Raw genomic sequence first — 922,746 nt, forward strand, 5'->3', positions numbered from 1 at the left:
CACCGAGCTGCTCAATGATAGGGGTAATGATCTCATTTTTTAACCACGCTTCGGTATCTTCAAATGTTTTTAATTCAAAAATCGAGTCATATAGCATTTTGTTTTCTTCTACTTCAAAGAGCTCGATCCCAAGTAAATGCATGAGCTCGATTAAGTTGTTGAGAAAACGGGCAAGGGCTATATGATATTCATGTGGGCCAGCATTTTTAGAGAAAATGGATTGTAATAATACATGTAAGTAATGATCTGCTTTCCCTTGGTCTCCTGCTTTTATCGCATCAAATAAGTCATGCTGAAGCTGTTTTGGAAAATGGGTTTTAAACTTCTTATCAGATTGTATGTTTTTATAAAAGATAATCGACTTCTTCTCAGCTTTGAGTCTATATTTTAAAGCTTCACTGCCTTCTATATAGGCATGTTTTGCCATCGTTAGCTCAGTAAATGGAAGGCTGATTCCGATACTGATGGATAGACCAAGCTCATCCTCTACTCGCTGTTGAATGGTTTCGGATAATTGATTTAAATATTCTGTGAATTCTTCTTCTGACATTGACTGATTTAAAACAATGGTGGCTTGATGCTGGTTTACAACAGTAGGTTGTAAATGCTGCTTTTCTGGAATGATCTGTTCAATTAGACCGTTAATAGCAAATAGAAGCAAATCGGCATCTTTTTTCTCATATTGTGTTCCTTTTAATGTATCAATTTGAATAACAAATATCGCAAGACTTGCCCAGTTGCTATGGAAGCCAAGACTGTGAAATCGGTTGTATACCTCTTCTTCAGATAGCTTTCCAAGAAGTAGTCGCACCATGAAATATTGCTGAAGGTGTGTGACTTGCTGTTCCACCCGTTCTTCTAAGTCATGATTTTCCTCTTTTATTTGTTTGATGCTTGACTCGATTAATTCAAATTCATTTTGATACGGCTGTTTGTGTAAAATGGATTCATTCCGGGCAAAGGACTCATATAGCAAACGAATCGGTTTGTAGAAATGGCGTGAGCCGAACCAAGAGAACAATAATGAAAGCGCTAACAAAAAGAAGCAAATAATAAAGGTGATCCACCCAATTGATTTCGTTTGTTGTTTTAGTTCTGGTATGGAAACAAAGGATAAGTAAGTCCACTCATTGTAATCGGATTTTTGAAATGTGATTTTATAATTAAGCTGATCCAACTTCATTTCAAATTGTCCCGCTTTTTGCTCAAGCGGTAATACATGTTGTACAAAGTTTTGATCTTTAAAGGATTTGCCGATTTTATTTTTGTTATTATGCAGGATGACCGTTCCATTCGTATCGATGACAAACATGCTATCAGATTGAGAGAAGTCTGGCATTTTTTCAGCTAGAATACAGCTTGGAATGCTTGCTACAGCAATGCCTTTTTTCTGAACGCTGTTCATTGGTAACTGTTTAATTAAATTCAAGTTGTATTGGCAAGAGGCAGATTTGCCTTCTTTGGTTGCTACGAGTGGGTTGTTTTCTTCAAGAGCCCAACTAGAATGACTTGGGATATTTATGTATCTTTTTAATGATTGTTCCTGTTCTCCAGTCGTTAAGTGATATAGACCGGAGTTGTTCATATACCAGTCTTTCATTTCGCTGACAAGTGTAATGTTGGAAAGGTCCGTATCGAATGTTTGTAAATAATTTAGTTCTTGTTGCACCTGATTATAGAGCTGGAATTGGTCCGGATTTAGCGGTTCTGTCAGTGTTTGAAGGAGAGGCGGCGAACTGACATAGTGGGTAAGAGAATGGTCAACGGTTTTTAAGATATGTTCAATATTTAATTGTGTTTGTTGAACACTGTCTAACTTTTCATCTGATATGTTCTCAAGCGCTGTTTTTTGTGAATGCTGATACGAAAATATACCAACAATGACAACGGGAATGGTGCTAAGCACGAAAAAAAACGTGACTAGCTTATAATAAAATTTATATTGTCTTCTTTTCATAAAATCCCCCATTTCAGAACGAGTCAATCATCCCGCTATAATACAATTAATCCAAATATCTGATACGTTTGTCAATAATCATTTTCTGAGATGAGGATCATTTTCTTATATTTTATGAAACGATTTGAGTAGCATACAGTAAGGAAATATGATCTGATGATATGATTGTAGACGGATTTTTCATTTGTAGGCTACAGTGAAAGCATGCATCATCTGAGAGGAGGCTTTACAAATGAAAACACAGGATGTCACTGCCAAGAGCATGCCTACGGCAACTTTTAAAAAAGAAAAAAGAAAGCGCTTACTTAATCAGCTGTTAAGTCAAAAGTACTTATATTTCATGATTTTGCCTGGACTGATGTATTTCGTGTTATTTAAGTACGTACCAATGTGGGGGCTTATCATTGCCTTTCAGGATTATCAGCCGTTTCTTGGTATTCTAGGGAGTGAATGGGTGGGATTAAAGCACTTCATTAGACTTTTCACAGAACCGACCTTTTTTATTCTACTGAAGAACACCTTGATTTTATTTGCAATGAATGTTGTGATTTTCTTTCCGATTCCGATTATATTGGCACTGCTTTTAAATGAAGTAAGAATGGCCTTATTTAAAAAGTTTGTTCAAACAATGATTTATATTCCACACTTTATGTCATGGGTTATTGTTGTGTCCCTTTCCTTTGTGTTGTTAACTGTTGATGGTGGCTTGATTAATGAATTGATTGCCTTTTTTGGGGGAGAAAAAATCAATTTTTTACTCAGCCAAGACTGGTTTAGACCTATGTACATTTTGCAGGTGATCTGGAGAGAGGCTGGATGGTCAACCATCATTTATCTTGCGGCTATCACTGCTGTTGACCCGCAATTATATGAGGCAGCAAAAATGGATGGTGCCGGTCGTTTAAGACAAATGTGGCATATTACGCTTCCAGCCATTAAAAGCGTCATCGTTGTTCTCCTCATTTTAAAAATTGGCGATACATTGGAGCTCGGATTTGAGCATGTGTACTTGCTACTTAATGCAACGAATCGAGAAGTTGCCGAGATTTTTGATACGTATGTGTATACAGCCGGTTTAAAGCAAGGGCAGTTTAGCTATAGTACAGCCGTTGGATTATTTAAAGCAGCTGTTGGTCTCATTTTGGTCATGTCTGCGAATCGTCTAGCGAAAAAGTTTGGTGAAGAAGGCATTTATTAAGAGAAAGGGAGATGGGTAAAAAATGAACCAATCAATTGAGAAGGCATCACCGATTGTGCATGCAGAAGCATTGGCACAAACAATAATGAAAGCGTACACAATAGAGGATTTGCCTCCAGCCGGCAGATGGCATTATCATCAAGGTGTATTCCTATGCGGGGTGTTAAAGCTCTATCAAGCGACAGGGAACGAAGCGTATTTTCAGTACGTGCAGGCGTATGCGGATTCATTAATAGATGACCATGGAAACTTATATTTTAGAAGAGATGAATTAGATGCGATACAAGCTGGTTTGATCTTATTTCCGCTCTATGAAAAAACAGGAGATGAGCGTTATGTCCGAGCAGCAGAGAAACTGAGAGGGCTTTACAATACGCTGAATAAAACCTCAGAAGGAGGCTTTTGGCACAAAGATCATTATGCTTATCAAATGTGGCTAGATGGTCTTTATATGGGCGGACCCTTCGCTTTAAAATATGCGCAACTGAAGGGGGAGCAAGAGCTTATTGATATGGTCGTCCTTCAAGAGTGCCTGATGAGAAAGCATACGAAAGATGATAAAACGGGTCTTTATTATCATGCTTGGGATGAAGTGAAGGTGATGCCGTGGGCACATGAACAGACGGGATGTTCTCCAGAATTTTGGGGGAGATCATTTGGCTGGTATGTGCTTGCATTATCCGATATGATTGAGGATTTACCAGAGCAACACCCTACCAGTAAAGTGTGGCAAGAAATACTAACAGAGATGCTTGAAAGTGTGGCGAAATACCAGGATGAGGAAACAGGCCTATGGTATCAAATTGTGGATAAAGGGGATCAACCAGACAATTGGCTTGAAACCTCTGGATCGTGTCTCTTTATGTATGCTATGGCAAAGGCAATGAATAAAGGCTATGTTGAACCTCATTATATTGACCATGTGGTGAAGGCATATCAAGGCTTAATTAAGCATAAAACAGAGGTTAAAGACAATGGAGATTTTGAGGTGAAAGATATTTGTATCGGTACCTCTGCTGGGTTTTATGATTATTATGTCGGTAGAGAAAAGAGCACAAATGATTTGCATGGAGCGGGCGCTTTTATTATGGCGTTAACTGAGCTAGAAAAGCTGTCTGTTTTTCAAAAAGCATGAGGTTTTTTCGAAGGAAGACAACGAAGCTTTTTTTATGCCTAATTGCGGTCGTGAGTTTGGTTTCCTGTCAGAGTGAGGACAGTGGAACGAAGGTGCTGATCTTCTCAGATATGTCAGAGGACATGAAGAATCAACTGCTTGAACGAGCATTTAAACAAAATCAAGCTGAATGGGATATTCGAATTTTCCCAGTGATTCCTGAAAAACTGCTCGTTGAAATCACCGCTAAAGAAGGGGACTTAATGATTGTTCCAGAAGAAATGTTTAGAACGTATGATGACCCAGAAGGTTTCCAGCGACTTGAAGAATTTTCTTTGAACAAAAAGCCGCTCGGCCCATATACGACAAAGCATCCAAAAACAGGAGAAGAGATTGATTATGCCATTAAAATTCCTACAGGTACCAAGACGCTCAATGGGTATTCATTTCGTTTAAACCGAGAGATGGTGGCATTTATACCAATCTATGCTGAGAAATCAAAAGAAGCATTGTCTTTGATCAAGCAGCTACGTGAAAACAGATCGAGGTAGGGGTGGAGAATGTGAAAAGAGTGGTCATTTGTGGTCTGAGTAATCGTGCCTTTAATATGTTTATCATGCCGCTTTTAGAAAATTTCAAAGATGTGTACACCATCACAGGGCTCTTGGATGTCGACGATAGAAGATACGCAATATGTCAGGAGCGATTTCCTGAAATCAAAGGGGTTCCTTTTTATAAAGAGGATGGATTTGATTTGATGATCAAACAAAGTCACCCTGATTTGGTGATTGTGGCAGGGCGAGACGATACACATGTGTCATATATTTTAAAAGCGTTATCTTATGATCTGGATGTGATCACTGAAAAGCCAATGGTCACAACAGTAGAAGATGCGAAGAAAGTACTGGAAAAGGAAGCGGAAAGCAAGGGAAAGGTAACCGTTACGTTTAACTACCGATATAATCCATTCCACCGAAAAGTGAAAGAGCTTATTTTAGAGGGGAAAATTGGGAGAGTGACCTCGGTCGATTTAAACTGGTTTATTGATACGTATCATGGTGCTAGTTATTTTAAACGCTGGAATCGGACGAGAGCTTACTCTGGCGGACTGTCTATTCATAAATCGACGCACCATTTTGATCTGGTTAATTGGTGGATTGATCAAAAGCCTGAACAAGTCTTTGCTTACGGTGCTTTAAATTATTACGGAAAAGAGAGTGAATGGAACCCGTTAAAGGATGATGAGGATCGTTATTGCGGAACATGTCATGTCAGAGACAGGTGTCAATACTACGCAAGATGGCATTCAAGGGCTCAGCGGTCAAATGTAGAAGATGATCATATTGAAGCAGGACAGGATCAAACAAGGCTATATTCAGGCTACCGCCCAGATGCCTGTATTTTTGATCGCGAAATTGATATTGAGGATACATATGTGGCCTCCGTTAAATATGATCAAGGAGCACTCTTGAGCTATTCCATTCAATTTTCAGCGCCGTATGAGGGATACCGACTTGCGATTAATGGGACGAAGGGGCGTATTGAAACAAATGAATTTCACGCACCCTCACGTATCCCATTCCATTATCCTGAACAGACCATTTCTTACTACCCAATGTTTGGCTCCAAGGAAACAATCGAGGTGGTTCAGCAGCCAGGCGGTCATGGTGGGGGAGACCCACTTCTTTTAGCAGACCTGTTTATAGGGCAAGATCCGCTCATTGGCTATGAAATTTCAGCAGGTTCAAAGGCTGGGGCTTATTCGATTGCACTTGGTGAGGGGATGTGGCGATCTGTCATCGAGAAACGACCAATTGTGATTGAAGAACTGTTTCAAAAGGAGACCGTATAAAAGCAGGAAAGGAGGAACAAGCATGGAACATGATGGCTCCATGAGCAGAGTATTTCGCATGTGTGAGTGGGTAATGAGGTTTGCGTATACGAATTTACTTTGGCTTCTGTTCACCTTGCTTGGGCTTGGTCTATTTGGCATTATGCCAGCAACCACTGCGCTATTTTCGGTGATGAGAAAATGGATTCGGGGGTCTGAGCAAGTGGGTATTTTCAAGACATTTTGGCATGCGTATAAGCAGGAATTCCTCAGATCAAATATGATTGGAGCAGTGTTGCTTTGCATTGGAACGATCATTTATGTGGACCTTGCTTATATTTATCCAACGACTTTTTTCCTGCATGTGTTGAGGTTTGTCATTTATATCTTTGGTTTTCTCTTTATTGCGATGCTATTTTACATTTTTCCATTACTTGCTCATTTTGATTGGAAGAAGCGTTTATATTTAAAGTTTTCCTTACTTCTCAGTATCTCTTATTTGCAATATACGCTCTCGATGCTTGCTTTCACCGTTGTCCTTTATATTGTGTTTGCTTATCTGCCTGGCATTGTGCCTTTTTTCAGTGTGAGTCTGCTCGCGTATGGGCACATGTGGCTTGCGTATCAAGTATTGAAGAAAGTAGAGTTTGACAGTGAGCAAGAGGCTAAGGAAGTGAGCAAGAGATTACCTTCTTTCCTTCAAACAAGCAGAGCGAAGGCTCAGTGATTCAACTTTTCACCCGTGATTTGCTATAATGAGATCACCTACAATTGAAGGAGAGATTAAATCGTGGCAGTAAAAGAGATTACAATAGAAGCACTAAAACAAAAGCTTGATCAGGATGAGACGATTCAGCTTGTAGATGTTCGTGAAGATGAAGAAGTGGCAGAAGGAATGATTCCTGAAGCCATTCATATTCGAATGGGGGATATCCCAAATAATTTGGATGCATTTCAAAACGATCAGGAATACTACATCATTTGCCGTTCTGGTAAGCGTAGTGAGAATGTCTGCTATTTCTTAGAAGACCAAGGCTATCAGGCGACCAATGTCGTTGGTGGGATGCTTGAATGGACGGGCGAAACAAAGCCGAAACGCTAATAGGAGGGGGTTCTTCATCGAATAGATGGAGGGCTTTTTTTTTGATCATATGCTTGAAGAAAGAAGCATAAAGATAGGATAGATAGAGAAGGGAGAGTGGTTACTTGTGTTAAAAGTAGCTGTGTTTGATGAAGAGCATGAAAAAGATTTGCAAAGTGAGATGAATCATTTTTTAAAAGGAATGGATGAGGATCAAATTATCGATATTCGCTATGATGTCGCCGTGATTTGTGATCAGGCAGGCGATCAACTTTATTGCTTTTCAGCACTTATTTTATATAAAAAATAAAGAAAAATGCCGGTAACAATTGACCGGCATTGGACGAGCTGTGTTATGCTTTTTTGACTCTTGGACTTCTTGGTTTAGTGATTTGGTTTACTTGTTTTATTTGTTTGCGTTCTTCACCAAGAGATTGATAAAGCGAAATAATCATCAATATAATGACGACTGAAAACGGCAAGGCAGCAAGTTTTGCTGTATTTTGCAATGCCTCAAGTCCTCCAGAGAAAAGGAGTACAGCCGCAACCGCTGATTGGATAATACCCCAGCTGACTTTGACACTGCCTGAAGGATTTAATGAACCATAGGTCGTTTGCATGCCAAGTACAAATGTTGCTGAATCAGCAGAAGTAATAAAGAACACAGCGATTAAAATCAATGCCAAGATTGATGTGATCATTGCTAAAGGATATTCATTTAAAACACCAAATAGCATGGTTTCAGTTGAAAGACCTGCGACATCTATGATTCCCTTCTGCTGAAGGTCCATTGCTGATACACCAAAGATTGAAAACCATAGAAAAACGAGAATAGATGGTGCAACCAGTACGCCAATTAAAAACTCACGTATCGTACGTCCTCTTGAGACTCTGGCAATAAAGATTCCTACAAATGGAGCCCAAGAAATCCACCATGCCCAGTAAAAGATGGTCCAAGCATTAATCCATTCTCTTTTTTCTGGATCGTTTGGAGATAATCTAAAACTCATTTGAACAACATTTGATAAATATTGTCCAATTGTATCTGTAAAGGAGTTTAAAATAAAGACGGTTGGTCCTACAAACAGTAAAAAGAGCATAATAATTGCCGCAAAAATCATATTTAAGTTGCTTAAATATTTAATTCCTTTCCCAATCCCACTCCATGCTGAAATCAGAAACAGTACGGTGACAATCGCGATAATGATGAGCTGCGTCGTAAATGTAATCGGGATGTTAAATAAATAATGTAAGCCTCCATTGATTTGGGCAGCCCCAAGTCCAAGACTTGTAGCAACGCCAACAACTGTTGCAAATACTGCAATACAGTCAATTGTTCTTCCTATCCAACCATTAATTCGATCTCCAAGAATAGGCTGAAGGGTCGAACTAATTAATCCAGGTGCGTCTTTTCTAAATTTAAAGTAAGCAATGCAAAGCGCTACAATTGCATAGATCGCCCATGCATGAAGTCCCCAGTGGAAGAACGTATAGCGCAGAGAATCACGGAAGGCTTGGGCAGTTTCCGTATCTCCGGTTGGAGATTGAATGGCATAATGACTAATCGGTTCTGCTGCTCCATAAAAAACGAGACCAATTCCCATTCCTGCACTAAATAGCATAGCAAACCAAGAAAAGCGGCTGAATTCTGGCTTTTCCCCAGGTTTTCCAAGCGTAATTTTACCAATTGGGCTAAAGATAAAGAATAAACAAAATCCGACTAACAGTGATACGACAATTAAATAATACCAGCCGAAGTCGTGTGTAATGTATGTTTGAATTTGATCTGTGATTTGTTGAAGGCTGTCAGGAGAAATTGCTCCCCATAGAACAGTTGCAAATGTGATCACAATCACAATCCAGAATACACTTGATACGTTTTTCACACATCTCACTCTCCTGTTGCTCTACACATTTGGCAGAGGACTGAACTGAATATCCCCTATCCTACAAAATTTCAAACAAAAAGAGGCGAGTTTCTCACTCTACCTCTATTTAACCCTAACATGGTTTATTTGATCTTTTCAACCATCGATCTGTGAAGAAGCTGATTTCTTTTTATTCTCTATGCGTTTGCGTAGCCTGTACACATATTCTTTTAGTGCAACCGCAAAAGCAGCAAACAAAACCACCACAACTAGCTTCAGAGGAGGAATGGATAGTTTCATAAAAAATGCCGCTGTCAGACTAATGATGACAGCAAAAACAATCGGAAATGCCCTTTTAATCATATAGCTCCCTCCTTCAAATCAAGTGCAGCATTCATTCCTGCAAGCCTGCCTGTCACAAAAGCTGATGTAATGTTGTAGCCGCCTGTATATCCATGAATGTCCAAAATTTCTCCACAAAAATAAAGGCCTGACATTTTTTTAGATGCCATCTTTTTCGGTTCAATTTCTTTAACCGATACACCGCCGCCTGTGACAAAGGCTTTGTCTAAGGAAAGAGTACCATTTGTGTGTACAGTAAAGTGTTTGCAATCGTGAGCAAAAGCACGTAGTTTCTCCTTTGACAGCCCAGCAAACGTGTCCTGTGGATCAATTTCATTTTTTTCTAATAGGAAAAGTAAATAACGTTCCTGCATCCAAGATTTGAGAACATTTTTGATTGATTTCTTTGGTGCCTCTTTTAAATCACGGTGTAGCGTTTGAAAGAGTTCTTCATCATTTAGCGCTGGATATAAGTCAATTTGTAAACGGACAGTCGGTTGTTTTTTGAGCTCTTTGACAACAAATTGACTACATCGTAAAATCGCAGGTCCCGATAAACCAAAATGGGTAAAAATCATGTCCATGACGTGCGTAACAATTGGTTTGCTTTTTTTATTTAACACACTGACTGCCACGCTTCGTAATGAAAGACCTTGGAGTATTTTCTCTTTTATGAATGGCTCACTTGAGGTGACAGGTACTTCGGTTGGAAATAACTCTGTTATGGTGTGGCCTGCTGCTTCTGCCCATTCATAGCCATCCCCCGTTGAACCTGTATGTGGCACACTTTTTCCGCCAACAGCGATAATGACAGCGTTACTTGAAATTTTTTCATTATTATTTGTAACAATTCCAGCAGCTTGTCCGTCTTGATAAAGAACTGTTTTAATCTTTTCATTTGTACGGATGGTGACATTCAGATCATGTAGCCTTTGAAGAAGCGCATCGACAACGGATTGCGCTTTGTCTGTGACAGGAAACATGCGTCCATGATCTTCTTCTTTTAATTGGATACCAAGCTTCTCAAAAAACGAGATAATATCTTCATTATTAAATTCGGAGAATGCACTATATAAAAAGCGCCCGTTACCAGGGATATGTTTAATGATTTCTTCAACTGGAAGACGGTTGGTGACATTACATCGTCCTCCACCAGAAATCGCTAATTTTCTTCCGAGTTTGTTGCCTTTATCAATTAAAAGAACGGATGCTTTGTGCTCCGCTGCGGCAATGGCGGCCATCAGTCCTGACGGTCCGCCGCCAATGACAATGACATCATAATGTTTCATCTTCATTCCTCTTTCTACATAAGTCATTCTTCTATTATAACGAAGTTGGTGAGTGGCTTAAACATGAATTAGTTGGTTTTGTGACTTCTGTATTGTAATTGTTACCTGTGCGATGAAATGATGTGTTAAAATAGTAAAGTTGAATATTCATTAGAAAAATGGTGGTTAAGCGCATGTCTAATAAACTGCTTCGAGGCACTTTGGTTTTAACAATAGGGACTTACCTCTCACGTATTCTTGGAATGATTTATTTAATTCCGTTTAGCGCAATGGTAGGCGCAACAGGTGGTGCGCTATTCCAATATGGATACAATCAATATACGATCTTTCTCAGCATTGCCACATTGGGTTTTCCAACGGCAGTGTCTAAATTTGTATCAAAATATAACGCAATTGGCGATTATGAAACAACAAGAAAAATGTTTAGGGCGGGTATGTCGGTCATGCTTGTCACCGGTATTATCGCCTTTTCTATTTTATATTTATCCGCCCCGATCTTTGCTCAAATTCAGCTTGGCGGTTCTTCTGAAACTGGTGGGATCACAGTCGACCAAGTCGTGTATGTTATTAGAATGGTCAGTCTTGGACTGTTAGTCGTGCCAATTATGAGCCTTGTCCGCGGTTTTTTCCAGGGGCATCAAATGATGGGGCCAACTGCTGTTTCTCAAGTTGTAGAACAACTGGTTCGAATTATCTTCTTATTAACGGCAACGTTTGTGATTTTGAAAGTGCTAGATGGCGGACTTGTAATTGCAGTAGGATATGCGACATTCGCTGCGCTCATTGGGGCGTTTGGTGGATTATTTACATTGTATTTGTACTGGCTTAAACGAAAAAACAAACTACTTGCAATGCAACCGAATACAGGGGCATATTCTAACTTGTCGTATAAGCAAATGTTTGCAGAACTATTTAGCTATGCAGCACCATATGTATTTGTTGGACTAGCCATTCCTATCTATTCTTACATTGACACAAATACAATCAACAAGGCAATGATTGATGCAGGGTATAAAGATATTAGTACAGCTGTCCTTTCAATCGTGACGCTTTATTTACCAAAGCTTGTGATGATTCCTGTTTCTTTAGCTACTGCATTTGGATTAACGCTGATTCCGACAATTACAGAAACGTTTACAGCGCGTAACTTCAAATTGCTAAACAGACAAATTGATCAGACGATGCAAGTCATTTTATTCTTTGTTTTACCAGCTTCTATCGGTATTTCAGCTTTAGCTGGACCTGTTTACTGGTTTTTCTATCCGTCTGTCCATCCTGAGATTGGAATCTCGATTTTATTTTGGTATGCACCTGTTGCATTATTGTTTTCATTATTTACAATTAATGCAGCGATCTTGCAAGGAATCAATAAACAAAAATTCGCGATCGTTAGCTTGTTCTTAGGCATATTGATTAAAAGCATTTTGAATATACCACTCATTGGATGGCTCCAAGGAAATGGCTCAGTACTTGCGACTGCACTTGGATATGGGGCATCGATTTTGTATATGTTCATTATGATTAAACGACATGCAGGCTACTCATACCGTGTCATTTTCAAGCGTTTTATTCTAATTGGCATTTTGACCATGATTATGGCTGTTGTAGCTGCCTCAACAAGCAAATTCGTCAATCTATTCATCTCTTATGAAAGTGGGATTATTCAAGCTGGCATTGTGATCCTTCTATCTATCATGACAGGTGGAGGCGTTTATTTGTTCTTATCCTATAAAATTGGTTTGCTTCAACGAATTTTTGGCAATCGTTTACCGAGCTTTATGAGAAAAAAGGGTTAAAAAAAGAGGTGGATGTATGAGGCTTGATAAATTGCTCTCAAATAGTGGATATGGATCGAGAAAAGACGTGAAAAAATTAGTCAAATCCCGAGCGGTGACTGTAAATGGTGATGTTGCGAAGCAGGTAAAAGATCATGTTGATCCATCGACGGATGAAGTGCTTGTGCACGGGGAACGGGTTGAGTATAAAGAATTTATATACTTGATGATGCACAAACCAGATGGCGTCATTTCAGCAACAGAAGATAATCGTGAGGAAACAGTTGTTGATTTGCTTGAGCCTGAGGATATGGCAAGAGAGCCGTTTCCAGTTGGTAGGTTGGACAAAGATACAGTGGGATTATTACTTTTGACCAATGACGGTCAGCTTACCCACCAATTGCTTTCTCCGAAAAAACACGTACCTAAAACGTATGAAGTGCATTTGAAATATCCATTAGGTCCAAAGGACATAGAGCGGCTAGAGCAGGGCGTGATCATTTTAGATGATTACTTAACAAAGCCAGCTAAAGTTGAAGTCGATGCAAACGAACAGGGTGATTCACGGATTCGTTTGACGATTACAGAAGGAAAATTCCATCAAGTCAAGCTAATGGCGCAGGCAGTTGGCAATGAAGTGACTTTTTTAAAGCGTCTTTCTATGGGGCCTTTATCGCTTGATGAAGGCCTTCAGCCTGGAGAATATCGAGAACTAACAGATGAAGAATTAGATAGTTTAATTAATCGAGAATAGAAAAAGAACCGGCGCGTTGCCGGTTCTTTTGTTATATGGAAGATTCATTATACTCAAGAAGATATTTTCACTTTTTTTCTCGTTGTTTCCCATTTGCCTCTGCTTGGACTATGAACAAGATCGTTATAGGCAAGCACGTTTAAGTCTCTTTGAATGGTTCTAGGTGTGATCCCGAATTCATCAACCAGTTCTTGTGTCGTCACAAGACCTTTTTCTTGAATGAACATGTAAACTGATTTAATTCGAGTTATCATACGGTTTGTTGAAGGCTTCAAAAAACCACTCCCTATCAATAAGATCGGATGGACTTGACTAACCACAACTTACAACACTAAAACTGCGAATAAGGACATGCAACAATGGTAAATGTTCGTGTTTCTTACTTGTTTTATTCTATTATACACGATATTATGCATCTAAATCCACCAAAATGTCAACTTTACGTGTTTTTAAACTTGTCTTAATCGAATTGGATATGTTATATAACATGATTTGGATACGGTTTCAAGCCAATGTTTACAAGGAATGCTGACAATATTGTATCTGAAAAAACAGACAAGAACATAAAGAATATTTACAAAAATAAAAAAATAGCTGCTTGAAAATAATGTTGAAATCTATATTTTGGTAAATGCATCGACGAAGTCACACAAAAAGACACACTTCAAAAAAAGTGTGTCTTTTAAGCATGATTATCCTTCTAAGAAAAAGAGCTGAATGAAGAACAAAACAGCAAAAATAAGGACAAGAAAGTGAACATCTTTCCACTTTCCCTTTGCCAATTTCACAAGAGGATATGAAATAAACCCAAGTGAAATTCCTGTTGAGATACTTGACGTTAATGGCATTGATAAAATAACGAGAAATGCAGGAAATGCTTCATCTAGCTCTGACCAGCGAATACGAGCTACTGAGTTCATCATCAAACAGCCGACGATAATGAGCACTGGTGAGGTAATCGCAGGAAGTTCGGAAATAGAACTAACAAAAGGACCAAAGAACAACGCACCTATAAAAAGAATCGCTACCGTAAAAGAAGTAAGACCCGTTCTTCCGCCAGCCGCTACGCCTGATGAGGATTCAATGTAAGCAGTTGTTGGGCTTGTCCCAAACATTGAACCAACAGTTGTTGCAGCAGAATCTGCTAATAGCGCTCTTCTCACGCGTGGAAGTTGTCCGTTTTTCATTAATCCTGCCTGTTCGGCAACACCAATCATTGTCCCTGTTGTATCAAAAATCGTGACAAGCAAAAATGAAAAGACAACCGCATACAAATGATGAGAAAAGACATCACCAAAAGCTGTGATAGGATTCAGGATCAGCATTCCTTCTGGTAAGGAAGGTAAAGCCATAAACCCTTTTGAAAAATGAAGCTGTCCGGTCAAAATACCAATAACAGTGGTGACAAGCATCCCTATAAACAGTGCACCATTTACCTGAAGCACCATCAAAATGACTGAAATCATCAAACCGACAAGCGTGAGTATCACAACGGGGGATTTCAAAGACCCTAGCGTAACTAAATTTTCAGGATCAGCAGCAATAATGCCTGATTGCCTTAAACCGATAAATGCAATAAAAAGCCCAATTCCAGCAGTAATACCGTATTTTAAATTATCAGGGATGGCTTCAATGAGTTGTTTTCTAAGTGATGTTAACGATAAAATAATAAAGAGCACACCAGCCACAAATACGGCACTGAATGCTGTTTGATAACTAATTCCGCCACCACCAACAACAGTGAAGGTGAAATACACGTTTAATCCCATTCCTGGTGCAATGGCAATCGGATAGTTAGCGAATAGTGCCATCCACAGTGTACCAATGACAGCAGCGATAATCGTTGCTGTAAACACTTGCTCAAAAGGAATTCCAGCTTCTGAAAGAATTCCTGGGTTTACGGCTACAATATATACCATTGTAAAGAAAGTCGTCATACCTGCGAGTAATTCTTTTTTTACGTTGGTTTGGTTTTCTTTTAATTGAAACATAAGATCCTCCATTTACGAACGTTATAGCAAAACAATTAATATAATATTCGTTTTAAGGATGGATTGCAACCTTTTTCAAGGAGGAAATGACAAAATGAATTGGGAAGTAGAAGTTATCAAACGAAAAGAAGCGCTTATTCAAGACACGCAGTCGTTTTTAAAAATCGAAAGTGTACTGAATGAAGAGGATGCAAAGGAAGAACAGCCGTTTGGAGAAAAGGTGGATGAAGCCCTTCAATACATGCTGAAAAAAGGCAAGGCTGAAGGATTCACCGTCAAAAACGTAGATGGCTATGCTGGGCATATTGAATACGGGGAAGGAGACGAGATTGTTGGTGTTCTTTGCCATGTAGATGTTGTACCTGCTGGTGATGGCTGGACAAGTGCGCCTTTTTCAGCAGAAATCAGAGACGGAAAGATTTTTGCCAGAGGTGCGATTGATGATAAAGGGCCAACAATGGCAGCATTTTATGCATTAAACATTTTAAAGGATGCAGGCGTTCAGCTTTCTAAAAAGATTCGAATGATCATTGGTACGGATGAAGAGAGTGATTGGCGTTGTGTCGATCACTATTTCAAACATGAGGAAATGCCGACTATCGGTTTTGCACCAGATGCTGACTTTCCGATTATTCATGCCGAGAAAGGAATCATTGATGCAATTGTTGATTTTACATATCCGGCAGTATCTGAGGAGCGTGTGTCATTGCGCTATTTTTCTTCAGGGATGCGTCTGAATATGGTGCCAGATGAGGCAACAGCACTTGTTTCGGGCAACGGACTAGAGGATATAAAGGCGTCATTTGAAGCTTTCTTAACAGAAAAAGAGGTAACAGGTGAAGCGACACGAGTAAAAGAAGGCTTACAGTTAATTTTAAAGGGCGTATCGGTTCATGCAATGGAGCCTGCCCATGGTGTCAATGCTGGTATACACATGGCAGCTTTCTTGAGCAGTCAGCCAATAGATGAACAAGGTTTGGCGTTCACCACTCAAATTAAAGCCCTTTTTGAACAAGATACTAGAGGTCATAAGCTTGGGATCGCCTGTCAGGATGAGATTAGTGGAGAGCTCACATTAAATGTGGGGACCATTCGCTACACGCAAAACGAAGAAGCGAAACTTGGACTTAATATTCGCTATCCTGTGACATCTGATGGGGCGAAGGTGAAGAACGGGATTGAAAGCATTAAAGGCGCAACCATTCAAAAATTTGATGATAGTCCACCTCACCATGTCTCAAGTGACCATCCACTAGTGAAAACATTGCAACGGGTGTACGAAGAACAAACAGGTGATCAGGCAAAACTAATTGCCATTGGCGGAGGAACCTATGCAAGATCACTAGAAGCGGGCGTTGCGTTCGGACCACTATTTCCTGGAAGACCAGATTGTGCGCATCAAAAGGACGAGTACATTGAAATCGATGATCTGCTAAGGGCAACCGCACTTTATGCACAGGCCATGTATGAGCTGGCAAAGTAGAAAAAGAGCATAAACGTAAAGGGAGGGGTTATCACTGAAAAAATTATTCTTATGTTCATCTTTTTCTGATAGCAAGTATGCTCTTCAAGAATTTGCAGGAGAAAATCTCAAAGGAAAGCGTGTGACGTTTATTCCGACTGCAAGTGTGGTAGAAGAAGTAACACACTATGTTGAAGCGGCAAAAGCAGTGTTTCATCAATTGGGAATGCATATCGATATATTAGATATTGCCAAAGAGCCAAAGGAACGGAGCATCCAAACGATCAAAAAAAATGATCTGATTTACGTCTCGGGAGGTAACACGTTTTATCTTCTTCAAGAATTACGAAAGAATAAAATGGATCAAGTACTGAGTGAGGAAATTCAACGTGGAAAGCTTTATATCGGAGAATCGGCAGGAACGATCATCATGTCTCCAAATATTAAATATATTTCCTTGATGGATGATGAGGGAAAAGCACCTGAATTAGCATCATATCAAGGGTTAAATGAAATCAATAGCTATCCGGTCCCACATGTGAAGAATGAATATTTAGGTAATGACGCACAGCAGATAGTGAATCAATACGCATCTGAGCTTCGATTATTGCCACTCACTGATCAGCAGGTGATTTTGGTCGAGGGTGATAAAATAGCAGTGAAGTAAGCTTGCAACTACGATCATTGAAGTGAATAGGTTGTTTTGGTCATGACCTTGAAATGAAAAGCTTAGACATTAGTTACAGGTTGTATGACTGAACAATATATAAAGACCAGGCCTTAAAAGCCTGGTCTTTTTTCTTTATCATGAAAACACATCACTCGATAAATAGCGTTCACCTGTATCGGCTGTCATACAAATCACAATTTGATCTTGAGAGAATTGCTTTGCTGTCTCGATCGCTGCATAACATGCAGCGCCAGAGGATGGTCCAACTAAAATCCCCTCTTCACGAGCAAGCCTTCTTGTGATGTCATAAGCGTTTTCATCACTAATTTGGAAAATTTCATCATAAACTTGTTCATTTAGGATGTTTGGTATGAAACCTGGGCTTGTCCCGACCAGTTTATGCTTTCCTGGTTTCCCGCCAGATAAAACAGGGGATCCTTTTGGCTCTGCGACATGTACTTTCACATGAGGGTATGCCTTTTTAAGCTCTTCTCCGGTTCCGGTAATGGTTCCGCCTGTTCCGGCAGTTGCTATAAATGCTGCGAGCGGTTTATTTATTTCGGCAACCGCCTCCATGATCTCTCTCGCAGTTGTTTCCCGATGGGCATCAGGATTTGCTGGATTGTCAAATTGCATCGGAATAAAGCTATTCGGTATACTTTCGGCAAGCTCTTTTGCCTTGCGAATACTTCCAGGCATTTTCTCATCGCCTGGTGTTAATACAACTTCAGCCCCGTATGCCTTTAAGATATTGATTCTTTCTTTAGTCATTGTGTCTGGCATAACAAGGATGGCCTTGTAGCCCCTTGCTGCAGCATTCATGGCAAGACCAATACCTGTATTGCCGCTAGTTGGTTCAATGATGGTGGCTCCCCTTGTCAGTTTTCCTTGTTTTTCTGCCTCGATGATCATATGGTAAGCAGCCCTATCTTTTACACTTCTGCTTGGATTAAAGGACTCAAGCTTTAAATAAATATCAGCAGCACCCTTAGGCTGAAGGCGATTTAATTTCACGATGGGTGTGTCACCAATAAGCTGAGCTATGTTTTGTGCAATATACATCATTTGACACCCTTTCTTCTCATTCCGCATTTCTTTAGTTATACTATCATAAACAGGTTCTCGTAAAGTGTTGCACGATGATTGAGTGGAAAAGGAGGCAGATGACAAAATGGCGCTAGACACTCATTATTTTATTGGGATTTATGTGCCAGATCATGTTGCACACAAAATTGAACAGGATATTCGCACAAAATCAGGGCTGTATTTTCAAAAATGGACAGCTCCTTCCGATTATCATGTGACTCTTGTGTTTTTGGGTGCAATAGCAGATGAACCTTTATGTCATGTGACGAAGCTTCTTGATCAAACGGCAAGTCAAATCGCTGCATTTCCTTTAGAGATACAACACTTAGGCATATTTGGTACAGCTGAACGGCCAAGGGTCTTTTTTGCCGAGCCGAATGAGAATAAAGCACTCATGATGCTAAGAGAAAAGATAAAGCAAGCGGTTTTGCAAACGGGACACCCTGTGGAAGCAAGACCTTTTCATCCACATATGACCATTGCCCGTAAATGGACAGCGGAGGAACCATATGTTGAGGAGGCATCTCTTCATGAGAAGCCTTATACATTTCAAGTGTCTGAATTTGTCTTATATCAGATTTGTCCTAAGGAAACCCCTCGATACAAGCCATTAAAGCGATTTATTTTACATAATTGATTCTAGAAGTTGGAGTGAGCAGCGTATGGCACAGATTATTAAAATACAAGATTATATTTCACGCTACGAACAAGATCCGTATCACTATATTAATCAATTTATACGACTAAAAAAACAAAGATGGGAAGAGCTCAAACAAGCATCTATTGAACAATTACAAGAGGTTGAGCAAGAGCAGGCACCTATCGAAGAACCGGAAAAGCGCAGCAAACTCTTTCTAAAAAGAAAACAAAAAGAAGCCGATATGAAGAAAGAAAAGGATATGAGCCTTTTCAATCAGCCAACCGATTTAGAACAAGGTGTATTTCGAAATGTCCCAACAGATGAAACGAGACTTGTTCATTTTTTTAAAGATCATCTATACGACTTTCAGTTAAAATGGGCAAGCTCAACCATTTCGAATATTTCATCAGTCTCTCATCAAATTCGGTATGATGAAAAATTACGAATGCTTGCGAGACAGCTACCTGATTCATATTTTGTCATGTACAAGCCTGTTCTGCAAATACAACAAGCAGAAATTGAACTTTGTCCGATCCTCATTACACCGCTTGAGGTCATTTGCTTATCGTTTTTAGAAGCAGAGCCAGATAGTGTGTATATCGGGTCAAAAGAGCGCTTTTGGGAAAAGCGTGCCACTGGAAAAAACGTTCAGTCTGTTTTAAATCCATGTGCGACACTATTACGTTCTGGTTCCGTTGTGTCAAAAATTTTTTCCCAAAAAGGCGTCGATTTGCCTGTGAAAAAAATCTTGTTGAGTCGAACCTCCTTTATTGATTTGCCAGATGTTCCTTATGGGATGGAGGTCATCGATAAAAAACAAGCAGAAGATTGGTTTGAAAAACAGCAAAAGAACAGTGTGCCAGCTAAGCATCATCAGTTTAAAGCAACTAAAGCACTGTTAGCATTTTGTGAATCAGATAGTAGAAGGCGGCAGGAATGGCTTGATTAAAAAGGCAATAACATCTTGTAAACTCACTAAAATGAGATCAGTGGAGCTAACATATGAATGAATGGTATTTTATCGTCAATCCTGTAGCAGGACATTTAAAAGGACTCCGTACATGGAGAATAATTGAAAAAGAGCTACAAGCACACAAGCTGCCATATCGCTCTTTTTTAACGCAACATGAAGGGCATGCAGAAGTATTAGCTAGACAGATTGTCACGATGCAGGACGACCGGTTAAAACGGCTCATTGTCATAGGTGGAGATGGGACGATGCACGAGGTGTTAAATGGTTTAAAGGAAGCAGAACATGTACAACTCAGCTTTGTTCCAGCAGGCAAGTGGAATGATGCGGCTAAGGGGCTTGCTGTGAGCCGGTACGACGTTTTAAAAGAAATCAAAAAACAGAAAAGAATGCTGACCAAAACGTTTTCTCTTGGGTCTTTTCAAGATCATGCAGAAAGCCCGCAATCCATTTTATTCTTAAATCATATTGGAATCGGGTTTGATGCACATGTGCTAAAAAAGGTGTCTCAAATTAAGGGCAGGAAATGGCTGAACCGATTAAGACTTGGCTTTATCATGTATCCTATTGCTTTTTTGCAATCACTTTGGTCGTTTAAGCCATTTGACCTTGCCCTTTTTTTAAATGATGAAAAAACGGTTTTTCGTAATGTTTGGTTTGTGATCGTATGTAATCATCCGTATTATGGCGGTGGTTTAGAGGCTGCACCTGGGGCAAATTTTAGAAAGCCAGGTTTTCAAACGTTAGTTGTGACAGATCTCAATCAGGCCAAAGTGCTTTTGTTTTTATGTACGATGGTATTCCGAAGACACTTCAACATGAATGGGGTTTCCGTCTTTGAGCATCAAGAAGCCTTTATAGAAGCTGATGAAAAAATCACCTTTCATGCTGATGGTGAAGTGATTGGCACAACGCCTGTATTCATTAAAGCAAGCGAGCGCACACTTAAATTAAGAGCTTAGCGAAAAGAGCCAAAAGACACGTTTCTTTTGGCTTTATTTCTGTTGATGATCAAATTATACTGATATGAAGCCTGCGTAATTTGTACTGTGCTAAAGAACCAAAAATGCAAGTGAAAAGGCGAGAAATTTTTAGTTCTTCTATGATGTTCTCGTCCTGATTTTTCAGTTTTGCTTGACGAGTATTAGATGGTAGCGATAAAATCTAAAGGACGGTTATTGTTTAGCATACATTTCTCAATAGCTGTCCTTTTTGTTTTTATGATCATATTTAAATAAAGTGAAAGCAGTCCATTGAATGTCAATCGGCTGAATTTTGTTGACTAAAAAAGCTCTACTTAAAATATTTTATGAAATGATGGGTTGAAAATTGATATGAACTGGTTGGGACAAATATTAGGTAGCGAGTGGCACATTTCACCCGCTGGAGGCGCTACAGGAGATGCGTATTTCGCAACACACAATGACCAAAAGCTATTTTTAAAACGCAATACATCACCGTTTCTTGCGGTTTTGTCAGCTGAAGGCATTGTGCCAAAGCTCGTCTGGACAAAGCGGATGGAAAACGGCGATGTGATCACAGCACAACACTGGCTTAGCGGCAGAGAACTGAAGCCAAAGGACATGAATGCACGTCCTGTTGCGGAACAGTTAAGGAAAATTCATACATCAAAAGAATTGCTTGATATGCTCAAACGGCTAGAGAAGCACTCGCTTGACCCGAAATCCATTCTCACGCATGCAAAGCAATCCATTGCAGCTGAACACATACAGTCAAATGATGTAGATCGCTCTATCCAGTATTTAGAGGAGCAAGTAGAAGCTGTCTATTTCGAGGATAAGGTTGTTTGTCATTGTGATTTAAATCATAATAATTGGCTGTTAACGGATGAAAACCAGCTATATCTCATTGATTGGGATGGTGCCATGATTGCTGATCCAGCAATTGATCTTGGTCCCCTCCTCTATCACTATGTAGAGGAAGAGGAGTGGGAGAGCTGGTTAACCATGTATGGCGCGCCATTAACAGATAGCCTGAAGGAACGGATGGCATGGTATGTGCTGGCAGAGACAGTATCTTTTGTGATTTGGCATAAGGCAAAAGGGAATGACAAGGCGTTTTCTGAATTGCAAGCGGAATTAAAGACTTTACTGAAGCGCCTAGACATTCATTAGGCAAGAGTATGGATGTTTTCAACCCACTCCGATAAATGTGTCTGATGCTCTTGTATATGTGTATCAATAGAGCTGACGGATTGTCCTTTTTCGCTATATGCATAAATGTCCGTCAAGAGTTGTCGAATCTCTGCATCGAGGTCTTCTTTTGATAACATGACTTTAATGATCCGTCCCACTTGTTCATATTCTGCTACTGTACCGCAGCAATCAAGCTGATGATCTGTTAAAATATCTTTGATTAATTGTAGTTGATGTTCGCGGTTCAATCCCATACGTATGCTCCTTTTTGTATGACGTGCATGTGGTTAAACTGTGCATCAATCCTCTGTTTTATACATGCAGAAGACCAGCTGTCTGAAAGCTGGTTTTTTTGTTTGAAAAGGCGCTATCAGCTGTCTTGCGGCACTGTTTGTTTCATGGTATCTTGATTAAATGTAAAGAAAATAGAGGTGTATCAAATGAGAATGCGTCATAAACCATGGGCGGACGATTATTTAGCAGAGCATGCTCATATCGTTGTACAAGACCCAATGCAATATAAAGGAAAATGGCATGAATTGTTTGGCAATGATCATCCGATTCATATTGAAGTTGGGACAGGGAAAGGTAGCTTTATTTCTGGAATGGGGAAACTCCACCCTGACGTCAACTATATCGGCATCGAATTGTTTAAAAGTGTGCTCGTCTCAGCTGTTGATCATGTGAAAGAGGCAGGTGTTTCTAATGTAAAGTTGCTGAATATCAATGCAGAAGTGCTCACTGATATTTTTGCTGATGGAGAAATCGACCGTGTCTATTTGAATTTCTCTGATCCGTGGCCAAAAGCAAGGCATGAAAAGCGCCGTCTAACCTTTAAAGCCTTTTTAAAGCGATATGAGCAGGTGCTCGGTGATAGCGGTGAGCTTCACTTTAAAACAGATAACCGAGGCTTGTTCGAGTATTCACTGAAAAGCTTCTCAGCGTATGGACTGCTTTTAACGTATGTCAGCTTACATTTACATGAAGACGGTTTGGAAGGTAATGTGATGACAGAGTATGAAGAAAAATTTTCTTCAATGGGACAGCCCATTTACAGAGCAGAAGTTCAATTTCGTTCATAATAGACTCTCATGAGCGAATGTGCTGATTGCATCTATTTTGATGTGATCGGCATTTTTTTATTTACTCTATAAGAAAATGATTGTAACCTAAGCGTTTTTTTGCAGTATTTGCTACGATAGAAATGAGGAGGGATGACAGCGATGGAAACAATGAAAATAGGCGAAATAAATCTAACTTGGCTCAATGGGGGAGACACACATATGGATGGAGGCGCTATGTTCGGTGTTGTGCCAAAGCCACTGTGGTCTAAAAAATACCCAGTCAACGAAAAAAATCAAATTGAATTAAGATGCGATCCTATTCTGATCAGATGGAATGGTCAAAATATGCTTGTTGATTCTGGAATAGGTTTTGGCAAGCTTTCAGATAAACAAAAACGCAACTATGGCGTAACAGAAGAAACAAAAATAGAGCAATCACTGTCAGCGCTTGGGTTAAACACGTCTGATATTGATAAAGTACTCATGACACACCTGCATTTTGATCATGCAAGCGGTTTGACAAAGCCTGAAGGTGACAATCTCGTCTCGGTCTTTCCAAATGCTGAAATCATCACATCGCAAATAGAATGGGATGAAATGCAACAACCAAATATACGTTCAAGAAATACGTATTGGAAGGAAAACTGGGAAGTGATTTCACATCAAGTCGTCACGTTTGAACAAAGCATCCAAATCACGGAAGGAATTGAGATGCATCATACAGGTGGACATAGTGATGGTCACAGTATTTTAACCGTGACGAACAGTGGAGAAACGGCCATTCATTTAGCTGATATTATGCCTACACATGCCCATAAAAATCCCCTGTGGGTGCTTGCATATGATGATTATCCAATGACATCTATCCAAGCTAAACAAAAGTGGCAAGCATATGCTGAGGAGCGTGACGCATGGTATTTGTTTTATCATGATGCGATCTATCGAGCAGTCAAATGGGATGAAGAAGGCAAGCTGCTGAGCGTTCTCAAAAGAGAAGGTGCTTTTTAAAAAGAACGACTGTATGAATTTTCTCCTTTCACACAAAATAATGACAAAATGAACTTGTGAAAGGAAGAGAACAGTGAATCAATCTTATCAGGCACATGGTGATGTAATTGAAACACCATTAAGAGGATTGGAGGTCATGTCCGTTCCTTATTTAAACAAAGGTGTTGCTTTTACAAAGGAAGAGAGAGAAGAGCTTGGATTAAAAGGTTTTCTCCCGCCAAAGGTATTAACCCTTGAGGATCAGGCAAAACGTGCCTATGAACAGTTTAAAGCTCAGCCAGATGCACTTGGGAAAAATGTATATTTAAATTCACTTCACAACCGAAATGAAGTGTTATTTTATAAATTATTAAATGAGCATATAGCAGAAATGCTTCCAATCGTTTATACGCCGACAGTTGGAACGGCGATTCAGCGTTACAGCCATGAATACCGAAAGCCAAGAGGTCTTTATTTATCAATAGATGACCTTGAAGGGATGGAAGAGATTTTTGCCACTTATGGCGTAGATGAATCCATTGATCTGATTGTTGCAACAGATGCAGAAGGTATTTTAGGAATTGGTGATTGGGGTGTGGGCGGCATTGCGATTTCTGTTGGGAAATTAGCCGTGTACACTGCTGCCGCTGGCATTAATCCAAGTCGCGTGTTAGCGGTTGTTCTTGATGCAGGGACAAATCAGGAAAGCTTACTCAATGACCCTTTATATGTAGGGAATCAGCATTCACGTGTGAGAGGTGAACGCTACGATCAATTCATTGATCAATATGTGGAGCTTGCAAGGGCTACATTTCCAAACGCAATCCTGCATTGGGAAGACTTTGGAACAAAAAATGCACGTGCTATTTTAGAGAGATATAAAGATCAGATCTGTACATTCAATGATGATATTCAAGGAACTGGTGCTGTCTCACTCGCTGCTGTGCTTGCCTGTACAAAAGCTTCAAAGGTGCCCTTAAAGGATCATCGGATTGTTATATTCGGTGCGGGAACCGCTGGCATTGGGATTGCGGAACAGATTCGTGATGCCATCGTCAGAGATGGGGTGAAAGAAGAAGAATCCTACCGTTATTTCTGGTGTATCGACAAAACGGGTTTGTTAACAGACGATTCACCAGACATTCAAGACTTCCAGAAGCCTTATGCGAGAAAGTCAGAAGAAGTGAAGGAATATGCCCATAACGGTCCAAAAAATTCAATTGATCTTCTAGAAGTCGTCAAGCAGGCAAAGCCGACCATTTTGATTGGAACATCAACTGTTGGTGGTGCGTTTACAGAAGAGGTTGTGAAAGAGATGGCTTCACACGTAGAGCGCCCAGCCATTTTACCGATGTCTAATCCGACCCCTCTTTCTGAGGCGAAGCCTGAGGATTTGATTGAGTGGACAGAAGGCCGAGCACTTGTGACAACCGGGAGTCCGTTTGATTCGGTTGAATACAAAGGGGTTACCTATGAGATTGGACAGGCAAATAATGCCCTTGTCTTCCCAGGGCTTGGGCTTGGTACGATTGTATCAAAGGCACGACTTATGACAAATGCGATGTTTGTTGCTAGTGCTGAGGCAATTGCCAGTATGGTGAACGTCAGTAAGCCGGGTGCTGCGATGCTTCCAAGTGTTGAGCAGCTACGCACTGTGTCGGCAACAGTGGCGGTACGCGTTGCACAAGCGGCAATTGATGATGGTGTTGCTGAAGAGGCTCCAGAGGACTTAATACAGGCTGTTCAAGATGCGATGTGGCACCCTGTATATAAGAAAATTAAAGCCATTTAAAACAAGCTTCGCAAAGGATGGACTTTGCGAAGCTTGTTTTTTTTACGCTACAGAGTCAATGACATCAACGATCATGCCAGTTTTGGCATCAATCATCACCTCATATTGTTCAAGCTCTCCAAAGGCTGAACGAGTAATACCAGACTTGTACACATGAATGGTTTCATCATTGACTGTGTATGGTTCTGGCACAGTATAAATCCATGAGCCATCAATTGGACCTCTTTGTTTAAAGGCGGATTTCACAATTTTTAGTGCTTTTTCAGATGAAATATAAGTGGGGAAAAACACTTTTTTTGCAACAATTGCAGCGGCTACGCCAATACTTGCACCAATCAGAACATGTTTTAACTTCAACGTGCTGCACCTCCATATTGCTGTTTTTTCCATTATACAGAACTTGTCCTTTGATGTTAAGAAAACTGAATAACAAATAACATATTCAAAAAAAACAGGGGAGATACTTGGAAAACCGAAAGAATTCTTATAGTATAAAGTGAGTGTTGTTTTTATAGGAATTTATATAGACTTTACACAGAAAGTACATAGAAACGAGGTTAACTGTAGAATGAACCAAGAAACAATAGAGCTTTTCCGGACATTGACAGAACTACAAGGTGCTCCTGGTAATGAACATCATGTACGTGCATTTATGAAAAAAGAGCTTGAGAAGTATTCTGATGAACTGATTCAGGATCGTCTTGGAGGCATCTTTGGTATTCGAAAAGGACCCGAGAAAGCACCTGTTGTCATGGTGGCAGGTCATATGGACGAGGTCGGTTTTATGGTCACCTCTATTACAAAAAATGGGATGATTCGTTTCCAAACGCTCGGTGGCTGGTGGAGTCAAGTGATGCTTGCTCAACGAGTGGATGTACATACAGAGAATGGACCAATCCCTGGTGTCGTTGCCAGCACACCACCGCATTTGTTAACTGCCGAACAAAAGAACCGCCCTGTGAATCCCTCAGATATGCTGATTGACGTTGGAGCAGATAGTGAAGAAGAGGCAAAAGAATTCGGTATTAGACCGGGACAGCAGATTGTTCCAGCCACTATGTTTACACCATTAGCAAATCAGAAGAAGATTTTAGCCAAAGCTTGGGACAATCGTTATGGGTGTGGTCTATCGATTGAATTGCTGAAAGAACTCAAAGATGAAACATTGTCATGTCACCTATACTCTGGTGCAACAGTACAAGAAGAGGTGGGGTTAAGAGGCTCACAAGCTGCGGCAAATATGATTAAGCCAGACCTCTTTTTTGCTCTTGATGCAAGCCCAGCAAACGATACGACAGGAGACAAGACTCAATTTGGTCAGCTTGGACAAGGGACGTTACTCCGCATCTTTGACCGTACAATGATTACACATAGAGGAATGAAAGATTTCGTTCTTGATACCGCAGAAACGAACAACATTCCGTATCAATTTTTTGTATCAGCAGGTGGTACAGATGCAGGGCGTGTTCATATTTCAAATGAAGGTGTGCCATCAGCAGTCATCGGTGTTTGTGCACGCTATATTCACACAAGTCATTCCATTTTACATGTAGACGACTATGCAGCGGCAAAAGAGTTAATTGTAAACCTTGTGAAAAAGTGTGATCAAAGCACGGTCGATTCCATCTACCGAAACGTTTAATCCAGACGATGAGAAAGGCTGCCAGATCATCAGGCAGCCTTGTTTATTTTTCTTCAAATACATAGGATAAAGCTTTCATTGCTTGATTAACGGTTTCGACTGTGATGTTCGCCTTGTTTGATAGCTCCTTTAAAGGATGATGCAACTCTTTCGGGCGGATTAAAATCAGTGGTTTACCTTTCGTTATCGCATAGGAAGCATCCATAGCTGTGTTCCATTGCTTATACTTTTCACCAAATCTTGCAATAACAACATCGGCTTTGCTTAGCAAAATTTCTGTTCGGAAGTTATTCAGATCGGATGCAGCATCATCTTTAAAAATGGCATTTGGCTGTTCTCCTAAGATTTCAACCCCGATGTCATCAGAACGATCATGGTGTTCCATTGGACCAACAAATGTAATAGGCAGCTTGAGAGACTGACTTTTTTCTTTGATTTCATCGCGCCACGGGCTATGGATTTCTCCCGCTAAATAAACGGTTAATTGCATAATGATGTCCTCCTTGTGTACAAACTTAGAAAGGGTTTTCCTTATTTCTTTACATGTTACACAAGAAGTGCTTGATAAAGCAAAAAAAATATGATTATGATATTGATGATAGACCACCATTTTTCAGCAAGAGAATACTACATATGATAGGAAAGACAGCCATACTTGTCTTTCTTATGAGAAAGCAGGAAGACGAAGTTGATGACTTATATGAAAAGAAAAGGGATCACCCTTTCACCAAAAGTGTACTTCATTGATGCGCTCTCTTATATGGCACTTGGGCTTTTTGCTACATTGGTTGTTGGGCTCATCTTAAAAACAGCGGGCGGTCTAATATCGCTTCCATCTGTCGTAAAAATGGGCACATTGGCAATGGGGTTAATGGGGCCGGCCATCGGTGTAGCCGTTGCATATCGGCTGAACGCCTCTCCGCTCATTATTTTTGCCAGCGTTGTTTCAGGCGCTGCGGGAGCTGAACTTGGCGGACCAGCAGGGAGCTTTGTCGCTGCGTTAATCGGGATAGAATTAGGCAAGCTTGTCAGCGGTGAGACGAAGATAGACATTATTTTAACCCCACTCGTGACGATCATTGCAGGTTTTATGACAGCAACCCTCATCGGTCCAGGTATTCAAGCAGTGATGACAGGGTTAGGCAGTCTGATCATGTGGGGAACAGATCAGAGCCCACTGATCATGGGAATACTAGTCGCGACGGTTGTTGGACTTGCCTTGAGTTCGCCTATCTCTAGTGCCGCACTAGCTCTAATGTTAGATCTTAGCGGAGCGGCAGCAGGTGCAGCAACGATTGGTTGTTGCGCACAGATGATTGGTTTTGCCATTTCAGGCTTTAGAGAGAATCGCTTTGGCGGTTTTGCAGCCGTTGGGATTGGAACTTCAAAGCTGCAGCTTCCCAATATTGTCAAAAACCCACTCATTTTAATTCCTCCGACCATCGCAGGCATGATTCTTGCGCCGATCGGCATTATATTATTCGGAATGGAAAATAACGCAGCAGGTGCAGGTATGGGAACAAGTGGACTAGTTGGACAATTAATGACACTAACGGTGATGGGATTTCACTCACACGTTTTACTAGCAATTGTCCTTTTGCATATAGTTGGCCCGGCAGTGATTAGTTTGGTAGTATCAGAATGGATGAGAAAAAAAGGCTATATTCGTTTCGGAGATTTAACCATACAAACAGGAGGAATGAAACATGAAAAAGATTGAATCAAATGAAGAATTGCAAAAAGTGATAAATGATGAACTAACAGTGTTATTGTTCTCAGCAGATTGGTGCCCGGATTGCACATTCATTGAACCTTTTTTACCTGAGCTAGAAGCGAACTATCCAGAATTTGAATATTACTATGTGGATCGTGATCAGTTCATTGATACATGTGCTGAATGGGAAATTTACGGCATACCTAGCTTCCTTGTCTTCAGAAACGGACAAGAAATCAACCGTTTTGTCAGCAAAGACCGCAAAACAAAAGAAGAGATTGAAGCCTTTTTGACAGATTCTCTTGCAAAATAATCGAAAGGAGAGTCGCAAATGGCAAAAATGACCTCAAGACAGCTTGCCACTCAATTAAAAGCTCGTCTTGCTAATGATGATTGGACACATCACTTTGACCGTGAAAAAGATACATTGCGTGTTGAAAATAAAGAATCTGGAAAAGGCATTACCCTTGAACTTCCGCCGATCATTGCCAAGTGGGAAATGAAGCCTGAGGAAACGTTGGATGAAATTGTATATTATGTAGACGAGGCACTGACGGCAATGAACGGAGAAGCGCAGCATATTGAAGGAAAAGAAAAGCAAATTTATCCAGTCATTCGCGCTACGTCCTTTCCGGAGAAAACAAGTGATGAGATTCCACTAGTGTATGATGATCATACAGCAGAAACAAGAATCTATTATGCGCTTGATTTAGGAAGCACATACCGCTTAATTGACGAGCAAATGCTCAAAAAAGAAAACTGGACGAAAGACCGGATAAGAGAAACAGCAAGCTTCAACGTTCGCTCTCTGAAAACGGTCGTTAAAATGGATGAAGTTGCAGGAAATCGATTCTACTTCTTTCGGGCAAACGATGGGTATGATGCCAGCCGATTGTTGAATGAACCGATTTTACAGGAATACGAACATAAAGTGGAAGGCCAGATGGCGATTTCTGTTCCACATCAAGATGTCCTCATTATTGCAGACATTCGCAATGAATCGGGATATGATATTTTAGGACAAATGTCAATGAGCTTTTTTGCAAGTGGGACAGTCCCAATCACAGCACTTTCTTTTTTATACGAGGATGGTAAGCTAGAGCCCATCTTTATTCTTGCAAAAAGCAGGCCAAAAAAGCAGTAGAAGGGAATTTTGACGAATGAATGTTTTTTATAATGCAGAAGGTGTGGGCGACACACTCCTCATTTCTATCAAAGATGTGACAAGAGAACAGGTAGGCTATGAAACATATGGCGATGTCGTAAGAATTTTTAACCAAGAGACAAAAGAAACGACAGGCTTTAATATCTTCAAAGCATCTACCTATATGAAAATCGAAGAGAATGGTTCTGTCCCATTATCTGAGACACTTGTTCAAGATATAAATGAAATTTTAAATAAAAACGGTGTAAGTGAAACATTAACAGTAGACCTCACACCTAAATTTGTCGTTGGTTATGTGAAAACAAAAGAAAAACATCCGAATGCAGATAAACTGAACATTTGCCAAGTAGATGTTGGTCATGAGACATTACAAATTGTCTGTGGCGCACCAAACGTAGATCAAGGACAGCATGTTGTTGTGGCTAAAGTCGGTGCTGTCATGCCAAGCGGTCTTGTCATCAAGGATGCAGAGTTAAGAGGCGTTCCATCAAGTGGTATGATTTGCTCAGCAAAAGAATTAGACTTGCCAAATGCCCCGCAAGAAAAAGGAATCCTTGTTCTCGAGGGCAGCTATGAAGCAGGTCAGCCCTTTCAAGGATAAACTCCCATAAACGGGCGCATTGATTCGAAGAATGTGTTATATTCAAAAGTCACTAAGTATTGGTACTTAGTGACTTTTTTTCTTAGAAACATACTACTAAGCCAAAGGATATGGCGCTTTTCTACATGAAAAAGCAGTGGTATACTAAAAATCGCCCAAGAAAACGTAAGGGGAGTTAAGAGAGTGATGAATGATGAGTTGGTTAGATAAATTTTTTAGTGTTTTTTTAGGAGAAGAAAAAAAAGAAGAACGTCCTGTTAAGCAGGAAGAAGAGCGATTTGAATCGCACCCTAATGAAAATGATGATGAGCGTGTTTATAAAAAAATTGAAAATACAAAAGTCCATTACGAATATCCAAAGGGAAACTTTCGTTTTCCGCTCGTTCCAGATGAGACAGGAAAAGATGGCAATCAAAAGCGGGAAAGAAGAGCACATGTCAAACAAGGCAGTCAGCAAAAGTCAAAACCAGCACGTACATATCAGCCGAGACAAAAAGAGCAGGATGAAACGAGCAAAAAGCCGTTTAAACCAGAAGCAATTCCTTCACCAATCTATGGTTATAATCATGAATTGCGTCCGAAAATGAAAGAACAGACAGAAGAAGTAAAACAATCCTATTCTTCTTCAAGTCGAAATGAAGAAGCCATACAACGTGTGACGCTTTTGTCAGAAGAAGCTGAAAGAGAACGAAGCATCAGACAGCAAATGAACATACCTTCGATTCAGATGGAGAAACGAATAGCTGATGAGCAGGCTGCTTCGATTGTCCAAGAAGTAAAAGAAAAGAAAATGGAACGTATCATGCAAGTACCGCTCGAACAGGATGAGCCTACTTTTGACATTCACCCTGTTTCAGATGTAAATGAGCAAATAGAAGATGAAGAAGTACACGAGCAAGCATTAGCACATATTGAACAAGAGAGTAGCAAAGACTTGCTAGAAAACGAAGTAAATGAACCAGCTGATCTATTGGACGATGTAGAAAATGAAAGTGAAAAAGACCAACTAGCAGAAGCACCAACTATCTGTGAACCAATCGAAGAGGAAGTCATCTTAGAAATAGTAGATCAAGTAACAGAAGGGTCTGCCGAAGCATCAGATATGATCGAAACAGTCGAAGAAAACTTTATAGATCAGGCTCTTATAGAAGATGAAATAGTTACCGAACAAAAAACTGTGCTTGAAGCCAATTGTGATCTGGAAAAGGAGGCATCCTTGCAGCATGTGCAATCAGAACAGACGCAAACAGAAACTGTTCTGCAAGAAATGCCGGAGCCTGTCCAGCCTAAAGCACAACAAAAAACAAATGAAGCTGAACAAACAGAAAAACGCAAAAAATCTGAGGCGACATCAAGCGTACCTTTTAATGTCATGATGCTGAAAAGTGATTTGCGCATCCAAAAACAGGATAAAGCAGTTGAACATCATGGATATGTATTTCCAAGCTTAGCCTTGCTCGATGTGCCACCAGCACAAAGAGAAGAAGATGGCGCGTGGGTTGATGAGCGAAAAGAGCTACTGAATGCAACCTTAAAAAACTTTAATGTTCGGGCAAATGTTGTCCATGTCACCCAAGGACCATCTGTCACGAGATTTGAAGTTCATCCTGAACCAGGTGTAAAAGTGAACAAAATCACCAACCTATCAGATGACATCAAATTAAGCCTGTCAGCCAAAGATATTCGGATTGAAGCACCCATCCCAGGGAAAAATACAATCGGTATTGAAGTACCTAACCTTCACAGTAAAATGGTCTTTTTACGAGAAATGATGAGAAGCAGTGAGTTTAGAGAGAGCCCATCACCGCTTACCGCAGCACTTGGTCTAGATATATCAGGAAAGCCTGTCGTTGTTGATTTGCAAAAAATGCCTCATGGGCTCATTGCAGGAGCAACTGGTTCTGGAAAAAGCGTCTGCATTAACACTATTTTAGTCAGTTTGCTTTTTAAATCATCACCAGACGAAGTGAAAATGCTATTAATTGATCCTAAAATGGTTGAACTTGCGCCATACAATAAAATCCCTCATCTTGTCAGCCCAGTCATTACAGATGCGAAAACGGCGACAGCTGCACTTAAATGGGTCGTAGATGAGATGGAAAGACGCTACGAACTCTTTGCCCATTCAGGCGTGAGAGAGATTGGCCGTTTTAATGAGCTTGTGAAAGAAAAGCAAATGGGAGAGAAGCTCCCTTACTTAGTGGTCGTCATAGATGAGCTTGCTGATTTGATGATGGTAGCACCGAATGAAGTCGAAGAAAGCATTTGCCGCATTGCACAAAAGGCAAGAGCCTGTGGAATTCACTTATTAATTGCAACGCAAAGACCTTCAGTCGATGTCATTACAGGCTTAATTAAAGCAAACATCCCAACAAGAATTGCCTTCTCTGTATCAAGCCAGGTTGATTCAAGAACCATTATTGATATGGGTGGAGCAGAAAAACTGCTCGGTAAAGGTGATATGCTATTTGTTGAAAATGGTTCTGGTAAGCCGACAAGATTGCAAGGGAATTTCGTCTCTGATCGTGAAATCGACAAGGTTGTGGCACATGTGAGAAAACAGCGTGAACCTATTTTCTTATTTGAACAAGAGGAGCTGATACTTCAAGGATCAGCGATCACAGATGAGGATGAGCTTTTTGTTGATGCATGTCACTTTGCAATTGAACAAAATAGTGCAAGTACGTCAAGCTTACAGCGAAGGTTCCGAATCGGATACAACCGAGCAGCAAGGCTCATTGACATGATGGAACGTGAAGGTATGATCTCAGGAGCAAAAGGGAGTAAGCCGAGAGAAGTGCTCATCACATTAAGTGATTTAGAGCAAATGATATAAATTTCTTCATTTTTTCAGCAAACATGTTATGATAGCAAATAGGTGCAATTTTTGTAATTGGACACTTTTTGCGTGTCTGCCTAAGAGCAATTTAATAAAAATTCCCTTTAAATGGTGTAAGAAATGGGAATGTTGTCGGATACTAATAATAGTTAATATTGATTAGAATAGGAAGATCGGAAAAAATCTTTACACGGAGCTGCGACTTGTGATGATTGTATTCAATTCACAAGTTGCAAATTGAAATGAGCGTCATATACTGTAAATCAGATAGACGTTTGTTGGAGGTACAATTATGACTGTTTATCATTTTGTTGGAATAAAAGGGACAGGTATGAGTCCACTGGCCCAAATTCTTCATGATACTGGGTATACTGTCCAAGGATCGGATATTGAAAAACACATCTTCACACAAAAAGCATTAGAGGAAAGAAACATTCAAATTCTCCCGTTTGATGCAGACAATATTAAGCCGGGTATGACAGTGATCGCAGGAAATGCGTTTCCTGATTCGCATCCTGAGATTGAACGTGCCCTTTCTGAAGGGATTCCTGTCATTCGTTATCATAAATTTCTCGGTGAGTACATGGATTCATTCACAAACGTCGCGATTACCGGTGCACATGGCAAGACATCAACAACAGGTTTGCTTGCACATGTGATGCAATCGGCAAAACCAACATCATACTTGATCGGTGATGGATCGGGCATGGGAAAGGAAAGCAGTGAGTATTTCGTTTTTGAAGCCTGTGAGTATCGCAGACATTTCCTAAGCTACCATCCAGACTATGCCATTATGACTAACATTGATTTTGATCATCCAGATTATTTCACTGATATTAATGATGTGTTTGATGCATTTCAAAACATGGCACTACAAGTCAAAAAAGCAATCATTGCTTGTGGAGACGACGAACATCTGTTGAAAATTCAAGCAAAAGTACCAGTTGTCTACTACGGATTGAATGAAGAGAACGATTATCAAGCTAGGAATATTGTCAAAAATACGGAAGGAACAACTTTCGACGTATTTGTTCGTAACACGTTTTATGACACGTTTTATATTCCTGCATACGGCAACCACAATGTCTTAAATTCACTTGCTGTGATCGCACTATGTCATTATGAAGAAATAAATGTCGAACTTATCAAAGCGTCCCTCACTACGTTTGGTGGTGTGAAAAGACGTTTTAATGAAAAAATTGTAGGTGAGCAAGTCTTAATTGACGATTATGCACACCATCCAACAGAAATTAAAGTTACACTAGAAGCAGCACGACAAAAGTATCCAGATCGTGATATTGTTGCTGTTTTTCAGCCGCATACCTTTACGCGTACACAGCAATTCTTAAATGAATTTGCTGATGTCCTGTGCAAAGCAGATTATGTGTATTTATGTGATATTTTCGGTTCTGCTCGCGAAAACATTGGGAAGCTTAGCATTGCGGATTTGCAAAATAAAATTCCGCAAGCAAAGCTCATTGATGAACAAGATACCTCTGTATTAAAAGATCATAAAGATGCAATTCTTATTTTTATGGGCGCTGGTGATATTCAAAAATACTTGCGTGCTTACGAAAAAGTAGCTGTTTAATTTGTTGAAAGTGTCATTTAAATCGTTTTAATCGATTTAAATGACACTTTTTTACGTGAAATGAATGTGATGTGACAAAGGTTTCAGTCTAGGGACATATAGTGTTTTTTCGTTCATTGTGGACAGGAATTGACGATTAAGTGTAGAATTATTAATCAATTGGTCATTCTAGATGTTTGAATGACACAATATGAGGGTATTAACCATAACACGCCCGCAGCAAAGGAGGTATCAGATGATCATTATTCTTTATCTAAGCGTTGCACTAATTGCGATAGCTTTCCTTATCCTTGTTATTTATTTGTCAAAAACATTAAAATCGTTGCAGTTGACGTTAAAAAATGTCGCTTCGACACTTGAAGGCCTTGAGGGACAAATGCAAGGGATTACATCCGAAACAACGCAGTTGCTACATAAAACGAATCAACTTGCAGAGGACATTCAAGAAAAATCAGCTAAACTGAACACAGTTGTCGACGCAGTACAAGGTATCGGAGGCTCAATCTCCGAGTTTAATACAAGCATTAAACAGGCAGCTGGTGCTGTTACGTCCTCCGTTGAAAGAAATCAGGAAAAAGTGACGGATGTGGTCAACTGGAGCAATGCAGCACTTGAGATTTATAAAAAATGGAAAGACCGTAAAAAACAAAAATAAACTCACTTCGCATAGGAGGAATAATCATGAGCAAAGACGGAATCAATAGCAAAGACTTTTTGATTGGAACACTAATCGGTGGCATTATTGGTGCAACAACTGCACTCTTTTTAGCGCCAAAGTCAGGTAAAGAATTGCGCGATGATTTGAATACCCAAGCGAATGCACTGAAAGAAAAAACAGACCGTTTAACAAACGATGCAAAAGAAAAAGGTACAGAGTACGTGACTCTTGCAAAAGATAAAACATCTGAACTATCTCAACTTGTGGCGGAGCAATCAAATCAGATTTTAGATAAAGTGAAAGACATAAAAGAACGTGCTACAGGCCATGCCAATCAAGTACAAAAGGATGCAGAAGAAGCAGTATCAGATATTGTGAATGAAGCATCTGATGTTGCCGATGAAGCGAAAGCCCGTGCAGAAGTGGCAAAGTCAGAGATAGAAGACGGCATTAAAGATGTGAAAGAAAAAGTTGAGCAATCAACCAAAAGCTAACCAACAGACCGTTTTAGGAAGGAGAACACATCATGTCAAAACAACTCATTGAAACAGAAGAGCAGTTTAACAAATTAACAGATCAGGATGGAACATTTGTCTTTTTCAAGCACAGCTTGACCTGTCCAATCAGCCAAGCAGCTTTTCATGAATTTGAAGCATTTGCATCTGAGCACAAAGAAGTTCCTTCATATTTTTTGCAAATTCAAAACACGAGAGAACTTTCCGCTTATGTAGCTGAAGCGACAGGTGTAAAACATGAAAGCCCACAAGCTTTTGTCATTAGTGGTGGCAAAGTAAAATGGCATGCGTCTCATTCGAAAATTACGAAAGAGACACTAGAACAAAATATTTAGCAAAGCGCCAGCAGAAGCTGGCTTTTTTTTTATAAAAAAGGTTTACACGAATGAAAAGTATGCTATAATCAAACACATAATACTTTACCGCTTAAAAGCGTTTGGGTAATAAAGAATATTTCGTGACAATTCCGAAATCTTTGTTTATAATAGACCCTATCATAAAAAAACCTACTCATTTTCAAATCCGAAAATGACAAAATGAAAAAGCGAGAGATGGAAAAAGAAAGGATGACAAAAATGAGCAACAATGAACTAGATCTATTAAGACAGCAAGCAGATGAACTAAATCTTCAAATCTTAAAACTGATCAATGAAAGAGGGAACATTGTAAAAGAGATCGGAAAAGCGAAAGAGGCGCAAGGTGTCAACCGTTATGACCCTGTTAGAGAGCGTACAATGCTTAATCAAATTCTTGAACAAAACAATGGACCATTCGAAAACTCAACCGTTCAACACATTTTCAAAGAAATTTTCAAAGCAGGTTTAGAGCTTCAAGAAGATGATCACAGCAAAGCGCTTCTTGTATCTCGTAAGAAGAAACCTGAAAATACAATTGTGAACATTAATGGCGAAGCGATCGGTGATGGTAAACAACGCTTCATCGTTGGACCTTGTGCAGTAGAAAGCTACGAGCAAGTGGCTGAAGTAGCAGCCGCTGCCAAACAACAAGGAATTAAATTACTTCGTGGTGGTGCATTTAAGCCACGCACAAGCCCATACGATTTCCAAGGTCTTGGTGTAGATGGACTGAAAATTTTAAAGCGTGTAGCAGATGAATACGGTTTAGCTGTGATCAGTGAAATCGTCAATCCTGCCCACATTGAAGAAGCTATTGAACATATTGATGTCATCCAAATTGGTGCACGTAACATGCAAAACTTCGAACTGCTTAAGGAAGCAGGTTCTGTGAAAAAGCCAGTTCTTCTAAAACGTGGTTTAGCAGCAACTATTTCAGAGTTCATTAATGCAGCTGAATACATCATCGCTCAAGGTAACGATCAAATCATCCTTTGTGAGCGTGGTATCCGCACATATGAAACAGCAACAAGAAATACGCTAGATATTTCTGCTGTTCCAATCTTAAAACAAGAAACACATTTGCCAGTCTTTGTTGATGTGACGCATTCAACTGGACGCAGAGATCTTCTTCTTCCAACTGCAAAAGCTGCACTTGCGATTGGCGCAGATGGTGTCATGGCAGAAGTACATCCTGATCCATCAGTAGCACTTTCTGACTCTGCTCAGCAAATGGATATTCCACAATTCGAGAAGTGGTTAAACGACTTAAAACCACTTGTTAACATTTACGCATAAAAATAAAAAATCGCCGGAATACGAAGCCGGTGATTTTTTTTGTGTCAAAACAAGTGAGTAGATCCACGTTTAAAAAATAGTTTGTTCACAATGTTTTCATTTTTAAAAAGCAGCAGACTCTGCTAAGATCATTGTCATACCTGTAGTCAACGCGAATTTTTGACAAATATGATTCATTATACAGATAACACGCATATTAAAGTTTGTTTAATTTAATTATAAAAAGAAAGGGAACGTTTTCATATGACGAAAAAACGTGTATAATTTCATAAAAGAACGTAATTTTGATGTAGATTGAAAAATTATGTGTCTCTTTTCATCGTTCTAATGATAAATAGGATATTATTTTATCGTATCTGACATGTCTTTATATGATTGGTGAATGCTATAGATATGGAAGTGTAATTGAAGGAGTGATTCATGTGAATAATGTTACAATATATGATGTAGCAAGAGAAGCAAATGTAAGTATGGCAACGGTATCACGTGTTGTAAACGGAAATCCAAATGTCAAACCAACAACTAGAAAGAAAGTGCTTGAGGCAATTGATCGTCTTGGTTATCGCCCGAATGCAGTAGCACGTGGCCTTGCCAGTAAGAAGACGACAACTGTTGGTGTGATCATCCCAGATATTTCGAGTATTTTTTATTCAGAGTTAGCTCGAGGCATTGAAGATATTGCGACGATGTATAAGTACAATATTATTTTGAGCAACTCTGATCAGAACACAGATAAAGAACTTCACCTTCTGAATACAATGCTAGGCAAACAAGTAGATGGGATCGTTTTTATGGGCGGGAACATTACAGATGTGCTTGTAGAAGAATTTAAGCGCTCTCCTGTACCTATCGTACTGGCTGCATCTGTGGAAGAACAGGCGAAAACGCCATCAGTCAACATTAATTATGAACAAGCCATTTACGACTCTGTTCATTTGTTAGTAGAAAAAGGACATAAGCGGATTGCTTTTGTATCTGGTCCACTTTCAGAGCCAATTAATTCTGTGAAGAAGCTGAATGGATACAAACGTGCTCTTGAAGAAGCAGGAATTGCTCTAGATGAAGCACTTGTCATGGAAGGGGATTACACGTACGATTCAGGCATTGAAGCGTTGGCAAGCTTACTTGAGCAGGAAGATCAACCAACTGCTGTGATTGCCGCAACAGATGAAATGGCACTTGGTGTCATCCACGGAGCTCAAGACCGTGGCGTGTCGATCCCGAATGATCTTGAAGTCATTGGTTTTGATAACACTAGATTATCCTTAATGGTACGCCCTCAGCTTACGACCGTTGTTCAGCCAACTTATGATATTGGTGCAGTTGCGATGCGACTTCTCACGAAGCTGATGAACAAAGAAGAAGTGGACGAACAAATTGTTGAATTGCCTCATCGAATTGAATTAAGACAATCAACTAAATAAGATAAAACAAGAAAAGAAAGCAGGCTTCACGATCTCATTTGTGAATGTCTTGCTTTCTTTTACCTTGAGCTGGAGAGAGTTTGATATGAGACGATATGACTACTTAACACCTATTGGTATTGTTTTGGGCATTGTAATTGTGGCAATCGGTATTTTATCAGGGGCAGGCCTCAGTGGGTTTTTGTCATTTCTTGATTTGACTTCTTTTCTGATCGTGACCGGTGGGTTATTTGCAGCGCTTTGCGTGAGTTTTGCCCCCAGAGAAATCAAACGGATGCCGCTTATTTTCAAACAAGCATTCAAACAAGATGATGAAGAAGTGAAAGAGCTTGTCAAAGCATTTGTGTCCCTTTCAGATCAAGCGAGAAAAGAAGGCATTTTAACTTTGGACAAACATGTATTTGATATGAGAGACCCATTTCTAAAAAAAGGGCTGATGCTCACTATTGATGGCTGGGATGAAGAGACCATCCGGAGTGTATTAGATGCAGAAATTGCCGCAATGGAAGAGCGTCACCGTAAAGGAAGAAAAATATTTGAAAAAGCAGGCGAATATGCACCTGCATGGGGAATGATTGGAACAATTGTTGGTTTGGTCCTCATGCTTAAAAATCTCTCTTCCCCAGATACATTGGGGCCTAGTATGGCAGTTGCTTTATTGACGACGTTATATGGGGCACTCCTTGCCAATATGTTTTTTATTCCGATTGCGTCGAAGCTTGAAGAAAAAACAGAGCATGAAATCTTTATGAAGCAAGTGATGATTGAAGGAATTATTGGTATTCTATCAGGGAAAAACCCGAGGCAGCTTGAGAGCGAGCTATCTGTTTTCGGATCTCGTCATGAATGGATGCAGGATGCACCCAAGATAGAAAAAGCGAGTGAGCATTCGAATGAAGCTTAGAGCAGAACGTAGAAAAAGAAGAAAGGGTCTATCCCAATCGAAAAGAACACCACCATGGACATTAACGTTTGCGGATATGATTACACTCATTCTCGTGTTCTTTATTTTACTGTTTTCCATGTCTCAAATTGACCTTCAAAAATTTCAGAAGGCTGTCCATTCTTTTCAAAACAATGGAGATGGCATTCTGCCAGACCAAACAGGTATAAAAAAAGAGGAAGACGCATCGGTGCAGGAGCAGCAAGAAGACCTCTTAAAAAAGGTCAATGCATTTATCAATAAACATCATCTACATGATAAATTGATGGCAAAACGAGACGAACGAGGCATTGTGCTTGTACTACAGGAAGCGGTTTTATTTCATTCTGGCGAAGCAAAGATTTTGCCAGAGGCTACACCTTTCCTTCATCAAATTGCAGAACTTTTAGGTGACCTTGGGAATCAGATCAATGTTGAAGGTCATACCGATTCAAGACCTATTTCCACCTATCAATACCCATCCAATTGGGAGCTATCAGCTGCACGGGCAAGCAGTGTCATCCAATATTTCACCTCAGAAGAAAAGCTAAAGCAAACACGTTTTAGGGCAATTGCATATGGCGAGACAAAACCAATTCAATCAAATGAAACAGAGCGTGGCATGAAAGCAAATCGGCGAGTCGAGATTGTCATTGCCAAATAATGTAGCCATAGCGTGAACATTTATTTGATCTTACGTACATAAAAAAAGACCACTTTAGGTCTTTTTTTTATGCCTTTTTCTTTTCTCTTCTAACAGGAAGAAGCGCTTTTTCAACTGTTTGTGCGTTTTTTTCAGTAATTTCTGCTCGTCTTGGTATCGGATCATATAAATCGTCAGGATCTGACCAAGAGGACGGAAGTGAAACAGGTGATTGTTTTTCCCATTTGGCAATCCAATCTTGTGGAATGGATGTTTGAGGTTCAATGCCTTTCATTTCAAGCCAAATTCTGCTCCATGCTCTTGGCACTACTCGCCAAATATCATATCCACCACCGCCAACTGCAATCCATTTGCCATCGCAATATTGATGGGCAAGTGCATGCGCAAGCTTTGGAATCTCTTCGTAAATTTTCATTGTAGCGGATAAGTGGGTGAGTGGGTCATAATAATGAGCATCTGCTCCGTTTTGCGTTAAGATGACATCTGGTTTGAAGAATGCTGCAATTTCTGTCACTGCGGTTCGATAAGCATCAAGAAAGGACTCATCTTCTGTAAAAGCATCCAACGGAATATTATAAGCATACCCGTAGCCCTTGTCATGCCCTCTTTCTTGTACTTGTCCTGTTCCAGGAAATAAGTAACGCCCAGTTTCATGAATGGATACGGTGCAAACATGGGGATCGTCATAAAAGCTAAATTGTACGCCATCACCATGATGGGCATCTGTATCGATATATAATACGCGTGCATTGTAGCGATTTTGGATATATTGAATTGCAACCGAGCTGTCATTGTAAATGCAAAAACCCGAGGCGCGTCCCTTAAAGCCGTGATGAAGGCCACCTCCAAGATTCACGGCATGTCGTGCCTTACCCATCATTACCTGATCAACGGCAGTCAGCGTCCCACCAACGAGAAGGGAAGCAGCTTCATGCATACCTGCAAACACAGGTGTGTCTTCTGTTCCAATCCCATATCGTTCGCCTTCTGCTATAGGGAGCTTGCCTTCGCTTGCAAGCTGAACAGCATGAATATAATCAGAGGTGTGCACGAGCTTTAATTCATCGATGGTTGCCATCCTTGGTTGAACGATATCTTCTTCTGCTAAGGCGTTCACCATTTGAAGAAGATCATATGTTAAATAAACACGAAGCTGGTTGAAGGGATGATCTTGATGAAATTGGTACGTTTGAAAAGAAGGTGAAAAAACGAAAATGGCATCCTTCATTTGAGTGTCTGCTCCATTGGCCACAGCACCTTATAGCCTTTTGCTCGAATCGTTTTCATGACACTATCGGCATGAATGGTTCTAAGCCGGAACACTAGCACTTTTGATGTCTCGTTAGCATGTGGATAAACAAGAACACTCAGGATTTGGATATGATGATCCTTTAGAATGGCAGTAATGTTTGCTAGGTCCTCTGTTATCTGTTCCACTTCAATCTCTAATTGAGAGCCAGGCTGATCTGCGCCGGTTAATCTCACAAAGGTACGAAGTAAATCTGTTTTTGTAATCATCCCCACAAGCTTTCCGCGTTTCACGACTGGTAGACAGCCAATACCGTGCTCATAAAAGACACTTGAGATTTCTTCAACAAAATCAAGTGGGTGAGCAGTCACTGTCTCTCCGACCATGATTTCTTCAACTGGCTTTTGAATAAATTGATACCGTTTCTCTGTTTCAAAAATACTTGGACTGGTGCTTTTAATATCACGGTCTGTGACCATTCCGATAACAGATCCTTGTTCAGATACAATTGGAATATGACGAATACGGTGTAAGCTCATTTTCTCAATTGCTGCCTCAATTGTATCGGTTTTTCGCAAGGTGATGACATCACGCTGCATAATTTGTTCAATAATCAAGTTTACCAATCCCCTTTGCCAAAAGAACGTTAATACATGAAGCGCTGGTGAAAGCGAAGGCGATCAAAGCGCTCAATTGAATCGGTGCTGACCTCACGACCGATTCTTGCCATTAAACAGTTGGCAGGATGCGAACTGATTTCAGGTTCATCTGTCGCAAACCAGACGAGACCACCAGCGTTCATCATCTTCTCCATCATTTTTCTGTAATCCCATACGTTTTTCTTTGTCCCCTTTAAATCCCAATGCCAGTAATATTCAGTTGTGATGATGATATATTTCTCCATTTGCGGATCCATCATGCTGATATCGAGCAAATGCTTGCCAAGTGAACACCCTCTAAATGGGGGAGCGACTTCAATAGCGCCAAGTTCAATTAAATTTTCCATGTTTCCTTCTGACCATCGCTCAAGCGGGTCTGGATATAAGAACGTCACATAGCCTACAACAAGCTGACCAAGTCTTGCAATGATGATACGTCCTTCAGGAAGGCCTGCAATTTCAACAAGTGCCTGCTTTTGTTCTTCATGTGAACGAAAAGCAGTAAGTCCTTCATGAAAAGTATAGGTGGCTAGTTCGTCTGGGGGTACAGGTCCCTCAATGAAAATATCGCCCGTCTCTCGCTCAATTGTTTTTGAATAATAAGTTTTAGGATGCTCCACGTATCCACCGCCTCAAATTCTAGTGAGTCGTTTCTATTCTATCTTAAAACTTGAAGAAATTAAAACGGTTTCACTAGAGTTTTTTAAAAATTGAGAAAAAAAGTCATCTATACTATAATAGTCATTGTAAACGTATGCAAAGGGGGACTGTTTGATGAAAATGGAAACGCTATCATCAGTAAAAGGGGACTATCATTTAAATGATTATGATCAGGCATACAAAGAGTTTAATTGGGAGGAAGCAAGGAAAAATTTCTCCTGGTATGATACTGGAAAAGTAAACGCAGCATATGAAGCGATTGACAGACACGCGGACTCGTTTCGAAAAAACAAGGTGGCACTTCACTACAGGGATTCACTGCGAGATGAAAAGTATACGTTTAGAGATATGAAAGTGAAAACAAACAAGGCAGGAAATGTTTTACGAGAAGAGGCGCATGTTCAAAAGGGTGACAGGGTATTTATTTTTATGCCAAGATCGCCTGAGCTCTATTTTATTTTGCTTGGCACAGTAAAAATAGGCGCAATCGTTGGACCATTATTTGAAGCGTTTATGGAAGGGGCAGTAAAGGATCGTTTAGAAAACAGTGAAGCAAAAGTCATTGTCACAACACCTGAACTTTTAGAGCGTGTTCCATTTGCTGAGCTGCCAAAACTAGAGTCAGTCATCATTGTTGGTGAGCAAACTGAACCCATTGATGGTGTGAGAACGATTGATTATCTAAAAGCTGAGCAGAAGGCGGCAAAAGAGCTTGAAATTGAATGGATGGATTTAAAGGATGGGTACTTGCTTCATTACACATCTGGCTCTACAGGTACACCAAAGGGCGTATTGCATGTTCATGAAGCGATGGTTCAGCAGGCACAAACTGGTAAATGGGTGTTAGACTTGAAGGAAGATGATGTCTACTGGTGTACAGCTGATCCAGGCTGGGTCACTGGCACAGTGTACGGCATTTTTTCCCCGTGGCTAAACGGAGCGACCAATGTGATTTTAGGTGGACGGTTTAATCCAGACACTTGGTATGAAACAATTGAATCGCTTGGTGTTAGCGTATGGTACAGTGCGCCAACAGCCTTCCGTATGCTCATGGGCGCTGGTGATGATTTGATTAAAAAGTATGACCTTAGCTCATTAAGACACGTACTGAGTGTGGGTGAGCCTTTAAATCCAGAGGTGGTCCGCTGGGGAGACGCAGTTTTTGCAAAACGCATTCATGATACATGGTGGATGACAGAAACCGGTGCACAGCTTATCTGTAACTACCCAAGTATGGACATTAAACCAGGATCAATGGGCAAACCGATTCCAGGTGTTCAAGCAGCGATTGTCGATAACGCAGGCAATGAACTTCCACCTTATCGAATGGGGAATCTCGCGATTAAAAAAGGGTGGCCTGCCATGATGCACGCAATCTGGAACAATCCTGAAAAATATGAATCTTATTTTATGCCGGGAGATTGGTATGTTTCAGGAGATTCGGCATACATGGATGAAGACGGATATTTCTGGTTCCAGGGACGTGTAGACGATGTCATTATGACCTCAGGTGAGCGTGTTGGTCCATTTGAGGTGGAGAGCAAGTTGCTTGAGCATCCAGCAATTACGGAAGCGGGTGTCATTGGAAAACCAGACCCTGTCCGTGGTGAAATCATTAAAGCCTTTATTGCACTTCAAAGCGGCTATGAGCCGACAGATGAGCTGAAAGAAGAGATCAGAACGTTTGTTAAAAAAGGCCTTGCTGCACACGCTGCACCTCGAGAAATTGAATTTAAAGACAAATTGCCAAAAACAAGAAGTGGTAAAATTATGCGACGTGTCTTGAAGGCATGGGAACTTAATCTCCCAGCTGGCGATCTTTCCACAATGGAGGATTAAATCTTTCCTAAGTTGACTTCTAAAAGAAAGTGTGATAAAAATGTGTTAGTTCAATATGCAAAGGTTGCGACTGAGATAAGTAGAACGATCTTTCCCTGTCTAAGAGAGCTGGCGGTTGGTGTGAGTCAGTACAAAAAGATGTTTGAATTACCCTCACGAACCGCTTTTACGAAAGGGGAATGTATACTTCCGCGAGTAGTGAAAGAACGGATATATCCGTTATCAGATGAGAGTGAAAAGACATTTTCTTTGTCTTTTAAGCAGGGTGGTACCGCGATTTATATCGTCCCTTCGTTTATCGAAGGGACGTTTTTTTATGTTTAAATGGAAAAGGAGATTTTGATCATGAGTCAATTAATTGAAGAATTATCGTACAGAGGTCTAATTCAGCAACAAACGGATGAAGAAGGTTTAAAGAAATTATTAGCAGAAGAAAACATTAAATTATACTCAGGATTTGATCCTACCGCTGATAGCTTACACATTGGACATCTTTTGCCAATTTTAACATTGCGCAGATTCCAACAAGCGGGTCATCACCCAATTGCACTTGTCGGTGGAGCAACTGGACTGATCGGTGATCCAAGCTTCAAAAAGGCAGAGCGCTCCTTGAATCCAGCGGAAATTGTGCAAGAATGGTCAGAAAAAATCAAAGGTCAGCTTTCGCAATTTCTTGATTTTGAAGCAGAAAAAAACCCAGCAGTAATCGTCAACAACTATGACTGGATCAACAAAATGGATGTGATTACATTCTTGCGTGATATCGGAAAAAATTTCGGTGTGAACTTCATGCTTGCAAAGGATACCGTGAGCTCACGTATTGAGACAGGTATTTCATTCACTGAATTCAGTTACGTTATTTTGCAATCTCTAGACTTCTTAAACCTTTACAGAAATGAAAACTGCAAGCTACAAATTGGTGGTAGTGACCAGTGGGGGAACATCACATCAGGTCTAGAACTCATCCGCAAATCAGAAGCAGAAGGCGCCAAAGCATTTGGTTTAACAATGCCGCTTGTGACAAAAGCAGATGGTACAAAATTCGGAAAAACAGAAGGTGGTGCGATCTGGCTAGATAAAGAAAAAACATCACCATATGAATTCTACCAGTTCTGGATTAACACAGACGATCGTGATGTTGTGAAATACTTGAAGTGCTTCACATTCTTATCAAAAGAAGAGATCGCAGCTTATGAGGAAAAAGTTCAGACGGCTCCTGAAAAACGTGAGGCACAGCGCCGTTTAGCAGAAGAAGTCACAACGCTTGTTCATGGACGTGAATCACTAGAGCAGGCTGTGAACATCTCAAATGCATTATTTAAAGGTGACATCAAATCATTAACGGCTGAAGAAGTTAAAGTAGGCTTCAAAGATGTACCTTCTATTGAAAAAGATGTTTCAGAGGAACTCACACTTGTTGATGCTCTTGTGGAAGCAAAGCTATCTCCATCTAAACGTCAGGCGCGTGAAGATATCACAAATGGTGCTGTTTACATCAATGGAGAACGTCAAACAGACAAAGATTATGTACTTTCAAGTGATGATCGCATTGAAGGACAGTTCACAGTGTTAAGAAGAGGGAAGAAGAAATACTTCCTTATGACGTATAAATAACTCATATTGAAACAGCAAGCATCACTGAAGTGCACCCCAAATGGTCGGGGGTGCTTTTCTTTTTTTTTAGAAGTAGGAATCGAGATGAACACTACTGTAAGTTTTTGTCCATATCACTCGATATACATTCATCAGAGTAAGCATCCATCACTAGTCGTGAGAAAACTGATTTTGGCTGATTTGATAAAAGAGGCTCACTATTTTACAGGGCCCTTTTCTCTCATCCGTTTTCTTCTTTTTCAAGGAGTGAATCTTTGCTTGTGTAGAAACGTTCCACCTTACAAATTCGGGTTGTATAGGATTTATACCAATCTGTTTTACCTTTTTTTTGAACACGCTGATGTGCTGTATGTTCTTTCCATTCTTTGATTGCTGCTAATGAGTGCCAGTAAGATACAGTGATGCCAACACCATGCTCATCTCGTACACTTTCTATTCCAAGAAACCCGTCTAGGTCTTTCGCTAAATTTTCCATTTGTTGAGCAGCAGCAGCGTATTCTTTCGGCTCACAATTTGTTCGTTTTGATGTAAAAATCACCGCATAGTAGGGTGGTGCAGGTGTTTGAGTAAATAGCATCTAATAGAACCTCCTTTTGTTTATCGACATTATATATAAAAGAAGAATTTATGAGAAGGTCTCATAGTCTTTTTGTTTTGATTTAAAAAAGTCAAAGGTGCTTTTTGATTATTTATAGTGCTGTAAAATAATCTCACAAACAGTCCCTTGTTCACTTTTCTATCACGTTTTTCTTTAATAGAATAAAATCGAAACAGAAAAAATGAACATGGGGGAGATAAAATGAAGAGTTTTACAAGAAAAAGCTTGCAGTTCTTGACAGTGTTAGTCTTCTTATTTGGTTCTGCTCTTATACTTCAGCCAAAGCAGGCAAACGCAGCAGAACATAATCCGGTTGTGATGGTGCATGGAATTGGTGGCGCATCCTATAACTTTGCATCTATTAAAACCTATTTAAGTTCACAGGGCTGGAATCGAAATAGTTTATTTGCGATAGATTTTCTGGATAAAACAGGGAATAACTACAACAATGGTCCTCGTTTATCAAGATTTGTCCAAGATGTGCTGACAAAAACAGGAGCGAAAAAAGTGGACATCGTAGCGCATAGCATGGGTGGGGCCAATACACTTTACTATATTAAAAACCTAGGTGGTGGAGACAAAATTGCAAATGTCGTGACACTTGGTGGTGCGAATGGATTAGTATCTTTAAGAGCACTTCCAGGCACAGATCCTAACCAGAAAATCTTGTATACGTCTATCTACAGTTCAGCTGATTTAATTGTAGTCAATAGTCTATCTCGCTTAATTGGTGCAAAAAATGTGCAAATTCATGGTGTTGGTCATATCGGTCTACTAAGTAGTAGCCAAGTCAACGGACTGATTAAAGAAGGGCTGAATGGCGGGGGACAAAATACGAATTAAATTAAAAAGACAGCCAATAGGCTGTCTTTTTTTATGTGATCTCTACTTTTCTATGAAATGAAGAGTATTCATTACCGCTAAATGTATTGATAGAAGGTGTAATATCCCGATATTAAAAAATTCATGTGCCATTAGTGATCTGAATGATAAGGTTTAGGAAACCTCTTACACACTTACGTTTTTCGAAGTATAAATTGAGAATAAAGTTGGAGTCTTTGGTGGTAGAAAATATTTTTTTGTTATTTCATTTTAAAGGACTCATTGGGTCTTTTTTCATTTATAAACATTGTACAAACGCACCATCTGCACTTACACTAGAGTTAGTTGTAATCAATTATTGGAGGTGGATGTTTGTGAAGAAGAATAAAAAAGCTCTTATCATTGTTGATGTACAAAAGGCTTTCGATGATCAGAAATGGGGAGAGCGGAATAATCCAGATGCAGAGAAAAACATCAGTAAAATCCTAAAATTATGGAGAAATAAAGGATGGATCGTTATACACATCCAACACACATCGGATAAGCCTCATTCATTATTTCATCCGAAAAATGATGGATATCAAATAAAAGAAATCGTTCAACCAATTGATGGAGAAATGGTGATCACCAAAAAAGTAAATAGCAGTTTTATAGGAACAGATTTAGAGGAAGTTTTGCGATTGTATCATATAACGACTGTTGTGATCACAGGATTGACGACTCCTCACTGCGTGTCAACGACAACAAGAATGAGTGGAAATTTAGGATTTGAAACATATTTGATTTCAGATGCGACAGCTGCCTTTGGAATGACTGATCAAAATGATACATATTATGATCCGGAGACGATTCATCGTGTGTCACTTGCTACGTTGCATAATGAATTCGCTACAGTCATGACAAGCGATCAATTTATCAATGAATGGATGGATAAATAAAAGACAGGCACTTTTTTGCTATGAGCATTGGAGACTGATCCCCGTATTGTCAGGGCAGAACGTTTTAGACTTTAGCATAGAATAAAACGATGGAGGTGTTATTAGTCGGAGTTCCTTTTGAGGGACAGATTCATGATAATGCTTCTGTTTATCCGCATATAACAATGATCGTTACAAAAATCCCCTGAAACCATTGATGAATCAAGGTTTCAGGGGATTTTGTTTGTTCTTTCCTTAACGAGAGTAGAACTCAACGATTAGTTGTTCGCTAATTTCTGGCGCTAGCTCAGAACGCTCTGGAAGACGAGTGAAAGTACCTTCTAGCTTTTCAGCATCAAAAGAAAGGTATTCAGGAATGAAGTTAGTCATTTCAACTGCTTCTTTCACAACTGTAAGGTTTTGAGATTTTTCACGAAGAGAAATCGTTTGACCTGGTTTCACAGAGAAAGATGGGATGTCTACACGGCTTCCATCAACAAGGACATGACCATGGTTTACTAACTGACGTGCTTGGCGACGAGTACGAGCAAGACCAAGACGATATACTACGTTATCAAGGCGAGTTTCAAGGAAAATCATGAAGTTTTCACCTTGTTTACCAGGAACTTTTGCAACTTTGTTAAATAGTGTACGGAATTGACGTTCGTTTACACCGTACATGTGACGAAGTTTTTGTTTCTCCTGTAATTGTAAACCATATTCAGAAAGTTTTTTGCGTTGTCCTGGACCATGTGGACCTGGAGCGTAAGGGCGTTTTTCAAGTTCCTTACCTGTTCCGCTTAAAGAAATGCCTAAACGGCGAGAAATTTTCCAACTTGGACCTGTATAGCGAGCCATAATGTGACTCCTCCTTATTGTTTTTATTTGTGAAAAATAAAAACCGTCTGTTCTTTCTCTTTTTTCGTCATTATGTTTTCATGCATCCTCGCTCCAGCAGCAGGGAGTTACAAGATACACCTTCTCATTTTCAGAAGGAACAAAATGAATCAAAAAAAGCCGAACAAAAAGGCTGCAATATTTCACACAAACTCTATTATATGATGATGGAAGTAGGAAGTCAACCTATTTAGCGAATGCATGAAAAGAGAGCCGAATCAATTCGGCTCTACACAGTCAGTGCTCGTTCTAGTGCTTCTGTAAAAGCAACTAAATAGGTTTCATCTACTTCATCAAAACGGTTCTTTACTGGACTATCAATGTCAAGCACACCAATCACTTGACCGTTCACTTTAAGCGGAATGACAATTTCCGATTGAGAAGCGGCATCACAAGCGATATGCCCAGGGAATGCATGAACATCTGCCACACGCTGAACTTCACCACGAGAAAATGCTGTTCCGCAAACCCCTTTTCCAAACGGGATGCGAACGCAGGCTGGTAGACCATTAAATGGACCAAGAACCAGTTCGCCATCTTTTGCAAGATAAAATCCTGCCCAGTTCACTTCTGATAATGAGCTGTATAAAAGGGCCGAAGCATTTGCTAAATTGGCAATGAGATCAGGCTCGCCATCTGTGAGTGCTTGGATTTGCTTCACAAGCAATTGATAGTCTTTTTCTTTATCGCCAGACTGTTTTTCGACATGAAACATGAAAATCTCCTACTTTCTATCTGAAAAATACATGTCTCGCCTTTCAATGTGAGTGATTTGTCGAGCGAATGTAAAAGGAACAAAAGGCCATCATCTTGAATTATTGATATATAAAGAGGGGTGAGCCGGATGAAAACAACAACGTCAACAAAAACGCGTGACAGAATCATTGATGCTGCCATCAAGCTGTTTAACCAAAAAGGATTTTCTGGAACCTCTGTACGTGAGATTGCAAAGGAAGCGCGCGTTAACGTTGCACATATCTCCTACTATTTTCAAGGAAAAGGAGGACTGCTAGAGTACCTCGTTTCCGACTTTTATGAAGGCTACATTCAAACGATTGAAAATCGAATACATCATTTTGGCAAAGATCATGCAAAAGATTGTTTACTCGATGTGGTTTTTGATATTTTATCGTACCAGCACCGGCATCGTCAATTGACCCGTTTTGTCTATCGCGAAGTGACCATTGATTCGACGTTAATCAGAGAAATTATGTCGACCTATTTAACAAAAGAAAAATATCTTCTACAATTAATCATAGAAAAAGGGAAAACTACTCATGTTATTTGTGAGCGCTTGTCTTTATCCCAATTCATGATTCAATTGAAATCACTTTTGATGATGCCATATTTACAGCCGCAATATTTATCGGAGGTGCTCTATTTAAATCCAAATGAGCCATACTTCTATCAAATGTATTTCAAAGAGCTTCGCTTTTGGCTCAATCATTTGCTCGAACCGAAGGGAGAACGAATCACCACGATTAGTTGCAGTTCATGATTTTTTCAAATTGATCATAAGCATAGCCGACATCTTCCGCTTGATGGGCATCAGACCCGAAGACGAGCGGGATTTTTTTCTGCTTGGCAATCTCAATCATCCAATCATCTAAATAGATACTTCTGGCATATGTTTTACGAAGTCCTGATGTATTAAAATCTAGAGACATGCCTTTTTTTTCCGTTTCATTAAGACAAAGGACGACTTGATCTCGCAGTGTTGAAGACATTTGATAAGGGAAAAGCTGTATAAATTTTTGAACGAGTGTGATATGACCGATTCTCTTTGGCTTAAATGTACCTAATGATGATAGAATGGAAGAATGAATTTCCTGAAAGTATAGGCTGTACACCTGTTCAATGCTTCCATATATTTCGATGAGCTGTTTGAAGGCATGCTCATCAAAATCGAGGCAGATGTATGAATCAAAGGCAGGGAGAAAGTGGACAGACAAGATACTATCATCTAGCGCTGGACCATAGCAATCTAAAAAGGCTCTTGTTTCCTCTTCATAGGCTTTGATATAGTCGACTTCAAGACCAGTTTTTACAATTAATTGTCCTTTATATTCCTTTTTCAGTTGACCTAGTGTGTTGATATAGGCTTCAATGTCTGAGTGTTTCATCGCACTATCTTGATCTGGCGTAGGATCTACAAAGGACGGAGGAAGCGGAGCATGCTCAGTAAAAGTAATGGAATCAAATCCCTTTTTAATGGCTTGTTCGATATATATGTGAAAGGAATCAGCTGAGCCATGGGGGCAAAATGGTGTGTGAATATGTGCATCTTGTTTCAGCATGTTGTCACCTCTTGTCGATATTTTGAAAAACGTTATAGTAGCATGCGAAAATAATGAAAAATCCTGACCAAAAAAGCTGGTTACATGGTATCATAATAACAATGAAAACGATAGCTTCCGCATACATAAAAACACCGCGTGAAATCGGTGCGGTCAAATGATAGAAAGTTCATTGTATCGTTTCTTGAAAAAACATACATAATCGTGAATGGAATCTTCTGAAAGGAATCCATCATGTGAAATAAAAACAAATGCAAAGCGGACATTAGAGGGTTCTCAGGTCTACTCGTGACACTTATACCCTGACATCACTTAGATCACAACAAGGGGGCTCATTATGGAGTTATTAATAGGTTTGATTGTCATTTTGCTTGCCTTGTTTTCAATCGGTTATTTTTTCCGAAAAACTATATATAAAGAGATTGACCGATTGGAAGCATGGAAGATTGAAATTTTAAACAGATCCATTGTAGAAGAAATTTCGAAGATTAAACATTTGAAAATGACTGGAGAAACAGAACAGTTCTTCGAAAGATGGCGTGCAGAGTGGGATGATATCGTTACAGCACACCTGCCAAAGGTGGAGGAGCTTTTGTATGATGCTGAAGAGTATTCTGATAAATATCGATTCTCTAAAGCAAAACAAGTGCTCTCACACATTCAAGACTTGCTAACTGCGGCTGATTCAAATATTGAAGATATTTTGAAAGAGATTGCTGATCTTGTTTCAAGTGAGGAACAGAATCGCAAAGATATCGAAAAGGTTAAAGAGCAGTATAGTCATGTTCGGAAAAATCTTCTGGCTTATAGCCACTTATATGATTCCCTTTATGACAAGATGGAACAAGATTTAAATACGGCTTGGGAAGGCATCAAACAATACGAAGAAGAAACGGAAAACGGAAATTATATCAAAGCAAGAAAGATCCTGCTTGAACAGGATCGTATGCTTGATAAGCTTCAAGTATATATCAATGATGTACCTAAACTCATCGCTGATTGTAAACAAACAGTACCAGGTCAATTATCTAAGTTAGCAGACGGCTATCAAGAAATGATTGAAAAAGGCTATAAGCTAGAGCATATTCAAATCTCAAAAGAGCTAGAGAATTTAAATAAACAGATACAGCGTGCCGAAACATTACTCATTGAGGATTTAAATTTGGATGAAGTGTCCAGCGTTTTGCAAGTGATTGATGAGGCAGTCCAGTCTCTATACGATCAATTAGAAAATGAAGTTGAGGCAGGACAGGAAATCAAAAGTAAGATTCCAAAGCTGACAGAATCCTTTGAGAAGCTTGAGAAGGATCATGCCGAAACGAAGGCGGAGACAGAGCTTGTGAAGGAAAGCTACAAGTTGACATCAGGTGAGCTCGATCAGCAAAAAGCTTTTGAGAAGCGTCTTGAAGAAATTGAAAAGCTATTTAAGCAAATAAGAGAAAAACTTGATCGTGATCATGTTGCATATTCTTTATTAATGGATGAAATGAAACAATTAGCAACGTTTATTGAAGAAGCAAAAGAACTGCACGAAACGTTCAAAGAGCATCTTCAATCATTAAGAAAAGAAGAACTACAGGCGCGTGAGACGCTAAGTGACCTCAAAACAATGCTGTCTGACACAGGGCGTCAGCTGCAAAAAAGCAATATTCCAGGTATACCGGCTGATATTCAAGCGCGAGCGGAAAAGGCACAAACAGTCATTCAGCAAGTCCATGAGCAGCTTGAAGATCTACCACTGAATATGCTAGCAGTGAACCAGCAGCTAAAAGAAGCAACTGAAATCGTGAAAAGTTTAAATGGAGATACTCATGACATGCTCATGAAGGTGGATCAAATCGAACGAATTATTCAATATGGTAACAGGTTCAGAAGCCAGAATCATATCTTATCAGAGCAATTAAAAGAGGCAGAGCGCAGATTTTATGTGTATGATTACACAGGTTCATATGCCATCGCAGCGGAAGCTGTTGAAAAAGCATCGCCTGGTGCCATCGCAATACTTACAAAAGACCACGAAAAAGAATATCAGCATCAATAAAAAGCTGAAGTCCGCTATCACAGGACTTCAGCTTTTTCGTTTATGATGCTTTTTTTTGTGCTTGTGGGGTGCCAGGTGAGATGAAAAGAGAAATGATATACCCAGCTACAACACCGATAAGTGCTGGTACAACCCAGCCTATACCAAGATCGTAAAGTGGTAAAAGTGTGTTAAATACACTTTTAATCGGACCAATTGGAATTTTAGCTGCTGTTAGACCATCAAATAAGCTCACACAACCAGTCAAGATTAATGATAGGACATACACCGGCCGACGGTTTCCAAACCATTTGTCAGCTAATGACAATACAATGATCACAATAGCGAGCGGATAGATGGCAGTTAGTACTGGTACTGAGAAAGCCACAATATGTGCAAGTCCAAAGTTTGAAATGATCAAGCTAAACAATGTAACAAGTGTCACGACCATTTTATAAGACAGCTTTGGAATCAGCTTTGAGAAATACTCACCGCATGATGTTACAAGCCCAATGCTTGTGGTTAAACAAGCAACTGTAATGGCAGCACCTAAAACAACATTACCAAGACTGCCAAATAAAAATTGTGAGGACTGAGCTAGAATTTTACTTCCATCACCTACAAAGCCAATTGTCTCAGTACTTGATGCGCCAAGATAGGCAAGCGATAGATACACAAACGTGAGACCACTTGCAGCGATAAGTCCAGCTTTAATACAGGCAGAAGCAAGTGCCTTTTTACTTGTGACGCCTCGCCCTTTTATGGCATTGATCACGACAATACCAAACACAATTGAAGCAAGGGCATCCATTGTTTTGTAGCCTTCTAAGAAACCTTTAAAAAATGGACCGTCACTATATGAAGCGTGAGGAGTGCCAATGACGCCCATTGGTGTCAGAATCGCTTTGACAATAATGATAAAAATAATGGTAAATTTGATCGGTGTGAGTACCTTACCAACGCGATCAACAATTTTTGTTGGGTTTAGTGCCAAATAATACGTAATTCCAAAGAAAACAAGTGTGAATAAAAGAAGTGACAGCCATGCTGGAACATCTTCTAAAAACGGAAGGGCACCAATTTCGTAGGATACTGTACCTGTTCGAGGAATCGCAAAAAGCGGTCCAATAGATAAATATAAGATCACAGTAAATGCAGTACCGAATTTCGGATGTGCTTTATCAGCGAGCCCTTTTGCATCGCGACCAGTCAGTGCAATGGCGATGATGCCAAGTAGTGGTAATCCAACTCCAGTTAATAAAAAACCACCCATTGCAACCCAAACATTTTGACCTGCATATTGCCCGAGTTCTGGCGGATAGATCATGTTTCCAGCACCAAAGAATAAAGCAAATAGCATAAAGCCTATGATGACTGTATCTTTCGTTGATATTGTTCCTTTCATGAAAAAAGCCTCCTGAAAAACTATGTTGAAATATTCTGTTAATTAATGATTGCAAAAGCGTACATAATCAACAATCCCTAATTATAAAGGATGTATGTCTGTTGTCAACATATGTTTTTATACAGGAGTCATGAGTATTTTTCTATCTCAGTATATAAATAAAAAAACAGGGAATTATTTCAGACACATAAAAAAACCCCTTTCTGTAGAAGAAAGGGAGCAAGATGATTTTATGAAACAAGTTGTTTTGTTGGACTGATAAAGAGTGAAATGAGGAAACCAATAAACGCTCCTATGAACGCTGGAATTAGCCATCCGATTCCAAGACTATACAAAGGAACGGTTCCTTCAAGGAATTTTGGTAAAGCGCCCAGATTAACATTTGCTTCAGACAATCCATCAATAATAGCGAAGAAGCCAGTGAACATAAGTGAAACAATATAGATGGCTCTTCTACCGTTAATCCATCGATCAATAAAGGATAGTAGAATAATGACAATGGCAAGTGGATAAATAGTCACAAGTACAGGAACAGAAAGCGCAATGATTTGTGCAAGTCCAAGGTTTGCAACAAACATACTAAATAAAGAAACCACTAACACGACGGTACGGTAAGAGAATTGTGGGAATAGTTTTGAGAAATATTCACCACATGATGACACAAGACCAATACTTGTCGTTAAACAGGCAAATAAGATGGCGACCCCTAACACGAGATTTCCAGCAGAACCAAATAAGAAGTTGGCAGCAAGTGTGAGCAGCTTTCCGCCCTCGTTAGCGCCGACCATTCCAGTGGTATCTGTACTTGAAGCACCGACATATGCAAGTGATACATAGACAAGGGCAAGACCAATGGCAGCAACAATTCCTGCTTTAATACATGCGGCTGTAAGTGATTTTCGGTCTGTAATGCCTCTTTCTTTCACTGCGGTCACAACGACGATACCAAATACAAGAGCCGCGAGAGCATCCATCGTTTTGTAGCCTTCTAAGAAGCCCGTAAAGAGTGGCGAAGCTTCATAGGATTGGTCAGGTGCGCCAATGGCGCCCATTGGTGTTGCAATAGCTTTAATGACAATTAATGCAATGACAGCAAGTAAAATTGGTGTTAAAATTTTACCGATTCGATCTACTAGCTTTGATGGGTTTAAGGCAAGGGCATATGTGATGCCAAAAAAGACGATTGTGAACAAAAATAAAGGCACCCAAGAAGCCGATTGTGTTTGAGACAGAAATGGTGCTATACCTATTTCATAGGAAACTGTTCCAGTACGAGGAATTGCAAAAAATGGTCCTATGGATAAGTACAAAATTAAGGTGAAAATCGTACCGAATTTCGGATGTGCTTTATCAGCCAGGCCTTTTGCGCCCGTACCTGTCAGAGCGATTGCAATGACACCTAACAAGGGAAGGCCTACACCTGTAATAAGAAAACCACCAATGGCAAGCCACATATTTTGCCCCGCATATTGCCCAAGAACGGGTGGGAAAATCATATTGCCTGCGCCAAAAAAAAGCGCGAACAACATCAAACCGATGGCGAGCGTTTCCTTAGGGTTTAAACTATTTTTCATAAAAGGATCCTCCTATAATTGCATTTTTGCATCATATTTAAATATTCTGTCAATTTAAGAGAGAATGTGACAAATGCACTATGCATGATATAGTGAAATTGGAAAATTGTCAATATGCCATTTCCAGAAAATTTCTTAAATACAAGTCAATATGGTAACATATGTACGGTTTGTTAGGAACAAATCAATAAGGAGTTAGTACATGATATATCTTGATAATAGCGCAACAACAAAAGCTGATGAAGAGGTTTTAAACGTATATAACCAAGTAAATGAACGTTTTTTTGGAAATCCATCCTCCCTTCATCAACTGGGAATTGACGCAAGTCGATTGCTCAGAGAAACAAGAAAACAGTTGCTTCAGCATTTGCAATTGAATGACAATGAAGTGGTGTTCACATCTGGGGCAACAGAAGCTAATAATATGGCGATAAAAGGTGCTGCGCTTGCTAGAATGAATCGAGGAAAACACCTTGTGACAAGTATGATTGAACACCCGTCTGTTATTGAATCAATGGAACAACTTACATCACTTTTCGGGTTTGAGGTATCTTATATTCAGGTTGATGAAAATGGACAGATTGATCTGAACTCGCTTCAATCAGCTCTCCGTAAAGATACCATTCTTGTCAGTCTCATGCATGTGAACAACGAAACAGGTGCTATTCAACCTCTAGAGAAAGCGTCAAAACTGATACGCCAATATGCAAAAGACGCGCTTTTTCATGTCGATGGAGTGCAAGGTTTAAATAAAGTGAAGTTGAATGCTCGACAGGTGGACTTTGACTTGTTTACAATGTCAGGGCACAAAATTCACGGCTTAAAAGGGACTGGTGCACTGGTTTTGAAAAAAGGAACCATACTAACTCCTCTGATGACAGGGGGAGAACAAGAATTTGGCATTCGTTCAGGTACTGAAAACCCTGCAGGTGCAGTCAGTTTAGCAAAGGCGGTCAAGCTGACAAAAGAAAAGCTATTTGAACATAGGCAACAAATGATCCTGTTAAAGGAGCAATTAATGAAGCGCCTTTCCGAGATAGAAGGGGTTGTCATGAATACACCTTCAATTGATAGCGCACCACATATTGTGAATTTTTCTGTTCCAGGCATTCAAACAGAAGTACTTTTGCACATGCTTGAGAAGCAGGGCATTTATGTGTCAACGACCTCTGCTTGTTCTGCTAAGAAAAAAGAGCCAAGCCGTGTGCTCCTAGCGATGGGGAAATCAGAAGACATTGCCAAAAGTAGCATTAGAATGAGTCTGACATACGGACAGGGACCTGAGCTTGCAACACAAGTCATCTCTTCACTTGAAAAAAGTGTGAAAAAATTAAAAGGAATGAGAAAAACGACATGAAATATGATCATATTTTAGTTCGCTTTGGTGAAATCTCTACTAAAGGGAAGAACAGAAAGAAATTTATCGAGAAACTCAAGCAAAACATCAGACTTGTGCTTAATGATTTTCAAGCACTTAAATACACTTCTGACCGTGATCGAATTATCATCATGCTAAACGGAGAAAATCCTGAACCTATTTCAGACTTATTAAAAGATGTATTTGGGATTCAAAGCTTTAGTCTTGCTGTGAAATGTGACACGAAACTTGAAGACATCAAGCAGGCATCTTTATCTGCGGTGAACGAGGTATATGCGCCAGGTCATACATTTAAAGTCTCAACAAAACGGTCGTATAAGCAGTTCGAGCTGGATTCAAATGAAATGAATCGAGAAATTGGAGGTCATGTTCTTCGTCATACAGATGATCTCACAGTAAATGTAAAACAGCCTGATGTACATCTGCGTATTGAGATACGAGAACAAGCAACGTATATCACATTTAAAGATGTGAAAGGAGCTGGCGGACTTCCTGTCGGATCAAGTGGAAGAGCGATGCTCATGTTATCTGGTGGCTTTGATAGCCCGGTTGCCGGTTATTATGCAATGAAGCGTGGAATACAAGTAGAGGCTGTTCATTTCTTTAGTCCACCATATACGAGTGAACGAGCAAAACAAAAGGTCATCGATCTCGCAAAGTGTCTTGTAGCATATGGAGGAGAAGTTAAGCTTCATATTGTACCCTTTACAAAAATACAAGAACTCATTCAAAAACAAGTTCCTGAAAACTACACAATGACGTCGACAAGACGAATGATGTTAAAAATAGCAGATCAACTAAGAGTCAAAAGAGATGCACTTGCCATTATTACAGGAGAAAGCTTAGGACAGGTGGCTAGCCAAACTCTTGAAAGCATGTATGCGATCAATGATGTCACTAGAACACCAATTATTCGCCCACTGATTGCAATTGATAAAAATGATATCATTGATGAGGCAAAACGGATTGGCACATATGAGACAAGTATTCAACCGTTTGAAGATTGCTGTACAATTTTTACACCACCATCTCCGAAAACAAAACCGAAGCTTGAGAAAGTAGAAAGATACGAAAGCTTTGCTGATTTTGAACCACTTCTTGAAGAAGCGTGTGACAATATTGAAACAATAATTGTCACAAATGAGAAGAAAACATCAGATGAATTTGCTGATTTATTCTAATGCAATCATTTCATAATAATTACCATTAAATTGAGAGCATGAAGTCATGTGTTTTTACACATTCTATATTCACAAGGAGGTGAGAACACATGGCTCAACAAAACAGACAAAGCAGTTCTAACCAATTAGTAGTACCAGGCGCTGCTCAAGCTATCGACCAAATGAAGTACGAAATCGCTTCTGAATTTGGTGTAAACCTTGGACCAGAAACAACTTCTCGTGCTAACGGTTCAGTTGGTGGAGAAATCACTAAGCGTCTTGTATCTTACGCTCAACAACATATGGGTGGCGGATCTTTCTAAGAAGTAAACAATTAAAAAGCTATGGCTTATGAGCGGGAGTTTTCCCGCTCTTTTTTGATGGGATATTATTAGAATATTTCAAAAAATAAAGACGGATGAGAAAAATTATGGCATAATACTAGGAGTAGGTCTTAATTTAAGCATTTTACATTCAAGCATGTTAGAATGGGGACGCTGAAACATATAAAGGTTTCATAAAGAGAGAGGCTAAAAGGAGCGGTACCATGAAAAGAGAAAATTTAATTGCACCTGAACAATATAATTTAGTGAACGAAATTGAAGCATTCAGCTCAGATCCACACAAGGTGGCCCTTCATTGGCAGGATGGAAACGGTCATGAGGATCATTGGACATATGCATACCTTGTTGAACAAGCAAACAAAATAGGACATGTCTTATTAGATGCTGGCTTCAAAAAAGGAGATAAAATCATCGTCATGGTGCCACGCATGTTAGATGCATATAGCATCTATTTGGCTATTTTAAAAACAGGAATGATTGTCATCCCTTGTTCTGAAATGCTTCGTGCAAAGGATCTGGACTACCGCATTAAGCATGCAGATGCAAAAGGGGCGATTGTTTATGCACCGTTTATCGACTCTTTTGAAGGAACTAAGAGACCAAGTGACTTTGTCACATTTTCAATTGGTGATAATGATAAAGGCTGGACAGATATTCATGCTCAAAAGGAAGAGAAATCACCTGAGCTCCAAATCGCTCAAACAAATCGCAATGATATGGCATTTTTATCATATACATCGGGTACAACAGGAAATCCAAAAGGTGTGGTTCATACACATGGCTGGGCATACGCTCATTTGAGAACAGCCGCTCATGCTTGGCTGTCCATTCATGAAGGAGATAAGGTTTGGGCAACAGCGGGACCAGGCTGGCAAAAATGGGTATGGAGTCCACTCTTATCTGTTCTAGGAAGCGGTGCAGAAGGTTTTGTCTATGGAGGGAAATTCAATCCAAATACGTATTTGGAGCTCCTTGAAAAGAATGAAATCAATGTACTGTGCTGTACACCAACTGAATATCGGTTTATGGCAAAAGTTGATGATTTAAGTCAGTATCAGCTACCCAAGCTACATAGCGCAGTCTCTGCAGGAGAACCATTAAATCGTGAAGTCATTGATACATTTAAACAACATTTTGGTGTAGACGTACGAGATGGATATGGCCAGACAGAGAGTACATTACTCGTAGGTGTACTCAAAGGAATGGAGATCAAACCGGGCAGTATGGGGAAACCGACCCCAGGAAATGAAGTGGATATTATTGATGAGAACGGTAACTCTTGTGCACTAGGAGAAACGGGTGATATTGCAGTTCATGTTGAGACACCTGCTTTATTTAAGGAATATTATAAGGATGAAGAGCGAACAAAGGCCCAGCGAAGAGGTAACTATTTTATTACAGGCGATAGAGCGAAAAAAGATGAGGATGGTTATTTTTGGTTTGAAAGTCGTCGCGATGATATTATTGTCAGCTCAGGCTATACAATTGGACCATTTGAAGTGGAAGATGCATTGATTAAACACCAAGCAGTAAAGGAATGTGCGGTCGTAGCGAGTCCAGATGAAATCAGAGGTTCAATCGTTAAAGCATATGTCGTTCTTCGAGATCCATCTAAGCAAAGTGAAGAGCTTGTAAAAGAATTACAAACACATGTGAAAACGACAACTGCTCCATATAAATACCCAAGGGAAATCGAGTTCATTGAAGAGCTACCGAAAACACCTTCGGCAAAAATCAGACGTGTAGAATTAAGAGAAAGAGAATTAGCGAAAAAAGGACAGAAGTAAACAGAAGCGGTTATGTGGGATTTCCCCATAGACCGCTTCTTTTTTTATTTAGCAATTGGTAAATGAGGATGCCATGAAACACCGAATTTATCCTCAATTCAAGCGACCTTTTCATGAAAAGAATTTCCCTTTGATGGCATGAGCACCTTGCCAGACGTTTGACTGGTGATATTTATCTCATCACAATAATGGTAATAGAATAAGATGTATGTTGAATAAGTGAGAGAAAGAGAGGAGCGTTTGGCTCTCTCGTTTTTGGGGAATGAAAAGCAAAAAAGGGTGGATGATCAATGGAGATGATTTGGTACGGTGGAACAATTTATACGATGGAATCAGAGGGGCATACCGTTCAGGCTGTTTATGTGAAAGACGGAATGATTGAAGAGGTTGGAGCTTTTGATCAGCTCAGTCATAATCACCCTGATGCGATATTGTCTCACATGCAAGGGAAAATAATGTTTCCAGGATTTGTCGATAGTCATATGCATTTAATGGCACATGGAGAAAAACTGTTACGTCTCGACCTGTCCTCATGTTCATCTAAAGAAGAGGTGATAAAATCAGTACAAATAGCAGAGAAAAGTCTAGCACCAGAAGAATGGCTCATTGGAGAAGGCTGGAATGAAAATGTATTTAAAGAGCCACATATGCTAACAAAGCATGATTTAGATCAACACTTTCCGAATCGACCTGTTCTATTAAAACGAATTTGCAGACATGCAGCTACTGTAAATTCTGCTGCACTTCATCAAGCAAGCATCACGAAGATGACACCTTCACCACTTGGTGGCGAAATTGAAAAAGACGGTCAAGGAGATCCAACAGGTCTTTTACTCGATAAAGCCGAGGCACTTGTCCAAGAGGTGCTTCCACCTGTTACACTCTCTTACTTAGAACGAGCATTAAGAGCCGGTATTCGTGATTGCTTAGAAAAGGGGCTGACTGGTGTACATACAGAGGATCTTGCCGGATATGGCGATCCGAAGCTAGTCATGAAAGCATATGAAAACGTCGTTCTATCAGGGGAATTCCCATTTCACTGTCACTTGCTGATTCATCACACAGCACTAGACGCTTGGGACGAGTACCAACCGGCAGAAAATGAGTACCTTGAATATGGTGCAGTCAAAATTTTTGCTGACGGGGCGCTTGGCGGAAGAACGGCTTTATTAAAAGAGCCCTATAGCGATGCTTCACATACAAAAGGGTTGGCTATGCATGATCAAGAAAACTTATATGCTATTGTGGAAAAGGCAAGGATGAAAGGGAGAGAGATAGCCATTCATGCCATTGGGGATCAGGCATTTGAAAATGGTTTGGATGTGCTTGAATCATTACCACCAAAGCCTGGGAGAATCGACCGAATGATTCATGGGCAAGTCTTGACGGAAGAATTAATGAAGAGGGCAGCACGAATGCCGGTTGGGATTGATATTCAGCCACGTTTTGTAGCAAGTGATTTCCCATGGGCAATAGATCGACTTGGCGAAAAACGTGTACAGACATCATTTGCATGGAAACAGCTGTTGACCTTAGGTATTTTATGTGCGGGTGGCTCCGATGCACCGATTGAACCGGTCGATCCTATTTTAGGAATCAAAGCCGCGATTGAGCGAAAAAGCGACCTTGACGGAAAGGTGTATCAAAAAGAAGAATGCCTCTCACTATATGAAGCTATTTGTCTATACACGACGGGCAGTGCAAAAATGGTGCACCAAGAGGAGAAAAATGGGAAAATAAAGGCTGGAGCCGTTGCTCGTTTGACAATGATAGACCGCCAAACAATGTCACATATGCTTTCACCTAAAAACCTTTAAACACGAGCCTAAAGGTTTTTTTACATTGGCTGTGAAAGAAGGCCAGTACGTATCAGTCGATTCTAGTCATCAAATTACCTACTGGAAATGAGAACCCATGATCCTTATGATACAATCCAGTTGGTGTTGTTGGTATTTGGGTAGGATGTGTTTTTGGGAATAAGGGCTCTTCCAGAAACAACCATTAATTGGTAAATTATTGGTGAGTTTACTATATTGGAGGTTTCATGATGAGCAAAGTAAAGTTCTTGTTTTTGGCTGTACTTTTATTTTCACTGTTGTTTGGTCAGGACTATTTGTCAGGAAGGGCGATCAATCTTCCGAATAACGAGCAGCCTTTTGAGACAATAGTCGGAAAAAAAGCGGAACGATTGATAAAGAAAGCGAAGGCAAGCCCACAATTGGCAAAGGCGAAAAAAATTGCTGGAAATAAAGGGTACGAACTCAATGGTAAACGTCTTGCTGTACACATAGCTGATGCCAACACAGATGTGGTCTATTTTTATTTAACCAAAAAACAAACGGAGCAAGACTTGGCGGATACAGCTGCGTTTATTTCAATTTCTTTTGACAAACTGAAAACCTACTATATCCAGCTTGCATCATTTGATGATCAAGGGATTTTGCATTCAACTTTATTAAAAAATGGGCGAGTGACAAATGAATTTCATATCGACCAAAATGGGGAGTTTTTAAAAGGATCATATACCTATGGTGAGGGCAATATAAAAAGAGATATGATGGAATTAAACCCCAAGATAAAGAAAGATATTGGAAATGGTGAAGAGCAGCCAGAGATGAAAACAAGCTTTAATTGGAATAAGTTTTGGAGCTGCCTTAAGAAACAAAGCGGTCCTAATGAGTCCCTTCCGCTTCGTACAATGGTGGCGGGTGCCTGCTATTATGTTTGTTTGACAGGTCCAGCCAGCTGTATTGCGTGTACAGTCATCAATGCAGGAATATCTGCGGGGATTGCCGGATATTGTGTCAAAAAAGTTTGGTGAAAATGGAGGTCGTGAAATGGATGATAAACAGCATAGAAAAGGTGCGATATTAGCAGTTTTAGATACAATCACATTTGGTGTGCCAGGATTGCTTTGGAATCTATACAAAAATACCAATACGACGGTGAAACTGATGGTACCGCTTATACCTATTGTTGGAGTCATTACGTATATTCTGGCTACAATTAAATAAGCTATTGATAATAGCTTATTTAAGCTCGATCAAAAACGAGTGCGTGTATGCCCCTCTTCCAAGATCAAACCTCAGTTCAACCTGTGTAAACGCCATCTTATAAACAGCTGAAATAAGCGTGTAAGCTAAGCCATAAACAACAAGTCGCATCATGAAACGGACATTTATATATAGAAAAAGCGTGTCGCATGAGCCTATAGGCATCATGCTTTTTTCATGTCTGTTTGTTTCTTAAAAATCGTCTTGTTCAGCAGACGGAGTGCATGTGAGATGTCCTCAAATTGTTCAAGTGTTGTAGGATGAAAAGCGTTAAATAGTTCCACTTTCATTTTGGCAAAGGCTTCGTTCATCATTACTTTACCGTTTTGAGACAGGCATACAACATGTTTTCTTTTATCAGACAAATCTTCATGCTTTTCTATTAAATTCTTTTCTCGAAGTTTTTTTAATTCCCTGCTAACATTTGGTAAAGACATTTGCTGACAATCACTAATTTCACTTGGTGTTAGTGGTTCGGATACAGCTAATTGCTCCAAAATGAGATATTGCAAGGTTGTTACGTCCGCTGATTTCACTTTCATCGTTAAATCATGTTTCAGTTGAGAAAAAGTTGTAGCAAAAGCAACGAATTCCTCAAAAAACTGGTCTTTTTTCATGATTCTCACCTCCTCTTGTACGATACCAAATTCATTATCAAAATACAATTATCATTTGACAACTAAAAAGAAAGGGGGTATTATTTTGATTATCAAATGATAATTAAAAGGAGATCAATATGAACATTCTCATTATTTATACTCATCCTCATCATGAAAGCTTAAATGGAGCTTTCCTAAAAGAAATTTTAAAAGGAAGCCATGAAAATTCACATATAAAAGAAGTGAAAACAATCGACTTATATCAAGATCAATTCAATCCTGTACTCGTATTTAATGAACAAAAGAAAAGACGAGATATGCATAAGGATCCTGAAATCGCGCCATATCAGGAGAAGATTAGATGGGCGGATAAACTTGTCTTTGTGTATCCAATTTGGTGGGGGAGACCGCCAGCTATGCTGCTTGGTTTTATTGATCGCATGTTTGCAGCAAACTTTGCTTATAAGAATAAAGGCGGACTTTTCCCAGAGGGATTATTGAAGGGAAAAAGTGCTGTCTGTGTTTCCACCATGCAGGGCCCGTCAAATTATCCCTTATTGTTCTTAAATAATGCACACAAGGTCTTAATGAAAAGGGCACTTTTGAATTTTGTAGGCATCAGACCTGTGAAGTTTTTTGAATTTGGTTCAATGGAAAGTCCAAAAGGAAAACATAAAGCAAAGCTTCAGCGGGTTTATCGATATTTTAGTCAAATCACGTCGTGAGATTGAATATGTGTAAGTCGTATTTCTTCTAATTTTACCCTTATATGCTTTAAACTTACATTGACAGGGTGGAAACGATTACCCTGATCAAATGGGGGAAGAGGGTTATGATGAAGAGAATACTTTTTAAAAATGCGGCATTATTGACACTTGATCAACAACTAGGTTTTATAGAAAAAGGCGATATGCTGATTGAGGGATCTAAGATTTCAGAGGTAGCGCCATTTATTCATGCTGATAACGTAGAGGTCGTTGATGCGACTGATATGATTCTTATGCCGGGGCTTGTCGATACACATCGTCATGTCTGGCAATCTGTCATACGTGGCATTGGTGCAGACTGGTCATTACAAACGTATTTGAGTAAAATTTATTATGGCAATTATGGGGCAATGAGAAGACCTTCAGATGATCGTATTGCGAATTATTTAGGTGCACTAGAGGCATTAGATGCAGGGGTTACAACGCTCTTAGACTGGACGATGATTAATTCAAAGGATCATACCGATGAGCTGATTGGCGGGCTGGAAGATGCCGGAATTCGTGCAGTCTTTGCTTTTGGTACGTCTGGGGAGGCAACATATTGGAACAGAGAGAGTACCCTCACCAATATGGATGAAGCAGAGCAGGTCAAAAAAGCACACTTTCAATCGACAGATCAGTTATTAACAATGGGACTTGCGATCAGAGGGCCAGAGTTCTCCTCGTTTGAAACGACTGTATTAGAAATTGAAACAGCACGGTCTTTAGATGCTTTATGCAGTATGCACATTGGCTTTGGGAATTGGGGAGCAACTGATCGCTCGATTGAAAAACTTCATCACGCTGGCTTGCTCGGTCCGGATTTAAATATGGTTCACATCAATGCCATTGATGCTGAACAAATGAAGATGCTTGCCGCAAACGGAAGCTCAATTTCTGTCACACCTGAAATTGAAATGATGATGGGACACGGTTATCCTGTCACAGGGCTTGCCATTGAAAACGGTGTGCGTCCAACACTTGGGGTGGATGTAGTGACTTCAACAGGTGGAGATTTATTTGCTCAAATGAAGTTTGCTTTACAGGCAGAGCGAGCTGTGCAGAACCAAGCTTTACTCGAAGAAGGTGTGATGCCAGGGCCAGAACTTGCGTTATCTGCTCATCAAATGCTAGAAGCGGCCACCATTGATGGTGCTCGTGCACTAAGACTTGATCACAAAATTGGATCATTAACACCAGGAAAAGAAGCAGATTTTATCATGGTGAACAGAACGTGTATGAACTTTCTACCAATGACAGATCCTGCCGGTGCGATTGTTCAGAGCGCACATCCATCTAATGTTGATTCGGTATATGTAGCAGGTAAGGTGGTAAAACGACATGGCAAGTTTGTTGATGTAAATCTTGAGAAGGTGAAGCAAAAAGCTTTTGCGGCAAGAGATCACATTTTATCACACACATTTGAAACGACTCATTCATGAAAAACCCCCATAGGCTTTAGCCTATGGGGACTGTTTATAACGCTTGTTTGATGACCTTTCGATAATACAGAACGGACAAAATACCGAAGATTGAGTAAAGTACCGTATAGAGAATCATTACGATGAACATCGGTACCCAAAGCTCTGCCCCGAATAAAAACCAACCTGATTGTATAGCGAAGTAACTATGCAAAAGACCGATCAAAAGCGGGATGCCAAAGTTAAATAATTGTTTTAGCTGAATTCCCTTTAAAAGGTCATTTTCTGTGAATCCAAGCTTACGTAAAATCGTATAGCTACCTTGCTCCTCTTCACTTTCATCCATCTGTTTAAAATATAAAATACAGCCAGATGTCACAAGGAAGGTCAGTCCAAGGAATCCAACAATAAACATAATGAGACCCATGTTTTGTTTTTGTTCATTGCTTAAATCTAAGCGAGACATACTGTATTTGTTTAGATTAAGTGAAGTAAATACTTGATTCGCCTGTTCAAGCTGTTCTTCTTTTGCAATATTGATGGCTATATATTGATCGTATGGGAGTTGTATCTTTTTATTTATTTGTTTTTGCAGTTGCTGGAAGATGTGATCATTTACAACGGCGACAGGCATTCCGCCACTTGTGAAATTATATGAGATCAAATGATCCTTCCGCATCTCCTTCATCTTTAATTTGATCGGTTTTTTGAGAAGGAGCTCTATCTCGCCAGTGTTTTTGATAGGCATCACTTTCTGTAACAAATCATTGTAGCCACTAAGAATGACTTCATCTTCTTTTACTTCAAAACCGTCTATACTTTTCTGACTGATCACAGAGAACATGAGTACCTTCGAATTGACTTGAAGGTTACTGACATCGGTATCGATGATATTCTCTGCATTAAAATCAGCTTGTATGACCTTGGTTCGGTTTTGTTCGTAGGAAATCTGTTTTTCTGAAAGTGCGTCCGTAAAGGCTTTCTCATCTTTAACAGAGGTCATGACAAAATGAGCTGGAATGTTTTGTTCTGCTGTTTTTTCTGCCGAGTAATAAGAAATATAACTTAAGGACAATAAACCGATAGCAAGTGCTGAAACCGTTGTGATAATTGTCAAAAGAAGTGCATTTGATTTTAAACGGAACATGATCGATGATAAGGATAGCACTTCATGAATGGCCAAATAGCCTTTTTTTCGCTTTCTTATGATGTTCGCAATAAACGACACAGATCCTTTGTAAAAAAGGAATGTCCCGATGATAACAGTCCCTAGAATGAATAGCATTGCTAGGAATAACTCAGTCATTGTGACGTAATCACCGCTGAACAATTTAGAAGAGATATAGTATCCAGAACCGATAGAGACGATCCCGATGATTCCAATGATCATTTCAAAGATAGAGATTCTTTTGACACGCTGTTCAGTGGAAGAAGTCGCTCTGAATAGAGATAAAATGTTTTGCTTTTTGATAAAGCGATAATTTCTTAGCATGATCAATAGATAAATCGCAAGAAACACAATGATCGTTTGGATAAGTGCTGTTTTTGAAAAATGAAGCGGTGCAATCGCATTTACACCAGTGACCTTAAATAAAATCATCATCATGAGTTTTGAACTGATAAAGCCAGCAAAAATACCAACAAGCATTGAGACAAGATATAAAATAAAGTTCTCCGCACTGAGCATCTTAAAAATGTTTTGCTTCGTCATCCCGATTAATTGGAATAAACCAATTTCTCTGCTTCTTCGTTTAATAAAAATCGTATTTGCATAAAGAAGAAAAATAGCGACAATGCCAATCAGTAAAATTGATCCAGCTCTAATGGCAGCGCCACCCTTAATTGAACCGCTCACATCGTCCATCGACGGAGAATATTGCAAGGTCACAAAGGCAAAATAGAGTGCCACACTAAAGATTAACGCAAAGACATATAAATAGTAGTTCTTCAAGTTTTTCTTCAGGTTGCGGAAGATGAGCTGATTAATGTTCATTATTTACACCGCCTAAAACACCTTGCGTTTTCATGATATCCTCGAAAAATACCTTTCGCTCTACTTCACCTTTATTGAGTTGTGTGTAAATATGTCCATCCTTAATGAAGATCACTCTGCTTGAATAACTTGCTGCAACTGGATCATGGGTGACCATGACGATGGTTGCTTTTCGTTTTTGGTTCAAGTCCTTTAATTTATTCAATAGGTCTGAAGCTGATTTTGAATCTAGTGCACCCGTAGGCTCATCAGCAAAAATGAGGCTTGGTTCATGAATGAAGGCTCGGGCAGCGGATGTTCGCTGTTTTTGACCTCCTGATATTTCATTCGGATATTTATCACGCAATTCATAGATGCCCATGTCCTCGGCAAGCTGTTGAAAGCGTTGGAAGGCTTCTTTTTTAGGCGTGTTTGAAATGGAAAGTGGTAGAAGAATGTTTTCTTTCACCGTTAAGGTATCCAGCAGATTATAATCTTGAAACACAAAACCAAGATGATTTTTCCTGAATTCGGCGAGTTGCTTTTCTTTCATTTTTGTCATTTCAACATTTCCGATTTGAATGGAACCGCCTGATACCTGATCGATAGAAGAGAGGACATTGAGTAATGTCGTTTTTCCTGATCCAGAAGGGCCCATGATGCTAACAAATTCGCCTTCTACAATAGATAAATCAATTCCTTTTAAAACTTCCTGTTTGTTAAATTTATTTCCATAGCTTTTATAAAGCTTGCGCGCTTCTAGTATATTCATCGACTTACCCCTTTTTCCTTATGTGATATACCTATTATAAAAAGAACGACAGATGACTTCCTTCGATTGGGCGAACAAAAATAGAAGGGCATGTGACATTTTTGTCACATGCCCGCAATATGGACAAAATCATTTTTTCTAGGAAAAACAAACGTTACGTCAGTACCGCAATCTACTTTTGAGTCTACGTGAATGGTCATGTGGAGAGCGGTTGCTCCCTTTTTGGTTAAATAAAGTCCCATTCCTGTCGATGCAGTGTCAAGGTGATTGGTTGTTGAAGTAAAGCCTTTATCAAAAATGCGTGGTAAGTCTCTTGGGTCGATTCCTCGCCCTTTGTCTTTGATTCTGAGAACAGTCTTGCCATCAAGCTGATTACTTGTAATGACAATATCAGATGCTTCACTGTATTTCACGGCATTTGTAAGTACTTGCCTGATCATAAAGGATAACCATTTGGCATCACTTAATACATGCTTTTGATCAAGTGAAAGGTCAAAACCGATGCCTTTTTGCATACACCATGATAGGAGCGGTCTAATTTCTTTTGTCACAATGGCTTGCAAATCAAGTGATTCGATGTAAAGATCATTTTCAATGTGCTGTAACCGGCTTTGATGAAGCTGAGCATCTAATAGTAAATGAATTCGAAGCCATTCATAAGTAAGATTTGATTTAAGTGGCTGTTCCTTTATTCGGTCGATCATTAAATGCATGGCCGTCAGTGGTGTTTTCACCTCATGAATCCAAGCGAGTAGCTCATCTTTTTCTTCTTCTCGCTCCGTTTGATGCTGCCAGGCCATCTGCCTGTAGCGTTTGATTTGTTCGGTCATTGTGTCGTGAATTAGCTGTTCAAATGGTGAGTCGGGGGGATGAGTATTTTGATCATTAATATGCTCATCCCACTCTTTTAAGGCTTGGAAATAGGCAGTTTCTTTTCGGAACCGAAGGATGAGAAAGACGATCATCATCGAACTTGATATGAAGACGATGTAGAGAAGGGATGTGAATGGGATCGTCGCATCAAGGAAAGCCACAAACAAAATGAGGAGCTGTAAGCTAAGCAAAAAAAGAATCCAGCTTCTTCTTTCTTTTAAATAGGCAAGAATCATGATATGTCATCCTTTTCTTTCGCGATGTAGCCTTGACCGACCTTTGTCTCAATCAATAAACCTAGTTCAATCTCATCTAGCTTTTTCCGAAGGCGATTCACATTCACCGTTAAGGTATTATCACTGACAAAGCGCTCATCGTCCCAAAGGCTTTGAATCAGAGACTCACGGCTGACAATCTTATTTTTATGTTGAACCAATTGTTTGAGGATAAACAATTCATTTTTCGTTAATTCAACGTCACCGTGTTCGTTTGTGATAGTGCTTTTCTCCATGTCGATCGTTGCCCCGTTCCATAGCTTTAAATACACAGGCTCTGCATTATAATCGTGAACGCGACGAAGAACGGCTTGAATCTTGGCGATCAGTACATCAAAATGAAAGGGCTTTTGTATAAAATCATCTGCTCCTAGCTGCATCGACATAACCATGTCAGCAGGGTGATCACGGGATGATAGGAAGATGATAGGAAGATTAGAATGATGTCTGATCATACGACACCAATGAAAGCCATCATATTTTGGTAATTGAATATCAATAATGACAAGATCAGGCTGAACGGCTGTAAATTCTTGTACAACTTGATTGAAGTCTTGAATTCCATGAACTTCATAGGACCAGTTCACTAAACGCTCCTTTATTTCTTGAAAGAGGGTCATATCATCCTCAATGAGCAAAATTTTAAACAATACACGCACCACACTTTATTTTGAAGTTCTTCCAATATGTAAATTGTAGCGGAAAAAGTCGACTTTCGCTACAATATAAAAAAGCAAGGAGAGTAGTGCTCCTTGCTTTTCATTATTTACCTAAAAAATTCTTTTTAAAGAATGATAATTGGTATTCAAGTGATAATGGATCATTGAAGTAGAACTGTTCAGCTGTTGCCTCAAATACACGATTATTTTTGACTGCAGGAATGGATTTATAAATTTCAGTGTCTTGGAATGCGTTGTCCGCGGAACTACTTTTACTGAAAATCATATAATCACCCGAAAATTCAGGGAGCACTTCTGTTGATAGTGAATAGTAACCATCTTTTAGTGCTTTCTCTTTTACCTTTGCAGGCATTTTTAGTTTCATTGCTTGGTATAAAATTTCAGTCCCGCGTCCCCAAGCATCCCCGAAAACATAAAGCTGTTTTGAGTTGCCTTCAAATACTGAAACAGTGGCGTCTTTTCCGATTTTCGCTTTAATTTCATCGCCAGCTTCAGCCGTACGCTTTTTGAAATCTTTGACCCAGGCTCTTGCTTCTTTTTCCTTATTAAGGACTTTACCGATTTCAATATGCTGCTGTAAGTAGTCTACTTTGTTGTAAGTAAACAAGACGGTTGGTGCGATTTTTTTGAGTTTATCAATATTTTTAATGCTATTTAAACCGATAATGACATCAGGTTTAAGCTTCATAATTTTTTCAACATTTGCATCAGATATTTCTTCTACATCTTTTAATTTCTTTTGAAAGCGTGGATTGTTTTTTGACCAAGAATCAACGCCAACAAGGTTTACGCCAAGTGACATCACATTACCAGCATAAGAAGATAACACAACAACACGTTTAGGGTTTGCTGGAACCTTCACTGGACCTGTTTCAGATTGATATGTAATCTTGCCAGATGCCTCTTTTTTGCTGCTTTGTTTATTTGAGGAGGAATTGCTGTCGCTGTTGCCGCAAGCGCTTAATACAAGCACAAAGATGAGCATGAGCGGAATAAATAATTTCTTCATAAATTTAGACTCCTTTGACATGGGCACAAAAGCCGTTTGATTGTTTCATTGATTGATAATAATTATCATTATCACCGTCAAACATAATATAATATGCCTATACTATGTTGTCAATTACATTTTGTAAGTTAAATAATGTAATAGAAGTGTTGCTGTACCAACATTCAACATATTTGGTATGTTAGAGTAGGATTTTGAATGATCAATATCAAAATAAAACCCCAAAAGATGAAGGGCATGTCAGCTCCTTATCATTTGGGATTTATTTAAACCAGCCTTTTTCTTTTGAACGAGTGATGGCTTCAATTCGATTTTTCACTTCTAGTTTATCTAAAATCATTGATATATAGTTGCGGACTGTCCCGTTTTTAATACTTAGTGCATTGGCAATTTCTTTTGTGTTTTTTCCATCTGCTACAAGCTCTAGCACAGCTTTTTCTCTGTCTGTAAGCGGGTTTTCCTCGCTATATATATCTTCCATCAATTCGGGGGCGTACACACGTCTTCCTTTCATGACATTGCGAATGGCACTAGCAAGTTCTTCACTTGGACTGTCCTTCAGCATATAGCCACTCACACCAGCTTTTAGTGCCCGCTGAAAATAACCAGAACGAGCAAAGGTCGTTAAAATAATAATTTTCACATCTTTATCTTTGAGCTCTTCAGCAGCGTCAAGACCAGATTTTCCTGGCATTTCAATATCCATTAAACATATATCAAAAGAATGTTCATCTGCAAAATCAATGGCATCCTGACCGCTTGTTCCTTTGCCAACAACGGTCATATCATCCTCTAAATCGAGTAGTGAGCCAAGTGCACCGAGTAGCATTTGCTGATCTTCGGCGATGAATATCTTAATCATTTGTTTCCCTCCCTTTCTTTTGATTTTGGATCATTTGGAATTCTCATTGTCAGCTTTGTCCCATGTGCCGTATCAATTTGCAGGTGACCATTTGCAAATTCAAGTCTTTCTCTCATACCGAGAAGACCGTGCCCTTTTGTAGGGAAATGAGTATCCTCTCCTTTAAACGTGCCGTCATCTTCGACAGTAATCACGACTTCTTTCAATAACTGCTGAATGGTCACTCTGCATATCGACGCATCACTATGTTTAACGACATTGGTAACAGCTTCTTTGATACACATACTCATAATATTTTCATTGAGGAGAGAAATATTTTTGGGCGCTTCTTTTTCTTCATAAATAAACGTGATATTCGCAGCTTCAAGAATTTGTCTAATATTGTTTAGCTCATCCTTTAAGCGAATACCTTTCATAGAAGATACGATTTTTCGCACTTCATTTAGTGAGGTCCGGGCTGTTTGTTGAACACTTTTCAGCTCAGCACGAGCTTGTTCGGGATCCTTGTAAACCAATCTTCGAGCGAGGTCACTTTTTAGTCCAATGAGTGACAATTTTTGTCCGAGTGTATCATGAAGATCACGGGCGATCCGCTGCCTTTCTTCAAGCTTGACTAGATCAGCAATTCGTTCATTCGCATTTTCTAATTTGACCTCAAGTCTTTCCCGTTCTTTCCGACTTCGAATATTGAGTGGTAGAAGAATGGCACTAATGAGGGTGATCACGACAAACGGAATTTGTGTAAGGAACCAATCCTTTTTAAGAATAAGGCTGAAGTTAACTGCAATTGCAGCACTGGCAATATGAATATAATATAAAATGTAAAACGGTATTTTATCTCGAATATGGCCGTTGAAATAAGCAATAAAAAAGGCGAAGTAAATGTAGCTAAACAGCACCACAGAACCTGTCGAAATGCCAATTAGAAGCAGACCCCATAAATACAAGGACCAGCCTTTTGATAAAAATGCAAAGCGGTAAGCAATAAAAAAGACAAGTGTGAGTATACTGCCGACAACAATGATTATGGTTGACGGGGACTTAAAAATAAAATAAAAGGGAAGGATGAAAAAAATCGTCCATATATAAGGGGAAATCCCATGTAGTTTTTGAAACTTAAAAAACTTTTTCATCCTTACGCCACCTTTGAACATTTTTCATATCTATTAACACTTTATCAAACCGCTCCATTTGATGCATCCTTCATACATAGAAAGCCCTTTCTACGATGAGAAAGAGCCCTTTGCATTTAAGCGTTTTTCTTTAATAATTCTTCTTTCACAATTGGCGAACGGTTCGTCTTTCTCGCTTCTTTAAAGGTGACAAATGCTTTAAGGTCTTCATCCCATAAACGGAATTTCATTGATTCTAAACTTGATTTTAAAGTGATGGTTGGGACATTTTTTAAAGGTTCACTTTGCTCATGTGCTACTTCCAGCTTATAATTTGGCACTCTTGGGCTTAAATGATGTACGTGGTGGTATCCAATATTGCCAGTTAACCACTGAAGCAACTTTGGTAGTTTATAAAATGAACTACCTTCTACTGCAGCTTGCACATAGTTCCAATGCTCATCTTCTTCAAAATAAGAATCTTCAAACGTGTGCTGTACATAAAACAACCAAATACCCAATGACCCTGAAATAAGAAAGATTGGACCTTGAACAAGTAAGAAACCTTGCCAACCAAAGATGAGACAAGTACCGACAGCTAACAAAACGATTGTAACGTTTGTTAAATACGTATTCCAACGTTCCTTTGTACGGGCACCTTTCACATTAAAGCGGTTTTGAAGTAAGAATACGAAAATGGGACCTAAAATAAACATATTAAACGGATTTCGATATAGTCTGTAACGAATTTTTGTCCATACTGATGCTTCCTGATATTCTTTCACAGTCAAAAGCCAAATATCACCCGTACCACGTTTGTCTAAATTGCTACTTGTTGCATGGTGAATCGAGTGGCTTCTTTGCCATTGAAGATAAGGAAAAAGTGTCAGTACACCTGTAATAAAACCAAATAGGTGATTGAACTGTTTCTGTTTAAAGAAGGATTGGTGACAGCAGTCATGGAAGATAATAAAAATGCGTGTTAAAAAACCTGCTGCAATGACCGTGAAGGCGAGGGTCAAAAGGTAGGAGATATTAAGGCTGAAGTATGCGAGAAACCAAAGCGCAAAGAATGGCAAAAAAGTATTCATAAGTTGCATGATGCTATGTTTTGTATCAGCTCCAGAAAATTTGGCAACTTGTTTTCTTAATGTAGCTTGTTGTTGTTGGGTGGAAGTTTGATTTATCATGAATGTCAAGTCCTTTCCTTTTCGTTCTGTTTCAAAGTATACGGAGAAAAAGATCGTGTTTATAGTAGCAGCCATCATGTATTGAATATGACATTTGTCATATTTGAGTTGGAAAGACTGATATATCAAGGATTTAAGTCATTATATTTTTGGCTAAAAAGTGTGACATATCCTTTTAAAAAGTTCTTTTGCGAAGATATAAGAGTTTGATACAATGTAGGAATAAATAATTATTCATAAAATTGTTTAAAAATAAATAGTTGGATAGATTAAAGGAGTTAACAGACATGAATCAAGAATGGGCAACTTTAGCAAAAACAATTCCTTACCGCCTCGCACCGAGTATGGCAAAGGATCATCCAAACCTCCCTGTAGTAAAAGAAGAGGGCTGCTATTATTACGGAGCCGACGGAAAAACATATTTAGATTTTACATCTGGTATTGCAGTCACCAATGTAGGGCATCGTCACCCTAAAGTCGTTGAAGCGATTAAAAAGGCAGCAGATACATTTACACATGGACCAATTGGTGTCATTCAGTATGAATCGATTTTAAAGTTAGCCAATGAGCTTGCTGAGATCATGCCAGGTGATCTTGATTGCTTTTTCTTTGGTAACAGTGGAACAGAGGCGGTAGAAGGAGCCTTAAAACTTGCTCGTCACGTGACAGAGCGCCCTTACGCCCTTTCTTTTATTGGCTGTTTCCATGGCAGAACACTCGGATCATTAGGCGTGAGTACATCAAAAGGAAAGTACCGCAAACATCAGCCTCACACCATGAATGTTCAAATTCCATATTATACGCCAGGCGATGATGAAGAGACAGCAATTAAGAAGCTGGAAGCAAGCTTTCAACAAGTTTTTGCACATCAAGTGTTGCCTGATGAAGTGGCATGTGTCATTTTAGAGCCTGTTCTTGGTGAAGGAGGTTATATTGTACCGCCTCGTAGTTGGCTAAAGCGAATTCGTGAAATATGTGACGAACATGGCATTCTCTTAATTTTTGATGAAGTACAAACTGGCTTTGGCAGGACTGGAAACTGGTTTGCTGCTCAAACATTTGATGTCACACCAGATATCATGGCAGTTGCCAAAGGAATTGCATCAGGTCTTCCGCTTAGTGCAACAGTTGCTAATCACAAGCTCATGCAAAAGTGGCCGCTTGGTGCTCATGCCACAACTTTTGGCGGCAATCCAATCGCTTGTAGTGCGGCGCTTGCGACGATTGATATTATCAAGGAAGAGAATGTTCTTGAACATGTGCAACAAATACATGCATATGCCAAAGAGAAGTTACACAGTATCCAATCATCCTTTAGCCAAATTGGAGAAGTTCGTTCGATTGGAATGATGTTTGGGATCGAAGTCATCAATCCACAAACAGGAGCACCTGATGGCGAGACAGCCATGAAGATTTTAGATTATGCTCTTGAAGAAGGTGTCTTGTTTTATTTCTGTGGTAATCAAGGCGAGGTGCTTCGCATGATTCCGCCATTAATCGTGACCAAAGAACAAATTGACGAAGGCCTTGAGAAATTAACTGCGGCTTTAAACCGCCTGAATGCATAAATGCTGACCGTTCCCTTTAAAAGGTGGAGCGGTCTTTTTTATTTAATCAACAAGTGCTGTTTTCTTCATTTTGCGAATACGTTTACATTGTGAAAATGATTCAAAAGGAGAGACTGTAGCGTGCAAATGAAAAAAGTTCTGTTGTTTTTTATGTTGATTGGTGCGTTTTTTACGTTCATGGGGGGCGACAAGCTTGAAGCAGTGAAACAACAAGAGGTAATGAAATTTGATTTTGGCAGTAGGGATGTCGAAACAGGGTATAAAGGAGTGAAAGCAGAAGATCAATATACAAAGGAAAAAGGATACGGTTTTTATTCACCAAAGCAGATGGAAAATGTGTCTGCCTCAGGCACGGGTGTAAAAAAAGATGCAGTGCAGTTTCTTTCGTATGGAATGAAAAGCACAAACACCTTTCAAGTGGATTTGGCAAATGGTTGGTATGAGGTTGAAGTCATCCTCGGTGATACTGCAAGAGCGAGTGTAGCGGCTGAAGGATATTTCCAGGTCATGAACATGACAGGGAACGGTGCGAGTGCCACATTTCGTCTACCGATTACAGATGGGCAGTTAAATCTATTAGTCACAGAAGGCAAAGAAGGAACTGCATTTACCCTAAGTGCCCTTCATATTCAAAAGCTTTCGGATGATGCAACGGGCGATCAAACCCTTTTTATTGGTGGTGATTCTACGGTCTGTCAATATTATCCGCTTGATTCAAGTGTGCAAGCAGGTTGGGGACAAATGATCGAACCCTTTTTACAAAAGGGGGCGTTTTATGTAAAAAATTTAGCGACAGGAGGGCAGTTCGCTAGAGGTTTTTATCAGGATGGGCAGTTTGCGTCTGTTTTGTATGCCATGAAACCAGGTGATATCTTCCTCGTTCAATTTGGAATCAATGATACGAATCCGAAAAATAACGAAAGTGAAGCAGAATATAAGGAATGGATGAGGGAAATGATTCGCCAGGTGAGGCAAAAAGGAGGAGAAGTCATTCTATCAACACCACAAGGCAGAGCAACAGATTTTAATGAACATGGTGTCCATTCCTCAACAGACAGATGGTATCGAATGTCTACACTTGCACTTGCTAAAGAGGAGCAAGTAAGGCTTGTAGATTTGAATGTGTTAAGCTCAGCATACTTTACATCAATCGGCAGAGAAGCGACAAGTCAATTATATATGGAAGGGGATTCACTGCACCCAAACAGAAAAGGTGCGAAAGAGCTAGCACGCATCATCACAACAGAGCTTAAAGCACAAGGTGTCAAAGGTTTTTAAACGGGCCCTGATCAAGGGTCTTTTTTTAATAGCATTGATTATGCGCCATTGATCTCATGATGTTTTTCAAAGTGGAAGTGGTCTATAATTGAGAAATGAAGAAAAGGGGGAGCTCTATGCAAATTGATCATATTGGAATTGCAGTGAGAGATTTAGATGATGCCATCACTTTTTATACAGATATCCTTGGTGCAGCGTTAGTTGATCGGTACTCAAATGAGAAAGAAGGCGTTGAGACGAATATCGCTGTGATTCATACACATGATGAGGTCATTGAGCTTTTATCACCGACGAGTGCAACGAGTCCAATTGCGAAGTTTTTGAAGCAAAAGGGAAAAGGTGTACACCATATTGCTTATCGTGTTGATGATCTTCATGAAACAATGACCAAACTTAAAGAAAAAGGAATGACCTTTTTGGAGGATACCTATAGGATCACTCATTTGGGCAGACGACTCATTTATATGAATCCAAGGCACTCAGAGGGAGTGATTACAGAAATATGTGATTATCCTTATGAAAAATAAAAAGCGAGGCGTAAATGCTTCGCTTTTTATCTGTTATGATCGTGCTTCATGCACCTTAAGACTTTTACCCTTAATGGTTGTCTGACGCATTGCTTGTAATACGAGAGGGCCTTTCCCGTTTAAAATGTCTACATACGTCTTCGTATCCTGAATGGTGATAATGCCAATGTCTTCGAAATCAACACCGTCTATCTTCGCAATTGTCCCGACAAAATCCACAGCACGTAGCTTTTTTTTCTTTCCGCCATTAAAATAAAGTTTCATGATATTGCGTTCTAATTGTTCTAGTTTATTTTCCTTTTGTAGCGGGATGTCTAGTTTTTCTTCAAAGCTTGTGACATGGAGCTCAGCTTCTTCCTTTGTTGGAAAGGCTTCTCTTGTAAACGTAAATCCGAGGTCTGTTTCTAATTCATGAATAAGAGGCAGTTCTTTCTCAGTCAAAAAGGCAATGGTTTTCCCGCTTTTGCCTGCACGACCAGTTCGACCTGTTCTATGGATATAGCGCTCTTTTTCGTATGGCAGATCGTAATGTATCACATGTGTCATATCTGTTACATCGATGCCTCTTGCGGCAATATCGGTTGCCACTAAATAGCGAAATTCCCCATTTTTGAATTCATCCATCACAGCAAAACGATCCTCTTGTCTCATCCCACCGTGAATTTTGTCACAGGGAACATCCCAGTCATCTAATCGAGCAGTGAGGTCATTCACACGTTCCTGAGTATTGCAGAAAATAATACAACTGTCCGCATTTTCAATGACGATGACACGCTGAAGAAGAGAGAATTTTTCCTCTTCTACTGTTTCAATAATGGAATGGATGATGTCTTGCTTAGGTAATTGATCGGGTGTTGCATCAATGACAACAGGTGTCCGCAAATACTTTCTGCTTAGTTCTTTCATTTCATCTGGCATTGTTGCAGAAAAAAGCATGGACATCCGTTCCTTTGGAAGGTGCTGAAGAATTGACGTCACTTGTTCAATGAAGCCCATATTAAGCATTTCATCTGCTTCATCAATGACGAGAAACTGTAGCCGATCTAAAAAGAGTGTTCCTTTTTCAATGTGGTCGAGTACACGTCCTGGTGTCCCGCAGACAATGTGATTTTTTTGCTTGAGCTCTAATTTTTGCGCGCCAAAAGGTGACCTTCCATAAATGGCAGCCGCTTTGATCCGTTTGAATCGTCCGATATTTGTCAGGTCCTGCTTTACTTGCAGGGCAAGCTCTCGTGTTGGAACGAGAATAAGTGCCTGTGGTTTATTCTCATACCAGTCCACCATCTCACAAAGCGGAATGCCGTATGCCGCTGTTTTGCCACTTCCGGTCTGCGCTTTCACAATCAGGTCTTGTTTTGAAAAAGCAACTGATAAGGTTTCATGCTGGACAGGTGTTGGTGCTGTATAGCCTAGTTGGTGTAGTGCAGTTGTCATTTCTGCACTTAAATCATAATCTTCAAAACGTTGTGTACTCATATTCGTTCTCCTTTAGTCAGTAAAGCTCATATTGATTCTTGTGACATCATATCACACTAAGCGCCATGATGAGGAGTTTGGTCATCAAGCCGACATTGCCCCTAGTCAGCATCTATCGAGAAAGTATCCTTAAAATAATCTTCCCTTTGAAGACAGTTTCACTCATTCGTAAATAAAAAAACCCCAATCAAGGGGCTTTTGTTTTATAAAAATCTACGTTTGACCTTTTCCCAGTAGGAGTTGTCTTTTAATTTGACCGTTTTGATCATTTTGCCAGAAAGACCGATGTCAATTTGTTTGACATGTTTTGTCCCAAGTGCTTCATTATCAAGACCGATAATCGGGTGGTCGTTTCCATCTTGGACAACTTTCAGTGTCAGCTTCCGGTCACTGCTTAAAATAAAAGGAGCACCAAGCGTTCGGTACGAATTGTTGTTTAATGAAGCAAGCTCGGTCACTTGCATACATGGAAGCATAGGATCAACTACGGCACCGTTTACTGATTTGTTGTAGGCAGTAGAGCCTGTAGGCGTGGAGATAATCATCCCATCTCCTCTAAATGTTTCAAAGTGTAAGTCATCTATAAATACATCAATGACAAATGTTTTAATGATGCTAGAGCGAATTGACAGCTCATTTAAGCAGTGGAATTGATTGGTGTTGTCAACGCTTACATTTATAATCGGATATTTTCTCACTTCGATTTGTTCGGTGTTCATGGCATCAATCATTTTATCAAAATGGTCTAACGAAAAATCACAGTATAAATGTGAACTCTCTGATTTTGATACCCCTATATACAAGCAGTCATCACGGAATTTAGTTTTACGTACTGCTTGAAGAAATGTGCCATCTCCGCCAATAGAAGCGATAATATGTGCATCCTCTGCACGGTCCACTACTGTGAATCCTTGATCGGTAGCGAGCTTCTTTAGAGAAGAAATGTGTTCATCCAATTCATGATCTTTTTTGTAAAAGAAAAATACATTACGACGATGGTCTGTCATTGACGTTCTCCCCTTTGTTGTCAAAAATGAATGTCCTTAAAAGGGTATTTATGTTAAACCCTTGTTCATAGTTTACACTCTTTTCATTTGAAAGTAAAAAGAATAGAGGTGGGCTACCATTGTCATCGCTTTGTAAAATGTCTTTTTCATGCTTAAATGATTCAATATATATGTTTTGTCAAATAGTCTTTTTAACCAGAAATCGTTAAAAAATAAGTGTGATCGAAAAAAAGTGGGAGAGTTGAACTAAAAATCATGTGAGCTAATTGAACGTGTAGATAGGTTAAAAAAAGGATTTTGCATGTGTCCTTGATTGATCAAGGATGTGTAAAGTTGATCGTCATTTGTTATAGGTGCTATCATATGATGAAATGAAATGTAAAAAAACCACAGTTGCTTTGAAACATTTCATGTAGGTATTCGTAAGTATGTGGTGAGTAGAAAAAGGAGGAGAAAAAATGAATGCAAAAAGATGGGTAGCCCTAGTCATTGCAATTGGTGTATTCGGCTTCTCGGTTGTGATTAGTGTAACAATGGCACTTTTCCAAAGCTTCAATGATACGCAAATGAGCTATCAATTCGGGGATGAAATGGAAGAAAAGGTATTAGAGGATGGAAGTGGATCGAGTAAAATTGCCGTCCTTGAAATCAATGGAACCATTCAAGACAACGGCGGTGCATCTAGCCTGTTAGGCGGAGAAGGATATGACCACCGTACCTTTTTAAAGGAGCTTGAAAAAGCAAAAGAAGATTCTTCAGTTAAAGGTGTTATACTACGTGTTAATTCTCCGGGTGGTGGAGTGTACGAAAGCGCCGAAATACATAAAAAATTAGAAGAAATAAAAAAAGCAAAAAAACCAATTTACGTTTCAATGGGATCAATGGCAGCATCAGGTGGCTACTATGTTTCAGCGCCAGCAAAGAAAATTTTTGCTTCTCCTGAAACATTAACAGGGTCTCTAGGTGTAATTATGCAGAGCTTAAATTACTCAAAACTAGCAGATAATCTAGGCATTAAATATGAAACACTCAAGAGCGGGAAATATAAGGACATTATGTCCCCTAATCGTGAAATGACAAAAGAAGAGCGCAATATTATGCAAAGTATGGTCGACAATTCCTATGAAGGTTTTGTGAAGGTTATTTCTGAGGGTCGAGGAATGTCAAAACAAGCTGTGAAGAAGATAGCTGATGGCCGTGTATATGATGGAACACAGGCGAAGGCAAACGGTTTAGTTGACCAGCTTGGCTATTATGATGATGCTGTGAAAGCCATGAAAAAAGATGAAAAAGGCTTGAAAGATGCCCAAGTCATTGGTTATTCACAAAGCTTCGGCTGGAGCTCATTATTCTCTATGAGTGCAAGCAAATTGTTTAAGAGTGAACTTGATTTTCTCAACTTAAAAGAAACACTGGCTGGCTCAAATGGGTCAAAACCAATGTATCTCTATTCTAAGTAAAGGAGGGACACAAGATGGATTCCACATACGATGAAGTAAGCGGAAACGGCGGAATGGTTGAAGAGACGAAAAGCGAACCTGTCAAAAGCAAGGCCATTGATGTGCACGCATATGCAGGCTTTTGGATTCGTTTTTGGGCATTTTTGCTCGATGGGATTGTAGTTTGGAGTGTGAATCATTTGACGGTTTCTCCATTTTTCAGTCTTTTCGGCTGGTCGAAAGCAGGCGGGTGGTTTTCACCTTATTCCGTCACAACCGCCATTGTCTTTTTGCTCTATTTTGCGATCATGACAAAGATTTTTTCCCAAACACTTGGAAAGATGGTGTTTGGTATCAAAGTCATTTCATTACATCCTGAGAAAAAACTAACAGGGGATGTCATTTTCTTTAGAGAAATCGTTGGTCGATACATCAATTTCGTTGGAGTGCTTTATCCGATTGTTGGTTTTTCTCCAAAAAAACAAGGTGTGCACGATTATTTCGCAGATACTGTTGTCGTACACGAAAATCTTTATGAAAAAAAAGAATCAGATCAATAAATGTAAGAGCCTGATCGAGAGTGATCAGGCTTTTTTTGTTTGTCTAGGTATAAAATGGCAAGGTTAAGACATAATCGTAGGGAAAGCATCATTCGTAATTAGGGAAGTGATCGAATTGTTTTATGTGTGGATTGCAGTTATCTGCATCCTGCTCAGCTTGTTTTTGATCATGAAAGTCACCATTTCGTTTGAATATCTACATGCGAATGACAATGACAAAATCGTATTAAAGATGAACACTTTATACGGATTGATCAGATTAAAAAAAGTGATCCCAATGGTCAAAGTAAATACAGGCGATCAAACCATTGATATCCGTGAGACAGAAGTGACAGGCACAGGTCAAGAAGAAGCTCAACTAGAAAAAGAAACTGATCGCAAAAAAATCGGTAAGACAGATATAAAAAATGTTTTCCATCAAATGGAACGAATGACAAAAGAGATTGTCGACTTAAACCAAATTCTGCGTCAGTTCTTTATTCAAATGAAAGTTGTGTCACTCCATTGGTCAACGATCATTGGTTTGCATGATGCAGCTTTAACAGGAGTGGCTGCCGGTGGGGTTTGGTCAGTGAAAGGTGCACTTATGGCTTTTCTTCAAGAGCATTTGACGTTCAAACATAAACCAATGTATGAAGTCATTCCAGCTTTTCAACACACTATGTCCAAGACGCATTTTTCATGTATAGCCTATTTTCGAATTGGACATGCTATGCTTGCGGCTATTAGATTGCTTGTCCACTGGATAAAAGGACGGAAGGCGAGAAAGAATGCCTCTATCCAAGCAACGAAGAATGAATCATCTGTTTAAGGAGGGACCCAAAAATGGCAGATCATCCAATCCAAGGTCTGATGAAGACTGCGATGGAAAATTTAAAAGAAATGATAGATGTTAATACGATCATTGGTGATCCAGTTGAAACACCAGATGGAAGTGTCATCTTAACCGTTTCAAAGGTCGGCTTTGGCTTTGCAGCGGGTGGAAGTGAATTTAATGGACATCAAACGAAAGAAAAGCGTTCGGAAGATCAGGAACGCAAAGAACCAAAACTCCCATTTGGCGGAGGAAGCGGTGGAGGGGTGTCGATTACACCAATTGCTTTCTTAATTGTCGGGACAAATGGCGTCAGGATGCTTCATCTGGATGAACATACACATCTACTTGATAAAATCTTGGATTCTGCTCCTCAAGCAATTGAACGTCTTCAGCATATGTTTAAAAGAGATGAACGGGAGCATCATAGGAAAGAAAGAAAACTAGATGACATTGATTTATAAAAGTTAACTGCTTATGCGGTTAACTTTTTTTCAAAACAGAAGATTTTGTTTTGCAGTTTTGCGTGTTCTCTACTATGATAGAACCATACATTTGAAAAGGGAGGAATTGTTTTGGCATCGATCACATTTAAGGGAAGCCCTGTGACACTCGTTGGAAATGAAGTAAAAGTAGGCGAACAGGCTCCTGATTTCACGGTTTTAACAAACACACTCGGAGAAGTATCACTTTCTGATTTAGCAGGAAAAGTGACGATCATCTCAGTGATTCCTTCTATTGATACAGGTGTGTGTGACGCACAAACAAGACGTTTCAATGAAGCAGCGGCAAGTTTAGGACCTGTCAATGTCTATACGATTAGTGCTGATCTTCCATTTGCTCAAGCACGCTGGTGCGGAGCGAACGGTATTGAAAACGTTGAAACACTATCTGATCACAGAGACATGTCTTTTGGAGAAGCATTTGGTGTATACATCAAAGAACTTCGCCTTCTAGCGAGAGCGGTTTTTGTTCTAGATCCAAATGGCAAAGTTGTATACACTGAGTACGTAAGTGAAGCAACCAATCATCCTAATTATGAAAAAGCAATTGAAGCTGCCAAATCACTTATTTAAACAAAGCAACATAAAAAGAGCTCCGGCTTCAACCTGGGGCTCTTTTCAATGAAGATTTGTAGCTTTTGATAAAAGCGGAGGAGAGAAAAGCATTGCAGAAAGATCAAGTAAGTACCATTTTTGAATTGCTCGATACAGCAGCCATTCGACTGAAAAAAGAAAACAGTTTATCCTATATTGAAGCTCTTGCAGAAGCAGGGGAAGCGTTCTTTCAAATGAATGAAAAGGATGGTCTCTTAAAGGATTTAATAGAAAAAGCAGACTTTCCTTCTTATGAACATGAGCAGACCCGTAAAGCGTTTCAGCTCGCCGTGTTAAAAGGACAAAAGGATATTTCGCATCCAAACAGACAGATGACACCGGATACGATCGGACTATTTGTCAGTTATTTAGTGAACAAATTTTTAGAAGGTCAAAAAGAACTGGTTGTTTTTGATCCAGCAACAGGAACAGGCAACTTACTTCTTGCCGTCTTAAATAATGTGACAGCTGAAACAAAACGGGGCTACGGCTCAGAAATTGATGATGTGCTCATTAAGATTGCTTGGGCACAGGCAAACCTTGAAGAAAAGGAAATTGAATTTTTCCATCAGGATAGCCTTGAACCATTATTGATGACACCTGCCGATGTAGCAGTATGTAACCTGCCTGTTGGGTATTATCCAAATGATGAAAGAGCGAATGAATATGAACTAAACGCGAAAGAAGGCCACGCGTTTGCGCACTACTTATTCATTGAACAAAGTCTTCGTTACACCAAAGATGGTGGCTTTTTGTTCTTTATCATTCCGAACGATTTGTTTGAAGGAAAAGAAAGTACAAGCCTGAAAGCCTTTATCAATGAAACAGCATATATGAACGCACTCATTCAGCTCCCTGTATCCTTGTTTAAGGACAAAAAACACGCAAAAAGCCTATTTGTCATGCAAAAGAAAGCAGAAGGCCTTAAAGCGCCAAATCGGATGTTATTCGCAAATTTACCGTCGTTTTCAAACAAAGAAGCTATGGTGGGTGTAATGAGAAAATTAGATCAATGGTTTCTAGAAGAAAAAGAAACAAATTGACAGCCAGAGTCCTCTCTGGCTGTTTCACTTTTCAGAATATAACGACTTATCAATGTAAGCGATAACACTTGGAAGGTGCACTTGAAATGGAAAGTTTTCAATGTTTAAATGAAAAAGTCAGATATTTTTCGGACTTATCGTTAAACTATAAAAGACCTGCTCAACATGTTTAATATATAGCACCGGAAAAAAACGTGAACCTAAATATATCAACTGAGTAAAAGGAGCGACAAAAATGTCTAAAATTATTGCAATCAACGCAGGAAGCTCATCTCTTAAATTCCAACTATTTGACATGCCTGAAGAAAACGTTTTAACAAAAGGTCTAGTTGAAAGAATTGGAATGGACAACAGTATCTTCACGATTTCTGTAGATGGAGAAAAGAAAACAGAAGTCACAGATATTCCAGATCACGCAGTAGCAGTTAAAATGCTACTCGAGAAGTTAACTGAATTTGGCATCATCAAAGATTTAAACGAAATTGATGGTATCGGTCACCGCGTAGTTCACGGTGGAGAGAAATTCAGTGATTCGATTGTTCTAACAGATGAAGTCATTAAAGAAATTGAATCTTTATCTGAATTAGCACCCCTTCATAACCCAGCAAACGTTGTGGGTATTCAAGCATTTAAAGAAGTATTGCCAGAAGTGCCAGCAGTTGCTGTGTTTGATACTGCATTCCATCAAACAATGCCAGAGCAATCTTATCTATACAGCCTTCCATACGATTACTACAAAAAATTTGGGATTCGTAAATATGGCTTCCATGGAACAAGCCACAAGTTTGTAACAGAGCGAGCATCTGCACTTTTAGGTCGTCCACTTGAAGAGCTTCGTCTGATTTCTTGTCACCTTGGAAATGGTGCAAGTATCGCAGCTGTAGAAGGTGGAAAATCAATTGATACGTCTATGGGATTCACTCCACTTGCTGGTGTTGCAATGGGTACGCGTTCAGGAAATATTGACCCTGCTCTTATTCCATTTATTATGGAAAAAACGGGTCAAACAGCTGAAGAAGTGCTAACTATTTTGAATAAAAAGAGTGGTATGTTAGGTATTTCTGGTCTTTCTAGTGACCTTCGTGACATCGAGGACGCAACAGAAGAAGGAAACGACCGTGCAGAAGTAGCACTTGATATCTTTGCAAGCCGTATTCACAAATACATCGGTTCTTATGCAGCAAGAATGAATGGAGTAGATGCCATTATCTTTACTGCTGGTATTGGTGAAAACAGCTCTGAAGTGAGATCTCGTGTGCTTCGCGGTCTTGAATTCATGGGCGTATACTGGGATCCTGCCCTAAACAACATGAGAGGCGAAGAAGCGTTCATTAGCTATCCGCATTCTCCTGTTAAAGTTATTGTCATCCCAACAAACGAAGAAGTGATGATTGCAAGAGATGTTCAGCGACTAGCATAATCATTCAGCTCTTTTCCTTCACTGGAAAAGAGCTTTTTTCTGTTTTGATGCATGATATAATATGTTCCAATCTAAAGTGAAAGGAAGCGGTCAAGCATGAGTGTAGCCGAACATAAAAAAGAAGCGCCAAACATTGTTAATTGTAAGGTAATTACAGTGAGTGATACGAGAACAAGGGAAACAGACAAAAGTGGCAGACTCATGATTGATTTATTAAAAGAAAAAGGGCATCGCATACTAGCATATGAAATCGTCAAAGATGATATAGCAGCCATACAGGATGCCGTTCTTGCAGGAACAAGCGAACCAACCATTGATGCTGTCTTACTTAATGGGGGAACGGGAATTGCGGTAAGAGATGTCACGATTGAATCTATTATGCCTCTTTTTTCAAAAGAGCTTCCTGGCTTTGGTGAAATCTTCCGCATGCTTAGTTATACAGAAGACATTGGCACAGCTGCCATCTTATCAAGAGCCGCTTCAGGTGTGATTGATCAAAAAGCAGTATTTGCTACCCCTGGCTCAACTGGAGCCGTCCGTCTTGCTATGACAAAATTAATTGTTCCAGAACTTCCTCATGTTTTAAGAGAGCTAAAAAAAGATAAGAAATAGTCAACAAAACTCCGCCAAGAAAATTTGGTGGAGTTTTTTTCATAAAGGGGTTGAAAAAACAATTTTTCCTTGTTACAGTGTATACATACTAAATGCATTTTTATAAATAAAAACTAATTTTTATGCAAAAGCGTACACAACATCCAAAATCAATACAAGCGAGAGGAGCTTTTCAAACATGTCACAAAATAAAAAAGTAGTATTAGCGTATTCTGGAGGTCTTGATACCTCTGTTGCAATAAAATGGCTTCAAGATCAAGGTTATGATGTCGTAGCTTGTTGCCTAGATGTAGGTGAAGGAAAAGATCTAGCATTTATTCAACAAAAAGCACTGCAAGTAGGTGCGGTTCAATCATACATGATTGACGCAAAAGAAGAGTTTGCTGAAGAGTTTGCTTTGATAGCATTAAAAGCGCACACAATGTATGAAGGAAAATATCCACTCGTATCTGCACTATCACGTCCACTGATTGCCAAAAAATTAGTGGAAGTCGCGGAAAAAGAAAATGCGTTCGCTGTTGCACATGGTTGCACAGGTAAAGGAAACGACCAAGTTCGTTTTGAAGTTTCTATTAAAGCATTGAACCCTGATCTAGAAGTACTTGCGCCAGTTCGTGAGTGGAAATGGTCTCGTGATGAGGAAATCGAATATGCACAAAAACACGGAATTCCAATTCCGATTAATCTAGACAGCCCATATTCAATTGACCAAAACCTTTGGGGAAGAAGTAACGAATGCGGTATTTTAGAAGATCCTTGGGCTGCACCGCCAGAAGGCGCATACGAACTCACAAATCCGCTTGAAAAAACACCAGATACACCAGATATCATTGAAATTACGTTTGAACAAGGAAAACCAACTGCTGTTGACGGTGTGAAATACTCTTTATCAGACTTGATTCTACATCTTAACGAAGTGGCTGGTCAGCATGGTATCGGGAGAATTGACCACGTTGAAAACCGCCTTGTTGGGATCAAATCACGTGAAGTATACGAGTGCCCAGGTGCTATCACATTATTGACAGCACACAAAGAACTTGAGGATTTAACGCTTGTCAAAGAAGTAGCACATTTCAAACCAATCGTTGAGCAAAAAATGGCTGAATTAATTTACAATGGCCTATGGTTCTCTTCATTAAAAAATGCACTTGACGCATTCTTGCAAGAAACACAAAAGAACGTCACTGGCGTTGTGCGTGTGAAATTATTTAAAGGTCATGCCATTGTAGAAGGACGTAAATCAGAGTTCTCACTTTATGATGAGAAGCTTGCAACATATACAAAAGACGATGAATTCGACCACGAAGCAGCTGTTGGTTTTATTAATCTTTGGGGACTTCCAACAAAGGTAAACAGCATCGTGAACAAAAAGGAGCAGGTTAAGGCATGAAAAAGCTTTGGGGAGGCCGATTTCAAAAAACACCAGAAAAATGGGTAGATGAGTTCGGGGCATCCATTCATTTTGATCAACATTTAGTCAAAGAAGATATTACCGGCTCCCTTGCTCATGCAAGTATGCTGAATAAATGTGGCATCCTTACTGATGAGGAAGCTGCTGTCATTAAAGGCGGGCTTCAAAGCCTATTGGAAAAGGCGGAGGTTGGTGGACTTCCATTTTCTGTAGACTATGAGGACATTCACTTAAATCTTGAAAAAATGCTCATTGACGAGATTGGTCCAGTAGGCGGAAAGCTTCATACAGCGAGAAGTCGGAATGATCAAGTGGCAACAGATATGCATCTTTATTTAAACACACAAGTTGAGCAGATCATTGAGCTAATCACAGCATTTCAATCAGTGCTTGTTGAAAAAGCAGAGCATCACGTTGAAACCATTTTTCCAGGTTATACTCATTTACAGCGTGCCCAGCCGATTTCGTTTGCACACCACATGCTTGCTTACTTTTGGATGCTAGAACGTGACAAAGCACGCTTTCAGGATTCTTTAAAGCGAATCAATGTATCACCTTTAGGCTGTGGTGCACTAGCTGGGACGACATTCCCGATTGATCGGGAATACTCCGCGCAATTACTTGGCTTTGATCACATTTATGAGAACAGTCTTGACGGTGTGAGTGATAGAGATTTCATTTTAGAATTCCTATCAAACAGTAGCCTCATCATGATGCACCTTTCTCGTTTATGTGAGGAAATCATTCTATGGTGTTCTCAGGAATTTAAATTCATAGAGCTAGATGACACGTACGCAACAGGAAGCAGCATGATGCCACAAAAGAAAAACCCTGACATGGCAGAGCTGATTCGCGGGAAAACAGGTCGTGTCTATGGAAATCTGATGGGACTATTAACGATCATGAAAGGCCTGCCACTTACGTATAACAAAGACCTCCAAGAGGACAAGGAAGGCATGTTTGATACAGTCAAAACAATAGAAGGCAGTCTACAAATCTTTACAGGCATGATTCAAACGATGACAGTAAACGAAGATGTCATGAAAAAAGCGACAAAAGAAGATTTTTCAAATGCAACGGAAGTCGCTGACTACCTTGCGAAAAAAGGCATGCCATTCCGTGAAGCGCACGAGGTTGTCGGGAAATTAGTCTATACATGTATTCAAAAAGGCATCTACTTAAGCGACCTATCCTTCGAGGAATTAACAGATACGAGCGATTTATTTGAACAGGACATTTACACAGTTCTTGATCCATATGTCGCTGTCGAAAAAAGAACAAGTGCAGGCGGTACTGGATTCAAACAAATCCAGCTTGCCTTAGAGAAGGCGAAAGCCTGTCTATAAGCATAACTCAAAGTCATTCGCTTTCATGCGAGTGGCTTTTCTTCATTGAGTAAGTTGCAGGATTTACATATCAGACGCAGAAGTGAAAAGCAAGTGAAGACCCGAATGGGCAGGAAAGTTAAGCTCACCTGAATCTGTGCTCTTTCAGTTAAGGAATTTAACAGCAGCTAGAGGCTTAAGAAGTGCGCAAGACCATTTGTTTATAGTAAAGTAAAGGTAGTCATAATAACGATGTGAACTTGCAACCTTTGCTTTAGGAGGAGATTGTGTGCGACACGCGTTAATAACAGCGGGTTCCAAAGGACTTGGACGTAAAGTAACTGAGTCTTTGTTAAACATGGGCTATTCCGTCACAGTCAATTATAGAAGTGACAACGAGGCTGTGCGCCGTATGAAGGAAGACTTATTTGAATATGAAGAGAAGCTTCAATTTGTCCAAGGAGATGTGACAAAACAGCAAGATTTAAAAGAAATGGTGCAATCTTCTTATGAACGGTTCGGCAGAATAGATGCACTCGTTAATAATGCAGGCCCTTATATTTTTGAACGAAAGAAGCTGGCAGATTATCATGAAGATGAATGGTATCAAATGATAGAAGGGAATTTATCAGCCGTATTCCATCTGTTTAAAGCGGTCATTCCAATTATGAGAAAACAACGCTTTGGACGCATCATCACATATGGTTTCCAAGGAGCAGATCATGCGCCTGGCTGGTTGAACCGTTCTGCTTTTGGTGCAGCAAAAGTTGGGCTTACATCACTCACAAAAACCATTGCGATTGAAGAAGCTGAATATGGAATCACTGCAAATATGGTTTGTCCTGGCAAGATTGTTGGTGATATGAAAGAAGCAACGATTGAAAAAGCACGTCGTACAAAAGATGATGAAACACCAATTGGCCGCTCTGGTACTGGAGAAGATATTGGCAGAATCATTTCATTTTTATGTGATGAGCGCTCAGATTTAATTACTGGTACTGTCATTGAAGCAACGGGCGGTCTTAATGTCATTCATAAGCATTGAGTTTGCCTTTTTAGCAGTCAGGGAATACATGTATGTAAAAATAATTGAAGGGTGGATTTTCACACATGAAGGTTTCATACCATGGTCATTCAGTCGTACACATTGAAACAAAAGGTTATCATATTTGGATCGATCCATTTTTAAATGGAAATAAACATACAAACTTAAAACCAGAAGACGTCAAAGCAGATGTCATTCTTCTGACACATGGACATGCTGATCATGTAGGCGATACGATTGACATTGCCAAACAGAATGATGCGCTTGTGATAGCACCAAATGAGCTTGCTGTCTATTTAAGTTGGCAAGGAGTCAAAACACATCCGCTCCATATCGGCGGAGGGCGTCATTTTGATTTCGGTAAAGTAAAGCTCACACAAGCATTCCATGGCTCAGCGATCATTAATGAAGAAGCCAAAACCATTACTTATACAGGTATGCCTTCAGGGATCTTGTTTACTGCAGAAGGTAAAACCATTTATCATGCAGGGGATACTGCGCTATTTTCTGATATGAAGCTGATCGGAGAGCTCAATCACATTGATCTTGCGTTTTTACCGATTGGCGACAACTTCACGATGGGGCCTGACGATGCAAGAATTGCAGCAGAATGGCTTCGCGCTAAGCAAGTTGTACCGATTCATTACAGCACATTTCCTCCAATCGAACAAGACCCATATGCATTTGCAGACAGCCTTCATGGCGGTGTAGGCAAAGTATTAAATAGCGGGGAATCGCTCGAACTTTCATAGAATGATGTGAAAAAGCCGGCAAAGTTGCTGGCTTTTTGTTTTGCCAATGCAAAAGCAAATTGCTATTAAAAGACTCTTCCATTTATAATAGTACATAAGTGAAAACGCTGAAAACAAAAAGGGTGAACGGGATTGGCGACAAAGCATGAACAAATTTTAACTTATATTGATTCGCTCGAGGTTGGTGAAAAGATTTCCGTAAGGCGCATTGCGAAAGAGATGAAAGTCAGTGAAGGGACTGCTTACAGAGCAATCAAGGATGCGGAAAACAAAGGATTCGTCAGCACGATTGAACGAGTCGGTACGATCCGAATCGAGCAAAAGAAAAAAGAGAATATTGAAAAGCTAACATATGCAGAAGTCGTCAATGTGATTGATGGTCAAGTACTTGGCGGACGAGCGGGCTTACATAAAACTTTAAACAAATTTGTAATCGGAGCCATGGAACTAGATGCCATGATGAGGTATACGGCAGCGGGAAACCTTCTCATTGTTGGTAACCGCATAAATGCACACCGTCAGGCTTTAGAAGCAGGAGCGGCTGTCCTTGTAACGGGTGGGTTCTCAACAGATGAACAAATTATCCAGCTCGCAGACAAGCTAGAGTTGCCTATTCTTTCAACAAGCTACGATACATTTACTGTAGCTGCTTTGATCAACCGAGCGATTTATGACCAATTAATCAAAAAAGAAATCGTCCTTGTAGAAGATATATTAACACCGGTTGAACGAACCATTTATTTATCTCCAGATGACAAGTTAGAAAAATGGTATGAGAAAAACTATGAAACTGGCCACGGTCGTTTTCCAGTAGCAGATGACCAAATGAAAATTCATGGGATTTTAACCTCAAAGGACATCGCTGGACACGACAGATCAACTCCTATTGAAAAGGTAATGACTAAACAGCCGCTTACCGTCATTGGAAAGACATCGGTCGCATCTGCCGCACAGACAATGGTATGGGAAGGCATAGAAGTGCTACCTGTTGTGGATGACAACGCAAAGTTAATCGGCATGATTAGCCGTCAAGACGTGCTAAAAGCACTGCAAATGATACAAAAGCAGCCTCAAGTTGGAGAAAAGCTTGATGATGTGGTCTCCAGAGGGTTTAAAGAAACAGATATTGATAAACAAAAGACAGCAGCACTCTATCATTATGAGGTTACACCGCAAATGACGAATCAGTTAGGAAACATTTCGTATGGTGTGTTTACACAAATTTTAATTGAAGCAGCCAATCGTTTCTTGAAATCTCATAAAAGGGGTGAGCTCATTGTTGAGAGCTTATCTGTGTATTTCTTAAAGCCTGTCCAAATGGAATCCACGATACAAATTAAGCCGAATATTTTAGAGGTAGGAAGAAAATTTGGGAAGCTTGAAGTAGAAGTCTATCATCAAGCACACATTGTTGGAAAGGCAATGCTGATGGTACAGCTAATGGAGAGAGGGTAGGAGAAAGCATGAGAAGGGCGAATGGAGTTCGCCCTTCCTTTTTATGCGTGATCCTTTTCCCCTTCTTTCAGAAATAAAGGTAGATAGTGCTTGTAGGCTTTATACCCAGCCCATGTACTTCCAATGCCGATTGCAATAAAGATAAAACCAATGACAAAAGCGAGTGACGAGCGATTTAAGAAAAGTTGATTCATACCAAAAAGCAGAACGAAGCAGCCAAGAGACATACTGGACTTTGCAGACCAATATTTTTTTTCAACAGGACGATTTGTTCGAACATTTTTGGCTTTGTAGTATAAATAAAACATGGCAGAACAAATAATAAACACGATCAAAACGAGCATGTGCCAAGCCTCCATTGTAAGTGGTTACAACCCTATTCTATACATAAATAGGCTTGCTTACTAGAATAAATTGTCTATCCCTCTCTTTTCCACTTGGATAGATTGTGATTTAATAATAAAAAGAGTATCGCAAGAGAAGGAGCTACTGATGAAAAAAGAACTGATTAAAACCATATCATTATATGACACAATCATCGTACATAGACATGTAAGGCCTGATCCAGATGCTTATGGATCACAGTGTGGACTTACAGAAATCCTGCGCGCGACGTATCCAGAAAAAAATATTTATGCGACAGGAACACCTGAACCAACACTTGCTTTTTTGTATGAATTAGATGAAGTGCCTGATGAAGTTTATGAAGGTGCGCTTGTCATTGTCTGTGATACAGCGAACCAAGCACGAATTGACGATCAGCGATATCAAATGGGCGATAAACTCATGAAGATTGATCATCATCCAAATGAAGATCCATATGGTGATTTGCTTTGGGTTGATACAGAGGCAAGCTCTGTCAGTGAAATGATTTATGAGCTGTATCTTGAGGGGAAAGAAGAAGGCTATCAGCTAAACACAAAAGCAGCTGAACTCATCTATGCTGGGATTGTCGGAGATACAGGCCGCTTCCTCTTTCCAAACACGACGAAAAAAACGCTCAAATATGCTGGTGAGCTTATTGAATACCCATTTTCTTCATCTGAACTATTTAATCAATTGTATGAGACTGAATTGAATGTCGTGAAATTAAATGGCTTTATTTTTCAAAATATTTCTCTTTCGGAACATGGTGTTGCTTCTGTATTGATCAAGCGCGACATATTAGAATCATTCCATACGACTGCACAACAGGCTTCGCAGCTTGTTGGAACACTTGGAAACATTGCGGGAATTAAGGCATGGGTCTTTTTTGTAGAGGAAGCAGATCAAATTAGAGTAAGATTTCGCTCCAAAGGTGTTGTCATTAACACAATCGCTAAAAAATATAATGGTGGCGGACATCCGCTTGCAGCCGGGGCTTCTATATACGATTGGGCAGTAGCAGATGACATCTTACGTGATTTAGAAGAAGTATGTAAATCATCATAAGAGAGAGGGGCTTGTTGACCCCTCTCTTTTTTTCTTTTGGAGACGGGGGTATTAATTGGATACAGGAATAAACCAGCAGCCGATATCAGTTGAATCTTCATAGGCTTGGAGATTTTGATGCTTTAGTTCTTTTTTAATGAGATGTGCCATCTTTTCTGTCTCAGCATAAGCACACATGCCATCTTTAATTCGGCCTGCTTTATCTCGTGCCATTTGACGATAACTATAAACCTCCATGATACTCACTCCTTTCTAAGGAAAGATGTTTTTCTTCTTTCAGTGTATAAAAATTTTTGCAGAAAAGCGATGAACTTGAGAAGAAATTCATAAAAATTCCACACAATTTACTTTGCGAATGAAATGCGTATTTCAAGTGATAGTTTTGTATAAATCGTGAGCTCAGTGACTTTGGCACGATAGGCTTTTTCATGAATCAAATATTCTTTGTTTTCAACTGTACGCTTTAATAACTCCTTTGTTTTATACACACTCTCAATATCTTTCGTAATGACTTCCGAAATATCCTCTTTTACTTGTTCCTCGAATTTTAATGTATCTGGCTCAGGAATTTTATATTGCTCACTATTGACTAAATGGACGCTTACACTTTGAATTAAGAGGCGCCGCTTATTGTCTTCATTTAGTTTATGCAAATCTTCTCGATAGAGGGTGATTTGTTCTTTGAGGCTTGCCATATGATGTTGTTGTTTTTTAATGAGTGTCACCTGTTTCTCTTGAAATGTGCCATATGTAAACAGGAAAATTAGCCAGCTAACAATAGCGCCACACATCATCCCAGCAAAAAAACGTTGCCAGCCAGGTCGTTTATATAGCTCTGGTACTCTCATGAGGAAACATGCTCCTGTGTAAGCCAAGAGATGATGAGATACCCTGTTTGTGCACCGCCCATAGCAGAGATAATTAACAGAATTTGTTTGAAAATATCACGTGTGTTTCCTTCAAAAATACCTCTCTCAAAGCTATAAACAGCGTCAAATGTCCCTCCAATGGCGGCAACAAGCGCCCAAATCTTCAGGCGGTTAGCAAGGCTTGAAATAATCGTAAGCGGAGGCTGTCCTGACAAGTAGGCACCAACTCCGCCGATCAATGCACCGCCTAAAATAACCCCAAGCGCTATGAAATAACAGCTAATAAAGTTTGGAATAAATGCTTCCTTCACATCCATGTTTTCCACCTCACTCTATTCAATATATGGTCAACATCGGACAAGTATGAACAGAGGCAAAAAGAAAGAACATTTGTTTCTCATCGCATCGCGTTTTATAATAAAAGAATCAATTCTTACGGGAAAGGAGCGGATCAAGCATGTCTTACGTTCATCTTCAAGTCCATAGCGGCTATAGTTTGCTAGACAGTGCGGCAAAAGTGAAAGAACTCGTGCTACAGGCAAAAGAGCTTGGCTACAAGGCACTTGCCTTAACTGATGATCATGTGATGTATGGAACGGTTGAATTTTATAAAGAGTGCAAGAAACACGGTCTTAAACCAGTGATCGGGTTAACAGCTTCTGTCTTTACAGATGAACATGAGACAGAGGCTTACCCTCTTATATTGCTGGCAAAAACGAACAAAGGTTATCAAAATCTCATCAAAATTAGTAGTGTTCTTAAATCAAAGTCAAAAGATGGGCTAAAAGAAAAATGGCTACAAAGCTATCATGAGGACTTGATCGCCATTACTCCTGGCGGCAAAGGTTATATAGAAACTTTGCTACAAAACGGACAAAAAGAAGAGGCACATCGCGCGGCCTTAAAGCTAAAAGAAGTATTTGGAGAAGGAAATGTCTACTTAGCGGATCAACGTTTTCAGCAAGAGACATCGCTTGTGAAGATGCTTCATGATCTGTCAAAAGAGACCGGCATACCACTTGTAGCCACTGGTGATGTTCATTATATACACCAACAAGACAAGACTGCCTATGTTTGTTTGAAGGCTATCAAAGCGGGTGTAAAGCTAGTAGAAATGGAAGAAGAACAAGGTGACAAGCATCTGAGGTCGATGGAAGAGATGGGACATTTATATGAAAACGAAACAGAGCTGCTTGCCCGGACGTGTGCCATTGCAGAGAGGTGCCAAGTTGATTTAAACCTAGGGCAAACAAAGCTACCACGATTTCCTACACCAGATCATTCTTTAGCAGATGATTATTTAAGAAAAGTGTGTATGGATGGTTTGAAAAAACGTCGGCTAGATACAGATCAAACCTATACTAAAAGGCTTACATACGAGTTAGATATTATACAACGCATGAATTTTAGCGATTACTTTTTAATTGTCTGGGATTTTATGAAGTATGCCCACGAGCATGGTATTGTCACAGGACCGGGGCGGGGATCAGCAGCCGGCTCACTAGTTGCCTATGTACTCTTTATTACAGACGTTGATCCGATTCGTTATGGCTTATTATTTGAGCGGTTTTTGAACCCAGAAAGAATAAGCATGCCGGATATTGATATTGATTTTCCAGATACAAGGCGTGATGAAATCATTGCTTATGTAAAAGATAAATATGGAGAAATGCATGTAGCACAAATTGTGACTTTCGGAACACTAGCTGCCAAAGCGGCATTAAGAGATGTTGGGCGCGTCATGGGCATTGATTCAAAATCGGCGGATCGACTTGCAAAACTGATTCCATCAAAGCCGGGCACGACATTAACAGATGCCGTCTCATTGTCCCCAGAACTGAAGAGGTTGCTTCAAGACTCTGAGCAGCTTCGCGCTGTATTCAAAACAGCACTTGCGATTGAAGGCCTGCCAAGACATACATCTACACATGCGGCGGGTGTTGTTTTAAGTGAGGAACCACTTACACAGGTTGTCCCAGTTCAAGAAGGGCATGAAGGTGTCTATTTGACCCAGTATGCAATGAATTATTTAGAAGATCTCGGCCTGCTCAAGATGGATTTTCTCGGTCTGCGTAACTTAACCTTAATTGAGTCCATTAAAAACCTGATTGAAAGGCAAGAAAATGTCTACATCAACTTTAGTAGCATCTCTTATCATGATGAAAAAACGTTTGAACTGCTATCTGCTGGAGATACAACAGGCATTTTTCAGCTTGAATCACAGGGAATGAGACAAGTGCTACGCAGACTAAAACCATCTAGTTTAGAAGATATTATGACCGTTAACGCTTTGTACCGTCCAGGGCCGATGGAGAATATCCCATTATTTATTGATCGGAAGCATGGACGGACGAAAGTCACATACCCACATCCTGATCTAGACGAAATTTTGAAGGATACGTATGGCGTGATTGTGTATCAGGAGCAAATTATGCTTATTGCATCAAAAATGGCAGGCTTCAAACTAGGAGAGGCTGACCTTTTAAGAAGAGCTGTGTCCAAAAAGGATAAACGCGTTCTGGATGAGCAACGAAGCCATTTTGTTGAAGGATGCATAAAAAAAGAGTATCCTGTTAACATTGCAAATGACGTTTATGATTTAATTGTCAAATTTGCAAACTATGGTTTTAATAGAAGCCATGCAGTGGCATATAGCATGATTGGCTTTCAGCTTGCTTATTTAAAAGCGCATTATCCGCTACATTTTATATGTGGATTGTTGACAAGCGTAATTGGAAATGAAGACAAAGTAGCTCAATATTTTTATGAGGCGAAGGAAAAAGGCATCTCGGTGTTGAAGCCCTCTATTAATAAGAGTGAATTTCCATTTACGGTCGAAAAAGGGGAGATCCGATATAGCTTAAGAGCGATCAAAAATGTCGGAGTGTCAGCAGTGAAGGATATTTACAAAGCAAGACAGGAAAAGCCGTTTGAAGACTTATTTGATTTTTGTGCAAGGGTATCGCCAAAGAGTGTAAATAGAAAAACAATGGAAGCACTTGTTTTTGCAGGAGCAATGGATGAATTTCATCCCAATCGTGCCTCTTTATTAGCATCTATAGATATTGCATTTGATCACGCGCAATTTATTTCACCGGGAGATCAGTTTGACTTTCTTGGGGATACAAGTTTCACAATTAAGCCAAAATATGCTGAGGTTGAAGAGTTACCTCTAGTGGATTTACTGCAATTTGAAAAAGAGGCTCTTGGCCTATACTTATCAAACCACCCAGTTCAATCTTATCGAGACCGTTTGAAACAGAAAGGGGCATTGGAGGTTATCGGACTTCCTTCCTATATGAAACAAAAGGTCTCATTAGGTGGACTATTGACAAAAATGAAAGCGATTCGGACGAAGAATGGACAATCTATGGCATTTGTCACCTTTGGGGATGAAACGGGAGAATTGGAAGGTGTTGTCTTTCCAGAGCAATTTAGAAAGCTGTCACCCTTATTTGAGGAGGGCAGACTGCTTTATGTTGAGGGCAGAATGGATTTCAGAAATGACAGCAGTCAAATCATCGTACAAGACGCTGTCTTACTTGAAGAAATGAACACAAAAAGACAAGAGGCAGTGTATATTCGAGTAAAGGAACAGCATCACTCGCAGGATTTGCTGGAGCAAGTAAAGCGTATCATCTCTGAACATCGAGGAGATGCCGACGTCTATTTATATTACGAAAAACAGAAAAAGACAATCAAGCTTCCAGATGCATACAAGGTGCACACCGATCATGCTGTTTTATTCCAATTAAAAGAAATGCTCGGTGAACAAAATGTTGTGATTAAATGATGACAATTTCTTGCAATGTGCTTTACAAATAGACTAATTGTGTTATCATTTTAAAGATTCTGTGTATTTAAACTGCCAGTATGTGCTTATTTACTTAGCAACCATCTAAATCATTTTCCACTTGAAGGAGTGTTAATCACATGTCATTAAGAGAAGAAGCATTACATATGCACAAAGAGAATCAAGGCAAACTTGAATCAAAATCAAAAGTACCAGTGAAAAATGCGAAAGATTTAAGCTTGGCTTACTCACCTGGTGTTGCAGAGCCATGTAAAGATATTTATGACGATAAAAGTAAAGTATATGATTATACAATGAAAGGCAACATGGTAGCTGTTGTCACAGACGGAAGCGCTGTTTTGGGTCTAGGTAATATCGGTGCAGAAGCGTCTCTTCCTGTTATGGAAGGGAAAGCTGTTTTGTTTAAAAGCTTTGCCGGCGTAGATGCGTTCCCAATTGCACTTGCAACAAATGATGTGGATCAAATTGTGAACACAGTAAAGTTGCTTGAACCAACATTTGGCGGTGTCAACCTAGAGGATATTGCAGCGCCTAACTGCTTTATTATTGAAGAGCGCTTGAAAAAAGAAACAAATATTCCTGTATTCCATGATGATCAACATGGGACAGCGATTGTCACAGTTGCAGGGCTTGTCAATGCCTTGAAACTATCTGGAAAATCCATGTCTTCAATCAAAGTCGTGGCAAATGGTGCGGGTGCTGCTGGGATTGCGATCATTAAGCTTCTTCATCATTTCGGTGTACGCGATATCATCATGTGCGATACGAAAGGTGCGATTTACGAAGGTCGTCCTAACGGAATGAACCCAGTGAAAAATGAAGTAGCAACATTTACGAACCAAGATCGTCAGGAAGGTACACTCGAAGATGTCATTGAAGGTGCTGACGTATTCATCGGAGTGTCAGCTGCAGGCGCATTAACAAAAGAAATGGTGAAAAAAATGGCAAAAGAACCTGTCATTTTCGCAATGGCCAATCCAAATCCAGAGATTATGCCTGAAGATGCTCATGCAGCCGGTGCAAGTGTTGTTGGAACTGGACGTTCTGACTTCCCGAACCAAGTGAATAACGTGCTTGCGTTCCCTGGAATCTTCCGTGGTGCTCTTGATGTACGTGCAACGCACATCAACGAGGAAATGAAGATTGCAGCAGTTGAAGCCATTGCATCTCTTGTATCTGATGAAGAATTAACAGCAGAACACGTCATCCCTGCGCCATTTGACCCACGCGTAGCACCTGCAGTTGCAAAAGCAGTTGCAAAAGCAGCGATGGAAACAGGTGTAGCAAGAATCAAAGTAGACCCAGAAGACGTAGCTGAAAAAACAAGAAAGCTAGCAATTATCGGCGAATAAGGAAACAGAGGAATGTGCACGTTTTTCAGAAAATGGAAGAAAAACGTGCATCATCCTATCCTTCAATGAAAATTTTTTTATGTCAATGGAGTTTTTTTTGTAGACGTTCACAATTCAAATGTACCAACTGCTCAGCTCCCCTAATACACAATCATTTCTCGTCAAATCCCCACTGAAAAAATTGAATGAAGGATGACAGCGTTTGACAAAAAAAGTACAATAGTTTCGGTACAGTAATGACATGTCCTATAATAGTGGATGTGCGTGTAAAGAAAAAACCCTTCAAAAAGGGAGGTAGTCAATTGTCAATAAAGAATATTTTCAGTAAAAAGAAAAAATATGCATCTGTACCTTCTGAACAGGCAAGTCAAGATGTGCCTGAAGGCATCATGACCAAATGTCCGCAATGTAAAAAAATAATGCTCACAAAAGAACTAGATAAAAACTTACGTGTTTGCATGAATTGCGACAGGCATTTGCAAATGAATGCAAAGCAGCGAATTGAGAGCATTATGGATGGTGGCTCATTCGAAGAATTCAATGGACATTTCATATCAGAAAACCCGCTCGGCTTCCCTGGATATTTAGAGAAGCTTGAGAAAGACAGACAAAAAACATCTTTGAATGAGGCAGTCGTCACAGGTAAAGGAAATATTGAAGGCCAAAGTGCCATCATCGCTGTAATGGATGCAACTTTCCGTATGGGAAGTATGGGTTCTGTCGTCGGTGAAAAAATCACACTTGCTATTGAGAAAGCGAAAGCGGACAAGGTACCATTTATTATTTTCACAGCGTCTGGTGGGGCAAGAATGCAAGAGGGTATTTTAAGTCTCATGCAGATGACAAAGACAAGCTCAGCACTAAAGTTGTTCAGTGAGGAAAAAGGTCTGATCATCTCAGTTATGACCAATCCGACAACTGGCGGTGTATCGGCAAGTTTTGCATCACTTGGCGATTATAATTTTGCAGAGCCAGGTGCACTGATTGGTTTTGCAGGACGTAGAATCATTGAACAAACGATTCGAGAAGACCTGCCAGAAGATTTCCAAACGGCAGAATTTTTATTGAAGCATGGTCAGCTTGATGCAGTTATTCACCGTGCAGATATGAAAAAATCATTAGGTCAAATTTTGAAATTACACAGCACAGGGGGTGAGCGAGAGTGGCTGGAGAACTAGAATTTGAAAAACCTGTCATAGAGCTTCGAGCTAAAATTGACGAACTAAAGAAGTTCACACAAAACTCAGAAATGGATTTGAGTACAGAAATTGAGCGCCTTGAAGCCCGTTTGAGTAAGCTTGAAACAGACATTTATACAAATTTAAAGCCATGGGACAGAGTGCAAATTGCACGACACCCAATGCGCCCAACAACTCTCGATTACATTCAAGAGCTGTTTGAAGACTTTTTTGAGTGTCACGGTGACCGCTTCTATGGTGACGACGAAGCGATTGTAAGTGGAATTGCTTCTTTTAAGGGACTTCCAGTAACAGTCATCGGTCATCAACGAGGCAAAGACACAAAAGAAAACCTTCGTCGTAATTTCGGGATGCCTCATCCAGAAGGCTACCGCAAAGCACTTCGTTTGATGAAACAGGCGGATAAGTTTAACCGTCCGATCATCTGCTTTATCGACACAAAAGGCGCTTATCCAGGTAAAGCTGCTGAAGAACGTGGACAAAGTGAAGCCATCGCGAAAAACTTATTTGAAATGGCTGGACTTCGTGTACCTGTCGTCTGCATCGTCATCGGTGAAGGTGGAAGTGGTGGAGCGCTAGGACTTGGCGTGGGCAATCATCTATACATGTTGGAGAACTCAACGTTTTCCGTTATTTCTCCTGAGGGTGCAGCTGCACTGCTCTGGAAAGATTCATCACTTGCTAAGAAAGCTGCAGAAACAATGAAGATCACCGCTCCCGACCTGAAAGAATTAGATATTATAGATGATGTTATTAAAGAAGTACAAGGTGGAGCTCATAGAGACTTAAAACAACAAGCAGCCTATATCAAAGAAACAATAACACAATCACTTTCATCTTTGCTCAAGTTAAGTCCAGAAGAGCTGATTGAACAAAGATATCAAAAATACAGATCAATTGGTAAAGTTTCGATTGAAGATCAATATATTGGGGTAAACTAAATAAACGTACAGCCTTTTTGGCTGGCGTTTATTTTTTTCTCGTTTTTTCATCTTTTTTCAGAAAAAGGACCATTTTGAAAGCACTATTTGAAAATAATTATCTTTTGTTTTCATAAAAATAAAAATGTGTAAACCCCTTGGTACACACGCACTGAGAGTGATTTAGACACTTTGTTGAAAAATAAATGTTTACATTGGTCTCTTAACTTTTGTTTAAAAACAGTTTATTTAATTGTATAATAAGGACGGTTTTAGAAATTAGAATTAAAAACACCCGTTTTTGCTCAAGATTGTTTTAAAGCAGTGGAAATGGTATGTTTAATTCATATATGGTCTCTGAGGTGAAAAAGATGAAGCGTATTGGAGTTTTAACGAGCGGTGGGGATTCCCCAGGAATGAATGCAGCTGTGCGCGCAGTTGTCAGAAAAGCAATTTACCATAATGTTGAAGTATACGGTATTTATAATGGGTATTCAGGTCTAATTAACGGTAAAATTGAAAAACTCGAAATTGGTTCAGTAGGCGATATTATTCATCGTGGTGGAACAAAGCTTTATACGGCAAGATGTCCTGAATTCAAGACAGTTGAAGGTCGTGAAAAAGGAATTGAAAACCTACAAAAATTCGGTATTGAAGGTCTCGTTGTCATCGGTGGAGACGGTTCTTACATGGGTGCGAAAAAATTAACCGAGCACGGTTTCCCATGTGTAGGAGTTCCAGGTACGATTGATAATGATATTCCAGGTACTGATTTTACGATTGGATTTGATACGGCTCTTAACACAGTCATTGATGCAATCGATAAAATTCGTGATACTGCTACATCTCATGAACGTACATACGTAATTGAAGTAATGGGCAGACATGCTGGAGATATTGCTCTTTGGTCGGGTCTTGCTGGTGGAGCTGAATCCATTCTGATTCCAGAAGCAGACTATGACATGGACGAAATTATTGCCCGTCTGAGAAGAGGACATGAACGTGGGAAGAAGCACAGCATCATTGTCATGGCAGAAGGTATTGGTAGCGGGGTTGATTTTGGTAAACGAATTGAAGAAGAGACAAGCCTAGAAACACGTGTGTCTGTTCTTGGCCATATTCAACGCGGTGGTTCACCAAGTGCTTTTGACCGAGTGCTTGCTAGTCGTTTAGGTGCTTATGCAGTCGAGCTATTACTTGAAGGAAATGGTGGACGTTGTGTTGGAATTCAAAACAACGAATTAATTCATCATGATATATTAGATATTTTAGATCAGAAGCATACAGTCGATCAAAATATGTACCGACTTTCACAAGAGCTCTCAATCTAAAAACGAGAAGACTTTAGGAGGAACAGTGAATGAGAAAGACAAAAATTGTTTGTACAATCGGTCCAGCGAGCGAAAGCATTGAGAAGCTGACAGACTTGATTGAAGCAGGAATGAATGTGGCCAGACTAAACTTCTCTCATGGGGATTTTGATGAACATGGTGCACGGATTGAAAATATTCGAAAAGCCGGAAAAAAACTAGACAAGGATATTGCCATCCTTCTTGATACAAAAGGTCCAGAAATCCGAACACGTACAGTCGAAAACGGATCAATTGAGCTTGTTGCAGGCACAGACCTCATCATAAGTATGGAAGACATTGTCGGAAATACAGAAAAAATCAGTGTTACATATGAGGACTTGATCAACGATGTCGAAGCTGGATCAATCATCCTATTAGACGATGGTCTCATCGGTCTTGAAGTAAAAGAGATCAACCTTGCCCGTAAAGAAATTTTAACAAAGGTCCTCAATACTGGAACACTTAAAAACAAAAAAGGTGTCAACGTACCAGGTGTGAGCGTGAATCTTCCGGGTATTACAGAAAAAGATGCCAACGATATTTTATTTGGAATTGAGCAAGGTGTAGACTTCATTGCAGCTTCATTTGTCAGAAGAGCTTCAGACGTCCTTGAGATTCGTAAGCTTCTTGAAAAGAACAATGCGACGGACATTCAAATTATCCCGAAAATTGAAAACCAAGAAGGCGTAGATAACATTGATGAAATCCTTGAAGTATCAGACGGCCTTATGGTAGCTCGTGGTGACCTCGGAGTTGAAATCCCAGCTGAAGAGGTACCACTAGTTCAAAAAATGCTAATCAAAAAATGTAACAAGTTAGGAAAGCCAGTCATCACGGCAACACAAATGCTTGACAGCATGCAGCGTAATCCACGCCCAACGCGTGCGGAAGCAAGTGATGTGGCAAATGCGATCTTCGATGGTACTGATGCAATTATGCTATCTGGAGAAACAGCAGCAGGTACTTACCCAGTTGAAGCGGTTCAAACTATGCACAACATCGCTTCACGCTCAGAGGAAGCATTGAACTATAAAGCCATTCTCTCTCGCAGAAGCGAAGAGGTTGAGGTCACAATCACAGATGCAATTGGTCAATCAGTTGCTCACACAGCAATGAAGCTTGATGTAGCCGCGATTGTCACACCAACGGAAAGCGGTCATACAGCAAGAATGATTTCTAAATACAGACCGAAAGCGCCGATCGTGGCAGTGACTGCTAATCAATCTGTTGCAAGAAAGCTATCACTTGTATTTGGTGTATTTGCGAAGAGTGGCTCGAATACAAATTCTACAGATGAAATGCTTGAAAATGCAGTGGAAAAATCAATCGAATCTGGCCATGTCACTCATGGTGATCTCATTGTTATAACTGCTGGCGTACCAGTTGGTGAAGCAGGTACAACAAACTTAATGAAGGTTTATGTTGTAGGAGACATTATTGCAAAGGGACAAGGAATTGGTCGTAAATCTGCATTTGGTCCTGTTGTCGTTGCTCAAAGTGGACAAGAAGCAGACGAAAAGATGAAAGATGGCGCCATTCTTGTTGCAAACTGCACAGACCGTGACATGATGGGGGCACTTGAGAAAGCCTCTGCACTCATTACCGAAGAAGGCGGATTAACAAGCCATGCAGCGGTTGTTGGACTAAGCCTTGGTATCCCTGTAATTGTAGGCCTTGAGAATGCAACTACTATCTTAAAAGAGGGCGAAGAAATTACGGTTGATCCTGCAAGAGGAGCCATTTATAAAGGTCGCGCTAGCGTCCTTTAAGTGAAACACGAGGGGAGTTATCTGACTCCTCTCTTTTTTTATGGTACACTGAAAATGAAAGAGTCAGTAGTCATTGAAAAGACACCCTGAGGTGATGTGATTGAAATATTTTTTACTGTTTATGATTCTATTTCCCACTGTTGAAATTGGGTTATTTTTGACATCAAGTAAGCTAATTGGCGTACTACCAACAGTGCTGTTGATTCTACTCACTAGTATACTTGGTGCGTATTTAGCAAAGAAACAAGGCGTTGAAGTGTATCAAAAAGTACAACGGGATCTACAATATGGAAGAATGCCAGGTGCGTCAATTGTCGATGGATTCTGTATTTTAGCAGGGGGATTGCTCCTATTAATCCCAGGCTTTTTATCTGACTTCATTGGTGCGTTGCTTCTCATTCCGTTTACAAGAAAACGAATGAAACCATTACTAGAGCGTTGGTTAAGAAATATTTCAAACCGCAGACGTTATACCATTATTAAATAAAGAGACCATTCTATTTTTAGAATGGTCTCTTTTATTTTGTACCATTCATAATGTAAGTACGGATATCATGAATTACGCCCGCATGACTGAATGCCTGCCACAAAACTAAAAAGGTGGGGCCAAGTACAAGTCCGAGAAAACCGAACATTTTTAAGCCAACAAAAAGTGCTACAAGGGTGGCTAGAGGGTTTAAACCGATCGATTTACTTAAGACTTTAGGCTCTGTCAGCTGTCTTTGCAGAAGAACAACAATATATAAAATGCCCAGTCCAATAGCGAAGGAGAGATTTCCTGTCATCGCAGCATAGATCAACCATGGGAGTAATACGATTCCACTCCCGATGTAAGGCATCAAATCCACAAAACCGATCAAAAGGGAAATGACCAGAGCATGCTCTACCTTGAGCAAAAGCAAACCGATGAAAACAATCCCGATGGTGATCGAAACGAGCAGTAATTGAGCTTTTATAAAGCCAGAGATCGCTTTTTTTAGTTCAGATACAATGGCGTTTGTGTGCAACATCCACTGTTTTGGAAATACACATGAAAGGCGTTCTTTAAGCTTAAACCAATCTTTTGTGATAAAAAAGGTTGCGAGTGCAGAGAATAAAAGAGTCGCTGCTGTATCAGGCAAAAGACCTAAAAATGATGGGATGAATTCAAGTATTTTTGATAGGAGAACCCCAACCTTTGTAGCTGCTTCATCACCGAGTGTTTGAATTTGACCTAAGATGGATTCCTTTTGATCTGCATGAAGTGTATTAAACTGTGTGGTGAGATCATGATATAAAGGCAAAATTCTTTCTGTGAAAAAAAGTTCAAAGACCCGGGTCATATGCTGGAGATGATGTGGCAATACTTTCGCAAGATAAGCACTACCAGTAATGATTTCAGCAATGAGCAGTGTGATGAGCCCAGCGCCAACCAAAAAAAATAATAACAATACAATACATACAGCAAGTCCTCTAGGTAGACCAGTCGCTTCTTCAATTTTACAAACGGCAGGGTGTATCAAACAAGAGACGAAAAGAGCAATCCAAAATGGATATAAGTATAACAAAGAGTGATACAAGAAGGAAGCGAGAAATGAAACGATCAATATCATAAAAAGCCCACGCAAAAAAATAGCAAAATAGGCCTGGTTCAAATGATAACCTCCTAAAGAAAGCATGTCCGATACTTCATTTTATTCAAAAAGATTAGTAATATGAAAAGGTCGTCAAAAAAAGAAAGGAGACGAGCGATATCATGTTTACACAGGCTAATTTATTTTTAGTTCTTTTACTTGCAGTTGCACTCATTGCTAAAAATAACTCGTTAATTTTAGCTGTTTCTGTATTGATTGCGATTAAGGTCATCGGGCTAGATCAAAAAATCTTTCCGGTTTTACAAACAAAAGGAGTTAACTGGGGTGTAACTGTGATTACGATTGCGGTACTTGTCCCAATTGCAACAGGTGACATTGGGTTTAAGCAGCTTAGTGAAGCACTTCGCTCTTCATATGCTTGGATTGCTCTTGGTGCAGGAATTCTTGTTGCACTCATTGCGAAAAATGGAATTGTTTTACTCGAAAACGATCCGCACATTACAGCGGCACTTGTATTAGGGACAATTTTGGCAGTGAGTTTATTTAAAGGTGTGGCAGTCGGCCCACTGATAGGTGCAGGTATTGCTTATTTGGCGATGCAGGCGGTCAAATTTTTCAGCGGTTGAAGTGAAAGTGGCAAAAGCTACTTTCATCTTCATTTTTTCTCATATGAGCTTTTGCAAAAAAACATAATTAAATATATTTAAAGAAGGGGAATCCCTTTATGTCATGGTCTGTTCACAAGGTTGGAAAAAAATTTATAAAAAAAAATTATAGTTAAACATTTAACAAATGTCTGATTATTGTTTATAATGGGAATAGGCTTAATTTTGGACTCATTATTCACATAAGTGAAATGAGTATAAAAGCGCCCTGATCGTATAGGTAAATGTAAGCATTTTCTTTTGTGAGATGAATTCATATCCTGATTGGTTAGCGCTTTCAAAAAATGAGAATTCTGTAACAAAGGGGAATTTTTTTTAAAAAGGGGAGATTGAATATGACAGCAACAAGAGGTCTTGAAGGTATTGTGGCAACAACTTCATCTGTAAGTTCCATTATCGACGATACTCTTACTTACGTAGGGTACAACATCGATGATTTAACCGAAAATGCTACATTTGAAGAAATTGTCTACCTGTTATGGCACCTAAAGTTGCCAAATGAGCAGGAGCTAAAGGAATTAAAACAACAGCTCGCTGAAAATGCTCACATACCACAGGAGTTGATTGAGCATTTTAAATCATACTCGCTCGAGAATGTTCATCCAATGTCAGCGATTCGAACAGCCGTATCATACTTAGGCTTATTAGATGATGAATCAGAAGTGATGGACAAAGAAGCGAATTACAGAAAGGCGATCCGCCTTCAAGCGAAAATTACTGGACTTGTCGCTACATTTTCACGTATTCGAAAGGGACTAGAGCCTGTACAACCGAAAGAAGAATACAGCTATGCTGCAAACTTCTTGTATATGCTCAAAGGCGAAGAGCCATCTCCGGTTGAAATTGAAGCGATTGACAAAGCTTTGATCCTGCATGCAGATCATGAACTAAATGCTTCGACATTTACAGCAAGAGTATGTGTTGCTACACTATCTGATATCTACTCTGGCATTACAGCAGCTATCGGTGCATTAAAAGGACCTCTACATGGTGGCGCCAATGAAGGCGTGATGAAGATGCTCTCTGAAATTGGCGAACTCAAAAACGTAGATTCCTATATTCATGATAAGCTAGAGAAGAAAGAAAAGATCATGGGCTTTGGACACCGTGTCTACCGTCAAGGTGATCCACGTGCGAAGCACCTGAAAGAAATGAGCAAGCGTTTAACAAACCTAACAGGCGAACCTAAATGGTATGAAATGTCTATTCGTGCAGAGGAAATCGTAACATCAGAGAAAAATCTTCCACCGAATGTAGATTTCTATTCTGCATCTGTTTATCACAGTCTTGGTATTGACCATGATCTATTTACACCAATTTTTGTGATCAGCAGATTTTCCGGATGGATCGCTCATATCCTAGAGCAATATGACAACAACCGTCTCATCCGTCCAAGAGCTGATTACATCGGACCTGATATGCAAAAGTTTGTTCCGATCAGTGAAAGAGACTAATGTCTATAGAATAATCGGAGGCTGACACACAAATTAAATCAGCCTCCGTATCAAAGAACCAACTCGTGAAAAACTTGCTTAGCTTGTAGACAAGCAAAGAAGTTTAAAATATTCACTACATAACCTGGGAGGTAATATCATTGTCACAAGGCGAAAAAATTACAGTTACTGGCGGCGTATTGAATGTCCCAAACAATCCAATTATCCCGTTTATTGAAGGGGACGGAATCGGTCCTGACATTTGGAAAGCAGCATCAAGAGTTATTGAAGCTGCAGTAGAAAAAGCATATAAGGGTGAAAAGCAAATCACTTGGAAAGAAGTATATGCAGGTGAGAAAGCTTACAATAAAACGGGTGAATGGCTTCCTGAGCAAACACTTGAAGATATTCGTGAATACTTAATTGCCATTAAGGGTCCACTGACAACACCAATCGGTGGTGGTATTCGTTCATTGAACGTTGCACTAAGACAAGAACTTGATCTATTTACTTGCCTTCGCCCAGTGCGTTGGTTCCAAGGTGTACCATCTCCTGTTAAACGTCCGCAAGACACTGATATGGTCATTTTCCGTGAGAATACAGAGGACATCTATGCAGGAATCGAGTATGCAAAAGGCTCTGATGAAGTGAAAAAACTAATTGATTTCTTGAAGAATGAATTAGGTGTAAGTAAAATCCGTTTCCCAGAAACATCAGGTATCGGTATTAAACCTGTATCAGAAGAGGGAACTCATCGTCTTGTCAGAGCGGCAATTCAATATGCGATTGACCAAGGTCGTAAGTCAGTTACGCTTGTTCATAAAGGAAACATCATGAAGTTTACTGAAGGAGCATTCAAAAACTGGGGCTACGAAGTGGCTGAAAAAGAGTTTGGCGACAAGGTCTTTACGTGGGCACAATATGATCGCATTGTTGAAAAGGATGGAAAAGATGCGGCGAACAAAGCGCAAAGTGAAGCAGAAGCTGCTGGCAAAGTGATTGTCAAAGACAGCATTGCAGACATTTTCCTTCAACAAATTTTAACTCGCCCAAGTGAGTTTGATGTTGTTGCAACAATGAACTTAAACGGTGATTACATTTCTGATGCACTTGCTGCACAAGTTGGTGGAATCGGAATTGCGCCTGGAGCAAACATTAACTACGAAACTGGACACGCTATTTTCGAAGCAACTCATGGAACGGCTCCGAAATATGCTGGTCTTGATAAAGTGAACCCATCCTCTGTTCTTCTATCTGGTGTGCTTCTTCTTGAGCACCTTGGCTGGCAAGAAGCGGCAGACCTTGTGATTCAATCTGTTGAAAAAACGATTGCTTCGAAAGTGGTTACTTACGATTTTGCTAGATTGATGGATGGTGCAACAGAAGTGAAATGTTCTGAGTTTGCTGATGAGCTCATCAAAAACTTATCTTGATTCTTATACTTTAAAGGTAAAGGGGAAAAGGGAAATGGCGAACAAGCGTAAAAAAGTATCTGTCATTGGAGCAGGTTTTACTGGTGCTACAACAGCATTTTTAACTGCTCAAAAAGAATTAGCGGATGTTGTATTAGTTGACATTCCGCAACTTGAAAACCCAACTAAAGGGAAAGCGCTCGACATGCTTGAAGCTAGCCCGGTTCAAGGTTTCGATGCAAACATCACAGGAACTTCAAATTACGAAGATACAGCCGGTTCTGATGTAGTGGTCATTACGGCAGGAATTGCCAGAAAGCCAGGAATGAGCCGTGATGATCTCGTATCGACGAACGAAAAGATTATGAGAAGTGTCACTCGTGAAATCGTCAAGTATTCTCCAGACACGATCATCGTTGTCTTAACAAACCCTGTTGATGCCATGACGTATGCAGTGTACAAAGAATCAGGATTACCAAAAGAGAGAGTCATTGGTCAGTCAGGTATTCTTGATACAGCACGTTTCAGAACGTTTGTAGCTCAAGAATTAAACCTATCTGTTAAAGATGTAACAGGTTTTGTTCTCGGTGGACATGGCGATGACATGGTACCACTTGTACGTTACTCTTATGCTGGAGGTATCCCACTAGAGACGTTGATTCCAAAAGATCGAATTGAAGCCATTGTTGAAAGAACAAGAAAAGGTGGCGGCGAGATTGTGAACTTGCTAGGAAATGGTAGTGCATACTATGCTCCTGCTGCTTCACTTGTTGAAATGGTCGAAGCGATTCTGAAAGACCAACGTCGCGTGATGCCAACAATTGCTTACCTTGAAGGTGAATACGGTTATGAAGGAATTTACCTTGGAGTGCCAACAATTGTTGGAGGTAACGGACTTGAACAAATTATTGAGCTTGAGTTAACAGTAGAAGAAAAGAGCCAGTTAGATCGCTCTGTTGAATCTGTTAAAAATGTTATGAAAGTATTATCATAATCACGTCATTAAAGAAGGCTTCTTTTGGCAGAAGCCTTCTTTTTTATGTATCAAATGAAGCTTACTAAAATTTAAATTGTTCTCCTGTTAAGCTTTCGTTAAAATAAAATAGAGAGCATGACTTCTCGCTTTTTCACATAAAATAGAAAAATAAGGATGCAGGGGAAATCAACTAATTGGAGGCACAACATGAATAAAAAAATATTAGTTGTGGATGACGAAGAATCAATTGTGACACTTCTGAGCTACAATCTTGAAAGGGCAGGTTATGATGTCGTTACAGCAAGGGACGGAGAGGAAGCTTTGGAAAAAGCCGCTAGTGAACAACCCGATCTGATTGTGCTGGACTTAATGTTGCCTAAAATGGATGGTATTGAAGTGTGCAAACAGCTTAGAATACAGAAGATGATGTTCCCTATCTTAATGCTGACAGCAAAGGACGACGAATTTGACAAAGTGCTTGGCCTTGAACTCGGTGCAGACGATTACATGACAAAGCCATTCAGTCCTAGAGAAGTAGGCGCGCGGGTAAAAGCCATTTTACGAAGAGCGCAACAAGCGCAGCCAGTGAATGAGCAAGGAGACAATGAGGCAAGCATAAGCAATCAGATCAAGATCGGTGACCTTAGAATCTTACCTGATCACTATGAGGTGTATTTTCAAGAGGAACGGTTAGAACTCACGCCGAAGGAATTTGAATTGCTACTCTATTTAGCAAAACACAAAGGGCGTGTATTGACGCGTGACCTGTTGTTAAGTGCAGTCTGGAATTATGACTTTGCAGGAGATACCCGTATTGTCGATGTACATATCAGTCATTTACGCGACAAAATTGAAAAGAATACAAAAAAACCGACATATATTAAAACCATTCGCGGATTAGGCTACAAGCTAGAAGAGCCGAAGTCAAATGAGTAAGATCAGAACACGTCTTTTTTCTGGACTCATCTTTCTTCTCTTTATTGTCTTTTTAGGTTTGGGCCTCTTTCTTGACCATATGTTTCACGTGTTCTATGAAACAAAATTAACAGAAAGAATGGAGAAAGAATCAAGCTATTTACTCTCTATGATGAATGGTGACGCTCTTAGCTCTAAGCAAAATGAGCAGATCCTAAACAAGGCAAAACAGCATTTAAATATGAATGCAACCATTGTTGATCAAAATGGGAAGATTGTACATGCATCTGGACAAAAAGAACAAGAAGCGATCATTGGAAAAGCACTTCAAAATTCAAGCCTTGAAGCAAAAGGCGGTGTCATTGAAGACGGAAGTGATACCTTGTTCCATTATGTTGTACCAATAGATGGAGGTAACGGAAAAGCAGGGTACTTATTTTTAAACGCCTCCTTTCATCCTTTTGACGAAATAGATGACCAGCTTTGGATGGCATTAGCTCTTTGTCTTGGAACAGCTATTATTATCATCGTTTTCTTTGGCTATCGTATGTCTATGAAATATGTGAAACCGATTGATTACGCCACAAAAGTTGCCAAGCGGCTTGAACGCGGGAACTATGATACGAATAACTATGCTGAATTCATGATTGAAACGAGTGAACTGAATACGTCGATGAAGCGGCTTGCCGAAAGTTTACAAGAGATGACTAGCTCAGGTGAAATGCAGAGAGATCGACTTCAAACAGTGATCGAAAATATTGGTGCGGGCATTATACTGATTGATAAAATGGGCTATATTAACCTGATTAACCGTACTTTTAGGAAGCAATTCAAAGTCCAAAAGCATATTTATATGCACAAGCTTTATCATGATGCCTTCACACATGAAGAGATCGTCGAGCTAATTGATGAGATCTTTATGTCAGAAACAAAGGTACGTAAATTCTTCCGTCTAGCCATTGATATAGAACGCCGCTACTTTCAGGTTGATGGTGTTCCTATATTAAGTACAGACGATGAATGGAAAGGGATTGTTTTAGTTTTTCACGATGTCACAGAAACAAAGCAGCTAGAGCAAATGAGAAAGGACTTTGTTGCCAACGTATCTCATGAACTGAAAACACCGATTACCTCGATTAAGGGATTCACTGAGACGCTTCTTGATGGGGCGGTAGATGACAAAGAAGCTCTAACGAATTTCCTTTCAATTATATTAAAAGAAAGTGTCCGACTAGAGACGCTCATTCAAGATTTACTAGACCTTTCTAAAATTGAGCAACAGCATTTTAAGTTAAATATTCAAGAGACAAATGCAACGGAGATTATTCAAGAAATTGAAGCCCTCCTGAGGCAAAAAGCAGCGGAAAAAGGAATCCTATTAAAGATCAATGTGCCTACAGAATCCACACATGTCATGGCAGATCCGTTAAGATTAAAGCAAATCTTTTTAAACCTCGTCAACAATGCATTAGCGTATACGCCAGAAGGGGGAACCATTACCATTTCTGCTAGACCAAGAAAGGAATATCATGAATTTGATGTTGCGGATACTGGTGTTGGTATGAAGAAAAGCGAAATTCCACGAATCTTTGAACGTTTCTATCGAATTGATAAAGACAGAAGCCGTAATTCTGGAGGCACTGGGCTTGGCCTTGCGATTGTGAAGCACCTTGTTGAAGCACATGAAGGGTCCATTTCTGTAAGCAGTAAGCAAGGAAAAGGAACAACTTTTACTGTGAGCTTAAAAGCAAAGAAAAAATAGAGAAGTGCCGTTAAAAATTTACATGATCTTTACAATGGATTCATGATAGGTTAAACAATCATTGATAGGATGAATAAGAACCCCTTCATCCAAGGAGCCAATTTTGGAAGGACGAAAACACAAGTTGTTTTCGTCCCTTTTTTTATGCAGGTTCGGCTATTTTCTTTTCAAAATGAACTCTGATAGAATAAACATACGACCATGAATAAGAGACGACTTATGTGCTTAGTCGATGGAGGAATAGAAAATGACAGACAAAAAAAAATTAGTGCTTGTTGATGGAAATAGCCTCGCATATCGAGCTTTTTTTGCTCTACCATTGCTATCAAGCGATAAAGGTGTACATACCAATGCAATCTATGGGTTTGCGATGATCCTGATGAAAATGCTAGAGGATGAAAAACCAACACACATGCTAGTTGCATTTGATGCGGGCAAGACGACATTCCGTCACGAGACATTTCAGGAATATAAAGGTGGACGACAAAAAACCCCGCCAGAGTTATCTGAACAAATGCCTTTTATTCGTGAACTGTTAGATGCTTACAATATTCAAAGATATGAACTGCCTAATTATGAAGCAGATGACATTATCGGTACACTGGCAGTTGAAGCAGAAAAGAACGGCTTTGATGTCAAGATTTTTTCAGGGGATAAGGACTTAACACAACTGGCTACAGAAAAAACAACGGTGGCCATTACGAAAAAAGGGATTACAGAAGTCGAATACTATACACCAGCACATATTGAAGAAAAGTACGGGCTACGCCCAGAGCAAATTATTGATATGAAAGGGCTAATGGGTGATTCCTCTGATAACATCCCCGGTGTGCCTGGTGTCGGTGAAAAAACAGCCATTAAACTTTTGAAGCAATTTGAAACCGTTGAAAACTTACTTGAACATATTGATGAAGTGAGCGGTAAGAAACTGAAGGAAAAGCTTGAGGAATTCAAAGAACAAGCGAAGATGAGCAAACAGCTAGCGACGATTCATGTGGAAACACCACTTGAAGTAACTAGCAATGAATTAGCCTATGAAGGCCCTAAAATGGATCGGGTAATTGCGCTGTTTAAAGAACTAGGCTTCAATACGTTACTTGAGCGAGTAGGAGAGTCACCAGAAACAAATGAACCTGAAGTCTTTGACTCGTTAGAAGTAGTCGCATGTAAAGAGCTCACAGATGACATCTTAACAGATCGTGCAGCCCTAGTTGTTGAACAGCTTGGTGAAAACTATCATGAAGCGGAAATGATCGGCTTTGCCATTCACAATGAAAATGGCGCTTTTTTTATCAAAAAAGAGGATGCATTGCAATCTGACGCCTTTAAACAATGGGCACAAGATGAAAAGAAGAAAAAGTGGGTATTTGACTCAAAAAGAGCAGTTGTTGCCCTTCGGTGGCATGATGTGAATTTAAAAGGTGTGAATTATGATGTTCTCCTTGCATCATATGTCGTGAACCCTCAGAAATCTTATGACGATGTGGCAAGTGTCGCAAAAGAATACGGACTCCATGTCGCTCACCCTGATGAGACTGTTTATGGAAAAGGCGCTAAACAAGCGATTCCTGATGAAGAGGAGTTAAAGAATCATCTTGGCAGAAAAGCAGCAGCGATTACAGCTCTGCATGACCTGACACTAGAAGCACTAGAAAACAACGATCAGCATGAGCTTTACGAGGATCTAGAGCTTCCGCTCGCTCTGATTTTAGGTGAAATGGAATCACTGGGAGTGAAGGTAGACATTCACCGCCTTGAAAAAATGGGCGAAGAGCTAACACGCAAGCTGAAGGAATACGAAGAAACGATTCACCGTTTAGCAGGAGAAACGTTTAACATCAATTCTCCAAAACAGCTAGGTGTCATTTTGTTTGATAAACTTGGACTTCCTGCTATAAAGAAAACGAAAACCGGCTATTCTACGTCTGCAGATGTGCTAGAAAAACTTGAGGACAAGCATGAGATTATTCGTTCTATCTTACATTATCGACAAATTGGAAAGCTTCAATCCACCTATGTCGAAGGGCTACTGAAGGTCACGCGTAAGGATACACATAAAGTCCATACGAGATTTAACCAAGCACTGACACAAACTGGACGTTTAAGCTCTACAGATCCGAATCTGCAAAACATCCCAATTCGCCTTGAGGAAGGCAGAAAAATTCGCCAAGCGTTCGTCCCTTCAAAAGAAGGATGGCTCATTTTTGCCGCAGACTATTCGCAAATCGAACTACGTGTCCTCGCACACATTTCTCAAGATGAGAACCTAATAGAGGCTTTTACAAACGATATGGACATCCATACAAAAACAGCGATGGACGTTTTCCATGTTTCAGAAGATGAAGTTACATCTTCCATGAGAAGACAGGCAAAGGCAGTAAACTTTGGTATCGTATACGGTATTAGTGATTATGGATTATCTCAAAACCTTGGAATTACAAGGAAAGAAGCCGCAGCCTTTATTGAACGATATTTAAAAAGCTTCCAAGGCGTTCAAACATATATGGAAGACATCATACAAGAAGCAAAACAAACTGGCTACGTGACGACCTTGCTGAAGAGAAGACGCTACATTCCAGACATTACGAGCCGCAACTTTAATGTGAAAAGTTTTGCTGAAAGAACAGCAATGAATACCCCAATCCAGGGAAGTGCCGCAGATATCATTAAGAAAGCAATGATTGATATGGCATTTAAGTTAAAAGAAGAAAAATTACAGGCAAACCTTCTATTGCAGGTGCACGATGAACTGATTTTCGAAGCACCAAAAGAAGAAATTGCTATTTTAGAAAAAATCGTACCAGAGGTAATGGAGAATGCACTTCAGCTTGATGTACCTCTGAAAGTAGATTACGCTTCAGGCGCATCCTGGTACGATGCAAAGTAAAAAAGAGAGAAATTGAAAGGGAGCGAGGAGCATGCCGGAATTACCAGAAGTTGAAACCGTCCGGCGCACTCTAAACGGGCTAGTCAAAGGAAAAAAGATTGAAACGGTCGATATTAGATGGCCAAAGATCATCAAACGTCCTGGGGAACCGGAGGAGTTCGCAAGAATGCTGGTGGGTGAAACCATTCATATCATTGAAAGAAGAGGGAAATTCCTGTTATTTCATCTTGATCATTATGTGATGGTATCCCACCTCAGAATGGAAGGGAAATATCGAGTACATAAGGCAGATGAGCCTTATGATAAACACGTTCATGTTGTATTTACATTTACAGATGGTACTGAGCTTAGGTATCATGATGTTCGAAAGTTTGGGACAATGCATTTATTTCAGCCTGGTGAGCAAGAAAAAGAACTTCCATTATCACAACTCGGGTTTGAGCCTTTTTCAGATGAATTTACAGCGAAATATTTATGGGAGCGATTAAAACGGACATCACGCTCTGTCAAAACAGCCTTGCTTGATCAGAAAATTGTCGTGGGCCTTGGTAACATCTATGTTGATGAAGTGTTATTTAAATCAGGCATTCATCCTGAAACAAAGGCGAATGAAATAAGCCTTGAAGCCTGCACAGCCCTGCATACACATATTGTGGATACACTAAAGGTTGCAGTTGAAGCGGGAGGCAGTACGATCCGTTCGTATATCAACTCTCAAGGAGATATTGGTACATTTCAAATGCAGTTGCTCGTTTATGATCGAAAAGGGAAACCTTGCATGAAATGCGGAAATATGATTGAAAAAACAGTTGTTGGAGGAAGAGGTACACATTTCTGTGTCTCTTGCCAAAAACACCCGCAATAAAGCCCGATTGTCATCAGCATGCTTCCTTTCACCCATGCATACGATAAAAAACATTGATTGTTTCGGCAAGGTGTAGACTGACACACAGCCCACCTGCTCTTCATATAGTGAAGAAGAGTCTCACGCACTAGGCTCTTGATTATCGTTGCATGAACAGAAAGGAAGAGTTCAGGTATGATTTCAATTTCGCTCCTATTTTTAGCCATTGCAGTCAGTATTGATAGCTTTTCAGTTGGCTTTACGTATGGACTTCGAAAGATGAAAATTCCCCTTAAAGCCATTGTGATTATTGCTTTTTGTTCTGGGATTGTTTTACTGATCTCCATGCTGATTGGTAACCTATTGACAACATTCCTCCCTGTGTATGTTACAGATAAGCTTGGCGGAGGTATTTTGATTGCGATTGGACTTTGGGTGCTGTACCAATTTTTCAAGCCAGCGAAGGAACGAGACTTGTTGTTACATGAAAAAACATTGTTGAATGTAGAAGTGAAATCACTCGGTCTTGTCATCCAAATTTTACGAAAACCGACAAGTGCAGACATCGATCGCTCTGGAACGATTAATGGAATGGAAGCCGTTTTACTTGGTATTGCCTTATCCATTGATGCATTTGGTGCGGGAATTGGTGCTGCCATCTTAGGCTTCTCACCTGCTGTCATGAGTGTGACAGTCGCCATCATGAGTTCGCTTTTTGTTTGCATCGGATTGCGTGCCGGTCACTACTTAGCCAATTGGCGCTGGATGGATAAACTTGCATGCTTACCTGGAGTTTTGCTCATTTTAATCGGTGTGTGGAAGCTATAAAGGAGGAAACAGCTTGACGCTCGTGGTCGGATTAACAGGCGGGATTGCTAGCGGTAAAAGCACAGTCTCGCAAATGATAATAGAACAAGGCATTCGCCTAGTGGACGCTGATGTCATTGCCAAAGAAGTTGTTCTTCACGGGAAGCCAGCCTATGAACAAATCGTTCAAACCTTTGGTCAGGAGATATTGCTACCAAGTGGAGAATTGGATCGTCAAAAGCTCGGAGACATTGTCTTTTCTGATGAAAAACAAAGAAAAAAACTGAATGCAATCGTTCATCCAGAAGTAAGAAAAGAGATGTTAGGGCAACGAAATGAAGCAATCAATCAGCAAGAAACCTTTGTGGTGCTCGACATTCCTCTTTTATTTGAAAGTCAGCTGGAATCACTTGTTGATCGCATCATTGTTGTCTATACAACACCAGAGTTACAATTAACGCGTTTAATGAAACGTAATCAGCTTAAAGAAGCAGGTGCATTAAAACGAATCCATGCGCAAATGTCACTTGATGAGAAGCGAGAACGAGCGGATGCCGTCATTGAAAATACGAAAGATTTCGCTTTTGTTAGAAAACAATTGTTGAACATATTGGATGAATGGGAACATACAGATAAGTAAGGGTACATATACGTACTCTTACTTTTTTTACGTTTTCATCCTTTTTTTGTGTTAAAAATCCGCCCTTTTTAGAAAACATGCGTTTATATACTGGCAATTGATCTTTAATGTGATATACTAATTTCATAAATAAAATTATTAAGTATAACACATAATAGAGGAGTGACCTGTTCATGAAGGTAAAAGCGGCGATCAATGGGTTCGGCAGAATTGGACGCATGGTCTTCAGAAAAGCAATGCTTGATGATCAAATTGAAATTGTAGCTATTAATGCAAGCTATCCTGCCGAAACACTGGCACATTTAATTAAATATGACACAAATCATGGGCGTTATGAACATGATGTCATTGCTAAAGAACATGCACTGATTGTAAATGGAAAAAAGGTGCATTTGCTAAATAACAGAGACCCGAAACAGCTTCCTTGGGAAGAGTATGATATAGATATCGTCATTGAAGCAACTGGGAAATTTAATTCAAAAGAACAAGCAATGAGTCATATAGATGCAGGAGCGAAAAAAGTCATTTTAACAGCTCCAGGCAAAAACGAAGATATAACAATTGTGATGGGTGTCAATGAGGATGACCTTGATCCTGAAAAACATGTCATTATTTCAAACGCTTCTTGTACAACAAACTGTTTAGCTCCGGTTGTCAAACTGCTGGATGATGAATTTGGTATTGAAAATGGTCTGATGACAACAGTTCATGCATATACAAATGACCAAAAAAATATCGACAATCCGCACAAAGATTTACGCCGGGCAAGAGCATGTGCCCAATCAATTATTCCAACTACGACGGGTGCGGCTAAAGCGCTTTCTTTGGTTCTGCCACATATGAAAGGCAAGTTACATGGACTCGCTTTAAGAGTACCTGTATCGAATGTATCAATGGTCGATCTTGTGGTTGATGTGAAAAAAGATGTGACAGCAGAAGAAGTAAATGCAGCTTTTTCAAACGCCTCTAAAACATCATTAGCAGGAATCCTTGATTATACGGAAGAGCCACTTGTCTCAACAGACTTTAACACAAATCCATACTCAGCTGTTGTTGATGGTCTGACAACGATGGTAATGGAAGGGAAAAAAGTGAAAGTTCTGGCTTGGTATGACAATGAATGGGGTTATTCTTGCCGGGTTGTGGATCTGGTGAAGCATGTGGGTTCTAGAATGAAGCGTCTTTCGACCGTTTGAAAAGAAAAAGACAAACTTCCCTTTTCAAGAGATGAGTGAACATCCCATTAAAATCACAGCTTGCAAAATGGTTCCAAACGAAGTATACTATCTTTCGTGAACTTCTTGTTCGCAGACTCATTCGGCTGTACTTAAAGGGTTAGGACCTCTTAGGACTAACTTTCCCCCGTGGTATATGTCCGGTCCGGCTGCTTAGAAATTCACTCTTTCATTCTTGTTTAAGGGGGGTCCATGATGGAAACAATCGGACGTCACGTTATCTCCGAGTTATGGGGATGCGACTGTGATAAATTGAACGACATGGATTTTATTGAAAAAACGTTTGTAAATGCAGCTTTGAAATCAGGAGCTGAAGTAAGAGAGGTAGCTTTTCACAAATTTGCACCTCAAGGTGTAAGTGGAGTTGTCATTATTTCTGAATCTCATTTGACGATTCACAGCTTTCCTGAACATGGTTATGCGAGCATAGATGTTTATACTTGCGGTGATTTAGATCCGAATATTGCAGCTGACTTTATCGGAGATGAATTAGGTGCTGAAACAAGAGAAAACATCGAAATACCTCGTGGCATGGGACCTGTGCAAGTAAAACAGGCACAAGCCAAAGCCAAAGCCAAAGCACTATAAATTTAAAAGATCTAACGGGAGCTGGACAAAAAGCATCTACATGCTTTCTGTGTTATGCTCCTTTTTATATTGACATAAAAATCCAAAAATCCCCTTCTTCTTTATGCTTTTGTTCTAGGAAAACAAAGGTTTTTTTTATAAAATAAAGAAGAGTACTGACAAAGGGGATTTAGCGTATGACTTTACTGCAAAAATTACAGGGGTTATTTTCAAATAAGACGGAAACAAGTGATCGACATCTGGTGCCAGAGCTGAAAAGCCGATATTATAAAGTTACGGATAAAAAAGCATTTGAGGCAGTGGAGGCATTGTTTTCTTCAAATGACCAATATACCGTTACATCTGTTTCAGCAGAACGGGGTGAAATGAGCGCGATGGTGCAAAAGCCTAAAAAAGCATTCGCGGTTGCAACAGTTATTTCAATTCGTCCTTTTGAAACAGCTGTCGATTTTAATGTCACAACAGAAACGGCACTGCCGACGGATTTTGGTTATAGCAAAAAGGTCGTACTTTCTTTTTATGATGAACTAGACAAACAACTACCAAGAATACAGACAGGAAAAGATCGGAGCTGATGAAATGAAATGTCCGACATGTCAACACCTCGGTACGAGAGTGCTTGATTCAAGACCAGTAGATGATGGGAAATCAATTCGTCGTAGAAGAGAGTGTGAAAGCTGTCACTACAGGTTCACGACGTTTGAAAAACTAGAGGAATTACCATTGATCGTTGTGAAAAAAGAAGGAATAAGAGAAGAGTTCAGCAGAGAAAAGATGCTGCGCGGTTTGATCAAAGCATGTGAAAAACGTCCAGTTGCATTGAAGCAATTAGAGGATGTGTGCTTTAACATTGAAAAGGAACTGCGAAATCAAGGAATATCAGAAGTGAAAAGTGAGCTAGTTGGTGAGATGGTGATGGACGAGCTTGCCAAAATTGATGAAGTATCTTATGTCAGATTTGCTTCTGTGTACCGACAATTTAAAGATATCAATGTCTTTATTGATGAATTAAAGGATTTATTAAAGAAAGAACGCTGAAAAAGAGCTGAAGATCCTTCAAGCTCTTTTTCGCACGTAAAGCGGAAAAATGAAAAAGAGTGTACAATGGAAACAAAAGCGCGTGAGGGAGGATTCGCATATGACAGAGCATTGGAAGGAAGTGCTTGCCGTCGATCCGTATGTCGTCAAAAGCGCTTCATTGCTCGGCGACATCGACAGGCAGCTTATCACCCTTTTATATCAGCCGCTTATTGGGACGGTAGCATATAGTTTATATATGACATTATGGGGAGAACTGGAGCAAAACCGTGTCTGGGGAAAGCCTGCTCCTCACCGGCAGCTGATGGTCATGCTACAAACGAATTTGAATGAGATATTTGAACAACGGCACAAGCTTGAAGCGATTGGATTACTTCGGACATATGAACAAGATACAGAGGAAGGTAGACTGTTTACATATGAGCTTGTCCCACCGCTGAGACCGAACGAATTTTTTCAAGATGGGATGCTTAATGTCCTCTTATATAACCGAGTGGAGAAAGCGAAGTATGCGCAACTAAGGGATTACTTCTCTTACCCATCTGTACCAAAAGAAGCGAGAGATATATCACGTTCTTTTGAAGAAGTTTTTCGTGTTCTACAGCCAAGTGAACTAAAAATGACACCAGAGCTAGATGACGCATCATCACTAGAGGATGGTTATGAATACATGACAGTCGGTCGTGCCCAAGCAGCGCCACTTTCAGATGAATCCTTTGATTTTGATTTGTTATTAGCTGGCATGTCCGACATGATGATACCTAGAAAGGCGCTCACCAAGCAGGTGAAAGAAACCATTAAAAAATTGTCCATTGTTTATGGAATAACGCCATTACAAATGCAAAATATTGTAGCTGGAGCATGTGGTGCAGATCAAATGATTTCAACAGAAGAACTGAGAAAAGCAGCACGTGACTGGTATCAAATTGAACATAGCGGGCATCGACCAAAACTGATTGATCAAGTCCAACCAAGGCATCTACGCAATGGTTCTTCAGAACAAACGTCAACTAGCTCACCTGATGCCAAACTCATTGACAAGCTTGAAAGCATTACACCAAGAGAGCTTTTGCAGGATATGTCAGATGGTGTTGAACCGACATATGCTGACTTAAAGGTTGTCGAGGAAATCATGCTTGAGCAAAAGTTAGAACCAGGTGTTGTGAATGTATTGATTTACTACACGCTTTTGAAAACCGATATGAAGCTGTCAAAAACATATATGCAAAAAATTGCCTCACATTGGGTAAGGAAGAAGATCAAAACGGTCACTGAAGCCATGCAAATTGCAAAAGAGGAAAATAGGCAAATGACAGAATGGGCAGAGCAGAAAAAACAGCGCTCTTCTTATCCAGCAGGAAAAGTCATTCGTGAAGAAAAGCTGCCAGAGTGGATGAAAGAAGAAGAAGCGAAAAAACAGCCGAAAGAACAAGAAGAGGACATGTCTCCGGAAGAGCTTGAACGAGAAAAAGAAAAGCTTCTCAACCAATTTAAGCAAATGAAAAAATATAATGCACATTAACGTGAGGTGAAACTGAAATGGAACCGATCGGTCGATCATTTGAAAAACTAAAAGGACGAGCTGATTTTCATGTGAGATATCATCAAATTAAAGAGAGTGTTTTATCCGATCAAGATGTTCAAGCATTTTTAAAGGAGCATCAAGATGAAATTCAAGAAGACATGATAAATCGGAGTTTAAATAGACTATTTGAATTTGTTCAGCAATCAAAAGGGTGCTCCTACTGCTTGGAGGATGAGAAGATTAACACCATTTTAGATGGCTATCATCCTAAACTTGTTATCAAAGGTCAAAACATTGATATCGAATATGCACCTTGCCGAGTAAAGCTTCAATTAGACAGACAGAAAAAACAACAGGCACTAATCAAAAGCATGTATATCCCGCAAAACGTTCTGAAAGCCACGTTTGCGGATGTGACGGCAGTTGGAAGACAAGAGGTCATTCAAAAAATTGCCCACTTTTTGCAAAGCTATAACGAAACTGGCAAGGGAAAGGGTCTATATTTGCACGGGAAGTTTGGTGTCGGAAAGACCTTTATTTTAGCTGCGATTGCAAATGAGCTAGCGGCTCAGCAATACCCTTCACTGCTTGTATATGTGCCTGAATTTGTGCGAGAGCTTAAGAATTCTTTATCTGATCACACACTAGAGGATAAGCTAAACATGGTCAAATCCACTCCGATTTTAATGCTTGATGATATTGGAGCAGAATCGATGACGAGCTGGGTGCGTGACGAATTAATCGGAACCATTTTACAGCATAGAATGGCAGAACAACTTCCAACCTTCTTTTCCTCTAACTTTTCACAGAGTGAGCTAAAGCATCATTTTACTTTCAGTCAACGCGGAGAAAAAGAAGAAGTAAAAGCAGCTCGCTTAATGGAACGTATTCTATATTTAGCAGAACCGGTGCTGCTTGAAGGCGAGAATCGCCGTCATTTTTAGACAACAGGTCTCACGGCAGGAGAGAGGAGTCAGATGAAAAATAGAAGATGGCTTTTCGCTCTATTGATTGCCTGCGTAGCATTCGTACTTTGGTGGTTCAATACACACCACCTGCACGTAACGCCAAAAGACATCAAGGACTGGATTCTGCAATTTGGGATGCTTGCGCCACTTGTCTTTTTCTTACTGTCACTCGTTCGTCCTTTCGTCCTCATACCGGTTACAGTCTTTTCACTCGCAGCTGGTCTGGCATTTGGGACTGTGTTCGGTACAATCTATGCATTGGTCAGTACAACAGCAGGTGCAGTTGGCTCAGTTTGGATTGCTTCGACCTTCCGTAGGCAAAAACACGAGCCGAAGAACAAACAGTTAAAAGCGGTGAGAAGGCAAATTGAGCAGCATGGCTTTATTTATATCTTATTACTTCGTATTGCTCCCATCCATTTTGACTTTGTCAGCTATGCGGCTGCGGCGTCCCGCGTGAAATACGGTGTATTTGTGGCTGCAACGTTTATTGGACTCATACCAGGAACCATCGCATTAAATGTGCTAGGCTCAAGTTTTGTTAGTCGGAATTACACCGCTTTAGCCATTGTATGTTTGATCTATTTGGTCTTTATTTCTGTTCCCCTTTTATTGAAAAGAAAGATGCCTGATTTATTTTAGGCGTCTATTTTTTGTGATCTCCCCATATACATGTAACAGATGTCGTTAGGGGGGACAAACATGCTTGAAATAATCTTTGAAGATGAATATGATACCGCTGCTTTTTTACATCTTGCTGAACACTTTGACAGTCGGCATCACATCTCGATTCAAGAAGGCAATGCAAGGCTTCTCATTGAGGCGAAAGAATCACCTGCTACATTAGAGAGCTTTGTACGGCCTCTATTACTTCACTTTTTTTTGGAATGCAAAGAAAATGAACGAATGCGCAGGATGATTGAAAAAACATATTTATTTAAAGACCCAGAGGAACAGCATCAAATATTGTCTATTGCTCATAGCATAATGAAAGGTGATATGGAAGATATTCCTTGTATTCACCAAGGAACTTCAAGAGAGTCGCTACTCCGAAAAGAACTTGAGACCATTACTTTAAACAACGGCATCTTCTCAATTGGCTCTTTTTTAACATTTAGATTATCTGAGTACGATCGAAGGTTGAGGGAATATGTTGAAGTGTCCATTGAAGAATACAAAATGGAACAGGAATATCAAAGTTTTATTCAATCGCTTCGAGATTATGTGATGACAAAAGAACCAAAGCTAGACACTGTACATGTGGTGCATCAGGACCGCTTCATCATTTGGGAATTTCGTTACGCTTCAGAACGTGAACAAAAACAATACATAGACAGACAGTTTGTAAGAGAGCATCCAATGTATATTGATTCACAGCTTATTGCCCCACTTGTGTCAATTGCTCCACGAAAGATTGCCCTATTTACGAATGATGCTGGAAATTCAATGGTGCAAACGATCCAAAATATCTTTCAAGAAAGAGTGGAACTTTCTTCGCTTGCCTCGTTTCAGGAGCAGTCAGTGGACTATCTTCATGAAAAAAATGAGAAGCTTTCTTGATTTTGAAGAAAAAACGTTTTATAATACGATGTAACTTCATAAAGTGACCGTATTGATAAGGACATGAACGAATGAACACTAGCTTTTAGAGAGGGAAGCCATAGGCTGAAAGCTTCCTAGCCAAAGTGCATTTGCTTTACCACCTTTGAACATCAGCTGTGAACGATTTTTTTAGTAATAGCTGACGGGTATTCCCGTTATTGAACCAGAAGCCGTGTTTGCGATGAATATGTGCATATGCGGGAAAAAGGGTGGAACCACGATTCCGTTTATTCAACCTCGTCCCTTTCCAGGGGGCGAGGTTTTTTATATTGTCAAAAAAAGGAGTGACCACAGATGTCAGAACAAATTCACATTACATTTCCTGACGGAGCAGTCAAGGAGTTCGAAAAAACGGCAACAACAGAAGACATCGCGGCATCAATTAGCCCAGGCCTAAAGAAAAAAGCACTTGCTGGAAAATTTAATGGCAAAGAAATAGATTTGCGTACACCGCTTTTAGAGGATGGAGAAATCGAGATCATCACAGATAAAAGTGAAGAGGCGCTCGATATGATGCGTCATAGTACAGCACATCTACTCGCTCAAGCGGTCAAACGAATTTACGGAAAAGAGCATCAGGTACAATTTGGGGTAGGACCCGTCATTGAAAACGGATTTTACTATGACATTGATCTTGATGTGGCGATTACACCAGAAGATTTACCGAAAATCGAAAAAGAAATGAAAAAAATCATCAATGCCAATCTACCTATTGAACGTGTTGAAGTGTCAAGAGAAGAAGCAAAGAAACGCTTTGAAGAAATTGGCGATGAATTGAAACTAGAGCTTCTTGAAGCAATTCCAGAAGGCGATGTCGTGACTATTTATGAACAAGGAGAGTTCTTTGACCTTTGTCGCGGAATTCACGTGCCATCTACAGGTAAAATAAAAGAATTCAAGCTGCTCAGTCTTGCAGGAGCTTACTGGAGAGGCGACAGCAATAACAAGATGCTACAACGTATTTATGGAACAGCATTCTTTCACAAGGAAGACTTAAATGAACATCTACGCCTTCTTGAAGAAGCAAAAGAGCGTGACCACCGTAAACTTGGAAAAGAGTTAAAGCTATTTGCGAACTCACAAAAAGTGGGACAAGGCCTTCCGTTATGGCTACCAAAAGGGGCAACAATTCGTCGTGTGATTGAGCGCTATATCGTGGATAAAGAGGTGCGTCTAGGATATGAGCATGTCTATACACCAGTTCTTGCAAGTGTAGACCTTTATAAAACATCTGGACATTGGGCGCATTATCAAGAGGATATGTTCCCAGTCATGGAAATGGATAATGAAGACCTTGTACTAAGACCGATGAACTGTCCACATCACATGATGATTTATAAAAATGACATTCATAGCTATCGTGAACTGCCAATTCGTATTGCAGAGCTTGGCACGATGCATCGCTACGAAATGTCAGGTGCACTATCAGGACTTCAACGTGTAAGAGGAATGACATTAAATGATGCCCACATTTTTGTAAGACCTGATCAAATTAAAGATGAATTTATTCGCACAGTTCGTTTGATCGAAGAAGTATATCAAGACTTCGGTTTAAGTGATTACACTTTCCGTTTATCTTATCGTGATCCAGCAGATACAGAGAAATATTTTGATGATGATGACATGTGGAACAAGGCACAATCCATGCTAAAAGATGCGATGGATGAGCTTGGACATGATTACTATGAAGCAGAAGGCGAAGCAGCGTTTTATGGGCCGAAGCTAGATGTTCAAGTGAAAACAGCTTTAGGTAAAGAAGAAACATTGTCGACAGTTCAGCTTGACTTCTTGCTTCCAGAACGTTTTGACCTCACATATATTGGAGAAGATGGCAAGCATCATCGTCCAGTTGTCATCCATAGAGGAGTCGTATCAACGATGGAACGCTTTGTTGCCTTCCTGATTGAGGAATACAAAGGAGCACTCCCAACATGGTTAGCACCTGTTCAATTCCAGGTCATCCCTGTATCACCATCTGTTCATCTTGATTATGCGAAAAAAGTGCAAGAACGCTTGCAACTTGAAGGTTTACGTGTCGAGTTAGACAGCCGCGATGAAAAAATTGGCTATAAAATTAGAGAAGCACAAATGCAAAAAATTCCGTATATGCTCGTTGTTGGCGATCAAGAAGCGGAAAATGGTGCTGTCAATGTTAGAAAGTATGGCGAACAAGCATCCGAAACAATCGATATTGAAGCCTTTGTGAAACACGCTGTTGCAGAGGCGAAAAAATAATGGTAATACGTTTAAATGCCGACAGTATCCAATGTGATACTGCCGGCATTTTTTATTTTGCGGATTGTGGCACAGCTTCTAGCTTTAAATGCTAGAACCTTCCTCATACGGGGTCTCATGGGAATGGTTTCGGTGTGATAGAGCAGAAATTCGTAAACACGCTACTGATTCAAAAGAAGCCATTTTGAAAGTCGAGAATTCCGTCAAAGCCAAACATGAAGAGGTAGAGAAAGTAAGTAATGAAACGAACCGAGCCAAACGATTGCAATTACAAATTGTGATCTTCTGAGACAAGCAAACGAAGTGTTTATGAAAGTGGGAGAAACTGCACGAAGTTTGGATAAACAAGCACAAAGCCTTGTCGAGAAAATGAAGGAATAATGAATAGACAAAGCGATGAATTCACTTTTTAGATGTAAGAATCGAGGGTCTTTTTGTGCAGAATTAGGATAGAGAGAAAAATGTCAATAAAATCAAAAAACACTCCCTTCTGTATAAGGAAGGGAGAGGAATACAGCCTTGGTATAGGCGACTTATTTTATAATATCAAACAACTCATGTAAGTCTTTAATTTCATAGTCTGGTGTTACATCAGTTTCATTTTTTTTGTCGTTGCGGTTAATCCAAACTGTTTTAATTCCTGCACGAGATGCACCGAGGATATCTGTTTTCGGATTGTCACCGACCATGATCACCTCATCCTTCTCTAAATTGAGAAGTTTGAGACAGTGTTCGAAAATCTCGGGATCCGGTTTTCCTTTTCCATAGTCTCCAGAAATCACAATTTCATTAAAATAAGGTGCTAGTTCAGGCACGCCGGCAAGTTTTTCTTTTTGCAGGCTTGGATCGCCATTTGTTAAAAGGAGTAGCTCATACTCTCCTTTGAGCTGGTCTAGTACTGGATATGTCTCTTCGTAAACATAAGGGCGCTTTCTTCGTTCGGCAGCAAAAAAATCAGCTAAATATTGACCGAATACAGCATCTTCAATACCTGCTGTTTTTAATCCATTTGTCCAAGCGTTTTTTCGATACTCAGGAGCAATGGCATTCAGCTTTTGAAAGCCTTCGCTAATGGGTTCACTAAAGTTTGACCAAAGACCTTCAAACGGATTAATACCGATCATTACAGTATAATCGTAGGTTTCATAGGAAGAGTAAAGCTTACGTGCTTCCTCACGAACGATTTCTTCAAATTTATCTGGATCAAGTCCATATTTCTTTTGGGCTTCTCGGCATGTTTCTGCAAAAGTTGTATGAATGCTTTTTTCATCCCAAAGCAAAGTATCATCTAAATCAAAAAATACGGCTTTCATGATCTTCTCCCTTGTTATGTAAGTAGATACCCTCAAATAGCACGTGAAAGGCTCATGTTCATTTTACAATAGAAGAAGCAGAGGATAAAGGAGAGATTCAGTCGTATCAGGCTCATCTCTCCCTAATTTTAAACTTTTGAAAAATAACTTGCTCAAACATCAGCATCATGATAAGATGAGGAAGTTGTTTCATGAATTCGGGTGATTGACGGATGAGTGAAAATTGTGTAGAATAGTTAACGAATTGAATAGATATCACAAGCAGAAGCACCCGCTTCTCACCTGATTGACACATGTTTGTAGTTGGCAGGTTGACCGTACATTTTATTTTTCATGCAAATGTTCGCAGTGTGGGTGTTTTATATGCCCACACTTTTTGTTTGCCTGTAAAACATACAACGAAATGGTCAAAATGAATTGTGAACTCAATTCAAAATTTCATGGAGGTGGCTCACTATTAGCAAAGATCAATTAGTTAATGAAGGTATTCGTGCGCGTGAGGTTCGTTTAATCGGACAAAATGGCGATCAGCTGGGGATTAAAACCCGCCAGGAAGCTCTGGAAATTGCTGTTAAAGCTAATCTTGACCTTGTGTTAGTTGCTGCAAATGCAAAACCACCTGTTTGCCGAATCATGGACTATGGTAAGTTCCGATTTGAACAACAGAAGAAGGACAAAGAAGCACGTAAGAATCAAAAAATCATTAGCTTAAAAGAAGTTCGGTTGAGCCCGACGATCGATGAACACGATTTTAATACGAAGCTCCGTAATGCGATCAAATTTCTTGAAAAAGGGGATAAAGTAAAAGCTTCTATCCGCTTTAAAGGGCGTGCGATTACGCATAAAGAAATCGGACAACGCGTGTTAGACCGTTTCTCTGAAGCTTGTGCTGAAGTAGCGACAGTAGAAACAAAACCAAAGATGGACGGACGTAGCATGTTCCTTATGCTTGCACCAAAAGTCGAAAAGTAAAGTAACAGAGGAGGAAATATCCAATGCCAAAAATGAAAACTCACCGCGGATCTGCAAAACGTTTCAAAAAAACAGGTTCTGGTAAATTAAAACGTTCTCATGCGTACACAAGTCACATGTTCGCAAACAAATCTACGAAGCAAAAACGTAAATTGCGTAAGAGCGCAATCGTGAGTGCTGGAGATTTCAAACGCATCAAGCAACAACTTGCAAACATTAAGTAATTCGGAATAGGAATCATAGGAGGGAAATACAATGCCAAGAGTAAAAGGCGGAACTGTGTCGCGTCAGCGTCGTAAAAAGGTTCTTAAATTAGCAAAAGGTTATTTCGGTTCAAAACATAGATTATATAAAGTAGCAAACCAACAGGTCATGAAATCTGGAAACTACGCTTTCCGTGACCGTCGTCAGAAAAAACGTGATTTCCGTAAACTATGGATTACACGTATCAATGCTGCAGCTCGTATGAATGGTCTTTCTTACAGCCGTTTAATGCATGGCTTAAAGCTTTCTGGTATCGAAGTAAACCGCAAAATGCTTGCTGATCTTGCTGTGAATGACCTAAGCGCATTCAACCAGCTTGCTGACGCTGCTAAAACACATTTAGATAAGTAATTGAAATAAAAAGATCATTCCTTTATGGGGTGGTCTTTTTTGCTCATCACGTGAGGTGAAGTGAATATGTGGTTCTTGCTGTTCTTGATCATTGTGAATGGCTATGCCTTTTATTTAATGGGAGAGGATAAAAAACGGGCAAAGAAGCATAAATGGCGCATTTCAGAAGCGCATTTGTGGCTATCAGCTCTTGTGTTTGGTGCACTAGGGTCTTTTCTTGGTATGCAGTTCTTCCGTCATAAAACAAAGCATACATTCTTTCGGATAGGAATGCCATTTCTGGTCTTCATTCAAATGCTTTTGCTTGGCTATGTGTACTCATATCTATAAAAAAAGAGCAGAGAGCGCTATGATGGCGCATCTGCTCCTTTTTTTTGTTTAATCTGTTTGATTGGCTGATCCCAATCGATTTTTGTTTGAGGATACCGTTCGATAATGTTCTCCTCGAGTTTTTCAAAGTCTTCTAATGTAAAATCGGTTAACTTATCAGGTGACTCCGTCCAAACGTAAATGGAGTGGACAAAAAGAGGGTGATCCTTTGAAGGAACATGTTTTTCACCTTCAAAAAGGACACCTTTATAGACGAAGTTAAAGTTTTTTCGTGCATTATTTTGTTCATCCATAAAGTAAAAGCCTTCTTTTAATTGTGCCTGTTTCAACTTTCTCCTCGGGTTTGAGAAGAATTTTACCGCCATGTAGAAAAGATAGACAAGCAATGCGACGAGAGCAAGTCTAATGAGGATCACAAACATGACAGGATGCACCTCCAATACCGTTATCTGAGGTATTACGATTCAGTCTAGCAAAAGGTTTCAACTTTTTTTAAAAAAATATTTCGTATAACGAAAAAATATTCATAAAAAGATCGTATTGAACGAAAAAGGTTTTGTATAATAATAATGCACCCAAGAAGTTAAAGGAGGAAAAAACGGATGAAAAAGCTAGATCAGACATTAACTATGCTTAAAGACCTAACAGATGCGAAAGGTATTCCAGGTAATGAACGAGATGTGAAAAGAGTGATGCAGACATACATAGAATCTTATGCAGATGAAGTATCAACTGACCGTCTTGGTAGTTTTATTGCGAAAAAAGCAGGAGACCCAAACGGACCAAAGATCATGTTAGCTGGTCACCTAGATGAAGTTGGTTTCATGGTAACCAAAATCGACGAAAAGGGCTTTATCCGCTTTCAAACAGTAGGAGGCTGGTGGTCACAGGTGATGCTTGCACAGCGTGTAACGATTGTGACAAATAAAGGGGAGATTACGGGCATTATTGGCTCTAAGCCACCCCACGTACTCTCTCCAGAGGCACGAAAGAAATCTGTTGAGATCACTGATATGTTTATTGATATTGGTGCTTCAAGCCGTGAACAAGCAATGGAATGGGGCGTTGTACCTGGTGATCAAATCGTTCCTTACTTTGAATTTACTGTCATGAACGATGAAAAACTATTACTTGCAAAAGCGTGGGACAACCGGATTGGCTGTGCAGTTGCCATTGACGTGATGAAGAATTTACATGAAACAAAACATGAAAACATTGCGTACAGTGTGGCGACTGTACAAGAGGAAGTTGGATTGCGCGGAGCTAAGACAGCAGCCCAAACCATTCAACCTGATATCGGTTTCGCAATTGATGTTGGTGTTGCTGGAGATACTCCTGGTATTACAGAAAAAGAAGCGACAAGCAAATTAGGTAAAGGACCAACCATTGTTGTCTTTGATGCGTCTATGGTATCTCATAAAGGACTACGTGATTTTGTCGTCCAGACAGCCGAAGAGCTTAACATTCCATATCAATTTGACTCAGCACCTGGTGGCGGAACAGATGCAGGTGGTATTCATCTAACGGGTCATGGCGTTCCATCACTCTCTATCGGTATTCCAAGTAGATACATCCATACACACGCTGCAATGATCCATAGGGACGATTATGAGAATGCTGTCAAACTGTTAACAGAGGTCATTAAAAGACTTGACCAAAAAACAGTACATCACATTACTTACGGTTCTTAATAAAAAAGCCTTTTCCTCTTTCATAGAAGAAAAGGCTTTTTGGTTTTTAGAGAAGAAAGGTCAGTAGATATAAAGGCTTTAGAGTAAGAAAAGAGACTGAGCTGTTGCGATTTCCCAGGAAATGAAGTGAGATTTTTAGTAGCAGTCACTGTTTTTACTTGAATAGTCATGGGAGAAACGAACTGAGTGGAATGATTGTTATCAAAGGCTTCAAGGATGTTCAGCTGAACGAATATTTATTATGCGTGGTGCATCCAATATGAAAAAAGGAAAATGTCTAGCCTATCAGCTCATTTAAGGTAAAGGGTCAGTTGCGAATTGAACAAAGTCAGATCTACATAGAATTGATCCTACTCTAAAACTTTCTAGTTACAAATGCACATGTGATCATGTGTGTTTTTTTGTATCATAAAAAAGCACAGAGCACACAAAGGCGCTCTGTCAAAAGAGATTTGATGGGAGTAGGTGAAGTTAAAACAAGATTCATTTAAACTATACATATCTTTTAACTTTGTTTTTGGAGTAAGAAAAAACAATCAAATTATGTTATATTTGTAACGAATTGTGTGAAATGGGGGATGGTTTAAGTGAATGCGGTTACAATTGTGATTGGTTCAATGTGTATTTTAGCAATTGCTTATCGGCTGTATGGCACATTTATGATGGCAAAGGTGCTGAAGGTAACAGATGAGCATCCAACACCTGCGCATACATTAGAAGATGGAAAGGATTATGTACCGACAAATAAGTGGGTAACATTCGGCCATCACTTTGCAGCGATTGCTGCTGCAGGACCACTTGTTGGTCCCATACTGGCGGCACAGTTTGGTTATTTGCCGGGGCTTCTGTGGCTTCTGATTGGGGCGGTGATCGGAGGAGCCGTTCATGATATTGTTGTTTTGTTTGCTTCAATGCGAAAACAGGGGAAATCATTATCAGAGGTGGCAAAAGAAGAACTTGGACCTGTCGCAGGTTTTTGTACAGGACTAGCGATGCTGTTTATCATTACGATTACGATGGCAGGGCTTTCGATGGTTGTTCTGCATGCGCTAGAACGTAACCCTTGGGGGACATTTGCAGTGGGAATTACTATACCAATTGCAATGGGCGTTGGGCTTTATTATAAGAAAACAGGAAATTTAAAGCTTGCTACTTCCGCAGGTTTTATATTGCTTATGGTCGGTGTGTTTCTTGGGCCTAATCTCCAAGGGACAGCACTTGGTGACTTTTTAACACTGGAGACGAAAACGCTTGCACTTGCTTTGCCTGTGTATGCTTTTTTTGCAGCGGCACTTCCAGTTTGGCTGCTACTTGCGCCAAGGGATTATTTAAGCAGTTTTATGAAAATTGGTGTATTTATTGCCCTTGTAGTCGGCATATTTGTTGTCAACCCAGCGATTCAATTTCCCGCATTTACAGAGTTTGTGAATGGTGGGGGACCTGTTTTGGCGGGGCCAGTGTGGCCTTTTATTTCCATCACAATTGCGTGTGGCGCTATTTCAGGGTTTCATGCGTTTGTGGGATCAGGAACGACACCTAAAATGCTAGATCGCTGGAGTGATATGAAACCAGTCGCATTTGGTGCAATGCTTGTCGAATGTCTTGTTGGGATCATGGCATTAATTGCAGCCACTGCACTTCATCCAGGAGATTATTTTGCAATTAACAGCACGCCAGAGGTTTTTCGTACACTTGGAATGAGTGTTGAAAACCTCCCGCAATTAAGCAAGGAGATTGGTCTCGATTTAGAAGGAAGAACAGGTGGAGCCGTTACATTAGCAGTTGGAATGGCTTATATTTTTACGGGAATACCGTTTTTTAGTCATTTGGCCTCTTACTTTTTTCAATTTGTCATTATGTTTGAAGCGGTCTTTATTTTGACTGCAATTGATGCAGGTACTCGTGTAGCGCGCTACTTAATTCAAGATTTCTTTGGCGAGGTGTATAAGCCACTAAAGCGAAATGATTGGGTGCCGGGGTCCATTTTTGCAAGTGCGCTTGCTTGCTTTATGTGGGGATATTTACTCTATTCAGGTGATATAGGCTCTATTTGGGCATTGTTTGGTGTCTCAAACCAGTTAATGGCGTCTGTTGGTTTAATTATCGGTGCGACGGTTGTGTTGAAGATCGCTGATAAAAGACGGTATATGCTGACATGTTTGATCCCGCTTGCTTATTTATATGTAACAGTCAATTACGCAGGTTATTGGATGATTGCCAATGTGTACTTAAACCCTAATGCTTCTGGGTATAGTGTGTTAAATGCTGTGTTATCAGTCATCATGCTTGTGCTAGGCTTTATTATTATTGTCTTTGCCATCAAAAAATGGGTCGACATTTGGCGTGACCCAGCGCTTCGAATGGAGGCCCCAATTTCAGGTTAACGAAAAGCCGACTTGCTTTTAAAACAGCAAGTCGGTTCTATTTAGTGCTGCGGTTTGAGACCTTGCTCTAATGTTTCCAAGATTTCATGTTTTTCGTTTTCGGAAGCTTCTTGCCATAGAACTTCGAACAAGACGCCAAGCCCTGGAAGCATCTTTTCTTCTCCACTTTGAATCGCATCTAATATTGTATGCTCAAGCTGTTCCTGATCATGACCTGTGATATTTTGAATGACTGCATTTCTTAAATTGAAATTCACTGCATACACTCCTTTTTTTATAGTGATAGCCATATTCTGTCTCAAAGACAGGTTTATTATGTAGTCTGCTTGAGATATAATAAATTCATGTTAATTAAAGGAGTTAAGATCGATTGAAATATATAGAATCAGCAAAAAATGCAAAAATCAAACAGTGGAAGAAGCTCCATACAAAAAAGGAGCGCGCAAAAACAGGGCAATTCCTCGTTGAAGGAAAACACCTTGTTGAAGAAGCGTTAAAGATGAGCGGAACTGTGGAGGAATTATTGGTCACATCCCCTGAAATGGTACCACAGGATGTCGATCAAGAAATTGATATATATGAATTGAGTGAAGAAGCGTTTTCTGCCATGACAGAAACAGAAACGCCCCAGCAAATTGCGGCTATCTGCACAATTCCTCATTTTCAAGAAAAAGAACATAAAAGGGTGTTGCTATTAGATGCTGTTCAAGATCCTGGCAATCTTGGTACACTGATTCGGACAGCGGATGCAGCTGGACTTGATGCTGTTATTTTAGGTGATGGAACGGTGGATGCCTATAATGGGAAAACGTTACGCTCAGCACAAGGTTCACACTTTCACCTACCAATTTTGAAGCAGACGCTTTCAAATGCGATTTTGGTGTTAAAGGAGAAGAGAATCCCTGTTTATGGAAGTGCGTTAAAAGAGGCAAAGGTGTATCAAGAAGTGCCAGCAGAAGAAGCATTTGCGCTCATCGTAGGCAATGAAGGGGCTGGAATTGATCCTGATCTATTAAGTATGACCGATCAAAATTTATATGTACCTATGTACGGGAAAGCAGAATCACTAAATGTTGCGATTGCAGCAGCCGTTCTTCTTTATCATTTACGTGGATAATGTTGCATGACTAGCTGAATTTCACTATAATATAACTAATATTTTAAAAACCATGATAGAGGAATATTGTTTCAATGTGCTACCTATTAGGGAGAGTGCACCATAGACTGAAAGTGCATTTAAGGTAAGCTGAAACAGGAATTCACCTCTGGAGTTGTCACCGGGACCGCCTCTTAGGCGTAAAGGTGAACCGGATTCGTTTGTTTCCGTTATGTCAATGAAGCTTATTCGCACATGTATTGTGCTTAAAAAGGGTGGTACCGCGACCACAACTCGTCCCTTCATATTTGGGACGGGTTTTTTTGTTGTATTGGAACATGAGAACCAAAAACCCAGAAGGTTTGGTATATAAAAAGGAGGATTTCATTCATGCAAGAAACGTTAAAACAGCTTGAACTAGAGGCTGTAGCTAAAGTAGAGTCAGCTAGTTCGCTAAAAGAAGTGAACGATATTCGCGTTCAATATTTAGGGAAGAAAGGTCCGATCACTGAAGTATTGCGCGGGATGGGCAAACTTTCTGCCGAAGAAAGACCTAAAATGGGCGCACTTGCGAATGAAGTGAGAGAACGCATTGCAAGTGAAATCGCAGCGAAAAACGAACAATTAGAAGCGGAAGAAGTACAAAAACAGCTTGCTTCTCAAACAATTGATGTCACACTCCCAGCAAGTCCAATAAAGATCGGAGCAAGACATCCGTTAACGATTGTCGTAGAAGATATTGAAGATTTATTCATTGGCATGGGGTATACAGTGGAAGAAGGACCAGAGGTTGAGACAGATTATTACAACTTTGAAGCCTTGAACCTTCCGAAGGAGCATCCAGCACGAGATATGCAGGATAGCTTTTATATTACAGAAGAGACATTAATGAGAACACAAACATCTCCTGTACAGGCTCGTACACTTGAGAAACACAAAGGCAAAGGACCTGTGAAAATCATTTGTCCAGGAAAAGTGTACAGAAGAGACAGTGATGATGCGACGCATTCACACCAATTCATGCAAATCGAGGGACTTGTGGTTGATCACAACATTAGCATGAGTGATCTAAAAGGAACACTCGAAACAGTTGCGAAAAGAATGTTCGGTGAAGATCGTGAAATTAGACTTCGTCCAAGCTTTTTCCCATTTACTGAACCTTCTGTAGAAGTCGACGTCTCTTGTTTTAAATGTGGCGGCAAAGGCTGTTCAGTTTGTAAAGGGACTGGTTGGATCGAGATTTTAGGTGCTGGGATGGTGCATCCAAACGTACTAGAAATGAGCGGATTTGACTCAAACACATATCAAGGTTTTGCTTTTGGAATGGGTGTTGAGCGTATTGCCATGTTGAAATACGGCATTGATGATATTCGTCATTTTTACACAAACGACATCAGATTTACAAAGCAGTTTAAGCAGGACTAAGAGGAGGATAATCGCAATGTTTGTTTCATATAAATGGTTAGAAGACTATGTAGATTTGGAAGGCATCCAGCCGAACGAATTAGCGGAACGAATCACAAGAAGTGGCATCGAGGTAGAAGCAGTCGAATACAAGAGTGAAGGTATAAAAGGCGTTGTCGTCGGCCACGTTTTAGAGCGTGAACAGCATCCAAATGCTGATAAATTAAATAAATGTCTCGTGGATATCGGCGAAGAGGAGCCTGTCCAAATCATTTGCGGCGCACCAAATGTAGAGAAAGGACAACATGTCGCTGTTGCTACAGTTGGCGCTGTGTTGCCGGGCAATTTTAAAATTAAAAAAGCAAAGCTTCGCGGCGAAGAATCTAACGGGATGATTTGTTCTCTTCAAGAACTTGGAGTAGAAGGAAAGCTTGTGCCGAAGGAATACGCAGAAGGTATATTTGTTTTTCCAACAGGTGTGAAGCCAGGGGATGATGCACTAGGGGCTCTTCAGCTAGATGATGCCATATTAGAACTTGGTCTTACACCAAACCGTGCTGATGCACTCAATATGCTTGGTGTTGCATATGAGGTGGCGGCAATTTTAGATCGTGATGTGAAACTCCCGAATTCAGCACATGAGACAATTTCGGAAAAAGCAGCAGATTACATTTCTGTTCAAATTGATGATACAGAGGCAAATCCTCTTTATGTAGCAAAAATCATCAAAAATGTAAAAGTTGGTCCTGCACCATTATGGATACAAACAAGGTTAATGAGTGCTGGTATTCGTCCAATCAATAATGTAATTGATATGACAAACTTCGTTTTGCTTGAATATGGTCAGCCATTACATGCTTTTGACTATGATCGCTTTGGTTCTAAACAAGTCGTTGTTCGAAAAGCAGCAGATAACGAAGTCATTCAGACATTAGATGAACAAGAAAGAAAATTATCATCCGAGCATCTTGTGATCACAAACGGATCAACAGCTCAAGCGGTTGCAGGGGTTATGGGTGGCTTTGATTCAGAAGTACGTGATGAGACAACAACGATCTTACTTGAATCCGCATATTTCCACGGACAAACGGTTCGAACAGCATCAAGAGATCTTGGACTGCGTAGTGAGGCGAGTACACGATTTGAAAAAGGATTAGATCCACAGCGTGCGAAACCAGCAGCAGAAAGAGCAGCTCAGTTAATCAGTCTTTATGCAGGCGGCGAAGTGCTAAGCGGCACAGTCGAGGAAAATCATATCGAAAATAAAACGAATACCATCAATGTGTCCATTGAGCGGGTTAATAAAGTGCTTGGTATGAACATTGCGAAGGAAGAGATGATTCACATCTTCGATAAGCTCGGCTTTACAGTTGGAGAAGCGAAAGATGTACTAGTCGTAACAGTTCCTTCACGAAGACTTGATATGAGCATCGAAGAAGATTTAATTGAGGAAATCGCTCGTTTATACGGCTATGATAACATACCATCAACACTTCCTATGACTTCAGGAACGGTTGGCGGATTAACACCATTTCAAGTGAAGCGTAGAAAGGTGAGACGTTTTTTAGAGGGGGCTGGACTTTCTCAAGCCATTACGTACTCCTTAACAAATCAACAAAAAGCGACGGCGTTGGCATTAAATCCTGCATTTAAAACAAAGCTATCACTTCCAATGAGTGAAGAACGCAGTGTGCTAAGACAAAGTCTTCTTCCGAACTTACTTGATTCAGTCGCATATAACCTTGCAAGACAAGCAGATTCATTTGGCTTTTATGAGACTGGTTCAGTCTTTTTAGCAGAAGCTGACGGTGCGAAGCCAGTAGAAAAAGAACATGTTGCAGGTGCCATAACAGGCTTATGGCATAAAAATCTTTGGCAAGGTGAGAAAAAGCCAGTTGATTTTTATGTCGCAAAAGGGATTGCCGAAGGCCTTTTCGAAAAGCTGGGCGTTTCAAAACAGATCACCTATGTGCAGACACAGCGTGAAGGACTACATCCGGGACGGACAGCAGAAGTTCATTTAAATGGGAAAGTCATTGGTTTTGTAGCCGGGCTTCATCCAGTTGTAGAAAAAGAACTTGATCTGAAAGAAACGTATGTATTTGAATTCGATTTATCGGATGTGCTGACATCAGAAAGTACAGATTTGAAGTACACGTCCATTCCTAGATTCCCATCTGTCACAAGAGATATCGCGCTAGTGGTAGACAAGCATGTGTCAAGCGGTCAATTGGAACAAGTGATTTATGAAGCAGGCGGCAGCTTACTTATTGAAGTCTCTGTCTTTGACGTTTATGAAGGTGAGCATATGGAAGAAGGGAAGAAGTCAGTCGCTTTCTCTCTTCAATATTTAAACCCAGAGCAAACTTTAACAGAAGAAGAAGTAACGGCTGTTCATACAAAGGTTCTCAAAGCATTAGAAGACACCTATCAAGCCGTATTGCGTGGATAAATTAAAAGGAGCTCGGCAGCAAATGCTGTCAGCTCCTTTTTTATTTCTTAGCGTACAAGTTTTTTGGCTTTTTGTGTATTGGCAAAGTGAAGTTTGGTGAATTGATTTAAAGCTTCCTCGCCCTTTCGTTTAATTAATTTGGCAGCAGCCTGATCCACATGTGAACCTGCTCCTTTCGGAATGTCAAAACCGGCAGCGTTTGATAATTGATCCATCTCGATTAAAAATGCATACCTTGCAATGATAGAAGCAGCGGCAACTGAAAGGTGAATTCCTTCTGCTTTTGTACTGAAGTAAGTCCGTTCTCGAATCACTTTTTTTCCAGCAAGATGTCTAAAATAAATACCAGGCTCTGCAAATTGATCAATTAAAATGGCTTCTGGCTTTTTGCCATCCATTTTATTAAGGACAGAGGTGATGACCTGATTATGAAGCAAAGCCTTCATCTTCCCTTGACTCATCCCTTTTGCCTGCATTTCATTATATTTTTCGTTTCGGAGGACGAGTAAGCTATATGGAATGGTCTGAATCAAATCTTTTGCGATGTTTACAATTTGGGGATCTTTTAATCCTTTGGAATCTTTTACGCCAAGCTCTTTCATAAGGGCGAGGTGGCTAGAATCAACATAGGCAGCACATACAGTCATCGGTCCGAAATAATCGCCAGTTCCTACCTCATCTGAGCCAATGACAGACATTGAGGCAATATTCTGGGGAGGCGAATATTGATTAGTCGCCTGCGCTTTAGCTGTTTTTACTGTCGGTTCTTGTTGCCTGATTCCAAATTGACGACATTCAGCTTCAGCCTGCTTTCCTTGAAATAGAATCTTTCCTGAACGATAAGCAGTAATGGTACAGCCGGGAACTTTGGCTTGAAATAAGGCGCCTTGTGGTACAGTATCAGTCAATTGTTTTGAATAGAAATGTTTGATTTTACTCACGTCTTCAGGTGTTGCATTAATGACAGCTTGAGGCACAATGGATAACTCCTTTTTACTTGAATTCATTGATTTCTAAAGTGTACCATAACAGGCAAGGGGTCGTCTTTCCATTCAATGTCTAAACATGTTATGATAGAGTCTAGGATTCTCGTTGAATGGAGGAGAAACGTTGTCTGACGGCGGTAAAACGAAAACAACAGTTGAGATTTACGGACAGCCATACACAATGATTGGTCAAGAGTCAAAAGTGCATATGAGGCATGTTGCTTCAATTGTTGATGATAAGATGAGAGAAATAAATGAAAAAAACCCACACCTTGATATAAACAAATTAGCTGTGCTGACAGCAGTCAATGTCGTCCACGACTACTTGAAAATGATAGAGAAATACGAAAAATTGGAGCTTCAGCTTAAAGAAAAGGATTGAGATAGCCATGATCGATATCATCATTTTGTTTTTGCTCCTTATGGGAACACTTGTCGGTCTAAAGCGCGGGTTTATCATTCAGTTTATTAAATTAGTAAGCTTTATCGTTTCCATCTTAGTTGCATCCCTGTTCTATAAGGCATTGGCACCACAACTCACATGGATTCCATCACCGGATTTTAGTGGGGGGCAAGCGCCACTTGCTTTCATTAGCGGGAATTTGGAAACAGCTTATTATCATACCATTGCGTTTATCATTCTGTTTATTTTGACGAAAATCCTGCTTGTGATCATTGGTGGATTACTCACTACTATCGCAAGCATTCCGGTCATCAAGCAAATGAACAAATTGCTTGGCGGTGTTTTAGGATTTCTTGAAACTTATTTATTTGTATTCATTCTTCTGTTTGTTGCAGCATTACTTCCAGTTGATACGCTACAAATACTAATGAGTAAATCAATATTGGCAGATGTGATCGTCAACCACACCCCTTACTTGTCTAGTCTTGTAAATGAACTATGGACGACATATGGAGCATAAAAACTTCTCCTTCATTGGAGGAGTTTTTTCTCATTCCACGACAGGAAGTTGTAGGATAGCGGAAAAGTTTGTATCATTTAAAAGGAAGATGTGAAACCGGCTGGAGGATGAAATCATGAATAAAAAAGATATTATTAAACTTCTGGAAACAATTGCGGTGTATATGGAGTTGAAAGGAGATAATCCTTTCAAAATATCGGCTTTTCGTAAAGCTGCTGCGGCAATTGAACAGGACGAACGTAGTCTTTCTCAAATAGATGATCTAATGAAGTTGCCAGGAATTGGCAAGGGAACGTTTGCTGTGATCACAGAATATATCGAGCAAGGACATTCACAAACACTAGAACAATTAAAAAAAGATGTACCGGAAGGACTTGTACCGCTTCTAAAGCTTCAAGGTTTGGGCGGGAAAAAAATCGCAAAACTTTACCAAGAGCTAGGTGTTCATGATGAAGACTCATTAAAGGCTGCCTGCGAAGAGAACAAAGTTCAAACCCTTGCTGGCTTCGGTAAAAAAACCGAGGAGAAAATTTTAGCGGCACTTGAGGAAGCGGGCAAACAGCCAGAGCGATTACCAATTGGCTTTGCGCTTGATGTTGCAGAACGAATTGATCAAGCCCTTGATGAAATAGAAGTCATTAAGCGTTACTCAAGAGCAGGAAGCTTGCGAAGAGCGCGTGAGACTGTGAAGGATTTGGATTATATTATTGCGACCGATCATCCAGCAGAAGTAAGGGAACAGCTCGTTGCACTTGATCATGTCAAAGAGATCATTGCAAGTGGTGATACAAAGGTATCTGTGCTCCTTGCCCTTGAATTTGAAATCAGTGTTGATTTCAGGCTGGTCACACAGGAGCAGTTTGCCACAACATTACATCATTTTACAGGATCTAAGGATCACAACATTAAAATGAGACAGCTTGCAAAAGAACGTGGTGAGCGAATTAGCGAATATGGCGTAGAAAACATTGAAACAGGGGAAGTTCAAACGTTTGAGAATGAACAGACTTTTTATGCTCATTTTGACCTTCCACTCATCCCGCCAGAAATTCGTGAAACCGGCGCTGAAATTGATACGTATAAAGAAAGTATGCGCTTTGTGCAACTGAGTGATATCAAAGGGGACCTTCATATGCACTCTACGTGGAGTGATGGTGCATTCTCAATTCGAGAGATGGCAGAAGCCTGTATCGCAAAGGGCTATGAATACATGGCAATAACCGATCACTCACAATATCTTAAGGTTGCCAACGGTTTGACAAAGGAACGCTTACGTCTACAAGCGAAAGAAATTGACATGCTCAATCAGGAATTTGAACATTTTCATATTTTGAAAGGTGTAGAAATGGATATTTTACCTGACGGGACGCTTGATTACGATGATGAATTCTTGGCAGAGATGGATTTTGTGATTGCATCCATTCATTCTAGCTTCTCTCAACCAGAGGAAGTCATCATGGAGCGACTTGAGAATGCACTGCACAATCAGCACGTTGATTTGATTGCACATCCGACGGGACGCCTGATTGGCAGACGTGAAGGCTACGCACTGAATATTGATCAATTAATTGAGCTTGCCAAAAAAACGGGGACTGCACTTGAATTAAATAGTAACCCAGCAAGGCTTGATTTAAAGGCGGAACATTTAATCAAAGCGAATGAAGCAGGCGTGAAAATCATCATTAACACAGATGCACACAACATCGCCATGCTAGATCATATGGAAATTGGTGTTACCGCAGCAAGAAAAGGGTGGACATCAACATCAAATGTCCTTAATACGTATTCACTCGATGAGCTGAAAGAGTTTTTAAAGCGCGACAGATAGTCGTTAGGAGGCTGTACAATGCTGCAACAAAAGGCTTTAGCATCACTTGAATTTCAAAAAGTAAAAGAAAAAGTGATGGCACATACTGCGTCCGCTCTTGGGAAAGAGAAGGCACGAGAACTAGTGCCCATCACATCTATAGAAAAAATTCAGCACCTTCTTGAAGAGGTAGATGAAGCACAAGATGTTATCCGTCTGAAAGGTTCAGCACCCTTTGGCGGTTTGACAGATATTAGACGCGGGCTGAAGCGGGCTGAGATCGGAAGTACATTAAGTCCGGCCGAGCTTATGGAAATCGCAGGTCTATTATATGCAGTGAAAAATATGAAGCATTTTCTTCAATCAATGTTTGAAGACGGTGTTGACATACCACTTCTTTATACATATGCAGAATCTTTAATATCTCTGCCTGAATTAAAAAAGGATATTGATTCTTGCATAGATGATAGTGGAGAGGTGTTAGATCATGCGACTGACACGCTTCGTACCTTACGAACACAATTGCGTTCACTAGAATCACGAGTGCGTGATAAATTAGAATCAATGATTCGTTCTCAATCTGCTTCAAAAATGCTCTCAGATACAATTGTAACGATTCGGAATGATCGCTTTGTCATACCGGTCAAACAAGAGTACCGTTCAAACTATGGCGGAATTGTACATGATCAGTCGTCTTCGGGAGCGACTCTTTTTATCGAACCACAAGTCGTCGTCGACCTAAACAATACTCTGCAACAGACGAGGTTAAAAGAGAAGCAAGAGGTTGAGCGAATTCTTCAAATGTTGACAGAAAAAGTAGCTGTTCATATTGAAGAACTGCTACATAATGTCAAAGAACTTCAGACACTTGATTTTATTTTTGCAAAAGCTAAGTACGCAAAAGCAGAAAAAGCGACAAAACCTTTAGTGAATGGCCAAGGTGAAATTTACTTAAAAAAGGCAAGGCATCCGCTTCTGTCCAAAGATCAAGTCGTCGCGAACGATATTGAATTAGGGAAAGAATTCTCTACCATTGTGATTACAGGCCCGAATACGGGAGGGAAAACGGTCACGCTAAAAACGTTAGGACTTTTAACATTAATGGCGCAATCTGGCCTGCATATTCCCGTAGAAGAAGGATCAGAAATCGCTGTGTTTGACCAAGTATTTGCTGATATTGGTGATGAACAATCAATAGAACAAAGCTTAAGTACATTCTCATCTCATATGGTAAACATCGTGGATATATTGAAGAATCTATCGCCTAATTCCCTTGTTTTGTTTGATGAGCTAGGAGCAGGGACAGACCCTGCAGAAGGCGCGGCGCTTGCCATGAGCATTTTGGATGAGGTGCATCAAACAAATGCGCGTGTCATTGCCACAACGCACTATCCAGAACTGAAAGCTTACGGATATAATAGGGATGGCGTCACGAATGCGAGTGTGGAGTTTGATATTGAAACCTTATCACCCACATATCGACTTCTTATTGGTGTTCCTGGACGAAGCAATGCCTTTGAAATTTCTAAACGCCTTGGCTTGCCAGGTCATCTCATAGATCGAGCCAAATCTGAAATGCATGCAGAGCATAATGAAGTAGACACAATGATTGCTTCATTAGAAGATAGCAAAAAGCGTGCTGATCAAGAGCTAAAACAAACAGAGGACTTTAGAAAAGAAGCTGAAAAACTACACATGGAACTCCAAAATCAAATCATTGATTGGAACAATCAAAAGGACAAGCTTCTCGAAAAAGCAGAGCAAGAAGCAAAAGAAAAAGTCGATCAAGCGACGAAAGAAGCCGAAGACATCATTCATGAGTTAAGAACGTTAAAAAGTGAACATCGTTCTTTTAAAGAGCATGAACTCATTGATGCGCGAAAACGTCTTGAAGAAGCTGTACCAGAATTTCAGCGAAAGAAAAAAGCGGAAACTCCTAAAACAGACGTACGTACCTTGAAGCCAGGTGATGAAGTAAAGGTTGTCACCTTTGGACAAAAAGGAACATTGCTTAAAAAAACAGGTAACAAAGAATGGGGTGTCCAAATGGGCATCCTGAAGATGAAAGTAAAAGAAAAAGATATGGAATTTATCAAATCGGCACCTGAATTTAAACAGGAAAAAGCCATTACCGCTGTGAAAGGGAAAGATTATCATGTATCTCTTGAACTTGATTTAAGAGGCGAACGGTATGAAAATGCCTTAAGCAGGGTCGAAAAATATCTAGATGATGCTGTTTTGGCGGGATATCCACGCGTTTCTATTATTCATGGAAAAGGAACAGGTGCCCTGCGTAAAGGTGTACAAGAATTACTAAAGCATCATCGTAGTGTGAAAAATGCAAGGTTTGGGGAACAGGGCGAAGGAGGATCAGGTGTCACTATCGTCGAATTAAAATAAAAGGAGAAAACGAATGAAAGCCTTTTGGGAAAATGAACTGGTCGAGATTGCCGCCTATTACAGCGTAGCAGTCCTTTGTCTTGTCTTATTTTTAACCGTTTTTGAATTGGTGACCTCTTATAAAAATTGGGAGGAAATTCAACGTGGGAATTTAGCCGTTGCGATGGCAACAGGCGGGAAAATTTTTGGGATTGCCAATGTGTTCCAACATTCCATTGCACAGCACAATTCTCTTTTGCAAATGGTCGGATGGGGCGTATATGGCTTTATCATGCTGCTCGTCAGCTACTTCATTTTCGAATTCCTGACACCACGATTTAAAGTAGATAAAGAGATTGAGAATGATAACAGAGCCGTCGGGTTTATTTCACTCATTATTTCAATCGGGCTATCATATGTCGTAGCTGCCGGCATTTAAGGAGACGAAATGGAAAAACTAGCAAAAGTATTAATTGTTGTTGCCTGCGCTTTTGCGGTCATTGGTGCAATTTACATGTTCATGTAGGAAAGGATAGAGGCTAAACATCCTCTCAAAACTGTCAGGGCATCACCTTGACAGTTTTTATCTACATAAAAGGTGGTTGTGTCTATGCCAAATGTGAAACAAGCTCATCAGCTCATTGAACGAATTCTAGAATGCCTGAAAAAGACGCCGCTTGATGAAGACGTATATCGCCGTTACATGAAGCGCCCTTTTCAAAAGGCTGGGCTCTTAGAAGACTTGAGCCCTTATGTCAAAATAGATGCCCGTGGTTACATACTCCTTCAGTATGAACGGGGCATTGAGGTATTACGTAAACGGACAAATGATGCAGAAGAAGTGATCTATTGGATATTAGAAGATACCATTTTTATCACAGTGTATCTAGGAATGATGAAATGTTATGGAGTTGACCAAGTCCATACGCATTTTCCAAATGATCCAAGAATTCACAAAGAAATCGTTGAAGCCGTAAATGATGCCTTTCGAGCAATTGGTGGTCAATATGAGAAGTGGCATAAAGAGGGTAGAAGAACGATGATTGAAACTTCTAAAAGTAGGACATCGGACCCGAAGTGAACATACTGTTAAGCTCCTTAAACCTGCAATTAAACCAAGCAATTTCAGAAAAAAACAAAACAGTCCTGTATAAAAGTTTGCTATAATAAAATAGTACGAAAGTTCAGGAAGGAGGGTTTTTATGCAGTCAGATAAACGATGGTTTCTGCATTACCCAAAACAAATTCCCCACGAACTGACAATTCCAAATGAAACGTTACAATCTTATTTAAACCACTCCGCAGAGACGATTCCTGACCACACTGCAATTCATTTCATTGGTAAGAAGGTCACTTTTCGTCAGTTATACGAAGACTCATTGAAGCTTGCAAACTATTTGATGGGTATTGGTTTGCAAAAAGGTGACAGAGTGGCAATCATGCTTCCGAATTGTCCACAATCGGTCATTTCGTATTACGCTGTTCTGATGGCAGGTGGTATTGTCGTGCAAACGAATCCGCTTTATACGGAGAGAGAACTTGAATTTCAACTTGAAGATAGCGGTTCAAAGGTGCTCATTACCCTCGATCTCCTGTATCCAAAGGCCTATAAAATGAAAGCGCTGACAAATATGAAGCACCTCATCATCACAAAACTTCAAGATTATTTACCATTCCCGAAAAATTTCCTTTTTCCGCTTGTTCAAAAAAGGAAAAACAAACTGTTGATTGATGTGGAAAAAAGTGAAACCATTCATTCTTTTACACATGTGTTGAAAGAGACAGAGGCAAAGACGCTACCTCATATTCCATTTGATCCAAAGGAAGATGTAGCCGTTCTGCAATACACTGGGGGAACGACGGGCCTTCCTAAAGGTGTGATGCTCACTCACCGAAATATTTTAGCCAATACTGAAATGTGTGCAGCATGGATGTATAAAACAGAACGAGGCAAGGAACGGATTTTAGGTGTCATCCCGTTTTTTCATGTGTACGGAATGACAACAGTTTTAAACCTCGCTGTGAAAGAGGGGCATCAGATGATTTTACTGCCTCGCTTTGACCTAGCAGATACATTAAAAACAATTGAAAAACAAAAACCAACCCTGTTCCCAGGAGCACCGACAATGTACATTGCATTGCTGAATCATCCCGACCTTGAAAAATATGATCTATCCTCCATTACAAGTTGTCTCAGCGGATCAGCGGCACTTCCGGTAGAAGTGAAACAATCCTTTGAGAAAATCACAGGTGGTCGTCTTGTGGAGGGCTATGGACTATCGGAAACATCACCAGTGACACATGCTAACTTCCTCTGGGGAGTAAATAAGGCAGGAAGCATCGGCTGTCCATGGCCAAATACAGATGCGGGTATTTTCTGTGAGGAAACAGGTGGGTTTAAAGCACCTTATGAGCATGGAGAAATCATTATCAAAGGGCCACAAGTCATGAAGGGCTATTGGAATCAGCCGGAGGAAACGGCTGCTGTATTAAAAGATGGGTGGCTTTTTACAGGTGATATTGGATATATGGATGATGATGGCTTTTTCTACATTGCTGATCGTAAAAAGGATGTCATTATCGCAGGGGGCTACAACATTTATCCGCGTGAGGTAGAAGAAGCGTTGTATGAACATGAGCTCGTACAAGAAGTAGTTGTTGCAGGTATCCCTGACCCATACAGAGGAGAAACCGTAAAGGCCTTTGTTGTACCAAAAAAGGATGCCTTTGTGACAGAAGAAGAGCTAGATCGTTTTGTCAGGACGCGAATTTCGTCGATTAAAGTACCTCGTGTATATGAATTCAAGGAGTCACTGCCAAAAACGGCTGTTGGGAAAATTTTGCGTAGGGTTTTAATTGAAGAAGAAAAGAAAAAATGGCAACAAAATTCCGAAGTCCCATTAGATCATGTGGACAAATAATCAAGATCATCCGGTCAAAAAAGGCCGGATGATTTGAATGCATCTCTCATGTAAGCTATGATTAAGAAGTGCAAGAGAATCAGAACGTGACTTGACAAATCACTCGTTTCTTTTTAACATAAACTTATGAATGAATGCTCATTCAATTCAGAAAGGAACGAAGCCCATTGAAGCAAAAAAGACCAAAGTATATGCAAATTATTGATGCAGCAGTCGTTGTTATAGCAGAAAATGGCTACCATCAGTCACAGGTTTCGAAAATTGCCAAGCAAGCGGGGGTGGCAGACGGAACGATCTACCTTTATTTCAAAAACAAAGAGGATATCCTCATTTCGTTATTTAAAGAAAAAATGGGACAATTCATTGAGCGGATGGAAGAGGAAATTAAACAAAAGCCGTCTGCCACAGAGAAGTTGCTATTGCTCATTCAGGAGCATTTTCGGCTTTTAGCCAATGATCATCATTTGGCACTAGTGACACAGCTTGAATTAAGGCAATCAAATCTTGAACTGAGACAAAAAATCAACGAGGTACTGAAAGGGTATTTAAATATGCTCGATTACATTTTAACTGAAGGAAAAAAGACAAGGGAATTCAAACAAAACCTAGATGTACGTCTCGCAAGACAAATGGTGTTTGGAACCATTGATGAAACAGCAACTACTTGGGTTATGAACGATCAAAAGTATGACCTACCAGCCCTTGCAGAAAATGTACATGATCTACTTTTAAATGGGATACATCAATCTTAAGTCAATTTGAAAAAGGATGATTGAAATGGAAAAGATACTAACACTTCAAACAGAAGGACAAACGGCGATCATCACGATTCAAAATCCGCCAGCAAACGCATTATCTTCTCAGCTTCTCACAGAGCTGGATGAAGCATTTGATCAAATGGAACAGAACCCTCAGATCAAAGCTGTCATCATACACGGAGAAGGAAGATTTTTCTCAGCAGGTGCAGACATTAAAGAATTTACAACACTACAGGAGGAATCTGATTATGCTAGCCTTGCCGACCGAGGGCAGCAAGTGTTTGAACGGATTGAACAGTCTCTAAAACCAGTGATCGCTTCGATTCACGGTGCAGCATTAGGCGGTGGATTAGAGCTTGCTATGTCTTGCCACATTCGTATTGCCACAAAGGATGCGAAGTTAGGCTTGCCAGAATTGAACCTTGGAATCATTCCAGGATTTGGAGGAACGCAGCGTTTACCACGCTATGTTGGAACAGCGAAAGCACTTGAAATGATCGGAACAGCAGAGCCAATTACTGGTGAAGAAGCAGCGGCATTTGGACTTGTTTCTAACTTGGTAGAAACAGAGGTAGAAGCGCTCGAGACAGCCAAAACAATGGCAAACAAATTTGCTGAAAAGAGTCCCAAAACACTTGAATATGTCATTGAGTTATTGAATGCAAGTAAAGTGTATTCGTATGATGGCGGAATGAAACTGGAAGCCAAGAAATTTGGTGAGGTGTTCCAATCGGGCGATGCGAAAGAAGGCATCCAAGCATTTATTGAAAAACGCAAGCCGCATTTTAAAGGGGAATAATAGAAAGCACGACACAAGGGGGATAAACAGATGAATATATTTGTTTTGATGAAGCGGACTTTCGATACAGAAGAAAAGATTGCTATCCAGTCAGGTGCAATTCAAGAAGATGGTGCAGAATTCATTATTAATCCTTACGACGAATATGCCATAGAAGAAGCCATTCAGCTCCGCGATGAACATTCCGGTGAAGTGACAGTTGTTACAGTTGGTGGTGAAGATGCAGAAAAACAGCTAAGAACAGCTTTGGCGATGGGTTGTGACAAAGCGGTATTATTAAACGTAGAGGATGACCTTGAAGAGTGGGATCAATTCACGGCATCCACCATCTTATATCACTATTTGAAGGATCAGGATGTGTCACTGATCTTAGCAGGAAATGTGGCCATTGATGGAGGCTCTGGACAGGTAGCACCACGATTAGCGGAGCTACTAGACTTCCCTTATGTTACGACCATTACGAACATAAAAATCGACGGAGAGACAGTTTTCATTGAACGTGATGCTGAAGGAGATATTGAAGTCATCTCAACTCAGCTCCCACTCGTTGTAACTGCCCAGCAAGGACTAAACGAACCGCGCTATCCTTCTTTGCCAGGTATTATGAAAGCGAAGAAGAAGCCTCTTGAGGAAATAGAGCTTGATGATTTAGCGCTTGATGAAGACGATGTTCCGTATAAAATCAAAACGATCGAACGCTTTTTACCTGAGAAAAAGGAAGGTGGAAAAGTGCTAGAGGGAGAACTTCAAGATCAAGTCAGGGAGCTAACGGATTTATTGAGAAATGAAGCCAAAGTCATCTAAATAAAAGCTTAAGAGATCACGAGAACAAGGGGGAGCACATAAGATGAGTAAAAAAGTTGTCGTACTTGGAGAAAGTCGTGATGGGAAATTAAGAAATGTGACATTTGAAGCGATTGCTGCAGCGAAGACAGTTGCAGAAGGTGGCGAAGTCACTGGTGTATTAATTGGGGATGATGTCAAAGATCAAGCGGCAGAACTTCTTTATTATGGGGCAGATCATGTCATGGTTGTTGAACACCCTCACCTTGCGTATTATACGTCAGACGGGTTTTCACAAGCACTTCAAGCCATTTTGGACCAAACCAATCCTGATGCTATATTATTCGGTCATACTTCGCTTGGAAAGGATTTATCACCGAAAATAGCGGCACGTCTCCAAACGGGATTGATTTCTGATGCAATTGATGTAAGCGTTACCGGAAATCATTTAATATTCACTAGACCGATCTATTCTGGGAAAGCCTTTGAAAAAGTGATGTCTACAGATCGTCAGTTATTGGCAACCATACGTCCTAACAACATAGCTCCTTTAGAAAGAGATGAAGGGAGAACTGGAAATGTGACACCTCTTACCGTCGATATTCAAAACCTTCGAACGACCGTAAAAGAAGTCATTAAGAAAACATCGGAAGGCGTGGATTTATCAGAAGCGAAGGTGATCGTCGCTGGTGGCCGCGGAGTGAAAAGTAAGGAAGGCTTTGAACCGCTCAAGGAGCTTGCAGAAACATTAGGAGCGGCTGTTGGTGCCTCACGTGGAGCATGTGACGCTGATTATTGTGATTATGCACTGCAAATCGGCCAAACTGGAAAAGTCGTAACGCCTGATTTATATATCGCATGTGGGATTTCTGGTGCGATTCAGCATTTGGCAGGAATGTCGAACAGTAAAATCATTGTGGCAATTAATAAAGACCCAGAAGCTGATATTTTCAAAATAGCTGATTATGGAATTGTTGGAGATCTGTTTGAAGTCGTGCCACTTTTGAATGAAGAGTTAAAAAAGATGAATATCCACTCGTAATTCTCATACACTCAGAATGCCTATGCATTCTGGGCTTTTTTGTATGTCTTCAATTAAAAAGGAGAGGTTGTCAGATGAACGGTATAGTGAAAATGAATGAAGTGATTGGACGAATTTCTAAACATATTTATGGGCACTTTCAGGAGCATTTAGGGCGAGGGATTTACGATGGGATCTGGGTAGGAGAGGATTCATCTATTCCAAACATAGATGGGATTCGAACGGACGTTTTACAAGCACTTAAGAGTCTACATATCCCAGTACTTAGATGGCCAGGTGGTTGTTTTGCTGATGAGTATCACTGGGCAAATGGGGTAGGGACTAAAAGCGAACGAAAGCCGATGGTGAATACTCACTGGGGAGGTAAAGTGGAATCAAATGAGTTCGGTACACATGAATTTATGAGATTGTGTGAGCTGCTTGAATGTGAGCCTTATATTTGTGGAAACGTAGGCAGCGGGTCTGTTCAAGAATTAGCTGAGTGGGTTGAATACATCACATTTCCTAAAGGGACACCGATGTCAGATTGGCGCATCCAAAATGGAAAACATGAGCCATGGCGGTTGAAATATTTTGGAGTTGGTAATGAAAGTTGGGGCTGTGGGGGGAATATGACACCTGAATATTATGCAGACTTGTATAAGCAATATCAAACCTATGTCAGACAATTCGCCGGAAACAATATTTATAAAATAGCTTGTGGTGCCAACTCGAATGACGTGAATTGGACAAAGGTATTAATGGAACGTGCTGCCGGATTTATGGATGGACTCAGTCTACACTATTATACAATTCCAGGTACTTGGGAGAAAAAAGGTTCGGCAATTCAATTCGATGAAACTGAATGGTTCGAGACAATGAAAAAAACATATGGAATGGAACATATCATTGTTTCACATGAGAAGATAATGGATCAGTATGATCCGAAAAAGAGAATTGGGATGATCATCGATGAATGGGGTACATGGTATGACCCTGAGCCTGATACAAATCAAGGGGTTTTATATCAACAAAACACAATGAGAGACGCACTTGTATGTGCACTCCACTTTCACATATTTCATCGTCACTGTCAGCGAATTCATATGGCGAACATTGCCCAAACCATTAATGTTCTACAAGCAATGGTGTTAACGAAGGATGAAAAGGCCATTTTAACACCTAGCTACCATGTATTTGATATGTTCCAAGTACATCAAGAAGAAGAAGCGCTTGAGGTTGATTTTGTTTCCACATCCTATGAACGTAATGGCGAAAAAATCCCGCAAGTTAGCGTCTCTGCATCACGTTCATCTAACGAGGTGCACATTAGCTTTTGTCATCTGCACCCTCATGAGAGAGCTTCACTGTCATTGAAAATAGATGGGATATACCAGGAAGCCAAATCATTTGGAAAAGTCCTGACAGCAGATCGAATGAATGCACACAACACATTTGACGCCCCGCATACGGTTGTACCGTCCGACTTTCATCAATTCTCTGTAAAACAAGACGAAATAACCATTGACCTTCCGCCAATGTCAGTTGTTATGTTGACACTCCACATTTCATAGCACATCGACACGTTTGATTGAGAAAATGTTAGGGCATCATATGGTTAAACAGTTGAAAGGGAGTTATTCAAAATGCTTAGAACCATCCTCATGATCATTGGTGCAATCGTCGTTATTGGGGCGATCATCAGGTTCATCTTTTAAAGACAATGAGATAAAAAATGAATTTCAAGCATTTCATTCGCAAGTCGCATTAGTAGGTGCTATACTAAAAAGCATAATTTACATTGGAGGAATGAATAATGGCAATCGTAAAAGCTACTGACGCAACATTTTCACAAGAAACAGCAGAAGGTGTAGTTATTGCAGACTTCTGGGCACCATGGTGCGGACCTTGTAAAATGATTGCTCCTGTTCTTGAAGAGCTTGATCAAGAGATGGGAGATCAATTGAAAATCGTAAAAATCGATGTAGATGACAACCAAGAAACAGCTGGTAAATACGGCGTGATGAGCATCCCAACTTTACTTGTCTTAAAAGATGGAGAAGTAGTTGAAACATCTGTCGGCTTCAAGCCAAAAGAAGCACTTGCTGAACTTGTAAACAAACACCTATAAAACGTCCAGTGCTGGTAAAATCGAATCATTGATTTTATCGGCATTTTTTGTTTCATTACCTTTACTGATTTGCTGGCGGTTCTCTTTTGAGAGAACCGCTTTTTCAGAATGGAATAAAACAAACGTTCGTGATACACTAGAAGGAGTGAAAGAGGAAAACAAGGACGGATGAGAACATGAATAAGCTAATCAAAGAAAAGCTCTCGGTTTTGCCTGATCAACCAGGTTGTTACTTGATGAAGGATAGGCAAAACACCGTAATCTATGTCGGTAAAGCCAAAATCTTAAAGAATCGAGTACGATCCTACTTTACAGGCTCGCATGATGCAAAAACACAGCGGCTCGTTGGTGAAATCGAGGATTTTGAATATATTGTGACCTCTTCTAATATTGAAGCACTCATTTTAGAGCTGAATTTAATTAAAAAATATGATCCGAAATATAATGTCATGCTGAAGGATGACAAGACGTACCCGTTCATTAAAATTACGAACGAACGACATCCAAAGCTGATCGTGACCCGGAAAGTAAAAAAAGACAAAGGTCGTTATTTTGGACCTTACCCGAACGTGCAGGCAGCAAGAGAAACAAAAAAATTGCTCGATCGCTTATATCCGCTAAGAAAATGTGCGAAGCTGCCAGACCGAGTATGTCTTTATTATCATCTCGGGCAATGCCTTGCGCCATGTGTATATGATATTTCTGACGAAACGAACAAGCAGCTAGTTGATGAGATTAGCCGTTTCTTAAATGGCGGACATCAGCAGATTAAAAAAGAATTAACAGAGAAAATGCAAGAGGCCGCAGAACATCTTGCATTTGAGCGTGCTAAAGAATTCAGAGATCAAATTATGCATATTGAATCAACGATGGAAAAACAAAAAATGACGATGAGCGACCTATTAGACAGAGATGTCTTTGCCTATGCCTACGATAAGGGTTGGATGTGTGTACAAGTCTTTTTTATTAGACAGGGCAAGCTCATTGAGCGAGAGGTCAGTTTATTCCCTATGTATCAAGATCCAGAGGATGAGTTTTTGACGTTTATGGGACAGTTTTATTCAAAAAACAATCATTTCCTCCCAAAAGAAATCCTTGTACCGGACAGTGTGGATCAAGAGCTCATCGAACAATTGCTTGAAACGACGGTACATCAACCGAAAAAAGGCAAGAAAAAGGATTTACTTTTGCTTGCTCATAAAAATGCAAAAATCGCTTTGAAAGAAAAATTTTCATTAATCGAAAGAGATGAAGAGCGGACAATTGGAGCAGTAGAGCGGCTTGGTGAAGCACTGAATATTTATACACCTTACAGAATTGAAGCGTTTGATAACTCAAACATTCAAGGGACAAATCCTGTCTCTGCTATGGTTGTGTTTCAAGATGGCAAACCATATAAGAAAGAGTACAGAAAGTATAAAATTAAAACAGTTGCAGGGCCAGATGACTACGCATCAATGCGAGAGGTTGTACGAAGACGCTATTCGCGGGTGCTCAAAGAACAGCTTCCACTACCTGATTTAATTATTATTGATGGAGGAAAAGGACAAATTAATGCAGCCATTGACGTCCTTGAAAATGAGCTGAACCTATCTGTTCCTGTAGCAGGACTCGTAAAGGATGAAAAGCATCGTACATCTAATTTGATGATGGGTGATCCACTTGAGCCCATTATGTTAGAACGGAATAGCCAAGCCTTTTATTTACTTCAGCGTATACAAGACGAGGTGCACCGTTTTGCAATCAGCTTCCATAGACAGCTTCGAGGGAAAAATGCATTTCAGTCTATTTTAGATGAAGTGCCAGGAATCGGTGAACAGCGAAAAAAGCAGCTTTTGAAAAACTTTGGCTCAGTCAAAAAAATGAAGGAAGCCTCCGCTCAAGACTTTCAACAGATTGGTATTCCACGACAAACTGCGGAACTTTTAGTAGAGGCTTTGAAAAAATAGATTGTGCTTTTCCAAAAAGTTTGTTAAGATGTGACTAATTTCATAAATGTACGTGTTGTATGTTGAAGATAGAGGTGCGAACTTCAATAGTAGGCCTTCAGAGATGGATGGAATCAATGAAGATGGCTGAAAGGGGAGCGTCGCCGAAGCAAATAAAATCCACTCATTTTATTTGCTGGCCCTACATTAAATAAATGTAGGGTTGTCAAGAATCTTTTCTTGGAGGGCTATCTCATTGTGGGCATCTATTGATGGTTGTTTTGAAGCAATGGGAGATTTGTTCTCTCATTGCTTTTTTGTATGCAATGAGGAGCGATCTCAGGTGGTTCTTATCTCTTCTCTCGCACGTGATCATTAAAAAAGGGTGATATAAATGGGTCTTATTGTACAAAAATTTGGAGGAACATCCGTTGGTTCGACAGAAAAAATTCGTCACGTAGCTGAACGTGTTATCGCAGAAAGAGAGGCTGGACATGATGTTGTAGTGGTTGTCTCAGCTATGGGGAAATCGACAGATACGCTGGTGGATCTTGCAAAGGAGCTAACAGACGAGCCTAGCAAACGGGAAATGGATATGCTGCTAACAACAGGTGAACAGGTCACCATTTCTTTACTTGCAATGGCACTAGAGGCAAAAGGATATGAAGCCATTTCCTTTACAGGCTGGCAGGCTGGCATCAAAACGGAAAAAGTACATGGCAATGCACGAATCGTTCATATTGATAACACGCCTATTCAAACAGAACTAGACAAAGGGAAGGTTGTTGTCGTTGCAGGCTTCCAAGGGGTTGCAGATGATTTACATATTACAACGCTTGGTCGCGGAGGCTCAGACACAACCGCTGTTGCCATTGCTGCAGCCCTAAAAGCAGATAAATGTGACATTTATACAGATGTACCAGGAGTGTTTACGACAGATCCACGCTACGTGTCTTCTGCTCGAAAGCTTGCAGGTATCTCATATGATGAAATGCTAGAGCTTGCCAATTTAGGTGCAGGTGTTTTGCATCCAAGAGCTGTCGAATTTGCGAAAAACTATCAGGTCCCATTAGAGGTCCGTTCAAGTATTGAAAATGAAGCTGGTACTTTAATCGAGGAGGAATCATCAATGGAGCAAAATCTAGTTGTGAGAGGTATTGCATTTGAAGATCAAATGACACGTGTGACAGTTTGTGGGCTTTCTAGCGGTTTAACGACCTTATCTACAATCTTTACAACACTAGCGAAACAGAATATCAATGTAGATATCATCATTCAATCTGTGACAAGCACAAGTAAAACATCCATTTCCTTCTCTGTGAAAACGGAGGACCTCTCCCGTACAGTCGAGGTATTAGAAGAGTACAAACATGCGCTTAACTACGAGCAAATTGAAACAGAGAACAAGCTGGCAAAAGTGTCTATTGTAGGCTCTGGTATGGTTTCTAATCCAGGTGTCGCAGCAGAAATGTTTGCTGTATTAGCTGAGAAAAACATTCAAGTCAAAATGGTCAGCACCTCTGAAATTAAAGTATCAACAGTTGTTCATGGAGATGACATGGTCAAAGCGGTTGAAGCATTACATGATGCATTTGAGCTGTCGAAGGTAAGTGCGGCAACCCATTCATAAATAAACAAAAAAGAGATGTGAGAATCAAATGCACATCTCTTTTTAACAGTAAATACCGAGAAAGTAAAAATTAACATGAAAATCTACTTCAGCGCATTGGGGTGGGTTTTTTCAGGTAGCAGACCCTTCTGAAGATGATCGAAGACTGTCATCTTTTGATGCAGCTTATTCGACATATGGTATGATTGAGATGATAACAGATCGACCTGCTTTTCTGAGAACAGGCAATTGACAATGAATAGCCTATAGAAAAAGGCGCGACTAATCGAGAGCCTTCGCCTTTTCATTCAGTATTAACTAGGGTCTTTTAAGTCCCATTTAACGGTTAAAATCACTTTTCCAGCACGTTTTTTCACTTGTTCATATGATTCGGCAATGTGTTCGTTGAGTAACTGGATTTGCTCGGCGATAAAGCCAGCCTCCATTTGAAAACAAGGCTCTTTTTGATAGGTAAGGCGATTCGACACGAGCGGGCCTTCGAGCTCAAACTCAATTTCCTGCTTTTTTGAACGGACCATGGTCAATGTGCCCCAGCCTGCATCATGGAAAAATTCGGGGATTTTCTCCCATGAATCAAGAGGAAATTTACGAGCAAGAATCTTTCCCGCAAAATACATCATAGACGAATGATCCTGACCGAGGATATCGGGCAGTAGGACTTCACGTATCAACTCGTAGGCAAAACCATTTACTTCAACTTCTTTTAGCTGTTCTATGTTAGATTCAAATTTATTCATTCTAGGGCTCCCCTCTTTCAACAATTTATTATAGCTTATGTGGGCAGAGGATAACAGAGATTTCCCTATAAGTCTAAGAAATTCTTATTGTAAAAAAACAAATTTTGATTTAAAACTTTAAAATTTCGGAAAATTTTAATTTATGTACGCGGTTTCTTGACGCTTTTTTGTCATAGGAGTAAAATGAAATTGTCAATAAATTTGAATAAAGTGCTTACATTTGAAAGAAGCGGGGGTAAGACAATTTTCAAGCAATTGCACTTTTTTTACTAGGGGGTAAAGTAATGTCGGGGAACAAAGAGTTTTTTTATCGGAGATTGCATTCTTTGCTTGGCGTCATTCCGGTCGGCCTGTTTTTAGTACAGCACTTAGTGGTCAACCAATTTGCTACAAGAGGACCGGAAGCGTTTAACAAAGCTGCACACTTTATGGAGCAACTTCCATTTAGGTATGCGCTTGAGCTACTTATCATTTTTTTACCATTAATCTATCATGCTGTTTATGGGGTGTACATAGCCTTTACGGCACAAAACAACACGTCTCGCTTCAGTTACTTAAGAAACTGGCTATTTAGAGTTCAAAGGGTTACTGGTATCATCACTTTGATTTTCATCAGTTGGCATGTATGGGAAACAAGAATCGCAGCCCAGCTCGGTGCTGAAGTAAACTACGATATGATGGCGAATATTTTGAGCTCTCCATTCATGCTTGGTTTCTACATTGTCGGCGTTTTATCTACCATTTTCCACTTTGCTAATGGTTTGTGGTCATTTGCTGTCAGTTGGGGAATTACCGTTTCACCACGCTCACAGAGAATCTCTACATACGTGACATTAGCTGTATTTATAGCGCTTTCATATGTAGGGCTAAGAGCAATTTTCGCTTTTGTTTAAGAGGAAATAGATTAGTAGAAGAGGGAGAGGGGCTACAATGAGTAATTCAAGCATCATCGTTGTCGGGGGCGGTTTAGCCGGTCTCATGGCAACCATTAAAGCAGCAGAAGCGGGAACAGCTGTTAAACTATTTTCTATCGTACCTGTGAAACGTTCACATTCTGTCTGTGCACAAGGCGGAATTAACGGAGCAGTGAATACAAAAGGTGAAGGGGACTCACCTTATGAGCATTTCGATGATTCTGTTTATGGTGGAGACTTTTTAGCAAATCAGCCGCCAGTCAAGGCAATGTGTGAAGCAGCGCCGTCCATTATCCACTTACTTGACCGTATGGGTGTCATGTTTAATAGAACACCAGAAGGATTATTGGACTTCCGTCGCTTCGGGGGAACACAGCATCATAGAACAGCATTTGCTGGAGCTACAACAGGTCAACAGTTACTTTATGCACTTGATGAACAAGTTCGTCGCTATGAAGTAGCGGGGCTTGTAACAAAGTACGAAGGCTGGGAATTCCTTGGAGCAGTGCTTGATGACGAAGAAGTATGTCGAGGAATTGTTGCACAAAACCTCACAACAATGGAAATTGAATCTTTCCGCTCTGATGCGGTCATCATGGCAACGGGGGGACCTGGAATTGTCTTTGGAAAATCAACCAACTCGATGATTAATACAGGCTCTGCCGCATCAATCGTTTATCAACAAGGCGCATATTACGCAAACGGTGAATTCATTCAAATTCACCCGACAGCGATCCCAGGAGATGATAAGCTTCGTCTGATGAGTGAGTCAGCTCGTGGTGAAGGTGGACGTGTTTGGACGTATAAAGACGGGAAGCCTTGGTACTTCCTTGAAGAAAAATATCCAGCATACGGAAACCTTGTTCCGCGTGATATTGCAACACGTGAGATTTTCGACGTATGTGTTGAACAAAAGCTCGGTATTAACGGTGAGAACATGGTATATCTTGACCTTTCTCACAAAGATCCGAAAGAGCTTGATATTAAGCTAGGCGGTATTATCGAAATCTATGAAAAATTCATGGGTGATGACCCACGTAAGCTTCCGATGAAAATTTTCCCAGCTGTTCACTATTCCATGGGTGGTCTATGGGTAGATTATGATCAGATGACGAATATCAAAGGATTATTCGCAGCTGGAGAATGTGACTACTCTATGCATGGAGGAAACAGACTTGGAGCGAACTCACTGCTTTCTGCAATTTACGGCGGAATGGTAGCAGGACCAAACGCTGTGAAATACATTAACGGTCTTGAAAAGTCTGCTGAGGATTTATCTTCTACTCTTTATGAAGGTGCGGTAAAAAATGAGCAAGAGAAGTGGGATCACATTCTTGGCATGGACGGAACAGAAAATGCGTACGTGCTTCATAAAGAGCTTGGTGAATGGATGACAGACAACGTTACAGTTGTCCGCTACAATGACAAGCTATTGAAGACAGATGAGAAGATTCAAGAGCTCATGGAGCGCTTTAAGAAAATCAATATGAACGACACAACATCTTGGAGCAACCAAGGGGCTGCCTTTACTCGCCAGTTAGACAACATGCTTCAGCTAGCAAGAGTGATTACAATTGGAGCATATAATCGTAATGAGAGCCGAGGCGCACATTATAAGCCGGAATTCCCTGAAAGAAATGATGAAGAATTCCTTAAAACAACGATGACAACATTTAAAGGTAAAAGTGAAAAACCGGCCTTCCACTATGAGGACGTTGATGTATCGTTGATTGCACCTCGTAAACGAGATTACTCGAAGAAAAAGGTGGAGAAATAAGATGAGCGAAAACAAAACAATCCGTTTAATCATCACACGTCAGGATACAGCAGACTCACAACCATATGAAGAAGAATTCGAGATTCCATATCGTCCGAATATGAACGTTATTTCTGCTTTAATGGAAATCAGACGTAATCCGGTCAACAAAAAAGGGGAAAAAACAACAGCGATCAACTGGGATATGAACTGTCTAGAAGAAGTATGTGGTGCATGTTCTATGGTCATCAATGGAAAACCACGCCAATCTTGTACAGCGCTGATTGATAAATTGGAGCATCCAATCCGCCTTCAGCCGATGAAGACATTCCCTGTTGTGCGAGATTTGCAAGTTGATAGAACCCGTATGTTTGATTCCTTGAAAAAAGTAAAGGCATGGGTGCCAATCGACGGAACTTATGATCTCGGACCTGGTCCAAGAATGCCGGAGAAAAAGCGTCAATGGGCATATGAGCTTTCAAAGTGCATGACATGTGGGGTATGCCTTGAAGCATGTCCGAACGTGAATGATAAATCTACCTTTATGGGTCCAGCCCCATTATCACAAGTTCGATTATTTAACGCACATCCGACAGGTGCCATGAATAAATCAGACCGTCTTGATGCCATTATGGATGATGGTGGTCTTGCGAACTGTGGTAACTCACAAAACTGTGTACAGGCTTGCCCGAAAGGTATCCCGCTTACAACTTCAATTGCAGCACTTAATAGAGATACAACATTCCAAGCATTCCGTAATTTCTTCGGAAGCGATCACGCAGAATAACGAACCCATTCAGTCTTCTTTTGCCTAGCACCGAGATATAAAAGAGGCTGAAGTGAAAAAAAGGCGCCTCTTCCATTTGGGAGAGGCGCCTTTTTTATAAAAGGAGCTGTTGAAATGAAAATTCCTGCATATATTGGTGAACCATTTGAAGAGTGGTGTGCTTCATTTCGCTTTTACGTAGAAACGACCGTCCGCTTTTCAGAAACAGATATGTTTGGACATATGAACAATGTAACCCCATTTGTTTATTTTGAAGAAGCAAGAATCGCTTTCTTTCAAAAAACGGGTCTCGTTGATCAAAGAATGAAGACATTAAAAGACACGATGACGGTCGTCGCTAACTTGCAATGCGATTATATTAAGCAGGTGGAAATCGGTGAGAGACTTCGTGTCTATGTGAAGCCAGAAAAAGTAGGATCAAGTTCCATTGTTCTTCACTATTTAGGCGAGAATGAAAAGCAAGAACCATGCTTTACTGGTTGCGTAACAATGGTTCAAATCAGTAAAACCACAGACGCCCCAGTGGCTTTTACAGAAGAAGAAAAAAAGACATTCCTCAAGCAGAGACATTAGAAAAATCCATTAAAAGGGGGTTTTTCGGTATCATACACAAAAACTGATATAAAAGCTAAGTGTTGTATGAAACTGTAAAAAAATATAGCATGGCGATAACACCAAAGATTATTCCAATAGACGAGGCACCTTTCCATCTATAATGGGCGTAAATTAGTGCTGCGGAAGACTTTAGAAAATTCAATCCTCCTTTAACAAATGATCTAACATAGCTGTACGGTTTTCTAAAAAATATTTGGTGATTTGATAGTGCTCAGTCATTTCATAGCGTATTTTCTCTATTTTCTTTCCATCAAAATTTAAAATCGTTGCCTCAGGATACCCTAACAAAATTGGAGAGTGGGTAGCTATTATAAATTGCGAGTTATTCTTTGTAGAAAGGTCGTGAATAATCTTCAATAATCCTAACTGCCTTGCTGGAGAAAGTGGAGATTCTGGTTCATCAAGTAAATAAAGAGCACTTTTTCCGTTAAAACGATTATTAAATAAAGATAAAAAAGATTCTCCGTGAGATTGCTTATGCAATGATGTGCCTCCGTAGGGAGCATAAATATCTTCCCCGCTTTCTTGATTTAAAGTATCTAAATATGAAGCGAAGTTATAGAAAGATTCAGCTCTTAAAAAGAAACCATTTGTTATTTTGGGTCGCCAGGATAAACGCAAATAGGAACCTAGTGTAGTTTCATCTACATTATTAGTATATAGATTATTTCGGCCACCACCATTTATATTAAAACCACAACTATCTGCAATAGACTCTAGTAAAGTTGACTTACCTGATCCGTTCTCACCAACAAAAAATGTTACATTGTTTGTGATTTTGAGTTCATCTAAATTTTTTATTATCGGAACACAAAAAGGATATTCATTATAGGAATTCACTTTTTCTTTAAGGAAAGTTATTTTTTGTAAAGCTATAATTGCTCACCTCTTGCTTTTAAGTATGTAAACGTCAATGAAATCACAGTTCTAATTTTAGTTGCGAAATGGATCTATGTTTATCTTCTTGCACAAGATTATAGCAGTTCTATAAATATTTACCAGGGGGTTGCCGAGATCTGGTTAACATAATCACACTTCGGGGAAGTCTTTTTTCAACCCGATCTTCATATTCAGGCAAATTCCGCCTTGATCTAAGGAGTTCAAGTATTGATGTGTGTAGTGATTTAATTTACGAGAGGGATAAAACCTTAGTTTTTCTATTGATTTCTTTTTTTCTTCTATTTTCTATTAACCGTATTGTATATAGCGTTTTCCCCTATTATAAAGGTGCGAAAGAAAAAGAGTATATAGGATGTTCTATAGCCCAACTAAAAAACTGGGTTTTTGTATTATGTAATTAAAGGATTTTTTAGATAAAAAAGGTTTTGTTAACTTTTTTTGTGTTTTTATAGCGTGTATTACCATAATTGAGGAGGATTTTATGGAAGGTAAGGATTCGAAGGAGCTAGGAGTTTTTGGCCCGGGGATATATATCATTCAAGGGAGCAAAATGTTGCAAAAACTAGGGAGAATGAATCTTCATTTGCTATAATAATGGCACAGACAAGATCGATTTAAAGGAGAACACATGGATATTTTTCGATATGAAACCATTGATAGTACAAACAATGAAGCAAAAAGGCTCATCCAGAAAGGTGAAAAACCTCCATTTGCGGTCTTTTCCAAAAAACAAACATCTGGCAGAGGCAGGCTAGGAAGACCGTGGGAAACGCCTACTGGAAACGTAGCGCTCACCATCACAATCAAACCTCCTAGTAACATTTCCACTCAATCAACCATTGCGCCCATGACTGGGCTCGCCATTTACGATGTCGTCAAGCCATTTGTGGGAGAAGAACATCATCTTGCTATTAAATGGCCAAACGACATCTTAATTAATGGAGCGAAGGTGTCAGGCACACTGATTGAGGCGGATCGTCAAACCATTTATATTGGCATTGGTATCAATGTGGCGACAAAGCCTGAACATGTTCCATATGAGACCGTTTGTTTATCGGAATTAACCGTTGTAGATACAGAGCAACTTGTGCTACAACTAACAAATGCGCTTGAAAAGTATCATCGGCGCTGGGAAAATGAAGGATTTGAAGCACTTGTTCCTCTCTACAATAAGCGATTATATAACATCAACAAAAACATTCGTATCGCCTTAGATCGAGAGAAAGAAAATTGGAAAACGGGTATTTGCTTCGGAGTCAACCGCTTTGGTTACCTATTGTTGAAAGGTGAGGACGGAAGCACCGAGGCCCATTCCGCAGGAGATATAGATGCGCCTAAATACGACTCATGATAAAAAAACAGACGTCAGTAGAGGTAGAGCTGAAGACTGTCTGCTTTTTTACATGTCACTGGAACTGGCAAAACGATGTGAATCTGATCTAATGAACCTTCAGCATTAATCTAAGACAAGGAAGGATTTTGACGATGAAGATAGATGATTCCATTTTATCTTTATGTTTATTTTATACATCAAACCGTTTTGCACGATATATGACGAAAATGGCAGAAGATGCGTCTAAAGAGACAGATTTATCACCAACATATATTTATTTGCTAATTGTTATCCAACTGAGCCCAGGAATGACAGCCTTAACCGAGGTATTTTAGAATCAACAGTCAAGGCACTAGTAAAAAATGGACATGAAGTCGTCGTACGTGATTTATATGGGCTTTGCTTTGATCCTGTCCTTTCACCAGCAGACCTTGTATCAATTAAAACACGCCTACAGACATCCAAGAAGAACAAAAATATATTTCTGAAGCAGATGTCATTACTTTTATTTATCCGATTTGGTGGACAGGTCTTCCAGCAATCACCAAAGGCTATGTGGACAGAGTTTTCGCGTTTGGCTTTGCCTATGAAGCGAATGAACAAGGTATTGTAAAGTTATTAGCTGAAAAAAAAGGATTCATAATCAACACACATGGTACACCTCATGAAATTTACGATGAAATCGGCATGACAACAGCTTTGAAAATGACATCAGATGTCGGGATTTTTGATTTTACTGGTATCGAAGCTGTAGATCATCTCTTCTTTGGCAGCATCGGACGTGTAGATGCAGAGGTATATCAACAAATGCTGAAGCAGGTAGAAGAGACGGTAGGTCGCCACTTCCCAGCACAATAATGTTAAAAAAAGACGGTTCCTTGAAAAAGGGTCGTTTTTTTGATATGCAGATTTCTTCAAGAAAACGGTTACGACAACAATTTCTCTTTATAAAAAAATGGACGTGGTAATACAGGTTTTCAATATTTAAACGTCACCGACCTAGCGCAACCGGCATATGATATCTCGACTATACAGAATCCCATTCTATAGAGACTAGAGCTCTCACCTTAGCAAGGAGGGTTACAATACTTGAAGGAGAAAGAGTTTCAATCCAAGCCGCTATTAACGAAAAGAGAAAGAGAAGTATTTGAATTGCTCGTCCAAGATAAAACGACAAAAGAAATTGCTAACGAGCTTTTTATTAGCGAAAAGACTGTTCGGAATCATATTTCGAATGCTAAGCATACCTTTTGCAAACGCATAATAAAATTCCTTGGATAAGTGTAGAAACAACGTTCTTAGAGGAAGGGGAAAGAAATCTAGAAGTAATTACAAGAGAAGCTTAAAATCAATCGTCATCCGACGAAACATTCTTTGTGAAGAATTTAGCCTTAGAGGCTCTATAATTCTTTAATGCATCAAGCATGAAGTTTCGTTCATCATCTGTCAATGGGTTTCCATCAGCATCTATAATGTTAATATTTTTGATATTATCAAGAGTTAGTTCATTCGCATAAACTCGATTCGTCTCTACATCTTTGCCTTTGTTATCAATATCTCTAGGATCGGTAATAAAAAAGCTGGGATCCACATTGAAAAAATCCGAAAGTTTCATCATGGCTTCCAAAGACGGACCTTTAATCTTACCGGTTTCAAGCTTTTATAAATATCCATTACTCAAACCAACTTCTTCAGCGAGACGTCTTATTGATAGTTTAGGTTTTTGCTTGTTTCTTAGTCTGTTTAAGTTTATTCCGATTAGTTCGTTTTTTTTATAATCCATTAGATAAAGACACCTCAATTTAATAACACTTAATCAATAACAATAATTATATCATGTTGGAAATTACTTGCTAATAATCCTACTCATATTTACAAATAAAGCTCGCAGCATATGAATCCTCCAAAAGTCATATGTTAATATAAACCTTAAAAGGATTATAATTGAATTAACAGAAAAGGATTGTTTTTAATTTTAGATTAAAAATTCATACTTATTCGACATTTTGTGACAGCATTTTCGACTTTAGAGTGCTAAATTGATTTTGAAAGGTGAGCATATGCACAGTACAGTTAAAAATGATGATATAAGAGACGTTCTGAAAAAACACCTGGATAAAATGGAGAAATCCCAAAATAGTATCGCCAAAGCGATCGGGATTACAAAAGGTTATATGAGTAAATTTTTTTCGGGAAAAGAAATAGCTTTTTGGATGGTCATAGAAACAGTAAGGGAAATTTCACCTAGTGAAGAAAAACAATTGATGAAAGAATACTCTAAAAGTGGCTTCGATAAGAAATACATTTATAGCGCTTTGGAATATTATTACACCAATCAGATGTTTAATGAAATAAGATATATTATTGATAATTATTCTTCTGTAGCACCAGACGCTTGTAATGCTTACCGCTTTGCTTTGAACTTTAGAGAATCATTTAAACCGCTTGAACACCAAAAAGCATTAAACAATCTTAAAGCAAAAACTATAGAAGGTAAAACATTACTTGAAATATTTGAATCATATGTCTATTACAATATCGGGAAGTACGATTTAAGTTTGTATTCAATTGATAGAGCCAAGGAATTTTTAAAAGGAATTAATGATCCATTTCTAAAGAAGAGCTTTAAAGCGAGAATTGATGAAATTCTTGCAAACACGTACCTGAAACAAGAAAATAATATTGAAAAAGCAAGAGATTCTGCAATGTCTTTAATGAAAACAGGTATTAGCAAAAGCCATGTCATGACCGCAACATATTTACTTGGCCTATCCTATTTTTTTGAGTCGTATAAGAAATCACTAAATTACTACAAGCAACTTTTGAAATTATATGAAGAGTTTCCAGAGAGAGAAGAAGAAGTTATCCAAAATAAAGAAGAGATTGCTATTCTTCAATATTACTGGTGTAAAAAAATTGATGAAGATTATAATGTTACACATTTCACACAGCTTCTAAGTGAAGGCAGTTCACTTAATCTGTATTACTTAGATAAATCCTTACGCCCCTATGCATATTTATTTGATGGAATTAGAGAGGTAAGGACAGATAAAATTTTATTATGTTTACACTTTTTCTCTGAACAGCGTGATTACTTTAGAGCTAATATCCCGAAAATCCAGTTGAAAAAAATGGATTTAGATCTTACACTTTAAAGGTCAAGGGAGGTGAAAGTATGAAAGTATTAACTAGCTTATTTATAATAACAATTTTTCTTTTACCAGCCGGAGTGAAGGGCGCTGATATGACGAGTGAAAAAGAAATGATTTTTCAAACAAAAGAAGTAAGAGTAGGGATGTAAAAAAAGACGTTACCAGAAATGGTATCGTCTTTCGTGTTTTAAAGAGGTGTTTCCTGTTTTGGGAAAACAACAAAACAGGAAACACTAGTTAAATTAGGGGGAAAGTATATTGTCTAGTTACGAACAACTTATTGAAAAAATAGAGAGAGAAATATCTAAAATAAAGAAACTTGAAGAAGAAAGCAAAAAAAAATAAATTATTCTTTTCCTTTTAAATAATTTTCTCTTAATTCTCTTAGTTCCTTTAGGCGATCAATTACATAATTAATTTCTTCTTTTGTGATTTTAGAGCCGTTATCATGAACAATGTTTAATTTTTCAAGGTCATTTATATTAATATGTTTGCTTGAGATTAATTCGTTCTCTTTTTCAGTAAAGCTATTTATGCTTTCTTCATCAAAAAATAAATATGAACTATGTACATCAAAATAATCTGCTATTTTATTTATAACTTTAACGGAGGGAATTTGTGAGTTATTCTCAATTCTAGATAAATAGCTTTGAGATATACCAATTTCCTTAGCTGCATCTTCTACAGTTTTCTTCTTTTTTAAACGTAGACGCTTTACAGCAAAACCGATTTTTCTATTCTCCATTTTAAAACCACCTTTGATCGTAACAGTTTAACCAAAATTACATAATAATTATAGCATACTGACTTTCCAGACGGGAATATTTCTTTTGGAAAAGACTTGCCATTAATATTCCTGTGTGGTATATTCATTCCTGACAGGAATATCAGGAGGTGCTGTGTGATTGATCTTAATGAACTAGCTAAAATGTTGAAAATGAAAAGAAAAGAGAGTGGTCTTTCTCAAGAAGAATTCGCAGAAGAGATGGGGTTTACGGGTTCTTATATATCGAGACTAGAAAACGGAAAAATTTCTCCTACTTTTAAAAGCTTAGAGAGAATTTCAGAACAAGTTGGCATAAAAGCCAAGCTTTTTTTCGGATAATTTAATACCTGTCAGGAATGATGATTGGAGTTTTAATATTCAAATTTGATGGGTAGTCCTACTGTCCACATTGCATAATATGTTTCGAGGTGATCTTTATGGCTAAGAAAAAGAAAAAGAGAAAAAGCAATTTGTTTCTCGGAGAAGTATTCTTTGGCACAGAAGACAGGGAAAAACTTTTTACCGAGGCTGTGGCGCCTTATTACACACCAGTAAAAAAAGAAAAGAACAAAAAAACTAAAGAGGCTTGAAACTTTTGTTTCACCTTTTTTTGAAGGACAAGCTTTAATTAGAAAAACTATTCATGAAAAATATAAGGAGGCTTTTGAAGATGGGGGAAGTCAAATGGGTGAAACTAAGCACCCAGATGTTCGATGATGAAAAAATCAAACTCATTGAACAAATGCCTGAATCTGACACTCTGTTGATTATATGGGTTAAGTTACTTGCTCAAGCAGGAAAAACTAACGCATCTGGTTTTATTTATCTAAGCGAAAACGTGCCTTACACAGACGAAATGCTAGCGCATATCTTTGGAAGACCATTAGGGATTGTTCGTATGGCTTTAGACACATTCAGGAAATTCGGCATGATAGAAATTAATGAACAGAATTATATCAGTATATGTAATTGGGAGAAGCATCAGAATTTAGATGCTCTCGAAAAGATCAGGGAGCAGAACCGGTTGAGAAAGCAAAAGCAACGCAAAAAACTGAGCCTTCCACAACCTGAAAATGACATGTCACGTGACGTCACGATCAACGTCACACCAAGTCACGCAACAGATATAGATAAAGATAAAGAATTAGATAAAGATAAAGAATTAAAAGATATATTGTCGGGCAACCCGACTACGGATGTTTCAAAAACTCAAGAATCTCAAAATCAAAAATCAGAGATTCCTTTCAAAATGATAATTGATCTCTTAAACAAAATGACAGGGAAATCATTCAGACATACATCTGCTACTACACAAAGATTAATTAAAGCACGCTGGAATGATGGATTCAGATTTGAAGATTTTAAAACAGTGATCCTGACAAAAACACATCAGTGGCTTGAAGATGACAAAATGAATAAATACTTGCAGCCAACGACATTGTTTGGAACCAAGTTTGAAGGATACCTGAATGAAGGTGCGGGGGTGATAAAACGTGCAGAGCATAAAGTCGGTGGCAACAAACAAAGCCTTAACAGAAAGAATGACCTACCATTCTGATTTCTGCCACAAACACACGTTTTTACGAGGTCATGAAGAAGTTGTAAAACCATTTCGGAAAATGATCGTGAACAATAAAATCGTTTGTCCTAGATGCGAACTAGAAGCAAACGAAACAAAGCTACGGCAGGATTTAGAAAACCAGATCGAGATAAGCCAGCGTACCAAGAATTACAACATGCTTCAAAAGCACAGCATTTTCCGAGATAAGACCATTGCTAAAGCGAATTTTGAAAATTATTTGGTTGTTGAACAAGAAGAGAAGGCAAACAAGAATCGCATGATTGAGTTAGTGAGTCGCTTGGAAAAAGATGAAACATTCAACATTTTTTTGCAAGGTCATCCGGGAGTAGGTAAGAGTCATCTTGGTTATGCAGCACTCAAAGCACTCAACGTTTCGCCTGATCTAAATAATCCAAAAGATGCCGGCAAGTCCTGTCTCTTTGTCAACATGGAGGATGCAGCAACAGCCATTAAAGAGTCATTTAGCAACAAACAAAGCAAATACACAGAGGCTTATGTCACTCAACTTATGGGGGATGCTTATTATCTAGTGATTGACGATATTGGTGCCGAAACAGGATCAGAGCATTCGGACAATAAGGCATCAGATTTTATACATCGCTTGATTTACAAAGTCACATCATCAAGACAAGACAAAGTAACAATCTACACAACCAATCTTACAAGTCAAAAGCTTGTGCAGATGTATGATCGCAAATTGGTATCACGTATAACACGAAACCAACAATATATCGTGTTCAAAGAAACATCAGACAAGCGTGAATCATTGCCATTTTGAAAGGGGGATAAACAATGTCACCAAATACCATCAATGGAGTTTATGTCTTTGGACAAGCTCCAAAAACACTATCAGTAGCGCAACAAAAAGCCGGGATTGATAGTTTGATAGCTCAACTGGATGCGAAACTAGCAGAATACAAAAAACATAAGGAGGAACGTCGAGCGTGAAAAAAGGCGGCAGAAAGGCTACGAGAGAAGAAAGGGAGATTTTAGTAGTGAATGGGTTGAACCCACTTTATTGGCTAGTAGAACGAAATCTGACAACATCTATGACCGTTGTACACAGAGAGGTCGGGCGAAGAAAGGAAATCGTAAAGTGAGCACAACTAGAATCATCTTGGAAAATGTGAATTTTGAGTGGTCTATCGTCTCACTTAGAAGATTTTTAGATTACTGGTATGACGGAAGGTCACTAAATGAAATGGCGGAGCTTTTTAGTCGCCCAGCAGAAGAAGTGTTGTTGCTGATGATCGACTTTAGCAAACGAGGAAAGATCAAGGAGCGACCGAACGGTGTCGGCGCAAACGAGCCTATGTATATCAAAAAAAGCGCAATGAGCTATAAAAAAAGAGATTTACGCAAGCTGTTTGAACAACAACCGGTTTACTACGCTTGTCCGCAAAACGATTTCATCTGGTGCGAGAGGGACATCATGGCTTTTCGGAAGATGTGGCAGGATCATGAGCCGGTCAGACACATCGCGAACCGTTTAGCACGCAAGGTTGATGATGTCATGCTGCTGATTATAGACCAAGCTGAGTTAGGAAAGATCGAACCACGTAAAGGCGGCGCGCTAGGAAAGGAGTACAAGCATGAAAAGAAAAAGCATCCTGTTGCCATTTGAAAAAGCAACCGCAAGGCAACTAGAAGTCATCGCAAGGTATGAAGATTGTCCTAAACAATTTAAGACAGTAGCTGTCCGTCACCTCAAAAAGAGGGGAGGTATTAAATCATGACAGCAGAAGAAAGAGAGCATTTGATCGAATGGCTGAGCCTGACAAATGGTGCTTATGGACGAAAGTATTGTGAAAGCTTAGCAGACGAAGAGCTAGAAAGAATTTATAATCTCAACGTCCCGCAGCGTGACGAGGAATAAAGGAAGGTGAATCATTTGGAGACAGTTAAAAATCCTTATAAATCGGGTGAAGTTACTACTTGGATCATGTCGGAGGATGAGCTTGCAACTTATCGAGAGCAGCATCCACATAAAAAGAGACTCGAAAAGAAAGATTGGCGTTGGAAGCGCACAGATCAATCCGTCGAGTCTCAGTGATCACCATGATTTTCATGTGATTAATAAAACCTAGAGAACTTTATTATATCACATGGAGTGATCAAAGTGAATGAACCACAAAGAATCACATTAGGAAAAAACGAGCTTTTTACAGCTGATGTTGAACCGGGAAAAATTCAGGTGATTGTCCTAGACGGGATTAATAACACAGCTCATATAACAGAAGCACCAGAGCACGGACACACGATAGTCGAAACGATCAAAGGCAAATTAGACCGAGTCCGTTTTGATTACGGGTTTAAATTTAATAAATAGCAGGGGTTCATCCCCTGCGGGGGAGGAATTGTGATGTTATCAAAAGATCAAATAAACGTTGAGGACCTTTTGGATGAGGTCCAGCGATTAAAAAGAGAAATAGAGAAAAAGAATTATCAGCTCAACGAATTCACAATGCTTTTTTTAAACGAAATATATTGTGAACAACGTAATTACGAAGTAAATAAAGATGCATTCCACAGAGGCGCATTATTAGCCATGAGAAACATCGAGAAGAAATATGAACATGCTTTTGGAAAGCGATTGGACGGTGAAAAGCTATGAGTCTATCAATTGCAAAAATTGAGCTAACTAAAGAACAAGCCAAGGCAGTAGAAGCAGGCGTGAAATATTACGAATCACACGGGATGGACCGTGGCGTTAGATTAAATAGATTGTTTGTATTTGAACATTGGTTAGTAAAAAGAGGTGATACACCACCGCGGGAACTATTATTCACACCTTTAAATGATGTTGATCCGCATGACTTAATGAGCGCTTTAACAAATGGCTATGTGGTGAAGGAGGAGCAACGATGAGTCTTCCAAAACACGTTGAACTATCACAAGCCGTCAAAGCCTGCAAACATCAAGCGATCACGATTGAGGACGCAGCGGCTTATCTAGGCGTACCAGAGTTTTTTGTACCAGTTCTTGCTGATAATTGTCCTGATCTGATCATAGAGGGCAATGTAGTCATGGCTAAGCGTGAGTCAAACGGGCCTGTCATCTTTGCGGTATTAGGTTACATGTCGGTTATCGCTATTATTGGATTTTTAGGAAATTAAACAGCCTAGCGGCTTAGGAGGGATTATTGTGAAAATAGGCAGCGTGTCTACATGCGGAGGCAGTCCCTGCGTTATATGCAATAGAAAAACTGCTAAATATAAAATCTATGAACAATCAAATATGCAATTAAGAATACCTCTTTGCGATACAGATGAAAAAACATGCTTTGAAAAAGTGGACGTTAAAGATACAGCGACACTCTTCTTAAAAGTTATCAAAAAGGATATACAGGAGGACGCATGATGAACGAAAATAACCCGAGTTTGCTATAAAAATAAAAAAGAGGGAAGATTCCCTCTTATAAAAATAGTACTCACGTCAATGTTGTGTACCAGCACCGTTCATATGCACCATACCAAATACCTGAATAAGTTTTCGCACCTTTTAAGTACCAATTATAGGTGCCGTCGTTATAAATAGCCGGTATTGCATTTCTTGAAGAATATGGGCCAAATACTTCTGAAGTGCAAACCTTCCATGTTTCATTAGGGCTAGCAGCTTCTGCTTGAGCAGTAAAAAAAGCAGATGAAGAAACTAGCAAAGCGAGTGATAGAACTGAACTTGCAATTACTTTTTTAATTTGCATGATTGACGCTCCTTTTAATTTGGGATAATAGTCTTACAAGTTTAATAATACTATATATTCAAATATAATCCATGTGAAAATTTATTTAACTTATATGGGAATAAATATTGGAGGAATCTAAATGAAAAAACTACTAATCACACTAACTATTATTATTGCGGCGGTGCTTTATGCGCCGTCTGCTCAAGCAGTATGGTCAAACTGGAAAACTGAGGGATATGGTCATCAAGCGAGAGTCTTTACGGATGACACCAATTACTATGCAGGCGCCAAGACAGTTGATTGGAGAGTGGAAAAGAAAGGATCGGGAACACTTTACTACACTGCCGGCGTTTACAAAAAGAGATCCAATGGCGGATTAACAGATACTAATCTAGTGCAAAGAGGCAGCTTCAAAGCGTCCACGCCTCTAAAGTCGTTTAGTGTGAGTGAAATCCGCAAGCGTACTGGCAAAGGAACATACGTGATCCAGCTTGACTGCTACACTGATTCAGCTAAAAAGAAGTATATCGGAACGTTTGAGTCTATTAAATTCAGTATCAAGTAGGCTGAACTATCAGAATAGGAATGCCATCTCATTCCAAGCTATATGCTTGTACAATGAGACGGCAATAAGTTTAATCTATTACGTAGCAGCGATCTTTATATATAACTTCACATTTATATTTCTGAACATCCATTTTTCCATTTACCTTTGTGTAGACTGCAACCCATTTTTCACCATTTTCAACAACTAACTCCCATCTCGAGGCATCTTGGTATTTGTCCATCACCCATATAAGACCGGGAAAAGTCTCAGCTTTTGCTGGTGCTGGCGCAGCGGATAAAAGTATTACACTAGCAAGTGCCATAGCTCCAATAGCTTTTTTGAAATTGATTTTGAACATTGGTATTCCCCCTAATTGAAATATTTCCTAATAAATATAAATATTAGGTGGTTAAATAATACCATTAAACAAACGGGTTGAATGTAGTATTTTGTCGAAATGGGAAAAATTCACCAGATAGACATATTTTAAGCATAAGTCCAAGACGGAGAGCCTGCGGACACTGATCAACACCTTTTAAGGGTGCTGGTTGGTGTCCGTTTTCTTTTTGTTTGAACGGAGGATGAACATGAAGAAGGAAAAGCCCAAAAAACAGCCGCAGAAGCTCACTTACAGAGATTTAAGAGAGTTGATAGGGCAAAACATGCAGCGGTTAAAAAGAGCCAAAGGCGGGGCAATGCGCAGAAAATAAAGGGGGAATTATCATGAATCAAACAAGTTTAGACATTCCGCAGATCGACGAGGAAAAAACAAGATTCAAAATGGAAAAAATGATGGAAAAATATAAAATGCTTAGGTTGCAAACGCCAGAGGACTTTCTTCCAAAGATCACAACAACATATACCATTACGCCGCCTAGCTTTTCCAATCAGTTTCATTCATCGACCGAGGATGCAGCCCTTAAAAAAATGGATTGGGAGATCGAGCGGGGAAAATACATGAATCGAATTGAAAGGGGTATTAATCGTCTTACGCAAAAAGAGCGCCGTATTTTAGTTATGCTCTATATGCAGGATGAAGAAATGTATGATTACGAGATTTACGCTGAAATGGGCCTCAGCCAAAGAAATTATTATCGTGTTAAAAATAAAGCATATTATAGACTGGCCTTTGCTTTGAGAGAAGATGTGTACAAGCGGGGGGATAAATCATGAATTTTGTTCAGCCGATCAGGGACCTTGATCAGATCCATTATATTAAGTAATATCTTGGAGAGCGGAACAAACGAAACCTGTTGCTTTTTGTGGCCGGAATCAATTTGGGCTTGAGAATATCTGATCTTCTTCAATTACGTGTTAAAGACGTTAAGAAACAATATGTGTCTTTAAGGGAGAAGAAGACAGGCAAAGAAAAAAGAATCAAGATAAACAAGACACTTCGGAAAGCACTAGATCAATATATTAAAGATCGTGATGATCAAGAGTATGTATTTAGAAGCAGGGAGGGGCTAAACAAGCCAATTAGTCGTAGTAGTGCATATATCATTTTGAGAGAGGCAGCTGAGTATGTTGGCCTTGATAGTATAGGCACACATACACTAAGGAAGACATTCGGTTACTGGCATTATAAGAAATTCAAGGATGTTGCTCTATTGCAAGAAATGTTCAATCACTCAAGTCCGGATATTACATTGAGATATATCGGAATCACCCAGGATACAATGGACAAAACGATGGATAATTTTGGGATATGAAATTAAGGACTCAAAATAATTTGAATCTAAAGGTAAGAACTTAATATCAAATATTTAATTCACCCCCATATTTATCCTTGATTAAAATCTCCAAAAGTTTATATTAATAGTAATTAATAACATTAGGAGTGGTGAATAATTTTGACGGTTGAGTATGAATTTCTTGAACAAATTTTTGGACCATTTATATCTAGTAAAAAGAAACCAAGAGAAATATATCATTATACAGATATTCATGGTTTTAAGGGAATTCTTGAAAATAAGGCTTTTTGGATTTCTCATATTGACTTCTTAAATGATATGAATGAAATAAAATATACTTTAGGGTTAAGCAGAGAAATAATGTTTTCCTTTTGTGAAAAATATGGATTAAGTGAAAGTGAAACAGAATCAATCATGAGGGATTATGACATGTTAATTACTTTGTATTTTGAACAGGAAAAAAAGAATTGTTATTCACTTTCCTTTAGCACCAACCCAGATTCAAATTTACTATGGTCAAATTATTCAAAAAATGATGGCTATTGTATTAAGCTTGATTTAAACAAGTTAACTGCCAGCTTTAAAAAGGCTGGATTGAATGTGATTGTTTCACAAGTAAATTACGATATTACTCAGCAAAAAAGGCTATTAGAATCCGTATTAATTAGTATGTTTTATACCATAAGAACTCTTAATGGAAAATCAGTTGATTTCAATGAAATTTTAGCTAAATCGCCATCAGATAATAAAACAGAAGCTCCAGCAGCTGATTTAGAAGTGATTTTGGACGAGGCAATAGCAGAGATATTACAAAAGAACGCTTCAGCAGTTGATTTAGAAGAAATTTTTAAAAAAACTGCCGTAAAGATCTCAAAAGAAAAGGTTTCAGCAACTGGCTTTGCTGAAATTTATAAAGAGCTCTCAGAAAGAACTTATGCAACAATTTTGCTTGGCAGTTTAGAGTTAGTAAATTATATCTCTATATTTTTTAAAGATGTTTGCTTTGCACAGGAAGAAGAGTTTAGGTTAGCTATCAGAAATATAGAAACCTATCAATGTAGAGTATCGAATGGGACTTTTATTCCTTATATAGAATCGAAATTTGATAAAAAAGCTGTTTTAGGTGTAAGTATTGGACCAAAAAACAATATGGATATTAATTTGGAAGGGCTTCGCAAATTTCTCAAATTAGTGGATATTGATATTTCATCTGATGAGATTAAAAAATCAAGTATACCATATCGATTTTAGAAATATTATATATTTGCTCACTATGGAATAAAATATCAAATATGCTTTAATAAAGATAAATTTATGGACTCACCTATTTAGTAAAAGGTGAGTCTTAATTTTGCTTTTTAGATCAGCTGGCCAAAATGAGAAAATGTCCAACTGATTTTAAGAAAATGGCTGAAAAGCAAGAGGGGCAAAAGATTTAGCGTTTCCCTGAGTTAGACACAATAATAGATATGGTTAATTGATAGATATACTGTATAATAATTACGAAATAACTAATAAATGAACAGGGAGTTATTACATGGAATCTTTACCAGGTATTTGGGGTTTCGGATCTCACATCTATTCCACACCGTATCAGTGCGGGTACTGCGAAAGAGATGTTGCATCTAATGAAGGAATTTACTGCAAAGTGGAGGATTATATTGCCGGTGCCGGTGCCGGTGATGTAGCAACTGTTGTTATTTGTCCGCATTGTAATTTTCCGTCAATCATAAGTGTTTACTTAGATAAAAGGCAAATTCCGTTGCCAAAAATAGGAGGGGAAATTAAAGGTTTAAAAGAGAATATTGAAAATTTATATGAAGAAGTTAGATCATGCTATTCAAATGGTTCATTTACTGCGGCAGTTTTGTTAGCAAGAAAACTATTAATGAATATTGCGGTTGATAAAGGAGCTGACGTGGGAAAGAGTTTTCAATTCTATGTAAACTATTTATCAGATCAATTTATAGCTCCGCATAATAGAAGTTGGGTTAATAAAATTAGACTAAGTGGTAATATGGCGACTCATGAAATACCTGATATTGATAAAGAAGATGCAGAGGAAATATTGTTGTTAGTTGAGATGCTTTTGCGTCTTATTTACGAATTTCCGTCTATATCAATTTAAATAACAAAAGAGAAATTTGGCACACTTTTGGCACGATCTTGGCAAAGCATTTTGTCTGAGAGCGGTTATTATGGTATTAGGTGATAAATTGAGAGCGGCTTCCATTGTGGAGGTCGCTTTTTTATTGGTAAGAGAATGACGTATTAACATGTATGGTAATATGAAGATATGTATCAAGACATTATCATGATGAAGTGAGAAGGGGGAGGAGGGGGTTTTATGGCCGCAAAGCGGATAAAGTTAAAATATTATGTAGAGCCAACTAGAAAAATCCTTGAGCACACTAGAAGTCGATATGAGGAATATTTGAAACGTTCTGCAGAAAAGAAAAACAATGCCAGTACACATTCTGAATTTATGAATACTGAAAAGATAGGAACAACTGATCAATTTGTGAACGAATTAATCCATGAATTATTTAATATTTCTTTGGAGCGTGTCAGCGAAATGACGTTTAAAGACCTAGAAAAACTTTTCGAGAATAATTGGGACGGTCCAACTTTTATTGAAGAACCTGAAATCTTAACGAGAAAACTTAAATAAACTATTGAAAGCGTCATCCGTTGCGGAGGGCGCTTTTTTATATGGATACCAAACAATTATCAGGAGGTAATGGTATGAGCGACAAACAAAATAAAACAACCCCTGCGGCAACAGAAGTTGATGATGAACGAATGCAAGCTAAACAGCTTCTGAATGATATTAACTCTGGCAATATCTCAATTAACGAAGCAAGGTCTGTTTTAGGTTTGCTGTCGTTAGCGAATCCAGAAGCCAATCTAAATGGCTGTTCAAAACGACGTACAAGGACTTTCATCGTAGGCGCAAACACTTGTCATGCAAGAGCGCTATGGCAAGATTTGAAAAAGAAATTCCCACAATATAAATATCCGCAATTCGTTTCAATGAAGCCGGCAATGCTAGACGGGGTGAATCCTAGCGAAACAATTTTAATTGTGTTGCCGGGATATTCTCGAAATCCAATAATCAACTGCTATGAATTTCAGTGGTTGAAGGAAAATGCTATTGAAGTAATTCATATCAATGAGGAGGAAATCAAATGAAAATTTTAGTTCTTAATACAGAAAGTCGATTAGAAAAGGAAGCAAAGGAAATTTTGAGAGAAGAAGTCAGGAAAGCAGCTCAAACCGACGTTATTATTCTTGATGGGGGAATGAGTTTGGAAGTTATTGAAATAGACAAGTTATCCCCAATGGATGGATTAAATCCAGGAGTACCGATTTATGATGAAACCGTTGAAACCTTGTAATGAACCTGGATGTCCTCAACTAACCCGAAAAGGATATTGTGAGCAGCACAAGACATCGAAGCCTTTATATGATCTGTTCCGTGAATCATCGTCTCGCCGTGGGTATAACAGCCGATGGCGTAAAGCGCGTGAAGGATATTTAAGAAAGCATCCTTTGTGTCAGTCTTGTATGCTACAAGGCAAACGTATTGCCGCTACAGTAGTGGACCATATCAAACCGCATAAGGGAGATAAGAAACTGTTTTGGGATTCTTCTAACTGGCAGCCGCTGTGCGCGTCCTGTCACAGTAGGAAGACCGCCAAAGAAGATGGAGGGTTTGGGAATGGATAATCAAACATGCGTGTGTGATCAATGTGGAACAACATTCATTATTAAAAGTTGTTCTAGGATTAGAAAGATTGGCGAAGGGATTAAACAACATCTTCTAGTTTGTCCGAGGTGTAAAGCTGAGTACACATCTTACTATACAAACGCGGAAATCAGAAAGCAGCAAAGCAGGATCAGTAAGCTATATAATGCTATTCGGATGACGAGGAACAAAAGCCTTCTTGATCAACATTATAAGAAAATAGATTCGATACGAGCAGATTTAGAAAGAGACATGAATCAGCTTCGCATTGAAGTTGAAGGCCCCCCTACCTTAAATCCCTAGAAACGATTTGCCGTAGACCGCGTCTCCCTCAACATCGCGAGAAATTCCCTAAATGAAAATTCGGAAGGAGGTGAGGGGATGGCAAGGCCGAGACAACCAGTTGACTTGTTGTTAGTGAAAGGGAAGAAAAACCTTACCAAGAAAGAGATTGCAGAAAGAAGAGAGCAAGAAATAAAGGCACCAGATGACAAAGTGAAAGCTCCTTCTTACTTACCGAAAGACTTAAAAAGAGAATTCAAAAAGATAGCGGACGAGCTCAAAAACATCGGAATTATCACAAATTTAGATGTAGATGCGCTTGCCCGTTTTTTGTTTGCTAAAAAATTATACTTACAAGTAACTGAACAGCTGCTTGAGCGTGGACCTATGAAAAAGGTGATAGTCAGAAATCTAGATAAAGAAGGTAACGTGATTTCAGAAGATGAAAAGTTAGTTCCAAATGATGATTATTCAGATCTTCTTATAAATCAAGACAAACTGTTTAAACAATGCAGACAAGCATCAAGTGATTTAGGATTAACCATTTCCTCTCGCTGCAAACTTGTCATTCCGAAAAAAGATGATGGGAAACCGAAGTCAAAAGAAGAAGAACGCTTTGGAGGGCGTATGTAATGCTAACACAGGAAATGACCGCAGAGCTTTTAATTGAGCGTGTATGGTCATATTGCGAAAAAATCCAAACGGGGGAAATAAAAGCAGGCAAGAAACACAAGTGGGCTGTCCAAAGATTTATTGTAGACGTAGAGCGGTTAGCAGATGAAGATTGCCCTTATTATTTTGACGCGGAAGCAGTTCTAGATTTTTATGAATGGGCCAAGCAGTTTAACCATGTTGAAGGCGTATTGGCTGGTAAACCTATTGAGCTTACAGACTTTCAACTATTCATGGCTGCTAATATCTATGGGTTTTACAAAAAAGAGAATGGCGCTAGACGATTCAGAAAAGTATATATCCAGTTAGCCAGGAAAAACGCAAAATCGCAACTACTGGCTATAATGGCTTCGTATGAGATTTTCCCAACCCAAGAAAAACATCGTGTGTTTATTGCGGGTTGGTCAAGAGAGCAATCAGATGAAGTATATCAAGCCATTCTTGAACAGCTTCATCATGCACCAATACTCCAAGGGAAATATTCATCAGCTAATGGAAAGGTGAAGAAATATACTACAAATTCCATTATTCAACCACTTTCAAGGGAAGCAAGAAAAATGGGGGATGGAAAAAACCCATCTTTAGGTATTGTGGATGAATACCATGCACATGAAACAAGTGAGATTTATGACGTGCTCAATAGTGGAATGGTAGCGAGACGAAGCCCCCTTATGGTAATTATTACAACTGCTGGTTATAACTTAAACGGTCCCTGTTTTAAAGAGTATCAATATACAAGTAAAATACTTGACCCGGATTTAGATACAAAAAAAGAAGATTATTTTGTATTGATTTGTGAGCTTGATCCTAGCGATGATGTCAAAGATGAATCTAACTGGATTAAAGCAAACCCAATCGTTGCAACTTATGAAGAAGGCATGACGTCTTTAAGATCAGATTTAGAAACGGCTCTCGAAGTCCCTGAAAAAATGCGTAGTTTTCTCACAAAAAATATGGATCGCTGGGTCGATCAAAAAGACAACGGATATATGAAAATGTCTAAATGGCGGTCCTGTCATGGTGAAATACCTGATCTAAAAGAAATGGCAATCTATCTTGGTTTAGATTTATCCATGACAACGGATTTGACGTCAGTTGGTTGGGTAGGGGTCCTTGATGGCCTTTACTATGTTGGTCAGCATTCCTTTATCCCCGAAGAACGAGCCAAGGAGAAAATGGCTACTGATAAAGTGCCTTATGATCTATGGCGCGATCAAGGTTGGATGACATTCACACCAGGGGAGGCAGTTGACTATCAATATGTGGAAAGATGGATCATTGAATTTGCTCATGTCAACAAATTGAGAGTCATCCAGGCTGCTTACGATAAGTATAATGCGCTGCACCTTGCACAACGGCTTGAAAGTAAGGGGTTTAATATGGTTGAGCTTCCTCAGAGAATCCAACATCTTTCTTTACCAACAAAAGATTACAGACAAAAGGTATATGAGGGCAAGGTCATACATGCTAGCGATCCATTGCTAACTTTTGCATATAATAACGCAATCATTAAACAAGACGCTCAAGAAAATATCATGCTAGACAAAGCGAAGTCACCACAAAGAATAGATCCAGCTGCTGCCGTTATGAATGCTTTTGCTAGGGCCATGTATCACAATATGGGCGCAAGTGTTAACTTAAACGAACACTTTTCAGGAAATTTCAGTTTTTAGGATGTGAGAGAGTGAAAAAATTCATTGTACTTCTGAAATCAATATTAAACGACTTGCTGTTTATCGGAGGGTGCACATTTATTCTGCTGGCAGCGTATCGGGTAAATACAAACATCGGTCTATTTCTGACGGGTGTATTTTTTATGTTTTATGCCTACTTGCTGTCAAGTCACGCGCGGCAGAAAGAGAGGTGAAATAAATGTTCATAGATAAGTTTTTTGAAAAACGTTCCAGCTCAACAACAATAGACGGTTTCAGTCAGTTGATCAATCTATTCGGAGGTCGAGAAACGGCAAGCGGTGAAAGAGTGAGTGAAAGCAATTCACTTGTGCAGCCGGACATTTTCGCGTGTGTCAACGTACTATCTGATGACATCGCAAAGCTACCGATACACACATTTAAAAAAGAGAGTCAAGGAGTCAACAGAAACCCTAATCATCCATCAGCCTATATGATCTACGCAAGGCCAAACTCGCACATGACAGCTTATGTGTGGAAAAAGCTGATGATGACGCATGCCCTCACGTGGGGAAATGCCTATTCGATGATTAAGTTTGGGGCGCATGGTTTCCCTGAAAATCTTTACCCATTACGGCCGGATGAGACAAACGCATACATCCATCCTGAAACGGGGATGATTTGGTACCAAACCACCGTTAACGGACGATTTATAGAATTGTACGATCACCAGGTACTACACTTTAAAGGCCTATCAACGGACGGGATACACGGCAAGTCACCTATAGGAGTAGTGCGAGAGCATATAGGCGCTCAAGCAGCTGCAACGAAATACAATGCCAAGCTGTATAAAAACGAAGCCACGCCGCGCGGAATATTAAAGGTTCCGTCTTTCTTAGACGAGAAACCTAAGGAAAATGTGAGAAAAGAGTGGAAACGGGTCAATCAAGGTGAAAACATAGCGATTATTGATAACGGTCTTGAATATCAATCTATCGCCATGCCGTTGCAAGAGGCTCAATTTGTCGAGTCCATGAAGTTTAACAAAGCGCAGATAGCGATGATTTATAAAGTTCCGTTGCATAAACTCAATGAGCTTGATAAAGCCACATTTTCAAACATTGAGCATCAATCCCTGGAATACGTAAAAAACACATTGCAACCGTGGATCGTGAATTTTGAACAAGAATTAAATATCAAGTTGTTTACTGACAATGATCAAAAAGCGGGTCATTATGTAAAATTCAATGTTGATAGTGAGTTGCGCGGCGATAGTAAGACACAAGCCGAGTATTTCAAATTTATGATCGAATCAGGCATATTAAATAAAAATGAGGTTCGCGACTTACTCGAAAGAAACCCTATCGAACATGGCGAAAAATATCTTTCTAGCTTGAATTATGTGTTCCTTGATTTCATGGAAGAATACCAGGGGCTTAAAGCTGGTGCAGCCATGAAGGGAGGTGACAGCAAGAATGAGTAAAGAAAAAGAAGTGCGGCTGCTCACGACGCCAATTGAGATACGTTCCGACGGTGAAGGACAAGCCGAATATGTGGAAGGCTATGCTTTGAAATTTGAAAAATGGTCCGAGCGTTTGGGATGGTTCAAAGAAATTATCAGCAGGAACGCTTTAGAATCTACTGATCTATCAAACGTCGTTGCACTGTTCAATCATCGTGAAGATTTTCCTCTAGCAAGAAACACCGTTCCAGGGGAATCAGGACGGCTTGAATTAGAAATAGATGGTATAGGTCTTAAATTTAGATTTAAGCCTACTGATACGTCTTATGCGCGTGATCTCTGTGAGAATATACGCAGCGGCGTTATTAATCAATGTTCTTTTGCCTTTTCGTTGGATTACAACGGCGAAGAACCTGACGAGTGGCGCATAAATGAAGATGAAGACATATACGAACGAAGAATAAACAGAATTCACCGCCTTTATGACATATCTCTTGTAACGACACCTGCATATAGCGATACCGAAGCTGTAGTAGGTGCTCGAAGCATGGAGAAAGTAGAAGAAATGAAAGAACAACGGAGCGCACCAACAGATGAAATTTTAAAAATTGAATTGGAACTTTTAAGCCTTGATCTTCCCGAATAAGGCTTTTTTGCGTTCAATAAGGAGGAAAAATACAGATGTCTAAAAAAGAAATTGAATTACGTCAGCAGTTTACACGAAAGAAAGAAGATGCTGATAAAGCACTAGCAGAAGGAAAAACAGAGGAAGCGCGCCAGATTCTCGATGAAGTGAAAGAACTTAAGAATCAAATTGAATTGATGGTAGAAGGAAGAACACTGAACGTGCCGGATTTACCTGGCGGTGAAAATTTTGTGCCTGAGCAAGAACGTAACCCGGAAGGACGGAAAGGAGCCGAGGGAGATAAAGAAGAAAGGCAGCAGCAATACCGTAAGACTTTTCTAAAGAAATTAAGAGGAAAAAGACTTACCGATGAAGAGCGTGACCTTTTGGACAGTGAGGAATTCAGAGCAATGTCAGGCAAAAATGATGAAGACGGCGGGATTTTGATTCCTGAAGACATTGGAAGACTCATCCATGAACTTAAACGAACTTATGAACCACTAGAGCAATATGTAACAGTTGAACCTGTTACGGGCCGTTCAGGATCACGTTTGTTAGAAAAGAATTCTGATATGGTGCCGTTTGCCCGTCTCGAAGAATTAGAAGAATTACCTGAGTCTGATCAGCCAAAATTCACAAAAATGAATTATGCTATTGAGGATTTTGGAGGCATCATGACTTTATCAAATTCAATGTTAAGCGACTCTGATCAAGCGATTATGCGATATGTCGCTAACTGGTTTGCAAAAAAGTCAGTTGTTACTCGTAATAGCCTAATTTTGAATGTAATTGAATCTTTGAAAAAGGTAGAAATTGAGGGGTTGGATGGAATTAAAAAGGCATTAAATGTAACACTTGATCCTCTTGTATCCCCAGGTTCTATCGTGATGACAAACCAAGACGGATACAACTGGTTAGATACACTTAAAGACGGAGAAGGTAAATATTTAATGCAGCCTGATCCTACAAATCCAACAAAGAAACTTTTTGACGGCCGACCTGTAGTAAATATTTCTAACAAGGTCTTGAAAACACAAAAGGGTAAAGCACCAATCATCATCGGTAATTTAAAAGAAGCGATCGTTCTATTTGACCGTCAGCAACAATCAATTGCTTCCACAGACGTTGGGGCAGGAGCCTTCGAGACAAACACTACGAAAGTCAGAGCAATTGAAAGAGAAGACGTCCGAAAATGGGATGATGAAGCGGTAGTGTTTGGACAAATAACGATCCAATAAGGAGGACACGATGGGATATACAACAAAAAATTACACCACTGACGGCGGGGATCGAACTGTCATCGGTGGTGTTTTAGAATTTGCAGGCGGAAAAATCGTCAAAGATGGCGAGGAAGTTAGTCTAGGTGGCGGCGGATCAGCTGCACCTGGAAACGTAACACATGAAATGCTGGCCGAAAAAGCGGTTCGTTCGGTAAATATCGGGACAGGAAGCGTCATGCCAGAGCATCTTAATTCGTCTATTGAAACTAGACTCAAGGGAATGGAAGACGAAATAAAAGAGCTGCAAAGTAAACTGAGCAAAGAATAAACAAAGGAAAGGAATTGATCTATCATGGCAAAAGATTACCTAAACGAAAGTAATGGGGTATTTACATCTGCAGAGGCGGGCGCTGATGGAAAGCCTATCACGCCAGTTACTGTGAAAGATAATAGCGAAGAAAATCCTCTTTATGTGAAGGGGTTAAAGGGTGATCCTGGTGAACAAGGTCCTCAAGGTCCGAAAGGAGAAAAAGGCGATCCAGGGGAGCAAGGCCCAAAAGGTGACAAAGGAGATCCTGCAGTAATTGAAACAGGGGCTATTAAGAACGATCATTTAGGCGATGGTTCTGTAAACTCACGGACAATCGGTAAGGGTAGCGTTAAATGGGACAACATCAATTCAGAAGTACAAAAAAGGATCACTGATTTAGAGTCGAGAGTCGACCAACTTGAGGGTAAAGAAAATACTGAATAAGTAGGCGGTCTTCTATGGATTTAAAAAAGCTGAAAGATGAATATTTAAAAGTTGATACCGACCAAGATGACGCCTTGCTAAAAACCTTAATTACTGCAGCAAAGGGATATATCAAAAATGGTATAGGACGATATGAGGAAGGAAATGCACAGTATGAGCTTGTAACAGGCATGCTTGTTGCTCATTGGTACGAAAATCGAGGGGTGTATGAGTCAGGCGTTTCCGGCTCATCCATCCCTTTTACTATTCGGGATCAACTAACCCAACTTCGCTATGTGGAGGCAGAAGAGCATGAAGAAGATAAGCGAGTTGAATCGTCGCTTAACCTTTCAAGTAAAGAAAAGGGTGCAGGATGACGAGCTGAATTGGAATGAATCCTACGAAAATGCCTTTGAGACATGGGGAGCTATTGAAGGTTTTAGCGGTTCAAAGTCAGACACGCTTGTTGCTGGTGCGTTAGGCGTCAAGTCACCGAAGAAAATCACAATTAGATACCGGGAAGACGTTAAACAAGACATGCGAATCCTTCATCAAACGGGAACCGATGATACAGGAGAGCCAATATACCGGACTTTCGACGTAATGGATTTTAACGACGTTGAAAATAAAAAGAAGCGGCTTGAAGTCACATGTAATGAGGTAGGCGTAAATGGCTGATATGGATATTGATGGATTCGATGATCTAACGAGATTTTTCAACAAGATAGGTGACGACGTTGAAAAAGCTGAAAAGGTCGCTCTTAAAGCTGGCGGCGAGGTAATAGCCGAGCACCAAAAACGTAACGTGAATAAGAGTTCAAAAAATCAGCCTCACATGGTCGATAACATCACCGTTTCAGCTGCAAGAGAATCAAAAGACGGTGAGCTATTTGTAACCGTTGGACCAAATCGGAAAGTCGCTTACAGAGGACGGTTTTTAGAATGGGGCACGTCTAAAATGCCGCCGCATCCATTCATTGAAAAAAGCGCAATTGAAGGGGAGGGACAAGCTGTGAAAATCATGGAAAGAAATATCACGGCACCAATTAAATGAGTCTTGATGCAAAGAAAGAATTGAGTGCAGCGTTAATAAAAAACAATGAATTAAAGCAGCTTGTCACGGGTGGTTTTCATCATCTTGTGGCGGATGATGTGGCCGCATTCCCTAGGGTTGTATTTTCAGAGATTACAAATAGGGACCAGGAATATAGAGACAACCAAGCAGCTGCTAGTGAAGTTCGTTTTCAGCTAAGTATATTTTCAAAAGCAGACACGCGAACGCACGAGACAGAAATAGCAAAACTGATAGACAAACTGATGAAAGATTTAGGCTACGGAAGATACGATTCAGTCGATCTTTACGAAACCGATACAAAAATCTTTCACAAAGGTTTGAGGTACGTCAAAACATTTTTCTAGGAGGAAAACAGATGGGGAAAACAATCTACGGATTAGACATGTTTCATTATGCTGAGCTTATTCAGGATGATGATAAGGGGCTTGAATATGCAAAGCCTGAAAGGTTGCCCGGTGCCGTAAACGTCAAAGTCGATCCTAAATCAGAGCAATCTAAATTTTGGGCTGATAATGGCGTCTATGATTCATTTAACAACATGGGTGACATTGACCTTGAGGCAGAACTAGCAGATTTGCCTATTGAGGTGCAAAACAAGATTTTCGGTCACAAGGTCGAGAATGGAATTTCTTTTGCCAGTTCAGATGATAAGGCTATTTTCTTGGCTTTTGGGTTTAGAGCGAAAACATCTACAGGTGGGCATAGATTTTATTGGTTCTTAAAGGGACTTCCTGAATTGATGGCTAATGAAAATAAAACCACAGAGGGTAAAGCAGATCCTGAAACAGCAAAATTTAAAGCAGGTTTCATGACTCTTCAAAATAAGAAGGGGAAAAACCGTTGGAAGGCACAAGCTGAGTTCGACGAAGGCTTTGACCCGGATGAATGGTTTAAACAAGTTGTATATGACGGGACATCCTTTGCCACAGGAAAAGATACAGAGGATTCCACAAGTTCAGTAGACATTGGGAAGGGCGTTTAATAACGCTCTTTTTTATTTTGTAATCGGGAGGCAATAACATGGAAGCATTGACAATCACTTTGCATTTTAACGGTAAGAAAAAGAAATTTTCCACACCTAGCTTTATTACTGGCGAGTTGTTTAGGACCGCAGTAGAAATTGTAGAAGACTTTGAATCGAACGATCCTGAAAGATTTCATACGAGTGCTCAAACTGAGTTCATTTGTAACGTATTCGGAAACAAGTTTACTGCAGAGGAATTCGATACAGGTATTGACGCACGTCTTTTGACCAAAACCATCTTTGCGACCGCACAATATGTCATCGGGAATATTGCTGAGGCAAGTAATATATTGAATCCCGAAGCCGCAAAGGAAGCAGAGCCGGGGGAGTAAGTTTGTCCGATGCTGTCCTTGATATGTATAACGCATTAGAGGACATTGGCTTTACTCAAAATCAGATAGACGAAATGGACATTGTCTATCATCTAAAACGCCTTGCACGTAGGAAAGAAGCGAGCAAGAAAAAGCCAAGTAAGAACGCTACAGCATCGGATAAACCTTTGTACATTGATCAGATACCTGGACTGTAAAAAGGTGGTGAGGGATTGAGCAAAGACATTAAAGTAAAGCTGTATTCTAATTCGTCCCAATTTAACGGGGAAATGAAAGCAATTGCCGTTCAAATGAAGAACATAAAGTCTGAATTTGAAAAGAACCGGACTGCAGTTGGTGTGTGGGGCAATGAGCTGAAAACCTCACAAACGAAAGTCAGAACCCTTTCACAGCAATTGGATCAGCATAAAATGAAGGTTAAAGCACTTGAAAGAGCTTATGCAGATGTGGCCATAAAAAAGGGAAAGGACGCACAAGAGACACAAAACCTTGCCCGACGTTTGAACTATGCAACAGCTGAAATGAATAAAACGCAAAATGCGTTAACACAAACGACCAACAAAATTCAGAGGATGGAAGCTGAGATAAAACGAACTTCCTCATCGCTTTATAAAATGGGCCAAAGAATGAATACAGTTGGCAACAAAATGAGAAGTACCGGTGCTTCGGTAGCGATGACTACAGGTGTTGCTTTCGCTAGCTTGGCCCTCCCACTGAAAGACGCTGTAGAAGTTGGTATGTCATTTGAAACACAAATGAGTAAAGTTAAAGCAATATCAGGGGGAACAGCTGCAGAAGTCGAAAAGCTGAAAAACCAAGCCAAAGAGTTGGGGGCAACAACTGTTTTCACCGCCAGCCAAGCAGCAGACGCACAAAGCTTCCTGGCAATGGCCGGATTTAAAGCAAACGACATTTACGCAGCGATGCCAGGTATGCTGAATTTAGCAGCTGCAGGTCAACTAGATTTAGCTGCTGCCGCCGATATTTCATCTAATATGATGCAAGCTTTTGCCATGAAAGCATCGGAAGCTGGGCACGCATCGGACGTAATTGCATACGGTGCAGCTAACGCAAATACGAATGTGGAGCAAATGGGAGAGGCCATGAAGTTCCTTGCGCCTAACGCCAATTCATTAGGATGGGGCCTAGAAGAGTCAGCGGCCGCAGTCATGGCGTTTGGTGACGCAGGTTTACAAGGTTCTATTGCAGGACAAGCATTTGGTACGTCTTTGATCAGGTTAGCAACGCCTGCTAAAAAGGCGCAAAAGGAAATTGATAGATTAGGATTTGCGTTTTTCGATGCGGCGGGAGATATGAAGAGTATGCCGGAAGTTGTGGCCGAAATGGAAAAGGGCATGAAAGGCATGACGAAAGAGCAACAAGCCGCAACCTTAAAAACCATTGTCGGAGCTGAATCATATAAACATTGGGCTATTCTTTTACAAAAGGGCAGTAAGGCATTAAAAGATAACACGAAGGCGCTAAAAGAATCGGACGGTGCAGCTAAAAAAATGGCTGACACAATGCTTGATAATGCCCGAGGCAGTATCATTGCTTTTCAATCAGCTGTGGAAGGGGCAAAGATTAAGCTCACTGAAAGTCTGCTTCCTGCACTTGGGAACCTAGCTGACAAAGGTGCAGACATCGTTTCCATGTTTAACAAAATGGATTCTGCCACAGCCCAAACGGTTGCTAAAACGGCGCTGTTTGCTACTGGTGTTTTAGGAGCCACAACAGCAGTCGCAACGCTTACGATGGGTATCGGAGCGCTTTTAGCATTTACAGGTCCAGTAGGGCTTGCGATAGTCGGTGGGACTGCTTTACTAGGCGGTATTGCCGTTGCAACCTATGCGTATAACGAGCAACTGAAAAATCAAAAGAAACGCCAGGAAGAAGCAAAAGAATCGGCTCTTCTATATGGTGAGGGCGTTTCTAAAGCGACACAAAAAGCGGCCGAATCATACGTTAATCTACGTGAAAAAGCCACTTCACAGCTATTTCAATTGACTCAGGTTTCAGGTGATGAAGCAGATAAGATGGCAAATAGGTTACTTAAAACTTATCAGAAAATGTCATCTTCTTTAGTTAAAGAATTAGAAGGATTTAAAACAGATGCATTGGCTGTACTTAATGGTCTTTTTGAAGATCAAGAAGGGAAAATGAAAGAAAAGGGCGAGGAATGGTCTGATCAGCTTGTCGGAAAAATTGATGAGGATGTACAAACAGTTCGTAAGAAAATGAAGCAGTTTGAGAAGTTAAAGGAAGAGACGGGCTTAATCACTTCTAATATGAACGAAGTACAACGCAGAACATTTAATGAAATTATCACATTCTTCCAACAGTCTACTAGTAAATTTGCCGCAAATCAAAAGGATGCTTTAGCTATTCAACAGAGGGTTTCCGAGAGCCAAAATAAGCTATCTTTTAAAAATGCTAAAGGCTATAACGATCAGATCACTGAGTTGTATAAGGAAGGTCAGAAGGCAGCAAAAAAAGACAGAGATTATATGGCTCAAGTGATGGATGAGGCCCTTGCTAAAGAAGCGATAAATGCCGAACAGCATAAGGCCCTAAAAGCCAAAATTAACGCAGACTATCAAAAGTCACTTGCACAAAACCTAAACACATATAAGAAAAGCTCAGAAGCTCTTTTTGATCAAATGTCTAAAGATGGGCAACTGCTAGATTTAGAAACGGGCAAAGCGTTGGAAAGACAAAAAGAGTATTCAAGTAACTCAATGGGTATTTTCGTAGAAATTGAAGAAAGTGAAACTGCATATCAAGCGCGCTGGGCTGAAAAACAGGTCGCATTTTTGCAAAAGCTAGGAGACAGCAAAGAAGAAGCGCTAGAGCAAACAAGGAAATCCCTCATTGAGTTTAACGAAGGATTAGGACTAGCAAGTGATAAAGCTGCCTCCGAGGCAGACAAAACAATTGCCAAAGTAGAAAAGAAGATGAACCGCGCAACATCTGCCCATGAATCAGGAAAGAAAATGGGGGATGAATTTGCTGACGGCTTAATAGATGCCACGCCTAACACCTTAGCAAGTGGGTCGATCCTCAAACAAACACTGGATCAAAAACTGCGAGAGGAAAACGGCATTCCTAGAATAGCGGGGAAAGACAAAGGTCAATCATTTAGCGATGGTATCAGTTCGTCAAAAGTTAACGTATCTAACAGTGGTACATTGCTGCAGCAAGCACTTGGGCAAAAGCTAAGTGAAGGCAATGCAGGAGCTAAAACATTCGGCTCTCAAAAGGGTCAATCATTTAGCGCGGGTATAAGCTCAACAAAAGGCAGCACAAGCACCGCAGCAAGTAGCGTAAACCAAACAGCGTTATCAAACCTAAACAAAAATACCACTCAAGCCACGCAAGCAGGTGTAACAAAAGGGCGAAGTCACAGTTCAGGAATAACAAGCACAAAGGGCGCCAATACGTCTGCAGCATCTTCCGTAAGTGCGTCAGCAACAGCACAGCTTGCCAAAACAACCGATGGCGGGGGCGGACAAAAAGCAGGGGTTCAATTTGCATCGGGAATCCGTAGCCAAGCCGGAAACGCCAGCAATTCAGGCAGCACCGTAGCACAATCAGGAAAACAAGGCTTATCAAGCGTGAAAACAACTGGCACAGGTGCTGATTTTTCTAAAGGTTTTGCTAACGGTATTCGTAGTATGGGCGGCACCGGAGGTACGATATGGAAAGCTGCTTGGGCTATCGGTAAAGTTGCAATACGTTCACTGAAAGATTCCATACAATCAAAATCACCAGCAAAGAAGACCATCGCAGAAGGTGTGAACTTTGGAGACGGCTTTATCATTGGGCTTGGAGAAAAAGCGCAGGACGTGAAAAAAAGCACTGCAGCTATGGCGCAAGGTGCTATGTCGTCATTTAAATCTGAAATTAATAGAATGGCTTTTAACATCCAGGGGGCAGCAGATGAGATAAACACAATGCGCGCCGAACTGACTGTGAAAAACGAAATTGATACGCCTGTATTAAACCAAAAGCTAGATGCCCTTATTAGTCTTCTATCAAACAATTTACAAACGAACAATGAAAGCGTAAGTGCTGCAGGACAAACAATCAAAATCCATCCTTCGCCTGTCATTATTGGTGGTGAGCATTTAGCGGACATCGTTTTTAATCAAGGAGACACATCCATACTAGATAAAAAGAGCGCTCAAAAATACGAGCAGAACGCGTATAAAGGAGGGCTGAAAAGATAATGGATCTATATTTTGATTTCAGAGACGGAATGGGGGAGCAACCTTTATCGGGGTTACTGCCCTATTTTAAGTTGTTGAGTTTTGCACCTGACGCGCCGAGCACTGAAAGGGAGCTTGTACAGTTAACCAGGTTTAACGGACTTGTACCAACGCAGCATCCGCGAGACATAGTGTACAAAGAAAGATCTATCAAGGTTGAGATATTGCTTGATGCTAAAATCGCGGCAAACTTTTATCAGTACAGACATGAGTTTTATGATCTCGTTGTTCAGCCCTCCTGGTATTACGTCTCATGTGATCTGCTTCCTGGGAGGCGTTTTGCGGTTACATGCGATGGGGGCTTTCAGATCCCTAAGGATAAGCAAAAAAACCAGGTATCTTTCCAAGTGGATTTTAACAATATTACAGGACTAGCAGAGTCAAAGGGCACGTCTTTAAGCGCACAGAACTTTTCTAATGAAAGATGGTTTTCAGGAATGGGAATCCAAAGGCGCGACGATCTGCAGTACCGTTTTAAAAACAAAAAACGTTTCAGTGTATTTAATCCCGGCTTACCTATTAACCCACTGCAGCATGATTACAACGTTCTGCTTAACGCAAAGGGAAAAAACATAACGATTATCAATCACACGAATAACGAAAAATTGAAAATAGAAGCCGATCTGAAAAAGTCCCAGCAGGTCAGGAACTTGAAACAATATACCGTTGTCGGCAATAAAAGATTGAAAACGTCGGGAAGGCTGCCGTCCTTAGATAAGGGCATGAATGAGTTTGAGATTCAGAATACCAATGATTTTGAAATTGTATTCGATACAAGATTTTATTTTCCGTAAAAGGGGGATGTCATGGCTGCTGCAGATTTTATAAAAGAGATAGCAAAAGACGCGCAGAGGATTTATAAGAAATACAATATTTTAGCTTCTCTTATCATTGCGCAGTCTTGCCTAGAAAGCGGATGGGGAAAAAGCGAACTAGCTCAAAAAGGTAAAAACTTATTCGGGATAAAAGGATCATTCAACGGTCAATCTGTCCTCATGTGGACCACTGAGTATGATAAAAAGGGTAAAGCAACCAGAGTACAAGCACCTTTTAGAAAGTACCCTTCATGGTACGAATCTATACAAGACTTAGCAAAGCTGTATCTAAAAGGGGTAAGCTGGGATCCAAACATTTATAAGGCTGTAATCGGTGAGAAAGATTACACCAAAGCAACAGCAGCACTTGTGAAAGCAGGGTACGCTACGGATCCAAACTATGCAACGAAATTGAATAGTATCATCTTCACTTATAAACTTACGCAATACGATTCGGTGGAAGGTGTGGATGATGGCCCAAGTGAACCTGAACCACCAGTTAAACCGTCTTACCCAAGTAAGGAATACCAGGGTAAGGACGTAGAGTTAAATGACGGACTACCTTCTGATATTGATTTTAGGCAGCTGCACGTCTCAACCAAAGACGGCAAAGAGCTTGTGGAAATCGTTGGCGCTGTGTTGGAGCTTCAAGACGATACAACAGGTAAGAAGAGTTTCACCTTTACCCTATTGCGGACTGAGGATAATGGGGTGGAATTTGATTTGCTTGTTCCAGGAAACATATTGTACCTGGATGAAAAAGTTTACAACCATCAAAAATATTACATTACAGATATTGAGCTTGATCAAAGTAGAAAAAACGTGCTGCAGAAAAAGGTAACGGCCAATCATGTGTATACCGTCTTACTGGTAAATGACAGGGTAGAAGAAAAGATTTCAAAGAAACTGAAAATCAATGAAGCTTTAGACATTGCCCTAGCCGGTACCCCTTTTCAATATGTTCTAAAAGCAAAACTATCGGAGTTTGACGAAGTAGATCAAGACGGCTTCGGAGAAAAAAACAGAGTCGAATTAATGGATCAGATTGTTGAGGATTACGAAATAGAGCTAGATGTAAATAACTACGTCATCTATGTGCATTTAAAAATGGGTAAGGTAGTAGACTTCACCCTTGACAGCCGATACAATATGCCAGGCTTTAAGTTGAAGATCAATGACCAAAACACATCCACAAGAGCTTGGGGTTACGGCGCAGAGAAGAAAGCTAAGAAAAGTGATGCTAAATCAACTGATACAAAAACGAACGAGGATGAAAAAGAAAAAGAGCCTGAATATGAATTCGAGCCTATCCTATACATCCATCCTGATGAAGATAAATTTTTGATCGAGGGTAAGCCGCGCTGGGGTGAGCCGATAAGAGACGACACAGTAAAAAAAGCAAGCAACATGGTATCTGCTTTGAAAAAGCACGTAAACCCATATCCTGACGTGGTAGTTGAGGCTGAGTATCAGTATATCTATGAGCCAGCATTGCAGGGTATAGAAGAGGATTTTTGGAAAGGTGACACGATCCACGTTATTGCTGATACGGCAAACGGCATCACGTTTGAGGACGATGTAAGGTTAGTGTCTGTCACTTATAATCCCCTCAACCCGTATGACAGCCCTAAAATGACTTTCGCAAACTTCCGAAAAGACATTCAAGATTATCAAGTAAGCCAGGCACGGCAGATTAAGCAACAAAAAAGATATATAGATCAATTGATGAGAACGCTCAATTAGAAGCGTTTTTTCTTTTGGATTTGAAAGGAGTGAATAAATTGGTCCGGCTTAAAAAAGATTATGACACAACCCGAAACTCAGTCTATGAATCCCAATTGCGCGGCGACATGCAAACAGTTGAGAATGAGCTTAATAAGAACACCAGTGAATTACAGTCTCACAAGGATAGTAAAAAAGCTCATTTATCTAGTCAGATTATGCATGGTCTATTTACGGTTGCCAACAGGATTGACAACATGTGGGCTAGATTGACAAACCTTGTTCTTAATCATGACGGGAATGATGTCAAAGAAGTTGTAGACACCCGCGTCGCCTTTGACGCAAGCATTCACAAAACAGCGAAGGATAGACTAGATTATGATTTTGGTTTGATCATAAGTCGCTTAGATCGGCAGCCTGACATTAATGTACTTGATTTAGGCGCTGATCCAACTGGCAAATATGAATCTGCATTTGCGATTCAAGCAGCGTTAGACCGCGCTAAAAAAGGTAAAAGCGTCAGAGTGGTCGTGCCTCCGGGTGTTTACCGTCTAGGAGCGACGTTAGTCAATTGGGGTAATACCTGGTTTGATGCTAAGGGTGCCTATTTGCTAAATTATCACGGCAAGACGATGATGACTAATGGTGACGGAACAGTTGAGTACCTGGGCTATGAAGGAAATGGAAATATATACATTGACGGAGGGACTTGGGATTGCAGAGGAACAGAATTTAAAACTAAAAATAACTGTTTTTCTTTCGGTCATGGTAAGAACATCTTTATTAGAAATTCTGCTTTTAAGGATGTCAGCGGTTATCATGCGATAGAATTTAACGCTTGTCAAAACTTTAAAGTGTTAAATTCAGATTTTTATGGATTCGTAGACCATGATGGATCAAGATATTTCTCGGAGGCAATTCAGGTGGACCTTGCTCAAAGAAAAGAAGTATTTGGGGCATTCGGTGCTTATGACTTCACGACTTGCAAAGACGGACTAATTCAAGGCTGTAACTTTGGCAAATCTAACACACCAGGTACGCAAGCGTGGCCACGCGGTGTGGGATCACACTCAAGCACAATCGGCTACTGGCACGAAAACATAAGAGTGAAAGATTGCTTGTTTGAGGATATGGCCGGTTGGGCCGTTAGGGGTTACAACTGGAACGTCACTGACATTAAAGATAACACCTTGCGAAACTGTAGATTTGGTATAACAGTCAGCGCCATTGATCCAGCAAATAAACACCATTCCCTAAACGATAAGTTTGAACAAATGTCACGTTCACAATCCTTTAGACATGTTCATGTATCAGGAAATACGTTTTTAGATACAAGGGAAAACGAAGCGATTTACATTCGTGGTATTAATGACGAATCAGGATTTGTGCGAAATGTTAATATTCAAAACAACATTATAGACGGTGTTGGTGGTACAAACCAAGCTGGCATCAGATTGGATGCAATCAGAAATGGCATTGTATCTGGTAACCAGATTTCAAACACATCCGGTGATGGGGTTCTGATGAATGACTGTGTAGGAGTAACCGTATCGGGAACTAACCAAATTAGTTTTATAGGAAGAGATGGCATAGCAGCTTTTGGTGAATCTTCTGATTTAAGTATTACTTCAAATGTTATTAGAAGACCTAAACGCTATGGAATAGAAATTTCAGGTGTGCTTTTTGGCGAAGTTTCAGATAATACTGTTACAGGAGCGGGACATGGTGAACATGGAAAGTATGAAGCCATTAGAATTGCAAACGGAGCAAGAGATATACTTCTTGCAGATAACAAGTGTCGATCTATATCAACATTAACGAAATTAGCAAGGGCGGGGATTTACATTACTTCCTCTGTTAAAGGAATTGTTAGACATGGAAACTACTGCAAGGGTGACTGGACGATCAGCGGCATCGTAGACAATTCTAAAAATCCAAAAACAGATGCAAAGGATGTGGCGTAATGTATTTGATTATGGATACAGACAGATTAGAAGTGGCTTCGGCTTTTGTGTCCGGGGAGGATGTCACTGCTTATGACTTTGAAGGAAACCGAGTAATCCAGCTTGAGGGAGTCAACTTTGACAACGTGTATTTAGAAGACGGGGACGGCCAAAGAGTTGAATTTTCACAAATCGCGCCAGTAAGTCAGAGTGAAATAGAAGAAATGCGAAACCTTATTAAAACTCTGAATGATAAGGTTCTGCAGCTAGAAAAGGAGGGTAGGCAATGACCAATAAAATATACAAAAATGGTTCGCTATCCTTTGTCATAGATGCTTACAATCAAAGCGTCTATGATTCTAAAATCATTTTTTCAACTCAAGATGTAGGCACAGCTAGATTAATATTCAAGCTGCGTAAAGATGGTATGCCTCTCCCCTTATCAGCTGTAGAGGGTAAGTTAGTATTGTTATTCTCCAATGGGTCAAAGCACATTAGAAACATCTTGGTGTCTGACAAAGTGGAAGGGATAGCCGAATACATTTTAAACAACGATGAAATCAAGATATACGGCAGAGTGCAAGCGTCTTTGAATCTCTTCTATAAAAATGGGCAATCAATGTCTGTGCATGAATTCATTTTTGATATAAAGAAGAACCTAATTGATGAAAATATTGTTCCAGCTGCAGAATATTACATCGACCATTTTGACTCGTTGAAATCAAAAATAGAGCAAAAATCAGCGGAGCTTGAAGCAGAAATAAAAAAGCGCACCGGTGTAATGAAGGGAAACATTGATGAGATTACAAAAGACCTGCAGGTTCAGCTAGACAGGATGAAAGAGAAACTCGACGATATCGAGGCGCTTGAAACAAAAGAGGGTGCAAAAGCTAAAGTAGCCGAAGCGCTTGAAACAGCTAAAAAATATGCGGATGTACATGCGGCAGACCAAAAAATACATGTGACCGAAGCGGATAAGGAAAAGTGGAATGAATCTCAGTTAGCAAAAATCACAATGGATAGTGGCAGAGTTTTTTATAGGAGTAGCTCAGAAGTTACCGACTATAACACAATAACTCAAACGGGCATGTACTTGATATACAATGCGGGTGTCAATGGTCCTCCGTCTTTTAATCTCGTATTTCTGCTCGTTATGAGCTATGGCAACACTCTTGCCCAAATAGCATACGAGTCGGTTACTGGTAAACAGGCGTATTTCCGTTTTCGCAAAGTTGATTCTGAGTCTTGGACGGCTTGGGAACGAATTCTGACGGCTTCCGATCTTGATTTAAAATGGGAAAAGCCCACATTACAGCCTAGCTGGAAGCAATATGCCCCGGCAGACGGTAGCATTCACACAGTGAGATTCAGTAAGGATGTTGCGGGAGTTGTCGAGATAAAAGGCGCTGTTTGTGGTGGTGTTCTAGGACTTGATACGCCCGTCTTTACCTTACCCGTAGGTTATCGCCCGATGCAGTCAGAGTATTTCAACGGAGTTGCGTCAAGCGTGGGAACACCTGGAATCCCGCAACATCACCGAACCTTTATCGGCACAGATGGACGGGTATGTATACAGTCCAGTTCAAACACATCAAACCCTGTTGAATTTTTATCATTCGGCTTTCGGTTTAGGACTAGGTAAGGAGGTAGTTAAAAATGATATGGGTTTATAAGTATAACGACGAATTTATTTGGCAGCCAGGCGAAGAAATTGAAGTTGACGTTGAAAATGGCGAGCAAATACCCGAAGGCTACACAAAAATACAACCTCCGAACGGACTATATCTGCCTAAGTATGATCCAGTTAAAGATAAGTGGTTCGAGTCGGCCTCCCAAGAGTATATAGACAGTTTGCAGCCTGATCCACTTCCGCCGGATGATGTAATGATGCTTAAAAAACAAGTGGCTCTACTTACATTGCAAGTGTCACAGCTACAGAGAGGCGGGGCATCATGATATACCCAACGTCAGCCGATATAAAAGTATTCTGGGATTGGGGCGTGTACACTCTTGAGATTATGCGAGAGTATGTTTTATTGGGCGTAATTACAAAAGAAGAATACGAGCAGATCACAGGCACCGTATTTGATAAACCGTCTGTATCTGTGGATTTAGGAACATCAGCATCTTAAAAGGTGCTTTTTATTTTGCCTTCTTAAAGGAGGTGATTAACGAAATGGAGGAAACAATAGTGTTTATTAACTTTGAAACTTTGGATTTGGCGAAGACATATTTATTCGGCGGTGTTAAATTTTTGGACTTGCTCTTGCTGCTGAGTGTTATGGATGTTTTAACGGGCATTATCAAAGCGTGGAAATTTGGTAAACTACGTAGCCGTACAGCATGGTTTGGTTACGTGCGTAAGATGCTTAGCTTTGTGGTGGTGATTGTGTCAAACATCATTGACCAAATCATGGGATTAAATGGAGTGCTGACCTTTGGGACAGTGCTTTTTTATATTGCAAACGAAGGTCTTTCTATCACAGAGAACCTCGCACAGATCGGCGTTAAAATTCCGGCTGCTATCACTGACAGGCTGCATGTGATCGAGTCTGACAGCCAAAAAGAAGAATCAGAAAAGAAAGCTGCTGAGTAATCGGCGGCTTTTTTCTATATAAAAAATGATTGGAGAGATTGATTATGACAAAGAAAATTATGCTTGATCCGGGACACGGTGGACATGATCCGGGCGCAGTAGCAAACGGGTTGAAAGAAAAAGACCTTGTATTAACTATTGCTAAGAAAACAAAAACAATACTTGAGAAAGTTTACGGGGTAACAGTTAAGCTCACACGATCAACTGACGTTTATATTGATCTGTCTCAAAGAGCAAGACTAGCAAATAAATGGGGCGCTGATTATTTTGCATCAATCCATATCAATGCAGCTGGCGGCACAGGCTTTGAGACGTATCGTTTCGATAAATTATCTGCAGCATCCAGCACGGGTAAGCAGCAAAAAATTGTGCATGATTTCATTTATAACAAGATCAAAGCAAAAACATCTGACCGCGGGAAAAAGTCTAAAAATCTTGCAGTATTGCGAGAGACAAAAATGCCAGCAATCCTAACAGAGAACCTTTTCATTGACCGCAAAGAAGATGCTGCGTTGCTGAAACAGGAATCATTCCTTGATGCTTTGGCCGAGGGACACGCAGAAGGTATCGCATCGGCCGTCGGTTTAAAAAAGGTGTCATCATCATCTAAAACAAGCTCTAAAAAAGAAACGGCGCCAAAAGGCATTGAAATGGCTTTGGTGAAGCCGAATGCTGATGGGTGGCTATGGGTCTATGATAAGCCGAATTGGTCAGCAAAGCACAAAAAAGTAAAGCCGGGTGAAGCATTTACAATTGATAAGACCGTTACGGTCAACGGGGCAAAAATGTATAAGCTTAAATCAGGTCTTTATATCACAGCTGCCACGAAATATGTTCAGGTAAAACAAAAGTAAAATGAAAAAGCCCTTCCTTGTTGGAGGGGCTTTTTTGTCTTAATTCAGTTACTTCAAGTCCACCTATATATTTTTGATATGATGCAAAAGGAGGTTTTCATCTATCTTGTGTAATGATTCTTATTACTTATTTTTACATAAATATTGGAAAGTGAAAGGATATTTGCGATAATAAATTGAAATCATGTTGGATAGTGATTAAAAATAAACATGTGGACTGTTTGATTTTTCTCTGAATTGGGAGGTGAACTATAATGAATGGTATAGATATATTAGAAGAAGTATCAAGAATTGGTCAATTAATTCTGGTGCTCTCTGGTTATGCTCTTCATTGGCGCTTGTCGAAATTAAAGAAGGAACGTCCTCTTACAAAGTACGAGAGTTTCCTTAAATTTTTTGTAATGCTTGGTTTAATTACTTGGGCGCTATCATTCTTCTTTCTATTTATGTGGGGTTAATTTGTCGCAATATGTCGACCTTTGCAAAAAGACTTTAACTCTCTCTTAAACCCCTTTATTTTCTAATAATGTATGATAAAGTAAATTTGAATTTGAAAATAGGGGGAGTTAATATGAAAAGATTGGTTTTTTTAATGTTAGCATTAGTTCTAGCTGTGACTGCCTTTGCTCCAGCTGCATCTGCAAAGACACAAAGTTCAGGATTAGAAGGTTTGACAGAAGAGCAAATTGAGAAGTCTTTAAAAGAAGTTGAATACATCTTCACAAAAATTATAGTTTCTGATGAAAAAGGCTTCGTCATTAATGAGAAAGAGCTTGCAAATTCACCTTATTCAGATGCAGTGAAAGATGGAATGGTCGCTTTTGCAAAAAACATGAATAAAGATGTTGCCACTAAAAGCAACACTGTTACGCGATGTATTGAAGATGCAGCTGGAATCGCTAAAGGTTCTTTAAAGCATCTACAAAAATCAATAGACAAGGGAGATTGGGTTGCGGTAGCAGGTGCTATTAGTCTTATGGGCGTAGCAATTCATCCTACCGTTGTGTTTATATTCATGCTAACTTGTGGTGCAAAAGTAGCCAAAGTTGCTCCTGCTCAATAAGATTATTATGTGAAATTGGCCGTCCATTTGGGCGGCTTTTACTTTTATTTAAACCGCCATTCTTTCTTCTCTTTATCCCATTCTAATTCATTTCTTGATATAAGGTTCTTAACCGCCTTACGGATCGTCTGCTCATCCCTGCCTGTTTTTATTTTAAGGTCTTCTATTGTAGGATTCTTGCGAAATCGGCTCATGTTATAGATTATTCGATATATTTTCCTCTCAAGGTCTGTCATACATAAACCTCCCACAAAAAAGAATGTACGTTCGATTATAAACTCAAAGAAAAAGCCCTTCAAGTAGAGGGCTAATTTAACGATGAATATTTATCAGTTATCATCATATTGCTACCTGATCTTTCGTAAGAGAATTTAGCCACTGTTTCTTCTTCATCTATATAAGGGACTTTCCAAAATACAGCTATCTGATTGACTGTATCATTATCTTTACCAATGTTTGCAGCTAAGTCATCACTATACATTTCAACCATGTTATAAGCTGTCTTACTTGTGTTCAAGGCATCAAAAGACAAGTAAACAAGAGCAATTAACTTGTTCTTCTCACTCGAACCCATATCTTCGTTAATTTCAATTTTTTCAATAGATGTGGTTTTATAGTTCTCTTTGATAATTGTTTTGATTTCTATTTCTGCATCATCTTTTACCATATCTAACTCATCTTCTTCACTGTTATCTTCAACTTCTTCTGAGTTATAAACTTCATTTTTCTCTTCCTCTGCATCTTTATCTTTAGGCAAAGTTTCCTCATCAGATATAACTTCAGAATTGTTTATTTTTAAATTTATTTTAGCAGTAGCTTTTAGTTCTGAGTCACCGCTAATCTGTGGACCAGTTAGGTTAGAACCATTGTCTCCAAAAATTTCTTGAACAACCTCAGTTTGTTCAAGAACCGGTAGTGTTTCGACATATATAATATATTTTCCATCATCAAATACTCCGTCATCTTCATTAAAGAATTTATACTCGAAAGATCCATCCTTTTGAACAGTTGAATTAACTATTGAGTTTTTATGAGAATTTTTGAGTTCAAGACGAATCCTTAGTTTCGTATCTTTAGGTAAGTTGCTCTTCCCACTAATGATAATAATTTTATTGTTTGTGATTTCTTTATCCAAAGTGATCTTTACGTTTAATTTTTCTTTAGTTTCAATGCTTTCTTCTTTTTTACTAGGGTTACTTGTGGATGTGTTTTCTGCTTTGCCACAAGCAGATAAGAATAAGGCACATAAAATCATAAAGAGAAAAGTTTTAATAAGATTCAAAATAGACCCTCCAAAACAAATATTTTCCAAATAAGTCTATCATATTATTGAATTAAAAAGAGGGAAAATAATGTTTTTTCCAAATTAAGAATATTACGGAATTGATGGTCGGGATGTTATAATTTAGTAAGAACAATTCACAATTGGGGTGTGTTATATGCATTTCCGCAAAGAATCAGTTGAAGAAATCATCAAATATGACGATTACCCTTATAAGGTCTATACAAGGGTTTCGACAGACCGCGACGAGCAAATAAGTTCTAAGGAAAACCAAATTGATGTTTGTCGATATTGGATCGAGCAACACAACTATGAATGGGATGACCGTTCTGTTTTGTTAGATGATGGTATCAGCGGTACTGTCCTTGAAGATAGGGCAGCAATGAAATACATTTTTTCATTGGCTGAAAAGAAAGAAATAAAAATGGTTATTTTCAAATCCATCACACGTCTTGCGAGGGATTTGAAAGATGCTCTTTATATTAGAGAGATTTTAGTATCTAACGGTGTTCGTGTCGTGACTCTTGAAGAAGATTATGATAGCCTGTACGAAAGTAAAGCTTCAATGAAATTTGAAATGTCAGCCCTTTTCGCAGAGCAGTTACCTAAATCTATGTCCGTAAACATAAGTGGTGTACTTGCAGCAAAGGCCAGACGAGGAGAGCATTCTGGAAGAGTACCGTATGGTTATATGAAAGAGGGGAAATACCTCGTTATTAATGAAAACGAAGCAGATGTCATAAGATTGATCTTCCATTTATATAACAACGAGGGATTAGGCCAGAAAAGAGTTACATATGCTTTGCAGGAGAAGTGTAAAGCTGGTGAAATACCTCCGCCCAGGAAAAGAAGTAACTGGCAGCTCACAACGGTACAGACAATTTTAAAAAACCCTATCTATTGTGGAGTTCACATTGCTAATAGACATACAACGATAAAGGTAGATGGACGAAAGAAATTCATTAGAAATCCACCTGAAAAATGGACTGTTTATGAAAATTTCTGCCCGCCAATTGTTTCTAGAGAAGATTGGGAAAAAGCTAACAATAAACAAACAGTCAATAAAAAGAGAAAATTCACACCTTGGAATGAGTTGAGAAAGTTAATTATTTGTGGAAAATGTGGATCTAAAATGGTGATCATCCAGACTCATAGAGACAAGAAAAATGGAGAGCGAACTTATTGGAAATACCTGAAATGTAGTAATTTTAGAAGGTCTGGGAAAGATGGATGTGTGAATCATGTTCCGATCAAATATGAAGAACTTCGAGATTTTGTGGTTGAAAATCTCATTACATTTTCAGAGGGCATTTCACACGACTTCAAGAAAAATGCTCTTGAACAAAAGGAAAAACAAATTAAAGCCATAAAGGCAGAATTGAAATCTTTAGAGACACAAAACAAAAGATTGTTAGAACTGTACTTAGAAGATCAAATGATTACAAAAGCTGAATTTCAAAGTAAACGGAACGACATTCAGGCCAAAATAACAAATCTTGAACAGAGTTTATTTTCATTACAACATGTACAAAATGAAAAGAATTCAATCATCGAAATGAAAGCAGTCATTCAAGAACTTGAGGATAGAGAAAAAGACTTAAAGCATGTGTTTGAAAAGCTGATTGATCGTATCGTTATTGATCCAAATGGGAAAATAAACATCTATTACAGATTCAAATGACTGCATGGATAACGATTTGCAAAAGGTAGGCTTAGCAAATGCCATGCAAAAGCTGGGAGTCAAAGGTCGATCACAGGCCGTTGTTGAGCTTCTGCGTATGGGTGAGCTAGAGCTCTAAAGTCAGCCGGTTATCCTTCCTCTGCGAAGGAGCCGGTTATTTCTATTGTCTTTCTTGCATTTTCTTTAAAAAACGAGGAAAATAGGAATATACGTTTTAATCAAAGTGAGATGCTATAGTGAGGTATCAATGAAATGGAAGCGAATGAGTTAGACCATGTTGCACATATTGAAAAATCATTACGACATATTGCAGCGATTATTAAGCAAAAAGGTAGAGAAATTCTGAATCAATATACGATCACTCCACCTCAATTTGTCGGCCTTCAATGGCTTTATGAATTTGGTGATATGACTATTGGCGAGCTATCACAAAAAATGTATCTGGCTTGCAGTACGACGACAGATTTAATTGATCGAATGGAAAAAAGCGAGCTTGTCGAGCGAGTGAAGGATCCATCAGATCGGCGGGTCGTTCGTATTCATTTATTGCCTGAGGGCGAGAGAATCATTCAAGAAGTGATTGTCAAACGTCAGGAATACGTGCGTGAATTACTTGGTGCTTTCTCCGAAGAAGAAGTCATCGTTTTCGACAAGTCACTAGTGAAATTACAGCAGCAAATGAAAAGAAAATGAGGCGATTTTGTTGGATCAACCAATCGGCGTGCTTGATTCTGGAGTGGGCGGTTTAACCGTAGCCAAGGAAATCATTAGACAACTGCCAAAAGAAAAAATCATCTATGTGGGCGATACAAAGAGATGTCCTTATGGCCCGCGCATGCAAGAAGAAGTTTTGCAATATACATGGGAAATGACCAATTACTTATTAAGACATCATCACATCAAGATGCTTGTCATTGCATGTAACACCGCAACAGCCATTGCACTTGATGAAATTAAAGCAACACTAGATATTCCAGTCATTGGTGTCATTCAGCCAGGTGCTCGTACAGCAATTAAGGTCACGAGAAACCAGCATATTGGTGTTATTGGAACGATGAATACCATTAAAAGTGATGCATATAAAAATGCACTACTTTCATTAAAAACCGGCCTTACGGTTGAGAGCTTGGCATGTCCAATGCTTGTTCCGTTTGTTGAGAGCGGCACCTTCTTAGATCATACAGCAGATGAAGTTGTAAAAGCCTCTCTTGAGCCGATGAAAGGTAAAGGAATTGATACGTTAATCCTTGGCTGTACACATTATCCGATTTTAAAGGAACCGATTCAACGTTTTATGGGAAATGATGTAAACATCATTTCATCAGGTGATGAAACAGCGAGAGAAGCCAGTACCATTCTTTCTTATCAAGGATTACTTAACACATCTCAAGAAGTACCACATCATCAGTTTTACACAACGGGTGAACAAAGTAATTTTCAAAACATTGCAAGTGACTGGTTCGGTTATTTACCAGGAAGTGTTGAAACCGTGTCACTTGAAAAAACCTATCAGAATTAACCCAGTTCCATTCGGATTGGGTTATTTTTTATGAAAAGGGTCTAATCCTCTGAAGGAGCTCGTATACATAGTAGTACAAACTACCAGAGGAGGGTGAAGTATGCTGAAAAAAGGATCAACAGCAGCCGTTACATGTATTGCATCGGCAATGCTTTTATCAGGATGTGGGCTATTTCAAACAGATCAAGCGAAGACGGAAATTGACCCACCGCAAAACGTCACTTATGTAAAAGAAGATAAAAATGAGAAACAAACAGCGAAAGAAAGTAAAGAGGAGAAACAAGCAGACACTGTTATGAGAGAGTTGTATTTAATTGATAAAGATGGCTATGTTGTCTCTCAATCGATCCCGCTTCCAAAGAGTGAAGGAACTGCAAGGCAAACACTTGAATATCTCGTAGATGGTGGTCCGATCTCTGACTTACTGCCCAATGGCTTTAGAGCTGTATTGCCTGCTGATACAAGTGTATCTGTAGACATAAAAGATGGCACAGCCGTCGTCGATTTTTCAAATGAATTTAAAAACTATAAAAAAGAAGATGAACAGCGCATTTTGCAATCCGTTACTTGGACACTAACGCAATTTGATTCGATTTCGAAGGTGAAATTGAAAATGAATGGGCATGACTTGAAAGAAATGCCTGTAAATGGTACTCCAATTTCAGAGGATCTAAGCCGAGAGGACGGCATTAATATTCAACATGAAGCCGTGACAGATATGACAGCGACACAGCCGGTGACTGTCTACTACTTATCACAATCCGATGACACTACTTACTACGTACCTGTGACGAAACGAACATCAAAAGAAGAAGATGATCCGATTACAGCAGCAATTGATCAACTCGTATCTGGTCCAAGTAAAACAAGCAACCTACTCACTGACTTTGATCAGGATGTGAAACTTGTCAGTGCACCGAAAATAAAAGATGGACATGTGACCCTTGATTTTAATGAATCTATCTTTGGGAGCGCTGATGAAAAGAAGAAGGTCATTTCTCAAAAAGTGCTTGATAGTATTGTGTTAACACTCACAGAACAACCGAATGTGAAAAGCGTTTCTGTGAAAGTAAATGGAAAGGCTGAGCTAGTCAATGAAAAGGGCACTGAACTGACAAAGCCAGTTTCAAGACCAGATCGAGTGAATACAGGTAGTTTTTAAGGTCATACATTTGATATAATGGAGGAAAAGAGGCAAGCATACGAGCTGCCTCTTTTTTATTCCAGGCGGTTAGAATCGGTTTAGGTTGTCTAAGTTAGTAGGAGCGCTGCCACATGGAAGGTATAGAGTAACGGAGGTAAAACATGAGATTTGATGAAAGGCAACATGACGAATTAAGAAAGATTCAAATTGAGGCAGGCTACATTCTTCACCCAGAGGGATCTGTCTTAATCTCAGCGGGAAATACAAAGGTCATATGCAACGCTTCAATAGAAGACCGCGTTCCTCCTTTTTTAAGAGGAGAAGGAAAAGGCTGGATTACAGCTGAATATAGCATGCTTCCAAGAGCCACTTCTCAACGAACAATGAGGGAATCTTCAAAAGGTAAAGTCACTGGGCGTACCATGGAAATTCAACGATTGATCGGAAGAGCACTACGCGCTGTGGTCGATTTAGAAAAGCTCGGCGAACGCACCATTTGGATTGATTGTGATGTCATTCAAGCAGATGGGGGAACGAGAACAGCCTCCATTACTGGGGCGTTTGTTGCCATGACACTAGCGATTCAAAAACTACTATCAGAAGGCGTCATCAAAACAAATCCGATCACCGATTATCTCGCTGCAGTATCCGTTGGAATTGATTCTGAGCAAGGACTTCTGTTAGATTTAAATTACGTAGAAGATTCATCTGCTGAAGTTGATATGAATGTCATCATGACAGGCGCAGGTCGATTTGTAGAGCTTCAAGGAACAGGAGAGGAAGCTACATTCTCAAGAGAACAGCTGAATGGACTTCTCGATTTGGCGGACAAAGGAATCAAAGAACTCATTGAAAAACAAAAAGAAATCACGGGAGATTTCATCGATTAAGCAGAGGGGTTTTGATAAGGATGAAAACAGCCATTATCGCAACACATAATCCTGGAAAAGCGAAGGAATTTAAAGCGATACTTGAACCAAAAGGCTTTTTGGTAAAAACGCTTGCTGACATCGGATATACAGATGACATCGAAGAAACAGGACAAACCTTTGAAGAGAATGCCATCATCAAAGCCGAGGCTGTTTCGGCAGAAGTGGGAGAAATCGTCATAGCTGATGATTCCGGTTTATCGATTGATTATCTTGGCGGAAAACCAGGCGTATATTCAGCTCGATATGCCGGAGAGCACAAGGACGACACAGATAATGTAAACAAGGTACTAAGTGAACTGAAAGGAATTGAAAAAGAGGAACGTACGGCAAGGTTCAGATGTGCACTAGCGGTCAGCATCCCAGGTAAGGATACAAAAACGGTCGAAGGGTCTGTAGAAGGTTTTATTGCGGACAAGCCATCAGGAGAAAATGGCTTTGGCTATGATCCTATTTTTATTGTGAAAGACAAGGATCAAACAATGGCAGAGCTATCTCCAAAAGAGAAAAACAAAATCAGTCACCGTGCAGCTGCACTTCGAAAGCTTTCAACACTGCTTGATGCTGATCAATAAGGGGGAAGCGGTCATGAAGATTTTAATCATCAGTGATAGTCATGGATTAACAGACGAACTTGGACACATTGCAAAACGGCATGAAGGAGAGGTTGATCTGATGATTCATTGCGGAGATTCAGAACTTGAGACCGATCACCCAGCACTGAAAGGCTACAAAACCGTAAAAGGCAACTGTGACTTCATCGGTGACTTTGCAGAAGAGCTCCTTCTCCCATTAGACGGTGGAAGAAAACTATTTCTTACACACGGTCATCTGCATGGCATTAAACAATCATTGCTCCAAGTCTATTATCGTGCAGAAGAGCTAGGAGCAACTGTGATTTGTTTCGGACATTCTCATATTCCAGGAAGTGAACTGATAAAAGGGAAACTGCTCATCAACCCCGGCAGCATCCACCTGCCAAGAGTGCGAAAAGAAAAAAGCTATGCTATACTGACGCTAGATAAAACAAACGCGCACGTACAGTTTTTCACAGATGAAGGTCAGCCAATCAAAGAACTCGAAAACAATGTCACATTGGAATCAATTTCATAAGGGCGCATATTTTGCCCCTTATGAAAAAAGTTTTAAAAAAGACGTTGACTTTAAAGAACAATAGTCATATAATAAATATTGTCGCTGAGGTAATTACTAAAGACGACATTACATATAAAACATGTCCCAGTAGCTCAGCTGGATAGAGCAACGCCCTTCTAAGGCGTCGGTCGGGAGTTCGAATCTCTCCTGGGACGTACTAAATCGGGTACTAAAGCCCGTCAAATCAACCTTCTATATCGTTCAGTGAAACGGTCAGTATAACGGTCACGTAAGAAATTACACCTGTTATTGGCTTATATCACTTTCGATAGAGGAGGTTTTTTGTTGTGACCAAAAGAAAAGGGTTATTAGGTAGCTTAACTGGAAGTAACTCCACAAGTCCAAAAGCTAAAATAAATCAGTCTGAGGTAACAAATAACTCAATGTTGATTTCTGATTCTCTCGAAACCATCGCTAGGCAAACACGTTCCAATTTCATATACTAAGATTGATACAAATGTAAAGGATACAGAAATAAATAGAAAGTCTGTTTTGAGATATCTTAAAGCGTTGTTTGAAGAAGAAATCCTATATTTTGTATCTTTCATATTAATAATTCAATTATAAAGAACTATTGCATAAGGTGGATTCATAGGGAACACACTGCTAAATGGGCATTACCGATTGTAGAAGCCCATTATAAAAAGTTTAAAGGGGGGGCAGCTGGAGTCTTAGACGAAAGAGGAATCTCTTAATTGAGGCTCTCTTTTTTCTATAGGAGCGGATGATTGAACACAGGATACTTTCACCTCAACAATTATACAAATTAATAAAACCGTGATTTTAAACAGCCAATCTCTCACGCTCACAATGAAGCGAATTAGGTATAACAAGTAGAAATAAAGCAAAAGTTATCCAATCCATTAACGAATATCGTAAATAAATCCTTATCACATGTTGGAGAAAAGATAGTATACTAAAGTTTTGTAAGATAAGAAACAAGTGGAGGATACAACATGAGTAATATAAAAGTAGAAATCACAATTATTGGAGAATACTCTACGTTTGATGGATTAGTAAGCGAAGCAGAGAAACTCCCTAAAACAAGCAGAAATCATTATAAGAAAGTCCTAAATTTAATTAAGAAAGAAGCGAAGGATGAGAAGTTTTACTTCCTTTCCACAGGAGCATTCAAAGGCACAACCTTCGGGTATCTATTCTTTACGGATACAAAGGTTATCCTCATTGAAGTAAAACCACCATTTGGCAAATTAAAGACTCATGTATATGAGTATAAGAACTATGACGAAGTGGACTACGACATGACGAAGGCTCTTGGTATTACAAACAATATGATTTACCTTAACAAATCAGGATTATTTGGAAGTAAAAAAGATAGAGTCACACACATCACTTCACCAAACTTCATAGAAATATATGAATTTGTAAAAATGCACATTAAGTAATATTGTGTAAAAAAGAAAGTCTATGTCCTCGATAGAGCGGGATTTCCTTAAAGTTTGAGGTTTATATCAAGCCCAACATTGGATGAAGGCAGGGTAGAGCAACGCCCATCTAAGGCGTCGGTCGGGAGTTCGAATCTCTCCTGGGACGTTTTATGATGAATCAGATTAAAAATCGTTAAAACGCCAGAAACATTGATAAACCAATGTTTCTGGCGTTTTTGTTTTCTGCTAGTATTCGATCCAAGAAGATACATTTTGAAACTTTTTTGCACACCACTACAGAAGCATTGATTCAAATGTGTTTGTTGATATATTCTCGTTTTTCTCTCTTAACTTTTTAATAACGTGAACATAGTATGAGTGTGTGTATGTCTTAAACCTTGCACATTAATTTCTTTAATATTTAAATAACTGATTTAACAGGAAAAGGATTCACTGCTACGAAAAACAACATCTATTGGTCATGAGAACTCCAATACTAGAAGCTCTGCTGAAGGTTTATAGAAACATTAATTGTACAAGTTCTAAATGATTTAAGATCGCTGTTGCGGGTTCTATAACTAATCAACTAAATTAGGATGCTGTTAAGAGTTTTCAACTCATGAATGGGCTGGCTACTGGTGGAATTTATGGTTCAAAGACCAAAAAAGAACTAAACATGTCAGTTTTCTGATAAATTGTCAAAGCGTCAACCGTCCTTCAAAATAGAGGTCGATTGACGTTTTGCTTATAAAACATCCTATTCTTCTAATTCTTTTGGATCTTCTAAGAATAAACGATCTTCTATATCCTCAATATATTCACCAGTGTTGTCAGTGTCTATTATGTGATCAAAGACAATTCGAACTTGGCAATGATTATTTATAACCTCAGAGATTTTCGAAATAGAATTAATTTTCACCAACTCATTTTGATAATCTCGTTGATAACGTCGTATTTCTTCAGCTAATTCATTTAAATCAGTTTCTACCCAATCATTGATATTTACAACGATCTTTGATTGATAACGCTCGATATTCATGTACTATCCTCCTTATTTAAAGTGAAGTGGATTAATAAGCACTCTATACTATCATGTGTATTTTTTGTATCTCCAGTACAGATATTACTATCAAATGCTTTTCAGTAAAAAATCCTATGTAATCCCAGACCTAATTTACCCGTTTTTCTATTTTTGGGTCTAGCGGTTCATGATTGTTCTGGGTGTTTCAGAGTTCAAAAATAATTATGTCACACTAACAAAGGCAAACAACAGAAAGAAGCCTTGAGACAAAGAGGTCTAACAATATAAATGCATAGTTGCACTGGCTTCCTTCTTCATATATCCTAAAATTGGAGTTGGAGGGAAGCCTGTTGATAGAAAAGGATTTAAAGTTAAGTAATATAAAAGGATTATTGATTTTTTTAGTGGTTTTTGGCCATTTAATAGAACTGAATAAACAAAATTATTATCAGCTTTTTGTGTTCATTTACGCTTTTCACATGCCGCTTTTCATTTTCATTAGTGGATATTTGGCTAAAAGAATTAAATTGAGTAAAATAATAAACCTTTTTCTTTTGTACATTATATTTCAGTCATTCTTTGACTGGTTTCTTTATTTTATAGGAGAGTATAAGACGCTAGCATTTCATTATGGTAAGCCGCAATTCCATTTGTGGTACATTGTGAGTATGATTTTTTGGTATGTGCTAGCTTGGGGTTTATCGAAATTAAGATTACACTTGATAGGAAAATTGAGCATCTTTATTTTGATATTCATTGTGTGTCTTATTTCACGATGGTACACTGGTTCGATTGTGGAGACGGTGAAAGAATTTTATCCTAATTTCACTTCTTATACACTTAGTTATCAACGAACCATTTCATTTGCCCCCTTCTTCTTTGCGGGGTTCTTTATGACAAAAGACAATTTGAATGCTGTTTATAAATTTATAAAACCTACAATAGCTAAGGTGTTACTAATTGCTACAGCATCATTAGCAATACTATTTATTGAATTTACGCCTAATTTAGAATGGCTATTCCGTGGTAGCTTCGGAATAAAAAGGTTTTTAGCAAATGATGAAAACTATATGCTTAAAATGATTCTTCATTACCTCTTGTCTGCTTGGTTGTGTTTGCTCCTTCTTATATCTATAAGTAATAAGAAAAGCATTTTAACAAAGTGGGGAGATGATTCACTAGGGATTTTCTTATTCCACCCTGTTTTTGTGTTTTTATTAAGGAAAACGGAATTTATGAATGAATGGAGCGGAGATACACAATTCATTTTTTATTTCGCTTTAGCATTTGTGGTTGTCAGCTTTTTAGGCTCAAATTTCTTTACTGCAATCAGTTGGTTTATCACATCACCTATAAATACTATCAAAAAATTAACATCGTTATTAAAGCCAAATTCGGAAGAAAGAAGAACAAATTTCTAAGTCCCTTAACAGGGGCTTTTTTTAATGTGTTGCTATTGAGTAACTTATTTTGAGACTAATAAAAGAAGGAGAATGAATATGGCTGAAAAGATCGTTTTACAAACACTGATAGAGCGTTCTGTATATTAAATCAGATAGAAAAAGAGAGCGCTATAGAAATGGTTAAATGGGCATAAGCTAAAACTTTTCTTATATAAGACGATATAGACTCTTGTGTTATAAAATTTACAAAAGGAGCGATATTTTTGAAAAAAAACATCTTACTATTAGTATTTATTTTAAGCGCAATTTGCAATCCTTTTTATAAGGTACATGCATTAGAAGAAAAAGGATGGGTGAGCCAGGCTGATTTGCCTGAGCCAAGAAGCCATGCAGCAACAGCTGCGGTAGGGGACAAAATTTATGTTATAGGTGGGTATGGGCAAAAAAGTATGGCAACGAACACCACATTTGTATATGATTCTAAAAAAAATGAATGGTCGCAAAATGCTGATATGCCAATAAATTTAGCTGGTTCTGCTGTCGCAGTAGTAAAAGAAAAAATATATATATTAGGAGGTAATATAAAAAGTAGTAGTTCATATGAAGATTCTTCTAAAGTTTTCATTTATGATACTAAAACGGATACATGGGAACAAGGAATAGATGCACCTACAAAAAACTTTTTGGGTACAGCAGTAGCAATTGATGAAACGATTTATCTTATGACACAACAAGAAAAAACTTCTGCTGCTAGATTTTTTTCCTATAATACATCTTCAAAAAAATGGGTAAATAAGGCGAATCAACCAGCTAATAGAAGAGCTGCAACAGCGGCTGTAGTCGACGGGAAAATTTACTACATTGGTGGTGGAACCAATTCAGGTTCAAATTCAATTTATGAGTATGACCCATCGAAAGATTCGTGGGTAAATAAGGCGAATTTAAACTACGCTCTTTGGTACACTTCTTCTACCGCTTCTAATGGGAAAATCTATATTATTGGAGGTTTTGCTAGTTCATCAACGACCAACTTGCCTAAAATTGTCCAAGTGTATGATCCAGCCTCTGATTCTGTCAGTGTAATGGATGAAAAAATACAGTTTGCCCGCGGTGGAGCTGGCACAGTATCAATAAATGGTGATCTTTATACAGTTGGAGGAGGGACAAAAACCTATACTCAAGGCAATGCCTTTAACTCTATTGAGAAGTATTCAATAAAAGATGTGACTACTCCAGATCCAGGAACTGATAACGGGAACGGTACTAAACCAGATGACGAAGTACCTAGCGAAGACGGAGACGCCCTACTAATCATCACAATGGTCAATGGTCTGCAAAAGGAATACCAGCTTTCAATGAAGGAAGTCAATGCATTTTTAAAGTGGTACAAGCAGCGTGATGCAGGCGAAGGACCTGGCTTTTATGAAATTGACGAGCATGACAATAATAAAGGACCTTTTGAAAGTAAAAAGGATTATGTCGTGTTCAAAAACATCCTGATGTATGAGGTCAATAAATATAAGAAATGACCGTATTTTAAGGTGAGGTCATTCAGTTTCTACTGGATGACCGTTTCGTGTGTTTTTAGTGATAAATATTTTTATTTGCATATAGAAACGGGAGTTAGAAGTTTTTGTTTTTCAATGATGGAGCAGTTGAAAATAGACGTAATAGCACATAAGTAATTAATTATCCTAAGCGCTAATAAAAATTGAAAGATATAATGGTTAGTTACGAGCTACCATTTAGCCTGGTGAATAAAACGGAAAAGAAGCAAAAAATTCATTTAGATAAGAAATTTAATGTTAGTGAAAATCGAACTGTATTAATCGGAAAATAAAGGTTTTAAATAAGCGTTTGAAAGTGGTTTGTGTACTGCAACTTCCAATCGTGTAATCTTTTGTTTTATCTAGCGAAGTGAAGCTAAATGTGTAGGAAATCTTTTTTTGTGCAATTTTTATTTAAGTGGAACTGACCTTGTCTGAGAACATAACTAATATTTTATAGGAATGAAATCTTGATTCATTGTCGACTGCTGAAAAATCGTGTATAACTATTTTAACTGATATAGTTAATACGACTAAAAGGAGGCTTGACGATGAAACGTAAACAGAAAAAAGAACTCCTCGAGCAAACTGAGAAGCATTATGATGGTCAAGCTTTTTGGCATAAATTAAAAAAGACAGCACAAAAAGCAGGTGTGTCCGTTGTGTATGCTGTGCTTCTTCTATATTATACGCTCCAAAAGCCAGAGGTACCTGTAAAGGCGAAAACCTTCATTGTCGGAGCGTTAGGGTACTTTATCTTGCCGATTGATTTAATTCCAGATGCGATGGTGGGCGTAGGTTACACGGATGATCTAGGTGCGATTACTTTTGCGTTGCTTCAAGTAGCTATGTATATTGATGATGGTGTGAAGTTTAAGGCAAAGGACAGGCTATCGCAATGGTTTGGTGAAAAGACTGACACATCCTTGATTGATCAAAAACTAGACGGAGAAATGACGTCATCATAAATGAAAGCCTCCTTCTCAGGAGGCTTTCAGCGTGTAGACAAACCCTCGCATTCGTTGTCAGGTCTGCGCGCTGATGCTCACGAATCACACATTCGCTCCGCTCCAGTACTCGTCCTTCCTAGACTTCAAGGGTTTTCAGGTTACGCTGAAAAGAAGACAAAGGTCTAAAATAAAAATCATTTTAGACCTTTGTCAACAATCTGAAAGCCCCCTTTCTCAGGAGGCTTTTTCATTTTTAATTATCGTAAGAATTTCACACATACTGGGTGAGGGACTGCAACATCTGATTGGAGGACAGTCAGTTGGCCAGTTTCTTTATCTCTTTTGTAAAGGACAAGGTTGTTAGATTCTTGGTTTGAACTCACAATAAATTCTTCTGTTGGATCGACTGCAAAGTCTCTTGGCCAATTTCCTTCAGAAGACGTAATCTCAACCAGACGTAATTGACCGTCTTCTTCTGTTTGAAGGACAGCAATGCTGTCATGTCCTCTATTTCCAGCGTACACAAATTGACCGTCAGAAGATACGTGAATCGCACTGCCTTGGTTGTTTTCAGTAAAGTCTGTTGGAATGGTACTAATATATTGTACAGCTTCGAAATGACCATCTTCAAAATAGCGAAGCACAATTACTTCAGAGCTAAGCTCTGTCATGACATATGCGATGTTCATTGTTGGATGGAAAGTAATATGACGAGGTCCGCTACCTGCTTGTGCTTCAAAGGTATGTATGAGCTGAAGCTTGCCATTTTCAAGTGTATAAGTGTAAATGCGATCTGTCCCAAGGTCTACTGCCACAGCATACTTATCATCTGGTGTCAGTCCGAAATAATGTGTATGAGCTTTTTCCTGACGATCCTCATTCGGGCCAGAGCCCTCATGTTGCGCCTGTGAGAGTGTACGTACAACGGAGCCGTCAGTCTGATTGATTTCATATGCTTCTGCTGTTCCTTTATGGTAGTTGGCTGAGAAAGCAGTTTTTGATTTGCTGTCAACTGTCACATGACAAGGAGAAGCGCCTTCATCTAGCTCTTGGTTGATCAATGTAAGTTTTCCTGTCTCACGGTCAACTTGGTATGCTGCGATCCCGCCTTGGTCACCATCTTTCACAACGGCATATACAAATTTTTGATCGTCAGACACCGTTAAGTATGTAGGGTTACCTAACTCAGCAGCAACTTCTACTTGCTCAATTCGCTGCTTGTCTGTATTCAGTGTAAATGAATAAATGCCTTTGCTGTCACCCTTTGTATATGTTCCGATATAACCTTTGATGTTTGCCATGAAAAGCCCTCCTTAAGTAAGATCCTATCATTTTATCACAAAGTGATAAGAAAACGCTTTAGAAAGGCATGAAGCATTTAAAGGAATAAAAAAAGTAACTCCGAAAAATCTCTATTGTTCCTTCAAAAAGATGTGAAGAAATGTAACAAAAGTTTGTTCAAAATCAAACCGATCATGTAGAGTAAATAAAATGCAGAAAAAATACAAAAAATTTTAAGTTTTTTCATTCCTTGTCTAGCAAGAGTGTAAGCGGATACATTCAATTTTGATTAGTCTAAATTGTCTAATAATTTTAAAAATGCTGTTGACACTGTTTGGAAAGGAGCGTAAGATGAGTTCAACAAAAGTTAAACACACAAAGCAAACAAGCCAAAGATATTTTGGTAAAAATATCTGAAAATTCAACTACTTTTTACTTATTAAAGAGAGGGTGCTCGTAAAAATGGGTAACCAGATGGAGCAGTGGATTTTTTTAAACGATCAACTCGTGAAAAAAGAGGATGCTAAAATTTCCGTTTATGATCATGGTTTCTTATATGGAGACGGTGTTTTTGAAGGGATACGCGTCTATGACGGAAATATCTTTCGAATGAAAGAGCATTTGGATCGTTTATACGATTCTGCTAGATCCATTATGCTAAACATACCATATTCACTAGAAGAGCTTGCTGAAAAGATGATTCATACAGTTGAAAAGAACGGATTAAAAGATGCGTATATACGACTTGTCGTATCAAGGGGCGTCGGGGATCTCGGTCTAGATCCGAACAACTGTGGCAGAGCAAATACAGTGATCATTGTTGAACCGCTGGCTATTTTCCCAAAGCACTTGTATGAAACAGGAATTGATATTGTGACAGTACCGACGAGAAGAAATCGTCCAGATGTACTGAGTCCAAAAGTAAAATCATTAAACTATTTAAATAACATACTTGTTCGAATCGAAGCGCATATGGCAGGGGTTAGTGAAGCGCTCATGCTGAATGATCAAGGTTATGTGGCAGAAGGTTCTGCGGACAATGTGTTTATTTATAAAAAAGGCAAGCTTTATACACCACCAGGTTATATCGGTGCTTTAGAAGGTATTACACGAAATGCCATAATAGAGATCGCAGAGGACCTAGGATACGAATTGAAAGAAGAGCCTTTCACTAGACATGATGTGTATACAGCAGAAGAAGTGTTTTTAACTGGAACAGCAGCAGAAGTCATTGCGGTTGTGAAGGTTGATGGACGACAAATTGGTGAAGGTAAACCAGGCTTCCACACAAACAAACTTCTTGAACAGTTCCGTAAGCGGGTTGTAGAAGAAGGAGAAAAAGTCGTTTTTACAGATGAGAATGCAAATGTTAGTTAAATAGATATCGATAAACGTTGAAGAGGACTATTAGCTTTAGAGTCAGTATCTACAGAGAGCCGGTGTTAGCTGAAAACCGGTGTTACTTTCTAAAGTGAACTCACCTCTGAGTGTCTGCTTGAAATGATAGTAGGGCGGACCGAGTGAAATGAATTCACTCGTTACCAAAATGGATGAAAGATGATCCATGAGACGACAGGTATGTCGTGAACAAGGGTGGTACCGCGAAAAACAAAGCTTTTTCGCCCCTTTGACCTATAGAAAAGTAGTGTCAATTGTGGGCGAGAAAGCTTTTTTATATGCTCTCATAATCTTTATCTTGAAATGAAAAGGGTGAAATGACTTGACTGAAACAAGACAAAGAGGAGGAAATCAAGTGGGGACAAATGTGCAAATGGAGACGGAGAAGTCAAAAGGACCAAAAACAATGAATGGTGCAATGATGCTAATTGAATCACTAAAAAGAGAAAAAGTAGAAGTCATCTTTGGCTATCCGGGTGGAGCGGTTTTACCGATCTACGATAAGATTTATGATTCAGGTTTGTTTCATGTACTGCCAAGGCATGAACAAGGAGCGATTCATGCTGCTGAAGGATACGCAAGAGTCTCAGGAAAACCAGGAGTAGTCATTGCAACATCTGGACCAGGGGCAACAAACCTAGTGACTGGAATTGCAGACGCGATGATCGACTCACTTCCGCTTGTTGTCTTCACAGGACAAGTGGCCACATCAGTGATCGGATCAGATGCATTCCAAGAAGCTGATGTACTTGGTATTACAATGCCAATTACGAAACATAGCTACCAAGTGAGACGTCCAGAGGATTTACCGGGTGTTATCAAAGAAGCATTTCACATTGCGACAACCGGTAGACCTGGACCAGTTTTAATCGATATTCCAAAGGATGTCGCAGGAATTGAGGGCGAGTTTGATTACGATCAACCGATTGATCTGCCAGGCTATCAACCAAAGACAGAGCCAAATTATTTACAAATCCGCAAGCTCGTTGAAGCAGTCAGCAGAGCAAAAAAACCAGTTATTTTGGCAGGAGCGGGCGTATTGCACGGGAAGGCGTCGGAAGAGCTTAGACAATATGTAGAGCAACAACAAATCCCAGTTGCACATACATTGCTTGGACTTGGAGGATTTCCAGCACAGCATCCTCTTTTCCTAGGAATGGCGGGTATGCATGGAACATACGCAGCAAACATGGCACTTCATCAATGTGATTTATTAATTTCAATTGGTGCAAGGTTTGATGATCGAGTGACAGGAAACCTCAATCATTTTGCTAAAAATGCAAAGGTTGCCCACATCGATATTGATCCGGCGGAAATTGGTAAAAACATTCATACCCATATTCCAGTTGTAGGAGATAGCAAGATTGTTCTTCAAGAACTTCTTAAACAAGACGGGAAACAAGCCGAAGCTGATGAATGGAAAACCCAATTGAACGATTGGAAAAAAGAATATCCGCTCTGGTATGTGGAAAACGATGAAGAAGGCTTTAAACCGCAAAAACTGATCGAATATATTCATAAATTTACAAAAGGTGAGGCCATTGTGGCAACTGATGTTGGACAGCATCAAATGTGGGCAGCTCAGTTCTATCCATTTGAAAATGCTGATAAGTGGGTAACGTCTGGCGGACTTGGAACGATGGGCTTTGGTCTTCCTGCTGCGATTGGTGCTCAATTAGCTGATAAGAGTGCAACCGTTGTTGCAGTACTAGGAGACGGTGGATTCCAAATGACACTTCAAGAACTTGCCGTTATCCATGAGCTGAACCTTCCAGTCAAAGTGATTATTCTAAACAATCACAGTCTAGGAATGGTAAGACAATGGCAAGAAATTTTTTACGAAGAGCGCTATTCATATTCTAAATTTTCAGACCAGCCTGACTTCGTAAAATTATCTGAAGCTTATGGCATTAAAGGAATCAGAATCTCATCAGATCGAGAAGCGCGTGAACAGCTAGAAGAGGCGCTAACATCTCGGGAGCCTGTTGTCATTGATGTCAATGTAGCGAGAGATGAAAAAGTATTTCCGATGGTAGCACCAGGGAAAGGAAATCATGAGATGGTGGGGGTGAAACCTTGAAGAGGATCATTGTGTTGACCGTTTTAAATCGGTCAGGTGTACTGAACAGAATCACGGGCCTTTTTACAAAAAGACATTACAACATTGAAAGTATTACGGTCGGTCATTCAGAGGTTCAGGACATATCACGTATCACATTCGTCGTCCGTGTGGACCAAGAAAGAGACATTGAGCAGCTGACAAAACAGTTGAACAAACAAATCGATGTCCTTAAAGTAACTGATATTACCAATCAATCAATCGTTCAGCGAGAGCTGGCTTTGATAAAAGTAGTTTCTGCACCAGCGTCGAGAATGGAAATCACAGGGGTAATTGAACCCTTCAGAGCTTCAATTGTTGATGTGAGCAGAGAAAGTGTCGTGATTCAGGTAACAGGCGAGTCTTCTAAAATAGAAGCACTCATAGAACTGTTAAAACCATACGGCATCAAAGAAGTTGCCAGAACTGGCACAACGGCATTTGCTAGAGACAATCAGCAAAAGCCACAATCAAATAAAACAATTTCAATTGTCTAAACAAAAAGGAGAGAGTCAAATGGTAAAAGTATATTATAACGGTGATATTCAAGAAAACGTATTAAATGGAAAGAAAGTAGCAATCATTGGTTACGGTTCACAAGGTCATGCGCATGCGTTGAACTTAAAAGAAAGTGGCGTAGATGTCATTGTTGGAGTGAGAAAAGGCGGATCTTATACAAAAGCACAAGAAGATGGCCATCAAGTATTCACAGTAAAAGAAGCAGCAGCTCAAGCAGACATTGTCATGGTTCTTCTTCCAGACGAGCAACAAAAGAAAGTATATGACGAAGAAATTAAAGATCAATTAGTAGCAGGAAACTCACTTGTATTTGCTCATGGTTTCAACGTACACTTCCATCAGATCGTACCGCCAAGCGATGTAGATGTTTATCTTGTTGCACCAAAAGGACCGGGACATCTAGTGAGAAGAACATATGAACAAGGTGCTGGTGTACCTGCACTATTCGCTATCTACCAAGATGTTTCAGGTCAGGCAAAAGAAAAAGCACTTGCATACGCAAAAGCAATCGGTGGTGCAAGAGCAGGTGTACTTGAAACGACTTTTAAAGAAGAAACAGAAACAGATCTATTCGGTGAGCAAGCAGTACTTTGCGGAGGGTTAACTTCTCTTGTCAAAGCTGGATTTGAAACATTAACAGAAGCAGGCTATCAGCCGGAACTTGCTTACTTTGAGTGTCTTCACGAATTAAAATTGATCGTTGACCTTATGTATGAAGAAGGACTTGAAGGTATGAGATACTCTATCTCTGACACAGCTCAGTGGGGTGACTTCGTTTCTGGACCACGTGTAGTTGATGCGAAAGTAAAAGAATCCATGAAGGCTATCTTGACTGATATTCAAAATGGTACTTTTGCAAAAGAATGGATTGTTGAGAACCAAGTGAATCGCCCAAGATTTAACGCAATCAATTCAAGTGAAAGTGAGCACCAAATTGAAGTAGTTGGAAGAAAACTACGTGAAATGATGCCATTTGTTAAACAAGGTAAGAAAAAGGAAGCGGTGAGCGTCGGTGCGAAAAATTAATTTTTTTGACACAACACTTCGGGATGGAGAGCAATCACCAGGAGTGAACTTAAATGCTCAAGAAAAGCTAATTATTGCAAAACAGCTTGAGCGCCTTGGGGTAAATATTATCGAAGCGGGATTTCCCGCTTCATCCCGAGGGGATTTCTTAGGTGTACTGGAGATTGCAAGAACAATTCAAAACTGTTCAGTAGCAGGTCTTGCACGATGCGTGAAAAGTGATATTGATGCGGCATGGGAAGCGTTAAAAGACGGAGCTGAGCCAAGAATTCATGTGTTTATTGCGACTTCTGATATCCATTTAAAATATAAATTAAAGAAAACAAGAGAAGAAGTCATCGAGCAAGCTGTTTCGATGGTCAAGTATGCGAAAGAGCGTTTCCCTGTTGTCCAGTGGTCGGCGGAAGATGCGTGTCGTACAGACTTGGCATACCTAGCTGAAATCGTCGAAAAAGTTATTGATGCAGGCGCAAGTGTCATCAACTTGCCAGATACTGTTGGCTACCTCGCACCAAAAGAGTATGGAAATATCTTTAAATATATGAAAGAACATGTGCCGAATATCGACCGTGTGAACCTATCTGCTCATTGTCATGATGACCTAGGAATGGCTGTAGCGAACTCACTTGCTGCAATCGAAAATGGGGCAGATCAAATCGAGACAGCAGTCAACGGTATTGGAGAACGTGCAGGAAATGCAGCATTAGAAGAAATTGCAGTCGCACTTCATATCAGAAAAGATTTTTATCAGGTGGAATCTACCATTCAATTGAAAGAAATTAAACGAACAAGTGATGTAGTGAGCAAGTACTCAGGTATGATTGTTCCTCGTAACAAAGCAGTTGTTGGAAATAACGCATTTGCTCATGAATCTGGGATCCATCAAGACGGCTTCCTAAAAGAGAAGTCAACTTATGAAATCATCTCTCCAGAGCTTGTAGGTGTGACGACAGATGTGCTTGTACTTGGTAAACACTCTGGCAGACATGCATTTAAAGATAGATTGAAAAATCTAGGCTTTAAACTTTCTGATGAAGAGATTAATAAATTCTTTGAAACATTCAAGAATCTAACTGAGAAAAAGAAAGAAATTACAGATGATGATCTTATTTCTATTATATTAGAAGAAAAAGTAGCAGACCGAAAAATCGGTTACGAATTTGAATCTCTTCAAGTACATTACGGTACAGAGCAAATGCCAACTGCCGCGGTTTCACTGAAGAACCAAGAGACGCAGGAAGTCATTCAAGAAGCAGCGACTGGAGCTGGCAGTGTAGAAGCTGTCTACAACACACTGGAGCGTTGTATGGAAGAAAGAATTCATTTACTTGATTATCGAATTCAATCGAATGGAAAAGGCAGAGATGCGCTTGCTGAGGTTTATGTGACAGTTTCAATAGAAGGAAAAGAAACATCAGGGCGTGGTGTCGCACAAGACGTACTAGAAGCATCTGCGAAAGCTTATGTAAATGCAGTCAACAGACACCTGATCTTCAAATCAAACCTAGTCGAAATTGAAAAACATCATGTGATCTAACAAGAAAGGAGGAAGGTTCTGTTGAAGAAGAAAATTGCACTTTTGCCCGGCGATGGAATCGGCCCAGAAGTTATCCAATCAGCCGTAGCCGTTTTAAAACAAACAGCATCACAATTTAATCATGAGTTTGAATTTGAAAAAGCACTAATTGGTGGCGTAGCAATCGACGAAAAAAATCAGCCACTACCAGAAGAAACAGTGAGCATTTGCAAAGGTTCAGATGCGATTTTGTTAGGAGCTGTTGGTGGACCAAAATGGGATCAAAACCCACCAGAGCTAAGACCTGAGAAAGGTCTGTTAGCGATCCGCAAACAACTTGATCTATTTGCAAACATTCGTCCAGTTAAAGTGTTTGAAAGTTTAGCAGAGGCTTCACCACTCAAGAAAGAAAATATCGATGGCGTTGATTTTGTCATCGTTCGAGAGCTGACTGGTGGCTTATACTTTGGTGAACCAAGCAAACGCTACACGAATGAAGATGGAAAAGAAGCGGCTGTAGATACACTTCTTTATACAAAAGAAGAAATTGTACGTGTACTGAAAGAAGCGTTCCAAATGGCTCAGAGTAGACGCAAAAAAGTGACGTCTGTTGATAAAGCGAACGTACTGGCTTCAAGTAAGCTTTGGCGGGAAGCAGCAGATGAAGTCGCAAAAGAGTATCCGGATGTTGCATATGAGCACATGCTTGTTGATAATGCTGCGATGCAGCTCATTTATAAGCCAGCCCAATTCGATGTTGTTGTAACTGAGAACATGTTTGGTGACATCTTAAGTGACGAAGCATCCATGATTACGGGCTCACTCGGAATGCTACCATCTGCAAGTCTTTCAAGTACAGGACTCCACTTATATGAGCCGATTCATGGATCAGCACCTGATATTGCGGGGCAAAATGTAGCAAATCCGCTAGCAACGATCCTTTCAGCAGCAAGCTTACTAAGGACTTCATTCACGCTTGAGGAAGAAGCAAAAGCGATTGAAGATGCAGTGGAAGCTGTACTTGCTTCTGGAAAACGGACAAAAGATCTGGCGGGTCAATCAGAAACATATCAAACAACTGATGAAATCACAGAAGCCGTTGTTCAAGCGTTAAAAAGTAGCGCAAAAACAACTGTATAAATAGTAAATTTGTTGAATCAGGTAGAGGGAGGAAATGGGTTATGCCTCGAACAATCATCGAAAAAATTTGGGATCAGCATATTGTGAAAAACGGCGAGGGAAAACCAGACCTTTTATATATTGACCTTCACTTGGTGCATGAGGTGACATCACCTCAAGCGTTTGAAGGGTTAAGACAAAAGGGACGAAAAGTGAGAAGACCTCAAAATACGTTTGCCACAATGGATCACAACATCCCGACAGTGAACCGATTTGTGATCAAAGATGAAGTAGCCAAAAAGCAGGTTAGTGCATTAGAGCGTAACTGTGCTGAATTTGGTGTTCGTCTTGCTGATTTGCACAGTGTTGATCAAGGAATTGTCCACGTTGTTGGGCCGGAGCTTGGGTTAACACTTCCAGGGAAAACAATCGTCTGTGGTGATAGTCATACCTCAACTCATGGTGCCTTTGGTGCACTTGCATTCGGGATTGGTACGAGTGAAGTTGAGCATGTTTTATCCACTCAGACACTGTGGCAAAAACGTCCTAAAACTTTAGAAATTAGAGTGGATGGAAAGCTTCAAAAAGGGGTAACAGCGAAAGATGTCATTTTAGCCGTCATCGGAGCACACGGCGTGAAATTTGGGTCGGGATATGTGATTGAATACACAGGGGAAGTATTCAGAAACATGACGATGGATGAGCGAATGACCGTTTGTAATATGTCAATTGAAGCTGGAGCAAGAGCAGGGTTAATTGCTCCGGATGAAGTTACATTTGAATATTGTCGTAACCGGAAGTATGCACCACAAGGCGAAGACTTTGAAGCAGCGATCGAGGAATGGAAGCAGCTAAGAACGGACCAAGGTGCCACTTACGATAAAACCATTGTATTAGATGGGAATCAAATTTCGCCGATGGTCACATGGGGAATCAATCCAGGGATGGTTCTTCCAGTTGATGCTGCCATACCAGGACCAGAGGACTTTGAGCAAGAAGATGATAAAAAAGAAGTGCTGCGTGCTTATGAATATATGGGAGTGAGCCCGCATCAGCGCATCGAGGATATCACAATTGAGCATGTTTTTATCGGATCATGTACGAACTCAAGAATGACCGATTTACGTCAAGCTGCGGCTATGATTGAAGGACAAAAAGTGTCTGACCATGTCAGAGCAATCGTTGTACCTGGCTCTCAAAGTGTGAAACTTCAGGCAGAGCAAGAAGGTCTAGATCAAATCTTCCTTGAAGCTGGCTTTGAATGGAGAGAATCTGGTTGTAGTATGTGCCTTAGTATGAATAACGATGTAGTACCAGAGGGCGAACGCTGTGCATCTACTTCAAACCGTAATTTTGAAGGTAGACAAGGAAAAGGAGCAAGAACACACCTTGTCAGTCCAGCAATGGCTGCGATGGCTGCCATACATGGCCGATTTGTCGATGTGAGAAAGTTTAATCAAGAGAAAACAGTCGTGTAAGGAGTTGTAGTAGATGGAGCCTTTAGTTACCCATAAAGGGAAAACCGCTGTACTTAACCGTATAAATGTAGACACAGATCAGATTATTCCAAAGCAATTTCTAAAGAGAATCGAACGGACAGGATATGGACGTTTTGCATTTTTTGATTGGCGCTATTTAGCCGATGGTAGTCTGAATCCAGAGTTTGAATTGAATCAGCCTATTTATGAAGGAGCTTCAGTGCTGATTGCAGGTGAAAACTTTGGATGTGGCTCTTCACGTGAGCATGCGCCTTGGGCCCTTGACGATTACGGAATTAAAATCATCATTGCGCCGTCATTTGCAGATATTTTTCATCAAAACTGTTTTAAAAATGGCATGCTGCCGATTCGCCTAGACTACGATGTATGGAAGAAGTTAGTTGAGCAATACGAAAATAAAGGATACGATATGACCGTTGACTTGCAAGAGCAGCAATTGAAAGACCATGAAGGCAATACTATTTCTTTTGATGTGGATCCTCACTGGAGAGAAATGCTAATAAATGGATATGATGAAATCTCATTAACCTTATTATTAGAAGATGAAATTCAAACTTTCGAAAACACTCGCAGCAACTGGTTGCGTGTATAATCAACAAGAAGCCGTACGCTCATCAAAGTGTGACGGCTTCTTTTTTGCATTAAAACCTCTCGTTACTTGTGTTTACTAGCCTTCGTTGGTAAACTGATAAAAAATATGCGCCCGAAAGGAACGTAAGCATGAAGCATGACAAGAAGAAAGATAATGTCATTTTGTTTCCTGGCCTAAAAGAAAGGCTCATAGAAAAGGGAATGACAGCATTAAAAGATAAACAATATCAAGAGGCGCTTCACTTGTTTTCAGAAGCGAAATCCTTTGATGAGGATGAAGAATCCGATATTCACTTAGGGATGGCGATTTGTTTTTTGGAGTTAGGTGAACTTCAAGAAGCAAAACGCGTATGTGAAAAAATGTTAAATGAAGGCTATGGTCATTATTTTACAGTCCTTCAAGTGTATATGACGATTTTGATCCAGTTAAAAGAATATGAAGAAGTGAAGCAAACCATTGAGGCTGTCCTCGAAGAGAATCATCTGCCACCAGAGAGTGCTGAGCATTTTTATAAACTCCTTGAGTTTAGCCGAAAAATGATCGAATCTCCAGAAGAAATAGTGGAGGACTTTGAAGGTGAAAACAATGAGTGGAACGCTGAAGAGATTTTAACAAAGACTGATCAGCAGGTTCATTTTATTCATTCATTGAAAGATCGTAACATTACACCGCATATAGGGTTATTGAATACGATATTACAAAAGCCAAACGCAAATCCGGTCGTCAAATCTCTGATTTTGCAGCTTTTATCAGATCACGAGTATGCAAAGCCTGTCCACATCATAAAGTTTGGGGATTCCCTGACACTTGTTCCTTCAGAGGCGGTCAAACCAGAAAAAATGCCGCTTTTGCAACAGGTGCTACGCATTCTTGATGACACACTTGGTAATGAAAACCCAACACTCTATCAACGAGTAGAGGAATTATGGCGCAGGCATTTATTTGTGCTGTACCCATTCCTACCTAAATATACTGACCCTAGTCTTTGGGCGGCGGCTCTCCATAAGGTCGGATATGAAATGCATGGCATTGAAATTGAAATGAACGAGCTTCACATCTTGTATGAATTTAAAGAGCGAGAGCTAAAAGAAGCTTGTACAATGCTGAAAGATATTGAAGAAATTTCTTGTTTGTAATTTGTCGATATAGTTGAAAGACGTACTTGTTATGTTATAATATAATGGTTGTATTTGTGCTTATTGAGTGCAGTTGTACGATTCAAATGGTTTGAAAGACGATATGTATAATCAAGTAAAATGTTGTATACATAATGCCAGCTGTTTTAAGAGAGCTGTTCTATGTCATTTGATAGAGCCGAGTGCGCTGATTTTGATTGGACGAAGTCTGAATGATGCTTTAGAATGTAACAACGCACAATATGAATAGATTTTTGGAGGGAAACACATGTCAGTAAAATGGGAAAAACAAGAAGGTAACGAAGGTGTCTTAACTGTAGAAGTAGACGCAGAAACATTTAGTAAAGCACTAGATGATGCATTTAAGAAAGTAGTGAAACAAGTTTCAATTCCTGGTTTCCGTAAAGGGAAAGTGCCACGCGGTCTTTTCGAACAACGTTTCGGTGTAGAATCTCTATATCAAGATGCGTTAGATATTCTTCTACCAGTTGAATATCCAAAGGCACTTGATGAAGCTGGTATTGATCCAGTTGATCGTCCTGAAATCGATGTAGAAAAAATCGAAAAAGGTGAAAGCTTAATCTTCACTGCAAAAGTAACTGTGAAACCTGAAGTGAAACTTGGAGACTACAAAGGTCTTAAAGTAGAAAAAGACGACACAACTGTTACTGATGAAGATGTTCAAGAAGAATTAAAAGCGATTCAAAACCGTCAAGCAGAGCTTGTTGTAAAAGAAGAAGGCGCAATTGAAAACGGTGATACAGTCGTTCTTGATTTCGAAGGATTTGTTGATGGAGAAGCGTTTGAAGGCGGAAAAGCTGAAAACTATTCTCTTGAAATTGGATCTGGTTCATTCATCCCTGGTTTCGAAGAGCAGTTAGTTGGTCTTGAAGCTGGTGCTGAAAAAGAAGTAGAAGTGACATTCCCTGAAGAATATCATGCTGAAGACCTTGCAGGTAAACCAGCGATATTCAAAGTGAAAATTCACGAAATCAAAGCGAAAGAACTTCCAGCGCTTGATGACGAATTTGCGAAAGATGTTGATGAAGAAGTAGAAACACTTGCTGAATTGACTGAAAAAACGAAGAAACGTCTTGAAGATGCGAAAGAAAACGAAGCAGAAGCGAAATTCCGTGAAGAATTAGTTGCGAAAGCTTCTGAAAATGCGGAAGTTGATATTCCTCAAGCGATGATCGACACTGAGCTTGACCGCATGATGAAAGAATTCGAACAACGTCTTCAAATGCAAGGAATGAATCTTGAACTTTATTTCCAATTCTCTGGTCAAGATGAAGATGCGTTGAAAGAGCAAATGAAAGAAGATGCTGGAAAACGCGTAAAATCAAACTTGACACTTGAAGCTATTGCAAATGCAGAAGACCTTCAAGTATCTGACGAAGAAGTGGAAGAAGAACTTTCAAAAATGGCAGAGGCGTACAACATGCCGATTGAAAACATCAAACAGGCAGTTGGATCGACTGACGCAATGAAAGAAGATTTAAAAGTTCGTAAAGCAATTGATTTTCTTGTAGAAAACCGTTAACATGGTGCATAATAATAAAACAGGGCGCGAGTGACTCGTGCCTTGTTTTGTACAATTTTTGACTTATCGTCGCTTCTTTTGGAAACGATAGATAATGTCTCGCCTTTTCTGTCATACATATACAATGTGCAGTCGATGAAACACATCGTTACCGTCTTTTAGGAAAGTATGGTAAAATGCATACATACTGGACCCAGGAAAGTAGCCTGACCATATGGCTACGCGAAAATGAAGAAGATTAAGGGGTGAAAGAATGTTTAAATTCAACGAGGAAAAAGGTCAATTAAAGTGCTCGTTTTGCGGAAAAACGCAAGATCAGGTTCGTAAACTGGTCGCAGGACCTGGCGTATATATATGTGATGAATGTATTGAGCTTTGCACGGAGATTGTTGAAGAAGAGCTCGGTACTGAGGAAGAAGTTGAATTCAAGGATGTTCCGAAGCCTCATGAAATTCGGGAGATTCTCGATGAATATGTCATCGGACAAGACAATGCCAAGAAGTCTTTAGCAGTAGCGGTTTATAACCACTATAAACGCATTAACTCCAACAGCAAAATTGATGATGTTGAGCTATCTAAAAGTAACATCTCAATGATTGGGCCAACGGGAAGTGGTAAGACATTACTTGCCCAAACGCTCGCTCGTATTTTGAACGTACCATTTGCAATTGCAGATGCAACGTCTCTAACTGAGGCTGGCTATGTTGGTGAAGATGTCGAGAATATTTTATTGAAATTAATTCAAGCAGCAGATTACGATGTAGAAAAAGCAGAAAAAGGCATTATCTACATTGATGAAATTGATAAAGTAGCAAGGAAATCTGAAAACCCTTCAATTACACGTGATGTTTCTGGTGAAGGTGTCCAGCAGGCGCTCTTGAAAATTCTTGAAGGAACGGTAGCAAGCGTACCACCTCAAGGTGGACGTAAGCATCCACATCAAGAATTTATTCAAATTGATACAACAAACATCCTCTTCATTTGTGGTGGAGCATTTGACGGTATCGAGCAGATCATCAAACGTCGTCTCGGTCAAAAAGTCATTGGTTTCGGTGCTGAGAATAAAGTAGAAGACCTTGAAAAAGAAGTTCTTCTCACAAAAATTCTCCCTGAAGACTTGCTTCGTTTCGGTTTAATTCCGGAATTTATCGGTCGTCTTCCGGTTATTGCAAGTCTAGAACAGCTTGATGAAAATGCACTGGTTGAAATTTTGACAAAACCGAAAAATGCACTTGTGAAGCAATACAAAAAAATGCTTGAGCTTGATGATGTTGAGCTTGAATTTGAAGAAGATGCATTGAGTGAAATTGCGAAAAAAGCAATTGAACGTAAAACAGGTGCTCGTGGGCTTCGTTCCATTATTGAAGGCATTATGTTAGATGTAATGTTTGATTTGCCTTCTCGTGATGACATTGAAAAATGTGTCATTACAGGTGCTACGGTTGCAGATGGTGAATCACCTCGTTTGGTTTTAAAAGATGGTACCATCGTCAATAAAGATACAAAGACTTCCGCTTAATCGCTGAATAAAACTCCTGAGCCGTTCTGGTTCAGGAGTTTTTTATATGGAAAGAAGCGTTTATTCCGTCCAGCTCTAGGAAATACTAGCGACAGTGAACCAATTTAATACATAGACGGATGAAGGAGGGAGCACCGATTGAGCTGGACAGGAATTGTACTATTCATACAGCTGTTTTTTGGGATTGTCATCGGGTTGTACTTTTGGAACTTATTGAGGAATCAACGTACACAAAAGGTGACGATTGACAAAGAATCGAAAAAAGAAATGGAGGCGCTTAGAAAGATGCGATCCATTAAATTGAGTGAGCCTTTATCAGAGAGAGTCCGGCCAAAGGACTTTCAAGATATTGTAGGACAGGAAGATGGCATTCGTGCGTTAAAGGCAGCATTGTGTGGTCCGAACCCTCAGCATGTCATTGTTTACGGCCCGCCAGGTGTTGGGAAAACGGCTGCCGCTCGCCTTGTCATGGAAGAGGCGAAACGACATGCTGACTCACCATTTAAAAAAGATGCTGTTTTTGTTGAGCTTGATGCAACAACGGCTCGATTCGATGAACGAGGCATCGCTGATCCTCTCATCGGTTCTGTGCATGATCCGATATATCAAGGTGCAGGTGCTATGGGTCAAGCGGGTATTCCGCAACCGAAGCAGGGGGCTGTGACTCATGCACATGGGGGAGTGCTTTTCATTGATGAAATAGGTGAACTACATCCAATTCAAATGAACAAGATGCTCAAAGTATTAGAAGATCGTAAAGTTTTCCTGGAAAGTGCGTATTATAGTGAAGAAAATACACAAATTCCTAATCACATTCATGATATTTTCCAAAATGGGCTACCCGCTGATTTTAGGCTAATTGGTGCCACCACAAGAACACCAGATGAGATTCCACCAGCCATTAGGTCAAGGTGTTTAGAGATTTTCTTTAAAGATTTAGATCAGCACGAACTGAAGATTGTTGCAGCGAAAGCTGTAGAAAAAATAAAAAAAGAATTAAGTGAAGAAGGACTTGATCTTCTAACTACTTACGTAAAAAACGGACGAGAAGCGGTCAATATGGTACAGATTGCCGCAGGAATGGCTGTGACGGAAAACCGCAAAGAAATTACATTGGCTGATGTAGAATGGGTTATTCACTCTAGTCAACTCACTCCAAGATATGAGCAAAAAGTGCCGGAAAAGCCAAAGGTCGGAATTGTGAATGGACTTGCTGTATATGGACCAAACAGTGGTGCTCTGCTAGAGATTGAGGTCAATATATGTAAGGCACTTGATAAAGGAAGTATCAATATTACAGGAATTGCCGAAGAAGAAAGCATTGGAAATCAGTCGAAATCAATTCGGCGTAAAAGTATGGCAAAAGGATCGGTTGAAAACGTATTGACAGTGCTCAGGAATCTAGGCATTCGTACAAATGAATATGATATCCATATCAATTTTCCAGGTGGAGCCCCAATTGACGGACCATCTGCTGGAATTGCGATGGCAACGGCCATCTTCTCTGCCATTCACCAAATTCCAATTGACCATTTAACAGCCATGACTGGAGAAATCGGCTTGCAAGGTCAGGTGAAACCTATAGGTGGTGTCATTCCAAAAATTAAGGCGGCGAAGCAAGCAGGCGCAAAGACAGTCATTATTCCTTATGACAATCAGCAATCGATTTTAAAAGAGATTGAAGGAGTCACGATTGTACCTGTGAAGCATTTCCAAGAGGTGTTGGATGTAAGTCTGGTGAATCCACCAGATGAAAAGAAAGATGGATTTGGTGAAGAAATGAAAAGAGAATCAGTTTAATCCCCATCACATATGGGGATTTTTTAGTGAAATAGAGAATTTTTTTCTTTTTCAAGCGAAAAAGAAAGGGTATACTACGGTAAGATCATCATTTCTCGATCTTTCGCATTGTACAAGAACGAAACAGGTATATTATAATGATTCATACTAGTGACGGAGGTGTCAATCAACATGGCAGATGAAATCAAAAGAAATATTCCGCTCCTTCCATTGCGAGGTCTCCTTGTCTACCCGACAATGGTCTTGCACTTAGATGTTGGGCGTGAGAAGTCTGTTCAAGCTTTAGAACAGGCAATGATGAACGACCATACGATTTTTCTAGCAACGCAGCGGGAAATTTCAATAGATGAACCAGGTGAAGAGGAAATATTCAAAGTCGGCACCTACACAAAAATTAAACAAATGCTCAAGTTACCAAATGGAACAATCCGTGTGCTAGTCGAAGGCCTAAACAGAGCCCAAATCGAGTCTTATACAGAGCTAGAGGACTATACGTCGGTTGAAATTAAAGAATTGCAGGAAGAAGATAACAAGGATGCTGAAGCAGAGGCTTTAATGCGAACGCTTTTAGATCATTTCGATCAGTACATAAAAATTTCAAAAAAAATATCAGCTGAAACATATGCAACGGTGACCGATATTGAAGAACCTGGAAGAATGGCGGATATTGTGGCATCTCACCTACCTTTGAAATTAAAGAACAAGCAAGAAGTACTTGAAACGGTTGATGTGAAAAAACGACTCAATCGAGTGATTAGTTTGATTCATAATGAAAAAGAAGTACTGGAGATCGAAAAGAAAATTGGCCAAAGGGTCAAGCGATCAATGGAACGGACGCAAAAAGAATACTACTTGCGTGAACAAATGAAGGCAATCCAAAAAGAACTCGGCGATAAAGAAGGAAAAACCGGTGAAGTCAGTACGTTAATGACAAAAATCGAAAAATCCAAAATGCCTGAATCTGTAAGAGAAACTGCACTTAAGGAACTAAATCGCTATGAAAAAATTCCGTCTAGCTCGGCTGAAAGCTCTGTTATACGCAATTACATTGATTGGCTGGTCAACTTACCTTGGGGCATCTATACAGAAGATCGCCTTGATTTGAAGCTTGCGAGCACAATTTTAGATGAAGAGCACCATGGGCTAGAAAAAGTAAAAGAGCGTGTGCTTGAATATTTAGCAGTTCAAAAGCTAACGAATTCATTAAAAGGGCCTATTCTTTGTCTAGCTGGACCACCAGGGGTTGGGAAAACGTCGCTTGCAAAATCCATTGCAAAATCGCTTGATCGAAAGTTTATTCGAATTTCTCTTGGCGGTGTTCGTGATGAATCTGAGATACGTGGACATAGACGGACATACGTTGGCGCAATGCCTGGGCGTATTATTCGAGGAATGAGCAAGGCAGGCACAATGAATCCGGTCTTCCTTCTTGATGAAATTGACAAGATGTCCTCTGATTTTAGAGGTGATCCTTCTTCAGCCATGCTTGAGGTACTTGATCCAGAGCAAAATCATAACTTTAGTGATCATTACATCGAAGAGACATTTGATCTTTCGCAAGTTCTATTTATTGCGACTGCGAACAACTTGGCAACCATTCCTGGCCCGCTTCGTGATAGAATGGAGATTATCACAATTGCAGGATATACAGAGGTAGAAAAAGCAGAAATTGTGAAGGATCACCTTCTGCCAAAGCAGCTCAAAGACCACGGACTAAAGAAATCGAATTTACAACTTCGTGAATCGGCGATTTATGATATTATTCGTTATTACACTAGGGAAGCTGGTGTGCGTGGTTTAGAACGTCAGCTTGCAGCCATTTGCCGCAAAGCTGCTAGAGCGATTGTCGCAGAAGATCGCAAACGAATCACAGTGACAGAAAAGAATTTATCGGACTATCTCGGCAAAAAAGTCTATCGTTATGGACAGGCTGAAACGACGGATCAGGTCGGTGTTGTCACAGGTCTAGCTTATACAACAGTCGGCGGGGATACATTATCGATCGAGGTTTCGCTCTCACCAGGTAAAGGAAAGTTACTCTTAACTGGGAAACTTGGGGATGTGATGAGAGAATCCGCGCAGGCGGCATTCAGTTATATTCGCTCTAAAGCAAATGAACTGAATATTGATCCGGACTTTAATGAAAAACATGACATTCATATTCACGTGCCAGAAGGTGCTGTACCAAAAGATGGACCGTCAGCCGGAATTACGATTGCGACAGCACTTGTATCAGCACTCACAGGAAGACCAGTTTCCAAAGAAGTTGGGATGACAGGAGAAATCACACTAAGAGGAAGAGTGCTTCCTATTGGTGGATTGAAAGAAAAAGCGCTCGGGGCTCATCGGGCAGGACTGAAAACCATTATTTTGCCAAAAGATAATGAAAAGGATATAGATGATATTCCTGAGAGCGTGAGAGAAGGACTGACTTTTATTCCAGTCTCACATCTAGATGAAGTACTTAAGAAAGCGTTAGTAGGAGAGGGAACATGAAAGTAACAAAATCAGATATCGTCATCAGTGCTGTAAAGCCTGAGCAATACCCAGATGGGGGATTGCCGGAGATTGCACTTGCCGGTAGATCAAACGTTGGTAAATCATCATTTATCAATTCGTTAATTAATCGCAAAAACCTGGCGCGTACGTCTTCTAAGCCAGGGAAGACACAAACATTGAATTTCTATATTATTAATGATCTTCTTCATTTTGTGGACGTTCCAGGCTATGGCTTTGCCAAAGTATCTAAAACAGAACGTGAAGCATGGGGGCGCATGATTGAAACGTACATCACTACACGTGAAGAGCTTAAGGCAGTGGTTCAAATTGTTGACTTACGCCATAAGCCTTCAGCAGAAGATGTAAACATGTACGAATTTCTTAAATATTATGGCATTTCAGTGATTGTCATCGCCACAAAAGCGGATAAAATCCCGAAGGGCAAATGGGAAAAGCACGCCAAAGTAGTGAAGAAGACGCTTGATATTGATCCTTTGGATGAATTAATTCTTTTTTCATCAGAAACGAAAAAAGGAAAAGAAGAAGCGTGGAATGCGATTCTTGCAAAGGTGAATAGCTAAGAGAAAAGGCATCTGGAAACATCAGATGCCTTTTTATTGTATAAGTTATCTCCTTTTTAAAAATAATAAGAGGAGACTGACAGCTACTAGTACATATGGCCAGTACAATTCAAAGCCAGAGGTTGGGATCGATAATGAGGCTAGCTTGCTTATAATTTGCTGAAAGAAATAAAGAAATAGACCAAGTCCAATGAGAACCATGCTTTCCATTTGATATTCTTTTTTCAGCGCTGATTTCGCAAAAAGAGCAAGGCCGAAAATAAGAACCATCATCGTAAAGGTATCAGGCCACCAGTCGATTTTTGGCTGAAGAATAAAGTGTAGCGAAAGGCCAGTCAGCAGCATACCGATGAACATGTGCGAATGATCTTGCTCTTTTTTACCTTGATACAAAAAGGCAAGTCCAAAAAACAACACGAGGGTATACCATTTCTCTTGGTCTTTCCAAAGGTCAAATTGTCCTCCTGAAAGGATGGCGTAAAGGGCTACAGCGAGTAGCAACAGTGGGAGTAGAATGGATTTCTTTTTCAAGTGATGTCACCTTCTTTTAAGCAGATCATTTGTCGACACACGCCAAATCTGGTAAATTACTTGAAGTAGTGATGAGCATGTGTCTGATGTAGAACATTTTTCTACTATATCACAACATTTTTGAAATCTGTTCACATTTTTCATCCAGTTAAAAATGAATATATGTTATAATCATTATAAATAATGAATTCTATATTGTAATTATTATAAATTAGACAGGGCGTTGGGGGTGCAAGTTGAAGTTATGCATATTCTTGTTGTGGGTTTAGATTACAAAACAGCCCCTGTTGAGATACGAGAACAGCTAAGTTTTGAGTCGAGTCAGCTCGGTGAGGCTATGTCCAAGCTTAAAGAGGAAAAAAGCATTCTAGAAAATATCGTCATCTCAACATGCAATCGAACAGAGATCTATGCTGTTGTAGATCAGCTTCATACTGGTCGGTTTTATATAAAAAGATTTTTAGCAGATTGGTTCGGTTTAGAAAAAGAAGATGTATCTCCTTATTTGCGATTTTACGAAAACGATGGTGCAGTTGAGCACTTATTCCGCGTGGCATGTGGGCTTGATTCAATGATCATCGGCGAAACACAAATTCTTGGCCAAGTACGTGCAAGCTTCAAAGTGGCTCAAGAGGAAGATACCATTGGTACCGTTTTCAATTATTTATTTAAGCAGGCTGTTACGGTTGCGAAGCGTTCACACGCTGAGACAGATATAGCTTCTAACGCTGTTTCTGTTAGCTATGCAGCAGTTGAGCTTGCAAAGAAAATCTTTGGTCGTCTTAATGACAAACATGTGTTGATTCTCGGTGCTGGGAAAATGGGCGAGCTGGCAGCGCAAAATCTCCAAGGGCAAGGAATTGGACAGGTGACGGTGATTAATAGAACCTTTGAAAAGGCTGAAGAGCTTGCGAACCGTTTCTCTGGCGAACCAAGAAGTTTGAATCAGCTAGAAAAAACGTTATCTGAAGCAGATATTGTCATTAGCTCTACTGGAGCGAAGCAGTTTGTTATCACAAAGGGAATGCTAGAGAAGGCAAATAAGCATCGCAAAGGACGCCCACTTTTCATGGTGGATATTGCCGTTCCGCGTGATCTAGATCCGTCTATTTCCGAAGTGGAAGGTGCCTTCTTATATGATATTGATGACTTAGAAGGTATTGTAGCAGCTAATCTTAAAGAGCGTCGTGCTGTTGCCGAACAGGTTGAACTGCTCATTGAAGCAGAGATTGTTGAGTTTAAACATTGGCTGAACACATTAGGTGTAGTTCCTGTCATTTCTGCACTAAGAGAAAAGGCTCTTTCCATTCAAGCTGATACGATGCAAAGTATTGAGCGGAAGCTTCCACACCTTTCTCATCGTGAAATGAAGTTGCTCAATAAACATACGAAAAGCATCATTAATCAAATGCTAAAAGATCCCATTTTAAAAGCAAAAGAAATTGCTGGAGAACCAGATTCAGAAGAAAAGCTAGTTCTCTTTAAAGAAATTTTTGATTTAAAAGCAGCGGGTGAAGATCGTGAAGTAGAGCAAAAAGAAACAGAGCGAGGTTCATTTCAGCTTTTTAAACCAAATATGCAGCAAGACTTTGCTACGATTGCTAGTGAGTGATTAGACGATGATGGAATCCATTGTAGCAAGACTCAATGAAGCGACCATTCTCATCTATGCACTGAGCGTACTATTTTATTTCATAGATTTTCTTCAACACAACCGGAAGGCTGGGAAAATGGCTTTCTGGTTGCTTTCTATTGTCTGGCTGCTGCAAACAGCCTACATGTTTTACATTATGATCGAAACAGATCGATTCCCTGTGTTGAATGTGGCAGAGGGTTTATATTTTTATACGTGGGTGCTTGTGACACTTTCGCTCGTGCTTGCAAAAGTGCTTCGCGTCGAATTTATTGTCTTTTTTACAAATGTCATTGGCTTTTCAATGATGGCGATTCATACATTTACACCGTCAAATCTCCATTCGGCAGAGATGGCCGGTCAACTTACATCAGAACTGCTTGTCATTCATATTACGATGGCGATTTTATCATACGGAGCATTTTCGCTTTCTTTCGCTTTTTCGCTGCTCTATCTTTTACAATATCGGTTGCTCAAAAAGAAAAAGTGGGGAAAATGGCTTCTGAGAATTGAAGATTTATCAAAACTTGATCATATGGCATATGTCTTGAATATTATTGGCGTGCCGATGCTTTTATTAAGTCTGATTCTAGGTGTCATTTGGGCTTACATTTCCTATGATACGCTGTACTGGACAGATACTAAGGTGCTTGGCTCGTTTATCATGCTCTTTTTATATGGCTGTTATTTATATATCAGACTGGTAAGGAATGTGCAGGGCAAGGTCATTGCGCTTTTTAATGTCGCTGCGTTTCTTGTGCTAATGATCAATTATTTTCTGCTTGGTAGCTTATCAACCTTTCATCTTTTTAAATAATGAGGAGTCTTAGGACAACTTCGGGAGGAAGACGTAATGCGAACAATTAAAGTAGGTTCAAGACGAAGTAAGCTTGCCCTTACACAAACAAAATGGGTGATTAGCAAGCTGTCTAAGCTGAACCCTTCTTACTCATTTGAAATTCAAGAGATTGTAACAAAAGGGGATCAAATTCTAGATGTGACCTTATCAAAGGTTGGCGGAAAAGGATTGTTTGTCAAAGAGATTGAACAAGCGATGCTGAATAAAGACATCGATATGGCAGTACATAGTATGAAGGATATGCCTGCTGTCTTACCAGATGGGCTTGTAATCGGATGTATTCCTGAGCGGGAAGATGTACGTGATGCGCTCATTTCGGAAAATCATCAACCGCTCAGTGAGTTGCCTAAAGGTGCAGTTGTTGGAACGAGCAGTTTGCGACGTAGCGCCCAACTTCTACAGGAAAGACCAGATTTAAATATCAAGTGGATAAGAGGTAATATTGATACAAGGCTTGAAAAGCTGAAAAACGAGGAATACGATGCCATTATTTTAGCTGCTGCCGGTCTTTCTCGAATGGGTTGGAGCAAAGATGTTGTGACTGAGTTTTTATCTCCGGCTGTTTGTTTACCAGCAGTTGGACAGGGAGCGCTTTCAATCGAGTGTCGTGAAGATGACAATGAGCTTCTTGAGCTACTGTCTCATTTTACACATGAATACACGAAAAGGACTGTACTGACAGAACGAGCATTTTTAAATCAGATGGATGGGAGCTGTCAGGTTCCTATTGCAGGGTATGCCATCATGAATGAGAAACATGAGATTGAGCTGACAGGACTTGTTGCTTCTGCTGACGGTAAAACCATCGTAAAAGAGACTGTGGTTGGTACAGACCCAGAGACAATTGGAATACAATGTGCAAAGCAGATGGCTGATAAAGGAGCGAAAGCTTTGATAGACAAAGTCAAAAAGGATTTGTCCTCTCAATGAAACAGGTGAGATCCTTGCACGGACAAACGGTTCTAGTCACCCGGAATGAGCGCCAAGCGGACTCCTTTAGGCATAAAATAGAAGCGCATGAAGGCAGTGCAGTGCTTGCATCGCTCATTCGTTTTGAGCCTGCGCTAAAGCAAGAGCAAGCAAAGGCTTTTGAAGCAGACTTGGCAGAAAGTGATTGGCTTGTTTTCACAAGTGTAAATGGAGCATCTTTCTTTTTTCAATATCTTGAAGAACATCATATTCAAACGGACTGGACGACTCTGAGAGTAGCTGCAGTCGGAGAGAAAACATCAGCCTATTTAAATCAACACGGCTTGACTGTAGATGTTATGCCAGAACGGTTTATCGCCGAGGAATTAGCGGATGCATTAGTAAAAAAAGTCGCTTCAGGTGAGAAAGTGATTGTTGCAAAAGGGAACCTTTCACGTGCTGTCGTGAAGAAGACGCTTTTACCTCTTGGCATAGACGTGACAGAATGGATTTTATATTACACAGTGAAGGATGAAGAAGGGATTGCTGTTTTAAAAGCGGCAATGACAAATCACACATTTGATTTTATTACATTTACGAGTTCTTCGACTGTTCATTCATTTATGCATGTCATGGAAAGTGAGAGCAAGGAGCTACAAAAAAAGGGAACATGTTTTGTGACAATTGGCCCCCTTACAAAAGAAGCACTGCTTCAATATGGATTTCAATCTGAAACACCAGAGACTTATACGATAGATGGCATGCTTGATCTGATGTGCCGTTTGTCTGAAAGGAAGTTTTAACATTGACTAAATTTAATAGACATCGTAGATTACGTACAAGTGCTGGAATGAGAGAACTTGTCCGAGAAACATTTTTACGTCCTACGGATTTCATTTATCCAATCTTCTTTGTAGAAGGAGAAAAAATTCGCAAGGAAGTTCCTTCTATGCCAGGCGTTCATCATGTTTCTGTTGATCTTGTGAAGGAAGAAGTACAGGAGCTTGTTGATCTTGGCATTAAGTCGATCATTGTGTTTGGTGTGCCTGATCATAAAGATCATGTTGGAAGTGAAGCTTATCATGATCACGGTATTGTTCAAAGAGCGACACTTGAAATAAAAAAACATTTCCCTGAGCTTGTTGTCATTGCTGATACTTGTTTATGTCAGTATACAGATCATGGACATTGCGGAATTGTTGAAGACGGTGAAGTCTTAAATGATGCATCACTTGAGCTTCTTGCAAAAACTGCTGTCAGTCAGGCGCGTGCTGGGGCGGATATCATTGCGCCGTCTAATATGATGGATGGCTTTGTGACCGCAATTCGTGAGGCGCTTGATGAAGCTGGCTTTATTCATGTTCCTGTGATGTCCTATGCGGTGAAATACGCAAGTGCATTTTACGGTCCATTCCGTGAGGCAGCTCATAGCTCACCGCAATTTGGCGATCGTAAAACATATCAAATGGACCCTGCTAATCGACTAGAAGCACTCAGAGAAGCACAGTCAGATGTAGAAGAAGGGGCCGACTTTTTAATCGTGAAGCCGTCTCTTTCTTATTTAGATATTATGCGTGATGTAAAAAATGAATTTACACTGCCGATTGTTGCTTACAATGTGAGTGGTGAATATGCGATGGTCAAAGCGGCAGCGCAAAATGGATGGATTAATGAAAAGGAGCTTGTGCTTGAAATGCTAACAAGCATGAAACGAGCAGGAGCAGAACTCATCATCACGTATCACGCAAAAGATGCAGCAAAATGGCTCTCAGAATAAAGAACGGATAGACAGGAGGACGTTTTTAGATGGTACGTCGTTATGAAAAGTCAAAGCAAGCATTTGTAGAAGCAAGAAAGTATATGCCAGGTGGTGTCAACAGCCCTGTTCGTGCCTTTAAATCTGTGAATACGGACCCGATTTTTATGGAGCGTGGGATAGGCTCTAAAATTTATGACATTGACGGTAATGAATATGTCGACTATGTCTTATCTTGGGGACCACTCATTTTAGGACATAGCAATGAACGAGTTGTCGAAGGAATCAAGCGTGTGGCTGAAAATGGAACGAGCTTTGGCGCTTCTACACTTGTTGAAAATGAACTGGCAAAACTTGTGTCAGAACGTGTGCCTTCTATTGAAGTCATCCGTATGGTGAGCTCTGGAACAGAGGCAACGATGAGTGCACTTCGACTAGCACGTGGTTATACAGGTAGAAACAAGATTGTGAAATTTGAAGGTTGTTATCATGGGCATGGCGATTCCTTACTCATCAAAGCGGGTTCTGGTGTGGCAACACTCGGGCTTCCAGATAGTCCTGGTGTCCCTGAAGGCGTAGCGAGCAATACAATCACAATTCCTTATAACGATTTGGAAAGCATTCACATCGCCTTTAAGGAATATGGTGATGATATTGCTGGAGTGATTGTTGAGCCGGTTGCAGGAAATATGGGCGTTGTTCCGCCTCAAGAGGGCTTCTTGCAGGGATTAAGAGATGTGACGGAACAATATGGTGCTTTGCTTATTTTTGATGAGGTCATGACTGGTTTTAGAGTTGGTTACCATTGTGCCCAAGGGTATTTTGGTATTCAACCAGATATTACTTGTCTCGGTAAAGTGATCGGCGGTGGACTTCCTGTCGGTGCATATGGTGGTAAAGCTGAAATCATGGAACAAATTGCACCGAGTGGTCCAATTTATCAAGCGGGTACTTTGTCAGGAAATCCGCTAGCGATGACGGCAGGCTTAGAAACGCTTAAACAGCTAACACCTGAAACATATGAGGAATTTACGAGAAAAGGCGACATGCTTGAAAAAGGAATTTCAAATGCTGCAAAAGCCCATGGCATTCCATTAACCTTTAATCGTGCTGGTTCTATGATCGGCTTCTTCTTTACAAATGAAAAAGTAGTGAATTATGAAACGGCAAAAAAGGCTGATCTTGATTTGTTTGCTGATTTCTACAAAGAAATGGCTGATAGAGGCATCTTCCTTCCGCCATCTCAGTTTGAAGGACTGTTTTTATCTACAGCTCATACTGATGAAGACATTCATTACACCATTGAAACGGTCGAAAAAGTATTTCAAAAACTAAGTAAATAAATTGTGGGTGCTGGTGTGGAAACATGCCGGCTTTTTTTATTTGGAGAATAAGAAACAAATCATATTTTAATCGCTCCTCTCATACAACTGTATTGACATCTAATTTTATTTTTAAAGGATTAGATGAAAGGAGGACATCGACTTGTCTCAAAACAATCGATTACAATTTTCAGTAGAAGAATCTATCTATTTTAAAAACGGACAGGAAGTCAGCGAGCTACTGTCGATTTCGCTCGATCCAGACATTCTCGTGCAAGAAGTCAATGACTATGTCTCGATTAGAGGTTCACTTGAGCTAACAGGAGAATACAACATAAATCAAGAGGAGCTTTTAGGTGAATCCAGTTCCTATGTATCATACAGGCAAGCAGAGGATGTCAAGATCAGAGAAGATGGAACGGCAGAGCTCTTGCATCAATTTCCTGTTGATATCACTATTCCAAAAAACAAGATTAATCATTTAAGTGACGTGTTTGTGTTTATTGATGCGTTTGACTATCAGCTCACAGATAGCCGTTTATTAACGATTCAGGCGGATTTAGCTATTGAGGGGCTTTTAGGAGAAGAGGAGACGGAAGAGTCGGAGCAGGATCTGTATGAAATTGGTCAGCGAGCTGATCTTGAGTATGGTGATGTGTCTTATGAGGTTGAACAGGATGCAATTGTAGAGGAATCGGCAGAAGAGGAGCCTGTCGCTGAAAGTGAGGAGGAATCTTCTTTTGAACAGGATGAGCCAGAGGAAGAAGCACTCGTTGGCTATCGTTCATTGCCAGAAGCTCCGGTTCAAGAGCCTCCCTTCTTCGATCCGCCTAAGCTTTTAGAAGAGGAAGAACGGAATGAGTCATTCTTTGAAGTTGAGGTAAGAAGAGAGCCAGAAGAGGATATAGAAGAAGAGGAAAGTGAGCCGTATTCGGAATCACCTGTTTTTGAAACACCAGCCTATCATTTTGAACCGATACCAAAAGAGCGGGATCATGGGTTAGAGAGTGAGGTTGAAGCTGAAGAACCTCAAGAGGAATTAAGGCAGTCTTCATCTGGGAGTGAAAATTCTCTTTATTTAACAAAACTTTTTGCTAAACAGGAGGAGGAAGATTTTTCTCGCATGAAAATATGCATTGTTCAACAAGAAGATACAATTGATCGTATTTGTGAGCGATATCAGTTAAATGTTCAGCACTTGCTTAGAACCAACTCACTTTCAGTAGATGCGGAACTGGAAGAAGGCCAAATTCTCTATATTCCTGAATATCAAAAAAGCAACGCTTAACATGTGGAGACCGACCTAGAAAATGTGGTGAGTGAGAGTGGATGAAATCCAATCAGTCTTATATGAGTATGGGCTTGAGGCGGAATACATCGAGTCTGTCAGTCCTGCAGTGTTACGAGTTTATACGAAGCAGGGTGTTTTTGCCTTAAAACAAATAAAGGCGAATCGAAACATCCAATTTACAGATCAAATGCTTGAACTTGAATCGAAAGGGTATCGTTTATTTGTGCCGATTTATCGTACGAGAAATGGTTCCTTTTTCTCAAGTGGAAGTGAAGGTCGATTTGTTTATTATTTAATGCCTTGGCTTGCGAACGAGAAAAGGGAAGAACAAGATGATAAGCACGAATATATGTTTCAAGAGATTGCTAGACTTCATCAGCGCACAGAAGTCATGACTGATATCACTGAGCATGAAATTGAAGCTCACTACACGCAAATAAAGGATAAGTGGGAAGCAGAGAAGGAAATGTATGAACAATTGATTGAGCGGGCTGAGCATGCGTGGTACATGTCACCATTTGAACTTGCCGCTGCGATGTATTTTTCAGAAACGATGTCAGCGAGTGGGTTTGCATTAGAAAGATTAGAGGATTGGCATGAGGAAATGAAAGAAAAGGATACAACGAGAGTCGTTTTAAATCATGGCCAGTTGTCTATACATCATTTCTTATACAATGATGTAGGAACAGGACATTTTACAAACTTTGAACGATCAAGAGTGGCATCACCAATTTATGACCTACTCACCTTTTATTTTCGTACATTTAAAACTTATCCAACCACCTGCCCTGAATGTACCTCGTGGTTTTACACTTACCAAAAGGGGAATCCTTTAAGAGAAGAAGAGATTCATCTATTTCTAAGCTATCTCGCCTATCCACAAGGAGTTTTTGATGTAGTCAAAGCGTACGAGGCAGGCAATCAAGATGAGATGGAGAGCTGTCGACAGTTATTAAAAGCCTATTGGCAAATGAAAAATTCAGAGCCAACTGTCATGAAGGTTCATGAGGTTGAGCAGGCAAGACGGCTTGAAGAAGAGCAGAGCGCCTCGTCATCAGAGTGACGGGCGCTTTTGTTTATTAAAACCAGTCTAAGTGAAACGCACATGCGAGGAAGATTAAGATACCTAAAATGAGGACGTCGAACGTCGTAGGGAATATAATTGTGCGGAATCCTTGAAATATCGCAATCGGAAGCACGACTTGTGAGGCGACTGCTCGGATTTGTCTAACCCAAGGCGGGAGTGTGTACGGATTGATTTTTTTCAAAAGAAGCCTCCTCCTAATTGATTTTGTTACTATCATATGGGCAAATGGGCAAAGGGTGCTTGCCTATTTTGTATAAAGATGCGAAAAAGCGGAAAAGATGATTGACGAAAACAAAAATCATCTAGTAATATAAATAAAAGATTAGTACGTGCTGATGAACGATAAATTAATAATAGATAAGTGTTGAGCAGGAAGAGTACAAACAAGATACCTAAAGAGAGGGAAGCTATTAGCTGTGAGGCTTCCTAGGATGAGACTGTTTGGAAGGTCGCCTGTGAGCTTAATTTCTTGAACAAAGAAGTAGAGAAATTCGGGCAAGTCCCGTTATCCATTTAGAGTGTACGGCACATTTGTGCCCGTAAAAAAAGGTGGTACCGCGAAAAGCTTTTTCGTCCTTTCATAGGGATGGAAAAGCTTTTTTTAGTTTCATCAGCCGTTATAAAATGTGGAGGTTACATAAATGGAAACAAATAATCAAGAAATGCCGACAAAGTATGATCCAAGTGCTATTGAAAAAGACAGATATCAATACTGGCTGGAAGGAAAATTTTTTGAAGCAAAAAACGACGAAACGAAAGAGCCGTATACGGTGGTCATTCCTCCGCCAAACGTAACAGGTAAATTACACCTTGGTCATGCTTGGGATTCTACTTTGCAAGATATTGTGACGCGTATGAAACGGATGCAAGGCTATGATGTTTTATGGCTTCCAGGAATGGACCATGCAGGGATTGCAACACAAGCAAAGGTAGAGGCGAAGCTTCGAGAAGAGGGTGTCAGCCGTTACGACCTTGGACGCGAAAAGTTTGTGGAAGAAACGTGGAAATGGAAAGAAGAGTATGCAGATTTTATCCGAAGTCAATGGGCAAAAATGGGTCTAGGTCTTGATTATTCACGCGAGCGTTTCACATTGGATGATGGACTGAATCAAGCAGTTCGTCAAGTGTTCGTTCAGTTATATGAGAAGGATCTGATTTATCGTGGTGAGTACATTATTAACTGGGATCCAGCGACCAAGACAGCCCTCTCTGATATTGAAGTGATTTACAAGGATGTGCAAGGTGCTTTCTATCATATGAGATATCCACTAGCGGACGGTACAGGTGCAATTGAGATTGCAACGACAAGACCTGAAACAATGCTTGGTGATACAGCGGTGGCTGTTCATCCAGAGGACGAACGCTACAAACACCTCATTGGCAAAACGGTCATTTTACCGATTACGGGTCGAGAAATTCCAATCGTTGGAGATGACTATGTGGATATGGAATTTGGTTCTGGAGCGGTTAAGATTACACCAGCTCATGACCCGAATGACTTTGAAATTGGGAACCGTCATAACTTGGCACGCATTCTCGTGATGAATGAAGATGGATCAATGAACGAGAACGCCTTGCAATATCAAGGAATGGATCGCTTTGAATGTCGTAAACAGATTGTAAAGGATTTACAGGAAGAAGGCGTACTATTCAAAATTGAAGACCATATGCATTCTGTTGGGCACAGTGAGCGAAGCGGCGCAGTTGTAGAACCTTATTTATCAACTCAATGGTTTGTCAAAATGCAGCCGCTTGCTGACGAAGCAATCAATTTACAGAAGAGTGAGGATCAAGTTCAATTTGTACCGGATCGATTTGAAAAGACTTACTTGCACTGGATGGAAAATATCCGTGATTGGTGTATTTCTCGTCAGCTATGGTGGGGACACCGTATTCCAGCTTGGTATCATAAAGAAACAAAAGAAGTATATGTCGGGATGGAGCAGCCAGAAGATATTGAAAACTGGGAGCAAGACTCTGATGTGCTTGATACATGGTTTAGTTCGGCATTATGGCCATTTTCAACAATGGGCTGGCCAGACGTGGAAAGTGAGGATTTTAAGCGTTATTATCCAACAGATCTGCTTGTGACAGGCTATGATATTATCTTCTTCTGGGTATCCCGCATGATTTTCCAAGGGATTGAGTTTACAGGTCAAAAGCCGTTCAAAGATGTTCTCATCCATGGTTTGATCCGTGACGAACAGGGACGAAAGATGAGCAAATCACTTGGAAATGGAATTGATCCGATGGAGGTCATTGATCAATATGGAGCCGATTCATTAAGATATTTCCTTGCGACAGGCGGTTCACCAGGTCAGGATCTACGTTTCAGCTTTGAAAAAGTAGAATCGACTTGGAACTTTGCAAATAAAATTTGGAATGCTTCACGTTTTGCATTAATGAATATGGATGGCATGACATATGAAGAGCTTGATTTGACTGGTGAAAAATCAGTGGCAGATAAATGGATTTTGACTCGTTTAAACGAAACAATCGAAAGCGTCACACAGCTTGCTGACAAATATGAGTTTGGTGAAGTAGGCAGACATCTGTATAACTTTATTTGGGACGATTTCTGTGATTGGTACATTGAAATGGCGAAGCTTCCACTTTACGGTGAAGATGAAGACGCGAAGAAAACAACACGATCCATTCTTGCGTATGTGTTAGATCAAACGATGAGACTACTTCATCCGTTTATGCCGTTCCTGACAGAGGAAATTTGGCAGCACCTTCCACATGAAGGAGAATCTATTACAACGGCGAAATGGCCTGAAGTAAAGCCAGAATTAACAGATCAAAAAGCATCTGCTGATATGAAGCTACTTGTCGAATTGATTCGCTCTGTTCGTAACATTCGTAGTGAAGTGAATACGCCAATGAGTAAGCAAATCGAGCTATTCATTAAAGCAGCAACACAAGATGTAGAGAAACGTCTTGAAGAAAATAGATCTTACATTGAGCGTTTTACAAATCCGAGTGTACTTCAAATCGGAACAGATATTCCGGCAAGCGACAAAGCGATGACAGCTGTTATTTCTGGAGCAGAGCTCATCTTACCACTTGAGGGCTTAATCAATCTAGATGAAGAGATTGCTCGTTTGCAAAAAGAGCTTGATAAGCTATCAAAAGAAGTTGAAAGAGTTCAGAAGAAGCTTGGCAACGAAGGATTTATGAAAAAAGCGCCAGAAAGCGTCGTTGAAGAAGAGCGTGCAAAAGAGCGTGACTATGTAGCAAAACGTGAAGCTGTTCAAAAAAGAATTGAAGAGCTAAAGGCGTAATAATCAAAAAGGCGGCTTCCTTCGACATGGAGCCGTCTTTTGTGAAATATAGAGATGAAATGAGAGGATGACATTGTTTACGACATATGATGAAGCCATTTGTTGGATTCATGGAAGATTAAAATTCGGCGTCAAGCCGGGGCTAGAGAGAATGAAATGGCTGATGAACAAATTGGATCATCCAGAGCGTAAACTGAATGCCATTCATGTCGCAGGAACGAATGGCAAAGGCTCCACGATCGCATTTACAAGATCAATTCTTGAGGCGGCAGGTTATTCGGTTGGTACTTTCACATCACCATTTATATTGACATTTAATGAACGGATTAGCGTGAATGGCAAGCCAATTAGTGATGAGTCATGGCTTAGGATCGTCAATAAGCTAAAGCCCTTTGTGGATGAATTAGATCAAACAGCACTTGGTGCAGCAACGGAATTTGAAATCATTACAGCCTGTGCTTTCGAGTTTTTTGCAGAAGAACATCCAGTTGATTTTGTCCTTTTTGAAGCAGGTCTCGGCGGGAGATTTGATTCTACAAATGTCGTGGAGCCTATTTTAACGACCATCACTTCTATCGGTCATGATCATGTGATGATATTAGGTGACACCCTTGAAGAAATCGCAGGAGAAAAGGCAGGAATTATCAAAAAGGGTACTCCTATGATCACTGCTGTTCATCAGTCAGAAGCATTAGCTGTCATTCAAGAGACGGCAAAACGTGAGCGGGTAGCATGTACCTCTTTATATGATGATTGCATCTTTGAGCATGAACAGGCGCTGGAAACTGGTGAACGGTTTACATTCAAGACACGCAAAAAAGAATATCCACACCTTGAAACTGGCCTGATTGGGACGCACCAAAGGCAAAACGCGGCACTTGCTATCTTACTCATTGAGTGGCTTGAACAAAAACGGTTCATTCAAATCAATGAGGCAGACATATACGATGGGATCAAACATGCGACTTGGCCAGGGAGATTTGAAAAGTTATCAGATCAGCCGCCAGTATATTTAGATGGGGCTCATAATGAAGAGGGAATGGCACGTTTAGTTGAGACTGTTCAGGCACATTTTTCTGGAAAAAATATTCATGTTTGTTTTAGCGCTTTAAAAGATAAACCATACCACCAGATGATCAAACAGCTTGAAACAATTAGTACGTCTATTCATTTTGTTTCATTTGATTTCCCGAGGGCAGAGAATGCAGAAGCACTTTACAGCTGTTGCAACTTAACACACAAATCATATACGGATGATCCAGAATCCGTATTAAAGTTGATTGAACACAAAAAGCATGATCGTGATGCAGTCATCATTGTGACAGGCTCACTTTATTTCATTTCAGATATTCGAAATCGCATTATAGGGTAACAAAAGACGCATTTTGCAGGATTGCAATGTGCGTTTTTCTATTTAATGCTGAATGCTGAGGGTGAAAATGAATTTATGAATTGGTGCCTGTCTTTATCTTCCGTGCTACAATCTGTTTCTAATTTAGCAGATGAAACGGGGGATTATTTTTGTTAGAAGCGATTATTTTCTGTATAGGAATGGTGATTGGTTCATTTTTGCATGTAGTTGGAGAAAGAATTCCACTCCATCAATCAATCGTTACACCGCGTTCACATTGTATGGGCTGTAAGCACCCGCTCAAGGTGTTTGAATTAATTCCAGTTGTGTCTTTTTGTTTTCTTAAAGGTGTTTGTAGAAGATGCGTGATGCACTTGCCTGTGCTATATCCAATAATAGAAATAGTGACAGGGGTACTTTTCCTGATGTGCTGGCGTAAATATGCATGGTCGCTTGAATTCATATTTATTGCTTTGCTCTGTAGTTTTTTAGTAGTTACTGTCGTTAGTGATCTTCTTTATATGCGTATTCCGCACCGCATTTTTTTCTTCTTTTTCCCCCTTTTCGTCATATACCGATTTCTTTCCCCTTTATCAGTGTGGTGGAGTGGTATGGCAGGAGTTGTTTTGTGCTTTCTTTCTTTTATTTGTTTAGATCGATTGAAACCAAATAGTCTTGGAGGGGCAGATATGAAATTATTTTGTGTGCTTGCCTTTTGCTTTGGTGTTGAGGCCCTTCCTTTTTTACTCTTTTTTTCATCTGCATGCGGTATAGTGTATGCCAAACTGTTTTCCTATCATAAAAACGAGCCATTTCCGTTCGTGCCATCCATTTCTATTGCCGTCTGTTTTTATATATTTTCTTATGATTTTTTCATAAAAGTAGTGAATTGGCTTTTGTGAAAAAATTGGCGAACACTTTTTTTTATTGCCGACAAAAGTCTTGTTCTTTTTTTAAACCGCTATGTTAAAGTGTGAAACAGAAAGAAGGACGGGTTAAAATCGCGCTTATTCATTGGACAGGAAGGTCTTTCTTACAAACAATGTCAGAAAGCGGGGTAAAAAGATGAAAAAGAGGCAGGCGAAGAAACAAGGCTTAAAGGTGAATATTAATGGGAAAGAAGAGACAATACACGAGGGTGAGTATCAACAAGAAGAAAAACAGGAGGGGGTGACTTTTTCAAACTGGGAAGAAAAAAGACAGGCTGAGCAGGAGTCGGCAGCTTCTAGTGAAGAGAAACCACAGCCACAAGAAGAAGACTTCCATTGGGATGAAGCGGCTGATCATATTTACCATTCTGACCCTAAAGTGGTGAAACCATATAAAAAAAAGAAAAATGGTGCTTTTGATCAGAAACTCAGCTCTAGTCGAGGCCCAATTAAAAGAGTCATGACAACGGTGCTGTTTGCTGTTGTACTTGGAACAGGGCTAGGTGTGTTTGCTTTAAGCCTAAGCCAAGGTAGTACACCTGATACACAGGCAGGTGTTGAAGCAAATGCATCTACAAGTATGAATCAATCTCCTGTGAAAGCTGGCGATACACCATCTGATGATCAGGAGCAAAAACAGGAGGCGAAAGGAGCATCTAGCGGCAGTTACTCAACGTTTGTTGTACAAACTGGGAAATTTTCATCTGAAAAAGGGGCCGAAGAACTGGTTGGCAGTTTAAAGGATGCTGGCTACGCTGGTAAAAAAGTCGCGATGGATGATGGATTTTATGTCATTGCTGGACTTGCGAAAAATCAGGAAATGACGAGTTCCGTTGGAAAAGCACTGATTGATGAAAACTTCGAAGCATGGGGTGGAAAGGAGCTATCGTTTAATGTCCCTACTGAACTCTCTGATGTGATTGAGAAAGCTGCAATTCTTTCTTCTAAAGTAATAACGGGAGAGGAATTTGAAAAGCAGGAGCTCACCCAATTAACGGCAAAGGTAGAAGAGGCAAATACAAGTGATCAGGCAGCAAAAGAAGAACTTTTAAAGGCAATTCAGTTGTTAGAAGATCCATCTGTGGAGAATGGCTGGAAGACACAGCAAGTGCTACTTGATCAACTAAATACGTAAAATCGTCTTTTGTATAGAGAAACTAGTCTAAAAATGACTAGTTTTTTTCTTTTCCTTCAAACATAATGATGTAGGAACTTTAAAATCTGTTTTTCATAAATTGTCGTCAAAATGTACATTTGATAGGATGAAGGGGTATCTTATTTTCTTAGGCAAACCCCTTGAAAGGATGAACGAACATGAACCATTTAATTCTCGCATCACAGTCACCGAGAAGAAAAGAATTGCTTGATTTAGCAGGGCTTTCTTATGACATAAAAGTCAGTCATATAAAAGAAGAATTAAATCGAAACTTTTCACCTGCTCAGAACGTCCAATGGTTGGCAGAACAAAAAGCAAGTGATATTCGAAGATTTAACCCCCACGCTGTTGTTATTGGAGCAGATACCATCGTTGCCATTAACGGGCAGTGTTTAGGTAAACCAAAGGATGAGCAGGAAGCTAAACGGATGCTGCATTTATTGTCTGGACAGACACATCAAGTCTTGACTGGTGTAAGCATTCAAGCAGAAAATAAAACTGAAACTTTTTATGAACAAACGAACGTGACATTTTGGGAACTTGAAACAGAAGATATCAATCGTTATGTTGCTTCAGGAGAACCGCTTGATAAAGCTGGTAGCTATGGCATTCAAGGAAAAGGTGCTCTATTGGTGAAAAAGATTGATGGAGATTATTTTTCTGTTGTGGGACTCCCCCTTGCTAGAACAGTTCGTGTGTTAAAGACGTTTGGCATCACTTCTTTTTGATGGACGGGAAGGAAGTCTGAAGGAGTGATGAACAATCGAAGACATGCCATTGATGCTGAAGCATCTTCCTAATGATGAAAAGCCGCGGGAAAGATTCATAAAATATGGCCCGCAAAGTCTCTCAAATCATGAGCTTATAGCTATTCTTTTGAGAACTGGTACAAAAAAAGAATCTGTTCTCCAGGTAGCAGCTAGACTTCTTCAAACGTTTGGAGGACTTAGATTATTAAAGGAAGCTTCAATTGAAGAATTATCAAAAATTCATGGGGTTGGAAAAGCAAAAGCGATTTCGATCTTAGCTGCCCTAGAGCTTGGAAGCAGATTACATCACCATGCCCCTGACAATCGCTATGTCATTCGCTCACCAGAAGATGGTGCCAATTTTGTAATGGAAGATATGCGGTTTCTTACTCAGGAGAATTTTGTTTGTCTTTATTTGAATACAAAAAACCAAGTCATTCATAAGCACACAGTTTTTATTGGAAGTCTTAACTCTTCTATTGTTCATCCACGTGAAATCTTTAAAGAAGCCTTTAAACGTTCAGCGGCTTCGTTCATTTGTGTGCACAACCATCCATCAGGAGACCCAACACCGAGCAGGGAAGATATTGAAGTAACAAGAAGACTGTTTGAATGTGGTCAGTTAATTGGAATTCAATTGCTTGATCATCTTGTCATAGGTGATCAAAAATTTGTGAGTTTGAAGGAAAAAGGGTATTTGTAACACTTTTTTTTTCAGTGTTTTACGATATAATAGAGTTTATGAGTTTTTCCCTCAAGGGAATTTTGGTTTAAGAAAGGAAGATACATACATATGTTTGGAATTGGTACAAAAGACCTTGGAATAGATCTTGGAACAGCGAACACGCTTGTCTTTATAAAAGGAAAAGGAATTGTTGTGAGAGAGCCTTCGGTCGTAGCTTTGGAAACAGATACGAAGTCTATAGTAGCAGTCGGAAATGATGCAAGAAACATGATCGGACGTACACCTGGAAATATCGTCGCTCTTCGTCCGATGAAAGACGGTGTGATTGCTGATTATGAAACGACAGCTACAATGATGAAGTATTACATTAATCACGCACTAAAAAACAAAGGCATTTTCTCTAGAAAGCCGTATGTCATGGTATGTGTTCCATCTGGAATTACAGCTGTAGAAGAGCGTGCAGTTATCGATGCTACAAGACAAGCTGGCGCTCGCGATGCTTACCCAATTGAAGAGCCTTTTGCTGCTGCCATTGGTGCGAATTTACCTGTATGGGAACCAACAGGAAGTATGGTTGTGGATATCGGTGGTGGTACAACAGAAGTAGCGATTATTTCTCTTGGTGGAATCGTGACTTCACAATCCATTCGTGTTGCTGGTGATGAAATGGATGAAGCCATCAGCAGTTACATTCGTAAAACATACAACTTGATGATTGGTGACCGTACATCTGAAGCTATTAAGATGGAAATTGGGTCAGCTGATCCAGAAGTACATGATGAAATGGATATTAGAGGACGCGATCTTTTAACAGGTCTGCCGAAAACGATTTCTATTACAGCAGATGAGATTGCAAAGGCACTTCGTGACACTGTAGAAACGATTGTCGATGCAGTAAAAGTAACATTGGAAAAAACGCCACCAGAACTAGCAGCGGATATTATGGATCGCGGAATTGTGTTAACTGGTGGTGGTGCATTGTTACGTAATCTTGATAAAGTGATTAGTGATGAAACGAAAATGCCAGTTATTATAGCTGAGGATCCACTTGACTGTGTTGCAATCGGGACAGGTAAAGCACTAGAGCACATTCATTTGTTCAAAGGAAAATCTAAAGATAATCGGTAGTAAATAAAGAGGTGTAAGACATGCCGCAGTTTTTTATGAATAAAAGATTAATGTTGCTCCTTGTCTGTGTCATCATTTTGGTGGCGATGATTGGTTTTTCAGTGAAAAGCGGCAGAGGTGCTACATGGCCAGAAAAATTAGTTGGTGATACGACAGGCTTTTTCCAAAGTGTATTTCATAAGCCTTCACAATTTATTGCCGGTTTTTATGGAAACATTCAAGACTTAAAGAATACGTACGAGGAAAACGAGCGACTACGGAAAAAGTTAGACGGGCAAACGCAATATGAAGCGAAACTTCAAGAACTTGAAGATGAAAATAAAAAACTTCGTAAGCAGCTCGGCTATGTGAATTCAATTCGTGATTACACGCCAATTCTTTCAACGGTTATTGCAAGAAACCCGTCTCTTTGGGACAGCTTTGTCATGATTGATAAAGGGAAGCAGCAGGGCGTGGAAAAGGATATGGCTGTCACAAATGAAAGTGGAGCTCTCATTGGAAAGATTGAAAGTGGTAAGCTCAATAATTTTACTTCAACTGTAAGGTTGTTAAGCTCTACTGACCAAAATAATAGAATTTCAACGAAAATTTTTGCTAAAAAGGGCAAGGAAGAGCTCAACGGAATCATTAACGGTTATGACAGCAAGAAAAAGATGCTGACAATGAATATTTTAAAATCTGATGCTGATGGAGACGTTAAAAAAGGTGATCTTGTTGAAACATCTGGGGCTGGAGGAGTCTTTCCACAAGGCATAACAATCGGAAAGGTTAGCGAGATCGAACCAGATCATTATGGACTGACAAAAATTATTTATGTAGAACCGGCTGCTGAATTAAACAATTTAGATCATGTGATTGTTGTCAACCGCAGTGCTAGTACCGCAGATTCATCTGAGCTAGTAAAGGAGGAAGGCTCGTGAAACGTGTCCTTCTTACGCTAGTGATCATGTTTATCTTTGTACTAGACAGTATTTTTGTCGATCTGGTGAAACTGCCTTTTGCTTCAGAGAATCAGATTTTAGCGCCTCATTTTATCTTACTCGCGCTCGTGTTTATGGCTGCATATATGAATCAAAAATATGCAGTCATTTACGGATTCGTTTTCGGACTTTTATATGATATTGCGTATACTGGAGTACTTGGTGTGCATATGTTTGGCTTTGGCGCTTTATGCTTTTTATTGTCAAAGGCTTTTAAAATACTCCAAACAAATATTTTAGTTGTCGTGTTTCTATCAATACTTGCTGTTTCTGTTATGGAGTTTTATGTATATGGCGTTCAAACAACGATTCAGCCTAGTATTATGTCTTTCAATACGTATGTGATTGAACGTTTTATTCCAACGATTCTTCTAAATACTGTAGCGTCACTGATACTTGTTGTGCCGCTAAGGCTTTTCTTCTTAAACGTAAAACAAGGTTTGATCGACGAATAAAAGCAGGAATTTGTCCATTTACGGCGAAATGAGTATGTTGTTGAGGTGAGCATCTTGAAAACTCAAAAACAGCAATTTGTGACGATAAAAGGAACAAAAAATGGGTTAACTTTACAATTAAACGACAACTGTTCGTTTGAGGATCTTCTTACTGGCTTACGTGAGGTGCTTTCACTTGAGCAATATACAGACGGAAGAGAAGGCCAAAAGGTCAATGTGCATATTAAGCTTGGCTTTCGTTATTTAACGGAGGATCAAGAGGCACTTTTAACGGAAGTTGTGGCAGAAAATGAGCATTTAGTCATTCATTCTATTGAAAGTGAAGTCATTTCAACTGAAGAGGCTAAACGATTGAAGGCAGAAGCAGAGATTACTTCTGTCGCTAAAATCGTTCGCTCAGGGCAGGTCTTGTATGTAGAGGGTGACCTGCTTTTAATTGGGGATGTCAATCCCGGCGGCACAATACGCGCGGGGGGGAACATCTTCGTGCTTGGCTCGTTAAAGGGCATCGCGCATGCTGGCTGCAACGGCAACAAGCAGGCAGTGATTGCTTCTTCAAATATGATCCCGACGCAGCTGCGCATCGCTCATGTGTTTAACCGCGCACCAGATCAAAAGCAAGATGGCAATGAAATGGAATGTGCATACTTAGATATAGATGACAATATGATCATTGAACGCCTTCAGCAATTGGCTCATATAAGACCTAATCTGACAAGGCTTGAGGGAGGAATGTGAAATTGGGCGAGGCTATTGTGATTACCTCAGGAAAAGGCGGCGTTGGTAAAACAACAACATCTGCAAACTTAGGCACAGCCCTAGCAATTCAGGGGAAAAAGGTATGCCTTGTTGATACCGATATTGGCCTCCGTAATTTGGATGTCGTGATGGGGCTTGAAAACCGCATTATATATGACCTAGTAGACGTTGTAGAAGGAAGATGTAAAATACATCAAGCGCTTGTGAAAGATAAGCGTTTCGAGGATCTTTTATATCTTTTGCCAGCTGCACAAACTAGTGATAAAACAGCAGTGGAACCAGAACAAATAAAAGACTTAATTCAAACATTGAAACAAGACTTTGATTATGTTGTGATTGATTGCCCGGCTGGTATTGAACAAGGTTTCAAGAATGCAGTTTCAGGTGCAGACAAAGCGATTGTTGTCACTACACCAGAGATTTCAGCTGTAAGAGACGCGGATCGGATCATCGGCCTTTTAGAGCAAGAAGACATTGAACCGCCTCGTTTAATTGTTAACCGCATTCGGAATCATCTTGCAAAAAATGGTGATTCTATGGATGTGGATGAAGTTGTGCATCATTTATCTATTGATTTGCTAGGGATTGTGGCAGATGATGATGATGTTATCAAAGCTTCAAACAACGGAGAACCGATTGTCATGGACCCTAAAAACAGAGCGTCGATTGCTTACCGCAATATTGCTCGGCGTGTGCTAGGAGAGTCTGTTCCTCTTCAATCCTTTGAAGAAGAGAGCAAAGGGATGATTGCTAAACTCAAAGCGTTCTTCGGTGTAAGAGCATAATATAATGATCTTTTGAGAAACCGATTCTAATAGAATCGGTTTTTTTCTTGCATACTAGCGAAGTACAGGACATAAGATGTACAAACTGTTTGTATGTAAAGGGTGATCTGATGAAAAGAGTTGATGAATACCGAAAAAAGATTGTGCAGCGCCGTAAATCAAAAAAAACGGTTATGTCGAAACGAACGGATTTGAAAAAACAAACTGATATTCCGCCTTGGGTTGTACTCACAGAAGAGGAAAAGCATGCTCAGTCTTCTTCATATGAGGTTCCACAAAAGAGCAAGTATCCGCACCCACTTTTTAACCCAAATACATTTGTATTGAAATGTTTGCTCTCAGCTTCTATCGTTTTGATTACCGCAATTACCTTTAAAGGACAGGCCGGCCCATTTCAACAACTAAAACCTGTAATGAATCAGACATTTAAACAGGATTTTCAGTTTGCAACAGTCAATCACTGGTTCGAGAAGACGATTGGAAATCCACTTGCTTTTTTACCGGAGAAAAAAGAAGGGCAATCGGATGTACAAGCAAATCAAGAGCTTGCTGTCCCTGCCTCCGGTAAAGTTCAAGAGTCATTCACCCAAAATGGAGCGGGTGTAAAAGTTGAAACTTCGACCGAAGCAATTGATAGTATGAAAGAAGGCTATGTTGTTGAGGTGAAAAAGAAAAGTGATACTGGTCTTACTGTTGTGATTCAACATGCAGATAGCAGTTATAGCTGGTACGGTCAATTAAAGGATACGGATGTTGCACTTTATGACTTTGTAGACAAAGGAGAGAAAGTTGGTAGCATTTCGCTTGATGATAAGGGAAAAGGAATCTACTATTTTGCCATTAAGCAAAATGAACACTTTATTGATCCTATTCAGGTGATTTCCTTTGAGTAAATGTCTGCTGTTTTTGACTAAAATTCATGTTCATCCATTGCTGTGGGTAGTCATCGCCTGTGCGGTCATATCAGGACAAATTAAACCGCTTCTTTGTCTGCTTGTCATTGTTGGTATTCATGAACTTGGACATGCAGCAGCGGCTTGCTATTATCATTGGCGAATTAAACGAATTTTTCTTTTACCCTTCGGCGGCACGGTAGAGGTGGAGGAGCATGGGAACCGTCCGCTAAAAGAAGAGCTGGCGGTGATTTTATGCGGTCCGCTTCAGCATATACCGCTTCAGTTAGTGGCATGGTTCTTATTGGAGGCTTCTTTGTTATCTTCTGATTTATTTGCGGTGTTTACTTTTTATAATATGGCAATTCTACTGATCAATCTTTTGCCAATTTGGCCACTTGATGGTGGAAAGCTTTTCTTTTTGCTCTTATCTGCTTTTTACCCATTCCAACGTGCACATACCCTTGTGCTAAAAGCTTCTCTTTGTTTTTTTATTCTTTTGGCGCTATGCTTGTTACTCCTTGCACCACTTCAGTTAAGCGTTTGGTCGCTTCTTGTGTTCTTAGGTTACTCTCTCTTGATGGAATACAAGCAACGACATTTTATTCATGTTCGTTTTCTGCTTGAGCGTTACTACGGAAAAAAGCAAAAAAATGTAGACCGGCTCGTTCCGCTCAAAGCTGGCGCAGATGACAAAGTATATGAGGTGATGACCCGTTTTCAAAGAGGCTGTAAGCATCCAATTATTATTGAAAGAAACGGAGTCAAAATGAACCAGTTAGATGAAAATGAACTATTACATGCTTATTTTTCAGAACGTAGAACCACATCCTCTATGGAAGAGCTACTTTTACCGTACTAACAGTGAAAATACATTGACATCTTGCGAGTGGTTTGATATATTTTATAATGTTATGGATATGTAGCACCTGTGCTACAACCGCGCGGAACAGGAGTTAAGAGCTTTTAAAGCCCCCTGAAGCCGGCGAGTCTGAGTTTATTAGGAGGTGCAGAGATGTACGCAATTATCGAAACTGGTGGTAAACAAGTCAAAGTTGAAGAAGGTCAAACTGTTTATGTTGAAAAACTAACTGCTGAAGCAGGCGAAACAGTTACTTTCGAAAACGTATTGTTTGTCGGCGGAGACACTGTGAAAGTGGGAAATCCTTCAGTTGCTGGAGCAACAGTAACGGCTAAAGTTGAAAAACAAGGTCGCGGTAAGAAAATTACTGTCTTCAAGTATAAAGCGAAGAAAAACAACCACAAAAAACAAGGTCATCGTCAACCTTACACTAAAGTTGTTATCGAAAAAATTAACGCTTAAGGCGTGTGAGTGATATGATCAATGCAACAATTACTCGGTCAACTTCTGATGAAAGCATTACGTCTTTTCGGATGACTGGACATGCCGAGTATGCTGAAAAAGGTCAGGATCTCGTTTGTGCAGGTGTTTCTGCAGTTGTATTTGGCTCTGTCAATTCAATCATTGCTTTAACAGAGATTGATCCTGTATTGGATATTGGAGAAGAGGGCGGTTATTTTTACTTTGAGCTTCCTTCTGACATAGATTCAGTATCCTTTGAAAAAGCACAGTTGCTTTTAGAAGGAATGGTCGTTTCTTTACAAACAATCGAACGAGATTATCACGATTATGTAAGTTTAACCACAAAATAATAGGAGGTGAACTTCATGCTTAGATTAGATCTTCAATTTTTCGCATCTAAAAAAGGGGTAGGTTCTACAAAGAACGGACGTGACTCTGAGTCTAAACGTTTAGGCGCTAAACGTGCTGACGGTCAATTCGTAACTGGTGGTTCTATCCTTTACCGTCAACGTGGAACGAAAATCTATCCAGGTGAAAACGTTGGACGCGGAGGCGACGACACTCTTTTCGCTAAAATCGACGGAACTGTTAAATTCGAACGTTTCGGTCGTGACCGTAAAAAAGTGAGCGTATATCCTGCGGCACAATAATGTTTAAAAACTCCGGTCTCTGACTGGAGTTTTTTTCACTATTAGGGGAAGATTTGAGCATGATATGTAATGCTCTTACTCGGAAGAGAAGATGCGCTCCAAATGTAAATAGACCAACTCAAAGAAAGTTTGCTGACTTTTGCCTCACTCACTCCTATATTCGTCAGAAAAAACAACCTTTCCTCAAATAACAAGTGTTTTTCTAATCAAGTCTTCTCTGTTATAATTCAGAGAGACATAGTGATGATAAGACTCCTGAAAGAGAGACCAAACGATTGGGAGTGCGATAATGGAAGAAATATCAAGGAAACAAAATGGAAAATTGACTCACGCTACATTAACCAATGAATTAATTGGGATACTCAGTCGTTCTAGACATGATTGGATGAATAAACTCCAGCTCATTAAAGGGAATCTCACCTTAGAAAAATATGATCGTGTGTTTGAAATCATAGAAGAAATGGTCATTGAGGCACAGCATGAATCAAAACTCTCAAATTTGAAAATTCCCCAATTGGCTTTTTGTTTTCTTACATTTAATTGGGAGTCGCATTTTATCACCTTGGAATATGAAGTGCTTGGTGAAACACGAGATTTATCAGCTTATGATGAACAACTGCTTTCAGTATCACAGAAGTTGTTTTCTATTTTTGATCAATCAGTTTGCCAAAAAACTGAAAATCATTTAACAGTCACATTCCAAACAGATCATCAAGATGAAGAATTGGTCTTATATTTTGATTTTAAAGGAAAATTAATTAGTTTGGATGCGTTAAATGCATTTCATGATGCAAACTATTCATGTATGAATATTACTCAATTTCATGTCACTCCCCATGAGTCCATGATTGAACTGAGTGTGAGGCAAGATTGAGATGTGTGATACAGAGAAACGGAGGAAGTTATGTTTGTAGATCAGGTAAAAGTGTATGTTAAAGGTGGTGACGGCGGGAATGGAATGGTTGCTTTCCGTCGTGAAAAATATGTACCAAAGGGCGGACCAGCAGGTGGCGATGGCGGAAATGGAGCAGACGTTGTATTTGAGGTAGATGAGGGATTAAGAACACTCATGGACTTTCGTTATAAACGTCACTTCAAGGCAGATCGTGGTGAGCATGGAATGAGCAAAAATCAGCATGGGCGAAATGCTGAAGATATGGTTGTAAAAGTTCCACCAGGCACTGTTGTGACAGATGCAGAGACAAGCCAAGTGCTTGCAGACCTTACAGAGCATGGTCAGCGTGCTGTGATTGCAAAAGGAGGCAGAGGCGGACGTGGAAATTCACGTTTTGCTACGCCATCTAATCCAGCTCCGCAGTTATCTGAAAATGGTGAGCCGGGAAAAGAACGTGATATCGTATTAGAGCTTAAGGTTCTTGCGGATGTTGGACTCGTTGGATTTCCAAGTGTAGGAAAGTCTACTCTTTTATCTATTGTCTCTGCTGCTAAGCCTAAAATCGCTGATTATCATTTCACAACACTTGTCCCGAACCTAGGGGTTGTAGAAACTGATGACAATCGTAGTTTTGTCATGGCTGATTTACCAGGATTGATTGAAGGTGCACATGAAGGCATTGGATTAGGACATCAATTCTTACGTCACATTGAACGAACGCGTGTCATTGTACATGTGATTGATATGTCAGGTCTTGAAGGGCGAGATCCGTATGAAGACTATGTGACAATCAACGAGGAGCTTAAGCAATACAATTTAAGGTTGACTGAGCGCCCGCAAATTATTGTGGCAAATAAGATGGACATGCCGGATGCAGCTGAAAATCTTAAAGGATTTCAAGAGAAGCTAGATGACGCTCACAAAGTGTTTGCTGTGAGTGCAATTACAAGAGAGGGGCTTCGTGAGCTCTTATTTGAAATTGCGAATCAGCTTGAAACAACACCAGAATTCCCACTTTATAATGAAGAAGAGCTGTCTGAAAACCGTGTTATGTACAAGTTCGCTGACGAGGAAACACCGTTTGAAATCTCTAGAGATTCTGATGGTACATTTGTTCTGACTGGACAAGCACTAGAGCGCCTCTTTAAAATGACTGACTTTTCAAGAGATGAATCAGTCAAACGCTTCTCACGCCAATTGCGTGGTATGGGTATAGACGATGCCCTTCGTGAGCGAGGAGCAAAGGATGGCGATATCGTTCGTCTGCTTGAATTTGAATTTGAATTTATCGATTGATCAAAAGGAGGGTCCAAAGCATGGACTCTCCCGTTTTTAAAAGGGGAGAAGACAGGTGAAAGAAGAAACCTTCTATTTAGTAAGAGAAGATGTACTGCCTGATGCTATGCGAAAGACGCTGGAGGTCAAAAAGCTACTTGATCGGAAAAAAGCTGATTCAGTTGCTGATGCTGTCCAAAAAGCCGATTTAAGCAGAAGCGCTTTTTATAAATATCGGGATGCCGTTTTTCCATTTTATACGATGGTCAAGGAACAGATCATTACCTTGTTCTTTCATCTTGAAGATCGTTCTGGCGCTTTATCTAGATTACTACAAATCGTGGCGGATTCAGGCTGTAACGTCTTATCTATCCACCAAACGATTCCACTTCAAGGTAGAGCCAACGTAACATTATCAATTAGTACGACTGGTATGGAAGATGATATCAATACGGTCATGAATCAATTAAGAAAACTTGAATTTGTCGAAAAAGTTGAAATTTTAGGTTCCGGTGCTTAAAAGGAGAGATCATAAAGAATGAAGCAATTAACTGTAGGTTATTTTGGACCAGAAGCAACATTTACTCATTTAGCGGTATGCTCCTGTTTCCCAAAGGATGCTGTCCAGAAGGCGTATGTCACCATTCCTCAATGCATGGATGCTGTGACAAAGGGAGAAGTCGATCTAGCTGTCGTTCCGCTTGAAAATGCACTAGAAGGCTCAGTCAATTTGACAATTGATTATTTAATTCATGAAGATGCACTTTCAATCGTCGGTGAAATAACAGCACCAATTCGTCAACATCTGCTTGTACACCCATCGAGAGAAGAGGACTGGAAGGCACTTGATATGATTCAATCGCATCCACATGCAATCGCACAATGCCATCAATTTCTAAAAAAACAGTTCCCACTTATTCCACATCGACCAGTTGAATCAACTGGCTTTGCAGCAAAATACGTGAGTGAGCATCCAGAAGAGAATATTGGTGCAATTGCGAATGAAATTGCAGCAAGTACATACGGATTGTCCATTGCGAAAAAGGACATTCATGATTATCCTCATAACCATACACGATTTGTCATTTTACATGTAGATCCGAAGGCGTCATTCCCGATGAATTCTGGGTTTTCTTCAAGGCCAAAAACGACCATTGTGGTGAGCTTGCCAAAAGATGATCAATCTGGAGCACTTCATCGTGTATTATCTGCTTTCTCTTGGCGTAATCTCAACCTATCGAAAATTGAGTCACGCCCAACGAAAACAGGACTTGGGCATTATTTATTTATCATTGATATTGAAAAGGAAATGGACGATGTTCTCATACCAGGAGCTATTCAAGAACTAGAAGCAATTGGTTGTCAGGTGAAGCTCCTAGGTACTTACCAAACCTATGAATTAACAAATGAAAAATAGTGTCCTTTCAAAGGGACACTATTTTTTAATCTGTAATGAGGAAACCGGCTTCATCTAGCGCTTTAACAGCTTGATCAAGCTGATGCTGACTATAGGACGAGAGTGTATGTAAGTGAACGCCATCTGTTAATTCAGATAAATATGATGCACCCGTCTTTGAAATTTTCTGTACAAAATCTTCTACTTGTTTTCGTGAGCTAACCCGAATGGAGGCGGTTAGCTCACCATATACAGGATGTTCGATGATGACATTTTTCACAGTGACCCCAAAATCCACAATGAGCTGAAGCTCTTCTTCAGTACGATGTGGTGCGTGCTTACAAGCAATGATTTGTTCAATTTCTTTTTGGTCTGCACCTCGTGGTGTCATATAGACATACCCTTGACTTGTGGCAATAATCGGTTCGTTTTTTGCTTTCAATAAAGAAATATCTTGTACGATCACTTGTCTAGAAACTGCCGCTTTTTTTGCTAGGTAGCTACCTGTTAGCGGTGTATCTGTTTCCATTAGCCATTGTAAGATGGCAATTCTTCTTTCTTCCCCACTGAGTTTCTTTTCATTTTTCAAGCATTATTCTCCTTTCTTCTCTAGCTGTAGATGTGAAAACGTCTGGAGTAATTGATCGAGCTCTTCTTCTGATGTATGTCGTCCAAACGAAATGCGAATAAATTGTAAAGCATCACGGTCTGTCATATGCAGTGCTTTGATAGCAGGTGATGGGTGATGGTAACCAGAAGCACATGCGCTTCCTGTTGAAATACAAATCCCTTGCCGATTACAGGCCAACATTACATATTGTCCTTCAAACCCTTCAAAAAAACAACCGAAAATATGAGGAAGAACGTCGATATGTTCGCCTTTGATATAACGTATCGGCAAATTTCGATCATGAATGTTGCGAATCATGTATTCACGTAGAAGCTGGGTCGAGTGTATCTCTTCCTCCAGCTTCTTCATTGTTTGTTCACATGCCGCAATAAATGATCCAATGATAGGAACATTTACTGTACCTGGTCGAAAACCGTTTTCATGTACGGTATCAGCATATAGTGACTTCCATGGGACCTCTGGCGCAATGTAGACTGCTCCTGCGCCTTTTGGTGCATACACTTTATGACCCGAAATGGAGATGGCATCAACTCCGAGTTCTTTTATCGAGACAGGTATTTTGCCAAACGTTTGAACAGCATCTGTATGAAAAAATATGCCTTTCCTTTTTAGTAAAGGTGAGAGACGTGCGAGCGGCTGTATAATACCGGTTTCTGAATTTGCGTGCTGGATGGACACGAGTCCAGTTTCGGGCAATAGGGCTTCCTCCAATATATCTTCTGTAATGAAACCTTGATCATTTGCTTCAATTAACGAAACCGTCACACCGTGTTTTGTTAATACGTCAACAGCATAATGGATAGAAGGGTGTTCCATCTTTGTTGTTACAAAATGTCGCTTATTTGCAGGTAACCCATTTATGATGGATTGAATGGCCAAAAGATTGGCTTCTGTACCGCCGCTAGTAAAAAATACACCGGATGGTTCTCCATCTAACATAGTGGCGAGCGCATTACGGCTATACGACAAAATATCATTTGCTTTTCCTCCTGCATCATGAAGACTGCTTGCATTCCCAAAACAAGTCAAGCTAAGCTCTTGGAACACTTGAAGTGCTTCCTTTGAGACGGGTGCTGAAGCAGCGTAGTCTAAATAAATCAAGCTTTGTCCATCTCCCTGTATGAAAAAAATTTCTTGTAATTATTGTAGTGTTATGTAATGATATGTGTCAAGACAGGTGTAAATGACAGGAGGGTGAAACGTGTCGTTAAAAAGAGTCATCGTGGTTGGATCAGGTATTGCAGCACTATCTTTTGCAGCTAATGTCTCTAAAAACTGTGAAGTCATAATGATGACAAAACATAGGTACACATCCAGTAATTCCATGTTAGCTCAGGGAGGCATTGCGACATCATATTTAGATCATGACTCTATTGAGCAGCATATGCTAGATACCCTTGTGGCTGGGTGTGGGCATAATGACATTGAAACAGTCGTTGATGTCTTAACGACTGGCAAACAACTCGTAAGCAAACTCATAAAAGAAGGTTGTCCATTTGATCAAGATTCTTCAGGTGACCCTAAGCTCGGGAAAGAAGGGGCACATTCAATTGAGCGAATCCTGCATGCAGGCGGTGATCAAACGGGGAAAACCATTGTGAATTTTTTGAAAAATCAACTAGGTTCTCATATTCATTTATATGAACATTGTCACGTCATTGATCTATTAGTTGACGAGGGCAGATGTTTTGGTGTGTTGTTTAAGGACGAACATGGCTGTATTCAATCAATGACAGCAGATGCAGTGGTTTTATCGACAGGCGGATGTGGTCAGTTATATGAAACGAATACAAATGATTCTTCAATCACAGGTGATGGTATCATGATGGCGTACCGAGCAGGGGCTCAAATAGCTGATTTAGAATTTGTTCAATTTCACCCAACGCTACTATCGCTTGATGGGAGAGCCGCTGGTTTAATTTCAGAGGCGGTTAGAGGGGAAGGGGCATTTCTAGAGGATGAGGCTGGCAATCGAATCATGGAGGGGCTTCATCCACAGTTAGATCTGGCACCGAGAGATGTTGTGGCTCGAGCAATATATCAAAAGCAACAACAAGGGCATCACATTTATTTAAATATCCGAAAGGTTCAACATTTTTCAAAGCGATTCCCAACTGTATTCTCACTTTGTCAAAAAGCTGGCATTCATATGGATGAAGGCAGACTCCCAGTGTCACCGGGAATGCATTTTTTAATGGGTGGAATTATGGTGAATGATGAAGGTGAGACAGCGGTGAAAGCACTCTATGCCATAGGTGAGACAGCCTGTACAGGTCTACATGGTGCAAATCGTTTGGCAAGTAATTCTCTCCTTGAAGGCCTCGTATATGGTTATAAAGTAGCGGGACATATTGATGATCAGCTAAAAAGGCACAAAATGCAGTTGAATATGAATGAAGAGCGCTATATCAATGTTCCGTTGGCAACAGCTATAGAGCTTCAGCAACTAATATCAAAGCATCTTGCCATTCTGAGAAATCATAAAGGCCTTCAGACATTGCTTGATGTACTTCGAATGATCCCTTTTCAGCGTATTAATGTGAAGAATATCACAAATGAACAACTTGAACTTGCGAATAGTTGGGCACTTGCTATTTGTATGACGCAATCAGCGCAATTACGTACAGAAAGTAGGGGTGGGCATTTTCGAACGGATTACCCAGACCGTCTTGATACCGAGTGGCAAGGACAAAGAATTGTGCATCAAAAGGGAAAGATTCACATCGTCGAACACGAAAGGATTGGTGACAAGTGGAACGTTTACAGCTAAAAAGCATGCTAACTTATTTTTTAAAAGAAGACATTGGTTACGGAGATATTTCTGCTGAGGCTATTTTTCAAAGGCAGGAAGGAAAGGCAGTGATTGTTGCCAAACAAGATGGTGTTGTCGCTGGATCATATGTAGTAGAAATAGGCTATCATCTGATCAATGAAAATATCGTGATTCATCAGTTTGTTCAAGAAGGAGACTGGATTAAAAACGGCAGTGTTTTAGCTGAAATAATCGGGCCAGTAAATGATTTGTTAAAAGGAGAGCGTGTCATCTTGAATTTATTACAGCGTATGTCAGGAATTGCAACACTGACACGCGAGGCGATCAAAAGACTCGACGACCCCTCAATTACGATCTGTGACACGAGAAAAACAACGCCTGGCCTGCGCCTGCTTGAAAAAGACGCAGTTAAAGTAGGCGGGGGGAAAAACCATCGTTTTGGTTTATCAGATGGGGTCATGATCAAGGACAATCATATCGCAGCTTGCGGATCAATCCGTAAAGCCGTTGAACAAGCGCGTGAATATGCAGGCCATATGGTGAAGATAGAGGTGGAGATTGAAACAGAAGCGCAACTGATAGAAGCGATTGATGCAAAAGCTGACGTGATCATGTTTGATAATCGTTCTCCTGAGGAAGTAAGGCGCTTTAAAGAGATGACACCAGCCACTATTTTAACTGAGGCATCAGGCGGTATCACATTAGAGACGCTTCCAAGCTACCGACATACAGGTGTCGACTTGATTTCACTTGGTTTTTTAACACATTCTGTTCCGTCGTTTGATTTTAGTATGAATATGGTACTTAGCCAGAAGGGGGAAAAGCAGCATGTCAATGCTTGAATTCATAGAGCAACAAGCAAATACAATGATCCCAGAACATTATAAACAATTATCTCATCACGAGATGCAAAAAAGAGTAATGGAGATAAAAAAAACTTTTGGAAAAAAGCTGTTTATCCCTGGACATCATTATCAAAAGGATGAAGTGATCCAGTTTGCTGATGTTACAGGTGATTCCTTACAGCTAGCGCAAATTGCTGCGCAAAACCGCGAAGCAGAGTATATCGCTTTTTGTGGTGTGCACTTTATGGCAGAAACTGCTGATATGCTGACATTGGATCATCAAACCGTTGTTCTACCAGATATGCGGGCTGGCTGTTCGATGGCAGATATGGCGAATATGAAACAAACAGATCGGGCATGGGAAAGACTGACCGCCTTATTTGGTGAAACGATACTCCCGCTTACGTATGTGAATTCAACGGCGGATATTAAAGCGTTTGTTGGAAAGCATGGAGGGGCAACTGTCACCTCATCTAATGCAAAAAAAGTGTTAAAGTGGGCTCTTGCGCAGAAAGAGCGCATTTTGTTTCTCCCTGATCAGCACCTTGGACGAAATACTGCCTTCGAGCTTGGCATTCCGTTAGAAGAAATGGCAGTCTGGGATCAAATACAAGAGAAACTTATCACCGATCAACCGCTTGAGAACATCAAAATGATTTTATGGAAAGGCCATTGCTCTGTTCATGAAAAATTCACGATGAAAAACATTCAAGATGTCAGAGAGAAAGACCCTAATATTCAAATTCTTGTTCATCCTGAATGTACCCATGAAGTCGTTACTGCATCAGATATGGCAGGCTCAACAAAGTATATCATTGACACGATTGAGCAAGCGGAAGCAGGCAGTAAATGGGCGATCGGTACTGAAATGAATTTAGTGAATCGGATCATTCACCATCATCCAGATAAACAAATTGAATCCCTCAATCCAGATATGTGTCCATGTTTGACCATGAACCGAATTGATCTACCGCATCTTTTATGGTCATTAGAAAGCATCGAGAAAAAAGAGCCAGTTGGCATGATTAAAGTAGACAAAGACATCACAAAGCAAGCGCTTTTTGCATTACATCGGATGCTTGAAATCGTTTAAATGAATAATCCCCTCCTTTTAAAACAAGTTTTTATCATATCGGCTTGTAGATATGCATAAATTTGTGTAGAAACATATTGTATTTCTGACATATTCGCTACGTTCACGTTTTGCATAGGAGGGGAAAACGTTGAAAATTCATATTGTGCAAAAGGGAGACTCTCTTTGGAAGATTTCCAAAAAATATGGAGTCGACTTTAATGAATTGAAAAAGCTGAATTCACAGCTTAGTAACCCAGATTTGATCATGCCAGGCATGAAAATTAAAATTCCATCTGGTGGTGTACCTGTCAAAACAGATCACCACAAAGTAAAAGAAATGCCGAAGCCAAAAGAACAGAAAGTAGAGCATCCTTACGTAAAAGAAAAACCGAAAGATGTCGTGCAGGTTCAGGATACAAAGCCAAAAGAAAAACCAAACGAGCCGGTTCCATACGTACCGCCCGTACCAAAAGTAGAGCAACCTGTTTTCCCGCAGGTAGATGTAAATTACTATCAGACCAATTTATATCAACCTTTTACGCCGCCACCTCATAAAAAGGAGCATCATCACGAGAAAAAGGAGCATCATCACGAGAAAAAGGACCATCATCATGAGAAAAAAGATCATCATCATGAAAATAAGGACCATCATCATGAACACAAAGATCATTTAAAGGATGAGATAGGAAAAGGGTATGATCCATTTGTTCATATTCCCCATCAAAAAGAGGAGGGAAAAGAGTTGGAAAACGCCAATTATCCAAATCTGCCTAATTTTCCACAAATGCCGAATGTCGGTGGTGCAGCAGTCGGAGGAATAGCAGAAAATAAAGAACATCATCACCACCATGAACACCATGACCCATATTATGGATATGGTCATTATCCGCCTCCTTTATATCCATATCCTCCGCAGCAGCAGATGTATCCTGTATCACCAATATTACCTGGATCGGGACTTTGTTATCCAGTTCAGCCATACTATCACCACATGCCATATCCATATCCAGCGCAACCGTACTATCCAGCTTATCAAGCTCCGTTCGTATATGGTGAAAACATGGAGCACCATACAAATGATCATCATTGGCATCATACACATCCGAATGCCAATGCAAACGCGAACGTAAATGCCAATGCCAATCAAGGTTTTTATCCAAATGTTTCGAATACTGCTTATGGAAAAGACGACTGCGGGTGTGATGATGGTTTTAAACAACATGGACACCATCAGCATGCAGCTTGGCCGGGTGTTTACCCAAATCCAAACTCAATGGCAATGCCAATGGCAATGCCTTACGGACAAATGGGCGCTTATCCACAGCAATTCGGGCAGCCAAGTAGCCAAGTATTCGCAAGACCTGATGAAAGCGAGGATGATTAAACGGAAGGGGACGATGAAAATCGTTCCTTTTTTGATTGTTTATAACTGACAGCGTGAATTCCCTCTCATCTGTGCATGATAAAGAAGAGCGTATAAATGCTCAGAAGATCTTAACACAGGAGGTTTTTCCATTGAGAAAAAAGTGGCAAACAGCATTCGCATTGTTTCTCCTGCCGATTGGGTTAACTGCATGTGGCACTCAAGATGATGCCGGTGTGAATACACGTTATAATCAATCCGGTCAACCAGTTGGTTATAGCACAAATAATCAAACAGATGGAAATACGCAAGATCATCAAGGACCAATCTCAGAACTTATGGAAGGGATGAGAGGTGGTACGACCAATGTAAATAACCGTCCTGGCACAGAAGACCACGTAAGAATGCCGCTTACTGGTGGCGATGGTCGATACAGTCATGGCGATATGAATTATCATGAGCAAATGTCGTTTTCTGGATTTGATAAAGAAGAAAACGTGCAACGTTCACGTAAGATTGCAAACCGTGTAAACAAAATGAACCATGTAACAGATTCACAAGTGATGGTAACAGATGAAAATGTGTTCATCGCATTAAAAACAGATGGAAATCTTTCGACAGATGAACTAAGCCAAGTGGAAGAATCTGCAACACGATATGCAGATGGCAGAGCGGTACAAGTCATCAAAGATGAAGGAACGTTTACACGCTTTCGTGAAATGAGAAAAACACAGTTTGAAGCAGGTCAAACTGGTATGACGCGATAAGCATCTTGCTATAAGAAAAGGCTAAAGTAAGTGAATTCACACTGACTTTAGCCTTTTTGTCTAAAAAAGAGATGTCATCGCTTTATAAAATTCATAAATGAAATAACAGCCAAAGCCAAGCAGTAAAATGCCGGCGATAATAGATGTCCATTTAATCATTGCTCGGTTCATCACTTTTCTTGTCAGGGAGACAATCGAAAGTAATCCAATATCGTGGGCTAGAATCCCAGTTAAAATGCCAAGGGCTGCAATGATAAATTGAGATGATTCACTCTTAGAATATGCATCAGCGAGAACAGCGCCGAACACAGAAACCCAAAACACAAGATTCCCAGGGGACACGGCAACAAGTAGTCCATTACGATATGTTTTCAGTAATGATCTATTGACTTTCTCACCTGCTAAGTGAATGTCCTGATCTGCATGTTTAATCGAATCATATGCAAGCATAAATAAAAAAACGGCACCAATGAGCCACAATGGAATTTGCACAAATGGTAGTGCAAGAAACTGTGCAAGTCCAAAATAAAGAGCCAAAATCAATAAAACATCGATGGTCATCCCACCTATACCGACTGATAATCCGTGGAAAAACCCATTCTTCAAACCTTGTTTTGTCATTTCGACTGTGATTGCTCCAACGGGAAGAGCAATCGAAAAACCAACGAGTACAAATGTGAGATACGTGTTCAAATCGCAAAACTTCCTTCAAAAAACATTGTATAAAAATTCTCCGTTTAGATTAATTATACACATAAATGCCCATGTATCAACTGATATTTCAAATTTTAAACAAGATTAAAGAGAACAAAACTGTATATATAAATCCGTTGACCAAATGAATAAAAGGACGATATAGTGTGAAATGCCTATTTTTTGAAAAAGGCTTTTTTTAGAAAAATGTCTATGCTACACTGATGGAGAAATTTAAATGTTACTAGGGGTGCCCTTTTTGAAGGGCTGAGAGAGAAGTCCAAGCTTCTTAACCCTTTGGACCTGATCTGGCTCGTACCAGCGTGGGGAAGTATGGAAGATAACATATGATTGTCATGATGACGGGCAATCATGTTTTTTCTGACGACTATCCAGGTTCTGAAATAGAGCCTGGTTTTTTTTTGCTGGTGCTGATTCAATCCTGTCCTTTTATATGAAAAGAGAAAAGGAGAACAGCAAATGAAAAATGAAACGGTTTTACAGTCAAACATGTCGATTATGTCAAGCTTTAGCGGAAGTAAGAAAGTGTATGAACAAGGATCAAGACCTGACATTTTAGTTCCGAAAAGAGAAATTACCCTCACTCCAACTGGGGACGAAGTAAACGAACCGCTTCGAGTATACGATACGAGTGGCCCTTATACAGATCAAGAGGTTGATATTGATATAACAAAGGGATTAAAGCCACTTCGGCTTCCTTGGGTCAAAGAGCGTGATGACGTCGAGACCTATGGGGGTAGACGTTTGAAGCCAGAGGATAACGGCTATCAATCAGCGAAGCGAGCACGTGTCGATTACCCTAAGCTTTCCCGTCAGCCACTTCGTGCAAAAAAGGGGACATGTGTGACACAAATGCACTATGCTAAGCAAGGAATTGTGACACCAGAAATGGAGTTTATCGCCATTAGGGAACAGGTCAGCGCTGAATTTGTAAGAGATGAAGTCGCGAGAGGAAGAGCTGTTATCCCATCTAATATCAATCACCCTGAAAGCGAACCAATGATTATCGGAAAGAATTTTCACGTGAAAATCAATGCCAATATAGGGAATTCTGCGGTTACATCCTCCATCGAAGAAGAGGTTGAAAAAATGACATGGGCGATTCGGTGGGGAGCAGATACAATGATGGATTTATCAACAGGGAAAGATATTCATACGACAAGAGAGAGGATTATTCGTAATTGCCCCGTCCCTGTTGGAACAGTGCCGATTTATCAAGCATTGGAAAAAGTGAACGGCATTGCTGAGGATTTAACATGGGAGGTTTATCGGGATACGTTAATTGAACAGGCTGAGCAAGGGGTAGATTACTTTACGATTCATGCAGGTGTTCTCCTGAGATACATTCCAATGACTGTGGATCGTGTGACAGGTATTGTATCAAGAGGCGGTGCCATAATGGCACAGTGGTGTTTAGCACACCACCAAGAGAATTTTCTCTATACCCATTTTGAAGAAATCTGTGAAATCATGAAAGCTTATGACATTGCTTTTTCTTTAGGTGATGGTTTAAGACCAGGTTCAATCGCTGATGCAAACGATGAAGCGCAATTCGCTGAGTTACATACACTCGGTGAATTGACAGAAATTGCGTGGAAGCATGATATTCAAGTGATGATTGAAGGACCTGGACATGTCCCGATGCATAAAATAAAAGAAAATGTAGACATACAAATGGACATTTGTAAAGAAGCACCTTTTTATACGCTTGGACCGCTGACAACCGATATCGCTCCTGGATATGATCATATTACATCTGCGATTGGTGCAGCCATGATTGGATGGTATGGGACTGCAATGCTGTGTTATGTAACGCCGAAAGAACACCTAGGCCTTCCTAATAAAGAGGATGTAAGAGAGGGTGTGATTGCTTATAAAATCGCAGCCCATGCCGCCGATTTAGCAAAAGGTCACCCAGGTGCACGAAAACGTGATGATGCCTTGTCTAAAGCGAGGTTTGAATTCAGATGGCGTGATCAATTTCATCTTTCTCTTGATCCTGAGAGAGCACTAGCCTACCATGATGAAACATTGCCGGCTGAAGGTGCCAAAACCGCTCATTTTTGTTCGATGTGCGGTCCGAAATTTTGTAGCATGAAAATCTCACATGATATCAGGCATCAAGCTAATGAAGAGAACGATGTAAAGAAAGAAATGGAGAAAAAGGCAAAAGAATTCGTTGAAGCAGGAAGCAACATCTATCAATAAAACAAAGACCCCGCATTTGCCAATAGGCAGTGCGGGGTCTTTATACAACACTTGAGATTGCTTTACAAAGAAACTTTCCTAGCAAACAACATATGAAGGAATCAACGAGATGGAAATGTGTGCTCCACAATTGAATTCATCTAACGCATTAGCCAGGAATATTGAATATCTGTAAAAATTTAATCAAAAATTTATCAAGGTTTGAAAAGATAATAGCAGGGGAAACGGGTTCAGTATAGAATGGGAAAGGAGAGCAGGTTTGTTAAAACTTAGCGATAAAGAAAGAGATTGGAAGGAGTTTGAATGATGAAAATATTTAATGTAACATTTCATTTGAATAATGGAGAAGTGCTTAAATTCGAGTTAAAACGGCCCGCTACCTATGACTTTTATAAAAAAATTGAGGAATCGAACAATTGGTTTAAGCTGAACAACGATATCATTAACCTATTAAATGTCAATAGTATCCATGTTGAATCAGAATAAATAGACGAAACGGTCATTTTCGTTTCTCATGATAAAAAATAAGCCGCTTCTAAGTAGAAGTGGCTTATTTATGATAGAAAATCATTTCGATTCGTTAGTTGACCTTTTGAAAGCCAGTTCTTTTTATACAAGTAGGCAATGACCTCAAGCCACAGGCGAGGAGCTTTCTTTGGAAAAAATGGTTTCTTGTAATAGGCATAAGCTGCCTTTAAATCTTCCCACTGATGACACGTTTTTATTTGTGTAAAACGTGCAACATCAATCACCCTAATGCGTCCTTCGGCTGTTAAAATTAAGTTTCTTAGATGAATATCAGAGGGATTGAGCCCTTTTTTTCTCGCTTCATCGAGTGCAACATCCACTTGATCAAGCATGTTCTTTTTAATGGTAATTCCTTTTGTTAAACATTCGTAGAATGTGTTTCCTTTAATAAATTCCATCAATATATAGTTGTCGCCAGATTCATAAATGGCAGGATAGTATTTAGATCCAGATAATATTTCATAAATAGCGGCTTCTTTTTTGGCAAGTGCTTGAAAAGAGGGGAAAAATACCTTGAGGGCCATTTTTTTGCCGTCTTTTTTGTAAGTAAAGACATAGGCACTTCTACCTTTACCAGCAAGTTCAAGCTCTTTTGGTTTTTTGACAAGTTTATTCCAACGTTTTTGTTCGTTATATATGATAGATTCAGCCAAGCTTTTTACGTATGTCATCGTTTGTACTCCACCTTCTTTGGTATCAGTTTATGCGGCTGAAAAACGAATCATGAAAAAACAAAATGGTTGTATAAAACATAACATTAACGCCAAAAGTGCACAACGATTTACACTTCACCAAGGCAGTTCTCTCGATATATGATATGGTTTTGGTTAATGAACGGTGTAATTGGTCAAACTAAACGTACAATTAATCGATCTCATGTTTCTAAAGAGGTGTAAATAGTGAAACCGAATATAAAATGTTTAGTCACTGGGCTTTTACTGCTGTTAGGTGTGTTCATCTTGGCAAATGATGTCGAAGGAAAAGAACATATTCAAAAGCATCCAGATATCATCACTGTACAGCTTGAAAAAGTATATTTAGATGGTGACGTTAGCATTGAGAGGCAGCAAGCAACATTAGCATCAAAGGAAGCATTTTGGGAGACCTACAAGGGATGGACACTTGTGGAGCAAAGAGAAGGGTTTGCCCTTTTTAGAAAACAAATAGATGATATTTCCCCTCTGAGCAAAGCAAATGGTTATATTGGCTTATCAGATGGAGGTGTTATTTCAACTTTTCACGGAAGACCTGACGGCTGGTCCGAGCCGATTCATTTATTTTTTCAAATTGATACGTCCCGCTTAGAGAGCCATGTCGAAGAACAATTACAAAACGGCATTCCTTTTCGCACAAAGGCTGAATTTGAGCACGTTCTTGAAGTCATGAAGCCTTATCGAAACGAATTCTCGTTCTAATGGGAAACACAAGCTTGCTAGCATATGTGCTGCAGGCTTTTTATATAGGAAGAGACTGAATTTGACTTTAGCGAACATACGTTAACTTTTTTTGCGGTTTTCATCTTGTTTTATGTTACAATGAAGAACAGTCAAAGAGGTGAAAAACGGTGATAGAATTTGTGAAAGGGACCATTGATTATGTGTGTCCACAATATATTGTCATTGAAAATGGTGGAATCGGTTATCAAGTATTTAGCCCAAATCCATTTGTTTATAAGGTTAATAAACAAGAAACTATTTACACATACCATTACATAAAGGAAGATACATTTTCTCTTTACGGTTTTTCAACGAGAGAGGAAAAAGCGCTGTTCACAAAATTGTTAAATGTAACAGGCATTGGTCCAAAAGGAGCCTTAGCCATTTTAGCCTCAGGTGACCCAGGTGCGGTGATCGAGGCGATTGAACAAGAGGATGAAGCATTTCTTGTGAAATTCCCTGGTGTCGGCAAAAAAACAGCGCGTCAAATCATCCTTGATTTGAAAGGCAAGCTTGGAGATGTTGTACCAGAGATGATTGGCAACCTGTTTAATCACGAGGAGAGCATACAAAAACAAGTTGAACAAACGGCACTTGATGAAGCACTTGAAGCATTAGGTGTGCTTGGTTATGGTGACCGTGAAATTAAAAAGGTTCTTCCTTTTTTAAAAGAAGAGAAAGGTCTCACAACCGATCAATATGTGAAAAAAGCATTACAAAAAATGTTGAAATAGGGTGATGTCTCATGGATGAACGGCTCGTATCAACTGAAGCAGACAACCATGAATCAGCCATTGAGCAAAGTCTGCGTCCACAGACGCTAAGCCAGTATATTGGTCAGCAAAAAGTAAAAGATAATCTTAGTGTATTCATAGAAGCCGCTCGTATGAGACAGGAAACATTGGATCATGTGCTATTATATGGTCCACCTGGACTTGGTAAAACGACACTTGCTTCTATTATTGCCAATGAAATGAATGTACAGCTCCGTACAACGTCTGGACCTGCAATTGAACGTCCGGGAGATTTGGCAGCCATCCTGACGTCACTTGAACCAGGAGATGTCCTATTTATTGATGAGATTCATCGCTTGCAACGTTCTATAGAAGAGGTGCTTTATCCGGCAATGGAGGACTTTTGTCTTGACATAGTCATTGGTAAAGGTGATACAGCTCGTTCTGTTCGTCTTGATTTGCCCCCATTTACACTTGTGGGAGCAACCACGCGTGTTGGTCTTTTAACGGCACCACTCCGTGATAGGTTTGGTGTGCATGCAAGATTGGAATACTATGAACAAAGGGACTTAGCTCATATCGTAGCAAGAACGGCTGAGCTGTTTGAAATTGGGATTGATATTCGCTCAGCAGAAGAGATTGCCAGACGTTCTCGCGGTACCCCAAGGGTGGCAAACCGCTTGCTTCGGAGGGTGAGAGACTTTGCACAAGTGCTTGGAAATCAAACCATTACAAAAGAAATTGCCCAGAACGCATTGGAAAGATTACAGGTTGATCGTCTTGGTTTAGATCATATTGATCATAAACTACTTTTAAGTATGATTGAAAAATTTAAAGGTGGTCCTGTTGGTCTTGATACAATATCAGCAACAATTGGGGAAGAATCACATACGATCGAGGATGTATATGAGCCGTATTTGCTGCAAATTGGTTTCTTGCAAAGGACGCCACGTGGTAGGGTCGTGACACGAGAAGCGTATGAACATTTTCAATTGGAGGTACCGATTCGTGACTGAATTTCCTAAAATATTGATGATTTTAGGTGGCCTGCTCTTTGTTTCTGGTCTTATATTTCATTTTGTCGGAAAGCTTCCTGGTGATATTTTTGTGAAAAAAGGGAATGTCACCTTCTTCTTTCCGGTTATTACATGTATCGTTATTAGTCTTATTTTGACCATTCTTTTGAATGTGTTTGGACGGATGAAATAACGTTAACTAGTTAACTACAGAATAGGTGAAGAATATGAAAGTAGAACTATTTGATTTTGATTTACCGGAGAAACTCATTGCCCAAGTCCCGTTAGAGAAAAGAGATGCATCGAGGTTAATGGTGCTTCATAAGGAAACAGGTGAGTTAACGCACTCTACGTTTTCTCACATTGTGGACTATTTTCAAAAAGGGGATTGCCTTGTCCTGAATAACACACGCGTTCTGCCTGCTCGGCTTTTTGGCATGAAGGAAGACACGGGAGCGAAGGTTGAACTACTTCTTCTTAAACAAGAAGAAGGTGACAAGTGGGAAACACTTGTCAAACCTGCGAAACGTGTGAAAGAAGGAACGATCATTACATTTGGAGATGGTAGACTTCGCGCTGTGTGTACGGAGGAATTAGGGCATGGTGGTCGAAAGGTTGAATTTCAATATACGGGCATCTTTTATGAAGTGCTAGAATCACTTGGCGAAATGCCATTGCCTCCGTATATTAAGGAACAACTAGATGATAGAGAGCGTTATCAAACGGTCTATTCAAAAGAAGTTGGATCTGCCGCAGCACCGACAGCCGGTTTACACTTTACGACTGAATTGCTAGGTGCGCTGAAAGCAAAAGGGGTGCATATTGCCTTTATTACACTCCATGTTGGACTAGGGACGTTTAGACCAGTCAGTGCAGAAAGTGTGGAAGAGCATGAAATGCATGCTGAGTTTTATGAAATGAGTGCAGAAACGGCTGAACTGCTTAACCGAGTGAAACAGGACGGTGGGAACATCATCTCAGTTGGAACGACCTCTACAAGGACACTTGAAACCATTGCCACTGCAAATCAGGGTGTATTTAAAGAATCAAGCGGCTGGACATCCATCTTTATTTATCCAGGCTATACGTTTCGAGCAATTGATGGAATGATAACCAATTTCCATTTGCCGAAATCATCGTTAATCATGCTCGTTAGTGCTTTAGCTGGACGTGATCATGTCCTTCATGCTTATGAAGAAGCTGTTGAAAAAGAGTATCGATTTTTTAGCTTCGGCGATGCGATGCTCATCCAATAAAACATCAGAGATAGGAGGGCTCATTCATTGTCGCAACTACCGATACGTTATGAGTTCATTAAAACATGCAAACAAACAGGAGCACGTCTTGGCCGTGTGCATACACCACACGGCTCCTTTGAAACGCCCGTTTTTATGCCAGTAGGCACACTTGCTACCGTTAAAACAATGGCACCAGAAGAGCTGAAAGCAATGGAAGCAGGGATTATATTAAGCAACACGTATCACTTATGGTTACGTCCTGGGCATGACATTGTCAAAGAGGCAGGCGGACTTCACAAGTTTATGAATTGGGATCGAGCAATTTTAACCGATTCGGGCGGATTCCAAGTATTTTCATTAAGTGAGTTTAGAAAAATTGAAGAAGAGGGCGTTCATTTTCGCAACCATTTGAACGGAGATAAACTCTTCCTCTCGCCAGAAAAAGCAATGGATATCCAAAATGCACTTGGATCGGACATTATGATGGCATTTGATGAATGTCCGCCATATCCAGCAGAGTATGATTACATGAAGCTATCTGTTGAACGCACTAGTCGCTGGGCAGAGCGCTGCTTAAGTGCACATCAACGTCCAAATGATCAAGGACTCTTTGGAATTGTCCAAGGGGGAGAATACGAAGAACTGCGTAAACAAAGTGCAAAAGACCTAGTATCACTTGATTTCCCAGGATATGCGATTGGTGGGCTGTCTGTTGGTGAACCGAAAGATGTCATGAACCGTGTTCTTGAATTTACAACACCACTACTGCCAACGGACAAACCAAGATATTTAATGGGCGTTGGCTCCCCAGATTCTCTCATTGATGGTGCGATTCGAGGAGTGGATATGTTTGACTGTGTTCTGCCAACGAGAATTGCTAGAAATGGAACGCTGATGACAAGTGAAGGACGCCTTGTTGTGAAAAATGCGAAATACGAGCGTGATTTTAGACCGATTGATGAAAATTGTGACTGCTATACGTGTAAAAATTACACACGTGCTTACATTAGACATTTAATTCGTACAAATGAAACGTTCGGAATTCGATTAACAACTTATCATAACCTGCATTTTCTGTTAAAATTAATGGAGCAAGTGAGAGAAGCTATCCGTGAGGATCGTTTAGGTGATTTTAGAGAAGAGTTTTTTGAGCGTTATGGCTTTAACAAACCGAATGCCAAAAACTTTTAACGCATAAACGAAAGGCTTTTATACATTAGAAAGGGGTGAAATTCAATGGATGGTGGTATGGGTTCAATTATTATGATTGTTGTCATGTTTGCTGTGCTTTACTTCTTATTAATTCGTCCACAGCAAAAGCAACAAAAAGCTGTGCGTCAGATGCAACAGTCTTTATCAAAAGGCGATAAGATTGTCACAATCGGCGGCTTACATGGTGAAATCGACTCAATCGATGAGACAATTGTTGTCATCAAAACGAGCGAAAACAACCGTTTAACATTCGAACGACGTGCTATAAGAGAAGTAAATGCTGATAAAAGCTAATACTTTTATACATAGCAGTAAAAAAAGAGCGATGAAAAACCGCTCTTTTTTTATTTACCTCGAAGATTGACCCCGATGATCCCGCCAAACATGCAAATCCCTAAAAATGCGACATGATAGATCAACTGCTCAACTGAAAATGTTTTTCCAAAGCCAAGATATTGAAATAAAAACACCGTGAGGGAAAAAATCAATGAAGTCATTGCACCGATGAACCACCCGCGTTCTCTTGCTTTTCCACCTGAAATGATCCCCCCCATAAATAGTGCAATAAAGGATAAAATCATGATCACCCATGTGAACGATGTTTCCTGCATTTTTGTAAATGTGAGCATAAGTGATACGAGTAAACTTGTTGCAATCATAACAGCAAATATGGCGATTAAGCCTGATAAGATTCCTTTTCCTATTTGTTTTGTCTCCTGCATTTTATTCGTCTCCTCTCAAATAAAACCAAGCCTGTCTTTTCTAAAATGTATTCACCTAAAAGGGAAAATAGACATGAATTCCTGCTTAAAAACAAGACATCTCTTTTCTACATAAATAAAGTTTTTTAACACAAGATAAGAATGAAGAGAGGAGGATGTGAGAGAAATGCAGGACATTTTGATTATCTCGTTTCGCACGATTGTTCTCTATTTTCTCATTTGGTTCATCTTTCGGTTAATGGGAAAAAGAGAAATTGGTGAGCTCAGTATTTTAGACCTCGTCATTTTTATGATGATCGCTGAGATAGCAGTTCTTGCGATAGAAGAAGTAGAGGATCATATGCTTCATACGGTTTGGCCGATTTTACTATTAACCGTGATTCAAATCTCACTCGCTTACCTATCTTTAAAATTTCAAGGTGTGCGCCGGTTGCTTGATGGAAAACCAACCTTAATTATTATTAATGGAAAGATTGATGAAGGTGCAATGCGGAAGCAACGTTATAATTTCGATGATTTGCTTATTCAGCTGAGAGAAAATAATATCGATAGCATTCAGGATGTATCTTATGCCATTCTTGAACCATCTGGAAAACTTGCTGTGGTGGAAAAGGAAAATAAACGAAAGCATGCTCAGCTTGAACTTCCACTCATTGCAGATGGAATAATCCAACATGAGCACTTAAAAATGATCTATAAAGATGAGAAGTGGTTAAAGGATCAGCTTGTCAAAAGGGGCTACCATCACTTAGAAGACATTTCGTTTTGCAGTTTTAATGAAGGTGCTTTTTATATTGACATCAAAGATGAAATACAGGGAAGCTGAGATTATAACAACTTCCCTATAAACGGGATACGACGAAGCTCTTCTCGTTTGATTAAACCCAAACAGATTAATAGAGTGACATACAGTAAACAAGTGATGAAGATGAAGATCAATAACTCGATTGATGCGGAAAAAGAGAAGTTGATTTGATGTTTTAGCCACATGCTGACTGCACCTGTCCCTAGGATGACGAACGCACATAATGCATATTCTTTCACTGGTATATGAATGGGCAATACTTTACCAACAGTTGCAGCATGCAAAAGTGTCACAAGCACGATGCCAATCAAAATGGCAAGAGCTGCCCCCATGATCCCGAAGTGAGGCTGTGAGGCAAGAACGAAAATGAGCACCGTTTTCACAACAGCTCCAATTAAACTATTTGTCATCGCTGCACCCGCTAAATTTAATGCTTGAAGGACAGCCTGAAGGGGACCTTGGAAATAATACAGTAAGAAAAATGGTGCCATGAACTTGACATAAATGGCTGCGTGAGATGAGCCATACATAAAAAAGGTTAAATCTTCTGCATAGACAAACAGTAAAATACATGAAATACCGCCACTAAGGAGACAGAGTCGCATCGCTTGCTGCAATCTGTATTCCACCGTTTTTTGCTTTTTTTGCTCCATCCCTTCACTGATGGCAGGGACAAGCGCGGTAGAAAGCGAATAGGTAATAAAGCTAGGAAGGGTGAGTAATGTCAGAGCAAAGCCTGTCAGTTCACCATATTGCCTCGTTGCCTCGACGGCCGCATAACCTGCAATAGCAAGACTTTGCGCAACAACTATTGGCTCTAAAAACCAAGAGATGTTCCCAATAAAACGGCTGCCAGTTGTAGGTAATGAGATACTCATCAACTGTTTAAATGTATCCTTGCCTTCATGAATGGCTTTAAAAAAGCGCTTGCGAATACGGATGGTCTTTTTATATCGGAACGCTATCATTAAATAGGCGAGTGAAATCATTTCCCCAATAACAGAAGAAATCATTGCCCCAGCTGCCGCAAATTCAATGCCATACGGTAAAAATGCAGTCGTACATACAGCGACGAGGGATATACGGGCAACCTGTTCGAGTACTTGAGAGACCGCAAGTGGACTCATCTGTTGCCTTCCTTGAAAATAACCTCTCAGTACACTAGAGACAGCAATAATTGGAACAACTGGTGTGATTGCAAGAAGTGGGTATACTGTTCTTGGGTCAGTGAGCATGGTTTCAGCCATGATCGGTGCAAACCATAAAAACAGAGGAGTGAAGATCAGACTTAAAGTCCCAGTAACTGCAAGTGACATGACCAGAATATGTCTTGTTTTCTTCTTGTCACCTCGTGCCTCAGCCTCTGCCACTAGCTTACTAATCGCAACAGGAAGACCAAACTGTGTAAGTGTCACAGCGAGAAAAAAAGTCGGTGCAGCCATCATGTAAAGGCCAACACCCTCTTCGCCGATAAACCGGGCAATCACAATTCGATTGACAAAACCTAATACTCTGGTGATAAAACCTGCTAAAATTAAAATAATCGTACCTTTTAAAAAAGTCTGCTTCGTCAAATCACAGATCACCTGCCTTCTCAAACGACATAGAATCATATACAATAAGATATGCGTGTATATCGTCCAAGCATGACAAGTCTCTAGATAAAAAACTGAAAAGGAGTGCATCTACTTTGGAAAAGCATCCAGCAGCTATGTATAAAGATCATTTAAAGCCTTTTCTGTTCAGCAAACTTGAAGAGTTCATCATTTTGGGCTATAAAGATGTAGATTTAGAGGAATTATGGTCATACTTAGAGAATAAGAAATGGAAAAAAAGACAAGAACATCCTATTCATGAAATGGTCACTGACATTTTGTCTGTGAAAATTGGCGAATTTATGAACTATGCAACTGTTCAGTCGTTTAAAACGTCTGCTATTTTGGACAGTGAAGATGGGAAAAATATGCTAGATGAACTGTTGAAGTAAGCCATGTAAATGGATATAGGTGCGTAAGGAGGAAATACATAATGAAAAAAGGGCGCATTCTTGCGTTTTTCTTGGTGGTTCTTTTAATTGGAACCGGTGTAGGCTATTTTACAAAGCCTGTAGCAAACAACATCACGCTTGGGCTTGATCTGCAAGGTGGATTTGAGGTCTTGTATGATGTACATCCTGTTAAAAAAGGGGACAAGATTACAAACAATGTTCTTGTCAGTACGGTTGAAGCATTAAACCGAAGAGCGAATGTTCTTGGTGTTAGTGAGCCGAACATTTCAATCGAAGGGAACAACCGAATTCGCGTACAGCTAGCAGGGGTAAAAGATCAAAACCGAGCAAGGGAAATTTTATCAACGGAAGCTGAGCTTTCGTTTAGAGACACAAATGATAAAGAACTCTTAAACGGATCAGACCTTGTGGAAAACGGAGCGAAACAGACGTTTAACCAAACGAATGAACCTATTGTGACTGTTAAGCTAAAGGATGCAGGGAAATTCGGAGATGTGACGAAAAAGGTTGCAGCAATGGCACCAAACAACCAGCTCGTCATTTGGCTTGATTATGACAAAGGAGACTCCTTCAAAAAAGAAGTAACAAAGGAGGACCATAAGTACGTTTCTGCTCCAAATGTGAATCAAGTGATTAACAGCAGTGATGTTCAGATTGAAGGAAGTTTTACTGTACAAGAGGCGAAAGACCTCGCAAGCATTTTAAATGCTGGCGCACTTCCAGTGAAATTAACGGAGAAATATTCGACTTCTGTTAGTGCACAGTTTGGTGAGCAAGCATTAAATGAAACCGTATTTGCAGGGATCGTAGGGATTGCACTTATTTTCTTATTTATGTTGCTTTATTACCGCCTTCCTGGTCTTATTGCTGTCATCACACTATCCGCATATATTTACATCACGCTTCAAATATTTGATTGGATGGGCGCTGTCATGACACTTCCGGGAATTGCTGCTCTTATTCTCGGTGTTGGGATGGCTGTAGATGCAAACATTATTACGTACGAGCGGATTAAAGAGGAACTAAAGCTAGGGAAAACAGTTCGTTCAGCCTTCAGATCGGGTAATCGCAGATCATTTGCAACAATTTTTGATGCGAACATTACAAGTATTATTGCGGGCGGAGTGCTGTTCTTCTTCGGTACAAGCTCTGTTAAAGGATTTGCGACCATGCTCATCCTATCCATATTAACAAGCTTTATCACAGCCGTCTTCCTATCAAGATTTTTACTTGGTTTGCTTGTGGAAAGCAAATATCTCGATCGGAAAAAAGGCTGGTTTGGTGTACGTAAAAAAGACATCTTTGACATCCATGAAACAACAGTAAATACAGAGCCTAAAACACCATTTGATAAATGGGATTTTGTCAGCAAACGCAAAGGTTTTATGATTTTCTCAAGTGTTGTGACAATTGCTGGTATCATTGTGTTGTTAATCTTCAAGCTAAATGCTGGTATTGATTTTACAAGTGGAACGAGAGTAGATATTCAAAGTGATCAGAAGCTAACAACAGCGCAAATTGAAAAAGACTTTAAGAGTCTAGATCTTGAAGCAGATTCTGTTGTCTTATCTGGTCAAAAAGAGAATCAAGCAGGCGCTCGATTTGTTGGTGTACCAAATAAAGAGAAGATTGCTGAAATAAAAGATTATTTTAAAGATAAATATGGAGCAGAGCCAAATGTTAGTACGGTTTCCCCTACTGTTGGGAAGGAGCTGGCACGAAACGCACTGTATGCTGTGATTATTGCATCAATCGGCATTATCATTTATGTATCGATTCGTTTCGAATACAAGATGGCGATCGCTTCGATTATCTCACTTTTATATGATGCGTTTTTCATCATCGTATTCTTCAGTATTACGCGTTTAGAGGTGGATGTCACCTTCATCGCTGCCATATTGACGGTCATCGGCTACTCCATTAACGATACAATCGTTACCTTCGATAGGGTACGTGAGCAAATGAGGAAACGTAAACCGAAAACGGTTGAAGAATTATCTCACATTGTGAACCTGAGCTTACAGCAAACATTTACACGATCAGTGAATACGGTGTTAACTGTATTGGTCGTTGTTGTCGCATTAATGATTTTTGGCTCAGCGTCCATTACGAACTTCTCAATTGCATTATTAGTCGGACTGTTGACAGGGGTATATTCTTCCCTTTACATTGCGGCACAGATATGGCTAATGTGGAAAAGCAAAGAACTGAAAAATCCTTCAAAAGAAGAGACAGAACATGATATTTAATAAAAAAAGCTACCTCAATAGGTAGCTTTTTTTTAAATGGCCTAAAGACAGACGTTCATAAGTAATACAAGGAATGAGATGATGGCAGATTGCTGTTTTTTAAAAATTTCGGGTTTCATTGATCTTGAAAGGGTCTTTTGCTATAATGACATACGTTTAGATAAGTATATAAGCAGATGTCTTTCGTGGACATTTGTCTTGATTAATTGGAGGGGCTGTTTGTTATGAAGGTTCGGGAAACTGAACTGCCAGGTATCGGTCACAAGGCCGAAATTGTCACAAGAAACAATGACAAGCTCGCGATTATTACACATAATGACGGTAGACGTGAAATGTATCATTTTGATGAAGATGATCATGAGGAATCTATCTCAAGTATTACATTAAATGATGATGAAGCAAGACAAATTTCTGCTATTTTGGGCGGTGTCGTGTATAAGCCAAAGGCGCTCGAGACAGTGGAAGTGGCAATTGATGAATTGATTATTGAATGGTTTAAGATTGAAAAGGGGGCACCTGCTGTTCAGAAAACCATTGGAGATTTAGATGTTCGTCAAAATTATGACGTAACAGTGATTGCCATGGTGAAAAAAACACACGAAAAAATTCTAAATCCAGGACCTGAAACCCTTATTGAAGATGGTGATACACTCGTCATTTCAGGTGAAAGAAAAGAATTGAAAAATTTGATTAAGGAAAAACTTAGCAATTAATCATTTTCTCCTATCCCTTTTAAGATTCGTTTTCTCTCGTTTATACGTAAGCGTGTTTAAAACTGTGAGAGAATAGGGAAGATAGATAAAAAGAAAAAGTCTGGGGGAATTTTAATGAATAAACAATGGACCATTATTCTTGCATTTATTTTTGTGTTGATTGTCTCTGTTTTCGCAGTGATTAATGTGGCACCTGTACAGGTTGACTACTTATTTGGGAAAGCTGAATGGCCACTTATCCTTGTCATTATCGGCTCTGTGCTGATGGGCGGTTTGATTGTGGCTTTTGCAGGAATCTTTCAAATCTTTAAACTGAAACGTGAAGTGAAAATGTTAAAAGCTGAACAGGAAGCAGCACCAAAACCAGTTCACTCAACAACGGACAAGACAGATCGCGTGAAACCGAATGCCAAGCCAATTCAAGATCAACAAGTCCCTTTCGATCAAAAGAAAAAGTAATCCTAAGCGTACATTTCATAAAATAAAAATTGAAACCCCTCAGTCCACTCTAGTATAATAGTGTGGTTGAGGGGTGAATTTATGTTATTATCCAAAATGCGCTGGGAATATGAACATCCAAGCGAAGAAAAAGTGAAATCACTCTCTGAAAATCTGAACATTTCAGCGCTGACTGCGTCGCTTCTAGTGACAAGAGGTCTCGAAGATGTAGAGGAAGCGAGATCCTTTTTATTTGATCAAAAAAACGTTTTTCATGATCCGTTTTTGCTAAAGGGTATGAAAGAAGCGGTAGACCGCATCAATAAAGCGATTGAAGAGCAGGAATCGATTGTTATCTTTGGAGATTATGATGCAGACGGTGTTACGAGTACATCTGTGCTTTTACATACATTAAAAGAGCGTTCTGCGAAGGTAGATTTCTACATTCCAGATCGATTTAAAGAAGGCTATGGACCAAATGAACAAGCGTTTCGGCACTTGAAGGAGCAAGGTGCTTCTTTAATTATTACAGTTGATACTGGTATTGCGGCTGTACATGAGGCACGTATTGCAAAAGAAATTGGACTCGACCTCATTATTACCGATCACCATGAACCAGGTGAAGAATTACCCGAAGCACATGCGATTGTACATCCTAAACAACCGGGCTGTACGTATCCATTTAAAGAACTTGCTGGTGTAGGTGTTGCTCTGAAGGTCGCCCATGCTCTGATTGGTGAAGTGCCAGTTCATTTGCTTGATTTAGCGGCAATTGGAACGATTGCTGACCTTGTGCCACTTCATGATGAAAATAGACTGATCGCTAAAAAAGGGTTGATTCAATTACGTAAAACAAATCGCCCTGGGCTTAAAGCGTTAATGAAAGAGGCGGGAGCTAATCTCGATGAGGCAAATGAAGAAACGGTCGGATTTCAACTAGCACCAAGAATCAATGCTGTTGGTCGAATTGAACAGGCAGATCCAGCTGTACATCTTTTGATGACAGAGCATCTTGATGAAGCGGAAGAGCTTGCTCGTTTGGTTCAAGAGTTAAATAAAGAACGTCAGAAAATTGTCAGTACCATCACTGATGAAGCGATTCAAATGGTGAATGAAGAACAAAAAGACCATTCGGCTATTCTAGTGGCGAAAACTGGATGGAATCCAGGAGTTGTGGGAATTGTTGCTTCTAAACTGACAGATAAGTTTTCTCGTCCAGCAATTGTTCTCGGAATTGATGAAGAAACAGGGATGGCAAAAGGGTCTGCACGGAGTATAGCTGGATTTGATTTGTTCTTTCATTTGAGCAAATGCCGTGACATTCTGCCGCACTTTGGGGGGCACCCGATGGCAGCGGGAATGACCTTGCGTGTAGAAGATGTCCCTTTATTAAGGGAAAAGCTGAATCAATTTGCTGAGGAGACATTGACAGAGGAAGACTTTATCCCAATTCAACGAATCGATGCGGTTTGCAAAGTAGACGAGATCACAGTGGAAGCCATTGAAGAGGTTAGTCTCTTATCCCCATTTGGGATGCATAACCCAAAGCCATTTATCATGATAGAGGATGCACAACTTGAAGAAATTCGGACAATTGGTGCGAATCATAACCATATCAAAATGTCTTTAAAAGATGAAGAGACAATCCTTGATTGTGTTGGTTTTCACCAAGGAGAACTAAAGGAAGAAATTGTGCCAGGATCAAGCATATCTGTTATTGGAGAAATGTCGATCAATGAATGGAATAACCGGAAGAAGCCACAATTAATGCTAAAAGATGCACGTGTAGATGAATGGCAATTATTTGATTTGCGAGGCAAAAAAGAGTGGGAAAAGAAAGTGGCAGACCTTGATGAAGAGAAGCGGCTCATTCTTTGTTTCGGAGAAGAGACGAAAGCAGACTCTTCACTTGAAGCGAACATCATTGTTGTTGATTCTGACAATATCTCAGCATTAGATCTAAAGGAAAAGTATGTCATTTTAGCTGATTTCCCGCAAGACGTACAAATTTTAGAGCAGTTGCTTGAAAATAAGCAGCCAGCACGAATTTATACGGTGTTTCAAAAAAAAGAAGACCACTTTATGTCAGCCTTCCCTTCACGTGACCAATTTAAATGGTACTATGGCTTTTTGCTCAAACGAAAGAGCTTTGATATAAAAGCACACGGTATGGACCTAGCTAAACATAAAGGATGGACAAAAGAAACAATCATTTTCATGACAAAGGTGTTTTTTGAACTAGGTTTTGTTAAAATAGAGAATGGTGTGCTGTCAGTTGCCCTTGATGCCCCTAAAAAAGATTTATCGGCATCACCGTCATATACAGCAAAACAAGGATTGATGGAACTCGATCAAAAACTAACATATTCCTCAGCAAAAGAACTGAAGGAATGGCTAAATAGCATGATGAGAGAAGTCTCAGCTGTGCTTTGACATACGAGGAGGATAAGAAAAAGATGGATTTAAAACAATATGTGACGGTTGTACCAGACTATCCAAAGCCGGGTGTACAATTTAAAGATATTACAACATTAATGGATAAAGGCGAAGTATATCGCTATGCAACAGATCAAATTGTTGATTACGCAAAGGAAAGAGACATTGATCTGATCGTTGGACCAGAGGCTAGAGGTTTTATTATCGGCTGCCCTGTCGCTTACGCTCTTGGTATTGGCTTTGCACCGGTTCGTAAAGAAGGGAAACTTCCACGTGAAGTGGTGAAAGTTGAATATGGTCTAGAATATGGCAAGGATGTACTAACAATTCATAAAGACGCCATTCGTCCGGGGCAACGTGTATTGATTACGGATGACTTGCTTGCAACAGGTGGAACAATTGAAGCCTCCATTAAACTTGTGGAAGAACTAGGCGGAATTGTAGCCGGCATTGCATTTTTAATCGAGCTTACTTATCTTGATGGTAGAAAGAAGCTTGACGGATATGACATCCTGACTTTAATGCAATACTAATGGGCTCTGTTCAAAAAAGCACTCAGTAAGAAGGGTGCTTTTTTCCTATCAAAAATCTTTAGCGGACTTATTCTCTTTACATCTATCGTTTTTTTCTTGATAATAAACTACAATACAGTTTTCATTTAAAAAGGTGATTCCATGGCGAACGAACAAGTTTTAACGGCGCAGCAGGTCATAGACAAGGCAAGAGAATACCTGTCCGCTGAACATATTCAATTCATAGAAAGAGCGTATGAATATGCTGAGGACGCACACCGGGAGCAATATCGAAAGTCCGGTGAGCCTTACATTATTCATCCGATTCAGGTTGCCGGTATTTTGGTTGACCTTGAAATGGACCCATCTACCATTGCAGGGGGCTTTCTGCATGATGTGGTAGAGGATACGGATGTCACACTTGATGATTTAAAAGAGCATTTTAATGAAGAAGTTGCGATGCTCGTAGACGGCGTGACAAAGCTTGGGAAAATCAAATATAAATCACAAGAAGAGCAACAGGCAGAAAACCATCGGAAAATGTTTGTTGCGATGGCACAAGATATTCGCGTGATTTTGATCAAATTGGCTGACCGTCTGCATAACATGAGAACACTCAAGCATTTGCCGCAAGAGAAGCAACGGAGAATCTCAAATGAAACACTAGAAATTTTTGCCCCACTTGCACATCGATTAGGGATTTCTAAAATTAAGTGGGAGCTTGAAGATACAGCACTTCGCTACCTCAATCCACAGCAGTATTATCGCATCGTCAATTTGATGAAACGAAAACGTGCTGAGCGTGAGGAATATTTGGACGAGGTTGTCAATGAAGTGAAGGACCGCGTATCAGAAGTCAATATTAAAGCGGAATTTTCAGGTAGACCAAAACATATCTATAGCATTTATCGAAAAATGGTTCTGCAAAATAAGCAGTTTAATGAAATATATGATTTGCTGGCTGTCCGCATTTTGGTAGACAGTATTAAGGATTGCTATGCGGTGCTTGGTATTATTCATACGTGCTGGAAGCCGATGCCAGGCAGGTTTAAAGATTACATCGCCATGCCAAAGCCAAATATGTACCAATCACTTCATACGACAGTGATTGGACCAAAAGGTGACCCGTTAGAGGTGCAAATACGTACATTTGAGATGCACGAAATTGCAGAATACGGTATTGCGGCGCATTGGGCATACAAAGAAGGAAAAGAAACAGCTGAACCAAATGAGGAAGCCGTCTTCCAAAAGAAACTGTCATGGTTTAGAGAGATTCTTGAGTTCCAAAATGAATCAACAGACGCTGAAGAGTTTATGGAATCACTAAAAATTGATCTGTTCTCTGATATGGTGTTTGTATTTACTCCAAAGGGCGACGTCATTGAATTACCATCTGGATCTGTTCCGATTGACTTTTCATACCGTATTCATTCAGAGATCGGTAACAAAACAATCGGTGCGAAGGTCAATGGTAAAATGGTAACACTGGATCATAAACTGAAAACAGGCGACATCATCGAAATCCTTACATCAAAACACAGCTATGGACCAAGTCAAGATTGGGTGAAGTTGGCTCAGACGTCTCAAGCAAAGCACAAAATTAGACAGTTTTTCAAAAAGCAACGCCGAGAAGAGAATGTCGATAAGGGCAGAGAGCTTGTTGAAAAAGAAATCAAAAATCTTGAATTCGATGTCAAAGATATTCTGACAGCCGACAACATCAAAAAGGTTGCCGACAAATTTAATTTTGCAAACGAAGAGGATATGTATGCGGCTGTAGGTTATAACGGAATTACGGCACTTCAAGTGGCAAACCGTTTAACAGAAAAAGAAAGAAAACTAAGAGATCAAGAAGAACAAGAAAAGACTGTACAAGATGTGACTGTTGAGCCTAAAACATATCGCGGGAAAAAACGTGAAGCAGGTGTAAGGGTCAAGGGCATTGATAACTTGCTTGTTCGTTTATCTAAATGCTGTAACCCAGTTCCAGGGGACAGTATTGTTGGTTTTATCACAAAAGGGCGAGGGGTTTCTGTCCATAGAGATGACTGTCCAAATGTGAAAACGGGTGAAGCTCAGGAACGCTTAATTCCAGTAGAATGGGAGCATGAGCAGCCTACGCAAAACCGTAAAGAGTATAATGTGGAAATTGAAATTCTGGGCTATGACAGACGTGGTCTATTGAATGAAGTGCTGCAAGCCGTGAACGAGACAAAGACAAATATTTCATCTGTCTCTGGGAAATCAGATCGAAACAAAGTAGCAACGATTCACATGGCGATTTTTATTCAAAATATCAACCACCTGCATAAAGTCGTTGAACGTATAAAACAAATCAAGGATATTTATTCTGTTCGCCGATTTTTGAATTAGAAGGGAAGTTAAACGTCCATGAAACTTGTCGTTCAGCGTGTGACAAGTGCATCTGTTACAGTAGGAGAAGAAGTGACAGGTGCCATCAGTGAGGGACTTTTGGTACTTGTTGGGGTCACACATGAGGATACAGAAAAAGATGCTATTTATTTAGCGGAAAAGCTCCCACATTTACGTATTTTTGAAGACGAGGGCGGAAAGATGAACCTCTCGCTACTTGATAGAAAAGGGAGCGTGCTATCCGTTTCGCAGTTTACACTTTATGGCGATACAAGAAAAGGCAGGCGCCCAAACTTTATGAAAGCTGCGAAGCCTGATGTGGCTCGCAAGCTTTATGAATTTTTCAATGAAAAGCTAATAGAAAAAGAAATTCAAGTTGAAACGGGACGTTTTGGAGAGATGATGGAAGTCTCTCTTAACAACTCAGGTCCTGTTACAATTATCATGGATAGCAAAGAATAAAAGGGGATCCTAACCCCTACAGACTGTAGATAAACTCTAACGGAGTTTGTTTAGAGTCTTTTTCTTTTTTTCTCTTAGGATGTACGACCCGCACAATAAAAAAAGAGGCGAAAGCGCCCCTTTTAGTTTAATGAAAATACTGTTTTAATCCTTCTGTCATGCCCTCTGTTATTCGTTCTTGATAGGAAGAGCTATAAATGATGGCTTCCTCCTGTGGATTACTCAAATATCCTAGTTCATATAGAAGAGAAGGGCGCTGATTTTCTCTGAGAACAAAGTAGTCGCCAAACATGACACCTTTATCAGGGATCTGTGAGCGCTTTGCCACTTCGCTATGGACGCTAGAGGCAAGACCACGATCCTTTGTTGAATGATAATAATATGCTGTACTCCCTCTGACACTAGGATCAATAAAGCTGTCATAATGAATACTAATAAATGCATCTGCGTTTCGATAATGTGATGTCGCTACTCTTGATTGAAGGCTAATAAACGTATCGTCACTTCGTGTTAAATACACATTAGCACCAGAAGCGCGTAATTTACCCGCAAGTAGGTTTGCCGTTTTGATCGTGACGCTTTTTTCAAAAGCTCCGTCAGCGCCAATTGTACCGCTATCTTTTCCACCATGACCTGGATCAAGTACAATCGTTTTCCCTTGCAGAGAACCAGTACCAGCAGAAGATGAGCGATCTTGCTGTGGTCTTGGTGCTTCACTGTTATTTTTATTCGTTTGTACGACCCAATTGGCTACATAACCTGTCCCGCCATTCGATAGTGCAACCTCATACCAGTCGCCTTGTGTCCCGACAATGCTGTAAGCAGCTCCTTTTGAAGCTCTTTCGGCAATTGCAGCAGATGTTGATGCACTCTTCCTAATATTGGTTCCGCCATACACAATATAAGCCTTTTTCACCGAAGATGAAGTCGTGGATTGGCTTCTCTCGTTTGCTGCCTGACCACTGCTATCTGAAACAATATAATGACTCGCAACCCAGCCCTTACTTGATCCGACCTGAATTTCAAACCAGCCATTTTGCTCTCTTAAAATTGAAATACGTGTATTTCTGCTTAAAGATGAAATGACCTGAGCATCATGTGAGGCTGTTTTTCGAACATTTAGATTCGAAACACCGACACTCCCAGATCGTTTGGCTGTAGAGGCATTACTTGCTTTGGCTGTTGATTGTCCTTCTGATATATAGTCAGAATGAACCCAACCAGTCGCCTGTTTGTAAGAAACCTTTGTCCATGCACCACTTGTTTCCAGCTTATTTGCTGAAGCACCCTGTGGGAATGTACCAATCACTTGATAAGATGTGCCAGGGCCATTCCGTATTCTAAGGTCAGTAGCGGTTGATGTAACAGTACCGCTATCTGAAATGGATTGACTTTGATTGCTTGATGGAGTCGTGCTCTTTGCATCAGAAGATTTTGTGATTAACCATGAGACGACCCAGCCCTTTTGACTGTTCCCCAGCTGGATTTGCACCCAATCACCTTGCTCCGATAAAATCGGATAGCTTTCTCCGCGTTTGACAACTGCTGCTATCCCATAGCTCAGTCCAGGACCAGTCCTTACATTCATTTCATCTGTTGCAATCACAGCTTTGTCCGTTTGGGCCGTTGCATGTACAAGTGGCCAAGTGCTAAGAATGACAACAAAACTGATAAGCAGCAGCCCTATTTTTTTCTGTTTGTTTAAAATGGTGTTTTCCCCTCCTTTGTAAAACCAGTAAAACTTTATTTCGTTATGTACGAGTCAAATTCCTTGCCATTTTTTTAATAAAATTGATTCGATCTGTTTATACTAGATAAAAATGTGATTAAAGGATGTACAAACATGAGATTAAGCAGGAAATTAGGACGAGTGCAGTACAATGGACACGGCGATATCGATTTAAGACAGCATGACAATCTGGATCATCCAGGCTTCCTTGAAGAAGCCGCTTCTGAATTCGGATGCACTTCAAAAGAAGAGCTTGAAAAGAAAAAGAGGCGGCGCAAGGGTTGACAGAGTGGCAGCACCGACCTTATTATAATATAAATCGACACTCTTGAAAATTTAAAATGTGGAACTGATGATAGAGAATAGTAGGATAAATTGCGTGACTAGAGAGGAATCGCCTTAGGCTGAAAGCGAATCTGCATGGCATTTATCACGAAAGAACACTCTGAAGGTTTCCTGCTGAACGCTTATAAAATGAGTTATTAGGTGGAGAACGTGAATCTGCGTTAAGGATTTGAGCGGGAACATTTTTTGACTTTGTTCCAACTAGGGTGGCACCACGGGTATAACTCTCGTCCCTACTATCATGAATAGTAGAGGCGGGGGTTTTTTATATGTCCAGATAAAAAATGAATGATGGTCGTAGGAGGACGAAAAATGAGCTTTAACATTCCAAGAGGAACACAGGATATTTTACCTGGAGAATCAGAGCGCTGGCAGTACATTGAGCAAATAGCAAGAGAGACTTGTGCGGTTTATCAGTATCATGAGATTCGTACACCAATCTTTGAGCATACTGAACTTTTTGCTCGAGGCGTGGGAGAATCAACAGACATTGTACAAAAAGAGATGTACACATTTGAAGACAAAAAAGGGCGCAGCATTACACTTCGCCCAGAAGGAACAGCCTCAACAGTACGATCTTATGTAGAAAATAAGCTGTTTGCCAATCCAGCACAGCCGACAAAACTTTATTATATTGGTCCAATGTTTCGATATGAGCGTCCGCAGACGGGAAGATATCGCCAATTCTATCAATTTGGTATTGAAGCGATTGGCTCGAAAGATCCTGCCATCGATGCAGAGGTCATTTCGCTTGCAATGAGCGTTTATCAGCAAGCAGGATTATCGAATCTAAAGCTAGTCATTAATAGCCTTGGTGATCAAGAAAGTCGTGCTGATTATCGCGAGGCGCTTATCAAACATTTCGAACCACGTATTGATGAGTTCTGTCATGACTGTAACGTAAGATTGAATCAAAATCCGCTTCGTATATTGGATTGTAAGAAAGATAGAGACCACGAACTGATGACAACAGCACCATCTATTCAAGACTATTTAAACGAAGAATCAAGAACTTATTTTGAAAAAGTGAAACAGTACTTAACAGATGCAGGCATTGAATTTGTTGTAGATCCGAATCTAGTGCGTGGACTTGATTATTATAACCACACAGCATTTGAAATTATGAGCAATGCAGAAGGCTTCGGGGCTATTACAACCCTTGCTGGCGGTGGACGATATGATGGACTAGTTGAAGGAATTGGTGGCCCAGAATCACCAGGTATCGGTTTTGCCATGAGTATCGAGCGTTTCTTAGCAGCAATTGATGCTGAAAAAATAGAGCTCCCTGTTAAAGATGGCATTGCTTTATACATTGCAACACTTGGAGATCGTGCAAAGGATTACTCTGTTTCTCTTTTGAATCGTTTAAGACAAGAAGGGATCTCAAGTGAAATAGATTACACTGGTAAAAAGCTCAAAGGGCAGTTTAAATCGGCTGATCGTCTAAAGGCAAAATTTATTGCTGTTCTTGGAGATGACGAGCTTGATCAGAATGTCATCAATGTCAAGGACGCGACAACGGGTGAACAAATTGAAGTAAAACTTGATGAGCTGATTCGATTCATGAAAGCGAACGAAAAGGCGTAAAGAAGGAGTGGGATTTTTGTGTTTGGTAGAACTTTTTATTGTGGAGAAGTAACAGAGGAACAAATTGGTCAGACAGTTGTATTAAAAGGATGGGTACAAAAAAGACGCGACCTCGGTGGCCTGATCTTTATCGACCTCCGCGATCGTTCAGGAATTGTTCAGGTTGTATTCAATCCTGATCTTTCAAAAGAAGCACTTGCTACAGCAGAAACAATCCGCAATGAATATGTTCTTGATATGAAAGGAACAGTTGTCGCAAGAGAGCAATCAACCATCAATGCCAACTTGAAAACAGGGAAAATTGAAATTCAAGCTGAATCTGTGACGATTTTAAATGAAGCAAAAACACCACCGTTTGTCATTTCAGATCAAGCAGATGAGGTATCAGAAGATGTAAGATTAAAATACAGATACTTAGATCTTCGTCGTCCTGCAATGTTTGAAACAATCAAAATGCGTCATCAAGTGACAAAGGCGGCACGACACTTTTTAGATGACAACGGCTTTTTAGATATTGAAACACCCATTTTAACGAAAAGCACACCAGAGGGTGCACGTGATTATCTAGTGCCAAGCCGAGTACATGAAGGTGAGTTCTATGCTCTGCCTCAATCACCACAGCTTTTCAAACAACTATTGATGGTATCTGGGATGGATCGTTATTATCAAATTGCGAGATGTTTCAGAGATGAAGATTTGCGCGCTGATCGTCAGCCGGAATTTACACAAATAGATATTGAAATGTCATTTATGAGCCAAGAGGATATCATGGGGCTTGCTGAACAAATGATGGCAGACATCATGAAGGATGTAAAAGGCGTTGATCTTCAATTGCCACTTCCTCGCATGTCGTATGATGAAGCGATGAACAGCTATGGATCAGATAAACCTGATACACGCTTTGAAATGAAGCTCGTTAACATCTCTGATGCTGTGAAGGATTCTGACTTCAAAGTATTCAGTGGTGCTGTGAACAATGGCGGTGCTGTGAAAGCGATCAATGTGAAGCAAGCAGCTGCAAATTATTCAAGGAAGGATATTGATGCACTTGGCACATTTGCAGCAAACTACGGCGCAAAAGGTTTGGCATGGCTAAAGGCTGAAGGAAAAGAGCTAAAAGGACCGATTGCGAAATTCTTTGATGAAGCGAAGCAAGCAGAATTAACGCAATTGCTCGATGTTGAAGAAGGTGACCTTCTGCTTTTTGTAGCTGATAAAACATCGGTCGTTCATGACGCCCTCGGTGCACTTCGTCTTAAACTTGGTAAAGAGCTAGGGCTCATTGATGAAAGTGTGTTTAACTTCCTATGGGTCGTAGACTGGCCATTGCTTGAAAAAGATGAAGAAGAAGGCCGTTTCTATGCAGCGCACCATCCTTTTACAATGCCAGTTCGTGATGACCTTGAACTCATTGAAACAAGTCCAGAAGATATGAAGGCACAGGCGTATGACCTTGTTCTCAATGGCTATGAACTTGGTGGTGGTTCAATTCGTATCTTTGAAAAGGACATTCAAGAAAAAATGTTTGGTCTTCTTGGATTTACGAAAGAAGAAGCATACGAGCAATTTGGTTTCTTACTTGATGCGTTTGAACACGGTGTTCCTCCTCATGGCGGAATTGCACTTGGTCTTGATCGTCTTGTGATGATTTTAGCAGGACGTACCAACTTAAGAGATACGATTGCCTTCCCTAAAACAGCTAGTGCAAGCTGTGTATTAACAGATGCACCAGGAGAGGTTAGTGAAGCACAATTGGACGAGCTAAACCTATCCATTAAAAGAAAAGTAAAACAGTAAAAAAGACGCATATCACTCAGCATGTAAACGCTTGAAAAAGCGGCATCCTTATGATATGCTTTCATCAGAAAATAAGTCCTGATGCGTACGTTGGTTACCTAGTTTTGACCGAACATTTTTTCATACGGGAGCTTGCCTTCCCTTGCTAAATAAATGCCTCAACTGAGGACTTATAAAGCTTGGGAGAAAGCACCCACCTGCATGGTGCGGGGTTCAAAACGAAGGAAAAAGCTGGCGGCGTGATTGGGACTTTTTTGTGTTTTTTCAGAAGGATGACGGAGGAGCCTGAATGTGATATGATTCTTTCGATTCATTTTAAATAAAGGTGGAGTGAGGCACTTGTTACATCAGTTTTCAAGAAATGAACTTGCCATTGGCAAGGAAGGCTTAGAGATATTAAAAAACAGTACGGTTGCAGTGCTTGGTGTTGGCGGAGTTGGTTCTTTTGCTGCCGAGGCGCTTGCCCGTTCAGGTGTAGGTCGTATTGTGCTTGTCGATAAAGATGATATTGATATTACAAATGTGAATCGTCAATTGCCAGCACTTCTTTCAACGGTAGGTCAACCTAAGGTAGACCTAATGAAAGCGAGAATCGCTGACATTCATCCTGAATGTGATGTCGTTGCATTAAAAATGTTTTACACAGAGGAAACGTATGAGCAATTTTTTGAATATCCTCTTGATTATGTGATTGATGCATCTGACACAATTCATTACAAAATCCATTTGATGAAAGAGTGTCTCAAACGTGGCGTAAAGATGATCTCAAGCATGGGGGCTGCCAATAAAACAGACCCAACGCGATTTCAGATCAGTGACATCTCTAAAACACATACTGATCCTATCGCAAAGGTTGTGAGAACACGTTTGCGTAAAGAAGGCATTCATAAAGGAATTAAAGTGATCTTCTCTGATGAAAGTCCAATTGTCATCCGTGAAGACGTGAGAAAAGAAGTAGGGAATGATCAGGCGGCGATTCGTAAAGCTAAAATGCCGCCATCATCCAATGCTTTTGTACCATCTGTGGCTGGGCTCATTATGGGTGGACATGTCGTGATGGAACTTCTTGATGGAATTAAAATCACTCGCGTAAAAGATAAATAAATACCCCGCCTGCCATTGTGCAGGGGGGATTTTTATTTTTTGCGTCTTAAATTTTCGTACACCTGCTTCAGCGCTCCTTCGAATTTCCCAGTTTGCTTCGGCTGATAATATTGCTTGTTTTTGAGTGGATCGGGCAAGTATTGCTGCTTTACCCAGCCGTTGTCATAATCATGAGGGTACAAGTAACCTGTCCCTCTACCAAGAGCTGCGGCTCCTTTATAGTGGGCATCCTTTAAATGGGCTGGAATCTCACCAATTTTACCAGAACGAATGTCACCAATGGCTGCATCAATGGCCACATAGGCAGAATTAGACTTTGGTGATAAACAAAGCTCGATGACAGCATTGGCAAGCGGTATACGTGCTTCGGGAAAGCCGATCCGCTCAGCTGTTTGAACAGCACTTAATACACGCTGTCCTGCTTGCGGGCTAGCTAATCCGACATCTTCATAGGCAATGACAAGTAGTCGTCTGGAAATGCTTTCAAGATCACCAGCTTCAATGAGTCTTGCTAAATAGTGAAGTGCAGCATCAGGGTCAGAGCCTCTGATGGATTTTTGAAAAGCAGACAGCACATCATAATGAGCATCACCATCTTTATCATGTGAAAAGCTCTTTTTTTGCAGACATTCTTCTGCTGTTTCAAGAGAAATTGATACGATTCCATGTTTATCTTCTCTTGTCGAAAGGACAGCTAGTTCAAGCGCATTTAAAGCAGATCGAACGTCGCCGCCACAGCCTTGTGCGAAATGCTCCATTGCTTCATCAGAAACGGAAACAGTGTATCCGCCAAGTCCTCTATGTTCATCTTCAAGCGCGCGATTGAGTGCTGCTTTCATTTGATCGGTTTCAAGCGGCTTTAATTCAAAAATTTGTGTTCGACTCCGAATGGCTGGATTGATGGCGTGATACGGGTTCGCAGTTGTAGCCCCAATTAAGATCATCATGCCATTTTCCAAGTAAGGAAGCAGGAAATCTTGTTTTCCTTTGTCTAATCGGTGGACTTCATCTAAAATGAGAATCACCTGACCACTCATTTTTGCTTCTTGGGCGACAACCTCCATGTCTTTTTTGTTATGGATGACGGCATTTAATGTCCGAAAGGCAATACTCGTACTACCGGCAATCGCTGTTGCAATGGAAGTTTTGCCGATGCCGGGCGGACCATATAGAATCATGGAGGACAAATGTTTTGCCTCTACCATCCGTCTAATAATTTGTCCCTCACCAACTAGGTGCTTTTGCCCGATGATATCCTCAATATGGCTTGGGCGCATCCGATATGCTAAAGGTTTCATTTTCAATCTCTCCTGAACAATAGTCTATTTGTATAGAGTAACGAAAAATTCGTGAATAGAAAAGAGGAAGACCTTTCAATTGATGAACGGATGCGTCAAATGAAAGTTGGCTGGAAGTATGATATAATAGCTTTTGGTCTATAAAAACGTATATAAAATCAATTTGATTGATGATCACATAGAATAGAAAACGCAGAGGTGTTTAATGTGAAGATTTCAACTAAAGGAAGATATGGTCTAACCATTATGATAGAACTTGCAAAAAGACATGGCGAGGGCCCGACATCACTAAAGTCAATTGCTCAAAACAATGATTTATCTGAGCACTATTTAGAACAACTTGTTTCACCACTACGAAATGCCCGTCTTGTGAAGAGTATTCGTGGCGCTTACGGTGGTTATGTATTAGCACATGAACCTAATGAAATTACAGCTGGAGATATCATCCGTGTACTTGAAGGGCCCATTAGTCCTGTTGAAGTCATTGAAAATGAAGAACCAGCGAAGCGCGAATTATGGATTCGTATTCGAGATGCAGTAAAAGATGTTTTGGACAATACGACACTTGAAGACCTTGCAAGTTATACAGAAGATGGGGATCATGACTCGTATATGTTCTATATTTAAAATAGAGGAGTACCGCAAATGGAACGGATATATTTAGATCATGCTGCTACAACCCCAATGGACAAGCGTATTGTAGATAAGATGCTGCCATTTTTTACAGAAACGTTTGGCAATCCATCAAGTATTCATTCTTTTGGACGAGAGGCAAGGAAATGGCTTGATGAGGCAAGAGAGACCATTGCAAACGAAGTAAATGGCAAACCGCAGGAAATCATTCTGACAAGTGGTGGAACGGAAGCGGACAACCTTGCAATTACAGGTGTAGCCATGGCGAAACAGCATGAAGGCAAACACATCATTACAACCAAAACAGAGCACCATGCTGTTTTGCAAACATGTCAGAAACTTGAGGATCTTGGCTTTGAAGTCACCTATTTAGATGTTGATCAAACAGGCCTTATTAGCCTGGAGCAGCTAAAAGCTGAGCTGAGACCAGACACCATTTTAGTGACGATCATGTACGGTAACAACGAAACAGGCGTGATTCAGCCCATTCAAGAAATTGGCGAATTGCTGAAAGATCATCCCACTTATTTTCATACAGATGCAGTACAAGCTTTTGGTACTGTAGATATTCATATTGAAGCATGTCATATTGATTTGTTGTCTGCTTCTGGTCATAAATTAAATGGACCAATGGGAACAGGCTTCTTATTTGTGAATGAACGTGTCAAGCTGAAAGCCCAAATATTCGGCGGAGAACAGGAAAGAAAAAGACGTGCCGGTACTGAAAATGTTGCAGGCATTGTCGGTCTTGCTGAAGCAACCAAGCTTGCGAAGCAAAATAGAAGAGAAAAGGCGGCGCATTATGGTAAGCTCAAAGAGACCATGATTCAAGCCTTTGAAAAAGAGCATCTTCACTTCTCAATCAATGGGCATCCGGAAAACACACTGCCTCATATCATGAATGTGTTTTTTCCTGATGTGTCGATTGAATCTTTGCTTGTGAATTTAGATATGGAAGGGATTGCTGTTTCAAGTGGATCTGCATGTACAGCAGGGTCTGTCCTGCCTTCGCATGTACTGAGCGCAATGTTTGGCGATGAGGCAAAAGAGCTAACGTCCTCGGTAAGGGTGAGCTTTGGCCTTGGCAATGATGAACATCAGGTTCAAGTAGCTGCGGAGAAAATAGCGGCTGTTGTCAAGCGACTAGTGAAATAAAACAAGACACATTCGATGTGTGAAGAGTGAAACGGCTTTACGCATGATAAAGAACATGAACGCTGTTTCATTGAAATTGGAGTTGATGAACATGACAAAAAGACCAGAAGATACAAGAGTAGTGGTCGGTATGTCCGGAGGTGTTGATTCATCCGTTGCGGCGCTTTTATTAAAAGAGCAAGGCTATGATGTAATCGGCATATTTATGAAAAACTGGGATGACACAGATGAAAATGGTGTTTGTACAGCGACAGAGGACTATGAAGATGTCATACGTGTTTGTAACCAAATTGGTATCCCTTATTATGCAGTCAATTTTGAGAAGCAATATTGGGACAAAGTGTTTCAATATTTTCTTGATGAATATAAAGCAGGCAGAACGCCAAATCCTGACGTGATGTGTAACAAAGAAATTAAATTCAAAGCCTTTCTTGAGCATGCTTTATCACTTGGAGCGGATTATTTGGCAACCGGTCACTATGCAAGAATAGACCGAAGCGGTGATGAGGTCAAAATGCTAAGAGGTCTTGATGCGAATAAAGATCAAACGTACTTCTTAAATCAGCTATCACAAGATCAACTTGAAAAAGTGATGTTTCCTATTGGTGATCTTGAGAAAAGCAAAGTACGTGAGTTAGCTAAAAAAGCTAACCTTGCAACCGCAACAAAAAAAGACTCTACAGGCATTTGTTTTATTGGTGAAAGAAACTTTAAAACGTTCCTAAGTCAGTACTTGCCAGCACAGCCAGGTGAAATGAGAACAATGGATGGCACGGTGAAAGGTGAGCATGACGGATTAATGTATTATACAATCGGTCAGCGACAAGGGCTTGGAATTGGTGGAAGTGGTGATCCGTGGTTCGTTGTTGGAAAAGACCTAGAACAAAACGTCTTATATGTAGAACAAGGTTTCCATAATCCACTTTTATACTCTGAAAGCATCTCAGCTGTTCAAATAAGCTGGACTCGTCCTGACATTGTGAACGAAAATGGTGAATTGACGTGTACGGCGAAATTCCGTTATCGTCAAGAGGACCATTCTGTGAAAGTTCAGCTAACAAGTGATCAAGAAGCCATTGTCCTTTTTGACGAGCCGGTACGTGCTGTGACTCCAGGTCAGGCTGTTGTGTTCTACGATGGTGACGAATGTCTTGGGGGCGGAACAATTGATGAAGTCTTTAAAGAAGGTAAAAAGCTTTCGTATGTGTAAATGTTTACAAACCTCAACGTCATAGTTGGGGTTTTTTAATGAAAGGGTGACATAAATGAATTACAATGAAACTGGGATTAAAGCAATGAGCAATGGGGATTTTGAGAAAGCGGCTGAGGCATTTACAAAGGCAATTGAAGAAAGCCCAAAAGATCCCGTTCCATATATTAATTTTGCCAACCTGCTTTCAGGGATAAATGAATTTGAACGTGCACTTAATTTTTTTCATAAAGCAATTGAATTAGATGAAACGGCTGCTGCGGCATACTACGGAATAGGTAATGTTTATTCATTAAAAGAGGATTTCATGAAAGCAAAAGATTTCTTTGAAAAAGCATTAAAAGCTGGAATGGAAAATGGTGATCTCTTTTATATGTTAGGACAAACCTTGATCAAATTAGATCAGCCGAAGCTCGCGATGCCATATTTACAGCGTGCAGTAGAGCTGAATGAAGAGGACAATGACGCAAGATTTCAATATGGCATGTGTCTTGCCAATGAACAGTTATTAAAAGAAGCAGTGACCGTATTTACCGAAGTAATCTCGCGCGATCCAAAGCATGCAGATGCCTATTACAATCTCGGTGTAGCTTATGCCTATTTAGAGAACAAGGATCAAGCACTTGCGATGCTCGCAGAGGCTATTGCTGTACAGCCTGACCATATGCTAGCACTTCATGCGCAAAAGCTAATACAAGAAGCAGAATAACGAAGAAGGAGGGAAGACCTGTGCAGGAAAACCCAGATCAATTGAAACTTGATGATGAGCCGTTTTTAAAAGGCAGTGTGCAAGCTGTTATTTTTCATAATGAAAGTAATTTATACACTGTGCTGAAGGTGAAGGTTATTGAAACATCAGAAATCTTCGAGGAGAAAACGGCATCTGTGACAGGATACTTCCCTGCACTTCACGAGGAAGAAACATATACGTTTTATGGTCGGGTGACAAGCCATCCAAAGTTTGGTATGCAATTCCAAGCCACACATTTTCAAAAGGAAGTACCGACAACAAAACAAGGCATCATTTCATATTTATCAAGTGATTTATTTGAAGGAATCGGCAAAAAAACAGCGGAAGAAATTGTCGGACACTTAGGTGATCAGACGCTTCACAAAATTATGCATGATTCTGCTGTCTTATACAATGTTCCTCGTTTATCTAAAAAGAAGGCGGACAAGCTTGCCGCCGCTCTCCAGCAGCATCAAGGGCTTGAGCAAATCATGATATCATTAAATCAATATGGCTTTGGCCCGCAACTTAGTATGAAAATTTATCAAGTATATGAAAACGAAACATTGCAAAAAATTGAAGAGAATCCCTATCAGCTCGTCAAAGATGTAGAGGGGATTGGGTTTATTAAGGCAGATGAGCTTGGAGCGAGAACGGGCATCTTAGGAAATGATCCTGAACGAATCAGAGCGGCTCTGCTCTATACAGTTGAAGTGGCAAGCCTGCAAGATGGTCATACTTACATACAAACCAAAGATTTAATTTTAGAAACGCTAAAATTGCTGAACCAAACAGGAAATGAATATAAAGTAACCGAAATGGATGTCGCCAAGCAAGTCATAGAACTCGGTGAAAAAAAGGACATGGTCATAGAGGAAGAACGCTGCTATCATCCCTCATTATTTTATGCAGAGCAAAGCGTTGCCAAACGGATAAAGAAAATTGTATCGCAGACGGAATATGCAGATCAGTTTCCTGAATCTGAGTTCCTCCTTGCTCTAGGTGAACTGGAAGAAAGGCTTGGCGTACAATATGCTGCCACGCAAAAGGAAGCGATTCAAAAAGCGCTTATGTCTCCGATGTTGTTACTAACAGGTGGTCCCGGAACTGGTAAAACAACAGTGATTAAAGGGATTGTAGAGCTTTACAGTGAGCTTCACGGTGTATCACTTGACCCATCTGATTATAAAAAAGACGAGCCTTTTCCTTTTGTACTGGCAGCTCCAACAGGACGGGCGGCAAAGCGGATGACCGAATCAACAGGACTTCCTGCTGTGACGATCCACCGACTACTTGGTTGGAACGGATCAGAGGGTTTTTCACACGATGAAGATCAACCAATTGAAGGAAAGCTCGTCATCATCGATGAGTCCAGTATGTTGGATATTTGGCTAGCAAATCATTTATTTAAGGCCATTCCAGATCATATACAGGTGATCATGGTTGGTGACGAACACCAGCTTCCATCTGTAGGTCCTGGTCAAGTATTGCGAGATCTCTTGGCATCCAATGCGGTTCCTGCTGTGACTTTAACAGATATTTATAGGCAAGCGGATGGTTCTTCCATCGTAGAGCTTGCCCATGATATGAAAAATGGAATCCTACCACAAAATATCGCTACTCGGTCAAAAGATCGTTCCTTTATCAGGTGCAATGCCGATCAAATGAAGGAAGTCATTGAAAAAGTCGTCTTAAATGCCACAAAAAAAGGTTACACATCCAGGGATATTCAAGTGCTAGCACCTATGTACAAGGGGAAAGCTGGGATTAATGAATTAAACAAGATGCTACAAAGCATTCTCAATCCGAAAAAACCCAAAGGTCGTGAAATTCCCTTCGGAGATGTTGTATACCGAACAGGTGATAAAATATTACAACTCGTCAATCAACCAGAAAACAATGTATTTAATGGTGACATTGGTGAAATTGTCTCGATTTTTTATGCCAAAGAAAATACGGAAAAAGAAGACATGGTGGTTGTGTCGTTTGATGGACATGAGGTCACATTCACAAAAAAAGATTTTCACCAATTTACACATGCGTATTGTTGCTCCATTCATAAGTCTCAAGGGAGTGAGTTTCCAATCGTTGTTTTGCCAGTGCTTAGAAGCTACTACCGAATGCTGAGAAGAAATTTGTTGTATACAGCGATTACACGCAGTAAGAAATTTTTAATCCTGTGTGGTGAAGAATCAGCACTGGAGTGGGGCGTGAAAAATAACGATGCCTCGCTGAGACAAACTTCATTGACCATGCGTCTCGTTCAGACAGTTGAGAAAATGGATGCAGAACTTGAAGCCCTGCAAAAAGAACTGCCATTTAGTGTGCACGATGCAAATATTGGAATGGAAGGTGTCACTCCCTTTGATTTTATGCATGATTAAAATGGCTTCCTTCATGGAAGCCATTTCTTCGTATGGGGATTACGGCAAACGCATACGATAAGAGTGTTCCGCAAAAGGTGGTTGATCACACTTTGAGAACATGTCGAGAATTACAGGGAATGTCCATTTATACTCGTGACCTGTCTTCGGAACTTGGGCGTGTGAAGGATATTTGTTTTTCTCCTGATGGCAGCTGCCAGGGTTACATCCTAGATGGTAAGAAAAAAGACTGTGCGCTGATCCCATTCTCAATCAGTGACAAACTGACGGATAAAGGTCTTTTTGTTCAGACCGACCTTACAGCCGGTGCACAGCCTTCCGCAACATCATTTTTATTTAACAAATTAAAAAAGAAAATGATTCAATCATCAGAAGGAGAAAACCTGGGCATATTGGAAGATGTATACTTTTGCAGAAAAACGGGCACAATCGTAGCATATGAACTCTCAAACGGCTTCTTTACAGAGTTATCAGGGATCAGAAAGCGGCTTAATGCAGCTGGAACCTTGATTGATGTTCAAAAAGAAGCACTTGTTCTAGACCGGACGTAAAGAGGTGCTTAATATGCTCATTTGTCCAAACTGCAAATGCAAGGACATCGGAAAAATTGGGGTCAATCAATATTATTGCTGGGGCTGTTTTATTGAATTGACACTGTCAAAAGGCAAAATATCGACACACCAAGTTGAGGAAGACGGGACACTTAGCAGTTTAGATGACCTGTTCAGTGACGATGAACGCTCTATCCAATTATAAGCGTTAAGGGGGAATTAGCATGGGCAGAATGACTTCTTCACTTCTGACACTTGGTGCGGGGGCACTTGCATATCACTTTGCTAGTAGATATGATATGCCGTCAAAGCGAGATATGAAAAAAATGAGAAAACGTATTATGCGCATGATGTAACAAAGAAGGGACATCCAAAGTTGGATGTCCTTTTTTATGTTTGGCGTATTTCTAAACGTCTTGCAATGAGTGAGAGACCAAAGTTAACAATAAAGTACATAAGCGCTGCTAAAAGGAAGATAGGAAGCAAATACGATTGACTTTGTCCGTTTAATATTTGTGCATGATGTAACAGTTCTGGTAATGCGATTACGACAGCTAGTGATGTATCCTTTAAAAGTGAGATGAATTGACTCACAATAGGAGGGATCATCCGCCGAAGGGCTTGGGGCATAATAATCAAGCGCAATGTTTGAACGAATGTTAAACCCGAAGATCTTGCAGCTTCAACCTGTCCTTTATCAATGGATTTTAATCCACTGCGAATGACCTCCGACAACATAGCGGATTCAAAGACGGTTAAGGCTGCAATAGCAGAAGCAGTAATGCTCAATTTCAGACCAATTTCAGGCAAGGCAAAATACGTAAAGAAAATGATAAGCAAAAGTGGTAAATTTCGAATCGTTTCAACAATGACAGCGAGCACTTTTGATAGGACAGGGATTTGTGCAAATCGCAAGGTGCCCACCACAAGTCCAATGACAAAACTGAGGATAATTGATATGAAAGCCACTTTTAAAGTGACCGCAAATCCTTCAAGCAAAAATGCGAGATGATCGGGTTGATAAGCGCCTAAAAAATCCATCGTTTCTCCCCCTTTCTAGTGGCTTCGTGCCATTCTTCTTTCTAAATAATTTACGCCAACACTAAGTGGGATTGTTAAAAGTAAGTAAAACATGGCAACGAAAATATACACATCAAAGGTGACAAACGTACGTGAGGCAATTAAATCCCCCTGATACATTAAATCGAACCCAGCGATGACGCCTAAGATCGACGAGTTCTTTACAAGGTTGATAAATTGATTTCCGAGTGGGGGAATGACAATTTTGATAGCCTGTGGCAAAATGATATATCTCATTGTACCGCCATAAGATAAACCAGATGCGCGCGCAGCTTCCATTTGCCCAATCGGGACTGCTTGTATCCCAGCACGAATCGCCTCTGCAATAAATGCTGAGGTATAAATAGCAAGCGCAATCGTACCTGCCGTAAAACCATCGGCAACAATTCCCATGACGGGCAATCCAAAGAAAAAGACAAATGTAATCAATAATAACGGAATATTCCGAATAAATTCCACGTAAGCCGTTCCTAGCCAATTGAGTGGTTTGAGTGGTGCAATTCTCATAATGGCAATGAGCGTACCGATGATAAAGCTTCCGATCAAGGCAATGATGCTAGCACCAATCGTATATTTAAATCCTTCTAAATAGACATTTAAGTTTTCGGATAAAATAGAAAACCTTAGCAATCAGGGTCACTCCCTTCAGGTAAAGGACAAGCCGAGGATGAACCACAATGGCTCATCCTAAAGCATGTTCTCATCAAGAGGTCATTCTTTGATCCATTTTTGATAGATTTTATCGTATTCTCCATTAGCTTTTAACGCTTTTAGCGCTTTGTTGATTTCGTTAGTGAGTTTTTCGTCTCCTTTTTTGACAGCAATTCCGTACGGTTCATCTGTGAATGTACCACCGACGACTTCGTATTGGCTATCCTCAGCCGCCATTCCAAATAAAATCGCATTATCTGTTGTCAGCACTTGTCCTTGGTTTGATTTTAAAGCGGTAAACGCTTCTTGATAATTTTCAAATTCCAGTACAGAGGCCTTTGGCGCCTTTTTTCGAATATTTTGAGAGGAAGTAGAGCCTTTCACGGCTAATACCTTTGTTCCTTTTTGGATATCATCAATTGATTGAATGTCACTGCCTTTTTTCACAAGCAATGATTGGCCCGCCTCGAAATAGACATCAGAAAAATTCACTTCTTTTTTTCGTTCCTCTGTAATAGTCATCGTTGCGACAATCGCGTGAATTTCCCCTTTTTGCAGAAGAGGAATTCTTGTTTTTGAAGTGACTTCTTTGAATTCCGCTTTTGCATCATCCCCAAGCATCTTTTTTGTGATCGCCTTGGCAATATCAATATCGAAGCCTTCAATTTCTCCATTACTTGGGTTTTTTAAACCAAAAAGGCGTGTGTCATTTTTAACACCAAAGACGATTTTTTTATCTTTTTTGATCGTTTCAAAAGAACTTCCCTGCTTTGCATCTGTTGACCCTTTTTCAGAGGAACCGCAGGCGGTTAGCAGAGTAAGGCAAAACGTGAATAAACATAGAAAAAAGAGCTTTGTTGTTTTTTTCATCTCAAAATCCTCCTAATGATTTAAAATTCTGCTCAAAAAGAGCTGTGCCCGCTTTTCGCGAGGTTGTACGTAAAACTCTGCAGGTGTTGATTCCTCCAGAATTTTCCCCTCATCAATGAACACAATTCGATCGGCTACTTCCCTTGCAAATCCCATTTCATGTGTGACGACAACCATGGTCATCCCCTCGCGTGCAAGCTGTTTCATGACATCTAATACTTCGCCAATCATTTCTGGATCAAGTGCAGATGTTGGTTCGTCAAATAACATCACTTCAGGCTTCATCGCAAGACCCCGTGCGATGGCAACGCGTTGTTGTTGTCCACCTGATAATCTTGACGGATAGGTGTTTGCTTTTTCGGGAATACCGACCTTCTCTAAATAAAATGCGGCTGTTTCTTTTGCTTCCTCCTTGCTCACTTTTTTCACTTTCATCGGAGCAAGCATAATATTTTCCAACACCGTTTTATGTGGATAAAGATGAAAGTGCTGAAACACCATGCCAATGTTTTGTCTGATGAGATTCATATTCGTCTTAGGATCCTGAATCGGGACGTCATTTAAGAGAATCTGCCCTTCATCAATTGTTTCAAGACGGTTGATACATCTGAGCATCGTGCTTTTTCCAGAGCCTGAGGGACCAATAATGACAACTACCTCTCCTTTTTCAATATGTAGGTTAATATCTTTGAGCACATGAAATTGACCGAAATGCTTGTTCACTTGTTCGAATGTGATCATGAAGAACCTCCTTTGTGAAAATTTGGATAAAGTGAGTCAGAGTAACATGAGGGAAAATGAATATCATTCAACTTTTTAACAGCAACCAGTGATTTTTTAAGAGGACTGTATGTTTATATATGTATTCATTTTTAACAAAAATAGGACAAATTTTATTTAGATGGATATTTGAAGGTCAGGGATAAACAATAAGAAGAGGGGTGAAGAAGGTGAATAGGAAACCGATAGAATTCGTCATTTACGCAGCGGGTACATTGCTCGTGCTCGTATCCATTTATATATTGGTTCAACTTGATGAGTTGTGGATGCCACTTGTCATTTTGTTAAAAGCAGTGCTCATTCCACTTTCACTTGCTATTTTTATTTCATATTTGTTATATCCGATTGTCGAAAGGTTGCATAGCACTGGTCTCCCGCGAACAATAAGCCTCCTGCTTATTTATTTGCTTTTTTTTGGCGGTGTCGGTTTTGCAGTTTATAAAGGAGTTCCCGTTATGATTGTTCAGTTGAATGAATTGTCTGAACAAATTCCGATTTTAGCAGAGACGTATAACGGTGCGTTATCACATATTCACCGTCATACGAACCATTGGCCAGATGGTTTGCATCATCGCTTAGATCAGCTTATTTTGCAAACGGAGACGTACGCAGCAAACGGGGCAGAACGTATCATTGTCAGTTGTAAAGTATTATTCGACTATGTTCTGATCGCCGCTTTAATTCCATTTTTAGTGTTTTATATGGTAAAGGATATGAACACGATGAAAAGAGCAGCATGGTATTTAACACCGCCTAAGTTTCGGAAACGTGGATCTCTTTTTGTGAAGGCAATAGATGATTCACTTGGGGATTATATACGAGGACAACTGCTCGTTTGTTCTTTAATTGGTGGGGCGGCAACCATTGTCCTGTGGCTGTTCCATATCCCATATCCGCTTGTGTTAGGATTAATTATCGGCGCAACGAATGTGATCCCGTATTTTGGTCCAATCATTGGCGCGGTTCCTGCCTTGATGATTGCCTTCACCATTTCAACGAAATCTGTCATCATTGTGATTGTCACAGTAGCTGTTCTGCAATTTCTAGAAAGCAATGTGCTAAGTCCAATCATTGTTGGGAGAAGTCTGCATATGCATCCAGTCGTCATTATGCTTGCACTCTTAGCGGGAGGAGAGTTGTTTGGCTTAATTGGGATGATCTTAGCGGTTCCATTTGCTGCGATTTTACGTGTCATCCTTGTGCAAATTATTCATATGAGGGCAGAGCATTGATTGACATTAAGTGGCGAGTTGTCTATAATAATTTCGATTCATAAAATGAGAATTCATTGATGGACCCGAGTACGTTGAAAAGCTGATTGAGAGAGAGGCTTTATTTGCTGAAAGAAGCCTTATCAGAACTTTAACGGAAGCTAGTCCTGAGTGCAGATAAACACTGCCGCTCTTTTCCGGCGTTAACGGATTTTAAGGTGATAGACGATTGTTGTCTATAATCAGGGTGGTACCGCGAGAACATCTCGTCCCTGTGTAAGCATTTTTATGTTTGCATAGGGCGAGATGTTTTTTTTTGTATGTGTGTGAACAGTGTGGAATGAAAAAGGAGGAACTTTATAATGAAAACTTTAACATCTGCTCAAGTGCGTCAAATGTTTTTAGACTTTTTTAAGGAAAAAGGACATTCGGTTGAGCCAAGTGCACCACTTGTGCCACATGACGATCCTACGCTTCTATGGATTAACAGTGGGGTTGCAACTTTAAAAAAATACTTTGATGGACGTGTAGTACCTGAAAACCCCCGTATTAGTAATGCTCAAAAGTCAATTAGAACAAACGATATTGAGAATGTAGGGAAAACAGCTCGACATCATACATTCTTTGAAATGCTAGGAAACTTCTCAATTGGCGACTACTTTAAAGAAGAAGCCATTGATTGGGCTTGGGAGTTTTTAACGAGTGAGAAATGGATCGGATTTGATCCGAAGCTGTTATCGGTGACTGTACATCCAGAAGATGAGGAAGCATATGTCCTTTGGAAAGATAAAATCGGTGTACCAGAAGAACGAATCATTCGACTTGAGGGGAATTTCTGGGATATTGGTGAGGGGCCAAGTGGTCCGAATACAGAAATTTTCTATGACCGTGGAGAAGAGTATGGGAATGATGCAAACGATCCAGAACTATACCCTGGCGGAGAAAATGAACGCTATTTAGAGGTTTGGAATCTTGTGTTCTCAGAATTCAACCATAATCCAGATGGTTCATATACACCACTGCCAAAGAAAAATATTGATACGGGCATGGGGCTTGAACGCATGGTTTCTGTGATTCAAAATGTTCCAACGAACTTTGACACCGATTTATTCATGCCTATTATTCATGCGGTAGAAAACATCTCTGGTGAAAGCTATGGTGAAACAAAGGAGAAGGACACAGCCTTTAAAGTCATTGCTGATCATATTCGCACAGTTGCATTTGCTGTAAGTGATGGAGCACTTCCGTCGAATGAAGGCCGCGGTTACGTGCTAAGACGTTTGCTCCGCCGTGCAGTACGTTATGCAAAAACAATTCACATTAACCGTCCATTCATGTTTGACCTCGTCCCGGTTGTGGCTGAGATTATGAAGGATTTTTACCCAGATGTTCAGGCGAAGGAAGAATTCATTGCCAAAGTGATTAAAAATGAAGAAGAACGCTTCCATGAAACTTTAAACGAAGGTCTTGCCATCCTGTCTGAAATCATGAAAAAAGAAAAAGATAAAGGCAGCTCTCAAATTTCTGGAGCAGATGTGTTCAAGCTGTATGATACGTATGGTTTCCCTGTTGAATTAACGGAAGAGTACGCGCAGGATGAAGATATGACTGTTGATGAAGAGGGCTTCAAAGCGGAAATGGACAAACAACGTGATCGTGCAAGAAAAGCAAGACAAGACGTTGGCAGTATGCAAGTCCAAGGCGGTGCCTTAGGTGATATTAAAGTAGAAAGCACATTCGTTGGCTATGAAAACTTAATGGCAACTGCACAAGTGATTGAACTCTTGCAAGATGGAGAGATCGTCACTGAAGCACATGAAGGTGAAACGGTTCAAATTTTATTAAATGAAACACCGTTTTATGCTGAAAGCGGTGGTCAGGTAGCAGATAAAGGCTACTTACGAAGCAGTGAAGTGGTCATTGAAGTGAAGGATGTTCAAAAAGCACCGAACGGTCAACATGTTCATGAAGGGCTTGTGGTGAGCGGGACGATTCAAAAAGGTCTTGAAGTGACAGCAGAGGTTGAGGCGGCGCTTAGAAAAGGGATTGTCAAAAACCATACAGCAACCCATTTGCTTCATCAGGCATTAAAAGACGTATTAGGCAGTCATGTAGGTCAAGCTGGATCGCTTGTAAACGAGAATCGACTTCGCTTTGACTTCTCCCATTTCGGTCAAGTGACTAAAGAAGAATTAGCGCAAATAGAAAAAATCGTCAATGAAAAGATTTGGGAAGGTATCTCTGTCGCAATTGATTTAAAACCAATTGCTGAAGCGAAAGAGATGGGCGCTATGGCACTGTTTGGTGAGAAATATGGTGAAATTGTGCGTGTTGTTCAAGTGGGTAACTACAGCTTAGAGCTTTGCGGCGGCTGCCATGTGCAAAACACAGCGGAAATTGGTTTGTTCAAAATTGCATCAGAGTCAGGTATTGGTGCAGGGACACGTCGTATCGAGGCGGTTACAGGCAAGGGAGCTTATGAAGAATTAAATGCTCAGCTTGCAATATTAGAAACTGCCGCAGCTGAATTAAAAACAAATACAAAGGACGTACCAAAACGAATTGTCTCCTTGCAGGCTGATTTAAAAGAAGCACAAAGAGAAAATGAATCGCTTCTTGCCAAGCTAAGCCAGGCTGAAGCAGGCTCAATTTTAGAAAAAGTGCAAGACATTGGCGGTGTGAACGTTCTCACTGAGAAAGTAAATGCAAAGGATATGAACCATTTAAGAACCATGGTAGACGATCTAAAAGCAAAATTAGGCTCAGCTGTGATCGTTTTAGGTGCAGTACAAAACGGAAAAGTGAACATCTCAGCAGGTGTCACAAAAGATTTAATCGAAAAAGGACTTCACGCAGGTAAGCTTGTCAAACAGGCAGCTGAAATCTGCGGAGGTGGCGGAGGCGGCCGTCCTGATATGGCACAAGCAGGTGGCAAACAGCCAGAAAAATTACAAGAAGCACTCGCAACTGTCGAAGAATCTGTCAAATCCGTTTTATAATCAGGCAATGTAGTGTAGAATAAGGTATTAGATAAGCGATTAGATAAATGCTTGCTATTTAGAATTTTGGAAAAGAGGTGCAACACGCAGTGAGTTCATTTGATAAGACAATGAAATTTAACTTTTCTGATGATTCAGCTGAAACCAATATCAATGAGGTGCTTATCACGGTCCATGACGCACTTCAAGAAAAAGGATATAACCCGATCAATCAAATTGTCGGATACTTGCTGTCAGGCGACCCTGCTTATATTCCAAGACATCAGGATGCACGCAACCTAATTCGTAAAATTGAACGAGACGAATTAATTGAGGAATTGGTTAAATCGTACTTAGAGACACATAAAGAGGCGTAAAAACATGAGAATTGTAGGCTTAGATTTAGGCACGAAAACGCTTGGTGTTGCCATCAGTGATGAAATGGGATGGACGGCACAAGGCATTGAAACAATAAAGATTGATGAAGCAGGCGGAGATTTTGGACTAGCCCGCCTGTCTGATATCATTTCTGAGTATGGGGCTGACAAGATTGTGCTTGGCTTTCCAAAAAACATGAATGGTACGGTTGGCCCAAGAGGCGAAGCCAGTCAAACATTTGCGAAAGTATTAGAAAACACGTACAATGTTCCTGTTGTGCTTTGGGACGAGCGACTGTCTACAATGGCAGCAGAAAAGCTGCTTATCTCTGCTGATGTCAGCAGACAGAAACGCAAAAAAGTCATTGATAAAATGGCTGCTGTCATGATCCTGCAAGGATATTTAGACAGCTTAAATTAAAATGAGGTGAAACAAAATGGAACACGGAGAAAAACAAATTACAATCGTTGATGATAATGGCAATGAACAGCTTTGCGAAGTATTATTTACTTTTGAGAGCGACCATTTTAACAAATCATATGTCCTTTATTATCCAATCGCAGAACAAGACAATGAGGAAATTGAAATTCATGCATCAAGCTTCACACCAAATGAAGATGGTGATGACGGCGAGTTACAGCCAATTGAAACAGATGCAGAATGGGACATGATTGAAGAAACATTAAATACGTTCTTAGAACAAGAAGAGGACGAAGAGTAGAAATAAAAGACCTGTGGAACAGACGAAAGCTTGTCTGCATTCACAGGTCTTTTTTTGATGATGGAAGCTCTGAGGTGACGATCAGCTTTTGATTTTTCCCTGAACGTCTTGAAAGTTAAGCAAATAAAGACCATGATCGAATGACAAAGAAAAGAAAGATTTTTCTTCAATGTACTGATCTTTTTGATTGAGCCATTCACTTCTTTGAAAATAGCGTAAACACCTTCTCCGAATACCTCTGCTTCAACAAAAATGCGTTGCTTGAAAAATTTTCTGCCGCATAGGTAAAACAGACGCTGAACGAGAACGACATCACAGTTTTATATACAGTGCCAACGATGACAGAAGCACTTCTTTCTAATAGTGCGTGATATGATCAATCATGCACAATCATATCATCAGGAGCAGATTGGTCAAAGGCATTGGGATTGTATTCAATCCCCCATTTCTCAATTTGTTACTTAACTCCTGAATATGGCACTAACTATAGAAAGTTACGACTGATTATTTTACAATTTCATGGTAACATAAATCTTCTTACTATTGTAATTAAAAGTATAATGGGGGTTTTTATGATAAAAAGAGAAGTTTTTCAAATAGTTTTATTAACGGTTTTTTTAGGTGTTTTTCTTTATCAAGGTGTACAAAGAGATTTTCCTGTTCAATATTTGGTTACCTTAGTTGTGTGCTATGTTGCTGTAATAGTTTATAGAATTATAAAAGTAGTGAGGTATAAAAAGGAGCAAAGTACTGTTGAGTAGTTTGAAAAAATATGAACTTTAATCATTCTAGCTATTTTTTGGATTGCGGTATCTGCAATCCTTTTTCTATTTTCATTCCTTCGTTGTATTTGCTATTTCGGAAACAGAAGAAGCAGGCAATTGTGATGACTTCTTCTTTAACACGCTTGATGGAAATCGAGGCAAGCCAATATTTCAGCCAAATGGTGGTACGGTGACAGTGACCAATAGCTGCAGTGAGGAAACTGCTTCAACAACATCACTTAACAACTGATGATATTGCTCGATTTGAAATCAATGAAGCATTTGCGGTGAAAGTGGCACTCTTTGTAAGGGAACTGGGTATTTCATATGATCGTGTGAATGTTCGCGGTGGGCGCTTTGTCTGGCCATCCGTATAGCGCTTCAGGTGCTGCACTTGTTATTCGATTATATGATGAAGCGAAAAATATAACAAAAGGCAACTATGTCATTGCGACGATTGGTAGTGGTGGTGGCATCGGTTTAGCTACTCTGTTTCAGGTGACTTAATCTGAGAAAGATGAAAATATGTATTTGCCAAGTAATTGCCGAATCTAGTCGAATCATGTACTATAAAGGCTAGATGTGAGGAGGGCGATGCATGTTTTCAGAGCAAAAAAACCAACCATTCTATAAAAGAAAAGCAGGAATTGTGATTTTATCTGCCATCGCTGTGATCATCATTGCAGCATTATCTGGCTTTTTATATGTAAAGTCAGCACTTGGGCCAGTTGATCAAAAGAGTAAACAAACGGTCAACATCCATATTCCAAACGGTTCTTCAGTGCCACGAATCGCAAGTATTTTAAAAGAGAATGGATTAATTAAAAATGATCAGCTGTTTACTTACTATGCCAAATACAAAAAAGCATCCGGATTCAAAGCAGGCTATTTTCATTTAAAAAAAACGATGGATGCAGACAAACTCATTCAAAAATTAACCGCTGGTGGAACTGATTATGCATTTCAGCTTGTGATTCCAGAAGGGAAGCAACTGTCAGACATTGCAACCATCATTGCTAATCAGACAACCTACACAGCAAAAGAAGTGACGGCGAAACTAGATGAAAAAGCCTTCATAGAAAAACTAAAGAAAAAATACCCAAAGACAGTGACATCTGGTATTGAGAAACAAACAGTCAAGCATCCACTAGAAGGCTACTTGTTTCCAGCGACCTATCCGTTCTATGATGAGAACGAGCCTTTGGAAAGCATCATTGAGACGATGGTGAAACAAACGGATCACTATGTGAAAACTTACGAAAAACAGATGAAAAAGAAAAAAATGTCTGTACATGCCGTATTAACAATGGCTTCTTTGATTGAGATGGAAGCCACTGAAAAAACAGACCGTGCGAAAATCTCTAGTGTGTTTTATAACAGGATAGAAAAGAAGATGCCACTTCAAACAGATCCAACGGTTCTTTATGCCCTTGGTGAGCATAAATCACGTGTATTGTACAAAGATTTAGAGGTCGATTCACCATACAATACGTATCGCAATAAAGGACTGCCACCAGGTCCGATTGCAAACGCAGGTGAATCCTCTTGGAAAGCCGCATTAAACCCGGAGAAAACAAATTACATTTATTTTCTTGCAAAGAAAAACGGTGAGGTCGTCTTTACAAAAACACTGAAAGAACATAACAAGGCGAAAGCGAAATACATCACAGGTAACGGTAAATAACGAAACGACGAGAAAAGACTGTAGACAATCATCCCGTTTGCCTACAGTTTTTTCATTTCATCAACAACAGCTCATACACATAAAAATTGGCACAAAATGTGGAAACACCCTCCTTTTATTGGTTCGCATTTGCAACGGGGGTGTGGTAAAATATATCGGGTTGTTTTACTTAAATGAACGAAAGATTGACAAAAAGAGAGCTGCAAAAGGCAGGACTCTTCTTTTTCAAGTCATGAAGGAGTTAGACGAAAGATGACAATCGAAGACGATCAAATAAATGACTATATTGAAAATTTAATACACCCTGGCCCTGATGAGATTGTGAAATTAGAGGCGTATGCTAAGCTTCATCATATTCCAATTATGGAGAAAGTCAGCATCGAGCTTTTGCTTCAGCTACTCTCGATGAAAAATCCGAAAAAAATCCTTGAAGTCGGCACAGCTATTGGCTACTCTGCCATCAGAATGGCAAATGCCTTGCCAGATGCTGATATTTATACAATCGAACGAAATGCGAAACGCTACGAAGAAGCAACGCATAACATTGAACAATTCCATTTAAAAGAAAGAATCCATGTCTTTTTTGGTGATGCAATTGAATCGGCAGGAACTGTTCAAACGATGGCACCATACGATGTCATTTTTATTGATGCAGCAAAAGGACAATATAAACGATTCTTTGAATTGTTTGAGCCTATGCTTGCGGATGATGGAATCATCATCACGGATAATGTCTTATTTAAAGGCTTGGTTGCAAGGAATTATGAAGAAGAAATAGAAGACAAACGTAAACGACAGCTGATCGGAAAAATTGACAGCTACAATCAATGGCTCATGTCAAATCCGAATTATCAAACGTGTATCATTCCAGTTGGTGATGGGATGGCCATCAGTACTAAAAGAGGTGATCAATAATGAAAAAACCAGAATTGCTTGTCACACCGAGAGAGGTGTCAGATATTTTACCTTTGATTAAGGCGGGAGCTGATGCATTCTTAATAGGCGAACAAACATACGGTATTCGTCTTGCAGGTGAGTTTTCAAAAGAGGCTATCACAGAGGCCGTTCAAGTAGCGCATGCACATGATAAAAAGGTATATGTCGCAATGAACGCTATTTTTCATCATGACCGTGTTGAATTACTGGGAGACTATTTAAGATTTTTAGATGAACTTAAGGTCGACGGTGTTGTATTTGGTGATCCTGCTGTGATCATTGCGGCAAAGGAAACAGGTGTGAACCTGAACCTCCATTGGAGCACAGAAACAACTGGAACGAACTATTTCACGTGTAACTATTGGGGAAGAAAAGGCGCAACACGTGCAGTCCTAGCAAAAGAACTGAACATGGATAGTATCATTGATATGAAGGAACATGCGGAAGTTGAAATTGAAATTCAAGTCCACGGTATGACCTGCATGTTCCAATCTAAACGTACCCTAATTGGCAACTACTATGAATACCAAGGGAAACAACTGGATGTAGAAGGAAAAAACATGGAAGAAGGCTTATTCCTTCATGACAAAGAACGTCAGAATAAATATCCCATCTTTGAAGACATCAATGGTACTCACATTATGAGTCCAAACGATGTATGTATGATTGATGAATTAGAAGAGTTTGTGGATGCAGGCATAGATTCATTTAAAATTGACGGAATTTTAAAGTCACTTTCATATATGACAGAGGTCACATCACTTTATCGAAAAGCAATTGATCTTTTAATGACAGATAAAGAAGCTTACGACAATCAAAAAGAGGAATGGGTTCAAAGAATTGAAGAAATCCAGCCAGTCAATCGATCAATTGACACGGGATTCTTCTTTAAAGAAACCGTCTATTAAACGAAAGGAGGCAAATGGATATGACACTTTTAAAAGATGGTATTTCTGAAATGATCAATGGAAAACGTGTCATTACAAAAAAACCAGAGCTACTTGCACCTGCGGGAAATCTGGAAAAGCTAAAAATCGCTGTTCATTATGGTGCGGACGCTGTGTTCATTGGAGGGAAAGAATTCGGACTCCGTTCAAATGCAGATAACTTCTCAATTGAAGAAATGGCAGAAGGTGTTGCCTTTGCAAAGCAATACGGAGCACGCATTTATGTCACAACGAATATCTTTGCGCACAATGAAAATATGGATGGCCTTGAAGAATATTTACAGGCAATTGAAGGTGCAGGCGTAGCAGGTATTATCGTAGCTGATCCTCTCATCATTGAAACATGCAAACGAGTGGCACCGAAATTAGAAGTACATTTGAGCACACAGCAATCCCTTTCTAACTGGAAGGCTGTTCAATTTTGGAAAGAAGAGGGCCTTGAACGTGTTGTACTCGCACGTGAAACAAGCGCACTTGAGATCAAAGAAATGAAAGAGAAGGTTGATATTGAAATTGAAACCTTCATTCATGGTGCCATGTGTATTGCCTACTCTGGACGCTGTGTATTGAGTAACCATATGACGGCAAGAGACTCTAACAGGGGCGGGTGCTGCCAATCATGCCGCTGGGATTATGATTTATATAAACTAGAAGGCTCGAATGAAGCGCCTCTTTTTGGTAAAGAGGATGCGCCATTTGCCATGAGTCCAAAAGACTTAAAGCTTGTTGAATCCATCCCACAAATGATTGAAATGGGTATTGATAGTTTGAAAATTGAAGGTCGTATGAAATCCATTCATTACGTCGCAACAGTCGTCAGTGTCTACCGTAAAGTCATTGATACTTATTGTGCAGATCCAGAAAACTTTGTCATTCAAAAGGAATGGCTCGATGAACTAGATAAATGTGCAAACCGCGATACAGCACCGGCATTTTTTGAAGGTGTACCTGGCACTGAAGAGCAAATGTTTGGCGTTCACGGCAAAAAGACGACATTTGATTTTGTCGGACTCGTACTTCATTACGATGAAAAGGAACAAGTCGTTACCTTGCAGCAGCGTAACTTCTTTAAAGCTGGTGATGAAGTTGAATTTTTCGGACCTGAAATTGACAACTTTACATGCAAAATCGAAAAAATCTGGGATGAAAAGGGACATGAACTAGATGCAGCCCGCCATCCTCTTCAAATTGTCAAATTTAAATTAGATCAAAAAGTATACCAAAGCAACATGATGAGAAGGGGGAAATACTAGGATTATGGGGAGAAAACCAGTGGTTATTGGAATAGCAGGTGGCTCAGGCTCTGGAAAAACGAGCGTCACCAATTCCATTTATGAAAAATTTAAAGGACATTCCATCCTCATGCTCCAGCAGGATTTATATTATAAAAATCAAAGTCATATGCCATTTGAAGAGCGACTATTGACCAACTATGACCATCCGCTTGCTTTTGATAATGACTTGATGATTGAGCATTTAGAACAACTATTAAGGTATGAACCGATTGAAAAGCCGATCTATGATTTCAAGTTGTATACCCGTTCAGAAGATACAGTCAAAGTAGAGCCAAAAGATGTCATTATCGTAGAAGGAATATTTGCCCTTGAAGATGAACGCTTAAGAGGTCTAATGGACATCAAACTTTATGTGGACACAGATGCTGATCTTCGCATCATTAGACGCATATTACGTGATATGAAGGAAAGAGGCCGCTCCATCGATTCAGTGATTGAGCAGTACGTTTCCGTTGTCAGACCCATGCATAACCAGTTTATTGAACCGACCAAACGTTATGCGGACATTATTATCCCAGAAGGCGGACAAAATCATGTGGCAATCGACCTCATGGTGACAAAGATTCAGACGATTCTTCAAAATCAGTTGATAGAATAGGGCTTGGGGCAAGTGGGCAAATGTGAATTTATTGGTTTGCCCGCCTTCTGCCCACAAAAAATTAAAAAATATTATTTGCTATAGCATTAAACTGTATAACAGACTCTATTTTTGTTTCACGCATTACATGATAATAGACATCAAGAGTTGTTTTAGAACGAGAGTGTCCAAGTCGCCTTTGCGTTTCTTTGAGGTCAATTCCGTCAGCAAAAAGCAAAGATGCGTAAGTGTGTCTTAAATGATGGGGTGTTATTTTTGTTACGTCTGCCTTTTTTATATAGGTGGTCATTCGATATTTGAAGTTGCGGGCAGGTTCAGGCATCCCAGAATCATCTGCAAAAACAAAATTTTCATCTTTGTATAGATTTCCTACATCATTTTTCACTTGATCCTGAACGCTTTTTAAAACCCTTAATTGCAATATGACCTGAGGTGGGACAGGAACATTCCTAATAGACAGAAACAACTGTCTTAAAGACGCTTGTCGTGCACATTAGTTCTCAAGCCTTAAAATGTGAATCCTTAAAATCTAAAACATATTTTGTCTTCCCAATTCCCCATGTACCGTCAATAAGCAACCTTTAATAACTCATTTGCTTTCCTAAACAGTACCTCAATAAAAATCATATCATAACTTTTAGAAAGCAGGAGGTTTATGTAAAACAAAAGGATAAACGATTTCAATCCAAGGTTTTAAGGCGGTTGCTTCAGCAATTCTAGAAGCAGGCTCGATGCCAGCGCTTTTCAATCAAAGGAAAACTTCATTTTTCCTTCAAAGCGTAAAGGATGGTATAAAATAAGTCACCTTAAAATAGCGGATGTGTAGCAATTGAACAAAATCACGCAACAAGTATTAGCGGACATTATATATGTTTGTAAAAAGTATTTTTCATCTTATTGGTTTAATTTCCTCTTTGTAAAAGATAAATAAACTGTTCCATGTTTAAAATATCGCATTTGTGATTCTTCTCGCTTCTTTTTCTAGATTGTGACTAGGTTTAAAATACTCTGCAACAGAGCACTCAAAAATTATCATTCATTAACTTGGGTTCTTACAAGATTATTTTCCCCATTAGTAGATGACGTCGTAAAACAACTTCTGCCCACCATTTGCCCACAAAAAATTATATTTGATTTAACAATATTAAAAATATCAACACAGCCGAACATGTACAAACGCCTCAAACATTAGGATTCGATTACACTCAATACAAATAAATATCATATCAAGACTATAGACTTCATGGTGACAAAGATCCAGACGATCCTGGAGAAACGGGATGGGCAAGAGTAAATAAACTCCTGCTTTTTTAACATAAAACGGGGTGGTGCTGTGATAGCCAATGTGAACTCGTTTTACTTATTAGTGACAGCATTTATGTAGAGATATATTGCAAAAAGAAAGCATTGATTGAAGCACTATTTTCAAATGCAAAATCATGTGGCTTTTCACAAGTAGAATATATTGGTTATCTCTTTAAATAAAAAAGACCCTTACTGCGTAAAGGTCTCTAGTGGAAATATATTTATTTAGATTTGACAGTGACATACACTTGACCTAATACACTGCCATTCGACTTATACAAAGTAATGATTGCGCTACCTGCTGATCTTGCAGTAACATAACCTTTTGAATCAACAGAAGCAACGCTCTTTTTATTTGTATCATAAGTTTCTGCTGCAGGGTCGCCTACATAACCTGTATCACCAACTGTTAAAGTCATATTGTAGTCTTGCACCGTAATAATATCTGAAGCTGTGTGAATTGCTGTAGAGACTTGTGTTTCCTGCGCAGATGCAAGACCAGTAATCGACAAAGATAAAGCAGAGATGGATAAAGCAGAAACCAATGTTTTCTTAAACTTCATTTAAAACCACTCCTCTGATTTTTTTGTGTTACAAGAATAGAATTCTTCAAATTCCTTATTTTTCCTTGTTGATAAATGTTAATAAATTGTGAACATTTTGTGTAGAAAGTGCTAGAAACCATTTTAAATATTTATTCAAACCACTTTCAAGGGAAAAATTAAGTAGAAGCAGAAAAAGCTTTTCTAAGATGAAGATATTTTGGTATGATAGGAATGTTATGTAGGAGAACCACTTGCAAGGTAAAAAACTTAACAGAAAACAGACGAATTTTAGCATATTCATGTTATATTAAAAAAACATCAAACAAATCATCACAAATTTTCAAACAATTCTTGATCAAATTGCAATTTTGTAATAATATAGCATAGACATATCATACTCTGACCATATTATGTATAAGATGACTAAGAATGGTCAAGCTATTCTCTTCAGATCACATATGAAACAAAAAGGTTGATTAAGGTGCAGGAATTTCCTGTGCCTTTCCACAGTTTGTGCAAATGAAGATAGCTCAAATCTGGTCGCATTTGTCCCTGCTCTAATCAAAAGCATAATGTTTGCATCTGATCAAGCAGCACTGTAAGATGGACTTTTACAAATATGGTACAGAAGGAATGGGGGCTTTATGATGTCCTCATTCTTGTATATTTCAGTCGCTACTCTCATACAGAAAGTAAGTGTGTGATGGGGATTAATAGAAGGAGTGAAGATTCATGGCACAAGATAAAGTATTTCCAATGACAGAAGAAGGAAAACGAAAATTAGAAGAAGAACTTGAACAATTGAAAACGGTTAAACGTAAAGAGGTTGTAGAGCGTATTAAGATTGCAAGAAGCTTTGGAGACCTCTCTGAAAACTCTGAATACGATTCTGCAAAAGAAGAGCAAGCTTTTGTGGAAGGACGCATTACGGCACTTGATAACATGATCCGAAATGCGAAAATTATCGAAGATGAAGGCGATTCAAACACTGTCTCTCTTGGAAAAACGGTCACATTTGTAGAGCTTCCTGATGGTGAAGAGGAGTCTTACACGATCGTTGGAAGCGCAGAAGCAGATCCGTTTGAAGGAAAAATTTCAAACGATTCGCCAATCGCAAAAAGCCTGCTTGGCAAACAAGTCGATGACAAGGCGACAGTTCAAACACCTGGCGGCGAAATGTTCGTCCAAATTGTAAAAATCTCATAATCACGTTTACACGTTAAACACCTCGTCCACAATAAGGATGAGGTGTTTTTATGCGTAAAAAAAGAAGAATGAAATGGACAGCGGTCATTATAATTATTTTACTGCTCGGTTTACTCATTAGATTAGCAGAAATTCAATTGTTTTATACTGAATCCTTTTCAAAGCTTAATATTAATTTGATACAAGAAAGTGTGAAACAACGTACAGAGGAAGTCGTGATATCTGACGGCAGAGGTGTCTTTATCGACCGAAATGGTCATCAGCTCCTCACAAAAGAGCAGCCTGCCGTCATTCTCTTTCCTTTTCTTCAACATGATCGTCCGCATATGGAACAGGCAGCAAAAATTTTAGGTTTATCAGCGACAGAATTGCAAACACAATTAACTGAAACGAAGAAACCTCTTATTTTAAAAGAGAATATCACGAAAAAAAACATCGAAGACATCAATGAAATGAAATATTCAGGAGTTTACGGCGTATATATGAAGGAGAAGGACAAAAAAAGACTTGCTCTTCAAACACTTGGATTTACGAGTGAAAATCCAGAATTGCTTAGGAAAAGGTATCCAGATAAAAAGGAGCTATCGATTCGTACTGAAATTGGTACGTTCGGCTTAGAAAGTACGTTTGATGAATTTTTATTACCAGAACAAGACACAAAATTGTTATATCATGTTGATGGAAGGGGAAACCCTTTGTTCGGTATGGACGTCAAATATACAGCAGAGGCAAATTCTTTTTATCCACTTCAGGTTCAGACAACACTTGATGAACAGCTTCAGATAGACACTGAGCGAATATTAAAGGAGCAAGGGGTGAAAAAAGGAGGAGCAGTTCTTTTAGACATTGAAAACAGTAGTGTCCTTGCGATGGCAAGCTTCCCAAATGTCACAAGTGCAAATCGGCATGAAGCAAGAAATCATATGCTCACAGCTTTTGCGCCTGGATCGGTTTTTAAAACAGCTATACTTGCGGCAGCCATCGAAAAAAGCATAGACCAGCCTCAGACACAATATGATTGTCGAAAGAATTTATATGGAGAGCCAGAAGGGAAACAAGAGGTGCTGAACATTTCCGAAAGTTTTGCGCAAAGTTGCAATTATACGTTTGCAACATTAGCTGAAACATTGATTCAAGAAGACCAGAATAGCATTGAAAAAATGGCAAAACGTCTCGGTTTACTTGATCGTGTTGGCTGGCAGGGAGATGTCTATCACCAGCAACAATTTAAACAGTTCGACCAAGAACAATCAGGAAATGTGTGGGGAGATAAACGAGACAAGCACGTGAAAAAAGCCATTGCACAAACAGCGATTGGACAAAAAAACGTGAAAACCACGCCTCTTCAAATTGCAAACATGATGGCAACCATTGCGAGGGGCGGTGAACGCAAAGAAGTGAGAATTGCTGATAAAGTTCTTTATCAAAATGGAACGACAATGCTCTCTTTTCCGCATAAGAAGATGGAGGGGGAAAAGCTTGATCGTTATACTTCGCAAAAATTACAGCGTTATTTAAGACAGGTTGTGACATCTGAGAAGGGTACAGGCAGACGCTTTCAAGACTTGCCATATCAGATTGCCGGGAAATCTGGTACTGCCCAAACGGGGGGGCAAGACCAAAACGGAAATCCCCTTTACCACAAGTGGTTCGCTGGATATTTTCCAGCTGATAAACCACGCTATGCACTTGTTGTTGTACACATGGATGAGACAAGTGGGCGTGCTAAGACAAATGAAGTTTTTTATGATATTGTAAAAAAGGTCAATGAAATTGAAAAGAAACAGACATAGAACATCCCCTTATGACATGTTAGAATAGTAACGACTTAGGGAATAGAGGCAAAGGAGTGCAGAGATTTTGAGTAAATATTCTCGATTTGAACATCGCGATAAGCGCAGAAAGGCAAATATCGTGCTTAACATATTAATCGCAGTTGTGGTGGTGCTTATTTTGGTCGTCGCATCGAGTCTGTTAATTTTTCAAAAGCCTAAAAATGCAGACGTAGCTAAAGATCCAAGTAGCAGCCAAAATGCACCCGCATCTAGCGATAATAATCAGACCTCAGATGAAGATGTCAAAGATCAAAACAAAGACACTTCAGATGATTCAAAAGCAAAAGATGACAAGTCAGATTCAAAAGATGAAGATTCAAGCAAGCAGGAAGATGATAGTGAGAGTGACACAGTGGTAAATAAAGATGCACTCAAAGATGCCAAAGAGACAGATGGCGGCGCAACAAATGATGTTGCCAAAACGTATGAGAATGAAGACTGGAAGCCTGTTGGCACTGAGCAGTCGGGTACCCATACAGCAACTTATGATTCCAAGTCTAAAGACTGGGAGGAAATGATCAAAGCGATGTCATATGCTACAGGTATTCCTGAAGATCAAATGACTGTAATTTGGCTTGGTAACAATGGTGGTCCGCAAGATGCCAAAGGAACCATTAGAGATAAAAGTTCAGGTGAACGTTACCGAGTCAATATCTCATGGGTTGATGAAAAAGGCTGGAAACCTGTGAAAGTAGAAAAGCTAAAATAAAGGTCTGCCATGTTCAAAAACAATCAGACAAAAAAAGAAGATATGCCATGGCTATCTTCTTTTTTGCGTTTGGACAATGAATCCTTTTATATGTTTGCTTTGAAATGGACAACGGCTGTATATAAAATCTTGTCATCAATCACGGTTGTTTGGTGACTAACTGAATGAACGGCTAGTAAGATGGCTTGATTATGTTCAATTTGTTTTTGGATGTTTTGTTCAAGTTTCTTTAAAGAAAAGGCTTCAAAAAACTCAACCTTATCTTTTAACATATCCAATTGAAAACCCATAATGACTCACTCCTTCACGCTCTAGGCTCATCATAATCTCTCTTTTTGAAAAGTGCAATGATTTTTACGCATAATCCCAGTATTTTTTAGTGTAAAAGAAACAGAAGGTGTGGTAGGATAGAAACTGTTCAATGAACAAAGCATACTATACTTATAGGAATAAAATGATAAAAGTGGAGGTCAAGAGGATGGGACGTGAGTTTCTTTCTATATTCGATCAATGGGCTGAATCTTATGATGACACGGTGGATGGACACGACGTGCAATATGAAGAAGTCTTTCGTCGATATCAAGACATTTTGAATGAAATCGTGAAACGCTCTGGGGATTGCGTTCTTGAATTTGGAAGTGGTACGGGGAATCTAACACAAGCACTGCTTGCAGAAGGAAAACAAGTATTCGGAGTTGAACCATCTGAGGCGATGAAGAAGGCAGCATTAAAAAAAGGTGTACCTGACATTTTGCATGATGGAGATTTCTTGGTTTTCCCGCATCCTCCTTTTGAGCCTGATACCATTGTGAGTTCATATGCTTTTCATCATTTAACCGATGAAGAAAAAAAACAAGCCATTCACACCTATGGCAAGATCCTGCGTTCAAATGGTAAAATAGTCTTTGCCGATACAATGTTTCAAAATCAAGCTGCACATGAAGCTGAAATTAAAAAAGCGAAAATGGCTGGAAATGACCAGCTCGCAGAGGATCTTGAGACTGAGTACTATCCATCGATTGACGTGTTAAAGCAAATGTTAGAGGAAGAAGGCTTTAGCGCTCATTTTAATCAAATGAATGATTTCGTTTGGATATTAGAGGCGAAGAAAAGGTAATCGAAGGGATGTTTTTTTATTGAAAATCGCAGTGATTGGTGCAATGGAAGAAGAAGTGACGATCTTAAGAAGTCAATTAAAAGATGCAAAACAAGAAAACATCGCTGGTTGTGAATTTACAACAGGTGTATTTGAGGATAAAGAAGTGATTTTACTTAAATCAGGTATTGGAAAGGTGAATGCTGCGGTCAGTACAACCCTTTTGCTTGACCGTTTCAAACCTGATTATGTGATCAATACAGGGTCAGCTGGTGGATTTCATCAGTCATTGAATGTAGGTGACATTGTCATTTCGACCGATGTTCGTCACCATGATGTAGATGTGACGATCTTTAACTATGAATACGGACAAGTGCCAGGTCTACCGGCTGCATTTGTAGCGGATGAAAAGCTTGTTCTATTAGCTGAGCAGTCTGCTTCTGAAATTGAGCATATTCAAGTGGTGAAAGGGACCATTGCAACCGGAGATTCGTTTATGAATGATCCAGATCGTGTAGCATTTGTAAGAGAGAAGTTCCCTCACCTATATGCTGTCGAAATGGAAGCGGCTGCGGTTGCACAGGTATGTGAGCTGTTTGGTACGCCATTTGTTGTCGTTAGGGCGCTATCAGATATTGCAGGAAAAGAATCAAATGTATCTTTTGATCAATTTCTCGAGCAAGCCGCGATTCACTCAACCGACCTTGTCCTACGTATGATAAAGCAAACACAATAAAAAGAAGGGGTTTCCCCCTTCTTTTACATGCAAAGGAAGGGAAAAGATATGGTTGTCATTCATGACATTACAGAGTTAATTGGGCAAACACCGCTCTTAAAGCTTTCAGGAATTGGAGTGCCAGAGGGAGTGGAGGTCTATGCAAAGCTTGAGATGATGAATCCAGGCGGCAGCATCAAGGATCGATTAGGTGAAATGCTGATAGAAGAAGCACTTGAATCAGGCAAACTTCACCCAGGTGGAACCATCATTGAAGCCACAGCTGGGAATACTGGAATCGGGCTTGCACTAAGTGCAAGAAAGTATCAGCTCCAACCAATTTTCTGTATACCAGAGCATTTTAGTCAGGAAAAACAGCAAATCATGCGGGCGCTTGGAGCAGAGATCATTTCAACGCCTAGAGAAAAAGGAATGAAAGGCGCAATAGATACAGCGCTTGAACTAGAGGCCAAGCTTGACAACGCATATTGCGTTTTGCAATTTGAAAACCAAGTAAATCCATTGACTTACTATAATACACTCGGTCCTGAAATATGGTCTGAACTAGATGGCAAAATTGATATTTTCGTTGCGGGTGCAGGATCAGGTGGTACATTTCAAGGGTGTGCACAATATTTCAAAGAGCAAAATCAAGCATTAAAAACCGTCATTGTTGAGCCAGAAGGGTCCATTTTAAACGGAGGAAAACCAGGGCCGCATCGAACAGAAGGCATTGGTCTTGAGTTTATCCCTGATTATATGAATGACGCATTTTTTGATGACATTTATACAGTCAATGATGATGACGCATTTCGTCTGATAAAAGAAGCCGCAAAAAAAGAAGGCTTATTGCTAGGGAGCTCATCTGGTGCAGCACTATTTGCGACTCTTGAGGAAGCGAAGAAAGCCACACCAGGTACTGTCATTGTCACTATTTTTCCAGACAGCAGTGATCGTTATTTAAGCAAAGATATTTATGGAGGAGGAAAATAAGATGAAGCCGAAAACAATGATGATTCATGGGGGCATCACAGGTGATGAGAAAACAGGAGCGGTATCTGTGCCGATTTACCAAGTGAGCACATATAAGCAACCAAAGGCAGGAGAGCATACAGGCTATGAATATTCTAGAACAGCCAACCCGACGAGAACCGCTCTTGAAGCTGTGATTCGTGACCTTGAAGGTGGCGCTAACGGTTATGCATTTGGCTCAGGGATGGCAGCTATTACTGCTGTAATGATGATGTTTAATAGCGGTGATCATATTGTGCTCACAGATGATGTGTATGGAGGGACTTATAGAGTCATCACAAAAGTGCTCAATCGCATTGGGATTGACGCAACATTTGTTGACACAAGTGATCCGCAAAAGGTAGAAGAAGCGATTCAGCCTCATACAAAAGCTGTTTATGTTGAAACACCTACAAACCCTTTATTAAAAGTGACTGATCTTGAAGCAGTCGGTAAAATCACCAAAGAAGCAGACATATTATTGATCGTAGACAACACATTTTATACACCTTATCTCCAAAAACCAATAGAATACGGAGCAGATATTGTGCTTCACAGTGCAACGAAATATTTAGGCGGTCATAGTGATGTTGTAGGTGGTCTTGTTGTGACAGCGACAAAGGAGCTTGGAGAAGAACTTCATTTTGTCCAAAACTCAACGGGAGGTATTTTGGGACCTCAAGATTCTTGGTTACTGATGAGAGGTATGAAGACACTTGGTCTCAGAATGGAGGCACACGATCAAAATGCACAAAAAATAGCTGATTTCTTAGAAAATCATTCAGCGATCACACGTGTCTATTACCCGGGGCTTGTATCCCATCCGGGGCATGAGCTGACAAAACAGCAGGCAACGGGCTTTGGCGGAATGATTTCATTTGACATTGGAAAAGAAGAAAACGTAGATCCCTTTTTGAGTAAATTAACATTATTTACAATTGCGGAAAGTCTAGGTGCAGTCGAAAGTTTGATTTCAGTACCTGCAAGAATGACACATGCTTCGATCCCGAGAGAGAGAAGGCTAGAGCTTGGCATCACAGACGGATTAATTCGTATTTCGGTTGGAGTTGAAGATATAGACGACTTACTAAATGATTTACAGCAAGCTTTAGATGCTTTGGCATAATGGATAGATTTACATGCTCGCCACCCATTTTAACTATGTTAAGCTATGAATATATTTTATCATTTGGAAGGTGACACAAGTGAAGAAAAAGTGGAGTGGTTTGATGACGGATTATAAGCAATACGCTTTTATATTGCTTGCCGTCAGCACCTTTTTATATATCGGTACAATTTTGCCTGCACAACACATTGAAGGGGTTCAAAAGACGCTGATGATTGGAGTCAATTGTTTATTCCTTATTGCCGCCTTTGGATGTGTGAAACGTTCGTTGTTTTATCGTAAGAAGTTGCAAGAGCTAGATGAAGATCTATCATAAACGAGCTGTCCTCTCTTAGAGAGGGCGGTTTTTTTGTATGTTAGATGAATGGACAAATATGCCTATATAAAATAACAAAAAAATATGTAGAATTTAGTTAAAAACACAAAATTCATCTAAATTTCTAAAAACAGGTTTACAAAAAACCTTGAGATGTATATACTTACAAAGTAATTAAAACGTAAAGGAGGCTGAAGAATATGATGTTCGTATTGCAATGTAATCATTTTAACACTCAATTTCATCATGTCATCGGCCTGTGGAAGAGTTCGTGGCCTTCCTTTACCTATTACGATGCACGCTTAACATCTTTATAGGAAAAGTGAAGGATTCAGCGCATCATCCACCGCAGGTTGAAAGACACTAGTCTGTCTTTTGGTCTGCGTTTTCTTGTGCCCGCAGATCAACTGATAAAGGAGATCTGTGGGTTATTTCGCGTTAAAGGCGAATTGAAGGGAGGTGAGCTTACATGACGATCCATTTATTTTTTATTACATTAACCATCAGACGTAAATTCAAGGACATAGAAACCATTCAATATGAACAACAAATTGAAGATATCTATGAAGAAATGAAACGAAAGCAATTAAAGTACATGAACTAAAGGTAAAGCGAAAGACAAAAATGAAAGAAGGAGGAGATCAATATGTTTATTACGCTTGCAATACTTGATCATTACACATTGGAGAAGGACCAGGTTTAGACACGTTCCATTTTTAATGGCCTCACATATGATACCGTAAAAGGTGAATGTGAGGTGATCGAATGTCTATGTCACCATATATGCGGTTTCCATCAGTGGGTCATGGCTATGCATCCATTCCCCATTCCCTCAAGCATGGATATGGAAATCCATATCGAATGCAAAGAGAGCAGCAAGAAATGCTAAGACGTAATATGTACATTTATCCAAACTATTGGTATTAATGAAAAGGAGCAGAAGAATCGTCTTCTGCTCCTTTTACGTGATATTAGCAAATCCAGCTTGCACCAATGATGATCAGCAGAATGAAAAGCACGACAAGCAGAGCGAAACCGCCTGCAAATCCGCCTCCCCCACTATAGCCTCCTGAGTAACCGCCAAAGCCCATATCTAGCACCACCTTTACCTATTGAAGATACATTGATAAAATATGCAAAACATCAGAAAATGAAATCAATCCTGTCATAATTAATGAAATCGCCTATGAATTGAAAATTTTTTCTTTACGTGAAACATTTTTCAAAAATGCTCCGTCTTATTAAAGATAAAAGAATTAGGACTAGGTCTTAACTCTTTGTCATTTAAGGCCGATATAAAAAGTAAGAAAAATTCGTAAATAAATCTTTTTATTTACTCGCGTAAAGCAGGTGTTGACTTTGATTCAAAGCTGGATTGGAAAACAAATGAGGGAACCAAAAGGCTTGTTCACGAAATGGGTTGCCCGCTATATGGAAAAAAATCATCATAATATCAATCAATGGACGATTCAACTCTTAAATATACAAGAAAATGACCGAATTTTAGAAATTGGCATCGGAAGGGGAATGGCACTTTCGATGGTGGGAGAAAAGTTGGATCGTGGGAAGATTTATGGAGTCGATGCGTCTCGCCATATGGTGAAATATGCAAAAAGAAAAAACAAAAAATTAATTGATCAAAAAAAAGCAGTCATTAAACAGGGAAAGGCTGAAAAATTGCCCTTTAAAGACAGATCCTTCAATAAATTATATACGGTACAGACCATTTATTTTTGGACAGATATGGAGCAAGTAGTAAAAGAGGTCTATCGTGTACTGCAAGTTGATGGTGAAGTGTATTTATCCTTTCAGATGAAGGATTTAATAAAGGAACAAAAGCGTGCCAAGGAGTTTTCTCTTTACAGTGAACAAGAAGTAAGCAAAATGTTTTCAGATTACCATTTTAGAGAAGTATCTGTTTATCACTATGATACATACATTTGTGTCAAAGCTTTAAAATAATGTAAATATTTCCTGGGTAATGAACAAGCTGTTTATATGTAGAATCTTCAGGTCATAGACAAACCCTTTTTCTAAAGAAGCAATTCGAAGAAAAAGGGTTTTTATTTTTTTGCTTTGATCTTATCATATTTAAACCAATTGATTGTTGATAAAAAAGCTTGTCGACAAAATCGACAAGCTAAAGACTCTTCGTGTGAAGAGTCTTTTTATTATGTATAGGCGCCAGCCAGGTGTGTAAGGAATGATAGTATATATAAGGAATTTGTTTGTCGATTAAGGATACCTGTCTGGCTTATGACTTATATCGACATGGTTTTTCAAATGTTTAGCTTTTTTTTCAATATTTTCATTTTTTATCCCTTTTAATTTCCAATTTATTTGTAAGAGGCAAAGAAATTGGCCTTTTTTTAATTCGATGTGCATTTGAAAGAGGAAAAATGTCGATGAAGGGAGAAAAAAGTAGAGACTTCATTTTTTAAAACAAAAAGGGAGGAATGAGAACATGACGGGTAACAAAGGTGTAGTTTACATGGGAGCAGGAAAAGTAGCGGTTGAAGACATTGGCTATCCTGACTTGGTTTTAAAAGATGGTCCTGGTGTTCCAAAAGCAAATGTTGGACGTAAATGTGAGCATGGTGTCATCTTAAAGGTAGTGACCACCAATATTTGCGGAAGCGATCAGCATATGGTGAGAGGACGCACGACAGCACCAAAAGGTCTTGTACTTGGCCACGAAATAACGGGCGAAGTGATCGAGGTCGGCAGAGATGTTGAGTTTATTCAAAAAGGAGACCTTGTTTCCGTTCCGTTTAATATTGCCTGTGGACGCTGTGTTATGTGTAAGGAACAGAAAACGCATGTCTGTTTAAATGTAAACCCTGATCGCCCTGGTTCTGCTTACGGTTATGTTGATATGGGAGGCTGGGTAGGCGGTCAATCTGAGTACGTCATGGTCCCTTATGCTGATTTCCAGCTCCTTAAATTCCCAGATAAAGAGCAAGCGATGGAAAAAATTCTTGATCTAACGATGTTATCTGATATTTTCCCAACAGGTTTCCATGGTGCTTATACGGCCGGTGTTAAAATGGGTTCTACTGTATATATTGCGGGTGCTGGGCCAGTAGGTCTTGCCGCTGCACACTCAGCTCAGCTCCTTGGTGCTTCTACTGTAATCGTGGGAGATCTCAATGAGCAGAGACTAGAGCAAGCAAGAAGTTTTGGTTGTGAAACGATTAATTTACGAAAGCATGATCGAATCGGCGAACAAATAACAGACATTTTAGGTGAGCCTGAAGTGGATTGCGCTGTTGACTGTGTTGGTTTTGAGGCTTCTGGTCATGGCGATCAAGGCGAAGCGCCAGCCACAGTTCTTAATACAATCATGGATATTACAAAAGTTGGCGGTAAGTTAGGCATTCCAGGCCTTTATGTCACAGAGGATCCGGGCGGAGTCGATGAGGATGCCAAAATTGGTTCCCTTAAGGTACGAATTGGACTTGGCTGGGCAAAAGCACACACATTTGTGACTGGTCAAACCCCTGTCATGCAGTATCACCGTAGTCTGATGAAATCCATCTTAAGCGGCAGAGCGCAAATTGCCAAAGCCGTCAATGCGACAGTCATCAACCTTGATCAAGCTCCAGGAGGGTATAATGACTTTGATTCAGGTGTGGCAAAAAAGTTCGTCATTGACCCACATGGACTTGTTTCTAAGTGATTGTTCATTATATTTGACTTTATTCAAAAAACTTACAGGATCGTATTTCCTGTAAGTTTTTTGTTTTTTTAAATATAGATTAAAAAATGCCTATACTATTCTCCTGAATTTAGTACCAATAGGCTTTACAATCATGTTTATGATGTTTGCTATATCTAGTGCAACTTCATCAATTCATGAAGAGTACAAAAATTATACATGGCAAAGACTGCTCTCCAGCCCAGTTCATAAATATCAAGTTTTATTGGGATATTTATTTGCTTACTTTATTCTTGGATGGATACAGTTGAGTGTTTTAATGGTTATTTTATCACTGTTTTTTCATGTTTATTGGGGGAATATAATACATCTCTTGCTGTTTGGCTCTATCGTGATAGGAATGATTGTAGCCCTATCCATCACGATTTCTTCTGTATCTAAAACAAAAAACAAGCAGAGATTTCAAGTGCTATTATTATTGTGAGCACCTGTATGTTAGGAGGGATTTATTGGCCTTTAGATATCGTTCCTCAATTCATGCAAAACATATCAAAAGTGATTCCTCAAACTTTGATCATGTCTGGGTTTGAAGAGATCATGAACGGTTTGACCAACCATTCAGTATTATTAGTGAATTCTATGATGCTGCTGATTTTCACGATCATTTTTTTAATGATTGGTCTAAAAAATATTAAATTTTCTTAACTAAGCATTGACGCCGCAATTCAATCACAGTACAATATGTAACAATTCAGCTGAAGATCAAGCGAAATGAATATAAAGCGTAAAAAGAGAAGAGTAAATAATGTCTACCCACACAGAGAGCTCCGGGAGTTGAGAAGGAGCTGGGAAATTTATTGAACCAAGCCTCTTAGCTCTGCACCGGATTCCTTCGGATGGTGGTGCAGCGAAATTCTCCTGTTACAGAGAAAGGTTGAATGATAACCTGCTAAGGTTCGTCTGGTAACAGATGAATGAACTGAGGTGGCAACGCGGAGTAAATCCCGTCCTCAAGACTTAAACGTCTTGGGGGCGGGATTTTTTTATGCATGAAGAGGGGGGATAGCTAATGAAGAAAGATTGGCGCGATATGAGCATCTTACTCGGAGCCATCGGAATTGCGAATATAGGAGAATGGATTTTTATAATTGCCCTCCATTTACTTATTCTACAAGAAACGGGTTCTATTCTGGCTGTTACAGCCATCTACATGTTAAGGCCAGTGGCTACACTTGTGACGAATAGCTGGTCGGGCAGTTTAATTGATCGGTTGAATCAACGTAATGTGATGGCAGGACTTGATGTATGTCGAGCTGTTCTTATAGCGGGACTGCCCTTTGCATTATTTTCAGGACAAATGCTCATTGTTTATCCGATGGTATTTGTGATTCATATGGCACATGCGATGTTTCATCCTGCTTCGATGGTGTATATCACAGGCCTGATTCCGATAAATAAAAGGAAAAGGTTTAATGCCATTCGCGCTTTACTAAATTCCGGTGGATTTTTGCTCGGACCTGCAGTAGCAGGGTTACTTTTTTTGATCGGCACGCCTGTTTTTTCAATTTATGTCAATGCAGTATGTCTGTTTGTATCATCTTTACTCACCATGTGTTTGCCTATTTTACCAAGAGCAACAGGCGGAGACGATCGGCAAAAACGTTTTTCTCTCTCTGTGTTAAAGGAGGATGCTCAGCTTGTCCTTCGATTTAGTCTCTCGTCACGTCAAGTAATGGCTGTGTATTTATTATTTGGTGCTGCCATCACCGTACTGCCAACTGCGATCGACTCACTTGAAACAGCTTTTGCAAAAGAAGTGCTGATGCTGACAGATACAGAATATGGACTTCTTGTCAGTATTGCTGGGGCAGGGATCATTGTAGGTGCATGTGTCAATTCTGTGATTGTAGAGAAGTTGCCTGTTTCAATCATGATCGGATTAGGGAGTCTTTTTGTTGCTTTCGGCTATCTGATCTATGCTTTTTCCCACACTTTTATGGTGGCAGCCATTGGTTTTTTTGTTCTAGCATTCTTTTTAGCATTTGCCAACACTGGTTTTATGACTTTCTACCAAACTTATATCCCGGTAGAAGTGATGGGGAGGGTTGCAAGCTTTTATGCCTTATGTGAAGCCATTCTCACGATCGGAATGACAGGCATTTCTGGAGGGATTGCATATTTCCTATCAGTAAAAATATCAGTGATAATGGGCTGTGTAAGTATGCTCCTGATTTGTTTATTACTATGTTTTGTCATTTTTCGTTCATTGATTTTCAATAAGCTAGTGCCTCCGGCTTAGCAAATTAAAATAATTATGTTATGATTATTTAAGTTAGTTAATTATATTGAAAAGGGGTCTTACAAATGAAAGCACTACGCTGGCATGATCAAAAAGACATTCGACTAGAAGAAATTGACGAACCAAAAGTTGCACCAGGGAAAGTGAAATTAAAAGTAAAATGGTGCGGCATTTGCGGAAGTGATTTACATGAATATCTAGGTGGCCCCATTTTTATACCTGTGAATGAACCACATCCATTAACGAAAGAAAAAGCACCCATTACACTTGGCCACGAATTTTCTGGTGAAGTTGTTGAAGTAGGGGAAGGTGTCATTGACTATCAAACTGGAGATCGAGTGGTCGTTGAGCCAATTTTCGCTACCCACGGACACAAGGGAGCTTATAATTTAGATGAAAACATGGGCTTTTTAGGACTCGCTGGTGGTGGTGGCGGTTTTTCGGAATATGTTTCAGTAGATGAAGAATTACTTCATAAATTACCTGATGAAATTTCATTTGAACAGGGAGCTCTTGTTGAGCCTTCTGCCGTTGCACTATATGCAGTACGTTCTAGTAAAATTCAAGCGGGGGACACTGCTGCAGTGTTTGGCTGTGGACCAATCGGACTATTAGTAATTGAAGCGCTAAAAGCGGCAGGTGCAACAGATATCTATGCGATAGAATTATCGAAAGAACGTCAAGAAAAAGCAAAAGAGCTTGGAGCAATCGTTGTTGATCCTTCTCAATACGAGGATGTCGTACAAGAGATTGCAAACCGTACAAATGGCGGAGTCGATGTTTCTTTTGAAGTGACGGGTGTACCGATTGTATTAAAACAAGCCATTCAATCTACTAGAATTTCTGGCGAAACTGTCATTGTCAGCATCTGGGAGAAGGGTGCAGAAATTATGCCAAACGATATTGTCATTAAAGAGCGTACAGTAAAAGGCATTATCGGCTATAGAGATGTGTTCCCATCTGTTCTTAATTTAATGAGAAAAGGATATTTCTCAGCAGATAAATTGGTCACAAAAAAAATCAAGCTTGACGATGTGATTGAGGAAGGCTTCAATGCATTAATCAATGAAAAAGATCAAGTGAAAATTTTAGTTAGTGCTGAATAAGTAAGACGAAAAAGGAGAATGACGCATTTGTCATTCTCCTTTTTTATAAAGAGAAGCGCTATGTTTGTCGTTGAATACTCATCTCAACAAACATCCATTATCTTCCGAGAGAACGCCCGTATATACTCACTCGCTTTTCTAAGAAAGCAAAGGCGATTTCAAATAGAATACTCAGTAGCCAGTAAATCACAGCAGATACGAGATAGGTTTCTAAAAAATGATAGCCATCATTTGCGATAATACGGGAGATTGCCATGATTTCAAGTACACCGATTGTAAAGGCAAGGGATGTGGCTTTTAATAATTGGATGAGCTGATTGCCAAGGTTCGGAAGTGCATGGACAAACGCTTGTGGCAGTATAATCCGAAGCATCGCTTGTCTTGTCGTCATTCCAACAATTTTTGCAGCCTCAAGCTGTCCTTTATCCACTGCAAGTAACGCACTTCGAATCACTTCGGTTAAATGTCCAGCAGAGTGTAGGCTAAAGGCGATGACTGCCACGATAAGGGGCGAAATCATATCAGGGTTAAAAGAGAAGCCAAAACTTTCGTTCAATTTAGTGAGAACAAGTGGTATCCCATAAAAGAAAGCGAACAGTTGTACAATTAAAGGAGTTCCTCTAAAGAAAGATACATAGAGCACCACAAGCTGTCGGAGAACTGGAATGCGAAATACGCGTATAAAGGCAAACGCAGATCCAAGAATCAGGCTAACCACCATCGAGACAAGTGCAATGATCAATGTAAAAGGAACCCCTTTTAAAATATTCGGAATTTGCTGTACGGCAAATTGTATATCAATTGGTTGCATAAGTGATTCCCCCTTTTAGCCAGAAATACTGGTGCGCCCTTTAACAAATTTTTTCTCAAGAAGCATCGTGATCATCTCGATGACGATACAAATGAACCAATACACGATAGCTATGATGACATAGACCTCAAACATCCCAACCCCATAATGATTGCCTAGAATGATTTTGACCTGACCCATCATATCAATTAAACCAATTGTAAAGGCAATAGCTGTATCCTTGACGAGGTCGATTGTATAATTACCAAGGTTCGGTAAGGCAATTAGGAAGGCTTGTGGAATCATAATTCTAAAGAGTGCTTGTGTATCTGACATTCCGACGACATAAGCAGCTTCAAGCTGATCTCTGCCTACAGAAGAGTATGCGGATCGAAACACCTCGGACAAATAAGCACCCGTATGTAATGAAAAGGTGATCATGACAAAAAGAATACGATCCCAATGATTGATATTGACACCCATCATGAGCAACAGCTGGGGCAATCCAAAATAAATTAAAAACAATTGTACAATGAGTGGTGTGCTTCGTGTAAATGATAGATAAATGAAAGCAAGCTGTTTAAGGACAGGAACTTGTTTGATGCGAATAAACGCAATGAACAGCCCAACGATCACAGCAAATATCAATGACACAATCAAAATGAGGAAAGTAAGCGGCAACCGGTTAAGCACTTGTAGGAAAATACGTAACCAGTCTAATGCTGTAAAGGTCATTGTCCTTCCTCCTTTTTTTCATACTGATATCCTTTTTCTGTAATATAATCAATGTCTTGAAAGAAATCGACCCCGAACCACTTCTTTGCAAGCGCTGGCAGTGTGCCATCATCAATCATTTTTTGTGTCACATGATCGAGTTCTTTTGCAAGCTTTTTTTGCTTAGGCTGTAGTACAAGGAAAATAGGTTCTTTTGAGACAATTCCACCCACTTTTACGTTTAACCTCAGGTTTTTTTGGATTGTATCAAAAGTAGAAATATTCATAAAGGCAGCATCCGATCTGCCACTTTCAACTCGTTTCAAATTGAGTTCGTTTGAAGGACTTTCAATCGTTGTCAATGGAATCTTTTTATCGTGCTGATCGTTATACTGGTTCAAAATGGATCGTAAGCCACCACTAGGGCTGACAGGAGCCAACTTTTTTGTTGGCATGTCATCGAGGGAATGTATCTCTTGATTTTTTTCACCCACAATTAAACCAGTCATCGAATAACCATACGGCACTTGTGGATAAAGAAAACGTTTTTCGCGTTCAGGGTTACTGAAGAACCAATTGGCAGCCAGCTCAAATTTCCCTGCACCAACACCAATCAAATTGGATTCCTCTTCTCCAAATACGTAATCAAATTGAAGGTCATCTAATCGCTTTTCTACTTCATTTAAGTAGTCGATATTATAGCCAATCGGCTCATTATGCTCGTTTGTCGCAAGAAAAGGAGGATTGACCTCTGCACTGAGTGCCACCTTTACAATCCGTTTGCCATCATCTGTTGATGTCTTGACAGCACTACAGCCAGAAAGGCAAAGTAAAAAAAGAGAGAGCCAAACAGCTGGTTTCAAAATAAGCTGGTTCATTTGGCTTCCTCCGTTCTATTTGCATTCCACTCACCACGATGAATTCTTGATAAGAACTGCTTTGTTCGTTCATGCTTCGGTGAAAGAAGCACTTCTTGAGGAGTTCCTTTTTCAACAATTTCTCCATCCGCCATAAAAATCACTGTATCTGCCACGTCTTTCGCAAATGAAATTTCATGTGTCACAATTACCATCGTCATGCCTTGGCTTGCGATATCATTGATCATCTCAAGTATTTCGCCAACCATTTCAGGGTCAAGTGCCGAAGTTGGTTCGTCAAATAGCAACACAGCGGGATTGACTGCCAGTGCTCGTGCGATCCCAATACGCTGCTGCTGTCCACCTGATAATTCACTTGGAAAGGAGTCCTTACGATGAAGCAAGCCGACACGCTCTAAAAATTGTTTGCCAATTATCTCAGCTTCTTTTCTCGGCATTTTTTGTGAAATAATTAAACCTTCTGTAATGTTTTCAAGTGCACGTTTGTTTTGAAATAAGTGGTAATGTTGAAATACCATTGACGATTGCTGTCTTAACTTGAAGATGTCTTTTTTGTTGTACGTTTCAAAATCAATCGTTGCCTTATTTACTGTCAGTTGACCTTTCTCAGGAAGCTCTAAGCTGTTTAAACTACGAAGAAGTGTTGTTTTGCCAGAGCCGCTCGGTCCAATAATGGCAACGACTTCTCCTTCTGCTATCGACAAATCGATTCCTTTTAATACATGTGTATGTCCGTAATATTTATGGAGATTAGTAGCTGAAATCATCAGAGCATCACGTTCCTTTGACATATGTACTTAATATTGATAAAATTTAACACATTAATTCCTATAAGTAAAGTATGATTATGATATATTCCGATAAGAAAAATAAGAATATTGGTAGATATATGGATAGAGGAGATGGGTGCATTTTGACTAAGGCATTATTTGTTGACACGGACTTTCAAAAGACATGGATGAGTAAGTTAGAAGGACTTCGTTCTGATATTGAGCAAGCAGCAAAAGCAAACGATGAAGGGGCCCATTTTCCAAAAAGAAATATTCAATCTCTGGTTGATCTGGGCTATACGGCTTTATCATTACCGACTCAATATGGGGGCGGCGGACAATCTGTTTCAGATATGGTACTGTTTCAAGAAACACTAGGTAGCATGGACGGGGCAACGGCTCTTTCTATCGGCTGGCACCAAGGGGTCGTCGGTGAAATTTATGAGAAAAAGTTATGGAGTGAAGAGCAGCTCGCATTTTTTGCTGAAGAAATTAAAAAGGGTGCACTTGTCAATCGAGCAGTCAGCGAAGCGCAAACGGGAAGCCCGACAAGAGGAGGAAAGCCCGGTACAACTGCCACACGATCTGACGACAAATGGAAGATTCATGGTCGTAAGATTTTTACAACAATGTCACCTGCTTTAACCTATTTCTTGGTGGGCGTTTGGATTGAAGAAAAGGAAGCACTTGGTTTCTTTTTGATTCATCGTGATACACCGGGTGTTTCTATAGAAGAAACATGGGATGTCGTAGGCATGAGAGGAACAGAAAGCCATGATTTGATTTTGGATCATGTTGTTGTTCCTGATGAAATGCTAGTAGAGGTGCAAAAGGGACCAAGAGGCGGCTCGTTAAATCCATGGATCGCACATATTCCATCGTGTTATTTAGGAATTGCCCAAGCGGCACGTGACTATGCTGTACATTACGCAACCATCCATTCTCCAAACAGCATTTCTGGTACGATTAGCGACTTGCCTAATGTACAAAGTTTAATCGGGGAAATAGATATGCTTTTAAAACAAGCACGTCATATGATCTATTCGACGACTCGTCTTTATGAACAAGTGGAAAAAAGAGACCTTCTGTTACATGAATTTGGTGCCGTGAAGCATACGGTCGTGAACCATAGCTTGCAAATTGTCGACAAAGCCATGCGCTTAGTCGGAGCGAAAAGTTTAAGTTTATCATGTCCGCTTCAGCGCTACTATCGAGACATCAGAGCTGGGCTACACAATCCACCAATGGACGATATGACCATTTCCAAAATAGCAAAACAAGCGATTCAAGAAGTAAAAGCGAAATCAGAATAATAGATCATAGACTAACCTAAATTTATGAGACACTATAAAACACCTTCGACATGGTACACTTAAAAAGTGTGAATTCGGAGGTGTTTTTGCATGGGCAAAAACGTGTATTCAAATGAGGTAAAACGGGCTGTTGTGAAAGACAAATTGAATGGTCGATTGATAGCAACTAAGAAAAAAGACATTGGAAACTAACTGGTAAAACAACATATAGAGAATATGATGTAAAAACCAAAAATTAAGGGATTAATATAGAGGGAATGAGAGAATTGTGTATGGAAGTAATGTAAAATGCTTTTTAAAAGATTTGAAATATGATGTAGAATACTATTTGGAGAAATTTAGTTATTATAATTGGCTGAAAACGAGTGTTGAAATTTCTGGTGAGGATTATATAAATGCACTATGGACTAGCTCAAAAGAAGCCACAGCTGATGATGTTATCACTAACTCGATTATAGTGGTCTGGTTATCTAATTCTTTGCAGTCGGCAATTTGGGGAGATAGGGATTTAGAGATTTGTATTTTAGCCACCACATCTAAAAGCTATTTTATAAAAATATTATCAGAAGAAGGATGGAAACCTGTGAACAATATTTTGAAAGAATGGTTAGATCTGTTATTTAGTGATGGAGAAAAATTTGATGAATTTTTGGAGGAATTAACGGGTAATTATTCCTGAATTAGCTCTTGAAATAGTTTCCTTCCATTCTGCAAAATTTCACTTTATAAAAATCTTAAAATTCTACAAGAAAAACTAACTATTTCTCGTTTGGAAATTTAATGGAAATTTTTAAAAAAGTAGATTGTTTCTGTAGACCACCTTTAGCTGTCAAAGAAACTTGACAGCTTTTGATTACTATTTAGTTATTACTTTAAGAGTTCATTAGTTTAAATCAACTAATAGACTAACTAAATTAAGAGTTTTAGACAAAGCAAGAGGGAAACAAATTTTAGTGAATATGATTGGAATCAAGGATATTGCTACTCGTGCAGAGGTAGATGCATTAGGTGTTGATTACATTTGTGTGCACACAGGTTATGACCTTCAAGCTGTCGGACAAAACTCATTAGGTTATATATAATAAAAGGACAAAAAGAGTAAGGAATTTCCACTGATAAAGGAGTATTCACATGAGGGTTTTTTCTTTAAATCATGAAAATTTTCAGTTATCACTTGAATTAGATGAATATACAGAGGGGGATAAAAAGGTGTTTACATGTCGATTTAAATATTCCTCCATAAATAAGGAAATCTTTATTTATAAACTTGATTTCAACAAGGAGTTATTAAGTGAATTTTCGTTTAATTTAAAAGATATACTTAACGGTTATATAAAAGAATGCTGTTTGAGAGATCACACAAAACAAATAAAATTCATGATATGTGAAGTAGCTGAAAATTTTTCTTTGAGTATTAGGAACGATCCTGAAAAACCTCAATCAACTATTTATCTTAAACAAAAAGTAGATTATTATCCATTGAAATCATTGCATAAAGAATTGGTAGAATTTATATCTGTATTTTAGGGGGAAGGATTGTTTGGGGGAAATTAAGTTTGAAAATCTTGATGAAAAAGTGGAATTTAAAATACTAAAAGCGTATCAATCTGATGAATTTGATAGAGGTTATTATTTTATAAGTCAGTTGTTATTGTCTAAAGAAAATATCAATATTAAGATTGAAGAAATCGAATTAAATCTTGATTTCTTTATTAAATGGAATCGAAGTCTTTTCAAGTTTAAAAATAAGATCGAGTTAAGTTCATTAGATGGGAAATTTCAACTTTTAATTGAAAGAAGCTTTAAACGAACTTTAATCAAACTTATATATAATGAACTGGACTTTGAGGAAATAATTTGTTTAGAATTACAATTAGATCAATCTAAAATTAGGGATTTAAAGAATCAGCTTCATAATTTCATAACTATTTATGGAAGAAAGAATAAATGATATTACTTGGTAATGAAGGATTAGATGTCGATTGAACCATTTCTAGGTTCATAGTACCGCGATTAAATAGTAGAATTCTGTTTCTTCGTCAAAATGATATCCAGCATAACGATACGTGTTGCCTTTTACTTCATCACTTTCTTTCACCTTTGTTGGAACTTCTCAATGTATTGTAGATTCAACGCAGTTTGCTACATGGTAGATTCAGTTGTTGCAAGGCATCGATGTTGGGTTGATCAAGTCCTGCAATTGTATCCTTATAAGAAATCATTTGGGTAAAATGAAGACTTTCCCTAGTATGTATATCTAGCATGTTTATAGGCATTCATATCATAAGTCTTCAATGCTTTATAAATGTTGTAAGAAATGTCATCCTGTATAAAGAATATCAAAATGTACTTTAAGTGTTGGTATGGATGATATTCATACGAACTCATCTATGCTTGTTTGGGTATCTCCGACCTTAGAGTGGGCGGTTTGAGGAGATAGAGATGTAGAGATATGTATCATCTGACTGACGAATCAATTAGATCATACTCATGAATGGTTATTGAGGGAAAAGTGGCAACCACTCAATGACATTTTTTTCTTGGCTAGAAATTCTGTTTTGTGATCAAAAAGAGTTTCAAGTGCGCTATTATCTAACTATGCAGATGATCATTCTTTTTATGAAAGCTGCTTCGACATGAACCTTTATTGATGATAAAGAAGTACATGACATGATTTGTTTTTGAAAAGAGAGGAATGATGAGGAGATGCTCTTGGGTTTAATTCTTTACGGTTTTGTCACCCATCCTGTCATGAGCTTTGGAACCGTTGTGCTGTTTTTATATGGGGTGATCGCTTCTTTTATTGGTCTCATTCGACATAAGCATTATGTGTGGCTGTATGTGATTCGATTACTTGTTTGTCTTTCGATCCCGATCACAAACTTGATGATGTATCTTGCGACAATCGGAGGAGATGCAAGAGACTTTGATTTTCATCCCATGCCGCTTGCGTACATCATCGTATTCACGCTTGAGATTGTCGTCATCCTTTTACCAGAGATGTTTTTGTTCATAGAAAGAAAAAGAAGCATGAAAGGTAAATGGCTGATTCATTTAGGGATGGTTGTCTGTGTTTCAATTTTGTTTTGGAGTACGATTTGAATAGGCGATGAATTAGGTTGTACGGTTGTAAGAGCAGCTTGATCCTATGCAGTAAAGAGCTGTTGAAGACCTATACATGGCTTCACCGACAATGGTAGAGCCGTTTTCTCGACAAACAATTTTTATTCATTATATGATAGTGCGTAAATGGATTGTTAAACAAGGAGTGTATCATTTGTCATCACGTATGGAAAATAAGATTTTTAATTGTGAAAAAGAGCTAACGCTCAACATCATCGGCGGTAAGTGGAAAATGCTGATTTTATGGCATCTTGGCAAAGAAGGAACGAAACGGTTTGGAGAGTTAAAGGCATTGATGCCAGGAATTACTCAAAGAATGTTAGTGAATCAGTTGCGAGAATTAGAAGAAGATCACATTGTGCATCGGGAAATTTATCCAGTTGTTCCTCCTAAAGTGGAGTACTCCCTGACAGAGCTAGGTGAAAGCCTAATGCCGATTTTAGAGGCGATGTATGGCTGGGGTAAAAACTATATAGAAAGCAATTTCTTAAAAGATGATAAGTAGATATGTCTACTCAAGATACTGGTCGAAAGACAGTATCTTTTTTTACACCATGTGCGGAAAAGTATAGTAGGTAAATAAAAAGTGCGTACTAGGAATGGGTGTTTCCTCTTGTTATACTTTGTTCTTGCAAGGTAATCTTTCAAGATGCACGTTCTGCGGAGCTCTTGATGATAGATAAATAACAGGAGTTGAATGGGATGAAATTACAATTAGCATTAGATTTAGTGAATATACCTGAAGCGATCGAATTGATCAAAGAAGTAGAGCATCATGTTGATATCGTTGAGATTGGGACACCAGTTGTCATTAATGAAGGGCTTCGTGCTGTGAAAGAAGTAAAAAGTGCATTTCCGAATCTAAAAGTGTTAGCTGACCTGAAAATCATGGATGCGGCAGGTTATGAAGTGCAACAAGCATCAGAAGCAGGTGCAGATGTGATTACAATACTTGCTGCTGCTGAGGACATGTCCATTAAAGGAGCAGTCGAAGAGGCAAAAGCAAGAGGGAAACAAATTTTAGTGGATATGATTGGAATCAAAGATATTGCTACTCGTGCACAAGAGTTAGATGCATTAGGTGTTGATTACATTTGTGTGCACACAGGTTATGACCTTCAAGCGGTCGGACAAAACTCATTTGCTGATTTAATGACCATTAAAAATGTGGTGAAACATGCAAAAACGGCCATTGCAGGTGGAATTAAGCTTGATACATTACCAGAGGTAGTCAAATTAAATCCTGATTTAGTGATTGTTGGCGGAGGAATTGCAAGCCAAGATGATAAAGCTGCTGTAGCAGCGCAAATGAAGCAGATGATGACACAATCATGATGACAAGTGATTATCTCAGAGCGATTGTTACTGAGATTTCTGACGCGTTTTCACATCTTCATGATGAAGAAATAGAGAGTTTGCTGACGAGCATGCTTTCTGCTGAGAAAGTGTTTGTGGCTGGTGCAGGGCGTTCTGGCTTCATGGGAAAGTCATTTGCCATGAGACTTATGCACATTGGTGTGAATGCATATGTGATTGGAGAGACTGTCACACCGACATTTACTGACAAAGATTTGCTTATCGTTGGGACAGGTTCTGGCAAAACAGAAAGCCTGCTACAGATGACGAAAAAAGCGAAGACGATTGGTGGTACTGTAGCAGTTGTGACCATCTCTACAGATTCACCAATCGCAGGAATTGCAGACCATGTTGTTCAGCTTTCAGGTTCTCCTAAGGATCAGCCAAAAGGAGAAACGCAAACCATTCAGCCAATGGGATCACTTTTTGAACAGTCACTTTTATTGGTTTATGATGCGATCATATTGCGTTTGATGAAAATAAAAGGGCTCGACACTCACCAAATGTATGGAAATCACGCGAATTTAGAATAATACGTATAAGCCTTTCCTTAGAACAGAGGGAAGGCTTATGTGTGTTAAGTCGTTGAACGTGTATAGTGAAGTCATTTAAAGTGGTCAAATGTTGACACATTAATAAAGCGTGTGATCTTATATCATATATAGATACAGAGGCTCCTGCTTTTGTTGTATGTTGATCGCGAAATTGCAAGGTGGATAAAATGGATAAGCGAACCCAATAGAGTTTCATGTGAACCAAAAACGGATGCTTGAATTCGATTAGCTGATTGAAGATCATTTGACGGATCGGCAAGCTTTCACAAAGGCGTTGTTGCGAAGTATCGAAACCTTCTGACACAATACCCTCCTAATAGAATCGCTTATGATGTGTTCAATTTCTTGCGAACACTGTAAAGCTGATCCTCCTTTTTTCCAGCTACTTATACATTATTGTTCATAATGCTTGACACTTCAGAATAGATGTAACTATAATTGTTACAACAGCGATGATTCAATTGTGAAAAGCTGAGTATAAATGAGAGGAAGACGACAATGGAAGTGCAAATTTGGTCTGATTTTGCTTGTCCTTTTTGTTATATTGGCAAACAACAACTAGAAGCAGCCCTTGATCAATTTGATCATAAAGATGAAGTAGAGATTGTTTTTAAGAGCTTTGAGCTTGATCCAAACGCTCCAAAGAATGTAGATTATGACGTTCACGATATGCTCGTTAGAAAATATGGAATGAGCAGAAGCAAAGCAATTGCAATGAATGATCAACTGAAAGAGGTAGGAGAAAAAAACGGGATCGATTTTCAATTTGATCCATTGGTTTTGACGAATACTTTTGACGCACATAGACTGGCGCAGTTCGCCACTAGCCAAGGAAAGGGCGAATCACTGATACTTGAACTGTTTAAAGCATATTTTACCGATGCTAAGCATTTAGGCGATCACCAAACACTGATTGACATCGCTGAGAAAGTAGGTTTAAACACTGAAGAAGTAGAAGCCATATTAAAAAGTGATGAATTTGCTGATGACGTACGTGCCAATGAGACAGAGGCAAGCAAGCTAGGCGTGTCAGCAGTGCCTTTCTTTAAAGTTAATAACAAATATGCGATCAAAGGTGCACAATCAACTGAGGTTTTTCTGAACACACTTCAAACAGCTTGGAAGGAAGAAGAAGCACGACAAAAGGCTTCTACTGAAACGACAGATGCTTTAGAGGCATGTGGAGATGGTTTTTGTGTCCCTACTGTGAATGCGAAGAAGTAATTGAATGTGATATAAAACGCTAGTTTTTAATTCATTGGTTCCACTCATGACTATCCAATGTGTTAAAGCTTTTGCGGAAGTGACTCAGTCTTGATAATCGTTAGCCAAAGCAACTCTAATGAAGAGTTGCTTTTATTGATTATGGTTCTAGTTTTTTCACCGTTTCACCCTTCATCAACACTGGCTGATAGTATGTTTCGTTTGGTAAATCCTTTTTCCCTTGTATTTTCTTAATCATCCAATCCGCTGCATCTCGTCCCATCTGTTCCTGTGGATGAGTCAATGTCGTTAGCTGGATATAAGCATTTTTTTGGGCAATATAAGAATTGTCCTGACCGATAATGGATAATTCGTCTGGAATAGAGACGTCCATTTGTCTGCACACATTTGCTACTTCTAATCCAACCTCGTCATTATAGCAGACAATGGCTGTCAGCTCGTTCTTATTTTCACTGAGGAATGCCTTTAAGTCCGCATATAGGTTGAGCTTCGATTCCGTATCAAAGAACAGAACATGCTCTGGAAGAAAGCGTAGTTTGGCTTCGCCGAGTGCTTTGATATATCCCTTCATTCGATATTTCCCTTGTAAATCATCAGTTTTAGATATGAGTCCGATTTTTGTGTGACCATGAGAGATTAATTCTTTTGTTGCAAGGTAGCTTGATTGTACGTCATCTAAACAAAGGAATGGAACGTCCAATTCCTCATAATATGCGTTAATCATGATAAGCGGGACATCCTGTTCTTTAAATGAAAGATAGTAAGCGATATTGGGATTATATAAATTACTTTTTGTAGGTTCCACAATTAAACCGTCTACGCCAAACGACAACATCATTTCTAATGCTTTTTTTTCTTGTTCGACATCATTATTTGTACTAGCTAATAATAGTGAATAGTTCTCCTCGTTTAATCTTCCTTCTATTCCTCGAATGATCGAAGGGAAAATATAATCAGATATGTAGGTCGTCATGACACCGATTGTTTTCATGTGGGAATGACCCATAGATTTAGATTGATATTGATTACTTACATATGTACCAGAACCCTTTTCACTTCTAAGGAATCCTTCGCTCGATAATTCTAAAATAGCCTTGCGAACAGTATGTCTGCTGACTTGATACATGTCTTGCATGGTGGATTCAGTAGGGATTCGGTCGCCAGCGTTATAATCTCCTGAAAGAATTTTGCTTTTTATATCATCAATGATGATCTGATATTTTTTTTTCATTGACCTCACTTCTTTCTTAGTTGTTCGCCTTCTCATCAACTCATTTGAATTGTATGGACATATTTTATCATGCTTTGCTTGGATACAAAAATGAACCTGTTTTCTGAAGCGTTAAGTATCAAGTGTTTGACATAAACACACAAAAATATTCACTCATTTATGTATGCACATTTTATTTTATTGTTGACTTATGTACGTACAAATATTATATTGTGGTTGTGAATATATTTAAGTGAGTGAAAGAAAACTCTTTTGATTTAAAGATTTGAAACCGCTATCAGAGTGGGGGTAAGTAGGAAAATGAATCGTGAAAATATGAAAAAAGCAATCCTGACGGGAGAAACTTCATTAGGAATTGAATTTGGTTCTACACGCATTAAAGCAGTGCTCATTGATCGCCAATTCCAAACGATAGCAACTGGAAGCTATGAATGGGAAAATATTTTACAGAATGGAATTTGGACGTATAACTTAGTCGATATGATCACTGGTTTACAAACAGCTTATCGTGAAATGAAGCAAGAGGTTGAACGGAAGTATGGGGTCACCATTCGAACCATTGGCTCCATCGGAATATCTGCGATGATGCATGGATACATGGCCTTTGATCAAACAGGTGAACTGCTTGTACCGTTTAGAACATGGCGTAATGCCACGACAAGTGCTGCGGCAAAGGAATTAACACAGGCATTTCAATTTCATATTCCTGAACGGTGGAGTATTGCTCACTTATATCAGGCGGTGATAAATGAAGAGAAGCACTTATTCAGGCTTGATTTTATCACCACTTTGTCAGGTTACATGCACTGGCTACTTTCTGGTAAACAAGCGATTGGTATTGGAGATGCGTCAGGCATGTTTCCGATTGATGAATCAACGCAAGATTACAATGAATCAATGCTGACCCGATTTGAGGAGCTCATAAAGGAGAAGGATTACCCTTGGGAGCTTCGGAAAATTCTGCCCCAGGTCTATCTTGCTGGACAGCAGGCTGGCACATTAACGGAAATCGGAGCAACCATTTTAGATCAATCTCGAAATTTACAACCAGGCATCCCGTTTTGTCCGCCAGAGGGTGATGCTGGAACTGGTATGGTCGCAACGAATAGCGTCAAAAAACGGACTGGAAATGTTTCAGTAGGAACTTCTGTTTTCGCTATGGTTGTTTTGGAAAAAGAACTGACCAATGTCTATCCGGAAGTTGATGTGGTCACGACACCTGATGGAAATCAAGTAGCAATGGTACATGCCAATAACTGTACAAGTGATCTCAATGCCTGGATCGGGCTATTCCGTGAGTTTGCTGAAGCAATGGGACAAAAGATCGAAACAACAGCGTTATTTGAGGTGATGTTAAATAAAGCACTTGAAGCGGATGCTGATGGTGGTGGTTTGCTTAGTTACGGTTATTATTCAGGGGAAAATATCACAGGGTTGAAAGAAGGGAGACCGCTTTTTGTGCGGTCGGTTGAAAGTCAGTTTAATCTAGCGAATTTCATGCGCACACATCTCTTTACTGCGTTTGGTGCTTTGAAAATAGGTATGGATATTTTAACAAAAAATGAACAAGTAACCATTGAGCGGTTATTAGGCCATGGCGGTTTATTTAAAACACCCATTGTTGGTCAAAAGATAGTAGCGGCAGCCATGAACACGCCTGTTTCGATCATGCCTACGGCAGGGGAAGGCGGCGCATGGGGGATGGCAGTTCTTGCATCTTATCTCATGAACAATCAAAAAGAAAGCTTAGTAGATTTTCTCGACAATAAGGTGTTTCTAACGATAGAACGCGAGGACATTTACCCTGATCGCATGGATGTAGAAGGCTTTGAAGTATTTCTCAAACGCTATAAAGAAGGTTTAAACATTCAGCAGGCGGCTGTCGATCATCTTATACCGGATAGAGGGGAGGAATTGTTGTGTTAGAGCACTTGAAGGAAGAGGTCTTTCAAGCAAATCTTGATTTACCGAAATATGGGCTTGTGAAATACACATGGGGAAATGCTAGTGCAATAGATCGAAAGAGTGGTTTATTTGTCATCAAACCTAGTGGGATTGATTATGACACCTTGAAAGCGAGGGACATGGTGGTTGTTGATCTAGACGGACATGTCGTTGAAGGAACGTTGAGTCCTTCATCAGATACGGCAACACACGCTGTCCTTTATCAACATTATCCCGAAATCGGTGGTATTGTACACACGCATTCTACATGGGCAACGACATGGGCACAAGCAGGTCTAGACCTACCAGCAATGGGAACGACACATGCAGACACTTTTTATGGGGATGTTCCATGCGCGCGATTCTTATCACAAGAAGAAATTGATCGAGGCTACGAGATTGAAACAGGTAAGCTCATCATTGAAACATTTGAAAAAAGAGGGCTAGATATTTTAGCGATCCCGGGCATTTTACTACAAGGTCATGGGCCTTTTACTTGGGGGAAAGATGCGAAATCGGCAGTCATGAATAGTGTAGTGCTAGATGAAGTCGCAAAAATGAATTTATTTGCAAAAGGATTAAATGAATATGCTCAGCCATTGCCACAACGGATTTTAGATAAACACTATTTACGAAAGCATGGAAAAAATGCGTATTACGGTCAAAAATCATAGATTCGATCAAATGAAGAAAAGGGGATATCTATGTCAATATTTAAGAAAAGAGAGTTTTGGTTTGTTGTAGGATCACAGCATTTATATGGAGACGAAGCGCTAGCGAAAGTAAGAGCACATGCACAAACGATGACCGATGCATTAAATGAAAGCGGTATTTTACCGTATCCGGTCATATTACAAGATTTAGCGGTAAGTGCGGATCAAATTACACGCATCATGAAAGAAGTCAATTATCGTGACGAAGTAGCAGGTGTGATGACATGGATGCATACATTCTCACCAGCAAAAATGTGGATTCAGGGAACGAAATTATTACAAAAACCGCTTCTGCATTTCGTGACACAATTTAACGAAAGTATTCCTTGGGACACAATTGATATGGATTTCATGAATATTAACCAATCAGCCCATGGAGATCGTGAATATGGTTTTATCAATGCCCGCCTCAAAAAACAAAACAAAATCATCGTAGGCTACTGGAAAAATCAAGACGTCAAGCAGCAAATCGCTGATTGGATGGATGTAGCAGTTGCATATAATGAGAGCTTCAATATCAAGGTTGCTCGCTTTGGTGATAATATGCGCAATGTTGCAGTGACCGAGGGAGATAAGGTTGAAGCACAAATCCAATTTGGCTGGACTGTCGATTATTTCGGAATAGGGGATCTTGTCCAATATGTAGATGAGGTAAAGGAAGAAGAAATTGATGCCTTATTTGGAGAATATGCAAATCTGTATGAATTTGATTACGGTACATATCGGAAGGAGGAGTGGGAAGCGAGTGTAAAAGTTCAAGCAAGCTATGAAATTGCGATCAAACGATTCCTTGATGATGGCGGATACAGCGCATTCACAACGAATTTCGAGGATTTATACGGGATGAAACAGCTTCCAGGGCTTGCTGTTCAAAGGTTAATGGCACAAGGGTATGGTTTTGCTGGAGAGGGAGACTGGAAAACAGCAGCACTAGACCGTTTATTGAAAGTAATGAGCCGTAATCAATCAACAGCCTTCATGGAGGATTACACCTATGAGTTAGCTGCTGGAAAGGAAGCGGCTCTTCAATCACATATGCTAGAAGTCGATCCAACTTTAGCGAGCAACAAACCAACCATTGTTGTAGCTCCACTTGGAATTGGTCATCGGGAAGATCCTGCTCGATTAGTATTTGATGGGAAAGCAGGTGATGGTGTGGTCGTATCAATGGCTGACTTTGGTACTCATTTTAAGCTCCTGATCAATGAAATATCAGCATTTGAACCAGCAGTTCCAGCACCCAACCTACCAGTAGCACGTGTGCTTTGGCGTATGAAGCCAAACTTTAAGGATGGAGTGGGTGCTTGGATTGAGCATGGTGGTGGCCATCATACAGTGGTTTCACTGAATCTAACAACCAATCAAATCGTCAGCTATGCTAAGCTTGTGAACTTGGAATACGTTGTGGTGAAATAATGAATGCGTCACTCCTCTTTTCTTCTTGAGAGGAGGATCATTTATTCATACTATGTAAGCGTTTTAAAAAGATCGAATACGAAAAATTAGGAGGGATATGATTGTGAGTAAAGTATCGAGTAAATTCATCTTCTTCTTCGGTTCCTTTGCAGGGATATTATTTGGCTACGACATTGGTATTATTGCGGGGGCTGAAGGGCACATTCAACAAGAATTTCAGCTTAGTCCTTTATGGCTTGGGATTGTTGTATCCTCATTGATGGGTGGGGCGATTATCGGCTCCATTTTAAGTGGTTTATTAGGTGATAAGTTTGGTCGTCGAAAATTAATTTTGGTTTCCTCTGTGATTTTCTTTGTTGGTGCGATAGGTTCCGCGATTGCACCAGAAGAAATCACATTGACAATTGCCCGCGTCTTTTTAGGAACAGCGGTTGGGACTGCATCATCCTTAGTGCCTGCTTACATGTCTGAAATTGCTCCAGCAAAAGTCAGAGGCAAACTATCTGGTCTCAATCAGTTAATGATTGTCAGTGGATTATTGTTAAGTTATATCGTCGCATTCGTGTTTGAACCTATTCCGAATAGCTGGCGCTTCATGTTAGGTAGTGCCGCTCTTTTTGCCATCGTCTTATACATTGGTATGCTGAAGCTTCCTGAATCACCTCGTTATTTAGTGAAACATGGTATGGCCAATAAAGCGCGGGAAGTATTATCGTCCCTTCGCCAATCAAAAGATGAAGTGGATGCTGAAATGCTAGAGATTGAAGAAGTCGCAAAGCAAGAGCAATCAGGTATTCGCCAATTGTTCCAGAAGAAATTCCGCATGGCACTAATCATTGGAGTTGGAATGGCAACACTTCAACAAATTCAAGGAGCAAACTCAATTGTATATTATGCAACGAGCATTGCCCGAAATGTTGGATTAGCACCACAGGTAGCTGCCGGATTTACGGTTATTGTTGGGGTGATCTTTGTTGTCACGACTGTGATCTTCTTACAATTTGTTGATCGATTTGATCGTCGTCAAATATTGACGGTTGGAGGCACAGGGATGGCACTATCATTCTTTGCACCAGCTATTCTCGGAGCAATTGGAATGAGTGAGGTCGTGCTAAACTGGGTCACATTGATCGCTCTTTGTTGCTTTATCCTTTGCTATGCTTTTTCTTGGGCACCCATTACTTGGATTATTGTTGGAGAGATATTCCCACTTTCTGTCCGCGGGATCGGAGCTGGTATTTCATCTGCCTTCAACTGGACCGGCTCACTTGCGGTTGGTCTCGTTTTCCCAATCCTTGCCGATCAATTTAGCTTAGGTGTGATCTTCTCTGCCTTTGGCTTTATTTGTATCCTAGGCTTACTCTTCACACGTTTTGTACTTGTAGAAACAAAAGGGAGAAGCTTGGAGCAAATTGAAACAGACATGGCAGCACGTGTTTAATGAAGAGACACTGAGAACTATCTCATGTGAAGGAGAAGAACCATCTACTGATAGAAGAGATGGTTCTTTTAGATTAGACTAATTTCTGCTTTATTTCGTTAGGGAGAAACTCTAATAATTGATCATAATCCGCAGTTTCTAAAACTTCCATCAGTGCAAAATATTTTGCGTAAGTCTGGGCAATCTGGTCTTCATGATGAACTCCATACTTTTCAAGATGCCATTGTGTTAATTCAAGTGCTACATCTAGATTGTTTCGCTGAACAGATTGTATCGTTGTTTCAGTCATAGTTATCACCTCATTGAAGAATGGTTAAAAGTCACATAACGTGGTGAAAATTCACCATCATCAGTTCTTTGGAAGCTACCGCCTCCAAAGAACGAACCCTTCCTTTCTTAAAGGACGATCTTTTTTTATGGCGCAGTACCACAGCTAACTTTGTATTTACTCTTCTTTCCTTTTTTTGAATAGCATAAAAAAGGTGTCATACCGGTTTCACTTTTCCAAGCATTCCACACAATATAATAAAGCTGGCCATCTACTGGGTTAGCGTCTCTTTTTTGAAGAATGGCAAAATAGCTTTGGTATGGATAGCCGCTCTGATAAATTTCATGCCTAATGGCTCCCTTTTCGGATGCATTTGTAAAGAAAATGGGAGAAAGTGGTGGAAGTGCTACTAAAATAATCACGACTGCTAAAACAGATAGAATGATATTGTTCTTGTTCATTTTTGCCTCGTTTCTACTGTCGTATCAAATGGATATCCATATTTTATGTGAAAATTTTCCTCATGTAAATCCTCTTTCATTCGATTTGCTTAAAAAAAATAGTGTTTACGTGGATTTTTTTAAAAGTAGTGATTTATCTAAGACAATCTTTTATCTTTTGCATATGCTGAAGTGTAAGTCAAAACTGTTGAAGGGGTGTATTATATGAGCCGCAACAGATTAGACAATTTTTTCTTTGGTTCTCGTAGAGGAAATAATGAAGAGGTTGAGACGATCGTTTTACCGACAAAAAACATTGTCAATACGACAACAAATGTACGTACTGTAAGACGTATTCATCCAACTCACATTACCAATGTGAATAAAAATATTAAAAGAATAGAAAACTACTACCCCGTTACCCACTCTGTGATAAATGAATGCTATGTTGAAGAATACGATTGTGGTAGCGATCTAAAGAACCCTTGCTGTCGACTGATTAAAAGATGTAACAAATAACGACTCAATGAAATAGGCAGAGACATCCCTAGGGATGTCTTTTTTGTGACAGCAGTTTGGTTTTAAGCATTGAAATGGAGAGAGTAAACTTTTTTTATGACCATTTGTGCTATGACTTAGTGATGATTGTATTGATCATCTTGAATGATTGTATAAAAAGCTAAAGGAGGAGATAAATAAGTGATACATGGAAAGGATGTATTTGCAATGTCAACTAGTTTTGGTGGATGGAAATTTCAAGAAATGCAAGGCTGTCATTTACCTAGATGAGTTGGTTCTTCAACAAAAGGAAGCATTCACTTTTCTTTCTCGCTCAAGGAGACTTTTGCTAGATCGAGTAAATGCCATGCTCTCGTTCACTCATACGTTATGAGCAAATGATGTTACCTCTGCATGAGAAGATGTGGGAATAGACGCATATGTTGGTTAATAAGAAAATGGTCTCACTATTTGATTTTGTATAGAAAACGGAGCAGTTGTGATGACGGACGAGAGACGAAAAACATTTTTGTGGAAATAGCGGTGTTGTAGTATGATGTGAGTACGACAGATAGTGTCGTTCAAAGAAGGCTACGCAAAGTACCAAAAATCTGTCAAAATGACTGACAAGGGTATACAACACTCTGTATTTGAATGCATTGTTCAACCCAATTTGCGGTGTTGAAGATTCAGTTAATAGACGTAATGGGTAAGGACAAGGATTGATCAAGTCGGTAATCAATGCCACAAAAAAGTAGAGCATGTTGGTGCAAAGGAATTCATCATTTGAAAGAACCATTCATTACATTTTTTTGAGTGCGAATGTCAGGTACACATGATTTCCCTGGGGGATTCGCACCAAATATTAATGTTTTTTCGACAAAATCGTTTGCCATTCTATCAATTTTTACTAAAAAAACACGATAGAATTGTTTTTTTGTTTGAAAAATGCCTTATTTTACGTTTTTTTAAAAGAAAAACGCAGTCGCACTCTACATGAGTGCGTGGATTGAAATATAGTCAATCAATCCATCCAAGTCATGATACTTTGTCGCACTCTACATGAGTGCGTGGATTGAAATACCATCCTTAATTGTAGGATGTTTTTCGGTATACTGTCGCACTCTACATGAGTGCGTGGATTGAAATTTACTGGATAGCTGCCTCCTGGTGCCGTCTTTGGTCGCACTCTACATGAGTGCGTGGATTGAAATCTAAACATTGGGCTAAAAACTTGGATGTAACGGTCGCACTCTACATGAGTGCGTGGATTGAAATTTTGGTCTACGTAAGACAATTGAGTCGTGAGTGGTGTCGCACTCTACATGAGTGCGTGGATTGAAATAATCTTGGGTGCTGCTGCCTTTGCTTTACCAGTAGGTCGCACTCTACATGAGTGCGTGGATTGAAATTGTTAGCCAATACAATTAATTAAATGTTCTTTTGTCGCACTCTACATGAGTGCGTGGATTGAAATGGTTTGGTTTAGGAATAGCGGTCTTGGGGAAGTTGTCGCACTCTACATGAGTGCGTGGATTGAAATATAGTGAATCAAAGGCAGTTGAAACTGACAAAAAAGTCGCACTCTACATGAGTGCGTGGATTGAAATAAATAATCAACCAACCTGTAGACATCCGTATTAGTCGCACTCTACATGAGTGCGTGGATTGAAATTGTGCGGCTTGCTTGTACAGCTTCACCGAAAAAGTCGCACTCTACATAAGTGCGTGAATTAAAATACTAGGATCACAGCCATACGCTTCGACTTTATGTAGCTATACTCTATTTAGAGTTGCGAAATTGAGAAATGAATACCTATTTTCACCAAAAATAGATACTCATACTGATCATCCACCCATTCTTTACTGATCATTCTCAATATGATATATTGATTTCAGGAGGGAACTGACATGGCGAGAAGTAAAGAGTTTGATGAAAAAGTAGTATTAGACAAAGCGATGAGATTATTTTGGGAAAAGGGTTATGAAAAAACATCCATGACTGATTTGGTTGATCATATGGGCATTCATCGTAGAAGTTTGTATGACACATTTGGAGACAAACACACGCTGTATTTGCAAGTAATGGATCGATTTGGCTATCTCATTTATACAAGTTTACAAGCAAGAATAAAATATGCTAAAAAATCCAGAGAGGCTCTGCAATTGATCTTTGACTACTTTATTCAAGGAGAAGAAGATTCCCCAGCAGGTTGCTTATTTGTTAATTCTGCTGTTGAATTAGCAACAAGTGATAGAGAAGTTCATGCTAAAACGATGGAAAGCCTTAAAAAAATAGAACATATGCTGATGGAGATTATCACGACTGGGCAAACCAATGGTGAATTTACTTCTGAATGTGATGCCGAGGAACTTGCTGAATACTTGCACAATGTTTTAGTTGGAATAAGGGTCATGGTGAAAACGTCAGTTCCTAAAGAAAAACTTTATCGAATCGCTGAACGATCCATAAAAATGCTTGAAAAGTAAATCAAATTTTTTTCACTTTATTAGAACGATCATTCTCAAATATATTTAACGTGAATGAAACCAGCAATTCTAGACTGATGAAGAAGCATGAAAATTCTTGGAGGTGCAAGTAAATGGATATGAGAGATTTCCCAATAGAAACAGATACGATCATTATTGGTGCAGGGCCTGGAGGGTATGTTGCAGCAATCCGCGCTGCTCAACTAGGGCAAAGAGTGACCATTATTGAAAAGGAGTATTTAGGTGGTGTATGTTGTCATGTCGGATGTATTCCTTCGAAGGCATTAATAACTGCAGGTCATCGCTATGAAACGGCTAAAAATTCAGGGAAATATGGAATTAACGTAGATCATGTAAAGGTCGATTTTTCAAAAGTACAAAAGTGGAAAGCCAATATCGTGAAACAGTTAACTGGCGGTGTTGAAATGCTGTTAAAAGGAAACAAAGTGACGATTGTACGTGGTGAGGCATCCTTTGTAGACAGTCATTCATTACGTGTAAAAGGTGAAAAAGGTGTTCAAACTTATAACTTTAAAAATGCCATTATTGCAACAGGATCGCGTTCAATTGAATTGCCTTCATTTAAATATTCAAAGCGTGTTCTCAATTCAACAGGTGCTCTCAGTTTAAATGACATTCCCCAAAAAATCATTGTCATTGGGGGTGGCGTGATTGGAATTGAAATTGGCGGTGCATACGCAAACTTTGGAACTCAAGTAACGATAGTAGAGGGAGCGGATGACATTTTAGGCATGGGTTTTGAAAAACAAATGTCAGCTATCGTTAAAAAGAATATGGGCAAAAAAGGAGTAGAATTCTATACTCATGCAGTAGCAAAAAGTGTAGAAGAAACATCAATTGGTGTTACAGTCACGTTTGAGGTAAATGGAGAAGAAAAGAAAATGGATGCTGATTATGTGTTTGTGATGGTAGGACGTCGCCCGAATACAGATGGAATAGGCCTAGAACAAGCAGGTGTAACATTGACAGACCGTGGTTTGATTGCCATTGATAAGCAATGCCGCACGAATGCACCTAATATTTATGCAATCGGTGATGTGGTGCCAGGTGTGCAATTAGCACATAAAGCATTCTATGAAGCAAAAATTGCGGCTGAGGCAATTGCCGGACATTCATCGGAAATTGATTATATCAGCATCCCGGCAGTTGTATTCTCTGATCCAGAGCTTGCAACTGTTGGTTATAATGAACAGCAAGCGAAAGAGAAAGGAATTGAAATAGTAACTGCAAAATTTCCGTATTCAGGAAATGGGCGAGCTTTGACACTTGACAGCACTGACGGGTTTGTTCAGCTTGTAACACGTAAAGAAGATGGGCTCCTGCTCGGAGCACAAGTTGTTGGTGCAAATGCATCAGATATCATTTCGGAATTGGGCTTAGCCGTTGAAACAGGTATGACGGCAGATGATATAGCTAGGACAATTCATGCCCATCCAACACTTGCAGAAATGACAATGGAAGCGGCAGAAGTCGCTTTAGGTACACCGATTCATATCATGAATCATTAAACTTTTCCAATTTTGTGTTACTGCTCGATAAACGCAATTAGCTTTTTATAAGCAAAATCTTAAAAAATTTTTAATATAATTACTCCAAATAGGCTACTAAGTTGTATAATTGTATCTGTTTGTATAGGTGTAAATGGACGACTGATTCTGATTTCATAAAGTATGTATGTTTACCTTCTATTAAGCAATTAGAGATGATGACTCGTAAAATAAGACACATTTATGTGAGAATTCATTTTATCTAAAAAGAAAAAAGACTGTATTTGAGAGGCTTCATCAAGAATGATGGCTCTGGAGACCTCGTAACCATACAAATAAGAAAGGCTTTAACCTTTCTATATATGATAAATGAAGATAGTGGTGCGAACCCCAGGTGAACATGAAAACCCTGGGAGATTCGCACCATCTTTTTCGACAAAAAACATCCATATTTTAGCATTTCATTCATTATTTCATAACGAATTGTAATTTTTTAAGGAATGATCATACAAATGATGATATAATTGGTATAATTTACAGAATAATCGCAGTCGCACTCTACATGAGTGCGTGGATTGAAATATCTAGTACATTGTTAACTTGTTCATTTAATTTTGTCGCACTCTACATGAGTGCGTGGATTGAAATTCCTGTAAGGGCATTCCAGTTGATCTCGCCAATCGTCGCACTCTACATGAGTGCGTGGATTGAAATCTGCCTGTGATAAATTTTTTTGAAGTTATGATGAAAGTCGTACTCTTCATGAAGTATACAAACAAAAATCAATCAAGGAGTCAACGATGGACTATATCGCACATGTGAGAAAAGAAGACGGTGCTATTCAAACCGTTTCAGATCATTTATTAGAAGTGAAGACATTATGTGAAATGTTTGGAGATAAGCTTGGCGTTCGCCATTTGGCTGGATTGGCAGGAGTTCTTCATGATTTAGGAAAATATTCTGAAGCGTTTCAGTTCTATATTCGTGAAGCGATAGCGTGCCCTGACCAACCTCCGCAAAGAGGGAGTGTCGATCATTCAACTGCAGGTGGACGTTTACTGTACGAGATGTTTCATGGTTCACCAAATGATCGCTATTATACTCTTTTGGTGGAAATTGTTTCTAATTCGATTATTTCCCACCATTCAGATTTGCAAGATTTTTTAAATCACAAAGCGGAGTCACCTTTTTTAACGAGAGTCAGAGATAAAGATAAGCCAGAACTAAAAGAGTTGCCTTTGATCACAAAGCGATTTTATGAACAGGTGATGGATGAAGTGACTTTTCGTTCATATGTTCAAAAAGCAGTAAATGAATTGAAACAATATGTTCTATCTTCAAAGCGGTCTATTTATGAACAATCGTTTTATTTATCCAAATTTGTTTTCAGTACATTGATTGATGCAGATCGTACCAATTCTCGTCTTTTTGAAGAGAATCGGCAAACGGTTAAACCTGTTCAAATAGACCAGTTATTTAAAACGTTTCATCAAAGGCTGTTGTCCCATTTGGATACGTTTCAATCAACGAGTCATCCAATCAATCAACTGAGAAAAGACATGTCGTTACAGTGTGCAGAACGTGCGAAACACCCTTCAGACATTTATACACTTTCGATTCCTACTGGTGGTGGAAAGACGCTAGCTAGTCTCCGTTATGGGCTTGAACATGCACTTTATAATGGTAAAAAGAAAATTATTTATGTTGTTCCGTATACAACAATTATTGAACAAAATGCAGCTGAGTTAAGAAAAGTGTTACAGGATGATCGACATATTTTAGAACACCATTCTAATGTCGTTGAGAGTGTAGATGGTGTTGCTGAAGATCAAGAAGAACTGGATGAATCAGCTCTCAATCGTAACTATCACTTAAAATTAGCGAAAGACAACTGGGATTCGCCGATTATTTTAACGACAATGGTACAGTTTTTAAATGTCTTTTATGCAAAGGGTAATCGCAATACGAGAAGATTGCATCAAATAGCTGAATCTATCGTGATTTTTGACGAGGTACAAAAGATTCCCACACCTTGTGTGTCTCTATTCAATGAAACAGTAAATTTTCTTAAAGAAAAAGCAAAGTGCAGTGTTGTTCTTTGTACAGCCACGCAACCAGCTTTGCACGTTGTAAAGAGACAATTGAATTTGAAACAAAATGCTGAAATGATTCAGTCAATTGACGAAGTAATCGAAGCATTTCGCCGAGTGGAAATCTTCGATTGTGCGACACAAGAATCGTTTGATCATGATCAATTGCAAGCATTTGTTCAAAAACAATTCCAACGTGTGAAAAGTGTGTTAGTTATTTTAAATACAAAATCAGTTGTCAAAAGCCTGTTTGAACGTTTACAAGCATTAAACTTACCTGTCTATCATTTAAGTACATCGATGTGTGCCGCACATCGTCAAGATATGTTAAGAAAAGTGAATTCCCACTTAAGAAACCAAGAACCCGTTATCTGTGTGAGCACCCAATTAATTGAAGCAGGGGTGGACATAAGTTTTCAATGTGTCATTCGTTCTTTAGCAGGTCTCGATTCTATTGCACAAGCGGCAGGGCGCTGTAATCGGCATGGAGAGAGGGAAAAAGGGCTTGTATACATCATTGATCATCAAGAGGAAAAGCTGACACATTTACGCGAAATACAAATTGGAAGTCAAATTGTCAAACGCATGTTAAAAGACTTACAAATGGATACCTCTGCTTATGGCGGGCACCTTCTTTCTAGGGAAGCCATGAGCTACTATTTCAGACACTTTTATTTACAGTTTGAGACGAAGCTAGATTACCCAATTAAAGCTCTTGAAAAAAGTATGATGGAACTAATAACTGCACCAAAGAATGGACATGACGGTTACCATGCTGCCTATACATTTAAACATGATGAAAAGTTGCCCCTTTGTCTCCCTAACAGTTATAAAACCGCAAGTGATCATTTTCAAGTAATTGACCAGTTAACGACAAGTGTAATCGTTCCATATCAAGAAAAAGGGAAAGCGATCATTGCGGAACTGAATGGTGCAAACCCGACCAATATAACGCAGTTGCTCAATGAGGCTCAACGATACTCCATTAATATCTTTCCTTATCAAAAAGATGAATTAATGAGGCAGGGAGGCCTTCAAAGTTATTGGGAAGGTCAAATCTTTTGTTTGACAGAAGGTGCGTACGATCAAGAACATTTTGGTCTAAATATAGAGAATGATAGTACGATGGAATCAGCAATATTTTAAAATAGGATATATTTACATTTTTAAGAGATAATGATACAGTATTTTGTGGAAAAGTAGTCGTATTAGGAGGTGATGGAATGAGGAATTCAATTTCATTCCGATTATATGGGGATTATGCACTGTTTACTGACCCTTTAACGAAAATGGGAGGTGAAAAATACTCATATCATATCCCCACATATCAGGCGCTAAAGGGAATTGTAGAATCGATTTATTGGAAACCTACACTACTGATGGTGGTTGACAAAATAAGGGTCTTGAAACCGATTAAAATGGAATCAAAAGGGGTTCGTCCAATTGAGTACGGTGGTGGAAATACGCTTGCGCACTATACATATTTGCAAGATGTAGAATATCAGGTGCAAGCTCATTTTGAATTTAATTTACATCGACCTGACTTGGCGTTTGATCGTAATGAACATAAGCACCACAACATATTAAAGCGTGCGCTTCATGTTGGGGGTAGGCGGGATATTTTTCTAGGTACAAGGGAGTGCCAAGCCTATGTAGAACCGTGTGAATTCGGTGAAGGGACAGGCTATTATGACGAGTATGGTGACATTCATTTTGGGACGATGGTTCATGGGCTGAATTATCCTGATGAAACAGGTGGTCGGCATTTAGAGGTGCGATTATGGAATCCTGTCATGAAAGATGGACTTATTGAATTTATACGACCAGAAGAATGCCAGCAAGTGAGACAAGTAAAAGAAATGGATGTCAAACCATTCGAACAGAATCAGATCGAAAGCGTAGAAGAGTTGCTCACTCAAATTAAAGGGGAAATGGGCTCATGAGTTGGCTTTTGAATTTGTATGAAACGTACCAAGAGAATCTCGACCGAATTGGAAAAATAGAAGAAAGATTTTACGGAGATAAATCCAAAACCTTTACACTTCTACCGATTTCGCATACAACACAAACAGCACATATTGAAGTACTAGTGACAGAAGACGGATCATTCCATTCAGCTACAGTTACGAACAAGGAAGATGCAGTGACTGTCATTCCTTGCACGGAAGCCTCTGCTAGTCGTGCTGGTAGTGTTGTTGCCCCATATCCACTACATGACAAGCTCATGTATGTCGCAGGAGATTATGAGGCATATGGTGGAAAGAGGAAAGATCATTTCCATCAATATATCGAAAATTTAGAATCATGGGTTAATTCCTCTCATGCTCATCCTAAATTAAATAGTATTTTAACATATGTGAAACAGAAAACACTTATCCGAGACTTGGTGAATGAAGGTATTCTTCATGTCGATGAAAATCAGCAATTGATAGAAAAGTGGGATCAAAAGTATGGTGAAAATAAACCACAAATTTTTTCTGTTTTAGCAGGTGATCAGCTTAGTGCTTTTATACGGTTTGATGTTCATTCATTCCATGACGTGAGCCGTCAAATATGGAAAGATACAGAGATCTATGAATCGTTCGTTCAATTTTATAACACTTTATTAAATGAAAAAGATGTCTGTTTTGTGAAAGGGGAAGTCATTCCCAAAACAGAACGACATGCAAATAAAATACGTCATGCAGGAGATAAGGCGAAGCTTATATCATCAAACGATACAAGTGGTTTCACATTTAGAGGACGCTTTGATAAAAGTCAGCAAGTGGCCAGTATTAGCTATGAAGTATCGCAAAAAGCGCACAATGCGTTAAAATGGCTAATTCAATATCAAGGCAAAACAATAGACCAAAGAGTATTTCTAGTTTGGCACCATGACCGATTACATACACCTTCGCCTCTTGATGACCCTTATTCATTTGAAGATTTTCCTGTAAAAAAAGAGAGTTTTACTGCAAGAGAGTATGCAAAAGAAGTAGGTAAAGCGCTAGCTGGTTATGAGCATGATCTTCGTCTGAAAAAAAGAGATATTCATATTTTGATTTTAGATTCGGCTACAACGGGTAGGCTTGCTGTACTCTATTATATCAACATGGACAAAGACTTATATTTAAACAGGTTAAATCAATGGTATGTGTCGTGTTGCTGGAGACAGCGATATGCAGAGGGGAAAACGTATATAGGCACCCCAACACCGAAGGATATTGCCTTTGCTATGTACGGTCCTCAAGTGAAGGAACAAATGGTCAAAGAGGTGGTGAGTCGTCTAGTCCCTTATATGGTTGGAGATCAAAAGAATCAGAACATACCAAAAGATATTGTCAATCTTGCATTCCAGCGTGCTTCTAACCCTGTCGCGATGAAAACATGGGAATGGGAAAAAACGCTAGGTGTTGCATGTGCATTAGTCAATATAGAGGAGGGAATGGAAGTGGCTTTAGATCAAACGAATACAGATCGCAGCTATCTGTTTGGACGATTACTTGCCATTGCAGATGTGCTAGAGCGACGTGCTCTTGGACATGATGAACAAAGAGCAACAAATGCGATCCGTTACATGAATGCGTTTTCAAGACATCCAGAGCGCACGTGGACAACAATATACACAGCATTGCAGCCTTACCGAGTGAAACTTGGGACAAGGGGCATGTACTTGGAAAAAGTAATGGATGAGGTTCTTTCTTCTTTTGCAATGGATGACTATACAAATAAGCCATTATCAGGGAAATATATTTTAGGTTTTTCAAGTCAACGACACGAACTTTATCAGAAAAAAGAACAGACAGAAATGAATGGATCTGACGAAAAAGGGGAGTAAACGATGACCACTTTAAACAAAAAAATTGATTTTGCAGTTGTATTATCTGTCCATAAAGCAAATCCAAACGGAGACCCACTCAACGGAAACCGCCCAAGACAAAACCACGAAGGGTATGGAGAAATTTCTGATGTAGCCATCAAACGAAAAATCAGAAATCGTTTATTAGATATGGGAGAATCTATTTTTGTCCAATCAAATGACCGGAAGGCAGATGAATTTGGCAGTTTAAGAGAGCGGGCTGAAGCAGATCCTGATGTTGGAAAACTCCTCAAGGATAAAAAAACTTCTACAGATGAGGTTGCGAGACTGGCATGCGAGAAATGGACAGATGTACGTAGTTTTGGTCAAGTCTTTGCTTTTAAAGTGAAGGGTGGAGGTGTTTCTGTTGGAGTGAGGGGACCTGTCTCAATCCATACAGCGACAAGCGTTGTTCCGATAGATTTAACGAGCATGCAGATCACGAAGAGTGTAAACAGCGAACCTGGTGAGAAAAAGGGTTCTGATACGATGGGAATGAAACATCGAGTGGAACACGGTGTTTATGTTTTTTATGGGAGTATCAACACACAATTAGCTGAGAAAACAGGTTTTACAGAAAAAGATGCACAGAACATAAAAGAAGCACTTTGTACCTTATTTGAGAATGATGCATCATCTGCACGCCCTGAAGGCAGTATGGAAGTAAACAAAGTCATTTGGTGGGAGCATCAATCAAAGATGGGGCAATATTCATCAGCCAAAGTGCATCGTTTGATTCATATAGAGCCATTACATGGTGAACCAAAGTCATTTGAAAAAGACTACCAATTCAGTGTGTCAGAATTAGAAGGTCTACAATATCAGGTACTTGATGGGAAATAATAGAGAAGAAGAATACCTGATGCTGTCAGGTATTCAACATTTTCAGTTTTGCAAAAGGCAATGGGCGCTTATTCATATTGAACAACAATGGGCAGAAAATGTGAAAACCATTGAAGGGCAGCATCTTCATCAAAAAGCAGATAATCCATTTGTGAGAGAAAAAAGAAAAGATAAATTGATTGTCAGAGGAATGCCAATTGTATCTCACGAGCTAAAAATAAGTGGGATTTGTGACGTCGTTGAATTTATTTCACATACAAAAGGCATCTATATTCCTAAATTAGAAGGCAACTACCTTGTTTACCCTGTCGAGTATAAACGAGGGAAGCCAAAACTGAATGATGCAGATATTCTTCAACTCACTGCGCAGGCCATCTGTTTAGAAGAAATGCTTCTTTGTGATATTCAGTCTGGATTCATTTTTTATCATGAAATCAAACAGAGAATTGAAGTGCCAATTACGGCCGAAAATAGAATAAAAATCAAAGCTGTGGTAGCAGAGATGATGAGTTATTTCGAAAGACGCCATACGCCAAAAGTGAAAACAGGAACCTTTTGTAAGAATTGCTCTCTTCAACATATATGTTTACCCAGTTTGATGAACAAAAGAACAGTCAAACAGTATCTTGAGAGGGCGATGGGTGAATGAGGAAGCTGTTAAACACAATATTTATTACCCAACCTGAAGTATATTTAGCTTTAGATGGCGAGAATATTGTTTTGCTCAAGGATCAAGTCAAAGTGGGCCGACTTCCTCTTCATAATATCGAGGGAATTGTTTCTTTTGGATATAGAGGCATCAGCCCTGCTTTAATGGGTTATTGTGCGGAGCATCATATTTCTATTGTTTTTAACAAAGAGTGGACGTTTTTTGGCGCGAGTCACAGGGAAAAGTAGAGGAAATGTCACCTTAAGAAAAAAACAATATCGAATGTCTGATCATCAAGATTTATCGGTTCAAGTTGCAAGGAATTTTATTTTTGGTAAGATATACAATCATAAATGGATGATTGAACGAATGACAAGAGACTATCCACTGAGAATAAACGTCCCGCTATTTAAGCAAACGTCCCAGCACCTTTCAGATATTTTAGCTGATGTGAGAGTGGAGTCAGATTTAGATAGATTAAGGGGCTTAGAAGGACAGGCTGCTTCCGCATACTATCGAGTGTTCGATGAAATGATTCTTCAGCAAAAAGAATCATTCTTTTTCTATTCTCGGTCTAGGAGACCGCCGCTTGATCCGGTAAATGCTATGCTCTCATTTGCTTATACATTACTGGCTAATGATGTAGCAGCATTAGAAGGAGTTGGGCTAGACGCTTATGTAGGCTTCCTTCATAGAGATCGTCCTGGACGAATATCACTCGCTTTAGATGTGATGGAGGAACTGCGAGGGGTATATGCTGATAAATTTGTCCTAACAATGGTGAATAAGAAAATGATCTCGCCATCCGACTTTGTTAAAAAAGAAAATGGTGCAGTCATCATGACAGACGAAGGCCGCAAAACATTTTTAACTGCATGGCAAAATCGTAAACAAGATAAAATCAAGCATCCTTTTTTAGGGGAAAAAATTTCATGGGGACTAGTCCCGCATGCACAAGCACTCCTTCTCGCTAGATTCTTGCGAAATGATTTAGATGAATACCCACCATTACTTTGGAAGTAGGGGATATTTTCATATGATGGTTGTGATTACGTATGATGTCAGTACAATAGACAAAGATGGCCAAAGAAGACTTAGAAAAGTATCGAAAATTTGCCAGAATTATGGTCAAAGAGTACAACATTCTGTCTTTGAATGTATTGTGGATTCTACGCAGTTTGCTACATTGAAGATTCAGTTGTTACAAGTCATCGATGAAGAAAAAGATAGCATCAGATTTTATCAAATAGGCAACCAATATCGAAAAAAAGTAGAACAAGTTGGCGCAAAGGAAACAATTTTTGTAGAAGATCCTTTTATTTTTTAGGTGCGAATGTGAGGTGCACATGAATTCCCCGGAGCATTCGCACCTAAAATGAAAGATTTTTCGACAAATTCTATCTCTAAATATTTCAATTATGTATACTTTTGTGAGTAAAATGATCTTTTTAAATATGATTTTCAATAACAATTGTTATTTTATTTATTTTTTCATTGAAAATCGCCGTCGCACTCTACATGAGTGCGTGGATTGAAATTAGAAATGGCATTAATTCGCCGAGAATTAGAAAGTCGCACTCTACATGAGTGCGTGGATTGAAATATTACCCATTGCACCAATGACTTGGAATACATAGTGTCGCACTCTACATGAGTGCGTGGATTGAAATTAAATCCATCCTCACTGATCGCAATGGCAAAATCGTCGCACTCTACATGAGTGCGTGGATTGAAATTTTACAGGATTAGCTTGGGATAGAGACCCTAACGCGTCGCACTCTACATGAGTGCGTGGATTGAAATAGATGTATCAAAACAAATATCTCGCCAGTTGTCGTCGCACTCTACATGAGTGCGTGGATTGAAATTTGTAACAAGTCATCTATTTTTTTATCAGATGAAGTCGCACTCTACATGAGTGCGTGGATTGAAATTGTTAATGTGTTTACCTGGTCCTCACTGATCGGCAGTCGCACTCTACATGAGTGCGTGGATTGAAATTTTAAAGATGAAAGATCATTTATGCGTAAAATAGTCGCACTCTACATGAGTGCGTGGATTGAAATCTTGGTTCCACGATTACTTAGAAGAGCTTGTAGAAGTCGCACTCTACATGAGTGCGTGGATTGAAATAGTACGTTGTATTGGTTGCCCGTAAGCTATCCTAGTCGCACTCTACATGAGTGCGTGGATTGAAATTCTAATTGATGCTTATGACCGCACATTATCAGACGGTCGCACTCTACATGAGTGCGTGGATTGAAATTGTTAGTCCAAAGCAATAATCATATAGGCTGTCGTCGCACTCTACATGAGTGCGTGGATTGAAATAATCAAACATATGAGGAAGTAAAACAGGAGTCTAATGTCGCACTCTACATGAGTGCGTGGATTGAAATTTTCGCAGTATTACTACAAAGCTATACACCGTATGGTCGCACTCTACATGAGTGCGTGGATTGAAATACTGAATTGGATCGAATGACGTCGGGTTTTCAGCGGTCGCACTCTACATGAGTGCGTGGATTGAAATTTTGATGGATCAATGGTAAAGTGTCCGTCGTTCGTGTCGCACTCTACATGAGTGCGTGGATTGAAATACAATGACTTTTAAAGAAATTAGCGAAGAAGAAGTTGCACTCTACATGAGTGCGTGGATTGAAATGCTTGTGCGGTTTGCAAGGTCAAGACCTGGGTGTAGGTGAAATTTTGAAAAAATAGGACTTCAAGAAAGCTGCTGAATGCTACAGAATGACATTGAAAACCCAAAATGATATTCAAAAAAGGGAGTATCTTTATGAGTAATAGAAAGATTATTTAATTTGTTCCCATTATGTTGCTTGGTGCAGGTATATATGCAGTATCTAATAGTCAGATACAAACTCTAAATTGGAAGAAACTAATCAGAATAACTATCATTCTTCGAAAAATAGTTAGAGGCAAAAAAAGAACGGATAATTGTAAAATAAAACAGGGCTTATGTGGCCTGTTTTCGATATCTAGACGAAAAAGAAAATTGTCATACTTAAAGTTCTCAACTTACTTCTCCTTGTCCCGCTTCTTTTTCCGCTTCTCCGCCCGATAAAATTCATGAAACATCCTCATCAACGCACGTTTCTCAATCTGCGACACATTCCTTCTTGAAATTCCAAGCTCCTTTGCAATTTCTCGTTACGTTTTTTCCTTTTTCAAATTCCTTTTCTGATTTTAAGACATCAATTAATGAAATTTCGAAGAGAGACATCCTTTTTTGTTTTCTTTATTTATGTGAGAATTCATTTTTCAGCAAGGAAATAGATTGTGTTTGACAGGCATTTCAAGTGCATGGGTTAAATCATAAAAATCACAAATCTCTAGGAATGTTTCTTTGAATAATTCTCTTCCTTTCTTATTCCTTTTCTGAAAAATAAGGGTATCAATTATTGATAGTGTCTGAGCTGGAGAGTTAAAGGAAGTGCGTGGTTTAACAATAAAAACCCAAAGTATAAAATAAAACTATGTTTTTTCATATTTATCTAACTTGTTTGTTAATTTGCTAAGTGTGAGTATTGACTTAACTATATTTAGTAAAAAAGTTTCTATCGACAGATAATCAATTTAAATAGAATATAGATTATAAGGTTCACTAGTCATATTATTTGAGAAACTCCTAAAGAGTATAATTTTGTATTGTAATAGTGTTGGTAATTATGATAAAGTGTAATTTATTTACAATTAAATACAAAATTAGGGATATTTATAAATTAGTAGAAAGTTTTTGCTTTGTTGTTTAAGTTTGCTGATTGTATTAACTGCTTTTTCGAGCCCAATAAAAGCACAGAATATATTTCAATAAAGTTAGTTAATGATTTATGGGAAGATAAAGACTTCAAAGCTGCGGAAGTAATTATAAAGTATTTATATACGTACACTAACGTTAGTGGGAAAAAACAATTAAAGTTGTAGAGAAAAAGACTTTAGAAAAAGAACTTGCCAAGCAAGACTATCCCATAACATCTTCTCAACTGGTATCTTAGGTTAAAAAATTAATGAACTAATTGTTAGAGACGAAGTGTTAGCAGATTTTACAACAAAAGTTTCTAATGAACTCTCTCCATTGATAAATAAGGATACTAATAGCGAAATTAGTGTGAAAGGAATTATTACATGTAGTAACGTATTAGGTGCTATTGGATTAATTCATGCTGGCTCTTGGAATTACAGGTGGGCTGTCATATCTACTGCATATTTTTTAGGAAGCACGCTTTGTAAGTAATATGAAAAAGTGAAAAGGAATAGAGGTATAATGAATGATCTTAAGAAGTTTTATTTTTCTTATATTTTTTAGGTATAACAATGATATTATTTTCCCGTTCCTTTATTGGTGAAGAAAACGGATTATATTTAACAATCATTTTCTTGTTTCTTGCAAACTTTACATGTGTTGCTACAGAATATCTTTTGATTAAACATTTTGAAGAAAAAAAACAACTTATTTTTCGTAAGCAAAGTGAATTTCTTCAACATAAACAAGTGCGCAAAGGGTATGTGATTTTTATTGGAAGCCAAATCTTTACCACTTTAGTTATATTTTTTGTTTTTAAAATCGTATTCTAGCTGAATAAATGAAAAGGGGCTGCAGATGATTCTTGCCCCTTTTCATACTGTTATGTTTTAAATTAATTCATACTTAAGAACTGTTAGGCGATGTTCTTATCGTTTATCTTTACCTTTTTTATCTCATCACTTCCCCTTATCCCGCTTCCGTTTCTCCTTCTCCGCCCGATAAAACTCATGAAACATCTTCATCAGTGCCCGTTTCTCAATCCGTGACACATAACTTCTTGAAATTCCAAGCTCCTTTGCAATTTCTCGTTGCGTTTTTTCCTTTTTCAAATCTAGTCCAAACCGCCCGACGATGACTTCCTTTTCTCGGCCATCTAAAATGTCAATGTACTCTTTGACCTTTTCAAGTTCCATGTTGAGCTGGATGGTGTCAATGACGTCTTCGTTTTCTGATTTTAAGACATCAATCAGGCTGATTTCGTTTCCTTCCTTATCTTGACCGATGGGGTCGTGAAGAGAGACATCCTTTTTGGTTTTTTTCAGGGCACGTAAATGCATTAATATCTCGTTATTCATGTCGATTAGGGGGTGCTAGAACAGTGCAGCAATACTGGTTCAGTTCTATATTTCTCATCCTTAATTCTTATTAATTGACCTTTTTGTTTGAAATGTATATTATGTCCTTTCTTTAGATATGAAGAGCTTATTTTTCAAATTTTAAAGAAGTATCTGGTGTGACAGTTCGCATGAGCTTCAGTTTCTTTAGCCACTAAGTATTACAGTTGTTAGAAATTAGAGGTATGCGAAGAGCTGGATTAAAGAAAGATCAATATTACAAATTGAAAAAACAAGCAACGTTTAACCTTTCGACAGCACTTGGAATCATCTAAGTGCTGTTTTTGTATCTTTATTCCTATTTAATGGCTAGAATTGCGTTGGTAAAATTAACCTTGTCAATGAATAGAAGGGAGTGAATTCTTCTGGGGAAGATACTTGATGCCAAAGCACTAACAAGTGCTATGGATACTAGAGTGAAAAATTATCAGGAACTCCGCGAACAAATGATGGATTTAAAAAAGGCACTACAAGGTGTGGCCAATCTCGGTGACGATTTCACTGGTAAAGGTGCAGATAACATTAAAAGCTTTTATAAAGAACTAGCTGGAAATGTGGACATGTTCATCAGTTTCATCGATAAGCAAAAAGCTTTTCATGAAGGCGTTTCTGGAACCCTTGATGATGTCAGTTTTGGTGGCGATACCTTTGTGGAAGAACACTTTTTAGACAATGCAGTACATATGGGAATCAAAAACGCCAAAAGCATTGTGAAGGATCAAAAAAAGGCACTCAAAACCGTTTTTCAAGACATTGATGATCTCATTTCTCTGGAGGTATTTGATAGCCAAACCTTTGATGAAAAGATCGAAGATACGGAAGACGAACGAAAAAAAACAGTAAAAGAGTTAAGAGAACTTGACCAAAATTTACAAGATGAATATGGTTTGTCAGAAACTGAACAGCAGGCTACAATGGCATTGTACGCAGAAATGATGAATGCGACAAATGACGGAAAAGCCATTTCGCCTATGAATTTTGATAAAAAAGCATATCAAAATAGTGAAATCTACAAGGCAAAAAGTGATATTGAGAAACAAACTGCTGAATATCTCAAAATCAAAAAAGAACAAGAAGAAGCCAGAGAGATTGCAAAGGAACAAGAAGCAATTGCCAACCGTCAATGGTATGAAAAGGCGCTCGATTATGGTGGAAATATTGTCAATGAGTTGACCGGAGTGAATGATGCCAAACGTGCGGCAACAGGCGTTGATCCGATCACAGGCGAACAGCTCACTGCAGGTCAGCGTGTTGCCGCAGGTGGCATGGCAGCGGCAGGCTACATCCCAGTCATTGGCTGGGCAGGTCGTATTTTCAAAGGTGGAAAAGCTGTATACAAAACCACCCAAGCCACGTCAGCCGCAGTCAGGGCGGTCGACATTTATAAGACGTCTCAAAAATCCTTTGACGCCTTGAAAACATCCCAAAAAGGCTTATATGGTCTCACCGCAACCAACGGCTTCAGCGAAGCGATCACAGGTCGAGACATGTTTGGGAATAAGGTCTCAAAAGAACAGCAAGAAGCCAGTATGAATGCGGCTCTTGGAATGCATTTGCCATTTGGGACGAAAGGGTTTCATGGGAAGATGGGGATTAAGGGTATAGATGATGCAACCAACAAAAGTAATTTATATAGAGGGGATAGTTTACTACACTCTCCATCTAGACCAAATGGAATTGGTAAACCTCATATATCAAATTCAGGTGATTTAGTACCAGCTAGTAAAGAAGGTTTATATAAAGGACGAGAAGTGACTGTTACAGAGCATATACTTGGAGGTTATAGAAAAGGAGCTAAATCTAATAGCCCTTATACTAGTTTTACAAATAACAAAAATGTTATTGGAAATTATGGAGAAAATGCAATTGAACTAAATATATCAGCTTTAAGGAAAGATATACAGTCTGGAAAGCTAAAAGATGTTGTTATACTTTCTCCAAAACAAATTCAAAAGTTGATTGAAAGAGATGTTATTTCTTCTGATTTTTGGAAGAAAAGAGCGATTAATTGGACTAAAAGGGATAATGAGTATTTGATTAAAGGGGAAGTTCCAAGCCAATATATTGAGGTTTCGCCTAAGGAGTGAGAATTGTGAAATTATACTTTCTAAACGAGTTTTTAGGAGATATACGCGATATTAATGTTGATGGTATGTGGGTGAATGGTGAGATTACCCCTTCAAATGATATAGACAAATTTAATGATTTTTTCGCAGCGCTTGTTGATGAGGAAAATGATTTTGTAGAAACGAATTATAACGAAGAATGGTTAGATGATAACAATTGGTACATTATTGATGATGAAAATAAAAGAAGGGGGATATATATACCGGCAGTTTATCCTGATAGAGAAATTAACTGGCGGTGGAGATGATTTACAGTATGTATAGATTATAAAAAACTTTGATGGGCTAATGCCTTTCAAGGTTTTTGGTGTTTATTGGACTCTTATCCGAGAAAAAACCGACAAAAAGGGGACCTTTTTTCCTTTGTGAATCACCGTATGATGGAGACAAGCAAAACGAACGGAATATTTTGTCCAGAAGGAAGAACCTGCGGACGCTGATCATTGAGCACTATAAATGCCTTGAGTTTTTTATTAGGAGAAGCACTTTTCTTTTATCAACGAAAGAATTTTTTTGTATCTTTATTCCTAGGAAGATGGGGGTTAGGGGTAAAAGTGAAGCTTTTTCCAAAAAAACAGTAATTAGTCCAGAGATAGCAGCTAAGATTTTAGAAGGACAGCGCAAGGTTCCAAAAAATCAATTAATAGGTGGACATTCGTCCAGCGTTAATAATGCTAATGACAAATTTGCAGTTGAAGTATTATCAACAAATGCTGATGGGACAAAAAATGTTGTTTTTACAAAACAGTTTTCTGATGGAAATATTCCCAAAATTAAAAAGAGTACTCTATTTCCTGATTCATGGAACGATGAGCAAATTCTTAAGAGTATTACTGAGGTTGGCAACACTGCAGCTAATTCTTCAAGATTGAGAGATAGAGCGACTTGGCATAGAGCAGCTATTAATGGTGTAGAAATTGATGTAATTAAAGTTGGTAATGATGTAACTAGTGGCTATCCGACAGGTACGGTAAATGCTTCTCGTCCATCAGGTTTTTAACTTAAATTTAATTGGAGGTATTAAACGTGTATAAAGAACTAGATAATCTGTTGTCTGCTGATACAACGGTAGATTCTTGGTACGATGATGGTTGTGTCATAGCAAGTGAGATACTCTTAGAGTTTAGCTTAAATGATTGGGAAAAATTATCAAATCAGATACTTAGTAAACCAATTGAATGGCAACGGAAAATTGCATATTGTTTGGATAATGAGTGCAATGAATATGAACTTAATATTTTAATGACTTTGTTGAATACTAATGATACAGAATTGTTTGAGATTTGTATTGACACATTAAGGAGTTATTCAAGTGAAGTAAGTAAAAAAATGATATTGAATAACCCACAGATTTTAAAGCGTGTAAATCATTTGTTGTCTACTGCTAACCCGCCAGTTAGGATAATTCTCCAAGATTTCCTTTCGAAAATAGATCATACGAGAGGTACATTCTGAGCCTGGATAGCAGCTGGTCTGCGGCAGACGTATTGAGGACAGTTTTTCATTTTACGATGATCGACTGTACTTGGCATCCTCTCGGTGCGTAGTTATCATTCAAAAAAATTAAGTAAAACGTTATAGTAAATGTGGAAAGAATTTATTAACTATTTCGACTGAATGGTTAAATTAGAAATGGCTCAGATTCAAAAAGAGTTATTTATTAAGAACAAAACGAATTACTGAAGTGATAAATGAAACAAAGGATGTTATTGATAAATGGAAATGACCTTTAATTTGTCCAATTAATCAAATTATTAAATAGCCTTTTGCGATAATTACAGAAAAGTTGAGCAAATTAAATATTTCTGAAAATTACAACTTGACAACTTGAAATGACTGATATATCATTTTCTATAATTAAATAATAGATAAGCAAAGATTGGAAATAGTAGAAGGTTTATAAACTCCTTCAGAGAGCCGATGGTTGGTGCGAATCGGTAGTTATACCCTTTGAACTCATCCAAGAGCTACTCTCTGAACCATATAAGTAAGGGATGTCGGATTTCTTCCGTTATAAAGATAGGTGGTGATAGCCACCGAAAATGAGTGGGTTACTAAGTATTTTATATTAACCAATTAGAGTGGTACCGCGAGCAATGCCTCGTCTCTATATTTTTATATAGAGGCGGGGCTTTTTATATTTTATTTAATAAGGAGTGTGTCACCATGTCAAGAAAAATTTGGGTATTTGATACAACATTAAGAGATGGAGAACAAGTTCCTGGTGCAAAATTGAATGTATATGAAAAATTGGAAGTCGCCAAGCAATTAAAGAAACTCAAAGTTGATATGATTGAGGCTGGATTCCCTTCTTCATCAACAGGTGATTTTAACGCCGTTAAAGAAATTGCTAAAAGGATAGGAAATACAGATGATATGATAATTACGGCGTTAGCAAGAGCAGTAAAATCCGATATTGATGCTGTATATAATAGTGTGAAATATGCAAAAAATCCACTAATCCATATTGTTTTAGGTACTTCGGATATTCATGTGGAAAAGAAATTTGGAAAATCGAAAAATCAAATATTAGATATTGGAGTGGATGCTGTGAAGTATGCGAAAACACTCCTACCAGAAGTACAATATTCAACAGAGGATGCGTCAAGAGCTGATTTTGAATATTTATGGAAAACGATAGAAGCTGTAGTAAAAGCAGGAGCTACAATTATTAATATACCTGATACAGTTGGTTATGCTGAACCTCAAGAGTTCGGTGAACTAATATATAAGATAAATGATCGCTTGAAGAATTTGAATGATAATGTGCTTCTAAGTGTTCATTGCCACAATGATTTAGGAATGGCTACAGCTAATACATTGGCAGCAATTAAAAATGGTGCAGAAAAAGTAGAATGTACCATTAATGGAATTGGAGAACGTGCAGGAAATGCTTCACTAGAGGAAGTAGTTATGGCTGTTCATACACGTTCTGAGATATATCAAGCATTTACGAATATTAATACGAAGGAAATTATGAATACGTCGAGGATGGTAAGTGGATTCATGGGACTTGATGTACAAGTAAACAAAGCAATTACAGGGGAAAATGCTTTTGCACATTCTTCAGGTATTCACCAGGATGGATTAATCAAATCAAGAAATACTTATGAAATAATTGATCCTGTCACTGTGGGTCTTGATGACATGGAGCTTGTTCTAACAGCACGTTCTGGACGCCATGCGGTAAAAACTGCTTTTGAAAAATTAGGTATGAATCAATTTTCAAATTCAGAGTTCGAGGAAATCTTTGTAGACTTTCTTGAATTAGCCGATGCAAAAAAAGAGGTATATAATCACGATCTATATGTAATAATTGAAAATTATTACAAAAGAGTAAAGGGGAATAATCAGGACATCAGCCATTACAGTAACAATTTTTATGAGTTAATAGATTTGCAAGTGATCAGTAATACAAAATTTCCTTCTGCTAGTGTGGAGTTAAAGAAGGCTGATCAAATCATAAAGGGAACTGCGATAGGTTCTGGTCCAATTGATGCTTTATATTCTGCAATTATGAATGTATGTGATTTAGATATGAAGTTGATTCAATACGATATTAGAAGTGTTTCAAGGGGGAAAGAAGCACTAGGAAAAGTGAAAATTCAAGTTGAATTTAAAGGGGAAATATATATTGCCAAAGCATCAGATACAGACATCTTAAAAGCAAGTGCATTTGCGTATATTAATGCAATAAATAGTATTGTGGTCGATCATTTACTTCCAGTTAAATAAAAACACAATATGATTTGAAAAGTTAGAAGCTTATCAATGAAGGAAAGAGAAAATATAGTACAACAAATATTGTTTTCAGAAAGTACAAAACTGAACTTCTGCTTTTGAAGTTGCTCTTTTAGTTTTGTTTTTTCAGATATTATGATAAAGATAGTTGACGTAGTCAAACAGCGCATGAATGGACTTGTGATTAATGGTATTTATGTTGGACCTAAAACGAAAGCAGCTCTTGAAAAATGAAAAATGAATAAGCCCTTTTCTTTTTAGAGAGGGTTTTTTTGATCATTCATTTTTCACTTGTAGTTTTTCTGAAAATCTTCTTCACAATGTGTGATCCAAAAAACAAATAAACCAAAGGGTTGTTAAAAAAGATGCCTAAATTTGATTAGTTAGGCATCTTTTTGTTTATCATTAAAAAATTCTGAAACGCTGGTAATAATTATAGCAATAACTGATGAAATCAACAAAGAAACGCTTATTGCCCCTAATCCTAAACCTTCCCATTTTCCCACGAAAAAACTTATGATCAGTAAGATGATACTCACCATCATTAAAATCGCTAGAAATCCATAATGTAAAGGTGAATTCTTTTTTTGAAAGATTAAAGAAATGCCTATTATAATAATTGTAAGGATAGCTGTCATTAGCCAGTAAGACATTTATCTTCCTCCTTGAAGACAGAATGATCAAAAAATGAAAAAGAACCCTAATGAATAATTAGGTTATTTTATTTCCTCATCCATTACTTTCTTGTATTTTTCAAATTCAGAATCTTTCATTTCCCCGTTCATTTGTAATAAGAAATTCCCTTTTGAATATGTGTGTGAGAAGAACATAGATCCAGCATTGCCCAACTCATCATAATAAGACTTGGCCTGATCTAGATCAGTTTCATTTCCGAATTTAAAAATTCTTCCACCAGCATTTTCACCTAAGGAAGGAATGAGAATTCTTTTTCCTTCTTCTCTTATATTTCCAAACTCTTTTTGTTTTAGTTCAGACGGTTTTTCTGCTTCAAGCCCAGCACTTTTAAAAGCTTCAATAATGTTGTCTGTGGTGAGCGGTTTTTCAGTAGATGTTGCACTGCTGCAAGCTGTTAATAATAATAAACAGATAAAAAATAATACAAAAAATTTCTTCATTAAAAATCCTCCTCTTTTTTAGGTGCATATGGATTTTACATTAAGCTCCTTCTCTTTTCTATCCTTTCGACAAAATTAGACAATACTAATTACTTATCATTCAATTAAATTTATATTTCTTTACTCAGTTTGAATAAGTTGTTAAACAAAAATCGTCAAAAAAGGTATACTTATGTTCATATTATACTAGGAGGTATCAATCTTGAAATCTTTTTGGGAAATAGATGAGGAAGGTTACTACACATTAAAAAAGATCAACGCAGAAGAAATAGCTAAAGCTGAAAAGAAACTTGGAGTCACTTTGCCAGATACATATAAAAAGCTCGTATTAGAAAAGAATGGTGGTTATACAGTTCATAATGCTTTTCCAACCACTCACTCTAATTCATGGGCTGAGGATCATATTCAATTTAATCACCTGCTGGGAATTGCTGAAGATGAAGGGATTATGGATAGTGCCTATTTAATAACAGAGTGGGAGCTGCCAGAAGGGCTTGTTTTGATTAGCGGGGATGGGCATACTTGGGTAGCGATGGATTATAGAAAAACGAAAGAAAAGCCTACAATTCATTTTTTTGATGTTGAGATGGAAGAAGACTTTAAATTAGCAGATTCCTTTGATGAATTCATTGAGGGGCTTTATACAGCTGAGTACACTGTTGATGAAGAAGAAGCAGAGGCTGAATATGAGCTTCCTGAAGATCATTTAAGTAAAGAAGAACTTGAAGCCATATTTGAGATGGATGTTCTTGATGAAAATAATCTTTATAAAATTCAATATTACCCGATGGTGGACTTAAATGAGATTGAATGGTTTTTTAAAAAGATGCAATATCACATTGAAAATACAAAAGATGAAGATGCGCTTTATCAAGTAGCTGATACAATTCTCTGCATTTTCTTATTAAATCAAAATATGCCGATCAACGATAAAATTAGTGAGATTCTGCATCAAATAGCTAAATTTTTAGAAAAAAATGATGACCCTCTGCTAGTGAATCTCGGAGAAAATATTGCGATTGGAACAGAACTTCTATCTTAATAGAACGATCTTAAGGTGTCCTTTCTAGAGAGAGTATCGGGAATGGCTCTTTAAAGTTACTTTTTTTAATGGGAACAAATGTTTGGTTAACTATTTGGATTTCGTTATAATAAGAATCAGATTATCCCCTTTATGTACCTGGCTGACATTCAGTCAGGTCTTTTTTATATCTACTGGTAAACTCATTTTCTTTATGAAATAGGGACAATCCATGTCGGCATAACCTGTCATGAGGTGATCTAAGATGAAGGTCAAAATCATTGAAGGACAGAATGTTGACGCACGTGTTAATGATTGTTACCACTATTTGATTAAGTGGTGGAGGAAGGAGATTAAGCGTGATAGCAATTTACGTGAGGGTATCGACCGAGGAACAAGCAATAAAAGGGTCGAGTATTGACAGCCAGATTGAAGCATGTGTGAAGAAAGCAGGGACTACAAACGTCTTAAAATATGCAGATGAAGGCTTCTCAGGTGAATTATTAGAAAGGCCAGCTTTAAACCGTCTTAGAGAGGATGCACGCAAAGGATTAATTACTGAATTGATTTGTTATGATCCTGATCGTTTGTCGCGTAAGTTAATGAATCAATTAATTATAGATGATGAACTACGGAAAAAAGGAATAACTTTAACCTTCGTAAATGGGGAGTATGCAGACTCACCTGAAGGGCAACTGTTCTTTTCGATGAGAGGGGCCATTTCTGAATTTGAAAAGGCGAAAATAAAAGAGAGAACGTCTACAGGTAGGTTACAAAAAATCAAAAAAGGGATGATAATTAAAGACTCTGGTTTATTAGGATACAAAATAAATAAAGAGAAACGAACCCTTGAGATAATAGAAAAAGAGGCAAGAGTTGTGAGAATGATTTTTGATTTGTTTACGGATCATTCTAGTCATTTCTTTGGACGTGTGAATGGCATTGCGTTGCATTTAACGGAGCTAGGTATTCCGACAAAAAAAGGTGCAAAAGTTTGGCACAGACAAGTGGTGCGGCAGATCCTAATGAATCCATCTTATAAAGGGCAGCATGAGCAATATAAGTATGATACTGAGGGAGGCTATGTATCTAAACAGGCAGGGGGAACAAAAATTTTGAAACTAAGGCCGGAAGAAGAACGATATATTACTGAAATACCTTCAGTTGTTTCTAATGAACAGTGGGAATACGCTCAAGAGCTACTTGGAAAAAGTAGAAGAAAGCATTTACACTATGGCACTCATCCATATTTACTTTCTGGTTTAGTACGCTGCGGAAACTGCGGAAATACAATGACTGGTAAAAAGAATAAATCACATGGGAAAAACTACTTTGTGTATGAATGTAGAAAAAATTATGCTGGGGCTAAAAATAAAGGCTGTGGTAAATCTATGTCAGAAAATAAACTGAACAGAATTGTTTGGCAAGAGATATACAAATTTATCACCAACCCAGAGAAGTATAGAGCCTTTAAAGAAGAGGAAAAGACTACTCATAAAGCAGATGAGTTTGAGCTGATTCAAATAGAAATTGAGAAGGCGAAAAAAGGCCGTCAGCGTTTAATCACTTTAATTAGTCTTAGTGAAGAGGACGATTTAAATATTGAAGAAGTGAAAACACAGATTGTTGAGCTCCAGAAGAAGCAAAATCACCTCATGATCCAACATGATAAAATTGAAAAAGAGATTAAGGAATCAGAAGGATCGGTAGCAGGAGAAAATGCTTTGAAGAGGGCACTTGATTACTTCAACTCAGTCAATGCGGATAATTTGAAGCTGGAAGATAGAAAAGCCATTATTAACTTTATTGTTGAAGAAGTATTGATTGTTGATTCTGAAACCATTCATATAAGAACTCATTAAAAGGGGAGGTGCGTTTGTATGCACCCCCCTTTTGTCATGAATATCTCATTTTCTATACATCTTGCGGCATAGGTTGCGAGTTTTGTTCCTTTTCCTGATGAGTAGCTTTCGATGGCTTTGATGAGTCCGATCGTCCCGATGGAGATGAGGTCTTCTGCGTCTTCGCCGGTGTTTTCAAATTTTTTGACGATGTGGGCGACGAGCCGAAGGTTATGTTCAATGAGCATGTTTCTTGCGTGTTCATCCCCCTGTGCCATTAGGGCTAAGTATTTTCTTTCATCATCTCCCGAAAGGGGTTGTGGAAAGGCGTTGTTTTTGACGTATGATACTAAAAACACCAATTCCTTGACCATCAATCCCATCGCTGTCAATACTCCTGCCATGATTTTCACCTCCACACTTTTTAGGCATTTGCCTATACAATCAAATGTATGTGCAGGAGGGGATGTCTGTGTCTGTACGATCAAAATCATTTTTGTATAAATAAAATATTTCTCATTTGACAATAAACACGTACAATAGAAGTAATTCATGTAACGAAAAAATAGTTGTTTTGACAAAGTGCTTCATTCAAATCAAATGTTGTGATGCCTAATGGAAGGTCTTTCAAGGCACAGCGATGTTTGCGGTTTCTTTGCGGTGCTTGTGGGCGACATTGCATGCTAAAATATGTAAGTGTTAGACGGAAAAGGAAGGGGTTATATGGGGAAATGGGAAAGGTTCTTTCTTCGCATGTAGGAGTGAAAATCAATGAATGGTATCGAATGATTAGACAATTTAGTGTACCTGATGCGGAAATCCTTAAGTCAGAAGTAGAAACAGAGATAGAGCGAATGGAAGAGGATCAACATTTACTCATTTACTATCAATTAATGTGTTTTAGGCATCAAATTATGCTTGATTATATCCACCCTTCAAAATATCAACCTTTTTCAGTATCTAATCTTGTCGATAAAATAGAGAACTCTAATCATGAGTTATCAGATATGCTTCACTATTACCATGCTTTTTTTCGAGGTATGTATGAATTTAGTCAAAAAGAATATTTAGAGGCAGTAAAATATTATCGAGTTGCTGAAAAGCAGCTTTCAATGCTTTTTGATGATATTGAACAGGCAGAGTTTCATTTTAAAGTAGCAGAGGCCTATTATATTATGAAGCAAACCCATGTCTCCATGCACCATATATTAAAAGCATTGGAGATTTACGATCAACATGAATTATACAAAATCAGAATCATACAATGCTTATTTGTCATTTCAGGGAATTATCAAGATTTAAGGCGTAAAGATAAGGCACTTCCTCACTTAAAAAAAGCAAAGGCTTTGGCATCTGAAATTGATCATCCGAGAATGTATAGCTCTGCTCTTTATAATTTAGGCAAATGCTTTGGTGAACTTGGGTATTTGCAGGAAGCAGAGAGATATATGACAGAGTCTGCTGCAATTGCAAGAGATGAAGCACTTCCAACCCTCCCACACACTTTATACACTTTAGCCAAATCACTATTCCAACAAAATCAATACGATCGTGCGCTCATCATTTTAGAAGATGGAAAGGTTGCAGCTAAGAAGCATGAGGACCAGCTATTCATTCACATGTTTCGTTATTTGGATGCTCTATATGTTCAAGATGTAAATGAAGAGCAATTACAAAAAACGATTGCTTATTTGGAAAAACTTAGCCTATACTCGTATATAGAGGATATTTCACTAGAAATTGCTACAGTCTATGAAGCCTCTCAAAATTATCAAAAGTCCAATCAATATTATAAAAAAGTATTATGGGCTCAAAATCAAATTCAAAAAGGAGAGTGTTTGTATGAGTTTTAAGAAAAATGCGACCATTATTGGAATTGTGACGTTAAGTCTTGGCATCGGTATCATGAGTCAGGCGACAATTTCAGCATATGAAAAAAATGCTGTCCAAGTATCAGATCGAAACCAAACGTGAAACATCAAAAGCTGGCCAGAGATGGTTGGCTTTTTTATTGCCTTTTAGAAGACTAGATGCATTTCATAGGTGGCAAGCACGCTTTTCAACGGGAAAACAGGAATTTTTCATACGAGAGAGAAATATCTATAACAATCCATGTGATTTTCTCTTGATATGTAAGCGTTTTCTTTGGGAGGGAGTAGTGTGATACGTATTCTGACAAATGGGATGTATTTGTTTTGTGAATGGGTCATGAGACTTGCATATTTAAATGTATTATGGATCTTTTTTACGTTATTAGGTTTAGGTGTTTTCGGTGTGATGCCGGCGACTGTTGCAATGTTCGCAGTGGTGAAAAAATGGGGGGATGGAAACATAGAGGAGCCGATTTTTAAGCAGTTTGCTAAGGTGTATAAAGAAGAATGGTGTAAGTCAAATGGACTGTTTGGTGTCATATGTATGATGGCACTAATTCTTTATGCTGATGTGGTGATTTCAGCTACATATGTTCATTCCATTGTTGCGAGTTTGTTTTTGAGTGTATCGATCGTTTATATATCTGCTTTGCTTTATATTGTGCCTGTGTATCTTCATGTGAAGGCTGGCTTTTGGTACATGTTCAAGTTTTGTGTTGTTTTAGCCTTTATCAGACCACATATCACGTTCTTTATGCTGCTTAGTGCTGTCGGATTTGTGCTTCTAGGGCTTTGGCATATCACCTTTGCGCTCTTTTTTTGTGGAAGTGGCCTTAGCTTGGTTTTGACAAAGCTGATTTACTTTCCAATTGAGGAGAAAGGGGCAAATACGTATCAGCAGGATGTGTCTCGTCTTAGTTAAATAGAAGGGATGTTCGGCAGATGAAAAGGGCAATGACAAGGTGGATTACGTATTATCAGCATTTAAGCATTAAGGATAAATTATTTTTATTTTTATGTGGGATCATGCTTGTGTCCTTTTTATTTGTTTATAGTGGTGTTCAATATGCGTTTCATGTATACGATGAGCAATATTATCGGAAATCCAGTCAGGTGCTTGCGATGTCGTCTAAGCGAATTGAAGATGAATTGAGGAAGATTGAAGAAGTGTCATATGAGATGATGACAGATAGAAATATTCAGGAGCACCTCGAGAATATTGAACAAGGCGACAACCGGTATTCACAGTACCAAACGAAAAAAGAACTATGGGATAAACTCGCTTCATACGCTGGTTCTGAAAAATACATTGAATCCATTCATTTGTTTGATAAAGAGGGAACAGAGTATGCAGCAGGAAGGAATTCATCAGTACGCTTACGTCAAGAGACAAGCGCTTTTTTTGAAGAGGCGATACGAAGGCAAGGAAAAAATGTGTTCATTCCATTTTCATATGAAGAAAAACAAGTTCTTGTGTCTGCTCGTCAAATTCGGTCATATGATCAACTGAGTCTATTACCACTTGGTACTTTACTTATTCAAATTGATCTGGAACGCATCGTTGCAGATTTACCAAAAGAATGGGCAGATATGGGGGGCGAGCTGTTCATCACAAGCGGTCAGAGAATCGTTTTAGGAAAACACCATAAAGTGAATGGTTCCCTTCTACAATCGGGAGTAAATGAGCATTCAGGTTATGAAATCAGAAAAGAAAATGGGAGACAGTATTTTATTTCATTTGTCACATCCACTTATCAGCCGTGGGCGTATGTCAATGTCGTTCCATTTGATCATATATTCACCCATATTTCTTGGATGAAGACCGTGTTAGGTATTTTTTTTCTCGCGTTTTTTACAGTGGTTTTACTTTTGGGACGGAAGATGGCTACGAACATTACAGGGCCTATTGAGCAGTTAGTGACTGCAATGAAAGTGGTAGAGGCAGGGGAGTTTAAAACAGCGAGTACACTGGAATTTAAACAGCATGCAAATGATGAAGCCGGGAGACTATCAAGGCATTTTCGGTCCATGATGAAGAAAATAAATGAACTCATAGAAGAAAATTATGAAAAACAGCTCATGGTAAGAGAATCAGAATTTAAGGCATTGCAAGCACAAATTAATCCTCACTTTTTATATAACACACTCGACTCGATTCATTGGCTGGCGAAAATGAATCAGCAAGAACAAATTTCAAAAATGACGGAATCCCTTGGATTTTTACTTAGAAATAGCATTCATGTGAAGAAACATGAAGTGACATTAGAAGAGGAATTAGATATTGCTCTTCACTATATGACCATTCAGCGTTATAGGTTTGAGGAGCGACTTGTTTTTTCATGGGAAGTGGAGGATGATCTTCAGCATTGTATGATTCCAAAGCTAACCCTTCAGCCTATTTTAGAAAATGCCATTCAATATGCATTGGAGCCTTATACAGAATCATGCTCAATCCAGATAAAGATATGGCGTGAGGATGATGTTGTTTGGTTGTCTGTTTCAGATAATGGCCCAGGAATGGATGAGACACTTTTAGACAATATAGATGTGGGGAGAAGCGGAATTGGGCTTTTCAATATTCATCGGCGTTTGCAATTAACCTTTGGTAGCGAATATGGGCTAAAGATTTTCAGCCAAGACGGTGTAGGAACGACCATTTCTTTGCGAATTCCATATGAGAGTGGGCGATCACATGTATAAAGTCGTGCTTGTTGATGATGAGAGGGTCATCCTTGAAGGAATTTCATCCATCATTAAGTGGGAGGAAATGAATGCATCAGTTGTTGGCATGATGCAGAATGGCCTTGATGCATATGAGCTAATGAAGATAGAGAAACCTGATATTGTGATCAGCGATATCAAAATGCCAAGGATGACAGGAATTGAACTTGTGGAGCAAGCTGCCAAAGCACAGCTTCATGCGCAATTTATTCTGTTATCGGGCTATGGTGAATTTGAATATGCCCAGCGAGCGATGAAATATGGCGTGATGCATTATCATCTAAAGCCGTGTAATGAACAGCAGATGAAAACATCACTTCAAGCGATTATGGAGACGATGAAAGTAGAGCCGAGTAAAGGAGGTGTTCAAATCGGGAATAAAGAGGATGCGGCTTCTAAAATGATCCATTTGATTCACGATCAGCTTGCGAATCCTTCATTATCTCTCAAGTGGGCGGCGCAAGAAGTGCTTTTTTTAAATCCAGATTATGCTGGTAAATTGTTTAAACAGAAAACAGGGGAGAAATTCTCACAATATGTAGCAAAGCAGCGGATTGAGCTTGCTATGCGGAAGATACAAGGAGGAAGCGATGCGAGTCTATATGACATGGCAGAAGAGCTTGGTTTTGGGCATAACCCCAAATACTTTAGCCTTGTCTTTAAAAAGTATGCTGGATGCACGCCGTCAGAATATAAAAAGAAAGCAATGAAACAGAGATAAAGCTTTGATTCTTCAAAGATCATCTCTGTTTTTTTAACCTATTCCTCTGTTTTTTGAGTGTGAAGTGAAAAAGGTACGATTTAAAATATGATGTAAGCACTTACATGATAGGTGGTAAGGGAGGTTTATGATGAAAAAGGTGTTGCTTATCTTGGTTCTGTCCTGTGTTGCAGTTGTTTTTGCCGGTTGTTCTCAAGGGGAAACAGTGTCATCCAATGATCAGGAAGAGGTCACAATTCGAGTAGCCTGGTGGGGCGGTCAGCCAAGGCATGACTATACAACAAAGATAATAGCGCTTTATGAAAAGGAACATCCATATGTGAACATAGAGGCGGAGTTTGCCAACTGGGATGACTATTGGAAGAAGCTCGCCCCGATGTCAGCTGCGGGTCAATTGCCAGATGTCATTCAAATGGATACGGCTTATTTATCTCAATATGGAAAAAAGAATCAGCTAGAAGATTTAACGCCATTTATTACGGATGGCACCATTGATACAAGAGCCATTGCAGATGAGAAATTAGCTGGAGGCAGAATAGATCAAAAGCTGTACGGTTTTACGTTAGGCATTAATGTGTTGTCCCTTGTTGCCAATGATGACCTTCTGTCCGAATCGGGGGTTCAATTAAAGGATGATATGAGCTGGGATGACTATGAAAAGCTCTCCTACAAGGTGAAAGAACAAACTGGAAGCTACGGTTCAAATGGTGCGCATCCGCCAGATATTTTTTTCCCTTATTATTTAAAAACAAAAGGGGAGCGTTTTTATCAAGAGGATGGGGCAGGACTTGCCTATCAGGATGATCAGCTCTTTATTGATTATTTTGAACGTCAGCTTCGGCTTGTCAAAAGAAAGGTCATACCAACACCAGATGAAGGTGCACAAATAAAAGGGATGGAGGATGATTTTATCGTCAAAAGACGAGCCGCTCTTTCCTGGAACTATTCAAATCAGTTCAGTGCCTTTGCGCAGCTAACCGATTCACCACTATCTCTGCATTTACCACCTGAACATAGTGAGCATAAAGCCCTTACGTTAAAGCCGAGCATGATGTTTTCGATACCTAAAAGCGCGCAACATAAAAAAGAGGCAGCAAAGTTTATTGATTTCTTCGTTAACAATGAGAAAGCAAATCTACTAATGAAAGGAGAGCGAGGTGTCCCTGTTTCGACTAAGACAGCAGATGTGATTAAGAGCAAGCTGAATGAAGATGAGAAAAAGATCTTAGCGTATGTAGATCAGGCAACGCCCGTAGCAAGTGAGGCAGATCCGCCAGAACCGGTGGGATCAGCAGAGGTGATAAAATTGCTTAAGGATACTTCAGACCAAATTTTGTTTGAAAAAATAACACCAGCAAAGGCGGCTGGAAAATTTCGTAAGCAAGCAAATAGTATATTGAAACGGAATCAATGATGAGTCGGAAAGGGGCGCAAATGTGAGACATCGCAAAATCAAAAAAGATACATGGATGGGATATGCGTTTATTTCTCCTTTTATTATTGGCTTCATTTGCTTTACTGTCATTCCGATGCTTGTTTCGTTGTACTTGTCCTTTACACAATATGATTTGTTTACAAAGCCAAAATGGATTGGCTTTGGTAACTATTATGAGATGTTCACAAGTGACGAAAAATATGTTCAGTCATTAAAGGTTACATTTACTTATGTATTGGCGGGCGTCCCTCTCCGCCTTGGTTTTGCTCTCTTCATCGCAATGATTCTAAATCAGGCGGTTAGAGGAGTCGGCATATACCGAACGTTGTTTTATTTGCCATCCATTATTGGAGGCAGTGTGGCAGTTGCGATTATGTGGCGCAACATCTTCGGCAATGACGGGGTCATAAACGCATTGTTGTTTTTTGTTGGCATCGATCAGAAAATTCTTTGGTATCAAGACCCTGCCAGTGCTTTATGGACACTGATTTTGTTGTCAGTATGGCAATTCGGTTCATCCATGTTGATTTTTTTGGCAGGTTTAAAAAATATTCCTCCTTCCTATCATGAAGCGGCAAATGTCGATGGAGCAAATGGATTTCAGCGTTTTTTCCGCATTACGTTGCCGCTTTTAACACCCATTATTTTCTTTAATCTCGTCATGCAGACCATTTCTGCATTTATGACATTTACACCTGCTTACATTATTTCAAAAGGAGAAGGCGGTCCGCTTGATGGAACACTTCTCTATTCTTTATATCTCTTTCAAAGGGCATTTAACTATTTTCAGATGGGATATGCGTCTGCGATGGCATGGATCATGCTGTTGATTGTTGGAGCCATTACATGGATTCTCTTTAAAACCTCATCTTATTGGGTGCATTATGAATCGAAGGAGTGAGGGCGACCTTGGAAACCGTGAAAGAAATTGCGAAATCGAAAGTCGTGCAAAGGGGGAGAATGAAGCCAAAACGGATATTTTATCATGTGCTCACATCACTGCTTGTCCTCATTTTACTCTATCCAGTTATATGGCTGTTTGTCAGCTCTTTTAAAGAAAGCAGTAGTATTTTTGCCACGTCACATTCTCTTATTCCAGACCCGTTTGTTTTAAAAAATTATGTGGATGGTTTTAAAGGGATTGCAGGGCAACCCTTTCTCACTTTTATTCGAAATTCGCTTGTGATTGTCTGTTTTTCAGTGATAGGCGCTGTAATTTCATCTGCATTCATTGCATATGGGTTTGCCCGCATACCATTTAAAGGGAAGGCTTTTTGGTTTGTATGTGTGATGGGTACGCTGATGCTACCGCATGAGGTGCTAATGATTCCGCAATATATCATGTTTGCTAAGATCGGTTGGCTGAATTCGTTTAAGCCGATTATTGTCCCGCAGTTTTTTGGTCATGCTTTCTTTATCTTTCTGATCATTCAATTCATCCGCACCATTCCAAAGGAGTTAGATGAAGCGGCGACAATTGATGGCTGTGGGCGATTTGGTATTTTTTGGAGAATCATTCTACCACTCATTGCACCTGCACTTGCGACCTCTGCCATCTTTTCGTTTTATTGGAAATGGGAGGAGCTTATTCAGCCATTGCTCTATTTAAACAAACCAGAGCTGTATCCTGTTTCACTTGCTTTGAAGCTCTTCCTTGATACAGAAACCGCTTCGAATTGGGGGGCCATGTTTGCTATGTCGGTTGTCTCACTACTTCCTGTGATTCTCGTGTTTTTCTTGTTTCAAAAGTACATCGTACAAGGTATTAGTACGAGCGGATTAAAATAAAAGGAGTGTCAATCATTGGCAAAACTTATGTTTGAAGAAGGAAAAATAACGACATACATTGATCAGATCGTCAGACGGACATTTGATATGGATTTTGATTGGGATTGGCCTGGTGGTGTTGCATTTTATGGCATTGCAGAGGCGTATGAAATAACCAAAAAAGAAGACTATCTGCTCGGCCTGAAAACGTGGATGGATGACCATTTAGAAGGTGGGCTACCGCCTCTTTCAATTAATGGTGTATCAATGGGTCATACATTGCTTTTTCTTTTTGAGCATACAGGGGAAGAGGTGTATTTGGAAACAGCCGAACAATTGGCTGATTATGTTCTTAAAAAAGCGCCCCGCTTTGCAGATGGTATACTCCAGCATACTGTCAATTCCACAAGCTATGTGTTTCCTGAGCAAGCATGGGCAGATACGCTGATGATGGCGGGGCTATTTATGCTGAAATATGGTGTGGTGGCTTCGCGCCAAGATTGTATAGATGATGCATTGAAGCAGTATCATGGGCATGAGGAATTTTTGCAGGATCAAATGACGCATCTGTATTATCATGGTTGGGATCATCAAGCTCAAAATCATTTATCGGGAATTTACTGGGGAAGAGCAAATGCCTGGGCAGCACTGACAATGGCCAAAGCATTGCCACTCATTCCTGTTACACATCCATCTTTTATGATCATTGATGGCTCTTTAAGAGATCAACTGAGCGCACTCGTTCGGCTTCAAGGAGAGTCAGGCCTTTGGCATACGATATTGGACGATCCGACATCGTATCTTGAAGTATCTGCCTCGTGCGGAATTGCGTCTGCTCTTATTTCGCGAGGTCACCTGTACAATAAGCAAATTCAACAGGCGTTATCGGGAGTTTTAGCAGCGGTGAAGGAGGACGGAAGTGTGACAGGCGTCTCTGCTGGTACAGCCATCATGGAGCATGCAGAAGGGTATAAAAAGGTGCCAATCAAACGAATACAAGGATGGGGACAAGGGCTTGCGCTCGTCTTCTTAACGGATGTCCTAAGGACAAGAGCTGTCGCCGATACCCACGCTTAAAACGAGCAATGGTGCAGGAGGAAAGCCATGACAAAAGAGCAGAATAACCTGCCGAGGAAAGGAGCTTACTTTAGACAGAGCTTTGTGTTTATTTTATTCATCTCATGTCTCCCTGTGCTTTTTATCGGAGGAGGTATTTACATGCTATCTATTGGAAAAGTGGAGAAGGAGCTTCAAGCCTCACATGAAAAACAGGTTGAGCGGCAAGTAGACCGCTTGCATGAGAAGGTGGACAGCATGGAGCTATTGGTGTCACAGCTTGCTTTTGATACGGACATGACAAATTCCTTTACACATGAACGACTAGAGAAAGAATTTCGCTCCACCTACCAGCTTTCTAAACTATTATTTATGATCAAAGATCAACAACCGCTTCTTTCCGAAGCATCTCTTTTTATCGATGGAAATGTCCCTCTTCTATTAAGCCCCGAATATAGCAGATTATCTAGTGTAGCTGAGTTGCAAGAATACCGGTCATTGCTTGAAGCAAATGAAGATATTTATTGGAAAGATACAGGGATTGCTCCCCCTATTTTGATACAACTGATTCGTAGTTCAGAAGATGAGCCATCCGGTGCTTATGTGTTCAAAATGAATCAAAAAGAGATAGCACGACTTCTTCAGGACTTATCTCGGTACGATGCTGGCGACGCATTTATTTTAAATGAAAAAAAAGAAGTGATCTTTCACTCAGGTCAAAAGAAGAAGAGTACATTTGAGTCATTTTTACAGGAGAGCATAAGCGCACAAGGAAAAAATGAGGGGAGTTTTCGTACCGAGTGGAAAGGAAGTATGTATTCAGTCACTTACGGTGAGATGAAGCGGCTCCATCAGCGCTGGACCTATGTATCAGCCGCTCCGCTCACTTCTATTACAGCTCCACTTATAACAATTTCAAAATTCATTGTTGTCTTAATCGTGATTTGCCTCATTACTGCCATTATTTTGACTTGGTATGTGTCTAAAAGAATGTATCGGCCAATCCAACAGTTCATTCGTTTGTTAACAGGGGATGAAAAGCAATTGTTTTCATCTCACATACGGGATGAGTTTCAATGGTTTGCCGCCAAATGGACGGATTTATCAAGTGAAAGCACTGAACTTCAGCAGCAAATGACGAGTCAACGACCACACTTTCAACAAAATCTTTTAAGACAGCTTATCGGCGGTAAATTGAATGACCTGCCGCTTTCACACCTACAGGAAAAAATGAAAAGAGCTGGCTTTGCTTTTGAAGGAATGAACACGATCATTGATTTGCAGGCAACAGGTTCTTTTTTGAAGAGAAGCGACTTTACGCAAAAAGATGAACAGCTTGCCATTTTTATGATGAAAAATGTGTTTGAATCCATTCTTTGTGAAAAAGGAACTCAATTGGTTGTACTTGACCAAGGAAGATGGTCGCTCACCGGCCTTGTCACAAACGCGTCCATTTTCGCTCAAGAGTTGGAAGTTGCTACAACAGATTTAGCTAATTGGTTAAAACAATATACAGGTCTATCACTTACAATGACCATCAGTGATCCTACACATGATTTAAGAGAAATTCCGCAACTCTTTGAATGGGTGAAAAAGCATAAGCAAAATAGGCGATTTAAAAATGAACAGCAAATCATAAGGGCGCATAAAAATGCAAAGGAGCGAGAAGAGGTGGTATTTGACTATCCATTTGAACTAGAAAATTCACTCATCCAATCTTTACAGCAGGAAAACGAACAGGCAATACTTCAAGATGTCTCCAATTTAATGTGTGAACTATCAAAAGAGGCGAAAGAGAATGCATATGTCCATCCTTGTTTGATGCAATTGGTATCGCGAATTCAAAAGGAAATGGTACAGTGCGGTGTGTATCCACCCGAGCTGTTTACAGATCGCAACCTATTTTCAGAGATTTTGGACTTACATGATCCGAATCAGGCTGAGGAATGGCTGATGTCACGTGTGTTAACTCCTTATGTAATCATGCTTGCCAAACGGAAAAATAAGAGTCAGACACTGCTAGTAGAAAGAGTTAGACAAACGCTTCATGAACGCTATATGGAAGATATTTCACTTGAAATATGTGCCGATCAGGAGGGCACAAGCACCTATACATTGAGTAAAGCATTTAAACAAGTGACAGAGAAAAATTTTATTGAATATTTAACAGCGCTTCGGATTGAAAAAGCGAAAGAGTTACTTTTGCATACAGACAAAAAAATTCACGACGTTTCAGAAGAGGTTGGCTATCGGCATAGTTACTTTAACCGCATTTTTAAAAAACAAGTTGGGATGCCGCCTGGTGTGTATCGCCAAACCCATCAACACACAGCGTCAAAGCTGTCATAAGGAGGTTGCAATGGTTAGTGAAGCACATTCGTATTTTTTTAGTTGGTGATTCAACAATGGCAGACTGCCCGCCTCACGAAACGCCCATGGCAGGCTGGGGGCAAATGCTACAAACGTTCTTCTTAGAGAAGGTGAAGGTAGAAAATCATGCGAAAGGAGGGGCTAGTACCAATTCTTTTATCGACGAGGGGCATTTTCAAAAGATAGAAAAAGCGATTAGGCCGGGTGATTACTTGTTCATCCAGTTTGGTCACAATGACCAGAAACCAAGAGGAACCAAAGCATACGGTGATTTCCAACGCAATTTGGCTACCTTTGCTCAGCTGGCAAAAAACAAAGGGGGATATCCGCTGTTTTTCACCTCTGTCCAGCGCAGACATTTTGATGAAAACGGGAAAATCAAGCATACGTTGGGAGAGTATCCTGCTGCGATGAGAGCACTTGGAGAACAGCTTCATATACCAGTGATTGATTTGCAATCTCTTACAAAACAGTTATATGAATTATTTGGAGTGGAAGGCTCTAAAACTTTATTTGTGATTTTCGAGCCTGATGAGCATCCGAACTACCCTGCTGGAATTGAAGACAATACTCATTTTTCTCAAAAAGGTGCACTTGAGGTCGCGCGTCTTGTGGTCAACGAAATCAAACGTCTTGACCTTCCAATCAAAGCGTACGTAAAAAATGTGACATCACGGATGTGAGGAGAAGCATATGAAAAAGAATGTCCTGGGTGGGCTATATAGTGGATGTGAGTTACTCATGAAACTAGCTTGGCTCAATATGCTTTGGCTTTTATTTACGTTGCTAGGGGGAATCATATTGGGCTTTGCACCAAGTACATGTGCCATGCTTGCTGTTGTTCGAAAATGGCTCAGGGGAGAAGGGGATCAGCCTATTTCTCCTCTTTTTATCAAAGTGTATCAAAAAGAATGGGTCAAAACGAATGTGCTAGGAATGTTCTTTTTCATCGTATTCTCTATTCTTCTCTTTAACTATCAAGTGTTTTCAGCGAGCAGTGGCATCGTATCATTTATTATGATCATGTGCACTTTCGTATCAGCCGTTGTGTTTTTAGCGGCGTTTTTCTACTTGTTTCCTTTATATGTTCATTACGAACTTCCATTGAAGACGTATGTTCAGCAGGCACTGTTATGTGGTATCGCAAGACCTGTGACAACATTGTGCTTATTCATCTCCTCTGCCTTTATTTTTTATGTCCTTTACACTGTTCCAGGTCTGATTCCCTTTTATGGGGGAGCTTTCTTTGCCTTAACCATAATGTTTTTTACAATGCGCATATTTCAAAGAATTGACGAGCTAAGAGATGTAGGCGCGAAAAAGTGAAAACGTCGCAAAAAATGTTTATTCAATCATTATCCTTGTGCAAAAAAATGCCATTGCACACATATTTGAGTGCTCCTACAATACGTAATAGTAAGCGTTTTCAATATCGCGAAGAGGAGCTGACACAACGAGAATGTGTAAACAGAAAATATTCAAATGTGCGGTGTTGCTTTCCCTTTTTGTTCTGTTAGGTATGAGTGCAGAGGAAGGGTATGCAAAAGGACATCAGAAACCATTTGTCAACCCGCATCAAATGGAGAAGTTGAATCGAGGGCTTGTAGCGGTGCAAACAGATCGAGGTGTTTTTCTAAGTTGGCGTTTGCTTGGCACCGAGTCAAGTTCTGTCTCGTTTAATGTGTATCGTGGAAATACAAAGGTGAATAGTTCGCTGATTACTGGTAGCACCAATTATCTTGATTCATCAGGCAATGCTCAATCCTCCTATACGGTTCGTGCAGTTGTAGGCGGTCAAGAACAATCGGCTTCACCTAAAGCAACTGTTTGGGGTAAAAACTTTCTAACAGTTCCTTTGAAAAAGCCAGCAGGAGGAAAAACGCCAGCAAGAGAGCCGTACACCTACAGTGCCAATGACGCAAGTGTAGGTGATGTCGATGGTGATGGAGAATACGAATTAATTCTCAAATGGGACCCGTCCAATTCAAAGGATAATGCACATGATGGCTATACAGGTGAAGTGTTCATTGATGCGTATAAATTAGACGGAACGCATCTTTGGCGGATTTCACTTGGTCAAAACATTAGGGCAGGAGCCCATTACACACAGTTTATGGTGTATGACTTCGACGGTGATGGAAAAGCAGAGATTGCGATGAAAACAGCTGATGGAACACGAGATGGAAAAGGAAAGGTGATCGGAAACAAAGATGCAGACTATCGGAATGCAAAGGGACGTATTTTAAGTGGACCAGAATATTTAACCGTTTTTAAAGGAGAAACAGGAGAAGAACTTGTGACAACTAACTACGATCCACCAAGAGGAAACGTTGCAGATTGGGGAGATAATTACGGAAATCGTGTGGATCGATTTTTGGCCGGTGTTGCGTACTTAGATGGTGTGACCCCAAGTCTTGTAATGGCGCGTGGCTACTATACAAGAACGGTTCTTGTTGCATATCAATTTAAAAATGGTCAACTCTCAAAACAATGGACTTTTGATTCAAATCAACCAGGGAATGGAGCGTATGCAGGGCAAGGAAATCACAGCTTGAGTGTGGCAGATGTGGATCAAGACGGAAAAGATGAGATCGTCTACGGAGCAATGGTCGTTGATCACGATGGCAAAGGCCTCTATAGCACTGGTATTGGTCATGGTGATGCGCTGCACACTGGAAAGCTTGATCCGACTCGCAATGGCTTGCAAATTTTCCAAGTGCATGAGGATAAATCAGCACCATATGGGTTATCGTTTCGCGATGCTAAAACAGGACAGATTTTGTGGGGTGTTCACACAGGAACAGATGTCGGTCGCGGAATGGCATCTGATATTGACCCTCGCTATCCCGGGCAGGAAGTATGGGCAGCAGGGAATCTTTATTCTGCAAAAGGTGAAAAGATTGGAACAAGGATTCCATCGTCTGTGAACTTTGGTATCTGGTGGGATGGTGATTTGCTAAGGGAACAGTTGGATGACATTAGAATTGATAAGTGGGATTATGCGAATGGACGATCAATGAACCTACTAACTGCAACCGGTGCTGCCTCTAATAACTCAACGAAAGCCACACCAAACCTGCAAGCAGATTTATTAGGAGACTGGCGAGAAGAGGTTGTTTGGCGTACGGAAGATAGCACGGCTCTTCGCATTTACACTACAACCGATCTAACATCACATAAGATACACACATTAATGCATGATTCTGTCTACCGGCTTGGGATTGCGTGGCAGAATGTTGCCTATAATCAGCCGCCTCATACGAGTTATTTTCTTGGTGAAGGGATGACAAAGCCGAATCAGCTTAATATATATACACCTTAATATCAAAAAGGGGGGGAGGAACGGGCAGCAATGTATGCAGCCTGTTCCGTTTTTAATGAAAAGGAAGAAAAAAAGACAGATGGAGCATTTAAATCGAGGCATGATTGCTGTACGAACAGACACTGGAGTGCTCGTCAGTTGGCGGCTTCTTGCAAGTGATGAAGAAGATGAACCGTTTTGGTTATATCGTGATGGTAAGCAATTAACACATCGGCCGATCACAGATAGCACGAATTATTTAGATCATGATGGCAGGTGTGCATCGGTTTATACGTTAAAAACAAAACAAGGAATAGACACAACCTGTAACGTATGGGAGCATCCTTTCCTCGACATTCCATTGAATCAGCCAACTCCTGGAGTAACGCCAGATGGAAATACTTATACGTATAGTGCCAATGATGCAAGTATTGGTGATCTTGATGGAGACGGTGAGTATGAAATTGTCTTAAAGTGGGATCCTTCGAACGCAAAGGACAACGCTCATGACGGTTATACAGGCGAGGTGTTGATTGATGCTTACCGTCTTGATGGCACATTCCTTTGGCGCGTGAATTTAGGCAAAAATATAAGAGCGGGTGCTCATTATACGCAATTTATGGTATATGACTTAGACGGTGATGGAAAAGCAGAGATTGTCATGAAAACGGCTGATGGTACAGTAGATGGTCAAGGGATCATCATTGGTGACGTTAATGCTGATTACCGCAATGAACAGGGACGAATTCTAACGGGACCTGAATTTATAACGGTTTTTTCAGGTGAAACAGGAGAAGCCCTTGTGACAGATGATTACGATCCATCACGCGGTGAGCTCTCTGACTGGGGAGATGAATATGGAAATCGAATGGATCGATTTTTAGCAGGAGTTGCTTACTTAGATGGGGTCAAGCCAAGTGTCGTGATGGCAAGAGGTTATTATACAAGAACCGTGCTTGTTGCCTATGATTACCGAGAAGGTCAGTTAAAGAAACGATGGGTCTTTGATTCGAACCAAGGTTATGAAGACTACGCAGGTCAAGGAAATCACAGCCTTTCTGTAGCGGACGTTGATGGTGATGGGAAGGATGAAATCATCTATGGGGCCATGACTGTTGATCATGATGGAACTGGACTTTATACGACGAAGCTTGGACATGGAGATGCCTTGCATGTGGGTGATTTTGACCCAACAAGGCAAGGAATTGAAGTGTTTCAAGTGCATGAGGATGCTCGTTTGCCATATGGTCTATCCTTTCGTGATGGTGAAACGGGAGAGCTACTTTGGGGAGCACCAGCCAATACCGACGTAGGGCGCGGGATGGCTGCGCATATTGATCCCCGCTATGAAGGGGTTTTGCTTTGGGCGATTGATCCACCAGGGAATGATGATGCATCCTATGGACTTTATACGGTGAAGGGGGAAAAGTTAAGCGAGCATGCACCGCCATCAGCCAATTTTGCCATTTGGTGGGATGGTGATTTGCTGAGAGAGCTACTGGATCATGATTTTAATGGCATAGAGGGAAAACCGCATATTTCAAAATGGGATTACGAAAAAGAAGAACTTATCAAGATAATGGAACCAGATGGTGTACGATCTAATAATTTTACAAAAGGAAATCCAGTTCTACAGGCTAACCTATTTGGCGACTGGCGCGAGCAGGTTATTTGGCGAACAGAGAATAGTGAAGCACTTAGACTGTATACAACCACACATGTGACATCTCATCGATTTTATACGCTGATGCATGATCCTATTTACAGGTTGTCGATTGCATGGCAAAACACGGCTTACAATCAACCGCCTCACACAGGATTTTATCTTGGTACAGGAATGAAAAAACCAGAAAGGCCACATGTTTATTTAGTCAAATCAGCTACCCATATAAAGGAGTGAAAGACATGAATACATCGTCTATTTATCTTGCCGCAGATTCTACTGTGCAACGTTACGATGACACCACGAATCAAGGCGGTTGGGGACAATTTTTGCATGAATATATCACAAGTGACTTTAAGGTCATCAATCGTGCCATTGGAGGCAGAAGTTCAAAAACATTTGTGGAGGAAGGAAGGCTTGACAGGATTCTTCAAGACATTCTTCCAAATGACTGGCTTTTTGTTCAGATGGGACATAATGATGCCTCCAAGAATAACCCAGATCGGTACACAGAGCCATTTACCACGTATAAATATTATTTGAGACAGTATGTGACGGGTGCAAGACAAAAAGGAGCAAGCTCACTTCTCATTACACCAGTCGCTAGATTTCACTATAAAAATGGGCAGTTTATCAATGATTTCCCAGACTACTGCACGGCTATGAATCAGGTAGCAGAGGAAGAACAAGTGCCCCTGATTGATTTAATGGAAAAAAGTTTAGCCCATTTTAAAGCAATAGGTGAAAAAACGGTTTATACGTATTTCATGGTCTCAGAAGGCATCAATGACTATACCCACTTCACAAAAAAGGGCGCACGTGAAATGGCGAGACTTGTAGCTGAAGGCATGAGGGAGCATGAAATCAGATGAGAAAGAAGGACTAAGTTAGAAAAAAATGTATCACGTTGTTTGTTATTATCCAGAGAGCTTTGGGATGAACAGGTCATCAGCGAGGATAGCGATTAGATGACGAATCTTGGTATTTTAGCTGTTCGCATTGGAGAATTCACATGGTATCGAAACCATTCTTTGCACACCAACTCCACCAAGGTGGATGACATATCAGCATCGAGAAAGAATGTTTGTGAATGAAAAAAGAGGTGATGGAGCATGGATCACGTCAGCATATTTGTACAAACAACCCATATTTCAGAAAGCGGTCTGCCCATCTTACAGGAGTGATAGGCTGTCAGGTTGATAATGAATTCAAGTGTCACGTGGCAGAAGGTCATTTGCCAATCTTAGACTCAAAAAAGACAAAATAAGAAACATCAAGCAAATAATGAATATCAATCGCCAAGTCCCCTTCATACAAGGGGATTCCTACTGCAAAAAATGAAAATTGAACAAAAATGTGTAAGCGCTTTATATTTAAAAAGCAAAAGAAAAAAGGGGGAAAATGAGTGAAAACGAAACGGATGACGTCACACACACTCGTACAGAAGCTTCTCACTGTTTCCATCACATTAACTTTTTTAGCAGGCTGTTCAGGAGGAAAAGAAACCTCAACCTCAAAAAAACTAGATCAAATCAACATTATGGCACCACTACTGTCACCAGAAAGTCCAGGTAGCAGTCCTGCTTTTCAAGCACTTGAAGCCTATATGGACAAAAAAATTCATTTTACATGGGTACCAAATGCCTCTTATCAAGATAAATTCAATATCGTCATGGCATCAGGTGATTTACCACATGTCATTGTTGTTTCAGATAAATCACCCGGATTTGTGAAGTCGGTGAAATCAGGCGCTTTTTGGGAGCTGTCTCCTTATTTAAAAGACTATAAAAATCTCAGCCAAGCGAATGAACAAATCTTACAAAATAGCTCCATCAATGGAGAGGTTTATGGTATTTATCGCTCTCGGGATTTAATTCGGGCGTGTATTATCATTCGGACGGACTGGCTTGAACATGTAGGGATGGAGATGCCAAAAACGATTGATGAATTCTATCAAGTATTAAAAGCGTTTAAAGAGAAAGACCCTGATCAAAATGGCAAAGATGATACGTATGGAATGGTCATTCCCAAGTGGATGGGACTTGGCGTTGGCAGTCCGTGGGATATCATGCAAGTGTGGTTTGGTGCACCGAATAAATATGGCCTTAAAAACGGGCAGCTCATTCCAGATTTTACAACGAAGGAATATATGGACGCACTGCGCTTTTTCAAAAAACTATATGATGAAAAACTCATCAATCCTGATTTTGCTGTCATGGATTCAGCCAAGTGGAATGATCCAGTGCTAAAAGATAAAGCCGGTGTCATTGTAGATACAGGCTCCAGAGCGCTCCAAATTCAAAACATGATGAAAGAAGCAAATCGGCAGAAAAAGGACATCATTGACGTAATTGCGACAGTAGAAGGACCAAACGGAAAAAGAACCTATCCTACCGCTGGCTATTCGGGTCTAGTCACCATCCCTAAATCTAGCGTTAAAACGGAAAAAGAACTGAAGGAGGTTCTTGCGTTTTTAGATCGCTTAAATGATAAAGAGGCACAAATCTTGATCAACCTTGGCGTGGAAGGACGTAACTATCGGGTGACAGAGGAAGGGAAATATCAATCGCTAGAAGCAAATAAAAAAGCACTTGTCTATGAACGTGAAGGGCTTGCACAAGTAAGCATGGGGATACCGGGCGATTTATATGAACTTGAAACAGAACAAACAAGATTGGTGAAACATCGAGAAGAAATTCGACAAACTGGTGAAAAAATGGCTGTATATGATCCCACACAATCACTCATATCAGACGTATACACGAAAAAAGGAACCCAGCTTGACAACATCATCTTAGATGCGAGAACCCAATTTATTATTGGAGAAATTGATGAAAAAGGATTTCAAGCAGCAGTGGATCTTTGGTTTAGAAGTGGTGGCACGGAATTAATGAATGATTTAAATCGTTTGTACGAAAAAGCGAAATAAAAAGTAGCCCCATTGATGGATGGGGCTCATTTCTTCATAAAAGGAGGATTTAGATGGAATCCGAGCCAAAAACTGTGCAAAAGCTACTTAAGGTGAAAAGAACAACATCGTGGCGGCTTGCATTAAAACGTGATAAATGGTTATATGTCATGCTCTTACCAGGTCTTACGTATTTCCTTATTTTTAAATATGCACCCATGTGGGGAGTGCTGATTGCATTTCAAGACTATTCGCCGTTTCTCGGATTTTGGCAAAGTGAATGGGTAGGCTTTGATTATTTTAAAGACTTTTTTATGAATCCGGACTTTTTTCGCTTATTAAATAACACACTCATTTTAGCGATCCTTGATTTATTGTTTGGATTCCCGGCACCACTTATTTTGGCTCTGCTCTTAAATGAACTAAGAAAAGCCATTTACAAACGCTGCATTCAAACCTTTATTTATATCCCTCATTTTGTATCTTGGACGATTGTAGCGAGTATCACGTTTGTATTTTTTACAGTAGATACAGGCGCAGTGACTCAGCTTGTCGAACGACTCACAGGCATCGAATTTTGCTTTTTTAACAGACCCTGACTGGTTTAGACCGCTTATTGTTCTTCAAAGTATTTGGAAGGAGACAGGATGGGGAACGATTTTATTCTTAGCCGCACTAGCCGCAGTAGATCAAGAGCAATATGAAGCGGCTATTATAGATGGAGCGGGAAGATTTCGCCGCATGTGGCATATTACCTTGCCTGCGATCAGAAGTACAATTGTTGTGTTGCTTATTTTACGCATCGGTAGCTTTCTGAACATTGGCTTTGAGCAAATTTTTCTGATGACCAACTCGCTCAATCGAAGTGTCGCTGAAATTTTTGATACGTATGTTTATGTGGTAGGTATTACCCAGGGGGCCTACAGCTACAGTACAGCTGTTGGCTTATTTAAAGCAGTAGTTGGTATTATGTTAATTTTTGGTGCCAATTATGTGGCAAAAAAGTGTGATCAGGACGGTTTATTTTAAGGAAAGGAGAATTTGATGTGGCTGATCTCAATATGAAGCATCAAACAATGGCAGGACGCATATTCGATGTATGTAATATCATTTTTTTAGGGCTTATAGGCGCAATGACCATTTTACCTTTCTTATATATCATTGCAGGTTCTTTTGCAAGTGAGACAGAGCTTGCTGAGCGTAGCTTTTTCTTCATTCCTCATACATTTTCCCTAGACGCTTATACGTATATTTTTTCGACGCCAACGTTTATTAGAAGCATGGGGGTATCTGTGCTCATTACAGTAGTAGGCACAGCTGTACAATTGTTTTTCACATTTACAATGGCATATCCTCTATCTAAAAGGCATGTGAAAGGACGTCATTTTTTACTGAATATGGTGATTTTTTCGATGTTATTTTCAGGAGGGATGATACCAACCTATTTGATCGTCAAGTCGCTTGGCTTGCTCGATTCGTATTGGGCATTAATTTTACCTGTGGCGATTAATCCATTCAACTTGATCATCGTCAAGAATTTCTTTCAGCAAATGCCTAAAGAGCTAGAGGAATCGGCAAAAATGGATGGGTGTTCAGAATTCGGAATCTTCTGGAGAATTGTGTTACCACTATCCAAACCAGTCATTGCGACGTTTGCTCTTTTTTACGCAGTCGGCATTTGGAATGACTTTTTCCATGCGCTTCTATACATCAATGATAGTGCAAAATGGCCGCTTCAAATGGTACTCAGGCAAGTGACAATTTTATCTGACTTTACAACAACAAATGGCGATATACCAGAGAACATCATCCCACCAGAGCAGGGCATAAAGCTTGCAGTCATTGTTGTCGCAACCATTCCGATGTTACTTGTATACCCGTTCTTACAAAAACATTTTGCAAAAGGGGTGCTCATTGGATCGGTGAAGGGGTGAGCAATTCCCCTTTCTTGCATGAAATGAAAAGCGGAGGGGTATTTTAAGACGTAACGATTTTGTTCTCTGGAGGCGGGCATGATGAAAGGTGTACATATGCTCTTGTGTATTCTATTGTTTTGTTCATATCTCGCGTTACCAAAAGAGGCATGCGCTCTGACTTTAAAACGAATAGACCTAGAAAAATCCGGACGTGCCTTTTGGGATATGAGAAAAGAAAGAAAGAAAATCGCATTAACCTTCGATGACGGGCCGCATCCAGTCTACACGAATCTCATTTTAGATGTATTAAAAGAACATGGAGTGGATGCAACCTTTTTTGCTGTAGGCAGTCGAATACAGGCTTATCCAACCATTGCCCAAAGGCTAGTTGACGAAGGGCATGAACTAGGCAATCATACGATGAATCATACGTATTTTGATCTCTTGACGAACAAACAAATCAAACAAGAATTGAAAGAATCGTCCACACACATCGCTGCATTACAGCCAGCAGGATCTCTATTATTTAGACCACCAGGTGGAAGACTGACGATGAAAGCATTTCGCATCTTAAAAAAGCAAGGCTACGATGTTATTATGTGGTCTTTTACACAAGATCCGAAAGATTGGTCAAGGCCGGGTGCTCATAAAATTGCCAGTCGCATTATCAATAACATCCAAGGAGGAGACATTATTTTATTACATGATGGTGGTGGGAATCGAAAGCAGACCGTTGAAGCTTTGAAAATGGTCATCCCAAAACTAAAAGAAGAGGGATATGAGTTCGTCAAAATAACAGAGCTGGTCTATCAAAGCAATCACTTTGATCCTGTTCAACTGAAATAGGGATGATGTCAAAAGCCAGTCATTCATTGAAACCAAAAGTCTTGTCGTTTACTATATGAAGAGGGCTTTTGGAGGTGAACCATTTTGAAGAAACATATCTTGCTCTTGGCCTTGTTATTATTGGTCTCTGGATGCGGCAGAGCAGTAAATGAAAGCATCATTGCATTTGGGGACAGTAACACTAGAGGCTCAAATTGGGATTTTCGTGATTACCCAACTTCTGAAAAATGGGTCAATCTCATCAAAAATGTCGAGCGAGGTCAAATACATGTAGAGAATGCAGGTATTGGAGGACAAACAACTGAAGATGCGAAATTACGGTTTGAAACAGATATTTTAGAAAAAAAACCGACCTATGTACTGATCATGTTTGGCACAAATGATGCAGCTATATTAGATGGAAAAAATCCGCGAGTCACCAAAGATCGTTTTAAAGAAAACCTCTCGTATTTCGTATCAGAAAGCCAGAAAAAAGGGATATCCCCCATTTTAATGACATGTGTCCCAGTTGTTGAAGGCGACAAAAAAGGTCTTTACTATTATTCGAGATACAAGTCCTCTTATTTTGCGGAAAGAGGCGGCGCAAGGCACTGGCAAAACTCATATAACGATATCACAAGAAACGTTGCTCAAGAGATGAACGTACCCCTTGTCGATAACTGGAAGGCATTTATTAAAGAAGCTGGAGAAGATAGTGATCATGCATTGATTCAATCAGGATTAATAGATCCTTCTGGTAATCATATGACGCCAAAAGGCGCTAGGGTTATTTACAATGAAATCAAAGTGCGTAAGGTCATCAAAAATTTTTGAATGTACGTCAAATGCCTAAACAGGAAAATAAACTGCGCATAGGTTAAAAGTATATCTTCTAATAAGGAGGTAACTGATATGTGGGGATGCCCTTACCCTGCGTACCCGCCCTATCCATCTGCAGGCTCGGGGATTGGCTACGCATTTCTCGTTGTGTTCCTAGTCGTCATTCTTGTTGTAGGTGGAGGGCTATGGTTTTGGAATGAACAGTCTTGTGAATAAGACACCTCTTCTTTTGTAGAAGAGGTGTTTTTTCGGAAAATAGTAGTAAGCCCATAGTGCAAGTGATATAATATCAGTCACCTAAGTTTAAAAAAAGGAAAGAGCCCGGGAGGCAAAAAATACTGTGCTTAAAGAATTAAGAGGAAACAGAGAGCATATGCCCGAGCGAACGTCTTTTCATTTCTGTCTCAATCAATTCAATGAAATCGCGATTTAAATTCATTTCATTTGCTTTATAATACGATTCTATAAGTAAATCATCTGACAGCTTTTTCATACTAGAAACCCATTTGATGGGAAAAGCACCTCCCCTGAAAAAGTTGGCATAATACTTAAGGAAAAGACATATCATCATAAGTTGATCGAATGTCTTTGAAGTACCTTTAATCTACCATGAATGGGAAACAAGAACAATCGTTCTGTTATCCACATGGACAAGTGGATAACTTGTGGGTAGAGTGTTTATAAATGAATGGAAGCTTGATGAAATATGGGTGGATAATGTGTGTAAAATTATCCACACCTGTTGAAGAGCCTCACGATATGTCGAAAACTTTTTCATTGCATTCGATAGACAGACAAATTATGATTTGATTCGACATGAGACTTGAAAATGAGTAAAGGAAGGGTGCAAATTGTGCTAAAGAAGTATTTCTTACCTGATGAATTTGTGAAAAGCATTTTTAATATTTCACCACAAAAGCTAAAAGAACGAAATGTAAAGGGCATCATAACAGATTTAGACAATACACTTGTAGAATGGGATCGCCCGAGCGCAACACCAAGGCTGATCGAATGGTTCCAAGAAATGAAGGATCATGGGATACAAGTAACGATTGTTTCTAATAATAACGAGAAAAGGGTCAAGCTGTTCTCTGAACCGGTTAAAATCCCTTTTATTTACAAAGCGAAAAAACCGATGGGAAGAGCATTTAACAAAGCGGTTGAAAATATGCAATTAAAAAAGGAAGATGTTGTTGTTATTGGTGATCAATTGATGACAGATGTCCTTGGCGGGAATAGACATGGCTTCCACACCATTCTTGTCGTACCTGTTGCGGCATCCGACGGGTTTTTCACTAAATTTAACAGGCAGGTTGAACGTAGAATATTAAGTGCCTTAAAGCGCAAGGGCCACATTCAGTGGGAGGAAGAATAATAATGGAAAAAGTTGTTTGTATTGGCTGCGGAGTAGCCATTCAGACGGAAGATAAAGATAAATTAGGATATGCGCCGGCAGCATCTCTAATGAAGGAAGATGTGATCTGTCAGCGCTGTTTTAGGTTGAAGAACTATAATGAAATTCAAGACGTTTCTTTGACAGAAGACGACTTTTTAAATATTTTACATGGCATTGGCGAGACGGATTCATTAATCGTTAAGGTCGTTGATATTTTTGATTTTAATGGAAGCTGGATCAACGGACTCAGCCGTTTCGTTGGGGGAAATCCAATTATATTGGTTGGTAATAAGGCAGACATTCTACCAAAATCGGTCAAAAGAGACCGCCTTGTTCATTGGATGAAGCGAGAAGCGAAGGAAAACGGACTAAAACCAGTGGATGTTTTCTTGATCAGCGCAAGTCGCGGACAAGGGGTTCCGGAAGTAATGGAAGCCATTGAATCTTATCGAAATGGCAAAGATGTGTATGTTGTAGGTTGTACAAACGTTGGGAAATCTACGTTTATCAATCGGATTATTAAAGAAGTTTCTGGTGAAGACAATGTGATTACCACTTCTCAATATCCAGGGACAACACTTGATGCCATTGAAATCCCGCTTGATGATGGCTCAGCCCTTTTTGATACACCGGGGATTATCAATCATCATCAAATGGCACACTATGTCAGCAAAAAAGACTTGAAAATTTTAGCCCCTAAAAAGGAATTGAAGCCAAGAACATTCCAATTAAACGAAGAGCAGACGCTCTATTTCGGTGGACTTGCCCGTTTTGATTATGTAGAAGGCGGAAGAACATCATTTGTATGCTATATGCCTAACGATTTAAACATTCACCGGACAAAGCTAGAAAATGCCGATGAGTTGTATGAGAAACATGCAGGAGAGTTGCTCGCACCGCCATCAAAAGAAGAGCTCGAAGATTTTCCGCCTCTTATTTCCCATACATTCACAATCAATGAACCAAAAATGGACATCGTGTTTTCTGGTTTAGGCTGGGTGACTGTTCAAGAAACAAATAAACAAATCAAAGCACACGCGCCTAAAGGTGTGCATGTCTTCATTAGACGATCGTTAATTTAAAAGTTTGGAGGGGGAGAGACTTTGAAATCTTTGTACGGATTAATTGGGAACCCTGTTGGACACTCAATGTCTCCTGATATTCATAATGTTGCACTGAGAGATGCGGGAATAGATGCTCATTATCATGCATTCCATGTGGAGAATGATCAATTAGAGGAAGCGGTAAAAGGGCTAAAGGCATTAGGGGTTAGCGGTTTTAACATCACTGTCCCTCATAAGGTAAATATTATGCAGTATCTCGACCGAATTGATGTGGCGGCAGAGCGTCTAGGTGCTGTAAACACTGTTCGACTCGAAGGAAAACAACTTGTTGGCTATAATACAGATGGAGAGGGCTTTTTGCATTCTTTGCTAGAGTCATTAGACAAACCTTTATCAGACCTCTCATTTCTAATGATTGGTGCTGGCGGAGCAGCGAGGTCAATTTATACAACATTGGTTGAGTACGAACCATTGCGTTTTGACATCGTCAATCGCACACTAGAAAAAGCAGAGGAACTAATTGCAAGTGCAGATGGAAAGATGACATCGGCTGTTTTAGACTTAAGTAAAGCAGAAAAACAGCTTGGACAATATGACGTTGTGATCCATACAACATCAATTGGTATGCATCCGCATATCGAGTTCATGCCGATCTCTTTAAAACATGCTAAGAAAACAGCGGTCATTTGTGATATTGTTTATAACCCATTACAAACAAAACTTTTAATTGAAGCGAAGCAGTTAGGATTAAAAACGGTTGATGGTGTCGGGATGTTTGTTGGACAAGCAGTCAGAGCATTCGAGCTTTGGACAGGCACATCACCAGATGTAGAAAAAATGAAATCAATTGTCATAGAGAAACTAGGAGGAACACCATGTTAACAGGTAAGCAAAAACGGTTTTTACGTGCGCAGGCACATCATTTATCACCTATTTTTCAAGTTGGAAAAGGTGGGGTAAATGACAATATGGTCAAACAAATTTCCGAAGCGCTTGAAGCAAGGGAACTGTTAAAAGTGAGCGTATTGCAAAACTGTGAAAAGGACAAAAGTGAGGTAGCAACTTCACTTGTCAAAGGAACAAAAGCAGAGCTCGTTCAAACGATCGGAAATATGATTGTTCTGTACAAAGAATCGAAGGAAAATAAGCAAATTAAGCTGCCGTAAAGGTGGATAGCATATGAGGAAAATTGGATTATTTGGAGGCACGTTTGATCCTTTGCATAATGGGCATTTGCTTATGGCAAGCGAGGTGCGATTTCAAATAGGTCTTGATGAAATTTGGTTTGTACCAAATCAACAACCGCCGCATAAGTCGAATCGTAAGCAAACAAGCAGTGCTCATCGGGTGAACATGGTAAAGGCAGCGATTCAGTCAAATCCTTATTTTAAGTTGAATCTGGTCGAAATGGAGCGAGAGGGTCCTTCATATACCGTTGATACCGTTGAACTACTGAAAAAACGCTATCCTGATGATGAATTCTTCTTTATCATAGGAGCGGACATGGTAGAATATTTGCCAAAGTGGCATCGAATTGACGATCTGCTGAATATGATCACGTTTATCGGAATGAAAAGACCTGGATTTCAAGGGAAGACAACCTATCCCCTTTTATTTGCAGATGTGCCTGCCTTTGATGTATCATCGACATTGGTTAGACAGCGGATGCGGGCAGGAGAACCTGTTGATTATTTCATTCCTGAAGCTGTCAAGAGCTATATGAAGGAGCATCATTTATATGAAACGTGACGAGGCATTAGACTGTGTCAAAAAGCAGTTAACGGAGCATAGATATACACATACCATTGGTGTGATGGACACAGCGATTCTATTAGCAGAACGTTTTGGTGCAGATGTAAAAAAAGCAGAAATAGCAGCGATTTTTCATGACTATGCCAAATTCCGACCAAAGGAAGAAATGAAAGGCGTCATTCAAAGCGAGGGAATGAATCCGGCTTTGCTCGATTATTCACCAGAACTTTGGCATGCGCCTGTCGGTGCGTATTTAGTTGAAAAAGAAGTAGGAATTCAAGATACAGATGTATTATCTGCCATTGAATTTCATACATCAGGCAGACCGAATATGACATTACTTGAAAAAGTGATTTATGTAGCTGATTACATTGAACCGGGGAGACATTTTCCTGGTGTCGAAGAAGTAAGAGAACTTGCTGAAAGCGATTTGGATGGAGCACTTATCCAATCTTTAAAGAATACGATTGGCTTTTTAATGAAAAAGAATCAGTCTGTCTATCCAGATACACTAGCAACATATAATGCGCTTGTGCAAAACAAGAACTAGGAGGAATGATTGAATGGATTCATCTTCAATTTTAAAGATCGCAGCAGGAGCATGCGATGATAAACGGGCAGAGGACATCATTGCCCTTAATATGCAAGGGGTCTCGCTTGTTGCAGACTACTTCCTTATTTGTCATGGGAATTCTGATAAACAAGTGCAGGCAATTGCAAGAGAAGTAAAAGATCTCGCCGAAGAAAATGGTGTAGAAGTGAAAAAGATGGAAGGCTTTGATGAGGCACGGTGGGTTTTGATCGACCTTGGTGATGTCATTGCGCACGTTTTCCACAAAGAAGAAAGAGGTTACTACAACCTTGAAAAGCTATGGGGAGATGCGCCAAGAGAAACACCGACTTTCGGGATTAATTCATGATTTATCAAGGCTTTGCAAGTGTCTACGATGAGTTAATGGCACATGCACCTTATGATGAATGGGTACAATGGATTGACCAGCATATCCAGCCGCATGCTGACATTTTGGATGTAGGTTGCGGGACTGGAGAAATTTCACTTCGATTAGCCAAAAAAGGTCATAACGTCACAGGTGTTGATGTCAGTGAGGAGATGCTGTCATTTGCACAGCAAAAAGCACAGGCACATCATCAGCATTTGCAATTTCTTCAACAGGATATGAGAGAACTTACAGGTTTTGAACAAACATTTCAAGCGGCAGTTATATGTTGTGATTCTCTCAATTACTTAAAAAATGAAAATGAAGTCGAAAAGACGTTTAAAAACATGTTTCAGCTGTTAGAAGAAGATGGCATCCTTTTGTTTGATGTTCATTCTCCTTATAAAATGGAAAAGGTCTTCCCAGGCGCAACATATGCGGATCAAGATGAAGATATCAGCTACATTTGGCAGAGCTATCAAGGTGATGAACCTTACTCCGTTATCCATGATTTAAGTATTTTTGTTAGGAGTGGAGAGGTGTATGAACGCTATGATGAAACACATGAACAGCGCACCTATCCACTTGAGTTATTGACGAAATTATTGACTTCGGTAGGGTTTGATCTCTTAAAAGTTACGGCTGACTTTTCTGATGATCCCCCTCGCGAACACACAGAACGATTCTTTATCTCAGCGAAGAAACCAAAAACCATCGTTTAAGACAACGATGGTTTTTTAAAATCATTTTTTGGCGTTTTGCATTCTACGTTAATTTCTGCGATCATCAGTAAACACACTTGATTGGAATTGGTGATCAACAGCCTGTAAATCCTCTTCATATTTGCTATGTGTATTTTGGAAAAGATGATGGAACATATCCTTAACTCCTGCTTCGAGTGCTTTAATGCCCTCGCCAGTTACACCACCTTTTACACATACCTTATCTTGAAGTGTAGGCAATGAATACACCTTTTTCTCAATTAATCTACCAAGTCCAACAAGCATTTCCTCAGAGAGAACAGTTGCTTCTTCGGTTGTAATGTCTGTTTCTTCAACGGCTGCTTCTATTAGTTTTTGTACAAGAAAGCTAATAAATGCAGGTCCGCAGCTGACAATATCAGAAGCCGCTCGCGTAACAGAATCGTGTATGCCAATAGGGGTTGAAATACGAGAAGCCAGCTGTCTTAAAGTTTTTTTTGTCTCTTCATGACATGTAGAGCCAAACGTTAACAGTGAAGCGCCCGAAAGCGCCCGATTCGTAATACTTGGAATGAGCCTAGCTATTTGACAAGGAACAAGGTCCTCTAGTTGTTTAGGCTGAACTGGACTTGTAATGGTGACAATGGTCTGATTTGATTTAAGCATCGGCCTTAGCTTTTGAAGTAGTGGATAAATATCGAGAGGTTTTACACAAATGAAAATAAAATCTTTATCCAGTATCGCACCTTCGACTTGCTCTGTCACTTCAAGATCAGGATACGCCTCTTTTATGTTGAACGCTTTTTCAATTGTGCGGTTTGTGATTGTGAAGGATGAGGGATTGACTGCCTTTGATTCAATAAACGCCTCAATGAGTATAGTGCCCATATTACCTGTACCGATTAAACCAATATTCAAACGTTCTCCCCTCCTTAAAAACGTATGGTCTGTTATCTTCTAAACAGTATGTCACTTATTAGAAAAATATGATTGAAAGAAGTGTAGGAAAGTGGAAAGACTTGTTCAGCTCAAAAAGCACATCCCTTATATAGTGTCAGGTGTTATCTTATTTATTTCAATTAGTCTGTTTATCTGGAGTAAGCAAGGCACAAATAAAAACGAACAGAGTGGAGAAGAGAGAATTGAGCTTGTGGAGTCACAAGAGAATAAGGTAGAACAAACAGATGATGAACAAATGACAATCGTTGTAGAAGTAAAGGGAGCAGTTAAAAGACCAGGTGTTTATGCTTTGCAATCGGAGGACCGCATCCAGCAAGCCATCAAGGAAGCAGGAGGATATACTGAAAATGCAAACGATAAAGAAATCAACCAAGCAGCGCGTCTCGAAGATAGTATGATGATTTATGTTCCGAAAAAAGGTGAAGAAGCAACAGGGCAACCAACTGCTGGATTAACATCATCAGAACATCATGTGGATGAGTTCATCAATGTAAACACAGCAGATGCAAGTGCACTTCAGAAGGTAAATGGGATAGGGCCTGCAAAAGCAGAAGCGATTTTAGCCTATAGGGAAGAGCATGGTGCTTTTCAAAAAATTGAAGACTTACGGAATATTCCAGGATTCGGAGAAAAAACAGTCGAACGTTTAAAAAATCACCTAACCGTCAAGTGAAATTGACGTGATAGAAGAACGGCATGTACACTTAGTGTGGATAAATCAATCTGGAGGGATCATTTCGTGGAAAGAATTTCTTGGAATCAATATTTTATGGCGCAAAGCCATTTACTTGCTTTACGTAGTACATGTGAGCGTCTCGCGGTTGGTGCAACAATCGTTCGAGATAAGCGAATTATTGCAGGAGGATACAATGGATCAATTGCAGGTGATGTTCATTGTGCAGATGTTGGCTGCTACGTGATTGATCATCATTGTGTGCGCACAATACATGCTGAAATGAATGCCATTTTACAATGTGCGAAATTTGGAGCGCCAACAGCCGATGCCGAAATATATGTGACGCACTTTCCTTGTCTCCAGTGCTGTAAAGCGATTATTCAGGCTGGAATTAGAACTGTTTATTATGCGAAGGATTATAAAAATCACCCTTATGCGGTTGATTTGTTTAAACAAGCTGACGTGCATACAGAACAGGTCGAGTTGGATGAAATGATTATTGACCTTAAAAACCAAGAAAAGCTCGCCTTTGTTGCTGATTTAATTGGGAAGCTAAGTGAAGCTGGTTTAGGTGAAGCAGACATTCGACAAATGCATGAGAAAGCCAACCGTTTATTTACGTCGTATGTTTAAATTATTGCCGTTTGGGGCAATTTCAGCAGCAGTTGGAATTGCCTTGACTTCTTATGGCCATCCTATATTTTATCTTCTTTTTCTGCTGCCTTTTTTGCTCCTAAGTGTATACAAACAAACACCCCAGCTTTTCCTCATTGTCAGCATTTGTGGCGTTTTCTATATGTTTCTTTATATGATGCACCAAGAGAAAGCGATCAATCGTGTTGTAAAAAGTGATTCCTTTTCCGCTTCAATTGTTATAGAAGATATACCTAAAATAGATGGAAATCGGTTTTCTGCAATCATTTCGTCAGAGACCTATGGACGCATGATGTCTTTTTATACCATTCAAACAAAGCATGAGAAAACAGGTCTTTTGAATGTGCAGCCAGGTATGCGTTGTGAAGTGACGGGTGAAAGAAGAGTGCCAAAGGCATCAACGATCCCCAATGGATTTCAGTATAGAGAATATTTAAAAACAAAAGACATTGACTCGTTATACATGCTTCAGAATATAAAAAACTGCTCAGATGGAGAGCACTCACACTTCTTAACAAGATTAAGGCAAAAGGGGCTTCGCTTTCTCGAAAAACATGTACCGAAAGATTCTGTAGGAATCGTACAAGCATTAGTATTTGGAGAGCGCGAGTTCATTGATGCAGACACACTCAAGGCTTATCAAACATTAGGAATTATTCATTTGCTAGCGATTTCTGGTCTTCATGTTCAAACGTTAACAGCTTGTTTATTTTGGTGTATGCTACGATTAGGTGTGACAAGAGGTACTGCAAAACTTCTTTTGCTTCTTTTTCTTCCCGTCTATGTTGTATTGACTGGTGCTGCACCATCAGTATTGCGAGCTTGTCTCATGGCAGGTCTATATCTGATTATTAGCAGTCTCCCGCGGAGAATGAAATATCCACCTGCAATCATTTTAAGTTTAACATTCCTTTTTCTTTTAGCGATCAACCCTCTATTTTTATTCGATATCGGTTTTCAGCTCTCATATGCAGTCACTTTCTTCATTGTTTTGTCAGCGAAGATTATATCGAGAGCAAAAAGCACATGGCAACAGCTTTTTCTCGTATCATTTATTGCTCAGCTTGCTTCGTTACCCATACTTCTTTATCACTTTCAGCAGTTCTCCTTACTTAGTATTCCGTTAAATGTCGTATTTGTTCCTTTTTACACAATCCTTGTAATGCCAGCGTCCCTTCTCTTTTTTCTCATATCACTCGTCTATCTACCGATTGGTCAAACATTTTTTCAATGGCTTGATGTTGTTGTTCAATGGAGTCATACATTTTCCTTAGCAACAGCAGCAATTGATGTGTTTGACATCATACTCATCAAACCGGAATGGTGGCACGTTGTTTTGGAAACGGTGACAATTCTCCTTTTGTTTGTATCTCTGGAACAAAGTCGCTCAGTAAAACGACAAATAGTGCCCTGTCTCCTTGTGATATTTGCATTATTCATCCATTACTTGACGCCTTTTATGAGTGAAAGTGGTGAGGTCACAATGCTTGATGTAGGACAAGGAGACAGTCTGTTTATTCAACTGCCTTATCGTAATGGGAATATCATGGTTGATACAGGTGGTAAGCTATCTTTTGAAGTAGAGCCGTGGCAAAAAAGAAGAAACATCTCTTCAATCGGTGACAATGTCTTGATTCCTTTTCTCACATCGAGAGGGGTAACAAAGCTTGATCTGCTCATTCTCACACATGCAGATCAAGACCATATGGGAGAAGCGCTCCTATTATTGAAACGAAATAAAGTGAAGCATCTCGTTGTACCGAAAGGGTTTGTTCATGATGTAAATGATCGTGATGTACTTAAGGAGGCGAACCGAAATGGCATCCCAATTAGTGAATTAGAAAGAGGTGACATGTTAGCGATCGGTGGATTCAACATGCATGTCTTGCATCCGAGTGTAGCCAAGCAGTCGAACAAAAATAATGATTCGCTTGTGCTTTTCTTTACGCTTGGCGGAAAGCGTTTTGTGCTAACTGGTGATCTTGAGAAGGAAGGCGAACAGGAAATCCTTCATTCTTATCCACATTTGAATGCAGATATATTAAAGATTGGGCATCATGGAAGTAAAGGTTCGACAAGTGAAGAATGGCTACGACGTTTAAAGCCCTCTGTTGCTTTCATTTCTGTTGGGGAAGGGAATCGGTATCTGCATCCGCATGAAGAAGTGCTCAAAAGAATCAGAGAAGAAAAGATAGATATTTTTCGAACAGATGTGAATGGCAGTGTTTCTTATGAATTTAGAGAGCAGACTGGAACGTTTCGTCAGTATGTTCCATATGATATCATACAAAATCAATAAAAAGACCGCCAAACGGCAGCCTTGGGACAAACGAGATTTCATGAAGTTTAAGATCCTACTAGGTGTATGATGGTTGCCAAAATAAACATTGAGGCGAAAAATCCGAAAGTGACGATAAAACCAACGGCTGAGTCGGTGGCATCGTTCCGTTTGCTTTGTACATTCTTTTCAAATTCATTCATTTTCATCCCTCCTGGCTCTCTTTTCAGTATACTTGAACTTTTTTGTAATTGCTAGAAGTTAAAGTAACCGTTTTCCATTTTCTTTTTCATTTTGTGAATATCGTCTTGTTGCAGACTAACCCGGGAGTCTGCATGAGGCGTTTACTATAAATGAGGAGGCGGCACTTTCAGCTTCCTCTTTACTAATTTCTCATCACACTTTAGGATAGAGGAGGAAGTGAAAGAGAGGGATACATCAAAAATGGTGTTTGATATATGGAATAATATGAAAAAAGGGGACATCCATCCCGTTTATTGCTTATATGGAAAAGAAACATACTTACTCCAAGAAACAGTTGCTAAAATTAGACAGACTGTAGTAGAAGAGGAAGCGAAGGATTTTAATTATTCGGTCTTTGACATGGAGGAGGCTTCAGTTGATCAGGCTATAGCTGATGCAGAGACGTTCCCGTTTATGGGAGAGCGACGTCTTGTTGTGATAAAAAATCCCTATTTTTTAACTGCTGAAAAAAAGAAGGAGAAAGTTGAACATCAGCTGTCATCTCTAGAAACTTATTTAGAACAACCTGCACCATATACAGTCCTTGTGTTACTAGCACCCTATGAGAAGCTCGATGAACGGAAAAAAATAACCAAACTGTTAAAACAGAAATCGACAGTTGTTGAAGCGAAGGAGCTAAGCTCTAAAGAAACGAACGATTTTACGATCACTCTAGCAAAAACAGAAGGGAAGTCAATTTCATCTGAAGCTGCTGAACAGCTAGTAATGCTATGTGGTGGTAGTCTGTCTTCTATCTTTCAAGAAGTTCGAAAGTTAAGTACATACATTGGGGAACGGAATGAGATCGAATTAACTGATGTGAATCAGCTTGTTGCTAGAAGTTTAGAACAAAATATATTTGAGTTAATCAATCGGATCGTCAATCGAAATCGAACAGAAGCAATGCAAATGTTTTACGATCTACTTAAGCAAAATGAGGAGCCTATTAAAATATTGGCACTGATCTCAAGCCAATTTCGTTTGATTATGCAAACGAAATATTTTGCTCAGCAAGGATACGGACAAAAGCAAATCGCCTCTAATATTAAGGTGCACCCATTTCGCGTGAAGCTTGCGATGGATCAGGCGAGACTGTTTTCAGAAGAAGAGCTGAAAAGCATCGTTAAACAGCTATCTACCATTGATTATGAAATGAAAACAGGTAAGAAGGACAAACAACTCTTACTTGAACTATTTTTGATGCGATTACTTCGTGCATAACGTAAAAAAACGACCTTCTTTACAGAGGGTCGTTTTGTTTACATGTATAATTGCCAGTCTGTCCAAAGGCAAAGCCTTACCGGACGGACGTACAGTTAAACTGGAGCCTCACTTATCAAGAGGCTATGCAATCATTATGCAGACAGTCCGTTCACTTTTTGAGCAAGTCTTGACTTGTAACGAGCAGCTGCGTTTTTGTGTACAAGACCAGTTTTAACGGCTTTGTCAATGCGTTTTGCAGCAGCATTAAGAGCAACTTTCGCTTGCTCAGCATCGTTGCTTGCTACAGAAGCTTCAACATGTTTAATCGCAGTACGCATAGCAGATTTGATCGTTGCGTTATGCGCGCGGCGTTCGTTGTTTGTTTTTGTACGTTTGATCGCTGATTTAATATTTGGCATATGTTTCACCTCCTAAGATACAACCTAAACATAATTGTCTTAAGGTTAAATCTTCACAATAGAACAAGTTGTATTCTATCAAACACACCCTTAGAATGCAATATAAATGTAAAGTATTTTTCATTGATGAAGCGATTCGAATGTTTCTGTTTCGAGATGGAAAGACTACTCCTAATCACGATTGTGGAAGGAGTTTTTTCATGAAGAAACGCGAACTAGATTTAAGTGCGTATCAGATTCGTACAGATCTTGCAGTTGAAACGAAAGAAATTCTAAAACAAGAGAATGACCCAAACGTTGTGAAAGACGACGGTATTAAAGGAATTATTGAAAAAGAAAAAGAGGAGCAAGGCATTCGCATTCGTACAGTTGAAATCACTGAAGAAGGCGAAGCTGTAACAGGCAAAAAAACCGGCACATATATCACACTTGAAGCACAGGGGATCAGAGAAAAGGATTCAGACATGCAGGAAAAAATCGTTGAAGTATTCGCCCGAACATTTGCCGCTTTTTTAAAGCAATTAGGGATCAGACAGGATGCTAGCTGTCTAGTGGTAGGGCTTGGGAACTGGAATGTTACCCCAGATGCTCTTGGACCTTTAACGGTAGAAAGCCTCCTTGTGACAAGACATTTATTCGAGCTACAGCCCGAGAACGTTCAAGAAGGCTATCGCCCTGTGTCCTCACTTGCGCCAGGTGTTATGGGGCTGACAGGTATCGAAACAAGTGACATTATTCAAGGGGTCATTGAACGCTCCAAGCCTGATTTTGTGATCGCCATTGATGCGTTAGCCGCTCGTGCCATTGAACGAGTGAATACAACCATTCAAATTTCAAATACAGGCATTCATCCTGGGTCTGGTGTTGGGAATAAAAGAAAAGAATTAAGCCAAGAAACCCTTGGAATTCCAGTCATTGCAATTGGTGTTCCAACGGTTGTAGATGCTGTGACAATTACAAGTGATACGATCGATTATGTGTTAAAACATTTCGGTAGAGAATTAAAAGACGATCGTCCCTCTCGCTCACTAGTACCAGCAGGTATGACGTTCGGAAAGAAAAAAGTACTGAACGAAGAGGATTTGCCAGATGAACAAACGAGACAGTCATTTTTAGGAATTGTCGGAACACTATCAGAGGAAGAAAAAAGACAACTCATTCATGAAGTATTATCGCCACTCGGCCAAAACTTAATGGTTACCCCAAAGGAAGTTGATACGTTTATTGACGATATGGCAAATGTACTTGCGAATGGACTAAATACAGCTTTGCATCAAAAGGTTTCTCAGGATAATAAGGGATCATATAATCATTAATCATGTTCTACTTTCTCTAGTTCGCTCATAGTGTAATTACTAGAAAGCGCGCTGGAGGGAGTAAACATATGAAAAAAAGACCTCGTCGTCATCGTCAATTAGTCGTCGCCATTAATGGAACAAAGGTGGTCAAAGGTATTTTTTTATTCATTGCCACTTTGGTCATGGTTTTTATTGTGACAGGTGCTCTAACTTCACTAAAACCAGAGCTAAGACCCCAGGCCTCACTTTATGGTGTAGCGGAGGAATTGCCCGGTGCTTTTTTTGCTCAGGTGATTGGGATGGAAAATCAGTATTTTGCTTCAGCGGTCCCAGAGGATCAGAAAAAGATGAGTTTCTCAGGGCTGTCTTTAAAACTGGCTACTAGTATTAATTTGGAGGACCCTCGAAGTTTTCTTGGTAGGGAGCTGCCCGGCTTTGAACATTTTGACACGAAAATCATTGTCGCTGGTGAAGGGACAGATTATACCAACATGCCAATGGAGTCACCGCCGCCTAGTGAAGTCATAGAAGATGAGAAAGAAGCAAACCTAGCAGAATTAAATAAGCTAGAAGAGGACGAGCAAAAGGAGCCTTCTAAAGAGCCAGACCAGACAACAGGTAAACGGAAAGTCGTCTATATTTATCACACGCACAATACGGAATCATACTTGCCATTTTTAAAGGGGGAATCAAACCCAAACAATGCCCGGCACTCCAAGGTGAACGTGACCCTTGTTGGAGAAATGTTTGGAAAAGCTCTTGATCAGCAAGGTGTTGGGAACACAGTTGATAAAACAGAAATAGAAAAGCGACTACTCAATAAAGGACTAAAATACCCACATTCCTATAACGAGTCAAGACTTGTAGTCAAAGAAGCGATGGCAAAAAATGACGACCTTGCTTATTTTATTGATATTCATCGTGATTCAAGAAGAAAGAAAGACACAACTGTCGACATTAAAGGCAAAAAATATGCGAGAATCGCTTTTGTGATTGGAAAGAAAAATCAAAACTACGAGAAAAACTTAAAGCTAGCAACTGAATTTCACAATCTTATGGAAAAAAAGTATAAAGGTCTCAGTGTCGGTGTATTTGCAAAAGGAGAAATTGGCGATAATGGTGTGTATAACCAAGACTTATCGGACAAAGCGCTTCTCTTAGAATTCGGTGGAGTTGACAATAATATGAATGAGCTGAAAAATGCTGCAAATGCAGCAGCAGATGTTTTCAGTGAAATATTCTGGGATGCTGAAAAAGTAAATGGAGGAAGCTCCAGTAAGAAAAAACAATCATGAGGCTGGTGATTCGAATGGGATCTTTTATAGGGAAAAGCTTACTTTTAGGGATCGTCTTATTGTTTGGTGTCTTCTTAGGGATGCAACAGGCAAATAACGGGATGCTGTATATGAAAGGCTATAAAGACCCAAATTTGAAAGGGGCTTTCTCTGTTCATATAAATGATGACAAGGAAAGAGAAGCCTCGATTCTTGGAACGGCGGTCTCAGAGAAGGATTTAGCTGAAAAACAAAAGCAATTAGAAGAAATGGAAAGTTTCAATGCATTCTCAAAGGCAGGAAGAGCTTTATCGGATGGAATGACAAATGCAGCCCGTTCCCTTTACGATTGGGTAAAAGAGAGAGTAGACTAGTATGCTTTCATCCATTCAGATATCCAGTCACAGCTGTGATAAAAAAGCACTAGGGAAATCATGGAACCTAAGCCGCTTATTCATAAGTGGCTTTTCGTGATTTCAATTGAATCTTTACATCCCTATTGATATAATCTAAGCTAGCGCAACTTGCGTTTTATAGTAGGAGTGATAGATTGTGACAGATAAAGAAAAGCGATTAGAACGACAATCGAGGATTCGGAATTTCTCTATTATCGCCCATATCGACCATGGGAAATCCACATTAGCGGATCGTATTTTAGAAAAAACAGCGGCGATTACACAAAGAGAAATGAAAGAACAATTGCTCGATTCCATGGACTTAGAGCGTGAACGCGGCATAACCATTAAATTAAACTCTGTTCAGCTGAAATATCATGCAAAGGATGGAGAAGAATATATCATGCATCTGATTGATACACCAGGGCATGTCGACTTCACCTATGAGGTATCTCGAAGCCTAGCAGCATGTGAAGGTGCCATTCTTGTTGTAGATGCAGCGCAAGGAATTGAAGCGCAAACGTTAGCTAACGTTTATTTAGCTCTTGATAATAACTTAGAGATCCTTCCAATCATCAATAAAATCGATCTTCCTAGTGCAGAGCCGGAACGTGTGCGCCAAGAAATTGAGGATGTCATTGGATTAGATGCTTCAGAAGCCGTACTCGCTTCTGCAAAAGCAGGGATCGGCATTGAAGAAATCCTTGAACAAATCGTAGAAAAGGTACCAGCCCCAACAGGTGATCCTGAAGCCCCGCTTCAAGCACTTATTTTCGACTCTTTATACGATGCTTATCGTGGCGTTATTGCGTACATACGTATTGTTGAAGGAACCGTAAAACCAGGACAAAAAATTAAAATGATGGCAACAGGCAAGGAATTTGAAGTACTCGAAGTCGGTGTATTTACACCAAAGGCAATGCCAACAGACGAGCTTACTGTGGGTGATGTTGGGTACTTAACAGCTGCCATTAAAAATGTCGGAGACACACGTGTCGGGGATACGATCACAAGTGCAGTGAATCCGGCACAAGAAGCACTTCCAGGCTACCGTAAGCTGAATCCAATGGTATATTGTGGTCTCTATCCAATTGATACAGCAAAGTATAATGATTTGCGTGAGGCGTTAGAAAAACTTGAGCTTAACGATTCATCGCTTCAATATGAGGCAGAGACATCTCAGGCTCTTGGTTTTGGCTTTCGCTGTGGCTTCTTAGGGATGCTTCACATGGAAATCATTCAAGAACGGATCGAACGTGAATTTAAAATTGATCTCATTACAACAGCACCAAGTGTTATTTACGATGTGTATATGACAGATGGGGAGCATGTGGTCGTTGATAATCCGTCAAACCTTCCTGATCCGCAAAAAATTGAACGCATCGAAGAACCTTACGTAAAAGCAACCATGATGGTTCCTAACGATTATGTCGGTTCAGTCATGGAGCTTTGCCAAGGAAAACGAGGGAATTTCATCGATATGCAATATTTAGATGCGAATCGCGTGAGTATTGTATATGAAATGCCACTTGCTGAAATCGTTTATGAATTTTTTGATCAATTGAAGTCCAATACAAAAGGGTACGCGTCATTTGATTATGAACTCATTGGTTACCGTCCATCTACCCTTGTCAAAATGGACATCATGCTGAATAGTGAAAAAATCGATGCCCTTTCCTTTATCGTACACCGTGATTATGCTTATGAGCGAGGAAAAATCATCGTCGAAAAACTAAAAGAGCTCATTCCACGTCAGCACTTTGAAGTCCCAATCCAAGCGGCAATCGGACAAAAAATTGTTGCTCGTTCGACCATTAAAGCTATGCGTAAAAATGTGCTTGCAAAATGTTACGGTGGTGACATTTCCCGAAAAAGAAAGCTTCTTGAAAAGCAAAAAGAAGGGAAAAAGCGCATGAAACAAGTGGGATCGGTTGAAGTTCCACAGGAAGCCTTTATGGCAGTCCTTAAAATGGACGACTCCAGTCCAAAGAAATAAATACCACAAGGCGACCTGCTTTACATCACAAGCTTTGAGGTTTATAGTCGAAACAAAAGAGCGCCGCAGCGATAAACTGCGGCTCTTTACCTGTAAAGAAGGTGTCATCAGATGAAAGCAGCATACATTCATATTCCATTTTGTGAGCATATTTGTCACTACTGTGACTTCAATAAATTTTTTATCAAAACACAACCCGTCGATGAATATTTAACAGCTCTTGAAAAAGAAATGAAGCATACCATCGAGCAAAAAGGTAAAACCGAACTGAAAACAATTTTCATCGGTGGAGGTACACCAACCTCACTATCGGTCAATCAATTAGACACATTAATGGATCAGATTCACCGTGTACTCAAACCAACAGACAATTTAGTCGAATTTGCTGTTGAGGCAAACCCGGATGAATTATCACTAGATAAGCTAAACGTTTTAAAATCTGCGGGCGTCAATCGCCTTAGCTTTGGTGTACAAACCTTTGAAGATGATTTACTGAAAAAGATAGGAAGGGTACATCAAAAAAAAGATGTATTGACCTCATTTGAAAGAGCAAGGGCTGTAGGTTTTGATAACATCAGTCTTGATTTAATGTTTGGATTACCCCACCAGGAAAAGCATCACCTGATGGACTCGATGGAAACAGCCTTTTCGTTAGGTGCAGAACACTATTCAGTTTACTCATTGATTGTTGAACCGAAAACGGTCTTTTATAACTTGATGCAAAAAGGCAAACTTCACCTTCCTCCTCAGGAAAGAGAAGCTGAGATGTATGAGCTTGTCATGGACGAGATGGAGAAGCATGGATTACATCAATATGAAATTAGTAATTACGCAAAACCAGGCTTTGAGAGCAGGCACAATTTAACCTATTGGAGCAATGAAGACTATTTTGGCTTTGGAGCAGGTGCGCACGGCTATGTCGATGGGATTCGTCATGCGAACGCAGGCCCTGTTAAACATTATCTAGATCTCATTGACAGAACAGGCTTTCCATACAAGGAAACACATAAAGTCACGATGGCAGAAAAGATAGAGGAAGAAATGTTTCTTGGTCTTCGTAAAATTCAAGGCATCAATAAGCCGCACTTTCAAGAGAAGTTTGGCAAAAAAGCAGAAGAGCTCTTCTCTGCTGTTCTTCGAGATTTACATGAAAAAGGGCTCATTCAAGAAGATGAAACCAGTATTTGTTTGACAAGAAAAGGTAAATTATTAGGTAATGAAGTATTTCAAGCATTTCTCGGTGAGTTATAATTGACAATTCAATTGTAGTTTGGTAATTTTGTTTATACAATTAGCACTCGTTATTGGAGAGTGCTAACAGGGGTGATGATGATGCTAACAAATCGTCAGCTGTTGATTCTGCAAGTCATCATTAATGACTTTATTCGTTCGGCACAGCCGGTTGGATCAAGGACTCTTTCAAAAAAAGATGACATTACGTTCAGCTCGGCAACGATCAGAAACGAAATGGCTGATTTGGAGGAACTCGGTTTTATCGAAAAAACCCATTCTTCTTCAGGAAGAATTCCGTCCGAAAAAGGATATCGTTATTATGTAGATCATTTACTCTCTCCTCGAAAGCTGTCAAAGGGAGAACTGGTACTCATTCAATCAGCTTTTCAAGAGAAAATTTTCGAACTCGAAAAAACAGTTCAAAAATCTGCGGAAATTTTATCAGATCTCACAAAATATACATCGATTGTACTTGGGCCAAAACTAAGCGAAAATCGCTTGAAACAGATTCAGCTAGTACCAGTACAACCAAACAAAGCCGTTGCCATTATGATTACGGACAGCGGTCACGTTGAAAACAAAACCATTACCTTTTCAGAGCAATTAGATGTTTCTGACATTGAGAAGCTGATGAATATTTTAAACAGCCGTCTTGTTGGAGTACCGATGGATCAGTTAAAGGATCGCATGTTTAAAGAGGTCGTCATGTTACTTCGAACCCATGTGAAAAACTATGATCACATTTTAGATGCGTTTGGAAAAACATTTACAACGACCCATGATGAGTCCAGACTTTTCTTTGGCGGCAAAATTAATATGCTGAATCAACCTGAATTCCATGACATTGATCGGATCCGATCGTTGCTCATGCTGATTGAACAAAAAAACGATGTCATGCAGTTATTTCATCCAAACGAACAAGGCATCACCATTAAAATCGGCTCAGAAAATCATATGGAAGCAATGGAGAATTGTAGCTTAATTACTGCAACCTACTCGCTTGATCAAAAGCAACTTGGCTCTATTGCGGTGATTGGACCAACCCGCATGGATTACAATCGGGTTGTGAGTCTCTTGCATCATGTATCAAAAGACTTGTCAAACGCACTTTCCAATTTGTATGATGAGTAAGGTGATGACTAGTAATGAGGGCTTAGCTCCTCAAATTCTTGAATCTTTTGAGGGAGGTGAACACAATGTCAGAAGAAAAACAAACGCCCGAGCAAGAAGCAGAGGTTGAAGCACAAGAAGAAGCAATTCAAGACAAACAAGAGGATGCACAACTTGACGAACAAGCTAACTTAACGCAAAGACTCGAGGAGTTGCAGCAACTTTTAGATGAAAAAGAAAATAAAATTCTGCGTGTTCAAGCAGATTTTGAAAACTATAAACGTCGTGTGCGTACTGAAGCAGAGACAGCACAAAAATATCGTTCTCAACATGTTGTTAGCGATCTTCTCCCAGCTCTTGACAACTTTGAAAGAGCGCTTGGAATTGATCCAGACAACGATCAAACAAAGAGCTTGCTAGAAGGAATGGAAATGGTTTACCGCCAGCTGATTGAAGCACTGAAAAAAGAAGGTGTAGAACCAATCGAAGCTGTCGGCATAGAGTTCGACCCGAACCTTCATCAAGCAGTCATGCAAGTCGAGGATGAAAACTTCGGTTCGAATGTCGTTGTAGAAGAGCTTCAAAAAGGCTATAAGCTTAAAGACCGCGTGATTCGTCCATCAATGGTCAAAGTAAATCAATAACTACATAATGGGAGGTCAACTAATATGAGTAAAATTATTGGTATCGACTTAGGAACAACAAACTCATGCGTCGCAGTACTTGAAGGCGGAGAGCCAAAAGTAATTGCAAACGCTGAAGGAGCACGTACAACACCATCTGTTGTTGCTTTCAAAAATGGAGAGCGTCAAGTGGGTGAAGTAGCAAAACGTCAATCAATCACAAACCCTAACACAATTATGTCTGTGAAAAGACATATGGGTACTGACTATAAAGTAGAAGTTGAAGGGAAAAACTATACTCCACAAGAAGTATCAGCAATCATCCTTCAACACCTAAAATCCTACGCGGAAGCTTATTTAGGCGAGGAAGTAACGAAAGCAGTTATTACGGTTCCTGCTTACTTCAATGATGCCGAGCGCCAAGCGACAAAAGACGCTGGTAAAATTGCAGGTCTTGAAGTAGAACGTATTATCAACGAGCCAACAGCAGCAGCACTTGCTTACGGTCTTGATAAAACAGATCAGGATCAAACCATTCTTGTATATGACCTTGGTGGGGGTACATTTGACGTATCCGTCCTTGAGCTAGGAGATGGCGTATTTGAAGTTCGCTCAACTGCTGGGGATAACCGTCTTGGTGGAGATGACTTTGACCAAGTAATCATTGATCATCTAGTTGCTGAATTTAAAAAAGAAAACGGTATTGATCTTTCAAAGGATAAAATGGCTCTTCAACGTCTGAAAGACGCGGCTGAAAAAGCGAAAAAAGACCTTTCTGGTGTTTCTTCTACACAAATTTCGCTTCCGTTTATCACAGCTGGCGAAGCAGGTCCACTTCACCTTGAGTTAACATTAACTCGTGCGAAATTTGAAGAATTATCTGCTGAGCTTGTAGAACGTACAATGACACCTGTGCGTCAATCATTAAAAGATGCAGGCCTGTCAGCTAACGAAATTGATAAAATCATCCTTGTAGGTGGATCAACTCGTATTCCTGCTGTTCAAGAAGCAATCAAAAAAGAAACAGGAAAAGATCCACATAAAGGTGTAAACCCTGATGAAGTTGTTGCACTTGGTGCAGCCATTCAAGGTGGCGTAATCACTGGTGATGTTAAAGACGTTGTTCTTCTTGACGTTACACCACTATCACTAGGAATTGAAACAATGGGCGGCGTATTCACGAAGTTGATTGAACGAAACACAACAATTCCTACAAGTAAATCACAAGTGTTCTCTACTGCTGCTGATAACCAAACAGCTGTAGATATTCATGTCCTTCAAGGGGAGCGTCCAATGTCGGCTGATAACAAAACACTTGGTCGTTTCCAATTAACAGATATCCCACCAGCACCACGTGGCGTCCCTCAAATCGAAGTATCATTTGACATCGACAAGAACGGTATCGTCAACGTACGTGCAAAAGATATGGGTACAGGCAAAGAGCAAAACATCACTATCAAATCATCTTCAGGTCTTTCTGATGACGAGATCGAAAAAATGGTGAAAGAGGCTGAAGAAAACGCTGAAGCCGATGCAAAGAAAAAAGAAGAAATCGAAGTGCGTAATGAAGCAGATCAATTAGTGTTTACGACAGAAAAAACATTAAAAGATCTTGAAGGCAAAATCGATGAAGAACAAGTGAAAAAAGCAACAGATGCGAAAGACGCGCTGAAAGCTGCAATTGAAAAAGGCGATTTTGAAGACATCAAAGCGAAAAAAGATGAACTTCAAACAATCGTACAGGAGCTTACAACTAAGCTTTACGAAGAAGCTGCTAAGCAAGCGGAGGCCCAGCAAGGTGCTGAAGGAACGCAAAAAGCAGATGACAATGTAGTGGATGCAGAATACGAAGAAGTAAACGACGATCAAGAGAAAAAATAATCACCTTTACTTTTGAAAAAGACTGCTGAAACCGTACGAGTCAGAAAGTCAAAGTCAGGATCTCTTGGCTTTGACTTTTTTTCTTTACAGATATGAAAAGGAATTGAAAAAAGACAAATTAAAATGATACAATCGTATTTATGTGAGAAAATCGGGAGTGTGAAGAGATGAGTAAGCGTGATTACTATGAAGTGCTTGGCGTTGGTAAGAGCGCCTCTAAGGAAGAAATCAAAAAGGCATACCGCAAACTTTCAAAAAAGTATCACCCTGATATTAATAAAGAAGCAGGGTCAGACGAAAAGTTTAAAGAGGTAAAAGATGCCTATGAAACGCTTTCTGATGAACAAAAACGTGCGCATTATGATCAATTCGGTCATACGGACCCAAATCAAGGGTTTGGTGGCGGTGGATTTGGCGGCGGAGATTTCGGTGGTTTTGGCGGGTTTGATGATATCTTTTCAAGTATTTTTGGCGGAGGTGCAAGAAGAAGAGATCCGAATGCCCCACGTCAAGGAGCTGACCTCCAATATACAATGACGCTATCATTTGAAGAAGCGGCATTTGGAAAAGAAGCCACAATTGAAATTCCTCGTGAAGAAACATGTGAAACATGCAAAGGCTCAGGAGCAAAACAGGGCACACAACCTAAAACATGTACCCATTGTGGTGGCTCAGGTCAATTAAACGTCGAACAATCAACACCTTTTGGCAAAGTCGTGAACCGCAGAGTATGTAACTACTGTAGTGGAACTGGTAAACAGATCGACCACAAATGCTCCACATGTGGCGGTGCGGGTAAAGTGCGCAAACGCAAAAAAATCAATGTGACGATTCCAGCAGGTGTAGACGATGGTCAACAGCTTCGTGTGTCAGGACAAGGGGAGCCAGGTGTAAACGGAGGACCTCCAGGCGACTTATTTGTTGTGTTCCATGTTCGTGAACATGAATTTTTTGAGCGTGATGGGGACGATATTTACTGTGAAATGCCTCTGACTTTTGCTCAAGCAGCCCTAGGTGATGAAATCGAAGTGCCAACCCTGCATGGCAAAGTGAAATTAAAAGTACCTGCAGGAACACAAACTGGGACGAAATTTAGATTAAAAGGTAAAGGTGTCAAAAATGTTCGCGGCTACGGCCAAGGCGATCAGCATATTGTCGTGCGCGTCGTGACACCGACAAACTTAACTGATAATCAAAAGGATATCATTAGAAAATTTGCTGAAGTGAGCGGAAACAAACCTGACGAACAAGAAATGAGCTTTTTCGATAAGGTCAAACGCGCATTTAAAGGCGAGTAAGAACGGATAAGGAGTTGGTAGTTTTGAAGTGGTCAGAAATTAGCGTCCATACAACAAATGAAGCGGTGGAACCAATCACCAATATTTTGCATGAAGCAGGTGCAAGTGGTGTCGTGATTGAAGACCTGCTTGATTTAGTAAAGGAACGTGAGAATGTTTACGGTGAAATCTACCAGCTCGATCCGAATGATTATCCGGATGAGGGTGTCATCGTCAAAGCCTATCTTCAGGTCAACAGTTTTTTGATGGAAACGGTAGATGAGATCAAAGAAGCCATTAACAATCTTCTGCTTTACGATATTGACCTTGGACGGAACCATCTGTCGATATGTGAGGTCAATGAAGAAGAATGGGCGACTGCATGGAAAAAATACTATCATCCAGTGAAAATTTCAGAAAAATTTACAATTGTGCCTACATGGGAGGAATACACGCCTGTACATTCAGATGAACTCATCATTGAAATGGACCCGGGAATGGCTTTTGGTACAGGTACTCATCCAACAACGGTGCTATGTATCCAAGCGCTAGAGCGCTATGTGAAAGAAAATGACCTGGTTATTGATGTTGGAACGGGCTCCGGGATTTTGAGTGTGGCCGCTGCGATGCTTGGTGCAAAAGAAATACATGCATTTGATCTCGATACCGTTGCAGTTGAAAGTGCGAGTCAAAACATTCAATTAAATGGCGTGAGTCAGCAAGTTACAGTAAAGCAAAACAATTTGCTCGATGGCATTACAGGAGAACGAGACGTAATTGTGGCAAACATCTTAGCAGAAGTGATTCTTCGCTTTACACATCAGGCCTATGATCTGTTGAAGCAAGGCGGTTATTTTATTACGTCTGGTATTATTGGGCAGAAGAAGCTACAAGTGAGATCTGCTTTAGAAGAAGCTGGTTTTGAGATTGTCGAAGTGCTGTCTATGGAAGACTGGGTCAGCATTATTGCGAAAAAATAAGGTTAGTAGGTGTCAAGACACGTATGCAACGATATTTTATCGACCCCACCAAGCAAGAAGTCATTGCAACCGGCTCTATTGCCATTACAGGAGAAGACGTTCATCATCTTTCCAACGTGATGCGCATGAAGCAAGGGCAGGAAATTCTTTGCCTAACGGCGGATGGCTTTGAAGCATTGTGTAAAATTGATACAATAACGAAAGAAGAAGTAACATGTACACTTGAAAGCTGGACAAATAAAAATAGAGAATTACCAATTCAAGTGGCCATTGCAAGTGGTTTGCCAAAAGGCGACAAGCTTGAGCTAATTATCCAAAAGGGAACTGAACTAGGGGCAAGTATGTTTATGCCCTTTCAGGCAGAAAGGTCGATCACAAAGCTTGATCATAAGAAATCACAAAAAAAACGTGATCGCTGGGTAAAGATTGCGAAAGAGGCGGCTGAGCAATCCTATCGAAATATCATTCCAGCAGTTCATCCCGTTCTTTCATTTAAGGAGCTTCTGCAACTCGCTGGTGACTTCGATAAATGTGTCGTTGCATACGAAGAATCATCGAAAGAAGGAGAGCAAAATCGTTTCCGATCTTTGCTTAATGAGATGACAAATGGACAAACACTATTAATTGTTTTTGGCCCGGAAGGCGGTCTTGCGAAAAAGGAGATTGACGAACTTGAAGCTCTTGGTGCTGTCACCTGTGGCTTAGGTCCTCGAATTTTAAGGACAGAAACGGCTCCTTTATACGCACTTTCTGCGATTTCCTATCAAACAGAGTTATGAAGAGGTGAATCATTATGGGAACTGTTGCGTTCCATACACTTGGCTGTAAAGTCAATCACTATGAAACAGAAGCGATTTGGCAGCTATTTAAAGAAGCCGGTTATGAAAGAAAAGACTATGAATCAAAAGCAGATGTATATGTCATCAACACGTGTACAGTTACGAATACAGGTGATAAAAAGAGCCGTCAGGTCATTAGAAGAGCTATCCGTCATAACCCTGATGGAGTCATTTGTGTAACAGGCTGTTATGCGCAAACATCACCTGCTGAGATTATGGCGATTCCTGGTGTGGATATTGTTGTAGGTACACAGGACAGACATAAACTACTAGGATATATTGAAGAATTCCGTCGTGAAAGACAACCGATAAACGGTGTCGGCAACATTATGAAGGCACGTGTATTCGAAGAGCTTGATGTTCCTGCATTTACAGACCGTACGCGTGCATCACTGAAAATCCAAGAAGGGTGCAACAACTTCTGTACGTTCTGTATCATTCCTTGGGCGCGTGGTTTGCTTCGTTCTCGTGATCCAGAAGAAGTCATCAATCAAGCACAACAGCTTGTGGATGCAGGATATAAAGAAATCGTCCTCACAGGTATTCATACTGGTGGCTATGGTGAAGATCTTAAGGATTACAATTTTGCCAAACTGCTAAAAGAATTAGACGAGCGTGTAGTCGGGTTAAAACGAATTCGTATTTCTTCAATTGAAGCCAGTCAGATTACGGATGAGGTTATAGAAGTGCTTGATCAATCTGATAAGATCGTCAGACACCTTCATATTCCGCTACAATCTGGTTCAAATACGGTGCTGAAAAGAATGCGTAGAAAATACACAATGGAATTTTTTGCAGAACGTTTGGTGAAGCTGAAACAAGCGTTACCAGGACTTGCTGTGACATCTGATGTGATTGTCGGCTTTCCTGGCGAAACAGACGAGGAATTCATGGAAACTTTCAACTTTATTAAAGAACATAAATTCTCTGAATTGCACGTATTCCCGTATAGTAAGCGGACAGGTACGCCTGCTGCAAGAATGGAAGATCAAGTCGATGAAAATGTGAAGAATGAGCGTGTTCATCGTTTAATCGCGCTTTCTGACCAGCTTGCAAAAGAATATGCCTCTCAATATGAGGGAGATGTTCTTGAAATTATCCCAGAGGAGTCCTTTAAGGAGCAAGAGGGTAAACATGATCTTTATGTCGGTTACACTGATAACTACATGAAGGTTGTCTTTGAAGGCACTGAAGACATGATTGGAAAATTAGTAAAAGTAAAAGTCACGAAAGCGGGATATCCTTATAACGAAGGACAATTTGTGCGTATGAGTGATGAAATCATTGAAAAAGTAAGAATGACATCGTAATTCAACATAAAGCCGGTCACCTGTGCAGAGGAGACCGGCTTTATTTTTTTCGATTGGGGGATAAAAAAAGGATGAATGTATGGAAGGGTTGGATCAGTGGTAAGAATAATAGGGAGGACACGGCATTAAATAGTAAACTAAAATGAGCAATTTGCTGTGCGGGCTGTGCAGATAATTGGCTCACAACCTCTGAGAGAAAGCTTAGAAATGGAAGACATAGCATGACACCGATGATATTAAATACAACATGAGCGTATGCTGTCTGGCGTGCTGCATAGCCTCCAGAAATAGCGGCCATCACAGCAGTAATGCATGTACCAATGTTAGATCCGAGGACAAAGCTAATACCCTCCCTTAAAGCAACTGTACCTTCGTTCATAAACCCCATTAAAATTCCGATGCAAACAGAGCTGGAATGTACGATGGCTGTGAAGACTGTACCTGACAGAAGGGAAGTCCATTCAGAATGCTGCATGACCTCAAGTAGGTGCATGGAATGTGAATGGTTCGTCATCATGCTGGCAATTTTAGAAAAGCCTTTTATACAAAAGAAGATCATTCCTAAACCAAATAAACTGATGCCTATATGCTTGAACTGTCTTTTTCCAAATATAAAAAAGACGATGCCAAAGGTAATAAGTACCCACATAAAAACATCCATTTTGATAGCGATAAATTCTGTGGTGAATGTAGACCCAATGTTTGTTCCGAGTATCATCGGGATAGCTTGTTTAAATGTAAGCGTGCCGGCACTGACGAAACCGATCACAATGACCATAAATGCCGAACTACTCTGGAGAACCCCAGTAAACACAATGCTCACAAGAAAAGCCTTGAGCGGATGATCAGTAAAAAGCAGCAAAGATTGCTCGATGCGAGAAGAAGCTAGCGCAATGAGTCCTTTTCGTAATAGCCCCATTGACCATAAAAAAAGGATAATAAGTCCGCAGAAATAAATGAGTTCAATCATAAGAAAAGTCCTCCTCTTACTAATGAATATATGGACTTGTCTACCCGAACATGACGAAAATATATTTCCAAATCACTTAGTTGACCTTAAAGAAGGCTTATATTATAATATCTAAGTACATGTTTTCATGTATCTTTTTTTAAATGCAGTCGATTGGTGTATTCGGAGGGAGGGAAAGAGAATGTCAAAAACGGTCGTTAGAAAAAACGAATCGCTTGAAGATGCTCTTCGTCGCTTTAAACGCAGTGTATCCAAAACTGGCACATTGCAAGAAGCAAGAAAGCGTGAATTTTATGAAAAACCTAGCGTAAAGCGCAAGAAAAAGTCCGAAGCTGCTAGAAAGCGCAAATTCTAAAAGAGGGTGGATTTATGAGTCTTCTTGAGCAGTTAAATACAGATATGAAGCTGTTTATGAAAAAACGCGAGAAAGACAAGCTTCTTGTCATTCGTATGGTGAAGGCTTCACTACAAAACGAAGCAATCAAGCTTAAGAGAGACAGTTTGACCAGCGATGAGGAATTAACCGTCCTTTCCCGCGAGATTAAGCAACGTAAAGACTCCCTCCGTGAATTTTCAAAAGCTAATCGCTTAGATTTAGTAGATAAAGTTCAAAAAGAGATTGACATGTTAGACGTTTATTTACCTGAACAGTTAACTAATGAAGAACTCCAAGCAATCGTTGTGGAAACGATTGCCGAAATCGGTGCTTCAACAAAAGCTGATATGGGTAAAGTCATGAGCGCTATTATGCCAAAAGTAAAAGGTAAAGCTGATGGGGCTGTTATTAACAGACTCGTCAGCGAACAGCTATCTAATTAAAAAAGTATCCTTCTAACTGTTAGAAGGATACTTTTTTATGTTTCCACTATTTTGTCATATGAAAGTGAAACTTATGATACATTTGTAACGTATGTAACGTAACGTGAAAATTGAGAAAAGAAGGGGGGGATTGATACAGCATATGAGAAAAATAAAAATTTCTATTGCTCTCTTCAGTTGTTTTATACTATCCTTATTATTAGGGGTTCAATTGACCGCGAAATCGGCAGAACAAGAAGTTCATGTGATTCCAATTGAGGATACAGTAGAAAAGGGCCTTTCCCAATTTCTTGCGCGTTCATTCCAGCAAGCAAAAGATAATGGGGCGAAGCATATTATTCTAAATATCAACACCCCTGGTGGAGCAGTGGATGCTGCACTGGAGATGGCGGATACCATTCGATCCTCAGATATTCCTGTGACAGCTTACGTGAATCATAGAGCGCTTTCAGCTGGCGCATTTCTCGCATTAAATGCGGATCAGATTTACATGAGCCCAAGCGGAAAAATGGGTGCTGCTGCCATTATTGACGGGGAAGGGAATGCAGCTGATAAAAAATCTGAATCACTGTGGCTGGCAGAAATGAGTGATGCTGCTGAAAAAAAAGGGCGCAATCCCAAATATGCGCTAGCGATGGCTGACGTTGATGTAGATGCCAAAGAGGCTGGTGCACCTAAAGGGGAACTCCTCACCTTTAATACTAAGAGAGCGCTCCAATTTGGCTATGCAGAAGGTGAGGCAAAAAATCTCGATGACTTACTGATGAAGCTAAACTTAGCGGATGCAAAAGTTCAACATGATGAAGTCAGCTTTGCTGAAAAGGTAGCACGATTCTTCACACATCCTGTTGTCATTCCAATATTGCTTTCAATTGCCAGTCTAGGTCTTGTTGTAGAATTGTACTCCCCGGGCTTTGGCATACCTGGAACGATGGGATTGACAGCGCTACTACTTTTCTTTTATGGACACCTTGTGGCTGGGTTTGCTGGATATGAAACTTTATTTTTATTTATAGCAGGTGTTGCGCTGATCATATTAGAATTGTTTTTGCCAGGAGGCATTTTAGGTTTTATTGGACTCGTCTGTATTGTTGTCAGCTTATTTTTGGCAGCGGGAAGTTTCACAGAAATGGCGATTTCCATCTTGATTGCCACTGCTGTATCAATTGCAGCAGCTATTTTATTGACAAAGGTGTTGGGAAAACGGATGAAATTCTTTAAAAAGTTTATTTTAACCGACTCGACAAATAAGGAGAGCGGCTACATTTCAAATGAAACAAGACTTGAGCTCGTTGGGCAGGTTGGCGTTACTGCGACAGCACTTCGCCCATCTGGTACTGTTATCCTAGGAGATGAACGAATTGACGTCGTGTCTGAAGGAGCTTTTATTGATAAAGACGAGCAAGTCAAAATTATTAAGGCGGAAGGCTCACGGATTGTCGTGAGAAAAGCATAGATATTGATTTTATAGGAGGAATAAAATGGATCCATCTACTTTACTTTTATTTGTTTTAATCGCAGCAGGTTTGGTCGTTCTTTCAATTTTCTTCACATTTGTACCGGTGATGCTGTGGATTTCTGCCCTAGCAGCAGGTGTTAAGGTTAGTATTTTTACATTAGTCGGAATGAGGCTTCGCCGCGTTATTCCAAACCGAGTGGTGAACCCACTGATTAAAGCGCACAAAGCAGGACTTGATGCGACGATTAACCAGTTGGAAAGTCACTATTTGGCCGGGGGGAACGTAGACCGTGTCATCAATGCATTGATCGCTGCTCAGCGTGCAAATATTGAATTGAATTTTGCTCGATGTGCTGCTATTGACTTAGCAGGGCGTGACGTACTTGAAGCCGTGCAAATGAGTGTTAACCCAAAAGTTATCGAAACACCATTTATTTCGGGTGTGGCAATGGACGGGATTGAAGTAAAAGCAAAAGCGCGTATTACAGTACGTGCAAACATCGATCGACTTGTCGGTGGTGCAGGAGAAGAAACGATTATAGCTCGTGTTGGTGAAGGGATTGTCTCAACAATCGGTTCATCTGATAACCATAAAAAAGTCCTTGAAAACCCAGATATGATTTCTCAAACGGTCCTTGGAAAAGGTTTAGATTCTGGAACTGCTTTTGAAATTCTATCAATCGATATTGCAGATGTTGACATCGGTAAAAACATTGGAGCGATCCTGCAGACAGACCAAGCAGAAGCAGACAAAAATATCGCTCAAGCGAAGGCAGAAGAACGTCGTGCAATGGCGGTTGCACAAGAGCAAGAGATGCGTGCAAAAGTTGAAGAAATGCGTGCGAAAGTTGTTGAAGCAGAGGCAGAAGTTCCGCTTGCAATGGCTGAAGCGCTCCGTGAAGGTAATATTGGTGTTATGGATTATATGAACATCAAAAACATTGATGCTGATACAGATATGAGAGACTCATTTGGTCAAATGACGAAGGGTCCATCTGATAATGAGAAGAAGTAAGCATCCTCTCACGTATTAAGGAGGGAGCATCATGGACATTCTTTTTAATAACCCGCTGCTCATAGCGCTCATCATCGGAATTATCTCAGCTGTGTTTGGAAAAATTGGGAAACAAGAGGAGAATGAGCAACAGCAACCTAAGCCATCTACTCAAAGAAAACCAACGACACAACAAACACAATCAAAACGACCTGATCCAGTTTCAACTGATCAGCTCGATGATTTTGGCGATGTGCATGATCATGGCGGAATGAATAAAGGGTCTGACCGCTATTCCGAGACACTTGCAAAAATGGAAGAACGGAAAAGCGAACTCAGCAATGAATATGTAGCGCTTGAACGACAACTGACAAGACCTAAATCTTCACCTGCTCAAACAAATAGAGTCGTCAATCAGTTGAACCAAGATACGGTAGTACAAGGAATGATTCTTGGGGAAGTATTCGGTGAACCACGCTCGAAAAAGCCGCACCGTACGATGAGACGATTACACAAAAGATAAAACGAAAAGCCTCCTTTTATTTGAAGGGGGCTTTTTCATTTTCATAAAAAGCACTAAAATATCTCCTCCAGTTATTGAAAAGTATACGTCTTGTACTGTTTGAATTCACAAATGCATACCCTTGTTAACATGATGTTTCTAGCTGTTGCCGAGAATGTCTTTTAACTCGATTCATTAGCATGATATGAGAGTCTTTAGAATAGGATGGTATAGAGGCTTTATGATGGCCTCATCCATCCTTAAGTTTGATCTCATACACATGAGGTGGAAGGGGGTTCTTATTGAATGGGAAAAAGAAAAAATCGAATGAAAGCATGGCTGACAAAAACGCTAGAAATCCCCCCAGACGTGATGATGGACCTTCCACGAATTACGATGGTTGGCAGACTCCACATTTACATAGAGAACCATAAAGGGTTGCTGCTTTTCAGTGATGAAGAGGTCAGGCTCATGTTAAAACAAGGGCAATGCATTATTTTAGGCAAAAATTTTGTCATCAAAACCATTTTGCCAGAAGAGATATTATTAGAAGGAACAATCGATGAAGTCCGTTATATCGATTCTTAAATGACGGAGGGGAAAAGTGTGAAGAATAAATGGTTTGCCTATTTTATTGGCAGGGTTGAGGTGGAGATCAGGGGAAGTGGTATAGAGCGATTGATCAATGAGTGCACGAGACAAGGCATCGCGATTTTTCATGTGAGCCATCGAAAAGAGAGCGTGCGCTTATTTATTCGTCTTTCAGATGTACATGCCTTTAGAAGAGTTCGCAGGAAGCATAAAGTAACATGTTCTTTTTATCAAAAAAAAGGATTTCCCTTCCTTCTCTTATGGTCTAGAAGAAATATTGGCTTTACATTAGGGGTTTTGCTTTTTTTACTCACAATTCTTGTCCTATCAAACATGGTATGGAAAATTGAAATATCTGGTGCTAATCCTGAAACGGAACACCAAATGCGAAAGCATTTAGACGAGATTGGCGTACAAAAAGGCCGATTTCAGTTTTTGATGGGATCGCCAGAAAAAATTCAAAAATCATTAACGACCCATATTAAAAGTATTACGTGGGTCGGTGTCGAATTAAATGGTACTGCATTTCAAATGAAAGTTGTTGAAAAAAATGAACCTGAAAAGGAGAAATACACTAGCCCACAACACATTGTCGCGAAGAAAAAAGCCGTCATTACAAGAATGTTTGTTGAAAAAGGGGAGCCGGTAGCAGCTGTCGATGAGCATGTGAAAAAAGGACAAATGCTTGTCTCAGGACTGATTGGCAGTGAAGATCATCAAAAAAAAGTTGGCGCAAAAGCGAAAATTTATGGAGAGACTTGGTATCGTTCTGAAGTTTCTGTAGCACTTAAAACATCTTTTGACGTATATACGGGTAAAATGAAGACAAAGCACAAGCTTTCTCTGTTTGGTGTATCCTTTCCATTCTGGGGATTCGATTTAAAAAAAGACGAACTAAAGCAACCAAAAACAGAAATTGAATCTCATCCGCTCCATTTTTTACAGTTTAAGCTTCCTATCTCCTATGAAAAGGAAATGGTGCGTGAAAGTGAAATAATCAATCGCGAATATACAAATAAAGAAGCAGTTCAAGCAGGGATTAAAATGGGAAAAAAAGAATTAGAAGAGAAGCTAGGACAAACAGGAAAGGTGAAAAGTGAAAAAGTTTTGCACGAGACAAGCGAGAATGGTAAAGTAAAGTTGATCATACTTTACCAAGTTATAGAAGATATTGTTCAAACAACACCTATCGTTCAGGGAGACTAGAGAATGACAGAACATTTACTTGAGATTCAACAAAAATTGGATAGTCCAAATGAAGCAATTTCTTTATTTGGCAATCAAGATTCCTACCTTAAGCTAATGGAAAATGAACTACATGTCTCCATTATAACGCGTGGAGAAAAAGTTTATGTTTCTGGAGAAAAAGCTTCGTCAGAGACTGCAAGCAACTTGATTACGTCTCTTTTACATCTCATTCGAAAAGGAATCGAAATTTCTGAGCGAGATGTCATCTATGCCATCAAAATGGCACAAAAACAAAAGCTTGAGTATTTTGAAAATATGTACGAAGATGAAATCACTAAAAATGCCAAAGGAAAGTCAATCAGGGTTAAAACGATTGGACAGCGTGAATACGCAGCGGCGATGAAAAAGAATGATATGGTCTTCGGAATAGGACCAGCAGGAACAGGCAAAACCTATCTTGCGGTTGTGAATGCAGTCCATGCTTTGAAGAATGGACATGTCAAACGAATTATTTTAACAAGACCTGCAGTTGAAGCAGGAGAAAGTCTTGGATTTTTACCAGGCGATTTAAAGGAAAAGGTAGATCCTTATTTAAGACCACTCTATGATGCATTGCACGATGTGCTTGGCAGTGATCATACAGAACGTTTAATTGAGCGTGGGGTCATTGAAATCGCTCCTTTAGCGTACATGAGAGGACGAACACTTGATGATGCCTTCGCCATTTTAGATGAAGCCCAAAATACAACGCCTGCTCAAATGAAAATGTTTTTGACTAGACTTGGTTTTGGTTCTAAAATGGTCATTACAGGTGATGTTACGCAAATTGACTTGCCGAAGGGCGTCGATTCAGGACTTGCTGTTGCAAAGGACATGCTCTCAAACATCCACGGAATTTCATTTATTGAGCTTGATCAAACAGATGTGGTCAGACACCCGCTTGTGGCTAAGATTATCGGAGCATATGAAAAGCAAAAATGAACGGAGTGACCCGATCGTCTTAATCGGGTCATTTTATTTCAAGTGTGGTTTACAGTAAAAAAGGGAGGTACTTTCCTTGAGAAAGAATAAGAAAGACGGTAAGCGAAAGAGGCTACTGTCTAAAAAAGAACCTCAAAAAATGGAGCATACACGTTATTTAAACAAGCTGTTATACCTTGCATTAGCGGGAATTATGTTTGTGATGCTCTTCTTCCATGTGAAGCCTGAATCGCTCGATCTTGATTTATTCTCTGTGAGCGAACAGACAATATACTCTCCATCAACAGTAGATGATCAAGAAGCGACAGAAGAAAAGAAACAGGAAGCAACAGATCAGGTCGAGGATCAATATACACTGAAAAAAGCGTATTCTGATAATCGTGTTGACCTCATTTCATCCCTCTTTGAAGCCATTAAAGAAGAGAAAAGAGCAGCGGAAAAAAAAGATAACCCGCCTTCTGATCAGAAGATGGTTCAAAATGTAAAAGAAAAACTGACAACTGATATGCGTGAAGCGGTTTCTGATCAATCCATCAAAGCGCTCCTGCAAGCGAGTGATGAAAATGTGTCTTTCACAAAGGATTCGATCATTACTGTGGTCAACTCATTGATGAGCAAAGAGATTACAGCGGCTAAACTTCAGAACGAAAAAAAACAAGTAAAAACAGAGCTTGAGCATAATTCGATTCCATCTAAATATTTACAGGCTGCGACAGAAATTGGCGAGTTTGCGATTATTCCAAATTATGTTTTTGACCCAGTTGCCACTGAAAAGAAAAGACAGGAAGCAACAGATAACATTCAGCCTGTTCAGATTAAACAAGGACAAATTCTAGTTGAAGAAGGCGAATTAATAGATCGTGAAGTGTATCGTAAACTTGAGCTTACAGGGCTGTTGAATAGTTCCAACTTATTTAAACCTATCACTGGCTTAATCATCATGATCGGCCTATTTTTAGCGGCCATCATCCATTCTTTTGAAGGTAAGAGTCGTTCACTCGTTAGAAAAAACCAAACACTTTTACTTTACTCACTTATTTTCACGATTATTTTGATCATTATGGAAGTATTTAGCCTGTTTCAGGAGACGAAATATACGACCATAGGTTATGTGGTGCCTGTTGCGCTTGGCACGATGCTCATTAAACTATTAATTAATGAACGCTTAGCGATTCTCTCAGGTCTTGTTTTTGCCCTTTGCGGCAGTATGATGTTTAACCAAGGTGTCACGGGTGTATTTAACTATGTCATGTGTGCATATTACCTAATTAGTGGAATGGCAGGCATTCTCTTATTAAGAAAGCACAATGCGAGATCAAAGATTTTACAAGCAGGTCTTTTGGTTGCGGCAGTGAATGTACTGGTTGTTCTGTCGATCACACTTATTCAAAACTCATCGCCATCAGGTCTTGAGATTGGTATCAATATGCTCATGGGTACGGTGTCAGGCTTTGCATCCTCTATTTTAGTCATTGGGCTTATGCCTGTTTTTGAAAGCATGTTTGGCCTTTTATCAACCATGAAATTGATCGAGTTATCAAACCCTAATCATCCGCTTCTAAAGAAAATTTTAACGGAGACGCCTGGTACATATCATCACAGCGTCATGGTGGCAAATTTAGCGGATGCAGCATGTGAAGCAGTAGGTGCAAATGGGCTTCTCGCTCGGGTTGGCGCCTATTATCATGATATTGGAAAGACGAAGCGCCCTCAGTATTTTATTGAAAATCAAATGAACATTGATAATCCGCACGATAAGCTGTCTCCACAGCTAAGCAAAAATATCATTATCGCTCATACGACGGATGGCGCAGACATGCTACGTGCAAAGAAATTTCCAGAGGAGATTATTGATATAGCGGAGCAGCATCATGGAGAATCGCTTTTGAAGTTTTTCTACTACAAAGCAAAAGAACGTGATGATCAGGTGACAGAAGAAGAATTTCGCTATCCTGGTCCTAAGCCACAATCAAAAGAGGCTGCGATCATTTCTGTTGCAGATAGTGTAGAAGCAGCAGTTCGATCAATGCATAATCCTAATCCAGAGCGAATTGAGAAGCTGGTCAAAGGGATCATCTCTGATAAAATGCAAGACGGACAATTTAGTGAGTGCGACCTTACATTTAAAGAATTGAATATTATTAGCCAAACCATTTGTACAACACTAAAAGGGATCTTCCATTCAAGAATTGAATATCCGGAAGCCCCAAAACAGAAGGTGAAGTAAATGACATTGTTAATTGATTTAATAGACGAAACAGGTGAAGTATCGACGGAGCAACTTAAAGAAGTGGGGAAACTATTACAGTTTGCTGCAGAAAAACTAGATGTGAAAGATCAGGCAGAAGTATCTGTAACGATTGTTTCAAATGAAGAAATTCAACAGATCAACAAAGAATATCGAGGAAAAGACGCACCGACAGACGTGATTTCTTTTGCTCTCGAAGAAGAGGGCGAAGGTGAAATTGAAATTATCGGTGCGGACGACATCCCACCAGTTTTAGGAGACATTATCATAAGTGTTGATCGAACAAAAGATCAGGCAGAGGAATATGGTCACTCGTTTATGAGGGAGCTTGGGTTTTTAACCATTCACGGCTTTTTGCATCTTCTTGGTTATGACCATATGACAGAGGAAGAGGAAAAAGAGATGTTCGCCAAACAAACTCAAATTCTGGATGACTATGGACTTTCGAGATCATCGTAAACGTCACCCATTTGTTCGGTTTCTTCGGAGTTTTATTTATGCTTCTCGAGGGATTTGGCGAACGCTCTTGAATGAACGGAATTTTAAAATTCACACAGTGGCCGCTATCGTGGTCACTTTTTGTGGATTTTGGCTTCATATTAGCAGTACCGAATGGATGATCGTACTCTTATTAATTGGTGGTATGCTAGCGCTTGAGTTAGTGAATACAGCAATTGAGCATGCAATTGATCTTGTGACAGAAAAAAAGCATCCTCTTGCTGAAAGGGCTAAGGATGCTGCTGCCGGAGCTGTTTGCGTTTTTGCCGCTATTTCGGTTATGATTGGATTAATTATCTTTTTGCCAAAGATTGTGCAATAGAACAATATTACTATTTATTAACAATTTTAGAAATGGGCGTGAAAATGTCACGTAAATTATGTAAAATATAAATGTGACAGTGGTACCATTTCTTCTGAAAGAGGGAACCAGGATGAACAAACAAGAATTGATTTCAGAAGCGATAAAAGCAAGAGATTTTGCATATGTACCCTATTCTAAATTCAAAGTCGGGGCAGCTCTCTTAACGAATGATGGAAAAGTGTATGGTGGTTGCAATATTGAAAATGCGGCTTACGGCATGTGTAATTGTGCTGAAAGAACAGCACTTTTTAAAGCCTATTCAGAAGGTGACACTTCGTTTCAAATGCTTGCAGTTGTCGCTGATACGGATAGACCTGTGTCACCATGCGGTGCCTGTAGACAGGTGATTTCAGAGCTATGCACACCCGACATGCCTGTGATTCTAACAAACTTAAAAGGACAAATATACGAAACAACAGTAAACGAACTATTGCCTGGCGCATTTTCACCGGAGGATCTAAATGACTAACGAAAGCTTTAAATCAGGATTTGTATCAATTATTGGAAGACCAAACGTAGGGAAATCGACCTTTCTCAATAAAGTGATTGGGCAAAAAATTGCTATCATGAGTGATAAGCCCCAAACAACACGAAATAAAGTTCAGGGCGTCCTGACAACAAATACAACGCAGACGATTTTTATTGATACGCCAGGTATTCATAAGCCTAAGCATAAACTTGGTGATTTTATGATGAGGGTTGCTCAGAACACTTTGAAGGAAGTCGACCTTATCCTATTTATGATCAATGCGGCAGAAGGTTATGGAAAAGGTGATGAATTTATCATTGAACGGCTGAAACAGACATCAACACCCGTTTTTCTTGTCGTCAATAAAATTGATCAAATTCATCCTGATGAGCTTTTTCTTCTCATTGATGAGTATCGCACCCGCTACTCTTTTAAAGAAATCGTACCGATTTCAGCACTTGAAGGAAATAACATCGACACGCTTCTTAAACAAATCGAAGAGTACTTGCCGGAAGGACCTCAATTTTATCCAGCAGATCAAGTAACAGATCATCCAGAACGATTTATTATTTCTGAATTGATTCGTGAAAAGGTGCTGCACTTGACACGAGAAGAGATACCACATAGTGTCGCAGTCGCCATTGAATCAATTAAGCCTGCGGATACTGGAAAGATTCATGTTGCGGCAACCATCGTTGTCGAACGCGATTCTCAAAAAGGAATTGTGATCGGCAAACGCGGAAGTCTATTGAAAGAAGTTGGACAAAAAGCACGTAAGGACATTGAAGCACTACTTGGTTCTAAGGTCTATTTAGAACTATGGGTGAAAGTCCAAAAGGATTGGCGAAATAAATCCACTCATTTACGAGATTTTGGATTTAAAGAAGACGAATATTAAAAAAACACGGTAGTATTTGTTAGAAAATATGACAAAGCTGCGGTTCTATTAGTAAAAATTGTTTAACATGAAATGGAGGAAGCCTGGTCAAGATAAGATTAATGTGTTGGATGTAGCGTTGCTGCTTCTAATAAAGAAAGGTGGGGTTTTTATGTTGAATTTTACATGGAACGTATTTTCACAAACAGGAAGCGTTGACACGTATCTGCTTTTCAAGGAGTTAGAAAAGGAGAACCTGGAAAGACCCGATGTACTTGAAGAAGAGATAGTAGCACGACTTGATTTTCCAATCTGATCATATCTTGATCGCCTCCAATGCTCGGAGTGTAGACAAATGCTCATGAAATGCGAAGGAATTGTCCTTAGAACAACTGATTATGGAGAAACAAACAAGATTGTAACACTATTGACGAGAGAACAAGGGAAAATTGGTGTCATGGCAAGAGGGGCAAAGAAGTCAAATAGCCGACTGTCTGCCATCAGCCAACCGTTTTTATACGGGTCCTTCCTTATTCAAACATCAACAGGACTTGGAACGCTTCAGCAAGGTGAAATGATTGAAAGCTTGCGGGCGATTCGAGAGGATTTGTTTTTAACTGCTTATGCTGCATATATAACCGAGTTAATGGACAAAGGAACAGAAGAGAAAAAGCCAAACCCATATCTGTTTGAGTTGCTGCTACAATCTTTGCGCCACCTAAATGAAGGTACTGACGCTGATATTATTTTATTTATCGTAGAGGTGAAGATGCTATCGGTCATGGGGCTTAGACCAGAGCTCGACCAATGTGTACACTGTGGCAATAAAGAAGGGCAGTTTCATTTTTCAATTAGGGACAACGGTTTTATTTGTCAAAACTGCTTTGTGAAAGATCCTTATAAACTGCCCCTATCTTCAGCAGCTGCTAGACTGCTTCGGTTATTTCATTATTTTGATTTAACTAGGCTTGGAAATGTAGATGTCAAGCCACAAACGAAGCAAGAAATTAGGGATGTTCTTCATCATTATTATGAAGAGTATTCAGGGCTCTATCTAAAGTCCAAAAAATTCATGGATCAAATGGAATCCATGAAACGACTTATGGATGATCAAAACAAAAGTTGACATCTTCCTTGACTTTTTGTAAGATCATCTAAGATAAACGATGTTGCATTGACAGAAAGAAGTACTTGCGTTGATCCCATAAAAGCGACCTTAGGATGGTGTGAGCTAAGGATGGAAGCGTAACGAAAGGCATTCTTGAGCGACGTGAAAAAAGCGGCTGGATGCTAGTATCCAGCAAATAGGGTGGAACCGCGGGAGAACTCTCGTCCCTATGTTTGCAGAACCTGCGAGCATAGAGACGGGAGTTTTTGTGTGTTCCTGTTGATATACGTATAGGTTCTACTGTTCACCCGCCAAAGCGGTTGGTTTTAATAAGATGGAGGTGCTTTGATTGAATATTCAAGAGATGATTTTGACATTGCAAAAGCATTGGTCAAACGAAGGCTGTGTGTTAATGCAAGCCTATGACACAGAAAAAGGTGCAGGAACGATGAGTCCTTACACATTCCTGCGAAGCATTGGTCCTGAGCCTTGGAAAGTTGCATATGTGGAGCCATCTAGACGACCAGCAGACGGCAGATATGGAGAAAATCCAAATAGACTGTATCAGCATCACCAATTTCAAGTCATCATTAAGCCATCACCTGACAACATTCAGGAGCTGTATTTGGAATCTTTAAAGGCACTTGGAATTGATCCACTTAAGCATGACATTCGATTTGTCGAAGACAACTGGGAAAACCCATCGCTCGGCTGTGCAGGACTTGGCTGGGAAGTATGGCTGGATGGTATGGAAATTACGCAGTTTACATATTTCCAACAAGTGGGTGGCTTAGAATGTAAGCCAGTTTCAGTTGAAATTACTTATGGTATTGAAAGACTCGCATCTTATATCCAAGACAAAGAAAATGTCTTCGATTTAGAGTGGACTGATGGATTTACTGTACGTGATTTATTCCTTATGGCTGAGTATGAGCATTCTGTTTATACGTTCGAAACATCCAATACAGATATGCTGTTTGATCTATTTACGACGTATGAAAAAGAAGCACATAGTCAAATGGACAAAGGACTTGTTCATCCAGCGTATGACTATGTTCTTAAATGTTCACATACATTTAACCTGCTAGACGCCAAGGGAGCCATTTCTGTAACAGAACGCACAGGGTATATTGGCAGAGTGCGAAATTTAGCAAGAAAAGTAGCCAAAACCTATTATGATGAACGAGAAAAACTGGGATTCCCAATGCTAAAAGAGGAGGCTGCTTCTCATGAGTAAACAAGATGTATTATTAGAAATTGGCTTAGAAGAAATGCCAGCACGATTTATGCCAGAGAGCACAAAGCAATTAGGTAACAAGGTCACTGAATGGTTTCTCTCACAAAATATTTCATTCGGAGAAGTTGCTTTATTTAATTCACCGAGAAGACTTGCAGTGCTTGTCAAAGATGTAGCAGAAAAACAAGAGGATATAAAAGAAGAGGCAAAAGGTCCTGCAAAAAAAATTGCCCTAGATGATAATGGTCAATGGACAAAGGCTGCACAAGGCTTTGCACGTGGTCAAGGTGCTTCAACAGATCACCTGTACTTTAAAGACATCAAGGGTGTTGAATATGTACATGTGCAAAAGTTCCAAGAGGGACAGCTTGTGAAAGAATTGTTGCCAGCGTTGGGTGAGATAGCCACCTCACTAAGTTTCCCAAAGAACATGAGATGGGGGAGTGAGGATTTACGTTACATCCGTCCGATCAAATGGATTGTTTGTCTATTTGGGCAAGACATTATCCCAGTGGAAATCGCAGGGGTGAAAAGTGGTCGTGAAACAAGGGGCCATCGCTTCCTAGGAAGTACAGCAATCATTGATCAACCATCTTCCTATGAGCAATTACTAAAAAAGCAATATGTCATTGCACATTCAGAAGAAAGAAAACAGATGATTACAGATCAGCTTGATGCACTTGCAAAAGAAAAGGGATGGGTCATTCCAGTTGATCCTGAACTGCTAGAAGAGGTCAATGATTTAGTTGAATATCCAACTGTCTTATTTGGGTCCTTTGAGGAAGAATTCTTGGCATTGCCAGAAGAAGTGCTTGTAACGACGATGAAAGAACATCAACGCTATTTCCCGGTGAAAAATGATCAAGGTGAGCTACTCCCTCACTTCATTACAGTAAGAAACGGAAACAGTGAAGCCCTTGAAAATGTTGCACGAGGTAACGAGAAAGTATTGCGTGCCCGTTTATCAGATGCAGCATTCTTCTACAAAGAAGATCAAAAATTGGTCATCGAGAAAAATATTAAAAAGCTTGATAAAGTCGTATTTCATGAGAAGCTCGGCACAATTGGTGATAAGCTTAAGCGTGTGACAAGCTTAGCAACTCGTTTAGCGAAGCATGTTGGAGCAAGCGAAGAGATGGTGGCGAGAGTCGAAAGAGCTGCAAGTATTTCGAAATTCGATCTTGTGACACAAATGGTTTACGAATTCCCAGAGCTTCAAGGAATCATGGGAGAAAAATATGCACGAGCACTTGGTGAGCATGAAGAGGTAGCGCAAAGCATTAATGAACACTATATGCCACGTTTTGCAGGTGATGAAGCACCAACTTCATTTATTGGAGCGATCGTCGCCATTGCAGATAAATTAGACTCTATTTGCTCATTCTTCTCCATTGACGTCATTCCAACAGGCTCACAGGATCCATATGGTTTAAGAAGACAAGCGAGTGGTATTGTGCATATCCTTCTTGACCGTAATTGGAACATCTCTTTTAAAGAGTTGCTGGTCTTTGCTGGCGTTAAGGCTGAACAGGAAACGGCGTTAATTGACTTCTTTACACAACGCCTGAAATTCGTTCTTCAAGCTGAACATATTCGTCATGATGTCGTTGATGCAGTGCTGGATAACGAAAATATCGAACCATATGCGGCTGTGAAAAAAGCAGCGGTCCTCGAAGAACGAGTAAAGCAAGACAGCTTTAAAGAAACTGCCGAGGCACTCGGTCGAGTGATTTCTATTAGCAAAAAAGGTGAGGATCACGAGATTGAGCCTAACTTGTTTGAAAATGACCAAGAAAAAACATTGTTTGCTGCATATGAGCAGGTCAAAGTGGCAGTGAGTGCACACTATCAAACAGGTGCTTACATAAATGCCCTTCAAGAATTAGAAACATTAAAAACACCGATTGTCGACTATTTTGACCATACGATGGTTCACGCTGATGATGAGAAGCTTAAGCAGAATCGTTTAGCACAGATGGTGAAGCTTGCAAAAGTGATTCAATCATTTGCGAATATGAACAACTTGATTGTCAAATAAATACATGAAGAACGGTTGCCTTCAAATAGGCAATCGTTTTTTGCTCATTTTATTACAGGTTTTAAGCGTAATGTTGTTTCAATTGGACAAAGATGCGCTATAATATGATAAGTTATTGAATTGATATACATAAAGTGAAAGATCCGCTCTCTCTATTTAAAGGTGGTGAGTACAATCGAGTTAAATAAAAGGCAAGAACACATTTTACAGATTGTCAAAGAAAATGGTCCGATCACTGGAGAGCACATTGCCGATCGGCTGAATTTAACAAGGGCAACACTTCGTCCCGATTTAGCTATTTTGACAATGTCTGGCTTTCTTGAAGCAAGACCGAGAGTTGGTTATTTCTTTACAGGGAAAACAGGGACACAACTACTTGCGGATAAGCTGAAAAAACTACAGGTGAAAGATTTTCAGTCTATTCCAGTCGTGATACATGAGAATGTTTCAGTTTATGATGCGATTTGTACGATGTTTTTAGAGGACGTTGGCACACTGTTTGTGGTCGACGATCACTCGATTTTAACGGGTGTGTTATCAAGAAAAGATCTCCTTCGGGCCAGTATTGGTAAACAGGAACTTCCATCAATTCCTGTCCATATTATTATGACGAGAATGCCTAACATTACAGTCTGCCGCAAAGAAGATTTCATTATGGGTGTTGCCAAGTACTTGATTGAGAAACAAATAGACGCACTGCCTGTTATAAAAGACACCGAGAAAGGCTTTGAAGTAGTAGGCAGAATTACAAAAACGAACATGACAAAAATACTTGTCAGTTTATCGGAGAATGAAATTATTTAATCAAAGACTGCGAGGGGATTTTATGAGTAATCGCGTAATTTTTGTTGTATCAGATTCCGTCGGTGAAACCGCAGAGCTTGTGGTAAAAGCGGCGCTTAGCCAATTTGACGGTGGTTCATCAGATCATTCAAACATAAGAAGAATCCCATATGTAGAGGATATCGGTACAATTAAAGAAGTGATTTCACTAGCAAAAGCGGATAATGGTATCGTATGTTTTACATTGGTCGTTCCAGAAATGCGTGCATTCCTCATTGAAGAGGCGGAAGCAAACGGAGTTGTGTATTACGACATTATTGGTCCACTGATTGATAAAATGGAGACAGCATACGGAAATGAATCAAAGAATGAGCCAGGTCGTGTTCGTCAGCTAGATGAAGACTATTTTAAAAAGGTAGAAGCCATTGAGTTTGCAGTGAAATATGATGATGGGAGAGATCCCAGGGGAATCCTAAAGGCAGACATCGTGCTGATTGGGGTTTCTCGTACATCGAAGACACCGCTTTCTCAATATCTTGCTCATAAGCGATTAAAGGTCGCAAACGTACCGATTGTACCAGAAGTAGACCCACCAGAAGAGCTATTTTCTGTGGATCCAAAAAAATGTATCGGACTTAAAATCAGTCCTGATAAATTGAACCATATTCGCAAGGAACGCTTGAAGTCACTTGGCCTGAATGATCGAGCAATCTATGCAAATATAGAGCGGATCAAAGAAGAATTGGAATACTTCGAAAAAGTAGTAGATCGGATCAATTGTCAGGTGGTCGATGTATCGAATAAAGCGGTTGAAGAAACAGCAAATGTTATTCACCAGATGCTGACTAAAAGAGGTTCCGAATAAACTCAGGATATTCCTCCTGGGTTTTTCATATCCAGGGAACCGGACAAGGAAAAATAATAGCATATTTGCTCAATTTGTATTATAATAAAAAATTGTGATAAAATGATTGATTTTAGGTTTAAGTTAAGTCAAGAACGAATAAACTAATATTGGCAGAAGTCAAGCGATTCTGAACATAACTTTTCGACAAAATGAGCTGTACTGTTTATAGCTTTATGGGGGAAAAGTATGGTCTTTTTGCTTCTTTAAAGCAGGAATCCGATGGAGGGATGGAGAATTAGTCACCTTGATGAACAAGAAAGAGGAAGGGCGATTTTTGTCGATGCGGATGCATGTCCTGTGAAAGATGAGATCCTTTCTGTCGCATCCCACTTTAACGTACATGTCAAATTCATTGCTTCTTACGAACATTTTCAAACATCTAGATCAGAGCATGAGCATTGGCGGTTTGTCGATACACATAAAGAAGCAGCAGATTTAGTTATTGCAAATTCAGTTGTAGCCCACGATATTGTGGTCACGCAGGATATTGGTCTCGCCTCTTTATTGCTTCCGAGGAATGTGATTGTTCTGTCGGAAAGAGGACGAATGTACACGAATGAAACAATTGGTTTTGATCTAGAGCGAAGACATATTTCTAGCAAACAAAGGCGAAAAGGTGTATACGGAAAAGGTCCCAAAAAGCTTTTAGAAGAGGATAAAAAGAGATTTACCGCGCAACTACAAAAAATCCTGTCGAATCGTGAAGGATTTTTGAATTAAAAGGCGAATAATGTACGACGGAGTGTTATTAGGATGAGCAAACGTATACCAGATGAACTTTTGGAGCAAATCCAAAAAAATGCAGACATCGTCGAAGTGATTGGAGAATACGTACAGCTTAGAAAGCAAGGGCGGAACTACTTTGGTCTTTGTCCATTCCATGGTGAGAATACTCCTTCATTCTCTGTTTCAGCAGATAAACAAATTTTTCATTGTTTTGGCTGTGGAGCGGGAGGGAACGTCTTCTCATTCCTCAGACAGATGGAAGGCTATTCATTTTATGAAGCCGTATCACATCTTGCTGATAAGTATCATATCGATTTACCAGACCATTTGATAGGGACACAGTCAGCTACATCAGGACATGAAGCCACTGATGATAAGAAAATGATCGAGGCACATGAGCTTCTTAAGAAATTTTACCACCATTTGCTGGTAAATACAAAGGAAGGTCAAAAAGCGTTAGATTATTTACTTGCACGAGGTTTTACAGATGAAACGATTGCCAAGTTTGAAATCGGATATGCGCTAGATTCTTGGGATTTTATGACCAATTTTTTAGTGAAGCGTGGATTTGAACCAGCAATCATGGAAAAGGCAGGACTGCTGATTCAGCGTGAAAATGGGAGCGGATATTTTGATCGCTTTAGAGATCGAGTCATTTTCCCGATTCATGATCATCATGGTACAGTGATCGCATTTTCTGGTAGAGCACTTGGTGATCAGCAGCCAAAGTATATGAATAGCCCTGAGACACCACTTTTTCATAAAAGTAAGCTACTTTATCATTTTCATGAAGCACGGATGCATATTAGAAAACGAGAACGAGCTGTTCTGTTTGAAGGTTTTGCAGATGTGATTTCAGCAGTTAGCTCTGGTGTAACCGAAAGTGTAGCGACAATGGGAACTTCATTAACTGAAGAACATGTAAAGCTACTAAGACGGAATGTTGAAGAGATTATTCTATGTTATGATTCGGACTCAGCCGGGTATGATGCAACCATGAAAGCGTCAGATTTGCTTGGTAAAAGAGGATGTAAGGTGAGGGTCGCCATGATTCCAGATGGCCTTGACCCAGATGATTACATTAAAAAATATGGTGGCGAAAAGTTTAAGAACGACATCATAGATGCAAGTGTCACATTGATGACGTTTAAGATGAATTATTTCCGAAGAGGAAAGAATTTATCAGACGAAGGAGACCGGCTTGCTTATATGAAGCAAGTTCTCAAAGAAATTAGCCATTTAAATGGCTCTTTGGAACAGGAAATATATATGAAGCAGCTCGCAGGAGAGTTTTCCATTTCTCTTGATTCATTAAAAGAACAGTTGGAACAGTTTGTCAGGCAGCAACAACAAGAAAAAAGCAAACATAAAGATCAAAATGGTCTTGAAAAAAGACGTGCACACCTTTCTACACAAGTGAGGCGAAAACGGCTAAAACCAGCATTTGAAAATGCAGAAAGAATGTTACTTGCTCATATGCTAAAAAGTCAAGAGGTCATTCGCAAAGTGCTTGACAGAATCGGCATTGATTTTAATATAGATTCACATAAGGCGCTTGCAACTTATATTTATGCATTATATGAGGAAGGCAAAGATCCTACTCCACAACACCTGATGAATTGCTTTCAAGATGAAACGATTAGTCAACTTCTCACAGACATCTTAATGATTCAAGTTGGAGATGAACTAACTGAGGCTGAATTAAGTGATTATGTAAAAAAAGTGTTGAATCATCGAAATTTGTCAATGATAAAGGAAAAAGATCTAGAACGAGCAGAGGCGGAGAGGCAAAAAGATTTCTTCAAAGCAGCAACGCTTGCAAAAGAAATTATTCAGTTGAACCGTACGCTGAAATAAAACGTCTATTATGATGACAAGACCTACGGCTGGCAATGAATCCTTTACGGGAGGAGCATAAGACCGCAAGTATCTTGCCTTCATCATTTATTTTTATTCCTATTTTGCCCTATTGTTGCTTGAGAGAAAAAGAAGAGCATGAAAAGGAGCAAATCGCAATTTACTTTAGAATTCGTTGCAAGCTTTGGAAGGAGGGATCCATAATGGCTGATAAACAAGCCCACGAAACCGAAACTGAATTAACCTTTGAACAGGTGAGAGATAAACTCACTGAAACCGGTAAAAAACGGGGCGTATTAACATACGAAGAAATTGCAGAGCGTATGTCCAGCTTTGAAATTGAATCAGACCAAATGGATGAGTACTATGAATATTTAGGCGAACAGGGTGTTGAACTCATTAGTGAAAATGAAGAGACTGCAGACCCGAATGTTCAACAATTGGCTAAAGCAGAAGAGGAATTTGACCTGAACGATTTAAGCGTACCTCCAGGCGTCAAAATCAATGACCCAGTTCGTATGTATTTGAAAGAAATTGGTCGAGTCAATTTGTTATCTGCAAAAGAAGAGATCACATATGCACAGAAAATTGAAGAAGGCGATGAGGAATCAAAAAGAAGACTGGCTGAGGCCAACCTTCGTCTCGTTGTCAGTATCGCAAAACGCTACGTCGGACGTGGCATGTTATTTCTTGATTTAATTCAAGAAGGTAATATGGGTCTTATGAAAGCAGTTGAGAAGTTTGACTACCGTAAAGGATATAAATTCTCAACATATGCGACATGGTGGATTAGACAGGCGATTACACGTGCCATTGCCGATCAGGCTAGAACCATTCGTATCCCTGTTCATATGGTTGAAACCATTAACAAGTTAATCCGTGTGCAAAGACAACTTTTGCAAGATCTTGGGAGAGAACCATCACCAGAAGAAATTGCTGAAGACATGGACTTAACACCAGAAAAGGTCAGAGAAATACTGAAAATCGCACAAGAGCCAGTATCTTTAGAAACACCAATCGGTGAAGAAGATGACTCGCACCTTGGTGATTTTATTGAAGACCAAGAGGCGACGTCTCCATCTGATCATGCTGCATACGAGTTACTAAAAGAGCAGCTAGAAGATGTATTAGACACGCTAACAGATCGTGAAGAAAATGTGCTGCGACTCCGTTTCGGACTTGATGACGGAAGAACACGTACGTTAGAAGAGGTTGGAAAGGTGTTTGGCGTGACAAGAGAGCGTATTCGTCAAATTGAAGCGAAGGCTCTTCGTAAATTAAGACACCCTAGCAGAAGTAAACGTCTAAAGGACTTCTTAGAATAGAAATTAGGCGGATCTTGAGAGAGATCCGTTCTTTCTTACCTTAAAATGAAAACGCTTTTTTCAATCTGATTATATTTTACTGAATAACAAATGAATTTGCAAACGTTCTCGAAGAAAAGATGTATAAAAAATACATCTAAATCTGCTATTGACTTCGTTTCTCATCATCTTAGAAAAACTTTTGTCTAAAATGTGAACTTGACCAAAGTTTTGTATCATAATTCATTTACTTTTTGTAAAATTAAAGTAGAATTAGAATTGTTTGCATAGTTACAAAGGGGTTTTTGACAAAGGGGAGGATGAATGAAATGAAACGGAATCCACTTATACCATTTTTATTGATTGCCATTTTAGGAATCGGACTCACTTTTTTCTTATCCATGAAGGGACTAAAAGATGAACAGAAGATTGCCTCTGGTGGCAAGGAGCAGAAGCAGGAAGAGACTGCAAATGCAACGCCGGAAGAATTGTACAAGCAGAACTGCATTAGCTGTCATGGGGAAAATTATGAAGGCGGAGCAGGACCAGCTTTAACAGGAGTTGGTGACAAACTTGAGGTTGCCGACATTAAAAAGAAAATTCAAGAAGGCGGAAATGGAATGCCAGGTGGTCTCATTCCTAATGAAAAGCTTGATGAAATGGCGGAATGGGTATCCAAAATTAAATAATATTATGCTTAAAAGCTCTTTTTAACAAGAAGAGCTTTTTTCATTTGAAAACGACTTTTAAAAAGTCCATAATTTATATAAGATAGACAAGTATGAAGATTAAAGAAAAGTAGTGATTGCATGAATGAAATGAATTTGTCAAAACGATTAAAAAGTGTAGCAGAATTTTTGCCTAAAGGCGCTGTCTTTGCAGATATAGGCTCAGATCACGCCTATTTGCCTTGCTATGCTATTTTGCAACATAAAGCGAAGAGGGCAATCGCTGGTGAGATTACGGATGGACCGTTTCAATCTGCGAAGCAGCAGGTTTTGCGAGTTGATCTAGACGCACTTATTTCTGTCAGAAAAGGTGATGGTCTTGAAGTCATTGAAAAGGGCGAGGTGAACGCCATTACGATTGCTGGTATGGGCGGCTCGCTGATTGCAAGTATTCTAGATGAAGGAAAGGAAAGACTGTCAGGCAGTGAGCGTCTGATCCTTCAGCCGAATATCCATGCCCATCATATCCGTTTATGGCTTTATCAGAAGGGCTACGAGCTTTTAGATGAGGTCATTTTAGAAGAAGATGGAAAGGTCTATGAGATATTAATCGCTGAAAAAGGTGATAAAGATAAACCATATCAAGGCATCTCATTTGATGCAGGTATGTTTGTTGGCCCATTTTTGGCAAAACAACAAAATGATGTCTTTCTTAAAAAATGGACGCAAGAGCTACATCATCTTGAAAAAATTAATGCGCAGATAAAAAAGGCGGCAACAACAGAAGAAAACAAGGAACGTCAGGCAGAGCTAATGAAAAAAATGACGATCTTAAAGGAGGTTTTAAAACTTGGCTAAAGCGATCAATGGGAATGAAATCATTCAGCTGTTTGAGCAGTTCTCTCCAAAAGCTTATGCAATGGAAGGCGATAAAATCGGCCTGCAAATTGGGACTTTAAATAAAAAAGTCACCAATGTTATGGTGACACTAGATGTGTTAGAAAATGTCGTAGACGAAGCAATCGAGAAGAAGGTGGATTTGATTATTGCTCATCACCCGCCTATTTTTCGTCCATTAAAACAAGTGGCAACAGATCAGCCATCTGGGAGAATCATCGAGAAATGCATCAAACATGATATAGCGGTCTACGTTGCTCATACAAATTTAGACGTCGCCGACGGTGGGGTGAATGATTTGCTAGCTGAAGCACTTGAACTTCAGCAAACAAGAGTACTTGTTCCAACACATGACGATCAGGTGAAACAGTTAGTTGTTTATGCACCAGAGGAATATGAGGAGTCTGTGAGAACGGCATTAGGTAACGCAGGTGCAGGTCATATCGGTAAATATAGCCATTGTGCATTTTCGAATGAGGGAACAGGAAGCTTCTTGCCAACAGAAGGGGCAACGCCTTTTATTGGAAAAACAGGCAGTCTTGAGTTTGTACAGGAGGTTCGGATTGAAACAATCTTCCCAGCGAGCATTGAAAAACAAGTCATCCGTGAAATGAAAAAAGCTCATCCATATGAAGAGGTTGCATATAGTGTTCATACAACAGACCTTGATCCATTGCAAAAAGGGCTAGGCAGAATTGGTGAATTAAAACAAGAAATGCGACTGAAAGATTTTGCGCAATTCGTCAAAGAAAAACTTGATGTAAATGGTGCTCGTTTTGTTGGCGACAAAGAAGCGAAAGTGAAAAAGGTCGCTGTACTTGGAGGGGATGGCAACAAGTACATTCATCAGGCAAAACGATTGGGTGCAGATGTGTATGTGACCGGAGATCTTTATTTTCATGTGGCACATGATGCGATGATGATCGGACTAAATGTCGTAGACCCAGGGCATTACGCAGAGAAGATCATGAAAGAGGGCGTAAGGGCTAAACTTCATGCGCTTTGCACAGAGAAGAACTACGAAGTGAATCTCTTTGTCTCGCAAGCAAATACGAATCCTTTTGAATTCATTTAAACGAAAAAACGTCAGAGCAGAAGTCTCTGACGTTTTTCTATTTTTTTGTTTTCACGCGCGGTAATATTTTCGCTAGAGGAATAGCATGTTCGATGTGCCAAGTCGATTCGTCCTGTGGATCATAGTTTTCTAGAAAACGGATGACTTCTTTTGTGATCGGTGTTGGTGTGGATGCACCTGCTGTTACTGCAACCGTTTCGACACCTTCAAGCCATTCTAGCTTGAGTTCACTCAAATCACCGATTCGATATGCCTGTGTTCCAGCAATCTCCATCGACACCTGAGCCAAGCGGTTTGAGTTATTGCTCTTAGGGTCCCCAACAACGATGGTTAAATCAGCTTGACCTGCTTGCTGTGAGACCGCTTCTTGTCTCACTTGTGTTGCAAGGCATATTTCTTGATGATACTCGACGTGCGGGTATTTTTCTTTAATCAATTCCATCAGGTCATAAACATCCCACTGTGACATCGTCGTCTGGTTTGTAATTAAGAGCTTATCTGATGTTAAATCAAGTGCTTCAATATCTGCTATTGTTTCCACAAGGTGTACTCTATCAGGTGCAACACCAACAGCACCTTCTGGTTCGGGATGACCTTTTTTGCCAATATAAATAATATCGTAATCATCGGCTGTTTTCTCTAAAATCAATTCATGTGTTTTGGTGACATCTGGACAGGTTGCATCAATTGCAACAAGACCTTTCTCTTCAGCTATTTTACGAACTTCAGGAGAAACGCCATGGGCAGTGAAAATAACGGTTCCGCTTTCTACTTGTTTAAGAATCTCTAAACGGTTAGGTCCGTCGAGTGTGTATATACCGTCTTCTTCAAATGCATCTGTCACATGTTTGTTATGGACAATCATTCCTAATATATAAATCGGGCGTGGCAATTCTTGATCAAGAGCGGCGTTTTTGGCAATGACCATTGCATCAACGACACCATAGCAGTAACCACGTGGTGAAATTTTTAAGACCTTCATTTATTCGTCCTCCTGTAAAGAAGTGCTTCAAAAGAGAAGAACAATATAAAAAGCCGTAAAAACGGCTTTTTCCTTCAATTCTCTTATTTCCATTATAGCCAAAGTAAGAGCATATATCAAAGAATGTTATGTGCTAAACATGCACTTCCTTTAAAAAGAACTATACATATAGCTTTGGAATAGAACTGCCGGTGCGTTTTTTTGGCTTTGCAGGAGGATGAGCAGAAATTGTTTGCTCTGTCTTAGGTTTGTTTATTTCTTTTTGTTTCACGGATTCCTCTTGTTTTTCTTCAGCCACTTCTACAGCAGGCGTTACATTTTCTGCTTCGTTTTGGCTTGTATTCTCTTCGGTTGTATCGCCGGTTTCTGAAGAATTCTCTTGGCTGTTGTCATCATCATCTGCACTATTAAGCTGACTGTACAGTTTAATCATGGCAGGCAGGTTCTTTACTAATGGACCGTACTGTTGAATCATGGGCGTAAATTGCTGCGCCACTCCGAGGACTTTTTGGACATTCCCTAGCATACTCGAAATGGTTGCGGGATTCGTAAAGCTTTGGATGCCTTGGAGCCCCGCTCCGCTTCCAGATATGCCGCCACCTCCAGCACCAGGAAGAATTTTTGCGAGCATTCCTTTCATTCCGCCTCCGCCACCAAATGCACGGCTTCCATCAGCTGCCGCACCCATCCCTCTTAGACCGCCGCCTTGTGCTGGTTGAGAAGGGTGCATCAATTGATTAAACTGATTTCCTTGTCCTTGAAATGGCTGTTCTAAAGGTGGTGGTTGCCTTCTTTGAAAGATACCGGGCTGCCCGCCATTTCCAAGGTGTCGACGTGAGGGACGATGGGGCTGGAAATTGCCCATAGGCTGATGCCCTAACATACTTGTACCTCCCTTGCTACATTCTTATTCTCTTCATAGGTTATGCAAAAGAGGATGAAATGGTTTGCGTTTCCGAACAGAAAAGGATGCATGGTTTTTTTTTTCAATATCAGCTATAATGGAGAGATGAGCAAAAAGGCACAGCCTTTTAAGGAGTGGAAACATGAAAGAAACAAAATTTACAACATATGACTTAAAGCCTTTTATTATAGATGCTGTCAATGCCTTAGGTTTTTATGAGCCGACGGATATTCAAAAAAGGTTAATCCCGGCAGTTTTAAAGGGAGAGAGTGTGATTGGTCAATCTCAGACTGGAACAGGGAAGACGCACGCTTATCTATTACCGCTAATTCATTCAATTGATCCGGAAAAAGAATTTGTTCAAGTTGTCATTACTGCACCTACTCGAGAACTGGCAAATCAAATTTACAAAGAAGCACAAACGATTTTAAAGAAAGCTTCTCCAGAAGAAGAGATCAAAGCGAAACTTTATATAGGTGGAACGGACAAGCAAAAATCAATACAAAAGCTGAAAAACCAACCTCATTTAGTTGTTGGAACTCCTGGTCGTATTGCTGATTTAATCCATGAACAAGCACTCAATGTATACAAGGCCAAGTCCTTAGTCATCGATGAAGCTGACTTGATGCTTGATATGGGATTTTTAGAAGACGTAGATCGTATAGGAGCACAAATGCCTGAAAATCTGCAGATGCTTGTTTTCTCAGCCACTATTCCAGAGAAACTGAAGCCTTTTCTAAAAAAATATATGGAGAACCCGAAATATGCACATGTTGAACCTAAACGTATCACGGCAGAAAACATTCAGCATATTTTAATTCCGTCTAAACAACGAGACAAGAAAAAATTGTTACACGAGATTGTGACCAATATTCAGCCGTACCTTGGCATTATTTTTGCCAATACGAAAACAACAGTTGATGAGATCGCTTCGTTTTTACAAGAACAAGGGATGAAAATTGGTGTTTTACACGGAGGATTAGCGCCTCGCGAACGAAAAAAAGTCATGAAACAGATTGAAGACCTAGAGTTCACGTATATTGTTGCATCTGATCTTGCTGCACGTGGGATTGATATTAAAGGTATCAGTCATATCATCAATTACGAGCTACCGACAGATCTAGATTTTTATGTTCACCGTGTTGGACGAACAGCTCGTGCAGGTTCATCAGGCACTGCTATGACCATCTATGACCTAAATGATGAAGATGCACTTGTGCAAATTGAAAAAATGGGTGTCGTTTTTGAAAATAAAACAATTGTCCACGGAGAGTGGCGTGATTCGGACGACCGCTTAAAGCGTCAAAAACGTAAAAAAGCGCCAAACGAAGTAGAAGAAAAAGCAAAACGTCTTGTCAGAAAACCGAAGGCGGTAAAGCCTGGTTATAAAAAGAAAATGGGCCGTGAAATGGAGAAAATTAAAAAACAGGAGCGAAGAAAGCAAAAGCGTAACGGAAAGTAGGGGGAAACATTGTTAAAAATCGGATCACATGTATCAATGAGCGGTAAGCATATGCTTCTTGCTGCTAGTCAAGAGGCTGCTTCTTATGGCTCAAATACATTTATGATTTATACAGGTGCTCCACAAAATACGCGCCGTAAAAAGATTGAAGATCTGAATATTGAAGCAGGACAAGCACACATGAAAGAGCATGGTATGACAGATATCGTTGTTCATGCTCCATATATCATCAATATTGGGAACACAGTGAATCCTGCGACATTTGAACTCGGTGTGGATTTTCTGAGCTCGGAAATTGCAAGAACAGCTGCACTTGGAGCGGGTCAAATTGTTCTTCACCCTGGAGCACATGTGGGAGCAGGTGCCGAAGCAGGGATCAAAAAAATCATTGAAGGCTTAAACGAAGTGATTGAAAGAGGACAAGATGTTCAAATCGCTCTTGAAACAATGGCTGGGAAGGGCTCAGAGTGTGGAAGAAGTTTTGAAGAGCTTGCACAAATCATTGATGGTGTGACACATAACGAAGCGCTCTCTGTCTGTTTTGATACATGTCATACTCATGATGCGGGTTATCCAATTGTCACTGATTTTGATGGTGTCTTAGAAGAATTTGATCGAATCGTCGGTATTGACCGAATTAAAGTGCTTCATATCAATGATAGTAAAAACGTTCAAGGTGCCAGAAAAGACCGTCATGAAAATATTGGTTTTGGTGAAATTGGGTTTGAAGCATTGAATTATATCGTTCATCATCCGCAGCTTCAGGAGATTCCGAAAATCTTAGAAACACCGTATGTAGGCGAAGATAAGAAAAATAAAAAGCCACCATACAAATTTGAAATCGCCATGCTGAAAGAAAAGCAATTTGATGAGGGCTTGTTAGAAAAGATTAAAGAGCAAGGATAATTGATCCTATCAGAATGATGAGGTGCCGCGAAAAGCGGCCCTTTTTTCTTCTTAACCAGTAAATTGTTGAAACAAGTCGTTTACTGTCTGTGCCGTCTGTTTGGATGTAATGGCTTCAACTTGTTTAAGAAGTTTACTTCGCTCGCTGTCATTAAAGATATTAATGTTTTTGCCATACATGAGTTTGGCTACTTCAGATGCTTGATCCTTGGATAAGCTCACCCCGTATTGTTTTGCATACTTTAACAGGTCATTTGCTGTTATTTGATTTAGGCGCTGTAAAATGATCTTTTGAATTAAAATCAATGCCATTCCTCCCCTCTGTCATAATGTATGGGCGTAGAATGGAAAATGTGCAAAAAATTTTATTTTACTCTGTGAAATGATAAAATAATAAAGTAAAATGTTCATTGAAAATTGAAAAGTGTAGAGAAGGGAGAACGTATGGCAAATAGTAAACAACATAGAAAAGAATCAGTGCCTCATTTTATCTTAAGAATCTTTTTGATTCTTGTAGGGGCTGCATGTGCAGCAGTTAGCATCGAATTATTTTTAGTGCCAAACAATATTATTGATGGGGGCATCATCGGCATCTCGCTTATTTTAGATTATCTTTTTACAGATAACCCTTTGATTAATTTTGCGACGATTGTTGTTGTGCTGAACATCCCATTTATGATTTCAGGATACAAACATATTGGAAAAACGTTTCTTGTTTCGACTGTCATTGGCATTCTCAGTCTGGCGGTCATTGAATCTTCACTACATCATGTAGAAGCTGTTACATCTCAACCCATTCTGGCAACAGTATTTGGTGGGCTCCTGCTTGGTTTTGGTGTTGGACTTGTCATTCGAAATGGTGGATCAATGGACGGTACAGAAATTCTCGGAATTCTGTTAACGAAGAAGATTCCATTTTCCGTTGGCGAATTTGTGATGATCGTCAACGTGTTTATTTTCATATGGGCCGGTTTTGTTTTTGGACCGGAGCAAGCAATGTATTCTGTGATGACATATTATTTGGCAATGAAAACAATTGATGCTGTTATTCAAGGCTTGGATGAAACAAAAGCTGTCATAATAGTATCTGATCATTTTGATGAAATTTCCGATGCGATTAGTCATAGGCTTGGTAGGGGAACAACAAAGCTGAAGGGGAAAGGCGGCTATTCGGATAAAGAGAAAGATGTCATTTATGCAGTCGTAACAAGGCTAGAGATTACAAAGTTAAAATCAATTGTGTTTGAAATTGATACAAATGCATTTATTACGATTATGAATACGCATGAAACAAGAGGTGGCAAGTTTAAAACAGCCATTCATTAGCTTTTATTTTACTTTTTCATCATTCTTTTATATAATGGCACATAGGTATGAACAGAGAAAATGGCATTCGCCATTTTCTTTTTGTTGTATAAATCGTAATCATTCTTTTATATTTGATTGAAGGTGGAAAGATTCATGGCAAAGCCAATTATTGAAATGAACGACGTTTCCTATTCATATGGACAACGAAATGTCATTGACCATATTCACTTAACAGTGGAAGAGGGCAACTTTCTCGCACTTGTTGGACCGAATGGCTCTGGCAAAACAACATTACTAAAATGCTTACTTGGGCTAATTAAGCCTCAAAAAGGCGAACTAAAGCTGTTCGGTACACCATTGGCTAAATTTAAAGACTGGGATCAAATTGGTTTTGTCTCGCAAAAAGCCAATAGTTTTAACACAGGTTTTCCCGCTTCTGTTTATGAAGTTGTTGCAAGCGGTCTGACAGCTAAAATTGGTTTGTTTAAGCGGATGAGCAAGCAGGACAAAGAACAAGTGGAAGAAGCGATTCGTTCTGTTGATATTCAAGACTTAAAGCATCAAAACATTGGTGAGCTATCTGGTGGTCAACAACAAAGAACTTTTATTGCACGTGCACTTGTCAGTCAGCCAAAGCTATTGATTTTAGATGAACCGACCGTCGGGGTCGATCAAAAAACAGTCGAGGGTTTTTATCAACTGTTAGAATCACTAAATAAAGAGAAAGGAATGTCTCTGATCCTTGTCACACATGACGTAGGGACTGTTTCTGATAAAGTGACACATGTCGCATGCCTGAATCAACATTTACATTTTCACGGTGATGCAGAAACGTTTGATTCTATGGATGATCAGGCGCTTTCACAAATTTATGGACATGACATTCAAGTGATTCATCACGATCATCATCATGGGGGACATGAATAATGCTATTTCCTTTTTTTCATTATGAGTTTTTACAAAATGCGTTTATCGCTGGTATTTTAATTGGTTTTATTGCTCCTTTGTTAGGTGTATTTATCGTGGTCAGAAGATTGTCACTGATTGCTGATGCTCTAAGTCACGTATCACTCGCAGGAATTGCGGCAAGTCTCTTTTTGGATAAGAAATTCGGTTTATTGACAGGTGTGAGTCCGCTTTATTTAGGTATGACTTTTTCTGTTGTGGGCTCACTTTTTATAGAACGATTAAGATCGGTATATAAACATTATCAAGAGCTGGCGATTCCAATTATTTTATCAGGTGGGATTGGCATTTCAGTCATCTTCATTTCACTAGCAAACGGGTTTAATACGGATTTATTCAGTTACTTATTCGGAAGTGTGAGTGCGGTTTCGCGAATTGATCTATGGATTACCGTAGGGATTTCAGTTGTGGTTGTACTTGTAGTTGTGCTTTTATTTAAAGAATTATTCCTGCTGTCGTTTGATGAAGAGCATGCGAAGGCATCAGGGATTTCAGCAAAGTGGATTCATTTTATTTTTATTCTTGTTGTAGCGCTTGTGATTGCTGCGTCGATGCGTATTGTCGGAACACTGCTTGTATCTGCACTGATGACACTTCCTGTCGCAGCAAGTATTCGAATCGCTAAAGGGTTTAAACAAGCGATCTTTTTCTCTATTTTGTTTGGCGAGATGTCTGTTATTATTGGACTCATCCTAAGTTATTATTTAGATTTAGCACCAGGTGGAACGATTGTTATGCTATCTATTCTCATTTTAATCGGATGTATTAGCATCGGGAAATTCAGAAGGGGGAATCATGATGAACGTACAAGAAGCGCTTGATTTATTAAAGGAGAAAGGCTACAAATATACAAGCAAACGTGAAGATATGCTTCAGTTGTTTTCAGATTCTGATAAGTATTTAACAGCCAAAAACGTCTTGATAGAACTAAGTGCAGACTATCCTGGGCTTAGCTTCGATACCATTTATCGTAACCTTTCTCTCTATGAAGAACTCGGCATTTTAGAGACAACAGAATTGTCTGGTGAAAAACTATTCCGTTTCAAATGTTCATTCTCCCATCATCATCATCATTTTATCTGTCTTGCTTGTGGTAAAACAAAAGAAATTGATGCCTGTCCGATGGACAAGCTTGAAGCGGATTTAGAAAACTACAATATTAGTGGTCATAAATTCGAAATATACGGTACATGTCCGTCATGTGAAATACATCCTTGAAAAGACTAGCCAAAGGGCTAGTTTTTTTTGTGACATCATCGGGAGAAAGTACATCTAAATATTCGTGAAAGCGCTTTACTTTGTGTGAGGCATTGTTTAAAATGAAATTTAACTAACTTAGTTTGATATATAAACTAAGTTTTGCTGTGCATTGATTTGATCAAAAGGGGGATTGTGATGACAGTTGTAAAAGGGTTTTGGAGCACTTTAACCCGAAACAAGATGTATTTATTAATGATATCACCGATGCTCATCTTCTTTTTTATTTTTTCGTACGTTCCGATGGTCGGGATTTATTATGCGTTTACAAACTATGACTTTAGTAAAGGTCTATTTGGAAGCGATTTTGTCGGTTGGGACAACTTCAAGTTTCTTTTTGTCGGGGGAAGCGATGCGATTATTTGGAAGCTTACCCGCAATACGATCCTATATAATTTAGCCTTCTTGCTACTAGGCAATCTACTGCAAATCATCGTTGCCATCACCATTAGTGAACTCCCAGGGAAATTCATCAAAAAGACCTCGCAATCCATCATGTTTCTTCCTTATTTCATTTCTTATGTCATCGTCGCAGTGTTTATTTATCATATCTTCAATTATGATTATGGACTTGCTAATCAAGCGATCAAAACGTTTCATGGAGAGCCCGTGAATTTTTATGCGGAGCCTGGTGCATGGAAATATATTTTAGTGTCTGTTGCGCTCTGGAAGGGTGTCGGTTACGGGACAGTGATCTATCTTGCAACACTTGCCGGCATTGACCGGACGATGTATGAAGCAGCTGAGCTAGATGGTGCGAATATTTTTCAAAAAATTCGGTATATTACACTTCCTTCATTAAAACCGACCTTCTTTATTCTCTTGTTATTTAACATAGGCACTATGCTGAAGGGACAATTCGATTTGTTTTATCAGGTCATTGGCAGAAATGGTCTACTGTATGACGCAACTGACATCATTGATACGTATGTGTACAGGAGTTTAACTGTCAATTTTGATATTGGCTTAGGGACAGCTGCTGGCTTGTACCAATCGTTTTTTGGACTGGTATTGATTTTAATTGTGAACAAAATCATTAAAAGAATAAATCCAGACTATGCGTTATTTTAGGAGCTGAATCATATGGAGAGTAAATTACCAGTGACAACAGCGGAGCTCAAAGCATTAAAAAAGCGAAATAAATTAAAGGTTCCTCTTTCAACAAGAGTTTTCCATGTGCTTGGTTTTACATTCATTATCACATTGTCCATTTTGTGTTTATTGCCATTTTTGATGATTTTGTCTGGTTCGTTAAGCGAAGAGAGCAGCATCATTAAAAATGGTTATTCTCTCTGGCCGGAAAGTTTTACACTGGATGCCTACCGAGCGGTTTTTCAATATCCTGAACAGATTTTAAAGGCATATGGAATAACGATTTTTGTCACTGCTTTTGGGACAGGTCTCGGGTTGTTTTTTATTTCGATGGGTGGTTACGTTTTGGCGAGAAAGGATTTTAAGTATCGCAACCATGTTGCATTTTTGATTTACTTTACGACTTTATTCAGTGGTGGGCTTATTCCGTGGTACATCGTCTTAACTGAATTTCTTCATTTGAAAAACTCTGTGTGGGGATTGATTTTACCTAGTTTAATGAATCCATTTTTAATCTTTTTGTATCGAAATTACTTACTCTCTATTCCAGATTCACTCGTTGAGTCTGCAAGAATGGATGGGGCGAATGATTTTTTAATTTACCGCAAAATTATTTTGCCTTTGGCTAAGCCTGCGCTAGCCACAATCGGTCTGTTTTTGGCGTTAGGTTATTGGAACGACTGGTTTTTGTCATCCATTTTAATGACTGATCCTGATAAATACTCACTGCAATATCTGCTCTATCAAATTTTGCAAAATGCACAATTTTTTCAGCAACAGACCGCAGCAGGCATTCATGCCGGAACTGTCAGTATGCCGACAGAATCTATTAAGCTAGCAACAGCTATCATTGCGACGGGACCTGTCATCTTATTTTATCCGTTTGCACAAAAATATTTTGTCCAAGGTTTGACGATCGGAGGTGTCAAAGGATAATTCATTTGTTGATTTATAAATTGAATGCTTATCAAAGGGGGAAATGGTTGGTATGAAGTGGATGAAAGTGCTTAGTTTACTTGTGATCATGAGCATAGTGGGGGCATGTTCTGCTCAAAATACTTCAAATCATCTTAAAAAAGACGGACAAACTGTAACCATTGCTGTCATAGGAGATAAACCAAAAGATATTGATGCGATGTATCAAAAATTAGATCGGCTCACAAAAAAAGAAATCAATGCGATTGTCAGGTTTGAGTTTATTTCGTGGCAGGATTGGTCCAATAAATACAATTTGGCATTGACCTCGAATAAACAAATTGATGTCATTGTAACGGGTGATTGGATGAACTACTCTCAATATGCTGAAAGGAATGCTTTTTATGATTTAACAGATTTGGTGAAAAAAGAAACACCAACATTATATCAAGCCATTGATGAAAAAACGTGGGACAATTCAAAGATAAACGGTAAACTCTTTGCGGTTCCATCTACCAATGTAGAGTTTTTAAATGCAGGGATCATGTTCCGTGAGGATTTGCGTAAAAAATATCAACTTCCTGAGATTAATAGCATGAAAACACTTGAACAATATTTTTTCACATTGATGAAAAAGGAAAATATCAAGACGCCCGTCTTGCAAAATCTCGCACAAGGCATGATAGGAAGTGGCTTTCCTTATATATCAGCTGATTCACAAGGTAGGTCAACACTTGCTGGATATGGTCTGATGGTTGACCCAAACAACCTTTCACGCTCTGTGTTTATTTATGAGAAGCCAGCGTATCACAAGTTGATTACAACCATGAAGAATTGGGCAAGCAAGGGCATTATATCAAAGAATCTATTAAATGATACTCAAACAAAAGAGGAGCTTGTCAAGGTTGGACAGCTTCCGGCTGATTTGGACAGTACGGTGGCAAAGGCAGGAGATTGGGCAGTCAAAACGCAGCGTGAAGTGAAGGAGGCGGCATTTGATTTTGTTCCATACGCTCATTTTACAGACTATGGTGGAGGGCTCATTTATCCAACGAGACCTCATCATAACATGCTGGCCATTACGAAAAATTCAACACATCCTGAACTTGGCTTAAAGGTCATTGAGCTCTTCCATACCAATCAAGATGTCTATGATCTGGTGACGTATGGTATCAAAGATTTGAATTACAAAATCACCAAGGATGGAAAAATAGATACAGCCACAGTCGATCAACAACATTTGTTTTCTATGCCGTCATGGTCGTGGGAAGTGGAAAAATACAGATATGAAAAGTTCGATGAATGGCCTTTGTTAAAGCAAAAGAAAGAAGAAATGAAAAAACAAGCGAAGGAAGATCCTTTCGCAGCGTTTGTATTTGATGCGACGAACGTTCAAGCAGATCTTGCTGCCCTTCAGCAGGTGAAAGCGCAGTACATTGACCCGCTTGAAGCAGGTCTTGTGCCAGATCCTGATCAAGCACTTGAACAAGTGATCACAAAGCTAAACCAAGCAGGACTTGAAAAGGTACAAAAAGATCTTGATCGCCAATTGCAGGAATACGCCAATAAATAAATTTAAGTAAAAAGGGGGCTACTTGTGTGGATGTGAACAAGCCTTTTGATGAAACCCGTTTATTTGTGATGAGCGAGTATATCTATTTTTTTATGAAATGTACATTCTTTTTTCTACTATTTAATCTTCCTCTTCTATCTGCGATGATCTTTTTTCACGTCCATCCAGCGTCTTTTTCGTGGATGGTGCTAGCATTTATGTCTCTTTTTATGGGGCCCGCATGGATTGTTGTGCTTCGTGTGACAGGCAAAGCATTACGAGAGCGTGAGATTCCTAAAGGAAGCAAGCTATTTTTAAGCAGTTATGTGTCCCATTTGGGCGAAGGAATGTTTTATTGGGCACTCTATTTCATCAGCTTTCTCATTCTCCAATTTAATAAGCTCTATTTTTTACAAATGGAAGGAACGTTTGCTCTGCTGGCATATGTATTTACTGTTTTACAGCTTGCACTTGTAACATGTGCACTTTATACATTTGCGATTGTCTCAAGGTTTTATTTGCATGTACATCAAACGTTGAAGTTGTCATTATGGCTAATGGTTCGAAAATTAAATCAAACGGTGCTGATGTTTGCCATGCTGATACTTTGTATGGTCCTATTGATGAAATTGAATGGTCTATTGTCCATTTTTATTGGTGGGATAGGCTATGTCATGATGCGAATGATGCAGCCCATCTTACAGGAAATCGAAGAGTGTATTCAAACTGGAAAAGATGAGGTGGAGTGAAAGATGAAATTCAGCGATGGTTGTTGGATGACAAGAGAAGGCTTTCATATTAATAGCCCACATGAAGTCTATGACCTAAAACAGAGAGAACAAGAATTAACCTTATTTGCACCGTTTCAGCATATTGGACATAAGGGTGCAACACTAGATGGTGGCATGCTGACGATTCAGTTGACTTCGCCTCTTCCGAATGTCATCAAAGTGAAGTTGATTCATCATAAAGGAGGGGTGGTGAAGGCGCCAGCATTTGAACTAAATGAGCAAGAGGCATCTCTACATGTGATGGAGGAAGACGCTCATCTAATAGCAAAAAGTGGTCATCTTAAGGCGAAAATCGATCAGAAACATTGGGGGATTCAATTTTTATATGGGGAAAAGGAGCTTGTTTCAAGTAAAGGAACTGGCTATGTTCAATCAGATGAAGGACAGGTGTATATGAAGGAAGAGCTCACAATAGATGTTGGTGAACTCATCTACGGACTCGGTGAACGGTTTACATCCTTTATCAAAAATGGACAGACGGTAGAATGTTGGAATCAAGATGGTGGAACTGGAACGGAGCAGGCGTATAAAAATGTACCATTTTATTTATCAAATAAAGGCTACGGTGTTTTTGTGAATCATCCAGAACACGTATCGTTTGAGGTGGGTTCTGAGAAAGTATCACGTGTTCAATTTAGCGTAATAGGTGAAGAGCTTGAATACTTTGTTATCGGTGGTTCGACAATGAAGGAAGTAATTTCTCATTATACACATTTAACGGGAAAACCAGCTTTGCCTCCTGCATGGTCATTTGGTTTGTGGCTATCTACTTCTTTTCTTTCAAACTATGATGAAGAAACTGTGACTAGCTTTGTTGATGGGATGCGGGAACGAGATATTCCGTTAGAAGTGTTTCATTTCGATTGTTTGTGGATGAAGGAGTTCGAGTGGTGCAATTTTGAGTGGGATGAGCGGGTGTTTCAGAATCCTCAAGTGATGCTGAAGCGCTTGAAGGAAAAGGGTGTGCATATTTCTGTATGGATCAACCCTTACATTGCACAAAAATCGCCACTTTTTGATGTCGGTCTTGAAAAAGGGTATTTTCTAAAAAAAAGTGATGATCGAGTGTGGCAGTGGGATAAATGGCAAGCTGGTCTTGCAGTTGTCGACTTCACAAATCCTGAAGCTGTCAAATGGTATACAGGGCACTTAGACCGGTTAATTGAAATGGGTGTAGATTCTTTTAAAACTGATTTTGGTGAACGAATTCCTATAGATGTTGTGTACCATAATGGATCAGACCCTCATAAAATGCATAATTATTATGCTTATTTATATAACAAAATCGTTTTTGAGCAATTAGAGAAACGGCTTGGCCTGCATGAAGCCGTTGTATTTGCCCGCTCTTCAACAGTTGGGGGACAGAAATTTCCAGTGCATTGGGGAGGCGATAGCTTATCCAATTACCCATCAATGGCAGAGTCTTTGAGAGGTGGACTGAGCTTTGGGCTTGGCGGTTTTGGATTTTGGAGTCATGATATTGGTGGATTTGAGAATGGGACAACACCGGATCTGTATAAACGCTGGTCACAGTTTGGACTTTTGTCCTCTCATAGTCGTTATCATGGTAGCGGTGATTATAAGGTACCGTGGCTATACGGAGAAGAAGCAGTGGAGGTCACTCGTTCCTTTACAAAGCTAAAGCTATCGCTTATGCCGTATTTATACCGATTTGCCCATGAGGCCGTACAGTCAGGTGTACCAATGATGAGACCGATGGTACTAGAGTTTTTAGACGATGAGACCTGTCATTACCTTGATCGTCAATATATGCTAGGCAGCGATCTATTGATTGCACCAATTTTTCAAGAATCTGGTGAGGTCTCTTACTATGTGCCAAAAGGGGTCTGGACGAATCTTTTAACGAATAAACGAATTACTGGTCCAGGGTGGCAAAAAGAAAAACATGACTATATGACCTTGCCTATTTTAGTTAGAGAACATACGGTTTTGCCTATATGTCATGATGCTACGCAAGCAAGCTATGATTATACAGAAAATACAACTTTTCACCTGTTTGAAATGAATGAAGGAGCAGCATCTTCTATTAAAATTTATCATCCAAATCATAAAAATAGCGCCCTCTTTTCGGCGGTAAAGCAAAATCATCAAATCATCGTGAAAACAGAAGGGATAAAGGGAGAGTACCGTATTGTTCTTCGCAATTTGAAGGGACGAATAGACGTTGATCCAACCAAAGCATCTTTGGTTCAGGAAGGTCTTGATACAGTGATTGTGACAAAAGAAAAAACGCTTGTCATTAGCTGTTACATATAAAGAGGTGGTCATGATGAGCGGAACTTTTACAAGAGAAGTCGCGCAGTCTTGGGAATTTGCAATGGTGTCAGGAAACGGAGAATTAGGCATCATGCATTATGGAGAACCACATGATGAAAGAATTGTGCTGTCACATGCAGCATTGTTTCTCCCTCTTCCGCCAAAAAAGCTCCCTAACATGTCGCCGTATTTAGAAGAAGTCAGACGAATATCTGATCAACAAGGGTATAGAGCTGCCCATGATTTTTTTATTCAAAAGGGGGAGGTACATGGACACTCGATCGTTCCAACCGACCCTTTTCATCCCGGTCTCTTTTTACATGTCAATCAAGAGAGAACAGGGCATTCGTCAAATTATAAGCGATCTGTTCATTTTGAAACAGGTGAGGTGACATCAGAATGGATGGAGAATGGGACGCGTTTCATCCATCGTATGTTTGCTTCAAGAGTGGACAAGTGTGTTGTTATGGAATTAACTTCAGAAGACTCTTCTAAAATGGATGTGAAACTCTCGGTTGAACAAGTGAAACACCCGTTGATGTCGATGGATATTTGTCATGCAGAGAACCAGCTTATCACCCATCATGCCTATGTACATGAGGAGGGTGGTTATACTACTTGCACAACGGTCAAGACAGATGGAAAAGTGTGGGGAGATAAAGGGGAAATCAAGCTTTCACAGATAACTTATGCGCTCATTTTCATGAAGCTATTGCCTTTTTCAAATCATGAACAAGAAGAAGCGAAGTGGAAAGTGAGCCAAATCCCTATGCAGCAAAATTATGAACAATTAAAAGCATCTCACGCAAAGCTGCAAGGCGAGCTATTCAACCGAACTTCACTTCACATTGGGCATGTGACAGATGATGATAAAAGCACAGAAGAGTTATTCGAACAGGTGAGCGTAGAAGAAGGTATCCCTACCTCACTCATTAAGCGGCTTTATGATGCTGGTAGGTATATGTTCATTTCGAGTACGGGCCTTAGACCACCTAATTTACAAGGAATTTGGACAGGAACATTTAAACCTTCTTGGTCGGCTGATTATACGTTAGATACGAATCTTCAATTGGCAATGACTTCTGCATTAAGCAGTCATTTACCAGAACTGATGGAACCGTTTTTTTCACTGCTAGAATCCTATTTACCTGATTTTCGTGAAAATGCAAAGAAAATGTTCGGTGCACGTGGGATCCTAACTGGTGTAAGGGCTTCTAGGAGCGGGCTTCATCTCCATTGGGGTGATGCAAGCTGGGGGGATCGAGAATGTGATACATTTTTTGGTGCTTTTTGGACGTGCGGGGCAGGATGGCTTTCACAGTTCTTTTATGATTATTATTTGTATACAGAAGATGAAACTTTTTTAAAAGAGCGGGCGATTCCTTTTATGAAGGAAGTCGCGTTGTTTTATGAGGATTTCTTATTTGAAAATGAACAAGGCATTTTGACCTTCCTGCCGTCTTATTCAGCTGAAAATGGAATTGCCGCCAATAGCACACAAGATATTGCCGTTGCACATGCTCTTTTCAAACATCTCATTGATAGCTGTATGATATGTCAGGTTGAGCAGGGAAATATAAACAAATGGAGACGCTTGAAGCAGAAGCTTCCTCCTTATTTAATCAATGAAGAAGGGGTATTAAAGGAATGGGCGGTAGAGGATCATGATGAACAGTTTGATCATCGCCATTTTGCCACATTCCACGCTATTTTTCAAAGTGATGAATGGTCTGAAGAAAAGACACCCGTTTTATGGCAGGCGGCAAAAAGAGCATTTGACAAGAAGCTGGAGCATTGGCTTTATCATCGGGAATCGGATACATCTACTCATGGCAGAATGCATGCTGGTCTGTGTGCTGCAAGATTTGGTATGAGCAGTGTCATCACAGATATTCTTCGGATGATGATAGCTGGTGGCGCCATTTATCCGAGTCTGATGACGGCTCATTATGACGATTACCACGTTTTTAATGTAGATGGAAATGGAGCCATCCCGCATCTGCTTCATGAAGCGATGTATCATTCTTCTCCAGGTGAGCTCCTGCTATTCCCTGCCTTGCCAAGTGAATGGATAACAGGAGAATTAAAAGGCGTACTCTGCAAGGGGAAAATTGAAATAAAAGAACTAAGCTGGAATCTAAAAGAGGGATGGATTCAGCTCATTCTCTATCCGAAAAAAAATCAGATACTCAAAGTACATTTCCATCAATCTTTTCAAAACAATCACTTTCATTCGATTGATCCTGTTGTCGTCCATTTGCAAAAAGGGCAGCCGCTCCCTCTTTTTTGGGATTCAAAAAGTGGATGTTGCTGAATGAACCCATGTATCATTTGCTGCCTTTAAAATGGATGACGAAAAAAGCAGTTAAGGTAGCAAATCAATTTGTGATGTTCATGCAAGTGGCGCTCTACAATATTTTAAACAGTCGCTTTACAAATGAACTAGAGGGAATGACGGAGAAAATAGTCAAGGGACTTCAAAGCAAACTGACGAGTTATTTGCATATTGATCATTCCTTCTTAAAGGAGAATGCGGCTCTTTTTGATGGAATTCAGGTAAGTTTTTAGATAGTGAACAGTTAGATTTTCGTGAGGAATCACTAAATACGAGAGGGTGAGAGCTGAAAATGACAGATCGCACACTTGATCCTTTCCCAACAGATTTCTTATGGGGAGCTGCTTCAGCTGCGTATCAAATAGAAGGAGCCTATCAAGAGGACGGAAAAGGTCTATCTATATGGGATATATATACGAAGCTCGACGGAACGACATATAAAGGCACAAACGGAGATATCGCTGTGGATCATTATCATAGGTATGAGGAAGATATCGCCTTGATGGCTGAAATGGGTCTGAAAGCTTATCGCTTTTCTGTTTCATGGAGCAGAATTTATCCGAAGGGCAAAGGAGAAGTGAATGAGCAAGGTTTATTGTTTTATGACCGTTTGATTGATGCATTGATTCATCATCAAATTGAACCCATCCTGACCATTTATCATTGGGATCTGCCACAAGCTCTTCAAGATGAATATGGCGGTTTTGCTTCTAGGAAAATCATTGACGATATGAATAAGTATGCTGTGACCTTGTTTAAACGATACGGAAACCGCGTGAAGTATTGGATTACGATCAATGAGCAAAATGTTTTTACATCACTGGGCTATTTGCATGCTGCACACCCTCCTGGCTTAAAGGATGAAAGCCTTTTTTACCAAGTGAATCATCATGTAAATGTTGCAAATGCGAAAATCATTGCTGCATTTAGGGAGCATGTGCCAGATGGAAAAATCGGTCCAAGCTTTGGCTATGGCCCTGTTTATCCATTTAATTGTGATCCAAAAAATATACTCGCTCATGAGAATGCACTTGAATTTTTTAATCATTACTGGCTAGATGTGTATATAAGAGGGGAGTATCCCATCATGCTATTAAAGGAGCTGAATAGAAGAGGCATTGCACCTGAGATGCTAGAAGGTGATCACAAGCTTTTAACCTCTGCAACACCCGATTTTTTGGGGGTGAATTATTATCATGCTGAAACGGTCAAAGCTTCAAATCAAAAGAAGCATCCGCTTTTCGAATCCGTTACCAATCCCTTTGTAGAACAAACAAAGTGGGGATGGGAGATTGACCCGATAGGTTTAACCGTTGCTCTGCGACGAATAACAAGTCGCTATCAGCTACCGATATTGATAACAGAAAATGGGCTAGGTGATCAAGATGTGTTATCAGGACACAGTATAAAAGATGATGCGAGAATCCAATTTTTAAAAGCACATATTAAGGCATGTCAAGAGGCTATAACGGATGGAACAGAGCTCATCGGCTACTGCACTTGGTCATTTACAGACCTGCTTAGCTGGTTAAATGGTTATCAAAAAAGGTATGGATTAGTGTATATTGATAGAGATGAGGATTCTCCAAAGGAATTAAAGCGGTTCAAAAAGGATAGTTTTTACTGGTATCAAAAAGTCATTGCTTCAAATGGAACAGCTTTAGATTAGGAGGGAGTTACGCTGTCTTATTATGCAGTATTTGATGTAGGTGGCACGAGAACAAAATTTGGATTGATGACAGAGGACGGCATGCTGATGGAAAGTGGCGACTACGCAACAGACTGCACGCACCTAGACCTTTTTTTGCAAGCAATGGTAGAAGTGATCAGAGACTTTCAGCAGAATTGGACACTTGAAGGCATTGCCATTAGCCTTCCTGGTTTTGTTGATAGTAGCACAGGCTATACCGAATTTGCAGGGGCGATTACGGCACTTAATCGCCAAAATATTAAAACACTTCTTGAAAAGAAAACGGCACTTCGTGTTGAGGTTGAAAATGATGCAAACTGTGCTGCACTTGCAGAGAAATTTAGCGGTCATGGAGTAGACTGTCAAAGTTTTATTTGTATGACCATTGGTACTGGAATTGGTGGCGGCATATTTGTCGGTGGTCAGCTTGTAAGAGGGGCTACTTTTCGCGGCGGAGAGTTTGGAATGATGTTGAATGAATCAGCAAACGGGCAGTTTACAACATTAAATGGCAGTGCGTCGACAGCTGGTTTAATTCGAAGCTATAAAGCCTATAAAAGTATTCCTCACCATGTTCATGTCGACGGAAAAGAAGTGTTTGAAGAGGCTGAGCGTGATCAAGCGGTTCAACAACTGATTGATCAGTGGTATAAACGTCTGGCGATCGGCATTTATAATTTGGCAACAGTGCTCAATCCAGAAAAAATTCTAATCGGAGGCGGCGTAAGTATACGTGAGGATTTAATCAAACAACTTCATGCGCGCTTAAACGCACTTCATTCATGGAAGGATATTGAGGTGAAGATTGAGCCTTGTAAATATTTAAACCAAGCAGGTATGATTGGTGCACTTTATCATTATTTATTAAAAGAGAAAGAATAGATATGATCAAGTCGATAGAAAAAAACACTGATGAAACGCAAATAAAAAGTCGATAAACTCGCTTTAGACGCGTGTCATCGACTTCCACTGAGAGCCGACAAGGCTCTTTTTTTTATGACTGTGTCGTCATTAAATTTTGTTCATAATGTTTCAGCCATTCAAACGCTTCTGTCCAATGATTGACCCTAATAATTCGATCATCTACGGGCATTTGATTATAGGGTGAGTTAAATAAAATGACTGGGATATTTGCACCTTGTGCGATCATTGTTGCGTTTCCATGATGGTCCTCAAAAAAAACATCGATTTGGTGCTTGCGCACTGCCTCTAACTTATGATGACCTCCAACAAGCTCAATAGCATCGTAATGCACCTGGTTCTCTTTAAACCATTCATACGTAAGGTCTGTTAAGTGTGCTCGTCTTGCTGTGATGTAAATGAGTTGATGCTTTTTCTTTAACTGATCTAGCATTTCTTTTGCACCAAACGCAAGTTTCGCATGCTTATAAATAAGAGGCTCATGTTCATTCATCCAGCCCCAAAATTCTTCATTGGTAATATTTAAAAGCTTCGTCAAATCATATTCCGTCATATCATCTAGTGTCATTGCACACTGAAAGGACTCATTTAAGTAAGGGACGAAGGTGTCCTGTGCCGTCACTGTGCCATCAATATCAATTCCTAAACGTAACATGCCCACACTCCTAACATTTATACTCTTAAAGTGTAACATAATCAATTCACAATTCCAGTAAGTTTTAGCAAACATGAAAAAGTCATTTTAGCTCATAATAAAAAAGCTCCTTTCTATAATCCAAAAGGGGGAATTGATCATGGAAAGAGATGAAGATTTCAAACGTAATGACCGTGAAATCGATACACATTTCAGTAATGATGATGGCTATTTAGAAGAGACAGCCGCTGAAATTACAGAGCCATACCAGGCATCAAGAGATCGAGAAGAAAGATATAACCACGTAAATGATGATTCAGGCAGTAAAGGGATTGGCTATACAGCGCTTGCGATCGCCATTATCTCACTGTTTGTGATGCCGGTGCTTTTAGGCGTAGCGGCGATTGTCGTTGGTTATATTGCAAGAAGAAAAGGAGCACGTGCGCTTGGCGCATGGTCCATTGGGATCGGAATCGTTTCCGTTGTCTTGGGCATTTTTATCACCCCGTTCTTTTAACAAAAAGAACAAAAAACGCCTGACAGATGTCAGGCGTTTTCTTATGCGTTTGCTTGTTTTTCTTTTTCTGCTTCCATTTTGGCATAATGTTCTTCTGCAATTTTGTCGATTTCTTTTTTCAGTTCTTCGACCATTGTTTCTTCAGGTACTTTACGAACAATTTCACCTTTACGGAAAAGAAGTCCTTCTCCTCTTGCTCCGGCAATTCCGATATCTGCTTCACGGGCCTCACCAGGACCGTTTACAGCGCAGCCAAGAACGGCTACTTTGATCGGTGCTTTGATTTTTGAAATATATTCTTCAACTTCATTTGCAATACTAATTAAGTCGATTTCAATCCGGCCACATGTAGGGCATGAAATCAGTGTCGCTGCATTTGCTGCGAGACCAAACGATTTTAATAATTCTCTCGCTACTTTCACTTCTTCTACAGGATCAGCACTTAGTGAAATACGAAGGGTGTTTCCGATTCCCATATTTAAAATGGCACCTAGACCAGCTGCACTTTTGACCGTCCCAGCAAATAAAGTTCCTGACTCTGTAATCCCGAGATGGAGCGGATAGTCAAATGCTTTTGCGGCTTTTTCGTAAGCTTCAATCGCTAGGTTTACATCAGATGCTTTCATACTCACAATGATGTCATGAAAATCAAGATCCTCTAAAATTTTAATGTGATGTAGTGCACTTTCGACCATACCATCTGCTGTTGGATAGCCGTATTTGTCTAATATTTTTTTCTCTAAAGAACCAGCATTTACACCGATACGAATTGGTATGCCTTTTGCTTTTGCAGCTTTCACAACGGCTTCGACTTTTTCTCTTCTCCCAATGTTTCCTGGGTTGATTCTGATTTTGTCTGCACCCGCTTCGATCGCTTTCAGAGCTAATTTGTAGTCAAAATGAATGTCGACTACAAGCGGGATGTCAATTTGCTTTTTAATTTCAGCAATCGCATTTGCTGCTCGTTCATCTGGGCAAGCAACGCGGACAATTTGACAACCAGCTTCTTCTAATCGTTTGATCTCGGCAACAGTTGCTTCCACATCATGTGTTTTTGTTGTTGCCATACTTTGGATAACAACCTCGTTGTTTCCGCCTATAGTTAAAGGTCCCACTTTAACGGGACGTGTTTTAGTACGATGGGTGATTTCACTCACTTGTCAATCGCTCCTTAGTGTACAGGCAAGATTCGCCATGTACGACATGTTTTACATTTCATATTGTAACAGTCTCTTCGTATGAATGACAAGGAATTAACGTTTTATCTCTTATATACTGGAAACTTATACGTACTGCCTGCACGTATTTCGTTTGCTTTGACTCCTTGATTTAGCTCTTCAAAATCTTGAATGACTTCATCGAGTGATCGGCTCGTACGAACAATGGATACGACTGTTTCACCTTGTTTCACCCTCACCATTTTGTACGATTTTTTTTCAGTATTGATAGAGGATGTGACAGGTATTGCGGCTGTCTCTTGTAAAGGAATCGTTCCATTTTTTAAATCGAAAAAGATAATAAAGAGTACAAATAAACTGATCAATAAAAAGAGAATGCGTCTCATCCCTATCACCTCACCGCTTTCATGATTCTACTTTCAGTGTATGCATGTCCTGAAATGATAGAACGTAAAATATGAAAAAAGCGACAGGTTCTTAGGCTAGCTTGCTCTAGTACGACTTGTACATTCTTTTAAAAATCTAGAGGGCTTCAAATAAAAAACCACCAATCACGGTGGTTTATTTTTTGGCTGGTATTTCTTTCAATACAAGATATAGGAAAATAAAATTGATTGCCCAATTGATCAAGAAGGAATTGGACACTGGTGTTTTTAATGCGCTCATGATGGCAAAAAAGACAGTTGTTAATGTGAGTGAATAAGCTGATAGCTTCCAAAGCATTTGAAAGGACAGTTCTTTTTGCTGCATGCGTTTGATGAATGTCCCTAGCATTGCAAGGAAGGTCGCACTGATGAACATAAGAGCTGCTGTAGATAAATAGAGCAGGACACAAATGACGGGAATGATGATCGCTTTGTTTTGATTCGTGACAGATGCTAAATCATCTTTTGTCAATGTACCACCAAGTAACTGATACGGGATGTCTGTCATTTGACCTTCAATCGAAATGACGGCTTTGTCTTTTAATAGCGCAATGGCTGTTTGTTTTGCTTCGATATCGCTTGTTGTGGTTTTTTCTGCTGGATCGAAAATAATGGTGATATCGTTTTCTTCTTTTTCAATCGGTTCTTTAGCATCCGATTTGAGCTGACCTTTTTCAATTGTAAATGGTGGCAAGTCCTCTTTTAGAACATGCTGAAAGCCAGTCATGGCATTTGTGATATCCTTGCTCATATGATACCCCTGAGGCACGGCAGCTATGATTGATAGGATAAAAACAAATAAGATCGCTTTACCAATTCCGGTAAAACGTGCTTTGGCAATATCATGTGGTGAATAAATACCTTTCAACAATAAACGAAATACATTCAAACGTTTCACTTCCTACATTCTTTTTCTATGAACATTATTGTATCAATCAATATCCAGTAAACACAAGTGCTGTCCTTTCAAGTGGTTAATATAGAAAGATTCAGGCATAATGAATAGAGCTGACAGATTCTAAGGCAGGGAGGCGACCTGTGATGGACGTAATTTACTGGATACTCATTATTTGTGCATTTGTAATAGCATTTGTAGGATTGGTTTATCCGATCATTCCAAGTGTTATTTTTATGGCTCTTGGATTTGTGTTATATGGGCTGTTTTTTGGCTTTGAAAAATTGACGTATACATTTTGGCTCATTCAAGCTGTTTTTATTGCTGTACTTTTTGCGGCAGACTATGTATCTAATCTCTTTGGTATCAAACGTTTTGGCGGAAGTAAAGCAGCCATTTGGGGCAGCACGATTGGACTTTTAGTTGGCCCATTTGTTATTCCGATTGCTGGAATTATCATTGGCCCATTTATCGGAAGTGTGTTGGCAGAAATGCTGGTTCATCAAAAAGATATCAAGACAAGTGTCAAAGTAGGACTCGGTTCATTGATTGGTTTTGTATCGAGTGTATTTGCAAAAGGAATGATTCAGGCACTTATGATTGGTATTTTTCTGTATTTTCACTTTAAATCCTGACACGACATAAGTGTTGAAAACAGATCAAAAAAGGCTAAATACTAAATAATGACTGAAATGTCTCATATCTTGAGCATTAACATTGAAACAAGTCCTTTCTTTTGTTACTCTTGCATTAGGATGATTTGCTTGCTTACTAGAGGAAGCATTTCAATACCAGTACATACACATTCTAAGGAGGAATTTAACCATGGCTTTTAAACTTCCAGAATTACCTTATGCATACGATGCATTAGAACCACATATCGACAAGGAAACAATGAACATTCATCACACGAAACACCATAACACATACGTCACTAACTTAAACAAAGCAATCGAAGGTGTATCAGCTCTTGAAGAGAAATCAATTGAAGAGCTAGTGGCAAGTCTTGACTCTGTTCCTGAAAACGTACGTACAGCTGTACGTAATAACGGCGGAGGACATGCAAACCACTCATTATTCTGGACGCTACTTTCACCAAACGGTGGCGGCACGCCAACTGGTGAACTTGCAGATGCAATTGAAAAAGAATTAGGTGGATTTGAAAAATTCAAATCTGATTTCGCTGCTGCAGCTGCAGGACGCTTTGGTTCTGGTTGGGCATGGCTTGTTGTAAACAATGGTAAACTTGAAATCACAAGCACACCAAACCAAGATTCTCCTTTAACTGAAGGTAAGACACCAATCCTAGGACTTGATGTTTGGGAGCATGCTTACTACTTAAACTACCAAAACCGTCGTCCAGACTACGTTTCAGCATTTTGGAATGTTGTTAACTGGGATGAGGTTGCTCGACTATACAGCGAAGCAAAATAAGCTCAACATATAATCTGAAAGACCTGCTCATCATAGAGCGGGTCTTTTTATATTTTCACTCCTTTTTTTACATATCTGTCTTTTGATGAGACAGACTATTGTGTAGAAAAGGAGAATCAGACCTATGAGCAGATTTAAAAAAATGTTTGGGGATATGGAAGTCAGTAGAGATTTATTGATTCTGCTAACGATCGGCGGTTTATATGCGCTTGCGATTGCACTTTCTAATACATTTGTGAACGTTTATTTATGGAAACAATCAGGCCGGTTTACCGATTTGGCGATCTATAACCTTGCAATCGTCATCTTTCAACCGATCACCTTTTTGTTAGCCGGTCGTTTAGCCAAAAAAATAGATCGGGCTTATGTTCTTCGCTTTGGTGTGATTTTTTTGGCAGCCTTTTACTTAATTGTCCTTCTAGCGGGAGAACAGGCAGCAGCTCAGCTCGTTCTGTTAGGAAGTGTGCTCGGAATTGGCTATGGTTTTTACTGGCTCGCCTTTAATGTACTTACGTTTGAGATCACTGAGCCTGAAACAAGAGATTTTTTTAATGGGTTTTTAGGGGTGCTCACCTCTACGGCAGGAATGATTGGACCACTTCTTGCAGGTGTAGTGATTTCACAATTAACGGATGATACGGGGTATACAGTCATTTTCACAATTTCCCTCGTTTTATTTTCATTGGCTGTTGTCATGAGCTTCTTTTTAAAGAGGAGACAGTCCAAAGGGAAGTTCATGATCAAACAAATCTGGAGAGAACGACACGCTGATGCCAATTGGCGTAAGATTACAACCGCTCATTTCTTTCAGGGGCTAAGAGAAGGTGTTTTTGTTTTTCTTATCAGTGTTTTCGTGTTTATCGCAACAAATAGTGAACTCGCACTTGGGACATTTGGGCTTGTAAATTCTGGTGTGGCTTTTTTTGCTTATTTCTTCGCGACACGATTCATTAAGAAGAAATGGCGAAAAAAGGCGATCATGTTGGGAGGCGTTATCTTATACGGCGCACTATTTCTCATTATTTTTCACATGTCCTATGTTTCACTTTTAATGTATGCGGTGGCGATTGCGATCGGTTATCCAGTTCTCCTTGTCCCGTATGTATCACTTACTTATGATGTGATTGGTCATGCGCGGTTTGCTCGAAAGGCTCGCATTGAATATATCGTTGTGAGAGAATTATTTTTAAATGCTGGTCGTATCAGCTCGATTTTGCTGTTTTTATTATCAGTCATTCTTTTAGGGAATGAACTTGGCATCCCGGCATCACTTGTGATTCTTGGAGCAGGTCATACAATGATTTATCACTTTGTAAAGGGAATCAAATTAAATGAAAAAACGGCTGAAGAGACAGCGGAGGACGGTCAAAAAGCGATTTCTGACACGAATCTTATAAAGGGAGAACGTTAAGATTTCTTATATGTATGAGAATAATCATATTTCTAGATAAAACATAGAAAACAAGCTAAAATGATCATGGCACCTTTTATAGGAAAAGGGGTGCCATTTCTTTCTTTATAGAAAAGGTGATGAGATGAGAAACAAGAACAAAAACAAAGACGCGAAGGAAGGGCGCAAAACACTTCCGATTCGGCTGAACTTATTATTTTTAGCTGCATTTATTATTTTTACTGGTGTAGTCGTTAGACTAGGTTTTGTACAAATCGTCAATGGAGAAGATTATAAAAAACAAGCAGAGAAACAAGAGGATGTAAATGTCAGCTCATCAGCTCCACGTGGGAAAATTTATGACCGTAACTATAATACGATCGTCAATAACAAAGCGCTAAATGCCATAACATATATGAGAACTTCAACAACTTCACAAGAAGAGCGTCTCAAAGTGGCAAAAAAATTAGCGGACATGATTCAAGTCAGCACGAAAAAAATCACAGATCGTGATAAAAAAGATTTTTGGATTCTAACCCATCCAAATGAAGCGAAAAAGCTGGTTGAAAAAGAATCTGAACGAAAAGGTGATCAAAAACTGGCAGATGACAAGCTGTATGAGCTTCAGCTTAAGCGAATTACAGATAAGCAACTGAATCAACTGACCAAAAAAGATCTGCAAGTGCTCGCCATTAAAAGACAGATGGACGCAGGTTATGCACTTACACCACAATTTATTAAAAATCAAGATGTGAAAGCAAGTGAAATTGCGTACGTTTCCGAGCATTTGGATGAGCTTCCTGGTGTTGATGTCACAACAGACTGGACGCGAAGCTATCCATATAAAGGGCTTCTCCGTAGTATGCTTGGCAGTGTGTCAAACTCTGATGAAGGTTTGCCACAAAGCTTGCTTGACCACTATTTATCATTAGGCTATAGCCGAAATGATCGTGTTGGGAAAAGCTACCTTGAATATCAATATGAAGATGTACTACAAGGACAGAAAGAAAAAGAACAAAATACAACAGATAAACAAGGCAACATCACAAGCTCTAAAGTGTTAGCTGATGGAAAGAGCGGCAAAGATTTAGTATTAACGATTGATATTGAACTACAGAAAGCAGTTGAAGGTATCATCGAAAAGAATTTGAAAAGTGCGAAGCAAAGGGGCGGTACCGAGCTTCTTGACCGTGCGTTTGTCGTGATGATGGACCCTAGAAATGGAGAGGTTCTGTCGATAGCTGGCAAGCAAATTACGAATAAAAATGGGAACTACAAATTTGATGATTATGCTCTTGGCACGATGACCTCCTCATATGCGATGGGTTCAGCAGTAAAAGGGGCAACTGTCCTTACAGGATACAAAACAGGTGTGCTTCATATTGGAAGTACACAATATGATGAACCGTTGTATATTGCCCAATCACCACCGAAAAAATCGTATCAAAACATGGGTTTAATCAATGACTTAACCGCATTAGAACGTTCATCTAACGTTTACATGTTTAAGACGGCGATTGCGATTGGTAAAGGAAAATACCGAAAAAATCAAGCACTTCCAATCGATACAAAGGCATTTGATACCTTCCGCTACAATTTCAGCAAATTTGGACTTGGCGTGAAAACAGGCATTGATTTACCTAATGAAGCAACAGGCTATAAAGGAAACTCTACACAGTCAGGTCTTTTACTTGACTATGCAATTGGACAGTATGATACGTTTACCCCGCTGCAAATGGCACAATACGTTTCAACAATTGCAAATGATGGATACCGCTTGCGGCCACAGCTTGTGAAAGAAATAAGAGAGCCAGATCCACAACGTGGGATTGGTGCTGTGACTGAAGCAGTAAAGCCAGATGTATTAAACAAGCTAGACATGACAGATGCAGAGATCAAACGTGTACAACAGGGCTTTAAACTTGTCATGCAAAATCCAAGCGGGACAGCCTTTGCAAATTTCGGCAATAAAAAATACAACCCTGCTGGTAAAACAGGAACGGCCCAGTCGTTTTATGATGGACCGATCAAAAGCAAACGAGGAACACCAACATATAACACAACACTTGTGGCATATGCACCTGCTGACAACCCGGAAGTTGCAATCTCAGTTGTCGTTCCGTGGGTCTACCAGGACTATAATCAACGCTATCCAATCACAAATGATATTGGTGAACAAGTACTAGATAAGTATTTTGAACTGAAATCAAAACAGGAAAGCGATGATACTCAGGCAAAAAATAAAAATAAAATTGAAAATGAAGCAGAAACAAATGACTAAATGAAATGTAGGTATAAACGCTCACTTTTTGTGGGCGTTTTTTTATATTTTCTTCATATTTTTCGATATTGATTAACAAAAAACTTAAAAAACCCCGCAAACTCTCTACAAAACGATGACATTTACAAAACCTTTACATTCCATTTAAACGAAATTAATAAAGAACCTTTAATGTAGTACCCGTAGGACAAATTATTCAGGGGGTATTCTTGAAATGAAAAAGAACAAATTATGGCTGCTTACATTCCTTACAATCGCAATACTAGCATTCGTTACAGCATGCGGAAACAGCAGCTCAAGCGATGATTCAAAAGACAGTAAAGGAAATGCTTCAGGAAAAGAAGAGGCATCAGGTTCCATTACAATCTCAGGGTCATCTGCCATGCAGCCTTTAGTTCTTGCGGCAGCAGAAAAATTCATGGATGAAAATCCAAAAGCCGATATTCAAGTACAAGCAGGCGGTTCAGGAACAGGGCTTTCTCAAGTATCAGAAGGATCCGTGAAAATTGGTAACTCGGATGTATTCGCTGAAGAGAAAGACGGAATCGACGCAAAAGCATTAAAAGACCACAAAGTAGCCGTTGTTGGCATGGCTGCAGCTGTAAACCCTGAAGTTGGTGTCAAAGACATCACAAAGGACCAACTCAAACAAATCTTCACTGGTAAAATCAAAAACTGGAAAGAACTTGGCGGAAAAGATCAAAAAATCACGCTTGTGAACAGACCAGACTCTTCAGGAACTCGTGCAACATTTGTGAAATATGCACTCGATGGAGAAACACCAGCTGAAGGAATTACAGAAGATTCTTCTAACACAGTGAAAAAATTAATAGCAGAAACACCAGGTGCAGTTGGATACCTTGCTTTCTCCTATTTAACTGATGACAAAATTACACCGCTAAGCATTGATGGGATTACTCCAGATGAAAGTAATGTCCAAAGCGGAAAATATACAATCTGGGCTTATGAGCATTCTTATACAAAAGGTGAGCCAGATGGTCTTACAAAACAATTCCTTGACTACCTCATGAGCGACGAGGTCCAAAAAGAAATCGTGAAAGACCAAGGATACATTTCTATCTCTGATATGAAAGTCGAAAGAGATGCAAAAGGCAAACAAACAGATAAGTAAGTCAGGTCTTGAATTGATGGAGAAGGAAAAGTGGAGCTTTTCACTTTTCCTTTTATGACATTCATAGGAGTGTAGACAAAGATGAAACAGATAGAGAATACAGAAGCGAGCGATCGGCTGATCAGCTCGAAGAAAAACAGGCAAATGGATGAAGTAAGAGGAAGTTTTTTGGTGAAATTATGTGCATTTATCATGATTGCTGTATCAATCGCCATTACCATCTTCCTTGGAATCAAGGGTTTACAATCTTTCATCGTAAATGGTGTAAGCCCAATTGAGTTCTTAACCAGTATCAATTGGAATCCGACAGCAGAACATCCACAATACGGCGCATTTCCCTTTATTTTTGGTTCTATTGCCGTCACTGCATTATCTGCACTCATTGCAGCACCACTTGGCATCGCTGGAGCAATATTTATGACAGAAATTGCACCAGCCTGGGGACGTAAAATTCTTCAGCCAGTCATCGAACTGCTTGTCGGGATTCCATCCGTTGTTTACGGATTCATAGGTCTTACAGTATTAGTGCCGTTCATTGGACAATTCAAATCAGGTGGTTCTGGGCATAGCTTGCTAGCGGGAACGATTGTCCTCTCTATTATGATATTACCAACGGTGACATCCATTGCAACAGATGCGATGGCCTCACTACCAAAAAGCTTACGAGAAGGTTCATATGCATTAGGAGCAACAAGATGGCAAACAATTAGACGTGTTTTAATTCCTGCGGCACTTCCGACATTAATGACAGCGGTCGTACTTGGTATGGCAAGAGCATTTGGTGAGGCACTAGCTGTTCAAATGGTCATTGGCAATACGCGTAACTTACCAGAAAGCATCATGGATACAGCAGGAACATTAACAACGATTATCACATTGAATATGGGGCATACAACGTATGGAAGTGTTGAAAATAATACACTCTGGTCAATGGGACTCGTTCTCCTCACTGTTTCATTCATGTTCATTCTCGTTATTCGTTACTTGTCATCAAGGAGGAAGATCTAATGAATAGCAAAATCACAGATCGCTTTGCAACCTTTATATTTGGTTTATGTGCAGCCATCATTACTGCGATCCTTGTCGGCTTGTTTTCTTATATTTTATTGAACGGTGCAAAAGAATTGAATCTAGATTTTCTCACAACACGCTCTAGCGCAATTGGCTCTGGCGGGGGGATTCGTGATCAATTATTCAACTCATTTTACATTCTGTTTATTACGATGCTCTTTACTGTCCCGCTCGGTGTAGGAGGCGGCGTCTACATGGCAGAATATGCACCACAAAATAAAATCACTGATTTCATTCGAACATGTATTGAAGTATTGTCTTCACTACCATCGATTGTCATTGGAATGTTTGGTCTTCTCATGTTTGTCAATCTGACAGGATGGGGTTATACAATAATTGGCGGTGCCTTAGCCCTTACAGTCTTTAACTTACCAGTCATGGTGAGGGTCACGGAGGATGCGCTTCGTTCTGTACCGAAGGATCAGAAGGAAGCGTCACTTGCACTAGGCGTTACAAAGTGGCACACCGTTAAAACGGTACTCATTCCAGGAGCCATACCTTCTATTATTACAGGTGCGATTTTAGCATCAGGAAGAGTATTTGGTGAAGCAGCTGCATTGCTTTTTACAGCAGGGCTATCAACACCACGACTTGATTTTACGAATTGGAGTCCATTTTCAGATACATCACCATTAAATATCTTTAGACCGGCAGAAACACTTGCTGTCCATATATGGAATGTCAACACACAAGGTATTATTCCAGATGCAGAAGCCGTTGCAAATGGCGCATCTGCTGTGCTTGTACTATCCGTATTAATGTTTAACTTAGCAGCTAGATGGCTTGGGTCATTTATTCATAAAAAACTTACGGCAAAATAATTGAGAGAGGTGTGAAGGGGATATGGTTCAAATGCTGGCAGAAAAACAAGAAAAAACAGTAGATTATATGGCTCCACTTCAAGCGGATCACATTTTGAAAGTGCAGGATTTAAGTATTTATTATGGTGAGAAACGAGCTGTTAATCAGATTTCATTTGATATTGAAAAGTATGCCATTACAGCACTTATTGGCCCATCAGGCTGCGGTAAATCAACATTTCTACGCAGTATTAACCGTATGAATGATTTGATTGCTGGGGCAAGAAGTGAAGGAGAAATTGTCTATGAAGGTTTAAATATTTTAGATGAGCGCATCAATGTGGTGAATTTAAGAAGAGAGATCGGGATGGTATTCCAAAAACCAAACCCTTTCCCAAAATCAATCTATAACAATATCACCCATGCTCTGAAGTATGCAGGTGAGAAAAGGAAATTTGTTCTTGATGATGCTGTGGAAGAAAGCTTAACAAAAGCAGCCCTTTGGGATGAGGTGAAAGATCGTCTTCATCGCTCGGCTTTATCGCTTTCAGGCGGACAGCAACAGCGCCTTTGTATTGCACGTACACTTGCAATGAAGCCTAGTGTATTGCTTTTAGACGAACCTGCTTCTGCACTTGATCCGATTTCAAATGCAAAAATTGAGGAGCTATTAACAGAATTGAAAAATGAATATTCAATTGTGATTGTGACGCACAACATGCAACAGGCATTGCGTGTATCAGATCAAACAGCCTTTTTCTTAAACGGTGATTTGGTTGAATACGACATCACAGAGAACATTTTTACACGCCCGAAACAGCAAAAAACAGCAGACTATATTAATGGTAGATTTGGATAAGGCGGTGGAAATGATGAGTACAGCAGTAATAGCAGAAAAAGAGACAAAAGAAGTCTTTCGTGTGAGCGATATGAATTTATGGTATGGCAATCATCACGCATTGAACAATATTGATTTAACGATCCGTCAGCATGAAGTGACTGCCATTATTGGCCCATCAGGTTGCGGTAAATCAACCTTTATCAAAGCATTAAATCTCATGGTGAAAACAGTACCGGGAGTTAAAATCACTGGCGATATGATCTATAGCGACCAGAACATTTTAAAAGGTCGAGTTGATTTGGTTGAGTTGCGTAAAAATGTGGGAATGGTCTTTCAAAAAGGTAATCCATTTCCACAGTCCATTTTTGATAATGTTGTTTATGGCCCTCGTATTCACGGTATCAAAAACAAACAGCAATTAAAAGAAATTGCTGAGAAATCTTTACGAGATGTAGCGTTGTGGGACGAGGTGAAGGATCGTTTAAATACACCGGCACTAGGCCTTTCAGGCGGACAGCAACAGCGCCTTTGCATTGCCAGGGCAATTGCGACAAGCCCAGACGTTTTATTAATGGATGAGCCAACGTCAGCGCTTGATCCAGTGTCTACTTTAAAGATTGAAGAGCTTATTATGAAGCTGAAAGAGAAATACTCGATCGTCATTGTCACGCATAATATGCAACAGGCCGCTAGGGTATCTGATCGCACTGCTTTCTTTTTAATGGGGGAATTGGTCGAAGTAAATGACACACGCATGATGTTCTCTGAACCAAATGATCAGCGGACAAATGACTATATATCAGGACGATTTGGATAAGAAAAATTCAACCGACGACCGATTATTTCGTTTCGCTTAAAGTGAATATAGGTTTTGACTTAACGAAGCGTGATCAATGGCTGACCCATTATTAGGGGTGTTCATGATCATGCCTTTTCCTTTGACTACATTCCCAAAAAAAACACCTCTAAGTTGATTTAGATAGTCAACTTAAAGGTGTTTTTTTTGTTTATTTAGTCAAGGACTTCACAATCTGTTTAAAAGTCATACCTGTTTTTAGTTTAAAGCTACCAGCACGTATTTCTTTATGATATCCTGCATCAATGACATAATCGTTAAAGTCTTTCGAGGAGTTAATAATACCCTCTTTTTCTAGCATGTCTGAAACATCACTCGTACTCATCCCATTTTTAATGACGATTTTGAGTGATTTTGTTTTTGCTTTTGTTTTTTGTGTATCCTGTTTAGAATCATCATTTTTTGTACTGTCGATTTCGCTTGCTTTTAGGGCTTTTTCTTTGTAATCAAGTAGCTCCTGATAAGCATCGCGATTGAGAGAGACTTCTTTTTTTGAATCTAAGTAACTTTTGACATCAGCCTGTGTGACCATTGCTGTTTTTGCTTCATCCGTTGTATTGGCTTCTGCTTCACCTTTTCCTGTTATGAAGAAAACAATCGCAAGGATCCCTGTTGCGACAATCATACCTGCTGCAAACGTTTGGATGCTTTTCTTCGTCATACAAGCACCTTCTCGTTGTCTTTAATGATCGTTTTCACATCTTCAATAGAAACATGCTCAGCTTTGGCAATTGCTTCAGGTGTCATGCCATTTTGATGTTTAGAGATAATTTGTCTAGCAATCGATTGGTCGATTTCATCACGTTTTGAATGACGAACAACAATGTTGGTTTCAAGTAGTTCTTCTTCCAGTACCTTCATTTTTTTCTTGAGCTTATAGATCTCCTGCATAGCTGATAGCTGAAGGGTTTCTAGCTCCTGTTCTACTTCTTTGATCGGTTCTCTTTGAAAATATGAGAATGCAATCAGTACAATGCTGACTACAAGTAATCCGATAATCGCAATTTCCATGATTCATCACCTTTTTATCCGTATTTTAATGCTGAAAACATACTTGCTTTCAAAATTGTTTCTTTTTTTGTTTCAGACAGTTTCTTACCCTTCTTTTTTATACCATAAAAATGCTAGTTTCAAAAGGAATTGCTGAAGAAAATCACCTTTTTTTCATAGATTTTCTTTTTACGATGAAAAACAGTATGAAAAACACTTTTTTGTCAAAATAAAGAAAGTGAATTGGAGATGTAACAAGGTGGCGGGAAGGAGAGCACCCGATGTGATAGACTCGTTATATCATACGATCTAAAGGGATGTTTCTTGGGGGACCACCAAGGTTCTAATCAATTTTTAAATCATAGGCTTGCCAAAAGACATGGGAACGAAAAGAAACGAATCATGAAAAAACAAATTGATGAAAAAACATTCTAGCATTCCTGCTTTAGAAGTGGTATTATGGTTAGGTCTGAATGTGAATTGATTTTAGTTTGGAGGGAAAAATATGCGCGTAAATATTACTCTAGCTTGCACTGAATGCGGTGAGCGTAACTATATTACTAAAAAGAATAAGCGAAACAATCCAGATCGCGTTGAATTCAAAAAGTATTGCTCACGTGATAAAAAACAAACTGTACACCGTGAAACAAAGTAAGCAGCAGGGAATTTTCCTGCTGTTTTTTTTTATGATTGGGGGAATGTAAAATGAAAAAAGAGTTGAGGACACAAACACTAGCAGCGCTTGAACAAATGAAGGCAGCGGAGGTTTCAAAGAACGCAGAGTCTGTATATGAACATCTTTTTCAAATGCCAGAATGGCGTGAGGCAAAAACGATCGGTTTGACGATATCAAGAGGTCTTGAAGTGCCAACAGCGCCAATCATTGAAGAAGCTTGGAAAGAAGGGAAGATGGTTTGTGTTCCTACTTGTTTTCCAAAGGATAAACAAATGATCTTTTATCAATATACCGCTCAGACGAGAATGACATCGGGCTATTTCGGTTTAAAAGAACCGGATCCTCAGTCATCTACTCCGGTAAAAAAAGACAAAATGGATTTGATGGTTGTGCCTGGTGTTTGTTTTGATCAAAAGGGTTATCGCATTGGCTATGGTGGTGGCTACTATGATCGCTATTTACATCATTATAAGGGTGTGAAACTTGCACTTGCTTTCTCTATACAAGTGCTAGAAGAGGTCCCTAAAGAGACACATGACATCCCGGTATCATTGATTGTCACAGAGAAAGGCACAAAGAGCTGTGTCGCAAAGCAACCAAAATAAGTCCGCCCTTTTTTTCAGAAGGAGCGGATTTGTTATTTATTGTTGAATAGCTCTAACAGCCTCTTGAATGGTTTCACGCTTTTTCTGCCATTGCGATCTGCTGTGAATCTTTTTGCGGCTCAGCCAGAGAGAACGATTAGAGCACTAAGAAGAGCTGAGACTGAAAACAAACCCGATTTTTTAAAACGAATTGTCTTGTTCATTCAAGATATGCCTCATCCTCTACGATGTCCTCATCAATGATCATGATCTTCATTCTCAAATTAATCCTTCATGTAAATAAATGTTCAAAAAGACGCAGATCATGCATAAACAAACCCTATTTAAGCCACGATACGAACATAGGAGGGAATAACATGAACAAAATGATTTGGAGCATTGTGCTCGCTTTGTTTGCGCTCGTACTTGTGCAAAACCGCTATAAATTGGTGAATATCATATTAGGTCAAAATCAAGTGCGCCATTTTTTCATCATGTGGCTGATGAAGATTCCGTTTTTCCGTACCCGATTTATCCGTCAAGCATTTTAATCCCGCAAATGTCGGGATTTTTTTGTTCAGAAATGCGCGAAAGAAGGATTCTTGCTATAATGATTTAAAAAAATGGAGAGCAAACAAATGAATGCAATTGATCGTATTTTTTGGAGAGTCGTTGATGCCTTAAGGAAAAAAGGGTATGAGATGATTCAAAGTCCACACCCAGAAGAAGAAATTTTTTTCGAAGCCCCGCGAAATGCTGGGTATGATTTCATCCGTCTATATAAGGCAGATGTGAACTTTAGGCAAGAGATTGTGCGAGATATAGAGCAGCAAGCTATGAGAATGGATCAGCTTCGTCAAGCGATGAGGAAGCGATCGATTCACCTGTTACAGTTGCAATTCACTTCTGAATATCCGGTTGATGACTGGGAAGATCTGAACGGTCAGCCCTACAAAGAAAAGAAAATAACCGTTACACCGTTTGTAATGGATGTAACAGCGTTTGATGATGGTGTACATGAGTTAGAGAAACGACTTAATACAACATTGTCTATTGATATGAATGAAGCAAGGCAAGACTCTATTGATGATGTGATTCGGCTCAAAAATCAAGTGATGCATGCATTTGTCATGCAGGAGAAGGAAAGAGAAAAAGAACGTGCAGTGTTTCAACACGGAAAGCCCATCTTCACCTATATCCTGATGATCATTCAGGTCGTGATGTTTTTATTGCTTGAGCTTTCAGGTGGGAGCTCAAATACTGCTACACTGACAGCTTTTGGTGCTAAAAATAATGTACTCATCACAGAAGGAGAATGGTGGCGCCTGATCACACCCGTGTTTTTACATATTGGGCTCACACATCTATTGTTTAATACGTTTGCTCTTTGGTCTGTTGGATCGGCTGTTGAGAGAATTTATGGTTCGACTCGCTTTTTATTCATCTATTTTGTATCAGGTGTGTTTGGATCAATTGCGAGTTATATCTTTAATCCGGTTTTAGCGGCAGGAGCATCAGGTGCTATCTTTGGTTGCCTTGGTGCATTGCTCTATTTAGCTATATCGAACCGTAAGCTATTTTTTAGAACAATGGGAACAAACATCATTGTCATTATTTTGATTAATTTAGGCATTGGTTTTTCTGTGACAGGTATTGATAATGCTGGGCATCTTGGTGGGCTTGTTGGCGGTTTTTTAGCGGCATTAGCCGTACGCCTCCCACATCAGGTTCATGTGCTGAAAATGACGATCTCAAGTCTTTTGCTTGCAGTCATTGGTGCTTTCGGTATTTATTATGGGCTTAGCTCAGATATTCAAAAGGAACAAGCAGCGATGAATGATGCCGCAAATTTATATGAAGAGAAGAAATTCAGTGAAGCAAGCAAACGTCTTGAGGATTATGTAGATGAAAAAGACGTTTCAGCTCAAACGCTGCAAATTTATGCACTCTCTGAGGGGCAGCTTGGCAATTATAAGAAGGCCATTCTATATTTAAATAAACTACTTGAAAAACACCCAAACGAGCCAGGAACGTTATTTAATCTTGCTATTTTATATGAGCAAGTAGGAGATCGGCAACAAGCAGTCGAAAAAATTAACGAAGCAGTCAAACAAGATCCAGATAATGAGGAATTTTTAAAAATGAAAGAAAGAATCGAAAATAATTAGACACCTTGGATCACTTGACTGAAAGCGGATTTATGAATACGCTTATAGTATCTGTCTATTTGAAGAAATGGTGAAAAAGATGAAAACATTATATGATGTACAACAGCTACTCATGCGGTTTGGGAACTATGTTTATTTTGGAGATCGCGAAGTAGAGCTTGAGTTTATGGCAGACGAATTGAAGGAAATGTTTACTTCTGGCTTAATTGACAGGTCTGAATGGTCAAATGCCATGACAATCCTTCAAATGGAGCTAGCGAAATTAAATAGAAAAACGACATGAAGGTGATGGCTGATGACAGGGGAATGGTTTGTAGGTGTTGATCTTGGCGGCACAACAATAAAATTAGCGTTTATCAATCTATATGGTGAAATCCAGCATAAGTGGGAAATCCCAACGGATAAATCAGGAGACACCATAACAGTCAATATTGCAAAATCAATTGACAGTAAACTAGCAGAAATTAACATGTCTAAATCTATGCTCATCGGCATTGGTATGGGTGCACCTGGACCAGTTGATAAAGTTTCAGGGATCGTCTATAAAACGACAAATCTTGGCTGGACCAACTATCCCCTGAAAGATCATTTAGAGGCTGAGACAGGACTGCCATCAGTGATTGAAAACGATGCCAATATTGCAGCGCTTGGTGAGATGTGGAAGGGCGCTGGTGATGGGGCAAAAAACATATTAATGGTCACATTAGGGACAGGCGTTGGCGGCGGCATTATTGTAAATGGTGAAGTTGTCCAAGGAGAAACAGGTGCAGGAGGCGAAATCGGCCATATTTGCTGTGTACCTTATCAAGGTGCACCATGTAATTGTGGACGGACAGGCTGTATTGAAACGATTGCTTCTGCTACTGGTATTGTGAGAATAGCAAAAGAAAAACTGCTCATCGAACAAGCAGTATCCTCACTTGCCTCAAAGGCTCAATTAACTGCAAAAGATGTGTTTTTCGCTGCAAAAGAGAGTGATATGCTTGCCATCAGTGTTGTAGATGAGGTGACAAGTCATCTAGGGCTTGTGCTTGCAAATTTAGCAAGTGCACTGAACCCTACAAAAATAGTGATTGGTGGTGGGGTTTCTAAAGCAGGTGAAATCCTACGAAGCAAAGTGGAATCCATTGTTAAAAAACATGCATTTCCTCCCGTTGCACAGGAAGTAGATGTGGTCATTGCAACGCTTGGAAATGATGCAGGAGTCATAGGCGGTGCATGGATTGTTAAAAACCAATTATTCCCATAAGTGAAAGTGTCATAATGATGTCATTTTTATTTAAAAAAAGATTTTTTGGGCATTAAATTGCATTTTTGGCATATTCATAAATTTGTCACGGGCAAATAGTCATTGATTTTCCACTAGAGACAGGATAAGATATAGTTTAGTTATTTTTCAAGAAGCACCATAAAATGGGGCTTGTCCCTATCCTGTGTGCGTTTCTTAGCATAAGGAGGTTACAATGCGAAAGAAAAGATTAAAGACGATGTCATTTTTGTTGATTGCGACACTGTTTATGTGGGTCAAAACCTACGTAATCTATAAATCTAGCTTTAACATTAAGATTGAAAATTTCATGCAGGAATTTATCCTGTTTATTAATCCACTTAGCTTTCTCTTGTTTATCTTCGGAATTGGCCTGTTTTTCAAAGAAAAAAACAGAAATCGATATATCATAGTGGCAAGTTTCGTCCTCACATTGATCCTTTTAGCCAATCTAGTGTTTTATCGATTTTACAGTGATTTTCTAACGATCCCCGTCTTATTCCAAACGAACAACATGGGTGACCTTGGATCGAGTATTACCTCTTTAATTGAACCAGTTGATTTTCTTATGTTCGTTGATATCATCATTTTAATGTGGCTATACAAAAAGCAGCCATTCTTTAGAACGGATGTGAGAGTATCACGTAAAGAACGTGCGGCCTATTATTTATTTGTTGCGGCTACTTTCTTCTTTAACCTTGGCTTAGCTGAAACAGAAAGACCGGAGCTTTTGAGTCGTTCATTTGATCGCGAGATGCTCGTGAAAAATATTAGTCTCTATAATTTTCATATTTATGATGGCGTGTTGCAATCAAAACAATCTGCTCAAAGAGCACTTGCAGACAGCAACAGTTTAACTGAAATTGAAAACTATATAAGTGCCAATCGGACGGATCGTAATGACAAAACGTTTGGCCAGGCAAAGGGCAGAAATGTGATTCTCATTTCACTTGAGTCTACACAGAGCTTTGTCATAAATGAGGAATTAAATGGAGAAGAAATCACTCCTTATCTGAATAAGTTGATTAAAAAGAGCTATAACTTTAACAACTTTTATCATCAAACAGGTCAAGGGAAAACGTCTGACTCCGAGTTCATCGTGGATAATTCACTTTATCCGCTTGGAAGAGGCGCTGTATTTTTCACCAATCCAAGCAATGAATACACTGCAACTCCAGAGTTGTTAAAGGATGAAGGTTATCATTCATCAGTGATTCATGCGAATAACAAAAGCTTTTGGAACCGTGATTTAATCTATGATTCCTTTGGTTATGACAAGTTTTTTGATATTAAGTCCTTTGATGTGAATGAGGAGAATTCTGTTGGCTGGGGTTTAAAGGATGGACCATTCTTTGAACAGTCTGCGGAATTAATGAAGTCAATTCCACAGCCTTTCTATACAAGATTGATTACATTAACAAATCATTTCCCGTTTGATTTAGACGAAGAGGATAAATTGATTGATGAATATGACTCAAAGAGCAAAACATTGAACAAATATTTCCCAACTGTACGTTATCAGGATGAAGCACTCAAGCTTTTCTTTAAGAAGATGAAGGAAGCTGGTCTTTACGATAACTCGATCTTTGTCTTATACGGTGATCATTATGGCATATCTGAGAACCATAATGAAGCAATGGGACAATTCCTAGATAAAAAAATCACACCATTTGAAGAAGTACAGCTTCAAAAAGTACCATTTGTCGTTCATATTCCTGGTATCACGGATAAAAATCCGAAGGAAATAGATACGGTTGGCGGACAAATTGACATTCGTCCAACGGTGCTCAATCTTCTTGGGATTGATACGAGTCAACAAGTGCAGTTTGGGCATGATCTATTGTCTAAGGAAACAAATGATTTCACTGTACTTCGTGATGGAAGCTTCATTACGAAGGATAGTGTCTATACAGACGGTGTTTGCTACAATAAAGAAACTGGCGAACCGAGAGATCGTGATGAAGTTTGTAAGCCATTTGAAGAAAAAGCTAAACAAGAGCTTCAATACTCAGATCAGATCATTTATGGAGATCTCCTTAGATTTTATGATCGGAACAAGCTGGACAATTCTTCAATCAAAAAAGAAGCTTCTTAAAATATGATGAAAACCTCTGCTTAATCTTTAGTGGAGGTTTTCTTTTTTTCATTTCTGTCTCATATAGTATGAGCAGGAGGGATCAACATGCGGACCTTTGTACAAATTGAGTCTATCGAGAACAGAGAGAAACAGTGTCTTGCTCATCGCCTTGGCATAGGAGAGTTGGCATTTCGTTTAGCCAATCCTTCAATCGAAGAGAATCTTTATCTACCTGGGTATGCATTGCCTGAAGGCGTGCACACCTTTCAATCTGTCAAAGAAATGAAAGCGTTTATCGAGCCCTTTCGTTTGTCTGAAACAGCCGCTTGGGTGAATGATCACATAGAATATGATAGTGCTCGAGTAGAGAAAGAGCTGATCGCACTGACGCAGTTTTTTCCATTTTTAAAAATGACTACAATTGGAAGCTCTGTGCTTGGAACACCGATTTTTGAAATAAGTACTGAACCGTCTGCTCATCAGTATACACTTCACCTCAATGCATCATTTCATGCAAACGAGTGGATAACAACTGCTGTCTTGTTAAAATGGCTAAAAGTGTTTTGTTTAATTGCCACATTTCCTGAGCTAAAAGGACATGAAGAAGCGTCAGCATTCATGCAAACCATTGCGTTATCCATTGTTCCAATGGTAAACCCTGATGGCGTAGATCTAGTTCGAAATGGGGCAGAATCGCTAGGTTTAAGAGATGAACAATTGAAACCGCTGAATGGCAGTAATCAAAACTATCAGGAATGGAAGGCAAACATTCGTGGCATCGATTTAAACAACCAATTTCCTGCCTACTGGGAAATTGAGTATTATCGAAATCGGAACAAAGCGCCATCCTTTAGAGATTTTCCTGGCTACAAACCATTAACTGAACCAGAAGCAAAAGCAATGGCACAGCTTGCTTTGCGTAAAAGATTTGATCGAATGATTGCCCTGCATACGCAAGGTGAGGAGGTGTACTGGGGGTTTCTAGGCCATGAGCCGGCTACTTCAAGACAAACAGTGGAACGCTTTGAACAAGTTAGCGGCTATCAGGCAATTCAATATATAGACAGCTATGCTGGCTATCGAGATTGGTTTATCCATCAATTCCAAAATGAAGGGTACACACTTGAGCTAGGTAAAGGAAGAAATCCGCTTTCAATGGAGCAATTCGATACGATTTTTAAAAAAACAAAGAGTATTTTGTGGGAAGCATTACACTTCTAAACGTCAGCACCTAGCAAGGTGCTTTTTTTGATTAAAAAGGAATTGATTTCACATAGTCAATAAATTCAAGATGAAATCATATTGACGTAAATACGAAGGGTAAGCTATTGTAAAATAAAGGAATTTGTAAGCGGGGAGGATTTGGATCAGTGAGTGAACGGAGGATTTGGCAAAAAAATTTCACTTATTTGTTTATCTCAAAAATGGTGAAAATTACAGCAGATAGTTTATCCTTTAATACCATTCTATGGCTTTTGGTCTTAGGTGGAAAAGGAGCGATGGGGACAGCCTTTTTTATTGCTGTTAGTTTTGTACCACAAGCTATTGTAGGCCCGCTCATTACACCAATGATGAAACCGAATCAATTAAAGTTTTGGATGTGTTTTGCAGATGTAACGAGAGCACTCATTATGACAATGATTCCAATTTGTTATTTTAACGGCTTTACTCCACTATGGCTTATCATTGTATTAATGCTACTACATTCGGCGACAGGAGGTTCTTATGAGCCTGCATCTGTATCCATCATACCTAAAATTGTCACAGAAGATTTTATTCAAAAAGCGAATGCAACCATTCAATCAGTCAGTCATGTCGTTCGATTAATGACTGTCACCGTTTGTGGAATCATGATTGCAGTGATGGGTGTTGGATATACAATGCTGATCATCATTCCACTTTATATCATTTCTGCATTATTAGTTCTGATGATTACATATCAAACTGAAATTGTTGTTGCTTCAGAAGAAAAGAGAGATTCATATCTGAAAAAGCTAAAAAGAGGCTTTTTACTTGTGAGAAGGCATCACATTTTGTTCCCACTTGCTATTTTTTGTGTGTGTTCAAATTTTGCAGCGGCTCCGTGGGAGGTACTATCAGCAGTATATATCACAGAAGAATTGAATGGCGGACCGGTTGTTTATTCATTTATTAAAGTCACAACAGCGACTGGCGCATTTTTATTAGGCTTTATTTTGACGAAAGTGAATGTGAATCGTTATGGGCTTTTGTTTATTGGGGCAGGAATTGTCGATGGAATTGCTTTTTTCATCACCGGAATGAATGCTTTATTACCGCTTGTTTTTATCGCAGCATTTGCACTAGGGGCTGCCATTAGTGCAGTAAATGTACCAGAGCATACAATCATTCAACTGTCTGTGAAAGAAGAGGATCAGCCACAAGTATATGCCATTATCAATATGATTTCTTACTTAATGATCCCAATTGGTGCACTCATTGGCGGTTATGCGGCAACTATCTTTGGAACAGGTTATGTGATTGCAGCAGGTGGAGCCATCGAGGTCATTTCTGGCGTATGTCTACTCCTATTCACAAAGATTGGTAAGGCTGAGCGTTCTGACTTAACGATAGAGAGAGAACAAAGTATACATAGGGCAACATGATGATGGATTTTTAGTCAAACCATGCGGTACAATGAGACAAGATACGACCTCTAGTAAACTAGAAATGTGATGAAGGGAGCTTGTCCGATGGCAATTGTAGATGTGACGATCATTCCAATAGGGACGCCAACACCGAGTGTGAGTGAATACGTAGCAGATATTCAACACATTTTAGAAGGCTTTCAAAGAGAAGGAAAAATAAAATATCAGCTTACACCAATGAATACGTTAATTGAGGGAGAACTTCCTGTTTTATTTGAGGTGATTCAACAAATCCATGAAGCTCCTTTTCAAAAAGGCTTAAGCCGGGTAGCAACGAATATCCGAATTGATGACCGAAGAGATAAAATAACAACACTTGAAAGTAAAATTCAAAGTGTAAACAAACATTTGACCAATTAAAAAAGGCCTGCGCTGAGCAGGCTTTTAATGTGCGGTTGGATAGCCACTATAAATAATGGTCATGACGGTAAACCAACCAAAAACCAAAAAGGTAGCACCAGAAAAAGCAATCGCGAGCAAATTGACTTTTCGTAACGAGCGATAGGCGCCGATGGCAGCTAAAATCGTTACAAGTCCAAAAATAATGACAAGCATCATGTCAGAGTCCCCCTTTGTCATCAATCCCCTTGATTTTCCTTTAATTCCATTTTAACCGTTTTCATAAGGCTTGTCGAGCAGATTTAAGATGACGATTGTTTGAAAATTTTTTGATTTCCCTTCATAATAAAAGAGGAATTTAACAAAGTAGGTGATTGAAATGAATTGGAGAAGAATGCCGCTTGGTTTAGTACAAGCGAATGCATATATTTGGAAAAATGATCAAGGCGAATGTTTGATTTTTGATCCAGGTGGTGAACCGAAAAAGCTGATTACATATGTAAAGGAAAAACAGCTAACACCACTTGCAGTGCTATTAACGCATGCTCATTTTGATCATATCGGTGGTGCGGATGAAGTCCGTAATGAATGGAAGATTCCTTTATATGTTCATAAAAAGGAACGAGAGTGGCTAACAAATGCAGCGCTTAATGGCTCAGCTAAGCTGATCGGAAACGAAATTACGATCAATGAAGCAGAAGAGCTTATTGATTCAGAGGGAGTATTGCAGATTGGCTCCTTTAAGCTTCAGTTGTTTCATACACCAGGTCACTCTCCTGGCAGTGTATCTTATTATTCAGCAGAAGATGGTTTTGTCATTTCAGGGGATACATTGTTTCAAGGCGGGATTGGCAGAACAGACTTAACAGGTGGTAGTCAAACCGTATTGCTTAGATCAATCCATGACAAGCTCCTGACACTACCGGAATCAACAATCGTCCTTAGTGGACACGGGGAAGAAACAACTGTTTTAACGGAACAGGAACAAAATCCATTTATTCACGGCTTCTCTTTATAAAAGAAAAAGGCATCTCTATAAAAAGAGATGCCTTTTTCATGTTAATGTCCGGTGCCGGGAACCATGATGAAAATTGAATAATATGTAAATCCGGCAAAGAAAATGGTCAAGTACGCACCGAAAATGTAAATATACATTCTTTCGGATAAATTTAAATAGGATAAAAACACAAAAAGGACAGTTTGACCAAAGAACAGCATAGAAGCATCTTTCATGCCTCCTAAATAAAACATTACAGCAAAAATACCCGTCCAAAAGCCAAGCACGCGGAACATGCGATTCATTTCGTTTCCCTCCCCTTAGAAAAAACCCCTTTGATTCATATTATAAGCGATGTATGTGAAAAATGTAAACATTTACATTTTTAAAATATCGTCAACTATACAGTGAATAGGTTGAAGAAGTTTTTTTGGAAAAATAATAAATATGAGTTTATGACGAATGACATACGGGTACTTACTCCATAAAGGAAAGGTTAACGACCTAAGGAGGAATACTGATGAGTGATCTTACTTTTTATTCATATCCAAGTTGCACGTCTTGCCGTAAAACAAAGCATTGGTTAAAGGCAAATCAAATCAATTTTAATGAGCGCCACCTTTTCAAAGAAACGCCAACAATGGAAGAACTAAAAAAAATCCTCGCCTTAACGACAGAGGGGATGGATGAGATATTGGCAACAAGAAGCCAAGCCTTTAAAAGCTTAAACTTAAATATTAATGATTTAAAAGTAAATGAAGTATTGGAACTTCTCATTGAAAAACCAAAATTACTTCGCAGACCAATCATTATTGACGGAAATAAATTAGTTGTCGGTTATAACCCAGGAGAGCTGATGAAAATTTCAAAAAAGAAGGCATTTCATCAATCCGTTTCCTAAAATAAAACGAAGATCAGCTGAAAGGAAGGTTCAGCCATCTTCGTTTTTGTGCTGAACTGGGCTAGCTGGGTTCGAACCAACGATCACGGAGTCAAAGTCCATTGCCTTACCACTTGGCTATAGCCCAATAGAAATCGTGTATTGATATTGTTCACCAATTTAGTTCATTTATACATAAGCGGCGTTTTGTACAGAGTTTCTTGATGAAAAAGGAGTGGATAAAGTAGATGAAAAGAGAAAAATCGGAACAATTGTACCAATTCATACTAGAGGAAGCCTCTGTTATGACTGAGGAGTGGCTGAAAACAAGAACGGATGATCGAGATTCATTATACTCAAAGCATACATCAGTAGAGACAGAAACCAAATTAAAAGAGCAAAATACAGCTTTTATTCATACAGTTGCAGCTACGCTCGTAGCTCATTCAAATCAAGCAGAGAACCATCTAAAAAAGTGGTCACTTGATATTGCGCGAGATCGTGCTGTACATGAGGTGCCTTTATATGAAATCATTGGACAATTTAAAGCGTTTCGTCACATTTTCTGTTCAAGAATTGAAAAGTTCACAAAAGAGACGGCACTTGATGTAACGGTTAAAGATGTTTGTGATTGGAATCAACATTTTCATGCGACATTTGACGATATGATTGAGCATTTATCAGAAGAATATGATCGTGTGACCATTAACCAGCTAAATGCACAAAGAGAAATGATACAGGAGCTAAGTGCCCCGGTTATTCCCATCTCTAAAGAGATTGGCATTTTGCCATTAATCGGAGAGATTGATACGTATCGTGCGAAGATCATCTTAGAATCAGTGCTGGATCAAGCTTCAAGGTTAAGATTAACGCATTTGTTTATTGATATTTCAGGTGTACCGATAGTGGATACAATGGTAGCGTATCAGCTTTTTAAAGTGGTAGATAGTGCGAAGCTTTTAGGCATTGAAACCATTATTTCAGGCATTCGACCTGAAATTGCACAAACAGTTGTCAAGCTGGGCATAGATTTTTCAAAAGTAAATACAGAACATAGTCTTGCCAAAGCCTTGGATAAACGCGGTTTTCGTATTTTTGAAGATCTTCAGCAAGAGGAACCACAAACTCTTTTATAAAAACCTGTACTATATGAAACAGGTTTTTTTATTTGTTTATTTTTAAGTTATTTAGAGAAAAATACATACATTTTTCATTTTTGTAAAGAAAAAAGTAGTTGAAATAAAAAAGTTCACTTTTGTCAGAATTTCTTGCTATTTGTACAATATGGGCAGAAAGGGGAGAAGTAGCTTGTATGATATTGAATATTTAGGACAAGAGCTAATAGAAGAAGCATGCCGTTTAAAGGCGTCAGATGTGCATATTGTGCCACGAGAGAAAGAAGCGACCATTTCTTTTCGGATTGATGCCGATTTGATTCAAAAAAGAAGTGTGGAAAAAAAGAAGGGTGATCGTTTAATTGCTCATTTTAAATTTTTATCTTCAATGGATATTGGTGAGAAAAGGAGACCACAGAGCGGATCACTTGCTGTCATGTTAAGAAGTGGTCAAATTTATTTAAGAATGTCTACGTTGCCAACTGTAAATGATGAAAGTCTTGTCATTAGACTTCTTCCACAACATCACGTTCCAAAGACAAAACATCTCTCTTTATTTCCAAAAGCTTCAGCTAGGCTTCTATCATTTCTCAATCATTCTCATGGGCTGATCTTATTCACTGGACCAACAAATTCAGGAAAAACGACAACTCTTTATTCATTAATTGAATTTGCGAAGCAGCATTTTAATCGAAATATCATTACATTGGAAGATCCAGTTGAAACAAGAAATGAAGCAGTGCTACAGGTACAAGTAAATGAAAAAGCAGGCATCACATACGCAGCAGGATTACGTGCCATTTTAAGGCATGACCCAGATATGATTGTATTAGGTGAGATCAGAGACGCGGAAACAGCGAGAACGGCAATTAGGGCAGCGATGACGGGTCATCTAGTGCTGAGTACATTACATGCCAAAAACGCAAAAGGTGCACTATATCGGATGATTGAGTTCGGTATTACAATGAATGAACTCGAACAGACAATGGTCGCAATTGCTGCACAGCGCCTCATTGATTTAATTTGTCCCTTTTGCGGTGAGACTTGTAAGCTATACTGCAAACTGAATCGTGTCGTTCGGAGAACAAATGTGTTTGAACTGTTATTTGGGAAAGAATTAGCTGAATGTATGAAAGAAGCAAGAGGAGAATATGCCAATTCCTCGTATGAAACGTTACAAAGGTTGATCCGCAAAGGAGTTGCACTCGGCTATTTATCTAAAAATACGTACCATAGGTGGGTTTATGAAGAGGCAAATATATAAAACATGGTCAAGAAAGGATCAGGCTGAATTTCTTTCTAAGCTAAGTCAATTGATCACATCTGGCTATACACTAATCGAGGCATTAACCATGATGAATATCCAATTATCAAAAAAACAGAACACTTTGTTAAAAAAAGGAATTCAAATGTTAATTGAAGGTGAACCGTTTTATGTCGTACTTGAAGAATTCCATTTTCAACGAGAGGTGATTGCCATCATCTGTTTTTCTGAAAAACATGGAAGTTTAAGGTTTGCTTTAGAGCAAAGTGCGCTTTTTTTGAAAAAGAAACTTGATCAAATGGACACAATGAAACGAATTCTTCGTTATCCACTTTTCTTGATTTTTACGATTTGTGCAGTATTCGCTTTAATTCATACCATTGTGCTTCCTCAGTTTTCATTTTTGTATACATCAATGGGAATAGAATCCTCTATGGCTATTCAGCTGATTTTTATCATGTTCCAGTTTCTTCAGTATTTCCTCTTACTTTTTTGTTTCGTGAGTCTTTGTATTTTTTGTTATTACGTGATTTCTTTTAAGAAAAAATCTGCATTTAGTCAAATGACCATGTTAAGCCGTATTCCCATTTTAAAAAAGGGCTTAACGCTCATGCACACTTATTTTTTTTCACTTCAGCTTAGCGGTCTCCTTCATGCAGGATTATCTATTTATGACAGTCTACTTGCTTTTAAAAATCAAACATATTTACCCTTTTTAAAAGAATTATCTGAACATATGATCAAACAATTAAAGAAAGGCGAACCAATGGAGGAGCAGGTCAATAGATATTCGTTTTTTGATCAACATTTTGCATCGGTGATTCAGCATGGTGAGGCAAGTGGCCAGCTTGCAAGGGAGCTCTACACATACAGCCAGTTTTTATTAGAAAATGTTGAATTCAAAATTGAAAAATGGATGTCAATCTTGCAACCTGCGATATATGCAATTACTGCTGTTTTGATTTTAGTCGTGTACCTATCAATTCTGTTACCAATGTATCAACTGATGGAGCATATGTAACAAGGAGGTTCAAGAATGAATGATAAAGCATTTACACTACTCGAAATGTTAATTGTTATGCTGATTATTTCGATTCTTTTATTGATTACCATTCCGAATGTAACACGTCATCACCAGCATATACAGGCGAAGGGCTGCGAAGGATTAAAATCAATGGTGAGCACACAAATCATGGCATATGAGATGGATCATGATGGAAAGACACCAAGCATATCAGAATTAGAAAAAGAGGGGTATATCAAAAAAAGTCTTACTTGCCCAAATGGAAAAGCAATTATGATTCAAAATGGGGAAGTGAAAAATGAATAATTACGTAGCTCAGGATAAAGGCTTCACACTAATCGAGCATCTTGTGATGTTGCTGATTTATTCAATCTTGTTAACAACGGTGTTTACGAAAGTACCTTCTTTACTTGAGGATGCCAAAGCGAAAAAGCAGATGACACAAATGAAGCAAGATCTTCAATTAGCCTCATATACCGCCTTTGCTACAAACAGTCGTGTGGACGTTCATTTTGATGAAAAAAAGCTGTCCTATAAGGTGATGACTGAAAAAGGTAAGCGTCTTATCACTTCATCCTCAGATGAGCAAGGTTATATTAAGAATTCCACCTTTCAAAAACCCCTTCATTTCAATCCGAACGGAAACCCGGGCAGTGGTGGATCGTTCGTCGTTCAATATGGAAAACAATCGTATAAGGTCACAATTTATTTGGGGAGCGGAAGAATACATGTTCAAAAACAAGCAGGGATTTAGCACCATTGATACACTATTTGCATGTCAAATGTTGATTTTCACTGCTTCCATATTGGTCCCGTGCTATGAAATGGTAGCCATGAGCAGAAGTGAGGTGAATGCAAAAGTTGCAGCATATCAATTCATTCATGAACAAATGAATGCTGCTTTTTCAACAGGGGAACAAAAATCGGTGAGTGAAACAAGAGGGAGGATCACATATGAACTGGATTGGCAGGAGCAAAAGGTATGTGTACTCTATAAATTACAAAAAAAAGAAACGATCTGTTTTACCAGGTTTGAATGAGGACGGTTTTACTTTTGTTCATTCCCTGGTGCAATTTCAGCTCTATTTGTTTCTTTCAATATCAGCAATGATGCTACTTTTTTTAACAGTTAAAATCAAACCGTTTGATCAATTACAACATTTTTCAAAGATGGAGTGGCAATTGACTATGAATCAAATCGATGAGGAACTCAAAAAGGCAGTAACAGTAAGGGCAATTAATCACGGTCATGCACTAGAGGTGGTCACTCATAAGGGACAGATTATCACATTTGAACGATACAAAAACATGATTCGTAAAAGAGTGGACTCTACAGGGCATCTCCCCTTATTACAAAAGGTAGATGAATTGAAGGTCATAACCAATCAGCAAACGACTGTATTACGAGTGAAAGATGAGTCTGGTCAAATACATCAAGCGTCATTTCTTACATATAAAGGGGTGAATCGTCGAAATTGAAGTGTAATCGCGCCTTTGTATACCCGAATGTCCTAATCATGGCCCTATTTTTCCTTATTGTTCTAGGATCGGTCACTGCTAGCACTCTAAAAGAGTGGAAGCATGCAGAGCTAGCCATTTCCTATTATGAGAAACAGCAGTTATATAGAATAGGCGCTACTGAAGTATTAAAAAATACAAAGTCATGGTGTGGAAAAAACAAGAAACATTGGAATGTGACAGAAGGAGAAGTGTCGGTAAAGCCTGTGGTCTGTGATGAAAATAACGAGCGAATTCAAGTGAGCATACATGTTAAAACGAAGACCGGTGTCTCAGAATTTGGTGAGGTCGTGATAAATACAACTAAAAATGAAGTGCTTGAATGGATGTCAGATGATTAGGCTATGATGTATAACAAAACGCTCTTTCGGGCAACACTGAATGAAGGAAGGGTGAGCGTACAAATGAAAACAAATGCTTATGTAAAGTATATGACAGAAGAAGTCATTAAATATATGAATACACCACGTGAAGAACGGAGGGAGCATAAGCAAGTAAAAAAAGAACTGAAAACTCCGTTTGTACAGCGTTTGTTTGGAATGATTCCCTTTGGATTTGCCATGCTATTTAAACGAGATGAACACAAATAAAAAAGCCGCCAATTTGGTGGCTTTTTTATTTGTGTTGTATCAGCTATATTCTTCGACGACAATCACTTTATTGACTTTGTTTGAAGAGCGGTTATAGGAAATGGTGACAAAGACCCCGAATTCTTTAGTATCCTCTTTTAATGTAATATGGTATTGTTTTACAGATTCTGAGTCCCGATGACGATCCCATACTTTTTGCTTGAATAAGACTTGGGCTAAAGGATACCTTTTTTTCACTTCTTTGACTGCCCGAGTTTCCCATTGATCTGTATGATTTTGAAATACATAAGCAGCCTTTGATTCAGTTATCATGTTGCATGAGATTGAAAGCATGAGTATAAAACAGATGATTCCAACTCTTTTCATTCATCATCACCTCACCACTTGTTATCTTTTCCAATCTCTTTACTTTTATGTGAATTCTTTATTAAGTACAAATGGCACAAAAAAACATTAAATATGGCGAAAGAATGAGAAAATGGAAGATTTTTCTCGGAAATGTTCTTCTTTAAGAACAAAACGGGCTAATTTGCCATTTTGGTTTTTATAGGTATTTACTTATACTAAGTTTAATCGTTCTTATTAAAGAACAACCATTGGAGGAGTTGAAAGTGCCTATGAAACATTCGCTCTTTGTTCTCTTCTGTATGATCATTTTACTTTCACTTGCACATTTAACAACACCAACAAATGCCTCTTTTAATGATTTTGAATTCAGCAAAGTGACAATTAAAACGTGTGAGGATTTCCATAAAACAGACAAGAATTGTCAGCGTAAGAAGTGGGATAAAGGTCATTTGATCATCAAGGACCAAACGAAGATAAAAGGAATAGTTTGCGCTCCATATAAGTTAAGCATCACATTAAAGAATATAGGTCAAAATATGGCGTATTCTGGATGGCGGTGGGAATTGCACAAAGTCCCGAGCGTCAAACGACCTATAACTGATGGGCATGTACTTGAAAGAGGTAGCGTTCCAATCCTTCGTTCAAAAGAAACCATTGGCATTACTTCTAACAAAGCAAAAACACAAGGTGTGTATGTCTTTAAAATTTATTATCCAGAGGGCTTTAAAGTAAATGGGATGAAAAAGGCATATGTTTGGTCAAATCCTATGGCGCTTGCTCATTGTATTGAAAAGAAAATGGTTCCATCTGAATCACAATCAACTCAAGATACGCAAAAAAGCAAGGAATCCCAAAGCTCGTTTCAATTTAAAGGGGGAACAGTTGAAGATGAAAAGAATTCTGAACATGACTAGCAGCATTATGTATGCCATTATTTTCACCATCATGATTGCACTGATAATTATTGTATTATCATCAAGGACATCTGGGGGAGAACCACAAATTTTCGGTTATCAGCTTAAACAAGTACTTTCTGGCTCTATGGAACCGGAATTTTCAACAGGATCTCTCATTGTTGTCAAGAAACTAACCTCTCTTGACACATTAAAAGTTGGGGATATTATTACCTTCCAAACCAACCAAGATAAAGAACAATCATTTGTTACGCATAGAATTGTCAGCATAAAAGGGGAAGGGAAAGATAAAACGTTTGAAACAAAAGGGGATCATAACATGTACATCGATGGGACTGTAGTCAAGGGAAGTCAAATTTTTGCGGAATATACAGGAGTGAACATTCCATATGCAGGAAAATTTCTCTCTTATGCTGGAACTTCAGCGGGGACTGCACTTTTACTCATCATACCAGGTGTACTTCTCTTGATTTATTCATTGGTTAACTTTATGGGTGTGGCGAAACAACGAAACCGCTCAACTGAATTACACATCACTGAGAAGCAGGTGTAAGACTTTGATTTCTGTCTATATGTTTGTAGCCTATTTAGGTTTCAATAAATTATAACTTAGGGGGATTTGTATGATGAAATTTAAAAAGTCAAAAAAGTCAATTGGTTTAGGTGTCGTAACTGGTGCTTTAGGACTTGCATTAATTGGAGGAGGAACCTGGGCCTCTTTTAACGATGTGGAGAAGGCGAATGCAGTTTATTCAGCAGGAGAGCTTGACCTATCAGCTAAAGAAAATTCCGGAGCGATTAACCTAGCAAACCTAAAGCCGGGTGACAAACTCAAAAAAGAATTCAACTTTGAAAATAAAGGAACACTTGCGATCAATCAAGTGCTCATGCAGCTTGGCTATAGCAACTTCAAAGATGGTAAGGCTAAAAATGGTGATCAAAATACCGCAGAAGAATTTTTAAGTCAGTTTCAAGTGAGTGTGCTCACAGTGGGGGCTGAAGGCGGGAACGGCTATCCAAAAAACATTATTTTAGAAGGAGCAAACTTGCTTGATTTATATCTATTAACTTCGGAGCAGGATCAGGCAGCATTTGATAAGCTCCGCAATGCCATCGATGAAAAGTTTTTACATGAGAGTGGAAAAATCAATGTTGCAACAGTGGATGGAGCGACTGCTCCTGAGTATGACGGCATTCCAAAAAATCCATATGACTACGATAAAGTGGAAATGATCATTGAATTTGTTAATGACCAGACAAAGGACGGAGAAGGTAAATATATTCAAAATAAATACCAAGGCGATGCTATTCAAATCGATCTTTCCTTTGAAGCGACGCAGTGGAATGGTTTAACGATCGATCCTAAAAAGCATACGGATGAAAAAGGCTACGTGAAGGAAAATGAAAAAGCACACAGCGAAGATAAATAATATGAACAGTCTTTAGACTGATAATCATCATCTGAATAACAATTGGAGGAGTATGCGCTAAAATGTGCGCCTTACTCCTCTTCTTGCTTTTTTCTCCAGATTTGATAATCTAAAAATTCACGAAATTGCTTTTTCGAAACCCCTGATGTCATTGCATCTCGAACTAGTTTTTCCCATTCACTATCTAATTGACCATCGTATTCGGTTTCATCTTTTTCGTTTAAAAGTGTATGAACCGAGACGTCCAGAACAGCGGAGATTTTTTCAAGAAATTGAATGGAGGGGTTTGTTTGCAAGTTTCTTTCTATTGAACTCAAATAAGACTTCGCTACCCCAGCCTTTTCGGCCAGTTCTGATAGTGAGTAGCCTTTTTCATTGCGGTATTGTTTAATACGCTGGCCAATCAATGTCATCACCTTCCTTTCGATATTATAGCACATTCAGAAAGGTTTGATAGAATGACTTCTTACCAGTGGGGTAGACTCTGAGGACTTTTGGTTCGTTTTTAGAAAATGGCTGACTTGTTGCGGTGTGAGCCCTGCATTCCGAGCTTCAATTAATAATTGAATCCATTCGCTGTCAAGCTTTTTCTTTTCCTTTTCCATGCAAATACCTCCTAAAATACTGAATCGTGTATTTCAGGCACTTAACGCATTAAATGCAAAGACAAAGGTGGCATGTCCTCATGGTCGTTTGCGTCATGTTTTCGCCCAATACAAACTTACAAATTTTTCTTTTTATTTATTAAAAGATGTATATATCCGGAGAAAGAAAGGTGTTGAATAGAAAAAATCTTACCCTCTCTTCCTTTGCTGAAGATAAAACAACCCACCATTTTCAATCGTTAAACTGATTTTTGGCTCATATAAAGACTGAAGCGCTTGTCTTTCTATTTCATATTCTACAGATGTGCCTGAAGTCCCTTCATAAAATTGATTTAAAAGTTCAGAATCTTCGTTCCATTTTTGTATAGCTCTAATTGCCCAGTCGTTTGGCTCCTCATATGCATAACGCTCCATCAAAGTGAAGAGGCGTCTCACACCACTTTCCGGTTTGATCATTGTACTCATAGTGAAACAATAATCAGGAATTTGTGAAGATAGTTGTCGCTTTTCGAGTTTCTCTTGAAATTGCTCGACCACTTCTCCACGAATGAGATGGAGACCAAGTGAGAGAAGCTTATCTCTTTTTAGATCGGACAGATAAGAAATTTTGACATTTACTCCAAGCCAAGGCTCAAGTGCGACCTGTGTTTTGCTTACAGAGTTTGTTTGTTCGTAAAGGCGAATAAATCTTCCTTGTTGTTTGACAGCTTCAAAGATTTGAAACAATCGTGGCGAGCCAAAGTGAATAAATTCACCTTCTACGTTTGCTCCGGCTTTTTCTTGATCGGTAATAAGTGTGAGCTTCCGCGGCTCAGGTACGCCGCCTGTTTTTTCAAGCCAATGCCAATAAAAGGGTCGATTCATAATCATTTTGTCCATTTCAATTGTCAATTGCACAGTCATATGTCCACTACTTTGTTCAATAATGTCACATTGGTTTGCTACAAAGAATTTTTTAAGGAATGCATGAATGTCATGTTGTTGCATAAAAGAAAGCCTCCTTTTTAACCTTGCTGTCTTTTTTCAAGTGGGGGAGGTGTCGCCTGAGACAAAAAGGATGTAAACTGGCTTAACCTCGTTTTCATTTCACTATCAGACTGTTGCTGATATAAAATGTCATGAAGCTCTGCCTGAGCATCTGTCACTTCAATGCGCGTTAATATATCATCTAAGTCTCCGATCACATGTTCAAATAGCTGAATTTTTTTATAAAGAAGTTTTAAGATATGATCTTCCACAGTGCCATTTGTCGCCATATTATAAATGTGGACGTCTCGCTCCTGACCGAGTCTGTGGATACGTCCAATTCGTTGTTCAAGGCGCATAGGATTCCAAGGGAGATCGTAGTTGATGATTTGGTTACAAAATTGCAGGTTTATTCCTTCACCGCCTGCTTCTGTTGCAATGAGCACTTGAGCACGTTCGCGAAATAAATCTTTCATCCAATCCTTTTTACTTCGTTTGAAGCCACCTCTAAATGGAACAGAACTGATGCCATTTTGTTGGAGAAACCATTGTAGATAAATTTGTGTCGCGCGGTATTCAGTAAAAATAATCACTTTTTCATTTAATTGTTGTATGAGTTTGACGACTTCTATTGCCTTTGTGTTTTGTTCCACTTGGTGAATTCTTTCCATCATTCGCTCAATGGCATCATACCCAAACACATTCTCCTGTCCATCTTGCATTTTTTTTAGTGTCATATACACAGCTTCACGGCTTGAACAGCACTCACGCTCTAGTGTCATAATCGAAAACATGTGTTTAGCGGTAGATTGATCTTCTTTTAAGAGACAAATTTCATCATATAAAGCCTGTTCAGTAGGTGAGAAATCAATAGAGATGGTTTTCACATGACGCTTCGACCACTCAATACCGGTGTCTTGTCTTCGGTTTCGTATCATGACTTTGTTGACGAGCTGTTTTAGCGTGCTGTGATTTTCAAGCTGTAAGTCTTTCTTAGCAAACACATCTTTAAATTGATGCTCATTTCCTAAGTGTCCGGGCTTTAGTAGAGAAACAAGATTGAAAATCTCACCAATGCGATTTTGAATAGGGGTTGCAGTTAGTAAAAGACAAAACTTCTTGTTCAAGTTTCTAACAAACTCATAGTTTTTCGTTTTGTTGTTTTTTAGCTTATGTGCTTCATCAATAATCACCATGTCATATGAAATCGATAAGATGGTGTCGCGGTGGGGCATCCTTTTCGCTGTGTCAATGGAAGATACAACTACATCACATTGCTCCCAAACGTAACTCTTTTTCTGTTCAACAGCATCAATATAAAATTTTGATCTTAATTCATGTACCCATTGGGATACAAGAGATGCAGGAACAAGGATTAAGATTTTTTTTGCAAGGCCTCGAATCATGTATTCTTTTAAAATGAGTCCTGCCTCGATTGTTTTTCCAAGGCCTACTTCATCAGCTAATATTGCTTTACCATTCATTTCTTCTACCACTTTTTTTGCGACTTCAAGCTGGTGTGCAAGTGGTGTAAATGCTGTTAGGTGAGAAGGTGCCTGTAATCCCTCAAAAGAATCAATGGCCGTGACCTTTTGTACTTGTGCTGCCAATTGATACATTTCCCAGTTCGCCCAAGGGCCATCATGTGTAAGGCAACGCATGAATTCGTTTGTCCAATCATGATCAAAAATCGTTTGAATATCCAATGGGAGTGAGCCTACCTTTCTGTCAGAATATCACTTGAAATGTTCTGTTTTTAAACGCTTCACTTTATGAAAAAGAAAAGGGGAGCGAAATATATCCACAAAAGCGAACGATCATTCTTTCTTTTTTAGAAATGTTAATGATTTTTATATTGCCCTTGTTGTGTAGCTAATGGTAGGATGTTGGTAAGTGATCTTCTGAATAAATCACCCACTTTGATAGTATGTCCAATAAAGGACAAGAATATGAGCGAATGATGGTATGGGGAGAGACTTGAAGGCGAGACAGATGCCAACAAGCGCCGAAGGAGCAAGCCGCACGAGTGCAGTGAATCTCTCAGGCAAAAGTACTCTTACCGGACGCAACTCTGGAGAGTGTTTGCTTCTTTTGTTGATGGGCAAACCACCAAAGGGGAAAACGCACAGACATATTTGTGTTTGTGCTGTAAACTTTCAGGTGCAAGGACAGAGAACTTTCTTTTTAAGGGAGTTGTCTGTCCTTTTTTGCTGCATTTTTTCTGAAAATTCAGCTTGATTGCAGCAACATGATGAAAAAGGGGGAAACGATCTATGCTTAAACGAACACCACTTTTTAATGAGTATCAAACGCTTGGCGGTAAAACGATTGATTTTGGAGGCTGGGAATTACCAGTTCAATTTTCATCCATTAAAGAAGAGCACGAGGCTGTTCGAACAAAGGCAGGACTCTTTGATGTGTCTCATATGGGAGAGGTTGAAATTACGGGTAAGGACAGCCTTGCTTTCTTACAAAGATTATTAACCAATGATGTTTCAAAACTGACAAATGGACGCGCACTATATACGGCGATGTGTTATGAAGATGGTGGAACCATCGATGACTTACTTGTGTATCAAAAAGAGGATGAAAACTATCTGCTTGTTATAAATGCCTCTAATATTGAAAAAGATGTGGAGTGGCTCTTAAAAAATCGGTTGAAAGATCAAGTGACGATCAAAAATGTATCTGATGAAATGGCGCTTTTAGCACTTCAAGGACCGCTTGCAGCTAATATCATCAAAGAAGTATCGAATGACGAAGTAACGGCGTTAAAGCCTTTTACATTCAAATCGTCTGCCCTCGTTGCTGAGAAAGAAGTCCTTGTTTCAAGAACAGGCTATACAGGTGAAGATGGTTTTGAAATTTACTGTCAAACAGAGGACGCAGTACATATTTGGTCTCTCCTTTTAAAGGTAGGAAAGCCAAAAGGATTGATCCCTTGTGGATTAGGAGCGAGAGATACGCTGAGGTTTGAAGCGAAACTGCCCCTTTATGGACAGGAGCTGACGAAAGATATTTCTCCGATAGAAGGTGGCATTGGTTTTGCAGTGAAACCAGATAAAGAAGCTGATTTTATCGGAAAAGAGGTCCTAAAGAAGCAAAAAGAAGAAGGCACTGACAGAAAGCTTGTTGGTATAGAAATGATTGATAAAGGAATTCCAAGAACGGATTACCTAGTTTTTTCAGGCGAAGAGCAAATTGGCTTCGTCACAACGGGAACACAATCACCTACCTTAAAGAAAAATGTCGGGCTCGTGCTGATCAATCAATCTTTTGCTGATCTGCATACAGAGGTAGAAGTACAAGTCCGCAAAAAACGTTTGAAAGCAAAAGTCGTCGCCACACCATTTTACAGACGAGCGAAATAACAAAGGGGGAACAAAGGATGAAGCACAGATATTTGCCACAAACAGAGCAAGATCAGAAAGAGATGCTAGATGTTATCGGTGTCGAGTCGATTGATGAACTGTTTTCAGATATTCCTGAAAAGGTGCGGTTTAAAGGGACGTATGATATCAAACAAGCAGCATCTGAAACGGAGCTAGTAAGAGAGTTATCTCGCCTCGCTGCTAAGAATAAAGATACTGTTTCCTACGCATCGTTTTTAGGGGCGGGTGTGTATGATCATTACCAGCCTGTCATTGTAGACCATGTTATTTCACGCTCTGAATTTTACACTGCATATACACCTTATCAACCAGAAATATCACAAGGAGAGCTGCAAGCCATTTTTGAATTTCAAACGATGATTGCAGAACTGACAGGTATGGATTTGGCAAACTCTTCGATGTATGACGGAGGAACTGCTTTAGCTGAAGCGGCAATGCTAGCAGCAGGTCATACCAAAAAGAATAAAATTGTCGTCTCAGAAACGGTACATCCAGAATCACGAGCTGTCCTGAAAACATATGCGAAAGGCCAAAATATTGAAGTGATTGAAGTACCCGCTTATAAAGGGCAAACAGATTTGGCTCAATTAGAAAAGGCAGTTTGTGAAGAGACCGCAGCTGTACTTGTGCAATATCCTAATTTTTTTGGGGGAGTAGAGCCGTTAAAAGACATTGAACCATTAGCTCATCAAGGGAAAAGTCTGTTTATCGTTTCTAGTAATCCGCTAGCACTTGGACTTTTAACACCACCAGGTCAGCTTGGTGCAGATATTGTTGTTGGTGATGCCCAACCATTTGGCATTCCTGCTGCGTTTGGTGGTCCGCATTGCGGTTATTTTGCTGTCACGAAAAAATTGATGCGAAAAGTACCTGGTCGACTAGTCGGTCAGACTGAGGATGAAAACGGTGTTCGAGGATTTGTTCTGACCCTTCAAGCGAGAGAGCAACATATCCGCCGGGACAAAGCGACCTCTAATATATGTTCCAATCAAGCACTCAATGCACTCGCTGCATCCGTTGCAATGACGGCACTTGGCAAGCAGGGAATGAAAGAGGTAGCAAATCAAAATGTGCAAAAAGCACATTATGCGAAAAAACAAGCAGAAGCACATGGCTTAAAGGCAGATATGGAAGGTTCTATTTTCAATGAATTTGTATTGAAATTGAAAGAGCCTGTAAAAGAAGCGAACAAAAGGTTGCTTGAAAAAGGCATCATTGGTGGCTATGATCTAGGACTTGTCTATCCTGAGTTAGAAAATCATATGCTTGTTGCCGTCACAGAGCTCAGAACAAAGACAGAAATTGATACGTTGATCAAGGAATTGGGGGATCGCCATGAATAAACAAGACCAACCGCTTATCTTTGAAGTATCGAAGGAAGGTAGAATCGGGTATAGCTTACCTGAGTTAGATGTGCCGGTTCAAGAACTATCGGAATTGTTTGATGAATCTTACGTAAGGCAAGAGGAAGCTGAGCTCCCACAAGTATCAGAGCTTGATATTATGCGCCATTATACAGCGCTCTCTAGGCGAAATCATGGTGTAGATTCCGGTTTTTATCCGCTTGGTTCTTGTACAATGAAGTACAATCCAAAGATCAATGAAAAAGTAGCGCGTATCGCAGGGTTTGCTCAAGTGCACCCACTTCAAGATGAAGAAACAGTGCAAGGCGCACTAGAGCTTTTATACGATTTAGGAGAGCACCTTGAAGAAATTACAGGAATGGATGCTGTCACTTTGCAGCCTGCAGCAGGTGCTCACGGTGAATGGACCGGACTGATGATGATTCGTGCCTATCATGAAGCAAGAGGGGATTATAAGCGGACAAAAGTCATTGTGCCTGATTCTGCTCACGGAACGAACCCTGCTTCTGCCACAGTTGCCGGTTTTGAAACAATCACGGTAGCTTCTGATGAAAATGGATTAGTTGATTTAGAGGATTTAAAGCGTGTGGTCAATAACGAAACAGCTGCACTTATGCTGACAAATCCCAATACACTTGGTTTATTTGAAGAGAACATTTTAGAAATGGCTGAAATCGTTCATGGCGCAGGAGGAAAGCTGTATTATGATGGGGCGAATTTGAATGCAGTTTTAAGCAGAGCTAGACCGGGAGATATGGGATTTGATGTCGTTCATTTAAACCTACACAAAACGTTTACAGGCCCACACGGAGGCGGAGGTCCAGGTTCGGGACCAGTTGGTGTCAAAGAGGACTTGATTCCTTATTTACCAAAGCCTGTATTAGTAAAACGAGAAGGCCAATTCCACTTCGATTACAATAGACCTGATTCAATCGGTCGAGTAAAACCGTTCTATGGAAACTTTGGGATTAATGTTCGCGCATATGCCTATATCCGCTCAATGGGCCCTGATGGCTTAAAGGCAGTTACAGATAATGCAGTCCTCAATGCAAACTACATGATGCGTCGTTTAAGTGCACATTATGACTTGCCATTTGATCGTCACTGTAAACATGAGTTCGTTTTATCAGGGAAACGTCAGAAAAAATTAGGTGTACGAACACTAGATATTGCTAAACGTTTGCTTGATTTTGGTTATCATCCGCCAACGATTTATTTCCCGCTCAATGTTGAAGAGTGTATCATGATTGAGCCGACGGAAACAGAATCAAAAGAGACGCTAGATTCATTTATTGAGGCGATGATTCAAATTGCCAAAGAAGCAGAAGAGCATCCAGAAGTGGTGCAGGAAGCACCACATACAACAGTTGTGAAAAGAATGGATGAAACAAAGGCAGCGAGAAATCCGGTGCTTGTGTATCAAAGTAAATAAAAGAAGACTCAGGGAGTTCTGTCTCCCAGAGTCTTTTTCATTAGTTCTTTGTTTTAATACGACCGCCCCATTTTTTGAAGCCACCTTTTAAATTGTAGACTTCACGACAGCCATTTTTGCGAAGCGTTTGTGCCGCTTTTCCGCTTCTGACGTTGTTTTGGCAATAGAGATAAACAGGCTTGTCTGGACGAATTTCGTTTTTCCGTTGCTTTAATTGTGACAATGGAATGTTTCTTGCCCCTAAAATATGTCCGCCTTCAAACTCATTCGGCTCTCTTACATCAATGAGCTGTGCTTTACGATAGCCTTTAATGAATTCCTCTTCAGTCAGCGTTTTCATGATACGTTGCTGATAGATGAAATTGCCGATTGAATAGAGAATGAAAAGTCCACAAAGGGAGAGGACAATAATATTAAATATTGGCAATACGACTCGACTCCTTCTTGAATATCATCACAGCAAACTGTGTGATTGTACGTTTTAGACAAATACTATTATAGTAAAGCTAAAGAATCTTGTCATCATAAATGATGCTAATTATTTTCAATTCATTCCCCATTTGATAGACTTGATAAAGAGAGAAGCCGCTGTTTAAAGGCGGATATAGAAAATTGACTTTGTAAAAGAGAAGGGATTTTATATGCAAAAAGAGAAATGGTGTTTCATTGATACAGGAAATAAAGATCCTGCCTTTAACATGGCGATGGACGAAGCACTGCTTTATTGGCACAGTGAGAAGCTCATTCCACCTGTCATCCGTTTTTATGGATGGGACCCAGCAACGCTGTCTGTCGGCTACTTTCAAAATGTTGAAAAAGAAATTAACATGGACGCTGTTCGTAAGTATGGTTTAGGCTTTGTTAGGCGCCCAACAGGCGGACGGGGTGTACTCCATGATCAAGAACTGACATATAGTGTGATTGTTTCTGAGGAGCATCCAGAGATGCCTGCAACTGTAACTGAAGCATATCGCGTGATTTCAGAGGGCATTTTGGAAGGCTTTAAAGAATTGGGACTTGATGCGTATTTTGCCATTCCTCGTACTGAAAAAGAGAAAGAAAGCTTAAAAAATCCAAGGTCTTCTGTATGTTTTGATGCACCATCGTGGTATGAGCTTGTTGTAGAGGGCAGAAAGGTTGCTGGAAGCGCTCAAACAAGACAAAAAGGGGTGATCTTACAACATGGCTCAATCTTAATTGATTTAGATGAAGACAAGCTGTTTGATCTGTTCTTATATCCAAATGACAGAGTGAGAGAACGAATGCAGCGTAGCTTTAAAAATAAAGCGGTCGCGATCAATGAAATATCAAAACGAACTTGTACGATTGATGATGCCCGTGTCGCATTTAAGCATGGATTTGAAAAAGGTTTGAACATTGAGCTTGTGCCATATGATCTTACGGATGAAGAACTAGCCTTTGTGAACCATCTTGCAAAGACAAAATATGCGTCTGACGATTGGAATTACAAGCGCTGACAGCTTTAGCTTTTCTTGTGTTTTTAATGGCAATAGTGTAGACTTGTTATGATTATTAAGTAAAGGTGCATTTTGGAGGGGTATTATGACGACACCTAGTATGGAAGATTATATTGAACAAATTTATATGCTAATAGAAGAAAAAGGATACGCAAGAGTATCTGATATAGCAGAAGCCCTCGCTGTCCATCCCTCCTCTGTAACAAAAATGGTTCAAAAACTTGATAAAGATGAATACTTAATTTATGAGAAGTACCGTGGACTTGTTTTAACCCCAAAAGGGAAAAAAATCGGTAAACGGCTCGTATACAGACACGAATTACTTGAACAGTTTTTAAGAATCATTGGTGTAGACGAAGAGAAAATTTATGATGATGTAGAAGGAATCGAACATCATCTTAGCTGGAACAGTATTGATCGGATTGGTGACCTTGTTCAGTTTTTTGAAGAAAACAAAGAACGGTCTGCGCAGCTGAAAATCATCCGAAAGAAAAACGAACAAAACAATCAAGAATAATGACAGTGAAAAGGACACTCAACGGATGAGTGTCCTTTTTGTATACAGTTCTATTTTCACAAGTGTGCTCCTAAACTAATAACAGTGCGATCTAAGAAAAAAGGGGGCTCCTTTATGAAAATTGACGGTGTATTCTCAGGAGGTGGCATTAAAGGTGCAGCGCTTGCAGGTGCCTATGAAGCACTTGAGAAAAAAGGCTTTCAGTTTGTTCGACTTGCAGGTACAAGTGCGGGTGCCGTTATTGCCTCACTGATTGCAGCTGGCTTTACAAGTGAAGAAATGAAGGAGCTATTAGAGGAAATGGATGAGCATAAATTGCTGGATCAGCGTTGCGGTTTTCTGCCATTTAAAATGTTGAGGTGGATCTCCATTTATTGGCGTCTTGGTTTATACAAAGGGGATCTGCTAGAAAAATGGTTAACAGACGTGTTGAAAAGAAAAGGTGTGACTGTATTTGGTGATTTAAAAAAAGATACTTTGAAAATTGTTGCCTCGGATTTAACGAATGGAAAAATCCTCGTATTACCTGATGATCTTCCCTCTTATGGACTGAACCCTGAGCGATTCTCTGTTGCCCGTGCCATTCGCATGAGCTGTAGTCTTCCATATTTTTTTGAACCCGTCAAATTAAAATCATCGAGGGGCATTTGTACAATTGTGGATGGAGGCGTACTGAGTAATTTTCCGATTTGGCTATTTGTAGAGGAAAAAAAACGCCCTGTTGTAGGTGTGACCCTTACGCCAAATGAAAAAGAGCGTCCGCAACACTCCATCCGCAATGCGTTTGAATTGTTCGGTGCTCTCTTTGAAACGATGCGTGGTGCGCACGATGAAAGGCATATTGCCACTAAACACGAACGCAATATTATTTTTATTCCTGTTGAACATGTCATCGCCACTGACTTTCATATCATGACTGAAAAGAAAAGGGCGCTCGTCGATCTAGGTAGACAAAAGGCCGAGCAGTTTTTAAAGAATTGGACGTATTAAAAAAGAGCCTTGTTTTTCTTCTTATTTTTCTTGCCTTCAATCACAGTCAACTGTGTTTGGCTTTTCTTTTTGAGAAGGACGGGCTTTGACTTGTGGTCAGTCGGCACGCTCCGAAGATGAGTGACCCGATTTTTCACATGGCTTTTCGCTTTTGGTTTTGTATGCTGGTAGCGACGTTTCGATTGTCTCACTGCCTTGCGATAAAGATTCCCTTCTGATCCGCTGTTTCGATTCACAATCCATTTAAATAGGAAAAACATAACCGCTCCAATGATCACAACTGATAACAGCATAGTGAAAAGCCTACCAGGGTTTGTTGTGAGGATATACACAAATCCCAAAACACCTAAAGCGATAATGATGGTAAAAGCAGGATGTACTCGGCGATTCATAACTGTCCACCTCCGAAGGTATTTACCGGATTTATAAGCTAGATCACTTGATGAGCAGAATCTGACGCTGCTTTTTCTGACGCCTCTTCTAAACGAAGAAGTTCATTGAAGCTTTCGATTGCAACTTCAACTTGATCGTCAGTTGGCTCTTTTGTTGTGAGTAGTTGTAGCCAAAGTCCAGGATAGCCAAGCACTTTTAAGACTGGTACATCCCTTAGTTTGTTTGTCAATTGAAGGACTTCAAATGAAATCCCAAGCACAACCGGAATGAGCGCCAGTCGATTCAGAATTCTGACCCATAAAGGATCTGTCGGTACAAGTAAATAGACGAACATGCCGACAATGACAGTGAATAAAATGAAGCTGCTTCCGCATCTGTAGTGAAGACGAGATTGATTTTGTACATTTTCAACTGTAATGTCTTGACCCTGTTCATAGCAGTTTATGACTTTATGCTCTGCTCCATGATATTGAAATACCCTTTTAATTAAAGGTGTCATGGAAATAAAGTAAATATAGCCTAATAAAAGCATTAATTTAAAGAACGTCTCAATTGCAATTTGTGCGAAATTACCTGAAAAGATGGGACGCACCAATTCAGCTAAAAAGACAGGTACGAGTGTAAAGACGAATTTACTAAAAAGAAGTGAAAGAACTCCAATGACGGCGATTCCGAATATCATCGACAATTTCGATCCTTTTTGCTCCTTTACAAGTGAATGATCTTCTGAAGGATCAAGATCATAGCGTTCACTTGAAAAGTTCAAGTGCTTACTACCATTAGCGCTTGCTTCTACAAGTGCTGCGATGCCTCTGATAAACGGGATTCTCTTAAGGAAGGTGACCTGTTTATGAGAGGTTCTAGGAAGTCTTAGAAATTCGATGGATTGATCTTTACGACGGATGGCTGTTACATAGTTCTTTTTGCCCCCGAACATCACACCTTCGACGACTGCCTGGCCTCCATATGCTGGAGGTTTTGTTTGATTGGACATGATTATCAACCTACCTGTTTCCTGTAATTTACATGCATTTCTTTATACTCCTATTGTACAGGAAAAAAAGCGAAATCACTAGGTTCACATGTCGATTATCTACTAGATTTCTAACGACTCCTTTTTAGGCAGTATACCCTGTTTTATACATTTTACACATATACATTGAAATCCTTTTTTTTATGACTTTTTGGACATACTACTTGTTGGAGGTGTTCGTATGAAACGTGATGAAAAAGAAAGTAATCAAGAAAAAAATCAGCAGGTGTCGACGGCTTCGTTGATTGGACGGGCAGCTGCTGTAGGTTTTGTTGGAGGTGTATTTTGGGGCTTTATCGGTTTTCTGACCCATATGTTTCATTTTTCAGAGGTGAGCCCAAATATGCTGCTTCAGCCATTTGTGCTAGGTGAATGGAAAAAGGGAGGACTTGGTACATTTTTTAGTATTGTTCTTCTAGGTATTCTTTCTATGATCGCAGCCTTTATTTACTACGGTACACTCAAAAAAGTGAGAGGGTTTTGGATAGGGTTATTGTATGGCATAGTGCTTTGGGTGCTTGTATTTTACGTGTTTAATCCGATTTTTCCCGATGTGAAGCAGGTTCAACAATTAGAACAGAGTACAATTGTGACAACATTTTGCCTGTATCTTCTTTATGGGATGTTTGTTGGTTACAGCATTTCATTTGAATATAATGAATTAACGAGTGACAAGTTAGCAAGGGCACTTGGCAACAAGACAGAATAAAGTGTAAATCCACTATTGATATGATAAAATATTTTTGGGAACGAAAGGTTTCTAAGGAAAATGAAACAGAAATCATGATGAATTGAATTCGTGTGAAGGAGTGTTAATATGCCGCATTTTTTAGTACTGAACGGACCGAACTTAAATAGGCTTGGAAAAAGAGAGCCTGCTATTTATGGTAGCAAGACACTGACTGATTTAGAAACAGATTTGTTTCAATTTGCTGAAAGAGCAAATATCCAGTTAACGTTCTTTCAATCGAATCATGAAGGGGACTTAGTGGACGCGCTGCATGAAGCAGAGGATCAGTACGATGGTGTTGTATTTAACCCAGGGGCTTTTACCCATTACAGCTATGCGTTAAGAGATGCGATTGCAAGTATATCCTTACCTGTCGTTGAAGTACATATTACTAATATTCATAAGAGAGAAGAATTTCGCCATCATTCTGTCCTCGCACCGGTGTCAATAGGACAAATTGTTGGGCTTGGGATGGAAGGATACAAATTGGCGATACGTTACTTAGTGAGTGAAGGGGGAGTTTCGTAATGAAACTTGATAAACTCAGAAAGTTACTAGCTGATTTAGAGATTGATGGTCTTGTGATTACAAGCAGCTTCAATCTGCAATATATGACCGGGTTTACTGGCTCTTCTGGTCTAGCGGTTGTATCGAAGGACCGTGCTACATTTATTACTGATTTCCGTTATACAGAGCAAGCGAAGGATCAAGTAAAAGGCTATGACATCACTCAGCATAAAGGGAGTATCGTAGAGACAGCAGCTCAAACGGCAAAAGACTTTGGTGTGAAACGCCTTGGATTTGAACAGAATCATATGACATTTGCTGTATACGAACAGTACAGAGAAAAAATGAGCGGAATAGAGCTTGTACCAGTCTCAGACTCGGTTGAAAAGTTGCGCTTGATTAAGTCAAGTGAAGAGATTAAGATATTAGAGGAAGCTGCGAAGATTGCAGATCGTGCCTTTGACCATATTCTCACATACATCAAGCCGGGCCTGACAGAAATTTCGGTCATGAACGAGCTTGAATTTTTCATGAGAAAAGAAGGTGCTGAAGGATCTTCTTTTGATATGATTGTTGCTTCGGGTGTCCGCTCAAGCCTTCCCCATGGTAGAGCAAGCGAGAAGGTTATCGAATCAGGCGATATGGTGACGCTCGATTTTGGTGCTTACTTTAAAGGATATTGTTCAGATATGACGAGAACAATCGCAGTTGGACAGCCAAGTGACAAGATGAAAGAGATTTATCATATCGTATTGGAAGCAGAAATTGCTGGTGTGGATCAGATCAAGCCAGGTTTGACAGGGAGAGAAGCTGATCGCATCACACGAGACATCATTGAAAAGTATGGCTACGGTCAATATTTCGGACATTCGACTGGGCATGGACTCGGTATGGAGGTTCATGAAGCGCCTAGTTTATCCTCTCGCTCTGACACAGTACTTGAAGAGGGGATGGTCGTAACGGTTGAGCCTGGAATCTACTTGCCAGATGTCGGCGGCGTGAGAATTGAGGATGATATTGTCCTGACAGCAGATGGTAATAAACGACTGACCCACTCACCGAAAGAATTGATCATTTTATAAAAATGATGAAATGTAGGAGGATAACTAAATGATTTCAGTAAACGATTTTCGTACAGGCCTGACGATTGAAGTGGATGGCGGCATTTGGCGCGTTGTGGATTTCCAACACGTAAAACCAGGGAAAGGTGCGGCGTTTGTTCGTTCTAAACTCCGTAACCTTCGTACAGGTGCAATTCAAGAGAAAACTTTCCGTGCAGGTGAAAAAGTAGCCAAAGCACAGATCGAAACAAAAACGATGCAATATTTATATGCTAATGGAGATCAGCACGTATTCATGGATACAAGCTCATATGAACAGCTTGAATTAAGTGAAACACAAATTAAAGCTGAGTTGAAATACTTGCTTGAAAATATGTCAGTACATATCGTGATGTACGGTGCAGAGACATTAGGTGTTGAACTACCAAATACAGTTGAGTTAGAAGTAGTTGAAACTGAACCTGGTATTAAAGGTGACACAACTTCTGGTGGTACAAAGCCAGCGAAAACTGAAACTGGCTTGATCGTTAACGTTCCATTCTTTGTGAACCAAGGAGACAAGCTTGTCATTAATACAACAGACGGTTCATACGTATCAAGAGCATAGAGCCTTGATTGAAGAAAGACTGTAAACCCAACGTTTACAGTCTTTTTTTATGGTTTTTTGACAAGTGCGCCTCACAACTCTCTCATCCTCTAATAGACCCCTTCGTTTTAAGTCTTCTATTAAATAGAAGATATTTTTTTCTAAATGGTCCTGTCATCTATTCTCTCTTTCTTCTCTCTTCATTCTAAAAAAGAAGACTACTTCAAACATCAAAAGCATATAGTGTAAAAAAAGCTGGAGGTTATCATGAAACAGTTTCTCTTTCCAGGCATTCATCCATCAGTTGCGGCAATGGCAAGCATGAGATTTTTATCTGCTGCGATTGAACTGACAGCAGCCATTTTCATCTTGCTTACGAATGATGTACGCAAGGCAGTTGTCATTAATAGCATACTAGCGATTATAGGTCCGCTTATTTTTATTATTACCATGACGATTGGAATCTATCAGATTGCGGGCCAGCTTTCCTATGCAAAGCTTATTTTTATTTTTATCGGTGTCCTGTTTATTCTTGTAGGCATCTATAAATAAAAATGGCTTGGCATAAATAGTGGAGCTCGTCATACATTTTAGAGAAGAAAAAAAGGAGGGAGATACTTTTGCAAAACTTGTTGGATATTCTCCCGCATTCTATTGGACAAGAGCTGCGAATCTTTCAAGCAAAAGAATGGGCACAAATTGAAGAAATTCGGATTCGAACAAATCGCCCAGTTGAACTCATTCAAAAGGGAGAACCCCGTTTTCTCACATATTATGCAACTGTAGAGGATGCGTCGCAGCTTTTAGGTAGACTGAGTAATTACAGCATGTACACACTTGAAGAAGAATTGAAACAGGGATATATCACGATATCAGGTGGTCACCGTGTTGGGCTTGCTGGAAAAGTCATCGTTGAGAAGGGTGTGGTGAAGGGATTAAGGGATATTTCTTCATTTAATATCCGAATAGCGAAACAGAAAATAGGCATCGGAAACCCTTTTCTTCCTTATTTATATGAACAAAAATGGTTCAATACACTCTTAATAGGCCCCCCTCAAACGGGGAAAACGACTCTACTGAGAGATTTGGCTAGGCTGAGCAGTGCTGGAGGAGAGGGAGTACCGCCGCAAAAGACAGGAATTGTAGATGAAAGATCAGAGATTGCCGGTTGCATTAGAGGTGTTCCGCAACATGAATTTGGTCATCGAATTGATGTGCTTGATGCATGCCCTAAAGCAGAAGGCTTAATGATGATGATTCGATCGATGAGTCCGGAGGTCATCATTGTAGATGAAATTGGAAGAGAGGACGATTCAAATGCTCTTTTAGAGGCGATTCATGCAGGTGTCACAATTATCGTCTCAGCTCATGGTAACTCATTAGAGGATGTTTGTAAGCGTCCTTCTTTTCAAAAGTTATGGCAGCAACGTGTGTTTGATCGTTATATAGAGCTTACTCGAAAAAATGGACCTGGCACTATCAGGCGGATTTATGACAAGAATGGTCAGGAGTTAAAATGGAGGCGAGGAGAGAGCGTATGCTGAAGTTGGTAGGCGCTGTTTTGATCGTAGCCGCAACGACATGGGGTGGCTTTGAGTTTGCAAAAAGATATAGTGAAAGGCCAAAACAAATTAGACAGCTCAGATTTGCCCTTCAATCTCTTGAAGCAGAAATCATGTATGGACAAACACCATTAGAACGAGCAACGGCCCATATCGCCTCCCAAGTGGGAGAACCGATCAGTCATTTGTTCGATCACTTTTCTGAAAAGCTACATTCAGGGACGTTTTCAGCTAGACATGCATGGAATGAAAGTTTGGATGAGACATGGGAAAAAACCTTCTTAAAAAAAGGGGAGTATGAGGCTTTAAAACAGTTTGGGGAAACACTTGGTCAGCATGATGTAACTGCACAACAAAAACATATCAAGCTCACCTTAGGACATTTGGAATCAGAAGAAAAAGAGGCAGATATTCAACAAGTAAAAAATGAAAAGATGGTCAGAAGCCTCGGCTTTTTAAGTGGATTGTTGCTCATTCTTTTATTGATGTGACAGGAAAGGAGTGCAGGTCATGGGCGTTGATGTGAACGTTATTTTTCAAATTGCGGGAGTTGGGATTGTCGTTGCATTCTTACATACAATCCTAGATCAAATGGGAAAAAAGGAATATGCCCAATGGGTTACCTTACTCGGATTTATCTATATTTTATTTATGGTCGCAACGATTGTAGATGATCTATTCAAAAAAATAAAAGCCGTATTTTTATTTCAAGGGTAAGGGAGGGCTCACGAATTGAAATTGTGCAAATTGTCGGACTTGGGTTAATTGCTACTTTTTTATCGTTAATTGTAAAGGAACAAAAGCCTACTTTTGCTTTTATGCTCGTCGTGTTTACAGGATGCGTCATCTTTCTATATTTAATTGATCAAATTTATACCATTATCTCAATGATCGAAAAAATAGCTGTAAGTGCCGGTGTGAACATGAAGTACGTTGAAACGATATTAAAGATTATTGGAATTGCCTATATTGCAGAATTTGGTGCTCAACTGACAAAGGATGCAGGACAAGGGGCAATTGCTTCCAAAATAGAGCTTGGAGGTAAAATTCTCATTTTGGTGATGGCTGTACCAATTTTAACTGTCATTATTGAAACCATTCTAGGGATGATTCCATCAATGACCTGACAGGAAGGAGTGAGCTAATTGAGGCGAACTGCCATGGTTTATGTGTTCATAGTGCTCATATGGTTGATCGCTCCTTTTGCACATGCAGAAGAAAGTCAGCCCCCAAATAGTACGGAACCGACCTCAGAAGAAGTAGTAAATGGACAGGCTGATGCACTTGAGCTTGATTCTATCAGTGATTTTTGGGAAGGGATTTTAACTGAATATGGTGGTTTCCTTCCAGAAAGTCAAAAAGCGACAATGAAAGAGCTAATTGAAGGAGATAAGCAGCTTTCTCCACAGGTTTGGTTAAAAGCATTTGTTCACTATTTATTCCATGAAGTGATTGCCAACGGAAAGTTGCTCGGCACACTCATTTTACTTACGATTTTTTGTTCACTTCTTCAGCTCCTACAAAATGCATTTCAACAAAGTACCGTCAGTAAAGTAGCATATGCACTCGTTTATATGGTGCTGATCATATTAGCGTTGAATAGCTTTCATGTTGCCATTACTTATGCGACAACAGCGATTCAAACGATGACGAGTTTTATTCTTGCACTCATTCCTCTTTTATTAGCATTGATTGCTTCATCGGGCGGAATTGTATCTGCTGGCTTTTTTCATCCCGTTATCTTATTCCTAATGAATACAAGCGGTATTTTTATTCAACACATTGTGTTACCACTCATTTTCCTATCTGCCGTTTTGAGCATTGTCAGTACACTTACAGAACAATACAAGGTGACGCAACTTGCCCAGCTTTTAAGAAACTTTGCCATCGGGGGTCTTGCTGTCTTTTTGACAGTATTTCTCGGTGTTGTTTCAGTACAAGGGGCATCGGCAGCAGTGACTGATGGAATTGCACTTAGAACAGCTAAGTTCATCACTGGGAATTTTATTCCGGTGCTCGGCAGAATGTTTACGGATGCAACGGATACAGTCATTAGCGCTTCTGTGTTATTGAAAAATACAGTTGGTCTAGTTGGTGTTGCGATCTTAATCTTTATTGCTGCCTTTCCTGCCATAAAGGTGCTATCGCTTGCGCTTATTTACAAATTGGCTGCCGCCATCTTGCAGCCATTAGGTGGTGGTCCGATCATTAGTTGTCTTGGTGTGATATCGAGAAGTGTTTTGTATATTTTTGCAGCACTTGCGATTGTTTCTTTAATGTTTTTTTTAAGTATTACAGTCATTATTACAGCTGGTAATTTAACGATGATGATGAAGTGAGGAGGGAAGCACCTTGAGTTTTCTCACAGAATGGATTACTAGCATCATTTTGTTTATTTTATTTGCGATTGTGATTGATTTGTTGCTCCCAAACTCTAGCATGCAAAAATATGCAAAGATGGTCGTCAGTCTCTTATTAATTGTTGTCATGCTGAATCCTATATTCACTTTATTCCGGGCAGACCCTGACCAAATCTTTTCGGAATTAATGAAAGATAAAGATCAAGCACAATCAGAAGATTTAAAAAAACGCATGAATTTAGAAAAAAAAGAAATACAAGCATCTCAACGTGCATATATTTTAAAACAAATGGCTGTCCAACTAGAAAAAAGCGCGGAATCTGTACTGAAAAAGGAGAGCTATGAAGTGAAAGTGATAGAAGTTCTTTCAGACAAAGAGCATCTTGATCAAAAGGTAGAGGCGAATCAATTGAACATACAAGCTGTACTCACACCTCTTTCAAATGATCATGTAGAGGCTGTGGCAAAGGTGGAAATCGATCTCACTCAGCAAAAAGATGAGGTCAAGGAATCGTCAACTGAATCACGGAGGATGGCGCAAGAACTTGCAGACTTGTGGAATGTGAATCCTGAAAACGTTGCTGTTCGAATTGAGGGAGGTGACTTGAAAGGTCATGAATGATCATGGATGGAAACATAAACTACAGCGCTTCTTCTCTTCATCTTATAAAGGAGAAGGAAAACCGAAGCTAACAAAACATCATTATTTTTTACTTGTGTTTATAATCGGGGTGTCATTCATGATTCTGAGTCAAATACTGTCACCTCCATCAAATGATCAAAAAGCGGTTGAGCCCGTATCTAAAAATCCGAGTTCTCAAGAACAAGAAGTATTTAAGCCGACCTCTACTGGCAAATCAAAAAACTCGATTGAGGAAGTTGAACAAGAATACGAAAACCAGCTGAAAGAAATTTTGGAAACCATCATTGGTGTTGAAGATGTCTCAATTGTCGTCAATGTTGATGCAACCTCTCTCAAAATCTTTGAAAAAAATAAGTCTAATAAAAGTACAATGACAGAAGAGACGGATAAAGAAGGTGGTATACGTAGTGTGACAGACCAGACAAAAGAAGAGGAGATTGTCATAATCAAAAATGGCAATGAAGAAACACCAGTTGTTGTTCAAACGAAAAAACCTGAAATCCGCGGTGTTCTCGTTGTTGCTCAAGGAGTAGACAACGTTCAAATAAAGAAAACCATCATTGAAGCTGTAACACGAGTGCTTGATGTACCGAGCCATAGAGTGGCTGTTGCCCCTAAAAAACTCAAGGAGGATTCGGAATGATGCTAAAAAAACAAACCGTTTGGCTATTAACGATGCTAAGTCTAGTTGTCGTATTAAGTGTGTACTACATTATGTCCCCGCAAGGTGAAAACGCAGTAACCGTTGAAGATACAAAACCAAAAGGGACAGAAGAGAAAAAGACGGAAACAGAAAAAGGACCTGATAAAGACAGTGAGAAGAAATCAACTGATAAAGAAACAAGTGGCAAACAAGAAGATGTGGAAACAAGTGGTGAAGAAGGTAAGGTCATTTCAGAACAGACAGATGATGAACTATTCACGACCTATCGTTTAGAGCTTGAAGATAAACGGAGCAAAAAAAGAGAGGAGTACAATGAAATTGTTTCAAGTGATGATGCAACAGCTCAAGAGAAAAGCGAAGCATATGATCAAATGACAGCGTTAAGTGAAGCAGAGGGAACAGAGCGTCAATTAGAAACACTAATTAAAACAAAAGGCTACAAAGATGCGCTTGTCAGTGCAGAGGGAGATAAGGTTAGCATTACAGTAAGATCAGATAAAAAATCAAAAGCACAGGCAGCTGATATAATCGATCTGGTGACAAATGAAATGCGCGGACTCGACAATGTCGCGGTCACATTTGAACCATCAAATCAATAAAATTTTTCGGGGCGTCCTTTTTAAAAAGGACGTTTTTTGATGCGGTTTGACGAGCTGTCTCACACTTTCAGATGAAGTTGCTGACCACAATAGTAGTTGAATTCAAATAAATCCTCCTGTAAGATGGTTATAGTATGTAGTTTTAGTACTAGCCTATAAAAAAAGATAAATCCATGCATAGGGGTGCGATTCCATGTTGAAAATTGAAGAAATTCATGAACTGATTAAATTAATTGATGAATCAACTATTGACGAATTTACTTATGAAAATGATGGAGCAAAAATTAAGCTGAAGAAAAACAAAGAAACAGTACAGCAAGTTGCAGTAGCTCCTACTCAAACGGCTCCTGTTCAAGTGGCTCCAGCACAACAAGCTCCTAAAGCACAAGCTCCTGTTCAGACCGAAGCGCCGGCACAAGAGGCGGTTCCGTCTGAAAACCTGCATAAAATTACATCCCCAATGGTTGGCACATTTTATGCTTCATCTTCACCTGAAGCAGATCCTTACGTAAGCAAAGGCTCTAAGGTTAAGGATGACTCTGTCGTATGCATCGTTGAAGCAATGAAACTATTCAACGAAATCGAAGCAGAAGTCAAAGGTGAGATCGTTGAAATTTTAGCTGAAAACGGACAGCTTGTAGAATTCGGACAACCCCTCTTTCTTGTGAAAGCAGAGTAAGGAGCACGATGATGATTAAAAAGCTATTAATTGCAAACAGAGGAGAAATCGCAGTCAGAATCATCCGAGCTTGCAAAGAGCTAGGTATTCAAACAGTGGCTGTTTATTCTGAAGCAGATCGAGAAGCACTTCATGTTCAGATGGCTGATGAAGCATATTGTATCGGGCCAACAGCATCTAAAGATAGTTATCTCAATGTCACAAACATTGTAAGTGTAGCGAAGCTCACTGGAACAGATGCTATTCACCCAGGCTATGGCTTCCTAGCTGAAAATGCTGATTTCGCAGAGTTATGTGAAGAATGCAACGTGATATTTGTTGGGCCAACAGCATCTGCTATTTCTAAAATGGGAACAAAAGATGTAGCAAGAGAAACAATGAAACATGCAGGAGTTCCGATTGTGCCTGGTTCACAAGGAATTATTAAAGATATTGATGATGCGATTTCAACAGCTGAAGGAATTGGGTATCCTGTTATTATTAAAGCAACAGCAGGCGGAGGCGGTAAAGGAATCCGAGTTGCCCGTACTGAAGAAGAGCTCATCAATGGTGTGAAAATTACACAACAGGAAGCTGCAACAAACTTTGGAAACCCAGGTGTATATCTTGAAAAATTCATCGAAGACTTTAGACACGTTGAAATTCAAGTGCTTGCAGACACCAAAGGCAATACGATTCACCTTGGTGAACGTGACTGTACAATTCAAAGAAGAATGCAAAAGCTTCTTGAAGAAACACCATCACCTGCCCTGAATGCAGATATTAGAGAGCAAATGGGTCAGGCAGCAGTAAGAGCAGCACAGGCAGTCGAATACACTGGTGCAGGAACTGTTGAATTCATTTATGATTATCATGAAGAGAAGTTCTACTTTATGGAAATGAATACACGTATTCAAGTAGAGCATCCCGTCACAGAAATGGTCACTGGTGTAGACTTGATTAAAGAACAGATCAAGGTCGCTTCAGGTGAGCCGCTTTCATTAACACAAGAAGAGGTTAAATTTGAAGGTTGGGCAATCGAGTGCCGTATCAACGCAGAAAATCCTGAGAAAAACTTTATGCCATCTGCGGGAGAGATTAAAATGTACCTTCCACCAGGCGGACTAGGTGTTCGTATTGACTCAGCAGCATACCCAGGATATGTCATTCCGCCATATTATGATAGTATGATTGCGAAAGTCATTACGTATGGTAAAACAAGAGATGAAGCCATTGCAAGAATGAAAAGAGCACTAAGCGAATTTGTCATCGAAGGCGTTCACACCACGATCCCGTTCCACATAAAATTGCTTGAACATGAAACGTTTGTAAGTGGCAATTTTAATACGAAATTTTTAGAAACATACCAAGTAATGAATTAATAACGGTTTTCGGAGGTGAATGATTGTGTCAGAAAACAATTTGCTTGAGATGAATCTTGATGAGGCGCAATTAGGAAAGGTGCAAATTGCCCCAGAAGTAATTGAAGTCATTGCAGGCATTGCAGCTTCAGAGGTTGAAGGGATTGCTGAAATGCGTGGCAATTTCGCTGCTGATGTGGCGGAGCGCTTCGGCAAGAAAAATCATCGAAAAGGTGTAAAAGTAGATGTCTCTGATGAAGGCATTACAATCGATGTGTATTGTGTAGTTGAATTTGGCCTATCCATTCCAAAGGTGTCAACTGCTGTTCAAGAAAATATCCGTCAAACCCTTTTGAACATGACAGCATTAACCATCAATGAAATCAACATTCATGTTGTTGGGATTCAATTTGATACAAAAGGGCAAGACGTAGAAGTAGATCAAGAAATGTAAAATGGTTTGAAATGAAACCAAGGAGGTATCCCCTCTTTGGTTTTTTAAAGCCCATTTTTCGGCTGTAACCGAATATTGAATTCGTCATGTTTACATTTATTCGTTTATCAAGGTGGCTTTACATGGGATCTTGGTGCGACTGTGCTCAAAATATGTTATGATTTCATTATGGATTAATGACAAACGGATAAAGTGGTTAAAGGAGTAAATAATGAAGAGAAGAACTGCAAGAGAAAAGGCGCTACAAACATTATTTCAAATTGATGTCAGCGATATTGACCCGAAAGAGGCAATGACGCATGCCCTTGACGAACAGGAAACAGATCCTTTTTTTGAGGAGCTGGTTTTTGGTGTGCTTGAGCAAAAGGACAAGCTCGATGAGATGATCTCACAACATCTGGTCAATTGGAAGCTTGACCGTATTGCGAATGTGGACAGAGCCATTTTAAGATTGTCTGTTTACGAAATGGCGTTTGAAGAAGACATCCCAGCAAGTGTCACTATGAATGAAGCAATTGAGCTGGCAAAGTGTTTTGGTGATGATAAAGCGCCGAAATTTGTAAATGGTGTACTTTCTAATATTAAAACTGACCTAAAGCAGCAATAGGAGGATTTGACATGACAGCAACTATCATCGATGGGAAAGAAACAGCAAAAGAAAAACGCGAGCAATTAGCACTGGAAGTAGAAAAGCTGAAACAAAAAGGAGTCACACCCGGACTTGCCGTTATTTTGATCGGTGAAGACCCAGCTTCTCTTTCTTATGTGCGTGGGAAGAAAAAAGCAGCAGAAGACATGGGGATGCATTTTAAACTTGATCACCTAGAAGCTTCTTTAACAGAAGAAGAATTGCTTCAATTAATTGATCAGTACAATGCAGATGATGCATTTCATGGCATCCTTGTTCAGCTTCCGTTGCCTAATCATATCTCTGAAAAAGCAGTGATTGAGCGCATTTCTCCTGAAAAGGACGTTGATGGTTTCCATCCTTTAAATATCGGGAAAATGCTACTTGGGGAAGATACATTTTTACCTTGTACACCTGCAGGTATCATTGAGTTGCTGAAAAAAACAGGCGTTGATATCTCAGGAAAAGAAGTTGTCGTTGTAGGACGAAGCAATATAGTTGGAAAACCAGTTGGACAATTGCTTCTTAACGAAAATGCAACGGTCACGTACTGTCATTCGAGAACTGCAAATATTTCAGAACACACGCTAAAAGCAGATATTTTAGTTGTTGCCGTTGGTCGAGCTAACTTCATCACAGCTGATCAAATTAAAGAAGGTGCAATTGTCATCGATGTTGGGGTCAATCGTTTGGATACAGGAAAGCTTGTGGGAGATGTTGATTTTGAAGAAGCGAAAGAGAAAGCTTCTTATATCACACCGGTTCCAGGCGGAGTAGGTCCAATGACGATTACTATGCTTGCGCATAACACTGTCAAATCAGCCAAACGTACATTAGCATAAGCTTTTGCCATTCATCCACCTGCATATTGCTGGTGGATGAATGTGCGTTTTTGAAGAGGAGGAATTCGTCATGAGTGAAAGAGCCTTTGTGACGGTCACAGCCCTTACAAAATACATAAAACGAAAATTTGATGTTGACCCTCATTTAGAGGATATTTGGATTAAAGGTGAGTTATCCAATGTCAAAATCCATTCAAGAGGACATGTTTATTTCACCTTAAAAGATGAAAATGCGAGAATGCAGGCGGTCATGTTTCAAAGGTCTGCCTCTTTATTACCTTTTTCACCTGAGAGCGGAATGAAAGTCTTAGTACGCGGCGGAATTCAAGTTTACGAGCCGAGCGGGAATTATCAGCTTTACGCAAAGGAAATGCAGCCTGATGGTGTTGGTGCGCTTCATCTTGCCTACGAAGAACTGAAAAAAAAGCTGACGAGAGAAGGCTTATTTGATGCTCACTATAAAAAACCAATTCCTGAGTACCCAACAGTCGTTGGAGTGGTGACTTCTCCAACTGGTGCTGCTGTACGAGATGTGATTACGACAATCAACAGACGGTTTAAACTAGCAAAAATCATTGTTCTTCCAGCGCTTGTTCAAGGAGAAAATGCGCCTCGCTCTATCGTGCAGCGGATACAAGAAGCAAATGAAAAAAAGCTTTGCGATGTCTTAATTGTTGGTAGAGGCGGAGGTTCAATAGAAGAGTTATGGGCATTTAATGAAGAAGCGGTAGCAAGAGCTATTTTCGCTTCCCAAATTCCGATTATTTCCGCAGTAGGTCACGAAACCGACTTTACAATTAGCGATTTCACTGCAGATATGAGAGCACCCACACCAACAGGGGCGGCAGAGCTAGCCGTTCCGAGTACGTCGGATTTAATTGAGCGACTCAAGTCAGCAGAGGTAAGGCTGACTCGTGCTGTGAAACAACGTTCCACACAAGCAAGGGAGCGTCTTTTAGCCCTTCAATCTTCTTACGCCTTCCGTTTTCCAAAACGATTACAAGAACAAAAAGAACAGCAATTCGACCATGTGTTTGATCGGTTCCAAAAAGAGCTAACCCGGCAGCTTGAACAAAAAAGACAGCAGCTGGAACGTAAAAGCTACCGACTTATGCCGCTTCATCCAAAAGAACAACTCATGCAAGCAAAAAAAAGGCATGCTGATGAAACGAATCAGCTGATTCGCAGTATGAATGTGCAATTAAAATCTGTTCATTCGCAGTTCCAATCAGTTCTTGGTAAACTAAATGCATTAAGCCCGCTCCAAGTGATGGAAAGAGGGTATAGCTTAGCTTATAAAGAGGATCAGCTCATTAAAAGTGTGAGTCAGGTCGAGCAAAAAGACCGTCTATCGATTACGATGAAAGATGGACGTCTCATCTGCGAGGTTATAGAGAAGGAGGGACAATCAACATGACTGAATCAAAAAAAACGAATGATAAAAACGTGACATTTGAAGAGGCGATGAAGGAGCTTGAAGAGATTGTCGGCAAACTCGAAGAAGGTGATGTGCCGCTAGAAGAGGCCATTCATTATTTCCAAGAAGGTATGTCCCTATCAAAACTTTGCCATGAAAAACTCCAGCATGTTGAAAAACAAATGGATTTTATCTTAAAAGAGGACGGTGAGCTGGCTCCTTTTTCAGTAAAGGAGGCAGACACGGGTGACAAGTAGACTGAATGAATTTTTAACAACACGCAAACAGGCGGTCGAAGAATATCTATTTGCCTATGTAGAGCAGTTAAATATTCCGAAAGAGCTAAAAGCATCGATGCTTTATTCGTTAGAGGCAGGCGGTAAACGGCTACGTCCAGTGCTCGTGCTCGCATTGCTTCATGCATATGGAAAAGGTGAACAAGACGGGATTACGGTTGGCAGTGCTGTCGAAATGATTCATACATACTCATTGATTCATGATGATCTTCCATGTATGGACGATGATGATCTCAGAAGAGGAAAGCCAACCAATCATAAAGTATTCGGTGAGGCAACAGCAGTGCTTGCAGGAGATGCGCTCCTAACAGAAAGCTTTCGCCTCATTACATCTCAGCTTTCAGACGGCATATCACCAGATAAAAAGCTTCGCATTATTGATGAGCTAGTTCAGTCAGCAGGAGCATTAGGAATGGTTGGCGGACAATTTGATGATATGGAAGCAGAACAAAAACAAGTATCTCTTTCAGAACTAGAATCGATTCATGCACGAAAAACAGGAAAGCTCCTTACATTTAGTGTGACAGCTGGTGCGATTTTAGCAGATGCACCACCGCAGGAAATCAAAAAGCTTAAAGAATTCAGCTACCATATCGGAATTGCTTTCCAAATTCGTGATGACATTTTAGACCTTGAAGGGAGCGAAGAAAAAATTGGGAAGCGGGTCGGCTCTGATACATTGAATGATAAGTCTACATACCCTTCTTTATTAACGCTTTCAGGGGCAAAAGAAAAGCTTAATGAGCATATTACCCGCGCTAAAGAGATTGTTTCAGGGCTCAATTTGCAGCAGCATTTACTACATGATCTTTGTGATCTGATTGCCTCAAGAGATCATTAAAAACAGCCTAGATTTGAGGGTTTCAGAATAGTTGTGGTAAACTGTAAACAGTTTATATTAAATGAGACAACTCTTATCTCTTCTATGTTTTCTAGGGATAAGGCAATATATATGTTTGTAGAAATTTTGTTGAAAGCGAGTTGATCCTGATTGGATCTTTTATCAATAAAAAATCCAAAGTTTCTGAAGGGAATGTCAAATGCTGAATTAGAGGAGCTAAGTGCAGAAATCCGTACTTTTTTGATAGAATCACTTGCGGGCTCTGGTGGTCACATTGGACCGAACCTTGGTGTTGTTGAGCTCACACTTGCTCTTCATCAAGCATTTGATAGCCCTAAGGATAAATTTCTGTGGGATGTTGGACATCAGTCCTATGTCCACAAGTTATTGACTGGTAGAGGGCCTGAATTCGATACGCTCCGCCAATATAAAGGTTTATGCGGTTTTCCAAAACGAAATGAAAGTGAACATGATGCATGGGAGACAGGCCACAGTTCAACATCACTTTCGGGTGCGATGGGGATGGCAGCGGCTCGTGACATTAAAGGGACAGATGAATACATTGTTCCAGTCATTGGTGACGGTGCTTTAACTGGTGGTATGGCATTAGAAGCCCTGAACCACATTGGCGATGAAAAGAAAGATATGATCGTGATCTTAAATGATAATGAAATGAGTATAGCCCCAAATGTTGGAGCCATCCATACAATGCTTGGTAGACTCCGGACAGCGGGCAAATATCAATGGGTTAAAGACGAGCTAGAATATTTGTTTAAACGTATTCCAGCAGTTGGCGGAAAGCTTGCAGCAACAGCGGAACGAATTAAGGATAGCCTCAAATACTTACTCGTTTCGGGTATGTTCTTTGAAGAATTGGGATTCACGTATTTAGGTCCTGTAGACGGTCATTCTTTTGATGATCTATTTGAAAATCTAGAGTATGCAAAGAAAACAAAGGGGCCAGTACTACTTCATGTCATCACAAAAAAGGGCAAGGGCTACAAACCTGCTGAATCCGATAAAATTGGAACTTGGCATGGAACAGGTCCTTACAAAATTGATACAGGTGATTTTGTAAAACCAACAGCAGCGGCACCGTCTTGGAGTGGTCTTGTCAGTGAAACTGTCCGTAAGCTTGCAAGGGAAGACAAGAGAATCGTTGCCATTACACCAGCGATGCCTGTAGGTTCAAAGCTAGAAGGGTTTGCCAAAGAATTCCCTGAACGTATGTTTGACGTTGGAATTGCAGAGCAGCATGCCGCAACAATGGCAGCGGGGCTTGCCACGCAAGACATGAAGCCATTTTTGGCGATATATTCTACCTTCCTTCAGCGTGCCTATGATCAAGTATTACATGACATTTGCCGACAGAACTTGAATGTATTTATTGGTATTGATCGTGCAGGTCTTGTTGGAGCAGATGGAGAAACGCATCAAGGTGTATTTGATATTGCCTTTATGCGTCATATGCCAAACATGGTCTTAATGATGCCTAAGGATGAAAATGAAGGACAACATATGGTGAATACAGCTATTCAATATGATGATGGTCCAATTGCCATGCGCTTCCCGAGAGGCAATGGGCTTGGAGTGAAAATGGATGAACAGCTAAAGGCGATTCCGATTGGATCGTGGGAGGTTCTTCGTCCAGGGAAAGATGCTGTGATCCTAACGTTTGGAACAACAATTAAAATGGCGATGCAGGCAGCTGAAGAATTGCAAAAAGAAGGAAAATCAGTTCGTGTTATAAATGCGCGTTTTATCAAACCGCTTGATGAAAGCATGCTAACAGAAATCATTTCTGAAGGTATCCCAATTTTGACAATTGAAGAAGCTGTTCTCCAAGGTGGATTTGGAAGTGCCATTTTAGAATTTGTGCACGACCAAAAAGCTTCTCATTTAAAAGTTGAACGTATGGGAATTCCTGATAAATTTATTGAGCATGGCAGTGTTGATGCTTTGCTTGAAGAAATCGGTCTCACAAAGGCACAAGTATCTCAAAAATTGCGTGAGCTACTCCCAACAGCACCTAGAAAAGGAATTGGATCATGACTTCAAAGAAAGAAAGACTTGATGTTTTGTTAGTTGAAAAAGGACTAATGGAAACAAGAGAAAAAGCGAAGCGTGCCATTATGGCTGGCATCGTCTATTCAAATGAAAACCGTCTGGATAAACCAGGTGAAAAAATTAATCGAGACATGCCACTTACAGTGAAGGGCAACCCTCTAAAATATGTAAGCCGAGGCGGTCTAAAGCTTGAAAAAGCCTTAAAGGAATTTGAACTTACTGTAGCAGGAAAGCTACTGATTGATATCGGGTCTTCAACAGGTGGCTTTACGGATTGTGCACTTCAAAATGGAGCAGTGAGATCATATGCTGTCGATGTCGGCTATAATCAGCTTGCGTGGAAATTAAGACAGGATGAACGAGTGATCGTCATGGAGCGGACGAACTTCCGTCATTCTGTGCCTGCTGATTTTACAGAAGGCTTGCCTGAGGTCGCTTCAATTGATGTATCCTTTATATCATTGAAGCTCATATTGCCTGCACTTAAAGCCATTCTTGTACCGGGCGGTGACTGTATCGCACTTGTGAAGCCTCAATTTGAGGCTGGACGAGAATTGGTCGGTAAAAAGGGCATTGTGAGAGAGCCTGCTGTTCATTTAGGTGTATTAGAAGAAATGAATCAATTTGCTGCAAAGGAAGGTTACGATGTGAAAAATGTCTCGTTTTCCCCGATTACGGGTGGAGATGGAAACATTGAATTTTTACTTCACCTTCAGCTACTTCCAGACATACAAGAAGGTACAGCGCTTCCTGAATCAATACTAGAGAAAACAGTCCAAGAAGCACATCTTGTGCTCAAAGAAAAGAAAAACAAAGAGCTCACAGAGTGATCTAATGCATGGAATAATAGCACTCGCTATTATTCCTTTTTACATGGAAAAAAAGCAAGAATCGACAGTTTTTCTCGTTATGCTTGTATTTTTAAGTGTGAATCATATAACATAGAACGTACATGTAAGTTGAGAATATAAGGCGCTAGGGAGGTCTTTATGAATAAAGGTCAAAGGCACATTAAAATTAGAGAAATTATCGCAAGTCAGGATATTGAAACACAGGACGAATTAGTCGATATTTTAAAAGCAGATGGCTACAACATTACACAGGCAACTGTTTCAAGAGATATTAAGGAGCTTCATTTGGTCAAGGTTCCAACGAACAATGGCTCATATAAATACAGTCTCCCGGCTGATCAACGCTTTAATCCACTTTCTAAGCTAAAACGTGCCCTAATGGATGCATTTATTAAGATGGATGCAGCAAGCCACCTCATTGTGTTAAAAACAATGCCAGGTAATGCACAAGCCATTGGAGCCCTAATGGACAATTTAGATTGGGAAGAAATTATGGGGACGATTTGTGGGGACGATACAATTCTTATCATTTGTCGTGCACCAGAAGATACTGAGACTGTCTCTACAAAAATTCTAGAGCTCTTATAAGGTGAGCGGTTTTTCAAAAAGAGGTGTCAAATGAATGTTAGCAGAATTAACGATTAAAAATTTCGCCATCATTGAAGAGTTAACGGTTTCATTTGAAAAAGGTTTAACCGTTTTGACAGGGGAAACAGGTGCAGGGAAATCCATTATTATCGATGCAGTATCACTCCTTGTCGGCGGAAGAGGATCATCTGAGTTTGTGCGATATGGAGAGAAAAAAGCTGAACTAGAAGGTTTGTTTCTACTGCCAGATCATCACCCTGTATTTGAATTATGTCAGCAGCAAGGCATTGATGTATCAGATGAAATGATGATCTTAAGACGGGATATTAATATGAATGGGAAGAGTGTTTGTCGTGTGAACGGCAAGCTAGTCACCATTGCAACGCTTAGAGAAATTGGCCGACTGCTACTTGATATTCATGGCCAACATGACAATCAATTATTGATGGAAGATGAAAACCATCTTCACCTATTGGATCAATATGGAGCAGAAGAGATTGCACCTGCTCTGTTTGCTTATCGTGAAACTTACGATCAATATGTCAAAATTGCAAATAAATTAAAGCAGCTATCAGAAAATGAACAAGAGATGGTTCATCGTCTTGATTTGCTGCAATTTCAATTTGAAGAAATAGAAGCTGCTCAGCTAGAACCGAATGAAGATGAGCATCTCCAAGAAGAGCGGCATCAAATCAGTAACTTTGAGAAGATTTATGCATCACTTCAAAATGCATATAATGCCTTGAGAAACGAACAAAGCGGGCTTGATTGGGTTGGGATGGCGACTAGTGAACTTGAGCATGTTTCAGACATAAATGAGGATTTAAAAAAAGTATCTGAACAAGTGACTAATTCATACTACTTGTTAGAAGAATCAACTTTTCAAATGAGAAGCCTACTTGATAACTTGGAGTTTGACCCAGCACGCCTTGATTTTATTGAGTCAAGGCTAAATGAAATCAAGCAATTAAAAAGGAAATATGGGGCGACTGTCGAGGAAATCCTTGAATATGCGGCAAAGATTGAAGAAGAAATAGATCAAATTCAAAATAGAGATAGCCATTTACAAACGCTCAAGGACAAGTTAGACGAGGTCAGCCGTGATGCTTTACTCGAAGCAGTAAATGTTACTGAATTACGAAAAAAGTGGGCGAAGCAATTAGCAAAACAAATCCAACATGAATTAAAAGACTTGTACATGGATAAATCCACATTTGATACAGTCTTTTCTATTCGCCATGCACTTTCAACAAACAGCAATGGTCCGCTTTTAAACGGAAAGCCAGTTCAGCTTGGAAAAAACGGGATTGATCAAGCGCAATTCGTCATTTCTACGAATACAGGGGAGCCGATGAAGTCTTTATCGAAAGTCGCATCAGGCGGTGAGTTATCACGGGTCATGCTTGCTGTGAAAAGTATTTTTTCAGCTAAACAAGATGTGACCTCCATTATTTTTGATGAGGTTGATACAGGTGTAAGTGGACGTGTTGCACAAGCAATTGCCGAAAAAATTCATAAAGTGGCAAAGGGGTCGCAGGTGCTATGTATTACCCATTTGCCTCAGGTAGCAGCAATGGCAGATACCCATTTGTTCATTTCTAAACGCTCAAAGGATGGACGAACACTTACAAGTGTTAAATCGTTAAATCATCAGGAAAAAGTAAACGAAATTGGTCGTATGATTGCAGGTGTTGAGGTGACAGAGCTAACAAAGCAACATGCGAAAGAATTGTTGAATCAAGCAAATGATGTCAAATTGACAGGGTAGCTGGAACTTATCAGCTATCTTTTTTATAATGGCTGATTTTCATTAAATATACCCAGATTGATCGCTTTTTCTTTTATCAATTTATCCAATCATTTTCTACTCGACTCGGTTATAAATCCTTCGTTAGAAGGCAAAAGTAAAGATGTAACCGAAACAAACCATTGTTTCTGGTGTGGGTTAGGAGCGAGGAGAGTGAAAAATGAATGCCTGAAAAAATGAGAAAAGCCATTGGTGTTATTCTCCTTGTTTCTTTAATAAGTACAGGGTTTATGAGCTTTGTGAAGCAATATATCAGCATCCCAACTGCAATAACTGTCTTTGAAAAGCAAGAACAAACAATTGAAACATCCCTTGAGGCAACAGCAAATGTCTCCTCACATGCCTTTCAAATGTCCACAAAACAAGATCAACAGAAACTGAAGGGACAAAAGGCAGGGAAAGCCGAAATTGTATATGATTTTAAAGGATTCCCCATTAAAAAGACAAAAGTTGACGTTCTTCCTGAACTCAAAGTCATCCCTGGCGGACAATCAATTGGGGTTAAATTACACTCTGTCGGTGTGCTCGTAGTAGGATTTCATCAAATCACTACGTCAAATGGGAAGAAATCACCAGGCGAAGCAGCTGGCATTCAGCCGGGAGATATGATCTTACAAATCAATGGAAAAAAGATGGAGGAAATGAATGACCTCACCCCTTTTATTCAAAAAGCAGGAAAAACAGGGGAAACCCTAGAGCTGCTTTTAAAAAGGGATAGCAAAACCTTTCAAACAACGTTAACACCAGCGAAGGACGCCCAAGAAGGTATCTATCGCATTGGCCTTTATATACGTGACTCAGCTGCAGGAATTGGCACAATGACGTTTTTTGAACCAAAATCGAAAAAATATGGGGCGCTTGGTCATGTGATTTCAGACATGGATACAAAAAAACCAATCGTCGTCGATAATGGCGAAATTGTCAGATCGACCGTGACATCAATTGAAAAAGGGACAGGTGGCAATCCTGGTGAAAAACTAGCTCGTTTCTCATCAGAACGAAAAACGATTGGTGATATTTCGCGAAACAGTCCATTCGGTATATTTGGTAAGTTAACCGAAAAACTTGAAAACAATATATTAGACAAAGCATTACCTGTTGCATTATCAAATGAGGTAAAAGAAGGACCAGCAGAAATTTTAACCGTCGTTAACCATGACAAAGTGGAGAAATTCAATATTAAAATTGTCAGTACCACACCGCAAAAGTTTCCTGCAACAAAAGGAATGGTACTTAAGGTAACAGATGAGCGACTCTTAAATAAAACGGGCGGTATCGTACAAGGAATGAGTGGAAGTCCGATTATTCAAAATGGCAAAATCATTGGAGCTGTAACTCATGTATTCGTCAATGATCCCACAAGTGGATACGGGGTGCACATTGAATGGATGTTATCTGAAGCAGGAATCGAATTATATCAAAAGAATAAGAAAGCGAGTTAATGAAAACTGCCTGCATCATTCGGCAGTTTTTTTCTACCCTTTCATTCTGAGCAATCGTGTTATAAAATAAGGAAAAAGAGATTTTTCGACAAAATGAAAAGACAATTTTTGTCAACTTGCATATATCGTCGAATTTATAAGAAAAACGTAGAAAAAACAAGATAATGCTCTATTATTCGGAAAATTAAAGTTTTTTAAAGGGGATAGAATGCTTTTGTCGAATTGAACAGTCAGAAACAGATTGTGAAAGAAAAAGGAAACGACATTGGGGAGGAAAGAACGTGGAGAAAATTAAAGTGTGTGTAGCTGATGACAATCGTGAACTTGTGGGTCTTTTGACAGAATATATTGAAGGACAAGAAGATATGGAAGTGCTTGGTGTAGCCTATAATGGGCAGGAATGTTTGACATTATTGAAAGATAAGCAGCCTGACGTTCTCCTCCTAGATATTATTATGCCTCACCTGGATGGTCTTGCTGTTTTAGAAAGACTGCGTGAATCTGACATGGGAAAACAGCCGAGTGTCATCATGCTGACTGCTTTTGGACAAGAGGATGTCACAAAAAAAGCAGTGGATCTAGGTGCATCATATTTTATTCTAAAACCATTTGATATGGAGAACCTCGTCGGTCATATACGTCAAGTCAGTGGAAACGGCACACAAATCACACATCGTTCTTCATCTATCCAAAACAGTGTACTAAGAAATAAACCTGAACCAAAACGAAAAAATCTTGATGCCAGTATTACGAGTATCATTCATGAAATAGGAGTTCCTGCACATATTAAAGGGTATTTGTACTTAAGAGAAGCCATATCCATGGTGTATAATGACATCGAGTTGCTAGGGAGTATTACAAAAGTGCTGTACCCAGATATTGCGAAGAAATTTAATACAACAGCAAGCAGAGTGGAAAGAGCGATTCGTCATGCCATTGAAGTGGCTTGGAGCAGAGGGAATATTGATTCCATATCTTCACTCTTTGGTTACACTGTTAGCATGACAAAAGCCAAACCAACTAACTCTGAATTTATTGCAATGGTTGCTGACCGCCTGCGCCTTGAGCATAGAGCGAGTTAACATCCCGTTTTCTTAAAAACGCTTCTCTTATTAGGAAGCGTTTTTTATTTTGACACTAAGAATGCCTTTCTGACAGATTTTTTAGATAGAATACACTAAGTAAAATTGTTTGAACAAGTGATAGACTGCCCTCATTTTGTATCCATGAGAAAATGAAAAATAAAGCATATAAAGCATGAAGGCAAACATGCATTCATAAAGTAATGGTAATCAGCTACGTAAATCAAATCAGGGTTTTACCATGATGAGTAGAAAGAAGAGAGGAAAAGGACTTATCTAATTGGAAAAATAAACAAATGAGACCGAAAGTTCTATTTCTAAATACCTGATTGATAGAGTTTTAAAGTCACTGGCACCCTAGAGGTTGTGCCATTTGAACTGAATATTCCCATTGTCGAATTTAATAATTTTCACATTCTTTTACTATGCTATAATAATGAAAAGAAGAGGGTGAGGTTATGGGAAAGCTGAAGATCCACTCTGCTGAGGTAGCGAATGAAATTAGCAAGTGGACGAAGGTCATTTCACAGAATGACTTAGAGAAATCTACAATGTATAAAGATAAAATTCAGAATTTGCTAAAAAATACAGATGAAGATAGAGAAGTTTTGCTCTATTATCGATTAGTTGATGGTAGGCATGAAATGCTTCTTGGAAATATTGAAAAAGCCAATCAAATGATGAAAAGTGTCGGAACGCTGGATGAAAAAGCTGATGACATTATCAATTTTTATTTTTACTTTTATAAAGGGCAGTATGCGGCATATATTAAAAAATATGATGAAGCCATCAGCTTTTATAAAATTGCAGAACAACGTTTAAAACGAGTGAACGAAGACTTAGAAGTAGGTACGTTCCATCATAAAGTCGCTTCGGTCTATTATGAATTAAAACAGAATTTTATCTCCATTAATCATATTAAAAAAGCAATCGATACCTTTAAAGCACATGAGGAATATACAGCACAAGCCATTGACAGCCTCATTTTACATGCGAGCAATTGTATTGACTTGTTCCAATTCGAAGAAGCAGAATCGAAATATCTCGAAGCTTTAGAGAAGAGTAAACGCATAAATAATGAAGTGTTAATTGGGAAATGCTATCATAATTTATCTGTTCTTTATTATGCAAAGCCTGATTATCAAAAATGCATTACTTATGCTAAAAAAGGCATCGGCATTCAGATACATCGTGAAAATAGTCATTATTATATTCAGTCTTTATATGTATTGGCAAATGCGATGGTTCACCTACAGTTAAGTGAAGCGAGAGAGCAGATCGAAAAAGGGCTCTCCTACAGCAAAAACATCCAAAATAATGAATATATAGTAAAATTTGAAATTTTGGAGCTGATGTGCGACAATAGTGACGCGGCAGATGTATTCTCTGAAAAATTAGACTACATAGAAAAAAACAAATTATATGTAGAGCTTGAGGATCTGTCTGAACTCATATCGAAATATTTCAAGGAACGAGACGATTACCAAAATGCCATTCGCTTCCTCGAAAAGAAGTTCAATGCACAAATACTTCAAAAGAAAGTGGAGGTTATTCTATGAAAAAGTTGTTGTTAGGTGTAACAATCGTTACAGCAGTCGCAGTTGTTTCTTCCCTTTTTGCTCTTGACGCAGAGACGACAGAGCAAGCCATTAGAGCGATTACATGATCAGAATACGCTCAAATGTAACCTCTTCTGTCTGGTAGGAGAGGTTTTTTTGTATGCCTTCAAGCTGGAAAAAAAGGTCTAGACACGTCATAATAGAAGCAAGGATCACGTAAAGAGGTGACATATGACGAAAATTTTTGCACATAGAGGCTTTAAAGGAGCTTACCCGGAAAATACGATGATTGCTTTTGAAAAAGCAATCACATCAGGGGCGGATGGTGTTGAACTGGATGTTCAGCTGACGAAGGATGGAAAACTTGCTGTCATTCATGATGAAAAACTCAATCGCACAACGAATTTAAAAGGGTTTGTTAAAGACTTTACATACAAAGAATTAAAGCAAGCGGATGCTAGTCACGCCTTTTATGAGAAAACAGGAGCTGTTGCCATTCCGTTATTAGAGGATGTGTTGGAGCTTTTAAAGGCAAAAACCTCACTTATTATCAATATAGAGCTGAAAAATTCTATACTTCGATATAAAGGCATTGAAGAGAAAGTCATTCAACAAATTGAAGATTTCCAAATTGAAGAGCGAGTTCTCGTGTCTTCATTTCATCATGGAAGTCTTGCTTACTTTCACACGCTTAAGCCTGAGATTGAACTAAGCGTTCTAACGATGGATGTTCTTCATAAGCCTGAGACATACATTAGCATGGTACCTGCAAAAGGATATCACCCTTATATCAAAGGAGCAGGCGTGACAAAAGAGCTGGTTTCTACATTGCACCAAAACAATCAAGTCATCAGACCATTTACGGTGAACAGTGAAAAACAAATAAAGGACATGTTATCTTTGAATGTGGACGGGATCTTTACAGATTTTCCAGACCGTGCTGCTGACATAAAAAAAGAAATGGAATAAAAGAGACCTGCAGATTAATGCAGGTCTTTTTTGACAGTTTTTTTTTGTCTAAAACGGTTTGAGACTTTGTTTCGTTTGCGATCCCTATATAAAATAAATCCAGCGACAACATACAGACCAGCAGATAAAAAGAATAATCCTGCAATTCCTTGCAGCCATAAAAATGGGAAAGGTGCAATGATGACACCGAAAACTGTATCACGAAGCAGTTTGATGCCAAGTGCAGCAAAGGCACCAGGTATTAAGATAATCAACAAAGCAAGCAATCTTTCCATGAAAAGTCCCCTTATACATCATTTACTTCCATTGTCTAATTCAAAAAATATTTTGTCAAGAAAGGAAAACGTGGTAATATAGGAGTTGTGCAATTTTTTGCAACGGAAAATAATGGTGTGCAAAATTTTTCATATAAAGGGGTAAAGGGATGCAAAGAGTCTTGATTGTCGGTGCAGGGCAGGGTGGGTCAGCACTGCTACAAACATTGCTGAAAACGAATATGATTCAGATTGTTGCAATCGCCGATCTAGATATTCATGCACCAGGTATGATAGTGGCGAAAAATAACGGAATTGAGACATCAACAGATTGGAAAGAATACATAAAAGATGACATCGATATCATCATTGAGACAACGGGAGATTCAGCCGTTTTAAAAAAGATGATGAAAGAAAAAACAGAACATACGGTCATTGTACCGAGTTCAATGGGGTATGTCATTTCTCAATTGATGGAAGAAAAACAACAGCTCATCCAAATGCTGAAAGAACAAACATATAAACATGACCGAATATTTAATGCAACCAATGACGGAATGATTTTTATTAACATGGAAGAACGAATCGTGTTATTTAATCGCTCAGCAGAAAAAATGGTCGGGCGATCGAGAAAAGATGCCATCGGAAGACGCATTCAAGAGGTCATTCCAAATACAAAGCTTCCTGACATATTAAAAACGCGAGAGCCTGAATTTAATCAAAAACAATTTTTAAATACAAAGATACAAATTGTCACAACGCGACTACCGATCATTGATGATGCGGGGACATTGCTTGGTGCATTGTCTATTTTTAAGGATATCACTGACGCAGTTGAGCTTGCGGAGGAAGTCACGAACTTAAAAGAAGTTCGAACGATGCTAGAAGCCATTATACAATCTTCTGATGAAGCGATTTCTGTCGTGGACGAAAAAGGGAAGGGAATCTTGATTAATCGGGCTTATACAAAAATGACGGGTCTTACGGATAAAGAAGTCGTAGGAAAACCTGCAGGCGCAGATATATCAGAGGGCGAAAGCATGCACCTCAAAGTACTTGAAACAAGAAGGCCGGTCAGAGGTGCGAGGATGAAGGTCGGACCGAATAAAAAAGATGTTGTTGTCAATGTTGCCCCTGTCATTGTGGATGGCATCCTTAAAGGCAGTGTCGGAGTCATTCATGATGTATCTGAGATTCAATCGCTAACACAAGAATTAAACAAAGCGAGACAGCTCATTCGAACACTTGAAGCGAAATACACCTTCGAGGATATTATCGGCGAAAGCGAGCAAATGCTTGTGGCGCTTGAACAAGCAAAGCTTGGTGCGAAAACGCCCGCAACAATTTTACTTCGTGGTGAATCAGGGACTGGAAAGGAACTGTTTGCGCATGCAATTCATAATGAAAGTGATCGGAAATACAACCGTTTTGTAAGGGTGAATTGTGCAGCGCTTTCTGAATCTCTCCTAGAATCAGAACTGTTTGGATATGAGGAAGGGGCGTTCTCAGGTGCAAAGCGCGGTGGCAAAAAGGGTCTTTTTGAGGAAGCGAATCATGGCAGTATTTTTCTTGATGAGATCGGCGAAATGACACCTAGCACACAGGCAAAATTACTACGCGTGATGCAGGAGAAAGAAATTGTGAGAGTTGGCGGGACAAAGGCGATACAAGTAGACGTACGCGTGATCACAGCAACGAACGTTAATATAGAAAAGGCAATGTCGGAAGGGAAGTTCAGAGAGGATTTATATTACCGGATGAATCGCTATCCGATTTCAATCCCTCCGCTAAGACACCGCCTTGAGGACATTGACTCTTTAAGTAAACGGCTCATTCAAAAAATCAATCAAGATTATGGACGGAATGTAAAAGGTTTAACTGAAAAAGCACTGCTAAGATTGCGTTCGTATCAGTGGCCTGGCAATGTCAGAGAGCTTGAGAATGTATTAGGACGAGCTATGATCTTTTTGAATCCTCAGGAAGAATGGATAGATGACGCGCATATTTCCTTTATGGATGTGGAGAAACATCAAGAAGGAGAAAAAGATACACTTTCGACTAATCAATACGAAGGAGAAACGTTGTCTAATGCCGTTGAAGCCTTTGAAGCGCAATTAATTAAACGAACACTTGAAACCCATCAATTCAACCGTACCAAAACGGCAAAAACGTTAGGGATTAGCATCCGTAACCTTTACTATAAAATGGATAAATATCATCTTGCAAAAGATAGCATGCAATAACATGCGTGCAACCTGCAAGAAATTGCATGATTATAGAGCTGGAAGTCCTTTGTATTCTGATTTTCAATGTTGGCACAGAAATTGCATAAGAAAAGAGGAATCGAGCAAAAGAAAGGTGGGCATGTATGAAGCTTGACGATCTAATTATCAAAGCCTCACAGCTTCAAAATAAAACAGCGGCTGTGGCTCATGCAGAAGATGAAGAAGTGCTTCATGCCATCAAAATGGCAATTGAACGAAAAGTCGCTCGTTTTTTGCTTGTAGGCAATAAACGAAACTTGCAGGAAATGGTCAAACAGCATGAAATAAATGAAAGCTGGATAGACATTATTCATTCAGATTCACCAGAGGAATCTGCCAAAATTGCAGTTCAGGCAGTCAGTGAAAAGCATGCTGATATTTTGATGAAAGGGCATGTGACAACAGCGATTCTCTTAAAAGCGGTATTAAATAAAGAATATGGTCTCCGCACAGCAAACGTACTGTCACATGTTGCAGTCTTTGAAGTGCCTCGGTTTGATCGATTTATTTATGTTACAGATTCAGCAATGAACATCTCACCTGATTTAAACATGTTAAAAGAAATCACAACCAATGCTGTTCATGTAGCACATGCAGTTGGAAATCCGCTTCCGAAAGTAGCTGTTTTATCTGCGGTAGAAATCGTAAATCCAGCGATGGATTCAAGCATAACGGCAGCTAGCCTTACCCAAATGAACAGAAGAGGTCAAATTTCAGGTTGTCTCGTAGACGGACCACTTGCGTTAGATAATGCGATTTCCCATACTGCCGCCACTCATAAAAATGTAACAGGCGATGTGGCAGGAGAAGCGGATATTTTGCTTGTTCCTACAATTGAGGCAGGCAACATTTTATACAAATCCCTGATTTACTTTGCTCAAGCAAAGGTCGGTGCAATTATCGCTGGAGCGAAAGCGCCAATTGCTTTAACAAGTAGATCAGACTCAGCAGAAAGCAAGCTTTACTCAATTGCTCTTGCCATCTGCACGTCAAATTAAGCTTACTTATAGGAGGATGTAAACAATGGAACTTTTTAAATATATGGAAAGATACGATTATGAACAGCTTGTTTTTTGCCAAGATAAACAGTCAGGACTAAAGGCGATCATTGCCATTCACGATACAACGCTTGGGCCAGCACTAGGTGGTACAAGAATGTGGACATATGAAAATGAGGAAGCGGCGATTGAAGATGCACTTCGATTAGCAAGAGGGATGACCTATAAAAACGCAGCAGCTGGTCTGAATCTTGGGGGCGGAAAAACGGTGATCATTGGTGACCCTCGAAAAGATAAAAATGAAGAGATGTTCCGTGCATTTGGTCGTTATATCCAAGGGCTAAATGGTCGTTATATTACTGCAGAAGATGTTGGTACAACGGTTGAAGATATGGATTTAATTCATGAGGAAACTGATTTTGTAACAGGTATTTCACCTGCCTTCGGTTCTTCAGGTAATCCTTCACCAGTGACTGCTTACGGTGTATATAAAGGCATGAAGGCAGCGGCAAAGGCTGCATTTGGTACCGATTCTCTTGAAGGTAAAACAATTGCTGTTCAAGGCGTTGGAAATGTAGCATACAACCTATGTAAACATCTTCATGAAGAAGGCGCACAGCTGATTGTGACAGATATCAATAAACAATCTGTTCAGCGTGCGGTTGAAGATTTTGGTGCGAAAGCAGTAGATCCTGATGATATTTATGAACAAGATTGTGATATTTATGCGCCATGTGCACTTGGGGCAACCATTAATGACATAACCATCCCAAAATTAAAAGCAAAAGTGATTGCAGGGGCAGCAAATAACCAGCTGAGAGAAACACATCATGGTGATTTGATTCATGAAATGGGCATTGTCTATGCACCAGATTACGTCATCAATGCTGGTGGTGTCATTAATGTTGCAGATGAGCTTTATGGATATAATGCTGATCGTGCGATGAAAAAGGTTGAAGGGATTTATAGCAATATTGAACGCGTGATTGAAATCTCTAAACGTGACGCCATTCCAACGTATAAAGCAGCAGACCGTTTAGCTGAAGAACGTATTGAAAGAATGCGTCAGTCTAGAAGTCAATTCTTACAAAACGGTCACCACATTTTAAGTCGCCGCTAATTGGATGAATGAGTTGAAACGGAGGTTTTGTTTTTGCAAACAAAAGAATGGCGTATTCTTACAATAAATCCAGGCTCTACATCAACGAAGATTGGTGTGTTTCATAGCGAACGTTCCATTTTTGAAACAACGCTTAGGCATACTGATGAAGAACTCAAACGTTTTGAACATATTATCGACCAATTCCCCTTTCGTAAGGAGAAAATCCTTGAAACGCTTCATGAACAAGGGATGAACATCTCAAAGTTTGATGCCGTCTGCGCGCGAGGCGGTCTTCTAAGACCGATTGAAGGTGGGACGTATGAGGTTAACGAGCAAATGGTTGAGGATTTGAAAAATGGTTACGCTGGGCAGCATGCTTCCAATTTAGGGGGAATCATTGCAAGAGAAATTGCTCTTGGGCTGAACATCCCCGCGTTTATCGTTGATCCTGTTGTTGTCGATGAGCTAAAGCCTATCGCAAGAATTTCAGGTCTACCGACTATTGAACGAAAAAGCATTTTCCACGCACTTAATCAAAAGGCAGTAGCAAGAAGAACAGCATCCTCCTTGGGCAAGCGTTATGAAGAACTAAACATGATCATTACCCATATGGGAGGCGGCATTACAATTGGTGTCCATGAAAAAGGGAAAGTGATTGATGTCAATAATGGGCTTCACGGAGAAGGGCCATTTAGTCCAGAGCGTGCAGGTACGATCCCAACCGGTGATCTTGTGAACCTTTGCTTTTCAGGAGAATTCACACAGGGTGAAATGCTAAAACGTATTATTGGAGAAGGTGGACTTGCAGGCTATTTAGGCACTACAGATGCAGTGAAGGTCGAAAAGATGATTGAAGATGGTGATGGCAGGGCAGCACTCATCTATGAAGCCATGTGCTATCAAATTGCGAAAGAGATAGGAGCTGCAAGTGCAATTCTAAAAGGATCTGTTGATGTCATTGTTTTAACAGGTGGGTTGGCATATAGCAAAAAAATCACGTCAAGTATCAGAAGCTATATTGATTGGATTTCTGATGTTGTCGTCTATCCAGGTGAAAATGAGCTGCAATCATTAGCAGATGGTGCGCTCCGCATTTTAAAAGAAGAAGAATTACCGAAAGATTATCCAAATGATGAAAGTAAGAAGAAAGGAGTGACAAGTCATGGCAACTGAATATGACCTCGTCATTCTTGGTGGAGGCACAGGCGGCTATGTAGCTGCCATCCGTGCCTCTCAACTTGGACTGAAAACAGCCGTTGTAGAAAAAGCAAAATTAGGTGGTACCTGTCTTCATAAAGGCTGTATTCCCTCAAAAGCTCTTTTAAGAAGTGCAGAAGTGTATCAAACGGTCAAACATGCTACCGATTTTGGAGTAGAAACAAGTGAAACGACATTGAAATTTGCAAACGTGCAAAAGCGAAAACAACAAATTGTCGACAAGCTTGCAGGTGGCGTTAAGCACTTAATGAAACAAGGGGAAATTGATGTGTATGAAGGTATTGGACGGATTTTAGGTCCATCTATCTTTTCACCGATGCCTGGAACAATATCTGTTGAAATGGCAAATGGTGAAGAAAATGAAATGCTCATCCCTAATCAAGTGTTGATTGCAACCGGTTCTAGACCACGCGTCTTACCTGGACTTGAAGCAGATGGTACACACATTTTAACGTCTGACGATGCACTTGAGCTTGAAGTCCTTCCAACTTCAATGTTGATTGTGGGTGGAGGAGTTATCGGTATTGAATGGGCATCAATGATGAACGACTTTGGTGTAAAGGTGACAGTTCTTGAATATTCAAATCGTATTTTACCGACAGAGGATGAAGACATTTCTAAAGAAATGGAAAAGCTTCTTTCGAAAAAGGGAATTACGATTGTCACAAATGCGAAAGTGCTTCCTGAAACAGTTCAAAAGCACAACGAACATGTGTCGATTCAAGCTGAAAAGGAATCTGAATTACAAACCTTTGAAGCAGAAAAGCTATTGCTATCGGTTGGACGCAAGCCGAACATTGAGGGAATTGGACTTGAGAATACAGATATTCAAACAGATCAAAACGGCATTTTTGTGAATGAATATTACCAAACGAAAGAATCACATATTTATGCAATTGGTGATGTCATCGGTGGGCTTCAACTTGCGCATGTGGCATCACATGAAGGCATTATTGCTGTTGAGCATATCGCTGGAAAACAGCCAAAGCCACTGGATGAGACACTTGTATCAAAATGTGTGTACTCACATCCTGAAACTGCTAGTGTAGGACTAACGGAAACAGTAGCTAAAGAACAAGGACATGAAGTAAAAATAGGCAAATTTCCTTTTGCGGCAATTGGAAAAGCGCTCGTGTTTGGAGAGTCAGATGGTTTTGTGAAAATCATCGCAGATCAACAAACAGATGATATTTTAGGTATTCATATGATTGGTCCACATGTGACAGATATGATATCTGAAGCTGGATTAGCCAAGGTGCTTGATGCGACGCCGTGGGAAGTGGGGCAAACCATTCATCCACATCCAACCTTGTCTGAGGCAATTGGAGAAGCAGCACTTGCCGTTGACGGAAAGGCAATCCATTTTTAATGTTCAAGGAGGGAACTGTGATGAGTAAAAAGCGTCATCAGGAATTAGGATTATCAGATGAACAAGCAATTGAAATGTATAAAACGATGCTTCTTGCAAGGAAAATTGATGAACGGATGTGGCTTCTCAACCGTTCTGGTAAAATCCCCTTTGTCATTTCTTGTCAAGGTCAGGAGGCGCAACAGGTCGGTGCCGCCTTTGCATTAGACCGAGAAAATGATTATGTATTGCCTTATTACCGTGACATGGGTGTTGTCCTTGCATTTGGAATGACAGCAAAAGATTTAATGATGTCTGGCTTTGCAAAAGAGGACGATCCAAGCTCTGGTGGAAGACAAATGCCTGGGCACTTTGGGCAAAAATCAAATCGCATTGTGACGGGGTCATCTCCTGTTACCACACAGGTTCCTCATGCGGTGGGAATTGCTCTTGCTGGCAGACTTGATCAAAAGAATTTCGTGAGCTTTGTGACATTTGGAGAAGGATCATCAAACCAAGGAGATTTCCATGAAGGGGCAAACTTTGCGGCAGTTCACAAATTGCCAGTTATATTTATGTGTGAAAATAACAAATATGCTATCTCTGTTCCTTATGACAAACAAGTGGCTTGTGAGCGCATTTCAGATCGAGCGATTGGTTACGGAATGCCTGGCGTGACAGTTGACGGAAATGACCTGCTTGAAGTGTATCAAGCAGTTAAAGAAGCAAGAGAAAGAGCAACCAAAGGCGAAGGACCAACGCTCATTGAAGCAATTTCCTATCGTTTTACAGCTCATTCAAGTGATGATGATGACTCTAGCTACAGAGAAAAAGAAGAAGTGCTGGAAGCAAAGAAAAAAGATCCGCTTGTCAAATATGAAACGTATCTTAAGGAAGCGGATGTCATGACAGATGAAATGCAAGAAGCCATCTTAAAAGAAGTCATGCACACAGTAAATGAAGCCACTGATGAAGCGGAAAATGCGGCATATGCAGATGCTGAAAGCGCGCTTCGTTATGTGTATGCGGAGTAAGGGGGAATAAAAAGTGCCTGTTATGTCATATATAGATGCCATTACTTTGGCAATGAAAGAAGAAATGGAACGAGATTCGAAAGTGTTTGTGCTCGGAGAGGATGTCGGGAAAAAAGGCGGAGTGTTTAAAGCGACAGCCGGACTTTATGAGCAATTTGGCGAGGCGCGTGTGATGGATGCACCGCTTGCTGAATCAGCGATCGCTGGTGTCGGCATTGGTGCTGCGATGTACGGCATGCGTCCAATTGCTGAAATGCAATTTGCCGACTTCATTATGCCAGCTATTAACCAGATTGTTTCTGAGGCAGCCAAAATTAGATACCGTTCAAATAACGATTGGACCTGTCCAATTGTCATTCGTGCGCCATATGGAGGCGGTGTCCATGGTGCGCTTTATCATTCCCAGTCGGTTGAAGCGATTTTTGCCAATCAGCCTGGTTTGAAAATCGTCATGCCATCCACACCTTATGATGTGAAGGGCTTATTAAAGGCGGCTGTACGTGATCCTGATCCTGTATTGTTCTTTGAACACAAACGTGCGTACAGATTGATTAAAGGTGAAGTGCCAGTGGAAGATTATGTCCTTCCAATTGGTAAAGCTGATGTCAAGCGTGAAGGAGATGACATCACCGTTATCACTTACGGTTTATGTGTGCATTTTGCACTTCAAGCCGCGGATCGACTTGCAAAGGATGGGATTTCAGCACACATATTAGATTTGAGAACAGTTTATCCTCTCGATCAGGAAGCGATCATTGAAGCTGCATCAAAAACAGGTAAGGTGCTTCTAGTAACAGAGGATACAAAAGAAGGAAGTATTATGAGTGAAGTAGCCGCAATCATCTCAGAGCATTGCTTATTTGATCTAGATGCACCAATTAAACGTTTAGCTGGACCTGAAATTCCAGCGATGCCTTATGCACCAGCAATGGAAAAATATTTCATGATGAATCCTGATAAGGTAGAAGCGGAAATGAGAAAGCTTGCCGCGTTTTAAGAAAGAGGAGGGTGTAAAGTGGCAATTGAACAAATGAAAATGCCTCAGTTAGGCGAAAGTGTAACAGAGGGAACAATTAGTAAATGGCTCGTCTCACCTGGTGATAAAGTAAATAAATACGATCCTATTGCAGAAGTCATGACAGATAAAGTCAATGCTGAAGTGCCATCCTCATTCACTGGCACAATCACCAATCTCACTGCAAATGAGGGTGACACACTTCAAGTAGGAGAAGTATTTTGTGAAATTGAGGTAGAAGGCACCTCACAAACTGATACGAAAAGCAAAACAACTCCGACAGTTCCAGAGAAGAAAGAGGAGCAAGTAGTAGCTGACAAAGAAACAGATCAAAGCCAAAAGAAACGTTACTCACCAGCCGTGCTTCGTTTAGCGGATGAACATGGAATCGATCTTTCTCTTGTAGAAGGAACTGGTGCAGGCGGTAGAATTACACGAAAAGACATGGTGAGCATCATTGAAAATGGTGGAGCTGTTCAAAAGCAACCAGAGCCAAAGGCTGAGACGAACACAAAAGCACACACACAAACACCGAGTACAGTGCCAGCATCAGCTTCAATTCACGCTTCTTTGCCAGGAGATGTGGAGGTGCCTATCACACCAATCCGCCAAGCCATCGCAACGAATATGCTGAAAAGTAAGCATGAAATTCCGCATGCATGGACGATGATGGAGGTTGATGTGACAAATCTTGTGACAAGAAGAAAGCAGCTAAAAGATCAGTTTAAGGCGAAAGAGGGCTTTAACCTCACGTTCTTTGCTTTCTTTGTCAAAGCTGTAGCACAGGCATTAAAGGAATTCCCACAAATGAACAGCATGTGGGCAGGCGATAAAATTATTCAAAAACAAGCGATTAACTTATCAATTGCCGTAGCAACTGATGATGCACTCTTTGTACCTGTCATTAAAAATGCTGATGAAAAAACGATTAAAGGTATTGCGAAAGAAATTCATGAGCTTGCAGGTAAAGTTCGCTCCGGTCAGCTGAAACAGAGTGATATGGAGGGCGGTACGTTCACAGTGAACAATACAGGCTCTTTCGGCTCTATTCAGTCTATGGGAATCATCAACCACCCACAAGCAGCCATTTTACAGGTGGAATCCATTGTTCAGCGTCCTGTTGTCATAGACGGCATGATCGCTGTTCGAGATATGGTGAACCTGTGCTTATCACTTGATCATAGAGTGTTAGATGGCGTCATTTGTGGCAGATTCCTTCAAAGAATTAAGCAAATTCTTGAAGAAATTGACGAGCGTACATCTGTCTATTAATGAATGAAATCCCCTTCCGAGTAGAGGGGGATTTCCTGCTACATCTATAAAGGAGGGAGAGGCAGGATGTCCGGACTTGATTTTTTTGTCTTTATTGCAATCGGTCTCATGTTTATAACGGCGATTGCTTTTGCCTTTCTTCGTTTTATTTCGAAAGGGAACAAGCATCCAGAAAAGCTTTTATGGTTACTCATCATTGTCGCTGTCATTCAAATCTTGTATTGCCTGCTCATATTAGGAGGCTTTAAAGGCGTTGCCAACAGTTTTCTAGGGCTATCATTGCTTGTTGGCTCATTGTTTGGTTATGCACTTGAATATGTATACAGACGCTATATCAAAAAAAAGCCTGAATCAAAATAATATTGAGAAGCACCTCCACTTTAAGACACGGTCTAATAAGTTGGAGGTGCTTGTTTTTGACGAAACAAGCAAGGTGGAGACAATGAATAAAGGCATGCCTCCAGTATACTACCGAATTCATGCCGTAGCCGCTGCCTCCAAAAGAATTTTATTATTCTGCTGGGACAATAAATGTTAAATGTTGTTTCAGTATGTTGAGATGGGCTGGTGCCTCCATATACACTTCACCATCTGTATCCACATCCATCTTCTCCTTTGTCACTATTTTGATATTGGATGCTTGTATAAGAGATAGATCGCCTTTGAAATCTTCTAATTCTTCTCGGTTCATTGAGAAAATCTCTTTTAAAGCGGAGAAGCTTGTATTTCTGCAAATGAGAATTTCAGCTTTTCCATCATCAATCGCCACATTCGGCAGATCAAGTTTGTTTGTTCCGATAAATTGGCCATTTAGAACAAGGACAATGACGGCTTCTTCTTCCCAATTTTCTTCCTCTGTTTCAATACGGACGAAAAAAGGCTCTGTTTGCTGGATCGTTCGTAAGGCACTCGTGAAGTAACTGATTTTTCCTAATACCGCTTTTTCTTTATCGTTAATATTATTAGAGGTTTCAGCAATTAGCCCAATTCCCCAGAAGTTTAAAATATATCGATCCCCAGCTTGTATAAGGTCAACTTTCTTTTCAGCACCGTCTACTATCGTTTGAGCCGCTTTTTGTATTTGCTGAGGGATGCCAAGTGTTCTTGAAAAGTCGTTACATGTCCCCCCTGGTAAGATCGCAATAGCCGGTCTTTTCGTTAAACCGCCAACGCCGTTTATACATTCATGAACAGTTCCATCTCCACCTAAAATAATTAACAGCTCAATGCTTTCATCCATTGATTTGCAAAAATGATAAGCATCTTCAGGTTGTTTCGTCGGTTTTAAAATGAGTTCATCAATATGTTGTGAGAGGAGAGGCACTGTCTGAACAAGAGTTTTTTCAATATTTTTTTGTCCTGCATTGCCATTATAGATGAACATTGCTTTCGAGAATTCTGCCATGATCGTATCCCCCTTACATCTTTTTATATCTCACTGTTCCCCTTTTTAACAGGACATAAACGATGGAAAGAAAAGTGTATAAAGAAAATGATTGTTCTGGAGGCAACCCATTTGCCGGAAGAGAGTTTCCTTGATATGATGGAGTTAAAATTGTTAAGTGTACTTAGAAGGAGTGATCCCATTTGAATATTGATTTTAATTTATTTATGAATGATATTGTGAAACAGGCTCGTGAAGAAATTCGACAAGCGGGTTATTCAGAACTCACAACAGCTGAAGAAGTAGATGAGGCATTATCAAAAAAAGGAACAGCTCTTGTCATGATCAACTCTGTATGTGGTTGTGCAGGTGGTATCGCAAGACCAGCTGCTGGCTATTCTGTTCATTATGATAAGCGTCCAGAACATTTGTTAACGGTCTTTGCTGGTCAAGATAAAGAAGCGACAGCAAGAGCACGAGAATATTTTGAAGGCTATCCGCCATCATCTCCATCATTCGCTCTATTAAAAGATGGAAAGATCATTAAAATGGTTGAGCGCCATGAAATTGAAGGGCATGAACCAATGGAAGTAGTCTCAAAACTTCAAACTGCTTTCGATGAGCATTGTGAAGAGATTTAAACACGTCTTTGTGATCATATGGCGATAAGAAGTCTGGCCTTTAGGTCGGGCTTCTTTTGTTCCATAAAATGGGATCTAGCAATTTTAGCAAAATACTATTGCATAACAAATAGAAAGTGTTTAAAATACACTATAGTGAATAAATATTCAAACAGAACAACATGATATTGATTTTAGGAGGCTTTTAACTTATGAAAAAGTGGTTATTACTGCTTATGACAGCTAGTCTAGCGGCTGCCTTAGCGGCTTGCGGAACTTCTTCAAATAATTCAAATGCATCAGGAGATGACAAAACACTTATCATGGCAACATCAGCAGACTATCCGCCATTTGAGTCAAAAGAAGGAGATAAAATTGTCGGCTTTGATGTTGATCTCGCAAAAGCACTTGCGAAAAAGAATGGGTATAAAGTAGAAGTGCAAGATATGGATTTCTCTAGTCTAGTCACAGCGCTTAAAACAAACAAAGCAGATATTGTTCTTGCAGGGATGACACCAACTGAAAAACGAAAAAAACAAGTAGACTTTTCTGATGTTTACTACAATGCAATCAACATGGTTGTTTCAACGAAAGATAGTGGCATTCAATCGGAAACAGACCTCAAAAACAAAACAGTTGGTGCGCAGCTAGGTTCTATCCAGCTTGATGATGCAAACGAACTGAAAGATAAGTACAACCTAACAGTCGAAGACCGTAATAAAATCTCTGACCTTGTGCAAGAGATCAAAGCTGGTCGTTTTGACGCAGCGATTATTGAAGACAAAGTAGCTGCTGGTTACTTAAAAGCAGAGAAAAATCTGCAAGCTTTTGATCTAAAGAACTCTGACAAAGGCTCAGCAATCGCATTCAAAAAAAATAGTGACTTAACAGCGAAATTTAATAAGTCTTTACAAGAAATGAAAAAGAACGGTGAGCTTGATCAATTGCTCGAAAAATGGTTCCCTAGTGAAGACAAATAAGTCTTTACAAGAGGTCAGCGTCGTTTGATAAATTCATGTAAGAAAAACGCTGAAAAGTTCAACTTGTGTTGAACTTTTTTCCTTTTTATTAAAACTTGCATCTCTAACGATTGCAAAAAGGAGATTTAAAAATGAACTTCACAAATGTCATTCCCCAAATGCCGTTTATACTGGAAGGATTAAAGGTAACACTCTCTATTGTGGTAGTGTCTCTTCTGATCGGTTTTCTTCTCGGCGTACTTTTAACACTATGTAAAATCAGTGTCTTTAAGCCGCTCATTTGGATTGCGGATTTTTATACATCTATTTTTAGAGGAACACCACTTGTCCTTCAATTGTTAATTATTTATTTTGGATTACCTCAATTATTAGGTTTTCAGATTGATCAATACTGGGCAGCAGTTGCTGCATTCTCATTAAACTCAGCTGCATATGTATCTGAAATTATTCGAGCAGGAATTAATGCGATTGATAAAGGACAGAAAGAGGCGGCAATCGCTCTTGGCGTTCCTTATAGTAAAATGATGAAGGACTTATTGCTTCCTCAAGCATTCAAAAACATTTCTCCAGCGCTAGTCAATGAAACAATTACATTAACGAAAGAATCTGCCATTGTAACAGTCATTGGTTTAGGAGATGTCATGAGACGAAGCTATCAAGTAGGGGCAACGACCTATAGTTATTTGGAACCGCTCATCTTTGCTGGTCTCATTTACTACGTCATCGTCCTCGTCTTAACATTTGTTGGCAAATCGGTGGAAAGGAAGTTAAAATCAAATGATTAAAATTGAGAAACTGACCAAATCGTTTGGAAAAAATGAAGTGCTAAAAGGAATTGATACAACAATCGAAGAGGGCGAAGTCGTAGCTGTTATTGGACCTTCTGGCTCTGGGAAATCGACGTTCCTACGCTGCATTAATTTATTGGAAAAGCCTTCATCTGGTATCGTTTCAATCAAAGATACCGAAATCACAAACCCAAAAACAAATGCATTGAAGGTACGTGAAAATATCGGAATGGTATTTCAGCATTTTCATTTATTTCCACATAAAACCGTTTTGGAAAACATTATTTATGCTCCGATGAACGTAAAGAAGCAATCAAAAGAAGAAAGTATTCAGCAGGCGGAGGCACTTTTAAAAAAGGTTGGCCTATTAGAGAAGAGAAATGATTACCCAAATCGTTTGTCTGGTGGACAAAAGCAACGGGTTGCGATTGCACGTGCACTAGCGATGAATCCAGAGATTATGCTCTTTGACGAGCCAACCTCTGCCCTTGATCCAGAAATGGTCAAAGAGGTATTAGAAGTTATGAAAGAACTTGCACAATCAGGAATGACCCTCATGATCGTCACGCATGAGATGGGCTTTGCAAAAGAAGTAGCAGACCGTGTCATCTTTATGGATGATGGGAAAATTGTGGAAGATGCGGTACCGAAGCAATTTTTTGAATCGCCATCATCGAAGCGTGCACAAGATTTTCTACAAAAAATATTATAAAGAAAAAAGGGAAGAAGACTTAACATCTTCTTCTTTTTTTGATTATAATGGGTATGTTAAAAAAAGTTCATCACTTCACAAAAAGTGGTGGAAACGAAATGGAAATGAGTGAAAAACAACATGTTTAAAATCGGCTATCGAACGCTGAAAACAGCACTTGGTACCACTATCGCCATTTATATTGCTCAGCTGCTTAGCTTGGAGAACTATTCAGCTGCCGGCATTATTACTATCCTTTGTATCCAAGTCACCAAAAAACGCTCACTTCAAGCATCAAGTGCACGTTTTGCAGCATGCAGCCTTGCCATTTTATTTTCTTACCTATTCTTCGATTTCATTGGTTATCATCCATTTGTCATAGGCTTGATGTTGCTTGTTTTTATTCCAACGACCGTTTTTCTTAAAATCAAAGAGGGTATTGTCACAAGTTCTGTTATCATTTTGCATTTATATATGTCAAATGGGATGACACTTGATTTGATTTGGAATGAGCTTTTGTTAATTACAATTGGCGTCGGTGTTGCACTTGTTATGAACTTGTACATGCCTAGCGTCGATAAAAAACTAAAACGGTACAGTGAACAAATTGAAGCAAATTTCGCAAAAATCTTTGAAGAAATTGAGCAATATTTAATCACTGGCAAACAAGACTGGACGGGAAGAGAAATACCAGAGACACACAAGTTGATCGCTGAAGCGAAGGCACTTGCATATCGCGATGTTGAAAATCACGTGTTACGTCATGAAAATGTGTATTATCATTATTTTAATATGAGACAAAAGCAATTTGAGATTATCGAGCGAGTGCTACCTAAAATTACGTCTATCTCTATCACAACAGAGCATGGGCAAATCATTGCAGAATACGTAAGAGATTTACGTAAGCATATTCATCCTGGCAATACGGCCCATAAGTTTTTACGAAGACTCATTGACATGAAAATAGAATTTGATGCACTCCCCCTTCCTGAGACGCGCGAAGAATTTGAAGCAAGGGCTGCACTTTTTCATTTCCTCGGTGAGATGGAGCAATATTTAGTCATTAAAAGCTATTTTAAAGGAATCAAAGAATAGTGACGCATGAGTTACTCCTTCATTGGTCAATCTAATGAAAAAGGAGGAGCTTATGCGTTTTTTTATTGTCATGATCTTATCAATGTCTCTTTCACCGATTTGGCCACTTGGTCAAAACCCGCTTCCTGGAGATCCATATATCATCATTAATAAGCAAACAAATGAGCTGGCATACATTCATCACGGCTCAATTCAAGCAGTCTATCCTGTCTCAACTGGCAAAACAACCGACCTCACACCCGAGGGAGAATTCTCAATCATTGTTAAAGCGAAGGACCCTTATTACAGGAGAAAAAATATTGAAGGCGGGGCAAAGAATAACCCGCTTGGACGAAGATGGATTGGATTTGATGCAAGAGGAACAGATGGAAGAACCTACGGGATTCATGGAACAAATGAAGAAACATCAATTGGGAAATACGTCACAGCCGGCTGCGTTCGATTGCACAATCAAGATGTAGAGCATCTATTTGATCAGATTCCCGTAGGTACAAAAGTGTGGATCACAAAGTCAAACGATTCATTTGCGAAGCTTGCGAAAGACAAGCAAGCGATCACCTCACAATAGCAGGCTTGCTTGACTTATAAAAACGTTGCAGCACCTGCTAAAAGTGATGAAATTAAAAGCAAGCTAATCATAAAAATAACCATAAATTTCATGAATTTCTGAGACATATCGCACCCCTATAAATCATTGATTAACACGCCAATGCGTACTTTCATTTATTTTATCTGGTTTTTTATGAATGGACAAGTGATCAAAAAAGGAAGTGAGCTCATATCGTGAATGAAATTGATCATATTGCAATTGCTGTAACATCCATTCAAGCGACAGTCAGACAGTTAGAGCGCCTTTTAGGCTGGTCCTTTTCTTCTGTTCAAGAGGTTCCAAATCAGGAGGTGAAAACTTCTTTTGCAAGAATAGGACAGGTCAAAATTGAACTGCTTGAACCGCTATCTGACCAAAGTAAGATTCAAACCTTTCTTGAAAAAAGAGGAGAAGGCTTACATCACATTGCACTAAAAACGATCAACCTCAACGAGCAGCTCTTACAATTAGGGCAAAAAGGTGTACAACTTTTACAGCAGACCCCAGAAGCTGGAGCGGAAGGAAAGCAAATTGCGTTTATCTCTCCACATGAAACATCAGGCGTTTTAATTGAATTGTGTGAACCGGTTGAAGAAAGGAGAAATGTACATGGAAGACTCGATTGAGTCATTAAAAAAGTGGCGGGAAAAGGCCATACAAGGCGGTGGAGAAAAACGTTTAAAGCGACAAGAAGCAAAGGGGAAGTTGTCCGCTCGAAAACGGATTGAACTACTCTTAGATGAGCAAAGCTTTATGGAAATCCAGTCATTTGCAGAAGGAGGTTCTTCAAATAAAGCGGGAGATGGTGTGATTATAGGAACAGGATGTATACATGGACAGCCTGTTTGTATCTATTCACAGGATGCTACCGTATATGGTGGTTCACTAGGAGAAATGCATGCTAAAAAAATTGTCCATTTAATGGACCTTTCAGCAAAAAACCAACTACCAGTCATCGGTCTAAAAGACTCAGGTGGTGCGAGGATTCAAGAGGGTGTGGTATCATTAGAAGGATACGGTCAGATTTTTAAACGAAACGTTCTTTACTCTGGTGTGATTCCGCAAATATCAGTCATTCTCGGCTCTTGTGCTGGCGGAGCGGTTTACTCTCCAGCATTGACGGATTTTGTGTTCATGACAGAGCAGACGGCACATATGTTTTTAACCGGTCCTAAAGTCATAGAAAAAGCAACTGGAGAACTGGTCTGCCCAGAGCAACTTGGCGGAGCCACTGTCCAGCATAGCTCAAGTGGCAATGTGCATTATACAGGAAAAAATGAGGCGGACGTGTTACAGGCAGTACGAACGCTTTTAACTTACATACCAAACAAACAAAGTCCTGTCTCTTTTGCGACAAAAATGAAGCAAGATACAGCCGAGGATCCTGCCGTTTTTTTGCCAAAAGATCAGGCAAGACCTTATGATGTGAAACACATTATTTCTGTCATAATGGACCCTGATTCATTCTTTGAAATGCAGCCCTGTTTTTCAAAAAATATTGTCATTGGATTTGCGAGATTACAAGGCTGTCCAATTGGGATTGTCGCAAATCAGCCGAAGGTGCTTGCAGGTAGCCTTGATCTTGATGCATCGGACAAAGCCGCAAGATTTATCCGTTTTTGCGATGCCTTTTGTATCCCTCTTTTAACACTAGTGGATGTGCCAGGTTTTTTACCTGGTGAAAAGGAAGAGCATGCCGGAATTATTCGTCACGGTGCCAAGCTGTTATATGCATATGCCGAAGCCACAATACCAAAAGTGACTGTCATTTTAAGAAAAGCATTTGGCGGCGCGTATGTTGCGATGAACAGCAAGGGACTTGGTGCAGATTTTGTGTATGCGTGGCCTACTGCTGAAATCGCTGTCATGGGGAAAAGGTTTGCAGACTCAATCGTGAAACATGGGAGCACTGAGTTGGATGATGAACCGAGTGTTTTAAAAGCCGCAAAAAAAGGAATCATTGATGACATCATTTCACCAGCTGAAACAAGGAGGCGGTTGATCCAATCATTTCAACTGCTTTGCAACAAACAGGAAGATAGACCGTTGAAAAAGCATGGCAACATGCCGCTATAAGAGGAGGATCATAAACATGGTCAATGAAAAACGTTTATTAGAAGAATTTTTGGAGCTTGTTCAAATCGATTCTGAAACAAAGCACGAAGAAAAGATTTCAAAGGTGTTGAAAGAGAAATTCACTGCTTTAGGCTTACACGTAGTAGAGGACGATTCTAAACAAATAACTGGTCATGGCGCAGGAAACCTCATATGTACGCTTGAAGGAAATACAGAAGCAGACACCATTTACTTCACGTCTCATATGGATACTGTTGTACCTGGAAATGGGGTCAAACCTGTTATAGAGAACGGTTATGTAAAAACCGATGGCACGACCATTCTTGGTGCAGATGATAAAACAGGTCTTGCAGCTATGTTTGAAGCCATCAAGGTGCTAAAGGAAAAAAATATCCGACATGGTCAAATTGAATTTGTCATCACAGCAGGAGAGGAGTCTGGACTTGTAGGTGCGAAGGCACTTGACCCTAAGCTGATGACTGCTAAATATGGCTACGCGCTCGATTCAGACGGTAAGGTAGGCACAATTATCGTCGCTGCACCGACTCAGGCGAAAGTCAAAGCAACGATTTATGGGAAAACAGCCCATGCAGGAGTAGCCCCAGAAAAAGGTGTCTCTGCTATTACTATTGCATCAAAAGCCATCGCAAAAATGCCGCTTGGACGTATTGATGAGGAAACAACCGCAAATATCGGACGTTTTGAAGGCGGAACACAAACAAATATCGTTTGCGATCAAGTGGATATTTTAGCGGAAGCACGTTCGTTAGAGCCTGAAAAAATGAAGGCACAAGTAACGAAAATGAAAGAAGCATTTGAACAAGCGGCTAAAGAAATGAGCGGAAGTGCCGATGTACAAATTGACATCATGTATCCAGGCTTCAAATTTTCTCATGGCGATCAAGTTGTTGAAATTGCGAAAAAGGCAGCAGCTAAAATTGGGCGCCCACCCGAATTGCAAACAAGCGGAGGCGGAAGCGATGCGAATGTCATCGCAGGTAACGGCGTTCCAACTGTAAACCTGGCTGTCGGATATGAAGACATTCATACCAAAAATGAAAAAATGCCGATTGAAGAATTAGTCAAAACAGCTGAAATGGTTCTCGCCATCATTGAAGAAACGACAAATCCATCGTAAAGGCAGGAGAAACAGTGAGCACACAAAAGATCATTATCTTCCAAGTAGGAAAAGAGGAATTCGGAATCAGTGTAGATCATATTCGTTCTATTGAAAAAGTACCTTATTTACAAGAGGTTTCTAACCTTCCAAAAGAAATCAAAGGGCTGATGTCTCTAAGAGGTGATGTTATTCCAATCAGTGATACAGGGATAATGCTTTACGGTCAGCCATTAGAAGTAAATGAGCAGTCAAAGATTCTTTTATTTGAACAAAACGAGCACTTAATTGGTTGCCTTGTCTCAGATGCAAAGGATATCATTGATATTCATCAAGATGACATCAAACCATTCCATATGAATACAAAAGCATCGGAATATTTCTTTGGTGTTGTTGAAAGAGAGAATAAGATGATTTTACAAGTCGATCCTGTTAAATTTCTCGGGAAAATCGATGATCTAGATAAACTGCCGGGTTTAATTAAAGAAGAAATGGCATAGAGGAAATCCCCCTGACGATATCATCAGGGGGATTTTTTTAATCAGTAGCGGCTTCTGATTGCTCACTTGCTGTCTGTTTTACTTTAGCCTTTTGGTACATCACATTTAAAATGATCGTTTGAATTGTGAGTAAAAATCCACTTGTCATCCAGTATAAAGGAAGTGCCGCAGGTGCATTAATAGAGAGAAATAACATCATCACTGGAAAAATCATTCCCATGATTTTTGCTTGTTTCAATGCGGCTTCTGATTGCCCACCTGTTTGTTGGGCGAATCTTTGCGTGACATAGAATTGCAGAAAATACATAGCGCATGCACAAATGGCGACCAGCAAATCTGCTTGACCAAGGTTAAACCATAAAAAAGAATGGGTGGCAATCTCAGGTGTCGAGCGAATGGCTGAATAGAAACCAAGGACAATCGGTATTTGGATCAGCATTGGCAGGCAGCCCATCGCAAGCGGATTGACATTGTTCTCTTTATATACTTGCATCATTTCAAGTTGTAATTCTTTTTGTTTTTCAGGCTCTTTGATTTTTTTCATTTTACTTTGAATTTGGTCAATTTTTGGTTTGATCAGTGCCATCTTTTCCTGCATCACTTTTTGCTTCTTAAATTGATTGGCGAATAAAGGGAATATAAGAATACGCACGATCAGTGTCACAAACATAATGGATAATCCATAATCCTCGTGAAAAAAATTCGCAAGCCAAATGATCAGCTCTGAGAAAGGCTGAACAAAATAATGATGGAAAAATCCATCCGAACTCGTACTAGATTGTCCACTTGCTGCTAAAGCAGGATGGACCATCATCAACATAAACAACGTAAAACATGTAGTAAATAAACGTTTCAATTCGTTTCCTCCTTCAAAATAGAAAGTCTAATGTGAAAGAAGGAACGAATGGTCTTCGTCATCATTTGATGATCTTTTCATTCGAATGATCTTACTAATCCAAGTTGTAATGCGGTCATATATAATAAACAGAAAGTCAGTTCGATTAAGTGTAGACGCGTTCGTTTCATTTAGGCGATTTGCATCCCAATGCTCTTTTATACGGCAATCTTTTAATAAAAATGCAATACCGATTGCCGTAAGCGCTGGTAGAATAATCGTGAAAAATTCAACAAGGAAAAATAGCTCATTGAACGTGTCGAGAATCATGAATATCACATCCATTTCATTACCCACAGTGTACTATACACAATATGAAATGTCTATTGGGACCATATATCTTCACCTCAATCACCCATATTGATAGCATTTGTTTTATTGATAGGAATATTCATCCAAACTTAACATTTATTTACTTATAATGGAATAGAGGAAAAGAAATGGAGGTTTTAAATATGACAAGTATTTACCCTAAGTTTCGAGCAGCTGCGGTACAAGCAGCACCCATCTATTTAAATTTGGAAGCAACGGTCGAGAAATCATGCAAACTCATTGGTGAGGCAGCCTCAAATGGAGCAAAGCTTGTGGCATTTCCAGAAGCCTTTCTGCCAGGTTATCCTTGGTTCGCTTTTATTGGTCATCCAGAATATACAAGAAAGTTTTATCATGAACTGTACAAAAATGCAGTTGAAATTCCTAGCTTAGCGATTCAGAAAATAAGTGAGGCAGCGAAAAGAAACGAAACTTACGTTTGTATATCATGTAGTGAAAAAGATGGTGGCTCTCTCTATTTAGCTCAGCTTTGGTTTAACCCAAATGGAGATTTAATAGGGAAGCATCGAAAAATGAGAGCTTCTGTAGCTGAAAGGCTGATTTGGGGTGATGGAAGCGGAAGTATGATGCCAGTTTTCAAAACAGAAATTGGCAATCTTGGTGGATTGATGTGCTGGGAGCATCAAGTGCCACTAGATCTTTTGGCAATGAACGCCCAAAATGAGCAGGTGCATGTCGCATCCTGGCCAGGCTATTTTGATGATGAAATCTCAAGCAGATATTATGCCATCGCTACACAGACATTTGTTCTGATGACATCATCTATATATACTGAGGAAATGAAAGAAATGATCTGCTTATCACAGGAGCAAAGAGATTACTTTGATACATTTAAAAGTGGGCATACATGCATTTATGGTCCAGATGGAGAACCGATCAGCGACATGATTCCTCCAGAAACTGAAGGAATTGCTTATGCTGATATTGATGTGGAGAGAGTCATTGATTTCAAATATTATATTGATCCGGCTGGTCACTATTCAAATCAAAGTTTGAGCATGAATTTTAATCAACAGCCTACACCAGTTGTTAAAAACATACATCCGAGTAAAAATGAAGTGCTGACATACGAGGATATTCAATATCAATTTGGAGTCCTTGAGGAAAAAGTATAAATAGATTTGAGGAGCCTTCTCTTTTATAGAGGAGGCTTTTTGAGGAAAGGTGAGTCAAATAAAGGTATAATGGAGCATAGAAGGTTATGTGTAAATGGTTGATTCATTTGGAGCAAACAAAAAGAATGAGTGTATGACATACTTAGACACGGAAATGAGGTGATGCCAATGTCAAATATTATCTTTCATATAGACATGAATGCCTTTTATGCCAATGTCGAAATGGCTTATGATCCCTCATTACGGGGAAAACCAGTAGCGATTAGTGGAAATGCCAAAGAGCGAAAAGGAATTGTTGTGACTTGCAGCTATGAAGCAAGAGCATTGGGGGTTAAACCGCCTATGCCGCTTTGGGAAGCAAAGCGACTTTGTCCAAACCTGATTGTAAGAACACCAAACTTTGATCGGTATCGCAGCTCATCACAAGAGATGTTTGCGTTATTAAGACAATATACTGATTTAGTCGAACCAGTCTCAATTGATGAAGGCTATATGGATATAACATCTACGCCCTATGCAATGAATGCTGTTAAGACAGCAGAGGAAATTCAGTCTCGTCTTGTTGAAGAACTGATGCTTCCGTCAAGTATAGGCATTGCGCCAAATAAATTTTTAGCCAAAATGGCTTCTAATTGGAAAAAACCTATGGGAATCACCATTTTACGAAAGCGGGATGTGCCGAACATGCTATGGCCGCTCCCAGCAGGAGACATGCACGGAGTCGGCAAAAAAACAGCAGAAAAGCTTCAGACAATCGACATACAAACCATTGAAGATTTAGCAAAGGCAAATGAGTTTGAGCTGAAAGAGCTTTTGGGTATAAATGGGCCAAGGCTAAAACATAAGGCAAACGGTGAGCATCATAGCCAGGTAGATCCAGATCGTATATACGAATTTAAATCGGTGGGCAACTCTTCAACACTTCCTCACGACTCTGATGATGAACAAGAACTAACAGCACTGCTTGACAAGCTTGCTCAATCTGTCAGCATTAGATTGAGAAGAAAAGAAGTCGTGGCAAACCGATTATTGATGATGATTCGCTACGCCGATTGGAAAAACATCACGAGAAGTATGATGCTAACGAATCCGACCGATCAAAAAGAAGAGATATATGAGCAGGCGAAGCAATTATTTTTAAAGCACTGGAATGAAAAGCCTGTGAGATTGCTTGGTATTACTGGAGCAGACCTTGTTGAAAAAAAAGAAGCGGTCAAACAGTTGGATTTGTTTTCTTATATCGAAGATGCGAAAGAAGAGCCAATCCAATCCCTTTTAGACGGATTAAAAGAAAAGTACGGTAAATCTATTATTCAGCGTGGTATTCCAGTCAAGGAAAAGGAAAGTAAAACTAGCGGAACAAGCTTTAATAAGGATTTTTTTCAAACGAAAAAGGAAAATGACTAGCCTGAAAACTTGATAAAAGAGGGGATGTTGTGGTAATTTCAGAGTGTACATCATTTCAGCAGTAATTAATAAAGCGTGTTAGAAGGGACGTCAGAAATATGTCAAAACAACAAATCGGTGTCATTGGATTAGCCGTCATGGGTAAAAACCTTGCCCTAAATATTGAAAGTCGCGGTTTTTCCGTTTCCGTTTTTAACAGATCTAGCAGCAAAACAGAGGAGTTTCTTCAAGAGTCAAAAGGAAAGAATGTTGTCGGGGCATACAGCATTGAAGAATTCGTACAGTCACTTGAAACACCGCGTAAAATTCTTCTTATGGTAAAAGCTGGTGCTGCAACAGATGCAACCATTCAATCACTTCTCCCTCATTTAGAAAAGGGCGATATTTTAATTGATGGTGGAAATACATATTACAAGGATACACAAAGAAGAAACCAGGAGCTTGCCGAAAGTGGTATCCATTTCATCGGAACTGGTGTATCTGGTGGAGAAGAAGGTGCACTAAAAGGACCATCTATCATGCCTGGTGGTCAAAAAGAGGCGCACGAGCTTGTGAAGCCGATCTTAGAAGCCATCTCTGCGAAAGTGGATGGCGAGTCTTGTACAACATATATCGGACCAGATGGTGCTGGACACTATGTAAAAATGGTTCACAACGGCATTGAATATGGGGATATGCAGCTTATTTCTGAGTCTTACTTTATTTTGAAGCACGTTGTAGGACTTTCTGCTGAGGAGCTTCATGAAGTCTTTTCAGAATGGAATAAAGGTGAGCTTGATAGTTACTTAATCGAAATCACTGCAGATATCTTCACAAAAATGGATGAAGAGACAAATCAACCACTAGTTGATGTCATTTTAGATAAAGCAGGTCAAAAAGGAACAGGTAAATGGACAAGCCAAAGTTCACTTGATTTAGGCGTCCCACTGCCAATCATTACTGAGTCTGTGTTTGCTCGTTTTATTTCTGCAATGAAGGATGAGCGTGTAGAAGCAAGCAAACTCATTAAAGGGCCGGAATTAAAACAATCAACTGAGGAAAAACAAGTATTAATCGAAGCTGTGAGAAAAGCATTGTTTATGAGTAAAATTTGCTCATATGCACAAGGCTTTGCCCAAATGAAAGCAGCGTCTGAAGAGTACAACTGGGATTTAAAATATGGTGAAATTGCAATGATCTTCCGTGGCGGATGTATCATTCGTGCAGCATTCCTGCAACAGATCAAAGAAGCTTATGATCGAAATCCTGAGCTTAAAAACTTATTGCTTGATCCATATTTCAAAGATATTGTGGAAAGCTATCAATCATCACTTCGTAAAGTGATCGCTCTAGCGATTGAACAAGGTGTACCAGTACCATCTTTCTCAAGTGCCCTTGCATACTTTGATAGCTATCGTACAGCTGTACTTCCAGCTAACCTTATCCAAGCACAACGTGACTACTTCGGTGCACATACGTATGAACGTACTGACAAAGAAGGCGTCTTCCATACAGAATGGATGAAATAAACAGTAAACCCTAAAAAACCTTACCTCCTGTAAGGTTTTTTTGTTTGTGATATTTTATGGTCATTTAACATACTTTTTGTCTGTGAAATCATTGGCTAAAATAAATATAGAATGGAAACCTTGTTTTCAAGCTGAAAAAGAATAAATCATGTGATAAAAGCAGCGTAAATATTAAAAAATCGCTGTTTCTTTATTTAAAAATACATACATTTATAATTAAATGTCTAGACATTTAAAACCAAACGTATATAATATTATTTGAAAGCGCTTAATTAAATATTTTAGAGGTGAGAGAAATGAAACGTATTTTGTTGGCTTGTAGTTCAGGGATGTCTACTAGTTTGCTAGTGACGAAAATGAAAGCACATGCAGAATCAATAGGGGAAGAAGCTGAGATTTGGGCAGTAGGTCAGGATCAAGCACGTAAGGATATGGCGAATGCAGATGTTGTTCTCATTGGGCCACAAATGAGCTTTTTAAAAGGGGAACTTCAAAAAGAAGCACAAAAATATGGCATTCAAGTAGATGTGATTAATATGCAGGCTTATGGACTTGCCGATGGTCAAAAGGCATATGAACAAGCGGTTCAATTGATGGGGGAATCTTGATGGAAAAGAAAGCGCTTCAAGAGTTGACAGATGAACAGATAAGCTTTCAACTGATTTTGCATAGTGGAAATGCAAGAAGTAAGATCATTCAATCACTCAAGGTATTCAGGGAGCATCAAACGGAAGAAGCATTTGAACTGTTTAAGCAAGCAGAAGATGATTTAAGTCTTGCGCATGGGATTCATTTTCAGATGATTCAGAAGGAAGCGGGCGGAGAAAAAACAGCTTTTTCTTTACTGCTCATGCATGCTGAGGATCACTTAATGTCAACAATGACGATGAAAGAGCTTGTGGGAGAGCTTTTACTGATTTTTCAAGCAATGAAACAATAAAGGGTGTAAACAAGGGGGGAAACCAATGTTTGATAAAATAAGTGCAATTTTAATTCCGATTGCTGGTAAATTAAATAACAATCGCTATCTTGGTGTGCTGCGTGATGCATTTATGCTCGCATTTCCACTGACCATCTTTGGTTCAATTATGGTTGTATTGATGAATTTGCCATTCTTAAATAAAATCATGAGTCAGTCTGCACTTGAGACATTTCAATCGGCACTTAGTATTGCGCCAAGTGCAACGATAAGCATTATGACGGTTTTTGTTGTCTTTGGGATCGGTTATTATTTATCAAAAAGCTATGAGGTAGAAGCTGTATTTGGCGGTGTCATTGCACTTGCATCATTTTTATTACTGACGCCATTTTTACTGGAACAAGAAGGAGGGCAAGCAATTGCTGGCGTGATTCCAGTTGATCGTTTAGGTGCAAAAGGAATGTTTCTCGGGATGATTACTGCCTTCACATCAGCTGAAATATATAAATATTTCGTAAAGCGAAAATTTGTCATCAGTATGCCAGCTGGCGTGCCACCTGCTGTTTCTAAATCCTTTGCAGCACTTATTCCTGCAACATTAACACTGACGACCTTTTTGCTAATCAATATCTTGATCACACAAGTGTTTAACACAAATATGCATGATTTGATATACAATGCAATTCAAGCGCCACTTGTAGGACTTGGGAGCGGCATTATTCCAACGCTCGTTGCCGTCTTCTTTATCCAGATTCTTTGGTTCTTTGGGTTACACGGACAAATCATTATCAACTCTGTCATGGACCCGATTTGGAACACCCTCTCCATTCAAAACCTTGAAAGCTATACAAAGACAGGAGAGGTGCCAAATATTATTAGTAAGCAGTTCATTGAAGTATACACTGTTGGAATGGGTGGTACTGGAATGACACTCGCTGTTGTATTTGCGATCTTACTATTTCTTCGCAGTAAGCAGTTAAAGCAAGTAGCAAAGTTAGGACTTGGTCCAGGTCTATTTAACGTCAATGAGCCGATTATTTTCGGTTTGCCGATTGTGATGAACCCATTAATTCTAATCCCATGGATATTAGCGCCGATGATCGTCACATGTGTTTCTTATTTTGCGATGGCAGCAGGAATAGTACCACCGCCTACCGGTGTTAACATCCCATGGACAGTACCGATCTTTATAAGTGGTATTATGGCGACCAACTCGCTAGCAGGTGGACTCTTGCAGCTCTTCAACTTGATGATTGTCTTTGTCATCTGGTTCCCATTCCTCAAATTTATTGACAGAATGTACGTGAAAAATGAAAAAGTAGCAGGAGCAGAAAAGAAAAAGTCTGCCAAAATTCAAGGAGAAGGAGATTCAATCAATGTCGACGGAAACTAGCAACATAAACTACCAATTCCCAGATGAATTCTGGTGGGGATCTTCTGCATCTGCCACACAAACGGAAGGGATGATTCCTGGTGATGGAAAAGGGAGAAATATTTGGGACTATTGGTTTGAACAAGAACCAACTCGCTTTTTTCATGGCGTAGGCCCTGGAGAAACGTCCCAATTTTATCAAAAATATAAAGAAGATATTCGTTTAATGAAAGAAATTGGTCACAATTCTTTTAGATTATCAATCTCTTGGTCAAGGCTAATACCAGAGGGGAGAGGAGCGGTCAATGAGCAGGCTGTTCAGTTCTACAATGATGTAATTAATGAACTGCTTGCACACGACATTGAACCGTTTGTGAATCTATATCACTTTGATATGCCGATGAAACTACAAGAAATCGGTGGATGGACGAACAGACAGGTTGTCGAAGATTACGTCGTATATGCCAACACCTGTTTCAAATTGTTTGGAGATCGAGTGAAAAAGTGGTTTACACATAATGAACCTATTGTGCCAGTAGAAGGCGGTTATCTGTATAGCTTTCACTATCCAAATGAGGTTGATTTTCAAAAGGCTGTCCAGGTAGGCTTTCATGAAATTCTTTCAAATGCAATGGCAATCAAGGCCTATAGACAGTTAAAGCAGGAGGGACAGATCGGCATCATTTTAAATTTGACTCCGTCCTATCCAAGAAGTCAACATCCACAAGATTTAGAAGCTGCTGAGATTGCAGATGTTTTCTTTAACCGATCATTCTTAGACCCTGCTGTGAATGGAGAATTTCCGCAAAAACTTATTGATATCTTAAATAAGGAAGGATATATGCCAGAAATAGAAGATGGTGATTTAGATCTCATCAAAGAAAACACTGTCGATTTATTAGGGATCAATTATTATCAACCTAGAAGGGTGAAAGCAAAGGAACATCTTCCACATCCAAACACACCATTTATGCCTGATCATTATTTCGATAATTTTGAGATGCCAGGTCGAAAAATGAATGTATATCGCGGTTGGGAAATATATGAGAAAGGCATCTACGATATTTTAAAGAAGGTTCAAACCGACTATGGAAATATTGAATGCTTTATTTCTGAAAATGGTATGGGTGTAGAAGGTGAAGAACGTTTTATGGATGAAGAAGGAGTCATTCATGACGATTACCGAATTGAATTTATTTCAGACCATTTAAAGTGGGTTCATCGAGCGATTCAAGAGGGAAGTCAAGTGAAAGGCTATCATTTATGGACATTTATGGATAATTGGTCTTGGACGAATGCTTATAAAAACCGATATGGCTTTGTTTCTGTCAATCTTAGTGAAAATGGAAAAAGAACCATCAAAAAGAGCGGTCATTGGTTTAAACAAGTTTCAAAGTCAAACGGGTTTTAATTGTCTATACTTGCTCTTCTTCTTACGAAGAGCAAGTATTTTTCTTATGTCATCATAGAAGAGGGATGGGGAAAACGTTTCAGGTGATTGATGAGATTGTGTTTAGTTATACAGAAATTGAAGGATTGCATGAAGTGTCTCAGGCGCCTAGATATAGAATCACGATATGTTCATTTTGCTGGGGCTGACCAACTTGATGCATCAAAATGTGAAGGAAGCTTTTAAGCATCTCGGGCTTCGTGTAGAATTAGAGAATGATGTCAATTGTGCCACACTAGCTGAGAAGTGGAAGGGACATGCAAAGGCTTGTCAACATTTTCTTACCATGAACAGCTTCATGAGGTAATCAATGAATATTCATTTAGTCACATTGCTCATGCACTTGCCCCAGAGAAACTATTCAATGGTGGTGGAATTAGTGTGTGAAAGGGTGTTCTCCGAGACAGAATGAAGCGGATTCGAAAACAAACGCCTGATATCACAGAGGTGGATCTATGCGGATGCAAGTAAGGTTCATTTTTAGAAAAAGAAGGACGTGCGGAATAAAACATGTCAGTTGGTGGTGTGAGATGAAAAAGTATGAACTTATTTCTGAAGAAGTTAGAAAAAGAATATTAAACCAATACTATCCTGAAAATCAACCAATTCCCGATGAAAACTCGCTTGCCGCTGAATTTAAGTGCAGTCGTATGACGATGAAGCGTGCATTAGACATTCTTGTTGCTGAAGGGCTTTTATTTCGGAAAAGAGGTCACGGTACATTCATTGTCAAAACCGTCTTGAATCACGATGCAGTGAATGTGTCTGGTCAGGAAAACAAAGGGCTAACAAAGGTACTTGCAGACAAGAAGGTATCAAGCCAAATCATTCGTTTTGATGTTCGTTTTCCAAAAGAAGAAGTAGCGGCACATTTATCAATAGATCAAAGTGTGCCAGTATACGATATTATTCGTCTTCGTCTTGTCGAAGATGAGCCATATGTATTAGAGAAAACCTTTATGCCAATCAATGTTATCTCAGATATTGATGAGAGAGTTTTGCAAGGCTCTGTTTATGATTATATATCAAATACACTCAAGTTAAAAATTGCCGGAGCCCATAAGAAAATAAGGGCTGCTAAGTCGGATGGGCTCGACCAGATATACTTAGGATGCGCGGTCAGTGACCCGGTGTTAGAAGTAGAACAAGTGGCTTATTTAAATACAGGCAGACCATTTGAATATTCTTTTAGTAGACACCGCTATGATAAGTTTGTGTTCTCAACAGTTGAAATAACAAAATCAGGTCTTTGAATTTTTGACGAAGTAGCAGAGGGCGTTCGTTTCAATTGCTCACGTATATATGGCTGAAAGTATCATATACATTCATTTTAAACAGACAAATGAAGGGCAAAGGAGTGGAGCGTTTAAATGAAGTTTGATTTATCGTTACCTGAATTAAAACAGTATAAAGGCTTAAATGAAAAACCAGTTGATTTTGATGATTTTTGGGATGAAAATGTAAAAAAACTTAATCAAATGCCACTGAACTACGAGATGAAGCCAGCCTCCTTTCAAACAAAGCATGTAGAATGTTATGATCTTTATTTTGAAGGTGTTGGTGGTGCGCTAGTTTATTGTCAGTTGCTCAAGCCAAAAAATCTTCCTAAAGGAAAGAAATCGCCTGGTATCGCTATGTTTCATGGCTATCATGGTTCAAGTGGAGATTGGTTTGATAAAGTTTCCTACGCAGCAGAAGGTTTTACTGTGCTTGCAATGGATTGTAGAGGACAGGGCGGAAAATCAGAAGACAATCTGCAAGTGAAGGGAACAACACTAAGAGGACACATTATTCGTGGATTAGAGGAAGAAGATCCTAATAAGCTCTATTACAGACATGTCTTTTTAGATACAGTGCGGACTGCACGAATTTTGGCTTCGTTTGCATGGGTCGATGAAACAAAATTAGGGGCGTTTGGTGCTTCGCAGGGTGGAGCATTGGCTGTGGCTTGTGCAGCGCTTGAGCCGTCTATTGCAAAGGTTCTACCTGTTTATCCATTTTTAGCCGACTATAGACGGGCATTCTCATTAGATGTGAAGCAATCGGCATATGAAGAACTTCATTATTTTTTTAGACGTTTTGATCCTTTTCATGAGAAAGAGGCAGAATATTTCACTAGACTTGGCTACATAGATATTCAGCATGTCGCTCGCCGAATCAAAGCTGATGTTCTGTTTGTCACTACACTAGAAGACCCAATTTGTCCACCGTCTACACAATTTGCAGTCTATAACAAGATACAATCATCGAAAGAGTTGCTTGTTTACCACGAGTACGGACATGAGCATCTTCCGCAACTATCTGATCAAGCCTATCTTTTTTTCGCTGAGCTGCTGAATGAAGGTATCCATTTGAAAAGAGAATAGGATCTTGACAGAATAAACAAAAGCACCTTGACGCAGGCGTCATTAGGTGCTTTTGTTCATGTTCTTTAAATATTCCACCAGTGATAGCCGTCTTTTTCAAGTAGCTGATCAGCCATTTTTGGTCCCATTGAACCAGCAGGATAGTTTGGTGAAAGGGTTTTGTTTTCTGACCAGTGTGTTGAAATCGGATCTACGAAGTTCCATGAGAGAGCGACTTCATCCCAATGCGCGAAGTTTGTAGCATCTCCAAGCAGGCAATCATGAATCAGCTTTTCATAAGCTTCTGGTGTATTCATGATATCGTTGTAGTTCGTTTGATAATCCAATCTAATTGGCTGGGCATATGTGCCGCCATCTAGCTTACGTGCATTTAAATGAAGGGTGATCCCTTCATCTGGTTGAATGTGGATCACAAGTAAGTTCGGATGCATGGCATTTCCATTTCCATAGTAAAGATTCATTGGAATATCTTTAAATTGGACAATGATTTGGGTGGATTTCTTTTCAAGACGTTTTCCAGTACGAATGTAAAACGGTACGCCTGCCCATCTAAAGTTATCAATCAAAAGCTTTCCTGCAACAAATGTTTCAGTATTTGAGTTTGGATCGACATTTTGTTCCTCAAGATAAGAAGGAACCATTTTACCAGCCATTGAACCTGATTCATATTGACCACGGACGAAATATTGATCGATTTCTTCTTTTGAAATGGGACGAAGTGCACGAAGGACTTTGCGTTTTTCACTGCGAATCTCTTCTGTGTTTAGCTTAATTGGCGGCTCCATTGCAAGAAGCGCAACCATTTGAAGCATATGGTTTTGGACCATATCACGGAGTGCACCCGAATTTTCATAATACCTCGCTCTGTCTTCAACACCTAACGATTCACTTGAAGTGATCTGAATGTTAGAAATATAACGGTTTGTCCAAAGTGGTTCAAATATGGCATTGGCAAAGCGGATGACTTCGATATTTTGAACCATTTGTTTTCCGAGATAATGATCAATTCGATAGATTTGTTCCTCTGAGAACGCACTGCGAATCTCCTCATTTAATGTCTTTGCACTTGGAAGATCGTGACCAAATGGTTTTTCAATGACAAGTCTTGACCAACCAGTTGTTTCAGATACGCCTTCACTTTTCAGGAATTTCGCAATCGTACCGAAAAACTCTGGCGCCATTGCAAGATAGAACATCCGATTGTTTGGAATATTGTATGTTCCCTCAAGATCCACAAGAAGCGTATTTAATGCTTGGTAAGAAGCTGGACTTGCGACATCAAAATCATGGTAGTAGAAGTGTGAAATGAATTCATCTGTTTTCGCTTCATGATCATCTGGTGATACAGATTCTTTTACGACTTTTCTTAAATCTTCATTAGACCAAGGACGTCTACCGACTCCGACAACTGCAAATTGATCGCCAAGTTTTCCGCTGTTGTAAAGTCTATGTATAGAAGGATATAGTTTACGCTTTGCAAGATCCCCTGTTGCGCCAAAAATGACAATTACTGCTTTAGGTTGGATAGTTTCTATATTCACGAAAAGTACCTCACTTTATATCGTAGCATAGTAGTAAAAATCGAAAGAATGTATGTACATTTTCTTTATTTTAATGGTTCATTGTTCGTAAAGCAAACATTTGATTCGACTTTTTCTAAGCAAACTACATTCTTTTTAAAAAATAGGGTGAATTCACTTTTGGCTATTCTTCATGTATTCTATATAAATGAGGATTTTGTATACGTACGGTAGGAGGATAAGTGATGGAACTGCTTTTTTTAGGAACAGGTGCAGGCATTCCTGCAAAAACGAGAAATGTAACATGTACGGCGTTAAAGCTTCTAGAGGAGAGAAAAGCAGTTTGGCTTTTTGATTGCGGAGAAGCAACGCAACATCAAATCTTACATACGAATATTAAACCGAGAAAAATCGAAAAAATCTTCATCACTCACATGCACGGAGATCATGTATATGGGCTTCCGGGACTCTTAGGCAGTCGATCCTTTCAAGGTGGGGAAGGGGAACTAACGGTCTATGGACCAAGCGGAATAAAGGCATACGTCACCGCCTCTCTTACCGCAACTCAAACGCATCTCACATACCCACTGCATATGATAGAGATTGAAGAAGGAACAGTTTTTGAAGATGAAACATTCAGAGTAGAAGCAGTGCCTGTTACCCATGGGATACCTGCATTTGGTTACCGCGTCATTGAAAAAGATTTACCTGGGTCATTAAGAGCAGATGCGCTGAAAGAAATCGGCGTAAAGCCCGGACCTTTGTATCAAAAACTGAAAAAAGGTGAGACTGTTACACTTGAAGATGGTAGAGAAGTGAGCGGAAACGATTATTTAGAACCTCCTAAAAAAGGGAGAATTGTTGCATTTTCAGGAGATACCCGCTTATGCGAGAATGTAAAAAGGCTTGCAAAAAATGCGGATGTGCTTGTCCATGAAGCGACGTTTGGCAAAGAAGATGCAGAATTAGCCTACAATTATTACCATAGCACAACTGAACAAGCGGCAAAAACTGCACAGGAAGCGAACGCAAAACGATTAATTTTGACCCATATTAGTGCAAGATATCAAGGGATTGAAGCGCTAAAACAATTGCTCGCAGAAGCACGTGACATTTTTCCGCAGACAGAAGTTGCAAATGATTTTTCAGCCTTTACCATTGATCGCGTGTAAACCTTGAAAATAATGGTTTTATGGTCAAAAAAAGCTGTGCAATTTTTTGATATTTTTCATTACGCTCTTTTCGAAAAGTGGTAAAATGGTTAAGAAAATTTAAACAACTTTTATTCATTCACTAAATTATTAAGGACACGGGAGGCAAAATCAAATATGAGCGGTTTTACAGCGTTAAGTGAAGCAGAATTGAATGAACTTTATTCGACACGACAAAAAGAGTACGAAGCGTACAAAAGTAAAAACTTACATTTAGACATGTCTAGAGGTAAGCCTTCGCCGAAACAGCTCGATTTGTCAATGGGCATGCTTGATGTTGTGACTTCAAAGGATGTCATGACAGCAGAAGATGGCACAGATGTGCGCAACTATGGCGGCTTGACAGGCCTTCCTGAAACGAAGCGACTTTTTGCAGAAGTATTGAACTTAAAGCCAGAGCAGATCATTATCGGGGGCAATTCAAGCTTGAATATGATGCATGATACGATTGCTCGAGCAATGGCTCACGGTGTATATGGTAGCACGACTCCGTGGGGAAAACTGCCAAAAGTGAAGTTCCTTGCACCAAGCCCAGGATATGATCGCCATTTTGCTATTTGTGAGCTTTTTAACATAGAGATGATCCCAGTGGAAATGAAAGCAGATGGGCCTGATATGGATCAAGTAGAAAAGCTAGTTGCAGAAGACGAAGCCATTAAAGGGATTTGGTGTGTACCTAAATACAGCAACCCAGATGGTATTACGTATTCTGATGAAGTCGTAGATCGTCTTGCTTCTATGGAAACAAAAGCAGCCGATTTCCGTATTTTCTGGGACGATGCTTACGCGGTGCATCATTTAACAGATACACCTGATCCATTAAAGGATATTTTCAAAGCAATTGAAGCAGCAGGACATCCAAACAGAGTGTTTATGTTTGCTTCTACGTCTAAGATTACTTTCCCAGGATCTGGTGTCGCACTGATGGCATCAAGTGAGGCAAATGTTAGCTTTACTCAAAAGCAATTATCTGTTCAAACTATTGGTCCAGATAAAATCAATCAACTGAGACACCTTCACTTCTTTAAGAATCCAGACGGTCTCACTGAACATATGAAAAAACACGCAGAGATTATTAAGCCGAAATTTGATCTTGTCCTGTCTATTCTTGATGAAAAACTACAAGGAACAGGCATTGCAGATTGGCATAAACCAAATGGTGGCTATTTCATCAGCTTAAACACACTGGATCTTTGCGCGAAAGCAGTCGTTCAAAAAGCGAAAGAAGCTGGTGTGACAATGACTGGTGCGGGTGCGACGTTCCCTTACGGAAAAGATCCACATGATCGCAACATTCGTATTGCACCAACATTCCCAACGCTTGATGAACTGAAGATGGCCATTGAAATCTTTACACTTTGTGTACAACTTGTCAGCATTGAAAAACTGCTCGCAGAAAAACATCAATCTGCGCCTACTGTCTAACATGAAAAGATCCTTGAACAATTATGTTCAAGGATCTTTTTTAGTTGGCGGTTTGATACAATGCTTCTGGCTGTTTGGCAGCACACCACACATCATAAATCGCAAGCTGGACAATATGCGGTTCGTCATGATGAATGAAATGTGAGCTGTTCTGTGCTTGAATCCAACCACTTTGAGATGAGAGGGAGAGCAATCGTTTATGAAGCCTTAGCCACGCGTCATGTGCTGGATAGAACAACCGGCTCTTGCCAGAAGAAATAACAAGTAGTGGCATCATCCCGAAGTGCTTTTGTTCCCGTTTAACAGTCTCTAGTATGCTTTGAAAGTCTTTATGCGTAAACTCAGTGGTAAATTGATTCATATATACATCACGTTCATGTTTTGATAAAAGCGGGAGGACGATCTTTTCTTGCTCCTCACTTGCTGGATCTAAAAGCACCATGCCAATGACATCTTGTGGTCGACGGCTTGCCCATAGGCGGCTGACAAGTGCACCGAATGAATGTGCTACGATGAGGAAGGGCGGCTGTATACCAGCTTCAGCAAGCAAGTGATCTAAATCATCTGCTAAGTCATGTGGATCTCTATTGATACTGTCTTGACTGCTTTTGCCGTTTCCAAGACGATCATAAAGAAAGACACCTAGTTCTTTATCTATATCATGTATGACTTGATTCCATGTGGCGCTTGATGTCCCATAGCCAGCTTCGAAAATAATGGTCGCTCCCCCGTAACCTTTGCGATATGTTGTATAGAAATCGTGTCCTTGTATATGATACGTTCGTTCAATCATTACCGAATTCATCGTTCCATCTCCTCTAAGTGATTCTTTAGCTAAAAGACGGAGCAACTGTCAAATATGTTTCTCTAAAAACAAAAAAAGATGCCTATTTCAAAAAATAGACATCTTTTGTTCAAATCGTTTACCGATCGCTAAAGTACTGTATTGGTTCAACAATAGTTTCACCAAGTTCTTCTGCCGCTGTTTTTGAGAAATACGGGTTTCGTAAAAATTCGCGTGCGACAAAGATTAAGTCAGCACGCTGATTTTGCAAAATTTCCTCTGCTTGAATACCTGTTGTAATAAGGCCGACGGCTTCTTCCTTCATTTTTTCAGCGAAGCGGACTTGGTAGCCAGGAAATGTATGAATTTGAGCAGGTACTACTGCACCTGAACTCACATTAATTAAATCGACGCCTTGTTCTTTTAACCATTTGGCAATGCCAATATAGTCTGCAATATCAAATCCTTTTGTTGTATAATCTGAGGCTGATACACGAACAAATAATGGACCATCCCACACTTCATTGACAGCATCAACGATTTCTTTTAAGAAACGGTAGCGATTTTAAGGAGAACCGCCATAGTCATCTGTCCTTTTATTCGCTAATGGTGAAAGGAATTCATTGATTAAATAGCCATGCGCAGCATGAATTTCAATGATATAAAAGTCTGCTTTCTTTGCACGGATAGTCGCATCTTGAAAGGCTTGAATGGTTTCTTTAATGTGAGCAATGGTCATTTCAACTGGAATTTTTGAATGCTCATCAAATGGGATGTTTGATTGCGCAATCATCTCACAGTCAATTTCTGCCTTTCTGCCTGCATGTGCAAGTTGAATCGCTGTTTTGGTACCGTATGCTTTGATTTGCTCATTTAATACCGCAAACCCATCAATATGCTCATCACTCCAAATTCCAAGGTCTTGATGGCTAATACGCCCTTGTGGTGATACAGCACTCCCTTCAACCATAATTAAGCCCGCTTGTCCCTGTGCACGCGAAACATAGTGAGTAAAATGGAAAGGCTGCAATTTTCCATCTTGATCATAAGCTGAATACATACACATGGGAGACATAACAACTCGATTTTTTAGTGTGACTCCTTTTAAGGTCCAAGGTGAAAAGAATTTAGTCTTCAAATGTATATTCGATTTTAGCAATGATACAACCTGCTTGTCATAAAAGTTGCTGAAGGAATACGTCTTTTATATAAGGTTTTGTATAATGAAAGAAACCAACCAACCGAAAAGCGATCAGAGGGGGAAGACAGGATGAAATGGCAAACGAAAGATGAACTGACGGAACTCATCACAGCACTTATGCAGTATGAAAGTATATCTGGCACAACAGGTGAAGTGGCACTTGCTGAATACTTATATTATTTATTAAAGGATCGACCTTATTTTGAAAAAAATCCAGATCATCTTGCGCTTCATCCAATGAAGGATGGTCGGTATTTCTTAACAGCACTTGTGCAGAACAACTCGCACGTCAACACAGTGCTTTTATTAAGTCATTTTGATGTGGTTGATACAGAGGATTATGGTGAATTTCAGAACATGGCATGTAAACCCCAAGAGCTGATGGCTTCATTTTTGCAAAAAAGTGCGCTTCTTCCTACGCGGGCAAGAGAAGATCTTGAATCAGGAGATTGGTTGTTTGGGAGAGGGTCTATGGATATGAAAGCAGGTCTAGCTGTTCAATTATCCATGCTTGAAAGAGCGATGACTGGTGTATTTGAAGGGAATGTTCTTCTAATCACAGTGCCAGATGAAGAGGTGAATTCACAAGGAATGCTAGAGGCTGTCCCGAAACTAAAGGAGCTCAAGGAGCAATATGGTCTTGAGTATACCTCGTGTTTAAACAGTGAGCCGATGTTTGAAAAGCATCCAGGTGATGAGCACCAATATATCTATACAGGCAGTATAGGGAAGGTGCTTGCCGGATTTTTCTGCAAAGGGATAGAAACGCACGTAGGAGAGCCATTTTCAGGCTTAAATGCGAATTTTATGGTGTCTGCATTAAACCGGTTGTTGGAGCTGAATAATGATTATTGTGAGGAAGTAGACGGTGAAGTGACGCCGCCTCCGACCAATTTAATGCAAAAGGATTTGAAAGAAGCCTATTCCGTTCAAACGCCTCACACGGCGGTTTCCTTATTTAATGTACTCATGATGAAGCGCTCAAGTGAAGAACTGCACGGGCTTCTCTATGAGACTGCGAAACAAGCAGCAATCCAAATCGTGGCCGATCTCAAACAGAAAACAACTGAATTTCAGCGCTTCAAACATTTTACACCGATTGACACAAGTATCACAGTTCTTACGTATCAAGAGCTGTATCAAAAAGCCGCTGAACGTTCAGGCGCTCAGGAGGTTGAGCGCATTGTCAACTATGCATTCGCCAACCGAGGAGACCTTGGAGATCGTGACTTTTCAACAAAAATTGTATCAGAGCTGACGACGCTTTGTAAGGAAGATGGCCCGCTGATTGTTCTGTTTTATAGTCCGCCATTTTACCCTTCTGTGTCCTCAACGGATGATCCGCATATCCAGATGACCTTAAAGAAAATTCAAAAAGAGGCAAAGGAGGTCTATGGACTTGAAGTAGAAGAAGTGAAATATTTCCCTGGATTGTCTGATTTGAGCTACTTACAGCTCGAAAAACAGGACGTAGGCGATTACACGACGAATATGCCGCTTTACCAAAAAGGTTATTCATTACCTCAAGGAGCAAAAGAGGCACTTTACGTTCCGGTCATCAACGTTGGTCCATTAGGAAAGGACCCGCACAAATGGACAGAACGGCTGCATGTCCCGTTCTCTTTCGGCATTTTACCATCGTTACTAGAATCAACGATTCACACGTTATTAGAGAAAAGTTAAGCATATGTGATGAAGGGCCCTATCATGGTGATTGGGCTTTTGGTTTTTAAATCAATCTTCCTTCAGTCTAAATACATAGAGTATGATATTGAATAAGACTTACATTTATTTAAAGGGGGATTGTGAGAATAAAATGGAAACTGGAAAATTAACAAAAGTAGAAATTATCACATCGCTTCAGGAGAGTATTTGTGAACTAGAGAAGCTAGTGCAGACATGTGATGAGCACACATTCGATCAATCTATGGGAGAGGGAAAGTGGTCGATCAAACAAATCGCCGGGCATTTGTATGATACAGAAGAAGTCTGGTCAAAGCGGATAGAGCAGGCGATAACAAATGATCACACGCCTTTTCAATCGTACGATCCTGAAATTTATGTGAAGGAAAGAGGTTATGAATTATATTCTGTGCAGGAGATCAAATCGCTGATCAATCGATTGAAAGATAGAAGAAGCAAAACACTTCAGCTATTAGAAAAGGATACATGGGATCAATCGGGTTTGCATCCGGAAGAAGGTGTGATGACAGTCCAAATATTAGCTGAAACCATCGCTTTACATGAAAACCATCATCTGGCTCAAATCAAAGCCATCGTGTCAATGAGTAAATCATCTACATGAGGAGGTGCTAAAAAGTGAAGCATCAAGAATTGTTAATTGATGTGAATTTTTATCAGGCACGTGATTCTTTATTAGAACAAGCCTTCTAATAAAGAACAGAAAGAACCAAAGTGTGAATCACACAGTTCACATCCAGTCACTGGTGAGAAAAAATAGATGGACATATGTGAAAAAGCACCTGTCATCAAAACAGGTGCTTTTCTATGTCACTTATATGTGCTCGCTGAAAACATTTCGTTTAATTCTTCTGCGCGTTTTGTCGCTGTTTTTACACAATCGACAATTGCTTCTTCAAATTGATAGGAAGCGAGTGTGTTCAGGCCGGCTTCTGTCGTTCCGCCTTCGCTTGTGATTTCTTTGCGCAGTTCAGCAGGTTCTTTTTCGCTATCCTGAAGCATATTGGCGGCACCTGCAATCATCTGGCAAATGAGCAATTTCGCTGTTGTTTGGTCCATCCCAAGTTCTGAAGCACCTCGCTCCATTCCTTCGATCAAATGATAAATGAAGGCCGGGCCACTACCTGCGATGGCTGTGACAGCATTCAGCTGTGATTCATCTAATACCGTCACATGACCGATCGTTTCAAACAGCTCGACCGCCTTTTTCTGTTGCTCATCTGTGACTTCATCACTTACGGCAATCCCTGTTGCTGATTGCTGAATCGCCGCTGATGTATTTGGCATCGCGCGAACTACCGCAGTTTTCCCGCCAGCATAGTGTTGAATCGTTTCAATGGAGATACCCGCTAAAATAGAAATGATCAGCTGTCCATTTAAGTGAGGTCGTACATCAGAGATCCCGCTTTCTGCATCTTTCGGTTTTAAAGCAAATACGAGAATATCCGCTTCTTCATATATAAATGAACGAGAGAAATCCGTTTTGACCCCATAACGCACCTTTAATTCTTCTAATCGCTTTTCATTTGTTTTATTCGTCACAATGATATCCTCATTTGACATGAGACCACTTTTGAGTAGCCCTTTGATCATGGACTCCGCCATTGAACCTGCGCCGATGAATCCAATTTTACTCATATGTTATTCCTCCTTGTAGAAAATAAAAAAACCTTTCGTCAACAAAGGACGAAAAGTTTTTCGCGGTACCACCCTATTTAGCATGCCATTGCATACTCAGCTCTAAGTCCCTTAACGCGGGAAACGTTTAGGTTTACCTAACAGCTCTAAGGGCAGGTTCAACAGATAAGAGGACGATGAAGCCTCGCAGCCAAGGGCTTCACTCTCTTTCGTCATTCACTGTTTACTCTTCCTCATCATCGCACATCTTATATTTGTTGTTCATTATGCAACGGGGGATAAGCTTATGTCAATAGGTAGATGAAAAAAAGGTGATCGTTCAAAAATCATGACAGTATGTACGAAGCAGGATACAATAAACAAAGAGAATCAGATGAAAGAAGAGTGAGCCAATTTGCAGGAGATGACTGATGAACATGAAAGATGAAATCATTCAAATATCAATCCCAACACCATATGCTGTTGGAGATGTGCATTCGTATTTAATCAAAGGTGATGTATTAACCCTTGTGGATTGTGGTCCTTTGACGGATGAGGCGAAAATGGCACTTGTGAAACAATTAAAGGAGCATCAATTGACTTTGCAGGATATTGATCAAGTCGTTCTCACCCATCATCATGCAGATCATGTTGGTCTCTTAGATATGATGAAGCCAACTGTCCATGTCGCAGGACATCTGTTAAATGAACGGTACATTAGCCGAGATCCACATTTTCAGAGTCGACAAATTGAGTTTATGAATGATTATTTCAAACTGCTAGGCGTTCCACTGCATAAAGGTGAATGCGAGAGGATCGTCAAGCAGTCATATACATACTCGTGTACTGCGCATTTAGATGAAGTGTTAAAAGAAGGCGACCGTATGAGAGGGCATGAGCATTTTAAGGTTCTTGAGACACCTGGACATGCACAATCTCACATTTCATTCATAGATGAATCTTCAGGAGTGCTCATCGGAGGTGATTTGCTTCTTGCAACGATTTCATCGAATCCTTTAATGGAGGCGCCTGTTGAAGGGGAAGCACGAGCGAAATCACTCATTCAATATAAACAGTCATTATCTAGGTTGTTAACTCTACCAGTGCAGACTATTTTTCCAGGACATGGTCAGCTCATTACTTCACATGATCAATTGATCCAAGAGCGGTTCATCAAACAACAAAAACGAGCAGATACGATATATCAGTTACTAAAAAAACAAGAAATGACAGCATTTCACCTTTGCCGCACGCTGTTTCCTATCTTATATGAAGAAGCCCTATTTCTTACGATGTCTGAAACGGTTGGACAACTAGATGTTCTATTAGAAAGTGGTCTTATTCAAGAGGTTGAAAAAAACGGTATATTGTATTACGTAGCGAAATAAGGAGTGAATGGAATGAGCCGGTTAACGGGTAAAAGGGTGTGGATTACAGGTGCATCAGGAGGAATAGGGGAAAAGATGGCGTATATTGCCGCAAAGCAAGGAGCGGAGGTCATCATTTCTGCAAGACGAAAAGACAGATTAGTGGATGTCAGAGATGCGATCGAAAAAGCGAACGGCACGTGTCAAATTGTTGAGCTTGATGTGAGCCAACTAGATCAAATGGATCATGCGTATGCACAAGTTGGAGAAGTAGATATCTTGGTGAATAACGCTGGGTTTGGTGTGTTTGATCTTGTTGAGGATACGCCCTTTGATGAGATGGTTTCCATGTTTGAGGTGAATGTATTTGGACTGATTGCCTGTACAAAAAAGGTCATCCCAGATATGAAGAAGAAGGGAGTTGGCCAGATTATCAATATTGCCTCACAGGCTGAGAAAATAGGCACCCCTAAATCAGCCATTTACGCAGCTTCAAAACATGCAGTGCTCGGTTTTTCAAATAGTTTAAGAATGGAGCTTGCTGATAGTGGCATCCATGTCACAACCGTTAACCCCGGACCGATCAAAACAGATTTCTTTTCAATCGCTGATCGAAGTGGTGAATATGTGAAAAATGTTGATTTTATCATGCTTAGTGCCGACAAAGTTGCGCAAAAGGTCGTTTCTTCTATGCTGACGAAAAAAAGGGAGATCAATTTGCCAAGGTGGATGAACGCTGGCAGTAAACTGTATCAACTCTTCCCATTTTTATTTGAAAAAGTTGCTAAAAAAGCGATGATGAAAAAATAAAAAGAACCGGTGCATACCGGTTTTTCAGGCAGGCAGCCCTTTGCTAAAGGACTGTCTTTTCTTTTCTTTTATTGACAAGGTTATTTCATATTTGTTGCACCTAAAGCGTTTCCGTCTATATCTTCAAAGCCAAATCCACCCATATCTGGCGCAGCTAAAATGTGGATGTCAGTCGTTTGGACACCGTGCTCGGCTAAAAATTGATGAAAGCCTTTTAGATCCTCAACATATACGTCAATTACTCCATGGCGAATGCCCTTTGATGTATTTAAGAAGTGAAGCCGTTTATCATCCTCTGTTTTCACGAGATAAAATGATGGAGCCGTATCAGTTTGAAAGTTGAGCATGGCATCTTCGTCAGATTGATGCATGACGTTCATCCCTAAATGCTTTTGATACCAAGAGCTGGCTCTAGCGATATCTTTCACTGGAATTTCAATTGTCGCAACACTTTGTATTTGCAAGATTGGTTTCATCCTTTCTTCACTCTTCTTGTCGCTTGTTGAAGCGGGTCCCACACACTGTTAAATGGCGGTGCGTAGCTTAAATCTAAATCCTCAAGATCGGTTACGGTGAGACCTTGGTATAATGCAGTTGCCGCTACATCAATTCTTTTATCGACACCGCTTTTCCCAATGGCTTGAACACCAAGTAATGTGCCATGGTCACTTCTGTAAATCAGTTTTATTTTCATTTCTTTCGCGTCTGGATAATATCCTGCATGATCAGTACTGTCAATCGTGATAACAGAGAAGGGAAGTCCTTCTTCTTTTGCTTCTGCCGCCGAAAGTCCTGTTCGTCCAGCTGTTATATCCATGAATTTCATGATAGAAGTGCCTGTGACACCTTGAAACCTTCGTTTCTTTCCTGTCATATTGAATCCAGCAATTCTTCCTTGTTTGTTCGCAGTTGTACCTAACGGGATATAGTCATGTTTTTTTTTCAGCCGATGATAGGTTGCGGCACAGTCGCCAGCAGCATAAATATCGTTCAAGCTTGTTTGTAAATACTCATCTACGACAATTGCACCATTGTCTAGACGTTTGATGTTTGTATTTTGTAGAAATGATGTTTGTGGTGTAACCCCTATGGCGATAATGACCATATCTGTTTGAATTGTTTGGCGATCTGTTTGAACAGCAGTGACTTTCGTTTCACCTATCAAGCCTTGGACTGTTTCGTTTAACACGACTTCAATCCCTTTTGCAATCGCTTCTTCCTTGATGAGCGTAGCCATGTCCTGATCAAAGCCTGGTCCGAGCTTTGACCCACGTTGAATAAGGTGAACGTTTTTGCCTAACACTTTCATGTTTTCAGCCATTTCTAATCCAATATAACCGCCACCTATTATAGTAATGTGTTTCACTTTTTCATTCAAATCATCTAAAATGGCAAGGGCATCTGGAATCGTTTTGAGAACATGAACTTGTTTTAGTGTGCTATCACTAAATTGACCAGTAATGGGACGAGCTCCTGTAGCAATCAATAATTGATCATATGCTTCTGTAAAGGGACGCTTTGTTTTCATATGAATGCCTGATACGATCTTTTCATCGGCATCAATATGTGTCACTTCATGCAATGGTCTTGCATCAATTCCATATTTTTCGCGGAACGTTTGAACACTTCTGGCAATCAGCTTGTCGTGATGATCAATCAGACCTCCAATTAAATAAGGAAGACCGCATTGTCCATATGAAAAAATGTCTCCTTTTTCAAGTGCAACAATTTGAGCTTTGGGATCCTCCCTGTATATTTGCATGGCACAGCTCATTCCAGCTGCATCTCCACCTATGATGACGTATTTCATTGCAAGTGCTCCCTTCTTTTTACCCAACTTCATTCTCTTATTTACCCTCTTTTTCCTGTTTTTAATGCCTCTTTTTTATGCAAATAGAAGTAAATTTTACATAAAAAATAAAGACAGCGCCTTCATTTTAAGCTACAATCTGGTTAACGTCTTTTTTTTGCGTCAGTTGGATAAGGATAGGTGGGAAAGACTTGAATCAGGATCGATTGAATTTTAATACACTTTATACACGCCATACAAGAGAGGCATGGGCAGCTCTTGGTGAACATATGCCCGTCTCTGTTTCAGAAGAAGAGGCAAGAGCACTGCAAGGATTAAACGATTATCTGTCACTTGAAGAAGTGCAGGATATTTACATACCACTCATTCGCTTTTTAACACTACATGTGTTTGCTGAAAAACAGAAGAATCAGCATGTGAATGCATTTTTAAACTATCCTCATAATGCGAAAATCCCCTTTTTAATTGGAATTGCTGGAAGTGTGGCAGTTGGTAAAAGTACAACAGCTCGTATTATTCAAACGCTTTTATCAAGACTTGAAGATGGGCTGAAGGTTAGTCTCATTACAACCGATGGTTTTTTGTATCCACAAAAAGAACTAAAAGATAGAGGGCTGATGGAGAAGAAGGGGTTCCCTGAAAGCTATGACGTGAAGGCACTGCTCTCATTTCTAAATGAACTGAAATCTGGTAAACAGACGGTTCGAGCGCCAGTATATTCTCATTTAACATATGATCGGCTTGATAATGTATATGAGACAGTGGAGGATGCTGACATTGTCATCATTGAAGGCATTAATGTGCTTCAATCGCCTGCGCTTGATGATCTAAAAGATGAGCCACGCGTGTTTGTGTCCGATTTCTTTGATTTTTCTATTTATGTTGATGCGGCTGAAAAGCAAATCCAATCATGGTATAAGGAGCGTTTCCGACTTTTGCGGGAGACCGCCTTCCAAGACCCTGCATCATTCTTTCATCAATTTAAGGATTTGACAGATGAACAGGCAGATCAGATGGCAACTTCTATTTGGAATACAGTGAACCGTCCAAATTTATATGAAAACATTTTACCTACGAAATATAGAGCGGATCTCATTTTGAAAAAAGGAGAGAGGCACAAGGTGAAAGAAATTGCGATTCGCAGAGTTTAACGTGGAAAACCGCTCAGGATGGATGAGCGGTTTTTTTATTGATCTGCTTTCATATTCATTTCGATGTTTGCTGCTGTTCTTTTTTTCAGTCGATAGTAGCCAATGGTTAAGAATGGTACACCAGCCAATGTAATGCACGAAATGACAGTGAAAATGGAAAGGGGATGCTCTGCACCAAAGAAATCAAGGCACATTCCACCTACCCAAGGCCCAAGTACATTTCCAAGCTGTGAAAACCCTATTGCTCCGAAATAAGAACCTTTGACATCTGGTTTTGCGATATTGTCCACAAATAGATCCATCATGGCAAACAGCAACACTTCACCTATAGTAAAGACGACAATGATGAAAGCGAGAGAGCCGAGACTTTGTGAAAATGCGATGGCAAATAGGCTCCCTGCAATGAGAACATTTCCAACGGTTAAAGATAAAACAGTGGAATACCGCTTGGCAACAAATATGATCGGGTACTGTGTGACAATGACCACCACCGCATTTAAGGATAAAAGATATCCAAATAGCTTCGGACCATCTTCAATCAGGGGAGAAGCCGATAAATATTGCGGAAGTGTCGAGCTTAGGTGCGAATAGCCAAACGAACATAAGGTGACCCCGACTAAAATGATCGTAAACACAGTATCCTTTTGGATGATCATGAGTGCTTTTTTAACACTGACTTTCTTCATGTTTTCTGGATTTGTGACAGGATGGCGCTTGAATTGCAGTGTCAGGATTATCCCGTAAAGGAAGTAAATAAAGGCAGCGACAAGAAAAGGGATCGTTGTTTTAGAAGAACCTAGGTATAGACCGAGCAGCGGTCCAAATACGACACCGATATTAATGGCTGTATACCTCATGTTAAAGACAAATAATCGAATGCTTGGAGGTGTGACATCAGACAATAAGGCTTTGGATGTTGGTTCGAATAATGCTCTACATAATCCGTTTAAGGCATTCATGAGAAAGAATACCCAGATTGCATCAGCGAATGCAAAGCCTGCAAACACCAATGTCCAGCCAAAGATTGAAATCAGCATGACCTTTTTTCTGCCAATTCGATCTGAAATATAGCCACCATAAAAGCTTGCGACGATTCCGATAAGCGAGCTGACCGCAATAATTAATCCTGCGGAAGAAGCTGTGGCTCCTTTTGCTTGTGTCAAATAAACAGCTAAAAATGGAATGCTCATTGAAGTGGCCATTCGACCAAAAATGGTTCCGATAATAATGGTCCAGCTCAAAGGATGTAAAGTGCGTAGGTTTTTTTTCATGCTGCTTCTCCTTGAGTTTGTAAGATGTTCCAATCATACATGAAAAATTGTGTGAATTAAATACACAATTGGATGTAGAGGTAGCGTGTTTGATTAAGAAAAGAGCCCTTGATTTGTGACATAGTCGTAAATGACATCTTCGATATGAATATGTAAATCTTCTTCTGGCTCGTCTTCCTGCCTAGTTCTTAGTGCTTCTATGAGTGCTGATGTTTCAAGGGGACTAAGGGGATGATTTGCAACATTTCGCCCGTATTGTCGCAAGCTTTGTCCGAGCATTTTTTCGAGTAGTCTTGCATCCATAGTGGTTTCTCCATTTCAGTTTTATCTTTATTCTACTACTCTTCTAAAGATCAAAACAGTCTGCTTTCTGCTCAACAGCAACAATTTGTTCGAAAGAGAGAAATAGGATATCTTCATCATTCACCATTTTGAGACATTGATTTTCATAATGAATGGTTTTGATCCATCCCCAAAATTGCTGTTTCTTGCCTAATGATACATAGGTTATCAAAATGGCTTGATCCTCGGCAATGGATTGAGTAATCAATAGGTTCATTTCCTCAAGCTGATCATAACTAGGGATCGGAGGAGCATATTCTTTTTCTCTACGTTTTTGATCTAGCAGTTGCTCGCGGTGTTCTGGCAACATCATTCGGCTTGATTCCCACATGATGTTATATCCTGGTGTTAGTTTATTGGGATTCACGTTGTTTCACCTCAGTTATTTATAATGACCACCAATTTTTTTGGCCCGATGGTAGGCTTGGCCCGCAGCTGTAAGAGAAGAAGCATGTAGCAAAGCGGCAGGACCATATTTTAGATGAATGGCATCAAATACTTGGCTTAGTTGTTCTTTTTTTTGATGAGCGTCAAACAATGTTAATTGATACTGCCTGTCAGATTGCAATTGAGAAAGGGTAATACCGACACTGCGAATAGGCTGACCATCCCAGTGCTGTTTGCATAACTTCATCGCCGCCTCAGAAATATCTGATCCAAACTGTGTGGGTGAATGAAGTTTGATTTGACGATGAAATCCTGTCGGGTGTGAGAAGTCAGCCCCTCTGACTCCAACTGAGACTGTTTGACCGATATAATGTTTAAATCGAGCACGCCTTGCTACTTCCTCACTCAGTTCAAGTAACGCAACTTTAATATCGTCAAATGATTCATAGTCATGGGGGAGTGTCATATGGTGACCAATCGCCTTTTGTTGGTCATGAGTGTCAACAGTGACAGGTGACGGATCGCACCCTAATGCTGTTCGCTGAAGTACTTCACCATTTATTCCCCAGCGCTTCTTTAAGAGGTCTGGTGGATAGGTGGCAAGAGTACCAATCGTGCTAATTCCCATTCGTTTCAAATGATGCTCCATCCGTTTGCCGACGCCAAACAGCTTTCCAATCGGAAGTGGCCATAAATCAAGAGCAATACGATCTGAGCTTAACTCATAAATACCTGAGTCATTTTTCTTAGCAAAATGATCACAAGCCATTTTAGCAAGCACTTTATTGGGACCAATACCCACCCGAGCATAAATACCAGTTTTATTCATAATAGCTGTCTGTATTTTTTCTGCTATCACATGAGATGATCCGAATAGCTTCATACTGCCTGTAATATCAAGAAACTGCTCATCAATCGAGTACGGTTCGACAAGGTCGGTATATTGTTCAAGTAACTCGGTAATCATGACCGATACATCGAGGTAACGTTGCATACGTGGGCGTACAACAACAGCTTCTGGGCACTTAATTTGGGCTTCCCATAACCTTGATGCATTTTGCACACCACATTTTTTTGCAAGCGGGCATGCCGCTAAAACAACGCCACTTCGTCGCTCCGGATCACCAGAGACAATGAGTGGTATATTTGCTAAGTGCGGGGATTCAACCTTTTCAACAGATGCATAAAATGACTGCATATCGACCAAAAGAATTGTTTTTTTCACCATTTGTCTTCACCTCTAGAACGTATGTTCTGTTTTTATTGTAACCAAAGTGAATGTAAATAGATACTGGTAAATCATTCATTTCATGAAAGAAAGAGATAAGCAAGGGAGGGGGAGAAGAAGAATCCTATGTTAAAACAAAAAAGACGAAATGCAGGTACATTTCGTCTGAGTAAAGCATGTGGATAACTTAAATGTGAGCCACAGTTTGGAGAGTTTGAAGATGTTCAGAACGCAGGCGATAAGCCGTTACCTTTTTCTTAGGCTTATGTGTAAACTGACGAACAACATCGACATGATCATCATAATTAAAGAGGTAAAGTGTGATATCCTCTTTTCCTAATTTTGTTTGAATGACAAGCGGAGTTGGACCTTCCTTCGGATGAAGGAAACGCTCCTCATCTCCAGGATAAATATAATAGCGCTCGATAAAGATCGCTTCGTTAAAGTCACGAATCACTTGGGATTTTTCATGATCATCAAGACTTTGACCATCAAGTGTAATGTTTGCGTGATCGTTCTTCACTTTTGCATGCACTTCAAAACGACCAAGCAACCGTTCAACAACACCAGACGGCAAAGAAGTGACCAAAATTTTCAAAAGGCTAAAAATAACAAGTGAAATGATTGCCCACATCAAAATACATCATCTCCAATAGACATTCTAAAGCTTTCTATACCTATACTAACACAAGATAACAATTGATTTTTTGCATGAGCAAAGAACTTTTTGAAATAAGTGTGAAACTTTTAGCTCTACGTCTAACAAGGAGAAGTGTAGAGCACGAGGCGCTTGCTTTACAAGTAATGCATGAGGCAGGTACACTAATTAAAAGTAAATATTAAAGTCCATTAGCTAAAAAAGCCAATGAATCGGTTGAATAAAAAGGAGCGGGGCCATGATGATACGTCAAGTGGAGCCATCGGATTTTTATGCCGTTACATCAGTCATAAAAAGTTGGTGGGGCGGTCGAGATATTCGTGCTAAACTGCCAAAACTATTTTTTGAACATTTCCAGCAAACAAGTTTTGTTGTAGTAGAGAAAGGGGAACTCATTGGTTTTTTAGTCGGCTTTCTATCACAATCTCATTCAGATGAAGCCTACATTCATTTTGTAGGTGTACATCCAGATCATCGGAAATTAAAGATAGGAAAAATCCTGTATCAAGCCTTTTATGATGTGGCAAAACAGGAAGGGAGAACAACCATTAAAGCGGTAACAGCACCTGTAAATAAAGTATCAATTGCCTATCATGCAAAATTGGGCTTTCAAATTGAAAAAGGGGATAAAACTGTAGAAGGAATCTCCGTGTTTTCAGACTATGATGGAATAAATGAAGACCGTGTTTTATTTGTGAAAAAGTTAGAGGCGATGTCATGATTGTCAATTTAGATCAAACAATAGGAGATGTAGCAAAGCAGATCTTACATATCCAACTAGCTGCATACCAACAAGAAGCTGAACAAATTGGCTATGCCGATCTTCCACCATTAAAAGAGACCATTCAAGATGTAATGAAAGCAAAAGAGCAATTTATTGGTTTTGAGCAAAAGGGAATCTTACTAGGTGTTGCCTCTTATGAAGAGCAGAAAGATTATTTGATCATGAGTCGATTGGCTGTGCATCCAAAAGCGCTAAAACAGGGTATTGGAACAAGACTTATGTCTACAATTATGGAGAAAAATGTCCCTATAGAACTGACCACAGGGCAAAAAAACACCCCTGCAAAAAGGCTATATGAAAAGTTAGGATTTCTTGAAACAAATGTGATTCATGTTGCAAAAGAGCTCACCTTATCAAAAATGAAATGGACACCGAGGCGAAAGGTTGAGGTTGTTGAATTCAAAAAAGAATGGCATGAAGAATTCCATCGGGAAAAGCAGCGACTCAAGCAAATCATTCAAAAGAGCTGGATAGAAGGACATCATATTGGTAGTACGTCAGTTGAAGGACTTGTTGCCAAACCAATTATTGATATCTTAATGGAAGTAAGTCATATAAAAGAGATCGATAGAAAAAGAGAGAGCTTTGAACATCTTGGGTATCAAGCGCTAGGTGAAAATGGCATAAAAGGGAGACGTTTTTTTCAAAAGGGTGGCTTGAATCGTACGCATCATGTCCATGTTTATGAGAGAAATCATCCTGATGTGAAAAGGCATTTATTGTTTCGAGATTACTTAAGGGCCCATCCAGAACGAGCTGTAGCGTATGCGTCTGTCAAGGAACAATTAGCAAATCAGTATCCGGAAGATATACAAAGCTATATGGCAGGAAAGAATGAAATCATAAAAGAAATAGAAAATGAGGCATATCGCTGGGATAGAGAAGGAAGAGAGGAAGCTCTTAAATAAGCTACCTCTTTTCCTCGTTAATTAGGAAGCTGAACATTGCCTTTTACAATATAGGCCTGTGAAGCAGCAGTAGATGGAAGAGCGGGTAATTTATCCTTTACTATGACCCCTCGGATATCTGTGATTCGAACAGGAAGAGATTCAGATCCCATGTTAAAGCCAAGGAAATGATTGTAGTCTGTCTTTTCCATGTTCACCCATTTCCCATCTTTGTAATAGTCCATTTTCATAATCGGATATTTATGATTGCGCACTTGAATCGCTGCCCACCACTCACTGCTACCTTCTTTTATTCTGTAAGCTACATTTCCGCTAATCGGTGCTTTTATAATTTTCCAACTAATTAGGATTTTTCCATCTGCCATATTACCGATTTTGGCAAAGGCATTATGAGAAAGATCAAGTGCTCCTTTTGCTCCTTCTGGATATTTATCGGTCACATACACAACGGTTTTTCCTTTTGGACCCTTTACTTCAAGGTAGGCCCCTGCAAGTGCCGCATTTACCCCTTTATAGTTATAATCATGGGGATTTAAAGCCGTAATTTTCATGTCAGATGGAATAGGATCTAATAATGCGGCTCCCCCTGAGTAACCAGATCCCGTATAAGTCGCATAGCTTTCTCGTACTTCATCAAGAATAGATGCCGCTTTCATGTTTGGCACAGCGAAACTCAACATCAATATCAATGCCCCGATGAAGCAGAGAGATAATCTCTTTTTCATGATCATAAAACCTCCTGTTTGTTCTTTTTAAATGGTAGCGTCATCAGTATAATTCTAAAAAACAAGAAGCAGAAAGAGTCAATAGATAGATATAATCCTAGTGAGAAGAGCGTGTATTTCAAAGAATATGACTTTCGGCTTTAGTCGTGTGTCATGTTTTGTGGTGTTTTATGTGTTACAATGTAAGCATCAATTTAAAAAGGATGTTCGCCATGTATATTCACATCACAGAACTGGCTAAAACATATATAGAAAAACAGCAAACAGGAAACGAGACTAAGGAATTACTGCTTCGCTACGATTCAGAAGGTTGTGGCTGTGCAGTGAGTGGCGTACCAATGCTTTGGTTAACAAGTGAAAGAACAGGTGAATGGGAACAGCTTGATAATAGCCAACATTTAAAACTATATATACACATTGCACAAAAGGTATTCTTTGATGAGGAAATGACCATTGATTTTAATGAAAAAGCCAATACATTGATGCTGAAAAGTCCTCAGCAAATACTCAGTCCAAGAATGGGCATACTTGTAAAGTAAGGTGGAAACGTAGTGGATCAGAAGCTTAAAGTGATACAAAACACGGCACAAAATAAAACATGGGTGTCGTTTTTAAACCAAAATCATCCATATAGTCTTTTACATTGGTCGATAGGCGGAATGGATTCAGTCAAAAAAGATGTATGGTTGCTTCAGGATGAAGTGACATTTGAAACGGAAGAGTTTTCAAGTCTTGAAGTGGCAATTGATTGGATTAAACAGAATATGGAGCATGTAACAGATGTTTTGTAAAAGAGCCCTAATTGCAGAGGGCTTTTTTTATTGGGATCATCATCTAATAAAATGACGATCTTGTCCAATCTATAAAAATTCGTTTTCTAAAAGAAACATCCCATTATATGTATCTGAAATCGCCAAAATGAAGTGATTTCACATGTCTATGGTTGATCCATGAATGCCTCAAAAATAAGGTATATAAGTCGTCAATTGCGGGATACCGAAAACTTTGCAAAAAACGACTTTTCATATTTCTTCCATTCGAGGAAATATGATAGAATACAACATGTATCGTATATGGGAAGGGAGGTGCTAAAGTGAATTGAAGCTCAAGCTGTCATCGCCGCGGGTTGGAATAAAAATAAACGAATGGTATAAGCATATTTGCGGGTTTCATGTCATTGCAGCAGAGAAACTGAAGGCTGAAATTGAGCAGGAAATCCTTGATATGGAGCAGGATCAAAACTTACTTCTCTATTATCAGCTGATGGACTTTAGACACAAAGTCATGCTTGAATATTTTGAGCCTGTTAAAAAAGCCTCGAATGATGGCGAAATCAAGAAAATGCTTGGAATGATTGAGAATTCCCAAACGAAATTGACGGATATGCTTGAATACTATGTTCATTTTTTCAGAGGAATGTTTGAATTTGAACAAAGAGATTATTTGAGCGCGATTGCTTATTACCGTTCAGCAGAAAAAAAGCTCAATCTCATATCAGATGATATTGAAAGAGCCGAATTTTATTTTAAATTAGCAGAAATCTACTACCACATGAAACAAACCCACTTTTCGATGCACTATGCTATGCAAGCGCTTGATATGTATTCTGCCTATACAACGTATTCGCTTAGAATCATCCATTGTGAATTTGTGATTGGCGCAAACTACGATGATTTAAAATGCTATGATCATGCATTGCCCTACTTCAAGAATGCTCTTCAAAGAGCACGTTCAATCGGAAACCCTCGAGTGATAGGTTCGGCCCTTTTCAACTTAGGCAACTGTTATTATCAAATGAACGACCTTGTAACTGCAAGTCGTTATTTACAGGATTCTCTCGATGTTTTTGAAAAGGAAAATTTAACCCATCTGAATCGCTCTTTAGACCCACTATTTATGCTTACACAAATCCTATTCAAACAGAAACGGATAGATGAGTCATTAGCTCTCTATCAAAAAGGTATTATAAAAGCTTGTGAACTGGAAGATGAAGTGTATATTTGCAAATTCCAGTTTTTAAAAGCCTTATATATTGATGTTGAAAGTAAAATCATAGACGATACATTGGACCTGTTGGAGGACAAGCGCTTATACCCAGACATTGAGGAATTGGCACTTGATGCCGCTCATTATTACAATGAGCTTGGCTTATTTGAGGCATCTACTCGTTTTTATGAAAGAAAAATCCAAGCGATTTCAAAAATTAAAAATGGAGGTCATTTATATGAAAATGAGTTTGATAGTTCTTTTATTGGTAGCAACTGCAGGGTTATCGGTCATGAGTCAGCAACAATCGGAAGAGAGCCACAAGGAGCTAGCGGGCAGACATCATACCACAGTGGTGACTACCGCATAAGCTAATAAACCATAAAAAAGGAGAAGGAACCGGTGGTTCATTCTCCTTTTTGTTCATTTATCAAGACTGTATTCGTTAAAAAATGATCAACAACTTCTTCGTAGAGCTCTTTATTTTCACTGTATGACATAGCATGAGCACCATATGGAGCGATAAATAATTTCTTGTCGCCTTTTTTTCGCTCATATAGTTTTTCACTTTGTTCACAAGGAATATAGTCGTCGTGCCGGCTATGAATAAACAAAATGGGCTTCTCTACTTGATCAATGACGTCAAGAGGAGCTACTTGGTGAATGCTATAACCGTCTCTCCATTTCAAAAAGCGATCAGCCACCGGTACAATCCATCGGCTCGATAACTTAAAGTCAGTCTTTAATCGATAAATTAGCTGATCTTCAAACGTTGCAAATGGGCAGTCAGCTATATAAAAGTCCGCTTTTGCCTCTTGTTCGGCAGCGTACAGCAGGGTTGTCACAGCTCCCATCGATTCTCCGTGTATACCAATCATGGTATCTTGTCCTGTTTTTTTCCTGAGCCATTTGACGACTTGCGCTAAATCTTCCTTTTCATAAAAACCGTAACTCGTGGTTTTTCCTCCGCTCATTCCATGTCTTCTATGATCGTATAACAGAACATTCCAACCTAATCCATGAAATAATTTCATATATTTAACGGAATTAATTAAGCTGACGGTCACCCCGTGACAAAGAATTATCGTGCGTTTCGTATCATGTGGTCCAACAAAAAAACCGTGTAGATCATACCCGTATTGAGAAGGAATACGTACCTTTTCTTTTTTGAGGCGTGTGAAAGCTTGATGGTCATAATGACCTTCATCCGTTTCACGTTTTACTAGCTCATCAGTTGTCAATTTGCGAATATACATGATTTTATTGGTGAAAAATATGCCCAGTGCCGCAAGTGGAAATAGCAGTATAGCGAATGCAACAATCCATTTCTTCATCAATCGTGTTCTTCCTTTCGAGTTGGATGCTTTGGTTTATCATACCACATATTAGGAAAGAGACTACCTCCCTTGCTCAATAAAAGTAGCTGATGATACACTAGTAAAAAAGGAGCGGGGTAAGATGAAGAAAACAAACCAAGATCACGCAAAGCTGAAGGATGGTCTAGATGAAGATTTAAAAAGCAAGCTTCTACATATGAAACAAGAGTTAACCGAAGAAACAGAGAAAAAGGAAGAAGCAAAACGAAAAGAAGCGATTCAAAGGCAGAAAGAAAGAGAAAAAAATAAAAGTTTTGCCGAATTGCTAGATGAAAGCAAATTGGACTGGACAAAATATAAACATTAAAAGAGAGATCATGACGCGATGATCTCTCTTTTTGTATGATGATTACGTGCGATGAGTTTCATATAAATGTTGTTTCGCGAAAAATTTTAAGGCTTTCCATTCTTGATCATTTAACGAACGTGCATCGGCTACGTTTGCATTCTCTTTTAACTGTTTAAGTGAACTAGCCCCAAAGACAACAGAGCTGACAGTAGAATGTTTTAAAATATATTGAACAGCAAGTTCTGTTAGCGTTAAATCATAAGCTACGTTTGTCAGCGTAGGAATTATTTCTTTTAATTCTTCAAATGAATAGGAGAGATAACCATTCTGTTTGATGGTGCTTTTTGCAGCGGTAAGCGGTCTCTCCGTTAAGAGTCCTGAAGCAAGCGGTCCCCTTGCTACAACACTAATGCCTTGTTCATCAAGAAGTGGAAACCACTCTTCTGGCCGGCGATCAAGTAAACTAAATTGCATCATCACACTAACAATGTTTGATTTTTTTGCGTACTCTTTTATCACATTCGGGCGAATAGAAGAAATACCGTAATATCGAATAACACCTTCTTTCACAAGTTCTTCAAATGCTTCAATTGTTTCATCAATTGGATCTTGAATGGTACCGCCATGAAGCTGGTATAAATCAATATAGTCCGTTTGTAGTCTTTTGAGACTGCTTTTGACAGCTTCCTTTATGTACGTTTTTGAAGGGTCCCAATTCCAGCCTGGTTTTCCTTTTTCAAAGCGGTTTCCTGCTTTTGTTGCCAAAATAATATCGTGTCGTCTATTCTTAATCGCTTCTCCTACAATTTCTTCATTAGTTCCAAAATTATATAAATCAGCTGTATCAAAATAGTTAATACCAAGGTCAATCGCTTCATCTAGTATTGAAAGAGCCTTCTTCTTATCTGTGCCGATTGACATACAGCCTAAAGCAACTTCACTGACAAGTAATTCAGATGCTCCAATTTTTCTTTTCTTCATCCAATTCACACTCCTATCTCTTTCACATTATGACAAATAAACAAGGAATTCAAGCGATTGAGTGATGTTGCGAGGATTTGTGAAGCCTAGTCATCCTTCGCTTCCTATAAATGATCTATGATAAAATGTATAAAGAAAATGGCTAAAGCAAAATGAGGAGATGACATCATTTGAAGGATTTTGAAGAAAAAACAATTGCCTCCAAGGAGATTTACAAAGGGAAAATTATTGATTTAATAGTTGAAGATGTTGAACTGCCGAATGGAAAGAGCGGCAAACGAGAACTGATCAAACATCCAGGAGCTGTTGCCGTTATTGCACGAACAGCAGACAAAAAAATCATTCTCGTGAAACAATACCGCAAAGCATTGGAACGAGCAATCGTTGAAATTCCAGCGGGAAAATTGGAACCAGGCGAGGAGCCACAGCATACTGCACTGAGAGAATTAGAAGAAGAAACAGGATATACGACGAATCACTTAGAAAAACTGACGGCTTTTTATACATCACCTGGATTTGCAGATGAGATTGTACACGTGTATGAAGCAAATCAATTACTACCTCTTGAAGAAAAACGAGAACTTGATGAGGATGAATTTGTCGAAGTCATGGAGGTTTCTTTAGAAGAAGCATTACGCCTAGTAGAAAAGCAGCACATATATGATGCGAAAACCGTTTATGCCATTCAATATTTACAGCTTAAAGAGGCGCAAGCATCATCAAAATGAAAGACTTTTTCGCAGATGTTCATATCCATATTGGCAGAACGAGAACTGGCAGAGCAGTCAAAATCACAGGCGCAAAGACTTTGACGATTGATCAAATTTTAATTGAAGCATCAGAAAGCAAAGGCATGGGGATGATTGGTGTAATTGATGCCCAATCACCTGAAGTACTAGAGGAACTAATGGATGGTGTGAATGAAGGACGTTATGTGGAGCTTGCAGATGGTGGCTTATCGTTTGGAAAAACGGTTCTGCTTCTTGGAAGTGAGCTTGAAATCAACGATGAATGCTCAAGTGGGCCGATTCATGTGTTAGCCTTTATGCCAACACTACGAAAAATGGCTACTTTTTCATCATGGCTTTCACTTCATATGAAAAATGTACATCTTAGTTCACAGCGTCTTTACGTCGATGGCAAAACGCTTCAGTATAAAGTAAAGGAGCTGGGAGGTTTATTTATTCCAGCACATATTTTCACACCGCATAAAAGCCTATATGGAAAAGGTGTAAAAACATCCTTGACGGAAGTATTTGACCCAGATTTAATTGATGCAGTTGAGCTTGGACTTAGTTGTGATACATCCATGGCATCCCAGCTAAGTGAGCTTAATCGCTATCCGTTTTTAACGAATTCGGATGCGCATTCCCTTGGGAAAATTGCTAGAGAATACACCAAAATTCGCATGCAACATGCATCATTTACTGAATTTCAGCTAGCCCTGCAAGAAAAAGAGGGAAGAAAGATTACAGGAAATTATGGCCTGGCTCCTCGCCTTGGAAAATATTATCACACTACATGTGAAAAATGTGGAACAACACCTGCTCATGGAGCAGAGAGCTGTCTATCGTGTGGACATTCACGCTTTACCAAAGGGGTCAGTGAACGTTTAAAAGAACTAGCTGATCAAAAAAATCAGTCGAATCGTCGTCCTCCGTATATCCATCAACTACCGCTACAATTTATTCCTGGGGTTGGTGCAAAGACACTGCAAAAGTTAAAAGCAGCATTCAAAACCGAAATGAATATTTTGCATCAAGTAACAGAACAAGAATTGCAAGCAGTGCTCCCGCAGAAAACAGCCGGACTCATTGTGAGAGCAAGAAAAGGTGAGGTCAATCTCATCGCAGGTGGAGGCGGCATATACGGTAAAGTCGATGTAAGTGGGGGATAAATACATGGAATGGACGTGCCAAACATTTGAGCAATTGTCAAAAGAAGATCTGTACGCCCTTTTAAAAGCAAGGGTCGATGTATTTGTTGTTGAACAAAAATGTCCATACCCTGAAATGGATGAAAAAGATCAAAAAGCATTTCACTTAATAGCGAAAGAAGACGATGACATTGTCGCATATTGCCGGATTTTTCGGAGCGGGATTGTCTATGAAGAAGCATCAATCGGTAGGGTGCTTGTTTCCAGTACTGCACGTGGGAAAGGCTACGGTGAAAGATTGATGAAAAAAGCTTTACAAAAGCTCAATGAACTGCAAGAGCATCAAGTGAAAATACAAGCTCAAGCTTATTTAGAGACATTTTATCAATCATTTGGCTTTGATACGATATCAGATGTTTATGATGAAGACGGAATTCCTCATATTGATATGGTCAAAAAAGAAAGATAGGCGAATTCCGTCTATCTTTTTTCTATTTGTTCATGTATGATAACGAAAATGAAAGGGGTTTTGAGAGATGGCAAAAAGTAAAGCGAAGAAAAAACGAGATCATTTACACAGACAACAAAACCGAAATCCTGAACAATCAAGAGGAATTGCACCGGTGTTTAGCACACATACAAGGACTACAAAAACAAAACGGGAAGCATTACAAAGGCTCGCAAATAAACATAAAGACAGGAATGCTTATGATCACAGGATGAATGATCATAAGCATTTTTATTTTGTCTTTTTTACGATTTATATGTAAATAAAATGGTAAAAACGAAAAAACAGGACAAACGGAGGATTCTTTTTGTCTAAAAATGTAGTTAAATGACAAAAAAGATATAAATAGGGAGAGTGAGTAATCATGAAAATGAGGACACTTGGAATTGGGCTTTGTATGGCAAGCATGATCTTCGCAACTGTGACTTTTGGAGGCTCTACCGCTTCGGCAAAGAATCAGACCAAAAAAGAGTATTTAATTGGTTTTTCTTCTTCTGTCCATAAAAAAGAACAACTTGTACAAGAAGCTGGCGGTCATGTAAAAGAAACCATTCAACAAGTTGATATGATGAAGGTATCATTGAATGAGGCATCTAAAAAAAAGCTGGAGCAATCAAAAGACATTACATTTATTGAAGAAGACCAAAAGGCGAAAACAAGTGGTCAAACGATTCCCTATGGCATTAAGAATATCAAAACAAAGAAAGTACATAAACAAGGCTATGCCGGTCAAAATGTCAAAGTCGCAGTGCTTGATAGCGGGATTGACCGTACGCATCAAGATTTAGAAGTGGCGGGAGGCGTGAGTTTTGTACCTACTGAGGCAGACCCGTTTGTTGATCCACATCAGCATGGAACACACGTATCAGGAACGATCGCAGCACTAGACAATAAAGTAGGTGTCGTCGGTGTGGCACCGAAAGCTTCGATTTATGCGGTTAAAGTAGCGGATCAAGATGGAGACGGCTATTATAGCTGGATCATCAAAGGAATTGAATGGGCAATTGAAAATGATATAGATGTCATCAATATTAGCATGGGTGGTGCCAGCGAGTCAGCAGCGCTAAAAGAAGCAGTAGATACTGCTTATGAAAAGGGTATTCTCATTGTAGCTTCAGCTGGTAATGCGGGTAGCTACGGGTCACTCAATACAATTGACTACCCAGCAAAATACAGCTCTGTGATCGCGGTGGCTTCTGTTGATAATAAGACACAAAGAGCCTTTGATTCTTCAGTTGGTGAAGAGGTTGAAATTTCAGCGCCAGGAGTAGCAACTTTAAGTACAATTCCAGGCAATGATTATGGTTACAAAAGCGGAACATCAATGGCATCCCCACATGTCGCAGGTGCAGCAGCCGTTATTCTATCAAAATATCCAGGCTTAACAAATGAAGAAGTACGAAAAAGGCTGAGTCAGACAGCGACAAAATTAGGAGATCCTTTTTATTATGGATCAGGTCTTATCAACTTACAAAAAGCAGCCAAATAATGGATGGTCAAGAGAAGGAGAAAGTGTAGGCTTTCTCTTTTTCTTTCTATAAAAATGGTCATGTTTCGCATTCTCTCTCATAGAATCTAGTAACCTTTACTATTTGGGAGGAAGTCATATGCGGAAAAAGTCTTGGAAGGAACATCTGCTACAGCACGTAAAAGATCATCTCTCTATTTATTTATTTGTATCTGTTCTCTTTTTAATGGGTGTTATTTTTGGAGCCATTATTGTAAATAGCATGACGATGTCCCAAAAAGAGGATTTGTTCTATTATTTAAATCAATTTTTTGGACAACTAACAAATGAAAAGACAGCTGAATCAAAGGAAATGTTTTTTCAAAGCTTTCTGCATCATATGAAATACTTAGGACTGATGTGGATACTGGGTATTTCAATCATTGGCTTGCCGCTTATTTTTCTCATGATTTTTCTAAAAGGGATTGTTGTTGGCTTTACAGTCGGCTTTCTCGTCAACCAAATGGGGCTAAGTGGATTTTTCTTATCATTTATCTCGGTGCTTCCGCAAAACATCTTATTGATACCTGCTTATTTAGTCATTGGTACTGCGGCAATTGCCTTTTCCATTCGGCTGATTGGACAGCTCTTTTTAAAGAAAACAATCAGCCAAGCCCCCATTCAATGGTTTGGACGGTATGCATCCATCTTGCTCATGATTTTAGTGCTTGCAGCACTCTCTTCTTTTTTTGAATCCTACATCTCATTATTGCTAATGAAAAAGCTAGCAGGCACCCTTTTTTAACACAATTATTATAATGATTATTAATTGATAAACATTTTATTTATCAATTTAAAATGATTATAGTTGGCTCTCTGCACATCATTTGATATAATGATCAAGTAATGTGGCGTAGGAGGGAAAGTCAATGGAAAACCGTATTGATCGAATTAAAAAGCAGCTACATTCTTCCAGCTATAAGCTCACACCACAGCGTGAAGCAACAGTAAGGGTGCTGCTTGAGAACGAAGAAGACCATTTAAGTGCAGAAGACGTATACCTCCTCGTAAAAGAGAAGTCTCCTGAAATTGGTCTTGCTACTGTTTATCGGACGCTAGAATTACTGACTGAATTGAAAGTTGTTGATAAAATTAATTTTGGAGACGGTGTCTCAAGATATGACCTTCGTAAAGAAGGAGCTGCTCACTTCCATCATCACCTTGTCTGCATGGAGTGCGGGACAGTTGATGAAATTGAAGAAGATTTGCTAGAAGATGTTGAAGAAATTATTGAACGCGACTGGAAATTTAAAATTAAGGATCATAGATTGACATTCCATGGCATTTGCCATCGCTGTCATGACGATGAAGCCGGCAAATAATCCGAATTGGAACCTTTTCATTCATCATGAAAGGGTTTTTTGCGTTTCCACCGTATATTCCTTGTCCTACCTGGCATATGCTGAAGTAATGAAAAGATGGAGAAAGGACATGGGTATGATGTGGAAATGGCTCAAAACAACTGGAGAAGTAATCAAAGTGTTTATTCTGTTCACTGGTTTTACCGTCTTGTTCTATTATGCTATGATATGGATAAATTCAGAATATGAAAGCTATCATCGCTACGATAAACCAGAAGGTGCTGCGATTAAAGTGATAGAAATGGATCAACAGGAGCCGAGCAATTGGCAAGACCGCTTGATCTACTTTTATCAAAACGGGGAGTAGAAACCATTGAAAGATCAATTAGATGATTTTATTCATTTTTTAACAGTAGAGAGAGGGCTCTCTCAAAATACAATTGTATCTTATAAAAGAGATTTAAAGAGTTATCTATCGTTTCTTACCACAAATGAACAACTAACCAACATAAAAGATGTCACACGAATACACATTATCCATTATGTAAAGCATTTAATGGATGAAGGAAAATCAAGTAAAACGTCCGTGCGTCATCTATCGTCGATTCGCTCATTTCATCAATTTTTATTGCGGGAGAAAGTCACAGAAAATGACCCGTCTTGGAACATTGAAGCACAAAAAACTGAGCGTAAACTTCCAAAGGTTCTTTCATTAGAAGAAGTAGAACAACTACTAGATACACCAAAACAAAAGACCCCATTTGATTACCGAGATAAGGCCATGCTAGAGCTTTTATATGCAACCGGGATTCGGGTAAGTGAAATGCTTGATTTAACGCTTTCTGATGTGCACTTAACGATGGGTTTTGTCCGTTGCTTTGGGAAAGGAAGAAAGGAACGGATTGTTCCGATCGGTGAAGCTGCGGCTTTCGCTATAGAGGCATATTTACAGAAAGGAAGAGGGAAACTGCTCAAAAAACAACCAGCAGATGCCTTATTCCTCAATCATCACGGAAAAAAGATGTCACGACAAGGCTTTTGGAAAAATTTAAAGAAGCTTGCGCTTGAAGCAGGGATTAGAAAGGAACTCACACCACATACACTGCGACATTCCTTTGCAACACATTTACTTGAAAATGGTGCAGATCTAAGGGCAGTTCAAGAGATGCTTGGTCATGCCGATATCTCAACAACACAAATTTATACACATGTCACCAAAACAAGACTAAAGGATGTGTATCACAGATACCATCCGAGGGCATAAGAACAGCATGGGCACATATCTGAAGTGCAGCATGCTTTTTTATGTTTGTACCGTTTAAGGTTGTCAACTCACTTGAAAACGGTTTATACTTGAGATGTCTGACCTCTTTGTAGAGGACACAATACGAGAATGTTGAAGGAGGCGCTTTTTATGCCTGATTATCAGTATAAACGCATCTTCCTCATTGTTATGGATTCGGTAGGCATTGGCGAGGCGCCAGATGCCGCTGATTTTAATGACGTGGGCGCAGATACACTTGGACATATTGCAGAAAAAATGAACGGGCTAAATATGCCGAACATGGGAAAACTAGGACTAAGTCATATTAGGCCGATCAAAGGAATTCCTGCGGCAGAACATCCACTCGCATACTATGGAAAAATGCAAGAAGCTTCGAACGGAAAAGATACAATGACTGGACATTGGGAAATCATGGGTCTTCACATCGAAAAACCTTTTAAGGTGTTCCCAGAGGGTTTTCCAGATGAACTATTAAATGAATTAAAAGCGAAAACAGGTCGTGGCATGATTGGTAATAAACCAGCTTCTGGTACAGAAATTCTTGATGAACTAGGCGAAGAACATATGAAAACGGGCGATCTCATCGTCTATACATCTGCTGACTCTGTTTTGCAAATTGCTGCACATGAAGAGGTCGTGCCACTAGAGGAGTTATATCGCATTTGTGAAATTGCGAGAGAGCTCACTTTAGATGAGAAATATATGGTTGGTCGCATCATTGCGCGTCCATTTGTTGGGGAACCAGGAGCGTTTGTTCGTACACCAAATCGACATGATTATGCCTTAAAGCCATTTGACCGTACTGTCATGAATGAGCTTAAAGATGAAGGCCTCGATGTCATTGCAATCGGTAAAATTTCTGATATTTACGATGGAGAAGGAATTACTTCGTCTTTAAGAACAACATCCAACATGGATGGAATGGACAAGCTGATTGATACGCTTAACACAGATTTTACAGGGCTAAGCTTTTTAAATCTCGTTGACTTTGATGCGCTGTATGGGCATAGAAGAGATCCTAAAGGCTATGGCAAGGCACTTGAAGAGTATGATGCACGTCTTCAAGAAGTGTTTGATTTATTAAAAGAGGATGATTTGTTGATCATTACAGCTGATCATGGAAACGATCCAGTTCATCATGGGACAGATCATACGAGAGAATATGTGCCGCTCATTGTGTATAGCAAAAAGCATCAAGAGGCACATCAACTTTCAACATCTAAAACATTTGCTGATATAGGTGCAACTGTTGCAGATAACTTCAAATCAACACTTCCTAAATACGGAACAAGCTTTTTATCTAAACTCAAATAGGGGGAAAAGAGCGTGGGACTACAGTTTTCAGAAGCGGCGTCATATATTAAGCAAACATCAGAAATTGTACCAACAGTTGGGCTTATTTTAGGATCAGGTCTCGGTATCTTAGCTGATGAAATTGAAAATCCAGTTAAAATTAAATATGAAGATATTCCTGGATTTCCAGTTTCGACAGTAGAGGGACATGCTGGACAGCTTGTTATCGGTACATTAAAAGGGACTGTCGTCTGTGCGATGCAAGGGCGTTTCCATTTTTATGAAGGATACGATATGAAACAGGTCACTTTCCCTGTTCGTGTCATGAAAGAGATCGGTATTGATACAATGATCGTGACAAATGCTGCTGGTGGGGTCAACACTGCCTTTAAACCAGGAGACCTCATGCTCATAACAGACCATATCAATATGATGGGAACCAATCCTTTGATTGGTCCAAATGACAAGCAAGGTGTACGTTTTCCTGACATGTCTGCACCATATGATACTGAGTTTCTTGAGCTTGCCGATCAAACGGCAAAAACGCTTGGAATTCCTGTACAGAAAGGTGTGTATACAGCTGTCACGGGACCTTCCTACGAAACACCAGCAGAGGTACGTTTCCTGAGAACGATCGGTTCTGATGCAGTCGGTATGTCTACTGTGCCAGAAGTGATTGTGGCAAAACATGCAGGTATGCGTGTACTTGGCATTTCATGTATCTCAAATGCGGCATCCGGTATACTGGATCAACCACTTTCTCATGATGAAGTGATGGAAGTCACTGAAAAAGTAAAAGCAAGCTTCCTTGATTTAGTGAAAAATATTTTACATCAATTGAAATAGTCGTGATGACGTAGTGAGCCCTTTTGTCTAAGAGACAGAGGGCTTTTTTTAAGCAAACAATCTGGATCTCTGAATAAAACAGCCTTTACCAGGAAAAAATGTAAAGGATTACGATAATGGAGGTCTGCCACTTGAAACGTCATGTATCTGCATTGCTTATATTCATGATGATCATTTCAATTGTTTCACCATCAGCGATGGCGAAAGAACCAATAAAACAATCATCTGAATTAGCCCATGAAGCAAAATCTGCCATTCTGATTGAACGTGATACCGGAAAGGTTTTATACAACAAAAACAGTGATGAAAAGCTTGCGCCAGCCAGCATGACCAAAATCATGACGATGCTTTTAATTATGGAAGCCATCGACCAAGGTAAGATCAAAATGAAAGATAAGGTCAGAACAAGCGAATACGCGGCATCAATGGGAGGATCACAAATTTTCCTAGAGCCGGGAGAAGAAATGACTGTTGAAGAAATGTTAAAAGGTATTGCCATTGCATCAGGGAACGATGCATCTGTTGCGATGGCGGAGCACATTTCAGGCTCTGAGGAAAAATTTGTAGAAGAAATGAACAAAAAAGCAAAACAACTCGGCCTCAAATCGACATCCTTTCAAAATACAACAGGTCTTCCTGAAAAAGAGCATTATAGCACAGCCCATGATATGGCTATGATGGCGAAAGAGCTATTAAAGTATGAACGAATCACGAAGTTTACAGGGGTATATGAAGACTATCTTCGTCAAAACACAGACAAAAAGTTCTGGCTTGTCAATACGAACCGTTTGATCAAATTTTATCCTGGTGTTGACGGAGTGAAGACTGGATTCACAAGTGAAGCCAAATATTGTTTAACTGCTTCTGCGAAAAAAGGAAATATGCGGGTCATTGCTGTTGTTTTTGGCGCAAGTACACCAAAAGAAAGAAATGCACAAGTCGTCAAAATGCTAGACTATGCATTTAGTCAATATGAAACACACCCATTATACAAAAGAGGACAAGAAGTAGCAGAAATCAAAGTCAATAAAGGAAAGAAAAAAATGGTCAAGCTTGTCACATCTGAGCCAATTTCACTTTTGACGAAAAAAGGCGCTAATGTAGATAACATTCAAAAAGAAATTAAGCTGACACATAATGTAGCTGCTCCATTCTCAAAGGGAACAGAACTCGGCTTAATGGTTCTAAAAAAAGATGGTAAAGTTCTTCATGAAAGCCCAGTAGAAGCAAAAGAAAGTATGGAAAGAGCGGGATTATGGACGTTCTTTAAAAGATCTATGGCTGAATTTGTAAAATGGAAATGATGATCTGAGACTGCTAAGTTAAGCAGTCTTTTTTCTATGGTGATGTTTAATGAGAGAGAAATATGAAAAGAATGGATAAAAATAAATCAAAAACTGACGAATGGCCACTAGTTTTGTCATGGTGAAGGAATTCATCCATGAAAAAGAGAAACACTCTTTATCCGAATAAGGCAAGGAGGAATAAAAGACATGAGCCTTAGTATTGATTTTCGTGTAAAAGAGAGCGTGCTTTGCATTCGATTGACTGGAGAACTTGATCATCATTCTGCTGAAACACTGAGACAAAAGGTGACGGATTATTTAGACAAGGAAGACATTCGCCATATTGTATTAAATTTGGCTGATTTGACATTTATGGATAGCTCTGGACTTGGTGTGATATTAGGCAGATACAAGCAGATTAAACAGCTAGGCGGTGAGATGGTCGTTTGTGCAATATCCTCATCTGTCAATCGACTTTTTGATATGTCTGGGCTATTTAAAATTATTCGAATGGAGCCTTCAGAACAAACGGCACTTCAAACATTGGGGGTGGCATCATGACCAATGAAATGAACTTAACATTCTCAGCACTCAGTCAAAATGAATCGTTTGCAAGGGTGACAGTTGCTGCATTTATTGCGCAGCTTGACCCGACCTTAGATGAATTAACAGAGATTAAAACAGTTGTTTCTGAAGCCGTGACTAACTCTATTATTCATGGATATGATGGGAATCCAGATGGAAAAGTTCATATTTCAGTAACGCTAGAAGATCATATTGTTTATTTAACCATTCGTGATGAAGGAATGGGAATCACTGATCTTGAAGAAGCAAGACAGCCCTTATTTACAACAAAGCCAGACCTAGAACGATCAGGAATGGGCTTTACAATTATGGAGAATTTTATGGATGATGTCATGATTGATTCATCTCCTGAGATGGGTACGACGATCCGGTTGACAAAGCACTTATCAAAAAGCAAAGCACTTTGCAATTAAGGAGCTGCTCGTATGGATGTGGAGGTAAAAAAGCAAGCGAAACATGTGCAGCTGTCAAATGATGAAGTCAAAAGCCTGATCAAAAAAAGCCAAGACGGAGATCAACAAGCAAGAGACCTCCTCGTAGAAAAAAACATGCGTCTTGTTTGGTCCGTTGTTCAGCGATTTATCAATAGAGGCTACGAGCCGGATGATCTGTTTCAGATTGGATGTATCGGTTTGTTAAAATCAGTCGATAAATTTGATTTGTCTTATGATGTCAAATTTTCAACCTACGCCGTTCCAATGATTATTGGTGAAATTCAACGCTTCATTCGTGATGATGGCACTGTAAAGGTTAGTCGTTCATTAAAAGAACTCGGAAATAAAATCAGGCGGGCGAAAGATGAATTGTCTAAATCGAATGGGAAAATACCGACTGTGCAAGAAATTGCTGATTATTTGGAGATCACACCAGAGGATGTCGTATTGGCACAAGAGGCAGTAAGAACACCATCTTCTATTCATGAAACGGTTTATGAAAACGATGGTGACCCCATTACATTGCTTGATCAAATCGCAGACAATTCTGAGGAAAGATGGTTTGAAAAAATTGCGCTAAAAGAAGCGATCAAAGAATTAGAGGAACGAGAAAAACTAATTGTCTATCTTCGTTATTATAAGGATCAAACGCAGTCAGAAGTTGCAGAGCGGTTAGGGATCTCGCAAGTACAAGTGTCACGGCTTGAAAAAAAGATTTTAAAACAAATTCAATTTCAAATGGACCAAAAAGACAGCTAGCCCAAAGAGGCTGGCTTTTTTTTGTGTGGTAATTACCGGTAATTGTAGAGCGTTCAGTATGAGAACCATTTTTCACCACATACTATTTTTAACCCATCGTATAGGAAGTGACATGGATGGACGGGCAAATTTTTATTAGACTTCGTCATCGGTTAAAAACTGGAAATGATCAGCTCATTTTATTAGGGGACGTTGCACAGCTGACAGGAGATGAAACACTTGTACAGCAGCTAAAATCCATGCCTGTATATCATGTGAGTCAAAAGGATCGTCACATCGTTGTACTTGATGTCATGTATGTTGTGAATATCATCAAAAAAACATGTCCGAAAGTAGACATCCAAACAGTTGGGGGATCTGAAGCCATTGTCGAAATTGATACGGGTCGCCGTCATTTATCCCCAGTTTTATTCGTGTTTGTATGGTTACTTTTGTTTGTTGGTGCAGCGCTTGCGATTATGAACTTTCATGAGGATGTCAGCATGCGACTTGTCCATATGAGGCTGTATGAAATGATTACAGGTCAAACTGAAGAGCACCCTTATTTATTGCAGGTGCCGTACAGCCTTGGTTTAGGTCTTGGCATGGTTCTTTTTTTCAATCACGTGTTTAAAAAACGATTAAATGAAGAACCCAGTCCACTTGAAGTTGAGATGTTTAAGTACCAGCTCGATCTAGATCAGTATGTAGCGCTGAATGAAAACAAAGAAACCATGAAAGATATCCATGATCGGTAAATGGCTTTTTGTCATGTTTGTCGGATTTGGCGGTGGTTTGACAGTTGGTGCAGGATTTGTTGCGTTTTTGACTGTGCTCGGCATCATTCCAAGGCTGATGCAACTGACAAAAACGCAGCGGTTTATACAAGGCTATGAAGCCGCTGTGATATGTGGTGCTGTGATCGGAGGATGGGCAACACTAGATGACGTTCATTTGCATTTAACAAAATGGCTTGTGTTTCCGATTGGAATGCTTGCAGGTATTTTTGTGGGAATGCTTGCAGCCGCACTGACAGAAGTATTAAATGTGCTTCCAATCTTAACGAAACGAATTGGAATGGACGGGAAAATCATTTTATTGCTCATGGCAATTGTCTTAGGAAAAGTATTCGGGTCACTGTTTCATTGGCTCATTTATATTTAATGACAAGTTGGAGGGAAAACACGTGTCGAGCTTAAAAGAGAATTACCCATCAAAAGTAAAAACGTATCAACCCAAACCGCCTTATGTGCTGAACTGCTTAAAAGCATTTATTGTCGGAGGATTCATCTGTGCCATAGGGGAAGTCTTGCAAAACTTTTATATTCATTTTTTTGATTTCAACGAAAAAACAGCTGGGAATCCAACTGTTGCTACACTCATTCTCATTTCAGCTCTTTTAACCGGAATTGGTATTTATGATAAGATTGGACAGTTTGCCGGTGCAGGATCAGCTGTACCCGTTACTGGTTTTGCTAACAGTATGACGAGTGCTGCCCTTGAACATAAAAGTGAAGGGCTTGTTTTAGGTGTTGCCACAAATATGTTCAAACTAGCAGGAAACGTTATTGTCTTTGGTGTTGTCTCAGCTTACGTTGTCGGCATCATCCGCTATACACTGGAAAAGTTGTTTTCGTAGGAGGGAAGGAAAGTGAAATTAACAGGAAAACAATCATGGGTTTTTGAACATAAACTCTATATCAATGCAGAAGGAACGGCAGCCGGACCAAAAGAAAAAGAGGGGCCGATTGGCCATTTAATCGATAAAACGTATGATGAAATGCACTGTGACCAAAAAAACTGGGAAATGGCAGAACGGCAACTTATGGAAGATGCGATTTCGAAGGCACTATCGAAAGCAAATCTACAAAAAAGCGATATTGATCTGCTATTAGCAGGAGATTTATTAAATCAAAACGTCACAGCTAACTACGTGGCAAGAGAACTAAAAATCCCATTTCTCTGTTTGTTTGGCGCATGCTCCACTTCAATGGAATCGATCGCCCTTGCCTCAGCTCTAGTGGATGGTGGATTTGCTAAAAGAGCGGTTGCAGCAACGAGCAGTCATAATGCAACGGCAGAACGACAATTTCGTAATCCTACAGAATATGGTGGCCAAAAGCCAGATACTGCAACAAGTACCGTAACAGGTAGTGGCGCTGTCATTATTAGTGAGGAAGCCTCGGCTATTCAAATAACAAGTGCGACCGTTGGACGAGTGATGGATTTAGGAATTACAGATCCTTTCGACATGGGATCTGCAATGGCACCAGCTGCTGCAGATACCATTAAACAGCACCTTGAGGATATGGGTAGAACCGTTGATGATTATGATCTCATCCTTACAGGCGATTTATCTGGCATTGGTTCCCCGATATTAAAGGATTTATTAAAGGAAGAGGGCATTCAATTAGGAAAAAAACATGATGACTGTGGCTTGATCATTTACACACCTGATCAAAATGTGTTTGCAGGCGGAAGTGGTTGTGCCTGCTCAGCAATTGTGACGTTTAGCCATATTTTTAATGAGATGAGGGCTGGGAATTTGCAGCGAGTCTTTGTCGTAGCAACGGGGGCATTACTTAGCCCGATGATGGTTCAGCAAAAAGAAACCATTCCAACCATTGCACATGGTGTTGTATTTGAACGCGTGGGAGGGAATGAATAATGGAATACCTCATTGCTTTTGTTGCGGGCGGACTCATTTGTGTCGTGGGACAAATTTTGTTAGATGTTTTCAAACTCACACCGGCACATGTAATGACTACATTTGTTGTGGTTGGAACGGTCTTGGACGGTTTTGGTATTTATGATAAATTTATTGAATTCGCAGGAGCGGGCGCAACAGTGCCAATCGTCAGTTTTGGTCATAGTTTGCTCCACGGGGCTATGCACCAAGCTGATGTACATGGATTTATTGGAATTGGAATTGGAATTTTTGAATTGACCTCTGCTGGTATTTCAGCCGCGATTTTATTCTCGTTTCTTGTCGCACTGATCTTCAAACCGAAAGGATAATCATATATGGGGCAAAAACGAAAGGTTATTTTAGTGACAGATGGCGATATTTATGCTGCCAAAACAATTGAACTTGCCGCACGTACCTTTGGTGGGAGATGTATATCAAGCTCAAAAGGTAATCCAAGTAAACGAACAGGCCCTGAGCTGGTCAAGTTAATCTTAAAGACGCCCTATGATCCAGTATTTGTCATGTTTGATGATTCTGGCTTAACAGGTGAGGGGACTGGAGAGTTGGCAATGAAACATGTGGCACATCATCCTGAGATAGAGGTACTCGGAGCGATTGCTGTTGCTTCTAAAACACATCAAGCAGAATGGACAAAGGTAGATGTCTCAATCGACCGAGATGGCGAACTCACAGAATATGGAGTCGACAAATACGGACTGCCAGAACTAGAACTTCATAAAATGAGTGGAGATACCGTTTATTGCCTAGATTCTCTTAACATTCCGCTCGTTGTAGGAATCGGGGATATAGGTAAAATGGGGCGAAAAGATGATTTGAGTAAAGGCTCTCCCATCACAATGAAGGCAGTTGAATTAATTTTAGAAAGGAGCGGTTTTCATGGGCAAAGAGAAGGTGCACGTGTACCAAGATCCGAGAAAAAATGAGGACTACTTCAAGGAAAAGGTCGGGATGGGGCTCAGCTTTGATCTCGGAGTACGCAAAATATATATACATGATCAAGAAGTTCAGCTTTACTATGTAAATGGCTTATGTGACACACAGTATGTGATTTATTTATTAAAAGAACTCGTTGAAATCAATGATAACGAGCCTGAAACAGATGAAATCGCAGATGTTGTTGAGAATAGACTTGTCAACCAGCAAGTTGCAAAAGTTGAAACACTGGATGAAGTAGTAGATCAAGTGTTATCTGGTCTTGTAGCTGTTGTAATAGAAGGTGAAAATTACGCCTTTATTATTGATGTCAGAAGCTACCCAGGCAGAACGCCAGAAGAGCCCGATACGGAAAAGGTCGTCAGAGGGGCAAGAGACGGGTTTGTAGAAAATATTATTGTCAATACATCCCTAATTAGAAGACGTATTCGAGATGAAAAACTGCGCTTCAAGCTATTAAAAGTAGGAGAACGTTCAAAAACAGATGTATGTGTATGTTATATAGAAGACATTGCAGACCATGATTTAGTGGAGGCGATTGAAAAGAAACTAGAATCAATTCAAGTTGATGGAATGACAATGTCTGATAAAACATTAGAAGAATTTATCATCAAGCAAGGCTATAACCCTTTTCCGCTAGTTCGTTATACAGAGCGTCCAGATGTGGCGGCGAATCACATTTTAGAAGGGCATGTTATCATCATTACAGATACATCTCCTAGTGTCATCATTACACCAACAACGATTTTTCACCATGTACAACATGCGGAAGAATATAGACAAACACCTGCTGTTGGTACGTTTTTGAGATGGGTGCGCTTTTTTGGGATTCTTTGTTCTACTTTTCTTTTGCCCATTTGGTTTTTATTCATTTTAGAACCAGACCTACTTCCAAAGAACCTAGATTATATTGGATTTAACAAACCTTCACATATCCCTGTCATTGTACAAGTATTTCTTGCAGACTTTGGAGTGGAATTTTTGCGCATGGCAGCCATTCATACACCGACTGCTCTATCCACTGCCATGGGCTTGATCGCCGCTGTTTTAATCGGACAAATTGCCATTGATGTTGGGTTATTTACACCAGAGGTCATTTTGTATGTATCATTAGCTGCGATTGGAACCTTTACAACACCAAGCTATGAATTAAGTATTGCGAATAAAATGGCTCGTTTATTGATTTTAGCTCTTGTTGCAATATTCAAGCTGAATGGTTTAATTATTGGCTTCACCTTATTAATCATCTATTTAACATCAATTCGTTCTTTGCAAACGCCATATATGTGGCCGTTCATTCCTTTTAATGGGAAGGCATTATGGCAGGTTCTCGTTCGAACATCGGTCCCAGGCTCAAAAGTAAGACCAAGTATTGTTCATCCCCAAAACAGATCAAAAATTCCGCCAAATTCTTAAGTCCAATTGAAACTGGCTGAAGATTATGATATTGTATCTTTAACTTTGAGAAACGGCAAAGGCAGCTAACGCAGCTGTCTTTTTTTAGCCGATGCGGAGAAAGAGGGAATGAAATTGTTTTTACACGGCACTTGCAGACAAAATGAAAAGGGTCATTTAGAAATTGGTGGTGTTGACGCAGTTTCTTTAGCAGAGACTTATGGAACGCCTCTTTATGTATATGATGTAGCTTTAATACGGGAACGTGCAAAAAACTTTCAGAAAGCATTTAAAGAAGAAAATTTAAAGGCACAAGTGGCTTACGCAAGTAAAGCTTTTTCCTCTGTTGCAATGTTTCAGCTTGCAAAGGAAGAGGGGCTTTCTCTTGACGTTGTATCAGGCGGAGAACTTCATACAGCCATTCGCGCAGGCTTTCCAGCAGATAAAATACATTTTCATGGCAACAACAAAAGCAGCGAAGAACTAAAAATGGCACTTGAACATGGTATTGGCTGTATTGTTGTTGATAACTTCTATGAAATAAAGCTCATCGAGAAGCTTGGCAATAAGCTAGAGCAAAAGGTGAAAATTCTTCTAAGAATCACGCCAGGTGTTGAAGCACACACCCATGATTACATCACGACAGGTCAAGAAGATTCAAAGTTTGGTTTTGATCTTCACAATGGACAAGCTGATGAGGCTGTTAAACAAGTCCTTGCCTCGGATGCATTTGAATTACTTGGTGTACATTGTCATATCGGTTCACAAATTTTTGATACAGCAGGTTTTGTGCTCGCTGCAGACAAAATTTTTATCAAGCTTGACGAGTGGAGACAATTATTTGGATTTAATTCAACGGTTCTTAATCTCGGAGGAGGATTTGGCATTCGTTATACAGAGGAAGACGAGCCTCTTCCGGCTACTGAATATGTCGAGAAAATTATTAAAGCTGTAAAAGAGAATGCATCTCGCTATCAGTTTGATTTGCCTGAAATTTGGATAGAGCCTGGTCGTTCCCTTGTTGGAGATGCAGGGACGACACTTTATACGATTGGCTCATCTAAACATGTTCCAGGTATTCGTGATTATGTAGCAGTCGATGGTGGCATGAGTGACAATATAAGACCTGCTTTATATCAAGCAAAATACGAAGCAGCAAGTGCAAATAAATTTAGTGAAAAGCATGACCATGTTGTATCCATTGCAGGCAAGTGTTGTGAAAGTGGCGATATGCTTATTTGGGATATTGAGCTGCCTGAGTTAACAGAAGGGGATTTATTAGCAGTCTTTTGTACAGGTGCATACGGCTATAGCATGTCAAACAATTATAACCGCATCCCTCGACCAGCCGTTGTGTTTGTAGAAGACGGAGAAGCACAGCTTGTTGTACAACGAGAAACATACGAAGATATTGTCAAATTAGATTTGCCATATCAGTCTAGAGTAAAATCATAAGTGACAAAAGCTTGTAGATTTATTCTATGAGCTTTTTTTATTGATCGAGAAAAAGAAAAATGAATGACATCATGAGAAATACTTGGTTTAGCTGTAATATCTCCCGCTCTTAGGTAGAGCTATATTGTGATCAAAAAACACGTAAATATGTTTGCATGAAAAAAAGCTGTTCTATCTCGTTTAAATAGAACAGCTTTTTGCATATATGATTACTCTGTTGAAGACGAGCTGTTTCCACCAGTAAAGACTGATACAACGGCGTTCCAGATGGAGACAAAGAAATCCCAAATTTTTTGTAAGAAGTTCTTTCCTTCATCTGATTCAATAAAGTTTGTAATCTTATCTTTGGCTTTGTCGATTTGAGAACCGACTTCTTTCCAATCAATATTGATATTTTTCATTTTGTCAAAAAGCGCAACGAGCTGATCCTTTTGATCTTGGGTTAAATTTAAGTTAAGATCAGATGCTGCTTGATCCACTCTTTCTTCCACTTCTTTTGTTGTTTTCGGTACGCCATTTTTCGCAATATCATCTTTGATTTTTGCAATGATTGCTGACGCATTCTCATTTCCAATTTTATCGCCTAATTCAGAAGTTGTGACAAGCTCTTCATTTGCTACTTGCTTTACATCTTCTGGGATGGCTTTATCACTAGATACCTCGTATGCTTTGAGTAATCCCGTTAATGCCGCAGTACCAGATACTTCAAATGGGGCAGTAATGACGACTTTTGCATCTTTTACTCCCGCTGTCATTAAAGCATTTAAATACATTTCATCTGTAATGGTTTTAATATTTTTTGTATCTACTGTGAGACCGCTACCTGATTTTTCAATTGTAATGGAAGATGAAGATAGGGCTCTAGAGCCAATTTGTGAACTCGGAATATACTTCCCTAAATATTCATGTTCTTCTTTATTCGTCACTTCAATTGTTGTGGCATTTTCAGGTGGATTTAACTCTTCAAGTACTTTTTTGCGATCAGCCGCTGATAAGTCCTGACCGAGTGTGACAATGACATCACCTACAGCTGCATCTGCTAAGCTGACTTTTGGCGTACCTATTAAAAGCACAAGTGTAGCCATCATACCAACCATTGTTTTTTTAAACATGTTGACCTCCTTCAAGTCGAAAGCGCCCTTTCATGATACAAAGGGACTGTTCTCTGAATGCACAGTGAGTAGTGCATTTCAAACATTTAGACGAACAACAAAGCAAATTCGTTTCAAATTCTTTTTTTAAGATCCTTCTTGTCTTGGTCTTTTTTGCTCTAAGCGAGTCAATATCAGATCGAGAAGATAAAAAAGAACTGCAATAAGAAAGGATAACTGAACCATCCCTTCCTCAAAAATTTCAACATGCGGTACGCTTTTTCTTAATAGAGTAATAGAAAAATAAACACCGATCAGTGCAGCGATAAATTCGAGTGACGTAACGATCCACTTTGTTAAAGAGAAAAGAGCACCAATTGCTTTCGCTACAAGTTCTAAAGTCAAGCATACCATAAAACTAACAATCCCTATGTAAAAGCTAAGAAGAAATAAATCAGATAGTGCACGATATGTGACATATCCTTCAAAAACATGACTGACCATCAGTGCAACAAGAAAAATGGTCACACCCGGAAAAGTACCTATTAAAAATAAAGCGAATCAGGCGAGGCTCATCAATAGAAAATAACCAATACTGTTGGATGGTGCTGAAAGAATTTTTTTCTTTGTCGTCCATAAAAAGAATACGCTCGATAATATACAGCAGATGAGAAATGTCATGAAATACGGGAAGTATAGAATCATTTAAAGCCTCCATCATCATATAGATTTCTTTATTCTAGCCATGTTTAACATCGAGGTGAATAAGACGAAACGAGGAAAGTAATCATAAAAGTAAGTACAGATAATGTTTATCATCACCCAAAATGTGCTATAATGAGCGTTGTTTAACCTGAAAGGAGATTGATCATCATGGCAAAAAAAGGATACATACAATTAACGAATGGTAAAAAAATTGAGTTTGAACTTTACCCAGAGGCTGCTCCTGGTACTGTAGCAAACTTTGAAAAGCTAGCAAACGAAGGTTTCTATGATGGATTAAAATTCCATCGCGTCATCCCAGGTTTTGTGAGTCAAGGTGGAGATCCAAACGGTAATGGAACAGGAGGCCCTGGTTACACAATTAAATGTGAAACAGAAGGAAACCCTCATAAGCATGAAAGAGGCTCCCTTTCTATGGCGCATGCTGGCAAAGATACTGGTGGAAGCCAATTCTTTATCGTACATGACCAACAGCCGCATTTAAATGGCGTGCACACAGTGTTTGGTAAAGTCACTTCTGGTATTGAGGCTGTTCTTGACATGGAACAGGGACAAGGCATGGAAAAAGTCGAAGTTGCAGATGCTTAATTGAAAACACCGCTTAATCGCGGTGTTTTTTTATTTATTTGTATTTTATACAATTTCAAATAGAAAACAAAATGATTGAATGAAAATGAACATTCATCAAAGCATTCAAGCAAAACAAAAAAGAAGGCGGAACCATATGCACGTGTACACGACAATCTTTTAAAGCCTAATGTGCAAAAGACTTATTCTACTGATGTTATATTTAAATTCTGTACACATGAAGAAAATCCATACTTCAATTATTGTCACATTTATGTCTTGGAGAATTTCAAAAATAGATAAAAACCGGTATTAATTTTCTCTGATTTGTTCCATTTGACGGTAGGTGATGATCCAATACAAAAGGGCTAAGGCGCTGACAGAGGCACCAAATAGACATACTCCGCTCCATCCATAGTTTGCGTATATATTGGTAGAAACAATTGAACCTATGGCACTGCCGATGGAATAAAAAATCATGTAAGCAGCAGTAAGGCGGCTTCTCGCCTCAGGACGTACTGTGAAAATCATACCCTGATTGGTCACATGTACTGCTTGCACAGCTAAGTCAAGAAAGATAACGCCAATGACTAATGCGATAAGTGAATGTTCGGTAAAACTGATTAGAAACCATGATGTTGGCAATATAATGAGGGCTATGCAGGTTGTTAACTGCCCTAAACCTCGATCAGCTAGACCCCCAGCACGAGCAGCACCTAAAGCTCCGGCAACTCCAGCAAGACCAAACGCTCCAATAGCGGTATGTGAAAGAGAGTATGGTGGAGCACTGAGAGGTAGCACTAGCGAAGTCCACAATGTACTAAACGCAGTAAAAATCAGAAGAGCCAGTATTCCACGGATGCGTAGGATTCGTTCTTGCATGAACAATGTGAACATTGAACGAAGTAGCTGCGGATAGGATAATGACTCTCTTTCGCTTTCATCACGCGGTAGTACTCGCAACAATATGCCAGTCATGATGAGCATCATGACAGCAGAAACTAGATAGACCGAACGCCAACCGGCGAGATCGGTTAGTACACCAGCGAATGTTCGTGCGAGCAGAATACCAATCACGACTCCACTTTGCACCAAGCCAACTATACGGCCACGTTCAGCTGGGGCAGCCAAAGTCGATACGAACGCTATGAGCACCTGAGTCACCACAGCAAGCAGGCCGACCGCAGCTAACCCGGTGAACAGCACAGTGATGATGGGGGCGATGCCAACCAAAATCAGAGACAACACGGATAAAAGCATCTGACAGAGGATTAGCCGACGTCGATTCAATAGATCACCGAGTGGTACTAGCAGTAGCAACCCTAGCGCGTAACAAAGCTGAGTAATAGTGATGACAATGCCGATGGATGAATGGGTGATATTGAACTCGGTCGCCAGTGAGTCTAGTAACGGTTGTGCATAGTATATGTTTGCAACAGCCATCCCACAGGCTGTTGCAAACAATAGTGGCATATAGCGAGTCATGGTTGATCCGAATCCTATTTGTGATTGATTCGTTTTCATATCAGGATCTTCAATTGTCATTGTTGTTTTTTCTTTCACTTTTTCCATTACTTATATCCCCTTTTTGTACTTATAAGTATAATATACTGATCGGTATAAAATGATTCCTGATAAGGATAACCAACAAAACGTTTTGGTGTCAAGTAAGTTATTCAGTTATTTGAATGCTGTATTTGAAAGAAAGAGCACAGTTTGACAATATAACTTGAATTAAATAAAATCATAATATACCGATTGGTAATTAAAGAGAGGATTAAATATCCATGACTCAAATTTTAAAATTAATTTCTTAAAATCAAAAAGTTCATGTCAGATAGAGGATCGAAAAATAGTTGAATACTGGTTTCAAATCGACACATTCGGAATCAATGAGTAAATAAAAAATAAATCAAGCACAAGATTAATTATCAAGTGAAGAAATTTTATTTTTGAAATGAGGAATTTATTATGGTTCGACAACGTGAATTTGATGAGGAAAAAGCGTTGGATGATGCAATGTTGCTTTTTTGGGAGAAGGGTTACAAGGCGACTACATTAAGCGATTTGACTACCAAAATGGGGATACAACGACCAAGCTTATACTCAGCTTTTGGAGACAAAGAGGAATTGTTTGAAGCTGCATTACGCAAATATACAAAGCTACATGCTGCCCATATTCGAACAAAACTTCAAAATAATCTATCTGTAAAGGAAGCATTCCACACATTTTTTGAAGATTTAGTGGAAGAGGAATATAAAGAAAGTCCGAGCAAGGGATGTTTTTGCATTAATACAATAGTGGAACTTGCCCCTCACGAAGAGAAATTTGAAATTCTTACAAGAGAGCATCAGATGTATCTTTCGGTCATTTTTCAAGAAAAGATTGTCCAAGGGATTCGCTCAGGTGAGTTCGAAAGCAACCTGAATGCTAAAGTTTTAGCTCAGACACTAGTCGTTTCATTAATCGGACTTACCGTATTAATGAAATCTCGTCCAGAGCGTTCATTTGTAGATCATTCTGTAGCGACGATATTATCGCTATTAAATTGATCAAAATTTCAGTTTTCATTAAGTATATTAAAAGCGTATTTCAATTTTTTCAAAACACGCTTTTTCTTTCTGGACGACCATGCACAGAATCCGTTTTTGTGATATGATATTATGATAGAACAAACATTCGCATTTGTGGTTGTCATACACATACAGATGAAAAAAGATTGACATCTGCAAATCATGAAAGCATGTGGTCATGCTGAAAGAAAGCAGGAGATAATATTGAAACCATTAACAAAAGAAGAAAAAAATAAAATGATGATTGCTATTCAGCGTTACTTTTCCGAAGAACGAGAAGAAGAGATTGGTGAATTAGCTGCTATCAATATACTAGAATTTATCACAAAAAACCTTGGAAGCTACTATTATAATCAAGGGGTTCGTGACAGTCGCAACATCGCTGTTCAGCGATCACAATTGTTAGAAGAAGACCTATTCGCACTTGAAAAAAGAGTATAATCAAAAAGCCTCTTTTACATTTTTATGATGTGTGCTTTACTAACTGATAAAGAGGAAAGAAAAATACCCCCTTAATGAAGAACGGATATTCGTATCGTATGTCATGATAAAAGGCTGGAAACCAATATAACAGTTTATTCGTTATATCAGTAACCGTGAATGAGCTTTTTGGTTTTGTTTCATGAAAAAGCGAAATAGCACATACAAATAGGCGAGATACAGATGATGGAGGTTCTAACTATGGGGAAAATTAAATTAAAGATTGCCATACTTTTTGTTTTGTTGCTTTGTTTAGGAGTAGGCTATTTGTATATGAATGGCATAAAAATTGAGGACGTTCCAACGGCCATTGGAGAAAGCCTGACGAATAATGATAAAGATTATACAATTTATGAATATACCATTACGAAGATTGATGGCGATGAATATTATGGTCAAGCAAAAAATGGTACAAAAATCATCTTTAGCGGGAAAAAATTTGAGGATGATGGCGCTGATTTGAAAAAAGGAGACCGTATAAAAGCCTATTTCAGCAATGAAAAAAGAATAGATGGTCTCATAAAAGTAGTGAAAGTCGTTAATTGACATGTCTCCTTACCTATAAGGAGGCTTTTTTTGATGGAGAAAAGCAAGATTTATCATTGTTGCATTTATAAAAGATGATCGCTATAATATCTCCTAAGGACAACTAGATATCGATTGTATCCTTCGGGGCAGGGTGAAAATCCCGACCGACGGTAATAAAGCAAATGCTTTACAGCCCGTGACCCGTTAATTTGTTATTAACGGTTGATTCAGTGAAAAGCTGAAGCCGACAGTGAAAGTCTGGATGGGAGAAGGATAAAATAAAGCTATGACTGAAAATTTTTTTCAACCATAGTTCTATTTCTTGATGCTTAAAAATCTCAGGCCCCGGAAATTTTTCCGGGGCTTTCTGCATGTTTATATATCATTCATGCATGCAGTGTTTGATTGGTGATCCCTTATCATATTTGTATTGATTGTTTAAAGCGACGAAGGTGCTCAATCGATGACAGTCCCCTTAAAATCGCTTTAACATACAATGAGCGAATTCAAAGCTTATGAAGAAAGGGAGGATCACATGTTTACGGGTATCATTGAAGAGATTGGTACGGTTAAGATGTTAAGTGCATCGGCTGATGCGATGAAGCTTCTCGTCGGGTGTAGTCGGATTTTAGAAGATGTTGCGCTCGGAGATAGTATTGCTATCAACGGTGTGTGCCTAACCGTGACAAGTTTCACAAAAGAACAATTTACAGCAGATGTTATGCCAGAAACAGTCAAATCCACATCACTTCGTGGATTAACGTCAGGAAGTAAAGTGAATCTAGAACGTGCCATGTCAACAAATGGTCGATTCGGAGGACATTTTGTTTCTGGACATGTGGACGGAACGGCTGTTATGACCCAAATGAAAAAAAAGAGCAATGCCATTTATTATGGCTTGGAAATGGACAAGTCTCTAACAGACATGCTCACATTAAAAGGCTCCATTGCTTTAGATGGTGTTAGCCTAACTATCTTTGATTTAGCTGACGGAAAAGTGACGGTATCTATTATTCCACATACGCTTGAAGGAACTATTTTTCCGACTAAATCAATCGGTGATATTGTCAATGTGGAATGCGATATGATTGGTAAATATATTTATCGTTTTCTGACAAAAGGCAATAAAGTAGGTCATCCATCACGCATGACACACGCATTTTTAAGAGAGCATGGATTTTAGGAGGCGATGATATGTTTCATACTATAGAAGAGGCAGTAAATGCGCTAAGGCAAGGAGAAGTCATCATTGTCGTTGATGATGAAAATCGAGAAAATGAAGGAGATTTCGTGGCACTTGCTGAGCATGCAACACCACAAGTCATCAACTTTATGGCAATGTATGGCAGGGGGCTAATTTGTACACCTATTCAAGCATCTCTTGCCAAGCGCCTAGATTTACATCCAATGGTGAAAAAAAATACAGATACCCATGAAACAGCATTTACAGTTAGTATCGACCACCGCTCTACAACAACAGGAATTAGCGCATTTGAGCGTTCAACAACCATTCTTTCTTTACTTGATGAGCAATCAATATCAGAGGACTTTGCAAGACCAGGACACGTCTTCCCACTCATTGCAAAAGAGGGCGGGGTGCTGGAGCGTCAAGGGCATACTGAAGCAGCGGTTGATCTCGCGCTTCTCGCTGGATCTGAGCCTGCCGGAGTCATCTGTGAAATTATGAATATCGACGGCTCGATGGCAAGAATTCCAGAGCTTACGAACATTCAAGAAAAATATGGATTAAAAATGATTACGATTGAGACACTTTATGAACACCTAAAAAACCAAACAAAATCATTAGAAACCAAATAAAAATCACAGAAAAAGGATGAATGTCATATGAATACGATACAAGGTCATGTAGTTGCAGAAGGATTGAAATTTGCGATTGTTGTTGCAAGATTTAATGATTTTATCACAAGCAAACTGCTAGATGGAGCAGAAGATACACTGCTCAGACATGGAGCAAATGGAGATGACATTGATGTCGTGTGGGTGCCCGGTGCATTTGAAATCTCTTTTATGGCAAAAAAACTAGCAGAAACAAAAAAATACGATGCAGTGATTACGCTTGGTACAGTGATTCGCGGTGCGACAACTCACTATGACTATGTATGTAACGAGGCGGCAAAAGGAATTGCACAAAGCGCACTTACAACAGGAGTGCCTATAATCTTTGGTGTACTGACAACTGAATCAATTGAACAAGCAATTGAAAGAGCAGGTACCAAAGCTGGTAATAAAGGCAGTGAATCCGCTGCTGCCGCCATCGAAATGGCAAATTTGAATCGGTCTTTTAGCTAAATTCGATAAAAAGAGTTTAAAAATCGCATAAAAATGTTTATAATGTGTGATGAGCAAATGAATCGAACTTAACATTTGCTGGACAATAGGATAATTTCGATATTGAGGGGTATGTATGTTAATTCGTTACAAGAGGTCTTTCGAAAAGATTGCCATGGGACTTCTGTCCTTCATGCCGGGTGAAAAAGACGTCAAACAGCTTCAGCAGACGATTAAGTCGTATGAAACGGATGAAGATCGGCAGCTTTTCCTTTGGAAAGATGGAGAGGATATTGTAGGCGCAATCGGTGTTTTTAAAACAAACGATCAAGTACAAATAGAGCATATTAGTGTCAACCCATCGCATCGTGATCAAGGGATTGGCAAGGAAATGGTTTTAGCCATCGAAGAGATGTTTAAGTCAAAATTGCTCATTCCGAATGAATTAACGCAAGGCTTCTTTAAGAAATGTCATAGTGAAACAAACTAATATTCCATATGATCGAAAGCAGAGATTACACACCTCTGCTTCAGCTTGTAGAGAAACTCATGTTTTTCTACAAGCTTTTTTAATTTTTAAAGTATTTTTCTTCATCATGGGATCAATTCGTAGATGTATAAAGCATCACATGTGAAGGGAAAAGCGGCTTGCATCAACAATAAGCAGTGCCGCTTTTTCTTTTTACACACGTTGTTCTAACTGAAGTAAATATTTCTTTCGTTCAATTCCGCCGCCATATCCTCCTAGTTTACCGCTCGTTTGAATGACCCTGTGACAAGGGACGACAATAGCGATTTGATTGACCCCATTTGCGTTGCCGACGGCTCTTACCAAATGCTGATCGCCAAGCATCTTTGCCATGTCTAGGTAAGACCTGGTTTCACCTGCTGGGATGTTCAATAGAAGATCCCACACCTTTCGTTGAAATGGCGTTCCGTGTAAGGAAAGCGGGACCGTAAACTGCGTTAATTTCTTTTCAAAATATAAGGTCAGCTCTCGTGCTAATTGTTGATGAACGGTTGTTTCTCCGACTAAAATGCGGGCATGGTGTTTCTTTCTAATTGTCTCAATTTCCCTCTCTAATCCCCTTCGGTCCATAAATTCAAGTAAATACACATGAGTTGCATCTGAAATACTGATCATGCGTCCGATCGGTGTGGAAATAAAATTGGCATGGAGGATATTCACTTGCGCCTTTTTGGGCGGGTTCCCCATAATCTTTGTGAAAGCATCATTAAAGGCGCTGGATGATTCATAGCCAAAGGTGACTTGTTGTTCAATGACTTTTTTTCCATTAAGAATTTCTTTAAAGGCCAAGCCCATTCTACGTGAACGAGCATATTGAACAAAGGTCATCCCATAGATGTCTTTAAACTTTCTCCTCGCTGTTGCAGAGTGTATACCTAATTGCCGGAAGTCTTCTTCCTTCCATCTTTTTTCAGGTTGCTGTTCGACTGCTGTGACGAGTACCTCTACTTCTTCAGGGATGCTGTTTGGATATGTTAATGGCGTGCAGCGCTTGCACGGTCGATATCCAGCAAGAAGGGCTTCTTCTGCTGTAAAATAAAACTCGCAGTTTTCATACTTAGGTTTTCGAGCTGTACAGGTCGCATGACAGAAGATGCCGGTTGTTTTGATTCCGGCGAAAAATGTGCCATCGTATTGTGGATTCTTCTCAATAAGTGCTTGATAAAACTCATGTTTTTTTTCTTCGGTCATCATCATATGATCTACCCCTTAATCATCAGATGAATTGGATATGATTTCGATTTTTTTTGAAATAACGCAATAAGGTTTGTCAAATATTCATGAACGGACTGTCCGGTCTTTTGCCAATCATTATATATCGTTGGCCCGTAACTGATGCGAGAGACACCTAAGTGCAGATAATCTTCTAGACGATCTTTCTCGATATCAAGCATGATGTTAATGGGAAGTGACGTGTGTTCACAAATGTGTTGGATAAATTCTTTATTTTTTAAACCAGGAATAAACAGACAGTCTGCTCCAGCTTGTTCGTAAGCCTGAGTCAGATAAACGGCGTTTGAGAGCAGTTCATGATCTTGATTTTTTTGAGCAATATCCCCAGTAAAAAACATGTCCGTTCTTGCGTTTACTAGTAACTGATTATTTGTATCGACAGACTGAATGAATCGTAATCGTTCGCAAAATGTTTCTTTATCCATTATATCAGCCATATGCGGATAACGGTCTTCTATATTGATGCCATCAACTTTTCGCTTTAACAGCAAGTTGATAGGCTCTTTTAATTCTTCTAGCGTAGAAGCAAAACCTGACTCAATATCAACGGATAAAAAGGGTGAGGTCTCATGCTGAATAGATGGAATCAATTGATCAAATTGGATGTTTTCACCGTCCTCTGAACCTAAGTAGTCAGCGACGGCATAGCTGCTAGTTGCGATAACAGCTACATGATGTTCAGCGAGAATTTGTGCACTTTCTTTATCCCAGCAATTCAGTAGAATGAGTGGTCTTGTTGGATCGTGTAATTGCATGAATTGTGATTTGCGGTCCATATGTGTCCCTCTTTTCTGATGTGTTAAGCCTTAGTATACTGCTACTCAAAATACTTTCTTTCGAAAAATGAACAAGTATTTTTTAGTGGATATTTAGATATGTAAACCGATTTGCTGCAGTGGGATACAATTTCATACAGAACCTGCTCTTTTCTAGAGAAGTGTACACAAAGTCATCATCATATTTGGCAGGACTATTGATGAAACCAATTACCTCAGACACACTCACATGAATAGAAGCATCTTTGCAAAACGCAAAGAAACGATAGAACGCGCTTTTGCGGATGCAAAAGAAAAGCATGGTATGCGTTGGACAAAGCTCAGAGGTCAAACAAAAGTTTCAATGCAGGTAATGCATATTTTCGTTGCTATAAATCCTAAAAAACGAGCAAACTAAACAAAGAAAGAACCATGACCAGTCTAAGAATAAGAGAAAACCCCACTGTTTCTCGAAGGTGAGAGTGGGGTTTGTCTACGGGCTGAAGCAGAGGTTATACATCTCTGCTTTGTTTTCGTTCAATTTGTTTCTGGCGTTCTAACAGTACATCGCTTCGGTCCCGTAATCGGTGTTTTTCAAGTAAAAAAGTATTAGATAAATCACTATTCTGTCCAAAAACAAGACCAGCTCTCGCAGCAGCAGTATGGCATAAAGTAAGGAGTGATGAATCATTGATTGGCAGCAACACACTCTCATAGGGGGTTTCTGCTTCTATTTTCTTTTTTAAAGCTCTAATAAGGAGAATCAATTTGTCAAAATCAAGACCGAGCTTTGTGATGACAGTTGCTTCTCTTGCTAGAATATGGAGGCTGTTAGAGATAAGCCGTTTTGCTCCTCTGAAATTTCCACGTCTTTGGTGATATAAAGCGACGGCAAGTTGGATGAAGCCAACCCAGTACTCTTTGCGTTCACTTGGGGGATCTTCCTTCCAATACTCTTCAAGAATTTCATGACATTCAAAGTAATCTCTCGTCGTATGAAATTCATGTAAAAATGCAAGATACGAATCAGGGTACAAGTCACGTCATCTCCTTTTCCTTTTTTCAGTCTAACATAATAAAAAGAAAAGAAGAAAGAGCGCCCCTTTGCCTGAGAGGGCGCTCTATTTCATTAGTAAACCCAAGCCGCGCCAACGATGATGAGCAGAATGAAAAGCACGACAATTAACGCAAATCCTCCGCCGAAGTAATAGCCATCTCCCATAATGATACGGCCTCCTTTTTCATCAGTTCGTATTACAGTTGTATTTTATGTGTGAGTCACCTAATTGGTATGGGCGATTCCTCTGTTTTTCATGTTTTATCAAATGATAAAAGGCTGAAATTATATTGGACGAGAGCTTTATCGTGACTTATACTAAAGGTTAGCTGGTGAAACAGCGCTTAGAAGACACAGAAATGGTGAGAAAAAGAATGCTGGAATATCAGGTGAAAATAGATTCGTTTGAAGGTCCTCTGGACTTGTTGTTACATTTAATCAATCGTTTGGAAATTGATATTTATGATATTCCCGTCGCAAAAATAACGGAGCAGTATTTATTATATGTCCATACGATGCGAGAGCTTGAACTAGATGTCGCCAGTGAATATTTGGTGATGGCAGCAACGCTACTTAGCATCAAGAGTAGAATGCTTCTTCCTAAACAAGAGGAAGAGCTTTTTGATGAAGGCCTCCTTGAAGAAGAAGAGGATCCACGAGAAGAATTGATTGAAAAACTGATTGAATACCGAAAATATAAAAATGCAGCACTAGAATTAAAAGAACGAGAAGAAGATCGGCAAAATGCATTTACTAAACCACCTAGTGATTTAAGCGAATTTGCCAAAGAAGCAGAAACAAAGGACACAAATTTGCAAGTGACAGTGTATGATATGTTAGGTGCATTTCAAAAAGTATTAAACCGAAAGAAAATAACAAAACCAAAGCCCTCCAAGATTACGAGACAAGAAATCCCGATTGAAGAAAAAATGAATGATATTATGAGTCAATTAAGAAAAACAAAAAAGCGAACCAATTTCATGACTCTTTTTCAGCATGATCAAAAGGAGCACCTTGTCGTGACGTTTCTCGCTGTTCTAGAACTGATGAAAAATCATCAAATCACCTTAGAACAGGAAGGGAATTTTGAAGATATCTATATTATAGGGAGTGAAACGATTCATGACGCTTGATATCGTGAATTGGAAAGCCGTTTTGGAAGCTCTGCTTTATGCAGCTGGAGATGAAGGCTTAACAAAAAAACAACTTATGTCTGTGCTTGAAGTAGACGAAGCGGTGTTACTAGACATTATGTCTCAAGTTAAAGCAGTATATCAAAAAGAAGAACGAGGCATTGAACTAATTGAATATGCAGATTCGTACATGTTATTAACAAAAAAAGAATATAGCGTGTATTTAAAGAAATTAATCGAAACACCATCAAAGGGCTTATCACAAGCGGCACTTGAGGTCCTAGCGATTGTATCCTATAAACAGCCCATTACCCGTGCAGAAGTTGAAGATATCCGCGGGGTGAAATCAGAACGTGTTCTCCATAGTCTAGTGGCAAAAGCGCTATTATGTGAAGTTGGACGAGCAGATGGACCAGGACGTGCCATATTATATGGAACAACTTCAACCTTTTTAGAGCAGTTTGGGTTAAGAGCCCTTGATGAACTTCCGCCACTTCCAGAGCATGTTGAAGCTGATGGTGTACAGGAAGAAGCAGACTTATTTTTTGAAAACTTTAATCAAACATTCGAAGAAATAAAGTAGTTCGAAATAAGGAAATATGTATGATAAAATATTAAAAAGATTTTAGGTCTAAAATCTTCTACAGCGAGATAAAATGGTGACAAAGCCATGAGGGGAAGGTAAAAACGATACAAATGGCACATATCAATGTGAAGGCTCAAGTTGATCAAGCAGGCGTTTTTTTATCAAAAGTTGTCATCGAAATGAGTGACTACTTGAATGAAACAACCTTATCGAACTTGAAACAATCAAACCCCAATGAGGAAGCCTATTATTGTGACATGCTGAGTACATTACGAAAGCTAGCTGTTTATTGTGAGGAAGCAGCTGCGTTATGCAAAAAAATAATGCAGCAAAAAACTTTTCCAGAACAAGCAGCAGAACAAATACTTTACCGCATTTATCATCAATGCATTGAAGAATTTTTCACACCGAAAAAGGAAACATGGTATGAAGACAGTCGCTCAGCTTATACAGGAAAAAGTTGCATTGTATTTCATCATGCAGTACCAGCAGAGCTGAAACAGCTATTTTCATCACTGGAAAAAGACTTTCTTGTGATGAGGGAAGAGCTTGAATATCAGGCATCTGACTATCAAATGAATATGAGGTAACGAATGGAAGCGTCTCTAAGCAGCAGGAGGCGCTTTTTTTTATGGCATAAGCATCATAACTTTGACAAGCCCGCATACACTTGTATAAAACGGACAAGGACGTGAATGAACATGCCCTATTTAAAAATTGGAACAGCAGTCCTTCTTCTATTAGTACTCTCACTGCCATTATCTTCACCTGCTAAAGCCGAGCACTCGCTTTCAGTGAGTGCTAAGAGTGCCATTTTAATAGATGGTCAGTCGGGAAGAGTCCTCATTGGAAAGGACGAGCATGAAAAAAGAAAAATCGCAAGTATCACCAAAATCATGACTGCGATTTTAGCAATTGAGTCAGGTAAAATGAAGGAGCCGGTTAAAGTATCCCCTAGAGTCCTTCAAGCAGAAGGATCGTCCATCTATTTGAAAGAAGGACAAAAGGTGAGTTTAGAAGACCTTACTTACGGTCTCATGTTGCGCTCTGGAAATGACGCAGCTGTAGCGATTGCTGAGCATGTTGGTGGGAGCCTTGAAGGATTTATCTTTATGATGAATCAAAAAGCCTCTGAGCTTGGGATGGAAAATACAAACTTTCAAAATCCTCATGGGCTGGATGATCATAAAAACCATTACTCAACTGCCTATGATATGGCGATTTTAACAAAATATGCGATGGGAAATAAAACATATCAAAAAATAGCAGGTACGACATTTTACAAAGCGAAAACAATGGAAGGTTACTGGAAAAACAAAAACAAACTGCTGACAGGACTGTATCAATATACAACAGGTGGTAAAACGGGCTATACAAAGCTTGCTAAACGAACCCTTGTATCCACTGCTTCAAAGAATGGAGCGGAGCTGATCTCAGTCACAATCAATGCACCAGATGATTGGAATGATCACATTTCCATGTTTGAGTACGTGTTTGATCACTATAAAACCTACATTCTTGCTGAAAAAGGGAGAATAGCTTCATTAAAAGGAACATTTTATGAAAAAAAAGCTTTTATTAAGCGAGATGTAGATTATTTACTAAATGATGATGAAAAAAAGCAAATCAAAATCGAAACAAAAATGTTGACACCTCAAAAAAAATGGAAGAAAAAGCAATCGGCCATACCAGATGTTGTTGGAAAAATGACGTTTTTATTAGATGAGAAGATCATCGAGGAAGTTCCTGTTTATTACGAGAATAAGCGTAACCCGATACCCCATAAAAGCTTTCAAGAAATGTTTAAATCTGTCTTTCAGACATCAATAGGCGGATTTTCATGGTCAATCTAATTTGGGTGATGCTGACTGTCATCGGTCTCGTATATGCCATGTTTAACGGCACGATGCAGGAGGTAAATGAAGCGGTTTTTAAAGGATCGAAAGAAGCGGTCACCATTTCAATTGGATTAATTAGTGTACTAGTGTTTTGGCTAGGATTAATGAAAATTGCAGAGGAAGCAGGGCTTTTGCGATTATTTAGCAATATTTGTCGTCCGTTTATTTCTAAGCTCTTTCCTGATATACCACCTAACCATCCAGCAATGGGCTATATTTTATCCAACCTGATGGCGAATTTTTTTGGACTAGGTAATGCGGCAACACCACTGGGAATCAAGGCGATGGAACAAATGAAAATATTAAACAATGGAAAAAAAGAGGCGAGCAGGTCGATGATTACCTTTCTTGCTGTCAACACATCCTCTATTACACTCGTTCCAACAACGGTGATAGCGATTAGAATGACCTATGGTGCTGATCACCCAACAGATATTGTCGGACCGACTATTTTAGCTACGCTGATTTCTGGCATTGGGGCTATTATCATCGATCGCTATTTCCACTATCGTAGAAGCAGGCGGGGGTGACGTTTTGGAATTTATTAACTGGCTATCACTTGCTCTCATCCCACTGATTATTGCTGGGATTCTCATTGCCGGGACGATCAAGAAGATTCCGACCTATGAGACATTTGTTGAAGGCGGAAAAGAAGGCATTCAAATTGCGTTCTCCATCATTCCATATTTAGTAGGAATGCTTGTTGCCATCACCATTTTTCGTGCTTCGGGTGCGCTTGATTTTGTCATGGGACTATTAAAGCCTGTTTTTACAGCAATTGGTGTTCCTACAGAAGTAGTGCCACTTGCGTTTATTCGGCCCATTTCTGGAACAGCTGCACTTGGAATGACAACTGATTTAATTTCGACATACGGACCAGATTCCTTCATTGGAAAGCTTGCAGCGGTGATGCAAGGTTCAACAGATACGACACTGTACATTTTGACCGTTTATTTTGGAGCTGTCGGTATTAAAAAAATGGGAGATGCTCTAAAGGTAGGTCTTCTTGCAGATTTAATCGGAGTGATTGCATCCATTATCATTGTTGGGTTATTATTTGGAAGCGCCTAAAAGGCGTTTTTTCATGTTTTAACAAAAAATGGGCATTTTTAATCTAAAATAGGGCTTGATTTCCCTATTTTTTCACGAATGCTTGTTTGTTGCTAGTCAACAAAGTAAGATAGTACATGAGGTGAAAGACAAAATGGAACGTTTACAGAAAGTAATTGCACATGCCGGTGTCGCATCAAGACGAAAGGCTGAAGAATTAATAAAAGAAGGACGAGTAACAGTTAATGGTCAAAAGGTGACTGAACTAGGAGTGAAAGTCAGCTCTTCAGATATCATTGAAGTCAACGGCTTAAAGCTTGAAGGAGAAGAACCGGTTTATTTTATGTTATATAAACCACGTGGGGTCATTTCAGCAGCAGAAGATGATAAAGGAAGGAAGGTCGTCACAGACTTTTTTGACGATATTCCAAAAAGACTTTATCCGATCGGCCGTTTAGATTATGATACAAGCGGATTAATATTGATTACAAATGATGGCGAATTTGCTTATAAATTAATGCATCCCAAATATGAAATTGATAAAACTTACGCAGCGAAGCTAAAGGGAATTCCATCAAAAGAATTGCTCAGAAAACTTGAAAGAGGCATCATGTTAGACCATAAAAAAACCGCACCAGCAAGAGCAAAGATATTATCTATTGATAAAAGAAAACAAACCTGCATCGTGCAATTGACTATCCATGAGGGTAGAAACAGACAAGTGAGACGGATGTTTGAAGCAATTGGACATGATGTATTAAAACTAAAAAGAGAACAATACGCATTTCTTCATATTGAAGGGCTGAGACCTGGAGATCGAAGAGAGCTAACACCTCATGAAGTGAAGCGATTAAGAGCGATCGCTGATCATGGAAAGAGTGCTTTCTAATTTTCACATAAACTTCAAAAAATGACGAAGCATCAAAAGAAGGAGAATGCTATAATTTACCTGAATGTCTACGGGGAAGGGGTTACTTCAATTGAAGAAAAAACGATTTTTCATACGGACTGGTATTCTCCTTATGATGCTTGTTGCATTTGGTTATACAATGTACAGCTCAGTATTTGCCAAGCAAGATCGAGTGAAAGAAGGCTCAATAGCACCTAATTTCGTTCTCCAATCGGTGAAAGGAGATCGTATCGAATTAAACGATCTAAAAGGAAAAGGGATATTCCTAAACTTTTGGGGAACATGGTGTGGACCTTGCAAACAAGAATTCCCCTACATGGCCAATCAGTACAAGCAATTCAAAGATCTAGGGGTTGAAATTGTGGCGGTCAACGTAGGTGAATCAAATATTGCTGTAAAAAATTTTATGGATGCCTATGGTGTCAACTTTCCAGTTGCAATGGATAAAGATCGTCAAGTGACAGAGGCGTATGATATTACACCACTACCAACGACGTTTTTAATTAATCCAGAAGGAAAGGTCATCAAGGTCATAAAAGGGACAATGACCGAAAGCAATATCTATGAATATATGAATTTGATTAAACCAAAGGGGTCATAGAATGAAAGAGGTTAAGTGCGAGTGCGGACACATCAATCCAATCGGTACACTTCTATGTGAATCATGTGGCAACCCAATTGCAGCCAAAGTACAAAACTCATCTATGCTACTGGATATGAGATATGACGGCAGTGCGAGGCGTTCGCAAACATATCATAAAACCATTGTTGACAAAGTGTGGAATTTCTTTTCTTCCGTCAAAGTAGGGGTATGGCTTATTATCATTACATTGCTCGCATCATCCCTCGGTACGATTTTTCCACAAGAGCAGTTTATTCCGCCTGGATCAGAGGCCTCGACATACTATGAAGAACAATACGGCTCATTTGGTAAACTCTTTTACATACTTGGATTTCATCAGCTATACAACTCTTGGTGGTTTTTAATACTTATTGCGTCGATTGGTATCTCTTTGGTGATTTGTAGTCTTGACCGTGTGATACCGCTTTATCGGGCACTGAAAAATCAAGGGATTGTGAGAACAGAAGGTTTCATGAGAAGGCAGCGTCTTTTTAGCGAAACAAATCAAACCTTAGACGAGGATACATATCAGAGCATGATTCAATCGATGAAACAAAAACGCTATCGCGTAAGAGAAGAAAATGGACATATCTTAGCTGAAAAAGGACGCTTCTCAAGGTGGGGTCCATACGTCAATCATATCGGTCTTATTATTTTTTTAATCGGTACAATGCTTCGTTTTGTTCCGGGAATGTATATTGATGAAACGCTTTGGGTGAGAGAAGGAGAAACAGCACCAATCCCAGGTACAAACGGACAATACTTTCTGAAAAACAATCAATTTACAATTGATAAGTATCAATCAGAGAGTGAAAAAAAAGTATTTGAAGATGCGATTGAAAAAGCAGGAAATGGACAGGTCGTCAAAAGCTATAAAACAGACGCGACCTTATACAAGCGCGAGGGAGAAATCGTTTTTGGTGAAAAACCAACATTAAAAAAGGTCACAGAGCATGATATTAAGGTGAACGAGCCCCTTAAATTTGACCATTTTTCATTATATCAGGTCGACTTTAAACAAAATGAACTCGATCAAATGGTGTTTCAGTTAATCCGTAAAGATACGGAAAAAACATACGGGCAGGTTGAAATTAATTTGCTTGAGCCTAAGTCAGAATATGATCTTGGTAGCGGTTACAAAGTGAGAGTTGCTAGCTACCTGCCAGATTTTTATTTTGATGATGACGGTACGCCTAGTACAAAGACAAGGAATCCAAACAACCCTGCCTTTGTTTTTGAAATGATCTCTCCAGAAAAACCAAAGGGTGAAAAAAGCTTTGTTGCCATTCAGGAGACGGTTGAGGGATCTGATAATAACCTATATAAAATGAAATTTGATCATGTTGAGACGAAGAACGTAACGGGTCTCACCGTCAGAAAAGATTTAACGCTAGGAGTATTAATTGTTGGCGGCATCATTTTTATGATTGGTGTTATTCAGGGCATGTATTGGCAGCATAGAAGGATTTGGTTCGCGAGAAAAGATGGAAAGGTGTTTGTTGCAGGACATACGAACAAGAACTGGTTTGGGTTAAAGTCAGATTTGAACATGTTATTAAAAGATAGGGGCATCCATCAACCAGTCGATCAAAAAGAACTGCCTGATACATCAAGTATCAGCAAAAGCAAAGGGGAGGGATTAGATGGCAGCAGTCAGTGAAAATCTATTGTTTGCAGCTTTTCTATTATATTTAGCAGCAGTTCCTTTTTTTGGTGGTGCCATTAAAGGAAAAAAGAAAACAGATGGAGCACAAAAGAATAAGGCAGCAACAATCGGGCTCGTGTTAACGATTTTAGGCTTTCTCAGTCAGCTAGGCTATTTCATCTCCAGATGGATCGCCTCAGGTCATGCACCGGTAAGTAACTTATTTGAATTCACGACAGCGTTTGGCATGATGCTTGTTCTTGCGTTTATCATTTTGTACTTTGTCTATAAAGCATCTGTTCTTGGTTTATTTACACTGCCCATTGCGCTTTTAATCATCGCATATGCAAGCATGTTTCCGTCAGATATTTCACCTTTAATTCCGTCACTGCAAAGTAAATGGCTTTACATTCATGTGACAACTGCTGCACTCGGTCAAGCCATTTTAGCAATCAGTTTTGTAGCTGGTGTCATCTTCCTTTTAAAGAATGTTGATCAAACAAAGCCGGGTAAAAAAACATTCGGATTAGAGCTTGTTATGTTTATGATTGTTGTCACTCTGTCATTTATCGCAGTGACATCTATATTTAGAATGACAGGTTATGAGGCAAAGTTTAATTGGATAGATAAAAGCGAAAAAGAAAGTGTCATGATTTATGAGCTTCCAGCGCTTGTTGGACCAAATAAAGGAGAACTTATCACACAAGATCGCTTGGAGCCATTTGTAGACCTTCCGCCTGTCTTTTCAGGGAGAAAGGTAAACACAGTGATCTGGTCATTTGGTGTGGGTCTGATTGTGTACGGTCTTTTACGTCTCATCATTCGGAAACGGTTAAGTGCACTCCTTCAGCCGTTAGTGAAGCAAGTGAACCTAGATTTGGTCGATGAAATTGGTTATCGTGCGGTTTCAATCGGTTTCCCTGTGTTTACACTTGGTGGACTTATTTTTGCGATGATTTGGGCACAGCTTGCATGGACTAGATTTTGGGGGTGGGACCCGAAGGAAGTGTGGGCACTCATCACATTTCTTTTCTATGCTGCCTACTTACATCTACGGCTATCGAGAGGCTGGCATGGAGAAAAATCAGCTTGGCTAGCAGTAATTGGTTTTGCCATCATCATGTTTAATTTAATTTTTGTGAATCTTGTGATTGCAGGACTTCACTCTTACGCATAATGACAAGAGAGAAAAGCCAACTTTTATGATTCATATCGGCTTTTTGATAAAATGTAGGTAACAACGGAGAAAGCAGGAGGATGTCAATGGAACACTCAACTCAACAAACAAAAATATTAGTCGTAGACGACGAGGCAAGAATTCGCCGCCTCTTAAAAATGTACCTTGAACGTGAAAACTATGAAATTGATGAAGCGGAAAATGGTGATGACGCTATTCAAAAAGGACTTCAAACCGATTATGACCTAATACTGCTTGATTTGATGATGCCAGGCACTGATGGTATTGAAGTATGTAAACAGATTAGAGATAAAAAGGCAACACCTATTATTATGCTCACAGCAAAAGGAGAGGAAACAAACCGCGTACAAGGATTTGAAGCAGGGACTGATGACTATATTGTGAAACCATTTAGTCCTAGAGAAGTTGTTTTGCGTGTGAAAGCTCTCCTAAGAAGATCATCACAAACTTCGTATTTAAATACAGGAACCACTGCGAAGGATGTTCTTGTCTTCTCGCATTTATCGATTGATCACGACGCACATCGGGTCACAGCTGATGGTAAAGAAGTGAGCCTTACGCCGAAGGAATACGAACTTTTATATTTCCTTGCCAAAACACCAGATAAAGTATACGACAGAGAAAAACTGTTGAAAGAAGTATGGCAATATGAATTCTTTGGCGATCTTCGAACAGTTGATACTCACGTGAAACGTCTTCGTGAGAAACTGAATAAAGTATCTCCAGAAGCAGCTAAAAAAATCGTCACTGTTTGGGGTGTCGGTTATAAGTTTGAGGTCGGCATTGAATGAAGCTTTGGAAAAGTGTCGTAGGGAAGCTTTGGTTAACCATTCTTTTCCTCGTGCTCATCGTTTTATCTATTTTAACTGTGCTACTTCTAGAGTTCATTGAAAACTATCATGTAGAAGAAGCAAAATCTGATCTAACACAAATGGCAAACAAAGTAGCAGTGATTTTAGAAAGACATGAAGACCAATCGCTTGCAAGATCGATCACGTCAGAGTTAGCTGATAAGCTTACAAGTATCGCGATTATTCCGGAAGTGGGGCCAGCGTGGTACTCACCTAATGATGGAGATAAGCTTCCAGCAATAACGAAGGAAGAAATTGAAAAAGACAAAGATCTTAAAAAAGCTTTAATTGATCAGAAAAAAGTGAGCAAGCGTGCTGATCCTGTTTCACATGATCAAAAAGATGAACGGATTGTTGTCGGTGTTCCATATGTTGCAAATGGTGAAAAAGGCATGGTGTTTTTATCTCAATCGCTATTGGCTGTCGAGCAAACGACAAAGCATACGACGCGCTATATCTTTTTAGCCGCAGGGATTGCCATCATTTTAACAACCGTTTTTGCCTTCTTTTTGTCAACCCGTGTAACGTATCCCCTTCGAAAAATGCGAGAGGGCGCACAGGATTTAGCAAAAGGAAAGTTTGACACGAAAATTCCAATTCTCACGCAGGATGAAATAGGAGAACTTGCGATTGCTTTTAATCAAATGGGGAGACAGCTCAAATATCATATTACGGCACTAAATCAAGAAAAAGAACATCTTTCTAATATTCTCAGTAGTATGGCGGACGGTGTGATTACGATTAACATCGATGGCACCATCCTTATGACTAATCCACCAGCAGAACGTTTTCTTCAGGCATGGTATTACGAGCAAAACATGAATATTAAAGATGGAGACGAATTACCGCCAGAGGCTCGGGAGTTGTTTCATACAGCAGTGAGTACAGAGAAAGAGCAATTCATTGAAGTGAGCTTACAAGGGCGTACTTGGGTTCTGCTGATGACACCACTTTATAATCAACAAGACGTAAGAGGAGCGGTTGCGGTTCTTCGTGATATGACAGAAGAACGCAGACTTGATAAGCTGAGAAAAGACTTTATTGCCAATGTCAGCCATGAGCTACGCACACCGATTGCGATGCTCCAAGGGTATAGCGAAGCCATCGTTGATGATATTGCAGGGTCTGAGGATGAGAAAAAAGAAATCGCTCAAATCATCTATGATGAGTCTCTGCGAATGGGACGTCTTGTGAATGATCTCCTTGATTTAGCAAGGATGGAAGCAGGTCACATCACACTAAACATCGAATCAACAGATACAGAAGAATTCATTGAGAAAATCTACCGTAAATTCCTTGGGATTGCAAAGGAAAAACAAATTGAATTAACATACGATTTTCAAGTAGAAGACCCGTACTTTATGTTCGACCCTGATAAGGTTGAACAAGTATTTACGAATCTCATTGATAATGCAATCAGACACACATCAGAAAGGGGAGAGGTTCACTTCTCTGTTCATTCAGTAGAGAACGGCCTCAAAATGGATGTGAAGGATTCTGGTAGTGGAATTCCTGAGGAAGATTTGCCATTTATTTTTGAGCGCTTTTATAAGGCTGATAAAGCAAGAACAAGAGGTCGATCTGGTACAGGACTTGGGTTAGCAATCGTAAAAAACATCATTGAAGCACATAAAGGCTCTATAACTGTTCATAGTAAACCAGGAAGCGGCACGCACTTTACTTTTTATATTCCGAGAAAAAAGCAGGATTCCGTCTGATCTTGACGAAGAATCTTGTTACATGAGAAACACTTCTTTTTATAGAGGTGTTTTTTTGTTTCAGTAAATTTAAGGAGAAGTTAAATAAAAAACCCTTTCCAAACTGTCAGTGTTGTAATATATTTGTAATAAAGTTGTAATGTAACGTTTTGTAAGGATAACACGACAAAAATAAGTGAACGGAGGGGTTTCCAATGCATGAAACCTTTCAAAAAATATATGATTCGTACCATCAAGATTTGTATCAGTTTTTATTTTATATGGTTAAAGATAAAAATCATGCAGAGGATCTCGTTCAAGAGGTTTACATAAGGGTACTTCATTCATATAAAACTTTTGAAGGAAGAAGCAGTGAAAAAACTTGGTTGTTTTCGATTGCAAGACACGTAGCAATTGACTGGTTCAGAAAACAGCAAACGATTAGACAAAGAGTGCTCGGCACATTTGATTGGGATAAACAAGATGTGAAAGATCATGACTTACTTCCTGATGAATTGGCCGTTCAAAATGAAAATGTAAAAGAAATATACGCTGCACTGGATCACTGTACACTTGATCAAAGAGCTGTCATTATTTTAAGATTTATTCAAGGCTACTCAATCATGGAGACAGCAAAGGCGTTAAAGTTCTCGGAAAGCAAAGTCAAAACAACACAGCACCGAGGCCTGAAAGTGCTCCGAAAACATATGGAGCTTTTGAAGGAGGAGCAAGAAAATGAAAATGAAAATGAAAAGGTCAGATTGGAACGAAGAACGAATAAAAGTGTTACTAAGCCAACTTCCAAAGGTGGAAGACAGCCGTTCATCTAAACATATATATCAAAAACTGTTAGTCGCCAGTCAAATGAAAAAGAAAAACATCAAATGGATCGGCCCTGCTGTAGCAACAGTCGTGGTACTTTTTATGGTGTTTTTCATTGCTCCTCATTTATTCCAGCAATCAGCCCAAGATATGAAGAACATGGACAGTTATGCTGACAAGGAAGGTCACTCTTTGACATTAGAAACCTCTAAACGTGCTGATCATACATTTGTTGTTCAATCATCCGAACGGAAAAAATATATGACCATTGCCTACATAGATGAATCCACATCACAAGTTGTTCCAATAAGTATTAAAAAAGCAGATCAAAGCGATACAGTAGAGGATTTCCTGCGAACATATGAGCAAATCGAATTACCGGAGATGTCACTGTCTTTGCAACCATATTTTGATCAAGTGGATATGAGTGAAAAAGGAAACATGCTGGTGTTACAGTTGAAAAATGAACTCACTGTTGACACGTTAAAAGAGGCGAATAAGTTTAAAGACATGGTGAAGGAAACATTGAAGTGGAGCAAATATGAACAGGTCCAATTTAAATCATCGAAGGGCACGAACATTCATATAGGATCATATGGGAATTTAGGAATTGTATCGATTGATAAAAAGACGAAGCGAGCTTATTATTTACTCGATAATGAGAAAGGGATGTTTTTAGTCCCTTCCGAACAAAGTTATCAATCTTACGAACAGGCGATTCAAGCAATGAAAAACCCAAATCATTCAGGACTTGAATCATTGATTCAACAAGTTCCAATTGATTCGGTGACTGCAAATGGAAAGCATGCAACAGTCACGCTGAAAGCAACGGCACATTTAACGGACTCAATTTCTCATATTTTATTGATTGAAGGCCTATTGCTCACGGCGAAGGATTTTGGCTATACAGATGTCACCATAAAAAATGCAGGTACCGAAAAAGTGGGTCCATATAAACTTGAAGAACCGATTGCAGTCCCTGCTTTACCAAACCCTGTCAATGTAAACCATAAATAAAAAAGACGCTCACCTTGCGTCTTTTTTTTCATGTATAGAAATGATAATTCTGGCTGTATACTAAGCTGTCTTGAAAAGAACCTCAAAAAAGGGGAGTCATAGATGAAAGGATATTGCTTGATATTTGCCAGCTGTTTTTTGACCATTATCTGTATGCAAAATGTGAAAGCTGAAGAAACCAGATGGATTCAACCAATGAAAGGTGAAATGACTGATTTATTTGGTACAAGAGACGGTGCGCACAAAGGAGTCGATATTGCGGCACCAGAAGGGGAATCGATTATAGCAGCAAGTAGCGGAGAGGTGACTCGATCTTACGTTTCTGCAACCTATGGTGAAGTCATATTTATTAAACATCCGAATGGCTATGAGACTGTCTATGCTCATTTAAATAAACGCTTTGTTACAAAAGGCGAACAGGTAGTGGCAGGACAGCAAATAGGAATTATCGGCAACACTGGCGCTTCTAGAGGCACTCATTTGCATTTTGAGGTACATCGTGGGAATTGGACGATGGACAAGCAGTACGCAATTGATCCATTAACCATCATCTCAGCTCATCGATTTGAAGAGCCTGTGCTTCATGTTGACGGAAAAGAAAAGAGTCGCTATACATATGTGAAACGAGGCGACACACTCTGGTCGATAGCAAAGACTTATCAATTAAGTGTAAAGAAGCTGAAAAAAATAAATGGATTAACCACACATATCATTCATATTGGCGATCGTTTAGCCATCTCATAATAAAAAACAGCCTCATGCTATAAGTGCATGAGGCAAACATGTTTTAAAGATCAATGAGGCGTACAGATAGAATATCGCTGACTTGAGTTAATTCCTGAACGATTTCATCTTGTAAATGTTTGTCAAAAGAAAGCATCATAATGGCTTCTCCGCCTTTTTCCTTACGTCCTACTTGCATTGTGGCAATATTCACATCGTGATCACCGAGAATTCTTCCGACCTGACCGATCACACCAGGTGCATCCGTATGCTGAATGTAGACTAAATGTCCGTCAGGGTAAAAATCAATATTGAACCCATTAATGGACACGACACGTTCTCCAAGATGAGGAATGTATGTCGCTTTTAGCGTGAATGTTGAAAGATCGCCTTTGACTTCAATTGAAATGCAATTTTCATATCCAGATTCACTTGTGGAAATTTTTTCACTGAAGCTAATGCCTCGTTCTTTTGCAACCATTCCTGCATTGACTTCATTCACTGTTGAATCTACACGCTCTTTTAAGAATCCAGATAGTAGGCTCTTTGTAATAAAAGATGTTTCGAGTTTTGAAATAGAGCCTTCATATGAGATGCCGACTTCCTTGACAGGCTCTCTCATAGATTGAGATACAAGGCGACCAAGTTTACCTGCAAATTGATGGTAAGGCTGAATTTTTTTGAATTCGTCCTTTGTCATAGCTGGTAGGTTAATGGATGACATCACAGGCAGTCCTTTTGCAAATTGAAGAACTTCTTCTGAAACCTGAGCAGCTACATTCAACTGAGCTTCTGTCGTTGATGCACCCAGGTGAGGCGTCGCAATGACATTCGGATGATCGACAAGTGGGTTGTTAACAGGTGGTTCTACTTCGAATACATCAAGAGCAGCTCCTGCTACATGTCCGCTTTCAAGCGCTTCAAGAAGAGCAGCTTCGTCAATGATTCCACCACGTGCGCAGTTGATAAGTCTTACACCTTTTTTCGTTTTTGCAATCGTTTCTTTATTTAGCAGTCCTCTTGTTTCCTTAGTAAGTGGTGTATGAACCGTGATAATATCGGATACTTCAAGCACTTCTTCAACTGTCTTAGAGTTTACACCGATTTTTTCAGCACGCTCTTTTGTTAAGAAAGGATCAAATACATTGACTGTCATACCAAAGGCTCTTGCACGCTGAGCGATTTCACTCCCGATTCTACCAAGACCAACAATACCAAGAGATTTTCCGTAAAGCTCAGCCCCAACAAAAGCACCTCTGTTCCATTCCTTTGATTTTACAGAGATGTTGGCTTGGGGGATGTGGCGCATCAAGGACGAAATCATTGCAAATGTGTGCTCTGCTGTTGAGATCGTATTCCCGTTTGGCGCATTGATCACAATGACACCGTGTTTTGTGGCTTCATCAATATCAATGTTGTCAACGCCAACACCTGCACGGCCAACTATTTTTAATGAAGTCATTTTTTCATAAAGTTCTTTGGTTACTTTTGTTGCACTTCTGACAAGTAAAGCATCAAACGTATGGAGCTCGTCTTCTGCTTCTGTTACATTTTTCTGAACAATTTCAACAAAATCTGATTCTAATAAAGGTAAAAGACCAACATTGCTCATTTTATCTGAGACTAATACTCGAAACATCGTAAGATTTCCTCCTAAATAAACTTCATAAATATCTGATAATTTAACATATTCCTTTTCATTGTGTCAATCAAATTAAAGCAGTAAAGCATAAAAGAAAACACGAACATTTATAAACGTTGACTTAAGGAATGAACACCTTTAAACAAAAGATATACAATTTTAAACCGTTTGTCACCATAATTTTTTTGTTTTTGCTTCTTTTTAAAGCTGATTAAATTGCTCAGGATTTTTATCTGTACATTTGCTCATATATCATATATAATGATGTCGAATTGAATAATGATCAATCTTCGGGGCAGGGTGAGATTCCCTACCGGCGGTGATGAGCATAAGCTCTAAGCCCGCGAGCCTTTATGGCAGGATTCGGTGTGATTCCGAAGCCGACAGTATAGTCTGGATGGGAGAAGATGGAGGTTCATAAACGTTTAAAACATTGATGTTTACACGTTTATTTGACTAGCCTTAATTCCCGCTCCGTGTATATGTTACATGAGCGGTTTTTTTGTGGCTAAAAAGTGAACAATCCTCTTTTCGAAAGATCTGATCGAAAAGGAGAGAGCAGCATTGAATCAAAGTAGAGTAAAGCGGTTAGTGGTAACAAGTATGTTAAGTAGTATTTCATTTGTACTGATTTTATTGGATTTCCCATTTCCTGGACTCCCAGCATATTTAAAAATTGACTTTAGTGATATTCCGGCGATAATTGCCATACTGATTTATGGACCAGGAGCAGGCATTGCAGTTGAGGCATTAAAAAATGTCCTCCACTATATCATTCAAGGCAGTATGTCAGGGGTTCCGGTAGGGCAGGTTGCAAACTTTATTGCGGGAACATTGTTCATTCTTCCAGTTGCCTTCATGTTCAAAAAGATCAAATCGGCTAAAGGCATGGCTTGGTCAATGGTGACAGGCACGCTACTGATGACAGTGATGATGAGCATTTTAAATTACTTCCTATTCCTACCTGCATATACATGGTTCCTAAATGCGCCTGAACTATCAGATAGTGCACTGAAAGCAACCATTACTGCTGGTATCTTACCATTTAACTTTATTAAAGGAATCTTGATTACCATTGTGTTTAGTTTGATTTTTGTCAAAATGCGTCCTTGGTTTGAAAATAAACGAAGTCTACAAAATTAATCATATAAAAAAGCCCCTAATATTTATTTAGGGGCTTTCATACTATTCGTGCTTAAGCGGGTCACCATCAAAGGTTTCGTCCGCAACTTTAATTGAGTCAGTAGGACAGCCTTCAAATGCATCGAGCATATCCTCTTCAAGCACCTCAGGGACTTCTACTGTACCCTGGTTGTCATCAAGTGTGACATATGCAATGCCTTCGTCATCATAATCATAAATGTCTGGAGCAGCTGCACCGCAAGCGCCGCAAGCAATACATGTGTCTTTGTCTACAATTGTGTATTTTGCCATGTTAAAAAAATACCTCCCAGATTGTTCGATGGAACAAATGGTTTAACTTTATGAACTTTCACCGATAAAAACCAATTCCTCAAACCTTATTGTAATGATTTTAATTTCACATTTCAACTGTAAAGTAATTGAGAATACTTATCACACAAGGGTTTGTTCATAACTTTCCCTCATAAATTGACTTTAAACATTCTTTCTTCTTTGAAATCTGTTAAAATAAAGAGAGAAAATCTTCGAAATTTGTCAGGAAGACAGGTGCTTTATTGATGACGGTTCATTTTCTGGATGTCATGATGATGGACAGTGTGAAAAAGATAAACGGTGAGCGATCCATAAGTGCGGTTTACCATTTATTTAGAGGGAAAAAATCTTCACAAACCATACAGGATGCTAGCTTATTCAATTTAACTGCATATTTTGGCTTTTATCCACGCTTCACCCGTGAGCAGCTTAATGCCTCGATACGTAAGCTTGAAAAAAGCGGTATTGTTCATGCAGTGGAAGATACATACCGAATAACAGAGCAAGGTGCGGCGACGCTTGAGCGTAAATTGAATGAAAAGCCGTGGCCTAACTATTATCATGGTGCACACTACCAAGACATCGCGAAAATACTTTGGATGCGTCTTTCTTTACTTGTGCAAGTATTGTCAAATGATACCGCCAACTGTCATCAATATGTCCCGATACAAAGAGATTATGCAGTTCAACTATGGGTAAAAAATTATTTAAGGCATCATCCAAATAGGTTTCAGCTGACACATGAGCTGCATCAAGAGCTAGAAACACTCCTCATGCGGCTAAATGACAAACAAGCGCTCATTTTTGTGTACTCTTTAACCTCACATGAGCGAATCGGACAAACGTATCATCAGTTAGCTGAATGGATAAATGAAGATGGGTGGTACGTGTATACACTTTTTTGGGATGTCATCCATTATTTTATTCAGTACTCTCAAAAAGGTGAGACGCCTATCATTCGTGGTCTGATTGGAGACTTTGCCAACAAACAGGTGTTAACAGTATCAACAAGAAGAACACTTGAACTTGTACAAAAGGGTGCCACCATTGATCAAATTGCTACCATACGTTCTTTAAAACAGGCTACCATTGAAGATCATATTGTTGAGCTCTCCATTCAGGAGCCAAGCTTTTCAATAGAACCGTATATTGGAGAAGATGAACAAAAGGCAATTATTCATGTTGCGAAAAAGCTTGGTACAAATAAAATGAAACGAATAAAAGAAGGACTCAATCATCAATATAGTTATTTTCAAATACGACTAGCACTTACAAGGATGGTGAAAGCGAATGGATAAGCTTCATCAGACATTGTATCAGTACTTCGGACACCGCTCATTTAAAATCGGACAGGCGGATATTATTAAAAGTGTGTTAAATAGAAAAGACACAATTGCTATGCTCCCAACAGGCGGCGGAAAATCGCTTTGTTATCAAATTCCTGGCTATATGCGAGAGGGGACTGTGCTCATTATATCGCCACTCTTATCATTGATGGAAGATCAGGTAGAGCGGATGAAAATGCGCGGTGAGAAGCGAGTAGCAGCAATAAATAGTACGTTGTCCTTTCAAGAAAAACAACATATTATTCGGAACTTGTCTGCGCTCAAATTTTTGTTTGTGGCGCCTGAAGCGTTAATGTCAGGTACCTTTTTTGATCAGTTAAAGTCGATTCACATCTCACTTTTCGTTGTTGACGAAGCCCATTGTATTTCAGAATGGGGGCATGATTTCCGCCCAGAATATTCTAAGCTTGGGGAGTGGAAACAAGCGCTCGGATCACCACCAGTATTAGCTTTAACAGCAACAGCGACAGACCATACGTTGTCAGATACTGCACAAATTTTACGGTTAACTGATCCTGAGCTCCATATTTATTCTGTGAACAGACCTAATATAGCGCTTGTCAAAGAGATGCATGAGACAAAAGAGGAAAAGGAAGAAAGAGCGAGCCGTCTTGTTCATACTCTTCAAGGTCCTGGTCTTATTTATTGTCCAACAAGACAAATGACCGAGGAGTTATCTCATCGTTTAAAACAGCAAACAAACCAGAGGGTTGAATTTTATCACGGGGGAATGGAGCCTGGCGATAGAATGCTGATACAACAGCAATTTATTAGCGGACAACTCGATTTGATCTGCTGCACAAGTGCTTTTGGAATGGGCATTGATAAATCAAATATTCGCTATGTGATTCATATGAGTCCTCCACAATCAATTGAAGCGTTTATGCAGGAAATCGGCAGAGCTGGACGTGACGGTAAAGAGAGCGTTGGCATCCTTTTATATACAGAAGAAGATGCTGACATCCAAAGTCACCTCATCCAGGCAGAGGGTTTTGATCATGCGGAAATTGACTTTTTCCTAAATAAACTAAGAAACGAAACTTTGCAGGATGAACGGAAACTACGAGATCAGTTAATAGAAGTGGGTCTAACAGAAACACGAGCGCGAATGCTGATTCATTTTTATTTACAGCACCAGCATGAAGAAGCGAAGCAACTCAAACAAAACTTGTCAGAAAAATTGCTCGATAGACAGCAAGAAAAGCTAAAGAAAATTTGGGAGTTTAGAAAGCGAATGACTGATAATGGCTGCTTTAGGGATTCTTTGCTATCATATTTTCATGAACAAAGTGGGCTAGATCAAATGGATACATTCAAAAACTGCTGCTCGACCTGCGGACTTGAGCTTTCGTATTATGAAAAAAAAGGAGAGCAAAGAGAGATGAATGAAATGAAGCATTGGAGAACGATGCTCGGTAGCGTTTTCTGTTATAAAAATGAGGCGCAGCATCATTGATTGATAAACATCGAGATATCATTCAAAAGCTGACTGATCGGCAAGCACTTGAACAGCTCTACTTTACACAAATCATGATGCTCATCATCTCTGCCATACTTGGTTTTTTCATGTTTGATCAATTTGCAGATTTTATCGCATTGTGGCAATTTCATGATGTGCGTATATTGACATATGGCATCGGAGCGGCGATGATTGTGATAATTACCGATATAGCCGTCATGAAGTGGTTTCCTCCTCATATGTATGATGATGGAGGATTAAATGATAAAATTTTTAAAAAGCGAAGTGTGCCACATATTCTTTGGCTAACACTCCTCATTGCATTCTCTGAAGAAATGTTATTTCGAGGTATAGTCCAGCAGCAATTTGGTCTTGAGATCGCTAGTATTGTCTTTGCATTACTACACTTTCGCTATTTATCAAAAATTCTATTGTTTACACTGGTTGTGTCGATTAGTATATTTTTAGGGCTTTTGTATGAGTGGACAGGGAATTTATTAGTTCCAGTCATGACGCATTTTATCATCGACTTTGTCTTTGCTTGTCAAATTCGATTTAAATATAGGGGGAGGGATTAACATGGAAGAAATGTCGAGAATTAAGAGAAAAAAACAACAGTTGACAAAACTCCATGATGATATTGAGGATAATCGTCGTGAACAAGAAGTGGAAACTTCAGATGACTCCACCTTTCCGTCAAGAGAAGATTTTCACGATTATAAAAAACAACGAACAAAAAAAGTGCGAAATCCATTATTTACTACGTTAGCTATTATTTTTCCTATTATCGTCATCGGAGTTTTCTTTATTTTGATTTATTATACGACCGAAGAGATCAATAACAATAATCAAGGTGTGTATATTGATCATTCAACAAGTGCTGATACAGATCCAGTGAAATCAGCACTTGCTGAAACGAAAAATGAGGCCGTCTCTGAGAAGAAGATTGCAAAAGCCGAGAAAAAGCAGGCTGCTGAAGAAAAGGCGAAAGAAAAAAAGCGAGCAAAGGAAAAGGCTGAACAAAAAAAAGCCGATAAAGAAAAACAACAACGAGAAAAAGCAGCTGCTGAGAAAAAACAAGAAGAAGTCCGTCTAGCTGCATTGAAAAAAAGAGAAGAAGAACAAAAACAAGCAGAAAAGAAAAAAGAAGAAGAGAAGAAATATACGAGAGTTGTCAAACACACAGTTGGTCCGAAAGAAACACTCTACCGTATTTCAATGAAATATTATCAAAATCGTTCTGGTGAAGAAAAAATCAGAGCGTATAATAACCTTCGAGACAATAGTGTTTACAGTGGTCAAGTGCTAAACATCCCATTAGAGAACTAATTCATAGACATGAATGGTGCTGAAAACACATACATATGTACTAAAAAGGGACAGGGTGTATGTGATGACGTTAACGGGGATTAGTCAATACATGGATCAGCCTACAAAAAAGATGATCGAGACACTCATTAAACGAAAGAGAAAGTATGAAGCTTTCGCCAGGCAGTGTAAAAGGTGGCAATGGACCGCCTTACTTTCACTTGCCATCCTAATTTTTTATTTAGTCATCTCAGCAAATGTGCATGGACAGCTTCAGCCAGAAGGGATGATCGCAACACTTCTTGGCAATGAACTGTTTCTGTTTTGGATTATGGCAGAAGTTTTTGCGTTTTATGCATCTTATTTTTATAAGAAAAAAGAAGAAAAGGCAGAAGATGAATATCATAAGCTCAGATGTGAGATTATACAAAAAAGCACGGATTTATGGCCACAATCTGATACATGGAAAGACCGTGAAGCTGTGTTTCGTTTTATGCAAACGAATTATGATATTAATCTTTATTTCGAAAGTAAATAATGAGAAATAAAAAGACGTTTATCAGATGAAACGTCTTTTTTATTTCACCGTCCTATTAATGAATGAAAACTTGTGAGGAGCCGTTAAAAATGAAATATGCAATTGGATTGACTGCAGCAATCGCCGCTGTCACAACCGGAGTGTGTGTGACGGCTAAAATGATAAAAACCGCAAAAGAAAATCATATTAAAAGACATTACTTTACGATTGAAGCATTAAAAACCGACAAACCTGCTGTCATTTTTTTCATTTCCGATACTCATCGCCGTCTGATTAGCGATTTAATAATAGATGAAGTAAAAAGTGAAAAGCCTGACGTGATTATGATTGGTGGGGACTTGGCGGAAAAAGGTGTACCATATGCACGAATAGAAGAAAATATAAAACGCCTGGCGGCAATTGCACCCGTCTATTTTGTGTGGGGAAACAATGATCATGAGTTGAACCAGCAAAAATTGAAGGATATTTTACACTTTTATGATGTGACCACACTTCAAAATGAGTCATGTATTTGGAATTTTGAAGGACAGCCGATTAAAATTGGGGGAATTGACGATATTCGTTTGGAAAAAGCCGATTATGATGCTATTCGTTCTGACTTTTCGAAAGAGGATGTCAATATTTTATTATCACATAACCCCGATGTACATCAACTAATGAGTGAGGCAGAAGGGATTGACCTTGTACTGAGCGGTCACACACATGGAGGACAAATTCGAATTGGGAAATTTGGCCCGTATGAAAAGGGGAGAGCAGGACAAGTCAAAGGGGCGTTTTTTCTGATCAGTAATGGCTACGGAACCACAAAGATTCCAATGCGTCTCGGTGCAGAGCCAGAAACGCATTTCATTTATTTAATGCCAGGTCAAACCTTTTAATTTGACCAAGACTCAATATTTTCCATAAAAGTGATTGAGAAGGTTGCTTCATGCTTGTTTTAAGCTTTGACACAGTGTAAACTGAATACAAAATTAAGAACCTATGACTCATCATCTCATATACTACAGTATTATGATGTGTGTTAGAAGAGGCAGGAGGGAACGCTATGCGACTTGAGCGTCTGAATTATAATAAGATAAAAATTTTTCTCACACTAGATGACCTGACAGACCGAGGTCTTACGAAAGATGACCTTTGGAAAGATTCGTTCAAAGTTCATCAGCTATTTAAAGATATGATGAACGAAGCAAATCAGGAGCTCGGTTTTGAAGCAAATGGACCGATTGCTGTTGAAGTATATTCTCTTCAGGCGCAAGGGATGGTAGTCATTGTCACCAAAAATCAGCAGGAAGATACTGAAGATGATTTTGATGAAGATTACATTGAAATGCAAGTCAAGCTCGACGAGAGCAATCATGTGCTATACCAATTTGCATCGTTTGAAGATTTAATTCAGCTATCTAGCAGTTTGTGCCGAATTGGGCTTTTGGGCGGCACAGTATACCATTATGCGGACCAATATTTCTTGAGCTTAGATGATTTTGAAGAGCTATCATCTGATACGGTCATTTCCATTTTGGCTGAGTTCGGTTCACCAACGACGTTAACGATTCATCGTTTACAGGAATATGGAAAAGTGATTATGAAAGACGATGCCGTGAAAACGATTCAAATGTATTTTTAAACAATTATTTCTATAATATTTAATACTGTTGAACTAAACAACAGTATTTTTTTATGTATTTTTTATATTTATAAAAACCGATATTTAATTTTGATAAAAACCGCTTTTTACCTTTGCTTTACCAGTATGAAGGTGTATACTAATGCTTGAAAGGGAGCAGTAGATCATGAAAGATTTCTAGGGGGTTTATTTTAATGGCAGCCGATCAAAACGCCGCTCATAACGCAGAAGATAAGCTAGATGTTCTAAAATCAACTCAAACAGTCATACATAAGGCGCTTGACAAATTAGGATATCCGCAAGAAGTGTATGAACTGCTAAAGGAACCGATTCGTCTTTTAACAGTTAAAATCCCAGTACGTATGGATGATGGGTCTGTAAAAATTTTCACTGGATATCGTGCCCAGCATAACGATGCTGTTGGTCCAACAAAAGGTGGAATCAGGTTCCATCCTGATGTAACTGAAAAAGAAGTAAAAGCGCTTTCAATTTGGATGAGTTTAAAATGTGGCATTGTGGATCTTCCTTATGGCGGAGGAAAAGGCGGTATTATCTGTGATCCAAGAGAAATGTCTTTTAGAGAGCTTGAAAAGCTAAGCCGTGGCTATGTCCGCGCAATTAGTCAAATTGTTGGACCGACAAAAGACGTTCCAGCACCTGATGTGTTTACAAACTCTCAGATTATGGCTTGGATGATGGATGAATACTCTAGAATTGATGAGTTTAATTCACCAGGATTTATTACAGGAAAACCAATTGTACTTGGTGGATCACATGGACGAGACACCGCAACAGCAAAGGGTGTCACGATCTGTATTAAAGAAGCCGCGAAGAAAAAAGGAATTGACATCAAAGGGGCTCGTGTTGTCGTTCAAGGCTTTGGAAACGCAGGAAGTTACTTGGCTAAATTCATGTATGATGCCGGTGCAAAAATTGTAGGCATCTCTGATGCGTATGGCGGTTTATATGATGAAGATGGTCTTGATATTGATTACCTGCTTGATAGACGGGACAGCTTTGGAACCGTCACAAAATTGTTCAACGACACTATTACTAACCAAGAACTTCTTGAATTAGACTGTGATATATTAGTACCCGCAGCAATCGAAAATCAAATTACTGAAGAGAATGCTGCAAACATAAAAGCCAAAATTGTTGTAGAAGCAGCAAATGGCCCGACAACACTTGAAGGAACGAAAATTCTTTCAGATCGAGGCGTATTGCTTGTACCAGACGTACTTGCTAGTGCAGGTGGCGTAACAGTTTCTTACTTTGAATGGGTTCAAAATAACCAAGGGTTTTATTGGACAGAAGAAGAAGTCGAGAAACGATTGGAAGATATGATGGTGAAATCATTTAATAATATTTATGAAATGGCGCAAAATCGCCGTATTGATATGCGTCTTGCTGCATACATGGTAGGCGTACGAAAAATGGCTGAAGCCTCAAGATTCAGAGGTTGGATTTAAGCGATTCATTTGCATCATGCTGAAAAATCTCCTATTCTTAAATAGGAGATTTTTTCTTTGAAATGAATCATCTAACAAACACATGGAATTTGCAACGTTTGGTATTGTGGTGAAATGACAGGAGTGGAACGAAATGAAAGAAGAAAAAGCGATTATTATTGGAGGCGGCCCTTGTGGATTGTCAGCTGCCATCGCATTCAAGCAGATCGGAATTGATGCGCTTGTGATTGAAAAAGGAAATGTAGTCAATAGCATTTATCATTATCCGACACACCAAACTTTTTTCAGCTCAAGTGAAAAGCTTGAAATCGGAGATGTCGCTTTTATTACTGAAAATCGAAAGCCATTCCGTATTCAGGCTCTCTCTTATTACCGTGAAGTAGTGAAAAGAAAACACCTGCGTATTCATGCATTTGAGAAGGTACAATCTGTTTCGAAATCAAATGGACGATTTACAGTCAGCACATCGAAGGGTGAATATATTTGTTCATATGTGGTGATTGCGACAGGATACTACGACCATCCCAACTTGATGAACATACCGGGTGAAGACTTGCCACATGTTTTTCACTACTTTAAAGAAGGCCATCCATACTTCGATAAGGATGTCACAGTCATAGGTGGAAAAAATTCAAGTGTCGATGCTGCTCTTGAGCTCGTTAAGTCAGGAAGCAGGGTGACGGTTTTATATAGAGGATCTGACTATTCAAGTAGCATTAAACCTTGGATTTTGCCAGAGTTTGAGGCGCTCGTACGAAATGGAACCATTCGGATGGAATTTGAAGCACAGGTCAAAGAAATCACGAAACAAGACGTCATTTTTATCGATAAAGATGGTCAAGATGTAACGATCAAAAGTGATTTTGTATTTGCTATGACAGGCTATCATCCGGATCATTCTTTTCTAGAAAAAATGGGCGTTCAGATGGATGCTGAAACCGGCAGACCAACATTTAATGAGGACACAATGGAGACAAATGTGGAAGGCATCTTTATTGCAGGTGTGATTGCAGCTGGGAATAACGCAAATGAAATCTTTATAGAAAATGGTAGGTTTCATGGCGGCCTTATTGTGGAAGAGATAAAAAAACGTGTAAATGACTAAAGATTTCATGGTACTCGTTTGAAGACTGGACAGATTCTCTTTATAAGAGATATGTTCGGTCTTTTTTTTGAGGATCACTCTCATACTATTTACGTAGAACCAAATGTCATTCTTTCTTTTATTTAGAAAAAATGGGCTAGAGTCATATAAAAAAAAAGTGAATCATGGTACGATAAATGAGGATAATGTAGGGAAAGAGGTCTGATTATGATCACAATCATCTCAGCAGGTTTAGCTCCCGGCATCGCACTATTATGTTATTTTTATTTAAAAGATCAATACGACAACGAGCCGGTTCATATGGTCATCAGATCTTTTATGCTAGGTGTCATTCTTGTTTTTCCAACCATGTTTATACAGTATGTTCTTCAAGAGGAAAATATTGCAACAAACCCGATCGTTGTTTCATTTGTCACATCTGGGTTTTTAGAAGAGTCGCTCAAATGGTTTATTTTAATGGTTAGTGTGTACGCACATGTTCAATTCGATGAGCATTATGATGGTATTGTGTATGGGACAAGTGTATCACTTGGTTTTGCGACACTTGAAAATATTCTCTATCTTGTTGGACATGGCGTAGAGTATGCTTTTACAAGAGCGCTTCTTCCAGTTTCGAGCCATGCCCTATTTGGGGTGGTCATGGGTTTTTATATAGGAAAAGCGAAATTTTCAGATCAAAAGCAGAAACGAAAATGGCTATTGTTATCATTATTGCTGCCAGCACTTTTTCATGGTCTCTATGATTATATTCTCATGGGTATTAAAAATTGGGGAGTTATTATGCTTCCGTTTATGTTATTTTTATGGTGGTTTGGCTTACGTAAAGCAAAAAAAGCCCGTGCTGTTAAAATGATTCAAATTTAATTTTTTCTTTAAAACGCTCCTTTCATGAGGGAGCGTTTTTTTGTCCTTTTTCATCCAATTCCCAACTTGGAATCATGTATAAAAATAATGATCGGAAGAAATATATATTCAAACATCAAAAGTACAGGAGGATCAAACATGTGCAAAGTGCGTTTTATGAAACAAGTAGTCCTTCTCTTCTCGATTATCCTTCTTAGTTCATCTGTTGTGACGACAGAAAGGACTGAAGCTTTTACAAATCAAATCATTCAAAGAGGAGCAACAGGAGAAGATGTTGTCGAGCTTCAGGCAAGGCTTCAATACAATAGCTTTTATAACGGGAAGATTGATGGCGTTTATGGCTGGGGAACGTACTGGGCTGTTCGGAATTTCCAGAATCAGTTTGGTATGAAACCGATTGATGGGCTTGTAGGTGCAAAAACAAAAAACCTATTGGTTCAAAAAACAAAATACTATAAAGAGTATGTTCAGGAACAGCTCCGCAAAGGAAATCAATTTACGCATTATGGCGGAAAACCCCTTGACCAACAAATAAAACCGAGTAGACAAACAAGTGCGAAAAAAACGACAAAGCAAAGTCAAAGTAGCAAAGGGAACAATTCATCTGCACAGACTGGAAATAATCAAAATAATACCCCAAAACAAACAGCAACAAATAAGGCAGCAGGCTTTTCAAGCAATGATATCCAGCTACTCTCTCAGGCTGTACACAGCGAAGCGAGAGGAGAACCATATGAAGGACAGGTGGCGATAGCTGCTGTTATTTTAAACCGATTAAACAGTCCGACTTTCCCGAATACAATAGCTGGGGTCATTTTTGAACCGCTAGCATTTACAGCTGTAGCCGATGGACAGTTTTATATGACACCGAATGAAACAGCGAAAAAAGCAGTTTTTGATGCCATCAATGGCTGGGATCCTTCTGAAAATGCAGTTTATTACTTTAACCCAGATACAGCAACTAGTCCATGGATTTGGGGAAGACCACAAATTAAACGAATCGGAAAACATATTTTCTGTGAATAAAAAGAGGTGTATATAAATGATCAGAGGAATATTGATTGCTATTTTAGGAATTGCTGTCATATCAACAGGCTACTGGGGCTACAAAGAACATCAAGAGAAAGATGCTGTACTGCTCCACGCAGAGAATAACTATCAGCGTGCCTTTCATGATTTAACTTATCAGATTGATCAACTGCATGATAAGCTTGGCGCAACCCTTGCGATGAACAGTCAGTCATCCATCTCACCAGCCTTAGCAGATGTATGGAGAATGTCATCAGAGGCTCATAATAATGTAAGTCAGCTACCACTTACCTTAATGCCGTTTAACAAAACAGAGGAGTTTCTAGCAAGTGTCGGTGACTTTAGTTACAAGTCTTCTGTTAAGACCCTTTCTGATGAGCCATTGAACAAGGATACACATCGAACCATTTCCACTTTATATGAACAAGCAGCAGATGTTCAAAATGAGCTGAGGCAGGTTCAACATTTGGTTCTAAATAAGAATTTGAAATGGATGGACGTCGAAATGGCGCTCGCAGACGGCGATCATAAAAGTGACAATACGATCATTGATGGCTTAAAAACTGTTGAAAAAAATGCAAATGCTTTCTCTGATGTAGATTTAGGTCCAACTTCTGTTAGTACAGAAAAAGAGGCTCAGGGGTACAGTCATTTAAAAGGGAAAAAAATCACAAAACAAGATGCCATCAAAATCGCCCAAGAATTTGCACCAGATCATAATAAACAATTCAAGGTCAGAAAGAGCGGTAGTAAAACAAACCGTGATGTTTATAGCGTATCAATGAAAGATTCGGACAGTCATGCGAATTTCTATATTGATGTGACTGAAAAGGGTGGTTATCCGGTATATCTCATTCAAAATAGAGATGTCAAAAAACAAAAAATCAGCTTAAACGATGCTTCTAAAAAAGCTTTGGCATTTTTGAAAAAGCATGGATACGAAACAGAGTCCTTTCATTTAGATGAAAGTGCCCAATATGACAACATTGGCGTATTCACCTTTGTACCGACTCAAAAAAATGTTCTTCTTTATCCGGATAGTATTCGGATGAAGATTGCACTAGATGATGGAGAAGTCATTGGTTTTTCGGCAAAAGATTATTTAGCTAATCATAAAGTCCGGGAAATCAAAGCACCAAAAATCTCAAAAAAAGAAGCAGAGAAAACGTTAAATAAAAATGTGCAGATTCAAGATACGCATGTAGCGATTATCAATAATGACATGTCAGAAGAAGTTCTTTGTTATGAGTTTTTAGGAACGATAAAAAAAGACACATACCGAATGTTCATTAATGCAGATACTGGAAAAGAAGAAAGAATAGATAAACTAAAAAATGTAGAACCTATATACAAAGACCTATAGAAATTAAAACAAGGAAAAGGCTAATGAGTCTTTTCCTTTTGGTTTATACATGGTTTAATATAGGAGAGGATAAAGATTTTGTAAAGAAAAGAGTGATAGGGAATGTTACAAATTGGGAATTCGATTACAATTGAATATGTAAATGAGAACAAAGAAACAAAAACAGTGAAATCGAAAGTTTTGGAAAAAAATAACGATGATATTTTCATTAATTATCCAGCAGATAAAGAAACAGGAAGAACCATTTATTTAAATCAAAAGACTGAAATCACAGTATTCTTTTTTGATGAAAACCAAATTCCATACAAATTTAAAAGCGAAGTTGTTGGAAAAAAGAAAGCGGAAATCCCTATGATCGTCATATCACTCCCACCAAATGAAGACATGATACGTTTGCAACGACGCGAATACTTAAGAGTGGATACGATGGTCCGAGTAAAAATTACATCAAAAGATGGGACAACCTTTGAAACATTTACAGTGAACATGAGTGCAGGTGGTATTGCCATTGTTTTTCCAGATGGTGTCTCCTTAAAAGAAGAAGGAGACATACAGGTTGACTTTGTGCTACCTTTAAAAGAGCCTGTTATGATTAAAGCGGTTGCAGAAATCAATAGAGTCTATCAAGATGAAGCATCAAAAAAGGTAAAAGCGATGTTGGAATTTACAGAAATTACAAGTGAATTACAGCAGCATATTATGAAATATTGTATTCAGCAACAGTTGTTAACACGCGCAAAAAGAGCATAAGAATAAACAATGTAAGAAGCTTCCATACTAGAGGTATCAGATCTAGCTTGGAGGCTTTTTTCAATGAAAACTTTAGAACGATGGATGTTAAAGGTTGTCATGTTACAACTTGTTTTGCTGATTGTTGTTCAAATGGTGCTTCATCTCACAAATGGAGAGCTTTTTTTATCCAAAGTGGTGCAATATGAGGGCGTAAATAAAATAACAATCGAGGAGTGGATTGAGACTTTTAAGCAGAAGGAATGATACAAAAAATCCCCCGCTTTGCGAGTGTTCATGTTACAATTCAGGAGGGAGATACTATCAAGGAGAGGTATTATGACAAAGAAATTATCTATTGCAATTGATGGTCCTGCAGCAGCAGGAAAAAGCACTGTGGCAAAAATTGTCGCTGCTAAAAAATCATACATTTATATTGATACAGGAGCAATGTATCGAGCGATTACTCACGAAGCGCTTGAACATGGCATTGATTTAGAAGATGAACGTGCACTTGCCGCTCTTCTAAAAAGTACGACCATTGATCTTGTTTCGTCAAAAGATGGGCAAAAAGTTCATGTCAACCAGAACGATGTGACAGAAGAGATCAGAACAGATCGTATCAGTAATCAAGTATCTGTTGTCGCCAAGCATAAAGCGGTCCGTGAAGAATTGGTTCGCAGACAACAAGAACTTGGAAAACGTGGCGGTGTGGTCATGGATGGTCGAGATATTGGTACACATGTTCTTCCTGATGCTGAGGTGAAAATCTTTTTGCTTGCATCTGTTGAAGAACGTGCAAAACGTCGCTTTGAAGAAAATAAGAAAAAAGGCTTTGACGCAAACTATGATCAGCTGATCGAAGAAATTGCTAGACGCGACAAACTCGACTCTGAACGTGAGGTGTCGCCTTTGAAAAAGGCAGAAGATGCGCTTGAAATAGATACAACTTCACTGTCTATTCAAGAGGTAGCAGGAAAAATTTTAGATGCAGCAAATGATGTAGAAAAAAAGTAAGAAATTTTAGAAAATTTCTTCAAGACAGAGCTTTATCACTTGACAAACATGGTCTTTTATTAGAAGTTTATACTAATCACTTTTTTTATTGATCATTCAAGCAATTATATTGATTTGAATGTTTCTATAATACATATTCGGCAGGCAATCATCATGCTTAAGACATATATTCGCTATGCCGTTTTAACTAAGCTGTGTAGGTTTGGACCAAGGAGGTTATCGAAATGACAGAGGAAATGAATCAAATTGATGTTCAGGTACCAGAGGTTGGGGATGTAGTGAAAGGGATTGTTTCTAAAGTTGAGGACAAGCATGTAAATGTAGATATCATCAACGTAAAACAACCTGGAATCATCCCAATCAGTGAATTATCAAGTCTTCATGTTGAAAAGGCATCAGATGTCGTAAAAGATGGCGACGAGCTAGAGCTTAAAGTGACAAAGGTAGAAGACGATGCTTTGATTTTATCGAAACGTGCTGTTGATGCAGACCGCGCTTGGGAAGACCTAGAAAAGAAGTTTGAAACAAAAGAAGTGTTTGAAGCTGAAGTAAAAGACGTTGTAAAAGGCGGTCTAGTGGTAGATATTGGTGTGCGTGGATTTATTCCAGCATCACTTGTAGAAGCACACTACGTTGAAGATTTTACAGACTATAAAGGCAAGACTTTGACACTAGTTGTTGTAGAACTTGACCGTGAAAAAAATCGTGTGATTCTTTCGCATCGTGCAGTGGTTGAGCAAGAGCAATTAGATCAAAAACAAGATTTCTTACAAAAGCTTGAAATAGGAAGTGTCATTGACGGAAAAGTACAGCGTCTGACTGATTTCGGTGCATTCGTAGACATCGGTGGCATTGATGGATTAGTCCACATCTCTCAATTATCTCATGCACACGTTGAAAAACCGTCTGATGTTGTTGAAGAAGGACAGGAAGTGAAAGTGAAAATACTTTCTGTTGATCGTGACAATGAACGCATTTCTCTCTCTATTAAAGAAACATTGCCGGGACCTTGGAGCCAAATCGGTGAAAAGGTAAAACAAGGCGATGTGCTAGAGGGGACTGTTCAACGTCTAGTTAGCTTCGGTGCATTTGTTGAAATTCTACCTGCTGTAGAAGGACTTGTGCACATTTCTCAAATTTCACATAAGCACATTGGAACCCCACATGAAGTTCTTGAAGAAGGGCAAACAGTGAAAGTAAAGGTGCTTGATGTAAATGAAGAAGAGGAGCGAATTTCACTAAGTATACGTGATTTAGAAGAAAACCCTGAAAAACAGAGTGAAGAAAACTATCGTCAATATCAAGCGAAGGAAGAAAACACAAGTGGATTCCAGCTTGGTGATCTCATTGGCGACAAGCTAAATAAACTAAAATAATTTGGTGATCAAGTTGACGCGAGCAGAAAGAAAGAGGCAACACATAGAGCATGCTTTGTCTACTGGCCAGCATGCGATAACAGGTTTTGAGGATGTTTCCTTCGTTCACGTCAGCCTACCGGATATAGCCACTTCACAAATTGATACAACAACCACAATTGGCGGACTGAAACTCGGTTCGCCAATTTTTATCAATGCAATGACTGGTGGCGGTGGTGCATCTACCTTTGACATTAATCGCTCATTAGCAAGGGCGGCGAAGGAAGCAGGCATTCCAATTGCAGTCGGTTCACAAATGGCCGCATTAAAGGACAAAAAAGAAAGACAATCGTATGAAATTGTTCGTACGGAGAATCCGAATGGCTTGGTGTTTGCGAATTTAGGTAGTGAAGCGACAGTGAAACAGGCTGAAGAAGCCGTCGAAATGCTCCAAGCGGATCTCCTTCAAATCCATTTAAATGTGATTCAGGAAATTGTGATGCCAGAGGGTGATCGTGATTTTCGTGGTGCACTTGAACGGATAGCGACGATCACTGAGTTGCTTCATGTTCCAGTTGCTGTGAAAGAGGTTGGCTTTGGCATGAGTAAAGACACAGCCAAAAAACTTTACGATATTGGTGTAACCGCAGTTGATGTTGGAGGATACGGAGGGACAAATTTCTCGAAAATTGAGAATCTCAGGCGTACAAAAGCATTAAGTTTCTTTAATGATTGGGGTATTTCAACCGCAGCAAGTCTTGCTGAAGTTCATACAGCGTTTCAAGATAAAACCATACTTGCTTCAGGAGGTATTCAAAGTGCATTAGATGTTGCTAAATCCATTGCGCTAGGGGCATCTGCTTCAGGACTTGCAGGTTTTTTCTTGAAGTCACTCGTTGATCGAGGAGAAAAAGGGCTTGTTGCAGACATCATAGACTTGCAAGAAGATTTAAGAATGCTCATGACGGTCGTTGGTGCTCGAACGATCCATGACCTCAACTCAGCAGCAGTCGTGATCTCAGGTGATACGAGCCATTGGCTAAAAGAACGAGGGATTGATACATCCTACTATAGTTTAAGATAGCACTTCAAAAGGCATGTATGAGCTACATGCCTTTTTTTATTGATTTCTTTTTCTTGCAGCTTCTGGTCCTTCTAATGTTGTAGCTCCTTTGTTCTGAAGTGATTGGTCACGATCGGACTCGACTCTTCTGGATGCCTTTAATTTTTTCTCTTGCCTATCTTTACCCAAAGTAAATCCCTCCTTTTGTTTATCGTTTCAAATTCGACCGCATTTCATACGAAATTGTTTAAGCGTATACACGTTTAAAAATTGGGGATTTTCCCATAATGTAATAGAGGTGAAAAGGCTGTGGATGAAATGTATTACTACTGGTCAATCTGGTTCATTTGGATCGTTGTCACATTTATTATGGAAAAGAATCAGCTGCGTACGATACTGGCTGTGTGTTTGTTCATCCATATCATTGTCAGCCATCACATCATTTCTATTATGCAGCTAGAAATGAATGGTGCTTTTATTCTGACTTTTTTATATGCCTGTGTTGCATTTGCAAAGAGGGTACAAAAAAATACGTTGATTACATTGCTTCAATTATTTTCAATGGTATTTGCCTATGCTTTTTTTATGATATTTGCATTATATGACCCCATTTGGTTTACGCTAATCAAATCAGAATGGATTGTTTTTGGATTATTAATGGTTATGGCAATGGCATATGGATATAACTTAACAGCACGTCTAACCTTGTTTGTTTTAGCAATGTGTCTTGGTGAAGGGCTTTATGCTCTTTCGATTCACATGTTGACAAGTGTTGTCGTAATTGGAGATATGCCATGGCTTGCGCAAGCTATGCAAGGAGTCATCTTCCTAGTAGGCGTAAGCCAACTTGAACTGCTTTTAAAAAACTACCGCTCATCCAGAAAACCTGTGAAAGGGGCTGTAAAATCATCGTGACCGACTACACTTTTCCTGTCATTATCGGTGTCATCTTTGGTATGGCAGCGAGATTGTATATGCTAAGAACAGATTATCGACAATACCCCACATATATACATGGACAAGTCATTCATATTGCACTTGGTTTTATCGCTTCAGGGCTTGGTGCCATCATTATGCCAGCACTCATTCAAGAGGAGTTTACGGCCATTACCTTTTTGACACTTGCTGCCACACAGTTTCGTGATGTCCGCAATATGGAGAGGAACACATTAACCCAAATGGATTCTTATGAACTTGTATCAAGAGGCAGTACATACATCGAGGGCATTGCGATTGCATTCGAAAGCCGAAATTATATCGCTATTCTTACGGCACTAATCACAACCTCTGCATGTATTTTTTTCTCACTACTTGTTGGAACGATCGTTGGCATCATATGTTTCTTGATGGCAAGATTTTTAATGTCTGGTAGTCAGATGAAAGACATCGTTGATATTCAAAAAGGGGAACTACGATTTGATGGTGCCGGTTTGTTTGTAAATGACATCTATATCATGAATATTGGATTGCCTGATAAACAAAAACTTATTTTAGAGCATGGAATGGGCTTTATTCTCACACCCAAAAATTTTAATGCCGCAACAACCATTGCGAATCTAGGACAAAGACAAGCAATTTTATTTGACTTGTCCAATGTTCTCGGGGTTTATCGTGATTCAGGAGAGCCGTCTCTTTGCCCATTAGCAAAGCGAGATTTAAACACAGGTACACTAGGTGTGTTTATTCTTCCTCAATGGTATCGTGAAGATTTAGCCATAAAAGTGCTTGAGGAGGTCCCGGTTTTAGAAAATGCAATTAGAATGCCTACAGATTTTGTTCGAAAGAAAGTGAGGTAGAGCCAAATGGCGAATACACTTGAACAATTTATTCTTGCTGTCGCAACGACAAATAAAGAACGTGTCATGGGTGGGACGGCTGTTTTTTTCTGTGAAAACAAAGAAGAATTAGATATGTACGCAAAAAATTTAGAAGCGATTTTAGACGGTATAGCACATGGTATAGGAGAAGATCTTTACTTGATTGTGAAACATTTTTAAGTTATTCATTGTGGTCTGTTTAAAAATTGATATAATATATAAGTTGAACCCTTCATGTTTGAAGGGTTTATTTCATAACAAACTTGATGAAAATTTAAAATCCCGGTTGAAACATGATGATAATTGAACATATTGAATCGCGGCTGGATTGAAAGGAAGGGTACTATGGGTAAACCTGTCGTAGCCATTGTTGGAAGGCCCAACGTTGGAAAGTCTACAATTTTTAATCGAATTGCAGGCGAAAGAATTTCGATCGTTGAAGACACACCTGGTGTTACACGAGATCGAATTTACAGTTCTGCTGAATGGCTAAACTATGATTTTAACTTAATAGATACTGGTGGTATTGATATTGGAGATGAACCATTTCTAGAACAAATTCGCCATCAGGCTGAAATTGCAATGGATGAAGCAGATGTCATTATTTTCATGGTCAATGGAAGAGATGGTGTGACATCTGCAGATGAAGAGGTTGCAAAAATTTTATATCGGACCAAAAAACCAGTTGTTCTTGCAGTGAACAAATTGGACAACCCTGAAATGAGAACGAATGTGTATGATTTTTATGCACTAGGTTTTGGGGAGCCATATCCGATTTCTGGTACACACGGACTTGGTTTGGGTGACCTGTTAGATTCCGTGGCAGAACACTTTAAAAACTTGCCAGATACGAAATATGATGAAGAGGTCGTTCAGTTTTGTCTGATTGGACGTCCGAATGTAGGGAAGTCTTCACTTGTGAATGCTATGCTTGGAGAAGAGCGTGTCATTGTCAGCAACATTGCTGGAACAACAAGAGATGCTGTTGATACGATGTTAACGTATAATCAACGTGATTTTGTCATTGTAGATACAGCAGGTATGAGAAAAAAAGGAAAAGTGTATGAAACAACTGAAAAGTACAGTGTACTTCGAGCACTAAAAGCGATTGACCGTTCAGATGTTGTGGCGGTTGTCCTTGATGGAGAAGAAGGAATTATTGAACAGGATAAACGAATTGCGGGCTATGCCCATGAAGCAGGAAAAGCAGTTGTGATCGTAGTGAACAAGTGGGACGCTGTAGAGAAGGACGAGCGAACAATGAAAGAGTTTGAAGAAAAGATTCGTGACCACTTCCAATTCCTTGACTATGCGCCAGTTCTCTTCATGTCAGCTCTGACAAAAAAGAGAATTCATACACTGATGCCTTCAATCATTACAGCAAGTGAAAATCATGCGATGCGTGTCCAAACGAATATTTTAAATGATGTCATTATGGATGCTGTTGCCATGAATCCAACGCCAACACATAATGGCCAACGTCTTAAAATTTATTATGCCACTCAGGTTGCAACCAAACCGCCAACATTTGTCGTGTTTGTGAATGACCCAGAGCTCATGCACTTTTCTTATGAACGTTTCCTTGAGAACCGGATTCGTGATGCATTTGGTTTTGAAGGGACTCCAATCAAAATATTTGCTAGAGCGAGAAAATAAAAAGGGTGAAAAGAATGAAAAAGATTACGGTACTTGGAGCGGGAAGCTGGGGAACGGCTTTGGCTCTTGTATTAGCTGATAATAATCATGATGTGCATATATGGGGACATAGACAAGCGCTGATTGATCAAATCAATGAGAAAAAAGAAAATGTTGATTATCTGCCTAATGTAAGCCTTCCAGAGACAATCAAAGCCACAACAAACATCCAAGAGGCATTAGAGCAGACTGAAGCAGTTATTGTTGCAGTCCCAACTAAAGCGATTCGAGAAGTATTAAAGAAAGCCAATGAGCATCTAACAGGTAAGGTTCCATTTGTCCATGTCAGTAAAGGAATCGAACCAGATACGCTCCTTAGAATCTCTCAGATGATTGAACAGGAAGTACCAGACACATTAAGAGAAGCAGTCGTTATTTTATCTGGACCAAGTCATGCCGAAGAAGTGGGACTTCGACACCCTACAACTGTTACAGTTTCTTCTGAAAATATAGAAGCAGCTCAATTTGTTCAAGATTTATTTATGAACAATAACTTCCGTGTGTATACAAACCCAGATGTCATTGGCGTGGAAATTGGCGGAGCACTAAAAAATATTATTGCACTCGCGGCGGGGATTACAGATGGACTTGGTTATGGTGACAATGCAAAGGCGGCACTAATAACGAGAGGTCTTGCTGAGATTGCACGCCTTGGAACGAAAATGGGGGGCAATCCACTTACGTTTGCTGGTTTAACAGGTGTTGGTGACCTGATCGTTACATGTACAAGTGTCCATTCCCGCAACTGGCGCTGTGGCAACTTGCTTGGTAAAGGCTACAAGCTAGAAGAAGTGCTTGAAAAAATGGGAATGGTCGTTGAAGGTGTTCGTACAACAAAAGGTGCCTATCAGCTTTCTAAGGAATACCAAGTCAGCATGCCGATTACAGAAGCTTTATATCAAGTCCTTTTTGAAGGTAAGAAGGTTGACGATGCCGTTGAATCATTAATGGCACGTGTGAAAACACATGAGATGGAAGACCTCGTCAACATGTTTGAGAACCAATCAAAATAAACGAAAAGCTGAACTAGGCAAGTAGAGGATGCAAGAGGGGGAAGACTTGCATAACTTAGTATTGAAGTCTGAATAGAGCTTTGCCTCTACAGAATGAGGAAAAACATAGTCAACGATCACTGAAGCGAAGTCCCCCTCTTTGCTTCAGTTTTTTTATGTCGTTTTCATCAAGCGATTGGAAAAATGATTGATATTTTACTTATTTTTGGTTTAGAATGAAATATAAACGCTTACAATTTGTTCGTTATTAAGGGAGGACAAGCAGTATGAGTTTTGCTTTGATGAAAATGTGGTTTGCGCTTGGCTCAATGGGTCTGATGTTTTTAGCAGTTGTGGCCATTTACTTGAGCAGATATAAACTAAAAAACCGGTTTCTTAAAATAACGGCTTCCACCATTGCTTATGGTTTCATGCTCGTGTCAGGCATCATTGTTTTTTTAGTTGTATTTAGCGGGCCGGTAAATGAATAAAGAAAAGGGACGAATGTGATGATAAAAGCAAAAATCAGTGCGGCACTTCTAATACTCGCTTTATTGACAGGTTGCTTATATCCAGAAAATCGTAAAACTGAAAACAGTGTCCCGTATCGTGACCAACTTCAAAGTGTCCAGTCTGCCATTGAAGACTTCCAAAAAGCAACCAATGGCCTGTTACCGATTGAAACAAAAGATGCAGACACACCTATTTATCAAAAATATGTCATCGACTTTAAGCGATTGTCTCCAAGGTATCTACAGGATGTACCGGCAACATCTTTTGAGGGCGGAGGAGAATACATTTATGTCCTCACTGATGTAGAAGATACGCCCACTGTCAAATTAATAGATGTAAAAATGACACAAACCCTTAGTGAGCTGAGGCTAAGGTTAAAAGTATATCAAGATGAACATACATATCCGCCATATGGTAAAGTGGTGGCAAAAGACTTGTACACATTCAATGAAAAAAAGCTAGGCTTAAAAGAACCAGCAACTGTTATCAGTCCTGTGACAGGGAATTCGCTCCCTCTTTTAATTTCATCAGATGGTGAAATCTATGTTGACTATCGCAGTGACTTTACGAGTATTCTCCAAAAAGTGAAGAATAAACCAAAAGCTGGAGAAGAAATTCAAGATCTTTTTTGGAAGGAAACACCGTTTGTTCCTGCGTTTTCAGTCAAATACACAGTGAACGATAAGGGCGAACCGACTTTCTTAGAAAAGAAGAAATAACATCATAAAACAAGAATGAACCTTTTTCCTTTGCATATAAATGAGGGGAAAGGTTTTTTTATGGCTAAAAATAATCTCAAAAACAAAAAAGGTGTCATATTCAAATAGGACAACGTCATACACATATAGTGTCCTGACACCTTTCAAGCACAGTTTGATTGAAGAATAGAAGAATAGAGTAATGAATTGAAAATGAGGATAGCAAGTCCGGGAGGGGATCACTTGGAAAAAGTCGATATTTTCAAGGATATCGCTGAACGAACAGGAGGCGATATATATTTAGGAGTCGTTGGAGCTGTTCGTACAGGGAAATCTACGTTTATTAAAAAGTTTATGGAGCTTGTGGTGCTCCCGAATATCAATAATGAGGCAGATCGTGCAAGAGCACAAGATGAATTGCCGCAAAGCGCAGCTGGTAAAACCATTATGACCACAGAACCCAAATTTGTGCCAAATCAAGCTGCATCTATTCATGTAAGTGATGGACTAGATGTAAACATTCGGCTTGTTGATTGTGTAGGATATACCGTACCTGGTGCAAGAGGATATGAAGATGAAAATGGACCGAGAATGATTAATACACCGTGGTATGAGGAACCAATCCCATTCCATGAAGCAGCCGAAATAGGTACACGCAAAGTCATTCAAGAGCATTCGACAATTGGTGTTGTGATCACAACAGACGGGTCAATCGGTGAAATACCAAGGTATGACTATATCGAATCCGAAGAACGAGTGATTGATGAGCTGAAAGAAGTCGGTAAGCCATTTATCATGGTCATTAACTCGGTAAGGCCATACCATCCAGAAACAGAGGCTCTTCGACAGGAACTCAGCCAAAAATATGACATACCTGTTCTTGCAATGAGTGTCGAAAGCATGAGAGAACAAGATGTACTTAGTGTTCTAAGAGAAGCACTCTATGAATTTCCTGTACTTGAGGTCAATGTCAACCTACCTAGCTGGGTGATGGTGCTAAAGGAAGATCATTGGCTACGTGAAAGCTATCAGGATTCAGTAAAAGAAACAGTCAAGGATATTAAAAGACTAAGAGATGTTGATCGGGTTGTTGGTCAGTTTAGTGCATTTGATTTTATTGAAAGAGCAGGTCTAGCAGGAATTGAAATGGGTCAGGGGATTGCTGAAATTGATTTATACGCGCCAGATGACCTTTATGACCATATTTTAAAAGAAGTTGTTGGTGTTGAAATTAGGGGAAAAGATCATCTCTTAGAGCTTATGCAGGATTTTGCTCATGCAAAGACAGAATATGATCAAGTCTCCGATGCATTAAAAATGGTCAAACAAACAGGTTATGGGATTGCAGCTCCAGCACTGTCTGACATGAGTTTAGATGAGCCAGAGATCATTCGCCAAGGCTCAAGATTTGGCGTGAGGCTTAAAGCGGTGGCGCCATCTATTCATATGATTAAAGTGGATGTTGAAAGTGAATTCGCACCGATAATTGGTACTGAGAAACAGAGCGAAGAACTTGTCCGTTATTTAATGCAAGACTTTGAAGATGATCCACTCTCTATTTGGAACTCAGATATATTTGGACGTTCACTTAGCTCACTCGTTAGAGAGGGGATACAGGCAAAGTTATCCCTCATGCCGGAGAATGCCAGATATAAGTTGAAGGAAACACTTGAGAGAATCATAAATGAAGGATCTGGCGGTTTAATTGCGATCATTCTGTAAGAAGATAGACCTCTGTAATAAAGAGGTCTTTTTTTGCGTTTTCAGCATCAGTTATAAAAAGCCAATTGTATAAAGATTAGTCATATTCATCTAAAATTAGGAATATCCGTTCGTAAAAGTGGCTATAATCCTTGACGAATAAGGTTTCGTCCCGTTAAAATGCTTGATATGGTATTTCATATGTGTTAATCTACATACAGAAAATCTTCACTATGTTGGACAAACATTCCTTCGTCGTGTGATTTTCTGCATGAAAAACCATGAATAACGCTTTCTATTCCTCTTTTTTTCAAAGAAATGTATAGAAAGAAGTTGAATTGTGAAGTAATGATAACAAACTATTGAATGATTCCTTTTGGGAGGAGGTGAAAGGCATGAATAAGACAGAACTTATTAACGCGGTTGCTGAAGCAAGCGAACTATCTAAAAAAGACGCTACAAAAGCAGTTGATTCTGTTTTTGATACAATTTTAGATGCACTTAAAAATGGTGACAAAATCCAACTAATTGGTTTTGGTAACTTTGAAGTACGTGAGCGCTCAGCTCGTAAAGGACGTAACCCACAAACAGGTGCAGAGATCGAAATCCCTGCAAGTAAAGTACCTGCTTTCAAACCGGGTAAAGCACTTAAAGACGCGGTGGCAGGAAAATAATCGTTATGTGTAATGATCCTCATGCAGGAGTTATACATATACAGGTTCATGCTTGCCCTAGAAAAGCCCCTTTACTAAGGGGCTTTTCCTTTTGAATGAGAAGATTCTTTCAAAACGCTCTTCTTTGCTTTTAGGATCTGAAGTGTGCTAGAATCTGAATGAAATGTAATCGCCTTTGGAGGATATAATACATGAGTGAAATAAATAAAGAACAAATTGAACATGCTGTACGTGAAATATTAAAAGCTATCGGTGAAGACCCAGATCGTGAAGGACTTCTTGACACCCCAAAACGTGTGGCAAAAATGTATGAAGAAGTGTTCTCAGGGTTAAATGAGGACCCTAAAGAGCATTTTAAAACCATTTTTGGCGAAGAACACGAGGAACTAGTCCTTGTAAAAGATATTTCCTTCTATTCCATGTGTGAGCACCATCTTGTTCCTTTCTATGGAAAAGCCCATGTAGCTTATATTCCACGTGGTGGTAAAGTGACAGGATTAAGTAAGTTAGCAAGAGCAGTTGAAGCTGTAGCGAAGCGTCCTCAGTTGCAAGAGCGGATTACATCCACAATTGCAGACAGCATTGTGGAAACGTTAGATCCACATGGTGTGATGATTGTTGTTGAAGCTGAACATATGTGCATGACGATGCGTGGCGTCAAAAAACCAGGTGCTAAAACGGTGACTTCAGCCGTTCGAGGTACGTTTGCGAATGATGCGGCAGCTAGAGCGGAAGTGCTCTCCTTTATTAAAAATGACTAATCATATGTGATAGAAGGTGAATAGGTTGAGTGAAAATAAAACATCTGATTTTGTAGTGATTAAAGCAATTGATAATGGTGTGAATGTGATCGGCTTAACAAGAGGCTCTGATACAAGATTTCACCATTCCGAAAAGCTTGACAAGGGTGAGGTCATCATTGCTCAGTTCACTGAGCACACTTCAGCAATTAAAATAAGAGGCGACGCTGTGATTCAAACAAGGTTTGGCGAAATTCAAAGCGAAGCAAAGAAATAAAAACCACAGAAGGCACTTAAACAGCTTAAAAGTTGAAGCTGTTGTGGTATAATATTTCTCTATACACTGTATAGAGACACTACATATGAAACTGTAATTTTGGGGACAAGGGTGATATCTTTGCAAGACATCTACGGAATTTTATCGAACTTAAATATAAAACTAAACAAAAAGTTGTCTCATCCTTATTTGGCGAAACATTTAAGAGCACCGCTAATTGATGAAGATAAGCTCCTTCTTTTTCATGCGATGTTTGAAGAGGCTCAAATTGATGCAGAAAAAAAAGAAAATTATGTTTTAACGGCGATGCTTGTACAAATTGCCCTTGATACCCATGATGAAGTCACAACTGCTGCTGCAATTAAACAAGATGAGTTCAAAAACCGCCAACTCACAATCTTAGCAGGAGACTATTTCAGCGGACTCTATTATTCTCTACTCTCTGACATGAAAGATATTTACATGATTCGTACACTGGCAACAGCCATTAAAGAAATCAATGAACATAAAATTAGGCTATATGATCGATCCATTCACGAGGCATCTAACTTTTATAAAAGTGTGACAACGGTTGAATCTGCATTGTTTCAAAGAGTTTCTGAGCATTTCCAATTAGCACACTGGAATGAGATCGCAAGTCGTTTCCTTGTCTACAAGCGTTTCATGAAACAAGTAGAAGACGACAAACATTTAAAACTTTTTTTGAACGATAGCTATACGGATGCTTATACATGCTTTGACAATTTTGCAAATAAAGGCTATGAACAAGCTAAAACACCGATTGAGCAACATCTTGCTTCTTTTCCGGTCGTTCAAAAAGAGCTATTAAATCGCTTGGATCATATTAAAAATGAGCCTGCGTACCATCAGAAAGTGGAAGAAGGGTAAGCTATGCAGCAATCGAAAGAACAGCGAGTACACGGTGTATTTGAAAAAATATATAAAAACTACGACCAAATGAACTCTGTCATTAGCTTTAAACAACATAAGAAATGGCGTGACAAAACGATGAAGCTGATGAATGTGCAAAAGGGTGCTACAGCGCTAGATGTGTGTTGTGGTACGGCTGATTGGACGATTGCACTGGCAGAAGCAGCTGGAGAGAAAGGCAAGATTAAAGGGCTTGACTTTAGTAAAAACATGCTTAGCGTTGGTGAGACGAAAGTAAAAGCAGGTGGATACAAACAAGTTGAGCTTCTCCACGGGAATGCAATGGAGCTCCCGTTTCCAGATCATACGTTTGATTATGTCACCATTGGTTTTGGTCTAAGAAATGTACCTGATTATTTAACAGTGCTAAAAGAAATGACCAGAGTAGTGAAGCCTGGGGGTATGGTTGTTTGCCTTGAGACTTCACAGCCAGAGATGTTTGGTTTCAAACAGGGCTATTATTTATACTTCAAATATTTGATGCCGTTATTTGGGAAGATGTTTGCAAAAAGCTATCAAGAATACTCTTGGCTTCAAGAGTCTGCTAAATCATTCCCAGGTATGAAAGAACTAGCTGCTCTTTTCGAGGAAGCAGGATTGTCTGACGTCTCCTATCATCCATTTACAGGTGGGGTGGCAGCAACACATATCGGAAAAAAGCTTTGAATAAACGATATTTGGGTGAAGATAATGAAACTAAAAACGATGATTTCTTTTTTAAATCATGATATTGATGTAATCGAAAAAGAGCTAGAGCTAACCGTTCGCTCCGATTACGCTTTATTAAGTGAGGCAGGTCTTCATCTGCTGCAAGCGGGCGGAAAGCGAATCCGCCCCGTTTTTGTTCTGCTGTCAGGAATGTTTGGTGACTATGACATCAATAAGATTAAGTATGTAGCTGTTGCGTTAGAGCTCATACATATGGCTTCCCTTGTTCATGATGATGTGATTGATGATGCCGAACTAAGAAGGGGAAAGCCGACGATTAAGGCAAAATGGGATAATCGGATTGCTATGTATACAGGAGATTATTTATTTGCACGATCGTTAGAATATATGACAAAAATCAATCACCCTATGGCGCATGAGATTTTATCAAAAATGGTTGTAGAGCTTTGTCTTGGTGAAATTGAACAAGTCAAAGACAAATACAACATGGAACAAAATCTGCGTACGTACTTAAGACGCATTAAGCGTAAAACCGCATTGCTTATCGCTGGTAGCTGTCAGCTTGGTGCGATCGCAGCAGGTACTGATGAGAAAATCCATAAAGCCCTTTACTGGTTTGGTTATTATGTTGGGATGTCTTATCAAATTATTGATGATGTTCTCGATTTCACATCAACCGAAGAGGAGCTTGGAAAACCTGTCGGTGGAGACCTTTTGCAAGGGAATGTCACACTTCCAGTATTGTATGCATTGAAAAACCCAACGCTTGAGGGACAATTAAAACTAATCAATAGCGAAACAACTGAAAAGCAGCTAATGCCAGTGATTGAAAACATTAAACAAACAGATGCGATCAGTCGTTCAATGGCGGTGAGTGAGATGTATTTGAAAAAAGCCTTTGAACAACTTGATCATCTCCCTAGAGGCAGAGCGAAAACGTCTCTTGCATCCATTGCAAAATATATAGGCAAACGAAAATTCTAATCAACAATTGTTGATTGGTTTTTTTGTGAAATTTTTTGTCAAAAATTGATTATTGCACAAAAAAGTGATACGATCACCATGTAACAATGTAAGCCTATACATAGATAATGACGGGGTGGAAAAACGCATATGGACAAAACATTTCTAATGGTAAAACCTGATGGTGTACAGCGTCAATTAATCGGCGAAATTGTGTCAAGATTCGAAAAAAAGGGTCTGCAGCTCGTTGGAGCAAAACTGATGAACATTCCAAAAGAAGTAGCTGAAACACATTACGGTGAGCATAAAGAGAAACCGTTCTTCGGTGAGCTTGTTTCATTTATTACATCTGGTCCTGTCTTTGCCATGGTGTGGCAAGGCGAGCAGGTGGTTGAAGTGACAAGACAGATCATCGGAAAAACCAATCCAAAAGAAGCGTTACCAGGCACGATTAGAGGGGATTTTGGGTTAACTGTCGGAAAAAACATCATTCATGGATCTGATTCGCCTGAAAGTGCAGAAAGAGAGATTCAGCTTTTCTTTCAGTCTGAAGAATTGACAACAGGGGATCAAACAATCGCGAGTTGGATTTACTAATCAATCAAAAAGCCGAGATGTTCAATACTCTGAACACTTCGGCTTTTTTGCATATATACGTACATTAAAAATAGAAATGCATTTTATTTCGCAATAGATGATACAAATTTTCGATAAAAAAAGCTATACTAGGACAAAGATAGTTGAGACAGGAGAGAACACTTATGGATGATTATCAAGTATTTGTGGGGAAATGGAAGAAACTAACTGGGGTTGACTTGAATTTATATAAAGAAGCACAAATGAAAAGAAGGCTAACCTCTTTATATGATAAAAAAGGATATAAAAATTTTGAAGCCTTTGCTGAGGCACTCGAGAGGGACAAAATCCTACTTGAGGAAACAATGGATCGGATGACAATTAATGTATCAGAATTTTATCGAAACTATCAGCGATGGGAAGTACTAGAGAAAAAAATCTTGCCTTTGCTTCCGAGTACTGGAAACTTGAAGATTTGGAGCGCAGCTTGCTCTACAGGACAAGAGCCATATACACTTTCTATGGTGCTTCATAACCTTAGTCATGTGGAAAATTTCCAAATCATTGCAACTGACATTGATGATAAGGTGCTTGAGACAGCTCAAAAGGGAGTATATCATGAGCGCTCATTACAAGAGGTCCCAAATGGAGTCAAACAAAAGTATTTTACAAAGGAAGGCGACTCACATTATTCTGTAAAAAATGAAATACGCAAAAACATTCAGTTCAAAAAGCATAACCTGCTTGCGGATCCATATGATAAACAGTTTGATTTAATTGTTTGTCGAAACGTATTTATCTATTTCACAGAAGAAGCGAAAGAAGAGCTTTACTTAAAAATGAGCAATAGCTTAAAACAAAATGGCATATTGTTTGTTGGGAGTACAGAGCAAATCTTCCATCCTGAAAAGTATGGCTTAACGTCTGCAGACACTTTCTTTTATCAAAAAAGGTAATCTTAGCTGACTTTTCACTATCAAATGTGTTATAGTTTTACTTAAAAGCGTTAATGCGATGAAGGGAGTACATGTAATGAGGTATTTAACAGCAGGTGAGTCACATGGTCCACAGCTAACAACCATTATTGAAGGAGTTCCAGCAGGACTTTACATAAAGCAGGAAGATATTAATGATGAACTAGCAAGAAGACAAAAGGGGCATGGCCGTGGTCGGAGAATGCAAATTGAGAAAGACCAAGCACAGATTTTAAGTGGTGTGCGACATGGAAAAACACTTGGTTCACCAATCGCTCTTGCCGTAGAGAATAAAGATTGGAAGCACTGGACAAAAGTGATGGGGGCAGCGCCAATTACAGAAGAAGAAGAAAGTGAAATGAAACGCCAAATTTCTCGTCCAAGACCTGGACATGCGGATCTAAATGGAGCCATTAAATATGACCATCGTGATATGCGAAATGTTTTAGAACGCTCTTCAGCACGTGAAACAACAGTTCGCGTAGCTGCAGGTGCAGTGGCGAAGCAAATTTTAGCGCAGCTTGGTATGAAAGTAGCAGGGCACGTGCTTGAAATTGGTGGTGTGAAGGCAAACCATACAAATTATGAATCAATTGAAGACCTTCAAAAAGTGACCGAGGAATCACCAGTGCGCTGTTATGACAGTGAAGCTGGTCAAAAAATGATGGACGCAATAGATGAAGCAAAGAAAAACGGTGACTCCATCGGTGGAATTGTTGAAGTAATTGTTGAAGGCGTACCTGTTGGAGTCGGAAGCTATGTTCATTACGACCGCAAGCTCGACAGTAAATTAGCAGGCGCAGTACTGAGCATCAATGCATTTAAAGGTGTTGAGTTCGGAATTGGTTTTGAAGCAGCTTCTAAAAACGGAAGCGAAGTTCATGACGAAATTATTTGGGATGAAGAAAAGGGCTACACACGCAAAACAAACCGTTTAGGTGGTCTTGAAGGTGGTATGTCAACAGGAATGCCAATCGTAGTAAGAGGTGTCATGAAGCCAATTCCAACGCTTTATAAACCACTTCAAAGCGTTGATATTGAAACAAAGGAACCATTCTCTGCAAGTATAGAACGATCTGATAGCTGTGCAGTTCCTGCCGCAAGTGTTGTAGCAGAAGCGGTTGTTGCATGGGAAATTGCCAACGCAGTAGTTGAACAATTTGGTCTTGATCAAATCGATCGCATTCGTGAAAATGTTGAGAAAATGCGTGAACTTCAGAGGGAATTTTAATGAAAACACTTGAGGTGAAAACGTCTTTTTCCACCTATCCAGTTTATATCGGAGATGGGATCAGACGTGACATTCTAACATTCATCTCTTCATTAGGACGTCCGTTTACAAAGCTCTTTATTGTAACGGACTCTATTGTTGATTCGTTTTATGGTAAAGAGATAATTGATTTGCTTGAAACAAAATGGCAAGTAAAAAAAATCGTTGTCCCAAGTGGCGAACAATCAAAATCTTTCTCTCAATTTGAAAAAATTCAAACGGAAGCCATTCAGTTTCAGTTAGATCGTTCCTCTTGCATCATTGCTCTTGGAGGAGGGGTCATTGGGGACTTGGCTGGCTTTGTTGCTGCTAGTTATATGAGAGGAATTGATTTTATTCAGGTCCCAACGACTCTACTTGCGCATGATAGTGCAGTCGGAGGAAAAACGGGCATTAATCATCCACTTGGTAAAAACTTAATTGGCGCTTTTCATCAGCCAAGAGCTGTCATCTATGATACAAGTATGCTTGATACACTGACTGAAACTGAACTGAGATCAGGTTTTGCAGAAGTAATCAAGCATGCACTTATTTCAAGTGAACATTTTCTTCAAGATTTGATGACAATCAGCTCATTAAAAGAGATATCAAAAGAGCAACTTGCTGATATGCTGTATAAAGGTATCCAGGTGAAAGCATCAATTGTGGCAGAAGATGAAAAAGAGCAGGGGATTCGTGCCTTTTTAAATCTTGGTCATACTTTAGGCCATGCAATCGAAGCGGAATATGGATATGGCGAGATTACACATGGAGATGCCATTGCAATTGGGATGCAGTTTGCCTTGTACGTGAGTGAACAACATCTTGGTTTTTCGTTTGATCGTCCTCGGTTTATTCAGTGGTTGAGTTCGCTAGGGTTCCCTGTCCAGATAAGAAAAGAGATCAAAACAGCAGTATTTGTAGACAGGATGATTGGTGACAAAAAAGCACGTGGGGGACACGTTCAATTTGTACTTTTAAAGAAGATTGGGGAAGTGACACTACAATCCTTTTCAAAAGAACAACTTCACAAGTGGCTAGATCAATGGAAAAGGGAGGAGGGATGTCTATGATGTTTCGTGGGATACGAGGTGCAACGACAGTTACACAAGATACAGAAGAAGAAGTGCTGACGAAAACAAAACAGTTACTTGAAGCATTGATCTCACAAAATGAAATTGATCCCGAGCGTGTTGTGCAGATTTTAATTTCAGCGACACCAGATATTCACTCCGTTTTTCCTGCTAAAGCCCTTCGTCAATTCGATGGTTGGACATATGTCCCGGTGACATGTATGCAAGAGCTTGATATAGAAGGCGGACTTAAAAAGTGTATTCGGGTATTAATGACGGTTCAAACGGATGTCAAACAGGAAGATATTAAACATATTTACTTAGAAAAAGCTGTAACGTTACGACCTGATTTACAGTTGACAAAAAACACCGATCTATAATACGATATGAACAGCTGAAATTTACACAGAGGTGTAAATGGCGAAAGTTAGCATAGTAAAAGACGAGAATGAGACTAGGGTAGTTGAGATGAGTAGAGATGAGCTTAGAGTTACACCACACATCTATTTGTTTATTCTGCCTAAAAGAGACCCTCTTTTAGGCTTGTTTTGTATACTCGAACGAATACTCCCACACTTCCACTCATTCTCCTTAATACAATTAAGGAGTGTGTCTATGAATATCCAATCTGATCTTTCCGAATTTTTAAACGATAGTCTTTCTTACAAAACCATTCCCATTGTGGGGACATTTACAGTAGATACGCTTTCACCCATTCAAATCGTGGAGAAGCTAAACCAAGACATTGTGTACCTTCTTGAAAGCAAGGACGAATCATCAAGCTGGTCTAGATATTCCTTCATTGGTCTGAATCCTTTTTTAACACTTCAAGAAAAAAACAACCAATACATTGCCGTGGATGTATATGGAGAAGAAGTGATGAAAAAAAATGCGCTAAAGGATCTATTGGACTGGATGAATGATCAATTCAAAATCAAATTGCCGGACCTTACTATCCCCTTTACTGGAGGGGCTGTTGGCTACATGAGCTATGACCTCATACCAAGTATAGAGCCTTCAGTAAAGCCACATAAGAAAGCAGCAAATGCCGAAAATTGTACCCTGTTTGTCTGTCAAACCATGATCGCCTTTGACCATAAAACGAATAAAGTACACTTTATTCAATATGCTCAACTGAATGGGGATGAATCGGAAGAAGAAAAGAAGCAAGTGTACAAGGCAAATCAACATGAGCTGAAACGGATGATTGATCAACTTCATACTCAAAAAGAAATGAAAGAACTCATGTTATCAGGAGATACAAATGAACTACCGAGCTTTCATCAAGTCACATCCACTTATGAAAAAGAGCAATTTTTAAAAGACGTTGGAAAAATAAAAGAATACATTAAAGCTGGTGACATCTTTCAAGGGGTACTCTCACAGCGTTTTGACATCCCAGTGACGGTTAGCTCATTTGAACTGTATAGAGTCCTGCGAATTGTGAATCCTTCTCCATACATGTACTTTATGAAACTGAAAGATCGTGAATTAGTAGGAAGCTCACCAGAACGTCTCATACATGCCAAAAATGGTCATTTAGAAATTCATCCAATTGCAGGAACAAGAAAAAGGGGCGCAACAAAAAAAGAAGACGAGAAACTAGCAAAAGAACTGCTTGCTGATGAAAAAGAAAAAGCAGAGCACTATATGCTTGTGGATCTCGCCAGAAACGATGTTGGGCGTGTTGCAGAGTATGGCAGTGTGGCCGTTCCTGAGTTTATCAAAGTGGTGAACTTCTCTCATGTTATGCACATCATTTCGATTGTTACTGGCAAGTTAAAAAAAGGAACGCATCCTGTAGATGCACTCATGTCGGCCTTTCCAGCAGGCACATTAACAGGCGCACCAAAAATTAGAGCGATGCAAATATTAAATGAGATGGAGCCAGAGCCAAGAGAAACCTATGGTGGATGTATTGCTTACATTGGCTTTGATGGAAACATTGATTCCTGCATTACCATCCGAACCATGAGCGTTAAAGACAACACTGCATCCATTCAAGCAGGTGCAGGCATTGTAGCAGATTCCATTCCAGAAAAAGAATGGGAAGAAACGTGTAACAAAGCAGGTGCTCTGTTGAAAACGATCCAGCTTGCGGAAAGTATTTTCTCAGATAAGGGGGGGGAGCGAGATGAATCACAGACTATCTTCTCTCGTTAGTGGACACCTTCTGACAGAGGAAGAAGCATCTCAGATGATGCATGAAATGATGAGCGGTTCCTTATCAAATGTTGAAGTGGCGGCCAGTCTATCAATCTTAGCTCATAGAGGAGAATCTCCAGAGGAAATGACGGGCTTTGTGAAGGCAATGAGACAACACGCCAAACCGATCGTTGGGTTTGAAGATGTCATTGATACTTGTGGAACAGGTGGTGACGGGCTATCTACATTTAATATTTCAACAGCAGCGGCCATAGTTGCCTCAGCTGCTGGTGCGAAAATCGCCAAGCATGGAAATCGTTCTGTCTCATCGAAAAGTGGCAGTGCAGATGTGCTAGAATGCCTTGGTGTTTCGATTCAATCCACACCTGATGAAACAAAACAGCAAATTCAAGACAAGAATATGGGGTTTTTATTTGCTCCCTTGTACCATGCCTCAATGAAGCATGTTGCAACAGTTAGAAAGCAGCTTGGCTTTCGGACAGTCTTCAATTTGCTTGGACCCCTTTGTCATCCGATGCAAACAAAGAAACAAATTATCGGTGTTTATTCTAAGGAAAAAGCACAATTAATGGCTTCAGCCCTAGCACCTTTAGCACCAAAACATGTATTGTTTGTATGCGGAAACGATGGCTTAGACGAATTGACTATCACAACAGATTCGTATGTAATTGAATTAAAGGATGGGAAGCGCAAAGAATTCACATTGAACCCAGAAGACTTTGGCCTGCCAAAAAGTGAATTATCAACGATTCAAGTAGAAACACCGCAAGAGAGTGCGAAACTTATTCAGAATATATTGAATCATCAAATAGAAGGCGCGGCACTTCATATTACAGCGCTTAATGCAGGAGCAGCCCTCTATGTAGCTGGAAAAGCTGAAAGTATCATGGCTGGGACACTTAAAGCAATTGAGACCATTAAAAGTGGATTAGCTCAAAAACAATTAGACCGTTTAAAACAGAAAGAGGAAGAAATCTATGCTTAAAAAAATCATTCAACGCAAAAAAGAACATATTCAAACACTTGAACTTCCTGAAGATTTATTGCTTGAAAGACGTTCTTTCAAACAAGCACTTATTCAGCCACAGCGATCCATCGGGCTCATTGCAGAGGTGAAAAAGGCCTCACCTTCTAAGGGTATTATTCAGCCGAATTTTAACCCGGTACAAACTGCTGTGTCTTACGAAGAAGCAAGAGCTGATTGCTTATCTGTATTAACAGATGAACCGTTCTTCCAAGGGAAAAACGAATATTTATCAGCCATTAAACAGACCGTGTCGCTTCCGGTACTGAGAAAAGATTTTATCATTGACTCACTGCAAGTCGAAGAATCAAAACGAATAGGGGCAGATGCCATTTTACTTATCGGTGAAGTGCTTGAACCTTCTAAGCTGTATGAGCTATACATGGAAGCAAATGAAAAGGGTTTAGACGTACTTGTTGAAGTGCATGCGTCAGATACGTTACAGCAAATTCTTAAGGTATTTACCCCTGAAATTATTGGGATCAATAATAGAAATTTAAATACATTTATCACAACAGTTGAACAGACCAAAGAAATCGCACCACTGATTCCAAGTGAGTCAATCATTGTAAGCGAAAGTGGCATCCAAACCTCAACCGATTTAACATTTGTTAACAAGTGTGGTGCAAATGCAGTGCTTGTAGGCGAATCATTAATGAAACAGCCTTCGCAAAAAAATGCAGTTATGGCACTCTTTGGTGAATAGCGTGAAAGATCTATTTGTGAAATATTGTGGAGTTCAATCTCTAGAAGATGTTCAATTGGTCTCGCAGTCTATGGCAAATGCCATTGGATTTATATTTGCCCCGAGTAAAAGAAGAGTAAGCCCAAAAGATGTGAAATCTTGGCTTGAAAAAACAAATAGCGATAAACAAGTCACGGGTGTTTTTGTGAATGAAGACATTGAAGTAGTGTGTAAGGTTGCCAAGTACGTTCCTTTAAACATTGTTCAGCTTCACGGAGATGAAACACCTGATGAAGCATGGACGATCAAACAAAAAACAAAAGTATTAATTTGGAAGGCTTTTCATCACCAAGCTGATCTGACAAAAACTTTAGAACAAATGAATTTATATGCCCCCTTTGTAGATGGCTTTCTCATTGATTCTAAAGTAGAAGGTATACGAGGCGGGTCAGGCACTGCTTTTGCATGGGAAGCTGTCCCGTTATATGTCCAGCACGCTAGGAATCTAGGAAAAGCGTGTGTCATTGCAGGCGGGATTGGACCAGATTCAATTCATAAACTGCTCACATATCAGCCAGATGCAATCGATTTAGCGAGCGGAATTGAAGTTCATGGAAGAAAAAGCAAAGAAAAGATGAAACAGCTCGAAGAAAGGATGTTAAAGCATGTACGCATATCCGAATGAGATTGGCAGATATGGAGAGTTTGGAGGGAAGTTTGTCCCAGAAACACTTATGCAGCCTCTTGAAGAAATTGAAACAGCATTTTTAGAATTAAAAGAAGATCCTGCATTTAAAAAAGAATACATTGAGCTATTGCAAAATTATTCAGGTAGACCAACAGCCTTGACATATGCAGACCAGCTCACAAAACATATTGGTGGAGCAAAGATTTATTTAAAAAGAGAAGATTTGAATCACACAGGTGCACATAAAATCAATAATGCGCTTGGTCAGGCACTGCTTGCCAAAAAAATGGGTAAAACAAAAATAATCGCTGAAACAGGTGCGGGACAGCATGGTGTGGCAGCTGCAACAGTTGCTGCAAAATTTGGTTTATCATGTATCGTTTTTATGGGAGAAGAAGATGTTCAGAGACAATCATTAAATGTCTTTCGAATGAAACTGCTTGGAGCAAAGGTTGTACCTGTTACTAGTGGAAATGGAACGCTAAAGGATGCCACGAATGAAGCCATTCGTTATTGGGTACAACATTGTAGCGATCATTTTTACATGATAGGTTCTGTAGTAGGTCCCCATCCTTATCCTCAAATCGTCAGTGAATTTCAACGTATGATTGGTGATGAGGCGAAAGCACAGGTCATTGAAAAAGAAGGCAGGCTACCTGACAGAATCGTTGCTTGTGTTGGAGGCGGAAGTAATGCAATTGGTATGTTTCGGGCTTTCTTAGAAGAAGAAGTTGATTTAGTGGGTGTTGAAGCAGCAGGAAAAGGAATTGAGACCTCTCTTCACGCTGCCACGATTTCTAAAGGAACAAAAGGGGTCATTCATGGCTCTTTAACATATTTAATTCAAGATGAATTTGGGCAAATCATTGAGCCATATTCAATATCAGCTGGTCTCGATTATCCTGGTATCGGTCCAGAGCATGCATATTTACATGCGAGTGGTCGCGTTAAGTATGTAAGTGCAACAGATCAAGAGGCAATTGATGCACTAAAATTATTAACGGAAAAAGAAGGCATCCTTCCAGCTATTGAATCTGCACATGCTCTTGCAAGAGCTTTTGAGATGAGCAGTGACATGAAACAGGATGAAATTGTACTAGTCTGTTTGTCAGGTAGAGGAGACAAAGATGTGCATACATTGATGAACGTGCTTGAAAGTGATGGTGAAGAAAAATGATAACATTTCATTTAGAGCAAGAGGAAAAGCTATTTATCCCGTTTATTACTGCCGGAGACCCAACCCCAGAATTAACGATCGACATAGCAAAAGCGCTTCAGTCAGCAGGTGCACACGCGATTGAAATAGGCGTTCCTTATTCTGATCCATTGGCTGACGGACCAGTTATCCAAAGGGCATCCAAAAGAGCCTTGAATCATGGCATGAATATAGTTAAAGCAATACAATTAGCAGGTGAGATGAAAAAAAATGGTGTAAAAATTCCTCTAATTCTATTCACGTATTATAATCCTGTGTTACAATTAGACACAGAGTACTTTTTCGCTTTACTGCGAGAAAATCATATTTCGGGACTCTTAACACCCGACTTACCACTTGAGGAAAGTAGCGAGTTACAAACACTTTGTCGATCACATGACATCTCTTATATTTCGCTCGTTGCACCAACAAGTCAAACAAGACTGAAAAAAATTATAGAGCAGGCTGAAGGTTTTCTATATTGTGTTTCTTCATTAGGTGTAACAGGAGTTAGACAATCATTTGATGCATCTATCTCTGACTTTATTAGCAGTGTGAAGCACTTGAGCAAAATTCCTGTAGCAGTAGGCTTTGGGATTTCTAACAGAGATCAAGTAGAGGTCATGAATGACATTAGTGATGGTGTTGTCGTTGGCAGTGCATTGGTAAAAAAAATCGAAGAACTTCAAGAAGATTTGTTATCAACAAATAAACGCCAAGAAGCCTTACACGAATTTGAAACATATGCCAAAACCTTTAGTGCCCTCCATATATCTAAATGAGGTGAACTATTTTGCAAATCAAGGAACAATTAAAACAACTGAAACCGTATCAGCCTGGAAAGCCGATCGAAGAGGTCAAAAGAGAATTCCAATTAGATAAAATTGTCAAACTAGCCTCAAATGAAAACCCTTTTGGATGCTCACCATATGCAAAAGAAGCGATCCAAACAGAAATTGAACAACTTGCAATATATCCAGATGGATACAGTGCGGAGCTAAGAAAAGAGCTAGCTGCTTTTTTAAATGTGAATGAAAAACAAGTGATTTTTGGGAATGGATCAGATGAAATTGTACAAATTATCAGCAGAGCATTCCTAGATATGCATTCAAATACAGTGGTCCCGTCACCTTCTTTTCCTCAGTATAAACATAATGCAGTCATTGAAAATACTGAAGTGCGAGAGGTGCCACTCTTAGAAAGTGGAGCACATGATTTACAGGCTATGCTTGAAGCGATTGATGAGAAAACTAAGGTGATTTGGGTGTGTAATCCAAATAATCCAACAGGTAATCATCTATCGGAAAAAGAGATTGTGTCATTTTTAGATGCAGTACCAGCCCATGTTTTGGTTGTACTTGACGAGGCTTATTTTGAATATGTGCGAGCAGAAGATTTTCCAAACAGTCTAGAGTTGTTAAAAACATACAAAAATGTCATTGTGCTCCGTACATTCTCAAAGGCATACGGACTTGCTGCACTTCGAATTGGTTACGGTGTTGCTTCAGAAGAGCTCATTGCAGCGATTGAACCGACAAGAGAGCCATTTAATACAAGCAGAATAGCTCAAGCCGCAGCTCGCGCATCATTAAAGGATCAAGGATTTATTCGCGAATGCAGACAGAAAAACGAGATCGGCCTTTCTCAATACCATGAATTTGCAGAACGTTTTGGTCTATTGATCTATCCGTCTCAAACGAACTTCGTGTTGATTGACTTTAATCGTGATGCAGATGAGTTATTTCATGCATTGCTGAAAAAGGGATATATTGTTCGTTCTGGAAAAGCACTTGGTTTCCCAACAGCTTTACGTATTACCGTTGGAACTAAAGAGCAAAATGAAGAGATTTTAAATACTCTCGCAGATATGCTGCAAGAGGCTCGTGTGTAACATGACAGTGAAGTCATATCCTACTTTTGGATATGGCTTTCATTCCATTTTAGGTGCGCATAAACTTTTTACATAAATGAGTGTTATAATCGCTCAAATAACTACTGTATAAAAATCAGGTGATGAACATGAACGAAACAAGCGAAACGATACTGATAGCGGGACTTGGCCTAATTGGTGGCTCTATCGCGTTGTCGATTAAAAAAAATTACCCTAAAAAAATCATTATTGGCTATGACGTGTCAACTGAACAAATGATTGCTGCGACAAAACTTGGAATTATTGATCAATCTGCCAGTTCATTTGAAGATGGATTGCAACAGGCATCAACAATTATCCTAGCAACTCCTGTACAGCAAACAGTCAAAATGCTTGGTGTAATTGCTGCATCAGGTATCACAAGAAAATTAGTCATTACTGACGTTGGTAGTACAAAACAAAAGGTAGTTGACTTTGCTGAAGAAACCCTGCCAGCTCAATATGATTTTATTGGTGGTCACCCTATGGCAGGTTCTCATAAATCAGGTGTAATAGCAGCAAAGGATTTCTTATTTGAAAATGCCTTTTATATACTGACCCCTGCCAAAACAGCAAGCAGAGAAGCTGTTGCATTTTTGAAGAAATTATTAGAAGGAACGAATGCAAATTTTATTGAAATGAGTCCAGAGGAACACGATGCCGTAACAAGTGTCATTAGTCACTTTCCACATATTGTGGCAGCTAGTCTTGTTCACCAGGCGCATCGCTTTGAAGATCATTTTCCTTTAGTCAAACGTTTCGCTGCAGGTGGCTTTCGTGATATTACAAGAATAGCATCGAGTAACCCAGCTATGTGGCGAGATATTCTCATACACAATAAAAACAAAATTTTAGACCGATTTAGCGACTGGAAAAAAGAAATTGAGCGCATTGAATCTATTGTAAAAGAAGAAGATGCAGAAGGCTTATTTTCATATTTTCAAGATGCAAAGGAATACCGTGATGGTCTACCTCTTAGAAAAAAGGGAGCGATTCCTTCATTTTACGACCTTTATGTTGATGTACCTGATCATCCAGGTGTGATCTCGCAAGTTACTGGTTATTTAGCAAATGAGAATATCAGTATTACAAACATTCGTATTATTGAAACGCGAGAAGATATTAATGGGATTTTAAGGATCAGCTTTCAATCAGATGAGGATCGAAAACGTGCAGAAAACTGTATAAAAAATAGAGCGAATTACGATACATTTTACGCTGACTGAGGTGACGATAAATGAAATTTCATAAAAATGCTCCAATGATTGGAGAAATTCATATACCAGGTGATAAATCAATTTCACATAGGTCTGTTATGTTTGGCTCAATAGCTGAAGGAACGACAACCGTGAAAAATTTCCTTCCTGGAGCTGACTGCCTAAGTACAATCGACTGTTTTAGAAAAATGGGTGTCGACATTCAGCAAAATAAAACAGACGTTATCATCAACGGCAAAGGGCTTAAACTACTTCAGGAGCCGAGTGATGTTCTAGATGTCGGCAATTCAGGGACAACCATTCGTTTAATGATGGGTATTTTAGCGGGCTGTGAGTTTCACAGTACAATAATTGGTGATGAAAGTATTGCAAAAAGACCAATGAGACGTGTGACAGGACCTTTAAGAAAATTTGGAGCTAAAATTGACGGACGTGACAACGGTGAATTCACGCCTCTTTCAATTCGTGGCGGAGACCTTGAGGCAATTTCTTACGAATCCCCAGTTGCTAGTGCACAGGTGAAATCTGCTGTTCTTTTGGCTGGCCTTCAGGCAAAAGGAACCACAACATTAACAGAGCCTCATAAATCAAGAGATCACACCGAAAGAATGCTTTCTATGTTTGGTGTTGAACTGCATGAAGACGAGAAAAGTGTTTCGGTTAAGGGTGGACAAACACTTAAATCGGCTGAAATATTTGTCCCTGGCGACATTTCCTCTGCAGCTTTTTTCCTTGTTGCAGGTGCCATTGTCCCGAATAGCCGTATTGTACTTAAAAATGTTGGTTTAAATAAGACTAGAACAGGCATTATTGATGTACTACAGCAAATGGGGGCGAATTTAGATATGACTGAGGTCGAAGGTACAGATGGAGAACCTTATGGTGATTTAACAATCTCTACGTCTTCATTAAAAGGAATAGAGATTTCTGGTGATATTATTTCAAGATTGATTGATGAAATTCCGATCATTGCTCTACTCGCTACTCAAGCAGAAGGAACAACTGTTATTAAAGATGCAGCAGAGCTTAAAGTCAAAGAGACAAATCGAATTGATACTGTTGTTTCAGAATTGAAAAAACTGGGTGCTAATATAGAAGCGACAGATGATGGTATGCTGATTCATGGTAAAACAAAGCTTAAGGGCGGAGAAACTGTCTCAAGTTATGGTGATCATCGTATCGGCATGATGCTTGGTATTGCGGCTTGTGTGACTGATGAAGCAATAGAGATTGAAGATACTGATGCAGTAAGAGTATCGTATCCAAACTTTTTTGATCATATTGAATATCTTACGAAAACAGTCTGAGGGTTTCCTCAGGCTTTTTCTTTCTTATTTGCTTGCATATTTAAAAATAATATAGCATAGCTTGTCTCAAGGTGGAAAAAGCGAAAAAAGCTTTCTTGTGACTTAAAAATGCTTTATGTTTCAATTTTTGATTATAAAATGATTTAGTTGTAAAGTACTTAACTGAACAGAGCTAGTAAAACATCATTTTTTGCTATTTTAAAAAGAGCAACATATTTGCTGGATGACTAGTCGTGGATTATGATATGAAGTAACAATAGTTTTATGTTTGTGGAGACAGAAAGGAACGGATTGATTTGAATAGTTCATTACAAGAAGCCATAAAATTAGTTGAGGCAGGTGAGACTGAAAAAGGACTCAAAAAACTTGCTCAAGCTGAAAAGCATTTACATGATGAAGAAAAAGCACAAGCTGCACAACTTTATTATGACTGGGGAGATATTGATAAAGCCTTAAAGCTCATTAGTGATTTACACGATCTATACCCAGAAGAATCAGGATTAACATGTTTTTATGCAGAGCTTTTGATTGACGCCGATCAAGAAGAAAAAGCGATTTCAGTATTAGAAACTATTCCAGCGCATGATGCTGCTTATCCAGAAAGCCTTCTTCTTATGGCAGATTTGTATCAGATGCAAGGACTATTTGAAGTAAGTGAGCAAAAACTTCTTAAAGCTAAAGAACTTCTTCCTGATGAACCTGTTATTGATTTTGCTTTAGGGGAATTATACTTTTCTCAGGGACTATCTAAAAAAGCAATTGACTATTTTCATGTGGTAGCAGAGCAAAAAAATGATATTGGTGGCGTAAATGTTTATCAGCGTCTCGCAGAGTCTTTGAGTACCGCTGGAGATTTTGAAAATGCCCTAGAATGGTACGAGAAGGCTGTTAAGGAGAATACCGATCCAAATACACTTTTTGGCTTTGGCTTTACAGCGATGAGAGCAGGTAGAACCAAGACAGCGATAAAACAGCTTGAAGAATTAAAAGAAATCGATCCTTCATACTCTTCACTTTACATGCCTTTGGCAAAAAGCTATGAGGAAGAAGGACTATATCATGAAGCGCTTGAAGTTGTAAAAGCAGGTATTAAAATGGATGAATACAATAAAGAACTTTATCTGTATGGAGCAAAGATTGACCTGAAAAATGGTGCAACAAATGAAGCGAAACAGCTTCTGCAAGAAGCACTGGCGCTCGATCCGGGCTATATTGAAGCAGTTCATACTTTGCTTGCTGTCTATTTGAACGAGGAACTTTTTGAAGAAATGCTCGACTTAATTCAAGAGGTCAAGAACTATGGCGAGGATGATCCTAAATTTAATTGGTACGCAGCATCTGCCTCTCTTGGTTTAGAAGAATACCAACAAGCAGCTGAATATTTTAAAGTGGCACTGCCTGATTTTGAAGAAGAGCGAGACTTTTTATATGAATATGCTTCGTTTCTTTTAGAAGAGGGCAGACAAAAAGAAGCATTACCATTATTAAGAAAAGTACGAATGAAAGATGGTACTAATGAGGAAATCGAAGAAATTATTTTAAGAATTGAAGATGAAATTTCCTTTTAGTATGCAGGAATTATGGGCTGGTTTGTTGAATGATTGTTGTATAGCCATTTAATTTTCGATAGAGGAGGGAATTATATGCAGACCCCTGTTTCTGTCAATGAAAAGAAAGAATTCATTCGGTGGTTTTTAAATCACTATCAATTAAAACGAAGAGAATGCGTGTGGATTTTAAATTATTTAATGAGCCATGACTCTTTGATGGAAAAAGTCCATTTCGTAGAGCAAGCAGACTTCTGTCCAAGGGGTATTATTATGTCAACGCACTGTATTGACGAAGTTCCCTTTAGATTTTATAAAGAAAATATCATGACAACCGATGCTGAGAAATCTTTTCATGACATTCGGCTTAACAAGCAACAAGATTTATTTATACAATTAAATTTCCGTTCTTCTTATCATTCACCTGAGTATGCGGCAGTACTTGAGACAAATCCTCATATCCCGAAAGATCTTTATGAAAATGAACAAGATAAAGGTCTAGCTGATAAAGTCCTCGAGCATTCTATCGCTACTTTTCAAAAGGAACGTCTGATGAAGGAAATTGATGATGCGCTTGATCGTCATGATCAAGAAGCTTTTAATAAGTTAGCAAAGGAATTAAGTTTATTGTCATCATGTTAAACAACAAGCCTTGCCCTACACAGGTAGGGCTTGTTTATTTTAATAAGGGGGGATATTATGCGGTGGAAAGCAGAGGATGCAGATGCCTACTTACAATCCAAAGATTACATTGATACCGCTATCATTCCATTAGTTGGAATTAATATAGGTGGGCTTAAGCAGACTGTTTCATTGGGAGAATTTACAGTGCTTGTCACAGAGGAATTAGAAAGGCAACTCAGGGGACGAGTATTTCTTTTTCCTTCGTATACATATTTAGAAGTAAATGAAAGGCAACAAGCAGAGCTATATACCATCAAGAAGGCACTAAGTGAACATTTTCAGCACGTTATTTTTGTTACTTCAGACGCAGTTTGGTCCAATCAAAGTGAGCTGAGTGAGTCTCTTTATATTTTGCAGCCAGTTCCACTAGAGCACCTAAAGGTTTCGTTAAAGCAAAAAGTCGTTCAAGATAGCGTTGAGAAAATTTTGAACTTTTTGTTACAAAAATGGAGCCCCTCATAAAAACCCTTACATTTGCATTGGACATGGTTTTTTAGGCGGTTGACCTAGTGAATAGATTGATATATTATGAGGGTGTCCTAGTTTTATGAAATTTTTTCTAATTCAGTTATATAGTAGCTGACGACCTGAGGGGGGGAGAAAAAAATGAGCGAGAAAAGACATGGAGTGTCCAGGCGTCAATTTTTGAATTACACGTTGACCGGCGTAGGGGGATTTATGGCCGCTGGTATGCTCATGCCTATGGTTCGCTTTGCGCTTGATCCTGTATTGAAGCCAACAAAGGATCAAGATATGGTTCAAGTTGTCAGTGTCGATGAGCTGACAAAGGAACCGAAGCGCTTTGACTTTAAAATTGATCAAGTAGATGCATGGTATGAATCAAAAGAGTCTAGATCGGCATGGGTATACAAAAATGGAGATGAGATTGTCGCTTTGTCGCCAATCTGTAAACATTTAGGGTGTACTGTGAACTGGAATAGTGATCCTAAAAATCCAAACAAATTCTTTTGTCCATGCCACTATGGGCTATATGACAAGGATGGTACAAACGTACCCGGAACTCCACCGCTTGCACCGCTTGATCACTATAAGCAGCAAGTGAAGGACGGATACCTCTATCTTGGAAAAGCTGTGCCGAAAGGGGAAGGGTAACGATGCTTAACAAGATCTATGATTGGGTCGATGAGCGTCTAGACATTACACCAATTTGGAGAGATATTGCGGATCATGAAGTGCCAGAGCATGTAAACCCTGCACATCATTTTTCTGCTTTTGTGTATTGTTTTGGCGGTTTAACATTTTTTGTGACAGTTATTCAAGTGCTATCAGGTATGTTTTTAACAATGTATTACGTGCCGGATATTAAAAATGCATGGGAATCTGTCTATTATTTGCAAAATGAAGTCGCTTTTGGTCAGATTGTTAGAGGGATGCACCATTGGGGTGCAAGTCTTGTAATTGTCATGATGTTTTTACATACGCTGAGGGTATTTTTCCAAGGTGCGTATAAAAAACCAAGAGAGTTAAACTGGATCGTTGGTGTATTGATTTTCTTTGTGATGCTTGGTCTTGGTTTCACAGGTTACCTCTTACCATGGGATATGAAAGCTTTGTTTGCAACAAAGGTAGGTCTTCAAATTGCAGAAGCAACGCCTTTCATCGGTAAAGAGATTAAGACGCTGCTTGCAGGTCACCCTGATATTGTAGGAGCGCAAACGCTGACAAGGTTTTTTGCTATCCATGTCTTTTTCTTGCCAGCGGCATTATTTGGGTTGATGGCAGCCCATTTCATTATGATTCGTAAGCAAGGAATTTCTGGGCCGCTATAAAATGCGTTTGATGAATGTTCAAAGAGGAGGGGATGACTTTGCATAGGGGAAAAGGGATGAAGTTTGTCGGAGATTCTAGAATTCCGGCAGAGAGAAAACCTAATATACCTAAAGACTATTCCGAATATCCTGGTAAAACAGAAGCCTTTTGGCCGAACTTTCTATTAAAGGAATGGCTTGTAGGTGCAGTGTTTTTAATTGGATTTCTTGTTCTAACTGTTGTTCATGCACCTCCACTTGAGAGGATGGCTGATCCGACAGATACGGGGTATATTCCATTACCAGACTGGTATTTCTTATTTTTATACCAGCTACTGAAATATGAATTTGCAGCTGGAAGCTATACTGTTGTTGGTGCAATGATCATGCCAGGGATTGCGTTTGGTGCACTTTTACTTGCTCCATTCCTTGATACTGGCTCTGAGCGTAGACCGTACCGTCGTCCAATTGCTGTAGGGATGATGCTTCTTGCAGTAAGTGCTGCTGTGTATTTGACTTGGGAATCAGTTGCTACTCATGATTGGGAGGCGGCTGCAAAGCAAGGAGAAATTCAGAAAGAAGCTGAAATTGATACGTCTACTGAAGAGTACAAGATTTATCAAGAACAGACGTGTATTTCCTGTCATGGTGACAATATGCAGGGCGGTGCTGCAGGTCCGTCACTTGTCGATAATGGACTTTCACCAGAGGAGATTGCAAAGATTGCTGTTGAAGGAAAAGGGAATATGCCTAAGGGTGTGTTTAAGGGCAGTGATGAAGAGTTAGAGAAGCTTTCTAAATATTTATCTGAAATTAAATCAAAATAATTCAGTTGTTTAATTGGACTTACAAGGATATACTCAAAGTAGAAAAAAGCTGGCGGCTGTCAGCTTTTTTCTGATTTTAACAGATCGTGAGTGAAGAGAAATGAGATGGATTCAATACCTTCTTGCCCAAAAATCGATATTGGTGATCTTGTTGATTGTCAACTTTCTTGGGACTGTGTATGGCTACTATTGGTATGTGCCACAGCTTGAGGAGACGCCTGCTATTTTTTTGCCTTTTGTTCCAGATAGCCCAACAGCAAGCTTTTTCTTTTTGTTCGTTCTACTCGCTTTTATTCTGAAACGAAACACACCTTTTTTTGAAGCGTTGGCACTTGTTACGCTCATTAAATATGGTTTATGGGCTGTAGGAATGAACGTATTTGTGCTACTTTCAGTTGATGATTTCCCTTGGGAAGGCTATATGCTGATCGCATCTCACTTTGCAATGGCAGTTCAAGCTGTTCTATTTGCTCCTTACTATCGTTTTCGTATGCGACATTTAATCGTCGCAGGAATATGGATTTTACATAATGATGTCATTGATTACGTTTTTGGTATGATGCCGCGCTATTCAATGCTGTCAGCCTATACGAATGAAATCGGTTATGTGATGTTTTGGTTAAGTGTTGCTGTCTTATTCCTATCTTACTATCTTGTTTTATCTAAAAAAGCAGTTAAGCTAGAACTCCCTTAACAATGTAGGTCTAACCTTGTCCTTTTCTTCATACGCTTTATTGAGAAGGGCTAGGAGGGACTTGCATGAAACGAAAGCCAATCGTGATGATTCTACTATTTTCCCTGATATTTCACCCATATGTTGCAAGAGGTGAAGAGGCGGTTGTTGCAAAGCTCAATGAGCTGACTGAGTTGTCAGATTCAATTTTTCAACTTACAAGACAAGCTAAATATGATGAGGCGATTCAAGTGGTATCGTATTTCGAGAAAATGTTTAAAGCTGAGAATTGGCGTGGTACGCTGACGAACACTCAGGTGAGACAAATCACGCTTGGCTATCAGGATATTTTGAAGGGTTTAGCGCAGGAAGACTTGAATGAGCAGGAGAAACTTCGCTATGCTTCGCAATTTAGAATGCTTTTAGATGCGATTCAATCAGATTCTGAACCGCTATGGGGATCTCTTGAAAAGCCGATTATGGGCTCATTTTCTGTATTAAAGAAAGAAGTGAAAGATCCAGAATCAGCCACTTTTTATGAAACATGGAATGAGTTTGTTTCTTTATACGATATGATTTATCCTAGTTTGACCATTGATATTCCGTTTGAAAGACTTCAAACGATCAAGCAACATATAGAAGTGATTGAACAGGGTGAATTTTTAAAAGCGTCTAGTGGTACAAAGCTAGAGCGTTTGACAAGGCTGGAAGAGGATTTGTCCAGTGTGTTTGCTCAGGTCGATCAAGACGAAGCAGATCCTTCTTTATTGTGGGTCATTTTGACGACAGGTAGCATTATTTTGCTTACCTTAACGTATGTAGGGTTTCGAAAATATCGTGGTGAAAAAGGAAAGAAACGAAAACGACAGGCGGATTATCCGAAGTCATAAAAAAAGAAGCGCCAAAGGGGCTTCTTTTTTGTTTAATGCGGGTTCAGAGGTCTTTTGTGCTCATCTAGTGTAAAGCCTTCTCCTAGGACATCATGAACGTCACTGACGGACACAAATGCATGCGGGTCAACAGAAGTCACAACACTTTTTAAGTGAACCAGTTCATTTTTAGGGACGACACAATAAAGGACATTGCGTTCTTGCTTCGTATAGGAACCGACTCCTTTTAGCACGGTCACACCTCGCTCCATCTCTTCCATGATCTTCATTTGGATGATGTCATCCTTTTCCGAGATAATCATTGCACCTTTGGCAGCGTAAGCGCCTTCTTGCATAAAGTCAATGACCTTTGCGGCAACAAATACCGCGACAAGCGTATACATGGCTTCCTTATAGTTTAAGTATGTAAGTGAAATGGTGATGACAGCTGCATCAAAAATAAACATGGTTCTTCCCATTGCAATTTGATAATGTTTATTCATAAGTCTAGCAATAATATCAACGCCGCCAGTTGTTCCGCCGAATTTAAAAATGATTCCAAGACCAGTTCCAATAAAAACGCCAGCGAATAGCGCTGCTAAGGCTAAATCATGTTGAAGTGGCATATGTATTTGAAACCGTTGGAAAATACTGAGAAATACAGACAAACTAACAGTTCCGACGATTGTATATGTAAACATCGTTCTACCAAGCATCTTCCAACCGATAAAAAATATAGGGATATTTAATACAAGGTTTGATATCGAAGGGTCGATCTGAAATAGGAAATATAAAAGCAGTGTAATTCCTGTAAATCCGCCTTCAGCCAGGTTGTTTTGCATATTAAAATGAACAAGGCCGAAAGAAAAGATGGCTGAGCCAATCAAAATAAAAACGATATTTTTAAGACGAATTTCTTTTAGCAAAAGATCACTCCTTTTTTTGCTTAGATAGCGATAATATTATATGGTATGGGAAGGAAACAAGCAAACGGAGTTTTAAACATTTGTCAAATATTTATGATTTCGCTAACATGTAAGAGACGGATAGGAGGATCAGGCTAATGACGAACGAAAAAACGCTACGCAATGTACAGCAAGAAGTAGATGAATACATAGGACAATTTAAAGAAGGTTATTTTAGCCCGCTTGCAATGATGGCACGCTTAACCGAAGAACTAGGTGAGCTAGCAAGAGAAGTAAACCATTATTATGGTGAAAAGCCAAAAAAAATAACTGAAAAAGATAAAAGCATGGAAGAAGAAATAGGTGATGTGCTGTTCGTATTAACGTGCCTTGCTAATTCGCTAGATATTTCACTTGAGGAAGCGCATGATCGAGTGATGCATAAATTCAATACGAGAGACAAAGATCGCTGGACGAGAAAAGAAGGGAAGTAGAAAAGATGACAAAGCAAACCATTAAAGTTGTAATTGCTGGAGCAAGAGGAAGAATGGGTGTAGAAGCTGTGAAATTAGCAGAAGAAACACATCATTTTGAGCTCGTTGCCGCGCTTGATCATACATATGAAGGGAAATCCCTTTCCGATGTGATGCATACAACATCGAATGCTCGCATTTACACAGACATTGACGCTTGTTTCTCAGAGACAAAGCCAGATGTTCTCATTGACCTCACAACGCCAGAAATAGGCAAAGTTCATACAAAAAAAGCACTTGAGCATGGCGTGCGCCCAGTTGTAGGGACGACAGGCTTTTCTGACGAGGATTTAAAAGAGCTTCAACGTTTAACAGAAGAAAAGGAAATCGGCTGTATTATTGCTCCAAACTTTGCGGTTGGCGCAATCTTAATGATGAAATTTGCCCAAATGGCAGCGAACTACTTTCAAGATGTTGAAATCATTGAACTTCATCATGATCAAAAGCTAGATGCGCCGAGCGGAACAGGCTTAAAAACAGCTGAAATGATCTCAGAAGTGAGAGAAAGTAAAAAACAAGGGCATCCAGAAGAAAAAGAATTAATCCAAGGTGCTAGAGGTGCCGATTACGATGGTATTCGCCTGCATAGTGTGAGACTACCAGGACTTATTGCTCATCAAGAAGTTCTATTTGGAATGGATGGACAGACGTTAACGCTTCGTCATGATTCCTATAACCGCGCATCATTTATGTCAGGTGTCAAGCTTGCTGTAGAACAAGTCATGAAGATTGATCAGCTCGTGTATGGCCTTGAAAATATCATAGACTAAAAGGAGCGGGTTCCTGATGAAAATAGCATTAATTGCTCACGATAAGAAAAAAAGCGATATGATTCAGTTTGCGATTGCGTATCAAGACATTTTAGCTGAGCACACGCTTTATGCAACAGGTACAACTGGACTACGAGTGAAAGAGGCGACAGGCCTTGATATTCATCGTTTTCAATCAGGACCACTCGGAGGAGATCAACAAATAGGTGCACTGATTGCTGATAATGCAATGGATCTCGTGCTCTTTTTTAGAGACCCACTCACCGCACAGCCGCATGAGCCAGATGTGTCCGCATTAATGCGTCTGTGTGATGTTTATTCAATCCCGCTTGCCACGAATATGGGAACAGCAGAAATTTTAGTCAGAAATGTAAACAAAGGAACATTTGATTTTCGAAACATAGCAAAAAGCGGAGGAACACATGAAACCACTTGATATACTTGCTTTCGGTGCACATAGTGATGATGTTGAAATCGGTATGGGTGGCTCGATCGCAAAATATGTAAAAAAAGGGGCGCATGTTGGTATTTGCGACCTAACACAAGCTGAATTATCTTCAAATGGAACCGTTGAAACTCGAAAACAAGAAGCAGAGCAAGCAGCAGCCATCTTAGGTGTGTCGCACCGTATCCAATTAACTCTATCTGACAGAGGGCTTTTCATCACTGAAGAAGCAATAAAAGAAGTCGTTACAGTTATTCGGTCATATCAACCGAAAATGATCTTTGTCCCGTATCACCAAGATCGCCATCCAGATCATGGTCATGCCGCCTCTCTTGTTGAAGAAGCTGTTTTTTCTGCAGGAATACATAAATTTGAAGATAAAAACAAGCAGCCTGCGCATAGAGTAAGTCACATATACTATTACTTGATTAACGGAAATCATCGACCTGATTTTGTCATCGATATCTCAGATGAGATGGATCAAAAAGTAAAGAGCTTAAATGCGTATCAAAGTCAATTTCTCAAGACGGATCAATCTGTTGATACACCGCTTGTAAATGGCTATATTGATTTTGTCAAAATGAGAGAGTCTATGTATGGAAAAGAAGTACATACAACGTATGCAGAAGGATTTTTCACCAAAAAACCGCTGCTGATTGATAAAGACTTACTAAGGGGGTAAACATGAAAAAGCTGAAGATCGGAATCACTTGTTATCCAAGTGTAGGTGGATCAGGAATTATTGCCACAGAACTTGGAAAACTTTTAGCTGAAAAAGGGCATGATGTTCATTTTATTACCTCAAGCATTCCATTTAGGCTGAATAAAGTGTATCCGAATATTTATTTCCATGAAGTGGATATCAATCAATATGCGGTCTTTCAATATCCGCCATATGATCTTGCACTTGCAAGTAAACTAGCAGAAGTCGCAAAACAAGAGAAGCTTGATATTATTCATGCACATTATGCCGTTCCACATGCCGTGTGTGCCTTTTTAGCAAAACAAATGGTAAATGGGAAGGTGAAGGTGGTAACAACCCTACATGGTACCGATATTACGATTTTAGGCTATGATCCATCATTAAAGGATGTCATTCGATTTGCCATTGAATCATCAGATCGCGTGACGGCTGTATCTCATTCACTTGCAGCGCAAACGTATGATTTGATTAGCCCAAATAAAAAGATTGAAACCATTCATAACTTTCTTGATGAGCGTGTTTATATGAGAGAGAATCACGAACTTCTAAAAGAACAGTATGGAATCATACCTGAAGAAAAGGTGATCATCCACGTTTCTAATTTCCGAAAGGTGAAGCGAGTTGAAGATGTCATCCATGTCTTTAAACGTATAACAGATCATACGAAAGCAAAGCTATTGCTCATTGGGGATGGTCCTGAGAAAACGGTCGTCAGCGATCTAGTGAAAACATACGGTCTAATGGATCGTGTCCTATTCTTAGGGAAGCAGGAGAAGGTGGAAGAACTTTATTCTATTAGTGATGTAAAGTTATTACTATCTGAAAAGGAAAGCTTTGGTCTTGTGTTACTGGAAGCGATGGCTTGTGGTGTCCCTTGTATTGGCACAAATGTTGGGGGGATACCTGAAGTCATCACACATGGAGAAACAGGATTTCTAGTGGAACTTGGTGATATCGAAAGTGCGGTGCAACATGCTCTGACACTCTTAAATGATAAGACGCTGCATGAAACAATTTCTAGGCAGGCACAAGCTCGTGTCTATGGGTACTTTTCCTCAGAAAAAATTGTTAGCGAATATGAAAAACTCTATCAACAAATGGTCGAAGGTGCTGATGAAAATGAATGAACAATTCACACATGCAATTCCTATTCTGCAAACGTTGCTTCATCACGGCTATCAGGCTTATTTTGTTGGCGGTGCTGTTAGAGATTTTTTGATGGGAAGAGAAATTGGTGACATTGACATCGCAACAGATGCTACACCAGATCAAGTAGAGTCACTTTTTCACAAAACGATTGACGTAGGTAAAGAGCATGGGACGGTCATTGTACTTCATGATGGTATCAGTTATGAGGTCACGACCTTCCGAACAGAATCAGAATATGAAGATTTTAGAAGACCAAAAGAGGTTCAGTTCATCTCATCTTTAAAGGAAGATCTATTAAGACGAGATTTAACCATCAATGCCATTGCTATGGACGTAAATGGAGAAGTGATCGATCATGTTGGGGGTAGACAGGATTTAGAACGGCAGCTCATTCAAACTGTTGGTGACCCAACTACCCGGTTTCAAGAGGATGCACTCCGAATGATGCGAGCAGTTCGTTTTATGAGTCAGCTCGGTTTCGTCTTGTCTAAGGAGACAAAAGAAGCGATTGAAAAGGACAAGCACTTGCTTGGAAATATTTCGGTAGAGCGTAAAAAAGTGGAGATAGAAAAGCTTCTCAAAGGAAGACACTGCGCGAAAGCAATCCGAATCCTGATCGATACGAAGCTCTTTGAAGAGCTACCAGGACTCACACAGCGAGGCAGCCAGCTTGAGGCACTTCAATCATTTCCTTTTTATTTACTGGACAGTTTTGAAGAGGTATGGGGCGCATTGATTCATTTGCTAAAGCTAGAGCAAGAGGATGCGTTCTTTTTCTTAAAAGAGTGGAAGTTATCAACCAAGCTGATGAAAGAGGCTTTAGCGATTTGCACATACATTGATGTCACTTGGAATGCTGAATTGATGTTTGCGGCGGGAGAAAAAATATTATTATCTAGCCTCAGAATTTTGCAGTTGAAGCAAGAAAGGCGCATTTTTTTAGATGAGCTTGATAAGATGAAGCATGAATACGATGCTTTGCCAATGAAAAGTTTAAAGGATTTGGCTGTGTCAGGAAAAGACTTAATGACACTTCGGCAAAAGAAATCAGGGAAGTGGATTGCAGACGACCTTGACCAAATTACAAAAGCTGTTTTACAAAAGAAGCTTGAAAATCGAAAAGAAGCCATAGAGGAGTGGCTAACAGCATGCGATCAGCCATTAGAAAACGATTAATCGAATTATTTACAGATGCAAAAGAAGATTTTGTATCAAGCCAGCAAATTTGTGATGAGTTAGGCTGTTCAAGAACAGCAGTGTGGAAGCACATTGAGGATTTAAGAAAAGAAGGCTATGAGCTTGAAGCTGTTAGAAGGAAAGGATACAGGCTGATCAGTAAACCGGATAAAATCAGCGAAGACGAAATTCTTTTTGGACTTGAAACGGCGACGTTCGGTAGGCACATCTTTTTTCAAGAAGAAGTAGAATCAACACAGAAAATAGCGCATGAACTTGTCAGTCAAGGCACGTCCCACGGAACTCTTGTTGTCAGTGATAAACAGACGAAAGGGAAAGGGAGAATGCAAAGAGACTGGTACTCACCACACGGTACAGGCATTTGGATGAGTCTCATTGTAAAACCACATATTTCTGTTCAAAAAACACCGCAAATGACACTTTTAGCATCTGTTGCCATTACAGAAGCGATTGAACAATTGACAGGGCTCACGCCAAGCATTAAGTGGCCTAATGATATTTTAATCAATGGGAAAAAAGTGGTCGGAATCCTGACAGAACTAAGGGCTGAGGCAGACCAAGTTCACGCTGTTATCATTGGCCCTGGCATTAATGTCAATCAGGAAAAGGCTGATTTCCCGCCACACCTCCAAGACATTGCCACAAGTCTTCAAATTGAGTCAAAGAAAAAAGTCGACAGAGCGGCACTTATACAGCAAATAATGCTTATGTTTGAAAACAGATATGCCGATTATATGCAGCATGGCTTTCGGCCGATTAAACTTTTATGGGAAAGCTATACGATGACTCTTGGCAAAACGATCACAGCACGCACCATAAACGGGCATTATACAGGAAAAGCATTGGGGATAAATGATGAAGGTGTGCTTCTACTTGAAACGGAAGCTGGTATTCAGAAAATTTATTCAGCAGATATTGAGATAGAGTCAACTTAAGTGGAACACCCGGCACAATTTTGATATACTTCGTGTGGACAGTATCTTTCAAAGAACTGTACCTATGATCAAAAAACATACACACAATTTCTGCCTTGATCCTAGCACGGGACTTGGACAGAGGGATGATTCGCCAGTACATCATGATTCTAGGCTGTTGATATGGTTAATACATGTGATGTTGGCAAGCCATCTCCTCTGAGAATGAGGAGGAACATATGAAGACAAAATTAGATTTTCTTAGAATGAAAAAGGAAAATGAGCCTATTGTGATGCTAACCGCATACGACTATCCATCTGCACTTCTTGCGGAAAAAGCGGAAGTCGACATGATTTTAGTTGGTGATTCACTAGGAATGGTGGTTCTTGGGCTTGATTCAACAGTTCAAGTAACAATTGAAGACATGATCCATCACACAAAAGCGGTAAAAAGAGGTGCGAAGAATACATTTGTTGTGACTGACATGCCATTTATGTCTTATCACTATTCACTTTCAGATACGATGAAAAACGCAGCGCGTATCATGCAAGAAAGCGGTGCAGATGCATTAAAGCTCGAAGGTGGAGACGGTGTATTTGAATCAATCCAAGCAATGACAAGAGGAGGAATTCCTGTTGTTAGTCATCTTGGACTTACACCTCAATCGGTTGGTGTGCTAGGTGGCTATAAAGTGCAAGGAAAAGATCAAAAAAGCGCACAAAAACTGATTGATGACAGCATAAAATGTGAAGAAGCTGGTGCAATTGGACTTGTCCTAGAATGTGTTCCTGCAGAGATTACAAAACGAATTGCAGAATTATTGAGTATTCCTGTGATTGGTATTGGTGCAGGTAACGAAGCTGATGGACAAGTGCTCGTGTATCATGATGTTGTAGGATACGGTGTTTTGAGAACACCAAAGTTCGTCAAACAATATGCACAAATTGATGTAGCGCTTGAAGATGCGCTCGTTCATTATACAAAAGATGTAAAATCCCGTAAGTTCCCTGAAGAATCTCATACTTTTCATGTGAAAGAAGACGTACTTGAAGGACTATATGGGGGAACGAGAAAATGAGAACAGTGACGAACATTCGCGAGCTGAGGACGTTCATCAAAACAACTCAGCAAAAGAAGCATACTATTGGCTTCGTCCCGACAATGGGTTTTCTTCATGAGGGCCATTTAACGTTAGTAAAAGAGGCAAGAAAACAAAATGATCTTGTTGTCATGAGTATTTTTGTCAACCCATTGCAATTTGGTCCAAATGAAGATTTTGATTCCTATCCAAGAGACATTGAACGTGACAAGCGTTTAGCAGAGCAAGCGGGTGTCGATATTTTATTTACACCTGATGTAAAAGAAATGTACAAGCAAGAACCATCAGTCACTGTGAAAGTGCAAAAGAGAACAAATGTCTTATGTGCGAGAAAGCGTCTTGGACATTTTGACGGTGTTGCAACTGTATTGACAAAACTGTTTCATCTTGTTATGCCGACGAACGTATACTTTGGTTTAAAGGATGCACAGCAAGTTGCGGTAATTGATGCTATGATTGAAGATTTCTTTTTTGATATCAACCTTGTTGCCGTGCCAACAGTGCGAGAAACAGACGGTTTGGCGAAAAGCTCAAGAAATGTGTATCTGAGTGATTCGGAAAGGCAGGAAGCGAGTGTCCTTTATCATGCGCTGAAAAAAGGACAAAGCGCCGTGAGAAATGGTGATTTTGATCCCAGCAACATTCATAAGATCATTGAAGAGGAACTTTTACAAACAAGTGGTGAGATTGATTACATTGAGATATATTCGTATCCAACATTAGAAGTATTAGACACATTGGCTGGAAAAGTTATTTTAGCTGTTGCGGTGAAATTCTCAAAGGCAAGACTCATTGACAATGTGATCTTCGATGTACATGAAAGTGGTGAAAAACATGTATAGAACATTCATGACAGGAAAACTTCATAAGGCTACAGTCACAGAAGCCAATCTCCATTATGTCGGGAGTGTGACCATTGATCAAGACTTACTTGACGCAAGTGGCATGATGGCGAATGAGAAAGTTCAAATCGTCAATAATCATAATGGGGCGAGACTTGAAACTTATATCATTCCTGGTGATAGAGGCAGTGGTGTCATTTGTTTAAATGGTGCCGCAGCTAGGCTTGTACAGCCTGGCGATGAAGTAATTATTATTTCCTATGCGCTGTTATCTGAAGAAGAAGCAAAAACACACACACCAAAGGTTGTTATTTTAAACAAGCAGAATCAAATCGAACAGTTAATCGGGCAAGAACCGGCTAGAACCATCTTATAAGGCTCGATTAAACAAGTGGAACAGCTTCAACCTATAGGAGCTGTTCTGTGTTTCATCATCATCAAATGAAAAGATGCATGAATCGAAGCTTGTTACACTTTGGATTGAACGTATGAATTGAGGTGTCCGTTTTATGACCGATCAAAAGTTTGTTGTAGTTGATATTGAAACCACCGGAAATTCACCTAAAAAAGGTGATAAGATAATCCAAATAGCAGCGGTTGTCATAAAAAATGGACAAATTGTTGAACGGTTTTCAAAGTATCTAAATCCAGGTAAAGCGATCCCTGGTTTTATTGAACAACTTACAGGGATCAAACAACACATGGTAGACGATGCTGTTTTTTTCGAAGACATCGCTCAAGAGGTGTCTGATTTATTAAAGGATGCATATTTTGTTGCACATAATGTTCATTTTGACCTAGGCTTTTTAAATGGTGAACTACAGGCTTGTGGGATGAATGAGCTGAGTGTTCATGTGATTGATACAGTGGAGATTTCTAGAATTCTCTACCCAGAATTTGAAGGCTACAAGCTAACAGAATTAAGTGAAGAGCTCATGCTTCCACATGACCATCCGCATAGGGCGGATAGTGATGCGGAAGTGACTGCCATGCTGTTTTTGAAGTTGATGGAAAAATTACAGCAAGCACCTCCTCCAGTATTAAAGCAGCTTCGCAGATTATCGCAATCTTTCATTAGTGATATTGGACTTCTTCTGGAAAGAATGATTGCTGACCATCAATATGAGCATCATTATGTCGAAATTGCTTCTTTTGCGATTCAAGATGTGACAAAATCATCTAGCCATTCGACTGATCAAATACGAGTTGATTTTGATCAGTTGTTTTTAGAGGCGAAAAAGCAGTTGTCTCAATCATTAACAGGCTATGAAGTAAGAGCTGGTCAATTAACGATGATGGATAAGGTAAGAGTAGCCTTTAACGAGCGGCAATATGCGCTCATTGAAGCTGCACCAGGAATCGGAAAAACACTTGCCTATCTTATTCCGGCTGTCCTAGAGGCAAAGGAATCGGGGCAACCAGTCATTATTAGTACATACTCGATAGTACTGCAACAACAAATGTTAAATCGGGATGTTCCAATTTTAAATCGCTTGTTCCCTTTTGATATTAATGCTTGCATTCTTAAAGGAAGAGCCCATTATATTTGTATAGATAAGTTTGAGCATGTCTTACATGAGGAAGATGATAATTACGACGTTGTCTTAACAAAGGCTCAAATCTTAATGTGGCTCATGACGACAAAAACGGGTGATTTGTCTGAAATTAATTTACCATCAGGTGCTGCTTATATAAAAGATCGCATTTCTTGCGGGCACATGCCATTTACAGCGAAAAAGAGACGTTTTCGAGAATATTGCTTTTATGAACGCGCAAAAGAGAAGGCGAAAACAGCCGACTTGATTATAACGAACCACCGTTTGCTTTTATCTCAGACAGAAGCGTCGTCCGTCCTAAAAGGTGCTGACGTCTATGTAATTGATGAAGCACATCACTTTGAGAAAACAGCGAATGAAACACTTGGCATGAGCGCCTCATATATTCAGCTACATGCCAAACTCACGCAGCTTGGCAGTCTTCATCAAGGTGGACTGTTAAAAAAGATGAAAAAGAGATTTCACTCCTTTGGTCTAAAGACAGATACCTTCGTAGAACTTGATGAAAAATTGATGGACGTGCAAACGGAAAGTGACGCGTTTTTTAGTGCCATCCATTCTTTTGTAAAAAAGACAAAACCGAAAGCAGACATTAACCGTCTTATTTTCAGGGTAAAACACGATTCAGGGAAGCACCAATGGAAGCGCATCAATGAAACAGCCAACAAATTGTGCTCATTACTCATTTCTTGTGAAAAGCTGTACGAACAACAAAAAGAAGAACTCATGCAGTGTGAAGAAAAATTAGCTGGCAATGTCGCTTTTGAGGCGGAGGAATATGATCAAGTAATGGCATTTATTCAATCGTTTTGCAATACGCTTTATCGATTCATGTTTGAACCTCAAAACGGGGAGACAGTATGGATTGAAATCGATGCAAAAGGCGCTAAAAATGCAGTGTTTATGCATGCACAGCCAATTGATACAGGAGAGTTATTAGCCGATCGCTTCTTTATGAATAAAAAGAGTGTTGTGTTAACGTCAGGAACTTTGACAGTCAATGAGCGCTTTGATTATTCCATGGAACGACTTGGACTTCATGACTTTTATCCATTACTTGTGAAACTGGAATCTCCCTTCGCATTTGAAAAACAGTTATCCGTCATGATCCCTACTGACATGCCACATATTCAAGATCGTGATGAACTTGAATATGCTAAGCATGCTGCCAATTATATTCAAATTATGGAACAGCAAAAGGATGCAAAAATTCTTGTGCTTTTTAACTCTCATGAAATGTTAAAAACCGTTTATGAAGAGCTTAAGGCACAGGGCTCACATTCAACTTTGCTTGCGCAAGGCGTAACTGGCGGCAGTCCAGTAAAGCTTATGAAAACCTTTAAAACGGCAAAACAGGCGATTTTACTGGGAACCGGTAGTTTTTGGGAAGGTGTTGACTTCCCTGGTTCAGAACTAACGACTGTGATTATGGCAAGGTTGCCTTTTAGACCGCCTGATTCCCCACTCGTCGAGGCAAAATGTGAAGCGGTTAAAAAACAAGGGAAGAATCCTTTTAAAGCAGTTGCCTTACCTGAGGCAGTGCTCACTTTTAAACAAGGAGCTGGCAGACTGCTTCGTTCAGAAAGAGATATTGGTACGCTCCTCATTCTAGACCGGAGAGTAAAGACGGCTTCTTATGGGAAATTGTTTTTAGAAGCCCTTCCAGGTGCACCTGTACATGAGACATCTAAAGAAGCATTAAAAGCATATATAGAAGCGTTAAATAGCAAAAAGCCGCTTACATAAGCGGCCTTTAGCTAGTGTGGGTTCGGAGTCATTTATCTAAACGGCCTTTTTTAAAATCCGTTGTAAAAATAGTATCGGTTCACATGCGCAAAAGTATGACTAACAATATTTACGTACCGAGGAGGAAAAGAAAGTGGAAAGTAAAATAGAGGTACTTTCAACTGTTCAAATCAAGCATTCAGAAGACTTGTATAAAATTGTCGATGTATTAAACCGTACGCTGAAACGTGAGGATTTAATGTTTGGGCTCGCTCTTGATCAAGAGGATCAAAATCAAGCGATTTTTACGATTTATCGCACTTAGGAGAAGCTTAACATGAAAAAAATTGTGATGATTTCTACATCCATAATCGCTGTCATTTTACTCATAGCGATTGTTATTTTTACATTGATTTATCAATCTGCGATGGGACAGAAAGAAAAGGGGCATGATGCTGCTATTGAGCGTGCAAAAGAGAAAACAACGCTTGTTGAAGTGGATCATGTCGAAACATTTGTTGGCAAAGAAAAGCAATATATTGTTGAAGGATTAAACAATAAAAAGGAAATCACCTATGTATGGGTTCCAGCAAGTAAAAAAGAACAGGTTTTATCAAAAACTGCAAAAGAGGGCATCACTGCCAATGAAGCAGTGCAAGCTGTACAAAAAGAGAACAGTATCACAAAGCTAAAAGATGTTCGTTTAGCGCGAGAAGGTGATGTTCTTCTTTGGGAAGTCACTTACTTAAATGAAGATAATCAGTATAGCTTCAGTTATGTCGATTTTACGACAGGAAAAGTAGAGAAAAATTTAACACCGTAGTTGTCCTGTCTTACATTGACCACGCTGAATTGGAACGGTTATAATAAAATGTATGATAAAAGAAACACACCTTTTAGATAAAGGTGGATTTCTTTCTGGCTTTGGAGGGAAATATGTTGAAAACAACGATTAATCAAGTGTACAAGCACGTCGATGAAGAAGTAACAATCGGCGCATGGATTGCCAATAAACGATCTAGTGGTAAAATTGCTTTCTTACAACTACGCGACGGCTCAGGTTTTATTCAAGGTGTTGTTGTAAAAGCAGAGGTAGATGAAGATGTATTTAAGCTTGCAAAATCAGTTACACAAGAAACATCCGTATATGTAACTGGCTTGGTCAGCAGGGATGATCGTTCTCCGCTTGGCTATGAATTACAAGTGAAATCCATTGAAGTTATTCATGAAGCGACAGATTATCCAATTACACCAAAAGAACATGGTACAGAATTCTTAATGGATCACCGCCATTTATGGTTGCGTTCTCGAAAACAGCATGCCATCATGAAAATTCGTAACGAAATTATCCGTGCTACATATGAATTTTTCCATAAAGAAGGCTTTGTCAAAGTGGATCCACCAATTTTAACTGGTAGTGCACCAGAAGGAACAACAGAACTCTTTGCAACAAAGTACTTCGATGAAGATGCATATCTTTCACAAAGTGGACAGCTATATATGGAAGCTGCAGCGATGGCGCTAGGAAAGGTTTTCTCATTCGGTCCAACCTTTAGAGCTGAAAAATCTAAAACAAAACGTCATTTGATCGAGTTTTGGATGATTGAGCCTGAAATGGCATTTGTTGAATTTGAAGAAAATCTTGAATACCAAGAAAATTATGTTTCTCATGTTGTTCAAAGTGTCCTTGAAAACTGCAAAATTGAGCTTCAAACACTTGGACGTGATACAGAAAAATTAGAGAAAATCAAAGGCCCATTCCCGCGTATTACGTACGATGAAGCCATTACTTTCTTGAAAGAAAAAGGCTTTGATGATATTGAGTGGGGAGATGATTTTGGCGCGCCGCATGAAACAGCAATTGCGGAAAGCTATGATATGCCAGTCTTTATCACGCGCTATCCGACATCTCTTAAGCCGTTTTACATGCAACCTGCACCAGATCGTGATGATGTCGTTCTTTGTGCAGATTTAATTGCACCAGAAGGCTATGGTGAAATTATTGGCGGCTCAGAGCGTGTTCATGACTTAGCGTTGCTTGAAAGCAGACTAAAAGAGCACGGACTTGATGAAGAAACTTACAAGTGGTATACAGAATTAAGACAATATGGCTCTGTTCCTCATTCGGGCTTTGGTCTCGGACTTGAGCGCACAGTTGCTTGGATTAGTGGAGCGCCTCACGTGCGTGAAACCATTCCGTTCCCAAGACTATTAAATCGTCTATATCCTTAAAAACAACGAAAGCCTCCAATATGTGGAGGCTTTTTCAAACGTCTTTTAGAGGGCACGTGAATTGAAACGTGATATACTAATGTGAAGAGGTGTATCCGATGAATAGGCAACAATTTATTGATTTGCAGCAAATGGGTGACACAAGTTTGCCTAATTTGCTCATTGCTCATTATGAGCAGCTTGGACTAAATGAAACGCATTTGATTGTCTTACTTAAAATTAAGATGAATGAAGAACAAGGAATTTTCTTCCAAACATTTGAAGAGCTTTCAAATGGTATGACGATTACTGCACAAGAATGTGCGTATATTGTACAAACTTTAATCCAAAAAGGGTTTATTTCCATTCAGCCTTTTGAAGATCGGGCTGGCATACAACATGACAAGTACTCAATTAAACCGCTTTGGGGCATTATATATGATTTTTTAGAAACACAACAAGCAAAGGCGAAACAACAAAACAATCAACAAGCTGAAAAATCATTATATGCCTTATTTGAAGAGGAATTTGGAAGACCGCTCTCACCATTAGAGGGGGAAACTCTCTCCATTTGGATGGATCAAGATCATCATGATGCGGCGATGATTCGATTAGCACTAAGAGAGGCAGTGCTATCAGGAAAATTGAGCTTCCGCTACATAGACCGCATTTTATTTGAATGGAAGAAAAAAGGGCTGAAATCAGCGGAGGAAGCAAGAGAGCACAGTCAACACTTCCGATCGCAATCGCAATCAAAAGGAACAAAGCAGGATCAAACGACGTATAAAAGACAAGTTCCTTTTTACAATTGGCTGGAACAATAAAATAAAAAGGTGAAGGCATGTTATCAAAAAAACAAATAAACGATTGTTTGCAAACGATAGGGGAGATGTTTCCTGAAGCGGAGTGCGAGCTCGTTCATTCCAATCCATTTGAGCTTGTAGTGGCTGTGGCACTTTCCGCTCAATGTACAGATGTCCTAGTCAACAAAGTGACAAAGACACTTTTCCAAAAATATCAGTCACCTGAGGATTATTTAAGTGTACCACTTGAAGAACTGCAGCAGGATATTCGTTCTATTGGGTTATATCGCAACAAAGCTAAAAACATTCAGAAGCTGTGTAAAATGCTGATCGAAGAGTATGGCGGAGAGGTGCCAAAAGATCGCGATGAGCTTGTGAAATTTCCAGGTGTCGGTCGTAAAACAGCGAATGTCGTTGTTTCTGTTGCATTTGGTGTTCCTGCCATTGCAGTTGATACCCATGTAGAACGAGTGAGCAAAAGACTTGGAATATGTCGTTGGAAGGATTCAGTACTTGAAGTAGAGCAAACCTTAATGAAGAAAGTACCTAAAGAAGAGTGGTCTGTCACACATCATCGGCTCATCTTTTTTGGAAGGTATCATTGTAAAGCGCAAAGACCTAAATGTGAGACTTGTCCACTGCTTGACATGTGTAGAGAAGGACAAAAAAGACTCAAAAAAGGGCTGGTGAAGCTAGCATGAGTGGACCAGTTTTGCTTTCCTCATACGAACAAATGCTTAAAGGAAAAGAAGCCACGAAATCAAACTTAGCTTTTAATCAACTACGTGACAACCCATTATATTTTGATTTCAATCAAGACATGACGAATCAAGAACGTCCATGGGAACAGATAGAGATATTCGTTCCTATGCTTTTTGACATGTGGAATGAAACAAAAGAAAAGATGCTACCATATTTTCAAACGAGGAAGTCTCGCTGTGAGCAGGAAGATATGATGAAGGGGATCGTCTGTATACTCGCTGCATTTCATTGGATAAAGGGTACACCGGTTGTAACCCTTGAGTGGGAGAAAGTAAAACAGGTATCCTTTCCTGTTGCACCAATTAATTGGACAGAACGATTAGAATTTATTTTGTTGAAACCAACACAATATCATTGCTTTATTCAATTAGATGAACTGTTCACAGAACTAAAAAAGCAGTATGGAAAACACATCGCCATGAAAAAATTAAAGCAAAACCGTTAAAAAGCACTTGCCGCTTGGCAAGTGCTTTTTGTTTATTCGTTTTCTTTTCGTATAGTTGAGCCAGACGGAGCGGTTGAGTTTTGAGAATTGGTTTTCGAATCGGTTTTTTTCGAATCTTTATTTTTGTTCGTGCTGTTGCTTTCATTTTGCGAGTTGCTGTTTCCACTTGAATTATCCGTGTTACCATTTGAATTACTGCTATCATTACCAGAATCGTTACCATTATTCTGATTGCCATTCTGATTTTGTTTATTGTCATTGTCTGTTTGGCCATCATCAGTGTTTTGATTCTCATCTTTATCTGTCTCATCTGTTTGCTCATCATCAGGTTGTTGCGTTTCCTCTTCTTTCGTTTCGTCGTCTACCTGTTCTTCTTCTTCCTCCTCATCCTTAATGGTCAGGAAGGTAGAGGCAGCCTTACTTGTGACATCATCCACAGTGGCTGTTACTTGGAACTTATAAGTAGATCCTGGTTTTACATCAGAAATAACGGCTTCGGTGGCAGAGCTATTTTGAATCTCTTTGTATCCGCCATTATCAATGGCTTGCTTCACATTGAAGGATGCATCATCTTCAGCATAGCTCCAAGTGAGTGTAATCGATTTTTTCTCTTCATCGTATACTGCTTTTAGATCAGAAGGTTTATCAGCTTCTTTTTTCTCATAAGTGTCAGATACCTTTGTTGGAACAGTACCTTTGACAAAATACTCAGTTGTTTTCTTATCACTAGGTGTATTAGGGCCAGCGAGTTTTGCTGGGTCCGATCCTTTTTCAATCGTCGCCATCACGACACTGTCTGGTTTTTCAAAAGAGCCACTGCCATCATCAATTTGTGAGATTAAGCGTTGGAAGACAAGTTTTGCGACTCTTTGTTCTTCAGTCGTTAGCCACACTTTGCCGTTTGTATCATCAGAGTTGCCCATTCCAGTCCACACTGCGGCTGTATACTGTGGTGTATAGCCGACAAACCATGAATCTTTTGCAGCGCCTGATGGAATGTTCTTCTGATTGATGACGTCTTGAGGGAAGTTGGTTGTTCCCGTTTTCCCAGCGACCTGTACATTTGAAACCTGTGCAAGCTGACCAGTACCAGACTGAACAGCTGTTTTTAGCATGTCAGTGATCATAAATGCTGTGTAATCACTCATCGCTGGTTTAGAGTCAGGTGTAAGATCAAGCTTCGTTCCATCATTGAATTCAACTGATGTCACAGCATGAGGCTCATTGTAATAGCCATTATTACCAAATGCACTGAATGCACCTGCCATTTTCAAAGAGGATACACCATCATCAAATCCTCCAATAGAATACGATTCAGGAATATCTGCTGGAAGGTCCATTCCTAAGTTGTTTGCAAACTGAACAGCATGATCTGTTCCGGCTTCTTGGAACGCTTTTAAAGCAGGGATGTTGCGTGATTGTGATAGTGCGCTTCTCATAGACATTTTCCCTAAATGTCTACGGTCAAAGTTGTTAATAGGTGTACCATCTGAGTACGTATATGGTGCATCGTTAATTTGCTGATAAGTAGACCACTTTTTATTTTCGATCACTGGACCGTAGTCTAAAATAGGTTTAATCGTCGAACCAGGTTGACGTTTTGCGTCAATCGCATAGTTAAATCCACCGACCGGAACATCACGTCCACCACCAATTGCACGAATTTCTCCGGTTTTCGTATCGAGCAAGGACACACCGGATTGCATGCCTTTTGTGAAACCAACAGAATCACCATTCATCACACTATCTAATTGATCCTGGGCATCCGTATCAAGCGTTGTGTAGATTTTTAGTCCATCTGTTGAAACATCCACTTTTGCTTTTTTCTGCACTTCTTCCATTACTTCTTCAATGAAAGGTGAGTATTTACTTGAGTTTTGATTGTTGTATTTATCAGCAGATACTACAGTTTTGCTAACGGGCGTTGCTTTTGCTTCCTCATACTCTTTATCTGTAATATAGCCTTGTTTTTTCATTAAACTTAAAACAATGTTGCGTCGTTTTTCCGCTGTTTCTGGATGCTTGACAGGGTTATAAGCTGAAGGGCTCTGCGGCATACCAGCAAGCATTGCAGCCTGTGCAATGGAAAGTTTATTTAAATCCGTGACACCGAAAAATTGTTCAGCCGCTTTTCCAACCCCGTATGCTTGGGGCGAGAAGAAGATACGGTTTAAATACATTTCTAAAATTTCATCTTTAGAGTATTTTTGTTCTAGCTGCAAGGAAAGCCACACTTCTTGAACTTTTCGTTTTAACGTTTTATGGTCATTTAACAGTGTGTTTTTGACAACTTGCTGTGTAATGGTACTACCACCTTCAGCACCGAATCCATCTTCTACGTTCGCTACAAGTGCGCCCCCAATTCGAATCGGGTCAATCCCATGGTGCTTATAAAAACGAGCATCTTCTGTGGCGATAAACGCTTCTTTAACGACATCAGGAATGTCTTTAATTGAGACATATGTTCTTTTTTCTGCACCTAATTCAGCGAAGACTTTTTTGTTTTTGTCATAGATTTTCGAAGAATATGGTGTCTTTAACTTGCTATCATCAAGAGAGGGTGCACTTGATGCAAAAATGGCAAAAGTAGTGATTCCAGCTACTAAACAAAGAAGCCCGATCACAAGTAAGGATAAGAATATTTTTTTGAAAAGACCTGCTTTCTTTTTGCCCTTTTTTGTTTTTCGATTTTTTGTATTTCCTTGAGCCGCTTTTCGTCGTTCTTCACGACTTTTAAATTGATCAGACATCACATCTCAACCTTTCGTGTTAAACCTTTTTCGAACGCTTCCTCCTATTTGTTATCATCCGAAAAATGAAGTGTTTCCACTACTTTAATATAATCAATTCTCGGGGAATATCCAAGTGTCATGAGGTGACCAGCTTCTTTTAGCTCCTCTTTGCTGATGGATTTTCGCCCGTTTTGATTTTTTCGCTCCCAAAAGACAAAAAGATCGGAAGCTGATAAATAATAAATAAAGCCAAACGCGGATATAATAACAAAACAAATGCCGCCTTGTCCTACGACTTGCTTCATATGATCGATTTGGTGATCGTGGAAATTTTTCAGTGGGAAAGAAGTCGCACTTTTCGTTTCCTTTGCTTCAAAGTCAATGTAGCGGCCTTTATAAACCCCATTATAATCGGTTGTTGAGGACTGTTTAAAATAAGCCTCTTTAATTACTGCTGCACTTCGCTTTGGATAATCCACATTCACGATTTGTACAGGGGTCGGCTTTTTATGAATGACGGCTATGCCATTTGCCAGATAGTACTGGTTGGTTTCATTTAAGTCATCCTCAAGTGTCATCCCGCGATTACTATAAGAGGATTCGCCGATTGTCCTTTTTTTTGTCCCCATTACTTGTTTTGGCTGATACGATTTTCCGTTTGGATACCGAATCATCAAGTTTCAGCCTCCTTTAAATGCATTTGAATTGGAGAGATCATCGTGCTGTCAGAAAAAGAAGAGCAAATCATCATTTCACACATCTCAAGTGAAGCAAGCAAAAAGAATAAGGACAATATATCGAGAACGAATGCCTATAAACGTTTTTATGACCGTCACCCAGAAATCAAATGGTCACTGCTTGCTTCATTTGTATCCAGAAATGCTGGGTGGTCTATGACCGATTTAAAAGGGGAGTTGTTTCACCCTGGGCTTACAGACAATGATGGTCATCTGTTCTTTACGGCTTACGAACGAGCTAACTGGCTCATATTCTCAGATGCTTATCCTCAACTCTTATTGTATGAGTGGTCAAAGTTGTGTGGAAAACCACTGTTTCATTTGCTCTCTTTTTTTCGTGTGTCGCGCTTTATGAGAATAGAATGGGAAAGATTCTGGCTTGAGCGCGAGACAGAACGATTGCTATATGCTCTCATTATAAATGAACAATATACTATACAATCCCCTATTATACAAAATCCTTTACTGAAAAAGAATGTTTTTCACTCGATTCAGTATCTTTTTAGTGAATGGGGCCATTTCGACACAGTCGTTTTTCCAACGATAGACGGTAGATTGTATGGCTTATCCATTAAGCGATTTTCCCATGTGAAAGAGCGAATTATACTCGGTAAAAAACTTGCTCAACTTTTATTTCGTGCTGATTTATTTTCAGATTTTTACTATTTTTTAAATACTGTTCCGCATACCGGCTCCAGATTTGATTTTGAAAGGCATCTCGGCATTGTGAAAAGGACAACTCCGTTTTTAAGAACGGTTTATCCAGTGATGACACATTCATTAGACGATCAAAAAGAGGATTGGTTTCAGGAGAAAATAAAGGAAGGTCTTTTTGAGGCAGAACAGTTACCAAAACAAATTGACGTAAAAGAGTGGTACTTTCATAAAAAAAGGCAGCTTCGATTTCTTTTTTCATTAGAACACTATATAAAGCATAAATAAAAAGCAGGGAGGACCTGCTTTTTTAAGTGGAGGGGCGATTTGGACCACCAAGTTTTTTATCAAGCTGATCTGTGCTGTTTTCTTTATTTTTTGGCTTTTGCTCATTTTGTGTCGGTTTTTTCTTCATGGACTCTACCTCCTTCAAACTTAGAATTTACACAATGGGACGCAATCATACAAAGAAGGACAAACATGTGTCGAAAGTGGCATAATATCGTTCTTATTCACTTAGATTGGCGATTTGCTTCTAGTTTTGTCATGTGTGAAGGAGGAGGCAAGAGAAAAGAGAATGTAACGAGAGATGACAAAGGGGGGAATCTGATGATGAGTGAATATGTATCAAAAGAATCCATTATGCAATTGCTCGAGGAAATTGAACATAAAATTGAAGCAGTAGAACAGCAGTTAGCATTATCGGTAGAAAAAACAACGTCAAATTTAATAAGTGAGGAACAAAAGATGGTGGACCGCCTTGAATCGGATGTGAAAGAATGTCAAACGCGAGCTTTTGCAGATGAATATCGGCATACATTGCGGGCGAGACCAGCATATCATACAGGTTAATCATCATTGATTGAGCGAATAGCTAACCTCTGGTAGGATGTTTATAGAGGTGAATTACTGTGAAGATAGAAATAGAGACATTACTTGAACAGACAGAATGGTTATTAACGTTAACAGATGAAGCATATACCCGATTTCAAAAAGGGAAAGAGGAGGAAGTATATCCTGCCTTCGATTTTTACACTGACATTCAGCCCGCTGTAGAACGATTAGAGACACATATGACCGATTGGCTTCAGACTGCTTCTTTATTTGTGAAAGATAGAAAGCCGAAATATTTACATCAAGAACAATTGAAGGCGGTAGAGGAAAATTTGAAAGAGGTTGTCTTGCAATCATATTTTGGAAAGCTCCAGCCTACCCGTGTGAAAAATTTAGTGGAGTCTGTCACATATACACTCAATCTTTTAATAGAAGAAGTGAAGAATGAAAAGCGCAGCTAAATGAGGCATGCGCTTTTTTCTTGTTATATGAGTAGGCACAACTTATGTATTGCATCATAATATGACAGTGAAGAATGTTTTGTTAAAAACGGAGAGGAGCGAAAAAAGATGTTCCCTTATTCTAATCGATATCCATATGAGATGAATCAATTTCAGCAAGGACCATTTTCGTATCCAGATGTGCACCAAGCTTCTGATCATCAAACGCCTCCTTATCCAGCGATGAATCAGCAACAGCCTTTTCAATACCAACAGCAATATGGATACACGCCAGATATGCAGGCCATTCAGCAGCCTGAATCGTTGCAGCCACCCATCCAGCCGCCAGGGATGTTTCCACCTCAGGCAATGAATCCATATCCATTGCCTAGACCACAGAAACAACAGCCATCTCAATTTAAAAGTGTGCTGTCACAATTTAAAAAGACGAACGGACAGTATGACTTCAATAAAATGTTCGATACAGCTGGACAGATGATGAGCACCATGAATCAGGTTGGTTCTTTAGCGAAAGGTTTTACGAGTATTTTTAAAGCATAATGAACCCCAATAGAAAAGCCATACAGGATGGCTTTTCTATTGGGGTTGTTGCTTTGGAGCTGAAACTAGAAGCGATTTTTGTTTCCAAGCACTTTTCATCTTTGTTTCGTCTATTTTGGCCGGCATTAAAATGGTTTTGGTGAAACTAGAATATGTCGAGGATGTTTCAGTTTTTATTTTTTCTTGTACAGATAAATGAAGATATTGAGACTTCACTTCAAGTGCGATATCGCCTTCAATAAAGTGATCAGGGAATCGAATCTCAATATAGATGTTCCCCTCATCTTCTGTCACATTTGTCACGATAGAAGCCAAAGAATGAGAAGTGGTCATAAGCTCTTCAGCACTGTTTAATATCTCGTGAAATGGAGATGAAGCAAAAAAATGCTCAATCGCTTCATATAGAAAGTCTTCATTTGCAAGAAGTTCATATTTTTTTTCTTCTTCCGATTTCATACGTATCACCTCTTCTTCAATAACCTATGCAAAAGAGGCTCAGGCGGTTATCAATTGAAGGAAGGAAAAAATTATGATTAAATAGTGATGAATGAAAGGAAAGTGTACAAACCTATTGCTTGACACTGACTAGGGAACTAGAAGCAAAAGCTTGAAGGGAGCAAATGAACATTGCTGAAAAAATTATTCGGTTTCGGAAAAAACCAGGAGAATGTAAAAGAAGAGGCCATTTACTCTCCTGTTGATGGAGAAATGATGGATATGACAGACGTACCAGATCCAGTTTTTTCACAAAAGATGATGGGAGATGGGGTGGCTGTTAAACCAAGCAATGGCACAATTGTTTCACCAGCAGAAGGTGAGATTATTCAGCTTTTCCACACGAAACACGCGATTGGTATTCGAACACTCTCTGGGCTTGAGCTTCTCATTCATATCGGACTTGAAACGGTTGGATTAAATGGTGAGGGCTTTGAGGCACATGTGAAAGAAGGGGATAAAGTAAAGATTGGTGATCCTCTCATTACATGTGATCTGGAGCTAATTGAAGAGAAGGCAACAAGTACAGTTACACCCATTGTCATCATGAACGGTGATCTATTGGAAAGTATAAAAAAAGAACCAAAAGGTACTGTTGCAAAGAGTACTTCAAAACTTTTTTCAATAAAGGTGAAATAAAGTTACATTTTTTTTAAAAAAAAGACTGTCGAGTGAATCTTGACAGTCTTTCTGTTACCAAGAGGACAGTTTCTTTATTTATCTTTTATTGAAACCCAGCCTTTACTTGTTTCCAAAACTGACCATAAACCATTAGGGATACGGTAGGTGTCTTTTTTGCTTAATTGAATGACTGTTTCAATTTCATCCTCGCGTCCTTCTTTTACTTTAACAGCCCAATCGGGATCAACTAAAAGTTCACGTGCCATTGCGATAAGCGGGATGCCATTTTTGTATGCATTTAAAGCATCTTGAGGTGTAATGACTTGACCCACTCCAATCAATGGTAGCTGATTTCCACAACGTTCTGCGAGTAATGCCATGCGTGTTTTATTTGTATCTGCACCACGTCTTGCTTTGGCATCAATCTCCATCAATGAGACATGCAAGTAATCTAGACCCTTTTCTTTGAGTGCATCAACAAGTTTAAACGTTTCAGCCATTGTGAGACCCGGTGTTTCTGGCTCTTCAGGTGAAAGACGATATCCGAAGATAAAAGGCTCTGAGGCATGTTCTGTGATGGCTTCTTTCACTGCATCTACAACAGCAATAGGGAAGGTTAGGCGTTTTTCATCGGTGCCGCCCCATTTATCTGTTCGTTGGTTGGAGTGAGGAGAGTAGAATTGCTGCAATAAATAACCGTTTGCTCCATGGATTTCGACCCCATCAAAACCTGCTTCAATGGCACGTCTAGTCGCATCTTTAAAGGAATGAATGATGTGAATAATTTCTTCTTCAGTCAGTGCGCGTGCTACTTTTTCACCGTCTTTGTACACATCACTTGGCGCGACTACATCTCCATTTGGAATAAGTACAGGAATCGCCTGTGATCCGCCGTGATGAATTTGTACGATTGCTTTTGTCCCTTTTGTTTGTATCGCAGTAGCGAGTTTTTTTAAACCTGGCATGTCATAATCCCTTGCTATGGATGGCTGACCAGAAAAAGCCTTGCCATCCGGTGTTACGTTAGCACAAGCGGTGATCACCATTCCCATTTCACTAGAACGTGCTGTAATAAAATCAATTTCTTCATCAGAGGTGGTTCCATCGTCATTTGAGCCGAAATGCGTCATCGGCGCCACAACAATTCGGCCATTGATTGTCACACCCCCTGGAAAGGTAAATGGTTCAAATAATGGCTCAAAATCTTTTTTCATACGATTTCCTTCTTTCTTGAAATGTTTTCATAACTGAAGTGTAATTGATATGGTGACATGCATACAAAGGATCTGCTCAGAAAAAACACATCAAAAATTGCCGCCTAGTCATGCAAACAAATATTCGGTACATTAGAATTAAGAGGTGGAACGTAATGAAAAGGAAAACAATGACTGATCTTATAGAGGAATTAAAAGCAGATGAACAAGTTGTACATTGGCATGATATAAATAAGAAAGCCGCACAGACATCGCCAATTCCGCAGCAGGTCGAAAAACCACGTTAGAAAAAAGGGGTGTGAGTGAGCTCTATATTCATCAAAAAGAAGCCTATGAGTGTAGGGTTGGGGCATTAGAAAGCATTTATATGTAATAATCTCCAGCTATCCTGTGTTTGTTAATTCGTCATGGCTTTATTCTGAAATGAAACCCACAAAAAGTGGGTTTCATACAGTAATTGATAGAAAAACCAAAGTAAAACTACAAGAAAGTAGAGAGAGGTTCATTCTTTAAAACAAGAAAGAACTTAGAAGGGACTCGGGATGAAATCATTTTAATCTTCTTTTGTTTCTGAAATTGATCAGTATAAAATAGTGAGAGAGAAGCTCATGAGATTCCGGAGGCTTCAGCTAAATATTCAATCAGATGCAGGGCACGCATAGAATCGGAGAGTCCTTCACGTTCTATACCAAGTTTCATCTGCAATAGGCAACCTGGATTGGTTGTGATAACAACGGTTGCGTTTGTAGCTTTTGTATGCTTCATTTTTTCATCAAGAATCTGCATGGAAGCCTCATAATTTACGATATTATAAATACCTGCTGACCCGCAGCACATATTTGCTTGCTCCATTTCGATAAATTGTATTCCAGGGATACTATTCAATAATTCCAAAGGTTCTTGATTTACTTTCTGAACATTGGTCATATGACAGGAGTGCTGATAGGTCACCCTTTCGCCATAGCGGGGCTGTAAATCTGGCAAACCACCGCAAGCGACAAGTACCTGGCTTATATCTCTTGATTTAGCAGAGAAAGTAGCAGCTTTTTCGGCCCACTCTTTGTCATTCGAAAGTAAATGTCCGTACTCATAAAGCTGGGCGCCGCACCCTCCTGCATTATTAACGATAAAATCGGCATTTATTTGTTCAAATGCGAGAATGTTTTGCTTTGCTAGGTGACGTGCTTCGTCCATTTCTCCAGTATGAGCTTGTAGTGCTCCGCAGCAGGTTTGTTTCGGAACCACCACAACATCACAGCCTACTTCTGAAAGTAACTTGATAGATAGTTGATTGATAGTGTGGAACATAGAGTCCATAATACAGCCAGTAAAAAAGGCAACAGTATATTTTGCTTTCAGCTTTGCCTTCACTTCGGTTGATGCTCGACTACGCTCTATAGGGGAAATAGGAGTAGGAATAATCGACTCAAATTCGCCTAAGTTATATGGGGTATTTTTCATAATACCAGACGCCCGAGCTGCTTTTTGCAATCCACTTTTTTTGTATAGCCAGATAGAATGACCAGCTACATTCATCATCTTTTTGTTCGGGATTACTTTTTTTAGCATCACTTTTCGCAATAGACGTACTGGTATGGAAAATTTTTTGCGTTTTACAATTGCTGCACGCGCCGCTTCTAGGATCGAACCATATTCTACACCTGTGGGACAAGCTGTCTCACACGCTCGGCAGCCCAAACATAAATTGAGTGGTTCTTCAAGAACGGATAAATCTGTAATCTTTCCTTCACCAACCATCTTTACTAGATTAATCCGCCCACGAGGTGAGTGAGTTTCTGTACCAAAAGTGACATATGTTGGGCATACAGGTAAACAATACCCACACTGAACACAATTTTTTGTTTTGTCATACTGAAGTTCTTCTCTTAATTCGTTAAGTGATACCGTCATGTCATCTCAACTCCAATTTTTGTCCCGGCTCAGGAAATATTTTACCAGGATTCATAATATTGTTCGGGTCCCATGCTTTTTTTATTCGTTTCATCATATCAAGTCCAGCTGCACCGAGTTCCATTTCCATAAACGGTGCTTTCATCGTTCCAATCCCATGCTCACCTGAAAGTGTCCCACCAAGCTCTACAGCAGCCGTAAAAATTTCTGAAACAGCTTGTTCAACACGAATCATTTCTTCCTGATCTGTTTTATCACAAATAATATTCGGATGAAGATTACCATCACCAGCATGACCAAATACAACAAGGTGAATACCGTATTTATCACGTATGTTCAGTAATCTTTCACACATTTCAGGTATTTTACTTCGAGGGACGGTAGCATCCTCAGAGATTTTAGTTGGCTTAATCCGCGCGATGGCTGGTGATACAAGCTTACGAGCTTTCCAAAGCTCTGTTTCCTCGGCTTTATTCTTTGGAATTGTTACTTCTCTCGCCCCTACAGTACGGCATAATACAGCCGCTTGTTCCATTTCTTCTTTCAGAGACAGCGGATGGCCGTCAAGTTCAATTAATATAAGTGCTGCTGCGTCAGTTGGTAAACCAAGGGGTTCAAAATTCTCGACTGCCACAATAGAAGACTGATCCATTAGCTCCATTTTAGATGGGAAAATACCGGAAGAAAGAATTTTGGAAATGGCACTTCCAGCATCAACAAGGTTATCAAAAATGGCCATGATGGTCCCACTGGCCTGTGGTTTAGGAATGAGTCTCAATATTGCTTTTGTTATAATACCAAGTGTTCCTTCTGAACCCACAATGAGTTTCGTTAAATCGTAACCGGTAACATTTTTAACTGTTTTACCGCCGGTTTTGATAATTTCTCCTTCCGGGGTAATGATTTCAAGGCCAATGACATAATCTTTTGTCACGCCGTACTTCAGTCCTCTTGGGCCACCAGAGTTTTCTGCTAAATTACCAGCAATCGTAGAAACGTGAGAACTGCTTGGATCCGGTGGATACATTAGTCCTTTTTGTTCAGCAGCCTTATGAATGTCTGATGTCAATACACCTGGAGAAACAATGGCAATAAGATCTTCTGTATGAATCTCAAGCAAATCGTTCATAATAGATAAATCTAAGACAATTCCTCCTTTAACAGGAAGAGGTCCTCCACTTAGGCTAGTTGCCTGACCTCGTGGGCAAATAGGGATCTTTTCACAATTAGCAAACTTCACAAGTGAGGCGATTTCGTCTACGCTTTTAGTCTGAATGACGATATCGGGTAAATAGGTTCCAAACGAACCGTCGAATGAATAACTAAAACGATCACTTTCATCTATAAGTATTCTCCCCGTTTTTATGATTGCTTCGATGTTCTCTATATGCCAATCGGTAACTACTTTCATTTAATCCTCATCCTTTCGTTTTGCTATAAAGTGTAATCTTTTATAAACAAGCTTATTTTCTCTTCTGCATTTCTCAGATGAATCATAGACAGAATTTTAGCTAATTCAGGCTCTTCTGCTTCGATTGCAAGCAAAATATCTCGATGTTCTTTGTAGACAGCTTTCCGCTTAAGTTTTAATTCTATATTTGGACGAAGAGTAATTTGTAATGTTTTTTCATAAAGGGTAGCTAGGTTATTTTGTGTTTGAATCATAATAGGATTTTGTGTAGCTAAAGTAATAGAACTATGAAAATCTATATCTTCCTTTCTAGCAGTTGTAGTATTTTCGATTGATTTCTTTTCCCATTCGTCTAAAATTCTTTTCATGTTTTCAAGTTGTTTTGGCGTGCGTCGGAGGGCAGCTAAGTAAGCAACTTCAGGCTCAAGCACTTTTCTCATTTCAAAGAGATATTTAATATTGTCAATATCATCAGTTTCAATATGAATCCTTTGAAGTAATGTTGAGTTGGTAGATTCTTCTACGTAACTTCCCCCACCTTGACGTGAATAAATGACACCTGCAGCGCGGAGCATGCTTAGCGCTTCTCGGATTGGAACTCTGCTTACTCCAAATTGAGCAGTTAGTTCCATTTCGGTTGGCAGCTTTGAACCTGGAGGAAACTTTCCATTTTCAATCATGGTTAATAATTCACGAGCAATTATCTGTGAAACTTTTTCTTTTTGAGACACGATAACCATCCTCCATTAAATTTTTATTTGTATGATAAATTTTAAATTTTAAATTTACAAAACGCTTATTTATGTATAAAATGATAAACAAACTTACTGAGTTTTGCAATAGTTGTAATACAAATTTGCAAATTACGACAAATCAAGCATTGCTTTCAAAGCTTTCGAACTGAAATGAAAGCACTTACAAATCTGTATTCTAAATTCCGTGGAATACTCCACTTTATATATATTGAGTTCATCATTTCAGGGATCTTAAATTACATGCTTTTATTAATTAGGGGGATGGGTATGAACAATGCAGTTTCGTTAGAAAAGCAAACAACTCGAAAAGTCACTAGACGACTTGTACCATTTTTAATTATTCTCTATATTATTGCGTTCCTTGATAGGGCAAATTTAGGTTATGCTGCTTTAGAAATGAATGATGCATTAGGACTAACAAGTCAGATGTTTGGGATTGCTTCTGGTATCTTCTTTATAAGTTATTTTTTGTGTGAAGTACCAAGTAATATAATGCTAGAGAAGTTCGGAGCAAAAAAATGGATTGCACGAATTCTTATAACTTGGGGGATTGTTGTTGTTCTGACCGGATTCGTTCAAAATGCTACACATTTGTATATCTTACGTTTTACACTCGGTGCATTAGAAGCGGGATTCTTTCCGGGAGTTATTTTGTATTTAACTTATTGGTTTAGAGCAAAAGAGAGAGCAAAAACAATTGCTATGTTTATGACAGCTATTGCTATTTCGTACATTATTGGGGCTCCACTTTCTACATGGATTATGGATAACATCAGCTGGATGGGGTTTGATGGATGGCGTTGGATGTTCATTCTTGAAGGTGTACCGGCTGTTATTTTAGGGATTGTTACGTTATTTTATTTAACGAATAGACCAGAACAAGCGAAATGGCTTTCAAACGAGGAGAAACAGTGGTTAATATCTGAATTGGAGAAAGAAAAAGTAGATAAAGCAAAGGTAGATGCTGATAAAAAACTAGTTGGACACAAACAAACCTTAACTAATCCACGAGTATGGTATCTAGCAATAATTTACTTTATGTTTAACATTGGTATATATGGTGTAGGCTTTTGGCTACCTCAAATTATTAAAGCTCTTTCAGAAGTACTAACTAATGTGCAAATTGGATTACTTACAATGATTCCTTATATCGCAGGCGCCATTGTAATGAATATCTGGTCTCGTCGTTCTGACCGTTCAGGAGAGAGACGTATTCATGCGGCTATTCCGTTGATTGTGGGCTCTTTAGGACTGTTTGCATCTGGAATGACCTCAAATCCGTTTCTTTCAATTGCATTTATGGTTATAGCTGTATCAGGTATGTACAGTTTCTATGGTCCTTTTTGGTCTTTGGCAACTCAATTCTTAAGTACTTCAGCAGCTGCTGTAGGAATTGCTGCAATTAATTCAATTGGAAATTTAAGTGGATTCGTTGGACCTTATGGTATTGGGATGATTCAAGATGCCACAGGAAATGTAAGCGTTGCATTGTTCTTCTTAAGTGGATCTTTGTTAGTAGCTAGCGCTCTGTTGTTTGCAATGCGAAAAAGCCAATTAAAAGTTTCACAAGATAATTCACATATCTCAAAAAATCAATAATCTTTTCGTTTGATTCATGTTTTTATAGTTCAATAGATTTGAAGAAATATTATTACTAAACTCAAAATTGATTACTGATGGGGGAGTTGTTAACAATGTCTTTAATGCCATACACATATTTTATGCCCACACGAGTAGAATGTGGCAACGGAATTTCAAATAAAACAGGAGAAATGATTAGTGAATTAGGGATTAATAGGGTACTGATCGTTACAGATAAAGGTATACGTTCAGCTAATCTTTTAGAAGGGGTTGAGAAGTCACTCCAGGCTGTTAATTTGGAATATGAAATATATGATGAGATAGAGCCAAATCCATCAGATGATACGATTCATAAAGGAACAAACTATCTTAAGCAACATAAAAGTGAGGCTGTATTAGCTGTCGGTGGTGGTAGTAGCATCGATACAGCGAAGGGAATAGCTGCAATGGCTACTAATCCTGGTCATATCTTTGATTATGAAGGGGTAGGAAAAATCAGCATACCTCCTCTTCCTATCATAGCTATTCCCACTACAGCAGGAACAGGAAGCGAGGTAACAGCCTCGACCGTTGTTACGAATAAAGATACATTATTTAAATTGGCAGTAATTAGTCCGAAATTATTTCCAACTTTAGCCATATTAGACCCAGCTCTTACGCTGCATCTCCCACAAGGGATTACAGCAGCAACAGGGATGGATGCGCTAACACACGCGATAGAATCATATACATCTAAGTCTGCTAATCCTGTTAGTCAAGGATATGCTATACAGGCTATAAAAATGATTGGTGAAAATTTAACTAAGACTTATTTTGTTGGAACAGATATAGAAAGCAGGGAAAAAATGCTTGTTGGCTCAATGATAGCAGGAGTGGCATTTTCTCAATCACTTTTGGGAAATGTCCATGCAATATCTCATACGTTTGGTGGAGTTTTTAATATTCCTCACGGTATTGCAAATGCTGCATTACTGCCGTTCGTAATGAAATATAATTTACCAGCGTGTGCAGAACAGTATAAAGATATCGCAATTGCTTTAGGAGTAGATGTTAGCGGATTATCTACTCGATTGGCTGCAGAAAAAGCAATTGAAATTGTTATCCAAATGAATCAGTCGATGAATATCCCTCTTAATATAAAAGATTTGGGTGTTTCACTTGATTATTTACCAAAATTAGTAGCCGATTCGATGAGAAGTGGTAATGTACTAAGAAACCCTAGACTGACAAAGGCTGAAGATATTCACTTGATTATCGAAAAGGCATACTATGGTATGTTAGATGAAATGTAATCTGTAAAAGATTGCAAGTGTCATTACAGACTAGACACCTAAAATTTAAATTTTATATCAGTGATTAAAAGATTATTTATTTAAGGGGGAATTTTTTTGTTAAAAGTCAATTCTTTAGTTGAATTAAAGAAATTAAAAATGTATGTCAATGGTGAATGGACAGCTGCATTAGATGGAAAAACATTTCCAATAACAAACCCATCAAATGGTCAAATGATTGCTCAGGTTCCAAAAGGGGGGCATCAAGAGACAAAGCTGGCGATTGAAGCTGCAGATCATGCGTTTAAATCCTGGTCCAAGTTAACGGCAAATGAACGTGCTAACTATTTACTGAAGTTGCATGATCTGATGCATGAATATCAAGATCAATTAGCGGAAATCATCAGTTTGGAAATGGGGAAACCTTTTACGGAGGCAAAAGGAGAAGTAGCTTTTGCAGCTAGTTATTTACAATGGTTTGCTGAAGAAGGAAGAAGGATTTATGGAGAAACGATTCCTGCTTCTGCTGTTAACAAAAGGTTAATGGTTATCCGCCAGCCTATTGGTGTCGTTGCAGCAATTACACCTTGGAATTTCCCTTTAGCCATGATGACCAGAAAAGTAGGTCCTGCGATGGCAGCTGGATGTACATCTATTGTGAAACCAGCTGGACAATCTCCTATTAGTGCGATTGCATTTGGAAAATTGGTAGAAATGGCAGGAGTGCCAAAAGGAGTTGTAAACATCGTAACAGGTGCTTCAGGCCCAATTTCTGATGAAATTTTTGAAAACCCAACAGTTAGAAAAATTTCATTTACAGGATCTACTGAGGTTGGAAAGTTATTAGTGACCAAGTCGGCTGCACAATTGAAGCGGTTGTCATTGGAACTTGGTGGACATGCACCATTTATTGTTTTTGAAGATGCTGATTTAGAAGCTGCTGCTACAGGTGCGGTTGAAAGTAAATTTAGAAATACAGGGCAAACGTGCGTATGTGCAAATCGAATCTATGTCCAAAGCTCTGTTATAGATAAGTTTTCAGAACTTTTTGTAGAAAAAGTGAAAGCTCTTAAAGTTGGAAATAGTATTGATCCAAGTGTACAAGTTGGACCCCTGGTAAGTCCCGAAGGTTTAGAGAAAGTGGAAGAGCATGTAAATGATGCTGTTTCTAAAGGAGCTCGCATTCTTTATGGCGGACAACGCCTTAAAGGTGAATTGTCTGAGGGGTTGTTTTATGAACCTACCATTTTGGGTGAAGTAAATTCAAACATGCTTATTACGAGTGAGGAAACATTTGGGCCAGTTGCTCCAATTATCCCATTTGAGACAGAAGAAGAAGTTGTTCGATATGCAAATTCCACAGAATATGGTTTAGCTGCGTATTTCTATACAGAAAATATTAGTCGTTCCGTCAGAGTTTCTGAAGCTTTAGAATTCGGAATTATTGGTATGAATGATGCAGTTCCTGCAGTTGCTCAAGCTCCATTTGGAGGAATTAAAGAGAGTGGAATGGGGCGTGAAGGCGGACATCAAGGACTGGACGAATACTTAGAGGAAAAATATATTTCCATGGGTATTAAACAATGAAAAATGTAATTAGTGTAATTAACATTGTAACCTATCAACATAACTCTTAACGTGTTTTTCACGCCTACTGCTGATGCTAACCAAATCATAACAGACCATTGGAACGATGCCTTTGGAGCAGAAGTACAAGTAAATTAATCATGCGATATGATCAATATAATGGAGTCGTTTCAAACAGTACGGATCAGTTGGCAGTAACCGCGGATAAATTAGAGGAATTAATCAGATTTCACCAGCTCAGATCTTAAAAATGAGATGAGCAAACTTCAATAAAAGAAGTCAACTCTTTAATGGATTTTCCGAAAGAATTCTTCTGTTTTCGGATAATAAAGTTCTTTGAGTATAACCGTATTTAAGGTAATAATGATCTTAAATACGGTTTTTTTATGTAAATATGGCAAAAAGAACGAGTAGGCGGACAGAAAAGAAAATTACACGATAAGTGTAGATTTTTATACAAATACAGGAAATATCAGTTCATAGACTTTGCCGAAATTGTCTCACACTCGTTCAAACTTTTGGAAACAACTGTTCAAAGCTGTTCGCAATTGTGTTGTTTGTTTTATACCGTTCTAGAACCAGATGTTTTTTTACAACGAGTGTTCCAGTTTTTCTCTCCGCGCTAATCTCGCCTCGTCCAATGAAGCTCTCTCCATATAATAGAGGCATTACAGCATATCCTTCATTTGCTCTACAGCAACAGGAACAATGCGAGCTACATGTATGTAATAGATGGTGGAAAACCTTTTTGCGCTGTGCTGCTTTCAGCCCCCGTATAATTAACCATGCATTTGCCTCATCGGGATCAAGAAAGCGAAACAAGGCATTTAAAAGAGCTCAGAACGGCTGATTTTGAACACACCAATCTGAGTTATCCTTGCAATACAAACGGTTGAAAAATTGGCGCGAGGCACTTCAAATTTGGCAGGAGTTATATGCGTCCAAGGAATTGTGAAAATCAGGTATTGACCTCTCGGAATATGATGAGCATCACAAAAAGGAAGTAAAAAGGCACTTCTTATTGTTCAGCACGTAATCGAATTGACAAACTTAAGTGAACGAGAACATGCTGAACTCGAAAAAAAAAAGCTCGTCTACTTCGGAAATCTGGGCAATGAAATTATTGCCTGGGAAAGCGCAAAAAATGACATTGTTCGGCTATCGGTTGAAAATGAAAAATATTTAGCACATTCATTGTAGAAAAGTCACGAATCCTGTAAAATAACGTTAGATAATTTATGAGGAGCGTTTAGCATGTATAAGGGTCTTTTTTACTTGTTTTTTCTTGTTGTCGTTTTGATTGCTTTTGTTTTTTCAAATTATAAAGATATATTTCTTGCAAACTTCTAAAATAGGTTAATGCATTAGTACATGTACACTTCTTACTTCATACATTAATAATGTAAGAAAAGCTAAGGAGAGGGGAATGCTACATGTACCATCATCATCATTGTCAGCCAAATGTTACACAGCCAATTGTTCACCCGACAAATCATTGCTGTACGCATAGTGGGTCTACAACAATTGTGCCACACATCCATCCACAACATGTCACAAATGTACACCATCAAAATTTTAAACATGTTCACTACTTCCCACATACGTATTCTCAAGTGGACCCAGCAACACATCAACATTTTAACTGCGGTGGACCTTGTTGTAACAGATAATGCTGAATGGGACTTTTTTAAGTCCCTTTTTTAAAAAAAGCAGGTGATGAAATGAAAATTCTTGCCGTAACAGGATACAAGCCCTTTGAGCTTGGCATCTTCAAGCAGGACGATCCAGCACTTTATTACATAAAAGCTGAACTGAGTAAAAGATTGACAGTGCTTGCCGAGAATGGTTTAGAATGGGTGCTCATTTCTGGACAGCTTGGTGCAGAAATTTGGGCGGCTGAAGTTGTATTTGAGCTTCAGGAACAATTTCCAGAATTAAAATTGGCTGTCATTACGCCATTTTATCATCAAGAAGAGCGTTGGAATGAGCAGAATAAAGAATTATATGAGGGTGTGCTCGCACAAGCGGACTATGTTGAAAGCCTCACACATAGGCCATATGAAAGCCCTGCCCAATTCAAACAAAAAAATCGTTTCTTTATTGAAAAGACTGAAGGTCTCCTTGTTTTGTATGATCATGAACAAGAAGGTTCACCTCAGTATATGATCAAAGAAGCACAGAGCTACAACAATTACCCAATCATGTATATCACAATGGATGATTTAAGGGCACAAGTCGAGGCGGAGGACACCTTTTTAGAGTAAGGGGCAAGAGAAAATTTGACAACGACACGTATTTCTGAAAAAATATACTATGAATTCACGATATGAGGTGAAAAAGATGCTTGCTGATAAAGTAAAGCTTTCTGCTAAAGAAATTTTAGAAAAAGAATTTAAAACAGGTGTAAGAGGTTATAAGCAAGAAGAAGTCGATAAATTTTTAGATATGGTCATAAAAGACTATGAGACGTTTCATCAAGAAATTGAAAAGCTTCAACAAGAAAACCTTCACTTGACAAAGCAACTCGAAGAGGCGGTTGAAGCAGGAAAAAGACAACCTGCACAATCAAATACAACAAACTCTGATATTTTAAAAAGATTATCTAATCTTGAAAAGCACGTATTTGGTAGTAAACTTTACGATTAATGTGAAGGGTACTTGTGCGAGATGAAAATGTGGTTTATAATAGCGATTGATGATTAACGTTCGGGTAATCGCTGCAATGCCTTGTAGCATTGCAGAGGAAAGTCCATGCTCGCACGGTGCTGAGATGCCCGTAGTGTTCGTGCCTGGCGAAAAGATAAGCCAGGGCAGTCTGGGAAAGGCTGACGGCAGGAAAAATGCCTACGTCCCTTTTGGGATATGGCAAAGTACCCTTGAAAGTGCCACAGTGACGAAGTCTCACTAGAAATGGTGAGAGTGGAACGCGGTAAACCCCTCGAGCGAGAAACCCAAATTTGGTAGGGGAACTTTCTCAAAGGAACCAAACGGAGAGAAGGACAGAGAATTCTGTAGATAGATGATTACCACCTGAGTACGAGGCGAATAGCCGTTTGTAGTACGATGGAACAAAACATGGCTTACAGAACGTTAAATCCGCTATATAAACATGATGAAACCAAAGCTCTCCTGATATGGAGAGCTTTTATCTTGAAATAGCAAAATGTGAGAGAAAACAGGTGATAAACAGATGAAAACCTACACGCTCATCGCAACAGCTCCTATGGGAATTGAAGCAGTTGTTGCAAAGGAAGTGAAAGACCTCGGTTACGAATGCACAGTAGATAATGGGAAAGTGATTTTTCAAGGGGATGCGCTTGCTATTTGTCGAGCGAACCTTTGGCTAAGAACAGCAGATAGGGTGAAAGTACAAGTTGCTGAATTTACAGCAAAAACATTTGATGAACTGTTTGAGCGTACAAAAGCCATAGATTGGGCTGCATTTCTTCCGGAAAACAGCCAATTTCCTGTCATTGGAAAGTCGGTGAAATCACAGCTTGCAAGTGTGCCTGACTGTCAGCGCATCGTCAAAAAAGCCGTCGCCCAAAAGCTAAAAACAGCGTACAACATCCAATCAGATTGGCTAGAGGAAACGGGACCTGAATTCAAAATTGAGGTTGCTCTTTTAAAAGACAAAGTGGTTCTAACACTTGATACATCAGGTGTTGGATTACATAAAGGGAAATTCCTAAAAGATTGTATTATCAAAAGTAATGTTTACAGGATAGCGTAATTCCAGTATACTGTAATTATCACAGTATAAAGGGAGGCTATTTTTTTTATGACTTTATATAACATAAGAGTTGCTATATACCTAAGAAAATCAAGAGCTGATGAACCTATTGAGGCTTTGGCTAACCATAAAGCGGTATTGGTAAGGCTTGCTGCTAACAGAGGTTTTGAGTATGACATCTATGAGGAAATTGGTTCATCTGTTCATTTAGACTGGCGTGAGAAATATGATGAAATGCTAAGTAAACTGGATCAATACAGCTATGTTCTTGTTATGGATATAGATAGGCTTGCAAGGGATTTAGTCGCAATGGACACTATTAAGAAACAATTTATTTACCATGATGTTAAGATACTGACACCAAGCCAAGAAATTGACCTTTCCAATATGAATCAGGAAATGATGTTGGATTTTCAGTCAGTTGTTGCTAAAGCTGAATATCAGATGATTAAAAAGCGTATGAGGATTGGAAAGGTTGAAGGAGCTAGGAGAGGTCATTGGGTGAATGGTGTCGCTCCACTTGGATACACTTACAATAAGGAAACAAAGAAACTGGTTATCAATGAGGATGAGTACCCTCTTGTTAAGGAAATTTTCTCACTTGCTCTCAAGAACATGTCTTACATGGAAATAGCCATTAATCTCAATCTAAGGGGTTTTAAGACTAGGAGAGGGAATATGTTTGATAACCACAGTATAAAGGCTATACTGACCAACAGAGCGTATGTGGGCTATGTTATTTACAGAGAAGCAAGCAAAGTAAAAGGACAGGAGGGAGAGGTTACTATTACTCCTAATGCCCATCCTGAAATAATCTCAGAATCAGACTGGCTTGAGATACAACAGCTTATCCAAAACAGGAGAACAAATATAGGAAAGACATCTACTGAGGTAAGGAGCTTTGTTCAAGGTTTGATCTATTGTGGGTGTTGTGGTGGAAAATTATCGCTGAACTCAATTAAAGGGGAGCTATATATCAAAGGTTGTTCCAAGATGGATGGTTTGGGGAATAAGTGCCCAAATAAATCTGTTAAGGTTGCAGAGCTTGAGGATTTTCTAAAGATCAACCTGATGACCTACAGAAACAAACTTGAGAAGAAAGCTAAACAGCTATTGAAAACAGATACATCCACCATTAAACAGGAACTGACCGCAAAAGGTGAAATGTTAAAGGCTGAGATAGAAAAACATAACAATGTCCTCTCAAGACTGTTAGACAGCTATCTTGATGGAATTATCTCAAAAGACATATATCAAGCCAAGCAGAAGGAAAGACAGGAGCAGATTAAAATCCTTGAGAATGACAGCAGGTCTATTGAGTTGCAGATTGAGGGTTTAGATGTCAATAAGCAGGTGGATAAGATTAAAGACTTGATCCTTACATTGAACACCTTTGATTCCTTAGATGTCACACTAGCAAACAGAATATTAATGACATTGGTTAACAGAATTGATGTGACTGTTCTTTCCAGTGAAAACTCTGTGTACAGAAGAAATAAGGCAGAAGCTGAATACTCTATAAAAATAAATACCTCTTTAATGAAAGTTGACTGAGTATGACTGTTTGTGAATTTTCCAAAAATCTAGTATACTATCAGTAGGATGCGCTAACATCCTCAGTCCATCAAGAGGACTTGCTAATCAATTAGATATTTTTCAAAGGATAGACTTTCCCTTTTACTTTTCCACGAGCTGAGGGGATGTCTCTTTTTTTGACTTTTTTTTAATGAAAACTTAACTTTTGATAAAATTACACTTTACTGTAATTACAGGATAGTGTATAATTAAGAAGTAGAGGGGAGGATAAAATGTCCTACAGGGAGATCACAAAAATTCTAACAAAACATGGATGTTATCTTGTAAGAGAGGGAGCAGGTTCTCATAAGATTTGGTTCTCACCAATTACAGGAAAAAAGTTCCCCATTCAGAATCACAAAGGGAAAGACATTCCACTTGGTACAGTTAGAAAAATTCAGAAACAGTCAGGGGTTAAGCTCTTATGAGCTTTCCCTTGATTGATATGATATAATTTGTGAAAAAACAGTGGGAGGACATTTAATGACTATGTATAGATATTATGCTCTTATTGAAAAAGAATCAGGGAATCATTCTGATATTTATTCAGTTAGCTTTCCTGATTTGGAAAATGTGTTTACTGACGCTGAAAGTATGCAGAATGCTGTCCATTATGCTCATGAGGTATTAGGATCAATGTTATCAGCTATGGAGGAGGATGGGGATGAAATACCCTTGCCAAGCTCCGCTGATAAGTTGAAAGAACAGCTTACAGAAGGTGGAAGCCTTGTACTTGTTGAGGTTGAAACTGATCAGTATAATCAGGCTAGTTAAGGGAGCTGAATGGCTCTCTTTTTTATATAATTACAGAATACTGTTTACAAATTGGTAATAAAATGGTAGGATATTAATTGAGTCTTTCATGGGGTTTGACTCAAATTGAGTAGGGCATAGTAGGGCATACATGCGCTAGTTTGGTAGTAGATAGAAACAGACCTTTTACTGTATCAGAGGTCTGTTTCTTCTTTTTATGAGGGAGATGGTTATGTCTGTATAAAAAAAAGAAGGCTGTTAAGCCTCCTCTTTTTAAGAACCTGCCCCTCTTGAAGAAAGTAACATTGTTTTTCCTTGTGCGTCATGCTGTGAATGTTGGGCAACTGGAACACTTAGAATAGTACCCAATAGTAAAGCTGTTGTAATGATCATCATAAACTTTTTCATTTTAAATAACCTCCTTTCCTGTAAGTGTACTAGATTTTAGGGTTAATTCCAAGAAATAGTTGGCTTCCTTATAAAGATTGTGTTTTTTATAAATGGATGCTATATCAGGAGCTAATGCCTCTATGTCTACATAAGCACTTCTCAGTTCTAACCGCTTAAAACCGCTTTTAATATCCTCAAGGCATTCTATAGGTGTGGAATAGCTATCACTAAGTAGCTTGAATTTTATTGAAAAGTTTACATTGTTTTGGTCTTTTGAGAAATTGATGCCCTCTGTTACCCACTTTAGAGCCTCATCTGTTTTGGAAATTTTGTATGTAGACCTTGCGAATTCATAAATGCATTGTAGATAAGATATGGGAGCGGATTGTTTTATGTTATCTGTGGAAATGGCTTTGCTAAAAAACTCTATTGCTTCATGATGGGAGTCATCTTGGATTTTAAGGAATCCTAGATTATAATATGCCAAAGCTAACAGTCTCTTATCATTTTTCTCTATCAGCTTGTCTACACAATCTAATAACATTTGTTCAGCTTTGAGGAGTTGACCATCATCTATATAGTTTAGTGCTATCAGCATTGTACAGTTTATTGTCTGAATGGCATAACCACCATGTCCCTTATAAATGTCTTTAGCAGTGGTCAAGTGATGATGTGATAGCAGTGTGACCTTATTAAAGTAATACAGTGTTCCTAATTTGTAATGGAATTCTGCTTTTTCAATCTCATCATAAACTTTGTCAAGCTGTCTTTCTGCTACCCTGAAAAGTGCTAGAGCCTCTGAATAATTATTCTGTGCGCTCTCATACATTCCTTTGAAAAGATAAAAATAAAACCTCAACAGATCATCAGTTTTAACCCTTTCAGATTCTGTAATTGTAGCCCTTCCAGTTAAATCCTCCATCAAAACTTTAAATCTATAATCCAGTATGTTGAAATATATGAGGACATCTTGATCCTCCTCCATGTCATCAAGCATGTCTCTTATCTCATCTCTAAGCTCTACTGCTTGAGAAACTTCCCTCTTTTTGATGTGGATATACCATTTATTCAATGTATTAGCTACATCCACTGAGGCAATACTTTCCATTCAAATAACCTCCTTTTCCATTTATACCAGTTATTTTACAGAATATAATAAGATTTGGATAGTGATAAAGGGTAGATAGTTAAATTTTAGGGAGGGGGAGCTTTTTTTGTGGTGAGGCAGTTTTTTGCAGTCATTCACTGATAGTTGTCAGTAGTTCTGCCTATATTTTGTCAGATTAGTGAGAGAGTTGCCCAAATTCATCTGATTTTTGTACCAGTGAGAGTAACATTTCTAGGCAGTGCGTTTCAGTTATTTGAAAGGTGGTCATAATCCTGTCTTTTTATGTTGCGTTAAGAGTAACACAAAGCCATTTTACAGTGACAATTTAGGATCATGGCTGTACTATCCTTAAAAAATGTTTTGACAGAGAATGTAGTCATACCAATGCTTTCAGCAGTTATTTTGACAATAAAATAAATACTTGTCTTTCCATACTTTAAAACAGTATGTTACTGTTATACACTATAGTGTAAAAGATTATAATGTTTATTTCTTTTTACAATATTGTATTAAGAATTAAAAAAGTTGATGGCGAAGCCATTATGTTCAGTTTGTTACTTTATTTTGTATGTAACAGCAGTACATAATAGTGTAAGAGAGACTACAGCTTTTTAGGAACAGGATACAAAATCACCTCTATCATTTTGTCTGTCTCCTATTTCAAGTTCTGTTTTCTGAAAGGCTGTCTCTTTTATCTGCTTTTTATCTGAGGTTTGAGTTACTTTATGTAGCTTGAGCCTCTTTTTTATTTACCTATATATCCAAGATTCCTAGAGATACACCCTCTCTTTTTAACAGGGGAGGGGTACTTTTTCAAGCTGAGAATATAGGCTTAGTCTTGGGAAATTGGGAAGCTGATATTTTGCCTGAAAATGAACAGAAAATGTCCTCTAAAATGTCAGATAAAATCCAGTATTTATAAGGGATGACAAGCCTTTTTTCTAGGTGGAAATAACAGAGGTTTTCTGTAGGTGAATTATGGTGAACTGTACAAGAAATGCAGAGTGTTCGCAGTACAAAAAATATTAATTTTAAGGAGGTTTTACAGATGGCGAATGTCAAAAGGAGGGTATTAAAGCCTGAGCAGTACAAAGCTATATCCCACATGATTTACAAGGATGTCAATGGTTTATCAAATGAGGAGATAGCTAAAGAGGTAGGTGTTAATCCTAGTACCATATATGCATGGAAGAAAGAGGGATACTTTATTGATGAATTACTGAGGCAGTCTGAGGAAGTGCAGAGGTCTTACCTGCCTGATGGATATGCACAGCTAAGGATGATCATCAATAACCCTAAGGTCAGCCCTGCTAATAAGCTAAAGGCTATTGAGATACTGCTTAAGAATCAAGGCAGATTAAAGGATGTTCAGGAAGTAACAACAACTGTAGATGATAAGAGTCTTACTGATCTGTTGTCAGACTTAGATAGTATGTAACACACAGAGAGATGATGGCATGTGCTGTTGTCTCTCTTTCTTTTTATTTGTTTAAACACTTTTGATACAAACAATTGAGACAAAACAAAACCTTTATTAATCAGCAATGAAATGTTGTATCAAAATGATGTCTTTTTGAGACTGTTTTCCTTGAGACAATCTGAATGATGAACAGAATTATATTGTCCACTCCTTTGTCATACCGCCCACAGGGGAGGCATGGGGGGAAATCCTATCCATCTTGTGTACAGAAAATACTCACAATAAAAAATACTTTAGTATGGAAGTTAATTCCAGTGCTTATCTACATGTCACAGTACAAATACATCTCTCTAATCATAGTTAAAAAGTTATGACAGGAGAGGTCAGTTTTGGGCAGAGATAAGCTATTACAATGGGGAGCTAACAGAATTGCTAAGGGATTAAGAATGGACTCAAAAATCTTTGGGGGGAGAGAGGAAAGCTCTTATCAGACAATGCTTTGGAGGTCATTTAGAATTTATAGAGGCTTTAGGAATAAAAGATGACTATATCGCAGGTAAATATAGAAAAGGTACAGGAAATGTCCAACAGATAGTAAAAGAAGTTGCGGTTTGGACAAAAGAGAGACTTATAACAAAAGTACAGCAGGAGTATCAACAGGGCAATGCAGTAAACTACTCACACATAGAAAATCATTGGGGAAAGCGTTTTATTCCTGTCATAAATAAACTCTTTGGTAGTCATCAGGCTTTCATATTTGAAGCAGGGATTGATTACTCAGCGATCAGAGGAAATCATACACTTAATCCTGACATTGAGAGAAACAAAGTTAAGTCAGTTATTACATCAGAAATAGGTTATAGGTTTGAGGAGTTACTGGGTCAGTTTCTACAGGAATTGGGCAGGGAATTCTCTAAATATGACTCAGGATACGCAGACTCAAAACCTGATTTTATCTTTAGTCCTGACCATTGGGGAGATGCTAAGTTGTCAGTTAACGCAGATACTACAAGGATGAGAAGGAAATACTTACAGCATTGTAAAAAGGTAACTGTCTTTCACCTGATTGGACATCATGATTATTCAGCTACTCTACAGGATGGCACAGAGCGTACAAGTGTTTTTGCTTTTTTGAAAAAACAGGACAGAAATTTTCAGGATAAATTTTTACCCTTGTTCCTAGAAATGGAGCAGGAATATTATCAGGCTGTAGCGTAATTGCTACAGTCTTTTTTGTATAGCTATTTGCAGACACTTACAGAAAAAAATTCTATACAGGATACTGTAATCATGCTATTATATCTATACAAACATTTGTTCTGTTTTTGGAGGTAAACTGATGGAAAATGGAATTAAAATTGACAACGCTGATGAATGGACAGGTTATTTACCTTTGGTAGTGAAACATCTACTTTCAGATTGGGGATACTTTGAAAAAGACATTAATTTGACAGACGCACTGAACGCAACTGAATACTTACTATGGAGACTTTTGGGCAACGCTCATGATGACTTTTACTCAGAGCTGAGGATCAATGACAACCTGCTGCACACGCAGTATAAAATAGATTGCCTGAACTTTATGCACAAATATAAACAGTATTACTATTCAATGAAAGAGGGTTTACTGTAAATTGGGCAGGTCTTAAATGACCTGTCTTTTTTTGTTTTGTCACAGTTTACCAAGTGCCTCTAATTACAGGTTTAAAGGGGGCATTTACATTGTTGACATCAAAAGAAATTGAAAACTTGCTTGCAAAAGAAGAATACGCACCTATAAAAAGGATCAAGAAAAAAGATTTGACAGATGAACAGCGACAGGAAGTAACCACTATTGAATCAATTGTATCTTTTGGGGAGGACATCATTACTCTGTTTGATTTTCTGCTAGACCTGAAAGAAACATTGCCTACACAAAAATGTTTTGTTGATTCAGGGGTGAATAAAATGCTCAGTCATTTGGCAACTCATAAGCCTGAAATAGAGGTTACGCCAATTATGGTGGAGGCATGTAAATTAAGATTAACAAGAACCTATATGAGTAAGGTGATTGAGTTACACCTAGAGGCTTTAGTCAGAGAGCAACTGCCACAGTATAAAATGATCATCCATCCTCTGATTGATAGTGTAATGGGCATTGATATGATCCTTGAGACTGAGACAAAAAGGCATTACATCCATGTAACATCTAATACGCCTATGGCTATCAGTATGCTGAAAAGGAAAGAGTCAAGAGGTGGTTACAGAGTTGGGAAAGCGTACATTCCATACAACAGGGATTTTGCAGGAGATTTGGTCTTGAAGTATGACACCAATCAGGACTCAGTTTCAACCAAGATAATCAATGGTTTCCCTCTTTTTAATTCAGAGTTTGTTGTTTGGAGGATTGAGCTTGCTGATATGTCAGTTAGTTTTGGGGAGAGCTTAACTGTTCCTTATAGTAAATTGAATCATTTTAATGACTGGATGAAAACATATGTACCAATAGCAGTTTAAGGCAGAGCTTACATAGCTTCTGTCTTTTTTGTTGTTCTGAATACATTACCTATTTGTAATTACACCTTTCTGTATTTACACCATCCTGTAATTGTGCTATTATACTCTCAAAGGTTAAATAATCAGGAGGTAACAAATGGGCAGGACATATGGGTATATGCGAATAAGCACCAAAAAGGATGAGCAGACCTTTAACAGACAAGAGGCACAACTTTTGGGAAAGGTTGATAAACTTTATTTTGACAGAATGAGTGGCGCAAAGAAAAACAGACAGCAGCTACAGGAAATGCTTACAGCTTTGGAGGCAGGAGATACAGTCCTTATAGTTGCCATTGACAGGCTCAGTAGATCAACCAAAGACTTACTTGAAATTGTGGAAACAATTAAAGCTAAAGGCGCATCCCTCAAGTCAATTAATGACTCTTGGCTTGACACAACATCTGAAAACCCAATGTCTGAATTTCTACTTACTGTAATGGGTGCATTAGGTCAGATGGAAAGAGCAATGACTATTCAAAGGGTTAAGGAAGGTGTTCAGGTTGCTCAAGAAAAAGGAGTGAAATTTGGCAGACCAAAAGCAAATAAAAACAAAGTAAATTACGCATTGGAATTGTACCATTCTAGGAAATTAACAGTAAGAGAGATTAGCGATATTACAGGAATTAGTAAGGCGACATTGTACAGAAAGCTCAAGGAGGTAATGTAATGGCTAAAAATATCACTGCTGACAAGAGAAATGAGATTCTCAGGTTGTACAAAATGGGTGTTTCAAGTGCTGAAATAGCTAGACAGCTTGGAGTAGCAAAATCAACAGTAACAAGGAATACACTAAAGGCAGAATTAAGGGAAAAACAAGACACAGGGAAAAGGCTCTCTCAGGCTGTTATAGAGGAGATGAAAAGCATGTATACAAATACATTACTACCTAAGAAAGAACTTGCTGAGAGGCTGTCAGTGAGCATAGATAGCATTAATTTTCACACAAGAAATATCACTGAAAGAAAAATCCCTGCTCCTGTTATCAAGAGCCTTATCACACATTATCTACAAGGAGAAATGACACCTGATGCCATTAAGAAGATGACAGGAATCACAAAAACACATTTTTACAATATTGTCAGGGAGGAAACGCAGAATGTCTAAATCAATTGGTGATAAAAAGATCAAAGCAATTATTGACTTATGGGAAAATGAAATGTCAATCAAGGAAATATCTGAGGTCATGGATGTTTCCACTTCTACAATATATAGGGTTTTAATTAGGTTTGGAGCAAAAGAAAAGTCAACTGAGGCAGTGAACAGATTGACTCCTGAACAGAAAGTACAGGTTATCAAGATGTATCAGGAGGGCAAACCTATTCAGGAAATATTGGATGAGGTAGGATGCTCTAAACCAACTGCATATAACTATATAAACCAAGCAGGATTAAGTAGATCACTTCCAGTGGATAAGCTACAGGAAGTAATTAAAAGATATATCTCTAATCATAGTATTTCAGTGAATGATTTAGTAAAAGAGGCAGGTATCAGTAAAGCGACTTTCTATAGAAGATTAAAAGAATACAGGAATGAGGGGGAGAATTAATCTCCTCTTTTTTTTTCTGCAAAAAACTGCTATCACAGAAAAACTGCCCTCACAAAAAGCGACCACCTTTATTTTTTACCTCTCAGCTACCTGAATATATGAACGCTGACAGAGACAAAGAATAAAGGGGGAGCAGTATGTTAATTGATGATCTTTTGAAATGGATGAAAAGCACACCACTGGATAAAGTGAAAGAGTATGCTTGGAAACTTGAGGGGAAAATTGAAGAACTGAAAATAGATGCAAGGAATTGTATTGGGAATGGTGAACTGGAAGAGGCAAGGCACTTGATTGAAACTGATATTCCTTATTATCAAAGAGTGTATAGAATTACAAGGGGATATTATGACATTCTGTTTTACACCTATGAGTATTTTTCAGAAGAGAGAAACCCTGAAAATGAAAACAACCTTATTCCAAGAGGTGTGACCATTGAATCAGCACCTGATTTTCATAAGGAGCTGTGTGAAAAGCTAGATAAACTGAATACAGTTGACAAAACTAAAAACATTTGTTGGGGAGCAAGCAGGGGTAGTGGTAAATCTGCTTACCTAAGTAATATTGAACCTACACATGCAGTCACATACAGAACTAGGAAATACATCATTATTATTTCTGAAACTATTTCAATGTCTCAGAACTTTGTTGAATTTATTGCACAGAACCTGAAAGAAAATCCAAAGCTAATATCTGACTTTGGGGAAATACTTTCATTGAACAGTACCAAGAATGAGCAGGACAATAAAGAGGGTTTCATTACTCATACTGATATTAAGGTGCAAGCCTCATCTATTGGCGGTCAGTTGAGGGGATCAAGGTTCAGAAGTAGTAGACCTGATCTGATCATCTGTGATGACTTGGAATCAGGTAAAAATACAAACACACAGGAATTGAGAGAGAAAAATCTTCATTGGTTTAACTCAGTAATTGTGCCTATGGGTGATCCACAAAGAACCGCCATTGTATACATGGGAACGCTTGTACATGGTCAGGGCTTGCTGCCAAACATCATGAACAGGGCTGATTATGATAGTAAAATGTATTCAGCAGTTATCTCAGAGCCAATCAATGAAAATCTGTGGACACAGCTAGACACAATGCTTAGGGATGTTGAGAATCCTAACAGGTTGAATGATGCAAGAGACTTCTATGAGTTGAATAGAGAGCAGATGGATGAGGGCATTGAGGTTCTTTGGGCTGACAGGTTCAGCTACTTTGATTTAATGGTCAAAAAGGTTGAAATTGGTTCAAGGGCTTTTTCATCTGAGTATCTGAATAAACCATCTGATGATGAATCTTGTATTTTCAAAGAAGATTATCTACTTGAATTTGATGACAAAGATTTATTTGATGTCAATGGTAATAGGTTGAGGTTAGATGTATATGGGTTTTGGGATATTGCTTTAGGTAAAAACTCAAGATCTGATTACAACGCCATTATCATCTATGGTAGGGAAATCAGAACAGGTGCAATATACATTCTTGAGGCATGGGCTGAAAAATGTGTTCCATCTAAAGCAATGGACAAGGCATTGGACTTTATCGCACATTACAGACCTAAAATCTTTGGAGTTGAAACCATTCAAGCACAACATGAAATTTACAGACAGTTGCAAGAAAAAGCAAATTCACAAGCACTGTACTTTACAAGAATAAGACCAGTTATGCCTAGAAGTAGGAAAGAAGAAAGAATTGAATCATTAGAGCCATTGTTTGAACAGGGATTGATCAGAGTTAAGAAACATCAAAGGTTATTGAAGGAACAACTTATTCAGTATCCCAACCACAATCATGATGACCTGCCTGACTGTTTAGCTTCTGCAATATCTCTAGTAAGAATTAAACCAAGAGGATTTTACACAAAGCCTGAGGGTCTATGACCTTAGGCTTTTTTTTGTTTCCATAAATAAGGAGGAGAAAAGATGGTTGTATTTGATCAGATGTTTGGAAAGGGTGAGTTCTATCCTCCTGTTGAGCATAAAAACAGGATTAAAAGGTATAGAGACAATAAGCTCTTATTTAAAGGTGAACACTATGATTTGTTCAGAAGGTATAATATTGCAAAGTCAGGGAAAATGTATGTCTCTGTTAACTTAGCAGGAATTATCTCAAAGAAATCAGCAGATTTTTTAATTGGTGATGGTGTTCATGTTTCCGCAGGTAAGGAAGATAATTCCCCTGAGCAGTTAGCGTTGGACAGGATCAAAGAAGATTCTGACCTTGATATTCTATTTTATGAGTCAGCTCTTGCCAATGCTTATAGAGGAGACAGTTTCCTAAAGGTTAGATATGGTCAGGAGTATGCAGGTTTATACCCTCCTGAATTTGATGAACCAAGAGTCATCATTGAGTCAGTAAGCGCAGAATATGTTTTTCCTGAGACAGCAAAGCACAACAACAATCTAATCACTGCTTATCACATTGCAATTCCAACAAAAGCTGATGACTATGAGCCTGTTGATAGTCCTAAAGGGTGGATTCTGAGTGTTGAGAGTCATTATGCAGGTAAGATTGAATACAGGAAATTTAAAATGACTGTTCTTGTCACAGATGTAGAGGGTTATCCTACAGAGTGGAAAATTGGCGATATGATGGAAGCTCCTCAAGTAGTAGCTACAGGCGTTCCTATTCCATTAATTGTTCATATCCCTAATTTCAGTGTTGATGATACATGGGAGGGAATGGATGATCTTTCAGAGTTAAAACCTTTGTTTGATGAATTAAATAACAGATTGAGTCAAATAGCAATGATTTTAGATGCTCATGCTAATCCTGCTCTTGCTATCCCTCCAGGTATTTTAGTTGAGGATGAGCATGGCAGACCAAAGTTCAGGGTTGCTGATAGTAAGGTGTTTGAGATTGATGGAAAAAATGACATCATTCCTCAGTATGTTACATGGAATGGGCAATTACAGGAATGTTATTCAGAAATTGATAGACTTATTGAAATGATTCTGATGACTGCTGAAATTCCTGCTGTGGCACTTGGTAAATCTGATTCAGGTACATCAGGAGCATCAGGATTGTCAATCAAGTTCAGGTTAAACTCTCTTATCAGTAAGATTAAGAGGAAAAGGAAATATTATGAGAAGGCTTTGAAAAGAGTGTTCCTCATTGCACAGCACCTAGAAACAGTTGTTGGTGTAGCTGATTATGAAATCACAGTTCCTCACCTTATCTTCACTGATGGTATTGATAAAGATGAAACTGAAATTGCAAACAGAATGGCTATCAGGACAGGTGGAGCAATTACCATGAGTCAAAAGAGGGCTATTATGTTAATGGATGGAGTGACAGAGGCTCAAGCGGAAGAAGAATTGAAAAGGATTGAGGAGGAACAGAAGGCAAATGCGCCTCAAGAGAACTCAAGCCCAAGCATTTTTAATGACTTACCAACTGAGGAAGATCAGCAGGAAGAAGATGAGGAAACAGATGAGAGCGAACAGGGTTAACCTGTTCCTCTCTTTTTTATTTTAGAGAGGTGATTTGATTGGCTAAAACTAATAAAAATGGGATGCCTATTCCTACTTATGTTAGAGATAAGAAGAAACTAGCTGAATATTTTGCAGTTGCCTACAAGGATATGCTAGATCAATTGCTCTTACAGCTTGTATTCAATCCTGTCCAACCAAGAGTAATTATGGAAGTTCAGATAATGAGGCAGATCAGTTCAAGGTTGAATAAACTGGATTTTGCGGTTGCAGCCCACATTGACAAGACAATCAAGAAGGCTTTTAAAGAGGGGCAAGCCTATCATCTATTATCAATAAATGAGGCTACAGCAATGGATGAAGCTCTTTCAGCTATTACTTTCAATATGATTGTAGATAATAAGGTTGAGGCTTTAGTTGCTGATACTTATGGAGACATCTTGCTTGCTACACAGAACACAGAGGAAGCAATTAAGGGAGTTGTCAGGAATACTGTTCAAAAGGTCGCTCAATTCAATGCCATTAGGAACACTAACTACACCAATCAAGCAGACCAATTAAAGAAAGAGCTGTCTAAAAAAGGATTGTCAGAGAAAATTGTTTCTGAGGGATTTGTTGGAATAGTTGATAGGATGGGAAGAAAATGGGATCTTAGAACATACTCAAAAATGGTCATGACAACTAAAGTGAATCAAGCATTTACAGAAGGAATCAGACATGAGGCAACTCAGACAGGTTTAGATTTGGCAGTCATTTCATCTCATGGCGTATCAAAGGACAACCCTTGTTCAAAGTGGGAAGGTGTGGTGATCAGCCTTAATGGTAAAACTGAGGGATTTTGGACTTATGAGCAAGCAAGAGCCACAAATGAAATTTTCCATCCCAACTGTGAACATGGGCTACACTCTATCAGAAGTTTGGAAATGTTACCTAAGGAAGATGTTGAAAAGCATAAAAGGAAGATGAAAGCATTGGGGGATGTCTCTAAAAGGGAATATAAAAGAAAAAAAGTAAAGAAAAAATAATTATTACTTTATTTTTGTATTGACAGACAGACATATATATGAGCTAGACAGGTTGTCTAGTTATGGAGGGGAGGACAGATTATATGGATGCTGAAACATTAGTTGAGGAAAATGTTGTTGAAACAAATGCTGAACCTGAGACATCTGTTGTGGAGGAAACTTCTACTACAGAAACTCAATCTGAGGAAAAAGTTGTTGAAACTACTGAGACACCTGAGACAAAGGTTGATCCTGAAAATGAACCTGAGGAAAATTCTGAGGTTACTGATTCTGAGCAAGAGCCTGAAAAAGAGGAAGAAATTGAACCTTTACAAGATGAGGCTAAAGAAAAGGACAAGTTAACAGGTCAGATTAAAAAAGAACAGGGTAAAGTTGATGCTTTGAAAGATCAGGTGAAATCATTAGAATCTGTTGTTCAAACAATTCTTGACACTAAGATGAAAGGTGTTCCTGAGGAGTTACATGGTTTGATTCCTGAGGGTGATTTGGTGAGTAGGCTTGAATGGATTAACAAAGCAGAACAATCAGGCATTTTCAACAAACAAGAGAAAGAAAAAAATCCAAATGTTGAGATTGGTAAGCCTTTGGAATTAAATCAAAAAAATGCTAAAGATGTTGCCAAGTTATCGCCACAACAAAAGATGGCTAATTACTTTGGTAATCTCTATAACAAATAAAAACAGGTGGGGATTCAGTTGAATCCTTTTTTAATGCCTAAATTTAAGGGGGAAATATAATGGCAGGTTTAACATTTGCACAAACTGTAGACCTTACAACTGATACTCTTCAAAAAGGTGTCATTGAAACTATGGCTACAGAGTCAAAACTATTAGCGGTATTACCTTTCATGACTGTGGAAGGACATGGTTACACTTACAATGTTGAGAAATCACTTGCAGGAGTAGAGTTCAGGAAAGTAAATGATTCTTACAATACTGTAGCACCAACTACAGAGAGAAGGGCTGAGTATCTTACTATTCTAGGTGGAGAGGCTGTTGTTGACTCTTTCCAAATGGAAGTACACTCAAACATCAATGACCTTATGGCTATTGAGGTTGCTCTTACATCTAAGGCAATTGCTCATAAATATGAGAAAACTTTCTTGAATGGTGATTCTGCTGTTGATGCTAACTCATTCAATGGATTGATTAAGAGGGTTACTGCTGTTGGCGGTGCTCAAGTTATTGCTAAAGGTAACTTAGTAGATGACCTTGATGTTATGCTTGACAATGTTCTTGGTGGCGCTGATGCACTTATCATGAACAAGAAAACTAGAAGGGGCTTAACTGCTGCTGCTAGGTCAGGTCAGATCACTTATGTTAAAAATAACTTTGGTGTACAAGTTATGCAGTATGGAGACATTGATGTTATTGATGTTGAGGCTGATTTACTTGCTGATGACATTGTACTTGCTGTTAAGTTTGGTGTAGGTGAGGCTGTTGCAGGTCTACAATCTAAATCAGGTATCATGGTGAAACCTCTTGGTGAGCTTGGTGAATCTCCACAGCTTAAAACTAGGATTGAATGGTTTGCAGGTCTTGCAGTATTCAATGATAAAGCAGTAGCAATGAGGAAAGCAACTGCTTAAGTTTAATTGATTAAGAGGAGGGCAGGGCAGGTGTTTCCTGTCTTGTCCTCTTTTTTATTTTATCTAAAATAGGAGGGATAGAATGGCAGTTAAAGTTGTTGTTCCAAATAAATCATATAATGAGGTTTTCTTAGGTATTCAGTTTGCTAATGGAGAAGGCATTTTTGAAGATGAAAAACTAGCTAAAGAAATTGCTGATACATTGGGTTATGAGATTGTAAAGGATCAAGAAGAACCTGAAATTGTTGAGGAAGAAAAACCAAAGAAGAAAAAGAAAAAGACTGTAAAGAAAGAAGATGAGTAATATGGTGGAGGCAGTTACAGCATTTATGAATGAAAATGTACTGCATTCCAAACTATATGATCAGTCTGATGATGTTACAAAATTAAAAGTTGTAAATCAGGCTTCCAATACTTTAGTTAAGTACATGCCTGATGTCTATAGTAGTGTAGAAGAAATTCCACTTGATGAACTATCTGAACAAGTGCTATGGCTTCTCAAGATGGATGATTCCATGCAGAGAGCAGAGATGGGGGCTATCATGATTACAGTTGATGGCGTGACCATTCAGCTAAGGGATATGGATAGAACTATCTCACCAAAAATTCTCTCTTTACATGGTAGAACTTCTACAAGAAAAAGAAAGGTTGCTAGTTATGCAGTTCCTCTCCAAGATACAAACAGGATGGGAAATGTAAACTACAAGCAGAACTATTGGAGGTGAAGTCATTGATTATGATTGATTTTATTCCAATGCCTCATACTGTAAAAATCCTAAAGAGTTCTGAACAGGATGCATGGGGAATCAATGTGGTTGATGAAAGCACTGCTGTTGAGATTAAATGTAGAATTTCATATAACACACAAAGAGATGTCATTGTTCTTGCATCAGGAGAGGAAATTGTATATGCAGCTACAATCCTTCTGACTGGCTTACCTACTTTAGAGTACACTGATTTAATTGAGTTCACAGATGATATGAATAATATCATTAAAAAGAATCCATTAAACATCAGGTACAAGCATGATTTTTCAGGAAATACCATTGGCGTAAAGGTATATGTCTGATGGCGAATGTATCCACATCTATTAACTTTACAGATAATACAAAAGCCATTAAAAGAAAAATCAAGGAAGCTATGGAAAGTGGAATGTTAGATGTCACTCTTGATATGAAAAGAGTAGCTTCTGAATCAGCACCTCATAAGACAGGTTTCTTAGAAAGAAATGCACATTATGAGGTAACAAGTAACTCTAATGTAATTAAGGGAAGTGTTGGTTTTTCTGCTGTGAACAATGGTTTCAATTATGCAGAGTGGACACACAATGAAAATTACAATCTTGGTGAAAAGTCAGCAATGAAACAGGGTGGCAGGTCAGCTTTTGGTGGTGGAACTGTTCCTGTGGGTAAGGATTACTTAGCAAATGCATTGAAAATGAATGAACAAGGATACCTGAGACATTTGCAGGAGAAATACAATGAGGCTGTTAGATAGGGGGAGGTTAGATGGGAATACAGGAGATAATTGAATATTTAAAAGGTGTGGGGATTGATCCTGTGTACCCTCTAGCTTTTCCTGCTGATGCTCCTAACAGAGCATATATGTTGGAAACAGGTCAGGGCTTTGGATCAAGGGGATCAGTCAATGATGTTGTTTGGACAGTCACAATGAAAGCTGAACATCCTAACCAATCTGAAAGCATGGGTAAAAGGTTGATTGACTTATTAGACAGAAAGACTGACCTACTTCTAGGTGAAAATCAAATTATCTATATCAAGTCACAACAGCTTATTCCTGACTTTCTAGGGAAAAGCTCTGAGGGTTCATATTATCACATGGTTAATTTCAAGGTTCTAGTCTCAGACTAGGACTTTTTATTTTGGGAAATTTAAGGGGGAAATATAATGGCAGGTTCAAAAGTTGCAGGTGTAGATGTTTTACTAAAATTCAGTACACCAACAGGAAAAGTAGTTTTAGGCGGTCAAACAGGAGCGACACTGAATAGATCAGCAGATACTATTGATGTTACAGATAAGACAAGCAATGGTTTTAAATCAAGTCTAGCAGGTTTGATCAGTTGGTCAATTGATTCTGATGGGTTTGTTGTTCTTGGTGATGAGGCTCTTGAAATAGTAGAGGCAGCTTTTCTTGGTAGAAAAATTGTAGAGGCAGAGATCAGGGTTGGTGCTTCTGACAATACAGCAGGAGTAACATATATTGGTTCAGGCTACATTGTAGACCTTCCACTAGAATTCAAACAAGATGATGCTGTAACTTACAGCTTGTCTATTGAAGGTGCTTCTGCTCTTGATAGAGTAAAAGGTGCAGAAATTTCAAGTTAAGACTTTAAAAAGAGAATATCAGTTAGACATAAAGAGGAGTAGGGTAAATACCTTGCTCCTCAATTATTCTATTTAAGGGGAGATACAGATGAAAAAGGCAAAAGTTATGATTGATAAAGAAAGAAACCTAGCATTTCCTATGATGTCACTAATCAGGTTAAAGAAAGAGCATGGTGTTCAAATTGCTGATCTACAGGACAAGGAAAAAGCTCAGGACATGGAAGTAATTACTGCAATTATTTGGGCAGGATTAATCCATGAGGATAGAGAACTTTCTTTTGAAGATGTTGCATACATGGTTGATCTTTCTCAGTTACCTGAAATTTCTAAGAAACTTGGAGAAGTGTTTGGTGAGCTAAATGAGGAAAAAAACTCACAAGAGTAAGTCTAGCAGATATGTCCATTGAGGGCATTCATAAATATGGCTATGGCTTACTGAAATTAGATAGAGAAACCTTGATGTCAATGGATTTATTTGAATTTATTGATAGAGTCAATGGTGCGCTCTTATGGCATGAACATCAATTAGATGAAACTCTTAATAACTTTGCTTGGTACACAGCCAATCTCATGCTATCATCAGGTAATTTCAAGAAGGGTGCTAACCCAATGGAAATCAAAAAGAGTCTTTATGTGTCCATTGAGGATCATGTGGAGGAAGCTAAATCTGAGGAATTAAAGAGAGCAGAGCAGATTAAGAATGTTAATGAGGAAAAGGCTAGACTCATCAAGAGATTTGGTCTTGATCAAAATTAAATAGGTTTAAATGGAGGCTGTTGGAAGAGAATATTATTTCTTTTTCAGCAGTCTCTTTTTTTTATCAGAGAAGGTAGGTGGAAATGAATGGCTAGTGTAGGAGAATTAAGCGCACATATTACTCTTGATGGATTAGAAGAGATTAGTTCCCAACTGTCTCAAGTAGGTCAGTCCATGAATCAAACAGGTTCACATATTTCAGCAATGGGAAACTCTTTCAGTAACTCAAGTCATGGCATTAATGGTTTAAACAGTTCTATGTTCCACACCTCTACTACAATTGAGGGGATGGAGGATCAGATCAGCAATATCACCAACAAGATTGAGAACTTTAAGCAAGCTACATCAAATGCAGACTCAGCAACATCTCAGGCATATACTGAGACATTCCATAGACTTAAAGCCTTGAGGTCTGAGTATTCTCTGCTAGTATCAGCAACTAGGCAATATGGTTCTGAAACAGCTAAGAAGATGGTTGAGGCTATGAAACCAATGCACGCCCTTGAGTTAAAAGCTAAAGAAATACAAAAGCAGTGGATAAACATGGGGTTAGACACTGATCAGTTTAATGGAGATACTGATGCAATGATGTCATCTATTGAGGAGCTTGGTAAGAAACAAAAAGCTGTTCAAGATGACATGATGAAGGCAGATAAGATGGGTAGAATATCCATCATGCAACAGGCAGGTACAATGATGAACCTTAGCACTCAAGCTAGTAAGGTATCAGAGGCATTTAGAACACAAGGTTCTGTTTTTGAGAGGATGTCAAACCCTGCTTTAAGAGTAGCTGATGGTTTGAATAGAATGGCAAATAGAGGAAATGCGGCTGTTTTAGCTCTGAAACAATTAGGACCAAATGCCAATATGAAACAGCTTACAGATAGGATTGGCATGATCAATCAAGGTATTATGAGGGCAAACTCAGTAGCCTTGACAGGAGGTATCCTTTCTGCTCTTGTATATGGCTCTTTAGCTAAGGGAGCTATGAAAACAGATAAAGAGTTTGCTAGTATGGTTGAGACATTAAAAGAGGTATGGTCAGGTGCTTTACAGCCAATGGTTCAGGCTTTTGCTGATGTTGGTAAGGCTATCCTACCAATGCTTATTTCTCTTGGTAAGATGGTGAACAGTTTCAACAAAGCGCATCCTGTCCTAGCTAAGATGATTCAAGGATTCCTGATGTTGATTCCTGCCTTAATACTCATCCTATCACCATTAGCAGTAGGGATTGGGATGTTTGCAGGTATGCAAGCTATGTTCAGTGCTCTGTCAGTCATGATCATGCCATTGATCACAGGTTTAGCGGCTATTTCAGCACCTGTATTAATTGCCTCAGCAGTAATTGTAGGACTGATTGCAGTAGGTGTCCTGTTGTACAAAAACTGGGATAAAATCACAAAATACTGCTCTATAGCATGGAACTGGATGAAAGAACAGGCAGTCAATATCTTTAATGGTATTGCTAACTTTTTCAGGGAGTGGGGAATTGTTATACTTGGTGTCCTAACTGGTGGGATTGGTATTTTGGTCATAATGATTGTTACCCATTGGGATCAGATTAAATCTGTCACAGCTACAGCATGGAATGCTATTGTCAATGTTATAGTTTCTGTGTGGACAGGGATTGCATCATTCTTCTCCTCAGTTTGGGCAGGGATTGCTACTATATTTAATTTAGCTGTAAAAGGAATTGTAGCTTACTACACCACAGCATTTAGCATTTTAGTTACAGTTGCTCAGGCTATATGGAATGGAATTGTTACAGTGATAAAGGTTGCTTGGGAGGTAATAAAGACTATCATCCTTGTGGCGGTAGCTATTTTAGGTACTGTCCTCAACCCTCTATTTACTCTCATGAAAATGGGATGGAATGGTCTTGTAACTGTTGTTCAAACTGTATGGAACTTGATACAAAGTGCTGTGCAAAAAGGAATTACATTCATTGTTAATGCATGGAATGTGTACAAGGCAGGAGTTATGGCAGTTTGGAAATATGTGTACACTAATGCTGTTGCTCCTGTGGTTAGTAAGATAAAGATAGTAGTTAAAACTCTTGTAGCAGTAGTAGTTACTATCATGGCATCTATTAAGTCAGCATTTAGCTCAGCGTGGAATGTTGTATCTAATATAGTGAAAGTTGCAATTTCAAGAGTGAAAGCAACTGTTCAAACATTAGTTGGAATTGTGTCAGCGATAAGCTCTAAAGTGAAATCCTTGTTTTCTACTGCATGGAATGCTGTTGCATCAATTGTCAAGAGTGTCATTGCCAGGATAAAAAGCACTGTACAAACCATTGTTAACATTGTAACCACTGTTAGTAACAAGGTGAAATCCCTTTTTCAAAGTGCTTGGAATGCTGTAGCATCAGTTGTCAATTCTGTTGTTAACAGAGTTAAATCAATTATCTCAAGTATTATCAATGTAGTTACATCTGTTGGTAATAAGATAAGGAATGGTTTTTCAAGTGCTTGGAATGCTGTTAGTTCAAAAGTGTCCTCTGTTATTAATAGTATAAAATCAAAAATTTCAAGCATTTGGGGCACAGCTAGTAATATTGCAGGAAAGATCAGGTCAGCTTTTTCTAATTTGTTTAGTGGAATTAAAGTACCACATTTTAGTATTTCTAATGCCTCATTGAATCCTAAAGACTGGATTACAAAGGGAATGCCAAAACTTAACATTGCTTGGCATAAGAATGGAGGAATCCTAGACAGTTCTACTTTGATTGGAGCAGGTGAGGCAGGTGCTGAGGCTATTGTTCCCCTATCTTCTCAGAGAAGGATGAAACCATTTGCTCATGCTGTTGCCAGTATGATGCCTGATGGAAATAAATCAGGTGGTAATACTAGCATTCATGTAGCTCAGATGATTATAAGAGAGGAAGCAGATATTCAGAAAGTAGCTCAAGAACTTAACAAGCTGCAAGACAGAAAAGTGAGAGCTTCAGGAAAAATCAGCTTTGCCTAACAGATTAGTTCAAAGGTAAATCCTTTGGACTTTTTTGTTTTTATATAAAGGAGGAAATAGGATGGCAGAATTTCAAGGAATTTATTTTAATGAAATACCAATGCCTGATTTTGTCAGGGTGAAAGCTATTAATCATAGTATCTTACCCACAATCAGTCAGAACACTATTACAGTTGATGGTAAAGCAGGTTCATATGATTTTGGAAATACAATAGGCACAAGGGAAATTGAAGTTGATATTGCCATTATTGCATCTGAACCAAATGCATTGCCTTTTCTTTTAGAGGAGTTAGCAGATTGGCTATACTATGAGGAAGAAAAAGAGTTGATCTTAGGTGATAACCCTAACAGATTCTATAAAGCAAAATTCACAGGGGAATCTAATATCAAAGAGTCTTTTCTTGTTGGTGAGGGAACACTCACTTTCACCTGTTCTGATCCTTATATCTATGGACTTGATAGGGAGTTTTTGATCCCTGAAACATATACAGGCGACATCCTTGAGTTAACAAATACAGGTAGGTCAGAAACTTACCCACAATTGAGCTTTGAAATGACTCAAGATGTAACTAATTTCACTGTTGTTGCGGGTGATGACTTTATTGATTTAGGCACTCCATTTGGTGTGGATGATGACACCAATAACAAAGTAGATGCAGGGGGATGGGTATTAAAAGATTACTTAAAGTCTCTTAATGGTTGGACTGTTCCTGCCTCTCAACCCAATGGAATTATCACAGGAGCAATGGAGGTATATGGAAATGTAGAAGTGAGGCAGTCAGGGTTAGATTATGGAACTGGTTCAGCGTGGCATGGTGCTTCCATTGTAAAACCTTTGGCTCAAGCTGTTACTGACTTTGAAGCACAATACACATTCAGGATTGATACTGATGCCTCTGTTAAATTTGCAGGTAAGGTTGTTCCTAAAGGAAATATCTTGATGAGAACAGGAGCGTCAACAAAGTATAGAAATAAAGGTGTAGTAGTGAAAGGTAAAACTTACAATGTCCTAAAAAGAGCTAGCAATGGTTGGTTAAAGCTAGAAAATGGTTATTATATTCAAGGCTCTAAAAGTCTTGTTGACTTCCAACCTGAAACATACAAAGTTGATAAGATGGGTAGAAACCAATTCATGCTGAATGATAGCAATGGATTCCCTCTGTTTGTAGCCTCTGTGAGAGATGCAACTGCAAAAGCAAGAACGCTTACTGCTGAGGTTAAGTTGATCAATGGCAGCAAGAATAAGGTCATTCTGAATAAAGCAATTCCAAGTAAACATAACAATCTTGATGGTTATTGGGTTGTTAAGAGGTCAAAAAATGTATGGCAGGTAAGCCTTTATGATGATGATGAAAAAGGTGGATACACAAGGATTCTTTATGCAAAGTGGGCAGATACCTCAGAGACATATAAAAGAGCAGTTTCACAGGCTCAAATAGGTGTCATGGCATATAAGACTAACACTGCTACTTACATGGCTTGTAAGGACATCAGAGTGAAAAGTTTGGATAAACAAATTAAATCAACTGATATACCTTTAATTTTAAGGGCAGGAGATACACTAGATATTGATAATGAAACAGGAGCAATTTTGAAGAATGGGCAACCTTTTTATGAATACCTTAATCCCGCAAGCACCTTTATTAAATTGAGGAGTGGTGAAAGTGGTATAGTGGTTTCTCCATATGATGCTTTTGTCAATGGTTCAATATCATACACAGAGAGAACATTGTAAGGGGGAGTTATTCAAATGGAAATGAAAAATTTATATATTCTTGATTCAGACAAAACTACAATTGGTGTCCTATCTAATAGGATGCCTTTTTCTTTGCCTTTTTATGATGATTTACAGACATCTGACCTAGATGATTTTACAGATACACTGACAATGAAAATTCCATCTAATCATGGGGAAGCTGCTAAGATTGTTGCAGGGAATTTCATTTTATATCCTAGTTTAGAAGGTGGAAATAAGCTATATAAAATCATTGAGGCAAAGGAATCTACATCAGGTGGTCAGAACATTAAGGAGATTTACTGTGAGGTATCTGCTCAAGATGATTTGATTAAGGATGTTGTAAGACCAACAAAATTCATATCATCCACTGTTGAACAGGTTGCAGCGCATATTTTGACAGGCACACCTTTTGAGGTTGGAAGTGTTGAGAACTTAGGTGTACAGGATGTAGAAATCAATGATTATCCAACCAAGCTAGAGGCTCTTATTTCTACTGTTAAACAGTTTGGAGGAGAGTTCCAGTTTGAATATGTGACTACAGGCACAACTATTACAGCGCAGAGAGTCAACATTTCTAAGCAGGTTGGGAGTGTAACAGGAAAGCCTTTCATGAGAGGTAAGGACTTGGTTGGTGTTGAGAGGATTGAGGACAGGAGCAGTCTTGTAACAGCCTTGATTGGCGTTGGTAAGACATCTGAATCAGGCACACCTCTTACATTCAAAGATGCTCAAGGCGTTACACAGGGCATTCCTGAGGGTTACAAGATTATTGGTGATTATGTCACTTCCATTGTAGCGCAGGAGAATTACAGTACAAACAACCTGCCTATTTTTGGTGTCTACAAAGATGACCAAGCAACCTCACCTCAAGAGCTATTTGAAAACACTTTGAAGGCTTTGCAGGGTAATGACAGACCAAAGATGACCTACTCAACATCTGTTGTATTACTTGAGAGAGTAGCAGGTTATGAACATGAAAGAGTTTCTCTTGGTGATACAATTCTTGTACAGGATAAAACTGTTCAGCCTGAACTATACCTACAAGCTAGGGTAAGGAAACTGTCTAGGAGCTTAACCAATCCTACAAAGGATGCAGTTGAATTTGGTGATTATATTCCTGTTGTTCCTCCAATCAATACAAGAATCAATGAAATTCAGAATAGAATCTCTGAAAAAGAATTGACATGGGATAATGCAAAAGAAATTCCATCCATGAAAGATGAGATTAGTAAGCTACCTACAAGAGATGAACTGTTTTCCTCTCAGGCTCAAAGGATGAAAGTCAGATACTTGAGGGATTACATTAATGGTTCTGATGTAAACAATTCAAATGAATGGTCTGAGATTCAGGTATTTAAAGAAGGAAACAACATTGCTAAAGGTATTGTTCCAACTGGATCAAGCACTCTGACCAATCCTGAATATCTTACTGATGGTAAAGCTGATTCCACCCTTTCTGTAAAGGCAGGGAGTGGGCTGCAATATGTTCAGTTAGATTTGGGAGAGCTTGTTGAGAATATTGAGTATATCAAAGTTTGGCATAATTTTGATGGTGGTAGGACTTATAACAGTCATTTTGTTGATGTTTCAGAGGATGGTGTTCAGTGGGTTAGGTTGTTTAACTCTACAAAACATGGTAGCCATAAAGAGACAGCTACAGGTTTTATTGTTCCAGTCAATAGTTCTGCAATTATTTCAACCCAAGAAAAGCAGGTTACTCAGGTTGTAACAGCGTTTGAGGATTTGGATAATTTTAAACAATCAGTAGAGGTTAAGCTAGATCAGAAAGTACCTTTAACTACATTTAATAATGCTGTGACCACCATCAATTCCTCTATTACAGATAAGGCTGACCTTGTGTATGTAAGTGGAGAGTTGAAAAACAAGGCTAATACTACAGAGGTTTACTCTAAGACTGAGGTAGATAACGCTGTAAATAGTAGAGTAGCTACCACTAAATATAACACTGATGAAACAGGCAGGGTGCAAAGGTTTCAATCTGCTGAATCAAGAATCAAACAGGTTGAGGATGAAATAACCTTATCTTTAAGTGGGACATCTTATGACAAACTGTCTAGTATGTTGAAAGACAATAACACAAAGATCACCGCAACTGCTGAGGCTGTACAGAGTGCTGTTAGTGCAACTGAGGTAAAGGATATTGCTAGGAGAACAGGTGCTGATGTTGTAAAGGCTAGATATGTGAGGTTATTGCTGAATGGAAACAGTGTCAATGTAACCAATCATGTTGTTGAATTAAGGGTCATGCAATCAGGAGTTAATCTTGCTAAAGGAATAACACCCACTTTCTCAATAACACCAACTAATCCAATTGTTATGACTGATGATATATTCAATACAACATCACCATTTACAACTATAGGAACTAGGTCTCAATGGGTTCAACTTGATTTAGGACAGGTGTATGACAATATTGATTATTTACATGTATATATGTATTGGTTAGATTCAAGGCAGTACAATTATGAGGCTCAGGTATCTGAGGATTCTGTTAACTGGATCAGCCTTTATGATTATAAGGTGAATGGTCTGTATAACTGTACAGATCAAGGTTTTATTATTTTAGTGAATGAACAGAAATCCCTCAATTCAATGAACTCATCTATCAAGCAGACTGCTGATTCTATTTCCACAAAAGTAGAGAAGAATGGAGTAATTTCAGCAATTAATCAATCACCTGAGTCAATCACACTTTCTGCAAAGAAAATTAATTTTGATGGTGCTGTGTTGGGTAGCTCTGCTACATTCAGTGGAATGGTCAAAGGTGCTGTTATTGAAACAAATAAGGTTGTTGACAACAAGATCAATAATGCTAGGTTTGATGGTGCGGAATTCAGGTTCATCAGATACAAAGCAGGTGTTACTAATCCTGACACATCCAAAGTAGATACATCTCAGATTGAAAGTTTCGCTAAGATTTACCAAGATGGTATAGGCTTTACTGATGGTAAGGTAGCTATGGGAATTGGTTTAGGTAACATTGTAAATGATGGGACTCTTAACCTCATGGCTGACAAGATTGTTATTAGTATTGCTCAGAATCTTGTTGTAAATAATGCTGTTCAGATGTGGAAGGGTCTTGAGGTGTGGGGTGATATAAAATCAGATTCCATCAGTAGTGCTATGAGTGCTCTTAAAGTTAAAAACACCCTTGATATGCAGAATAATGACATTACTAATATCAATCACTTGACCTTTAATGATCCTGGGAGTGCAGAGGGGATTGAGTGGTTGAATGGCAGTGGGTGGAAGATTGTTGAAGCTCCTTATAACATGGCAAATTCTAAAGGAGATTTGCAGTTTGCAATTAATAGTACACCTAAACTGTCTATAGAGGCAGGAACTGGGAGTGTATGGTCAACAGGATCATTTCATGGCAGGAGTACAGGAAACACTTACTACACTTCTGAGGGAACTACCATTGTAAGGTCTGATGCTAGTAACACAGGTAGTGGTATTTTTGTTGGTACTGATGGTAGCGCTAGGATTTGGTCAATGGATGTGTATGACAGAACTTACAGTAATGCGGCTAATATGTACATTACAAGTGCAGGTACATTTGGTAGGTCAACCTCAGCTAGTAAATACAAAATGGAAATCAAAGAGGTAGATACAGATGATCTAGCTCCTAAAATCTTAGAGCTGAACCCTAAGTCTTGGTTTGATAAAAATGCTACTGAAATGTATGCAGAGTATCTAACAGCTCAGAATAAAGGGGAGAAGATTAATCTTGATGTCATTGATCTTCCTTACCTTGAGAGGCATTATGGTCTAATTGCTGAGGACTTAGTTGAGGCAGGACTTGGAATGTATGTCATTTGGGGAGAGCCTGACAATGAAACAGGGGAAAGACAGGTTGAGGGTATTGAATATGATAGGCTTTGGACTATGCTAATCCCTCTTGTAAAAGAGCAGAGAAATCAGATTAATTCATTGGAAGATAGAATGTCAAAATTAGAGGCGGGGATTTAAACCCTGTCTCTTACTTATAAAATGGAGGTAAATAAAATGGAAATAAATGCTGAATTAGTAATTGCACAATATCAGGCAGAGGTTGCAAGGTTGACACATGAACTGTTTATGACAAAGGCATATTTACAGGAGTTACAGAATCAGGCAGCACAAGAAGAAAAATGCTCTGTGGCTGAGTAAGCACTTTAATATTGATTGTTTAGCTACAGATATATATAAGGGAGGGGCTACAGATTAACCATGCTGTACCTCTCCTTTTTTTCGCTTGCAATGGGAATATTTCATAATGAGGGGAGGGATTACTGTGGGTTACATGAATAATGTGTATGTTTATATTGTGGGCTTGGTTGGTTCTTTAGTTGAATTTATCTCAGGACATTATCAGAATGCTATCTTTATTCTGTGTGTAATGATGATCATTGATGTAGTGACAGGTCTTTTAAAAGGGGCAAAAAACAAAAGGTTAAAGTCAGCTATTATGCATATGGGGATTATTAAGAAAGCAGGTATGTTGCTTGCTATTGTATTTGCATCCTTACTTGATTTGCTTGTGAATAATGGTATGCCAGTTTTTAGGACATTGATGGTATGGCTTGCTATTGGTAATGAGGCTTTATCAATTATTGAAAACTTTGAATCATTAGGAGTTAGCATCCCTAAGCAGATCAAAGATAGATTATCTCAAGTTGTGGAAGCGAAAACACAGCTACAGGATGAGAAAGACAGGACTAAGAGTTGATTCTTAGTCTTTTTTGTTTTTCAAATAGAAGGAGGGAAATGAAATGAACCTTATTAAAGATTATGTGAAAGTAAATAAGTACACAAGACCAAAGATGAAACTGTTAGGTGTCAAAGGAATTGTTATCCATTGGACAGCCACTCCTAATGCCTCAGCAAAAAATGAAAGAAACTATTTCAATGGAACAGCAATTGCAGCGGAAAGATTTGCCTCTGCCCATATCTTTGTTGACAGAAAAGAAGCAAGGTTGATCATTCCATTAAATGAGGTTGCTTATCATGCCAATGACAAACCATCTAAAGTGGCAAAGCTGAAAGCTACAGCAGACTATTACAGGGGTGGCAATGCAAACCTTACCTCAATTGGTGTAGAAATGTGTGTTGAAAAAGATGGTACTATCCATTCTGAAACACTTGAAAACACAATTGCTGTTGTTGCTGATCTTTGCAAAAAATATGGACTTTCAGAAAGTGACATCTACAGACACTATGATGTTTCAGGAAAGAATTGCCCTGCTCCTTTTGTATCTGATCCTAAAAAGTTTGTAGCTTTTAAATCTGATGTGAAGAAAAAACTCTCTCCATCAGTCAAAAAAGAATCACCTGTTAAGACTGCTGCAAAACCAAAAGCATCAAAACAAAAGACAGTAACTGTAAAAGTGAGTGAGCTTTACACTTATAAATCTGCCAATTGGAATGACAAAGGACAGTCTGTAAAGAAGGGTGAGGCTTTCACAATTGCTAAGGAGATTACAGTAAGTGGAAGTAAAATGTATCAGTTGAAGTCAGGTTTATACATTACAGCTAATACAAAGTATGTCTCAGTTAAATAGATTCAAACAGTGGAGAGAGCAGAAATGCTCCTCCTCTTTTTTTATTTCTGTCAAGTATTTTCTGAAATATTCACAAAACTGTCATTGTAGGATGCTGTAATTTAAGTTTCATGAATAAAGTTACATGTCAAGTATTCTTTTCATTAATGCATAAACAGAATTAAATGTCAATAGTGTCTGAGAAGCATTTAAAGGTGTCATATTACAGGATGCTGTAATTCAGCTATAAAGACATACAGTATCCTGTTATCTCTTCTCTATGAGCTTTCTTTTGTTTTCCTATTGACTTTTAATTATTTGCATGAAACATATTGACAAACTCATACACATCATATCTGAATCCTTCTGTTTTGTTCCAGTTTATTACATCATATAAGATCCATCTTTATGCATTCTCTATACAAAATAATGAATAAATAACCAATTAATCATGATTCTCTTTTGTACAAATTTCTTGTATCAAATAGCAGTTATTGTACCAATTATTTGTACCTATCATTACTTATTATTAATCTCTTTTCTTTTATTTATTAAGTAATGTTATGTACCAACTTTTTGTATCAAAGCTAGGGCAGAGAAATTCTGCTCTTTTTATTTGAAATATGTCACAGTCCATTATGACTCTCTAATGACAGTATTGAAAACAGAATAAGGAGGAATTGTAATGACAGAGAAAAATCCCATCCTTTCTGTTGACTTCAAGAAAGAGTATGACAATTTGTCAGATGGAGTCAGGCAGAGTAATAGAGTTTGTGTTGATATGGGTTCTATCCAATCAGGATTAATAAAAGAGATTGGTGTTAGTAAATTTGGGTTACTACTTGCGATTGTTTCCTTTATGAATGATGAGGGCAAGGCATTCCCTTCCCAAAGGAAGCTAGGTGAGCTTACAGGACAATCAACCAACACAATTAACAAACTGATCAATGAGTTGTTAGAGACAGAGATTGATGGTCAGAGTCTTTTAAAGAGAGAGCTTGTTGGTAATGGTAGAAGAAAAAAGAGTATCTACTATATCAGTGGTGGTGCTGTTACAAATACTGACGCTGTAGATGAGACTGCAAAGGAAGCACATCAAGCTAAGAAAATGAATGCTAGAGACTTTGCCCATTTCTATGCAGATGCCTACAAGGAAACTTATGGTGAGGGTTATGTCATCAACTATCAGAGGGAATTGGCAATGATCAAGAATAAGCTCATCCCAAACTATGATGAAGAAACTTTAAAAGCTGTTATTGAAATTTCAATCAAACAGTATACCACTAGATGGGCAAATGCTAATTATCCCTTACCTACTATTTCTATGTTGTGCAGTTGGATAGCGAATCAGGCATATGCCATTTACAAGCAGGACAAAGATCAGACAAGCCATTTTGAGGAAGTCTTACAGAAGGCTCAGGCTCAAGATGATACAGATAAAGCACTTGACTTATTCAATGTTTAGGAGGAAACACAATGACTATTCAGCATACATGCTCTTTTGATAAATCTGCAAGAACCTGTGATTATACCTGTTTCGCCTGTACTTTCATGCATGGTCTAACAGAAGGTAAAGGAATGTGGACAACTCTTGGAGTGCCTAAGAAATACAGAGACTGTAGGTTCACAAACTTACCAATCAAAACAGATAACCCAAAGCCATACACGCTCATAGAGAAATATGTTGGTAACATCCTTGATTTTGTTCTTGAGAGAAACACAGGCTTATTCTTCTATTCAGTTCCTACTAAAGAGAATCCAATGGGAACAGGCACAGGAAAGACCACATCTGCTGTCACAATTCTGAATCACTTTCTAATTGAAAGATGTAGGGCATTTTTAAAAGGTGAAATGGAACTACAGGATAATCCTGCTCTATTTGTAAAAAGCACTGAGCTACAGAATACATTTAATGCAATGTTTAGAGGCAAGACAGAAATGAAAGAGACTGCATCAATCAGATACTACAATCTAAAAAATTCACTTAAAAAATGTGAGTTGGTTGTTTTTGATGACATTGCGACTAGAGGCAGTAGAATCTCAGAGGCATTTGAGGAAGAGCTTTATGAAATCTTAGATTCAAGGAATACAAATGGTTTGACAACTATCTTTACAAGTAATGTCAGTCTTGAGGAAATGAGCAAGAATGTTGGTGAAAGAATAACCTCAAGAATTGCAGGTATGACAGTGAAAGTAGGATTCACAGGAGCAGACAACAGAATTGATGCACTGTTGAAATAGGAGGCAATAAGATGAGCATGATAGAACAGCAGTTACTCTCAAAGGTACTTGAGGAACAGAACTTTCATATTTTAAATAAATTCAACATTAAAGAATCAGATTTTTACACCATTCCTGATGTATACAGTTTTGTAAGAGATTATTCTAAGGAACATGGTCATACACCTGATTATAGAACAGTAGTAGCAAACTATGAATCATTCAACTATATGCCTGAGGTTGCTGATAGTTTCGCCTATCTAGCAAAGGCTGTAAAGAATGATACAGCTAAAAGGGGAGCAGTTGAGTTATTACAGAAAGAAGCAGGAAAGAAATTCAGTGATATGCAAGGTACAGACTTTATCAATTGGCTTGCCTCAGAGGTAGCCATATTAAAGGATAGAACCTCTGCCTCAAGTTATCTAGGCGAAAACTATGCTGTCACAGGAGAGGAAAGATGGAACACCTATAATGAAAGTAAGGTTAACAGATCATTCAAATTCATTCCAACACCATATGAAAGCCTGACAAAGTGGCTAGGTGGTGGTTTTGAAATAGGTGATTATGTTCTAGTACAGGCTTACACAAACAGAGGTAAATCATGGATCGCATCTCATATTGGAACTACAGCATGGCTGAATGATTTTGGAGTCCTGCACTACTCTCCTGAGCTTTCATATGTACAGCAGTCTCAAAGGAATGATACTTTAATAGGTCATTTCAACAATGCAAAGCTGAAAGTTGGGGAGCTTGCAAATGAGGATGAGTACAAGGAGTATCTTGACAATTTCTCACCTGATGGAGAAGTACCATACATCATAAAGACTATGGAGCATCTGCCTCAGGGATTAAGCATTGATGTCATTGAAAGTGATTTAAATGAAAATCCTGAGATAAAAATGGTTATTATTGATGGATTCAACCTGATGACACATAAAGGTAAAAATGGTAACAGAGACAACATGTCAAACACTTCAAGACAGTTAAGACAGCTTTTTGCTAGATATGGTGTGGTGGGTGTCAATGTCCATCAGACTCCTACCTCAGCAGAAAAAGACAATCAGAATGATGATGAAACTGGATCAAGAATTGTAAAGCCTCCTGAGGTTCATCAGTATTCTGAAACAATTGCAGTTATTCAAGATGCCTGTACTGTTATCAGCTTTGATCAGTATGAGGGTGTAGGTAAGATCAAACTTGCTAAGGCAAGGACACCATATGTAGGCAGAGACTTGACATTACATTGCGACTTTAATCATGGATATATAAGGCAGGTCCAAGCCATTGACTATATCTAAGCGTATGCCTTGCAGGTTACAGATTCCTGACATTGCAGAAAAATGTAATTTAGAGAAAGAGCTGATGGGAAAGAGAATCATTCATAGAGACACTGGATTCATAGGAACTATTTTAAGAGCAATGATTCTTGATGAAGGTACAAGGTATACAGTTCATTTTGATCATCAACCTAAAAACCTCAGACAGATTGTATGGGGAGATGGGCTGATCATCATGGGAGAGGTGCAGTATTAATGGGTTATCACAGCGAAGGAAAAAAGGCTACAGGTGTTGGGCATTGTGATATTTGTTGGATGAGGATATTCAGGGATGAGCCACAAGTGATTATTGATGGAAAGCTACTGTGTGAGGATTGTGTTGAGGAGTTGGATGAGTAATGGCAGTTGTAATTGACAGACAGGAAATTGATGTTGATATTTCTGAGGAACTTGAGCCTTATATTGATATGTTCCCAAAGGCGAAACCAAGAGGGATAAAGTTGCAAAGCTGTTCACCATTCAGGGATGAGAAAACGCCATCCTTTGCTGTCAATCTTGAGGATGGAACTTGGATTGATTCAGGAGCATATGATGAGGATTGGAGAAAGGGGAATTTCATCAAGCTCCTTTCCTTCCTGATGGGTGTTACCTATGATGAGGCTAAAGAGTATTTATGGCAGAAATACAGAACAATTTATACTGATATGGACAATTGGGAATTAAAAGTAACTTTGGCTGCGGATGTTGGGTTTTACAGAATTGTCTCTGATGAGGAGCTGAAAGCAGTTGCCTTTAGGAATCCTTATCTATCAAACAGGGGGATAGTAGAGAAAGTACAAAGGGCTTTCAAAATAGGGTATGATGCAAAATCTCAGTCTGTTGTATTCGCTTGGCATGATTGGAAAGGGAATGTTATCAACCTCAAATACAGAAGCATCAGAGATAAAAGGTTTTGGTATTTGGAGGATGGACAGCCAATCAAACAGCATATCTATGGGATGCATTTTGTTCATAAGATGAACCTCAAGACTGTGTATGTGGTAGAGTCTGAGACAGATGCTCTGTATCTATGGAGTCATGGTATACCTGCCATTGCTTTAGGGTCAGCAAGCCTCAGTAAAGAGCAGGAAAAGCTCATATTAATGAGTCCTATAGAAAGCCTTGTGCTTGCCTTTGATAATGATAAAGCAGGGATTAGATGTATGGAAGATGTGAAAAAGAGGTTAATGGGTAAGGTAGACCTTTGGCACATGAAAATTCCTGTTAATTGTAAGGATGTAAATGATATACCAACAGATCAACTAATTGAGGCTACAGGACAGGTAGAGAGACTTCTGCCAAAATTCCTGTAAACCTCTTTTTTTCTAAAACCTATATACAGGATACTGTAATTTGTGTATACTCAAAAAGCAGTGGAATTACAGGATACTGTAATATCAGAATGCTGTAAATAAAGGATAAATCTCATGGGGGAAATTACATGGGGTTAGCTTATTGATGCCTTTTGTGTTACAGGATACTGTAATTACATAAAAGTGTAACAGTCTTTGCCTAGTTAATGGGGAGAGGTCAAGTCCTACCATCAGTGCGCCTATGGTATTACAGGATACTGTAATTACACAATACTGACATATTCATAAAACTTGGAGGAATTTAAAATGACAAATTCAATTATCAAACTTACAAACGCTGAGATCAATGCTTTAGTGATGGAGTACAAGGAAACACAGACAGATGCACAGTTCAATCTTATCTTTGATGCTGTTTCAGGCTTGGCAACAAAATTAGGTTACAAAGCATACAACAAGTACAAAGGTCTTGCAGAAAAATCAGGTCACACATCAGATGACTTTGTATCATCAGCTCTTATTGCTGTCCACAAAGCATCAAAGGTGTATGACATTGAAAAGGGTGCTGACTTTACATCATTGGTCAAGCAGTTGGTAGAGTGGACAATTCAGGATGAAATTATCAAGAAATCTCAGACTCTTTCTGCTCAATTCAACAGTGCTACTCTTTCATTGGACAAGCCTGTAAATGAATCTACAGATTTTCTTGAAGCAATTGAACATCAACATGCTACAGACATTGAGGAGGTATTCAATGCTGTCCTAGAAAGTTTTCAAGATGAGCAGAATCTTGGTGGAATCCTCACAGGTTTAGCAAATGATTTTGCATTTGAAAATAATTCTGATGATTCAATCATTATCAAAACTTGGGTTGCAACTATTTTAACTGTAGATAATGCTTCAAAGAAAATTGTAAACCAAGCAATTGAAACTTCCCTGCCTCAGCACAAAGCTGATGCAATAAGAAAGAAGAAATCAAGAGCTGTAAAAAGATTTAATGATTTTGCAGTAAATTCAGGCTATCCATCATTTGACCTGTCACAGTTTTAAGACAGGTTCTAATTATAGAAGTGAAAGAGGGGAGCTAGGTAGAAATACCAAAGCTCCTGAACTTTTAATATAAATGTAATACCCTAATTACTTTATCTTTAAACACTTAGATACACTATTAATACAGAAAACTGTAATTACATCATTCTGTAATTGGGTTGCATGGATAATATTACTACAAATACAATAATAAATAAAGAGAACGCCTGTTCTTTTTACTATTTAAACTCTTTTTAAAGTTAATTTACTATTTATATCCTAGTAGCTCAGTGGATAGAGCAACTGCCTCCTAAGCAGTAGGTCACAGGTTCAAGTCCTGTCTAGGATGCCATGTACAGGTAGCTCAGTTGGGAGAGCATTCACATTCATGCAGAAGGTCACAGGTTTGATTCCTGTAGGGTATAGCGAATACCTTTAGCTCAGTGACAGAGCATCTGATTTAATGGTGAAGGTCAGGGGTTCAAGTCCTCTCCTGTACTCATGTGAGCTTAGTGTAGTGGTAGCACAACAGTCTCCAAAACTGTTAGGAAAGGTTCAAGTCCTTTAGCTCATGCCATAAATTTTTATCCTGAAAAGGTATAGTTTGAATCTATTCTTTTTCTAGCTTAATTAAAAGACTACCTCTCAAAAATACAGCTTAATGTAGCTAACAGGGGGAAATGGTATGTCCGCAATTACAGCTAAAGGTAGAGAAGCTAAAGAAAATGCAAGTAGGAGCAGACCTGATATGAAAAAGGTACTGTTCAAACTGAAAGAGAATCAGACTCATGCGGTTAGGATTCTATCAGTTGATGACAATGTTGAATATGCGTCAACAGGTGATTTTAATCTAGGAATCTATACTCAGGCAATTAGTCAAGATTCACCACTGCTTGTAGCCCATAAATATGGTGGCGAAAAGTTCAAAAACCTGTATAAAAAAGCAAGGTACTGCTTTGTATTTGCTTCACTAGAAACAGGTGAATTAATGGCTTTACAAGTAAGTAAGAACCAAGCAAAAACAATCTTTTCATCTCTTGATGAATATGAGGATAACATTGCTGATATTGCTTTCAACTTAAAAAGGACAGGTTCTGATACATCAACTGTCTACTCTTTATCTCCAATTCTCAAGATGAAGCCTGAACAACAAGAGGCTTTTGACAAGTTCAATGATGTAGAGGTTGAGCTAGAGTTCTTTGAGTCTATCCTAGAGCCAAAGTCAGATGAGTTCCTTGCAAAACTGTTGAAAGAAGCAGGTTTTGACACTGAAAAATATCTACCTCATATCAAGATCAATGAGGATAGTGCTGATCAGAAAGAGGAAGAAGCTGATTCATCTGCTACAGCAATAGAAGAAGATGGAGCAACTGATGAGGATTTACTAGGACACATTTAATAAAGGGGAGCAGAAATGCTCCTCTATTTTTTTAATTTTAGGAGGGTAAGACCTATGAGAAAACTAATGACTGGAATTGCATTGGGGGTATCATTACTAACTACCTCTCCTGTATTTGCTCAAGAGGTTAAGAGTGGTGACACTTTAGGGGATATTGCTAGTGAGAATGGAATGACTTTGGATCATATTGTTTCCATGAATCCACAGATTAAGAACCCTAACCTTATTTTTGTAGGACAACAGGTCAATACAGTATTAACAAAGACAGAAAAGAAACACACAGTAAAGGAAAAGGCTGAATCAGTATCAGGTGTATCCTCTTATGAGATGGATTTACTTGCAAGGCTTGTAAGGGCTGAGGCTGAATCTGAACCATACTTAGGTAAGGTGGCAGTTGCTAAAGTTGTGTTGAACAGGGTGAATGATTCTGAGTTCCCAAACACTATCTCAGGTGTTATTAATCAAGGTGGTCAGTTCAGTCCTGTGTCAAATGGGATGATCAACAGACCTGCTGACTCTGAATCTATTAAGGCTGTAAATGATGCCCTAGCAGGTGAAGGAAGATCAGACAGTCTATATTTCTACAATCCAAACACTGCATCAAGCCATTGGTTAGATGGTAGACAGACTACTGCTGTAATTGGTAGTCATGTATTCAAAAAGTAGGGGGGTATCTCTTATGTATGATGAGGATAATTACTGTGGTTTATGTGGACAGTATTACTGTCCTTGCTGTGGCTGCGACTGTTGGGGATGGGATGAAGAAGATGAAGATTAGAGCTGAAAGGCTCTTTTCTTTTTTTATTTGTCACAATTCAAAATTTACTTCTAATGATAGTGATGAAATTATTTGAGGAGGTAGATAAAGTATGGCTTTGAGCATTGTAGATATTATCAAAGGCATCAGTAGTGGTCAGGTGAAAGATGGAGATACTTTCAGTAATGAAAGTGGTTTTAAAATGATATGGAAATCAGGTGTTCTCAGATGGGTTGTTGGTGGAGGGTATTTAGGTGCGCCAGTGAGTGTAACTGATGAACATATTCATAGTAAATTCACATTAATTGAAAGATCAAACCTTGTAGAAGTTGGCTTTGATGCGGCAATGTATATCCTTTCTAAGGAGAAAGATATTGAACTTAGACTAGCACACAGAACATACCAAATGAAATCTCTATATGATTTTGAGGATGTAATTGTAAGCAAGGAAAACTTAGCTGATGTTTATGAAAATGGGAAGTTCTACAAAGAAGAAGGAGACACGCAGCCTCCTGCTCAAAAGGTCAAACACAATGAAAAGCTGACTTATGAGGCTGCTTTCTCAATCCATCATGAATATCATGTGAACAAAAGTTCAGTTATGGAAATAGCTAAGAAATATGGAATTTCTGACAGAATGGTTTATTACATCTTAGATGGAACACACTGGCTTTCCGCTTATCAAGCCTTCCATACTGTAGAGGAGCAGGTTCATTGAGCTACTTAGGGCAGAAAGCTAACAGTAGAGTTAAATGGGAGATCAAGCCCATAACTAGGATCAAAGACAGTAAGAAGAAATACAGTAGGAAGAAAGATAAACAGATGATGAAAAAGGGGCTGAGTGAATGACTTTCTTTGTAGCAATTAACAAGGTTAATGGAAGGTATTTCTCAAGCTATGAGGGGCAGGTATTTTTCAAAAGACTGTACAATCTTAAAGCATCTATTAGGAGATGGGAAGGTCACTTAGTTGACACCTATGATTTTTATACCCTTACAGAAGAGGATGTAAATAATTTAGTAACCAAAATTGAGAGCTGATATGCTCTCTTTTTTTATGTCTAAAGCTATATAACACATGATGTCACACAATGTCAAGACTTTTCTAATTATAGATATGTATAAATATTTTAGGGGGATGAGTATGGCTAATTTTAGTAAAAAGGGAGCAAGGAAGCTGAGGGCAGAGACTTTGGGTAAAGACAGAAATACTCAAGGTGAAAAGATGGCAAGACAGTTGGTTGACCAATTCAATCAGTTGCACAACTTGGATAGGATTAAAAGTATCAAGGAAGTTGAGGAATTGCTGTTAAAACAGCATCAACATGAAATCAGCCTGATTGATTCAGAGCCAACATATCCAACTGATATACCCAAATTCAACCCATCAGGAGCAAGTAAATGCAACCTAGAGTTGTACAAGAAAGTTACAGGTGTTGAGCCTCATGAAGATGATGTGTATGCCTATCACAGAAGGTGGACAAGGAATGCAACAGCAGTACATGGAGCTATTCAGAAAGACCTCCTGCTGTGTGAGCAAGTGCTACCTGATCCAAAATTCACAGTAGTTAGAACATCAGAGGGTTTACCTGCATGGGAACAGAGCATCTTGTCATGGAAAGAGTTTAACCATAAAGGGCAGAGGTTCATTATCAATGGCATGATGGATGGATTGTTGGAGTACAAGTCACCTGATGGCACTAAAACAATTGGCTTTGAGTTTAAGACTAAGAGCAATACCATTGGTCAAGTTGGTCACTACAAAATGAAAGCTCCTACTGAGTCCCATCAATTGCAGTGTGTAGCATACTCCCTACTGTTTGGGGTTGATGAATTTATCATCTTCTATGAGAGTTTAGCTAAAGATGGATGGTTCAAAAGAGGAGAGGCAAAGCCTGACATGAGGTCATTTCATCTACATGTAACTGAGGAAATGAGGCAGGAATTACTAGATAAATTTGCTTATGTTACTGCATGTGCAGCCATTGGGGAAGAACCAAGAGAGGAACTAGAAAAGTGCATTTTCTGTCCTTTCAAATATGATTGTACAAGCTATCAGCATGATCAAGAGTTGAAAAAGGTATCTCAGAATGGATAGGGGCAAGGTTATCCTTGCTCTTGATCTTTCCCTCACATCTACAGGCTATGCAGTGGGTGTTGTGTTAGGTGGAGAAATCAAGTTAATTGAGGTAGGAAGTATAAATAACAAAAGGTATGCAAAGAGGTCACAGGCATTCAGACTCCATCAAATTGCAACTAAGTTAAAAGAGTTATACAGGAAGTATGAATTTGACTACATCATTAAAGAAAGAGGCTTTGTGAATGCTAGGGCAATGGCTACTCAAGCACTCTTTAAGGTTGCGGGTGTGGCTGATCTAATTAGTTTTGCTTTTGGTCATGAGATCAAGGCAGAACTTTCACCTTCTACTATTAAAAAGCTAGTCACAGGAGATGGCAGAGCAGACAAAGAAAAAGTACAGAAAGCAGTAGAGGCATTTCTAGGAAATGATGTAAATGGATTAAATCTCATTGAGTTTATTAATGATGATGAGTCAGATGCTGTGGCTTGCTTAATTGCATACTGTGTACAAGAGAAACTAATTGAGGCAGTGGCTTAGGTCACTCCTCTTTTTTTATGCCTAACCAGTCACAATATTCTATTTCTGTCTAATTATAGCTATGAATCTACTACTTTCATGGAGCTGATTAGATGGAACAGAAAAAGTATATAAGCATTAAGAGGATGGGTCACAGTGATACAAGAGGCATGTTTCAACAAGGGGATTTTATTATCATTACTGAGAAAATTGATTGTAGTAATGCCTCATTTTCATTGGATGAAAAAGGTGCGCTACAGGCATTCAGTAGAAATGTTCAGTTAGACGAACAAAATAATCTGAATGGTTTTTATCAGTGGGTACATGAGAACATTAATCCTAATGATCTAGCCTCAGAATATATCTATTTTGGGGAATGGCTAGGTACTCCTCATAAGGTGCATTATCCGCAGCATGAGAAACAGTTCTTCTTGTTTGATGTATGGGATAAAGTTGAGAAAGAATATATTACTTTTTGGGAAGTTAAGTGGGAAGCTAAACATCTTCAAGTGAACATAGTTCCTGTGTTTTATGGTGGAGAGTTTATCAGCTATGAACATATTGAGTCCTTTGTGGGTTTGACAGCATTAGGTGGGAAGATTGGTGAGATTGAATCAGGTGAGGGAATTGTAGTCAAGAACTACAGAAATCAAGGGTTTGCAAAGTTGGTATGTGAGGCTTTCAGGGAGGTTCATGGTGGAGCTAAGGAATACAAGAAACCTACTGAACTTGGGGCAGAGGCTGTCTTTGTCAGTAGAACTGTAACACCTGCTAGAGTGTTGAAAACCTATTTCAAGCTGATTGATGAACAGGTGTTACCTAATAATTTGGAGCTAGAGGATATGGGCATGATCCTGAAAGAGCTAGTTCCTGCTGTACAAGCTGACATCCTCAAGGAAGAAAGAGAGTTACTGCCTGAGTTCTATGATGAAAAAGCTGTCAGGAAATCAGTGTCAAAAAGAGTACCACAGTATATCAAGGAACATCTCTTAGGGAGGGCTTAACAGCCTTCTTTTTTTTGCACCTGTCACAGTTTTTTAGTTCCTTCTAATGATAGTAATGAAATTAAAGGAGGATGATGTATATGAAAGAAGTTACTTTGACAAAAGAGCAAGCAGGGGCAATGGAAGCTATTAAGGAATTTGTAAATGAAGGAGGCTACCATCCTATCTATGAAAGTAAGGCTTCTGTAATTACTACCAAGCTAGACAAAACATATTCCTTTGCAGGAAAGAGAGCGGCTGCAAACACCATTTCTAATGAAGATTTTATTATTGCTCTCTTAGAAGGATACACAGTTGAGAAAGATGCTGATGACCTTGTAAAAGAAAAATATGAGCAAGCAGATAATGGGGAATTACAGGATGTTTCCCCTAGTGTAGTTGGCAGATGCATTTACAATGATGGCTTTAGGCATGGAATGGAATTTGTACTGAAAACAAAAGATATTTCTATCAGAGGAATCAATTTAGATTAACAGTAAGGCAGGGCTTAGATGCTCTGCTTTTTTCTTTTTGTCTGTCACAGTTCCTGATTACCTTCTAATCATAGAGGTGAAAAGAGAGGAGCTGATACACATGCCTACATTAAAGGCAAAGCTAGTTTTAAATGTGGGGGGTATGTTTGCCAGTAAATCAACAGCTTTGATTGCTCAAGGCAAAAGACATTTACTAGCAGGACATAAAGTTTTATTCATTAAGCCTGACATTGACAACAGATATTCTGATGAGGAAATCACCACTCATGATGGTCAAAAGGTGCTTTCTACTAAAATATCAAGTGACTGTCTACTGAACAAAGCTGAACATGATTCATTGTTTGATGCAGATGTAATTCTGATTGATGAGGTTCAATTCTTTGATAAGAGCATTGTAAGGTTACTGAAATTCCTCTTAGGATCAGGAAAGGTCATCTACTGTTCAGGATTGGACATGGATTATAGGGGAGAGCCATTTGATGTAACTATGTACCTCATGGGAATTGCTGATGAGGTAAACAAGTTGAAAGCTGTGTGTTCTGATTGTGGGGATGATAGCTATGTCACAGTAAAGACCTCAGGTTCTAATAATAGAGTTGAGATTGGAAGTAAGGACATGTATCAGCCTGTATGTAGGGGCTGTTATAAAAAATTACAGGAGGTAGGACAATGAGCAAACACATGACACAAGCAAGCCAAAAGGTAGAGAAAGCAGTTGGAGTTTTCGCTAATGCTGTGCAGGAAGTAGAAAGTGCACAAAAGATTCTTTCTGAGGGGATCAAGCAGGACAGCATGAAAATCACAATGCTGAAAAACAAAATCACTAGCATTCAAGAAAGCATTGAGAAGGTTGAGGCACATAGGCAAGCTAAGGGAGATCAGATGAAAGCGAATGAGGATTTACTTGCAAGCCTTATGCAGTTTACCAAATAAAACAGGTTGGTGAGGGAGGAAAATGGCAGTGATTGTTGTTGGAGGAATGATTGGCTTAGGCAAGAGCAGTGTTTCAAAGTTGTTAGGGGATTCGCTTGATAGTGAGGTATTTTATGAGTCTGTACAGGACAATCCAATTTTGCCACTGTTTTACACAGCCTCAGATGAGGAGATTCAGCAGAAAAGATACCCTTTCTTATTACAACTGTATTTCTTAGATACAAGATTTAAGTCTATCAAACAGGCTTTAAGTGATAACAGGAATGTACTGGACAGATCAATCTATGAAGATTGGTACTTTGCCAAGATCAATAAGGATTTAGGCAGAATCTCAGACCTTGAATTTTCAGTATATGAAAGTTTACTAGGCAACATGATGGAGGAACTGGGTGAGCTACCAAAGAAAGCTCCTGACTTGATGGTTTACCTCAAAGCCTCATTTGATACTGTCATGTACAGAATTGGTCTGAGAGGCAGAGAATTTGAACAGGATGAGGGTTTGGTTGAGTATTACAGAACCTTGCATGAGAGCTATGATGCGTGGCTGTTTAACCACTATAAAGCCTCTGAGGTACTTGTTATTGATATGGATACAGTAGATGTGGTTAACAATCCTGAGGATGCTCAAGTAGTAGTGGATCAGGTAAAAACAAAACTTAATGAAATGGGGATTAAATAATATGACAGCATTATCATTTTTCAACTTATTACAGTTAATTGGTGGATTCATTCTAGCAGTGGGTTATATTCCACAGATCATCAAAATCATCAAAACAAAATCAGTAAAAGACTTTAGTATGTTGTATCTTGGTGGCATCTTTACAGGCATTGTATTCATGGAGATTTACGCAGTGTATATGTTCTTTGTTGTTGGTACAGCAGGAGCGTTCTTCCTGACAAATACAGTCTCAACTATTCTATCAGGTATTGAGTTTGGACTTGTCCTTTACTATGTGTCTAAAAGCAAGAAAGGGTTGAAATAATGACTAACTCTACTAAAAGAAAACTAATTACTCTAATGGCTGTCCATAATTGGGTGGCTGAGAATGATGAGAAAATCCTTTCAAAAACAGAAATAGAAGCCATTAAAAATTTACAAGCTATTGAATTTGCAGGAGTTTCTCTTGAGGAATTTGCAATGTTGTCAGAAGATGAGCAGGAAAAGGTGAACAAAGAATTTGCAGCCAACCTGTCAGATGTTTCCAATGCTATCATTTCAGAGCTAGTGGTTGAGCTTTTAGCAGAAAAAGCGTGAAACATTTTGATGATATAAAAAGAAATATGGATTGATGATGTCACACTAATATAAACCTCTCTAATTATAGTCCTGAATTGGATTATGTTTAGGGAGGTTTTTCTGTGGAACTTAAAATCAACCTTTTTACAGGTGAAGAAATGAGTAAACAGGAGAAAGCAGAACAAAGAGTAAAAGACGCAACTATAAAGAAGAAAGCGAAAATGTATGAGCCAACATGGGATGAGGTTTGGATCAGTGGTTATCCTACATCTACTGGAAGGCATAAGGCAGGTATCTTTCAGACCAAAATCACGCCAAAGGATAAGGAAAGATTAATTGATGTAAAGACTGCTGTTGAACAAGGTGAGCTTACAAAAGGTGTTGATTCCTTAAAGAATTTCAGTAAGTCTCATGCATTAAATCTCTATAAGCTGTTACAGGAAAAGAGAAGGGATTCCATTGTTCAGGATTATATCAAAAACCTGCCTAATAATTACCACACTGTCACAAGCGAAAAAGAGTTTGACAGGGTTGATCAGTTACTAGAGTTGGCATTTGAAAGAGATTCAGTGGTTGGTTTGGACACAGAGACAACAGGTGTTCAATGGATTGATAGAACAGTGGGGATCAGCCTGAGCTTTATTATGGATGATATTGCTGTTGATGAGCATTTCTATATTCCTTATGCACATATCACAGATATTACTCAATTAAGCAGGGGGTGGGTTTGTAAGAAACTGAAAAAACACCTTGAAAGAAAAGGTCTAAAACTTGCCCTACACAACAGTAAATTTGATGCTCATATGCTGCTGAAAGATGGAATTAACATCAGAGATAACATCTATTTTGATACCATGATTGCTCAAGCTGTCCTGAATGAGAATGATGAGCTAGGACTGAAAGCAATTGCCACAAAGTATGGTAAGTTCTTTGGGTTTGAAGATAAGAGTATTGACTTTGGAACTCTGTTTGGTAAGAACCCACAAAACTTTATTACAGCAGATATGAGGCTTGCCACTTACTATGCTTCCAAAGACACTCATCTTACATTGAGATTGATGTACTGGCAGTTGGAAATGATGAACAAACAGCCAAAACTATATCATGTCTACTTTAATATGGAACAGAAAATCACTCCTATTTGCATTGATATGGAGGATACAGGTTTTTCAATTGACTTTGACTATTCAATGGAGTACAAGGTTGAGCTTGCAAAACAGGTGAAACATCTTGAGAAGAAACTGATGAAAATGTGGGGGGATGTAAATCTAAACAGCCCTAAACAGTTACAGACTCTATTCTATGATCAGATGAGATTGAAAGATATTTCAGGGAAAAGATCAGTAGATGCAAAAACTCTCAAGCAGTTAGCTAGAGATAATGAAGAAATTTCTATCCTACTTGAATACAGAGAACTGAATAAACTGTTAAGCACTTATGTTGAGCCACTGCCTCAGAAAGTAAGGAATGATACAAAGAGGCTTTGTGGTGTATTTAATCAGATTGGTACAGCGACAGGTAGATTTTCATCAAAAGAACCTAACTTACAAAACCTTCCTATGAGAGCAAGACATCTGATCAAAGCCTCAGAAGGAAAAGTGATCATAGGTATTGACTTTAGCTCCATTGAGCCAAGAGTTGCCTCACATATCGCCAATGATTCCATTATGAAACAAGCCTATTGGGATAAGGTTGATCTGTATGCGTCACTTGCTTCCAATGTGTTTAAGCTACCTATTGAATACTGTCTAGATGGTTGCTATGCTCCTCCTGAATATGGGATCAAGCTACAGCCAAGAAAGATGGCAAAGACAGCATTATTAGCTATTTTGTATGGAACATCCCCATTTACACTGGCAGAACAATTGGGGGGTATCCCTGTCTATGAGGCTGAAAAGCTGATTGAGGACTTTTTCAAAGCATACCCTGATCTAGCTGAGTTTGTAGAAAACACTCATAAATCAGTTGATGAAAAAGGATATGTTGAAACACTGCATGGTAGAAAGAGAAGGTTCATAGGTCATATTGAGGTTGCCAAACAGTATCATGCTGTTGAAAAAAAAATCATTAATATACTTGGAGAAGTACCAAAAAACATATGGGTATCAGAGCTACCAAGAGACTTAAAAAGAGCCTACTGGAAGATAGCTAAAGAGTACAGCAGAGTAAAGAGACAATCTGTGAATGCTATCATTCAGGGTACTGCTGCTGAAATCATGAAAATTGCTATGATCAGCATTTATGAGTATTTCAGGCAGAGAAATGATGAGCTTGGGTATGAGGCTTATAAGATGTTAGCAACTATTCATGATGAGGTGCTGCTAGAAGTTCCTAATGACATCAAGAAAGAAGAAGTGGAACACATTGAATCTCTGATGATGAATGCTGTGAAACTAGATGTGCCTGTTGAAGTAGATACAGAATTTATGATGACCTGGGGCAAGGGTATAAATAAAGAAAAATGGTATCAGGAGGTAGCTTGATGACAAGAGCTGAAAAGATAACATTCATTATAGAGTCAATTTGGGAGTTTGAGGGTGTTCATGTTTCTGTCCAATATTTTGCAGATCATACTAATGATCAGTTACATGAAGAATATGAGAAATGGGAATATCTTTGGGAAAAATAAAGGGGAGGGGCTGTCTTAGACAGTCTCTTTTTTTATACCTGTCACATTTTTTCTCCTTCATCTAATTATGAAAATGAAACAGTAATGAAAACTATGGAGGTTGATTATATGTACACAGTTTTGGACTTTGAAACAACAGGCTTAAATCCTATGTCTGAACAGGTCACAGAAATTGGAGCAATTAAGCTAGATGCTCAATTTAATGAGGTTGGAAGAATGAGTGTACTTGTAAAGCTGAGAAAAGGTCAGGTGCTTACTGATTTTATCAAGGAGCTTACTGGACTGACTGAGGAGAAGTTGTCCACTGGATTAGATGAGTTAAATGCTCTACAGGCTGTCACTAACTTTATAGGCACTGATATTATCATTGCACAGTTTGCCTCATTTGATTTAGGATTCTTACCTTTTGGAAATAATAATGATTTTGTCTGTACAAAGTCAATGTTTAAACTGTTATACCCTGAGAAAAAATCAGGTTTAAAGCAGATTGTAGAACATTATGATATTGAGTACAAAAACCATCATCAGGCTTTGGCAGATGTTGAAATGACAGTTCAGGCTTTTCTCTACTTAAAAGAAGAGTGTGACATCAAAGGTATCAATTATATTAATGTAATGACTGAGCCTGAGGATAGACCTTTGAAATTTGTACCAACTAAAGCAACAGTAGTATAGGAGGTATCTTGATGATATTAAGAGGAACATTCAAAGTTAAAGAAATTAAGAAAAAGACTCAAGCAAAGTTTTTCAAGGATTTATCTGTAGGGGATGAATTTCAACTGCAATACAGCCCGTCAGGTTCTTATGGTTTTGCACCAATTATTTTCATTCATCTCAATGGAGCTAGAGTGCATCATAACCATCCCCTGCAATTGAGGAACAACTTAGAGAACTTTGTTATAGAGCAAATTAAATAAAGGGGAGGGGCTGTCTATGACAGTCTCTTTTTTATGTCTTTCACAATGAGTGTCACACTTTATATCAACCTTCTAATTATAGTCATGAAAATGATCCTAAGGAGGAAATTGAATGTATACACAAAGCGAAAGCACTTATGAACTATGGGAAATCTACAGGGATGCTGAAAATGGGGATGTTTTTGAGATTGTTGAATGTACTGTACCACATTATATTGGCAGTAAGATCAAGGTTATGACTAATGGGATGTATAAGGCTATTGTCAAACCTGAAACAGATATTTCAAAGCCCTCAACAGAAAGCGCACTTGTTCCCCTGTATGGTTGTTATGGAACAGCAAGGTTTAAGAAGGTTGAGGAGTACAGGCAAATTCATGGGTTTAATAAGGTATATACCAAACTTAGTAATAGAGAATCAGTTTTCTACATGAGGGATGGCGAATATAAAAGATTTACTAGGACAACCTCATTTTCTGATTTAGGGGATGTTGAGGATATTTATGATCTTAATGAAATTTCATTCTTTGAGAAGGTGGGCAACTGATGCCATTCTCATCATCAAGATCAAGCTCATTTAAAAGCTCATACAGCAGTAAGGGAAGCAGTAGCTTTGGATCAAAAAGCAAAACAGGTTCAAGCTACTCCAAACCTAGTACCAAAAGTAGTTCAGGTTGGTTAGGGAAATCTTCAAAGGATACAAAGCCAAAAGCTAACTTAAAGAAATCACAAAGCTCAAAGTCTGTAGTTGGTAAGTCTAAAACAGGTACTGACAGCAAGTCAAAGAGCTACACAGGTACAGGCAAGCATTACAACAGTAATTCAAAGACTGTAAACAACCATTATTACAATAATACTGCTACTGACTGGCTTCCTTTCATGTTTATGGCAGGGATGATGAACCATCATCAGACAGTTGTTGTAAATGGCACACCACAAACACAGACATACAATCCCAATCCAGTAGCTGAGGGGATCAGTATTTTAATCACATTGATTGCCTTCACAGTCATTGGCACTATCTTATGGAAGCTATTCAAACCAAAGAAAAAGAAGGCATGGAAGAAATGGTGAGCAGATTAGACACTATGTCAAGGTTTGCAGAGCCTGATGAAAAAGATGAGCCTCAAGTAGTGGCAGAATGTAGGAACTGTAATGAGGACATTACAGAAGGTCAGGAAATCTATGTGCATGATGGTTATAAATATTGTAAAGAGAACTGTGTTTTCTCTGATTTAGACATATATAAAATTACAGCAGAGGGGTAAATATAAATGAAAGTTACTATAGTTGGGGAAATGAATGTTGACTTACTAGCTAAGAAATTGCTTGAGGTTGTTGAGAATACAGCTATCAAGGTACAGACAGAGGCTGAGGATGCCAAAATCAACAGTTGGTCAATTACTGAGGCAGATGTATTAGTAAAATTTAATATTGATGGAGTTGATGAGCCTCAGTTCCTTACTGTAGAACATCATAAAGGACATCCTGAGTTATTGCATTGGGTAGCAGATGTTTCTAAAGATGAGCTATCCAGTAATGAGGATGAGTCAATGTTTGATGAATGGACTGTTTCAAAATCTCAAGGGCAGGACTTGCAGTTTAAAGAGGTGAAATCTGTCTACAATGCAGATGATTTTACTGGTGTTGAAAGTTCAGAGGATTTTGGAGACATGCAGAAGGATGTCATTAATCATAAAGATGGTTTTAAAGTGGTTCAGGTGTTCCAAAATGATAAGCTGATCCAAGAGTACAAACTGATTCCAACTGAATAAAAAAGAGGAGGGGCTGAATGCCTCTCCTTTTCTGTTTACTCTAGTGTAGCTTTCTTGTAGCTTGCATACAGGTTCTTGTTATATCGCTCTTTAATAGCTAAGGGTTTCTTCCTAGATTCTACCCACTCACTAGCCTCTTCTTTATAAGTGTTCTTTATGCTATCAGGGATTCTAATTTCTAGTATCTCTGAAATATCAGTCACTCTAAGAGCGACCATAAGAGCTACTAATTGTACTTTGTTGATACCTAATCCCTTACCATTCACTAGGTCAGAGATAGTGCCAATCCTCATCCCTGATATAGAGGCTAATTCAGTTTGTGTAATACCTCTTTCTTTCATCAATTCATCAATTTTAAAGACATATAGAGCCTCAGATAATTCCTCTGCTGTTTCAATAACAGCCTCACCTAGTAAAGAATGACTACTATTTATTATCTCCTGAACTTTACGCTTTTTCATTGAAGAAACCTCACTTTATATATTTAAGTTTATTATGTTCAATTTTAATTAGTTTTATACAGCATTCTGTTATTACACCTACTTATAATAGCAGGATTCTGTCACAGATACAAGTTTTTTTCTAATTATAGATGTGAGGAAATAACTCACAACTGTAATAGGAGGATACTTATGGAGCAGACAAAACCTTTAAAAATAGGGATTTTAGGTGAAATGAGAGCAGGTAAGGACACTGTAAAAGAGTTACTTACTCATGAACTTAATAAATTATCTTTTGGCACATGGGAATTTCAGTTTTCTACAGGGATTCACTGGATTATAAAAACATTCATGCCTCATTTATATGATGAAGGTAAGCCAAGAGAGGCACTACAGTATATAGGAGAAGTCATGAGAAAGTTTGATCCTGATGTTTGGATTAATTACCTTTTCCAAACTACTTTATTCAGGTTCGCAAATAGAACTAGAAAAACCAATATGATTGTATCTGATGTTAGACAGCCTAATGAGGTTAAAAGGTTGAAGGAAGAAGGATTTATTATCATCAAAGTCATTGCTCCTTATGAGGTAAGAGTTGAAAGGGCAAGGTCAGCAGGTGATTCCTTTAATAAGGATTCTTTCAATCATGAAACAGAGAAGATTGTCCATTCATGCGAGTTTGATTATGTCATAGAAAATGCAGGTTCAATTGATGAACTTGAGAAAAGTATTACTGCTTTGTTAGGAAAGGTGATCAAATGAGCGCATTAGGTAGAGCTACCAAAGATAGCTACACATTGGCAGAAATTGAGAAGGCTTTAAAGAGCAAACAGATGCTTTATGCATATGCAGAACAAGGGGATGTTGAAAGTATTCATCTTCTGATTGACTCTGAAAGAGCTTTAGAAAAAGCAGTACCAACAGATATACAGCTTAGAACTATTGGTCTAGTTTGGGATAAAGGATACAACCTAGCGGAAACTGCAAGGATGTTTAATGTCACTCCTCAAGCTGTGAAATTTAATCTTGATCTTTTATCTGTGAAATTGAAAAAGGTATTAGATGAGTGGCAGATGAAGGCAAAAGAGGAGGAAAAACATTATGTCCATTAATAAGTACATTGAGGATTTTGAAGAAAAGGCTTTTGAGCTTGCGGGTAAGAAGATTCAAGACTGCCCACCTGTTGAGGAAAGGATCAAGCAGGTGGATAAAATGATTAACCACTATTTTGAGTACACAGGTAAAATCCCTAAGCCATATACTTTAGAGTTGTTAGGTTCTTACATTATTGTCCAAGAGCTAAAAAATAAGGATGTTGATAAAGTTACTAACAGCGACTTTCCTATCATGTCTGATACACAGCTTAAAAGAAGATCAAGAAAGCAGCATCTACTCCAAGATGACACCATTGACTTTCTGAATACAAAATACAACAAGAAAATGAGCAGTCTTTCTAAAAAAACAATCAAAAAAGCTGAGTATTGATGGAGAGTCTTTTGGCTCTCTTTCTTTCTATAGGAGTGTGAAAAGTGGTAACTATAAAGGAACTGATTGAGGATAGGTTGCTAGTGACTCCTAACATTAATGAATCCACTACTGTCTCCAAGATGTTAGATGGGGGCAGGTTTCAAAAAAGGGGAGGGGTATACATTTTTTACACCAAGCATCATGAGCCTCTGTATGTAGGAATCAGTAACAATGTAGGGAAGAGGGTTGCTGAACACTTACAGTCTAAAAAGGGGAATGCTGATCTAGTCAGGTTCACCAATGCCCATCCTGATTCTTATGTAAATGTGTTTTATGAGAGTGATAAGGTATATCAGGAACTGTATGAAAGTTATTTGATTGCTGTACTTAATCCTAGATTTAACATTCAAAAGACAGGGAGAGAAAAAATATGACACAGCTTGACATCTTTCAGTACCTTGAAAAAGAAGAAAAAACAGTTTCATTTTCTGTTGGGGATAAGGTTAGGGTTAAGACAGGAGATGAAATACAGAAAGAAGGATGTACAGATATTGAAACAATCTCTTATTTGGATGATTACAGATTTGGCGGAAAAGAAGGATTAATTATTGATATACTTGGACTGACTTATGTTGTAAGAACAAAAATAGGAAAAGCATATGTGACAAAGGAGGAATTAGCTGATATTAGATGAGCTACCTTAATTTATTAAAAAAAATATTTACAGGATACTGTAATTATGCTACTCTAGTCATAGTAAATTTATACTACATATTCTAGCAGGGGGATTTAATTTGAAAAAGACAAAGTTTATGACTGTATTGGCAGGAGTTTTACTTGGTGCTGTTTTACTTGGCGCATGTGGTGAAACAGATGTTCAGAAAGTAGAAGGCAAGAAAGCAAGTGCTGAACAGAAGGAAAAGAAAGAGAAGAAGAAAAAAGATGAGGTTTTCAAAGTTGGAGACACTATCAATGTTAATGGTCTTGAAATCACTATTACAAGTGCCACATTCAAAAAGCCTGAGCAGTATTCAACTGCTGAAAAAGGCAATGTCCTTGATCTAACTGTTGAAACTAAGAACTCAGGGGATGACAAGGCATTCATTGATAACACAGAGTTTAACTTGTATGATAATGATGGAAACAAATTGGACAGCTACTATGGATATAGTGAAATGGCTATCTCAGGTGATTTAAACAAAGGGAAAAAGCTATCAGGGCATTTATTCTTTGATGTACCTAAGAACAAGAGTTATGAGATGATTTATCAACCTTCTTTCTCCTTTGATGACAAAGAAATCAAATACAACATTATTCCTAAGTAAATTGAGAGCATTTCTGCTCTCTTTTTTTGTACCTGTCACACTTTATATCAACCTTCTAATTATAGTCATGAAAGAAAGACAACCATTAGGAGGAAACAAAATGAAAAACACAACTGATATTAAAGAGCCTGTACTTAAAAAGATTATTGAGGGCATGGTACTTATTGCTGATACTGGCATATCAATTGATAAAGCTGTTGAAGAAGAAAATGAAAATATTCCTGCGTTACTTGCTCTTGGATTACTTCCTGTAGCTTCTGAAATTGATGAGCAGTTAAATAAATATTATACACTTGGTGGAACTGATGATGAGATTGAGTCCGCAATTCAAGTTGCCATTAAAGGCAAGGAAATGGCTTATATGATTGGAATTGCAGCGGTCACAGCAATGGCAAAAGCATTGGAGGAAGCAGAATAATGAGGGTTTATCTTGCGTCTCCATTCTTCTCAGATGAACAGATCAACACAGTGATAAGGGTTGAGAAAGCACTAGAGCAGAACTCAACAGTATCAGAATATTTTTCACCAAGAAATCAACAGCTAGACCATATTCCTTTTGGTACTCCTGAATGGAGCAAGGAGATTTTCAAGAATGATGTCTACCATATTGATTGGGCGGATGTTGTTGTAGGAGTCATTGATTTTGAGGGTAACACAGTTCTTCATGGCAATATACATGGTCATGTAGACAGTGGAACAGCTTGGGAACTTGGTTATGCTTTTGCCACTAGGAAACCTGTCATCCTGATCCATGAAAAGGGTGGGATTGTAAATCTCATGCTCTCTGAAAGCTGTCAAGCATATTTAGAAAGTGCTGAGGCACTAGCTCATTATGACTTTAATACTCAGCAAGGCATTAGATTCACTGGAAAAGTATTGTAATATAGATGTCAGAAAGCCTTGTTAATAGCAGGGCTTTTTTTCTATTTGAAAACAGAATAATTCCAAATATTTCTGATTGAAATTCTATGAATAGTTTTGTTAACATTGGAGAAGCACTTGTATAAAGTGTGACTTTAAAAATTAAAGGAGTTCTTTAATTTAGGTTTCTATCAGGATAGATTGAGGAATAGCCAAAGCAAAAAGGAGAAATGTTATGAACAATGTCAGAGTTGCCATTGTAGGATCAATTACCACCCAAGAACAGGTTGCAAAGGTAAAAAAGGCAGAACAATACATACAGAAGAATGATTCTGTGAGTGAAATGGTTTCTTTGGGTAAAGAATTGACAATTTTTTTTGAAAATCCAACAGTACATGACAGCGATTGGGTCAGCTACTATTTTGATCTTATTCTGTCTGCTATTGAGGGTAAAATGGATTTTTTAGTTCTTGTGGTAGATGGCTATTCAAGGGCGGGTATTGGTTGGTTAACTGCTATGGCATGGGAAAGGGGGGTAAAAGTCATTCTGTTGTATACAGATGAGTTTATTAACTTAGGACTACTTGTTGATTACTGTTCACACGCTACACTTTATGGAATGAAAGAGCTAATAAAATATGACTTTCAAGAAGCACCTGTTGTCACTCAGATTAGAGTAAATAAAATACAGTAGGAGTAGGGAATTGATCCCTGCTCCTTTATTTGTACTTTGCTCCTGTACCCATTACATCCATAGCAAGCCAAAAGCCAGTAATTATAAAGATGATCATTAATATAAATATTGTTATCAAGATGCCCTGCATTCTTTTAAAGTCATGCCCTTCATGTTTAACCTCTATATCAGCATCAACCCTCTTTAAACTCCATATCACTGCAATGTAAATAGCCTCAATCACTTGCATAGGTGTTCTAGGGTGGACAATAACCCATTTCCTTTTATCTTTACTTACTTTTATCATTGTTGGGGAACTGATCTCATAGTCAACTCTTATAATTGTTCCTAACTTAGCTATTAAAAGTAAACAGATTAAAAAGCCCAAAGCCATTCCTGATGTCCATGTAATAAGTTCCTCTAATCTCACAGTTGTCACATAGCTAAAATGTCTAAGCAAGAACTCATTTAAACCTCTCATTTCATCATTCCTTTTCTTCTATTGCTTTCTGATGCCAATATAATAGCCTCTCATACAGATTCTCTCTATCCTCATCTGTCAATCTTTCATCCTTACCAATGTTACTGATTGCTTTCTTTAATGTTTCAGATTGCTCAATCTGTTCAGCAACTGTGGCAGGTATTTTCCCATAGTGTTCATACAATTCATCCCTGTCAATAGTATACAATTTAGAAAGTTTATCTATTATATCTGCATTTGGCGTATTCTTTCCCCTTTCTATCAGGCTAATATAATTCGCTGTTACTCCTACTTTTTTGGCTACTTGCTCCAATGTCAAACCTAACTCCACTCTTTTTAACTTTATCTTTTTACCCACATTTTTTAGCTGCACCATTTCGCTTACTCCTTTTTTCCATCTTCCTATGAGGATACCCTACCCAAAATCATTGCAGTAAATGTCTCAAAAGTAAAGTTTGACATTCATTAAATTGCATGTTACTGTAATTACAGTATCCTGTAAAATCAGTATTCTGTAAAAAAAGAATGGGGGATTAATTATGATTAGGTTTAATGATGGCGTTATGACAGAAATTAAGTATAAAGAATTACAGGCGAAACAGAAAGAGGAAAAAAATAGGATGTGGCTTTGGAAAAGAATGAACCTGTTCTTTTTTGATGAGGAGAACATTAAAGTTTCTGATTGGCTTTGGTTCTATGGCTGTATGATATTTAGTGTGTTAATGATGATCATTGATTGTATATTCGCCTTTGTGATAAAATGATGGGAGCAGAAATGTTCTCTTTTTTTTATGGGGAGGGGATAGTTATTAATATGGAAGAAAAAATTTCATATGAGGAAAAAGAGCAGTGGGAAACAGTTTGGTCAGAGTTTTTGGATTATGCTGAATCATGTTATTTTAGGTGGCTTAACTGTGATAATTCTTTAACAGATAGTGAGGAGAAGGTTGCTCTTGAGTTTAAACAGAAAATAGACTCTGAGGAACTGGATGAAGGTGGCTTACTAGAAATAGCTGTTCCTCCTGAACATGATATAAGTCCTGAGGAGTTTGAGATTTTTGTTAAAGTCATGTCCAAATTTCAGAACTCAGGAATCTTAGACCTAGTATCTGTGTTCACTGGATGTAAAATCAGAGAAGTTAACTACTGATACAAAGACAGTTGAAATAATTTCATGCAAACTCAGTATTGACTAGGGTTTAAGGATTTAATTATTTACTTTTGAAACTAGAGTAATTTAGGAAAAAACATAAACGTGGTTATCGTGTCGATCAAGGCGGAGCGCCAATTAAGGAGACGCTTGCGGCAGCTCTTGTCTTATTAACGAACTGGACGCCTGACCGTCCGTTTGTTGATCCATTCTGCGGATCCGGAACGATTGCCATTGAAGCGGCGCTCATTGGTCAAAATATTGCACCAGGTTTTAACCGGGAATTTGTTTCTGAGTCTTGGCCATGGATTGGACAAGATGTATGGGAAGAGGCTAGAAATGAAATAGAGGAAAGGGCAAACTATGATCAGCCTCTTCATATTATAGCAAGCGATATTGATCATCGAATGGTGGAGATCGCCAAATTAAATGCAGAAGAAGCAGGGTTAAATGGTCTCATTGAGTTTAAGCAAATGCAGGTGAAAGATTTCCAGACAAAAGACGAATACGGTGTCATCATTGGAAATCCGCCTTATGGCGAAAGACTCAGTGATAAGCCCGCGGTAGAAAAAATGTATCAAGAGATGGGTAAGGCATTCAAACCATTAGATACATGGTCGATTTATATGCTCACTTCACATGAACAATTTGAGGAATGCTACGGTAAGAAAGCGACCAAAAAAAGAAAGCTATTTAATGGCTTTATTAAAACAGATTATTATCAATACTGGGGAAAACGTCCTTCGAGAAATACAAAGTAAATACTTATAGTTGAAAAAAGTCGATCACACAAATGGCATGATGTGATCGGCTTTTTTAATTGGTAAATATGTCTGTTTCATCGGATATACTAAGCAACTTTTCAGATCAGGAGGTATAAATCGTTTGCGGACTGAATAAACTGAACTTGATTTTAAAAAAAGAGGTGTCCCTATGATTTATCATGATCAATTTCAGTTAATTCAAAAAGCACTCACATCTACATCGCAGGAGCTACACAACAATGAAACTGGACAATCTGTTGAGTTAGAAACAGCGAGGATGAACTTAGAGCTTGCACTAGCCCATCGAAACAGTACAGACCATGCTTTTCTTGTCAGACAACCGCATCATCATCGTTCATCCTAAAAAAGGATTGTCTTTCCCCCTTGGGAGTGTTACTATTGAAAGTCTGAATGATCCAATAGTTGGGGGTTGAAGCAGGTGACGTCTCGTTTGCCTTTTTCATTAACGAAAGAACATAATTTTTATGAAGAACTGGGCAACTGGATTGGTGATGTATTCTATGACATCTTACCAGACAAGGGCTTTGATCTTCGAGATGAACAAATATTTATGGCATTTCAACTTGAAAGAGCCTTTAAGGAAAAACGTGTGATGTTTGCTGAAGCTGGGGTAGGCACAGGCAAAACCATTGTTTATCTTCTATTTGCAATGACTTATGCAAGATATACGGGGAAACCAGCGATTATTGCATGTGCTGATGAAACGTTGATTGAACAGCTCGTCAAAAAAGAAGGCGATATTTACAAGATTGCAAGTCATTTAGACATTCAAATAGATGCTAGACTGAGCAAATCGCACGATCAATACTTATGTTTGAAAAAATTAGAGAAAACGATGCAACGTGAAGATGATGAGAAATGGTTGGATATTTATGAATCATTGCCTTCCTTTGTTCACGAAACACACGGGATGCAAAAATTTTATCCGTATGGAGATCGCAAAGAGTTTCCAGAGCTATCTAATGATGAATGGACGCGCATTGGCTATGATTCATTTCAGGATTGTTTGACATGTGATCTTCGCCATCGCTGTGGTTTAAATTTATCGAGAGATCACTATCGAAAAGCGTCAGATTTAATCATTTGTTCGCACGATTTTTATATGGAGCATGTATGGACTAAAGAATCAAGGAAGCGTGAGGGCCAGCTTCCACTTCTTCCAGAGCATAGTTCTGTTGTTTTTGACGAAGGGCATCTGCTCGAATTTGCAGCGCAAAAAGCGCTGACATACCGCGTCAAACAATCAACACTTGAAACATTTTTAGAGCGTCTTCTTCAAAATGACATCAGAGAAGAATTTGCAGAGCTTGTTGAAGATGCACTTGCAACGAACGATGAGTTTTTCTACTTATTAAAAACAAGTGCAAAAGAAGTGAAAGGTTCACATCGACTTAAAATTACCAATGATCACGAGGTAAAGCGCTCCGCGATGGAGTTATGTGCTTTACTTGAAAAAATTGGGGAAGCACTAGTCTTTGAATCAGAAATGTATACGATTGATCAATATGAATTGTCCGTTGTTGAAGAATATATTGAACAAATGGCGTATTCGCTTTCACTTTATCAAAAAAATGCCATCAGCTGGCTTGAAAAACAAGAGATGGATACGACCTTTGTTGTTATGCCAAAAACCGTTGCAGAAGTTCTGGGGGAAAAAGTATTTTCGCAAAAAATCCCTTATATCTTCTCTTCTGCTACACTTTCAGAAAATCAATCATTTGAGTATTTAGCTGAAAGCCTTGGTATCAAAGATTATTTATCAATGAGTGTCGCATCTCCTTATGACTATGAACAGCAGATGAGCATCTCTTTCCACGGGATCAAAACGCAACTTTCCGTTGAAGAAAAAGGAAAACAGGTAATAGCGACGCTTGATGAGAACGAAGGGCGCTCGCTCATTTTATTCCCGTCTTTTGATGAATTAAATCTCTTTAGAAAGCAGCTTGAATCATCTGAAGCAACGCTTCCATTCACAGTTTATTTCGAAGGGGATGAAGAGATTAGTACAATTGTTCAAAAGTTCCAAGTTGAAGAATCGTCTGTCCTTTGTTCCGTCCACCTGTGGGAAGGATTAGATATTCCAGGAGATTCACTTACAAATGTCATCATATGGGGCCTTCCTTATCCACCGCACGATCCAGTATTTGAAGCGAAGCGAAATGAAGCAAAAGATGCATTTGCAGAAGTGGATATCCCGTATATGCTACTTCGTCTTAGACAAGGAATTGGTAGGCTAATTCGTACAAGCAGAGATTCAGGAACCATCCATCTTTACTATAACCACGTTGAAGATTTAGCGCTACAAAGCAAAATTGAATCTGTTTTACCAGTCAAACCGACGGTTCAATAATCGTAAGGGGAGGATACTTTGTGAGTATCTTCCTCTTTTTAATTGACAAATGATCATCCGTTGAAGTAGCCTTGAAACGTACATATATTATCTATTTAACGGGGGGAAAACCACGTATGAGTCTTGAAGCGAAAGAAAAAGCGTTTTATCAATTAATGGGTAAAATTGCTCATTATACAGAAGCTTTACATTTACTTTACTGGGATTCGCGAACAAAGTCACCGAAAAAAGGGGCAGACTTTAGAGCTGAAACGATTGGACAATTATCAAGTGATATTTTCAACATGAAGACATCAGATGAAATGCGCGATTTGCTTTCCGCGTTAGCTGAGGATCAAACACAGCTATCATCTGATACTCAAAAAGCACTTGAGCTTGCTAAAAAGGACTATGATGAAAATAGTAAAATCCCAAAAGCAGAGTTTAAGGAATACTCCATTCTTCAATCGAAAGCTGAACACGTGTGGGTAGAGGCAAGAGAGAAATCAGACTTTTCGCTATTTGCTCCATATTTAAAGCAGCTAATTGAGTTTAACAAGCGATTTATTCAATATTGGGGAGTAAAGAAGACACCATATGATGTTTTATTAAATAATTATGAACCAGATATGACAGTTGAACAGCTTGATCAACTATTTGGTGCACTTCGAAGTGCCATCGTACCTCTCGTTAAAAAAATTGAGGCTTCACCAAATAAACCAGATACTTCATTTTTATCAAAGAGCTTCCCAATTGAAAAACAAAAAGAATTAAGCCTTTTCTTCTTAAAAGAACTAGGGTATGATTTCGACGCTGGTCGTCTTGATACGACTGTGCATCCATTTGCAGTCACTTTAAGCAGAGGGGATGTTCGCGTAACAACACGCTATGATGAGCACGACTTTAGAATGGCATTGTTTGGTACCATACATGAATGTGGTCATGCGATTTATGAGCAAAGCATTGATGAGGTCCTAAGTGGAACGAATCTATGTGATGGTACTTCAATGGGCATACATGAGTCTCAATCATTATTCTTCGAGAATTTCATCGGTAGACACGAAAACTTCTGGAAGACACATTATACAAAGTTGCAAGAGGCATCTCCAGATCAATTCAAGGACGTGTCGCTTGAAGAATTTATTCATGCAGTCAATGAATCAAAACCAACGTTTATCCGAATCGAAGCGGATGAACTGACATATCCACTCCATATTATTATTCGCTATGAAATTGAAAAAGCGATTTTTAATGAAGAGGTAGCTGTAGAAGATCTTCCTGCACTTTGGAATGAAAAATACCAAGCTTATTTAGGAATTACACCTCCAAACGATGCACTAGGTATTTTGCAAGATGTGCATTGGTCAGATGGAAGCTTTGGTTATTTCCCATCTTATGCACTAGGCTACATGTATGCAGCGCAGCTAAAGCATAAAATGCTTCAAGATTTACCAGAGTTTGATGAACTGATCCATAATGGTTCCTTCGCTCCAATTAAAGAGTGGCTCACTGAACATGTACATCAGTTCGGGAAACGAAAGAAACCATCTGAAATCATTCAGGATGCAACAGGAGAAGAGTTAAATGTTCAATATTTAATTGACTATTTAACAGAAAAATATACAAAACTGTATCTTTCATAAAAATAAAAGCGCCCTTTTTCAAATAGGGCGTTTTTACGTGTGTATATTCGTATGAATTTTCAAAAAACGAACATTTTGATCATGAATGTGATTTAAGTTCGGTAATTTTCAGCAAAAGAGCTTTCCAACTGCTCGAAATCTTGTTATAATTTGAACACTATGAAACACTCATATAATCGCGTGATGATGGCACGCAAGTTTCTACCGGACACCGATACCGTCCGACTATGAGTGAGCACGCAACGGATTAACGATGGATGAAGGTCTTTAGTACCGTTTTAGCATTGCTCGCTCCTTTATGGACAGCAATGCTTTTTTTATTTCTTTAAACATGCTGGAGGGAAAAGAAAATGGAATTATTACATCAAAAAATAGAGAATGAAGGAATTGTGCTTTCAAATGAAGTGTTGAAAGTCGATGCATTTTTAAACCATCAAATAGATCCTGTCTTGATGCATGAGATTGGTAAAGAGTTTGCTAGATTGTTTGAACATGAAAAAATCACGAAAATCGTAACGATTGAATCATCAGGTATTGCACCAGCAGTCATGGCGGGTCTTGCACTTGGAGTACCTGTTGTCTTTGCAAGAAAACGTCAATCGCTCACATTAACAGAGAACCTGCTTACTGCGAAGGTATACTCCTTTACAAAAAAAACAGAAAGCACAATTGCTGTTTCTCATACACATTTGAATGAAAAAGACCGACTTCTCATTATTGATGATTTCCTAGCTAATGGAGAGGCAGCAAAAGGGCTTGCTACAATTGCAGAGCAAGCAAAAGCTGAGATTGCAGGGTTTGGCATTGTGATTGAGAAATCATTTCAGCCTGGTAGAGAGGAATTGAATCAATTGGGATATCGAGTGGAGTCACTAGCACGGATTCAATCACTTGAAAACGGTAAAGTCACATTTTTACGGGAGGTTCGATCATGAGTACTGCAAAGCATGCCAAAACCTTTTCACTTGGCATTCAACATGTTTTAGCCATGTATGCAGGTGCAGTACTTGTCCCGCTTATCGTAGGTGATGCACTTGGGTTAACTCCAGCACAGCTCACGTATTTGATTTCAGCCGATATTTTCATGTGTGGCGTAGCAACACTGCTACAAGTGTGGAAAAATCGCTTTTTTGGGATTGGTTTACCGGTCGTATTAGGCTGTACATTTACCGCCGTCTCTCCAATGATTGCCATTGGCTCGAAATATGGGATTCCATCTATTTATGGGAGTATTATTGCATCGGGTCTTTTGGTGATTCTTCTTTCATTTTTCTTTGGGAAGCTTGTTCAATTTTTCCCTCCTGTTGTGACAGGATCAGTTGTGACGATTATCGGAATTACACTTATTCCTGTGGCAATGAACAATATGGCAGGCGGTGAGGGGAGTCCTGATTACGGTTCTTTCGACAATCTTGGACTTGCATTTCTCGTGTTATTGATCATTGTCCTGTTATATCGCTTTACAAAAGGTTTCACAAAGGCGATTGCGATTCTGATCGCGATTTTAATTGGAACTGGTGTTGCAGCAATGATGGGAAAGGTAGAAACGGCTGAAGTTGCCCGTGCCCACGTATTCAGAATGATTGAACCATTTTATTTTGGATTGCCTACCTTTGAACTGACGCCGATTATTACGATGACACTTGTTGCCATCGTGTCATTAGTTGAATCAACTGGTGTTTATTTTGCGTTAGGTGATTTAACGGAGCGGAAGTTAAAGGAGAAGGATTTAGCAAAAGGCTATCGTGCAGAGGGAATCGCTGTTTTATTAGGTGGGATTTTTAACGCATTTCCATACACTGCTTATTCACAGAACGTTGGTCTCATTCAACTGACGGGTGTGAAAAAGAACCGAGTGATTGTGGTAACAGGTGGACTGTTAATGATATTTGGTCTTTTCCCGAAAATCGCTGCCTTTACGACCATCATTCCAAAGGCTGTACTTGGCGGTGCGATGGTCGCTATGTTTGGAATGGTCATTGCTTACGGAATTAAAATGCTCTCACGCGTTGATTTCTCCAAGCAGGAGAACTTGCTTATTGTGGCTTGTTCAGTTGGCATCGGTCTTGGTGTTACCGTAGTGCCTCAAATGTTTGAACAACTACCAGAATCACTGAAATTGCTCACAAGTAACGGAATTGTTGCTGGGAGTTTTACAGCGATACTGCTTCATATCATTTATCATATGATTCCGCTGAAAAAGGACGCTCGTCACTCAACGGATATGGAAGAAGCAAAACAATCTGCTATTTGACATCTCTCTTTAGGGGAGATGTTTTTTTATACAAAAAAAGCAGGTTCGCTTGGCGAACGAACCTGTGAAGGAGGAAAACTACATCATGTTTTCATATATATTATCCAATATTTATCAATTGTCGTCAAGACAAAAAGTTAGCCGCAGGAAAATGTTTTGACTGAATTGTGACGTGAAGATGGGTATATCTTCATTTTGATGGGGGATATTAACCAAAAAAGAGGTGGACATATTGGCATATATTTTATCAGTCGGAACAAGCCTTCCTCATCATCATGTGAATCAGAAAAAAGCGGCAGACTTTGCTAGAGCCCAGTTTAAACGCTCGTTTAAAGATATTGACAGATTGCTTAGAGCTTTTGATAATGGGGAGATTGAAGGAAGACAATTTGTACAGCCTATTGAATGGTATCAAGAACACCATTCATTTGAAGAAAAGAATCAAATATATAATGAAAAGGCATTATTTCATGCAAAAGAAGCCATCACGAATTGTTTGCAGGATAAAACGTTTTTAAAAAAAATTGTTCCATATGAAGAAATTGATGCTTTATTCTTTATTTCAAGTACGGGTTTATCGACACCAAGCCTCGATGCAAAGCTGATGAATGTCCTGCCATTTTCACGATTTACAAAGCGTGTTCCAATATGGGGACTCGGCTGCGCAGGGGGAGCAGCTGGATTGTCTCGGGCGTTTGAATACATTAAAGCTTATCCTGATGCAAAGGTACTTGTGGTAACCTGTGAGCTTTGTAGTCTGACCTTTCAACAAGAAGATCAGTCAAAAAGTAATTTAATCGGCACCTCTTTATTTGGTGATGGAATTGCTGCCGCTTTATTAAGCGGGAAAAACGCGGCTGTAGAATATACGAATTTAAAAACCATTCCTGCTGTGATTGGAACACAATCGGTTACGATGAAAGATGCAGAAGATGTGATGGGCTGGCATTTTACAAATGAAGGGTTTCAGGTCATCTTTTCACGTGATATTCCCACGATTATTTCTGGTTGGCTGAAAGAGCAGGTCGATTTCTTTTTAGCACAACATCGTTTTTCTGAAGAAGATATTTCTGTGTTCCTTGCCCATCCTGGCGGAAAGAAAGTCATTGAAGCTTACATTCATAGCCTTTCTTTAAATGAACAAAAACTTCAATCTTCTAAAGAGGTGCTAAAACAGAATGGAAATATGTCTTCAGCAACAGTCATGTATGTGATCAAAGACTATCTCGAGAAAAATAGTGTGCAAGAAAATGAAATAGGTCTATGTGGTGCCCTTGGGCCGGGCTTTTCCTCTGAATTGTTATTAATGAGGTGGGAGGGAGCATCTTGACCTTATTTTGGCTGATCATTGGTTTTTTTGTCTGTCAGCGTCTTGTCGAACTTATTGTAGCAAAAAGAAATGAAAAAAAAGTAAGGGCAATGGGGGCTATTGAGTTTGGATCAGACCATTATCCGTATATGGTTGCGATGCATGTTTCTTTCTTTGGCGTGTTTATTACAGAAACCCTACTCTTTCATAAGCAGCCATCACGCTTTTTTGTTTTATGGTTGTTCATCCTTATTGTGACGCAGGTGGTACGTTATTGGGCACTTTTTTCACTCGGAACATACTGGAATACAAAAATCTTAGTTGTTCCAAATGCAAAGATGATCAAAAAAGGTCCATATCGCTGGATAAAGCACCCCAACTATATGGTAGTTGCGATTGAATTTCTGTTATTGCCACTATTGTTTCAAGCATATTTTACAGTCATTCTGTTTTCACTTCTCAATATATGTATGATGATCGTTCGAATTCAGACAGAAGAAAAAGCATTAAATGAGTATTTGTTAAATTAATATTGAAAATCATTATCAGTTATGCTACACTTTCATTAATGATAAACATTCTCAATCAAGAATGATGGACGGTGATAAGCATGACAATGATCTTTTTACTTGGAACTGTTTGTGTATACAGCTTGCTAATTGGCTTTGTATTAAAGAATATTTCTAAAAAATCTGCTTCCTGATTTCAATCGCTTTTGACTGAACAGGTAGCAGATTTTTTTTATTTGATCAGATAAGAAGAAATATCTTTCAATTTTGTGTAAAATGGTATCACATACATAACTGATTTTTCTAAAAACAAAGGGGTATATCATAATGAAAGACTTGTCTATTCGAGATTCGTTAATTCAAATAACTGGGATGCTCCATGAAGCATTGCTTAAACAGCATGATAATGAGCGGGCGGCAAAGCTTGCTTCGATCATGAAAAAGGATGCGGAACAGGAAGTTTATATCGCTTTTACAGGACATTATTCAGCAGGAAAGTCATCACTTGTGAACCATCTACTTCATGAACAGATTTTGCCAACAAGCCCAATCCCAACAAGTGCGAATTTGGTTGTGGTGCGAAAAGGGGAACAGCAAGTACAACTTCATACGTCTGATGGACGTTATGCAAAAATGAGCGGTGCTTATGATAAAGAGGCTGTCCAAAGGTTTTGTAAAGATGGTGAACAAATTGAAATGGTCGAAATCAGCGGGGATTATAAAGGGCTAGTGGATAAAGTCGCTTTCATTGATACACCCGGTATTGATTCGACGGATCACACCCATTTCTTATCAGCTGCGTCTATTTTGCATCAAGCAGATGCTTTATTTTATGTTGTTCATTATAACCATGTCCACTCAGAAGAGAATGTTCGTTTTATCCGTTCGATTAAAGATCAAATTCCAAACCTTTATTTTATCGTCAACCAAGTGGATCGTCATGACGAAAATGAAACTGCTTTTGAACATTACAAACAGCAAGTCGTTGATATGCTTGTGAAAGAAGGCATAGATGAGGATCATTTATACTTTACATCGGTTACCGAAAAAGAACATCCGTTAAACGAAATGTACCGTTTAGTTGAAAAGCTCAAGGAGCTCCAAATACTACCTAAAGCGTCACTTCGTGCTTATACAGAGCAAAAAATTGAGCATTTGTTAAAAGAGCATATCGAGGCACAAAAGGTAGAAAGTAAACATGATGACGACCTTTATATTCGCCTAGAAAGTAAAAGACAAGAAGTGAAGACGTTAAAAGAAGAACTAGAACTTAAAGCAAACGGTCATCAGCCATTAGAAGAGCAGATGCGGTCAGAAATGGAAAACATCTTAAAAAATGCCAACTTAACACCGTTTAAAATGCGAGAGCTTGCGAAGGACTATTTGGCCTCAAAAGATCCCAGCTTTAAGATGGGAATGCTCTTCTCTAAAAATAAAACGATACAAGAAAAGGCAAGAAGAGCAGAAGCGTTTGTAGAAGATGTCACAGCGAGAATGAAAGCAGAAGTAGATTGGCATTTATCAGAAATGCTGAAAGGTGTCATAAAAAAAGAACAGCTAGGAGAAGACTTGCTTAAACAAGCGATGTCTTTTGAGACAGCCGTTCAAGAACAGTTGCTTGAAAATGTAATTCATCGCGGAGCCAGTCTATCGTCTGAATATGTTCTTCAATATACAAAGGATGTAGGCGATACTTTAAAAAAAGTGGCGAAGCGAGAGACATTACAACAAATTGAGCAAATCATTCAAGCAATGAAATTAAGCAATGAACAAAAGCATCAGTCATTGACCACAGCTTTGGAACAAGCGAATCATGAGCTGAAAACCCTTGAACAAATCACAGCAGAAGAAAAAAAACTGGATGACTACATTCATCAAATATGGGAGGTTTGGCAGCATGGAACGGATCAAACCTTTGATCCTGATTGGTTTTATGCCAAAAAAGAACTGGTTCAGCATACTTTGTTTGAAGACAAGACAACCCAAGTTGAACAGGCGAAGCAAACAAATCAAATCAGTCCTAAGCAAGAGGAACATGCGCATCGACATTTAAACACGGCGCAATCGATTGAACGTTTTGAGGAGCTCGCACGCATATTAACACCTCTTGAATCTCTTAAACCACAGAGAACTGCATTTGAAAAACGAACAGAACGACTTCAATCAAAACAATTTACACTGGCGTTATTCGGTGCTTTTAGTTCAGGGAAATCATCTTTTGCAAATGCACTTGTTGGCCGAAAAGTATTACCATCGTCACCGACTCCAACAACGGCAACCATTAATAAACTGACAAAACCTGATGCCGATCATGACAATGAAACAGTCAAAGTCGTATTTAAAACAGAAGAGGAAATGCTGGAGGAACTTCAGCAAATTCTCGGTTTTGCCATTTCTGAAGAAAAAGGGTCAACTTTTTTGTTAAAGCTTGAAAGAGTATTAAAAAAAGGGAAACTAGAACAAGACCATCTGGTCATCGTCCAGCATTTTTTGCATGCTGCTAAAATCTATGAACAGTATATAGACACTCAGGTGCCGCTTTATATTGGAATTGACGAGCTGAAACCATATGTGGCAGAGGAAGCAATTTCTTGTGTGGTAAAAGAAGTCACCGTTTATTTAAGCACACCCATCACAGATAAAGGGATTACGATTGTGGATACACCAGGGGCTAGTAGTATGAACAAGCGCCATACAGAGATGGCGTTTCAATACATGAAGGACGCGGATGCACTTCTTTATTTAACATATTATCAGCATTCCTTCTCAAAGGCTGATCGCTCTTTCTTACGTAAGTTAGGGCTTGTCAAAGATTCCTTTAGTATGGATAAAATGTTTTTTATTATTAATGCCGCCGATTTAGCAAAGGATCAGTCAGAGCTAGACACGGTTTTCGGCTATGTTAAGAACGAACTAATGAAAGAAGGCATACAAAACCCAAATGTACATCATGTCTCAAGCAAGGAGGAAATCGAAGGAAAACCTCAATCACCTTTTAATCGCTATGACTTATTAAGGAAGCGACTTGATCATTTTATTGATGAAGAATTGACAAGAGATTCAATTGAGCTTTTACATTTTGAAGCAGATACATTATGCGAAACTGTTACAAAGCTACACGCAACCTTACATCAATCTGAGGATGAAAAAGTCGCTGAAAAACAACAAATTGAGGCATCGTTTGCACACGTTTTAAAGCAAATAAAAGAAACGAAACAGTCAAAACTTATTTCAGAGAGTGTAAAAAAAGATGTTCAAGAACAGCTTTATCATATTGAGCAACGTCTATCTCTTTTTGCAAATGACTTACTGAAAACGTCATTTTATCCAGGTTTGCAGCAAGGGAATTTCCAAGAAAATTTACGTCAAGCGTTACATGAAGCATTAAAGGATTATGAGTTTGAGTTTGTACAAGAACTAAAAGCGCTTGATATTCGGATGGATTCGTTTATGAACATGTACTTTCAAGAGGAATGGACGAAGGGATTACAAGGTAAACTGGCAGAGAATGAGTATTTCTCTGTTCAGCTTTCGGCTCCTGAAGGAAAAACACAACAGCTTAAACAGATTGAAGTAAAAGCAGATCGTAAGCCATTCGAATCGCAGCTGAAAAAACAAAAATCGGCAAAAACATTCTTCGAACAAAATGGCAAAGCAGAATTGATAGAAGAGCTACGAGATGAACTACTTAAATTGACAGCAAAATGGGCTGAAAAAGAGAAAGAGGAACTCTTCAAGCGCTACGAAGAGATCGTGCAAACCTTTAGCTCTATGTATGAGGAAGAAGCGATTCGCCAACTACACGAACAGAAACAGACATATTTATCGAGCCTTTCAACAGATGAGAACGCACGTATGATCATTCAAAAAGTGTATCAGCAGTCTGTAAAATGGCGAGAGACGTTGTCATTTTAATTTTTCATGATAGACTAAATAAAAAGAGAAAGCAGTTGATGAATCAGTGTCAAACGTTCATGAAGCAATTTCAGCGCATTCAAAAAAACAGCATGCCCACATTCAATCCTTTCTTACACTTGAGTCGCAAAGGGAACAAGCAATTGATCAAGTTGTGAAAAAATGTGAACAACAGGAGCCTTTCACAACAGATGAAATTAACGAGATTACGTCGAAAATGAATGAACTCGCTAGAGGGGGAATTGTCCCACTTCGACAGCGTGTCACAGTCGACATGGTTCACGAATATGTCAGCCGTAAAAATCATTAAGACTAACTTTTCCTTTTTTGGTCATCTTAAAAGAGAGAACCAAGGAAGGATGTAAAAAATGATAAAAAAGCAAAGTCAGAAACGTGTGGAAGAAAAAAAACCGAAAGAAAAATCAATGCCTTCTTATGCTGAAGTGGAGGCTGGCAAGCTACAGTACGGAAAAAATAAAAGAGAAAGCTGACCCACTTTTGACAAAGAAGTGGGTTTTCTTTTTTTATGTAAGTTAGCTCTTGATATGATAGAATGGGGGTATTGTTGAAAAAGGGAGTTTATGTTGAATGAATAAACACGTATTACTTGTTGATGGAATGGCACTTCTTTTTCGTTCTTTTTACGCAACTGCTGTCCACCGCAATTTTATGATAAATGAACAAGGGGTTCCGACAAATGGCGTTCATGGCTTTTTAAAGCACTTGCTAACAGCAACCCAATCATTTAAACCCACTCATATTGTTTGTTGTTGGGATATGGGCAGTCAAACTTATCGTAATGAATTATACGAAGATTATAAAGCGAATCGGGGAGCGCCGCCAGTTGAGCTCATCCCGCAATTTGAATTAGCGAAGATTGCAACTGAAGAGTTTGGCATAACCAATGTTGGAATAAAAGGGTTCGAAGCAGATGATTGCATTGGTACACTTGCCACTTTATATAAAGAAGAAGCAAACGTCACAGTTGTTACAGGTGATCGAGACTTGCTTCAAATTCTTGACGATGATGTGACAGTAGCGTTAATGCAAAAAGGCATTGGGAACTATAAACATTATACGAAGGAATCTTTCGAAGAAGAAATGGGTATTACACCAAAAGCGTTAATTGATATGAAAGCACTGATGGGTGATTCAAGCGATAATTACCCTGGGGTGAAAGGCATTGGAGAAAAAACGGCCTTAAAATTCATCCAAACCTATCAAACGATTGATCATCTTGTGGAGAACATCCATGAGTTAACAGGAGCACAGCAAAAGAAAATGGAAGCAGGACTTGAAGATTTAAAACTTTCTAGAATTCTTGCTGAAATTAAATGTGATGTATCGCTTAGCTGTCCACTTGAACATACCAAACTGAATATGAATCCAGAGCGTGCACTTGCAATGCTTCGTACGCACCAAATCAAAGGGATAGAACCTATGATGCACCGAGTGATTGAATTAGAGATCAGCTAAAGCTGATCTCTTAGTGTTTTGTGTTGCTTTTTTTCGCTTTATCTTCAAGCTGAGATAAGGGGTGTTTTTCCTTCGATTTTGTGTCACCTTGAGGCGTAGTCCCATTTGTGACACGTCCTTTATTCACTTTATCCATCAGTTATCACCTCATGATTTAGCATAACCAATGAAAAAGCGATTCATCCTTTTGATTGATGAATCGCTTTTCGAGCGAGCTGATCCGCTACTTGGTTTTCTTTGCTAGGAATCCATTTAATAAAAAATAAGTCAAATTGTGTTTTCAACTGAATGATTTCTTCAATAAACGGCTTAAATTGTGCATTCTTAGCAAATTCAGCATTTGTAGCTCGATCCACTACTTGAGAGTCTGTCCGAAATGAGACAGTGCGTATCCCTTTTTTGATGCAAAGCCTCATTCCTTCTATTAAAGCAAGAAACTCTGCTTCATGATTACTGATATGTCCTGCTGGGATTGAAAAGGACACTGCCTTTCCATCATATTTGATAAAAATGCCCAGACCAGACGGACCTGGATTTCCAGCACTTGCGCCATCAATGTAAACTTCAGCGGGCATCATGTTTGCCCCTTTCATCAAGTGGGACGATCTTTTTAGCAACGTAGGCATATGGTGTGGAAATCGCAGCTACAATAAATTTAATGACATAGGTTGTCATAAAAATGTCGATCCATACTGAAAATGGATAAGAACCAAGAAAGGCGATGGTTGTAAAAATCAATGTATCTAACAGCTGACTAATCATGGTACTCCCGCTATTACGTAGCCAAAGCGCACCATCAGAAGGAAATAACCTACGGATGAACGAATATACATAAACATCTAGCATTTGACTGATGATATAAGCAATAAGGCTACCAAGTGCCACTCGTGGCAAAAAACCAAAAATCGTTTCAAGTGATGCTTGTGATATGTCAGAAGCAGCTGGTTTAAAGAGAAGTGCTTCTTGCATCACTATAGTCAATGTTAAAAGTGTTGAAAAGCCGAGCCAAACAGCTTTTCTTGCTTCTTGTCTTCCATATTTTTCATTAAGTACATCGGTTGCGAAAAAGACACTGCCATAGAGGATATTGCCAAGTGTAGCAGTAAAGCCAAACAACTCCACTGTTTTCACAACCTGTAAATTCGCGGCGACTGTGGCGAATCCAATCCATACAAAAAGGCCCATTTTGCCAAAACCTTTATAAAAAAAGAGAACAATGATAAAATTAATGATCGCAAATAGGATCCAAATTCCTTCATTAAACAAGTGATATTGACTTCCTTTCTCATTGTAAAATGTAACTTTTTGATTATAGCATAATGAAGCATAGGCTTAAAAGCTCCGGAAGGGGATTTCATGAATGAAACTAAGAGCTCATTTAACTGTAAAAGCAAAAAATATGCAGCCCATTGTTTTTCATCAAGAAGACTGGATCGATTTAAAAGAAGGGATCCTACTTGTCAAGCATATAGAAAGAAAAGACCCTCTTGCACATCTTCAATTTGAGGATGAAAAGGGTGCAACATGGTCAGTAAAAGAGCTTGAAAAGCTGAGGGAAGAGCTCCAGCTTGAACCTGATCAGCTTGAAATGTATTTTGATGCAAGTTTCCAAAAGGAAACAGGTGCATCTGGTTTAGGTATTGTGGTCTATTATAAGTTAGGAAATGAATTATATCGTTTGAGGAAAAATCAGGCATTTCATAGTTCGACAAATAATGAAGCAGAATATGCGGCTTTATATGAAGCGGTACAAACACTCAAAACGCTTGGTGCTGGGAGAAATTCAGTGACCATTAAAGGAGATTCTCTCGTTGTGATCAATCAACTGAAAGGGGAGTGGCCCTGCTATGATGATGTTCATTCCTCGTGGCTTGATCGAATTGAGTTAGGGTTGAAGGAACTAAGGCTCACACCGACCTACGAAATCATTGATCGAAAAGATAATTCGGAAGCAGATCAGCTTGCAAAACAAATGCTTGCGAATATCCCAATCGAAAGCAAAATGAAATTAGAAGTAGACGGAGCTGAATAAGCGTGGATAAAAAAACAGCAGTAAAAGAACTGACCGATCTTCAAGACACCTATTGTTCGGATTGCTTTATTAAGAAGCATTTTCGCAGAGAATGTGGAAAGAAATATGCCCATTCATTCTGTATTCAACAATGTACAATTGGTGAAAAATTGAAACAATATGGAGAGATTTTATTAAAGGAGAAATCCTAAGTATGGCTGCCCCTCTTTAGATTAACTCTTTCTTAATAATGGATAAAATTTTTTTGAGTAGAATGTGTTAAAAAAGAACACATTCTTAAAAATGAGCCGATATAACTATAGGAAGTTTTGATCAAGTTACTTTTTGACTAAGTTGAAGATTAGAGGGGAAGGGGAAAGTCGGCATGGATAGTAAGGATTACGAAACAGTGCTACATCAGGCATTTAAAGAAGTTTACAGTGATTTACAGCAGCTTGTAGATGTGGCGAAAAAGGGAAGACCTTTCCTTGAAAAAGATATCGCTGAAATTGAACAGCGAATGAAACAGAATATTTTGGCAATTGAAATTCAGCTGAAAATTAAATAAGAGAGGCATACGCCTCTCTTTATTTTGGTTTCATCATTCATTTGTAATAAATGGATTAGATTTTTGTAACGTTTGATGCTTGAGGTCCACGATTACCTTCAACGATTTCGAAAGAAACTTCCTGTCCTTCTTCTAATGATTTGTAGCCGTCACCTTCGATAGCTGTGAAGTGAACGAATACGTCGTCTCCGCCTTCAACTTCAATGAAGCCGAATCCTTTTTCATTGTTGAACCATTTTACTTTACCGTTTTGCATATTGCTTTTTCCTCCTAATACTGTAGCATACCTTTTGGCATACTAAAAAAAATTTTTCATCACTTAACTCCCTGTTAAGTTGTTAAATGATGGTTCCACTATACACTATCAAATGGAACGCGTCAAGATATCAAGCTCATTTTTGAGCAAAATGTTTGCTTTTTTTTGATTTTTTGATCTGTTTTATTTTATACATAAAAAGTCCTTTAATATTGAAGAAACTTTTATGAAAGAAGATCGTATATAAACCAAAAGAAAAGGAGAGATACTACATATGAGCCGATACACAATTACAGAATTTATTGAAAATACTCAGCAGGAAGATAAAGGAGAAGGGATATTCGAGCTTGAAACAACGAGATTATTAGAAATTAATTTAAACGGGACTGTATGGGCAAAGGTAGGCTCAATGGTTTCTTATCGAGGAAAAATCAAATTTGAACGTGAAGGAGTATTTGAGCACGGGGTTTCAAAAATGTTTAAGAAGATGCTATCAGGAGAGGGAACTTCTTTAATGAAAGCATCAGGTGATGGAAAACTATATGTAGCCGATCAAGGAAAAAAGATTTCGATTCTTCATTTACAAAAAGGCGAGTCCATCTTTGTTAACGGAAATGATTTACTTGCATTTGAACCAACAATTAACTGGGACATCAAGCTGATGAAAAAGGTATCTGGTATGCTGGCTGGTGGTCTTTTTAATGTAAGACTTGAAGGTCCTGGTCTAGTAGCGATCACTAGTCATTATGAACCATTAACTTTATTAGTAGAACCAGGTGATACTGTTTATACTGATCCAAATGCAACTGTTGCGTGGTCAGGGACCTTAAAAACTGAATTTGTGACTGATGTTTCTTTTAAAACCTTTATTGGAAGAGGCAGTGGTGAATCCATTCAAATGAAGTTTAGTGGAAAAGGTTTTGTCGTTGTTCAGCCTTATGAAGAAACGTACACATCAAATGGGAATCAAGGCTAATAAAAAAACGTCCGTATGATAACGGACGTTTTTTTTATGATAAAGCTCGAGCGTATGCTTTTTTATTGATAATTATATCTGATTGTTCAACGATGTCCTCTAAAATTGTTTGTGAAGACTGCTGTAGATGGAATTTTTTAATATTTTGTTTCATTTTTTCTAACTTCTGTTCATCTTGGAGCAGGTTTGTCACCGATTCTAAAATCTCTTCATGTCGATGAATGACAATGGCTGCCCCATTTTCTTCGAAGAAGAGAGCATTTTCTTTTTCTTGCCCTGGAACTGGTTTATAGAGAATGACAGGAACTCCAATGGCTGTCGCTTCTGTTAATGTAATACCACCTGGTTTTGTAATCATACAATCTGTCACTCTGAACAATTCATCAATTTGTTCCACATATCCAAGCGCCTTCAATTGACCGGGGTGTGCAGTTTCCAGCTCGTTAAGCGACTGTTTCAATGCTGTATTTTTCCCACACACAACAACAATTTGTACTTCACTATCAATCAGTAAAGCTTCACAAAGTTCTCTGACATTTTTCAATACGCCATGTGCACCAGCCATAATAAGTAGGACTTTTTTATTTGGAGAAAGCCCGTATTTCTTATAAATGATGGACTTTGGTACATCGCCTTCAAATTGTGGTCTGATAGGAATACCTGTCACTTTGACATCGCTTGGATGTGTGCCGATTTCCACTAGTTTTTGTTTCACATAATCGGTTGCGACATAGTATCTGTCAATGTTTTCGTGTACCCAAATTTTATGCAAGCAGAAATCTGTCATTACGTTAAAAGTTGGAATGACTTTTCCTGTTTTATTTCGATATTCTGGTACAACAATCATTGGGAAGGTAATAATGATGATATCTGGATCATGTAATTGAATTAACTCATCAAGACGCTTATTTCCCATTTTTAAATAAATGTTAAATTTGCGCTTGTTATAGATTTTATCGACACCATAATAAAAAAGGCGATAAAATTGTTTCCCAATTGAAAAGCTCTTCAAATATAAATATTGAGTCACTTCTGACACGATGGGATTCGATTCTTGATACAAATTAGAAACTGTTACATGTTCAAATCCTTGTGATTTGCACTCTTCATACAGTGTTTTAGCAACCTGCATATGTCCATTTCCATAATTTGCGGTCAAGATTAATATTTTTTTATTGGTATTCAAGAATATTCACCTCAAATGTAATCAACAACAACAATACTTCGTACGAAACTATCATTCTCATAGGTCTACATATACTCAAAGATAACATATAAACATTATGATCGTATATTCGTTACGAAAGAATTAAACTAAATTTAAAAAACAAACATATAAAATTGATAATGGAAGACTGAGCCATTTGTATTTTAACACATTTTAAATATTTTTCATCAGACTGTAGTCTATTTTATTCCCACTCATATGGTGTTTCCTGATAAACATAATAATTAAGCCAGTTCATAAAGAGCAGTGTGGCATGTGCTTTCCATCTGTTAACTGGAATCAAATCCCCTTCATCCTCAATAAAATAATGGACAGGTTTTTTGGTTGTATCATCTTTCAACAAATCTCTTTCAAATTCCTGCTTTAATGTGTCTGTGTCATATTCTGGATGACCCGTTAAAAATACTTGTTTATCATCATCAGAAACAATTAAACAAACACCAGCCTCATCGGAAGTACTTAATACTTTTAAGTTCGGTGTATTTTTTAATTGTTCTGTATTAATATCTGTATGCCTAGAATGTGGGACATAGTATACTTCATCAAAACCTCTAACTAATCTTTCTTTTTTCTCTTTCACATGATGCTCAAAAACCCCAAATTTCTTCTCGGAAAGTTTGATTTTGTCTATACCATAATGATGATATAAACCAGCTTGTGCTCCCCAACATATATGGAGGGTAGATGTTACGTTTGTTTTGCTCCAGTCGAGAATTTCCTGTAGTTCTTTCCAATAGGAAACTTCTTCAAATGGGAGATGCTCGAGTGGTGCACCAGTAATGATCATTCCATCAAATTTTTTATGGCGTATTGATGAAAATGTCGAGTAAAATTCATCAAGGTGTTCCCTTGCTGTGTTTTTCGGCGTATGTGTACTTGGTATTAAGAAAGTAAAGTACACTTGAAGCGGAGAATTCCCCAGCATTCTTAAAAGTTGCGTTTCAGTTTGTATTTTTTTGGGCATTAAATTTAAGATCACGATATTCAAAGGACGGATATCCTGTTTGAATGCCCTTGTCTCATCCATGACGAATATGTTCTCGCTCTCTAGTATCTGTTTTGCCGGCAGATGTATTGGAATATTAATAGGCAACTCGCCACCCCCTGAATCCAAAGCTAATTTCATTTCATTATAGGAACTTTCTGGCGATATTTCAATGTTTCAATTATGTTACAATGAAAAATAGAGTAAAAACTCACCTGTTTCAGCAAAAAAAAGGAGGATTTTTATTTTATGGCAACAAAGCATTTATCTGACATTGAGATTGCTCAGCGAGCGGAGCTAAGGCCGATTCAACAGATCGCCTCAAAGTTACAAATACATGACGATGAATTAGAATGCTATGGTTTCACAAAAGCCAAAATATCTTTGAAAATTTTTGATCGTTTAAAAGAACAAAGAGATGGTCAAGTGATTTTGGTTACATCTATTAACCCTACGCCTGCCGGTGAAGGGAAATCGACTGTCACGGTTGGGTTAGGCCAAGCATTTGAGAAAATAGGTAAAAAAGCCATTATCGCCATAAGAGAGCCATCTTTAGGTCCCACTATGGGAATGAAAGGTGGCGCAGCTGGTGGAGGATACTCACAGGTGCTACCAATGGAGGAGATTAACCTTCATTTTACGGGGGATTTTCATGCAATTACATCAGCTCATAATGCACTAGCTGCATTTATTGACAACCATATTCATCACGGCAATGAGCTTGGAATTGACGTTCGTCGTATTGTATGGAAACGAGTCCTTGATTTGAATGATCGTGCTTTAAGACAAGTAGTGGTTGGGCTTGGAGGTCACGTGAATGGGTATCCAAGAGAAGATGGATTTGATATTACTGTTGCTTCTGAAATGATGGCCATCCTTTGTTTAGCAGAAAATTTAAGCGATTTAAGAAGGCGTTTAGCCTTAATTGTTGTCGCCTATGACCATCAAGGAGATCCGGTGACAGTTGGAAAGCTCGGTTATGAAGGCGTGCTCACTTTATTACTAAAGGATGCACTGAAACCGAATCTTGTTCAGACAATTGAAGGGACACCGGCACTTGTACACGGCGGCCCGTTTGCCAATATTGCGCACGGTTGCAATAGTTTGATTGCTACAAAAATGGCAGCAAAGCTTGCCGATTATGTTGTCACAGAGGCTGGTTTTGGTGCGGATCTTGGAGCAGAGAAGTTCCTGCATATTAAAGCCAGAGCAGGTGACATTAAACCGAGCGCAGTCGTCATTGTGGCTACGGTGAGAGCACTGAAAATGCATGGCGGCATGCAAAAAAATGATTTAAATGAAATGAATCCGACTGCTGTATTAGATGGAATACATAATTTAGCTAAACATATTGAAACCATTCAGTCCTTTGGCCTTCCATATATTGTGGCTGTCAATCGTTTTACTACAGATACAAAGGAAGAAATCGACACGATCTTGAATTGGTGTCATAGCAACCATCATCCAGTATCAACTGTGAATGTGTGGGAAGAGGGCGGATCAGGAGGAACAGCACTAGCAGAGGCTCTCACGAAGCTAACAGAGAAAGATGAGAATACGTTCTCTTATTTGTATGAAGTAAAGGATACAATTGAAGAAAAGCTATCTAAAGTGGCAAAAATCGTTTACGGTGCTAATGACGTGGATCTTACGTCAAAAGCAAAAAAGCAGTTAAAAGAGATTGAAAAAAATGGGTGGTCACATTTACCGGTCTGTATGGCAAAGACGCAATACTCTCTTACTGATGACCCAGCGAAGCTCGGTCGTCCAAAAGAATTTACCATCACCATTCGAGAATTAAAACCGTCTGTTGGTGCTGGATTTATTGTGGCTTTAACTGGAAGTATATTAACGATGCCAGGGCTGCCGAAAAAACCAGCCGCTCTTGAGATGGACTTATTAGAAGATGGCTCCGTTACAGGTCTCTATTGACAAGCATAATGAGCGATTTTATAAGAAAAGCATGGTACGATTAGAAAAAAGTGAATCCTGGGAGGATACAACATGTCCATTTACGATATTCAGGTCAAGACAATTGATGGAAAAGAAAAATCAATGGCGGATTATAAAGGAAAAGTATTGATCGTTGTAAACACAGCGAGCAAATGTGGATTGACACCTCAATTCAAACAACTTCAGGAATTGTATGATCAGTATCATGAAAAAGGTCTTGAGATTTTAGGTTTCCCATGCAATCAATTTATGAATCAAGAACCTGAGGGTGAAGAAGCCATCCAAGAATTTTGTTCGCTCAATTATGGTGTGACGTTCCCAATGTTTGCAAAAGTAGATGTAAATGGTGACAGCGCTCATCCTTTGTTCCAATATTTAACGAGTCATGCAAAAGGTGTACTTGGGACAAAAGCAGTTAAATGGAATTTCACAAAGTTTATTGTGAATCAACATGGTGAGGTAACCGAGCGCTTCTCTCCAAAAACACCGCCGAAAGAATTGGAGAGCTCACTCATTTCATTGCTGGATCAATAAACAAATGTACACTAATAGAGAACAAGAACAATTGGAGGCAGCCGCCTCCTTTGTTTCGCAAAGACTTGCTTCTGAAGGGACTGGGCATGATATTTTGCATGTTGAAAGAGTTCGGCATCAAGCTGTGGCCATTGCCCAAAAAGAAGGAGGCTCTCTTTTTATCATTGAAATGTCTGCAATCGTTCATGATGTGATTGATAAGAAACTTGAAGATGACATCAGACTATTGCCTCAGCAATTACATGAGAGGCTTCTATTGTGGGGAGTTACGAAGACGCAAGCTTTTTATATCATGGATATTGTGACAACGATGTCGTTTCGTGATCGGCACCTTGTGACAAGACCAATGACTCTAGAAGGTATGATCGTTCAAGATGCGGATAGACTTGATGCAATGGGTGCCATTGGTATAGCAAGAGTATTTTTATATGCAGGGGCAACGAACGAACCTATATATGCAACTGGTCATCGTCAAGGATCCGTATTCTCTCATATGGAAGAGAAATTGCTGAAGCTAAAAGATGTGATGAATACAAAAAGTGGCATACAGCTTGCAAAGGAAAGGCATCAATTCATGTGTTTATTTATAAGAAAACTGAAAGACGAATGCGGCCATACTGATTAGGTAGGGTCTGTATGTGTGTAAGGAGGACATTAAGACATGAAAATTAAAGCAATCGAGCCAACGCCAAGTCCGAATACGATGAAGGTGATTTTGACAGAGGAGCTTATTGGCGGAAAGAGTAATAACTATAAAAAAGAACAAAAAGACACTGCGCCAGATATGATTCGTCGTATTTTAGACATCGACGGGGTGAAAGGAGTCTATCACGTTGCAGACTTTTTGGCAGTCGAACGAAATGCCAAGTTTGATTGGAAAGGTATTCTGCAAAAGGTCAGAGAAGCCTTTGGTCAAGATAAGCAAGATGCAGGAGTCCCTGAAGGTCAAGATGAAGAGTCGTTTGGAGAAGTCAAGGTGTTTGTTCAAATGTTTAGCGGTATCCCCATGCAGGTCAAATTAACAGATGGGGAAAAGGAAGAGCGATTTGGAATGCCTGAACGTTTCCAAGCAGCAATTTTAACATTAAGAAGCAGTTCAGATAACGTTGTGTTTGAACGCTCGTGGAAAGAGCATGGTGTACGCTTTGGAGAATTTGCTGATATTGGTCAAGAGGTAACAGAAGAGCTTCAAGCTGCATATGACGATGAAAGACTGAAGCGTCTAACCGAGGCAGTCATCGAAGGACCCGAAACAGCAGAAAAACAAGTGCAACGTAAAGCATATGAGGTAACACTTGAAATGCTTCATGATGAAGATTGGAAAAAGCGTTTTGCTCATTTAGAGCAAATGCAGCCAGAAAAAAAAGATGTACCTGTTTTAATGAAGGCGATGGACGATCCGAAAACATCTATTCGCAGACAAGCGGTTGTGAATGCTGGAATGATTGAAGAGCCAGCAATTCTTCCGATTTTATACAAAGGTTTACAAGATAAAACTGTGACCGTTCGTAGAACAGCAGGAGATTGTGTTTCTGACTTTGGAGATCCGAGTGCTGTACCAGCTATGATTGAGTCGTTGAAGGATTCGAGTAAGCTTGTGCGCTGGAGAGCAGCCATGTTTCTTTATGAGGTTGGAGATGAAACGGCACTTGATGCACTAAAAGAAGCAGAACATGATCCTGAATTCGAAGTCAGTCTTCAAGTGAAGATGGCCATTGAACGAATTGAGCATGGAGAAGAAGCTAAAGGTTCTGTGTGGAAACAAATGACCGAAAGCAGAAAAAATTCCTAAGGTGATTCATCACACATGAGAAAACAAACTGAACCGATCAAATCAGTTTGTTTTCTCATGCTTCATTTCAGTCTATTTAGACAGAAAAATTTTTTTAGAAAAATTATTTTGAATATTGTTGAAATATGAGAAAAAACTCTATATAGTAGTAGAAATATAGAATATTGGAGGTCAGATTTTATGACACAATACTTGCTGAATAGCTAATTCAGCAAAATTCATTTTCATCTTTAATAAGAGATGGTAAAATAAACAGAAAATTTGTAAAATACAATCAAATGAAAATAATGCAGTCAATAAAGACTTGTAGTATAGGAGGATTTACATCAAATGGCAGAACTACGCAGTAATATGATCAAGCAAGGAATTGATAGAGCACCTCATCGGAGTTTGCTCAGAGCAGCGGGTGTAAAAGACGAGGATTTCGGTAAGCCCTTTATTGCGGTTTGCAATTCATATATTGATATTGTCCCAGGCCACGTCCATCTACAGGAGTTTGGGAAAATTGTTAAAGAAGCCATTCGTGAAGCTGGGGGCGTACCATTTGAATTCAATACAATTGGTGTCGATGATGGAATTGCAATGGGCCACATCGGAATGCGCTATTCACTTCCGAGCCGTGAAATCATTGCAGACTCGGTTGAAACTGTTGTTTCAGCCCACTGGTTCGATGGGATGGTCTGTATTCCGAACTGTGATAAAATCACACCTGGGATGATCATGGCGGCAATGCGTGTCAACATTCCAACTGTATTTGTCAGCGGTGGTCCAATGGAAGCCGGAAGAACAAGTGATGGAAGAAAAATCTCACTCTCTTCTGTATTTGAAGGAGTCGGAGCTTATCAATCTGGTAAAATTAACGAGGCAGAATTAAATGAATTAGAACAATTTGGCTGTCCAACATGTGGTTCATGTTCAGGAATGTTCACAGCAAACTCTATGAACTGTTTGGCAGAAGCACTTGGAATTGCACTTCCAGGAAACGGAACGATTTTAGCGACTTCACCAGAACGAAGAGAATTTGCGAAAAAATCAGCTAAACAGCTCTTGGAACTAATCGAAAAAGATATCAAACCGCGTGATATCGTCACTGAAAAGGCAATCGATAATGCATTTGCTTTAGACATGGCACTTGGTGGTTCAACAAATACAGTACTTCACACACTTGCGATTGCATATGAAGCGGGTATTGATTACTCACTACAACGAATTAATGAAGTGGCAGAACGCGTACCTCATTTATCGAAGCTTGCACCTGCATCAGATGTTTTTATTGAAGATCTGCATGAAGCAGGAGGAGTCACTGCCGCTTTAAATGAATTGTCTAAGAAAGAAGGGGCGCTTCATTTAGACACATTGACTGTTACAGGAAAAACATTAGGAGAGAACATTGCTGGACACGAGGTAAAAGACTATAACGTTATTTACCCAATTGACAAACCGTTTACAGCAAAAGGCGGTCTAGCCGTCTTATTTGGAAATCTAGCGCCAGATGGTGCCATCATTAAAACAGGTGGTGTCCAGGACGGTATTACTCGTCACGAGGGACCAGCAATTGTGTTTGAATCACAAGAAGAAGCGCTTGAAGGTATTATTAATCGAAAAGTAGAAGCGGGGCATGTTGTCATTATCCGTTATGAAGGACCGAAGGGTGGTCCAGGTATGCCTGAAATGCTTGCACCTACTTCTCAAATTGTAGGGATGGGACTTGGACCTAAGGTAGCACTCATTACAGATGGTCGCTTTTCTGGTGCATCTCGTGGGCTTTCAATTGGACACGTATCACCTGAGGCGGCAGAAGGTGGACCGCTTGCCTTTGTAGAGAATGGTGACCATGTTGTTGTAGATATTGAACAACGGATTTTAAGTGTAGATGTGCCTGAAGAAGAATGGGAAAAACGTAAAGCAAATTGGAAAGGTTTTGAACCAAAAGTGAAGACAGGTTATCTTGCAAGGTATTCAAAACTTGTGACATCAGCCAACACAGGTGGAATTATGAAAATCTAAAGCAAGATCGAACATTTGAAAATCTGCTCTCTCTATAGTATCCTTTACTCACAGTATAAGGAATATAGAGGGGGCTTTTTCTATGTCAATGGCATATGAAGAATATATGCGTCAGCTTGTTGTGCCAATGCGTCAGGAGCTAACAAGTGCAGGTTTTAAGGAACTGACAACAACTGAAGAGGTAGAACAAACAATGGAGCAAGCAGAGGGGACGACATTTGTTGTGGTGAACTCTGTATGTGGATGTGCTGCCGGTCTTGCTAGGCCAGCTGCAACGCAAGCAGTACTCCAATCTGAAAAAGCACCTGATCAAATTGTCACGGTATTTGCAGGACAAGATAGAGAAGCAACTGCGAAGATGAGAGAATACTTTACTGGAGAGGAACCATCGTCTCCTTCAATGGCACTTCTTAAAGGAAATGAGCTCGTACACTTTATTTCTCGCCATGAAATTGAAGGCCATGAAATGGAAGACATTATGAAAAATGTATTATCAGCATTTGAAAAGCACTGCTAATACAAGAAAAAAATGCCCTCACGTAGGGCATTTTTTACTTTTGATATAACGGAGGAAGTACATGCTCATTACGACAAGCTTTAGACCGAATGAACATACTTTAGAAACTGCAAAAAAGCTGGCAAGTTCTCTAAATGGAGAATATATTGCCCGACGTAAGCAATCAGTTCGGACGCTTGCTAAAACAAGAGGAGAGGTACTCGTTGTTGGCAAGGAAAGATTTGAATGGTATCAGGAAAATGGAGAGAAATTCTTCTTTCATCCGAGCTCTGCCATGTTTAGAGTCAAACGATTGCTAAGAGAAGAAAAAGACCCATTGATTGAAGCAGCAGACTTAAAAGCTGGTGACTCCTTTTTAGATTGCACACTTGGTCTTGCGGCAGATGCAATTACAGCAAGTGTTGCTGTTGGACCAAAAGGGCAGGTGATGGGCATAGAGAAAAATGTCATGACCGCTTTATTAGTTCACGAAGGCCTTCGTACGTGGGAGACAGGGCTTTTTGAGGCAGATGAGGCCATGAAACGAATTTGTGTGAAGTGTGGAGACAGCTTAGACGTGTTAATGACCTTGCCAGATAATGCGTTTGATGTTGTTTATTTTGATCCGATGTTTGAAGAAACAATTGAAACGTCAGCCAGTATGGCACCACTTCGTCAAGTAGCTGAGCATCATTTTCTAAAGGAAGCCTCCATAAAGGAAGCGATCAGAGTGGCAAAAAAAAGAGTCGTGTTAAAGGATCATTGGAAAAGCACACGTTTTTCATCAGATACATATCAATTTCAGGTCATCAAAAGAAAAACCGCTCTTTTTCACTATGGTTACATTCAAGTCAGCGAAAAAAGCCCTGAATAAGGGCTTCTTTTAATCAGTAATCTCCATATATACAAAATAAAACAACGTAAGCAAGGAAGCAGCGATGAAAAAACCTTCAATCATATCCATTCCTCCCAATTTCAGTATGTCGATTTTCTATTATTGTAAACGTTTTAATTTGAAAAAGAAAGTCTCAAATTCATCACCATATTGAATGACTGAAAATTCATTATATGCTAGAATAGCAGTATGATAACTTATGGAAGGAATTAGATATAATGAAAATGTTGATGAGAAAAATGCTCGTTGTACTCTTTACGATTGCAACATTCGGTTTAGTCTCTCCTCCATCGGCATTAATGACAGACAAGCCATCAGAGATTCCTTCATCTGGTAAATCACAATATACAGCTGTATACGATGAACCAACTGTGACGAGGACTTGGGAATCAAGGCTCTATGATGACACCAGTGAATCGATAGATGCATTTGAGCAATACAGAGAACAGCTTCTATCAACAGCAGAGAATCAGTCTTTTCTTAAATTTGGCAGCAAGATATCACCTGTCATTGAGGACGAGTATAGAGAAGAGGTTCAACCAAAAATTGAACAAGTGATCACAGATTACTTAACGAATTTCAAAGATGATGAAAAATTTCAAGATGTCGCACTAACCGATAATCCTTCAGGCGGAAAAGGGGAGAAGATCTTCCATGTATATAACCGTCAAACAGGGGAGGATCTGCTTCGCTTCCATGTCAGACGAGATCAGCCACCACACGATGGATATTGGTTTAACTTTCACTATCACACAGCAGAAGATGGATTCCAGACGCATTATGAACTTGGCAATATTTACTGGGACAAAAACACCCCGCCGAGCTGGATGAGCCACTAGAAGGAGATGTCAGGCCAATTGAAAAAGTATACAATGAAAGAAATGGTTCGCATTACAAAACAAATGCTTAACGAACGCGGAGTTCAAATAGAAGATATTGCACATATCGTGTTGAAACTTCAGGAAAAATATAATCCGAATCTTCCACTTAGTGTCTGTGTTGAAAATGTGGAAAAAGTGCTGAACAAGCGGGAAATCGTACATGCTGTTTTAACAGGTCTTGCCCTTGATCAGTTAGCAGAGAAAAAGCTCTTACCAGAACCACTTCAGCATCTTGTTGAAACAGATGAGCCGCTATATGGAATCGATGAGATTATTCCGCTTTCGATTGTCAATGTATATGGATCCATCGGCTTGACCAATTTCGGTTATTTAGATAAAGAAAAATTCGGGATCATTCGAGAATTAGATGAAGGTCGTCCAGGAGAGGTGCACACCTTTTTAGATGATCTTGTGGCAGCACTTGCAGCAGCTGCTGCAAGCCGGATCGCTCACTCCCATCAAGATATTTTGGATGAAGAGCAGGAACGCGTAGAAAACCATTAGCCTTCAAAAACATGTCCGCTTTTCATCAGTGGACATGTTTTTTTAGTTTCATGTGCACTCGAAATAAGGTACACTACTACAAGAACGAAAATAAAGGATGAAAAAAATGAAACAATATAAAGATTTATGCCGTCATGTATTACAGAATGGGGAACATAAAGGTGACAGAACAGGAACAGGAACAATTAGTACGTTCGGTTACCAAATGAGATTTGATTTACAAAAGGGTTTTCCTCTTTTGACAACAAAGAAGTTACATGTCAAATCCATCATTCATGAATTACTGTGGTTTTTAAATGGTGACACGAATGTCAAATATCTTCAGGAAAATGGTGTTCGTATTTGGAATGAATGGGCAGATGAAAATGGAGAACTTGGTCCTGTTTACGGATCGCAGTGGAGATCTTGGCAAAGCGCAGATGGAGAGACCATTGATCAGATTAGTCAGCTTATTCATGACATTAAAACAAATCCGAACTCAAGACGACTCATTGTCAGTGCTTGGAACCCAAGTGAAATTGATAAAATGGCTTTACCGCCGTGTCATTGTTTGTTTCAATTTTATGTCTCTGATGGCAAGCTATCATGCCAGCTTTATCAAAGGTCAGCAGATATCTTTCTAGGTGTGCCGTTTAACATCGCTTCTTATGCGCTATTAACGATGATGGTTGCGAAAGTGACAAATCTCAAGCCAGGAGAATTCATTCATACGCTTGGAGATGCGCACATTTATCAAAATCATTTGCCGCAAATTGACATGCAGTTAAAGCGTGAAGAGCGATCACTTCCGAAGCTCAGCTTTACAAGGGACGTCAAAGATATTTTTGATTTTACCTTCGAAGATTTTGCTTTGGAAGGTTATGATCCACATCCTCACATTAAAGGAGAAGTCAGTGTATGATTTCGATGATTGTAGCGATGGGAGAAGGTAGAGTCATTGGGAAGGACAATCAAATGCCTTGGCACCTGCCTGCCGATTTGGCCTATTTCAAAAAGGTAACAGGTGGGCACACGATTGTAATGGGTAGAAAGACATTCGAATCTATTGGACGTGCACTTCCGAACCGTCGAAATATTGTTTTGACAACAAGCTCAACATTTCAAGCGGATGGTTGTGAGGTCGTTCATTCGATTGATGACATTTTAGAAATTGAAAAAACATCTGGTGAACAAGAACTATTTATCATTGGTGGGTCGAAGTTATATGAAGAGATGCTGACTCATGCAGATCGTCTCTACATCACGCATATATGTCATGCGTTTGAAGGTGATCGTTTTTTTCCTGAATTTCAAAAAGCAAAATGGACAATCGTATCAACCGAAAAAGGTCACAGAAACGAAAAGAACCCCTACGATTATGAATTTGTGATTTATGACAGAAAAGATTGATAAGTGAGCAGGAGGAATTTTGTTGTTTCGTTATGGGTTTTTAGTGATCTATGTGGTTGTATCTCTTTTGAAAAATGTAAGACATTTGTACGATCATGAATTAACAGATCCTCGTATTTCGTATCCAAAGAGAATGCAATTAATCTATCAACATGCCAAATCATTTGCGCGAGGGTGTATTGATCAATCTGGATCTGTTATTACAATTTATCAACAAAAGCATTTACCAGAAGGACCTGTGATTTATGTCCATGATCAGTTGGATGCTGTGAACATGGTATTATTAGTCGGACATCTTGAAAAACCGACAGCTTTTTTCGCAAAACCTCGCTTGTTTCGCATCCCTATCCTTCGACAATGGCTGAAGAAGATGCAAGTCATCAAACAGAATCAATCAGATGTGCAATTATTCAATGAAGCAGAGGAGCGTCTTCTTTCTGGTCAAAGTCTGCTGCTGTCAAAAGAAGATCCGATATGTACGATCGCATTGGCAGAAAAGACGCAGTGTCCAATCGTTCCAGTTCGAACAGTTGGGACAGAGCGTCTGATGAGAGGTAAAGTCTTTAAAAGACTTCATCCAGTTGATGTGGATATGACGATAGAAGCGCCCTATATGATAAGTGATCAAGTCAAAAAGAGAGCATAAAAACACCCTGATCATCCAAATGTGGATGTAGACTAACCTAATCAAATGGGACATAAAAAAACACCCTTCAAGTGATACACTTAAACTAAGTGTTAATTTGGAGGGTATTTTTTATGGGGAAAAATAGATATTCAGCTGAAATAAAATGGGTAACAGATATTACTTATATTCAATACGGACCGAGAACGCTCTACCTTTCGACCATTATGGATTTGTACAACAACGAAGTTGTTGCCTATACCCTAGATGACCACCAACAGGCAGCACTAGTATTGAACACATTGAGGACAGCTTTAGAGAAAAGGAATCCGCCTAAAGGTGTACTTGTGCATTCAGATCAAGGAAGTGTATACAGTTCGTATGCATATCAAAAGGAACTGGAGGCAAGGAATCTCACAAGCAGTATGTCCAGACGAGGTAACTGTTGGGATAACGCAGTCATTGAATCATTCCATTCTAGCTTAAAATCAGAGGAATTTATGTATACAAAGTTCAACTCTATATCAGAAAAAGATGTCAGACAACGAATCGATCGTTACATCAAATATTATAATGAAGAGCGTATTCAAGAAAAATTAGGCTACCACGCACCAAAAACATTTGGTGGCATGTCAGCCTAATAAGGGTGTTTTTTTCTTTATGCAGGAATATTGACACAATAGAACAAAATGCAGAAAAACATTGAAACGCTCCCACCTAGCACAAAGCTGTGCCAGATCGCATGGTGATATGGAACCTTACGCCAAATGTAAAAGATCGTACCGACCGAATATAAAATACCACCTAAAAGTAATAACCCAAAACCAGCACCAGTTAACTGTGTGTAAAGAGGTTTTATGGCAATAATAATCATCCAACCCATTAATAAGTAGACGATTGTTGAAACAACGATAAATCGTTTCACAAAAAAGACCTTAAAAATAATTCCTCCGGCTGCAAGAGCCCAAACAATGGCAAGAAGTGTATAACCAAGTGTGCCTTTTAACGGTCCAAGTAAAAATGGCGTGTATGTACCGGCAATTAACACGTATATGGCAGAATGATCTAAAATCTCAAAGACATCTTTCGTTTTTTGATGCTGAATACTGTGAAGTAATGTAGAACTTAAATAAAGCAATAGCATAGAGCCTCCGAATATCGAGAAGCTAATAATGTCGGTCACTGTTCCATACTTCACGGCAAACATCACAAGAAATATAATAGCTGGGATTGATAAAATAACCCCGATACCATGTGTAATAGCATTTGCAATTTCTTCTTTTACTGTAAACAATTGAACTCCTCCTTTATTTGGCTGGGATATGACTATCTAGCGTTGTGAGAAATGACATTCCCTCAAGCGTAATTTTCGTTCCAGCTCTTCCTTTTCCTTTTGTCACATATGCTTTTTTTTCTAAATAGTCTAATCTGCTCCTTACCTGCTGAGGTGTAAGGTGAATTTTCCCCTTTTTACTCATCTCAGATAAAATCCGGCGACTTGCGGCTTCCCCTTTTTCATTCAAATGTTTAATGGTTTCCAGTAAAAAGGCGAATTCCTGTTTTTCCATCAACGTTAGTTGCTGCTCTTCTTTTTTGATTTTTGGCTCTTCTCTCTCAGGCGATAAAACAAAAGGTGGCAAGTGATGTAAGAAGAAGGTGTTTCCTTCAAGTATTGCGCTAGTATACTGTGTTATATTTTTGAGCTCTTTCACATTCCCTTTAAATTCATATTGCTGCAATACATCCCAAACACTAGCGTCTATGTCAGGTTGTAGGTGTTGCTCTTTGAAAAAGGTGTCAACTAAAGCTGGGATATCGGATTTTCTTTCCTCAAGAGAAGGAAGAGGTAAGTGTAGAACATTCAAACGGTAAAAAAACGCCGGCTGAAATGAAGGAAGTTCTTTGAGCCTCTTTAAGGATAATGCTGTCGATGCAATGAATTTCGTTTCATGTGCTTCATCAAGAAAACGAATGAAAAGATTTTGCATGGAAGGTGTAAGGTTTTCCACCTCATCAATATAAAGAACACTTCCAGAAGACGCTGTGATCTTTTCCTGGAAGGCTTCTACTGTCAAAAGGGGGCTGTATATATGTTCAAAGCGAGCTGACGGGTTATACGCAGCTGCAATTTCTTTTGCAAACGTCGTTTTTCCTGTACCACATTCACCAGTAATCAATACTGGAGCCTGCCCTTTAGCAAATTGTTTCGCTAAAAAAATGGCGCGTTTCACTGATTCATGTTCACCATGTAAGCTTGAGAAAGGTGCTGTCATCCTATCTAATCCTCTCTATCTGGTTCTAATTGGTTTTATTATAACACCCAATTAAAACTATTGTACAGAAAAACGAAAGAAGATCATAAAAAAAGTGAAGGAACAGTGATCTATTGGTTTAATTTTTGAATATTCATGTTATAATGACAAATTAAATAAGGATATAAGAGAAAGGATCTTGTACATGAAACCGTTGCTCAAAGAAAATACGCAAATTCAAGTGAAAGACATCTTAAAAGCCCATCAAAATTTGAAGGATGTAGTCATTCATACACCTCTTCAAAAAAATGAGCGACTTTCTGAAAGATACGAATGCAATATTTATTTAAAAAGAGAGGACCTCCAGGTGGTTCGTTCTTTTAAACTTAGAGGCGCTTTTAATAAGATGAGCCAGCTTCCACCAGAAAAATTAGAAAATGGTATTGTCTGTGCAAGTGCCGGAAATCATGCGCAAGGGGTCGCATACTCCTGTAAATACTTAGGTATCCATGGAAAGATTTTTATGCCAGCAACAACACCGAGACAAAAAGTTTCCCAAGTGGAGCTATTCGGAAAAGAATTTGTTGAGATTATTCTAACCGGAGATACCTTTGATGATTCCTACCACGAGGCAGTAAAATGCGGAGATGAAGAGAAACGTGAATTCATTCATCCATTTGATGATTTGGAAGTCATGGCAGGACAAGGGACGACTGCTGTAGAAATATTAAATGACATTGAAGTTGAGCCACACTATTTATTTGCGAGTGTCGGAGGTGGTGGTCTTTTATCGGGTGTTGGGACGTATATGAAAAACATCTCTCCTGAAACAAAGATTATAGCAGTAGAGCCACTTGGGGCAGCATCACTTCATGCTTCAAATGAAAAAGGTGAGGTTGTCACTCTTGATTCAATTGACAAGTTTGTTGATGGGGCAGCGGTTCAACGTATCGGAGAAAAGACATTTACAGCACTTCAATCGGTTGTGGATCAGATTAGCCTTGTGCCAGAAGGTAAAGTCTGTACAACGATTTTAGAACTGTATAATCAATGCGCAATTGTTGCAGAGCCAGCAGGTGCCCTCCCAATTGCCGTACTTGATGCACATCGAGAAGAAATTAAAGGGAAAAATGTGGTCTGTATTGTCAGTGGAGGAAATAATGACATTGGCAGAATGCAGGAAATCAAAGAACGTTCGATGATTTTTGAAGGTTTACAGCATTATTTTATCGTGAATTTTCCTCAAAGAGCTGGAGCCCTTAGAGAATTTCTTGATGAAGTGCTTGGACCAAATGATGATATTTCGCGCTTTGAATATACGAAAAAGAACAATCGAAGCAAAGGTCCTGCGCTTGTCGGCATCGAACTGAAAGAAAGAGATGATTATGCAGCGCTTGTTGAAAGAATGGACAAAAAAGGTTTCCATTATGTTGAAGTGAATAAGGATCAGGATTTATTCCACCTATTTATTTAGGTACCAGCGATAACACTGGAAAAGAGGATTGATCGCGTGTGTTGCTCAAAACAATATGTTTTAAACGGATGGATGGAGCACAAATCAAGGTGACGGAAGTTCCCGTACTCACGGGTGACGAGACATATTTTTTCATGCTCACAGCTAGACTTGATGCCTTCTTGAAAAAAATCTTTCTGTCTAATGAAAAGAGACATGTCTACTCTTTCAGAGAGAATGTGAAACGGACGGTCAAGTGGAGCACTTATGAACAAATCTACAAACAACCTTCATTAAAACACAATGCTTAACCACGGATCTTTGTCAAAAGGACTCGGCATCTGACTTCAAATAGATGCCAGCCACGTTGGCAAGGATTTTTTGCTATGAAAGGGCGAAAATGTGACAATTTCAAAAACGTTCGGACAGTTGTTTTCATGTAAGGTAGAAATAAGGTAATATCTTAATTAAAGACTAAGACAGCAAGGATGAGGCGACATTGAGAAAAATTAAAATTGTAACAGATTCAACATTAGATATTCAGCCTGAGATCATCAGAGAGCTGGATATTCACATGATTCCATTAAATATTTCGATTTCAGGTATAGATTATATAGATAGAGTCAATATACAACCGAAAGAATTTATTGATAAAATGGAAGCGGCTGAAGAACTCCCAAAAACATCTCAACCTGCAATCGGAAAGTTTGTTGAATTATACGAGCAGTTAACTGCGGATGGAAGTGAAGTGATTAGCATCCATTTAACAGGTGGAATGAGCGGGACAGTACAAACTGCTGAGAGCGCTTCTAAAATGGTGGCTGGACATATTACAGTGATTGATTCAACCTTTATTTCTCAAGGCTTAGGATTTCAAGTGGTCAAGGCTGCTCAATTAGCCAAAAATGGAGCAAGCAGGGAGGATATTCTTTCAGAGGTGAAGCGAATTCGTGAGAAAACGAAGCTGTTTGTCACAATTGATACACTGGAAAACCTCGTGAAAGGTGGAAGGATTGGAAGAGGGAAAGCACTTATCGGTTCACTTCTTCATATTAAACCAATTGCAAGTTTAACAGACGGTATTTACACACCCGAAGCGAATGTGAGAAGCTATTCAGCACTTGTCCGCTATTTAACAAAGCAGTATGTACAGGCTGTGAAAGGAAGGACTGTACGTGCCATTGGAATTGCTCATGCGGATGCATTGGAGCTTGCTGAAAAATTAAAAACGGCGATTCTTGATAATACGCCTGATGTGAATATTGATATAGCTTATACAACACCGATCATTTCCTGTCATACAGGAAAGGGAGCGATTGGTTTTACTTTTTATACTGATTGATTTGAAAAGGGGATGTTCGAAATGAATCAGAAAAGGGGAATGGGGTTTGGTACGCTTATGATCATAAGCGTACTTCTTTTAGTATCGTGTTCAGGTGGTCAAATTAAAAATGCTTTAAATTATCAAATAGAGCCTTTTGAGTTTCAAAATCAAGAAGGACAAAAGGTCTCTTTGGAGAGTTTAAAAGGAAAAGTGTGGATCGCAGACTTCATTTTTACAAGTTGTGAAACCATTTGTCCGCCTATGACGGCACATATGACAGAGTTACAAAAACGCCTCAAGGCAGAAAAACTTGACGCACATATCATTTCATTTAGTGTCGATCCTGAGGTCGATTCAGGAACAAAACTAAAGGAATTTGCAGATCAATATCCATTATCATATGATAACTGGGATTTTCTCACAGGTTATTCGCAGGCAACCATTGAAAAATTTGCAATGAAAAGTTTTAAAACCATCGTCAAAAAACCTGAAGATGAGGATCAGGTCATTCACCAATCATTGTTCTTTCTCGTCAATCAAGAGGGAAAGGTCATGAAAAATTATGATGGTGTTCAAAATACGCCTTACGATGAAATGATCAAAGACATTAGAACGTTAACCAGAAGCTAGCATAAGGATGTTCAAATGAGCAAAATCATGATACACTTTTTTAATCAGAAAAAGGAGGGACATCATCGTTTGAAAGCTCGTTTGATTTTAATTGTGATGTCTCTAGCTTTTATTCTTTCTTCATGCTCTGCTGAGGAAGCAGGTATAAAGGATAAACTAGATGACACACCAAAAGTAAAAAAACAAATTACGATCGCAGCGGTCGGCGATTCCTTAACCGAAGGGGTTGGGGATCAAGACGAAAAAGGATATGCTGGCATTACAGCGGACAAAATCGAATCGCTGGATGGCGTAAAGACTGTGACATTGAAAAACTATGCAATTAAAGGAAGTAGAACCGTAGATTTGTTGAAAAGATTAAAAGAAAAGAACGTTCAAGATGGACTGAAGAACGCAGACTATATCTTTTTCACGATCGGCGGAAATGACTTAATGCATGTCGTTCGTCAAAATGTGCTGAACTTGACCTTTGCGCCTTTTCAAAAAGAACAGGTGACTTTTGAAAAAAGGTTCCAAACCATTCTTTCTCAGATCAGGCAGCAAAACCAAGACGGTAAAATTATTTATGTGAGCATGTATAACCCATTTAAATTCAGCTTATCAGAACTAAAAGACATAGATGAGGTCGTAAAAGAATGGAATGCTGTCGCAAAGACTGAATTAGAGAAGGATGGGAATGCTGAACTGATTGAAGTTGCTGACTTATTTGAGGAAGAATCTGATCAGAAAAGGCTGGCAGATGATGATTTCCACCCAAATCACAAGGGGTACTCTCTTATCGCTAATCGTGTATTAACAGAAATTAAAAAAGAAGGACTGCCGAAGAAATAGGGTGAAAACATGAAGAAGTGGAAAAGCTTATTTTTCGTATTACTTGCATTAAACGTATTGATTGTGATTGGGTCAGGCATCCTTATGCTTTTACCAAATGGCCAATCAGCATCTAAACAAAAATTAAAAAGTGAATATGCATTTAACATCTCAAGCTCAAAGGAATCCCTTGAAAGCTTTGTGAATGATTATTTGAAAAATCAAGCTTCAAGTACAACACCAGAATTCCATATATCCATTGATCAAGATGTTAAGGTAACAGGTGCGATCAGAGCATTCTCAACGACAATTGATGCGAATGTATCATTTACACCATCTGTTGAAGAGAATGGGGATGTATTACTTAAGGTAGACCATTTTTCAATAGGTCAATTAAGTATTCCAATTGGTTTTGTCTTAAGCTATATGGGACAATTTTATGAATTGCCGGAGTTTGTACATGTCAAACCGGATCAAAAAACAGTGGAGGTACGTTTGTCGGAAATGCCTCTCACTAACGGGATGTATGTTAAAGCGAACAAAATCAACCTTGATAATGACGAGATTGAATTCTCTTATTACCATCCAGAAAAATAGAACCCGCTAGTCAGGAGTGAAAAAATGAAGCGAATATATCAATATTTTAGTTTGCTATCGTTCATCTTTGCTACGTATTTTGGCATATTGGCTGCCAACGATTTAAAAGCAGGGAATATCGATCAGCTTTACTTAAATATTTCTTATTGTGCGCTATTTTTGAGCTTGATGATTCTTGCTTTTGATTTTCAAAAACAAGAAAAAGCAGAAGACTCATAGGAAAAGCCTTTTCTCATCTGAAAAGGCTTTTTTATTTATGTGTGTCCTGATGAGACAACCTTTGCCATTAATTCTGGAGCACCATTGGCGAAACCATGAAGTAAAATCAAATAAGCTCTATTTGTTTGGAGATGCACTTTCGGGATGTCAAGAAGTACACTTTTTGTGCCAGATGCTTTAAGTTCAAAATGATATTTATTAGGTGAGAAGAGGCATTTTTGACTTGCTTTCAGATAGCCAAGGCCTTTCGATAATATTCCGCTGTCACGTTCATAAAGGTCAATGAGTGGGAGGTCTGGTGAGAGCTGAACAAAGGTGAGTCTAGCCTGTTCATTGCTGACAGAATCATCACTATTCTCCTCTGTGAGTAGTGCAAATCCAGTAAGAGCACCTGTTAAACAAAGTGTGTACGTTTCGTCTCTTCTAAGCATAAAACGTGAAAAAAGGACTTTCTCTTTTGTCGGAAGATGAAAGACTTCCATTTCATAAACACCTTCCTGCCAAGTCATATATGATGTTAACCGGCTATAGGACAGCTCGTTTAACACAATTTCACCATTGACGAATACAGCAAGCTCACTTAAATCAGGTGCACCATGAAAAAGGCGGATACTTGCATAACCATATGAGCGATGAGAAGCAGTGAAAAGATGAAACTTTGTGTACTCGGGATACGGTCTGTAAAACAAAGAATCGACGGTGTGTAAGAGCTGCTGTGCCAAATGAATCCCTTCCTTTAAAAGCAATATTGTTTTTTTAGAATATGCACGGAAGGGACGATCTGTATAGGCAGCTCATTGCACAAAAAGAGCCTGGCGCTTAAGGCCAGGCTAACTCTTTATGATGGTGAAGAATATTGATGGTATTCAGCGAGCTTGATAAAGGTTTTCTCATCCTCGATCAAACCGCAAACACCACATTGAACCTTTATTTGTGGTCCCTGATAGCTCATATGGAATGGAGAGAGCTGCTCATTTTCAAATGTTTCGACAACTTGTCCAGTAGCTGGATCAAGTTTCACTGGTTCTGAAAGCTGTTGAATTAAATTAAAGCGAGTTCTATTCGTTTTGCAGTTTGGACAAAGATAGGGGCTAGTCATCTCGTTTCACACCTCTTTTTACCCGTATCTTCTCCTAATAACAGAAATTTATGCTTAATCTTTTTGGCTTTTGTCTAGTTTTTTGAACAATTTAATCATTGTCTTTAGTTCTTCATCATCGAATGATTCAAAACGCTCCATGAAATATTCGGTTTTCTTTTTTTCGAAATGCTCTGTAATTTCTTTCCCTTTTTCTGTAAGGTGGATTTTGATGATGCGTCGATCTTCTTTTGAACGAATGCGAGTGATCCAGTTTTTTTCTACTAGTGTGTCCGTCACAGCAGTAATATGGCTTGCTGAAACACCAAGAATGGATGCGAATTCAGTCACTTTTTTGGCACCTTGTTCACGAAGAAGATTTAAAATGAGAAATTCATTCCGAGATAATTCGTTTTCAAGCAGGCTGTTGATTTCATATCGAATCTGCTTAAATACAGTTCTCAGTAAAGTATCCATTTCATACATCATTTGTTTTCTTTGCTCCAAATTCTTAAACCCCCATTATATTTTAAGATACGACTTGCATGATCTAGCCGAATATTGGCAAACAAGTCGTATCATTTTCATTATTTTTTAACATGTTATAATATTATGATACCATTTTTTATATGAAGGAGGGCACTAATATGTCTGAAAAACAAGAATTAGCCACATTTGCAGGGGGCTGCTTTTGGTGTATGGTAAAACCTTTTGATGAACAGCCTGGCATTATCAAGGTGGAATCAGGTTATACAGGCGGACATACAGTGAACCCAACCTATGAGGAAGTATGTACAAATACAACTGGGCACAGAGAGGCCGTTCAAATTACATTTGATCCTGACGTCTTCTCATACGAAAAATTGCTTGAGCTTTATTGGCAACAAATTGATCCAACCGATGACGGTGGTCAGTTTGGCGACAGGGGAGAATCATATCGCACAGGCATTTATGTTCACAATGAAAAACAACGAGAACGAGCAGAACAATCAAAGGAACAGCTTGACAAGAGTGGTGTATTTCAAAAGCCAATTGTCACAGAAATATTGGAGGCAGGACCGTTTTATCCTGCGGAAGATTATCATCAGCATTATTATAAGAAAAACACTGCACATTATGAACGGTATCATGTTGGTTCAGGCAGAGCAGGCTTTATTCAATCACATTGGAGTGATAAACGATGACAGATAACAAAGAGCAACGTCTTAAAGAATTAACTCGTATGCAATACGAAGTGACACAAAATAATGGAACAGAACCGCCATTTCACAACGAATATTGGGATCATAAAGAAGAAGGGATATATGTGGACATTATCTCAGGAAAGCCACTTTTTTCTTCTTTTGATAAATTCGATGCACATTGCGGATGGCCAAGCTTTACAAAACCGCTAGAAGATAAAGAAGTGACAGAAAAACGAGACATAAGTCATGGAATGGTTCGTACAGAGGTTCGCAGTAAAACAGCAGATGCCCACCTAGGACATGTCTTTCCAGATGGACCTGGCCCTAATGGACTCCGTTACTGTATTAACTCAGCGGCTTTAAAATTTATCCCAAAACAAGATCTTGAAAAAGAAGGTTACGAAGACTTAAAACATCTTTTTGAGAAGTAGACCTATTAAAAAATCGTCACAAGGCGAGTGAACTTGCTCCCAAGTGACGATTATTTTATTTTTGATGATGTTTGTGATGTAGATATTGAATGATTTTGAAAAGCTTTCCTTTTGTAATCAAAGGGGCTTCTTTCGATGTGTAGTTTGTGAGCTTTACTTTTTTGAAGGCTGGATGGAGCTGTGGTTCAGGCAAAATCGCATAAAATTGATCATACTCATACAGGGTGTCTATCTCGTGAGGAAAAGTCAATTCTTCATGCAATTTTTCTCCCGGTCGTCTCCCAACTACATGAATGGATGGTTTTGGTACATGGATTTGGTCGGCATAATCGTTAAAGGCTTTTAGTAAATCATCAAGCTGCAAAGATTCCATTTTGAAAATGAACGTTTCTCCGCCCCTCATCATTCTAGCAGCTTCAATTGTGAGTGAAACAGCCTCTTCAATGGACATGAAAAAACGAGTCATCGCAGGATCTGTGACGGTAAGAGGATTTTCTTTTAACAGTTGGTCGAGCATGATTGGAATGACAGAACCTCTAGATCCTAAAACATTGCCAAAACGGACTGAACAACACTTTGTTTTTTGATTCTGAATGCTTTCATTTGCTTGGTGAAAGAGTTTTTCAGACAATAACTTGGTTGCGCCCATCACATTAGTTGGAGCCACTGCTTTGTCAGTTGAAATGTTGACTACATGGCTCACTTCATATTCGATTGCGGCTTCAATTACATTTTGTCCACCGACGATATTTGTTTGTACTGCTTCAAATGGGTTGTCTTCACACGTAGGTACTTGCTTTAAGGCAGCCGCATGAAAAATGATGTCCACACCTTTCACTAATTGCTTTACACGTTTGGCGTCTCGAACATCACCAAGAGCAAATACGACTTGTTTCTCGTCTGCATATTCGTTTTTCATTATATATTGTTTACTATCATCTTTACTGAAAACAATGATCTTTTTGGGAGAAAAGGTGGTCAGCTTTTTCACAATTTGACGACCGATTGATCCTGTTCCTCCTGTGACTAAAATCGTTTTATTATGAAAAAATGTCTTCAAACTGCTCTCCGTTTGTTTGGACATATTCAATCCCCCAACTCTCATTTCTCTACTTTGCATCATATGTCAAAAAAAACAAGACGTTTGAGGAAAAGAACTACTCTATCATGAAATTAGGTTAACTGATTATGACATTTTATTTCATTTTTTAATAGAATAAGGAGAATACTTGATAAAAGGTGTCTCATCATTCTATCTGTCATGATGCTGCCGCAAGTTCGATTCAATGACAACATTAAATAGATAGAAAAAAGCTGCAATACTTCAAGCAAATCGTGATCATCAAATGAAAGTTAATAAGTTTGCTTTCATTGGAAGAATGATTTGTGAACGAAGGGAGAAGAGTGATACATGTTTATGGGAAAACGCGTATTAGCTTTAATTCCAGCGAAGGGAGAAACGAGAGACATTCCGTATCAGCACATTCGTTTGCTGAAAGAAAAGCCGCTAATTTATTGGACGATCAAGCCTCTATTTGACATGACTGAAGTGGATGAGATTGTTGTGTCATCTGATGACCTGAATATCCAAATCGTCTCATCACATTTTGGAGCGAATGTCATCGAACGAACGAAAGAGCAGACGTTAGATAAAACACCTTCACTTGCTACTGTCAAACACGCCCTTGCCTATTTAGAAAGAGAGGGAAAGACATTTGACATTGTCTTGTACCTTCAGCCGACTTCACCGCTACGGCAGGTGGACGATGTCTATCAATGTATAGACCTATTACTAGATGGTGATTTTGACTGTGTGGCCACTTTTTCTAAAGCACTAGAGGACCCAAATGAAACATGGATGCTACAAGAAAATAAAGAAGCCACCTTATACAAGGACAACCATCAATTCTTTATGCCAAAACAACAAAAACAGCTTCCGTATTATCGTTTAAATGGGGCAGTATACGCATTTCATGCGGCGTATGCTAAAGACTGCGTTCACTCGTTCTTAGAAGGAACAGTTGGTGCACATGTGATGGAACAAGCTGATTCGCTCGAGATCAAATGTGAAGGTGATTTTGACAAAGCGGAGAAGCTGATCCGTCAGCGACACGAGGCAAGCAGCGGCAATTTTCTATGTTGAAAAACATGAAAAAAGAATAGTCCTTGATACAAACAAGAAAAGCGCCCTATAAACGGGCGCTTTTTAAGATATCATTAAACCGATAGGGCAGTGAATCGAATGTGTTCCAACTGGTAACTTGTTCATAGTTTTGGAGCGTCACATGATATCTCTTCTCTTCATTTTCTAGATAGTACATAACTTTTCGAATGAGATCTTCGTCGTTATCATAATAAACAAAACTAGAAAAAAGATGATTCGGCTTCATATCCGTAAGCTGAAAGCTTAGACTTGCTGCGATGTCAAAGGATCTATTGTTCATGCTATGGTTTTGTATGGCTAGTTTGTTTTGATTATAGGCAAAGTTAGCTGGGCGATGTGGATTAAGAACGATTGCTGTTTGCTGATAAAGTGCAGCAGTTTCTTTTGGCTCAAGCCATCTTGTCATCAGTGTCAATTCATTGAATCTTCTTTGGTATTTTCTTAAATAACGATGCCATTCTTTTCCGGCAACGAGAATACGCCATTTACGCTGGTTTAAAAGTGTGTTGATGATCCTGATTCTATTAGGATACGGATAGCCGATTAAGGCAAGGTCGTACATGAATTCATGGCACGGCTTCACTTTCTTAGTAAAGACTTTCGTGTTCACTGGGATAGGAAGGTAGTGTACATGATTGGCACCTAGTTCTTGATAGAAAGAAATGGTTCCTTCATCAATGGTAAGGATGATATGAGCATCATTCACGCAAAGTGCGGAGACATCTGTGTAAAAGGGATCCTCCGTCATCCATAATACAATGGGTATTCTTTCTTGGTTGAATAGAGTGAACGCCTCTTTTGGATAATGATCACCAATCGTCATAAAAACAAAATCCGGAGAAAAAATCTTGATTCTGTGAAACTGAGTTACGAGAGATTCCCTTTCAACTTTCAAGAATGAATAAGGTGATCCTATGAAGCTTTCTTCTATCCACCTATCAATGTCGTTGTATATGCCACTGTAACCTGAGGTTATATAAAGAAGCTTCATGATTGAACACTCTCATTAAGAAGTGAAAGTGACACTTTCAACTTTATCCACATCTAATAGTGTGGTTGCAGAGCCTGTTGGTGTAGCAGGGCTTACTTGCGTAACAAACACGATACCTGGTGATGCAGTAAATGATACAAATTGTACAGGACCAATTAAATCCCCAGAATCAGTGACAATACTAATCACAGTTCCAGGTGTAAGTCGTGAAAAAATCCACCTTGCCGGCTGAGATTCATCAAGTGTTGAAGCTGAATCAAGCGCTGATGCCTCTGATGCTTCTGCTACCGCTTCACTTAGCAAATCATTAAGTTTTTCTATCATTTGGACTTCACCTTCGTCAAGGTTCGCAGCTAAAGCATCACTGACTGGTTTTAGAAAAATCTTCAGCACTGCTTTTTTAAATTCCGCACGTTTTTCGCTCATTTTCCTACCATCCTCTCTTCATCAATTCAAACACATCAATATGTATATGCTATGAGATTTTTTTGGTATAAGCAGATGGCTGAATCCTTGTTGTTTTTTGAATTTAATCAATTCACACATTTTCAAAAACTTTTCAATTTGCCTGATCCTCATTTTCTTTTAATTCATACTCTAGTAAAGATTAAGAAAGAGGAAAGGGGCTATTTTGATGGATTTCGAACAACGATTAGCTAGATGAAACGGATCTTGCTTTTCATCAGTCTTTTTGAAAACATCCACTGTCGTATGTTCATTTATTAAAAGGTGATATTTTTTCAAAATGTGATTGTATGACAATGTAGCTGTTTTTGTAATTGCAACGAATTAACCTAGAATTTTATGTCCTGTATTCAAGTCTTGTTAGTTGGGGTGCTTTTTAATTTAAATCAAAGGAATGTGTGTATGAAAGTATCGGTCATCTTAACAAGCTATAACAAGCCTGACTATATTGAAAGAGTGCTACAAAGTATGATGGAGCAGACATATCAAAATTGGGAGCTTTTCATTATGGATGATGGTTCAGAGCCAGAAACATTAGTGAAAATTCTTCCTTTTTTAGCAGATGAACGCATTCAGTTGTTTACTCACACTGTTCAGCCAGCAAAGCGACTTGTGACCGTACGTTATGCGACACTTATGAATGATGCACTTAATAGAGTAACGGGAGAGCTCATTAGCTATTTAACAGATGATACGATCTATAGCAAGGATCGATTAGAAAAAATGGTCGGTTTTTTTCAGACAACGCCTCATGCCAATATTGTGTATTCAGCGCAACGAGTCATATACATTGATGAACAACGCAACGAACGACTTACCTTTGTGCGTGCGGCGGAATATAAACTTGAACATGCCGCGTTTCAAGTGGATCACTGTTCAGTGATGCACCGGAGTAGCTTGCTACCACTTGTGTATCAGATGTATGGGCAGTATTGGAATGATCAGCCTAAGCATTGGCATCATGCTGATGCCGTTTTTTGGATGCGCTTAAACCAATTCGCTGCATTTTATCCAATAAAAGAACAGCTTGATACAACGTATAAGACACCTAACTCTTTTCATCATACATTCTCTCACATGCCATATGAATTAATTGATGGAACAATCATTTCACAAGAAGATGGAAAGTGTTATCAAATTTACAACGATCAGCTTCATCCCATTAATGAAAAGTCGGTGAACAGCTGGCATAGTCGTGCAGTAGCAGTGCCCAAGCTTTGCTTGTTGAAATATGAGGTTCAAGAAGCACTAGACGTTCCAAACTATACAGTCGTAACAGCTAATGGCGGAAAAACGCTCTATTATATTGAGGGGCAGAAAAAAAGAAAATTTGATTCAAAAAGAGACTTTCATTATTTTCGTTTTCATCAAAAGGAGGTTTACTTCATCACAGAATCTGAATTGAACACATTTGATGATGCAGAAAATATTCAAGCATTTGGCCGTTTCAATCCACCTAATCGTCGTCTTTTTAAACATAAACAACTGCTCTTTTTGTTGATGAACCATACGTTTTGTCCTATTGCGCCAGAGATCATTAAATTATTTGGCATTCATCATCAACCGATGATATTGAAACCTTCCCAGCTTTCTGTTTTTTCACAAGGTAAATCGATTGTTCCTTTATATATGGAGTCACTCCAAGAATTGAATATCGACTTTTACAGTATAACTGGACGAAAGCACCCGAAATAATTTGGGTGCTTTTTGTATGTATTCTGAGAAAAAAGAAGGAGTTCGGTGGAGAAAATCGAAACGAAAAAGCATTGGGGAATGAGGATGCAAAAAATAATGGCTGAGAATTCGGCAATACATGCCGGAAATTTGGCAGTGGGATGAGGGAGAGCATGGGGAAGGAATTAAAAAAAGCAGATTGGTTTGAGTTGATTTTAGAAGCCATTGATGAGGCCATACATGTCGTTGATGAGAAAGGAATCACGATTTTTTATAACCATAATGCAGCGAAATTTGACTGCTTGAAAAAAGAAGAAGTGATTGGCAAGTACGTGCTTGATGTGTATCCATCACTAACGGAAAAAACGAGTACACTCATGCATGTTCTGCGAACTGGGAAACCGATTTATCATTCATTGCAAACGTATATGAATAAAAATGGAGAAAAGATTGAAACGGTTAATACGACATTGCCAATGATTATTGATGAAAACATGATTGGGGCAGTAGAGGTGGCAAAGGATGTATCCAAACTCACCGCATTATCCAATCGACTCGAAAAACAGCAGCAAGCAAAAGAAAAAACAGAAGAACAAAAGCGACATGATTTCTCATCATTTTTAACAAATGATCTCGCACTAAACGAAATGTTAACAGAAGCAAAAAAAGCAGCTACTTATCCATCTTCCATTGTCGTCTATGGAGAGACCGGCACAGGAAAGGAAGTACTTGTTCAAGCCATTGTAAATGAATCAGACAGACGAAACCAAGTGTTTATTCCACAAAACTGTGCTGCTCTTCCAGAATCTTTATTAGAGAGCTTGTTGTTTGGTTCAGTCAAAGGAAGCTATACAGGAGCAGTTGATAGAAAGGGCTTATTTGAGCTAGCTGACGGAGGTACTCTCTTTCTTGACGAGCTTCAAGCTATGCCACTGACGTTACAAGCAAAACTCTTGCGTGTGTTAGAGGATGGGGTTGTAAGGCGCATTGGTCATTCAGAGTCAGTGAAGGTGGATGTCAGAGTGATCACAGCGCTCAATATAGATCCATTTGAAGCTGTGCGCCAAAACATTCTGAGAGAAGATTTATTTTATAGACTACATGTTGCGTCATTCCATATACCTCCTTTAAGAGAACGAAAACAGGATATTGAATTATTATCAAATCATTTCATCAACGTGTATAATAAACAATTTTCTAAACAAGCCACCTGTATTTCTGCTCAAACAAAACAGCTTTTTTTATCTCACCATTGGCCTGGAAATGTAAGAGAATTAAAACACACAATCGAGCATGCAATTGCGATGTTGCCAAATGAGGAAAGCACGATTTCCCAGCAATATTTGCCTTATCATTTGCGGCATCAAGAGGTTCCCGAGCAGCAGCTACTTTCTTTAAGAAGCCAGGTGGAATGGTACGAACAAACACTCATCCAAGAAGCGTTAAATGAGCACAATGGGAATATTAAGCAAACGGCAATCACCCTTCAAATGCCTCGGCAAACTCTTCAATATAAACTGAAAAAATATAATAGTGCCGAAAAATAAGCACAACTTCCCTCAATTATGAAAAAAGAATGCTCCTTTTGAAACATTAGGGGCATTTTCCCATGTTGGCACATAACTTGCATAGTATAAAGTGAAAGCTGATAGGGGGAATGGATATGAGAAATAAGCTGTATGAGCCTGCACGTCACTGGAAAGACATAGAGCTTTGGAAGGACATACCTGAAGAAAAATGGAACGATTGGATTTGGCAGCTGACGCATACGGTGAAGACACTTGATGATTTAAAAAAAGTTGTTCATTTAACAGAAGAAGAAGAAGAAGGGGTTAGAATTTCCACAAAAACCATTCCACTCAACATTACGCCCTACTATGCCTCACTGATGAATCCGGACGATCCAAGATGCCCCATCCGCATGCAATCAGTACCGATTACAGACGAGCTTCATAAAACGAGGTACGACCAAGAAGATCCGCTCCATGAAGATGAAGACTCGCCTGTGCCAGGATTAACACATCGTTATCCAGATCGCGTGTTGTTCCTTGTGACAAACCAGTGTTCTATGTATTGTCGATATTGTACGAGAAGGCGTTTTTCAGGACAAATTGGAATGGGCGTTCCGAAAAAACAATTAGATGCTGCCATTGCCTATATTCGAGAAACGCCTGAGGTACGTGATGTATTGCTCTCAGGAGGAGATGGATTACTCATTAATGATCAAATTCTTGAATATATTCTCAAGAATTTACGAGCCATTCCACATGTTGAGATTATCCGTATCGGTACACGAGCACCTGTTGTCTTCCCGCAGAGGATCACAGATCAACTATGTGACATCTTAAAAAAATATCATCCAGTTTGGCTAAATACCCATTTTAATACGAGCATTGAAATTACAAAAGAAGCGAAAGAAGCATGTGAACGTCTAGTAAATTCTGGTGTTCCAGTGGGGAATCAAGCTGTTATTTTAGCTGGAATCAATGACAGTGTGCCAATCATGAAAAAATTGATGCATGATCTCGTGAATATCCGTGTGAGACCTTATTATATTTACCAATGTGATTTATCTGAAGGCATTGGTCACTTTAGAGCACCTGTCTCAAAGGGGCTTGAGATCATTGAAGGCTTAAGAGGGCATACAAGCGGGTATGCAGTACCAACATTTGTTGTAGATGCACCTGGGGGTGGCGGGAAAATTGCCTTACAGCCAAACTATTTATTGTCTCAAAGTCCTGATAAAGTCGTGCTTCGTAACTTTGAGGGGGTCATCACCTCGTATCCAGAACCAGAAAACTATGTGCCTGGGCAAGCAGATGCTTATTTTCATCAAATCTTTGAAGAGAAAAAAGAACCTGCGATCGGAATCACAGCATTATTTCATGATGAAGCCACTTCTTTTACACCAGAGAATTTAGGCAGGATGAAACGAAGAGAAACGTATGAAACAAACCCAGAGCATGAAACGTTAAAAAATAAACGTGATAAGCGTGATGAGCTAAAAGAAAAGAAATTTCAAGCACAGCAGAAAAAAGAACAGACGGTCAAAGAGGAGGGCCACAAGTCGTGATAACATGCGATTGGTGTAACGAAAAAAAAGCGCTGGCTCATCTTACGACGGTTTACTGGGAACTCATCACAGGAACACAGTCAATTGAAATTACGGAAACACCGTCTTTTTCCTGTGAAAATTGCGGAATGATTTATCAAACAGACGAAGTAGTTAAAGAGATCGAGGATCAATTGATATTAGTCGATCAAACGAAGCTTCCTCAAACTATCTCACACAAAGAATTGATGGCAATGCAGCGTCTTTTGAAGCGAAACTATTTTGATTTTTCTTCATAAGTTGTACCTCCGTTTCTCATTTTTTTAAAGTAACCAATTTTCAACTAAGGATGCTGACGTAAAAACCTTAAAGGAGACTCTTTATCCGGTCCTGCAAAAGGGCGAAGTACGACATATTATACAGCTCGAAAAAGAATGATGCAGTCAAATACTTCCAGATGATTCGTATTGTCTGTAAATGATATTTATTGATAGAACGAAGACGAAAGCAGTGGTTGAAAAAACGATGAAAGGATTAAAATAGTAACAACCTCCCTCCAATAGGTGGGGTTCAGCGTGTAGACAAATCCTGGCATTCGTTGTCAGGTCTTGCGCGCTAGTGCTCATGAATCTAATATTCGCTCTGAAGTACGAGTAACTCATTTCCTAGACGAAAAGAAGTCAAAGGGCTAAAATAAACATCATTTTAGCCCTTTGTCAACAATCTGAAGGCTCCCTAAAAAAGAGCTTTATATGATGAGTATATCTATTATGATTGATCGACATCTTTTTCCCATTTTTTTGACCATTGGCTAAATAAATTGAACTTGGCGGTTCATCATAGAGGGAGATTTCAACTAAGGTGTTTTTTTCTTTTACTAACCAATTATATAAACTATCTTCTTCATTACTCAGAGAGACAGATAGAATTCGCTTCACTTCGATGACAGCAGCGTCATATTCTATATAATCGGTATTGTCATCATCTAATCCGTTGTCTGTTTCAAAGACTGTATCGAGTTCGGCGATAACCTTTAATTTATTTTCCCATTCTATTATCATTTCTTCATTTTCATACTTAATCATTATTCCAATGAGAGAATCATATCCCATACATACCCTCTTTTCTCCTTGTTTTTAGTTTTTAATATAGTTCCCTTCCCGGCAAATCGGTCCAGCCATTCTTGTGCTCCTGGTTTTACTTTTGCTGGGTATCCTTTTACTTCACGGTATGGACCTTTTGGTACGGATTGTTTTCCGAATGGAGGTGTTTTCACGACTTTCTGGACTATTTTCTTCCCTTTGTCTACTTTGAAAACGTATTTTCCAACTTTAACAATTTTCGCTTCTGGTATCATATACAAGCCTTGAAGTGAGCTTTTTGTTTCGTTTAAAGCGCTTGTTTGTTCTCTGTCGAATGCATGGAGTAACCCAATGGTTCTTGAGGTTTCGAGCCATGCTTTTTGATAACTTTGCTGGAAGGCGGAATCATCTAATCTTGATAAGTGAACAATATGGCTGACCCTGCCGATGGCATGGTTCGCATCAGACACGCTATCAGAGACAGTTCGTTCTGCGTTTTTTAAACCGTAGTCTAGCTCATGTTCAAGAAATGCTTGTGAAATAAAGCCATTTTGTTTCGGTTCAAGGGTATGAAGCGCCTGTTTTGTCTTTTTTAGTGCTACGCTGTATTCCTCAATAACAACCTGAAAGTATTGTAAAAAAGGAATATGGCATTCTTCATAAAACGCACGAATGGCTTGTCCGTCCTCTCCTTTTAGTGCCTCATCAAGCGTCCTGTCAATTCCGTTTGTCAGCGCAAAGGCGTCAAGGGTTTTCATAGTGTTATCCTTCTATAAAATGACAATCAATAGAGATTTTAGCACTTCATAGAAGAGAAAGGGGGAATAAATTCTGTTCATCTACGAAAATGAATCATTTGAATCAGGCTATTTTTGCTATATGAGTTGTAGGTACAGTCGATCAAAAAAGGTGGATTACAAAGAGTCGTGTCATTTAGCCGAAAGAATTGTAAACGGGATTTAAAAAGAATTGTTCATACGATGAATAGATCTGTCATTAAAAGACAGGGGCTTATTGTTTTGATTTAATGAAAAAAGAGATATAATACGGTATATATTCAATGTTTACTATTCTTTTATTACTCACAATTTTGGCCAACCTAAGAAGGATGGCTTTTCTTATGTTTATTTCTTGAAAAATCACACGAAAATTGTCCGTTGTTTTTTTAAAGAAGCGATCATAAATCGAAAGCGAAGTGTATCGAAATCACCACGAAGCATGTATAATATAACATCAAAATAGAGTACGCGGAGGGAACAAACAGGTGAAGTCGTTTTACCATTATTTAATGAAATATAGGCACCCTAAGCCAAAGGACGAGATCAGTCATTTCGCGAATGCAGCGTACGAGGATCACAGTTTTCCAAAAGCTTCTTGTGATTATCATGAGCTTAGTTCTTATTTAGAAATGAACGGAGATTATTTAAGCACGATGACAACCTTTGATGATGCATTTGAACAATATGAGGTAGATGTGAAAAAAAAATAAACCTTCGACCGTTTTTTCCTTCGATGAGGAAAGAGCGGTTTTTTATGCCCGAATAAAATGGCGTTCTGCATGGTTTTGTTGCCCATGCAGAATGCAGTGTGTGCGCATACGATACGTTAAGACCAAAAGTCGGGCAAGGGGGAGACAAAATGAAGGCGAAAGCACCAAAATACAAAGTAGGGGATATTGTTGTCGTTGTCATGTATGGCACAGTTGGAACGATTACAAAAGTCCATCAAATTGACCAGCACTATCTATATGAGGTCAATCATAATGAGGTGCTTTATTTTGAAACATCAATTCAGCTTTATGATGAGTATGATGGTGTGATTGTTGAAACCGAAAAACTAGACATTGAATATGAGTTTCTCATTGGCGATGTTGTATATGTGAAAGATTACGGGAGTGAGCTATTTAAAATCATTGGTCATAGAACCGAAATTTGGCGTTATCTTGAAGATGGCTGGGAAGATGTGATCTATGAATTAACGAGATTGAAAGACGGAGAATGGCTTGAAACAGAGGAAGAGGATTTAACCCTTGTATTAAGAAAATATGAAATGGATCAGTTTGTCCATCAGCTCCTCTTTGTTCATTACGTAGGTGAAACAGCGAAAGAAATGGAAGAAGACATGGTTCAAACTGCTCTTTTACATTTAGAAGAGAAAAAAGAAGATGAAGAGTCTCTCCAATTTCTAGCTGTGTCTATAGTGGATGAGCTTCTTGATATATATAACGATTACAAGATACTACACGAATTTTTTAAAGATCCTGAGTACAAAGATATGATGGACTTTATTTTGGAGAGCTTAAAGGAACACTTTGGTTAAAAAAAGACTTGTCCAAGTACAAAGAAAAAGTAAGGTACACATAAAAAGACAATCACATAAAACCATCCCCTCAAGATACGGCCCATTATCTGATCGAATGTGTCACCGTCTAACATGTTTAGCCATTTCATATTCATCAAGCCCCTTTTCTTTTTGTTTACAGCATTTATATGTATGGAAATTGCCAATATGACAAACTGTAATAAATAACAAGTGGCGTTCATACATCATAAAAAAGGAGGCGGGCACAATGAAAGAGGCAGATTTAGTGATTGACACAGAAGAAATCGCAGAATTCTTTTATTTGGAGCTGATCAAAAGAGGGTACATACCGTCAGAACTTGAAACACTGGAGCTTGCGGATATCACATTCGAATACTTGTTGAAGAAAAGCATGATAGTTGAAGAAGAGGCGTTGTAAGCACTATACTTTGAAAGAAAAAGCCACAGGTGGTTGAAGGAGGGGAAGCTTCGACGTGTATGCTGTTTTGCTTTTATGTTTATTTGCAGGTGTGAGTATATTAGTGGAATCCTCTGTTTTTCAACATATGGACAACCTGATTATACTCGGATTTGAACAGATCAGAATGCCATTTCTAAATCATGTCATGCTGATCCTCACAGATTTTGGTGTGAGCGTATTACTTGTCCCAATCATGCTCATTTTTAGTGTGCTACTATTTGTCTATAAGCGATATCACTCTATTATTTTATTGTTGTTATTATATCTCGTTGAGAAGACGGTCAATCATGAATTAAAAGGTTTTTTTGAAAGAGCTAGACCATCGTTCGACCACTTGGTTCAAGAAACTTATTACAGCTTTCCAAGTGGACATTCGATGAATGCAGCAACGATCTATCCATTTATGGCCTATTTACTGATTCAAACGATTCCTAGTTTAAAGAAGAGAAAAAAATGGGTCGTGATGGTTACGACGGTGTTTATTTCATTTATTGGTATGAGCCGTATGTACATCGGTGTACATTATTTAACGGATGTCATTGGCGGTTTTTCAATTGGCTTATGCCTATTTTTACTTTTTAAAAAGATTGACGAAAAAATCCCAGCCATTCGACAAAAATAGAGAAAGGAAAATCACAGATCCCAGCCAATTTTAATAAAAAGGGAGGGATTTGGATGCAATTTACGTTCAGATTTTTTCAGAAAAAACCGTCGGCTTATCATCTAACGATTTATCAAACGCCAAGTTATGGTGACAATCGGGGTCATCAGCCTGTTTATCGTACGAAGATTGGCGGAAGGACCCATATTGATGTATTGGAAAAAGCATTCTCGACGTTTAATGTAAATGATACAGTCCCTAAAGATTACAATGCTCGATTTATGACAACAGGAGATATTGTCGTGATTGATGATAGAAAAAAAGGAAAATGCTATTATCAGCTATTTCCGACAGGGTGGAAACGGAATAAGCAGCTTGTCATGATGAATTAAAAGTGGACAAACAATGCCAGCTTTCCCAATCATAGCTGGCTATCTTTCTGCTCGTTTTCTTTTTTGTTCTGTATCGTTTATAATAAAATAGGACGAATTACATGTTTAAGTAAGTGGAGGGTAAAAAATGAGTGTACATATTGGAGCAGAAAAAGGACAAATTGCAGAAACGGTATTACTTCCGGGAGATCCGCTTCGTGCAAAATATATTGCAGATACATATTTAGAAAATGTTGAGTGCTATAATGAAGTGCGTGGCATGTATGGTTTTACCGGTACATATAAAGGCAAGCGCGTATCTGTTCAAGGAACAGGAATGGGCGTGCCATCAATTTCAATTTACGTCAATGAATTGATTCAAAGCTATGACGTGCAGAATTTAATCCGCGTTGGTTCTTGTGGCGCTATCAAAAAAGATGTGAATGTGCGTGACGTTATTTTAGCAATGACCTCTTCAACAGATTCACAAATGAACCGTGTGGCATTCGGACCAATTGATTATGCACCTTGTGCAGACTTCGATCTTTTGAAAAAAGCATATGATACAGCTTCAGAAAAAGATGTGGCAGTAAGGGTCGGAAATGTATTTACTGCAGATCAATTCTACAATGAAAAGCCACTTGAATTAATGGATCAATACGGTATTCTTGCGATTGAAATGGAAACGACTGCACTATACACACTTGCGGCGAAATATGGAAGAAAAGCACTTTCTATTTTAACTGTCAGTGATCACGTATTAACAGGCGAAGAGACAACAGCTGAAGAGCGTCAAACAACATTTGATGAAATGATCTTAATTGCACTAGATTCTGTTTTGTAATAGTATAAAGGGTATGCTACTTCGTAGCACCCTTTATTTTTTTTAGTAGAGTAAAAGGAAGGTATGTCATGAAGAAAAGCTACAAAGTACTCTCAATCGCATCGATTCTTGGTTTGACAGCAGCACTATCAGGTTGTCAATGGTTGGATCAAAAAAGCGATACAACAGACAAAAGCCAATCAAATGAACAGAACACCACACCCAGTCAACCTAATGAATCGAAAGCTGATCATTCAAACAATACGACAGATTTACCAGAACAAGAGTTGACGTTAAAGAGTGAATATTTCAATGACATTAAGGTTGTAAATGGACTTAAAACCATTCAAAACCCTGAAAATGTTCTTGCACTAGTAAATAAAGAATATGCATTACCAGGTGACTATAAACCTTCTGATCTCGTTGTACCGAAAGTGGATTTCTCATTTTCTGAGGATATTGAAAAACGCTACATCCGCAAAGAAGCAGCAGAAGCGCTTGCCAAATTGTTTCAGCAAGCCAAAAAAGAAAACTTCGAACTAGCGGCTGTATCAGGCTACCGCTCTTATGATCGTCAAAAGGTCATCTTTGATAGCGAAGTCAAACTTAAAGGTGAAAAAAAGGCGCAAGAGGCTGTTGCCTTGCCGGGTGAGAGTGAGCATCAAACAGGGCTTGCGATGGACATTTCCTCAAAAAGTGCAGGTTATGAAATATCTGAGAAGTTTGGGGAAACAGAAGATGGTAAGTGGGTTGCTAAAAATGCTTATAAGTTCGGCTTTATCATCCGTTATCCAAAAGGAAAAGAAGAGATTACGAAGTATGAATACGAGCCTTGGCACTTGCGCTATGTCGGAAAAAAAGCAGCAAAAGCCATGCATGACAACGATCTAACGTTTGAAGAATTTTTGAATAAAGTAAAAAAAGTATAAGCGTACAAAAAAGCCTCCCAGCCATATGGGAGGCCTTCTTTCATTAAAAAAAGAACAGTCCAGCTAGGGCAAAGCCTGTGATAAAACCAAGGCCGATACCATATGCAGCTCCCCAGCCATAATAGCCACCGTAATAACCGCCATAATAACCCATTCCAAAACCTGAACGATTCGTACCAACTGGGCGGATATACACCTTACGACTTGAAACCCGTTCAATACGGCCGACATGAACCTTGCCGTTGCGATCAGTAATTCTCGCAACTTTTCCCATGTGCTGATTACACAGTTTGTAATAGCGCTCCATGTTCTGCCTCCTTTTGACAAACTCTTTTCACTCTTATTCTATGCGAGATAAAAGATAGAGTTTGGACAAAACATGCAGGGGTTTCGCTGATTTTAGACCGTACATTCAAATAGAAAGTGACTAAGGTGCTGACGATGCGTTTGTATGAAATCATAGTGTGTTTGGAGAGTATTATATAATGATGGAGGAATGTGTAATGACAAATCCATCTCTGTTGGCTCCTCCTGTACCATATGCTCATCAAAAGAAAGAATTTGCACATCTTTAAAACCAGAATCCTTCAACATATCCTCCCATTCGCAAGTGGAATAAATGCCACTGAATCCATAGAATTGTTTGATCGTTTCCATCTCTTTTAATGAAAGGGGTGCCTTTACTACCGCCTCGTTAGCTAATAATTTTCCACCTGGTGAAAGCAATCGTTTCATTTCAGCAAGAGCGCGGGGGATGTTTGTAAAACTTAAAACCGATTCACTGATAATAGTAGAAAACGTGTCGTTTTTGAAGTGTGTTTTTTCAATTGAGGATTCAATCGCTTTCAGTGGGAGATCTTCAAGTTGAAATCGGTGATTTGCTTTTTCAACCATCAGTGGATGAACATCAATCGCCTCTACTTGAAAGCCTAGATTGCCTAAATAAGCTGCTGTTTGACCTGTTCCGCAGCCAACATCAAGTATACGTTGCTTCGGGGAAAGCTTCGCATGTTCAATCAATGTTTTTGTCAATTCAAACCCGCCAGGATGTGCACTAGATACGCCGAAATAAGCGAGCATATTTACGTAATCACTCATCATATCCCTTCTTTCTTTATTGTCTCCTTCTTTAAATATATGCAAAATAAGGTCAAATGGCTTATCTTTTCAAGTAGAAGTTTTACACTTTGGTTGACGGATGAGCAATCGTCCTTGATAATAATGAAAGGAGAAAAAGGTGGTGTTTTTTTGAAAAAACAAATGAAGCTCATATTGCTCATCTTAGTGACAGCGGCACTTTCTTCTGCGATTACATTTGTGATCACAAAGCAAGGAAATGTCAATGTCAGTGGCAATGAAACATTCGGTAAACTCATGGCTGCGTATTCTAAGGTGAAGAATGAGTATTATGAAAAAACTGATGATGACAAGCTTGTAGATGGTGCCATTCAAGGCATGATCGCTTCGCTTGATGATCCTTATTCTACATATATGGATCAGGAGGAAGCCGAGGGCTTTAACAACACCATTTCTTCATCATTTGAAGGAATTGGAGCGCAGGTAGAGGAAAAGGATGGACAAATATTCATTGTCGCACCAATTAAAGGCTCTCCTGCTGAAAAAGCCGGACTAAAAGCGCATGACCGCATTTTAGAAGTTGATGGTAAAAGTACAAAGGGAATGTCAGTCAACAAAGCCGTATCCCTGATCCGTGGTAAAAAAGGAACGGACGTGAAGTTACACTTGAGTAGAGATGGCGTAGGTAATGTAGATGTAACCATCACTCGAGACACGATTCCACTTGAAACGGTATATACAAAGCTGACAAAAGACAAAATTGCTGAAATTCAGATTACGTCGTTCGCTGAAACAACGTCTAAAGAACTGGATGAAGCCATCCGAAAAATGGAGGACCAAGGGGCTAAAGGCTACGTAATTGACCTAAGGGATAATCCAGGTGGCGTGATGGACGAAGCCATCAAAATGAGTAATGACTTTATCGATAAAGGAAAGGTCATTATGCAGGTTGAGGAAAAAGGCAAACGAGACGTATACAAAGCTGAAAATGAACGGAAGGTGAAAAAGCCGACTGTTGTTATTGTAAATGATGGCTCAGCAAGTGCAGCAGAAATCATGGCGGCTGCGTTAAATCAATCATCTGATATTCAAATCGTTGGTGAAAAGACATTCGGAAAGGGTACTGTGCAAAACGCGCAGAACTACAATGACGGTTCAAGTGTGAAGCTCACCATAGCCAAATGGCTAACACCGAATGGTACATGGATTCACAAAAAAGGAATTGAGCCACAAGTGAAGGTATCCTTACCAAGCTATGCGAAACTACCATATCTCGACTCGAAGAAGGTCTATCAATTAAATGATAGTGGGGATGAAGTGAAAGCAGCACAAAAAATGTTTAAAGCACTTGGTTATGACTTGACTGCAAATGGTCAATTTGATCAATCCTTTAAGCAAACAATTGAGAGTTTCCAAGCGAAGCACGATCTTAAAAAAGATGGTATCTTAACTGGAGACACGACTTCTGTACTCATGACAAACATCCAGAAAAAACTGAAAAACAACGATACGCAATTGAAAAAAGCAATTGATGTATTGAAAAAAGAATTGAATTAAAAACAGCAGTCCTCATAAAAGAGGGCTGCTGTTTTTGATTATTAAGCTTCTTTTGCCATCTTCGTCTCGTTTTGTTTTACAAATAAATCCTCCATCACTGCATTTGATGTCAAGTTCCGTTGGAAGATCGGATTTAAAAAGAAAATGACAACAACATTGGCAAGTAGTCCTAAAAATCCCTCGTATAATCCGAAGGTGACTTGTGTGATATTTGCTGTAAATGTGACTGCTACACCAACGATGAGACCAGCGATTGTCGCTTCTCTTGATTGTTTTTTCCAAAAAAGACTGATTGCAATAGCTGGGAAAATTTGTACCATACCAGATACGCCTATCAACTGTAACGTCACAAGAGCAGTTGGGAACAGCATACCAAATAAGAGAGCTAGACCGATGACTACAAAAACCATCGAACGTGTGATGAGCGTTAAACGCTTAGGCGAGACCTTTGGATTGATCAAGTCTCGATATAAGTTGTTGGCAAACAAGTTGGAAGCCCCGATGGCCATAATTGAACAAGGAATCAGTGAAGCTAATGCAATTGTTGAATAAGCAAGACCTTGCATCACGCCACCATAAGACGTTTGAATTAAATGAAGCAGAGCAAACCTCGGATTTGTTCCTTCAGGTAAAACTAAAAAGGCAATGAAACCAAGGAAAATAACAAGAATTAAGACGATATTGTAAAGCGGTAAAAACATACTGTTTTTTCTAATAGCATCTGCACTTTTAGCAGTGAAAACGCCTGTAGCTGCATGGGCCCACATGAAGAGCGCAAGTGCTGATACGCCTGATGCCGTTATGAACCACCAGATCCCTTTAGGGCCACTTTCAGGAATAGTGAGAAGGTGAGGTGCTTCCTTCACTAAAGTATTCATCATCGGTGTCCAGCCGTTAAAATGAATCATCGGTAAAGAAACGACCATAAAGAGCATGATGACCCACACCAAAATATCCTTAATGATGGCTGTATATGTAGGACCTTTAATGCCACTAAAAAATGTATATAGTGCAACAAGGATAAAAGAAATGATGACAACTGCATTGACATTAATGTAGCTCGTCCCAGCAACAGTCAGCGTATCTTGAATACCGCTAAGCTGTAAACAAATGTATGGAATCAGCATAAGTACGCCAATAACGGCAATTAAACTAGAAAGAAGTTTGCTATCAAACCGTTCACGTGCATAATCAGCAAGTGTTGTTAGTTTGTGGTTTTTCGCAACCGTCCAAAGCTTTGGCAAAAAGAAGTACGCAATAAAATAGGCGAGAACTGAGTACGGAATGGCAAAAAAAGCAACACTTCCAGCTGTAAAGGCAGTACTAGTTAAACCTAAAAATGTATAAGCAGTATACAGATCGGCACCAACAAGGAACCAAACGAGCAGTCCTCCAAATTTCCTTCCGCCCACAGACCATTCTTCAACCGTTTGTCTTGATGACTTATCGCGCCCAGCAACAAAGCCGATGACCACGACGATTAAAATAATAAAAGAAGTAATAAGTAATGCCGTTAAATTTCCTTGCATCAGTCAATTCCTCCACTTGATTTTTGAATTCGATAAATGGCAAATGTACAAAAAGGAGTGAGCACAATCCATAGCAAAAGCCAAAAGTGGAAAAATGGCAGCCCAAGTACAAATGGCTGAATACGATTCACAAATGGAAGCAGCACAAGCTGTCCAATAAATGGAATTAGGATAAGTATCGTGATGATCAACTTTTTATTCATCTTTCTCCTCCAGAAAATTTTGTAATTTCATAATAATAGCAGGTGTCAGATTAGATCACAAGACTATTTTCAGAAAAAATAATCATTTGCGTAAATATCATATTAATATAACGCTTTCATTCTAAAATGAAATGTATTTGGTTGAAAATGGGTGTTTGTAGGCAGAAAAAACAATCGTTTGTAGGGGAAGGTCATGAAAGTGGGGTGTAAAAGTAATATTTAAAAAAAACAAAAAAGCCCAAGTTTTTAGGCTGGGACTTCAACAATTTCCTATAGGAAATCTGATACTTTTTCAATTTCAAAACGGCTGCTTTTATGTGCTTCTTTTGCTGGCTTGCCAATAGAAATGAGCATCACAGGTTCATAGCGATCACTTACATTGAATTCTTTGATGTAAGCATCCTTGCTAAATCCACCCATTGCACATGTGTCATATCCCATTGCTTTTGCAGCGATCATCAGTTGCATCGCTGCTAATGAAGCGTTTGAGAATGCCGCATCACGTGCATATTGTTCACTTTGATAAGCACCGTTAATTTGCGTCATCAGCGTTTCTTTAATATCACTTGTGATAAATCCTTGTTCAGCAAGTTCGCTGTAAATCTTTTCACCACTTTTATTTGCTTCTAGATCACCTAGCACAGCAATTACTGCGGAAGCTTGAGAAACTTGCTTCTGATTATAAGCAATCGGAAGAAGTTTTGCTTTTGATTCAGCACTGTGGAATACAGTGAAATGCCAGTGTTGAAGGTTCCAGGCAGAAGGTGCTTGTGTAGTAACCTCTAGAAGCTCCGTCAATTCTTCTTTTGTCATTTCGTGTGATGTATCGTATTCCTTTACTGACGCTCTTTCTTTTAAAATTTCAATCGTTCTTTGATTGGTCGACATATGGATATTTCCTCCCGTTTACACTAATAGTATGATACAATAAATAAAAAAGTGAGACACTTACTTATTGTAACTAAAACATATTTTAAGTTGTATAAATGTAGTTTGTCAAACATTCTATAAAAGAAAGGCTGAAAATTATGGAATTTGCATTGTGTCCAAAAATTCATCAGGCATTTTTACTGCTCGGTAAAAGGTGGAACGGCCACATTATTCATGTGTTGCTTGATGGTCCGAAGCGTTTTAAGGACTTGACCGACATCATTCCATCCATCAGTCAAAAAATGCTAGCTGAACGCTTAAAAGAATTAGAACAAGAAGGCATCATCAAACGAAACGTATTACCTGAAACGCCAGTAAAAGTGATTTATTCTTTAACTGAAAAAGGAAGCGCTTTAAACGACGTTTTTCAAGAAGTATCAGTTTGGGCAAATGAATACGCAGTGACGCAATATGAAAAGGAGCAAGCCTAGTTTTAGGTTTGCCCAATCGTTTTTTTCTCCTAATGAATATGCTGATGTTAGGCACACGACAAAAGGAGGAGAAAAAGCATGTACCCTCATACTCCGTATGACTATCGTGGCGGCGCTCCGGGCATTCCGCCATTTGAATCCAGAGTCCCTCTGTTTTTTGGTTTTGGAGCTCCTTTAGTCGGTGGATTGCTTGGCGGCTTTTTAGGAAGTGCGATATTTAACTACCCTCGCCCATATTATCCACCACCGCCACCGCCAGGTCCACCACCATATGGAGGCGGATACCCGCCCTATTATTAAGAAAAAGCCTGCTCCTAAAGCAGGCTTTTATAGTTGGATATCAATTTCTGACACTCCGGGGTCATCGTGTTTTAAAAACATAATCTCAAGAATATTATCCTGATATGAAGCCTTCGTTCCTTTGCGTTTAACAGCAGCAGGTAGCACGATTTTCTTTTGTGAGTCCTCTTCAGGAAAGTGATCAATAAATAAGAGATTAGCTGTATGTTTAATTTTTACTTTATCTGTTTTTTGACGATCCAACTCTATTTTCACAAAAACATGATCAGTTGTTTCAAATACTTCGACGAGTGGTTCATGTTTTTTTTCCTGTTCATTGGCGGCTTGTTGCCTGTCTTTATAAAGCGGATCTTTAAAGGGGAATTGAGCAGGGTAATTGGAGCCGAACACACTTTCCATCACTTGGTTTACATACTGCTCTACATCTTTTGGATCTGAATTTTTCAAGGCTTCCTTTGAGAATTGCTTTTGAAAAGGGAATAAACGGTTCCAATCAAACATGTAGATCATCCTTTCTAAATGCCCTGAATTAGTATATGCCCAATCTCATAAGTGCGTGCTATAATATACGATAGGTTTAGAAAGGAATGGTTATTTTGAACAACGATCAACAAACTAAAGGTGTGCTTTACACAGCGGCATCTTTTATATTATGGGGTCTTTTCCCATTATATTGGAAGCTCATGGAACATATTTCGTCAGGCGAAATTTTAGCGCACAGAATTTTATGGTCTTTTATTTTTATGTGTGGCATGCTCTTTTTTATGAAACAATTCCGTCCAGCAATACAAACCATGAAAGGTCTTATGAAAGATGGGAAAGCATTTTTTTCATTGCTCCTGTCTGCGATTCTGATCTCTGTCAACTGGTATGTTTACATATGGGCAGTCAATCATCAATTAATGCTAGAAGCGAGCTTAGGCTATTATATTAACCCTCTTATTTCTGTTTTACTTGGTATCATCTTTTTAAAGGAACGGCTGAATAAACTTCAAACCATCGCCATTATCATTGCAACAGGTGGAGTCATCATCTCAGCAGTTCAATACGGTTCGTTCCCGATAATTGCGCTTTTACTTGCTTTTAGTTTCGGTTTTTATGGACTAATTAAAAAAAGAATGACCTTAACAAGTGCGATTGGTTTGACGATTGAAACCTTGCTATTGACCCCGGCTGCTCTCGTATATTTGCTATTCTTTTTAAAGGAACCAGTTGTGACAATGAATCCAAGTAGTTTTGGATCACTGGGCCTTTTATTTTTGGCAGGTATCTTAACAGCAGTGCCACTGCTTCTATTTGCTGAAGGTGCGAAAAAAATTCCACTTTATCAGGTGGGGATACTTCAATATATTGCGCCAACGATCACTTTATTTTTAGGTTTGTTTGTGTATCATGAACATTTCTCGGCTGCTAAGGCATTGACATTTATATGTATTTGGGTAGCAATCATATTATTTACTAGTTCGCAAATCCGTTTCAAAAAAACATCAAATTCTCACTAAAATGAGAAAGCAGTTTGCTTTTTTTTGAGATGAGTTTGTGTATAATTAGACTTTAACAAATCCTTTTGAGGTGACAAGCATGACACAAGCTAACGAATTAGTATCGTCATATCTTTCATTATGGAAGAATCGGCAACTGAATATTGTAGACATGTCGTCCTTGCTTCTTGCCATATGTGAGGATTTAGGGGATGTTCGTACACATCCTCGTGCAAGGAAATCATTGCATGAAAAGTATGTGCTGTCGATAGAAAGAATTTTACAGGGCCCAATTGATCCTGATCACAAACTAAAGCTGATCAGCTTACATACTGAACGGCTCAGGGAATTAACACAAAGAGAAGGAAGGGATCAAAAATGAAACCCATTCAAACAGAAGATGTCCAAGTGCATCTTGAGTCATTGTTAAACCGTCCTGTTTATGTGCACCTTGAAACAACAACTGGCTCATATTCAGCTCATATGAATGAACAAAATATGACCGTCGTTGCGTATATCCGTAATGCCAATGTGGTCTATTCACAGGCTAAAATTAAAGGAAATGGTCCATATCGTATCGGGCTGAAAATAGAAGATGGTTGGGTATACGCTGAAGGGCTTACTGATTACGTAGTGGACGAGAAGGGGCGACTGTTAATGGCAGGACATTTACCGGATGGAAAACTGGCCATTTCATTACAAATTAGCGAAACACCATTTACAGTTTAGAAAGGGTGACGAGAAATGAAAGAACATGTACTTGTGATGCTTCCTCACCCTGATGATGAATCATTTGGGGTAGCAGGGCTAATCGCACATAGTAGAAAACGAGACATTCCTGTCACTTATGCATGCGGCACACTAGGTGAAATGGGACGAAATATGGGAAGTCCAACGTATGCCAATCGAGAAACTCTTCCTGAATTAAGAAAGCAAGAGTTATTAAATGCTTGTAAAGTAATGGACATTACAGATTTACGAATGCTTGGACTTAGAGATAAAACCTTGGAATTTGAGGACGACGAATATTTGGCAGATATCATGGAAAAGATCATTGATGAAGTGAAACCAACACTGATTGTTACGTTTTATCCAGAACATGGTGTGCACCCCGACCATGACGCAACAGGCGAGGCGGTCATTAGGGCTCTTTATCGTAAAAAGAAGGAAGATCGTCCTGTGACATATTGTATGGCGATTACTAGAAATAGAGAAGAGGTTCTTGGCAAACCTGATATTGTCATTAATATAACAGATGTGGCAGATATCAAATTAAATGCACTCAGAGCACACAGAACACAAACTGAGGGCTTGCTAAGAGAGCTAGAAGAAAAACTCAAAAACAAAGAACCTGTTATCCGAAATTTGTTGGATGAAGAAATTTTTTGGACATATAAATGGAATGATTGAATCAAAAACAGCAACTGAAATATTTTCGGTTGCTGTTTTTCTTTCTGTTACTTTAACTAGCATCCACATATAAACGGTGTTTTCCACAGTGTACACATTTGAAAAGATACCCCTGAAAATCTCCATTGTTTTTAAGCCAGTGTTGCAAGTCATGTTTGCTCATATTGTAATCATGACAAATGTTAGAAATATCTTCTGTCAGCTCTTCTTCTAAATGACTGATTTCCTGCCAGCCAACGTACTGAACAATTGCACAAAAATCGCCACAATGACTGAGCCAATGCTCTTGTTGCCAGCCAATATAACCAGGTGTTCTATAGATCAATTCATTCATCGATTCATCATGATCGACTTGATCACAAGAAGCCGCATCCTGAAACTCACCATTATACTTTTTAGCTGCTGACCCATCTGCAATACACCAAGGGCACAGCCCTTCGACATCTTCTATTGAGTAGAACGGTCCATGATACGTATATTCGCGCTCTTGTTGACATACGGGACAGTTCGTCTTTTCTTTTTTCAATACATTAAGAGCAATGGGATCTGGGTTATATTTGAAAACAGGTAAACTCAACTCTATTCATCCTATTTACTTACTCAATATTTCATATCTTATTTTAATCATTTTTTTCAAATCAACCTCGTATAAAAGATGGTAGAATTTTATGTCTCGTAATGAGAAGAAATGCTAGATAGAGATATCAAATGATATTTGAAATAAAGAAAAAAAGCCCTTGGCCATATGCCAGGCAATTCATTTATCAGTCAGTTGCATGTGTGTTTGAAATCGAGAATCGTTTTTCAATAAGACGAAGCCTGATAAAGAGTGCAATCGCACCAGCGGCAAGTCCTGCAATGAGCCCGACCCAGTAGCCAAATGCTCCGAGGGCTGTATACGTTCCGATCAGGTAGCCGACTGGTAGACCGATTACCCAATAAGAAACAAATGCTGCAATTAGTGTGTAATTCACATCCTTATAGCCACGCAGAGCACCCTGTATTGGGGCAGCAATTGCATCTGAAAGTTGGAAGAAAATCGCATAGATCAAAAAGTGTTGCGTCATTTTGAAAACGGCTGCTTCCTTCGTATAAAGTCCTGCAATCTCAGGTCTAAACAATAATATCAGTGCCGCTGTAAATAATGAAAATAAGATCGCTGTCGTCATTCCGATATAGCTGTAGCTTTGTGCGTCTTTAAAGCGTTTTGCCCCAACTTCAAAGCCAACAACAATCGTCAGAGCCATCGAAGTACTAAGCGGCAAAATATATAAGATTGATGCAAAGTTCATGGCAGCCTGATGACTCGCTATTGTCACTGTATTAAAGTGACCCATTAAAAGCGTAACAGCGGCAAAAATACTCGTTTCGAAGAAAATGGCAAATCCAATTGGCAAACCAATTGTTAACACATGTCTCATTTCAGAAAAGGATAAACGCGGAAGTCGATGAAATAATTGAAATGATGCAAAAGGCTCCGCTTTTATCACAATGAAGATACTAATAAAACAAATCGCCCAATAGGTTAAAGCAGATGCAAGACCCGCACCGGCTCCTCCTAGCTTTGGAAAACCGAAATTCCCAAAAATGAATAAATAGTTCAATGCAAAATTAATAGGAAGTGATGTAAGCGTAATGAGCATGGTGACACGCGTCTTTCCGAGTGAATCAATAAAAGAGCGCATGACAGAATAACAAAAGAGTGGAAGGATGCCAATGGCGAGAAAGCTTAAAAAGTGTTGAGCAATGTCTTCCACTGCTTGATCAAGTCCAAGTCCACCTAAAATAAAAGGAAGTGAAATGATCCCGATGCCAATTACGACCACACTAAGCAGAATAGATAAATAAATCGCCTGAAAGACAGAGTGTGGAACGTCACGCTTTTTACCAGCTCCCATCAGCTGGGAGACAATCGGTGTTAAGGCCATTAAAATACCGGCGAGGCCTGTATAAACAGGTGTCCATATACTTGATCCTATTGCCACACCAGCGAGGTCTTCTGCACTTACTTTTCCAGACATCACAGTATCAAGGAAGGTAATAAGAGAAAGACCTGCTTGTGTAACAAAAATGGGAATGAGAATCGTCAGGAATTGTTTGATTTTTGCTTGGATTGTATTTGTTTCTCTCATCATAAGTCCCTCTTTCATAAGGAATAACGAGAGGAATTATAACACTATATGTAAAAAAATCAATTCTCCGACGAATTATTTTTTTTTGTGGGCTTCGTTTTTTTAAACATTTGGGCATAAATAAAAGAAAGACTGACAACACCTAAAATACTGCACGTATATTGAATGACTTTTTGAATCGTCATGTGAGGGTCACCTCCTTACAGATAGAGTGTTCAAATTTCCCTATTTTATGACGATAAGTAAAAGGAGCTAAAACGAAATGTCTAAGCCCATCAATCATGAAGAAACATTTAAATCAAATATTAAAAAATACCTTCAACAAATGATCATCGATTCAAATAAAGTCATCGAATCACTTTATCGAACTGATCATTGCCTGTTATGTGAGCTAGAAGCACTAAATGACATGTTCAACGAAATGCACGCAGAAGCATCCTCTTTTTATTTACAATCTTACATGAATGAATTTACGCCTGGATTTACGGAATTTTCACAAGCAATTGAGAACTTATCAAAGCAAAAACATGGTGCTCTCATTGTGATTCAGCGACATGACCAAGTGGAAGACCTGATACAACAAGGAACAAACCTATATGCTGAAATGAGCTCATCACTGATAGAAAGTATTTTTTATCCAGGAAATCCTCTGCATGATGGAGCAATTCTTGTAAAGGAAAACATCCTTGTGTCAGCAGCGAACGTTTTGCCACTCACGACTAAAAAAGTGAACTCTTCACTTGGAACAAGGCACAGAGCTGCTCTTGGACTAACAGGACTTACAGATGCCCTTGTACTTGTCGTATCTGAAGAAACAGGGAAAATGTCGTTCGCAAAAGAAGGAGTGCTTTACCCATTAACTGTAAAAGAAACAAACCAAACAACACACACTCATTAACATCAAAAAAGCATTCGCCCTTTTGAAGGGGAATGTTTTTTAGTACAGAAAAAACAGCCAATAAAGTAAAAAGTCATTTGATCCAGCAAATTTTGTCATGTAGAATAGAACTATGAAACTAGGAAAGTGATGATTTCGACAATCAATTTAAAAAATCATTAAAAAGAGTTCATAAATAAAGCAGACAGCCGATAGAAACGATATGGCTTTCTTTTAGCATTTTGAGTTTGCTTTTTAGCCTATTTCATATTGCCTCAAAGTCTTGATATCGAGTAATATAATAGAAATAGAGAGATAAATTAGTGCAAGAGAAGCAGGATTATTAAATGCTAAACTTTAAACCAATACATAAGTTTTGTGATGATTAGAATAGAAAGGCGGAGATTCATTCATGAAAAAGAAAGTAATAACCGGCCTCACAGTTTCTGCAATCGCTAGCTCAGCAGTAATGGCAGCACCGGCAGAAGCACAGACGATTAAGGTGAAAAGCGGGGACTCCCTTTGGAAAATTGCTCAGAAGTATGATACAAGTATTGCTGAACTTCAGTCAGTTAACCAATTAAAGACGTCCATGATCTTTGCAGGACAGAGCTTAAAAATTCCTGCTACAAAAAGCACAAAATCAAACAATTCAACTAGTTCAAAAACAACGCAATCAAGTGCTAAGTCTACAACATCTACTTATACAGTGAAACTTGGTGACTCGTTATGGTTAATTGCTAAAAATCACAAAATGTCAATTGCCACATTGAAAAGCTTAAACAGTTTAAACAGTGATTTAATTCGCCCAGGACAGAAATTAAAGGTATCTGGAAGTACGAAAATTTCAGGTAATCAATCGTCAAATTCGAGCTCTAGCTCAAAGCCAAACAGTTCGACAACATCTACTAGTACATACAAGGTGAAATTAGGTGATTCACTTTGGAAAATAGCGAATAACTTAAATATGACAATCGCAGAATTGAAAACATTGAACCAATTAAAATCTGATACTTTGTATCCGAACCAGGTGTTGAAGGTCAAAGCTAGCTCATCTTCAAACTCTAATCAGTCTAAGACACCAGCGGGCCCTTCAAAAACTCAAAGCAATCAATCATCTACTAGTAAAGCAGCGACGCATACAGTCAAGTCTGGTGATTCATTATGGAAAATTGCTAACCAATATCGTGTTCAAGTACAATCAATTCGCACAACAAACAATTTGAAAAGTGATGTCCTTAGAATTGGACAAGTCCTGAAAATTAATGGCGCATTGACTTCTTCAAGTGGTTCAAATGGTGCAACAACAAATCCTTCAAAGGGTCAATCATCAAACAGTGGTCAATCCACAGCACCTATCAATGCAAAAATTACGATGATGATTCAAGAAGGAAAGAAATTGTCGGGTGTTCCTTACAGATGGGGTGGAAATACACCGGCAGGATTCGACTGTAGCGGTTTCGTATACTATCTCATTAACAAAGTATCTTCTGTATCAAGATTAAGTACAGCTGGATATTGGAATATGATGAAACCCGTTAGCACACCAGAAGTTGGAGACTTTGTCTACTTTACAACGTATAAAGCTGGACCATCTCATATGGGATTATACTTAGGCGGAGGAAACTTCCTTCATGCAAGTGATAGTGGAGTAGGCATCTCTAATTTGAGTAATTCCTATTGGAAGAATGCTTATCTAGGTGCGAAACGATTCTTTTAAAAAAGCCGATTTCGGCTTTTTTGTTTGCCTCCTTTCCAGTTTGTCCATACTGATGAAAAAAGGGGGCTTTAAAATGAAACTTCCTATATGGATTTCCATCATTTGTTTGACTTTGGTGTCAACTTCATGTAATGCACCGCCTAAAAAAGAACATCAATTGAATGAGGAGTCTAAAGAAGCGGCAGCTCTTGAAACGCCACTTGCGAAAACAACACTCATTCAGACAAATGGTAAAGAAGTGGGGTTTATAGAAATTCGTCAGTCAAAACAAGGAGGACTTGATCTTCATGTGAAAGCATTTGATTTGCCTCCGGGTACACATGGCTTTCATATTCATGAAGTCGGCTTATGTCAAAAACCAGATTTTGAAACAGCAGGTTCACATTTTAATCCAACTCAACGTGAACATGGCTTTGATAACCCAAAAGGTCATCATGCAGGTGACATGCCCAATTTAGAGGTTGGAGCCGATGGCAAAGTTGATGTTGTGGTGAATGTACCAGATGCAAATTTAAAGGAAGGTCCGAACGCACTTCTAGATCAAGACGGTAGCTCCTTTATCATTCATGCGGATGCAGATGATTATTTGAGTAACCCATCTGGAAACTCAGGAAAACGTATTGTTTGCGGGGCGCTGACAAAAGAAATGGTAAAATAATCATTCATCAGAACCTTTATGTATTGAGTGCATAAAGGTTTTTTTAGTATACTTGTTGAGGAAAATGATCGAAGAGAGGAATTAACGACAAATGTTTAACCAACAATCACTCCCGCAAGATATTCAAACATTAATTGCAAAAAAAGCGAAGGATATTGAAGATGAGTTTCGTCCTTTAATTGGTGCCAGTGGATATGAAGCACAAGATTCTTCTATTATAAATGATGCTGTCATTGCCCTTGCACTAGGGAAAAATGTTTTGTTAAAAGGGCCAACAGGTTCAGGTAAAACAAAACTTGCAGAAACTTTATCAGCATTTTTCCAACAGCCGATGCACAGTGTCAACTGTTCAGTTGATCTTGATGCTGAAAGCTTAATCGGCTATAAAACGATTCACAATGATGGCAAGGTGGCTTCCATTGAGTTTATTGAAGGCCCTGTAACAAAAGCGATGAAAAAAGGTCACTTTTTATATATTGATGAAATCAATATGGCAAAACCAGAGACACTTCCAATTTTAAATGGCGTATTAGATTATCGAAAAATGATGACAAACCCATTTACCGGTGAAGTCGTTAAATCAAAAGAAGGATTTGGCGTTATTGCAGCGATAAATGAAGGCTATGTCGGCACAGTACCATTAAATGAGGCACTTAAAAACCGTTTTGTCATTATAGACGTACCTTACATTGGTGGGGACATGTTAAAGCAAGTATTACAAACACAGTCTGTACTAGGCGACCATCGTTTGATTGATCAATTTGTTCAGCTTTCAGCTGATTTAATTACACAAGCCCACAATGGACAGGTTAGTGAAGAAGCCGCTTCGATTCGTGCACTTTTAGATACATGTGACTTGGCTACATACATCCCACCCCTTCGAGCAATTGAACGTGGAATTGTTGAAAAACTCGAAGATGACAGGGAAAAAGCAGCGGTAAGAAATATTGCAGAAACATTATTTGAGTGAGGTTCTGACACTTGAAATTTATTAAATTTAACGACAGCAGAATCGATTCATTTTTATTTATGGAACTAACCGATTTAGCAAAAACGCTAGCAAAAAGTGATGATGTTGAGCTTGAATATGGCGTTCAATCTTACTACGATCCTTTTGAAAAGAAGATCTATATCAGTCACTTCTGGGATGATCGAAAGCAAGAGGATATGACAGCAGGATTAAAGAGTGATGTATTCTTACGTGCTGTCGGAACTGTACATAGTGACCTCACAGTATTTCAGGAGATGATCAACTATGCCCATAAACTGACCATCCCTCTTATGTGCAAACAACTGTTCATGCTATTTGAGGATATTCGTATAGAAGAGTGCATTAAACGTGATCGTCTTGGAACTAAGAAAGTATTCAAAAACAGAAGAGAGATGTATAGACGTCACTTTAAAACACAATTAACCATCAATCAGGAACGAAGTATTTTAACCGATGCACTATTTTGTGCAATCTATGTGAAATTGACAGCAGACTCGCCACTCGAACAAATACCAAGATTAAACGAACGGATAAATCCGATGTTGCCTTTCATTGAAGCAAGTCTTGAGCAAGTATATGAAGCTAGATCAACAGCTGATATTGCGACAATCGTGAAGCGAATAACAGAGGGCCTTGACGAGCTGCTTGAAAAAGACATGTTGAATACGTACTTCTTTTTCCCTGAATTAGATTACGAGAAGGCGGCGACTGAACCACTATTCCAAGATTTAAAAAGAAAACCGACGTTAAGTGACGATCTCAAAGTCGATCGAAAAAAGGACGGAGACGAAGACATTCACAACGAATATATGGAAGTGTGGCATCGGGAAACCGAGGCGCCATCAAAGAGTTTTCTGCAATTTGATTTAGAGCATGGTGGAAAAAGTGATCTTGGAAAAGATGCAGCACGCGAAGGGGATGATGGTGACCAAGCACTTGGTGCTGTTCAAGGCTCTGCAAGACAAACGCAACGAAAGGATTATTCAAAGCTTGAAGCCCTAGAAGAGGCAAAAGGTGATGAAGCTTCAGGTGATACCTCTGAATATGGAAAAGAAAATAAATTTGCTTATCCTATCATGATTACGCCTGATCCACCTACTTCTGAACAGATCGACATCTATATGCAGCATGCGAAAGAGATTGAACCCTACCAAAAACGGTTAAAGCAAATGATTCAAAAGACGCTCGAACATAAAAAAACATGGCCAAAAACAGATCTTCATGCAGGACGATTGAGTAAAAAACTTTTGCGATATTTTACTGAATCTAATCCACGGCTCTTTTATAAAAAACAAGCGCCATCTACTGAAATTGATGCAGTTTTCACTTTGTTAGTCGATTGTTCTGCAAGTATGTTCGATAAAATGGATGAGACTAAAAAAGGGATTGTGCTGTTTCATGAAGCCTTAAAGTCGGTTCAAGTACCACACCAAATTGTTGGTTTTTGGGAAGACACAAATGATGCGATGGAAACAAGCCAGCCGAATTACTTTAAAACCGTTGTATCCTTTAGGGATTCTTTGTACGATGCTGGTCCTTCGATTATGTCATTAGAACCTGAAGAAGATAACCGTGATGGTTATGCCATTCGCCACATGACAAAAATGATTCAAAAGCGCAGAGAAGAACAGAAGTTTCTCATTGTGTTTTCAGACGGAGAGCCTGCAGCATTCAGCTATGAACAAAATGGAATTGTTGACACACATGAGGCAGTGCTTGAGGCAAGAAAAAGAGGAATAGAAGTCATCAATGTTTTCTTGTCTAATTCTCCAATAGAAGAAGCGCAAATGAAAACCATTCAGGATATGTACGGGAAATATAGCATTTTTGTACCGAATGTTGATACTTTGCCGGATATTTTGTATCCACTTTTAAAGAAACTTCTGCATAAAAGCATAGGGGCATAAGGTTTTGCCCCTTTTTTAAAATTATTTTTCGGAATGATTTAAATTTTTTGTTTTTATTGCAATTTTTTAGCTTTAATTAAGCCAAGAATGTAGAAAGTATTCAAAAACAGTGGTAGAATATGATTGGAAGCGTTTTATTACATAAATTTGGTCATTATGTTCTGGAAGTTATATTGAAATAGTATACAATCACTTGATGATCAAAGTTGGGGGTAGTGTTCAAAATGTTTCAAAATAATGTGAAACAAACGTTGAGTTGGGAAGAATTTCATGGTCCGAACCTCGGCTATGTGCTCGAGCTCTACGATCAATATGTTCAAGATCCTAATAATGTTGATGAAGATCTACAGGGCATGTTTGCTGAACTTGGTGCACCACCGAGTGACATGAAGGAGGAAATTGGGAAAAAAGAAAATAGCATAGTTACTTCTGAACAAATCCAAAAGATAGCATCAGTCGTTAAACTGGCAGAAGATATCAGAACGTATGGCCATTTAAATGCTTCCGTCAATCCACTTCGTAAAGAAAAAGAATTACAAGAGTTGTTTCCTTTAAAGGATTACGGCTTAACAGAAGAAGATGTTAAAAACATTCCGGCATCTATTATTAGTGCAGATGCACCTAAACACATTACAAACGGCATAGAAGCCATTGACCATTTAAGAAATACGTATAAACGAACCATTTCGTTTGAGTTTGATCATGTTCATGATTTCGAAGAGCGGAATTGGCTCCTCAAATCTGTAGAATCTGGAGAATTATTTACAAAGAAACCAGCAGAAAAGCTTGTTTCAGTGTTTAAAAGATTGACAGAGGTTGAGCAATTTGAACAGTTTCTTCATAAAACATTTGTTGGACAAAAGCGCTTTTCCATTGAGGGATTAGACGCACTTGTTCCAGTACTTGATGAAATTATTTCAGAGTCTGTTACACATGGGACTTCAAATATTAACATTGGGATGGCTCATAGAGGACGTTTAAATGTCCTAGCGCATGTACTTGGAAAGCCATATGAAATCATTTTCTCTGAATTCCAGCATGCGCCAAATAAAGAGCTTGTCCCATCAGAGGGCTCGATCGGTATTAGCTATGGATGGACAGGGGATGTGAAATACCATCTTGGTGCCGATCGACAATTTAAAGATGAAGATACAAAGAGTGCAAGAATTACACTTGCTAACAACCCGAGTCACCTTGAATTTATTGATCCAATTGTAGAAGGTAGCACGCGTGCCGCACAGGAAACAAGAACACAAAAAGGGTACCCATTGCTGGATGTGGAAAAATCACTAGCAATCTTGATCCATGGTGATGCAGCATTTCCTGGAGAAGGAATTGTAGCAGAAACTTTAAATTTAAGTCAGTTAGTTGGCTACCAAGTTGGTGGAACCATTCACATCATTGCAAATAACATGATTGGTTTTACAACAGAGAGCAAAGAATCTCGTTCTACGAAATATGCAAGTGACCTAGCAAAAGGATTTGAAATACCGATTGTTCACGTGAATGCAGATGATCCTGAAGCGTGCCTTGCAGCGGTTCAGTTAGCTGTTGAATATCGTCGAAGATTTAAGAAAGATTTCTTAATCGATCTGATTGGTTACCGTCGCTTTGGTCATAATGAAATGGATGAGCCAGCGACAACACAACCGATGCTCTATGATGCTGTGAGAAAACATAAAACGGCGAAAAATATTTTTGCTGAAAAGTTGGAATCCGAAGGGCTTCTTACAAAAGAGCAAAAAGAAGAAATTGAGCAGACGGTGACAGCTAAAATCGAAGAGGCCTATCAAAAAGTCCCTTCCAAGAAAGAGCATACGATTCGGGAGATTGAACTGCCTGAGCCGGTATCAAATGGCTTCCCAGTAGTCGATACATCAGTTGAATTTGATGTGCTCAGAAAACTGAATGAAGAATTGATCAACTGGCCGAAGGACTTCAATGTGTTTGGAAAGTTAAAGCGGATCCTTGAAAAACGAGCAAAGGTGTTTACAGACGACCGGAAAGTGGAATGGTCTCTTGGTGAAGCACTTGCATTTGCATCTATATTAAAAGACGGTACGCCAATTCGAATGACAGGGCAGGATTCAGAGCGTGGCACATTTGCGCAAAGAAACCTTGTTCTTCACGACAGCAAAACGGGAGAAGAGTTTCTTGCTCTTCACAAGCTATCTGATGCCAATGCATCATTTACTGTCCACAATAGCCCATTGTCTGAGGGATCTGTTATTGGTTTTGAATATGGCTATAATGTCTACTCTCCTGAAACATTGGTCATTTGGGAAGCTCAGTTTGGAGACTTCGCCAATGCGGCTCAAGTTTATTTTGATCAATTTATTTCAGCTGGACGTGCAAAATGGGGACAAAAATCAGGACTTGTTATGCTCTTACCACATGGTTATGAAGGTCAAGGCCCAGAGCATTCAAGTGGAAGAACAGAGCGCTTCTTGCAGTCGGCCGCTGAGAACAACTGGACAGTTGCCAATTTAACAAGCGCAGCACAATACTTCCATATTTTAAGAAGACAGGCGAAGATGTTGTTACGTGAAGAAATTCGTCCGCTCGTCATTATGACACCAAAGAGTCTTCTACGTAATCCAAACACATTGTCCGAGGTACAAGAACTGACAGATGGACAGTTCAATCAAATCATTGAACAACCAGGTCTGACGCATGATCATGAAAAAGTCACGCGCCTTGTGCTTTCTAGCGGGAAGGTGTCTATTGACATTAGTGATCGCTTTACTCAAACAGAAGAGCCGAAAGAATGGCTTCATATTGCAAGAGTGGAACAATTGTATCCATTCCCTGCAAAGGATATAAAAGCAATTCTTGCGAAACTGACGAATCTTGAAGAAATTGTATGGGTACAGGAAGAACCACAGAACATGGGGGCTTGGGGTTATATTGAACCATACTTACGCGAAGTTGCTCCTGGAAAAGTAAAAGTACGTTATATCGGTCGCAGAAGACGTTCTAGTACGGCTGAAGGCGATCCAACTGTGCATAAAAAGGAACAAGAACGAATTGTATCAGATAGCTTGACTCGCAAAAACTAAGGGGGAAATGAAAAATGGCGGAAATTAAAGTACCTGAATTAGCGGAATCGATCTCGGAAGGAACAATTGCTCAATGGCTGAAACAGCCGGGCGATTATGTGGAGCAAGGTGAGTACTTGCTTGAACTTGAAACAGATAAAGTCAATGTTGAACTAACTGCAGAAGAGTCTGGTGTATTAAAAGAAGTGCTAAAAGATTCTGGTGACACAGTGCAAGTCGGCGAGGTCATTGGAACCATCGCGGCAGGTGAAGCAGGCGGAAGCGAGTCCGCAAGTGCAGAACCTCAAAAAGAAAGCGCACCAGCTCCAAAAGAGGAACCAGCAAGTCAACAAGAAGAGGCCAAAGCTGGAAACAACAGAACGATTGCTTCTCCTGCAGCTAGAAAATTAGCAAGAGAAAAAGGCATTGACTTATCTGAAATTCCAACCGCAGATCCGCTGGGCAGGGTACGAAAGCAGGATGTTGCTTCTTTTAATAAGAATGAAGCTCCTGCAAGTGCACCAAAGGCAGCTCCACAACCTCAGAGCTCGTCGGTGCAAAATGATCAAGTAGGTAAACCTGTGGAGCGCGAAAAAATGTCGCGTCGCAGACAAACCATTGCAAAACGTTTAGTTGAAGTTCAACAAACCGCTGCCATGCTGACAACATTTAACGAAGTAGATATGACAGCCGTTATGGACTTAAGAAAACGTCGTAAAGATGCGTTCTTTGAGCAAAACGATGTAAAGCTTGGCTTCATGTCATTCTTTACGAAAGCTGTGGTAGCCGCACTAAAGAAATATCCGCTCCTCAACGCTGAAATTCAAGGTGATGAGCTTGTCATTAAGAAATTCTATGACGTCGGTATTGCTGTTGCTGCAAACGAAGGTCTTGTTGTACCGGTAGTACGTGATGCAGATCGTCTTTCATTTGCAGGTATCGAAAAAGAAATTGGCCATTTAGCGAAAAAAGCGAGAGACAACAAACTGTCCCTTAGCGAATTACAGGGCGGCTCATTTACCATTACAAACGGAGGAACATTCGGTTCTCTTCTTTCTACACCAATTTTAAACAGCCCACAAGTTGGAATTTTAGGCATGCATAAAATTCAGCTTCGCCCTGTTGCAATTGATGAAGAGCGTTTTGAAAATCGCCCGATGATGTATCTTGCTCTCTCTTACGACCATAGAATTGTTGATGGAAAAGAGGCAGTTGGATTCCTTGTCACAATCAAAAACTTACTAGAAGATCCTGAGCAACTGTTGCTTGAAGGTTAAATGAATAGAAATCAAAAGCTAGCCTCCCTAAGGGGCTAGCTTTTGATTGTTGACAAATGGCTAAAATGATTTATTTTAGCCATTTGACTTCTTTTTTTCAGCGTGTATCTACTTGTTTTGTTCTGTGCGCTTCGACCAGAATGTGGCAAGCCATGAACCGGAAAGATTGTGCCAAACACTAAATATAGCACTTGGTACTGCTGCAAGTGGTGAGAAATGTGCTGTTGCAAGCGCTGCACCAAGCCCAGAATTTTGCATTCCTACTTCAATTGCGATCGCTTTTTGTGAAGCATAGTCCATTTTGCACCATTTCGCAATCAAAAAACCAAGTAAAAGGCCAAGACCATTATGTAAGATCACTACAGCAAAAATCAAAAGCCCTGACTGAATAATTTGTTCTTTATTTGCACTGACAACAGCAGCAATAATGACAACAATCCCAATCACTGAAACAAGTGGCAGTCCTTGAACTGCGTAGGAGACTTGTTTTTTAAATGTCAATTTGACAAAAACACCTAGAAGAATAGGGAAGAGAACAACCTGTAAAATTGAGATGAACAAAGCGCTAGGTGATACAGGGAGCCATGATTGTGCAAAAATCAAAATGAATACAGGTGTTAACACAGGTGCAAGCAGCGTAGAGATAGTCGTCACTGCGACTGAGAGTGCAGTGTTTCCTTTTGCCAGAAAAGTCATAACATTTGAAGCTGTTCCACCTGGACAACACCCTACGAGGATCACACCAACAGCAATTTCAGCTGGCAGCTTGAGTCCATATGCAAGTATAAATGCGATAAGAGGCATGCACGTATATTGAGCGACCACGCCTATTAGTACATGAAGCGGTTTACGAAACAGCTCTTTAAAATCTTCGGCGGACAGCGTAAGTCCCATCCCGAACATAATGATACCTAATAAATAAGAGATATAAGGTCCAATCTTTGCAAATTCGGCTGGGAAAATAAAACCAAGTAATGCAAATACAATGACCCATACAGCAAAGGTACGGCCGGCAAATTGACTAACTTTTAAGAGTATGTTCATTTATTCATTCATCTCGCTTTCCTCATATCTTACCTATTTTAAATGAATCTTCTGAAAAAACAATCGATATCCTTATATTTGAATGACAATAACTTTATTATGTCAACTAAAAAGTAGATTCTAACTGTCTATATGAAGTGATCTCTTAATAGGGAGCCCATTTGACGTGTTTCACCTGTTTGTGCAAAATCCACATTTACCTATAACGAAAATAATTACATCCAAGCAGGAAAATGCTGAAGTGGAGCGCGATTCGCTGGTTTTTTAGCATTGTAGAACTTTGACTGTCCAGAATTAATGAAAAACGAATCATTTTTGGAGTTTGAATAATATATTCGTCTTGTTAATGCTGATAACCCTCAGCATTGGCACAGACACTTAGAATAGCGGAATTGTTTATCACTCTATTATATTCATGACTTGACATGAATAAGAGGTGGAAATATAATTGTCACAACAACTATAATCACGACTATTATAGAGGAGGTCAACCTTGGAATTAGAAAAATATATTGGTGTTAATGTACAGCGCGCGGCACTAAAACTGAATAATTACTATCAAAAGGTAGTCAATCCGTTTGACATTACAGTCGATCAGTGGGAAATACTAATCGTCCTATGGGAAAAAGAAGGGATTACTCAAAAAGAACTTGCCGAGAGGCTGCACAAGGATCAAACGAATGTTGCACGAATGCTGTTTAAGCTGGAAAAGAAGGGATTTATTTATCGTGTGGTTCATGAAACGGATAGAAGGTCTTTGCGTGTATATTTAACTCCTAAAGGACGAGATATTAAAGATGAAATTCTTGCTCCTTCCATTGAAGCATATAATAAAACCATTCAGGGGTTATCCGAAAAGGAAGTTGAAATGTTTAGAAGGATTCTTAGTGTAATGTATAACAACGTCAAAGATCTATAACCCAAAGAGAAGTCTCTCTAGAAGTGATTCTCTCCACATTAAAGGGGAGAATCACAATTGGACATCTCATTTATCTTTTTGGATCATATAATTGCTATAGCAATTATAGTTGAGACAATTAAAACTTATTCTAAAGGAGAGTTACAAGATGAAAATATCACCAAAAGAAATAGGGGTATTCGACGCCAAGTACAGAGCATTGACCATTGGGATTATTCTTGCTGTAACTACCGTTGCGTTTGAAAGTTTAGCAGTTGTTACGATTGCTCCAAGCTTAGCTCAAAAATTGAATGGGCTCCATTTGTACGGCTGGATATTCAGCTCTTTTCTTTTGGCACAAATCCTTGGAACGATGATCATAGGAACGCGGATCAATAAAAACGGCGTATTTGCATCGTTTGGCATATCCATACTGTTTTTTGTGATCGGCATCGTGATTGCTGCTACTTCCGTGAATATGATTACCCTAATTATAGGAAGAGTGTTTCAAGGTTTTGGTGGCGGCGGTATCATTACGTGTGTGTATTACAGCATTACTTTAGGTTATCCCGATAAGCTAAGAACGAAAATACTTGCTTTGTTTTCCGGCGCATATATTTTACCTGCACTAATTGGCCCTTATATTGCTGGGCTTATTGCGGAGCAAATATCCTGGAGAGTTGTTTTTTGGCTTGTGCTTCCCTTCATTGGTTTGGCTGTCATGCTGACGCTTCCTGCTTTTCGCAAATTTACAGTTAGAGTAACTACCCCATCCAAGAATAACCAAAAAGAAGGTTTTGCAGTGCTACTGACTATTGGAACGGGAATGCTGCTGGTTGGGCTAGGCTTTATAACCGATTGGAAAGGAATTGTACTTTCGGTAGCGGGATTGCTTATTATGATTCACCCTTTGCGAAAGCTGCTGCCTGAGGGTACCTTAAGTGCCAGAAGAGGTTTACCGGCTACGATTGCTTCAAGAGGATTCTTTGTTGCTAGTTATAATGCGACCGAGAGTTATGTTGTCCTGTCTTTGACAGATGTGAAAAAGCTTCCTGCAGATATGGCGGGATTAATTGTAGCTGCGGGTGCATTAAGCTGGTCAGCGGCAGCCTGGCTTCAGTCAAAGTTTGATGCTAAAGACCATGGGCTGGGCCGAAAGAAACGGGTAACCGTTGGTATTGGATTTATGATCATTGGAGTTTCTGCGGTCATTCTCGCTATTAGTCTCCCTGAAGGGGGGATCGTATTTGCAGTGATTTCACAGCTATTCACTGGATTTGGCATCGGTTTGGCACATCCTACGACTGGAGCGATTGCACTGCAGCACACGAAAACAGGTGAAGAAGGAGAAATATCTGCCAGCCTTCAGTTTACAGATTCATTTAGTCCGGGGCTAAGCATTGGAATAGGCGGTGCCCTCATTGCCGTTAGTCAATCACTAAATTTGGGTTTGTTGACGGGAATAATATTGGCTCTGTCTCTTCAATTGCTTTTCGTTCTCTTGAGCTTTGCGATTTCCTTTCGTATCAAGCAGGCGAAAACTTCGGAGGAGTAACCGATTCCGTTCTGAATACCGGAAAATGGGATATGCGCCCCTACATCGAATGGACGGTGCGAGTCAGTTTACAGTCGGACGTAGATTAATACAATGTTCAGGTCATCCTGGCATGATAGGCTAGATGCTACCAAGGACATTCTTACAAAAAAATAGCAACATATGTATGTAGCTGGACAGTCAAAAGCTCTACTTATGGGTTTTGTGCATTTTTAAGAGAATGGCTCGTATATCACCGTATTCATGTACCTGCCTGTCACATGCAATAACAAAAAAGCCGATGACAATGTCATCGGCTTTGCTGCGTGTCCATTAATCTTGGAGGTTAATCCATACACTTTTCACTTCAGTGTAATTATTCAACGCATACGAGCCCATTTCTCTGCCTAAACCTGATTGTTTGTAGCCTCCAAACGGAGAGGCAGCATCAAAGACATTGTAGCAATTGATCCAAACCGTTCCAGCCTCAAGGCGAGCGGCAATCTCATGTGCATGCTTTAGGTTTTCTGTCCAAAGCCCCGCAGCAAGCCCATACTCTGAATGGTTGGCACGCTCAATGACTTCATCGATGGAGTCATATGGAATTGCAGATAAGACAGGTCCGAAGATTTCTTCTTTGGCAATGGTCATATCATCGTCTACATCTCTAAATACAGTAGGGGCAACAAAGTAGCCTGCTTCATAAGGGCAATGTCCACCGATGACGGCTGTTGCGCCTTCATCAATTCCTTTTTGGATATAACCTAATACACGCTCATGTTGCTCTTTACTGACCAGTGGCCCAATTTGAGTATCACGATGCAAACCGGCACCTTGTTTAAGCGATTTTGCATATTGAGACATTTCATCAATGACTTCATCATATTGACTACGGTGAACGAATACTCGCGATCCGGCACTACACACTTGACCTTGGTTAAACATAACACCGTTTAAAGCACCAGGGATCGCTTTCTTTAAATCAGCGTCTGGTAAGATGATATTAGGCGATTTCCCGCCAAGCTCAAGTGTTACCCGTTTGATCGACTTCGCTGCTTTTTCCATGATTTTTTTTCCAACACTTGTTGAGCCAGTAAAGGCAAGTTTGTTTACATCAGGATGATCAGTTAATGCTTCACCTGCTGTTTCACCAAAGCCTGGAACAATGTTGATGACACCATCTGGGAAGCCGGCTTGATCAACAAGTTGTGCCAAATATAGTGCGGATAATGGTGTTTGTTCTGCGGGTTTTAACACAATTGTACAGCCCGTTGCTAAAGCAGCACCCATTTTCCACATTGCCATCAGGAGCGGGAAGTTCCATGGAATAATCTGTCCTACGACGCCAACTGGTTCATGGCGGGTATAATTAAAATAACCTTGACTGACTGGAATGGTCTGTCCAGAAATTTTGGTGGTCCAGCCTGCATAATATCTCATATGTTCAATAGCAAGCGGGACATCGGCATTTGTTGTTTCATTGATTGGCTTACCATTATCAAGTGTTTCTAGCTGTGCGAGTTCAAGTTTATTTTCTTCCATAAGGTCTGCAAGCTTAAACATTAAGCGTGCTCGTTGGGAAGGAGGCATAGAGCGCCACGGTCCATTAAATGCTTTCCTTGCCGCTTTTACCGCATCATCAATGTCTTTTGCACCCGCCTCATACACATCAATGAGGGTTTCACCAGTCGCTGGATTTGGTGTAGCGAATGTTTTTTCATCATGACTTGTCACAAATTTCCCGTTAATATAGAGTTTTTTTGTACCTTGGAGAAAAGATTCGAGTTTTGAACTGACTTGAAGTGTTGTAGAGCTCATTAATTAACAAACCTCCTTAAAGATATCGTTTGTTATGCGAGTTCTAAGGTGGAAAAAAAGCGGACAAAAATGAGCATCGAGCTCAGTACGTATACAGATGTAAACGTATACAACTATGATATTACACGTTGCATTTGAAATCAATGAATAACGCTCATTGCATTTCATCAAAAAATGGCTACAATAAATGTATAGATGAAAAAAGGAGTTTTTGAAAATGATCCATCAAAACTGGCAATCGACAGAAACGATTAAAAACGTGAAGTGTGTACATACGAATGCAAAAAAATATATGGTTAATCGTGCTTTAACAGAAGGAAAAACATATGAAGTGAAAAATGAAACAGATGAGTTTTTATTTGTTATTGACAATACAGGCAAAGTAGCCGGTTACTATAAAGATTACTTCGAAGTGACACCTACTGAATGATTTTTGCATTCATCACTCATACTAAGGAAAATAGTAAAGGGTGATGAACAAAATGAAGAAAGAACCAACTGAAAAGCAAAAGAATGATACGTCTTATCTGAATGAGAATGAAGAGGCAGATATGGCGATAACCCTCGAACAAATTTCTGATGTGTATGCTGAAGGGACAATAGACACTCCAAAAGATGAATAGGCATTTTTAGCAAAAAGTAGTGATCCAAAAAGTGTCACTACTTTTTTGCGTGTAGGATATAAAAGGTGTATATTTTCACTTGAATACTGAAACTTTTTTCCTGTTTAAAGCGTCTAATGATATAGAGGAAAGAGCATCGTTTAAAATAGAAAAAGTTAAATTAAATTTAATCTGTTCGTAATGGAATATCGTTTGCTTATAGCGTATTCTATAAGGGAGAATAAAACGTAAGCATAGAATGATGTTACCGTTTTGTCATACATGAAATTGATGCAGGAAGAGGGGTTTTACGTGGGTATTTTTTCTGTCAGTAAAAATAATGATACGAAAAAGTTTGAATCCTTACTCATCGAGGGAGAAAGGATTGAGGCTGTTTATAGACTACGTCACGACCAAATCTGTTTTACAAATAAAAGACTCATTTTTGTTGATAACCGCGCGTTTTCCAAAAAGAAAGTCAGGGTCTCTTTACCATATCGATCAATTGAAAGCTTTGCCATTCAGGAGGCTAGTGTATTTGATCAGGAAACAGGCATGTTGATCGTCACAAATGCCAAAATATTTGAACTTGATTTTTCAAAAGACACAGACCTTAGTGATATTCAAGCCATCTTAACAAAACATCTTTGTTTGTAGCAGCGTTTACATAAATAAATTGCACTTTTCTCATTTTTACCTTCATATTTCATATGATCGCAAGAAGCATGTGCCTCTTCCAATGAAAATGGAAGAGGCTTTTTTATGCTCAGTGTTTGAATGAGGACAAAAAGGGATAAATATGAAACAGACACAGAAAGGAGAATGAGTATGAATGTATTAGTCGCAGGAGCAAACGGCCATACAGGCCGTCTTGTGCTCCACTATTTAAAAGAAAAAGGGCATGTACCTCTTGCATTGATTCGAGATGAAAAACAAAAAGATGCCCTTGAAAAAATCGGAGCTATTCCAGTCATTGGTGATCTCGAAAAAGATGTGACAAATGCTGTAAAACAGGCTGATGTGATTATTTTTGCTGCTGGGTCTGGATCAAAAACGGGGCCTGATAAAACAATCTCAGTTGATCAAGAAGGGGCAAAGCGTCTGATTGATACGGCGAAGAATGAAAATATCCAGCATTTTGTGATGTTAAGTGCATATAATGCCGATGATCCTGAACAGGGAAAAGGTCAAGGTAATATGGAAATTTACTATCAGGCGAAAAAGAATGCTGATACACATTTAAAGCATTCTGGACTTTCCCATACAATTGTTCGTCCAGCTGCACTCTTGCATGATCGTAAAACGGGCAAAATAGAAGTGGCAGAGCATCTTCCAAACGATCGTCAGCTTGAGGTAACACGAGAAGATGTTGCCATTGTTCTTGTTGCTAGCTTAACTGAACCAAATGTTAAAAATAAAACCTTTGATATGATCAATGGTGAGACACCGATAGCAGAAGCACTTCGCACACTTTAATTCATCTTCCGTTACCTCATATGGTAGCGGAAGATTTTTATGTTTTCATTCACTTTGAAAAGGGAAGGAAAGGACAAAGGAGTGATTGGTCGTGAGCTTAACTAAAAAACAGCAAGACGTTTTACATGAAACATTAATACAGTTGAAGAAAGAAGTCACTGGATCTAAAAAAAAGGATGAATCAATGCTGTCAGCAGTAAGCGAATTATCCAATGGTGTTGGCAATCATTTAGCTGATCATAGTAGCATTTATTTAGATCAAGTGGACGATCAGCATACGGAATATGTGAAAAGACAGGGGAAGCCATTCCGTATGAGCGACTTTTAGTAGTCCCTTATACACGATATTCGCTAGATGCGAAAAAAGAAAAGGAAACAAATGAGGATCCGAATGAATTTGACCGATCCTTTTCGAATCAGATGCGTAATTTAACAAATAAAGAAACAATGGACCAAAAACATGCTGATACGTATGAAATATTGGAACAAGAGCAAGACATTGATCTAGATGTAGAAAAATAATGGATTCTGCAAGAAAACACGTTTTTTCAGTATAGTTTTATAATGATGTAAAATATAAATAGCTACACTGAAAACATACACGAATAGATAAGTAAACTTATCTTGAATTTTTATAAACTTTCGTGTAATATAGTTTGAAGGCTGCGATGTACGTAATGTTAATTAAGTTTTAACCTTTAAGCTGTAATAGGGAGTTTTATATTGAAGCTGGTATGTCAGGCCTCCTTTAGAGAGGAAGACAGAAACGTTTCTGCAAACACCCACTTTGAGGAGTGGTGGTTTAAAACTTTCTTACTTAGATTACGGCATCTGCAGCTTTCCCATAATTGATTAAGCCATTTTCCGTTTTGGAGAATGGCTTTTATTTTTGCGAAAATATGATTTTTTTGAAGTCAGTACCTGAACTGATATCATATGGTAAAATGTACAAAAAGCCTAAGACAGACAGAGAGGGAATATGATGTTAGATAGAGCTGAAGCACTTCTTGACCAATACTACGGATTCAAATCCTTTCGCAATGGACAACAACAAGCAATAGAATCCATTGTAGCAAAAAGAAAGGATACGGTATGCATTATGCCTACTGGTGGAGGTAAATCTGTTTGCTACCAAATTCCAGCTTTATTGATGGAAGGGACAACCATTGTAATTTCCCCACTGATTTCTTTAATGAAGGATCAAGTAGATGCATTAAATGAAATGGGCATACCAGCCTCCTTTTTAAATAGTACACTCACATCAGCCGAAATGAATGAACGACTTAAAAAATGTGAAAGCAATGAATATAAATTGCTCTATATTACACCAGAGCGTTTACAAAACGAGCGCTTCTTTCAGTTGCTTAATCAACTAGTCATCCCCCTCATTGCTATTGATGAGGCACATTGTATTTCTCAATGGGGACATGATTTTAGACCAAGCTACCGATATATCAAGGATCTGTTAGAGAAAATGACGGTCAGACCTATTGTTGCTGCGTTAACTGCGACAGCAACAAAACAAGTACATCAAGATATTTGCAACGAGCTGCGAATTGATCAAGAGAATACGATATTCACTGGTTTTGCCAGAGAAAATCTTTCTTTTAAAGTGGTAAAAGGGGAAAATAAAGATCGGTTTATCACACGATATATTGAGAAAAATCGTTTAGAATCGGGCATTATTTATACTGCCACTAGAAAAGAAGCTGAGCAGGTATTTGCAAGGCTTAAAAAGCAACAGATCAAAGCTGGTATTTATCACGGTGGTTTAGATGATGATGAACGAGAGGAGCAGCAAAACCTCTTTATCAATGATCAAATACAGATCATGGTCGCTACTTCTGCATTCGGCATGGGAATTGATAAATCAAATATTCGTTTTGTCATTCACTATCAAATCCCAAAGGATCTAGAAAGTTACTATCAAGAGGCAGGACGTGCTGGTAGAGACGGATTAGAAAGTGAATGTGTTCTCTTATTCTCACCTCAAGGCGTCAGAGTGCAGCGATTCCTGATTGAACAGTCAATGACAGATGAAAGTCGGTACAATCATGAGCTTCAAAAACTGAGACAGGTCGTTGATTTTTGTCATACGGAAAATTGTCTCCAACAATTTATCATCCGATACTTTGATCAACAAACAGATGAAGTTTGTCACAAGTGCAGTAACTGTCAAGATGATAGAGAGAAAGAAAATGTCACAAGAGAAGCTCAAATGGTTCTATCCTGTACAGTCAGAATGAATGAACGTTTTGGGAAAATGCTGATCGCACAAGTGCTAGCAGGCTCTAAAAATAAAAAAGTGATAGAGTTTCGGTTTGATCGTTTACCAACCTATGGATTAATGAAACAGCATTCGACTCAGTATATCAGCGAATTTATTGAATTTTTAATTACAGAAGAGTATTTGCAGATGTCTGATGGAACCTATCCTACATTAAAAGTTTCACATAAAGGAAAGCAAGTACTTATTGGTGAAGAGACTGTCATGAGAAAGACGGAAATCAAAACAACTGCAATCGTTGAAAACGATGAGTTGTTTGAGCGTTTAAGGGTGCTACGAATGAAGTTAGCTAGAGAACAGGGAGTACCTCCTTTTGTTGTTTTTTCTGATCAAACATTAAAAGAAATGTCTGCATTAGAACCAAAAAACGAGGAGGAGCTATTAAGGATTAAAGGTGTAGGAGAACAAAAAAGGGAAAAATACGGAGATTTATTCTTGAAAGAAATTTTATCATATCGCGAAAAATAGAAAAAATGAGGTTTTTTAGTGCTATTTCAAAAAAAATAAATATTTTTTGAAGAGAAATTCAAGGACATCAACGCTGTTTTTTCTTTCCTACAAAAACGCTGTCATGGTGCGGGCTTTATGGGTTTAGTGGTGTCATTTTCCAGTCGAGTGAGATGTTTCATGTAAAGGAACTGTAATCTAAAACATATCGTTTTGTTATTGAAATGACATTTACTTATGTTACGATAGCACTCGTTAGCCGCCATAAAAAGCTAACAAGGGAGGATTTACTTTATGAAGAAGACTATTATGTCCTTGGTTGCTGTAGCAGCAATCTCGTCAACAGCAATCGGAGCGCAGCAAGCTTCTGCAAAGGAAATCACTGTGCAGAAAGGTGATACGCTTTGGGGAATTTCACAGAAAAATGATTTGTCCCTAAAGGACCTAAAGGGTTGGAACAATTTATCTACAGATCTCATTTTGGTAGGCGATAAATTGACAATCTCTTCAAAAGAGAAAACTCAGGAGCAGTATAAAGTCCAGAAGGGAGACAGCCTCTGGAAAATCGCTCAAAAGTTCAATGTGTCAGTAAGCGATATTAAGTCTTGGAATAACTTAAACTCAGATATAATCATTGCCGGTTCAACATTAAGTGTTGCTGGTCAAAGCTCTGCTCCGGTAAGCTCAGAGCCTGCAAAAAAACAGGCACCTGTCCAAAAAGAGCAAACAACAAAAAAAGCTGCTCCTAAACAGGAAACAGCAGCAAAAGCAGAAACATCTTCTGCAAGTCAAAGTGTACAAAAAGAAATGACTGTTACGGCTACGGCGTATACAGCAAATGATGGTGGAATCTCAGGTATTACGGCAACAGGCGTAAACTTAAACAAAAACCCTCATGCAAAGGTCATTGCAGTTGACCCTAGCGTGATTCCACTAGGAAGTAAGGTTTATGTTGAAGGCTACGGTGAAGCCATCGCAGCAGATACTGGCGGCGCAATTAAAGGTAACAAAATAGATGTACACGTACCTAGCAAATCCCAAGCAAAAAACTGGGGTGTTAAATCAGTCAAAGTAAAAGTACTTAACTAGTTGTCTATCGTTTTTTGGAATTAAGCATCAGGTGGCGGCCTGATGCTTTTATTGTACCCTTTTTTTTGTGAAAAAAACATAGATTTCTGAAAAATTTGTTTCTTTGATAAAAAAAATAAACCAGCGTGTTTCCGAGTGAAACGCTGGTTTATGAATTCATTGATCCATCCAATAAATTTCTCCACTTTGGTTTTTCCAATTGATTTGAACATCAAAATGATGTTTTTCATAGAAGTGAATGAGTCTATCCACATGATCCCAGTCTCTTTTGACAAGGTCGCCTGTAATGACAGGTATGTTTTGATCTCTAGCAATCTCTTTTAAATGTTTCATGCAAATAGAGCCATAACCATTGTCTGGCGGTCCTTTGATATCAGCAATATGAATTTTTCCTTCTTCGGGATATTCGGCAATTAAAGAGAAATCAGATTGTCCACGAAATGCCTTTTCACAGTCACTTAACATAATTTTGCACATTTCACCGTTATCAATTGCAGAGACAATCATCCAATCATCTTCATTCGCTTGATCAATACCGATAATTCGCGCTTTTTTTGAGATATCTTTTATATTTTCCTGCATTCGATACATCTGGAATTGCAAATGATTGATTTCTTTTTCTAATTCCTTCACATCTTTAGACGTGTTTTGTAAAGTATACATATATGAATGCTCCTTCCTATATGGAATATGGTAAAAAAACATACAATTTCCAATTCTAATAGAAGAGAAGCAAAGTTTCAACCGCTAAAGCAATGCCAAAAACGGAAGTTTGTCTAAATTTCGACGAAGATTGCGATTTAATTGACATTATGTCTGAAGTTAACTAACATACTCTTAGTTGGAACTAATAAAGAGGGGTTTTTCAAACATGAATGAACAGAAACAAAAACCGAGAAATTTTACAGGGGTTGTTGTCGCGTTAACAATCGCTATAAATGGATTAATTGCTTTGCTCTTTTTGATGCCGAAAACAGATAAATTTAGCCACCTGGATATTACTTTCCTGCCACTATTAAATGCGGTAATGAACAGTTTTACTTTCATCTTTTTATTATCAGCGCTCATGATGATTAAGCAAAAGAATATTAAAGCACATAGGCGTTTTATCTTTGCTGCATTCTCGACAACGCTTGTGTTTTTGATCTCTTATGTAACCTATCATTCAATGGCTCCAGATACTCACTTTGGGGGCGAGGGGATCATTCGTCCGATTTACTTCTTTATTTTGATCACACATATTCTGCTATCTGCAATTATTGTTCCTTTAGCACTCATCACACTGTTTAGAGGGGCACAAATGCAAGTAGAACGTCATCGTAAGATTGCTCGTTGGACAATGCCACTATGGTTATATGTCAGTCTTACTGGTGTCATCGTGTATATTTTAATTTCTCCATATTACAGTTAAGCGTATGCCCATTTAGGGCATACGTTCTTTTATTTACAATGTGATGTGTATTGGATAAAATGGAAATTGGGTGATCCTAAAGAGGAGGTGTTACCTTCTTATACGATATGAGTCATTTTTGCCGTTTGCTTGTTTTAAGGACATGAAAGCTATAGAAACGGGGGTTACAATATGACGGAACAATTGGCGTATAAACCTGGGCTTGAAGGCATTATCGCAAGTGAAACAAATATCTCCTATCTAGACGTTGAAAAAGAAGAAATTGTCATTCGAGGCTACGATCTCATTGAATTGGCACAAAAGAAAACCTTTTTAGAAACCGCCTATCTGCTCATCTATGAAAGATTACCAGATTCGATTGAACTTCATGACTTTGAACAAGTTATTTCTTCACACGCCGCAATACATCCAACCATTCAAATCATTCTCAAACAACTGCCGAAAACAACACATCCAATGGATGCTATGAGAACATGTATATCTGTTCTTGCAGGATTCGATGAAAAGCTCCATCTTATGAACTTAGAACACCATCAACAGCGTGCTGTCCGGCTCTTAGGTCAGTTACCAACGATTGTTGCTGGAAGCTACCATATTTTAAATAAAGATGCCACTATTTCTCCAGATACGAATTTAACCTACACAGAAAACTTCTTATATATGCTAACAGGCCGTATTCCATCTAAAGACGAAACCACCGCATTTGATCAAACCTTAACCCTTTACAGTGAACATGAGTTACCGAATTCTACCTTTGCCGCAAGAGTCATAGCTTCTACACATGCTGATATGTATGGTGCTTTTACTGGTGCCATTTCCTCCTTAAAAGGGAATTTACATGGTGGGGCAAATGAAGCAGTGATGTATATGCTACTTGAAGGAAAAACAGTGGAAGGATTTACGTCTCTCATTGAAAAGAAGCTAACCGCTAAAGAAAAAATAATGGGTTTTGGTCACCGTGTATACATGAGAAAAATGGACCCTAGAGCCGCATTGTTAAAACGCTCATTGAAAGCGCTTTCTGAACTAAAAGGTGACAGAACGCTATATGATATGTGTGTAGCAGGCGAAGAGCTGATGAAAGAAAAGAAAAATCTATATCCGAATCTCGATTATTATGCAGCGCCGATCTATTATGTACTTGGGATTCCAATCTCTCTTTATACACCTATTTTTTTCGCCTCAAGAGCAAGTGGTCTTGCAGCTCACGTCATTGAACAACACTTACACAATCGAATATTTAGACCTAGAGTCCGTTATCTAGGGGCGAGGGGACTCACTTTATCAAACAAATGACATGAATATGGAGGCGTGACTATGAACAACACTATTTTAGCAAAGCAAACGGATCAGCTTTTAGAAGAAATTGCAGCATATACCGTTGATGCAGAGGTGACGAGTAAAGAAGCGATTGAAACAGCAAGATATGTATTAATAGATACGCTTGGCTGTGGTATTTTGGCACTGAGTTATCCAGAGTGTACAAAACATCTTGGACCAGTCGTACCTGGAACAATTGTGCCCAACGGAGCAAGAGTTCCTGGTACATCCTTTGTGTTAGATCCAATTCAAGCTGCATTTAATATTGGATGTATGATTCGTTGGTTAGATTATAATGACACATGGCTTGCACAAGAATGGGGGCATCCGTCTGATAATTTAGGCGGAATTTTAGCAACTGCAGATTATTTAAGTAGAGAAAGGCTAACGAATGGTCAAGATCCTCTTACAATGAATGATGTGCTACACGCAATTGTTAAAGCACATGAAATTCAAGGGGTTTTGGCTTTGGAGAATAGCTTGAATCGGAATGGACTAGATCATGTGCTATTTGTAAAAGTGGCATCAAGCGCCGTTGTCTGTGCAATGCTTGGCGGAACAAAAAAGGAAGTCCGGAATGTGCTCTCACAGGCATTCATTGATAATTCACCACTTCGCACATATCGCCAAGCACCAAATACAGGATCGAGAAAATCCTGGGCAGCAGGGGATGCAACGAGCCGAGCAGTCAGACTGGCTATGATGACATTGAAAGGCGAAATGGGCTATGATACACCGCTGAGTGCTGGAGGCTGGGGATTTCAAGACGTTCTATTTAAAGGGCAGAAGCTCACACTCAGTCAGCCGCTAGGTTCATATGTGATTGAAAATGTTCTGTTTAAAATTGCTTATCCTGCTGAATTTCATGCACAAACAGCCGCTGAAGCTGCCATGAAACTACATGCAGCTGTGAAGGATCGAATTGAAGAGATAGAACGTATTGAAATTACAACACATGAATCTGCAATACGTATCATCGATAAAAAAGGACCGCTATACAATCCAGCAGATCGAGATCATTGCTTACAGTATATTACCGCGATAGGACTTATTTACGGAGAGCTAACAGCCGATCATTATGAAGATGAAACAGCACGAAATCCTTTAATTGATCGTTTAAGAGATCAAATGATTGTCAAGGAGGAGCCTCGCTATTCTGCTGATTATTTAGACCCGAAAAAAAGATCGATTGCTAATAGTGTTCAAATTTTCTTTACAGATGGTTCAATGACCGATCGGGTGGAAATGGAATATCCGTTAGGTCATCGTAGAAGAAGAAAAGAGGCTTTGCCGCTTCTAGAATCGAAATGGATGTATCATTTAAAAACGAGATTTCCTCAAAAACAGGTAGAACAAATTGTTACGCTCTGTCAAAATCCAAATCAACTAAAAACAACATCTGTCCCAGCATTTATGGATTTATTTGTGATATAAGGAGGAGTCACCGTGTGGATCGTGAATGAAGAAGCAAGTCAAGAGTCTCTAGCAAAAGCATTTATTGAACAAATGAATGGATCTGAACTATTTCAAATTCCAGGTGTTCACGATGGAATGTCCGCATTATATGCGAAAAAAATGGGCTTTAAAGGGCTATATTTATCAGGAGCAGCTTTTTGCGGTAGTAAAGGTTTACCCGATCTTGGAATAATCCACTCAACAGAAATGGCAGAAAAAGCGAAAGAAGTGATCAGGGCTTCAAATTTACCGCTCTTAGTCGATATGGATACTGGCTATGGCGGCGTGTTAAATGTGGCAAGAGCAGCGAAGGAAATGGTTGAGAGTAGGGTAGCTGCAGTTCAAATTGAAGATCAGCAAATGCCGAAAAAATGTGGACATTTGAATGGAAAAGCACTTGTACATGTCGAAGAAATGGTCGCAAAAATTAAAGCGATAAAACAGGTTGCACCAACACTTGTTGTTATCGCTCGAACAGATGCAAAAGCAGTCAATGGAATGGACGATGTCATCGAGCGTTCCAATCGATATATCGAGGCAGGAGCGGATGCGATTTTTCCTGAAGCACTTGTGACGGAAGAAGAATTTTTACGTGCGGCAAAGGACATTCATGCACCAGTGCTTGCTAATATGACAGAGTTTGGAAAAACCCCATATTTTCATGCAACAGAGCTTCAAGCGTTTGGTTTTCAAATGGTGATCTATCCAGTTACATCGCTTAGGGTAGCGGCGAAGGCATATGAACGATTATTTTTAGAGCTTATGCAAAAGGGAACACAAGAGAACATCTTAAGTGAAATGCAAACGAGAAAAGAATTATACGAAACCATTCACTATGACGAATATGAAGCAATGGATCAGCATCTTGCCAAAACAATTCTCCCGCAAATTGGAAAAGAAAATGGATAATTCGAAAAGCACTTCCCAAAATAGTAGATTTACCACTCAATTTTTCTTTATAAATCTTTTCAACCCCAAATTGTGTAAGTGCATCAACTTGCAAACCCAAGAGTTTTGTTCCTCTGTACTTACACGTGCATAACCAAAAATCATCATTCATCACCTGCAAAAGTTATTTATGAACCTACTTTGGCACCAAAAACGGTGTTAGATATTAAAATGTAACTTTGATTTTAGGAATTTGGATAATGTGATTAACAGTACCATAAACGAATGTTTATGGTATTTTTTTGTGGAAAATTGTACTTAAGCTAACTGCGTAGGATAGTGAGACAAGCTTTTATGCCATTCTAAACGAAAGAATTATCATAAATAGACAGTATATTGACTAAAATAGAAAATGTGATACTCTTAATTTAGACAGTATATTGACTAAATTGGAGGTTGGATATGGAGATTTACAGAGAACTTTTTTTAATGCAACAAACTTATGCTACCTTATTTTCACTAGCAAATAAAATTCAGGTAAAAGGTGACAAGTACCTTGAGCTTTTAACATCAAGACAGTATATGGCAATGGTTGCAATTGCCCATTTACCTGAAGATGAAACGACTTTGAATAATATTGCTAGAAAATTAGGTACTACAAAACAGAGTGCAAAACAGTTGATTTCAATTATGGAAAAAAAGGGTTATGTGAATGTGATTCCTAGTAGGAAAGATAAACGTGCGATTAACGTAAGTATTACTCAAATCGGAATAGAGGTATTACTTGTTGTTACAGAAAAAGGAACCTTCTTTTTGGAAGAACTTTTTAAAAAGTTCTCAACTGAAGAATTGGAAACAATGTGGAAACTTTTAAAGAAACTTTATAGTTTTGACGGTCAAGAGCACGACGGATTTGAAGAAGATGGAAATATAAAAATGGATGAAGATAACAATGAATTACACTCGAGAGTCATAAAGGAGTTTGAGCGACGAAGAATTCAAGCAATTAATAGGGGAAATAAAATATGAAAAAATTGGATAGGCGGCTAATTTATTTTCAAGAATATATAACAATCTTTTGAAATGTTTTTAAAATGATGGATAAGGGAGAGCAATCATTATGTTTGAAATCAGTGACGAAACATTACGCTTAATTAAAAAGACCTGTAAAGGAAAAAAACATTTAAATTTAACTATTGGCTATTTAACAGACAATCAATCTGTAATAAAAATTTATAATGAAAACGGTGAACTTGATTCATCAAAAAAATACCATTATGAAATTGGATCTATTACAAAGACTTTTACTGCATCATTGCTGTCAAAATATGTATTTGAAAACAAGATGTCAATAAACGACCCAATACAAAAATATATCGGAGAACTTAGGGAAGATGAGTATTATCCTACATTGCTCCATCTTGCTACTCACTCTTCTGGATATTCAGGAAGACTACCATTAAATAAACGGGAATATTTTCACCTAATTTTAGATTTGATTACTGGCGATGGTGATATGAATAATCCTTTGAATATGGACTTTAACAAAATGAAAATGCTTATTGAAAGAAATAAATTGAGAGAAATGGATTATTCATGGAAATATTCAAATTTCGGCATATCACTTATTGGGTATGGATTGGGAATTGTATCAGGCAGGGGATTTTGGGACACCATGAATGACTTTCTTCATAATGAACTGGGCCTCTCCGATACATATTTAGGCACATCAAATCAAAATTTACATGGTTATAATAGAAAAAATAATGATTGCGGCAACTGGAAATGGAACAAAGAAAATCTTATATCACCCGCGGGCGCAATAAGTTCAACTGCTGATGATTTACTTAAATATGCCCAAAAAAATATTTGCGAAGATAAACCATATTTGTCTCTTTGTCATAAAAAACATGGTATTGGAAATAAGAAGTATGATATGGGTCTTGGATGGATGCTTTTAAAGGAAAACAATAATGTTATTTTGCATGGCGGTGGAACAGGATGCTTTAGTTCATTTTTAGGGATAGATAAAGAAAAGAAAGTTGCCGCAGTCGTTTTGGCCAATTATCAATTAGGTGGAAATGCTGATGGGAATATTGGAATTTCTTTATTAGAAAGCCTCCAAAGATCAAAAAATATTTAGTAACTAAATGCAATTGTTCATGCTTTTTCTAATAGCAGAAAGGGAAAGTGGGTTTATGACACCTATTGCCATACTTGCAGCGATTTGTTTTGGATAACTGCCATTGTTGCATAGAAAAATGTAGTTTGTGAATAAATACACTAAATAATCAATCTTTTTTATAAAAACAGTTCTTAAAATTGAAAGAAAGCTATCAACCGATCGAAAAGGCTATAGATTTTATAAATCAAATGCGAAAGAAAGTGCATCCTTGAAAACTGTACAAGATCCAAAAATCATCAAAAGACCATTTTAAGGCACGTATGAAAGGCCTTTTTCAATATCATTCATAGATAGATCATAAATACTTTAAAAATAAAAAAGACTGTAGAAAAACAAAAGTTTCTCTACAGTCTGAGCACTTCCCGAAAAGGGAAATGCTTTTTACGTTGATGGTGAGGATGATGAAGCCAGATTCATTTTCTCTTCAACTGTTTTCGTTTTTTCTTTTACTTTTTTAGCATAAGTGAAGTCTCCAAAGCAGTACGGATACCGGAAGTTGTCTTTATTTCCTCCGCACGTATAGAGCTTGGGGTTTCGTTTCACTTGCTTTTCGGAGTATTGCTTTGCCAAATCTTCGGAATGTTTTCCCCCGTTTTTTGCAACAAAATCAATATAGCCTGTCCCCATATTATAGCTTTGGATAATGGTTTCCAAATCGACGCCTTTTTTCTTACCATGCTTGTACATGGCGGAAAAATGATGGACTCCTTGCTTGATGCTTTTGTCTGGGTCATTGATTTCATTTCGTTTCAAACCAAGAGATTCAGAGGATTGCATTGGGTCGCCACCTCTGCCCTTTGATTCCTGGTACATCATACCGAGAATAAGTGAGGTATATTGTACCAAATCTTGATCTCTTAATTCAGTTTCAACAAGCGGTTTGTAATCATTCAATCTCGACAAAACAATCGTTTCCGTATCAATGGGCAGTTTTTTGATTTCTTTTTGATGAAAAGAAATCAGAACGGCCGCTGATATGAAAACAAATAGAAAAATCGTGAAACAGCCTGAAATGGCAAAACATCCTGTTTTTCTCTTTTTCAAGGTCATGTTCACCCCTGTTTTGCCCCGCTTTTAAAAGGGAAGTACAGCATTTTTATTATGACATATCTAAGAGCGGATACCAAGTGAAAACCTTAAAAATCAATCATAGCTAAAAGTGAATTCAGGTCTCGTTTTCAGCCTGTAACAAAAATAGAGGAATCCAATGATAAGCCAAATGAGTCCGATGATTAGTGCATTCGAACTAATATTTGTTAATAGCCACATGCAAAATGTTGTTCCGCATAGAGGTAAAATGGCATAACGAAGTGTATTCTGGACTCCTCTTTGCTTTTGTCTCAAGAAATAGTGTGCAAAAACAGACATATTGACAAAGGTAAACCCAATCAACGCTCCAAAACTAATAAAAGAATAAATGACCTCTAACTCGCCGACAACCGCAGAAAGGGAAAAGACGCCGATCAGTAAAATATTAAGCACAGGCGTTTTCAATTTCGGATGAATGTATCCAAAAAAACGCTTTGGTAGCGATTCATCTCTCCCCATCGCATATAAAAGCCTTGCCGCACTTGCATGTGAGGAAAGAGAGGAGGAGATGACAGCTACCATCGTTCCGGCTAAAAAGAATGAATGGAGAAAAACGCCCCCTACAAACTGGGCAATCTCAAGTGATGCGGCTTCAGGATGTCTAAATTGCTCAAAATTTGGGAACACCTGCTGTAAAAAATAAGATGTTAAAGTAAATAAGATTCCACCAATGGCAACCGTTAGAAAAATCGCAAGTGGGATTGTCTTCTTTGGTCGAATCGTTTCCTCTGACATAGTGGAAATGGCATCAAATCCCAAGAACGAAAAACACAAAATGGTTGCACCTGAGAAAATTAAAGCAGGATCAAGACTTGCTGAATAAAAAGGACGAGCTGAGATCAAATCACCGCTGCCCAAGTTTTGTGTGAGTCCATACATCATAAAGCCTACAAACGTCACTGCGACAATCACCTGGAAGATGACAAATAACGCGGTTACATTTGCTGTAAGACGGATGCCAATTATATTAACAGTCGTTATGGCGATAGCAAGTATGATGATCCAAAGGTAATGTGGTACATCTGGAAAAGCTGCTGTTAAATAAGCACTTCCGATTGCAAAGTTCACCATAGGCAAAAATAAGTAATCAAGAAGGAGCGTCCATCCTACGAGAAAACCGACATGAGGATGAATGCTTTTTTGTGCGTATGTATATGCAGATCCCGCTTTTGGAAAAGCTTTCACCATATTCCCATAGCTAAGCGCTGTCAATAGCAATGCTAACAAGGTAAAAATATAGGTTGTAGCCACGTGTCCTTTCGTTAGCTGAGCAACGATGCCGTACGAATCAAAGACGACAAGCGGGTCCATGTAAGCAAGCCCGATCATCACAAGTGGGATCACCGTCAGGCTGCGTTTTAGTTTTGGCACTTCAGTCAATTTGTCTACCAGCTCCTTCTTGGAAAAAATGTATAAATAATGCTCATTTTAAAAAGAATGCTACCTGGTGTCAATGCTATCTGGATAAATCTTTTTAAAGAAGTGTGTGCGCTTTGCTTGCCTCGTGATTTGTTATATGATGATCATATACATAGAATAACAAGAGAATAGAATCAGAAGAAAGGTGACGCTATATGAAAGAAGAGCTCGATACAAATCAAGAACAGGACATGATGGAACTAGACGAAGAAAGTCTGTTTCTTGTTTCACAAACATTTAAAGCATTGTCTGATCCAACACGCATTCGCATTTTGCACCTTCTCTCACAGGGAGAGCATTCAGTTAATGATATTGCGGAGACATTGAACTTAATGCAATCAACCGTGTCACATCAGCTTCGTTTTTTAAAAAACCTTCGTCTCGTGAAATCGAGAAGAGCAGGTACGTCTATTTTTTATACTCCAGAAGATCAGCATGTGATGGAAGTGCTTGAACAAATGATTCATCACGCACAGCATGACTGATTTAAAAAACCTTCCTCGCATAGATAGGAAGGCTTTTTTATGCACTATGTACTCTTACATGCCTTTTATTTGCTTTCATCATCCAATAAGAAAAGCCGATATAATACGTCGCAAGTAGAAAAAAACTCATCATCGTCAAGGCATCATCGCTTACGATATGCTGATAGGCTTCAAGGATATTTAATTTATTGATTGGATGGCGAGAGATTTCACTCAGTTTTAATGTAAGCCTTGATAAGAACAAGCACAGGATAAACACCTCTACCCACTTGCTTGTTTTAAAATAGAGCCGACCATTTTGAAGTGTAAGGCTGAGCGTTTGATATGAGTATGCTGCTAGAACACCGCCAAAACTTGCGCCAATCAACGCATAGATAAAGACGGCTTCATTTTGAAGGCCTTCTGCTAAAAGAATGATGGCAGTTAAACCAAAAAGATATATTCTTAAAAAAAGAGTAAGGGTACGAACTGGTTGGAAACGACTGATTCGATTCATACGGATGTATAAGAACATGCCGATAATAACGATCATAATGATAAACTGCCATACTTCATGCATCTTGGTGTAACCTCCTCCTGCACTTCTGCAGGTGATGTAAGCTCGGTGTTGGCTGTTACTTATCTTTACCATTCTTTCTGTTTTTATCAAATCAAAACCTATGAATTTGAAAAAAGAGGTGATTCAATGAAAATCGATCGTGTGCTGTCAATTGTGATGATTTTAATCAGTAAAAAGCAAGTACAGGCAAAAGAACTGGCTGAGATGCATGAAGTGAGCCTTAGAACTATTTACAGAGATATTGATACAATTAATCAGGCAGGCATACCGATTGTAACGCATCAAGGGATAGGTGGAGGAATTTCCATTGTTGAACATTATCGATTAGAGAAAAAACTGCTGACAGACGAAGACATTCAGCTCATTTTAACAGCTCTTGAGAGTATGACAAGTGCCTATCAATTTAAAGAAAGTGAAAGTGTTTTAAAGAAAATAAGAACGCTTTTTCCTTCAGAGAACGATCGCCTTCATGTAAAAGCCAATCGTGTCTTTATTGATTTAAGTTCTTGGGGAAAGGACGTTCTCATTGAGGAGAAATTACAACGACTTCATCATGCTATCTCAGAATATCAGCCTATTCAATTTCGGTATCGTAATATAAAGGGAGAAGTGACCAGTCGTAAGGCTGAACCCCATACGCTTGTTTTAAAAGGGAGACATTGGTATTTATATGCTTACTGTCAGCTCAAAGAAGCGTTTCGATTATTTAAAATAACGAGAATATCAGAACTCATGCTCATTCCAGGGTATTTTATCCCAAAGCCAATTAAAAACGAAGAAAAACCTTGGAATCAATCGTGGCAGCGTCACTCGGAAAATATCCAATTGACACTAAAAATAAATCATAAAGCCCTGATACATATGGAAGAATGGATTGATGAAAAAATGCTTCGCCCCGCTTCAGATGGCACTTATGTGACCACTATTACGGTTCCGAAGGATGAATGGTTGTATCGTTTTTTGTTTCAATTTGGACCAGACATAGAAGTGCTTGAGCCACTCAGTATTAGAAAAGAACTATTTGAGCAAATAAAAAAATTACACAACCTTTATGAAACTTGACATACAGCTGTCAGGTTTCTTTTTATAAGATAGGGAAAAAGGAGCTGAGCATATGTTTGAACTTGTTAAGTTACAAGAAAAGTACGTAAAAGGTCGATCCATCCGAACAAGCAATGCGTTAGAAATGACAGAAGAAAGGAAAATCCCAGAGCACTGGCAAAGGTATTTTGAAGAAGAAAAAAACGGGAGCGCACCCCAAGTGATTGCACTGTATTCAGACTATGAGTCAGATGAAAATGGAGAATATTTGCTTACAATTGGTGCATTTGTAGAAGAGAATGAACAAAATGCTATTTTTCTGCCACCAACCACCTACGCAAAGTTCCAATCTAGAAAGGGCCCCATTGATGAAATTGTTCTGGAAACATGGCAAATCATTTGGCAATGGGATAAGCGGCAATATCGTACATACACTGGTGATTATGAATTGTATGACGAACGAGCACTTAATCCAAAGGAAGCACAAGTAGATATATATATTGCTGTTCGTGATGAAATAAGTAGCCAAAACTAATGATATTAGTTATTATAAAACTAATATCATTAGTTTTAGGGGGAGCAACATGAGAATAACAAAACACGAACGCTTATTTCAACTCACAATGATGCCCAATTTCTTTCCGATTAACTGCTATTTATTTGAAGAGGATGACTACCTGATTTTAGTTGATGCCGCTTTAAAATCGGCGGCACCACTCATTATTCAAACTGCTAAGGAGAGCGGGAAGCCTATACAAAAAATTATCTTAACACATGTTCATAGCGATCATATTGGCGCACTAGATGAGGTAAAAAAGGCATATCCTGAAGCAAAATTATACGTATCAAAGCGCGAGGCTCCAATTTTAGAAGGGGATGTTTCAATGCTTCCTTTTGAACCGCAATCCAAAATCAGAGGTGGCCTTCCTAAAGGCATACAAACGAAACCTGACGTACTCATCCAAGATTGCGATGTCATTGGAGCTTTGCAGGTCATTTCAACACCAGGTCATACACCAGGAAGCATTTCTTTATATGACCAAGACAAGCATATATTGATTGCGGGAGATGCACTTGTCACAAAAGGAGGGCTTGCTGTTACCGGTGCGTTCAAGTGGTCATTTCCATTTCCCGCTTTTGCTACATGGGATCACCAAACAGCTTTAAAAAGTGCCGAAACCCTTCTTTCCTTAAACATCTCTTGTCTAGCTACAGGACATGGAGATTTGCTTTTTCAGCCTCAAGTGCTATTAAAAAAAGCAGTTGAAAAAAGAAAAAGGCAACTAGGTAAGGGGGCAAAGTAATCATGTCACCTAGAATGGGAATTACGTATGAAAAAATCGTAAATAAAGCAGCAGAAGTAGTAGACGAAGAGGGCTTTGGTGCGCTTACACTTGCCACTTTATCTAAAAGGCTAAACATTAGACCACCGTCTCTTTATAATCATGTCACTGGCCTTCAGGATATTCAAGTGGCACTTGCTGTAAAGGGACTTACACTGCTTGATGAGGAAGGAAGAAAAGCAACATCAGGTTTAGGTAAACATGAAGCTGTGATTGCTTTTGCTAAAAGTTATGTCCAGTTTGTTCATCATCATCCAGGTCTATATGAGGCGGCATTTTCACATCTAAATGATCAAAGGGTATGGGAAGCAGGGGAACTTCTAGTTGATTTTGTCAGTTCGCTGATGACAGAATTTGGTGTGAAGCAGGAAGAGATGACTCATGTTATCAGAGGATTAAGAAGTTTATTACATGGATTTGCTGATATTGCGAATAAAAAAGGATTTCAGCGTAAGGAAAATATTGAAGAAAGTATGATCTGTGCAGTTCGTGTATATCTTGCAGGTCTTGCTTAGTACAAGTGGCTCATCTCGCAGATGAGTCATTTTTGTAAGAAAAGATTTGACAGTTTTGTGAAACATGATATGCTTATTATGTGAAATAATTCACATAAGAGGGGAAGAGGCATATGAAAAGAAAGCCTGTTTATGTGGAAACAGAGATAGTGGCACCACTTGAAAAGGTATGGGAATATACACAAAATCCAAGTCTTCATGAACAATGGGATTTGCGTTTTTCGACCATTACGTTAGAAGCATCATCGAATGATGAACCACAATCTTTTCTTTATGAAAAAAATATTGGCTTTGGTATGAGTGTAACAGGAACAGGAGCTTATCGTACAAAAGTGACGGCTGAAAACGAAAGAGCATCTTCATTAAAATTTGGATCATCACACCCACTTTCTTTTATCAAAAAGGGCGGGGGGCATTGGAAATATGTCAAAACAAAAGATCGGGTCGTTTTTACCACCCAGTTTGACTACGAAACAAAAGAGGGAAAAGGATGGAGATGGGCAGATCGTTTCATGTTTCGTCCGATGATTGGTCTAGCAACTGCATTTAGCTTTGGCTCTCTGAAAGTATGGCTTGAAAAAGGCATACACCCGAGGCTATTACTGGAGAGAACGCTGGCACACGTATTTATTTGTTTGCTTTTTTCAGTTGTTTGGCTATTCCAAGCATTTGCCCCTGGGGCTTATTCTATTTTTTATCATGATATGGGATTCAGACTGTTTTATCTTTTATTAGGTATATCTTGGATTCTTCCAGTTGTGCCTAAAAAATATTTATTTATCTTTCAAAGCGTGTATCTTTCTTTTTTGATGGGTATTGGTTTTTTCTCAATTGATCAAACCATCCATGAACCACTTATCGAGAGCGCATTTTTGATCTTATCGGTTGCAGGACTCATTAATATGAAAGATTGTGTGTCGGTCTTTTCGATAAAACGTAAAAGGGGGGATCAGGTTGGTCATTCATCATAAACAAGTTTATAAGTATGACAAGCTTCATCCCATGCTAAAGAGACGGTACAACCGAGCATTTATTGGAGAAGGAGTGATGGAAGAAATAAGTGGAGGCTCACGTTTCATTCGTTTTCTTTTTCGTATCGGTCCTAGATTTCGGTGTTTTTTTCCTGAGCGTGGAAGACAAATTCCTTTTCGTATTGTGAATCAGTCGTTTATCTCACGGAATAACGAGGTAGGCATGCACTGGTATCGTACATTTTATTTTCCTCAGAAGACGAGGCATTTTGATGCAGATATGATTGTAGAGGATGATAGTGGGACAGTGCTTGATTATTTTGGAAAACCGAACATTCTTGTATCAGAGCTTTATTTTTCAGTCACAAAGGATGGCTCTCTTCGTATTCAATCAGGTAAACAAAAATTTATGATCTTTGGTCAGGCTTGGAGCCTCCCATCATTTCTCTATGGTGTATCAGATGTGATCGAAGGTTATGATGAAGAAAGAGATGAATACACCATTCATGTACAGGTGAATCATCGCTTATTCGGCACACTTTTTACATATAAGGGGCGTTTTACAGAGAAGGTGAATGAAGATGAATAAATGGCATGTGCTAAGTAGCATGATAGCTATGAGTTTATTTCTCGCCCTTCGTTTATCGGACGCACCTGCACCAGAATTTTTTGTGCTTTTGGCGATTTTATTTTTTCTGCCAATGACATTGCATTTCATTGGTCAAGAAAGCGAAGAGAAGACAGAAAGTGGTATTTATCATTGGCTGATGAGAATCTTTCCAATTGCTGCAATACTTGCAACATGTGCATTTATTTTTCATTCTCCATGGTTTGGTGCTGGATGGTTGTTATACACAATATGTCTTGCATTATTTGGGTTCTTGCGCTTCATAAAAAGAGGGCTTTATCCGTTAAGTGAAAGTATAATTGATAGCGCATTCATGTATTTGTCGTTAGGTGGGGGTTGGTTTTTTGTTTATACTGCTGACGTGCCGATCATGACTTTTTCTCCGCTTATGATCTTGTTAACAGCTATTCACTTTCATTATTCTGCATTTTTTATCCCGATCTTTCATGGGCTACTCGGACGATTGCAGAAAAAGCAGAGCGTCTTATATCAATTGTCAGCTTATATCATCATCTCTTCACCTATTCTAATTGCAATTGGGATTAGTTTTTCTCGACTTTTCGATACGTTCAGTGTACTGCTGTATGTGTTTGCGCTTTATATATATGGTTTTATCGCTCTTAAAACCAAGTTCCGTTCAAAGATAGCAAAAGGCTGGATTTTATGTTCCGCTATTTTCTTAATGGGGACCATTGTTCTATCCCTTGTTTATTCAACGGGTATGCTCACTGGTAAGAACTACATAGGGATTGAGGAAATGATATGGTTTCATGGGAGTGTCAACGCATTTTGTGTCATACTACCTGGAATCATTGGCTGGATGATGGAACGACCGGCTTCTCCATTACCAAAAAAAGATTTGCCATTTTCTCGTTTATTTGGTCGTGGCCGTCTTGCAGATCAACTGATGCAAGAGGGCATGATTGATCTTAAGCGACATCCTCAAGGGCTGGTTGATTCACTAGATTGTTTAAATGGAGAACATTTTTCTGCTGAGAGTGTTGCACCTGTTATACGAAGCTTTTATGAGAATCCGGCACGCTACCGGTTAAAGGCAGCCGTTTCCTTTCATAAATGGATACGACCATTGATCGTGATGATGGATCCGCTCTTTAAACGAATGGGTCAGCTCCATCTTGGGACATCCTCTATTCCATATGAAATGAAAGGGGAAATTCGTCCAATTAACAGTAAACGAGACGGCAGAGAGGGAGTGCGAGCTTGGGTTCGTACAAACGAAGAGCACCAACAGGTATTTTTCGCACTATATGCAACCCATCAGAGGAATGGCATCTGCTATATGAACATTGCATTACCACTCCCTTTTTCACAGCTCACTGCCATTTTAAAACCCTCTAATGACAATAGAGATTTTTTATTAAGAAGCAATATCTCAAGGAGCAGGCAAGGGGATGAAGGAATGTACTTTCATACATCTTTTATCACGATTAAGCTACCAATGGAAGAGCATTTTCAAATGATAGAACAAACACATGAATGTTTAACTGCCATTCATCGAATGAAAGTATTTGGTATTCCCTTTTTGACCATCCATTATGATATTCAGCAAAAGACGACTGCGCTTGATCGTGACCATTAATCAATGATGTCACATGGTTCTCCATGTCGAATAATATTGATGATTGCCTGACCATCACTAGGATGATTCTCTGAAAATTGGACGGGCAACAAAGCAAAAAAGACATAATAGATAGAGAAATAAGCAAATTGATAGAAAAAAGGATGTTCAGGTAAGAAATCATTTGCAATAAGCGTATTGAGAAGAAGAACACTCATCATGTTTAAAAAAGATCCGCCTAAATAAACAAGGATATGTGTAAAACGGCTATTCTTCCTCATTTCTTCATAGTGGCAAAAAGCATCTAAAAAATAGATTCTTCTAATCTCAACAACGCCTAATGTAACGAGCCTTTTACCTCTTCCGATGGCAAAAGAGACCTTTGCACCAAAAATGCGTGCGACAAAGATATGCCCAAGCTGATGCAAGATGGCGACTAATGGGAGAATCAAAAAGAATGACCAGCAAAACGTCCACATATCCGATAGTGTAAACAAGTGAAAATCCCTCCTATATGAATATATGAGAGGAAGCAGTACAGTAGGATTATTTGCTATTTTAACGAAATGAACATATAGATGCAAATGTTTGATGAGTGATGATAAATATATTATGTTAACTAGTGGATATCCTTACGATTCAAGTAAATGAACTTTCGATATGATAGAGTTATTCCTGATTTGACAGGGAAGAATGGTTAAAAAAAGTGATATCATAAGTTAGGTTTTCAGATTGATTCAGAACAACATGATCGAATCAAACGAAATGGGGTGGGATCTTATGGCAGATATTGAACAATTTTTAGCGCTAGATATTCGAATAGGAACTGTGTTAGAGGCTGAATTCTTTGCAGAAGCAAAAGTACCAGCCATTAAGCTCAAAATTGATTTTGGAGAAGTTATTGGGATCAAGCAATCTAGTGCACAGCTGACAAAGCGCTATACAGCAACATCGCTTATTGGCAAGCAAGTGATTGCAGTTGTTAATTTTGCACCAAGGCGTATTGCAGGGTTTAAGTCAGAGGTTTTAGTATTGGGAGGAATGCCGACGAAAGAAGATGTTGTTCTTTTGTCAACAGATGAACCGCTTGAAAATGGAACGAAAATAGGTTAAAAAAAGACATCTTCAAATGAAGATGTCTTTTGCGTATTGAGGCGGAATAACCACACGCCACATTCGTGTGTGTCTCAGAGAGACGTGTTATCCGACTTACACAATTCAGCTCATCGCTATATGAATATAGCATATGATGAGCGGGAATGCAACCATTAAATGCTTTATTTTTTGTTTTGTGCCCATTTTAGAAGAATAGGTCGCGTATTTTTTCTCATATGAAAGAAAAAATGACAGTATATCGATTATTTGGATTATTTTTTCAAAAAAATATTGAAAAGTCAGATCAGATTTTATAAAATGGATTCATCTTAGTTTGTTTAGTCAATAAACTAAGATGGTGATCACCTATTTATCCGTTCACTAAAGGGGATGATTTCGTCATTCAAATGATTTACTGCGTATGTGGGCTAAGCTGAAAGGTTGAGAGGTTCAGCTTCATTTTGTAATAAATTGAAAGCGCTTTATATTTTATGTATTGATTGCTGCTGCCCTACACCATCTGTTCGTTAGAAGAGGCTTAGTGAAGAAGGGAGAAAGCACATGGTTAGTGAGAATTTAAAGAAGATTCGTATGTCTGAAAAAGTGGGATATGCTTCAGGAGATTTCGCATGTAATTTAATTTATGCAACTGTCTCTACGTATCTATTATTTTTTTATACAGATGTGTATGGTTTATCCGCAGCAGCAGCAGGGACGATGTTCTTGGTTGTTCGAGCCATTGATGCGCTTGCCGACCCGTTTATTGGGGCAATGGTTGATCGAACAAACAGCCGTTTTGGCCGGTTTAGACCTTATCTGTTATTTGGGGCCTTTCCATTTGTGGTACTTGCGATCCTTTGCTTTACGACACCTGATTTTTCCGCTATGGGAAAACTTATTTATGCCTATATCACCTATGTCGGTTTATCGCTTACATACACGTTCATCAATGTTCCTTACGGTGCTTTAACATCGGCAATGACGAGAAATAACCAAGAGGTTGTCAGTATAACGTCTGTTCGTATGGTTTTTGCAAATCTCGGCGGTTTGGTTGTTGCTTTTTTTGTTCCTTTTCTTGCGACTTATTTAGGTGATACAACAGGAAATACAGCACTTGGCTGGCAGATGACGATGGCATTTCTCGGCGTTCTTGGCGGTGCATTACTTATTTTTTGTTTTAAAAGCACGAATGAACGCGTCACGCTTCAAAAGCCAGAGGAAAAGATTAAGTTCACCGATATCTTTGTCCAGTTACGAGTGAATCGTCCACTTGTTGTGTTAAGTATTTTCTTTATCATTATTTTTGGCGTGAATTCGATCAGCAATTCGGTAGGAATCTATTATGTGACCTATAACCTTGGCAGAGAAGATTTAGTGAAGTGGTACGGACTCATTGGCAGCCTTCCAGCTTTAATGGTGCTGCCGTTTATTCCAAGGTTACACAAGCTGTTAGGAAAGAAAAAACTGCTGAATTATTCATTATTGCTGAATATTGCAGGTCTTCTTGCATTACTTGTGATACCACCGAGTCAAATTGTTCTGATTCTTATTTTCAGACTCGTCGCTGCTGCTGGGAGTATTACAGCAGGTGCTTACATGTGGGCGCTCATTCCTGAAACCGTTGAATATGGCGAATATAAAACAGGGAAAAGGATGGGCGGGCTCATCTACGCAGTGATTGGATTCTTCTTTAAATTTGGCATGGCACTAGGCGGGATCGTTCCAGGGCTTGTACTCGATCGGTTTGGCTATGTAGCGAACCAAATGCAAACACCAGAAGCATTACTTGGCATTTTAATCACCACAACGGTCATTCCTGTTTGCTTACTCATTTTAGCGATGATTGATATTAACTTTTATAACCTAGACGAAGAAAAACACCAAAGGGTCGTCAGAGAGCTTGAGAATAGGGATAAGGTGTATGTCGATCATATCGACGATTTTAAAATGTAGTGTTATCTAAAGGGGAGGGAGTTCAATGAAGATTACCAATCCAGTGCTAAAAGGGTTTAACCCAGACCCAAGTATTTGTCGTGTAGGAGAAGATTATTACATTGCGGTTTCTACATTTGAATGGTTTCCAGGGGTTCAAATTTATCATTCAAAGGATCTCGTCCATTGGCAGCTCGCAGCGCGTCCTTTGCAAAAAACGTCTCAACTAGACATGAAAGGAAACCCCGATTCAGGCGGGGTATGGGCACCGTGTTTAAGTTATGCAGATGGTCAGTTTTGGCTCATCTATTCAGATATCAAAGTAGTGGATGGTCCATTTAAGGATGGTCATAATTATTTGGTGACAGCAAGCGAAGTGGATGGCGAGTGGAGCGAACCTATTCGGCTTAATAGTTCTGGGTTTGACCCGTCTTTATTTCATGATCATAGCGGGAAGAAATACGTATTAAATATGCTATGGGATCACAGGGAAAAGCATCATTCCTTTGCTGGAATTGCCTTGCAGGAATACAGTGTGTCTGAAAAAAAACTGATCGGTCAGCGAAAGGTCATTTTTAAAGGCACTCCTATTAAACTGACGGAAGCCCCACACCTCTATCATATCGGAGATTACTATTATTTATTAACGGCAGAAGGAGGCACTCGGTACGAGCATGCGGCAACGATCGCCCGGTCCTCACATATTGATGGACCTTATGAGGTTCATCCTGATAACCCGATTTTAAGTGCTTTCCATGCGCCTAGCCATCCACTTCAAAAATGCGGGCATGCCTCAATTGTACAAACACATACAAATGAATGGTATTTGGCTCATCTCACGGGACGTCCAATTCAATCAGGTAAGGAATCTATTTTTCAACAAAGAGGTTGGTGTCCTTTAGGCAGAGAGACAGCGATTCAAAAGCTCGAATGGAAAGATGGCTGGCCTTATGTTGTGGGCGGAAAAGAAGGAGCGCTTGAGGTTGAAGCGCCAGCTATGAGCGAAAAGGTCTTCTCTCCAACGCACCATACAGTCGATGAATTTAAAGAATCAGCGTTAAATAGACACTTTCAAACCTTAAGAATCCCTTTAACCGATCAGATTGGTTCATTGACGGAGAAACCTGATCATTTAAGGCTATACGGTCATGAGTCTCTAACGTCTAAGTTTACCCAAGCGTTTGTTGCAAGGCGCTGGCAAAGTTTTTATTTTGAAGCGGAGACAGCTGTTTCGTTCTTTCCAGAGAATTTTCAGCAAGCTGCTGGTCTTGTGAATTATTATAATACGGAAAACTGGACAGCCCTTCAGGTGACATACGATGAGGAACTTGGTCGTATCCTTGAATTATCCGTCTGTCAAAACCTTACTTTTTCTCAGCCATTGACCCGAAAAATAGTCATTCCAGAAGAGGTCACTTATGTCTATTTAAAAGTGACGGTTCAGCGTGAAACATACGAATATTCTTATTCTTTTGATCAACAAGATTGGGAGAAGATTGATGTAAAATTTGAATCGAGCCATTTATCCGATGATTTCATTCGCGGAGGGGGATTCTTTACAGGGGCATTTGTCGGTATGCAGTGCCAAGACACAAGCGGCGCACGATTGCCTGCTGATTTTAATTATTTTCGCTATGAAGAAACAGGTGAATAAAAAAAAGACAACGCCTGTCAAGCTGTCTCTTTTTTATCACGTAGCGAGTCATTGTGAGAGGGCAGCATCATGTAAAAAAGCTTCAGTGACAAGAGATGTCATCCCTAATGCTGGTGCATTGTGTCCTAACGACGAAGGGAGCAGTTCAACACGAGAGCTAAATTGCGCATCCATTCGCGAAGATACTTCGTCTTGAATCACACTCAATACCGTTGGCTGTGATTCAATGACTTTGTTTCGTAAAATAACGGCTTGCGGGTTAAAGGTGTGCAGGACGTTTGTGAGGCCAACGCCAAGGTAAAAGCCAAAGTTGCGCAAGGCATTGAGTGTTTTCATATTATTTAACTTCACCTGCTGTTCAATGTCTTGATAGGATACGTGCTGATCATCTGTTTGAAGTGACTGAAATAAAGCTTTCTCAGATGCATACAGCTCCCAGCATCCACGGTTTCCACAGCTACATGTTGGCCCATTAAAATCGATCGTCATATGTCCCATTTCACCGGAAAAACCGTATGCGCCTCTGTATAAATGATGATTGATAATGATGCCGATCCCAATCCCAGTGCCGATACTTGCATATATGAGATGGTCATAGTGTTTAGCCGCACCGAAGATTGTTTCACCGTATGCCCCGGCATTTGCTTCATTTTCAATAAATACTGGCACTTGGAATGTGTCTTGAAGACTTGTTTTCAGGTCAACATTTTTCCATTTTGAATGAGGTGTAAACACGATTCGTTCACCTGCATCTACTAACCCATGCATACAAAGGCCGATACCAACAAGACCGTATGGGGAAGAAGGAATTTGTGAGATCAACTGTTGAATCAATTCCATTAATATGTGTGTGGTCACTTCAGGAGAGCTAGATGGAAGCATGAGCTGTTGATCATGAATAATGGACCCTTCAAGATCTGTTAAAATACCATTTACATAATCAACACCGACATCAATGCCAATTGAGTAGCCAGCACGTTTATTAAACATGAGTAAAACAGGTCTTCTCCCGCCGCTAGATTCGCCTTGACCTATTTCATAGACGAGATGTTCTTTCATTAACGTACTCACTTGAGAAGAAACCGTCGATTTATTTAATCCCGTGCGTTCAGATAATTTCGCTCTAGAGATTGGCGCATGGCTGAGAATCTCTTTTAGCAATAGCTTTTGATTTATTTTTTTCACAAAGTTTTGATCAGCGGTATCCACTTCATCCACTCCATTTGTTTCGTCTTTAGATTAAATTAAAAAAGGTGCTTTTCTTTGTGTGCATTTCATAAGAAGCATGATTTTAACTTTATTATAACGAAAATATTTCTAAAAAACTAAAAAATATGGAAAATTCAAAGAGAATTGATGACAGATCGATCATTAGTTTGTTGTATCAACTTACAAAGTGAATTCGTAGGAGGAATAGAGAATGGTCAAATCAAACATGCAATCCTTACGCAGCTTAGAGAGGATCGGCAAAATTCAATATGAAGGAAAAGAATCAAAAAACCCACTCGCCTTTAAACATTATCATGCGAATGAAATAATCGGCGGAAAAACAATGAAAGACCATTTACGTTTTTCAGTTGCTTATTGGCACACATTGACTGCTGATGGAACAGACATGTTTGGAACTGGCACCATGCAAAGATCATGGGACTCATATCGCGGAATGGATTTGGCGAAAGCTAGATTGGAGGCGGCCTTTCAACTTTTTGACATATTGGATGTTCCTTATTTCTCATTCCATGACCGTGATATTGCACCAGAAGGAGACACGTTACAAGAGACCAATCAACATTTAGACATCATTTTAGAAAGAATGAAGGATTACATGCAGCATAGCCAAGTCAAGTTACTATGGAACACTGCAAACATGTTCAAGCATCCTCGATTTGTGCATGGCGCCGCTACATCTTGTCATGCAGATGTATTTGCCTATGCGGCTGCGCAAGTAAAGAAAGGGATCGATACAGCAAAAGAACTCGGCGCAGAAAATTACGTTTTCTGGGGAGGACGAGAAGGTTATGACACACTGCTGAATACAGATATGAAAAGAGAGCTTGACCACATGGCGACATTTTTGCACATGGCTGTTGATTATGCAAAAGAAATTGGGTACACTGGCCAATTTTTAATTGAGCCAAAGCCGAAGGAGCCGACAACCCATCAATACGACTCAGATGCAGCGACATCCATCGCTTTTTTAAAGCAATACGGATTAGATCAACATTTTAAATTAAATATCGAGGCCAATCATGCGACACTAGCTGGTCATACGTTTGAGCATGAATTACGTGTTGCAAGAATTCATGGACTACTAGGATCTGTTGATGCAAACCAAGGAAACTCACTTCTCGGCTGGGACACAGATGAATTTCCAACGGATTTATATGCCGCAACACTTGCCATGTATGAAATCCTGCAAAATGGCGGACTTGAAACTGGCGGACTTAATTTTGATGCAAAAGTAAGAAGAGCCTCCTTTGAACTTGAAGATATTTTGTATGCGCACATTGCAGGTATGGATGCGTTTGCAAAAGGGTTGCGAGTGGCTCATAGACTTATAGAAGATCGTGTGTTTGAAGATGTGATTAAGCACCGGTACCGCAGTTTTTCTGAGGGAATTGGACGCGATATTTCAGAGGGAAAGGCAAACTTCCATACATTAGAAGAATATGCTTTGAAGCATCCTTTGATCAGAAACGAATCGGGAAGAGAGGAACATCTGAAAGCACGATTCAATCAATACTTGTTAGAAAATTGATTGAACCTGTGGATTTGTTCTGAAGGAGTGAAAACATGAAGTATGTGATGGGAATTGATCTTGGAACGAGCGGAGTAAAAGCGATATTAGTAGATGAGAACGGAAAGGTGTGCTGTGAAACCACTAAGCCTTATCACCTCATTCAAGACAAGACTGGATATTGTGAGCAGAATCCTGAGGATTGGGTAGAGCAGACGATCGTCGCGATGAAAGAACTCATAGCGAGACAGACTATTCAGTCAATGCAAGTAGAAGGCATCAGCTTTTCCGGGCAGATGCATGGTCTTGTTTTATTAGATGAATCCCGCCAAGTACTCCGCCCTGCGATATTGTGGAATGACACAAGAACGACAGAGCAATGTAAGCAAATGACAAAAAAACTAGGGGACCGGCTGCAAAAGATCACAAAAAACCATGCTTTAGAAGGATTCACATTGCCGAAATTATTATGGGTGAAAGAGCATGAACCAGACATTGATCAAAAAATAGACATGTTTTTACTGCCAAAAGATTATGTTAGATTTCGATTAACCGGCGCTATTCATATCGATTATTCTGATGCGGCAGGTACCTTACTGTTAGATATCGGAGAACAAACGTGGAGTGATGATATTTGTCAGTCATTTGATATCTCTCCTCATATTTGTCCGCCGCTTGTCTCATCGGAAGCGGAGGTCGGAACGCTTTTGCCGCAAGTTGCACGAGAGATCGGGATCAGAGAAGGTGCGAAAGTCTTTGCAGGGGGCGCAGATAATGCTTGTGGGGCAATTGGTGCTGGCATTTTGTCCTCTGGCCACACTTTATGCAGCATTGGCACATCGGGTGTCATTCTTTCATACGAAGAAGACCATGATAGAGAGCTTCAAGGGAATTTACATTTGTTTCATCATGCAAAAAAAGATGCTTTTTATACGATGGGTGTCACTCTTTCAGCAGGATATAGTCTTGATTGGACAAAATCCTTATTGGCTCCAAACGAATCGTTCAAAGAATTTTTAGAGGGTGTGGCTGATGTACCACCAGGATCAAATGGTTTGCTATTTACCCCTTATTTAGTTGGTGAAAGAACACCTTATGCGGATTCGATTATTCGCGGAAGTTTGATTGGATTAGACAGCAGACATGGAAGGGTGCATGTGGCCAGGGCTGTGCTAGAGGGAATCACCTTCTCGTTAAATGAATCAATTGCTTTATTCCGGCAGGCAGGGAAAAAAATTGATTCTATTGTGTCCATTGGCGGCGGTGCTAGAAGTAAAACATGGCTTCAAATGCAAGCAGACATTTTTCAGGCTGAGGTCATCCAGTTAGAAAACGAACAAGGGCCCGCTTTAGGTGCAGCCATGCTTGCCGCTGTTGGCTGTGGCTGGTTTCAGTCACTTGAAGCGTGTGCTGATCAATTTATCCGTCAAGCGGCCGTATTTGAGCCAGATCAACAACATGTCGATTCATATGATCATCTGTTTTATTTGTATCAAAGTATTTATAAAAGGACAAGAGACATTCATGTGGCTTTAGAGCGGTATCGTTCCATCTAGCATTAATTCGTTACTTGAAAGGAGGTGATGGGCTCGTTTCATCATAGGGATGACACAACAATACTGATGAAAAAGGGGAGGAATAAAGAATGAATTTCAAAAGGTTGAGGCTATTGTTTGTGATGTGCATTGGACTTACGCTTATACTGACTGCTGTACCAGCTCATGCAATGACCATTACCAATAATCAAATGGGAAACCATAGCGGCTACGATTATGAATTATGGAAGGATTATGGAAATACATCTATGACACTCAATAACGGCGGGGCATTTAGTGCACAATGGAACAATATCGGAAATGCTTTGTTTCGAAAAGGAAAGAAGTTTGATTCCACTAAAACTCATCATCAGCTTGGCAACATCTCCATCAATTACAACGCAAGCTTCAACCCAGGCGGGAATTCCTATCTGTGTGTCTATGGCTGGACACAATCTCCACTAGCTGAATACTACATTGTTGATTCATGGGGCACGTATCGTCCAACAGGAACGTATAAAGGAACATTTACTGTAGATGGAGGCACATATGACATTTATGAAACGACACGTGTCAATCAACCTTCGATTATCGGGATTGCCACATTCAAACAATATTGGAGTGTACGTCAAACAAAACGTACAAGCGGGACTGTATCCGTCAGTCAGCATTTTAGAAAATGGGAAAGCTTAGGGATGACAATGGGAAAAATGTATGAAACAGCATTAACAGTAGAAGGCTACCGGAGTAACGGAAGTGCGAATGTGATGACAAATCAATTATTCATTGGACAATAAATTAAGAAGAGAAAAGCCAGCAGTCTCACTGCTGGCTTTTCTCCTTGCTTACAATATCTTTTCTACCTCAACTCTGCCAGAAAAGAACGTAGCCCCTCCGCCCATATCTGCCAGCCGGTCAGGTGTTAATCCATTGACTAAATGCTTTTTGCCTTTTTGATCTGCCCATAAACCTTGACTGACCACAACGCCAGATAACACATTGTCACCAACTGTAACGATCAGCTCGCATTCTCCCCGATCATTCAACACACGTACCATGTCGCCATCTTCAATATTTCTCTCTTTCGCATCTTGTTCATTCATGTGAAGCTTCGGAAATTTCTCAAGCTTTTGATGCTTTTCATGAAGTGAGAAGGTGGAGTTGAGAAAATTATGGTTCGGTCCCGGTATAAAGGTAAGCGGATAATCACTTTCCTGATAAAGGGGTACATAGGTTGGAAGTGCTGGATATCCATCTTGCTTCATTTGTTCAGAATAAAGCTCAATTTTCCCGCTTGGGGTAGGAAGCTTTAAGTCTTGGAAAGCCCCTCGTTTTGCTTTGATCCACTTATTCTCTTTTAATGCCTCATATGAAATGTCTTCATAATGCGGATTTTCCGGATGATGAAGGGCTTGTTCCATGAGTTCCGCATCTGTCTCGCGGAAGGCATCATCTTCAAAGCCCATCGCATGAGCTAATAGGCGAAATACTTCTGTATTTGATTTACTTTCCCCATATCGCTCAATGACGGGCTCTTGAATTTGAATATAATGATGCCAATAAGATGTATAAAAATCCTCATTTTCAAAGGCAGATGTCGCTGGCAGGACAATGTCTGCATATGTCGCTGTCTCTGTAAGGAACAAGTCATGAACAACCGTAAATAAGTCTTCTCGCAGTAAACCTTCTCTTACTTTATTCGCTTCAGGTGTCACAACGGCTGGATTACAAGAGTAGACGAAGAGTGAATCTACGGAAGGCTTTGCATTCGTCAGCACACTACCTAGCTGATTCATATTAAATGTTCTAGGCGTGCGTTCCTTTAATAGATCCGGCCGCTGAAGAGCTGTTTCATTATAGCTGAGAAAAGAAGAGTTCGATTTCATCGCACCGCCGCCTTTGTGAAGCCATTGACCTGTTAGGGCAGGAAGGCAGGCGATGGTTCGAATACTCATCCCGCCATTATCATGATGCTGCAAACCATTGCCAATGCGAATGAGTGATGGCGATGTCTCTGCATACATTCTCGCAAGTGTGATGATGTCTTTTTTAGGGACACCAGTGATTTGTTCAACGGTGTCTGGGTCATACTGCTTCACATGCTCGCGTAGCTCTTCGTGGCCGACCGTGTAAGTCTCTAAAAATGAAGCATCTGTACGATCATCTTCAAAAAGGACATGCATGATGCCAAGGGCGAGCGCACTGTCAGTGCCAGGGCGAAGTGGGATGAACCAATCAGCCATCCGGCCGGTTTGGTTTTTGTGAACATCAATAACGACAATCTTAGCCCCTTGCTTCCTAGCTTTTTGTGCCAAGGTGATTTGGTGCATATTGGTCGAAACCGCATTGATGCCCCAAAAAATAAATAGTTTCGTATGAATGGTTTCTTCTGGATCTGTACCGATACTTGCTCCCATTGTATATGTATAGCCAGTCGTTCCTGCTGACTGACAGATGGTTCGATCTAACTGACTTGAACCAAGACGATAGAAAAAACGCCGGTCCATTCCTTCTGCAGTGAGATTGCCCATGTTCCCATAGAAGCTGTAAGGTAAAATACTTTCTGGTCCTTTTTCTTCGATCAGCTTTGTCCATTTTTGCTGAATGGTTTCAATGGCTTCTCCCCACGTAATCGGGGCAAACTGTCCTTCTCCTTTTCGGCCAACTCGTTTTAAAGGAGTCGACAGCCGCTTTTCATCATATAAACGGGCAGTGACATTCCTCACTTTATTGCATATATTTCCTTGTGTCACAGGGTGATCTGGGTCTCCTTGCACTTTGACGATCTTTCCATTTTCTTTATGTATTAAAAGACCGCACTGATCAGGGCAATCTAAAGAACAAACTGATTTGAATATTCCGTCTTTCATTGCTGTATAATCGGTCATGAGTTTTTAGCTTCCTTTCCGAATTCCGTAGTCGCTTGATATGGATTATATTTTAGCACGTTCGAGGATGGAAGGTAAGAAAGAGATGGATGAATTTCAGAAAATGAAAAAAAGCCCCTGAGAAGGGACTTTTAAAAACGTGTGACCTGTACAGGGAATTCTTTCATCCCAAAAACAAAAGTGCTTTGAATTGGTTTTAAAGTATCTGCTCCAGAGGTAATCTCCTTAAACGTATTTAATAAAATCTCAAGCGCGATATTGCTCTCAAGCCGGGCAAGGGGTGCACCAAGACAGAAATGAATGCCAAAACCAAAGCTCATGTGGGGATTTGATTTTCGATCAAGCCGAAACGTATCTGGGTCTTCAAATTTCTGTTCATCCCGATTCGCAGAAGCAATCCAGCTGATGAGATAGTCTCCTTTTTTAATGCGTGAGCCTGCGATGTCAACATCCTCTGTTGCAATTCGTCCAATTGCTTGAACAGGTGGATAATAGCGTAACGTTTCCTCCGTCAATTGTGGAATGAGAGATGGATCCTGCCGCACTGATTCGGCGATACTGGGTTGTTCAGTGAGCAGTCGTACTGTATTTGTGATTAAGTTGGTCGTTGTCTCATTACCAGCAACGAGCAATAGAATACAAAAGCCAAGCAGTTCATTTTCAGTTAAGCGTTCACCATCGATTTCCGCTTGGATGAGGAGAGAGATTAAATCATCAGCAGGAGCTTCTTTTCGTTTTTGGATCAAATGAGTAAAATAATTTGACAGCTCTTTTTCTGCTTGTTTCTGCATGTCTACAACGGCCTGGATGGCTTCTGCTGATTCATCTTTAGCACCTGCCACAAGAGCATCTGAATGTTTCTTAATCAGTTCCCTGTCGTTCACCTCTGCACCGAGCAGCTCAGCGATGATCATCACAGGCAACGGAGCTGCCAGATCTTGGACGATATCAAATGTATGCTTATGTCTTACTTGCTTTAATAGATCGTGCGTTAAGTCTTTGATTTTGTCTTCTAATTGCTTGATCGCTTTTGGTGTGAATGCTTTATTCACGAGCGCTCTCATCTTTGTATGTTTTGGAGGGTCCATTGTTAAAATACTCGTTTTAGACGTGCTTCTTCCTCGCTGTGATGAGAACATTTTTGGCTGCTTGAGAACGGATTGAATATCAGCATAGCGAAAGAGATCCCAGCACTTTCTAATCTCATCGTATCTGATATCACTCTGTGCACGTAACTTATTGTAGATAGGGAACGGGAAAAGAAGGTCATCAGTGGATCGAATTTCTTTCATTGGAATGACATTGACATAGTTTTCTTTCACTTTCATTATGAACGCTCCTTTTTCGCATGATTTTTCCTTCACGGTATCACCAGTAAAACTTCATTTCAACGGACATGTTTTCTAAAATATGTCAATAGTCTAATCGGAATATTCAAACACATTCATCTTATAGGAAAATAGAAATTCATCAAAATGATAGCGTTTTCTAAATCGAAAATAAAATGGTGAATCCAGTCGAACGAAAGGGTACTATGATTCAAATGACGATAGTTCCTTTTACCTAAATTGTATGATTAGAAAAGCGCGTCTAACATACATACAGCAAGCTGTTCCCCGTGCATTCGGGACTTTTGAAAAGCGCCAGCTCTTTCTTGACACGATTTCTCATCATGTTACGATAACTAACGTGCGCAAAACACGAACAAAAAGCGAACAAGGGAGAGGATCAATATCATTGATCAAAAGAAAGTTGCTTTCATTGGAGCAGGTTCTATGGCTGAAGGAATGATTGCAGGTATTGTGCGATCAGGACAGATGCCGCTCAACCATATTTACGCAACAAACCGACAAAATCAACATCGATTGAATGACTTAACGAAACAATACGGGATACAAACAGCCACAATGGATTCATTTCCTTTTGAAGAAATGGATATCTTGATCCTGGCGATGAAGCCAAAGGATGCTGAAAAAGCACTTGAATCATTAAGGCCCCGCATTCAGCGGGATCAACTCATCTTGTCTGTACTTGCAGGCGTGAAAACAGATTATATTGAAGACATGTTGCATGAAGAGCAGCCTGTCATGAGAGTCATGCCGAATACGTCAAGTACCATTGGGGCGTCAGCAACGGCTCTATCTGCTGGACGATATGTGAAAAAAGAAGATGTGAGCGTAAGTCAGGCACTTCTATCTGAAATGGGAGAAGTCTATACCATTCAGGAAGAGCAAATGGACATCTTTACAGGAATTGCCGGAAGCGGTCCAGCCTATTTCTATTTTTTAATGGAAAGAATTGAAGAGGCAGGAGAAGAAGCTGGTTTATCAAAAGAAATGACTCTCCAAATCGGAACACAGACACTTCTTGGTGCAGCTAAAATGCTTCAAGAAACAGCTGAAAATCCGTCTGTTCTAAGAGAAAAAATTACGTCACCGAATGGAACAACTGCTGCAGGACTAAATGCATTAGATTTATTTGGTGGCGGAGAAGCGATCAAACAGGCCGTCAAACAAGCAGCCAGACGGTCAAAAGAGATTAGTGAACAACAAAAACAAAAAGTATCTATTTAAATATGAGTCACGATACAGGAGTGATTAGGTGTACGTAGGGAAAGAGAGAAAACGAATTGTTGTAAAAATCGGAAGTAGCTCTCTTACAAGCTTTCAAGGGGAGATTAGCTTAAAAAAACTCGAAAATCTCGTCAACCAAATTGTAAAACTGAAAGATGAAGGCCATGAAGTGATTTTAGTATCATCAGGAGCTGTTGCAGCCGGCTATCGGAAGCTAGGCTTTATGGAGAGACCAAACACACTTCCAGAAAAACAGGCATCTGCTGCAATTGGGCAAGGGCTTTTAATGGAATCATATTCAGCTTTGTTTCTCTCACACGGTTATATTGCATCACAGCTATTAATTACTCGAAGTGATTTCTCAGATGAAACACGTTATCAAAACGTGCGAAACACGATGAATGTGTTATTGGATCGAGGGATTATACCCATTATTAATGAAAATGATACGGTGACCATTAACCGTCTAAAGTTTGGTGATAATGATACTCTATCTGCGAAGGTGGCAGGATTAATTGATGCTGATTTTCTTGCAATTTTATCAGATATTGATGGATTATATGAAGAAAACCCGAATCTCAATCCAAATGCGAAACGAATCACTCAGGTCAATGAGATCACAGCAGAAATTGAAGCGGCAGCAGGTGATGCAGGTAGCAGTGTTGGCACAGGTGGTATGAAGTCTAAGCTAGATGCTTTTAAGATTTCTATGGCATCTGGTATCCATGGGTTTTTAGGAAAAGCAGATACCCCGAATATTTTAGAAAAAGCGGTGAGTGGCACCGATGATGGAACGTATTTTACCACAGATGAAAATCTAGCTCCGCTAAATTACAAAAAGCAATGGATTGCATTTCATTCAGGACCAAAAGGCGAGCTTGTCATTCATGAAGAAAGCCAGGAATATTTGTTACATCGCCAGAAGAGTCTTGATCATGAGGGCATCTTACATGTAAGAGGTTCCTTTGAAAAAGGTGACGTCGTTCGCATCTTAGACCAAAATGAAAGGGAGATAGGGCTGGGTATTGTGAATTATTCAGCTAGTAAATTAGCTCAACCTCAAGAAGATGCGCTAGACAGTGTGGTTCATGTTGTCGACCCAGAATCGTTTGTTTGTCATTTGGAATTATCAATACCAGTTTGCTAATAAGGGAGGAATTTCATGACACTGACAGCTGAAGTTGTCACATCGGTCAAAGAAAAGGCAAGGAAAGCAAAGAAAGCATCCAAACAAGTCGGACTATTGTCAACGGAAGAGAAAAATGAAGCACTTTTGAAGGTAGCAGATGATTTAGAGAAGCAAACCAAGTTCATTTTAAAGGAAAACAAAAAAGATTTAGAAGTTGGGAAAGAAAAAGGCTTCTCTGATGCACTGATGGATCGATTGCTCTTAGATGAAACAAGGGTTCATGAGTTTGCTGAAAGTCTGCGTCTTGTCACAAGACTAACAGACCCAGTTGGAGAAATATTGGATGAATGGACTCTTGATAACGGCTTACATGTAACAAGTCGAAGAGTACCGCTCGGCGTCATCGGAATGATCTATGAAGCGAGACCGAATGTCACTGTTGATGCGACAGGCCTTGCCTTAAAAGCGGGCAATGCAGTGATTTTAAAAGGCGGTTCCTCCGCTATTTCTTCCAACAAAGCCATTGTCAAAGTGATTCATGAAGCGCTGGATGAGACTGTCGTTCCTAAAGAAGCCGTTCAGTTTATTGAGCAAACAGATCGTTCATCTGTCAGTGCTATGTTTCATTTAAAGGAATGGATTGATGTGCTCATTCCAAGAGGCGGCGCTTCTTTAATTAAGACCGTTGTGGAAGAAGCAACGATTCCTGTCTTAGAAACAGGCACAGGTAATTGTCATGTGTACATTGATGAGACAGCTGATATCAATAAGGCGATTGATATTGTCGTCAACGCCAAAACGAACAGACCAGCAGTGTGTAACGCATTAGAAACGCTCATCATTCATCAAAATTGGCTCAAACAGCATGGCGATGCATTAAATGAAGCACTTCTCGCTCAGCGTGTAAGAGTTCACTGCGAAAGCACCACATTACCCTATTTTTCAAATGCAGTGCTTGCACAGGAAAGTGATTGGACAGACGAATATTTAAGTCTTGATCTTGCTATTAAAGTGGTTGCTTCAGTTGATGAAGCGATCGCCCATATTGATGCATATGGAACAAAACATTCAGAAGCAATTATCACGGAAGATAAAAGGAAAGCAGCTTCTTTTTTAAACGAAGTTGATGCCGCTGCGGTGTACCATAATGCATCAACTCGCTTTACAGATGGAGGGGCACTCGGCTTCGGTGCAGAGATCGGAATTTCCACACAAAAATTGCATGCAAGAGGACCAATGGGGCTTCCTGTACTGACAACAATGAAATATATTCTTTCTGGTGACGGCCACATCAGAAATTAAAATGAAGCACCACCTTTTGAATAGGTGGTGCCTTTTTCTTGCTCTTATGATCATTATGATAAAATATAAAAAAGGGGGGGAGCTAATGAAGAAAATAAGTCAGCATATATATGTGAGAACGCTAACAGAAAATGATGCAGAATCACTATTAACACTGGAACTTGAGAATCGCTCATATTTTCAACAATTTACACCTTTGGTCAAAGATGATTTTTTCACGTTATCTCGACAGATTGAACGGATTAAGCGCAGTATTCAAAGATGTGCACAAGATGAAGCTTACATGCACGGTATTTTCTTAAATGAAACAGATGTTTTAGTCGGAACGATCTCACTGAGTTCAGTCGAAAGAGGACCCATTGAAGGGGCTTTGCTAGGTTACGTACTTGATCAAAAGCAAGGTGGGAAGGGGTATATGACAGAG

The 922,746-nt window shown here is 39.3% G+C and carries 983 protein-coding genes, 5 tRNA genes, 3 other RNA genes, 18 pseudogenes, 2 CRISPR repeat arrays, 7 riboswitches and 9 other annotated features (2 of these 1027 cut by a window edge); of the genes and pseudogenes, 825 read left to right on the forward strand and 184 right to left on the reverse strand.

All coding sequences use genetic code 11. The features are described 5' to 3' along the window. Window positions 1–1,957 carry the 5' portion of a helix-turn-helix domain-containing protein gene (locus ACQKEZ_RS00405; protein ID WP_427297787.1) on the reverse strand. It extends 338 nt beyond the left edge of the window, so 1,957 of the gene's 2,295 nt are visible here — the first part of the coding sequence; the start codon lies at window positions 1,955–1,957; its stop codon lies off the left edge, out of view. A gap of 232 nt (window positions 1,958–2,189) precedes the next feature. Between ACQKEZ_RS00405 and ACQKEZ_RS00410 the strand changes: the two genes are divergently transcribed. The 7 genes from ACQKEZ_RS00410 to ACQKEZ_RS00440 all read left to right on the forward strand — a co-directional run bounded on the left by ACQKEZ_RS00410 (window position 2,190) and on the right by ACQKEZ_RS00440 (window position 7,491). Next, window positions 2,190–3,155 carry an ABC transporter permease gene (locus ACQKEZ_RS00410; protein ID WP_427297789.1) on the forward strand — a complete coding sequence of 322 codons (966 nt, stop codon included), beginning with the start codon at window positions 2,190–2,192 and terminating at the stop codon, window positions 3,153–3,155. Between the two features lie 22 nt (window positions 3,156–3,177). Then, the gene (locus tag ACQKEZ_RS00415) at window positions 3,178–4,290 is read left to right on the forward strand and encodes a glycoside hydrolase family 88/105 protein (RefSeq protein ID WP_427297791.1); all 1,113 of its coding nucleotides are present in this window, start codon (window positions 3,178–3,180) and stop codon (window positions 4,288–4,290) included. Continuing rightward, window positions 4,287–4,820, forward strand: coding sequence for a lipoprotein YteS (locus ACQKEZ_RS00420; RefSeq protein ID WP_427297793.1), 534 nt, complete (start codon window positions 4,287–4,289; stop codon window positions 4,818–4,820). Before ACQKEZ_RS00415 ends, ACQKEZ_RS00420 begins: the two co-directional genes overlap by 4 nt. An 11-nt stretch (window positions 4,821–4,831) precedes the next feature. Then, window positions 4,832–6,121, forward strand: a complete 1,290-nt coding sequence (locus tag ACQKEZ_RS00425) for a Gfo/Idh/MocA family protein (RefSeq protein ID WP_427297795.1) — start codon at window positions 4,832–4,834, stop codon at window positions 6,119–6,121. Window positions 6,122–6,143: 22 nt separating this feature from the next. Beyond that, window positions 6,144–6,827, forward strand: coding sequence for a YesL family protein (locus tag ACQKEZ_RS00430; RefSeq protein ID WP_427297797.1), 684 nt, complete (start codon window positions 6,144–6,146; stop codon window positions 6,825–6,827). 63 nt (window positions 6,828–6,890) lie between these two features. Beyond that, window positions 6,891–7,202 (forward strand): rhodanese-like domain-containing protein, encoded by a 312-nt coding sequence (locus ACQKEZ_RS00435; RefSeq protein WP_427297799.1) that lies wholly within the window; start codon window positions 6,891–6,893, stop codon window positions 7,200–7,202. Window positions 7,203–7,308: 106 nt separating this feature from the next. After that, on the forward strand, window positions 7,309–7,491 hold the full coding sequence (locus ACQKEZ_RS00440; RefSeq protein ID WP_427297801.1) for a sporulation protein Cse60: 183 nt from the start codon (window positions 7,309–7,311) through the stop codon (window positions 7,489–7,491). Window positions 7,492–7,534: 43 nt separating this feature from the next. On the opposite strand, the gene opuD is transcribed toward ACQKEZ_RS00440, so the two are convergent. From opuD to ACQKEZ_RS00455, 3 genes are all read right to left on the reverse strand, one after another. Continuing rightward, the gene (opuD, locus tag ACQKEZ_RS00445) at window positions 7,535–9,067 is read right to left on the reverse strand and encodes a glycine betaine transporter OpuD (RefSeq protein ID WP_427297803.1); all 1,533 of its coding nucleotides are present in this window, start codon (window positions 9,065–9,067) and stop codon (window positions 7,535–7,537) included. Between the two features lie 138 nt (window positions 9,068–9,205). Then, window positions 9,206–9,412, reverse strand: coding sequence for a hypothetical protein (locus ACQKEZ_RS00450; RefSeq protein WP_427297805.1), 207 nt, complete (start codon window positions 9,410–9,412; stop codon window positions 9,206–9,208). Further along, a complete protein-coding gene (locus ACQKEZ_RS00455; RefSeq protein ID WP_427297807.1) occupies window positions 9,409–10,680 on the reverse strand; it encodes an NAD(P)/FAD-dependent oxidoreductase in 1,272 nt (423 codons plus the stop codon). Before ACQKEZ_RS00455 ends, ACQKEZ_RS00450 begins: the two co-directional genes overlap by 4 nt. A 173-nt stretch (window positions 10,681–10,853) precedes the next feature. On the opposite strand from ACQKEZ_RS00455, the gene ACQKEZ_RS00460 reads away from it, so the two are divergent. Both ACQKEZ_RS00460 and ACQKEZ_RS00465 read left to right on the forward strand, forming a co-directional pair. Further along, entirely contained in the window at window positions 10,854–12,476 is a 1,623-nt protein-coding gene (locus ACQKEZ_RS00460) for a putative polysaccharide biosynthesis protein (protein WP_427297809.1), read from the forward strand. 16 nt (window positions 12,477–12,492) lie between these two features. Beyond that, window positions 12,493–13,209: a pseudouridine synthase gene (locus tag ACQKEZ_RS00465; RefSeq protein ID WP_427297811.1), complete on the forward strand. Its 717-nt coding sequence runs from the start codon at window positions 12,493–12,495 to the stop codon at window positions 13,207–13,209. Window positions 13,210–13,262: 53 nt separating this feature from the next. On the opposite strand, the gene ACQKEZ_RS00470 is transcribed toward ACQKEZ_RS00465, so the two are convergent. Next, entirely contained in the window at window positions 13,263–13,484 is a 222-nt protein-coding gene (locus tag ACQKEZ_RS00470) for a DeoR family transcriptional regulator (protein ID WP_427297813.1), read from the reverse strand. A 417-nt stretch (window positions 13,485–13,901) separates the two neighbouring features. Next, window positions 13,902–15,200 (reverse strand): NCS2 family permease, encoded by a 1,299-nt coding sequence (locus tag ACQKEZ_RS00475; protein WP_427297815.1) that lies wholly within the window; start codon window positions 15,198–15,200, stop codon window positions 13,902–13,904. Window positions 15,201–15,294: 94 nt separating this feature from the next. On the opposite strand from ACQKEZ_RS00475, the gene pepV reads away from it, so the two are divergent. Further along, window positions 15,295–16,683, forward strand: coding sequence for a dipeptidase PepV (pepV, locus tag ACQKEZ_RS00480; protein WP_427297817.1), 1,389 nt, complete (start codon window positions 15,295–15,297; stop codon window positions 16,681–16,683). Window positions 16,684–16,717: 34 nt separating this feature from the next. Further along, window positions 16,718–17,329 carry a Type 1 glutamine amidotransferase-like domain-containing protein gene (locus ACQKEZ_RS00485; RefSeq protein ID WP_427299273.1) on the forward strand — a complete coding sequence of 204 codons (612 nt, stop codon included), beginning with the start codon at window positions 16,718–16,720 and terminating at the stop codon, window positions 17,327–17,329. Between the two features lie 138 nt (window positions 17,330–17,467). On the opposite strand, the gene cysK is transcribed toward ACQKEZ_RS00485, so the two are convergent. Next, window positions 17,468–18,394, reverse strand: coding sequence for a cysteine synthase A (cysK, locus tag ACQKEZ_RS00490; protein ID WP_427299274.1), 927 nt, complete (start codon window positions 18,392–18,394; stop codon window positions 17,468–17,470). A gap of 109 nt (window positions 18,395–18,503) precedes the next feature. Here cysK and thpR point away from each other — a divergent pair, with 109 nt between their 5' ends. From thpR to ACQKEZ_RS00510, 4 genes are all read left to right on the forward strand, one after another. Next, window positions 18,504–19,055 (forward strand): RNA 2',3'-cyclic phosphodiesterase, encoded by a 552-nt coding sequence (gene thpR, locus ACQKEZ_RS00495; RefSeq protein ID WP_427297819.1) that lies wholly within the window; start codon window positions 18,504–18,506, stop codon window positions 19,053–19,055. Window positions 19,056–19,080: 25 nt separating this feature from the next. Then, entirely contained in the window at window positions 19,081–20,007 is a 927-nt protein-coding gene (locus ACQKEZ_RS00500; RefSeq protein ID WP_427297821.1) for a hypothetical protein, read from the forward strand. Window positions 20,008–20,060: 53 nt separating this feature from the next. Beyond that, entirely contained in the window at window positions 20,061–20,990 is a 930-nt protein-coding gene (locus ACQKEZ_RS00505; protein WP_427297823.1) for a YegS/Rv2252/BmrU family lipid kinase, read from the forward strand. Window positions 20,991–21,362: 372 nt separating this feature from the next. Beyond that, window positions 21,363–22,163: a phosphotransferase family protein gene (locus tag ACQKEZ_RS00510; RefSeq protein WP_427297825.1), complete on the forward strand. Its 801-nt coding sequence runs from the start codon at window positions 21,363–21,365 to the stop codon at window positions 22,161–22,163. Here the strand turns inward: ACQKEZ_RS00510 and ACQKEZ_RS00515 are convergent. Continuing rightward, the gene (locus ACQKEZ_RS00515; RefSeq protein ID WP_427297827.1) at window positions 22,160–22,438 is read right to left on the reverse strand and encodes a YtzH-like family protein; all 279 of its coding nucleotides are present in this window, start codon (window positions 22,436–22,438) and stop codon (window positions 22,160–22,162) included. The genes ACQKEZ_RS00510 and ACQKEZ_RS00515 overlap by 4 nt on opposite strands. Window positions 22,439–22,624: 186 nt before the next feature. Here ACQKEZ_RS00515 and trmB point away from each other — a divergent pair, with 186 nt between their 5' ends. The 3 genes from trmB (at window position 22,625) to ACQKEZ_RS00530 (ending at window position 26,027) form a co-directional block, all read left to right on the forward strand. Further along, window positions 22,625–23,266 (forward strand): tRNA (guanosine(46)-N7)-methyltransferase TrmB, encoded by a 642-nt coding sequence (gene trmB, locus ACQKEZ_RS00520; RefSeq protein ID WP_427297829.1) that lies wholly within the window; start codon window positions 22,625–22,627, stop codon window positions 23,264–23,266. Window positions 23,267–23,407: 141 nt separating this feature from the next. After that, window positions 23,408–24,256 (forward strand): YtnP family quorum-quenching lactonase, encoded by an 849-nt coding sequence (locus ACQKEZ_RS00525; protein WP_427297831.1) that lies wholly within the window; start codon window positions 23,408–23,410, stop codon window positions 24,254–24,256. Between the two features lie 73 nt (window positions 24,257–24,329). Then, entirely contained in the window at window positions 24,330–26,027 is a 1,698-nt protein-coding gene (locus ACQKEZ_RS00530) for an NAD-dependent malic enzyme (protein WP_427297833.1), read from the forward strand. Between the two features lie 42 nt (window positions 26,028–26,069). On the opposite strand, the gene ACQKEZ_RS00535 is transcribed toward ACQKEZ_RS00530, so the two are convergent. Then, on the reverse strand, window positions 26,070–26,384 hold the full coding sequence (locus tag ACQKEZ_RS00535) for a PepSY domain-containing protein (RefSeq protein ID WP_427297835.1): 315 nt from the start codon (window positions 26,382–26,384) through the stop codon (window positions 26,070–26,072). 211 nt (window positions 26,385–26,595) lie between these two features. On the opposite strand from ACQKEZ_RS00535, the gene ACQKEZ_RS00540 reads away from it, so the two are divergent. Continuing rightward, window positions 26,596–27,669 carry a M42 family metallopeptidase gene (locus ACQKEZ_RS00540; protein WP_427297836.1) on the forward strand — a complete coding sequence of 358 codons (1,074 nt, stop codon included), beginning with the start codon at window positions 26,596–26,598 and terminating at the stop codon, window positions 27,667–27,669. A gap of 43 nt (window positions 27,670–27,712) precedes the next feature. Here the strand turns inward: ACQKEZ_RS00540 and ACQKEZ_RS00545 are convergent, their stop codons facing one another. After that, entirely contained in the window at window positions 27,713–28,159 is a 447-nt protein-coding gene (locus ACQKEZ_RS00545; protein WP_427297838.1) for a YtoQ family protein, read from the reverse strand. A gap of 201 nt (window positions 28,160–28,360) precedes the next feature. Between ACQKEZ_RS00545 and ACQKEZ_RS00550 the strand changes: the two genes are divergently transcribed. The 13 genes from ACQKEZ_RS00550 to motS all read left to right on the forward strand — a co-directional run bounded on the left by ACQKEZ_RS00550 (window position 28,361) and on the right by motS (window position 41,414). After that, the gene (locus tag ACQKEZ_RS00550) at window positions 28,361–29,389 is read left to right on the forward strand and encodes a PTS transporter subunit IIC (RefSeq protein ID WP_427297840.1); all 1,029 of its coding nucleotides are present in this window, start codon (window positions 28,361–28,363) and stop codon (window positions 29,387–29,389) included. After that, entirely contained in the window at window positions 29,376–29,696 is a 321-nt protein-coding gene (locus tag ACQKEZ_RS00555; RefSeq protein ID WP_427297842.1) for a thioredoxin family protein, read from the forward strand. Before ACQKEZ_RS00550 ends, ACQKEZ_RS00555 begins: the two co-directional genes overlap by 14 nt. Before the next feature lie 18 nt (window positions 29,697–29,714). Next, window positions 29,715–30,527 (forward strand): DUF1444 domain-containing protein, encoded by an 813-nt coding sequence (locus ACQKEZ_RS00560; protein ID WP_427297844.1) that lies wholly within the window; start codon window positions 29,715–29,717, stop codon window positions 30,525–30,527. Between the two features lie 16 nt (window positions 30,528–30,543). Continuing rightward, window positions 30,544–31,149 carry a YtpR family tRNA-binding protein gene (gene ytpR, locus ACQKEZ_RS00565; protein ID WP_427297846.1) on the forward strand — a complete coding sequence of 202 codons (606 nt, stop codon included), beginning with the start codon at window positions 30,544–30,546 and terminating at the stop codon, window positions 31,147–31,149. Between the two features lie 190 nt (window positions 31,150–31,339). After that, on the forward strand, window positions 31,340–33,985 hold the full coding sequence (locus tag ACQKEZ_RS00570) for a DNA translocase FtsK (protein ID WP_427297848.1): 2,646 nt from the start codon (window positions 31,340–31,342) through the stop codon (window positions 33,983–33,985). 295 nt (window positions 33,986–34,280) lie between these two features. Beyond that, window positions 34,281–35,579 (forward strand): UDP-N-acetylmuramate--L-alanine ligase, encoded by a 1,299-nt coding sequence (murC, locus tag ACQKEZ_RS00575; protein ID WP_427297850.1) that lies wholly within the window; start codon window positions 34,281–34,283, stop codon window positions 35,577–35,579. Between the two features lie 235 nt (window positions 35,580–35,814). Further along, a complete protein-coding gene (locus ACQKEZ_RS00580; protein ID WP_427297851.1) occupies window positions 35,815–36,234 on the forward strand; it encodes a DUF948 domain-containing protein in 420 nt (139 codons plus the stop codon). A 26-nt stretch (window positions 36,235–36,260) separates the two neighbouring features. Beyond that, window positions 36,261–36,731, forward strand: coding sequence for a YtxH domain-containing protein (locus tag ACQKEZ_RS00585; RefSeq protein ID WP_427297853.1), 471 nt, complete (start codon window positions 36,261–36,263; stop codon window positions 36,729–36,731). A gap of 32 nt (window positions 36,732–36,763) precedes the next feature. Beyond that, a complete protein-coding gene (ytxJ, locus tag ACQKEZ_RS00590) occupies window positions 36,764–37,087 on the forward strand; it encodes a bacillithiol system redox-active protein YtxJ (protein WP_427297855.1) in 324 nt (107 codons plus the stop codon). A gap of 240 nt (window positions 37,088–37,327) precedes the next feature. Then, the gene (locus ACQKEZ_RS00595) at window positions 37,328–38,404 is read left to right on the forward strand and encodes a bifunctional 3-deoxy-7-phosphoheptulonate synthase/chorismate mutase (protein WP_427297857.1); all 1,077 of its coding nucleotides are present in this window, start codon (window positions 37,328–37,330) and stop codon (window positions 38,402–38,404) included. Window positions 38,405–38,826: 422 nt separating this feature from the next. Then, the gene (ccpA, locus tag ACQKEZ_RS00600; protein WP_427297859.1) at window positions 38,827–39,828 is read left to right on the forward strand and encodes a catabolite control protein A; all 1,002 of its coding nucleotides are present in this window, start codon (window positions 38,827–38,829) and stop codon (window positions 39,826–39,828) included. A gap of 85 nt (window positions 39,829–39,913) precedes the next feature. After that, complete coding sequence (motP, locus tag ACQKEZ_RS00605; RefSeq protein ID WP_427297860.1) at window positions 39,914–40,732, forward strand: flagellar motor protein MotP; 819 nt, start codon at window positions 39,914–39,916, stop codon at window positions 40,730–40,732. After that, on the forward strand, window positions 40,722–41,414 hold the full coding sequence (motS, locus tag ACQKEZ_RS00610) for a flagellar motor protein MotS (protein WP_427297862.1): 693 nt from the start codon (window positions 40,722–40,724) through the stop codon (window positions 41,412–41,414). Before motP ends, motS begins: the two co-directional genes overlap by 11 nt. Before the next feature lie 67 nt (window positions 41,415–41,481). Here motS and ACQKEZ_RS00615 read toward each other — a convergent pair whose 3' ends face one another. Genes ACQKEZ_RS00615 through ACQKEZ_RS00625 form a run of 3 tightly spaced genes read right to left on the reverse strand, consistent with a single transcriptional unit; the run spans window position 41,482 to window position 43,942 of the window. Next, window positions 41,482–42,642, reverse strand: a complete 1,161-nt coding sequence (locus ACQKEZ_RS00615; RefSeq protein ID WP_427297864.1) for an acetoin utilization protein AcuC — start codon at window positions 42,640–42,642, stop codon at window positions 41,482–41,484. Beyond that, complete coding sequence (locus tag ACQKEZ_RS00620) at window positions 42,639–43,280, reverse strand: CBS and ACT domain-containing protein (protein ID WP_427297866.1); 642 nt, start codon at window positions 43,278–43,280, stop codon at window positions 42,639–42,641. The genes ACQKEZ_RS00615 and ACQKEZ_RS00620 overlap by 4 nt, the downstream gene beginning before the upstream one ends. Window positions 43,281–43,309: 29 nt before the next feature. Beyond that, window positions 43,310–43,942 (reverse strand): GNAT family N-acetyltransferase, encoded by a 633-nt coding sequence (locus ACQKEZ_RS00625; RefSeq protein ID WP_427297868.1) that lies wholly within the window; start codon window positions 43,940–43,942, stop codon window positions 43,310–43,312. A gap of 154 nt (window positions 43,943–44,096) precedes the next feature. On the opposite strand from ACQKEZ_RS00625, the gene acsA reads away from it, so the two are divergent. Together acsA and tyrS are read left to right on the forward strand one after the other, a co-directional pair. Then, complete coding sequence (gene acsA / locus ACQKEZ_RS00630) at window positions 44,097–45,821, forward strand: acetate--CoA ligase (protein WP_427297870.1); 1,725 nt, start codon at window positions 44,097–44,099, stop codon at window positions 45,819–45,821. Between the two features lie 57 nt (window positions 45,822–45,878). Beyond that, window positions 45,879–46,115 (forward strand) — a binding site (T-box leader). A 51-nt stretch (window positions 46,116–46,166) separates the two neighbouring features. Next, window positions 46,167–47,435 carry a tyrosine--tRNA ligase gene (gene tyrS, locus ACQKEZ_RS00635; RefSeq protein WP_427297872.1) on the forward strand — a complete coding sequence of 423 codons (1,269 nt, stop codon included), beginning with the start codon at window positions 46,167–46,169 and terminating at the stop codon, window positions 47,433–47,435. Between the two features lie 220 nt (window positions 47,436–47,655). On the opposite strand, the gene ACQKEZ_RS00640 is transcribed toward tyrS, so the two are convergent. Further along, a complete protein-coding gene (locus ACQKEZ_RS00640) occupies window positions 47,656–48,012 on the reverse strand; it encodes an antibiotic biosynthesis monooxygenase family protein (protein WP_427297874.1) in 357 nt (118 codons plus the stop codon). A gap of 222 nt (window positions 48,013–48,234) precedes the next feature. Between ACQKEZ_RS00640 and ACQKEZ_RS00645 the strand changes: the two genes are divergently transcribed. Continuing rightward, a complete protein-coding gene (locus tag ACQKEZ_RS00645; protein WP_427297876.1) occupies window positions 48,235–48,876 on the forward strand; it encodes an esterase/lipase family protein in 642 nt (213 codons plus the stop codon). A 347-nt stretch (window positions 48,877–49,223) separates the two neighbouring features. Continuing rightward, the gene (locus ACQKEZ_RS00650) at window positions 49,224–49,793 is read left to right on the forward strand and encodes a cysteine hydrolase family protein (RefSeq protein ID WP_427297878.1); all 570 of its coding nucleotides are present in this window, start codon (window positions 49,224–49,226) and stop codon (window positions 49,791–49,793) included. A 234-nt stretch (window positions 49,794–50,027) separates the two neighbouring features. On the opposite strand, the gene rpsD is transcribed toward ACQKEZ_RS00650, so the two are convergent. After that, entirely contained in the window at window positions 50,028–50,630 is a 603-nt protein-coding gene (gene rpsD / locus ACQKEZ_RS00655) for a 30S ribosomal protein S4 (RefSeq protein WP_427297880.1), read from the reverse strand. Between the two features lie 268 nt (window positions 50,631–50,898). Further along, window positions 50,899–51,384 (reverse strand): GAF domain-containing protein, encoded by a 486-nt coding sequence (locus tag ACQKEZ_RS00660; protein WP_427297882.1) that lies wholly within the window; start codon window positions 51,382–51,384, stop codon window positions 50,899–50,901. Window positions 51,385–51,513: 129 nt separating this feature from the next. On the opposite strand from ACQKEZ_RS00660, the gene refZ reads away from it, so the two are divergent. Beyond that, a complete protein-coding gene (refZ, locus tag ACQKEZ_RS00665) occupies window positions 51,514–52,167 on the forward strand; it encodes a forespore capture DNA-binding protein RefZ (RefSeq protein ID WP_427297884.1) in 654 nt (217 codons plus the stop codon). Here the strand turns inward: refZ and hisJ are convergent. After that, window positions 52,151–52,966, reverse strand: coding sequence for a histidinol-phosphatase HisJ (hisJ, locus tag ACQKEZ_RS00670; RefSeq protein ID WP_427297886.1), 816 nt, complete (start codon window positions 52,964–52,966; stop codon window positions 52,151–52,153). The genes refZ and hisJ overlap by 17 nt on opposite strands. A 337-nt stretch (window positions 52,967–53,303) precedes the next feature. Between hisJ and ezrA the strand changes: the two genes are divergently transcribed. Further along, the gene (gene ezrA, locus ACQKEZ_RS00675) at window positions 53,304–55,007 is read left to right on the forward strand and encodes a septation ring formation regulator EzrA (RefSeq protein ID WP_427297888.1); all 1,704 of its coding nucleotides are present in this window, start codon (window positions 53,304–53,306) and stop codon (window positions 55,005–55,007) included. 40 nt (window positions 55,008–55,047) lie between these two features. On the opposite strand, the gene brnQ (ACQKEZ_RS00680) is transcribed toward ezrA, so the two are convergent. Together brnQ (ACQKEZ_RS00680) and brnQ (ACQKEZ_RS00685) are read right to left on the reverse strand one after the other, a co-directional pair. Next, window positions 55,048–56,391 (reverse strand): branched-chain amino acid transport system II carrier protein, encoded by a 1,344-nt coding sequence (gene brnQ, locus ACQKEZ_RS00680; RefSeq protein ID WP_427297890.1) that lies wholly within the window; start codon window positions 56,389–56,391, stop codon window positions 55,048–55,050. A 230-nt stretch (window positions 56,392–56,621) separates the two neighbouring features. Beyond that, a complete protein-coding gene (gene brnQ / locus ACQKEZ_RS00685) occupies window positions 56,622–57,965 on the reverse strand; it encodes a branched-chain amino acid transport system II carrier protein (RefSeq protein WP_427297892.1) in 1,344 nt (447 codons plus the stop codon). A 202-nt stretch (window positions 57,966–58,167) separates the two neighbouring features. Here brnQ (ACQKEZ_RS00685) and ACQKEZ_RS00690 point away from each other — a divergent pair, with 202 nt between their 5' ends. The 7 genes from ACQKEZ_RS00690 (at window position 58,168) to ACQKEZ_RS00720 (ending at window position 65,648) form a co-directional block, all read left to right on the forward strand. Further along, on the forward strand, window positions 58,168–59,322 hold the full coding sequence (locus ACQKEZ_RS00690; RefSeq protein ID WP_427297894.1) for a cysteine desulfurase family protein: 1,155 nt from the start codon (window positions 58,168–58,170) through the stop codon (window positions 59,320–59,322). Further along, entirely contained in the window at window positions 59,319–60,524 is a 1,206-nt protein-coding gene (gene thiI, locus ACQKEZ_RS00695; RefSeq protein WP_427297896.1) for a tRNA uracil 4-sulfurtransferase ThiI, read from the forward strand. The genes ACQKEZ_RS00690 and thiI overlap by 4 nt, the downstream gene beginning before the upstream one ends. Window positions 60,525–60,613: 89 nt before the next feature. Beyond that, window positions 60,614–60,826 (forward strand): small, acid-soluble spore protein, alpha/beta type, encoded by a 213-nt coding sequence (locus ACQKEZ_RS00700; RefSeq protein WP_427297898.1) that lies wholly within the window; start codon window positions 60,614–60,616, stop codon window positions 60,824–60,826. Between the two features lie 224 nt (window positions 60,827–61,050). Then, a complete protein-coding gene (mbcS, locus tag ACQKEZ_RS00705) occupies window positions 61,051–62,634 on the forward strand; it encodes an acyl-CoA synthetase MbcS (protein WP_427297900.1) in 1,584 nt (527 codons plus the stop codon). A gap of 290 nt (window positions 62,635–62,924) precedes the next feature. Further along, window positions 62,925–64,451 (forward strand): amidohydrolase, encoded by a 1,527-nt coding sequence (locus ACQKEZ_RS00710; protein ID WP_427297902.1) that lies wholly within the window; start codon window positions 62,925–62,927, stop codon window positions 64,449–64,451. 227 nt (window positions 64,452–64,678) lie between these two features. Further along, window positions 64,679–65,455: a hypothetical protein gene (locus ACQKEZ_RS00715; RefSeq protein WP_427297904.1), complete on the forward strand. Its 777-nt coding sequence runs from the start codon at window positions 64,679–64,681 to the stop codon at window positions 65,453–65,455. 16 nt (window positions 65,456–65,471) lie between these two features. Next, a complete protein-coding gene (locus ACQKEZ_RS00720; protein ID WP_427297906.1) occupies window positions 65,472–65,648 on the forward strand; it encodes a hypothetical protein in 177 nt (58 codons plus the stop codon). A 203-nt stretch (window positions 65,649–65,851) separates the two neighbouring features. Here the strand turns inward: ACQKEZ_RS00720 and ACQKEZ_RS00725 are convergent, their stop codons facing one another. Then, window positions 65,852–66,304 (reverse strand): MarR family winged helix-turn-helix transcriptional regulator, encoded by a 453-nt coding sequence (locus ACQKEZ_RS00725; RefSeq protein WP_427297908.1) that lies wholly within the window; start codon window positions 66,302–66,304, stop codon window positions 65,852–65,854. A 119-nt stretch (window positions 66,305–66,423) separates the two neighbouring features. On the opposite strand from ACQKEZ_RS00725, the gene ACQKEZ_RS00730 reads away from it, so the two are divergent. Beyond that, the gene (locus tag ACQKEZ_RS00730) at window positions 66,424–67,011 is read left to right on the forward strand and encodes an NAD(P)H-dependent oxidoreductase (protein ID WP_427297910.1); all 588 of its coding nucleotides are present in this window, start codon (window positions 66,424–66,426) and stop codon (window positions 67,009–67,011) included. 110 nt (window positions 67,012–67,121) lie between these two features. Then, on the forward strand, window positions 67,122–68,474 hold the full coding sequence (locus ACQKEZ_RS00735) for an amidohydrolase family protein (RefSeq protein ID WP_427299275.1): 1,353 nt from the start codon (window positions 67,122–67,124) through the stop codon (window positions 68,472–68,474). Between the two features lie 34 nt (window positions 68,475–68,508). Here ACQKEZ_RS00735 and ACQKEZ_RS00740 read toward each other — a convergent pair whose 3' ends face one another. The 8 genes from ACQKEZ_RS00740 to ACQKEZ_RS00775 form a co-directional block, all read right to left on the reverse strand. After that, entirely contained in the window at window positions 68,509–70,446 is a 1,938-nt protein-coding gene (locus ACQKEZ_RS00740; protein WP_427297912.1) for an FtsX-like permease family protein, read from the reverse strand. Next, entirely contained in the window at window positions 70,436–71,197 is a 762-nt protein-coding gene (locus ACQKEZ_RS00745) for an ABC transporter ATP-binding protein (protein WP_427297914.1), read from the reverse strand. Before ACQKEZ_RS00745 ends, ACQKEZ_RS00740 begins: the two co-directional genes overlap by 11 nt. A 104-nt stretch (window positions 71,198–71,301) precedes the next feature. Next, window positions 71,302–72,306, reverse strand: a complete 1,005-nt coding sequence (locus ACQKEZ_RS00750; protein WP_427297916.1) for a sensor histidine kinase — start codon at window positions 72,304–72,306, stop codon at window positions 71,302–71,304. After that, entirely contained in the window at window positions 72,303–72,995 is a 693-nt protein-coding gene (locus ACQKEZ_RS00755; protein ID WP_427297918.1) for a response regulator, read from the reverse strand. The genes ACQKEZ_RS00750 and ACQKEZ_RS00755 overlap by 4 nt, the downstream gene beginning before the upstream one ends. Before the next feature lie 112 nt (window positions 72,996–73,107). Then, window positions 73,108–74,034, reverse strand: coding sequence for an iron-hydroxamate ABC transporter substrate-binding protein (locus ACQKEZ_RS00760; RefSeq protein WP_427297920.1), 927 nt, complete (start codon window positions 74,032–74,034; stop codon window positions 73,108–73,110). Window positions 74,035–74,296: 262 nt separating this feature from the next. Then, window positions 74,297–74,896: a response regulator gene (locus ACQKEZ_RS00765; RefSeq protein ID WP_427297922.1), complete on the reverse strand. Its 600-nt coding sequence runs from the start codon at window positions 74,894–74,896 to the stop codon at window positions 74,297–74,299. Further along, window positions 74,893–76,029 (reverse strand): sensor histidine kinase, encoded by a 1,137-nt coding sequence (locus tag ACQKEZ_RS00770; protein WP_427297924.1) that lies wholly within the window; start codon window positions 76,027–76,029, stop codon window positions 74,893–74,895. Before ACQKEZ_RS00770 ends, ACQKEZ_RS00765 begins: the two co-directional genes overlap by 4 nt. Window positions 76,030–76,145: 116 nt before the next feature. Continuing rightward, a complete protein-coding gene (locus ACQKEZ_RS00775) occupies window positions 76,146–77,198 on the reverse strand; it encodes a fatty acid desaturase (protein ID WP_427297926.1) in 1,053 nt (350 codons plus the stop codon). Between the two features lie 287 nt (window positions 77,199–77,485). Here ACQKEZ_RS00775 and ACQKEZ_RS00780 point away from each other — a divergent pair, with 287 nt between their 5' ends. From ACQKEZ_RS00780 to mce (ACQKEZ_RS00790), 3 genes are all read left to right on the forward strand, one after another. Further along, complete coding sequence (locus ACQKEZ_RS00780) at window positions 77,486–78,766, forward strand: aspartate aminotransferase family protein (protein WP_427297928.1); 1,281 nt, start codon at window positions 77,486–77,488, stop codon at window positions 78,764–78,766. A 126-nt stretch (window positions 78,767–78,892) separates the two neighbouring features. After that, window positions 78,893–80,044 carry a rhamnogalacturonan acetylesterase gene (locus ACQKEZ_RS00785; RefSeq protein ID WP_427299276.1) on the forward strand — a complete coding sequence of 384 codons (1,152 nt, stop codon included), beginning with the start codon at window positions 78,893–78,895 and terminating at the stop codon, window positions 80,042–80,044. Window positions 80,045–80,160: 116 nt separating this feature from the next. Further along, entirely contained in the window at window positions 80,161–80,571 is a 411-nt protein-coding gene (gene mce / locus ACQKEZ_RS00790; protein WP_427297930.1) for a methylmalonyl-CoA epimerase, read from the forward strand. Between the two features lie 33 nt (window positions 80,572–80,604). Here mce (ACQKEZ_RS00790) and ACQKEZ_RS00795 read toward each other — a convergent pair whose 3' ends face one another. Together ACQKEZ_RS00795 and ACQKEZ_RS00800 are read right to left on the reverse strand one after the other, a co-directional pair. Beyond that, entirely contained in the window at window positions 80,605–82,047 is a 1,443-nt protein-coding gene (locus tag ACQKEZ_RS00795; RefSeq protein WP_427297932.1) for a DEAD/DEAH box helicase, read from the reverse strand. A 203-nt stretch (window positions 82,048–82,250) separates the two neighbouring features. Then, on the reverse strand, window positions 82,251–83,054 hold the full coding sequence (locus tag ACQKEZ_RS00800) for an NAD kinase (protein WP_427297934.1): 804 nt from the start codon (window positions 83,052–83,054) through the stop codon (window positions 82,251–82,253). 458 nt (window positions 83,055–83,512) lie between these two features. Here ACQKEZ_RS00800 and sppA point away from each other — a divergent pair, with 458 nt between their 5' ends. The 13 genes from sppA to ACQKEZ_RS00865 all read left to right on the forward strand — a co-directional run bounded on the left by sppA (window position 83,513) and on the right by ACQKEZ_RS00865 (window position 96,027). Continuing rightward, window positions 83,513–84,514, forward strand: a complete 1,002-nt coding sequence (gene sppA / locus ACQKEZ_RS00805) for a signal peptide peptidase SppA (protein WP_427297936.1) — start codon at window positions 83,513–83,515, stop codon at window positions 84,512–84,514. A 14-nt stretch (window positions 84,515–84,528) separates the two neighbouring features. Beyond that, window positions 84,529–85,053, forward strand: coding sequence for an RDD family protein (locus ACQKEZ_RS00810; RefSeq protein ID WP_427297938.1), 525 nt, complete (start codon window positions 84,529–84,531; stop codon window positions 85,051–85,053). A 124-nt stretch (window positions 85,054–85,177) separates the two neighbouring features. Beyond that, window positions 85,178–85,864, forward strand: a complete 687-nt coding sequence (locus tag ACQKEZ_RS00815; protein ID WP_427299277.1) for a DUF2953 domain-containing protein — start codon at window positions 85,178–85,180, stop codon at window positions 85,862–85,864. 14 nt (window positions 85,865–85,878) lie between these two features. Then, window positions 85,879–86,331 (forward strand): GerW family sporulation protein, encoded by a 453-nt coding sequence (gene ytfJ / locus ACQKEZ_RS00820; RefSeq protein ID WP_427297940.1) that lies wholly within the window; start codon window positions 85,879–85,881, stop codon window positions 86,329–86,331. Between the two features lie 111 nt (window positions 86,332–86,442). Further along, window positions 86,443–86,943 (forward strand): thiol peroxidase, encoded by a 501-nt coding sequence (gene tpx, locus ACQKEZ_RS00825; protein ID WP_427297941.1) that lies wholly within the window; start codon window positions 86,443–86,445, stop codon window positions 86,941–86,943. A gap of 92 nt (window positions 86,944–87,035) precedes the next feature. After that, window positions 87,036–88,007 (forward strand): class I SAM-dependent methyltransferase, encoded by a 972-nt coding sequence (locus ACQKEZ_RS00830; RefSeq protein WP_427297943.1) that lies wholly within the window; start codon window positions 87,036–87,038, stop codon window positions 88,005–88,007. A gap of 235 nt (window positions 88,008–88,242) precedes the next feature. Beyond that, window positions 88,243–89,427: an acetate kinase gene (locus tag ACQKEZ_RS00835; protein ID WP_427297945.1), complete on the forward strand. Its 1,185-nt coding sequence runs from the start codon at window positions 88,243–88,245 to the stop codon at window positions 89,425–89,427. Window positions 89,428–89,523: 96 nt separating this feature from the next. After that, window positions 89,524–90,039 carry a MogA/MoaB family molybdenum cofactor biosynthesis protein gene (locus tag ACQKEZ_RS00840; protein WP_427297947.1) on the forward strand — a complete coding sequence of 172 codons (516 nt, stop codon included), beginning with the start codon at window positions 89,524–89,526 and terminating at the stop codon, window positions 90,037–90,039. Between the two features lie 178 nt (window positions 90,040–90,217). Beyond that, window positions 90,218–91,429, forward strand: coding sequence for an argininosuccinate synthase (locus ACQKEZ_RS00845; protein ID WP_427297949.1), 1,212 nt, complete (start codon window positions 90,218–90,220; stop codon window positions 91,427–91,429). After that, on the forward strand, window positions 91,426–92,796 hold the full coding sequence (argH, locus tag ACQKEZ_RS00850; RefSeq protein ID WP_427297951.1) for an argininosuccinate lyase: 1,371 nt from the start codon (window positions 91,426–91,428) through the stop codon (window positions 92,794–92,796). Before ACQKEZ_RS00845 ends, argH begins: the two co-directional genes overlap by 4 nt. A 268-nt stretch (window positions 92,797–93,064) precedes the next feature. Next, the gene (locus tag ACQKEZ_RS00855) at window positions 93,065–93,820 is read left to right on the forward strand and encodes an SDR family oxidoreductase (protein ID WP_427297953.1); all 756 of its coding nucleotides are present in this window, start codon (window positions 93,065–93,067) and stop codon (window positions 93,818–93,820) included. Between the two features lie 65 nt (window positions 93,821–93,885). Continuing rightward, window positions 93,886–94,572: a metal-dependent hydrolase gene (locus ACQKEZ_RS00860; protein ID WP_427297955.1), complete on the forward strand. Its 687-nt coding sequence runs from the start codon at window positions 93,886–93,888 to the stop codon at window positions 94,570–94,572. A 132-nt stretch (window positions 94,573–94,704) separates the two neighbouring features. Beyond that, window positions 94,705–96,027: a DRTGG domain-containing protein gene (locus ACQKEZ_RS00865; protein WP_427297957.1), complete on the forward strand. Its 1,323-nt coding sequence runs from the start codon at window positions 94,705–94,707 to the stop codon at window positions 96,025–96,027. Between the two features lie 41 nt (window positions 96,028–96,068). On the opposite strand, the gene ACQKEZ_RS00870 is transcribed toward ACQKEZ_RS00865, so the two are convergent. Beyond that, the gene (locus ACQKEZ_RS00870; protein WP_427297959.1) at window positions 96,069–96,371 is read right to left on the reverse strand and encodes a YtpI family protein; all 303 of its coding nucleotides are present in this window, start codon (window positions 96,369–96,371) and stop codon (window positions 96,069–96,071) included. 148 nt (window positions 96,372–96,519) lie between these two features. Between ACQKEZ_RS00870 and ACQKEZ_RS00875 the strand changes: the two genes are divergently transcribed. Beyond that, the gene (locus ACQKEZ_RS00875; RefSeq protein ID WP_427297961.1) at window positions 96,520–97,458 is read left to right on the forward strand and encodes a DHH family phosphoesterase; all 939 of its coding nucleotides are present in this window, start codon (window positions 96,520–96,522) and stop codon (window positions 97,456–97,458) included. A gap of 51 nt (window positions 97,459–97,509) precedes the next feature. Here ACQKEZ_RS00875 and ACQKEZ_RS00880 read toward each other — a convergent pair whose 3' ends face one another. The 3 genes from ACQKEZ_RS00880 to ACQKEZ_RS00890 all read right to left on the reverse strand — a co-directional run bounded on the left by ACQKEZ_RS00880 (window position 97,510) and on the right by ACQKEZ_RS00890 (window position 98,644). Further along, window positions 97,510–97,695 (reverse strand): hypothetical protein, encoded by a 186-nt coding sequence (locus tag ACQKEZ_RS00880; protein ID WP_427297963.1) that lies wholly within the window; start codon window positions 97,693–97,695, stop codon window positions 97,510–97,512. A 107-nt stretch (window positions 97,696–97,802) separates the two neighbouring features. Then, the gene (gene ytrI / locus ACQKEZ_RS00885) at window positions 97,803–98,306 is read right to left on the reverse strand and encodes a sporulation membrane protein YtrI (RefSeq protein WP_427297965.1); all 504 of its coding nucleotides are present in this window, start codon (window positions 98,304–98,306) and stop codon (window positions 97,803–97,805) included. Beyond that, window positions 98,303–98,644: a YtrH family sporulation protein gene (locus ACQKEZ_RS00890; protein ID WP_427297967.1), complete on the reverse strand. Its 342-nt coding sequence runs from the start codon at window positions 98,642–98,644 to the stop codon at window positions 98,303–98,305. Before ACQKEZ_RS00890 ends, ytrI begins: the two co-directional genes overlap by 4 nt. A 140-nt stretch (window positions 98,645–98,784) precedes the next feature. Here ACQKEZ_RS00890 and dnaE point away from each other — a divergent pair, with 140 nt between their 5' ends. The 7 genes from dnaE to ACQKEZ_RS00925 all read left to right on the forward strand — a co-directional run bounded on the left by dnaE (window position 98,785) and on the right by ACQKEZ_RS00925 (window position 109,220). After that, on the forward strand, window positions 98,785–102,120 hold the full coding sequence (dnaE, locus tag ACQKEZ_RS00895; protein WP_427297969.1) for a DNA polymerase III subunit alpha: 3,336 nt from the start codon (window positions 98,785–98,787) through the stop codon (window positions 102,118–102,120). Between the two features lie 140 nt (window positions 102,121–102,260). Next, window positions 102,261–103,493 (forward strand): NAD(P)-dependent malic enzyme, encoded by a 1,233-nt coding sequence (locus ACQKEZ_RS00900; RefSeq protein WP_427297971.1) that lies wholly within the window; start codon window positions 102,261–102,263, stop codon window positions 103,491–103,493. A gap of 302 nt (window positions 103,494–103,795) precedes the next feature. Beyond that, entirely contained in the window at window positions 103,796–104,671 is an 876-nt protein-coding gene (accD, locus tag ACQKEZ_RS00905; RefSeq protein ID WP_427297973.1) for an acetyl-CoA carboxylase, carboxyltransferase subunit beta, read from the forward strand. Continuing rightward, window positions 104,656–105,633: an acetyl-CoA carboxylase carboxyl transferase subunit alpha gene (gene accA, locus ACQKEZ_RS00910; protein WP_427297975.1), complete on the forward strand. Its 978-nt coding sequence runs from the start codon at window positions 104,656–104,658 to the stop codon at window positions 105,631–105,633. The genes accD and accA overlap by 16 nt, the downstream gene beginning before the upstream one ends. 350 nt (window positions 105,634–105,983) lie before the next feature. Further along, window positions 105,984–106,943, forward strand: a complete 960-nt coding sequence (gene pfkA / locus ACQKEZ_RS00915; protein WP_427297977.1) for a 6-phosphofructokinase — start codon at window positions 105,984–105,986, stop codon at window positions 106,941–106,943. Between the two features lie 29 nt (window positions 106,944–106,972). Further along, the gene (gene pyk / locus ACQKEZ_RS00920; RefSeq protein ID WP_427297979.1) at window positions 106,973–108,733 is read left to right on the forward strand and encodes a pyruvate kinase; all 1,761 of its coding nucleotides are present in this window, start codon (window positions 106,973–106,975) and stop codon (window positions 108,731–108,733) included. A 100-nt stretch (window positions 108,734–108,833) separates the two neighbouring features. Beyond that, a complete protein-coding gene (locus tag ACQKEZ_RS00925) occupies window positions 108,834–109,220 on the forward strand; it encodes an FxsA family protein (RefSeq protein WP_427297981.1) in 387 nt (128 codons plus the stop codon). Between the two features lie 31 nt (window positions 109,221–109,251). Here the strand turns inward: ACQKEZ_RS00925 and ytvI are convergent, their stop codons facing one another. Further along, the gene (gene ytvI / locus ACQKEZ_RS00930; RefSeq protein WP_427297983.1) at window positions 109,252–110,367 is read right to left on the reverse strand and encodes a sporulation integral membrane protein YtvI; all 1,116 of its coding nucleotides are present in this window, start codon (window positions 110,365–110,367) and stop codon (window positions 109,252–109,254) included. 101 nt (window positions 110,368–110,468) lie between these two features. On the opposite strand from ytvI, the gene ACQKEZ_RS00935 reads away from it, so the two are divergent. The 19 genes from ACQKEZ_RS00935 to thrS all read left to right on the forward strand — a co-directional run bounded on the left by ACQKEZ_RS00935 (window position 110,469) and on the right by thrS (window position 131,839). After that, on the forward strand, window positions 110,469–110,933 hold the full coding sequence (locus tag ACQKEZ_RS00935) for a DUF441 domain-containing protein (protein ID WP_427297985.1): 465 nt from the start codon (window positions 110,469–110,471) through the stop codon (window positions 110,931–110,933). A gap of 374 nt (window positions 110,934–111,307) precedes the next feature. After that, the gene (gene citZ, locus ACQKEZ_RS00940; RefSeq protein ID WP_427297987.1) at window positions 111,308–112,426 is read left to right on the forward strand and encodes a citrate synthase; all 1,119 of its coding nucleotides are present in this window, start codon (window positions 111,308–111,310) and stop codon (window positions 112,424–112,426) included. Between the two features lie 140 nt (window positions 112,427–112,566). After that, entirely contained in the window at window positions 112,567–113,838 is a 1,272-nt protein-coding gene (icd, locus tag ACQKEZ_RS00945) for an NADP-dependent isocitrate dehydrogenase (RefSeq protein ID WP_427297989.1), read from the forward strand. A 34-nt stretch (window positions 113,839–113,872) separates the two neighbouring features. Beyond that, window positions 113,873–114,811 (forward strand): malate dehydrogenase, encoded by a 939-nt coding sequence (gene mdh, locus ACQKEZ_RS00950; RefSeq protein WP_427297991.1) that lies wholly within the window; start codon window positions 113,873–113,875, stop codon window positions 114,809–114,811. A 189-nt stretch (window positions 114,812–115,000) separates the two neighbouring features. Further along, on the forward strand, window positions 115,001–115,729 hold the full coding sequence (locus ACQKEZ_RS00955; RefSeq protein WP_427297993.1) for a response regulator: 729 nt from the start codon (window positions 115,001–115,003) through the stop codon (window positions 115,727–115,729). Beyond that, complete coding sequence (gene pnpS / locus ACQKEZ_RS00960) at window positions 115,722–117,470, forward strand: two-component system histidine kinase PnpS (RefSeq protein ID WP_427297994.1); 1,749 nt, start codon at window positions 115,722–115,724, stop codon at window positions 117,468–117,470. The genes ACQKEZ_RS00955 and pnpS overlap by 8 nt, the downstream gene beginning before the upstream one ends. Window positions 117,471–117,717: 247 nt before the next feature. Then, complete coding sequence (polA, locus tag ACQKEZ_RS00965) at window positions 117,718–120,357, forward strand: DNA polymerase I (RefSeq protein WP_427297996.1); 2,640 nt, start codon at window positions 117,718–117,720, stop codon at window positions 120,355–120,357. Window positions 120,358–120,388: 31 nt separating this feature from the next. Then, window positions 120,389–121,222, forward strand: a complete 834-nt coding sequence (gene mutM, locus ACQKEZ_RS00970; protein ID WP_427297998.1) for a DNA-formamidopyrimidine glycosylase — start codon at window positions 120,389–120,391, stop codon at window positions 121,220–121,222. Between the two features lie 174 nt (window positions 121,223–121,396). Next, window positions 121,397–122,029: a sporulation membrane protein YtaF gene (ytaF, locus tag ACQKEZ_RS00975; protein ID WP_427298000.1), complete on the forward strand. Its 633-nt coding sequence runs from the start codon at window positions 121,397–121,399 to the stop codon at window positions 122,027–122,029. A 13-nt stretch (window positions 122,030–122,042) separates the two neighbouring features. After that, window positions 122,043–122,648 (forward strand): dephospho-CoA kinase, encoded by a 606-nt coding sequence (gene coaE / locus ACQKEZ_RS00980; RefSeq protein WP_427298002.1) that lies wholly within the window; start codon window positions 122,043–122,045, stop codon window positions 122,646–122,648. 173 nt (window positions 122,649–122,821) lie between these two features. Then, on the forward strand, window positions 122,822–123,844 hold the full coding sequence (locus ACQKEZ_RS00985; protein WP_427298004.1) for a glyceraldehyde-3-phosphate dehydrogenase: 1,023 nt from the start codon (window positions 122,822–122,824) through the stop codon (window positions 123,842–123,844). A gap of 234 nt (window positions 123,845–124,078) precedes the next feature. Beyond that, window positions 124,079–124,471: an adenosylmethionine decarboxylase gene (gene speD / locus ACQKEZ_RS00990; protein ID WP_427299278.1), complete on the forward strand. Its 393-nt coding sequence runs from the start codon at window positions 124,079–124,081 to the stop codon at window positions 124,469–124,471. A gap of 176 nt (window positions 124,472–124,647) precedes the next feature. Beyond that, window positions 124,648–125,046 (forward strand): cytosolic protein, encoded by a 399-nt coding sequence (locus ACQKEZ_RS00995; RefSeq protein WP_427298006.1) that lies wholly within the window; start codon window positions 124,648–124,650, stop codon window positions 125,044–125,046. A 4-nt stretch (window positions 125,047–125,050) separates the two neighbouring features. Beyond that, complete coding sequence (gene nrdR / locus ACQKEZ_RS01000) at window positions 125,051–125,509, forward strand: transcriptional regulator NrdR (RefSeq protein WP_427298008.1); 459 nt, start codon at window positions 125,051–125,053, stop codon at window positions 125,507–125,509. A gap of 100 nt (window positions 125,510–125,609) precedes the next feature. Continuing rightward, window positions 125,610–127,031, forward strand: a complete 1,422-nt coding sequence (locus tag ACQKEZ_RS01005; protein ID WP_427298010.1) for a replication initiation and membrane attachment family protein — start codon at window positions 125,610–125,612, stop codon at window positions 127,029–127,031. Between the two features lie 17 nt (window positions 127,032–127,048). Beyond that, window positions 127,049–127,978, forward strand: a complete 930-nt coding sequence (gene dnaI, locus ACQKEZ_RS01010) for a primosomal protein DnaI (RefSeq protein ID WP_427298012.1) — start codon at window positions 127,049–127,051, stop codon at window positions 127,976–127,978. Window positions 127,979–128,011: 33 nt separating this feature from the next. Further along, the gene (locus ACQKEZ_RS01015; protein ID WP_427298014.1) at window positions 128,012–128,644 is read left to right on the forward strand and encodes a TVP38/TMEM64 family protein; all 633 of its coding nucleotides are present in this window, start codon (window positions 128,012–128,014) and stop codon (window positions 128,642–128,644) included. A gap of 60 nt (window positions 128,645–128,704) precedes the next feature. After that, a complete protein-coding gene (gene ytxC / locus ACQKEZ_RS01020) occupies window positions 128,705–129,562 on the forward strand; it encodes a putative sporulation protein YtxC (protein WP_427298015.1) in 858 nt (285 codons plus the stop codon). A 336-nt stretch (window positions 129,563–129,898) separates the two neighbouring features. Then, window positions 129,899–131,839 carry a threonine--tRNA ligase gene (gene thrS, locus ACQKEZ_RS01025; protein WP_427298017.1) on the forward strand — a complete coding sequence of 647 codons (1,941 nt, stop codon included), beginning with the start codon at window positions 129,899–129,901 and terminating at the stop codon, window positions 131,837–131,839. 533 nt (window positions 131,840–132,372) lie between these two features. Here the strand turns inward: thrS and ACQKEZ_RS01030 are convergent. Next, window positions 132,373–133,152, reverse strand: coding sequence for an HAD family hydrolase (locus tag ACQKEZ_RS01030; RefSeq protein ID WP_427298019.1), 780 nt, complete (start codon window positions 133,150–133,152; stop codon window positions 132,373–132,375). Window positions 133,153–133,405: 253 nt separating this feature from the next. Further along, window positions 133,406–133,537 (forward strand) — a sequence feature (ribosomal protein L20 leader region). Between the two features lie 71 nt (window positions 133,538–133,608). Between ACQKEZ_RS01030 and infC the strand changes: the two genes are divergently transcribed. From infC to ACQKEZ_RS01050, 4 genes are all read left to right on the forward strand, one after another. Continuing rightward, on the forward strand, window positions 133,609–134,124 hold the full coding sequence (infC, locus tag ACQKEZ_RS01035) for a translation initiation factor IF-3 (RefSeq protein ID WP_427299279.1): 516 nt from the start codon (window positions 133,609–133,611) through the stop codon (window positions 134,122–134,124). A 23-nt stretch (window positions 134,125–134,147) separates the two neighbouring features. Then, on the forward strand, window positions 134,148–134,348 hold the full coding sequence (gene rpmI / locus ACQKEZ_RS01040) for a 50S ribosomal protein L35 (RefSeq protein WP_427298021.1): 201 nt from the start codon (window positions 134,148–134,150) through the stop codon (window positions 134,346–134,348). A 31-nt stretch (window positions 134,349–134,379) separates the two neighbouring features. Beyond that, window positions 134,380–134,739, forward strand: coding sequence for a 50S ribosomal protein L20 (gene rplT, locus ACQKEZ_RS01045; RefSeq protein ID WP_427298023.1), 360 nt, complete (start codon window positions 134,380–134,382; stop codon window positions 134,737–134,739). 66 nt (window positions 134,740–134,805) lie between these two features. Continuing rightward, entirely contained in the window at window positions 134,806–135,069 is a 264-nt protein-coding gene (locus tag ACQKEZ_RS01050; RefSeq protein ID WP_427298025.1) for a DUF1294 domain-containing protein, read from the forward strand. Between the two features lie 17 nt (window positions 135,070–135,086). Here ACQKEZ_RS01050 and ACQKEZ_RS01055 read toward each other — a convergent pair whose 3' ends face one another. Beyond that, window positions 135,087–135,491 (reverse strand): sigma-w pathway protein ysdB, encoded by a 405-nt coding sequence (locus ACQKEZ_RS01055; protein WP_427298027.1) that lies wholly within the window; start codon window positions 135,489–135,491, stop codon window positions 135,087–135,089. Window positions 135,492–135,671: 180 nt separating this feature from the next. Here ACQKEZ_RS01055 and ACQKEZ_RS01060 point away from each other — a divergent pair, with 180 nt between their 5' ends. Then, a complete protein-coding gene (locus ACQKEZ_RS01060; RefSeq protein ID WP_427298029.1) occupies window positions 135,672–136,760 on the forward strand; it encodes a M42 family metallopeptidase in 1,089 nt (362 codons plus the stop codon). Between the two features lie 587 nt (window positions 136,761–137,347). After that, window positions 137,348–139,144: a carbon starvation protein CstA gene (cstA, locus tag ACQKEZ_RS01065; RefSeq protein WP_427298031.1), complete on the forward strand. Its 1,797-nt coding sequence runs from the start codon at window positions 137,348–137,350 to the stop codon at window positions 139,142–139,144. Window positions 139,145–139,185: 41 nt separating this feature from the next. On the opposite strand, the gene sspI is transcribed toward cstA, so the two are convergent. Further along, on the reverse strand, window positions 139,186–139,401 hold the full coding sequence (gene sspI, locus ACQKEZ_RS01070) for a small acid-soluble spore protein SspI (RefSeq protein WP_427298033.1): 216 nt from the start codon (window positions 139,399–139,401) through the stop codon (window positions 139,186–139,188). A gap of 113 nt (window positions 139,402–139,514) precedes the next feature. On the opposite strand from sspI, the gene ACQKEZ_RS01075 reads away from it, so the two are divergent. From ACQKEZ_RS01075 to pheT, 3 genes are all read left to right on the forward strand, one after another. Next, window positions 139,515–140,261, forward strand: coding sequence for a TrmH family RNA methyltransferase (locus tag ACQKEZ_RS01075; protein WP_427298035.1), 747 nt, complete (start codon window positions 139,515–139,517; stop codon window positions 140,259–140,261). A gap of 369 nt (window positions 140,262–140,630) precedes the next feature. Beyond that, window positions 140,631–141,665, forward strand: coding sequence for a phenylalanine--tRNA ligase subunit alpha (pheS, locus tag ACQKEZ_RS01080; RefSeq protein ID WP_427298037.1), 1,035 nt, complete (start codon window positions 140,631–140,633; stop codon window positions 141,663–141,665). A 16-nt stretch (window positions 141,666–141,681) separates the two neighbouring features. Further along, window positions 141,682–144,096 carry a phenylalanine--tRNA ligase subunit beta gene (pheT, locus tag ACQKEZ_RS01085; protein ID WP_427298039.1) on the forward strand — a complete coding sequence of 805 codons (2,415 nt, stop codon included), beginning with the start codon at window positions 141,682–141,684 and terminating at the stop codon, window positions 144,094–144,096. A 47-nt stretch (window positions 144,097–144,143) separates the two neighbouring features. Here pheT and rnhC read toward each other — a convergent pair whose 3' ends face one another. Further along, the gene (rnhC, locus tag ACQKEZ_RS01090; protein WP_427298041.1) at window positions 144,144–145,103 is read right to left on the reverse strand and encodes a ribonuclease HIII; all 960 of its coding nucleotides are present in this window, start codon (window positions 145,101–145,103) and stop codon (window positions 144,144–144,146) included. A 103-nt stretch (window positions 145,104–145,206) separates the two neighbouring features. Here rnhC and zapA point away from each other — a divergent pair, with 103 nt between their 5' ends. The 15 genes from zapA (at window position 145,207) to ACQKEZ_RS01165 (ending at window position 162,162) form a co-directional block, all read left to right on the forward strand. After that, window positions 145,207–145,464, forward strand: coding sequence for a cell division protein ZapA (gene zapA / locus ACQKEZ_RS01095; protein ID WP_427298043.1), 258 nt, complete (start codon window positions 145,207–145,209; stop codon window positions 145,462–145,464). Window positions 145,465–145,471: 7 nt separating this feature from the next. Beyond that, window positions 145,472–146,005 carry a CvpA family protein gene (locus tag ACQKEZ_RS01100; RefSeq protein ID WP_427298045.1) on the forward strand — a complete coding sequence of 178 codons (534 nt, stop codon included), beginning with the start codon at window positions 145,472–145,474 and terminating at the stop codon, window positions 146,003–146,005. Window positions 146,006–146,120: 115 nt separating this feature from the next. Next, on the forward strand, window positions 146,121–147,833 hold the full coding sequence (gene polX / locus ACQKEZ_RS01105; RefSeq protein ID WP_427298047.1) for a DNA polymerase/3'-5' exonuclease PolX: 1,713 nt from the start codon (window positions 146,121–146,123) through the stop codon (window positions 147,831–147,833). Window positions 147,834–147,854: 21 nt separating this feature from the next. Beyond that, window positions 147,855–150,212, forward strand: coding sequence for an endonuclease MutS2 (locus ACQKEZ_RS01110; RefSeq protein WP_427299280.1), 2,358 nt, complete (start codon window positions 147,855–147,857; stop codon window positions 150,210–150,212). A gap of 13 nt (window positions 150,213–150,225) precedes the next feature. Continuing rightward, window positions 150,226–150,630 carry a DUF350 domain-containing protein gene (locus tag ACQKEZ_RS01115; protein ID WP_427298049.1) on the forward strand — a complete coding sequence of 135 codons (405 nt, stop codon included), beginning with the start codon at window positions 150,226–150,228 and terminating at the stop codon, window positions 150,628–150,630. 171 nt (window positions 150,631–150,801) lie between these two features. Beyond that, the gene (locus tag ACQKEZ_RS01120) at window positions 150,802–151,272 is read left to right on the forward strand and encodes an Imm63 family immunity protein (RefSeq protein WP_427298050.1); all 471 of its coding nucleotides are present in this window, start codon (window positions 150,802–150,804) and stop codon (window positions 151,270–151,272) included. A gap of 121 nt (window positions 151,273–151,393) precedes the next feature. Continuing rightward, window positions 151,394–153,112 (forward strand): AMP-binding protein, encoded by a 1,719-nt coding sequence (locus ACQKEZ_RS01125; protein ID WP_427298052.1) that lies wholly within the window; start codon window positions 151,394–151,396, stop codon window positions 153,110–153,112. Window positions 153,113–153,279: 167 nt separating this feature from the next. Further along, entirely contained in the window at window positions 153,280–153,864 is a 585-nt protein-coding gene (locus ACQKEZ_RS01130) for a TetR/AcrR family transcriptional regulator (protein WP_427298054.1), read from the forward strand. Window positions 153,865–153,889: 25 nt separating this feature from the next. Next, on the forward strand, window positions 153,890–154,669 hold the full coding sequence (locus ACQKEZ_RS01135) for an enoyl-CoA hydratase (RefSeq protein WP_427298056.1): 780 nt from the start codon (window positions 153,890–153,892) through the stop codon (window positions 154,667–154,669). 30 nt (window positions 154,670–154,699) lie between these two features. Then, window positions 154,700–155,473: an electron transfer flavoprotein subunit beta/FixA family protein gene (locus tag ACQKEZ_RS01140; protein WP_427298058.1), complete on the forward strand. Its 774-nt coding sequence runs from the start codon at window positions 154,700–154,702 to the stop codon at window positions 155,471–155,473. A 43-nt stretch (window positions 155,474–155,516) separates the two neighbouring features. Further along, window positions 155,517–156,494, forward strand: coding sequence for an electron transfer flavoprotein subunit alpha/FixB family protein (locus ACQKEZ_RS01145; protein WP_427298060.1), 978 nt, complete (start codon window positions 155,517–155,519; stop codon window positions 156,492–156,494). Between the two features lie 74 nt (window positions 156,495–156,568). Next, entirely contained in the window at window positions 156,569–158,047 is a 1,479-nt protein-coding gene (locus ACQKEZ_RS01150) for an alpha-N-arabinofuranosidase (RefSeq protein WP_427298062.1), read from the forward strand. Between the two features lie 242 nt (window positions 158,048–158,289). After that, window positions 158,290–158,604 (forward strand): thioredoxin, encoded by a 315-nt coding sequence (gene trxA / locus ACQKEZ_RS01155; RefSeq protein WP_427298064.1) that lies wholly within the window; start codon window positions 158,290–158,292, stop codon window positions 158,602–158,604. A 176-nt stretch (window positions 158,605–158,780) separates the two neighbouring features. After that, window positions 158,781–160,553 carry an excinuclease ABC subunit UvrC gene (gene uvrC, locus ACQKEZ_RS01160; protein ID WP_427298066.1) on the forward strand — a complete coding sequence of 591 codons (1,773 nt, stop codon included), beginning with the start codon at window positions 158,781–158,783 and terminating at the stop codon, window positions 160,551–160,553. A 61-nt stretch (window positions 160,554–160,614) separates the two neighbouring features. Then, window positions 160,615–160,791, forward strand: a riboswitch (Lysine riboswitch). A gap of 135 nt (window positions 160,792–160,926) precedes the next feature. Continuing rightward, a complete protein-coding gene (locus tag ACQKEZ_RS01165; RefSeq protein WP_427298068.1) occupies window positions 160,927–162,162 on the forward strand; it encodes an aspartate kinase in 1,236 nt (411 codons plus the stop codon). 293 nt (window positions 162,163–162,455) lie between these two features. On the opposite strand, the gene ACQKEZ_RS01170 is transcribed toward ACQKEZ_RS01165, so the two are convergent. Further along, window positions 162,456–162,899 (reverse strand): YslB family protein, encoded by a 444-nt coding sequence (locus ACQKEZ_RS01170; RefSeq protein ID WP_427298070.1) that lies wholly within the window; start codon window positions 162,897–162,899, stop codon window positions 162,456–162,458. Between the two features lie 284 nt (window positions 162,900–163,183). On the opposite strand from ACQKEZ_RS01170, the gene ACQKEZ_RS01175 reads away from it, so the two are divergent. The 4 genes from ACQKEZ_RS01175 (at window position 163,184) to ACQKEZ_RS01190 (ending at window position 166,929) form a co-directional block, all read left to right on the forward strand. After that, the gene (locus ACQKEZ_RS01175) at window positions 163,184–163,792 is read left to right on the forward strand and encodes a succinate dehydrogenase cytochrome b558 subunit (protein ID WP_427298072.1); all 609 of its coding nucleotides are present in this window, start codon (window positions 163,184–163,186) and stop codon (window positions 163,790–163,792) included. Between the two features lie 37 nt (window positions 163,793–163,829). Continuing rightward, the gene (sdhA, locus tag ACQKEZ_RS01180; RefSeq protein ID WP_427298074.1) at window positions 163,830–165,590 is read left to right on the forward strand and encodes a succinate dehydrogenase flavoprotein subunit; all 1,761 of its coding nucleotides are present in this window, start codon (window positions 163,830–163,832) and stop codon (window positions 165,588–165,590) included. A gap of 1 nt (window position 165,591) precedes the next feature. Further along, complete coding sequence (gene sdhB, locus ACQKEZ_RS01185; RefSeq protein ID WP_427298075.1) at window positions 165,592–166,356, forward strand: succinate dehydrogenase iron-sulfur subunit; 765 nt, start codon at window positions 165,592–165,594, stop codon at window positions 166,354–166,356. 114 nt (window positions 166,357–166,470) lie between these two features. Beyond that, window positions 166,471–166,929, forward strand: a complete 459-nt coding sequence (locus tag ACQKEZ_RS01190) for an acyl-CoA thioesterase (RefSeq protein ID WP_427298077.1) — start codon at window positions 166,471–166,473, stop codon at window positions 166,927–166,929. 180 nt (window positions 166,930–167,109) lie between these two features. On the opposite strand, the gene ACQKEZ_RS01195 is transcribed toward ACQKEZ_RS01190, so the two are convergent. Continuing rightward, window positions 167,110–167,847, reverse strand: a complete 738-nt coding sequence (locus ACQKEZ_RS01195; protein WP_427299281.1) for an AAA family ATPase — start codon at window positions 167,845–167,847, stop codon at window positions 167,110–167,112. A gap of 652 nt (window positions 167,848–168,499) precedes the next feature. Here ACQKEZ_RS01195 and ACQKEZ_RS01200 point away from each other — a divergent pair. From ACQKEZ_RS01200 to ACQKEZ_RS01215, 4 genes and pseudogenes are all read left to right on the forward strand, one after another. After that, window positions 168,500–169,222, forward strand: a complete 723-nt coding sequence (locus ACQKEZ_RS01200; RefSeq protein WP_427298079.1) for a biotin--[acetyl-CoA-carboxylase] ligase — start codon at window positions 168,500–168,502, stop codon at window positions 169,220–169,222. Between the two features lie 134 nt (window positions 169,223–169,356). Next, window positions 169,357–169,539, forward strand: coding sequence for a hypothetical protein (locus tag ACQKEZ_RS01205; RefSeq protein ID WP_427298081.1), 183 nt, complete (start codon window positions 169,357–169,359; stop codon window positions 169,537–169,539). After that, a pseudogene (locus tag ACQKEZ_RS01210) lies at window positions 169,464–170,062 on the forward strand (NAD(P)H-dependent oxidoreductase). Before ACQKEZ_RS01205 ends, ACQKEZ_RS01210 begins: the two are co-directional and overlap by 76 nt. Before the next feature lie 231 nt (window positions 170,063–170,293). Then, complete coding sequence (locus ACQKEZ_RS01215; protein ID WP_427298083.1) at window positions 170,294–170,485, forward strand: helix-turn-helix domain-containing protein; 192 nt, start codon at window positions 170,294–170,296, stop codon at window positions 170,483–170,485. A gap of 67 nt (window positions 170,486–170,552) precedes the next feature. Here the strand turns inward: ACQKEZ_RS01215 and ACQKEZ_RS01220 are convergent, their stop codons facing one another. Beyond that, window positions 170,553–170,831 (reverse strand): hypothetical protein, encoded by a 279-nt coding sequence (locus ACQKEZ_RS01220; protein ID WP_427298085.1) that lies wholly within the window; start codon window positions 170,829–170,831, stop codon window positions 170,553–170,555. A 433-nt stretch (window positions 170,832–171,264) separates the two neighbouring features. On the opposite strand from ACQKEZ_RS01220, the gene ACQKEZ_RS01225 reads away from it, so the two are divergent. Next, a complete protein-coding gene (locus tag ACQKEZ_RS01225; RefSeq protein WP_427298086.1) occupies window positions 171,265–172,359 on the forward strand; it encodes an AimR family lysis-lysogeny pheromone receptor in 1,095 nt (364 codons plus the stop codon). Between the two features lie 20 nt (window positions 172,360–172,379). Beyond that, window positions 172,380–172,505, forward strand: coding sequence for a hypothetical protein (locus ACQKEZ_RS01230; protein ID WP_275574580.1), 126 nt, complete (start codon window positions 172,380–172,382; stop codon window positions 172,503–172,505). Window positions 172,506–172,702: 197 nt separating this feature from the next. On the opposite strand, the gene ACQKEZ_RS01235 is transcribed toward ACQKEZ_RS01230, so the two are convergent. Further along, window positions 172,703–173,101 carry a helix-turn-helix domain-containing protein gene (locus ACQKEZ_RS01235; protein WP_034320823.1) on the reverse strand — a complete coding sequence of 133 codons (399 nt, stop codon included), beginning with the start codon at window positions 173,099–173,101 and terminating at the stop codon, window positions 172,703–172,705. Between the two features lie 156 nt (window positions 173,102–173,257). Between ACQKEZ_RS01235 and ACQKEZ_RS01240 the strand changes: the two genes are divergently transcribed. The 13 genes from ACQKEZ_RS01240 to ACQKEZ_RS01300 all read left to right on the forward strand — a co-directional run bounded on the left by ACQKEZ_RS01240 (window position 173,258) and on the right by ACQKEZ_RS01300 (window position 177,820). Next, complete coding sequence (locus ACQKEZ_RS01240; protein WP_034320821.1) at window positions 173,258–173,461, forward strand: helix-turn-helix domain-containing protein; 204 nt, start codon at window positions 173,258–173,260, stop codon at window positions 173,459–173,461. 98 nt (window positions 173,462–173,559) lie between these two features. After that, window positions 173,560–173,712, forward strand: coding sequence for a hypothetical protein (locus ACQKEZ_RS01245; RefSeq protein ID WP_167331431.1), 153 nt, complete (start codon window positions 173,560–173,562; stop codon window positions 173,710–173,712). A gap of 80 nt (window positions 173,713–173,792) precedes the next feature. After that, window positions 173,793–174,680, forward strand: a complete 888-nt coding sequence (locus ACQKEZ_RS01250; protein ID WP_427298090.1) for a phage replisome organizer N-terminal domain-containing protein — start codon at window positions 173,793–173,795, stop codon at window positions 174,678–174,680. Next, window positions 174,616–175,482: an AAA family ATPase gene (locus tag ACQKEZ_RS01255; protein WP_427298091.1), complete on the forward strand. Its 867-nt coding sequence runs from the start codon at window positions 174,616–174,618 to the stop codon at window positions 175,480–175,482. Before ACQKEZ_RS01250 ends, ACQKEZ_RS01255 begins: the two co-directional genes overlap by 65 nt. Before the next feature lie 14 nt (window positions 175,483–175,496). After that, a complete protein-coding gene (locus tag ACQKEZ_RS01260) occupies window positions 175,497–175,652 on the forward strand; it encodes a hypothetical protein (RefSeq protein WP_427298093.1) in 156 nt (51 codons plus the stop codon). Continuing rightward, the gene (locus tag ACQKEZ_RS01265; RefSeq protein ID WP_427298095.1) at window positions 175,649–175,804 is read left to right on the forward strand and encodes a DUF6906 family protein; all 156 of its coding nucleotides are present in this window, start codon (window positions 175,649–175,651) and stop codon (window positions 175,802–175,804) included. Before ACQKEZ_RS01260 ends, ACQKEZ_RS01265 begins: the two co-directional genes overlap by 4 nt. Next, window positions 175,801–176,328: a hypothetical protein gene (locus ACQKEZ_RS01270; protein WP_427298097.1), complete on the forward strand. Its 528-nt coding sequence runs from the start codon at window positions 175,801–175,803 to the stop codon at window positions 176,326–176,328. Before ACQKEZ_RS01265 ends, ACQKEZ_RS01270 begins: the two co-directional genes overlap by 4 nt. Before the next feature lie 108 nt (window positions 176,329–176,436). Beyond that, a complete protein-coding gene (locus ACQKEZ_RS01275; RefSeq protein WP_427298099.1) occupies window positions 176,437–176,580 on the forward strand; it encodes a BH0509 family protein in 144 nt (47 codons plus the stop codon). A gap of 15 nt (window positions 176,581–176,595) precedes the next feature. Continuing rightward, window positions 176,596–176,757 (forward strand): hypothetical protein, encoded by a 162-nt coding sequence (locus ACQKEZ_RS01280; protein WP_427299338.1) that lies wholly within the window; start codon window positions 176,596–176,598, stop codon window positions 176,755–176,757. A gap of 66 nt (window positions 176,758–176,823) precedes the next feature. Then, window positions 176,824–177,033, forward strand: coding sequence for an XtrA/YqaO family protein (locus ACQKEZ_RS01285; RefSeq protein ID WP_427298101.1), 210 nt, complete (start codon window positions 176,824–176,826; stop codon window positions 177,031–177,033). A gap of 33 nt (window positions 177,034–177,066) precedes the next feature. Continuing rightward, window positions 177,067–177,318 carry a hypothetical protein gene (locus ACQKEZ_RS01290; protein ID WP_427298103.1) on the forward strand — a complete coding sequence of 84 codons (252 nt, stop codon included), beginning with the start codon at window positions 177,067–177,069 and terminating at the stop codon, window positions 177,316–177,318. Beyond that, entirely contained in the window at window positions 177,315–177,572 is a 258-nt protein-coding gene (locus tag ACQKEZ_RS01295; RefSeq protein WP_427298105.1) for a hypothetical protein, read from the forward strand. The genes ACQKEZ_RS01290 and ACQKEZ_RS01295 overlap by 4 nt, the downstream gene beginning before the upstream one ends. After that, complete coding sequence (locus ACQKEZ_RS01300; RefSeq protein WP_427298107.1) at window positions 177,569–177,820, forward strand: hypothetical protein; 252 nt, start codon at window positions 177,569–177,571, stop codon at window positions 177,818–177,820. The genes ACQKEZ_RS01295 and ACQKEZ_RS01300 overlap by 4 nt, the downstream gene beginning before the upstream one ends. Before the next feature lie 314 nt (window positions 177,821–178,134). On the opposite strand, the gene ACQKEZ_RS01305 is transcribed toward ACQKEZ_RS01300, so the two are convergent. After that, complete coding sequence (locus tag ACQKEZ_RS01305) at window positions 178,135–178,407, reverse strand: hypothetical protein (RefSeq protein WP_427298108.1); 273 nt, start codon at window positions 178,405–178,407, stop codon at window positions 178,135–178,137. A 121-nt stretch (window positions 178,408–178,528) separates the two neighbouring features. Here ACQKEZ_RS01305 and ACQKEZ_RS01310 point away from each other — a divergent pair, with 121 nt between their 5' ends. Beyond that, window positions 178,529–178,954, forward strand: a complete 426-nt coding sequence (locus ACQKEZ_RS01310; RefSeq protein ID WP_427298110.1) for a hypothetical protein — start codon at window positions 178,529–178,531, stop codon at window positions 178,952–178,954. A gap of 70 nt (window positions 178,955–179,024) precedes the next feature. Here the strand turns inward: ACQKEZ_RS01310 and ACQKEZ_RS01315 are convergent, their stop codons facing one another. Next, the gene (locus tag ACQKEZ_RS01315) at window positions 179,025–179,294 is read right to left on the reverse strand and encodes a hypothetical protein (RefSeq protein ID WP_427298112.1); all 270 of its coding nucleotides are present in this window, start codon (window positions 179,292–179,294) and stop codon (window positions 179,025–179,027) included. A 229-nt stretch (window positions 179,295–179,523) separates the two neighbouring features. Here ACQKEZ_RS01315 and ACQKEZ_RS01320 point away from each other — a divergent pair, with 229 nt between their 5' ends. The 36 genes and pseudogenes from ACQKEZ_RS01320 (at window position 179,524) to ACQKEZ_RS01495 (ending at window position 206,695) form a co-directional block, all read left to right on the forward strand. Next, the gene (locus tag ACQKEZ_RS01320) at window positions 179,524–179,646 is read left to right on the forward strand and encodes a hypothetical protein (RefSeq protein WP_427298114.1); all 123 of its coding nucleotides are present in this window, start codon (window positions 179,524–179,526) and stop codon (window positions 179,644–179,646) included. A 13-nt stretch (window positions 179,647–179,659) separates the two neighbouring features. After that, window positions 179,660–180,109 (forward strand): ArpU family phage packaging/lysis transcriptional regulator, encoded by a 450-nt coding sequence (locus tag ACQKEZ_RS01325; protein ID WP_427298116.1) that lies wholly within the window; start codon window positions 179,660–179,662, stop codon window positions 180,107–180,109. Then, window positions 180,106–180,648: pseudogene (locus tag ACQKEZ_RS01330) on the forward strand (site-specific integrase). The gene ACQKEZ_RS01325 and the pseudogene ACQKEZ_RS01330 overlap by 4 nt, the downstream one beginning before the upstream one ends. Window positions 180,649–180,789: 141 nt before the next feature. Further along, window positions 180,790–181,881 (forward strand): DUF2971 domain-containing protein, encoded by a 1,092-nt coding sequence (locus tag ACQKEZ_RS01335; RefSeq protein ID WP_003216827.1) that lies wholly within the window; start codon window positions 180,790–180,792, stop codon window positions 181,879–181,881. Window positions 181,882–182,167: 286 nt separating this feature from the next. After that, window positions 182,168–182,758: a DUF4145 domain-containing protein gene (locus ACQKEZ_RS01340; RefSeq protein ID WP_427298118.1), complete on the forward strand. Its 591-nt coding sequence runs from the start codon at window positions 182,168–182,170 to the stop codon at window positions 182,756–182,758. A gap of 219 nt (window positions 182,759–182,977) precedes the next feature. Then, window positions 182,978–183,301, forward strand: coding sequence for a hypothetical protein (locus ACQKEZ_RS01345; RefSeq protein WP_427298120.1), 324 nt, complete (start codon window positions 182,978–182,980; stop codon window positions 183,299–183,301). A gap of 74 nt (window positions 183,302–183,375) precedes the next feature. Then, on the forward strand, window positions 183,376–183,822 hold the full coding sequence (locus tag ACQKEZ_RS01350) for a hypothetical protein (RefSeq protein WP_427298122.1): 447 nt from the start codon (window positions 183,376–183,378) through the stop codon (window positions 183,820–183,822). Next, complete coding sequence (locus ACQKEZ_RS01355; protein ID WP_427298124.1) at window positions 183,819–184,028, forward strand: hypothetical protein; 210 nt, start codon at window positions 183,819–183,821, stop codon at window positions 184,026–184,028. Before ACQKEZ_RS01350 ends, ACQKEZ_RS01355 begins: the two co-directional genes overlap by 4 nt. After that, complete coding sequence (locus tag ACQKEZ_RS01360) at window positions 184,003–184,359, forward strand: HNH endonuclease (RefSeq protein ID WP_427298125.1); 357 nt, start codon at window positions 184,003–184,005, stop codon at window positions 184,357–184,359. Before ACQKEZ_RS01355 ends, ACQKEZ_RS01360 begins: the two co-directional genes overlap by 26 nt. A 400-nt stretch (window positions 184,360–184,759) precedes the next feature. After that, window positions 184,760–185,293, forward strand: a complete 534-nt coding sequence (locus ACQKEZ_RS01365; RefSeq protein ID WP_180308943.1) for a phage terminase small subunit P27 family — start codon at window positions 184,760–184,762, stop codon at window positions 185,291–185,293. Next, window positions 185,293–187,005 carry a terminase large subunit gene (locus tag ACQKEZ_RS01370; RefSeq protein WP_427298128.1) on the forward strand — a complete coding sequence of 571 codons (1,713 nt, stop codon included), beginning with the start codon at window positions 185,293–185,295 and terminating at the stop codon, window positions 187,003–187,005. The genes ACQKEZ_RS01365 and ACQKEZ_RS01370 overlap by 1 nt, the downstream gene beginning before the upstream one ends. Before the next feature lie 11 nt (window positions 187,006–187,016). Next, entirely contained in the window at window positions 187,017–187,199 is a 183-nt protein-coding gene (locus ACQKEZ_RS01375; RefSeq protein WP_108611780.1) for a hypothetical protein, read from the forward strand. Between the two features lie 5 nt (window positions 187,200–187,204). After that, the gene (locus ACQKEZ_RS01380) at window positions 187,205–188,446 is read left to right on the forward strand and encodes a phage portal protein (RefSeq protein WP_427298130.1); all 1,242 of its coding nucleotides are present in this window, start codon (window positions 187,205–187,207) and stop codon (window positions 188,444–188,446) included. Continuing rightward, the gene (locus tag ACQKEZ_RS01385; RefSeq protein ID WP_282068779.1) at window positions 188,439–189,071 is read left to right on the forward strand and encodes an HK97 family phage prohead protease; all 633 of its coding nucleotides are present in this window, start codon (window positions 188,439–188,441) and stop codon (window positions 189,069–189,071) included. The genes ACQKEZ_RS01380 and ACQKEZ_RS01385 overlap by 8 nt, the downstream gene beginning before the upstream one ends. A 35-nt stretch (window positions 189,072–189,106) precedes the next feature. Beyond that, window positions 189,107–190,288, forward strand: coding sequence for a phage major capsid protein (locus ACQKEZ_RS01390; protein WP_427298132.1), 1,182 nt, complete (start codon window positions 189,107–189,109; stop codon window positions 190,286–190,288). 10 nt (window positions 190,289–190,298) lie between these two features. Next, window positions 190,299–190,598 carry a hypothetical protein gene (locus ACQKEZ_RS01395; RefSeq protein ID WP_423383828.1) on the forward strand — a complete coding sequence of 100 codons (300 nt, stop codon included), beginning with the start codon at window positions 190,299–190,301 and terminating at the stop codon, window positions 190,596–190,598. Between the two features lie 24 nt (window positions 190,599–190,622). Continuing rightward, window positions 190,623–191,024: a collagen-like triple helix repeat-containing protein gene (locus ACQKEZ_RS01400; RefSeq protein ID WP_427298133.1), complete on the forward strand. Its 402-nt coding sequence runs from the start codon at window positions 190,623–190,625 to the stop codon at window positions 191,022–191,024. 14 nt (window positions 191,025–191,038) lie between these two features. Beyond that, window positions 191,039–191,380 (forward strand): head-tail connector protein, encoded by a 342-nt coding sequence (locus ACQKEZ_RS01405; RefSeq protein ID WP_427298135.1) that lies wholly within the window; start codon window positions 191,039–191,041, stop codon window positions 191,378–191,380. Next, complete coding sequence (locus ACQKEZ_RS01410; protein WP_427298136.1) at window positions 191,316–191,681, forward strand: phage head closure protein; 366 nt, start codon at window positions 191,316–191,318, stop codon at window positions 191,679–191,681. Before ACQKEZ_RS01405 ends, ACQKEZ_RS01410 begins: the two co-directional genes overlap by 65 nt. After that, window positions 191,674–192,057, forward strand: a complete 384-nt coding sequence (locus ACQKEZ_RS01415) for an HK97-gp10 family putative phage morphogenesis protein (RefSeq protein WP_427298138.1) — start codon at window positions 191,674–191,676, stop codon at window positions 192,055–192,057. The genes ACQKEZ_RS01410 and ACQKEZ_RS01415 overlap by 8 nt, the downstream gene beginning before the upstream one ends. Then, window positions 192,054–192,422 (forward strand): tail completion protein gp17, encoded by a 369-nt coding sequence (gene gp17, locus ACQKEZ_RS01420; protein ID WP_427298140.1) that lies wholly within the window; start codon window positions 192,054–192,056, stop codon window positions 192,420–192,422. Before ACQKEZ_RS01415 ends, gp17 begins: the two co-directional genes overlap by 4 nt. A gap of 11 nt (window positions 192,423–192,433) precedes the next feature. Further along, on the forward strand, window positions 192,434–193,060 hold the full coding sequence (locus ACQKEZ_RS01425; protein ID WP_212362431.1) for a major tail protein: 627 nt from the start codon (window positions 192,434–192,436) through the stop codon (window positions 193,058–193,060). A gap of 38 nt (window positions 193,061–193,098) precedes the next feature. After that, a complete protein-coding gene (gpG, locus tag ACQKEZ_RS01430) occupies window positions 193,099–193,434 on the forward strand; it encodes a phage tail assembly chaperone G (RefSeq protein ID WP_142155657.1) in 336 nt (111 codons plus the stop codon). 2 nt (window positions 193,435–193,436) lie between these two features. Continuing rightward, window positions 193,437–193,631 carry a hypothetical protein gene (locus ACQKEZ_RS01435; RefSeq protein ID WP_106156373.1) on the forward strand — a complete coding sequence of 65 codons (195 nt, stop codon included), beginning with the start codon at window positions 193,437–193,439 and terminating at the stop codon, window positions 193,629–193,631. Window positions 193,632–193,646: 15 nt separating this feature from the next. Continuing rightward, window positions 193,647–197,663, forward strand: coding sequence for a phage tail tape measure protein (locus ACQKEZ_RS01440; RefSeq protein ID WP_427298142.1), 4,017 nt, complete (start codon window positions 193,647–193,649; stop codon window positions 197,661–197,663). Further along, window positions 197,663–198,496: a phage tail domain-containing protein gene (locus ACQKEZ_RS01445; protein WP_427298144.1), complete on the forward strand. Its 834-nt coding sequence runs from the start codon at window positions 197,663–197,665 to the stop codon at window positions 198,494–198,496. The genes ACQKEZ_RS01440 and ACQKEZ_RS01445 overlap by 1 nt, the downstream gene beginning before the upstream one ends. A 12-nt stretch (window positions 198,497–198,508) precedes the next feature. Further along, window positions 198,509–200,260 carry a phage tail protein gene (locus tag ACQKEZ_RS01450; protein ID WP_427298146.1) on the forward strand — a complete coding sequence of 584 codons (1,752 nt, stop codon included), beginning with the start codon at window positions 198,509–198,511 and terminating at the stop codon, window positions 200,258–200,260. Window positions 200,261–200,289: 29 nt separating this feature from the next. Further along, entirely contained in the window at window positions 200,290–202,203 is a 1,914-nt protein-coding gene (locus tag ACQKEZ_RS01455; protein WP_427298148.1) for a right-handed parallel beta-helix repeat-containing protein, read from the forward strand. Further along, the gene (locus ACQKEZ_RS01460) at window positions 202,203–202,472 is read left to right on the forward strand and encodes a hypothetical protein (protein ID WP_427298150.1); all 270 of its coding nucleotides are present in this window, start codon (window positions 202,203–202,205) and stop codon (window positions 202,470–202,472) included. The genes ACQKEZ_RS01455 and ACQKEZ_RS01460 overlap by 1 nt, the downstream gene beginning before the upstream one ends. Beyond that, window positions 202,469–203,824, forward strand: coding sequence for a BppU family phage baseplate upper protein (locus tag ACQKEZ_RS01465; protein ID WP_427298152.1), 1,356 nt, complete (start codon window positions 202,469–202,471; stop codon window positions 203,822–203,824). Before ACQKEZ_RS01460 ends, ACQKEZ_RS01465 begins: the two co-directional genes overlap by 4 nt. Before the next feature lie 14 nt (window positions 203,825–203,838). Continuing rightward, on the forward strand, window positions 203,839–204,138 hold the full coding sequence (locus tag ACQKEZ_RS01470) for a hypothetical protein (RefSeq protein ID WP_427298154.1): 300 nt from the start codon (window positions 203,839–203,841) through the stop codon (window positions 204,136–204,138). Next, window positions 204,135–204,314: an XkdX family protein gene (locus ACQKEZ_RS01475; protein WP_427298156.1), complete on the forward strand. Its 180-nt coding sequence runs from the start codon at window positions 204,135–204,137 to the stop codon at window positions 204,312–204,314. The genes ACQKEZ_RS01470 and ACQKEZ_RS01475 overlap by 4 nt, the downstream gene beginning before the upstream one ends. Before the next feature lie 44 nt (window positions 204,315–204,358). After that, window positions 204,359–204,778, forward strand: coding sequence for a phage holin family protein (locus ACQKEZ_RS01480; protein ID WP_427298158.1), 420 nt, complete (start codon window positions 204,359–204,361; stop codon window positions 204,776–204,778). Between the two features lie 44 nt (window positions 204,779–204,822). Next, entirely contained in the window at window positions 204,823–205,632 is an 810-nt protein-coding gene (locus ACQKEZ_RS01485) for an N-acetylmuramoyl-L-alanine amidase (protein WP_427298160.1), read from the forward strand. 254 nt (window positions 205,633–205,886) lie between these two features. Continuing rightward, window positions 205,887–206,090 carry a hypothetical protein gene (locus ACQKEZ_RS01490; RefSeq protein ID WP_427298162.1) on the forward strand — a complete coding sequence of 68 codons (204 nt, stop codon included), beginning with the start codon at window positions 205,887–205,889 and terminating at the stop codon, window positions 206,088–206,090. Between the two features lie 113 nt (window positions 206,091–206,203). Next, window positions 206,204–206,695, forward strand: a complete 492-nt coding sequence (locus tag ACQKEZ_RS01495; protein ID WP_427298164.1) for a hypothetical protein — start codon at window positions 206,204–206,206, stop codon at window positions 206,693–206,695. Window positions 206,696–206,739: 44 nt separating this feature from the next. On the opposite strand, the gene ACQKEZ_RS01500 is transcribed toward ACQKEZ_RS01495, so the two are convergent. Together ACQKEZ_RS01500 and ACQKEZ_RS01505 are read right to left on the reverse strand one after the other, a co-directional pair. Continuing rightward, the gene (locus ACQKEZ_RS01500; protein WP_427298165.1) at window positions 206,740–206,931 is read right to left on the reverse strand and encodes a hypothetical protein; all 192 of its coding nucleotides are present in this window, start codon (window positions 206,929–206,931) and stop codon (window positions 206,740–206,742) included. Between the two features lie 71 nt (window positions 206,932–207,002). Further along, window positions 207,003–207,977 (reverse strand): hypothetical protein, encoded by a 975-nt coding sequence (locus ACQKEZ_RS01505; protein WP_427298166.1) that lies wholly within the window; start codon window positions 207,975–207,977, stop codon window positions 207,003–207,005. 157 nt (window positions 207,978–208,134) lie between these two features. Between ACQKEZ_RS01505 and ACQKEZ_RS01510 the strand changes: the two genes are divergently transcribed. The 10 genes and pseudogenes from ACQKEZ_RS01510 (at window position 208,135) to ACQKEZ_RS01555 (ending at window position 215,811) form a co-directional block, all read left to right on the forward strand. Further along, window positions 208,135–209,658: a recombinase family protein gene (locus ACQKEZ_RS01510; RefSeq protein ID WP_427298167.1), complete on the forward strand. Its 1,524-nt coding sequence runs from the start codon at window positions 208,135–208,137 to the stop codon at window positions 209,656–209,658. Window positions 209,659–209,689: 31 nt separating this feature from the next. Beyond that, window positions 209,690–209,776, forward strand: a pseudogene (locus ACQKEZ_RS01515) (hypothetical protein); the annotation flags it as partial. A 134-nt stretch (window positions 209,777–209,910) separates the two neighbouring features. Further along, on the forward strand, window positions 209,911–210,351 hold the full coding sequence (locus ACQKEZ_RS01520) for a MarR family winged helix-turn-helix transcriptional regulator (protein ID WP_427298169.1): 441 nt from the start codon (window positions 209,911–209,913) through the stop codon (window positions 210,349–210,351). A gap of 7 nt (window positions 210,352–210,358) precedes the next feature. Beyond that, on the forward strand, window positions 210,359–211,177 hold the full coding sequence (gene racE, locus ACQKEZ_RS01525) for a glutamate racemase (protein WP_427298171.1): 819 nt from the start codon (window positions 210,359–210,361) through the stop codon (window positions 211,175–211,177). A gap of 100 nt (window positions 211,178–211,277) precedes the next feature. Next, the gene (locus ACQKEZ_RS01530; protein ID WP_427298173.1) at window positions 211,278–212,339 is read left to right on the forward strand and encodes a GerMN domain-containing protein; all 1,062 of its coding nucleotides are present in this window, start codon (window positions 211,278–211,280) and stop codon (window positions 212,337–212,339) included. 143 nt (window positions 212,340–212,482) lie between these two features. Beyond that, on the forward strand, window positions 212,483–213,211 hold the full coding sequence (gene rph / locus ACQKEZ_RS01535; RefSeq protein ID WP_427298175.1) for a ribonuclease PH: 729 nt from the start codon (window positions 212,483–212,485) through the stop codon (window positions 213,209–213,211). A gap of 11 nt (window positions 213,212–213,222) precedes the next feature. Beyond that, window positions 213,223–213,825: an XTP/dITP diphosphatase gene (locus ACQKEZ_RS01540; protein ID WP_427298177.1), complete on the forward strand. Its 603-nt coding sequence runs from the start codon at window positions 213,223–213,225 to the stop codon at window positions 213,823–213,825. Between the two features lie 13 nt (window positions 213,826–213,838). Then, complete coding sequence (locus ACQKEZ_RS01545; RefSeq protein ID WP_427298179.1) at window positions 213,839–214,363, forward strand: YfcE family phosphodiesterase; 525 nt, start codon at window positions 213,839–213,841, stop codon at window positions 214,361–214,363. Between the two features lie 123 nt (window positions 214,364–214,486). After that, window positions 214,487–214,560: transfer RNA gene (locus ACQKEZ_RS01550), tRNA-Arg, on the forward strand. A gap of 801 nt (window positions 214,561–215,361) precedes the next feature. Further along, window positions 215,362–215,811, forward strand: a complete 450-nt coding sequence (locus ACQKEZ_RS01555; RefSeq protein WP_427298181.1) for a PH domain-containing protein — start codon at window positions 215,362–215,364, stop codon at window positions 215,809–215,811. Window positions 215,812–216,550: 739 nt separating this feature from the next. Here ACQKEZ_RS01555 and ACQKEZ_RS01560 read toward each other — a convergent pair. Beyond that, window positions 216,551–216,832, reverse strand: coding sequence for a hypothetical protein (locus ACQKEZ_RS01560; RefSeq protein WP_427298183.1), 282 nt, complete (start codon window positions 216,830–216,832; stop codon window positions 216,551–216,553). A 332-nt stretch (window positions 216,833–217,164) separates the two neighbouring features. Here ACQKEZ_RS01560 and ACQKEZ_RS01565 point away from each other — a divergent pair, with 332 nt between their 5' ends. From ACQKEZ_RS01565 to ACQKEZ_RS01575, 3 genes are all read left to right on the forward strand, one after another. Further along, complete coding sequence (locus ACQKEZ_RS01565) at window positions 217,165–218,235, forward strand: acyltransferase family protein (RefSeq protein WP_427298185.1); 1,071 nt, start codon at window positions 217,165–217,167, stop codon at window positions 218,233–218,235. Between the two features lie 245 nt (window positions 218,236–218,480). Next, window positions 218,481–219,746 (forward strand): Kelch repeat-containing protein, encoded by a 1,266-nt coding sequence (locus tag ACQKEZ_RS01570; RefSeq protein ID WP_427298187.1) that lies wholly within the window; start codon window positions 218,481–218,483, stop codon window positions 219,744–219,746. Window positions 219,747–220,315: 569 nt separating this feature from the next. Beyond that, window positions 220,316–220,732: a YkvA family protein gene (locus ACQKEZ_RS01575; RefSeq protein ID WP_427298189.1), complete on the forward strand. Its 417-nt coding sequence runs from the start codon at window positions 220,316–220,318 to the stop codon at window positions 220,730–220,732. A 239-nt stretch (window positions 220,733–220,971) separates the two neighbouring features. Here ACQKEZ_RS01575 and ACQKEZ_RS01580 read toward each other — a convergent pair whose 3' ends face one another. Then, complete coding sequence (locus tag ACQKEZ_RS01580; RefSeq protein WP_427298191.1) at window positions 220,972–222,015, reverse strand: lactonase family protein; 1,044 nt, start codon at window positions 222,013–222,015, stop codon at window positions 220,972–220,974. 442 nt (window positions 222,016–222,457) lie between these two features. Between ACQKEZ_RS01580 and ilvE the strand changes: the two genes are divergently transcribed. The 14 genes from ilvE to yihA all read left to right on the forward strand — a co-directional run bounded on the left by ilvE (window position 222,458) and on the right by yihA (window position 240,840). Beyond that, window positions 222,458–223,372 (forward strand): branched-chain-amino-acid transaminase, encoded by a 915-nt coding sequence (ilvE, locus tag ACQKEZ_RS01585; protein ID WP_427298192.1) that lies wholly within the window; start codon window positions 222,458–222,460, stop codon window positions 223,370–223,372. A gap of 8 nt (window positions 223,373–223,380) precedes the next feature. Then, window positions 223,381–223,625 (forward strand) — a binding site (T-box leader). A 123-nt stretch (window positions 223,626–223,748) separates the two neighbouring features. Next, the gene (gene ilvB / locus ACQKEZ_RS01590) at window positions 223,749–225,473 is read left to right on the forward strand and encodes an acetolactate synthase large subunit (protein ID WP_427298193.1); all 1,725 of its coding nucleotides are present in this window, start codon (window positions 223,749–223,751) and stop codon (window positions 225,471–225,473) included. Further along, the gene (ilvN, locus tag ACQKEZ_RS01595) at window positions 225,470–225,988 is read left to right on the forward strand and encodes an acetolactate synthase small subunit (protein WP_427298195.1); all 519 of its coding nucleotides are present in this window, start codon (window positions 225,470–225,472) and stop codon (window positions 225,986–225,988) included. Before ilvB ends, ilvN begins: the two co-directional genes overlap by 4 nt. 19 nt (window positions 225,989–226,007) lie before the next feature. Next, window positions 226,008–227,036, forward strand: a complete 1,029-nt coding sequence (gene ilvC, locus ACQKEZ_RS01600; protein WP_427298197.1) for a ketol-acid reductoisomerase — start codon at window positions 226,008–226,010, stop codon at window positions 227,034–227,036. Next, a complete protein-coding gene (locus ACQKEZ_RS01605; protein ID WP_427298199.1) occupies window positions 227,023–228,573 on the forward strand; it encodes a 2-isopropylmalate synthase in 1,551 nt (516 codons plus the stop codon). The genes ilvC and ACQKEZ_RS01605 overlap by 14 nt, the downstream gene beginning before the upstream one ends. A gap of 21 nt (window positions 228,574–228,594) precedes the next feature. After that, window positions 228,595–229,692: a 3-isopropylmalate dehydrogenase gene (gene leuB / locus ACQKEZ_RS01610; protein WP_427298200.1), complete on the forward strand. Its 1,098-nt coding sequence runs from the start codon at window positions 228,595–228,597 to the stop codon at window positions 229,690–229,692. A gap of 41 nt (window positions 229,693–229,733) precedes the next feature. Next, window positions 229,734–231,149 (forward strand): 3-isopropylmalate dehydratase large subunit, encoded by a 1,416-nt coding sequence (gene leuC, locus ACQKEZ_RS01615; RefSeq protein ID WP_427298202.1) that lies wholly within the window; start codon window positions 229,734–229,736, stop codon window positions 231,147–231,149. 13 nt (window positions 231,150–231,162) lie between these two features. Continuing rightward, a complete protein-coding gene (gene leuD, locus ACQKEZ_RS01620; protein ID WP_427298204.1) occupies window positions 231,163–231,762 on the forward strand; it encodes a 3-isopropylmalate dehydratase small subunit in 600 nt (199 codons plus the stop codon). A gap of 128 nt (window positions 231,763–231,890) precedes the next feature. Then, complete coding sequence (gene ddcA, locus ACQKEZ_RS01625) at window positions 231,891–232,898, forward strand: DNA damage checkpoint antagonist DdcA (protein ID WP_427298206.1); 1,008 nt, start codon at window positions 231,891–231,893, stop codon at window positions 232,896–232,898. 268 nt (window positions 232,899–233,166) lie between these two features. Continuing rightward, window positions 233,167–234,441 carry a trigger factor gene (tig, locus tag ACQKEZ_RS01630; protein ID WP_427298208.1) on the forward strand — a complete coding sequence of 425 codons (1,275 nt, stop codon included), beginning with the start codon at window positions 233,167–233,169 and terminating at the stop codon, window positions 234,439–234,441. A 253-nt stretch (window positions 234,442–234,694) separates the two neighbouring features. Then, on the forward strand, window positions 234,695–235,960 hold the full coding sequence (gene clpX / locus ACQKEZ_RS01635) for an ATP-dependent protease ATP-binding subunit ClpX (protein ID WP_427298210.1): 1,266 nt from the start codon (window positions 234,695–234,697) through the stop codon (window positions 235,958–235,960). 138 nt (window positions 235,961–236,098) lie between these two features. Then, the gene (gene lonB, locus ACQKEZ_RS01640) at window positions 236,099–237,760 is read left to right on the forward strand and encodes an ATP-dependent protease LonB (RefSeq protein ID WP_427298212.1); all 1,662 of its coding nucleotides are present in this window, start codon (window positions 236,099–236,101) and stop codon (window positions 237,758–237,760) included. A gap of 171 nt (window positions 237,761–237,931) precedes the next feature. After that, on the forward strand, window positions 237,932–240,256 hold the full coding sequence (gene lon, locus ACQKEZ_RS01645; RefSeq protein ID WP_427298214.1) for an endopeptidase La: 2,325 nt from the start codon (window positions 237,932–237,934) through the stop codon (window positions 240,254–240,256). Then, window positions 240,253–240,840 carry a ribosome biogenesis GTP-binding protein YihA/YsxC gene (gene yihA / locus ACQKEZ_RS01650; RefSeq protein ID WP_427298216.1) on the forward strand — a complete coding sequence of 196 codons (588 nt, stop codon included), beginning with the start codon at window positions 240,253–240,255 and terminating at the stop codon, window positions 240,838–240,840. The genes lon and yihA overlap by 4 nt, the downstream gene beginning before the upstream one ends. A gap of 45 nt (window positions 240,841–240,885) precedes the next feature. Here the strand turns inward: yihA and ACQKEZ_RS01655 are convergent, their stop codons facing one another. Continuing rightward, a complete protein-coding gene (locus ACQKEZ_RS01655; RefSeq protein ID WP_427298218.1) occupies window positions 240,886–241,371 on the reverse strand; it encodes a hypothetical protein in 486 nt (161 codons plus the stop codon). A 244-nt stretch (window positions 241,372–241,615) separates the two neighbouring features. Here ACQKEZ_RS01655 and hemA point away from each other — a divergent pair, with 244 nt between their 5' ends. The 8 genes from hemA to ysxE all read left to right on the forward strand — a co-directional run bounded on the left by hemA (window position 241,616) and on the right by ysxE (window position 250,204). After that, a complete protein-coding gene (gene hemA / locus ACQKEZ_RS01660) occupies window positions 241,616–242,983 on the forward strand; it encodes a glutamyl-tRNA reductase (RefSeq protein ID WP_427299282.1) in 1,368 nt (455 codons plus the stop codon). Between the two features lie 7 nt (window positions 242,984–242,990). Next, complete coding sequence (locus ACQKEZ_RS01665; RefSeq protein WP_427298220.1) at window positions 242,991–243,821, forward strand: cytochrome c biogenesis protein; 831 nt, start codon at window positions 242,991–242,993, stop codon at window positions 243,819–243,821. Window positions 243,822–243,857: 36 nt separating this feature from the next. Then, the gene (gene hemC, locus ACQKEZ_RS01670; protein ID WP_427298222.1) at window positions 243,858–244,793 is read left to right on the forward strand and encodes a hydroxymethylbilane synthase; all 936 of its coding nucleotides are present in this window, start codon (window positions 243,858–243,860) and stop codon (window positions 244,791–244,793) included. Then, window positions 244,790–245,575: a uroporphyrinogen-III synthase gene (locus tag ACQKEZ_RS01675; RefSeq protein WP_427298224.1), complete on the forward strand. Its 786-nt coding sequence runs from the start codon at window positions 244,790–244,792 to the stop codon at window positions 245,573–245,575. Before hemC ends, ACQKEZ_RS01675 begins: the two co-directional genes overlap by 4 nt. Window positions 245,576–245,577: 2 nt before the next feature. Beyond that, window positions 245,578–246,549, forward strand: a complete 972-nt coding sequence (gene hemB / locus ACQKEZ_RS01680) for a porphobilinogen synthase (protein ID WP_427298225.1) — start codon at window positions 245,578–245,580, stop codon at window positions 246,547–246,549. A gap of 29 nt (window positions 246,550–246,578) precedes the next feature. Continuing rightward, a complete protein-coding gene (hemL, locus tag ACQKEZ_RS01685; RefSeq protein WP_427298227.1) occupies window positions 246,579–247,871 on the forward strand; it encodes a glutamate-1-semialdehyde 2,1-aminomutase in 1,293 nt (430 codons plus the stop codon). 142 nt (window positions 247,872–248,013) lie between these two features. Further along, on the forward strand, window positions 248,014–249,138 hold the full coding sequence (gene spoVID, locus ACQKEZ_RS01690; RefSeq protein ID WP_427298229.1) for a stage VI sporulation protein D: 1,125 nt from the start codon (window positions 248,014–248,016) through the stop codon (window positions 249,136–249,138). 37 nt (window positions 249,139–249,175) lie between these two features. Next, window positions 249,176–250,204 (forward strand): spore coat protein YsxE, encoded by a 1,029-nt coding sequence (gene ysxE / locus ACQKEZ_RS01695; RefSeq protein ID WP_427298231.1) that lies wholly within the window; start codon window positions 249,176–249,178, stop codon window positions 250,202–250,204. Window positions 250,205–250,220: 16 nt separating this feature from the next. On the opposite strand, the gene ACQKEZ_RS01700 is transcribed toward ysxE, so the two are convergent. Next, entirely contained in the window at window positions 250,221–250,409 is a 189-nt protein-coding gene (locus tag ACQKEZ_RS01700; RefSeq protein WP_427298233.1) for a hypothetical protein, read from the reverse strand. A 174-nt stretch (window positions 250,410–250,583) separates the two neighbouring features. After that, window positions 250,584–250,809 (forward strand) — a binding site (T-box leader). A gap of 60 nt (window positions 250,810–250,869) precedes the next feature. Between ACQKEZ_RS01700 and ACQKEZ_RS01705 the strand changes: the two genes are divergently transcribed. The 20 genes from ACQKEZ_RS01705 (at window position 250,870) to pheA (ending at window position 268,943) form a co-directional block, all read left to right on the forward strand. Then, window positions 250,870–253,512 (forward strand): valine--tRNA ligase, encoded by a 2,643-nt coding sequence (locus ACQKEZ_RS01705; protein ID WP_427298235.1) that lies wholly within the window; start codon window positions 250,870–250,872, stop codon window positions 253,510–253,512. Between the two features lie 73 nt (window positions 253,513–253,585). After that, window positions 253,586–254,884, forward strand: coding sequence for a bifunctional folylpolyglutamate synthase/dihydrofolate synthase (locus ACQKEZ_RS01710; protein WP_427298237.1), 1,299 nt, complete (start codon window positions 253,586–253,588; stop codon window positions 254,882–254,884). 179 nt (window positions 254,885–255,063) lie between these two features. Further along, the gene (locus tag ACQKEZ_RS01715) at window positions 255,064–255,765 is read left to right on the forward strand and encodes a prepilin peptidase (protein ID WP_427299283.1); all 702 of its coding nucleotides are present in this window, start codon (window positions 255,064–255,066) and stop codon (window positions 255,763–255,765) included. A gap of 163 nt (window positions 255,766–255,928) precedes the next feature. Continuing rightward, a complete protein-coding gene (locus ACQKEZ_RS01720) occupies window positions 255,929–256,927 on the forward strand; it encodes an SPOR domain-containing protein (RefSeq protein WP_427298239.1) in 999 nt (332 codons plus the stop codon). A 179-nt stretch (window positions 256,928–257,106) separates the two neighbouring features. Continuing rightward, a complete protein-coding gene (locus ACQKEZ_RS01725) occupies window positions 257,107–257,676 on the forward strand; it encodes a Maf family protein (protein ID WP_427298241.1) in 570 nt (189 codons plus the stop codon). A gap of 43 nt (window positions 257,677–257,719) precedes the next feature. After that, window positions 257,720–258,400 (forward strand): RadC family protein, encoded by a 681-nt coding sequence (gene radC, locus ACQKEZ_RS01730; protein WP_427298243.1) that lies wholly within the window; start codon window positions 257,720–257,722, stop codon window positions 258,398–258,400. A gap of 90 nt (window positions 258,401–258,490) precedes the next feature. Then, on the forward strand, window positions 258,491–259,510 hold the full coding sequence (locus ACQKEZ_RS01735) for a rod shape-determining protein (RefSeq protein WP_427298245.1): 1,020 nt from the start codon (window positions 258,491–258,493) through the stop codon (window positions 259,508–259,510). A gap of 20 nt (window positions 259,511–259,530) precedes the next feature. After that, complete coding sequence (mreC, locus tag ACQKEZ_RS01740; protein WP_427298247.1) at window positions 259,531–260,430, forward strand: rod shape-determining protein MreC; 900 nt, start codon at window positions 259,531–259,533, stop codon at window positions 260,428–260,430. Further along, entirely contained in the window at window positions 260,427–260,945 is a 519-nt protein-coding gene (mreD, locus tag ACQKEZ_RS01745; protein WP_427298249.1) for a rod shape-determining protein MreD, read from the forward strand. Before mreC ends, mreD begins: the two co-directional genes overlap by 4 nt. Window positions 260,946–260,999: 54 nt before the next feature. Then, window positions 261,000–261,683, forward strand: coding sequence for a septum site-determining protein MinC (minC, locus tag ACQKEZ_RS01750; RefSeq protein ID WP_427298251.1), 684 nt, complete (start codon window positions 261,000–261,002; stop codon window positions 261,681–261,683). A gap of 2 nt (window positions 261,684–261,685) precedes the next feature. After that, window positions 261,686–262,489 (forward strand): septum site-determining protein MinD, encoded by an 804-nt coding sequence (gene minD / locus ACQKEZ_RS01755; protein ID WP_427298253.1) that lies wholly within the window; start codon window positions 261,686–261,688, stop codon window positions 262,487–262,489. 110 nt (window positions 262,490–262,599) lie between these two features. Then, window positions 262,600–263,382, forward strand: a complete 783-nt coding sequence (locus ACQKEZ_RS01760) for a peptidoglycan DD-metalloendopeptidase family protein (protein WP_427298255.1) — start codon at window positions 262,600–262,602, stop codon at window positions 263,380–263,382. Further along, on the forward strand, window positions 263,375–264,244 hold the full coding sequence (locus ACQKEZ_RS01765; RefSeq protein ID WP_427298257.1) for a M50 family metallopeptidase: 870 nt from the start codon (window positions 263,375–263,377) through the stop codon (window positions 264,242–264,244). The genes ACQKEZ_RS01760 and ACQKEZ_RS01765 overlap by 8 nt, the downstream gene beginning before the upstream one ends. A 66-nt stretch (window positions 264,245–264,310) precedes the next feature. Then, window positions 264,311–264,385: a sequence feature (ribosomal protein L21 leader region), on the forward strand. Between the two features lie 12 nt (window positions 264,386–264,397). After that, window positions 264,398–264,706 carry a 50S ribosomal protein L21 gene (gene rplU / locus ACQKEZ_RS01770; protein ID WP_427298259.1) on the forward strand — a complete coding sequence of 103 codons (309 nt, stop codon included), beginning with the start codon at window positions 264,398–264,400 and terminating at the stop codon, window positions 264,704–264,706. 14 nt (window positions 264,707–264,720) lie between these two features. Further along, window positions 264,721–265,056 carry a ribosomal-processing cysteine protease Prp gene (locus ACQKEZ_RS01775; RefSeq protein WP_427298261.1) on the forward strand — a complete coding sequence of 112 codons (336 nt, stop codon included), beginning with the start codon at window positions 264,721–264,723 and terminating at the stop codon, window positions 265,054–265,056. A gap of 15 nt (window positions 265,057–265,071) precedes the next feature. Next, complete coding sequence (rpmA, locus tag ACQKEZ_RS01780; protein ID WP_003216586.1) at window positions 265,072–265,356, forward strand: 50S ribosomal protein L27; 285 nt, start codon at window positions 265,072–265,074, stop codon at window positions 265,354–265,356. A gap of 289 nt (window positions 265,357–265,645) precedes the next feature. Next, window positions 265,646–266,230: a Spo0B C-terminal domain-containing protein gene (locus ACQKEZ_RS01785; protein ID WP_427298263.1), complete on the forward strand. Its 585-nt coding sequence runs from the start codon at window positions 265,646–265,648 to the stop codon at window positions 266,228–266,230. 30 nt (window positions 266,231–266,260) lie between these two features. Then, a complete protein-coding gene (obgE, locus tag ACQKEZ_RS01790) occupies window positions 266,261–267,547 on the forward strand; it encodes a GTPase ObgE (protein WP_427298265.1) in 1,287 nt (428 codons plus the stop codon). A 55-nt stretch (window positions 267,548–267,602) separates the two neighbouring features. After that, the gene (locus ACQKEZ_RS01795; RefSeq protein ID WP_427298267.1) at window positions 267,603–268,046 is read left to right on the forward strand and encodes an ACT domain-containing protein; all 444 of its coding nucleotides are present in this window, start codon (window positions 267,603–267,605) and stop codon (window positions 268,044–268,046) included. 18 nt (window positions 268,047–268,064) lie between these two features. Beyond that, window positions 268,065–268,943, forward strand: coding sequence for a prephenate dehydratase (pheA, locus tag ACQKEZ_RS01800; protein ID WP_427298269.1), 879 nt, complete (start codon window positions 268,065–268,067; stop codon window positions 268,941–268,943). A 25-nt stretch (window positions 268,944–268,968) separates the two neighbouring features. Here pheA and ACQKEZ_RS01805 read toward each other — a convergent pair whose 3' ends face one another. Next, window positions 268,969–269,511, reverse strand: coding sequence for a transcription repressor NadR (locus ACQKEZ_RS01805; protein ID WP_427298271.1), 543 nt, complete (start codon window positions 269,509–269,511; stop codon window positions 268,969–268,971). A 3-nt stretch (window positions 269,512–269,514) separates the two neighbouring features. Continuing rightward, window positions 269,515–270,654: an IscS subfamily cysteine desulfurase gene (locus ACQKEZ_RS01810; protein WP_427298273.1), complete on the reverse strand. Its 1,140-nt coding sequence runs from the start codon at window positions 270,652–270,654 to the stop codon at window positions 269,515–269,517. A gap of 100 nt (window positions 270,655–270,754) precedes the next feature. Between ACQKEZ_RS01810 and nadB the strand changes: the two genes are divergently transcribed. From nadB to ACQKEZ_RS01835, 5 genes are all read left to right on the forward strand, one after another. Beyond that, a complete protein-coding gene (gene nadB, locus ACQKEZ_RS01815; RefSeq protein WP_427298275.1) occupies window positions 270,755–272,323 on the forward strand; it encodes an L-aspartate oxidase in 1,569 nt (522 codons plus the stop codon). Next, window positions 272,305–273,168: a carboxylating nicotinate-nucleotide diphosphorylase gene (gene nadC / locus ACQKEZ_RS01820; protein WP_427298277.1), complete on the forward strand. Its 864-nt coding sequence runs from the start codon at window positions 272,305–272,307 to the stop codon at window positions 273,166–273,168. The genes nadB and nadC overlap by 19 nt, the downstream gene beginning before the upstream one ends. Beyond that, the gene (gene nadA, locus ACQKEZ_RS01825; RefSeq protein ID WP_427298279.1) at window positions 273,155–274,264 is read left to right on the forward strand and encodes a quinolinate synthase NadA; all 1,110 of its coding nucleotides are present in this window, start codon (window positions 273,155–273,157) and stop codon (window positions 274,262–274,264) included. The genes nadC and nadA overlap by 14 nt, the downstream gene beginning before the upstream one ends. Before the next feature lie 130 nt (window positions 274,265–274,394). Continuing rightward, window positions 274,395–275,630: a SafA/ExsA family spore coat assembly protein gene (gene safA / locus ACQKEZ_RS01830; protein ID WP_427298281.1), complete on the forward strand. Its 1,236-nt coding sequence runs from the start codon at window positions 274,395–274,397 to the stop codon at window positions 275,628–275,630. A gap of 131 nt (window positions 275,631–275,761) precedes the next feature. Further along, window positions 275,762–276,376 carry a YhcN/YlaJ family sporulation lipoprotein gene (locus ACQKEZ_RS01835; protein ID WP_427298283.1) on the forward strand — a complete coding sequence of 205 codons (615 nt, stop codon included), beginning with the start codon at window positions 275,762–275,764 and terminating at the stop codon, window positions 276,374–276,376. A 60-nt stretch (window positions 276,377–276,436) separates the two neighbouring features. Here the strand turns inward: ACQKEZ_RS01835 and ACQKEZ_RS01840 are convergent, their stop codons facing one another. Next, a complete protein-coding gene (locus ACQKEZ_RS01840; protein WP_427298285.1) occupies window positions 276,437–277,069 on the reverse strand; it encodes a LysE family transporter in 633 nt (210 codons plus the stop codon). 236 nt (window positions 277,070–277,305) lie between these two features. Further along, window positions 277,306–277,416: riboswitch (TPP riboswitch) on the forward strand. 133 nt (window positions 277,417–277,549) lie between these two features. Between ACQKEZ_RS01840 and thiC the strand changes: the two genes are divergently transcribed. Together thiC and ACQKEZ_RS01850 are read left to right on the forward strand one after the other, a co-directional pair. Next, window positions 277,550–279,298, forward strand: coding sequence for a phosphomethylpyrimidine synthase ThiC (gene thiC, locus ACQKEZ_RS01845; protein ID WP_427298287.1), 1,749 nt, complete (start codon window positions 277,550–277,552; stop codon window positions 279,296–279,298). 303 nt (window positions 279,299–279,601) lie between these two features. Then, on the forward strand, window positions 279,602–279,784 hold the full coding sequence (locus tag ACQKEZ_RS01850; RefSeq protein ID WP_427298289.1) for a hypothetical protein: 183 nt from the start codon (window positions 279,602–279,604) through the stop codon (window positions 279,782–279,784). 68 nt (window positions 279,785–279,852) lie between these two features. Here ACQKEZ_RS01850 and ACQKEZ_RS01855 read toward each other — a convergent pair whose 3' ends face one another. Then, window positions 279,853–280,497, reverse strand: coding sequence for a protein kinase family protein (locus ACQKEZ_RS01855; RefSeq protein ID WP_427298291.1), 645 nt, complete (start codon window positions 280,495–280,497; stop codon window positions 279,853–279,855). Between the two features lie 228 nt (window positions 280,498–280,725). Between ACQKEZ_RS01855 and ACQKEZ_RS01860 the strand changes: the two genes are divergently transcribed. The 7 genes from ACQKEZ_RS01860 (at window position 280,726) to yajC (ending at window position 285,756) form a co-directional block, all read left to right on the forward strand. Further along, entirely contained in the window at window positions 280,726–281,241 is a 516-nt protein-coding gene (locus tag ACQKEZ_RS01860; RefSeq protein ID WP_427298293.1) for a BofC C-terminal domain-containing protein, read from the forward strand. Between the two features lie 149 nt (window positions 281,242–281,390). Then, window positions 281,391–281,996 carry a Holliday junction branch migration protein RuvA gene (gene ruvA, locus ACQKEZ_RS01865; RefSeq protein WP_427298295.1) on the forward strand — a complete coding sequence of 202 codons (606 nt, stop codon included), beginning with the start codon at window positions 281,391–281,393 and terminating at the stop codon, window positions 281,994–281,996. 11 nt (window positions 281,997–282,007) lie between these two features. Further along, complete coding sequence (gene ruvB / locus ACQKEZ_RS01870) at window positions 282,008–283,012, forward strand: Holliday junction branch migration DNA helicase RuvB (protein WP_427298297.1); 1,005 nt, start codon at window positions 282,008–282,010, stop codon at window positions 283,010–283,012. Then, complete coding sequence (locus tag ACQKEZ_RS01875) at window positions 283,005–283,205, forward strand: DUF2905 domain-containing protein (RefSeq protein ID WP_427298299.1); 201 nt, start codon at window positions 283,005–283,007, stop codon at window positions 283,203–283,205. Before ruvB ends, ACQKEZ_RS01875 begins: the two co-directional genes overlap by 8 nt. 34 nt (window positions 283,206–283,239) lie before the next feature. Continuing rightward, window positions 283,240–284,268, forward strand: coding sequence for a tRNA preQ1(34) S-adenosylmethionine ribosyltransferase-isomerase QueA (gene queA / locus ACQKEZ_RS01880; protein ID WP_427298301.1), 1,029 nt, complete (start codon window positions 283,240–283,242; stop codon window positions 284,266–284,268). Between the two features lie 27 nt (window positions 284,269–284,295). Further along, the gene (gene tgt / locus ACQKEZ_RS01885) at window positions 284,296–285,441 is read left to right on the forward strand and encodes a tRNA guanosine(34) transglycosylase Tgt (RefSeq protein ID WP_427298303.1); all 1,146 of its coding nucleotides are present in this window, start codon (window positions 284,296–284,298) and stop codon (window positions 285,439–285,441) included. A 45-nt stretch (window positions 285,442–285,486) separates the two neighbouring features. Next, window positions 285,487–285,756 carry a preprotein translocase subunit YajC gene (yajC, locus tag ACQKEZ_RS01890; RefSeq protein ID WP_427298305.1) on the forward strand — a complete coding sequence of 90 codons (270 nt, stop codon included), beginning with the start codon at window positions 285,487–285,489 and terminating at the stop codon, window positions 285,754–285,756. Between the two features lie 50 nt (window positions 285,757–285,806). Here the strand turns inward: yajC and ACQKEZ_RS01895 are convergent, their stop codons facing one another. Further along, window positions 285,807–286,184 carry a TIGR04086 family membrane protein gene (locus ACQKEZ_RS01895; RefSeq protein WP_427298307.1) on the reverse strand — a complete coding sequence of 126 codons (378 nt, stop codon included), beginning with the start codon at window positions 286,182–286,184 and terminating at the stop codon, window positions 285,807–285,809. Window positions 286,185–286,350: 166 nt separating this feature from the next. On the opposite strand from ACQKEZ_RS01895, the gene ACQKEZ_RS01900 reads away from it, so the two are divergent. Then, complete coding sequence (locus ACQKEZ_RS01900; RefSeq protein WP_427298308.1) at window positions 286,351–287,010, forward strand: DUF421 domain-containing protein; 660 nt, start codon at window positions 286,351–286,353, stop codon at window positions 287,008–287,010. A 2-nt stretch (window positions 287,011–287,012) separates the two neighbouring features. Here ACQKEZ_RS01900 and spoVB read toward each other — a convergent pair whose 3' ends face one another. After that, window positions 287,013–288,563 carry a stage V sporulation protein B gene (gene spoVB / locus ACQKEZ_RS01905; protein WP_427298310.1) on the reverse strand — a complete coding sequence of 517 codons (1,551 nt, stop codon included), beginning with the start codon at window positions 288,561–288,563 and terminating at the stop codon, window positions 287,013–287,015. Window positions 288,564–288,679: 116 nt separating this feature from the next. Between spoVB and ACQKEZ_RS01910 the strand changes: the two genes are divergently transcribed. From ACQKEZ_RS01910 to dtd, 8 genes are all read left to right on the forward strand, one after another. Next, window positions 288,680–288,976 carry a post-transcriptional regulator gene (locus tag ACQKEZ_RS01910; RefSeq protein WP_427298312.1) on the forward strand — a complete coding sequence of 99 codons (297 nt, stop codon included), beginning with the start codon at window positions 288,680–288,682 and terminating at the stop codon, window positions 288,974–288,976. 41 nt (window positions 288,977–289,017) lie between these two features. Then, on the forward strand, window positions 289,018–291,246 hold the full coding sequence (secDF, locus tag ACQKEZ_RS01915; protein ID WP_427298314.1) for a protein translocase subunit SecDF: 2,229 nt from the start codon (window positions 289,018–289,020) through the stop codon (window positions 291,244–291,246). Between the two features lie 224 nt (window positions 291,247–291,470). Next, window positions 291,471–291,959: a cation:proton antiporter regulatory subunit gene (locus ACQKEZ_RS01920; RefSeq protein ID WP_427298316.1), complete on the forward strand. Its 489-nt coding sequence runs from the start codon at window positions 291,471–291,473 to the stop codon at window positions 291,957–291,959. Between the two features lie 114 nt (window positions 291,960–292,073). Then, complete coding sequence (locus ACQKEZ_RS01925) at window positions 292,074–292,418, forward strand: LapA family protein (protein ID WP_427298318.1); 345 nt, start codon at window positions 292,074–292,076, stop codon at window positions 292,416–292,418. An 81-nt stretch (window positions 292,419–292,499) separates the two neighbouring features. Next, entirely contained in the window at window positions 292,500–294,830 is a 2,331-nt protein-coding gene (recJ, locus tag ACQKEZ_RS01930; RefSeq protein WP_427298320.1) for a single-stranded-DNA-specific exonuclease RecJ, read from the forward strand. Window positions 294,831–294,853: 23 nt separating this feature from the next. After that, complete coding sequence (locus ACQKEZ_RS01935) at window positions 294,854–295,366, forward strand: adenine phosphoribosyltransferase (protein ID WP_427298322.1); 513 nt, start codon at window positions 294,854–294,856, stop codon at window positions 295,364–295,366. Between the two features lie 141 nt (window positions 295,367–295,507). Further along, window positions 295,508–297,718 carry a RelA/SpoT family protein gene (locus ACQKEZ_RS01940; protein WP_427298324.1) on the forward strand — a complete coding sequence of 737 codons (2,211 nt, stop codon included), beginning with the start codon at window positions 295,508–295,510 and terminating at the stop codon, window positions 297,716–297,718. An 18-nt stretch (window positions 297,719–297,736) separates the two neighbouring features. Then, on the forward strand, window positions 297,737–298,180 hold the full coding sequence (dtd, locus tag ACQKEZ_RS01945) for a D-aminoacyl-tRNA deacylase (RefSeq protein ID WP_427298326.1): 444 nt from the start codon (window positions 297,737–297,739) through the stop codon (window positions 298,178–298,180). 127 nt (window positions 298,181–298,307) lie between these two features. Here the strand turns inward: dtd and ACQKEZ_RS01950 are convergent, their stop codons facing one another. Beyond that, window positions 298,308–299,888 (reverse strand): SH3 domain-containing protein, encoded by a 1,581-nt coding sequence (locus ACQKEZ_RS01950; RefSeq protein ID WP_427299284.1) that lies wholly within the window; start codon window positions 299,886–299,888, stop codon window positions 298,308–298,310. Window positions 299,889–300,023: 135 nt separating this feature from the next. On the opposite strand from ACQKEZ_RS01950, the gene ACQKEZ_RS01955 reads away from it, so the two are divergent. The 5 genes from ACQKEZ_RS01955 (at window position 300,024) to ACQKEZ_RS01975 (ending at window position 304,742) form a co-directional block, all read left to right on the forward strand. Next, window positions 300,024–300,194 carry a YrzK family protein gene (locus ACQKEZ_RS01955; protein WP_427298328.1) on the forward strand — a complete coding sequence of 57 codons (171 nt, stop codon included), beginning with the start codon at window positions 300,024–300,026 and terminating at the stop codon, window positions 300,192–300,194. A 58-nt stretch (window positions 300,195–300,252) separates the two neighbouring features. Next, window positions 300,253–300,492: a binding site (T-box leader), on the forward strand. A gap of 74 nt (window positions 300,493–300,566) precedes the next feature. Next, window positions 300,567–301,841, forward strand: a complete 1,275-nt coding sequence (hisS, locus tag ACQKEZ_RS01960; protein WP_427298330.1) for a histidine--tRNA ligase — start codon at window positions 300,567–300,569, stop codon at window positions 301,839–301,841. 18 nt (window positions 301,842–301,859) lie between these two features. Then, window positions 301,860–303,638: an aspartate--tRNA ligase gene (aspS, locus tag ACQKEZ_RS01965; RefSeq protein WP_427298332.1), complete on the forward strand. Its 1,779-nt coding sequence runs from the start codon at window positions 301,860–301,862 to the stop codon at window positions 303,636–303,638. A gap of 72 nt (window positions 303,639–303,710) precedes the next feature. Further along, a non-coding RNA gene (gene ssrS / locus ACQKEZ_RS01970) (6S RNA) lies at window positions 303,711–303,892 on the forward strand. 85 nt (window positions 303,893–303,977) lie between these two features. Continuing rightward, window positions 303,978–304,742, forward strand: a complete 765-nt coding sequence (locus tag ACQKEZ_RS01975; protein ID WP_427298334.1) for a tRNA threonylcarbamoyladenosine dehydratase — start codon at window positions 303,978–303,980, stop codon at window positions 304,740–304,742. Window positions 304,743–304,774: 32 nt separating this feature from the next. On the opposite strand, the gene ACQKEZ_RS01980 is transcribed toward ACQKEZ_RS01975, so the two are convergent. After that, on the reverse strand, window positions 304,775–306,040 hold the full coding sequence (locus tag ACQKEZ_RS01980; protein ID WP_427298336.1) for a replication-associated recombination protein A: 1,266 nt from the start codon (window positions 306,038–306,040) through the stop codon (window positions 304,775–304,777). Window positions 306,041–306,247: 207 nt separating this feature from the next. Between ACQKEZ_RS01980 and cymR the strand changes: the two genes are divergently transcribed. From cymR to ACQKEZ_RS02020, 8 genes are all read left to right on the forward strand, one after another. Beyond that, a complete protein-coding gene (gene cymR / locus ACQKEZ_RS01985) occupies window positions 306,248–306,667 on the forward strand; it encodes a cysteine metabolism transcriptional regulator CymR (protein ID WP_427298338.1) in 420 nt (139 codons plus the stop codon). A gap of 18 nt (window positions 306,668–306,685) precedes the next feature. Next, the gene (locus ACQKEZ_RS01990; protein WP_427298340.1) at window positions 306,686–307,828 is read left to right on the forward strand and encodes a cysteine desulfurase family protein; all 1,143 of its coding nucleotides are present in this window, start codon (window positions 306,686–306,688) and stop codon (window positions 307,826–307,828) included. Between the two features lie 91 nt (window positions 307,829–307,919). Continuing rightward, window positions 307,920–309,038 (forward strand): tRNA 2-thiouridine(34) synthase MnmA, encoded by a 1,119-nt coding sequence (mnmA, locus tag ACQKEZ_RS01995; RefSeq protein WP_427298342.1) that lies wholly within the window; start codon window positions 307,920–307,922, stop codon window positions 309,036–309,038. A gap of 55 nt (window positions 309,039–309,093) precedes the next feature. Continuing rightward, complete coding sequence (locus ACQKEZ_RS02000) at window positions 309,094–309,747, forward strand: tetratricopeptide repeat protein (protein ID WP_427298344.1); 654 nt, start codon at window positions 309,094–309,096, stop codon at window positions 309,745–309,747. Window positions 309,748–309,767: 20 nt separating this feature from the next. Continuing rightward, window positions 309,768–312,152 carry an SF1B family DNA helicase RecD2 gene (recD2, locus tag ACQKEZ_RS02005; protein ID WP_427298346.1) on the forward strand — a complete coding sequence of 795 codons (2,385 nt, stop codon included), beginning with the start codon at window positions 309,768–309,770 and terminating at the stop codon, window positions 312,150–312,152. A gap of 92 nt (window positions 312,153–312,244) precedes the next feature. Continuing rightward, window positions 312,245–312,703: a PRC-barrel domain-containing protein gene (locus ACQKEZ_RS02010; RefSeq protein ID WP_427298348.1), complete on the forward strand. Its 459-nt coding sequence runs from the start codon at window positions 312,245–312,247 to the stop codon at window positions 312,701–312,703. A gap of 13 nt (window positions 312,704–312,716) precedes the next feature. Continuing rightward, a complete protein-coding gene (locus tag ACQKEZ_RS02015) occupies window positions 312,717–312,908 on the forward strand; it encodes a hypothetical protein (RefSeq protein WP_003216308.1) in 192 nt (63 codons plus the stop codon). Between the two features lie 19 nt (window positions 312,909–312,927). Then, window positions 312,928–313,059, forward strand: a complete 132-nt coding sequence (locus ACQKEZ_RS02020; protein WP_427298350.1) for a YrzQ family protein — start codon at window positions 312,928–312,930, stop codon at window positions 313,057–313,059. Between the two features lie 34 nt (window positions 313,060–313,093). Here the strand turns inward: ACQKEZ_RS02020 and ACQKEZ_RS02025 are convergent, their stop codons facing one another. The 4 genes from ACQKEZ_RS02025 to ACQKEZ_RS02040 form a co-directional block, all read right to left on the reverse strand. Further along, window positions 313,094–313,744 carry an amino acid ABC transporter permease gene (locus tag ACQKEZ_RS02025; protein WP_427298352.1) on the reverse strand — a complete coding sequence of 217 codons (651 nt, stop codon included), beginning with the start codon at window positions 313,742–313,744 and terminating at the stop codon, window positions 313,094–313,096. 15 nt (window positions 313,745–313,759) lie between these two features. Further along, window positions 313,760–314,413, reverse strand: coding sequence for an amino acid ABC transporter permease (locus ACQKEZ_RS02030; protein ID WP_427298354.1), 654 nt, complete (start codon window positions 314,411–314,413; stop codon window positions 313,760–313,762). An 81-nt stretch (window positions 314,414–314,494) separates the two neighbouring features. Then, a complete protein-coding gene (locus tag ACQKEZ_RS02035) occupies window positions 314,495–315,304 on the reverse strand; it encodes a transporter substrate-binding domain-containing protein (protein WP_427298356.1) in 810 nt (269 codons plus the stop codon). A gap of 12 nt (window positions 315,305–315,316) precedes the next feature. Continuing rightward, window positions 315,317–316,045: an amino acid ABC transporter ATP-binding protein gene (locus ACQKEZ_RS02040; RefSeq protein WP_427298358.1), complete on the reverse strand. Its 729-nt coding sequence runs from the start codon at window positions 316,043–316,045 to the stop codon at window positions 315,317–315,319. Between the two features lie 209 nt (window positions 316,046–316,254). Between ACQKEZ_RS02040 and ACQKEZ_RS02045 the strand changes: the two genes are divergently transcribed. From ACQKEZ_RS02045 to udk, 13 genes are all read left to right on the forward strand, one after another. After that, window positions 316,255–317,316, forward strand: a complete 1,062-nt coding sequence (locus tag ACQKEZ_RS02045) for an AI-2E family transporter (RefSeq protein WP_427298360.1) — start codon at window positions 316,255–316,257, stop codon at window positions 317,314–317,316. 47 nt (window positions 317,317–317,363) lie between these two features. Continuing rightward, window positions 317,364–317,572, forward strand: a binding site (T-box leader). An 85-nt stretch (window positions 317,573–317,657) separates the two neighbouring features. Then, window positions 317,658–320,294, forward strand: a complete 2,637-nt coding sequence (gene alaS / locus ACQKEZ_RS02050) for an alanine--tRNA ligase (protein WP_427298362.1) — start codon at window positions 317,658–317,660, stop codon at window positions 320,292–320,294. An 89-nt stretch (window positions 320,295–320,383) separates the two neighbouring features. Next, window positions 320,384–320,650 carry an IreB family regulatory phosphoprotein gene (locus ACQKEZ_RS02055; protein WP_427298364.1) on the forward strand — a complete coding sequence of 89 codons (267 nt, stop codon included), beginning with the start codon at window positions 320,384–320,386 and terminating at the stop codon, window positions 320,648–320,650. Between the two features lie 4 nt (window positions 320,651–320,654). After that, complete coding sequence (ruvX, locus tag ACQKEZ_RS02060; RefSeq protein ID WP_427298366.1) at window positions 320,655–321,071, forward strand: Holliday junction resolvase RuvX; 417 nt, start codon at window positions 320,655–320,657, stop codon at window positions 321,069–321,071. 16 nt (window positions 321,072–321,087) lie between these two features. Further along, a complete protein-coding gene (locus tag ACQKEZ_RS02065; protein ID WP_427298368.1) occupies window positions 321,088–321,372 on the forward strand; it encodes a DUF1292 domain-containing protein in 285 nt (94 codons plus the stop codon). A 572-nt stretch (window positions 321,373–321,944) separates the two neighbouring features. Further along, window positions 321,945–322,133 carry a hypothetical protein gene (locus ACQKEZ_RS02070; RefSeq protein ID WP_427298370.1) on the forward strand — a complete coding sequence of 63 codons (189 nt, stop codon included), beginning with the start codon at window positions 321,945–321,947 and terminating at the stop codon, window positions 322,131–322,133. A 215-nt stretch (window positions 322,134–322,348) separates the two neighbouring features. Further along, window positions 322,349–322,513, forward strand: a complete 165-nt coding sequence (locus tag ACQKEZ_RS02075) for a hypothetical protein (protein ID WP_427298372.1) — start codon at window positions 322,349–322,351, stop codon at window positions 322,511–322,513. Further along, a complete protein-coding gene (locus ACQKEZ_RS02080) occupies window positions 322,494–322,643 on the forward strand; it encodes a hypothetical protein (protein WP_427298374.1) in 150 nt (49 codons plus the stop codon). Before ACQKEZ_RS02075 ends, ACQKEZ_RS02080 begins: the two co-directional genes overlap by 20 nt. A gap of 91 nt (window positions 322,644–322,734) precedes the next feature. Further along, a complete protein-coding gene (mltG, locus tag ACQKEZ_RS02085) occupies window positions 322,735–323,820 on the forward strand; it encodes an endolytic transglycosylase MltG (protein WP_427298376.1) in 1,086 nt (361 codons plus the stop codon). A 252-nt stretch (window positions 323,821–324,072) separates the two neighbouring features. Beyond that, window positions 324,073–324,735: an O-methyltransferase gene (locus ACQKEZ_RS02090; protein ID WP_427298378.1), complete on the forward strand. Its 663-nt coding sequence runs from the start codon at window positions 324,073–324,075 to the stop codon at window positions 324,733–324,735. Continuing rightward, window positions 324,735–325,664, forward strand: coding sequence for a peptidase U32 family protein (locus tag ACQKEZ_RS02095; RefSeq protein WP_427298380.1), 930 nt, complete (start codon window positions 324,735–324,737; stop codon window positions 325,662–325,664). The genes ACQKEZ_RS02090 and ACQKEZ_RS02095 overlap by 1 nt, the downstream gene beginning before the upstream one ends. A gap of 20 nt (window positions 325,665–325,684) precedes the next feature. Beyond that, window positions 325,685–326,956 carry a peptidase U32 family protein gene (locus ACQKEZ_RS02100; RefSeq protein ID WP_427298382.1) on the forward strand — a complete coding sequence of 424 codons (1,272 nt, stop codon included), beginning with the start codon at window positions 325,685–325,687 and terminating at the stop codon, window positions 326,954–326,956. A gap of 4 nt (window positions 326,957–326,960) precedes the next feature. After that, entirely contained in the window at window positions 326,961–327,596 is a 636-nt protein-coding gene (gene udk, locus ACQKEZ_RS02105; RefSeq protein ID WP_427298384.1) for a uridine kinase, read from the forward strand. 61 nt (window positions 327,597–327,657) lie between these two features. Here udk and ACQKEZ_RS02110 read toward each other — a convergent pair whose 3' ends face one another. Beyond that, the gene (locus tag ACQKEZ_RS02110; protein WP_427298386.1) at window positions 327,658–328,062 is read right to left on the reverse strand and encodes a tyrosine-type recombinase/integrase; all 405 of its coding nucleotides are present in this window, start codon (window positions 328,060–328,062) and stop codon (window positions 327,658–327,660) included. Window positions 328,063–328,943: 881 nt separating this feature from the next. On the opposite strand from ACQKEZ_RS02110, the pseudogene ACQKEZ_RS02115 reads away from it, so the two are divergent. After that, window positions 328,944–329,081 (forward strand): annotated as a pseudogene (locus ACQKEZ_RS02115) (DUF2691 family protein); the annotation flags it as partial. A gap of 41 nt (window positions 329,082–329,122) precedes the next feature. Here the strand turns inward: ACQKEZ_RS02115 and ACQKEZ_RS02120 are convergent. Continuing rightward, complete coding sequence (locus ACQKEZ_RS02120; RefSeq protein WP_427298388.1) at window positions 329,123–329,464, reverse strand: Ig-like domain-containing protein; 342 nt, start codon at window positions 329,462–329,464, stop codon at window positions 329,123–329,125. A gap of 714 nt (window positions 329,465–330,178) precedes the next feature. Between ACQKEZ_RS02120 and greA the strand changes: the two genes are divergently transcribed. The 3 genes from greA (at window position 330,179) to ACQKEZ_RS02135 (ending at window position 333,196) form a co-directional block, all read left to right on the forward strand. Continuing rightward, window positions 330,179–330,652 carry a transcription elongation factor GreA gene (gene greA / locus ACQKEZ_RS02125; protein WP_427298390.1) on the forward strand — a complete coding sequence of 158 codons (474 nt, stop codon included), beginning with the start codon at window positions 330,179–330,181 and terminating at the stop codon, window positions 330,650–330,652. Between the two features lie 50 nt (window positions 330,653–330,702). Then, a complete protein-coding gene (locus ACQKEZ_RS02130) occupies window positions 330,703–332,445 on the forward strand; it encodes a peptidoglycan D,D-transpeptidase FtsI family protein (protein WP_427298392.1) in 1,743 nt (580 codons plus the stop codon). 67 nt (window positions 332,446–332,512) lie between these two features. Further along, complete coding sequence (locus ACQKEZ_RS02135) at window positions 332,513–333,196, forward strand: YrrS family protein (RefSeq protein WP_427298393.1); 684 nt, start codon at window positions 332,513–332,515, stop codon at window positions 333,194–333,196. Between the two features lie 86 nt (window positions 333,197–333,282). Here ACQKEZ_RS02135 and ACQKEZ_RS02140 read toward each other — a convergent pair whose 3' ends face one another. Further along, window positions 333,283–333,486: a DUF2536 family protein gene (locus ACQKEZ_RS02140; RefSeq protein WP_427298395.1), complete on the reverse strand. Its 204-nt coding sequence runs from the start codon at window positions 333,484–333,486 to the stop codon at window positions 333,283–333,285. A 188-nt stretch (window positions 333,487–333,674) separates the two neighbouring features. Here ACQKEZ_RS02140 and ACQKEZ_RS02145 point away from each other — a divergent pair, with 188 nt between their 5' ends. The 7 genes from ACQKEZ_RS02145 (at window position 333,675) to ACQKEZ_RS02175 (ending at window position 338,387) form a co-directional block, all read left to right on the forward strand. Further along, window positions 333,675–334,313, forward strand: a complete 639-nt coding sequence (locus ACQKEZ_RS02145) for a class I SAM-dependent DNA methyltransferase (RefSeq protein ID WP_427298397.1) — start codon at window positions 333,675–333,677, stop codon at window positions 334,311–334,313. A gap of 19 nt (window positions 334,314–334,332) precedes the next feature. Next, complete coding sequence (mtnN, locus tag ACQKEZ_RS02150) at window positions 334,333–335,028, forward strand: 5'-methylthioadenosine/S-adenosylhomocysteine nucleosidase (protein WP_427298399.1); 696 nt, start codon at window positions 334,333–334,335, stop codon at window positions 335,026–335,028. 48 nt (window positions 335,029–335,076) lie between these two features. Then, the gene (locus ACQKEZ_RS02155; protein ID WP_427298401.1) at window positions 335,077–336,000 is read left to right on the forward strand and encodes a PLP-dependent cysteine synthase family protein; all 924 of its coding nucleotides are present in this window, start codon (window positions 335,077–335,079) and stop codon (window positions 335,998–336,000) included. 1 nt (window position 336,001) lies between these two features. Continuing rightward, on the forward strand, window positions 336,002–337,144 hold the full coding sequence (locus ACQKEZ_RS02160) for a bifunctional cystathionine gamma-lyase/homocysteine desulfhydrase (RefSeq protein WP_427298403.1): 1,143 nt from the start codon (window positions 336,002–336,004) through the stop codon (window positions 337,142–337,144). 79 nt (window positions 337,145–337,223) lie between these two features. Further along, window positions 337,224–337,460 (forward strand): YrhC family protein, encoded by a 237-nt coding sequence (locus ACQKEZ_RS02165; RefSeq protein WP_427298405.1) that lies wholly within the window; start codon window positions 337,224–337,226, stop codon window positions 337,458–337,460. Between the two features lie 469 nt (window positions 337,461–337,929). Further along, window positions 337,930–338,064, forward strand: coding sequence for a YrzI family small protein (locus tag ACQKEZ_RS02170; RefSeq protein ID WP_427298407.1), 135 nt, complete (start codon window positions 337,930–337,932; stop codon window positions 338,062–338,064). A gap of 161 nt (window positions 338,065–338,225) precedes the next feature. After that, entirely contained in the window at window positions 338,226–338,387 is a 162-nt protein-coding gene (locus tag ACQKEZ_RS02175; RefSeq protein ID WP_427298408.1) for a hypothetical protein, read from the forward strand. 44 nt (window positions 338,388–338,431) lie between these two features. On the opposite strand, the gene ACQKEZ_RS02180 is transcribed toward ACQKEZ_RS02175, so the two are convergent. Then, a complete protein-coding gene (locus ACQKEZ_RS02180) occupies window positions 338,432–338,551 on the reverse strand; it encodes a YjcZ family sporulation protein (RefSeq protein WP_427298410.1) in 120 nt (39 codons plus the stop codon). A gap of 259 nt (window positions 338,552–338,810) precedes the next feature. On the opposite strand from ACQKEZ_RS02180, the gene ACQKEZ_RS02185 reads away from it, so the two are divergent. The 6 genes from ACQKEZ_RS02185 (at window position 338,811) to ACQKEZ_RS02210 (ending at window position 344,523) form a co-directional block, all read left to right on the forward strand. Continuing rightward, window positions 338,811–339,422, forward strand: a complete 612-nt coding sequence (locus ACQKEZ_RS02185; RefSeq protein WP_427298412.1) for a class I SAM-dependent methyltransferase — start codon at window positions 338,811–338,813, stop codon at window positions 339,420–339,422. Between the two features lie 502 nt (window positions 339,423–339,924). Next, complete coding sequence (gene fdhA / locus ACQKEZ_RS02190; RefSeq protein WP_427298414.1) at window positions 339,925–341,139, forward strand: formaldehyde dehydrogenase, glutathione-independent; 1,215 nt, start codon at window positions 339,925–339,927, stop codon at window positions 341,137–341,139. 133 nt (window positions 341,140–341,272) lie between these two features. Further along, window positions 341,273–341,602 carry an ABC transporter permease gene (locus ACQKEZ_RS02195; protein WP_427298416.1) on the forward strand — a complete coding sequence of 110 codons (330 nt, stop codon included), beginning with the start codon at window positions 341,273–341,275 and terminating at the stop codon, window positions 341,600–341,602. A gap of 8 nt (window positions 341,603–341,610) precedes the next feature. Continuing rightward, window positions 341,611–341,823, forward strand: a complete 213-nt coding sequence (locus ACQKEZ_RS02200) for a hypothetical protein (protein ID WP_427298418.1) — start codon at window positions 341,611–341,613, stop codon at window positions 341,821–341,823. Window positions 341,824–342,187: 364 nt separating this feature from the next. Then, complete coding sequence (locus ACQKEZ_RS02205) at window positions 342,188–343,417, forward strand: MFS transporter (protein WP_427298420.1); 1,230 nt, start codon at window positions 342,188–342,190, stop codon at window positions 343,415–343,417. A gap of 65 nt (window positions 343,418–343,482) precedes the next feature. After that, a complete protein-coding gene (locus tag ACQKEZ_RS02210; RefSeq protein ID WP_427298422.1) occupies window positions 343,483–344,523 on the forward strand; it encodes a 2,3-butanediol dehydrogenase in 1,041 nt (346 codons plus the stop codon). Window positions 344,524–344,620: 97 nt separating this feature from the next. On the opposite strand, the gene ACQKEZ_RS02215 is transcribed toward ACQKEZ_RS02210, so the two are convergent. From ACQKEZ_RS02215 to ACQKEZ_RS02230, 4 genes are read right to left on the reverse strand one after another with little or no spacing between them, the layout of a single operon-like run. Beyond that, entirely contained in the window at window positions 344,621–345,334 is a 714-nt protein-coding gene (locus ACQKEZ_RS02215; RefSeq protein WP_427298424.1) for an amino acid ABC transporter permease, read from the reverse strand. A gap of 15 nt (window positions 345,335–345,349) precedes the next feature. Next, window positions 345,350–346,048, reverse strand: a complete 699-nt coding sequence (locus ACQKEZ_RS02220) for an amino acid ABC transporter permease (protein WP_427298426.1) — start codon at window positions 346,046–346,048, stop codon at window positions 345,350–345,352. After that, complete coding sequence (locus ACQKEZ_RS02225; protein WP_427298428.1) at window positions 346,045–346,905, reverse strand: amino acid ABC transporter substrate-binding protein; 861 nt, start codon at window positions 346,903–346,905, stop codon at window positions 346,045–346,047. The genes ACQKEZ_RS02220 and ACQKEZ_RS02225 overlap by 4 nt, the downstream gene beginning before the upstream one ends. Further along, entirely contained in the window at window positions 346,902–347,672 is a 771-nt protein-coding gene (locus ACQKEZ_RS02230; RefSeq protein ID WP_427298429.1) for an amino acid ABC transporter ATP-binding protein, read from the reverse strand. Before ACQKEZ_RS02230 ends, ACQKEZ_RS02225 begins: the two co-directional genes overlap by 4 nt. Window positions 347,673–347,818: 146 nt before the next feature. Between ACQKEZ_RS02230 and ACQKEZ_RS02235 the strand changes: the two genes are divergently transcribed. The 5 genes and pseudogenes from ACQKEZ_RS02235 to ACQKEZ_RS02255 all read left to right on the forward strand — a co-directional run bounded on the left by ACQKEZ_RS02235 (window position 347,819) and on the right by ACQKEZ_RS02255 (window position 350,939). Next, window positions 347,819–348,988: an acyl-CoA dehydrogenase family protein gene (locus ACQKEZ_RS02235; RefSeq protein WP_427298431.1), complete on the forward strand. Its 1,170-nt coding sequence runs from the start codon at window positions 347,819–347,821 to the stop codon at window positions 348,986–348,988. 268 nt (window positions 348,989–349,256) lie between these two features. Next, complete coding sequence (locus tag ACQKEZ_RS02240) at window positions 349,257–349,667, forward strand: hypothetical protein (RefSeq protein ID WP_427298433.1); 411 nt, start codon at window positions 349,257–349,259, stop codon at window positions 349,665–349,667. Between the two features lie 250 nt (window positions 349,668–349,917). Next, window positions 349,918–350,055: pseudogene (locus tag ACQKEZ_RS02245) on the forward strand (3-hexulose-6-phosphate synthase); the annotation flags it as partial. Between the two features lie 64 nt (window positions 350,056–350,119). Further along, window positions 350,120–350,515: a hypothetical protein gene (locus ACQKEZ_RS02250; RefSeq protein WP_427298434.1), complete on the forward strand. Its 396-nt coding sequence runs from the start codon at window positions 350,120–350,122 to the stop codon at window positions 350,513–350,515. A 13-nt stretch (window positions 350,516–350,528) separates the two neighbouring features. Next, on the forward strand, window positions 350,529–350,939 hold the full coding sequence (locus ACQKEZ_RS02255) for a hypothetical protein (protein ID WP_427298436.1): 411 nt from the start codon (window positions 350,529–350,531) through the stop codon (window positions 350,937–350,939). 35 nt (window positions 350,940–350,974) lie between these two features. Here ACQKEZ_RS02255 and ACQKEZ_RS02260 read toward each other — a convergent pair. Then, window positions 350,975–351,095 (reverse strand): annotated as a pseudogene (locus tag ACQKEZ_RS02260) (hypothetical protein); the annotation flags it as partial. 599 nt (window positions 351,096–351,694) lie between these two features. On the opposite strand from ACQKEZ_RS02260, the gene ACQKEZ_RS02265 reads away from it, so the two are divergent. The 5 genes from ACQKEZ_RS02265 to ACQKEZ_RS02285 all read left to right on the forward strand — a co-directional run bounded on the left by ACQKEZ_RS02265 (window position 351,695) and on the right by ACQKEZ_RS02285 (window position 355,245). Continuing rightward, window positions 351,695–352,090 (forward strand): hypothetical protein, encoded by a 396-nt coding sequence (locus tag ACQKEZ_RS02265; protein WP_427298437.1) that lies wholly within the window; start codon window positions 351,695–351,697, stop codon window positions 352,088–352,090. Window positions 352,091–352,223: 133 nt separating this feature from the next. Further along, a complete protein-coding gene (locus tag ACQKEZ_RS02270; protein ID WP_427299285.1) occupies window positions 352,224–352,616 on the forward strand; it encodes a winged helix-turn-helix transcriptional regulator in 393 nt (130 codons plus the stop codon). Between the two features lie 197 nt (window positions 352,617–352,813). Further along, window positions 352,814–353,446: a 3-hexulose-6-phosphate synthase gene (hxlA, locus tag ACQKEZ_RS02275; RefSeq protein WP_427298438.1), complete on the forward strand. Its 633-nt coding sequence runs from the start codon at window positions 352,814–352,816 to the stop codon at window positions 353,444–353,446. Continuing rightward, a complete protein-coding gene (gene hxlB, locus ACQKEZ_RS02280) occupies window positions 353,443–354,000 on the forward strand; it encodes a 6-phospho-3-hexuloisomerase (RefSeq protein ID WP_427298439.1) in 558 nt (185 codons plus the stop codon). The genes hxlA and hxlB overlap by 4 nt, the downstream gene beginning before the upstream one ends. Window positions 354,001–354,498: 498 nt before the next feature. Continuing rightward, window positions 354,499–355,245 carry a DsbA family oxidoreductase gene (locus tag ACQKEZ_RS02285; RefSeq protein ID WP_427299286.1) on the forward strand — a complete coding sequence of 249 codons (747 nt, stop codon included), beginning with the start codon at window positions 354,499–354,501 and terminating at the stop codon, window positions 355,243–355,245. A 139-nt stretch (window positions 355,246–355,384) separates the two neighbouring features. On the opposite strand, the gene ACQKEZ_RS02290 is transcribed toward ACQKEZ_RS02285, so the two are convergent. Next, the gene (locus ACQKEZ_RS02290; RefSeq protein ID WP_427298441.1) at window positions 355,385–356,476 is read right to left on the reverse strand and encodes a substrate-binding domain-containing protein; all 1,092 of its coding nucleotides are present in this window, start codon (window positions 356,474–356,476) and stop codon (window positions 355,385–355,387) included. A 300-nt stretch (window positions 356,477–356,776) separates the two neighbouring features. On the opposite strand from ACQKEZ_RS02290, the gene ACQKEZ_RS02295 reads away from it, so the two are divergent. The 4 genes from ACQKEZ_RS02295 to ACQKEZ_RS02310 all read left to right on the forward strand — a co-directional run bounded on the left by ACQKEZ_RS02295 (window position 356,777) and on the right by ACQKEZ_RS02310 (window position 361,990). Further along, on the forward strand, window positions 356,777–358,402 hold the full coding sequence (locus ACQKEZ_RS02295; RefSeq protein ID WP_427298442.1) for a xylulokinase: 1,626 nt from the start codon (window positions 356,777–356,779) through the stop codon (window positions 358,400–358,402). Continuing rightward, window positions 358,396–359,094 (forward strand): L-ribulose-5-phosphate 4-epimerase, encoded by a 699-nt coding sequence (locus ACQKEZ_RS02300; protein WP_427298444.1) that lies wholly within the window; start codon window positions 358,396–358,398, stop codon window positions 359,092–359,094. Before ACQKEZ_RS02295 ends, ACQKEZ_RS02300 begins: the two co-directional genes overlap by 7 nt. Window positions 359,095–359,124: 30 nt before the next feature. Then, on the forward strand, window positions 359,125–360,549 hold the full coding sequence (gene araA / locus ACQKEZ_RS02305; protein WP_427298445.1) for an L-arabinose isomerase: 1,425 nt from the start codon (window positions 359,125–359,127) through the stop codon (window positions 360,547–360,549). Between the two features lie 100 nt (window positions 360,550–360,649). After that, window positions 360,650–361,990 (forward strand): sugar porter family MFS transporter, encoded by a 1,341-nt coding sequence (locus ACQKEZ_RS02310; RefSeq protein ID WP_427299287.1) that lies wholly within the window; start codon window positions 360,650–360,652, stop codon window positions 361,988–361,990. Window positions 361,991–362,063: 73 nt separating this feature from the next. On the opposite strand, the gene ACQKEZ_RS02315 is transcribed toward ACQKEZ_RS02310, so the two are convergent. Both ACQKEZ_RS02315 and ACQKEZ_RS02320 read right to left on the reverse strand, forming a co-directional pair. Further along, a complete protein-coding gene (locus tag ACQKEZ_RS02315; protein ID WP_427298447.1) occupies window positions 362,064–362,279 on the reverse strand; it encodes a hypothetical protein in 216 nt (71 codons plus the stop codon). 125 nt (window positions 362,280–362,404) lie between these two features. After that, window positions 362,405–362,719, reverse strand: a complete 315-nt coding sequence (locus ACQKEZ_RS02320; protein WP_427298448.1) for a hypothetical protein — start codon at window positions 362,717–362,719, stop codon at window positions 362,405–362,407. A 204-nt stretch (window positions 362,720–362,923) separates the two neighbouring features. Between ACQKEZ_RS02320 and ACQKEZ_RS02325 the strand changes: the two genes are divergently transcribed. From ACQKEZ_RS02325 to cas2, 11 genes and pseudogenes are all read left to right on the forward strand, one after another. Then, on the forward strand, window positions 362,924–363,217 hold the full coding sequence (locus ACQKEZ_RS02325; protein ID WP_427298450.1) for a CotD family spore coat protein: 294 nt from the start codon (window positions 362,924–362,926) through the stop codon (window positions 363,215–363,217). Between the two features lie 271 nt (window positions 363,218–363,488). Further along, the gene (locus tag ACQKEZ_RS02330; RefSeq protein WP_427299288.1) at window positions 363,489–363,590 is read left to right on the forward strand and encodes a CRISPR-associated endonuclease Cas1; all 102 of its coding nucleotides are present in this window, start codon (window positions 363,489–363,491) and stop codon (window positions 363,588–363,590) included. Window positions 363,591–364,180: 590 nt separating this feature from the next. Then, window positions 364,181–364,936: direct repeats of the CRISPR family, unit length 32 nt; unit sequence GTCGCACTCTACATGAGTGCGTGGATTGAAAT. Window positions 364,937–365,107: 171 nt separating this feature from the next. Beyond that, window positions 365,108–365,686, forward strand: coding sequence for a TetR/AcrR family transcriptional regulator (locus ACQKEZ_RS02335; RefSeq protein WP_427298452.1), 579 nt, complete (start codon window positions 365,108–365,110; stop codon window positions 365,684–365,686). A 113-nt stretch (window positions 365,687–365,799) separates the two neighbouring features. Continuing rightward, window positions 365,800–367,215: a dihydrolipoyl dehydrogenase gene (gene lpdA, locus ACQKEZ_RS02340; RefSeq protein ID WP_427298454.1), complete on the forward strand. Its 1,416-nt coding sequence runs from the start codon at window positions 365,800–365,802 to the stop codon at window positions 367,213–367,215. 779 nt (window positions 367,216–367,994) lie between these two features. After that, window positions 367,995–370,430 (forward strand): CRISPR-associated helicase Cas3', encoded by a 2,436-nt coding sequence (cas3, locus tag ACQKEZ_RS02345; protein WP_427298456.1) that lies wholly within the window; start codon window positions 367,995–367,997, stop codon window positions 370,428–370,430. Window positions 370,431–370,507: 77 nt separating this feature from the next. Then, entirely contained in the window at window positions 370,508–371,227 is a 720-nt protein-coding gene (gene cas5c, locus ACQKEZ_RS02350) for a type I-C CRISPR-associated protein Cas5c (protein ID WP_427298458.1), read from the forward strand. Then, a complete protein-coding gene (cas8c, locus tag ACQKEZ_RS02355) occupies window positions 371,224–373,101 on the forward strand; it encodes a type I-C CRISPR-associated protein Cas8c/Csd1 (protein ID WP_427298460.1) in 1,878 nt (625 codons plus the stop codon). Before cas5c ends, cas8c begins: the two co-directional genes overlap by 4 nt. A gap of 3 nt (window positions 373,102–373,104) precedes the next feature. Then, window positions 373,105–373,965: a type I-C CRISPR-associated protein Cas7/Csd2 gene (cas7c, locus tag ACQKEZ_RS02360; protein WP_427298462.1), complete on the forward strand. Its 861-nt coding sequence runs from the start codon at window positions 373,105–373,107 to the stop codon at window positions 373,963–373,965. Then, window positions 373,955–374,614: a CRISPR-associated protein Cas4 gene (gene cas4 / locus ACQKEZ_RS02365; protein WP_427298464.1), complete on the forward strand. Its 660-nt coding sequence runs from the start codon at window positions 373,955–373,957 to the stop codon at window positions 374,612–374,614. The genes cas7c and cas4 overlap by 11 nt, the downstream gene beginning before the upstream one ends. Continuing rightward, a pseudogene (gene cas1c / locus ACQKEZ_RS02370) lies at window positions 374,611–375,637 on the forward strand (type I-C CRISPR-associated endonuclease Cas1c). The gene cas4 and the pseudogene cas1c overlap by 4 nt, the downstream one beginning before the upstream one ends. Before the next feature lie 13 nt (window positions 375,638–375,650). After that, complete coding sequence (cas2, locus tag ACQKEZ_RS02375) at window positions 375,651–375,941, forward strand: CRISPR-associated endonuclease Cas2 (RefSeq protein WP_427298466.1); 291 nt, start codon at window positions 375,651–375,653, stop codon at window positions 375,939–375,941. Between the two features lie 179 nt (window positions 375,942–376,120). Continuing rightward, window positions 376,121–377,279: direct repeats of the CRISPR family, unit length 32 nt; unit sequence GTCGCACTCTACATGAGTGCGTGGATTGAAAT. Window positions 377,280–377,653: 374 nt separating this feature from the next. Here the strand turns inward: cas2 and ACQKEZ_RS02380 are convergent. After that, a pseudogene (locus tag ACQKEZ_RS02380) lies at window positions 377,654–377,809 on the reverse strand (sigma factor-like helix-turn-helix DNA-binding protein); the annotation flags it as partial. Window positions 377,810–379,336: 1,527 nt separating this feature from the next. After that, window positions 379,337–379,735, reverse strand: a pseudogene (locus ACQKEZ_RS02385) (sigma-70 family RNA polymerase sigma factor); the annotation flags it as partial. 404 nt (window positions 379,736–380,139) lie between these two features. Between ACQKEZ_RS02385 and ACQKEZ_RS02390 the strand changes: the two are divergent. The 5 genes from ACQKEZ_RS02390 to ACQKEZ_RS02410 all read left to right on the forward strand — a co-directional run bounded on the left by ACQKEZ_RS02390 (window position 380,140) and on the right by ACQKEZ_RS02410 (window position 385,635). Next, on the forward strand, window positions 380,140–381,861 hold the full coding sequence (locus ACQKEZ_RS02390) for a ribonuclease YeeF family protein (RefSeq protein WP_427299289.1): 1,722 nt from the start codon (window positions 380,140–380,142) through the stop codon (window positions 381,859–381,861). Between the two features lie 5 nt (window positions 381,862–381,866). Further along, on the forward strand, window positions 381,867–382,148 hold the full coding sequence (locus tag ACQKEZ_RS02395; protein ID WP_427298468.1) for a hypothetical protein: 282 nt from the start codon (window positions 381,867–381,869) through the stop codon (window positions 382,146–382,148). Window positions 382,149–382,435: 287 nt separating this feature from the next. Further along, window positions 382,436–382,900, forward strand: coding sequence for an EndoU domain-containing protein (locus ACQKEZ_RS02400; protein WP_427298470.1), 465 nt, complete (start codon window positions 382,436–382,438; stop codon window positions 382,898–382,900). A gap of 26 nt (window positions 382,901–382,926) precedes the next feature. Further along, entirely contained in the window at window positions 382,927–383,355 is a 429-nt protein-coding gene (locus tag ACQKEZ_RS02405; RefSeq protein WP_427298472.1) for a hypothetical protein, read from the forward strand. A gap of 411 nt (window positions 383,356–383,766) precedes the next feature. Continuing rightward, window positions 383,767–384,012: a binding site (T-box leader), on the forward strand. 54 nt (window positions 384,013–384,066) lie between these two features. Next, the gene (locus ACQKEZ_RS02410) at window positions 384,067–385,635 is read left to right on the forward strand and encodes a 2-isopropylmalate synthase (RefSeq protein ID WP_427298474.1); all 1,569 of its coding nucleotides are present in this window, start codon (window positions 384,067–384,069) and stop codon (window positions 385,633–385,635) included. Between the two features lie 389 nt (window positions 385,636–386,024). Here ACQKEZ_RS02410 and ACQKEZ_RS02415 read toward each other — a convergent pair whose 3' ends face one another. Continuing rightward, window positions 386,025–386,294, reverse strand: a complete 270-nt coding sequence (locus ACQKEZ_RS02415; RefSeq protein WP_427298476.1) for a YesK family protein — start codon at window positions 386,292–386,294, stop codon at window positions 386,025–386,027. A gap of 63 nt (window positions 386,295–386,357) precedes the next feature. After that, entirely contained in the window at window positions 386,358–386,777 is a 420-nt protein-coding gene (locus ACQKEZ_RS02420) for a stress protein (RefSeq protein ID WP_427298478.1), read from the reverse strand. A 202-nt stretch (window positions 386,778–386,979) separates the two neighbouring features. On the opposite strand from ACQKEZ_RS02420, the gene ACQKEZ_RS02425 reads away from it, so the two are divergent. Both ACQKEZ_RS02425 and ACQKEZ_RS02430 read left to right on the forward strand, forming a co-directional pair. Further along, window positions 386,980–387,819, forward strand: coding sequence for an SMI1/KNR4 family protein (locus ACQKEZ_RS02425; protein ID WP_427298479.1), 840 nt, complete (start codon window positions 386,980–386,982; stop codon window positions 387,817–387,819). 338 nt (window positions 387,820–388,157) lie between these two features. Next, window positions 388,158–389,660: a recombinase family protein gene (locus ACQKEZ_RS02430; RefSeq protein WP_427298481.1), complete on the forward strand. Its 1,503-nt coding sequence runs from the start codon at window positions 388,158–388,160 to the stop codon at window positions 389,658–389,660. On the opposite strand, the gene ACQKEZ_RS02435 is transcribed toward ACQKEZ_RS02430, so the two are convergent. Then, on the reverse strand, window positions 389,657–390,043 hold the full coding sequence (locus tag ACQKEZ_RS02435; protein WP_427298483.1) for a sigma-70 family RNA polymerase sigma factor: 387 nt from the start codon (window positions 390,041–390,043) through the stop codon (window positions 389,657–389,659). The genes ACQKEZ_RS02430 and ACQKEZ_RS02435 overlap by 4 nt on opposite strands. 327 nt (window positions 390,044–390,370) lie before the next feature. On the opposite strand from ACQKEZ_RS02435, the gene ACQKEZ_RS02440 reads away from it, so the two are divergent. The 22 genes and pseudogenes from ACQKEZ_RS02440 to ACQKEZ_RS02545 all read left to right on the forward strand — a co-directional run bounded on the left by ACQKEZ_RS02440 (window position 390,371) and on the right by ACQKEZ_RS02545 (window position 413,249). Continuing rightward, window positions 390,371–391,492, forward strand: a complete 1,122-nt coding sequence (locus tag ACQKEZ_RS02440; protein WP_427298485.1) for an aspartate phosphatase — start codon at window positions 390,371–390,373, stop codon at window positions 391,490–391,492. Beyond that, on the forward strand, window positions 391,482–391,613 hold the full coding sequence (locus ACQKEZ_RS02445) for a hypothetical protein (protein ID WP_427298487.1): 132 nt from the start codon (window positions 391,482–391,484) through the stop codon (window positions 391,611–391,613). Before ACQKEZ_RS02440 ends, ACQKEZ_RS02445 begins: the two co-directional genes overlap by 11 nt. A 186-nt stretch (window positions 391,614–391,799) precedes the next feature. Next, window positions 391,800–392,432 (forward strand): YesL family protein, encoded by a 633-nt coding sequence (locus ACQKEZ_RS02450; RefSeq protein ID WP_427298489.1) that lies wholly within the window; start codon window positions 391,800–391,802, stop codon window positions 392,430–392,432. A gap of 20 nt (window positions 392,433–392,452) precedes the next feature. Then, the gene (locus tag ACQKEZ_RS02455; RefSeq protein WP_427298491.1) at window positions 392,453–394,210 is read left to right on the forward strand and encodes a cache domain-containing sensor histidine kinase; all 1,758 of its coding nucleotides are present in this window, start codon (window positions 392,453–392,455) and stop codon (window positions 394,208–394,210) included. Further along, on the forward strand, window positions 394,203–394,952 hold the full coding sequence (locus ACQKEZ_RS02460) for a response regulator transcription factor (RefSeq protein ID WP_427298493.1): 750 nt from the start codon (window positions 394,203–394,205) through the stop codon (window positions 394,950–394,952). Before ACQKEZ_RS02455 ends, ACQKEZ_RS02460 begins: the two co-directional genes overlap by 8 nt. A 130-nt stretch (window positions 394,953–395,082) precedes the next feature. Next, the gene (locus ACQKEZ_RS02465) at window positions 395,083–396,366 is read left to right on the forward strand and encodes an ABC transporter substrate-binding protein (RefSeq protein ID WP_427299290.1); all 1,284 of its coding nucleotides are present in this window, start codon (window positions 395,083–395,085) and stop codon (window positions 396,364–396,366) included. Between the two features lie 55 nt (window positions 396,367–396,421). Further along, window positions 396,422–397,288 (forward strand): carbohydrate ABC transporter permease, encoded by an 867-nt coding sequence (locus ACQKEZ_RS02470; RefSeq protein WP_427299291.1) that lies wholly within the window; start codon window positions 396,422–396,424, stop codon window positions 397,286–397,288. Between the two features lie 59 nt (window positions 397,289–397,347). Next, window positions 397,348–398,175: a carbohydrate ABC transporter permease gene (locus ACQKEZ_RS02475; protein ID WP_427299292.1), complete on the forward strand. Its 828-nt coding sequence runs from the start codon at window positions 397,348–397,350 to the stop codon at window positions 398,173–398,175. Between the two features lie 15 nt (window positions 398,176–398,190). Beyond that, window positions 398,191–399,231 (forward strand): glycoside hydrolase family 88/105 protein, encoded by a 1,041-nt coding sequence (locus ACQKEZ_RS02480; RefSeq protein WP_427298495.1) that lies wholly within the window; start codon window positions 398,191–398,193, stop codon window positions 399,229–399,231. 27 nt (window positions 399,232–399,258) lie between these two features. Next, window positions 399,259–401,559, forward strand: coding sequence for an AraC family transcriptional regulator (locus ACQKEZ_RS02485; RefSeq protein ID WP_427298497.1), 2,301 nt, complete (start codon window positions 399,259–399,261; stop codon window positions 401,557–401,559). 56 nt (window positions 401,560–401,615) lie between these two features. Further along, window positions 401,616–402,263, forward strand: coding sequence for a rhamnogalacturonan acetylesterase (locus ACQKEZ_RS02490; protein WP_427299293.1), 648 nt, complete (start codon window positions 401,616–401,618; stop codon window positions 402,261–402,263). A 10-nt stretch (window positions 402,264–402,273) separates the two neighbouring features. Continuing rightward, entirely contained in the window at window positions 402,274–402,906 is a 633-nt protein-coding gene (locus ACQKEZ_RS02495) for a YesL family protein (protein WP_427298499.1), read from the forward strand. A gap of 193 nt (window positions 402,907–403,099) precedes the next feature. Then, window positions 403,100–404,902 carry a rhamnogalacturonan lyase gene (locus ACQKEZ_RS02500; RefSeq protein WP_427299294.1) on the forward strand — a complete coding sequence of 601 codons (1,803 nt, stop codon included), beginning with the start codon at window positions 403,100–403,102 and terminating at the stop codon, window positions 404,900–404,902. A 34-nt stretch (window positions 404,903–404,936) separates the two neighbouring features. Continuing rightward, entirely contained in the window at window positions 404,937–406,781 is a 1,845-nt protein-coding gene (locus ACQKEZ_RS02505; RefSeq protein WP_427298501.1) for a rhamnogalacturonan lyase, read from the forward strand. A 5-nt stretch (window positions 406,782–406,786) separates the two neighbouring features. Beyond that, window positions 406,787–407,416, forward strand: coding sequence for a rhamnogalacturonan acetylesterase (locus ACQKEZ_RS02510; protein WP_427298503.1), 630 nt, complete (start codon window positions 406,787–406,789; stop codon window positions 407,414–407,416). A 25-nt stretch (window positions 407,417–407,441) separates the two neighbouring features. Then, window positions 407,442–407,772 (forward strand): annotated as a pseudogene (locus ACQKEZ_RS02515) (beta-galactosidase); the annotation flags it as partial. Window positions 407,773–407,964: 192 nt separating this feature from the next. Continuing rightward, window positions 407,965–409,473: an extracellular solute-binding protein gene (locus ACQKEZ_RS02520; RefSeq protein ID WP_427299295.1), complete on the forward strand. Its 1,509-nt coding sequence runs from the start codon at window positions 407,965–407,967 to the stop codon at window positions 409,471–409,473. Between the two features lie 53 nt (window positions 409,474–409,526). Next, a pseudogene (locus ACQKEZ_RS02525) lies at window positions 409,527–410,481 on the forward strand (ABC transporter permease). Window positions 410,482–410,513: 32 nt separating this feature from the next. Continuing rightward, entirely contained in the window at window positions 410,514–411,386 is an 873-nt protein-coding gene (locus tag ACQKEZ_RS02530) for a carbohydrate ABC transporter permease (RefSeq protein ID WP_427299296.1), read from the forward strand. An 81-nt stretch (window positions 411,387–411,467) separates the two neighbouring features. Further along, on the forward strand, window positions 411,468–412,214 hold the full coding sequence (locus tag ACQKEZ_RS02535; protein WP_427299297.1) for a polysaccharide deacetylase family protein: 747 nt from the start codon (window positions 411,468–411,470) through the stop codon (window positions 412,212–412,214). Window positions 412,215–412,298: 84 nt separating this feature from the next. Then, window positions 412,299–413,027: an SGNH/GDSL hydrolase family protein gene (locus ACQKEZ_RS02540; protein WP_427298505.1), complete on the forward strand. Its 729-nt coding sequence runs from the start codon at window positions 412,299–412,301 to the stop codon at window positions 413,025–413,027. Window positions 413,028–413,105: 78 nt separating this feature from the next. After that, window positions 413,106–413,249 (forward strand): hypothetical protein, encoded by a 144-nt coding sequence (locus ACQKEZ_RS02545; protein ID WP_427298507.1) that lies wholly within the window; start codon window positions 413,106–413,108, stop codon window positions 413,247–413,249. A 136-nt stretch (window positions 413,250–413,385) separates the two neighbouring features. Here ACQKEZ_RS02545 and ACQKEZ_RS02550 read toward each other — a convergent pair whose 3' ends face one another. Further along, the gene (locus tag ACQKEZ_RS02550) at window positions 413,386–413,526 is read right to left on the reverse strand and encodes a sporulation histidine kinase inhibitor Sda (protein ID WP_003217327.1); all 141 of its coding nucleotides are present in this window, start codon (window positions 413,524–413,526) and stop codon (window positions 413,386–413,388) included. 360 nt (window positions 413,527–413,886) lie between these two features. Between ACQKEZ_RS02550 and ACQKEZ_RS02555 the strand changes: the two genes are divergently transcribed. The 8 genes from ACQKEZ_RS02555 to ACQKEZ_RS02590 are packed head-to-tail and all read left to right on the forward strand — an operon-like array spanning window position 413,887 to window position 418,905. Then, window positions 413,887–414,408 (forward strand): YqeG family HAD IIIA-type phosphatase, encoded by a 522-nt coding sequence (locus tag ACQKEZ_RS02555; protein ID WP_427299298.1) that lies wholly within the window; start codon window positions 413,887–413,889, stop codon window positions 414,406–414,408. A 2-nt stretch (window positions 414,409–414,410) separates the two neighbouring features. Continuing rightward, window positions 414,411–415,511, forward strand: a complete 1,101-nt coding sequence (gene yqeH / locus ACQKEZ_RS02560) for a ribosome biogenesis GTPase YqeH (protein ID WP_427298509.1) — start codon at window positions 414,411–414,413, stop codon at window positions 415,509–415,511. Between the two features lie 21 nt (window positions 415,512–415,532). Further along, window positions 415,533–416,375, forward strand: coding sequence for a shikimate dehydrogenase (gene aroE / locus ACQKEZ_RS02565; protein ID WP_427298511.1), 843 nt, complete (start codon window positions 415,533–415,535; stop codon window positions 416,373–416,375). Continuing rightward, window positions 416,369–416,659, forward strand: coding sequence for a ribosome assembly RNA-binding protein YhbY (yhbY, locus tag ACQKEZ_RS02570; protein WP_427298513.1), 291 nt, complete (start codon window positions 416,369–416,371; stop codon window positions 416,657–416,659). The genes aroE and yhbY overlap by 7 nt, the downstream gene beginning before the upstream one ends. Before the next feature lie 13 nt (window positions 416,660–416,672). Beyond that, window positions 416,673–417,242 (forward strand): nicotinate-nucleotide adenylyltransferase, encoded by a 570-nt coding sequence (locus tag ACQKEZ_RS02575; RefSeq protein ID WP_427298515.1) that lies wholly within the window; start codon window positions 416,673–416,675, stop codon window positions 417,240–417,242. Further along, complete coding sequence (gene yqeK, locus ACQKEZ_RS02580; RefSeq protein ID WP_427298517.1) at window positions 417,232–417,795, forward strand: bis(5'-nucleosyl)-tetraphosphatase (symmetrical) YqeK; 564 nt, start codon at window positions 417,232–417,234, stop codon at window positions 417,793–417,795. Before ACQKEZ_RS02575 ends, yqeK begins: the two co-directional genes overlap by 11 nt. A gap of 13 nt (window positions 417,796–417,808) precedes the next feature. After that, window positions 417,809–418,165 (forward strand): ribosome silencing factor, encoded by a 357-nt coding sequence (rsfS, locus tag ACQKEZ_RS02585; protein ID WP_427298519.1) that lies wholly within the window; start codon window positions 417,809–417,811, stop codon window positions 418,163–418,165. After that, window positions 418,162–418,905, forward strand: a complete 744-nt coding sequence (locus ACQKEZ_RS02590; RefSeq protein ID WP_427298521.1) for a class I SAM-dependent DNA methyltransferase — start codon at window positions 418,162–418,164, stop codon at window positions 418,903–418,905. The genes rsfS and ACQKEZ_RS02590 overlap by 4 nt, the downstream gene beginning before the upstream one ends. 48 nt (window positions 418,906–418,953) lie before the next feature. Here the strand turns inward: ACQKEZ_RS02590 and comER are convergent, their stop codons facing one another. Then, a complete protein-coding gene (gene comER / locus ACQKEZ_RS02595; protein ID WP_427298523.1) occupies window positions 418,954–419,802 on the reverse strand; it encodes a late competence protein ComER in 849 nt (282 codons plus the stop codon). Window positions 419,803–419,893: 91 nt separating this feature from the next. Here comER and ACQKEZ_RS02600 point away from each other — a divergent pair, with 91 nt between their 5' ends. From ACQKEZ_RS02600 to ACQKEZ_RS02610, 3 genes are all read left to right on the forward strand, one after another. Then, window positions 419,894–420,517: a helix-hairpin-helix domain-containing protein gene (locus ACQKEZ_RS02600; protein ID WP_427298525.1), complete on the forward strand. Its 624-nt coding sequence runs from the start codon at window positions 419,894–419,896 to the stop codon at window positions 420,515–420,517. Between the two features lie 66 nt (window positions 420,518–420,583). Further along, the gene (locus ACQKEZ_RS02605) at window positions 420,584–421,153 is read left to right on the forward strand and encodes a ComE operon protein 2 (protein ID WP_427298527.1); all 570 of its coding nucleotides are present in this window, start codon (window positions 420,584–420,586) and stop codon (window positions 421,151–421,153) included. Beyond that, entirely contained in the window at window positions 421,092–423,473 is a 2,382-nt protein-coding gene (locus ACQKEZ_RS02610; RefSeq protein ID WP_427298529.1) for a DNA internalization-related competence protein ComEC/Rec2, read from the forward strand. The genes ACQKEZ_RS02605 and ACQKEZ_RS02610 overlap by 62 nt, the downstream gene beginning before the upstream one ends. Before the next feature lie 47 nt (window positions 423,474–423,520). On the opposite strand, the gene ACQKEZ_RS02615 is transcribed toward ACQKEZ_RS02610, so the two are convergent. Beyond that, complete coding sequence (locus tag ACQKEZ_RS02615; protein ID WP_427299299.1) at window positions 423,521–423,655, reverse strand: YqzM family protein; 135 nt, start codon at window positions 423,653–423,655, stop codon at window positions 423,521–423,523. 241 nt (window positions 423,656–423,896) lie between these two features. Here ACQKEZ_RS02615 and holA point away from each other — a divergent pair, with 241 nt between their 5' ends. Then, window positions 423,897–424,916: a DNA polymerase III subunit delta gene (gene holA, locus ACQKEZ_RS02620; RefSeq protein ID WP_427299300.1), complete on the forward strand. Its 1,020-nt coding sequence runs from the start codon at window positions 423,897–423,899 to the stop codon at window positions 424,914–424,916. Between the two features lie 134 nt (window positions 424,917–425,050). On the opposite strand, the gene rpsT is transcribed toward holA, so the two are convergent. Continuing rightward, on the reverse strand, window positions 425,051–425,317 hold the full coding sequence (gene rpsT / locus ACQKEZ_RS02625) for a 30S ribosomal protein S20 (protein WP_427298531.1): 267 nt from the start codon (window positions 425,315–425,317) through the stop codon (window positions 425,051–425,053). A 200-nt stretch (window positions 425,318–425,517) separates the two neighbouring features. On the opposite strand from rpsT, the gene gpr reads away from it, so the two are divergent. The 12 genes from gpr (at window position 425,518) to mtaB (ending at window position 439,533) form a co-directional block, all read left to right on the forward strand. Beyond that, window positions 425,518–426,633, forward strand: a complete 1,116-nt coding sequence (gpr, locus tag ACQKEZ_RS02630) for a GPR endopeptidase (RefSeq protein WP_427298533.1) — start codon at window positions 425,518–425,520, stop codon at window positions 426,631–426,633. A 68-nt stretch (window positions 426,634–426,701) separates the two neighbouring features. Continuing rightward, window positions 426,702–427,910, forward strand: coding sequence for a stage II sporulation protein P (spoIIP, locus tag ACQKEZ_RS02635; protein WP_427298535.1), 1,209 nt, complete (start codon window positions 426,702–426,704; stop codon window positions 427,908–427,910). Window positions 427,911–427,924: 14 nt separating this feature from the next. Further along, window positions 427,925–428,263, forward strand: a complete 339-nt coding sequence (locus ACQKEZ_RS02640; protein WP_427298537.1) for a YqxA family protein — start codon at window positions 427,925–427,927, stop codon at window positions 428,261–428,263. A 178-nt stretch (window positions 428,264–428,441) separates the two neighbouring features. Then, entirely contained in the window at window positions 428,442–430,280 is a 1,839-nt protein-coding gene (gene lepA / locus ACQKEZ_RS02645; protein ID WP_427298539.1) for a translation elongation factor 4, read from the forward strand. 111 nt (window positions 430,281–430,391) lie between these two features. After that, complete coding sequence (hemW, locus tag ACQKEZ_RS02650; protein ID WP_427298541.1) at window positions 430,392–431,531, forward strand: radical SAM family heme chaperone HemW; 1,140 nt, start codon at window positions 430,392–430,394, stop codon at window positions 431,529–431,531. An 81-nt stretch (window positions 431,532–431,612) separates the two neighbouring features. Beyond that, window positions 431,613–432,644: a heat-inducible transcriptional repressor HrcA gene (gene hrcA, locus ACQKEZ_RS02655; protein WP_427299301.1), complete on the forward strand. Its 1,032-nt coding sequence runs from the start codon at window positions 431,613–431,615 to the stop codon at window positions 432,642–432,644. Window positions 432,645–432,709: 65 nt separating this feature from the next. Further along, window positions 432,710–433,267 (forward strand): nucleotide exchange factor GrpE, encoded by a 558-nt coding sequence (gene grpE, locus ACQKEZ_RS02660; protein ID WP_427298543.1) that lies wholly within the window; start codon window positions 432,710–432,712, stop codon window positions 433,265–433,267. Between the two features lie 24 nt (window positions 433,268–433,291). Continuing rightward, a complete protein-coding gene (gene dnaK / locus ACQKEZ_RS02665) occupies window positions 433,292–435,127 on the forward strand; it encodes a molecular chaperone DnaK (protein WP_427298545.1) in 1,836 nt (611 codons plus the stop codon). 167 nt (window positions 435,128–435,294) lie between these two features. Next, the gene (dnaJ, locus tag ACQKEZ_RS02670) at window positions 435,295–436,425 is read left to right on the forward strand and encodes a molecular chaperone DnaJ (RefSeq protein ID WP_427298548.1); all 1,131 of its coding nucleotides are present in this window, start codon (window positions 435,295–435,297) and stop codon (window positions 436,423–436,425) included. 23 nt (window positions 436,426–436,448) lie between these two features. Next, window positions 436,449–437,384 (forward strand): 50S ribosomal protein L11 methyltransferase, encoded by a 936-nt coding sequence (gene prmA / locus ACQKEZ_RS02675; protein WP_427298550.1) that lies wholly within the window; start codon window positions 436,449–436,451, stop codon window positions 437,382–437,384. A 23-nt stretch (window positions 437,385–437,407) separates the two neighbouring features. Continuing rightward, window positions 437,408–438,163: a 16S rRNA (uracil(1498)-N(3))-methyltransferase gene (locus tag ACQKEZ_RS02680; protein WP_427298552.1), complete on the forward strand. Its 756-nt coding sequence runs from the start codon at window positions 437,408–437,410 to the stop codon at window positions 438,161–438,163. Window positions 438,164–438,177: 14 nt separating this feature from the next. Continuing rightward, on the forward strand, window positions 438,178–439,533 hold the full coding sequence (mtaB, locus tag ACQKEZ_RS02685; RefSeq protein WP_427298554.1) for a tRNA (N(6)-L-threonylcarbamoyladenosine(37)-C(2))-methylthiotransferase MtaB: 1,356 nt from the start codon (window positions 438,178–438,180) through the stop codon (window positions 439,531–439,533). 40 nt (window positions 439,534–439,573) lie between these two features. Here the strand turns inward: mtaB and ACQKEZ_RS02690 are convergent, their stop codons facing one another. Continuing rightward, window positions 439,574–440,503, reverse strand: a complete 930-nt coding sequence (locus ACQKEZ_RS02690) for a Na/Pi symporter (RefSeq protein WP_427298556.1) — start codon at window positions 440,501–440,503, stop codon at window positions 439,574–439,576. Window positions 440,504–440,684: 181 nt separating this feature from the next. Between ACQKEZ_RS02690 and rpsU the strand changes: the two genes are divergently transcribed. From rpsU to ACQKEZ_RS02815, 25 genes are all read left to right on the forward strand, one after another. After that, window positions 440,685–440,858, forward strand: a complete 174-nt coding sequence (rpsU, locus tag ACQKEZ_RS02695; RefSeq protein WP_003152957.1) for a 30S ribosomal protein S21 — start codon at window positions 440,685–440,687, stop codon at window positions 440,856–440,858. A gap of 14 nt (window positions 440,859–440,872) precedes the next feature. After that, window positions 440,873–441,322 carry a GatB/YqeY domain-containing protein gene (locus ACQKEZ_RS02700; RefSeq protein ID WP_427298558.1) on the forward strand — a complete coding sequence of 150 codons (450 nt, stop codon included), beginning with the start codon at window positions 440,873–440,875 and terminating at the stop codon, window positions 441,320–441,322. A 142-nt stretch (window positions 441,323–441,464) separates the two neighbouring features. Then, on the forward strand, window positions 441,465–442,778 hold the full coding sequence (locus tag ACQKEZ_RS02705) for an NfeD family protein (protein WP_427298560.1): 1,314 nt from the start codon (window positions 441,465–441,467) through the stop codon (window positions 442,776–442,778). A 25-nt stretch (window positions 442,779–442,803) separates the two neighbouring features. After that, window positions 442,804–443,796, forward strand: a complete 993-nt coding sequence (gene floA / locus ACQKEZ_RS02710) for a flotillin-like protein FloA (RefSeq protein ID WP_427298562.1) — start codon at window positions 442,804–442,806, stop codon at window positions 443,794–443,796. Window positions 443,797–443,827: 31 nt separating this feature from the next. After that, window positions 443,828–444,298: a hypothetical protein gene (locus ACQKEZ_RS02715; RefSeq protein WP_427298564.1), complete on the forward strand. Its 471-nt coding sequence runs from the start codon at window positions 443,828–443,830 to the stop codon at window positions 444,296–444,298. A gap of 285 nt (window positions 444,299–444,583) precedes the next feature. Next, on the forward strand, window positions 444,584–444,865 hold the full coding sequence (gene yqfC, locus ACQKEZ_RS02720) for a sporulation protein YqfC (protein WP_427298566.1): 282 nt from the start codon (window positions 444,584–444,586) through the stop codon (window positions 444,863–444,865). Between the two features lie 18 nt (window positions 444,866–444,883). Then, window positions 444,884–446,074: a sporulation protein YqfD gene (gene yqfD, locus ACQKEZ_RS02725; RefSeq protein WP_427298568.1), complete on the forward strand. Its 1,191-nt coding sequence runs from the start codon at window positions 444,884–444,886 to the stop codon at window positions 446,072–446,074. 3 nt (window positions 446,075–446,077) lie between these two features. Then, a complete protein-coding gene (locus ACQKEZ_RS02730; RefSeq protein WP_427298570.1) occupies window positions 446,078–447,037 on the forward strand; it encodes a PhoH family protein in 960 nt (319 codons plus the stop codon). A 139-nt stretch (window positions 447,038–447,176) separates the two neighbouring features. Continuing rightward, complete coding sequence (locus tag ACQKEZ_RS02735) at window positions 447,177–449,264, forward strand: HD family phosphohydrolase (RefSeq protein ID WP_427299302.1); 2,088 nt, start codon at window positions 447,177–447,179, stop codon at window positions 449,262–449,264. Further along, window positions 449,265–449,744 (forward strand): rRNA maturation RNase YbeY, encoded by a 480-nt coding sequence (ybeY, locus tag ACQKEZ_RS02740; protein WP_427298572.1) that lies wholly within the window; start codon window positions 449,265–449,267, stop codon window positions 449,742–449,744. Further along, complete coding sequence (locus ACQKEZ_RS02745) at window positions 449,722–450,105, forward strand: diacylglycerol kinase family protein (RefSeq protein WP_427298574.1); 384 nt, start codon at window positions 449,722–449,724, stop codon at window positions 450,103–450,105. Before ybeY ends, ACQKEZ_RS02745 begins: the two co-directional genes overlap by 23 nt. 112 nt (window positions 450,106–450,217) lie before the next feature. Next, window positions 450,218–450,616 carry a cytidine deaminase gene (locus ACQKEZ_RS02750; protein WP_427298576.1) on the forward strand — a complete coding sequence of 133 codons (399 nt, stop codon included), beginning with the start codon at window positions 450,218–450,220 and terminating at the stop codon, window positions 450,614–450,616. Next, window positions 450,609–451,514, forward strand: coding sequence for a GTPase Era (era, locus tag ACQKEZ_RS02755; RefSeq protein ID WP_427298578.1), 906 nt, complete (start codon window positions 450,609–450,611; stop codon window positions 451,512–451,514). The genes ACQKEZ_RS02750 and era overlap by 8 nt, the downstream gene beginning before the upstream one ends. A gap of 151 nt (window positions 451,515–451,665) precedes the next feature. Then, the gene (locus ACQKEZ_RS02760; protein ID WP_427298580.1) at window positions 451,666–451,809 is read left to right on the forward strand and encodes a YqzL family protein; all 144 of its coding nucleotides are present in this window, start codon (window positions 451,666–451,668) and stop codon (window positions 451,807–451,809) included. A 39-nt stretch (window positions 451,810–451,848) separates the two neighbouring features. Then, complete coding sequence (gene recO, locus ACQKEZ_RS02765; protein WP_427298582.1) at window positions 451,849–452,619, forward strand: DNA repair protein RecO; 771 nt, start codon at window positions 451,849–451,851, stop codon at window positions 452,617–452,619. A 331-nt stretch (window positions 452,620–452,950) separates the two neighbouring features. Beyond that, the gene (gene glyQ / locus ACQKEZ_RS02770) at window positions 452,951–453,838 is read left to right on the forward strand and encodes a glycine--tRNA ligase subunit alpha (protein ID WP_427298584.1); all 888 of its coding nucleotides are present in this window, start codon (window positions 452,951–452,953) and stop codon (window positions 453,836–453,838) included. Further along, on the forward strand, window positions 453,831–455,876 hold the full coding sequence (gene glyS, locus ACQKEZ_RS02775) for a glycine--tRNA ligase subunit beta (protein WP_427298586.1): 2,046 nt from the start codon (window positions 453,831–453,833) through the stop codon (window positions 455,874–455,876). Before glyQ ends, glyS begins: the two co-directional genes overlap by 8 nt. Before the next feature lie 165 nt (window positions 455,877–456,041). Continuing rightward, on the forward strand, window positions 456,042–456,680 hold the full coding sequence (locus ACQKEZ_RS02780) for a helix-turn-helix transcriptional regulator (RefSeq protein WP_427298588.1): 639 nt from the start codon (window positions 456,042–456,044) through the stop codon (window positions 456,678–456,680). 22 nt (window positions 456,681–456,702) lie between these two features. Continuing rightward, on the forward strand, window positions 456,703–457,524 hold the full coding sequence (locus tag ACQKEZ_RS02785) for a pyruvate, water dikinase regulatory protein (RefSeq protein WP_427298590.1): 822 nt from the start codon (window positions 456,703–456,705) through the stop codon (window positions 457,522–457,524). 261 nt (window positions 457,525–457,785) lie between these two features. Beyond that, on the forward strand, window positions 457,786–458,286 hold the full coding sequence (locus tag ACQKEZ_RS02790; protein WP_427298592.1) for a YaiI/YqxD family protein: 501 nt from the start codon (window positions 457,786–457,788) through the stop codon (window positions 458,284–458,286). Window positions 458,287–458,319: 33 nt separating this feature from the next. Beyond that, a complete protein-coding gene (dnaG, locus tag ACQKEZ_RS02795) occupies window positions 458,320–460,149 on the forward strand; it encodes a DNA primase (protein ID WP_427298594.1) in 1,830 nt (609 codons plus the stop codon). 203 nt (window positions 460,150–460,352) lie between these two features. Then, window positions 460,353–461,474 carry an RNA polymerase sigma factor RpoD gene (gene rpoD / locus ACQKEZ_RS02800; RefSeq protein WP_427298596.1) on the forward strand — a complete coding sequence of 374 codons (1,122 nt, stop codon included), beginning with the start codon at window positions 460,353–460,355 and terminating at the stop codon, window positions 461,472–461,474. Between the two features lie 308 nt (window positions 461,475–461,782). Next, window positions 461,783–462,142, forward strand: coding sequence for a cytochrome c550 (cccA, locus tag ACQKEZ_RS02805; RefSeq protein ID WP_427298598.1), 360 nt, complete (start codon window positions 461,783–461,785; stop codon window positions 462,140–462,142). Between the two features lie 120 nt (window positions 462,143–462,262). After that, window positions 462,263–462,979, forward strand: coding sequence for a tRNA (adenine(22)-N(1))-methyltransferase (locus ACQKEZ_RS02810; RefSeq protein WP_427298600.1), 717 nt, complete (start codon window positions 462,263–462,265; stop codon window positions 462,977–462,979). After that, the gene (locus tag ACQKEZ_RS02815; protein WP_427298602.1) at window positions 462,972–464,093 is read left to right on the forward strand and encodes a Nif3-like dinuclear metal center hexameric protein; all 1,122 of its coding nucleotides are present in this window, start codon (window positions 462,972–462,974) and stop codon (window positions 464,091–464,093) included. The genes ACQKEZ_RS02810 and ACQKEZ_RS02815 overlap by 8 nt, the downstream gene beginning before the upstream one ends. A 37-nt stretch (window positions 464,094–464,130) precedes the next feature. Here the strand turns inward: ACQKEZ_RS02815 and ACQKEZ_RS02820 are convergent, their stop codons facing one another. Both ACQKEZ_RS02820 and vrrA read right to left on the reverse strand, forming a co-directional pair. Then, on the reverse strand, window positions 464,131–465,075 hold the full coding sequence (locus ACQKEZ_RS02820; RefSeq protein WP_427298604.1) for a 4-hydroxy-3-methylbut-2-enyl diphosphate reductase: 945 nt from the start codon (window positions 465,073–465,075) through the stop codon (window positions 464,131–464,133). A gap of 160 nt (window positions 465,076–465,235) precedes the next feature. Beyond that, window positions 465,236–465,958 (reverse strand): VrrA/YqfQ family protein, encoded by a 723-nt coding sequence (vrrA, locus tag ACQKEZ_RS02825; protein WP_427298606.1) that lies wholly within the window; start codon window positions 465,956–465,958, stop codon window positions 465,236–465,238. Window positions 465,959–466,121: 163 nt separating this feature from the next. On the opposite strand from vrrA, the gene ACQKEZ_RS02830 reads away from it, so the two are divergent. Both ACQKEZ_RS02830 and ACQKEZ_RS02835 read left to right on the forward strand, forming a co-directional pair. Then, window positions 466,122–467,441, forward strand: coding sequence for a DEAD/DEAH box helicase (locus ACQKEZ_RS02830; protein ID WP_427298608.1), 1,320 nt, complete (start codon window positions 466,122–466,124; stop codon window positions 467,439–467,441). 9 nt (window positions 467,442–467,450) lie between these two features. Next, window positions 467,451–468,347 (forward strand): deoxyribonuclease IV, encoded by an 897-nt coding sequence (locus ACQKEZ_RS02835; protein ID WP_427298610.1) that lies wholly within the window; start codon window positions 467,451–467,453, stop codon window positions 468,345–468,347. Window positions 468,348–468,398: 51 nt separating this feature from the next. On the opposite strand, the gene ACQKEZ_RS02840 is transcribed toward ACQKEZ_RS02835, so the two are convergent. Then, on the reverse strand, window positions 468,399–468,653 hold the full coding sequence (locus ACQKEZ_RS02840; protein WP_427298612.1) for a DUF2624 domain-containing protein: 255 nt from the start codon (window positions 468,651–468,653) through the stop codon (window positions 468,399–468,401). 138 nt (window positions 468,654–468,791) lie between these two features. Between ACQKEZ_RS02840 and ACQKEZ_RS02845 the strand changes: the two genes are divergently transcribed. From ACQKEZ_RS02845 to ACQKEZ_RS02905, 13 genes are all read left to right on the forward strand, one after another. Then, window positions 468,792–469,673: a YitT family protein gene (locus tag ACQKEZ_RS02845; protein WP_427298614.1), complete on the forward strand. Its 882-nt coding sequence runs from the start codon at window positions 468,792–468,794 to the stop codon at window positions 469,671–469,673. A 135-nt stretch (window positions 469,674–469,808) separates the two neighbouring features. Further along, window positions 469,809–470,582, forward strand: coding sequence for a metal ABC transporter ATP-binding protein (locus tag ACQKEZ_RS02850; RefSeq protein ID WP_427298616.1), 774 nt, complete (start codon window positions 469,809–469,811; stop codon window positions 470,580–470,582). Beyond that, window positions 470,582–471,442, forward strand: a complete 861-nt coding sequence (locus ACQKEZ_RS02855) for a metal ABC transporter permease (protein ID WP_427298618.1) — start codon at window positions 470,582–470,584, stop codon at window positions 471,440–471,442. Before ACQKEZ_RS02850 ends, ACQKEZ_RS02855 begins: the two co-directional genes overlap by 1 nt. Beyond that, entirely contained in the window at window positions 471,420–471,839 is a 420-nt protein-coding gene (locus ACQKEZ_RS02860; protein WP_427299303.1) for a Fur family transcriptional regulator, read from the forward strand. Before ACQKEZ_RS02855 ends, ACQKEZ_RS02860 begins: the two co-directional genes overlap by 23 nt. A 177-nt stretch (window positions 471,840–472,016) precedes the next feature. Further along, window positions 472,017–472,949: an ABC transporter permease gene (locus ACQKEZ_RS02865; RefSeq protein WP_427298621.1), complete on the forward strand. Its 933-nt coding sequence runs from the start codon at window positions 472,017–472,019 to the stop codon at window positions 472,947–472,949. Window positions 472,950–472,961: 12 nt separating this feature from the next. After that, complete coding sequence (locus tag ACQKEZ_RS02870) at window positions 472,962–473,906, forward strand: carbohydrate ABC transporter permease (protein WP_427298623.1); 945 nt, start codon at window positions 472,962–472,964, stop codon at window positions 473,904–473,906. Window positions 473,907–473,958: 52 nt separating this feature from the next. Then, window positions 473,959–475,458 (forward strand): ABC transporter substrate-binding protein, encoded by a 1,500-nt coding sequence (locus tag ACQKEZ_RS02875; RefSeq protein WP_427298625.1) that lies wholly within the window; start codon window positions 473,959–473,961, stop codon window positions 475,456–475,458. 26 nt (window positions 475,459–475,484) lie between these two features. Beyond that, a complete protein-coding gene (locus ACQKEZ_RS02880) occupies window positions 475,485–476,186 on the forward strand; it encodes a hypothetical protein (RefSeq protein WP_427298627.1) in 702 nt (233 codons plus the stop codon). 3 nt (window positions 476,187–476,189) lie between these two features. Beyond that, window positions 476,190–478,505: an alpha-xylosidase gene (gene yicI, locus ACQKEZ_RS02885; RefSeq protein ID WP_427298629.1), complete on the forward strand. Its 2,316-nt coding sequence runs from the start codon at window positions 476,190–476,192 to the stop codon at window positions 478,503–478,505. A gap of 10 nt (window positions 478,506–478,515) precedes the next feature. After that, window positions 478,516–480,819, forward strand: a complete 2,304-nt coding sequence (locus tag ACQKEZ_RS02890) for a glycosyl hydrolase family 95 catalytic domain-containing protein (protein ID WP_427298631.1) — start codon at window positions 478,516–478,518, stop codon at window positions 480,817–480,819. Beyond that, the gene (locus tag ACQKEZ_RS02895; protein WP_427298633.1) at window positions 480,810–481,073 is read left to right on the forward strand and encodes a hypothetical protein; all 264 of its coding nucleotides are present in this window, start codon (window positions 480,810–480,812) and stop codon (window positions 481,071–481,073) included. The genes ACQKEZ_RS02890 and ACQKEZ_RS02895 overlap by 10 nt, the downstream gene beginning before the upstream one ends. Before the next feature lie 59 nt (window positions 481,074–481,132). Next, on the forward strand, window positions 481,133–482,509 hold the full coding sequence (locus ACQKEZ_RS02900; protein ID WP_427298635.1) for a glycoside hydrolase family 1 protein: 1,377 nt from the start codon (window positions 481,133–481,135) through the stop codon (window positions 482,507–482,509). Window positions 482,510–482,521: 12 nt separating this feature from the next. Further along, window positions 482,522–483,412 (forward strand): ROK family protein, encoded by an 891-nt coding sequence (locus ACQKEZ_RS02905; protein WP_427299304.1) that lies wholly within the window; start codon window positions 482,522–482,524, stop codon window positions 483,410–483,412. Window positions 483,413–483,524: 112 nt separating this feature from the next. Here the strand turns inward: ACQKEZ_RS02905 and ACQKEZ_RS02910 are convergent, their stop codons facing one another. Further along, the gene (locus ACQKEZ_RS02910; RefSeq protein ID WP_427298637.1) at window positions 483,525–484,106 is read right to left on the reverse strand and encodes a 5' nucleotidase, NT5C type; all 582 of its coding nucleotides are present in this window, start codon (window positions 484,104–484,106) and stop codon (window positions 483,525–483,527) included. A 139-nt stretch (window positions 484,107–484,245) separates the two neighbouring features. On the opposite strand from ACQKEZ_RS02910, the gene ACQKEZ_RS02915 reads away from it, so the two are divergent. Further along, a complete protein-coding gene (locus ACQKEZ_RS02915) occupies window positions 484,246–484,602 on the forward strand; it encodes a cell division protein CrgA (protein WP_427298639.1) in 357 nt (118 codons plus the stop codon). A 41-nt stretch (window positions 484,603–484,643) separates the two neighbouring features. On the opposite strand, the gene ispG is transcribed toward ACQKEZ_RS02915, so the two are convergent. The 3 genes from ispG to ACQKEZ_RS02930 form a co-directional block, all read right to left on the reverse strand. Next, window positions 484,644–485,750 carry a flavodoxin-dependent (E)-4-hydroxy-3-methylbut-2-enyl-diphosphate synthase gene (gene ispG / locus ACQKEZ_RS02920; RefSeq protein WP_427299305.1) on the reverse strand — a complete coding sequence of 369 codons (1,107 nt, stop codon included), beginning with the start codon at window positions 485,748–485,750 and terminating at the stop codon, window positions 484,644–484,646. A 113-nt stretch (window positions 485,751–485,863) separates the two neighbouring features. Next, window positions 485,864–486,166: a hypothetical protein gene (locus tag ACQKEZ_RS02925; protein WP_427298641.1), complete on the reverse strand. Its 303-nt coding sequence runs from the start codon at window positions 486,164–486,166 to the stop codon at window positions 485,864–485,866. A 175-nt stretch (window positions 486,167–486,341) separates the two neighbouring features. Next, the gene (locus ACQKEZ_RS02930) at window positions 486,342–487,094 is read right to left on the reverse strand and encodes a DUF1189 domain-containing protein (RefSeq protein WP_427298643.1); all 753 of its coding nucleotides are present in this window, start codon (window positions 487,092–487,094) and stop codon (window positions 486,342–486,344) included. Window positions 487,095–487,246: 152 nt separating this feature from the next. Between ACQKEZ_RS02930 and ACQKEZ_RS02935 the strand changes: the two genes are divergently transcribed. The 9 genes from ACQKEZ_RS02935 (at window position 487,247) to pstB (ACQKEZ_RS02975) (ending at window position 496,866) form a co-directional block, all read left to right on the forward strand. Continuing rightward, window positions 487,247–487,735: a DUF456 domain-containing protein gene (locus tag ACQKEZ_RS02935; RefSeq protein WP_427298645.1), complete on the forward strand. Its 489-nt coding sequence runs from the start codon at window positions 487,247–487,249 to the stop codon at window positions 487,733–487,735. A 190-nt stretch (window positions 487,736–487,925) separates the two neighbouring features. After that, window positions 487,926–488,534, forward strand: a complete 609-nt coding sequence (gene sodA / locus ACQKEZ_RS02940) for a superoxide dismutase SodA (RefSeq protein WP_427298647.1) — start codon at window positions 487,926–487,928, stop codon at window positions 488,532–488,534. Window positions 488,535–488,658: 124 nt separating this feature from the next. Further along, the gene (locus ACQKEZ_RS02945) at window positions 488,659–489,945 is read left to right on the forward strand and encodes an MFS transporter (RefSeq protein ID WP_427298649.1); all 1,287 of its coding nucleotides are present in this window, start codon (window positions 488,659–488,661) and stop codon (window positions 489,943–489,945) included. A 124-nt stretch (window positions 489,946–490,069) separates the two neighbouring features. After that, window positions 490,070–492,205 carry a peptidoglycan D,D-transpeptidase FtsI family protein gene (locus ACQKEZ_RS02950; RefSeq protein ID WP_427298651.1) on the forward strand — a complete coding sequence of 712 codons (2,136 nt, stop codon included), beginning with the start codon at window positions 490,070–490,072 and terminating at the stop codon, window positions 492,203–492,205. Window positions 492,206–492,419: 214 nt separating this feature from the next. Continuing rightward, window positions 492,420–493,337 (forward strand): phosphate ABC transporter substrate-binding protein, encoded by a 918-nt coding sequence (locus tag ACQKEZ_RS02955; RefSeq protein WP_427298653.1) that lies wholly within the window; start codon window positions 492,420–492,422, stop codon window positions 493,335–493,337. Between the two features lie 81 nt (window positions 493,338–493,418). Then, window positions 493,419–494,345, forward strand: coding sequence for a phosphate ABC transporter permease subunit PstC (gene pstC, locus ACQKEZ_RS02960; RefSeq protein ID WP_427298655.1), 927 nt, complete (start codon window positions 493,419–493,421; stop codon window positions 494,343–494,345). Then, on the forward strand, window positions 494,345–495,229 hold the full coding sequence (pstA, locus tag ACQKEZ_RS02965) for a phosphate ABC transporter permease PstA (protein WP_427298657.1): 885 nt from the start codon (window positions 494,345–494,347) through the stop codon (window positions 495,227–495,229). The genes pstC and pstA overlap by 1 nt, the downstream gene beginning before the upstream one ends. Before the next feature lie 22 nt (window positions 495,230–495,251). Continuing rightward, a complete protein-coding gene (gene pstB / locus ACQKEZ_RS02970) occupies window positions 495,252–496,067 on the forward strand; it encodes a phosphate ABC transporter ATP-binding protein PstB (RefSeq protein ID WP_427298659.1) in 816 nt (271 codons plus the stop codon). 13 nt (window positions 496,068–496,080) lie between these two features. Then, window positions 496,081–496,866 carry a phosphate ABC transporter ATP-binding protein PstB gene (pstB, locus tag ACQKEZ_RS02975; RefSeq protein ID WP_427299306.1) on the forward strand — a complete coding sequence of 262 codons (786 nt, stop codon included), beginning with the start codon at window positions 496,081–496,083 and terminating at the stop codon, window positions 496,864–496,866. A 190-nt stretch (window positions 496,867–497,056) separates the two neighbouring features. On the opposite strand, the gene ACQKEZ_RS02980 is transcribed toward pstB (ACQKEZ_RS02975), so the two are convergent. Together ACQKEZ_RS02980 and ACQKEZ_RS02985 are read right to left on the reverse strand one after the other, a co-directional pair. Further along, window positions 497,057–497,566, reverse strand: coding sequence for an endolytic transglycosylase MltG (locus ACQKEZ_RS02980; RefSeq protein ID WP_427298661.1), 510 nt, complete (start codon window positions 497,564–497,566; stop codon window positions 497,057–497,059). After that, window positions 497,563–497,916, reverse strand: a complete 354-nt coding sequence (locus ACQKEZ_RS02985; RefSeq protein WP_427298663.1) for a hypothetical protein — start codon at window positions 497,914–497,916, stop codon at window positions 497,563–497,565. The genes ACQKEZ_RS02980 and ACQKEZ_RS02985 overlap by 4 nt, the downstream gene beginning before the upstream one ends. A gap of 484 nt (window positions 497,917–498,400) precedes the next feature. On the opposite strand from ACQKEZ_RS02985, the gene rpmG reads away from it, so the two are divergent. The 10 genes from rpmG to ACQKEZ_RS03035 all read left to right on the forward strand — a co-directional run bounded on the left by rpmG (window position 498,401) and on the right by ACQKEZ_RS03035 (window position 507,693). After that, window positions 498,401–498,550 carry a 50S ribosomal protein L33 gene (gene rpmG / locus ACQKEZ_RS02990; RefSeq protein WP_012010579.1) on the forward strand — a complete coding sequence of 50 codons (150 nt, stop codon included), beginning with the start codon at window positions 498,401–498,403 and terminating at the stop codon, window positions 498,548–498,550. A 50-nt stretch (window positions 498,551–498,600) separates the two neighbouring features. Further along, window positions 498,601–499,176 (forward strand): 5-formyltetrahydrofolate cyclo-ligase, encoded by a 576-nt coding sequence (locus ACQKEZ_RS02995; RefSeq protein WP_427298665.1) that lies wholly within the window; start codon window positions 498,601–498,603, stop codon window positions 499,174–499,176. Between the two features lie 356 nt (window positions 499,177–499,532). After that, window positions 499,533–499,706: a hypothetical protein gene (locus ACQKEZ_RS03000; protein WP_427298667.1), complete on the forward strand. Its 174-nt coding sequence runs from the start codon at window positions 499,533–499,535 to the stop codon at window positions 499,704–499,706. A gap of 87 nt (window positions 499,707–499,793) precedes the next feature. After that, on the forward strand, window positions 499,794–501,323 hold the full coding sequence (locus ACQKEZ_RS03005; protein ID WP_427298669.1) for a rhomboid family intramembrane serine protease: 1,530 nt from the start codon (window positions 499,794–499,796) through the stop codon (window positions 501,321–501,323). A gap of 79 nt (window positions 501,324–501,402) precedes the next feature. Continuing rightward, window positions 501,403–501,606, forward strand: coding sequence for a YqgQ family protein (locus ACQKEZ_RS03010; protein ID WP_427298671.1), 204 nt, complete (start codon window positions 501,403–501,405; stop codon window positions 501,604–501,606). A gap of 12 nt (window positions 501,607–501,618) precedes the next feature. Then, entirely contained in the window at window positions 501,619–502,572 is a 954-nt protein-coding gene (locus ACQKEZ_RS03015; RefSeq protein ID WP_427298673.1) for an ROK family glucokinase, read from the forward strand. 214 nt (window positions 502,573–502,786) lie between these two features. Further along, window positions 502,787–504,685: an LTA synthase family protein gene (locus tag ACQKEZ_RS03020; RefSeq protein ID WP_427298675.1), complete on the forward strand. Its 1,899-nt coding sequence runs from the start codon at window positions 502,787–502,789 to the stop codon at window positions 504,683–504,685. Window positions 504,686–504,772: 87 nt separating this feature from the next. Then, the gene (locus ACQKEZ_RS03025) at window positions 504,773–505,888 is read left to right on the forward strand and encodes a M14 family metallopeptidase (RefSeq protein WP_427298677.1); all 1,116 of its coding nucleotides are present in this window, start codon (window positions 504,773–504,775) and stop codon (window positions 505,886–505,888) included. 203 nt (window positions 505,889–506,091) lie between these two features. Next, window positions 506,092–507,291, forward strand: a complete 1,200-nt coding sequence (locus ACQKEZ_RS03030; RefSeq protein ID WP_427299307.1) for an MFS transporter — start codon at window positions 506,092–506,094, stop codon at window positions 507,289–507,291. 87 nt (window positions 507,292–507,378) lie between these two features. Next, window positions 507,379–507,693, forward strand: a complete 315-nt coding sequence (locus ACQKEZ_RS03035; protein ID WP_427298679.1) for an MTH1187 family thiamine-binding protein — start codon at window positions 507,379–507,381, stop codon at window positions 507,691–507,693. A 24-nt stretch (window positions 507,694–507,717) separates the two neighbouring features. On the opposite strand, the gene ACQKEZ_RS03040 is transcribed toward ACQKEZ_RS03035, so the two are convergent. Beyond that, on the reverse strand, window positions 507,718–507,891 hold the full coding sequence (locus ACQKEZ_RS03040; RefSeq protein WP_427298681.1) for a DUF2759 domain-containing protein: 174 nt from the start codon (window positions 507,889–507,891) through the stop codon (window positions 507,718–507,720). 160 nt (window positions 507,892–508,051) lie between these two features. Between ACQKEZ_RS03040 and ACQKEZ_RS03045 the strand changes: the two genes are divergently transcribed. Further along, window positions 508,052–508,690, forward strand: a complete 639-nt coding sequence (locus tag ACQKEZ_RS03045; RefSeq protein WP_427298683.1) for an MBL fold metallo-hydrolase — start codon at window positions 508,052–508,054, stop codon at window positions 508,688–508,690. Between the two features lie 41 nt (window positions 508,691–508,731). On the opposite strand, the gene ACQKEZ_RS03050 is transcribed toward ACQKEZ_RS03045, so the two are convergent. After that, window positions 508,732–508,974, reverse strand: a complete 243-nt coding sequence (locus tag ACQKEZ_RS03050) for a DUF2626 domain-containing protein (protein WP_427298685.1) — start codon at window positions 508,972–508,974, stop codon at window positions 508,732–508,734. A 212-nt stretch (window positions 508,975–509,186) separates the two neighbouring features. Between ACQKEZ_RS03050 and ACQKEZ_RS03055 the strand changes: the two genes are divergently transcribed. After that, window positions 509,187–509,570: a Spx/MgsR family RNA polymerase-binding regulatory protein gene (locus ACQKEZ_RS03055; RefSeq protein ID WP_427299308.1), complete on the forward strand. Its 384-nt coding sequence runs from the start codon at window positions 509,187–509,189 to the stop codon at window positions 509,568–509,570. Between the two features lie 56 nt (window positions 509,571–509,626). On the opposite strand, the gene ACQKEZ_RS03060 is transcribed toward ACQKEZ_RS03055, so the two are convergent. Next, window positions 509,627–509,697: transfer RNA gene (locus tag ACQKEZ_RS03060), tRNA-Gln, on the reverse strand. A 100-nt stretch (window positions 509,698–509,797) separates the two neighbouring features. On the opposite strand from ACQKEZ_RS03060, the gene ACQKEZ_RS03065 reads away from it, so the two are divergent. From ACQKEZ_RS03065 to ACQKEZ_RS03105, 9 genes are all read left to right on the forward strand, one after another. Beyond that, window positions 509,798–510,685, forward strand: coding sequence for an STAS domain-containing protein (locus ACQKEZ_RS03065; RefSeq protein ID WP_427298687.1), 888 nt, complete (start codon window positions 509,798–509,800; stop codon window positions 510,683–510,685). A 172-nt stretch (window positions 510,686–510,857) separates the two neighbouring features. After that, window positions 510,858–511,928 carry a competence type IV pilus ATPase ComGA gene (gene comGA, locus ACQKEZ_RS03070; RefSeq protein WP_427298689.1) on the forward strand — a complete coding sequence of 357 codons (1,071 nt, stop codon included), beginning with the start codon at window positions 510,858–510,860 and terminating at the stop codon, window positions 511,926–511,928. Then, window positions 511,909–512,949 (forward strand): competence type IV pilus assembly protein ComGB, encoded by a 1,041-nt coding sequence (comGB, locus tag ACQKEZ_RS03075; protein WP_427298691.1) that lies wholly within the window; start codon window positions 511,909–511,911, stop codon window positions 512,947–512,949. Before comGA ends, comGB begins: the two co-directional genes overlap by 20 nt. A 15-nt stretch (window positions 512,950–512,964) precedes the next feature. After that, entirely contained in the window at window positions 512,965–513,258 is a 294-nt protein-coding gene (comGC, locus tag ACQKEZ_RS03080; protein ID WP_427298693.1) for a competence type IV pilus major pilin ComGC, read from the forward strand. Next, complete coding sequence (comGD, locus tag ACQKEZ_RS03085; protein WP_427298695.1) at window positions 513,251–513,706, forward strand: competence type IV pilus minor pilin ComGD; 456 nt, start codon at window positions 513,251–513,253, stop codon at window positions 513,704–513,706. Before comGC ends, comGD begins: the two co-directional genes overlap by 8 nt. Then, window positions 513,681–513,992, forward strand: a complete 312-nt coding sequence (locus ACQKEZ_RS03090) for a competence type IV pilus minor pilin ComGE (protein WP_427298697.1) — start codon at window positions 513,681–513,683, stop codon at window positions 513,990–513,992. Before comGD ends, ACQKEZ_RS03090 begins: the two co-directional genes overlap by 26 nt. After that, complete coding sequence (comGF, locus tag ACQKEZ_RS03095) at window positions 513,907–514,431, forward strand: competence type IV pilus minor pilin ComGF (protein WP_427298699.1); 525 nt, start codon at window positions 513,907–513,909, stop codon at window positions 514,429–514,431. The genes ACQKEZ_RS03090 and comGF overlap by 86 nt, the downstream gene beginning before the upstream one ends. Then, complete coding sequence (locus ACQKEZ_RS03100; protein ID WP_427298701.1) at window positions 514,428–514,811, forward strand: hypothetical protein; 384 nt, start codon at window positions 514,428–514,430, stop codon at window positions 514,809–514,811. The genes comGF and ACQKEZ_RS03100 overlap by 4 nt, the downstream gene beginning before the upstream one ends. A gap of 63 nt (window positions 514,812–514,874) precedes the next feature. Next, complete coding sequence (locus ACQKEZ_RS03105; RefSeq protein ID WP_427298703.1) at window positions 514,875–515,060, forward strand: YqzE family protein; 186 nt, start codon at window positions 514,875–514,877, stop codon at window positions 515,058–515,060. Window positions 515,061–515,099: 39 nt separating this feature from the next. Here the strand turns inward: ACQKEZ_RS03105 and ACQKEZ_RS03110 are convergent, their stop codons facing one another. Continuing rightward, window positions 515,100–515,372 carry a DUF3889 domain-containing protein gene (locus ACQKEZ_RS03110; protein ID WP_427299309.1) on the reverse strand — a complete coding sequence of 91 codons (273 nt, stop codon included), beginning with the start codon at window positions 515,370–515,372 and terminating at the stop codon, window positions 515,100–515,102. Window positions 515,373–515,677: 305 nt separating this feature from the next. Here ACQKEZ_RS03110 and tapA point away from each other — a divergent pair, with 305 nt between their 5' ends. The 3 genes from tapA (at window position 515,678) to tasA (ending at window position 517,752) form a co-directional block, all read left to right on the forward strand. After that, window positions 515,678–516,322 (forward strand): amyloid fiber anchoring/assembly protein TapA, encoded by a 645-nt coding sequence (gene tapA, locus ACQKEZ_RS03115; protein WP_427299310.1) that lies wholly within the window; start codon window positions 515,678–515,680, stop codon window positions 516,320–516,322. Further along, window positions 516,297–516,875 carry a signal peptidase I SipW gene (sipW, locus tag ACQKEZ_RS03120; RefSeq protein ID WP_427298705.1) on the forward strand — a complete coding sequence of 193 codons (579 nt, stop codon included), beginning with the start codon at window positions 516,297–516,299 and terminating at the stop codon, window positions 516,873–516,875. The genes tapA and sipW overlap by 26 nt, the downstream gene beginning before the upstream one ends. A 73-nt stretch (window positions 516,876–516,948) precedes the next feature. Then, window positions 516,949–517,752 (forward strand): biofilm matrix protein TasA, encoded by an 804-nt coding sequence (gene tasA, locus ACQKEZ_RS03125; RefSeq protein ID WP_427299311.1) that lies wholly within the window; start codon window positions 516,949–516,951, stop codon window positions 517,750–517,752. Window positions 517,753–517,823: 71 nt separating this feature from the next. Here tasA and sinR read toward each other — a convergent pair whose 3' ends face one another. From sinR to ACQKEZ_RS03145, 4 genes are all read right to left on the reverse strand, one after another. Further along, complete coding sequence (gene sinR / locus ACQKEZ_RS03130) at window positions 517,824–518,159, reverse strand: transcriptional regulator SinR (RefSeq protein WP_087975811.1); 336 nt, start codon at window positions 518,157–518,159, stop codon at window positions 517,824–517,826. Window positions 518,160–518,192: 33 nt separating this feature from the next. Next, window positions 518,193–518,357 carry an anti-repressor SinI family protein gene (locus ACQKEZ_RS03135; RefSeq protein ID WP_427298707.1) on the reverse strand — a complete coding sequence of 55 codons (165 nt, stop codon included), beginning with the start codon at window positions 518,355–518,357 and terminating at the stop codon, window positions 518,193–518,195. 189 nt (window positions 518,358–518,546) lie between these two features. Beyond that, the gene (locus tag ACQKEZ_RS03140; RefSeq protein WP_427298709.1) at window positions 518,547–519,344 is read right to left on the reverse strand and encodes a YqhG family protein; all 798 of its coding nucleotides are present in this window, start codon (window positions 519,342–519,344) and stop codon (window positions 518,547–518,549) included. Between the two features lie 17 nt (window positions 519,345–519,361). Beyond that, window positions 519,362–521,029, reverse strand: coding sequence for a DEAD/DEAH box helicase (locus ACQKEZ_RS03145; protein WP_427298711.1), 1,668 nt, complete (start codon window positions 521,027–521,029; stop codon window positions 519,362–519,364). A gap of 251 nt (window positions 521,030–521,280) precedes the next feature. Next, window positions 521,281–521,389: riboswitch (glycine riboswitch) on the forward strand. 3 nt (window positions 521,390–521,392) lie between these two features. Then, window positions 521,393–521,497, forward strand: a riboswitch (glycine riboswitch). Between the two features lie 99 nt (window positions 521,498–521,596). On the opposite strand from ACQKEZ_RS03145, the gene gcvT reads away from it, so the two are divergent. Genes gcvT through gcvPB form a run of 3 tightly spaced genes read left to right on the forward strand, consistent with a single transcriptional unit; the run spans window position 521,597 to window position 525,511 of the window. Next, complete coding sequence (gcvT, locus tag ACQKEZ_RS03150; protein ID WP_427298713.1) at window positions 521,597–522,694, forward strand: glycine cleavage system aminomethyltransferase GcvT; 1,098 nt, start codon at window positions 521,597–521,599, stop codon at window positions 522,692–522,694. Between the two features lie 17 nt (window positions 522,695–522,711). Beyond that, window positions 522,712–524,058 (forward strand): aminomethyl-transferring glycine dehydrogenase subunit GcvPA, encoded by a 1,347-nt coding sequence (gcvPA, locus tag ACQKEZ_RS03155; RefSeq protein WP_427298715.1) that lies wholly within the window; start codon window positions 522,712–522,714, stop codon window positions 524,056–524,058. Continuing rightward, the gene (gcvPB, locus tag ACQKEZ_RS03160; protein WP_427298717.1) at window positions 524,051–525,511 is read left to right on the forward strand and encodes an aminomethyl-transferring glycine dehydrogenase subunit GcvPB; all 1,461 of its coding nucleotides are present in this window, start codon (window positions 524,051–524,053) and stop codon (window positions 525,509–525,511) included. The genes gcvPA and gcvPB overlap by 8 nt, the downstream gene beginning before the upstream one ends. A 40-nt stretch (window positions 525,512–525,551) precedes the next feature. On the opposite strand, the gene ACQKEZ_RS03165 is transcribed toward gcvPB, so the two are convergent. Continuing rightward, complete coding sequence (locus ACQKEZ_RS03165) at window positions 525,552–525,932, reverse strand: rhodanese-like domain-containing protein (RefSeq protein ID WP_427299312.1); 381 nt, start codon at window positions 525,930–525,932, stop codon at window positions 525,552–525,554. A 220-nt stretch (window positions 525,933–526,152) separates the two neighbouring features. Between ACQKEZ_RS03165 and ACQKEZ_RS03170 the strand changes: the two genes are divergently transcribed. From ACQKEZ_RS03170 to ACQKEZ_RS03180, 3 genes are all read left to right on the forward strand, one after another. After that, the gene (locus tag ACQKEZ_RS03170) at window positions 526,153–526,989 is read left to right on the forward strand and encodes a lipoate--protein ligase family protein (protein WP_427298719.1); all 837 of its coding nucleotides are present in this window, start codon (window positions 526,153–526,155) and stop codon (window positions 526,987–526,989) included. Between the two features lie 85 nt (window positions 526,990–527,074). Beyond that, window positions 527,075–527,506 carry a transcriptional regulator MntR gene (gene mntR, locus ACQKEZ_RS03175; RefSeq protein ID WP_427298721.1) on the forward strand — a complete coding sequence of 144 codons (432 nt, stop codon included), beginning with the start codon at window positions 527,075–527,077 and terminating at the stop codon, window positions 527,504–527,506. 114 nt (window positions 527,507–527,620) lie between these two features. Beyond that, window positions 527,621–528,496, forward strand: a complete 876-nt coding sequence (locus ACQKEZ_RS03180; RefSeq protein WP_427298723.1) for a patatin-like phospholipase family protein — start codon at window positions 527,621–527,623, stop codon at window positions 528,494–528,496. Here the strand turns inward: ACQKEZ_RS03180 and ACQKEZ_RS03185 are convergent. Further along, window positions 528,493–528,888 carry an SA1362 family protein gene (locus tag ACQKEZ_RS03185; protein WP_427298725.1) on the reverse strand — a complete coding sequence of 132 codons (396 nt, stop codon included), beginning with the start codon at window positions 528,886–528,888 and terminating at the stop codon, window positions 528,493–528,495. The two genes, ACQKEZ_RS03180 and ACQKEZ_RS03185, sit on opposite strands and share 4 nt — an antisense overlap. Window positions 528,889–528,926: 38 nt before the next feature. Next, complete coding sequence (locus ACQKEZ_RS03190; RefSeq protein ID WP_427298727.1) at window positions 528,927–529,883, reverse strand: DUF1385 domain-containing protein; 957 nt, start codon at window positions 529,881–529,883, stop codon at window positions 528,927–528,929. A gap of 220 nt (window positions 529,884–530,103) precedes the next feature. Here ACQKEZ_RS03190 and ACQKEZ_RS03195 point away from each other — a divergent pair, with 220 nt between their 5' ends. From ACQKEZ_RS03195 to ACQKEZ_RS03335, 29 genes are all read left to right on the forward strand, one after another. Continuing rightward, window positions 530,104–530,631, forward strand: coding sequence for a YqhR family membrane protein (locus ACQKEZ_RS03195; RefSeq protein ID WP_427298729.1), 528 nt, complete (start codon window positions 530,104–530,106; stop codon window positions 530,629–530,631). Between the two features lie 108 nt (window positions 530,632–530,739). Further along, a complete protein-coding gene (aroQ, locus tag ACQKEZ_RS03200) occupies window positions 530,740–531,180 on the forward strand; it encodes a type II 3-dehydroquinate dehydratase (protein ID WP_427298731.1) in 441 nt (146 codons plus the stop codon). After that, the gene (locus ACQKEZ_RS03205) at window positions 531,180–532,241 is read left to right on the forward strand and encodes a M24 family metallopeptidase (protein ID WP_427298733.1); all 1,062 of its coding nucleotides are present in this window, start codon (window positions 531,180–531,182) and stop codon (window positions 532,239–532,241) included. Before aroQ ends, ACQKEZ_RS03205 begins: the two co-directional genes overlap by 1 nt. A gap of 28 nt (window positions 532,242–532,269) precedes the next feature. After that, entirely contained in the window at window positions 532,270–532,827 is a 558-nt protein-coding gene (gene efp, locus ACQKEZ_RS03210; protein ID WP_427298735.1) for an elongation factor P, read from the forward strand. A 246-nt stretch (window positions 532,828–533,073) separates the two neighbouring features. After that, entirely contained in the window at window positions 533,074–533,358 is a 285-nt protein-coding gene (locus tag ACQKEZ_RS03215) for a YqhV family protein (RefSeq protein ID WP_427298737.1), read from the forward strand. Between the two features lie 68 nt (window positions 533,359–533,426). Beyond that, window positions 533,427–534,350, forward strand: coding sequence for a stage III sporulation protein AA (gene spoIIIAA, locus ACQKEZ_RS03220; RefSeq protein WP_427298739.1), 924 nt, complete (start codon window positions 533,427–533,429; stop codon window positions 534,348–534,350). Then, complete coding sequence (gene spoIIIAB / locus ACQKEZ_RS03225) at window positions 534,344–534,859, forward strand: stage III sporulation protein SpoIIIAB (RefSeq protein ID WP_427298741.1); 516 nt, start codon at window positions 534,344–534,346, stop codon at window positions 534,857–534,859. Before spoIIIAA ends, spoIIIAB begins: the two co-directional genes overlap by 7 nt. Before the next feature lie 19 nt (window positions 534,860–534,878). Then, the gene (spoIIIAC, locus tag ACQKEZ_RS03230) at window positions 534,879–535,085 is read left to right on the forward strand and encodes a stage III sporulation protein AC (RefSeq protein ID WP_003153142.1); all 207 of its coding nucleotides are present in this window, start codon (window positions 534,879–534,881) and stop codon (window positions 535,083–535,085) included. Next, entirely contained in the window at window positions 535,073–535,495 is a 423-nt protein-coding gene (gene spoIIIAD, locus ACQKEZ_RS03235; RefSeq protein WP_427299313.1) for a stage III sporulation protein AD, read from the forward strand. Before spoIIIAC ends, spoIIIAD begins: the two co-directional genes overlap by 13 nt. 33 nt (window positions 535,496–535,528) lie before the next feature. After that, on the forward strand, window positions 535,529–536,707 hold the full coding sequence (gene spoIIIAE, locus ACQKEZ_RS03240) for a stage III sporulation protein AE (protein WP_427299314.1): 1,179 nt from the start codon (window positions 535,529–535,531) through the stop codon (window positions 536,705–536,707). Window positions 536,708–536,720: 13 nt separating this feature from the next. Then, a complete protein-coding gene (gene spoIIIAF / locus ACQKEZ_RS03245; protein WP_427298743.1) occupies window positions 536,721–537,350 on the forward strand; it encodes a stage III sporulation protein AF in 630 nt (209 codons plus the stop codon). Then, the gene (gene spoIIIAG, locus ACQKEZ_RS03250; protein WP_427298745.1) at window positions 537,343–538,014 is read left to right on the forward strand and encodes a stage III sporulation protein AG; all 672 of its coding nucleotides are present in this window, start codon (window positions 537,343–537,345) and stop codon (window positions 538,012–538,014) included. Before spoIIIAF ends, spoIIIAG begins: the two co-directional genes overlap by 8 nt. Then, window positions 538,014–538,634, forward strand: coding sequence for a SpoIIIAH-like family protein (locus ACQKEZ_RS03255; protein WP_427299315.1), 621 nt, complete (start codon window positions 538,014–538,016; stop codon window positions 538,632–538,634). The genes spoIIIAG and ACQKEZ_RS03255 overlap by 1 nt, the downstream gene beginning before the upstream one ends. Window positions 538,635–538,827: 193 nt before the next feature. Next, window positions 538,828–539,313, forward strand: a complete 486-nt coding sequence (gene accB / locus ACQKEZ_RS03260; protein ID WP_427298747.1) for an acetyl-CoA carboxylase biotin carboxyl carrier protein — start codon at window positions 538,828–538,830, stop codon at window positions 539,311–539,313. Between the two features lie 11 nt (window positions 539,314–539,324). Beyond that, the gene (gene accC / locus ACQKEZ_RS03265) at window positions 539,325–540,674 is read left to right on the forward strand and encodes an acetyl-CoA carboxylase biotin carboxylase subunit (RefSeq protein ID WP_427299316.1); all 1,350 of its coding nucleotides are present in this window, start codon (window positions 539,325–539,327) and stop codon (window positions 540,672–540,674) included. Between the two features lie 25 nt (window positions 540,675–540,699). Next, window positions 540,700–541,107, forward strand: a complete 408-nt coding sequence (locus ACQKEZ_RS03270) for an Asp23/Gls24 family envelope stress response protein (protein WP_427298749.1) — start codon at window positions 540,700–540,702, stop codon at window positions 541,105–541,107. Window positions 541,108–541,318: 211 nt separating this feature from the next. Further along, window positions 541,319–541,714 carry a transcription antitermination factor NusB gene (nusB, locus tag ACQKEZ_RS03275; protein WP_427298751.1) on the forward strand — a complete coding sequence of 132 codons (396 nt, stop codon included), beginning with the start codon at window positions 541,319–541,321 and terminating at the stop codon, window positions 541,712–541,714. A gap of 11 nt (window positions 541,715–541,725) precedes the next feature. Next, complete coding sequence (gene folD / locus ACQKEZ_RS03280) at window positions 541,726–542,577, forward strand: bifunctional methylenetetrahydrofolate dehydrogenase/methenyltetrahydrofolate cyclohydrolase FolD (RefSeq protein WP_427298753.1); 852 nt, start codon at window positions 541,726–541,728, stop codon at window positions 542,575–542,577. Between the two features lie 70 nt (window positions 542,578–542,647). Beyond that, window positions 542,648–543,994 carry an exodeoxyribonuclease VII large subunit gene (xseA, locus tag ACQKEZ_RS03285; RefSeq protein WP_427298755.1) on the forward strand — a complete coding sequence of 449 codons (1,347 nt, stop codon included), beginning with the start codon at window positions 542,648–542,650 and terminating at the stop codon, window positions 543,992–543,994. Further along, on the forward strand, window positions 543,991–544,251 hold the full coding sequence (locus ACQKEZ_RS03290) for an exodeoxyribonuclease VII small subunit (protein WP_427298757.1): 261 nt from the start codon (window positions 543,991–543,993) through the stop codon (window positions 544,249–544,251). Before xseA ends, ACQKEZ_RS03290 begins: the two co-directional genes overlap by 4 nt. Beyond that, window positions 544,241–545,131: a polyprenyl synthetase family protein gene (locus tag ACQKEZ_RS03295; protein ID WP_427298759.1), complete on the forward strand. Its 891-nt coding sequence runs from the start codon at window positions 544,241–544,243 to the stop codon at window positions 545,129–545,131. The genes ACQKEZ_RS03290 and ACQKEZ_RS03295 overlap by 11 nt, the downstream gene beginning before the upstream one ends. Before the next feature lie 150 nt (window positions 545,132–545,281). Further along, window positions 545,282–547,183 carry a 1-deoxy-D-xylulose-5-phosphate synthase gene (gene dxs / locus ACQKEZ_RS03300; protein ID WP_427298761.1) on the forward strand — a complete coding sequence of 634 codons (1,902 nt, stop codon included), beginning with the start codon at window positions 545,282–545,284 and terminating at the stop codon, window positions 547,181–547,183. Continuing rightward, on the forward strand, window positions 547,180–548,028 hold the full coding sequence (locus tag ACQKEZ_RS03305; protein ID WP_427298763.1) for a TlyA family RNA methyltransferase: 849 nt from the start codon (window positions 547,180–547,182) through the stop codon (window positions 548,026–548,028). Before dxs ends, ACQKEZ_RS03305 begins: the two co-directional genes overlap by 4 nt. Window positions 548,029–548,187: 159 nt before the next feature. Next, window positions 548,188–548,637 (forward strand): transcriptional regulator AhrC/ArgR, encoded by a 450-nt coding sequence (gene ahrC, locus ACQKEZ_RS03310; RefSeq protein ID WP_427298765.1) that lies wholly within the window; start codon window positions 548,188–548,190, stop codon window positions 548,635–548,637. 34 nt (window positions 548,638–548,671) lie between these two features. Beyond that, the gene (gene recN, locus ACQKEZ_RS03315) at window positions 548,672–550,405 is read left to right on the forward strand and encodes a DNA repair protein RecN (protein WP_427298767.1); all 1,734 of its coding nucleotides are present in this window, start codon (window positions 548,672–548,674) and stop codon (window positions 550,403–550,405) included. A 203-nt stretch (window positions 550,406–550,608) separates the two neighbouring features. Beyond that, window positions 550,609–551,886 (forward strand): SpoIVB peptidase, encoded by a 1,278-nt coding sequence (gene spoIVB / locus ACQKEZ_RS03320; RefSeq protein ID WP_427298769.1) that lies wholly within the window; start codon window positions 550,609–550,611, stop codon window positions 551,884–551,886. Between the two features lie 281 nt (window positions 551,887–552,167). Continuing rightward, window positions 552,168–552,968 carry a sporulation transcription factor Spo0A gene (gene spo0A, locus ACQKEZ_RS03325; RefSeq protein ID WP_427298771.1) on the forward strand — a complete coding sequence of 267 codons (801 nt, stop codon included), beginning with the start codon at window positions 552,168–552,170 and terminating at the stop codon, window positions 552,966–552,968. Window positions 552,969–553,426: 458 nt separating this feature from the next. Further along, a complete protein-coding gene (locus ACQKEZ_RS03330) occupies window positions 553,427–554,527 on the forward strand; it encodes a Rap family tetratricopeptide repeat protein (protein WP_427298773.1) in 1,101 nt (366 codons plus the stop codon). Window positions 554,528–554,758: 231 nt separating this feature from the next. Then, complete coding sequence (locus ACQKEZ_RS03335; RefSeq protein WP_427298775.1) at window positions 554,759–555,496, forward strand: glycerophosphodiester phosphodiesterase; 738 nt, start codon at window positions 554,759–554,761, stop codon at window positions 555,494–555,496. A gap of 14 nt (window positions 555,497–555,510) precedes the next feature. On the opposite strand, the gene ACQKEZ_RS03340 is transcribed toward ACQKEZ_RS03335, so the two are convergent. After that, entirely contained in the window at window positions 555,511–555,771 is a 261-nt protein-coding gene (locus ACQKEZ_RS03340; protein ID WP_427298777.1) for a DUF2627 domain-containing protein, read from the reverse strand. A 149-nt stretch (window positions 555,772–555,920) separates the two neighbouring features. On the opposite strand from ACQKEZ_RS03340, the gene ACQKEZ_RS03345 reads away from it, so the two are divergent. The 9 genes from ACQKEZ_RS03345 to ACQKEZ_RS03385 all read left to right on the forward strand — a co-directional run bounded on the left by ACQKEZ_RS03345 (window position 555,921) and on the right by ACQKEZ_RS03385 (window position 566,361). Further along, window positions 555,921–557,993, forward strand: a complete 2,073-nt coding sequence (locus ACQKEZ_RS03345) for a sigma 54-interacting transcriptional regulator (protein WP_427298779.1) — start codon at window positions 555,921–555,923, stop codon at window positions 557,991–557,993. Window positions 557,994–558,118: 125 nt separating this feature from the next. Beyond that, the gene (gene yqiS, locus ACQKEZ_RS03350; protein WP_427298781.1) at window positions 558,119–559,012 is read left to right on the forward strand and encodes a phosphate butyryltransferase; all 894 of its coding nucleotides are present in this window, start codon (window positions 558,119–558,121) and stop codon (window positions 559,010–559,012) included. Window positions 559,013–559,037: 25 nt separating this feature from the next. After that, window positions 559,038–560,132, forward strand: coding sequence for a branched-chain amino acid dehydrogenase (bcd, locus tag ACQKEZ_RS03355; RefSeq protein ID WP_427298783.1), 1,095 nt, complete (start codon window positions 559,038–559,040; stop codon window positions 560,130–560,132). Window positions 560,133–560,165: 33 nt separating this feature from the next. Continuing rightward, entirely contained in the window at window positions 560,166–561,287 is a 1,122-nt protein-coding gene (buk, locus tag ACQKEZ_RS03360; protein ID WP_427298785.1) for a butyrate kinase, read from the forward strand. Next, window positions 561,277–562,701, forward strand: coding sequence for a dihydrolipoyl dehydrogenase (gene lpdA / locus ACQKEZ_RS03365; RefSeq protein WP_427298787.1), 1,425 nt, complete (start codon window positions 561,277–561,279; stop codon window positions 562,699–562,701). The genes buk and lpdA (ACQKEZ_RS03365) overlap by 11 nt, the downstream gene beginning before the upstream one ends. Window positions 562,702–562,721: 20 nt before the next feature. Continuing rightward, the gene (locus ACQKEZ_RS03370; protein WP_427298789.1) at window positions 562,722–563,714 is read left to right on the forward strand and encodes a thiamine pyrophosphate-dependent dehydrogenase E1 component subunit alpha; all 993 of its coding nucleotides are present in this window, start codon (window positions 562,722–562,724) and stop codon (window positions 563,712–563,714) included. 13 nt (window positions 563,715–563,727) lie between these two features. Further along, window positions 563,728–564,711, forward strand: a complete 984-nt coding sequence (locus tag ACQKEZ_RS03375; protein WP_427298791.1) for an alpha-ketoacid dehydrogenase subunit beta — start codon at window positions 563,728–563,730, stop codon at window positions 564,709–564,711. An 18-nt stretch (window positions 564,712–564,729) separates the two neighbouring features. Next, window positions 564,730–566,001, forward strand: a complete 1,272-nt coding sequence (locus ACQKEZ_RS03380; RefSeq protein WP_427298793.1) for a dihydrolipoamide acetyltransferase family protein — start codon at window positions 564,730–564,732, stop codon at window positions 565,999–566,001. 66 nt (window positions 566,002–566,067) lie between these two features. Further along, window positions 566,068–566,361, forward strand: coding sequence for a YesK family protein (locus ACQKEZ_RS03385; protein ID WP_427298795.1), 294 nt, complete (start codon window positions 566,068–566,070; stop codon window positions 566,359–566,361). 151 nt (window positions 566,362–566,512) lie between these two features. Here ACQKEZ_RS03385 and ACQKEZ_RS03390 read toward each other — a convergent pair whose 3' ends face one another. After that, window positions 566,513–567,406 (reverse strand): YegS/Rv2252/BmrU family lipid kinase, encoded by an 894-nt coding sequence (locus ACQKEZ_RS03390; RefSeq protein ID WP_427298797.1) that lies wholly within the window; start codon window positions 567,404–567,406, stop codon window positions 566,513–566,515. 182 nt (window positions 567,407–567,588) lie between these two features. Between ACQKEZ_RS03390 and ACQKEZ_RS03395 the strand changes: the two genes are divergently transcribed. From ACQKEZ_RS03395 to ACQKEZ_RS03420, 6 genes are all read left to right on the forward strand, one after another. Continuing rightward, window positions 567,589–568,026, forward strand: coding sequence for a BrxA/BrxB family bacilliredoxin (locus ACQKEZ_RS03395; RefSeq protein ID WP_427298799.1), 438 nt, complete (start codon window positions 567,589–567,591; stop codon window positions 568,024–568,026). Window positions 568,027–568,217: 191 nt separating this feature from the next. Further along, on the forward strand, window positions 568,218–568,985 hold the full coding sequence (locus ACQKEZ_RS03400; RefSeq protein WP_427298801.1) for a transporter substrate-binding domain-containing protein: 768 nt from the start codon (window positions 568,218–568,220) through the stop codon (window positions 568,983–568,985). 131 nt (window positions 568,986–569,116) lie between these two features. Further along, the gene (locus tag ACQKEZ_RS03405; protein WP_427298803.1) at window positions 569,117–569,770 is read left to right on the forward strand and encodes an amino acid ABC transporter permease; all 654 of its coding nucleotides are present in this window, start codon (window positions 569,117–569,119) and stop codon (window positions 569,768–569,770) included. Then, the gene (locus ACQKEZ_RS03410) at window positions 569,763–570,485 is read left to right on the forward strand and encodes an amino acid ABC transporter ATP-binding protein (RefSeq protein WP_427298805.1); all 723 of its coding nucleotides are present in this window, start codon (window positions 569,763–569,765) and stop codon (window positions 570,483–570,485) included. The genes ACQKEZ_RS03405 and ACQKEZ_RS03410 overlap by 8 nt, the downstream gene beginning before the upstream one ends. Window positions 570,486–570,605: 120 nt before the next feature. Then, on the forward strand, window positions 570,606–571,559 hold the full coding sequence (locus ACQKEZ_RS03415) for an aromatic acid exporter family protein (RefSeq protein ID WP_427298807.1): 954 nt from the start codon (window positions 570,606–570,608) through the stop codon (window positions 571,557–571,559). A gap of 52 nt (window positions 571,560–571,611) precedes the next feature. Continuing rightward, window positions 571,612–572,127, forward strand: a complete 516-nt coding sequence (locus tag ACQKEZ_RS03420) for a L,D-transpeptidase (protein ID WP_427298808.1) — start codon at window positions 571,612–571,614, stop codon at window positions 572,125–572,127. Window positions 572,128–572,141: 14 nt separating this feature from the next. On the opposite strand, the gene prli42 is transcribed toward ACQKEZ_RS03420, so the two are convergent. Continuing rightward, entirely contained in the window at window positions 572,142–572,234 is a 93-nt protein-coding gene (prli42, locus tag ACQKEZ_RS03425; RefSeq protein ID WP_427298810.1) for a stressosome-associated protein Prli42, read from the reverse strand. A 108-nt stretch (window positions 572,235–572,342) separates the two neighbouring features. On the opposite strand from prli42, the gene mce (ACQKEZ_RS03430) reads away from it, so the two are divergent. The 4 genes from mce (ACQKEZ_RS03430) to ACQKEZ_RS03445 are packed head-to-tail and all read left to right on the forward strand — an operon-like array spanning window position 572,343 to window position 575,841. Then, window positions 572,343–572,774, forward strand: a complete 432-nt coding sequence (mce, locus tag ACQKEZ_RS03430; RefSeq protein ID WP_427298812.1) for a methylmalonyl-CoA epimerase — start codon at window positions 572,343–572,345, stop codon at window positions 572,772–572,774. Further along, entirely contained in the window at window positions 572,752–574,224 is a 1,473-nt protein-coding gene (locus ACQKEZ_RS03435) for an acyl-CoA carboxylase subunit beta (RefSeq protein WP_427298814.1), read from the forward strand. The genes mce (ACQKEZ_RS03430) and ACQKEZ_RS03435 overlap by 23 nt, the downstream gene beginning before the upstream one ends. Window positions 574,225–574,240: 16 nt before the next feature. Then, the gene (locus ACQKEZ_RS03440) at window positions 574,241–575,362 is read left to right on the forward strand and encodes a M20/M25/M40 family metallo-hydrolase (RefSeq protein ID WP_427298816.1); all 1,122 of its coding nucleotides are present in this window, start codon (window positions 574,241–574,243) and stop codon (window positions 575,360–575,362) included. A gap of 14 nt (window positions 575,363–575,376) precedes the next feature. Then, entirely contained in the window at window positions 575,377–575,841 is a 465-nt protein-coding gene (locus ACQKEZ_RS03445; protein ID WP_427298818.1) for a chemotaxis protein CheW, read from the forward strand. 37 nt (window positions 575,842–575,878) lie between these two features. Here the strand turns inward: ACQKEZ_RS03445 and ACQKEZ_RS03450 are convergent, their stop codons facing one another. Then, on the reverse strand, window positions 575,879–576,697 hold the full coding sequence (locus tag ACQKEZ_RS03450; protein WP_427298820.1) for a membrane protein insertase YidC: 819 nt from the start codon (window positions 576,695–576,697) through the stop codon (window positions 575,879–575,881). A 27-nt stretch (window positions 576,698–576,724) separates the two neighbouring features. Beyond that, a complete protein-coding gene (locus ACQKEZ_RS03455; RefSeq protein ID WP_427298822.1) occupies window positions 576,725–577,006 on the reverse strand; it encodes a hypothetical protein in 282 nt (93 codons plus the stop codon). A gap of 185 nt (window positions 577,007–577,191) precedes the next feature. Here ACQKEZ_RS03455 and ACQKEZ_RS03460 point away from each other — a divergent pair, with 185 nt between their 5' ends. The 10 genes from ACQKEZ_RS03460 to ACQKEZ_RS03505 all read left to right on the forward strand — a co-directional run bounded on the left by ACQKEZ_RS03460 (window position 577,192) and on the right by ACQKEZ_RS03505 (window position 587,206). Next, entirely contained in the window at window positions 577,192–578,184 is a 993-nt protein-coding gene (locus ACQKEZ_RS03460) for a carbon-nitrogen hydrolase family protein (protein WP_427298824.1), read from the forward strand. Window positions 578,185–578,346: 162 nt separating this feature from the next. Beyond that, window positions 578,347–579,591, forward strand: a complete 1,245-nt coding sequence (locus ACQKEZ_RS03465) for a DNA polymerase IV (protein WP_427298826.1) — start codon at window positions 578,347–578,349, stop codon at window positions 579,589–579,591. Between the two features lie 98 nt (window positions 579,592–579,689). Next, entirely contained in the window at window positions 579,690–581,099 is a 1,410-nt protein-coding gene (gene gndA, locus ACQKEZ_RS03470; protein ID WP_427298828.1) for an NADP-dependent phosphogluconate dehydrogenase, read from the forward strand. A 296-nt stretch (window positions 581,100–581,395) separates the two neighbouring features. Beyond that, the gene (locus ACQKEZ_RS03475; RefSeq protein WP_427298830.1) at window positions 581,396–581,707 is read left to right on the forward strand and encodes a PTS sugar transporter subunit IIB; all 312 of its coding nucleotides are present in this window, start codon (window positions 581,396–581,398) and stop codon (window positions 581,705–581,707) included. Next, a complete protein-coding gene (locus ACQKEZ_RS03480; protein ID WP_427298832.1) occupies window positions 581,707–582,039 on the forward strand; it encodes a PTS lactose/cellobiose transporter subunit IIA in 333 nt (110 codons plus the stop codon). Before ACQKEZ_RS03475 ends, ACQKEZ_RS03480 begins: the two co-directional genes overlap by 1 nt. Window positions 582,040–582,064: 25 nt before the next feature. Further along, window positions 582,065–583,411: a PTS cellobiose transporter subunit IIC gene (celB, locus tag ACQKEZ_RS03485; protein ID WP_427298834.1), complete on the forward strand. Its 1,347-nt coding sequence runs from the start codon at window positions 582,065–582,067 to the stop codon at window positions 583,409–583,411. Then, on the forward strand, window positions 583,395–584,801 hold the full coding sequence (locus ACQKEZ_RS03490; protein WP_427298836.1) for a glycoside hydrolase family 1 protein: 1,407 nt from the start codon (window positions 583,395–583,397) through the stop codon (window positions 584,799–584,801). The genes celB and ACQKEZ_RS03490 overlap by 17 nt, the downstream gene beginning before the upstream one ends. A 196-nt stretch (window positions 584,802–584,997) precedes the next feature. Further along, window positions 584,998–585,147: an ROK family protein gene (locus ACQKEZ_RS03495; RefSeq protein ID WP_427299317.1), complete on the forward strand. Its 150-nt coding sequence runs from the start codon at window positions 584,998–585,000 to the stop codon at window positions 585,145–585,147. A 223-nt stretch (window positions 585,148–585,370) separates the two neighbouring features. Then, window positions 585,371–586,093, forward strand: coding sequence for a GntR family transcriptional regulator (locus ACQKEZ_RS03500; protein WP_427298838.1), 723 nt, complete (start codon window positions 585,371–585,373; stop codon window positions 586,091–586,093). Window positions 586,094–586,210: 117 nt separating this feature from the next. Continuing rightward, complete coding sequence (locus ACQKEZ_RS03505; RefSeq protein WP_427298840.1) at window positions 586,211–587,206, forward strand: acetylxylan esterase; 996 nt, start codon at window positions 586,211–586,213, stop codon at window positions 587,204–587,206. Window positions 587,207–587,271: 65 nt separating this feature from the next. Here the strand turns inward: ACQKEZ_RS03505 and zwf are convergent, their stop codons facing one another. Continuing rightward, window positions 587,272–588,741, reverse strand: a complete 1,470-nt coding sequence (gene zwf, locus ACQKEZ_RS03510) for a glucose-6-phosphate dehydrogenase (RefSeq protein ID WP_427299318.1) — start codon at window positions 588,739–588,741, stop codon at window positions 587,272–587,274. Window positions 588,742–588,971: 230 nt separating this feature from the next. Here zwf and rnz point away from each other — a divergent pair, with 230 nt between their 5' ends. Next, on the forward strand, window positions 588,972–589,898 hold the full coding sequence (rnz, locus tag ACQKEZ_RS03515; RefSeq protein WP_427298842.1) for a ribonuclease Z: 927 nt from the start codon (window positions 588,972–588,974) through the stop codon (window positions 589,896–589,898). A 156-nt stretch (window positions 589,899–590,054) separates the two neighbouring features. Then, window positions 590,055–591,362 carry an aminotransferase class I/II-fold pyridoxal phosphate-dependent enzyme gene (locus ACQKEZ_RS03520; protein ID WP_427298844.1) on the forward strand — a complete coding sequence of 436 codons (1,308 nt, stop codon included), beginning with the start codon at window positions 590,055–590,057 and terminating at the stop codon, window positions 591,360–591,362. A 40-nt stretch (window positions 591,363–591,402) separates the two neighbouring features. On the opposite strand, the gene ACQKEZ_RS03525 is transcribed toward ACQKEZ_RS03520, so the two are convergent. Together ACQKEZ_RS03525 and namA are read right to left on the reverse strand one after the other, a co-directional pair. Then, window positions 591,403–592,167 (reverse strand): alpha/beta fold hydrolase, encoded by a 765-nt coding sequence (locus tag ACQKEZ_RS03525; RefSeq protein ID WP_427298846.1) that lies wholly within the window; start codon window positions 592,165–592,167, stop codon window positions 591,403–591,405. 118 nt (window positions 592,168–592,285) lie between these two features. Next, window positions 592,286–593,284 (reverse strand): annotated as a pseudogene (gene namA, locus ACQKEZ_RS03530) (NADPH dehydrogenase NamA). A 132-nt stretch (window positions 593,285–593,416) separates the two neighbouring features. On the opposite strand from namA, the gene ACQKEZ_RS03535 reads away from it, so the two are divergent. Continuing rightward, window positions 593,417–595,030, forward strand: a complete 1,614-nt coding sequence (locus ACQKEZ_RS03535) for a M20/M25/M40 family metallo-hydrolase (protein ID WP_427298848.1) — start codon at window positions 593,417–593,419, stop codon at window positions 595,028–595,030. A 133-nt stretch (window positions 595,031–595,163) separates the two neighbouring features. Then, window positions 595,164–595,652: a DinB family protein gene (locus tag ACQKEZ_RS03540; RefSeq protein ID WP_427298850.1), complete on the forward strand. Its 489-nt coding sequence runs from the start codon at window positions 595,164–595,166 to the stop codon at window positions 595,650–595,652. Window positions 595,653–595,858: 206 nt separating this feature from the next. Here the strand turns inward: ACQKEZ_RS03540 and proC (ACQKEZ_RS03545) are convergent, their stop codons facing one another. After that, window positions 595,859–596,686: a pyrroline-5-carboxylate reductase gene (gene proC / locus ACQKEZ_RS03545; protein WP_427298852.1), complete on the reverse strand. Its 828-nt coding sequence runs from the start codon at window positions 596,684–596,686 to the stop codon at window positions 595,859–595,861. Between the two features lie 41 nt (window positions 596,687–596,727). Continuing rightward, window positions 596,728–596,935 (reverse strand) — a binding site (T-box leader). Between the two features lie 167 nt (window positions 596,936–597,102). On the opposite strand from proC (ACQKEZ_RS03545), the gene ACQKEZ_RS03550 reads away from it, so the two are divergent. Both ACQKEZ_RS03550 and ACQKEZ_RS03555 read left to right on the forward strand, forming a co-directional pair. Beyond that, window positions 597,103–598,053 carry an MBL fold metallo-hydrolase gene (locus tag ACQKEZ_RS03550; protein WP_427299319.1) on the forward strand — a complete coding sequence of 317 codons (951 nt, stop codon included), beginning with the start codon at window positions 597,103–597,105 and terminating at the stop codon, window positions 598,051–598,053. A gap of 12 nt (window positions 598,054–598,065) precedes the next feature. Beyond that, the gene (locus ACQKEZ_RS03555; protein WP_427298854.1) at window positions 598,066–598,842 is read left to right on the forward strand and encodes an SDR family NAD(P)-dependent oxidoreductase; all 777 of its coding nucleotides are present in this window, start codon (window positions 598,066–598,068) and stop codon (window positions 598,840–598,842) included. An 80-nt stretch (window positions 598,843–598,922) separates the two neighbouring features. Here the strand turns inward: ACQKEZ_RS03555 and ACQKEZ_RS03560 are convergent, their stop codons facing one another. Continuing rightward, a complete protein-coding gene (locus tag ACQKEZ_RS03560) occupies window positions 598,923–599,306 on the reverse strand; it encodes a VOC family protein (protein ID WP_427298856.1) in 384 nt (127 codons plus the stop codon). 8 nt (window positions 599,307–599,314) lie between these two features. Next, window positions 599,315–600,652, reverse strand: a complete 1,338-nt coding sequence (locus tag ACQKEZ_RS03565) for a CoA-disulfide reductase (RefSeq protein WP_427299320.1) — start codon at window positions 600,650–600,652, stop codon at window positions 599,315–599,317. A 191-nt stretch (window positions 600,653–600,843) separates the two neighbouring features. On the opposite strand from ACQKEZ_RS03565, the gene coaA reads away from it, so the two are divergent. Continuing rightward, complete coding sequence (coaA, locus tag ACQKEZ_RS03570) at window positions 600,844–601,803, forward strand: type I pantothenate kinase (RefSeq protein WP_427298858.1); 960 nt, start codon at window positions 600,844–600,846, stop codon at window positions 601,801–601,803. Window positions 601,804–601,838: 35 nt separating this feature from the next. Here coaA and ACQKEZ_RS03575 read toward each other — a convergent pair whose 3' ends face one another. From ACQKEZ_RS03575 to ACQKEZ_RS03595, 5 genes are all read right to left on the reverse strand, one after another. After that, window positions 601,839–603,074 carry an MDR family MFS transporter gene (locus tag ACQKEZ_RS03575; protein WP_427298860.1) on the reverse strand — a complete coding sequence of 412 codons (1,236 nt, stop codon included), beginning with the start codon at window positions 603,072–603,074 and terminating at the stop codon, window positions 601,839–601,841. Between the two features lie 93 nt (window positions 603,075–603,167). Then, window positions 603,168–603,377 carry a YqzH family protein gene (locus tag ACQKEZ_RS03580; protein ID WP_427298862.1) on the reverse strand — a complete coding sequence of 70 codons (210 nt, stop codon included), beginning with the start codon at window positions 603,375–603,377 and terminating at the stop codon, window positions 603,168–603,170. Between the two features lie 43 nt (window positions 603,378–603,420). Beyond that, the gene (locus ACQKEZ_RS03585; RefSeq protein WP_427298864.1) at window positions 603,421–603,783 is read right to left on the reverse strand and encodes a YolD-like family protein; all 363 of its coding nucleotides are present in this window, start codon (window positions 603,781–603,783) and stop codon (window positions 603,421–603,423) included. A 15-nt stretch (window positions 603,784–603,798) separates the two neighbouring features. Continuing rightward, on the reverse strand, window positions 603,799–605,031 hold the full coding sequence (locus tag ACQKEZ_RS03590) for a DNA polymerase IV (RefSeq protein ID WP_427298866.1): 1,233 nt from the start codon (window positions 605,029–605,031) through the stop codon (window positions 603,799–603,801). Between the two features lie 187 nt (window positions 605,032–605,218). Next, a complete protein-coding gene (locus tag ACQKEZ_RS03595; RefSeq protein ID WP_427298868.1) occupies window positions 605,219–605,668 on the reverse strand; it encodes a YfmQ family protein in 450 nt (149 codons plus the stop codon). 262 nt (window positions 605,669–605,930) lie between these two features. On the opposite strand from ACQKEZ_RS03595, the gene ACQKEZ_RS03600 reads away from it, so the two are divergent. Continuing rightward, window positions 605,931–606,410 (forward strand): GNAT family N-acetyltransferase, encoded by a 480-nt coding sequence (locus tag ACQKEZ_RS03600; RefSeq protein ID WP_427299321.1) that lies wholly within the window; start codon window positions 605,931–605,933, stop codon window positions 606,408–606,410. Next, window positions 606,407–607,381: a GNAT family N-acetyltransferase gene (locus ACQKEZ_RS03605; protein ID WP_427298870.1), complete on the forward strand. Its 975-nt coding sequence runs from the start codon at window positions 606,407–606,409 to the stop codon at window positions 607,379–607,381. The genes ACQKEZ_RS03600 and ACQKEZ_RS03605 overlap by 4 nt, the downstream gene beginning before the upstream one ends. Window positions 607,382–607,398: 17 nt before the next feature. Here ACQKEZ_RS03605 and ACQKEZ_RS03610 read toward each other — a convergent pair whose 3' ends face one another. Then, entirely contained in the window at window positions 607,399–608,106 is a 708-nt protein-coding gene (locus ACQKEZ_RS03610) for an expansin EXLX1 family cellulose-binding protein (RefSeq protein WP_427298872.1), read from the reverse strand. 212 nt (window positions 608,107–608,318) lie between these two features. Between ACQKEZ_RS03610 and ACQKEZ_RS03615 the strand changes: the two genes are divergently transcribed. The 3 genes from ACQKEZ_RS03615 (at window position 608,319) to ACQKEZ_RS03625 (ending at window position 610,467) form a co-directional block, all read left to right on the forward strand. Next, complete coding sequence (locus ACQKEZ_RS03615; protein WP_427298874.1) at window positions 608,319–608,645, forward strand: iron-sulfur cluster biosynthesis family protein; 327 nt, start codon at window positions 608,319–608,321, stop codon at window positions 608,643–608,645. 12 nt (window positions 608,646–608,657) lie between these two features. Next, entirely contained in the window at window positions 608,658–608,897 is a 240-nt protein-coding gene (locus ACQKEZ_RS03620; RefSeq protein ID WP_427298876.1) for a DUF2552 family protein, read from the forward strand. Between the two features lie 307 nt (window positions 608,898–609,204). After that, a complete protein-coding gene (locus ACQKEZ_RS03625) occupies window positions 609,205–610,467 on the forward strand; it encodes a tetratricopeptide repeat protein (RefSeq protein ID WP_427298878.1) in 1,263 nt (420 codons plus the stop codon). 32 nt (window positions 610,468–610,499) lie between these two features. Here the strand turns inward: ACQKEZ_RS03625 and ACQKEZ_RS03630 are convergent, their stop codons facing one another. Beyond that, the gene (locus tag ACQKEZ_RS03630) at window positions 610,500–611,426 is read right to left on the reverse strand and encodes an alpha/beta hydrolase (RefSeq protein ID WP_427299322.1); all 927 of its coding nucleotides are present in this window, start codon (window positions 611,424–611,426) and stop codon (window positions 610,500–610,502) included. 124 nt (window positions 611,427–611,550) lie between these two features. Between ACQKEZ_RS03630 and ACQKEZ_RS03635 the strand changes: the two genes are divergently transcribed. After that, entirely contained in the window at window positions 611,551–611,775 is a 225-nt protein-coding gene (locus tag ACQKEZ_RS03635) for a YqkE family protein (RefSeq protein ID WP_427298880.1), read from the forward strand. Between the two features lie 42 nt (window positions 611,776–611,817). Here the strand turns inward: ACQKEZ_RS03635 and ACQKEZ_RS03640 are convergent, their stop codons facing one another. Continuing rightward, window positions 611,818–612,738 (reverse strand): aldo/keto reductase, encoded by a 921-nt coding sequence (locus tag ACQKEZ_RS03640; RefSeq protein WP_427298882.1) that lies wholly within the window; start codon window positions 612,736–612,738, stop codon window positions 611,818–611,820. Window positions 612,739–612,908: 170 nt separating this feature from the next. Here ACQKEZ_RS03640 and ACQKEZ_RS03645 point away from each other — a divergent pair, with 170 nt between their 5' ends. The 23 genes from ACQKEZ_RS03645 to lysA all read left to right on the forward strand — a co-directional run bounded on the left by ACQKEZ_RS03645 (window position 612,909) and on the right by lysA (window position 630,890). Then, complete coding sequence (locus ACQKEZ_RS03645) at window positions 612,909–613,466, forward strand: NUDIX hydrolase (RefSeq protein WP_427298884.1); 558 nt, start codon at window positions 612,909–612,911, stop codon at window positions 613,464–613,466. Continuing rightward, window positions 613,463–614,635: a TIGR00375 family protein gene (locus ACQKEZ_RS03650; RefSeq protein ID WP_427298886.1), complete on the forward strand. Its 1,173-nt coding sequence runs from the start codon at window positions 613,463–613,465 to the stop codon at window positions 614,633–614,635. The genes ACQKEZ_RS03645 and ACQKEZ_RS03650 overlap by 4 nt, the downstream gene beginning before the upstream one ends. A gap of 4 nt (window positions 614,636–614,639) precedes the next feature. Further along, window positions 614,640–615,083: a GNAT family N-acetyltransferase gene (locus ACQKEZ_RS03655; RefSeq protein WP_427298888.1), complete on the forward strand. Its 444-nt coding sequence runs from the start codon at window positions 614,640–614,642 to the stop codon at window positions 615,081–615,083. Between the two features lie 67 nt (window positions 615,084–615,150). After that, window positions 615,151–615,384 (forward strand): hypothetical protein, encoded by a 234-nt coding sequence (locus ACQKEZ_RS03660; RefSeq protein ID WP_427298890.1) that lies wholly within the window; start codon window positions 615,151–615,153, stop codon window positions 615,382–615,384. 102 nt (window positions 615,385–615,486) lie between these two features. Continuing rightward, on the forward strand, window positions 615,487–616,611 hold the full coding sequence (locus tag ACQKEZ_RS03665) for a S8 family peptidase (RefSeq protein ID WP_427298892.1): 1,125 nt from the start codon (window positions 615,487–615,489) through the stop codon (window positions 616,609–616,611). A 118-nt stretch (window positions 616,612–616,729) separates the two neighbouring features. Next, entirely contained in the window at window positions 616,730–617,374 is a 645-nt protein-coding gene (spoIIM, locus tag ACQKEZ_RS03670) for a stage II sporulation protein M (protein WP_427298894.1), read from the forward strand. A gap of 124 nt (window positions 617,375–617,498) precedes the next feature. Then, window positions 617,499–617,951: a ferric iron uptake transcriptional regulator gene (gene fur / locus ACQKEZ_RS03675; protein ID WP_427298896.1), complete on the forward strand. Its 453-nt coding sequence runs from the start codon at window positions 617,499–617,501 to the stop codon at window positions 617,949–617,951. Between the two features lie 118 nt (window positions 617,952–618,069). Continuing rightward, on the forward strand, window positions 618,070–618,297 hold the full coding sequence (locus ACQKEZ_RS03680; RefSeq protein ID WP_427299323.1) for a YqzK family protein: 228 nt from the start codon (window positions 618,070–618,072) through the stop codon (window positions 618,295–618,297). Between the two features lie 6 nt (window positions 618,298–618,303). Continuing rightward, complete coding sequence (gene xerD, locus ACQKEZ_RS03685) at window positions 618,304–619,194, forward strand: site-specific tyrosine recombinase XerD (protein ID WP_427298898.1); 891 nt, start codon at window positions 618,304–618,306, stop codon at window positions 619,192–619,194. 150 nt (window positions 619,195–619,344) lie between these two features. Further along, window positions 619,345–620,529, forward strand: a complete 1,185-nt coding sequence (gene deoB / locus ACQKEZ_RS03690; protein ID WP_427298900.1) for a phosphopentomutase — start codon at window positions 619,345–619,347, stop codon at window positions 620,527–620,529. Between the two features lie 12 nt (window positions 620,530–620,541). Beyond that, window positions 620,542–621,354 carry a purine-nucleoside phosphorylase gene (locus ACQKEZ_RS03695; protein ID WP_427298902.1) on the forward strand — a complete coding sequence of 271 codons (813 nt, stop codon included), beginning with the start codon at window positions 620,542–620,544 and terminating at the stop codon, window positions 621,352–621,354. A gap of 131 nt (window positions 621,355–621,485) precedes the next feature. Further along, entirely contained in the window at window positions 621,486–622,658 is a 1,173-nt protein-coding gene (locus ACQKEZ_RS03700; protein WP_427298904.1) for a D-alanyl-D-alanine carboxypeptidase family protein, read from the forward strand. Window positions 622,659–622,847: 189 nt separating this feature from the next. Continuing rightward, window positions 622,848–623,201, forward strand: a complete 354-nt coding sequence (spoIIAA, locus tag ACQKEZ_RS03705) for an anti-sigma F factor antagonist (protein ID WP_427298906.1) — start codon at window positions 622,848–622,850, stop codon at window positions 623,199–623,201. After that, a complete protein-coding gene (gene spoIIAB / locus ACQKEZ_RS03710; RefSeq protein WP_427298908.1) occupies window positions 623,198–623,638 on the forward strand; it encodes an anti-sigma F factor in 441 nt (146 codons plus the stop codon). Before spoIIAA ends, spoIIAB begins: the two co-directional genes overlap by 4 nt. A 12-nt stretch (window positions 623,639–623,650) precedes the next feature. After that, window positions 623,651–624,418, forward strand: coding sequence for an RNA polymerase sporulation sigma factor SigF (gene sigF, locus ACQKEZ_RS03715; protein ID WP_427298910.1), 768 nt, complete (start codon window positions 623,651–623,653; stop codon window positions 624,416–624,418). A gap of 116 nt (window positions 624,419–624,534) precedes the next feature. Then, entirely contained in the window at window positions 624,535–625,155 is a 621-nt protein-coding gene (locus ACQKEZ_RS03720) for a stage V sporulation protein AA (RefSeq protein WP_427298912.1), read from the forward strand. Beyond that, entirely contained in the window at window positions 625,145–625,561 is a 417-nt protein-coding gene (locus tag ACQKEZ_RS03725; RefSeq protein WP_427298914.1) for a stage V sporulation protein AB, read from the forward strand. The genes ACQKEZ_RS03720 and ACQKEZ_RS03725 overlap by 11 nt, the downstream gene beginning before the upstream one ends. Before the next feature lie 22 nt (window positions 625,562–625,583). Continuing rightward, window positions 625,584–626,036 (forward strand): stage V sporulation protein AC, encoded by a 453-nt coding sequence (gene spoVAC / locus ACQKEZ_RS03730; protein ID WP_427298916.1) that lies wholly within the window; start codon window positions 625,584–625,586, stop codon window positions 626,034–626,036. A gap of 12 nt (window positions 626,037–626,048) precedes the next feature. Beyond that, a complete protein-coding gene (spoVAD, locus tag ACQKEZ_RS03735; protein ID WP_427298918.1) occupies window positions 626,049–627,065 on the forward strand; it encodes a stage V sporulation protein AD in 1,017 nt (338 codons plus the stop codon). Continuing rightward, complete coding sequence (spoVAE, locus tag ACQKEZ_RS03740; RefSeq protein WP_427298920.1) at window positions 627,065–627,415, forward strand: stage V sporulation protein AE; 351 nt, start codon at window positions 627,065–627,067, stop codon at window positions 627,413–627,415. Before spoVAD ends, spoVAE begins: the two co-directional genes overlap by 1 nt. 6 nt (window positions 627,416–627,421) lie before the next feature. Continuing rightward, complete coding sequence (locus tag ACQKEZ_RS03745) at window positions 627,422–628,030, forward strand: stage V sporulation protein AE (protein WP_427298922.1); 609 nt, start codon at window positions 627,422–627,424, stop codon at window positions 628,028–628,030. Next, window positions 627,984–629,456, forward strand: coding sequence for a spore germination protein (locus ACQKEZ_RS03750; RefSeq protein ID WP_427298924.1), 1,473 nt, complete (start codon window positions 627,984–627,986; stop codon window positions 629,454–629,456). The genes ACQKEZ_RS03745 and ACQKEZ_RS03750 overlap by 47 nt, the downstream gene beginning before the upstream one ends. 114 nt (window positions 629,457–629,570) lie before the next feature. Beyond that, on the forward strand, window positions 629,571–630,890 hold the full coding sequence (gene lysA, locus ACQKEZ_RS03755; protein ID WP_427299324.1) for a diaminopimelate decarboxylase: 1,320 nt from the start codon (window positions 629,571–629,573) through the stop codon (window positions 630,888–630,890). A 209-nt stretch (window positions 630,891–631,099) separates the two neighbouring features. Here the strand turns inward: lysA and ACQKEZ_RS03760 are convergent, their stop codons facing one another. Together ACQKEZ_RS03760 and ACQKEZ_RS03765 are read right to left on the reverse strand one after the other, a co-directional pair. After that, window positions 631,100–632,002 carry a DUF1002 domain-containing protein gene (locus ACQKEZ_RS03760; protein WP_427298926.1) on the reverse strand — a complete coding sequence of 301 codons (903 nt, stop codon included), beginning with the start codon at window positions 632,000–632,002 and terminating at the stop codon, window positions 631,100–631,102. Window positions 632,003–632,128: 126 nt separating this feature from the next. Next, window positions 632,129–632,509, reverse strand: coding sequence for a hypothetical protein (locus ACQKEZ_RS03765; protein ID WP_427298928.1), 381 nt, complete (start codon window positions 632,507–632,509; stop codon window positions 632,129–632,131). Window positions 632,510–632,854: 345 nt separating this feature from the next. Between ACQKEZ_RS03765 and ACQKEZ_RS03770 the strand changes: the two genes are divergently transcribed. Beyond that, on the forward strand, window positions 632,855–633,292 hold the full coding sequence (locus ACQKEZ_RS03770; RefSeq protein WP_427298930.1) for a peptidylprolyl isomerase: 438 nt from the start codon (window positions 632,855–632,857) through the stop codon (window positions 633,290–633,292). Window positions 633,293–633,583: 291 nt separating this feature from the next. Here ACQKEZ_RS03770 and ACQKEZ_RS03775 read toward each other — a convergent pair whose 3' ends face one another. Continuing rightward, window positions 633,584–634,795 (reverse strand): MFS transporter, encoded by a 1,212-nt coding sequence (locus ACQKEZ_RS03775; RefSeq protein WP_427299325.1) that lies wholly within the window; start codon window positions 634,793–634,795, stop codon window positions 633,584–633,586. A gap of 447 nt (window positions 634,796–635,242) precedes the next feature. Between ACQKEZ_RS03775 and ACQKEZ_RS03780 the strand changes: the two genes are divergently transcribed. The 7 genes and pseudogenes from ACQKEZ_RS03780 to ACQKEZ_RS03810 all read left to right on the forward strand — a co-directional run bounded on the left by ACQKEZ_RS03780 (window position 635,243) and on the right by ACQKEZ_RS03810 (window position 639,632). Then, window positions 635,243–635,824, forward strand: a complete 582-nt coding sequence (locus ACQKEZ_RS03780) for a TetR/AcrR family transcriptional regulator (RefSeq protein WP_427298932.1) — start codon at window positions 635,243–635,245, stop codon at window positions 635,822–635,824. 225 nt (window positions 635,825–636,049) lie between these two features. Further along, a complete protein-coding gene (locus ACQKEZ_RS03785; RefSeq protein ID WP_427298934.1) occupies window positions 636,050–636,286 on the forward strand; it encodes a DUF2164 domain-containing protein in 237 nt (78 codons plus the stop codon). A 240-nt stretch (window positions 636,287–636,526) separates the two neighbouring features. Then, window positions 636,527–636,871: a hypothetical protein gene (locus ACQKEZ_RS03790; protein ID WP_427298935.1), complete on the forward strand. Its 345-nt coding sequence runs from the start codon at window positions 636,527–636,529 to the stop codon at window positions 636,869–636,871. 115 nt (window positions 636,872–636,986) lie between these two features. Continuing rightward, window positions 636,987–637,131, forward strand: a riboswitch (FMN riboswitch). Window positions 637,132–637,388: 257 nt separating this feature from the next. Next, window positions 637,389–638,036: a riboflavin synthase gene (gene ribE / locus ACQKEZ_RS03795; protein WP_427298937.1), complete on the forward strand. Its 648-nt coding sequence runs from the start codon at window positions 637,389–637,391 to the stop codon at window positions 638,034–638,036. An 11-nt stretch (window positions 638,037–638,047) separates the two neighbouring features. Continuing rightward, window positions 638,048–638,662: pseudogene (gene ribB, locus ACQKEZ_RS03800) on the forward strand (3,4-dihydroxy-2-butanone-4-phosphate synthase); the annotation flags it as partial. Window positions 638,663–638,698: 36 nt separating this feature from the next. Continuing rightward, complete coding sequence (gene ribH / locus ACQKEZ_RS03805) at window positions 638,699–639,163, forward strand: 6,7-dimethyl-8-ribityllumazine synthase (RefSeq protein WP_427298939.1); 465 nt, start codon at window positions 638,699–638,701, stop codon at window positions 639,161–639,163. A gap of 115 nt (window positions 639,164–639,278) precedes the next feature. Continuing rightward, the gene (locus tag ACQKEZ_RS03810) at window positions 639,279–639,632 is read left to right on the forward strand and encodes a GNAT family N-acetyltransferase (protein WP_427298941.1); all 354 of its coding nucleotides are present in this window, start codon (window positions 639,279–639,281) and stop codon (window positions 639,630–639,632) included. 192 nt (window positions 639,633–639,824) lie between these two features. Here ACQKEZ_RS03810 and ACQKEZ_RS03815 read toward each other — a convergent pair whose 3' ends face one another. Beyond that, complete coding sequence (locus ACQKEZ_RS03815; RefSeq protein ID WP_427298943.1) at window positions 639,825–640,868, reverse strand: bifunctional transcriptional activator/DNA repair enzyme AdaA; 1,044 nt, start codon at window positions 640,866–640,868, stop codon at window positions 639,825–639,827. Between the two features lie 5 nt (window positions 640,869–640,873). Continuing rightward, window positions 640,874–641,680: an isocitrate lyase/PEP mutase family protein gene (locus ACQKEZ_RS03820; RefSeq protein ID WP_427298945.1), complete on the reverse strand. Its 807-nt coding sequence runs from the start codon at window positions 641,678–641,680 to the stop codon at window positions 640,874–640,876. Window positions 641,681–641,821: 141 nt separating this feature from the next. Between ACQKEZ_RS03820 and ACQKEZ_RS03825 the strand changes: the two are divergent. Then, window positions 641,822–642,077: pseudogene (locus tag ACQKEZ_RS03825) on the forward strand (transposase); the annotation flags it as partial. A 94-nt stretch (window positions 642,078–642,171) separates the two neighbouring features. Here ACQKEZ_RS03825 and ACQKEZ_RS03830 read toward each other — a convergent pair. Both ACQKEZ_RS03830 and ACQKEZ_RS03835 read right to left on the reverse strand, forming a co-directional pair. After that, window positions 642,172–642,696, reverse strand: coding sequence for a DUF309 domain-containing protein (locus tag ACQKEZ_RS03830; RefSeq protein WP_427298947.1), 525 nt, complete (start codon window positions 642,694–642,696; stop codon window positions 642,172–642,174). 92 nt (window positions 642,697–642,788) lie between these two features. Beyond that, entirely contained in the window at window positions 642,789–642,881 is a 93-nt protein-coding gene (locus ACQKEZ_RS03835) for a YjcZ family sporulation protein (protein WP_008359694.1), read from the reverse strand. 209 nt (window positions 642,882–643,090) lie between these two features. Here ACQKEZ_RS03835 and ACQKEZ_RS03840 point away from each other — a divergent pair, with 209 nt between their 5' ends. The 15 genes from ACQKEZ_RS03840 (at window position 643,091) to ACQKEZ_RS03910 (ending at window position 656,889) form a co-directional block, all read left to right on the forward strand. After that, entirely contained in the window at window positions 643,091–643,849 is a 759-nt protein-coding gene (locus tag ACQKEZ_RS03840) for a segregation/condensation protein A (protein ID WP_427299326.1), read from the forward strand. Then, the gene (gene scpB, locus ACQKEZ_RS03845; RefSeq protein ID WP_427298950.1) at window positions 643,839–644,432 is read left to right on the forward strand and encodes an SMC-Scp complex subunit ScpB; all 594 of its coding nucleotides are present in this window, start codon (window positions 643,839–643,841) and stop codon (window positions 644,430–644,432) included. Before ACQKEZ_RS03840 ends, scpB begins: the two co-directional genes overlap by 11 nt. Before the next feature lie 113 nt (window positions 644,433–644,545). Further along, window positions 644,546–645,025: a YpuI family protein gene (locus tag ACQKEZ_RS03850; RefSeq protein ID WP_427298952.1), complete on the forward strand. Its 480-nt coding sequence runs from the start codon at window positions 644,546–644,548 to the stop codon at window positions 645,023–645,025. 111 nt (window positions 645,026–645,136) lie between these two features. Continuing rightward, window positions 645,137–646,288: a D-alanyl-D-alanine carboxypeptidase family protein gene (locus ACQKEZ_RS03855; protein WP_427298954.1), complete on the forward strand. Its 1,152-nt coding sequence runs from the start codon at window positions 645,137–645,139 to the stop codon at window positions 646,286–646,288. After that, entirely contained in the window at window positions 646,276–646,863 is a 588-nt protein-coding gene (locus tag ACQKEZ_RS03860; protein ID WP_427298956.1) for a nucleoside recognition domain-containing protein, read from the forward strand. Before ACQKEZ_RS03855 ends, ACQKEZ_RS03860 begins: the two co-directional genes overlap by 13 nt. A gap of 4 nt (window positions 646,864–646,867) precedes the next feature. Beyond that, a complete protein-coding gene (locus tag ACQKEZ_RS03865; RefSeq protein WP_427298958.1) occupies window positions 646,868–647,404 on the forward strand; it encodes a spore maturation protein in 537 nt (178 codons plus the stop codon). Window positions 647,405–647,525: 121 nt separating this feature from the next. Beyond that, entirely contained in the window at window positions 647,526–648,272 is a 747-nt protein-coding gene (gene rluB, locus ACQKEZ_RS03870) for a 23S rRNA pseudouridine(2605) synthase RluB (RefSeq protein ID WP_427298960.1), read from the forward strand. Window positions 648,273–648,363: 91 nt separating this feature from the next. Then, window positions 648,364–648,894, forward strand: coding sequence for a thiol-disulfide oxidoreductase ResA (gene resA / locus ACQKEZ_RS03875; RefSeq protein WP_427298962.1), 531 nt, complete (start codon window positions 648,364–648,366; stop codon window positions 648,892–648,894). 1 nt (window position 648,895) lies between these two features. Continuing rightward, window positions 648,896–650,575, forward strand: coding sequence for a cytochrome c biogenesis protein ResB (gene resB, locus ACQKEZ_RS03880; RefSeq protein WP_427298964.1), 1,680 nt, complete (start codon window positions 648,896–648,898; stop codon window positions 650,573–650,575). After that, window positions 650,559–651,737, forward strand: coding sequence for a c-type cytochrome biogenesis protein CcsB (gene ccsB / locus ACQKEZ_RS03885; RefSeq protein ID WP_427298966.1), 1,179 nt, complete (start codon window positions 650,559–650,561; stop codon window positions 651,735–651,737). The genes resB and ccsB overlap by 17 nt, the downstream gene beginning before the upstream one ends. Window positions 651,738–651,823: 86 nt before the next feature. Further along, a complete protein-coding gene (locus tag ACQKEZ_RS03890) occupies window positions 651,824–652,549 on the forward strand; it encodes a response regulator transcription factor (protein ID WP_427298968.1) in 726 nt (241 codons plus the stop codon). Continuing rightward, the gene (locus ACQKEZ_RS03895; RefSeq protein WP_427298970.1) at window positions 652,546–654,327 is read left to right on the forward strand and encodes an ATP-binding protein; all 1,782 of its coding nucleotides are present in this window, start codon (window positions 652,546–652,548) and stop codon (window positions 654,325–654,327) included. The genes ACQKEZ_RS03890 and ACQKEZ_RS03895 overlap by 4 nt, the downstream gene beginning before the upstream one ends. A gap of 194 nt (window positions 654,328–654,521) precedes the next feature. Beyond that, window positions 654,522–655,136 (forward strand): RNA polymerase sigma factor SigX, encoded by a 615-nt coding sequence (sigX, locus tag ACQKEZ_RS03900; RefSeq protein WP_427298972.1) that lies wholly within the window; start codon window positions 654,522–654,524, stop codon window positions 655,134–655,136. Further along, a complete protein-coding gene (locus ACQKEZ_RS03905) occupies window positions 655,042–656,145 on the forward strand; it encodes a sigma X negative regulator (protein ID WP_427298974.1) in 1,104 nt (367 codons plus the stop codon). The genes sigX and ACQKEZ_RS03905 overlap by 95 nt, the downstream gene beginning before the upstream one ends. A gap of 102 nt (window positions 656,146–656,247) precedes the next feature. Next, the gene (locus ACQKEZ_RS03910; protein ID WP_427298975.1) at window positions 656,248–656,889 is read left to right on the forward strand and encodes a peptidoglycan DD-metalloendopeptidase family protein; all 642 of its coding nucleotides are present in this window, start codon (window positions 656,248–656,250) and stop codon (window positions 656,887–656,889) included. Between the two features lie 43 nt (window positions 656,890–656,932). Here the strand turns inward: ACQKEZ_RS03910 and serA are convergent, their stop codons facing one another. Next, window positions 656,933–658,507, reverse strand: coding sequence for a phosphoglycerate dehydrogenase (gene serA, locus ACQKEZ_RS03915; protein WP_427298976.1), 1,575 nt, complete (start codon window positions 658,505–658,507; stop codon window positions 656,933–656,935). Window positions 658,508–658,792: 285 nt separating this feature from the next. Then, window positions 658,793–658,923: riboswitch (FMN riboswitch) on the forward strand. A 151-nt stretch (window positions 658,924–659,074) separates the two neighbouring features. Here serA and ACQKEZ_RS03920 point away from each other — a divergent pair. Beyond that, window positions 659,075–659,653 (forward strand): ECF transporter S component, encoded by a 579-nt coding sequence (locus ACQKEZ_RS03920; protein ID WP_427298977.1) that lies wholly within the window; start codon window positions 659,075–659,077, stop codon window positions 659,651–659,653. Window positions 659,654–659,695: 42 nt separating this feature from the next. On the opposite strand, the gene ACQKEZ_RS03925 is transcribed toward ACQKEZ_RS03920, so the two are convergent. Further along, the gene (locus ACQKEZ_RS03925; RefSeq protein WP_427298978.1) at window positions 659,696–659,944 is read right to left on the reverse strand and encodes a ferredoxin; all 249 of its coding nucleotides are present in this window, start codon (window positions 659,942–659,944) and stop codon (window positions 659,696–659,698) included. 266 nt (window positions 659,945–660,210) lie between these two features. Between ACQKEZ_RS03925 and ACQKEZ_RS03930 the strand changes: the two genes are divergently transcribed. The 17 genes from ACQKEZ_RS03930 (at window position 660,211) to fni (ending at window position 676,255) form a co-directional block, all read left to right on the forward strand. Further along, window positions 660,211–661,263 (forward strand): helix-turn-helix domain-containing protein, encoded by a 1,053-nt coding sequence (locus ACQKEZ_RS03930; RefSeq protein WP_427298979.1) that lies wholly within the window; start codon window positions 660,211–660,213, stop codon window positions 661,261–661,263. Then, entirely contained in the window at window positions 661,256–662,767 is a 1,512-nt protein-coding gene (locus ACQKEZ_RS03935; protein ID WP_427298980.1) for a RecQ family ATP-dependent DNA helicase, read from the forward strand. Before ACQKEZ_RS03930 ends, ACQKEZ_RS03935 begins: the two co-directional genes overlap by 8 nt. Then, the gene (locus ACQKEZ_RS03940; RefSeq protein WP_427298981.1) at window positions 662,764–663,348 is read left to right on the forward strand and encodes a CPBP family intramembrane glutamic endopeptidase; all 585 of its coding nucleotides are present in this window, start codon (window positions 662,764–662,766) and stop codon (window positions 663,346–663,348) included. The genes ACQKEZ_RS03935 and ACQKEZ_RS03940 overlap by 4 nt, the downstream gene beginning before the upstream one ends. A 1-nt stretch (window position 663,349) precedes the next feature. Beyond that, a complete protein-coding gene (locus ACQKEZ_RS03945) occupies window positions 663,350–664,099 on the forward strand; it encodes a LysM peptidoglycan-binding domain-containing protein (protein WP_427298982.1) in 750 nt (249 codons plus the stop codon). 64 nt (window positions 664,100–664,163) lie between these two features. Then, window positions 664,164–664,616: a YpbF family protein gene (locus ACQKEZ_RS03950; protein WP_427298983.1), complete on the forward strand. Its 453-nt coding sequence runs from the start codon at window positions 664,164–664,166 to the stop codon at window positions 664,614–664,616. An 89-nt stretch (window positions 664,617–664,705) separates the two neighbouring features. Continuing rightward, a complete protein-coding gene (locus tag ACQKEZ_RS03955) occupies window positions 664,706–665,494 on the forward strand; it encodes a metallophosphoesterase (RefSeq protein WP_427298984.1) in 789 nt (262 codons plus the stop codon). A gap of 167 nt (window positions 665,495–665,661) precedes the next feature. Continuing rightward, window positions 665,662–666,240, forward strand: coding sequence for a genetic competence negative regulator (locus tag ACQKEZ_RS03960; protein ID WP_427298985.1), 579 nt, complete (start codon window positions 665,662–665,664; stop codon window positions 666,238–666,240). 194 nt (window positions 666,241–666,434) lie between these two features. Beyond that, window positions 666,435–667,709, forward strand: a complete 1,275-nt coding sequence (locus ACQKEZ_RS03965; RefSeq protein ID WP_427298986.1) for a Glu/Leu/Phe/Val family dehydrogenase — start codon at window positions 666,435–666,437, stop codon at window positions 667,707–667,709. A gap of 133 nt (window positions 667,710–667,842) precedes the next feature. Beyond that, the gene (locus tag ACQKEZ_RS03970; protein WP_427298987.1) at window positions 667,843–668,814 is read left to right on the forward strand and encodes a YpdA family putative bacillithiol disulfide reductase; all 972 of its coding nucleotides are present in this window, start codon (window positions 667,843–667,845) and stop codon (window positions 668,812–668,814) included. 207 nt (window positions 668,815–669,021) lie between these two features. Continuing rightward, on the forward strand, window positions 669,022–669,678 hold the full coding sequence (prsW, locus tag ACQKEZ_RS03975; protein ID WP_427298988.1) for a glutamic-type intramembrane protease PrsW: 657 nt from the start codon (window positions 669,022–669,024) through the stop codon (window positions 669,676–669,678). Window positions 669,679–669,816: 138 nt separating this feature from the next. After that, window positions 669,817–670,704, forward strand: a complete 888-nt coding sequence (gene sleB / locus ACQKEZ_RS03980) for a spore cortex-lytic enzyme (RefSeq protein WP_427298989.1) — start codon at window positions 669,817–669,819, stop codon at window positions 670,702–670,704. A gap of 16 nt (window positions 670,705–670,720) precedes the next feature. Further along, complete coding sequence (gene ypeB, locus ACQKEZ_RS03985; RefSeq protein WP_427298990.1) at window positions 670,721–672,070, forward strand: germination protein YpeB; 1,350 nt, start codon at window positions 670,721–670,723, stop codon at window positions 672,068–672,070. Between the two features lie 102 nt (window positions 672,071–672,172). Next, window positions 672,173–672,820 (forward strand): flagellar brake protein, encoded by a 648-nt coding sequence (locus ACQKEZ_RS03990; protein ID WP_427298991.1) that lies wholly within the window; start codon window positions 672,173–672,175, stop codon window positions 672,818–672,820. Between the two features lie 63 nt (window positions 672,821–672,883). After that, window positions 672,884–673,066: a DUF5359 family protein gene (locus ACQKEZ_RS03995; RefSeq protein ID WP_427298992.1), complete on the forward strand. Its 183-nt coding sequence runs from the start codon at window positions 672,884–672,886 to the stop codon at window positions 673,064–673,066. Between the two features lie 72 nt (window positions 673,067–673,138). Next, complete coding sequence (gene cmk / locus ACQKEZ_RS04000) at window positions 673,139–673,816, forward strand: (d)CMP kinase (RefSeq protein ID WP_427298993.1); 678 nt, start codon at window positions 673,139–673,141, stop codon at window positions 673,814–673,816. Between the two features lie 224 nt (window positions 673,817–674,040). Further along, window positions 674,041–675,192 (forward strand): 30S ribosomal protein S1, encoded by a 1,152-nt coding sequence (rpsA, locus tag ACQKEZ_RS04005; protein WP_427298994.1) that lies wholly within the window; start codon window positions 674,041–674,043, stop codon window positions 675,190–675,192. A gap of 13 nt (window positions 675,193–675,205) precedes the next feature. Further along, window positions 675,206–676,255, forward strand: a complete 1,050-nt coding sequence (gene fni / locus ACQKEZ_RS04010; protein WP_427298995.1) for a type 2 isopentenyl-diphosphate Delta-isomerase — start codon at window positions 675,206–675,208, stop codon at window positions 676,253–676,255. Between the two features lie 36 nt (window positions 676,256–676,291). Here the strand turns inward: fni and ACQKEZ_RS04015 are convergent, their stop codons facing one another. After that, window positions 676,292–676,423 carry a YpzI family protein gene (locus ACQKEZ_RS04015; protein ID WP_427298996.1) on the reverse strand — a complete coding sequence of 44 codons (132 nt, stop codon included), beginning with the start codon at window positions 676,421–676,423 and terminating at the stop codon, window positions 676,292–676,294. Window positions 676,424–676,552: 129 nt separating this feature from the next. On the opposite strand from ACQKEZ_RS04015, the gene ACQKEZ_RS04020 reads away from it, so the two are divergent. The 36 genes from ACQKEZ_RS04020 to ypjB all read left to right on the forward strand — a co-directional run bounded on the left by ACQKEZ_RS04020 (window position 676,553) and on the right by ypjB (window position 708,356). Further along, entirely contained in the window at window positions 676,553–677,149 is a 597-nt protein-coding gene (locus ACQKEZ_RS04020; RefSeq protein ID WP_427299327.1) for a YphA family membrane protein, read from the forward strand. Continuing rightward, complete coding sequence (locus tag ACQKEZ_RS04025; protein WP_427298997.1) at window positions 677,146–678,030, forward strand: YIEGIA family protein; 885 nt, start codon at window positions 677,146–677,148, stop codon at window positions 678,028–678,030. The genes ACQKEZ_RS04020 and ACQKEZ_RS04025 overlap by 4 nt, the downstream gene beginning before the upstream one ends. A gap of 6 nt (window positions 678,031–678,036) precedes the next feature. Continuing rightward, window positions 678,037–678,231, forward strand: a complete 195-nt coding sequence (locus ACQKEZ_RS04030; RefSeq protein ID WP_427298998.1) for a capping complex subunit for YIEGIA — start codon at window positions 678,037–678,039, stop codon at window positions 678,229–678,231. A gap of 165 nt (window positions 678,232–678,396) precedes the next feature. Continuing rightward, on the forward strand, window positions 678,397–679,707 hold the full coding sequence (gene der / locus ACQKEZ_RS04035) for a ribosome biogenesis GTPase Der (protein WP_427298999.1): 1,311 nt from the start codon (window positions 678,397–678,399) through the stop codon (window positions 679,705–679,707). 14 nt (window positions 679,708–679,721) lie between these two features. After that, the gene (locus tag ACQKEZ_RS04040) at window positions 679,722–680,759 is read left to right on the forward strand and encodes an NAD(P)H-dependent glycerol-3-phosphate dehydrogenase (RefSeq protein ID WP_427299000.1); all 1,038 of its coding nucleotides are present in this window, start codon (window positions 679,722–679,724) and stop codon (window positions 680,757–680,759) included. A 266-nt stretch (window positions 680,760–681,025) separates the two neighbouring features. Next, window positions 681,026–681,229, forward strand: a complete 204-nt coding sequence (locus ACQKEZ_RS04045; RefSeq protein WP_427299001.1) for a DUF2768 domain-containing protein — start codon at window positions 681,026–681,028, stop codon at window positions 681,227–681,229. A gap of 18 nt (window positions 681,230–681,247) precedes the next feature. Next, complete coding sequence (locus ACQKEZ_RS04050; RefSeq protein ID WP_427299002.1) at window positions 681,248–681,970, forward strand: hypothetical protein; 723 nt, start codon at window positions 681,248–681,250, stop codon at window positions 681,968–681,970. 222 nt (window positions 681,971–682,192) lie between these two features. Further along, window positions 682,193–683,671: a stage IV sporulation protein A gene (gene spoIVA / locus ACQKEZ_RS04055; RefSeq protein ID WP_427299003.1), complete on the forward strand. Its 1,479-nt coding sequence runs from the start codon at window positions 682,193–682,195 to the stop codon at window positions 683,669–683,671. A 374-nt stretch (window positions 683,672–684,045) separates the two neighbouring features. After that, window positions 684,046–684,324, forward strand: a complete 279-nt coding sequence (hbs, locus tag ACQKEZ_RS04060) for a non-specific DNA-binding protein Hbs (protein ID WP_003215863.1) — start codon at window positions 684,046–684,048, stop codon at window positions 684,322–684,324. 191 nt (window positions 684,325–684,515) lie between these two features. Continuing rightward, entirely contained in the window at window positions 684,516–685,085 is a 570-nt protein-coding gene (gene folE, locus ACQKEZ_RS04065) for a GTP cyclohydrolase I FolE (RefSeq protein ID WP_427299004.1), read from the forward strand. Window positions 685,086–685,110: 25 nt separating this feature from the next. After that, complete coding sequence (mtrB, locus tag ACQKEZ_RS04070) at window positions 685,111–685,341, forward strand: trp RNA-binding attenuation protein MtrB (RefSeq protein ID WP_427299005.1); 231 nt, start codon at window positions 685,111–685,113, stop codon at window positions 685,339–685,341. A gap of 120 nt (window positions 685,342–685,461) precedes the next feature. Next, complete coding sequence (locus ACQKEZ_RS04075) at window positions 685,462–686,229, forward strand: heptaprenyl diphosphate synthase component 1 (RefSeq protein ID WP_427299006.1); 768 nt, start codon at window positions 685,462–685,464, stop codon at window positions 686,227–686,229. 3 nt (window positions 686,230–686,232) lie between these two features. Next, window positions 686,233–686,937, forward strand: a complete 705-nt coding sequence (locus ACQKEZ_RS04080) for a demethylmenaquinone methyltransferase (RefSeq protein WP_427299007.1) — start codon at window positions 686,233–686,235, stop codon at window positions 686,935–686,937. 24 nt (window positions 686,938–686,961) lie between these two features. Next, window positions 686,962–687,924 (forward strand): heptaprenyl diphosphate synthase component II, encoded by a 963-nt coding sequence (gene hepT / locus ACQKEZ_RS04085; RefSeq protein ID WP_427299008.1) that lies wholly within the window; start codon window positions 686,962–686,964, stop codon window positions 687,922–687,924. A 129-nt stretch (window positions 687,925–688,053) separates the two neighbouring features. Then, a complete protein-coding gene (gene ndk / locus ACQKEZ_RS04090; RefSeq protein ID WP_427299009.1) occupies window positions 688,054–688,500 on the forward strand; it encodes a nucleoside-diphosphate kinase in 447 nt (148 codons plus the stop codon). 164 nt (window positions 688,501–688,664) lie between these two features. Further along, window positions 688,665–689,435: a CheR family methyltransferase gene (locus ACQKEZ_RS04095; RefSeq protein ID WP_427299010.1), complete on the forward strand. Its 771-nt coding sequence runs from the start codon at window positions 688,665–688,667 to the stop codon at window positions 689,433–689,435. Between the two features lie 76 nt (window positions 689,436–689,511). Next, the gene (gene aroC / locus ACQKEZ_RS04100) at window positions 689,512–690,684 is read left to right on the forward strand and encodes a chorismate synthase (protein ID WP_427299011.1); all 1,173 of its coding nucleotides are present in this window, start codon (window positions 689,512–689,514) and stop codon (window positions 690,682–690,684) included. Next, window positions 690,684–691,775, forward strand: a complete 1,092-nt coding sequence (gene aroB, locus ACQKEZ_RS04105) for a 3-dehydroquinate synthase (protein ID WP_427299012.1) — start codon at window positions 690,684–690,686, stop codon at window positions 691,773–691,775. The genes aroC and aroB overlap by 1 nt, the downstream gene beginning before the upstream one ends. Continuing rightward, complete coding sequence (gene aroH / locus ACQKEZ_RS04110) at window positions 691,772–692,155, forward strand: chorismate mutase (protein WP_427299013.1); 384 nt, start codon at window positions 691,772–691,774, stop codon at window positions 692,153–692,155. The genes aroB and aroH overlap by 4 nt, the downstream gene beginning before the upstream one ends. A 235-nt stretch (window positions 692,156–692,390) precedes the next feature. Continuing rightward, the gene (trpE, locus tag ACQKEZ_RS04115) at window positions 692,391–693,938 is read left to right on the forward strand and encodes an anthranilate synthase component I (RefSeq protein ID WP_427299014.1); all 1,548 of its coding nucleotides are present in this window, start codon (window positions 692,391–692,393) and stop codon (window positions 693,936–693,938) included. Beyond that, window positions 693,910–694,926: an anthranilate phosphoribosyltransferase gene (trpD, locus tag ACQKEZ_RS04120; RefSeq protein ID WP_427299015.1), complete on the forward strand. Its 1,017-nt coding sequence runs from the start codon at window positions 693,910–693,912 to the stop codon at window positions 694,924–694,926. The genes trpE and trpD overlap by 29 nt, the downstream gene beginning before the upstream one ends. Beyond that, window positions 694,919–695,671, forward strand: a complete 753-nt coding sequence (gene trpC / locus ACQKEZ_RS04125) for an indole-3-glycerol phosphate synthase TrpC (protein WP_427299016.1) — start codon at window positions 694,919–694,921, stop codon at window positions 695,669–695,671. The genes trpD and trpC overlap by 8 nt, the downstream gene beginning before the upstream one ends. Continuing rightward, window positions 695,643–696,335 carry a phosphoribosylanthranilate isomerase gene (locus ACQKEZ_RS04130; RefSeq protein WP_427299017.1) on the forward strand — a complete coding sequence of 231 codons (693 nt, stop codon included), beginning with the start codon at window positions 695,643–695,645 and terminating at the stop codon, window positions 696,333–696,335. The genes trpC and ACQKEZ_RS04130 overlap by 29 nt, the downstream gene beginning before the upstream one ends. Continuing rightward, complete coding sequence (trpB, locus tag ACQKEZ_RS04135) at window positions 696,316–697,515, forward strand: tryptophan synthase subunit beta (protein WP_427299018.1); 1,200 nt, start codon at window positions 696,316–696,318, stop codon at window positions 697,513–697,515. Before ACQKEZ_RS04130 ends, trpB begins: the two co-directional genes overlap by 20 nt. Continuing rightward, a complete protein-coding gene (trpA, locus tag ACQKEZ_RS04140) occupies window positions 697,512–698,315 on the forward strand; it encodes a tryptophan synthase subunit alpha (RefSeq protein WP_427299019.1) in 804 nt (267 codons plus the stop codon). Before trpB ends, trpA begins: the two co-directional genes overlap by 4 nt. 11 nt (window positions 698,316–698,326) lie before the next feature. Continuing rightward, window positions 698,327–699,424, forward strand: a complete 1,098-nt coding sequence (hisC, locus tag ACQKEZ_RS04145; protein WP_427299020.1) for a histidinol-phosphate transaminase — start codon at window positions 698,327–698,329, stop codon at window positions 699,422–699,424. A gap of 128 nt (window positions 699,425–699,552) precedes the next feature. Next, window positions 699,553–700,668 (forward strand): prephenate dehydrogenase, encoded by a 1,116-nt coding sequence (locus ACQKEZ_RS04150; protein WP_427299021.1) that lies wholly within the window; start codon window positions 699,553–699,555, stop codon window positions 700,666–700,668. Window positions 700,669–700,679: 11 nt separating this feature from the next. Beyond that, the gene (gene aroA / locus ACQKEZ_RS04155) at window positions 700,680–701,966 is read left to right on the forward strand and encodes a 3-phosphoshikimate 1-carboxyvinyltransferase (RefSeq protein ID WP_427299022.1); all 1,287 of its coding nucleotides are present in this window, start codon (window positions 700,680–700,682) and stop codon (window positions 701,964–701,966) included. Between the two features lie 296 nt (window positions 701,967–702,262). Further along, a complete protein-coding gene (locus ACQKEZ_RS04160; protein ID WP_427299023.1) occupies window positions 702,263–703,534 on the forward strand; it encodes a tetratricopeptide repeat protein in 1,272 nt (423 codons plus the stop codon). Between the two features lie 75 nt (window positions 703,535–703,609). After that, the gene (locus tag ACQKEZ_RS04165) at window positions 703,610–704,155 is read left to right on the forward strand and encodes a ReoY family proteolytic degradation factor (RefSeq protein ID WP_427299024.1); all 546 of its coding nucleotides are present in this window, start codon (window positions 703,610–703,612) and stop codon (window positions 704,153–704,155) included. Window positions 704,156–704,212: 57 nt separating this feature from the next. Then, a complete protein-coding gene (locus ACQKEZ_RS04170; RefSeq protein ID WP_427299025.1) occupies window positions 704,213–704,659 on the forward strand; it encodes a DUF2487 family protein in 447 nt (148 codons plus the stop codon). 144 nt (window positions 704,660–704,803) lie between these two features. Continuing rightward, the gene (locus tag ACQKEZ_RS04175) at window positions 704,804–705,310 is read left to right on the forward strand and encodes a Rieske 2Fe-2S domain-containing protein (protein WP_427299026.1); all 507 of its coding nucleotides are present in this window, start codon (window positions 704,804–704,806) and stop codon (window positions 705,308–705,310) included. 2 nt (window positions 705,311–705,312) lie between these two features. Beyond that, window positions 705,313–705,987 carry a menaquinol-cytochrome c reductase cytochrome b subunit gene (qcrB, locus tag ACQKEZ_RS04180; protein WP_003215804.1) on the forward strand — a complete coding sequence of 225 codons (675 nt, stop codon included), beginning with the start codon at window positions 705,313–705,315 and terminating at the stop codon, window positions 705,985–705,987. A gap of 38 nt (window positions 705,988–706,025) precedes the next feature. Further along, a complete protein-coding gene (locus ACQKEZ_RS04185) occupies window positions 706,026–706,793 on the forward strand; it encodes a c-type cytochrome (protein ID WP_427299027.1) in 768 nt (255 codons plus the stop codon). A 100-nt stretch (window positions 706,794–706,893) separates the two neighbouring features. Further along, a complete protein-coding gene (locus ACQKEZ_RS04190) occupies window positions 706,894–707,487 on the forward strand; it encodes a DUF1405 domain-containing protein (RefSeq protein ID WP_427299028.1) in 594 nt (197 codons plus the stop codon). 65 nt (window positions 707,488–707,552) lie between these two features. Continuing rightward, entirely contained in the window at window positions 707,553–708,356 is an 804-nt protein-coding gene (gene ypjB, locus ACQKEZ_RS04195; protein ID WP_427299029.1) for a sporulation protein YpjB, read from the forward strand. A 32-nt stretch (window positions 708,357–708,388) separates the two neighbouring features. Here the strand turns inward: ypjB and ACQKEZ_RS04200 are convergent, their stop codons facing one another. Continuing rightward, window positions 708,389–709,261 carry a YitT family protein gene (locus ACQKEZ_RS04200; RefSeq protein WP_427299030.1) on the reverse strand — a complete coding sequence of 291 codons (873 nt, stop codon included), beginning with the start codon at window positions 709,259–709,261 and terminating at the stop codon, window positions 708,389–708,391. Between the two features lie 137 nt (window positions 709,262–709,398). On the opposite strand from ACQKEZ_RS04200, the gene ACQKEZ_RS04205 reads away from it, so the two are divergent. The 17 genes from ACQKEZ_RS04205 to ACQKEZ_RS04285 all read left to right on the forward strand — a co-directional run bounded on the left by ACQKEZ_RS04205 (window position 709,399) and on the right by ACQKEZ_RS04285 (window position 724,395). Further along, window positions 709,399–709,734, forward strand: a complete 336-nt coding sequence (locus ACQKEZ_RS04205) for a nucleotide pyrophosphohydrolase (protein WP_427299031.1) — start codon at window positions 709,399–709,401, stop codon at window positions 709,732–709,734. Window positions 709,735–709,739: 5 nt separating this feature from the next. After that, window positions 709,740–710,543 carry a 4-hydroxy-tetrahydrodipicolinate reductase gene (gene dapB / locus ACQKEZ_RS04210; RefSeq protein ID WP_427299032.1) on the forward strand — a complete coding sequence of 268 codons (804 nt, stop codon included), beginning with the start codon at window positions 709,740–709,742 and terminating at the stop codon, window positions 710,541–710,543. A 16-nt stretch (window positions 710,544–710,559) separates the two neighbouring features. Beyond that, the gene (gene mgsA / locus ACQKEZ_RS04215; RefSeq protein ID WP_427299033.1) at window positions 710,560–710,979 is read left to right on the forward strand and encodes a methylglyoxal synthase; all 420 of its coding nucleotides are present in this window, start codon (window positions 710,560–710,562) and stop codon (window positions 710,977–710,979) included. Then, on the forward strand, window positions 710,966–711,670 hold the full coding sequence (bshB1, locus tag ACQKEZ_RS04220) for a bacillithiol biosynthesis deacetylase BshB1 (RefSeq protein WP_427299034.1): 705 nt from the start codon (window positions 710,966–710,968) through the stop codon (window positions 711,668–711,670). Before mgsA ends, bshB1 begins: the two co-directional genes overlap by 14 nt. 2 nt (window positions 711,671–711,672) lie before the next feature. Continuing rightward, the gene (bshA, locus tag ACQKEZ_RS04225; RefSeq protein WP_427299035.1) at window positions 711,673–712,818 is read left to right on the forward strand and encodes an N-acetyl-alpha-D-glucosaminyl L-malate synthase BshA; all 1,146 of its coding nucleotides are present in this window, start codon (window positions 711,673–711,675) and stop codon (window positions 712,816–712,818) included. Continuing rightward, window positions 712,811–714,016, forward strand: coding sequence for a CCA tRNA nucleotidyltransferase (locus tag ACQKEZ_RS04230; protein WP_427299036.1), 1,206 nt, complete (start codon window positions 712,811–712,813; stop codon window positions 714,014–714,016). Before bshA ends, ACQKEZ_RS04230 begins: the two co-directional genes overlap by 8 nt. Then, entirely contained in the window at window positions 713,989–714,972 is a 984-nt protein-coding gene (locus ACQKEZ_RS04235; RefSeq protein WP_427299037.1) for a biotin--[acetyl-CoA-carboxylase] ligase, read from the forward strand. Before ACQKEZ_RS04230 ends, ACQKEZ_RS04235 begins: the two co-directional genes overlap by 28 nt. A 218-nt stretch (window positions 714,973–715,190) precedes the next feature. After that, window positions 715,191–716,030, forward strand: a complete 840-nt coding sequence (panB, locus tag ACQKEZ_RS04240; RefSeq protein ID WP_427299038.1) for a 3-methyl-2-oxobutanoate hydroxymethyltransferase — start codon at window positions 715,191–715,193, stop codon at window positions 716,028–716,030. After that, complete coding sequence (gene panC / locus ACQKEZ_RS04245; protein WP_427299039.1) at window positions 716,027–716,893, forward strand: pantoate--beta-alanine ligase; 867 nt, start codon at window positions 716,027–716,029, stop codon at window positions 716,891–716,893. The genes panB and panC overlap by 4 nt, the downstream gene beginning before the upstream one ends. After that, window positions 716,886–717,269 carry an aspartate 1-decarboxylase gene (gene panD / locus ACQKEZ_RS04250; protein WP_427299040.1) on the forward strand — a complete coding sequence of 128 codons (384 nt, stop codon included), beginning with the start codon at window positions 716,886–716,888 and terminating at the stop codon, window positions 717,267–717,269. The genes panC and panD overlap by 8 nt, the downstream gene beginning before the upstream one ends. Before the next feature lie 133 nt (window positions 717,270–717,402). Then, on the forward strand, window positions 717,403–720,195 hold the full coding sequence (gene dinG, locus ACQKEZ_RS04255; RefSeq protein WP_427299041.1) for an ATP-dependent DNA helicase DinG: 2,793 nt from the start codon (window positions 717,403–717,405) through the stop codon (window positions 720,193–720,195). A 133-nt stretch (window positions 720,196–720,328) separates the two neighbouring features. Then, a complete protein-coding gene (locus ACQKEZ_RS04260; RefSeq protein WP_077233669.1) occupies window positions 720,329–720,499 on the forward strand; it encodes a YpmA family protein in 171 nt (56 codons plus the stop codon). Window positions 720,500–720,511: 12 nt separating this feature from the next. After that, window positions 720,512–720,997, forward strand: a complete 486-nt coding sequence (tseB, locus tag ACQKEZ_RS04265) for a cell wall elongation/penicillin-binding protein regulator TseB (protein ID WP_427299042.1) — start codon at window positions 720,512–720,514, stop codon at window positions 720,995–720,997. A 116-nt stretch (window positions 720,998–721,113) separates the two neighbouring features. Further along, on the forward strand, window positions 721,114–722,406 hold the full coding sequence (gene asnS, locus ACQKEZ_RS04270; RefSeq protein WP_427299328.1) for an asparagine--tRNA ligase: 1,293 nt from the start codon (window positions 721,114–721,116) through the stop codon (window positions 722,404–722,406). 98 nt (window positions 722,407–722,504) lie between these two features. Then, window positions 722,505–723,209: a DnaD domain-containing protein gene (locus ACQKEZ_RS04275; RefSeq protein ID WP_427299043.1), complete on the forward strand. Its 705-nt coding sequence runs from the start codon at window positions 722,505–722,507 to the stop codon at window positions 723,207–723,209. Between the two features lie 17 nt (window positions 723,210–723,226). Further along, window positions 723,227–723,889, forward strand: coding sequence for an endonuclease III (gene nth / locus ACQKEZ_RS04280; protein ID WP_427299044.1), 663 nt, complete (start codon window positions 723,227–723,229; stop codon window positions 723,887–723,889). Further along, window positions 723,886–724,395 carry a YpoC family protein gene (locus ACQKEZ_RS04285; RefSeq protein WP_427299045.1) on the forward strand — a complete coding sequence of 170 codons (510 nt, stop codon included), beginning with the start codon at window positions 723,886–723,888 and terminating at the stop codon, window positions 724,393–724,395. The genes nth and ACQKEZ_RS04285 overlap by 4 nt, the downstream gene beginning before the upstream one ends. A gap of 32 nt (window positions 724,396–724,427) precedes the next feature. On the opposite strand, the gene ACQKEZ_RS04290 is transcribed toward ACQKEZ_RS04285, so the two are convergent. After that, window positions 724,428–727,145, reverse strand: a complete 2,718-nt coding sequence (locus ACQKEZ_RS04290; RefSeq protein ID WP_427299046.1) for a PBP1A family penicillin-binding protein — start codon at window positions 727,143–727,145, stop codon at window positions 724,428–724,430. A 44-nt stretch (window positions 727,146–727,189) separates the two neighbouring features. Next, window positions 727,190–727,801 (reverse strand): Holliday junction resolvase RecU, encoded by a 612-nt coding sequence (gene recU, locus ACQKEZ_RS04295; protein ID WP_427299329.1) that lies wholly within the window; start codon window positions 727,799–727,801, stop codon window positions 727,190–727,192. A 48-nt stretch (window positions 727,802–727,849) separates the two neighbouring features. Between recU and ACQKEZ_RS04300 the strand changes: the two genes are divergently transcribed. Further along, entirely contained in the window at window positions 727,850–728,806 is a 957-nt protein-coding gene (locus tag ACQKEZ_RS04300) for a DUF2515 domain-containing protein (RefSeq protein ID WP_427299330.1), read from the forward strand. A gap of 22 nt (window positions 728,807–728,828) precedes the next feature. On the opposite strand, the gene sspM is transcribed toward ACQKEZ_RS04300, so the two are convergent. Next, a complete protein-coding gene (sspM, locus tag ACQKEZ_RS04305) occupies window positions 728,829–728,933 on the reverse strand; it encodes an acid-soluble spore protein SspM (RefSeq protein WP_427299047.1) in 105 nt (34 codons plus the stop codon). A gap of 65 nt (window positions 728,934–728,998) precedes the next feature. Here sspM and ACQKEZ_RS04310 point away from each other — a divergent pair, with 65 nt between their 5' ends. The 3 genes from ACQKEZ_RS04310 to ACQKEZ_RS04320 all read left to right on the forward strand — a co-directional run bounded on the left by ACQKEZ_RS04310 (window position 728,999) and on the right by ACQKEZ_RS04320 (window position 730,353). Then, a complete protein-coding gene (locus ACQKEZ_RS04310; protein WP_427299048.1) occupies window positions 728,999–729,370 on the forward strand; it encodes a hypothetical protein in 372 nt (123 codons plus the stop codon). A gap of 59 nt (window positions 729,371–729,429) precedes the next feature. Further along, window positions 729,430–729,813, forward strand: a complete 384-nt coding sequence (locus tag ACQKEZ_RS04315; RefSeq protein WP_427299049.1) for a DUF1798 family protein — start codon at window positions 729,430–729,432, stop codon at window positions 729,811–729,813. A 108-nt stretch (window positions 729,814–729,921) separates the two neighbouring features. Next, window positions 729,922–730,353, forward strand: a complete 432-nt coding sequence (locus tag ACQKEZ_RS04320; RefSeq protein ID WP_427299050.1) for a YppG family protein — start codon at window positions 729,922–729,924, stop codon at window positions 730,351–730,353. Window positions 730,354–730,389: 36 nt separating this feature from the next. Here ACQKEZ_RS04320 and ACQKEZ_RS04325 read toward each other — a convergent pair whose 3' ends face one another. Further along, window positions 730,390–730,809, reverse strand: a complete 420-nt coding sequence (locus tag ACQKEZ_RS04325; protein WP_427299051.1) for an Hsp20/alpha crystallin family protein — start codon at window positions 730,807–730,809, stop codon at window positions 730,390–730,392. 171 nt (window positions 730,810–730,980) lie between these two features. Between ACQKEZ_RS04325 and ACQKEZ_RS04330 the strand changes: the two genes are divergently transcribed. Next, the gene (locus tag ACQKEZ_RS04330) at window positions 730,981–731,487 is read left to right on the forward strand and encodes a PTS sugar transporter subunit IIA (protein WP_427299052.1); all 507 of its coding nucleotides are present in this window, start codon (window positions 730,981–730,983) and stop codon (window positions 731,485–731,487) included. A 74-nt stretch (window positions 731,488–731,561) separates the two neighbouring features. Here the strand turns inward: ACQKEZ_RS04330 and ACQKEZ_RS04335 are convergent, their stop codons facing one another. Then, window positions 731,562–732,683: an NADH-dependent flavin oxidoreductase gene (locus ACQKEZ_RS04335; protein ID WP_427299053.1), complete on the reverse strand. Its 1,122-nt coding sequence runs from the start codon at window positions 732,681–732,683 to the stop codon at window positions 731,562–731,564. A 155-nt stretch (window positions 732,684–732,838) separates the two neighbouring features. Between ACQKEZ_RS04335 and ACQKEZ_RS04340 the strand changes: the two genes are divergently transcribed. Next, complete coding sequence (locus ACQKEZ_RS04340; RefSeq protein WP_427299054.1) at window positions 732,839–732,970, forward strand: hypothetical protein; 132 nt, start codon at window positions 732,839–732,841, stop codon at window positions 732,968–732,970. Between the two features lie 319 nt (window positions 732,971–733,289). Here the strand turns inward: ACQKEZ_RS04340 and ACQKEZ_RS04345 are convergent, their stop codons facing one another. The 3 genes from ACQKEZ_RS04345 to ACQKEZ_RS04355 are packed head-to-tail and all read right to left on the reverse strand — an operon-like array spanning window position 733,290 to window position 736,736. Next, a complete protein-coding gene (locus ACQKEZ_RS04345; RefSeq protein WP_427299055.1) occupies window positions 733,290–734,594 on the reverse strand; it encodes a (Fe-S)-binding protein in 1,305 nt (434 codons plus the stop codon). Window position 734,595: 1 nt separating this feature from the next. After that, window positions 734,596–736,005 (reverse strand): FAD-binding oxidoreductase, encoded by a 1,410-nt coding sequence (locus ACQKEZ_RS04350; RefSeq protein ID WP_427299056.1) that lies wholly within the window; start codon window positions 736,003–736,005, stop codon window positions 734,596–734,598. Window positions 736,006–736,028: 23 nt separating this feature from the next. Continuing rightward, a complete protein-coding gene (locus ACQKEZ_RS04355; RefSeq protein WP_427299057.1) occupies window positions 736,029–736,736 on the reverse strand; it encodes a FadR/GntR family transcriptional regulator in 708 nt (235 codons plus the stop codon). A 291-nt stretch (window positions 736,737–737,027) separates the two neighbouring features. Between ACQKEZ_RS04355 and ACQKEZ_RS04360 the strand changes: the two genes are divergently transcribed. The 3 genes from ACQKEZ_RS04360 to ACQKEZ_RS04370 all read left to right on the forward strand — a co-directional run bounded on the left by ACQKEZ_RS04360 (window position 737,028) and on the right by ACQKEZ_RS04370 (window position 741,199). Further along, window positions 737,028–738,359 carry an MFS transporter gene (locus ACQKEZ_RS04360; protein ID WP_427299058.1) on the forward strand — a complete coding sequence of 444 codons (1,332 nt, stop codon included), beginning with the start codon at window positions 737,028–737,030 and terminating at the stop codon, window positions 738,357–738,359. Between the two features lie 95 nt (window positions 738,360–738,454). Then, the gene (locus tag ACQKEZ_RS04365) at window positions 738,455–739,633 is read left to right on the forward strand and encodes an iron-containing alcohol dehydrogenase (protein ID WP_427299059.1); all 1,179 of its coding nucleotides are present in this window, start codon (window positions 738,455–738,457) and stop codon (window positions 739,631–739,633) included. A gap of 138 nt (window positions 739,634–739,771) precedes the next feature. After that, on the forward strand, window positions 739,772–741,199 hold the full coding sequence (locus tag ACQKEZ_RS04370) for an NAD-dependent succinate-semialdehyde dehydrogenase (protein ID WP_427299331.1): 1,428 nt from the start codon (window positions 739,772–739,774) through the stop codon (window positions 741,197–741,199). A gap of 510 nt (window positions 741,200–741,709) precedes the next feature. Here ACQKEZ_RS04370 and ACQKEZ_RS04375 read toward each other — a convergent pair. Beyond that, window positions 741,710–741,868, reverse strand: a complete 159-nt coding sequence (locus tag ACQKEZ_RS04375; RefSeq protein ID WP_427299060.1) for a hypothetical protein — start codon at window positions 741,866–741,868, stop codon at window positions 741,710–741,712. A 764-nt stretch (window positions 741,869–742,632) separates the two neighbouring features. Between ACQKEZ_RS04375 and ACQKEZ_RS04380 the strand changes: the two genes are divergently transcribed. From ACQKEZ_RS04380 to ACQKEZ_RS04415, 8 genes and pseudogenes are all read left to right on the forward strand, one after another. Beyond that, a complete protein-coding gene (locus ACQKEZ_RS04380; protein ID WP_427299061.1) occupies window positions 742,633–742,869 on the forward strand; it encodes a CotD family spore coat protein in 237 nt (78 codons plus the stop codon). A 51-nt stretch (window positions 742,870–742,920) separates the two neighbouring features. Then, window positions 742,921–743,463, forward strand: a complete 543-nt coding sequence (locus ACQKEZ_RS04385) for a DUF1273 domain-containing protein (RefSeq protein ID WP_427299062.1) — start codon at window positions 742,921–742,923, stop codon at window positions 743,461–743,463. A 76-nt stretch (window positions 743,464–743,539) separates the two neighbouring features. Beyond that, the gene (gene gpsB / locus ACQKEZ_RS04390; protein ID WP_427299063.1) at window positions 743,540–743,845 is read left to right on the forward strand and encodes a cell division regulator GpsB; all 306 of its coding nucleotides are present in this window, start codon (window positions 743,540–743,542) and stop codon (window positions 743,843–743,845) included. A gap of 56 nt (window positions 743,846–743,901) precedes the next feature. Beyond that, window positions 743,902–744,287: RNase P RNA component class B (gene rnpB, locus ACQKEZ_RS04395), an RNA gene on the forward strand. 102 nt (window positions 744,288–744,389) lie between these two features. Further along, window positions 744,390–744,896, forward strand: a pseudogene (locus ACQKEZ_RS04400) (THUMP domain-containing class I SAM-dependent RNA methyltransferase); the annotation flags it as partial. Window positions 744,897–744,980: 84 nt separating this feature from the next. Next, window positions 744,981–746,486, forward strand: coding sequence for a recombinase family protein (locus ACQKEZ_RS04405; RefSeq protein ID WP_427299064.1), 1,506 nt, complete (start codon window positions 744,981–744,983; stop codon window positions 746,484–746,486). Window positions 746,487–746,740: 254 nt separating this feature from the next. Further along, window positions 746,741–746,935, forward strand: coding sequence for a type II toxin-antitoxin system HicA family toxin (locus ACQKEZ_RS04410; RefSeq protein ID WP_407708551.1), 195 nt, complete (start codon window positions 746,741–746,743; stop codon window positions 746,933–746,935). Window positions 746,936–746,990: 55 nt separating this feature from the next. Continuing rightward, entirely contained in the window at window positions 746,991–747,281 is a 291-nt protein-coding gene (locus tag ACQKEZ_RS04415) for a type II toxin-antitoxin system HicB family antitoxin (RefSeq protein ID WP_427299065.1), read from the forward strand. Between the two features lie 252 nt (window positions 747,282–747,533). Here ACQKEZ_RS04415 and ACQKEZ_RS04420 read toward each other — a convergent pair whose 3' ends face one another. Both ACQKEZ_RS04420 and ACQKEZ_RS04425 read right to left on the reverse strand, forming a co-directional pair. Beyond that, window positions 747,534–747,668 carry a hypothetical protein gene (locus ACQKEZ_RS04420; RefSeq protein ID WP_427299066.1) on the reverse strand — a complete coding sequence of 45 codons (135 nt, stop codon included), beginning with the start codon at window positions 747,666–747,668 and terminating at the stop codon, window positions 747,534–747,536. Between the two features lies 1 nt (window position 747,669). Then, complete coding sequence (locus ACQKEZ_RS04425) at window positions 747,670–748,758, reverse strand: tetratricopeptide repeat protein (RefSeq protein ID WP_427299067.1); 1,089 nt, start codon at window positions 748,756–748,758, stop codon at window positions 747,670–747,672. Window positions 748,759–749,806: 1,048 nt separating this feature from the next. Between ACQKEZ_RS04425 and ACQKEZ_RS04430 the strand changes: the two genes are divergently transcribed. The 56 genes from ACQKEZ_RS04430 (at window position 749,807) to ACQKEZ_RS04705 (ending at window position 793,247) form a co-directional block, all read left to right on the forward strand. Further along, complete coding sequence (locus ACQKEZ_RS04430; protein ID WP_427299068.1) at window positions 749,807–750,196, forward strand: phBC6A51 family helix-turn-helix protein; 390 nt, start codon at window positions 749,807–749,809, stop codon at window positions 750,194–750,196. Window positions 750,197–750,640: 444 nt separating this feature from the next. Next, a complete protein-coding gene (locus ACQKEZ_RS04435; RefSeq protein ID WP_427299069.1) occupies window positions 750,641–751,396 on the forward strand; it encodes a hypothetical protein in 756 nt (251 codons plus the stop codon). A gap of 121 nt (window positions 751,397–751,517) precedes the next feature. Continuing rightward, a complete protein-coding gene (locus tag ACQKEZ_RS04440; protein WP_427299070.1) occupies window positions 751,518–751,811 on the forward strand; it encodes a hypothetical protein in 294 nt (97 codons plus the stop codon). 89 nt (window positions 751,812–751,900) lie between these two features. Further along, window positions 751,901–752,674, forward strand: coding sequence for a hypothetical protein (locus ACQKEZ_RS04445; RefSeq protein ID WP_427299071.1), 774 nt, complete (start codon window positions 751,901–751,903; stop codon window positions 752,672–752,674). Between the two features lie 136 nt (window positions 752,675–752,810). Then, window positions 752,811–753,380: a recombinase family protein gene (locus ACQKEZ_RS04450; RefSeq protein ID WP_427299072.1), complete on the forward strand. Its 570-nt coding sequence runs from the start codon at window positions 752,811–752,813 to the stop codon at window positions 753,378–753,380. Beyond that, window positions 753,380–753,817, forward strand: a complete 438-nt coding sequence (locus ACQKEZ_RS04455) for a helix-turn-helix domain-containing protein (RefSeq protein WP_427299073.1) — start codon at window positions 753,380–753,382, stop codon at window positions 753,815–753,817. The genes ACQKEZ_RS04450 and ACQKEZ_RS04455 overlap by 1 nt, the downstream gene beginning before the upstream one ends. Continuing rightward, a complete protein-coding gene (locus ACQKEZ_RS04460; protein WP_427299074.1) occupies window positions 753,810–754,259 on the forward strand; it encodes a helix-turn-helix domain-containing protein in 450 nt (149 codons plus the stop codon). The genes ACQKEZ_RS04455 and ACQKEZ_RS04460 overlap by 8 nt, the downstream gene beginning before the upstream one ends. Before the next feature lie 137 nt (window positions 754,260–754,396). After that, on the forward strand, window positions 754,397–756,139 hold the full coding sequence (terL, locus tag ACQKEZ_RS04465; RefSeq protein WP_427299075.1) for a phage terminase large subunit: 1,743 nt from the start codon (window positions 754,397–754,399) through the stop codon (window positions 756,137–756,139). A gap of 42 nt (window positions 756,140–756,181) precedes the next feature. Then, window positions 756,182–757,711, forward strand: coding sequence for a phage portal protein (locus tag ACQKEZ_RS04470; RefSeq protein WP_427299076.1), 1,530 nt, complete (start codon window positions 756,182–756,184; stop codon window positions 757,709–757,711). A 38-nt stretch (window positions 757,712–757,749) separates the two neighbouring features. Beyond that, entirely contained in the window at window positions 757,750–758,715 is a 966-nt protein-coding gene (locus tag ACQKEZ_RS04475; RefSeq protein ID WP_427299077.1) for a phage minor capsid protein, read from the forward strand. Between the two features lie 83 nt (window positions 758,716–758,798). Then, on the forward strand, window positions 758,799–759,392 hold the full coding sequence (locus ACQKEZ_RS04480) for a hypothetical protein (RefSeq protein ID WP_427299078.1): 594 nt from the start codon (window positions 758,799–758,801) through the stop codon (window positions 759,390–759,392). A 59-nt stretch (window positions 759,393–759,451) separates the two neighbouring features. Beyond that, window positions 759,452–760,303, forward strand: coding sequence for a major capsid protein (locus tag ACQKEZ_RS04485; RefSeq protein ID WP_427299079.1), 852 nt, complete (start codon window positions 759,452–759,454; stop codon window positions 760,301–760,303). Between the two features lie 82 nt (window positions 760,304–760,385). Continuing rightward, window positions 760,386–760,607 (forward strand): hypothetical protein, encoded by a 222-nt coding sequence (locus ACQKEZ_RS04490; protein ID WP_427299080.1) that lies wholly within the window; start codon window positions 760,386–760,388, stop codon window positions 760,605–760,607. A gap of 1 nt (window position 760,608) precedes the next feature. Next, window positions 760,609–761,028, forward strand: coding sequence for a hypothetical protein (locus ACQKEZ_RS04495; protein WP_427299081.1), 420 nt, complete (start codon window positions 760,609–760,611; stop codon window positions 761,026–761,028). Window positions 761,029–761,033: 5 nt separating this feature from the next. Beyond that, on the forward strand, window positions 761,034–761,372 hold the full coding sequence (locus tag ACQKEZ_RS04500; protein ID WP_427299082.1) for a hypothetical protein: 339 nt from the start codon (window positions 761,034–761,036) through the stop codon (window positions 761,370–761,372). Next, the gene (locus ACQKEZ_RS04505; protein WP_427299083.1) at window positions 761,372–761,800 is read left to right on the forward strand and encodes a hypothetical protein; all 429 of its coding nucleotides are present in this window, start codon (window positions 761,372–761,374) and stop codon (window positions 761,798–761,800) included. The genes ACQKEZ_RS04500 and ACQKEZ_RS04505 overlap by 1 nt, the downstream gene beginning before the upstream one ends. 11 nt (window positions 761,801–761,811) lie before the next feature. Beyond that, the gene (locus ACQKEZ_RS04510; RefSeq protein ID WP_427299084.1) at window positions 761,812–762,174 is read left to right on the forward strand and encodes a hypothetical protein; all 363 of its coding nucleotides are present in this window, start codon (window positions 761,812–761,814) and stop codon (window positions 762,172–762,174) included. Window positions 762,175–762,210: 36 nt separating this feature from the next. Then, a complete protein-coding gene (locus tag ACQKEZ_RS04515) occupies window positions 762,211–762,648 on the forward strand; it encodes a phage major tail protein, TP901-1 family (protein WP_427299085.1) in 438 nt (145 codons plus the stop codon). 88 nt (window positions 762,649–762,736) lie between these two features. Continuing rightward, a complete protein-coding gene (locus ACQKEZ_RS04520; RefSeq protein WP_427299086.1) occupies window positions 762,737–763,033 on the forward strand; it encodes a hypothetical protein in 297 nt (98 codons plus the stop codon). Between the two features lie 11 nt (window positions 763,034–763,044). Continuing rightward, entirely contained in the window at window positions 763,045–763,404 is a 360-nt protein-coding gene (locus tag ACQKEZ_RS04525; RefSeq protein WP_427299087.1) for a hypothetical protein, read from the forward strand. Between the two features lie 87 nt (window positions 763,405–763,491). Continuing rightward, window positions 763,492–766,374, forward strand: a complete 2,883-nt coding sequence (locus ACQKEZ_RS04530; RefSeq protein ID WP_427299088.1) for a hypothetical protein — start codon at window positions 763,492–763,494, stop codon at window positions 766,372–766,374. 61 nt (window positions 766,375–766,435) lie between these two features. Then, the gene (locus ACQKEZ_RS04535) at window positions 766,436–768,109 is read left to right on the forward strand and encodes a distal tail protein Dit (protein ID WP_427299089.1); all 1,674 of its coding nucleotides are present in this window, start codon (window positions 766,436–766,438) and stop codon (window positions 768,107–768,109) included. Window positions 768,110–768,124: 15 nt separating this feature from the next. Beyond that, window positions 768,125–772,105: a phage tail spike protein gene (locus tag ACQKEZ_RS04540; protein ID WP_427299090.1), complete on the forward strand. Its 3,981-nt coding sequence runs from the start codon at window positions 768,125–768,127 to the stop codon at window positions 772,103–772,105. Window positions 772,106–772,141: 36 nt separating this feature from the next. After that, on the forward strand, window positions 772,142–772,285 hold the full coding sequence (locus ACQKEZ_RS04545) for a hypothetical protein (RefSeq protein ID WP_427299091.1): 144 nt from the start codon (window positions 772,142–772,144) through the stop codon (window positions 772,283–772,285). 133 nt (window positions 772,286–772,418) lie between these two features. Beyond that, window positions 772,419–772,844: a phage holin family protein gene (locus ACQKEZ_RS04550; RefSeq protein WP_427299332.1), complete on the forward strand. Its 426-nt coding sequence runs from the start codon at window positions 772,419–772,421 to the stop codon at window positions 772,842–772,844. 43 nt (window positions 772,845–772,887) lie between these two features. Then, entirely contained in the window at window positions 772,888–773,676 is a 789-nt protein-coding gene (locus tag ACQKEZ_RS04555) for an N-acetylmuramoyl-L-alanine amidase (protein WP_427299092.1), read from the forward strand. Between the two features lie 664 nt (window positions 773,677–774,340). Further along, window positions 774,341–775,120, forward strand: a complete 780-nt coding sequence (locus tag ACQKEZ_RS04560; RefSeq protein ID WP_427299093.1) for a helix-turn-helix domain-containing protein — start codon at window positions 774,341–774,343, stop codon at window positions 775,118–775,120. 11 nt (window positions 775,121–775,131) lie between these two features. After that, the gene (locus ACQKEZ_RS04565; protein ID WP_427299094.1) at window positions 775,132–775,896 is read left to right on the forward strand and encodes a DNA replication protein; all 765 of its coding nucleotides are present in this window, start codon (window positions 775,132–775,134) and stop codon (window positions 775,894–775,896) included. An 11-nt stretch (window positions 775,897–775,907) separates the two neighbouring features. Then, window positions 775,908–777,173: a DnaB-like helicase C-terminal domain-containing protein gene (locus ACQKEZ_RS04570; protein ID WP_427299095.1), complete on the forward strand. Its 1,266-nt coding sequence runs from the start codon at window positions 775,908–775,910 to the stop codon at window positions 777,171–777,173. Continuing rightward, complete coding sequence (locus tag ACQKEZ_RS04575; RefSeq protein ID WP_427299096.1) at window positions 777,160–777,408, forward strand: hypothetical protein; 249 nt, start codon at window positions 777,160–777,162, stop codon at window positions 777,406–777,408. The genes ACQKEZ_RS04570 and ACQKEZ_RS04575 overlap by 14 nt, the downstream gene beginning before the upstream one ends. Next, window positions 777,408–777,551 carry a hypothetical protein gene (locus tag ACQKEZ_RS04580; protein ID WP_427299097.1) on the forward strand — a complete coding sequence of 48 codons (144 nt, stop codon included), beginning with the start codon at window positions 777,408–777,410 and terminating at the stop codon, window positions 777,549–777,551. The genes ACQKEZ_RS04575 and ACQKEZ_RS04580 overlap by 1 nt, the downstream gene beginning before the upstream one ends. Continuing rightward, complete coding sequence (locus ACQKEZ_RS04585) at window positions 777,551–778,504, forward strand: toprim domain-containing protein (RefSeq protein WP_427299098.1); 954 nt, start codon at window positions 777,551–777,553, stop codon at window positions 778,502–778,504. Before ACQKEZ_RS04580 ends, ACQKEZ_RS04585 begins: the two co-directional genes overlap by 1 nt. 306 nt (window positions 778,505–778,810) lie before the next feature. Then, the gene (locus ACQKEZ_RS04590; protein WP_427299099.1) at window positions 778,811–779,551 is read left to right on the forward strand and encodes a sigma factor; all 741 of its coding nucleotides are present in this window, start codon (window positions 778,811–778,813) and stop codon (window positions 779,549–779,551) included. A 255-nt stretch (window positions 779,552–779,806) separates the two neighbouring features. Continuing rightward, window positions 779,807–779,882, forward strand: a tRNA-Arg gene (locus ACQKEZ_RS04595). A 9-nt stretch (window positions 779,883–779,891) separates the two neighbouring features. Then, window positions 779,892–779,952: transfer RNA gene (locus ACQKEZ_RS04600), tRNA-OTHER, on the forward strand. Window positions 779,953–780,033: 81 nt separating this feature from the next. Then, window positions 780,034–780,107: transfer RNA gene (locus tag ACQKEZ_RS04605), tRNA-Trp, on the forward strand. 108 nt (window positions 780,108–780,215) lie between these two features. After that, a complete protein-coding gene (locus ACQKEZ_RS04610; RefSeq protein ID WP_427299100.1) occupies window positions 780,216–780,929 on the forward strand; it encodes a hypothetical protein in 714 nt (237 codons plus the stop codon). Between the two features lie 54 nt (window positions 780,930–780,983). Further along, complete coding sequence (locus ACQKEZ_RS04615) at window positions 780,984–781,595, forward strand: cell wall hydrolase (RefSeq protein WP_427299101.1); 612 nt, start codon at window positions 780,984–780,986, stop codon at window positions 781,593–781,595. 203 nt (window positions 781,596–781,798) lie between these two features. Further along, window positions 781,799–782,404 (forward strand): hypothetical protein, encoded by a 606-nt coding sequence (locus ACQKEZ_RS04620; protein WP_427299102.1) that lies wholly within the window; start codon window positions 781,799–781,801, stop codon window positions 782,402–782,404. 425 nt (window positions 782,405–782,829) lie between these two features. Beyond that, entirely contained in the window at window positions 782,830–783,783 is a 954-nt protein-coding gene (locus tag ACQKEZ_RS04625) for a hypothetical protein (protein ID WP_427299103.1), read from the forward strand. Then, on the forward strand, window positions 783,776–784,303 hold the full coding sequence (locus ACQKEZ_RS04630) for a crossover junction endodeoxyribonuclease RuvC (RefSeq protein WP_427299104.1): 528 nt from the start codon (window positions 783,776–783,778) through the stop codon (window positions 784,301–784,303). The genes ACQKEZ_RS04625 and ACQKEZ_RS04630 overlap by 8 nt, the downstream gene beginning before the upstream one ends. A gap of 92 nt (window positions 784,304–784,395) precedes the next feature. Next, entirely contained in the window at window positions 784,396–785,286 is an 891-nt protein-coding gene (locus ACQKEZ_RS04635) for an RNA ligase family protein (RefSeq protein WP_427299105.1), read from the forward strand. Between the two features lie 80 nt (window positions 785,287–785,366). Then, window positions 785,367–785,759 (forward strand): hypothetical protein, encoded by a 393-nt coding sequence (locus ACQKEZ_RS04640; protein WP_427299106.1) that lies wholly within the window; start codon window positions 785,367–785,369, stop codon window positions 785,757–785,759. Between the two features lie 100 nt (window positions 785,760–785,859). Then, window positions 785,860–786,432: a thymidine kinase gene (locus ACQKEZ_RS04645; protein ID WP_427299107.1), complete on the forward strand. Its 573-nt coding sequence runs from the start codon at window positions 785,860–785,862 to the stop codon at window positions 786,430–786,432. Then, window positions 786,429–786,692 carry a hypothetical protein gene (locus ACQKEZ_RS04650; RefSeq protein WP_427299108.1) on the forward strand — a complete coding sequence of 88 codons (264 nt, stop codon included), beginning with the start codon at window positions 786,429–786,431 and terminating at the stop codon, window positions 786,690–786,692. The genes ACQKEZ_RS04645 and ACQKEZ_RS04650 overlap by 4 nt, the downstream gene beginning before the upstream one ends. A 22-nt stretch (window positions 786,693–786,714) precedes the next feature. Beyond that, window positions 786,715–787,371: a deoxynucleoside kinase gene (locus ACQKEZ_RS04655; protein WP_427299109.1), complete on the forward strand. Its 657-nt coding sequence runs from the start codon at window positions 786,715–786,717 to the stop codon at window positions 787,369–787,371. A 1-nt stretch (window position 787,372) separates the two neighbouring features. Next, complete coding sequence (locus tag ACQKEZ_RS04660) at window positions 787,373–787,675, forward strand: PQ-loop domain-containing transporter (RefSeq protein WP_427299110.1); 303 nt, start codon at window positions 787,373–787,375, stop codon at window positions 787,673–787,675. Further along, on the forward strand, window positions 787,675–787,947 hold the full coding sequence (locus tag ACQKEZ_RS04665) for a hypothetical protein (RefSeq protein ID WP_427299111.1): 273 nt from the start codon (window positions 787,675–787,677) through the stop codon (window positions 787,945–787,947). The genes ACQKEZ_RS04660 and ACQKEZ_RS04665 overlap by 1 nt, the downstream gene beginning before the upstream one ends. Window positions 787,948–788,051: 104 nt before the next feature. After that, complete coding sequence (locus ACQKEZ_RS04670) at window positions 788,052–790,412, forward strand: DNA polymerase (RefSeq protein WP_427299112.1); 2,361 nt, start codon at window positions 788,052–788,054, stop codon at window positions 790,410–790,412. Further along, a complete protein-coding gene (locus ACQKEZ_RS04675; RefSeq protein WP_427299113.1) occupies window positions 790,412–790,558 on the forward strand; it encodes a hypothetical protein in 147 nt (48 codons plus the stop codon). The genes ACQKEZ_RS04670 and ACQKEZ_RS04675 overlap by 1 nt, the downstream gene beginning before the upstream one ends. A 108-nt stretch (window positions 790,559–790,666) precedes the next feature. After that, window positions 790,667–791,233: a 3'-5' exonuclease gene (locus tag ACQKEZ_RS04680; RefSeq protein ID WP_427299114.1), complete on the forward strand. Its 567-nt coding sequence runs from the start codon at window positions 790,667–790,669 to the stop codon at window positions 791,231–791,233. An 11-nt stretch (window positions 791,234–791,244) separates the two neighbouring features. Then, the gene (locus ACQKEZ_RS04685) at window positions 791,245–791,475 is read left to right on the forward strand and encodes a hypothetical protein (RefSeq protein WP_427299115.1); all 231 of its coding nucleotides are present in this window, start codon (window positions 791,245–791,247) and stop codon (window positions 791,473–791,475) included. A 112-nt stretch (window positions 791,476–791,587) separates the two neighbouring features. Beyond that, a complete protein-coding gene (locus tag ACQKEZ_RS04690) occupies window positions 791,588–792,019 on the forward strand; it encodes a hypothetical protein (RefSeq protein ID WP_427299116.1) in 432 nt (143 codons plus the stop codon). Then, window positions 792,019–792,546 carry a hypothetical protein gene (locus ACQKEZ_RS04695; RefSeq protein WP_427299117.1) on the forward strand — a complete coding sequence of 176 codons (528 nt, stop codon included), beginning with the start codon at window positions 792,019–792,021 and terminating at the stop codon, window positions 792,544–792,546. The genes ACQKEZ_RS04690 and ACQKEZ_RS04695 overlap by 1 nt, the downstream gene beginning before the upstream one ends. Then, the gene (locus ACQKEZ_RS04700) at window positions 792,531–792,740 is read left to right on the forward strand and encodes a hypothetical protein (RefSeq protein WP_427299118.1); all 210 of its coding nucleotides are present in this window, start codon (window positions 792,531–792,533) and stop codon (window positions 792,738–792,740) included. Before ACQKEZ_RS04695 ends, ACQKEZ_RS04700 begins: the two co-directional genes overlap by 16 nt. A gap of 6 nt (window positions 792,741–792,746) precedes the next feature. Next, window positions 792,747–793,247: a hypothetical protein gene (locus ACQKEZ_RS04705; protein WP_427299119.1), complete on the forward strand. Its 501-nt coding sequence runs from the start codon at window positions 792,747–792,749 to the stop codon at window positions 793,245–793,247. A gap of 35 nt (window positions 793,248–793,282) precedes the next feature. Here ACQKEZ_RS04705 and ACQKEZ_RS04710 read toward each other — a convergent pair whose 3' ends face one another. Next, on the reverse strand, window positions 793,283–793,708 hold the full coding sequence (locus ACQKEZ_RS04710) for a helix-turn-helix domain-containing protein (protein WP_427299120.1): 426 nt from the start codon (window positions 793,706–793,708) through the stop codon (window positions 793,283–793,285). A gap of 171 nt (window positions 793,709–793,879) precedes the next feature. Here ACQKEZ_RS04710 and ACQKEZ_RS04715 point away from each other — a divergent pair, with 171 nt between their 5' ends. The 9 genes from ACQKEZ_RS04715 (at window position 793,880) to ACQKEZ_RS04755 (ending at window position 798,034) form a co-directional block, all read left to right on the forward strand. Further along, window positions 793,880–794,449, forward strand: a complete 570-nt coding sequence (locus tag ACQKEZ_RS04715) for a hypothetical protein (protein WP_427299121.1) — start codon at window positions 793,880–793,882, stop codon at window positions 794,447–794,449. Continuing rightward, the gene (locus tag ACQKEZ_RS04720; RefSeq protein ID WP_427299122.1) at window positions 794,446–794,799 is read left to right on the forward strand and encodes a hypothetical protein; all 354 of its coding nucleotides are present in this window, start codon (window positions 794,446–794,448) and stop codon (window positions 794,797–794,799) included. The genes ACQKEZ_RS04715 and ACQKEZ_RS04720 overlap by 4 nt, the downstream gene beginning before the upstream one ends. Beyond that, window positions 794,789–795,172: a hypothetical protein gene (locus ACQKEZ_RS04725; RefSeq protein ID WP_427299123.1), complete on the forward strand. Its 384-nt coding sequence runs from the start codon at window positions 794,789–794,791 to the stop codon at window positions 795,170–795,172. Before ACQKEZ_RS04720 ends, ACQKEZ_RS04725 begins: the two co-directional genes overlap by 11 nt. A 44-nt stretch (window positions 795,173–795,216) precedes the next feature. After that, window positions 795,217–795,588 (forward strand): GIY-YIG nuclease family protein, encoded by a 372-nt coding sequence (locus ACQKEZ_RS04730; RefSeq protein ID WP_427299124.1) that lies wholly within the window; start codon window positions 795,217–795,219, stop codon window positions 795,586–795,588. Beyond that, window positions 795,585–795,848, forward strand: coding sequence for a hypothetical protein (locus ACQKEZ_RS04735; RefSeq protein ID WP_427299125.1), 264 nt, complete (start codon window positions 795,585–795,587; stop codon window positions 795,846–795,848). The genes ACQKEZ_RS04730 and ACQKEZ_RS04735 overlap by 4 nt, the downstream gene beginning before the upstream one ends. Window positions 795,849–795,948: 100 nt before the next feature. After that, window positions 795,949–796,479 (forward strand): DUF4352 domain-containing protein, encoded by a 531-nt coding sequence (locus ACQKEZ_RS04740; RefSeq protein ID WP_427299126.1) that lies wholly within the window; start codon window positions 795,949–795,951, stop codon window positions 796,477–796,479. Window positions 796,480–796,579: 100 nt separating this feature from the next. Beyond that, window positions 796,580–796,897 (forward strand): hypothetical protein, encoded by a 318-nt coding sequence (locus tag ACQKEZ_RS04745; protein ID WP_427299127.1) that lies wholly within the window; start codon window positions 796,580–796,582, stop codon window positions 796,895–796,897. Next, complete coding sequence (locus ACQKEZ_RS04750; RefSeq protein WP_427299128.1) at window positions 796,897–797,361, forward strand: nucleoside 2-deoxyribosyltransferase; 465 nt, start codon at window positions 796,897–796,899, stop codon at window positions 797,359–797,361. The genes ACQKEZ_RS04745 and ACQKEZ_RS04750 overlap by 1 nt, the downstream gene beginning before the upstream one ends. 214 nt (window positions 797,362–797,575) lie before the next feature. Further along, window positions 797,576–798,034 (forward strand): hypothetical protein, encoded by a 459-nt coding sequence (locus tag ACQKEZ_RS04755; protein ID WP_427299129.1) that lies wholly within the window; start codon window positions 797,576–797,578, stop codon window positions 798,032–798,034. 25 nt (window positions 798,035–798,059) lie between these two features. Here ACQKEZ_RS04755 and ACQKEZ_RS04760 read toward each other — a convergent pair whose 3' ends face one another. Next, window positions 798,060–798,494 carry a hypothetical protein gene (locus ACQKEZ_RS04760; RefSeq protein WP_427299130.1) on the reverse strand — a complete coding sequence of 145 codons (435 nt, stop codon included), beginning with the start codon at window positions 798,492–798,494 and terminating at the stop codon, window positions 798,060–798,062. Between the two features lie 4 nt (window positions 798,495–798,498). Beyond that, window positions 798,499–798,870: a helix-turn-helix domain-containing protein gene (locus ACQKEZ_RS04765; RefSeq protein ID WP_427299131.1), complete on the reverse strand. Its 372-nt coding sequence runs from the start codon at window positions 798,868–798,870 to the stop codon at window positions 798,499–798,501. 163 nt (window positions 798,871–799,033) lie between these two features. Here ACQKEZ_RS04765 and ACQKEZ_RS04770 point away from each other — a divergent pair, with 163 nt between their 5' ends. The 15 genes and pseudogenes from ACQKEZ_RS04770 (at window position 799,034) to ACQKEZ_RS04840 (ending at window position 813,864) form a co-directional block, all read left to right on the forward strand. Next, window positions 799,034–799,258 (forward strand): hypothetical protein, encoded by a 225-nt coding sequence (locus tag ACQKEZ_RS04770; RefSeq protein ID WP_427299132.1) that lies wholly within the window; start codon window positions 799,034–799,036, stop codon window positions 799,256–799,258. A 50-nt stretch (window positions 799,259–799,308) separates the two neighbouring features. Further along, window positions 799,309–799,644, forward strand: a complete 336-nt coding sequence (locus ACQKEZ_RS04775) for a hypothetical protein (RefSeq protein ID WP_427299133.1) — start codon at window positions 799,309–799,311, stop codon at window positions 799,642–799,644. Between the two features lie 98 nt (window positions 799,645–799,742). Continuing rightward, window positions 799,743–800,405: pseudogene (locus ACQKEZ_RS04780) on the forward strand (THUMP domain-containing class I SAM-dependent RNA methyltransferase); the annotation flags it as partial. 172 nt (window positions 800,406–800,577) lie between these two features. Continuing rightward, window positions 800,578–800,772, forward strand: a complete 195-nt coding sequence (locus ACQKEZ_RS04785) for a hypothetical protein (protein ID WP_427299134.1) — start codon at window positions 800,578–800,580, stop codon at window positions 800,770–800,772. A 75-nt stretch (window positions 800,773–800,847) separates the two neighbouring features. Then, window positions 800,848–802,779, forward strand: a complete 1,932-nt coding sequence (locus tag ACQKEZ_RS04790) for an ATP-dependent DNA helicase (RefSeq protein WP_427299135.1) — start codon at window positions 800,848–800,850, stop codon at window positions 802,777–802,779. A 116-nt stretch (window positions 802,780–802,895) separates the two neighbouring features. Then, window positions 802,896–804,401 (forward strand): carboxypeptidase M32, encoded by a 1,506-nt coding sequence (locus ACQKEZ_RS04795; RefSeq protein ID WP_427299136.1) that lies wholly within the window; start codon window positions 802,896–802,898, stop codon window positions 804,399–804,401. A 148-nt stretch (window positions 804,402–804,549) separates the two neighbouring features. Next, a riboswitch (purine riboswitch) is annotated at window positions 804,550–804,649 on the forward strand. Window positions 804,650–804,751: 102 nt separating this feature from the next. Next, on the forward strand, window positions 804,752–805,336 hold the full coding sequence (locus ACQKEZ_RS04800) for a xanthine phosphoribosyltransferase (RefSeq protein WP_427299137.1): 585 nt from the start codon (window positions 804,752–804,754) through the stop codon (window positions 805,334–805,336). Next, window positions 805,333–806,655, forward strand: coding sequence for a xanthine permease PbuX (gene pbuX / locus ACQKEZ_RS04805; protein ID WP_427299138.1), 1,323 nt, complete (start codon window positions 805,333–805,335; stop codon window positions 806,653–806,655). Before ACQKEZ_RS04800 ends, pbuX begins: the two co-directional genes overlap by 4 nt. A gap of 232 nt (window positions 806,656–806,887) precedes the next feature. After that, window positions 806,888–807,985 carry a type III polyketide synthase gene (locus ACQKEZ_RS04810; RefSeq protein ID WP_427299139.1) on the forward strand — a complete coding sequence of 366 codons (1,098 nt, stop codon included), beginning with the start codon at window positions 806,888–806,890 and terminating at the stop codon, window positions 807,983–807,985. Then, window positions 807,982–808,494 carry an isoprenylcysteine carboxyl methyltransferase family protein gene (locus ACQKEZ_RS04815; RefSeq protein WP_427299140.1) on the forward strand — a complete coding sequence of 171 codons (513 nt, stop codon included), beginning with the start codon at window positions 807,982–807,984 and terminating at the stop codon, window positions 808,492–808,494. Before ACQKEZ_RS04810 ends, ACQKEZ_RS04815 begins: the two co-directional genes overlap by 4 nt. A gap of 86 nt (window positions 808,495–808,580) precedes the next feature. Next, window positions 808,581–808,667, forward strand: coding sequence for a hypothetical protein (locus tag ACQKEZ_RS04820; RefSeq protein WP_427299333.1), 87 nt, complete (start codon window positions 808,581–808,583; stop codon window positions 808,665–808,667). 133 nt (window positions 808,668–808,800) lie between these two features. Next, a complete protein-coding gene (locus ACQKEZ_RS04825; RefSeq protein ID WP_427299141.1) occupies window positions 808,801–812,388 on the forward strand; it encodes a dynamin family protein in 3,588 nt (1,195 codons plus the stop codon). Window positions 812,389–812,434: 46 nt separating this feature from the next. Next, complete coding sequence (locus tag ACQKEZ_RS04830) at window positions 812,435–812,698, forward strand: YpbS family protein (RefSeq protein WP_427299142.1); 264 nt, start codon at window positions 812,435–812,437, stop codon at window positions 812,696–812,698. 58 nt (window positions 812,699–812,756) lie between these two features. Then, window positions 812,757–812,879: a hypothetical protein gene (locus ACQKEZ_RS04835; RefSeq protein ID WP_427299143.1), complete on the forward strand. Its 123-nt coding sequence runs from the start codon at window positions 812,757–812,759 to the stop codon at window positions 812,877–812,879. A gap of 97 nt (window positions 812,880–812,976) precedes the next feature. Next, on the forward strand, window positions 812,977–813,864 hold the full coding sequence (locus ACQKEZ_RS04840; RefSeq protein ID WP_427299144.1) for a 5'-3' exonuclease: 888 nt from the start codon (window positions 812,977–812,979) through the stop codon (window positions 813,862–813,864). 10 nt (window positions 813,865–813,874) lie between these two features. On the opposite strand, the gene ACQKEZ_RS04845 is transcribed toward ACQKEZ_RS04840, so the two are convergent. Genes ACQKEZ_RS04845 through ACQKEZ_RS04855 form a run of 3 tightly spaced genes read right to left on the reverse strand, consistent with a single transcriptional unit; the run spans window position 813,875 to window position 815,130 of the window. Next, window positions 813,875–814,000 (reverse strand): small, acid-soluble spore protein L, encoded by a 126-nt coding sequence (locus ACQKEZ_RS04845; RefSeq protein WP_427299145.1) that lies wholly within the window; start codon window positions 813,998–814,000, stop codon window positions 813,875–813,877. A gap of 43 nt (window positions 814,001–814,043) precedes the next feature. Further along, complete coding sequence (locus ACQKEZ_RS04850) at window positions 814,044–814,439, reverse strand: reverse transcriptase-like protein (RefSeq protein ID WP_427299334.1); 396 nt, start codon at window positions 814,437–814,439, stop codon at window positions 814,044–814,046. Then, entirely contained in the window at window positions 814,429–815,130 is a 702-nt protein-coding gene (locus ACQKEZ_RS04855; protein WP_427299146.1) for a queuosine precursor transporter, read from the reverse strand. The genes ACQKEZ_RS04850 and ACQKEZ_RS04855 overlap by 11 nt, the downstream gene beginning before the upstream one ends. Before the next feature lie 94 nt (window positions 815,131–815,224). Between ACQKEZ_RS04855 and ACQKEZ_RS04860 the strand changes: the two genes are divergently transcribed. The 3 genes from ACQKEZ_RS04860 (at window position 815,225) to ACQKEZ_RS04870 (ending at window position 816,443) form a co-directional block, all read left to right on the forward strand. After that, entirely contained in the window at window positions 815,225–815,896 is a 672-nt protein-coding gene (locus tag ACQKEZ_RS04860) for a reverse transcriptase-like protein (RefSeq protein ID WP_427299147.1), read from the forward strand. Window positions 815,897–815,898: 2 nt separating this feature from the next. Continuing rightward, window positions 815,899–816,087 (forward strand): zinc-finger domain-containing protein, encoded by a 189-nt coding sequence (locus ACQKEZ_RS04865; RefSeq protein WP_427299148.1) that lies wholly within the window; start codon window positions 815,899–815,901, stop codon window positions 816,085–816,087. Between the two features lie 173 nt (window positions 816,088–816,260). Further along, window positions 816,261–816,443, forward strand: a complete 183-nt coding sequence (locus ACQKEZ_RS04870) for a hypothetical protein (RefSeq protein WP_427299149.1) — start codon at window positions 816,261–816,263, stop codon at window positions 816,441–816,443. Window positions 816,444–816,498: 55 nt separating this feature from the next. Here the strand turns inward: ACQKEZ_RS04870 and cspD are convergent, their stop codons facing one another. Beyond that, window positions 816,499–816,699, reverse strand: coding sequence for a cold-shock protein CspD (gene cspD / locus ACQKEZ_RS04875; protein WP_270799007.1), 201 nt, complete (start codon window positions 816,697–816,699; stop codon window positions 816,499–816,501). A 274-nt stretch (window positions 816,700–816,973) separates the two neighbouring features. On the opposite strand from cspD, the gene ACQKEZ_RS04880 reads away from it, so the two are divergent. Further along, window positions 816,974–817,675 (forward strand): AIM24 family protein, encoded by a 702-nt coding sequence (locus ACQKEZ_RS04880; protein WP_427299150.1) that lies wholly within the window; start codon window positions 816,974–816,976, stop codon window positions 817,673–817,675. A gap of 34 nt (window positions 817,676–817,709) precedes the next feature. On the opposite strand, the gene ACQKEZ_RS04885 is transcribed toward ACQKEZ_RS04880, so the two are convergent. Further along, entirely contained in the window at window positions 817,710–818,861 is a 1,152-nt protein-coding gene (locus ACQKEZ_RS04885) for a diglucosyl diacylglycerol synthase (protein WP_427299151.1), read from the reverse strand. 226 nt (window positions 818,862–819,087) lie between these two features. Next, complete coding sequence (gene metA, locus ACQKEZ_RS04890; RefSeq protein ID WP_427299152.1) at window positions 819,088–819,996, reverse strand: homoserine O-acetyltransferase MetA; 909 nt, start codon at window positions 819,994–819,996, stop codon at window positions 819,088–819,090. A gap of 141 nt (window positions 819,997–820,137) precedes the next feature. Between metA and ACQKEZ_RS04895 the strand changes: the two genes are divergently transcribed. The 13 genes from ACQKEZ_RS04895 (at window position 820,138) to ACQKEZ_RS04955 (ending at window position 831,605) form a co-directional block, all read left to right on the forward strand. Continuing rightward, window positions 820,138–821,820, forward strand: coding sequence for a formate--tetrahydrofolate ligase (locus ACQKEZ_RS04895; RefSeq protein ID WP_427299153.1), 1,683 nt, complete (start codon window positions 820,138–820,140; stop codon window positions 821,818–821,820). A 72-nt stretch (window positions 821,821–821,892) separates the two neighbouring features. Next, a complete protein-coding gene (locus tag ACQKEZ_RS04900; RefSeq protein ID WP_427299154.1) occupies window positions 821,893–822,375 on the forward strand; it encodes a glutathione peroxidase in 483 nt (160 codons plus the stop codon). A gap of 4 nt (window positions 822,376–822,379) precedes the next feature. Then, complete coding sequence (locus ACQKEZ_RS04905) at window positions 822,380–823,000, forward strand: HD domain-containing protein (protein ID WP_427299155.1); 621 nt, start codon at window positions 822,380–822,382, stop codon at window positions 822,998–823,000. A 36-nt stretch (window positions 823,001–823,036) separates the two neighbouring features. Continuing rightward, complete coding sequence (locus tag ACQKEZ_RS04910) at window positions 823,037–824,167, forward strand: conserved virulence factor C family protein (RefSeq protein ID WP_427299156.1); 1,131 nt, start codon at window positions 823,037–823,039, stop codon at window positions 824,165–824,167. Window positions 824,168–824,497: 330 nt separating this feature from the next. Continuing rightward, complete coding sequence (gene ilvD / locus ACQKEZ_RS04915) at window positions 824,498–826,174, forward strand: dihydroxy-acid dehydratase (protein ID WP_427299157.1); 1,677 nt, start codon at window positions 824,498–824,500, stop codon at window positions 826,172–826,174. 82 nt (window positions 826,175–826,256) lie between these two features. Further along, a complete protein-coding gene (locus ACQKEZ_RS04920) occupies window positions 826,257–826,691 on the forward strand; it encodes a BrxA/BrxB family bacilliredoxin (RefSeq protein ID WP_427299158.1) in 435 nt (144 codons plus the stop codon). A 61-nt stretch (window positions 826,692–826,752) separates the two neighbouring features. Beyond that, window positions 826,753–827,544, forward strand: a complete 792-nt coding sequence (locus tag ACQKEZ_RS04925; RefSeq protein WP_427299159.1) for a class I SAM-dependent methyltransferase — start codon at window positions 826,753–826,755, stop codon at window positions 827,542–827,544. Between the two features lie 239 nt (window positions 827,545–827,783). After that, entirely contained in the window at window positions 827,784–828,404 is a 621-nt protein-coding gene (locus ACQKEZ_RS04930; RefSeq protein ID WP_427299160.1) for a YpjP family protein, read from the forward strand. A gap of 18 nt (window positions 828,405–828,422) precedes the next feature. Then, window positions 828,423–828,950 (forward strand): phosphatidylglycerophosphatase A family protein, encoded by a 528-nt coding sequence (locus ACQKEZ_RS04935; protein WP_427299161.1) that lies wholly within the window; start codon window positions 828,423–828,425, stop codon window positions 828,948–828,950. A 106-nt stretch (window positions 828,951–829,056) separates the two neighbouring features. Continuing rightward, window positions 829,057–829,851: a thymidylate synthase gene (locus ACQKEZ_RS04940; RefSeq protein ID WP_427299162.1), complete on the forward strand. Its 795-nt coding sequence runs from the start codon at window positions 829,057–829,059 to the stop codon at window positions 829,849–829,851. After that, window positions 829,848–830,339, forward strand: coding sequence for a dihydrofolate reductase (locus ACQKEZ_RS04945; protein WP_427299163.1), 492 nt, complete (start codon window positions 829,848–829,850; stop codon window positions 830,337–830,339). Before ACQKEZ_RS04940 ends, ACQKEZ_RS04945 begins: the two co-directional genes overlap by 4 nt. A 22-nt stretch (window positions 830,340–830,361) precedes the next feature. Then, a complete protein-coding gene (locus ACQKEZ_RS04950) occupies window positions 830,362–830,985 on the forward strand; it encodes a lysophospholipid acyltransferase family protein (protein ID WP_427299164.1) in 624 nt (207 codons plus the stop codon). Between the two features lie 113 nt (window positions 830,986–831,098). Then, the gene (locus tag ACQKEZ_RS04955; protein WP_427299165.1) at window positions 831,099–831,605 is read left to right on the forward strand and encodes an IS3 family transposase; all 507 of its coding nucleotides are present in this window, start codon (window positions 831,099–831,101) and stop codon (window positions 831,603–831,605) included. A 17-nt stretch (window positions 831,606–831,622) separates the two neighbouring features. Here the strand turns inward: ACQKEZ_RS04955 and trhA are convergent, their stop codons facing one another. Beyond that, window positions 831,623–832,258 (reverse strand): PAQR family membrane homeostasis protein TrhA, encoded by a 636-nt coding sequence (gene trhA, locus ACQKEZ_RS04960; RefSeq protein ID WP_427299166.1) that lies wholly within the window; start codon window positions 832,256–832,258, stop codon window positions 831,623–831,625. Between the two features lie 13 nt (window positions 832,259–832,271). Beyond that, window positions 832,272–833,237, reverse strand: a complete 966-nt coding sequence (locus ACQKEZ_RS04965; protein ID WP_427299167.1) for a sigma 54-interacting transcriptional regulator — start codon at window positions 833,235–833,237, stop codon at window positions 832,272–832,274. Between the two features lie 184 nt (window positions 833,238–833,421). Between ACQKEZ_RS04965 and ilvA the strand changes: the two genes are divergently transcribed. The 7 genes from ilvA to ypmT all read left to right on the forward strand — a co-directional run bounded on the left by ilvA (window position 833,422) and on the right by ypmT (window position 838,249). Next, on the forward strand, window positions 833,422–834,690 hold the full coding sequence (ilvA, locus tag ACQKEZ_RS04970) for a threonine ammonia-lyase IlvA (protein WP_427299335.1): 1,269 nt from the start codon (window positions 833,422–833,424) through the stop codon (window positions 834,688–834,690). Window positions 834,691–834,728: 38 nt separating this feature from the next. Beyond that, the gene (locus tag ACQKEZ_RS04975; protein ID WP_427299168.1) at window positions 834,729–834,980 is read left to right on the forward strand and encodes a DUF2535 family protein; all 252 of its coding nucleotides are present in this window, start codon (window positions 834,729–834,731) and stop codon (window positions 834,978–834,980) included. Between the two features lie 188 nt (window positions 834,981–835,168). Then, entirely contained in the window at window positions 835,169–836,011 is an 843-nt protein-coding gene (locus ACQKEZ_RS04980) for a DegV family protein (protein WP_427299169.1), read from the forward strand. Window positions 836,012–836,032: 21 nt separating this feature from the next. Next, window positions 836,033–836,623 (forward strand): SCO family protein, encoded by a 591-nt coding sequence (locus ACQKEZ_RS04985; RefSeq protein ID WP_427299170.1) that lies wholly within the window; start codon window positions 836,033–836,035, stop codon window positions 836,621–836,623. A 69-nt stretch (window positions 836,624–836,692) separates the two neighbouring features. Continuing rightward, window positions 836,693–837,454 carry an SGNH/GDSL hydrolase family protein gene (locus ACQKEZ_RS04990; RefSeq protein WP_427299171.1) on the forward strand — a complete coding sequence of 254 codons (762 nt, stop codon included), beginning with the start codon at window positions 836,693–836,695 and terminating at the stop codon, window positions 837,452–837,454. 9 nt (window positions 837,455–837,463) lie between these two features. Then, window positions 837,464–838,030, forward strand: coding sequence for a YpmS family protein (locus ACQKEZ_RS04995; protein ID WP_427299172.1), 567 nt, complete (start codon window positions 837,464–837,466; stop codon window positions 838,028–838,030). A gap of 24 nt (window positions 838,031–838,054) precedes the next feature. Continuing rightward, window positions 838,055–838,249, forward strand: a complete 195-nt coding sequence (ypmT, locus tag ACQKEZ_RS05000) for a protein YpmT (RefSeq protein ID WP_427299173.1) — start codon at window positions 838,055–838,057, stop codon at window positions 838,247–838,249. A 35-nt stretch (window positions 838,250–838,284) separates the two neighbouring features. Here ypmT and ACQKEZ_RS05005 read toward each other — a convergent pair whose 3' ends face one another. From ACQKEZ_RS05005 to ACQKEZ_RS05015, 3 genes are all read right to left on the reverse strand, one after another. Next, a complete protein-coding gene (locus ACQKEZ_RS05005) occupies window positions 838,285–838,971 on the reverse strand; it encodes a DUF4397 domain-containing protein (RefSeq protein WP_427299174.1) in 687 nt (228 codons plus the stop codon). Window positions 838,972–839,087: 116 nt separating this feature from the next. Continuing rightward, on the reverse strand, window positions 839,088–839,348 hold the full coding sequence (locus tag ACQKEZ_RS05010) for a DNA alkylation repair protein (RefSeq protein WP_427299175.1): 261 nt from the start codon (window positions 839,346–839,348) through the stop codon (window positions 839,088–839,090). 54 nt (window positions 839,349–839,402) lie between these two features. Then, window positions 839,403–839,834 (reverse strand): MarR family transcriptional regulator, encoded by a 432-nt coding sequence (locus ACQKEZ_RS05015; RefSeq protein ID WP_427299176.1) that lies wholly within the window; start codon window positions 839,832–839,834, stop codon window positions 839,403–839,405. 140 nt (window positions 839,835–839,974) lie between these two features. Here ACQKEZ_RS05015 and msrA point away from each other — a divergent pair, with 140 nt between their 5' ends. Both msrA and msrB read left to right on the forward strand, forming a co-directional pair. Further along, the gene (gene msrA / locus ACQKEZ_RS05020) at window positions 839,975–840,511 is read left to right on the forward strand and encodes a peptide-methionine (S)-S-oxide reductase MsrA (RefSeq protein ID WP_427299177.1); all 537 of its coding nucleotides are present in this window, start codon (window positions 839,975–839,977) and stop codon (window positions 840,509–840,511) included. Continuing rightward, window positions 840,508–840,942, forward strand: coding sequence for a peptide-methionine (R)-S-oxide reductase MsrB (gene msrB, locus ACQKEZ_RS05025; RefSeq protein WP_427299178.1), 435 nt, complete (start codon window positions 840,508–840,510; stop codon window positions 840,940–840,942). Before msrA ends, msrB begins: the two co-directional genes overlap by 4 nt. A 55-nt stretch (window positions 840,943–840,997) precedes the next feature. Here msrB and ACQKEZ_RS05030 read toward each other — a convergent pair whose 3' ends face one another. Next, the gene (locus ACQKEZ_RS05030; protein ID WP_427299179.1) at window positions 840,998–842,026 is read right to left on the reverse strand and encodes an SDR family NAD(P)-dependent oxidoreductase; all 1,029 of its coding nucleotides are present in this window, start codon (window positions 842,024–842,026) and stop codon (window positions 840,998–841,000) included. Window positions 842,027–842,353: 327 nt separating this feature from the next. Between ACQKEZ_RS05030 and ACQKEZ_RS05035 the strand changes: the two genes are divergently transcribed. After that, the gene (locus ACQKEZ_RS05035; RefSeq protein ID WP_427299180.1) at window positions 842,354–843,085 is read left to right on the forward strand and encodes a cytidylyltransferase domain-containing protein; all 732 of its coding nucleotides are present in this window, start codon (window positions 842,354–842,356) and stop codon (window positions 843,083–843,085) included. A 46-nt stretch (window positions 843,086–843,131) separates the two neighbouring features. Here ACQKEZ_RS05035 and ACQKEZ_RS05040 read toward each other — a convergent pair whose 3' ends face one another. After that, complete coding sequence (locus tag ACQKEZ_RS05040) at window positions 843,132–843,929, reverse strand: glycosyltransferase family protein (protein WP_427299181.1); 798 nt, start codon at window positions 843,927–843,929, stop codon at window positions 843,132–843,134. A 183-nt stretch (window positions 843,930–844,112) separates the two neighbouring features. Beyond that, window positions 844,113–844,523 carry a hypothetical protein gene (locus ACQKEZ_RS05045; protein ID WP_427299182.1) on the reverse strand — a complete coding sequence of 137 codons (411 nt, stop codon included), beginning with the start codon at window positions 844,521–844,523 and terminating at the stop codon, window positions 844,113–844,115. A gap of 441 nt (window positions 844,524–844,964) precedes the next feature. On the opposite strand from ACQKEZ_RS05045, the gene ACQKEZ_RS05050 reads away from it, so the two are divergent. The 4 genes from ACQKEZ_RS05050 to ACQKEZ_RS05065 all read left to right on the forward strand — a co-directional run bounded on the left by ACQKEZ_RS05050 (window position 844,965) and on the right by ACQKEZ_RS05065 (window position 849,587). Continuing rightward, a complete protein-coding gene (locus ACQKEZ_RS05050) occupies window positions 844,965–846,257 on the forward strand; it encodes a glycosyltransferase family 2 protein (protein ID WP_427299183.1) in 1,293 nt (430 codons plus the stop codon). Between the two features lie 152 nt (window positions 846,258–846,409). After that, window positions 846,410–847,783 (forward strand): sigma-54 interaction domain-containing protein, encoded by a 1,374-nt coding sequence (locus ACQKEZ_RS05055; protein WP_427299184.1) that lies wholly within the window; start codon window positions 846,410–846,412, stop codon window positions 847,781–847,783. Window positions 847,784–847,899: 116 nt separating this feature from the next. Next, window positions 847,900–849,309: a lysine 2,3-aminomutase gene (ablA, locus tag ACQKEZ_RS05060; RefSeq protein WP_427299185.1), complete on the forward strand. Its 1,410-nt coding sequence runs from the start codon at window positions 847,900–847,902 to the stop codon at window positions 849,307–849,309. Beyond that, window positions 849,306–849,587 (forward strand): YokU family protein, encoded by a 282-nt coding sequence (locus ACQKEZ_RS05065; RefSeq protein ID WP_427299186.1) that lies wholly within the window; start codon window positions 849,306–849,308, stop codon window positions 849,585–849,587. Before ablA ends, ACQKEZ_RS05065 begins: the two co-directional genes overlap by 4 nt. Window positions 849,588–850,004: 417 nt before the next feature. Here the strand turns inward: ACQKEZ_RS05065 and ACQKEZ_RS05070 are convergent, their stop codons facing one another. Together ACQKEZ_RS05070 and ACQKEZ_RS05075 are read right to left on the reverse strand one after the other, a co-directional pair. Then, entirely contained in the window at window positions 850,005–850,400 is a 396-nt protein-coding gene (locus tag ACQKEZ_RS05070; protein ID WP_427299187.1) for a hypothetical protein, read from the reverse strand. A gap of 254 nt (window positions 850,401–850,654) precedes the next feature. Further along, window positions 850,655–851,128: pseudogene (locus ACQKEZ_RS05075) on the reverse strand (T7SS effector LXG polymorphic toxin); the annotation flags it as partial. A gap of 506 nt (window positions 851,129–851,634) precedes the next feature. On the opposite strand from ACQKEZ_RS05075, the gene ACQKEZ_RS05080 reads away from it, so the two are divergent. The 7 genes from ACQKEZ_RS05080 (at window position 851,635) to ACQKEZ_RS05110 (ending at window position 855,876) form a co-directional block, all read left to right on the forward strand. Beyond that, window positions 851,635–851,859 (forward strand): YozE family protein, encoded by a 225-nt coding sequence (locus ACQKEZ_RS05080; RefSeq protein WP_427299188.1) that lies wholly within the window; start codon window positions 851,635–851,637, stop codon window positions 851,857–851,859. Window positions 851,860–852,008: 149 nt separating this feature from the next. Next, complete coding sequence (locus ACQKEZ_RS05085; RefSeq protein ID WP_427299189.1) at window positions 852,009–852,689, forward strand: hypothetical protein; 681 nt, start codon at window positions 852,009–852,011, stop codon at window positions 852,687–852,689. Window positions 852,690–852,939: 250 nt separating this feature from the next. Continuing rightward, window positions 852,940–853,110 (forward strand): YozD family protein, encoded by a 171-nt coding sequence (locus tag ACQKEZ_RS05090; protein ID WP_427299190.1) that lies wholly within the window; start codon window positions 852,940–852,942, stop codon window positions 853,108–853,110. 55 nt (window positions 853,111–853,165) lie between these two features. After that, window positions 853,166–853,774, forward strand: coding sequence for a phosphatase PAP2 family protein (locus tag ACQKEZ_RS05095; RefSeq protein ID WP_427299191.1), 609 nt, complete (start codon window positions 853,166–853,168; stop codon window positions 853,772–853,774). A 53-nt stretch (window positions 853,775–853,827) separates the two neighbouring features. Continuing rightward, complete coding sequence (locus tag ACQKEZ_RS05100) at window positions 853,828–854,145, forward strand: YodL domain-containing protein (RefSeq protein ID WP_427299192.1); 318 nt, start codon at window positions 853,828–853,830, stop codon at window positions 854,143–854,145. A 127-nt stretch (window positions 854,146–854,272) separates the two neighbouring features. Next, window positions 854,273–854,968 carry a purine-nucleoside phosphorylase gene (gene deoD / locus ACQKEZ_RS05105; RefSeq protein WP_427299193.1) on the forward strand — a complete coding sequence of 232 codons (696 nt, stop codon included), beginning with the start codon at window positions 854,273–854,275 and terminating at the stop codon, window positions 854,966–854,968. 68 nt (window positions 854,969–855,036) lie between these two features. Continuing rightward, on the forward strand, window positions 855,037–855,876 hold the full coding sequence (locus tag ACQKEZ_RS05110) for a M15 family metallopeptidase (protein ID WP_427299194.1): 840 nt from the start codon (window positions 855,037–855,039) through the stop codon (window positions 855,874–855,876). Window positions 855,877–855,919: 43 nt separating this feature from the next. Here ACQKEZ_RS05110 and ACQKEZ_RS05115 read toward each other — a convergent pair whose 3' ends face one another. Further along, on the reverse strand, window positions 855,920–856,183 hold the full coding sequence (locus ACQKEZ_RS05115; RefSeq protein ID WP_427299195.1) for a hypothetical protein: 264 nt from the start codon (window positions 856,181–856,183) through the stop codon (window positions 855,920–855,922). Window positions 856,184–856,275: 92 nt separating this feature from the next. Then, a complete protein-coding gene (locus ACQKEZ_RS05120; protein WP_427299196.1) occupies window positions 856,276–856,977 on the reverse strand; it encodes a class I SAM-dependent methyltransferase in 702 nt (233 codons plus the stop codon). A 147-nt stretch (window positions 856,978–857,124) separates the two neighbouring features. Between ACQKEZ_RS05120 and ACQKEZ_RS05125 the strand changes: the two genes are divergently transcribed. Beyond that, a complete protein-coding gene (locus ACQKEZ_RS05125; protein WP_427299197.1) occupies window positions 857,125–858,510 on the forward strand; it encodes a S41 family peptidase in 1,386 nt (461 codons plus the stop codon). 41 nt (window positions 858,511–858,551) lie between these two features. Here ACQKEZ_RS05125 and ACQKEZ_RS05130 read toward each other — a convergent pair whose 3' ends face one another. From ACQKEZ_RS05130 to ACQKEZ_RS05140, 3 genes are all read right to left on the reverse strand, one after another. Continuing rightward, on the reverse strand, window positions 858,552–860,039 hold the full coding sequence (locus ACQKEZ_RS05130; protein WP_427299198.1) for a sodium:solute symporter family protein: 1,488 nt from the start codon (window positions 860,037–860,039) through the stop codon (window positions 858,552–858,554). Then, a complete protein-coding gene (locus ACQKEZ_RS05135; RefSeq protein WP_427299199.1) occupies window positions 860,039–860,242 on the reverse strand; it encodes a DUF3311 domain-containing protein in 204 nt (67 codons plus the stop codon). The genes ACQKEZ_RS05130 and ACQKEZ_RS05135 overlap by 1 nt, the downstream gene beginning before the upstream one ends. 270 nt (window positions 860,243–860,512) lie before the next feature. Next, window positions 860,513–861,130, reverse strand: coding sequence for a nitroreductase family protein (locus ACQKEZ_RS05140; RefSeq protein WP_427299200.1), 618 nt, complete (start codon window positions 861,128–861,130; stop codon window positions 860,513–860,515). A 140-nt stretch (window positions 861,131–861,270) separates the two neighbouring features. On the opposite strand from ACQKEZ_RS05140, the gene ACQKEZ_RS05145 reads away from it, so the two are divergent. Together ACQKEZ_RS05145 and ACQKEZ_RS05150 are read left to right on the forward strand one after the other, a co-directional pair. Next, window positions 861,271–861,603, forward strand: a complete 333-nt coding sequence (locus ACQKEZ_RS05145; RefSeq protein WP_427299201.1) for a winged helix-turn-helix transcriptional regulator — start codon at window positions 861,271–861,273, stop codon at window positions 861,601–861,603. A gap of 78 nt (window positions 861,604–861,681) precedes the next feature. Further along, window positions 861,682–861,903 (forward strand): hypothetical protein, encoded by a 222-nt coding sequence (locus ACQKEZ_RS05150; protein ID WP_427299202.1) that lies wholly within the window; start codon window positions 861,682–861,684, stop codon window positions 861,901–861,903. A gap of 27 nt (window positions 861,904–861,930) precedes the next feature. On the opposite strand, the gene ACQKEZ_RS05155 is transcribed toward ACQKEZ_RS05150, so the two are convergent. Further along, window positions 861,931–862,404 carry an Hsp20/alpha crystallin family protein gene (locus ACQKEZ_RS05155; RefSeq protein ID WP_427299203.1) on the reverse strand — a complete coding sequence of 158 codons (474 nt, stop codon included), beginning with the start codon at window positions 862,402–862,404 and terminating at the stop codon, window positions 861,931–861,933. 95 nt (window positions 862,405–862,499) lie between these two features. Here ACQKEZ_RS05155 and rarD point away from each other — a divergent pair, with 95 nt between their 5' ends. The 4 genes from rarD (at window position 862,500) to bshB2 (ending at window position 864,794) form a co-directional block, all read left to right on the forward strand. Beyond that, entirely contained in the window at window positions 862,500–863,405 is a 906-nt protein-coding gene (gene rarD, locus ACQKEZ_RS05160; protein WP_427299204.1) for an EamA family transporter RarD, read from the forward strand. Window positions 863,406–863,484: 79 nt separating this feature from the next. Continuing rightward, window positions 863,485–863,766 carry a hypothetical protein gene (locus ACQKEZ_RS05165; RefSeq protein WP_427299205.1) on the forward strand — a complete coding sequence of 94 codons (282 nt, stop codon included), beginning with the start codon at window positions 863,485–863,487 and terminating at the stop codon, window positions 863,764–863,766. Beyond that, complete coding sequence (locus ACQKEZ_RS05170) at window positions 863,763–864,113, forward strand: YojF family protein (protein ID WP_427299206.1); 351 nt, start codon at window positions 863,763–863,765, stop codon at window positions 864,111–864,113. The genes ACQKEZ_RS05165 and ACQKEZ_RS05170 overlap by 4 nt, the downstream gene beginning before the upstream one ends. A gap of 15 nt (window positions 864,114–864,128) precedes the next feature. Then, window positions 864,129–864,794, forward strand: coding sequence for a bacillithiol biosynthesis deacetylase BshB2 (gene bshB2 / locus ACQKEZ_RS05175; protein ID WP_427299207.1), 666 nt, complete (start codon window positions 864,129–864,131; stop codon window positions 864,792–864,794). A gap of 52 nt (window positions 864,795–864,846) precedes the next feature. Here the strand turns inward: bshB2 and ACQKEZ_RS05180 are convergent, their stop codons facing one another. The 3 genes from ACQKEZ_RS05180 to ACQKEZ_RS05190 all read right to left on the reverse strand — a co-directional run bounded on the left by ACQKEZ_RS05180 (window position 864,847) and on the right by ACQKEZ_RS05190 (window position 867,111). Continuing rightward, entirely contained in the window at window positions 864,847–865,371 is a 525-nt protein-coding gene (locus ACQKEZ_RS05180) for a CbrC family protein (RefSeq protein WP_427299208.1), read from the reverse strand. 187 nt (window positions 865,372–865,558) lie between these two features. Next, the gene (locus ACQKEZ_RS05185) at window positions 865,559–866,926 is read right to left on the reverse strand and encodes an MATE family efflux transporter (RefSeq protein ID WP_427299336.1); all 1,368 of its coding nucleotides are present in this window, start codon (window positions 866,924–866,926) and stop codon (window positions 865,559–865,561) included. A 59-nt stretch (window positions 866,927–866,985) separates the two neighbouring features. Next, window positions 866,986–867,111: a hypothetical protein gene (locus ACQKEZ_RS05190; protein WP_427299209.1), complete on the reverse strand. Its 126-nt coding sequence runs from the start codon at window positions 867,109–867,111 to the stop codon at window positions 866,986–866,988. A gap of 77 nt (window positions 867,112–867,188) precedes the next feature. On the opposite strand from ACQKEZ_RS05190, the gene cdaS reads away from it, so the two are divergent. From cdaS to odhB, 7 genes are all read left to right on the forward strand, one after another. Further along, complete coding sequence (cdaS, locus tag ACQKEZ_RS05195) at window positions 867,189–867,824, forward strand: sporulation-specific diadenylate cyclase CdaS (protein ID WP_427299210.1); 636 nt, start codon at window positions 867,189–867,191, stop codon at window positions 867,822–867,824. A gap of 391 nt (window positions 867,825–868,215) precedes the next feature. Continuing rightward, window positions 868,216–869,523: a LysM peptidoglycan-binding domain-containing protein gene (locus tag ACQKEZ_RS05200; protein ID WP_427299211.1), complete on the forward strand. Its 1,308-nt coding sequence runs from the start codon at window positions 868,216–868,218 to the stop codon at window positions 869,521–869,523. 73 nt (window positions 869,524–869,596) lie between these two features. Continuing rightward, window positions 869,597–870,181 (forward strand): superoxide dismutase family protein, encoded by a 585-nt coding sequence (locus ACQKEZ_RS05205; protein WP_427299212.1) that lies wholly within the window; start codon window positions 869,597–869,599, stop codon window positions 870,179–870,181. Between the two features lie 91 nt (window positions 870,182–870,272). Then, entirely contained in the window at window positions 870,273–871,151 is an 879-nt protein-coding gene (locus ACQKEZ_RS05210) for an AAA family ATPase (protein WP_427299213.1), read from the forward strand. 11 nt (window positions 871,152–871,162) lie between these two features. Next, complete coding sequence (locus ACQKEZ_RS05215; protein ID WP_427299214.1) at window positions 871,163–873,079, forward strand: VWA domain-containing protein; 1,917 nt, start codon at window positions 871,163–871,165, stop codon at window positions 873,077–873,079. Window positions 873,080–873,303: 224 nt separating this feature from the next. Next, window positions 873,304–876,138 carry a 2-oxoglutarate dehydrogenase E1 component gene (gene sucA, locus ACQKEZ_RS05220; RefSeq protein ID WP_427299215.1) on the forward strand — a complete coding sequence of 945 codons (2,835 nt, stop codon included), beginning with the start codon at window positions 873,304–873,306 and terminating at the stop codon, window positions 876,136–876,138. 14 nt (window positions 876,139–876,152) lie between these two features. Next, window positions 876,153–877,394 carry a 2-oxoglutarate dehydrogenase complex dihydrolipoyllysine-residue succinyltransferase gene (odhB, locus tag ACQKEZ_RS05225; RefSeq protein WP_427299216.1) on the forward strand — a complete coding sequence of 414 codons (1,242 nt, stop codon included), beginning with the start codon at window positions 876,153–876,155 and terminating at the stop codon, window positions 877,392–877,394. A gap of 108 nt (window positions 877,395–877,502) precedes the next feature. On the opposite strand, the gene ACQKEZ_RS05230 is transcribed toward odhB, so the two are convergent. Beyond that, a complete protein-coding gene (locus ACQKEZ_RS05230) occupies window positions 877,503–878,438 on the reverse strand; it encodes a bile acid:sodium symporter family protein (protein ID WP_427299217.1) in 936 nt (311 codons plus the stop codon). A 493-nt stretch (window positions 878,439–878,931) separates the two neighbouring features. Here ACQKEZ_RS05230 and ACQKEZ_RS05235 point away from each other — a divergent pair, with 493 nt between their 5' ends. Then, complete coding sequence (locus tag ACQKEZ_RS05235) at window positions 878,932–879,357, forward strand: MarR family winged helix-turn-helix transcriptional regulator (RefSeq protein WP_427299218.1); 426 nt, start codon at window positions 878,932–878,934, stop codon at window positions 879,355–879,357. A 148-nt stretch (window positions 879,358–879,505) separates the two neighbouring features. Next, the gene (locus ACQKEZ_RS05240; protein ID WP_427299219.1) at window positions 879,506–880,891 is read left to right on the forward strand and encodes an MFS transporter; all 1,386 of its coding nucleotides are present in this window, start codon (window positions 879,506–879,508) and stop codon (window positions 880,889–880,891) included. Window positions 880,892–881,203: 312 nt separating this feature from the next. Here the strand turns inward: ACQKEZ_RS05240 and ACQKEZ_RS05245 are convergent, their stop codons facing one another. Beyond that, entirely contained in the window at window positions 881,204–882,688 is a 1,485-nt protein-coding gene (locus tag ACQKEZ_RS05245; protein WP_427299220.1) for an aldehyde dehydrogenase family protein, read from the reverse strand. Window positions 882,689–882,905: 217 nt separating this feature from the next. Here ACQKEZ_RS05245 and ACQKEZ_RS05250 point away from each other — a divergent pair, with 217 nt between their 5' ends. The 8 genes and pseudogenes from ACQKEZ_RS05250 (at window position 882,906) to ACQKEZ_RS05285 (ending at window position 888,589) form a co-directional block, all read left to right on the forward strand. Further along, window positions 882,906–883,118 carry a DUF6501 family protein gene (locus tag ACQKEZ_RS05250; protein WP_427299221.1) on the forward strand — a complete coding sequence of 71 codons (213 nt, stop codon included), beginning with the start codon at window positions 882,906–882,908 and terminating at the stop codon, window positions 883,116–883,118. A 52-nt stretch (window positions 883,119–883,170) separates the two neighbouring features. Then, complete coding sequence (locus tag ACQKEZ_RS05255; RefSeq protein ID WP_427299222.1) at window positions 883,171–883,311, forward strand: DUF4025 domain-containing protein; 141 nt, start codon at window positions 883,171–883,173, stop codon at window positions 883,309–883,311. A gap of 291 nt (window positions 883,312–883,602) precedes the next feature. After that, window positions 883,603–883,947 (forward strand): PH domain-containing protein, encoded by a 345-nt coding sequence (locus ACQKEZ_RS05260; protein WP_427299223.1) that lies wholly within the window; start codon window positions 883,603–883,605, stop codon window positions 883,945–883,947. A gap of 171 nt (window positions 883,948–884,118) precedes the next feature. Beyond that, window positions 884,119–884,766, forward strand: a complete 648-nt coding sequence (locus tag ACQKEZ_RS05265) for an SDR family oxidoreductase (protein ID WP_427299224.1) — start codon at window positions 884,119–884,121, stop codon at window positions 884,764–884,766. A gap of 91 nt (window positions 884,767–884,857) precedes the next feature. Next, window positions 884,858–885,288 (forward strand): annotated as a pseudogene (locus ACQKEZ_RS05270) (TraR/DksA family transcriptional regulator). A 135-nt stretch (window positions 885,289–885,423) separates the two neighbouring features. Next, a non-coding RNA gene (gene ssrS / locus ACQKEZ_RS05275) (6S RNA) lies at window positions 885,424–885,610 on the forward strand. Window positions 885,611–885,748: 138 nt separating this feature from the next. Beyond that, window positions 885,749–887,521 carry a DNA helicase RecQ gene (recQ, locus tag ACQKEZ_RS05280; RefSeq protein WP_427299337.1) on the forward strand — a complete coding sequence of 591 codons (1,773 nt, stop codon included), beginning with the start codon at window positions 885,749–885,751 and terminating at the stop codon, window positions 887,519–887,521. Between the two features lie 273 nt (window positions 887,522–887,794). Then, window positions 887,795–888,589 carry a LysM peptidoglycan-binding domain-containing protein gene (locus ACQKEZ_RS05285; RefSeq protein WP_427299225.1) on the forward strand — a complete coding sequence of 265 codons (795 nt, stop codon included), beginning with the start codon at window positions 887,795–887,797 and terminating at the stop codon, window positions 888,587–888,589. 156 nt (window positions 888,590–888,745) lie between these two features. Here ACQKEZ_RS05285 and ACQKEZ_RS05290 read toward each other — a convergent pair whose 3' ends face one another. Beyond that, window positions 888,746–889,252 (reverse strand): hypothetical protein, encoded by a 507-nt coding sequence (locus ACQKEZ_RS05290; protein WP_427299226.1) that lies wholly within the window; start codon window positions 889,250–889,252, stop codon window positions 888,746–888,748. A 208-nt stretch (window positions 889,253–889,460) separates the two neighbouring features. Here ACQKEZ_RS05290 and ACQKEZ_RS05295 point away from each other — a divergent pair, with 208 nt between their 5' ends. From ACQKEZ_RS05295 to ACQKEZ_RS05320, 6 genes are all read left to right on the forward strand, one after another. Then, window positions 889,461–890,000, forward strand: coding sequence for a DUF420 domain-containing protein (locus ACQKEZ_RS05295; protein WP_427299227.1), 540 nt, complete (start codon window positions 889,461–889,463; stop codon window positions 889,998–890,000). A 171-nt stretch (window positions 890,001–890,171) separates the two neighbouring features. Further along, window positions 890,172–891,296, forward strand: coding sequence for a citrate synthase (gene mmgD / locus ACQKEZ_RS05300; RefSeq protein ID WP_427299228.1), 1,125 nt, complete (start codon window positions 890,172–890,174; stop codon window positions 891,294–891,296). A gap of 21 nt (window positions 891,297–891,317) precedes the next feature. Beyond that, entirely contained in the window at window positions 891,318–892,754 is a 1,437-nt protein-coding gene (locus ACQKEZ_RS05305) for a bifunctional 2-methylcitrate dehydratase/aconitate hydratase (RefSeq protein ID WP_427299229.1), read from the forward strand. 12 nt (window positions 892,755–892,766) lie between these two features. Then, complete coding sequence (gene prpB / locus ACQKEZ_RS05310) at window positions 892,767–893,684, forward strand: methylisocitrate lyase (RefSeq protein WP_427299230.1); 918 nt, start codon at window positions 892,767–892,769, stop codon at window positions 893,682–893,684. Window positions 893,685–894,125: 441 nt separating this feature from the next. Beyond that, complete coding sequence (locus ACQKEZ_RS05315; protein ID WP_427299231.1) at window positions 894,126–894,692, forward strand: MarR family winged helix-turn-helix transcriptional regulator; 567 nt, start codon at window positions 894,126–894,128, stop codon at window positions 894,690–894,692. 91 nt (window positions 894,693–894,783) lie between these two features. After that, entirely contained in the window at window positions 894,784–895,806 is a 1,023-nt protein-coding gene (locus tag ACQKEZ_RS05320; RefSeq protein ID WP_427299232.1) for a serine hydrolase domain-containing protein, read from the forward strand. A 423-nt stretch (window positions 895,807–896,229) separates the two neighbouring features. Here ACQKEZ_RS05320 and ACQKEZ_RS05325 read toward each other — a convergent pair whose 3' ends face one another. Next, window positions 896,230–896,892, reverse strand: a complete 663-nt coding sequence (locus tag ACQKEZ_RS05325; protein WP_427299233.1) for a lysozyme family protein — start codon at window positions 896,890–896,892, stop codon at window positions 896,230–896,232. Between the two features lie 99 nt (window positions 896,893–896,991). Then, a complete protein-coding gene (locus ACQKEZ_RS05330) occupies window positions 896,992–898,317 on the reverse strand; it encodes an APC family permease (RefSeq protein WP_427299234.1) in 1,326 nt (441 codons plus the stop codon). A 194-nt stretch (window positions 898,318–898,511) separates the two neighbouring features. Here ACQKEZ_RS05330 and czrA point away from each other — a divergent pair, with 194 nt between their 5' ends. Further along, on the forward strand, window positions 898,512–898,841 hold the full coding sequence (czrA, locus tag ACQKEZ_RS05335; RefSeq protein ID WP_427299235.1) for a Zn(II)-responsive metalloregulatory transcriptional repressor CzrA: 330 nt from the start codon (window positions 898,512–898,514) through the stop codon (window positions 898,839–898,841). Between the two features lie 37 nt (window positions 898,842–898,878). On the opposite strand, the gene ACQKEZ_RS05340 is transcribed toward czrA, so the two are convergent. Further along, entirely contained in the window at window positions 898,879–899,400 is a 522-nt protein-coding gene (locus tag ACQKEZ_RS05340) for a mother cell-specific membrane sporulation protein (protein ID WP_427299236.1), read from the reverse strand. A 126-nt stretch (window positions 899,401–899,526) separates the two neighbouring features. On the opposite strand from ACQKEZ_RS05340, the gene ACQKEZ_RS05345 reads away from it, so the two are divergent. The 7 genes from ACQKEZ_RS05345 (at window position 899,527) to ACQKEZ_RS05375 (ending at window position 905,498) form a co-directional block, all read left to right on the forward strand. Further along, entirely contained in the window at window positions 899,527–900,462 is a 936-nt protein-coding gene (locus tag ACQKEZ_RS05345; RefSeq protein ID WP_427299237.1) for a helix-turn-helix transcriptional regulator, read from the forward strand. Between the two features lie 52 nt (window positions 900,463–900,514). Beyond that, a complete protein-coding gene (locus tag ACQKEZ_RS05350; RefSeq protein WP_427299238.1) occupies window positions 900,515–900,976 on the forward strand; it encodes a GyrI-like domain-containing protein in 462 nt (153 codons plus the stop codon). A gap of 49 nt (window positions 900,977–901,025) precedes the next feature. Then, complete coding sequence (locus ACQKEZ_RS05355) at window positions 901,026–901,745, forward strand: MBL fold metallo-hydrolase (RefSeq protein WP_427299239.1); 720 nt, start codon at window positions 901,026–901,028, stop codon at window positions 901,743–901,745. A gap of 2 nt (window positions 901,746–901,747) precedes the next feature. Then, complete coding sequence (locus tag ACQKEZ_RS05360) at window positions 901,748–902,299, forward strand: TetR/AcrR family transcriptional regulator (RefSeq protein ID WP_427299240.1); 552 nt, start codon at window positions 901,748–901,750, stop codon at window positions 902,297–902,299. Window positions 902,300–902,412: 113 nt separating this feature from the next. Continuing rightward, window positions 902,413–903,270 (forward strand): hypothetical protein, encoded by an 858-nt coding sequence (locus tag ACQKEZ_RS05365; RefSeq protein WP_427299241.1) that lies wholly within the window; start codon window positions 902,413–902,415, stop codon window positions 903,268–903,270. Then, window positions 903,254–903,859 (forward strand): DUF4166 domain-containing protein, encoded by a 606-nt coding sequence (locus ACQKEZ_RS05370; RefSeq protein WP_427299242.1) that lies wholly within the window; start codon window positions 903,254–903,256, stop codon window positions 903,857–903,859. Before ACQKEZ_RS05365 ends, ACQKEZ_RS05370 begins: the two co-directional genes overlap by 17 nt. Further along, a complete protein-coding gene (locus ACQKEZ_RS05375; RefSeq protein WP_427299243.1) occupies window positions 903,852–905,498 on the forward strand; it encodes a YndJ family protein in 1,647 nt (548 codons plus the stop codon). The genes ACQKEZ_RS05370 and ACQKEZ_RS05375 overlap by 8 nt, the downstream gene beginning before the upstream one ends. Here ACQKEZ_RS05375 and ACQKEZ_RS05380 read toward each other — a convergent pair. Beyond that, window positions 905,495–905,974 carry a site-2 protease family protein gene (locus ACQKEZ_RS05380; protein WP_427299244.1) on the reverse strand — a complete coding sequence of 160 codons (480 nt, stop codon included), beginning with the start codon at window positions 905,972–905,974 and terminating at the stop codon, window positions 905,495–905,497. The genes ACQKEZ_RS05375 and ACQKEZ_RS05380 overlap by 4 nt on opposite strands. A gap of 283 nt (window positions 905,975–906,257) precedes the next feature. Between ACQKEZ_RS05380 and csaA the strand changes: the two genes are divergently transcribed. The 3 genes from csaA (at window position 906,258) to ACQKEZ_RS05395 (ending at window position 910,158) form a co-directional block, all read left to right on the forward strand. Beyond that, complete coding sequence (gene csaA / locus ACQKEZ_RS05385) at window positions 906,258–906,590, forward strand: chaperone CsaA (RefSeq protein ID WP_427299245.1); 333 nt, start codon at window positions 906,258–906,260, stop codon at window positions 906,588–906,590. A gap of 543 nt (window positions 906,591–907,133) precedes the next feature. After that, on the forward strand, window positions 907,134–908,525 hold the full coding sequence (locus tag ACQKEZ_RS05390; protein ID WP_427299246.1) for an MFS transporter: 1,392 nt from the start codon (window positions 907,134–907,136) through the stop codon (window positions 908,523–908,525). A 25-nt stretch (window positions 908,526–908,550) separates the two neighbouring features. Further along, window positions 908,551–910,158 (forward strand): glycoside hydrolase family 43 protein, encoded by a 1,608-nt coding sequence (locus ACQKEZ_RS05395; protein WP_427299247.1) that lies wholly within the window; start codon window positions 908,551–908,553, stop codon window positions 910,156–910,158. A gap of 48 nt (window positions 910,159–910,206) precedes the next feature. Here the strand turns inward: ACQKEZ_RS05395 and xylR are convergent, their stop codons facing one another. Then, entirely contained in the window at window positions 910,207–911,367 is a 1,161-nt protein-coding gene (xylR, locus tag ACQKEZ_RS05400; RefSeq protein WP_427299248.1) for a transcriptional repressor XylR, read from the reverse strand. Between the two features lie 211 nt (window positions 911,368–911,578). On the opposite strand from xylR, the gene xylA reads away from it, so the two are divergent. From xylA to ACQKEZ_RS05415, 3 genes are all read left to right on the forward strand, one after another. Beyond that, window positions 911,579–912,916, forward strand: a complete 1,338-nt coding sequence (xylA, locus tag ACQKEZ_RS05405) for a xylose isomerase (protein ID WP_427299249.1) — start codon at window positions 911,579–911,581, stop codon at window positions 912,914–912,916. 35 nt (window positions 912,917–912,951) lie between these two features. Then, window positions 912,952–914,451, forward strand: a complete 1,500-nt coding sequence (gene xylB, locus ACQKEZ_RS05410; protein WP_427299250.1) for a xylulokinase — start codon at window positions 912,952–912,954, stop codon at window positions 914,449–914,451. 89 nt (window positions 914,452–914,540) lie between these two features. Then, window positions 914,541–915,227: a glycoside hydrolase family 11 protein gene (locus ACQKEZ_RS05415; RefSeq protein ID WP_427299251.1), complete on the forward strand. Its 687-nt coding sequence runs from the start codon at window positions 914,541–914,543 to the stop codon at window positions 915,225–915,227. A 48-nt stretch (window positions 915,228–915,275) separates the two neighbouring features. Here ACQKEZ_RS05415 and ACQKEZ_RS05420 read toward each other — a convergent pair whose 3' ends face one another. After that, window positions 915,276–917,318 (reverse strand): molybdopterin oxidoreductase family protein, encoded by a 2,043-nt coding sequence (locus ACQKEZ_RS05420; RefSeq protein ID WP_427299252.1) that lies wholly within the window; start codon window positions 917,316–917,318, stop codon window positions 915,276–915,278. A 131-nt stretch (window positions 917,319–917,449) separates the two neighbouring features. Further along, entirely contained in the window at window positions 917,450–918,646 is a 1,197-nt protein-coding gene (locus tag ACQKEZ_RS05425; protein ID WP_427299253.1) for a cytochrome P450, read from the reverse strand. 447 nt (window positions 918,647–919,093) lie between these two features. On the opposite strand from ACQKEZ_RS05425, the gene proC (ACQKEZ_RS05430) reads away from it, so the two are divergent. From proC (ACQKEZ_RS05430) to ACQKEZ_RS05445, 4 genes are all read left to right on the forward strand, one after another. Further along, on the forward strand, window positions 919,094–919,891 hold the full coding sequence (gene proC, locus ACQKEZ_RS05430; protein ID WP_427299254.1) for a pyrroline-5-carboxylate reductase: 798 nt from the start codon (window positions 919,094–919,096) through the stop codon (window positions 919,889–919,891). 28 nt (window positions 919,892–919,919) lie between these two features. Further along, window positions 919,920–921,038: a glutamate 5-kinase gene (gene proB / locus ACQKEZ_RS05435; protein ID WP_427299255.1), complete on the forward strand. Its 1,119-nt coding sequence runs from the start codon at window positions 919,920–919,922 to the stop codon at window positions 921,036–921,038. Between the two features lie 15 nt (window positions 921,039–921,053). Next, window positions 921,054–922,322, forward strand: a complete 1,269-nt coding sequence (locus ACQKEZ_RS05440) for a glutamate-5-semialdehyde dehydrogenase (protein ID WP_427299256.1) — start codon at window positions 921,054–921,056, stop codon at window positions 922,320–922,322. A gap of 85 nt (window positions 922,323–922,407) precedes the next feature. Next, window positions 922,408–922,746 carry the 5' portion of a GNAT family N-acetyltransferase gene (locus tag ACQKEZ_RS05445; protein WP_427299257.1) on the forward strand. It continues 207 nt past the right edge of the window, so the window shows 339 of its 546 coding nt (coding positions 1–339); its start codon is at window positions 922,408–922,410; the stop codon falls past the right edge of the window.

This window comes from Bacillus sp. NPDC077027 (assembly GCF_050269555.1).
Classification (GTDB): domain Bacteria; phylum Bacillota; class Bacilli; order Bacillales; family Bacillaceae; genus Bacillus.

What these genes read in the sequence shown, in the direction of transcription:
- mreC (WP_427298247.1), top strand. Translation starts at nt 259,531, where the DNA reads ATGCCGCAGTTTTTTATGAATAAAAGATTAATGTTGCTCCTTGTCTGT.
- ACQKEZ_RS05145 (WP_427299201.1), top strand. Translation starts at nt 861,271, where the DNA reads ATGGAATTTGCATTGTGTCCAAAAATTCATCAGGCATTTTTACTGCTC.
- ACQKEZ_RS00560 (WP_427297844.1), top strand. Translation starts at nt 29,715, where the DNA reads ATGGCAAAAATGACCTCAAGACAGCTTGCCACTCAATTAAAAGCTCGT.
- ACQKEZ_RS03505 (WP_427298840.1), top strand. Translation starts at nt 586,211, where the DNA reads ATGAAGTTTGATTTATCGTTACCTGAATTAAAACAGTATAAAGGCTTA.
- dtd (WP_427298326.1), top strand. Translation starts at nt 297,737, where the DNA reads ATGAAACTTGTCGTTCAGCGTGTGACAAGTGCATCTGTTACAGTAGGA.
- ACQKEZ_RS04405 (WP_427299064.1), top strand. Translation starts at nt 744,981, where the DNA reads ATGACTTTATATAACATAAGAGTTGCTATATACCTAAGAAAATCAAGA.
- ACQKEZ_RS01135 (WP_427298056.1), top strand. Translation starts at nt 153,890, where the DNA reads ATGGAAAAGATACTAACACTTCAAACAGAAGGACAAACGGCGATCATC.
- ACQKEZ_RS03065 (WP_427298687.1), top strand. Translation starts at nt 509,798, where the DNA reads ATGAAAAGAGAAAAATCGGAACAATTGTACCAATTCATACTAGAGGAA.
- msrB (WP_427299178.1), top strand. Translation starts at nt 840,508, where the DNA reads ATGACAGATAACAAAGAGCAACGTCTTAAAGAATTAACTCGTATGCAA.
- ACQKEZ_RS01520 (WP_427298169.1), top strand. Translation starts at nt 209,911, where the DNA reads ATGGAAGCGAATGAGTTAGACCATGTTGCACATATTGAAAAATCATTA.
- sppA (WP_427297936.1), top strand. Translation starts at nt 83,513, where the DNA reads ATGAATGCAAAAAGATGGGTAGCCCTAGTCATTGCAATTGGTGTATTC.
- ACQKEZ_RS00710 (WP_427297902.1), top strand. Translation starts at nt 62,925, where the DNA reads ATGGAGATGATTTGGTACGGTGGAACAATTTATACGATGGAATCAGAG.
- ACQKEZ_RS02170 (WP_427298407.1), top strand. Translation starts at nt 337,930, where the DNA reads ATGACGATCCATTTATTTTTTATTACATTAACCATCAGACGTAAATTC.
- sucA (WP_427299215.1), top strand. Translation starts at nt 873,304, where the DNA reads ATGTTTCAAAATAATGTGAAACAAACGTTGAGTTGGGAAGAATTTCAT.
- ACQKEZ_RS02270 (WP_427299285.1), top strand. Translation starts at nt 352,224, where the DNA reads ATGATAGTGCGTAAATGGATTGTTAAACAAGGAGTGTATCATTTGTCA.
- ACQKEZ_RS01480 (WP_427298158.1), top strand. Translation starts at nt 204,359, where the DNA reads ATGGAGGAAACAATAGTGTTTATTAACTTTGAAACTTTGGATTTGGCG.
- ACQKEZ_RS03810 (WP_427298941.1), top strand. Translation starts at nt 639,279, where the DNA reads ATGTTAATTCGTTACAAGAGGTCTTTCGAAAAGATTGCCATGGGACTT.
- ACQKEZ_RS05315 (WP_427299231.1), top strand. Translation starts at nt 894,126, where the DNA reads ATGGAGATTTACAGAGAACTTTTTTTAATGCAACAAACTTATGCTACC.
- ACQKEZ_RS02180 (WP_427298410.1), bottom strand. Translation starts at nt 338,551, where the DNA reads ATGGGCTTTGGCGGTTACTCAGGAGGCTATAGTGGGGGAGGCGGATTT.
- terL (WP_427299075.1), top strand. Translation starts at nt 754,397, where the DNA reads ATGTTAATTGATGATCTTTTGAAATGGATGAAAAGCACACCACTGGAT.
- ACQKEZ_RS05360 (WP_427299240.1), top strand. Translation starts at nt 901,748, where the DNA reads ATGTCACCTAGAATGGGAATTACGTATGAAAAAATCGTAAATAAAGCA.
- ACQKEZ_RS01735 (WP_427298245.1), top strand. Translation starts at nt 258,491, where the DNA reads ATGTTTGGAATTGGTACAAAAGACCTTGGAATAGATCTTGGAACAGCG.
- cysK (WP_427299274.1), bottom strand. Translation starts at nt 18,394, where the DNA reads ATGTATATTGCACAAAACATAGCTCAGCTTATTGGTGACACACCCATC.
- ACQKEZ_RS00890 (WP_427297967.1), bottom strand. Translation starts at nt 98,644, where the DNA reads ATGGATGTGAAGGAAGCATTTATTCCAAACTTTATTAGCTGTTATTTC.
- ACQKEZ_RS01665 (WP_427298220.1), top strand. Translation starts at nt 242,991, where the DNA reads ATGATGGAATCCATTGTAGCAAGACTCAATGAAGCGACCATTCTCATC.
- ACQKEZ_RS02460 (WP_427298493.1), top strand. Translation starts at nt 394,203, where the DNA reads ATGTATAAAGTCGTGCTTGTTGATGATGAGAGGGTCATCCTTGAAGGA.
- ACQKEZ_RS03440 (WP_427298816.1), top strand. Translation starts at nt 574,241, where the DNA reads ATGGTCAATGAAAAACGTTTATTAGAAGAATTTTTGGAGCTTGTTCAA.
- gpsB (WP_427299063.1), top strand. Translation starts at nt 743,540, where the DNA reads ATGCTTGCTGATAAAGTAAAGCTTTCTGCTAAAGAAATTTTAGAAAAA.
- ACQKEZ_RS00465 (WP_427297811.1), top strand. Translation starts at nt 12,493, where the DNA reads ATGAGGCTTGATAAATTGCTCTCAAATAGTGGATATGGATCGAGAAAA.
- ACQKEZ_RS03925 (WP_427298978.1), bottom strand. Translation starts at nt 659,944, where the DNA reads ATGGCAAAATACACAATTGTAGACAAAGACACATGTATTGCTTGCGGC.
- ACQKEZ_RS05255 (WP_427299222.1), top strand. Translation starts at nt 883,171, where the DNA reads ATGAAGAAAGAACCAACTGAAAAGCAAAAGAATGATACGTCTTATCTG.
- ACQKEZ_RS03615 (WP_427298874.1), top strand. Translation starts at nt 608,319, where the DNA reads ATGTATATTCACATCACAGAACTGGCTAAAACATATATAGAAAAACAG.
- ACQKEZ_RS04235 (WP_427299037.1), top strand. Translation starts at nt 713,989, where the DNA reads ATGCGATCAGCCATTAGAAAACGATTAATCGAATTATTTACAGATGCA.
- ACQKEZ_RS03850 (WP_427298952.1), top strand. Translation starts at nt 644,546, where the DNA reads ATGGCACATATCAATGTGAAGGCTCAAGTTGATCAAGCAGGCGTTTTT.
- ACQKEZ_RS00795 (WP_427297932.1), bottom strand. Translation starts at nt 82,047, where the DNA reads ATGAGTACACAACGTTTTGAAGATTATGATTTAAGTGCAGAAATGACA.
- sdhA (WP_427298074.1), top strand. Translation starts at nt 163,830, where the DNA reads ATGAGTAATTCAAGCATCATCGTTGTCGGGGGCGGTTTAGCCGGTCTC.
- ACQKEZ_RS03665 (WP_427298892.1), top strand. Translation starts at nt 615,487, where the DNA reads ATGAAAATGAGGACACTTGGAATTGGGCTTTGTATGGCAAGCATGATC.
- ACQKEZ_RS00430 (WP_427297797.1), top strand. Translation starts at nt 6,144, where the DNA reads ATGGAACATGATGGCTCCATGAGCAGAGTATTTCGCATGTGTGAGTGG.
- ACQKEZ_RS02550 (WP_003217327.1), bottom strand. Translation starts at nt 413,526, where the DNA reads ATGAAAAAGCTGTCAGATGATTTACTTATAGAATCGTATTATAAAGCA.
- ACQKEZ_RS00955 (WP_427297993.1), top strand. Translation starts at nt 115,001, where the DNA reads ATGAATAAAAAAATATTAGTTGTGGATGACGAAGAATCAATTGTGACA.
- ACQKEZ_RS02315 (WP_427298447.1), bottom strand. Translation starts at nt 362,279, where the DNA reads ATGACTGAAACAACGATACAATCTGTTCAGCGAAACAATCTAGATGTA.
- ACQKEZ_RS04310 (WP_427299048.1), top strand. Translation starts at nt 728,999, where the DNA reads ATGTGTCGAAAGTGGCATAATATCGTTCTTATTCACTTAGATTGGCGA.
- thiI (WP_427297896.1), top strand. Translation starts at nt 59,319, where the DNA reads ATGAAATATGATCATATTTTAGTTCGCTTTGGTGAAATCTCTACTAAA.
- ACQKEZ_RS03020 (WP_427298675.1), top strand. Translation starts at nt 502,787, where the DNA reads ATGCGAAAGAAAAGATTAAAGACGATGTCATTTTTGTTGATTGCGACA.
- ACQKEZ_RS00720 (WP_427297906.1), top strand. Translation starts at nt 65,472, where the DNA reads ATGGATGATAAACAGCATAGAAAAGGTGCGATATTAGCAGTTTTAGAT.
- ACQKEZ_RS04545 (WP_427299091.1), top strand. Translation starts at nt 772,142, where the DNA reads ATGGAAATAAATGCTGAATTAGTAATTGCACAATATCAGGCAGAGGTT.
- mntR (WP_427298721.1), top strand. Translation starts at nt 527,075, where the DNA reads ATGACGACACCTAGTATGGAAGATTATATTGAACAAATTTATATGCTA.
- ACQKEZ_RS02295 (WP_427298442.1), top strand. Translation starts at nt 356,777, where the DNA reads ATGAATCGTGAAAATATGAAAAAAGCAATCCTGACGGGAGAAACTTCA.
- ACQKEZ_RS03215 (WP_427298737.1), top strand. Translation starts at nt 533,074, where the DNA reads ATGAAACAGTTTCTCTTTCCAGGCATTCATCCATCAGTTGCGGCAATG.
- ACQKEZ_RS03610 (WP_427298872.1), bottom strand. Translation starts at nt 608,106, where the DNA reads ATGAAAAAGAGATTATCTCTCTGCTTCATCGGGGCATTGATATTGATG.
- gcvPB (WP_427298717.1), top strand. Translation starts at nt 524,051, where the DNA reads ATGAATAAACAAGACCAACCGCTTATCTTTGAAGTATCGAAGGAAGGT.
- ACQKEZ_RS02455 (WP_427298491.1), top strand. Translation starts at nt 392,453, where the DNA reads ATGAAAAGGGCAATGACAAGGTGGATTACGTATTATCAGCATTTAAGC.
- ACQKEZ_RS01325 (WP_427298116.1), top strand. Translation starts at nt 179,660, where the DNA reads ATGAATCAAACAAGTTTAGACATTCCGCAGATCGACGAGGAAAAAACA.
- clpX (WP_427298210.1), top strand. Translation starts at nt 234,695, where the DNA reads ATGTTTAAATTCAACGAGGAAAAAGGTCAATTAAAGTGCTCGTTTTGC.
- ACQKEZ_RS03465 (WP_427298826.1), top strand. Translation starts at nt 578,347, where the DNA reads ATGCCAATGTCAAATATTATCTTTCATATAGACATGAATGCCTTTTAT.
- ACQKEZ_RS01415 (WP_427298138.1), top strand. Translation starts at nt 191,674, where the DNA reads ATGGCTGATATGGATATTGATGGATTCGATGATCTAACGAGATTTTTC.
- ACQKEZ_RS04550 (WP_427299332.1), top strand. Translation starts at nt 772,419, where the DNA reads ATGAATAATGTGTATGTTTATATTGTGGGCTTGGTTGGTTCTTTAGTT.
- ACQKEZ_RS05120 (WP_427299196.1), bottom strand. Translation starts at nt 856,977, where the DNA reads ATGATGAGTGATTACGTAAATATGCTCGCTTATTTCGGCGTATCTAGT.
- ACQKEZ_RS01205 (WP_427298081.1), top strand. Translation starts at nt 169,357, where the DNA reads ATGAAGATAGATGATTCCATTTTATCTTTATGTTTATTTTATACATCA.
- efp (WP_427298735.1), top strand. Translation starts at nt 532,270, where the DNA reads ATGATTTCAGTAAACGATTTTCGTACAGGCCTGACGATTGAAGTGGAT.
- ACQKEZ_RS03640 (WP_427298882.1), bottom strand. Translation starts at nt 612,738, where the DNA reads ATGAAGAAAAGAAAAATTGGAGCATCTGAATTACTTGTCAGTGAAGTT.
- ACQKEZ_RS04940 (WP_427299162.1), top strand. Translation starts at nt 829,057, where the DNA reads ATGAAACAATATAAAGATTTATGCCGTCATGTATTACAGAATGGGGAA.
- ACQKEZ_RS01760 (WP_427298255.1), top strand. Translation starts at nt 262,600, where the DNA reads ATGAAAAGAGTTGATGAATACCGAAAAAAGATTGTGCAGCGCCGTAAA.
- ACQKEZ_RS01150 (WP_427298062.1), top strand. Translation starts at nt 156,569, where the DNA reads ATGAACGGTATAGTGAAAATGAATGAAGTGATTGGACGAATTTCTAAA.
- ACQKEZ_RS03140 (WP_427298709.1), bottom strand. Translation starts at nt 519,344, where the DNA reads ATGCAACAACATGACATTCATGCATTCCTTAAAAAATTCTTTGTAGCA.
- mmgD (WP_427299228.1), top strand. Translation starts at nt 890,172, where the DNA reads ATGACGGAACAATTGGCGTATAAACCTGGGCTTGAAGGCATTATCGCA.
- ACQKEZ_RS02715 (WP_427298564.1), top strand. Translation starts at nt 443,828, where the DNA reads ATGGACATTCTTTTTAATAACCCGCTGCTCATAGCGCTCATCATCGGA.
- ACQKEZ_RS04380 (WP_427299061.1), top strand. Translation starts at nt 742,633, where the DNA reads ATGTACCATCATCATCATTGTCAGCCAAATGTTACACAGCCAATTGTT.
- ACQKEZ_RS02500 (WP_427299294.1), top strand. Translation starts at nt 403,100, where the DNA reads ATGAGTGCAGAGGAAGGGTATGCAAAAGGACATCAGAAACCATTTGTC.
- ACQKEZ_RS05155 (WP_427299203.1), bottom strand. Translation starts at nt 862,404, where the DNA reads ATGTTTGATTGGAACCGTTTATTCCCTTTTCAAAAGCAATTCTCAAAG.
- ACQKEZ_RS01380 (WP_427298130.1), top strand. Translation starts at nt 187,205, where the DNA reads ATGTTCATAGATAAGTTTTTTGAAAAACGTTCCAGCTCAACAACAATA.
- ACQKEZ_RS01050 (WP_427298025.1), top strand. Translation starts at nt 134,806, where the DNA reads ATGTGGTTCTTGCTGTTCTTGATCATTGTGAATGGCTATGCCTTTTAT.
- ACQKEZ_RS01390 (WP_427298132.1), top strand. Translation starts at nt 189,107, where the DNA reads ATGTCTAAAAAAGAAATTGAATTACGTCAGCAGTTTACACGAAAGAAA.
- ACQKEZ_RS04965 (WP_427299167.1), bottom strand. Translation starts at nt 833,237, where the DNA reads ATGACAGCACCTTTCTCAAGCTTACATGGTGAACATGAATCAGTGAAA.
- ACQKEZ_RS05250 (WP_427299221.1), top strand. Translation starts at nt 882,906, where the DNA reads ATGATCCATCAAAACTGGCAATCGACAGAAACGATTAAAAACGTGAAG.
- ACQKEZ_RS01320 (WP_427298114.1), top strand. Translation starts at nt 179,524, where the DNA reads ATGAAGAAGGAAAAGCCCAAAAAACAGCCGCAGAAGCTCACTTACAGA.
- ACQKEZ_RS04825 (WP_427299141.1), top strand. Translation starts at nt 808,801, where the DNA reads ATGAAAGACTTGTCTATTCGAGATTCGTTAATTCAAATAACTGGGATG.
- ACQKEZ_RS03575 (WP_427298860.1), bottom strand. Translation starts at nt 603,074, where the DNA reads ATGAAAAAAAACCTACGCACTTTACATCCTTTGAGCTGGACCATTATT.
- ypeB (WP_427298990.1), top strand. Translation starts at nt 670,721, where the DNA reads ATGATCAGAGGAATATTGATTGCTATTTTAGGAATTGCTGTCATATCA.
- ACQKEZ_RS03495 (WP_427299317.1), top strand. Translation starts at nt 584,998, where the DNA reads ATGCATCAAAATGTGAAGGAAGCTTTTAAGCATCTCGGGCTTCGTGTA.
- ACQKEZ_RS03410 (WP_427298805.1), top strand. Translation starts at nt 569,763, where the DNA reads ATGATTAAAATTGAGAAACTGACCAAATCGTTTGGAAAAAATGAAGTG.
- ACQKEZ_RS03500 (WP_427298838.1), top strand. Translation starts at nt 585,371, where the DNA reads ATGAAAAAGTATGAACTTATTTCTGAAGAAGTTAGAAAAAGAATATTA.
- ACQKEZ_RS03955 (WP_427298984.1), top strand. Translation starts at nt 664,706, where the DNA reads ATGAAATATGCAATTGGATTGACTGCAGCAATCGCCGCTGTCACAACC.
- ACQKEZ_RS05305 (WP_427299229.1), top strand. Translation starts at nt 891,318, where the DNA reads ATGAACAACACTATTTTAGCAAAGCAAACGGATCAGCTTTTAGAAGAA.
- ACQKEZ_RS04710 (WP_427299120.1), bottom strand. Translation starts at nt 793,708, where the DNA reads ATGAAAAAGCGTAAAGTTCAGGAGATAATAAATAGTAGTCATTCTTTA.
- ACQKEZ_RS04690 (WP_427299116.1), top strand. Translation starts at nt 791,588, where the DNA reads ATGTATACACAAAGCGAAAGCACTTATGAACTATGGGAAATCTACAGG.
- ACQKEZ_RS05365 (WP_427299241.1), top strand. Translation starts at nt 902,413, where the DNA reads ATGAAAAGAAAGCCTGTTTATGTGGAAACAGAGATAGTGGCACCACTT.
- ACQKEZ_RS00450 (WP_427297805.1), bottom strand. Translation starts at nt 9,412, where the DNA reads ATGATTAAAAGGGCATTTCCGATTGTTTTTGCTGTCATCATTAGTCTG.
- ACQKEZ_RS02575 (WP_427298515.1), top strand. Translation starts at nt 416,673, where the DNA reads ATGAGGAAAATTGGATTATTTGGAGGCACGTTTGATCCTTTGCATAAT.
- ACQKEZ_RS03170 (WP_427298719.1), top strand. Translation starts at nt 526,153, where the DNA reads ATGCAAAAAGAGAAATGGTGTTTCATTGATACAGGAAATAAAGATCCT.
- ACQKEZ_RS00475 (WP_427297815.1), bottom strand. Translation starts at nt 15,200, where the DNA reads ATGTTTCAATTAAAAGAAAACCAAACCAACGTAAAAAAAGAATTACTC.
- ACQKEZ_RS04620 (WP_427299102.1), top strand. Translation starts at nt 781,799, where the DNA reads ATGGCTTTGAGCATTGTAGATATTATCAAAGGCATCAGTAGTGGTCAG.
- tapA (WP_427299310.1), top strand. Translation starts at nt 515,678, where the DNA reads ATGAAACATTCGCTCTTTGTTCTCTTCTGTATGATCATTTTACTTTCA.
- ACQKEZ_RS00935 (WP_427297985.1), top strand. Translation starts at nt 110,469, where the DNA reads ATGTTTACACAGGCTAATTTATTTTTAGTTCTTTTACTTGCAGTTGCA.
- ACQKEZ_RS01500 (WP_427298165.1), bottom strand. Translation starts at nt 206,931, where the DNA reads ATGACAGACCTTGAGAGGAAAATATATCGAATAATCTATAACATGAGC.
- ahrC (WP_427298765.1), top strand. Translation starts at nt 548,188, where the DNA reads ATGAATAAAGGTCAAAGGCACATTAAAATTAGAGAAATTATCGCAAGT.
- polX (WP_427298047.1), top strand. Translation starts at nt 146,121, where the DNA reads ATGAATAAAAAAGATATTATTAAACTTCTGGAAACAATTGCGGTGTAT.
- ACQKEZ_RS00765 (WP_427297922.1), bottom strand. Translation starts at nt 74,896, where the DNA reads ATGATTAAGATATTCATCGCCGAAGATCAGCAAATGCTACTCGGTGCA.
- ACQKEZ_RS04490 (WP_427299080.1), top strand. Translation starts at nt 760,386, where the DNA reads ATGGCAGTTAAAGTTGTTGTTCCAAATAAATCATATAATGAGGTTTTC.
- ACQKEZ_RS04840 (WP_427299144.1), top strand. Translation starts at nt 812,977, where the DNA reads ATGAATAAACACGTATTACTTGTTGATGGAATGGCACTTCTTTTTCGT.
- ACQKEZ_RS03590 (WP_427298866.1), bottom strand. Translation starts at nt 605,031, where the DNA reads ATGGTGAAAAAAACAATTCTTTTGGTCGATATGCAGTCATTTTATGCA.
- ACQKEZ_RS01925 (WP_427298318.1), top strand. Translation starts at nt 292,074, where the DNA reads ATGAATAAACAATGGACCATTATTCTTGCATTTATTTTTGTGTTGATT.
- trpB (WP_427299018.1), top strand. Translation starts at nt 696,316, where the DNA reads ATGTACGCATATCCGAATGAGATTGGCAGATATGGAGAGTTTGGAGGG.
- ACQKEZ_RS02410 (WP_427298474.1), top strand. Translation starts at nt 384,067, where the DNA reads ATGTCAAGAAAAATTTGGGTATTTGATACAACATTAAGAGATGGAGAA.
- ACQKEZ_RS03010 (WP_427298671.1), top strand. Translation starts at nt 501,403, where the DNA reads ATGAAAACATTATATGATGTACAACAGCTACTCATGCGGTTTGGGAAC.
- ACQKEZ_RS02420 (WP_427298478.1), bottom strand. Translation starts at nt 386,777, where the DNA reads ATGAAGAAATTTTTTGTATTATTTTTTATCTGTTTATTATTATTAACA.
- ACQKEZ_RS04455 (WP_427299073.1), top strand. Translation starts at nt 753,380, where the DNA reads ATGGCTAAAAATATCACTGCTGACAAGAGAAATGAGATTCTCAGGTTG.
- ACQKEZ_RS02845 (WP_427298614.1), top strand. Translation starts at nt 468,792, where the DNA reads ATGGCAAATAGTAAACAACATAGAAAAGAATCAGTGCCTCATTTTATC.
- ACQKEZ_RS02250 (WP_427298434.1), top strand. Translation starts at nt 350,120, where the DNA reads ATGAGGGTTTTTTCTTTAAATCATGAAAATTTTCAGTTATCACTTGAA.
- ytxJ (WP_427297855.1), top strand. Translation starts at nt 36,764, where the DNA reads ATGTCAAAACAACTCATTGAAACAGAAGAGCAGTTTAACAAATTAACA.
- ACQKEZ_RS02065 (WP_427298368.1), top strand. Translation starts at nt 321,088, where the DNA reads ATGGAACACGGAGAAAAACAAATTACAATCGTTGATGATAATGGCAAT.
- ACQKEZ_RS04425 (WP_427299067.1), bottom strand. Translation starts at nt 748,758, where the DNA reads ATGGAAAGTATTGCCTCAGTGGATGTAGCTAATACATTGAATAAATGG.
- ACQKEZ_RS00775 (WP_427297926.1), bottom strand. Translation starts at nt 77,198, where the DNA reads ATGATAAATCAAACTTCCACCCAACAACAACAAGCTACATTAAGAAAA.
- ACQKEZ_RS05425 (WP_427299253.1), bottom strand. Translation starts at nt 918,646, where the DNA reads ATGAAAGTGAAAGAAAACTATGTCAATGTCATTCCAATGAAAGAAATT.
- trmB (WP_427297829.1), top strand. Translation starts at nt 22,625, where the DNA reads ATGAGAATGCGTCATAAACCATGGGCGGACGATTATTTAGCAGAGCAT.
- pstA (WP_427298657.1), top strand. Translation starts at nt 494,345, where the DNA reads ATGAATAGCAAAATCACAGATCGCTTTGCAACCTTTATATTTGGTTTA.
- ACQKEZ_RS00510 (WP_427297825.1), top strand. Translation starts at nt 21,363, where the DNA reads ATGAACTGGTTGGGACAAATATTAGGTAGCGAGTGGCACATTTCACCC.
- ACQKEZ_RS03550 (WP_427299319.1), top strand. Translation starts at nt 597,103, where the DNA reads ATGAAAGATGAAATCATTCAAATATCAATCCCAACACCATATGCTGTT.
- ACQKEZ_RS00645 (WP_427297876.1), top strand. Translation starts at nt 48,235, where the DNA reads ATGAAGAGTTTTACAAGAAAAAGCTTGCAGTTCTTGACAGTGTTAGTC.
- mtaB (WP_427298554.1), top strand. Translation starts at nt 438,178, where the DNA reads ATGGGAACTGTTGCGTTCCATACACTTGGCTGTAAAGTCAATCACTAT.
- tseB (WP_427299042.1), top strand. Translation starts at nt 720,512, where the DNA reads ATGAAAAAAATTGTGATGATTTCTACATCCATAATCGCTGTCATTTTA.
- ACQKEZ_RS02590 (WP_427298521.1), top strand. Translation starts at nt 418,162, where the DNA reads ATGATTTATCAAGGCTTTGCAAGTGTCTACGATGAGTTAATGGCACAT.
- ilvE (WP_427298192.1), top strand. Translation starts at nt 222,458, where the DNA reads ATGGGTAACCAGATGGAGCAGTGGATTTTTTTAAACGATCAACTCGTG.
- ACQKEZ_RS00500 (WP_427297821.1), top strand. Translation starts at nt 19,081, where the DNA reads ATGGCACAGATTATTAAAATACAAGATTATATTTCACGCTACGAACAA.
- ACQKEZ_RS01895 (WP_427298307.1), bottom strand. Translation starts at nt 286,184, where the DNA reads ATGCAGGAGACAAAACAAATAGGAAAAGGAATCTTATCAGGCTTAATC.
- ACQKEZ_RS03105 (WP_427298703.1), top strand. Translation starts at nt 514,875, where the DNA reads ATGAAAACAAATGCTTATGTAAAGTATATGACAGAAGAAGTCATTAAA.
- spoIIIAG (WP_427298745.1), top strand. Translation starts at nt 537,343, where the DNA reads ATGAATGATCATGGATGGAAACATAAACTACAGCGCTTCTTCTCTTCA.
- cas2 (WP_427298466.1), top strand. Translation starts at nt 375,651, where the DNA reads ATGATGGTTGTGATTACGTATGATGTCAGTACAATAGACAAAGATGGC.
- ACQKEZ_RS01295 (WP_427298105.1), top strand. Translation starts at nt 177,315, where the DNA reads ATGAGTCTATCAATTGCAAAAATTGAGCTAACTAAAGAACAAGCCAAG.
- ACQKEZ_RS04675 (WP_427299113.1), top strand. Translation starts at nt 790,412, where the DNA reads ATGACAAGAGCTGAAAAGATAACATTCATTATAGAGTCAATTTGGGAG.
- ACQKEZ_RS03965 (WP_427298986.1), top strand. Translation starts at nt 666,435, where the DNA reads ATGGCAGCCGATCAAAACGCCGCTCATAACGCAGAAGATAAGCTAGAT.
- ACQKEZ_RS04835 (WP_427299143.1), top strand. Translation starts at nt 812,757, where the DNA reads ATGATAAAAAAGCAAAGTCAGAAACGTGTGGAAGAAAAAAAACCGAAA.
- ACQKEZ_RS04150 (WP_427299021.1), top strand. Translation starts at nt 699,553, where the DNA reads ATGAACGAAACAAGCGAAACGATACTGATAGCGGGACTTGGCCTAATT.
- ACQKEZ_RS04385 (WP_427299062.1), top strand. Translation starts at nt 742,921, where the DNA reads ATGAAAATTCTTGCCGTAACAGGATACAAGCCCTTTGAGCTTGGCATC.
- ACQKEZ_RS04745 (WP_427299127.1), top strand. Translation starts at nt 796,580, where the DNA reads ATGAAAAACACAACTGATATTAAAGAGCCTGTACTTAAAAAGATTATT.
- queA (WP_427298301.1), top strand. Translation starts at nt 283,240, where the DNA reads ATGAAAGTAGAACTATTTGATTTTGATTTACCGGAGAAACTCATTGCC.
- spoIIAA (WP_427298906.1), top strand. Translation starts at nt 622,848, where the DNA reads ATGAGCCTTAGTATTGATTTTCGTGTAAAAGAGAGCGTGCTTTGCATT.
- ACQKEZ_RS00860 (WP_427297955.1), top strand. Translation starts at nt 93,886, where the DNA reads ATGAAGGTTTCATACCATGGTCATTCAGTCGTACACATTGAAACAAAA.
- ACQKEZ_RS00700 (WP_427297898.1), top strand. Translation starts at nt 60,614, where the DNA reads ATGGCTCAACAAAACAGACAAAGCAGTTCTAACCAATTAGTAGTACCA.
- ACQKEZ_RS04700 (WP_427299118.1), top strand. Translation starts at nt 792,531, where the DNA reads ATGGAAGAAATGGTGAGCAGATTAGACACTATGTCAAGGTTTGCAGAG.
- ACQKEZ_RS05190 (WP_427299209.1), bottom strand. Translation starts at nt 867,111, where the DNA reads ATGACGATTCAAAAAGTCATTCAATATACGTGCAGTATTTTAGGTGTT.
- nadA (WP_427298279.1), top strand. Translation starts at nt 273,155, where the DNA reads ATGTCAATGCTTGAATTCATAGAGCAACAAGCAAATACAATGATCCCA.
- refZ (WP_427297884.1), top strand. Translation starts at nt 51,514, where the DNA reads ATGAAAACAACAACGTCAACAAAAACGCGTGACAGAATCATTGATGCT.
- sigF (WP_427298910.1), top strand. Translation starts at nt 623,651, where the DNA reads ATGGATGTGGAGGTAAAAAAGCAAGCGAAACATGTGCAGCTGTCAAAT.
- ACQKEZ_RS00525 (WP_427297831.1), top strand. Translation starts at nt 23,408, where the DNA reads ATGGAAACAATGAAAATAGGCGAAATAAATCTAACTTGGCTCAATGGG.
- ACQKEZ_RS04050 (WP_427299002.1), top strand. Translation starts at nt 681,248, where the DNA reads ATGATAAAAGCAAAAATCAGTGCGGCACTTCTAATACTCGCTTTATTG.
- ACQKEZ_RS02545 (WP_427298507.1), top strand. Translation starts at nt 413,106, where the DNA reads ATGTGGGGATGCCCTTACCCTGCGTACCCGCCCTATCCATCTGCAGGC.
- ACQKEZ_RS03135 (WP_427298707.1), bottom strand. Translation starts at nt 518,357, where the DNA reads ATGGAAAAGGAAAAGAAAAAGCTTGACAGCGAATGGATTCAATTATTA.
- ACQKEZ_RS00730 (WP_427297910.1), top strand. Translation starts at nt 66,424, where the DNA reads ATGAACATTCTCATTATTTATACTCATCCTCATCATGAAAGCTTAAAT.
- ACQKEZ_RS03035 (WP_427298679.1), top strand. Translation starts at nt 507,379, where the DNA reads ATGGCAATTGTAGATGTGACGATCATTCCAATAGGGACGCCAACACCG.
- sipW (WP_427298705.1), top strand. Translation starts at nt 516,297, where the DNA reads ATGAAAAGAATTCTGAACATGACTAGCAGCATTATGTATGCCATTATT.
- ACQKEZ_RS05230 (WP_427299217.1), bottom strand. Translation starts at nt 878,438, where the DNA reads ATGAACATACTCTTAAAAGTTAGTCAATTTGCCGGCCGTACCTTTGCT.
- recJ (WP_427298320.1), top strand. Translation starts at nt 292,500, where the DNA reads ATGTTATTATCCAAAATGCGCTGGGAATATGAACATCCAAGCGAAGAA.
- ACQKEZ_RS04540 (WP_427299090.1), top strand. Translation starts at nt 768,125, where the DNA reads ATGGAAATGAAAAATTTATATATTCTTGATTCAGACAAAACTACAATT.
- ACQKEZ_RS05340 (WP_427299236.1), bottom strand. Translation starts at nt 899,400, where the DNA reads ATGCATGAAGTATGGCAGTTTATCATTATGATCGTTATTATCGGCATG.
- ACQKEZ_RS01580 (WP_427298191.1), bottom strand. Translation starts at nt 222,015, where the DNA reads ATGGCAAACATCAAAGGTTATATCGGAACATATACAAAGGGTGACAGC.
- ACQKEZ_RS01530 (WP_427298173.1), top strand. Translation starts at nt 211,278, where the DNA reads ATGCTGAAAAAAGGATCAACAGCAGCCGTTACATGTATTGCATCGGCA.
- ACQKEZ_RS00995 (WP_427298006.1), top strand. Translation starts at nt 124,648, where the DNA reads ATGACTTTACTGCAAAAATTACAGGGGTTATTTTCAAATAAGACGGAA.
- pstB (WP_427299306.1), top strand. Translation starts at nt 496,081, where the DNA reads ATGAGTACAGCAGTAATAGCAGAAAAAGAGACAAAAGAAGTCTTTCGT.
- yihA (WP_427298216.1), top strand. Translation starts at nt 240,253, where the DNA reads ATGAAAGTAACAAAATCAGATATCGTCATCAGTGCTGTAAAGCCTGAG.
- hemL (WP_427298227.1), top strand. Translation starts at nt 246,579, where the DNA reads ATGGTACGTCGTTATGAAAAGTCAAAGCAAGCATTTGTAGAAGCAAGA.
- ACQKEZ_RS02120 (WP_427298388.1), bottom strand. Translation starts at nt 329,464, where the DNA reads ATGAAGTTTAAGAAAACATTGGTTTCTGCTTTATCCATCTCTGCTTTA.
- ACQKEZ_RS05395 (WP_427299247.1), top strand. Translation starts at nt 908,551, where the DNA reads ATGAAGATTACCAATCCAGTGCTAAAAGGGTTTAACCCAGACCCAAGT.
- ACQKEZ_RS03960 (WP_427298985.1), top strand. Translation starts at nt 665,662, where the DNA reads ATGCGACTTGAGCGTCTGAATTATAATAAGATAAAAATTTTTCTCACA.
- ACQKEZ_RS03580 (WP_427298862.1), bottom strand. Translation starts at nt 603,377, where the DNA reads ATGGATGCAAGACTACTCGAAAAAATGCTCGGACAAAGCTTGCGACAA.
- spoIVB (WP_427298769.1), top strand. Translation starts at nt 550,609, where the DNA reads ATGCCTGAAAAAATGAGAAAAGCCATTGGTGTTATTCTCCTTGTTTCT.
- rsfS (WP_427298519.1), top strand. Translation starts at nt 417,809, where the DNA reads ATGGATTCATCTTCAATTTTAAAGATCGCAGCAGGAGCATGCGATGAT.
- ACQKEZ_RS02325 (WP_427298450.1), top strand. Translation starts at nt 362,924, where the DNA reads ATGAGCCGCAACAGATTAGACAATTTTTTCTTTGGTTCTCGTAGAGGA.
- ACQKEZ_RS03540 (WP_427298850.1), top strand. Translation starts at nt 595,164, where the DNA reads ATGGAAACTGGAAAATTAACAAAAGTAGAAATTATCACATCGCTTCAG.
- ACQKEZ_RS03455 (WP_427298822.1), bottom strand. Translation starts at nt 577,006, where the DNA reads ATGATTCTCGACACGTTCAATGAGCTATTTTTCCTTGTTGAATTTTTC.
- trpE (WP_427299014.1), top strand. Translation starts at nt 692,391, where the DNA reads ATGAATATCCAATCTGATCTTTCCGAATTTTTAAACGATAGTCTTTCT.
- ACQKEZ_RS02475 (WP_427299292.1), top strand. Translation starts at nt 397,348, where the DNA reads ATGAAGCCAAAACGGATATTTTATCATGTGCTCACATCACTGCTTGTC.
- ACQKEZ_RS01170 (WP_427298070.1), bottom strand. Translation starts at nt 162,899, where the DNA reads ATGAATAAATTTGAATCTAACATAGAACAGCTAAAAGAAGTTGAAGTA.
- nth (WP_427299044.1), top strand. Translation starts at nt 723,227, where the DNA reads ATGTTATCAAAAAAACAAATAAACGATTGTTTGCAAACGATAGGGGAG.
- ACQKEZ_RS00540 (WP_427297836.1), top strand. Translation starts at nt 26,596, where the DNA reads ATGAACCAAGAAACAATAGAGCTTTTCCGGACATTGACAGAACTACAA.
- ACQKEZ_RS05070 (WP_427299187.1), bottom strand. Translation starts at nt 850,400, where the DNA reads ATGGGATATGATTCTCTCATTGGAATAATGATTAAGTATGAAAATGAA.
- sigX (WP_427298972.1), top strand. Translation starts at nt 654,522, where the DNA reads ATGCATGAAACCTTTCAAAAAATATATGATTCGTACCATCAAGATTTG.
- ACQKEZ_RS00550 (WP_427297840.1), top strand. Translation starts at nt 28,361, where the DNA reads ATGACTTATATGAAAAGAAAAGGGATCACCCTTTCACCAAAAGTGTAC.
- ACQKEZ_RS05100 (WP_427299192.1), top strand. Translation starts at nt 853,828, where the DNA reads ATGCAATTTACGTTCAGATTTTTTCAGAAAAAACCGTCGGCTTATCAT.
- ACQKEZ_RS02935 (WP_427298645.1), top strand. Translation starts at nt 487,247, where the DNA reads ATGGACGTAATTTACTGGATACTCATTATTTGTGCATTTGTAATAGCA.
- ACQKEZ_RS04660 (WP_427299110.1), top strand. Translation starts at nt 787,373, where the DNA reads ATGACAGCATTATCATTTTTCAACTTATTACAGTTAATTGGTGGATTC.
- ACQKEZ_RS03995 (WP_427298992.1), top strand. Translation starts at nt 672,884, where the DNA reads ATGAAAACTTTAGAACGATGGATGTTAAAGGTTGTCATGTTACAACTT.
- ACQKEZ_RS02985 (WP_427298663.1), bottom strand. Translation starts at nt 497,916, where the DNA reads ATGGAAATTGCGATTATCGGATTACTTGTAGTCAGCATTGTACTGATT.
- ACQKEZ_RS04585 (WP_427299098.1), top strand. Translation starts at nt 777,551, where the DNA reads ATGGCAGTTGTAATTGACAGACAGGAAATTGATGTTGATATTTCTGAG.
- ACQKEZ_RS05375 (WP_427299243.1), top strand. Translation starts at nt 903,852, where the DNA reads ATGAATAAATGGCATGTGCTAAGTAGCATGATAGCTATGAGTTTATTT.
- gcvT (WP_427298713.1), top strand. Translation starts at nt 521,597, where the DNA reads ATGCTTAAACGAACACCACTTTTTAATGAGTATCAAACGCTTGGCGGT.
- ACQKEZ_RS02520 (WP_427299295.1), top strand. Translation starts at nt 407,965, where the DNA reads ATGACGTCACACACACTCGTACAGAAGCTTCTCACTGTTTCCATCACA.
- ACQKEZ_RS04525 (WP_427299087.1), top strand. Translation starts at nt 763,045, where the DNA reads ATGTCCATTGAGGGCATTCATAAATATGGCTATGGCTTACTGAAATTA.
- ACQKEZ_RS01275 (WP_427298099.1), top strand. Translation starts at nt 176,437, where the DNA reads ATGACAGCAGAAGAAAGAGAGCATTTGATCGAATGGCTGAGCCTGACA.
- ACQKEZ_RS03655 (WP_427298888.1), top strand. Translation starts at nt 614,640, where the DNA reads ATGGAATGGACGTGCCAAACATTTGAGCAATTGTCAAAAGAAGATCTG.
- ACQKEZ_RS04570 (WP_427299095.1), top strand. Translation starts at nt 775,908, where the DNA reads ATGAGCATGATAGAACAGCAGTTACTCTCAAAGGTACTTGAGGAACAG.
- ACQKEZ_RS03050 (WP_427298685.1), bottom strand. Translation starts at nt 508,974, where the DNA reads ATGAATCGCATGTTCCGCGTGCTTGGCTTTTGGACGGGTATTTTTGCT.
- spoIIIAB (WP_427298741.1), top strand. Translation starts at nt 534,344, where the DNA reads ATGCTGAAGTTGGTAGGCGCTGTTTTGATCGTAGCCGCAACGACATGG.
- ACQKEZ_RS02915 (WP_427298639.1), top strand. Translation starts at nt 484,246, where the DNA reads ATGGAAAGAGATGAAGATTTCAAACGTAATGACCGTGAAATCGATACA.
- ACQKEZ_RS02705 (WP_427298560.1), top strand. Translation starts at nt 441,465, where the DNA reads ATGAGAAAAATAAAAATTTCTATTGCTCTCTTCAGTTGTTTTATACTA.
- ilvA (WP_427299335.1), top strand. Translation starts at nt 833,422, where the DNA reads ATGAAACCGTTGCTCAAAGAAAATACGCAAATTCAAGTGAAAGACATC.
- ACQKEZ_RS03345 (WP_427298779.1), top strand. Translation starts at nt 555,921, where the DNA reads ATGCAAAGAGTCTTGATTGTCGGTGCAGGGCAGGGTGGGTCAGCACTG.
- pheT (WP_427298039.1), top strand. Translation starts at nt 141,682, where the DNA reads ATGTTTGTTTCATATAAATGGTTAGAAGACTATGTAGATTTGGAAGGC.
- rpsA (WP_427298994.1), top strand. Translation starts at nt 674,041, where the DNA reads ATGACAGAGGAAATGAATCAAATTGATGTTCAGGTACCAGAGGTTGGG.
- qcrB (WP_003215804.1), top strand. Translation starts at nt 705,313, where the DNA reads ATGCTTAACAAGATCTATGATTGGGTCGATGAGCGTCTAGACATTACA.
- gndA (WP_427298828.1), top strand. Translation starts at nt 579,690, where the DNA reads ATGTCAAAACAACAAATCGGTGTCATTGGATTAGCCGTCATGGGTAAA.
- bshB2 (WP_427299207.1), top strand. Translation starts at nt 864,129, where the DNA reads ATGAAAGAACATGTACTTGTGATGCTTCCTCACCCTGATGATGAATCA.
- ACQKEZ_RS04625 (WP_427299103.1), top strand. Translation starts at nt 782,830, where the DNA reads ATGGCTAATTTTAGTAAAAAGGGAGCAAGGAAGCTGAGGGCAGAGACT.
- ACQKEZ_RS04360 (WP_427299058.1), top strand. Translation starts at nt 737,028, where the DNA reads ATGAACAATGCAGTTTCGTTAGAAAAGCAAACAACTCGAAAAGTCACT.
- ACQKEZ_RS01725 (WP_427298241.1), top strand. Translation starts at nt 257,107, where the DNA reads ATGAACCATTTAATTCTCGCATCACAGTCACCGAGAAGAAAAGAATTG.
- scpB (WP_427298950.1), top strand. Translation starts at nt 643,839, where the DNA reads ATGACGCTTGATATCGTGAATTGGAAAGCCGTTTTGGAAGCTCTGCTT.
- ACQKEZ_RS04095 (WP_427299010.1), top strand. Translation starts at nt 688,665, where the DNA reads ATGGATGATTATCAAGTATTTGTGGGGAAATGGAAGAAACTAACTGGG.
- ACQKEZ_RS02415 (WP_427298476.1), bottom strand. Translation starts at nt 386,294, where the DNA reads ATGTCTTACTGGCTAATGACAGCTATCCTTACAATTATTATAATAGGC.
- hemC (WP_427298222.1), top strand. Translation starts at nt 243,858, where the DNA reads ATGCGAACAATTAAAGTAGGTTCAAGACGAAGTAAGCTTGCCCTTACA.
- ACQKEZ_RS03815 (WP_427298943.1), bottom strand. Translation starts at nt 640,868, where the DNA reads ATGATGATGACCGAAGAAAAAAAACATGAGTTTTATCAAGCACTTATT.
- ACQKEZ_RS03030 (WP_427299307.1), top strand. Translation starts at nt 506,092, where the DNA reads ATGGTGAAAATTACAGCAGATAGTTTATCCTTTAATACCATTCTATGG.
- ACQKEZ_RS02320 (WP_427298448.1), bottom strand. Translation starts at nt 362,719, where the DNA reads ATGAACAAGAACAATATCATTCTATCTGTTTTAGCAGTCGTGATTATT.
- trpA (WP_427299019.1), top strand. Translation starts at nt 697,512, where the DNA reads ATGATAACATTTCATTTAGAGCAAGAGGAAAAGCTATTTATCCCGTTT.
- ACQKEZ_RS00460 (WP_427297809.1), top strand. Translation starts at nt 10,854, where the DNA reads ATGTCTAATAAACTGCTTCGAGGCACTTTGGTTTTAACAATAGGGACT.
- ACQKEZ_RS04665 (WP_427299111.1), top strand. Translation starts at nt 787,675, where the DNA reads ATGACTAACTCTACTAAAAGAAAACTAATTACTCTAATGGCTGTCCAT.
- ACQKEZ_RS04495 (WP_427299081.1), top strand. Translation starts at nt 760,609, where the DNA reads ATGGTGGAGGCAGTTACAGCATTTATGAATGAAAATGTACTGCATTCC.
- ACQKEZ_RS00870 (WP_427297959.1), bottom strand. Translation starts at nt 96,371, where the DNA reads ATGCTCGTTTTGATCGTGTTTATTATTTGTTCTGCCATGTTTTATTTA.
- ACQKEZ_RS00570 (WP_427297848.1), top strand. Translation starts at nt 31,340, where the DNA reads ATGATGAGTTGGTTAGATAAATTTTTTAGTGTTTTTTTAGGAGAAGAA.
- ACQKEZ_RS05115 (WP_427299195.1), bottom strand. Translation starts at nt 856,183, where the DNA reads ATGGAGCGCTATTACAAACTGTGTAATCAGCACATGGGAAAAGTTGCG.
- ACQKEZ_RS03480 (WP_427298832.1), top strand. Translation starts at nt 581,707, where the DNA reads ATGGAAAAGAAAGCGCTTCAAGAGTTGACAGATGAACAGATAAGCTTT.
- ilvC (WP_427298197.1), top strand. Translation starts at nt 226,008, where the DNA reads ATGGTAAAAGTATATTATAACGGTGATATTCAAGAAAACGTATTAAAT.
- ACQKEZ_RS04610 (WP_427299100.1), top strand. Translation starts at nt 780,216, where the DNA reads ATGTCCGCAATTACAGCTAAAGGTAGAGAAGCTAAAGAAAATGCAAGT.
- motP (WP_427297860.1), top strand. Translation starts at nt 39,914, where the DNA reads ATGAGACGATATGACTACTTAACACCTATTGGTATTGTTTTGGGCATT.
- ACQKEZ_RS04275 (WP_427299043.1), top strand. Translation starts at nt 722,505, where the DNA reads ATGAATAGGCAACAATTTATTGATTTGCAGCAAATGGGTGACACAAGT.
- ACQKEZ_RS02025 (WP_427298352.1), bottom strand. Translation starts at nt 313,744, where the DNA reads ATGGATTTTTTAGGCGCTTATCAACCCGATCATCTCGCATTTTTGCTT.
- ACQKEZ_RS03435 (WP_427298814.1), top strand. Translation starts at nt 572,752, where the DNA reads ATGTACATGGAAGACTCGATTGAGTCATTAAAAAAGTGGCGGGAAAAG.
- ACQKEZ_RS01345 (WP_427298120.1), top strand. Translation starts at nt 182,978, where the DNA reads ATGGCCGCAAAGCGGATAAAGTTAAAATATTATGTAGAGCCAACTAGA.
- ACQKEZ_RS04320 (WP_427299050.1), top strand. Translation starts at nt 729,922, where the DNA reads ATGTTCCCTTATTCTAATCGATATCCATATGAGATGAATCAATTTCAG.
- ACQKEZ_RS01125 (WP_427298052.1), top strand. Translation starts at nt 151,394, where the DNA reads ATGCAGTCAGATAAACGATGGTTTCTGCATTACCCAAAACAAATTCCC.
- rpsD (WP_427297880.1), bottom strand. Translation starts at nt 50,630, where the DNA reads ATGGCTCGCTATACAGGTCCAAGTTGGAAAATTTCTCGCCGTTTAGGC.
- ACQKEZ_RS03780 (WP_427298932.1), top strand. Translation starts at nt 635,243, where the DNA reads ATGGTTCGACAACGTGAATTTGATGAGGAAAAAGCGTTGGATGATGCA.
- acsA (WP_427297870.1), top strand. Translation starts at nt 44,097, where the DNA reads ATGAAAATGGAAACGCTATCATCAGTAAAAGGGGACTATCATTTAAAT.
- ACQKEZ_RS03340 (WP_427298777.1), bottom strand. Translation starts at nt 555,771, where the DNA reads ATGGAAAGATTGCTTGCTTTGTTGATTATCTTAATACCTGGTGCCTTT.
- ACQKEZ_RS01450 (WP_427298146.1), top strand. Translation starts at nt 198,509, where the DNA reads ATGGCTGCTGCAGATTTTATAAAAGAGATAGCAAAAGACGCGCAGAGG.
- ACQKEZ_RS01350 (WP_427298122.1), top strand. Translation starts at nt 183,376, where the DNA reads ATGAGCGACAAACAAAATAAAACAACCCCTGCGGCAACAGAAGTTGAT.
- ACQKEZ_RS04410 (WP_407708551.1), top strand. Translation starts at nt 746,741, where the DNA reads ATGTCCTACAGGGAGATCACAAAAATTCTAACAAAACATGGATGTTAT.
- ACQKEZ_RS05200 (WP_427299211.1), top strand. Translation starts at nt 868,216, where the DNA reads ATGAAAAAGAAAGTAATAACCGGCCTCACAGTTTCTGCAATCGCTAGC.
- ACQKEZ_RS05110 (WP_427299194.1), top strand. Translation starts at nt 855,037, where the DNA reads ATGAAGAAAAGCTACAAAGTACTCTCAATCGCATCGATTCTTGGTTTG.
- ACQKEZ_RS04985 (WP_427299170.1), top strand. Translation starts at nt 836,033, where the DNA reads ATGAATCAGAAAAGGGGAATGGGGTTTGGTACGCTTATGATCATAAGC.
- ACQKEZ_RS03680 (WP_427299323.1), top strand. Translation starts at nt 618,070, where the DNA reads ATGTGGAAATGGCTCAAAACAACTGGAGAAGTAATCAAAGTGTTTATT.
- ACQKEZ_RS02290 (WP_427298441.1), bottom strand. Translation starts at nt 356,476, where the DNA reads ATGAAAAAAAAATATCAGATCATCATTGATGATATAAAAAGCAAAATT.
- citZ (WP_427297987.1), top strand. Translation starts at nt 111,308, where the DNA reads ATGACAGCAACAAGAGGTCTTGAAGGTATTGTGGCAACAACTTCATCT.
- yqfC (WP_427298566.1), top strand. Translation starts at nt 444,584, where the DNA reads ATGGGAAAAAGAAAAAATCGAATGAAAGCATGGCTGACAAAAACGCTA.
- ACQKEZ_RS02640 (WP_427298537.1), top strand. Translation starts at nt 427,925, where the DNA reads ATGGGATCTTTTATAGGGAAAAGCTTACTTTTAGGGATCGTCTTATTG.
- ACQKEZ_RS04285 (WP_427299045.1), top strand. Translation starts at nt 723,886, where the DNA reads ATGAGTGGACCAGTTTTGCTTTCCTCATACGAACAAATGCTTAAAGGA.
- ACQKEZ_RS02730 (WP_427298570.1), top strand. Translation starts at nt 446,078, where the DNA reads ATGACAGAACATTTACTTGAGATTCAACAAAAATTGGATAGTCCAAAT.
- deoB (WP_427298900.1), top strand. Translation starts at nt 619,345, where the DNA reads ATGCCTGATTATCAGTATAAACGCATCTTCCTCATTGTTATGGATTCG.
- rplT (WP_427298023.1), top strand. Translation starts at nt 134,380, where the DNA reads ATGCCAAGAGTAAAAGGCGGAACTGTGTCGCGTCAGCGTCGTAAAAAG.
- ACQKEZ_RS03890 (WP_427298968.1), top strand. Translation starts at nt 651,824, where the DNA reads ATGGAACACTCAACTCAACAAACAAAAATATTAGTCGTAGACGACGAG.
- murC (WP_427297850.1), top strand. Translation starts at nt 34,281, where the DNA reads ATGACTGTTTATCATTTTGTTGGAATAAAAGGGACAGGTATGAGTCCA.
- ACQKEZ_RS03255 (WP_427299315.1), top strand. Translation starts at nt 538,014, where the DNA reads ATGCTAAAAAAACAAACCGTTTGGCTATTAACGATGCTAAGTCTAGTT.
- ACQKEZ_RS02980 (WP_427298661.1), bottom strand. Translation starts at nt 497,566, where the DNA reads ATGACGAAGAAAAGCATCCAAACGTTTGCAGCAGGTATGATTGTCGCA.
- ACQKEZ_RS01425 (WP_212362431.1), top strand. Translation starts at nt 192,434, where the DNA reads ATGGGGAAAACAATCTACGGATTAGACATGTTTCATTATGCTGAGCTT.
- ACQKEZ_RS00770 (WP_427297924.1), bottom strand. Translation starts at nt 76,029, where the DNA reads ATGAAAAAGTTTTTTAAGTTTCAAAAACTACATGGGATTTCCCCTTAT.
- ACQKEZ_RS03390 (WP_427298797.1), bottom strand. Translation starts at nt 567,406, where the DNA reads ATGGCAGAATTCTCGAAAGCAATGTTCATCTATAATGGCAATGCAGGA.
- ACQKEZ_RS01465 (WP_427298152.1), top strand. Translation starts at nt 202,469, where the DNA reads ATGACCAATAAAATATACAAAAATGGTTCGCTATCCTTTGTCATAGAT.
- ACQKEZ_RS04460 (WP_427299074.1), top strand. Translation starts at nt 753,810, where the DNA reads ATGTCTAAATCAATTGGTGATAAAAAGATCAAAGCAATTATTGACTTA.
- ACQKEZ_RS05345 (WP_427299237.1), top strand. Translation starts at nt 899,527, where the DNA reads ATGAAAATCGATCGTGTGCTGTCAATTGTGATGATTTTAATCAGTAAA.
- ACQKEZ_RS02335 (WP_427298452.1), top strand. Translation starts at nt 365,108, where the DNA reads ATGGCGAGAAGTAAAGAGTTTGATGAAAAAGTAGTATTAGACAAAGCG.
- ACQKEZ_RS02095 (WP_427298380.1), top strand. Translation starts at nt 324,735, where the DNA reads ATGAAAAAACCAGAATTGCTTGTCACACCGAGAGAGGTGTCAGATATT.
- prsW (WP_427298988.1), top strand. Translation starts at nt 669,022, where the DNA reads ATGATCACAATCATCTCAGCAGGTTTAGCTCCCGGCATCGCACTATTA.
- ACQKEZ_RS05055 (WP_427299184.1), top strand. Translation starts at nt 846,410, where the DNA reads ATGGGGAAGGAATTAAAAAAAGCAGATTGGTTTGAGTTGATTTTAGAA.
- ACQKEZ_RS01475 (WP_427298156.1), top strand. Translation starts at nt 204,135, where the DNA reads ATGATATACCCAACGTCAGCCGATATAAAAGTATTCTGGGATTGGGGC.
- ACQKEZ_RS04335 (WP_427299053.1), bottom strand. Translation starts at nt 732,683, where the DNA reads ATGAAAAAAGATTTTGAGCCATTATTTGAACCATTTACCTTTCCAGGG.
- ACQKEZ_RS01675 (WP_427298224.1), top strand. Translation starts at nt 244,790, where the DNA reads ATGAAACAGGTGAGATCCTTGCACGGACAAACGGTTCTAGTCACCCGG.
- rnhC (WP_427298041.1), bottom strand. Translation starts at nt 145,103, where the DNA reads ATGAATTCAAGTAAAAAGGAGTTATCCATTGTGCCTCAAGCTGTCATT.
- ACQKEZ_RS01190 (WP_427298077.1), top strand. Translation starts at nt 166,471, where the DNA reads ATGAAAATTCCTGCATATATTGGTGAACCATTTGAAGAGTGGTGTGCT.
- ACQKEZ_RS04560 (WP_427299093.1), top strand. Translation starts at nt 774,341, where the DNA reads ATGACAGAGAAAAATCCCATCCTTTCTGTTGACTTCAAGAAAGAGTAT.
- ACQKEZ_RS04630 (WP_427299104.1), top strand. Translation starts at nt 783,776, where the DNA reads ATGGATAGGGGCAAGGTTATCCTTGCTCTTGATCTTTCCCTCACATCT.
- ACQKEZ_RS03195 (WP_427298729.1), top strand. Translation starts at nt 530,104, where the DNA reads ATGAAACGTGATGAAAAAGAAAGTAATCAAGAAAAAAATCAGCAGGTG.
- thpR (WP_427297819.1), top strand. Translation starts at nt 18,504, where the DNA reads ATGGCGCTAGACACTCATTATTTTATTGGGATTTATGTGCCAGATCAT.
- obgE (WP_427298265.1), top strand. Translation starts at nt 266,261, where the DNA reads ATGTTTGTAGATCAGGTAAAAGTGTATGTTAAAGGTGGTGACGGCGGG.
- thiC (WP_427298287.1), top strand. Translation starts at nt 277,550, where the DNA reads ATGAAAAATGAAACGGTTTTACAGTCAAACATGTCGATTATGTCAAGC.
- ACQKEZ_RS04720 (WP_427299122.1), top strand. Translation starts at nt 794,446, where the DNA reads ATGAGCGCATTAGGTAGAGCTACCAAAGATAGCTACACATTGGCAGAA.
- ACQKEZ_RS00545 (WP_427297838.1), bottom strand. Translation starts at nt 28,159, where the DNA reads ATGCAATTAACCGTTTATTTAGCGGGAGAAATCCATAGCCCGTGGCGC.
- ACQKEZ_RS00740 (WP_427297912.1), bottom strand. Translation starts at nt 70,446, where the DNA reads ATGAACATTAATCAGCTCATCTTCCGCAACCTGAAGAAAAACTTGAAG.
- ACQKEZ_RS03330 (WP_427298773.1), top strand. Translation starts at nt 553,427, where the DNA reads ATGGGAAAGCTGAAGATCCACTCTGCTGAGGTAGCGAATGAAATTAGC.
- ACQKEZ_RS00840 (WP_427297947.1), top strand. Translation starts at nt 89,524, where the DNA reads ATGAGTGTAGCCGAACATAAAAAAGAAGCGCCAAACATTGTTAATTGT.
- ACQKEZ_RS04420 (WP_427299066.1), bottom strand. Translation starts at nt 747,668, where the DNA reads ATGAAAAAGTTTATGATGATCATTACAACAGCTTTACTATTGGGTACT.
- ACQKEZ_RS01990 (WP_427298340.1), top strand. Translation starts at nt 306,686, where the DNA reads ATGGAACGGATATATTTAGATCATGCTGCTACAACCCCAATGGACAAG.
- ACQKEZ_RS02200 (WP_427298418.1), top strand. Translation starts at nt 341,611, where the DNA reads ATGTTAGGAGGGATTTATTGGCCTTTAGATATCGTTCCTCAATTCATG.
- mgsA (WP_427299033.1), top strand. Translation starts at nt 710,560, where the DNA reads ATGAAAATAGCATTAATTGCTCACGATAAGAAAAAAAGCGATATGATT.
- ACQKEZ_RS01900 (WP_427298308.1), top strand. Translation starts at nt 286,351, where the DNA reads ATGCAGGACATTTTGATTATCTCGTTTCGCACGATTGTTCTCTATTTT.
- ACQKEZ_RS03025 (WP_427298677.1), top strand. Translation starts at nt 504,773, where the DNA reads ATGCGGACCTTTGTACAAATTGAGTCTATCGAGAACAGAGAGAAACAG.
- ACQKEZ_RS04165 (WP_427299024.1), top strand. Translation starts at nt 703,610, where the DNA reads ATGCAGACCCCTGTTTCTGTCAATGAAAAGAAAGAATTCATTCGGTGG.
- ACQKEZ_RS01775 (WP_427298261.1), top strand. Translation starts at nt 264,721, where the DNA reads ATGATCAATGCAACAATTACTCGGTCAACTTCTGATGAAAGCATTACG.
- mnmA (WP_427298342.1), top strand. Translation starts at nt 307,920, where the DNA reads ATGACAAAAAGACCAGAAGATACAAGAGTAGTGGTCGGTATGTCCGGA.
- ACQKEZ_RS03520 (WP_427298844.1), top strand. Translation starts at nt 590,055, where the DNA reads ATGAGCGGTTTTACAGCGTTAAGTGAAGCAGAATTGAATGAACTTTAT.
- ACQKEZ_RS02470 (WP_427299291.1), top strand. Translation starts at nt 396,422, where the DNA reads ATGGGATATGCGTTTATTTCTCCTTTTATTATTGGCTTCATTTGCTTT.
- brnQ (WP_427297890.1), bottom strand. Translation starts at nt 56,391, where the DNA reads ATGAAAGGAACAATATCAACGAAAGATACAGTCATCATAGGCTTTATG.
- ACQKEZ_RS01400 (WP_427298133.1), top strand. Translation starts at nt 190,623, where the DNA reads ATGGCAAAAGATTACCTAAACGAAAGTAATGGGGTATTTACATCTGCA.
- ACQKEZ_RS02145 (WP_427298397.1), top strand. Translation starts at nt 333,675, where the DNA reads ATGGGACGTGAGTTTCTTTCTATATTCGATCAATGGGCTGAATCTTAT.
- ACQKEZ_RS04845 (WP_427299145.1), bottom strand. Translation starts at nt 814,000, where the DNA reads ATGGATAAAGTGAATAAAGGACGTGTCACAAATGGGACTACGCCTCAA.
- ACQKEZ_RS03990 (WP_427298991.1), top strand. Translation starts at nt 672,173, where the DNA reads ATGTTACAAATTGGGAATTCGATTACAATTGAATATGTAAATGAGAAC.
- ACQKEZ_RS01360 (WP_427298125.1), top strand. Translation starts at nt 184,003, where the DNA reads ATGATGAAACCGTTGAAACCTTGTAATGAACCTGGATGTCCTCAACTA.
- tasA (WP_427299311.1), top strand. Translation starts at nt 516,949, where the DNA reads ATGAAATTTAAAAAGTCAAAAAAGTCAATTGGTTTAGGTGTCGTAACT.
- ACQKEZ_RS05290 (WP_427299226.1), bottom strand. Translation starts at nt 889,252, where the DNA reads ATGTATACTTTACAAAACACGTCTAAAGATGTGAAGGAATTAGAAAAA.
- ACQKEZ_RS05150 (WP_427299202.1), top strand. Translation starts at nt 861,682, where the DNA reads ATGTACCCTCATACTCCGTATGACTATCGTGGCGGCGCTCCGGGCATT.
- ACQKEZ_RS03970 (WP_427298987.1), top strand. Translation starts at nt 667,843, where the DNA reads ATGAAAGAAGAAAAAGCGATTATTATTGGAGGCGGCCCTTGTGGATTG.
- ACQKEZ_RS05355 (WP_427299239.1), top strand. Translation starts at nt 901,026, where the DNA reads ATGAGAATAACAAAACACGAACGCTTATTTCAACTCACAATGATGCCC.
- ACQKEZ_RS04040 (WP_427299000.1), top strand. Translation starts at nt 679,722, where the DNA reads ATGAAAAAGATTACGGTACTTGGAGCGGGAAGCTGGGGAACGGCTTTG.
- ACQKEZ_RS01935 (WP_427298322.1), top strand. Translation starts at nt 294,854, where the DNA reads ATGGATTTAAAACAATATGTGACGGTTGTACCAGACTATCCAAAGCCG.
- argH (WP_427297951.1), top strand. Translation starts at nt 91,426, where the DNA reads ATGAAAAAGCTTTGGGGAGGCCGATTTCAAAAAACACCAGAAAAATGG.
- cas3 (WP_427298456.1), top strand. Translation starts at nt 367,995, where the DNA reads ATGGACTATATCGCACATGTGAGAAAAGAAGACGGTGCTATTCAAACC.
- ACQKEZ_RS02530 (WP_427299296.1), top strand. Translation starts at nt 410,514, where the DNA reads ATGAAGCATCAAACAATGGCAGGACGCATATTCGATGTATGTAATATC.
- glyS (WP_427298586.1), top strand. Translation starts at nt 453,831, where the DNA reads ATGAGTAAACAAGATGTATTATTAGAAATTGGCTTAGAAGAAATGCCA.
- leuC (WP_427298202.1), top strand. Translation starts at nt 229,734, where the DNA reads ATGCCTCGAACAATCATCGAAAAAATTTGGGATCAGCATATTGTGAAA.
- ACQKEZ_RS04870 (WP_427299149.1), top strand. Translation starts at nt 816,261, where the DNA reads ATGGATAGTAAGGATTACGAAACAGTGCTACATCAGGCATTTAAAGAA.
- ACQKEZ_RS01385 (WP_282068779.1), top strand. Translation starts at nt 188,439, where the DNA reads ATGAGTAAAGAAAAAGAAGTGCGGCTGCTCACGACGCCAATTGAGATA.
- aroA (WP_427299022.1), top strand. Translation starts at nt 700,680, where the DNA reads ATGAAATTTCATAAAAATGCTCCAATGATTGGAGAAATTCATATACCA.
- bshA (WP_427299035.1), top strand. Translation starts at nt 711,673, where the DNA reads ATGAAAAAGCTGAAGATCGGAATCACTTGTTATCCAAGTGTAGGTGGA.
- ACQKEZ_RS03535 (WP_427298848.1), top strand. Translation starts at nt 593,417, where the DNA reads ATGAAATGGCAAACGAAAGATGAACTGACGGAACTCATCACAGCACTT.
- cmk (WP_427298993.1), top strand. Translation starts at nt 673,139, where the DNA reads ATGACAAAGAAATTATCTATTGCAATTGATGGTCCTGCAGCAGCAGGA.
- ACQKEZ_RS03040 (WP_427298681.1), bottom strand. Translation starts at nt 507,891, where the DNA reads ATGATGCTTGTCATTATTTTTGGACTTGTAACGATTTTAGCTGCCATC.
- ACQKEZ_RS01785 (WP_427298263.1), top strand. Translation starts at nt 265,646, where the DNA reads ATGGAAGAAATATCAAGGAAACAAAATGGAAAATTGACTCACGCTACA.
- secDF (WP_427298314.1), top strand. Translation starts at nt 289,018, where the DNA reads ATGAAAAAAGGGCGCATTCTTGCGTTTTTCTTGGTGGTTCTTTTAATT.
- mce (WP_427297930.1), top strand. Translation starts at nt 80,161, where the DNA reads ATGCAAATTGATCATATTGGAATTGCAGTGAGAGATTTAGATGATGCC.
- ACQKEZ_RS02220 (WP_427298426.1), bottom strand. Translation starts at nt 346,048, where the DNA reads ATGACCTTTACAGCATTAGACTGGTTACGTATTTTCCTACAAGTGCTT.
- ACQKEZ_RS00650 (WP_427297878.1), top strand. Translation starts at nt 49,224, where the DNA reads ATGTTTGTGAAGAAGAATAAAAAAGCTCTTATCATTGTTGATGTACAA.
- hisS (WP_427298330.1), top strand. Translation starts at nt 300,567, where the DNA reads ATGAGCTTTAACATTCCAAGAGGAACACAGGATATTTTACCTGGAGAA.
- ACQKEZ_RS04725 (WP_427299123.1), top strand. Translation starts at nt 794,789, where the DNA reads ATGTCCATTAATAAGTACATTGAGGATTTTGAAGAAAAGGCTTTTGAG.
- ACQKEZ_RS02140 (WP_427298395.1), bottom strand. Translation starts at nt 333,486, where the DNA reads ATGGGTTTTCAATTGGATATGTTAAAAGATAAGGTTGAGTTTTTTGAA.
- der (WP_427298999.1), top strand. Translation starts at nt 678,397, where the DNA reads ATGGGTAAACCTGTCGTAGCCATTGTTGGAAGGCCCAACGTTGGAAAG.
- araA (WP_427298445.1), top strand. Translation starts at nt 359,125, where the DNA reads ATGTCAATATTTAAGAAAAGAGAGTTTTGGTTTGTTGTAGGATCACAG.
- ACQKEZ_RS03475 (WP_427298830.1), top strand. Translation starts at nt 581,396, where the DNA reads ATGAAACGTATTTTGTTGGCTTGTAGTTCAGGGATGTCTACTAGTTTG.
- resB (WP_427298964.1), top strand. Translation starts at nt 648,896, where the DNA reads ATGAAAGAGGTTAAGTGCGAGTGCGGACACATCAATCCAATCGGTACA.
- bcd (WP_427298783.1), top strand. Translation starts at nt 559,038, where the DNA reads ATGGAACTTTTTAAATATATGGAAAGATACGATTATGAACAGCTTGTT.
- ACQKEZ_RS01410 (WP_427298136.1), top strand. Translation starts at nt 191,316, where the DNA reads ATGAAGAAGATAAGCGAGTTGAATCGTCGCTTAACCTTTCAAGTAAAG.
- celB (WP_427298834.1), top strand. Translation starts at nt 582,065, where the DNA reads ATGTTTGATAAAATAAGTGCAATTTTAATTCCGATTGCTGGTAAATTA.
- xylA (WP_427299249.1), top strand. Translation starts at nt 911,579, where the DNA reads ATGGTCAAATCAAACATGCAATCCTTACGCAGCTTAGAGAGGATCGGC.
- pyk (WP_427297979.1), top strand. Translation starts at nt 106,973, where the DNA reads ATGAGAAAGACAAAAATTGTTTGTACAATCGGTCCAGCGAGCGAAAGC.
- ACQKEZ_RS01560 (WP_427298183.1), bottom strand. Translation starts at nt 216,832, where the DNA reads ATGAATATCGAGCGTTATCAATCAAAGATCGTTGTAAATATCAATGAT.
- ACQKEZ_RS04020 (WP_427299327.1), top strand. Translation starts at nt 676,553, where the DNA reads ATGTATTACTACTGGTCAATCTGGTTCATTTGGATCGTTGTCACATTT.
- ACQKEZ_RS02945 (WP_427298649.1), top strand. Translation starts at nt 488,659, where the DNA reads ATGAGCAGATTTAAAAAAATGTTTGGGGATATGGAAGTCAGTAGAGAT.
- ACQKEZ_RS04995 (WP_427299172.1), top strand. Translation starts at nt 837,464, where the DNA reads ATGAAGAAGTGGAAAAGCTTATTTTTCGTATTACTTGCATTAAACGTA.
- speD (WP_427299278.1), top strand. Translation starts at nt 124,079, where the DNA reads ATGGAAACAATCGGACGTCACGTTATCTCCGAGTTATGGGGATGCGAC.
- ACQKEZ_RS04680 (WP_427299114.1), top strand. Translation starts at nt 790,667, where the DNA reads ATGTACACAGTTTTGGACTTTGAAACAACAGGCTTAAATCCTATGTCT.
- ACQKEZ_RS04925 (WP_427299159.1), top strand. Translation starts at nt 826,753, where the DNA reads ATGCTCATTACGACAAGCTTTAGACCGAATGAACATACTTTAGAAACT.
- dapB (WP_427299032.1), top strand. Translation starts at nt 709,740, where the DNA reads ATGACAAAGCAAACCATTAAAGTTGTAATTGCTGGAGCAAGAGGAAGA.
- ACQKEZ_RS00985 (WP_427298004.1), top strand. Translation starts at nt 122,822, where the DNA reads ATGAAGGTAAAAGCGGCGATCAATGGGTTCGGCAGAATTGGACGCATG.
- ACQKEZ_RS00415 (WP_427297791.1), top strand. Translation starts at nt 3,178, where the DNA reads ATGAACCAATCAATTGAGAAGGCATCACCGATTGTGCATGCAGAAGCA.
- ACQKEZ_RS01490 (WP_427298162.1), top strand. Translation starts at nt 205,887, where the DNA reads ATGAATGGTATAGATATATTAGAAGAAGTATCAAGAATTGGTCAATTA.
- ACQKEZ_RS04030 (WP_427298998.1), top strand. Translation starts at nt 678,037, where the DNA reads ATGGCGAATACACTTGAACAATTTATTCTTGCTGTCGCAACGACAAAT.
- pbuX (WP_427299138.1), top strand. Translation starts at nt 805,333, where the DNA reads ATGAGTACTGCAAAGCATGCCAAAACCTTTTCACTTGGCATTCAACAT.
- ACQKEZ_RS04440 (WP_427299070.1), top strand. Translation starts at nt 751,518, where the DNA reads ATGGAAAATGGAATTAAAATTGACAACGCTGATGAATGGACAGGTTAT.
- hepT (WP_427299008.1), top strand. Translation starts at nt 686,962, where the DNA reads ATGAAACTAAAAACGATGATTTCTTTTTTAAATCATGATATTGATGTA.
- ACQKEZ_RS04750 (WP_427299128.1), top strand. Translation starts at nt 796,897, where the DNA reads ATGAGGGTTTATCTTGCGTCTCCATTCTTCTCAGATGAACAGATCAAC.
- spoIIIAC (WP_003153142.1), top strand. Translation starts at nt 534,879, where the DNA reads ATGGGCGTTGATGTGAACGTTATTTTTCAAATTGCGGGAGTTGGGATT.
- ACQKEZ_RS00745 (WP_427297914.1), bottom strand. Translation starts at nt 71,197, where the DNA reads ATGAATATACTAGAAGCGCGCAAGCTTTATAAAAGCTATGGAAATAAA.
- vrrA (WP_427298606.1), bottom strand. Translation starts at nt 465,958, where the DNA reads ATGTTAGGGCATCAGCCTATGGGCAATTTCCAGCCCCATCGTCCCTCA.
- ACQKEZ_RS01165 (WP_427298068.1), top strand. Translation starts at nt 160,927, where the DNA reads ATGGGTCTTATTGTACAAAAATTTGGAGGAACATCCGTTGGTTCGACA.
- ACQKEZ_RS01955 (WP_427298328.1), top strand. Translation starts at nt 300,024, where the DNA reads ATGAGATTAAGCAGGAAATTAGGACGAGTGCAGTACAATGGACACGGC.
- yqeK (WP_427298517.1), top strand. Translation starts at nt 417,232, where the DNA reads ATGAAACGTGACGAGGCATTAGACTGTGTCAAAAAGCAGTTAACGGAG.
- ACQKEZ_RS03650 (WP_427298886.1), top strand. Translation starts at nt 613,463, where the DNA reads ATGAAAGACTTTTTCGCAGATGTTCATATCCATATTGGCAGAACGAGA.
- ACQKEZ_RS01060 (WP_427298029.1), top strand. Translation starts at nt 135,672, where the DNA reads ATGAAAAAGCTAGATCAGACATTAACTATGCTTAAAGACCTAACAGAT.
- ACQKEZ_RS02435 (WP_427298483.1), bottom strand. Translation starts at nt 390,043, where the DNA reads ATGGCAGGAGTATTGACAGCGATGGGATTGATGGTCAAGGAATTGGTG.
- ACQKEZ_RS04945 (WP_427299163.1), top strand. Translation starts at nt 829,848, where the DNA reads ATGATTTCGATGATTGTAGCGATGGGAGAAGGTAGAGTCATTGGGAAG.
- ACQKEZ_RS04860 (WP_427299147.1), top strand. Translation starts at nt 815,225, where the DNA reads ATGAAACTAAGAGCTCATTTAACTGTAAAAGCAAAAAATATGCAGCCC.
- ACQKEZ_RS00785 (WP_427299276.1), top strand. Translation starts at nt 78,893, where the DNA reads ATGAAAAAAGTTCTGTTGTTTTTTATGTTGATTGGTGCGTTTTTTACG.
- ACQKEZ_RS00800 (WP_427297934.1), bottom strand. Translation starts at nt 83,054, where the DNA reads ATGACAGACCATCGTCGTAATGTATTTTTCTTTTACAAAAAAGATCAT.
- ACQKEZ_RS03895 (WP_427298970.1), top strand. Translation starts at nt 652,546, where the DNA reads ATGAAGCTTTGGAAAAGTGTCGTAGGGAAGCTTTGGTTAACCATTCTT.
- ACQKEZ_RS04530 (WP_427299088.1), top strand. Translation starts at nt 763,492, where the DNA reads ATGGCTAGTGTAGGAGAATTAAGCGCACATATTACTCTTGATGGATTA.
- ACQKEZ_RS04905 (WP_427299155.1), top strand. Translation starts at nt 822,380, where the DNA reads ATGTACACTAATAGAGAACAAGAACAATTGGAGGCAGCCGCCTCCTTT.
- ACQKEZ_RS03930 (WP_427298979.1), top strand. Translation starts at nt 660,211, where the DNA reads ATGACGGTTCATTTTCTGGATGTCATGATGATGGACAGTGTGAAAAAG.
- sleB (WP_427298989.1), top strand. Translation starts at nt 669,817, where the DNA reads ATGTGCAAAGTGCGTTTTATGAAACAAGTAGTCCTTCTCTTCTCGATT.
- ytpR (WP_427297846.1), top strand. Translation starts at nt 30,544, where the DNA reads ATGAATGTTTTTTATAATGCAGAAGGTGTGGGCGACACACTCCTCATT.
- hisJ (WP_427297886.1), bottom strand. Translation starts at nt 52,966, where the DNA reads ATGCTGAAACAAGATGCACATATTCACACACCATTTTGCCCCCATGGC.
- ACQKEZ_RS01235 (WP_034320823.1), bottom strand. Translation starts at nt 173,101, where the DNA reads ATGGAGAATAGAAAAATCGGTTTTGCTGTAAAGCGTCTACGTTTAAAA.
- accB (WP_427298747.1), top strand. Translation starts at nt 538,828, where the DNA reads ATGTTGAAAATTGAAGAAATTCATGAACTGATTAAATTAATTGATGAA.
- aroB (WP_427299012.1), top strand. Translation starts at nt 690,684, where the DNA reads ATGAAAACACTTGAGGTGAAAACGTCTTTTTCCACCTATCCAGTTTAT.
- ACQKEZ_RS03600 (WP_427299321.1), top strand. Translation starts at nt 605,931, where the DNA reads ATGATACGTCAAGTGGAGCCATCGGATTTTTATGCCGTTACATCAGTC.
- dnaI (WP_427298012.1), top strand. Translation starts at nt 127,049, where the DNA reads ATGGAACCGATCGGTCGATCATTTGAAAAACTAAAAGGACGAGCTGAT.
- hemA (WP_427299282.1), top strand. Translation starts at nt 241,616, where the DNA reads ATGCATATTCTTGTTGTGGGTTTAGATTACAAAACAGCCCCTGTTGAG.
- ACQKEZ_RS03460 (WP_427298824.1), top strand. Translation starts at nt 577,192, where the DNA reads ATGACAAGTATTTACCCTAAGTTTCGAGCAGCTGCGGTACAAGCAGCA.
- ACQKEZ_RS05320 (WP_427299232.1), top strand. Translation starts at nt 894,784, where the DNA reads ATGTTTGAAATCAGTGACGAAACATTACGCTTAATTAAAAAGACCTGT.
- ACQKEZ_RS04635 (WP_427299105.1), top strand. Translation starts at nt 784,396, where the DNA reads ATGGAACAGAAAAAGTATATAAGCATTAAGAGGATGGGTCACAGTGAT.
- ACQKEZ_RS02735 (WP_427299302.1), top strand. Translation starts at nt 447,177, where the DNA reads ATGGAGCATACACGTTATTTAAACAAGCTGTTATACCTTGCATTAGCG.
- ACQKEZ_RS03750 (WP_427298924.1), top strand. Translation starts at nt 627,984, where the DNA reads ATGGGCAAAGAGAAGGTGCACGTGTACCAAGATCCGAGAAAAAATGAG.
- ccsB (WP_427298966.1), top strand. Translation starts at nt 650,559, where the DNA reads ATGGCAGCAGTCAGTGAAAATCTATTGTTTGCAGCTTTTCTATTATAT.
- nusB (WP_427298751.1), top strand. Translation starts at nt 541,319, where the DNA reads ATGAAGAGAAGAACTGCAAGAGAAAAGGCGCTACAAACATTATTTCAA.
- ACQKEZ_RS05440 (WP_427299256.1), top strand. Translation starts at nt 921,054, where the DNA reads ATGACACTGACAGCTGAAGTTGTCACATCGGTCAAAGAAAAGGCAAGG.
- ACQKEZ_RS01015 (WP_427298014.1), top strand. Translation starts at nt 128,012, where the DNA reads ATGAAAAATAGAAGATGGCTTTTCGCTCTATTGATTGCCTGCGTAGCA.
- ACQKEZ_RS01445 (WP_427298144.1), top strand. Translation starts at nt 197,663, where the DNA reads ATGGATCTATATTTTGATTTCAGAGACGGAATGGGGGAGCAACCTTTA.
- ACQKEZ_RS02890 (WP_427298631.1), top strand. Translation starts at nt 478,516, where the DNA reads ATGATGAGCGGAACTTTTACAAGAGAAGTCGCGCAGTCTTGGGAATTT.
- ACQKEZ_RS01225 (WP_427298086.1), top strand. Translation starts at nt 171,265, where the DNA reads ATGCACAGTACAGTTAAAAATGATGATATAAGAGACGTTCTGAAAAAA.
- ACQKEZ_RS04450 (WP_427299072.1), top strand. Translation starts at nt 752,811, where the DNA reads ATGGGCAGGACATATGGGTATATGCGAATAAGCACCAAAAAGGATGAG.
- tyrS (WP_427297872.1), top strand. Translation starts at nt 46,167, where the DNA reads ATGAGTCAATTAATTGAAGAATTATCGTACAGAGGTCTAATTCAGCAA.
- ACQKEZ_RS02680 (WP_427298552.1), top strand. Translation starts at nt 437,408, where the DNA reads ATGCAACGATATTTTATCGACCCCACCAAGCAAGAAGTCATTGCAACC.
- ACQKEZ_RS04715 (WP_427299121.1), top strand. Translation starts at nt 793,880, where the DNA reads ATGGAGCAGACAAAACCTTTAAAAATAGGGATTTTAGGTGAAATGAGA.
- recQ (WP_427299337.1), top strand. Translation starts at nt 885,749, where the DNA reads ATGTTAGATAGAGCTGAAGCACTTCTTGACCAATACTACGGATTCAAA.
- proC (WP_427298852.1), bottom strand. Translation starts at nt 596,686, where the DNA reads ATGAGTAAAATTGGATTCATCGGCGCAGGTTCAATGGCGGAGTCCATG.
- ACQKEZ_RS02490 (WP_427299293.1), top strand. Translation starts at nt 401,616, where the DNA reads ATGGCAGACTGCCCGCCTCACGAAACGCCCATGGCAGGCTGGGGGCAA.
- ytxC (WP_427298015.1), top strand. Translation starts at nt 128,705, where the DNA reads ATGCTTGAAATAATCTTTGAAGATGAATATGATACCGCTGCTTTTTTA.
- ACQKEZ_RS04760 (WP_427299130.1), bottom strand. Translation starts at nt 798,494, where the DNA reads ATGAGAGGTTTAAATGAGTTCTTGCTTAGACATTTTAGCTATGTGACA.
- ACQKEZ_RS00595 (WP_427297857.1), top strand. Translation starts at nt 37,328, where the DNA reads ATGAGCAACAATGAACTAGATCTATTAAGACAGCAAGCAGATGAACTA.
- ACQKEZ_RS02000 (WP_427298344.1), top strand. Translation starts at nt 309,094, where the DNA reads ATGAATTACAATGAAACTGGGATTAAAGCAATGAGCAATGGGGATTTT.
- ACQKEZ_RS05045 (WP_427299182.1), bottom strand. Translation starts at nt 844,523, where the DNA reads ATGAGCGAAAAACGTGCGGAATTTAAAAAAGCAGTGCTGAAGATTTTT.
- ACQKEZ_RS04650 (WP_427299108.1), top strand. Translation starts at nt 786,429, where the DNA reads ATGAGCAAACACATGACACAAGCAAGCCAAAAGGTAGAGAAAGCAGTT.
- pnpS (WP_427297994.1), top strand. Translation starts at nt 115,722, where the DNA reads ATGAGTAAGATCAGAACACGTCTTTTTTCTGGACTCATCTTTCTTCTC.
- ACQKEZ_RS03745 (WP_427298922.1), top strand. Translation starts at nt 627,422, where the DNA reads ATGGGGCAAAAACGAAAGGTTATTTTAGTGACAGATGGCGATATTTAT.
- ACQKEZ_RS03820 (WP_427298945.1), bottom strand. Translation starts at nt 641,680, where the DNA reads ATGGACCGCAAATCACAATTCATGCAATTACACGATCCAACAAGACCA.
- ACQKEZ_RS02855 (WP_427298618.1), top strand. Translation starts at nt 470,582, where the DNA reads ATGCTATTTCCTTTTTTTCATTATGAGTTTTTACAAAATGCGTTTATC.
- ACQKEZ_RS00615 (WP_427297864.1), bottom strand. Translation starts at nt 42,642, where the DNA reads ATGAAGGATGCCATTTTCGTTTTTTCACCTTCTTTTCAAACGTACCAA.
- ACQKEZ_RS05205 (WP_427299212.1), top strand. Translation starts at nt 869,597, where the DNA reads ATGAAACTTCCTATATGGATTTCCATCATTTGTTTGACTTTGGTGTCA.
- ACQKEZ_RS05390 (WP_427299246.1), top strand. Translation starts at nt 907,134, where the DNA reads ATGGTTAGTGAGAATTTAAAGAAGATTCGTATGTCTGAAAAAGTGGGA.
- ACQKEZ_RS04345 (WP_427299055.1), bottom strand. Translation starts at nt 734,594, where the DNA reads ATGACGGTATCACTTAACGAATTAAGAGAAGAACTTCAGTATGACAAA.
- rnz (WP_427298842.1), top strand. Translation starts at nt 588,972, where the DNA reads ATGGAACTGCTTTTTTTAGGAACAGGTGCAGGCATTCCTGCAAAAACG.
- lon (WP_427298214.1), top strand. Translation starts at nt 237,932, where the DNA reads ATGGCAGATGAAATCAAAAGAAATATTCCGCTCCTTCCATTGCGAGGT.
- deoD (WP_427299193.1), top strand. Translation starts at nt 854,273, where the DNA reads ATGAGTGTACATATTGGAGCAGAAAAAGGACAAATTGCAGAAACGGTA.
- ACQKEZ_RS01290 (WP_427298103.1), top strand. Translation starts at nt 177,067, where the DNA reads ATGTTATCAAAAGATCAAATAAACGTTGAGGACCTTTTGGATGAGGTC.
- ACQKEZ_RS00725 (WP_427297908.1), bottom strand. Translation starts at nt 66,304, where the DNA reads ATGAAAAAAGACCAGTTTTTTGAGGAATTCGTTGCTTTTGCTACAACT.
- ACQKEZ_RS04505 (WP_427299083.1), top strand. Translation starts at nt 761,372, where the DNA reads ATGGCGAATGTATCCACATCTATTAACTTTACAGATAATACAAAAGCC.
- ACQKEZ_RS05285 (WP_427299225.1), top strand. Translation starts at nt 887,795, where the DNA reads ATGAAGAAGACTATTATGTCCTTGGTTGCTGTAGCAGCAATCTCGTCA.
- ACQKEZ_RS04350 (WP_427299056.1), bottom strand. Translation starts at nt 736,005, where the DNA reads ATGAAAGTAGTTACCGATTGGCATATAGAGAACATCGAAGCAATCATA.
- yicI (WP_427298629.1), top strand. Translation starts at nt 476,190, where the DNA reads ATGAAATTCAGCGATGGTTGTTGGATGACAAGAGAAGGCTTTCATATT.
- ACQKEZ_RS03400 (WP_427298801.1), top strand. Translation starts at nt 568,218, where the DNA reads ATGAAAAAGTGGTTATTACTGCTTATGACAGCTAGTCTAGCGGCTGCC.
- ACQKEZ_RS04520 (WP_427299086.1), top strand. Translation starts at nt 762,737, where the DNA reads ATGAAAAAGGCAAAAGTTATGATTGATAAAGAAAGAAACCTAGCATTT.
- ACQKEZ_RS00810 (WP_427297938.1), top strand. Translation starts at nt 84,529, where the DNA reads ATGGATTCCACATACGATGAAGTAAGCGGAAACGGCGGAATGGTTGAA.
- ACQKEZ_RS05035 (WP_427299180.1), top strand. Translation starts at nt 842,354, where the DNA reads ATGTTTATGGGAAAACGCGTATTAGCTTTAATTCCAGCGAAGGGAGAA.
- ACQKEZ_RS02700 (WP_427298558.1), top strand. Translation starts at nt 440,873, where the DNA reads ATGAGTCTTCTTGAGCAGTTAAATACAGATATGAAGCTGTTTATGAAA.
- ACQKEZ_RS01920 (WP_427298316.1), top strand. Translation starts at nt 291,471, where the DNA reads ATGAAGGTTCGGGAAACTGAACTGCCAGGTATCGGTCACAAGGCCGAA.
- spoVAE (WP_427298920.1), top strand. Translation starts at nt 627,065, where the DNA reads ATGGAATACCTCATTGCTTTTGTTGCGGGCGGACTCATTTGTGTCGTG.
- ACQKEZ_RS03420 (WP_427298808.1), top strand. Translation starts at nt 571,612, where the DNA reads ATGCGTTTTTTTATTGTCATGATCTTATCAATGTCTCTTTCACCGATT.
- ACQKEZ_RS01495 (WP_427298164.1), top strand. Translation starts at nt 206,204, where the DNA reads ATGAAAAGATTGGTTTTTTTAATGTTAGCATTAGTTCTAGCTGTGACT.
- comGC (WP_427298693.1), top strand. Translation starts at nt 512,965, where the DNA reads ATGAATGATAAAGCATTTACACTACTCGAAATGTTAATTGTTATGCTG.
- ACQKEZ_RS04615 (WP_427299101.1), top strand. Translation starts at nt 780,984, where the DNA reads ATGAGAAAACTAATGACTGGAATTGCATTGGGGGTATCATTACTAACT.
- ACQKEZ_RS05130 (WP_427299198.1), bottom strand. Translation starts at nt 860,039, where the DNA reads ATGCAAGGAAATTTAACGGCATTACTTATTACTTCTTTTATTATTTTA.
- ACQKEZ_RS01055 (WP_427298027.1), bottom strand. Translation starts at nt 135,491, where the DNA reads ATGTTTGTGATCCTCATTAGACTTGCTCTCGTCGCATTGCTTGTCTAT.
- gpG (WP_142155657.1), top strand. Translation starts at nt 193,099, where the DNA reads ATGGAAGCATTGACAATCACTTTGCATTTTAACGGTAAGAAAAAGAAA.
- ACQKEZ_RS04555 (WP_427299092.1), top strand. Translation starts at nt 772,888, where the DNA reads ATGAACCTTATTAAAGATTATGTGAAAGTAAATAAGTACACAAGACCA.
- ACQKEZ_RS01370 (WP_427298128.1), top strand. Translation starts at nt 185,293, where the DNA reads ATGCTAACACAGGAAATGACCGCAGAGCTTTTAATTGAGCGTGTATGG.
- ACQKEZ_RS02230 (WP_427298429.1), bottom strand. Translation starts at nt 347,672, where the DNA reads ATGATTTCAGCTACTAATCTCCATAAATATTACGGACATACACATGTA.
- ytfJ (WP_427297940.1), top strand. Translation starts at nt 85,879, where the DNA reads ATGGCAGATCATCCAATCCAAGGTCTGATGAAGACTGCGATGGAAAAT.
- brnQ (WP_427297892.1), bottom strand. Translation starts at nt 57,965, where the DNA reads ATGAAAAATAGTTTAAACCCTAAGGAAACGCTCGCCATCGGTTTGATG.
- ACQKEZ_RS03090 (WP_427298697.1), top strand. Translation starts at nt 513,681, where the DNA reads ATGTTCAAAAACAAGCAGGGATTTAGCACCATTGATACACTATTTGCA.
- ACQKEZ_RS02820 (WP_427298604.1), bottom strand. Translation starts at nt 465,075, where the DNA reads ATGAAGGTCTTAAAAATTTCACCACGTGGTTACTGCTATGGTGTCGTT.
- ACQKEZ_RS03910 (WP_427298975.1), top strand. Translation starts at nt 656,248, where the DNA reads ATGAAAGGATATTGCTTGATATTTGCCAGCTGTTTTTTGACCATTATC.
- ACQKEZ_RS04485 (WP_427299079.1), top strand. Translation starts at nt 759,452, where the DNA reads ATGGCAGGTTTAACATTTGCACAAACTGTAGACCTTACAACTGATACT.
- ACQKEZ_RS04880 (WP_427299150.1), top strand. Translation starts at nt 816,974, where the DNA reads ATGAGCCGATACACAATTACAGAATTTATTGAAAATACTCAGCAGGAA.
- spoIIAB (WP_427298908.1), top strand. Translation starts at nt 623,198, where the DNA reads ATGACCAATGAAATGAACTTAACATTCTCAGCACTCAGTCAAAATGAA.
- ACQKEZ_RS04785 (WP_427299134.1), top strand. Translation starts at nt 800,578, where the DNA reads ATGATTTATCATGATCAATTTCAGTTAATTCAAAAAGCACTCACATCT.
- ACQKEZ_RS01140 (WP_427298058.1), top strand. Translation starts at nt 154,700, where the DNA reads ATGAATATATTTGTTTTGATGAAGCGGACTTTCGATACAGAAGAAAAG.
- rph (WP_427298175.1), top strand. Translation starts at nt 212,483, where the DNA reads ATGAGATTTGATGAAAGGCAACATGACGAATTAAGAAAGATTCAAATT.
- ypjB (WP_427299029.1), top strand. Translation starts at nt 707,553, where the DNA reads ATGAAACGAAAGCCAATCGTGATGATTCTACTATTTTCCCTGATATTT.
- ACQKEZ_RS01300 (WP_427298107.1), top strand. Translation starts at nt 177,569, where the DNA reads ATGAGTCTTCCAAAACACGTTGAACTATCACAAGCCGTCAAAGCCTGC.
- ACQKEZ_RS02015 (WP_003216308.1), top strand. Translation starts at nt 312,717, where the DNA reads ATGCTCATTTGTCCAAACTGCAAATGCAAGGACATCGGAAAAATTGGG.
- ACQKEZ_RS03190 (WP_427298727.1), bottom strand. Translation starts at nt 529,883, where the DNA reads ATGTCCAATCAAACAAAACCTCCAGCATATGGAGGCCAGGCAGTCGTC.
- ndk (WP_427299009.1), top strand. Translation starts at nt 688,054, where the DNA reads ATGGACAAAACATTTCTAATGGTAAAACCTGATGGTGTACAGCGTCAA.
- ACQKEZ_RS04515 (WP_427299085.1), top strand. Translation starts at nt 762,211, where the DNA reads ATGGCAGGTTCAAAAGTTGCAGGTGTAGATGTTTTACTAAAATTCAGT.
- ACQKEZ_RS01355 (WP_427298124.1), top strand. Translation starts at nt 183,819, where the DNA reads ATGAAAATTTTAGTTCTTAATACAGAAAGTCGATTAGAAAAGGAAGCA.
- prli42 (WP_427298810.1), bottom strand. Translation starts at nt 572,234, where the DNA reads ATGTCTCAGAAATTCATGAAATTTATGGTTATTTTTATGATTAGCTTG.
- ACQKEZ_RS02900 (WP_427298635.1), top strand. Translation starts at nt 481,133, where the DNA reads ATGACAGATCGCACACTTGATCCTTTCCCAACAGATTTCTTATGGGGA.
- ACQKEZ_RS03835 (WP_008359694.1), bottom strand. Translation starts at nt 642,881, where the DNA reads ATGGGAGATGGCTATTACTTCGGCGGAGGATTTGCGTTAATTGTCGTG.
- ACQKEZ_RS05010 (WP_427299175.1), bottom strand. Translation starts at nt 839,348, where the DNA reads ATGACTAGCCCCTATCTTTGTCCAAACTGCAAAACGAATAGAACTCGC.
- ACQKEZ_RS03385 (WP_427298795.1), top strand. Translation starts at nt 566,068, where the DNA reads ATGTCCGGACTTGATTTTTTTGTCTTTATTGCAATCGGTCTCATGTTT.
- ACQKEZ_RS04705 (WP_427299119.1), top strand. Translation starts at nt 792,747, where the DNA reads ATGAAAGTTACTATAGTTGGGGAAATGAATGTTGACTTACTAGCTAAG.
- mdh (WP_427297991.1), top strand. Translation starts at nt 113,873, where the DNA reads ATGGCGAACAAGCGTAAAAAAGTATCTGTCATTGGAGCAGGTTTTACT.
- cas8c (WP_427298460.1), top strand. Translation starts at nt 371,224, where the DNA reads ATGAGTTGGCTTTTGAATTTGTATGAAACGTACCAAGAGAATCTCGAC.
- trpC (WP_427299016.1), top strand. Translation starts at nt 694,919, where the DNA reads ATGCTTAAAAAAATCATTCAACGCAAAAAAGAACATATTCAAACACTT.
- ACQKEZ_RS01395 (WP_423383828.1), top strand. Translation starts at nt 190,299, where the DNA reads ATGGGATATACAACAAAAAATTACACCACTGACGGCGGGGATCGAACT.
- ACQKEZ_RS02785 (WP_427298590.1), top strand. Translation starts at nt 456,703, where the DNA reads ATGAGTAATCGCGTAATTTTTGTTGTATCAGATTCCGTCGGTGAAACC.
- ACQKEZ_RS02205 (WP_427298420.1), top strand. Translation starts at nt 342,188, where the DNA reads ATGAAGAAAGATTGGCGCGATATGAGCATCTTACTCGGAGCCATCGGA.
- ACQKEZ_RS04930 (WP_427299160.1), top strand. Translation starts at nt 827,784, where the DNA reads ATGAAAATGTTGATGAGAAAAATGCTCGTTGTACTCTTTACGATTGCA.
- ACQKEZ_RS04175 (WP_427299026.1), top strand. Translation starts at nt 704,804, where the DNA reads ATGAGCGAGAAAAGACATGGAGTGTCCAGGCGTCAATTTTTGAATTAC.
- ACQKEZ_RS03185 (WP_427298725.1), bottom strand. Translation starts at nt 528,888, where the DNA reads ATGAATCGCCGAGTACATCCTGCTTTTACCATCATTATCGCTTTAGGT.
- rplU (WP_427298259.1), top strand. Translation starts at nt 264,398, where the DNA reads ATGTACGCAATTATCGAAACTGGTGGTAAACAAGTCAAAGTTGAAGAA.
- dnaE (WP_427297969.1), top strand. Translation starts at nt 98,785, where the DNA reads ATGTCTTACGTTCATCTTCAAGTCCATAGCGGCTATAGTTTGCTAGAC.
- ACQKEZ_RS02210 (WP_427298422.1), top strand. Translation starts at nt 343,483, where the DNA reads ATGAAAGCACTACGCTGGCATGATCAAAAAGACATTCGACTAGAAGAA.
- ACQKEZ_RS04535 (WP_427299089.1), top strand. Translation starts at nt 766,436, where the DNA reads ATGGCAGAATTTCAAGGAATTTATTTTAATGAAATACCAATGCCTGAT.
- ACQKEZ_RS05090 (WP_427299190.1), top strand. Translation starts at nt 852,940, where the DNA reads ATGAAAGAGGCAGATTTAGTGATTGACACAGAAGAAATCGCAGAATTC.
- ACQKEZ_RS01940 (WP_427298324.1), top strand. Translation starts at nt 295,508, where the DNA reads ATGGCGAACGAACAAGTTTTAACGGCGCAGCAGGTCATAGACAAGGCA.
- ACQKEZ_RS05140 (WP_427299200.1), bottom strand. Translation starts at nt 861,130, where the DNA reads ATGTCGACCAATCAAAGAACGATTGAAATTTTAAAAGAAAGAGCGTCA.
- ACQKEZ_RS02070 (WP_427298370.1), top strand. Translation starts at nt 321,945, where the DNA reads ATGATAAAAAGAGAAGTTTTTCAAATAGTTTTATTAACGGTTTTTTTA.
- ACQKEZ_RS04820 (WP_427299333.1), top strand. Translation starts at nt 808,581, where the DNA reads ATGATCTTTTTACTTGGAACTGTTTGTGTATACAGCTTGCTAATTGGC.
- ACQKEZ_RS04365 (WP_427299059.1), top strand. Translation starts at nt 738,455, where the DNA reads ATGTCTTTAATGCCATACACATATTTTATGCCCACACGAGTAGAATGT.
- ACQKEZ_RS03525 (WP_427298846.1), bottom strand. Translation starts at nt 592,167, where the DNA reads ATGAATTCGGTAATGATTGAACGAACGTATCATATACAAGGACACGAT.
- ACQKEZ_RS01260 (WP_427298093.1), top strand. Translation starts at nt 175,497, where the DNA reads ATGTCACCAAATACCATCAATGGAGTTTATGTCTTTGGACAAGCTCCA.
- rpmG (WP_012010579.1), top strand. Translation starts at nt 498,401, where the DNA reads ATGCGCGTAAATATTACTCTAGCTTGCACTGAATGCGGTGAGCGTAAC.
- ACQKEZ_RS04795 (WP_427299136.1), top strand. Translation starts at nt 802,896, where the DNA reads ATGAGTCTTGAAGCGAAAGAAAAAGCGTTTTATCAATTAATGGGTAAA.
- alaS (WP_427298362.1), top strand. Translation starts at nt 317,658, where the DNA reads ATGAAAACTTTAACATCTGCTCAAGTGCGTCAAATGTTTTTAGACTTT.
- ACQKEZ_RS02895 (WP_427298633.1), top strand. Translation starts at nt 480,810, where the DNA reads ATGTTGCTGAATGAACCCATGTATCATTTGCTGCCTTTAAAATGGATG.
- ACQKEZ_RS03905 (WP_427298974.1), top strand. Translation starts at nt 655,042, where the DNA reads ATGAAAATGAAAATGAAAAGGTCAGATTGGAACGAAGAACGAATAAAA.
- ACQKEZ_RS05085 (WP_427299189.1), top strand. Translation starts at nt 852,009, where the DNA reads ATGAAGGCGAAAGCACCAAAATACAAAGTAGGGGATATTGTTGTCGTT.
- ACQKEZ_RS04685 (WP_427299115.1), top strand. Translation starts at nt 791,245, where the DNA reads ATGATATTAAGAGGAACATTCAAAGTTAAAGAAATTAAGAAAAAGACT.
- ACQKEZ_RS00455 (WP_427297807.1), bottom strand. Translation starts at nt 10,680, where the DNA reads ATGAAACATTATGATGTCATTGTCATTGGCGGCGGACCGTCAGGACTG.
- serA (WP_427298976.1), bottom strand. Translation starts at nt 658,507, where the DNA reads ATGTTTCGAGTATTAGTCTCAGATAAAATGAGCAATGTTGGTCTTTTA.
- ACQKEZ_RS04325 (WP_427299051.1), bottom strand. Translation starts at nt 730,809, where the DNA reads ATGAAATCGGAAGAAGAAAAAAAATATGAACTTCTTGCAAATGAAGAC.
- ACQKEZ_RS04230 (WP_427299036.1), top strand. Translation starts at nt 712,811, where the DNA reads ATGAATGAACAATTCACACATGCAATTCCTATTCTGCAAACGTTGCTT.
- aroH (WP_427299013.1), top strand. Translation starts at nt 691,772, where the DNA reads ATGATGTTTCGTGGGATACGAGGTGCAACGACAGTTACACAAGATACA.
- ACQKEZ_RS03605 (WP_427298870.1), top strand. Translation starts at nt 606,407, where the DNA reads ATGATTGTCAATTTAGATCAAACAATAGGAGATGTAGCAAAGCAGATC.
- ACQKEZ_RS05050 (WP_427299183.1), top strand. Translation starts at nt 844,965, where the DNA reads ATGAAAGTATCGGTCATCTTAACAAGCTATAACAAGCCTGACTATATT.
- ACQKEZ_RS04770 (WP_427299132.1), top strand. Translation starts at nt 799,034, where the DNA reads ATGATTAGGTTTAATGATGGCGTTATGACAGAAATTAAGTATAAAGAA.
- ACQKEZ_RS01470 (WP_427298154.1), top strand. Translation starts at nt 203,839, where the DNA reads ATGATATGGGTTTATAAGTATAACGACGAATTTATTTGGCAGCCAGGC.
- ACQKEZ_RS03725 (WP_427298914.1), top strand. Translation starts at nt 625,145, where the DNA reads ATGATCGGTAAATGGCTTTTTGTCATGTTTGTCGGATTTGGCGGTGGT.
- pheS (WP_427298037.1), top strand. Translation starts at nt 140,631, where the DNA reads ATGCAAGAAACGTTAAAACAGCTTGAACTAGAGGCTGTAGCTAAAGTA.
- ACQKEZ_RS03840 (WP_427299326.1), top strand. Translation starts at nt 643,091, where the DNA reads ATGCTGGAATATCAGGTGAAAATAGATTCGTTTGAAGGTCCTCTGGAC.
- ACQKEZ_RS00880 (WP_427297963.1), bottom strand. Translation starts at nt 97,695, where the DNA reads ATGGAGGTTTATAGTTATCGTCAAATGGCACGAGATAAAGCAGGCCGA.
- ACQKEZ_RS04765 (WP_427299131.1), bottom strand. Translation starts at nt 798,870, where the DNA reads ATGGTGCAGCTAAAAAATGTGGGTAAAAAGATAAAGTTAAAAAGAGTG.
- ACQKEZ_RS03950 (WP_427298983.1), top strand. Translation starts at nt 664,164, where the DNA reads ATGACGTTAACGGGGATTAGTCAATACATGGATCAGCCTACAAAAAAG.
- ACQKEZ_RS01405 (WP_427298135.1), top strand. Translation starts at nt 191,039, where the DNA reads ATGGATTTAAAAAAGCTGAAAGATGAATATTTAAAAGTTGATACCGAC.
- ACQKEZ_RS05185 (WP_427299336.1), bottom strand. Translation starts at nt 866,926, where the DNA reads ATGAGAGAAACAAATACAATCCAAGCAAAAATCAAACAATTCCTGACG.
- ACQKEZ_RS02020 (WP_427298350.1), top strand. Translation starts at nt 312,928, where the DNA reads ATGGGCAGAATGACTTCTTCACTTCTGACACTTGGTGCGGGGGCACTT.
- ACQKEZ_RS02195 (WP_427298416.1), top strand. Translation starts at nt 341,273, where the DNA reads ATGTTTATGATGTTTGCTATATCTAGTGCAACTTCATCAATTCATGAA.
- ACQKEZ_RS02615 (WP_427299299.1), bottom strand. Translation starts at nt 423,655, where the DNA reads ATGAATGAATTTGAAAAGAATGTACAAAGCAAACGGAACGATGCCACC.
- ACQKEZ_RS01310 (WP_427298110.1), top strand. Translation starts at nt 178,529, where the DNA reads ATGAAAAAACTACTAATCACACTAACTATTATTATTGCGGCGGTGCTT.
- ACQKEZ_RS02750 (WP_427298576.1), top strand. Translation starts at nt 450,218, where the DNA reads ATGAACAAACAAGAATTGATTTCAGAAGCGATAAAAGCAAGAGATTTT.
- ACQKEZ_RS02160 (WP_427298403.1), top strand. Translation starts at nt 336,002, where the DNA reads ATGAAGCCGAAAACAATGATGATTCATGGGGGCATCACAGGTGATGAG.
- ACQKEZ_RS02225 (WP_427298428.1), bottom strand. Translation starts at nt 346,905, where the DNA reads ATGAACCAGCTTATTTTGAAACCAGCTGTTTGGCTCTCTCTTTTTTTA.
- bshB1 (WP_427299034.1), top strand. Translation starts at nt 710,966, where the DNA reads ATGAAACCACTTGATATACTTGCTTTCGGTGCACATAGTGATGATGTT.
- ACQKEZ_RS01100 (WP_427298045.1), top strand. Translation starts at nt 145,472, where the DNA reads ATGATCGATATCATCATTTTGTTTTTGCTCCTTATGGGAACACTTGTC.
- ACQKEZ_RS04565 (WP_427299094.1), top strand. Translation starts at nt 775,132, where the DNA reads ATGACTATTCAGCATACATGCTCTTTTGATAAATCTGCAAGAACCTGT.
- dnaJ (WP_427298548.1), top strand. Translation starts at nt 435,295, where the DNA reads ATGAGTAAGCGTGATTACTATGAAGTGCTTGGCGTTGGTAAGAGCGCC.
- ACQKEZ_RS01305 (WP_427298108.1), bottom strand. Translation starts at nt 178,407, where the DNA reads ATGCAAATTAAAAAAGTAATTGCAAGTTCAGTTCTATCACTCGCTTTG.
- ACQKEZ_RS02760 (WP_427298580.1), top strand. Translation starts at nt 451,666, where the DNA reads ATGTTGAATTTTACATGGAACGTATTTTCACAAACAGGAAGCGTTGAC.
- ACQKEZ_RS01200 (WP_427298079.1), top strand. Translation starts at nt 168,500, where the DNA reads ATGGATATTTTTCGATATGAAACCATTGATAGTACAAACAATGAAGCA.
- ACQKEZ_RS05030 (WP_427299179.1), bottom strand. Translation starts at nt 842,026, where the DNA reads ATGTCCAAACAAACGGAGAGCAGTTTGAAGACATTTTTTCATAATAAA.
- folE (WP_427299004.1), top strand. Translation starts at nt 684,516, where the DNA reads ATGAGTGAAATAAATAAAGAACAAATTGAACATGCTGTACGTGAAATA.
- ACQKEZ_RS00515 (WP_427297827.1), bottom strand. Translation starts at nt 22,438, where the DNA reads ATGGGATTGAACCGCGAACATCAACTACAATTAATCAAAGATATTTTA.
- ACQKEZ_RS00780 (WP_427297928.1), top strand. Translation starts at nt 77,486, where the DNA reads ATGAATCAAGAATGGGCAACTTTAGCAAAAACAATTCCTTACCGCCTC.
- ACQKEZ_RS03370 (WP_427298789.1), top strand. Translation starts at nt 562,722, where the DNA reads ATGAGTAAAAAGCGTCATCAGGAATTAGGATTATCAGATGAACAAGCA.
- aroQ (WP_427298731.1), top strand. Translation starts at nt 530,740, where the DNA reads ATGCCGCATTTTTTAGTACTGAACGGACCGAACTTAAATAGGCTTGGA.
- ACQKEZ_RS05135 (WP_427299199.1), bottom strand. Translation starts at nt 860,242, where the DNA reads ATGAATAAAAAGTTGATCATCACGATACTTATCCTAATTCCATTTATT.
- cas4 (WP_427298464.1), top strand. Translation starts at nt 373,955, where the DNA reads ATGGGAAATAATAGAGAAGAAGAATACCTGATGCTGTCAGGTATTCAA.
- ACQKEZ_RS04415 (WP_427299065.1), top strand. Translation starts at nt 746,991, where the DNA reads ATGACTATGTATAGATATTATGCTCTTATTGAAAAAGAATCAGGGAAT.
- ACQKEZ_RS03405 (WP_427298803.1), top strand. Translation starts at nt 569,117, where the DNA reads ATGAACTTCACAAATGTCATTCCCCAAATGCCGTTTATACTGGAAGGA.
- rpsT (WP_427298531.1), bottom strand. Translation starts at nt 425,317, where the DNA reads ATGCCAAATATTAAATCAGCGATCAAACGTACAAAAACAAACAACGAA.
- sspM (WP_427299047.1), bottom strand. Translation starts at nt 728,933, where the DNA reads ATGAAGAAAAAACCGACACAAAATGAGCAAAAGCCAAAAAATAAAGAA.
- ACQKEZ_RS04910 (WP_427299156.1), top strand. Translation starts at nt 823,037, where the DNA reads ATGAAAATTAAAGCAATCGAGCCAACGCCAAGTCCGAATACGATGAAG.
- ACQKEZ_RS03045 (WP_427298683.1), top strand. Translation starts at nt 508,052, where the DNA reads ATGAATTGGAGAAGAATGCCGCTTGGTTTAGTACAAGCGAATGCATAT.
- ACQKEZ_RS02745 (WP_427298574.1), top strand. Translation starts at nt 449,722, where the DNA reads ATGGACTTTCGAGATCATCGTAAACGTCACCCATTTGTTCGGTTTCTT.
- fdhA (WP_427298414.1), top strand. Translation starts at nt 339,925, where the DNA reads ATGACGGGTAACAAAGGTGTAGTTTACATGGGAGCAGGAAAAGTAGCG.
- yhbY (WP_427298513.1), top strand. Translation starts at nt 416,369, where the DNA reads ATGTTAACAGGTAAGCAAAAACGGTTTTTACGTGCGCAGGCACATCAT.
- ACQKEZ_RS02265 (WP_427298437.1), top strand. Translation starts at nt 351,695, where the DNA reads ATGCTCTTGGGTTTAATTCTTTACGGTTTTGTCACCCATCCTGTCATG.
- ACQKEZ_RS03945 (WP_427298982.1), top strand. Translation starts at nt 663,350, where the DNA reads ATGGAAGAAATGTCGAGAATTAAGAGAAAAAAACAACAGTTGACAAAA.
- ACQKEZ_RS04480 (WP_427299078.1), top strand. Translation starts at nt 758,799, where the DNA reads ATGGATGCTGAAACATTAGTTGAGGAAAATGTTGTTGAAACAAATGCT.
- ACQKEZ_RS02465 (WP_427299290.1), top strand. Translation starts at nt 395,083, where the DNA reads ATGAAAAAGGTGTTGCTTATCTTGGTTCTGTCCTGTGTTGCAGTTGTT.
- comGF (WP_427298699.1), top strand. Translation starts at nt 513,907, where the DNA reads ATGAACTGGATTGGCAGGAGCAAAAGGTATGTGTACTCTATAAATTAC.
- tig (WP_427298208.1), top strand. Translation starts at nt 233,167, where the DNA reads ATGTCAGTAAAATGGGAAAAACAAGAAGGTAACGAAGGTGTCTTAACT.
- ACQKEZ_RS01005 (WP_427298010.1), top strand. Translation starts at nt 125,610, where the DNA reads ATGACAGAGCATTGGAAGGAAGTGCTTGCCGTCGATCCGTATGTCGTC.
- ACQKEZ_RS02950 (WP_427298651.1), top strand. Translation starts at nt 490,070, where the DNA reads ATGAGAAACAAGAACAAAAACAAAGACGCGAAGGAAGGGCGCAAAACA.
- ACQKEZ_RS01245 (WP_167331431.1), top strand. Translation starts at nt 173,560, where the DNA reads ATGGCTAAGAAAAAGAAAAAGAGAAAAAGCAATTTGTTTCTCGGAGAA.
- ACQKEZ_RS04645 (WP_427299107.1), top strand. Translation starts at nt 785,860, where the DNA reads ATGCCTACATTAAAGGCAAAGCTAGTTTTAAATGTGGGGGGTATGTTT.
- ACQKEZ_RS01485 (WP_427298160.1), top strand. Translation starts at nt 204,823, where the DNA reads ATGACAAAGAAAATTATGCTTGATCCGGGACACGGTGGACATGATCCG.
- pheA (WP_427298269.1), top strand. Translation starts at nt 268,065, where the DNA reads ATGAAGCAATTAACTGTAGGTTATTTTGGACCAGAAGCAACATTTACT.
- trpD (WP_427299015.1), top strand. Translation starts at nt 693,910, where the DNA reads ATGAATCACAGACTATCTTCTCTCGTTAGTGGACACCTTCTGACAGAG.
- ACQKEZ_RS00735 (WP_427299275.1), top strand. Translation starts at nt 67,122, where the DNA reads ATGAAGAGAATACTTTTTAAAAATGCGGCATTATTGACACTTGATCAA.
- ACQKEZ_RS05350 (WP_427299238.1), top strand. Translation starts at nt 900,515, where the DNA reads ATGTTTGAACTTGTTAAGTTACAAGAAAAGTACGTAAAAGGTCGATCC.
- ACQKEZ_RS02505 (WP_427298501.1), top strand. Translation starts at nt 404,937, where the DNA reads ATGCAGCCTGTTCCGTTTTTAATGAAAAGGAAGAAAAAAAGACAGATG.
- ACQKEZ_RS03720 (WP_427298912.1), top strand. Translation starts at nt 624,535, where the DNA reads ATGGACGGGCAAATTTTTATTAGACTTCGTCATCGGTTAAAAACTGGA.
- ACQKEZ_RS02870 (WP_427298623.1), top strand. Translation starts at nt 472,962, where the DNA reads ATGGAGAGTAAATTACCAGTGACAACAGCGGAGCTCAAAGCATTAAAA.
- nrdR (WP_427298008.1), top strand. Translation starts at nt 125,051, where the DNA reads ATGAAATGTCCGACATGTCAACACCTCGGTACGAGAGTGCTTGATTCA.
- ACQKEZ_RS03660 (WP_427298890.1), top strand. Translation starts at nt 615,151, where the DNA reads ATGGCAAAAAGTAAAGCGAAGAAAAAACGAGATCATTTACACAGACAA.
- ACQKEZ_RS02485 (WP_427298497.1), top strand. Translation starts at nt 399,259, where the DNA reads ATGACAAAAGAGCAGAATAACCTGCCGAGGAAAGGAGCTTACTTTAGA.
- ACQKEZ_RS01545 (WP_427298179.1), top strand. Translation starts at nt 213,839, where the DNA reads ATGAAGATTTTAATCATCAGTGATAGTCATGGATTAACAGACGAACTT.
- ACQKEZ_RS03775 (WP_427299325.1), bottom strand. Translation starts at nt 634,795, where the DNA reads ATGAAAACGAATCAATCACAAATAGGATTCGGATCAACCATGACTCGC.
- accC (WP_427299316.1), top strand. Translation starts at nt 539,325, where the DNA reads ATGATTAAAAAGCTATTAATTGCAAACAGAGGAGAAATCGCAGTCAGA.
- ACQKEZ_RS01980 (WP_427298336.1), bottom strand. Translation starts at nt 306,040, where the DNA reads ATGAAACCTTTAGCATATCGGATGCGCCCAAGCCATATTGAGGATATC.
- ACQKEZ_RS04640 (WP_427299106.1), top strand. Translation starts at nt 785,367, where the DNA reads ATGAAAGAAGTTACTTTGACAAAAGAGCAAGCAGGGGCAATGGAAGCT.
- ACQKEZ_RS00750 (WP_427297916.1), bottom strand. Translation starts at nt 72,306, where the DNA reads ATGATTCTTGCCTATTTAAAAGAAAGAAGAAGCTGGATTCTTTTTTTG.
- ACQKEZ_RS05295 (WP_427299227.1), top strand. Translation starts at nt 889,461, where the DNA reads ATGAATGAACAGAAACAAAAACCGAGAAATTTTACAGGGGTTGTTGTC.
- ACQKEZ_RS02100 (WP_427298382.1), top strand. Translation starts at nt 325,685, where the DNA reads ATGACACTTTTAAAAGATGGTATTTCTGAAATGATCAATGGAAAACGT.
- ACQKEZ_RS00420 (WP_427297793.1), top strand. Translation starts at nt 4,287, where the DNA reads ATGAGGTTTTTTCGAAGGAAGACAACGAAGCTTTTTTTATGCCTAATT.
- ACQKEZ_RS04590 (WP_427299099.1), top strand. Translation starts at nt 778,811, where the DNA reads ATGACAAATTCAATTATCAAACTTACAAACGCTGAGATCAATGCTTTA.
- ACQKEZ_RS04955 (WP_427299165.1), top strand. Translation starts at nt 831,099, where the DNA reads ATGGGGAAAAATAGATATTCAGCTGAAATAAAATGGGTAACAGATATT.
- ACQKEZ_RS02690 (WP_427298556.1), bottom strand. Translation starts at nt 440,503, where the DNA reads ATGATTGAACTCATTTATTTCTGCGGACTTATTATCCTTTTTTTATGG.
- recU (WP_427299329.1), bottom strand. Translation starts at nt 727,801, where the DNA reads ATGATTCGGTATCCAAACGGAAAATCGTATCAGCCAAAACAAGTAATG.
- rpoD (WP_427298596.1), top strand. Translation starts at nt 460,353, where the DNA reads ATGGCTGATAAACAAGCCCACGAAACCGAAACTGAATTAACCTTTGAA.
- ACQKEZ_RS04375 (WP_427299060.1), bottom strand. Translation starts at nt 741,868, where the DNA reads ATGCCTCTATTATATGGAGAGAGCTTCATTGGACGAGGCGAGATTAGC.
- spoIIIAE (WP_427299314.1), top strand. Translation starts at nt 535,529, where the DNA reads ATGGTTTATGTGTTCATAGTGCTCATATGGTTGATCGCTCCTTTTGCA.
- dnaG (WP_427298594.1), top strand. Translation starts at nt 458,320, where the DNA reads ATGAGCAAACGTATACCAGATGAACTTTTGGAGCAAATCCAAAAAAAT.
- ACQKEZ_RS03635 (WP_427298880.1), top strand. Translation starts at nt 611,551, where the DNA reads ATGAAGAAAACAAACCAAGATCACGCAAAGCTGAAGGATGGTCTAGAT.
- ACQKEZ_RS05265 (WP_427299224.1), top strand. Translation starts at nt 884,119, where the DNA reads ATGAATGTATTAGTCGCAGGAGCAAACGGCCATACAGGCCGTCTTGTG.
- ACQKEZ_RS03555 (WP_427298854.1), top strand. Translation starts at nt 598,066, where the DNA reads ATGAGCCGGTTAACGGGTAAAAGGGTGTGGATTACAGGTGCATCAGGA.
- ypmT (WP_427299173.1), top strand. Translation starts at nt 838,055, where the DNA reads ATGAAGCGAATATATCAATATTTTAGTTTGCTATCGTTCATCTTTGCT.
- ACQKEZ_RS04170 (WP_427299025.1), top strand. Translation starts at nt 704,213, where the DNA reads ATGCGGTGGAAAGCAGAGGATGCAGATGCCTACTTACAATCCAAAGAT.
- ACQKEZ_RS03760 (WP_427298926.1), bottom strand. Translation starts at nt 632,002, where the DNA reads ATGTTTAAAAAAACAATGGTTGGTATGATGGCTACACTTGTGCTTTTA.
- csaA (WP_427299245.1), top strand. Translation starts at nt 906,258, where the DNA reads ATGGCAGATATTGAACAATTTTTAGCGCTAGATATTCGAATAGGAACT.
- ACQKEZ_RS02865 (WP_427298621.1), top strand. Translation starts at nt 472,017, where the DNA reads ATGACAGTTGTAAAAGGGTTTTGGAGCACTTTAACCCGAAACAAGATG.
- polA (WP_427297996.1), top strand. Translation starts at nt 117,718, where the DNA reads ATGACAGACAAAAAAAAATTAGTGCTTGTTGATGGAAATAGCCTCGCA.
- ACQKEZ_RS02445 (WP_427298487.1), top strand. Translation starts at nt 391,482, where the DNA reads ATGAGTTTTAAGAAAAATGCGACCATTATTGGAATTGTGACGTTAAGT.
- lpdA (WP_427298787.1), top strand. Translation starts at nt 561,277, where the DNA reads ATGGCAACTGAATATGACCTCGTCATTCTTGGTGGAGGCACAGGCGGC.
- cas5c (WP_427298458.1), top strand. Translation starts at nt 370,508, where the DNA reads ATGAGGAATTCAATTTCATTCCGATTATATGGGGATTATGCACTGTTT.
- gcvPA (WP_427298715.1), top strand. Translation starts at nt 522,712, where the DNA reads ATGAAGCACAGATATTTGCCACAAACAGAGCAAGATCAGAAAGAGATG.
- ACQKEZ_RS04205 (WP_427299031.1), top strand. Translation starts at nt 709,399, where the DNA reads ATGACGAACGAAAAAACGCTACGCAATGTACAGCAAGAAGTAGATGAA.
- yqiS (WP_427298781.1), top strand. Translation starts at nt 558,119, where the DNA reads ATGAAGCTTGACGATCTAATTATCAAAGCCTCACAGCTTCAAAATAAA.
- ACQKEZ_RS02510 (WP_427298503.1), top strand. Translation starts at nt 406,787, where the DNA reads ATGAATACATCGTCTATTTATCTTGCCGCAGATTCTACTGTGCAACGT.
- ACQKEZ_RS04655 (WP_427299109.1), top strand. Translation starts at nt 786,715, where the DNA reads ATGGCAGTGATTGTTGTTGGAGGAATGATTGGCTTAGGCAAGAGCAGT.
- ACQKEZ_RS05240 (WP_427299219.1), top strand. Translation starts at nt 879,506, where the DNA reads ATGAAAATATCACCAAAAGAAATAGGGGTATTCGACGCCAAGTACAGA.
- ACQKEZ_RS01855 (WP_427298291.1), bottom strand. Translation starts at nt 280,497, where the DNA reads ATGACATACGTAAAAAGCTTGGCTGAATCTATCATATATAACGAACAA.
- aroC (WP_427299011.1), top strand. Translation starts at nt 689,512, where the DNA reads ATGAGGTATTTAACAGCAGGTGAGTCACATGGTCCACAGCTAACAACC.
- panD (WP_427299040.1), top strand. Translation starts at nt 716,886, where the DNA reads ATGTATAGAACATTCATGACAGGAAAACTTCATAAGGCTACAGTCACA.
- hxlB (WP_427298439.1), top strand. Translation starts at nt 353,443, where the DNA reads ATGATGACAAGTGATTATCTCAGAGCGATTGTTACTGAGATTTCTGAC.
- ACQKEZ_RS03110 (WP_427299309.1), bottom strand. Translation starts at nt 515,372, where the DNA reads ATGATAACTGAATCAAAGGCTGCTTATGTATTTCAAAATCATACAGAT.
- rpsU (WP_003152957.1), top strand. Translation starts at nt 440,685, where the DNA reads ATGTCAAAAACGGTCGTTAGAAAAAACGAATCGCTTGAAGATGCTCTT.
- hemW (WP_427298541.1), top strand. Translation starts at nt 430,392, where the DNA reads ATGAAAGCAGCATACATTCATATTCCATTTTGTGAGCATATTTGTCAC.
- ACQKEZ_RS01705 (WP_427298235.1), top strand. Translation starts at nt 250,870, where the DNA reads ATGGAAACAAATAATCAAGAAATGCCGACAAAGTATGATCCAAGTGCT.
- holA (WP_427299300.1), top strand. Translation starts at nt 423,897, where the DNA reads ATGGTGTTTGATATATGGAATAATATGAAAAAAGGGGACATCCATCCC.
- ACQKEZ_RS01115 (WP_427298049.1), top strand. Translation starts at nt 150,226, where the DNA reads ATGAAAGCCTTTTGGGAAAATGAACTGGTCGAGATTGCCGCCTATTAC.
- radC (WP_427298243.1), top strand. Translation starts at nt 257,720, where the DNA reads ATGCCATTGATGCTGAAGCATCTTCCTAATGATGAAAAGCCGCGGGAA.
- ilvD (WP_427299157.1), top strand. Translation starts at nt 824,498, where the DNA reads ATGGCAGAACTACGCAGTAATATGATCAAGCAAGGAATTGATAGAGCA.
- ytaF (WP_427298000.1), top strand. Translation starts at nt 121,397, where the DNA reads ATGATTTCAATTTCGCTCCTATTTTTAGCCATTGCAGTCAGTATTGAT.
- ACQKEZ_RS02130 (WP_427298392.1), top strand. Translation starts at nt 330,703, where the DNA reads ATGCGTAAAAAAAGAAGAATGAAATGGACAGCGGTCATTATAATTATT.
- proC (WP_427299254.1), top strand. Translation starts at nt 919,094, where the DNA reads ATGGCTGAAGGAATGATTGCAGGTATTGTGCGATCAGGACAGATGCCG.
- ACQKEZ_RS05040 (WP_427299181.1), bottom strand. Translation starts at nt 843,929, where the DNA reads ATGACGATTGGTGATCATTATCCAAAAGAGGCGTTCACTCTATTCAAC.
- ACQKEZ_RS00715 (WP_427297904.1), top strand. Translation starts at nt 64,679, where the DNA reads ATGATGAGCAAAGTAAAGTTCTTGTTTTTGGCTGTACTTTTATTTTCA.
- ACQKEZ_RS05420 (WP_427299252.1), bottom strand. Translation starts at nt 917,318, where the DNA reads ATGACCGATTATACAGCAATGAAAGACGGAATATTCAAATCAGTTTGT.
- ACQKEZ_RS02910 (WP_427298637.1), bottom strand. Translation starts at nt 484,106, where the DNA reads ATGTTACGTTTAGGAATTGATATTGATGGCACAGTGACGGCACAGGAC.
- cspD (WP_270799007.1), bottom strand. Translation starts at nt 816,699, where the DNA reads ATGCAAAACGGTAAAGTAAAATGGTTCAACAATGAAAAAGGATTCGGC.
- ACQKEZ_RS04755 (WP_427299129.1), top strand. Translation starts at nt 797,576, where the DNA reads ATGAACAATGTCAGAGTTGCCATTGTAGGATCAATTACCACCCAAGAA.
- ACQKEZ_RS02040 (WP_427298358.1), bottom strand. Translation starts at nt 316,045, where the DNA reads ATGATCACATTCGAACAAGTGAACAAGCATTTCGGTCAATTTCATGTG.
- ACQKEZ_RS01230 (WP_275574580.1), top strand. Translation starts at nt 172,380, where the DNA reads ATGAAAGTATTAACTAGCTTATTTATAATAACAATTTTTCTTTTACCA.
- ACQKEZ_RS00585 (WP_427297853.1), top strand. Translation starts at nt 36,261, where the DNA reads ATGAGCAAAGACGGAATCAATAGCAAAGACTTTTTGATTGGAACACTA.
- ACQKEZ_RS02155 (WP_427298401.1), top strand. Translation starts at nt 335,077, where the DNA reads ATGGTTGTCATTCATGACATTACAGAGTTAATTGGGCAAACACCGCTC.
- ACQKEZ_RS01555 (WP_427298181.1), top strand. Translation starts at nt 215,362, where the DNA reads ATGAGTAATATAAAAGTAGAAATCACAATTATTGGAGAATACTCTACG.
- rpmI (WP_427298021.1), top strand. Translation starts at nt 134,148, where the DNA reads ATGCCAAAAATGAAAACTCACCGCGGATCTGCAAAACGTTTCAAAAAA.
- ACQKEZ_RS02175 (WP_427298408.1), top strand. Translation starts at nt 338,226, where the DNA reads ATGTCTATGTCACCATATATGCGGTTTCCATCAGTGGGTCATGGCTAT.
- panC (WP_427299039.1), top strand. Translation starts at nt 716,027, where the DNA reads ATGAGAACAGTGACGAACATTCGCGAGCTGAGGACGTTCATCAAAACA.
- gp17 (WP_427298140.1), top strand. Translation starts at nt 192,054, where the DNA reads ATGAGTCTTGATGCAAAGAAAGAATTGAGTGCAGCGTTAATAAAAAAC.
- comGB (WP_427298691.1), top strand. Translation starts at nt 511,909, where the DNA reads ATGAAGAGGCAAATATATAAAACATGGTCAAGAAAGGATCAGGCTGAA.
- ACQKEZ_RS02850 (WP_427298616.1), top strand. Translation starts at nt 469,809, where the DNA reads ATGGCAAAGCCAATTATTGAAATGAACGACGTTTCCTATTCATATGGA.
- yajC (WP_427298305.1), top strand. Translation starts at nt 285,487, where the DNA reads ATGGATGGTGGTATGGGTTCAATTATTATGATTGTTGTCATGTTTGCT.
- fur (WP_427298896.1), top strand. Translation starts at nt 617,499, where the DNA reads ATGGAAAACCGTATTGATCGAATTAAAAAGCAGCTACATTCTTCCAGC.
- ACQKEZ_RS03790 (WP_427298935.1), top strand. Translation starts at nt 636,527, where the DNA reads ATGGGGAAAATTAAATTAAAGATTGCCATACTTTTTGTTTTGTTGCTT.
- czrA (WP_427299235.1), top strand. Translation starts at nt 898,512, where the DNA reads ATGAAAGAAGAGCTCGATACAAATCAAGAACAGGACATGATGGAACTA.
- ACQKEZ_RS04735 (WP_427299125.1), top strand. Translation starts at nt 795,585, where the DNA reads ATGACACAGCTTGACATCTTTCAGTACCTTGAAAAAGAAGAAAAAACA.
- ACQKEZ_RS02400 (WP_427298470.1), top strand. Translation starts at nt 382,436, where the DNA reads ATGGGGGTTAGGGGTAAAAGTGAAGCTTTTTCCAAAAAAACAGTAATT.
- ACQKEZ_RS04470 (WP_427299076.1), top strand. Translation starts at nt 756,182, where the DNA reads ATGGTTGTATTTGATCAGATGTTTGGAAAGGGTGAGTTCTATCCTCCT.
- pepV (WP_427297817.1), top strand. Translation starts at nt 15,295, where the DNA reads ATGAATTGGGAAGTAGAAGTTATCAAACGAAAAGAAGCGCTTATTCAA.
- era (WP_427298578.1), top strand. Translation starts at nt 450,609, where the DNA reads ATGACTAACGAAAGCTTTAAATCAGGATTTGTATCAATTATTGGAAGA.
- ACQKEZ_RS04580 (WP_427299097.1), top strand. Translation starts at nt 777,408, where the DNA reads ATGGGTTATCACAGCGAAGGAAAAAAGGCTACAGGTGTTGGGCATTGT.
- ACQKEZ_RS05210 (WP_427299213.1), top strand. Translation starts at nt 870,273, where the DNA reads ATGTTTAACCAACAATCACTCCCGCAAGATATTCAAACATTAATTGCA.
- cas7c (WP_427298462.1), top strand. Translation starts at nt 373,105, where the DNA reads ATGACCACTTTAAACAAAAAAATTGATTTTGCAGTTGTATTATCTGTC.
- ACQKEZ_RS03335 (WP_427298775.1), top strand. Translation starts at nt 554,759, where the DNA reads ATGACGAAAATTTTTGCACATAGAGGCTTTAAAGGAGCTTACCCGGAA.
- ACQKEZ_RS00845 (WP_427297949.1), top strand. Translation starts at nt 90,218, where the DNA reads ATGTCACAAAATAAAAAAGTAGTATTAGCGTATTCTGGAGGTCTTGAT.
- spoIIP (WP_427298535.1), top strand. Translation starts at nt 426,702, where the DNA reads ATGAAAAAAAGACCTCGTCGTCATCGTCAATTAGTCGTCGCCATTAAT.
- ACQKEZ_RS03565 (WP_427299320.1), bottom strand. Translation starts at nt 600,652, where the DNA reads ATGAAATACGTCATCATAGGTGGAGATGCAGCTGGAATGAGCTGTGCC.
- ACQKEZ_RS02995 (WP_427298665.1), top strand. Translation starts at nt 498,601, where the DNA reads ATGAAAAAAGAGTTGAGGACACAAACACTAGCAGCGCTTGAACAAATG.
- floA (WP_427298562.1), top strand. Translation starts at nt 442,804, where the DNA reads ATGGATCCATCTACTTTACTTTTATTTGTTTTAATCGCAGCAGGTTTG.
- ACQKEZ_RS04290 (WP_427299046.1), bottom strand. Translation starts at nt 727,145, where the DNA reads ATGTCTGATCAATTTAAAAGTCGTGAAGAACGACGAAAAGCGGCTCAA.
- ACQKEZ_RS00555 (WP_427297842.1), top strand. Translation starts at nt 29,376, where the DNA reads ATGAAAAAGATTGAATCAAATGAAGAATTGCAAAAAGTGATAAATGAT.
- leuD (WP_427298204.1), top strand. Translation starts at nt 231,163, where the DNA reads ATGGAGCCTTTAGTTACCCATAAAGGGAAAACCGCTGTACTTAACCGT.
- rpmA (WP_003216586.1), top strand. Translation starts at nt 265,072, where the DNA reads ATGCTTAGATTAGATCTTCAATTTTTCGCATCTAAAAAAGGGGTAGGT.
- ACQKEZ_RS04190 (WP_427299028.1), top strand. Translation starts at nt 706,894, where the DNA reads ATGAGATGGATTCAATACCTTCTTGCCCAAAAATCGATATTGGTGATC.
- ACQKEZ_RS04510 (WP_427299084.1), top strand. Translation starts at nt 761,812, where the DNA reads ATGGGAATACAGGAGATAATTGAATATTTAAAAGGTGTGGGGATTGAT.
- ACQKEZ_RS03855 (WP_427298954.1), top strand. Translation starts at nt 645,137, where the DNA reads ATGCCCTATTTAAAAATTGGAACAGCAGTCCTTCTTCTATTAGTACTC.
- ACQKEZ_RS01175 (WP_427298072.1), top strand. Translation starts at nt 163,184, where the DNA reads ATGTCGGGGAACAAAGAGTTTTTTTATCGGAGATTGCATTCTTTGCTT.
- ACQKEZ_RS01460 (WP_427298150.1), top strand. Translation starts at nt 202,203, where the DNA reads ATGTATTTGATTATGGATACAGACAGATTAGAAGTGGCTTCGGCTTTT.
- ruvB (WP_427298297.1), top strand. Translation starts at nt 282,008, where the DNA reads ATGGATGAACGGCTCGTATCAACTGAAGCAGACAACCATGAATCAGCC.
- ACQKEZ_RS04340 (WP_427299054.1), top strand. Translation starts at nt 732,839, where the DNA reads ATGAAAAGGAAAACAATGACTGATCTTATAGAGGAATTAAAAGCAGAT.
- ACQKEZ_RS04080 (WP_427299007.1), top strand. Translation starts at nt 686,233, where the DNA reads ATGCAGCAATCGAAAGAACAGCGAGTACACGGTGTATTTGAAAAAATA.
- folD (WP_427298753.1), top strand. Translation starts at nt 541,726, where the DNA reads ATGACAGCAACTATCATCGATGGGAAAGAAACAGCAAAAGAAAAACGC.
- uvrC (WP_427298066.1), top strand. Translation starts at nt 158,781, where the DNA reads ATGAATAAGCTAATCAAAGAAAAGCTCTCGGTTTTGCCTGATCAACCA.
- ACQKEZ_RS00505 (WP_427297823.1), top strand. Translation starts at nt 20,061, where the DNA reads ATGAATGAATGGTATTTTATCGTCAATCCTGTAGCAGGACATTTAAAA.
- ACQKEZ_RS04775 (WP_427299133.1), top strand. Translation starts at nt 799,309, where the DNA reads ATGGAAGAAAAAATTTCATATGAGGAAAAAGAGCAGTGGGAAACAGTT.
- ruvX (WP_427298366.1), top strand. Translation starts at nt 320,655, where the DNA reads ATGAGAATTGTAGGCTTAGATTTAGGCACGAAAACGCTTGGTGTTGCC.
- ACQKEZ_RS02925 (WP_427298641.1), bottom strand. Translation starts at nt 486,166, where the DNA reads ATGAGACGCATTCTCTTTTTATTGATCAGTTTATTTGTACTCTTTATT.
- ACQKEZ_RS03015 (WP_427298673.1), top strand. Translation starts at nt 501,619, where the DNA reads ATGACAGGGGAATGGTTTGTAGGTGTTGATCTTGGCGGCACAACAATA.
- panB (WP_427299038.1), top strand. Translation starts at nt 715,191, where the DNA reads ATGAAGACAAAATTAGATTTTCTTAGAATGAAAAAGGAAAATGAGCCT.
- gpr (WP_427298533.1), top strand. Translation starts at nt 425,518, where the DNA reads ATGAAGAAACGCGAACTAGATTTAAGTGCGTATCAGATTCGTACAGAT.
- ACQKEZ_RS05245 (WP_427299220.1), bottom strand. Translation starts at nt 882,688, where the DNA reads ATGAGCTCTACAACACTTCAAGTCAGTTCAAAACTCGAATCTTTTCTC.
- ACQKEZ_RS02535 (WP_427299297.1), top strand. Translation starts at nt 411,468, where the DNA reads ATGAAAGGTGTACATATGCTCTTGTGTATTCTATTGTTTTGTTCATAT.
- ACQKEZ_RS00640 (WP_427297874.1), bottom strand. Translation starts at nt 48,012, where the DNA reads ATGCTATTTACTCAAACACCTGCACCACCCTACTATGCGGTGATTTTT.
- sdhB (WP_427298075.1), top strand. Translation starts at nt 165,592, where the DNA reads ATGAGCGAAAACAAAACAATCCGTTTAATCATCACACGTCAGGATACA.
- ACQKEZ_RS04800 (WP_427299137.1), top strand. Translation starts at nt 804,752, where the DNA reads ATGGAATTATTACATCAAAAAATAGAGAATGAAGGAATTGTGCTTTCA.
- ACQKEZ_RS01850 (WP_427298289.1), top strand. Translation starts at nt 279,602, where the DNA reads ATGATGAAAATATTTAATGTAACATTTCATTTGAATAATGGAGAAGTG.
- cdaS (WP_427299210.1), top strand. Translation starts at nt 867,189, where the DNA reads ATGTCTAAGCCCATCAATCATGAAGAAACATTTAAATCAAATATTAAA.
- ACQKEZ_RS03630 (WP_427299322.1), bottom strand. Translation starts at nt 611,426, where the DNA reads ATGAAGAAATGGATTGTTGCATTCGCTATACTGCTATTTCCACTTGCG.
- ACQKEZ_RS01340 (WP_427298118.1), top strand. Translation starts at nt 182,168, where the DNA reads ATGGAATCTTTACCAGGTATTTGGGGTTTCGGATCTCACATCTATTCC.
- dnaK (WP_427298545.1), top strand. Translation starts at nt 433,292, where the DNA reads ATGAGTAAAATTATTGGTATCGACTTAGGAACAACAAACTCATGCGTC.
- ribH (WP_427298939.1), top strand. Translation starts at nt 638,699, where the DNA reads ATGAATACGATACAAGGTCATGTAGTTGCAGAAGGATTGAAATTTGCG.
- ACQKEZ_RS03005 (WP_427298669.1), top strand. Translation starts at nt 499,794, where the DNA reads ATGAATGCAATTGATCGTATTTTTTGGAGAGTCGTTGATGCCTTAAGG.
- pfkA (WP_427297977.1), top strand. Translation starts at nt 105,984, where the DNA reads ATGAAGCGTATTGGAGTTTTAACGAGCGGTGGGGATTCCCCAGGAATG.
- ACQKEZ_RS01365 (WP_180308943.1), top strand. Translation starts at nt 184,760, where the DNA reads ATGGCAAGGCCGAGACAACCAGTTGACTTGTTGTTAGTGAAAGGGAAG.
- ACQKEZ_RS00660 (WP_427297882.1), bottom strand. Translation starts at nt 51,384, where the DNA reads ATGTTTCATGTCGAAAAACAGTCTGGCGATAAAGAAAAAGACTATCAA.
- ytrI (WP_427297965.1), bottom strand. Translation starts at nt 98,306, where the DNA reads ATGAGAGTACCAGAGCTATATAAACGACCTGGCTGGCAACGTTTTTTT.
- dinG (WP_427299041.1), top strand. Translation starts at nt 717,403, where the DNA reads ATGACCGATCAAAAGTTTGTTGTAGTTGATATTGAAACCACCGGAAAT.
- ACQKEZ_RS02830 (WP_427298608.1), top strand. Translation starts at nt 466,122, where the DNA reads ATGAAAGAAACAAAATTTACAACATATGACTTAAAGCCTTTTATTATA.
- mutM (WP_427297998.1), top strand. Translation starts at nt 120,389, where the DNA reads ATGCCGGAATTACCAGAAGTTGAAACCGTCCGGCGCACTCTAAACGGG.
- thrS (WP_427298017.1), top strand. Translation starts at nt 129,899, where the DNA reads ATGTCAGAACAAATTCACATTACATTTCCTGACGGAGCAGTCAAGGAG.
- xylB (WP_427299250.1), top strand. Translation starts at nt 912,952, where the DNA reads ATGAAGTATGTGATGGGAATTGATCTTGGAACGAGCGGAGTAAAAGCG.
- motS (WP_427297862.1), top strand. Translation starts at nt 40,722, where the DNA reads ATGAAGCTTAGAGCAGAACGTAGAAAAAGAAGAAAGGGTCTATCCCAA.
- ezrA (WP_427297888.1), top strand. Translation starts at nt 53,304, where the DNA reads ATGGAGTTATTAATAGGTTTGATTGTCATTTTGCTTGCCTTGTTTTCA.
- ACQKEZ_RS04695 (WP_427299117.1), top strand. Translation starts at nt 792,019, where the DNA reads ATGCCATTCTCATCATCAAGATCAAGCTCATTTAAAAGCTCATACAGC.
- ACQKEZ_RS02875 (WP_427298625.1), top strand. Translation starts at nt 473,959, where the DNA reads ATGAAGTGGATGAAAGTGCTTAGTTTACTTGTGATCATGAGCATAGTG.
- ribE (WP_427298937.1), top strand. Translation starts at nt 637,389, where the DNA reads ATGTTTACGGGTATCATTGAAGAGATTGGTACGGTTAAGATGTTAAGT.
- ACQKEZ_RS04430 (WP_427299068.1), top strand. Translation starts at nt 749,807, where the DNA reads ATGGCGAATGTCAAAAGGAGGGTATTAAAGCCTGAGCAGTACAAAGCT.
- yqeH (WP_427298509.1), top strand. Translation starts at nt 414,411, where the DNA reads ATGGAAAAAGTTGTTTGTATTGGCTGCGGAGTAGCCATTCAGACGGAA.
- ACQKEZ_RS04130 (WP_427299017.1), top strand. Translation starts at nt 695,643, where the DNA reads ATGCAGTTATGGCACTCTTTGGTGAATAGCGTGAAAGATCTATTTGTG.
- ACQKEZ_RS02440 (WP_427298485.1), top strand. Translation starts at nt 390,371, where the DNA reads ATGGGAAAGGTTCTTTCTTCGCATGTAGGAGTGAAAATCAATGAATGG.
- msrA (WP_427299177.1), top strand. Translation starts at nt 839,975, where the DNA reads ATGTCTGAAAAACAAGAATTAGCCACATTTGCAGGGGGCTGCTTTTGG.
- ACQKEZ_RS02955 (WP_427298653.1), top strand. Translation starts at nt 492,420, where the DNA reads ATGAAAAAGAACAAATTATGGCTGCTTACATTCCTTACAATCGCAATA.
- ACQKEZ_RS01030 (WP_427298019.1), bottom strand. Translation starts at nt 133,152, where the DNA reads ATGAAAGCCGTATTTTTTGATTTAGATGATACTTTGCTTTGGGATGAA.
- ACQKEZ_RS02790 (WP_427298592.1), top strand. Translation starts at nt 457,786, where the DNA reads ATGGAGGGATGGAGAATTAGTCACCTTGATGAACAAGAAAGAGGAAGG.
- ACQKEZ_RS01145 (WP_427298060.1), top strand. Translation starts at nt 155,517, where the DNA reads ATGAGTAAAAAAGTTGTCGTACTTGGAGAAAGTCGTGATGGGAAATTA.
- ACQKEZ_RS01315 (WP_427298112.1), bottom strand. Translation starts at nt 179,294, where the DNA reads ATGTTCAAAATCAATTTCAAAAAAGCTATTGGAGCTATGGCACTTGCT.
- hxlA (WP_427298438.1), top strand. Translation starts at nt 352,814, where the DNA reads ATGAAATTACAATTAGCATTAGATTTAGTGAATATACCTGAAGCGATC.
- ACQKEZ_RS01715 (WP_427299283.1), top strand. Translation starts at nt 255,064, where the DNA reads ATGGTGATTGGTTCATTTTTGCATGTAGTTGGAGAAAGAATTCCACTC.
- ACQKEZ_RS02215 (WP_427298424.1), bottom strand. Translation starts at nt 345,334, where the DNA reads ATGCAACCAATTGATATACAATTTGCCGTACAGCAAATTCCGAATATT.
- ACQKEZ_RS00835 (WP_427297945.1), top strand. Translation starts at nt 88,243, where the DNA reads ATGTCTAAAATTATTGCAATCAACGCAGGAAGCTCATCTCTTAAATTC.
- ACQKEZ_RS03415 (WP_427298807.1), top strand. Translation starts at nt 570,606, where the DNA reads ATGTTTAAAATCGGCTATCGAACGCTGAAAACAGCACTTGGTACCACT.
- ACQKEZ_RS01250 (WP_427298090.1), top strand. Translation starts at nt 173,793, where the DNA reads ATGGGGGAAGTCAAATGGGTGAAACTAAGCACCCAGATGTTCGATGAT.
- recN (WP_427298767.1), top strand. Translation starts at nt 548,672, where the DNA reads ATGTTAGCAGAATTAACGATTAAAAATTTCGCCATCATTGAAGAGTTA.
- udk (WP_427298384.1), top strand. Translation starts at nt 326,961, where the DNA reads ATGGGGAGAAAACCAGTGGTTATTGGAATAGCAGGTGGCTCAGGCTCT.
- recO (WP_427298582.1), top strand. Translation starts at nt 451,849, where the DNA reads ATGCTCATGAAATGCGAAGGAATTGTCCTTAGAACAACTGATTATGGA.
- sodA (WP_427298647.1), top strand. Translation starts at nt 487,926, where the DNA reads ATGGCTTTTAAACTTCCAGAATTACCTTATGCATACGATGCATTAGAA.
- ACQKEZ_RS04370 (WP_427299331.1), top strand. Translation starts at nt 739,772, where the DNA reads ATGTATGTCAATGGTGAATGGACAGCTGCATTAGATGGAAAAACATTT.
- ACQKEZ_RS02495 (WP_427298499.1), top strand. Translation starts at nt 402,274, where the DNA reads ATGAAAAAGAATGTCCTGGGTGGGCTATATAGTGGATGTGAGTTACTC.
- comGD (WP_427298695.1), top strand. Translation starts at nt 513,251, where the DNA reads ATGAATAATTACGTAGCTCAGGATAAAGGCTTCACACTAATCGAGCAT.
- ACQKEZ_RS04900 (WP_427299154.1), top strand. Translation starts at nt 821,893, where the DNA reads ATGTCCATTTACGATATTCAGGTCAAGACAATTGATGGAAAAGAAAAA.
- pstB (WP_427298659.1), top strand. Translation starts at nt 495,252, where the DNA reads ATGGTTCAAATGCTGGCAGAAAAACAAGAAAAAACAGTAGATTATATG.
- ACQKEZ_RS04920 (WP_427299158.1), top strand. Translation starts at nt 826,257, where the DNA reads ATGTCAATGGCATATGAAGAATATATGCGTCAGCTTGTTGTGCCAATG.
- ACQKEZ_RS01720 (WP_427298239.1), top strand. Translation starts at nt 255,929, where the DNA reads ATGAAAAAGAGGCAGGCGAAGAAACAAGGCTTAAAGGTGAATATTAAT.
- mbcS (WP_427297900.1), top strand. Translation starts at nt 61,051, where the DNA reads ATGAAAAGAGAAAATTTAATTGCACCTGAACAATATAATTTAGTGAAC.
- ACQKEZ_RS05165 (WP_427299205.1), top strand. Translation starts at nt 863,485, where the DNA reads ATGACACAAGCTAACGAATTAGTATCGTCATATCTTTCATTATGGAAG.
- ACQKEZ_RS04045 (WP_427299001.1), top strand. Translation starts at nt 681,026, where the DNA reads ATGAGTTTTGCTTTGATGAAAATGTGGTTTGCGCTTGGCTCAATGGGT.
- ybeY (WP_427298572.1), top strand. Translation starts at nt 449,265, where the DNA reads ATGACATTGTTAATTGATTTAATAGACGAAACAGGTGAAGTATCGACG.
- ACQKEZ_RS03305 (WP_427298763.1), top strand. Translation starts at nt 547,180, where the DNA reads ATGACTTCAAAGAAAGAAAGACTTGATGTTTTGTTAGTTGAAAAAGGA.
- spoIIM (WP_427298894.1), top strand. Translation starts at nt 616,730, where the DNA reads ATGCGGAAAAAGTCTTGGAAGGAACATCTGCTACAGCACGTAAAAGAT.
- pstC (WP_427298655.1), top strand. Translation starts at nt 493,419, where the DNA reads ATGAAACAGATAGAGAATACAGAAGCGAGCGATCGGCTGATCAGCTCG.
- ACQKEZ_RS01120 (WP_427298050.1), top strand. Translation starts at nt 150,802, where the DNA reads ATGCCAAATGTGAAACAAGCTCATCAGCTCATTGAACGAATTCTAGAA.
- ACQKEZ_RS00410 (WP_427297789.1), top strand. Translation starts at nt 2,190, where the DNA reads ATGAAAACACAGGATGTCACTGCCAAGAGCATGCCTACGGCAACTTTT.
- ACQKEZ_RS03935 (WP_427298980.1), top strand. Translation starts at nt 661,256, where the DNA reads ATGGATAAGCTTCATCAGACATTGTATCAGTACTTCGGACACCGCTCA.
- ACQKEZ_RS03180 (WP_427298723.1), top strand. Translation starts at nt 527,621, where the DNA reads ATGAAAATTGACGGTGTATTCTCAGGAGGTGGCATTAAAGGTGCAGCG.
- lpdA (WP_427298454.1), top strand. Translation starts at nt 365,800, where the DNA reads ATGGATATGAGAGATTTCCCAATAGAAACAGATACGATCATTATTGGT.
- ACQKEZ_RS00760 (WP_427297920.1), bottom strand. Translation starts at nt 74,034, where the DNA reads ATGAAGAAATTATTTATTCCGCTCATGCTCATCTTTGTGCTTGTATTA.
- xseA (WP_427298755.1), top strand. Translation starts at nt 542,648, where the DNA reads ATGAGTGAAAGAGCCTTTGTGACGGTCACAGCCCTTACAAAATACATA.
- ddcA (WP_427298206.1), top strand. Translation starts at nt 231,891, where the DNA reads ATGAAGCATGACAAGAAGAAAGATAATGTCATTTTGTTTCCTGGCCTA.
- ACQKEZ_RS01575 (WP_427298189.1), top strand. Translation starts at nt 220,316, where the DNA reads ATGAAACGTAAACAGAAAAAAGAACTCCTCGAGCAAACTGAGAAGCAT.
- ACQKEZ_RS03490 (WP_427298836.1), top strand. Translation starts at nt 583,395, where the DNA reads ATGTCGACGGAAACTAGCAACATAAACTACCAATTCCCAGATGAATTC.
- ACQKEZ_RS02860 (WP_427299303.1), top strand. Translation starts at nt 471,420, where the DNA reads ATGAACGTACAAGAAGCGCTTGATTTATTAAAGGAGAAAGGCTACAAA.
- ACQKEZ_RS03205 (WP_427298733.1), top strand. Translation starts at nt 531,180, where the DNA reads ATGAAACTTGATAAACTCAGAAAGTTACTAGCTGATTTAGAGATTGAT.
- ACQKEZ_RS03290 (WP_427298757.1), top strand. Translation starts at nt 543,991, where the DNA reads ATGACTGAATCAAAAAAAACGAATGATAAAAACGTGACATTTGAAGAG.
- ACQKEZ_RS00900 (WP_427297971.1), top strand. Translation starts at nt 102,261, where the DNA reads ATGTCATTAAGAGAAGAAGCATTACATATGCACAAAGAGAATCAAGGC.
- hrcA (WP_427299301.1), top strand. Translation starts at nt 431,613, where the DNA reads ATGCTAACAAATCGTCAGCTGTTGATTCTGCAAGTCATCATTAATGAC.
- ACQKEZ_RS05415 (WP_427299251.1), top strand. Translation starts at nt 914,541, where the DNA reads ATGAATTTCAAAAGGTTGAGGCTATTGTTTGTGATGTGCATTGGACTT.
- ACQKEZ_RS03770 (WP_427298930.1), top strand. Translation starts at nt 632,855, where the DNA reads ATGGCAAAAAAAGGATACATACAATTAACGAATGGTAAAAAAATTGAG.
- ACQKEZ_RS01510 (WP_427298167.1), top strand. Translation starts at nt 208,135, where the DNA reads ATGCATTTCCGCAAAGAATCAGTTGAAGAAATCATCAAATATGACGAT.
- ACQKEZ_RS02035 (WP_427298356.1), bottom strand. Translation starts at nt 315,304, where the DNA reads ATGAAAAAAACAACAAAGCTCTTTTTTCTATGTTTATTCACGTTTTGC.
- ACQKEZ_RS02810 (WP_427298600.1), top strand. Translation starts at nt 462,263, where the DNA reads ATGAATGAAATGAATTTGTCAAAACGATTAAAAAGTGTAGCAGAATTT.
- ablA (WP_427299185.1), top strand. Translation starts at nt 847,900, where the DNA reads ATGAGAAATAAGCTGTATGAGCCTGCACGTCACTGGAAAGACATAGAG.
- ACQKEZ_RS03000 (WP_427298667.1), top strand. Translation starts at nt 499,533, where the DNA reads ATGAACAAAATGATTTGGAGCATTGTGCTCGCTTTGTTTGCGCTCGTA.
- cccA (WP_427298598.1), top strand. Translation starts at nt 461,783, where the DNA reads ATGAAACGGAATCCACTTATACCATTTTTATTGATTGCCATTTTAGGA.
- grpE (WP_427298543.1), top strand. Translation starts at nt 432,710, where the DNA reads ATGTCAGAAGAAAAACAAACGCCCGAGCAAGAAGCAGAGGTTGAAGCA.
- mltG (WP_427298376.1), top strand. Translation starts at nt 322,735, where the DNA reads ATGTTTTCAGAGCAAAAAAACCAACCATTCTATAAAAGAAAAGCAGGA.
- ACQKEZ_RS00875 (WP_427297961.1), top strand. Translation starts at nt 96,520, where the DNA reads ATGAAAAAAGAACTGATTAAAACCATATCATTATATGACACAATCATC.
- trxA (WP_427298064.1), top strand. Translation starts at nt 158,290, where the DNA reads ATGGCAATCGTAAAAGCTACTGACGCAACATTTTCACAAGAAACAGCA.
- ACQKEZ_RS04850 (WP_427299334.1), bottom strand. Translation starts at nt 814,439, where the DNA reads ATGCCCGCTGAAGTTTACATTGATGGCGCAAGTGCTGGAAATCCAGGT.
- ACQKEZ_RS02090 (WP_427298378.1), top strand. Translation starts at nt 324,073, where the DNA reads ATGACAATCGAAGACGATCAAATAAATGACTATATTGAAAATTTAATA.
- ACQKEZ_RS05170 (WP_427299206.1), top strand. Translation starts at nt 863,763, where the DNA reads ATGAAACCCATTCAAACAGAAGATGTCCAAGTGCATCTTGAGTCATTG.
- ACQKEZ_RS00580 (WP_427297851.1), top strand. Translation starts at nt 35,815, where the DNA reads ATGATCATTATTCTTTATCTAAGCGTTGCACTAATTGCGATAGCTTTC.
- hbs (WP_003215863.1), top strand. Translation starts at nt 684,046, where the DNA reads ATGAATAAGACAGAACTTATTAACGCGGTTGCTGAAGCAAGCGAACTA.
- ACQKEZ_RS03860 (WP_427298956.1), top strand. Translation starts at nt 646,276, where the DNA reads ATGGTCAATCTAATTTGGGTGATGCTGACTGTCATCGGTCTCGTATAT.
- greA (WP_427298390.1), top strand. Translation starts at nt 330,179, where the DNA reads ATGGCACAAGATAAAGTATTTCCAATGACAGAAGAAGGAAAACGAAAA.
- ACQKEZ_RS00690 (WP_427297894.1), top strand. Translation starts at nt 58,168, where the DNA reads ATGATATATCTTGATAATAGCGCAACAACAAAAGCTGATGAAGAGGTT.
- ACQKEZ_RS04895 (WP_427299153.1), top strand. Translation starts at nt 820,138, where the DNA reads ATGGCAACAAAGCATTTATCTGACATTGAGATTGCTCAGCGAGCGGAG.
- odhB (WP_427299216.1), top strand. Translation starts at nt 876,153, where the DNA reads ATGGCGGAAATTAAAGTACCTGAATTAGCGGAATCGATCTCGGAAGGA.